Annotated in this window: 660 protein-coding genes, 2 tRNA genes, 1 rRNA gene, 3 pseudogenes and 3 riboswitches; of the genes and pseudogenes, 244 read left to right on the top strand and 422 right to left on the bottom strand. The window is 70.1% G+C overall.

All coding sequences use genetic code 11. The features are described 5' to 3' along the window. The 3 genes from BLS25_RS03310 to rpsA form a co-directional block, all read right to left on the bottom strand. Positions 1-202: ribosomal RNA gene (locus BLS25_RS03310) — 16S ribosomal RNA — on the bottom strand; the annotation flags it as partial. 578 nt (positions 203-780) lie between these two features. Further along, positions 781-954, bottom strand: coding sequence for a hypothetical protein (locus BLS25_RS16805; RefSeq protein ID WP_170210603.1), 174 nt, complete (start codon positions 952-954; stop codon positions 781-783). A gap of 105 nt (positions 955-1,059) precedes the next feature. Continuing rightward, positions 1,060-2,514, bottom strand: coding sequence for a 30S ribosomal protein S1 (rpsA, locus tag BLS25_RS03305; protein WP_056227982.1), 1,455 nt, complete (start codon positions 2,512-2,514; stop codon positions 1,060-1,062). Positions 2,515-3,056: 542 nt separating this feature from the next. Here rpsA and BLS25_RS03300 point away from each other — a divergent pair. Then, positions 3,057-3,980 carry an aggregation-promoting factor C-terminal-like domain-containing protein gene (locus tag BLS25_RS03300; protein WP_074694375.1) on the top strand — a complete coding sequence of 308 codons (924 nt, stop codon included), beginning with the start codon at positions 3,057-3,059 and terminating at the stop codon, positions 3,978-3,980. 4 nt (positions 3,981-3,984) lie between these two features. On the opposite strand, the gene BLS25_RS17025 is transcribed toward BLS25_RS03300, so the two are convergent. Then, a complete protein-coding gene (locus BLS25_RS17025) occupies positions 3,985-6,999 on the bottom strand; it encodes a DEAD/DEAH box helicase family protein (protein WP_074694374.1) in 3,015 nt (1,004 codons plus the stop codon). Between the two features lie 65 nt (positions 7,000-7,064). On the opposite strand from BLS25_RS17025, the gene BLS25_RS03290 reads away from it, so the two are divergent. Further along, the gene (locus BLS25_RS03290) at positions 7,065-8,195 is read left to right on the top strand and encodes a hypothetical protein (protein ID WP_074694373.1); all 1,131 of its coding nucleotides are present in this window, start codon (positions 7,065-7,067) and stop codon (positions 8,193-8,195) included. Positions 8,196-8,237: 42 nt separating this feature from the next. Here BLS25_RS03290 and BLS25_RS03285 read toward each other — a convergent pair whose 3' ends face one another. The 9 genes from BLS25_RS03285 to BLS25_RS03245 all read right to left on the bottom strand — a co-directional run bounded on the left by BLS25_RS03285 (position 8,238) and on the right by BLS25_RS03245 (position 16,992). After that, complete coding sequence (locus BLS25_RS03285; protein WP_056227971.1) at positions 8,238-9,935, bottom strand: ABC1 kinase family protein; 1,698 nt, start codon at positions 9,933-9,935, stop codon at positions 8,238-8,240. A gap of 52 nt (positions 9,936-9,987) precedes the next feature. Next, positions 9,988-10,566 (bottom strand): PadR family transcriptional regulator, encoded by a 579-nt coding sequence (locus BLS25_RS03280; RefSeq protein ID WP_074694372.1) that lies wholly within the window; start codon positions 10,564-10,566, stop codon positions 9,988-9,990. A gap of 150 nt (positions 10,567-10,716) precedes the next feature. Next, positions 10,717-11,691, bottom strand: coding sequence for an aggregation-promoting factor C-terminal-like domain-containing protein (locus BLS25_RS03275; RefSeq protein ID WP_256335518.1), 975 nt, complete (start codon positions 11,689-11,691; stop codon positions 10,717-10,719). Positions 11,692-11,988: 297 nt separating this feature from the next. Then, entirely contained in the window at positions 11,989-13,668 is a 1,680-nt protein-coding gene (gene pgi / locus BLS25_RS03270) for a glucose-6-phosphate isomerase (protein WP_074694429.1), read from the bottom strand. 63 nt (positions 13,669-13,731) lie between these two features. Further along, positions 13,732-14,457, bottom strand: coding sequence for an NUDIX hydrolase (locus tag BLS25_RS03265; RefSeq protein ID WP_074694371.1), 726 nt, complete (start codon positions 14,455-14,457; stop codon positions 13,732-13,734). A 9-nt stretch (positions 14,458-14,466) separates the two neighbouring features. Continuing rightward, on the bottom strand, positions 14,467-14,955 hold the full coding sequence (locus BLS25_RS03260) for a Sec-independent protein translocase subunit TatA/TatB (RefSeq protein ID WP_056227962.1): 489 nt from the start codon (positions 14,953-14,955) through the stop codon (positions 14,467-14,469). Continuing rightward, positions 14,943-15,752 (bottom strand): twin-arginine translocase subunit TatC, encoded by an 810-nt coding sequence (tatC, locus tag BLS25_RS03255; protein ID WP_176786297.1) that lies wholly within the window; start codon positions 15,750-15,752, stop codon positions 14,943-14,945. Before tatC ends, BLS25_RS03260 begins: the two co-directional genes overlap by 13 nt. Beyond that, complete coding sequence (tatA, locus tag BLS25_RS03250; protein ID WP_074694370.1) at positions 15,749-15,985, bottom strand: twin-arginine translocase TatA/TatE family subunit; 237 nt, start codon at positions 15,983-15,985, stop codon at positions 15,749-15,751. The genes tatC and tatA overlap by 4 nt, the downstream gene beginning before the upstream one ends. Before the next feature lie 26 nt (positions 15,986-16,011). Continuing rightward, entirely contained in the window at positions 16,012-16,992 is a 981-nt protein-coding gene (locus tag BLS25_RS03245) for a dioxygenase family protein (RefSeq protein ID WP_074694428.1), read from the bottom strand. Positions 16,993-17,157: 165 nt separating this feature from the next. Here BLS25_RS03245 and BLS25_RS03240 point away from each other — a divergent pair, with 165 nt between their 5' ends. Genes BLS25_RS03240 through BLS25_RS03230 form a run of 3 tightly spaced genes read left to right on the top strand, consistent with a single transcriptional unit; the run spans position 17,158 to position 19,108 of the window. After that, the gene (locus tag BLS25_RS03240; RefSeq protein WP_074694369.1) at positions 17,158-17,469 is read left to right on the top strand and encodes a hypothetical protein; all 312 of its coding nucleotides are present in this window, start codon (positions 17,158-17,160) and stop codon (positions 17,467-17,469) included. After that, complete coding sequence (locus BLS25_RS03235) at positions 17,466-18,143, top strand: response regulator transcription factor (RefSeq protein WP_074694368.1); 678 nt, start codon at positions 17,466-17,468, stop codon at positions 18,141-18,143. The genes BLS25_RS03240 and BLS25_RS03235 overlap by 4 nt, the downstream gene beginning before the upstream one ends. Further along, a complete protein-coding gene (locus BLS25_RS03230; RefSeq protein WP_074694367.1) occupies positions 18,140-19,108 on the top strand; it encodes a sensor histidine kinase in 969 nt (322 codons plus the stop codon). The genes BLS25_RS03235 and BLS25_RS03230 overlap by 4 nt, the downstream gene beginning before the upstream one ends. Before the next feature lie 10 nt (positions 19,109-19,118). On the opposite strand, the gene BLS25_RS03225 is transcribed toward BLS25_RS03230, so the two are convergent. From BLS25_RS03225 to BLS25_RS03205, 5 genes are all read right to left on the bottom strand, one after another. Further along, positions 19,119-19,904 carry an FAD:protein FMN transferase gene (locus BLS25_RS03225; RefSeq protein WP_074694366.1) on the bottom strand — a complete coding sequence of 262 codons (786 nt, stop codon included), beginning with the start codon at positions 19,902-19,904 and terminating at the stop codon, positions 19,119-19,121. Next, complete coding sequence (locus tag BLS25_RS03220; protein ID WP_074694365.1) at positions 19,901-20,407, bottom strand: FMN-binding protein; 507 nt, start codon at positions 20,405-20,407, stop codon at positions 19,901-19,903. The genes BLS25_RS03225 and BLS25_RS03220 overlap by 4 nt, the downstream gene beginning before the upstream one ends. Before the next feature lie 10 nt (positions 20,408-20,417). Further along, positions 20,418-21,848, bottom strand: coding sequence for a ferredoxin reductase family protein (locus BLS25_RS03215; RefSeq protein ID WP_074694364.1), 1,431 nt, complete (start codon positions 21,846-21,848; stop codon positions 20,418-20,420). 103 nt (positions 21,849-21,951) lie between these two features. Continuing rightward, complete coding sequence (locus BLS25_RS03210; RefSeq protein WP_074694363.1) at positions 21,952-22,326, bottom strand: VOC family protein; 375 nt, start codon at positions 22,324-22,326, stop codon at positions 21,952-21,954. 93 nt (positions 22,327-22,419) lie between these two features. Continuing rightward, on the bottom strand, positions 22,420-23,115 hold the full coding sequence (locus BLS25_RS03205) for a helix-turn-helix transcriptional regulator (protein WP_074694362.1): 696 nt from the start codon (positions 23,113-23,115) through the stop codon (positions 22,420-22,422). A 163-nt stretch (positions 23,116-23,278) separates the two neighbouring features. Here BLS25_RS03205 and BLS25_RS03200 point away from each other — a divergent pair, with 163 nt between their 5' ends. Continuing rightward, a complete protein-coding gene (locus tag BLS25_RS03200; RefSeq protein ID WP_074694361.1) occupies positions 23,279-23,683 on the top strand; it encodes a hypothetical protein in 405 nt (134 codons plus the stop codon). Continuing rightward, positions 23,670-24,026 carry a hypothetical protein gene (locus BLS25_RS03195; protein WP_074694360.1) on the top strand — a complete coding sequence of 119 codons (357 nt, stop codon included), beginning with the start codon at positions 23,670-23,672 and terminating at the stop codon, positions 24,024-24,026. Before BLS25_RS03200 ends, BLS25_RS03195 begins: the two co-directional genes overlap by 14 nt. Positions 24,027-24,041: 15 nt before the next feature. Here BLS25_RS03195 and BLS25_RS03190 read toward each other — a convergent pair whose 3' ends face one another. Both BLS25_RS03190 and BLS25_RS03185 read right to left on the bottom strand, forming a co-directional pair. After that, a complete protein-coding gene (locus BLS25_RS03190) occupies positions 24,042-24,755 on the bottom strand; it encodes a TetR/AcrR family transcriptional regulator C-terminal domain-containing protein (protein WP_074694359.1) in 714 nt (237 codons plus the stop codon). A 103-nt stretch (positions 24,756-24,858) separates the two neighbouring features. Continuing rightward, positions 24,859-25,686: an SDR family NAD(P)-dependent oxidoreductase gene (locus BLS25_RS03185; RefSeq protein ID WP_074694358.1), complete on the bottom strand. Its 828-nt coding sequence runs from the start codon at positions 25,684-25,686 to the stop codon at positions 24,859-24,861. 189 nt (positions 25,687-25,875) lie between these two features. Here BLS25_RS03185 and msrB point away from each other — a divergent pair, with 189 nt between their 5' ends. Together msrB and msrA are read left to right on the top strand one after the other, a co-directional pair. Continuing rightward, a complete protein-coding gene (gene msrB, locus BLS25_RS03180) occupies positions 25,876-26,334 on the top strand; it encodes a peptide-methionine (R)-S-oxide reductase MsrB (protein ID WP_074694357.1) in 459 nt (152 codons plus the stop codon). Between the two features lie 53 nt (positions 26,335-26,387). Continuing rightward, positions 26,388-26,942, top strand: coding sequence for a peptide-methionine (S)-S-oxide reductase MsrA (gene msrA, locus BLS25_RS03175; RefSeq protein ID WP_056227938.1), 555 nt, complete (start codon positions 26,388-26,390; stop codon positions 26,940-26,942). Positions 26,943-26,990: 48 nt separating this feature from the next. Here the strand turns inward: msrA and BLS25_RS03170 are convergent, their stop codons facing one another. Genes BLS25_RS03170 through BLS25_RS03160 form a run of 3 tightly spaced genes read right to left on the bottom strand, consistent with a single transcriptional unit; the run spans position 26,991 to position 29,184 of the window. Continuing rightward, positions 26,991-27,518: a GNAT family N-acetyltransferase gene (locus tag BLS25_RS03170; RefSeq protein WP_256335517.1), complete on the bottom strand. Its 528-nt coding sequence runs from the start codon at positions 27,516-27,518 to the stop codon at positions 26,991-26,993. Next, positions 27,485-28,780 (bottom strand): FAD-dependent oxidoreductase, encoded by a 1,296-nt coding sequence (locus BLS25_RS03165; protein ID WP_074694356.1) that lies wholly within the window; start codon positions 28,778-28,780, stop codon positions 27,485-27,487. Before BLS25_RS03165 ends, BLS25_RS03170 begins: the two co-directional genes overlap by 34 nt. Continuing rightward, the gene (locus tag BLS25_RS03160; RefSeq protein ID WP_056227932.1) at positions 28,777-29,184 is read right to left on the bottom strand and encodes an arsenate reductase ArsC; all 408 of its coding nucleotides are present in this window, start codon (positions 29,182-29,184) and stop codon (positions 28,777-28,779) included. Before BLS25_RS03160 ends, BLS25_RS03165 begins: the two co-directional genes overlap by 4 nt. A gap of 100 nt (positions 29,185-29,284) precedes the next feature. Here BLS25_RS03160 and BLS25_RS03155 point away from each other — a divergent pair, with 100 nt between their 5' ends. Further along, positions 29,285-29,635 (top strand): ArsR/SmtB family transcription factor, encoded by a 351-nt coding sequence (locus BLS25_RS03155; protein WP_074694425.1) that lies wholly within the window; start codon positions 29,285-29,287, stop codon positions 29,633-29,635. 49 nt (positions 29,636-29,684) lie between these two features. Next, the gene (locus BLS25_RS03150) at positions 29,685-30,920 is read left to right on the top strand and encodes an NAD(P)/FAD-dependent oxidoreductase (protein WP_074694355.1); all 1,236 of its coding nucleotides are present in this window, start codon (positions 29,685-29,687) and stop codon (positions 30,918-30,920) included. Positions 30,921-31,041: 121 nt separating this feature from the next. Here BLS25_RS03150 and BLS25_RS03145 read toward each other — a convergent pair whose 3' ends face one another. From BLS25_RS03145 to BLS25_RS03135, 3 genes are read right to left on the bottom strand one after another with little or no spacing between them, the layout of a single operon-like run. Next, on the bottom strand, positions 31,042-31,542 hold the full coding sequence (locus BLS25_RS03145) for a GNAT family N-acetyltransferase (protein WP_056227923.1): 501 nt from the start codon (positions 31,540-31,542) through the stop codon (positions 31,042-31,044). Beyond that, the gene (locus BLS25_RS03140) at positions 31,539-32,501 is read right to left on the bottom strand and encodes a dipeptidase (protein ID WP_143017796.1); all 963 of its coding nucleotides are present in this window, start codon (positions 32,499-32,501) and stop codon (positions 31,539-31,541) included. The genes BLS25_RS03145 and BLS25_RS03140 overlap by 4 nt, the downstream gene beginning before the upstream one ends. Continuing rightward, entirely contained in the window at positions 32,494-33,231 is a 738-nt protein-coding gene (locus tag BLS25_RS03135; RefSeq protein ID WP_074694354.1) for a sulfurtransferase, read from the bottom strand. The genes BLS25_RS03140 and BLS25_RS03135 overlap by 8 nt, the downstream gene beginning before the upstream one ends. 113 nt (positions 33,232-33,344) lie before the next feature. Between BLS25_RS03135 and BLS25_RS03130 the strand changes: the two genes are divergently transcribed. The 3 genes from BLS25_RS03130 to BLS25_RS03120 are packed head-to-tail and all read left to right on the top strand — an operon-like array spanning position 33,345 to position 35,525. After that, positions 33,345-34,094 (top strand): glycosyltransferase family 2 protein, encoded by a 750-nt coding sequence (locus BLS25_RS03130; RefSeq protein ID WP_056227914.1) that lies wholly within the window; start codon positions 33,345-33,347, stop codon positions 34,092-34,094. Beyond that, complete coding sequence (locus BLS25_RS03125; RefSeq protein ID WP_056227911.1) at positions 34,091-34,924, top strand: endonuclease/exonuclease/phosphatase family protein; 834 nt, start codon at positions 34,091-34,093, stop codon at positions 34,922-34,924. Before BLS25_RS03130 ends, BLS25_RS03125 begins: the two co-directional genes overlap by 4 nt. A 25-nt stretch (positions 34,925-34,949) precedes the next feature. After that, positions 34,950-35,525, top strand: a complete 576-nt coding sequence (locus BLS25_RS03120) for a DUF2238 domain-containing protein (protein WP_074694424.1) — start codon at positions 34,950-34,952, stop codon at positions 35,523-35,525. Between the two features lie 10 nt (positions 35,526-35,535). Here the strand turns inward: BLS25_RS03120 and BLS25_RS03115 are convergent, their stop codons facing one another. After that, positions 35,536-35,790 carry a hypothetical protein gene (locus BLS25_RS03115; protein WP_143017795.1) on the bottom strand — a complete coding sequence of 85 codons (255 nt, stop codon included), beginning with the start codon at positions 35,788-35,790 and terminating at the stop codon, positions 35,536-35,538. Positions 35,791-35,974: 184 nt separating this feature from the next. On the opposite strand from BLS25_RS03115, the gene BLS25_RS03110 reads away from it, so the two are divergent. Then, positions 35,975-36,190 carry a hypervirulence associated TUDOR domain-containing protein gene (locus BLS25_RS03110; RefSeq protein ID WP_056227904.1) on the top strand — a complete coding sequence of 72 codons (216 nt, stop codon included), beginning with the start codon at positions 35,975-35,977 and terminating at the stop codon, positions 36,188-36,190. A gap of 82 nt (positions 36,191-36,272) precedes the next feature. Here the strand turns inward: BLS25_RS03110 and BLS25_RS16800 are convergent, their stop codons facing one another. Both BLS25_RS16800 and BLS25_RS03100 read right to left on the bottom strand, forming a co-directional pair. Continuing rightward, positions 36,273-37,715 (bottom strand): cryptochrome/photolyase family protein, encoded by a 1,443-nt coding sequence (locus BLS25_RS16800; protein WP_074694351.1) that lies wholly within the window; start codon positions 37,713-37,715, stop codon positions 36,273-36,275. Continuing rightward, positions 37,712-37,867, bottom strand: coding sequence for a DUF2256 domain-containing protein (locus tag BLS25_RS03100; protein ID WP_074694350.1), 156 nt, complete (start codon positions 37,865-37,867; stop codon positions 37,712-37,714). Before BLS25_RS03100 ends, BLS25_RS16800 begins: the two co-directional genes overlap by 4 nt. A 112-nt stretch (positions 37,868-37,979) precedes the next feature. Between BLS25_RS03100 and BLS25_RS17105 the strand changes: the two genes are divergently transcribed. Continuing rightward, positions 37,980-38,111: a hypothetical protein gene (locus BLS25_RS17105; RefSeq protein ID WP_256335516.1), complete on the top strand. Its 132-nt coding sequence runs from the start codon at positions 37,980-37,982 to the stop codon at positions 38,109-38,111. A gap of 38 nt (positions 38,112-38,149) precedes the next feature. Here BLS25_RS17105 and BLS25_RS03095 read toward each other — a convergent pair whose 3' ends face one another. Further along, positions 38,150-38,641 carry a pyridoxamine 5'-phosphate oxidase family protein gene (locus BLS25_RS03095; protein WP_056227897.1) on the bottom strand — a complete coding sequence of 164 codons (492 nt, stop codon included), beginning with the start codon at positions 38,639-38,641 and terminating at the stop codon, positions 38,150-38,152. A 54-nt stretch (positions 38,642-38,695) separates the two neighbouring features. After that, positions 38,696-39,055, bottom strand: coding sequence for a biopolymer transporter Tol (locus tag BLS25_RS03090; RefSeq protein WP_074694349.1), 360 nt, complete (start codon positions 39,053-39,055; stop codon positions 38,696-38,698). 229 nt (positions 39,056-39,284) lie between these two features. Between BLS25_RS03090 and BLS25_RS03085 the strand changes: the two genes are divergently transcribed. The 3 genes from BLS25_RS03085 to BLS25_RS03075 all read left to right on the top strand — a co-directional run bounded on the left by BLS25_RS03085 (position 39,285) and on the right by BLS25_RS03075 (position 41,110). After that, positions 39,285-39,569, top strand: a complete 285-nt coding sequence (locus tag BLS25_RS03085) for a hypothetical protein (protein WP_143017794.1) — start codon at positions 39,285-39,287, stop codon at positions 39,567-39,569. Between the two features lie 16 nt (positions 39,570-39,585). After that, on the top strand, positions 39,586-39,789 hold the full coding sequence (locus tag BLS25_RS03080) for a cold-shock protein (RefSeq protein ID WP_013583139.1): 204 nt from the start codon (positions 39,586-39,588) through the stop codon (positions 39,787-39,789). A 151-nt stretch (positions 39,790-39,940) separates the two neighbouring features. After that, positions 39,941-41,110, top strand: a complete 1,170-nt coding sequence (locus BLS25_RS03075) for a fatty acid desaturase family protein (RefSeq protein ID WP_143017793.1) — start codon at positions 39,941-39,943, stop codon at positions 41,108-41,110. A gap of 48 nt (positions 41,111-41,158) precedes the next feature. Here the strand turns inward: BLS25_RS03075 and BLS25_RS03070 are convergent, their stop codons facing one another. Further along, positions 41,159-41,764, bottom strand: a complete 606-nt coding sequence (locus tag BLS25_RS03070) for a M15 family metallopeptidase (RefSeq protein WP_074694347.1) — start codon at positions 41,762-41,764, stop codon at positions 41,159-41,161. 83 nt (positions 41,765-41,847) lie between these two features. Then, positions 41,848-42,351 (bottom strand): metallophosphoesterase family protein, encoded by a 504-nt coding sequence (locus BLS25_RS03065; protein WP_074694346.1) that lies wholly within the window; start codon positions 42,349-42,351, stop codon positions 41,848-41,850. Positions 42,352-42,429: 78 nt separating this feature from the next. On the opposite strand from BLS25_RS03065, the gene BLS25_RS03060 reads away from it, so the two are divergent. Both BLS25_RS03060 and BLS25_RS03055 read left to right on the top strand, forming a co-directional pair. Continuing rightward, positions 42,430-43,098, top strand: coding sequence for a response regulator transcription factor (locus BLS25_RS03060; protein ID WP_056227880.1), 669 nt, complete (start codon positions 42,430-42,432; stop codon positions 43,096-43,098). After that, entirely contained in the window at positions 43,091-44,167 is a 1,077-nt protein-coding gene (locus tag BLS25_RS03055) for a HAMP domain-containing sensor histidine kinase (RefSeq protein ID WP_056227877.1), read from the top strand. The genes BLS25_RS03060 and BLS25_RS03055 overlap by 8 nt, the downstream gene beginning before the upstream one ends. A gap of 8 nt (positions 44,168-44,175) precedes the next feature. Here BLS25_RS03055 and BLS25_RS03050 read toward each other — a convergent pair whose 3' ends face one another. Further along, the gene (locus tag BLS25_RS03050; protein ID WP_176786296.1) at positions 44,176-44,613 is read right to left on the bottom strand and encodes a VanZ family protein; all 438 of its coding nucleotides are present in this window, start codon (positions 44,611-44,613) and stop codon (positions 44,176-44,178) included. A 111-nt stretch (positions 44,614-44,724) separates the two neighbouring features. On the opposite strand from BLS25_RS03050, the gene BLS25_RS03045 reads away from it, so the two are divergent. Continuing rightward, on the top strand, positions 44,725-45,108 hold the full coding sequence (locus BLS25_RS03045) for a DUF3054 domain-containing protein (protein WP_056227871.1): 384 nt from the start codon (positions 44,725-44,727) through the stop codon (positions 45,106-45,108). Between the two features lie 54 nt (positions 45,109-45,162). On the opposite strand, the gene BLS25_RS03040 is transcribed toward BLS25_RS03045, so the two are convergent. Further along, positions 45,163-45,672, bottom strand: coding sequence for a glycine cleavage system transcriptional repressor (locus BLS25_RS03040; protein WP_074694344.1), 510 nt, complete (start codon positions 45,670-45,672; stop codon positions 45,163-45,165). A gap of 62 nt (positions 45,673-45,734) precedes the next feature. Here BLS25_RS03040 and BLS25_RS03035 point away from each other — a divergent pair, with 62 nt between their 5' ends. Further along, positions 45,735-46,013 (top strand): DUF6412 domain-containing protein, encoded by a 279-nt coding sequence (locus BLS25_RS03035; protein WP_200914147.1) that lies wholly within the window; start codon positions 45,735-45,737, stop codon positions 46,011-46,013. A 114-nt stretch (positions 46,014-46,127) separates the two neighbouring features. After that, complete coding sequence (locus tag BLS25_RS03030; protein WP_056227867.1) at positions 46,128-46,859, top strand: YidC/Oxa1 family membrane protein insertase; 732 nt, start codon at positions 46,128-46,130, stop codon at positions 46,857-46,859. On the opposite strand, the gene BLS25_RS03025 is transcribed toward BLS25_RS03030, so the two are convergent. The 3 genes from BLS25_RS03025 to BLS25_RS03015 all read right to left on the bottom strand — a co-directional run bounded on the left by BLS25_RS03025 (position 46,795) and on the right by BLS25_RS03015 (position 48,811). Continuing rightward, a complete protein-coding gene (locus BLS25_RS03025; RefSeq protein WP_081349658.1) occupies positions 46,795-48,096 on the bottom strand; it encodes an MFS transporter in 1,302 nt (433 codons plus the stop codon). The genes BLS25_RS03030 and BLS25_RS03025 overlap by 65 nt on opposite strands. A gap of 134 nt (positions 48,097-48,230) precedes the next feature. Beyond that, positions 48,231-48,446, bottom strand: a complete 216-nt coding sequence (locus BLS25_RS03020) for an SCO4848 family membrane protein (protein ID WP_056227864.1) — start codon at positions 48,444-48,446, stop codon at positions 48,231-48,233. Between the two features lie 23 nt (positions 48,447-48,469). After that, the gene (locus BLS25_RS03015; protein WP_056227860.1) at positions 48,470-48,811 is read right to left on the bottom strand and encodes a TraR/DksA family transcriptional regulator; all 342 of its coding nucleotides are present in this window, start codon (positions 48,809-48,811) and stop codon (positions 48,470-48,472) included. A gap of 52 nt (positions 48,812-48,863) precedes the next feature. Between BLS25_RS03015 and BLS25_RS03010 the strand changes: the two genes are divergently transcribed. After that, positions 48,864-49,223: a DUF2834 domain-containing protein gene (locus BLS25_RS03010; protein WP_074694343.1), complete on the top strand. Its 360-nt coding sequence runs from the start codon at positions 48,864-48,866 to the stop codon at positions 49,221-49,223. Positions 49,224-49,295: 72 nt separating this feature from the next. Here BLS25_RS03010 and BLS25_RS03005 read toward each other — a convergent pair whose 3' ends face one another. Further along, a complete protein-coding gene (locus BLS25_RS03005) occupies positions 49,296-50,156 on the bottom strand; it encodes an SDR family oxidoreductase (protein WP_056227854.1) in 861 nt (286 codons plus the stop codon). Between the two features lie 93 nt (positions 50,157-50,249). Between BLS25_RS03005 and BLS25_RS03000 the strand changes: the two genes are divergently transcribed. The 3 genes from BLS25_RS03000 (at position 50,250) to BLS25_RS02990 (ending at position 52,412) form a co-directional block, all read left to right on the top strand. Beyond that, positions 50,250-50,618, top strand: a complete 369-nt coding sequence (locus BLS25_RS03000) for a winged helix-turn-helix transcriptional regulator (RefSeq protein ID WP_074694342.1) — start codon at positions 50,250-50,252, stop codon at positions 50,616-50,618. Between the two features lie 26 nt (positions 50,619-50,644). Beyond that, positions 50,645-51,676 (top strand): FUSC family protein, encoded by a 1,032-nt coding sequence (locus BLS25_RS02995; protein ID WP_256335515.1) that lies wholly within the window; start codon positions 50,645-50,647, stop codon positions 51,674-51,676. 82 nt (positions 51,677-51,758) lie between these two features. Further along, the gene (locus BLS25_RS02990) at positions 51,759-52,412 is read left to right on the top strand and encodes an LON peptidase substrate-binding domain-containing protein (protein WP_056227847.1); all 654 of its coding nucleotides are present in this window, start codon (positions 51,759-51,761) and stop codon (positions 52,410-52,412) included. A gap of 107 nt (positions 52,413-52,519) precedes the next feature. Here the strand turns inward: BLS25_RS02990 and BLS25_RS02985 are convergent, their stop codons facing one another. The 3 genes from BLS25_RS02985 to BLS25_RS02975 form a co-directional block, all read right to left on the bottom strand. After that, on the bottom strand, positions 52,520-53,296 hold the full coding sequence (locus BLS25_RS02985; RefSeq protein ID WP_074694341.1) for an isocitrate lyase/PEP mutase family protein: 777 nt from the start codon (positions 53,294-53,296) through the stop codon (positions 52,520-52,522). Next, entirely contained in the window at positions 53,293-53,961 is a 669-nt protein-coding gene (locus BLS25_RS02980) for an SDR family oxidoreductase (RefSeq protein WP_056227840.1), read from the bottom strand. The genes BLS25_RS02985 and BLS25_RS02980 overlap by 4 nt, the downstream gene beginning before the upstream one ends. A gap of 178 nt (positions 53,962-54,139) precedes the next feature. Further along, complete coding sequence (locus tag BLS25_RS02975) at positions 54,140-54,538, bottom strand: YchJ family protein (RefSeq protein ID WP_074694340.1); 399 nt, start codon at positions 54,536-54,538, stop codon at positions 54,140-54,142. A gap of 48 nt (positions 54,539-54,586) precedes the next feature. Here BLS25_RS02975 and BLS25_RS02970 point away from each other — a divergent pair, with 48 nt between their 5' ends. Beyond that, positions 54,587-55,498: a 5'-3' exonuclease gene (locus BLS25_RS02970; protein WP_056227833.1), complete on the top strand. Its 912-nt coding sequence runs from the start codon at positions 54,587-54,589 to the stop codon at positions 55,496-55,498. Positions 55,499-55,504: 6 nt separating this feature from the next. Here BLS25_RS02970 and BLS25_RS02965 read toward each other — a convergent pair whose 3' ends face one another. Together BLS25_RS02965 and trpD are read right to left on the bottom strand one after the other, a co-directional pair. Further along, on the bottom strand, positions 55,505-56,497 hold the full coding sequence (locus BLS25_RS02965; protein ID WP_074694339.1) for a PHP domain-containing protein: 993 nt from the start codon (positions 56,495-56,497) through the stop codon (positions 55,505-55,507). Between the two features lie 2 nt (positions 56,498-56,499). Then, positions 56,500-57,561 (bottom strand): anthranilate phosphoribosyltransferase, encoded by a 1,062-nt coding sequence (trpD, locus tag BLS25_RS02960; RefSeq protein WP_074694338.1) that lies wholly within the window; start codon positions 57,559-57,561, stop codon positions 56,500-56,502. A gap of 133 nt (positions 57,562-57,694) precedes the next feature. On the opposite strand from trpD, the gene ctaE reads away from it, so the two are divergent. The 6 genes from ctaE (at position 57,695) to BLS25_RS02930 (ending at position 63,734) form a co-directional block, all read left to right on the top strand. Beyond that, positions 57,695-58,366 (top strand): aa3-type cytochrome oxidase subunit III, encoded by a 672-nt coding sequence (gene ctaE, locus BLS25_RS02955; RefSeq protein WP_056227822.1) that lies wholly within the window; start codon positions 57,695-57,697, stop codon positions 58,364-58,366. 15 nt (positions 58,367-58,381) lie between these two features. Then, a complete protein-coding gene (gene qcrC / locus BLS25_RS02950; RefSeq protein ID WP_056227819.1) occupies positions 58,382-59,194 on the top strand; it encodes a cytochrome bc1 complex diheme cytochrome c subunit in 813 nt (270 codons plus the stop codon). 39 nt (positions 59,195-59,233) lie between these two features. After that, positions 59,234-60,292 carry a cytochrome bc1 complex Rieske iron-sulfur subunit gene (gene qcrA, locus BLS25_RS02945; protein WP_056227815.1) on the top strand — a complete coding sequence of 353 codons (1,059 nt, stop codon included), beginning with the start codon at positions 59,234-59,236 and terminating at the stop codon, positions 60,290-60,292. Continuing rightward, complete coding sequence (gene qcrB, locus BLS25_RS02940; protein WP_074694337.1) at positions 60,289-62,130, top strand: cytochrome bc1 complex cytochrome b subunit; 1,842 nt, start codon at positions 60,289-60,291, stop codon at positions 62,128-62,130. Before qcrA ends, qcrB begins: the two co-directional genes overlap by 4 nt. Positions 62,131-62,337: 207 nt before the next feature. Next, the gene (locus BLS25_RS02935) at positions 62,338-62,745 is read left to right on the top strand and encodes a rhodanese-like domain-containing protein (RefSeq protein WP_074694336.1); all 408 of its coding nucleotides are present in this window, start codon (positions 62,338-62,340) and stop codon (positions 62,743-62,745) included. A gap of 38 nt (positions 62,746-62,783) precedes the next feature. After that, entirely contained in the window at positions 62,784-63,734 is a 951-nt protein-coding gene (locus BLS25_RS02930) for an alpha/beta fold hydrolase (RefSeq protein WP_074694335.1), read from the top strand. A gap of 52 nt (positions 63,735-63,786) precedes the next feature. Here BLS25_RS02930 and BLS25_RS02925 read toward each other — a convergent pair whose 3' ends face one another. From BLS25_RS02925 to BLS25_RS02900, 6 genes are all read right to left on the bottom strand, one after another. Next, on the bottom strand, positions 63,787-64,578 hold the full coding sequence (locus BLS25_RS02925) for a PP2C family protein-serine/threonine phosphatase (RefSeq protein WP_056227803.1): 792 nt from the start codon (positions 64,576-64,578) through the stop codon (positions 63,787-63,789). Between the two features lie 4 nt (positions 64,579-64,582). Next, complete coding sequence (locus BLS25_RS02920) at positions 64,583-64,999, bottom strand: cytochrome c oxidase subunit 4 (RefSeq protein ID WP_056227799.1); 417 nt, start codon at positions 64,997-64,999, stop codon at positions 64,583-64,585. 3 nt (positions 65,000-65,002) lie between these two features. Continuing rightward, a complete protein-coding gene (ctaD, locus tag BLS25_RS02915; protein ID WP_056227796.1) occupies positions 65,003-66,766 on the bottom strand; it encodes an aa3-type cytochrome oxidase subunit I in 1,764 nt (587 codons plus the stop codon). A gap of 2 nt (positions 66,767-66,768) precedes the next feature. Continuing rightward, positions 66,769-67,650 carry an aa3-type cytochrome oxidase subunit II gene (gene ctaC, locus BLS25_RS02910; RefSeq protein ID WP_081349657.1) on the bottom strand — a complete coding sequence of 294 codons (882 nt, stop codon included), beginning with the start codon at positions 67,648-67,650 and terminating at the stop codon, positions 66,769-66,771. A gap of 166 nt (positions 67,651-67,816) precedes the next feature. Beyond that, the gene (erpA, locus tag BLS25_RS02905) at positions 67,817-68,182 is read right to left on the bottom strand and encodes an iron-sulfur cluster insertion protein ErpA (protein WP_056227791.1); all 366 of its coding nucleotides are present in this window, start codon (positions 68,180-68,182) and stop codon (positions 67,817-67,819) included. Positions 68,183-68,254: 72 nt separating this feature from the next. Further along, positions 68,255-69,649 carry a dipeptidase gene (locus tag BLS25_RS02900; RefSeq protein ID WP_074694334.1) on the bottom strand — a complete coding sequence of 465 codons (1,395 nt, stop codon included), beginning with the start codon at positions 69,647-69,649 and terminating at the stop codon, positions 68,255-68,257. A gap of 46 nt (positions 69,650-69,695) precedes the next feature. Between BLS25_RS02900 and BLS25_RS02895 the strand changes: the two genes are divergently transcribed. Then, the gene (locus tag BLS25_RS02895; protein ID WP_056227784.1) at positions 69,696-70,268 is read left to right on the top strand and encodes a DUF3043 domain-containing protein; all 573 of its coding nucleotides are present in this window, start codon (positions 69,696-69,698) and stop codon (positions 70,266-70,268) included. A gap of 75 nt (positions 70,269-70,343) precedes the next feature. Here the strand turns inward: BLS25_RS02895 and BLS25_RS02890 are convergent, their stop codons facing one another. The 24 genes from BLS25_RS02890 to BLS25_RS02775 form a co-directional block, all read right to left on the bottom strand. Next, positions 70,344-71,369: a quinone-dependent dihydroorotate dehydrogenase gene (locus BLS25_RS02890; protein WP_056227780.1), complete on the bottom strand. Its 1,026-nt coding sequence runs from the start codon at positions 71,367-71,369 to the stop codon at positions 70,344-70,346. A gap of 10 nt (positions 71,370-71,379) precedes the next feature. Next, positions 71,380-71,871, bottom strand: coding sequence for a transcriptional regulator NrdR (gene nrdR, locus BLS25_RS02885; RefSeq protein WP_056227775.1), 492 nt, complete (start codon positions 71,869-71,871; stop codon positions 71,380-71,382). Between the two features lie 12 nt (positions 71,872-71,883). After that, positions 71,884-73,185, bottom strand: a complete 1,302-nt coding sequence (gene hisD, locus BLS25_RS02880; protein ID WP_074694333.1) for a histidinol dehydrogenase — start codon at positions 73,183-73,185, stop codon at positions 71,884-71,886. Positions 73,186-73,248: 63 nt separating this feature from the next. After that, positions 73,249-74,529 carry a hypothetical protein gene (locus BLS25_RS17100; protein WP_056227769.1) on the bottom strand — a complete coding sequence of 427 codons (1,281 nt, stop codon included), beginning with the start codon at positions 74,527-74,529 and terminating at the stop codon, positions 73,249-73,251. 95 nt (positions 74,530-74,624) lie between these two features. Beyond that, positions 74,625-78,089: a DNA polymerase III subunit alpha gene (dnaE, locus tag BLS25_RS02870; protein ID WP_371129305.1), complete on the bottom strand. Its 3,465-nt coding sequence runs from the start codon at positions 78,087-78,089 to the stop codon at positions 74,625-74,627. Positions 78,090-78,267: 178 nt separating this feature from the next. After that, complete coding sequence (locus tag BLS25_RS02865; RefSeq protein ID WP_056227766.1) at positions 78,268-79,191, bottom strand: RluA family pseudouridine synthase; 924 nt, start codon at positions 79,189-79,191, stop codon at positions 78,268-78,270. Position 79,192: 1 nt separating this feature from the next. Then, a complete protein-coding gene (gene lspA / locus BLS25_RS02860; RefSeq protein WP_056227763.1) occupies positions 79,193-79,777 on the bottom strand; it encodes a signal peptidase II in 585 nt (194 codons plus the stop codon). Between the two features lie 9 nt (positions 79,778-79,786). After that, a complete protein-coding gene (locus BLS25_RS02855) occupies positions 79,787-80,407 on the bottom strand; it encodes a DivIVA domain-containing protein (protein WP_074694331.1) in 621 nt (206 codons plus the stop codon). Between the two features lie 133 nt (positions 80,408-80,540). After that, positions 80,541-80,843 (bottom strand): YggT family protein, encoded by a 303-nt coding sequence (locus BLS25_RS02850; protein WP_056227755.1) that lies wholly within the window; start codon positions 80,841-80,843, stop codon positions 80,541-80,543. Positions 80,844-80,845: 2 nt separating this feature from the next. After that, positions 80,846-81,316 (bottom strand): cell division protein SepF, encoded by a 471-nt coding sequence (locus tag BLS25_RS02845; RefSeq protein WP_056227752.1) that lies wholly within the window; start codon positions 81,314-81,316, stop codon positions 80,846-80,848. Positions 81,317-81,347: 31 nt separating this feature from the next. Then, positions 81,348-82,034, bottom strand: coding sequence for a YggS family pyridoxal phosphate-dependent enzyme (locus BLS25_RS02840; RefSeq protein WP_056227750.1), 687 nt, complete (start codon positions 82,032-82,034; stop codon positions 81,348-81,350). Between the two features lie 65 nt (positions 82,035-82,099). Beyond that, the gene (gene ftsZ / locus BLS25_RS02835; protein WP_074694330.1) at positions 82,100-83,287 is read right to left on the bottom strand and encodes a cell division protein FtsZ; all 1,188 of its coding nucleotides are present in this window, start codon (positions 83,285-83,287) and stop codon (positions 82,100-82,102) included. Between the two features lie 151 nt (positions 83,288-83,438). Next, positions 83,439-84,302 carry an FtsQ-type POTRA domain-containing protein gene (locus BLS25_RS02830; RefSeq protein WP_081349656.1) on the bottom strand — a complete coding sequence of 288 codons (864 nt, stop codon included), beginning with the start codon at positions 84,300-84,302 and terminating at the stop codon, positions 83,439-83,441. A gap of 71 nt (positions 84,303-84,373) precedes the next feature. Next, positions 84,374-85,780, bottom strand: a complete 1,407-nt coding sequence (gene murC / locus BLS25_RS02825) for a UDP-N-acetylmuramate--L-alanine ligase (protein WP_074694328.1) — start codon at positions 85,778-85,780, stop codon at positions 84,374-84,376. 109 nt (positions 85,781-85,889) lie between these two features. Beyond that, entirely contained in the window at positions 85,890-86,963 is a 1,074-nt protein-coding gene (locus BLS25_RS02820; protein ID WP_074694327.1) for a UDP-N-acetylglucosamine--N-acetylmuramyl-(pentapeptide) pyrophosphoryl-undecaprenol N-acetylglucosamine transferase, read from the bottom strand. Positions 86,964-87,012: 49 nt separating this feature from the next. Beyond that, the gene (gene ftsW / locus BLS25_RS02815) at positions 87,013-88,266 is read right to left on the bottom strand and encodes a putative lipid II flippase FtsW (protein ID WP_074694326.1); all 1,254 of its coding nucleotides are present in this window, start codon (positions 88,264-88,266) and stop codon (positions 87,013-87,015) included. A gap of 10 nt (positions 88,267-88,276) precedes the next feature. Further along, positions 88,277-89,809 (bottom strand): UDP-N-acetylmuramoyl-L-alanine--D-glutamate ligase, encoded by a 1,533-nt coding sequence (gene murD, locus BLS25_RS02810; protein WP_256335514.1) that lies wholly within the window; start codon positions 89,807-89,809, stop codon positions 88,277-88,279. Further along, entirely contained in the window at positions 89,791-90,897 is a 1,107-nt protein-coding gene (gene mraY / locus BLS25_RS02805) for a phospho-N-acetylmuramoyl-pentapeptide-transferase (RefSeq protein WP_056227729.1), read from the bottom strand. Before mraY ends, murD begins: the two co-directional genes overlap by 19 nt. Next, positions 90,894-92,306, bottom strand: coding sequence for a UDP-N-acetylmuramoyl-tripeptide--D-alanyl-D-alanine ligase (locus tag BLS25_RS02800; RefSeq protein WP_074694324.1), 1,413 nt, complete (start codon positions 92,304-92,306; stop codon positions 90,894-90,896). Before BLS25_RS02800 ends, mraY begins: the two co-directional genes overlap by 4 nt. Before the next feature lie 62 nt (positions 92,307-92,368). Further along, positions 92,369-94,162 carry a peptidoglycan D,D-transpeptidase FtsI family protein gene (locus tag BLS25_RS02795; RefSeq protein ID WP_056227723.1) on the bottom strand — a complete coding sequence of 598 codons (1,794 nt, stop codon included), beginning with the start codon at positions 94,160-94,162 and terminating at the stop codon, positions 92,369-92,371. A gap of 5 nt (positions 94,163-94,167) precedes the next feature. Further along, a complete protein-coding gene (locus BLS25_RS02790; protein WP_074694323.1) occupies positions 94,168-94,791 on the bottom strand; it encodes a cell division protein FtsL in 624 nt (207 codons plus the stop codon). Then, the gene (gene rsmH / locus BLS25_RS02785; RefSeq protein ID WP_074694322.1) at positions 94,788-95,741 is read right to left on the bottom strand and encodes a 16S rRNA (cytosine(1402)-N(4))-methyltransferase RsmH; all 954 of its coding nucleotides are present in this window, start codon (positions 95,739-95,741) and stop codon (positions 94,788-94,790) included. The genes BLS25_RS02790 and rsmH overlap by 4 nt, the downstream gene beginning before the upstream one ends. A 100-nt stretch (positions 95,742-95,841) precedes the next feature. Next, positions 95,842-96,273, bottom strand: a complete 432-nt coding sequence (gene mraZ / locus BLS25_RS02780; protein ID WP_056227713.1) for a division/cell wall cluster transcriptional repressor MraZ — start codon at positions 96,271-96,273, stop codon at positions 95,842-95,844. 341 nt (positions 96,274-96,614) lie between these two features. Then, positions 96,615-96,995: a DUF3040 domain-containing protein gene (locus BLS25_RS02775; protein WP_056227710.1), complete on the bottom strand. Its 381-nt coding sequence runs from the start codon at positions 96,993-96,995 to the stop codon at positions 96,615-96,617. A gap of 64 nt (positions 96,996-97,059) precedes the next feature. On the opposite strand from BLS25_RS02775, the gene BLS25_RS02770 reads away from it, so the two are divergent. Continuing rightward, on the top strand, positions 97,060-98,151 hold the full coding sequence (locus tag BLS25_RS02770) for a polyprenyl synthetase family protein (protein WP_074694321.1): 1,092 nt from the start codon (positions 97,060-97,062) through the stop codon (positions 98,149-98,151). A gap of 12 nt (positions 98,152-98,163) precedes the next feature. On the opposite strand, the gene BLS25_RS02765 is transcribed toward BLS25_RS02770, so the two are convergent. Then, the gene (locus tag BLS25_RS02765; RefSeq protein WP_326493361.1) at positions 98,164-98,508 is read right to left on the bottom strand and encodes an Rv2175c family DNA-binding protein; all 345 of its coding nucleotides are present in this window, start codon (positions 98,506-98,508) and stop codon (positions 98,164-98,166) included. A 147-nt stretch (positions 98,509-98,655) separates the two neighbouring features. On the opposite strand from BLS25_RS02765, the gene BLS25_RS02760 reads away from it, so the two are divergent. Together BLS25_RS02760 and pknB are read left to right on the top strand one after the other, a co-directional pair. Continuing rightward, a complete protein-coding gene (locus tag BLS25_RS02760; RefSeq protein ID WP_074694320.1) occupies positions 98,656-99,648 on the top strand; it encodes a LysM peptidoglycan-binding domain-containing protein in 993 nt (330 codons plus the stop codon). 54 nt (positions 99,649-99,702) lie between these two features. After that, on the top strand, positions 99,703-101,655 hold the full coding sequence (gene pknB, locus BLS25_RS02755) for a Stk1 family PASTA domain-containing Ser/Thr kinase (RefSeq protein WP_074694319.1): 1,953 nt from the start codon (positions 99,703-99,705) through the stop codon (positions 101,653-101,655). Positions 101,656-101,760: 105 nt separating this feature from the next. Here the strand turns inward: pknB and BLS25_RS02750 are convergent, their stop codons facing one another. Genes BLS25_RS02750 through BLS25_RS02740 form a run of 3 tightly spaced genes read right to left on the bottom strand, consistent with a single transcriptional unit; the run spans position 101,761 to position 104,759 of the window. Then, positions 101,761-103,098, bottom strand: a complete 1,338-nt coding sequence (locus tag BLS25_RS02750) for a class II 3-deoxy-7-phosphoheptulonate synthase (protein ID WP_056227695.1) — start codon at positions 103,096-103,098, stop codon at positions 101,761-101,763. Positions 103,099-103,107: 9 nt separating this feature from the next. After that, positions 103,108-103,821, bottom strand: coding sequence for a lysophospholipid acyltransferase family protein (locus BLS25_RS02745; RefSeq protein ID WP_056227692.1), 714 nt, complete (start codon positions 103,819-103,821; stop codon positions 103,108-103,110). Positions 103,822-103,823: 2 nt separating this feature from the next. Continuing rightward, a complete protein-coding gene (locus BLS25_RS02740) occupies positions 103,824-104,759 on the bottom strand; it encodes an ROK family glucokinase (RefSeq protein WP_074694318.1) in 936 nt (311 codons plus the stop codon). A 157-nt stretch (positions 104,760-104,916) separates the two neighbouring features. Between BLS25_RS02740 and BLS25_RS02735 the strand changes: the two genes are divergently transcribed. Further along, the gene (locus BLS25_RS02735; RefSeq protein WP_074694317.1) at positions 104,917-106,743 is read left to right on the top strand and encodes an AMP-dependent synthetase/ligase; all 1,827 of its coding nucleotides are present in this window, start codon (positions 104,917-104,919) and stop codon (positions 106,741-106,743) included. Between the two features lie 194 nt (positions 106,744-106,937). Here BLS25_RS02735 and def read toward each other — a convergent pair whose 3' ends face one another. Genes def through BLS25_RS02720 form a run of 3 tightly spaced genes read right to left on the bottom strand, consistent with a single transcriptional unit; the run spans position 106,938 to position 113,294 of the window. Then, positions 106,938-107,429: a peptide deformylase gene (gene def, locus BLS25_RS02730; RefSeq protein ID WP_056227684.1), complete on the bottom strand. Its 492-nt coding sequence runs from the start codon at positions 107,427-107,429 to the stop codon at positions 106,938-106,940. Further along, positions 107,426-109,840: a MinD/ParA family ATP-binding protein gene (locus tag BLS25_RS17095; RefSeq protein WP_256335513.1), complete on the bottom strand. Its 2,415-nt coding sequence runs from the start codon at positions 109,838-109,840 to the stop codon at positions 107,426-107,428. Before BLS25_RS17095 ends, def begins: the two co-directional genes overlap by 4 nt. Positions 109,841-109,886: 46 nt before the next feature. Next, positions 109,887-113,294 carry a pyruvate carboxylase gene (locus tag BLS25_RS02720; RefSeq protein ID WP_074694316.1) on the bottom strand — a complete coding sequence of 1,136 codons (3,408 nt, stop codon included), beginning with the start codon at positions 113,292-113,294 and terminating at the stop codon, positions 109,887-109,889. Positions 113,295-113,362: 68 nt separating this feature from the next. On the opposite strand from BLS25_RS02720, the gene BLS25_RS02715 reads away from it, so the two are divergent. After that, positions 113,363-114,175, top strand: coding sequence for a ParA family protein (locus BLS25_RS02715; RefSeq protein ID WP_056227677.1), 813 nt, complete (start codon positions 113,363-113,365; stop codon positions 114,173-114,175). Between the two features lie 190 nt (positions 114,176-114,365). Here BLS25_RS02715 and BLS25_RS02710 read toward each other — a convergent pair whose 3' ends face one another. From BLS25_RS02710 to BLS25_RS02700, 3 genes are all read right to left on the bottom strand, one after another. Continuing rightward, complete coding sequence (locus BLS25_RS02710) at positions 114,366-114,911, bottom strand: MerR family transcriptional regulator (protein WP_074694315.1); 546 nt, start codon at positions 114,909-114,911, stop codon at positions 114,366-114,368. A 95-nt stretch (positions 114,912-115,006) separates the two neighbouring features. Then, positions 115,007-115,693 carry a transcriptional regulator FtsR gene (gene ftsR, locus BLS25_RS02705; protein WP_074694314.1) on the bottom strand — a complete coding sequence of 229 codons (687 nt, stop codon included), beginning with the start codon at positions 115,691-115,693 and terminating at the stop codon, positions 115,007-115,009. Continuing rightward, a complete protein-coding gene (locus BLS25_RS02700) occupies positions 115,693-116,181 on the bottom strand; it encodes an FHA domain-containing protein (RefSeq protein WP_056227667.1) in 489 nt (162 codons plus the stop codon). Before BLS25_RS02700 ends, ftsR begins: the two co-directional genes overlap by 1 nt. A gap of 295 nt (positions 116,182-116,476) precedes the next feature. Here BLS25_RS02700 and BLS25_RS02695 point away from each other — a divergent pair, with 295 nt between their 5' ends. Continuing rightward, positions 116,477-117,118, top strand: a complete 642-nt coding sequence (locus BLS25_RS02695) for a copper resistance CopC family protein (protein ID WP_074694313.1) — start codon at positions 116,477-116,479, stop codon at positions 117,116-117,118. Positions 117,119-117,127: 9 nt separating this feature from the next. After that, complete coding sequence (gene lpdA / locus BLS25_RS02690; protein WP_074694312.1) at positions 117,128-118,525, top strand: dihydrolipoyl dehydrogenase; 1,398 nt, start codon at positions 117,128-117,130, stop codon at positions 118,523-118,525. Between the two features lie 59 nt (positions 118,526-118,584). On the opposite strand, the gene BLS25_RS02685 is transcribed toward lpdA, so the two are convergent. Both BLS25_RS02685 and BLS25_RS02680 read right to left on the bottom strand, forming a co-directional pair. Then, a complete protein-coding gene (locus tag BLS25_RS02685; protein ID WP_074694311.1) occupies positions 118,585-119,229 on the bottom strand; it encodes a CYTH domain-containing protein in 645 nt (214 codons plus the stop codon). Further along, complete coding sequence (locus BLS25_RS02680) at positions 119,226-119,453, bottom strand: hypothetical protein (protein WP_056228525.1); 228 nt, start codon at positions 119,451-119,453, stop codon at positions 119,226-119,228. The genes BLS25_RS02685 and BLS25_RS02680 overlap by 4 nt, the downstream gene beginning before the upstream one ends. Before the next feature lie 68 nt (positions 119,454-119,521). Between BLS25_RS02680 and BLS25_RS02675 the strand changes: the two genes are divergently transcribed. Then, entirely contained in the window at positions 119,522-120,277 is a 756-nt protein-coding gene (locus tag BLS25_RS02675) for a glutamine amidotransferase (RefSeq protein ID WP_056227653.1), read from the top strand. A gap of 9 nt (positions 120,278-120,286) precedes the next feature. Here BLS25_RS02675 and BLS25_RS02670 read toward each other — a convergent pair whose 3' ends face one another. The 6 genes from BLS25_RS02670 to BLS25_RS02645 form a co-directional block, all read right to left on the bottom strand. Further along, the gene (locus tag BLS25_RS02670; RefSeq protein ID WP_081349654.1) at positions 120,287-121,018 is read right to left on the bottom strand and encodes an NAD(P)H-hydrate epimerase; all 732 of its coding nucleotides are present in this window, start codon (positions 121,016-121,018) and stop codon (positions 120,287-120,289) included. Next, on the bottom strand, positions 121,011-122,081 hold the full coding sequence (locus BLS25_RS02665) for a YhjD/YihY/BrkB family envelope integrity protein (RefSeq protein WP_074694309.1): 1,071 nt from the start codon (positions 122,079-122,081) through the stop codon (positions 121,011-121,013). Before BLS25_RS02665 ends, BLS25_RS02670 begins: the two co-directional genes overlap by 8 nt. Before the next feature lie 67 nt (positions 122,082-122,148). Next, positions 122,149-122,634, bottom strand: a complete 486-nt coding sequence (locus BLS25_RS02660) for a prepilin peptidase (RefSeq protein ID WP_056227648.1) — start codon at positions 122,632-122,634, stop codon at positions 122,149-122,151. Positions 122,635-122,638: 4 nt separating this feature from the next. Next, complete coding sequence (locus tag BLS25_RS02655; RefSeq protein WP_074694308.1) at positions 122,639-122,935, bottom strand: DUF1905 domain-containing protein; 297 nt, start codon at positions 122,933-122,935, stop codon at positions 122,639-122,641. Positions 122,936-122,990: 55 nt separating this feature from the next. Next, positions 122,991-123,419, bottom strand: coding sequence for a ribosomal maturation YjgA family protein (locus BLS25_RS02650; RefSeq protein WP_056227640.1), 429 nt, complete (start codon positions 123,417-123,419; stop codon positions 122,991-122,993). Between the two features lie 41 nt (positions 123,420-123,460). Then, positions 123,461-124,027 (bottom strand): mismatch-specific DNA-glycosylase, encoded by a 567-nt coding sequence (locus BLS25_RS02645; protein WP_056227637.1) that lies wholly within the window; start codon positions 124,025-124,027, stop codon positions 123,461-123,463. Positions 124,028-124,084: 57 nt separating this feature from the next. Between BLS25_RS02645 and BLS25_RS02640 the strand changes: the two genes are divergently transcribed. After that, positions 124,085-124,876 carry an alpha/beta fold hydrolase gene (locus tag BLS25_RS02640; protein WP_056227635.1) on the top strand — a complete coding sequence of 264 codons (792 nt, stop codon included), beginning with the start codon at positions 124,085-124,087 and terminating at the stop codon, positions 124,874-124,876. 36 nt (positions 124,877-124,912) lie between these two features. Here the strand turns inward: BLS25_RS02640 and BLS25_RS02635 are convergent, their stop codons facing one another. Continuing rightward, positions 124,913-126,925, bottom strand: a complete 2,013-nt coding sequence (locus tag BLS25_RS02635; protein ID WP_074694307.1) for an ArnT family glycosyltransferase — start codon at positions 126,923-126,925, stop codon at positions 124,913-124,915. A gap of 82 nt (positions 126,926-127,007) precedes the next feature. Next, positions 127,008-128,675, bottom strand: a complete 1,668-nt coding sequence (locus tag BLS25_RS02630; protein ID WP_074694306.1) for a cellulase family glycosylhydrolase — start codon at positions 128,673-128,675, stop codon at positions 127,008-127,010. A gap of 145 nt (positions 128,676-128,820) precedes the next feature. Between BLS25_RS02630 and BLS25_RS02625 the strand changes: the two genes are divergently transcribed. The 7 genes and pseudogenes from BLS25_RS02625 to BLS25_RS02595 all read left to right on the top strand — a co-directional run bounded on the left by BLS25_RS02625 (position 128,821) and on the right by BLS25_RS02595 (position 139,958). Continuing rightward, the gene (locus tag BLS25_RS02625; protein ID WP_056227624.1) at positions 128,821-129,291 is read left to right on the top strand and encodes an Lrp/AsnC family transcriptional regulator; all 471 of its coding nucleotides are present in this window, start codon (positions 128,821-128,823) and stop codon (positions 129,289-129,291) included. Continuing rightward, positions 129,288-130,682 carry an aspartate aminotransferase family protein gene (locus BLS25_RS02620; RefSeq protein ID WP_074694305.1) on the top strand — a complete coding sequence of 465 codons (1,395 nt, stop codon included), beginning with the start codon at positions 129,288-129,290 and terminating at the stop codon, positions 130,680-130,682. Before BLS25_RS02625 ends, BLS25_RS02620 begins: the two co-directional genes overlap by 4 nt. Before the next feature lie 238 nt (positions 130,683-130,920). Further along, positions 130,921-132,276: pseudogene (locus BLS25_RS02615) on the top strand (APC family permease); the annotation flags it as partial. 91 nt (positions 132,277-132,367) lie between these two features. Next, complete coding sequence (locus BLS25_RS02610) at positions 132,368-134,344, top strand: glycosyltransferase family 39 protein (RefSeq protein ID WP_074694303.1); 1,977 nt, start codon at positions 132,368-132,370, stop codon at positions 134,342-134,344. Between the two features lie 43 nt (positions 134,345-134,387). Continuing rightward, positions 134,388-135,893, top strand: coding sequence for a DUF3375 domain-containing protein (locus tag BLS25_RS02605; protein ID WP_056227612.1), 1,506 nt, complete (start codon positions 134,388-134,390; stop codon positions 135,891-135,893). Then, positions 135,886-136,614, top strand: a complete 729-nt coding sequence (locus BLS25_RS02600) for a DUF4194 domain-containing protein (protein ID WP_074694302.1) — start codon at positions 135,886-135,888, stop codon at positions 136,612-136,614. Before BLS25_RS02605 ends, BLS25_RS02600 begins: the two co-directional genes overlap by 8 nt. Continuing rightward, complete coding sequence (locus tag BLS25_RS02595) at positions 136,611-139,958, top strand: ATP-binding protein (RefSeq protein ID WP_074694301.1); 3,348 nt, start codon at positions 136,611-136,613, stop codon at positions 139,956-139,958. Before BLS25_RS02600 ends, BLS25_RS02595 begins: the two co-directional genes overlap by 4 nt. Before the next feature lie 94 nt (positions 139,959-140,052). Here the strand turns inward: BLS25_RS02595 and BLS25_RS02590 are convergent, their stop codons facing one another. Genes BLS25_RS02590 through BLS25_RS02575 form a run of 4 tightly spaced genes read right to left on the bottom strand, consistent with a single transcriptional unit; the run spans position 140,053 to position 142,611 of the window. After that, positions 140,053-140,832, bottom strand: a complete 780-nt coding sequence (locus BLS25_RS02590; protein WP_074694300.1) for a hypothetical protein — start codon at positions 140,830-140,832, stop codon at positions 140,053-140,055. A 2-nt stretch (positions 140,833-140,834) separates the two neighbouring features. After that, entirely contained in the window at positions 140,835-142,004 is a 1,170-nt protein-coding gene (locus BLS25_RS02585) for a hypothetical protein (protein ID WP_074694299.1), read from the bottom strand. Then, positions 142,004-142,300, bottom strand: a complete 297-nt coding sequence (locus BLS25_RS02580; protein WP_056227596.1) for a hypothetical protein — start codon at positions 142,298-142,300, stop codon at positions 142,004-142,006. The genes BLS25_RS02585 and BLS25_RS02580 overlap by 1 nt, the downstream gene beginning before the upstream one ends. Next, positions 142,297-142,611 carry an SAV_915 family protein gene (locus BLS25_RS02575; RefSeq protein ID WP_235556956.1) on the bottom strand — a complete coding sequence of 105 codons (315 nt, stop codon included), beginning with the start codon at positions 142,609-142,611 and terminating at the stop codon, positions 142,297-142,299. The genes BLS25_RS02580 and BLS25_RS02575 overlap by 4 nt, the downstream gene beginning before the upstream one ends. A gap of 111 nt (positions 142,612-142,722) precedes the next feature. Here BLS25_RS02575 and BLS25_RS02570 point away from each other — a divergent pair, with 111 nt between their 5' ends. The 7 genes from BLS25_RS02570 (at position 142,723) to BLS25_RS02540 (ending at position 152,405) form a co-directional block, all read left to right on the top strand. Next, positions 142,723-144,495: a Na+/H+ antiporter gene (locus tag BLS25_RS02570; protein ID WP_074694298.1), complete on the top strand. Its 1,773-nt coding sequence runs from the start codon at positions 142,723-142,725 to the stop codon at positions 144,493-144,495. A gap of 145 nt (positions 144,496-144,640) precedes the next feature. Beyond that, on the top strand, positions 144,641-145,615 hold the full coding sequence (locus BLS25_RS02565) for an alpha/beta hydrolase (protein ID WP_256335512.1): 975 nt from the start codon (positions 144,641-144,643) through the stop codon (positions 145,613-145,615). A 38-nt stretch (positions 145,616-145,653) separates the two neighbouring features. Beyond that, on the top strand, positions 145,654-146,601 hold the full coding sequence (locus BLS25_RS02560) for a hypothetical protein (protein ID WP_074694297.1): 948 nt from the start codon (positions 145,654-145,656) through the stop codon (positions 146,599-146,601). A gap of 213 nt (positions 146,602-146,814) precedes the next feature. Next, positions 146,815-149,049, top strand: a complete 2,235-nt coding sequence (locus BLS25_RS02555) for an ATP-binding protein (protein WP_074694296.1) — start codon at positions 146,815-146,817, stop codon at positions 149,047-149,049. Positions 149,050-149,131: 82 nt separating this feature from the next. Then, positions 149,132-149,848, top strand: a complete 717-nt coding sequence (locus BLS25_RS02550) for an alpha/beta fold hydrolase (RefSeq protein WP_074694295.1) — start codon at positions 149,132-149,134, stop codon at positions 149,846-149,848. Then, the gene (locus BLS25_RS02545) at positions 149,845-151,308 is read left to right on the top strand and encodes an aldehyde dehydrogenase family protein (RefSeq protein ID WP_074694294.1); all 1,464 of its coding nucleotides are present in this window, start codon (positions 149,845-149,847) and stop codon (positions 151,306-151,308) included. The genes BLS25_RS02550 and BLS25_RS02545 overlap by 4 nt, the downstream gene beginning before the upstream one ends. Beyond that, positions 151,305-152,405, top strand: a complete 1,101-nt coding sequence (locus tag BLS25_RS02540) for an NAD(P)-dependent alcohol dehydrogenase (RefSeq protein WP_074694293.1) — start codon at positions 151,305-151,307, stop codon at positions 152,403-152,405. Before BLS25_RS02545 ends, BLS25_RS02540 begins: the two co-directional genes overlap by 4 nt. A gap of 57 nt (positions 152,406-152,462) precedes the next feature. Here the strand turns inward: BLS25_RS02540 and BLS25_RS02535 are convergent, their stop codons facing one another. Beyond that, a complete protein-coding gene (locus BLS25_RS02535; RefSeq protein WP_074694292.1) occupies positions 152,463-153,089 on the bottom strand; it encodes a hypothetical protein in 627 nt (208 codons plus the stop codon). Between the two features lie 200 nt (positions 153,090-153,289). Beyond that, the gene (locus tag BLS25_RS02530; RefSeq protein WP_074694291.1) at positions 153,290-153,955 is read right to left on the bottom strand and encodes a hypothetical protein; all 666 of its coding nucleotides are present in this window, start codon (positions 153,953-153,955) and stop codon (positions 153,290-153,292) included. A 357-nt stretch (positions 153,956-154,312) separates the two neighbouring features. On the opposite strand from BLS25_RS02530, the gene BLS25_RS02525 reads away from it, so the two are divergent. From BLS25_RS02525 to BLS25_RS02475, 10 genes are all read left to right on the top strand, one after another. Continuing rightward, a complete protein-coding gene (locus BLS25_RS02525; RefSeq protein WP_056227587.1) occupies positions 154,313-155,236 on the top strand; it encodes an ABC transporter substrate-binding protein in 924 nt (307 codons plus the stop codon). Continuing rightward, positions 155,233-156,273, top strand: a complete 1,041-nt coding sequence (locus BLS25_RS02520; RefSeq protein WP_074694290.1) for a FecCD family ABC transporter permease — start codon at positions 155,233-155,235, stop codon at positions 156,271-156,273. The genes BLS25_RS02525 and BLS25_RS02520 overlap by 4 nt, the downstream gene beginning before the upstream one ends. After that, the gene (locus BLS25_RS02515; RefSeq protein WP_081349652.1) at positions 156,270-157,295 is read left to right on the top strand and encodes a FecCD family ABC transporter permease; all 1,026 of its coding nucleotides are present in this window, start codon (positions 156,270-156,272) and stop codon (positions 157,293-157,295) included. Before BLS25_RS02520 ends, BLS25_RS02515 begins: the two co-directional genes overlap by 4 nt. Next, positions 157,288-158,115: a siderophore-interacting protein gene (locus BLS25_RS02510; protein WP_256335511.1), complete on the top strand. Its 828-nt coding sequence runs from the start codon at positions 157,288-157,290 to the stop codon at positions 158,113-158,115. The genes BLS25_RS02515 and BLS25_RS02510 overlap by 8 nt, the downstream gene beginning before the upstream one ends. Before the next feature lie 137 nt (positions 158,116-158,252). Continuing rightward, positions 158,253-158,648 (top strand): YbaB/EbfC family nucleoid-associated protein, encoded by a 396-nt coding sequence (locus BLS25_RS02505; protein WP_074694289.1) that lies wholly within the window; start codon positions 158,253-158,255, stop codon positions 158,646-158,648. Then, complete coding sequence (locus tag BLS25_RS02500; RefSeq protein ID WP_056227581.1) at positions 158,645-158,962, top strand: hypothetical protein; 318 nt, start codon at positions 158,645-158,647, stop codon at positions 158,960-158,962. The genes BLS25_RS02505 and BLS25_RS02500 overlap by 4 nt, the downstream gene beginning before the upstream one ends. Continuing rightward, positions 158,959-160,074 carry an HNH/ENDO VII family nuclease gene (locus tag BLS25_RS02495; protein ID WP_074694288.1) on the top strand — a complete coding sequence of 372 codons (1,116 nt, stop codon included), beginning with the start codon at positions 158,959-158,961 and terminating at the stop codon, positions 160,072-160,074. The genes BLS25_RS02500 and BLS25_RS02495 overlap by 4 nt, the downstream gene beginning before the upstream one ends. Further along, on the top strand, positions 160,074-160,598 hold the full coding sequence (locus tag BLS25_RS02490) for an ankyrin repeat domain-containing protein (RefSeq protein WP_074694287.1): 525 nt from the start codon (positions 160,074-160,076) through the stop codon (positions 160,596-160,598). The genes BLS25_RS02495 and BLS25_RS02490 overlap by 1 nt, the downstream gene beginning before the upstream one ends. Further along, complete coding sequence (locus BLS25_RS02485; protein WP_074694286.1) at positions 160,579-160,926, top strand: DUF2185 domain-containing protein; 348 nt, start codon at positions 160,579-160,581, stop codon at positions 160,924-160,926. Before BLS25_RS02490 ends, BLS25_RS02485 begins: the two co-directional genes overlap by 20 nt. 378 nt (positions 160,927-161,304) lie before the next feature. Beyond that, the gene (locus tag BLS25_RS02475) at positions 161,305-161,670 is read left to right on the top strand and encodes a hypothetical protein (RefSeq protein WP_074694284.1); all 366 of its coding nucleotides are present in this window, start codon (positions 161,305-161,307) and stop codon (positions 161,668-161,670) included. 118 nt (positions 161,671-161,788) lie between these two features. Here BLS25_RS02475 and BLS25_RS02470 read toward each other — a convergent pair whose 3' ends face one another. The 3 genes from BLS25_RS02470 to BLS25_RS02460 form a co-directional block, all read right to left on the bottom strand. Next, positions 161,789-162,184: a barstar family protein gene (locus BLS25_RS02470; RefSeq protein WP_056227556.1), complete on the bottom strand. Its 396-nt coding sequence runs from the start codon at positions 162,182-162,184 to the stop codon at positions 161,789-161,791. A gap of 271 nt (positions 162,185-162,455) precedes the next feature. Next, positions 162,456-162,665 (bottom strand): hypothetical protein, encoded by a 210-nt coding sequence (locus BLS25_RS02465; protein WP_074694283.1) that lies wholly within the window; start codon positions 162,663-162,665, stop codon positions 162,456-162,458. A gap of 19 nt (positions 162,666-162,684) precedes the next feature. After that, a complete protein-coding gene (locus BLS25_RS02460) occupies positions 162,685-163,044 on the bottom strand; it encodes a YnfA family protein (RefSeq protein ID WP_056227553.1) in 360 nt (119 codons plus the stop codon). Between the two features lie 139 nt (positions 163,045-163,183). Between BLS25_RS02460 and BLS25_RS02455 the strand changes: the two genes are divergently transcribed. Next, complete coding sequence (locus BLS25_RS02455; protein ID WP_074694282.1) at positions 163,184-163,396, top strand: hypothetical protein; 213 nt, start codon at positions 163,184-163,186, stop codon at positions 163,394-163,396. A gap of 6 nt (positions 163,397-163,402) precedes the next feature. Here the strand turns inward: BLS25_RS02455 and BLS25_RS02450 are convergent, their stop codons facing one another. Then, a complete protein-coding gene (locus BLS25_RS02450) occupies positions 163,403-164,065 on the bottom strand; it encodes a response regulator transcription factor (RefSeq protein WP_074694281.1) in 663 nt (220 codons plus the stop codon). After that, positions 164,062-165,270, bottom strand: a complete 1,209-nt coding sequence (locus BLS25_RS02445; protein ID WP_081349651.1) for a sensor histidine kinase — start codon at positions 165,268-165,270, stop codon at positions 164,062-164,064. Before BLS25_RS02445 ends, BLS25_RS02450 begins: the two co-directional genes overlap by 4 nt. A gap of 132 nt (positions 165,271-165,402) precedes the next feature. Between BLS25_RS02445 and BLS25_RS02440 the strand changes: the two genes are divergently transcribed. The 3 genes from BLS25_RS02440 (at position 165,403) to BLS25_RS02430 (ending at position 169,163) form a co-directional block, all read left to right on the top strand. Next, positions 165,403-166,110, top strand: a complete 708-nt coding sequence (locus BLS25_RS02440) for an ABC transporter ATP-binding protein (protein WP_074694280.1) — start codon at positions 165,403-165,405, stop codon at positions 166,108-166,110. Further along, positions 166,107-167,399: an ABC transporter permease gene (locus BLS25_RS02435; RefSeq protein ID WP_074694279.1), complete on the top strand. Its 1,293-nt coding sequence runs from the start codon at positions 166,107-166,109 to the stop codon at positions 167,397-167,399. Before BLS25_RS02440 ends, BLS25_RS02435 begins: the two co-directional genes overlap by 4 nt. Positions 167,400-167,495: 96 nt before the next feature. After that, a complete protein-coding gene (locus BLS25_RS02430) occupies positions 167,496-169,163 on the top strand; it encodes an FAD-binding dehydrogenase (RefSeq protein ID WP_074694278.1) in 1,668 nt (555 codons plus the stop codon). A 98-nt stretch (positions 169,164-169,261) separates the two neighbouring features. Here BLS25_RS02430 and BLS25_RS02425 read toward each other — a convergent pair whose 3' ends face one another. Next, the gene (locus BLS25_RS02425) at positions 169,262-170,341 is read right to left on the bottom strand and encodes a fatty acid desaturase family protein (protein WP_074694277.1); all 1,080 of its coding nucleotides are present in this window, start codon (positions 170,339-170,341) and stop codon (positions 169,262-169,264) included. Between the two features lie 284 nt (positions 170,342-170,625). Here BLS25_RS02425 and BLS25_RS02420 point away from each other — a divergent pair, with 284 nt between their 5' ends. Genes BLS25_RS02420 through BLS25_RS02410 form a run of 3 tightly spaced genes read left to right on the top strand, consistent with a single transcriptional unit; the run spans position 170,626 to position 173,285 of the window. After that, entirely contained in the window at positions 170,626-171,720 is a 1,095-nt protein-coding gene (locus tag BLS25_RS02420; RefSeq protein ID WP_074694276.1) for a YihY/virulence factor BrkB family protein, read from the top strand. 19 nt (positions 171,721-171,739) lie between these two features. After that, on the top strand, positions 171,740-172,465 hold the full coding sequence (locus tag BLS25_RS02415; protein WP_074694275.1) for a histidine phosphatase family protein: 726 nt from the start codon (positions 171,740-171,742) through the stop codon (positions 172,463-172,465). Then, complete coding sequence (locus BLS25_RS02410) at positions 172,449-173,285, top strand: ADP-dependent NAD(P)H-hydrate dehydratase (RefSeq protein ID WP_074694274.1); 837 nt, start codon at positions 172,449-172,451, stop codon at positions 173,283-173,285. The genes BLS25_RS02415 and BLS25_RS02410 overlap by 17 nt, the downstream gene beginning before the upstream one ends. 76 nt (positions 173,286-173,361) lie before the next feature. Here the strand turns inward: BLS25_RS02410 and BLS25_RS16795 are convergent, their stop codons facing one another. The 3 genes from BLS25_RS16795 to BLS25_RS02400 all read right to left on the bottom strand — a co-directional run bounded on the left by BLS25_RS16795 (position 173,362) and on the right by BLS25_RS02400 (position 175,200). Continuing rightward, positions 173,362-173,520, bottom strand: coding sequence for a hypothetical protein (locus tag BLS25_RS16795; protein ID WP_176786295.1), 159 nt, complete (start codon positions 173,518-173,520; stop codon positions 173,362-173,364). Between the two features lie 307 nt (positions 173,521-173,827). Continuing rightward, positions 173,828-174,295, bottom strand: coding sequence for a hypothetical protein (locus BLS25_RS02405; RefSeq protein WP_218128155.1), 468 nt, complete (start codon positions 174,293-174,295; stop codon positions 173,828-173,830). A 5-nt stretch (positions 174,296-174,300) separates the two neighbouring features. After that, positions 174,301-175,200, bottom strand: coding sequence for a TIR domain-containing protein (locus tag BLS25_RS02400; RefSeq protein WP_074694416.1), 900 nt, complete (start codon positions 175,198-175,200; stop codon positions 174,301-174,303). A 425-nt stretch (positions 175,201-175,625) separates the two neighbouring features. Between BLS25_RS02400 and BLS25_RS02395 the strand changes: the two genes are divergently transcribed. The 4 genes from BLS25_RS02395 (at position 175,626) to BLS25_RS02380 (ending at position 181,750) form a co-directional block, all read left to right on the top strand. Beyond that, entirely contained in the window at positions 175,626-176,261 is a 636-nt protein-coding gene (locus tag BLS25_RS02395; RefSeq protein ID WP_074694273.1) for a hypothetical protein, read from the top strand. Between the two features lie 18 nt (positions 176,262-176,279). Next, a complete protein-coding gene (locus BLS25_RS02390) occupies positions 176,280-177,395 on the top strand; it encodes an ImmA/IrrE family metallo-endopeptidase (RefSeq protein ID WP_074694272.1) in 1,116 nt (371 codons plus the stop codon). Between the two features lie 133 nt (positions 177,396-177,528). Then, positions 177,529-178,281, top strand: coding sequence for a Hachiman antiphage defense system protein HamA (locus BLS25_RS02385; protein WP_256335510.1), 753 nt, complete (start codon positions 177,529-177,531; stop codon positions 178,279-178,281). After that, positions 178,265-181,750: a DEAD/DEAH box helicase gene (locus tag BLS25_RS02380; protein ID WP_074694270.1), complete on the top strand. Its 3,486-nt coding sequence runs from the start codon at positions 178,265-178,267 to the stop codon at positions 181,748-181,750. Before BLS25_RS02385 ends, BLS25_RS02380 begins: the two co-directional genes overlap by 17 nt. A gap of 199 nt (positions 181,751-181,949) precedes the next feature. Here BLS25_RS02380 and BLS25_RS02375 read toward each other — a convergent pair whose 3' ends face one another. The 6 genes from BLS25_RS02375 to BLS25_RS02355 all read right to left on the bottom strand — a co-directional run bounded on the left by BLS25_RS02375 (position 181,950) and on the right by BLS25_RS02355 (position 192,265). After that, complete coding sequence (locus BLS25_RS02375; protein ID WP_074694269.1) at positions 181,950-183,740, bottom strand: UvrD-helicase domain-containing protein; 1,791 nt, start codon at positions 183,738-183,740, stop codon at positions 181,950-181,952. Next, positions 183,737-185,830, bottom strand: a complete 2,094-nt coding sequence (locus BLS25_RS02370) for an ATP-dependent nuclease (protein WP_081349649.1) — start codon at positions 185,828-185,830, stop codon at positions 183,737-183,739. The genes BLS25_RS02375 and BLS25_RS02370 overlap by 4 nt, the downstream gene beginning before the upstream one ends. Before the next feature lie 131 nt (positions 185,831-185,961). After that, positions 185,962-186,279 carry a hypothetical protein gene (locus tag BLS25_RS02365; RefSeq protein WP_074694268.1) on the bottom strand — a complete coding sequence of 106 codons (318 nt, stop codon included), beginning with the start codon at positions 186,277-186,279 and terminating at the stop codon, positions 185,962-185,964. A 283-nt stretch (positions 186,280-186,562) separates the two neighbouring features. Next, on the bottom strand, positions 186,563-186,994 hold the full coding sequence (locus tag BLS25_RS16540; protein ID WP_143017791.1) for a hypothetical protein: 432 nt from the start codon (positions 186,992-186,994) through the stop codon (positions 186,563-186,565). Positions 186,995-187,572: 578 nt separating this feature from the next. After that, positions 187,573-191,115 carry a MobF family relaxase gene (mobF, locus tag BLS25_RS02360; RefSeq protein ID WP_074694414.1) on the bottom strand — a complete coding sequence of 1,181 codons (3,543 nt, stop codon included), beginning with the start codon at positions 191,113-191,115 and terminating at the stop codon, positions 187,573-187,575. A gap of 58 nt (positions 191,116-191,173) precedes the next feature. Continuing rightward, positions 191,174-192,265: a hypothetical protein gene (locus BLS25_RS02355; protein WP_074694267.1), complete on the bottom strand. Its 1,092-nt coding sequence runs from the start codon at positions 192,263-192,265 to the stop codon at positions 191,174-191,176. A gap of 216 nt (positions 192,266-192,481) precedes the next feature. Between BLS25_RS02355 and BLS25_RS17090 the strand changes: the two are divergent. Then, positions 192,482-192,814, top strand: a pseudogene (locus BLS25_RS17090) (DNA cytosine methyltransferase); the annotation flags it as partial. Positions 192,815-193,106: 292 nt separating this feature from the next. Next, the gene (locus tag BLS25_RS02345; protein ID WP_256335522.1) at positions 193,107-193,244 is read left to right on the top strand and encodes a hypothetical protein; all 138 of its coding nucleotides are present in this window, start codon (positions 193,107-193,109) and stop codon (positions 193,242-193,244) included. Between the two features lie 206 nt (positions 193,245-193,450). On the opposite strand, the gene BLS25_RS02340 is transcribed toward BLS25_RS02345, so the two are convergent. Beyond that, positions 193,451-193,524 (bottom strand) — tRNA-Pro (locus tag BLS25_RS02340). Positions 193,525-193,739: 215 nt separating this feature from the next. Between BLS25_RS02340 and BLS25_RS02335 the strand changes: the two genes are divergently transcribed. Together BLS25_RS02335 and BLS25_RS02330 are read left to right on the top strand one after the other, a co-directional pair. Next, positions 193,740-194,318: a GNAT family N-acetyltransferase gene (locus tag BLS25_RS02335; protein ID WP_074694265.1), complete on the top strand. Its 579-nt coding sequence runs from the start codon at positions 193,740-193,742 to the stop codon at positions 194,316-194,318. 42 nt (positions 194,319-194,360) lie between these two features. Next, positions 194,361-194,744 carry an RNA-binding S4 domain-containing protein gene (locus BLS25_RS02330; protein WP_056227533.1) on the top strand — a complete coding sequence of 128 codons (384 nt, stop codon included), beginning with the start codon at positions 194,361-194,363 and terminating at the stop codon, positions 194,742-194,744. 141 nt (positions 194,745-194,885) lie between these two features. Here BLS25_RS02330 and BLS25_RS02325 read toward each other — a convergent pair whose 3' ends face one another. Then, positions 194,886-195,788, bottom strand: coding sequence for an NUDIX domain-containing protein (locus tag BLS25_RS02325; RefSeq protein ID WP_074694264.1), 903 nt, complete (start codon positions 195,786-195,788; stop codon positions 194,886-194,888). Between the two features lie 80 nt (positions 195,789-195,868). On the opposite strand from BLS25_RS02325, the gene BLS25_RS02320 reads away from it, so the two are divergent. Continuing rightward, positions 195,869-196,282, top strand: a complete 414-nt coding sequence (locus BLS25_RS02320; protein WP_074694263.1) for a GNAT family N-acetyltransferase — start codon at positions 195,869-195,871, stop codon at positions 196,280-196,282. 167 nt (positions 196,283-196,449) lie between these two features. Here BLS25_RS02320 and BLS25_RS02315 read toward each other — a convergent pair whose 3' ends face one another. From BLS25_RS02315 to infC, 31 genes are all read right to left on the bottom strand, one after another. Next, on the bottom strand, positions 196,450-196,896 hold the full coding sequence (locus BLS25_RS02315; RefSeq protein ID WP_074694262.1) for a DUF805 domain-containing protein: 447 nt from the start codon (positions 196,894-196,896) through the stop codon (positions 196,450-196,452). 104 nt (positions 196,897-197,000) lie between these two features. Then, positions 197,001-197,438: a DUF805 domain-containing protein gene (locus BLS25_RS02310; RefSeq protein ID WP_074694261.1), complete on the bottom strand. Its 438-nt coding sequence runs from the start codon at positions 197,436-197,438 to the stop codon at positions 197,001-197,003. Between the two features lie 299 nt (positions 197,439-197,737). Beyond that, the gene (gene der / locus BLS25_RS02305; RefSeq protein WP_074694260.1) at positions 197,738-199,261 is read right to left on the bottom strand and encodes a ribosome biogenesis GTPase Der; all 1,524 of its coding nucleotides are present in this window, start codon (positions 199,259-199,261) and stop codon (positions 197,738-197,740) included. Beyond that, entirely contained in the window at positions 199,251-200,006 is a 756-nt protein-coding gene (gene cmk, locus BLS25_RS02300) for a (d)CMP kinase (protein ID WP_235556954.1), read from the bottom strand. Before cmk ends, der begins: the two co-directional genes overlap by 11 nt. After that, complete coding sequence (locus BLS25_RS02295) at positions 199,999-201,132, bottom strand: prephenate dehydrogenase (RefSeq protein WP_056227515.1); 1,134 nt, start codon at positions 201,130-201,132, stop codon at positions 199,999-200,001. The genes cmk and BLS25_RS02295 overlap by 8 nt, the downstream gene beginning before the upstream one ends. A 52-nt stretch (positions 201,133-201,184) precedes the next feature. Beyond that, the gene (locus tag BLS25_RS02290; RefSeq protein WP_056227512.1) at positions 201,185-201,988 is read right to left on the bottom strand and encodes a pseudouridine synthase; all 804 of its coding nucleotides are present in this window, start codon (positions 201,986-201,988) and stop codon (positions 201,185-201,187) included. Beyond that, positions 201,985-202,611 (bottom strand): SMC-Scp complex subunit ScpB, encoded by a 627-nt coding sequence (gene scpB, locus BLS25_RS02285; protein ID WP_056227509.1) that lies wholly within the window; start codon positions 202,609-202,611, stop codon positions 201,985-201,987. Before scpB ends, BLS25_RS02290 begins: the two co-directional genes overlap by 4 nt. Continuing rightward, positions 202,601-203,518 (bottom strand): segregation and condensation protein A, encoded by a 918-nt coding sequence (locus tag BLS25_RS02280; RefSeq protein WP_074694259.1) that lies wholly within the window; start codon positions 203,516-203,518, stop codon positions 202,601-202,603. The genes scpB and BLS25_RS02280 overlap by 11 nt, the downstream gene beginning before the upstream one ends. Beyond that, positions 203,502-204,404, bottom strand: coding sequence for a ParA family protein (locus BLS25_RS02275; RefSeq protein ID WP_056227506.1), 903 nt, complete (start codon positions 204,402-204,404; stop codon positions 203,502-203,504). Before BLS25_RS02275 ends, BLS25_RS02280 begins: the two co-directional genes overlap by 17 nt. 115 nt (positions 204,405-204,519) lie before the next feature. Beyond that, positions 204,520-205,311 (bottom strand): DUF4184 family protein, encoded by a 792-nt coding sequence (locus BLS25_RS02270; protein WP_074694258.1) that lies wholly within the window; start codon positions 205,309-205,311, stop codon positions 204,520-204,522. Between the two features lies 1 nt (position 205,312). Further along, positions 205,313-206,626, bottom strand: coding sequence for a tyrosine--tRNA ligase (tyrS, locus tag BLS25_RS02265; protein ID WP_056227496.1), 1,314 nt, complete (start codon positions 206,624-206,626; stop codon positions 205,313-205,315). Positions 206,627-206,679: 53 nt separating this feature from the next. Continuing rightward, positions 206,680-207,561: a DUF2510 domain-containing protein gene (locus BLS25_RS02260; RefSeq protein WP_056227491.1), complete on the bottom strand. Its 882-nt coding sequence runs from the start codon at positions 207,559-207,561 to the stop codon at positions 206,680-206,682. A 60-nt stretch (positions 207,562-207,621) separates the two neighbouring features. Further along, a complete protein-coding gene (locus tag BLS25_RS02255) occupies positions 207,622-208,335 on the bottom strand; it encodes a hypothetical protein (protein ID WP_074694257.1) in 714 nt (237 codons plus the stop codon). Then, positions 208,332-208,979, bottom strand: coding sequence for a SatD family protein (locus BLS25_RS02250; RefSeq protein WP_056227484.1), 648 nt, complete (start codon positions 208,977-208,979; stop codon positions 208,332-208,334). Before BLS25_RS02250 ends, BLS25_RS02255 begins: the two co-directional genes overlap by 4 nt. Positions 208,980-209,030: 51 nt before the next feature. Continuing rightward, on the bottom strand, positions 209,031-210,461 hold the full coding sequence (gene argH, locus BLS25_RS02245) for an argininosuccinate lyase (protein ID WP_056228489.1): 1,431 nt from the start codon (positions 210,459-210,461) through the stop codon (positions 209,031-209,033). A 10-nt stretch (positions 210,462-210,471) separates the two neighbouring features. Next, positions 210,472-211,626: a heparan-alpha-glucosaminide N-acetyltransferase domain-containing protein gene (locus tag BLS25_RS02240; RefSeq protein WP_074694256.1), complete on the bottom strand. Its 1,155-nt coding sequence runs from the start codon at positions 211,624-211,626 to the stop codon at positions 210,472-210,474. Continuing rightward, positions 211,623-212,546, bottom strand: coding sequence for an ornithine carbamoyltransferase (gene argF / locus BLS25_RS02235; RefSeq protein WP_074694255.1), 924 nt, complete (start codon positions 212,544-212,546; stop codon positions 211,623-211,625). The genes BLS25_RS02240 and argF overlap by 4 nt, the downstream gene beginning before the upstream one ends. Continuing rightward, positions 212,543-213,790 (bottom strand): acetylornithine transaminase, encoded by a 1,248-nt coding sequence (locus BLS25_RS02230; RefSeq protein WP_056227476.1) that lies wholly within the window; start codon positions 213,788-213,790, stop codon positions 212,543-212,545. Before BLS25_RS02230 ends, argF begins: the two co-directional genes overlap by 4 nt. Then, complete coding sequence (argB, locus tag BLS25_RS02225) at positions 213,787-214,689, bottom strand: acetylglutamate kinase (RefSeq protein WP_056227473.1); 903 nt, start codon at positions 214,687-214,689, stop codon at positions 213,787-213,789. Before argB ends, BLS25_RS02230 begins: the two co-directional genes overlap by 4 nt. After that, positions 214,686-215,843: a bifunctional glutamate N-acetyltransferase/amino-acid acetyltransferase ArgJ gene (gene argJ, locus BLS25_RS02220; protein WP_056227470.1), complete on the bottom strand. Its 1,158-nt coding sequence runs from the start codon at positions 215,841-215,843 to the stop codon at positions 214,686-214,688. The genes argB and argJ overlap by 4 nt, the downstream gene beginning before the upstream one ends. Further along, the gene (gene argC, locus BLS25_RS02215) at positions 215,840-216,889 is read right to left on the bottom strand and encodes an N-acetyl-gamma-glutamyl-phosphate reductase (protein ID WP_074694254.1); all 1,050 of its coding nucleotides are present in this window, start codon (positions 216,887-216,889) and stop codon (positions 215,840-215,842) included. Before argC ends, argJ begins: the two co-directional genes overlap by 4 nt. A 512-nt stretch (positions 216,890-217,401) precedes the next feature. Beyond that, a complete protein-coding gene (pheT, locus tag BLS25_RS02210) occupies positions 217,402-219,912 on the bottom strand; it encodes a phenylalanine--tRNA ligase subunit beta (protein ID WP_074694253.1) in 2,511 nt (836 codons plus the stop codon). Beyond that, complete coding sequence (gene pheS / locus BLS25_RS02205; RefSeq protein WP_074694252.1) at positions 219,912-220,952, bottom strand: phenylalanine--tRNA ligase subunit alpha; 1,041 nt, start codon at positions 220,950-220,952, stop codon at positions 219,912-219,914. The genes pheT and pheS overlap by 1 nt, the downstream gene beginning before the upstream one ends. A 55-nt stretch (positions 220,953-221,007) precedes the next feature. Then, the gene (locus BLS25_RS02200; protein WP_056227459.1) at positions 221,008-221,934 is read right to left on the bottom strand and encodes an amino acid ABC transporter permease; all 927 of its coding nucleotides are present in this window, start codon (positions 221,932-221,934) and stop codon (positions 221,008-221,010) included. Beyond that, complete coding sequence (locus tag BLS25_RS02195) at positions 221,931-222,581, bottom strand: amino acid ABC transporter permease (RefSeq protein ID WP_056227456.1); 651 nt, start codon at positions 222,579-222,581, stop codon at positions 221,931-221,933. Before BLS25_RS02195 ends, BLS25_RS02200 begins: the two co-directional genes overlap by 4 nt. Positions 222,582-222,658: 77 nt before the next feature. Then, a complete protein-coding gene (locus BLS25_RS02190; RefSeq protein WP_056227453.1) occupies positions 222,659-223,579 on the bottom strand; it encodes a glutamate ABC transporter substrate-binding protein in 921 nt (306 codons plus the stop codon). 130 nt (positions 223,580-223,709) lie between these two features. Then, positions 223,710-224,468, bottom strand: coding sequence for an amino acid ABC transporter ATP-binding protein (locus tag BLS25_RS02185; protein ID WP_056227450.1), 759 nt, complete (start codon positions 224,466-224,468; stop codon positions 223,710-223,712). 75 nt (positions 224,469-224,543) lie between these two features. Beyond that, positions 224,544-225,341, bottom strand: a complete 798-nt coding sequence (locus BLS25_RS02180; RefSeq protein WP_056227447.1) for a TrmH family RNA methyltransferase — start codon at positions 225,339-225,341, stop codon at positions 224,544-224,546. Between the two features lie 112 nt (positions 225,342-225,453). Then, entirely contained in the window at positions 225,454-225,837 is a 384-nt protein-coding gene (gene rplT, locus BLS25_RS02175; RefSeq protein ID WP_056227445.1) for a 50S ribosomal protein L20, read from the bottom strand. 29 nt (positions 225,838-225,866) lie between these two features. Further along, the gene (gene rpmI, locus BLS25_RS02170) at positions 225,867-226,061 is read right to left on the bottom strand and encodes a 50S ribosomal protein L35 (RefSeq protein WP_013583375.1); all 195 of its coding nucleotides are present in this window, start codon (positions 226,059-226,061) and stop codon (positions 225,867-225,869) included. 47 nt (positions 226,062-226,108) lie between these two features. Next, on the bottom strand, positions 226,109-226,753 hold the full coding sequence (infC, locus tag BLS25_RS02165; RefSeq protein ID WP_074694251.1) for a translation initiation factor IF-3: 645 nt from the start codon (positions 226,751-226,753) through the stop codon (positions 226,109-226,111). 225 nt (positions 226,754-226,978) lie between these two features. Here infC and BLS25_RS02160 point away from each other — a divergent pair, with 225 nt between their 5' ends. Next, positions 226,979-227,404, top strand: a complete 426-nt coding sequence (locus tag BLS25_RS02160; protein WP_371129300.1) for a DUF1844 domain-containing protein — start codon at positions 226,979-226,981, stop codon at positions 227,402-227,404. A gap of 283 nt (positions 227,405-227,687) precedes the next feature. Here the strand turns inward: BLS25_RS02160 and BLS25_RS02155 are convergent, their stop codons facing one another. Genes BLS25_RS02155 through BLS25_RS02130 form a run of 6 tightly spaced genes read right to left on the bottom strand, consistent with a single transcriptional unit; the run spans position 227,688 to position 232,014 of the window. Then, positions 227,688-228,488: an SseB family protein gene (locus BLS25_RS02155; protein WP_074694250.1), complete on the bottom strand. Its 801-nt coding sequence runs from the start codon at positions 228,486-228,488 to the stop codon at positions 227,688-227,690. Continuing rightward, positions 228,472-229,218 (bottom strand): bifunctional 1-(5-phosphoribosyl)-5-((5-phosphoribosylamino)methylideneamino)imidazole-4-carboxamide isomerase/phosphoribosylanthranilate isomerase PriA, encoded by a 747-nt coding sequence (priA, locus tag BLS25_RS02150; RefSeq protein ID WP_056227439.1) that lies wholly within the window; start codon positions 229,216-229,218, stop codon positions 228,472-228,474. Before priA ends, BLS25_RS02155 begins: the two co-directional genes overlap by 17 nt. A gap of 46 nt (positions 229,219-229,264) precedes the next feature. Continuing rightward, the gene (gene hisH / locus BLS25_RS02145; protein ID WP_074694249.1) at positions 229,265-229,915 is read right to left on the bottom strand and encodes an imidazole glycerol phosphate synthase subunit HisH; all 651 of its coding nucleotides are present in this window, start codon (positions 229,913-229,915) and stop codon (positions 229,265-229,267) included. Further along, positions 229,912-230,526 (bottom strand): imidazoleglycerol-phosphate dehydratase HisB, encoded by a 615-nt coding sequence (gene hisB / locus BLS25_RS02140; RefSeq protein WP_074694248.1) that lies wholly within the window; start codon positions 230,524-230,526, stop codon positions 229,912-229,914. Before hisB ends, hisH begins: the two co-directional genes overlap by 4 nt. Beyond that, on the bottom strand, positions 230,523-231,617 hold the full coding sequence (locus tag BLS25_RS02135; protein ID WP_074694247.1) for a histidinol-phosphate transaminase: 1,095 nt from the start codon (positions 231,615-231,617) through the stop codon (positions 230,523-230,525). The genes hisB and BLS25_RS02135 overlap by 4 nt, the downstream gene beginning before the upstream one ends. 46 nt (positions 231,618-231,663) lie before the next feature. Next, positions 231,664-232,014: a LysM peptidoglycan-binding domain-containing protein gene (locus tag BLS25_RS02130; protein ID WP_056227430.1), complete on the bottom strand. Its 351-nt coding sequence runs from the start codon at positions 232,012-232,014 to the stop codon at positions 231,664-231,666. 258 nt (positions 232,015-232,272) lie between these two features. Between BLS25_RS02130 and lexA the strand changes: the two genes are divergently transcribed. Together lexA and BLS25_RS02120 are read left to right on the top strand one after the other, a co-directional pair. Next, entirely contained in the window at positions 232,273-232,962 is a 690-nt protein-coding gene (lexA, locus tag BLS25_RS02125) for a transcriptional repressor LexA (RefSeq protein WP_074694246.1), read from the top strand. A 122-nt stretch (positions 232,963-233,084) separates the two neighbouring features. Beyond that, positions 233,085-234,983 (top strand): S9 family peptidase, encoded by a 1,899-nt coding sequence (locus BLS25_RS02120; RefSeq protein ID WP_074694245.1) that lies wholly within the window; start codon positions 233,085-233,087, stop codon positions 234,981-234,983. Positions 234,984-235,042: 59 nt separating this feature from the next. Here BLS25_RS02120 and hflX read toward each other — a convergent pair whose 3' ends face one another. Continuing rightward, positions 235,043-236,560: a GTPase HflX gene (gene hflX / locus BLS25_RS02115; protein ID WP_056227420.1), complete on the bottom strand. Its 1,518-nt coding sequence runs from the start codon at positions 236,558-236,560 to the stop codon at positions 235,043-235,045. An 86-nt stretch (positions 236,561-236,646) separates the two neighbouring features. Here hflX and BLS25_RS02110 point away from each other — a divergent pair, with 86 nt between their 5' ends. Continuing rightward, positions 236,647-237,291, top strand: a complete 645-nt coding sequence (locus tag BLS25_RS02110; protein WP_074694244.1) for a class I SAM-dependent methyltransferase — start codon at positions 236,647-236,649, stop codon at positions 237,289-237,291. A 150-nt stretch (positions 237,292-237,441) separates the two neighbouring features. Here the strand turns inward: BLS25_RS02110 and dapF are convergent, their stop codons facing one another. The 4 genes from dapF to miaB all read right to left on the bottom strand — a co-directional run bounded on the left by dapF (position 237,442) and on the right by miaB (position 241,284). Beyond that, the gene (dapF, locus tag BLS25_RS02105) at positions 237,442-238,296 is read right to left on the bottom strand and encodes a diaminopimelate epimerase (protein ID WP_074694243.1); all 855 of its coding nucleotides are present in this window, start codon (positions 238,294-238,296) and stop codon (positions 237,442-237,444) included. Between the two features lie 68 nt (positions 238,297-238,364). Further along, the gene (locus tag BLS25_RS02100) at positions 238,365-238,814 is read right to left on the bottom strand and encodes a GNAT family acetyltransferase (protein WP_074694242.1); all 450 of its coding nucleotides are present in this window, start codon (positions 238,812-238,814) and stop codon (positions 238,365-238,367) included. After that, positions 238,811-239,740 (bottom strand): tRNA (adenosine(37)-N6)-dimethylallyltransferase MiaA, encoded by a 930-nt coding sequence (gene miaA, locus BLS25_RS02095; RefSeq protein ID WP_074694241.1) that lies wholly within the window; start codon positions 239,738-239,740, stop codon positions 238,811-238,813. Before miaA ends, BLS25_RS02100 begins: the two co-directional genes overlap by 4 nt. After that, positions 239,737-241,284 (bottom strand): tRNA (N6-isopentenyl adenosine(37)-C2)-methylthiotransferase MiaB, encoded by a 1,548-nt coding sequence (gene miaB, locus BLS25_RS02090; RefSeq protein WP_074694240.1) that lies wholly within the window; start codon positions 241,282-241,284, stop codon positions 239,737-239,739. Before miaB ends, miaA begins: the two co-directional genes overlap by 4 nt. Before the next feature lie 198 nt (positions 241,285-241,482). Between miaB and BLS25_RS02085 the strand changes: the two genes are divergently transcribed. Continuing rightward, the gene (locus BLS25_RS02085; protein WP_074694239.1) at positions 241,483-244,038 is read left to right on the top strand and encodes a helix-turn-helix transcriptional regulator; all 2,556 of its coding nucleotides are present in this window, start codon (positions 241,483-241,485) and stop codon (positions 244,036-244,038) included. Positions 244,039-244,155: 117 nt separating this feature from the next. Here the strand turns inward: BLS25_RS02085 and BLS25_RS02080 are convergent, their stop codons facing one another. From BLS25_RS02080 to dapA, 10 genes are all read right to left on the bottom strand, one after another. Continuing rightward, positions 244,156-245,055, bottom strand: coding sequence for a regulatory protein RecX (locus BLS25_RS02080; protein WP_256335509.1), 900 nt, complete (start codon positions 245,053-245,055; stop codon positions 244,156-244,158). Further along, positions 245,055-246,107, bottom strand: a complete 1,053-nt coding sequence (gene recA / locus BLS25_RS02075; RefSeq protein ID WP_056227400.1) for a recombinase RecA — start codon at positions 246,105-246,107, stop codon at positions 245,055-245,057. The genes BLS25_RS02080 and recA overlap by 1 nt, the downstream gene beginning before the upstream one ends. Positions 246,108-246,387: 280 nt before the next feature. Then, on the bottom strand, positions 246,388-246,612 hold the full coding sequence (locus BLS25_RS02070; RefSeq protein ID WP_056227397.1) for a DUF3046 domain-containing protein: 225 nt from the start codon (positions 246,610-246,612) through the stop codon (positions 246,388-246,390). 12 nt (positions 246,613-246,624) lie between these two features. Further along, on the bottom strand, positions 246,625-246,933 hold the full coding sequence (locus BLS25_RS02065; protein ID WP_055835145.1) for a helix-turn-helix domain-containing protein: 309 nt from the start codon (positions 246,931-246,933) through the stop codon (positions 246,625-246,627). Between the two features lie 171 nt (positions 246,934-247,104). Further along, the gene (locus BLS25_RS02060) at positions 247,105-247,632 is read right to left on the bottom strand and encodes a CinA family protein (protein WP_056227393.1); all 528 of its coding nucleotides are present in this window, start codon (positions 247,630-247,632) and stop codon (positions 247,105-247,107) included. Beyond that, on the bottom strand, positions 247,629-248,216 hold the full coding sequence (gene pgsA / locus BLS25_RS02055; protein WP_074694238.1) for a CDP-diacylglycerol--glycerol-3-phosphate 3-phosphatidyltransferase: 588 nt from the start codon (positions 248,214-248,216) through the stop codon (positions 247,629-247,631). The genes BLS25_RS02060 and pgsA overlap by 4 nt, the downstream gene beginning before the upstream one ends. Beyond that, complete coding sequence (locus BLS25_RS02050) at positions 248,216-250,945, bottom strand: FtsK/SpoIIIE family DNA translocase (RefSeq protein ID WP_074694237.1); 2,730 nt, start codon at positions 250,943-250,945, stop codon at positions 248,216-248,218. The genes pgsA and BLS25_RS02050 overlap by 1 nt, the downstream gene beginning before the upstream one ends. A 50-nt stretch (positions 250,946-250,995) precedes the next feature. Then, positions 250,996-251,487, bottom strand: a complete 492-nt coding sequence (locus BLS25_RS02045) for a GNAT family N-acetyltransferase (RefSeq protein ID WP_074694236.1) — start codon at positions 251,485-251,487, stop codon at positions 250,996-250,998. 71 nt (positions 251,488-251,558) lie between these two features. Further along, positions 251,559-253,235 (bottom strand): ribonuclease J, encoded by a 1,677-nt coding sequence (locus tag BLS25_RS02040; RefSeq protein ID WP_056227381.1) that lies wholly within the window; start codon positions 253,233-253,235, stop codon positions 251,559-251,561. Positions 253,236-253,311: 76 nt separating this feature from the next. Next, on the bottom strand, positions 253,312-254,289 hold the full coding sequence (gene dapA / locus BLS25_RS02035; protein WP_056227377.1) for a 4-hydroxy-tetrahydrodipicolinate synthase: 978 nt from the start codon (positions 254,287-254,289) through the stop codon (positions 253,312-253,314). Positions 254,290-254,384: 95 nt separating this feature from the next. Here dapA and BLS25_RS02030 point away from each other — a divergent pair, with 95 nt between their 5' ends. After that, the gene (locus tag BLS25_RS02030; protein ID WP_074694235.1) at positions 254,385-254,921 is read left to right on the top strand and encodes an NUDIX domain-containing protein; all 537 of its coding nucleotides are present in this window, start codon (positions 254,385-254,387) and stop codon (positions 254,919-254,921) included. Positions 254,922-254,940: 19 nt separating this feature from the next. Here BLS25_RS02030 and BLS25_RS02025 read toward each other — a convergent pair whose 3' ends face one another. From BLS25_RS02025 to BLS25_RS02015, 3 genes are read right to left on the bottom strand one after another with little or no spacing between them, the layout of a single operon-like run. After that, entirely contained in the window at positions 254,941-255,696 is a 756-nt protein-coding gene (locus BLS25_RS02025; RefSeq protein ID WP_056227371.1) for an SDR family NAD(P)-dependent oxidoreductase, read from the bottom strand. Between the two features lies 1 nt (position 255,697). After that, complete coding sequence (locus BLS25_RS02020; protein WP_074694234.1) at positions 255,698-256,198, bottom strand: dihydrofolate reductase; 501 nt, start codon at positions 256,196-256,198, stop codon at positions 255,698-255,700. Continuing rightward, positions 256,195-257,004, bottom strand: a complete 810-nt coding sequence (locus BLS25_RS02015) for a thymidylate synthase (RefSeq protein WP_056228476.1) — start codon at positions 257,002-257,004, stop codon at positions 256,195-256,197. The genes BLS25_RS02020 and BLS25_RS02015 overlap by 4 nt, the downstream gene beginning before the upstream one ends. 151 nt (positions 257,005-257,155) lie before the next feature. Between BLS25_RS02015 and BLS25_RS02010 the strand changes: the two genes are divergently transcribed. The 4 genes from BLS25_RS02010 to BLS25_RS01995 all read left to right on the top strand — a co-directional run bounded on the left by BLS25_RS02010 (position 257,156) and on the right by BLS25_RS01995 (position 259,602). After that, positions 257,156-257,593, top strand: a complete 438-nt coding sequence (locus BLS25_RS02010; protein ID WP_074694412.1) for a TlpA family protein disulfide reductase — start codon at positions 257,156-257,158, stop codon at positions 257,591-257,593. Then, entirely contained in the window at positions 257,586-258,158 is a 573-nt protein-coding gene (locus BLS25_RS02005; protein ID WP_056227362.1) for a DUF4395 domain-containing protein, read from the top strand. Before BLS25_RS02010 ends, BLS25_RS02005 begins: the two co-directional genes overlap by 8 nt. Before the next feature lie 105 nt (positions 258,159-258,263). Continuing rightward, on the top strand, positions 258,264-258,689 hold the full coding sequence (locus tag BLS25_RS02000) for an OsmC family peroxiredoxin (RefSeq protein WP_056227360.1): 426 nt from the start codon (positions 258,264-258,266) through the stop codon (positions 258,687-258,689). After that, the gene (locus BLS25_RS01995) at positions 258,682-259,602 is read left to right on the top strand and encodes a TIGR01777 family oxidoreductase (RefSeq protein WP_074694233.1); all 921 of its coding nucleotides are present in this window, start codon (positions 258,682-258,684) and stop codon (positions 259,600-259,602) included. The genes BLS25_RS02000 and BLS25_RS01995 overlap by 8 nt, the downstream gene beginning before the upstream one ends. Before the next feature lie 112 nt (positions 259,603-259,714). Here the strand turns inward: BLS25_RS01995 and BLS25_RS01990 are convergent, their stop codons facing one another. The 5 genes from BLS25_RS01990 to BLS25_RS01970 form a co-directional block, all read right to left on the bottom strand. Further along, complete coding sequence (locus tag BLS25_RS01990) at positions 259,715-260,167, bottom strand: hypothetical protein (RefSeq protein ID WP_074694232.1); 453 nt, start codon at positions 260,165-260,167, stop codon at positions 259,715-259,717. Continuing rightward, entirely contained in the window at positions 260,164-260,976 is an 813-nt protein-coding gene (gene dapB / locus BLS25_RS01985; RefSeq protein ID WP_074694231.1) for a 4-hydroxy-tetrahydrodipicolinate reductase, read from the bottom strand. Before dapB ends, BLS25_RS01990 begins: the two co-directional genes overlap by 4 nt. A gap of 63 nt (positions 260,977-261,039) precedes the next feature. Beyond that, positions 261,040-261,642 carry a histidine phosphatase family protein gene (locus BLS25_RS01980; RefSeq protein ID WP_056227348.1) on the bottom strand — a complete coding sequence of 201 codons (603 nt, stop codon included), beginning with the start codon at positions 261,640-261,642 and terminating at the stop codon, positions 261,040-261,042. A 79-nt stretch (positions 261,643-261,721) separates the two neighbouring features. Continuing rightward, on the bottom strand, positions 261,722-262,747 hold the full coding sequence (locus tag BLS25_RS01975) for an aldo/keto reductase (RefSeq protein ID WP_056228473.1): 1,026 nt from the start codon (positions 262,745-262,747) through the stop codon (positions 261,722-261,724). A 233-nt stretch (positions 262,748-262,980) separates the two neighbouring features. Then, complete coding sequence (locus BLS25_RS01970; protein WP_056227345.1) at positions 262,981-265,278, bottom strand: polyribonucleotide nucleotidyltransferase; 2,298 nt, start codon at positions 265,276-265,278, stop codon at positions 262,981-262,983. A gap of 302 nt (positions 265,279-265,580) precedes the next feature. Between BLS25_RS01970 and BLS25_RS17020 the strand changes: the two genes are divergently transcribed. Beyond that, positions 265,581-266,837 (top strand): aggregation-promoting factor C-terminal-like domain-containing protein, encoded by a 1,257-nt coding sequence (locus BLS25_RS17020; RefSeq protein ID WP_218128154.1) that lies wholly within the window; start codon positions 265,581-265,583, stop codon positions 266,835-266,837. A 78-nt stretch (positions 266,838-266,915) separates the two neighbouring features. Here BLS25_RS17020 and BLS25_RS01960 read toward each other — a convergent pair whose 3' ends face one another. Then, positions 266,916-268,883 (bottom strand): GDSL-type esterase/lipase family protein, encoded by a 1,968-nt coding sequence (locus BLS25_RS01960; RefSeq protein WP_074694411.1) that lies wholly within the window; start codon positions 268,881-268,883, stop codon positions 266,916-266,918. A 133-nt stretch (positions 268,884-269,016) separates the two neighbouring features. Between BLS25_RS01960 and BLS25_RS01955 the strand changes: the two genes are divergently transcribed. Then, entirely contained in the window at positions 269,017-269,628 is a 612-nt protein-coding gene (locus BLS25_RS01955; RefSeq protein ID WP_074694229.1) for a DedA family protein, read from the top strand. A 114-nt stretch (positions 269,629-269,742) separates the two neighbouring features. Here BLS25_RS01955 and BLS25_RS01950 read toward each other — a convergent pair whose 3' ends face one another. Further along, positions 269,743-270,504 carry a fructosamine kinase family protein gene (locus BLS25_RS01950; RefSeq protein WP_074694228.1) on the bottom strand — a complete coding sequence of 254 codons (762 nt, stop codon included), beginning with the start codon at positions 270,502-270,504 and terminating at the stop codon, positions 269,743-269,745. Positions 270,505-270,550: 46 nt separating this feature from the next. On the opposite strand from BLS25_RS01950, the gene BLS25_RS01945 reads away from it, so the two are divergent. Continuing rightward, a complete protein-coding gene (locus BLS25_RS01945; protein WP_074694227.1) occupies positions 270,551-271,333 on the top strand; it encodes a DNA/RNA non-specific endonuclease in 783 nt (260 codons plus the stop codon). A gap of 62 nt (positions 271,334-271,395) precedes the next feature. Here the strand turns inward: BLS25_RS01945 and BLS25_RS01940 are convergent, their stop codons facing one another. The 6 genes from BLS25_RS01940 to efeU all read right to left on the bottom strand — a co-directional run bounded on the left by BLS25_RS01940 (position 271,396) and on the right by efeU (position 277,938). Continuing rightward, on the bottom strand, positions 271,396-271,998 hold the full coding sequence (locus tag BLS25_RS01940) for a class I SAM-dependent methyltransferase (RefSeq protein ID WP_056227330.1): 603 nt from the start codon (positions 271,996-271,998) through the stop codon (positions 271,396-271,398). Between the two features lie 307 nt (positions 271,999-272,305). Further along, the gene (locus BLS25_RS01935) at positions 272,306-272,950 is read right to left on the bottom strand and encodes an FMN reductase (protein ID WP_074694226.1); all 645 of its coding nucleotides are present in this window, start codon (positions 272,948-272,950) and stop codon (positions 272,306-272,308) included. 1 nt (position 272,951) lies between these two features. Further along, positions 272,952-274,184 (bottom strand): LLM class flavin-dependent oxidoreductase, encoded by a 1,233-nt coding sequence (locus BLS25_RS01930; protein WP_056227324.1) that lies wholly within the window; start codon positions 274,182-274,184, stop codon positions 272,952-272,954. A 166-nt stretch (positions 274,185-274,350) separates the two neighbouring features. Next, positions 274,351-275,646, bottom strand: a complete 1,296-nt coding sequence (gene efeB / locus BLS25_RS01925) for an iron uptake transporter deferrochelatase/peroxidase subunit (protein WP_371129304.1) — start codon at positions 275,644-275,646, stop codon at positions 274,351-274,353. Between the two features lie 2 nt (positions 275,647-275,648). Then, the gene (efeO, locus tag BLS25_RS01920; protein ID WP_056227320.1) at positions 275,649-276,878 is read right to left on the bottom strand and encodes an iron uptake system protein EfeO; all 1,230 of its coding nucleotides are present in this window, start codon (positions 276,876-276,878) and stop codon (positions 275,649-275,651) included. A gap of 61 nt (positions 276,879-276,939) precedes the next feature. After that, the gene (gene efeU, locus BLS25_RS01915; RefSeq protein ID WP_056227317.1) at positions 276,940-277,938 is read right to left on the bottom strand and encodes an iron uptake transporter permease EfeU; all 999 of its coding nucleotides are present in this window, start codon (positions 277,936-277,938) and stop codon (positions 276,940-276,942) included. 216 nt (positions 277,939-278,154) lie between these two features. On the opposite strand from efeU, the gene BLS25_RS01910 reads away from it, so the two are divergent. Next, entirely contained in the window at positions 278,155-279,171 is a 1,017-nt protein-coding gene (locus BLS25_RS01910) for an isopenicillin N synthase family dioxygenase (protein ID WP_056227314.1), read from the top strand. A 205-nt stretch (positions 279,172-279,376) separates the two neighbouring features. Here BLS25_RS01910 and rpsO read toward each other — a convergent pair whose 3' ends face one another. After that, positions 279,377-279,646, bottom strand: coding sequence for a 30S ribosomal protein S15 (gene rpsO / locus BLS25_RS01905; protein ID WP_056227311.1), 270 nt, complete (start codon positions 279,644-279,646; stop codon positions 279,377-279,379). A gap of 168 nt (positions 279,647-279,814) precedes the next feature. Here rpsO and BLS25_RS01900 point away from each other — a divergent pair, with 168 nt between their 5' ends. Next, positions 279,815-281,149, top strand: coding sequence for an MFS transporter (locus BLS25_RS01900; protein ID WP_074694224.1), 1,335 nt, complete (start codon positions 279,815-279,817; stop codon positions 281,147-281,149). Between the two features lie 116 nt (positions 281,150-281,265). After that, entirely contained in the window at positions 281,266-282,183 is a 918-nt protein-coding gene (locus BLS25_RS01895) for a DMT family transporter (protein ID WP_081349665.1), read from the top strand. Between the two features lie 97 nt (positions 282,184-282,280). Here the strand turns inward: BLS25_RS01895 and BLS25_RS01890 are convergent, their stop codons facing one another. The 3 genes from BLS25_RS01890 to BLS25_RS01880 form a co-directional block, all read right to left on the bottom strand. After that, positions 282,281-282,841: a YceI family protein gene (locus tag BLS25_RS01890; protein WP_056227302.1), complete on the bottom strand. Its 561-nt coding sequence runs from the start codon at positions 282,839-282,841 to the stop codon at positions 282,281-282,283. Positions 282,842-282,991: 150 nt separating this feature from the next. Next, entirely contained in the window at positions 282,992-283,357 is a 366-nt protein-coding gene (locus tag BLS25_RS01885) for an FKBP-type peptidyl-prolyl cis-trans isomerase (RefSeq protein ID WP_013583439.1), read from the bottom strand. Positions 283,358-283,530: 173 nt separating this feature from the next. After that, the gene (locus BLS25_RS01880) at positions 283,531-284,691 is read right to left on the bottom strand and encodes a PrsW family intramembrane metalloprotease (protein WP_056227299.1); all 1,161 of its coding nucleotides are present in this window, start codon (positions 284,689-284,691) and stop codon (positions 283,531-283,533) included. Between the two features lie 83 nt (positions 284,692-284,774). On the opposite strand from BLS25_RS01880, the gene BLS25_RS01875 reads away from it, so the two are divergent. Then, positions 284,775-285,641 carry a fumarylacetoacetate hydrolase family protein gene (locus BLS25_RS01875; RefSeq protein WP_074694223.1) on the top strand — a complete coding sequence of 289 codons (867 nt, stop codon included), beginning with the start codon at positions 284,775-284,777 and terminating at the stop codon, positions 285,639-285,641. 63 nt (positions 285,642-285,704) lie between these two features. Here the strand turns inward: BLS25_RS01875 and BLS25_RS01870 are convergent, their stop codons facing one another. The 4 genes from BLS25_RS01870 to BLS25_RS01855 form a co-directional block, all read right to left on the bottom strand. Continuing rightward, positions 285,705-287,168 carry an aspartate ammonia-lyase gene (locus BLS25_RS01870; RefSeq protein WP_056227293.1) on the bottom strand — a complete coding sequence of 488 codons (1,464 nt, stop codon included), beginning with the start codon at positions 287,166-287,168 and terminating at the stop codon, positions 285,705-285,707. A 189-nt stretch (positions 287,169-287,357) separates the two neighbouring features. Next, positions 287,358-288,263, bottom strand: a complete 906-nt coding sequence (locus tag BLS25_RS01865) for a phosphodiesterase (RefSeq protein WP_074694222.1) — start codon at positions 288,261-288,263, stop codon at positions 287,358-287,360. Positions 288,264-288,314: 51 nt separating this feature from the next. Beyond that, on the bottom strand, positions 288,315-288,644 hold the full coding sequence (locus BLS25_RS01860; RefSeq protein ID WP_056227286.1) for a hypothetical protein: 330 nt from the start codon (positions 288,642-288,644) through the stop codon (positions 288,315-288,317). Next, complete coding sequence (locus BLS25_RS01855; RefSeq protein WP_056227283.1) at positions 288,644-289,861, bottom strand: inorganic phosphate transporter; 1,218 nt, start codon at positions 289,859-289,861, stop codon at positions 288,644-288,646. The genes BLS25_RS01860 and BLS25_RS01855 overlap by 1 nt, the downstream gene beginning before the upstream one ends. A 210-nt stretch (positions 289,862-290,071) precedes the next feature. Here BLS25_RS01855 and BLS25_RS01850 point away from each other — a divergent pair, with 210 nt between their 5' ends. Next, entirely contained in the window at positions 290,072-292,186 is a 2,115-nt protein-coding gene (locus BLS25_RS01850; RefSeq protein WP_074694221.1) for a S9 family peptidase, read from the top strand. Between the two features lie 184 nt (positions 292,187-292,370). On the opposite strand, the gene BLS25_RS16430 is transcribed toward BLS25_RS01850, so the two are convergent. From BLS25_RS16430 to BLS25_RS01825, 5 genes are all read right to left on the bottom strand, one after another. Next, positions 292,371-292,766, bottom strand: coding sequence for a hypothetical protein (locus tag BLS25_RS16430; protein WP_081349648.1), 396 nt, complete (start codon positions 292,764-292,766; stop codon positions 292,371-292,373). A gap of 732 nt (positions 292,767-293,498) precedes the next feature. Further along, entirely contained in the window at positions 293,499-294,527 is a 1,029-nt protein-coding gene (locus tag BLS25_RS01840; RefSeq protein WP_056227271.1) for a 6-phosphofructokinase, read from the bottom strand. Between the two features lie 210 nt (positions 294,528-294,737). Continuing rightward, complete coding sequence (locus BLS25_RS01835) at positions 294,738-296,897, bottom strand: DEAD/DEAH box helicase (protein ID WP_056227269.1); 2,160 nt, start codon at positions 296,895-296,897, stop codon at positions 294,738-294,740. 195 nt (positions 296,898-297,092) lie between these two features. After that, a complete protein-coding gene (locus BLS25_RS17085) occupies positions 297,093-297,497 on the bottom strand; it encodes a hypothetical protein (RefSeq protein ID WP_256335508.1) in 405 nt (134 codons plus the stop codon). Between the two features lie 281 nt (positions 297,498-297,778). Next, positions 297,779-300,193, bottom strand: coding sequence for a heavy metal translocating P-type ATPase (locus BLS25_RS01825; RefSeq protein ID WP_074694219.1), 2,415 nt, complete (start codon positions 300,191-300,193; stop codon positions 297,779-297,781). A 130-nt stretch (positions 300,194-300,323) separates the two neighbouring features. Here BLS25_RS01825 and BLS25_RS01820 point away from each other — a divergent pair, with 130 nt between their 5' ends. Beyond that, positions 300,324-301,691 (top strand): MFS transporter, encoded by a 1,368-nt coding sequence (locus BLS25_RS01820; protein WP_074694218.1) that lies wholly within the window; start codon positions 300,324-300,326, stop codon positions 301,689-301,691. 170 nt (positions 301,692-301,861) lie between these two features. On the opposite strand, the gene BLS25_RS01815 is transcribed toward BLS25_RS01820, so the two are convergent. Genes BLS25_RS01815 through BLS25_RS01795 form a run of 5 tightly spaced genes read right to left on the bottom strand, consistent with a single transcriptional unit; the run spans position 301,862 to position 305,034 of the window. Next, a complete protein-coding gene (locus BLS25_RS01815) occupies positions 301,862-302,806 on the bottom strand; it encodes a bifunctional riboflavin kinase/FAD synthetase (protein WP_074694217.1) in 945 nt (314 codons plus the stop codon). Then, positions 302,803-303,222, bottom strand: coding sequence for a hypothetical protein (locus BLS25_RS01810; protein ID WP_074694216.1), 420 nt, complete (start codon positions 303,220-303,222; stop codon positions 302,803-302,805). Before BLS25_RS01810 ends, BLS25_RS01815 begins: the two co-directional genes overlap by 4 nt. A gap of 50 nt (positions 303,223-303,272) precedes the next feature. Beyond that, the gene (locus BLS25_RS01805; protein WP_056227254.1) at positions 303,273-303,641 is read right to left on the bottom strand and encodes a hypothetical protein; all 369 of its coding nucleotides are present in this window, start codon (positions 303,639-303,641) and stop codon (positions 303,273-303,275) included. Further along, positions 303,638-304,531 carry a tRNA pseudouridine(55) synthase TruB gene (gene truB / locus BLS25_RS01800; RefSeq protein ID WP_074694215.1) on the bottom strand — a complete coding sequence of 298 codons (894 nt, stop codon included), beginning with the start codon at positions 304,529-304,531 and terminating at the stop codon, positions 303,638-303,640. The genes BLS25_RS01805 and truB overlap by 4 nt, the downstream gene beginning before the upstream one ends. Next, complete coding sequence (locus BLS25_RS01795) at positions 304,531-305,034, bottom strand: nucleoside/nucleotide kinase family protein (protein ID WP_056227246.1); 504 nt, start codon at positions 305,032-305,034, stop codon at positions 304,531-304,533. Before BLS25_RS01795 ends, truB begins: the two co-directional genes overlap by 1 nt. Before the next feature lie 184 nt (positions 305,035-305,218). Here BLS25_RS01795 and BLS25_RS01790 point away from each other — a divergent pair, with 184 nt between their 5' ends. Beyond that, on the top strand, positions 305,219-306,097 hold the full coding sequence (locus BLS25_RS01790; RefSeq protein WP_074694214.1) for an HhH-GPD family protein: 879 nt from the start codon (positions 305,219-305,221) through the stop codon (positions 306,095-306,097). A 152-nt stretch (positions 306,098-306,249) separates the two neighbouring features. Here the strand turns inward: BLS25_RS01790 and rbfA are convergent, their stop codons facing one another. The 4 genes from rbfA to nusA form a co-directional block, all read right to left on the bottom strand. Then, complete coding sequence (gene rbfA, locus BLS25_RS01785; protein WP_056227240.1) at positions 306,250-306,741, bottom strand: 30S ribosome-binding factor RbfA; 492 nt, start codon at positions 306,739-306,741, stop codon at positions 306,250-306,252. Between the two features lie 217 nt (positions 306,742-306,958). After that, positions 306,959-309,778: a translation initiation factor IF-2 gene (gene infB, locus BLS25_RS01780; protein WP_176786293.1), complete on the bottom strand. Its 2,820-nt coding sequence runs from the start codon at positions 309,776-309,778 to the stop codon at positions 306,959-306,961. 93 nt (positions 309,779-309,871) lie between these two features. Further along, positions 309,872-310,123: a YlxR family protein gene (locus BLS25_RS01775; RefSeq protein ID WP_074694212.1), complete on the bottom strand. Its 252-nt coding sequence runs from the start codon at positions 310,121-310,123 to the stop codon at positions 309,872-309,874. A 34-nt stretch (positions 310,124-310,157) separates the two neighbouring features. Further along, positions 310,158-311,147, bottom strand: coding sequence for a transcription termination factor NusA (gene nusA / locus BLS25_RS01770; RefSeq protein ID WP_074694211.1), 990 nt, complete (start codon positions 311,145-311,147; stop codon positions 310,158-310,160). A gap of 188 nt (positions 311,148-311,335) precedes the next feature. Here nusA and BLS25_RS01765 point away from each other — a divergent pair, with 188 nt between their 5' ends. Both BLS25_RS01765 and BLS25_RS01760 read left to right on the top strand, forming a co-directional pair. Beyond that, positions 311,336-311,575 carry an AbrB/MazE/SpoVT family DNA-binding domain-containing protein gene (locus BLS25_RS01765; protein ID WP_056227230.1) on the top strand — a complete coding sequence of 80 codons (240 nt, stop codon included), beginning with the start codon at positions 311,336-311,338 and terminating at the stop codon, positions 311,573-311,575. Continuing rightward, positions 311,572-311,994: a type II toxin-antitoxin system VapC family toxin gene (locus BLS25_RS01760; RefSeq protein WP_056227228.1), complete on the top strand. Its 423-nt coding sequence runs from the start codon at positions 311,572-311,574 to the stop codon at positions 311,992-311,994. The genes BLS25_RS01765 and BLS25_RS01760 overlap by 4 nt, the downstream gene beginning before the upstream one ends. Positions 311,995-312,014: 20 nt before the next feature. Here the strand turns inward: BLS25_RS01760 and BLS25_RS01755 are convergent, their stop codons facing one another. Both BLS25_RS01755 and BLS25_RS01750 read right to left on the bottom strand, forming a co-directional pair. Next, complete coding sequence (locus BLS25_RS01755; RefSeq protein WP_074694210.1) at positions 312,015-312,617, bottom strand: HD domain-containing protein; 603 nt, start codon at positions 312,615-312,617, stop codon at positions 312,015-312,017. A 278-nt stretch (positions 312,618-312,895) separates the two neighbouring features. Then, entirely contained in the window at positions 312,896-315,391 is a 2,496-nt protein-coding gene (locus tag BLS25_RS01750; protein WP_074694209.1) for a glycogen/starch/alpha-glucan phosphorylase, read from the bottom strand. Between the two features lie 175 nt (positions 315,392-315,566). On the opposite strand from BLS25_RS01750, the gene BLS25_RS01745 reads away from it, so the two are divergent. Then, on the top strand, positions 315,567-316,376 hold the full coding sequence (locus BLS25_RS01745; RefSeq protein ID WP_074694208.1) for a DUF1206 domain-containing protein: 810 nt from the start codon (positions 315,567-315,569) through the stop codon (positions 316,374-316,376). A gap of 9 nt (positions 316,377-316,385) precedes the next feature. Here BLS25_RS01745 and BLS25_RS01740 read toward each other — a convergent pair whose 3' ends face one another. The 8 genes from BLS25_RS01740 to ispG all read right to left on the bottom strand — a co-directional run bounded on the left by BLS25_RS01740 (position 316,386) and on the right by ispG (position 323,961). Beyond that, on the bottom strand, positions 316,386-317,207 hold the full coding sequence (locus BLS25_RS01740; RefSeq protein ID WP_074694207.1) for an aldo/keto reductase: 822 nt from the start codon (positions 317,205-317,207) through the stop codon (positions 316,386-316,388). A 91-nt stretch (positions 317,208-317,298) separates the two neighbouring features. Continuing rightward, positions 317,299-319,095, bottom strand: a complete 1,797-nt coding sequence (locus BLS25_RS01735; protein WP_074694206.1) for a proline--tRNA ligase — start codon at positions 319,093-319,095, stop codon at positions 317,299-317,301. Between the two features lie 47 nt (positions 319,096-319,142). Continuing rightward, positions 319,143-320,261, bottom strand: coding sequence for a hypothetical protein (locus BLS25_RS16790; RefSeq protein WP_056227210.1), 1,119 nt, complete (start codon positions 320,259-320,261; stop codon positions 319,143-319,145). After that, entirely contained in the window at positions 320,258-320,785 is a 528-nt protein-coding gene (locus BLS25_RS01725; protein ID WP_176786292.1) for an RNA polymerase sigma factor, read from the bottom strand. The genes BLS25_RS16790 and BLS25_RS01725 overlap by 4 nt, the downstream gene beginning before the upstream one ends. Positions 320,786-320,890: 105 nt before the next feature. Beyond that, a complete protein-coding gene (locus BLS25_RS01720) occupies positions 320,891-321,280 on the bottom strand; it encodes a type II toxin-antitoxin system VapC family toxin (RefSeq protein ID WP_235556952.1) in 390 nt (129 codons plus the stop codon). Continuing rightward, entirely contained in the window at positions 321,277-321,513 is a 237-nt protein-coding gene (locus BLS25_RS01715) for a type II toxin-antitoxin system Phd/YefM family antitoxin (protein ID WP_056227202.1), read from the bottom strand. The genes BLS25_RS01720 and BLS25_RS01715 overlap by 4 nt, the downstream gene beginning before the upstream one ends. A gap of 55 nt (positions 321,514-321,568) precedes the next feature. After that, positions 321,569-322,756 (bottom strand): benzoate/H(+) symporter BenE family transporter, encoded by a 1,188-nt coding sequence (locus BLS25_RS01710; protein WP_074694205.1) that lies wholly within the window; start codon positions 322,754-322,756, stop codon positions 321,569-321,571. Positions 322,757-322,830: 74 nt separating this feature from the next. Further along, complete coding sequence (gene ispG / locus BLS25_RS01705) at positions 322,831-323,961, bottom strand: flavodoxin-dependent (E)-4-hydroxy-3-methylbut-2-enyl-diphosphate synthase (RefSeq protein WP_056228466.1); 1,131 nt, start codon at positions 323,959-323,961, stop codon at positions 322,831-322,833. Between the two features lie 242 nt (positions 323,962-324,203). On the opposite strand from ispG, the gene BLS25_RS01700 reads away from it, so the two are divergent. Further along, complete coding sequence (locus BLS25_RS01700; RefSeq protein WP_074694204.1) at positions 324,204-326,138, top strand: anthranilate synthase family protein; 1,935 nt, start codon at positions 324,204-324,206, stop codon at positions 326,136-326,138. A gap of 239 nt (positions 326,139-326,377) precedes the next feature. On the opposite strand, the gene BLS25_RS01695 is transcribed toward BLS25_RS01700, so the two are convergent. After that, positions 326,378-327,694, bottom strand: coding sequence for a M50 family metallopeptidase (locus BLS25_RS01695; protein ID WP_074694203.1), 1,317 nt, complete (start codon positions 327,692-327,694; stop codon positions 326,378-326,380). A gap of 87 nt (positions 327,695-327,781) precedes the next feature. Between BLS25_RS01695 and BLS25_RS01690 the strand changes: the two genes are divergently transcribed. Further along, the gene (locus tag BLS25_RS01690; protein ID WP_074694408.1) at positions 327,782-329,446 is read left to right on the top strand and encodes a Mur ligase family protein; all 1,665 of its coding nucleotides are present in this window, start codon (positions 327,782-327,784) and stop codon (positions 329,444-329,446) included. 212 nt (positions 329,447-329,658) lie between these two features. Here BLS25_RS01690 and dxr read toward each other — a convergent pair whose 3' ends face one another. Both dxr and BLS25_RS01680 read right to left on the bottom strand, forming a co-directional pair. After that, a complete protein-coding gene (gene dxr, locus BLS25_RS01685) occupies positions 329,659-330,741 on the bottom strand; it encodes a 1-deoxy-D-xylulose-5-phosphate reductoisomerase (protein ID WP_074694202.1) in 1,083 nt (360 codons plus the stop codon). Positions 330,742-330,754: 13 nt separating this feature from the next. After that, positions 330,755-331,747 carry an FKBP-type peptidyl-prolyl cis-trans isomerase gene (locus BLS25_RS01680; RefSeq protein WP_056227188.1) on the bottom strand — a complete coding sequence of 331 codons (993 nt, stop codon included), beginning with the start codon at positions 331,745-331,747 and terminating at the stop codon, positions 330,755-330,757. Between the two features lie 204 nt (positions 331,748-331,951). Between BLS25_RS01680 and BLS25_RS01675 the strand changes: the two genes are divergently transcribed. The 4 genes from BLS25_RS01675 (at position 331,952) to dhaM (ending at position 335,111) form a co-directional block, all read left to right on the top strand. Beyond that, positions 331,952-332,653, top strand: a complete 702-nt coding sequence (locus BLS25_RS01675; protein ID WP_143017802.1) for a lysophospholipid acyltransferase family protein — start codon at positions 331,952-331,954, stop codon at positions 332,651-332,653. A gap of 102 nt (positions 332,654-332,755) precedes the next feature. After that, positions 332,756-333,751 (top strand): dihydroxyacetone kinase subunit DhaK, encoded by a 996-nt coding sequence (gene dhaK / locus BLS25_RS01670; RefSeq protein ID WP_056227181.1) that lies wholly within the window; start codon positions 332,756-332,758, stop codon positions 333,749-333,751. Continuing rightward, the gene (gene dhaL, locus BLS25_RS01665; RefSeq protein WP_056228459.1) at positions 333,748-334,383 is read left to right on the top strand and encodes a dihydroxyacetone kinase subunit DhaL; all 636 of its coding nucleotides are present in this window, start codon (positions 333,748-333,750) and stop codon (positions 334,381-334,383) included. Before dhaK ends, dhaL begins: the two co-directional genes overlap by 4 nt. Continuing rightward, positions 334,380-335,111: a dihydroxyacetone kinase phosphoryl donor subunit DhaM gene (dhaM, locus tag BLS25_RS01660; RefSeq protein WP_074694201.1), complete on the top strand. Its 732-nt coding sequence runs from the start codon at positions 334,380-334,382 to the stop codon at positions 335,109-335,111. The genes dhaL and dhaM overlap by 4 nt, the downstream gene beginning before the upstream one ends. Before the next feature lie 18 nt (positions 335,112-335,129). Here dhaM and BLS25_RS01655 read toward each other — a convergent pair whose 3' ends face one another. Continuing rightward, the gene (locus BLS25_RS01655; protein ID WP_056227175.1) at positions 335,130-336,095 is read right to left on the bottom strand and encodes a sugar-binding transcriptional regulator; all 966 of its coding nucleotides are present in this window, start codon (positions 336,093-336,095) and stop codon (positions 335,130-335,132) included. Positions 336,096-336,207: 112 nt separating this feature from the next. Here BLS25_RS01655 and BLS25_RS01650 point away from each other — a divergent pair, with 112 nt between their 5' ends. From BLS25_RS01650 to glpK, 3 genes are all read left to right on the top strand, one after another. After that, on the top strand, positions 336,208-337,926 hold the full coding sequence (locus BLS25_RS01650) for a glycerol-3-phosphate dehydrogenase/oxidase (RefSeq protein WP_056227172.1): 1,719 nt from the start codon (positions 336,208-336,210) through the stop codon (positions 337,924-337,926). A gap of 121 nt (positions 337,927-338,047) precedes the next feature. Further along, complete coding sequence (locus BLS25_RS01645) at positions 338,048-338,803, top strand: MIP/aquaporin family protein (protein WP_074694200.1); 756 nt, start codon at positions 338,048-338,050, stop codon at positions 338,801-338,803. An 87-nt stretch (positions 338,804-338,890) separates the two neighbouring features. Then, positions 338,891-340,402 carry a glycerol kinase GlpK gene (glpK, locus tag BLS25_RS01640; RefSeq protein WP_074694199.1) on the top strand — a complete coding sequence of 504 codons (1,512 nt, stop codon included), beginning with the start codon at positions 338,891-338,893 and terminating at the stop codon, positions 340,400-340,402. A gap of 111 nt (positions 340,403-340,513) precedes the next feature. Here glpK and BLS25_RS01635 read toward each other — a convergent pair whose 3' ends face one another. The 4 genes from BLS25_RS01635 to BLS25_RS01620 all read right to left on the bottom strand — a co-directional run bounded on the left by BLS25_RS01635 (position 340,514) and on the right by BLS25_RS01620 (position 346,147). After that, the gene (locus BLS25_RS01635) at positions 340,514-340,993 is read right to left on the bottom strand and encodes a hypothetical protein (RefSeq protein ID WP_056227163.1); all 480 of its coding nucleotides are present in this window, start codon (positions 340,991-340,993) and stop codon (positions 340,514-340,516) included. Positions 340,994-341,046: 53 nt separating this feature from the next. Then, positions 341,047-341,517 carry an OsmC family protein gene (locus BLS25_RS01630; protein ID WP_056227158.1) on the bottom strand — a complete coding sequence of 157 codons (471 nt, stop codon included), beginning with the start codon at positions 341,515-341,517 and terminating at the stop codon, positions 341,047-341,049. A gap of 125 nt (positions 341,518-341,642) precedes the next feature. Further along, complete coding sequence (locus BLS25_RS01625) at positions 341,643-344,561, bottom strand: LamG-like jellyroll fold domain-containing protein (protein ID WP_074694198.1); 2,919 nt, start codon at positions 344,559-344,561, stop codon at positions 341,643-341,645. Between the two features lie 26 nt (positions 344,562-344,587). Further along, positions 344,588-346,147: an RICIN domain-containing protein gene (locus tag BLS25_RS01620; RefSeq protein ID WP_074694197.1), complete on the bottom strand. Its 1,560-nt coding sequence runs from the start codon at positions 346,145-346,147 to the stop codon at positions 344,588-344,590. Between the two features lie 306 nt (positions 346,148-346,453). Between BLS25_RS01620 and BLS25_RS01615 the strand changes: the two genes are divergently transcribed. Then, positions 346,454-347,437 (top strand): asparaginase, encoded by a 984-nt coding sequence (locus BLS25_RS01615; RefSeq protein WP_056227154.1) that lies wholly within the window; start codon positions 346,454-346,456, stop codon positions 347,435-347,437. 36 nt (positions 347,438-347,473) lie between these two features. On the opposite strand, the gene BLS25_RS01610 is transcribed toward BLS25_RS01615, so the two are convergent. The 17 genes from BLS25_RS01610 to prmC form a co-directional block, all read right to left on the bottom strand. Next, positions 347,474-349,006: an APC family permease gene (locus tag BLS25_RS01610; protein ID WP_074694196.1), complete on the bottom strand. Its 1,533-nt coding sequence runs from the start codon at positions 349,004-349,006 to the stop codon at positions 347,474-347,476. Positions 349,007-349,049: 43 nt separating this feature from the next. After that, positions 349,050-349,823 carry a PP2C family protein-serine/threonine phosphatase gene (locus BLS25_RS01605; RefSeq protein ID WP_056227148.1) on the bottom strand — a complete coding sequence of 258 codons (774 nt, stop codon included), beginning with the start codon at positions 349,821-349,823 and terminating at the stop codon, positions 349,050-349,052. 118 nt (positions 349,824-349,941) lie between these two features. Continuing rightward, complete coding sequence (locus tag BLS25_RS01600; protein WP_074694195.1) at positions 349,942-350,922, bottom strand: aldo/keto reductase; 981 nt, start codon at positions 350,920-350,922, stop codon at positions 349,942-349,944. A gap of 65 nt (positions 350,923-350,987) precedes the next feature. Next, the gene (locus BLS25_RS01595; protein ID WP_056227142.1) at positions 350,988-351,683 is read right to left on the bottom strand and encodes a hypothetical protein; all 696 of its coding nucleotides are present in this window, start codon (positions 351,681-351,683) and stop codon (positions 350,988-350,990) included. A 100-nt stretch (positions 351,684-351,783) separates the two neighbouring features. Beyond that, positions 351,784-352,533 (bottom strand): YaaA family protein, encoded by a 750-nt coding sequence (locus BLS25_RS01590; RefSeq protein ID WP_074694194.1) that lies wholly within the window; start codon positions 352,531-352,533, stop codon positions 351,784-351,786. A 72-nt stretch (positions 352,534-352,605) separates the two neighbouring features. Beyond that, positions 352,606-352,866, bottom strand: coding sequence for a F0F1 ATP synthase subunit epsilon (locus BLS25_RS01585; protein WP_056227136.1), 261 nt, complete (start codon positions 352,864-352,866; stop codon positions 352,606-352,608). A 1-nt stretch (position 352,867) separates the two neighbouring features. Next, entirely contained in the window at positions 352,868-354,316 is a 1,449-nt protein-coding gene (gene atpD, locus BLS25_RS01580) for a F0F1 ATP synthase subunit beta (protein ID WP_056227133.1), read from the bottom strand. 22 nt (positions 354,317-354,338) lie between these two features. Beyond that, complete coding sequence (locus BLS25_RS01575; protein WP_074694193.1) at positions 354,339-355,238, bottom strand: F0F1 ATP synthase subunit gamma; 900 nt, start codon at positions 355,236-355,238, stop codon at positions 354,339-354,341. 24 nt (positions 355,239-355,262) lie between these two features. Further along, positions 355,263-356,894, bottom strand: coding sequence for a F0F1 ATP synthase subunit alpha (atpA, locus tag BLS25_RS01570; protein WP_056227128.1), 1,632 nt, complete (start codon positions 356,892-356,894; stop codon positions 355,263-355,265). Positions 356,895-356,956: 62 nt separating this feature from the next. After that, positions 356,957-357,745, bottom strand: a complete 789-nt coding sequence (locus tag BLS25_RS01565; RefSeq protein WP_056227126.1) for a F0F1 ATP synthase subunit delta — start codon at positions 357,743-357,745, stop codon at positions 356,957-356,959. Further along, positions 357,745-358,305 (bottom strand): F0F1 ATP synthase subunit B, encoded by a 561-nt coding sequence (locus BLS25_RS01560; RefSeq protein WP_056227124.1) that lies wholly within the window; start codon positions 358,303-358,305, stop codon positions 357,745-357,747. Before BLS25_RS01560 ends, BLS25_RS01565 begins: the two co-directional genes overlap by 1 nt. A 35-nt stretch (positions 358,306-358,340) precedes the next feature. Then, positions 358,341-358,574 carry a F0F1 ATP synthase subunit C gene (gene atpE / locus BLS25_RS01555; protein WP_043360904.1) on the bottom strand — a complete coding sequence of 78 codons (234 nt, stop codon included), beginning with the start codon at positions 358,572-358,574 and terminating at the stop codon, positions 358,341-358,343. Positions 358,575-358,618: 44 nt separating this feature from the next. Next, complete coding sequence (gene atpB / locus BLS25_RS01550) at positions 358,619-359,338, bottom strand: F0F1 ATP synthase subunit A (RefSeq protein ID WP_371129297.1); 720 nt, start codon at positions 359,336-359,338, stop codon at positions 358,619-358,621. Between the two features lie 304 nt (positions 359,339-359,642). Further along, on the bottom strand, positions 359,643-360,131 hold the full coding sequence (locus BLS25_RS01545) for a Cg1360 family ATP-synthase-associated protein (RefSeq protein WP_056227123.1): 489 nt from the start codon (positions 360,129-360,131) through the stop codon (positions 359,643-359,645). Continuing rightward, entirely contained in the window at positions 360,128-361,300 is a 1,173-nt protein-coding gene (locus tag BLS25_RS01540; RefSeq protein ID WP_074694191.1) for an MraY family glycosyltransferase, read from the bottom strand. Before BLS25_RS01540 ends, BLS25_RS01545 begins: the two co-directional genes overlap by 4 nt. After that, positions 361,297-362,034 (bottom strand): L-threonylcarbamoyladenylate synthase, encoded by a 738-nt coding sequence (locus tag BLS25_RS01535; RefSeq protein ID WP_074694190.1) that lies wholly within the window; start codon positions 362,032-362,034, stop codon positions 361,297-361,299. Before BLS25_RS01535 ends, BLS25_RS01540 begins: the two co-directional genes overlap by 4 nt. Before the next feature lie 39 nt (positions 362,035-362,073). After that, entirely contained in the window at positions 362,074-362,967 is an 894-nt protein-coding gene (prmC, locus tag BLS25_RS01530) for a peptide chain release factor N(5)-glutamine methyltransferase (protein ID WP_074694189.1), read from the bottom strand. 98 nt (positions 362,968-363,065) lie between these two features. Here prmC and cysK point away from each other — a divergent pair, with 98 nt between their 5' ends. Genes cysK through BLS25_RS01515 form a run of 3 tightly spaced genes read left to right on the top strand, consistent with a single transcriptional unit; the run spans position 363,066 to position 366,025 of the window. Further along, the gene (cysK, locus tag BLS25_RS01525) at positions 363,066-364,004 is read left to right on the top strand and encodes a cysteine synthase A (RefSeq protein ID WP_056227115.1); all 939 of its coding nucleotides are present in this window, start codon (positions 363,066-363,068) and stop codon (positions 364,002-364,004) included. A 1-nt stretch (position 364,005) separates the two neighbouring features. After that, positions 364,006-364,575: a serine O-acetyltransferase EpsC gene (epsC, locus tag BLS25_RS01520; RefSeq protein WP_143017787.1), complete on the top strand. Its 570-nt coding sequence runs from the start codon at positions 364,006-364,008 to the stop codon at positions 364,573-364,575. A 49-nt stretch (positions 364,576-364,624) separates the two neighbouring features. Beyond that, positions 364,625-366,025 carry an amidase gene (locus tag BLS25_RS01515; protein ID WP_074694187.1) on the top strand — a complete coding sequence of 467 codons (1,401 nt, stop codon included), beginning with the start codon at positions 364,625-364,627 and terminating at the stop codon, positions 366,023-366,025. 109 nt (positions 366,026-366,134) lie between these two features. Here BLS25_RS01515 and BLS25_RS01510 read toward each other — a convergent pair whose 3' ends face one another. The 13 genes from BLS25_RS01510 to BLS25_RS01450 all read right to left on the bottom strand — a co-directional run bounded on the left by BLS25_RS01510 (position 366,135) and on the right by BLS25_RS01450 (position 380,302). Then, positions 366,135-366,728 carry a GrpB family protein gene (locus BLS25_RS01510; protein WP_074694407.1) on the bottom strand — a complete coding sequence of 198 codons (594 nt, stop codon included), beginning with the start codon at positions 366,726-366,728 and terminating at the stop codon, positions 366,135-366,137. Between the two features lie 9 nt (positions 366,729-366,737). After that, complete coding sequence (gene prfA / locus BLS25_RS01505; protein ID WP_074694406.1) at positions 366,738-367,814, bottom strand: peptide chain release factor 1; 1,077 nt, start codon at positions 367,812-367,814, stop codon at positions 366,738-366,740. Between the two features lie 18 nt (positions 367,815-367,832). Then, on the bottom strand, positions 367,833-369,950 hold the full coding sequence (rho, locus tag BLS25_RS01500) for a transcription termination factor Rho (protein ID WP_074694186.1): 2,118 nt from the start codon (positions 369,948-369,950) through the stop codon (positions 367,833-367,835). A gap of 153 nt (positions 369,951-370,103) precedes the next feature. Beyond that, positions 370,104-371,036, bottom strand: coding sequence for a homoserine kinase (gene thrB, locus BLS25_RS01495; protein ID WP_074694185.1), 933 nt, complete (start codon positions 371,034-371,036; stop codon positions 370,104-370,106). Further along, entirely contained in the window at positions 371,033-372,115 is a 1,083-nt protein-coding gene (gene thrC / locus BLS25_RS01490) for a threonine synthase (protein ID WP_074694184.1), read from the bottom strand. Before thrC ends, thrB begins: the two co-directional genes overlap by 4 nt. 1 nt (position 372,116) lies before the next feature. Next, positions 372,117-373,472, bottom strand: coding sequence for a homoserine dehydrogenase (locus BLS25_RS01485; protein ID WP_074694183.1), 1,356 nt, complete (start codon positions 373,470-373,472; stop codon positions 372,117-372,119). Next, positions 373,469-374,899: a diaminopimelate decarboxylase gene (lysA, locus tag BLS25_RS01480; protein WP_081349645.1), complete on the bottom strand. Its 1,431-nt coding sequence runs from the start codon at positions 374,897-374,899 to the stop codon at positions 373,469-373,471. The genes BLS25_RS01485 and lysA overlap by 4 nt, the downstream gene beginning before the upstream one ends. A 157-nt stretch (positions 374,900-375,056) precedes the next feature. Beyond that, positions 375,057-375,827, bottom strand: coding sequence for an LmeA family phospholipid-binding protein (locus tag BLS25_RS01475; RefSeq protein ID WP_074694181.1), 771 nt, complete (start codon positions 375,825-375,827; stop codon positions 375,057-375,059). Between the two features lie 3 nt (positions 375,828-375,830). Next, complete coding sequence (locus BLS25_RS01470; RefSeq protein ID WP_074694180.1) at positions 375,831-377,495, bottom strand: arginine--tRNA ligase; 1,665 nt, start codon at positions 377,493-377,495, stop codon at positions 375,831-375,833. 38 nt (positions 377,496-377,533) lie between these two features. After that, entirely contained in the window at positions 377,534-378,337 is an 804-nt protein-coding gene (locus BLS25_RS01465; protein ID WP_074694179.1) for a transglutaminase-like domain-containing protein, read from the bottom strand. A gap of 54 nt (positions 378,338-378,391) precedes the next feature. Then, entirely contained in the window at positions 378,392-378,865 is a 474-nt protein-coding gene (locus BLS25_RS01460) for a hypothetical protein (protein WP_074694178.1), read from the bottom strand. Next, the gene (locus BLS25_RS01455) at positions 378,862-380,016 is read right to left on the bottom strand and encodes a serine/threonine-protein kinase (protein WP_074694177.1); all 1,155 of its coding nucleotides are present in this window, start codon (positions 380,014-380,016) and stop codon (positions 378,862-378,864) included. Before BLS25_RS01455 ends, BLS25_RS01460 begins: the two co-directional genes overlap by 4 nt. 31 nt (positions 380,017-380,047) lie before the next feature. After that, entirely contained in the window at positions 380,048-380,302 is a 255-nt protein-coding gene (locus BLS25_RS01450) for a DUF6458 family protein (protein WP_056227091.1), read from the bottom strand. 109 nt (positions 380,303-380,411) lie between these two features. On the opposite strand from BLS25_RS01450, the gene BLS25_RS01445 reads away from it, so the two are divergent. Next, positions 380,412-380,618, top strand: coding sequence for a DUF2188 domain-containing protein (locus BLS25_RS01445; protein WP_081349644.1), 207 nt, complete (start codon positions 380,412-380,414; stop codon positions 380,616-380,618). A 62-nt stretch (positions 380,619-380,680) separates the two neighbouring features. Here BLS25_RS01445 and BLS25_RS01440 read toward each other — a convergent pair. The 8 genes from BLS25_RS01440 to BLS25_RS01410 form a co-directional block, all read right to left on the bottom strand. Continuing rightward, positions 380,681-380,753: transfer RNA gene (locus BLS25_RS01440), tRNA-Arg, on the bottom strand. A 91-nt stretch (positions 380,754-380,844) separates the two neighbouring features. Continuing rightward, positions 380,845-381,018 (bottom strand): hypothetical protein, encoded by a 174-nt coding sequence (locus BLS25_RS16785; protein WP_156371637.1) that lies wholly within the window; start codon positions 381,016-381,018, stop codon positions 380,845-380,847. Between the two features lie 82 nt (positions 381,019-381,100). Next, positions 381,101-381,550, bottom strand: a complete 450-nt coding sequence (locus BLS25_RS01435; RefSeq protein WP_074694176.1) for a hypothetical protein — start codon at positions 381,548-381,550, stop codon at positions 381,101-381,103. A gap of 102 nt (positions 381,551-381,652) precedes the next feature. Next, positions 381,653-381,958 (bottom strand): hypothetical protein, encoded by a 306-nt coding sequence (locus BLS25_RS01430; RefSeq protein ID WP_074694175.1) that lies wholly within the window; start codon positions 381,956-381,958, stop codon positions 381,653-381,655. A 157-nt stretch (positions 381,959-382,115) separates the two neighbouring features. Continuing rightward, complete coding sequence (locus BLS25_RS01425; RefSeq protein ID WP_056227083.1) at positions 382,116-383,285, bottom strand: RtcB family protein; 1,170 nt, start codon at positions 383,283-383,285, stop codon at positions 382,116-382,118. A gap of 340 nt (positions 383,286-383,625) precedes the next feature. Beyond that, the gene (locus BLS25_RS01420) at positions 383,626-383,979 is read right to left on the bottom strand and encodes a hypothetical protein (RefSeq protein WP_074694174.1); all 354 of its coding nucleotides are present in this window, start codon (positions 383,977-383,979) and stop codon (positions 383,626-383,628) included. Between the two features lie 69 nt (positions 383,980-384,048). Further along, positions 384,049-384,228 (bottom strand): hypothetical protein, encoded by a 180-nt coding sequence (locus BLS25_RS01415; RefSeq protein WP_056227079.1) that lies wholly within the window; start codon positions 384,226-384,228, stop codon positions 384,049-384,051. Next, the gene (locus BLS25_RS01410; protein WP_074694173.1) at positions 384,225-384,779 is read right to left on the bottom strand and encodes a MarR family winged helix-turn-helix transcriptional regulator; all 555 of its coding nucleotides are present in this window, start codon (positions 384,777-384,779) and stop codon (positions 384,225-384,227) included. The genes BLS25_RS01415 and BLS25_RS01410 overlap by 4 nt, the downstream gene beginning before the upstream one ends. Positions 384,780-384,894: 115 nt before the next feature. Between BLS25_RS01410 and BLS25_RS01405 the strand changes: the two genes are divergently transcribed. The 3 genes from BLS25_RS01405 to BLS25_RS16780 all read left to right on the top strand — a co-directional run bounded on the left by BLS25_RS01405 (position 384,895) and on the right by BLS25_RS16780 (position 385,930). Beyond that, a complete protein-coding gene (locus BLS25_RS01405) occupies positions 384,895-385,275 on the top strand; it encodes a DUF7882 family protein (protein WP_056227075.1) in 381 nt (126 codons plus the stop codon). Between the two features lies 1 nt (position 385,276). Continuing rightward, complete coding sequence (locus BLS25_RS01400; protein ID WP_074694172.1) at positions 385,277-385,609, top strand: hypothetical protein; 333 nt, start codon at positions 385,277-385,279, stop codon at positions 385,607-385,609. 171 nt (positions 385,610-385,780) lie between these two features. After that, a complete protein-coding gene (locus BLS25_RS16780; protein ID WP_156371635.1) occupies positions 385,781-385,930 on the top strand; it encodes a hypothetical protein in 150 nt (49 codons plus the stop codon). A gap of 3 nt (positions 385,931-385,933) precedes the next feature. Here the strand turns inward: BLS25_RS16780 and BLS25_RS01395 are convergent, their stop codons facing one another. The 5 genes from BLS25_RS01395 to BLS25_RS01375 form a co-directional block, all read right to left on the bottom strand. Then, positions 385,934-387,004: a spore photoproduct lyase family protein gene (locus tag BLS25_RS01395; protein ID WP_074694171.1), complete on the bottom strand. Its 1,071-nt coding sequence runs from the start codon at positions 387,002-387,004 to the stop codon at positions 385,934-385,936. A gap of 9 nt (positions 387,005-387,013) precedes the next feature. Then, positions 387,014-387,838, bottom strand: a complete 825-nt coding sequence (locus tag BLS25_RS01390) for an Fpg/Nei family DNA glycosylase (protein ID WP_074694170.1) — start codon at positions 387,836-387,838, stop codon at positions 387,014-387,016. Between the two features lie 2 nt (positions 387,839-387,840). Further along, entirely contained in the window at positions 387,841-389,322 is a 1,482-nt protein-coding gene (locus BLS25_RS01385; RefSeq protein WP_074694169.1) for a phytoene desaturase family protein, read from the bottom strand. Next, positions 389,319-389,822 carry an SRPBCC family protein gene (locus BLS25_RS01380; protein WP_074694168.1) on the bottom strand — a complete coding sequence of 168 codons (504 nt, stop codon included), beginning with the start codon at positions 389,820-389,822 and terminating at the stop codon, positions 389,319-389,321. Before BLS25_RS01380 ends, BLS25_RS01385 begins: the two co-directional genes overlap by 4 nt. 128 nt (positions 389,823-389,950) lie before the next feature. Continuing rightward, positions 389,951-391,126, bottom strand: a complete 1,176-nt coding sequence (locus BLS25_RS01375) for a sensor histidine kinase (protein ID WP_081349642.1) — start codon at positions 391,124-391,126, stop codon at positions 389,951-389,953. Positions 391,127-391,238: 112 nt separating this feature from the next. Between BLS25_RS01375 and BLS25_RS01370 the strand changes: the two genes are divergently transcribed. Next, the gene (locus BLS25_RS01370; RefSeq protein WP_074694167.1) at positions 391,239-391,523 is read left to right on the top strand and encodes a hypothetical protein; all 285 of its coding nucleotides are present in this window, start codon (positions 391,239-391,241) and stop codon (positions 391,521-391,523) included. 65 nt (positions 391,524-391,588) lie between these two features. Here BLS25_RS01370 and BLS25_RS01365 read toward each other — a convergent pair whose 3' ends face one another. The 5 genes from BLS25_RS01365 to BLS25_RS01345 all read right to left on the bottom strand — a co-directional run bounded on the left by BLS25_RS01365 (position 391,589) and on the right by BLS25_RS01345 (position 396,140). Beyond that, on the bottom strand, positions 391,589-392,902 hold the full coding sequence (locus tag BLS25_RS01365; protein ID WP_081349641.1) for a glycosyltransferase family protein: 1,314 nt from the start codon (positions 392,900-392,902) through the stop codon (positions 391,589-391,591). A gap of 130 nt (positions 392,903-393,032) precedes the next feature. Beyond that, positions 393,033-393,356, bottom strand: coding sequence for a DMT family transporter (locus BLS25_RS01360; RefSeq protein ID WP_056227061.1), 324 nt, complete (start codon positions 393,354-393,356; stop codon positions 393,033-393,035). Positions 393,357-393,366: 10 nt separating this feature from the next. Continuing rightward, positions 393,367-393,431, bottom strand: a riboswitch (guanidine-III (ykkC-III) riboswitch). A 188-nt stretch (positions 393,432-393,619) separates the two neighbouring features. Then, a complete protein-coding gene (locus BLS25_RS01355) occupies positions 393,620-394,480 on the bottom strand; it encodes a CPBP family intramembrane glutamic endopeptidase (protein ID WP_256335507.1) in 861 nt (286 codons plus the stop codon). Then, on the bottom strand, positions 394,477-395,202 hold the full coding sequence (gene trmB, locus BLS25_RS01350) for a tRNA (guanosine(46)-N7)-methyltransferase TrmB (RefSeq protein ID WP_074694401.1): 726 nt from the start codon (positions 395,200-395,202) through the stop codon (positions 394,477-394,479). Before trmB ends, BLS25_RS01355 begins: the two co-directional genes overlap by 4 nt. A gap of 104 nt (positions 395,203-395,306) precedes the next feature. Further along, positions 395,307-396,140: a DUF3097 domain-containing protein gene (locus tag BLS25_RS01345; RefSeq protein ID WP_056227059.1), complete on the bottom strand. Its 834-nt coding sequence runs from the start codon at positions 396,138-396,140 to the stop codon at positions 395,307-395,309. 124 nt (positions 396,141-396,264) lie between these two features. Here BLS25_RS01345 and BLS25_RS01340 point away from each other — a divergent pair, with 124 nt between their 5' ends. The 4 genes from BLS25_RS01340 (at position 396,265) to BLS25_RS01325 (ending at position 400,527) form a co-directional block, all read left to right on the top strand. Further along, the gene (locus tag BLS25_RS01340; protein ID WP_074694166.1) at positions 396,265-398,343 is read left to right on the top strand and encodes a TPM domain-containing protein; all 2,079 of its coding nucleotides are present in this window, start codon (positions 396,265-396,267) and stop codon (positions 398,341-398,343) included. 93 nt (positions 398,344-398,436) lie between these two features. Next, positions 398,437-399,192 carry a PspA/IM30 family protein gene (locus BLS25_RS01335; RefSeq protein WP_074694165.1) on the top strand — a complete coding sequence of 252 codons (756 nt, stop codon included), beginning with the start codon at positions 398,437-398,439 and terminating at the stop codon, positions 399,190-399,192. Between the two features lie 70 nt (positions 399,193-399,262). Further along, positions 399,263-400,075 carry an arginase family protein gene (locus tag BLS25_RS01330; protein ID WP_056227055.1) on the top strand — a complete coding sequence of 271 codons (813 nt, stop codon included), beginning with the start codon at positions 399,263-399,265 and terminating at the stop codon, positions 400,073-400,075. Next, positions 400,072-400,527: a hypothetical protein gene (locus BLS25_RS01325; protein ID WP_056227052.1), complete on the top strand. Its 456-nt coding sequence runs from the start codon at positions 400,072-400,074 to the stop codon at positions 400,525-400,527. Before BLS25_RS01330 ends, BLS25_RS01325 begins: the two co-directional genes overlap by 4 nt. 87 nt (positions 400,528-400,614) lie before the next feature. On the opposite strand, the gene BLS25_RS01320 is transcribed toward BLS25_RS01325, so the two are convergent. The 3 genes from BLS25_RS01320 to BLS25_RS01310 form a co-directional block, all read right to left on the bottom strand. Next, complete coding sequence (locus BLS25_RS01320) at positions 400,615-401,079, bottom strand: SIP domain-containing protein (RefSeq protein ID WP_056227049.1); 465 nt, start codon at positions 401,077-401,079, stop codon at positions 400,615-400,617. 90 nt (positions 401,080-401,169) lie between these two features. After that, a complete protein-coding gene (locus BLS25_RS01315; protein ID WP_074694164.1) occupies positions 401,170-401,880 on the bottom strand; it encodes a tyrosine-protein phosphatase in 711 nt (236 codons plus the stop codon). Further along, on the bottom strand, positions 401,877-402,413 hold the full coding sequence (locus tag BLS25_RS01310) for a carboxymuconolactone decarboxylase family protein (protein ID WP_056227044.1): 537 nt from the start codon (positions 402,411-402,413) through the stop codon (positions 401,877-401,879). Before BLS25_RS01310 ends, BLS25_RS01315 begins: the two co-directional genes overlap by 4 nt. 101 nt (positions 402,414-402,514) lie before the next feature. On the opposite strand from BLS25_RS01310, the gene BLS25_RS01305 reads away from it, so the two are divergent. The 8 genes from BLS25_RS01305 (at position 402,515) to BLS25_RS01270 (ending at position 410,142) form a co-directional block, all read left to right on the top strand. After that, a complete protein-coding gene (locus BLS25_RS01305) occupies positions 402,515-403,432 on the top strand; it encodes an alpha/beta fold hydrolase (RefSeq protein WP_074694163.1) in 918 nt (305 codons plus the stop codon). Positions 403,433-403,576: 144 nt separating this feature from the next. After that, positions 403,577-405,088 carry an ABC transporter substrate-binding protein gene (locus BLS25_RS01300; protein WP_074694162.1) on the top strand — a complete coding sequence of 504 codons (1,512 nt, stop codon included), beginning with the start codon at positions 403,577-403,579 and terminating at the stop codon, positions 405,086-405,088. Beyond that, positions 405,085-406,035: an ABC transporter permease gene (locus BLS25_RS01295; RefSeq protein WP_074694161.1), complete on the top strand. Its 951-nt coding sequence runs from the start codon at positions 405,085-405,087 to the stop codon at positions 406,033-406,035. The genes BLS25_RS01300 and BLS25_RS01295 overlap by 4 nt, the downstream gene beginning before the upstream one ends. After that, on the top strand, positions 406,032-406,901 hold the full coding sequence (locus BLS25_RS01290; RefSeq protein WP_074694160.1) for an ABC transporter permease: 870 nt from the start codon (positions 406,032-406,034) through the stop codon (positions 406,899-406,901). Before BLS25_RS01295 ends, BLS25_RS01290 begins: the two co-directional genes overlap by 4 nt. Continuing rightward, the gene (locus BLS25_RS01285; protein ID WP_074694159.1) at positions 406,898-407,722 is read left to right on the top strand and encodes an ATP-binding cassette domain-containing protein; all 825 of its coding nucleotides are present in this window, start codon (positions 406,898-406,900) and stop codon (positions 407,720-407,722) included. Before BLS25_RS01290 ends, BLS25_RS01285 begins: the two co-directional genes overlap by 4 nt. Beyond that, a complete protein-coding gene (locus tag BLS25_RS01280) occupies positions 407,719-408,510 on the top strand; it encodes an ABC transporter ATP-binding protein (RefSeq protein ID WP_176786291.1) in 792 nt (263 codons plus the stop codon). Before BLS25_RS01285 ends, BLS25_RS01280 begins: the two co-directional genes overlap by 4 nt. Before the next feature lie 248 nt (positions 408,511-408,758). After that, positions 408,759-409,817 (top strand): M4 family metallopeptidase, encoded by a 1,059-nt coding sequence (locus BLS25_RS01275; RefSeq protein ID WP_074694158.1) that lies wholly within the window; start codon positions 408,759-408,761, stop codon positions 409,815-409,817. Beyond that, positions 409,804-410,142, top strand: a complete 339-nt coding sequence (locus BLS25_RS01270; protein ID WP_074694157.1) for a protealysin inhibitor emfourin — start codon at positions 409,804-409,806, stop codon at positions 410,140-410,142. Before BLS25_RS01275 ends, BLS25_RS01270 begins: the two co-directional genes overlap by 14 nt. A 302-nt stretch (positions 410,143-410,444) precedes the next feature. Here the strand turns inward: BLS25_RS01270 and BLS25_RS01265 are convergent, their stop codons facing one another. From BLS25_RS01265 to BLS25_RS01250, 4 genes are all read right to left on the bottom strand, one after another. After that, positions 410,445-411,059, bottom strand: a complete 615-nt coding sequence (locus BLS25_RS01265) for a GNAT family N-acetyltransferase (RefSeq protein ID WP_074694156.1) — start codon at positions 411,057-411,059, stop codon at positions 410,445-410,447. A gap of 79 nt (positions 411,060-411,138) precedes the next feature. Further along, positions 411,139-411,816, bottom strand: coding sequence for a uracil-DNA glycosylase (locus BLS25_RS01260; protein WP_056228430.1), 678 nt, complete (start codon positions 411,814-411,816; stop codon positions 411,139-411,141). A gap of 5 nt (positions 411,817-411,821) precedes the next feature. After that, complete coding sequence (locus BLS25_RS01255; RefSeq protein ID WP_056227030.1) at positions 411,822-412,307, bottom strand: phosphoribosyltransferase; 486 nt, start codon at positions 412,305-412,307, stop codon at positions 411,822-411,824. 44 nt (positions 412,308-412,351) lie between these two features. Then, positions 412,352-412,885 carry a hypothetical protein gene (locus BLS25_RS01250; RefSeq protein ID WP_074694155.1) on the bottom strand — a complete coding sequence of 178 codons (534 nt, stop codon included), beginning with the start codon at positions 412,883-412,885 and terminating at the stop codon, positions 412,352-412,354. A gap of 271 nt (positions 412,886-413,156) precedes the next feature. Between BLS25_RS01250 and BLS25_RS01245 the strand changes: the two genes are divergently transcribed. Next, positions 413,157-414,242 (top strand): AAA family ATPase, encoded by a 1,086-nt coding sequence (locus BLS25_RS01245; protein WP_081349640.1) that lies wholly within the window; start codon positions 413,157-413,159, stop codon positions 414,240-414,242. Between the two features lie 19 nt (positions 414,243-414,261). Here BLS25_RS01245 and BLS25_RS01240 read toward each other — a convergent pair whose 3' ends face one another. The 34 genes from BLS25_RS01240 to BLS25_RS01075 all read right to left on the bottom strand — a co-directional run bounded on the left by BLS25_RS01240 (position 414,262) and on the right by BLS25_RS01075 (position 442,045). Next, positions 414,262-414,564, bottom strand: coding sequence for an HU family DNA-binding protein (locus BLS25_RS01240; protein WP_218128153.1), 303 nt, complete (start codon positions 414,562-414,564; stop codon positions 414,262-414,264). Positions 414,565-414,883: 319 nt separating this feature from the next. Further along, positions 414,884-415,273, bottom strand: coding sequence for a flagellar assembly protein FliW (gene fliW, locus BLS25_RS01235; RefSeq protein WP_074694154.1), 390 nt, complete (start codon positions 415,271-415,273; stop codon positions 414,884-414,886). Beyond that, complete coding sequence (gene flgL / locus BLS25_RS01230; RefSeq protein ID WP_074694153.1) at positions 415,270-416,157, bottom strand: flagellar hook-associated protein FlgL; 888 nt, start codon at positions 416,155-416,157, stop codon at positions 415,270-415,272. Before flgL ends, fliW begins: the two co-directional genes overlap by 4 nt. 13 nt (positions 416,158-416,170) lie before the next feature. Then, positions 416,171-417,577: a flagellar hook-associated protein FlgK gene (flgK, locus tag BLS25_RS01225; RefSeq protein WP_074694152.1), complete on the bottom strand. Its 1,407-nt coding sequence runs from the start codon at positions 417,575-417,577 to the stop codon at positions 416,171-416,173. Positions 417,578-417,580: 3 nt separating this feature from the next. Beyond that, positions 417,581-418,063 (bottom strand): flagellar export chaperone FlgN, encoded by a 483-nt coding sequence (gene flgN, locus BLS25_RS01220; RefSeq protein WP_074694398.1) that lies wholly within the window; start codon positions 418,061-418,063, stop codon positions 417,581-417,583. Between the two features lie 100 nt (positions 418,064-418,163). Continuing rightward, complete coding sequence (gene csrA / locus BLS25_RS01215; RefSeq protein ID WP_056227013.1) at positions 418,164-418,409, bottom strand: carbon storage regulator CsrA; 246 nt, start codon at positions 418,407-418,409, stop codon at positions 418,164-418,166. A 91-nt stretch (positions 418,410-418,500) separates the two neighbouring features. Further along, complete coding sequence (locus BLS25_RS01210; RefSeq protein ID WP_074694151.1) at positions 418,501-420,564, bottom strand: flagellar biosynthesis protein FlhA; 2,064 nt, start codon at positions 420,562-420,564, stop codon at positions 418,501-418,503. A 37-nt stretch (positions 420,565-420,601) separates the two neighbouring features. Continuing rightward, complete coding sequence (locus tag BLS25_RS01205; RefSeq protein WP_074694150.1) at positions 420,602-421,705, bottom strand: EscU/YscU/HrcU family type III secretion system export apparatus switch protein; 1,104 nt, start codon at positions 421,703-421,705, stop codon at positions 420,602-420,604. Then, on the bottom strand, positions 421,702-422,463 hold the full coding sequence (locus BLS25_RS01200) for a flagellar biosynthetic protein FliR (RefSeq protein WP_074694149.1): 762 nt from the start codon (positions 422,461-422,463) through the stop codon (positions 421,702-421,704). Before BLS25_RS01200 ends, BLS25_RS01205 begins: the two co-directional genes overlap by 4 nt. After that, the gene (gene fliQ, locus BLS25_RS01195) at positions 422,460-422,738 is read right to left on the bottom strand and encodes a flagellar biosynthesis protein FliQ (protein ID WP_056227004.1); all 279 of its coding nucleotides are present in this window, start codon (positions 422,736-422,738) and stop codon (positions 422,460-422,462) included. The genes BLS25_RS01200 and fliQ overlap by 4 nt, the downstream gene beginning before the upstream one ends. After that, a complete protein-coding gene (gene fliP, locus BLS25_RS01190) occupies positions 422,735-423,496 on the bottom strand; it encodes a flagellar type III secretion system pore protein FliP (protein ID WP_074694397.1) in 762 nt (253 codons plus the stop codon). Before fliP ends, fliQ begins: the two co-directional genes overlap by 4 nt. A gap of 185 nt (positions 423,497-423,681) precedes the next feature. Then, positions 423,682-424,137 carry a flagellar biosynthetic protein FliO gene (locus tag BLS25_RS01185; protein WP_074694148.1) on the bottom strand — a complete coding sequence of 152 codons (456 nt, stop codon included), beginning with the start codon at positions 424,135-424,137 and terminating at the stop codon, positions 423,682-423,684. A gap of 2 nt (positions 424,138-424,139) precedes the next feature. After that, positions 424,140-424,799 carry a FliM/FliN family flagellar motor switch protein gene (locus BLS25_RS01180; protein WP_074694147.1) on the bottom strand — a complete coding sequence of 220 codons (660 nt, stop codon included), beginning with the start codon at positions 424,797-424,799 and terminating at the stop codon, positions 424,140-424,142. After that, positions 424,796-425,689, bottom strand: coding sequence for a flagellar motor switch protein FliM (locus BLS25_RS01175; protein ID WP_074694146.1), 894 nt, complete (start codon positions 425,687-425,689; stop codon positions 424,796-424,798). The genes BLS25_RS01180 and BLS25_RS01175 overlap by 4 nt, the downstream gene beginning before the upstream one ends. 33 nt (positions 425,690-425,722) lie before the next feature. Continuing rightward, positions 425,723-426,535 carry an OmpA/MotB family protein gene (locus tag BLS25_RS01170; protein WP_074694145.1) on the bottom strand — a complete coding sequence of 271 codons (813 nt, stop codon included), beginning with the start codon at positions 426,533-426,535 and terminating at the stop codon, positions 425,723-425,725. Further along, a complete protein-coding gene (locus tag BLS25_RS01165) occupies positions 426,532-427,335 on the bottom strand; it encodes a motility protein A (protein ID WP_074694144.1) in 804 nt (267 codons plus the stop codon). The genes BLS25_RS01170 and BLS25_RS01165 overlap by 4 nt, the downstream gene beginning before the upstream one ends. A 1-nt stretch (position 427,336) precedes the next feature. Next, positions 427,337-427,552 carry a flagellar FlbD family protein gene (locus BLS25_RS01160; RefSeq protein ID WP_056226993.1) on the bottom strand — a complete coding sequence of 72 codons (216 nt, stop codon included), beginning with the start codon at positions 427,550-427,552 and terminating at the stop codon, positions 427,337-427,339. Between the two features lie 100 nt (positions 427,553-427,652). Further along, positions 427,653-428,816 (bottom strand): flagellar hook protein FlgE, encoded by a 1,164-nt coding sequence (locus tag BLS25_RS01155; protein WP_056226991.1) that lies wholly within the window; start codon positions 428,814-428,816, stop codon positions 427,653-427,655. 23 nt (positions 428,817-428,839) lie between these two features. Further along, entirely contained in the window at positions 428,840-429,286 is a 447-nt protein-coding gene (locus tag BLS25_RS01150) for a flagellar hook capping FlgD N-terminal domain-containing protein (protein WP_074694143.1), read from the bottom strand. 12 nt (positions 429,287-429,298) lie between these two features. Next, entirely contained in the window at positions 429,299-430,738 is a 1,440-nt protein-coding gene (locus BLS25_RS01145; RefSeq protein WP_074694142.1) for a flagellar hook-length control protein FliK, read from the bottom strand. Next, entirely contained in the window at positions 430,735-431,160 is a 426-nt protein-coding gene (locus BLS25_RS01140; protein ID WP_074694141.1) for a flagellar FliJ family protein, read from the bottom strand. The genes BLS25_RS01145 and BLS25_RS01140 overlap by 4 nt, the downstream gene beginning before the upstream one ends. Beyond that, complete coding sequence (locus BLS25_RS01135; RefSeq protein WP_256335506.1) at positions 431,160-432,479, bottom strand: FliI/YscN family ATPase; 1,320 nt, start codon at positions 432,477-432,479, stop codon at positions 431,160-431,162. The genes BLS25_RS01140 and BLS25_RS01135 overlap by 1 nt, the downstream gene beginning before the upstream one ends. Further along, positions 432,476-433,108 carry a FliH/SctL family protein gene (locus tag BLS25_RS01130; protein WP_143017785.1) on the bottom strand — a complete coding sequence of 211 codons (633 nt, stop codon included), beginning with the start codon at positions 433,106-433,108 and terminating at the stop codon, positions 432,476-432,478. Before BLS25_RS01130 ends, BLS25_RS01135 begins: the two co-directional genes overlap by 4 nt. A gap of 134 nt (positions 433,109-433,242) precedes the next feature. Beyond that, positions 433,243-434,322, bottom strand: a complete 1,080-nt coding sequence (gene fliG, locus BLS25_RS01125; protein ID WP_081349639.1) for a flagellar motor switch protein FliG — start codon at positions 434,320-434,322, stop codon at positions 433,243-433,245. Then, positions 434,319-435,953 carry a flagellar basal-body MS-ring/collar protein FliF gene (gene fliF / locus BLS25_RS01120; protein ID WP_074694139.1) on the bottom strand — a complete coding sequence of 545 codons (1,635 nt, stop codon included), beginning with the start codon at positions 435,951-435,953 and terminating at the stop codon, positions 434,319-434,321. Before fliF ends, fliG begins: the two co-directional genes overlap by 4 nt. 2 nt (positions 435,954-435,955) lie before the next feature. Beyond that, complete coding sequence (fliE, locus tag BLS25_RS01115) at positions 435,956-436,276, bottom strand: flagellar hook-basal body complex protein FliE (RefSeq protein ID WP_056226977.1); 321 nt, start codon at positions 436,274-436,276, stop codon at positions 435,956-435,958. Beyond that, the gene (flgC, locus tag BLS25_RS01110; protein WP_074694138.1) at positions 436,276-436,668 is read right to left on the bottom strand and encodes a flagellar basal body rod protein FlgC; all 393 of its coding nucleotides are present in this window, start codon (positions 436,666-436,668) and stop codon (positions 436,276-436,278) included. The genes fliE and flgC overlap by 1 nt, the downstream gene beginning before the upstream one ends. After that, positions 436,665-437,012, bottom strand: a complete 348-nt coding sequence (locus tag BLS25_RS01105) for a flagellar basal body rod protein FlgB (protein ID WP_056226973.1) — start codon at positions 437,010-437,012, stop codon at positions 436,665-436,667. Before BLS25_RS01105 ends, flgC begins: the two co-directional genes overlap by 4 nt. A gap of 164 nt (positions 437,013-437,176) precedes the next feature. Beyond that, a complete protein-coding gene (locus BLS25_RS01100; RefSeq protein WP_074694137.1) occupies positions 437,177-437,452 on the bottom strand; it encodes a hypothetical protein in 276 nt (91 codons plus the stop codon). Between the two features lie 7 nt (positions 437,453-437,459). Next, complete coding sequence (fliS, locus tag BLS25_RS01095) at positions 437,460-437,846, bottom strand: flagellar export chaperone FliS (RefSeq protein WP_056226969.1); 387 nt, start codon at positions 437,844-437,846, stop codon at positions 437,460-437,462. Between the two features lie 21 nt (positions 437,847-437,867). Beyond that, positions 437,868-439,232: a flagellar filament capping protein FliD gene (fliD, locus tag BLS25_RS01090; RefSeq protein ID WP_074694136.1), complete on the bottom strand. Its 1,365-nt coding sequence runs from the start codon at positions 439,230-439,232 to the stop codon at positions 437,868-437,870. Between the two features lie 101 nt (positions 439,233-439,333). Continuing rightward, positions 439,334-440,161 carry a flagellin N-terminal helical domain-containing protein gene (locus tag BLS25_RS01085; RefSeq protein WP_056226951.1) on the bottom strand — a complete coding sequence of 276 codons (828 nt, stop codon included), beginning with the start codon at positions 440,159-440,161 and terminating at the stop codon, positions 439,334-439,336. Between the two features lie 145 nt (positions 440,162-440,306). Further along, the gene (locus BLS25_RS01080; RefSeq protein ID WP_143017784.1) at positions 440,307-441,179 is read right to left on the bottom strand and encodes a sigma-70 family RNA polymerase sigma factor; all 873 of its coding nucleotides are present in this window, start codon (positions 441,177-441,179) and stop codon (positions 440,307-440,309) included. Between the two features lie 131 nt (positions 441,180-441,310). Continuing rightward, positions 441,311-442,045 (bottom strand): hypothetical protein, encoded by a 735-nt coding sequence (locus tag BLS25_RS01075; protein ID WP_074694135.1) that lies wholly within the window; start codon positions 442,043-442,045, stop codon positions 441,311-441,313. 150 nt (positions 442,046-442,195) lie between these two features. Here BLS25_RS01075 and BLS25_RS01070 point away from each other — a divergent pair, with 150 nt between their 5' ends. Next, a complete protein-coding gene (locus BLS25_RS01070; RefSeq protein WP_176786290.1) occupies positions 442,196-443,692 on the top strand; it encodes an MFS transporter in 1,497 nt (498 codons plus the stop codon). Between the two features lie 55 nt (positions 443,693-443,747). Here BLS25_RS01070 and BLS25_RS01065 read toward each other — a convergent pair whose 3' ends face one another. Further along, positions 443,748-444,518, bottom strand: a complete 771-nt coding sequence (locus BLS25_RS01065; RefSeq protein ID WP_176786289.1) for an SDR family oxidoreductase — start codon at positions 444,516-444,518, stop codon at positions 443,748-443,750. Between the two features lie 147 nt (positions 444,519-444,665). Between BLS25_RS01065 and BLS25_RS01060 the strand changes: the two genes are divergently transcribed. After that, positions 444,666-445,988, top strand: coding sequence for a bifunctional o-acetylhomoserine/o-acetylserine sulfhydrylase (locus BLS25_RS01060; protein WP_056226943.1), 1,323 nt, complete (start codon positions 444,666-444,668; stop codon positions 445,986-445,988). 136 nt (positions 445,989-446,124) lie between these two features. Here the strand turns inward: BLS25_RS01060 and BLS25_RS01055 are convergent, their stop codons facing one another. Continuing rightward, entirely contained in the window at positions 446,125-446,823 is a 699-nt protein-coding gene (locus BLS25_RS01055) for an SDR family NAD(P)-dependent oxidoreductase (protein WP_056226941.1), read from the bottom strand. Positions 446,824-446,939: 116 nt separating this feature from the next. Between BLS25_RS01055 and metX the strand changes: the two genes are divergently transcribed. Beyond that, on the top strand, positions 446,940-448,145 hold the full coding sequence (metX, locus tag BLS25_RS01050; protein ID WP_056226939.1) for a homoserine O-acetyltransferase MetX: 1,206 nt from the start codon (positions 446,940-446,942) through the stop codon (positions 448,143-448,145). 70 nt (positions 448,146-448,215) lie between these two features. On the opposite strand, the gene BLS25_RS01045 is transcribed toward metX, so the two are convergent. From BLS25_RS01045 to BLS25_RS01030, 4 genes are all read right to left on the bottom strand, one after another. After that, complete coding sequence (locus BLS25_RS01045; RefSeq protein WP_074694394.1) at positions 448,216-449,463, bottom strand: MFS transporter; 1,248 nt, start codon at positions 449,461-449,463, stop codon at positions 448,216-448,218. Between the two features lie 104 nt (positions 449,464-449,567). After that, entirely contained in the window at positions 449,568-449,894 is a 327-nt protein-coding gene (locus BLS25_RS01040) for a thiamine-binding protein (protein WP_056226935.1), read from the bottom strand. Positions 449,895-449,934: 40 nt separating this feature from the next. Beyond that, positions 449,935-451,242, bottom strand: a complete 1,308-nt coding sequence (locus BLS25_RS01035) for a glycosyltransferase family 87 protein (protein ID WP_074694133.1) — start codon at positions 451,240-451,242, stop codon at positions 449,935-449,937. A gap of 86 nt (positions 451,243-451,328) precedes the next feature. Beyond that, a complete protein-coding gene (locus tag BLS25_RS01030; protein ID WP_074694132.1) occupies positions 451,329-452,186 on the bottom strand; it encodes an ADP-dependent NAD(P)H-hydrate dehydratase in 858 nt (285 codons plus the stop codon). Positions 452,187-452,214: 28 nt separating this feature from the next. Here BLS25_RS01030 and BLS25_RS01025 point away from each other — a divergent pair, with 28 nt between their 5' ends. Then, positions 452,215-453,273 (top strand): NADH:flavin oxidoreductase/NADH oxidase, encoded by a 1,059-nt coding sequence (locus BLS25_RS01025; protein WP_074694131.1) that lies wholly within the window; start codon positions 452,215-452,217, stop codon positions 453,271-453,273. Between the two features lie 111 nt (positions 453,274-453,384). Here the strand turns inward: BLS25_RS01025 and BLS25_RS01020 are convergent, their stop codons facing one another. Then, on the bottom strand, positions 453,385-454,440 hold the full coding sequence (locus BLS25_RS01020) for a hemolysin family protein (protein WP_056226926.1): 1,056 nt from the start codon (positions 454,438-454,440) through the stop codon (positions 453,385-453,387). After that, positions 454,437-455,780 (bottom strand): hemolysin family protein, encoded by a 1,344-nt coding sequence (locus BLS25_RS01015; RefSeq protein WP_074694130.1) that lies wholly within the window; start codon positions 455,778-455,780, stop codon positions 454,437-454,439. The genes BLS25_RS01020 and BLS25_RS01015 overlap by 4 nt, the downstream gene beginning before the upstream one ends. 157 nt (positions 455,781-455,937) lie before the next feature. Here BLS25_RS01015 and BLS25_RS01010 point away from each other — a divergent pair, with 157 nt between their 5' ends. Then, positions 455,938-456,972 (top strand): glycoside hydrolase family 76 protein, encoded by a 1,035-nt coding sequence (locus tag BLS25_RS01010; protein WP_074694129.1) that lies wholly within the window; start codon positions 455,938-455,940, stop codon positions 456,970-456,972. Here the strand turns inward: BLS25_RS01010 and BLS25_RS01005 are convergent. Continuing rightward, positions 456,962-458,422 (bottom strand): GMP reductase, encoded by a 1,461-nt coding sequence (locus BLS25_RS01005; protein WP_074694128.1) that lies wholly within the window; start codon positions 458,420-458,422, stop codon positions 456,962-456,964. The two genes, BLS25_RS01010 and BLS25_RS01005, sit on opposite strands and share 11 nt — an antisense overlap. A 137-nt stretch (positions 458,423-458,559) precedes the next feature. Between BLS25_RS01005 and BLS25_RS01000 the strand changes: the two genes are divergently transcribed. Continuing rightward, positions 458,560-462,252 carry a multifunctional oxoglutarate decarboxylase/oxoglutarate dehydrogenase thiamine pyrophosphate-binding subunit/dihydrolipoyllysine-residue succinyltransferase subunit gene (locus BLS25_RS01000; protein ID WP_081349638.1) on the top strand — a complete coding sequence of 1,231 codons (3,693 nt, stop codon included), beginning with the start codon at positions 458,560-458,562 and terminating at the stop codon, positions 462,250-462,252. A gap of 357 nt (positions 462,253-462,609) precedes the next feature. On the opposite strand, the gene BLS25_RS00995 is transcribed toward BLS25_RS01000, so the two are convergent. The 5 genes from BLS25_RS00995 to BLS25_RS00975 are packed head-to-tail and all read right to left on the bottom strand — an operon-like array spanning position 462,610 to position 468,653. Continuing rightward, a complete protein-coding gene (locus tag BLS25_RS00995; RefSeq protein ID WP_074694127.1) occupies positions 462,610-463,911 on the bottom strand; it encodes an alpha/beta hydrolase in 1,302 nt (433 codons plus the stop codon). Continuing rightward, on the bottom strand, positions 463,908-466,418 hold the full coding sequence (locus tag BLS25_RS00990; RefSeq protein ID WP_074694126.1) for a bifunctional lysylphosphatidylglycerol flippase/synthetase MprF: 2,511 nt from the start codon (positions 466,416-466,418) through the stop codon (positions 463,908-463,910). The genes BLS25_RS00995 and BLS25_RS00990 overlap by 4 nt, the downstream gene beginning before the upstream one ends. A 36-nt stretch (positions 466,419-466,454) precedes the next feature. Then, on the bottom strand, positions 466,455-467,759 hold the full coding sequence (locus BLS25_RS00985) for a GNAT family N-acetyltransferase (RefSeq protein WP_074694125.1): 1,305 nt from the start codon (positions 467,757-467,759) through the stop codon (positions 466,455-466,457). A gap of 52 nt (positions 467,760-467,811) precedes the next feature. Continuing rightward, positions 467,812-468,054: a zf-HC2 domain-containing protein gene (locus BLS25_RS00980; RefSeq protein ID WP_074694124.1), complete on the bottom strand. Its 243-nt coding sequence runs from the start codon at positions 468,052-468,054 to the stop codon at positions 467,812-467,814. Further along, entirely contained in the window at positions 468,051-468,653 is a 603-nt protein-coding gene (locus BLS25_RS00975) for a sigma-70 family RNA polymerase sigma factor (protein WP_056228410.1), read from the bottom strand. The genes BLS25_RS00980 and BLS25_RS00975 overlap by 4 nt, the downstream gene beginning before the upstream one ends. Before the next feature lie 112 nt (positions 468,654-468,765). Between BLS25_RS00975 and aroA the strand changes: the two genes are divergently transcribed. The 3 genes from aroA to bcp are packed head-to-tail and all read left to right on the top strand — an operon-like array spanning position 468,766 to position 471,651. Continuing rightward, positions 468,766-470,103, top strand: a complete 1,338-nt coding sequence (gene aroA, locus BLS25_RS00970; RefSeq protein ID WP_074694123.1) for a 3-phosphoshikimate 1-carboxyvinyltransferase — start codon at positions 468,766-468,768, stop codon at positions 470,101-470,103. A gap of 13 nt (positions 470,104-470,116) precedes the next feature. Next, entirely contained in the window at positions 470,117-471,181 is a 1,065-nt protein-coding gene (rsgA, locus tag BLS25_RS00965) for a ribosome small subunit-dependent GTPase A (RefSeq protein ID WP_074694122.1), read from the top strand. Continuing rightward, entirely contained in the window at positions 471,178-471,651 is a 474-nt protein-coding gene (bcp, locus tag BLS25_RS00960; protein WP_056226909.1) for a thioredoxin-dependent thiol peroxidase, read from the top strand. Before rsgA ends, bcp begins: the two co-directional genes overlap by 4 nt. 65 nt (positions 471,652-471,716) lie before the next feature. Here the strand turns inward: bcp and BLS25_RS00955 are convergent, their stop codons facing one another. Continuing rightward, positions 471,717-472,097 carry a hypothetical protein gene (locus BLS25_RS00955; protein ID WP_056226908.1) on the bottom strand — a complete coding sequence of 127 codons (381 nt, stop codon included), beginning with the start codon at positions 472,095-472,097 and terminating at the stop codon, positions 471,717-471,719. A gap of 212 nt (positions 472,098-472,309) precedes the next feature. On the opposite strand from BLS25_RS00955, the gene BLS25_RS00950 reads away from it, so the two are divergent. Then, the gene (locus tag BLS25_RS00950; RefSeq protein ID WP_013583608.1) at positions 472,310-472,558 is read left to right on the top strand and encodes a WhiB family transcriptional regulator; all 249 of its coding nucleotides are present in this window, start codon (positions 472,310-472,312) and stop codon (positions 472,556-472,558) included. A gap of 133 nt (positions 472,559-472,691) precedes the next feature. Here BLS25_RS00950 and BLS25_RS00945 read toward each other — a convergent pair whose 3' ends face one another. Beyond that, on the bottom strand, positions 472,692-474,188 hold the full coding sequence (locus tag BLS25_RS00945) for a sensor histidine kinase (protein ID WP_056226906.1): 1,497 nt from the start codon (positions 474,186-474,188) through the stop codon (positions 472,692-472,694). A 657-nt stretch (positions 474,189-474,845) separates the two neighbouring features. On the opposite strand from BLS25_RS00945, the gene BLS25_RS00940 reads away from it, so the two are divergent. After that, the gene (locus BLS25_RS00940; RefSeq protein ID WP_081349637.1) at positions 474,846-475,280 is read left to right on the top strand and encodes an Rv3235 family protein; all 435 of its coding nucleotides are present in this window, start codon (positions 474,846-474,848) and stop codon (positions 475,278-475,280) included. 59 nt (positions 475,281-475,339) lie between these two features. Here the strand turns inward: BLS25_RS00940 and BLS25_RS00935 are convergent, their stop codons facing one another. Beyond that, positions 475,340-476,566 (bottom strand): pyridoxal phosphate-dependent aminotransferase, encoded by a 1,227-nt coding sequence (locus BLS25_RS00935; RefSeq protein WP_056226902.1) that lies wholly within the window; start codon positions 476,564-476,566, stop codon positions 475,340-475,342. A gap of 147 nt (positions 476,567-476,713) precedes the next feature. Next, positions 476,714-479,509 (bottom strand): preprotein translocase subunit SecA, encoded by a 2,796-nt coding sequence (secA, locus tag BLS25_RS00930; RefSeq protein ID WP_074694121.1) that lies wholly within the window; start codon positions 479,507-479,509, stop codon positions 476,714-476,716. A 183-nt stretch (positions 479,510-479,692) separates the two neighbouring features. On the opposite strand from secA, the gene BLS25_RS00925 reads away from it, so the two are divergent. Next, positions 479,693-481,000 carry a coiled-coil domain-containing protein gene (locus tag BLS25_RS00925; RefSeq protein ID WP_074694120.1) on the top strand — a complete coding sequence of 436 codons (1,308 nt, stop codon included), beginning with the start codon at positions 479,693-479,695 and terminating at the stop codon, positions 480,998-481,000. A 74-nt stretch (positions 481,001-481,074) separates the two neighbouring features. Here the strand turns inward: BLS25_RS00925 and hpf are convergent, their stop codons facing one another. The 5 genes from hpf to mtrA all read right to left on the bottom strand — a co-directional run bounded on the left by hpf (position 481,075) and on the right by mtrA (position 486,619). Next, on the bottom strand, positions 481,075-481,737 hold the full coding sequence (hpf, locus tag BLS25_RS00920; RefSeq protein WP_056226897.1) for a ribosome hibernation-promoting factor, HPF/YfiA family: 663 nt from the start codon (positions 481,735-481,737) through the stop codon (positions 481,075-481,077). Positions 481,738-481,830: 93 nt separating this feature from the next. Next, entirely contained in the window at positions 481,831-482,499 is a 669-nt protein-coding gene (locus BLS25_RS00915; protein WP_074694119.1) for a ComF family protein, read from the bottom strand. Between the two features lie 91 nt (positions 482,500-482,590). Then, on the bottom strand, positions 482,591-484,249 hold the full coding sequence (locus BLS25_RS00910; protein WP_056226890.1) for an LpqB family beta-propeller domain-containing protein: 1,659 nt from the start codon (positions 484,247-484,249) through the stop codon (positions 482,591-482,593). Then, positions 484,246-485,931 (bottom strand): MtrAB system histidine kinase MtrB, encoded by a 1,686-nt coding sequence (gene mtrB, locus BLS25_RS00905; RefSeq protein WP_056226887.1) that lies wholly within the window; start codon positions 485,929-485,931, stop codon positions 484,246-484,248. Before mtrB ends, BLS25_RS00910 begins: the two co-directional genes overlap by 4 nt. 7 nt (positions 485,932-485,938) lie before the next feature. Further along, positions 485,939-486,619, bottom strand: a complete 681-nt coding sequence (mtrA, locus tag BLS25_RS00900; protein ID WP_056226885.1) for an MtrAB system response regulator MtrA — start codon at positions 486,617-486,619, stop codon at positions 485,939-485,941. A gap of 163 nt (positions 486,620-486,782) precedes the next feature. Here mtrA and BLS25_RS00895 point away from each other — a divergent pair, with 163 nt between their 5' ends. From BLS25_RS00895 to BLS25_RS00860, 8 genes are all read left to right on the top strand, one after another. Then, positions 486,783-488,162, top strand: coding sequence for a glycerophosphoryl diester phosphodiesterase membrane domain-containing protein (locus BLS25_RS00895; protein ID WP_074694118.1), 1,380 nt, complete (start codon positions 486,783-486,785; stop codon positions 488,160-488,162). Then, entirely contained in the window at positions 488,159-488,812 is a 654-nt protein-coding gene (locus BLS25_RS00890; RefSeq protein WP_074694117.1) for a DUF4129 domain-containing protein, read from the top strand. The genes BLS25_RS00895 and BLS25_RS00890 overlap by 4 nt, the downstream gene beginning before the upstream one ends. After that, complete coding sequence (locus BLS25_RS00885; RefSeq protein WP_056226878.1) at positions 488,809-489,987, top strand: DUF4350 domain-containing protein; 1,179 nt, start codon at positions 488,809-488,811, stop codon at positions 489,985-489,987. Before BLS25_RS00890 ends, BLS25_RS00885 begins: the two co-directional genes overlap by 4 nt. Next, positions 489,984-490,991 carry an AAA family ATPase gene (locus BLS25_RS00880; RefSeq protein WP_056226876.1) on the top strand — a complete coding sequence of 336 codons (1,008 nt, stop codon included), beginning with the start codon at positions 489,984-489,986 and terminating at the stop codon, positions 490,989-490,991. Before BLS25_RS00885 ends, BLS25_RS00880 begins: the two co-directional genes overlap by 4 nt. After that, positions 490,991-492,292, top strand: coding sequence for a DUF58 domain-containing protein (locus tag BLS25_RS00875; protein ID WP_074694116.1), 1,302 nt, complete (start codon positions 490,991-490,993; stop codon positions 492,290-492,292). The genes BLS25_RS00880 and BLS25_RS00875 overlap by 1 nt, the downstream gene beginning before the upstream one ends. Positions 492,293-492,417: 125 nt before the next feature. Beyond that, complete coding sequence (locus tag BLS25_RS00870) at positions 492,418-493,440, top strand: 3-oxoacyl-ACP synthase III (protein ID WP_056226871.1); 1,023 nt, start codon at positions 492,418-492,420, stop codon at positions 493,438-493,440. Then, on the top strand, positions 493,437-496,115 hold the full coding sequence (locus BLS25_RS00865) for an alpha/beta fold hydrolase (RefSeq protein WP_074694115.1): 2,679 nt from the start codon (positions 493,437-493,439) through the stop codon (positions 496,113-496,115). Before BLS25_RS00870 ends, BLS25_RS00865 begins: the two co-directional genes overlap by 4 nt. Then, positions 496,112-497,071: an NAD-dependent epimerase/dehydratase family protein gene (locus BLS25_RS00860; protein WP_074694114.1), complete on the top strand. Its 960-nt coding sequence runs from the start codon at positions 496,112-496,114 to the stop codon at positions 497,069-497,071. The genes BLS25_RS00865 and BLS25_RS00860 overlap by 4 nt, the downstream gene beginning before the upstream one ends. 184 nt (positions 497,072-497,255) lie before the next feature. On the opposite strand, the gene katG is transcribed toward BLS25_RS00860, so the two are convergent. The 3 genes from katG to BLS25_RS00845 form a co-directional block, all read right to left on the bottom strand. After that, on the bottom strand, positions 497,256-499,508 hold the full coding sequence (katG, locus tag BLS25_RS00855; RefSeq protein ID WP_143017782.1) for a catalase/peroxidase HPI: 2,253 nt from the start codon (positions 499,506-499,508) through the stop codon (positions 497,256-497,258). Next, a complete protein-coding gene (locus BLS25_RS00850; RefSeq protein ID WP_074694113.1) occupies positions 499,505-499,966 on the bottom strand; it encodes a Fur family transcriptional regulator in 462 nt (153 codons plus the stop codon). Before BLS25_RS00850 ends, katG begins: the two co-directional genes overlap by 4 nt. Before the next feature lie 94 nt (positions 499,967-500,060). Next, positions 500,061-501,056, bottom strand: a complete 996-nt coding sequence (locus BLS25_RS00845) for a stage II sporulation protein M (RefSeq protein WP_074694112.1) — start codon at positions 501,054-501,056, stop codon at positions 500,061-500,063. Positions 501,057-501,072: 16 nt separating this feature from the next. On the opposite strand from BLS25_RS00845, the gene BLS25_RS00840 reads away from it, so the two are divergent. Next, a complete protein-coding gene (locus BLS25_RS00840) occupies positions 501,073-501,903 on the top strand; it encodes an RDD family protein (protein ID WP_056226861.1) in 831 nt (276 codons plus the stop codon). Positions 501,904-501,985: 82 nt separating this feature from the next. On the opposite strand, the gene BLS25_RS00835 is transcribed toward BLS25_RS00840, so the two are convergent. Together BLS25_RS00835 and BLS25_RS00830 are read right to left on the bottom strand one after the other, a co-directional pair. After that, the gene (locus tag BLS25_RS00835) at positions 501,986-502,192 is read right to left on the bottom strand and encodes a DUF3499 family protein (protein WP_056226859.1); all 207 of its coding nucleotides are present in this window, start codon (positions 502,190-502,192) and stop codon (positions 501,986-501,988) included. Between the two features lie 100 nt (positions 502,193-502,292). After that, positions 502,293-502,790, bottom strand: coding sequence for a MarR family winged helix-turn-helix transcriptional regulator (locus BLS25_RS00830; protein ID WP_074694111.1), 498 nt, complete (start codon positions 502,788-502,790; stop codon positions 502,293-502,295). An 89-nt stretch (positions 502,791-502,879) separates the two neighbouring features. Between BLS25_RS00830 and BLS25_RS00825 the strand changes: the two genes are divergently transcribed. Further along, complete coding sequence (locus BLS25_RS00825) at positions 502,880-503,809, top strand: NADP-dependent oxidoreductase (RefSeq protein WP_074694110.1); 930 nt, start codon at positions 502,880-502,882, stop codon at positions 503,807-503,809. A gap of 108 nt (positions 503,810-503,917) precedes the next feature. Continuing rightward, entirely contained in the window at positions 503,918-504,349 is a 432-nt protein-coding gene (locus BLS25_RS00820) for a hypothetical protein (RefSeq protein WP_371129303.1), read from the top strand. Between the two features lie 21 nt (positions 504,350-504,370). Here the strand turns inward: BLS25_RS00820 and BLS25_RS00815 are convergent, their stop codons facing one another. From BLS25_RS00815 to manA, 4 genes are all read right to left on the bottom strand, one after another. Beyond that, entirely contained in the window at positions 504,371-505,762 is a 1,392-nt protein-coding gene (locus tag BLS25_RS00815) for a DUF5719 family protein (RefSeq protein WP_074694108.1), read from the bottom strand. Then, positions 505,759-508,602, bottom strand: coding sequence for a glycosyltransferase (locus tag BLS25_RS00810; protein ID WP_074694107.1), 2,844 nt, complete (start codon positions 508,600-508,602; stop codon positions 505,759-505,761). The genes BLS25_RS00815 and BLS25_RS00810 overlap by 4 nt, the downstream gene beginning before the upstream one ends. Positions 508,603-508,690: 88 nt before the next feature. After that, complete coding sequence (locus tag BLS25_RS00805; RefSeq protein WP_074694106.1) at positions 508,691-509,014, bottom strand: WhiB family transcriptional regulator; 324 nt, start codon at positions 509,012-509,014, stop codon at positions 508,691-508,693. A 146-nt stretch (positions 509,015-509,160) separates the two neighbouring features. Further along, positions 509,161-510,315, bottom strand: coding sequence for a mannose-6-phosphate isomerase, class I (gene manA / locus BLS25_RS00800; RefSeq protein ID WP_074694105.1), 1,155 nt, complete (start codon positions 510,313-510,315; stop codon positions 509,161-509,163). Between the two features lie 61 nt (positions 510,316-510,376). On the opposite strand from manA, the gene BLS25_RS00795 reads away from it, so the two are divergent. From BLS25_RS00795 to BLS25_RS00785, 3 genes are all read left to right on the top strand, one after another. Next, positions 510,377-511,777 (top strand): O-antigen ligase family protein, encoded by a 1,401-nt coding sequence (locus BLS25_RS00795; protein ID WP_074694104.1) that lies wholly within the window; start codon positions 510,377-510,379, stop codon positions 511,775-511,777. Between the two features lie 97 nt (positions 511,778-511,874). Next, a complete protein-coding gene (locus BLS25_RS00790) occupies positions 511,875-513,788 on the top strand; it encodes a glycosyltransferase (protein WP_056226844.1) in 1,914 nt (637 codons plus the stop codon). After that, positions 513,785-514,756 (top strand): glycosyltransferase family 2 protein, encoded by a 972-nt coding sequence (locus BLS25_RS00785; protein WP_056226842.1) that lies wholly within the window; start codon positions 513,785-513,787, stop codon positions 514,754-514,756. The genes BLS25_RS00790 and BLS25_RS00785 overlap by 4 nt, the downstream gene beginning before the upstream one ends. A 45-nt stretch (positions 514,757-514,801) precedes the next feature. Here the strand turns inward: BLS25_RS00785 and BLS25_RS00780 are convergent, their stop codons facing one another. After that, the gene (locus BLS25_RS00780; protein WP_056226840.1) at positions 514,802-516,844 is read right to left on the bottom strand and encodes an acyltransferase family protein; all 2,043 of its coding nucleotides are present in this window, start codon (positions 516,842-516,844) and stop codon (positions 514,802-514,804) included. Between the two features lie 7 nt (positions 516,845-516,851). Next, positions 516,852-517,988 (bottom strand): UDP-galactopyranose mutase, encoded by a 1,137-nt coding sequence (gene glf, locus BLS25_RS00775; RefSeq protein ID WP_056226837.1) that lies wholly within the window; start codon positions 517,986-517,988, stop codon positions 516,852-516,854. 167 nt (positions 517,989-518,155) lie between these two features. Here glf and BLS25_RS16775 point away from each other — a divergent pair, with 167 nt between their 5' ends. Genes BLS25_RS16775 through BLS25_RS00750 form a run of 5 tightly spaced genes read left to right on the top strand, consistent with a single transcriptional unit; the run spans position 518,156 to position 524,819 of the window. Then, a complete protein-coding gene (locus BLS25_RS16775) occupies positions 518,156-520,072 on the top strand; it encodes a DUF6541 family protein (RefSeq protein ID WP_074694103.1) in 1,917 nt (638 codons plus the stop codon). A 1-nt stretch (position 520,073) separates the two neighbouring features. Then, positions 520,074-521,270, top strand: coding sequence for a glycosyltransferase family 4 protein (locus BLS25_RS00765; RefSeq protein WP_074694102.1), 1,197 nt, complete (start codon positions 520,074-520,076; stop codon positions 521,268-521,270). Continuing rightward, a complete protein-coding gene (locus BLS25_RS00760) occupies positions 521,267-522,463 on the top strand; it encodes a glycosyltransferase family 2 protein (protein ID WP_081349635.1) in 1,197 nt (398 codons plus the stop codon). Before BLS25_RS00765 ends, BLS25_RS00760 begins: the two co-directional genes overlap by 4 nt. Next, on the top strand, positions 522,463-523,590 hold the full coding sequence (locus tag BLS25_RS00755; protein WP_074694101.1) for a glycosyltransferase family 4 protein: 1,128 nt from the start codon (positions 522,463-522,465) through the stop codon (positions 523,588-523,590). The genes BLS25_RS00760 and BLS25_RS00755 overlap by 1 nt, the downstream gene beginning before the upstream one ends. Beyond that, a complete protein-coding gene (locus BLS25_RS00750) occupies positions 523,587-524,819 on the top strand; it encodes a lipopolysaccharide biosynthesis protein (RefSeq protein ID WP_074694100.1) in 1,233 nt (410 codons plus the stop codon). Before BLS25_RS00755 ends, BLS25_RS00750 begins: the two co-directional genes overlap by 4 nt. 18 nt (positions 524,820-524,837) lie before the next feature. On the opposite strand, the gene BLS25_RS00745 is transcribed toward BLS25_RS00750, so the two are convergent. Then, a complete protein-coding gene (locus BLS25_RS00745; protein ID WP_074694099.1) occupies positions 524,838-525,833 on the bottom strand; it encodes a glycosyltransferase in 996 nt (331 codons plus the stop codon). A gap of 157 nt (positions 525,834-525,990) precedes the next feature. On the opposite strand from BLS25_RS00745, the gene BLS25_RS00740 reads away from it, so the two are divergent. Next, entirely contained in the window at positions 525,991-526,953 is a 963-nt protein-coding gene (locus BLS25_RS00740; protein ID WP_074694098.1) for a glycosyltransferase family 2 protein, read from the top strand. A 70-nt stretch (positions 526,954-527,023) separates the two neighbouring features. Here BLS25_RS00740 and BLS25_RS00735 read toward each other — a convergent pair whose 3' ends face one another. The 5 genes from BLS25_RS00735 to rfbA all read right to left on the bottom strand — a co-directional run bounded on the left by BLS25_RS00735 (position 527,024) and on the right by rfbA (position 533,940). Then, positions 527,024-528,232, bottom strand: a complete 1,209-nt coding sequence (locus tag BLS25_RS00735) for an ABC transporter ATP-binding protein (RefSeq protein WP_074694389.1) — start codon at positions 528,230-528,232, stop codon at positions 527,024-527,026. 5 nt (positions 528,233-528,237) lie between these two features. Further along, the gene (locus BLS25_RS00730) at positions 528,238-529,158 is read right to left on the bottom strand and encodes an ABC transporter permease (RefSeq protein ID WP_074694097.1); all 921 of its coding nucleotides are present in this window, start codon (positions 529,156-529,158) and stop codon (positions 528,238-528,240) included. A 42-nt stretch (positions 529,159-529,200) separates the two neighbouring features. Further along, positions 529,201-531,132 (bottom strand): rhamnan synthesis F family protein, encoded by a 1,932-nt coding sequence (locus BLS25_RS00725; RefSeq protein WP_074694096.1) that lies wholly within the window; start codon positions 531,130-531,132, stop codon positions 529,201-529,203. Continuing rightward, entirely contained in the window at positions 531,129-532,922 is a 1,794-nt protein-coding gene (locus BLS25_RS00720) for a rhamnan synthesis F family protein (RefSeq protein ID WP_176786288.1), read from the bottom strand. The genes BLS25_RS00725 and BLS25_RS00720 overlap by 4 nt, the downstream gene beginning before the upstream one ends. Positions 532,923-533,064: 142 nt before the next feature. Next, complete coding sequence (gene rfbA, locus BLS25_RS00715) at positions 533,065-533,940, bottom strand: glucose-1-phosphate thymidylyltransferase RfbA (RefSeq protein ID WP_074694094.1); 876 nt, start codon at positions 533,938-533,940, stop codon at positions 533,065-533,067. Positions 533,941-534,023: 83 nt separating this feature from the next. On the opposite strand from rfbA, the gene rfbB reads away from it, so the two are divergent. From rfbB to BLS25_RS00700, 3 genes are read left to right on the top strand one after another with little or no spacing between them, the layout of a single operon-like run. Further along, entirely contained in the window at positions 534,024-535,022 is a 999-nt protein-coding gene (gene rfbB, locus BLS25_RS00710; RefSeq protein ID WP_074694388.1) for a dTDP-glucose 4,6-dehydratase, read from the top strand. 5 nt (positions 535,023-535,027) lie between these two features. Then, entirely contained in the window at positions 535,028-536,449 is a 1,422-nt protein-coding gene (locus BLS25_RS00705; RefSeq protein ID WP_074694387.1) for a sugar nucleotide-binding protein, read from the top strand. After that, complete coding sequence (locus BLS25_RS00700) at positions 536,446-536,901, top strand: GtrA family protein (RefSeq protein WP_074694093.1); 456 nt, start codon at positions 536,446-536,448, stop codon at positions 536,899-536,901. The genes BLS25_RS00705 and BLS25_RS00700 overlap by 4 nt, the downstream gene beginning before the upstream one ends. Before the next feature lie 11 nt (positions 536,902-536,912). Here BLS25_RS00700 and BLS25_RS00695 read toward each other — a convergent pair whose 3' ends face one another. After that, positions 536,913-537,317, bottom strand: coding sequence for a DUF2304 domain-containing protein (locus BLS25_RS00695; protein WP_074694092.1), 405 nt, complete (start codon positions 537,315-537,317; stop codon positions 536,913-536,915). Continuing rightward, entirely contained in the window at positions 537,314-538,045 is a 732-nt protein-coding gene (locus tag BLS25_RS00690) for a glycosyltransferase family 2 protein (protein ID WP_074694091.1), read from the bottom strand. Before BLS25_RS00690 ends, BLS25_RS00695 begins: the two co-directional genes overlap by 4 nt. A 123-nt stretch (positions 538,046-538,168) precedes the next feature. Between BLS25_RS00690 and BLS25_RS00685 the strand changes: the two genes are divergently transcribed. Then, positions 538,169-539,686 (top strand): DUF2142 domain-containing protein, encoded by a 1,518-nt coding sequence (locus tag BLS25_RS00685; RefSeq protein ID WP_074694090.1) that lies wholly within the window; start codon positions 538,169-538,171, stop codon positions 539,684-539,686. Between the two features lie 86 nt (positions 539,687-539,772). On the opposite strand, the gene BLS25_RS00680 is transcribed toward BLS25_RS00685, so the two are convergent. From BLS25_RS00680 to BLS25_RS00635, 10 genes are all read right to left on the bottom strand, one after another. Beyond that, entirely contained in the window at positions 539,773-542,190 is a 2,418-nt protein-coding gene (locus tag BLS25_RS00680) for a hypothetical protein (RefSeq protein WP_074694089.1), read from the bottom strand. Further along, a complete protein-coding gene (locus BLS25_RS00675; RefSeq protein ID WP_074694088.1) occupies positions 542,187-542,723 on the bottom strand; it encodes a hypothetical protein in 537 nt (178 codons plus the stop codon). Before BLS25_RS00675 ends, BLS25_RS00680 begins: the two co-directional genes overlap by 4 nt. Before the next feature lie 62 nt (positions 542,724-542,785). Then, the gene (locus BLS25_RS00670) at positions 542,786-543,715 is read right to left on the bottom strand and encodes a glycosyltransferase family 2 protein (protein WP_074694386.1); all 930 of its coding nucleotides are present in this window, start codon (positions 543,713-543,715) and stop codon (positions 542,786-542,788) included. Between the two features lie 38 nt (positions 543,716-543,753). Next, positions 543,754-546,009, bottom strand: coding sequence for a glycosyltransferase family protein (locus BLS25_RS00665; protein WP_074694087.1), 2,256 nt, complete (start codon positions 546,007-546,009; stop codon positions 543,754-543,756). Positions 546,010-546,037: 28 nt separating this feature from the next. Further along, positions 546,038-547,141, bottom strand: coding sequence for a glycosyltransferase family protein (locus tag BLS25_RS00660; protein WP_074694086.1), 1,104 nt, complete (start codon positions 547,139-547,141; stop codon positions 546,038-546,040). Beyond that, positions 547,138-548,601 (bottom strand): LCP family protein, encoded by a 1,464-nt coding sequence (locus BLS25_RS00655; protein ID WP_074694085.1) that lies wholly within the window; start codon positions 548,599-548,601, stop codon positions 547,138-547,140. The genes BLS25_RS00660 and BLS25_RS00655 overlap by 4 nt, the downstream gene beginning before the upstream one ends. Then, positions 548,598-549,065 carry a 5-(carboxyamino)imidazole ribonucleotide mutase gene (gene purE / locus BLS25_RS00650; RefSeq protein WP_074694385.1) on the bottom strand — a complete coding sequence of 156 codons (468 nt, stop codon included), beginning with the start codon at positions 549,063-549,065 and terminating at the stop codon, positions 548,598-548,600. The genes BLS25_RS00655 and purE overlap by 4 nt, the downstream gene beginning before the upstream one ends. Positions 549,066-549,159: 94 nt before the next feature. After that, the gene (locus tag BLS25_RS00645) at positions 549,160-550,293 is read right to left on the bottom strand and encodes a 5-(carboxyamino)imidazole ribonucleotide synthase (RefSeq protein ID WP_056226783.1); all 1,134 of its coding nucleotides are present in this window, start codon (positions 550,291-550,293) and stop codon (positions 549,160-549,162) included. A gap of 242 nt (positions 550,294-550,535) precedes the next feature. Then, on the bottom strand, positions 550,536-551,093 hold the full coding sequence (locus BLS25_RS00640) for a PH domain-containing protein (protein WP_056226781.1): 558 nt from the start codon (positions 551,091-551,093) through the stop codon (positions 550,536-550,538). A gap of 59 nt (positions 551,094-551,152) precedes the next feature. Then, positions 551,153-551,935: a biotin--[acetyl-CoA-carboxylase] ligase gene (locus tag BLS25_RS00635; RefSeq protein ID WP_074694384.1), complete on the bottom strand. Its 783-nt coding sequence runs from the start codon at positions 551,933-551,935 to the stop codon at positions 551,153-551,155. Positions 551,936-552,093: 158 nt separating this feature from the next. Between BLS25_RS00635 and BLS25_RS00630 the strand changes: the two genes are divergently transcribed. Together BLS25_RS00630 and BLS25_RS00625 are read left to right on the top strand one after the other, a co-directional pair. Continuing rightward, entirely contained in the window at positions 552,094-553,683 is a 1,590-nt protein-coding gene (locus BLS25_RS00630) for an acyl-CoA carboxylase subunit beta (RefSeq protein WP_371129294.1), read from the top strand. Continuing rightward, positions 553,680-553,916, top strand: a complete 237-nt coding sequence (locus BLS25_RS00625; RefSeq protein WP_056226777.1) for an acyl-CoA carboxylase subunit epsilon — start codon at positions 553,680-553,682, stop codon at positions 553,914-553,916. The genes BLS25_RS00630 and BLS25_RS00625 overlap by 4 nt, the downstream gene beginning before the upstream one ends. A 322-nt stretch (positions 553,917-554,238) precedes the next feature. Here the strand turns inward: BLS25_RS00625 and BLS25_RS00620 are convergent, their stop codons facing one another. Genes BLS25_RS00620 through BLS25_RS00605 form a run of 4 tightly spaced genes read right to left on the bottom strand, consistent with a single transcriptional unit; the run spans position 554,239 to position 558,506 of the window. Then, positions 554,239-555,273: a hypothetical protein gene (locus BLS25_RS00620; RefSeq protein WP_081349633.1), complete on the bottom strand. Its 1,035-nt coding sequence runs from the start codon at positions 555,271-555,273 to the stop codon at positions 554,239-554,241. After that, the gene (locus BLS25_RS00615; protein WP_256335504.1) at positions 555,270-556,526 is read right to left on the bottom strand and encodes an ATP-binding protein; all 1,257 of its coding nucleotides are present in this window, start codon (positions 556,524-556,526) and stop codon (positions 555,270-555,272) included. The genes BLS25_RS00620 and BLS25_RS00615 overlap by 4 nt, the downstream gene beginning before the upstream one ends. Further along, positions 556,519-557,187, bottom strand: coding sequence for a response regulator transcription factor (locus tag BLS25_RS00610; RefSeq protein WP_056226776.1), 669 nt, complete (start codon positions 557,185-557,187; stop codon positions 556,519-556,521). The genes BLS25_RS00615 and BLS25_RS00610 overlap by 8 nt, the downstream gene beginning before the upstream one ends. A gap of 59 nt (positions 557,188-557,246) precedes the next feature. Beyond that, the gene (locus tag BLS25_RS00605) at positions 557,247-558,506 is read right to left on the bottom strand and encodes a class I SAM-dependent RNA methyltransferase (protein ID WP_074694084.1); all 1,260 of its coding nucleotides are present in this window, start codon (positions 558,504-558,506) and stop codon (positions 557,247-557,249) included. 144 nt (positions 558,507-558,650) lie between these two features. Between BLS25_RS00605 and BLS25_RS00600 the strand changes: the two genes are divergently transcribed. Together BLS25_RS00600 and BLS25_RS00595 are read left to right on the top strand one after the other, a co-directional pair. Beyond that, positions 558,651-559,298 carry a Maf family protein gene (locus BLS25_RS00600; protein ID WP_074694083.1) on the top strand — a complete coding sequence of 216 codons (648 nt, stop codon included), beginning with the start codon at positions 558,651-558,653 and terminating at the stop codon, positions 559,296-559,298. Positions 559,299-559,375: 77 nt separating this feature from the next. Further along, positions 559,376-561,142, top strand: a complete 1,767-nt coding sequence (locus BLS25_RS00595; RefSeq protein WP_074694082.1) for an ATP-binding protein — start codon at positions 559,376-559,378, stop codon at positions 561,140-561,142. A 202-nt stretch (positions 561,143-561,344) separates the two neighbouring features. Here BLS25_RS00595 and BLS25_RS00590 read toward each other — a convergent pair whose 3' ends face one another. Further along, positions 561,345-562,805 carry an NAD(P)H-quinone dehydrogenase gene (locus BLS25_RS00590; protein ID WP_056226769.1) on the bottom strand — a complete coding sequence of 487 codons (1,461 nt, stop codon included), beginning with the start codon at positions 562,803-562,805 and terminating at the stop codon, positions 561,345-561,347. 108 nt (positions 562,806-562,913) lie between these two features. Here BLS25_RS00590 and BLS25_RS00585 point away from each other — a divergent pair, with 108 nt between their 5' ends. The 3 genes from BLS25_RS00585 (at position 562,914) to BLS25_RS00575 (ending at position 566,606) form a co-directional block, all read left to right on the top strand. Further along, positions 562,914-563,747 carry a purine-nucleoside phosphorylase gene (locus tag BLS25_RS00585; RefSeq protein ID WP_074694081.1) on the top strand — a complete coding sequence of 278 codons (834 nt, stop codon included), beginning with the start codon at positions 562,914-562,916 and terminating at the stop codon, positions 563,745-563,747. Positions 563,748-563,776: 29 nt separating this feature from the next. Further along, complete coding sequence (locus BLS25_RS00580) at positions 563,777-565,441, top strand: phospho-sugar mutase (protein ID WP_074694383.1); 1,665 nt, start codon at positions 563,777-563,779, stop codon at positions 565,439-565,441. Positions 565,442-565,745: 304 nt separating this feature from the next. Beyond that, the gene (locus BLS25_RS00575; RefSeq protein ID WP_143017780.1) at positions 565,746-566,606 is read left to right on the top strand and encodes a hypothetical protein; all 861 of its coding nucleotides are present in this window, start codon (positions 565,746-565,748) and stop codon (positions 566,604-566,606) included. A gap of 326 nt (positions 566,607-566,932) precedes the next feature. On the opposite strand, the gene BLS25_RS00570 is transcribed toward BLS25_RS00575, so the two are convergent. Beyond that, positions 566,933-568,900, bottom strand: a complete 1,968-nt coding sequence (locus BLS25_RS00570) for a BglG family transcription antiterminator (RefSeq protein WP_256335503.1) — start codon at positions 568,898-568,900, stop codon at positions 566,933-566,935. A 150-nt stretch (positions 568,901-569,050) separates the two neighbouring features. Between BLS25_RS00570 and BLS25_RS00565 the strand changes: the two genes are divergently transcribed. The 7 genes from BLS25_RS00565 to BLS25_RS00535 all read left to right on the top strand — a co-directional run bounded on the left by BLS25_RS00565 (position 569,051) and on the right by BLS25_RS00535 (position 575,628). Continuing rightward, positions 569,051-569,377: a PTS sugar transporter subunit IIB gene (locus BLS25_RS00565; RefSeq protein WP_056226764.1), complete on the top strand. Its 327-nt coding sequence runs from the start codon at positions 569,051-569,053 to the stop codon at positions 569,375-569,377. Positions 569,378-569,397: 20 nt separating this feature from the next. Further along, a complete protein-coding gene (locus BLS25_RS00560; protein ID WP_056226762.1) occupies positions 569,398-569,673 on the top strand; it encodes an HPr family phosphocarrier protein in 276 nt (91 codons plus the stop codon). A 15-nt stretch (positions 569,674-569,688) separates the two neighbouring features. Then, entirely contained in the window at positions 569,689-571,374 is a 1,686-nt protein-coding gene (gene ptsP, locus BLS25_RS00555; protein WP_074694079.1) for a phosphoenolpyruvate--protein phosphotransferase, read from the top strand. A gap of 95 nt (positions 571,375-571,469) precedes the next feature. Beyond that, entirely contained in the window at positions 571,470-573,134 is a 1,665-nt protein-coding gene (locus BLS25_RS00550) for a PTS mannitol transporter subunit IIBC (RefSeq protein ID WP_074694078.1), read from the top strand. Positions 573,135-573,238: 104 nt separating this feature from the next. Further along, the gene (locus tag BLS25_RS00545; RefSeq protein ID WP_056226758.1) at positions 573,239-573,676 is read left to right on the top strand and encodes a PTS mannitol transporter subunit IIA; all 438 of its coding nucleotides are present in this window, start codon (positions 573,239-573,241) and stop codon (positions 573,674-573,676) included. Next, a complete protein-coding gene (locus BLS25_RS00540; RefSeq protein WP_074694077.1) occupies positions 573,673-574,824 on the top strand; it encodes a mannitol-1-phosphate 5-dehydrogenase in 1,152 nt (383 codons plus the stop codon). The genes BLS25_RS00545 and BLS25_RS00540 overlap by 4 nt, the downstream gene beginning before the upstream one ends. A 21-nt stretch (positions 574,825-574,845) precedes the next feature. Then, a complete protein-coding gene (locus tag BLS25_RS00535; protein ID WP_074694076.1) occupies positions 574,846-575,628 on the top strand; it encodes an alpha/beta hydrolase in 783 nt (260 codons plus the stop codon). A 108-nt stretch (positions 575,629-575,736) separates the two neighbouring features. Here BLS25_RS00535 and BLS25_RS00530 read toward each other — a convergent pair whose 3' ends face one another. The 8 genes from BLS25_RS00530 to BLS25_RS00495 all read right to left on the bottom strand — a co-directional run bounded on the left by BLS25_RS00530 (position 575,737) and on the right by BLS25_RS00495 (position 585,455). Next, positions 575,737-576,843 (bottom strand): adenosine deaminase, encoded by a 1,107-nt coding sequence (locus BLS25_RS00530; protein WP_056226753.1) that lies wholly within the window; start codon positions 576,841-576,843, stop codon positions 575,737-575,739. Positions 576,844-576,866: 23 nt separating this feature from the next. Further along, positions 576,867-578,156 carry a thymidine phosphorylase gene (locus BLS25_RS00525; protein WP_074694075.1) on the bottom strand — a complete coding sequence of 430 codons (1,290 nt, stop codon included), beginning with the start codon at positions 578,154-578,156 and terminating at the stop codon, positions 576,867-576,869. After that, positions 578,153-578,554, bottom strand: a complete 402-nt coding sequence (locus BLS25_RS00520; RefSeq protein WP_013583709.1) for a cytidine deaminase — start codon at positions 578,552-578,554, stop codon at positions 578,153-578,155. Before BLS25_RS00520 ends, BLS25_RS00525 begins: the two co-directional genes overlap by 4 nt. A 36-nt stretch (positions 578,555-578,590) precedes the next feature. Further along, entirely contained in the window at positions 578,591-579,868 is a 1,278-nt protein-coding gene (locus BLS25_RS00515) for an ABC transporter permease (RefSeq protein WP_056226749.1), read from the bottom strand. Then, positions 579,865-581,193, bottom strand: coding sequence for an ABC transporter permease (locus BLS25_RS00510; RefSeq protein WP_074694074.1), 1,329 nt, complete (start codon positions 581,191-581,193; stop codon positions 579,865-579,867). The genes BLS25_RS00515 and BLS25_RS00510 overlap by 4 nt, the downstream gene beginning before the upstream one ends. After that, positions 581,190-582,707, bottom strand: coding sequence for an ABC transporter ATP-binding protein (locus tag BLS25_RS00505; RefSeq protein ID WP_074694073.1), 1,518 nt, complete (start codon positions 582,705-582,707; stop codon positions 581,190-581,192). Before BLS25_RS00505 ends, BLS25_RS00510 begins: the two co-directional genes overlap by 4 nt. A gap of 297 nt (positions 582,708-583,004) precedes the next feature. After that, on the bottom strand, positions 583,005-584,078 hold the full coding sequence (locus tag BLS25_RS00500) for a BMP family lipoprotein (RefSeq protein ID WP_056228365.1): 1,074 nt from the start codon (positions 584,076-584,078) through the stop codon (positions 583,005-583,007). A 258-nt stretch (positions 584,079-584,336) separates the two neighbouring features. Next, positions 584,337-585,455 carry a mannose-1-phosphate guanylyltransferase gene (locus BLS25_RS00495; protein ID WP_056226747.1) on the bottom strand — a complete coding sequence of 373 codons (1,119 nt, stop codon included), beginning with the start codon at positions 585,453-585,455 and terminating at the stop codon, positions 584,337-584,339. A 215-nt stretch (positions 585,456-585,670) separates the two neighbouring features. On the opposite strand from BLS25_RS00495, the gene sdhC reads away from it, so the two are divergent. From sdhC to trpS, 7 genes are all read left to right on the top strand, one after another. Beyond that, a complete protein-coding gene (sdhC, locus tag BLS25_RS00490; RefSeq protein ID WP_013583715.1) occupies positions 585,671-586,105 on the top strand; it encodes a succinate dehydrogenase, cytochrome b556 subunit in 435 nt (144 codons plus the stop codon). Continuing rightward, positions 586,105-586,563, top strand: a complete 459-nt coding sequence (locus BLS25_RS00485) for a succinate dehydrogenase hydrophobic membrane anchor subunit (protein WP_056226744.1) — start codon at positions 586,105-586,107, stop codon at positions 586,561-586,563. The genes sdhC and BLS25_RS00485 overlap by 1 nt, the downstream gene beginning before the upstream one ends. 46 nt (positions 586,564-586,609) lie before the next feature. Beyond that, on the top strand, positions 586,610-588,439 hold the full coding sequence (gene sdhA, locus BLS25_RS00480) for a succinate dehydrogenase flavoprotein subunit (protein ID WP_074694072.1): 1,830 nt from the start codon (positions 586,610-586,612) through the stop codon (positions 588,437-588,439). Between the two features lies 1 nt (position 588,440). Further along, a complete protein-coding gene (locus BLS25_RS00475; protein WP_056226742.1) occupies positions 588,441-589,226 on the top strand; it encodes a succinate dehydrogenase iron-sulfur subunit in 786 nt (261 codons plus the stop codon). 234 nt (positions 589,227-589,460) lie between these two features. Beyond that, complete coding sequence (locus tag BLS25_RS00470) at positions 589,461-590,660, top strand: YihY/virulence factor BrkB family protein (protein WP_081349632.1); 1,200 nt, start codon at positions 589,461-589,463, stop codon at positions 590,658-590,660. A gap of 175 nt (positions 590,661-590,835) precedes the next feature. Then, positions 590,836-591,684, top strand: coding sequence for an exodeoxyribonuclease III (locus BLS25_RS00465; RefSeq protein WP_056226738.1), 849 nt, complete (start codon positions 590,836-590,838; stop codon positions 591,682-591,684). Between the two features lie 229 nt (positions 591,685-591,913). Continuing rightward, positions 591,914-592,918, top strand: a complete 1,005-nt coding sequence (gene trpS / locus BLS25_RS00460) for a tryptophan--tRNA ligase (RefSeq protein ID WP_074694071.1) — start codon at positions 591,914-591,916, stop codon at positions 592,916-592,918. A gap of 172 nt (positions 592,919-593,090) precedes the next feature. Here the strand turns inward: trpS and BLS25_RS17080 are convergent, their stop codons facing one another. After that, positions 593,091-593,363: a DUF559 domain-containing protein gene (locus BLS25_RS17080; RefSeq protein ID WP_235556944.1), complete on the bottom strand. Its 273-nt coding sequence runs from the start codon at positions 593,361-593,363 to the stop codon at positions 593,091-593,093. A gap of 710 nt (positions 593,364-594,073) precedes the next feature. On the opposite strand from BLS25_RS17080, the gene BLS25_RS00450 reads away from it, so the two are divergent. The 9 genes from BLS25_RS00450 (at position 594,074) to BLS25_RS00410 (ending at position 603,685) form a co-directional block, all read left to right on the top strand. Further along, a complete protein-coding gene (locus BLS25_RS00450; protein ID WP_074694069.1) occupies positions 594,074-594,637 on the top strand; it encodes a GNAT family N-acetyltransferase in 564 nt (187 codons plus the stop codon). A gap of 46 nt (positions 594,638-594,683) precedes the next feature. Then, a complete protein-coding gene (locus BLS25_RS00445; protein WP_074694068.1) occupies positions 594,684-595,547 on the top strand; it encodes an Fpg/Nei family DNA glycosylase in 864 nt (287 codons plus the stop codon). A 126-nt stretch (positions 595,548-595,673) separates the two neighbouring features. After that, positions 595,674-595,822: riboswitch (FMN riboswitch) on the top strand. Between the two features lie 56 nt (positions 595,823-595,878). Further along, positions 595,879-596,952, top strand: coding sequence for a bifunctional diaminohydroxyphosphoribosylaminopyrimidine deaminase/5-amino-6-(5-phosphoribosylamino)uracil reductase RibD (gene ribD, locus BLS25_RS00440; protein WP_056226730.1), 1,074 nt, complete (start codon positions 595,879-595,881; stop codon positions 596,950-596,952). Further along, positions 596,952-597,608, top strand: coding sequence for a riboflavin synthase (locus BLS25_RS00435; protein ID WP_056226728.1), 657 nt, complete (start codon positions 596,952-596,954; stop codon positions 597,606-597,608). Before ribD ends, BLS25_RS00435 begins: the two co-directional genes overlap by 1 nt. Continuing rightward, positions 597,605-598,873, top strand: coding sequence for a bifunctional 3,4-dihydroxy-2-butanone-4-phosphate synthase/GTP cyclohydrolase II (locus BLS25_RS00430; protein WP_074694067.1), 1,269 nt, complete (start codon positions 597,605-597,607; stop codon positions 598,871-598,873). The genes BLS25_RS00435 and BLS25_RS00430 overlap by 4 nt, the downstream gene beginning before the upstream one ends. Continuing rightward, positions 598,873-599,346 carry a 6,7-dimethyl-8-ribityllumazine synthase gene (gene ribH, locus BLS25_RS00425; RefSeq protein WP_056226723.1) on the top strand — a complete coding sequence of 158 codons (474 nt, stop codon included), beginning with the start codon at positions 598,873-598,875 and terminating at the stop codon, positions 599,344-599,346. Before BLS25_RS00430 ends, ribH begins: the two co-directional genes overlap by 1 nt. A 231-nt stretch (positions 599,347-599,577) precedes the next feature. Further along, positions 599,578-599,931, top strand: coding sequence for a hypothetical protein (locus BLS25_RS00420; RefSeq protein ID WP_056226721.1), 354 nt, complete (start codon positions 599,578-599,580; stop codon positions 599,929-599,931). Between the two features lie 181 nt (positions 599,932-600,112). Further along, a complete protein-coding gene (locus BLS25_RS00415) occupies positions 600,113-601,564 on the top strand; it encodes an MFS transporter (RefSeq protein WP_056226719.1) in 1,452 nt (483 codons plus the stop codon). Positions 601,565-601,807: 243 nt separating this feature from the next. Beyond that, entirely contained in the window at positions 601,808-603,685 is a 1,878-nt protein-coding gene (locus BLS25_RS00410) for an ABC transporter ATP-binding protein (protein WP_056226717.1), read from the top strand. A 14-nt stretch (positions 603,686-603,699) separates the two neighbouring features. On the opposite strand, the gene BLS25_RS00405 is transcribed toward BLS25_RS00410, so the two are convergent. Further along, positions 603,700-605,163, bottom strand: a complete 1,464-nt coding sequence (locus BLS25_RS00405) for an ABC transporter permease (protein WP_081349631.1) — start codon at positions 605,161-605,163, stop codon at positions 603,700-603,702. Then, positions 605,160-605,924 carry an ABC transporter ATP-binding protein gene (locus BLS25_RS00400; RefSeq protein ID WP_074694380.1) on the bottom strand — a complete coding sequence of 255 codons (765 nt, stop codon included), beginning with the start codon at positions 605,922-605,924 and terminating at the stop codon, positions 605,160-605,162. The genes BLS25_RS00405 and BLS25_RS00400 overlap by 4 nt, the downstream gene beginning before the upstream one ends. A 171-nt stretch (positions 605,925-606,095) precedes the next feature. On the opposite strand from BLS25_RS00400, the gene BLS25_RS00395 reads away from it, so the two are divergent. Next, positions 606,096-606,551, top strand: a complete 456-nt coding sequence (locus BLS25_RS00395) for a hypothetical protein (protein WP_056226713.1) — start codon at positions 606,096-606,098, stop codon at positions 606,549-606,551. Positions 606,552-606,651: 100 nt separating this feature from the next. Here the strand turns inward: BLS25_RS00395 and BLS25_RS00390 are convergent, their stop codons facing one another. Further along, positions 606,652-608,544, bottom strand: a complete 1,893-nt coding sequence (locus BLS25_RS00390) for a phosphoenolpyruvate carboxykinase (GTP) (RefSeq protein ID WP_074694066.1) — start codon at positions 608,542-608,544, stop codon at positions 606,652-606,654. A gap of 117 nt (positions 608,545-608,661) precedes the next feature. On the opposite strand from BLS25_RS00390, the gene BLS25_RS00385 reads away from it, so the two are divergent. After that, a complete protein-coding gene (locus tag BLS25_RS00385) occupies positions 608,662-610,101 on the top strand; it encodes an XRE family transcriptional regulator (RefSeq protein WP_056226709.1) in 1,440 nt (479 codons plus the stop codon). Positions 610,102-610,407: 306 nt separating this feature from the next. On the opposite strand, the gene BLS25_RS00380 is transcribed toward BLS25_RS00385, so the two are convergent. After that, on the bottom strand, positions 610,408-611,880 hold the full coding sequence (locus BLS25_RS00380) for an NAD-dependent succinate-semialdehyde dehydrogenase (protein WP_074694065.1): 1,473 nt from the start codon (positions 611,878-611,880) through the stop codon (positions 610,408-610,410). A gap of 137 nt (positions 611,881-612,017) precedes the next feature. After that, entirely contained in the window at positions 612,018-613,868 is a 1,851-nt protein-coding gene (locus BLS25_RS00375; RefSeq protein WP_074694064.1) for an FAD-dependent monooxygenase, read from the bottom strand. Positions 613,869-613,965: 97 nt separating this feature from the next. Between BLS25_RS00375 and BLS25_RS00370 the strand changes: the two genes are divergently transcribed. From BLS25_RS00370 to BLS25_RS00355, 4 genes are all read left to right on the top strand, one after another. Beyond that, positions 613,966-614,670 (top strand): IclR family transcriptional regulator, encoded by a 705-nt coding sequence (locus BLS25_RS00370; protein WP_074694063.1) that lies wholly within the window; start codon positions 613,966-613,968, stop codon positions 614,668-614,670. Positions 614,671-614,811: 141 nt separating this feature from the next. Beyond that, positions 614,812-616,464 (top strand): thiamine pyrophosphate-binding protein, encoded by a 1,653-nt coding sequence (locus tag BLS25_RS00365; protein ID WP_074694062.1) that lies wholly within the window; start codon positions 614,812-614,814, stop codon positions 616,462-616,464. Then, positions 616,461-617,930 (top strand): FAD-binding oxidoreductase, encoded by a 1,470-nt coding sequence (locus BLS25_RS00360; protein WP_081349630.1) that lies wholly within the window; start codon positions 616,461-616,463, stop codon positions 617,928-617,930. Before BLS25_RS00365 ends, BLS25_RS00360 begins: the two co-directional genes overlap by 4 nt. A gap of 604 nt (positions 617,931-618,534) precedes the next feature. Then, positions 618,535-619,305, top strand: a complete 771-nt coding sequence (locus tag BLS25_RS00355) for an endonuclease domain-containing protein (RefSeq protein ID WP_074694061.1) — start codon at positions 618,535-618,537, stop codon at positions 619,303-619,305. Between the two features lie 503 nt (positions 619,306-619,808). Here BLS25_RS00355 and BLS25_RS00350 read toward each other — a convergent pair. Continuing rightward, on the bottom strand, positions 619,809-621,191 hold the full coding sequence (locus BLS25_RS00350; protein WP_074694060.1) for an MFS transporter: 1,383 nt from the start codon (positions 621,189-621,191) through the stop codon (positions 619,809-619,811). A 119-nt stretch (positions 621,192-621,310) separates the two neighbouring features. Between BLS25_RS00350 and BLS25_RS00345 the strand changes: the two genes are divergently transcribed. From BLS25_RS00345 to BLS25_RS00320, 6 genes are all read left to right on the top strand, one after another. Continuing rightward, positions 621,311-622,771 carry a fumarylacetoacetate hydrolase family protein gene (locus BLS25_RS00345; RefSeq protein WP_074694059.1) on the top strand — a complete coding sequence of 487 codons (1,461 nt, stop codon included), beginning with the start codon at positions 621,311-621,313 and terminating at the stop codon, positions 622,769-622,771. After that, on the top strand, positions 622,768-623,454 hold the full coding sequence (locus BLS25_RS00340; protein WP_056226693.1) for a GntR family transcriptional regulator: 687 nt from the start codon (positions 622,768-622,770) through the stop codon (positions 623,452-623,454). The genes BLS25_RS00345 and BLS25_RS00340 overlap by 4 nt, the downstream gene beginning before the upstream one ends. Positions 623,455-623,558: 104 nt before the next feature. Then, positions 623,559-625,079 carry a 5-carboxymethyl-2-hydroxymuconate semialdehyde dehydrogenase gene (gene hpaE, locus BLS25_RS00335; RefSeq protein WP_074694058.1) on the top strand — a complete coding sequence of 507 codons (1,521 nt, stop codon included), beginning with the start codon at positions 623,559-623,561 and terminating at the stop codon, positions 625,077-625,079. A gap of 47 nt (positions 625,080-625,126) precedes the next feature. Further along, positions 625,127-626,275 carry a 3,4-dihydroxyphenylacetate 2,3-dioxygenase gene (gene hpaD, locus BLS25_RS00330; RefSeq protein WP_056226689.1) on the top strand — a complete coding sequence of 383 codons (1,149 nt, stop codon included), beginning with the start codon at positions 625,127-625,129 and terminating at the stop codon, positions 626,273-626,275. 269 nt (positions 626,276-626,544) lie between these two features. Then, positions 626,545-627,330 carry a fumarylacetoacetate hydrolase family protein gene (locus BLS25_RS00325; RefSeq protein WP_074694057.1) on the top strand — a complete coding sequence of 262 codons (786 nt, stop codon included), beginning with the start codon at positions 626,545-626,547 and terminating at the stop codon, positions 627,328-627,330. Further along, entirely contained in the window at positions 627,315-628,115 is an 801-nt protein-coding gene (locus tag BLS25_RS00320; RefSeq protein ID WP_074694056.1) for an HpcH/HpaI aldolase family protein, read from the top strand. The genes BLS25_RS00325 and BLS25_RS00320 overlap by 16 nt, the downstream gene beginning before the upstream one ends. On the opposite strand, the gene BLS25_RS00315 is transcribed toward BLS25_RS00320, so the two are convergent. Next, positions 628,109-628,948, bottom strand: a complete 840-nt coding sequence (locus BLS25_RS00315) for a helix-turn-helix transcriptional regulator (protein ID WP_074694055.1) — start codon at positions 628,946-628,948, stop codon at positions 628,109-628,111. The two genes, BLS25_RS00320 and BLS25_RS00315, sit on opposite strands and share 7 nt — an antisense overlap. Positions 628,949-629,049: 101 nt before the next feature. Between BLS25_RS00315 and hxlB the strand changes: the two genes are divergently transcribed. The 3 genes from hxlB to BLS25_RS00300 all read left to right on the top strand — a co-directional run bounded on the left by hxlB (position 629,050) and on the right by BLS25_RS00300 (position 631,129). After that, positions 629,050-629,622: a 6-phospho-3-hexuloisomerase gene (gene hxlB / locus BLS25_RS00310; protein ID WP_074694054.1), complete on the top strand. Its 573-nt coding sequence runs from the start codon at positions 629,050-629,052 to the stop codon at positions 629,620-629,622. Positions 629,623-629,651: 29 nt separating this feature from the next. Further along, a complete protein-coding gene (gene hxlA, locus BLS25_RS00305) occupies positions 629,652-630,275 on the top strand; it encodes a 3-hexulose-6-phosphate synthase (RefSeq protein WP_056226679.1) in 624 nt (207 codons plus the stop codon). 122 nt (positions 630,276-630,397) lie between these two features. Further along, positions 630,398-631,129: a DUF6882 domain-containing protein gene (locus BLS25_RS00300; protein ID WP_074694053.1), complete on the top strand. Its 732-nt coding sequence runs from the start codon at positions 630,398-630,400 to the stop codon at positions 631,127-631,129. Positions 631,130-631,177: 48 nt separating this feature from the next. On the opposite strand, the gene BLS25_RS00295 is transcribed toward BLS25_RS00300, so the two are convergent. From BLS25_RS00295 to glyA, 3 genes are all read right to left on the bottom strand, one after another. Further along, positions 631,178-631,669, bottom strand: coding sequence for a hypothetical protein (locus BLS25_RS00295; RefSeq protein ID WP_074694052.1), 492 nt, complete (start codon positions 631,667-631,669; stop codon positions 631,178-631,180). Between the two features lie 90 nt (positions 631,670-631,759). Further along, entirely contained in the window at positions 631,760-632,644 is an 885-nt protein-coding gene (locus BLS25_RS00290) for a bifunctional methylenetetrahydrofolate dehydrogenase/methenyltetrahydrofolate cyclohydrolase (protein ID WP_074694051.1), read from the bottom strand. 267 nt (positions 632,645-632,911) lie between these two features. After that, positions 632,912-634,186 (bottom strand): serine hydroxymethyltransferase, encoded by a 1,275-nt coding sequence (glyA, locus tag BLS25_RS00285; RefSeq protein WP_074694050.1) that lies wholly within the window; start codon positions 634,184-634,186, stop codon positions 632,912-632,914. A 57-nt stretch (positions 634,187-634,243) separates the two neighbouring features. Next, positions 634,244-634,329, bottom strand: a riboswitch (ZMP/ZTP riboswitch). Between the two features lie 171 nt (positions 634,330-634,500). Here glyA and BLS25_RS00280 point away from each other — a divergent pair. The 3 genes from BLS25_RS00280 (at position 634,501) to BLS25_RS00270 (ending at position 637,827) form a co-directional block, all read left to right on the top strand. Further along, positions 634,501-634,887: a YrdB family protein gene (locus tag BLS25_RS00280; protein ID WP_235556943.1), complete on the top strand. Its 387-nt coding sequence runs from the start codon at positions 634,501-634,503 to the stop codon at positions 634,885-634,887. After that, positions 634,884-636,299, top strand: coding sequence for an FAD-binding oxidoreductase (locus tag BLS25_RS00275; RefSeq protein ID WP_081349628.1), 1,416 nt, complete (start codon positions 634,884-634,886; stop codon positions 636,297-636,299). Before BLS25_RS00280 ends, BLS25_RS00275 begins: the two co-directional genes overlap by 4 nt. A 127-nt stretch (positions 636,300-636,426) precedes the next feature. Continuing rightward, positions 636,427-637,827 (top strand): L,D-transpeptidase family protein, encoded by a 1,401-nt coding sequence (locus tag BLS25_RS00270; protein WP_074694049.1) that lies wholly within the window; start codon positions 636,427-636,429, stop codon positions 637,825-637,827. Between the two features lie 543 nt (positions 637,828-638,370). Here the strand turns inward: BLS25_RS00270 and BLS25_RS00265 are convergent. Continuing rightward, complete coding sequence (locus tag BLS25_RS00265; protein WP_074694048.1) at positions 638,371-640,590, bottom strand: NADP-dependent isocitrate dehydrogenase; 2,220 nt, start codon at positions 640,588-640,590, stop codon at positions 638,371-638,373. 114 nt (positions 640,591-640,704) lie between these two features. Beyond that, positions 640,705-641,238, bottom strand: a complete 534-nt coding sequence (locus BLS25_RS00260; RefSeq protein ID WP_143017779.1) for a hypothetical protein — start codon at positions 641,236-641,238, stop codon at positions 640,705-640,707. A gap of 87 nt (positions 641,239-641,325) precedes the next feature. On the opposite strand from BLS25_RS00260, the gene BLS25_RS00255 reads away from it, so the two are divergent. Continuing rightward, on the top strand, positions 641,326-641,778 hold the full coding sequence (locus BLS25_RS00255; RefSeq protein ID WP_074694046.1) for a GNAT family N-acetyltransferase: 453 nt from the start codon (positions 641,326-641,328) through the stop codon (positions 641,776-641,778). 183 nt (positions 641,779-641,961) lie between these two features. Here BLS25_RS00255 and BLS25_RS00250 read toward each other — a convergent pair whose 3' ends face one another. The 4 genes from BLS25_RS00250 to BLS25_RS00235 all read right to left on the bottom strand — a co-directional run bounded on the left by BLS25_RS00250 (position 641,962) and on the right by BLS25_RS00235 (position 648,038). Beyond that, positions 641,962-643,779: an ABC transporter ATP-binding protein gene (locus tag BLS25_RS00250; protein ID WP_074694045.1), complete on the bottom strand. Its 1,818-nt coding sequence runs from the start codon at positions 643,777-643,779 to the stop codon at positions 641,962-641,964. Further along, complete coding sequence (locus BLS25_RS00245; protein ID WP_074694044.1) at positions 643,776-645,641, bottom strand: ABC transporter ATP-binding protein; 1,866 nt, start codon at positions 645,639-645,641, stop codon at positions 643,776-643,778. The genes BLS25_RS00250 and BLS25_RS00245 overlap by 4 nt, the downstream gene beginning before the upstream one ends. Positions 645,642-645,936: 295 nt before the next feature. Beyond that, positions 645,937-646,434 carry a methylated-DNA--[protein]-cysteine S-methyltransferase gene (locus tag BLS25_RS00240; protein ID WP_074694043.1) on the bottom strand — a complete coding sequence of 166 codons (498 nt, stop codon included), beginning with the start codon at positions 646,432-646,434 and terminating at the stop codon, positions 645,937-645,939. Next, positions 646,431-648,038: an AlkA N-terminal domain-containing protein gene (locus BLS25_RS00235; RefSeq protein ID WP_074694042.1), complete on the bottom strand. Its 1,608-nt coding sequence runs from the start codon at positions 648,036-648,038 to the stop codon at positions 646,431-646,433. The genes BLS25_RS00240 and BLS25_RS00235 overlap by 4 nt, the downstream gene beginning before the upstream one ends. 142 nt (positions 648,039-648,180) lie before the next feature. On the opposite strand from BLS25_RS00235, the gene BLS25_RS00230 reads away from it, so the two are divergent. Together BLS25_RS00230 and BLS25_RS00225 are read left to right on the top strand one after the other, a co-directional pair. Then, positions 648,181-649,608: a dihydrolipoyl dehydrogenase family protein gene (locus BLS25_RS00230; protein WP_074694379.1), complete on the top strand. Its 1,428-nt coding sequence runs from the start codon at positions 648,181-648,183 to the stop codon at positions 649,606-649,608. A 116-nt stretch (positions 649,609-649,724) separates the two neighbouring features. Then, complete coding sequence (locus BLS25_RS00225; protein WP_074694041.1) at positions 649,725-650,243, top strand: DUF1697 domain-containing protein; 519 nt, start codon at positions 649,725-649,727, stop codon at positions 650,241-650,243. Here the strand turns inward: BLS25_RS00225 and BLS25_RS00220 are convergent. From BLS25_RS00220 to BLS25_RS00150, 15 genes are all read right to left on the bottom strand, one after another. Next, a complete protein-coding gene (locus tag BLS25_RS00220; RefSeq protein ID WP_074694040.1) occupies positions 650,224-651,177 on the bottom strand; it encodes a DMT family transporter in 954 nt (317 codons plus the stop codon). The genes BLS25_RS00225 and BLS25_RS00220 overlap by 20 nt on opposite strands. A 384-nt stretch (positions 651,178-651,561) precedes the next feature. Then, complete coding sequence (gene purH, locus BLS25_RS00215; protein WP_056226652.1) at positions 651,562-653,172, bottom strand: bifunctional phosphoribosylaminoimidazolecarboxamide formyltransferase/IMP cyclohydrolase; 1,611 nt, start codon at positions 653,170-653,172, stop codon at positions 651,562-651,564. 65 nt (positions 653,173-653,237) lie between these two features. Continuing rightward, positions 653,238-653,837: a phosphoribosylglycinamide formyltransferase gene (gene purN, locus BLS25_RS00210; RefSeq protein WP_074694039.1), complete on the bottom strand. Its 600-nt coding sequence runs from the start codon at positions 653,835-653,837 to the stop codon at positions 653,238-653,240. Positions 653,838-653,977: 140 nt separating this feature from the next. Continuing rightward, positions 653,978-655,603, bottom strand: a complete 1,626-nt coding sequence (locus tag BLS25_RS00205; protein ID WP_256335501.1) for a cell division protein PerM — start codon at positions 655,601-655,603, stop codon at positions 653,978-653,980. 126 nt (positions 655,604-655,729) lie between these two features. Beyond that, on the bottom strand, positions 655,730-657,241 hold the full coding sequence (arfA, locus tag BLS25_RS00200; RefSeq protein ID WP_074694038.1) for an arabinosylfuranosidase ArfA: 1,512 nt from the start codon (positions 657,239-657,241) through the stop codon (positions 655,730-655,732). A 53-nt stretch (positions 657,242-657,294) separates the two neighbouring features. After that, positions 657,295-658,251 (bottom strand): carbohydrate ABC transporter permease, encoded by a 957-nt coding sequence (locus BLS25_RS00195; RefSeq protein WP_081349627.1) that lies wholly within the window; start codon positions 658,249-658,251, stop codon positions 657,295-657,297. Beyond that, positions 658,251-659,171 carry a carbohydrate ABC transporter permease gene (locus BLS25_RS00190; RefSeq protein WP_056226644.1) on the bottom strand — a complete coding sequence of 307 codons (921 nt, stop codon included), beginning with the start codon at positions 659,169-659,171 and terminating at the stop codon, positions 658,251-658,253. Before BLS25_RS00190 ends, BLS25_RS00195 begins: the two co-directional genes overlap by 1 nt. Before the next feature lie 76 nt (positions 659,172-659,247). Beyond that, positions 659,248-660,585 carry an ABC transporter substrate-binding protein gene (locus BLS25_RS00185; protein WP_074694037.1) on the bottom strand — a complete coding sequence of 446 codons (1,338 nt, stop codon included), beginning with the start codon at positions 660,583-660,585 and terminating at the stop codon, positions 659,248-659,250. Between the two features lie 169 nt (positions 660,586-660,754). Continuing rightward, positions 660,755-661,771 (bottom strand): LacI family DNA-binding transcriptional regulator, encoded by a 1,017-nt coding sequence (locus BLS25_RS00180; RefSeq protein WP_056226640.1) that lies wholly within the window; start codon positions 661,769-661,771, stop codon positions 660,755-660,757. Positions 661,772-661,831: 60 nt separating this feature from the next. Further along, positions 661,832-662,545 (bottom strand): sirohydrochlorin chelatase, encoded by a 714-nt coding sequence (locus BLS25_RS00175; RefSeq protein WP_074694036.1) that lies wholly within the window; start codon positions 662,543-662,545, stop codon positions 661,832-661,834. Continuing rightward, positions 662,542-663,681: a uroporphyrinogen-III synthase gene (locus tag BLS25_RS00170; RefSeq protein WP_056226637.1), complete on the bottom strand. Its 1,140-nt coding sequence runs from the start codon at positions 663,679-663,681 to the stop codon at positions 662,542-662,544. The genes BLS25_RS00175 and BLS25_RS00170 overlap by 4 nt, the downstream gene beginning before the upstream one ends. Then, entirely contained in the window at positions 663,678-664,955 is a 1,278-nt protein-coding gene (cobA, locus tag BLS25_RS00165; protein WP_074694035.1) for a uroporphyrinogen-III C-methyltransferase, read from the bottom strand. The genes BLS25_RS00170 and cobA overlap by 4 nt, the downstream gene beginning before the upstream one ends. Next, entirely contained in the window at positions 664,952-665,440 is a 489-nt protein-coding gene (gene nirD / locus BLS25_RS00160) for a nitrite reductase small subunit NirD (protein WP_081349626.1), read from the bottom strand. Before nirD ends, cobA begins: the two co-directional genes overlap by 4 nt. Next, entirely contained in the window at positions 665,437-668,016 is a 2,580-nt protein-coding gene (gene nirB / locus BLS25_RS00155) for a nitrite reductase large subunit NirB (RefSeq protein WP_074694377.1), read from the bottom strand. Before nirB ends, nirD begins: the two co-directional genes overlap by 4 nt. Positions 668,017-668,324: 308 nt before the next feature. Further along, positions 668,325-668,762, bottom strand: a complete 438-nt coding sequence (locus BLS25_RS00150) for a nitroreductase family deazaflavin-dependent oxidoreductase (protein WP_074694034.1) — start codon at positions 668,760-668,762, stop codon at positions 668,325-668,327. 65 nt (positions 668,763-668,827) lie between these two features. Here BLS25_RS00150 and BLS25_RS00145 point away from each other — a divergent pair, with 65 nt between their 5' ends. Further along, positions 668,828-670,279, top strand: a complete 1,452-nt coding sequence (locus BLS25_RS00145; RefSeq protein WP_056226630.1) for an NCS2 family permease — start codon at positions 668,828-668,830, stop codon at positions 670,277-670,279. A 471-nt stretch (positions 670,280-670,750) separates the two neighbouring features. On the opposite strand, the gene sucD is transcribed toward BLS25_RS00145, so the two are convergent. Together sucD and sucC are read right to left on the bottom strand one after the other, a co-directional pair. Next, the gene (sucD, locus tag BLS25_RS00140) at positions 670,751-671,653 is read right to left on the bottom strand and encodes a succinate--CoA ligase subunit alpha (protein ID WP_056226628.1); all 903 of its coding nucleotides are present in this window, start codon (positions 671,651-671,653) and stop codon (positions 670,751-670,753) included. Positions 671,654-671,670: 17 nt separating this feature from the next. Next, on the bottom strand, positions 671,671-672,834 hold the full coding sequence (gene sucC / locus BLS25_RS00135) for an ADP-forming succinate--CoA ligase subunit beta (protein ID WP_074694033.1): 1,164 nt from the start codon (positions 672,832-672,834) through the stop codon (positions 671,671-671,673). A 209-nt stretch (positions 672,835-673,043) separates the two neighbouring features. On the opposite strand from sucC, the gene BLS25_RS00130 reads away from it, so the two are divergent. The 5 genes from BLS25_RS00130 (at position 673,044) to BLS25_RS17260 (ending at position 675,998) form a co-directional block, all read left to right on the top strand. Beyond that, on the top strand, positions 673,044-673,367 hold the full coding sequence (locus tag BLS25_RS00130) for a G protein-coupled receptor family protein (RefSeq protein ID WP_056226624.1): 324 nt from the start codon (positions 673,044-673,046) through the stop codon (positions 673,365-673,367). A gap of 24 nt (positions 673,368-673,391) precedes the next feature. Continuing rightward, entirely contained in the window at positions 673,392-673,925 is a 534-nt protein-coding gene (locus tag BLS25_RS00125; protein WP_074694032.1) for a hypothetical protein, read from the top strand. Positions 673,926-673,951: 26 nt separating this feature from the next. Then, positions 673,952-674,359, top strand: coding sequence for a RidA family protein (locus BLS25_RS00120; protein ID WP_074694031.1), 408 nt, complete (start codon positions 673,952-673,954; stop codon positions 674,357-674,359). A gap of 453 nt (positions 674,360-674,812) precedes the next feature. Beyond that, positions 674,813-674,965, top strand: a complete 153-nt coding sequence (locus tag BLS25_RS16770; RefSeq protein WP_176786286.1) for a hypothetical protein — start codon at positions 674,813-674,815, stop codon at positions 674,963-674,965. 637 nt (positions 674,966-675,602) lie between these two features. Next, entirely contained in the window at positions 675,603-675,998 is a 396-nt protein-coding gene (locus tag BLS25_RS17260) for a DUF998 domain-containing protein (protein ID WP_074694029.1), read from the top strand. Here BLS25_RS17260 and BLS25_RS00105 read toward each other — a convergent pair. From BLS25_RS00105 to BLS25_RS00080, 5 genes and pseudogenes are all read right to left on the bottom strand, one after another. Continuing rightward, positions 675,995-676,279: pseudogene (locus tag BLS25_RS00105) on the bottom strand (response regulator transcription factor); the annotation flags it as partial. The gene BLS25_RS17260 and the pseudogene BLS25_RS00105 overlap by 4 nt on opposite strands. Before the next feature lie 337 nt (positions 676,280-676,616). Beyond that, the gene (locus BLS25_RS00095) at positions 676,617-677,201 is read right to left on the bottom strand and encodes a DUF1109 domain-containing protein (protein WP_074694027.1); all 585 of its coding nucleotides are present in this window, start codon (positions 677,199-677,201) and stop codon (positions 676,617-676,619) included. A 172-nt stretch (positions 677,202-677,373) separates the two neighbouring features. After that, positions 677,374-677,976, bottom strand: a complete 603-nt coding sequence (locus BLS25_RS00090) for a response regulator transcription factor (RefSeq protein WP_074694026.1) — start codon at positions 677,974-677,976, stop codon at positions 677,374-677,376. Beyond that, on the bottom strand, positions 677,973-679,160 hold the full coding sequence (locus BLS25_RS00085; protein ID WP_074694025.1) for a sensor histidine kinase: 1,188 nt from the start codon (positions 679,158-679,160) through the stop codon (positions 677,973-677,975). Before BLS25_RS00085 ends, BLS25_RS00090 begins: the two co-directional genes overlap by 4 nt. 75 nt (positions 679,161-679,235) lie before the next feature. Then, positions 679,236-679,517, bottom strand: a complete 282-nt coding sequence (locus BLS25_RS00080) for a hypothetical protein (RefSeq protein WP_074694024.1) — start codon at positions 679,515-679,517, stop codon at positions 679,236-679,238. A gap of 213 nt (positions 679,518-679,730) precedes the next feature. Here BLS25_RS00080 and BLS25_RS00075 point away from each other — a divergent pair, with 213 nt between their 5' ends. Continuing rightward, positions 679,731-680,231, top strand: coding sequence for a small multidrug efflux protein (locus BLS25_RS00075; RefSeq protein WP_074694023.1), 501 nt, complete (start codon positions 679,731-679,733; stop codon positions 680,229-680,231). Between the two features lie 206 nt (positions 680,232-680,437). Next, the gene (locus BLS25_RS00070) at positions 680,438-680,866 is read left to right on the top strand and encodes a winged helix-turn-helix transcriptional regulator (RefSeq protein WP_074694022.1); all 429 of its coding nucleotides are present in this window, start codon (positions 680,438-680,440) and stop codon (positions 680,864-680,866) included. 10 nt (positions 680,867-680,876) lie between these two features. On the opposite strand, the gene BLS25_RS00065 is transcribed toward BLS25_RS00070, so the two are convergent. Further along, positions 680,877-681,566, bottom strand: coding sequence for an SDR family NAD(P)-dependent oxidoreductase (locus BLS25_RS00065; protein WP_074694021.1), 690 nt, complete (start codon positions 681,564-681,566; stop codon positions 680,877-680,879). Positions 681,567-681,839: 273 nt separating this feature from the next. On the opposite strand from BLS25_RS00065, the gene BLS25_RS00060 reads away from it, so the two are divergent. The 5 genes from BLS25_RS00060 (at position 681,840) to BLS25_RS00040 (ending at position 685,105) form a co-directional block, all read left to right on the top strand. Further along, positions 681,840-682,310 (top strand): hypothetical protein, encoded by a 471-nt coding sequence (locus BLS25_RS00060; RefSeq protein ID WP_056226598.1) that lies wholly within the window; start codon positions 681,840-681,842, stop codon positions 682,308-682,310. Between the two features lie 29 nt (positions 682,311-682,339). After that, positions 682,340-682,681, top strand: coding sequence for a hypothetical protein (locus BLS25_RS00055; protein WP_074694020.1), 342 nt, complete (start codon positions 682,340-682,342; stop codon positions 682,679-682,681). Then, on the top strand, positions 682,678-682,905 hold the full coding sequence (locus BLS25_RS00050) for a DUF1653 domain-containing protein (protein WP_256335500.1): 228 nt from the start codon (positions 682,678-682,680) through the stop codon (positions 682,903-682,905). Before BLS25_RS00055 ends, BLS25_RS00050 begins: the two co-directional genes overlap by 4 nt. 371 nt (positions 682,906-683,276) lie before the next feature. Then, positions 683,277-684,203, top strand: coding sequence for an Ltp family lipoprotein (locus BLS25_RS00045; protein ID WP_074694019.1), 927 nt, complete (start codon positions 683,277-683,279; stop codon positions 684,201-684,203). Positions 684,204-684,703: 500 nt separating this feature from the next. Further along, positions 684,704-685,105, top strand: coding sequence for a four-helix bundle copper-binding protein (locus BLS25_RS00040; RefSeq protein ID WP_074694018.1), 402 nt, complete (start codon positions 684,704-684,706; stop codon positions 685,103-685,105). A 47-nt stretch (positions 685,106-685,152) separates the two neighbouring features. Here the strand turns inward: BLS25_RS00040 and BLS25_RS00035 are convergent, their stop codons facing one another. Beyond that, positions 685,153-685,410 (bottom strand): nuclease, encoded by a 258-nt coding sequence (locus tag BLS25_RS00035; RefSeq protein ID WP_074694017.1) that lies wholly within the window; start codon positions 685,408-685,410, stop codon positions 685,153-685,155. A 470-nt stretch (positions 685,411-685,880) separates the two neighbouring features. Here BLS25_RS00035 and BLS25_RS16520 point away from each other — a divergent pair, with 470 nt between their 5' ends. The 5 genes from BLS25_RS16520 to BLS25_RS00010 all read left to right on the top strand — a co-directional run bounded on the left by BLS25_RS16520 (position 685,881) and on the right by BLS25_RS00010 (position 694,668). Next, a complete protein-coding gene (locus tag BLS25_RS16520) occupies positions 685,881-687,800 on the top strand; it encodes a GNAT family N-acetyltransferase (protein ID WP_143017777.1) in 1,920 nt (639 codons plus the stop codon). Between the two features lie 760 nt (positions 687,801-688,560). After that, on the top strand, positions 688,561-689,940 hold the full coding sequence (locus tag BLS25_RS00025; protein WP_074694015.1) for an MFS transporter: 1,380 nt from the start codon (positions 688,561-688,563) through the stop codon (positions 689,938-689,940). 4 nt (positions 689,941-689,944) lie between these two features. Continuing rightward, positions 689,945-692,203 (top strand): molybdopterin oxidoreductase family protein, encoded by a 2,259-nt coding sequence (locus tag BLS25_RS00020; protein ID WP_256335499.1) that lies wholly within the window; start codon positions 689,945-689,947, stop codon positions 692,201-692,203. Beyond that, on the top strand, positions 692,196-693,761 hold the full coding sequence (locus BLS25_RS00015) for an FAD-dependent oxidoreductase (RefSeq protein WP_074694014.1): 1,566 nt from the start codon (positions 692,196-692,198) through the stop codon (positions 693,759-693,761). The genes BLS25_RS00020 and BLS25_RS00015 overlap by 8 nt, the downstream gene beginning before the upstream one ends. A gap of 274 nt (positions 693,762-694,035) precedes the next feature. Continuing rightward, positions 694,036-694,668 carry a LysE family translocator gene (locus BLS25_RS00010; protein ID WP_056226577.1) on the top strand — a complete coding sequence of 211 codons (633 nt, stop codon included), beginning with the start codon at positions 694,036-694,038 and terminating at the stop codon, positions 694,666-694,668. Between the two features lie 118 nt (positions 694,669-694,786). On the opposite strand, the gene BLS25_RS16765 is transcribed toward BLS25_RS00010, so the two are convergent. Next, positions 694,787-695,059: hypothetical protein (locus BLS25_RS16765; protein ID WP_218128152.1), on the bottom strand; the 273-nt coding region annotated here is incomplete at its 5' end.

The raw sequence follows: 695,059 nt of genomic DNA, 5'->3' as shown, positions 1-695,059 counted from the left end.
AAACACGACCATGCGATCACGTCTCATATCCAGTATTAGACGCCGTTTCCAGCGCTTATCCCAGAGTCCAGGGCAGGTTGCTCACGTGTTACTCACCCGTTCGCCACTGATCCACCAAGCAAGCTTGGCTTCACCGTTCGACTTGCATGTGTTAAGCACGCCGCCAGCGTTCATCCTGAGCCAGGATCAAACTCTCCGTAAAAAAGAAATGCATACAACCACCGGGAAAACGGGGCCGCAGCGAGTTTGAAACTGACCAAAGAAAAACATCATTACTGACGAATTTCACGCCAACCCCCGGAAGGGTTGGACTTTGATCCAAAGGAATTTCTCGCGATCCGAAGACCGACGAGGAATAAATTGGCATTTGACAAGTGCACGCTGTTGAGTTCTCAAGGAACGGACGCACCCACAGAAACGATCTCTCGACCTACCCGTGAGGCAGTTCACTTCAATTGACAGCCGCCAGCACACGGAACCTCATTGGGATCTCAGAGAGATCAACCTCGGGAACCGGCCGAACGACCGAACCAAAACCTTACACCATTCGGAGAAGGTTTCGGGTGGTCCGCCACTTGAGACGATGCGGGGCCTTTCGGCCTCTCCGCTCTCCCCTGTGGGGCGAACAAGTAATAAGTTACGCGGGAACGACCGACCCGTCGAATCCGGGCACATCTCGGGCGTGTCGCTTGATCGCAGGCGCGAAATCCTGCGGAAACGTCGACGGCCCGGCGCGACCTTCGAGGTCGCCCGGGCCGAGGGACGGGAACGATATGGCGGTCAGGCGACAAGTGTCCATGTCGACGGCGAGGTCATGGCATCCGTGTGTCCCCCGGTGAACTCGATCCCGCCGAAGAACATCGCTCCGATGACCAGAGCGAAGACGAACGCGATCGACAGGAACAGCACGGCCACGCCGGCGAGGGTGATCAGAAGCGGAAGTCGAGAAGCCATGTTCTCATCCTGCCCTGCTCCCCCACCTGCCCACCAGGGCTTGCGCCCGGGAACGACCGAAGGCCGGCACCTCCGAGGAGGTACCGGCCTTCGATGCAGGACGGATCAGCGACCGGAGAGCTTCTCGCGAAGCGCAGCCAGCGACTCGTCGTCAGCGAGGGTGCCCTGGGCGGGCGTCTCGGACGAGAACGATCCACCGAACGAACCAGCGTCCGTCGGGTTGGCGGCCTCGGCCTCGAGGGCCTTGGCGACGGCAGCCTTGTGGGCTTCCCAGCGACCCTGAGCAGCGGCGTACTCCTGCTCCCAGGCCTCGCGCTGAGTGTCGAAGCCCTCGAGCCACGCACCCGACTCGGGGTCGAAGCCCTCGGGGTACTTGTACTCGCCACGCTCGTCGTACTCGGTGGCCATGCCGTACAGCGCCGGGTCGAACTCGGTGCCGTTGGGGTCGACCGACTCGTTGGCCTGCTTGAGCGACAGCGAGATGCGGCGACGCTCGAGGTCGATGTCGATGATCTTGACGAAGACCTCTTCGCCGACCGACACGACCTGCTCGGCGAGCTCGACGTGCTTACCCGAAAGCTCGGAGATGTGCACGAGGCCCTCGATGCCGTCGGCGACGCGGACGAACGCACCGAAGGGAACGAGCTTGGTGACCTTGCCCGGAGCGATCTGACCGATCGCGTGGGTACGGGCGAACACCTGCCACGGGTCTTCCTGCGTCGCCTTGAGCGAGAGCGACACGCGCTCGCGATCGAGGTCGACCTCGAGGATCTCGACGGTGACCTCCTGGCCCACCTCGACGACCTCGGAGGCGTGCTCGATGTGCTTCCAGGAGAGCTCGGAGACGTGGACGAGACCGTCGACGCCACCCAGGTCGACGAACGCACCGAAGTTGACGATCGACGAGACCGTACCCTTGCGGACCTGGCCCTTGTGGAGGTTGTTGAGGAACGTGGTGCGCGACTCGGACTGCGTCTGCTCGAGCAGGGCGCGGCGCGAGAGCACGACGTTGTTGCGGTTCTTGTCGAGCTCGAGGATCTTGGCCTCGATCTCCTGGCCGAGGTACGGCGTCAGGTCGCGGACACGGCGCAGCTCGATGAGCGAGGCCGGGAGGAAGCCGCGGAGGCCGATGTCGACGATGAGACCACCCTTGACGACCTCGATCACGGAACCGGTGACAACACCGTCGTTCTCCTTGATCTTCTCGACGTCGCCCCACGCACGCTCGTACTGAGCGCGCTTCTTGGACAGGATGAGGCGGCCTTCCTTGTCCTCCTTCTGGAGAACGAGGGCCTCGACGTGGTCGCCGACGTTGACGACCTCGTTGGGGTCGACGTCGTGCTTGATCGAGAGCTCGCGGGAGGGGATGACACCCTCGGTCTTGTAACCGACGTCGAGGAGGACCTCGTCGCGGTCGATCTTCACCACGGTGCCTTCGATGAGGTCGCCGTCGTTGAAGAACTTGAGCGTCTTCTCGACCGCGGCCAGGAAGTCTTCGGCCGAGCCGATGTCGTTGATCGCGACCTGCTTGGTAGCCGGGGCGGTCGTTGCGGTAGTCATGTAGTGGGTTGTCCTAGTTGGGTGTGGTGTCGGGCTCCGACTCCTGTACCCGTCGGTCCGAGACCGGGGGCCGTCGGGCTGGGGCCGCCCGAGGGCGAACTCCAACCACGAGTCGAAGCGAAGCGGATTGTTTATGCGATGCCACGGGCTCGCCAGACAGGCAGAACCCAGGTGTGACACCTCAGTCTAACGCACCACGCCTCCCGCGCAGTCCGGGTGTCGCGCATCCCGCGCTTGGGCCGTCGCACGCTGACGCCGGCCACGCGGGGCGAACGGAGGCAGAGGGCCGGACAGGGCGATTGCGCGTGGGCGTGATTCGCCCCGGATCGGCCGTTTTGTTCCGGCGTTCTGAGGCGGTCCGCCCAGGTGGCGTCCAGAAACACGTGCCAGGCTCCCCGTCTTGTGCCCGCTGACGCGGGTCGGACGGTGACACCCGCACCGTCCTCCCCTCACGTGAAACCGGTTCTATGCGCTCTGACTCGACGTCCTTTTCCAATCGTCGTGACCGCCGCCTCGCCGCCCGCCGCACTCGTCGTCGCCCCGTGACGACAGTGGGAGCGCTCGTGCTCGGCGTGGTCGCGGCCGCGGCTCTCACCGGCACCGCGCCGGCCGCCACCGCCTCCCCCGCCGACCTGTCGACCGCGACGTTCTCGCTCGCCTCCTCGATCACTCCCACGGTGCTCGCAGCCACCCCCGGCCCCGAGAAGACCGAGGCCCGCGCGGCGGAGACCGCTGCGTCGACCTCGATCCAGGCCGTCGCCACCGTGCAGAGCGACATCGCGGCATCCGGTCTCGACATCGGCCAGCCCGCCACGGTCGACACGACCGCGCTGCAGCAGGCCACCGACCGCCTCGAGGCGGCCTCGGTGCTGCCCGAGACGTTCCTCCCCGCGCTCTCGCACGACGTCGCCGCGGCCACCGTCGCGGTCGACCAGCGCGTGGCCGAGTTGCGCGGCGGTCTCGACGCCGCCGTGGCCAAGAAGGCGGAAGAAGAGGCGGCCGAGAAGGCGCGCCAGGAAGCGGAGGCTGCTGCCGCGGCGAAGGCCGCCGCCGACAAGGCCGCCGCCGACAAGCAGGCCTCGTCGTCGTCGTCCTCGTCCAACTCCGGCGGTGGTGGGTCTTCGGCCCCCATTCCGACCGGAGGCGGTTCGGGAGACAACAGCCCCGCCGGCGCCCAGGCCGCCGCGCGCGACATGCTCGCCAGCCGCGGCTGGGGCGACGACCAGATGTCGTGCCTCGTGTCGCTGTGGAACAAGGAGTCGGGCTGGAACTACAAGGCCTACAACTCCGGCAGCGGCGCCTACGGCATCCCGCAGGCCCTCCCCGGCAGCAAGATGTCGTCCGCCGGTGCCGACTGGCAGACCAACGCCGCCACTCAGGTGTCGTGGGGCCTCGGGTACATCTCGGGCCGCTACGGCACGCCGTGCGGCGCGTGGGGCCACTCGCAGTCGACCGGCTGGTACTGAGCCCTCAGCTCCATCGCATCGTCGAGCGCGCCGCTCCGGAGAACCCTCCGGAGCGGCGCGCTTCTGCGAGCAGCGGGAGGTTCTCGGGTCCGTTGAGCTCGTGCAGGACGGCCGGACCCACGTGCACCTGCCACGCGCCGTGGAAGCGGAGGGCGTCCGCCCGACGACGACCGATCTCGGAAGGCACGGCAAGGAACTGCCGGGATCGGGAGCGTCCCGCGCGCTCGAGGACGGCGCGCACCCACCACGGCCCTCCGCCGCGGTCGACCTCCAGCACGAAACGCGGTGTCCGGATCGGGCCGCACAGCTCCTCCAGCGCGACCCCGAAGGTCTTCTGATCGGCGAGGCTCGCGTGCGCCATCGTGATCTCGGCGCGGGTGGCGTCGGCATCCCTCCGCTCTCCCTCCCACACCGCAACGGCGAGCGGGGACCGGACGCGCCCACTCTCGGACAGCGCCGTCCACACCACACGCGCCATGTTCCGCAGCGTCGCCGCGGCATCCCGAGCCTGCCGACGCGTGCGACGCCACGCCGAAAACAGGGGAACGGCCATGACGGCACCGATCAGGGCGCTGACTCCCCCCACCGCGACTCCCGCGACCGGGGGCAGGAAGAACGACAGCGCGATCAGCGCGGCCGGCGCTCCCGCCGATACTCCGAGCCACCCGCCGAGGGCACGCTCGGCCGTCACCGACGTCGAGAAGACCGGCGTGCGGGCCGGGCGCTCGACCACCGCGGAGAGCTCCTCGCGGTCGTCGTACGGGGAGCCGATGCGCCAGGCGGATCGCGTCTCGTCCCGCGGCGGAGCCGAGGTCAGCGCGTCGACACGCTGCAGCGACGCGCCGGGGGTCTTCTCGAGCACCTCGTCGAGCGCGCGACGACGGTCGCGCCCCAGCGCCGCGGGCAGCCCGCGGACGATGCGCTCGGGATGGTCGGCGTCGAGTCCCCACAGGCCGGCGTGCTTGCGACGGAGGCGAGCGGCATCCGGTTGCGCATCGAGGGACGAGTCGGGCGGCAGCAGCGCCGAGACCGTCCAGTTGTGGGCGACCTTCTCGGGCCAGCTCGGATCGCGCCGCAGCGTACGGCCCCGCAACTGCTGCGTCGCCGACGCCGTCGCCACCGCGGTGAGATCGATCAGGGTGTTCACCGCCGGGCAGTCCCACCCTTCGCCGAAGAGACCGCGCGTGCCCACGACCACCTCGAGCGAGCCGTCGGCGAGCAGCCGGGAGACGGCGCCGACCACCCCCGACCCCGTGGTCCCCCACACCTCGAGGACGGCCACGTCGTCGGAGCAGGGCTCCCCCGTCACCGGGACGCCGAGCTCGCGCGAGAGCGCCGGAAGCAGCTTCTCCGCGTGACGGACGGCGACGCGCACCGTCGAGGAGGTGACGAGGATCGCGCGCAGCGCCGAGGTAGCGGCATCCGTCGCCACGATCGAGAACGTGCGGACGGCGCCGGCCGAGCCCAGGAGTCCCCCGTGGACGTTGCCGTGGGTGACGTAATCGGTCACGACGAGGGCGCGGAGGCGGTCGCCGAGCTCGTCGCGCTCGCGGGCGAGGATGTCGCACGCTCCCCTGTCCTTCGAGAGGGAGGACGCGAGGACCGTGTCGATCGGATCGCGGGTGCGACGCACCCCGCGGTCGGTCAGGGCGAAGCCGAAATCGGCGAGCAGGCGACGCAGCCGGCGCCACTGGTCGGCGCGCGCGGGGTCGGGGAGCACCCGGTCCAGGGCGTATCGACCCAGCAGGCGCAGCGTCTCTTCTGTGGTGGGCGCCCGTCGCGCCACGGCGGGAAGACGAGCGGTGAGCGGGTCGTCGGGCGCGACGACGGAGAACATCGCCGCGGCGGCCTCGGCACCGGCGAAGTCGACGGCGAACGCCGCCGAGAGAGCGGCATCGAAGGCGGCGTCGGGGGCGGGCGACTCTGCGGCGGGTGGCGGGTGCACGATCCCCGGACGCGCGACCGCACTGCTCCCCGCGGAAGCGACCGGGGCCGGGGGCGAGGCGCCCTCGGCGGGCGGTTCGAGGGGGTCCGCGGGGGCGGAAGGGGCCGACGACTGGAGCACCGCGCGCAGGAACTCTCTTCCGGCGCCCACCGCGAACGTCGTCCGCAGCGCCTCCGCGAGGGCTTCGGCGTGCGCGGAGAGGAACGCCCGCTCCTCGCCGGTCGGTTCGACCACGTGGACGAGGTCGCGGTACGGCGCGAGGTCACCCTCGCGCACGACCGCCGGCACGGGAACCTCGAGATCGACCTCGCCCAGCAGAGAGACGTAGTTCTCATACTCGTTCGCGTCATCGGGCGAGGGAAGAGTGGCCGTGAGCCCGATCACGAGCGGCTCCCGACCCCCCGCGCGCAACCGCGCGACGAGCGCGGCGACCACGAGCGCCCAGTGGTCGAGGAGGTGATGGCACTCGTCGAGGACGATGGTCTCGACCCCCGCCTCGACCAGGCGCTCCAGCAGCTCGCGCGATCGCGGGTGCAGAGCGGCCGTGAGAGCGGCGGCATCCTGTCTCGCCAGAGTGCGCCGAAGAGCGCGGGACCGAGAGCGGATGCCTCGGCCGTACGCCGCAGCATTGCTCTCGTTGAGCGCGTCGAGCCATCCCTCGGCCTGGTCGGGGGTGCGATCGTCGGCGATCAGCTCGTCGACCCAGCGGGCGCGCGCCAGGCCCGCGAAGGGCTCGCGGGAGTCGACCACGCTGATCGCCTGGTACGTCAGGGCCGTGAGGTCGGCGGGGAGATCGGGGTCGTCCGACACGGCGGCGTCGTCGTGCGCCAGCGCCCGGGCAGCGCCCACCCACTGCGCGCGGATCGCCGTCGTGGGCGCGAAGACCACCGTGCGGCGCCCCCGGCGCGCGGCGAGGAGGAGCCCGAGCAGAGTCTTTCCGGCACCGGGCGGGGCGACGAGATGCAGGGGCACCCCCGCGTCGACGTCGACACGGTCCAGCGCGGCGCGCTGGTAGGCCCGGAGCGTTCCGTCGAATCGCCACGCCGACAGGGGACGGCGTGATTCGGTCGACACCGCGCCAGTCTAGGGAGGGGCCCCCGGCGGGCAGGCGGACCGACACCCGCCGGAGAGGACGACGCGTGGACCTTCGATGGCTCGACGCCCCCGACGAGGACGTACGGCGGGAGCTGCCGACCGTACCGGAGCACGAACCGCCGCCGTGGGTGCCGACCCGCAGACGCCTGCTCGTGCGGCTGAACGCCGTGATCCAGGTCTGGACCCTCTTCATCGTGGTGTTCAACACCGGACTCGACGTCGACATCCGGGGCGACGGGACGCTCCAGGCCGACGACGTCCGCACCCTGGTCATCACCCTGGTCGTCGCCATCGTCTGGACCGCCGCGAGCATCGCGCTGTGGCGATGGTCGCGGAAGGCCTCGACGCCCGTCCGGCTCCGCCGCGCTCGCCGCGCTCTCACCGCGCGGGCGAACGAGTTCCGCGCGGAAGCGTGGTGGCGGGACTCCTTCACAGCCATCGTCACCGCTCACTCCGCCGGCGTGCGCGAATACCCGCGCTTCGTGGGCGAAGGGATCGAGTTCGGGATGGTTCGACTGCGGATGCCGCGCACGCGTCCGCGCTCCTACGTCTGCGTCTCGCTGGCATCCCCTCTCCCCCACCTGGTCCTCGACGCCGTCGAGAACGACGGGGTGCGCTCGGGACTGCCCGAGAACCTCGCCGAACGACAGCGGATCTCGCTGGAGGGCGACTTCGACCGGATCTTCCGCGCCTACGCTCCACGCGGATACGCCCGCGACGCGCTCTACGTCCTCACCCCCGATGTCATGGCGGTCCTCGCCGATCACGCCCGCGCATTCGACGTCGAGATCATCGAGGATCGCGCGGTGTTCTTCCGGGCCGAGCGGCGGCGGTGGGACGACCCGGCGCTGTGGCAGGAGGTGGACGCGATCCTCACCCACGTCGTGCCGCGGCTGCGACAACGGTCGCTGCGATACACGGACGAGAGGGTCGCGGGCCAGGTCGCGGTCGAGATCGCGGGGAGTCTCGCGAGCGGTTCGTCGGGGGTCACGGCGTGGCGCCCGGAGGGGCCCGTGGTGGGCCCGGGAGGGCGACAGCTCCGCTCGTGGACGCCCCGCCACGGGTGGTGGGCGAACGTGCGCGTGGTCTCGTCGTTCATGGTCGGAACGGCGGTCTACGGCATCCCGGTGTTCTTGGGCGTCGTCACGCTTCTGGGCATGTTCGACGGGCGCTGAGCCGGGCGGCAGCCTTCACCGTCCCACGCGGCGCCGACGCCGTCAGGCGCCGTTGCGTCGAGCGACCCACCCCGCCAGCAAGGCGTGCGAAAGCGGCGCGATCGAGACGACCATGAGAATCGTGCCCAGCACCGCCTGCTCGGCCTGCAGCAACACCCCGCCGATGAGCAGGCCCGTGAACAGCACCGACGAGACCACCCGGCGCACCATGCGCTCGAGATCGCGCATGCGCCGCTCGATGCGCGGGGTCTGGACCGAGACCGAGCCGTCTTCGAAGCGCGAGATGAGGTTGTCGGCACGGCGCGGGAGGCGCGCGGTCACGGCGGCGACCGCTCCGACCTCGCGGACGAAGGCCTGCGCGGTGTTGCCGCTCTCTTCGCGGATGAGGCGCTGCGCGTAGGGCTCGACCGCGTCCCAGATGTTGAAAGCGGGATCGAGCGCGCTGCACATGCCGCTCGTGAGCGACATCGCGCGCACGATCAGCAGGAAGTTCTCGGGCAGCTGGAACGGCAGCGACCGCACGACGTCGCCGAACTCGATCGCGAACGCGCGGAACTCGCGCGGGTCGACCTCTTGCAGCTCGGCGAAGCCCATCCCGCCGAAGCGGGAGAACAGGCCCGTCATCGCGCGCTCCAACTGCACGGTGTCGGCCGAGGGCAGCAGCACGCCGACATCGCGGATGCCGTCGACCAGGCCCTTTCCGTCACGCGAGGCCGCCGCGATGAGCACGCGGCGCAGCCCCCGGCGCAAGCTCGGCGGGACCTCGCCCATCATGCCGAAGTCGATGAAGGTGAAGCGCCACGCCGGGGTGCCGGCGTCGGTCGTGCCGCCGAGCGGCGTGACGAAGACGTTTCCGGGGTGCGGGTCGGCGTGGAAGAAGCCGTCGTCGAACAGCTGGTCGAACATCACCCGCGCGAAGCGGGCGGCGACCTCGGCCGGATCGATGCCGGCCGCGCGGAGGGCGTCGACGTCGTTGATCTTGATCGCCGTGACGTCTTGGAGGGTGAGCACGCGGCGGGTGGTGCGCTCCCACACGACCTCGGGCACGGCCACTCCGCCGGGCCCGCCGAAGTCGGCCGAGAAGCGCTCGGAGTTGGCGGCCTCGTGCAGGTAGTCGATCTCTTCGAGGCTCGTGACGGCGAACTCCTCGACGAGTGAGGGCATGTCGACGCGATCGCGGACCAGGGCGACCTTGCTGAGCCACACGCCGATCTTGCGGAGGGCGCGCAGGTCGACGTCGACGATGCGGTCGATGCCCGGGCGCTGGATCTTCAGCACGACGGCGCTCAGGCCGGTCTCGGCGGCCAGATCCTCCGTCAGCACGGCGCGGTGCGCCTGACCCAGCGAAGCCGCCGCGAGGGGGCGCTCGTCGACGCTCGCGAAGGCGCGCTCCAACGGCATCCCGAGCTCTTCTTCTGCCCGGGCGCGCATCTGCACGAACGGGACCGCGGGCACCTCGTCCTGCAGGCCCTCGAGCTGCTTCGTGATCGACGGGGGCAGGACGTCGAGACGCGACGACATGAACTGCCCGACCTTGATCATGAGACCGCCGAGGTCGACAGCGAGCACATGGAAACGCTGGGCGATGCGCTCGAGCCGCCGGGTGCGGCCCCGGGCGGAGATCCACCCGAGACCGAACCGCGGCAGGAACAGCTCGAACCACCAGGCCTGCACCAGATAGCGCGCCGCGAAGCGCGTGATCCGCCGGTAGCGGGCCTTCATAAGGGCGTCGTCGGTCATCGATTCTCCTGGATGCCGACGGGCGGAATGCCCCCGTCGAGCGGGCGTGACCTCAACCCTGGGCGAGGATGGAGTAGAGCTTACGGCGAGCCTCGTCGAGGATCTCGACCGCTTGCGCGACCTGATCCTTGTCGCCCGTGCGACCGACCTGGGCCGCCGCCTGGGCGAGTTCGATACCCGCCTTGGGCAGCGCGGTCATGCGACCGCCGTCGCGCGAACCGGCCGCCTCCCAGGGGGCCGTGCGTTCGGTGGTCTCGTCGCCGGCCGCAGCGCGGCCCTCGGCAGTGAGCGAGTAGGTCTTGCGGCCGTTCGACTCCTCGGCCTGCACGAGGCCCTCGTCGGTCAGCAGCTGCAGCGTGGGGTAGACCGAGCCGGGGCTCGGCTTCCACGAGCCGCCGCTGCGGTCCTCGATCTCGCGGATGATCTGGTAGCCGTGCATCGGCTGCTCGAGCAGGAGCGAGAGGACGGCCGAACGCACGTCGCCCTTGTTCATGCGCGGCGTCGAGGCGGTCTTCTGCTCGAACTGCGTGCGCAGCTGCTCGAGACCCTCGAGGATGTTGGACATCGGCCAGCCGGGGGTGTTGTTGCCACCGCGTCCGCCGAACGCGTCTCCCAGGAATGAACCACTCATGACGACCTCCTTCGCGCGGACCCGATCTGAGTCAGCGATACATAACGATATATCGCTGAAGAGGGGTGGAGGCTGGGAATCGACCCGCGATCCTTCGACGTCGAGCAGACCCGCGGCGCCCGTCGGGGACCCGAGACGCCCCGACGCGGATCAGTACCAGTTCATCGCCTGGGAGTGACCCCATGCGCTGCACGGGGTGCCGTAGCCGCGGGAGATGTAGTCGAGGCCCCACGCGATCTGAGTGGCCGCGTTGGTCTGCCAGTCGGCGCCGAAGCTCGCCATCTTGCTTCCGGGCAGGGCCTGCGGGATGCCGGTCGCCCCACCGTCGTTGTTGTAGGCCTGGTAATTCCAGCCCGACTCCTTGTTCCACAGCGACGACAGGCACGAGAACTGGTCGCTCCCCCAGCCGTACTTCTCGGCCATGAGCTGCGAGGCGTACGCGCGCGCGCCCTCGGGCGTGTTGACCCGGGCGAGAGCGGCGGCGGCATCGGCCTGACGCCGCGCCTCGGCGGCCGCTGCGGCCTCGGCCTGACGCTGCGCCTCGGCGGCGGCGTCGGCGGCGGCCTTGTCAGCCTTCGCCTTGTCGAGGCTGCCCTTGACCTCCGCCACGCGGGCGCTGACGCGGTCGGTCTCGCTCTGGGCGTTCTGACTCAGGGCGGGGACGAGCAGCACCGGGAGCAGGTCGCGGGAGGTGAGGCGGTCGACGGCGTCTTGGAGCGCGCCCGTGTCGATCGACGCGTCGCCGATCGAGAGCGGGAGCCCGGTCGCGGCGACATCGGCCTGGACGGCGGTCGCGTTCGAGAGAGCCGTCTGCGCCCCGTCGAGGGCGGCGGCGGCACCGGTGCTCACGGCGTCGAGGGTCGGCGCCGTGGACACGGGCACCGAGGTGCCGGGGGCGGAGAAGGAGGATGCCGAGGCGTCGGGCAACGAGACGGGGGACGCCATCGCCAGACCGGTCGTGGCGACCATGCCGAACGCGAGGCCGGCGCAGGTGGCCGCCGTGACGAGGGTGCGTCGGGCGCGGTTGACGTGGGTGAGTTTGATATCGGAACGCAGCAAGAGAGATCTTTCGTCGGGGGCGCGCTCGTCGGGATCGAGCACGGTGTCGCGCCGTCGGGTCGGCACGGGCCCCGAGTGTGGGTGCTGGTTCTGGGCGTTATCTTTTCGTTACCTGGAAGACCGGTGAGAGCAGACGATTCGGTGACGCGCGCTCGCGAGGGGTCGCGCGACGGATTCCGCTTCTCGCCGTCAGCAGAAGAAAAACTCGCCTCACCGGGTATTTTGCCGACGCTCCGACGCCGGGTTCCCGTCAGTCGCCGCTGAGCTTTCCTCCCCTCGCGACGAGAGGCCGATCCGACGAAGAAAAAATCTCGTCGAATCGGCCTCTCAGCGGTCGACCCGCCCGTCGCGTCGCTCGAGGGCTCAGCCGCGGTGCGCGCGGTAGTAGTCCAGAAGGGCGCGCGTCGAGGAGTCCTGAGCCGCCAGCGCCTCGTCGTCGCCCTCGATCGCGGGGGCAATCTGCAAAGCGAGCTGCTTGCCGAGCTCGACGCCCCACTGATCGAAGGAGTTGATGCCCCAGATCGTTCCCTGCGTGAAGGTGATGTGCTCGTACAGGGCGATCAACTGGCCGAGCACCGAGGGCGTGAGAGACGGCGCGAAGATCGACGTGGTCGGCCGGTTGCCGGGGAACGTGCGGGCGGCGACGAGCGCACCCGTGGTGCCCTCGGCCTCGACCTCTTCGGCGGTCTTGCCGAACGCCAGGGCCTTCGTCTGCGCGAGGAAGTTCGCCAGGAACAGGCCGTGCACGTCGCGCCCGTCGTCGGCGCGCGGGTAGGCCGGGTTCACGAAGGCAATGAAGTCGGCCGGGATGAGACGCGTGCCCTGGTGGATCAGCTGGTAGAACGCGTGCTGACCGTTGGTTCCCGGCTCTCCCCAGAAGACCTCGCCCGTGTCGGTGGTGACGGGCGTTCCGTCCCACCGCACCGACTTGCCGTTGGACTCCATCGTGAGCTGCTGCAGGTAGGCCGCGAAGCGGTGGAGCTGCTGCGCGTAGGGCAGCACCGCGTGCGACTGCGCGCCGAGGAAGTTGGTGTACCAGACGTTGAGCAGACCCATGAGAACGGGCACGTTCTGCTCGACCGGAGTGGATGCCACGTGCTCGTCGACCGTGTGGAAGCCGGCCAGGAGCTCGCGGAACACGTCGGGACCCAGGGCGATCGCGAGCGACAGCCCGATCGCCGAGTCGACGGAATAGCGTCCGCCCACCCAGTCCCAGAAGCCGAAGGCGTTCGTCGGGTCGATGCCGAACGCTTCGACCTTGTCGAGGGCCGTCGACACGGCGACGAAGTGGTGGGCCACGGCGTCGGTGCGGGCGGCATCCGAGTCGTCGATCGCGCCCTTCTCGGCGAGCTGCGCCCACAGCCAGTCGCGAGCCAGGCGCGCGTTGGTCAGGGTCTCGAGCGTGGTGAAGGTCTTCGAGGCGACGATGAAGAGGGTGGTCTCGGGGTCGAGGTCAGCCGTCTTCTGCGAGATGTCGGTGGGGTCGATGTTCGAGACGAAGCGGGCGTGGATGCCGGCGTCGGCGCACGGCAGCAGAGCCTCGTAGACCATCACCGGGCCCAGGTCGCTGCCGCCGATGCCGATGTTGACGACGTGCGTGACCTTCTTGCCGGTGACGCCGCGCCACTCGCCCGAGCGCACGCGGTCGGCGAAAGCGCTCAGCCGGTCGAGCACCTCGTGCACGTCGTGGTCGATCTGCTGACCGTCGACGACGAGCGACGGCTCGGCGCCGACCGGACGGCGGAGGGCGGTGTGCAGCACCGCGCGGTCCTCACTGGTGTTGAGGTGCGCGCCGCTCAGCATCGCGCCGAAACGATCGCGCACACCGGTCTCGTCGGCGAGGGCGACCAGAGCGTCGAGGATCTCGGGGGTGACGAGGTTCTTGGACAGGTCGACGTGCAGGTCGCCCACCGTGCGCGTGAGATCGCGCGTGCGATCGGCGTCGGAGGCGAACCAGCCGCGCAGGTCGGGATCGAAACCCTCCCGCAGAGCGGTGAGGCGGGACCAGGCGGAGGTGGTGGTGGGATCGATAGGCGCAGTCACGGAACCCACGCTAGCGACCTCCGACGATCGCCACGCCGCGAATGACGAAGTGCGCCGGACGCGCTACGACCGGGCCAGCGGCCCGGATCGGTCGCGGGCGCCCGCGGCGGCCTCAGCCAGGGGGATCTCCCGCGATCCATCCCAGGGCTCCGTCCACCCGAGGCGGTCGAACAACCCGTCCAGCACCATCGCGGTGAACCCCCACACGGTCTGCGGGCCGCGTGCCGTCTGCAGGGCGAAGGCCGGCCCCCGCCACTCCCGACCATCACGACGCAGCACCGTCACGCCTCGGCGTTCGGGATCGAGCAGATCGGCCACCGGGGCGCGGAAGACCTCGGCCGACTCCGCCGCATCCACGGCACGCACCGGGGTCGGGCGCGCCCACCATCCGATCACCGGGGTGACCTCGTGGCGAGAGAAGGCCAGGGGCAGCGACTCGAGGGTGCCCAGCACGTCGACACCGTCGGGATCGAGTCCCGTCTCTTCGCGGGCTTCACGGAGGGCCGCCGCCACGGCATCCGCGTCTTCGGGATCGACCCGGCCACCCGGGAACGCGACCTGGCCCGGGTGGGCGCGCAGGGTGCTCGCGCGCGCGAGCAGCAGCACGTCGAGATCGCTCGGGACGGTGCGCGAGACCCGGCGGCTGGGGACCCCGTCGAGCACGCCGAAGAGGATGAGCACCGCCGCCGCTCGCGCCTCGCCCTCGACAGGCAGCGCCTGCAGCGCCGGGGAGACGTCGCCGAGACCGCGCGCGAGCAGGGCTTCGAGCTGGGCGCGGGGCGAGGACATTCTTCGAGGCTATGCCGTGACGGCGTCTCGTACGGTCGCCTCGTCGGCCGGGGCCGCCGGCGCGTCGGACTCGGGGGCCGTGGCGCCGGATTCGTCGGGGACCTCGATCCAGCACGGGTGGGCGGAGCTCCCGACGCGCACGCGGCGCATCGGGATGCGCGGGGTCTCCGGCGCGGCGGGAGCCGCGGCGTCCGCGGCCGAGGTCGGGACCGGGACGGATGCCGTGGCGCCGGCCGCCGCGACGGGTGATGCCGCGAGGGCCTCGGCGATGATGCGCCGAGGGTCGTACTGTCGCGGATCGAGCGCCCGCCATTCGTCCGCGTCGGCGGGGACGCCGAGCTCGGTCGCGGCGCGGAGGCGCGCGGCATCCACCGTTCGGCGAAGCCCCCGCAGCACCGACGCGAGGCGAGCGACCGCCCCGGGCAACCGCTGCGGACCGATGACCACCGCGGCGATAAGCCCCACGAACAGGAGTTTCTCGAACGTCAGGCCGAACATGGGGCCTCCTCGAAGACCGACGCCCGGGCGCCGGCGCGATCGTGCAGGGCCGCGATCGCGAGGGCCGCAGCGTAGAGGGCGGTCATCGGAACGGCGACGACGAACATCGACATCACGTCGGCCGACGGCGTCGCGAGGGCGCTGAACAACACGATCGCCACGACCGCGTACCGCCAGCTGCGGGCGAGGGTGCGGGCCGAGACGATGCCGGCGAGATTCAGCACCACCAGCACGACCGGCAGGACGAAGGCGAGGCCCGTGGCCACGACGATCTTCAGCGCGAAGTCGATGTAGGTGCCCGCGTCGAGGATCGTGGAGTCCTCGCTCGAGGCGAAGCCCGCGAGCACCGAGACCATGTGGGGGAACAGCAACAGGCCGGTCGCGCACCCGGCCGCGAACAGCGGAACAGCGGCTCCGACCGAGCCGAGCACGTACCGCCGCTCGCGCCGCGTGAGTCCCGGGAGCACGAACGCGAAGAGCTCGGACAGCCAGACCGGGCTCGACAGGACGAGCCCCGCGACCAGTGCGACGCGCAGACGCAGGTCGAAGGCCCCGGTCACGCTGTCGAAGTTGAGGCTCGCGTTGCGCTCGGCCGCGATCTGCACGATCGGGGCCCGCACGAGGTCCATCACGGGTTCGTACAGGAACCACCCGGCGAGGGCGCAGATCGCGAGGGCGATCGCCGCCCGCACCGCGCGCCGCGTCGCCTCGTCGAGGTGCGCGGCGACGGGCATGGGGGCCGACCGCGGGGCCTCGGCGCGAGGGGGCGCGACGGCGGGAGCGGCGGCGGAGGTCATGACGTGCTCGGGGGTGCCAGGACGGGTGCGGCGGACTCCCCCTGTGCCCGGGCTGGGGCATGCGGGTCGGTCTCGGCGGCGGCCCCCACGCGGGAGTCACTCACCTCGGTCTTGAGGATGCGCACCGATTGGCCGAGGCTCCGGGCGAGGGCGGGGAGCTTGGCGGCTCCGAAAATGAGGACGATGACCGCCAGCACGATCAGGGCGTGCCAGCCGGTGAGGTTCTGCAACATGGGAGGGGTTCCTTTCGAGGGAGGGGTCAGCGCCCGCCGGGCGCACCGCCGGGCATGGCGCCCGCGGTCGGGGTGGTGGTGGTGTCGACGCGGACGCCGAGGGCGACCGTCCAGCCGGTGGAGTTGTCGCCGGTCGCCGTGGCGAGTTCGAGCGCTCCCCCGTCGTCGCCGAAGACGTTGTCGCTCTCGAGCGACACCCGGGACAGATTGGATGCCGAGGAGGGATACGCCGCGTCGGCGTAGACCACGTCGCACGCGGCCTGCGGCAGGGCGACCTGCGAGGTGGCGATCGCGTTCGAGGCGTCGGTGATGGCATCCACGTTCGAGTACACCTCGAAGTGGATGTGCGGCCACCGGCCGTCGTAGCAGCCGGGGAAGATCGAGGTGAACGAGACGACGCCGTCATCTCCGACGACCTGGACGCCGCGGAGGTAGCTCTCGTTCTCGATCCCCGAGGAGTACATCGAGTAGCGGCCCTGGTCGTCGCAGTGCCAGACGTAGACGGCGGCACCCGCGAAGGGCACGTCGCCGTTCGCGGAGTCGAAGATCGTGAGGTTGAGGGTCATGGGAACGCCCGCGGCCGTGGCTCCGCCGTCGAGGCTCGAGCGCAGGTCGCTGCGGACGATGCCGGACTGCTCGAGGATGTCGGGGCCGTTCGACCCGTCGCCCGGGTAGGGGCCGGCGGTCTCGTCGGGGATCTCGCCCGCGGGGAGGGCGGCTGCCGCGCTCGTCGCGGTGGCGCTCGGGGTCGCGCTCGCCGTGGGCGTCGCGGTCGGGGTCGCCGTCGCGGCCGTCGTTGCGGCACCGGAGGCCGACGGGGCGCACGCGGCCAGCGTGGCGGTGCCCGCGCCCAGCACGACCAGGCCCAGGATGCCGCGCCGCGAGACGAGCGTGCGGATGTCGAAGGGCGCGCCCTGATCGACGACGGGCTCATCGGCGCGGTCGAGCAAGCGCCCTTCGTAGGCGGGACCGTCGGGGGTCATCTGGGTGTCGGGGATTCTGCTCATGGTCTGCTCCACTGGTCGGTGCGGGTGTCGTTGAGGAGACGATGACGCAGCGACCCTGCCCCCTCCCTCACCGAATCTATGAACCGGCTATGCGCACCGGATCCGCACGGTATTCCCCGTCCCCGACCCCGGTGCGCGTGTCAGGATGAACGAGGGAGGTACGCGATGACCGGAACGCTGCACGCCGTGACCCTCGTCGTGAACATGCCGATCACCAAGATCGACGCCCTCGACGCGATCGCCTTCGCCGCCGACGGGGGCGTCGACGGTGCGGGCACGATGAGCCCGCGCGTCTGGCTCGCTCCGCACGCGTGGGCCGAGGTCGAGATCCCCAAGTTCGCCGATCCGCCGCCGTTCGCGATCGACGTGTACTCCGACGTCTCGGGCGCGGTGGCCTGGGCGCAGGCCCGCCGCCTGTTCGACGCCCTCCAGCGCTTCGGCTGGAACGTGAGCCCGCCGCGCGCGGGAGTGCAGTGAGCGAGGCCGTCGCACCGCGGCCGCGACTGCTCTACGTCGAGGACGACGCCGAGATCGCCGCGATGACGCTGGAGGTGCTCCGCGAGACCTACGAGGTCGTGCACGAGGCCGACGGGCTCGCGGGCCGCGACCGGGCGTTGCGCGACAGCTTCGAGGTGATCCTGCTCGATCGGCGACTCCCCGGCCGCGACGGCGCCGAGATCGTGCGCGACCTGCGCACCGCCCACATCACGACCCCCGTGCTGCTGCTGACGGCTCTGGGGGCGGTCGCCGATCGCGTCGAGGGACTCGACGCCGGGGCGAACGACTATCTGCTGAAGCCCTTCGACTTCGACGAGCTGCTCGCCCGGCTGCGGGCGCTGCGACGCGGCTACCGGGCCGAGGGACGTCGCCGGGGCGTCTCGGACTGGACCTACCTCCCCGACACGGCCGTGGTCTACGGCCCCTCCGGCGAGCGCATCGCCCTCACCTCGACCGAGAACGCCGTGCTGGAGTTGCTCACCCGGAGCCCCGACCACGTCTTCTCGCGCGAAGAGATCGCCCGCGCGGTGTTCTCGTCTCCGGATGCCGTGACCACTGTCGACACGTACGTGCACTACCTGCGCCGCAAGACCGCGACCGACCTCGTGGAGACCGTGCGCGGCCGCGGGTACCGCGCCGGGGCCGAGCGGTGAGCGCCGAGGACGACCGGCGGGTCGTCCGCCGGGCCGCGCTGCGGGTCGGCACCCTCGTGGCGGGCGCATCGGCCGTCGCGATCGCCGTGGGGGTCGGCATCCTCATCGCCGTTCTGGTGGCGCAGGCCCGCACCGAGGGCGGGGGCCGACGCGGCGCGGGCGGGGCACCGATGGGCGATCGCTTCGTCGTCGACCTCGACGACGTGCTGCCCTGGGTCATCGGCCTGGGTCTGGTGGGGGTCGTGGTGCTCGGACTCGTCGGCGGGGCCGCGGCCCGCTGGTCGGTGCGCCCGCTGGACGAGGCGCTGCGTCGGCAGCGCGCGTTCGTCTCCGAGGCGAGCCACGAGCTGCGCACGCCGTTGACGGCCCTGACCAGTCGCATCCAGATCGTGCAGCGACGCCTGCACCGCGGAGAACCGGCCGACGAGCCGTTGGATCAGTTGCGGCGCGACGCGCAGATCATGGACGACGTGCTCGCCGACATGCTGCTGACTGCCGAGGGGCAGGTGCACACGGGCACCGCGCGAGTCGACGACAGCGTGCGTGCCGCGACCGCGGCGCTGTCGTCCCTCGCCGACGATGCGGGCGTGGGCCTGCGACCGACCCGGCTGACGGGGGTGACCGTCGCGGTGCCCGCGGTCACCGTCGTGCGCATGTGCACCGCACTGCTCGACAACGCCATCGGGCACACGCCCGCGGGCTCCGAGGTCACGGTCACCGCCGACGCCGACGAACGCGAGGTCGTCGTGCGCGTGGAGGACGGGGGAAGCGGCATCCGCGACGACGATCTGCCCCGCATCTTCGAACGCTTCGCGCGCGGGGCGGAGTCGGGCCGGCGTCGGGGATTCGGGCTCGGGCTGGCGCTCGTGCGCGAGGCCGCGACCCGCTACGGCGGGAGCATCGAGGTCGAGCGCACCTCGCCCACGGGCACGGTGTTCGCCCTGCGCCTCCCCCGCGCCCGCTGACCGCTCGGGCTCAGCCGACGAGCGCGTCGTGGAAAGCCGACACCTCGACCCGGCCGGCGAAGCGGCGCGTGCGTCCGTGTTCCCAGACGATCCCGGATGCCACGGGGGCCACCGGCATCCAGTCGAGGTCGTCGATCCCGGCGATGGCGGCCACCGTGGCCCAGGCGTCGGCGGTGGTGAGGTCGTCGGCGATGACCGTCGCGCTCACGGGACCCGCGAGGTGCACGCCCGTCCGCGGATCGACGAGGTGCGCGCCGCGCTCGGACGTGCCCGAAGTGGCCACGGCCCCCTCGACGACCTCGACCGTGGCCAGCAGCTCCCCCTCGTGGGTCGGGTGCGCGATACCGATGCGCCAGACGTGATCGCTCGTCGCGGCCGTGCGCAGGCGCATGTCGCCGCCCACGTTGACGCCGACCGCCTCGACCTCGCCGTCGGCGAGCAGCTCGTCGAAGGCCCGGGTCGCTGCATCCGTCGACCATCCCTTCACGTACCCGGTCGGGTCGAACCAGCCGCGCCAGTGCGCGTCGAAGCGGCCGCCGCTGCGCTCCCGCAGATCGCGGCAGTCCGCTGCCACCTCGGCCACCCGCGGGTCGACGTCGCCGAGCTCGAGACCCTCGTCGCGCAGCCGCGAGATGTCGGAGTCGTCGCGGTAGGTCGAGAACACCCGCTCGTCGTCGCGCAGGCGCGCCACGCACGCGGCGATCGCCCGCTCCACGCGTTCGGTGCGCTCGCTGACGACGGTGATCGAGGCGACCGTTCCCATCACGGGTTCGACGACCGTGAACGCGGCGGTCATGCGCGGGCCTGATCGAGGGCGGACTGCAGCGAGGTGCGGTACCCGGTGCTGGTGTAGGTGGCACCCGAGACCATGTCGACCTCGGCGCTCTGCGCCTGCACGGTCTCTTTCACCAGCACGGGTAGGGCGCGCGAGTTGATCTGCTGGTCGCGTCCGCTCTCGGAGGGGTATTGCGGCACCTGCACGTCGGTGATCGCGCCGCCCGACACGGTGATCTGCACCTGCACGGGACCGAAGCGGGTGTTCGCCACCTGGCCGGTGAAGGTGCCGTCGGTGAGACCGCTGGATGAGGTCTGCGCGCTGGACGACCCCGACGAGGTCGAACTCGAACCCGAGGACGCGGATGCCGAGGGGCTCGGCGTGGTCTTCGGAACCGTGGCGACACCCGACGAGGGGGCGTCGGCGAGCGCGCTCGTCGACTCGGGGACCGTCGAGGTGCGGTAGCTGAACAGCAGCACGAGGCCGGTGACGGTCGCCATGAGGGCGTAGACGATCTTCTTCATCGGATTCTCCTCAGACGGTGAAGGCTTCGAGGTGGACGCGCTCGGCGGGGACCCCGGCGCGGCGGAGGTCGGCGCGCACGGCATCCATCCACGGCTGGGGTCCGCAGAGGAAGACGTCGGTGTCGGCGGGGCGCGGCGAGACATAGCGGATGAGGTCGGCCCCCGCCCACTGCGCGTGAGAGGTCGGCAGCCACGACGAGGCGGTCAGGGCTCGACGGCCGGGCAGCGGTGCGTGGCGCAGGCCGCGCTCCCGCACGAGACGGTCGATCGCATCGGCGCGCAGGGCGTCGGCGGCGGTGTGGTCGCGCACGATGAGCGTCGCCTCGCCCGGGGCCCAGTCGGCCTCTTCGAGCATCGCGACCAGCGGCGCGACACCCGCACCGGCGCCGATCATGAGCAGGTGTCCGCCGCGGCGCTCGTCGGCGGTCATCGTGCCGTACGGGCCCTCGATGAGCACGCGCGTGCCGGCGCGGAGCGCGGCCAGGCGCTGCGTGCCGTCGCCGACGAAGCGGGCCGAGATGACGAGCTCGCCGTCGGCCGGATCGGTGGCGAGTGAGAAGGGGTGCCCGCGCGTCCAACCCGCGCCATCGAGGAAGCGCCAGATGAAGAACTGTCCGCCGCGGGCCTTCAGCGCGTCGATCCGGCGCCCGGTCATGCGCACCGAGACGCCGCTCTGCCCGTCGCGTTCGACGGCGCTGACCCGGATGCCGTGGCGCAGTGACCTCACGAGCGGAAGCCCGAGGCGGAAGACGACGACCGTCGCTACGGTCACACCCCACATCGCCCACCAGTAGACGGTGGCGGCGGGCGAGACGGTGAAGTCGGCGCCCGTCCACAGCATGTGCGGAATGGCGAGGCCGACGCCGAGGTAGCCGTACAGGTGCAGCAGGTGCCACGACTCGTACCGCAGGCGCTTGCGGGCCTTGCGCACCGAGGTGACCACGACCAGCAGCAACAGGGCGGTGCCCGCGGTCGCCAACAGCATGCCCGGGTCCTCCCACACGAACTGCCACGCCTGCACCACGGGGTTGATGCCCGCCTGCACCGCGTAGCCGAGGATCTGCAGCCCGATGTGCGCCGCGAACAGCGCGAACGACCAGAATCCGACGATGCGGTGCATGCGGGTGATGCCGTCGCGGCCGAACCCCCGCTCGAACAGAGGCACGCGCGCCATCAGCAGCACCTGGTAGAAGAGCAGGTTCGCGGATGCCAGGCCCGCGGCGCGACCGAGGGAGTTCAGCGAGTCGGCTCCCCCGGCCAGCAGGGACTGCACTTCGCCGCCCGCGACCCACACGGCCACGACGACGAGGCTCGTCGCCCAGATGACGACGATCGCGGCGAGGTTCCACAGCGGCCGGGTGTTCTGCCTGCTCCGCGAGACGCGGCGAGCGCCGCGGAGGGCGGCGGCGGGCGGGGCGGCGAGGGCGGGTGCAGCGGTCATGCGCTCAGCGTGCCCGCGCGCTCCCCAGACGGCTCCAAGAATGGGGCATGCGCGGGTGATGCATAGGAAACGCGTAGAGTGCGGCTCCGCCCGCGCCCGGGCGTTACCCCGCGACGGGCGTGCTGAAGAGGTTCACGACGTTGCCGTCGGGGTCGCGCACGAGCGCCGATCGGTTGCCCCACGGCATCGTGGTCGGTTCGAGGACGACGTCTTCACCAGGCGCCTGGAGCGCGGCGAACGCGGCGTCGACGTCGGCGACCTCGAACTCGACGAACACGGACCGGTTCGCGGCGGGCACGAGGGCCCCGTCGAGCATCGCGACCGTGGCGGTGCTGGCGATCGCGAGGGTCGCGCCGGGGCCGCGGAACTGGGCGAAGACGGGGGCGGGCCGTTCGGCCTGCTGGCCGGTGACGCGCTCGTAGAACGCGACGAGGGCGTCGAGGTCGGCGGTGATGATGCGGATGGAGGCGAACGACATGGGTTTCCTTCGGTGGAGTCGACGGGATGAGAGCTCCAGCCTCACCGGGCATCGCGACACCGTCCTGTCGGTGTTTCGCGAAGTCCCGTGAGATCAGTCCTCGACGACCGACCGCAACCGGCCGTACGGGATCGCGAGGTCGGCGGCACGCAGCGCGCGCTGCGGGGGGCGCTCCTCGGTCACCTCGATCGACAGCATCCGGTCTCCCCGGAACGCCCGCACCCCGTCGCGCAGGCGACACCATGCGATGAGGTACCACTGGCCCTCCTTGCCGATGGACCCGAGGGGCTCGACCTCGCGAACCGATTCGGTGCCGCCGGCGTCTTGGTAGCGCAGGCGCACGACGCGATCGGCGCGCAGGGCTGCAGCGAACTCGGGCGGGGCGACGACCTCGTCCTCGCCCTCGAGAAGGTGAACGCGTGAGGCGAGGGCGCTGGCGCGCGCCGCCTCGCCCTCCGGCATGACCGCGAGCATCTTGCGGGCTGCCGTGCGGGCGGAAAGCCGGAACGGGCTGCGCCCGAGGCTGCCGAGACCGATCAGTACCGCGAGCGCCTCGTCGAGCGTGAACCCGGCCGGGCCCAGCGTGGCGGACGCGTCGATCACGTACCCACCGGTGCGGCCGGGCTCCGCCCAGATCGGCAGACCCGCCTGCTGCAGCGCCGAGAGATCCCTTTCGATGGTGCGCACCGACACCTCGAACCGTTCCGCGAGATGACGAGCACTTCGCGGTCGCGGCGAGACGGCCCGCAGTTCCTCCACGAGGCCGTAGAGACGATCGGTGCGGTTCACTCCCCCATCATCCGACGCCTCGTCACCTGGAGCACTCCTCGACGAGTCCGTGAGGTGATGGCACAGATCACGCCTGGAGGGATGCCGTCGCCCGTCTCGAGCGGCGGGGATGGGAGACCGGGCATCGTGCCGACCAGGTCGACTTACAGCGTAAGCTGATGTCGTGGAACACGAGAACATCGAGGACTCGCCTCCGCGCCGTTCTCGTGTGCAGCTGCAGGAGTGGGTGCAGGAATTCGTCGATCTCGGGCACCCGATCGCCAGCCGCATCCGCGTTGTCGAGCAGGAAGATGCGGACGGACGTGACACCGGCCTCGTCGTCGTCGAGCTCGCTCACGGCGGCGGATCGGTCTCGCTCGAACCCCGCGGATACGACGATCCCCTGTGGCAGGCCGACCTCACCGGTGGAGACGACGACGTCATGCTGTCGCCCTACGCGCTGGCGGGGCTCGCGGCCGAACTCGTCGTCGCCGGCAACCTCTGCGCTTTCCTGCAGTGGAAGTCGCTGGAGTGGGACCGAGCAAGCGGGCGCCACACGGAGGGAGGGGCGACAGATGCCTCAGGATGACGCGCACGAACTCCTGTCGAACATCCTCGACCGTTGCGCCGCCATGGAACGCCCGTTCTGGGAGGTCAGCGCCGAGAAGAGGGCCGAGGTGGCGCGCCACTTCGGGTCTCCCGCGGTGATCATGCGGGTCGGACAGGGGTCCGACGAAGATCTGCGCATCGCCGGCGGAGCCGATCTCTTCCTGGCAACGTCGCTGTTGACCGAGATCGCGATCGAGCTCGCGGAGCAGGCGCACGCGGGCCGCAGTCGGTCGGAGGCCGTCTCCGCCATCCGCGCGCGCCTGCGCGCTCTCCTCGGGCCAGCAGCCCACCCCGAAGACGCATCCGATCCGCACCGCGGATGAGGCGCGGACCCGCCTTTACTGGGACAGCTGACGGTCCAGTCGGTCCAGCAGCGCCTCGAGCGATTCCTCGAACTCGTCCTCGGAGCGATCCCTACTGAGAAGACCGCGCAGTCTCTGCACGTGAGGAGTGTCTGCGAGCTCCTTCTCGGCGTCGCCCTGTCCGATCGCGGCTCCGCCCTCGTCGAGCGGTTCCTCGACCGGCGCGGTCTCGGCGCCGCGCACGGCCGCTTCAAGGAGCAGGTTTCCAAGGAGGAAGCTGCTGAACGAGCGGTAGGCCCTCACAGCCTGCTCATCATCGAAGCCGAAACCGATCATCGCCGTGAGGAAATGCTCCACTACCTCCACGCTCCGCAACGGCGGGCGCAGCCAGGGCGCCGCCGGGTGACGAGTGGCGACAAGGGGGAACGCCTTCGGGTGTTCGATCGCGATGCGACGGACTTCGTGGGCGACGACCTGGAGATACCGCTGCCACCCGTTGTCTTCCGCCACGAGCAGTGCGTCGGTGAGGCCCCGCATGAGCCGATCGACGACGCCCTCGAGAAGGTCTTCTCGGCCGTTCACGTACCGGTACAGCGACATGGCCTCGACCCCGAGCGCTTTGCCGAGATGGCGCATCGACAGCTCGTTGAGACCTTGCGCGTCGATCAGCGACAGGGCCACATCGAGGATCGCGTCCCGGCTGAGCCGAGGGGCGGTCGTCCGTTCGGTGTCCACGATGTTCTCGCCCATGTCCCACTCTCCGTGCGTAGAACACCATCGTGGCCGAAATCGGCTCCCCACGGAGGTCGCTTGCCCCTCGGGCGAGGCGTGCGCTAGCCCGCCGTCGTCGGGGTCAGTCGTCGAGGCCGACCAGCACCGCGCTGCGTTCCCACAGCTGCCGCGCGACCAGGGGGTCGTCGGCGATGCGGTTGGTCGTGGCGGGCTTGTTGTTCGAGTAGAAGCCTCCGGGGGTCCAGTCGACGCCCGGCTTGCCGAGCGCGAGCCAGGTCAGACGTGCGCCGCCCACCGCGGTCGAGGTCATGAGGCTCTTCGCGAGCGGGCCCCCGTAGAGGAACTTCCACGGCCCATCGCTCGACGATCCGAAGTTCGAGGCGATGACGCCGGGGTGGAAGGCCACGGCCGAGATACCCTGGTCGCCGAACCGGCGGTTGAGTTCCTTGGTGAACAGCACGTTCGCGAGCTTCGCGTTGCCGTACGCCGCGGTCGAGGAGTAACGGCGCTCACCCTGCAGGTCGTCGATGTCGAAGCGGGGGAAGAGTTTCGCCGCGGCGCTCGAGGTCTGGATCACCGAGGCATCCGACTCGATGAGGCGCTCGCGCAGCAGATTGGTGAGCAGGAACGGCGCGAGGTGGTTGACCTGGAAGGTCGTCTCGTAGCCGTCCTTCGTCAGGGTGCGCTCGCCGAAGACGCCGCCGGCGTTGTTGGCGAGCACGTCGATACGGGGGTACTTCTCGAGGAGGGATGCCGCGAGCTCCCGCACCTGCGCCAGGTCGCTGAAGTCGGCGACGAATGAATCCACCCCGAGCGACCGCGCGACACGGGCGGTCTTGTCGGGATTGCGGCCCACCACGACCACCTCTTCGCCCACCTGGGTGAGCTGCTTCGCGGCTGCGGCGCCGATGCCGTCGCTGGCTCCGGTGATGACGATGGTGCGGGTCATGCGAACCTCCTGGGTCGAAGAGCGCCACGCTACTGCGGGCACTGATGTGAACGTCGGGGCTTGCCCGCGGCATCCGGGATCGAAAAGAACTCACAGCCCGCTCCCAGCCCCGCGGGACCAAAACCGGCGGGTCCCGCGTTCCTACCCATGACGCCCGACACAGGGCGACATGACGAAGGGACACACACCGTGAGCACGGAGTACCGGAAGACGTCGGAGGCGCTCAGCCGCCTCACCGACCGCCAGTTCGCCGTCACGCAGGACGACGCCACCGAGCCGCCGTTCCGCAACGAGTACTGGGACAACCACGAGGACGGCATCTACGTCGATGTCGTGTCGGGACAGCCGCTGTTCTCCTCGACCGACAAGTTCGAGAGCGGATCAGGCTGGCCGAGCTTCACCAAGCCCATCGACGACGCCGCCGTCGTGAACAAGACCGACCGTTCGCTGTGGATGACGCGCACCGAGGTCCGCTCGGCCGGAGCCGACAGCCACCTCGGACACCTCTTCGACGACGGCCCCCGCGACCGCGGCGGACTGAGATACTGCATGAACTCGGCCGCGATGCGGTTCGTGCCCGTCGCGGAGCTCGAAGCGCAGGGGTACGGCGCCTACCTCCCCCTGTTCCGTGAGAGCCGAGCCTCATGAACCTCTTCTCTTTCCTCACCCGCAGCAGCGTCAACCGCAGAAGGAGCACCACCATGACCAGCGGACCCACCGACTCCGGCGAGATCACCCGCCGCCCCGGCACCGAGACCGCCGTCCTCGCGGGCGGATGCTTCTGGGGCGTCGAAGACCTCATCCGCCGCCAGCCCGGCGTGCTCGACACGCGCGTCGGCTACACCGGCGGCCAGAACGACCACGCGACCTACCGCAACCACCCCGGTCATGCGGAGGCCGTCGAGATCGTCTTCGACCCCACGCAGACCTCGTACCGCGACATCCTCGCGTTCTTCTTTCAGATCCATGACCCGTCGACCCTGAACCGTCAGGGCAACGACATCGGCACGAGCTACCGCTCAGCGATCTTCCCGCTCTCGCCCGAGCAGGAGAAGGTCGCGCGCGACACGATCGCGGACGTCGACGCGTCGGGCATCTGGCCCGCGAAGGTCGTCACCACGATCGAGCCCGAGGCGCCCTTCTGGGAGGCCGAGCCCGAGCACCAGGACTACCTGATCCGCATCCCCAACGGCTACACGTGCCACTTCGTGCGTCCCGGTTGGGTGCTGCCCAAGCGCGAGGAAGCCTCCGCGTAAGTCGCTTTTCGGGGCCCGGATGCCATGGCATCCGGGCCCTTTCTCATGTCAGGCGACCGTGGGACTGCGTCTTTCGATCAGCACCGTGTCGCGCCAGGTGCCGGCCGCGTCGCGGGCGATGCGCTCGCGGACGCCGACGGTGCGGAAACCGTGGCGTGCGTGCAAGGCGAGCGAGGCGTGGTTGTCGGCGAAGGTCGATGACTGGATCGTCCAGACGCCGGCCGCCTCGGTCGAAGCGATGAGGGCGTCGAGCAGCAGGTGACCGATCCCCCGGCCGCGGGCGTCGGCTTCGACGTAGACCGAGTGCTCCACGACTCCGAAGTAGACGGGGCGCGACGACACGGCGGAGACGGCGGCCCAGCCGACGACCCGGTCCTCGCTCACGGCGACGAGCCGATGCGCGGCCAGCTTCGCCCCATCGAACTCGTCCCATGTCGCCGGGGGCGCCGTCTCGAAGGTCGAGTGACCGGTCGCGATGCCCTCCGCGTAGATGCGGTGCACCTCCGGCCAGTCGGCCGCGGCGAGTGGGCGCAGCGACACGCTCACGCGCAGCAGGACCCCGCGTCGGTGGTGCACACGCCCGTCTCGGGCAGCATGAGATCGACCTGTCGTGCCGCCGTCCGGTCGCCGGCGAGTTCCGCCGCGATCGAGCGCACCTGCTCGTACCCGGTGAGCAGCAGGAACGTGGGCGCCCGCCCGTACGACTTCATGCCCGCGAGGTAGAAGTCGGGCTCGGGGTGCGTCAGTTCGGCGACCCCGTGCGGCGGCACGGAGCCGCACGAGTGCAGGTTCGGGTCGATCAGCGGGGCGAGCGCCCGCGGTGCCTCGACGATCTCGTCGAGCCCCACGCGGATCTCGCGCAGCATCGTCAGGTCGGGGCGGAAGCCGGCGGCGTTGACGACCACGTCGACCTCGAGGGAGAACGCCTCTCCCGCTCGTCGGCCGCTGACGCACACGCCGTCGCCGGAGAGCCGCACGTCGTCGATCTCGAACGCGGCGATTTGCTCGACGGCGCCCTCGTCGACCAGGCTGTGCACCGCCGTGCCGAGGCGTCCGCGCGCGGCGAGGTCGTCGGTCGCGTCGGCGGCGAGGCGGGCGGTTCCCTCGTTGCGGACAGCCCAGGCGATGCGCGTCGTGGGCTCGTCTGCGGCGAGCGCGGCGAGGGCGATCAGGGTATTCGCCGCCGAATGCCCCGCGCCGACGACGAGCACGCGTCGACCGGCGAACCGCGCGCGGTCGCGTCCGCGCACATCGGGGAGCGCCGTCGTCACGCGATCACCGAGGTCGTCGTGGGCGAGACCAGACGACAGCAGCGACCGCGGTGAACTCGTGGTGCCCGAGGTGTCGATGACCGCGCGAGCCGTGGCATCCGTCGTCCCGTCGGTCGTGCGCAGTCGCAGCGCGAAGGGAGTGGCCGCCCGACCCACCGACCGCGTGCGGTCCATGCCCTGGCGGGCGACGGCCTCCACGCGCGTTCCGTACCGGATGACGGATGCCAAGGCGGCGGTGCGCGCGAGGGGTTCGAGGTAGCCGTCGACCAGCTCGTCTCCGGTGGGCAGGCCCTCGGCATCCGGGGCGGTCCATCCCTCGGCCTCGAGCAGACGGCGAGCTGCGGGGTCGACGACGTAGCGCCACGGCGAGAACAGGCGCGTGTGCCCCCACGCGCGAACGGCGGCGCCGGCGGTGTCGCCCGCTTCGAAGACGACGACGGGCAGCCCGCGTTCGATCAGGTGCGCTGCGGCCGCGAGGCCGACGGGGCCGGCGCCGATGATCGCGATGGGCAGACCCGCGCGGCGATCGGCCTCGCGCCGCGGTGGGACCGTGAGGGTCAGGCTCATGCGTCGACCCCGAGCTCGCGCAGCAGCGTGGTCACCCGCGCCTTGATGTCGTCGCGGATCGGGCGCACCTCGTCGAGGCCTTTGCCGGCCGGGTCGGTCAGTTCCCAGTCTTCGTAGCGCTTGCCGGGGAAGATCGGGCACGCGTCTCCGCAGCCCATCGTGATGACCGCGTCGGAGGCACGCACGTCGTCTGTGAGCAGCAGCTGCGGCACCTCGGCGCTGATGTCGATCCCCTCTTCGGCCATCGCGGCCACCGCCATGGGGTTGAGGGCGTCGCCGGGGGCGCTGCCACCGGACAGCACGCGCACGCGGTCGCCGCCCAGGGCGCGCGCGTAACCGGCGGCCATCTGCGAGCGGCCGGCGTTGTGCACGCAGACGAAGAGGATGGTGGCGGTGTCGGACATGGCGCTTCCTTCGGGTCGGGACGAACGGGAACAGCATGACGCAACACATCGACGCTCGTCAATATTGACGTTCATCGATGTGAAGACGATGATGGATGCCATGACCTCGACCCTCGCCCTGCCCCTGCTCGACTCCGCCTGCTGCGTCTCGTCGGGCGATGCCGCGATGGCCCCGGCCGAAGCGGAGACGCTGGCGAAGACGCTCAAGGCGCTCGCCGATCCGGCGCGGCTGCGGATCGTGTCGATCATCGCCGCGCAAGACGCCGGTGCCACGTGCGCGTGCGACCTGCAGGAACCCCTCGGCCTCTCGCAGCCCACGGTCTCGCACCACACGAAGGTGCTGGTCGATGCCGGCATCCTGACCCGCGAGAAGCGCGGCGCCTGGGCGTACTTCTCGCTCGTGCCGGGCGCTCTCGACAGCGTCGCCGCAGCCATCGCGCCCCGTCGCTGACGCTCGCAACCCCCGCGTCCGCTCGCGTTCGCCTGCCTAGGCTCGCGGCATGAACGAGTACGACGTCGTCGTGGTGGGAGCAGGGCTCGCGGGACTCCGCGCCGCGACCCGACTGGCCGAGGCCGGGCGCGACGTCGTGGTGCTCGAGGCGAACGACACGGTCGGCGGGCGCGAGCGCACCGACGTCGTCGACGGGTTCCGCCTCGACCTCGGCTTCCACGTGCTGAACCCGGCGTACCCGGCCGTGCGGCGCTGGGTCGACGTCGACGCCCTCGCGCTCCGGCGCTTCCCGGTCGCCGTCGGCGTGCGGTTGGACGACCGGGTCGCGCGATTGGCGCACCCGCTGCGGCATCCGGGATCGATTCCCGCGACGCTGCGCTCGGGCCTGGTGCGGCCCGCCGACCTCGCCGCGCTGATTCGCTGGGCGGGACCCACGGTGCTCAGCGCCCGAGCGGCCAAGAAAGGCCGCGACTTCTCGCTCGACGAGGGCTGGGACCGAGCAGGCCTCCGCGGCCCCCTCCGCGAGGCGGTGCTCGAGCCCTTCCTCGCCGGGGTGATCGCCGATGCCCGGCAGGAGACCTCCGACGCCTTCGTGCGTCTGCTCATCCGCAGCTTCGCGCTCGGGCGTCCGGGCGTTCCCGCGGCGGGGATCGGCGCCCTCCCCGCGCAGCTCGCAGACACCGCGCGGCGTGCGGGGGTCGGCATCCGCCTCTCGCACCGCGTCGTGTCGACCCGCAAGCGCGCGCACGGCTGGCACCTCGGAGTGGAGGGGGCGGATGCCGTGACCGCCCGCACCCTCGTGCTCGCGAGCGGGCTGGACCACGCCCTCGACGCCCCGCACCCTCGCACCCGCGGCCTGCAGACGTGGTGGTTCGCCGCCGACGAGGCCCCCTCGACCGATGCCGCGCTGCGCGTCGACGGACGCCGCCGCGGGCCGATCGTGAACACAGCGGTCATGACCAACACCGCGCCGACGTACGCCCCGCGCGGGCAGCACCTCATTCAGGCGACCTGCGTCATGCCCTCCGTCGCCGCCGAGGACGAGGTGCGGCGCCAGCTCGGCGAGGTGTGGCAGGCCGACACCCGGCCGTGGCGCCTGCTGCGCCGCGACGACATCACCCACGCGCTCCCCGCGCAGGATCCGCCGCTGCGCCTGCGCCTCCCCGTGCGCCTCGACGACGGCCGCTACCTCGCCGGCGACCACCGCGACTCCGCGTCGATCCAGGGCGCGCTGGTGTCGGGGCAGCGCGCCGCCGAGGCGGTGCTGGCCGACCTCGCGCGGTGAGCGGGCGGCGTCGCGATCAACCCAGGCCCGGTTCGGGGCGGATCCCGTCGCTCGGGGCGTGATTCATCCGCCCCAACCTGCAGGATTCGCCCCGAAACCCGACGAACCGCCCCGCAGAGCGCTACCCCCGCGCCGCGAGCGCCGTCAGCGCGTCGCCCGTGACGCGGCGGGTCGTCCATTCGTCCATCGCCTCGGCGCCGAGCGCGCGGTAGAAGCCGATCGCGGGCTCGTTCCACTCGAGCACCGTCCACTCGAGGCGCGAATAGCCCTTGTCGAGGCACTCGGCGGCGAGCGCGGCGAGCAGGGCCGCGCCGTAGCCGTTCGAGCGGTACTGCTCGTGCACGTACAGGTCTTCGAGCCAGATGCCGTGGCGTCCGGTCCAGGTCGAATAGGTGAGGAACCAGATCGCGATCGCCCGGATGCCGCGATCGGGCCCCTCCACGACGAAGGCGAACGCGCGGGGGTCATCGCCGAACAGCGTGTCGGTGAGCATCGCGGCGGTGTTGTCCACGGCATCCGGCTCTCGCTCGTAATCGGCGAGCGCCTGGATGCACGCGAGGATGCCCTCTTCGTCGCCGGGGCGGGCGGGGCGCAGGACGGCGCCGTCGCGGAGTTCGGTCATGACAGGGGCTCCCAGCTCTCGGCCGCGACGCGGCGGAAGTTCCCGCCGAGCACCGCGGCGACGTCGGTGTCGTTCCATCCTCGCGCGGCGAGCGCCGAGCCGAGGAGGACGAAGGTCTCGGGCGGCATCCACTCCATCGGACCCCAGCGGGTGTAGCTCGCGTCGTACAGCTCCGGCATCCGCGCAATCTCGTCGCGGAAGGTCTCCCAGTCGAACGAGAAATCGGTGCTGACCCCGACGTGACGGATGCCGACGACCTCGACGGCGCGCTCGAGGTGGCGCACCATGGCCTCGAGCGTCGGGGTGTTGGGCCCGAGGAAGATCCCCACCCCCGTGATGCCGACGACTCCCCCGGTGTCCGCTGCCGCTCGCGCCTGGTCGTCGGTGATGTTGCGCGGGTGCTCCCACACGGAGCGCAGGTTCGAGTGGCTGAACACCACCGGGCGGGTCGACGCGGCGCACATGTCGAAGGTGGTGCGGGCGCCCACGTGCGAGCCGTCGGGAACCATCCCGCGCGCGTTCATCTCGGCGACGAGGTCGCGGCCCCAGGCGGTGAGGCCGTCGTCGATCGCGTCGAGGCACCCGCCGCCCGCGCGGTTGGCGTGGTTGTAGGTCGGGCCGAGGGTGCGTACTCCCCGTGCGACGAGGGAGGACACGGCATCCAGGTCCCCACCGAGAGGGGCGCAGTCCTCGAGATCGAAGGCGACGGCCGTGTCGCCCCGCGCGGCGATGCGGTCGATGTCGGCGACCGTGGCGGCGAACTCGAGCCCGTCGATGGCGTCGACCTGCGCGCGGAAGGAGCGGAGAAGGGATGCCGTGAGCTCGGGCGCGTGCGGGGCGTAGCCGACGTTGATCGACACGTAGCCCCCGCCGGCTCCGCGGTAGCGCCGCAGGTCGGTGAGGTCGGCGGTCTCGACGAGTTCGACGCAGGCGTGCTGGTCCCAGAGCACGTCAGGCACCGGCCCGAGCGGCGAGTCCCGCGTCGAGCGCTTCGCGCTCGTCGAAGACGAAGAGGTCGCCGTCCCAGTGCGCGGCGCCCTGCGCGGCGAACCACCCGAGGATCCCGCCCTCGAGCTGGTACGCCTCGAGTCCCTCGGCGCGCAGGTACAGGGCCGCCTTCTCGCAGCGGATCCCGCCCGTGCAGAAGCTCACCACGGTCTTGCCCTCGAGTTCTTCGCGGTGGGATGCCGCGGCATCCGGGAACTGCGTGAACCTCTCGATGCGCCAGTCCATCGCCCCGGCGAAGGTGCCGTAGTCGACCTCGAAGGCGTTGCGCGTGTCGACGAGCACGATCTCCCGCCCCGCGTCGTCGACGCCGGTGTCGAGCCAACGGCGCAGGGTGTCGGGGGTCACGGCGGGCGCGCGACCGTCCTGCGGACGCACCTCGGGGCGGTCCATGCGGATGATCTCGCGCTTCACCTTCACGAGCAGCTTGCCGAAGGGCACGGCATCCGACCAGCTCTCTTTGGTCTGCAGGGCGGCGAAACGCGCATCGGCGCGCAGGTCGTCGACGAAGCCGCGCACCTCGTCGGCTCCGCCCGCGAGGAACAGGTTGACGCCCTCCTCTGCCAGCAGGATCGTCCCCCGCAGTCCCGCCTCCGCTGCCCGCGCGCGCAGAACCGCTCGCAGGGACGCGGGGTCGTCGATGCGCGTGAACAGGTACGCCGAGACGTTGAGGACGGATGCCATGGCATCCACGATACGAAAGGCGAGCGCTGTCAGCCGACGACGCAGGCGTCAAGCCGGGAAACGCCCGCCGCTGATCGCCTAGCGTGGGAGGACTCGTCTCCGGGAGGACCCCCGTGCCCCAAGGCCCCGTCTCGCCGGCCGTCACCGTCTCCGTCGTCATCCCCTGCCGTGACGACGGCGCCCATCTGTGGCGGTGCCTGCGCGCGCTGTCCGCGCAGACCCTCGCCCCGACCGAGATCGTCGTGGTCGACAACGCCTCGACCGACGACAGCGCCGAGATCGCCCGAGCGGCCGGAGTACGTGTGGTGTTCTGCGGGGAGCGCGGCATCCCGGCGGCCGCCGCCACCGGGTACGACGCGGCGCGGGGAGAGCTGATCCTCCGCCTCGACGCCGACAGCCTCCCCGATCCGACGTGGGTGCAGAGCATGGTCGACGCGCTGGCGGATCCGACCGTGGATGCCGTGACCGGCGGAGCCGTGTTCCACGACGGACCCGCGCGGCGACGCGTGTCGATGGCGCGGCTCTTCCTCGGCACCTATGCCACCTTCGCGACCCCCGCTCTCGGACACACGCCGCTCTGGGGATCGAACATGGCGTTCCGCCGCCGCGCCTGGGAGGACGTGCGCGGCGAGGTGCACCTCGACCCCGAGCTGCACGACGACCTCGACCTCGCGTACCACCTGGGCCGCCGCCATCGCATCGCGCGCGTGTCCGGCGCGCACATGCGTGTGTCGTCGAGGACCGTCGAGCCGCGCCGCTTCGCGCGATGCTTCCGTCGGGGTGCGGGGACCGTCTTCGCGCACTGGCCCGCCGAGATCCCGCCGGCGCGATGGGTGCGCCTGGGGCTGCGGGGTCGATCATGAGCGGCATCCTCTTCCCCGACGTCGAGGCCCCCGATCTGCACGTGATGAGCTTCAACATCCGTCGACGCTTCGACCGGATCACGTGGCCTCCCGCCGACCGGTGGCCCCTGCGCAAGGAGCGACTGCGGACGTTCCTCAGCGCGAACCGCCCCCACCTGCTGGGCACGCAGGAGGCGATGCCCGATCAGGCCCAGTGGGTGCAGGCGTCGCTGGGCTCCGACTACGGCCGCATCGGACTCGGCCGCGGTCCCCGCCGCGACGGGGAGGGCACTCCGCTCTTCTACGACCGCGATCGCATCGAGGTCGAGGACTGGGAGCAGGTCGCCCTGTCCGACACCCCCCGCGTCCCCGGGTCGACCGGATGGGGCAACACCATTCCGCGGATAGCGGTCATCGCACAGGTGCGCGACCTCGCGACCGACGCCCGGTTCACCTTCGTGAACACCCATTTCGACGCGTTCTCGCGCCGGGCTCGCCGCCGCTCGGCCGCGTGGCTGCACGACCTCGTGGCGCGCCGCGAACGCCCGCTGCTGTTCACCGCCGACGTGAACGCCCACGTGCGCTCCGGCGAACTGTCGGACATGTTCGCCGACGGCCTGCTCGTCGACACGTGGTCGTACGCCCCCGCCCGCCGGACCGCCGAGTGGGGCACCTTCAACAACTATGCGGCGCCCAAGGTCGGTGCGCGTCGCATCGACGCCCTGCTCGCGACCCCCGACGTGGGCGTGCGCGCGGTCGGCATCGACCCGCGTCCGACCGGCACGCAGTGGCCGAGCGACCACTTGCCGGTGCAGGCGGTCGTGCGCATCCATCCGGCGGCGACGCCATGACGGGCGGATGCCGATGATCCGGGCGATGTACGCCAACCTCAAGCGGCCGCCGCGCACCGTCACCGACTGGCTGACCGACGTCGTGCGGGCCGTGGCGATCGTCGTCGTCATCGTCTCGCTGTTCACCCTGCCGTTCACCGACTTCGCCGTGCTGTCGATGTCGCTGCCGGCGGTGATGCTCTCGCGCATGATCGGCCTGCGCTCGGGCCTCGACCTCGTCACGTGCGTCACCGTGTTTGTCGCGGCCGGCAGCAACGTCATCGACCTGTACCGCGCGTGGACCGGGTGGGACCTGATCGTCCACGCCGTGTGCACGGGCGTGCTCGCCGCGGTCGCCCTGGTGCTTCTCGACGACGCGCGCGTGATCGAGCCGACCGGCCGACGCCGGACGCCCATCGTCGTCGCCACCATGGCGGGCCTCGCGCTGAGCGCCGTGTGGGAGATGATCGAGTGGTTCGGCTACCGCTTCATCACCGACGCGATCTTCGTGACATACGACGACACGATCGGCGACATGATCGCGGGAGGCGCGGGCGCGCTGCTGCTGGGCGTCGTGGCATCCCGGTTCCGCCTGACCCGCGAGGATCGCGCGGCACTATAGGCGTCGGACCTCAGCGCCGGCGCGGCTCGCGCTCCGGCCCCGTCGTGACCGCGATGACGACTCCGCCGATGACGAGCGCGAGAGCGAGCAGCCCCACGAGACCCGGGAGGACGATCGTCGGGGCGTCAGGGCCCGCGCCGGCGTCGTCGATGAACGGGCCGATCTCGTCGAGCCACGTGCCGTAGGCCGTGCCCCACGCCACGAGCAGCCCGATCATCAGCACGCCGATGCCGGCCGTCGCCATTCCCCACACAGGTCCTCGCATGACGGCAGCATCTCAGACGGTCGCACCGATCCTCGGCATCCGGATGCCGTTTCCGCGCACCCCCGCCGCATCTCCGTCACGCGCGACACGCGGACCGGCGACGTCCCGTCCGCCGCCTGTCAATCCCCCGATGCGCGCTCGGGCCGCTCGACACCATGAACCCACATCAACGGAAGGAAGCGTCATGTCGAAGGATCTGTCGAAGGGCGACCGCGTCAGCTGGGACACCCCGCAGGGCCGCACGCAGGGTGAGGTCGTGGAGAAGAAGACGAAGGACTTCCAGCACGACGGTCAGAAGTTCACGGCATCCGACGACGACCCGGCCTACATCGTCACGTCGGAGAAGTCCGGCTCGACTGCGGCCCACAAGGGCTCGGCGCTGAACAAGCTCAAGAGCTGACCGGGGTCGCAGGGCCCCTCGACCGCGGTCGCGGGGCCTCCTGACCGAGGTCCCCGAGCCTGTCGACGGGACGGCAACCCGCTCATTCCCCCTTCGCGTCGCGTCGCTTGCGCATCTGCGCCAGCGCGAGGCCCAGCCGGTGGTTTCCGGACAGCACGTCCTCGTGTCGCTCGAGGAATTCCCAGTACGCGTCGGTGAAGACCGAGTCCTTGGCCTCCTGCGCCGAGGGCCACCACGACCCCATCCTCTGCAGGTAGGCGCCGCCCGAGACGTACGGCTTGGTCGCGACGAAGCCGCCGTCGGCGAACTGGCTCATTCCCATGACGTTGGGCACCATGACCCAGTCGTAGGCGTCGACGAACAGCGCGAGGAACCAGTCGTTGACCTGCCGCGGCGCGTACCCCTGCAGCAGGAACCAGTTGCCCAGCACCATGAGGCGTTCGATGTGGTGCGCGTAGCCCCACTCGTGCACGCGTTCCAGCACCGTGCGCACGGGGATCGGCAGGTCACTCGGCATCCGTTGCCCGGAGTACCAGTACTTCTCGATCCTCTTCTCGAGGTGCAGCGCGTTGACGTGCTCCAGCTTCGGGTGCGCCCGGTACATGCCGCGCATGTATTCGCGCCACCCGATCACCTGGCGGATGAACCCCTCGACGGATGCCAGGGGCGCGTCGGTCCGCGTGGCGGCGGCGACCACTTCTTCGACGGTGAGCAGCCCGATGTTCAGCATCGGCGAGATGATCGCGTGGAAGAGGAACGGTTCGTCGGCCTTCATCGCGTCTTCGTAGCGGCCGAAGTCGTTGAGGCGTTCCGCGATGAAGACGTCGAGCCAGTCGCGGGAGTCCTCCGGCGTGACGGGCAGCCAGAAGTCGGCCGCTTTGCCGGGATGCTCGGGGTAGCGCTCGTCGACCTCGGCGATCACCGCGCGGGTGATCTCGTCGTGCGCGAGCTGCGGCAGCGGCGGGATGTCGACGCCCTTCTTCGGCAGCGCCTTGCGATTGTCGGCGTCGAAGTTCCAGCGCCGCCCCGCCGGCTTCCCGCCGTCCATCAGGATGCCGGTGCGGCGCCGCTGCCAGTGGTAGAAGTCCTCCATGAGCGGCGTCGGGTGCTCGGCGAACCAGGCGTCGACGTCGTCCTCGGGGGTGAGGAACAGCTGGTCTGAGAGCACGTCGGTCTCGACGTCGTGCGCCTGGCAGATGCGCGAGATGCGCTCGTCGACGGGGCGGTTGGGGTCGCTCATCCACGTCAACTCGGTGACCCGATGGGCCTTCAGCAGCTTCTCGAGGCCGGCCTTGAAGGTGAGGTCGTCGTCGAGGGTGATCCGGCGGACGGTCTTGCCCTCGGCCTCGAGCCGCGCGGCGGTGTGCCGCATCGCCGAGACGAGCAGCACGATCTTGTGGCGGTGATACGGGAGCTTGGCGAAGCGGGGCGCCGACTCGATGAAGAAGAACTCCTCGATGCCGTCGTCGGAGTACGCGGGGTGCTCGGCGAACTGCTGCGTCGCGAGGATCAGTGCGGCCCTCACGCGTGGCGCCTCTGCTTCGCGGCGTTGGCGCGGCAGCCGCGCGAGCAGTAGAGCACCTGGTCCCACTGGTCGCGCCCGCTCCAGCGCTTGCGATCGGTGAAGGGCCGACCGCAGTAGGCGCAGGGCTTGGAGCGGACCTCGGGTCGTGACATGCCGTCATCGTCGCAAAGCGCGTACTCGGCATCTGGGGGCTTGCGCTGGCACGCTGCGCCGGTTCGCGCAAGGCCCGCGCGGCGGTCGACCGGGGCGTGGTCGGGTGGGGCCATGGACACGACACACGACCGCACGAATGACACCGCCGACGAGCCCGACGAGCTCGAAACCGCTGATGCGCCCGTCATCCCCGACACCACCGACGACGACGACACGCCCGTCGACAACCCCTCGGGCGGATGACCTCGCGGCGCGGCGCGACCGCGAGGTCCGCGCCGCGCTCAGTCGGTCAGGTCGAAGGTCTGCTTCTCACCGCCGCGGGGCCGGTCGCCGGTCACCTTCGAGGTGACGAGTGCGATGGCCGTGGCGAGGCGCCCGCCGGCGCTCCCCCAGTACTCGCCGGTGAGGGTCGAGACCTTCAGCAGGGTCACCCCGGGCGACTCGGGGCCGTCGGGGAACCACGCCTCGACGCTCGTCGACCACAGGTCCTTGAGCTTCGCGAGGTCGTCGACCACCTCGGCCTCGCCCGCGAGCGACAGCCACGTTCCGTCGGTGCTGAACGACAGGCCCACCTTCGGGTCGCGCCGCACGTGCTCGACGGCGGATGCGTGCGTGCCGACGATGAACCAGAGGTCGCCGTCCGACTCCTTCTCCTGCACAGTCAGCGGGTGCGCGTGCAGCGCTCCGTCTTCGGCGCGGGTGGTGACCATCGCGAAGCGGAACTTCTTGAGCAGATCGTTGAGCGTCTCGAGCTCGGTGGCGGTGGATGACATGGGGGCTCCCCTCGGTTCGTGAGCCCCCAGCCCATCCCCTGGCTACGCCTCGCGCTACGTGTTGACGTCGAGGGAATCGTCTGCTCTCGGCGGGGCGAGGGCGTCGAGCTCGGCGAGGGCCTCCTCGGCCCGGTGCACCCGCGCGGCGACCTCGTCGTCCCACCAGCGCGGCCCCCGCTCGCCCAGTCCGTGTTTCGCGAGTCCCACTCGGCGACGCGCGTCGGACACGGCGTCGTCTTCCCCGGCGCGTTTCGCCGTCCGCACGGCCGATCGGGCCCTCCCGAGGTGCGACCGCAATCGGTCGGCGAGGTCGTCCGGCAACGCCGGATCGGTGCGGCGCCACCGGCGCTCGTCGATCACGAGCCAGCGCTCGTCGTCGGTCGCGCCCCGATCGGAGGGAGGGTCGGATGCCATGCCCCCAGTGCACCGCACCCTCGGGCCCGCCGAAATCACCCGGGTATCTCGCAGACATCCGTGCTAGCGTGAAGTTATTCGTTCTGGGACTTGCTTCATCGACGCCCGCCTCATCGCTGAGATGCCGGGCGCACGGCGCCGAGCCGTTTCCGACAGCAACCCCACCCCTCATCATCGTGTGCCTCGCTCGACGGCTTCGGTCCTCGCCTCGCACTCGCAGAAAGTTCTTGTGTCTCTGCTTCACCCTTCGCCGCTATCGTGGCGCCAGGCCGATCTCGACGTGTACGTCGCGACGGCCGGATCCGACTACGCCGGTTTCGTCGGCGCGGGAACCTCGGGCTTCGAAGCCCAGGGTCCCCTCGGCGAGAATCTCGGTGTCCACACGTCCGTCGGAGCGGCTCAGGCCGCCGTCGACGGGCATCGCGTACGCGCCACCACCACGGTGACGCGGCGTCCCCGTCCGCTCCGCACGCGTCGGAGCGGCGCCCACGGCCGCATCTGCGGCCCAACATGAATAAAGGAAGAACACGATGGCCACTGGCACCGTGAAATGGTTCAACTCCGAAAAGGGCTACGGCTTCATTGCTCCCGACGACGGCTCCGCCGACCTGTTCGCGCACTTCAGCGCGATCCAGGGCAACGGCTTCAAGGAGCTCACGGAAGCACAGAAGGTCGAATTCGACGCTGAGCAGGGCCCCAAGGGCATGCAGGCGGCGAACATCCGCCCCCTCTAAGCTCCGCTTACCTCGGAAGCCGGGTACGTCGCCTCGCGACGACCCGGCTTTCGTCGTTTCCGAGACGATTCCGCACGCAGGGATTTCCATTTCCCGAGAGGCTCCTGAACATCGCGTCGTATGCCGGGTCGTCCATACGGCGACCCGTAATGTGGGCGACAGCCCGGGTAGCCGCCCCGGTCCATCCCGATCCGAGGAGCAGAAAATCGCTTCCACCGTCGTCGAGTCCCGCCTCGGCCCCATCCGTCAGACGTACTCCGGTACGACCGAATTCCCCCCGATCACCAAGGCCTACACAGAGCTGTCTCAGGTCGTCCGCGAGAGCGGACTCCTCGTCCGCACGCCGGTGTTCTACGCCGTCGTCGCCGCCGCGATCGTGCTCGGTTTCGCCGGGTGCGTCACCGGCTTCATCCTCCTCGGCGACAGCTGGTTCCAGCTGATCATCGCCGCGGTCCTCGGCATCCTGTTCACCCAGGTCGCCTTCCTCGCCCACGAGGCCGCGCACCGCCAGATCTTCGCGTCGGGCCCGGCCAACGATCGCCTCGGCCTGCTCATCGGCAACGGCATCGTCGGCATGAGCCGCTCGTGGTGGGCGTCGAAGCACACGCGTCACCACGCCAACCCCAACCGCGTCGACAAGGACCCCGACATCGAGATCGACACGATCTCGTTCCTCGACGTCGACGCGGCCAAGGCCCGCGGCATCCAGCGCTGGATCACCCAGCGTCAGGGGTACCTGTTCTTCCCGCTGCTGGCGTTCGAGGGGATCAACCTCTACGTGCTGGCCCTGCGCCACCTCTTCTCGCGCGAGCCCGTCAAGGGCCGCTGGGCCGAACTCGCCCTGCTGGCGCTGCGCCACGCGCTCTTCATCGCGCCGATCTTCATCTTCTTGCCGGTCGGTCTCGCTTTCGCGTTCTTCGGCGTCTCGGTCGCGGTCTTCGGGATCTACATGGGAGCGTCCTTCGCCCCCAACCACAAGGGAATGCCGATCATCGCGCCCGGTGCGAAGCTCGACTTCTTCAGCAAGCAGGTGCGCACCTCGCGCAACGTCTCGGGCGGCTGGTGGGCCACGTGGCTCATGGGCGGTCTGAACTACCAGATCGAGCACCACCTGTTCCCGAACATGCCGCGCCCGCACCTCAGCAAGGCCCGCGTGATCGTCCGCGAGCACTGCGAGACGCTGAACGTCCCGTACGTCGAGACGACCCTCTTCCAGTCGTACGGCATCGTCATCGCGTACCTCAACCGGGTCGGGCTCGCCGCCCGCGACCCCTTCGACTGCCCGCTGACCTCTCCCACCCGTCAGCTGAACGTCGAGTAGGCACTCGCACGACGGCGCCGCACCCGAAAGGGGCGGCGCCGTCGTCGTTCACCCCCGCGCATCGGGCTTCGGCTCCGGGCACTCTCCTCCGGCATCCGTCGCCTTCTCGAAGTGCCACCGCTCGTTGGCGTAGGTCTGGCACAGGCCCCATTCCCGCCCGTGCTCGATGATCCACAGCTGCGCGTCGAGCGAGCCGATGTCGACCGCTCGACCGGTGACGTGGCTCGAGTCTTCGGGCGACGCGACGTACTCCCGCGCGAGCGCCTCGGAGCCGTACGTGCGAATGGCGTCGCCGAGCAGCCAGCGCTGGTACTCCTCGCTGCGCCATCCGCTGGTGACGTCGAAGACGACTCCCTCCGGCGCGGCAGCCGCCTGGGCGGAGCGAAGGGCCTCGCGCAAGTCTCCGTCGAGTCCTGTCATCGCCGGGTGCCGATCGTCGCTCACGGTGAGGGGCGCCTCCGCCGGGATCATCCCGTCGGCCTCCGTCGGAGAGAACGGCGCGTGCGCGGTCATGCCCGCCGTGAACGACGCCGCGGTGGTCATCGCGAGCACAACGGCGACCACGGTGAGGACGACGGCCAGGACGGCCCCGATCGCGAGGACCGCGAGCCGACGGCGGGAAGGAGAATCGATACGGGATGCGGGAGAAGCCATGGCCCCAGTCGACTCGGGGCTGCGTTGTCACGGTGTATCACCCGCGCGATACGCCGGCGATACACCCCGCGACGTCTCGGCCGTCAGTCGCGTGACACCTCGTGCAGCAGCACGTCGCGCACCTCGCCGTCGTCGAGGGTCGCGGTCATCAGCGTGCACGCCGGCTGACGGCGGCGGTCGGTGGGCGAGCCGGGGTTGAGGAGGCGCAGGCCGTTCGGGGTCACGGTGTCCCACGGGATGTGGCTGTGCCCGAACACGAGCAGGTCGACGTCGGAGTAGGCGGCATCCATCCTCTTCTCGCGTCCGGTCGCGGGCCCCGTCTCGTGCACGACCGCGACGCGCACCCCGTCGATCTCGGCGCGGGCGACCTCGGGCAGGCGCGAGCGCAGGTCGTCGCCGTCGTTGTTGCCCCAGACGCCCAGCACCGGGCCGAGGGTCTCGACTTCGTCGAGCACGCTCGCGCTCACCCAGTCGCCCGCGTGGACGATCAGATCGACGTCGGATGCCGCCGCGCGCATCGCCGCGGTAAGGACGCGCGCCCGCTTCGGCACGTGCGTGTCGGCCACGAGGAGAAGTCGGGTCGCCATGCCCCCACGCTACCGACGCCGGCGACGGTGGGCACCGCGCATACGTCCGCGATATCCGGCCCCGCCTACGATGACGGAATGCGCGTGTTGATCGTCGAGGACGAACCCTTCCTCGCCGAGGCCATCCGCGACGGGCTGCGGCTCGAGGCGATCGCGGCCGACATCGCCGGCGACGGCGACACCGCTCTCGAGGTGCTCGGTTACACCGCGTACGACGTGGTCGTGCTCGACCGCGACATTCCGGGCCCGGACGGCGACGAGATCGCCCGCCACCTCAGTGCGCAGCCCGCCGCCCCGCGCGTGCTCATGCTGACCGCCGCCGACGGTCTCGACGACAAGGCCGCCGGTTTCGAGAGCGGCGCCGACGACTACCTGACCAAGCCCTTCGTGCTGCGCGAGCTCGTGATGCGCCTGCACGCCCTCGCCCGCCGCCCCGCGGCCGCGACCCCGCCGGTGCTCGAGCAGCACGGCATCCGCCTCGATCCTTTCCGCCGCGAGGTGTTCCGTGACGGACGGTACGTGTCGCTGACCCGCAAACAGTTCGCGGTGCTGCAGGTGCTCATGGGCGCGGCCGGCGGGGTGGTCAGCGCCGAAGACCTGCTCGAGCGGGCGTGGGACGAGAACGCCGACCCGTTCACGAACGCGGTGCGCATCACGATCTCGACGCTGCGCAAGCGTCTCGGCGAGCCGTGGCTCATTCAGACCGTCGCGGGAGTGGGCTACCGCATGGGTCCGGCCGATGCGTGAGCGCGCCCCGGGACTCTCGGTCCGCCTCAAGCTCACCCTGAGCTACGCGGCGTTCGTCGTGATCGTGGGGATCGCGGTGTTCGTCGTGGGGTTCCTCGTGCTGCGGTTCCTCCCCGAGGGCAACCTGTACTCCGAGAGCGGGTCGTTCACGCCCGGGCGCGGCGACCTCGTCGACGTGTTCGTCCGGTACGCGTGGTACGCCGTCCTCGCGTTGGCGATCGTGGGCCTCGGCGGCGGCTGGGTCGTGTCGGGACTCATGCTGCGCCCCCTTCACCGGATCACGGATGCCGCCCGCGCGGTGCGCGACGGCGATCTGGCGCACCGCGTCGATCTGCCGGGACCCCGCGACGAGCTCACCGACCTCGCCGACACCTTCGACGCGATGCTCGCGCGGATCGAGGAGACCCTGGAGGCGCAGAAGCGCTTCGCCGCGAACGCCTCCCACGAGTTGCGCACCCCGCACGCGACGATGCGCACCCTCCTCGAGGTGGCCCGGGCCGACCCCGGGGGCGTCGACCTCGAGCGGCTGCTGCACCGTCTCGACCTCACGAACGAGCGCGCGATCCGTCTCACCGAGTCCCTGCTGGCCCTCGCCCGCTCGACGCGCGAGGGAGCGCTGTCACCCGAACCCACCGCGGTGGACGAGCTCGTCGCCACCGTGGTGTCCGAGGCGCGGGGCGACGCCGCGGGACTCGATCTGGATCTGATGGACGCCTCGGGTGGGGTGGCGCGCCTCGACGAGACCCTCGTCCGTCAGGCGGTGGCGAACCTCGTCCGCAACGCCCTCGTCCACAACATCGAGGGCGGCTGGGTGCGCCTCGCCGTGAGCGGCGAGGTCGACGAGGTGATCATCGACGTCGTCAACAGCGGAGACGACCTGTCGCGCGAGCTCGTCTCGACGCTCCCCGAGCCTTTCGTCCGCGGTGTCGGACGTACGCGCGGGCGCGCGGACGGCACCGGTCTGGGGCTCGCCATCGTCGCGTCGATCGCCCGCGCGCACCGCGGCCGGCTCGAACTGTGGCCCCGAGAGGGCGGCGGTCTGCACGCGCGCCTCCGCCTGCCCCGCTGACGCGCGGCTCAGCGCCGGGCCGCGCGCCCTCCGCGGGCGGCCACGCGCATCGCGATGACGACGACCGTTCCGATCGCGGCGCCGATCGTGTTGGACAGCACGTCATCGGCATCCGGAACCCGACCGGGGATCCCGGCCTGGAGCACCTCGACCGCGAACGACACGAGGGCGCACAACGCGACGGATGCCGGCGCCCACCGCAGCGGGAGGAGCAGGGCGACCGCGGCGCCGAGGGGCACGAAGAAGGCGACGTTGAGAGCGACGTCGGCGCCCGCGCCGAAGACGAGGGCGCTCCACGACGGGGGAAGGTGGTCGAGCGCGTCGAGGACGAGGGTGCGGGCCGGCCACGCGATCGCCCGCGGCGCGAGCGTCAAGGCGACGACGGCGGCGAGCACCGCGCCCGCGGTGACGAGACGCGCGGAGGTGAGGACGGGGCGAGCGGACACGGCAACCTCCGGGATCGGGAGAGTCCATCCCATCGCTCGGACTGTTGCCGCGGTGTCTCGGAACCGCGATACGCGGACGATACCCTCGCGTCGCCGCGAGAGAATGAGGTCGTGTCCCCCTCGCTGCGCTCCTCCCTCCCCGCCCTGATCGTCGACGTCGTGCTCGTCGTCGTCTTCGCCGCGATCGGACGCGCCACCCACGACGGCGACATCCTGGGTCCGTTCGGCTCGGGGCTGGCGACGACCGCGTGGCCCTTCGTCGTCGCGCTCCTCGTCGGCTGGCTCGTCGCGCGTGCGTGGCGTCGACCGACCGCCGTCGTCGCGACGGGGCTCCCGGTGTGGGCGATCACCGTCATGCTCGGGGTGGTGTTGCGCGCGTTCAGCGGTCAGGGCATCGCGGTGGCGTTCGTCATCGTCGCGACCCTCACCCTCGCCCTGCTGCTGCTGGGATGGCGCGGGATCGCACGCCTCGCGACCCGGTCGCGCCGGGCCTGAATCCGGTCGAGATCGGCCCGGCGTCGATCGAGCCGCGTCCGCGCGCCGCCCGGGTCAGTCCGCGAGCGTGACGTCGACCTGGATCTCGGTGGCGAGACGCTCCAGACGCGCGACGAGATCGTCGACGGCGACGTCGGCCGCCACCGTCGCGGTGATGGAGGCCTCGAACAGACGACCGCCCGCCATCGCGGCATCCGTCGTCTGCGTCGACATCCGTTCGATGCTCGCGCCGTGCGCGCCGAGAGCCGCGGACACCTCGCGGACGATGCCGGGGCGGTCGTTGCCGACGACGTCGAAGGTCACGGTGCGGCCCGCGGCGTCCGCCGAGCCCGCTCCGGCATGGACGGTGACGGTGAGGGTTCCGGCGAGGCCGTCGAGCGCCGCGCGCAGATCATCGGCGCGCGCGGGCGTCACCGACACCTCGATGATCCCGGCGAAGGCACCCGCCAGCTCGGCGAGTTCGCTGTTCTCCCAGTTGCCGCCGTGGGCGTCGACGATGTCGGCGACCGTGGACACGAGGCCCGCGCGGTCATCGCCGACGACGGTGAGGACGAGGGTGGTCATGCCGACAGCGTACCCACCGGAGCTTTGCTAGCGTGGGGACTCGACCGGAGGGGGGTGAGAGCGTGATCGCATCGCTGATCGCGGCGCTCAATCTGCTCCTGGCCACCGCCGAGCTGGCGCTCACGCCCGGGGGGAGCGCCCCTCTTCTGGCCGTGGTGCTCGCCGCCGCTGTCGTGCTGACCGCGGTGATCGTGCTCGTCGTGGTCCCCGCTCTCGTCGCGACCACGCCCCCGCCGTCGGCGCGTCCGATCGACCCCTCGGCATCCCTCTCCCAGAGCGATCCCGACGCCGCGGGGCACCCGCGCCCGCGAGCCCCGGGGTTCGCGATCCGCGTCGCGTAGCCCTCCCCGCGCCCCGGCGACGGCTCGAGCGCGCAGCGACGCCGGTCGCCCGCGTGCTCTCGGCACGCCCCGCGACCGATCAGCCCGTGATCACTCGCTCTGATGGGATGCCCCGTGGACCTCTTCGCCTTTCCGCCCCTCGCTCTGCTGCTCGACCTCGCCACGCGAGCCCTGCTCGCCCTGACCTCGCTTCTCGAACCGCTCGCCGGCGGTCTCGCCGCCGCCCTCGCCGTCGTCGTCGTGACGCTCGCCGTGCGGGTGCTCCTCATTCCCGTGGGGGTGTCGCAGGCGCGGGCCGAGCAGACGCGCGCCCGCCTGGCCCCGCGCCTCCGCGCCCTGCAGGAGAGGTGGCGCAAGAACCCCGAACGCCTGCAACGCGAGACCCTGCAGCTGTACCGCGACGAGGGATCGTCTCCCTTCGCGGGGATGCTGCCCGTGCTCGCCCAGGCGCCCGTGGTCGGTCTGCTGTACGCCGTCTTCCTGCACGCCCAGGTCGGCGGACACGCCAACACCCTGCTCACGCACGACGTGTTCGGCGTCCCGCTCGGGCGGAGTCTTGTCGGCGCCCTCACGACCGGAACGATGGATGCCGCCACCCTCGCCGTCTTCGGCACGCTCGTCGTCGTGATCGCCGGGGTGGCCGAACTCACGCGTCGACTCCTGCGACCCGCGGTCGACCCGTCGGCTCCCGCGTGGACGACGGGGATGCTCGGCGTCCTGCAGTTCACGACGGCGGTGGTCGCGCTGTTCGTCCCGCTCGCGGCGGGGCTCTATCTCACCGTCACGACCGCGTGGACGCTGGGCCAGCGCCTGCTGCTGCGGCGGCGCTACCCCCTGCCGCGCTGAGTCCGGCCCCGGCGGACGCCCGGTCCCACCGCGGGGCGGCCGCGGCGTTCACCACCGCCATGGCGAGGACGAGCAGCGCCGCGCCCGCGGGGAAGAGCATCGCCGTGGCGACCGAGACGTTCTCGGCCACGGCGCCGGTCACCGCCGACGACAGCGCCTGCGCCAGGGTGAGGGCCGAGGCGAGGATCGTCATGGTCGACGCCGTGCGCCCGCGCGGCGCGCGGTGGCCGGCGAGGCTGAACAGCGTGACGAGGGCGGGCCCCACCCCGATGCCCATGAGGCACAGGACCAGGGTCACCGTCGAGACGGATCCGCCGACCGAGTAGGCACCGGCCGAGGCCGTGAGCACGCTCGCGAAGAGCACGAGCCGCCACCGCAGCGCGAAGCGCTCGGGGACCAGGGCCACGGCGAGGGCCAGCACCGCCGAGCCCACCCCCATCACGCCGTAGAGCAAGGCTCCCGCCTCGGGCGCCCCCTGCGCCTCCATGAAGGCGGTCAGCGAGGTGAGAGTGGAGCCGAAGAACAGCCCGACGCCGAACACGGCCGCCACGAGCACGAGCATGCGCGGGTGCAGCAGCTCGCGGAACGGCGCCATCGCGGTGCGTTCGGACCGCTCGGGCACGGCTCGACCGGTGGGATGCAAAGCGAAGGCGGTGACGAAGACGAAGCTGAGGAGGGCCGCACCGATGATCGGCGCCCACGGGGCGATCAACGCCGCCAGGATGCCGACGACGAACGGGCCGATCACGAACGCCGTCTCGTCGGCCGCGGACTCGTAGGCCATCGCCCGCGAGAAGGTGCGGTCGCGCCGCTCGGGGTGCACGCGCGCGCCGATCAGCGCCATCACGCGGCTGCGCGACATCGCCGCGGTCTGCGGTCCGGTCACACCGATCGCCACGGCCGCCCCGAGCAGCAGGGCATCCGACGTCGCGAAGCCCACCACGAGCGGGAAGATCGCCAACAGGATGCCGTTGGCCACCCCCACCGGCACGAGCACGCGCCGTTGCCCGTAGCGGTCGGCGAGATCGCCCAGCACCGGACCCGCGACGACGACGCCGAGCCCCACGGCCGCCGAGGTCAGACCGCCGAGGGAGACCGAGCCGCGCAGGGCGACGACGATCGCGAGGACCCCCACGGTCATCATCGCGAAGGGCAACCGCGCCACGAAGGCGATGGGGAAGTACCAGAAGCCGGTGTGATGGACGAGGGGCCGATGGTCGACGGCGGGCGCAGTCATGAAGCGGGTCTCCAGAGAGGGGGCGATGGAACGTGCCGCCTTGCCGGACCGGTAGGTAGTTGCACAGAGTGCGGCGGGAAATCCCGCACCCGCAGTCTACCGCGGGCACCTCACGGGCGCCTGGGTGCGCAGGATCAGCCCACCAGGGCGGCGATCGCGGCGATGGCCGACGCGAGCGCGAGCACCAGAGCGAGGGCGATGAGCACGGTGTGGACGATGAGGAACGGCGTGGGCTTGCCCTCGGCGGTCCTCGCCCGCTGGTCCTTCGCGACCCGCACAAAGAAGCGCGGCCAGACGACGACGTTGAAGACGGCGTTGGCGAACAGCAGCGCGATGAGGACGGGTTCCATGCCTCGAGCCTAAGCGCCGCGGCTCACGCGGCGCACGAGATGCACCGCCGCGCGAAGGGCAGGACCTCGAGACGGGCGTCGGCGATCGGCCGGCCGCAGTTCTCGCACGTGCCGAAGGTGCCGGATGCCACCCGCTCGCGCGCCGCGGAGATCTCGGCGCTCTCGGCCTCGGCTCCCCGTCGCAGCGCGTCGACCTGCGCCCACTCCCCCGACAGCGTCGACCCCTCGGGGTCGTGTTCGTCGTCGGCGGTGGCGTCGGCGCGGTCGTGCCGCAGGCTCGCTTCGTCGTCGAGCAGGCGCGTCAAACGGTGCGCGACCTCGCGTTCGCGGTCATCGAGCATGCGCATCGCGGTGTCGGCATCCATCCTTCGACGCTATCCCCCGCCACCGACACGAGGGCTGCGGGATGATCGGCTCATGAGCGAACTCCGACGACACTGGACCCCCACCGCCGTGGCCTTTCTCGTGCTGGCCGTCGCCGGCCTCGTGGGCACCTGGACCTTCAACGTGTTCGCGATCGTGCAGATGCGGGACTTCATCGGCGATCTCGTCTCGGGGGGACCGGCGGTGTCGTCGATCACCGTGGATCTGATGGTCGTCGCGATCGCGGGCAGCATCTTCATCATCGTCGAGGGGCGACGCCTCGGCATGCGCTTCGCGTGGCTGTACATCGTGCTGTCGGGGGTGACCGCCTTCGCCTTCACGTTCCCGCTGTTCCTGGCGATGCGCCAGCGACGGCTGACCGCACGCCGGTCCTCCCCCGACAGCCCCGCGTGAGTCGCCACGATGCGTCGCTTCGCGGGCGTCCGAAGCGACGGGGCACGGCGACTCACGCCGAGAGGGAAGAGGTCAGCGCGCGGCCAGGCCCTGACGCAGTCCTTCGACGAGCGGCGTGGTGGGACGGCCGATGAGGCGAGACAACGACCCGTCGGTCTGCTCGAGCGCGCCGCGGGCGATCGCGTCGTCGATCCCGGCCACGAACGCCGCCGTGCCGGCATCCAGTCCCGCCGCCTGCAGCCCCTCGGTCAGCTGCTCCACCGACACGCGGGTGTAGGTCACCGGACGACCGAGCACCTCGCTCGCCGCGGCGGCGAGCTCGTCGTAGGTCCACGCGACGTCGCCGCCGATCTCGACGGTCCGGCCGGCCAGCTCGTCGGTGGTGAGGGCGACCGCGGCCGCCTCCGCGTAGTCGCGGCGGCTCGCGCTGGCGACGCGCGCGTCCCCGGTCGCCGCCACGATCTCTCCGGTGTCGGCCGCGCGGGCGACGGTGTCGAGGTAGTTCTCGGTGTACCAGTTGTTGCGGAGGATGGTGGCGCTCACCCCCGACGCGGCGATGGCCTGCTCGGTGGCCTTGTGGTCGGCGCCGAGGCTGTAGTCGATGACGTCGTTGCGCGGGGCGCTCGTGTAGACGAGACGCTCCACTCCGGCGGCGCGGATCGCGTCGATCGCCGCGCGGTGCTCGGCGACGCGGTCGGGACCGTTGCCCGAGATCAGCACGACGCGCGTCACACCGTCGAGGGCGGCGGAGATCGTCTCGGGACGCGCGTAGTCGAGCTGGGCGACGCGGACCCCGCGGGCGGCGAGGTCGTCGACCTTGGCGGGCGTGCGCGCACCCGCGACGATGCCAGATGCCGGCACGCCGCGCTCGAGGAGAGCGTCGACGACGAGGCGGCCGAGGTGGCCGGAGGCGGCGGTGACGAGGAAGGTCATGATGGAATCCTTTCGGTGGGTTCGTCGGGCTCAACGCCCCGCCGTCCATCGCATTCCGGAATGCCGGTACCCACTTTCTGGTTAGGTACTCACATGAGCGTCAGTCTTGCGTCGATCCGCGCCGAACACCCCGGACTTTTCGCCGACGGGTGCCCCACCCGCACGGTCCTCGATCACGTCATGGGCAAGTGGGGCATCCTCGTGCTGCTCTCCCTCTCGGACGGAACACAGCGCTGGGGCGCCCTTCGACGCAACATCGACGGGATCAGCGAGAAGATGCTCGCGAGCACGCTCAAGACGCTCGAGGCCGACGGCCTCCTCGTGCGCACCGCCTACCCCGAGGTTCCCCCTCGCGTCGAGTACGCCCTCACCGATCGGGGGCGCGACCTCATGACGCACGTCATCCCCCTGATGGGATGGGTCGCCGAGAACGCCATCGCCATCGTCGGACCACGGGAGTGATCGTGCGCGTCCCCTCCGCTCGCGCCGTGCGCGACAGCCTCACCTTCCGCGCCCCGCGGCGCGTGCCGCTGCTGCAGGTCGCCAAGTCGGCCATCGCGATCGTCGCCGCGTGGCTGCTGGCCGGGTGGCTCGTGCAGGGTCCGCCCCCGATCTTCGCCGCCATCGCCGCCCTTCTGGTGGTCCAGCCGAGCATCAACCAGTCGTTCACCCGCGCCGTCGAACGCAGTGTCGGCGTGATCGTCGGAGTGCTCATCGCGGCTCTTCTCGGGCTCGTGTTCGGCTCGCAACCCTGGGTCGCCCTGCTCTCGGCGGGCGTGGCGCTCGTCGTGGCGTGGGCGGCGCGGATCTCGGCCGGAGCCACCAACCAGATCGCGATCAGCGCCCTACTCGTCCTCGCGCTCGGCACCGCGACCCCCAACTACGCCCTCGACCGCGTACTTGAGACCCTCATCGGCGCGGCCATCGGGATCGTCGTCAACGCGGTGCTGGTCCCCCCGGTGCTCGTCCCCGCCGCGCGGGCCAAGATCGACGTCCTCGGGCGCGAGCTCGCCGCCGCCCTCGAGCGTCTGGCCGACGCCCTCGAGACCCCGCAGACTTCGGCGTCCCTCGAGGGGCTCCTCCTCGAGGCGCGCCTGCTCCGCCCGGTTCGGGATGCCGCGGCCGACGCAATCCGCGACGGCGCCGACTCGCTCGCCCTGAATCCCCGCAGCGGTCGTCACCGTACCGACCTGGCCGAGATGGACGCCCTCGTCGAACGCTTCAGTCCCGTCGTCACCCAGACGATCGGCATGACGCGCGCGGTCTACGACGGCTACGAGCAGACGATCGCCGACGAACCCGCCGTCCGGGCGATCGCCGAGCAGCTCCATCGCGCCGCCCACGACGTGCGACTGGCGTTCGCCCTCGACGCCGGCCCGGAGCGCGTCGTCGACGAAGAACCGGCCCTCACCCGCCCCCTGCAGATCCGCACACCCTCGACGATGCACTGGGTGCTCGTCGGATCGCTCCTGATGGACCTGCACCGCGTGCACGAGACCCTGCGCGACGTCGAGGACTGACGGCGCCCGCTCGACCTGAGAACTCGCTCGCGGATCCCGCTCCCCCGACCCCACAGGCCGTTGCCCCTGGTTGACTGAGGGCATGGGTACCGCGATGTTCCCCCTCGGAGCCGTCCTCTTCCCGCATACGCCTCTCGCGCTGCGGATCTTCGAGGAGCGCTACCTCGTCATGCTCGGGCGCCTCCTCGACGAGACGGACCCCGCATTCGGCGTCGTCCTCATCGAGCGCGGCAGTGAGACGGGCGGGGGCGATCAACGCTTCCCCCTCGGCACCATGGCGCAGCTCAGCCACGTCGTGCCCCAGGCCGGCCAGATGCAGATCGTCGCGCGGGGCACGGAGAGGTTCGAGATCGTCGAGTGGCTCGACGACGCCCCGTACCCGCGGGCGGACGTGCGGGCTCTCCCCGACCTCGAGTGGAACGACGCGCTCCTCCCGTTGCTCGAAGAGGCGGAGCGGATCGTGCGGCGCGTGCTCGGTCGCGCGCAGCAGTACGGCGGCACGAGGTGGGACCCCGAGGTGGAGCTCTCGGAGGAGCCGCTTCCTCGCGCGTGGCAGGTCGCGGCGATCGCTCCGCTCGGCGAACTCGACCAGATGGAGCTGCTGCGCTCGGTGACCCTCGGCGGTTTGTTGCGGGCGACCATCGACCTCACGCTCGCCGCCGAGCCCCTGCTCGGCGATCCCGTGCCCGACGGAGTGATCGTGGTCGACGACGGAGAGCCCGAAGACGACGACTGACCGCGCGCCGTCCGAGCGCGCGATGGCGTGTCGGCGGAGCGGCTCTCGGCGCGGACAACGGTGGGGCGGCGTAGCCCGCAGGCCGCGACGCCCCACCGGGCGAATCGTCAGTTCAGTTCGCGCACCGACGAGGGGATGACGCCCGTGCCGTAAAGGTCGATCGCGAGGTCCTGCAGCGCCGTCAACGCGACGCGCTGCGTGAGCGGACCGTACGAGATCCGCGCCACACCGAGCTTCTCGTACTCGGCGGCCGACAGTGCCCTGGGGAAGCCGATGACGCTCAGGCGCTGTTCCCCGAGCCCCTCGACTAGTCGACTCGTCGTGTCGGCGTCCAGAAGCCCCGGGACGAACACCGAGGTCGCCCCGGCGTCGAGGAAAGCGCGGCCGCGCTTCACGGCATCCGCGATCTTGTCGTCGAGCGGACGGTCGCCGCCCTTCACGAACACATCGGTGCGCGCGTTCAGCACGAAGGGGACGCCCTCGGCCTCCCCCGCCGCGATCACGGCCTCGACGGCGGCCACCGCCTCATCGAACGGCTTGACCCGGTCCTCGACGTTCGCGCCGACCACACCCACGCCGATGGCGCGCCGGGTCGTCTCGCCGGGGTTTCCGAAGCCCGCGTCGAGGTCGGCCGTCACCGGCACGTCGACCGCCGCCACGATGCGTCCGACCATGTCGAGCATGACGTCGAGGGGGATGTTCTCGCCGTCCTCGTACCCGAAGGTCGCAGCGATCGAGTGGCCGGCCGTGGCGAGGGCCTTCGTCTCGGGCAGAGCGGCGACCGCCTTCGCCGACACGACGTCCCAGATGTTGACGACCCGGAGGATCTCGGGGGCGGTGTGCAGGGCCGCGAACGACGTCGCCTTCTCGCTCAGGGCGCTCATGCCTGTCCCCCGTCCGCGCGGTCGGCGACGATCGCCTCGGCGATCAGCGTGTCGCCCGCGCCGAAGCGGATGAACCGGCCCACCGTGGCGGGCTGCACGAGCACGGCGGCCGCGACGGCGGCCACGTCGGCACGAGAGACTTCGGCCTTGCCCTGCGGCGCCGTGGTGATGCGGCCGGTGGGCTCGTCCGTCGTGAGGGTGCCGGGGCCGAGGATCGTCCAATCGAGGTCGCTGGCGCGCAGGTGGTCGTCGGCCGCGAGCTTGGCGTCGGCGTAGGCGAAGAACGAGTCGTCGGGGTCGATGCCGTGATCGGGCGTCGAGCCGATCCACGACACCATCACGAACCGGCGGATGCCCGCCTTCGATGCCGCGTCGACCGCGCGCTGCGCGGCATCGCGGTCGACCGCGTACGTGCGCTCGGCGCTGCCGCCACCCGCACCGGCGGACCACACGACCGCGTCGGCACCCGAGAAGGCCTTCGCCATCTCGTCGACGTCCGCGTTCTCGACGTCGAGGACGAGGGGCGTGCCGCCCGCCTGCTCGATGTCGGCCTTCTGCTCCGCCTTGCGGATTACCGACGTCGCCTCGTCGCCGCGGTCGGCGAGCAGTCGAGCGAGGTGGAGGGCCACCTTGCCGTGCCCTCCGACGATCACGATGCGTTCCATGTCACTGTCCTCTTCCTTGTCGATCGACTTCTGTCGAATCCTCCGGCCGGCGCTGTCACAGGACTGCCGCATCGGGACCGCCTCGACCGCCAGTGCGGTGCCGGGGATCTTTGATCGACCCTACGCACGACCCGCGACACCCCCCGCGGGCTTGACGAGGTCATCGAGCGGTTTCGATTCAGTCGACGTCGCCGTCGACGTAGACCCAGCGTCCGCCGCGCCGCGCGAACCGGCTGCGCTCGCGCAGCACGCCGCGGTCGGGCCCGTGCCGCCACGACGCGCGGAAGGTCACGGTCGCGTTCTCGCCGTCTTCCGACGCGTCCTCGATCTCGAGGCCCGACCATCGCGTGCCGTCATCGACGACGATGTCGTCGGGACGCGTCCGCGGATGCCACGACCTCGCCAGGTGGACCGCGTCGCCGACCGAGAACGCGGTGTACCGCGAACGCATCAACCGCTCGGCGCTCGGGGCGGCCTCGCCGTCCAGGATCGGCCCGCAGCACTCCCCGAACGCGGCGCGGCCGCACGGGCACACGGCATCCGGTGCCGGTCGTCGGGAGGCGGAACCGAAGGACATCCGGCCACTCTAGGTCAGCCGAGCCGCCGGCGTGCCAGGATCGGGGGCGTGACCGATCGCCTCATGCTCCTCGACACCGCCTCGCTGTACTTCCGCGCGTTCTACGGTGTGCCCGACAAGGTCAAGGCAGCCGACGGCTCGTCGGTGAACGCGGTCCGCGGCCTGCTCGACATGATCGCGAAGCTCGTCACGACGTACGAGCCGACGCGGCTCGTCGCGTGCTGGGACGACGACTGGCGGCCCCAGTGGCGCGTCGACCTGCTTCCGAGCTACAAGGCCCACCGCGTCGTCGAGGTGGTCGCCGCGGGGCCTGACGTCGAAGAGGTGCCCGATCCGCTCGAGGCGCAGATCCCGCTCATCCGCGAGGCGCTCGCGGTGCTCGGCATCCCCGTGGTGGGTGCCGCCGAGCACGAGGCCGACGACGTGATCGGCGCCCTCGCGACGCGCGCCGAGGTTCCCGTCGACATCGTCACCGGCGATCGCGACCTCTTCCAGTTGGTCGACGACGCGCGCGGCATCCGGATCGTCTACACCGCTCGGGGCATGAGCAACCTCGAGCTCGTCGACGACGCCGCCGTCTTCTCGAAGTACGGCGTCCACGCGGACCAGTACGCCGACTTCGCGGTGTTGCGCGGCGATCCCTCCGACGGCCTGCCGGGCGTCTCGGGCATCGGCGAGAAGTCCGCGGCGGCGCTGCTGAGCGCGTGCGGCGATCTCGACGGCATCCGATCCGGGGTTCTCGACGGCACCGCGGGAACGCCCGCCCAGCGCGCGAAGATCGCGGCCGCCGCGGACTACCTCGAGGTCGCCGCGACCGTGGTGCGCGTCGCCCGCGAGCTGGACCTCGCTCCGTTCGACGACCGCCTCGGTCCGGTCGACCGGGATGCTGCCGAGAAGCTCGCCGAACGCTGGAACCTCGGCTCGTCGATGACGAGGGCGCTGGCGGCGCTTCCCGACTGATCGCTCTCAGCGACTCCGCTCGAGCCAAGTGCGCAGACGATCGAGCGGCCACGTCGTGACGATCCGGTCGGCGGGGACGCCCGCGGCCTCGGCACGCGCCGCACCGTAGTCGAGGAGCGAGAGCTGCCCCGGAGCGTGCGCGTCGGAATCGATCGAGAAGAGGCAGCCGGCCTCGATCGAGAGGGCGAGCAGATCGTCGGGCGGATCCTGTCGCTCGGGGCGCGAGTTGATCTCGACCGCCACTCCCGACGCGGCCGCCGCCGCGAACACCTCGCGCGCGTCGAACTCCGACGGGGGCCGCGTCCCGCGGGCGCCCTCGACGAGCCGACCGGTCACGTGCCCGAGCACGTCGACCCGTGGATCGCTCGCCGCCGCGACGAGCCGCTTCGTCATGGGCCCGCGTTCCATCCGCAGTTTGGAATGAGCGGATGCCACGACCACATCGAGTGCGTGCAGCAGCTCGTCCTCCTGGTCGAGGGCGCCGTCGTCGAGGATGTCGACCTCGATCCCGGTGAGCAGGGTGAATCCCTCGCCGCGGTGACCGCGGACGATCTCGATCTGCGCGCGCAACCGCTCGGGCGACAACCCGTTGGCGACCGTGAGCCGGGGCGAGTGATCGGTCAGGGCGAGGTACTCGTGGCCGAGACCGCGCGCCGCGTCGACCATGGCCTCGATCGGCGTCAGCCCGTCCGACCAGTCGCTGTGACTGTGCAGGTCGCCCTTGAGTTGCGCCCGCAGCTCCTCCCCTCCCGCGGGGGCGGACTCGGCCCGGAGCTTCGCCAAGCGCTCGGGCACCTCTCCCGCCAGGGCCTGCTGGATCACCGCGAAGGTGGACTCGCCGATCCCCGCGCGACGGCGAAGGCCCGGATCCCGCAGCTGCGCGTCGCTCAAGCCCTCGATCGCGGAGGCCGCGGTGCGGAACGCCTTCGATTTGTAGCGCGACGATCTCTCCCGCTCGAGCAGGTACGCGATCTCGGTGAGCGCGTCGAGCGGGTCCACGACTACTCCGCCAGCGCCTTCGAGGCGTCGACCCAGTCGTCGAGCTTCGCCGAGGCGCGTCCGTCGTCGATCGCGGCGGCGGCGTCGGTCATCGCCTCGGCCAGTCGCTCGAGGATCGGCCGCTGCACCTGGGCGGCGTCCTGGAACAGCCGGAACGACACGAGCCCCGCCGCGGCGTTCAGCAGCACGATGTCGCGGACCGCACCGCGGTCACCGCCGAGCACACGCCGCACCACGGTGGCGTTGTGATCGGGAGAGCCCCCGAGCAGGTCGTCCATATCGGCGAGAGGGATGCCGAGATCCCGGGGATCCAGGTCGTGCTCGTGGACGTCGCCGCGGCTGATCTCCCACACGCGGCTGTGCCCGGTCGTGGTCAGTTCGTCGAGGCCGTCGTCGCCGCGGAACACCAGCGCCGTCGCGCCGCGCGTGCGGAAGACGCCCGTGATGAGGGGGACGCGGTCGAGGTGGGCGACGCCGACCGCATTGGCCTCGGCGCGAGCCGGGTTGCAGAGCGGACCGAGGAAGTTGAAGACCGTAGGGACTCCCAGCTCCGATCGCGTGGCCGCCGCGTGCCGGAACCCCGGGTGGAAGGCCGAGGCGAACGCGAACGTGATTCCGGTGCGATCGAGGATCTCGGCCACCTTCTCGGGCGACAGCGTGAGTCCGATGCCCAGCGACGACAGCACGTCCGACGAGCCCGAGGCCGAGCTGGCCGCCCGGTTCCCGTGCTTGACGACGGGAACTCCGGATGCCGCGGCCACGATGGCCGCCATCGTCGAGATGTTGACGGTGCCGTAACGGTCTCCGCCCGTGCCCACGATGTCGAGCACCTCGGCACGGACCGGCAGCGGCACGGCCGCCTCGAGGATCGCGTCACGGAAGCCGACGATCTCCTCCACCGTCTCGCCTTTGGCGCGCAACGCCATGAGGAAACCACCGAGCTGAGAGGGCGTGGCCTCCCCCGCCATTACCTCGCGCATCGCCCACGTGGACTCCGAGACGCTGAGGTCGGTGCCGGCCAGCAGCGACGAGAGGAGATCGGGCCACGAGAAACGTTCCGCCATGCCACGATCCTCCCATACGCGTGTCGCGTGACCGCGCCCGGGCACGCGGCTCCGAAACAGCCTCCGTACCGGGCCTTATGTGCAGATTCTGAGGCATCCCTAAGTCTCGACGATGGAATATCCCAGGGTGGGGATGGGAATATCGGGCTCCCGGATCGCGCATAATGGAACGGTGACGACCTCAGCGACGTATTCCCAGGCTGTGCGTGCCGTGAAGCGGCCCGACCCGGTCGCCGTGGGCACCATCGTGTGGCTGGGCAGCGAGGTCATGTTCTTCGCCGGCCTGTTCGCGATCTACTTCACCCTCCGCAGCACGTCGGCCTCTCTGTGGGCCGAAGAGACGCAGCTGCTCAACGTCCCCTTCGCGACCGTCAACACGATCATCCTCGTGCTGTCCTCGGTCACGTGCCAGATGGGCGTCTTCGCCGCGGAGCGGTACCAGCCGTACCGCACCGGCGGACGCACCGGCTTCCTGAAGTGGGGAATGGTGGAGTGGTTCTACCTCACCTTCATCCTCGGCGCGGTCTTCGTGTCGGGTCAGGTGTGGGAGTACGCGACGCTGGTTGCCGAGGGCATGCCCATCAGCGCCAACCCCTACGCCTCGGCCTTCTACATCACTACCGGCTTCCACGCCCTGCACGTGACGGGTGGCCTCATCGCCTTCCTGCTCGTGATCGGTCGTGCCTACGCCGTGAAGAACTTCGGTCGGAAAGAGATGACCACCTCGATCGTCGTGTCGTACTACTGGCACTTCGTCGACGTCGTCTGGATCGCCCTGTTCTTCGTCATCTACTTCCTCAAGTAAGAGAGCAGTACCCACATGGCACGCGAGAAGAAGACTCGTCGGGCGTCCGGGCGTCGTAGCCCCCTGGCCGCCGCGGCGCTCATCGGCATCGGACTCCTCCTGACCGGAGGCGTCTACGCCGGCGCATCGGCCGCGATGGCCGCCACCTCCGGCACCCCCACGAGCGAGGCGAACTCCGCGACGGCGGTCGAGGAAGGGCAGAAGCTCTTCCAGGCCAACTGCGCGACGTGCCACGGTCTCGACCTCCAGGGCAGCCAGCAGGGCCCGTCGCTCTTCGGCGTCGGCGAGCTCTCGGTGCACTTCCAGGTCTCGACCGGACGCATGCCGCTGCAGGCCCAGGGCCCGCAGGCTCCGGTCAAGCCCCCGCAGTTCACCGAAGAGCAGGTCAACGCCATCGCCGCGTACGTGCAGTCCGCGGCACCGGGACCGACCTACCCGACCGAGGACCTCGTCGACGGCCAGGGCGACCTGTCGCACGGCGCCGAGCTCTTCCGCATCAACTGCGCCATGTGCCACAACGTGGCTGGTGCCGGCGGCGCACTGACCGAGGGCAAGTACGCCCCCGACCTGCACACCACCACCCCGGTCAACATCTACGCGGCCATGGTCACCGGCCCGCAGAACATGCCGGTGTTCAACGACCTGAACCTCACCCCCGAAGACAAGCGCGACGTCATCTCGTACCTCATGTACCTGCAGAAGAACGACTCGCCCGGTGGCTACGCCCTCGGCTCGCTCGGTCCGGTCTCCGAGGGTCTGTTCATCTGGATCTTCGGTATCGGGGCGCTCATCGCCCTGACCGTATGGATCACGGCGAAGTCCAACTGACCGTCGTCTTCGACATCACGTAAACGCACGAGGAGCACCATGGCACACGAGGACGACGCACTCGAGCACGAGAGGGCTTCCTGGAAGCCCGCCTCGGGGCTCGCCGTCGCGGTTCCCGACGCCGTACAGAACCCCGGCCTTCCCGGCCACCGTCAGCGCATGACCGACCAGGACCCGCAGGCGATGAAGCGTGCGGTCCGCACGGTCTACACGCTGTTCTACTTCTCGGTCGCGGCGAGCATCTGGGCGAGCATCGCCTACATGATCTTCCCGATCGAGTCGGGCGCGCTGATCGACATCCGCTACAACAACCTCTTCATCGGGCTCGGCATCGCATTCGCTCTGCTCGCGATCGGCATCGGCACCATTCACTGGGGCAAGTCGGTCATGTCCGACAAGGAGTACATCGAGGACCGTCACGCCACCCGTGGTCGCGACGAGGTCCGCGAGGGCGCGATCAACGTCTTCGAAGAGGCGAACAAGGATTCCGGCTTCGGACGTCGCGAAATCATCCGCAACTCGCTGTTCGCCGCGCTGGCCGCCTCGGTCATCCCCGGCATCACCCTGTTCCGCGGCCTCGCGCCGCAGGACCAGGACCCGGTGAAGCTCCTCAGCCACACCATGTGGAAAGAGGGCATGCGCCTGACGCACGACCCCTCGGGACGCCCGATCCGCGCCGCTGACGTCACGCTCGGCTCCGCCTTCCATGTGATCCCCGAAGAACTCGCGGGACTCGGCCACGACGAGGGCTACCTCGAAGAGAAGGCCAAGGCGATCGTCCTGCTCATGCGCATGCAGCCCGAGCAGCTCAACCCCGAGACCAACAACCTGGACTGGTCGTACGACGGCATCATCGCGTACTCGAAGGTCTGCACCCACGTCGGTTGCCCCGTCGCGCTCTACGAGCAGCAGACCCACCACCTCCTGTGCCCCTGCCACCAGTCGCAGTTCGACGTCGCCAACGGTGCGGCCGTCATCTTCGGCCCGGCCGCCCGTCCCCTGCCGCAGCTCCCCATCACCGTCGACGCCGAGGGTTACCTCGTCGCGCAGAGTGACTTCCACGAGCCCGTCGGCCCCAGCTTCTGGGAGCGCTCATGAGCATCGGTACCCATCCCACCGAGAACGTCACCACCGAGCCCGCGGTCCACGCCGGCGCGCCGGCGACGAGCGGGCGTGACGGAAAGCCGCTCGGCGGCCGCTTCGTCGGCTCCGTCGCGAACTACATGGACGAGCGCACGAGCATGTCGGGCATCGTCAAGGAGCTCGGACGCAAGGTCTTCCCCGACCACTGGTCGTTCATGCTCGGCGAGATCGCGCTGTGGAGCTTCGTGGTCGTGCTGCTCTCGGGCACGTTCCTGACGTTCTTCTTCCAGGCGTCCATGGTCGAGACGCATTACAACGGCGCCTACGAGCCCATGCGCGGCATCGCGATGTCGGCGGCCATGGAGTCGGCCCTGCACATCTCGTTCGATCTGCGCGGCGGCCTGCTCGTCCGACAGATCCACCACTGGGCCGCCCTCGTGTTCGTCGCCGGTATCGGCGTCCACATGCTCCGCGTCTTCTTCACCGGTGCGTTCCGCAAGCCCCGCGAGCTCAACTGGGTCGTCGGCTTCATCCTCTTCATCCTCGCGATGGCCGAGGGCTTCACCGGCTACTCGCTCCCCGACGACCTGCTCTCCGGCAACGGTCTGCGCATCATCGACGGCATGATCAAGGGTCTGCCGATCATCGGCACCTGGACCTCGTTCCTGCTCTTCGGCGGCGAGTTCCCCGGTACCGCGATCGTCGGACGCCTGTACACGCTGCACATCCTGCTGCTGCCCGCGATCCTCGTGGCGCTGCTCGCCGTGCACCTCATGCTGATGATCATCAACAAGCACACGCAGTTCGCCGGGCCCGCCCGCACGAACAGCAACGTCGTGGGCTACCCGATGCTCCCGGTGTACGCCTCCAAGATGGGTGGCTTCTTCTTCATCACGTTCGGTGTGATCGTTCTGATCGCCGCGCTGGTGACGATCAACCCCATCTGGAACTACGGTCCGTACGACCCGTCCCCGGTGTCCGCCGGTACGCAGCCCGACTGGTACATCGGCTTCGCCGACGGCATGCTCCGTCTGATCCCGCCGCACCTCGAATTCGTGCTCTGGGACCACACCTTCTCGTGGAACATCATCATCCCCGTCGGTGTCCTGGGTCTCTTCATCGTCCTCGTGCTGGTGTACCCCTTCATCGAGGCGTGGGTGACCGGCGACAAGCGCGAGCATCACATCGCCCAGCGTCCGCGCAACGCCGCGACGCGCACGGCGATCGGTGCTGCCGGTGTGACGTTCTACGCCGTGATGTGGGCCGCTGCCTCTTCGGACATCGTGGCGACGCACTTCCACCTCACGATGGAAGGCGTCATCCACGTCCTGCAGGCCCTGCTGATCCTGGGCCCGATCCTCGCCTACTTCGTCACGAAGCGCATCTGCATCGCGCTGCAGAAGAAGGACCGCGAGATCGCGCTCCACGGCTACGAGTCGGGCCGTATCGTCCGCCTGCCCGGCGGCGAGTACATCGAGGTCCACCAGCCGGTCGACGAGTACGAGCGCTGGAAGCTGGTCGACAACGAGACGTACGAGCCTCTCGTCGTCCGTCCCAACGCCAACGGTGAGATCCCCTGGTACGAGAACGTCCGTGGTGCGGTGTCCCGCTGGTTCTTCGAGGACCGGCTCGCTCCCCTCACGCAGGCTGAGCTCGACGCCGCGGTCGCCCACCAGCACCACGAGCTCGACCACATCGACCACGAGGAGGCCGACGAGATCGCCGGCGCCAACGCTCGTGCCGATGAGGACGGTCGCCCCCGCAACGCGGTCGGTGAGCGCGCCGAGGTCGAGATCCCGGCTCCCAAGGGACTCGAAGAGCGCAACCGCCCGAACGGCGACAAGAGCGAGTAATCGCCCGTCGACGAAACCCCGGTGCTTCGGCACCGGGGTTTCGCGTTTCCCGGGCCGGCAAGCCGTCACGACGGCGCCGAAGAGTGCGCGCGGATCCAGCGCCGCGCGAGTTACCCGCTCCCCCGCCCGCGCCAGCTGGCAGAGAAGCGCGGGGGCATGGCATCCCCTCTCTTTCCGCGTGCCGGACGCGTCTCTAGCGTGAAAGGCATGACCGATGCCGTGGACTACTTCTCTCGCCGTCTCGCCTTCGAGACCGACCCCAGCGATGTCTACGCCGCGCAGAAGGCCGGAGACGACCTGGTGGTCGTCGACGTGCGCGGAGACGACGCATGGGCGCAGGGACGCGTCTCGGGCGCCGTCCACATGCCCTACCGGGAGATCGCCGAACGAGCTCACCGCGAGATCCCGGCCGGCACGCCGGTGGTCGTCTACTGCTGGAGCCCGGGCTGCAACGCCGGGCAGAAGGGCGCGCTCGCGTTCGCGCGGCTCGGATACGACGTCCGAGAGATGATCGGCGGATACGAGTACTGGGTGCGCGAGGGCCAACCCACCGAGAACGACGAGGGGCTCCGCGAGCGGGTCTTCGACCCGACCGTCATGGTGGTCCGCTCTTGAGCCTCGAGAGCGCCCCCACCTGCGGTTAGGCTTCGGGCATGCAGCATCCCCCTCTCGAACCGTTCGCCGCCGGATTCGTGGAGCGACCGGACGGTGCCCGGGTGTACTGGGAGACCTCGGGCAACCCCCGCGGGCGACCCGCGTTGTATCTGCACGGCGGCCCCGGCGGCGGCCTCGGCGCAGGCGGGTATCGGCGGCGCTTCGACCCCGACCTTCACCTCATCGTCGGAATCGACCAACGCGGGTGCGGGCGGAGCGAACCCTGGGCCGCCGACGACCTGTCGAGCCTGCGCCATCAGACGATGGACGACCTGCTCGCCGACATCGAGGCGGTGCGGACGCACCTCGGCGTCGACCGGTGGCTTCTGCACGGAGTCTCGTGGGGTTCGACCCTGGCGCTCGCGTACGCGCTCGAGCATCCCGACCGTGTCACGGAGATCGTCAATCTTGCCGTCACGACGGGTGCCCGCTGGGAGATCGACTGGATCACCGACGGCATCGCGCCGGTGTTCCCCGAGGCCCACGCACGCCTGCGCGCGCCCCTGCGCGACGACGAGCGCACGATCGAGGGATACGCCCGGCTGCTCACCGACGACTCCGCCGCCGTGCGCCGGCGAGCCGGAGACGACTGGGACGCCTGGGAGGTCGCCCACGTCTCGCTCGGCCCCCTCGCCAAGCCCGGCCCCCTGCACGCCGAGCCCCGGCACCGCCTCAACTTCGCCACCCTGGCGACGCACTACTGGGCGAACGACTGCTTCCTCCCCGGTACCGCGTCGATCATGTCCCGCGCGCCCGAGCTCGAAGGAATCCCCGGCGTGCTCGTGCACGGTCGACGCGACATCAGCGGACCGTCGCTGATCCCCTGGCGACTGCATCGCGCCTGGCCCGGATCCCGTCTCGAGATCGTCGAAGAGGACGGCCACGGCGGCCCGCGTAGCGCGCAGATCGCTCAGGATGCCATGGACGACTTCGCCCGATCCGCTCGGTGACGCTGAGCCGGCGTCGGCGGATGAGATCGGATGACGCCGAACGTCCGACGAGTCAGGCTGTTTCGACGTCCTCGGCGAACCATCGGGCTGCCGAGCCGAAGAACACGGGGTCCGTTCCCGCGGTCTCGTCATCGTCGACGACGTCGCAGACCACGACGGTGACGTTGTCGCGCGTGCCGGCCTCGAGAGCCAGCGCCACGGCAGCGGCTGCCGCCGAACGAGGATCCACCGCTTCGGCCACGAGACGAGCCACATCAGCCTCGGGGACGTAGTCGGTCAGACCGTCGCTGCAGAGCACCCATCGATCGCCGGTCACCGGAGGTCGTTCGGCGACCGAGACGACGTCGCCCTCGGCCCCGCCGAGCGAGGCTGTGATGATGTTGCGCCGCGGGTGTGCCTGAGCGGCCTCGGGGGGAATGATGCCGTGGTCGACGAGCGCCTGCACGTACGAGTCGTCACGGGTCTCGCGCGTGAACTCGCCGTCGCGGAGCAGGTAGGCCCGCGAGTCCCCGGTGTGGGCGAGCAAGAGCTCACCGCTTACGCTGAGGAAGATCCCGGTGAACGTCGTCGCCATGCCCTGCAGTGCAGGATCGCGCTCGACGTGGGCACGGATGTCCCAGTTCGCTTCGCGGATGCGGACCAGAAGGCCGTCGGCATCCATTCCGCCCCCTCGCGTCGCCACGAGACGGTGGAGCAGGGCGGCGGAGGCGAGGTCCCCGGAGGGCCCTCCCCCGACGCCATCGGCCACCGCCGCACCCCAGGACGCCGCGAAAGCGGCGTCCTGGTTGGTGGGACGGTGGGAGCCGGCGTCGGAGACGGCGGCCGCATTCAGCCGGATGGGCACGGGGTCAGCGCGCGAAGTACCCGCGGTAGTACTCGTACACCCAACCGACGATCGCGATGACGAACACCGCAAAGCCGACGGGGACGAGCCAGCTGCCGACCGCGAGGCCGATCACCGCGATCGCGGCGGAGGCCGCGAGCACGATGGGCCACCACGACCACGGGCTGAACTCGCCCATCTCGGGGTCGCCGTCATCGATGTCAGCCGTCAGGGTGTCTTCGGGCAGGTCACCGCGCTGCGCCTTCATGACGCGCGAGATGTAGAACGCGATCATCGACGACATGAGGCCGAGGAAGACGAGCGCGACACTGCCGACCCACTCGACTCCACCGTGCTGGATGAGGCTCCAGACGGTGTAGACGGCGGCGATCAGGAAGCCGAAGACGGCCAGCAGCCACCAGAGTCCAACGTTGGTACGCATTCTTTACTTGACCTCTCCGGCCGCAGAGTCGACCACGGGCGCCTCAGGGGCGTCCTTCGCAGGCCCCACACCGACCGGGATGCCGGCCTCGGGGTGGTTCAGGTCGAAGGCGGGACGCTCGCTGCGGATACGCGGGATCGAGGTGAAGTTGTGGCGGGGCGGCGGGCACGAGGTGGCCCACTCCAGCGAGGCACCATAGCCCCACGGGTCGTCGACCGTGACGCGCGGAGCCTTGCGAGCGGTGATCCAGACGTTCAGGAGGAACGGGATCATCGAGGCGCCGAGGATCATCGAGCCCACGGTGGACAGCTGGTTCTCCCAGGTCCATCCGTCCGCGGCGGCGTAGTCGGCGTACCGGCGGACCATGCCGTCGACACCCAGCCAGTGCTGGATGAGGAACGTCATGTGGAAGCCGATGAACAGCATCCAGAAGTGCACCATGCCGAGACGCTCGTTGAGCATCTTTCCGGTCCACTTGGGCCACCAGAAGTAGAAGCCGGCGAACATCGCGAACACCACGGTGCCGAACACGACGTAGTGGAAGTGCGCCACGACGAAGTACGAGTCGGACAGGTGGAAGTCGAGCGGGGGCGACGCCAGGATGACGCCGGTCAGACCACCGAAGACGAACGACACGAGGAAGCCGAGGGCGAAGACCATGGGCGTCTCGAACGTGACCGAACCTCGCCAGAGCGTTCCGATCCAGTTGAAGATCTTCACGCCCGTCGGGACGGCGATCAGCATCGTCATGAGGGCGAAGAACGGAAGCAGCACACCGCCGGTGACGTACATGTGGTGCGCCCACACCGCGACCGAGAGGGCCGCGATGGCGATGGTCGCGTACACGAGCGTCTTGTAACCGAAGATCGGCTTACGGCTGAACACCGGGAAGATCTCGGACACGATGCCGAAGAACGGCAGCGCGATGATGTACACCTCGGGGTGACCGAAGAACCAGAAGAGGTGCTGCCAGAGGAGCACTCCACCGTTCTCGGGGCTGTAGATGTGGGCGCCGAGCACGCGGTCGGCGGCGGCGGCGAAGATCGCGGCAGCCAGCACGGGGAACGCGAGCAGGATCAGGATGCTCGTGATGAGCGTGTTCCACGAGAAGATCGGCATGCGCCACATCGTCATACCGGGGGCGCGCATCGTGAGCACCGTGGTGATGAAGTTGACCGCACCGAGGATCGTTCCGAAACCGCTGATGCCGAGACCGAGCATCCAGAGGTTTCCGCCCACGCCCGGCGAGAAGCTGGCGTTGGCGAGCGGCTGATACGCGAACCACCCGAAGCCGGCCGCACCCTGCGGGGTCAGGAAGCCCGAGACGGCGATCGTCGAGCCGAAGAGGAACAGCCAGAACGCGAAGGCGTTCAGACGCGGGAACGCCACGTCGGGCGCGCCGATCTGCAACGGCAGCAGCGCGTTGGCGAAGCCGGCGAACAGCGGCGTCGCGAACATGAGCAGCATGATCGTGCCGTGCATCGTGAACAGCTGGTTGTACTGCTCTTTGGTCGGGATGATCTGCATACCCGGCTCGAACAGCTCGGCGCGGATGATCAGCGCCATGACACCACCGAGCATGAAGAACATGACGGAGGCGATCAGGTACATGTACCCGATGGTTTTGTGGTCGGTGGAGGTGATCCACTTGACGACCAGGTTGCCCTTCTGCTCGACACGCGTGGTGCTCAGCAGTGCGGCTTGACGCGGCGGGAGAGTCGTCGGGCGCGAAGGGCCCGTCCCCTGGAGCGGAAGCGTCGTGGCCATGATCACTCGTTCCCTTCGGTACCGGCCGTCGTCAGGTTCTGCAGACGCGACAGGTCGCTGATGTCACCCACGTCGCCGGCACGGCGCAGCGAGTCGAGGTAGTTGTTGTACTCGTCTTCGCTGACGACCTTGACGTTGAAGAGCATGGCGGAGTGGTACTCACCGCAGAGCTCCGCGCACTTGCCCTCGTACGTGCCTTCACGAGTGGGCGTGAACGACCACTCGTTGTCGCGACCGATGTACATGTCTTTCTTGTAGAGGAAGTCGATGATCCAGAAGGAGTGGATGACGTCGCGCGAGCGGAGGTCGATCTTCACCGTCTTGTTCACCGGCAGGTACAGCGTCGGGACGTCCTGGAGGTCGTAACCGTCGGACGTGGCCTTGGCCTGCACACCCATGGAGTACACGGCGTCGGAGTTGTCTTCCTTCGTGCCGTTGTACTGGAAATCCCACGCCCACTGCTTGCCATAGGCGGTGATGGAGACGTCGGGGTTGTCGTACTGCGTCTCGAGCGTGTTCTGGTCACGCGCCGTGAAGGCGAAGAAGCCCACGACGAGGATCAGCGGCACGACCGTGTAGAAGATCTCGACCGGCATGTTGTAGCGCAGCTGGACCGGGAGCCCGGACTGGCCCTTGCGGCGGCGGTACGCGATGACCGACCAGAGCATGAGACCCCAGGTGATGACACCCACCGCGAGGAGCACGATCCACGAGTTGACCCAGAGACCTGCGACCATGTCGGTGTGGTTCGTGGCGGCCGGGCCGTCATCGACGAAGCCAGGCAGGAAGCCGTGGAGCTGGGTCGTGGTGCAGCCGGAGAGGAGCGCTACGGAGGCGATGCCGAGGGGAAGCGCTGCCCAGCGAAGGCGACGTTTGGAGGGCACAATGCACCTTTCCGGGTCGTGGATGTTGCTCTGACAGTCTAGAGCAACCTCTCACCGTTCTCAGGCCATTCGTCCAGTGCCGAGACATCGAGAACCCCCGGATTCCGCGGTGTGATCCGGGATTCCGGGGGCTCTCGACGTGGCGCCGGAGAACGGCGTCAGGGGGTCAGTGGAAGCTGTCTCCGCACGCGCAGGAACCCTGGGCGTTCGGGTTGTCGATCGTGAAGCCCTGCTCCGAGATCGTGTCCTTGAAGTCGATGTTCGCGCCGTCGAGGTACGGGACGCTCATGTCGTCGACGATCACCTCGACGCCGTCGAAGTCGACGACCTTGTCACCGTCGAGGTAACGCTCGTCGAAGTACAGCTGGTAGATGAGGCCGGAGCAGCCGCCGGGCTGGACGGCGACGCGCAGGCGCAGGTCGTCGCGACCCTCCTGCGACAGCAGGCTCTTCACCTTGTCGGAGGCGGCCGCGGTCAGGCCGACGCCGTGCTCGCGGGTCTCGGCGGAGGACGACAGTGTGGTGTCGGTCATGGCGATGCCCTTCGGGTTGTTCGGTCGCGGGGACGAGTCGAGTCTACGCCCGTCCCGCCCCCGCGGCCTCGATCAGAGCGTCCGCGCGTTGAGGCGGGCCAGCAGCAGCGCCTCCGAGACGAGCGCGTTGCGGAAGGTCTCGAGGTGCAGCGACTCGTTCGGGCTGTGCGCCCGCGCGTGCGGGTCCTCGACCCCGGTCACGAGGATCTGCGCCTCGGGGAACTCGCGGACGAGGTCCGAAATGAACGGGATCGATCCCCCGATGCCGACGTCGACCGAGTCGACGCCGTATCCGTCCGCGAAGGAGGCACGAGCCTCTTCGACGGCCCATCCGCTGGTGTCGACCAGGAAGGAGTCGCCGCAGTCGACGTCGGTGAACTCGAGCTGCGCACCGAAGGGGGCGTGCGCGCGCAGGTGCGCCTCGATCGCGGCGAAAGCCTCCTGCGCGTCCTGCCCGGGAGCGACCCGCGCGCTGATGACGACGCTCGTCTGTGGGGAGAGGGTGTTGGATGCCGCCTCGACCGGGGTGGCATCCCATCCGGTGATCGTGATGGACGGCTTGTTCCAGATGCGGCTGAGGATCGAGTCGCGCCCGATCGGGCGCACGCCCTCGAGGAGGCCGGACTCCGCGCGCAGCGTCGCCTCGTCGTAGTCCGGGGTCTCGGCGTCTCGCACCGCGAGGCCCTCGACCGCGACGGCGCCGTCGTCGTCCCACAGGGTCGCGAGGAGCTTGACGGTGGCGAGCATGGCATCCGGGACCGCTCCGCCCATCATCCCGGAGTGGGACGCGTGCTCGAGGGTGCGGACGGTCAGGGTGAAGCGCGCGTTTCCGCGGAGAGAGACGGTGAGGCCGGGGGTGCGCTCGTCCCAGTTGCCCGAGTCGGCCACGACGATGACGTCCGAGCGGAGCACCTCGGCGTTGTCGGCGAGGAACTGGCCGAAGGAGCGCGAGCCGTACTCCTCCTCCCCCTCGATGAAGACGGCGAGGCCGAGGTCGAGGTCGTCGCCGAGGACCTCGGACACGGCGCGGATGGCGCCCACGTGGGCCATGATGCCGGCCTTGTCGTCGGCGGCCCCCCGGCCGTAGAGACGCCCGTCGCGGACGGTCGGCTCGAACGGCGGCGAGTCCCAGAGCGCCTCGTCTCCGGGAGGCTGCACGTCGTGGTGTGCGTACAGCAGCACGGTCGGGCGCCCATTGCGGGCCGCACGGGTTGCGAGCACGGCGGGCTGGCCGAACTCGTCGGTTCCGGGGATCGCCGCGCGCTTGACCTCGACCGCCTCGAAGACGCCGGTGCCCTCGAGGAGGGCGGCCACGGCGTCGGCGCTCTTCACGAGCGCGGACTGGTCGAAGGCCGGCCACGCGATCGAGGGGATGCGAACGAGGGAGCCGAGGTCGGAGAGGGCGGAGGGGATGCCGGCGTCCGCTGCTTTTTGCACAGCGTCCTGCCGGGACAGGTCGAGGGTCATGCGGGTAATCTTAAATCTCCCGATCAGCGAAGCACCGAGGTTTTCCGTGGCCAAGTCCCCCGCACCCGCACCCAACGACACCCCCGTCGAGCCGACGGAGCTCGGTTCGGGCAAGGGCCGCGCGACCCCGTCGCGCGCCGAGCAGGAGGCCGCCCGCAAGCGCCCCCTCGTGCCCGACACCAAAGAGGCCAAGGCCCGCGCACGCGCAGAGCTCGCCGCTCAACGCGAGAAGGCCCGCATCGGCATGGCCGCCGGTGAAGAGAAGTATCTGCCCGTCCGCGACCGCGGCCCGCAGCGCCGCTTCGCCCGCGACTTCGTCGACGCCGGCTGGCACCTCGGCGAGGGCGTGATGCCGTTCATGATCCTCGTCATCGTGGCGACCCTGATCCCCGTGTCGTTCTTCCAGTACTGGTCGTTCGTCGCGCTGTGGATCTTCATCCTCTTCGTCGTCGGCGACATGATCATCACCTCGATCCGCATCAAGCGGGCCGCCAAAGAGAAGTTCGGCGAAGGCCGACTCGAGAAGGGCCTCGGCTGGTACGCCGCGATGCGCACCGTCCAGATGCGCTTCATGCGCCTGCCCAAGGCCCAGGTCAAGCGCGGACAGTACCCGGTCTGACCCGGTCCCTCTTCGACGAAGCGGCGCGCCCTCGGGCGCGCCGCTTCTGCGTGGGCGTGAACGCGCGGCGGAGCCTCAGCGGGCGCGAGCGAGACCGCGGTTGATCTGCCGGGCCCACAGCGGACCGCGGTACAAGAACCCGGTGTACCCCTGCACGAGCGTCGCCCCGGCCGCGAGACGCTCGCGGACGTCGTCGGCGGTCTCCACTCCCCCGGCCGAGATCACGACGAACTCCTCCGGCACCGCGGCGCGCACCAGCCGCAGCACCTCGGCGGCGCGGGCCTTGAGCGGCGCCCCCGACAGTCCACCGGCGCCCATCGCCTCGACCTTCGCGGCATCGGTCGAAAGTCCCGTGCGCGCGATCGTCGTGTTGGTCGCGATGATCCCCGAGAGTCCGGCATCGACGGCGAGACGCGCGATGTCCTGCACCTCGGCGTCATCGAGGTCCGGAGCGATCTTCACGAGCAGGGGCGTGTCGCCCGCGGCATCCCGAACCTCCGTCAGCAACGGACGCAGCGTCTCGACCGCCTGCAGGCCTCGCAGACCGGGCGTGTTCGGCGAGGACACGTTGACGACGAGGTAGTCGGCGAGCGGAGCCAGCAGACGGGCACTGCGGACGTAGTCGGTCGTGGCGTCGTCGACGGCGACCACACGACTCTTGCCGATGTTCACCCCGATCACCGGGCGCCGACGGGCTCGTCGCAGGCGGCGCAGCTTCGCCGCGGCGGCGACCGCTCCGTCGTTGTTGAAACCCATGCGGTTGATCACCGCGCGGTCGGCGACGAGCCGGAACAGGCGGGGCCGCGGGTTGCCGGGCTGCGCGAGGGCGGTGATCGTCCCCACCTCGACGTGACCGAAGCCGAGGGCGCCGAGGCCGCCGACCATCGTGACGTTCTTGTCGAAGCCCGCGGCGACGCCGAACGGCGAATCGAACGTCAGTCCCAGAGCGTGCACGCGCTGCGCGGGCGCGGGCGCCGTGAAGCGACGGACGAGGGATGCCACCGGCTCCACGCCCGCGACACGGATGACGAGGGCGCCGAGATGGTGCGCGAACTCGGGATCGAAGCGGGTCAGGACCGTACGGAAGAGAAGGGGATACATCCCCGCCAGATTACTGGACCGGGTCGGACTCGCCGGCCCGCCCGGAGGAACGCTCCGCGTGGTCGGCGCGCAGCTGCGCGATCGCGGCGTCGAAGTCGTCGAGCGAATCGAACGCCTGGTAGACGCTGGCGAAGCGCAGGTAAGCGACCTCGTCGAGCTCTCGCAGCGGGCCGAGGATCGACAGGCCGATCTCGTTCGCCTCGATCTGCGACGAACCGGTCTGGCGGATGTTCTCTTCGACCTGCTGGGCGAGTACCGCCAGGTCGGCGTCGGTCACCGGTCGCCCCTGGCACGCCTTGCGGACGCCGGACATCACCTTCTCGCGACTGAACGGCTCGACGACCCCGGAGCGTTTGATCACGTTGAGACTCGCGGTCTCGACGGTCGAGAAGCGCCCCCCGCACTTCGGGCACTGGCGACGGCGGCGAATGCTGAGGCCGTCGTCGCTGGTGCGCGAATCGATGACGCGGGAGTCCGGGTTGCGGCAGAAGGGACAGTGCATGACGCCGCCAGACTACGCGTCGAAGCGCGCGGTCACGGCCTCGCCGTGCGCGGGGAGCGCTTCGGCGTCGGCCAGGGTGACGATGGCGTCGCGCACCCGGGCGAGGGCCTCTCGGTCGTACTCGACGACCTGCTGCGGGCGCAGGAAGGTCGCCGCCGACAGCCCCGCTCCGTACCGCGCCTGTCCCCCGGTCGGGAGCACGTGGTTGCTGCCGGCGAGGTAGTCGCCGAGGCTGACCGGCGTGTACGGGCCGACGAACACGGCTCCGGCGTTCACGAAATCCTCGGGACGCGGGTCGGCGAGGTGCAGCTCGAGGTGCTCGGGGGCGTAGGCGTTGCTGAACGCTGTCGCCTGGGCGAGGTCGTCGACCAGGACGACCGCCGACTGCGGCCCGTGGAACGCCGCCGTCACGCGCTCGGTGTGGCGGGTCGCGGCGACGCGCTCGGGCAGTGCGGCCCGGACGGCCTCTGCCACGTCGACGGAGTCGGTGACCAGCACGGCCGAGGCCTGCTCGTCGTGCTCGGCCTGGCTGACGAGATCGGCCGCGACGAGAGCGGGGACCGCACTGTCGTCGGCGACGACGAGGATCTCGGTCGCCCCGGCCTCGGAGTCGGTGCCGACGCGACCGGCCACGGCGCGCTTGGCGGAGGCGACGAAGTTGTTGCCGGGCCCGGTCACGACGTCGACCGGGTCGAGCCCGATCTCGGCCACCCCGTAGGCGAAGGCGCCGATGGCACCCGCTCCCCCCATCGCGTAGACCTCGGTGACACCCAGGAGCTTGGCGGCGGCCAGGATGACGGGGTGCACGCGGCCGCCGAACGCCGCCTGCGGCGGGGATGCGAGGGCGACCTCGCGCACACCCGCGACCTGCGCGGGCACGGTGTTCATCACGACGCTCGAGGGGTACACGGCCTTGCCACCCGGGACGTAGAGTCCGACGCGTCGCACCGGCTGCCACCGCTGCGTCACGCGCGCACCCTCGCCGAGTTCGGTGACGACCGGCGCGGGTACCTGGGCGGCGGAGGCCTTGCGCACGCGCACGATCGCCTCGTCCAGAGCGGCACGGATGCCGGGATCGAGATCGCGCAGTGCCTCATCGAGGTGGTCCGCGGGCACGCGGAGGGCGTGGTCGCTCACCCGGTCGAAACGGGCGGCCTGCTCGCGGAGTGCTTCTTCGCCCCGGCGCGCGACGTCGTCGACGAGACGCGCCGCGGTGGCGAGGGCCTCGTCGCGCGCGGCGTCGGCCCGCGGGACGACGGCCAGGAGCTCGGCCGGCGAGAGCACGCGGCCGCGGAGATCGATCGTGCGAAGCATGTCTTCAAGGCTACCGGCGCCTGCGAGCCGCCTCGCGCGGGGCGGGCGGCTCGCAGGCTCTGCTCAGCCGCGCGTGACGCCGGAGACGTCGTGCAGGTAACCGATGCGGCCGTCGTCGTGACGGACGACGAACGTCTCGCCGCGATCCTCGATCACGAGCGCCCACGCCGTCGGCCCAATCCGGAAGATCGGCGTGCCGTAGTCGTCGACGATCTCGCGCTCCTCGGGAGCCAGCGCCCAGAACGCCTGCGCGTGCGGGTGGTCGTCGTGCGCGGCACGCTGCTCGGCCGTGGGCTCGTCGCCGGCCGGGGCAGCCCAGCGCGAGTGGTCATCATGAGCGTCCGCGTCGTCACGATCGTCATCGGCGCGCAGCGGCGCGAAGACGTCGGTGTCGTTGGCGTCGGAGTGAGCGGGGAGCACGCTCGTCGCGGGCGCGGGGTCGTGCGCCAGGTCGGTCGAGCCGGTGTAGGTGCCGGGCGTAGGGGCATCCGCGTCGACGTGGGCGCTCGAGTGGGCGGCGGCGGCACGCGCGGAGCCCGGGGTCGAGGGCGTGCGGGGCGTGCGCGGGCGCGCGACGACCGGGCGGATGGGTCGCGCGTTGCGATGAGCGGGGATTTCTTCACGGTCGCGGAAGTCGGCGGAGAACGGCGGGATGAAAGGCGCGAAGACCGTGAGGACCACACCCGCCAGCAGCAGGACGGCCTCGACCCAGATGACCCAGGAACGCGTCCAGACGGTGTTCGAGGCGTACACGGCGACGGCGTCCCACACCCACGAGACCCACACGAGGGCGGAGATCGTGAACGCGACCGAGGCGAACTGGTCGATGCCGAGCGAGCCGACGCGGCGGATGCCCTGCGGGGAGAGGCGACGGAGCACCACCAGTCCCACGGCGACGGTCGGCAGGGCGATCGCGGGGATCCACCACAGGCCCGAGAGCCAGACGTTCGCCCCGCCGATCAGGACGCTCGAACCGGACTCGAGGATGTTAGTGCGGAAGAACGAGACGAGGAACGCGACGACCCAGATGCCGAGCAGGGCGACCTCCCGGACCGAGAACGGACCGACACCGTAGTTCGGGCGGGCGTCACGGCCGTCGACGACGGGACGGCTACCCGTGTGGGCGTTGGCGTGCGCCGCGGCCGGAAGAGAGGCACCGCGGGACCCGGCATCGACGGCGCCGGTGTCGTGGGTGAAGGTGTCGCCCGCGTCGGCGGCGCGATCGCCCGTGCCCTGTCGGCGGGCACCGGTGGGTTCGGAGGGCGCGCTCTCGTCGACACGGGGGCCGTCGAGGCGATCGGGGTCGGTGGGCGTGAAGCCGTCGTGGGGGGTCGAATCGGTCACGGTGGTCCTTTCGGAGGGCGGCAAGCGCCCGGTCATCCTAACCAGGGGGTGTCCAGAACGAGCTGGGGTTGAAACGCGCCGCGGGGGCGCGCGGGTCAACCGAGGCAGTTCGGGCCGAGGAGGCCCTTGAGCTCGCCGAACAGGTCGGCGGTCACGCGAACGGGCATCGGCACCTCGAACACCTTGGCGGTGCCGCCTTTGTGCAACTTGAGGACGACCTCGGTCGATCCGGAGTGACGTTGCAGCATCCGCGCGAGCTCGCCGACGAGCGCCTCGTTCGCGCGCTGCTCGGGAACGACGAGGGTGAGTCCGCCCGCGTCGTCGAGGCCTTCGAGGTCGGGGGCGAAGGCGCTCTGGGCGTGCAGGTTGAGTCCGTCGTCGCGACGCGAGACGCGTCCGCGGACCACGAGGATCGAATCGCCCTGCAGGATCGGAGCGAATTCCGCGTAGGTCTTGCCCATGAACATCACGGTCACCTCGCCGTTGAAGTCCTCGACGGTGACCATGCCGTAGGGGTTTCCGCTCTGCTTCGCGACGCGGTGCTGCACGCTCGTCAGCAGACCGGCGACCGTCACCTGGTCGCCGTCCTGCACGTCTTCGGAAGCGAGCAGGTCGTGGATCGAGGTGGACGCGTGCTTCGCGAGGGGCACCTCGAGACCGGCCAACGGGTGGTCGGACACGTACAGGCCGAGCATCTCTCGCTCGAACGCCAATTTGTCCTTCTTGGTCCACTCGGGCCGTTCGGGCACCTTGACGACCTGTTGGGGTTCGTCCCACAGCGAGTCGAAGTCGAAGCCGACCTCGCCGTTCGCCTCGCGCTTCTTGTCGATCACGGCGCCCTCGCAGGCGTCTTCGTGCACCTCGATGAGCGCACGGCGCGTGGACCCGAGCGAATCGAACGCCCCGGCCTTGATGAGCGACTCGACGGTGCGCTTGTTCGCCGCGTGCGCGGGGACCTTCGCGAGGAAGTCGTGGAACGACGTGTACTTGGCCTCTTGCCGTGACGCCACGATCCCGTCGACGACGTTGGTGCCCACGTTGCGGACGGCGCCGAGGCCGAAGCGGATGTCTTCGCCGACGGCCGCGAAGTACCGGATCGACTCGTTGACGTCGGGCGGGAGCACCTTGATGCCCATGCGGCGGCACTCGTTGAGGTAGACCGCCATCTTGTCCTTCGAGTCCCCGACGCTCGTGAGCAGGGCGGCCATGTACTCGGCCGGGTAGTGCGCCTTGAGGTAGGCCGTCCAGTACGACACGAGCCCGTAGGCCGCGGTGTGCGCCTTGTTGAAGGCGTAGTCGGCGAACGACTCGAGCACCTTCCAGAGCGTCTGCTGCGCGACGTCGCCGAACCCGCGCTCGGTCATACCGCCGAAGAAGATCTCTTTCTGCTTGTCGAGCTCGCTCTTCTTCTTCTTACCCATCGCGCGACGCAAGAGGTCGGCCTGACCGAGGGTGTACCCGGCGACGCGCTGGGCGACCGCCATCACCTGCTCCTGGTAGACGATCAGGCCGTAGGTGGTGTCGAGGATGTCGGCGAGAGGCTCTTCGAGCTCGGGGTGGATCGGCTCGATCTCCTGCTGCTTGTTCTTGCGCAGCGCGTAGTTGATGTGCGAGTTCACGCCCATCGGGCCCGGGCGGTAGAGCGCGAGCACCGCCGAGATGTCCTCGAAGTTGTCGGGTCTCATGAGGCGCAGGAGCGAGCGCATGGGCCCGCCGTCGAGCTGGAACACCCCGAGCGTGTCTCCGCGCGCGAGCAGCTCGTACGACGCCGCGTCGTCGAGGTCGAGGTCTTCGAGCACGAGGGGGTGGCCGCGGTTGGCCTCGATGTTGTCGAGCGCGTCGTTGATGATCGTGAGGTTGCGCAGCCCCAGGAAGTCCATCTTGATCAGACCGAGCGACTCGCATGCCGGGTAGTCGAACTGCGTGACGATCTGGCCGTCCTGCTCGCGGCGCATGATCGGGATGATGTCGATCAGCGGCTCGCTCGACATGATGACGCCTGCGGCGTGCACGCCCCACTGGCGCTTCAGGTTCTCGAGCCCGAGGGCGGTGTCGAACACCGTCTTGGCCTCGGCGTCGGTCTCGATGAGGGTGCGGAACTCGCTCGCCTCTTTGTACCGCGGGTGCTCGGGGTTGAACATGCCGTCGAGCGGCATGTCCTTGCCCATCACGGCCGGGGGCATGGCCTTGGTGAGGCGGTCGCCCATGCTGAAGGGGAAGCCCAGCACGCGACCGGCGTCCTTCAGGGCCTGCTTGGCCTTGATCGTGCCGTACGTCACGATCTGCGCGACGCGCTCGTCGCCGTACTTCTCGGTGACGTACTGGATGACCTCGCCGCGGCGACGGTCGTCGAAGTCGACGTCGAAGTCGGGCATGGAGACGCGGTCGGGGTTGAGGAACCGCTCGAAGATCAGGCCGTGCTGCAGGGGGTCGAGGTCGGTGATCTTCATCGCGTACGCGACCATCGACCCGGCACCCGAGCCTCGGCCAGGACCCACGCGGATCCCGTTGTCCTTGGCCCAGTTGATGAAATCGGCGACCACGAGGAAGTAGCCCGGGAACCCCATCTGCAGGATGACGTCGGTCTCGTACTCGGCCTGCTTGCGCACCGCGTCGGGGATGCCCCCGGGGTACCGGTCGTTGAGGCCGTTCTCGACCTCTTTGATCATCCAGCTGCCCTCGGTCTCGCCCTCGGGGACGGGGAACCGCGGCATGTAGTTGGCGGAGGTGTCGAACTCGACGTCGCAGCGCTCGGCGATCAGCAGCGTGTTGTCGCACGCCTCGGGGTGGTCGCGGAACACCTGGCGCATCTCGGCGGGTGACTTGACGTAGTAACCGTCGCCGTCGAACTTGAAGCGCTTCGGGTCGTCGAGCGTCGAGCCCGACTGCACGCACAACAGGGCGGCGTGACTCGTCGCGTCGTGCTGGTGCGTGTAGTGGAGGTCGTTCGTGCCGAGCAACGGGATGCCGAGATCTTTCGACAGCTTCAGCAGGTCGCCCATGACGCGCCGCTCGATCGACAGACCGTGGTCCATGATCTCGGCGAAGTAGTTGTCTTTGCCGAAGATGTCCTGGAACTCGGCGGCGGCGGCCCGGGCGGCCTCGTACTGCCCGAGGCGCAGACGCGTCTGCACTTCGCCCGAGGGACACCCGGTCGTCGCGATCAGGCCCTTGCTGTAGGTCTGCAGCAGTTCGCGGTCCATGCGGGGCTTGAAGTAGTAGCCCTCCATGCTCGCCTTGGACGACAGGCGGAAGAGGTTGTGCATGCCCTGCGTGGTCTCGGACAGCAGGGTCATGTGCGTGTACGCGCCCGAACCCGAGACGTCGTCGCTCTGCTGCTCGGGAGTACCCCAGCGGACACGGGTCTTGTCGGAACGGTGGGTTCCGGGGGTGACGTAGGCCTCGATGCCGATGATCGGCTTGATGCCGGCGTCTTTCGCCGTCTTGTAGAACTCGTAGGCCGCGAACGTGTTGCCGTGGTCGGTCACGGCGATGGCCGGCATGCCCTGTTTGACGGCCTCTTGGACCATCGGACCGATGCGGGCCGCGCCATCGAGCATCGAATACTCGCTGTGCACGTGAAGGTGAACGAAGGAGTCAGCTGCCACGGGTCGAGTCTACGTTCGGCCTCCGACATCGACCGCTGAAGTTCGCAGCCCGCGCCCAGTTCGACGCGCCGACCCGGGCGCGTCGCCGGGTGGTGGCATCCCCTCCGCCGATCGTCGCGGAGGGGCGCCCTCAGGCCCCGTCGCCGAGCAGCTCGAGGGCGTGCGCCAGATCCGCCGGGTAGGGCGATTCGAACTCGACCCATTCCCCCGTGCCGGGGTGCGTGAACGCCAGGCGATGCGCGTGCAGCCACTGCCGCGTCAGCCCGAGGCGTGCGGACAGGGTCGGGTCCGCGCCGTACAGCGGGTCTCCGGCGCAGGGGTGGCGGTGCGCCGCCATGTGCACGCGGATCTGATGAGTGCGGCCGGTCTCGAGGTGGATCTCGAGCAGAGAGGCGCGAGGGAAGGCCTCGAGCGTCTCGTAGTGGGTCACCGAGTCCTTGCCGTCCGGGGTCACGGCGAACTTCCACGAGTGGTGCGGATGCCGCCCGATCGGCGCGTCGATGGTGCCGGCGAGCGGGTCCGGGTGCCCCTGCACGACAGCGTGGTAGATCTTGTCGACCTCGCGCTCTTTGAAGGCGCTCTTGAGCAGCGTGTACGCGCGCTCGGTCTTGGCGACCACCATGAGCCCGCTCGTCCCCGCGTCGAGGCGGTGCACGACGCCGCGCCGCTCGGCGGGGCCGCTCGTGGCGATGCGGAATCCGGCCGCGGCGAGGGCCCCGAGCACGGTCGGACCGTCCCACCCCACAGAGGGGTGCGCGGCGACGCCCGCGGGCTTGTCGACCACGACGATGTCGTCGTCGTCGTGCACGATCCCGAGGTCGGGGACCGCGACCGGCACGATCTCGGGTTCGCGCTTGGGCTCCCACTCGACGTTCAGCCAGGTGCCGGCGCGCAGACGATCGGAGCGCCCGGCCACCCGACCGTCGACGCTCACCCCGCCCGCGTCGGCGACCTCGGCCGCGAACGTGCGGGAGAACCCGAGCATCTTGGCCAGACCCTGGTCGATACGCGTCCCGTCGAGCCCGTCGGGGACGGGCAGGCTCCGCGACTCCATGTCAGCGGGCGCCCGGGTCGGCCGGAGCATCGACCGCGCCGTCGGCGGACTCCGCCGCGGCTCGGGACGCCTTGGTCTCGCGCGAGCCGTCGAGCTTCAGCCCGAACAGCACGAGGACCGCCACCGAGATCATCATCGTGACGATGAACATGTCGGCGACGTTGTAGATCGCGGGCATCATCCAGGGTGTCGAGATGAAGTCCACGACGTGCCCCACGGGGAAGCCGGGTTCGCGGATGAGGCGGTCGGTGAGGTTGCCCAGCACACCGCCGAGGAGCAGCCCCAGAACGACTGCCCACAGACGCGAACGCACGCGACGGACGCCGAGGTAGACGATCACGCACGCGACGACCGCGAGGGCGATCGTGAACACCCACGTGACGCCCTCGCCGAGCGAGAACGCCGCACCGGGGTTACGGACGAGATAGAACTGCAGGAAGTCGCCGATGATCGGGACCACGCGCTCCGAGGGGAGAGCGGCGATCGCGGCGTTCTTCGCAAACTGGTCGGCGGCCAGCACCAGCACCGCGAGAATCGCGATGGTGACGCCGGCCGCCGCCGTACGCAGAGGAGGTCGACTGCGCAAAGAGTCGGCCTACAGACCGATCGCCGACACCGGCGTCGAGCCCGAGGACGTCGCGGTGGTGTCGAGGTCGCGGAGCTGACCCTCGATGTACGAACGCAGCTGCGAGCGGTAGTCGCGCTCGAAGTTGCGCAGCTCGGTGATGCGACCCTCGAGCGTGGTGCGCTCCTTCTCGAGACGGGCGCGCTCTTCGCGGCCCTTCTGCTCGGCCTCGGCGACGATGGATGCCGCCTGGGCCTGCGCCTCGCCGATGAGCTGGTCGCGCTGGGCCTTACCCTCGGCGACGTGCTCGTCGTGCAGACGCTGCGCGAGCTCGATGATGCCGGCGCTCTGGGCGGCGGGCTCGGCGTCGTGCGACGGGGTGGAGGCGACGGGTGCCGGAGCGGGCGTCTCGGCGACGACCGGCTCTTCGACCTTGGGGGCCTCGGCGGGGGCTTCGGCGGCGGCCGGAGCGGCCCCGCCGGACTCGTACGCCGCGAGCTTGGTCTTCAGCTCTTCGTTCTCGGCGATCGTCTTGCGCCACTCGACGACGATCTCGTCGAGGAAGTCGTCGACCTCGTCGGGGTCGAAACCCTCCTTGAAGCGCACGTGCTGGAACTGCTTGGTGACGACGTCATCGGGGGTCAGTGCCATGGTGTTTCCTCTTTCGAGAGCTCTGATGTCGGAACTGTGGGGGTGTCGCACCGGGGCGTACCGCTTCGGAACAGCATAGCCGCCGCCCTCCGCCGGTGTCGAAGATCACGGGTGAAGAAGCGGCGGCGGGGCGTCACACGGCCGCGAGGGACCGCGTCACGCTCAACAGCATGAAGCAGACGAACATCACGATCGCGAAACCGAAATCGATCGCGATCCCCCCGATGCGCAGGGGGGGGATGAAACGACGGATCAGCTTGATGGGCGGGTCCGTCACGGTGTAGACGATCTCTGCCAACACGAGGGTGACGCCGCGAGGGCGCCACTCCCGGTTGAACATCGGGATGTACTCGAGCACGAGGCGCGCGAGAAGCAGCACGATGAAGATGAACAGGACCGCACTGAGGATGGAGCCGACGAGGCTCAGAACGGCCACTGTTACTGGGACGCGAAGGGCGCAGCCTCGGGATCGGCCTGCGCGATCGCACCGTCGCCGGAGACGGCGATGTTCTCGGGCGAGAGCAGGAACACCTTGCTCGTCACCCGCTCGATGCGTCCGTACAGCCCGAGCGAGAGTCCGCTCGCGAAGTCGATCAGGCGACGCGCGTCGGCGTCGCTCATCTGCGACAGGTTGATGATGACCGGGATTCCCTCGCGGAAGTTCTCGGCGATCGTCTGCGCGTCGCGATACTGCTTGGGGTGCACCGTGAGGATCTCACTCACGGGTCCGGCCGCGGGCTGGCGCACCACGGCGGGACGGTGCAGGGGGGTCACCGGCGCGGCCTTCTCGAGGGGAGCAGCAGCTGTGGGCTGCTTGCGCGCGATGGGCTGCGGCGCCGTCTCCTCATAGGTATCTTCCTCGTCGGCGAGGCCCAGGTACACCATCGTCTTCTTGAGGGGGTTCGACATCGCATCCTCCGTTCGCTCGTCTGGTCCGAGGCTAGTCGCGCGGGGGCCTCGGGCCCGTGATTGCGGAGCCGATCCGCAGGTGTGTCGCGCCCATTGCGATCGCCTCGGGGAAATCGCCGGTCATGCCCGCCGAGATCCACCGCGCGTCGGGGACGACGGAGCGCACCGCGTCGGCGCAACGGTGCAGTCGCTCGAACGCGCGAGCGGGTTCTTCGTCGAGTGGAGCGACGGCCATCACCCCGCGCAGCCGCAGGGTCGACAGCCCCGCCACGTGGGCGGCCAGTTCTTCGACGGCGTCGGGGACGACTCCCCCGCGACCGGGGTCGTCGGTGAGGTTCACCTGCACGAGGACGTCGAGGAGGTCGCCCTCGGCGCCGGCGGCGTGCAGCGCGTCGGCGATGCGGGATCGGTCGACCGAGTGAACGGCATCCGCTCCCGCCCGCACCGCGCGCGCCTTGTTGGTCTGGGCCTGGCCGATGAAGTGCCAGGTGAGATCCGCGAGCCCGTCGAGCTCCGCGCGTTTGGCCGTGAGTTCCTGTTGCCGGTTCTCGCCCACGTGCCGGACTCCCAGCGCGTGCAGTTCGGTGACGAGGGATGCCGGGTGGAATTTCGTGACCACGATGCGGGTGATCTCGCCGGGGTCGCGGTGCGCGGCGCGGGCGGCGTCTCGGATGCGCTCGTCGACGGCGGCGAGTCGCTCGGCAAGGGCGGTGTCCATGCTGCTCCTTCGACGACGAGAGCGGGCCCGGTGGACACCGGACCCGCTCGTCGTACCGTTGGTTCTTACTTCAGGAAGTCGGGCACGTCGAGGTCGTCGTCGGCGTAGCCGCCGTCGTACGAGGTCTCGGGCACGCGGGCCGTGACGGGTGCCGGCTCGGGGCGACGCTCGGGCGCGCGCTCGGTCGCCGCCTTCTGCTCCTCGGCCGCGTCGAGGTCGCGGGCGACGTCGTCGGCGGGGATGACGGGCACGACGGGCGCCGAGACCGGGCGCTGGGCGCCGACCGCGTCGATCCGAAGCGAGGGCTCTCCCCCATCGAAACCGGCGGCGATGACGGTGACCCGCACCTCGTCGCCGAGCGTGTCGTCGATGACCGTACCGAAGATGATGTTGGCCTCGGGGTGCGCGGCCTCCTTCACCAGCTGGGCGGCGTCGTTGATCTCGAAGATGCCGAGGTTCGAGCCACCCTGGATCGACAGCAGCACGCCGTGCGCACCCTCGATCGAGGCCTCGAGGAGCGGGGACTCGACGGCGAGCTCGGCGGCCTTGATCGCACGGTCGGCGCCGCGGGACGAGCCGATGCCCATGAGTGCGGAGCCTGCCCCCTGCATGACCGACTTGACGTCGGCGAAGTCGAGGTTGATGAGACCGGGGGTCGTGATGAGGTCGGTGATGCCCTGGACACCGGCGAGCAGCACCTGGTCGGCCGTGGCGAACGCCTCGATCATCGAGATGCCGCGGTCGCTGATCTCGAGCAGGCGGTCGTTCGGGACGACGATGAGGGTGTCGACCTCTTCTTTCAGGCGCTGCACCCCGCCCTCGGCCTGGCTCTGGCGACGACGGCCCTCGAACGAGAAGGGCTTGGTCACGACACCGATGGTCAGGGCGCCGATCGACTTGGCGATCTTGGCGACGACGGGGGCGCCGCCGGTGCCGGTTCCGCCGCCCTCACCCGCTGTGACGAAGACCATGTCGGCGCCGCGGAGCGCCTCTTCGATCTCTTCGGCGTGATCCTCGGCGGCGCGTCGGCCGACCTCGGGATCGGCGCCGGCGCCGAGGCCGCGGGTGAGCTCACGACCGACGTCGAGCTTGACGTCGGCGTCGCTCATCAGCAGCGCCTGCGCGTCGGTGTTGATCGCGATGAACTCCACGCCGCGAAGGCCGAGCTCGATCATGCGGTTGACAGCGTTGACGCCGCCCCCGCCCACACCGACGACCTTGATCACGGCGAGGTAGTTCTGGTTGTGGCTCATGCCGGCCTCCGTTTGTCCCCGAACCCGAAACTTTAAACCTCATGTTGAGGGTTAAAGAATTGCCCGGTATGCAATTCCTTAGCTCGAAGGTAGGCGGCGGATCCGACCCCGCCCGCCCGACACGCGGCGTGTTGGAACATCGCCTCGAAGATCAGCGGACGACGCCCGCCTCGGGCGACGTCACGTCGTACTCCTTGGCCTTGTCCGGCGGGCTCTTCTGCATCAGGCGGTCGAGCACCACCGCCTTCTCGGCCGAGCGGTCGGCGCTCCCCCACACGACCTTCGACCCCGACGCGCCGAGCGTCAGCGTCACGTCGTCGGGCGTCGAGGCCGATACGGCCGTCACCTGCGCCCGCACGGCATCCGGCAGGGAGCGCACCACGCGACCCGCGGCGCGGAAGGCCGTCGAATCCGTTCCGCCGGCGATGTCGAGCACGGGCTGACCGGCGGGGGCGTCGGGCGTCGTCGACAGCGCCACCCCGGCGGCATCCACCACCGTGAAACCCGCCGCGGACTGCATGGCGCCGATGGGGGTCCGCTCGACGATGCGCACCACGAGGTCGTGGGGCGGGCGCGCCTCGAGGGTGTACGACTCCACGAGCGGGAAGCGCACGAGCGCCGCCTTCACGGCGCTGTCGTCGACCATCGCGAGCGGGACGCCGACCTGGTCGCCCAGGGCGGCGGACACCGCCGCCGGGTCGAGCTGCGAGGTGCCGACCACGTCGATCTTCTCGACGGCGAAGAGCGGGCTGTACGCCACGCCCGCCGTACCGAGGCCCATGACGAGGAACGCCGAGATCACACCGATCCAGATGTTCCGACGACGCCGCTGGCGCACCGTGAAGCGGCGCACCTCCGCGGAGAGCGCCCGCCGCCGGGCCCGCGAGGCCCGCCACACATCGCGCAGCCCCGCTCCCCCGGCATCCGGATCCTCCGCGGCGAAGCCGCCGTCGAGCGGACGCGCGCGGGTGTCGACCGCGGAGGTCTCGTCGACGGATGCCGTCTGCCGGGGCATCGAGGCCCGAGCAGCCTTCGCACGGCGAGCGGACTCCGGCGAGGACGGCAGGGGCGACGGCCGCTCCACGGTCAGACCGCCGCGGCCTCGGTGCGGGACAGCGCCTCGAGCACCTGGGGGATGATCTGGTAGACGTTGCCGCACCCGAGGGTGATGACGTAGTCACCCGGTCGGGCGATCCGAGCCGTGTAATCGGCCGCCGCCTGCCAGTCGGGGACGTAGTGCACGTGGGACGGATCGGCGAACGCGCCGCTGACGAGCTCTCCGGTGACCCCGGGCACCGGGTCTTCACGGGCCCCGTACACGTCGAGCATGACGGTGTGGTCGGCGTGCGACTCGAGCACCTCGGCGAACTCGCGGTACATCTCCTGCGTGCGCGAGTACGTGTGGGGCTGCTGGATCGCGATGATGCGCCCCTTGCCCACGACCGTTCGCGCCGCGGACAGCGCCGCGGCGACCTCGGTCGGGTGGTGCGCGTAGTCGTCGTACACGCTGACGCCCTGCTGCACGCCGTGCAGCTCGAAACGGCGGACCGTGCCGCCGAAGCCCTCGACCGCGCGTGCCGCATCGGACAGCGAGTGCCCGAGCACGCGCAGCACGGCGACCGCGCCGGCGGCGTTGACCGCGTTGTGGGCGCCCGGCACCCGCAGGTGCACGTCGACGCTCTCGCCGTCGGCGGAGAGGGTGAAGGCGACGGGTCCGTCGGTGCGGATGCCGCTGAGGCGGAGGTCGGCTGCGGCGTCCTCGCCGAACGTGACGACGTTCGCGTGGGTGATGCGCTCGCGCACGGAACGCGCGCCGGGATCGTCGGCCGAGATCACGACGGCCTCGCGGGCCGCGTTCGCGAAGCGGGCGAAGGCCGCGTCGAAGGCGTCGCGCGAGCCGTAGTGGTCGAGGTGGTCGGGGTCGACGTTGGTGATGAGCGCGACCGAGGTGTCGTAGAGCTCGAACGTGCCGTCGGACTCGTCGGCCTCGATCACGACGAGGTCGTCGGAGCCGGTTCCGCTGGACGCGCCGAGGTCGGCGATGACACCGCCGTTGACGAAGGTCGGGTCGACCTCGAGGGCGCGCAGGGCGGTCACGATCATGCCGGTCGAGGTGGTCTTGCCGTGGGCACCCGCGACCGAGACGAGGCGACGACCGCCGATGAGCCAGTGCAGCGCCTGCGAGCGGTGGATCACGTGCAGCCCGCGCTCTTTGGCGGTGACGAACTCGGGGTTCTCGGGCCAGATCGCACCCGTGTGGACGACGGTGTCGGCGTCGCCCAGGTGGGCGGCGTCGTGCCCGACGTGCACGGTCGCACCTCGGGCGGCGAGGTCGCGCAGGGCGGCACTGTCGGAACGGTCGGAGCCGGAGACCCGGATACCGCGGTCGAGGAACATGCGGGCGAGTCCGGACATGCCCGACCCCCCCACGCCGATGAAGTGCGCGGAGGTGATGGTCTCGGGGATGGGGAGGCTCAGGTCGGGTCTGATCATGGCGTCTGCGAGTTTACGTCGCCGATCCTGCGCGTCGGCCCCGGCGCGCTGGGGGCGCGGCCGACGGAGCCTCGGCGGGCGGACGCGCCGCGACAGGACCGGGCGCGGCTCAGCGGGCGAGAGCCCGGTCGACGAGGGCGATCACGTTCTCGGTCCCGGTCCGGATGCCGGTGCGCGCCGCCGCATCGCGCATCGCGGTCCGCCGGTCCTCGTCGGCGAGCAGCGGGACGATCTCGGCGCGGACCCGGTCGGGCGTGAGATCGGCGTCGGCGATGAGCAGCGCGGCCCCGGCTCGGACGGCCGCGGCGGCGTTCATGCTCTGCTCGCCGTTGCCGACCGCGTAAGGCACGTACACGGCGGGGATGCCGAGGGCGTTGATCTCACTGACGGTCGCGGCACCCGAGCGCGACACCACGAAGTCGGCGAGGGCGAAGGCGAGGTCCATGCGGTCCACGTACCGGACGACGGCATAGCCCTCGACGCCCGGATCGGGCAGGTCGGAGTTCTGTCCCGTCACGTGCAGCAGCTGCCAACCGGCGTCGAGGACGTCGCGCCAGGCCCCGCCGAACGCGGTGTTCAACCGCAGCGCACCGAGCGACCCCCCGAACACCAGCAGCGTCGGCTTCTGCGCGTCGAGCCCGAAGTGCGCGGCGGCCTCCGCACGCAGAGCGGGGGCGTCGAGCTCGACGATCTCGCGGCGAAGCGGCATCCCGACCTCTCTCGCACCGCGCAGCGGGGTGCCTTCGAAGGCGACGCCGACGCCCGCGGCGCCCCGCGCCCCCAGCACGTTCGCGAGTCCCGGCTTGGCATTGGCCTCGTGCACCACGAAGGGGACGTGCTCGCGGCGGGCCGCGACGTAGGCGGGCGCTGCCGCGTACCCCCCAAAACCGACGACGACGTCGACCCCGCGCGAGCGGATGAGTCGGCGCACGTGCGCGACCGCGCGCAGGAAGCGCACCGGGAACGCCGCGGCGGCCCCGTTGGGGCGTCGTGGGAAGGGGACCTTCGCGACGGTGAGCAGTTCGTACCCACGCAGCGGGACGAGACGCGACTCGAGGCCCTCTCGCGTGCCGAGCACGAGCACGTCGGCCGAGGCGTCGCGGGCGCGCAGTCCGTCGGCGACCGCGAGCAGGGGGTTCACATGCCCGGCGGTGCCGCCGCCGGCGAGGAGGTAAGTCGTCACCGTTCGACCCTAACCAGGTCGGGCGGTGCTCCGTCGCCGCCCCCGAGCGTCAGCCGCGCGGTCGACGGGCGGATGCCGCGGCCCGCCGCGCCGCCCGCGGAGGCGTCTCGCCCGCCGCGCGACGGTCGGGAAGCGTCCGCGCGCACGACAGCAGCACACCGCACCCGATCAGCACCGACAGCAGCGAGGTTCCGCCCTGCGACATGAACGGCAGCGGCACACCGAGAACCGGGAACACGCGGAGAACGACCGCGACGTTGATCATGGCCTGACCGACGATCCAGATGGTCACGCCGCCCGCGACGATCCGGACGAAGGGGTCGTCGGTGCGGCGGATGATGTGGAAGGCGCCGACCGCGAACAGACCGAAGAGGGCGAGGACGACGATGCAGCCGATCAGCCCCATCTCCTCCCCCACGATCGCGAAGATGTAGTCGTTCGCCGCGGCGGGGAGCCAGTCGTACTTCTCGGCCGAGTTGCCCAGGCCCACACCGAAGATCCCGCCCGCGGCGAGCCCCCAGATGCCGTGCAGCGGCTGGTAGCAGTCGCCGAGGTAGTTGGCGATGCAGTCCTGGTCGAGGAAGCTCATGATGCGGCGCATGCGGTCGGCGCTCGTGATGGCGAACAACGCGATCGCGCCGAGGGCCGCGAGGGCCGGCAGCACGAAGATGCGCAGCTTCACCCCCGAGAAGAACAGCGCCCCGAGCAGGACGAGAACGAGGATCATCGTCGTACCCAGGTCTTTTCCGCCCATGACGGTGGCGACCACGAGGGCGAAGACCGGAACGATCGGGATGAACACGTGTCGCCAGTCGCCCAGCAGCGTCTGCTTGCGGTACAGGACGTAGCCCAGCCACAGCGCGAGAGCGAGCTTGAGGAACTCGGCCGGCTGCGCCTGGATGCCCGCGATGCTGATCCAGTTGCGGTTACCGTTCGCCGAGATGCCCAGCGGCGTGAACACGAGCAACTGGAAGAGGGTCGCCAGGATCAGCGCCGGCCACGCCATGCGCTTCCAGAAGCGCAGCGGAGCACGGCTGAGCACGAACATCAGGGGGATGCCGATGACGGCGAAGACGGCCTGCTTGAGGACATGGTCGAAGGGGCTCTGCGCGCCGTCGAGCGCCGAGGTGGCCGACAGCACCATGACCAGGCCGAACCCGGTGAGCAGGAGCGCCGCCGAGGTGATGAGCAGGAACTCGCTGGGCACGGGCCGGAATGCCCTGCCCAGAGACACGCGGGCGGCGAGGCCGACGCGAGCGGGCTCATCGGGGCTCTGCCGCGGCCGAGGTGCCGTCGTGGTCACGCGAGTCCCCTCAGTCGTGCGGTTGAGATTCTCCGTCTCGGCCCGCGATCCACGCCCGCACCGCCTCGGCGAAGCGGTCGCCGCGGTCGGAGTAGGACGAGAACTGATCGAAGGACGCCGCCGCGGGAGCGAGGAGAACGGTGTCTCCCTCCCGGGCCACACCCGCCGCCAGTTCGACGACCTGGGCCATGACGTCTTCAGTCTCAGCGTGGTCGACCTCGAACAGCGGCACCGCCGGGGCGTGTCGCCCGAACGCCGCCACGATCTCGTCACGCTCGGTGCCGATCACGATCGCGGCCCGCACCGAAGCGCCCCGAGCGCGCACGAGGTCGCTCAGGTCGACGCCCTTGAGCAGACCGCCGACCACCCACACCGCGCCGGGGTACGCCGCGAGCGACGAGGCCGCCGCGTGCGGGTTCGTCGCCTTCGAGTCGTCGACCCAGGTGACTCCGAGGTGCGCCCCGACGACCTGGATGCGGTGCGGGTCGAGCCGGAAGCGTTCGAGCGTGTCGTGGATGTGCGCGGGCGTGGCCCCGAGGGAGCGTGCGAGGGCCGAGGCAGCGAGGATGTTCGCGACCATGTGGGGAGCCGCGAGGCCGCGCCGGGCGAGGTCCGCCACCGTCGTCAATTCGAGGGCCGAGGTGGCGCGCTCTTCGAGGAAGGCCCGATCGACGAGGATGCCGTCGACCACACCGAGATCGCTCGGACCGGGAACCCCCAGGTCGAAACCGATGGCGCGCGCGCCCTCGACGACCTCGGCGTCTTCGACCATCTCGCGGGTCGCGACGTCGGCCTTGTTGTAGACGCAGGCCACGCGCGTGCGGGCGTAGACGCCGGCCTTCGCCGCGCGGTACGCGTCCGCGCCGCCGTGCCACTCGAGGTGGTCGTCGGCGAGGTTGAGGCAGACGGCGGCGTGCGGCGAGAGGGCGTCGGGTCCGGACTGCTGGTTCAAGTACCAGAGCTGGTGGCTCGAGAGCTCGACGACGAACACGTCGAACCCACCCGGGTCGCGCACGGCGTCGAGCACGGGAGTGCCGATGTTGCCGACGGGAACGGCCCGCTGACCCGCCGTCATGAGCATCTCGGCGGTCAGACGCGTGGTGGTGGTCTTGCCGTTCGTCCCGGTGATGAGCACCCAGTCGGCGGGGCGCCCGTCCGGACGGACCACCTTGTCACGGACGCGCCAGGCGAGCTCGACGTCGCCCCACAGCGCGATGCCCCGCTCCTGCGTCCACGCGATCACGGGGTGGTGCGGGGGGAAGCCGGGGGATGCCACGACCACCTCGGGCGCGAAGTCCGCCATCTCTGCGGGCACGGTGTCGAGCGGACCCTCGTGCAGGCGCACGCCCAGAACCGGGAGCAGGCGCGAATACTCGGCATCCGCTCTCTCCGTCACCACGAGCACCTCGGCGCCGAGCTCGGCGAGGGTATCGGCGACCGAGAAGCCGGTGACCGACAGGCCGAGGACGACGACGCGCAGGCCCTTCCAGTCGGCGTGCCAGCTGGTCAGGGTGGAGAGGTCGGTCATACGCGGGACAGCCATTCGACGTAGAAGAATCCGATGCCCGAGACGGCGAGGAGACCGGCGATGATCCACATGCGCACGACGATGGTGACCTCGGGCCACCCGCGCATCTCGAGGTGGTGGTGCAGGGGGCTCATGAGGAACAGGCGCTTGCCCCGGGTCACCTTGAAGTAGGCCCGCTGAAGGATGACCGATCCCGAGGCGATCACGTAGACACCGGCGATGAGGATGAGGAGGAGCTCGGTGCGGGTGAAGATCGCGAGGGCGGCGATCACCCCACCGATCGCCATCGACCCGCAGTCGCCCATGAAGACCTTCGCCTTGGGGGCGTTCCACCAGAGGAATCCGACCAGGGCGCCGACGAACGACGCCCCCACGATCGCCAGGTCGAACGGGTCGCGCACGGCGTAGCAGCCGGCTTGCACGGTCGGGTCGAGGACATCGGCGCAGACCTGCTTGTTCTGCCAGAACGCCATCAGGCTGTAGGCGCCGACGACGAAGATGCCCGAGCCCGCGGCGAGGCCGTCGAGGCCGTCGGCCACGTTGACGGAGTTCGAGGTGGCCGTTCCGATCAGCGAGATCCACGCTAGGTACAGCAGCCACCCGAGGATCGGGCCGAGCGCGAAGAACGACAGCAGCTGGATGTCACGGAACACCGAGACGTACCCCGAGGCGGCGGTCTGCCCGACGGTGTTGGGGAAGTTCAGGGCGACGATGGCGAACGGCACCGCGACGATCACCTGACCGGCGATCTTGCGCCATCCCGAGAGCCCCAGGCTGCGCTGCTGGCGGATCTTCATGTAGTCGTCGATGAAGCCGACGACACCGAACCCGAGCATGAGCCAGAGAACGAGGAGTCCCGAGACGGTCGGGGGGTTGTTCCCGGCGTACGAGCCGATGAAGTATCCGACCATCGTGCCGAGGATGAAGATCGTTCCGCCCATGGTGGGCGTGCCGCGCTTCGCACCGTGCGAGGGGTTGTGCACGTTCTCGGGGGTGCGGATGACCTGCCCCCAGCCCCACTTGCGGAACCAGCGGAGGAAGACCGGGGTGAGGAAAAGGGTGAAGGCGAGCGAGATCGCAGCCGAAGTCAGAAGTGATCTCACGCGAACAAGTCTCCCAGACGGTCGCCGAGGTGCCGGAGCCCCGCCGAGTTGGACGACTTCACCAGCACGCGATCACCGTCGCGCAGTTCGGTCGAAAGGTAGTCGTAGGCCGCGTCGGCGTCGGCGAAGAAGACCGCCTCGCCGTCCCACGAGCCCTGGGCGATCGCCTCGAGGTACATGCGGCGCGCCTCGGGGCCGATCACGACGATGCGCTGGATGCGCAGGCGCACGGCCAGAAGACCGACCCGGTCGTGCTCCTCGTCGGCGTACTCCCCCAGCTCGCTCATCGCACCCAGCACGGCGACGGTGCGCTCGTCGGGGCCGGTGATCTGCGCGAGGGTGCGCAGAGCTGCGGCCATCGAGTCGGGGCTGGCGTTGTACGCGTCGTTGATGATGCGCACGCGATCGGAGCCGAGGGGCTGCATGCGCCAGCGCTCGGCGATCTCGACGGTCTCGAGGCGCGCGATCGCGTCGGCCGCGGGCACGCCGAGGGCGGTGGCGGCGGCCAGGGCCGCGAGGGCGTTCATCACGTGGTGCTCGCCGAGCACCCGCAGGGTGAGGATGAAGGGTTCTCCGTCGACCAGCAGATCGGCGCGGGTGCCGGATGCCGACACCTCGACGTCGACGGCCCGGACCTCGGCCCGCTCGCCCCGACCGAACCACCGCACGTCCTGCCCGCGCTCGCGCGCGATCGGCTCCATCGCCGAGACGCGGGGATCGTCGGCGTTGAGCACCGCAAGGCCGCCCTCGCGGGTCGCCTTCACCAGCTCGCTCTTGGCGTGGAACGTCGACTCGATGCCGCCGAAGCCGCCGGCGTGGGCCATGCCCACCATGAGCACGACGCCGATGTCGGGGGTGACGAGCCCGGCGAGGTGGGCGATGGCCCCGGGGGCGCTCGCGCCGAACTCGCTCACCAGGAAGCGGGTGCCCTCGGTGACGCGCAGCATCGTGAGGGGGGCGCCCACCTCATTGTTGAACGAGGCGCGCGGCGCCACCGTCTCGCCCTCGTCCTCGAGGATGCGGGCGAGGAGGTTCTTGGTGGTCGTCTTGCCGTTGGATCCGGTGATGCCGACGATCTTGAGCTCGCCGGTCTCGCGAACCCGAGCCACCACGTCGCGGGCCAGGTCGCTGAGGGCGGCCACGGCATCCGGAACGACGATCTGACTCACGGCGTCGTCGAGCTCGCGTTCGACGATCGCGAGGGCGGCTCCCCGCTCGACGGCGGTGCCGACGAAGAAATGACCGTCGGTGGTCTCACCGGGCTTGGCGACGAAGATCCCGCCGGGTTCGATCAGGCGCGAGTCGGTGTCGACGAGGCCCGAGACCCGAGTGTGGGGGGTGTCGTCGCCGCGGACGACGAGGCGCCCGCCGAGCACGTCGGCGAGGTGGGAGAGGCTGAGGGAGATCATTGCTGTGGGACGCCCTTTCCGGTCGCATTCGTTACCGAGACGAGACCGAGACGGGCTCTTTCTCAGCCGAACTTGGGCAGTTCGGGGGTCGTGGTTCCGGAGGGGATCACCCGGTAGGACTTGAGAACCTGGGTGAGGGCCTTCTGGAACGCGGGGGCGGTGGCCGCCGACGATTTTACCGTCCGCGGCTCGTCCAGGTTGACCGCGACCACGTACTGCGGGTCGTCGGCGGGGGCGAAACCGATCATCGTCGTGAAGTACGCGTCGGGCTTGTAGGCGCCCGTGTTCTCGTCGACCTTCTCACCGGTACCGGTCTTGATCGCGATGCGGTAACCCGGGATGGCAATCTTCGAGGCAAGCTCGCCCTGCGTGGCGACGTTCTCGAGCATGAGCGAGACCTCCTTCGCCGTGTCGGGCGAGACGACCTGCGTGCCGTCGGTGGGCGGGACGTCGGTGACCGTGCCGTCGGCCGCGGTGCAGCCCTCGACGATCGACAGCGGCTTCTTGAGTCCCCCGTTGGCGATGGTCTGGTATGCGCCCACGAGCTGCGGCACGGTGACCGACAAGCCCTGGCCGAAGGCGGTGTTGTAGAAGGTCTGCTTGTCCCAGTCCTGGACCGGGTGCAGGATGCCGCCGGACTCGCCGGGGAACCCGATCGAGCTGACCGAGCCCATGCCGAACTTCTGCAGGTAGTCGAAACGCGTCTGGGCGGGGATCATCTCGGCGAACTTCGAGATGCCCACGTTCGAGGAGTCGATGAGCACGCCGGTGGGCGTGTACACGTTCGGGCCGTGCGAGAACGCGTCCGAGACCCGGGCGTCACCGCCGAGGACCTCTCGCCCCGAGGCGGTCACGGTGGTCTGCGGGGTGTACGAGCCGCTGTCGAGGCCGATCGCCGTCGTGAGCGCCTTGAAGGTCGACCCGGGCTCGAAGGGGCTCGAGAACGCGCGGCTGCCGCGGTCGTCGGGCGAGGTGGCGGTCGGGTCGTTGGGGTCGACCGTGGGGTACTCGGCGAGGGCGCGGATCTTGCCCGTCTTCGCCTCGACGACCGTGATCGTGCCGCGGAGCGAACCGGTGTTCTGCACCTGCTCCGCGATGAGCTGCTGGAGGTACCACTGCAGGTCGCGGTCGATCGTGAGCTTGAGGGTGCCGCCGTCGACCGCCGGCTGCGTCACCACCTCGGTGCCGGGGAGCACCACGCCGTCGCGGCTCTGCTGGAAGACGACCTTGCCGTTGGTCGAGGCGAGGCAGTCGTTGTCGGCCGACTCGAGGCCCGCGAGGGCCTGCCCGTCGCTGCCGACGAAACCGAGCAGGTTTCCCGCCACCGCGCCGTCGGGATACATCCGGCCCGCTTGCGGCGGGAAGCTGAGGAACGGCAGCCCCAGGGCCACGAGGGACCGGTACTGCTCGGTCGAGACGCTCTTCGCGATCATGGCGTAGCGCGAGTCGGGGTTGTCGGCCACGGCATCCTGGACGATCTTCTGCACGTCCGCGGCGCTCTGGCCGGTGACGGCGGCGATCCGGGCGGCGAGCTCGGGCCACGCGGTCGTGGTCTCGTTGCCGTCGTCGTCGCGTGTGGTCACGCCCTTGGCCGCGAGCATCGGGTCGATCTGCACGTCGTAGCGGTTGACGCTCGTGGCGAGGGGGACGCCGTTGTCGTCGACGATGGAGCCGCGGGAGGCGTACTCGACGCGGGAGTTCTGCAGGCCCATCGAGAGCGAGTCGTCCACGTGATCGCGGGCGTTGACGACCTGGATGTCGACCAGTCGGACGACGAAGGCGAGGATCACGATCAGGACGACCGCGAGGGCGACGACGGTGCGACGCCGCGGGGACCGGGAGGTTGTCGTCGTCATGGCTCTCATCGTGTCGCGGGAGTCGGCAGACCGTCGCTGATCGGCGGGGGTGTCGCCGATTGGGTGGTGGGGGCGGCGGCCTCGGTCGGTGCGGCCGCTCCGGGCGCCGCGGGTGAGGGGGTCGCCGCGCCGTTCTCGGTGGTGGATGCCGCCGGGTCGGTGACCAGCGGCACGCCCGAGATCAGCGCGTTGCCGACCGAGCCGCGGCCTTTCGCGTCGACGGACGAGGCCGCGTCGGCGGGCTTGTCGGAGCCGATGACGGCACCGTCGCTGAGGCGGAGGTAGGTGGGCGACTCGTCGATCACCATGCCCAGGGCTGCGGCGTTCGCCGCGAGGTACTGGGGCGAGCTGAGTCCCGCGCTCTCGTCGGAGAGGATCTGCTTCTGGTAGGTCAGGTCGCGCTGCTGCTGGGTCAGCGACGAGATCTCGAACGAGCTCTGCGTCGTGAGGATGCCGAGGCTCATCTGGGCCACGACGATGGTCAGCGCCCCGAGCACGGCGACGACGCCGAAGAGGCGTCGCGGTGCCCGACGACGCGCGGTCGCGGGGACGACGGTGAGTCGACGCTCGCGGACCGGCGTGGGAAAGTCGGGAAGGAAGGCTGCATCGATGGCCTGGGGCGCGCTCATGCGTCCTCCCGGATTCTCTCGGCCGCGCGCAGTCGCACGGGGGTGGCGCGGGGGTTGATCGCGCGCTCTTCGTCGCTCGCGAGTTCGGCCCCCCGGACGAGTAGCTTGAACGTCGGCGCGTGCTCGGGCAGCTCGACGGGCAGGCCGCGGGGTGCGGTCGAGGTGGAAGCGTCGGCGAACACGCGCTTGACCAGTCGGTCCTCCAGCGACTGGTACGACAGCACGACGATGCGGCCGCCGACTCCCAGCACCTCGAGGGCGGCGGGGATCGTGCGCTCGAGCACCGACAGCTCGGCGTTGACCTCGATGCGCAGGGCCTGGAAGACGCGCTTGGCGGGGTGGCGCTCGCGCAGCACCGCGGCCGGGGTCGCGGCCTGCAGCACGTCGACGAGCTGGCCCGAGCGCTCGAGCGGAGCCTGGGCGCGGGCGGCGATGATGGCGCGGGCGTAGCGGCCGGCGAGCTTCTCTTCGCCGTAGCGCTCGAAGATGCGTCGCAGGTCGCCCTCGCCGTAGGTGGCGAGCACCTCGGCTGCGGTGACGCCGGTGGTCTGGTCCATGCGCATGTCGAGAGGGGCGTCTTGCGCGTAGGCGAAGCCGCGGGCGGCCTCGTCGAGCTGCAGAGACGAGACACCCAGGTCGAACAGGATGCCGTCGACCTTGTCGACACCGGCGGATGCCACGGCCTCGGCGATGCCGTCGTAGACGGTGTGGACGAGGGTGACGCGGTCGCCGAAGCGCTTCAGTCGCTCCCCCGCGATGCGCAGAGCGTCGGTGTCCCGGTCGAGGCCGATGAGCCGGGCCTGCGGGAACCGCTCGAGGAACGCCTCGGAGTGCCCGCCCATGCCGAGCGTGCCGTCGACGAAGACGGAGCCCGGCTTCTGCAGGGCGGGGCCGAGCAGCTCGACGCAGCGCTCGAGCAGGACCGGGGTGTGGATGTCGCGGATGTCCATGATGTGTCGGGCCGAACCTTCGGACTCTGATCCCCATCCGCTTCGACCTGGCGCCGGGGAAGTGCGTCAGGGCGAGCGGCTGGGCATCACAGCCGAAGGGTCAGAAGAGTCCCGGGATCACCTCCTGCTCCATCTCGGCGTACGTCTCTTCGTTGCTCTCCGCGTAGGAGTTCCAGGCCTCGGCGTCCCAGATCTCGGCGTGCGCGCCGACGCCGGTGACGACGAGTTCGCGCCCGAGCCCGGCGTAGGTGCGCAGGGCGGGCGGGACGGTGATGCGGTTCTGGCTGTCGGGCTTCTCGGCGCTTGCCCCCGAGAGGAACATGCGCAGGAAGTCGCGGGCCTGCTTGTTGCTGAGCGGGGCCTCGCGGATCCGCTCGTGAACGCGCTCGAACTCCTCGGTGCTGAACACGTAGAGGCAGCGGTCCTGCCCGCGCGTGATCACCACTCCGGCGCCGAGATCGTCACGGAACTTCGCCGGCAGGATGACCCGACCCTTGTCGTCGAGCTTGGGTGTGTGCGTTCCGAGCAGCATTCGGGCGTCCACCCCCTTCGTCCGGCCTGCGAAGTTTCCCCCACTTTACTCCACCGCCCTCCACTTTGCTATCGAAAACAGGACTCTTCTGCGGAGAACCGCGGCCGTGTACAGTGGTCGACCACCCCGGCGCAGCACCGCAGTTTCCGCGTCTTTCCGCGGCGCAACGGCGCCTCGCACTCCCCGCGGACGTCCCGGTGGAGCAAAAGGGAGGGATTCGAGCCCGGATGCCGACTCCTCACCCTCTCCACTCCGTTACTCACCTCGCCGACGAGGGCGCCGGGCGCACGAAAAAGCACCGGCTCCGAAGAGCCGGTGCTGAGGTGGTGCGAGGACGGAGCTTAAGGGCCGTCGTGGCGGCGGTCCCAGCGCTCGTTCATGCGGTCCATGAACGAGGAGCCGGAGGCGCGGGCCGGTCGCGGCTTAGCGGCGGCGGGCGCGGTCGGAGCGGCACCCCGCGTGGGGGTGACGGCAAAGATCACGCCGCCGACCATGAGGAGGAAGCCCAGCACGCCGACGGCGATGCCGACGAAACCGGTGTTGAAGCCGATCGACACGCCCGCGACGAGGGCGCCGAGACCGGCGAGCACCAGGATCGAGCCGAGGACGATGTTGCGGTAGCTGAGGGCACGACTGGGGGCGGACACCACATCGGTGTCGTTGCTCATGAGATGGCGCTCCATCTCATCCAGTAGACGCTGCTCCTGCTCTGACAGTGGCATGCATCCCCCTCTGTTGTTCGTTGCGGACGATTCTACGCGCGGCGTGGATCACTAGGCTAGGCCCGTGCCGACCTCCCCGGAACCGATCGAAGCTGTTTCCCAGCGACTCGACAAGTTCCTCTCCGAACAGCTATCGTACGCCTCCGCGCTCGGCCCCGAGGCCGAGTCCCTCACCCGCGCGGGGGCCTCCGCCCTCCGCGGCGGCAAGCGCCTGCGGGCGCGCTTCTGCCTTGCGGGGTGGCGCGCCGTGGGCGCCCTCGACGCGCCGTCCGCCGCGGTGTTCGACGAACCCGCCCTGGCCGTGGCCACCTCGCTCGAGGTCTTCCACGCGGCGGCCCTCGTCCACGACGACCTCGTCGACAACAGCGACACGCGCCGGGGTCAGCCCGCCGCGCACCGCGCCCTGCAGAAGGCCCATCAGGATGCCGAGTGGGCGGGTGACTCCGACGCGTTCGGTCGCTCGGGCGCGATCCTGCTCGGCGACCTCCTCGTGGCGTGGAGCGACGACCTCCTCGAAGAAGGCCTCGAGGACCACCCCTCCGCCGCCGCCACGCGCCGGGCCTACTCCCGCATGCGCCGCGACGTGACGATCGGTCAGTTCCTCGACGTCGCGGAGGAGTCCGCGTACACCGTCTATCCGGATGACACCCACGCCGAGCGGGCGCTGCGGATCGCCTCGTACAAGTCGGCGCGCTACAGCATTCAGCAACCCCTGCAGATCGGCGCGGCGCTGGCCGGGGCCGACGATGAGCAGCTCGATGCCCTCGGACGGTTCGGTCACGACGTCGGCATGGCCTTCCAACTGCGCGACGACGTGCTGGGCGTCTTCGGCGACAGCGCCGTCACGGGCAAGCCCGTCGGCGACGACCTGCGCGAGGGCAAGCGCACCGTCCTGGTGGCCTACGCCCGCGAGATGCTCGAGTCCGCGGAGCGCGACCGCTTCGACGCCCTCCTGGGCGACCCCGCTCTCGACGCGGCGCAGATCGCGGCCCTGCAGCAGACGATCGTCGACACCCGCGCCCTCGAGCGCACCGAGACCCTGATCGCCGAGTACGCCGAGCGCGCCGATGCGGCTCTCGCCGACGCGCGCGTCGACACCGGAGCGCTCACCGATCTGCGCGCTCTCGCACGCGCGGCCACCGAGCGCACGGCCTGAGGCCGGACGGCCTCAGGCGAGGGTCGCAGCGACCCGTCGGACTTCGCTCTTGCGCCCGGCGAGGAGCGCCTCGATGGGCGCGAGACCGATGGTCTCTTCGGGCGTGAGCAGCCAGTCGATGGTCTCGTCGGGGTCGAACCCCGCGTCGTGCAGGACGATGATCGTGCCGCGCAGCGACGGCAGCGGGCGCCCGTCGACGAGGAAGACCGCCGGCACCTTGAAGACGCCGTCGCGGCGCGAGCCGACGAGGTAGTGCTCGTCGAAGAGGCGGCGCACGCGCCCGAGCGACTCGTCGAGCATCTCGACCAGGTCGGGAATGGTCAGCCACGCGGTCTCGTAACGGGAAGTCTCACTCACCCCTTCATCCTCTCACTGCCGTCGCCTCGGCCCGCCCTCGGTCGTCTTCTTCACTTGAGTCACACCCGTCTCAGGGGTCACTTTCGTTGACATCCGCCCCGAGGCATGCCACCGTGTCGGGCAGTCGGAAGAACGGAATCCCCCACCATGAGACGACTCACGCTGTCCCCCCTGCCCTCGCGACGTCGCACCGCCGTCATCTGGCCCGCCGCCGTGGCCGGCACGATCGCCCTGACCCTCACCGCCGAGCACGCCGCGCACGCCGCACCCCCGGAACCTGCGCTCACCTCTCTCCCGCCCGCTCCCCGCAGTCTCGGGATGCCGGTGCTCGCCGCCGTCACCCCGCCCACCACCTACACGGTCAAGCCCGGCGACACGGTGTGGGACATCGCCCGCGCGCACGGTCTCGATACAGCCGCGGTCCTCGCGGCCAACGGCTTGGCATCCGACGCCGTCATCCGCCCCGGTCACGTGCTCGCCCTCACGCCCGCGGCCGCGCCCGCTCCCCCGGCTCCCGCGGCCCCCGAGGCCGCGCCCCGCACGCACGAGGTGCGTCCCGGCGACACCGTCTCGGCGATCGCCCGCGCCAACGGCGTCTCGCTCGACGCCGTGCTGAGCGCGAACGGGCTCACGCGCGCCTCGATCATCTACCCCGGCGACGTCCTGCGCATCCCGGCGGACTCCCCCGCTCCCGCTCCCGCTCCCGCCGCCGTCGCCCCGGCGACGGCTCCGGGCCTCGACGCCGAGCAGTCCGACAACGCGCGCCTGATCATCCGCGTCGGACGCGAACTGGGCGTCTCGGATCGCGGCATCCTGATCGCCCTCGGCACCGCGATGCAGGAGTCGTGGCTGCGCAACCTCGACTGGGGCGACCGCGATTCGCTGGGCCTCTTCCAGCAGCGGCCCAGCACCGGGTGGGGCACTCCGGCGCAGATCCTCGACCGCGAACGCTCGACGCGCGTGTTCTACGGCGGCGCGGCCGATCCCAACGGCACCGCCACCCGCGGACTCCTCGACATCCCCGGCTGGGACCAGCTCCCCTACGCCGATGCCGCCCAGGCCGTGCAGATCTCGGCCTACCCCGACCGATACGCCCAGTGGGAGCAGCCGGCCACCACGTGGCTCGCCGTTCTGGGGTGAGGTGAGGGTGAGCCGCTCCCCGGGCTCACAGGGGGCGCTCCGTAGACTCGACCTGTGAGCACGAGTCAGCAGGCAGACCCGCTGATCGGCCGTCTCGTCGACGGCCGGTACCGGGTTCGCGCGCGCATCGCGCGTGGCGGCATGGCGACCGTGTACGTGGCGACCGACCTGCGCCTCGAACGCCGGGTGGCGCTGAAGGTCATGCACGGCCACCTCAGCGACGACACCGTGTTCCAGAGTCGGTTCATCCAAGAGGCCCGTTCGGCTGCGCGCCTGAGCGATCCGCACGTGGTGAACGTGTTCGACCAGGGCCAGGACGGCGAGATGGCCTACCTGGTCATGGAGTACCTCCCGGGCATCACGCTGCGCGAGCTGCTGCGCGAGCACCGGCGCCTCACGGTCGATCAGACCCTCACGATCATGGATGCCATCCTCTCGGGGCTCGCCGCCGCGCACCGGGCCGGCATCGTCCACCGCGACGTGAAGCCCGAGAACGTCCTCCTCGCCGAGGACGGCCGCATCAAGATCGGCGACTTCGGCCTCGCCCGCGCGACGACGGCGAACACCGCGAGCGGCGCGCAGCTCATGGGCACGATCGCCTACCTCGCCCCCGAGCTGGTCACGCGCGGCACCGCCGACGCGCGCAGCGACATCTATTCGCTCGGGATCATGCTCTACGAGATGCTCGTCGGCGAGCAGCCCTACAAGGGCGAGCAGCCGATGCAGATCGCCTATCAGCACGCCACCGACTCGGTGCCCCGCCCGAGCGCGAAGAATCCCGGCGTCCCCGAGCAACTCGACGAGCTCGTGCTCTGGTCGACCGAACGGGAGCCGGGCGACCGCCCGCTCGACGCGGCCGCGATGCTCGAGCGCCTTCGCGCGATCGAGAAAGAACTCGGCCTCGCCCCCCAGGTGGCGCGCGCCGTGGCCGTGGGCACCACGAGTCCCGCGACGGCCGCCGAGTCGCGCGAGCTGACGAAGGTGCTGCCGCAGACGGCATCCCTCCCCTCCGCCACCATCGATGAGCCCGACAATGCGGCGCGACTGCGCACCCGCACGCGGCGACGGACGACCAGGGGCGCGTGGCTCCTCGTGCTCGTGCTGCTGCTCGCCGGCGGAGCCGGGTTCACGGGCTGGTACTTCGGCTCCGGTCCGGGTTCGCTCGTCGCGGTCCCCGACGTGTCGGGCCGCAGCTTCGCCGACGCCGAGGCCCTGCTCACGCAGCAGCAGCTGCAGGCTCAGGCGCAAGAGGTCAACGACCGCGAGATCCCCTCCGGCACGACCGTGGGCTCCGACCCCGCGCCCGGCGAACGTCTCGACAAAGAGACGGTCGTGACCGTCTTCGTCTCGATCGGGCCGGCCACCCACCAGATCCCCGCCCTCGCGGGCAAGAGCGCCGACGAGGTGCGCGCGGTCCTTGAGCAGGCCTTCGTCGGGGTCGCGGGCGACCCCGAGCGGCAGTTCGCCGACCCGGCCGGCGGGACTGTGCTGGGCGCCTCGGTGATCCCCCGCTCCGGCGGCAACGCCATCGACTGCACCCAGGGCTGCACGGTGTACGAGGGCGACGCCGCGTCGCTCGTCGTCTCGCTCGGACCCATCCCCGACGTCACCGGCGACTCGCGTTCCCAGGCCGAGCGCGCCCTCGACGGCGTCGGACTCAAGACCGCGGTGACCGAGGAGTACAGCAACTCCGTGGCATCCGGCAACGTGATCGCCATGGGCCAGCGCGACGGGGGCGGCAACTGGCGCCCCGGCGACACCGTGCCCCTGCGCGTGTCGATCGGCCCGAAGCCCGTCGAGATCCCCGGCAACGTCGTGGGGATGTCGATCCGGGATGCCGTGAAGACTCTCGAAGCGCTCGGCTTCGAGGTGAACGCGGGCATCGACGACGGCACCCTGCCCCTCGGGTTCAAGTACTGGGACATCTACAAGGTGCGCGCCACGAACCCCAAGGCCGGCACGACGGCCCCGCAGGGCTCGACCATCACACTGACGCCGACGCTGTAGCGCGAGATCGCGGAGCAGAGAGAGCTTCCCCGACCGCGCCGACGGCATCCTGAAACGACGACGCCCCGACCGCAGCGGTCGGGGGCGTCGATCTGTCGAGAGGGGTCAGCGGTTCTCGAGCTCCTCGGCCACGAGGAACGCCAGCTCGAGGCTCTGACGGTGGTTCAGACGCGGGTCGCACAGGCTCTCGTAGCGGGTCGCGAGGGTGGCCTCGTCGATCATCTCGGAGCCGCCCAGGCACTCGGTGACGTCGTCGCCGGTGAGTTCGACGTGGATGCCGCCGGGGTGCGTGCCCACCGAGCGGTGCGCCTCGAAGAAGCCGCGCACCTCGTCGACCACGTCGTCGAAGCGACGGGTCTTGTAGCCGGTGGGCGTGGTGATGCCGTTGCCGTGCATCGGGTCGGTGACCCAGAGCGGCGTAGCACCCGAGTCGCGGACGGCCTCGAGCAGCGGGGGCAGCGCGTCGCGGATCTTGCCCGCACCCATGCGCGTGATGAAGGTCAGTCGACCCGGCTCGCGCTCGGGGTCGAGCTTGTCGATGAGCGCCAGCGCCGTCTCGGCCGTCGTGGTGGGACCGAGCTTCACGCCGATGGGGTTGCGGATCTTCGAGAAGTAGTCGACGTGCGCGCCGTCGAGCTCGCGCGTGCGCTCACCGATCCATTGGAAGTGCGAGGACGTGTTGTACGGCTGTCCCGTGCGCGAGTCGATCCGCGTCATGGGGCGCTCGTAGTCCATGAGCAGACCCTCGTGGCCCGTGTAGAACTCGACGCGCGTCAGCTCGTCGAAGTCGGCGCCGGCGGCCTCCATGAACTTGATGGCGCGGTCGATCTCGGTCGCCATTGACTCGTACGCCTGGTTCGCGGGCGTGCTCGCGAAGCCCTTGTTCCAGCTGTGCACCTCGCGCAGGTCGGCGAAGCCCCCCTGCGTGAAGGCGCGGATGAGGTTCAGGGTCGACGCGGCCGTGTGGTAGCCCTTGAGCAGACGCGCGGGGTCGGCCTTGCGCGACTCCTCGGTGAAGTCGTAGCCGTTGACGATGTCGCCGCGGTACGCCGGGAGCGTCACGTCGCCGCGCGTCTCGACGTCGCTCGAGCGGGGCTTGGCGAACTGGCCCGCCATACGGCCCATCTTGACCACCGGCATCGAGGCGCCGTAGGTGAGGACGACGGCCATCTGCAGGACCGTCTTGATGCGGTTGCGGATCTGCTCGGCGGTCGCGCCGGCGAACGTCTCGGCGCAGTCACCGCCCTGCAGGAGGAACGCCTGGCCGGCGGCGGCCCGCGCGAGGCGGTCGCGGAGGATGTCGACCTCGCCGGCGAACACCAGCGGAGGAAGCGTCGCCAATTCTGCGGATGCCGCGGCCACAGCGGCCTCGTCATACCACTGGGGCTGCTGCTTGATGGGCAGGGTTCGCCAGTGGTCGAGGTCGTGGAGCTGCTGATTCACCCCTGAAGTCTAGTGGCGGGACACCGGCGCCTTCGCCGCCTGTGACGTGGCGAGGCGGTCCTTCACGGTCGAGGCGTAGACGTCTTCGTAGCGCTGCTCACCGAGACGCTGGAGGGCCACCATGATCTCATCGGTCACCGAGCGGAGCACGTAGCGGTCGCCCTCCATGCCCTCGAACCGCGAGAAGTCGAGGGGCTCGCCGATGACGATGCCCACGCGCCCCACGCGGGGCAGACGCTGGCCGATCGGCATGACGGCGCCCGTGTCGACCATGACAACCGGCACGACCGGAACGCGCGCCTCGAGCGCCATGCGCGCGATGCCCGTGCGGCCCCGGTAGAGGGTGCCGTCGGGGCTGCGGGTCCCCTCGGGGTAGATGCCGAGCAGCTCTCCGCGGCCGAGTACGCCGAGGCCGGTGTTCAGCGAGGCCTCGGAAGCCTTTCCGCCTGAGCGGTCGATGGGCAGCTGACCCGTCGCCGTGAAGAACATGCGAGTGGCCCAGCCTTTGAGGCCCTTGCCGGTGAAGTAGTCGCTCTTGGCGAGGAACGCCATGCGCCGGTCGATCATGAGCGGAAGGAAGATCGAGTCCGAGAACGACAGGTGGTTGCTCGCCAGGATCGCCGCCCCCTCGACGGGGATGTTGCGCCGGCCCACCATCCACGGACGGAACACGGCCTTGATGACCGGTCCGATGACCACGTACTTCATGAGCCAGTAGAACAACGTCAGCGCTCCTTCCCGGCGAGGTCAGCGACCCCGATGAGACCGGCGTCGTTGCCCAGACGTGCGATCGCGAATTCGGCGACCGGACGTTCACCGTACCCCGGGAGCGAGGTCTCGTACGCGAGCTTCACCGGCTCCAGCAGGTCGGCGCCGAGCTGCGCCACTCCCCCGCCGATCACGAAGACCTCGGGGTCGAGCACGGCCTGGAACCCGCCGCACGCCTCGCCGAGGGCCGTGGCCACGCGACGCAGCGCCTCGACGGCGCCCGGGTCGCCCGCGAGCACGAGCCGCGACACCGCGGGGCCGGGGATCGCACCGCGCTCCTCGCGCACCGCGGCCAGGGCCGCGCCGATGCCGCCCTCGTCGGCGATGGCGTTCGCCTCGCGCTGCAGGGCACGACCCGAGGCGTACTGCTCGAGGCATCCGTTCTGTCCGCACCCGCACGGGTGCCCGCCGCGCACGAAGCGCATGTGCCCCAGTTCGGCGCCGATGCCGTGACCGCCGCGGAAGAGCTCGCCGTCGGTGACGACGGCACCGCCGACGCCGGTGCCCATCGTCAGCATGACCATGTCGCGCACGCCCTGGCCCGCACCGAAGCGATACTCGCCCCACCCCGCGGCGTTCGCGTCGTTCTCGATCGTGACCGGGGCATTCAAGCGCTGCTCCAGGCGGGCGCGCAGGGGCTCGTCGCGCCAGTCGATGTTGGGGGCGTAGATGACGGTGCTGCGGTCGCGGCTGATGAAGCCGGCCGCGGCCACCCCGATCGCGTGGATCTCGTGCGCGCGGCGCAGGTGATCGGCCATGTCGACCACGGCGTCGACCAGGGCTGCGGGGTCGATGGGGGTGTCGACGCGGAGCTTCTCGATGATGGTGCCGTCGTCGTCGACGACGCCCCCCGCGATCTTCGTGCCCCCGATGTCGATGCCGACGTTGCGCACCGCGCTCCCTTCCGGGCCGACCGTGCGGCTCGGCCCGGAGAAGTCTAGCCATGCCGCGCGACCGGCGCGGGAGAGCGGTGATCCCCGGGGGCCCGGCATCCATGCTTATAGACTCGACAGACCCGCTCGACGTTCTTCCGGTGCCAAAGGAGTTGCCGTGATCCAGTTCGATCAACCCGCCCTCGTCCCCGCAGACCCCGACGCGAACGCGTCGGACCTGCTCGCCGACCGCGTCCGCGCCACCCCCGACCGTCCGCTGTTCGCGGTGCCCGACCGCGACGGGTGGCGCGACATCACCGCCGCCGAGTTCGAGAAGCAGGTCATCGCCCTCGCGAAGGGCTTCGTCGCGGCCGGCATCCAGCCCGGCGAGAAGGTCGGGTTCATCGCCCGCACCACCTACGACTGGACCCTGGTGGACTTCGCCCTCTTCTACGCCGGCGCGGTCATGGTCCCGGTGTACGAGACGAGCTCGGCCTCGCAGATCTCGTGGATCCTCTCGGACTCCGGCGCAATCGCCGTGGTCGTGGAATCGCCGGAGCACGGCGAGCGTCTCGACGAGGTCCGCAGCGACCTCCCCCTCGTCCGCGAGGTCTGGGCGATGCACTCCGGCGCCCTCGACACCCTCGTCGCCAACGGCACGCACATCACCGACGAAGAGATCGAGCGTCGCCGTCATCTCGCCAAGGCCTCCGACATCGCGACGCTCATCTACACCTCGGGCTCGACGGGTCGCCCGAAGGGCTGCGTCCTCGTCCACAGCAACTTCGTCGAGCTGGCCCGCAACTCCGCCAAGTCGCTGCACGAGGTGGTCGAGACCCCGGGCGCCTCCACCCTGCTCTTCATCACCACGGCGCACGTGTTCGCGCGCTTCATCTCGCTGCTCAACGTCCACGCGGGCGTGAAGACGGGCCACCAGCCCGACACGAAGCAGCTCCTTCCCGCGCTCGGGAGCTTCCGCCCCACCTTCCTGCTCGCGGTTCCCCGCGTCTTCGAGAAGGTCTACAACTCGGCCGAGCAGAAGGCCGAGGCCGGCGGCAAGGGCAAGATCTTCCGCGCCGCCGCCGACGCCGCGATCGAGCACTCGCAGCGCCTGCAGGACGGAAAGTCGATCCCGCTGCTGCTGAAGATCAAGTTCGCCCTGTTCGAGAAGCTGGTGTACTCCAAACTCCGGGATGCCATGGGCGGGAACATCGTCTACGCAGTGTCGGGATCGGCCCCTCTCGGCCCCCGCCTGGGTCACTTCTTCCGCAGCCTCGGCGTCGTGATCCTCGAGGGCTACGGCCTCACCGAGACCACGGCCCCGGCCACGGTCAACCTCGCGACGAAGTCGAAGATCGGCACGGTCGGTCCGGTTCTCCCGGGTGTCGGCATCCGTCTCGCGGATGACGGCGAGATCCAGGTGCGCGGCATCAACGTGTTCCGCGAGTACTGGCAGAACCCCGAGGCCACCGCCGAGGCGTTCGACGGCGAGTGGTTCAAGACCGGCGACATCGGCGCTTTCGACAGCGACGGCTTCCTCGCGATCACCGGACGCAAGAAGGAGATCATCGTGACCGCGGGCGGCAAGAACGTCGCCCCCGCGGCCCTCGAGGACCCGATTCGCGCCAACCCGATCGTCGGTCAGGTCGTCGTGGTGGGCGACCACAAGCCGTTCATCGCGGCTCTCGTCACCCTCGACTCCGAGATGCTGCCGACGTGGCTGGCCAACAACGGACTGCCCGCCGACATGTCGCTCGCCGAGGCGGCCGAGAACGAGAAGGTGCGGGCCGAGGTGCAGGGCGCGATCGACCGTGCGAACACGCGGGTCTCGCGCGCGGAGTCCATCCGCAAGTTCACGATCCTGCCGACCGAGTGGACCGAGGCCAGCGGCCACCTCACCCCGAAGATGAGCATCAAGCGCAACGTGATCGTGGCGGACTTCGCCGACGCGATCGAGGACATCTACGCGGTGCCCGTCAACACGACCAACGTGTCGCTTCCCTGACACGAGCGACGATGACGGCCCGGTCCCCTCGCGGGGCCGGGCCGTTTCGCGTCGCGAGAACAGCAGATGCGACGGGGACAGGACGATCCGCAGCGAATCGACCTGTCCTCGTCGCCCCGTCCTGTTCTCGTGACCAAGGGCGCACAGACGAAAGGCCCGGATGCCGGCATCCGGGCCCCTCTGCAGAGATCAGGTCAGAACCAGTCGCTCTCGCGGACCTGGCGCATCGCCTCGCGACGCGTCTCGGCGGGCAGGCGCGAGAGGTACAGCATGCCGTCGAGGTGGTCGGTCTCGTGCTGGAGCGCCTGGGCGAGCAGCCCCTCGCCCTCGAGCACGACCTCTTCACCGTCGAGGTCGATGCCGACGACCTTGGCCCACGGGTAGCGCAGCGCGTCGTGCCACAGGCCGGGCACCGAGAGGCACCCCTCGCCCACGGGCTCCGGCTCACCGCGCGTCTCGACCAGCACCGGGTTGAGGACGTACCCGATGTCACCGTCGATGTTGTAGCTGAAGGCACGCAGGCCCACGCCGATCTGAGGGGCAGCGACCCCGGCGCGACCGGGCAGCTCGACCGTGTCGATCAGATCCTGCACGAGGGCGCGGATGCCGTCGTCGATCTGCTCGATGGGGGCGCTCGTCGCGCGCAGGACGGGGTCTCCGAACAAACGGATCGGGCGGACGGTCACGCGGCGGCCGCCGGGGTGCGAAGGCCTTCTACGACCGCGGCGGCGAGTTCGCGAGCCGCCTGCCGGGTCGAGGGCTGGAGCTCACGGAAGGTGATCGCGCTGCCCGCGGCGATACGCGCGTCGTAGGGCATGCGGATCACGGTGCGCACCCGCGAGCGGAAGTGCGCCTCGAGCTCGCTCTCGCGCACGAGCGGCGTGCCCGGCCGCGAGTTGTTCAGCACCACGACCGCGTCGCGCACACGGGCGGAGTAGCCGTTCGTCTCGAGCCACGTCAGCGTCTCGGACGCGAGGCGCGCCTCGTCGACCGACAGTCCCGCGACGATGACCAGGGTGTCGGCGAGCTCGAGTGTCGCCCCCATGACCGAGTGCACGATGCCCGTGCCCGTGTCGGTGAGGACGATGGAGTAGTAGTGCGCCGCGACGTCGGCGACCTGACGGTAGTCGTCGTCGCTGAAGGCCTCGGACACCCGCGGGTCGGAATCGGATGCCAGGACGTCGAGGCGGGTGGCATCCCGGGCCACGATCGACGAGACGTCGTTGTACCCGGACATCTCGTCGTGGGAGCGGACGAGGTCGCGGACGGTGCGCCCGTTGGGACGACCCACGCGATCGGCGAGCGTACCGCGGTCGGGGTTGGCGTCGACGGCGATGACGCGGTCGTCGCGGGCATCGGCCAGAGCCATGCCCAGCAACGAGGTGACCGTCGTCTTTCCCACCCCGCCCTTGCGGGACAGCACCGGCACGAACCGGGCCCCACCCGAGAGGGGGGCGGAGATGCGCCGGTCGAGGTCCTTGCGCTGTCGTGCGCGCCGACCGTCGCCGAGGTTGATGCGGTGGCGCGAGACCGAGTAGACCAGCTGCTGCCAGAGGCCCTCGGGCTCGGGGCGGGCGATCTGGCGGGGGTCGAGCAGACGGTCGGCCGTGAGCAGGTCGGAGCTCTCGCGCGCGTCGTCGATCTGGCCGATGCGCTTCGAGGTGAGCGTGACCTCGGGGGCGGGGGTGCGCACGCGCTCGAGCGCGTGCGCGCGGTCGACGCGCGCGGCTTCGTCGGCGGCTCGGGCGGCGTCGTCGGCCTGGTGGGCGCTGCGGCGCGTGAGCGGGATCGTCCCGATGACGCCCGTCGCGGCGCGCTCGGCGCGCGTGGTCGGCACCGACGCGGTGTCGGCGCTGACGGGCGACGCCGGGGCAGGGGCGTCGACCTCGGCCTCGGGGGCAGTCGATGCGGGCGGCCGCGAGGCGGCGGACTCCGGTGCGCCGGGGGCGTCCACCGGCGGTCGGGAGGACTCGGGCGCCTCTGCCATGGCCTCGACCTCTTCACGCTGTTCGTCGTCCGTGTTCGAAGCCGGGGCGTCGGCGTCGTCGGAGCCCGCGACGTCGGTGTCTTCTCGATCAGCGGGAGCGGAAACGGCATCGTCGGGCGAGGCGTCGTCCGCCTCGACGTCGTCCGCTGCCTGTACCGCCTCGTCGCCCTGCTCGGGCTCTTCAACGGCGGCGGGAACCCACGGCGCGTGCGTCAGCGGTGCGGACGCGGCGTCGACGGCGTAGTCATCCACCAGGGGCTCATCGTCATCGAGCGACGAATCGGCGAGGTCGGCGTCGGTGGGCTCGGCGGCATCGGCCTCGAACAGCTCGACGTCGTCGACGACCTCGGCGTCGGCGAGATCGTCGGCCCGCTGAGCGGCCTGCGTCGCGTCAGCATCGGGGTGATCGGCGTCAGCGTCGTCATCCGCCGCGGAATCGACCTCGACAGGGTCGGCCTCAGCCGGGTCGGCATCCGCCAGCACATCGTCGGCGTCGACGTCGCCTTCGTTCGAGGCGGCGGCTCCGTCGGTCTCCTCGGCATCGTGCTCGACGGGACCATCGCCCTCCGAGAGGGCGGCGTCGTCGGCCGGGATCTCCTCGGCCTCCTCCCCCGCGTTCGAGCCCTCGTCGTCGCCGAAGCCGTCATCGCCGAAGCCTTCTCCGGCGGTCGGGTGCCCGGCATCCGGAGTCTCCTGCTCGTCGAGATCGTGCGACGACTCGACGACGATCTCGGCGTCGTGCACCTCGTCGTCCGCGGACGAGTCCGTCTCGTCGGCCGCATCGTGCGGCTCGAGGATGATCTCGCCCGTCTCGAGCTGCTCGACGTGCGGGTCGTGGACGATCTCGTCGCGGCGGTCGTCGGCGGACGCGGCGGAGGGGACGCGCGGGGCGTCGAGAGCGGCGAGGTCGGCCTCGTCGAGGGGGATCTCGTCTTCGATCACGTCGTCGTCGAGGTCGTCGTCGTCGGTGGCCACGGGAAGGTCGACGTTGACCTGCGCGATGTGTCCACCGAGGATCGTGATGCTGGCCGTGTCGAGATTCCCGATCTCGTCGAGCACGCCGTGCTCGGCGTTCTCGTCGGGGTTCGCGTCGGTGCGGTCGGGGGTCACTGCAGTCTCCAAACGGGAAGAGGGCGCGAAAGCGCCCCCTCCCAGGTTACTGCGCTTGGCGGATTACCAGCAAAAGATCTCCTGCTTCGACCTGTTGTGTGGTACCGATCGCGACACGCTCGACCACTCCGTCGACGGGTGCGGTGATCGCCGCCTCCATCTTCATCGCCTCGATCGAGGCGACCGCCTGACCGGCGGAGACGCGGTCGCCCGGCGACGCCTTCATCGTCACGACGCCCGAGAACGGCGCCGCCATCTGGCCCGGCTTCGAGGTGTCGGCCTTCTCGGCCTGACGCGCCTCGACGTCGATGGAGCGGTCGCGGACGAACACCGGGCGCAACTGTCCGTTCAAGGTCGTCATGACCGTGCGCATGCCCTTGTCGTCGGCCTCGCCGACCGCCTCGAGGCCGACGAACAGCTGCACGCCGCGCTCGATCTCGACGGTGTGTTCGCCGCCCGACTGCAGCCCGTAAAGGTAGTCGGCCGTGGAGAGCACGCTCAGGTCGCCGTACGTCTCACGGGTCTGCTCGAAAGTGCGCGTCGGCCCTGGGAACAGCAGACGGTTCAAGCGGGAGCGCCGCTCGGCGGACTCCCCCGCCAGTGCCGCCGTGTCGTCGTCGGTGAGCGGGGTCGTGCCCGTCTTGGCATCCCGGCCGGCGAGGACCTTCGAGCGGAAGGGCTCCGGCCAACCGCCCGGAAGATCACCCAGCTCCCCCGCCATGAACGACACCACCGAGTCCGGCACGTCGTACTTCTCGGGGTTCTGCTCGAAGTCGGCCGGATCGGCCTTGACCGCGGCGAGGTGCAGGGCGAGGTCGCCCACCACCTTCGACGAGGGCGTGACCTTGGGCACCCGGCCGAGGATGCGGTCGGCGGCGGCGTACATGTCCTCGATGAGCTCGAAGTCGTCGGCCAGGCCCAGCGCGATCGCCTGTTGGCGCAGGTTCGACAGCTGTCCGCCGGGGATCTCGTGACGGTAGACGCGCCCGGTGGGTCCGGCGAGACCCGACTCGAACGGCCGATACAGGTGACGCACGGCCTCCCAGTAGGGCTCCAGGTCGCTGACGGCCCCGAGGTCGAGGCCCGTGTCGCGTTCGGTGTGCGCGAGCGCGGCGACGAGCGCCGACAGCGACGGCTGGCTCGTGGTGCCGGCCATCGGCGCCGAGGCCGCGTCCACGGCATCCGCCCCCGCCGCCGAGGCGGCCAGCAGCGTCGCGAGCTGCCCGCCCGCGGTGTCGTGGGTGTGGACGTGCACCGGCAGGTCGAAGCGCTCGCGCAGCGCCGTCACGAGCTTCGCCGCGGCGGCCGGGCGCAGCAGACCCGCCATATCCTTGATCGCGAGGATGTGGGCTCCCGCGTCGACGATCTGCTCGGCCAGACCCAGGTAGTAGTCGAGCGTGTACAGGTCTTCGGCGGGATCCAGCAGATCCCCCGTGTAGCAGAGGGCGACTTCGGCCACCGCGGTGCCGGTCGCCAAAACCGCGTCGATCGCCGGCCGCATCTGCGAGACGTCGTTGAGGGCGTCGAAGATGCGGAAGATGTCGACACCGGATGCCGCGGCCTCGGCCACGAACGCATCGGTGACCTCCGTGGGGTACGGGGTGTAGCCGACGGTGTTGCGGCCGCGCAGCAGCATCTGGATCGCGACGTTCGGCAGCGCCTCGCGGAGGGCGTCGAGACGCTCCCACGGGTCTTCGCCGAGGAAGCGCAGCGCGACGTCGTAGGTCGCCCCGCCCCAGGCTTCGACCGACAGCAACCCGGGCGTCAGCCGGGCCACGTAGGGGGCCACGCGCGCGAGGTCGCGGGTGCGCACGCGCGTGGCGAGCAGCGACTGGTGCGCGTCGCGGAACGTGGTCTCGGTGACGGCGAGGGCGGTCTGCTCGCGCAGGGCCTTCGCGAAGCCGGCGGGACCGAGCTGCTGCAGACGCTGGCGCGAGCCCGCGGGGGCCGGGGCCGCCAGGTCGAGGGTCGGGAGCTTGGCCGACGGGTCGATCGACAGCGGGTTCTCGCCGTTCGGGCGGTTGACCGTGGTGTCCACGAGCCACGAGAGGATCTTCGTGCCGCGGTCCTTGGACTCGCGGCCCTTCAGCAGCTCAGGGCGCTCGTCGATGAACGAGGTGCTGAGGTCGCCCGCGACGAAGGCGGGGTCGTCGAGCACGGCCTGCAGGAACGGGATGTTCGTCGAGACCCCGCGGATGCGGAACTCTGCGAGGGCGCGGCGGGCGCGGGACACGGCGGCCTCGAAGTCACGGCCACGGCACGACAGTTTCGACAGCATCGAGTCGAAGTGCGGGCTCACCTGCGAGCCCGCGGCGGTCGTGCCGCCGTCGAGGCGGATGCCGGCGCCACCGGGCGAGCGGTACGTGGTGATCTTGCCGGTGTCGGGGCGGAAGCCCTGCGTGGGGTCCTCGGTCGTGATACGGCACTGCAACGCCGCGCCCCGCAGGTGGATGTCGTCCTGCTGCAGGTGCAGCTCGGCGAGGGTCGCCCCCGCGGCGATGCGCATCTGCGACTGCACGAGGTCGACGTCGGTGACCTCCTCGGTCACGGTGTGCTCGACCTGGATGCGCGGGTTCATCTCGATGAAGACGACCTCGTCCGCTCGCGGCCCCGCGGTCTCGAGCAGGAACTCGACGGTTCCGGCATTTTGGTAGCCGATCGAGCGGGCGAACGCGACGGCGTAGCGGTGCAGGTCCTGCCGTACGGCATCGTCGAGGTTCGGCGCCGGCGCGATCTCGATGACCTTCTGGTGGCGGCGCTGCACCGAGCAGTCGCGCTCGAACAGGTGAACGGTCTCGCCCGTGGCATCCGCGAGGATCTGCACCTCGACGTGACGCGGGCGCTGCACGGCCTGCTCGAGGAACATGCGGGGATCGCCGAACGCGCTCTGCGCCTCGCGCATGGCCTCGGCGAGGGCCGGGGCGAGCTCGCCCTTCGACTCCACGCGGCGCATACCGCGCCCCCCGCCACCGGCGACGGCCTTGGCGAAGACCGGGAAGCCGATCTCGTCGGCCTGGGCGAGGAGATCGTCGATGTCGTCGGACGCGGGCGTCGAGCGCAGCACCGGCACGCCGGCTGAGATCGCGTGCTCCTTCGCCGTCACCTTGTTGCCCGCCATGGCGAGCACGTCGGCGGGAGGCCCGATGAAGGTGATCCCGTGGGCGGCGGCCTTCTCGGCGAGCTCAGGGTTCTCGGAGAGGAAGCCGTAGCCCGGGTAGATGGCATCCGCCCCGCACTCACGGGCGACGCGGATGATCTCGTCGACGTCGAGGTAGGCGCGCACGGGGTGGCCGCGCTCGCCGATCTGGTACGCCTCATCGGCCTTCAGACGGTGGAGGGAGGCGCGATCCTCGTACGGATACACCGCGACGGTGCGGGCTCCGACCTCGTAAGCGGCGCGGAACGCGCGGATCGCGATCTCGCCGCGATTGGCGACCAGGATTTTCGAGAACATGCGCACCTCACGTCAAGCTGGCGGAGCTGAATGTGCTCACAGCCTAGGGGACGGTAACGTGGACTCTCGTGCACGTACTCTCCGTCAGCTCTCTCAAAGGCGGGGTCGGCAAGACGACCGTGACACTCGGGCTGGCTTCCGCAGCCTTCGCACGTGGCGTTCGCACTCTCGTCGTCGACCTCGACCCTCAGTCCGACGTGTCGACCGGGATGGACATCCAGGTCGCCGGTCGGCTCAACATCGCCGATGTCCTGGCCAACCCCAAAGAGAAGGTCGTCCGACAGGCGATCACCTCGAGCGGGTGGGCCAAGGTCCACCCCGGCACCATCGACGTGCTCATCGGCAGCCCGTCGGCCATCAACTTCGACGGACCGCACCCGAGCGTCCGCGACGTCTGGAAGCTCGAAGAGGCGCTGGCGACGATCGAGGCCGACTACGACCTCGTGCTCATCGACTGCGCCCCCTCGCTCAACGCCCTCACGCGCACCGCGTGGGCCGCGAGCGACCGCGTCGTGGTCGTCACCGAGCCCGGCCTGTTCTCGGTCGCCGCGGCCGACCGCGCCCTGCGCGCGATCGAAGAGATCCGCCGCGGTCTGTCGCCGCGACTGCAGCCCCTCGGCGTCGTGGTCAACCGCGTGCGCCCGCAGTCGATCGAGCACCAGTTCCGCATCAAAGAGCTGCGCGACATGTTCGGTCCGCTCGTGCTCAACCCGCAGCTGCCCGAGCGCACCTCGCTCCAGCAGGCGCAGGGTGCCGCCAAGCCGCTGCACGTGTGGCCCGGCGACTCCGCTCAGGAACTCGCGGCCGACTTCGACGCGCTGCTCGACCGGATCGTGCGCACCGGCCGGATCCCCGTCGAGTCCGAGGCCCCGCAGGCCTGACCCGCGATTTCGTCAGACGCCGTCCCGCTGCCGCGCAGCCGGGCGGCGTCCTCGTTCCCCGTCCCACCCGCGTGAGGGGTCATTTTCCGTCGCCGAGGGCGCCCGTAAGCGACAGGAAGCGACCCCGCACGCGAAAGCAGAAGAATCCCGGATGCCATGGCATCCGGGATCCGAAAAGAGTGAGGCGAGCTCAGGCGGTGCGGGCGGCGCGGCGCGCGGCGAGCTCGTCGACGGCGTCGGGCGCGGCCTTCTCGAAGTCGACGAGCGTGGACTCGACCTCGCGGAGGACCTTGCCCACCGCGATACCGAAGACGCCCTGGCCACGGCTGACGAGGTCGATCACCTCGTCGTTCGAGGTGCACAGGTACACGGAGGCCCCGTCGCTCATGAGGGTGGTGCCCGCGAGGTCGCGGATGCCCGCGGCCCGGAGCTGGTCGACGGCCGTGCGGATCTGCTGCAGCGAGATACCGGTGTCGAGAAGACGCTTCACGAGCTTGAGGACGAGGATGTCGCGGAAGCCGTAGAGACGCTGCGAGCCCGAACCGCTCGCCCCGCGGACCGTCGGGACGACGAGCTCGGTACGAGCCCAGTAGTCGAGCTGGCGGTACGTGATGCCGGCAGCGCGCGCCGCGACGGCCCCGCGATAACCGGTGTCGTCGTCCATCTCGGGCAGACCGTCGGTGAAGAGGAGATCAGCGGCGAACCGAGGTTCACCGAGCGCGTCGCCAGCGTTCATGCTCGCGTCCTCCTCATCGGTTCGTTTCCTCCACGCTAGATGAGCGGAGGTCCCCCGGCAATGACATCCGCTCCGAGGGTCGCGGCGTGTCGCGATCAGGACAGGATTCGCTCGAGCGCATCGCGCACGAACATCGCCCGCACCTCGTCGAGGCGGGCCGCGAGCTCGGGAGCGAGCTCGCTCGCCCGGGCCCGCGAGGGCGCATCGGGGCGCCGCAGCAGGGCCGACAGCGCCGACTCCACCAGCGAGACCTCGCGCTCGGCGCTCTGCCGCAGCGAGCGGATGTGGCGCGGCTCGATGCCGTGCCGGTCCAGCGCGACGAGGGCGCGGAGCAGAGTGACCGTCTGCTCGGAATAACTGTCGGCGGCGCTGACCACCCCCGTGCTGACCGCGTCGTTCAACAACTGGGGGCGCGCGCCCGCGGCCGTCAAGAGCTCTTCGCGTCGGTAGCGGCGCGGCGCGCTCGTCATCGACGGGATCGCGGTCGGCGGAGCCGGGTTGCGGCCCGCGTCGAGGTCGGCGAGGTAGTCGCGGATGACGACGAGCGGAAGGTAGTGGTCGCGCTGCAGCGTGAGCGCGAGACGCAGTCGCTCGAGGTCGGCCGGCGAGAACTTGCGGTAGCCGGAGTCGGTGCGCGTCGGCGAGACAATCCCCTGCACCTCGAGGAAGCGCAGCTTGCTCGAGGTGAGTGCCGGGAAATCGGGGGTCAGGCGCGCGAGCACCTGCCCGATGCTGAGCAGCCCCGCAGCCGTCTGTCGACTACGGGAGGGGGCTGCCGCCATCAGTGCTCAGCCGCGGGCAGGTCGGCCGGCGAACCGAAGAAGTTGAGACGGAACTTGCCGATGCGCACCTCGGAGCCGTTGACGAGGGCCGAGCGGTCGACCCGCTCGCCGTTGACGTAGCTGCCGTTGAGCGAGCGCTGGTCGACGATCTCGAACGAGCTGCCCGAGCGGAGGATCTCGGCGTGACGACGCGAGACAGTGACGTCGTCGAAGAAGAGGTCGGCCTCGGGGTGACGGCCGACGGTGGTCACGTCGGTGTCGAGGAGGTAGCGGGCCCCGGTCGTCGGTCCCGAGCGGACGATCAGCAGAGCCGCTCCCGAGGGGAGGGCGTCGATGGCCTCGAGCTCCGCCTCGTTGAGGTCGGCCCCGAAGGGGACGAACGACAGGTCGGCGTCGTGGGTCTGGGTCGTGTCGTGCGACGCCCCGGCTGCGGCGGCGTCGGCCGCGCGCCGGATCTCGTCTCGCTCGAATCGGCTGGTCTCGTCCACGGCTTCTCCTTCATATTCACCATAACCGATCGGTCGCCAACGGCGGGGTCGACCGACTTCGAGCAGGTCACGGTGATGCGTGATGTGTCTGTATTCGCCGAAACCGGGACGCCGCGGTTTGGGGGATGCGGAGGCGGCCGACGAGACACTCGAACCTATCGACCCGAACGGGGCCCTGTCGAGTCCGCTTTACCCTCTGTCGGCGCGCCGTCGCGTTCCTCACCCCCGTCGAGGCGCGCTCGACCCCTGTGCACGCTCCCAGTCCGACCGCTCGGTCCGTCGTTAGGGTCGAAGGGTGACTTCCTCCGTGACGCCCCGCCGACGCCTTCTTCCCGCCGTCCTCGCCGCCGGCCTGCTGGCCGCCGCCGCGCTCTTCGTGCCGGCCTCCCCCGCCGCCGCCCACGACGAGCTCGTATCGACCGATCCCGCGGCCGGGGCGACGCTCGAGGCCCTCCCGGCGCAGATCACGTTCTCGTACAGCGCCGACATCCTCACCGACGCCGGCGCGACCGTGATCGAGGTCACCGATTCGTCGGGCGCCTCACTGACGGAGGGCGCCCCGACCGTCTCGGGCGCCGAGGTGACGCAGGCGCTGCAGGGATCGGCATCCGGAACCGTCACCGTGAAGTGGCGCGTCGTGTCGAGCGACGGCCACCCCATCGACGGCGACTTCGCCTTCTCGGTGCCCGCCGCAGCCGCGACCCCCTCCGCGACCGCGACCCCCACGGCGTCGGCCGGTCCCGCGCCCGCCGAGAGCGCGACCCCGGCGCAGACCCCGAACGCCACTCCTCTGCCGACCGAGAACACCTCCGCGCCCTCTCCTCTGCCCTGGATCCTGCTCGCCGTCCTCCTCGTGATCGTTGCCGGGGTCCTGGTCTACGTCTTCGCCTCGCGCAGCGGTCGCAAGACCGCCGGTGGCGGCACCGCCGGGCGATAGGCTGGAACCATGCCTCATTACGATCTGGTCATTCTTGGTGCGGGTCCCGGCGGGTACGTCGCCGCCGTCCGCGGCGCACAGCTCGGACTGTCGGTCGCGATCGTCGAAGAGAAGTACTGGGGCGGTGTGTGCCTCAACGTGGGCTGCATCCCCTCCAAGGCCCTCCTGCGCAACGCCGACCTCGCGCACACGTTCCACGCGAAGGCCGACCTGTTCGGCATCTCGGGTGACGTCACCTTCGACTTCGGCAAGGCGTTCGACCGCTCGCGCAGCGTCGCCGCCGGCCACGTCAAGGGCATCCACTACCTGATGAAGAAGAACAAGGTCACCGAGTACGAGGGCCGCGGCTACTTCGCCGACGACCACACGATCGACGTGACCAAGACCGACGGCTCCAAGGAGCAGGTCACCTTCGACAACGTCATCATCGCCACGGGTTCGACCGTGCGCCTCCTCCCCGGCGTCACCCTGTCCGAGAACGTCGTCACCTATGAGGAGCAGATCCTCACCCGCGAGCTCCCCGAGTCGATCGTGATCGTCGGCGCCGGCGCCATCGGCATGGAGTTCGCCTACGTCATGACGAACTACGGCGTGAAGGTCACGATCATCGAGTTCCTCGACCGTGCTCTGCCCAACGAAGACGCCGAGGTCTCGAAAGAGATCCAGAAGCAGTACAAGGGCTATGGCGTCGACATCCTCACCTCGACCAAGGTCGAGTCGGTCACCGACCACGGCGGCAAGGTCACCGTCGCCTACACGGCGAAGGACGGCTCGCAGAGCTCGATCGACGCCGACCGCGTGCTCATGTCGATCGGGTTCGCCCCCAAGGTCGACGGCTTCGGTCTCGAGAACACCGGCGTGAAGCTCACCGAGCGCGGCGCCATCGAGATCGACGACCACATGCGCACCAACGTGCCGCACATCTACTCGATCGGCGACGTCACCGCCAAGCTGCAGCTGGCCCACGTGGCCGAGGCGCAGGGCGTCGTGGCCGCCGAGACCATCGCCGGAGCCGAGACGCAGACGCTGGGCGACTACCGCAACATGCCCCGCGCCACCTTCTGCAACCCGCAGGTCGCCTCGTTCGGCCTCACCGAGCAGCAGGCGCGCGACGCCGGTCACGACATCAAGGTCGCGAAGTTCCCCTTCTCGGCCAACGGCAAGGCGAACGGCCTCGGCGAGCCCGTCGGCTTCGTCAAGCTCGTCGCCGACGCCGAGACGCTCGAGCTCATCGGTGGCCACCTCATCGGCCCCGACGTGTCGGAGCTGCTGCCCGAGCTGACCCTCGCGCAGAAGTGGGACCTCACCGCTCTCGAGGCCGCGCGCAACGTGCACACCCACCCGACGCTGTCGGAGGGCCTGCAAGAGGCCTTCCACGGCCTCACGGGGCACATGATCAACCTCTGATCGACTTATCGACGAAGGCCCGCCCGGTTCCCCGGGCGGGCCTTCTCGTTCGTGGGGACTCAGTGCCCCAGAGCGCGAGCGAGCTTGGAACCGGATGCCGCGCGGCGGCCTCCCGCGGCGAACACGGCCGCGTCGACCGCGGCGAAGAACTCCGCGCGCCCGGCGTCGTCGGACGGACCGGCGGGGCCGAGCTCGACCTCCCACTCCCGCCACGCCGACTCGACGCCGCGTCGCTCGTCGCGCGCCCGGACGCGGTCGTCGACGAACTCGGCGACCTCGTTCCCGTCGGCATCGAGCAACGCGTAGGCCGTGCGGTGGTTGCGCAGCCGAGCGAGAGGAGTGAACGGGGGCTCGGCGATCGAGGCGACGGCATCCTGAACCGCCGGAGGGACCACCGGGTCGGCGTCGGAATCGCCGTCGGCCTCGAGCGGCCACTGCGTCTCGCGTCGGCCTCCGGCCTCGAGGGGCCCCTTCACGTGCCACCCCTCGTCGGGGCCGCCCGTGCGTCGGCGCACCGCGACGCCCGCCCGCGCCAGGTCGGCCGAGGCGGTGTCGAGGTAGCGCGCGTCCAGGTCGCGGGGTTCGGGGTCCCCGACCCGCGTCACCCCGGGCAGGGCCGACCAGTCGGGCAGGGGCGTCTCATCGTCGACGTCGTACTTCGACTCGACCTCGACGTTCGACGACCCCTTCGGGTCTCCGCTCAATCGTCGCGTCCGTCGGCGTCGGGGTTGATGTCTTCGGTCTCTTCGGAGAAGACGAAGACGGCCTGGGTGGGGCCGTCGGAATCGCCCGTGTTCTCGAGGCCGCCGTCGCGGCGGTAGACGAGCTGGCCCTCGCTGTAGGGCATGATCAGCGTGTCGTCGGACTCGTTCTCGAGCGGGAGAACCTGCCCGTCGAGCGGGCCTCCGGTCAGTCGTGCAATAGCCATGACGTCAGCGTAGACCGCGGCGCCGACACCGCCCGGTACCTTGACAGGGCTCACCTACAATCGCTGGAGTGACCTCGACCGACCTCCCCGGTGACCGCCCCTTCGTGCTGCTGGCCACGCGCGCCGAAGATCTCCCGGCCGACGAGGAATACGCGCTCTTCCTGCGATTCACGGGGCTGCCCCCCGAGCGACTGCGCCGCGTCCGGCTCGAGCGCGAACCGATGCCCGAGATCGACCTCGACGAGGTCTCGGGGATCCTGGTGGGCGGGAGCCCCTTCAACGCCTCCGACCCGGTCGAGCGCAAGTCGCCCGTGCAACGACGCGTCGAGGACGAGATGGCGGCGCTCGTCGACGAGGTCGTGGCACGCGATCATCCGTTCCTCGGGGCCTGTTACGGCGTCGGAACCCTGGGCACGCACCTCGGTGCGCCCATCGACGGCACCTTCGCCGAGCCCATCAGCGTGGTCGACGTGTCTCTCACCGCCGCCGGGCGCGACGACCCCCTCGCCGAGGGGCTGCCCGCGACCTTCGCCGCGTTCGTGGGACACAAAGAGGCGATCAGCGCGCTGCCGCCCGCCGCGACCCTGCTCGCGTCGTCGCCGACCTGCCCGGTGCAGATGTTCCGGCTCAAGCAGAACGTCTACGCGACGCAGTTCCACCCCGAGCTCGATCTGGACGGCATCGTCACGCGCATCCACGCCTACGCGTCGTACGGGTACTTCGCCGCCCACGAGCTCGACCTCACCCTGGAGGCCGTGCGCCGCGCGCCCGTGACCGCTCCGTCGCGCCTGCTGCGGACCTTCGTCGAACGCTACGCGCGCTGAGCGGCCCGTTCACGCGCCATCGCGCGGGGTGACCCGCACCACGTCGACCGGGGCGGTGACCGCGGGATGCGCGAGCCTCAGGTAGGGCTCCAGCCCGAGATCGACCAAGTGCACGCGCCCGGCGAGCTCGGGGCCGCGACCCCGCACGAGGCCCGCCTTGAGCGCTCCGAACGTCACCGTCAGATCGGCGGCGAGCACCGCGGCATCCGCCGTGCCGTCGTCGGGGTCCAGACCGCTCGGCAGATCGACCGCGACCACCAGCGGTCGCTGCTCCTGGGCTCGCACGCACTCGACGAGGGCGCGTGCTCCCCCGCGCAGGCGGCGGTCCGCCAAACGTCCGATCCCCAGGATGCCGTCGAGCACGAGCACGTATCCGCCCATCGCCTCGCAGACGTCCGAGGCGGACCGCACGCGCGCTCCCGCGGCCACGGCCGTGTCGAGGGCCGCCCGGTGGACGCGGTCGCGCACGAGCACGATGTCGACGCGATCGGCGACGGCGCACAGGTCGGCCGCGGCGTAGAGGGCGTCTCCCCCGTTGTCGCCCGCCCCGGCGAGGACAAGGACCGCCCCCGGCCGATCGGCGAGACGGCGCGCGACGATGTCGGCCAGGGCCGCGGCGGCCCGCCGCATGAGCGGTCGCCCCTCGGCGAGGAGCGGCTTCTCGGCCGCGCGGACCGCGTCGGCGCTGTACGCCGAGATGCGCTCGCCCGCGGCCAGCACTCCGCCCGCGCTCTCACTCATCGCGGGAGCCCGCGCGCACCTCGGCGCGGTCCTCGCGGTCGGCGGCGGCGGGGTCGTTCTTCGCGAGCGTCTCGCGTTCCTTCGCCTCGGCGGCGCGGGCGGCCTCGAGCTCGCCGGTAGCTGCACGCACGGCCTTCTCGGCGCGACGGACGCGGAACTGGATCATCGTCGACGCACCGTACTTCGCACGCACGCGGTCCTGGTCCTCCTCGGTCGCGACGGTGATGTACGCCCCCGCGATGAGGATCACCTGGCTCGAGAGGTTCAGCCACAGCAGCAGGGCGATGAGCGAGGCGAACGTCGCCAGCAGGGGGTTGTTGCCCGCTCCGCCGACGAACAGCCCCGACAGCTGCTGCAGGACGACCAGCCCGACACCGCCGAGCAGGGCACCGCGCAACAGGGTGCGGCGACGGGTCTTGACGCCCGACAGTGCCGCAAACGCCACGGCGACGGCCGCGGTATCGAGCACGAGGACGACGACGGTCGAGAGCAGCCAGGTCAGCACGGCCGTGACCCACGAGTCGGCGGAGATGCCCAGCAGCTCGCGCACGAACCTGAGCCCCGCCGTGGCGAGGAAGGTGACGACGGCCGCCCCGACGAGGGCGACGCCGATGCCGACGGCGACGGCGAGATTGCGCAGGATCACCAGGATCGGAAGCGTGTCGTCGGTGGCGACGCCGGCGATCTGTCGCAGAGCGGAGCGCAGCGACCCGATCGCGCCGATGGCGGCGCCGACCAGACCGAGGATTGCGATGATCCCCGCGACCGTGAACTCCGGCGGGGCCTTGATGTCGCTGACCTTCAGCAGCCCGTCGGGCCCGACCAGGCCCGGGACCACGCTGTTCACGGAACGCTCGAGGGCGGCGATCCCCTCCGGATTGCCCGCGAGCCAGACGGTCGCGAACGAGAAGCCCAGCAGCACCGCGGCGAACAGACTGAACAGCGTGCGGTAGGTCACGCTGTCGGCCAGCATGGGGCCGCGCGCCCCCGAATAGACGAGGAAGGCGCGCACGAGACGGAGCCGCAGGGCCCACGCCGTGACGCGACGGATGAGGTCGGCCATGGCGCCAGGCTAGCGGCGCGCGCGAATGCGTCGTGCGGGGTTGACCGCGCGGGTGCGCAGCGACAGCTCAGCCCGGCGGCATCCCTTTCGCCTCGCCGTACCCGACCGCCATCCGCAGCCACGCGCCCAGCAGCAGCCAGGGCCCGTACGCGATCTCTGCGCGCCGGTCGCCTGCGAGCAGCACTCCCCCCGCGGCGACACCGCCGAGCACGAGCGAGAGGAGCAGACCGGATGCCACGGCCTCGGGCCCAAACCATCCGAGCGGCGTCCCGACGAGGGCGGCGAGCTTGACGTCTCCCCCGCCGAACGACGCGGGGCGGGCGAGATGCAGGGTCAGGGCGACGGCGAAGGCGGCCGCGGCGCCCCCGATCACGCCGAGCGCACGCCCCGGGTCGCCGATCCGCGCCGCCTCGGCCGTCAGCAGCGCTCCCACCAGCGCCGCGGCCGGGAGGACGACGGCATCGGGAAGACGGTGAGAGCGCAGGTCTGTCACGACGAGGGTGAGGCTCGCGGCGGCGAACACTCCGGCGGCGAGACCGAGCAGCACCGGCACGTGCTCAGGCGTCGAGCACGAAGAGGTCGACGCGCACGATCGCCCCGGGATCGATCCCCTCAGCGTCGCGCACCGCGCGTTTGAGAGGCAGGACGTAGACGCCTCCCGTCTGCGGGAAGATCGAGGTGCGGAAGGTGGAACCGCCGATCGCAGCGTCCACGCGTACGCCGCCGAATCCGCGGCGGAAGGTCTGCGTCTCGCGGATCTCGGCGCTGAGATCGGGCGGCAGGGCGACGAAGTACCAGTCGCTGTCGCTGCGTGCCTCCCACCGGTAGACGTCGCCCTCGAACCGCACTCTCATCGCCCCTGCCCTCCCTCACCCGAGCAGGTCACGATACCGCCGGTCGGCGACCGGCTCAGGCGCTTCTCCCCTGGGGAGGAGCCCCGGGGCGTCGCGTCTCGCGACGGAGGGCGCGCACCGTCGCGGCATCCGTCACGCCGGCGACGACGGCCGCGCACGCGTAGACGACGAGGTCGCGCGCGTCGAACCCCGTGCCGAGCACGAGTGCGACGGGCCGGAACCGCTCCGCGAGGTCGGCGGGGACCCCGGTCGCCTGGAAGAGCTCGACGGCCACGCTCCATCCCCCGGCGACGAGGGCGACGACCAGCGTCCGCAGACGGGGGAAACCGACCACGAGCCCGGCGTAGACCGCGACCGTGTACAGCGCATCGCCCGCGATGTCCGCCGCGTCGCTGGACGGGAGCACGAGGTGCACGACGAGCCCCGCCGCCACGACCACCGCCAGGGCGAGGAGGGCGATCAGGCGACGGCGGGTGGGCGGCATCCTGTCATCGTGGCATGCCCGCGCGCCGGGGCCGGCCGCCCTCAGCGGATCACTCCCGCCGCGCGCGCCGGGTCCGCGTAGGCCCGAGCGAGCGAATCCACGGTGTCGTGCGCGTTGAGGCCGCTGGGGTTGGGCAGCACCCAGGTGGGCACGTCGGCGATCGCCTGCTCCTGCCGTCCCGCGGTCGCGCGGGGCCGCTGGAACCCCTGGCGGTAGGCGGTGAGGCCGACAACTGCGACGGCCCGGGGCCGCCACGCGGCGACCCGCTCGACCAGAGCGGCGGCTCCCGAGCGCAGCTCGTCACGCGAGAGCTCGTCGGCGCGCGCCGTCGCCCGGGCGACGAGGTTCGACACCCCCACCCCGGCGTCGAAGATCATCCGGCGGTCCTCGTCGCCGAGGGGCTCGGAGTACACGGGTAGTCGGGGGAGTATCCCCGCCTTCACCAGCGCGGGCCAGAACCGGTTTCCCGGTCGCGCGAACGGCGTTCCGGTCGCGGCGGTCCACAGCCCCGGGTTGATGCCGACGAAGAGCAGACGTACGCCCGGCTCCACGAGGTCGGGCCGCGTGGCATCCCGGAACGACTCGAGTTCGGCGCGCGTGTATCCCATGAGACCACTATGACCACTACCCCCGGCGAGCGGGCCCGCTCTGCCAGGATCTGAGGAATGGATGCCGTTCCCGCTCTGACCGAGGTTCCCCCCGCGCAATTCGTCATCGTCGGCGACAACGTGCGCCTGGCCACCTACTCGTGGGGCGACGTCGAGGCCGACCCCGTGCTGTGCGTGCACGGCTTCGGTTCGAGCACGCGCGACAACTGGGTCAACACCGGCTGGGTGCGCGACCTGCTGCGCGCCGGCTACCGCGTGGTCGCCGTCGACCAGCGCGGTCACGGAGCGAGCGAGAAGCCGCACGACGCCGCGTCCTACACGATGCCCACCCTCGTGTCCGACCTCGTCGCCGTGCTCGACACGTACCTGCTCGATCAGGTCCGTTATCTCGGCTACTCGCTCGGCGGGCGGGTCGGCTGGCAGCTCGCCGTCGACGCCCCCGAACACGTCGAGCGGGCCGTGCTCGGCGGCATCCCGGATGGACGCCCTCTCGCCCGGTTGCAGGTCGATCAGGCCCGCGCCTTCCTCGACCACGGTGAGCCCGTTCAGGATGCCACGACCCAGCGCTACGTCTCGCTCGCCGAACGCGTGCCGGGCAACGACCTGCGCGCCCTCGTTGCGATCGCCGAGGGCATGCGCCTCGGCGAGACCGATCCCGACCCCTCGACGCCGCCGCAGCAGCCCGTGCTGATCGCGACGGGCACGGACGACCCCATCCACGACCAGTCGCAGCACCTGGCAGGGCTCCTCCCCCGCGGCGAGTTCGCAGACATCCCGGGGCGGCACCACGTCAACGCCCCCGGTGCACGGGCGTTCCGCGAGGCGGGCATGGAGTTCCTCGGCCGCTGAGTCACGCGGGCCGGATGCTCCGCCCGAGCGAACCGGTCAGCCGCAGTCGTAGACGGTCGTGGGAGCCGAGCTGTCGGTCGCGCAGTGCTGGGTGACCCAGGTGCGGATCTGCGATGAGGCGGTGGTCGTCGACGCGGCCCCCAGGGACGTGCCCCCTCCCCGTTGGTCCCCGCCGATGACGTAGCGCACCTGGCCGGAGGCGACCAGCGCGGTGAAGGCGTCCAGCGTCGGCACGTCGTCGGTGCCGTTGAAGCCGCCGATGGGCAGGAACGAGCCTCCGTCCGAGGCGAGGATCAGGTGCGCCGCGGATTGCGCCCCAAAGGTCGCCGCCAGGTACGTCGACCCCGTGCTGCGGGCCTGCAGCCACGAGACGAGGGCGCTGTCGTCCGTCCCGCCCGCGCCGAAGCCGCCGCCGCCGAAGCCGGCGGGTGCCCCGCCCGCCGCCCCGCGCGTGCGTGCCGACGACGATCCGCCCGGCGCGGCACCGGTACCGCGACCCGCGCCCTGCCCGGTGCTCTGCCCCGATCCGGGCGCCGCTCCCCCGCCGGGCGCCGCGCCGAATCCCTGGCTGCCGCGCCCCCCGGTCGGCATCCCGCCGGCGAACTCCGCTCCCCCGAAACCGCGACCGCCGAAGCCCGCGGACTCGGCGGCCCCGCCCGCGACCGGGTTGATCGAACTGGGGTGGGCGATGGTCACGGCCGACCACACGGCCGGGGTGAGGAGCAACCCGGTCATCACCGCGACCGTCGTGACCGCGCGCCCGCGGTGCCGCGTCGAGAACAGCACGATCGCGACGACCGCCGCGACGCCCTGCGCGATCGAGACCGGCACGCTGTACCCGCCCGTGGCCAAGCCGATCCCCAGGGCGGTCGAGCCCGCGACAGCGACGATCGCGATCTGCGGCCAGACCCTGCCCGCCCGATGCGCCGCGGCGAGCGCCGTCCCCACGACGAGTGCCAGCGGGACCGCGAGGGCCGCGGTGTAGAACTGGTGCATTCCGGCGACGGTGGAGAACATCGCGGCGAAGGTCGCGAGCCACACGGTCAGCAGCACCGTGAGCGGGCGCGAGAACCGCAGCACCCACAGGACGATGATCCCGACGATCGCCGCGGGGATGAGCCACGCCACCTGGCCCGCGAGCTGGGCGTTGAAGAGGCGCAGCACGCCGGGCTCGCCCGAGAAGGGCGGGGTGAACGACTCGTAGGCCGCGCTGTCGGCCGTGGCCGAGAAGCGACCGAGCCCGTTGTACCCGAACACCATCTCCCACGGGTTGTTCGACAGGGTGCTGCCGATGTAGGGCCGACTCCCGGCGGGGATCATCGAGACGATCGCGACCCACCACAGAGATGCCATGAGGCTCACCGCTCCGGCCAGGGCGAGGTGACCGAGTCGTCGGGCCCAGGACTGCCGGGTGAAGAGGTACGCCAGCGCCAGGGCCGGCCACACCGCCCACGCCTCGAGCTCGTAGAACTGGAACGACAGGCCGATCAGCGCTCCCGCAGCGATCAGCCACCCCAGGCTCCGCGCCTGCACGGCGCGCACCGCCGCCCACGCGGTGAGGGAGAGGCCGAGGACGAAGAAGGTCTCGGGCTGGTTCGAGCGGGCCACCGCGACGAGGATCGGCGTGACGACAGCGATGCTCCCGGCGATGAGTCCGGCACGCTCCCCCGCCAGGCGTCGGGCGGTGACGGCGGTGACGAGGGCGGCGGCGACGGCGGCGAGGGAGTTGGGCAGGATCACCGCCCAGGCGGAGTATCCGAATGCCCGGACGAAGAGGGCCGGGATCCAGAATGAGCCCGGGATCTTGTCGAGGGTGACGGTGCCCGCAGGGTCCACGGCGCCGAAGAAGAAGTTCGACCACGAGCGGCTCATCGACAGCGCGATCGAGGCGTAGTACTCGCTCGGCGCCCCCGCCCACACCTGCCAGCCGGTGAGGACCAGCGCGCCGAGCCCGATGAGGACGAGACCGACGGTCCATCCGCGGGGTCGTCGCAGGCCCGCGATCAGCGGAAGGGTCGGCGTGGGGACGGGAGGAGAAGCAGCGGTCACCGCCGAATCGTAGGCAGCGCTTCCCTCACCGCAGCCTGACGGAACCTATGCGCCAGCGATGGATGCTCTCGCCGGGCGTGGATCAGGATGCCGACAGGGTGAGCTTCGCAGGCGACGGTGCCCGCGTGGCGGCGGCCTGCAGCCCGACCCTCACCGTCTGCCCGGGAGCGAGGGTCGCCGCCCAGTCGGCTCCCGTGCACGTCACGCGCCCGGCCGCGACCGAGCATCTCATGCCCCACGCGTTCGACACCGCGGTGGTTCCGGCGGCGTCGAACGAGACCGACCACTTCGTGACGGGACCTGTCGCCGTGACGGTGAGCTCGGCGACGTACCCCTCGCCCCAGGTGCTCTGCGGGACCCAGGTCGCGGTGATGCCGGCCGAAGCTCCCGGGGCCGTCCCGGTGCCCGGCTTCGGGGTGGGTGCGGGGCTCGGCGTCACCGATACCGAGGGCTTCGGGGACGGGGTGGGCGGCTTTGGCGTCGCCGTCGGTGTGGGTGTCGGTGTCGGCGTGAGGCTCGGCCGGGGCGTGGTCGTCGGGGCCGGGGTCGAGGGAATCGGAGCCGGCTGCGGAGCGGGCGCCGCGACCGGCGTCAGGATCGGCGCGAGCGCGGCCAGCTTGGCCTTCTGCGGAGTGCGCCAGTCGTCGGCGACCAGCCCGCCGGTGTCGCCGCTGTTCGGGTTGAACGACCAGTACGCGTAGCTGATCTTCGTCTTGGCCAGGTACGCCACGAGCGCGTCGAGCCAGGCCCGGTCGCTCGCGGTCTCGAGCTTCGTGCCGAATTCGCCGAGCAGCACGGGCGCGATGTTCTTGCGCACGAGGTAACCCCAGTTGGCATCCCACACCGCCTCGAGATTGGCGGGATACCCGGATGCCGAGAACCAGGGCTGCGCGAAGACGCTGGCGGGGTAGTCGTGCGGCGAGTAGACCACGCGGTTCTTCACGGCGAGGGTCACGGGCGCGGCCCCGGCGTCTTTCAGACCGCCGCCCCACCAGGTGTTCGAGCCGTCGTTCTGTCGCTCCACGCCCTCGACGATGATCAGCAGGCGAGGGTTGACCCCGAGCACGGCATTGCCGGCGCGCGTGGCCGCCGCGCGCCAATCGCGGGCGGGGTCGCCGCAGTTCCAGCACGCGCCGCCGTGGGGCTCGTTGTGCAGGTCGACGCCGATCACTGCGGACTCGTTCTTGTAGCGAGCGGCGAGCATCTTCCAGTCGTCGATCCAGCGTTGTTCGCTGTACTGACCCGTGTACCAGAGCTCGCTCTGCGCCGCCGAGTCGGGGCGGTGGCGATCGAGGATGACCGACAACCCGTGCGCCTTCGCGCGGGCGATGACCGTGTCCATCAGCTGCAGCGGTGTGAGCGACACCAGTCCGGGGTTGACCGCGCCGTTGATCGAGTTCGAGGCCTTCGCCGCGAGGCACTCGTTCGAGAAGGGCAACCGGATGGTGTTGAACCCCATGCCCGCGATCGCGGAGAGGCCGTCGTCGAGCGCGATCGACCACAGGCCGTGCGGGGCGCAGTTCGAGGTCTCCATCCCGAACCAGGCCGTGGCCTTGATGGTGAAGGGGGCCCCGGATGCCGTCACGATCGTCGACCCCTGGGTCGACAGCCACCCGGGCAGCGAGGTCGCAGCCGAGGCGGCCGGAGCGGCGATCGCGCCCGCGGCGACCAGGGTCGCGCCCGCGACGAGCGCCGCCGCGCGGTGCAGCACGCGACGCGTGGACGACCAGTTCGTGCGTTTCGTGGACATCGGCACCCCCGCGGTCATCGTACTGGGGGCAGACGCCCCTGCCGCGACCCCGGCGCGAGGGCGACGGTTTCCGCGTCATTACGGTGTCGTTAATGTCGAGATCATCATTGATATGGGCGATATCGCGCTGATACCGTCGCCCATCATGACTCCCGTGACCGAACGCAGCCCCGCTCTCGACGCCGCCTCGAAGGCAATCGTCGAGCAGCTGCAGGAAGACGGGCGCCGTTCCTACGCCGAGATCGGCAAGGCCGTCGGCCTGAGCGAGACCGCCACGCGCCAGCGGGTGCAGAAGCTACAGGACGCCGGCATCCTGCAGATCGTCGCCGTCACCGATCCCCTCCAGCTCGGCTTCGCCCGACAGGCCATGATCGGCGTGCGGGTCTCGGGCGACACCCGCGTCGTGGCGGGGCAGATGACGGCGCTGCCCGGGGTCACCTACGTGGTGTCGACCGCCGGCTCCTTCGATCTGCTCGTCGAGGTCGTCTGCGAGAGCGACGACGACCTGATCGACCTGCTGAACGACCGCATCCGGTCGCTCCCCGACGTCGTCTCGACCGAGACCTTCGTCTATCTCAAGCTCCACCGTCAGCTCTACAACTGGGGAACGCGATGACGCTTTTCGAAACCGACCTCAACACCGACCTCCAGGCCAAGGCCCGCGATCACCTCTGGATGCACTTCTCGCGCCAGTCCACGATGACCGAGGGCCCCGGCGTCCCGATCATCGTCAAGGGCGAGGGCCATCACATCTGGGACGCCGCGGGCAAGAAGTACATCGACGGACTCGCGGGCCTGTTCGTGGTCAACGCCGGTCACGGGCGTCGCCGCATCGCCCAGGCGGCCGCGAAGCAGGCCGAGCAGCTGGCGTTCTTCCCGCTGTGGTCCTACGCCCACCCGGCCGCGATCGAACTGGCCGAGCGACTGGCCGACCTCGCCCCGGGCGACCTGAACCACGTTTTCTTCTCCACCGGCGGAGGAGAGGCGGTCGAGACGGCGTTCAAGCTCGCGAAGCAGTACTGGAAGCTCCAGGGCAAGCCCTCGAAGCACAAGGTCATCTCGCGGGCGATCGCGTACCACGGCACCACGCAGGGGGCCCTGGCGATCACGGGTCTTCCCGTCATGAAGCACATGTTCGAGCCGGTCACCCCCGGCGGGTTCCGCGTGCCCAACACCAACTACTACCGGGCCGCCGAGTCCGGCTTCGGCGGGGGCACCCCCGAGGAGTTCGGCCTGTGGGCCGCGGATCGCATCGAGCAGATGATCCAGTTCGAGGGACCCGAGACCGTCGCCGCGGTCTTCCTCGAGCCCGTGCAGAACGCCGGTGGGTGCTTCCCCGCCCCGGCCGGCTACTTCCAGCGCGTGCGAGAGATCTGCGACACCTACGACGTGCTGCTCGTCTCCGACGAGGTCATCTGCGCCTTCGGCCGTCTCGGTCACTACTTCGGCGCCTCGGCCTACGACTACCAGCCCGACATGATCACCTTCGCCAAGGCGGTGACGAGCGGATACTCTCCCCTCGGCGGCACCATCGTGAGCGACCGCCTCTACGAACCCTTCGCCCACGGCGACGCGTCGTTCCCCCACGGCTACACCTTCGGCGGCCACCCGGTGTCAGCGGCAGTGGCGCTGGAGAACCTCGACGTCTTCGAAGAAGAGGGCCTGCTCGAGAACGTCCGCCGCAACTCCCCGGTCTTCCGCTCGACCCTCGAGCGCCTCCTCGACCTGCCGATCGTCGGTGACGTCCGCGGCGACGGCTACTTCTTCGGCATCGAGCTGGTGAAGGACAAGACCACGAAAGAGACCTTCGACGACGACGAGTCCGAGCGGCTGCTGCGGGGCTTCTTGTCCAAGGCCCTCTTCGACGCCGGCCTGTACTGCCGAGCGGACGACCGCGGCGACCCGGTCATCCAGCTCGCCCCTCCCCTCACCCTCGGACCGACCGAGTTCGACGAGATCGAGCAGATCCTGCGCTCGGTGCTGCAGGAGGCTTGGACCCGACTCTGACCTCACGGGATGCCGGCGCGACCGATGCCGGCATCCCTCCCCCGCCCGCGAGCCGCGCTCGCCGGGCGGTCTCCATCCCGCTCCCACCCCTGAGCGGTGCTCACGATGCTGTACCCGACACCATCCCGATCGCGCACCCGAGCGCAATCCGCACCCTCCAGGAGGAGCCACGAACGAGAACACCCGCGCCGCCGCCCCCACGGCGAACTCCGGCGCTACGCTCGCCCGCACCCTCGGCCTCTGGTCGATCGTCGGTCTGGGTCTGGGGTACATGACCCCGACCGTCGTCTTCGACACGTTCGGTCTCGTCGCCGACAAGACGAACAACGTCGTCCCGGCCGCGTACGCCGTGGCCCTCGTCGTCCTCGTCTTCACCGCCGTCAGCTACGGCAAGATGGTCCGCGTCATCCCGAGCGCCGGCTCCGCGTACACCTACGCGCGCGAGTCCATCCACCCCGGCGTCGGCTTCGTGGTGGGCTGGACGGCCCTCATCGATTACATGCTGCTGCCGATGGTGAACGCCCTCATCCTCCGCAGCTACATGGAGGCATTGTTCCCCGACGTCCCGGGCTGGATCTGGGTCGTCGTCTTCACCGCGGGTGTGACCGGGGTCATCTACCTGACCATGCGCGGCACCTCGAACGTGAACATGATCCTCCTCGTGTTCTCGATCCTCGTGATGACCGTGTTCGTCGTCATGGTCGTGGTGCAGCTGGTCGGCGGGGCGGGGGCCGGGACTCCGGTGTCGATCGCCCCCTTCGCCCACAGCGACGTGCAGTTCGGCGCGGTTCTGGCCGGAGCCACGGTCGTGTGCTTCTCGTTCATCGGGTTCGATGCGGTGTCGATGTACTCCGAAGAGGCGAAGACGCCCAAGATCATGCCGCGCGCGATCCTCCTCACCCTGGTGGTCGGCGGCCTGATCTTCCTGATCGCCTCGTACGTGACCCAGCTGCGCTTCCCCGACGCGACGGCCTTCCCGCAGGAGGCGATCGAGGACAGCACCCTGCCCGAGATCGGCGTGCAGGTCGGCGGGCCGGTCCTGCAGGCGGTGCTGACCGCCGCCGGGTTCGCCGCGACCCTCGCGTCGTGGTTGGCGTCGCACGCCTCGGTGTCGCGCATGCTCATGGTGATGGGACGCAACAACGTGCTCCCGCGCAAGGTCTTCGGCTACATCAACCCCCGCACCCACACCCCGACGCTGTCGATCCTCATCGTCGGCCTCGTGAGCCTCTTCGCGATCTCGTTCACCCTCGAGCAGATCGCGGCGTACATCAACTACGGCGCCCTGGTGGCGTTCACCTTCGTCAACATCTCGGTGATCGCCTGGTTCGCCGTCCGCAAGGGACTCCGCAAGACCCCGGCCGACATCGCGCGTTACATCGTCATGCCCGCGACCGGCATGCTGCTCACCGGTCTGCTGTGGGTCAACCTCGACATGCACGCCCTCGTGGGCGGTCTGATCTGGACGGGCATCGGGGTGGTGTACCTCGTCGTCCTGACGCGCGGGTTCCGCCGACCCATCGCCTCGTTCGACGAGAACCAGCCGGTCACGGGCGTCTCCAAGACCGTCGCCGGGCCGCGCTCCGAGGTCTGACCGGTCGCCGCTGTGGGTGCGTCATCCACCCACAGCGGCGACATAGGCGATTGATACCCGCTCCCGTTATCGCCGGGGGATTCTGTGCGTCGTGATCTCTCCCGTCCCTCTCGCGCGCTGGTGGCGTGAACCCTGGTGGGCCCGGATCTCGCTGACGCTGATCGTCGCGGCATTCGTCGTGCTCACCTGCTGGAATCTCGCGCGCGGCGGAGACTTCTCGTTCTACGAGGCGTCCGCGCGGTCGATGTCGCAGTCATGGCACGCCCTCTTCTTCGGCGCCTTCGATCCGGATGCCACCGTCACCCTCGACAAGCTCAGCGGCTTCGCCGTGCCCCAGGCGCTGAGCATCCGCCTGTTCGGCATGTCGATCTCGGCGATCGCCCTGCCGCAGGTCGTCGAGGGCGCGGTGACCGTCGTGGCGTGCGCTGTGCTCGCGCTGCGGTGGGGCGGACGGGGCGCGGGCCTCGTCGCGGCGGCCGCCGCCGCATCGACCCCCATCTTCGTATCGATGTTCGCCCATCCGATGGAGGACGGACTGCTGACGATGGCCCTCGCGGTCGCCCTGGTGTGGTGGCAGCGCGCGATCCTCACCTCGACCTGGTGGCCGCTCGTCCTGTGCGCTCTCTTCATCGGTGTGGGATTCCAGGCCAAGATGATGGCCGCGTGGTTCCTGCTGCCCGCCCTCATCGCCGGCACGCTGGCGGCGACCGAGGGATGGCGTCGCGGCCCGGTGCGCGCCGGGGCGCTCACGTGCGCCGCCGTCGTGGCATCCGTCGCGTGGATCACGATCGTCGCGCTGGTTCCCGCGGGCTCCCGTCCTTACGTGGACGGTTCGACGAACGACGACGTCTTCGCGATGGTGTTCGGGTACAACGGCCTGGATCGCTTCGTGCCGGGGGCCGTTCCCGGCTCGGTCGGCGCCCCGACGTCGGTAGGCGGGCTCGGCGCGACCCTCGCCGCGATCGGACACGCCCTGACCACGCACGCCCCCGCGAGCTCGGGGGGTTCGCCGACGCTCACGAAGCTGCTCGAGTTGCCCCTGGTCACCCAGATCGGGTGGCTGTACCCGGCGGCGCTCGCGGGGATCGCCCTCGGCATCTGGCGTCACCGGCCCCGGCGGGGGCGTCCTCTCGCGCGGGCCTCCGCGACGCGCTCCCCCCTCGTGGTGGTCGCCGCCGTGTGGTTCGCGACGGCCGCGGCCGTGCTCACCCTCGCCCACGTTCCGCACACCGCCTACGTGGCGGCTCTCGGCGTTCCGATGGTGCTGCTCGTCGTCGTCGCGTGGGTCGAGGGGGTGCGGCTGCTCCGTTCCGCGCGAACGAGCGTGCGGCTCGTGCTTCCGGCGGTCGTCGTCGTCCAGTCGATCTGGTGGGCCGTCCTCATCGCCGAAGCCCGCCTCCCCGAGGTGTTGCTCATCCCCGCGGTGGCGGTGGGCGCGGTGGGACTCGCGATCGGCGCCGTCGCCGCCCTGTCGCCGCCGGCCGCACTCCCCCGCGTCCGCTGCGTCGCCCCCGCCGCTCTCGCCGTCGCTCTGCTCTGCCTGCCCATCGCGACGAGTCTGCAGGTCATCGACGACGCCCGTGACGGCAGCGGGGGCGATGCCTACGTCGGCGTCACCGCCCGCGGCGGCCACCCCGACGAGACCTTCACGGTGTCGGCGCCGGCGCCCTGGGGCGGTAGTCCGCAGATGAGTCCCGCCGTCGCGCAGATCGTGCAGGCGGCCCGCGAGCACGGCGGCGGCGCGAACGGCCTGCCCCTCTTCGTGACCGACTCCTGGGCGCTGTCGTCCCAGGTGATCGACGCCACCGGGGCGAGCGTCCTCACCGACGGCGGCTACAGCGGGCACGTCCCGGTCTTCACCACCGAGGAGCTCGACCAGATGGTCCGCAGCGGCCGCGCGCGGCTCTTCGTCGTGGCATCCGGGGCTCCCGAGGGCGATCCGGTGCGACGGGTGGCGACGGGGCCCGGATGCCACGAGGTCGATGACTGGAACTTCAGCCAGGCGAAGGAGGGCGGCGAGGTCGACAAGGTGACCGGTGCGACCCTTTACGCGTGCACATCGGGGTGACGGCCGCCACGGCGCGCGCCGCGCCGCCGGTAGACTTCAGCCAGTGAGCAGCACCCGAACCGAAGCCGCGTACCTGCGCTCGGTGACGGCGTTCAAGAACCCGACGCTCGATCTGCTGCACGGGCGCTTCGCCCCGTTCGTCGTCGCGGTGCTGTCGATCGTGTTCACCCCCGATCGCCCCGCCGTCGCGGTCGCCGACGCCCACGTCGAAGTCGCCGAGGCGATCGACGAACTGCGCGCCGCCGGCATCGACACCGACGACGACCGCCGCATCCCCGCCGGTACCGCGCGCGAGATCTGCCGCGGGTGGGTGCGCGTGGGCTGGCTCGGCCTGCAGATCGAAGACGACGTCGAGGTCTACCGCCTGTCGGCGCACGCCGTCGGCGCCCTCGAGATCGCCGGTCGTGCGGGCGGCGGCCGGGCGCGGGTCTCGCGCTCGCGCGTGCGGACGCTGCTCGACGCCGTCGACCGCCTCGCGCGCGACGCCGAGAGCGATCCCGCGCGGCGCCGAGAGGCCCTGCTCGAGGAACGGGCGGCTCTGGATGCCGAGATCGCGGCGCTCGACGGGGGCGTCGTCGAACCGCTCGACGACGACCACCTGCTCGAAGAGGCCGAGAACGTCATCCACCTCGCGCGCGAACTGCCGGCCGATTTCTCGCGCGTGGCCGAATCTATCGCCGCGATGCAGCGCGACGTCGTGGCCGAACTCCGTCGTGATGTGCGCCCCACCGGCGATGTGCTGCGCGAGTACCTCGAGCGCGGTCGCCAGGTGATGCAGGCGACCCCCGAGGGCCGGGCGTTCCAGGGAGCGCTGCGCCTGATCGGCGACCCCGAGAACATCGACGACCTCACCGACCAGCTGCACGCCGTGCTCACCCAGCCGTTCTCGCGCCTGATGACCCCCGAGCAGCGCGGAGAGCTCGACGCGATCGCCAGGCGCGTCGAGGCCGGCGTGCAGGAGGTGCTCACCGCCCAGCGACGCGCCTCGCACGTCATCACCGCGCAGGTGCGCACGCACGACCCGATCCGCGACCGGCAGGTCGACGATCTGCTGCGCTCGGTCATGGCGGGTCTGCACCGCTGGAGCCAGACCCGCTCCCCCGGTCGCGTCGAACCGGTGCGCACCCTGCCCCTCGCCGACATCGGGCACCTGCGCCGCTCGCTCGGCGACGTGCGTCCTCCCGGGGCGCCGGCGCCGTTGGCATCCGGAGACTCCGACGTCGAGTTCGTCGACGCCGACACGCGCGCGTGGGGCGGCCCGCACTACGCCGAACTCGAGGCGTACGTGGCCACGCTTCCCGGGGGCTTCGACCTCGCGACGGCCTTCGCCGGAGCGGATGCCGAGACCCGGCGCCCGGTCGACCTCGTCGGCCTGCTCGAGATCGTCCACCGCGAGGGCCTGGTCGAGACCGACGACGTCTCGATCGTCGAGGCCGTCCGTCCCGACGGCACCACCCGGCGCTTCGCCTTCGGCGCGGTCATCGCCGCGCCCTCTCGCGTCTCGGACGCGGAACCCCCGACTGCCACAGAAACGGATGCCGATGACTGACATCGACCCGTCCGCCCCTGACACGGACACCCCCGCCTTCATCGCCCCGGTGGCCATGGAGAACGACCCCGACGCGCTGTTCGCGGGCGACCGCGGCACGCTCGACGCCGACGTGCGGCGCGTGCTGGTGCGGATCCTTCAGCGGCGCTTCCTCGTGGCCGACAACTCGCCCGCCGAGTGGAAGCTGCTGCTCGAGCACCAGCAGATGATCGAGTCGCGCCTGAACGACCTCTTCGTGCGCCTCGTCGTCGACCACGCCCGCGGCGTCGCCTACAAGGAGCAGGTGCGCAGCGACGACGTCGACGTGCCGATCCTGTTGAAGGACGAGGCGTACTCGCGCGCCGAGACGCTCGTGCTCGTCTACCTGCGCACGGTGTTCCAGCGCGAGACGACCGCCGGCACGGCATCCGCCCGCGTCGACGTCGAAGAGGTCGAGCAGACCGTGCTCACTTACTTCAGCGAGACCGACGGCACCCGCGCGAGCCAGCAGCGGGCCGTCCGCACCGCGATCGCGCGCCTCGACCGCGAGGGCATCATCGAAGAGGAGTCCGAGGGGCGCTACCGCATCGGGCCGCTCATCGAGATCGTGCTCAGCGCCGAGGTGCTGCGCGATCTGCAGCGGTGGTTGGAGGAGCAGACACGGGATGCCGACACCCCGGCGCCCCTGATCGATGACGCCGAGGCCGTGGCATCCGGAATCCTCGAGGAGGAGCGCGCATGACCATGCTCGAGACGCTGTTCGGGCTCATCCCCGCGGCCTCCCGCGGGCAGCAGTGGGTCGCCGAAGACCTGCAGCTGATCAACTGGGGCGGATACGACGGCACGCACCGCGTGCGCTTCGCGCCGACCGCGACGCTCCTGTGCGGCGGATCGGGCTCGGGCAAGTCCACGCTCATGGACGCGTACGTCGCACTGATGATGCCGCACACGACCCCCTTCAACGGCGCCTCGAACGGCGCGGTCGTGGGTCGCCCGCGCGGCCAGGAGCAGCGCAACATCCTCTCCTACGGCCGCGGCAAGCTCGACGAGTCGCGCACCGACGAGGGCACCAAAGTGCGGGTGCTGCGCGGCGACGGGGTCGACACGTGGACCGCGATCGGCATGACCTGGGCCGACCACGACGGCGCGCGCTTCACGGCGGTGCGGGCCTGGTACTTCCCCGCCGCCGCCCGCACGCTCGACGACGCCGTCAAGGTGCGCGCGACCGTGCACGGGGCGTTCGACCTGCGCCAGCTCGAGCGCGCGGCGCAGAGCCACCTTTCCGACTCGGCCGTGCGGGCGGCGGGCCTCGACACCCTCGCGACCGACCGCGAGTTCTCGGCGCGGCTGCACGCCGTGCTCGGCATCGGCGCGGCGGGAGCGGGCTCGAAGGCGATGAGCCTGCTCGCGCGCATCCAGGCCGGTCAGCAGATCACCACCGTCGACGACCTCTACAAGCGCATGGTGCTCGAAGAGCCCGAGACGCTCGCCGTGGCCGACGCGGTCGTCACGCACTTCGACGGGCTCGAGTCGACGCGCACGCGCATGCTCGAGGCCCGCCAGCAGGTGCGGGCCCTGCAACCGATCCGCGGCATGAAGACGCGCATCGACGACGCCGCCGAGCGCCTGCGCCTGATCGACGCGCTCGGGCGCTTCGGCGACCCCGAGTCGCGCGCCTCGCTCTGGCGCGCGCAGCGACGGGTCGACCTGCTCGAAGCGGTCGAGGCCGAGCTGCGCGACCGCACGCACGCCACCGACGCGCTCGTGCGCGAACGCCAGGCCCTCGCCGACGCGGCAGAGGCCGAACGCGAGGCACTGGGCGACGTGCTGCGCGCGGCGGGCGGCGACCGGCTCGACGCGGCGCAGCGCGAACTGCGGACCCTCGAGCGGCGCCTCGCGGGCATGCAGCGCGACCGCGAACGGTTCGAAGCGGCCCTCGCCGTGCTCTCGGTCGAGGTCGCCACCGAGAAGCAGTTCACCGCGCTCGTCGCCGAAGCGCGGCGCACCCTCGCCGACACGGGTGCCAAGAGCGCGGTGCGCGACGCCTTCGTCGCTGCCAGCAGCCGGCACACCGACCTGCGCCAGCAGCTCGCCGCCCTCGAGGTCGAGCACCGACGCACGCAGACCCGCGACGACAACATCCCCCCGCGCCTGCACGAGGCGCGCGAGGCGCTGGCCGAGGCCGCGGGGCTCACCGCCGCCGAGCTGCCCTTCGTCGCCGAGCTCGTCGACGTGCGCACCGAATTCGAACCGTGGCGCGGGGCGTTCACCCTTGCGCTGGGCGGATTCGCGACGACGCTGCTCGTCGATGCCGCGCACCTCTCTGCGTTCCGCGCCGCGATCGACAGCGTGCGACTCTCGGAGCGCCTCCGATTCGAGGGTGTTCCTACCGACCTTCCCGAGCGCGGGGCGCTGGACCCGGCGACCCTGCCCGGGCGCCTGGAGTTCCGTTCCTCGCCCTTCACCGGCTGGCTGCAGGACCGCCTCGAGCAGCAGTTCGCGTTCGTCTGCGTGGATGCCGCGTCGGAGCTCTCACAGCACCGCATGGCGCTCACGATCTCGGGCCAGACGAGTCAGGGCGCCCGCGGCGCCCACGGCGGCTCGGCGCGGCAGAGCATCCTCGGTTTCTCGTCCCGCGTGCGCCTCACCGAGCTCGGCGAGCAGATCGTCACCGTCCGGCGCGACCTCACCGCCGCCAAGGCCGCGGTCGACGAGGCCGCCGCCGCCCTCGACGCCTTCGACGACCGGCGCGGCGCCCTCGAGAAGATCGCGGACCTGTCGTGGGACCAGGTCGACGTGGCATCCGTCGAACGCGATCTCGACCGCTGGAACGAGACCGTCGTCGAGGTCACCGCGGGAAACCCCCGCATCGCCGAGCTGCAGGAGCAGATCTCGGGCGCGAAGGCCCGCGTCGCGCGCCTGCGCGAGGAGATCGGCGGAGCCAAGACCGAGCAGCAGACCCTCGCCGCCCGCTGGGCCGAGATCACCGACGACGTGGATGCCGCTCAGATCCTGCTCGAACGGGCCGAGGACCGCGAGATGACGCTCACCCCCGACGAGGTCGCGTACCTCGACGGGCTGTTCGTGGCGCCCTCCGGCGATGACGTCTCGCCCTCGCAGCGGCTCGCGCGGTTCGACGCCGCCCTCGAGTCGGCGTCGAAGCGTCTGCTCGAGGAACAGCGTGCGACCCAGGAGACGTGGAGCGACCAGCGCGAGAGCCTGCGCCGCACGATGACCGCGTTCACCGACCGGTGGCCGAGCCCCAACCTGCTCGCCGACCCCGATGAGGCGCTCGGCGACTTCGAGCGGATCCTCAGCGAGCTCGAGGCCAGCGGCCTGCACGAACTCGAAGCGGAATGGCGCGACTCGCTGCTGCGCCTGTCGGGCAACGACCTCACGAGCCTCGACTCGGCGCTCACGCGCGCCCTGCGCGAGATCCGCGAGCGCATCGCCCCGATCAACGACATCATGCAGGACCTGCCGTTCTACGACGACGACCACCGCCTCCAGATCGTTCCGCGCGAGAGCCAGTCGGAGGTGCGCAAGCGCTTCCGCCGCGAGCTGCGCGACGTTCGCGCGGCGATCGACGCGGCCTCGACAGACGAGGAGCGCGAGGGCGTGTACGGGCGCATGGCGCGGTTGATCAACCGCATCCGCCCCACCGCCCCCGACTTCGCCGACCTCGTCGACGTGCGCAACCACGTGCGGGTCAGCGCCGAGCGCTTCCGCGCCGACACGGGCGAGCACGTGGCGCTCTACGACCACATCGGCGAGAAGTCGGGCGGCGAATCGCAGGAGCTCATCGCCTTCATCGTGGGTGCGGCCCTGCGCTACCAGCTCGGGGACGCCGGATCGGAGCGCCCGCGCTACGCCCCCGTCTTCCTCGACGAGGCGCTCATCAAGGCCGACGCGCACTTCACCAAGCGCGCGATCGGCGCCTGGCGCGGCCTCGGCTTCCAGCTCGTCATCGGTGCACCGAACGACAAGTACAGCGCGATCGAGCCGCACGTCGACGTCGAGTACGACATCCTCAAGGACACCCGCGGGCGCTCGTGGGCGAAGGCGAAGGTGGGCGTTCCGGGCTGATCCGTCGAGCACCCTCAACGGGTTACGCAACCTCCGTCGTCACGGGGGTGTCCCCGGCTGAGGATGTGCGGATCACGGCGGTTATGAGGCGTGCTCAGCCCTCACGAGCGCGGAGCGCGTCGTCGACGCCGCGCAAAGCGACGGTTCCGGGACCCTGGAGGGTGGCGCGAGCTGAGGGCACCTCGCGGAAATATCGCACCACGGTGGCGACCTGATTCGGATCGGATCCGAGCGCGAGCATGGGCGCCTCGACTCGCGGACCGGAACCGTCGGCGATGAGATGCAGTTTCGCGACAGGGCCGGCCCCGACCCCCACCTCGGCGAGTTCGTGCCATGCCCAGTCGACCCGACCACGACCGCGGATACCCCTGAGCCCCTCGGCCGTCACGTGCAAGCCCGCCGGCTCACGCAGACGCACCGCATTCATCACGATCACGCCGACGCCGAGCAGTCCGAGGGCATACGGCGCGCGCGTGAGCAGGAACGACGGCATCGTCGGCAGGTCCGCGATGTCGACCACGATCTGCGCGACCGCGGGTAGCAGCAGCAGGCCGCCGAGCACGAACGGCACCGCGGTCGCGGCCGGCGCCGGACGGAACCAGATCCCGGATGCCGACTGGTCGATGCGTAGGAGGCGTTCCTGGATCGTGCCGAAAAGCACGTGCAGGCAGGCCGCGGCCCCGAGGATGGTGAGGGTCAGCGCTCCCATCACCAAGCGCAGCCCGAGTCGGTCATCGGCCACGGCCATGAGCACGGGCAGCACGGCGAACAGAACTATGACGGCGACGAGCCAGGTGGGGCGCCGGCCGTTCGGGAAGACGGGAATCCGCGGGTCGGGGGACGGAAGTCGGGGAGACGTCGTGCTGATGGCCACAGTCAGTTCACTCCTTGATTCGGCTGCGATCGGGGGGACGGAGGAACATATCCTTCCAACCGCGGCTGACGCCCGGTGAAGAAGTCGTCGACGGTTTCGCGTGAGTCGAGGGGGACCGCGGCCTCCCACAGCCACCTTGCTCCGGCTCCGATGGCTAGGCCGCCGATGACCGTCCCGCCGATGACCCACCCGACCGGATTACTTCCGAGGGCGGCTGCCGCAGCCCCACCGGCCGCCGCACCTCCCGCACCGCCGGCCATGCCTCCCGCGATCTCCGCGACGCCGGAGCTGAGCGAACCGCCCTCTGCGACATCCGCGGCGAGGGAGACTACGTCGATCACGTTGCCGGCGATGGGGAGCACGCGGGTCACGCGCGACACACGGCCGATCTGCTCCGCCAGCTCCTCCACCCCCGCTCGCATTCCGTGAGGGTCCGCCGCCTCGGCCGCCGCCCGCAGTGCCGGGTTACCGGACCGGAGCTGGTCGCGGAAGGTTTCCGCCGCGGACTGGAGAGAATCGTGGTCTTTGCGCCAGGTGCTCAGCGTCTGATCGTAGAAGCTCTCGTACCCGTCGAGCACGGATGTCGCGAGGGATTCGTTGCCCTTGGCCGCGATGGCCGACACCGTGCCGGAGAGCTTCTGCAAGCCCTCGACACGAGCGATGAGCGGAGCCATGTGTTCCCCGACCCACGCGTCGAGTTCGCCGGTCATCGTGCCGATCTGCGCGCCGAGGTCGTTGTAGCTCGCGATCAGCGAGACGTACTGGTCATACGCCTCGAGGTCGGCGTCCGGCGCGCCGGGACCCGGGCAGTACGACAGGGACGTCGTCGGCGGCAGCACGGTCGTTCCAACGACGTCGAGGCCGACGGCATCCGCTTGAATGCGGAGCGTGGCGACGTCTTCTTGCGCGCGCTCTAGTCGAGCGGAGTATGCGCGGAACACCTCTGCCGCATCGCTGAGGTAGCTTGACACCCCATCCGCTCGGTTGCGGATGTCGCCGACCACCGACCTCCACGCGGTTCCCGCTTCGCCCGTCCAGTAGTTGTTCGAGTCACCCCAGAGGTAGGTCAGCTCGAGGTCGGCGCCCGTGTACGCCTCTTTCACGCGCTCGAGCCACTCCGCGACGGCGCGCACGCTCGCCGGGTCGCCGGGAATCCTCGCGTCGATCGGCATCAGTCCGCGAGCCCCTCTTCGAGTCGTGAGATCTCGCTCTGCATTTGATCCTCCGTCGCCTGCACGTCGTCGAGCACGCTCTCCGTCACCGCACCGACGAGGCGCACCGCCCCGGCGTACTCATTTGCCGCCTCCGCCGCAGCGCCGGCGATAAAGCCGATGAGCGCGGAAGCGGCCCCGCCGTCGGCCGCGGGCGGAAGGGAGGCCAGCGCCGCGTCGAGACGGTCGACTTCGTCGACGACGAGACCCATCCGCCGCACCATGTTGTCGCGGTCGACGTAGATCGCGTCACTCATCCGAGTCGCCCTCCCCGACGTGACTGAGGGGGTATGTCGAGGTCGAATGCGACGACGTCGAAGGGCTGCATCTGCCGAATGCGATCGAGCTCCGAGGTCATCAGCAGCATCCACGGTTGTTCGCGCCCGCATGCGTCTGCGAGCCTGTCCAGCGCCGTGTACGCGAGCAACCCGCGCCGACCGTCGACGAGCTTCTGAACGACAGCCAGTTGGCCGCGCCCCTCGGGATCACTCACCAGGGGCAGGTAAAGGGCGGGCGGCACGATGACCTCCCGCCGCATCGTGTCTCCCCTGTTTCCGCCGAGCGACATCAAAGATCCCCCATCTCCGAACCGTCCGGACAGTTTAGTGCGGGCAAGAGATCGGGAATGTCCGCGACCCTCTCTACGCTGTGCTCAGGGGCACGGCGGAAGGCGGCAGGCATGCAAGGACTCGAGATCACGGTTCTGCTGGGAGTGGCGATGCTCGTGGGCACCGTCCTGGCTCCCCGGCTGCGCGTCGCGACACCGCTGGTGCTGCTCGTCATCGGCCTCGCTCTCGGCTTCATCCCCGAGCTGCGCCAGATCGAACTGCCGCCCGAGACGGTGCTGCTGCTGTTCCTCCCCGTCATGCTGTTCCGCGAGGCGTGGACGACGTCGCTGCGGTCGGTGCGCCGCTCGCTGCGCTACATCATCCCGATGAGCACGCTGCTCGTGGTGGCATCCGCCTTCGCCGTCGCGGGCGTCGCGACGCTGATGGGCGTGCCGTGGGAGGCCGCTCTCGTGCTGGGCGCCGCGGTCGCCCCGCCCGACGCCACGGCCGTCGCCGCCCTCGGCCGCCTGCTGCCCGCCAAGACCTTCATGAAGCTCAAGGCCGAGAGCCTGACGAACGACGGCACCGCCCTCGTGCTCTACGCGATCGCCGTGGCTCTGCTGCTCGGCGACCAGATCACCCCGCTGCAGATCACCGGCATGGTGCTGCTGTCGTACCTCGGTGGAGCCGCCGCGGGCATCGCCGTGGCGGCCGCCGCGTTCTTCGCCCTGCGGCGCATGCAGTCCACCCTGACGATCAACCTGACGATGGTTCTGGTGCCGTTCGTGTCGTTCCTGATCGCCGAGCTCATCGACGCCTCGGGCGTGCTCGCCGTCGTGTTCGCGGGCCTCATCATGGCGTGGGTGTCGCCGCGCATCACGACGGCGATGTCGAGAAGGGCGGCGGATGCCACGTGGCCCTTCGGCGTCTACCTCCTCAACGGCGCCCTCTTCGTGCTGATCGGGCTCGAGGTGCAGCTCGTGCTGCACGAGATCTCGGGGTCGGAGATCGGCATCCTGCTGCTCGTCACCGTGGCCGCGTGGATCGCCCTGTTCGTCGTCCGGTACCTGTTCCAGTGGATGTTCTCGCCGTTCTCGCGGCCCGCCGCGGGATCGTCGCGGTCGCTGCGGCATCGATCGCGCATCGTCAGCACCGTCGCCGGTTTCCGCGGAGCCGTGTCGCTCGCCATCGCCCTGTCGGTGCCGGTCACCACGGCTGCGGGCGACCCGGTGGCCGGACGCGACGCCATCGTCTTCGTCACGGCGGGTGTCATCGTGCTCACCCTGCTCGTGCAGGGGCCGCTGCTGCCGGCGGTCATCAAGTGGGCGAAACTCCCCACCGACGACGCCGCGATCGAAGAGTACGAGTTGGCGGAGCGCGCGATCTCGGGCGCCGCCCTGGCGGCCCTCGACGATCTCGCGGCCGAGCACGGCATCAGCGACCGGGTGCGCGACCGCGCGCGCCGCGAGGGCTACGAACGGCTCGAACTCGCCAACGCCCGGGCGGTGGCACGGCAGCGCGCGATCGAGGAGCGCGACCTCGCCGAGCTCGACGCCTCGTTCGACGACGCCTCGTCGACCGGTCCCGTCCCTCCGGACGGACCCGACCTCGATCAGCGCCGCACCGAAAGCGCGCCACAGGGCACGGACGACGACGGCACCGCCTTCACCGGCCCCCTCCAGATGATCGCGGTCAGTGACGACATCGACGTCACGCAGCGTTCTCCGCTGCTGCGACACAAAGAGGCGCAGCGACTGCGTCTCGCCGTCCTCGAACGCAAACGCGAGGTCTTGCTCCGCCTGCGCCGCGAGGGCACGATCGACGACCTCATCGCGCGGAAGATCCTCGCGGGCCTCGACCTCGAAGAAATCCGCGCGCGCGGTATCGAGAAGGCGAGCGACTAGCCGCGGCGGGGCGGTCCGAGCCCCACTCCCGCCACCCGGCGGCCTCCTCCCGGCTTTCTCCCGCCGCCCGGCGGGGACGCGCACCGGGAGCCGCGCCGCATGATCGAAGCGGACGCGACGCGGCGTCCCCGACGAAGGAGTCACCGTGACCGTTTCCGGCATCCTGCCCCGCCCGCCCTTCGACCCCGAGCTCGGCCCCATGCTCGAGGTGATCGGCCAGATGGTTCCGCCCACCCTGACCGCCGAGATGCTCCCCGCGCTGCGCGGCGGAACGTTGCCCGGCCTGCCCACGCCCGCCGAGATCCTCGAGTCCGCGCAGCTGCAGTCCCGCGACGTCACGATCGCGGGCTACGAGGGCGCCGAGATCGTCGTCTCGGTCATCGAGGCGAAGGGGCGCACCGGCACCGGACCCGGCATCTTCCACACCCACGGCGGCGGAATGATCATGGGCGACAGGTTCACGGCCGTCGAAGCGTTCGCGGAGTGGATCCACCGGTACAACGCCGTGGTCGTCACCGTCGAGTACCGCCTCGCTCCCGAGTTCCCCGACCCGTACCCCGTCGAGGACTGCTACGCGGGGCTCGTGTGGACGGCCGAGAACGCCGAACAGCTCGGGATCGAGCACGAGCGTCTCCTCATCGCCGGCGGCAGCGCCGGCGGCGGTCTCGCCGCGGGTGTCGCCCTGCTCGCCCGCGACCGGCGGGGACCCCACCTCCTCGGGCAGATGCTGATGTACCCGATGCTCGACGACCGCGATGCGACCGTGTCGACGCACCAGATCGACGGCGTCGGCGTGTGGGACCGCGGCAGCAACCTGCTGGGCTGGAACGCGCTCCTCGGTGAACGCCGCGGCACCGACGACGTCTCGATCTACGCCGCGCCCGCGCGGGCCACCGACCTGTCGAACCTGCCCCCGGCGTTCATCGACTGCGGGAGCGCGGAGGTGTTCCGCGACGAGGACGTCGCGTACGCCTCGGCCATCTGGGCGGCCGGTGGACAGGCCGAGCTGCACGTCTGGCCCGGAGCGTTCCACGCCTTCGAGGGATTCGCCCCGCAGGCCGCCCTCTCGCACGACGCCGTCGAGGCGCGCGACCGGTGGATCCGACGGATCCTCGGGTGACGGGCGGTTCTAGGCTGGGCGCGACGAGGGAGTGACCCATGCAAGAGCTCGCGGGACGACTGAAGGTGCTCGACCCCGCCGCGAGCGAGTCGGTGAAGATCATCGGATACTTCGACTCGCTCGTGGCCGGGGGCGCGGGAGTCGAGTCGGTCGTGCGAGCCGCGGCGATCCTGAGCGGGGTCCCCGCCGGCGCGCGGGTGCGCGGGCGGCTCATCGGCGTCGACGCCGACGGTGCGCGCACGGCACCTCGAGAGCCCGAGGGAGCGGATGCCGCCGACGCGCCGCGCGTGTGGCTCGAACGCCCCGACGGCGCAGGCCTGAACGACGCCATGATCGTCGACCGCGCGCAGGTCGCCCTCTCGATCATCGTCGCGCGCGCCGACCCGACGATGAGCGCGGTCGAACGCGTGATCGACGCGACGACCTCACGGGTGGATCGCGAGGCCGCCGCCCATCGCCTGCGCCTGAGCGGAGCGGTGCGCGTGGTGGCGGCCCCGCCCACCTCCCCCCACGCACTCACGGCATCCACCGTCCTGGCGACGAACGAGGGAGCGGTGTGGATCGGCCTCGGCGACGTCGTGCCCGCGGACGGACCCGTCGGAACGAGCGTCGCGAGCGACCTCGACGATCTCCCCCGCGCCTGCGCCGACGCCCGTCTCGCGCTGCGCCTCGCCGACGACCGACACCGGGTGATGGATGCCGCCGACCTCGGCGTGCTGATCCTGCTGGCGCGATCGTTCGAGGCGTCGGCCCCGCGGCATCCCGATGTCGAGGCTCTCGACGCTCTCGACGCCCGTGCTGTCGAAGCCCTCGACGTGGTCATCGACAGCGAGAGCATCCGAGCGGCGGCGACACGTCTGTCGATGCACCACAGCAGCCTGCAGTCGCGCCAAGAGACGTGGACGCGTCAGCTCGGGTACGACCCGCTGAGCCCCCGTGGGCGTGCCCGGTTCATCGCCGCGCGGATGCTGCAGCGGCTGAGCTGAGGCTTCGCCGGATCCGCGCGAGACGGGCGGGCCGACGGCGACGACTCTCGATCGCAGTGCGCCAGGCGGACCGGGCACGCGGGGTCCGCGGCTGTCGTTCGGGGCGCCGCGCGTCCCGGCTCTGCGCGAAACCCCGCAATCGCCAGCGGAAGCATTCCGCTGAATCGATCGGCGACGGATAATGAGGGTTCCCGGACGCAAGGACGCTCCCCCGTGATCAAAGAGCCCCGCAGCGAGTTCGTGGGCCGCCGCCGCGAGCTCGACGATCTCTCCGGCGCGCTCTCGCGCAATCGCCTCGTGACCCTGACCGGAGTCGGCGGGGTCGGCAAGACGCGACTGGCGGCGCGCGCCGTCAACGCGCACGCCTCTCGAATGTCGATGAGCGTGGTGTTCGTCGCCCTCGACCGGGTGAGCGACCCGCGGCGCGTGGCCGACGCGATCGCTCAGGCGCTGCCCTATGGAGAGCTGTCGACGCGCGAGCCGGTGGAGTTCATCGTCGATGTGCTCGCCGACGATCGCACTCTTCTGCTGCTCGACAACTGCGAGCACCTCATCGACGCCGTCGCCTCGCTCGTGGATGAGCTGCTCGACGCCCTTCCGCAGGTGACGATCGTGGCGACCAGTCGGCGGCGCCTCGATGTCGACGGCGAGCAGGTGTTCCCCGTGCCGCCCTTGGCCACCGACGACACGGACGGCGAACCCGCCGAGGCGGTCGCCCTGCTCCTTGCTCGCGCGCGTGCCGCGGACGCCGGATTCTCGCCCTCGAGCGAGGACCGGGCCGTGGCCGCGCACCTGTGCCGCGCGCTCGACGGTCTTCCGCTCGCGATCGAACTGGCCGCGGGGCGTCTGCGCACCCTCTCGATCGCCGAGTTGGCCCGGCGGATCTCGCAGCGCTTCACGCTGCTGCGCACCGGCGGCCGCGCCCCTGTGTCGCGCCAGCGGACGCTGCGCGCGATGGTCGACTGGAGCCACGAGCTGTGCACACCCGCCGAGCGAGCGCTGTGGGCCGCCCTGAGCGTCTTCTCGGGTTCCTTCGACCTGCCGGCCGCGGTCGCGGTCGCGGGCGGAGACGAGGCGACGACCGTGGACACCCTCGACGCGCTCATCGACCAGTCCCTCGTCGAAGCGGACCGCGAATCGGGCCGCTACCGGCTGCTCGAGACGATTCGCGGGTACGGGCGCGATCGAGCCGAAGAATCGGGTGAGCAGGTGCTCCACGTCCGTCGACACCTCGACCACTACCGCGGCCTCGCGCGGCTGGCGCGCACGCACTGGTACGGCCCGGCGCAGCGGCTGATCCTCGCGGGGCAGCGCGCCGACCGGGCGGAGATGGATGCCGCTCTGCGCACGGCCGTGACCCTCGACGCCGATACGGCGCTCGGGCTCTTCACCGACCTCCGTTACCACTGGGGCGTCGGCGGTTTCCTCCCCGAGGGACGACGGTGGGCCCGGCGCGTGCTGGCCCTGCCCGACGCCTCCCCCGCCGCTCGGGCGCCGGCGCTGCTCGTGGCCGCGTGGTTGAGCGTGTTGCAGGGCGCCCTGGCCGAAACGCAGGCGTTGCTCGACGACGCCTGGGCGTTGCGCGACGAGCTCCCGGCCGCCGAAAGGGGTCTGCACGAGGTGGAGTGGCGGCGGTGCAGCGGAAGCCGCGCGCTGTTCGCCGGCGAAGGCGAGCGGGCGGTCGCCGGATTCACGCACTCGATCCGACTCGCGCACGATCTGGGGCATCCCGAAGAGGCGCTCCTCGCGCAGTTCCAACTCACGGTGGCCCTTCTGCAGCTGCAGAGACCGGATGCCGAGACCCCGGCGCGCGAGGGACTGCGGCACGCCGAGGCCATCGGCGAGAGATGGCTGAGATCTCTGTCGGTGTGGGCGATCGCCCTGGCGCTCTACGCCGCCGGGGATCTCGACGACGCCGAGGCGCACGCCCGTGCGGCGCTCGAGATGGAGCAGGGCATCGACGATCCCGTGGGCGACTGCCTCGTGCTCGAACTGTTGAGCTGGATCGACGCCGCGCGCGCACCGAGCGAGCGCACGGCCGTGCTGCTGGGAGCCGCACGAAGCTGGTGGCGCCGGATCGACTCCGGGATCGACGTGCACGGTCCGCACATGCTCGCCGAGCACGATCGCTGCGTGGCGACCGTCCGTCAGCGGCTCGGCGACGAGGCGTTCCGGCGCCTGTCGGCCGTGGGTGAACGCCTCACACCGACCGAGGCGGCGATGTTCGCGGGCGCACCCGGGCGCCCCGCGGCGGGGCTCAGCGCTCGAGAGAGCGAGGTGGCCGCCGGCATCCACGAGGGGCTCAGCAACCGCGAGATCGCCGAGCGCCTCGTGCTGTCGGTGCGCACGATCGACACGCACGTGCAGCGGATCCTCGCCAAGCTCGGGTTCACCTCGCGCGCGCAGATCGCGGCCTGGTTCCAGTCGACGCTCGCGAGCGTTCGGTAGTCCTACGGATACCGCTGCTCCGTCCGGCGTTCGACACTGATCGCGGCGACACCGAGGTCGCCCCCGTCCGAGGAGAGTCCGCATGACCCCTTCCCCTCCCCGTCTGCTTCTCGTCCACGGCGCCTGGGCCGGCCCGTGGGTGTTCGACCGGCTGGGCGCCGAGCTGCGCGCGCGGGGCTTCTCTGTCGACACCGTGGCCCTGCCGACGATCGGCAGCACGGTCGACATGTACGCCGATGCCGCGGCGATCACCGAGAAGCTCGACGCCGCAGACGGCCCCGTGACGTTGATCGCCCACTCCTACGGCGGGATCCCCGCGACCCAGGCCGGTGACCACCCGGCGGTCGAGCGTCTCGTGTACATCGCCGCGTTCGCTCTCGACGAGGGCGAGACGCTCCAGCAGGCGGTGGGCGGCGGCATCCCGGAGTTCTGGGGGATCGCCGACGGCAAGGTCTCGATGGGGCGCTCCCGCGAGGAGCGCATCGCGATGATCACCGCCGACCTGCCGGCCGGGGTGCCCCCTGAGCTCGCGGAAGAGATCGCCGACACGTTCCACCCGCAGTCGCTCGGCGCGTTCACCTCGCCCGTGACCCGCGTCGCGTGGAAGGCGAAGCCGACGACCTATGTGCTCACTCAGCGCGACGAGCTGGTGCCTCCCGCGTTCCAGGAGCACCTCGTCTCGCGTTCCGGTGCCGACGTGGTGCGCGTCGACACCGGGCACACCCCGTTCGAGGACGACCCGGCGTGGTTCGCCGGGGTCCTCGCCGACGCCCTCGCCCCGACGGAGGTGGCGAAGTGAGCGTCACGACGCTGACCGTCGGTCGACTGTTCATCGGCGGGGAGTGGACGGATGCCGCGGACGGCGGCCGCATGGACGTCATCGCCCCGTCCACCGGCGAGAAGATCGCCGACGTGGCTCGCGCGGGTGTCGCCGACGTCGACGCCGCGGTGGCCGCGGCCCGCCGGGCGTTCGATGAGGGCCCGTGGCCGCGTTTGTCGAGCCGCGAGCGTGCCCGCGTGCTGCAACGCGCCTACGCGCTGATGCGCGAGCGCGCCGAAGAACTCGCGCAGCTCGAGAGCCTCGACGTCGGCAAGCCCATCACCTTCGCGCGGGTGGTGGATGTGAACAACGCCGCTGAGCTCTACGAGTACTACGCGGCCCTCGGCCACCGCCTCGACGGCGAGGTCCGCGAGATCACGGCCGCGGCCCACGCGTACGTGCGCCCCGAGCCGCTGGGGGTGGTCGCGGCGATCACGCCGTTCAACTTCCCCCTCATCCTGTCGAGCACGAAGATCGCCCCGGCCCTCGCGGCGGGCAACACCGTGGTGCACAAGCCCGCGAGCGACACCCCGTTGAGCGCTCTGCTGATGGCCGAGATCCTGCGCGACGCCGGAGTGCCCGAAGGCGTCTTCAATGTCGTCACGGGCCCGGGATCGACCCTCGGCGATCACCTCGTGGCTCACCCCGACGTCGACAAGGTCGCCTTCACCGGGTCGACCGAGATCGGAGCCCACGCGGCGGGGCTCGCCGGCCGCAGCCTCACCCCCTTCACCGCGGAGCTCGGCGGCAACGCGGCCAACATCCTCTTCGCGGATGCCGACCTGGATCGCGCCATCCACACGGTGATCTCCGCGTTCGTCTTCAACGCCGGCCAGTTCTGCATGGCCGGTCCCCGCCTGCTCGTCGAGCGTCCCCTGTACGGCGTGGTACTCGGCATCCTGAAAGACGTCGTCCCTCGAGTGCCGTTCGGTGACATCGCGGATCCTGCGACGGTGATCGGCCCGCTCGCGAGCCGAACGCAGCTCGACAAGGTCTCGGCGTTGGTCGAGCGGGCTCGGGCCGCCGGGGCGCGGGTCGTGACCGGAGGCCACGCGGTCGAGCGCGACGGGGGCTTCTTCTACGCTCCCACCGTGATCGCCGACGTGGCCCCCGACGCCGAGGTCGTCGTCGACGAGGTCTTCGGTCCCGTGCTCACCGTGCAGCCGTTCGACACCGAAGACGAGGCCGTCGCCCTCGCCAACGGCACTCCCTACGGCCTGGCCAGCGGCATCCAGACCGCCGATCTCGCGCGGGCGCACCGCGTGGCCGCGCGACTGAGGGCGGGCATCACGTGGATCAACGGGTGGGCGGTGCTCGATCCCTCGGTGCCGTTCGGCGGGGTCAAGGCGTCGGGCTGGGGACGAGAGGGCGGGCCCGAGGCGCTGCAGTCGTACCAGAAGGCCCACTCGATCGTCTTCGACCTGGGCGGTGCCGCATGACCGCGGGGCGCGCGGCTGTCGTCGAGGCCGACGGCCGGATCGTCGTCTCCGACGTCGAGTACGCCGATCCGGGCCCGGGCGAGGTGCTCGTGCGACTGACCGCGACCGGTCTGTGCCACACCGATATCGGGGTGCTGGCCGGCGGCATCCCGTTTCCCACTCCGGGGATCATCGGTCACGAGGGTGCCGGGCGGGTCGAGAAGGTCGGCGCGAACGTCCGCGGGATCAGCCCCGGGGATGCCGTACTCCTGAGCTTCACCTCGTGCGGCGCGTGCGCGGCCTGTGTGTCCGTACATCCCGCGTACTGCGAGACCTGGTTGCCCCGAAATCTGCTCGGGGGGCTGAGAGCCGACGGCTCGGGCGGGATCAGCCGCGACGGGGAGCCCGTGGCCGGGCACTTCTTCGGGCAGTCGTCGTTCGGCACGCACGCGATCGCCGACGAGCGCTCCGTCGTGCGCGTGGCCGGCGACGCCGATCTCACCGTGCTCGCTCCTCTCGGCTGCGGGGTGCTGACCGGCTTCGGTTCGATGTGGAACGTGCTCGATCCGGGGCCGACCGACATCGTCGCGGTCTACGGCGCCGGGGCGGTGGGGCTCTCGGCCGTGATCGCGGCATCGCTGCGCGAACCGGTCCAGTTGATCGCCGTGGATCGCGTCGCGAGCCGTCTCGACCTGGCGCTCGAACTCGGAGCGACAGCCGTCGTCGACGCCTCGAGCGAAGACGTGGTCGCGCGCCTCGCCGAGCTGACCGGGGGCCGTGGCGTGTCGCTGGGTTTCGACACCACCGGACACCCGGGCGTCGCCCGGACGGCGCTCGATGCCGCGGCCGTGCGCGGCACGGTCCTCGTGTGCGGGGCGCCACCGCCCGGAACCGAGATCGGCGTCGACATCCAGGGCATCTTGACCGGCAAGATCCTCCGCGGCGTCACGATGGGCGACGCGGACCCGCGCGACCTCGTTCCGCAACTCGTCGCTCTGCACGCCGCAGGGCGCCTGCCGCTCGAGAAGCTCGAGAAGCGTTACGCGTTGGACGACATCGAAAGCGCGGTCGCCGACATGCACGCCGGCACGACGGTGAAGCCGGTGATCGTGTCCTGAGCGCGGGTCACACCGCAGGCGACCTCGCAGAACGGGCTGAAAACTCCCCCGGGTCGGTCAGGCGACAGGCTCGTTCAGCGCTTCTTCCACGCGTCGAAGCGCCACCTTGCCTCCCTGCGTCAGAAGGTTCCGCTCCTCGGGGTGGTCTCGGAAGAAGCGCAGCACCACGGCGACATCGTTCGGGTCCGCTCCGAGGTACAGAATCGAGGCGAGGATCGGGGGCGAGCCGTTCGCGTCCGTGATCGACAGCTTCGCGGAAGGCGCGGCGACGACAGCGATGTCTGCGATGTCCTCCCACATCAGGTGGGCGTCTCCCGCACCGCGGATGCCGTGGATGCCCAGTTCCGTCAGTTCGAGCCCCGCGGGCAGCCGAGCCGACCAGAGCATGCGTCCGAGCGTCACCAGGCCGATCACTGCGATGACGCTCGTGCCGACGACGATCGACCATGACGCGCTTCCGGCCAGACCGTTGATGAGCCCGTAGACCATCGCCGCGGCCGGAGCGAGGGTGGACGCGGCAGCCGCCACCATCCAGCCGCCGCGCGAAGCGCGCGGTTCGAACCAGAGCGACGGCGAGGAGGTGTCGATCAGGAGACGACGTTCCTTGAGGTATCTCAGTTGCATGGCGACCCCGGTCACGGCAACGACGATCATCAGGCTGATCGCGGCTATGACGAGCTGCACACCCGGTATCCCCAACACCGCCGCGAAGAAAGCGCAGACGGCGGCAGCGATGTAGGCGCCCGAGAATGCAGAACTCGCCTTTCCCTGTCGCACGTTCAGAGATACGCGCGTTCGCACGTCGGCAGGAAGTTTCAACGTGGTGGCAGTGAGCGGCATAGGTGTGGCGATTCCCGTCTGGATAGGAAGAGCCCGCGTCGGGCTCAGCCTTTTGCGTCCTGCCGCGCGCGGAGGACATCGTTGGCGCGGCGGACGGCCTCCGCGCCTCCCTCGGCGAGAAGAGGTCGTTCGGTCGGATTGTCCTTGTAGAACCGCAGGAGGGCGGCCGCGCGCTGTGGGTCCGATCCGAGCATGAGAAAAGGTACGGCGAAAACGGGAGATCCCTCGGCGTGCGCCAGACCCAGGCGGGCGACGCGCCCCGGTTCAACGGTGATCTCGCCGACCTCGTCCCATCGCCAGTGCACGGGACCCACGCCACGGATGCCGTGGATACCAGACGGGGTCATTTCGATCCCCGGTGCACGCCGCAGGCGCCACAGCATCACGACGAGACCGCCTGCGGCCAGCGCGGCGAGGAGGTAAGGGCCACGCCGCACCAAAACGGACGGCATTGTCTCGAGCCCCAGGATGTCGGTGGCGCCCTGGGCCACAGCGGGAAGAAAGAGGACGAGGAGAAGAACCACGACCGCGACGGAAGGCGATGCAGGCGGCCGCAGCCACAACGAGTGAGATGAGTCGTGAAACCGCACCACGCCCGTCGTCATCGTTCGGGAACGCACGATAGCGACGACCGCAGCTGCGCAGACCACGATCACGAGCGACGCCATCACGAGGCGCAGTCCGAGCCGGTCGTCGGCAGCGGTGATCACCGCCGGGGGGACCGCGAACAGGAGGATGATCGGCGCGAACCGCCCAGGAGGACGACCGTCTCGTAAGAGCGAAACGGGCTCAACTCCCGGATCTTCAAGACGTGGGTGCGTTGTGACGAGGCCCATTCTGGGTTCCCCTAAGCCGTGTACGCCGGCAGGCCGCGCCGCCCGATCCGCTTCACGCCATCTTCGAACTGAACCATCCGAACGCCCCCATTCGTGTGTGGCGATCACCGTATCAGGACCCACGGACACGGAAGACCGGTCACCCCACCCTGAGGCCCACTCAGTCTTCCAGTAAGGTAACCCTTGCCTAACCCAGAGCCGCGGCATCCCCTTCCGAAAGGACATCTCGCCATGCCCTCGCGCCCCTCTTCCCGCCTCGCCCTCGCCGCCTTCGCCGGACTCGCCCTCGTGCTCTCCGGGTGCGCGAGTGGCGCGGCATCCCCCTCCGATTCCCCCGACACCGCGACGCACGAGGTCACGCACGCCCGCGGCACCACCACGGTGACCGATGCTCCCGAGCGCGTGGTCACGCTCGAGCCGCTCGAGCTCGACACCGCGGTCGCGGTCGGCATCACCCCGGTCGGCGCCGCTGTCGCCAACATGGTCAAGGGCGTGCCGAGCTACCTCGGCGTCGAGGGTGTCACGCCGGTCGGCACCGTCAGCGAGCCCGACCTCGAGGCGATCGCGTCGCTCGAGCCCGACCTGATCCTCGGAACCGAATCCCGCCACTCGGCCCTCTACGACCAGCTCAGCGCGATCGCCCCGACGGTGTTCATCGCCACGCAGGCCGATCCCTGGCGCGACAACGCGGCGCTCATCGGCGAGGCTCTCGGCCGCGAGGACGAGGTGAAGAAGGCGGTGGATGCCGTCGACACCCGCTGCGGTGAGATCAAGGCCGCGCATTCGCTCGCAGGCAAGACCGCCGAGATGATCCGCCCGCGCGATGAGACGACGCTGAGCCTGTACGGCCCGGTCTCGTTCGCCGGGAGCCTGCTCGAGTGCGTCGGCTACACGATCCCCGACCACGCGTGGGAGGACGGACTGCAGGCCGACATCTCGCCCGAGAACATCGCCAGCGCCACTGCCGACGCCGTCTTCGTCACAACCACCGACGTGGCCGACCGCTCGACGATCCCGGCCGCGATCGCGCAGAACACCGCGGCATTCCCCGTCGTGACGCTCGTCGACACGAGCACGTGGGTCGCGGGAGTCGGCCCCAAGGGCGCGCAGTCGGTGCTCGACGACATCGAGACCTTCCTCGCCTCCGCGAAATGACGGCCGCGCACGTGCAGGCGGCGCCCGCCGCCCGGCCCGCGCGCATCGGCAGGACCGCCGCCGCAACCCTCGTCCTGGCGGCGGTCCTCGCCCTCGCGATCGCGCTGTCGCTCATGATGGGCGCGAACCCCCTCCCCTGGTCGGCGGTCTGGGCCTCGCTCACGGGAGCCGGCACCCCCGACAGCGACTTCGTCGTGCAGGGACTCCGCGCCCCCCGCACGATCGCCGGGCTCGTCGCCGGCGCCGCGCTCGGGGTGGCGGGCGCGCTCATGCAGTCGTTCTCGCGCAATCCGCTCGCCGACCCGGGCATCCTGGGCGTCAACGCGGGGGCCGCGTTCGCCGTCGCTCTCACGGTCGCGGTCTTCGGCATCCGGAACTCTTTCCTTCTGGTGTGGCCCGCGTTCCTGGGGGCGCTCGTCGTGGCCGTCGCGGTGGCGGCCGTCGGCTCGGCGGGGCGCGGGCGAGCCGACCCCATCCGCCTCGTGCTCGCGGGGGTAGCCGTGGGAGCCGTGCTCTCGGGTGTCACCTCGGGCATGATGCTCAGCGATCCCGACGCGTTCGACACCATGCGCGGGTGGAACGCCGGGTCGCTGCTCGGCCGCGGGCTCGAGGTCATCGTGCCGGTGGTGCCGTTCGTCGTGGTCGGACTCCTCGTGGCATTCGCCCTCGGCCGTCCCCTCAATGCGCTGGCGTTGGGCGACGATCTCGCCCGGGCACAGGGCACGCGCGTCGGGGCCGCGCGGGTGGCATCCATCGCCTCGGTGACCGTGCTCGCGGGAGCCGCGACCGCCCTCGTCGGTCCCCTCTCGTTCGTCGGGCTGATGGTGCCGCACGTCGTGCGATGGATCGTCGGACCCGATCAGCGCCGCATCCTGCCCCTCAGCGCCCTCGCCGCACCGATCGTCGTCCTGCTGGCCGACGTGCTCGGCCGCGTGATCATCGCCCCGGCCGAGGTGCCGGCTGGGATCGTGACCGCGTTCGTCGGCGCTCCCGTCCTCATCGCGCTCGCGCGACGACGAAGGGCCCGCGCACTGTGACCGCCGTCCTGAGCCCGCCGCGTCTCGCGGGTGTCCGTCTGCGTCCCCGAAACGTCGTGGTGGGAGCCGCCACCGTCGCCGCCATCTTGCCCCTCGCGGTGCTCTCGCTCGGGTGGGGCACCTACCCGGTGGCCCCGGATGCCGTGATCCGCGCGCTCCTCGGAAGCGGCACGGCCCTCGACACCACCGTCGTCGTCGGGTGGCGGCTGCCCCGCGTGCTCGCCGCCGTGACCCTCGGGGCGCTCCTCGCGATCGCGGGGGCACTGTTCCAGACGGTCACCCGCAATCCGCTCGCCAGCCCCGACATCCTGGGGCTGTCGAACGGCGCCTTCACGGGCATGCTGATCACGCTCGTGCTCGTGTCGTCGTCGTGGCCCGCGCGGGCGGCGGGCGCGTTGGTCGGGTGCCTCGCGGCATCCCTCCTCATCTGGCTGCTCGCGTATCGCGGGGGCATCCAGGGCTTCCGGCTCATCGTGGTCGGCATCGGCGTCTCGGCCATGCTCGCCTCACTCAACACGTGGATGCTGCTGCAGGTCGAGCTCGAGACCGCCATGTTCGCCTCGGCGTGGGGGCACGGTTCACTCAACGGCGTGACCGCCGACGCGCTCGGCGGGGTGCTGCTGTGCGCGCTGCCCGTCGCCCTCGCGGCGTTCGCCCTCGTCCCATCGCTGCGTCAGCTCGAGCTCGGCGACGACCTCGCGACCGCCACCGGTGTGCGCCCGCACCTCGTGCGCAGCGTCGCCCTGCTGATCGGGGTGGTGCTCGTCGCCGCGGCCACCGCGATCGCCGGGCCCATCGCCTTCGTGGCGCTGGCGGCTCCGCAGATCGCGCGGCGCCTCGCACGTTCGCCATCGTTGTCGCTCACCCTCTCGGGGCTGGTCGGGGCGCTGGTGCTCTTGGCATCCGATGCCGTCGCCCAGCACGTCCTGCCGGTCACCCTTCCCGTGGGCGTCGTCACCGTCTCGGTGGGCGGCTCGTACCTCATCGTCATGATCGTCTCGGAGATCCGCCGCCGTGCCTGACATCACCGCCCCCCTCACTCGCCCGTGGGAGTACAGCGCCTTCGCCGTCGAGGTCAGCGCGCGCGAGATGCTGTCACCGAACTTCCTGCGCCTCACGTTCGCCGGCGACGCGCTGCATCACTTCGCCCCGTGGGGCGTGGATCAGCGCATCAAGCTGGTGCTGCCCCTGCCGGGTGGAGGCCTCGCGGACATCGGCCTGCTGGACGAGCCGACGCCGCACCCGTCCGAGTGGTACACGCGCTGGAAGGCGCTGCCGGTCGCGGAGCGCAACGTCCTGCGCACCTACACCCCCGCGGCGATCCGTCCGGACGCCGGTGAGATCGACGTGGACTTCTACCTGCACTCCCCCGAAGGGCCTGCCTCGCGGTGGGCGCGCGCCGCGCGCGTCGGCGAGTCGGTCGTGATCACCGGGCCCGACGCGCGGAACGGGTGGACGGGATACGGCATCCACTGGCAACCGCCCGTCCTCGGCACGTTCCTCCTCGTCGCCGACGAGACCGCGATCCCCGCGGTCCGCAACATCGCGGCGGCCCTCCCGCCCCAGGCCCGTGGCATCGCGATCGTCGAGATCGGCGACGCCGCAGACGACGTCACCGTCGCCCGACTCGGCGATGCCGTCGACGTGCGCGTGGTCGCCCGTGGCGAGACAGAAGCGGCCGTCCGCGCCTGGGGTTCCGCCGGAGCCGATTACGCCTGGCTCGCCGGGGAGGCGGCCGTCGTGGCCGCCTCACGCCGCGTGCTCGTTCGAGAGCTCGGAATGCCGCGCGAGCGCGTGTCGTTCCTGGGGTACTGGCGCGCGGGAGGGGCGCTCGTCGACTGAGCCGGCCCGGGAGCGGAGATGAGACGATTCTCATCCTGTTCAGCCGTATTCCGACCTACCCTCGTCTGTGGATAAGTGACGATTGCCGCGCGCTGTGGAGGAACGTCTACCGCGCGTGGCCCGGGTGGGGGCACAGCGTGTACGGATCACCGGACGAAACGCTCGGGCGGATCGAAGAAGACACGCGTCGCGCGCAGGAACGCGGCGAGAAGCTGCCGGTCCTGCAAGCCGCGATCAGAGAGGTCCGAGCGAAGGCGGTGGCGCGTACCCGCGACATCTCCGTCGAGGTGGACGCGGCGGGGGTCATCCACGACCTCGACATCGCCGACGCCGCGCTCGAGCGCGGAGGCCGCCGCGTCAGCGCCGAGGTGATGGACCTGATCGCGAAGGCCACGAAGGACGCCCGCATCCGCACCCTCGAAGTGACCACCCAGATCATGGGCGAATCGGACCCCATCGTCGGCGTCGTGGCCGCGGAGCTCATTCCCGACCAGGAAGACGACGGAGTGACGCGCCGAGGAGGCCTGCGATGACCCCGCAGATCCGGATGGATGCCGACGTCATACTGCAGCACGCGTCGCGCGTGCAGCAGCTCGCTTCGGACGCCGCCGAAGCGGCAGCCGCCCTGAAGAGCGTGAATCTGGGCGGCGGGGCGTTCGGTGTGATGTGCGCCTGGATCGTCCCACCCGTCGGTCTCGTCTCGAGCGCGGTCTCGCAACACATCAACGGCGCCGAGGGCGTCCTCGAGCGCACCGGCCAGGAGTTGCAAGGTGTCGTCGCCGACTTCGACGCCTACGAAGAGGCCGTGGTCCAGGCGACCAGGAGTCTCGAGGGAGGCCTCGGATGAGCACCTCTCTCGTCGCAGCGCCCGTCGACACGACCTCGGCGTTCTCGGGCGCCTTCATCGTCACCGATGGACAGGCCCTGGCAGACGCCATCCGGAGCGGAAACTGGGTCGAAGGCGGGATCGCCGGCTTCTCGGCCGCGATGGACACCGTCGCCGCCGTGATGGACCCCATCGGCACGCTGATCGCCAACGGTCTCGGCTGGCTGCTCGACCACATCGAACCGCTCAAGGGCTGGCTGAACGACCTCACCGGCAACGCGGCTGAAGTGCAGGCCTTCGCCGCCACGTGGAACAACGTCGGCGCACGCATGAACGAACTGGGCGTCACCGCCCAGAACCGCCTCGCCGACCTCGACGGGCTGTCGGGAGAGACCATCACCGCGTACACCGCGCACGTGCAGGGGCTGTCGCAGCACCTGACGACGTCGGGCCAGTGGGCGGGGGCGATCTCGACGGGGTTGTCGATGGCGTCGTCGCTCGTGCAGATGACCCACGACCTGGTACGAGAGGCGATCAGTCAGATCGTCGGCATGGCGATCTCGGCCGCCATCACCGCGGTCGCGACGGTCGGCCTCGCGACGCCGGTGATCGCCGCGCAGGTCGGTTCGCGGGTCTCTGCGCTCGTACCGCGCATCAGCAAGACCATCACCACCGTCGTGAACGCCTTCACCAAGCTGCGCGGGCTCGTCGAGGAGCTCAGCAGCATGGCCGGTAAGGCGCTGCAGTTGTTGACGAAGTGGGCCGGGGGCGGCAAGGGAGCCTCGACGGTCGAGCATGTCGTCGAGACGGTTGCCGACGCCCGCCCCTATCTGAAACCCGGATCGCGCCCCTCGTTCAGGAAGGGTGTGGTGGAAGAGGTGTGGGAACGCGCGAAGGGACCAGATGGAATCGTGCGAGACCCACACACCTTCGAACCGATCGATTGGGTGCCGGGCCAGCCGCGACGGGGCGTTTGGGATATGGGCCACGTTCCGGATCAGAAGTACCATACGATGTGGCAACGTTATGTAGATGGCGAGTTGACCCCGGCAGAATTCCGCGATTGGTACAACTCTCCAGAAAATTACGTGCCAGAACTCCCCGCGACCAATAGAGGCCATAAGTACGAGTAATGGATATCTTCCTCACCGCTTACCTGAAGTCAGAAGAAGAATTTTTGGAGTCGTTCAAGCCGGGCGACGCCAACAAAACGGACGAGAATGGACGCGGACTCGTTCTCATGTCCCTGCAGAACAAACACCTGCCAAGCCGTTACGCGATCAGCAATTTCTTGCTCGACCAGGGAGCTCCTGCAGACACCACTGGCAACGGCGGCGCTTCCGCGCTGCATATTCTGTTCGGGCAGGTCTCTCACGACATCGAGCAAGACGTTAGGCTCGCTCGGCGTCTCATTGCGGGCGGAGCAGACATCAATCACGCCGATGATAACGGTCGCCTTCCTTTTGTTGACGTGATCTCGATGAAGTTCACTGACGAGGATCTGCAACCGATATACGATCTGTGGTTCGAACAGCCGAACCCAGACTTCACATCGGAGTCACGGTTTGGACTATCTCCTCTCAGCGCAGCGAGAAAGCTCCCCTTCCGAAGTGAAATCCTGTCCAGGATGGAGAACCATGTCCTCGACAACTCCTGAGTTCGTCCGCGAGTCCGGAGCGTCCATAGCGTCCCGGCGCGTCCTCGACGGCAGCGCGCCCCTCAAGTGGGCCGTTCGCGAGGCTCCGTCGAACCCGTCCGACAACGGGTGGCGGTTCTTCTCCGAGATCGACGACGAGTCATATCTCGATGACCCGTCGAACCTCGAGGTGGCGTCCTTCAACACGATCGCGGCTATCGAGCCGGCCGTGATCCCACTGCTCAACATGCCGGTGGGCACAGACCTGGCCATCATCCGAGACCGAGGGGCGATCCGCTTCGTCGACAACGAGACGGGACGCGAAATACCTGCGTCCGACCTCGGCTGACAGCGAGAGCATCATGCGCGCGCACGAACGAGCCGAGGACGACATCTGGATCGGGCCTGGACATGATCGGACTGTTCGCGGCTCAGGAAAGCTGGCTCGACAGATTCATGGGCTACGCCCCCTACGCCGAAGCCGCTGAGAGGTACGGTGCCCTGAACTCCCCCGCCGATTTCGACGAGATCTACGCCCCACCGCTGCCCCTCCCGGCGGGAGGCCCCAAGGGGGTCGAGCACCTGGACGTGTCCGCATCTTCGAGCACATCGGGCTCGCCGAGCACCTTGCCGGCCCGATTCCGTTCGCGGGATAGCTTTCCCGGGCGGGCACCGACGCCGAAACGGTGCGCGGAGGACTTCTAGACAGTCACAGGGATGGATGACCATGACATTCCGGCCATTCGAAGATTTCACACCGATCGCCCCGACCTCGGCCGCGACGATGCAGAAGTACTCGGGACTCCTCGAAGAAGCCGTGCTCGAAATGTGGCAGATCCACGGATTCGGATTAGCGGCCAACGAATTTCTGAAGGTCATCGACCCCGACTACCACCGGGAGATGGTCGGAGAGTATCTGCCCCACCGGGATATGGTTCCCCTCTTCGCAACCGGCCTCGGGGACATCGTGGTCGCCTCGGGAGGCGGTTACCAGGTGCTGCAGTACTACTCCGGCGGACTCGACCCCCTGCCCCCAGAGCACGGCGGCACCCTCCCCGAGTCCGACGGTTCCGTCGTGCCCGTCGTGTGGTGACCGCTCGACGCTCGGAAAGAGTCCCCTCCCCTCTACCCCGTGGCCGCGGAGCCGTGGGTTCGATCCGCCGTCACCTGGAGGACGGGGCGGTAACAGGAGCCGGATCACGCCTCCCCTGTCAGTCGAGCACCAGCTCGATGTTCCGGTGATCCCGGAACACCCTCACCACCAGCTCGAAGTACGTCTCCCCCACGCCCGACTCGAGCGCGTCCAGAGCACGCTGGGCGGTCGCCGCGGAGTACACCTCGGGCCGGGCGAGCTTCGCGCGGTAGTACTCGCGCGTCTCGTCGATCCCCAGCGCTTCCCGCGCGATGTCGGCCCGCTTCCACACCACCAGCGCCGGCTCCGCCCCGTCGAGCACCCCGAACCCGCCGTACAGCAGGTCGTCGAGGGCGTCGAGGCTCTCGCCCAGCGTCCACTCCTCGTCGGGCATGAACACGCGGTTCAGTTCGGCGTAGAGCGACGGGATGCCATGTATCGCCGCCCCGTCGATCTCGAGGGTGCGCGGGGTCATGGCATCCGTCCTTCTGGGTGGTGGAAGTGAACGACGAAGGGCCGGACGCCTGTCGGCATCCGGCCCTCTCGTGCGAACCTCGCTCGGAGGTTCCGGACGACTAGTTGCCGCCGTTGATCACCGACAGGTACGACCCGAAGGGGCGCGCGGTGTCGAGATCGGCGAAGTCGTCGGCAAGGCCCTCGTGAGGCGTGTTCTCGTTCTGCATGAACCAAGTGTCCGCGAGCGGCCCTCGTCGCGGAGGGTGGTTGACAACCGCCTAATATCTCGCCTAGCTAACTACTCTTCCTTCTAGAGACTGGATGCGCTGTTCGAGGAAGGCGATGTAGTCGGCCATGTATGCGAGCTTCGCCTCGAGACGGTCGAGCCGCGGGCTGATGTGGCCCTGGTTGTAGTGCAACGGGGTGTTGAGGGGTACGTCCGCGTCGATCTTCGCGAGCACGGTGCGCAGCGGGTTCGAGCCATCGGCGGCATTCGTCATGACGCCAGCGTAGGCGCGCTCAGGCGCTCGGCGCCTGATCCGTCCCGGCCAGCACCGGTGCGAGCATGATGATCGCGGCGCCCACGAGCGCCACCGCGGAGCCGACGTAGTCCCACACGGTCGGCCGGAAACCGTCGACGACGATCCCCCACGCCAACGAACCCGCGATGAAGACTCCGCCGTAGGCCGCGAGCACGCGCCCGAAGTTCGCCTCGGGCTGCAGCGCCGCGACGAACCCGTAGGCGCCCAGGGCCAGGATGCCGAGCAACGCGAGCCACCACCCGCGGTTCTCGCGGACGGCCTGCCACACGAGCCATGCCCCGCCGATCTCGGCGATCGCGGCCACGGCGAACAGGATCACGATGCGCGCGGTGGTCATTCCGCCATTATCGACCGCGCCGCGCGAGCGGCCCCTACCGTGACCGACCGGGTTACGCCGGAAAACCGGCAGATGACGGGTGCGAAACATTTGGGAGGACTGCGCTTTGCGGCCGCTACGGTTCCCTCAGGAGGTACCCATGACTCGACCCCGCACGGTGACCCACACCTACACGCTGGCGGGCGGCTGGCAGAAGGCGCACCACGGACCCCTGACGGCGGAAGTCGCCGAGAACCTGCGCCGCTCCGGCGTCACCATGGTTCGCGCGCGCCGAGGGCTCTTCGACAGCCGCGAGATCTCACTGCGCGACTATCCGCCACGACGGGCTGAGGCGCCCGTCTCGCCTCACTGAGCGTGGTCAGCGGCCGGGGCGGAGCAGACCGCTCTCGTACGCGGCGATCACGAGCTGCGCGCGGTCGTGTGCGCCGAGCTTCACCATCGTGTTCTTGACGTGCGTTTTCGCCGTGTGCGGCGAGATGTACAGCTCGCCCGCGATCTCATCGTTCGAGCGTCCGCGCGCGACGAGCAGCAGCACCTCACGTTCGCGATCGGTCAACGCCTCGAGCGACGGTGGCGCGCCCACCTGCGCGGGCGCCGCGCGCACCCAGGTCTCGATGAGCGCGCGCGTCGCCGTCGGTGACAGAAGCGCTCCGCCCTCGTGGACCGCGAGCACGGCGCGGACGATGTCGTCCGGCTCGGCGCCCTTGCCGATGAAGCCACTGGCCCCGGCACGCAGCGCCGAGACGACGTACTCGTCCTCCTCGAAGGTCGTCAGAATGAGCACCCCGGTGTCGGCGAGGGCGGGGTCGGCGCAGATCACCGCGGTGGCGTCGATGCCGTCCATCCGCGGCATCCGGATGTCGCACACCACCACATCGGGGCGGAGGCGCCGGGCGAGCTCGACCGCCGCCTCGCCGTCGGCGGCCTCGCCCACGACCGTGATCCCCTCGGCCGCGTCCAGCAGGTCGCGGACGGCGGAGCGGATGAGCGACTGGTCGTCGACGACGATCACGGTGGTCACGGGGCAGTCTCCGATCGGACGGGGGCGGGGAGGGGAAGACGCGCCGCCAACCGGAAGCCCCCGGGGGCGAGGCCGGCGTCGAGCTCGCCGCGCACGGCGTCGACCCGCTCGCGCAGGCCGATGAGCCCGAATCCCGACGTCGGCGGCGCCTCGGCGGGCTCCGGCATACGATCCAGGGGGTTCGTCACCACGACTTCGAGCACGTCCCCATCGCGACGCATCAGCACGTGCGCGCGACGGGTGGTGCCGTGCTTCACCGCGTTCGTGAGTCCCTCCTGCACGACACGGTAGGCCACGATGCCGATTCCGATCGGGATGCCGCTGCCCTCGGCATCCGTCCCGATCTCGTCGCGCACCACGACGTCCCACCCCGCCATCCGCACCGACTCGACCACCTCGGGAACACGCGCCAGGCCTGGCTGCTCCCGCGCCGCGGCCTCGTCGGGAGCGCGGAGCACGCTGAGCATCGCCCCGATCTCGCCGAGCACGTCGCGCGAGGTGGTGCGGATGGTGGCGAGGGCATCGCGTGCTTTCTCGGGCCGCGTCTCGAGTGCCGACGACGCCACCCCCGCGTTCAGGCTGATCACCGAGATTCGGTGGGCGACCGCGTCGTGCAGGTCGCGCGCGATGCGCAGGCGCTCCTCGGTGACGCGGCGCCGAGCCTCGGCCTCGCGGGTCTCTTCGGCTCGTCGCGCCCGCTCCTCCACCGCCTCGACGTAGGCGCGACGCGAGCGCGCGGCGTCGCCGATCGCTCCGGCGAGGGCCAGGGCCAGCCCGACCTGCAGGAAGCGCGTGTCGACCCCGCTGACGAGCGAGACGGTGATGCTCGTGGCCGTCGTGGCGATGACCGCCGCGAGGATCGCGGGCACCGACCGTCGGCGTGCGGTGCACTGCGCGACGGTGTACGCCGCGACGATCATCGCGAGGGTCGCTCCCGGCGACTGCGTGCCCAGCAGGAGCGCCCCCAGGTACAGCGCGACGCAGGCGGCGAGCGCGAGCCGCGGTCTCGCGCGACGCATCGGCAGGACGAGCGCCGGCAGCAGGACGAGCACGAGGGCGACGGGGTGAGAGGGGCGCAGCTCTGCGAGCGGGAGCGGGGCGAAAGCGGGCCCGACCACGAGAACGGCGAGGCCCAGGTCGGCCAGCCACGGACGCGCGGTCCGGAACGCCCGTGGCGCGGACATCGTGGTCTCGGGAGCGCTCACCGGTCCAGTCTGTCGCCTCCTGCGGCCCCGGGCGATCGCCCCGGCGGGTCATTCGCGAATACCCCCGTGGGGGGAGTCGTCCTCCCCGGCGGTGGGACGCGGCATCCGGGGTCCGAGCGCGAGGGTGGGGTCATGGCATCCGATCCCGCTCCCCCACTCCTCTCGGTCACCGACCTGCACAAGTCGTATGGTCGCGGCTCCGCCCGCTTCGACGCCCTGCGCGGGGTGACCCTCGACATCCACCGCGGCGAGAGCATCGCCATCCTCGGCAAGAGCGGCTCGGGCAAGTCGACGCTCATGCACCTGCTGGCTCTGATGGACGCGCCCACGCGCGGCGCCGTGCTCCTCGACGGAGTGGATGCCACGACCCTGCGCGGACGCCGGCTCAACCGTACGCGCAACAAGACGTTCGGCTTCGTGTTCCAGCAGTTCTTCCTGACGCCGAGCGCGTCGGTGTTCGACAACGTCGTGCTGCCGCTCAAGATCGCGGGGGTGGGCCGCGGCGAGCGCAAGCGCCGGGGGCTCGCCGCCCTGGCCGAGCTCGACATGGGCGACAAGGCCCGCAACAAGGCCACGGCCCTCTCGGGTGGGCAGAAGCAGCGCGCCGTCATCGCCCGCGCCCTGGTGAACGACCCGCAGGTGATCTTCGCCGACGAGCCGACCGGAAACCTGGATTCGGCGACCGGAGCGGTGGTCGAGGACATCCTCTTCCGCCTCAACCGCGAGCACGGCATCACCCTCATCATCGTCACGCACGACGAAGACCTCGCGGCCCGGTGCGACCGGCGCGTGCAGATCCGCGACGGACTCATCGTCGCCGAGGAACGGAGCGCGGCATGAAGACCCTCGATCTGGTGAGTACCGCCGTCGCCAACACGTTCCGCTCGAAGACGCGAACGATCCTCACGGTCCTGGCGATCTTCGTCGGCGCCTTCACCCTGACCATCACCAACGGGCTCGGCACCGGTATCAACGCCTTCATCGACAGCACCGTCAGCGCGATGGGCGCCTCCGATGCGCTGACCGTGACCAAGACGAGCACCGATGCCACGGCATCCACCGCTCCTCAGAAATACGATCCGGATGCCATCTCGTCGGGGCGTCAGGCGGGCCCTCCCGGAACGACGAGCGAGGTGACCGCGCTGACCGACCAGGACATCACCGAGCTCGCGGCGGTGCCGGGGATCGCGAAGGTCGCGCCGGTCACATCCGTGACGATCGACTACGTGCAGGCGCCGGACGGCGACCCGTACGTCGCCCGGGCCGGGAGCCTCGTGGCGGGGCAGACGCCGCAGATGGGCGCGGGGGTGGCGCCCGACGACGGTTCGCAGGCGCTGCAGGTCGCCCTCCCCGACGCGTTGGTCGAGCCGATGGGCTTCGCCGACGCCGACGCGGCCGTGGGCGCCACCGTGACCATCGCGGTCACCGATCCGGTCCGCACCCAGCACACGGTCGAAGCGACCGTGACCGGGGTGACCGAGGAGGCCTTCGGCAGCACCACGACGCTGACGACGAACGCAGCCCTCGAAGACGCCCTGTCGGCCGCGCAGAACACCGGCGTCCCCGCCGACCAACTCGACCGGTACGCCTCGGCGAGCGCGACGATGACAGCGGGCGCGAACGTGACCGACGTGAAGGCCGCGCTCACCGACGCCGGCTACACGGGGACGACGGTCGCCGATCAGCTGGGCACGTTCGAAGCGGTGATCAACGGGATCGTGCTGGTCTTGAACGCCTTCGCGATCATCGCCCTGCTGGCGGCGAGCTTCGGCATCGTCAACACGCTGCTGATGTCGGTGCAGGAACGCACGCGCGAGATCGGCCTGATGAAGGCGATGGGCATGGGGAGCGTGCGCGTGTTCTCGCTGTTCAGTCTCGAGGCGATCTTCATCGGCCTGCTGGGCAGCGCGCTCGGCGCGGTCGTGGCGATCGGGGTGGGGACGGCGGTCAGCGCCCAACTCGCGACGAGCCTGTTCAGCGACCTGCCGGGGCTGCAGCTCATCGCCTTCGATCCGGTGTCGATCGTCGTGACCACGCTCGCGGTGATGGGCATCGCGTTCCTCGCCGGAACCCTGCCAGCGGCTCGCGCCGCCCGCGCCGATCCGGTCGAGTCGCTGCGGTACGAGTGAGACGAGGGCCGGTGCACAGGGACACCCCCGGTGCACCGGCCTTCGACGCGTCGACCGGCGTAGCGTGGGTTCCGCCACTCGACGCCGAGGGAGAACATGGACGCCGACGTCATCATCATCGGAGCGGGACTCGCGGGTCTCGTCGCGAGCGCCGAACTCGCCCGCGCGGGCAAGAGCGTGATCATCGTCGAGCAGGAGAACGCCGCCAACCTCGGTGGGCAGGCGTTCTGGTCGTTCGGGGGGATCTTCCTCGTCGACTCCCCCATGCAGCGGCGGCTCGGGGTGAAGGACTCCCTCGACCTCGCCTGGCAGGACTGGCAGGGCTCCGCCGGGTGGGACCGTCTCGACGGCCCGCACCCCGAGGACGAGTGGGCGCAGAAGTGGGGCCGCGCGTACGTCGAGTTCGCCGCCGGCGAGAAGCGCTCGTGGCTGCAGCAGCAGGGCGTGAAATTCACCCCCGTGGTCGGGTGGGCGGAGCGCGGGTCGCTCACCGCCGGGGGCCACGGCAACTCCGTCCCCCGCTTCCACGTGCCGTGGGGAACGGGCACGGGCATCTCGGAACCCTTCGCCGACAGGGCGAGAGCAGCGGATGCCGTGGACCTCCGCTTCCGTCACCGGGTCGACGGACTGCTCGTCAGCGACGGCGCCGTCACCGGGGTGCGCGGCGCGATCCTCGCCCCCGACGACGCTCCCCGCGGGGTGTCGTCGTCACGCGAGGTCGTCGGCGCGTTCGAGCTGTCGGCGCAGGCCGTCGTCATCGCCTCGGGCGGGATCGGCGGCGACCACGAGCGCGTGCGCCGGTGGTGGCCCGAGCGGCTCGGCACTCCCCCGCGCACCATGGTGACCGGCGTCCCCGCCCACGTCGACGGACGCATGCTCGACATCGCCGCGGATCAGGGCGTGCGCCTGGTGAACCGCGATCGCATGTGGCACTACACCGAGGGGCTGCAGAACTGGAACCCCGTGTGGCCGGGTCACGGCATCCGGATCCTCCCCGGTCCTTCCTCGATGTGGCTCGATGCCCGCGGCCGTCGCTTGCCCGCGCCCGGGCTACCCGGATACGACACCCTCGGCACCCTGAAGCTGCTGCGCACCACCCCCGACCTCGTCGACCATGACTACTCGTGGTTCGTGCTCGACCAGACGATCATCAAGAAGGAGTTCGCGCTCTCGGGCTCGGAGCAGAACCCCGACATCACCAACCGCGACCTGGCCCTGCTGCTGCGCACGCGACTCGGACGCGCCGCTCCCGGCCCGGTCGAGGACTTCAAACGCGAGGGCGCCGACTTCGTCGTGGCCGACACCCTCACCGAGCTCGTCCGCGGAATGAACGCCCTCACCGGAGACGACCTGCTCGACGAGGACGCGATCCGTCGGCAGATCGAGGCCCGTGACCGCGAGGTCGTGAACCCGTACTCGAAAGACGCGCAGACCATCGGCATCCAGAACAGCCGTCGCTTCCGCGGAGACCGCCTGTTCCGCACGGTTCCCGCCCACGCGATCCTCGATCCCCGCCATGGACCGCTCATCGCCGTCCGGCTCTGGATCGTCACGCGGAAGACCCTCGGCGGAATCCAGACCGACCTCGACGGTCGCGCCCTGGACGAATCCGGGATGCCGATCCCCGGCCTCTACGCGGCGGGCGAGGCCGCGGGCTTCGGCGGCGGCGGGGCCCACGGGTACAACGCCCTCGAGGGGACCTTCCTCGGCGGGTGCCTGTTCACCGGGCGGACGGTGGGGAAGGCGCTGGCGCGGGCGGTGTGAGGGCGGGCATCATCGCTCGCGGTGACATGTGTCACCGACACAACGACAGAGGGCCCCGCGCGATGCGGAGCCCTCTGGGGTGGGTGGTCGTGCGGGCGTCAGGCCCGCGCGGCCGCCGAGGTCATAGGGCACTCGAACGGGTCGCGGGCGGCGAGCCCCACCCGGTTCAGGTAGCGGATCACGATGCCGTACGACTCGAACAACGTGGTCTCGACGTAAGGGACGTTAAGCGTCTGGCTGTGCTCCTTGACGATCGCGCGGGCCTTGCCGAGGTGCGGGCGCGGCATGTTCGGGAACAGGTGGTGCTCGATCTGGTAGTTCAGGCCACCCATGAGCCAGGTGGCCCACCAGCCACCGGTGATGTTGCGCGAAGTGCGAACCTGCTTGCTGAAGAAGTCGAGCTTCGCGTCGGGGGCGATGACGGCCATGCCCTTGTGGTTCGGGGCGAACGAGGCGCCCATGTAGACACCGAACACGGCGAGCTGCACGCCGAGGAAGGCGAAGGCCATTCCGAGCGGCAGGAAGACGAACACCGGAGCGACGAAGACCGCGAAGCGCAGGGCGATGATGCCGAGCTCTGCCCAGCGGCCCTTGACGGGCTCCCGCGAGAGCAGGTGGCGCAGACCGATGACATGCAGGTTCGCACCCTCGAGGGTCAGCAGGGGGAAGAACGCCCAGCCCTGGCGCTGGGTGATCCAGCGCTGGATGCCGCGGGCCTTGGCCGCGTCGACGTCGAGGAACGAGATCGTGTCGATCTCGATGTCGGGGTCCTTGCCGACGCGGTTCGGGTTGGCGTGGTGGCGCGTGTGCTTCGATGTCCACCACGACAGGCTCATACCGACCACGCCGGCCGCGAGCCACAGGGCGAGGCGGTCGTTGGCCTTGCCCGAGGCGAAGATCTGCTTGTGCGCGGCCTCGTGGGCGAGGAACGCCACTTGGGTGAACAGGATTCCGAGGGCTGCGGCGATCAGCAACTGGAACCAGCTGTCGCCGAGCAGGACGAACCCGGTGATCGCGCCGGCGAAACCGAGGGCGAGGACGACCCCGACCATCGCGTAGAACCGGCGGGCGCGAACGAGCAGGCCCGTTTCGCGGACGACCTGCGACAACTCTGTGTAGGCCTTGGCCATGGGCGGGAACTCCGTCGTTCCCTTGTAGGTCTGACGGATCGGTCCCATCCGGGACTCGATGACGGGTGCAGCCAATGCGTGCTCCTCGGTGGGGGTGACCGAAGTCTCGAAGCCGGGGGCAGATGCCGACGACTTGGTGGCCACGCTACGGGGGCCGTATGCGCGGAGGCGTATACGCTCATCCCGCGACCGGCGGAAATCCGCGTATTCCCGGGAGGGAGCCTGCATTCTGTGCAGGACATTGCCAGGCTCGAGCGGACCCCGTTCTCACAAGCGTGATGGCAGCACAACCCTGTCGGCGTTTCCGGTCGATCCGACGTACACCGGTCGCTATGGCACGGCAGAAGACCACTCGCACCGCACCTCCCCCCGAGGACGGCGAGAAGCCCGACTCCCCCACCGATCTCGAAAAACGGTCGTGGGGGTACATCCTCAAGAAGACGCTGCGGGAGTTCTCCGCCGATCAGTGCCTGGATGCCGCAGCGGGTCTGGTCTACTACTCCGTGCTGGCGCTGTTCCCGGCCCTTCTGGCCATCTTCTCGGTCCTGGGCGTCGTCGGCCAGGGGGACGCAGCCGCGGGAGCGATCACCGATGTCGTCCGGCAGGTGGCACCCGGGGCGGCGGACGCGCTGAGCGGACCGCTCGAAGAGATCGCCTCGTCCCCCGGCGCCGGGTTCGCGCTCGTCTCGGGCATCGTGCTGGCCCTCTGGTCGGCGTCGGGATACGTCGGGGCGTTCAGTCGCGCGATGAACCGCATCTACGAGATCGAAGAGGGCCGGCCCTTCTGGAAGCTGCGCCCCATGCAGCTCGTCGTCACCGTGATCGCCGTCGTCTCCCTGACCCTCGTGGCTCTCGGCCTCGTCATCTCGGGTGACGTCACCTCCGCCATCGGCAGCGCCCTCGGTCTCGGCGAGGGCGTGCAGATCGCGTGGGACATCGCGAAGTGGCCGGTGATGCTCTTCGTCATCGTGTTCCTGGTCGCCGTCCTCTATTACGCCACGCCGAATGCGAAGCAGCCGAAGTTCCGGTGGATCAGCCTCGGCGCGATCGTGGCGATCGTCGTCCTGGCCCTGGCCACGGCCGGCTTCGCCTTCTACATCGCCAACTTCTCGAACTACGACCGCACGTACGGCTCTCTCGCGGGCGTCATCGTGTTCCTCCTGTGGTTGTGGATCGCGAATCTCGCTCTGCTGTTCGGCGCGGAATTCGACGCCGAGCTCGAGCGTGGCCGGCAGCTGCAGGCGGGCATCGCCGCCGAGCGCGACCTCCAGCTGCCCGCTCGCGACACCCGCAAGAGCGACAAGCAGGACGAGAAGGAGCGTGAGGACATCGACGAGGGCCGTCGCATCCGTCTGGGCGAGCCCGAGAAGTCGGACGCGCCACAGCCGAAGAGGCGACGGCGCGGACCGTTCGGGAGACGGAAGTGACGCGCGCGGAGGTGACGCGGTGACGGTGAAGAAGCTGTGGCTGGTCCGCCACGGCGAGAGCGAAGGAAACGTCGCCGCGTCGAAGGCCGAACGCGAGGGCTCAGCCGTCATCGCCCTCGACGCACGCGATGCCGACGTCGCCCTGTCCCCCGTCGGCGAGGAGCAGGCCCGGGCGCTGGGCACCTGGCTGGCGGTCAACGGCCCCTCCATCGACGAATACTGGGTGTCGCCGTACCGTCGCGCGCGTCAGACGCTCGCTCTCGCTTCGGACGATGTCGCAACCGGCTCCCGGCCGCGGGTGGACGAGCGGTTGCGCGACCGAGAACTCGGCATCCTGGATCTTCTGACGACCCGCGGCGTCCACGAACTCCATCCGGAGGAAGCGGCGCGGCGTCGGCACCTCGGCAAGTTCTTCCACCGGCCGCCCGGCGGCGAGTCGTGGGTCGACGTCGCTCTGCGGTTGCGGTCGTTCCTGGCGGAACACCTGGAACGACCGGTCGACTCGGCGGTGATCGTCGCACACGACGCGGTGATCATGCTCGTGCTGTACATCCTGCTGCCGATGGACGAGGCGGAGCTGCTCGCTTTCGCGGCCGTGCACACCGTCAGGAACGCGTCGGTCACCGAACTCGTCCGCACGAATGACGGGTGGGAGCTCGTCACCTTCTCCGACACCACTCATCTTGAAAGCGCAGGCGCCGATGTCACCGTCCACTCCGGAGAGACCGATGCCCCCCACCGTTGAGAAGGTCTCGCGGGCGCTGCTGCGCGAGTGGGGTCTGCCCGATCCCGGGTCGAAGAAAGCCCGCGGGCAGGTCGTCGTCGTCGGTGGCTCACCCCGGTCGCCCGGCGCCGTGCTGCTGTCGGCCGAGGCGGCGCTCCGCGTCGGCGCGGGGCGGGTGGGCCTGGCGGTTCCGCCCGAGACCGCGGTGGGCCTCGGCACTGCCATGCCCGAGGCCGGGGTATACGCCTGGGGAGGGGATGCCGACTCCCTCGACGAGGGACTCCGTTCGGCGCTCGAGTCGGCGGACGCGGTGCTGTTCGGCCCGGGCTTCGACGATCCCGACGTCACGCGCGCGGCGCTGCTCGCGATCGCTCGTGTCGGCGTGACGCGGCTCGTGTTGGATGCGTTCGCCCTCGGCATCCTGTCCGATGTCGATCGCTCGCTCCTGCCCGAGGACCTGCTCATCAACGCGAATGAGGAAGAGGCCGCGCTCCTGCTGGAGCGCGACCTCGGCGAGGACCGCGCCGCGGACATCGCCGAGATCGCCGACCGCTACCGCGCCGTGGTGCACTGCTTCGGGACCGTGGCCACCCCCGACGGGCGGGTGTGGCAGGCCGAACCCGGCAGCGGAGGACTCGGCACGGCCGGCAGCGGCGACGTGCTGTCGGGCTGCATCGCCGGGTTCGCCTCGCGCGGGCTCGAGCCGGAACGCGCGGCGGTGTGGGGCGGGTGGACGCACGCGCGTTCGGGCGACCGTCTGACCAAGCGCGCCGGCGTCGGGTTCTTGGCGCGGGACCTCCTGGGCGAGGTGACGGCGGTGGTGCGGGATGTGGTGGGGTGAGGGGTGCTTTCCGTTCTGGAGCCCGAGGTGGCGACGCCAATGCTGACGCTCAGACGGGTCGGCCCTGCGGGCTGCCTCAGAGCTGCTCCGAATGCCCCTCCATCTGTTCCCGGCGGTACTTGCGTAACGCGGAGAGAACCGCTCCGCGAATGACGAGCCACGACACCAGGGCCGAGATCCCACCGATGATCACAGTGGACGGGAGGGCGATCATGAATTCGTCGAAATCGAACATGGGGCTCACCCTATGAGCGACATAGTGACGACCTCTCGGACACCCCCGAGAAACGACGAAGGGCCGGAAACTCTTGCGAGTTCCGACCCATTCCGTCGGGATGACAGGATTTGAACCTGCGACCCCTTGACCCCCAGGCGTCCAAACGGTTCAAATCTCACCGAAAACTGTGTGTTTCCGCGGGTCAGATCATGCAGAGCACGTCACGAAACCACCCTAGAAAGGCGCTCAGCGTCGCGCTCCGCCTATTACGCCGGTGGGTTCGAGATCTCAGGTTCCCGGCGGCGACCAGAACGACGGTGTTCTTCTATACCGCGAATACCGTTCCGCATACCAGGCAATGCACTCGGCTAGTCGAATCCTCGGGCACCTTCAGCGGTTCATTCGGGTGGCACGGCGGCTCAACCATCACCATGTCATCCGGCTCGACAAGCGAGTCGGGCGTCTCGATGTCCAAGCTGAATGACGAGTTCGGCTTGTAAGTGAAGCCCTTCATGCCCTTGAACAGATCCGACATTGCATCCTTGACGACCTGATCAATGGCGCCCCCTGCACTGCCGTACCCGTACTCGAGTTGCGCCGGTGTCCACCACGAATCGAGGCCAGACGGCTCACCACAAAGCGGGCAGAAATACTGTGTCGCCGGCTCGGCATTCGGGTCACCCTCATTGTGACTGAACCACTTGAACTCTCGCTCACAGCTCGGGCACTCGCGGCGAAGGAAGCCGTCGCTGTCTAGCGGCAGACTCACGGGGATTCGAATCTCTTCATCCAATGTCGTTATCCGTTCAGATCGAGGAACACGTCCTGGGTGACCTGCTCGCCACCATCGGTGCGAGCATCGATGGTGACATCAAAAGTGTCGTCCTTACCACCGTTGCCCATGAAACGGCGGTAGCTCATCACATCGATGGTGACCGACCTGCCCCCGCCAGGGATCTTCGGGATCACAGGGTTGCCGTTCGAGCGCATGTCGAGAGACGCATTCTCGGGCACAGCAAGCGTCACCTCGTAAGCCGTCTCGGTTCCCCGGTTGATCACCTGAAGCTTGTCGATTCGGTTGCCACCTTTGTTGAAGTATTTGAGATCGAAGTCGAGAGCTTTCCGGGCCGGAGCGCTGCTCGGCAGCCGTCGTCCGAGCGTCAGGCCGTCTCCGGGCGGAGGTGGCGCCGTGAAGTCTCCTGTGGTGTGCCAGTCCGTGCCGGTCAGGTCGACATCACAGCCGGCAGTTTTGAGTCGAGCCGCGAGCGCCTGACGGCTGGCTGTCGAGTTGGTCAGGCGAATTGCGTGGCGACCCGCGACGTCGCTGAATGGGCGTACCTCGCCGATCTCGACCAGTACGGTGCGTTTGGCGTCACGCCCGAGCGCCATGCCTGCCTCGAACAGCACGTTCGGGCGCGCCTGTGGCGCAGGCAACGTCTCAATGTCGCCTTCACTATGGCCGTAGCGGGGCTGGAGATAGGCGACTTCGTCGGGCGTCATGAGCACAATGATCGCCGTGGCATGTTCGAAGGCCGCGTCGAGTACCTGCCCGATGTATGGAGAACCTTCGCCAGTCAGTTCGACCGCGGACGTCCACTCCATCGGCGACAGATTAATGCTCCGCAGAAAGTCAAACATCGCCTTACGCAGCGCCTCATTGCGCCCGTGAACGACAAAGACAGAGCGGGTATCGCTCATGCTGGTATTCAACACGGTACTCCTGACTCGATCACACACGAAGGATGATTACCGCCTGGGCAGCACTTGATCCCACTACCTACGCTACGGCTGCCCTCCGACACATAGAGTCCAGCCACGCCTGCTGACGCACTCCCGCCTGCCGTTATCCGATCTTCGACTCCTCCGGTAAGCACACGGGAACGATCGATGGCGACCGCCTGGTCTACCGAACCATCGACACCGCCCAAGCAGCTCGAGTCCAACGATCGCCGGACCCAGGGTCGGACTTGTCATGGTGAACGCAGTTCCCTGCTGCGATCTTGGGCGAGGAGCCTCCGTTCCCGAGCTGGAAGCTGCAACACGCCGCCCCTGACTTGATGTGGCATTTCTTTAACTTGCCCGCTAGAGTGGGGCTCACCACCGGCCGCGAGAGAGGAACCGCCATGGCGATTCACACCCCCAAGACCCGCGAGGATCTCGTGCGCCACCTGTCCCCAATGCGTCTCCAAGCGACTGTCTTCGAGCGTGCCGTCGCGGTGGGCGCTGCGGAGAGTCGTACCTACTCGAAGGGCGCGCCGAAGTCTGCACCCAATATGACGCGCTGGTACCGCACCGTCGAGGTAATTCACGAGCAACTCATGCTGCTCCAGCTCAACTGGAAGCGTTCAGACCCGCAGAACCTGCCCTACTTCTCTCAGACTGATCTCAACCTCGGACTGATCGCCAGTAGTGGCGACGAGTTCACCGGCGTCGCCTGGGGCACGCCGAGCACCAAGAACCCGAAGGGCTCGGCCTTTGCGCGTCGCGTGGACGAGAACGGCCAGATGGCCATGTTCGGCCAGCCGACCGACGACGGTGGCGAAATCGACGTCAAGTACTTCTGGATCCTGCTCTATAACGAACGTGATGGCATGGTTTTCTTGGAGCTGTCTCGTCCGACCTCGATGGCCGGGAAGCAGATCGACAGCTGGTCGGAGCGGATCATCTTCCCGCCGTTCGACCTAGCGCTCGGTGCGTTCTCGTTCGAGGAAGACACCGAAGAAGACGAGGGCTTCGGCTTCACCGTCGCACGGCGCTAAGGCGCCGGGTTCCCCGCGATGAGCACTACCTTCATTCCCGCACGCCTTGAGATGGCGCGCGCCATCCGACAGATGACCGCAACGGCGCTCGCCACGGAAGCGGGCACGACCGCGCCTTGGGTGTCTCAAGCCGAGAACACTAAGAAGACACCGAGTCCGGAGCTTGTTCGTGAGTTCGCGCGCGTCCTCAACTTTCCGGTCGACTTCTTCTACCGCCCGGTCACGGCACTTCCGCCGTCGGATGCTTTCCATTTTCGGGCGACGTCGCGACTCGCGAAGAAGGACGAGGCGACAGCACGAAGCCTGTCGACACTAGCGATCGAGCTGTCGGACTGGATCGAAGCGACATATAGGGCGCCGGCTCCAGAGGTTCCAGAACTCCAGGATCTCCTCGACTCCGACAACTCACTGCCACCCGAACAAGCCGCCGAGGCACTGCGCGGCGCATGGGGTCTCGGTGTGGCACCGATCAAAAACCTCCTGCAGCTTCTCGAATCCAAGGGCACCAAGGTCTACTCCGCCGGCGGGCCACTTCAAGCCATCGACGCGTTCTCATTCCGACACGGGGCGACACCGGTGATTTTCCTGAACGTGCACAAGTCCGCCGAACGGCTACGTTTCGACCTCGCACACGAACTCGGGCACCTCGTCATGCACGGTGGGTCGTTGCATGTTGAGCCCGGCAAGGAAAAAGAGCAGGCAGCGAACGACTTTGCCAGTTCCTTCTTAATGCCGCGGGCCGACGTCCTCGGCGCGATCCGCGGCAACTTGATGCTCGAGGACATCCTGATGCTCAAGAGACGCTGGCGCGTGAGCGCAATGGCACTCAATCTTCGCGCGCATCGACTGGGTGTCATCTCAGACTGGACCTACAGCACACTGGCGAAACAACTCTCGATGGCTGGCTTCCGACGAAGCGAGCCCGGCTCCGACCTACTCGCCGAAAGCTCCAGCCTGCTAACGCAGGTCATGAACGATATGCGTGGCCAAGGCGCAGGATTCATCGAGATCGCTCGAGCGCTCGACGTGCGCGCACAGGACGTCCGGGATCTCATGCTCGGACTCGTGACGTTCTCCCTCGAAGGAAATGCGCAAATTGGGTCACGCAGCCAAGCGAACCTTCGGGCGGTCTGACCCATGAATGGTGGGAACTTGAATGAGCAGTCCGCTCAACCGGCGGCCGGCCTCGGGCAATCACAGGCCGGACGACTCGTTTTGACCTGGTCAATTTCGGAGGGCTGTTCGAATGGCTCGAATTAAGACATGGGTGACCACCACCCGGGAGAACGTTGGCTCTCACAAAGTTGTGCGGATGGTGCCAGCCGACGAGGTCGCGGTTGATGCTGGGGTGAAATGGGCTGCAGCCGCCGTGCCTCGTCACTATGTGTCTGCGGATGAGATCGCCGCAGTGCTACGCGAGCTCGGCAAGCCGGAGGCGGCGGAGGTTCTGAGCGGAAAGCTGCCGGTAAGCAAGCGGACCCGGTCGGGCGAACTCGGAGAGGTCCTCGCCACCCAGTATGTGGCGCGCGAACTCGGATACCGCATGATCGCACGCCTACGGTGGAAGGACAGCCGCGAAATGCCCATGCGCGGCGACGATCTCCTCGGCGTTCGCATCGTGGACGACGTCAAGCTCGAGTTTCTCAAGGGCGAGGCGAAAAGTCGCGCGAGCCTCTCGACTTCGACACTGAATGAGGCGGAAGCCGCCTTGCTGAGCGAGCACGGCCTGCCGACGCCCCACGCGCTGATGTTCGTCGCCGCGCGTCTGCGCGAAATGGGCGAAACCAAGCTGCATATGAAAATCCTCGCGGCTCAGCTTCGTGGACGTATTCGATCGGGCGATGTACTGCACCTGCTATTCACGTTTTCTGGCAACGACTCTCTCGGGTTGCTCCGCGATCACACCGAGGCGTACAAGGGCAAGATCCGGCGTCTCGGTGTGGGGCTGCAGGTCCCAGAACACCAGGCATTCATCCGTCGAGTGTTCGAGAAGGTGATCCGTGATGCCCGGGCGCGTTGAGGATCTCGAAGCAGCGATCGGTCGGGCAACGGCGCCAGGCTTCCGTGGGCGGCTTCTTGCGCGTGGGGAGGCGCGCGCAATGATATGGCGCGAAGGCGTTCTCCCAGAGGACGCTCCCCCATTTGACGTGCTGCTGAGCCACGACCTCCTCTCCTACGGGTATGCGCTTCTGGAGCACGGACTGGAACTGAGCGATCTAGAGGGATCTGCCGAGGCATCTCGACGGGCATTCGAGAACGCGGCGACAGCGATCGAATCAGTCATCGCCCGCGGGGAGGTAACACCGGACTTGGGCTTTCACCGGGTGGTGGCCGCAGCTAGCTTTCATCTCGCTCGATTCTCAGCGCGGGCATATTCCCTTCTCACGGCGACGCGCAACGATCAGAACACCTCCCCCACCGAGAGATGCCTGGTGCTACTCATGCTCCGGGACCTGGATGGCCTGACGACGCTCGTCTCCGGTAGCCGCGCGGACGAACGGGCCGCGGACGCAAGCCTCGCCGAGGAGTTGCGCTCGGTGCTCGCCCCGGATGAAAACAACGACGACGAGGCCGATGTCTTGGACATCGTCGATGCCGCATTGACCGATGCGTTCATGGGTGCGATCAGTGTGGCAATGCTGGCGTTCGAACGTGGCGAACCACCTCTCCTCACGGAGGCCATTGCACGACTCGAGGTGGGTATGCGCGGTGCGGCCGCTTTGAGCATGGTGCCGCAGTGGTGGTGCCATCGGCTGGCGATTCACCTGCTGCGGGGACTGTGGGAATCCAGCTTCCACGTGGTTCTGCCGATGGGGCCGGAAAGCGGGGACGCTGGCGACTGGGATCGCCTACGCGCCACATTCATCGCCTCGCTCTTCCGCCGACAACGCTCCGAAATCGACCTCTGGCCCTCCCAATTGGAAGCCGCGTCACGAGTGCTCAATACCCAAGACAACCTCGTGCTCTCCCTGCCCACGAGCGCAGGCAAGACTCGCATCGCAGAACTATGCATCCTCGCGACCCTGGCCGAGGGAAAACGTGTGGTGTTCGTCACCCCGCTCCGCGCGCTCTCCGCACAGACCGAGACCGCTCTGGAACGTACCTTCGTCCCTCTCGGCAAGACCATCTCCTCCTTGTACGGCACCATCGGGGTCAGCGATGTCGACGAGAGCATCCTCCAGGACCGCGACATCGTGGTCTCGACTCCCGAGAAGCTCGACTTCGCTTTGCGCAACGATCCAGATCTACTCGATGACGTCGGACTGATCGTGCTCGACGAGGGACACATGATCGGAGCAAACGAGCGGGAAGTGCGATACGAAGTCCAGATTCAGCGGCTCCTTCGCCGCCCCGACGCGAAGACTCGGCGCATCATATGTCTCTCAGCGATCCTGCCAGAGGGTGATGAGGTCAAGAATTTCGTTGATTGGCTCACAGACGACGAACCCAATGGGCTGATCAGCAGTGATTGGCGTCCCACCGTTCTCCGATACGGAGAGGTTGTCTGGCGCGACAACAATGCAAGGCTCAACATCACTGTCGGCGGTGAAGAACCATATGTCCCCCGGTTCCTCACCGCGGAGACAGTCCCGAGCAAGCAACGCAAGCTCCCGTTCCCGAAAGACGCTCAAGAGCTCACGCTGGCGACCGCCTGGCGCCTCGTCGATGACGGCCAGACCGTCCTGGTGTTCTGCCCACTCAAGAGCTCGGTCAACGCATTGGCCAAACTGATCGTCAAGCTGGCCCGGCAAGGTGCACTCCGCAGCGTGTTTGACGGAGACCCGACCGTCCTGAACACCGCACTCAGCATCGGCCAAGAATGGTTTGGGGCCGACCATCCTCTCCTAGCCTGCCTACGCATGGGCGTCGCCATCCATCACGGCTCTTTGCCCGGGCCCTACCGGAAAGAAGTCGAGAAGCTCCTGCAACAGGGAGCGCTGAAAATTACGGTCCCCTCCCCCACGCTGGCGCAGGGATTGAACCTGTCGGCAAGTTCACTAGTAGTCCATAGTCTGTGGCGAAACCGGACGATCATCGATGCCGCCGAATTCCGCAACATTGTGGGCCGAGCTGGACGAGCGTTCGTCGATTCGTCCGGACTCGTGTTGCATCCGATGTTCGAGCCCACCCGTCGAGCACGACAGAACTGGGAGCGGCTGGTCGAAGATTCGCAGCTGCGGGATATGCAGAGCGGACTCGTCCGACTCCTCACCACCATGCTCCAGAGGATGTCCGACAGTCTCGGAGAAATCGACTGCGACAACTTCACCGAGTACGTCACCGGGCTCGCCAACTGGTCCTTCCCTGTGATTCCCGCCGAAGACGAAGAAACCACGAGCGACGCCATGAAGTTCTGGCCGGGCCAACTCGCGAGCCTGGATTGCGCGATCCTCGGACTGCTCAGCGACTCCTCTGTCACGGAGCAGGATCTCGGCACCGCGCTCGATACAGTTCTCGCTTCATCGTTGTGGGCACGGACAATTGCTCGCTACCAGGAGCCGGTGCGCGACATCCTGCGGACAGGTCTCGTGGCCCGAGCCGGCGTTATCTGGCGGAGCACGACACCGGATCAACGGCGCGGTTATTATCTGGCGGGTGTCGGCCTCGCGACCGGCCAGGAACTCGATTCGAATGCTGAGCAACTCAACCGTCACCTGCAAATCGCCGAAGCGGCCATCCAACTCGGCATGAACGACCAAGCGATCAACGCCATAGTCCATTTCGCCAAGATCGTGTTCGAGATCTCCCCCTTCATTCCCAAGTCTCAACCCGACAATTGGGAAGAGATCCTGGTCGGGTGGCTGCGAGGTCGTCCAGTTGTGGAACTCGCTGCCGACGACAGCCTCGAAACTGCGGAGTTCATCGAAGATACCCTGGCGTACCGACTCCCATGGGCACTCGAAGCCGTCCGCGTCCGTGCTGCAGCGCACCCCAACCCCGATGCATCCCCTTGGGATCTATTTAGTCCAGAGACCGAACTGAGCGTCGCTGGTGTGGAAGCCGGCACACTCAACAGGGCCGCGTCGACGCTCATGCGAGCAGGCTTCGCCTCTCGGTCGGGAGCGCTCGTCGCGGTGGAGTCAACCGAAGCTGCATTCACAACCCCAGGCGGGCTACACGAGTGGATGATATCCGAGGCAACACAGGCCGCAGCTAGAGACTCATCCTGGCCAACACCGACCACCCGCGAGCTCTGGAAGAGCTTCGCCAACCGCACTGTCGCCCTCCGTCAGCGAACGTGGATTCACGAAGTGCACGAGTCTTTGGTGAGTTGGATACCTGGCTATCAGCCCACCCCCGGCGAGCCGTACCGAGCAATCACCCGCTCCGACGAAACAACCGTGCTCGAGGCGGCAGATGCCCAGCGAGCCGGAGTACTGACTACCCACTTGAACCCGCGCCGTCAGGGGCTACTGAAAGTCACCGCGATCGGAGCGGGAGACGTAGTCGAGCTCGACTACCTGGGGCCGTCTGACCTTCTTGCCTAACCACTCGCTCAGGGCTGAGGGCTGAGGCACGTTGGGTACCAAACTGGACTGACAACGGGGCCGGTTCGGCGCAGCCCCCGAATACCTTCGCGAGACCCTCGCGCGGTGACTACTTGGGCGCTCCGAGTGCAGCATCTAGCCCGTCCGACGCCACCAAGGGGCGAGGAGCGTTCCGGCCGTAGCCTGCCCCTGGAAGGGCCTAGGCGGAGAGCGATCGTGGTGCTCCCGCCTCGTCGAACTCGATCGAGATCACATTCTCCTGTCCTGCCCAGTCCTCGAGTACCGAGATTGCATCGTCGCTGAGCTCTTGAACGAACAGCAGTGCAAGGTTGTGTTTTGCTCGCGAAGCGGAGACGTAGAAGAGATTGCGTGAATGCTGAAAACTCCCGGCCTGCCTAAGTTCTGGATTGCTCTGCGGAGCGTGGGCGGCGATCATCTTGGCGAAGTCGTACTTAGTCCAGCCGCGCCCGACAAGTACGATCACGTCGTCGAACTCTGCGCCTTTTACAGAGTGTTTAGTTGAGAAGACGGTGCTGTCTTCCAGGTACGAACGAAGCGCGCGAACTTCGGCATACGGCACGGAGCGTAGCGCCCTATGCTCAACCAGTTTTCGTGGTTCTCCAAGTTCCTCTGCCGGGCCGAGCGCCAGGAGCGCCTCCTTTAACTCGCGTTCTCTCTTAGCTACTCGCGTGGGTAAGGAGAAGAGACTCTGCGAGTTCAAGAGGTCCAACACGTTCCCGATCGTGCCCGCACGACTGGTCGAGATGAGCGAATCAAAGTAATCCGACCAGCGATGCTTATCCTTCGGCGCATTGAGCGTTGGCTTCTTGCTTCCCAGGAGGCGGAACAACTCTCCGTATTTGTGCTCGGAAAACGCCTGTATGGCGGGTTCGACAATGTCGACAAGGTACTCGATCACCGGGTCTTCCTTGTTGGCAAAGGCATCGTTTGAGCCAAATACCCCCGGAAGGCTCGGGTAGCCGAGTTCGTTCGCGATCGTCGCGTGCGTGAGCATAAGGATCTTCAGATCCCCAGAGTCCCGGATCCATGTGCTGCTTGGGGACGCGTGTTGGAGCCATTCCAGACATGCTTGGGTTGCTTCCTGGGAGATCTGGCCCTTCCAATTTCTGCCTTGACGGACGCCCGGCCAGGAGTTGGAGTGATACACCGTGGCTGTGCCCTCACCGGCATCGGCTCGAGGCGCCTGCGGAAGCTCCGGGCGCAGCTTGTTCAGGAAGCTGACGACCGATCTGTCCGATCTGAAGTTGGCGTTCTTCGGGATCGATGTGAGCGAAGAATGCACGATCGAACCACAGGTTCTGTCGTAGATCTGTTGCCAGTGGTCGCCGAAGAAGCCAACGACAGGGCCTTTAGGGTCGGCTCCGTAACCAGATAGAACCGCTTCGGCAAGCCCCGACGGGGTGTCCTGGTACTCATCGATAAAGATGACAGGGAATCGGTCGGTGATGAGCGACCGGAATTTCTCATTGCCGAATAGCTGAATCGCTAACTCTGGGATGTCATTGTGATGGAGCGTGATTCGATCATCATGAACTCCGCGAATTCCAAGGTCGTACTCGATCGCCAACCCACTGACCTCTGGATGCTCAGCAAGACGATCTTTCCAGCTTTCTGAGGCGTGGAGGGCCGCCGATAGAGCCTTCTGGTATGGACTGATCATCTCCCATAAGAACCCATGGAGGGTGTCGGCGAAGACGGCGGGATCTTCATCGGTTCTTGCTTTGATCTCGTCGCGGGCAACCTTGGTGTACGTGAGGCAGGCGACCCGTTGATCGCTGCGGGGAAGGTAGACGGACTTGCTCTTCAGTATTCGTCGCAAGGCTTGGACCAGCGAGTAGGTCTTGCCTGCTCCTGCCCCCGCTTCGAGTTTGAAGTTCCGGCGCCCATCGAGTGCGGCAAAGAGGGCCGCTAGAGCTTCCTCGCTCGCTTGCTCGGCGTCGTCGGCAACGGGGCTGGCCGGGGCGGTCATCGAACGACCACTCCCGAATCGCTCGGAGACTCAGCCACAGACTCAACCCCGGTGGAGTAATTCAGTAACCAGTCGAGTCCGCGTTGGATGTAGCGAGGGGTCTTCCAGCCCACCTCCCCAACGGCAAATCGCAAAGCGAAGTCGCTCTTCTTCAGACCGTCCGCAGCCTCGCGAACGCGGGCCTCGTCCTGGCTGGTATCGCCCGTGAGCGTGAGCCCTTCAGCAGAGGGGTTAGCGAGGAGGAAGGCGTCTTCGAAGGTTCGACCGCAGGCTTGCCCTTCGCTCTCAGGAACTTGGAATGCAAGGTACCGGTTGCCACTGATGATGGCATCTGTCTCAGCAGCGTCCAGCAAGGCAATTGGGTTCTGAGCGTTGGAGTCAGGGAACCACTTCTTGATGGTTGCGTTGCTTGTTGATGTACCTTCGTGAACAGTCGTTGCGCCGTCTCGACTGTTTCCCTCGACCTGGCCAATCGCATCGATGTCGGTGATGACAAGCGTGGGAATGCGAAGGAAGTCAAGGAGCGGGAAGAAGATGTGGGCGTACGCGCCTCCTACTTCCATGAGTGCAACGTACTGACTGCTGAGCTTGTGCTTGGCGTTTCTGATGGCCGCAGGAACGATCAGCCGTTCGCTTGTGCCTTCCACGAGTATGGCTTTGTCCGCGAAGAAGAGGTCAGAGCGGGTGAGGGTCAGATACTGGTGCAGAAACTTTTTGTTGATGCCCTCAGCGTCGGTGAGGTCGAGGACGTTGGCGTGGTGGCCGGGGCCATTTTTCGGGTCACTTTCGACACGGAAGTATCGGATCGTTGAGAAGTCCGCACGGTTGGCAACATGGGAAGAGTGTGTTGAGACCGCGAACTGCGGCCACCAAGGATGCGTTTTTTCATCCAAGGCCGGGAAGAGCTCAGCGACCGAAGCGAGCTGCTCGATGAACACTTCCTGCATCTGCGGATGAAGATGAGCTTCAGGCTCCTCGATGAAGACTAAGTGCAGCCCAGGCATGTTGCCTCTCGTCGCATACTCCCGGTAGTAGCTAAGTAGCGTGAGCAGCATCAGGATGAGGTTGCGAGACCCCAGACCGCTGTACGACTCAGGAAGCGAAACCCCGGCTACGCCGTCATAACGAATGCTGGTGTGGTTCCCCAGCACGCGTTCGATGTCGAGGGTCGTCTCTGCTTTGAGACCAGGGTCTGTGAGACCGGGGTATCCGAAGCTCCGAAGTGCTGGGATGATTCCCTTCACCATCTCGCTGACTCTGATGCCCAGGTCCTGCTCAATGCCAGCTACGGCTTCGGTGAGCGCATTGGCAGTTTCTTTCTGGACGCTCCCGTCATTCGCTTTGGATGCGGCGTCAAACAGGCTCTGAAAGATGCTCCCGATCAGGTCTTTGGGTCGTTCCTTCTCGTCATCGAGTCCGCGTTGAGCTTTCAAGAAGTGAACGGTGAGGATGCGCCGCATCGCCTCTAATGCGATGTCACGCATGTTGAATGCATCTCCCGGATCGATCGCGGTGATCGATCGTGTGAACATCCCTTGAACTCGGTCTCCGACGACCCCCAGTACGCGCTCGATATCCGGTTCGTCACCCGTGTTCGGGTCTGCTGTGACTCCCTCGAAGAAGTCTGACAGGCGTCCACCTTCGAGTGAGTAGCTCAAGCGGATCATCGCTGTTGTGCAGTCCGGGTCGAGATCGACGATAGCTGCAGCTAGAGGCCCGTACTCGGGCAGATCTTTTGAGTACGAGATCTCCATGGTAAGGGAGATCTCGGGGAGAAGACTCCTCGCGAGTTCTTTGTCTCCTGTCGCGTAGGCCTTCCATGCTTCCAGGAATTCCGGGTAGCTCTCGGCGGAGAAGTCGGCCATGGTGAAGTTCAATGTCGATGGCTGCAGAAAGCGAGTAAACGCCTCAGCGAGCGTGGTCTTTCCACTGTTGTTCCGACCAACCAGCACGGTGGTGCGGCTATCAAGGTCGATATCGGCTTTCCGCAGTAAACGGAAATTGCGCACCTCGATGTGAGAGAGCCGCATCGGAGCGAACGGCTCTTTCGTCTCGTCGCTTGAATCTGTGGGCGCAGTCTGCTGGGTCATTCCCGGTCCTTTACTGAAGAACCGCCAGCGCGGCGCTCCTGCTGAGTCAGATGATCATCGTGTCACCAGAATGCCCGATCCAGTCTCCAGATGTCGAACGGAACACGCCAGGCATGCCTCGCTGAATCGGGCTACACCCTCTGATCGGCGGATTCGCGAATGCGCGCATGGATCAGCAGAGTCACGCTGCTCGGCCCCACCACGATGAACTTCAGGGCGTTCCAGACGGATAGCAGCACGACCAAGTGCAGCCACCCAGGCGCGCCATTGTCGATGAGGGTTGTGCAGACGCGCGCCGTGAGGAGGTAGGGCGCCGCGAGCAGCATCACGGGGACGCCCCATTTGAGTCCTCTCCTCGTTCGGATGGCGTCGAGGAGGATGTTGGTTGGCATGTGCCGGCGCAGGAACGTGCGGGTATGGATGCTCAGGGTCCAGAGCTGGCGGATCATGACGGCAGTCCTCTTCTAAGGGGTCTGGTGACAAAGAACCTTGAAGGACTGCCGGGAGGCCGTCATACCGTCATGCTCGGGGTGACGGCGACACACATCTGAAAGTCACCTTGCTTGTTCTTCCACTGCACGTCGCACGTCGGACATCAGAAAGAGGCCTCCGGTCTCGGCTTAGCGCACAAGGCCGGATTAGCGGGGCCCCTGCGACTAGAGCGTGCGTCTGGTCCCAATGCCTACGCGGCGAGGTCGCGAAGCCTTGCTAGAGCTTCGAAGGAGATAACGATCAAGCTCTTGCTGAGCTGAAGCGGAGCAATGAGATCGGCACCGGAGCCTCCGTCCGGGGAAGAGCAACCACCGGTAAGGAAATGGAAACTTCTGCCACCTCGTCGACTCCGAGCTCGAGCATCTCGGTGCAATCTGCATGAGGGAGGTCCGTTGCGATACTCCGATCAGCTAGGAGCAGGCTGAACGGAGGGTAGTGAATCGTGGCTGATATGGCTGGCGCGTGTGCGCTGATCGACCGACCGTTCTCGGGTCCGAGCAGTACTCGAACCACCACCGCGTCGTGGCTGCCTTCCACATGAGCCGCACTTCCATCTGGGACAATCGCCGCTAGGAAGCGGAGGTCTTCGGGCGGCTTGCCCGGGACGCCTTCGCGAACCATGCGCACAAGCTCAGGATGTGAATCGATGAGTGTCGGTGTCAGCGCGGTCATGCCAGCAATCGCTGACCGAATGAACCTCCCCGGACGCACATCCTGCAGCCTCCCGACAATCTGTTCTCGCTGGCCTTTCTCCGGCGAGTTGAGCAGGTTGCCTGCGAAGGTATGCGCCCAGCGGATGTACTCGTCGTCCCACGGCGATGTGATTGCTCGGCAGGACTCGCAGTGTGCGTATCGGCTTGAACCGCCGAGCTTCGGGCGGCCATATGAGAGGTGACTGTCTGCTGTTGTGCCGCCCCAGGAGAAGCTTCCCTTGTTAAATGCTGCCCTTGGGGGAACGTGTGCGTTGGTGAGCCGCACATGCCTTCCGCAAAGCGAGCATCGGCCAGTCTTACCCTGACGGCCGGTTGGCACGAATCCTTCTTGCGGTGTCACGTCGTTCTCCCGGCGGCCTAGCTTAGATCTGTCTCCACACTATGGTTTGGTGGCTACCGCGCTCAGATTCGAAGTTCCTGGCTCCGGGGTCGGCGAAGCTGAACGCGCGGACGTCGATATCTTGGAGGATCCCGCCATTTGCGCCTCTGAGATGCTACCTTGCCTCCTGATGTCGGGAAGAGCCCGTCTAGCTCGGCTCAGCGCACGAGGCCGCGCCGGGCGCGTCCCCGTAACCGGCGAGCATCTGGCTCCGATGCCTGCGCAGCGATGTCGCGAAGCCTCACCAGAGCCGCGGCAGCTCGTGCGGCATCGATTTTCTGCGCATCACTATCCGGGGCTGAGCCAAGGGGTGACTTCGCGGTGATTCCGTAGCGGTCACGGTATGCCGCAACCGTGCGCGCTTGGCTCCGCCACATCGCCCTCACTCTCGGCTCGATAGCTGATGTTCCAAGGGCAAGCACCCAGTCTTGCTTCTCGCTGACAGCGCGGTCAAGGATCACGTCAGCACGTTGCTCAATGAGATCGCGGCGCTCGGAGAGGGCACCCTGCATCTCGGAGTTCGTCACACCCGCAGCTTCGGGGATCAAGCCCGCAATGAGCTGGGGCACCTTGCGGGTACGGCCTGAGCCTGCCGGTCGTGCAGTGGCTCGTGCGAGGCGATGGTGAAGTACGGAGGCGATGTCGTCGGCGTCGCCGAACCCGCGAGCCGCCACCAGGCGCGGCATGAGAGCGTCGATGTTGTGGTGGTTCGCCTCCGCGCGACGCATCTCGGACGAGAGCGCCCTGAATGCTTCGGAATGGATCGTGTCTTCTGCCGCCTCCGGGGTGAAGCCGGACTCGCGGATGAGGGTCGCGAATCTGTCGTGTTGAGCGGCCTGCGCGATCGTCTCGTACTCCGCCGCAAGCTGCGCGATCGACCCCCAGACCTCTTGTTCTGCGGCTATCGTCTCGCGTCCGGAGAGCTCGGCGCCGACGTGCTGGAGCACTCCGTAGAGCACGGTGCGCGCGGTCGCTTCGGCATCGTCTGCTGGATGCGACACGTCATGGTTGTCGTCGGGGCGGTCGGTGGCGACGTAGACGAGGTTCGCTTGCCTGCCACGGGTCATCGCGACGTAGAGGTTTTCCCTCGTTGTGGTTGAGTCTGCGAGGACGTGGGAAGTGCCGGTAGTGATGCCTTGGGCTCTATGTGCGGTGACGGCGTATCCGAGATCGACATGCTCAGCCACGTACCCGGCCGGCAGGATCACCGCGCCACCACGACGTGGACCAGCGCGGCGAACTGTGAGGGAGCCGTCGTCGCGAACGTCGGTGACCGTCCAGCGGTCACCGTTACGCACCCATCCCCGACCGGCACGGAGGCGCCGATCGTTGCGACGCGTGATGATCGAATCTCCGATGGAGGCTCGGGAGGTGTCGTGGAGTTCGATTTCGCGGAGAGCATTCACTGTGCCGTCAAGGATCAGGTCTGCGCGGGCGCGCTGGTTTAAGGCGTGCACGGATTCGGTCGAGTCGGCGATCAGCACGGTGGCGATCCCAGCGAGGGCATCAGTGCGCCAGGCGGTGTAAGCCGTGTCGATCATTGTCTCGGTGTCGCCACCGGTGATGCGGTCGTGGTCGGCGTAGGTGTCGATTGCTTCGGTACGTCCGTGGCGCAGGTCGAGGGAAGCGGTCTTCTCCCATTCGTTGACGAACCGGTGGACGTCGAGCAGTTCGGGGGCATCGTTGCGGTCGTGGACGAGGAGGGAGAACCCGCCGCCGGCGGTGACGGATTGGAGTTGCGCACGGTCCCCCACTAGCAGCACCTTCGCTTCGGCTTGCTCGGCCAGGGCGGTGATGCGGTCGAGGGAGAGGGTGCCGGCGAGGGAGGCTTCGTCGATGATGACTAGCTGGCTTTTCTGGAAGGTGGCGCCGGTGCGCTGATGGGTGTCCCACCATTTCGCCGTGTTCTCCGTCGTGATGCCGAGGTCGTCCGCGAGGACCTGGGCCGCGACTGCCGACGGGGCGAGTCCGACGACGCTTCCGCGGCCGTGCTCACGCTCCCACGCGGTGCGGAGGGCACGCATGGCCGTCGTCTTCCCCGCACCGGCAGGACCCACGAGCACATCGATCATCCGGCCGGAGAGCGCGATCTTCGCCAGGGCATCCGCCTGGTCCGGTCCGAGGGTGCGCCCCGCACGGTCGGGCCGGGCGGTGATCCGCTCTAGCGTGGCGAGCGGCACGGTCGGCACGGTCGTGGTGCGGGCGCGCTCGAGGAGGCGGTCTTCGGCCGCCAGCAGCACCTCCGAGGAGAACACGACCGAGTGCTTCGGCCGGAACACCGAGGTGCCGTCCGGTCTCTGGAACACCGCCGGGCTCGATACGAGCTCGGGCGGGGTCAGTCGCAGCGAGGCGGCCTCGGCGGCGTCGACCACGAGGCCGACGATCGCCTTCCGATCCTCGGTGGAGGCGAACCTGTAGCCGGTGGTCTGCCTCGCGGCCTCGGCCATCAGGTTCCACCGCCGCCAGGCGGAGCGCTTCTCACCGACCGTCCCGACAACGCTCTCGCCGAGGTTGGTGATCACATCCAAGGGGATGTCGTCGGCGCGCAGCAGCAACGGTGTCTCGTTCACCGACACAGCCCGCGCCCACGCGGTCGCGTCTGAACCAAGAACCTGACCGGCGCGACGGCGCCAGGAGGCGGTGAGGTCTGCGAGTGAGTGGACCTCCTTCTTGGGCCTCGTGGAGAGGGTGGCTTGGGCGCGGAGCTTCATAATCGTCGCCGGCGACGGGCGGCGCCCGTGCTCGGAGACATAGCGATCAATGAGGCGATCCGTCTCGACGTCGATGTGCCGGGCACGGGTCGAGAACTCCTTGACCAGCTCCTCCGCCACCCCCACGACCGCCCACGCCGGGTTCCGATCCCGACCCTGCTCCCGCGCCTCCCACTCCACCCCGAGCATCCGGGTCAGATGATCCGCGAAGACCGCCTCGTGCAGTTCCGAGAGCGCGACCGTGGCGGCGTGCATCGGGCGTCCGTCGAGGGAGCGCCACTTGCCGTCGAGGACGGTTTGGACCTTGTTCGAGATGACGACGTGCGTGTGCAGGTGAGGGTCACCGGCCCGACTGTCGTAATGGTCGAACGCGGTAGCGACCAGGCCGCGGACATCGACCTGCGCAACCGCCCCGTCGCGGCCGGTTGCGCCCGTGCGGGTGGCTGCAACCTCGCGTTCCATGAACGCGACCATCTCCGCAACCGCCGCGTGATGCGCGTCCGCGATAAGTGCCTGCGTACCCGCGTCGGCAATAGCCCAGAGCACCGAGGCGGACTTCGGGATGGAGAAGGCGAAGTCGTAGCCCGCAACCGCCCGGCGCACCCCGCGCGCGGCCTCCTCAGCCTCGATTACGGCGGTCGCCTCCGCTCGGCTCGCCGACCCGAGCTCGGGATCGAGCGCGGCGACGCGCTCAGCCACCCGCTCTCCGACGGGCCGGTACTCGGGATAGGCACGGCCCAGCGGCTTCCCGGTGATGGGGTCGCGCCCCATGCCGACGAGGAGCTGGAGCTGAGCTTCGGAGACCTGATCGCCCTCCACGATCTGCTTGTCACCCAGGCCCGCGAAACCGGCGCCAAGCCACCGGCCGGGCGGGGTTCCCTCGGCGCTGTAGTACCGCGTCAATGGTGTCGAGAGGGACCTGTCGCCGTCTGCCGCGGTGACCGTACGTAACAGGTACTTGTAGCCATCGCCTGCCGACATCACGCGCATCGAGACCGTCACACGAGACAGGTGGGCAGGATGCGCTGCTAGCGGGTCGCGACCATCGTCAGCGGGTCACTACCTCCTTGCATACGAACTCGCCGGTCTCGTCCTGGATGAGGAACTCGTCTCCGGGCACGTTCTCGTAGATATGCCCGATGTCGTCCGCAGCGCCTGCTGCCTTGCAGTGCGCGCCATCGGGCTCGGTCTGGATCAAGTAGGCGGTCTGGCATTCGCAGGCTGTCATGAACACGTAGAACCGTCCACGAAATGCTTGTTCCAGCAGAGCGACCGGATAGTAAAAGAAGTGCTTCCCGCACAACGTCGGAACTCTGACTTTGCCGCCCACGATCGTGCTCTGCGGCAACTCTGCCGCATGAGTCCAGGGTCTGAGTTCCACATGTTCGACGCCCGATTGCAGTAGCTTGCCGTCGGCAAAGCGCAAGAACGACGCTCTTGTGCACGGCTGACCTGCTGGCACAGAAACCGGGACGCGAGACGGCCAAAGTTGCGGCATCCCCAGCTCACTCGTCATCTCGATCTCCAAGGCGGGAGTCGTAAACCGCAACCCCTGCAAGGCGAGCCCACCGAGGATGATCGTCATCAGGTAGCACTGTGGCAAGTCGGGTTCCGCAATGCCGGGCAGTCGAACGCTCAGCGGCGTCACGCGGACGGCCCAGAACCCTGCCGGTCCCTCGTACCGGCCCACCCAGAACCGGCTTGCATCGAGGGGTTGCATCATCTCCCGCAGCTCGTACAGCGCCCTGTACTCGACCGGCGAGAGGCCGTATCCAGATTCTCGCTGCTCCTTGCTGGAGATGAGCATCGCGGTGAGCGCGGTCTTCTGTATCCACGCTGCGATCACAGCCTGATCCGCCGGCGCGATCGTCGCCGATCCGCCGAGGATGAGGGGCGTCAGCACACGCTGCGCGGCGACTTCGAGCCGACTCATCCAGCCGTTGTTGCACGAAGCGCAGAAGCTCTTCACCGTCTGCCGAAAAGGCGGCTGTTCTCCCATGTCACGCGGCATGCCGTTCAACGGACCCGCCCCGTGCTGAACGGGGCTGAGATCCAGACCGATCTTGCTGACCCACTGCCCGAAGACGTGCTCGCGGGTCAGTGGCTCTGTTGAGCCGCAGAAGGCACATGGATCAGGCATGGGGCCATTCTTCACCCGTCGTGACGGGTAGTGACCTCGATCTGCAAGAGGCGTGGTGGCTCTGGAACGAGGTCGGAGGCGACGGCTCGGCCGAGGCTCGGGCGGTTCTCGCGAGTCAGGGGTCGGGAGTCGCGGCGAGCACCTGGCAGGTGACCAGCCCGGTCAGTAGCCCCGAAAAGGACGACGGCCGGGGATCACCGATCTGTCGGAGTCCTCATGCACGATCCGAACGACGAACACGACGACCACCGTCTGCGGGTCGGGTCGCTGTTCTCCGGCTACGGCGGACTCGACCTCGCCGTAGAGCATGTCTTCGACGCCCGCACCGTGTGGTTCTCCGAGATCAACGAGCCCGCCGCCCGTGTCTTCGCCCATCATTGGCCCGACATCCCGAACCTCGGAGACATCACGGCCATCGACTGGAGCTCCGTCGAGCCGGTCGATGTGCTGTGCGGAGGGTTCCCATGTCAGGACGTCTCCACGGTCGGGAAGATGGCCGGCCTGAAACCCGGCACCCGCTCCGGGCTCTGGGCGTACATGGCGACCGCCATCGACAAGCTGCAACCCGAGTGGGTCGTCATCGAGAACGTGCGCGGGCTGCTCTCCGCAACCGCGATCCGCCCAAGCTCGAAAGGAGACGACCGTGAACGACGCAACCGCGCCCCAGCAACCCCGAGGACGCAACCCTTCGCGGTGGGGAACCCGCCCCGTGGGGTCTGGGAGACCAGCCAGCCCGACCTCTACGGGCACTTGGCGCCGTACTCGGAGACTTGGCCGACCTCCGGTACGACACGAGATGGTTCCCCCGCACGTCCTTCAGGAGATCCTCGGACATGCGTCCATGGAGACCACCCGCGGCTACCTCCACCCCGACGACCGGCACCTCGCCTCCGCCGCCGAGCAAGCCAGCGCGTTCCTCTCCCCCTCCGGACAACGCCGCCACGCACGCCAGAACACCCCGCCCACGCGGCGCCTGTGATGCCGAATCGCGGTCCCGAAGCCTCCCCGGAAGCGTTCTGGTCCCCTTTTGGTCCCCTTATCCACAGGACCGACCCCGCAGCCTCGCCGGCCACCCGCCGACGGGTCACACTGACGGGCTCAGGGGGACCAGAGGGGGACCAGCGAAAGCCGCTTCCAGAAACAACAAAGCCCTGATGAAATTGGCTTTTCATCAGGGCTTTTCTGTCGGGCTGACAGGATTTGAACCTGCGACCCCCTGACCCCCAGTCAGGTGCGCTACCAAGCTGCGCCACAGCCCGTGGCATTGTTTTTCAGTTGTTCGGGCCGACCGGAGCGGGGTAAACCCCTTATCCCCCAGTCAAGTGCGCTACCAAGCTGCGCCACATCCCGTTACCCGCGAGCGGGCAACTCCCCTATATTAGCCCCTCGCCGACGCCCCCGCGAACCAACGCCCACCCCGGGCGTGTGCGCACGCCCTTGTCCGATGTCGGAGGCCCTCGCTACGGTCTCGGGCATGACGATCGCGATCCTGCCCGCCACCGGTGACCGCTTCGACGACGCCGAGACGGCGCTCGACAGCGGCGACGGTCCCGGATGCCAATGCCAATGGTGGCTGCTCACCAACGCCGAGTTCCAAAAAACCTCGCGCGACGACCTCACCACGCGCTTTCACGCCGAGATGCACGGCGATCGCGCTCCCGGGCTCATCGCCTACGTCGACGGCGAGCCCGCGGGCTGGGTGCGCGTCGGTCCCCGCATCGACCAGACGCGCCTCCTGCGCACCCGCGACGTCACGACCGCGACGGACGAGCCCCTCGACGCCGACGACGTGTGGTCGATCTCGTGCTTCGTCGTCCGCACGGCTCACCGCGGTCAGGGCCTGATGAAGAAACTCCTGGATGCCGCGGTCTCGACCGCCCGCGACGCCGGCGCCCGCGTCGTCGAGGCGTACCCCCTCGACCCCACCGTCACGAGGCGCTCCGCCAACCAGCTGTACCGCGGCACCGTGTCGATGTTCGAACAGGCGGGCTTCGACATCGTCGATCGCCCCAAGCCGGACCGCGCTCTCGTCTCGCTGACCCTGCGCGGGTGAGACCCCGTCTTACGATGGAGGTTCGCCGACGAAAGACCTGACATGACGGATGCCACGACCACCGCACGCGTCGACGCGTGGCTCTGGGCAGTGCGCGTCTACAAGACCCGGTCCGCGGCGACGACTGCGTGCCGTGCGGGCCACGTCCGAGTCAACGGCGAACGCGCCAAGGCGGCGCAACCCGTGCGCCCGGGCGACGAGTTGCGGGTGCGGATCCAGGGTTTCGACCGGATCCTCGTCGTGAAGAAGACGATCGCGAAGCGTGTCGGGGCGGCCCTCGTTGCGGAGTCCGTGGACGACCGCACTCCCCCGCCGCCCTCGAAAGAGAGCATGCCGTTCGTTCCGGTGCGCGATCGCGGCGCCGGCCGCCCCACCAAGCGCGACCGCCGCGACATCGAGAAGCTCCGCGGCCGCGAACTCGACTGACCGTCGCGTCACACCCTCCGCAATCCGCACAACCTCAGCCGCATTCCTCGCCCACCGACTGAGCTTGTGCGAATCACTGACCCGGCGAACCCGCCGACGCCTCGCCACACGCGCGGCCTCGCGGGGCGGCTGACGCAGCCGTCAGTTCAGCTGGTCGAGCAACCAGTGCGCTCCGTGCACGCTCGCCCCGAGCTCCTCGACGCGCGCCGCCAGTTCGCGGTCGCTCGTCACGACGACCACCGGACGAAACGCCCCCGCGACCTCGCGCACGACGGCGACGATCTCGTCGTCACCCTCCCCCGGCGCGTGCCGCACCTCGATCGCGGGTGCCACGGGCTGGGCGGACCGCGCCTGACCCTCCAGCACCGCGGTGACCGAGGGGAACCAGCGCGTCGCGGAAAGCCCGAGGGCCTCGGCATCCACTCCCCGCTCCGCCAGCCGCGAGACCTTCGTCACCAGGCGGGTCGCGGCGCCGGCGCGGTCTTTCCACCATCCGTCGGGAACCGAGCCCATGACGTTGGCCACGTCGACGACGATCGCCGGACGCACGGTCAGGGCCTCGCGCAGGGCCGGCCATGATGCGGCGAAGCCGGGATGCAGGGGCAGCGAGTCGACCTCGTCGACGGCAACCCATTCCAGGGCGACGCTCTCGGGGTCGCTGATCACGGGCTCGAACGGTGTCGTGACGTCGGCTACCAGGGTCGAGTACGACCAGATGCCGAGGTCGAGCACGCTCTCGAAGCGAGCCCGCACGGCATCCGCCGGCACTCCCGCCTCTTCGCCCGATTCGCGTAGCGCACCGTCGCGAGCGGACTCGCCCTCGTGTCGCGCGCCTCCCGGCAGAGCCCAGGTGTTGCCGAAGTGACTCCACGAGACCCGGTGCTGCAGCAGAACGCCGCGCTCGGGGTCGAGAGCCAGGAGCCCTGCCGCTCCGAAGCGCCCCCAGTATTTCTCGCCCGTGGGCGCGACGACCCAGGCGTCGCCCGGGTCGCGAGGTCCGTGCGGACGCCGCGGCTCGCCGGGGGCAGGGGGCTCGATCGTCATCGTCTCCAGCCTGGCACACCCCTCGCGCGAGGGCGCCGCCGGGCGTCACATCGCGCCGCGAAACGCGGAACACTGGTCGGATGCAGTACGAATTCGACGACGACCCCGCGCGGATCGACCGCGACGCGGTCTGGCAGTGGCTGAGCACCGAGGCGTACTGGGGGCGCTGGCGCACCCGTGCCGACGTCGAGGCCCAGCTCGACAGCGCGTGGCGCGTCGTCGCCGCGTACCACCGTGAGACGGGTGCGTTGGTGGGCTTCGCGCGGGCGATCTCCGACGGCGTCGGGTTCGCCTACCTGGCCGACGTGTTCGTCGTCGCCGCGCACCGCGGTCACGGCCTCGGCAAGGGCCTGGTCTCGCTGATGATCGACGAGGGCCCGGGTCCCCACTTCCGGTGGACGCTCTTCACGAGCGACGCGCACGGCCTCTACCGTCAGTTCGGGTTCGCCGAGCCCGACCGGACGGCTCTCGTCCGCCCCGCCGCACCCCTCTGAGGCACCGGATGCCGGCTCCCCACGCCGACGCCGCATCCCGATGACACGTCGGTCACCGCCCGGCTCCGTCGACCGGCAGCGACCGGTGCATGAGCGGAGGGACCGGGTCGTGGCATCCGGAAACGAGGAACGCCCCGACCACTCGGGCCGGGGCGTTCGCTGGGGTCTCAGGCGTCGAAGCGCGCGCCCGCCGGGTCGGCGGGGAGCAGCTCGAACACGAGAAGGACGAGCGGTCCGACGATGGGCACGAACGCGATGAAGATCCAGAAGCCGCTCTTGTTCGTGTCGTGCAGACGGCGCACGATCAGGGCCAGGTGCGGCACGAACGTCGCCAGCCCCCAGGCGATCAGCACGACGAGAAACACCAGGCCCAGCCCGCTCGGAGCAGCTGCGTTGCCTTCGGGGTCGAGTCCGCCCGCTCCGCCCGTGACGAGCGCGAGGATCTCGAGCACGGCCACGACGATGACGTTCGCGAGAATCCACCACCAGAATTCGCTGCGGCTGGCCCGACCGGTGAAGGTGGCGTACTTCTTGAAGAAGCGCTGGACGGCTGCTCCCAGCGGAGCGCCGTAGTACGGCTGGTCCAGCGCAACGGTGTTCTGCGAGTACGACATGAGTGTCCCCCTGACACATAGGCGAGTGAATGCGCCGGCACGCTCGTCGGCGCGAATGCACCTTATCGATTCCGCCACGCGGGGGGGCGACATTGTTTCGCCCTTCATCCGTCGAAGCGCGCACCCTCGGGTCGCCGCCCCTGCAGCGTGAACACGAAGAGCACCAGGGCGCCGATCAACGGCACCAGCCCGATGAACACCCAGAAACCGCTGCGACCGGTGTCGTGCAGGCGCCGTACGAGCACGGCGAACGTGGGGATGATCGTCGCGAGAGCCCACACGAGCCAGATCGCCCCGAGGATCACCCCGTGCGGTCCGGTGATGGTCGTCGAGCCGTCGGCTTCGATCCGGATGCCATCGGTCAGCGTAGGCAGCGCGTTCAGCACCGTGCCCACGACGGCGGCGGTCAGCACCCACCACCAGTACTCGCTGCGACTCGCACGCCCGTGGAAGGTGGCGTACTTCGCGAAGACGCGGCGGACCGCGGCGCCTAGCGGCGCGCCGTCGTACGGCTGGTCGAGCGGCGGGCCGGCGGTGGTCATGGGGTCTCCTGGCGTCAAGAGAGGGCGGATGCCACGGCGTCGCCGTCGCGAGAGCACTGTATCGACCTCCCGGTCGGATGTGGGCCCGGTTGCGTCGCGCCTCGCGGCCCCGGCGCGCTCGAGACTGCATCTCGCTGACGAACCCGCGTCAGCCTGTCCTGAGACATGACAGAACCCGCGTCAGCCTGCAGCGAAGGTGTCAGCGAGGTGCAGTTTCGCGAGAAACCCGCACCCGCAGACGCCCCCGCACGCGAAAGCGCCCCGCCCCCACGACGGGGACGAGGCGCTTTCGACGCGGATTAGCGCTGGCGCTTCTCGCGGATGCGCATGTTGAGCACGATCGGGGTGCCCTCGAAGCCGTAGATCTCGCGCAGGCGCCGCTGGATGAACCGGCGGTAGCCCGGGTCGAGGAACCCGGTCGTGAACAGCACGAATGTCGGCGGACGCGTGGCCGCCTGCGTGCCGAACAGGATGCGCGGCTGCTTGCCGCCGCGCAGCGGGTGGGGGTGCTCGGCGACGAGCTCCGAGAGGAAGGCGTTGAACTTTCCGGTCGGAATGCGGGTGTCCCACGACTCGAGCGCCTGCTCGAGGGCCGGCACGAGCTTGTCGAGGTGGCGACCGGTGCGGGCCGAGATGTTCACGCGCGGGGCCCACGCGACGTGCGCGAGGTCCTGCTCGATCTCGCGCTCGAGGTAACGGCGACGGTCCTGGTTCTCCATGTCGTCGTCGTTGAGGCGATCCCACTTGTTGAACGCCAGCACGAGCGCGCGACCCGACTCGAGCACGAGGTCGATGATGTTGAGGTCCTGCACGCTGATGGGCTGCGAGACGTCGATCACGACGACCGCGACCTCGGACTTCTCCAGAGCGGTCGAGGTGCGCAGCGACGCGTAGAAGTCGGCGCCCTGAGAGAGGTGCACGCGGCGACGGATGCCGGCGGTGTCGACGAGCGTCCACAGCTTGCCACCGAGCTCCACGACTTCGTCCACCGGGTCGCGGGTGGTGCCGGCGAGCTCGTTGACGACGACGCGCTCTTCGCCGGCGGCCTTGTTGAGCAGCGACGACTTGCCGACGTTCGGGCGGCCGAGGATCGCCACGCGGCGGGGTCCGCCGATCTCGTACTTGGCGACCGCCGACACGTCGGGCAGCTCCTTCATGATCTCGTCGAGCAGGTCGGCCACACCGCGGCCGTGGATCGCCGAGACGGGGTGCGGCTCGCCGAGTCCGAGGTTCCACAGCGCGGCGGCCTCGGGCTCGTGGCGGGCGTCATCGACCTTGTTGGCGATGAGGAAGACCGGCTTGCCGCTCTTGCGCAGCAGCTTCACGACGTGCTCGTCGGTCGAGGTCGCTCCCACCGTGGCATCCACCACGAAGAGGACGATGTCGGCCAGGTCGATCGCGACCTCGGCTTGCGCGGCGACCGAGCGGTCGATGCCCTTCGCGTCGGGCTCCCAGCCGCCGGTGTCCACCAGCGAGAAGCGCCGGTCGAGCCACTCGGCCTTGTAGGTCACGCGGTCGCGGGTGACACCGGGGGTGTCCTCGACCACGGCCTCGCGGCGACCGAGGATGCGGTTCACCAGCGCCGACTTGCCGACGTTGGGGCGACCGACGATCGCGACCACCGGCAGCGCCGGCAGGAACTCGATCGCTCCCTCACCCGAGGCGAGACCCGCGAGGAGGGCGGCGTCTTCCTCGTCGAGGTCGAAGTCCTCGAGGCCCGCGCGCAGCGCTTCGGCCCGCTGTTCGGCGAGCACCTCGTCGAGCTGCTCCATCTTCTCGGCGAGCTGGTCGGGCCCGCCTTCGTACTCGTCTTCAACGCCCATCGCGGGCTCCCATCGTGGAGTCGACGACGCTCAGCACGGCGTCGACGGTCTGTTCGAAATCAAGGTGGGTCGAATCGACGACCTCGACGCCGGGGGCGGCGGTGAGGAAGTCGACGACCGTGGAATCAGCGGCGTCGCGCTGGTGGAGGGCTGCGGCGACCTTGGCGGCATCCTGATCCGTCATCTCCGCGCTGCGGCGCGCCGCACGCACCTCGGGAGCGGCGGTCAACAGGATGCGCACGGGCGCGTCGGGGAAGACCACCGTGGTGATGTCCCGCCCCTCGACAACGACACCGGGAAGACCGGCGGATGCCACGAGCCGACGGAACAACTGGTTCACCGCCTGGCGCACGGGGGCCACGCGGGCGACGCCGCTGACGGCGTCGGTCACGCGGGACTCGCGGATCGCGGTGGTCACGTCGACGCCCCCGACACGCACCCAGCGGTCGGTCGTGTCGAGCGAGATCGCGTAGTCGAAGTCGCCGAACACCTCGAGCACCGCGGTGGCGTCGGAGGTGTCGGCACCGTGGGCGAGAGCGTGCCACGCGAGGGCGCGGTAGGCGGCACCCGTGTCGAGGAAGCCGTACCCGAGACGGGCGGCGGAGGCCTTCGACACGCTCGACTTGCCGCTGCCGGCGGGGCCGTCGATCGCCACGATGACGGGCGCGGACGACCCCTCGGCGGGGGCCGCGAAGCCGGGCGCGGCGAGGCCGGGCCGGAACAGGGCGGGGGTGGGATCAGTCATGGGTGGTGCTCGCAATCCGCCAACCGCGCTGCTGGAGGCCGTCGACGGCGCGGCGGACCGCGTCGGGGACGACGCTGATCTCGGCCAGGCCGAACGGGGCACCGGGCGAGTGCTCGAGGCGTAGGTCTTCGACGTTGACGTCGAGGTCGCCGAGCTCGCCGAACAGGCGCCCCAGCTGGCCGGAGGTGTCGTCGACCATGACGACGAAGGTATCGAAGCGGCGGTTCTGGCCGTGCTTGCCGGGCAGGCGTTCCACGCCCTCGTTGCCGCGGCGGATGGTGTCGGCCACCGCGCGGCGGGCACCGGGCACCTCGGGATCGCGCAGGGCTTCGGCGACATCCGTGAGGTCGGCCGCGAGCTGGTCGAGGACCGCGACGACGGGCGCCGCGTTCGCGCCCAGGATCTGCACCCAAAGTTCGGGAGCGGATGCCGCGATGCGGGTCGTGTCGCGCACGCCCTGGCCCGCAAGACGCAGGGACCCGTCCGGCGCCTCGACGAAGCGGCCGGCGAGGAGGCTCGCCACCAGCTGCGGCACGTGCGACATGAGAGCGACGGACTCGTCGTGCTCTTCGGGCGTCATCTCGATGAGCGTGGCGCCGAGGTCGAGGGCAAGGCCCTCGACGAGGGACAGGTCGTAGGCCGAGGTCTCGCCGTCGCGGCACACGACCCAGGGGCGGCCGACGAAGATGTCGGCGCGGGCCGAGATCGCTCCTCCGCGCTCGCGCCCGGCCATAGGGTGCGAGCCGATGTAGCGCGTGAGATCGACCCCTCGTTCGCGGAGGGTACGCAGCGGTTCGAGCTTGACGCTCGCGACGTCGGTGACGACGGCATCCGGGAACGTCTCGAGCTCGCGCTGCACGACGTCGGCCGTCACGTCGGGCGGCACGGCCACGACGATCAGCGAGGGACGGTCGTCGGGGCGCTCTGCGCGACCGGCGCCGTAGTCGATGGCCAGGCGCAGCTGCGAGGGAGACGCGTCGACGAGCACGACGTCGACGCCGCGGGCGGTCAGCGCGTGACCGATGCTCGCGCCGAGCAGGCCCGAGCCGACGACGCGGACGGTGCCGCTCGTTCGGGTCGCCAAAGGCCCGGCCGCGCGCGCGGACGTTCCGTTCGGTTCGCTCATCGGGTCTCCTGCCCTGGGCGGCGCCGCTCGCACCGCGAAGCGCCCGAGAGGCTCACTCCGCCGGATCGGCCGGAGCGCTGTCGTCCTGACGGGACAGCGTGAGCAGGGCACCTCGTTCTACTGTAGTCAACTCGCGGGCCTTCCCCACCGGGAGAGTTCCCAGGTGGAGCGGCCCGAACTGCCGACGGACCAGCTCGACGACCGGATGACCGACCTCGGCCATCATCCGTCGGACGATCCGGTTCTTGCCCGAGTGCAGGGTCAGCTCGACCAGGCTCTCGCCCCGCGAGGAGTCGAGCAGCCGCGCCTTGTCGGCGACGATGCGCCCGTCCTCGAGGTCGACGCCCTTGATGAGGCGCTGGATCGTCTGCGGCAGCACCTGCCCCTCGACCTTGGCGATGTAGACCTTCGTCACCCCGAACGAGGGGTGCGCGAGCACGTGGGCGAGGTCGCCGTCGTTGGTCAGCACCAGCAGGCCGCTCGTGTCGGCATCCAGTCGTCCGACGTTGTAGAGCCGCTCGTCCCAGTCCTTCGTGTACTGACGGAGGTCGGGGCGACCGCGGTCGTCGCTCATCGAGCTCACGACCCCGGTGGGCTTGTTGAGGATGACGTAACGCTTGGACTCGTCGAGCTGGATGGCCGTGCCGTCGACGTCGACCAGGTCGGTCTCGGGGTGGATGCGGCGACCGAGCTCGGTGACGACGAGACCGTTCACGCGCACGCGTCCTTCGACGATCATTTGCTCGGCGACGCGGCGCGAGGCCACTCCCCTGTTCGCCAGCACCTTCTGCAGGCGGATGCCGTCCTCGCTCGCCGAGCCCGCGCCCTCTGTCGCTGCGTCTGAAGCGTCGCTCATTTCAGTACCTCTCCGTCGAATCCGTCCGAGCCGTCGTCGAGCAACGGCGAGATGTGCGGCAGCTCGTCGAGCGAGTTGATGCCGAGGTTGACCAGGAGCTGGTCGGTCGTTCCGTAGTGGATCGCGCCCGTGTCGGAGTCGGTGAAGACCTCCGTGATGAGACCGCGCGACAGCAGCGTGCGCACCACCGAGTCGACGTTCACCGCGCGGATGGAGGCCACCTGCCCCCGGGTCACGGGCTGCTTGTAGGCGATGACGGCCAGGGTCTCGAGCGCCGCCTGCGACAGGCGCGAGGGCGCCTGCGTGTTGACGAACTCGCCGACGACGTCGTCGTACTCCTCGCGCACGTAGAGCCGCCACCCACCGCCGACCTCGCGCAGCTCGAAGCCCCGCACCGGTCCCCCGGTCCGACCGTCGTAGTCAGCCACGAGCGCCTCGACGGCCTGTCGGACAGCCGGCACGGGCGCGCCGACGGCGGCGGCGAGGCTTACGAGGCTCTGCGGCTCGTCGAGGACCAGCAGGATCGCCTCGAGGCGACGGGCGACGGATGCCGCGTCACTCGGGCGCTGCGCGGGGATCGGGGCCTGCGCGGACGCGGTGTCGATCACGGAGTCATCGGTCATAGTCGGCTCCCAGGGCGGCGAGGTTCTCTTCCGACCACCTCTCGGCGGTCCAGCGCAGGGTGAGCTCGCCGAGCGGCTCGAGCTGCTCGAACGACAGCGCGGCGTGGCGGTACAGCTCGAGGATCGACAGGAATCGTGCGACGACGACCCCCGTCTCGGTGACCCCGGCAACGAGGTCGCGGAAGTTCAGGGTCCCCGCGGAACGCAGCAGGGTCACCACGATCGCGGCCTGCTCGCGGATGCTGACCAGGGGCGCGTGCAGGTGGTCGAGTCCCACCGTGGGGATCTGCTTCGGTGCGAAGGCGACCACCGCGAGCGCGGCGAAATCGTCGGCGCTGAGCGTCCACTTCAGCTCCGGCACGGCGCTGCGGTACTTCTCGTCGAGCCGGACGTTGCGCGTGTGCCGCTTGTCCTCGCGCTGCAGGCACCGCGCGAACCACGCCGAGACCTCCTTGAACGCTCGGTACTGCAGCAGGCGGGCGAACAGCAGGTCGCGGGCCTCGAGGAGGGCCACCGACTCGGCATCCACCAGCTCACCCTGCGGGAGGAGCCCGGCGATTTTCATGTCGAGCAGGGTCGCGGCCACCACGAGGAACTCCGACGCCTCGTCGAGATCGCTCTCGGGCCCCATCGCCCGCAGATAGGCGATGAACTCGTCGGTGACACGACTGAGGGCGACCTCGGTGATGTCGAGCTCGGCGCGCGAGATCAGGGTCAGCAGCAGGTCGAACGGGCCGTCGAAGACGGGGAGGGTGACGCGGAAGCCGGTTGCGTCGGATCCGGCCCCTTCGACAGGCTCGGGGATAGACGTCGGATCGGCGGCCGAAGCGAGCTCGGCGTCCGACGCGGGCTCGGGGGCCGTCGCGAGGGCGACGGCGTCGGGGGTGTCGTCAGGCGACGGCGCCACGGGCGACCAGCTCCCGCGCCAACCGCAGGTAGGCCTGGGCGGCGGCGTGCTCGGGCGCGAACTCCGTGATCGGCATGCCCGAGACCGAGGCATCCGGGAACTTCACCGTGCGACCGATGACCGTCTCGAGCACGTCGTCGCCGAACGCCTCGACCACCCGCTCGAGCACCTCGCGCGAGTGCAGGGTGCGGGGGTCGTACATCGTGGCGAGCACGCCGTCGAGCTCGATCGCCGGGTTGAGGCGGTCGCGCACCTTGTCGATCGTTTCGACGAGCAACGCGACACCGCGGAGGGCGAAGAACTCGCACTCGAGCGGGATCAGCACGCCGTGGGCCGCCGTCAGGGCGTTGACGGTCAGCAGACCCAGCGAGGGCTGGCAGTCGATGAGGATCACGTCGTAGTCGGCCGCGACCTTGCGCAGGACCCGGGCGAGGATCGTCTCGCGGGCGACCTCGTTGACAAGATGCACCTCGGCCGCCGACAGATCGATGTTCGCGGGCAGGATGTCGAGACCCTCGACCCGCGTCGACACGATGACCTCGCGCGGGTCGCGCTTGGTGTCGAGCAGCAGGTCGTAGATGGTCGGCACGTCGTGCGTCTGGATGCCGAGACCCGCCGACAGCGCACCCTGCGGGTCGAAGTCGATCGCGAGCACACGTCGCCCGTACCCGGCGAGAGAGGCCGCCAGGTTGATGGTGGTCGTCGTCTTTCCGACGCCGCCCTTCTGGTTGCAGAGCGCGATGATGCGGGCGGGACCGTGGCTGTCGAGCGGCTTCGGGGTGGGGAACCCCTGATACGGGCGACCGGTGGGTCCGAGGATGACCTCGTCTGCGCCCGTCTTCTGGCCCTTTGTGCTCGCCGACACCGAGTCTCCTGCCTTCGTCATAACGTCCCCGAGTCTAGCCGCCGCCCGTCCCCGCGCCCGTGTGACCCGCGGGCCGGGCCGAGGTCGCACCGCGCGACAACCGAGGTCTCCGAGACTGTCGCGGGACCGGACGCCGCTAGCCCGCGCGCACCGCGACCCGCGCGCGCCGCACCTGCACGAACAGCGCCAGAGCCAACGTCAGCGCCGCCCACGCCGCGGCGACCTTCGTCAGCACGCCGTAGATGAGGTGCGTGGTCGTGTACTCCTCGTCGAACCCGCCGTTCACCGCGAGCGAGATGACGGATGCCACGGCCAACGCGACCGGAAGCGAGAGCCACCACGCCCAGCGGGCGGCATCCGGAATCTGCCTCCGCACGGGCGCGGGCGCGTGCCGCGACAGCCACACCAGCGCGAAGACGGCCAGCACGGCCAGCCCGAACGCGCTCGAGGCGTGCTGCAACCACTTGGCCCCCGTGAACGGCCCCCACTGACCCGCGAGGGCGGGCAGCAGCTGCTCGCCCACCCGACCCTCATGCGTGAACAGGTCCCAGGCGATGTGCGAGGCGACGCCGAGCGCGAGCGAGAGGACGAGCCACAGGATGCCGATGACTCCCCCGCCGACGCTCTCGCGCAGCGCCGTGGGGGCGCCGGCATCCCACTGCGCCGGCAACCGCTCCGCCACCGGTCGCGGCAGCAGCTCTCGGGTGGCCGGACGCAGCACGCACCGCCAGACCAGCAGCAGCACGAAGGCGACGACGACGGTGACCGGCAGCCACGCGACATCGTGCGTCACGCCGTAGCCGGGCCACATCCCGCGCACGAAAAGCGGCAGGTCGGGGGTCATCGCCCCGATCGCGATCGCCGCCGGAACCAGCCGCGTGCGCAGGAAAGGCAGCGCGACGACGGCGTGGCTCGGTGTGAACGGCATGTCAGCTCAGGAAGAGCCCCGCGAGGGTCTTCTTTCCGCGGCGCAGCACCGAGACGCCGCCGGGGAGCGTCCCCTCGACGACCGCTTCGTCGCTCGTGACCTTCTCGCCGTCGAGCGAGACACCGCCCTGCGAGATCGCGCGACGGGCCTCACTCAGGCTCGCGCACAGGCCCGTGGCCGTGAGCGCCTCGACCACGGTGGAGCCGGCGGCGACGGTCGCATGCGGCAGCTCTTCGAGCGCGCTGCGGAGCACCGCGGCGTCGAGGACCGTCACATCGCCCTGCCCGAACAACGCCTCGGTGGCCGCGATGACGGCCTCGGTGGCCTCCACACCGTGCACGGTCGTGAGCACCTCGCGGGCGAGACGCTTCTGCGCCGCGCGACGGAAGGGCTCCGCCTCGACCAGGGCCTCGTACTCGGCGATCTCGGCGCGCGTGAGGAAGGTGAACACCTTCAGGCGCTCGACCACGTCGCGGTCGTCGGTGTTCAACCAGAACTGGTACATGACCCAGGGGCTGCACATCTCGGCATCCAGCCAGATCGCGTTGCCCTCGCTCTTGCCGAACTTCGTGCCGTCGCTGTTCGTGATCAGCGGGGTGCCGATCGCGTGCACCGAGACGCCCTCGGCGCGGCGCACCAGGTCGGTGCCGCTGGTGAGATTGCCCCACTGGTCACTGCCGCCGGTCTGCAGCACGCAGCCGTACTGGCGGTACAGCTCGAGGTAGTCGAGGCCCTGCAGGATCTGGTAGCTGAACTCGGTGTAGCTGATGCCCGCTTCGGAGTTCAGGCGCGCGCTGACCGCGTCCTTCTTCAGCATCGTGCCGACGCGGAAGTACTTGCCGATGTCTCGGAGGAAGTCGATCGCGCTGAGAGGTGCGGTCCAGTCGAGGTTATTGACGATCCGCGCGGCGTTGTCGCCCTCGAAGCTCAGGAAACGCTCGACCTGACCGCGCAGCAGACCCACCCACTCCTCGACGGTCTCGCGCGCGTTGAGCGTGCGCTCGGCCGTGGGACGCGGGTCGCCGACGAGACCGGTCGACCCGCCGACCAGTCCGAGCGGGTGGTGACCGGCCAGCTGCAGGCGACGCATCGTGAGCAGCTGCACGAGGTTGCCGAGGTGCAGGCTCGGCGCGGTCGGGTCGAAGCCGCAGTAGAACGTGATCGGGTCTCCGCCGAGCAGTTCGCGCAGCTCGCCCTCGTCGGTCGAGACATGCACCAGACCGCGCCAGACGAGCTCGTCCCAGACGTTGTCGAAGGTCGGATCGATGGCGGGGGCGAGGGCGCTCACGGGCGCCGCATCGGTGGAGGCAGACACCGGTTCAGGGTATCAGCGGGGGTATCCGACTCCGGATGCCACGGCCCGGGCACTCACCAGGGTCGCTGGGGCGGGTGACCGGCGGCGGTCGCGGGCGGATCGGTCGGGAGGAGCAGAACGCGGGTCTGCGAGCGCGCGACCACCCAGATGACCGCGATGGCGACCCCAAACAGGACCGCGCACACCGTCACGAGCACGCCGATGGCCAGCTGCACGGGCCCGGCCGCGATCGAGATGAGGACGATGCCGACGACGATCGCGATCCCCGTCAACGCCGCGATCACCGTCAACGCGATGCGGAGCGTCCGCATCGACTGCTCGGCATGGAAGGTGGGACGCACCCCGAAGGTCGACGAGAGGTAGGCCCCCCACCGCTGACCCGTCCACCACCGATGAGCGACGCGGCTGATCGGGTACCACCCCGCGCCGGGTCCGTCGACCTCTCCGGGCAGCGGGCGCACCTGCTCAGGAGCGACGGGGTCTCCGACCGGTGTCGGGATCCGTCGTACACGCGTGCTCTGCGCGGCCATCGCCAACCACAACGCCGACAACGCCAGGAAGAACAAGGGCAGGATCGTGAGGTTCCGCGTGAGAACGCCGGACAGCACGAAGCACAGACCCGCGAACAGGAACATCCCTCCCGCGACCCATCCGAAGACCGGCCGCTCCAGCGTTGCCCAGTCGATCCCCGCTCTGCCGTCGCGCACGCGGGAGCCCGTCCAGATGGTGCCGTCCCACCAGCGCAGCTCGCCCGCTGTCGTGGGGTACCAGCCCGGCTGCGGCCCGGACTGGGCGGGCACCGCGACCGGCTGCGGCGGCGCAGCGACCGGGGCCGCGGCGGCGACCGGCGCCTCGTGCACCGTCCACTGCGTTCCGTCCCACCAGCGGACGCGCCCCGGCGTCCCCGCGTCGTACCAGCCTGGTGCAGCGTTCATGCGTCCATCTCCCCCTGTGATGTGCTTCGACCGTAGCCGCTCCGCGCGGGTCGTGAGGCGTCAGCCCGCGTGCACGCCCCACCACACGAGGAACGCCGCGGCGAGCGAGGTGACCCAGCTGACCAGACTGCCGATGAGGAAGTACTCCGCGCGGTCGCCGTCGTCACGGTCTCTCGAGATCTCGGGGAAGCGCACGATCCCCTTCGCCGCCAGGACCGCGGCGAGAAGCGTGTACGCACCGGTCAGCGTCAGCACGAAGACGAGGATGCGCTCGAGCGGCCCGATCAGCCGTCCGCCCTTGAGGGTCGGCACGGTGGCGCCCTCGGGGTCGGCCGCGCGCCCGCCCATCTCGGAACGCAGCGCGATGCGCACCACCGCGTTTCCCGACTCCAGCAGGAAGACCAGACAGCCGATGACGAGGACCGCCACGTCGATCGACACCGACGCTCCCGGGCGATACGCCGCCCACGCTTCGCCGAGCAGACCCGGCCGCTCCCGCCCCGGGGCGATGACCACGCACGCCGCCGCGGCGAGCGCGAGCAGGGCGACAGGCCACAGGCCCGCGCGGGCGGGACCGTCCTCGGGCACGACCCACGTCCAGATGGCGGCGACCGCGACGGCGAGGAGCCCGGCGATCACGGCGTCGAGTCCGGCCGAGAACAGCACGAGGAGCACGGATGCCACCGCGAAGGCGAGCCACCGACGCGTGCGGATCATCTGGCGCAGCAGATCGACCGCGCCGACCGCGAGGAGCAGAAGCCCGGCCGCGATCACGATCGAGCCCCCGCGGTCAGCGCCGCGAAACCCTCGACGAGCGACGCCGCCCCCGCCGTCGCAAGTGCCTGCGACACGGCGGATTGGCTGACACCCTCGGCGTCGGCGAGGTCGCGCTGGGAGCGGCCGAGGCAGCGACCGTACGTGAGTCTGCGCGACCTCTCGCTCATGGCCGACACGAGCTGGTCGCGACTCAGGGCGTAGGCGCGGGCGAGCGCGATGGTCTCGGTCATGGTGGCATCCTCCCCCTCGCCGAGGACGATCCACGTGCGGGCGAGCGGCGCGGCGCGCTGCTGCAGGCGCTCGATGTGGTCGATGGCCTCTCGAGCGGCCCACCAGGCCGGCCCCTCGGGGACGGTGCGGTCGGCCAGTTCGATGGGGCGCACGTCGCCGACACCGATGCCGAATCGGCAGTCGACGTCATCGGGCAGCGCCAGGCGCAGCAGGAGCAGGGACGCGAGAGCGCTCGAGAGGTCGTCGTATTCGCCCTGCAGCTCGTCGCCGACCACGGCCGTGAGGGGGGCGGTGGCGAGGGGCAGATCGTTCTGGACGGTGGCGACGGCGTCTTCGATGGCGCGTTGCGCCCCGGCACGGTCATCGAGTCGCCGCGACGCGACGATGTCGGCAATCACGGCAACGGTCATGAGATAAGTTTAACGCTTATTTTCGTCAAATGATAAGCGAATAACTGATACTCAGGCGGTGAGTGTGCGGGATGCCGCCTGCGCGCGCGCCACGAGCTCTTCGCGCTGCTCCCCCACCCGCGCCGGCGCCGTGCCTCCAACGCCCGTTCGACTCGACACCGAGCCCTCGATCGTCAGCACCTCGCGCACCTGAGGGGTGAGAGCGGGCGACACCGAAGCCAGCAGGGCGTCGTCGGCGTCTTCGAGACCGATCTCGCGCTCCTCGCACGCCCGCACGAGCGCGCCCGAGATCTCGTGGGCGTCGCGGAAGGCCACACCCTGGCGCACCAGCCACTCGGCGACATCGGTCGCGAGCGAGAAGCCCTGCGGAGCGAGTTCGGCCATGCGGTCGGTGTGGAAGCGGAGCGTCGCGATCATGCCCGAGAACGCCGGAAGCACCAGCTCGAGGGTGCGCACCGAATCGAAGACGGGTTCTTTGTCTTCTTGCAGATCGCGGTTGTAGGCGAGCGGAAGCCCCTTCAGTGTCGCGAGCAGCCCCGACAGGTTGCCGATGAGGCGACCGGCCTTACCGCGAGCGAGCTCGGCGATGTCGGGGTTCTTCTTCTGCGGCATGATGCTCGAGCCGGTGGAGTACGAGTCGTCGAGAGTGACGAAGCCGAACTCGCGGGTGTTCCAGAGGATGACGTCTTCGGCGAGGCGCGAGAGGTCGACGCCGATCATCGCGGTGATGAACGCGAACTCGGCGACCACGTCGCGCGAGGCCGTGCCGTCGAGGGAGTTCTCGGCGGGTCGGGCGAGCCCCAGGCGGTCGGCCACGAGCTGCGGATCGAGGCCGAGGGTCGCTCCGGCGAGGGCGCCGCCGCCGTAGGGCGACACCGAGGCGCGCACCGACCAGTCGCGCAGGCGCTCGAGGCCGCGGACGAAGGCCCACCCGTAGGCCTGGAGGTGGTGGGCGAGCAGCACCGGCTGCGCGTGCTGCAGGTGGGTGCGACCCGGCATGATCGCGCCCTCGTGCGCTTCGGCCTGGGCGACCAGGGCGTCGATCAGACGCAGCAGTTCGCGGGTGAGGGTGCGCGAGTGATCCAGCAGATACAGCCGGACGAGGGTGGCGATCTGATCGTTGCGGCTGCGACCGGCGCGGAGCTTGCCGCCGAGGGCCGGACCCACCGTCTCGATGAGCACGCGCTCGAGCGCTCCGTGCACGTCTTCGTCACCGGGAGCCGCGACGAGCGAGCCGTCCTGGACGCGGGCCGCGAGCTCGTCGAGGCCGTCGTGCATGGCCTGCGCCTCGTCGGCCGTGAGGTAGCCCGCGGCTTCGAGGGCGGCGGCGTGGGCGTGCGAGCCCTGGATGTCGTACAGAGCGAGATCCCAGTCGAAGTGGGTCGAGCGGCTCAGGGCCGCCAGCTCGGGAGACGGTCCGCCCGAGAAACGGGCCCCCCACAGGGCGCCCTCGTTCGTCGACTGACCGGTCTCGCTGCTCATGTCGTCCAGCCTACCGAGGGCCGCCGACACCGCCGGAGCCGATGACGGGCGCCGGACCCCGCGTCCGCGCCCCCGGCGCGTCATCCCGCCCCACGATCCGGCGCACGACGGCGTCGATGAACATCTCGAGCGGGCCGCGGCCGATCGTGAGCGCCCAGACCGTGCAGCCCACGAGGAGCCCCAGGGCGAGGGGCACGAACAATCCCGCCTCGCGGATGCCCCCGAGGTCGGAGGTGTCACCCAACAGCACCAGCGCCACGACGGCCCAGACCACCAGCTGCAGCACGTACGCGGTAAGTGGCATCGAGCCGACCGCGCGCAGCGGCACCGCCACCCAGCGCAGCGGGGTACGGCACAGCAGCAGGCACACCCCGATCGTCAGCAGGGCGAAGCCGCCCGAGCCGATGACCTCCCACAGCCCCGAGGAGTGATCCTCGGCGGTCAGCACGGCGGCGAGGTAGGGGTCGCCCGCCGCGACCGGGCGCGTGGCGATCGCGAAGCCGTACCCGGCGAGCGCGAGCGAGAGCCCCGCCATCGCGAGGAGCCCTTGATCCGCGAGGCTCCGCAGATCGAGTCGGCCCACCCCCATCCCCGCGAGGAGGAACGCGATCCACACCGTGAACGGGTAGGCCCACCCGACCGCCGCTTCGAGCTCCGCGCCCCCGAGACCGGCCCAGACGGGTGCGGCGTCGAGGATCGGCTGGATCCACGGCATGACCAGCGCGAGCCCGCCCGCGGCGACGAAGAGGCTGCGCGCGCGCATCCCGAGGAACGGCAGCGCGAGCACGAACAGCAGCGCGTAGGCGGGGAGGATGACGTAGACCGGCACCCCCGTCATCACCAGCAGCAGGCCGATCACCCAGAGCAGAGCTCCGCGCAGCGCCAACCGCGCCGCCGCACGCGGTCGCCGCTGCGGCTCGAGCGGGCGGGGACCGCCGGTGACGAGGGCGATCGAGACCCCTGCGAGCACGGCGAAGAGGATCGACGAGCGACCGTTCACGAGGGTGATCCACGTGCTCGGATCGGGGGTGAGGGTGCGCTCGGTGTCGAGCAGGTGTGCGGCGAGCATGCCCAGCACCGCCAGACCCCGCGCGAGGTCCACGCCGACCAGCCGGCCCGCCCCGTCGAAACGGGACCAGGCACGGCCGATCGGCGACGAGGTCATTGCTGGCGCAGAAGCCACACCAGAAGGGCCTTCTGGGCGTGCAACCGGTTCTCGGCCTCGTCCCACACCACGCTCTGCGGGCCGTCGATGACCTCGGCGTCGACCTCGTAGCCGCGGTCGGCGGGAAGACAGTGGATGAAGATCGCGTCGTCGGCGGCGCGGGTCATGAGCTCGGTCGTGACCTTGAACCCGCCCAGGTCGCGGATGCGCGCGATCTTCTCCTCTTCTTTGCCCATCGACACCCAGGTGTCGGTCACGATGACGTCGGCTCCGGATGCCGCAGCCTCGGGGTCGCTGACCAGCGAGATCGACCCACCGGTCTCGGCGGCGATGCGCTCGGCATCGGCGATCACATCGGCGCGGGGCGCGTAGTCGTCGGGCGCGGCAACGCGCACGTGCATGCCCGCGGTGACGCCGGCGAGGACGTAGGAGTGCGCCATGTTGCTGCGGCCGTCGCCGAAGAACGACAGGGTCAGTCCCTTCAGCTCACCCTTGTGCTCGCGGATCGTGAGCAGGTCGGCCAGCAGCTGGCACGGGTGGAAGTCGTCGCTGAGGGCGTTGATGACCGGCACGCGCGTCCCGCGCGCCATCTCTTCGAGACCCGCCTGGGCGTAGGTACGCCACACGATCGCGGCGACCTGACGCTCGAGCACGCGCGCGGTGTCGGAGGGGGTCTCCTTGCCGCCGAGCTGGCTGTTTGCGGTCGAGATGATCAGCGGCGAGCCGCCGAGGTCGGCGATGCCGACGGCGAACGAAACACGCGTGCGCGTCGACGACTTGTCGAAGATGACGGCGACCGTCTGGGGGCCTTCGAGCGGCTTCTGCGCCCAGCGGTCCTTCTTCAGCTCGATCGCGAGGTCGAGGATCTCAGCCTGCTCGGCCGGGGTCAGGTCGTCGTCACGCAGCAGGTGGCGGGTCACGCGGGGGCTCCTTCGAGGATGAGGGCGTCGGACACCGTGGCGAGCGCGGCACCGAAGAGGTGGAGGAAGTCCGAGATCTCGGCATCCTGGATCGTCAGGGGCGGCGCGATGCGGATCGTGTCGTCGTTCGCGGCGTTGACGACCAGACCGTGCTGCTGGGCGGCGGCGACCACGGCCTTGGCGACCGGGCTCGTGAGTCCGATGCCGAGGAGCAGACCGCGACCGCGCACGCCCGCCACGAGGGGCGAGCCGAGGGCGGCGATCCCCTCGCGCAGCTGCGTTTCGCGCCGCGCGGCATTCTCGACGAGGCCGGCGGACTCGATCTCTTCGAGCACGGCCCCGCCGACGGCGGTGCCCAGGGCGTTGCCGCCGAAGGTCGAGCCGTGGGTGCCGGGGAAGAACAGGTCGCTGGCCGCGCCGAAGGTGATGAGAGCGCCGATCGGGAAGCCGCCGCCGATGCCCTTGGCCACCGTGATGGCGTCCGGAACGATCCCGGCGTGCTGGAAGCCGAACCACGCGCCGGTGCGACCCGCGCCGGTCTGGATCTCGTCGATGATCAGTAGCGCACCGTGGCGCGCCGTGATCTCGCGCGCCGCCTGCAGGTAGCCCTCGGGCAGCTCGACCACTCCGGCCTCGCCCTGGATGGGCTCCACGAGGAAGGCGGCGACGCGCTCGTCCATCGCGGCCTCGAGGGCCTCGATCGTGGCGTCGATGTGCTCGACGCCCGGAACCATCGGAAGGAAGTCGGCCTGCAGCGAGGGCTTGCCGGTGAGAGCCAGGGCACCCATCGTGCGGCCGTGGAACCCGCCCTTGAGGGTCAGGATCCGGGTGCGGTCGGTGCCGCGACCGTGCAGGCGCGCGAGCTTGAGCGCAGCCTCGTTGGCCTCGGCGCCGGAGTTGCCGAAGTACACGCGACCCGACTCGCCCGTTCCGGCGAGGCGCTTCAGCCGCGCTGCCATCGCCAGCTGCGGGGGCGTGGCGAAGTAGTTCGACACGTGAGCGAGCGTCGCCGCCTGCTCCGAGACGGCCTTCACGAACACGGGGTGCGCGTGGCCGAGGGCGTTCACGGCGATGCCCGCGAGGAAGTCGAGGTACTTCGTGCCCTCGCTGTCCCAGACGTACGCCCCCTCGCCGCGGACGAACAGCGCCATGCGGTCGCCGAAGCTGCGCACGAGGTCGCGTCCCGCGTCGTCCTGCCAGGCGGCGCGCTGCGCCCCGGTTTCCTGAGTCGTGTCCGCGGTCATGCGACCACCTCCGTTCCGATTCCCTTGCTGGTGAACAGTTCGACGAGCACCGAGTGGGGCACGCGTCCGTCGATGATGGCCGCCGTCGGCACTCCCCCGTCGACGGCGTCGAGACACGCCTGCATCTTGGGGATCATCCCCGACTCGAGCGTCGGCAGCATCGCGCGCAGCTCGGTCGAGGTCAGGTGCGACACGAGCGAGTCGCGGTTCGGCCAGTCGGCGTAGAGCCCGGGAACGTCGGTCAGGACGACGAGCTTCTTGGCGTTGAGCGCCGTCGCGAGCGCCGCTGCCGCGGCATCCGCGTTCACGTTCAACGAGTTCCCGGGGTTGTCGAGGTCGGGCGCGATGCTCGACACGATCGGCACACGGCCCGCGGCGAGGTGATCGAGAACCGGCTGAGGGTCCACCGTGACGACATCGCCGACGCGGCCCAGGTCGTGCTCGACGCCGTCGACGACGACGCCGCGACGCCGACCGCCGAACAGGCCCGCATCCTCTCCGCTCAGACCGGTGGCCAGCGGTCCGTGCGCGTTGACCTTGGCCACGAGCTGCGGGTTTATCTGGCCCGTCAGCACCATGCGCACCACGCTGATCGCCTCGGTCGAGGTGACGCGGTAGCCGCCGCGGAATTCGCTGGGGATGTCGAGACGATCGAGCATCGACGAGATCTGGGGACCACCGCCATGCACGACGACGGGCTTCACGCCCACGTACCGCAGGTACGCGATGTCGGCCGCGAAGGCGTCCTGCAGCTCATCACTGACCATGGCGTTGCCGCCGTACTTCACCACCACGACCTGGTCGCGGTACTTGCGCACCCAGGGCAGCGACTCGACGAGCGTGACCGCCCGTTCGCTGGCTTCGGCGGGATCGGTGTCTTGCAGATCGACGTGGGTCATGAGGAGTAAGCGCTGTTCTCGTGGACGTAATCGTGCGTCAGGTCGTTGGTGCGGATCGTGGCCGCGGCCTCGCCGACCTTGAGGTCGATGACGAGGTCGGTGGCGCGCGGAGTGAGGTCGACGTCCTCGCGAGGGCGATCGGGACCACCGGCCGTGCACACGCGCACGCCGTTCATCCACACGTCCACGTCGTAGGGGTCGAAGGCCGCGTCGGTGGTGCCGATGGCGGCGAGCACCCGACCCCAGTTGGGGTCGTTGCCGAAGATCGCGGCCTTGAAGAGGTTGTTGCGGGCGACCGAGCGACCGACCTCGACGGCGTCGTCCTCGCTCGCCGCGTTCACGACCCGGATCGTGATGTCGTGGCTGGCTCCCTCGGCGTCGCCCTGCAGCTGAGCGGCGAGGTCGTCGCACACCCCGGCGAGGGCCGCGGCGAACTCCTCGGCATCCACCCGGATGCCGCTGGCACCGCTGGCCATGAGCGTCACCTGGTCGTTGGTCGACATGCAGCCGTCGGAGTCGAGCCGGTCGAAGCTCACGCGCGTCGCCGAGCGGAGCGCCGCGTCGGCCTCCGCGGCGTCGAGAACGACGTCGGTCGTCAGCACGACGAGCATCGTCGCCAGGCCCGGGGCCAGCATCCCGGCCCCCTTCGCCATGCCGCCGATCGACCATCCGTCGCCCGCGTGGACCGCGCGCTTGGGCTTCGAGTCGGTGGTCATGATCGCCAGAGACGCGTCTTCTCCCCCCTCGGCCGAGAGAGCGGCGACGCCCTCGTCGACGCCCTGCAGGACCTTCGCGCGGAACACCTCGTCTCCGGTGCCGATGAGACCGGTGGAACACACCACCACATCGCCCGCGCCGACGCCGAGGAGCTCGGCCGCACGCTCGGCGGTCTGATGGGTCGTCTGGAAGCCGAACGATCCCGTGAAGCAGTTGGCCCCGCCCGAGTTGAGCACCACGGCCTCGATCGTGCCGTCCGTGACGACCTGCTCCGACCACAGGATCGGGTTCGCCTTCGCGCGGTTCGACGTGAACACCGCGGCGCCCACCTTGAGCGGCCCCCGGTTCACCACCACCGCGACGTCTCGCGCGCCGGTCGACTTGAGCCCGACGGCGACTCCGGCCGCCTCGAATCCAGCGGGGGCGGTCACGCTCACGGGGCGACTCCGTTCAGGGGAAGGGCGGTGGTCTCGGCGAGACCCAGCGCCAGGTTCATGGATTGGATGGCCGCACCGGCGGTGCCTTTGACGAGATTGTCGACGGCGGCCACCACCGTCACGCGGTTCGCCGCGCGGTCGATCGCGAGCCCCATCGAGGCGACGTTCGCACCGAGCACGTCGGCCGTGCGCGGGAACACCCCCGCGGGCAGCAGCTCGACGAACGGCTCGTCACCGTACGCGTTCTCCCACGCGCCGCGGATCTCGGCATCCGTCGCCCCCTCGCGGATCGGAGCCGACGACGTGGCGAGGATGCCCCGCGCCATCGGCACGAGCACGGGAGTGAAAGACAGACGGATGCCGTCGCTCGACGCCCCCGCGGCGACCAGGGCCTGCCGGATCTCGGGGATGTGACGGTGGGTGCCGCCCACGGCATAGGGGTTCGCCGATCCGAGGATCTCGCTGGCGAGGAGGTTCGTCTTGGCCGACTTGCCGGCCCCGCTCGGTCCGACCGCGAGCACCGACACGATGTCCGCGGGGTCGATGACGCCGGCGGCGACACCGGGGGCGAGAGAGAGGGCCACGGTCGAGGCGTTGCAGCCCGGGGCGGCGACGCGCGTGGCACAGCGGAGCTTCTCGCGCTGCTTCCCGCCCGCGACCGGGAGCTCGGGTACTCCGTAGGCCCACGGGTCGGGGTGCGGCCCCCCGTAGAACTGCGCCCAGTCCTCCGCGGAGACCAGGCGGTGATCGGCTCCGGCGTCGATGATGAGCGGCGTATCAGCCAGGGCGTCGGTGTACTGCGCCGACTGGCCATGCGGCAGGGCGAGGAACACCACGTCATGACCCGCGAGCACCTCGGGCGTCGTGGGCTGGAGTTCGAGGTGCGCGAGGGAGCGCAGGTGCGGCTGGTGGGCGACGAGCGGCTGTCCCGCGCTGGAGTGCGCGGTGACGGTGCGGATCTCGACGTCGGGATGAGCGGCCAGGAGGCGGAGGATCTCGCCACCCGCGTAGCCGGAAGCGCCGGAGACGGCGACCGAGAGGGTCATGTATCCACCTTACGAGTCGGGGCTGGTGCTGAAAGCAGCGTGTACCGGGGCGGCGACGCCCGTATGCCCGACCGGAGGCGGGTTACGAGGTCGCCGAGAATCGGCGCGCGACCCGACGTCGACGCTCGCCACCGGTGCTCACGAAGAGCTCCTCGGTGCGCACGGTGATCGACGACATGTGGCGAGGGTATCCGCCGCGGAGGGCGCGGGGCAAATCGTCCCCCGCCCCGCTGTGACGCCCGGCGAGCCGGGGACGACACGCCCCTCGATGGCCATGTCCCCCAAATGGGGGACACGGTCGGGTTATGCTGTGGAACCTGCCCTCATCGCCGGGCACTTCCGACTGCCCCCTTTACCGGCGATGAGGGCAGGCCCTCGCGCGCGAACGCGCACCTGAGTGTATGCCGAACGTCAGGCGCGCGAGGACGCCGCCTCCCCCGCTGTGGAGCGGGTGAAAACGCCGGAGCGCCGAGCGGCGTAGGCCGTCGGCGCTCCAGGTCACGCGTGGTCGATCAGTCGCGGATCGCCGCACCGAAACGTTCTGCCGCCACGGCGACACCGGCGAGCTTCGCCTCGGTCGCCTCGGCCGCGGTGAGGGTGCGGTCGTCGGCACGGAACCGCAACGCGAACGTCAGACTCTTCGTGCCCTCTGAGAGACCGGGGCCGCGGTAGTCGTCGACGAGCCGGGCGCCCTCGAGCAGCGGGGCTCCCCCCTCGATCAGCGCGGCGCGCACGGCACCCGCGGCGACGTCGGTCGGAACCGTCAGCGACACGTCCTGCGTGGCGGCGGGGAATCCCGAGAGGGATGCCGCGACCGGGCGCGCCTGCGCCAGCTCGAGCATCGCGTCGAGGTCGAGCTCGGCCACGAGAACGCGTCCGGGCAGGTCCGCCGCGGCCGCGACAGCCGGCAACAGCTCGCCGACGTAGCCGATGTCGGTCCCCGCGGAAAGGACACGGGCCGTGCGCCCCGGGTGGAGCGCCGCACGCTGCGCCTGCACGAGTTCGATGTCGAGCCCGGCGGCGGCGGTCAACACGCGCACGGCGTCCACGGCATCGGCGAGATCCGCCGCAACCGCCGGCTGACCCGGCTGCTTCGCGACCGTGTGACCGGTCAGCAGAACGGCCACGTGACGGCGCTGCGGCGGAATCGACGCGTCGAGGGCCGTGAGGGTCGCGGCATCCGGCCGCACCGCCAGCGGCGGCACCGACGCGGTGCCGTACTGCACGCCCGGCTTCGGGAGGAAGACCGTGCCGGCCTCGAACAGCGCGAGATCGACGATGCCGCGCGAGACGTTGCGATGCGCGACCTGTAGCAGAGCGGGGATCAACGAACGGCGCAGGAACGGAGCGAGTCCGTCGAGCGGGTTCGCGAGCTTCACGCTCGGCAGCGGATCACCCGACGGCGAGCCGTGCAGGGCGTTCTGCTCCTCGGTGGTGAAGGGGAACGACGGCGTCTCGACGAAGCCGGCAGAGGCCAGAGCGTTCGCCACGCGACGGCGCCCCTGCTGCGCGGCGGTGAGCCCGCGGCCCGACGGGGGCGTCGGGAGGACGGACGGGATCCGGTCGTAGCCCTCGATACGCGCCACCTCTTCGGCGAGCGTCCACTTGTCGCTGAGGTCGTGGCGCCACGACGGTGCCGTGACCGCCCAGCCGCCCTCGCGCTCGTCGACCGCGCAGCCGATGAGGCGCAGGGCCGAGACGATCTCGTCGTCGGTGTACTCGACGCCGATCAGCCCGGGGACGAAGCCCGCGGGCAGCATGATCGCCTCGCGGCGGTACGTCGAGCCGAGCGACCCGCCCAGCTCGGTGTCGAGAGTGCCGCCCGCGAGCTCGACCATCAGCGAGGCGACACGCTCGGCCGCCACGTACGGGACGAGCGGGTCGACGCCGCGCTCGAAACGGCGCGAGGCCTCGGAGGGCAGCTTGTGACGACGCGCGGTGCGCGCGATCGAGACCTGGTCGAAGGTGGCCGCCTCGATCAGCACGTTGCGCGTGGCGTCGCTCATCTCGGTGGGGCCGCCGCCCATCACACCGGCGAGTCCGATCGGTCCCGACTCGTCGGTGATCAGGAGGTCTTCGGCGTCGAGGGTGCGCACCTGCCCGTCGAGGGTCTCGAGCTTCTCGCCCTGCTCCGCTCGACGCACCGTGATACCACCCTGCAGGCGGTCGAGGTCGTAGCCGTGGAGGGGCTGACCGAGCTCAAGCATGACGTAGTTGGTGATGTCGACGAGCACCCCGAGCGAGCGGATGCCGGCGAGCGACAGGCGCGTGATCATCCACGGCGGCGTCGGGCGCGAGGGGTCGACCTCGCGGACGATGCGCGCGACGAACTCGGTGGCGCCGCGGCGGCCGCGGATGGGCGCCTGGTCGGCGACCGTGATCGGGAAGCCCGAGGGCGTGCGCGCCGCGGCCTCGTCGTGGCCGAGGCCCGGGTCGCGGAAGTCCGCTCCCGTCGCGTGCGAGTACTCGCGGGCGACCCCGCGCAGCGACAGGGCGTAGCCGCGGTCGGGGGTGACGTTGATCTCGACCGCGAGGTCGTCCAGACCGAGCAGTGCGATGGCATCCGTTCCGACCGGCGCGTCGATCCCGAGATCGATCAGACGCAGGATGCCGCTGTGCTCGCTGCCCAGGCCCAGCTCTTTCGCCGAGGCGATCATGCCGTCGGACACGTGCCCGTAGGTCTTGCGGGCCGCGATCGGGAAGGGACCGGGCAGCACCGAACCGGGCAGGGTCACCACGACCTTGTCGCCCTCGAAGAAGTTGCCGGCACCGCAGACGATGCCGCGCACTCCCCCGTTCTCGGCGCCGACGTCGACCTGGCACCAGCGGATGGTCTTGCCGTTGGACTGGGGCTCGGGAGTGAACTCCTTCACCTCTCCGACGACGATCGGACCGGACAGCTCGAAGCGGTGCACGTCCTCTTCTTCGAAACCGACCGAGACGAGGGCGGCGAGGACGTCGTCGGGCGTGGCCTCTGCGGGCACGTCGACGTACTCGCGCAACCAGGAGAGCGGGACGCGCATCAGACCACCATTCCGAACTGCTCACTGAAGCGGACATCGCCCTCGGCCATGTCGCGCATGTCTTGCACGTCGCTGCGGAACATGAGCGTGCGCTCGATGCCCATGCCGAAGGCGAAGCCCGAGTACTCCTCGGGGTCGATGCCCGCGGCCCGCAGCACGTTGGGGTTCACCATCCCGCAGCCGCCCCACTCGATCCAGCGCGCCCCGCCCTTGAAGGTGGGGTGCCACAGATCGAGCTCGGCACTCGGCTCGGTGAAGGGGAAGAAGTTGGCGCGGAAGCGCGTCTTGGCCTCAGGCCCGAACAGCACGCGCGCGGCGTGGTCGAGCGTGCCCTTGAGGTGCGCCATCGTGATGTTCTTGTCGATGACCAGACCTTCGAACTGTGTGAAGACCGGCAGGTGCGTCGCGTCGAACTCGTCGGTGCGGTACACCCGGCCCGGGCAGAGCACGTAGATGGGCAGGTCGCGCTCGAGCATCGACCGCACCTGCACGGGGCTCGTGTGCGTGCGTAGCACGAGGTGGCGGGCGACCGGGTCGACGAAGAACGTGTCCTGCATCTGGCGCGCCGGGTGGTCGACGTCGAAGTTGAGCGCGTCGAAGTTGAACCACTCGTGCTCGAGCTCGGGGCCCTCGGCGATCTCCCAGCCCATGCCGACGAAGATGTCGGACACCTGCTCCTGGAGGAGGGAGATCGGATGCCGTGCCCCGATGCGGGCGCGCTGCGGCAGCGCCGTGACGTCGATGCGCTCGGCCTCGAGCTGCGCGGCGGTCTCGGCCGCGGCCAACTCGCTCTCGCGCGCGGCGAGCGCCTGGTTCACCCGACCGCGCGCCTGTCCGACGAGCTTGCCGAAGGCGGCCTTCTGGTCGGGGGCGACGTTGCGCATCTGGGCGTTCAGCTGGGCGAGGGAGGACTGCTCCCCCGTGTGGGCGGAACGGGCGGACTTGAGCTCGGCCGTGGTCGCGGCGGCGGCGATGGCGGCAAGGGCCTCATCGACCGCGGAGGCGACGGCCTCAGGGGTGATCTCGGGTGCGTCGGACACGAGATGAGAGTCTACCGACGGGCGGGGACACTCCCCCGCCCGTCGGTGCCGTGACTCAGAATCTCGCAGCGCCGCCGTGGGAGTCGAACTTGCCGAGTCCGCGCTGGGCGACGATGAGCTCGGTGTCGGTGCCGGTCTGGCCCGCGGGCTCCGCGGGAGCGACGTTGCCGCCCTTGGGCGAGCGGCGCAGGCCGAGCTCGACGCGGTGCGCGGTGTACGACAGGGCGAGGCACATCGCCACGTAGATGACGCTGGCGATCATCGCGGCGGGGATCAACGGCGATCCGTACTCGCCGTTCGAGCCGAGCAGACGGGCGAAGTACAGCAGTTCGGGGTACGTGATGATGAAGCCGAGCGCGGTGTCCTTCAGCGTCACCACGAGCTGGGCGATGATCACGGGCAGCATGGCGCGGATCGCCTGCGGGAGCAGAATCAGGCGCATCACACCCGACTTGCGCAGACCTACGGCGTAGCCGGCCTCGCTCTGTCCGCGCGGGAGCGCCTCGACGCCGGCACGGATGACCTCGGACAGCACGGAACCGTTGTAGAGGATCAGCGCGATCACGACGGCCCAGTACGACGACATCTTGATGCCGACGACCGGCAGACCGTAGTACAGCAACAGCATGAAGACGAGGACGGGCACGGCGCGGAGAAGCTCGACCACCCAGCCGACCGGGAGGCGGACCCAGCGGTGGTCGGACATCCGGCCGATGGCGAGGATGAAGCCGAGCACGAGGGCCCCGACGGCCGCGACGGCGAACGCCGCGAGGGTTGCGAGCGTCGCTTGGCCGAATCGCTCCCAGATCGCGCTGTAGCTGAAGACGTTCCACTTCGCCGCCGAGAACTGGCCGGTGTCGATGAAGCGCCAGACCACGAAGCCGATGACGGCGACGACGAGGACGAGCGTGATGACGCCGAGGATGCGGTTGCGCAGCTGCGCGCGGGGACCCGGGACGTCGTAGAGGACGGAGGAGCTCATCGGGCGACCTTCCACTTCTTCTCGGCCGCGTTCTGCAGCGCAGCGAGCAGCAGGACCAGGATGACGAAGACCGCCATCACGAGGAGGATGGTGACGAGCTGGTTCTCGCCGTTCTCACTCATCGTCGCTCGGATGTTCCCGAGGTTGACCACCGAGAATCCGGCGGCGACGGTGGTGTTCTTCAGCAGGGCGATGAAGACGCTCATCATCGGGGGGATGACCGAGCGGGTCGCCTGGGGCAGGACCACGAGGGTCATGACCTGGCCGAAGCCGAGGCCGAGCGCGCGAGCCGCCTCCGCCTGGCCGACGGGCACGGTGTTGATGCCCGCGCGCAGGGTCTCGGCCACATAGGTCGCGGTGTAGATGCCGAGGCCGCACACGGCCAGCGTCAAGAAGCTGCCGCGCGGGACGTCGATCAGCAGCGGCACGCAGAACGCGAAGAAGAACAGCACCAGCGTGAGCGGGGTGTTGCGGATCCAGTTCACGTACACCGCGCCGACCGCGCGGGCGATGGGCACGGGCGACACGCGCATGGCCGCCACGATGAAGCCGAGCACGAGCGCGATCAGGCCGCCGCCCAAGAAGAGCACGACCGTCCCCCAGAGCGCCTGCGCCCACAGGTCGGGGTAGTCGAAGATCTGGTTCACCGTACGCTGTCCGTTCTTTCTCGTCGTGCTCGTCGGGTGGTGCGGGCGGCGCGGAGTGCGCCGCCCGCACCGGGAGATCAGCTGACGGGGTCGACCGCCGGCTGCTCGCCCTTGACGCCCGAGGCGCCGAGGTTCTTCTCGAAGATGGCCTCCCAGGTGGAGCCGCCGTCGGTGAACATGGTGTTCACGAACTCCTGGAAGGCGGTGTCACCCTTGGCGATGCCGACGCCGTAGCGCTCCTCGCTGAAAGGCTCGCCCGCGATCTTCAGGTTGTCGGGGTCCTGCGCGGCGTAGCCGAGGAGGATGGCCTCGTCGGTGGTCACCGCGTCGACCTCGCCGTTCTTCAGCTTCTCGACGCACTGCGAGTAGGTGTCGAACTCGACGACCTTGGCCGGAGTCTGCTCGCGGATGCGCTGGATCGGCGTCGAGCCGGTCACCGAGCACACGGTGGTCTCGGCCGTGAGCGAGTCCTTGCCCGTGATCGTGTCGTTGTCGGCGGCGACGAGCAGTCCCTGGCCGGTCACGAAGTAGGGGCCGGCGAAGGAGATCTGGTCCTTGCGCTTGTCGGTGATCGAGTAAGTGCCGACGTAGTAGTCGATGTCGCCGTTGATGATGGCCTGCTCGCGGTTCGCCGAGGCGATGGCCTTGTACTCCACCTTCGAGGTGTCGGCCGGGTCGTAGCCGAGCGAGGCGGCGATCCAGCGCGCGACGTCGACGTCGAAGCCCTTGCGCTCACCCGTCACGGGGTCGAGGTAGCCCAGGCCGGGCTGGTCTTCCTTCACGCCGACGACGATCTTGCCGGCCGAGGTGATCTTCTCGAACGTGGGGCTGCCGTCGATCTTCACGTCGGTGGCCACCGCGCCGTAGACGGGGGCGTCCGAGGCGCTGCCGCCGTCGGAGCCGGGCGCCGCGCCCGGGGTGCCGCTGTTGCAGGCCGTCAGGGCCAGCAGGCCGGCGGCGATGATGCTCGCGCCGGCGAGAAAACGAGTTTTACGCATGTGATGTCTCCTTGGTTACGTGTGCTGTGCGGGAAGGGGTCGTCGGTGACGGCGCGCGCGATCGCCAGCGGTGGGCGATGCTCTCGTCTCGGCTAGGAACCTCCTCGTTCGTCGCCGTCAGGGTCGTGCGTCAGTGCGTGATGAGCTTCGAGAGGAAGTCCTTCGCACGGTCGGATTCGGGGCGCGTGAAGAACTGCTCGGGGGTCGCCTGCTCGACGATCTGCCCGTCGGCCATGAAAACGACGCGGTTCGCGGCCTTGCGGGCGAAGCCCATCTCGTGGGTGACGACGATCATCGTCATGCCGTCCTTGGCGAGGCCGACCATGACGTCGAGCACCTCGTTGATCATCTCGGGGTCGAGAGCCGAGGTCGGCTCGTCGAAGAGCATGACCTTGGGCTTCATCGCCAGCGCGCGGGCGATCGCCACACGCTGCTGCTGACCGCCCGAGAGCTGGGCGGGGAGCTTGTCGGCCTGGTGACCGACGCCCACGCGATCCAGGAGCGCACGCGCCTCTTTCTCGGCATCCGCCTTCTTCATCTTGCGGACCTTGATGGGCCCGAGCGTGACGTTCTCGAGGATCGTCAGGTGCGCGAAGAGGTTGAACGACTGGAACACCATGCCGACGTCGGCACGCAGTTCGGCCAGGCCCTTCCCCTCTTTGGGAAGCTCCTTGCCGTCGATCGTGATCGATCCGCTCGTGATGGTCTCGAGACGGTTGATGGTGCGGCACAGCGTCGACTTGCCGGAACCCGACGGGCCGATCACCACGACGACCTCTCCGCGGTCGACGGTGAGGTCGATGTCTTTCAGAGCCTGGAACTGCCCATAGTGCTTCTGGACGTCGGCGACGACGACCAGGGGCTCGGTCTTCGGGGGAACGGATGCCATGCCTTCACCCTATGAGGATGCTGGGCGCCCGACCACATTCCTGCGCACGCCTTAACCGTTCTGTAACAGCAGGGGTCAGCGCGCGCGCTGCGCGAAAGCCGTCTCGTAGAGGCAGACGCTCGCCGCGGTGGCCAGGTTCAAGGACTCGGCGCGACCGTAGATCGGCAGGCGCAGTGCGAGGTCGGCCTGCGCGAGGGCGGACTCCTCGAGCCCCCGCGCCTCGTTGCCGAACAACCAGGCCGTCGGCTCCGACAGAAGCTCTCGGGATGCCAGGAAGTCGGTGCCCTCGACATCGGCGGCGACGATGCGCAGGCCCGCCTCGTGCGCGCGGGCGACGACATCAGCGAGCTCGAGATCGACCGCGACCGGCAGGTGGAAGAGCGAGCCGGTGGTGGAGCGCACGACCTTCGGGTTGTACGGGTCCACGGTCCGGCCGGTCAGGATCACGGCGTCGGCCCCCGCGGCATCCGCGGCCCTGATGATCGTGCCCAGGTTGCCGGGATCGCGAACCTCTTCGCAGATCGCGATGAGGCGCGGCTCCCCCGCCAGGATGTCCTTCAACGCGGTGGGCGATTGACGAGCCACCGCCACGATGCCCTGGGGCGTCACGGTATCGGCCATGGCGTCGAGCACCGCCTCGGTGGTGATCTGCAGATCGACACCCGCCTGCTCCGCAGCGTCACGCACATCCGTGTGCTTCTCGAGGGCGGACGGGGTCGCGTAGACCTCCAGCACGGTCTCGGGCGCCCACGCGAGCGCCTCGCGAGCGGCCTGCGGACCCTCGAGCAGGAACAGACCTGTCTCTTGGCGGGCAGCGCGCTTACTGAGCTTGGCCACGGCGCGCACCCGCGGCGAACGGGGGTTCTCGAGCACGTCCCCAGTGTATGGCCCCGGAGGAATGCATCCCGGGACGCCGCGCGAACGACCCGCGGGAACGACGAAACGGGCGCCCTCCGGAGAGGACGCCCGTTTCGGAAGACGTGTCTTACGCGGTCTTCGCCGCGTTGACGTCGGTGGGCAGCGCAGCCTTCGCGGTCGCGACGAGCGACGCGAACACGGCGGGCTCGTTCACGGCGAGCTCGGCGAGCATGCGACGGTCCACCTGCACACCCGCGAGGCCGAGGCCCTGGATGAAGCGGTTGTACGTCATGCCGTTGGCGCGCGACGCGGCGTTGATGCGCTGGATCCACAGACGACGGAAGTCGCCCTTGCGCTTGCGACGGTCACGGTACGCGTAGACCAGGGAGTGGGTGACCTGCTCCTTGGCCTTGCGGTACAGGCGCGAACGCTGACCGCGGTAACCGGACGCGCGCTCCAGGATGACGCGACGCTTCTTGTGGGCGTTTACTGCCCGCTTGACTCTAGCCATTTCTCATTCTTCCTAACGTGCGTCGGCGCTCAGAGGCCGAGGAGCTTCTTGGCGACCTTGGAGTCACCCTTGGCCAGGACCTGCTCCTGGTTCAGGCGACGGGTGCGCTTGGAGGCCTTGCCCTCGAGGTTGTGGCGCATGCCGGCCTGCTGCTTCATGAGCTTGCCGCTACCGGTGAGCTTGAAGCGCTTCTTGGCGCCCGAGTGGGTCTTCTGCTTCGGCATCTGTCTTCCTTCGTTGGGGTTCCCGGCGGAGCGGGAGTCGGGGAGCTTTACTCGGCGGACGCCGGGGCAGCTTCGTCTGTGGGTGCCGATTCGCCTCGAGCGGCACTCCGCGCGGCTTCACGGTTCGCCGTGCGCTGCGCGTTCTGCTCGGTCTTGACCTCGGACTTGTTCTTGTGAGGAGCGACCACCATCACCATGTTGCGGCCGTCGATCGTGGGGTTCGACTCGACGGTGCCGAACTCGGCGACGTCTTCGGCGAACTTGCGAAGCAGACGGACACCCTGCTCGGGACGCGACTGCTCGCGACCGCGGAACAGGATCATGGCCTTCACCTTGTCGCCCGCCTGGAGGAATCCCTCGGCGCGCTTGAGCTTGGTGATGTAGTCGTGAGCCTCGATCTTCAGACGGAACCGGACCTCTTTGAGGACGGTGTTCGCCTGGTTACGACGCGTCTCTTTGGCCTTCTGAGCGGCCTCGTACTTGAACTTGCCGTAATCCATGATCTTGACCACGGGCGGCTTCGAGCTCGGCGCGACCTCGACCAAGTCGAGGTCCGCTTCCTGGGCCAGGCGCAGCGCAGCTTCGATTCGGACGATGCCGACCTGCTCGCCGTTGGGTCCGACGAGACGGACCTCCGGGACTCGGATGCGCTCGTTGGTGCGGGGATCGCTGATGCGGAACTCCTCTTTCATACGGGTGGTGGCCGCCGCGATCCGTCGGAATCGCGGGCGAAGAGGAGACACGCCACCCGGCACAGTGCTTTCGGCACCGGCTTCTGCACCCAGGCAACCCCGTGCGAAACGGAGCGGAGTGCGGGAACCCGGTAGCCTGGAGCGGCAAGCGCGGGTGGGATGTGATCCTCTTTCGTACGGAGTGAAACACTCCGAAGCCCGCCATAGTCTAGCAGAGAGATTCACGTGGACACGATCCCCTCCGACCAGCCCGCCGACGACCAGGGCGCACACCGCCACGGAGCCGAAGACGAGCGCCTCGCCCGCTGGGAGGAGCAGGAGCGCGCCGCATCCTCCGCCACCCGCGACATCGCCGATGTCCCCGCCGTCGAAGTCATCACCACCGCGGCCGTCCACCTCATGAGCGCCGCCGCCGTGAAGACCGGACTCGCCGACGACCCCGGCCAGCAGCTCGACCTCGACGAGGCCCGCAAACTCATCAACGCCCTCGCCGGACTCATCACCGCCGGAGCGCCCGAGATCAGCGACATGCACGCGCGCTCCCTGCGCGACGGCCTGCGCTCGCTGCAGCTGGCCTTCCGCGAGGCGTCGACGATTCAGGATCCGATCGGTAAGGGGCCGGGCGAGAAGTGGACGGGTCCCGTCACGTAATTCTGTCGTTCTGGGGTGGTCCCGGGCTCCGGAATGCCCCCTCCCGCCGCAGCTCACATCCTCCGCGACACCCGTAGGGGTATGAGCGGGGCTCCTGCCCCGATTGGCTTGGGAAAGGGGCGCCCCTTCGTCCTGTGCCGCAGGCCACCTGTTCCGTGATACCCGTGGGGGCGTGAGCGGGGCCCGTGCGGCATGAGGACAGGGGACGCCATGCGAACAGGCGCTTGGCGGGCGGATCGGCCTGTTCTCGACGCGCCGTCCTGTTCTGGTGACGGCGCCGCGATCAGGCCTCCGGGCTGCGGTGGAGCTTGACCGTCAGGGAGTCGACGAGGACGGCGATGCGATCGTCCGCCGACCAGCGCCGGGCGAGGCGCGCCAGCGTGGCATCCAATTCCTCCTGCTCGAGGCCCGACATGAGCTGCAGGTGCACGACGAGCTCGGGTCCGCGCAGACGACCGGTGGGGTCGCCCGACTCGACGGCCAGATCGAGGACCGCCAGCTCTCCGGCGATGCTCTCCTGCAGGCCGGTGAAGATCGACGGCGACGTGTGGGCGGGCTCCCAGGTCTCGCCCTGCGCGATCGCCCACACGGCAGGGCGGCGGATCACGAACTCCGTCTCGGACGCGGGATCGATGACGATGAGCTCGGTGTCCTCCGAGGCCGCCGCCAGTGCCGTGCGGCGCCCGTCGGCCGGCACCGGTCGTGCGGCGGCATCCCACGTCTGCAGCGCCGTGACCGACGTGAAGACCGGGAGCACTTTGCGACCGTCGGGAGCGGCGACCGTCACGATCGACAACTCCTGGGTCTTGTCGACCTCGATGCCGTGCGCTCCGACGCCGTGGTCGCCCTTCTCGGCGACGAGCGGGATCAGCAGACGCGCATCGCGATAGGCGTCGACGATGGCGCGGGCGTCCCCCTCGCCCGCGCGGAACGCCAGGAGCGCGGCCAGCAGCGCGGGGTCGGCCGAACCGTCGTCACCCGAATGCGGGTTCGCCTGGAAGCTGCGGCCCTCCCACGGAACCCCCGCCGAATCCGCGTGGGCTCCGTGAGCGTGGTCGTGCGGACCGTCAGTGTCCGGCGACATCCAGCGCCTCGGCCAGGGTGAACTGGCCCGCGTAGAGCGCCTTGCCGACGATCGCGCCCTCGACACCCAGCGGAACGAGGTCTCGCAGAGCCGCGATGTCGTCGAGGCTCGAGACGCCGCCGGAAGCGACGATCGGCTTGGGGGTGCGCTGTGTCATCTCACGCAGCAGCTCGATGTTGGGGCCGCGCAGCGTGCCGTCCTTGGTGACGTCGGTGACGACGTAGCGGCTGCAGCCAGCGTCCTCGAGTCGATCGAGCACGGTCCACAGGTCGCCGCCCTCGCGGGTCCACCCGCGGGCCGCGAGGGTCGTTCCGCGCACGTCGAGGCCCACGGCGATCGCCTCGCCGTAGCGGTTGATGACGTCGGCGGCCCACTCGGGGTTCTCGAGGGCCGCGGTGCCGAGGTTGATGCGGCTCGCGCCGCTCTCGAGGGCGGCCTCGAGCGAACGATCGTCGCGGATGCCGCCCGAGAGCTCGACCTGCACGCCCTTGACCTGCTTGATGACCTTGCGCATGACGCTCGCGTTGCTGCCGCGCCCGAAGGCCGCGTCGAGGTCCACGAGGTGGATCCACTGAGCGCCCTGGCGGGCGAAGTCGGCGGCGGCGTCGACGGGGTCGCCGTAGCTGGTCTCGGTACCGGCCTCACCCTGGGTCAGACGGACGGCCTTGCCGTCGGCGACGTCGACCGCGGGAAGCAGCACAAGTTCGGGCGTGGACGCGAAATCGTTCATGGCTCCTCGCACCCTTCGGCGCATCTCGCCGAGCCGGGGCACGAGGTCACACAGTAGTCGTGCGCAGGCCGTCGATCCAATTGGACAGGAGCCGGATGCCGGCTTCGCCCGACTTCTCCGGGTGGAACTGGGTGGCCGACAGCGGACCGTTCTCGACCGCGGCGATGAACGGCGAGCCGTAGGTGCACCATGTGACCGAGGGCTGCGGGAACGGCGGAGTCACCTCGAGCGACCACTCCTGCGCCGCGTACGAGTGCACGAAGTAGAAGCGCTCGTTCTCGATGCCGTCGAACAGGCGAGATCCCTCACCCGCGCTCACCGTGTTCCAGCCCATGTGCGGCAGGACCGGCGCCTCGAGTTCGGCGACGGTTCCGGGCCACTCCCCCAGACCCGTGGTGTCGGTGCCGCGCTCGATGCCGCGCTCGAACATGACCTGCATGCCCACGCAGATGCCGAGCACCGGCCGGCCGCCCGCCAGACGACGGTCGATGATCTCGCCGCCACGGCTGTCGTTCAGGGCCCCCATGACCGCGCCGAACGCCCCGACACCGGGGACCAGCAGCCCGTCGGCGTCGAGAAGCAGACCGCGGTCGGAGGTGAGGCGCGCATCGGCGCCGGCTTCGACGAGCGCCTTGACGGCGGAGTGGACGTTGCCCGAGCCGTAGTCGAAGACCGCGACGACGGGTTTACGCGTCACAGCGCGCCCTTGGTGCTCGGAATCCCGTCGACGAGCGGGTCGAGGGCCTTCGCCTGTCGGAACGCGCGGGCGAGCGCCTTGTACTCGGCCTCTGCGATGTGGTGGGGGTCGCGTCCGCCCAGGACGCGCACGTGAACCGTGAGGCCGGCGTGGATTGAGATCGCCTCGAACGAGTGACGCACGAGCGAACCGGTGAAGTGACCGCCGATCAGGTGGTGCTCGAAGCCCGCGGGCTCGCCGGTGTGCACGAGGTAGGGACGACCGCTGATGTCGACCACGGCCTGCGCGAGGGCCTCGTCGAGCGGCACGAGCGCGTCTCCGTAACGGGCGATGCCGGACTTGTCGCCGAGCGCCTGACGAATGGCCTGCCCGAGCACGATCGAGGTGTCCTCGACCGTGTGGTGGGCGTCGATGTGCGTGTCGCCTGTGGAGCGGACCCGCAGGTCGGTCAGCGAGTGCTTCGCGAACGCGGTGAGCATGTGGTCGAAGAACGGCACGCTCGTCGAGATGTCGCTGACGCCGCGGCCGTCGAGGTCGAGCTCGAGCTCGACGCGGGACTCGCTCGTCTCTCGCGTGATCGATGCGGTGCGGGGCGAGGCGGGGCCGGTCATGATCGCGATCCTACCGAGGCCAGCGCGTCGAGGAACGCGGTGGTCTCGTCGGCCGTGCCCGCGGTCACCCGCAGGTGGTGGGCGATGCCAACGTCGCGGATAAGGACGCCGCGGTCGTAGAGCGCCTTCCATGTCGCCGCCGGGTCTTCGACGCCCCCGAACAGCACGAAGTTGGTCCACGACTCGTGCGCCGTGTACCCCAGCGCCGACACCGTCGCCGAGATCCGGTCGCGCTGAGCGACGATCTCGTCGACCATCGACAGCATCGTCTCGGCGTGGCTCAGCGCGGCGGTGGCGGCCGCCTGGGTGAGAGCGCTCAGGTGGTAGGGCAGGCGCACCAGACGCAGGGCGTCGACCAGCGCGGGATCGGCCGCGAGATAGCCGACGCGGGCACCGGCGAAGGCGAAGGCCTTGCTCATCGTGCGCGAGACGACCAGACGAGGGCGGTCGGGCAGCAGCGAGACGGCCGAGGGCTCGTCGCGCGGAGCGAACTCCTCGTAAGCCTCGTCGACGATCACGATCCCGTCCGTGGCGTCGTAGACCGCTTCGACGACATCGAGGCGCAGCGGAGTGCCGGTGGGGTTGTTCGGGGCGCAGAGGAACACGATGTCGGGTCGCTGTTCGCGCACCTGCGCGGCCGCCGACTCGGGAGACAGCGAGAAGTCGTGCTCTCTCTCACCCGCGATCCAGCGGGCCCCCGTGGCCCGCGTGAGGATCGGGTACATCGAATACGTGGGCGCGAAGCCCATCGCCGTCCGGCCGGGACCGCCGAACGCCTGCAGGATGTGCTGAAGGACCTCGTTCGAGCCGTTCGCCGCCCAGATCTGGTCGGGGTTGAGGCCGTGGCCGAGGTAGCCGGCGAAGGCCTCGCGCAGACCGGTGAACTCCCGGTCCGGGTAGCGGTTGACGTCGCGGAGCGCCCGGGCGACGGCATCCAGAATGTCGTCTGCAACCTCGGGCGGAACGGGATGCGTGTTCTCGTTCACGTTGAGCGCCACGGGCAGTGCTGCCTGGGGAGCTCCGTACGGGGTCATGCCCCGCAGATCGTCGCGAAGAGGAAGGTCGTCGAGGCGTACGGTCACCTCACCCATCGTAGGCGTCGAGAACGGTCGAGGCGCGCGAGCGGGGGGTCTGCGCTCAGGCCGCGGGAGCGTACTCGGCGGGGATCGCGATGCGCTGTCCCGCCGAGACGGAGCCGCCGGGCAGGGCGTTGAGACGCGCGATCTCGGCGACGACATCACGCGGGTCGGCGGACGGCGCGACGTCTTCGGCGATGGACCAGAGGGTTTCGCCGCTCATGACGGTGATCTCGGTGAACGAGCCGGCGGGAGCGCCCGCGTCGCCGGAGGCGAGTGCGGATCCGCCGCCGACGATCGCCACGGCGAGCACGGCGACGATGGGGAGGGAGACGAGGAACGCCACGACGCGACGACCGCGCGCGGTGATGCGCAGGCGGGTGGACGGGGCGGTGAGGGCGATGCTGCTCATAATGTGCTCCTTGGTGGGGAGAGATTCGCACCCCGCCCTCGGCCGGGAGGACGGCGGTGCGAATCTGTATTCCGAATCTATCTTCGAACCTGTTCGAGTGTCAACACCTCGTGTATCGGAGACGAATCGAACGCGACACGCGCGAGGCTCCGTGTCATTCGGGTCGTCGACCGGATACGGTTTCGACACGGAGACCTCATCACCAACCTCCGACATTCGAATTTCCGCCGTGATTTCCGCGGCGCGAGGGGAGCACAGATGACCGACGCGACGACCGCCGCCGGGCGCGAGCGGCCGCAGACCCGGCGGCGGAAGAACCTCAGCGACAAGCAGCTGGCGATCCTCGAAGTGATCCAGCGTTCGATCGCGCGGCACGGCTACCCGCCGAGCATGCGCGAGATCGGCGACGCGGTCGGGCTCAAGTCGCTCTCGAGCGTCACGCATCAGCTGAACCAGCTGGAGCTCAGCGGCTACCTGCGTCGCGACCCGGGTAAGACGCGTGCGATGGAGGTCCTCATCGACCTGCCCGGCGCCGCCGCCGAGAATCCCGCCGACGCCGCCCCCGCCCTGGGCGACGCCGCCCTGGTGCCACTGGTGGGTCGCATCGCCGCCGGGGTGCCGATCACCGCCGATCAGCAGGTGGAGGAGATCTTCCCCCTCCCCCGTCAGCTCGTGGGCAAGGGCGACCTGTTCATGCTCAAAGTGTCGGGCGAGTCGATGATCGACGCGGCGATCTGCGACGGTGACTGGGTCGTCATCCGTTCTCAGGCGACCGCTGAGAACGGCGAGATCGTCGCCGCGATGCTCGACGGCGAGGCGACGGTGAAGACGTTCCGACGCCGTGACGGTCACATCTGGCTGCTCCCCCGCAACAGCGCGTTCGAGCCGATTCTCGGCGACGAGGCCTCCGTCCTCGGTCGCGTCGTCGCGGTGCTGCGCACCGTCTGACGCGCACGGCTCGAGGCCGGATGTCCACCGAGGGGTGGCATCCGGCTTCTTCCGTTCCGTCGCGAAAGCCGCGACGACCGTGCACCCGGGCGGATGTCGGAGGCCCTGCCTAGGGTGGAGTCATGGCTGACACCCTCCCTTACGGTTCCTGGCCCTCCCCGATCACGCCCGAGTCCGTCGCGCAGTCATCGCCGCGCGTCGACGGGGCCCGACTCGTGGGCGACGAGATCTGGTGGGGCGAATCCGTCCCGCACGAGGCGGGTCGCGTCGCGGTGAAGCGTCGCCGCACGGACGGCTCGGTCGAGACGGTGCTCCCGGCCCCCGCCAACGCCCGATCCGCCGTGCACGAGTACGGCGGAGGCGCCTGGACGGCGTCCGACGACGGCGAGCTGTACTACGTCGAGAAGAGCGACCAGCGCGTGTACGCGCTCCGCCCGGGCGAGACCGCGCGCCCCCTCACTCCCGCCGACGACGCCGTCCGTCACGGCGGCCTGAGGTGGGAGCACGGCGTCCTCCTCGCCATCCGCGAGACCCACGGCTCCTCCCGCGTCCCCGACCGCGCGATCGTGCGCATCCCCCTCGAGGGGCCGGTCGAGGTGCTCGCCGAGGGAAGCGACTTCCTGGCGCAGCCCGCCCTCTCCTCCGACGGCCGCCGCCTGGCGTGGGTCGCGTGGAACCACCCCGACATGCCCTGGGACGCCACGAGCCTCCGCGTGGCCGACCTCGAGACGGGCTCCGTTCGCGACATCGCTGGCGGCGAGCGCCGTGCGCCCCTGCAACCCGTCTGGATCGCCGACGACGAGCTGCTCTACGCCGACGACCCCGACGGTCGCTGGAACCTCTTCCACCGGCCTCTCGATGGAGACGCCCAACCCCTCGCCCCCGGCGACGCCGACACCGGCGGAGGTCTCTGGGTCCTCGGCACGCGGTGGTTCGGGGCCGCCGCCGACGGTCGCGTCATCGCGGTCCGCACGAACGGCTCCGACGAGGTCGTCGAGATCGCCCCGAGCGGCGTGCGCCCGGTCGACGTCCCCGTCGTCGCGGGAGCCGCGATCGACGACGTCCGCGGCACACGCGCCCTCGTCTCGGGGTCCGATGCGGGCGGACGCGCGGGCCTGTGGCTCGTCGACCTCGAATCCGGCGCGGTCGAGCTCGTCACGGGCGGCGCCGGCTCGTGGGGAGACGAATGGATGCCGGCAGCCCGCGCCCTGTCCACCGACGGCCCGCACGGGCCGGTGCACGCCTTCGCGTACGCCCCCACCAACCCCGACGTCACCCCGGTCGCGGGCGAGCGCCCGCCCTACGTGGTCCTCGTGCACGGCGGACCGACCTCGCACGTGGGTCCCGCCCCCTCCGCGAAGACCGCCTTCTTCACCAGTCGAGGCATCGGCGTGCTCGACGTCAACTACGGCGGGTCCACGGGATACGGCCGCGCCTACCGCGATCGACTGAAGGGGCAGTGGGGTGTCGTCGACGTCGACGACGTCGCGGCCGCGGCATCCGCCCTGGCGGAGGCGGGCCTGGCCGATCCCGAGCGCCTCGCCATCGCGGGGGGCTCGGCGGGCGGCTGGACCGTCCTGGCCGCGGTGACGCGTACCGACGTGTTCTCGGCGGGCATCTCGCGCTACGGCGTCGGAGACGCCCGCGCCCTCGCCGAGGACACCCATGACTTCGAGGCCCGCTACCTCGACGGACTCATCGGACCACTCCCTGAGGCCGAGCCGGTCTACATCGAGCGCTCGCCCCTGGGCCGCCCCGATCTCTTCCGCGTGCCCCTGCTCATCCTCCAGGGCTCCGAGGACCGCGTGGTCCCGCCGTCGCAGGCTGAGGCCATCCGCGACGCCCTGGCCGCGCACGGCGTGCCCCACGCCTACGTGCTCTACGAGGGCGAGGGCCACGGGTTTCGACGGTCCGAGACGGTGATCGACTCCCTCCAACGCGAACTCGGCTTCCTCGGCGCGGTCTTCGGATTCGACACCCCCGGCATCCCTCCGCTCGCGCTCGAGGGCGAGAAGGGCTGACCGCCGAACCTCGTGAGGGCCCCACCGACCGGCAGGTCGACGGGGCCCTCACGAGGGTTTCAGGCTCCGAACGGTGCGAGCTCGGCCGCGAGACGAGCGCCCACGTGCGCGTGCAGGAACGTCCCGCTCTCGCGGTGCTCCTGCGCGACGATGAGCCCGCTCTCGTGCACGGCCGACACGAGGTCGCCGCGGTCGTACGGGACGACGGCCTGCACCTCGACGGCCGGCAGGGGCAGTGCGTCCTCGATCGCTGCACGCAGCTCGTCGATGCCCTCGCCCGTACGGGACGACACGAACTTCGCGTTGGGGGCGAGACCCCGCAGGACGAGGCGGTCGTCTTCGCCGACGAGGTCGGCCTTGTTGAAGACGACGATCTCCTGACCGAAGTTCGCATCGACGTCGCCCATCACGTCGCGCACCGTCATGAGCTGCGCGGCCGGATCGGGGTGCGAGGCGTCGACGACGTGCAGGATGACGTCGGCGTCGCCGACCTCCTCGAGCGTCGACCGGAACGCCTCGACCAGCTGGTGCGGAAGGTTCCGAACGAAGCCGACGGTGTCGGTCAGCGTGTAGACGCGGCCGTCACTGGTCTCGGAGCGGCGGACCGTGGCATCCAGGGTCGCGAAGAGCGCGTTCTCGACGAGCACCCCGGCGCTGGTGAGGCGGTTCAACAGGCTCGACTTGCCGGCGTTCGTGTACCCGGCGATGGCCACCGACGGGATCGTGTGACGTTTGCGCTCGGCCCGCTTCGCCTCACGGGCGGGGGCGAAGTCGCGCAGCTGCTTGCGCAACAGCGCCATCTTGGTGCGGATGCGACGACGGTCGAGCTCGATCTTCGTCTCACCGGGACCGCGCGAGCCCATACCGGCACCGCCGGCACCGACCTGGCCACCGGCCTGACGCGACATCGAGTCACCCCACCCGCGCAGACGCGGGAGGAGGTATTCGAGCTGCGCGAGTTCGACCTGCGCCTTGCCCTCGCGGCTCTTGGCGTGCTGGCTGAAGATGTCGAGGATCACCGTGGTTCGGTCGATCACCTTGACCTTGACGACGTCCTCCAGCGCACGGCGCTGGCTGGGAGCGAGTTCCGTGTCGGCGATCACCGTGTCGGCGCCGACGGCGGCGACGATGTCGCGCAGCTCGGCGGCCTTGCCGCGACCGACGTAGGTCGCGGGGTCGGGGTGCGGGCGCCGCTGCAGCACGCCGTCGAGCACGACGGCACCGGCCGTCTCGGCAAGAGCCGACAGCTCGCGCAGCGAGTTCTCGGCATCCGCCTGCTCCCCCTGCGGGTGCACGCCGACGAGGACGACGTTCTCGAGGCGCAACTGTCGGTACTCGACCTCGGTGACGTCCTCGAGCTCGGTGGACAGGCCCGCGACGCGGCGCAGCGCCGCGCGTTCTTCGCGGTCCCACTGATCGCCGTCGGCGTCGCCGCCGTACGCGGTCGTGGCGTCCTGCAGAGCCTGTGCCGCACCGAAGACCCGGACCCCGCGGTGCGCTTCGGCGCGCGAGAGCACGCGGTCCACCGGATCCACCGGAGACGCGTCCGTGCTCGGGGGTGTGGTCTGTTCGGTCATGTGTTCCTTTCGTCGCGGCAGTTTCCGCGTGTTCTGGCACTGTATCCGGCCCAGCACCCAGGGGGCCGGTCCGATATCCTGACGTGATGGGCAGCGAGCACTACTTCAGCGCGTCGCCGTCGAGTCCCGAGCAGCTCCGCCACCTTCGCGTGACGCTGGCCGGTCGCGAGCTCGAGGTGGTCACGGCCGGCGGCGTCTTCAGTCCCGACCACGTGGATGCCGGCACCTCGGTGCTGCTCGCGAACACCCCGCCCCCTCCCGCCGGTGGGAACTTCCTCGACCTGGGGTGCGGGTGGGGTCCGATCTCGCTGTCGCTGGCGCTCGCGTCACCGCACGCGACCGTGTGGGCGGTCGACGTCAACGAGCGTGCTCTCGATCTCGTGAGGCGGAACGCGGAGTCCCTCGGCCTCACCAACATCAACGCCGTGCGTCCGGAGGATGTTCCCGAGGACGTCACCTTCCGCACCATCCGCTCGAACCCGCCCATCCGCGTCGGCAAGTCCGAGCTGCACGGCATGCTGCAGCACTGGATCCCCCGCCTGTCGGAACGCAGTGACGGGTGGTTCGTCGTCCAGCGCAACCTCGGTTCGGACTCCCTGCAGCGCTGGCTCGCCGCCACGTTCCCCGAGGGGTACAGCGTGCAGCGTGCCGCCACCGGTCGGGGATTCCGCGTGCTGCGGGTGCGCAAGCACGGCTCGCCGCCGAGCGAGCTGATCGACATCGTCTCCTGAGACGCGCCCGGCACGGGGACTCCGGATGCCGGCATCGCCCGCCCGACGCGAGATCGCGCGCTCGTGTGGGTGCTGATCGCGGTCCGCTGAAGAGGGCCTACCCCGGTCCGCCGGCGGCAACCGACGGTCCGTCCCCGCTCTGCGCCCTCGTCAGGCGAGTGCGACCTCGCCGGTGAACACCAGCGAGGCAGGGCCCGAAAGGTGGACCCGGCCATCGGTGACGCGCACGCCCAGCGTGCCGCCCGGAGTGTCGACGACCCAGGAGTCGGGGGCGGCGGCGCCCGCCCAATGGCGAACGGCCAGGGCCGCTGCCGCCACTCCGGTCCCGCAACTCAGTGTCTCGCCCACGCCGCGTTCGAACACGCGCAGGCGGATCGCTCCGACGCCGTCGCGCACGAGCGGGTCGGCGGGGACGACGAACTCGACGTTCGCGCCGTGACGCGGCGCCGGGTCGAGCACCGGCTGATAGGCGAGATCGAGGCCCTCGAGCTCGGCGTCGGACGACAGCGCGACCACGACGTGCGGGTTGCCCACGTCGACGCCGACGCCGGGACGGGCGACCGGCAGGCCCTTCGCGCGCACGAGCGTCTCGCCGGGCTCGATCGCGAATTCGCCCAGATCGACCTCGTAGCCGCGATCGCTGCGTGTCAGCGTCTTGATGCCCGCGCGCGTGCCGATGCGCAAACCTCCCTCGAGCGAGGCGAGCCCGGTGTCGCTCAGGTAGCGCGCGAAGACCCGCGTTCCGTTGCCGCACATCTCGGCCTTCGAACCGTCGGCGTTGCGGTAGTCCATGAACCACTCGGCCCCGGATGCCGCGGCATCCGCCCCCTCGTCGATGGCGCGCGAGCGCACCACGCGCAGCAGTCCGTCGGCGCCGATGCCGAAGTGGCGGTCGCACAGGGCGGAGATCTGTGCGTCGGAGAGGTCGAGCTCGCCGTCGGGGTCGGCGATCACCACGAAGTCGTTGCCGGTTCCGTGGCCCTTGGTGAACGGGAGAGTCGCCATGCGTCGAGTCTACGGTCGGGTGGCAGCGAGACTCGCGGTGCGAGTCCATCCGCGACTGACGACCCCGCTCACGCCGAGGACGAAGGGCCTCCGGGCCCGTCGACGATGAGCCGGCGGCCGGTCGCCCAGGTGTCGAAGGGCTCGTACCCGAGCTCGTCGTAGAAGCCCCGCGCGCCGGTGTTGTCGGGACGCACCATGAGCTGCACCTTGGGGCAGCCCATCGCCCCGAGCAGTCGTTCGGCCTCCGCCACGAGGCGACGCCCGATCCCCTGCCCGCGGTGCGAGGCGGCGGTCGCGAGGTAGTACAACCAGCCGCGGTGGCCGTCGTAGCCCGCCATGTCGCTGCCGACCACCCGCTCCCCCTCGACTGCGACGCGGAACAGCTCCGGCTGCACGGTGAGCTTGCGCCGGATATCGGCGCGCGGGTCGTTCCACGGGCGCGTGAGGCCCGCCTCCTCCCAGAGGGCGACCACGGCGTCCTCATCGTCGAGCGCGAAGGCGCGGATGTCGACCGTCATGGGCGTTCCTCCGATCGGGATGCCAGCATGCCGGCATCCACCGTCCGTGCGTCGACCCACTCGGCCCCGGCGTAGCGCCGGAACCACGACACCTGGCGGCGCGCGTAGCGGCGCGTGAGGGCCTGGGTCTCGGCGATCGCCTCGTCGCGGGTGACCTCGCCGCGGACCTGCTTCAACGCCTGCGCGTACCCGATCGCGCGACCGGCGGTGACGCCGCGCTCGAGCCCGGCCGGGATCAGGGCCTCGACCTCGGCGACGAGACCGGCTGCCCACATCCCCTCCACGCGGGCGTCGAGGAGAGCGACGAGCTCGGCTCGCTCGATCGCGGTGGCGATGATCCGAGTCCGCGGATGCCAGAGCTCCGGCGCCTCGGGAAGAGCACCGCCGTGCGTCTCACCGCCCTGCGCCAAGACCTCGAGCGCGCGCACGACGCGACGCCCGTTGCGCGGATCGATGCGCTCAGCGGCATCCGGATCCTCTTCCCGCAGGCGCGCGTAGAGCGCACCCGGTCCGCGCTCGTCGAGCTCGCGTTCGAGCGCGGCGCGCAGAGCCTCGTCGCGCGGCGGGAAGCGGAAGTCCCACAGCACGCTCGAAACGTACAGCCCCGACCCGCCGACGAGGATCGCGTCGGCGCCGCGACCGTTGATCCCGCGGATCGCCGCGCGCGCGGCATCCTGATACCAGGCCACCGCGGCCTCGTCGGTCACCGCGAGCGCGTCGAAGAGATGGTGCGGGATGCCGCGCCGCTCACCCTCGGGAAGCTTGGCCGTCCCGATGTCCATGCCGCGGTACAGCTGCATGGCATCGGCGTTGACGATCTCGGCGGGTCGGCCCCGTGCGGACAAGGCTTCGGCGAGGTCGAGCGACAGACCCGTCTTGCCGGTGCCGGTGGCGCCGACGACGGCCCAGAGGGCCGGGCCGGTCACACGCCGACGCGCAGCGTGGGCAGGCCGAGAGAGACCGCGCGCGGAGCACCGGACTCGCCCGCCGGAGCGGGCACGCCGCACGACTCCGCCTGCGAACGGTCCCACGCGTCGCCCGCGCGGGTTCGGCGGATGCGCAGCGGAGCCCCGTCGGGTGCGTCGGCGAGCAGGTGGAAGGGAGCCGCGTGGGTCACGCTGACCGAGACCACGTCGCCCGGGCGCGGGACAGCCGAATCCTTCGGCAGTTCGAAGTGCACGAGGCGGTTGTCTTCGGCGCGACCGGTGAGGCGGTGCGTCTCGGCGTCCTTTTTGCCCTCGCCCGCGGAGACGAGCACCTCGAGTGTGCGACCGAGCTGCTTCTGGTTCTCTTCCGCCGCGATCCGATCCTGCAGAGCGGTCAGTCGCTCGTAGCGCTCCTGCACGACGGCCTTGGGCACCTGGTCGGCCATCGTCGCCGCGGGAGTCCCCTCGCGGATCGAGTACTGGAACGTGAAAGCGCTCGAGAAACGCGAGGCCTCGACGACGCGCAGCGTCTCTTGGAAGTCCTCCTCGGTCTCACCGGGGAAGCCGACGATGATGTCGGTGGTGATCGCGGCGTTCGGGATGCGCTCGCGCACCCGATCCAGGATGCCGAGGAACTTCTCGCTGCGGTACGAGCGGCGCATCGCCTTGAGGATGCGGTCGGAGCCCGACTGCAGCGGCATGTGCAACTGGGGCATGACGGCCGGGGTCTCGGCCATCGCGGCGATCACGTCATCGGTGAAGGCGGCGGGGTGGGGGCTCGTGAAGCGGATGCGCTCGAGCCCCTGGATCTCGCCCGCGGCGCGTAGCAGTTTGCCGAAGGCGAGGCGGTCACCGAACTCGACGCCGTACGAGTTGACGTTCTGACCGAGAAGGGTGACCTCGATCGCCCCGTCGTCGACGAGCAGGCGGATCTCGTTCAGGATGTCGCCGGGGCGGCGGTCCTTCTCTTTGCCGCGCAGGCTCGGCACGATGCAGAACGTGCACGTGTTGTTGCAGCCGACCGAGATCGAGACCCAGCCGCTGTGGACGGAGTCGCGCTTGGTCGGGAGGGTGGAGGGGAAGATCTCGAGCGACTCGAGGATCTCCAGTTCGGCCTCGCCGTTGTGGCGCGCGCGCTCGAGCATGCCGGGAAGCGAGCCCATGTTGTGCGTGCCGAACACCACGTCGACCCAGGGGGCCTTCTGCTGGACGGCGTCCTTGTCCATCTGCGCCAGGCAGCCGCCGACGGCGATTTGCATGCCCGCGCGCGCGTCCTTGCGCGACTTGAGGTGGCCGAGCGTTCCGTAGAGCTTGCCGGCGGCGTTGTCGCGCACGGCGCACGTGTTGATCACGACGACATCGGCTTCGGTGCCGGCATCGGCCCGGACGTACCCGGCGCTCTCGAGCGAGCCCGACAGGCGCTCGGAATCGTGCACGTTCATCTGGCACCCGAAGGTGCGCACTTCGTAGGTGCGAGGCCCTGCGGCGCCCTGCGCGGCGGCGGACGGCGCGATCAGGGTCGGGGTCGAAACGGGGGTGGTCATGATGCGAGCAAGTCTAAACGCCGCCCTTGCGTCGACCGACGGGGCGCTGAAATGCTCGGTCCGCATGGCGCGCACCTTTTGACGCATTGTGGGTCAAAGGGTGCGCAAATCGGCTGATCGAGTGCGCCCCATGTCGGTATTTTGGGGGACACGTCACCGTCCGCGAGGTCTTCGGCCGGTCTCCGGGGGGAGAAGAGCATGGGGGAAGACCGTTCGACGAAGTGGTCGAGAGGACTCGTCGGAGCGGACCGGGATGCCGAGATACTGGCGGAACGAGCCCGAGGGGGTGCGTCCCTCGTCATCGCGGGGCCGCGCGGGAGCGGGCGGAGTTATCTGCTGCGGACGATCGCCGCCGAGCTGGAGCGACACGGGCAGCTGGCCGTCGAGTTGCGGACGTCGTGCGCGCTGTCCGCCGTCGACTTCGGGGCGTTCGATGCCTCGGGATGCCCAGAGCTCCGATCCTTCCGTGACGAGCCCACGACGGCCACCGTCGAGGGCGTGGTCGTGGTCGACGACGTCGATTCCCTCGATGTCCAGTCGACTCGGGCACTCGCCCGAGGGATCGCCGCTCGTCGCGTCACCGCGGTCATCGGCCTGCGCACGGCCCGGCCGCGCTCGATCGACAGACCCGATGACTCCGCCGTCGTCCGTCGCACCGTCCTCGACCTCTGGCTCGACGGTCTCGCGCGCCGAATCGACCTCTCCGAGCTGAGCGACGACGACGCCCTCGCCATGATCGAGCTCTTCCCGGGTGCCGAGCTGCTCGACAGCGCGACCCGCGCGGGGATCGTCTGGCGAGCGGACGGGTCGCGGACACTGCTCCGACAGCTGATCATCGAGTCGACGAGCGCTGCTCGCGCGGGACGCGATCCCCTCACGGCCCTGCGCGTCATCGCCCGGGACAGCAGGCTGGCGATCACGCTCGCGCGGCACGTCGCCGACTTTCCTCGCGTCGATCTCGAATGCCTCGCAGGCATCCGTCGCCTGCCTCACCTCGAGTTCGCCGTCGCGACACGACTGTTCGACGCCGAGAGCGTCGCCGCCCTCATCGCCGGCGGCCTTCTACACGCCGACGCATCGGTCGATCGTCGCCTCACCGTCAACGATCTGGTCGCCCAGGAGGCCCATCGTCAGCTCGGCGATGCGCACGTCGAATCGCTCATCGACACGGCGGGCGCCCGAATGCTGGCCGAAGCCGATGAGTGGTGGAGTTCGACCATCGCCGTCACCCTGTCGGAACGGTGGCACCGGCTGGGAATCGAGGCATCGGGAGAGCTGACCTACTCCCCCGCTCTGCGGACTCGAGTCGCACTGAATGCCGCGCGAGAAGCAAACGACCGGGGTGACAGCGCCCACGCCGCCGCCCACGCCGCGCGCGGGTTGCGCGCGCAGGACGATCCGGCCCTCCGACTCGAGGCCAAGCTCGCGACACCTGCGCCCCTCCTGTCAGCGGATGATCGTGGCGAGATCGGATCCGCGGATGCGCTCCGACGGCTCGCTCGATCGCGCGCGGCGCGCTCGATCGAGGGCTCCGCCGACGGCCCGCTCGACAAAGGCGACGACGCCGACTCCCGTATCGAAGCTGCTCTCGCCGACGCGAACCGCGCAACCGCGAACATGGATTGGGCACGCGCCGCGGACATCGCGACCTCCGCCGCCGATGAGCCGGACGCGTCGCCCGCGGCACATTTGCGGGCATTGGTCGCCGCCGGCTCGGCGGAGACTTTCCGCGGGCGATGGGTCGAGGCCCAGAAGTTCTTCCGCCGGGTCGAACGTCTGCTCGACGCGCGGCAGCGGCCGGCCGGAGTCACCGTTCGCGATCGGCTCATCGCTCTCATGTCCATGCTCGCCGCGCATCAGATCGCGGGGGCGGACGGATCGACCGTCCGAGCGCGCCTGGACCGCGAGGTGAGCACCACCGCACGCGAAGGAGGAGCAGCCGATCTCACGATCGCAGGGGCGGCCACCGCCATCGCTTTCGCCGGCGCAGGGTGCCCGGCGGAGTCGAAGAGAGAGTTCGCCTCCGCTCTGTCACGGGAACCCTCGGCGGTGTCACGCCTGGATGCCACCATGATCGAGCTGGGCGTCGCCGATGAACTGGCGACCGCGGGTCGGACCGACGAGGCACGCGCGATCCTCAGCCGGCTTCGCACCGAGAACGAGCCCCTGCTCGTCCGCAGTCGCCTGTACGTCGAGACCACGGTCCTGACCGCCGAGGGCCGTACCGACGAGGCGCGACGGGCCGCACGAGCGACCGCCGAGCTCTCGCGTGGCCGCAACGCCGCTGCCCTCCGCATTCGCGATCTCTTCCGGCTCGTCGCTCTGGGCGAGGCAGACGAGAACGAGGTCGACGAGCTTGTCCAGCTCGCCGCCACGACCGATCTTCCTCTGGCGGTGTCGGCGGTGCGGCGAGCAGCGGCGAGAACCAGCGACGAAGAGGGGCTGCCCGTTGATGAGCTGCGCCTGCACGCGCTGTGGACGCCGACGAAATCGTCGGCTCCCCGGGAAACCACGAGCGCCGTCCCCTCGACCATCCGGTCGACGTCGAGCGATGCGATCGACGAGCTCACCGTCCGCGAACGCGAGATCGCCCTGCTCGCGGACGAGGGCCTGACCAACCGTGAGATCGCCGCGCGTCTCTTCCTTTCCATCCGCACCGTGGAGTCGCACGTCTACCAGGCTCGGATGAAAGTCGGCGCGCCGACCCGGCGGGAGCTCGGCCGCGTCGTCGCGCTGGCGTCGCGCGGAGCCTGAGCACTCGGCGAACAACGGCACCGGGGCGAGGACTGAACCCCACCGGAAACGGGGGTGTGGCCGGTCAAGGACGGGGCGCGCGACCACTCTCGTGCCAACGGCACGGCGGGCCGATGTTCATCGATCCGGCGTGAACCTCACACCCGAGGAGGGACGAGGAAACGAGCGACTCCGCCCGATCCCCGCTTCTTCCAGCGCCGTTCGCGCAGCCGTGAGAGCCACCGACGACGGGTACCCGCGACGCGCCAGCTGGCCGGCGAGTCTGCGCAGAGCGGCGTCGTACTCTGCGCCGTCGACGCCGCGAACCTTCGAACGGGCGAAATCGAGTGCTCGTTCCGCGTCATCGTCGGGCAGCTCGGCGAGAGCCGCTTCGGCGATGTCGCGGGGAATCCCTCGCTTACGCAGCGTCTCTGCGACGGCCCGCCGCCCCTCGCCCTTGCGCTCGACCGCGGACATGGCGAGTTGCTCGGCGAATGCCGCATCATCGAGATACCCGAGATCGACGAAATGATCGATGAGCTCGTCAGCGATCGCATCGTCGGCGTCGTCGACCCCCCGAATCACGGTGCGGGCCTCCGCGAGCGACAGGGATCGCGAACGCAACTTTCGCAAGAGCACCGCTTCGGCCCGTTCGCGGGCTTCCGCTCGGTCGGGGGACGACTCGACGCCCTCGTCGGGGTCGCCCACGACGGAGAGCCGTGGACGACTCACCGACGACGGTCGCTCGTCGATGTCGTCGCTGATCGAACCCGTTGCTGCCGCATCGTGGACGGCACCGCGACGGGAAGGGTGTTCGCGATCCGCACGGGGCGCGGATCTGAAGAGGGGGATGACCGGAGCGAGATCGGCCTCTCCGAGAACGCGGAGCGTGCCGGAACGAGTGGACGCCCCATCGGGAGAGCCCGGGTTCTTCGGCTCGTCTGAGCGTTCGACATCATCGGCCATGTGGCCGCGGTCCTGATCGTCGCCCGCGTCCGCAGAGGGACGACGATCAGAGTCCCAGGTCTCGTCGATCATCAGGCCGGGCGACGCGCGGCCAACTCGTCGTCCGCCGCCGGAGCGACCGCGGGCGCACCGCCGATGCCCATCTTGGTCTTGATCTTGGTCTCGATCTCTTCGGCGATGTCGGGGTTCTTGATCAGGAAGTTACGGGCGTTCTCTTTGCCCTGTCCGAGCTGTTCGCCCTCGTAGGTGTACCAGGCGCCCGACTTCTTGACGATGGCGTGCTCGACACCGAAGTCGATGAGGCTCCCCTCGCGCGAGATGCCGACGCCGTAGAGGATGTCGAATTCTGCCTGCTTGAAGGGCGGGGCCATCTTGTTCTTGACGACCTTGACACGCGTGCGGTTACCCACGGCCTCGGTGCCGTCCTTCAGCGTCTCGATGCGACGGATGTCGAGGCGCACCGACGCGTAGAACTTGAGCGCCTTTCCGCCGGCCGTGGTCTCGGGGGAACCGAAGAAGACACCGATCTTCTCGCGCAACTGGTTGATGAAGATCGCGGTGGTCTTCGTGGTGTTCAACCCACCGGTCAGCTTTCGCAGAGCCTGCGACATGAGGCGGGCCTGGAGGCCGACGTGCGAATCGCCCATCTCGCCCTTGATCTCGGCCTCGGGGACGAGGGCGGCGACCGAGTCGATGACGACGAGGTCGATCGCGCCGGAGCGGATCAGCATGTCGGCGATCTCGAGGGCCTGCTCGCCCGTGTCGGGCTGGGACACGAGGAGCGCGTCGATGTCGACGCCGAGCTTCTTCGCGTACTCGGGGTCGAGAGCGTGCTCAGCGTCGATGAACGCCGCGATGCCACCGGCGCGCTGTGCGTTGGCGATGGCGTGAAGCGTGAGGGTCGTCTTTCCGGACGACTCCGGGCCGTAGATCTCGATGATGCGGCCGCGAGGCAGACCGCCGATGCCGAGGGCCACGTCGAGCGCGACGGAGCCGGTGGGGATGGTCTCGATGGGCGCACGGTCGTCGCTGCCCAGTCGCATGACCGAGCCCTTTCCGAACTGCCGATCGATCTGAGCCAGCGCGGACTCGAGGGCCTTTTCGCGCTCTGCGGGTGAGGGCATGACGTCTTCTTTCTTCTCGCGTTCCGGTCGCCTATAGGCTGTCGCGCCTCCCACCGACGGTGGTCGTGCCCGACAAGGCGTTCAGAGTGTCGTTCGACGTCTTCCACGTTAGGGAGGGCCTCCGACATTGACGCCGGAGGAGCCCCCGAATGGGGATGAACGAGCAACAAGCCCTGATGTGAAGGAGCCTACGCCCGAATCGAACGTAGGTTCGATGACACGCCGATCAGAATGAGGCGACGACCGAAACACTCCGCGCCGACAGCCGAGCGCGCGGAGGTCACGACCGGCGCGGCTCCAGGCGGCCGACACCGTAACGACGGTTCGCCGGGACGTCGGTTTCTTCGCACAGCGCCAGCCACACGTCGCGCGGGTCCACACCCTCAGCAAGGGCGTCGATACTGGTGCGTCCGCCCACGGCAGACAGCACGAGGTCCGTCAGAAGGGAACCGCCGCGCGGCCCGAACTCGTCATCGACGGCACGATCGAACTCGCTACGCCGCATGAACCGCGGCGATCAGCGGAGGGAGAGCTCGGGCTCGACAGACGCGACGAGCTCGTCGGGCACGACGTCGGGGAAGGTCTGCAGGCCCTCGAGGACCGAGAGTCGGTCGCCGACCTCGCGCATGATCGTCGAGATGGGGACGTCGAGGGCTTCGGCGACAGAGGCGAGGATTTCGCTCGACGCTTCTTTCTGCCCACGTTCGACCTCACTGAGGTAGCCGAGAGCAACGCTCGCGCGGCTGGCGACCTGGCGGAGGGTTCGCCCCTTCTGCTGGCGGAGGTCACGCAGGACTTCGCCGATCTCTTGACGAACCAGGATCATTTTGGGGCCCTCCTCACTGCTGATTCCGTCGCCGCCCTCTGTGGACGACTGTGAAACACCTTCTATGGTCACCCTAATGCCGCGCGCTGTGCACCGGATGGGAATCGATACTCGAAACCGGAATGTGCGATCATTTGTTCCCGGTTTTCACAACGGCCTCTGAAGGTGCCATCAGAGCGCCGCCAGCGCGCGTCGGATGGCGAGGTGCGCGGTCTCACGGCGGATGCGTTCGCGGTCACCGGCGATGACGAGAGAGTCCACGCGCGTTCCGAGCGGAGTGGACACGGCGATGTGCACGGTGCCGACGGGCTGCCCGTCCTGTTCGTCGGGTCCCGCGACTCCCGTGGTGGCGATCCCCACATCGGCCGGGACCCCGTCGCGGCCGAGGACGTCACGCACTCCACGCGCCATCTGTCGCGCGACGCGGGGGTGCACGGCTCCGTGCGCATCGAGCAGCGTCTGATCGACGCCGAGCAGTCCGTGCTTGAGATCGGTCGCGTACGCCACCACTCCCCCACGGACGGCTCGAGAGGCCCCGGGAACGTCGACGAGAGACGACACCACCAGCCCGCCGGTCAGGGATTCGGCAACGCCGATCGTCCACCCCAGCTCCCCCAGACGCTCCAGCAGGAGAGCGGCGCTCTCTCGCGGTGTCCGGACGAGCGTCTCGTCGAGATCGTCGGGGATGCCGTCGATCATCGGGATCCCCGCGTCTTCTGCGCCGCGCGCACCTCGGTCACGATGTAGTCGATCCCGGAGGCGATCGTGAGGACGACGGCGATCGTCATCGTGATCACGCCCGCCCACCAGACGGTGGACTGCCAGACCGCGGCGTCGGACAGGGCCGCGAAGGGGATCAGGGCGATCGACAGGGCGATGGCCTGGAACACGGTCTTGAGCTTGCCCATCCAGGCGGCGGCCAGCACGTGATCGCTGACGACGAGGAAGCGGTAGACGGTGATCCCGATCTCGCGCACGAGGACGACGATCGTGATCCACCACGGAAGCTCACCGAGGATCGACAGGCCGACGAACGCGAGTCCGGTCAGGGCCTTGTCGGCGATGGGATCCAGCAGCTTTCCCAGATCGCTGACGATCTCGTACTTGCGGGCGATGTACCCGTCGACGCCGTCGGTGGCGATCGCCACGATGAAGAGGACAGCGGCAGCCCAGCGCAGGCCGCCGTCCGCACCCGCATCCGCGAGGAGAAGCCAGAGGAAGATGGGCGCGCAGACGATGCGCGCGATGGTGATCGCGTTGGGCAGCTGCGGGTGAACGGCCATCAGTCGCGACCCGTCAGCTGCCAGGCGTCTTCGGAGCCCTCGTCGTCGTCGGCGCTCACGACCGGGAGCCCCTCGAACTGCGCCTCGATCGGGTCGGCGCCGTAGCGGTCGTCGGCGTCGGGCGTAGGGGCCGGCGGTGCATCGTCGCCACGGAGTCGAGCGAGGACTGCGGGGAGCTGCTCGTTGGTCACCATGACGTCGCGCGCCTTCGATCCCTCGGACGGTCCGACGATCTCTCGGGACTCCAGAAGGTCCATGAGTCGACCGGCCTTGGCGAAACCGACGCGAAGCTTGCGCTGCAGCATCGACGTCGAACCGAACTGGGTCGACACGACGAGCTCGGCGGCGGCGAGGAGCAACTCGAGGTCGTCACCGATGTCGGCGTCGATCTCTTTCTTCTCGGCGGCGGCCTGCACGTCGGATCGATATTCGGGACGCGCCTGCTGGGTGACGTGCGCGACGACCTTCTCGATCTCTTGCTCGCTCACCCACGCGCCCTGGACACGCAGGGCCTTCGACGCCCCCATCGGCAGGAAGAGCCCGTCGCCCTGCCCGATCAGTCGATCGGCGCCGGGCTGATCGAGGATGACGCGCGAGTCGGTGACGCTCGTCACGGCGAAGGCCAGGCGCGAAGGCACGTTGGCCTTGATGAGGCCCGTTACGACGTCGACCGAGGGGCGCTGCGTGGCCAGCACCAGGTGGATGCCGCTCGCGCGGGCGAGCTGCGTGATGCGCACGATCGAGTCCTCGACGTCGCGCGGGGCGACCATCATGAGGTCGGCGAGCTCGTCGACGACCACCAGGAGGTAGGGGTACGGCTTGAGCACCCGCTCACTGCCCGCCGGCAGCTTGATCTCGCCTGCCACGACCGCCTTGTTGAAGTCGTCGATGTGGCGGAAACCGAACGACGCGAGGTCGTCGTACCGCATGTCCATCTCTTTCACGACCCACTGCAGCGCCTCGGCGGCCTTCTTGGGGTTTGTGATGATGGGAGTGATGAGGTGCGGCACCCCGGCGTACGACGTCAGCTCGACGCGCTTGGGGTCGATGAGCACCATGCGCACGTCGGACGGCTTGGCTCGCATGAGCAGGCTCGTGATCATCGAGTTCACGAAGCTCGACTTACCCGAACCCGTGGAACCGGCCACGAGAAGGTGGGGCATCTTCGCGAGGTTGGCCACGACGAATCCGCCGCCGACGTCTTTGCCGACGCCGATGGTCATCGGGTGCGTGGAGGTGGTCGCGGCGTCCGAGCGGAGGATGTCGCCGAGGGTCACGATCTCGCGGTCGGCGTTGGGGATCTCGACACCGATCGCGCTCTTGCCCGGGATGGGCGCGAGGATGCGGACCTCGTTCGAGGCGACGGCGTAGGCGATGTTGTTGGTCAGGGCGGTGATGCGCTCGACCTTGACGCCCGGGCCCACCTCGATCTCGTACTGCGTGACCGTCGGACCGCGCGAGAACCCGGTCACGCGCGCGTCGACCTTGAACTGCTCCATGACGCTCTCGATGGCCTTGACCACGGCGTCGTTCGCGGCGGAACGCGCCTTGGACGGCGTTCCGGCGGCGAGGGCGGTCACCGCGGGAAGACGGTAGTTCGCCGCGGGAGGCGCCCCGGCGTGGTCACCGCCGAGACCCGAGATCCCGGGAAGGTCGTCGTCGACGGCGTCCTCGAGGGGCGAGTCGTCGTGCAGGCCACGGCCCGCCGCGGCACCGGCGAGAGCCGTGGCGTCGAACACCTCGGTCAGGGCGTCGGGTGCGGGAGGCAGCGGCGGCGGGGTCGGGCGCGTCGTGGGCTCGGGCGCGACGACGGCGGACTCGAAGCCACCCTGAGGCGTTCCGGGCGACAGCAGTTCTGTGAGGTCGTTCGATCCGAGCGACCCGTCGGTCTCTTCTTCGCGACCCGTCTTGTTTCGACGCCACCACGGCAACGACTTCTCGGCCGGTTCGTCGTCGGAGTCGTCGGCGGGCATCACCTGCGTCGCAGCCGTGTCGTCGCGCTCCGCGCGCTCGGCCCCGAACATCCACGCGTAGAGGTCTCCGAGGCGGCGACCGATGCGGTTCGGCGGGGTCTTGGTGAGGATGAGGATGCTCAGCGCCGCGAGCACGGAGAGGGCGATGTACGCCCCGATGTTCGTGAGGACCAGGGCGAGGGGCTCGCCGATGATCCAGCCGGCGAGACCGCCGGCGGGACTGAGCGCCGGCAGACCGCCGACGTTGGGCGCAGGACGATCACCCGCGACGTGACAGAAACCCGCCACCGTCACGATGAACAGCGCGAAGCCGATGCCCACACGCCCGTTGTCGTGCACGGAGGCCGGATGCCGGAAAAGCCACCCCGCGAGAAGCAGCAGAAGCACCGGGAGGACGAAGGCCACCCGGCCCACCAGTCCGCCGAAGCTGTATGCACTGATCAGCGCAGCGGCATCCGTTCCGATGAAGAACCACTCGACCACCGCGCCGAGAGCGGCGAGCACCACGAGGAAGAACGGGAAGCCGTCGCGGCGCTGGTCGCGCTCGAGGTTCTCGGGACCGAAGGCGCGGAACATACCGCCCACACCGTGGGCCACGGCCATCCACGCGCGGACGGCCGCGGCGGGCTTGTCGGGCTCGTCGACGTAGCGCTTGGGCGCGGGGGCGGCGCGCTTCGACGCGGGCGCCGCGGCCTTCGCGCGCGACGACCCCTTGGCGGGAGCGCGGCCGCCGGACGGTGACGAGGTACGAGGCATTCCTCCACGGTAGGCCGCACCTCCGACATTCGGGCGTACCGACGCGGACTTCAGGCCAGGCGCTTGACCATGACGTCGCGGCCCATCCCCTTGCGGACGACGGCGAAACCCTCCGACCGGTAGAGCGACACCGCGTAGTTGTCGCGCTCGACGCTCAGACTGATCCGCGCGTACCCCTGGCCCCGCGCGTGGTCGACGAGGCGCTGCAGCAGAGCTCGACCGGTGCCGTGCGCGCGCCAGAGCGGACGCACGCCGATGATCAGCTCCGGTACCCCCGTCCCGATCCACCCGAACCCGGGCTCGTCGCGTGGGAGCATCCGGCACCAGGCCGCCCCCACGGGCTCGCCGGTCGGCGACTCCGCGACGAAGCCCGCGTCGCCGGGACGCATCCACCCCGCGATGTAACGGCGGTGCTCGGGACTGCAGACGATCTCGTGCCGAGGGCGTGAGACGCCGGCTCGCCACGTGGCGGCCTCGACCGTCATGTCGGCGAGGAAGGCGCCATCCGAGGGGAGCGCCGCGCGGATCGGGAGACCGGGCATGCCCGCATGATAGCGAGCGCGGGGCGGGAACGACGAAGCGCCGCGGGCGAACCCGCGGCGCTTCGTGAGGGTCAGGCCTCGATGACCATCGGCACGATCATGGGCCGACGACGCAGCGACTGGTTGACCCAGCGGCCGATCGTGCGGCGCACGACCTGCGACAGGGCGTGGTTGTCGCGGACGCCCGACTTCGCCGCCTCGGCCAGCGCCGCGGCGATCTTCGGCTTGACGCTGTCGAACACCTTGTCGTCCTCGGCGACACCGCGCGCGTGGATGTCGGGGCCCGACACGATCTTGCCGGTCGCCGAATCGACGACGACGATGACCGAGATGAAGCCCTCTTCGCCGAGGATGCGGCGGTCCTTGAGGTCGGCATCCGTGATCTCGCCCACCGACGAACCGTCGACGTAGACGAAGCCGATGTCGACCTGACCGACGACCTTCGCGACGCCGTCGCGCAGGTCGACGACCGTGCCGTTCTCGCCGAGGATCGTGTTCTCTTCGGGGATGCCGGTCTCGCGCGCGAGCTTGGCGTTGGCCATGAGGTGGCGGTACTCGCCGTGCACGGGGAGGACGTTCTTCGGCTTGAGGATGTTGTAGCAGTACAGCAGCTCGCCGGCGGCGGCGTGACCCGAGACGTGCACCTTCGCGTTGCCCTTGTGGACGACGGTGGCGCCGAGCTTGGTGAGTCCGTCGATCACGCGGTAGATCGCGTTCTCGTTCCCGGGGATCTGGCTGGATGCCAGGATGATCGTGTCGCCCTCGCCCGGTTCGATCGCGTGGTCGAGGTTGGCCATGCGGCTGAGCACCGCCATCGGCTCGCCCTGCGAACCGGTCGACATGTAGACGATCTGGTCGTCGGGCAGGTCGCGCGCCTTCTTGTAGTCGATCAGCACGCCGTCGGGCACGTTGAGATAGCCGAGGTCGGCGGCGATGCCCATGTTGCGCACCATGCTGCGCCCGAGGAGCGCGACGCGGCGGCCGTTCGCGTGAGCGGCGTCGAGCACCTGCTGCACGCGGTGCACGTGGCTCGAGAAGCTCGCGACCACCACGCGCCGCGGGGCCTTGGCGATCACCTGATCGAGCACGGGGCCGATGGCCCGCTCGGTGGGGGTGAAACCGGGGACGTCAGCGTTGGTCGAGTCGACGAGGAACAGGTCGACTCCCTCTTCGCCGAGGCGCGCGAAAGCGCGGAGATCGGTGATGCGGCCGTCCAGCGGCAGCTGGTCCATCTTGAAGTCGCCGGTGGCGAGCACCAGCCCCGCGGGCGTGCGGATCGCGACGGCGAGCGCGTCGGGGATGGAGTGGTTGACCGCCACGAACTCGAGGTCGAAGGGACCGACCTTCTCGAGCTGGCCCTCCTTCACCGTCAGCGTGTACGGGCGGATGCGGTGCTCTTTGAGCTTCGCCTCGATGAGGGCGAGCGTGAGGCCCGAGCCGATGAGGGGGATGTCGCTCTTGAGCTTGAGCAGGTAGGGCACCGCTCCGATGTGGTCTTCGTGACCGTGCGTGAGCACGACGCCGACGATGTCGTCGAGGCGGTGCTTGATGGGCTCGAAGTCCGGCAGGATCAGGTCGACGCCCGGCTGGTGCTCCTCGGGGAACAGCACGCCGCAGTCGACGACGAGCAGCTTGCCCTCGTACTCGAAGACGGTCATGTTGCGACCGACTTCGCCCAGACCGCCGAGCGGGATGACGCGGAGAGTGCCCGCGGCGAGCGCGGGCGGGTCGAACGGGGTAGCGGGCATATGAGCCTCCTCGGATGCCGCCTCGCGGCATCCCTCTGTATGGCGTCCCTGGCCGCGGTTCGGCGGACGCCGATGCTTATCTCGTGGTGCCGTGCACCTTCGGCAGGGCACCGCCGGCGGCCGCGTTGCGGTCGGGGCGGAAGTTGGAGAAGTCAGCGCCGGCCACGTTCTTCACGAGGGCCAGCTCGTCTTCGATGACGGCGGCTTCCCACTCCTCCGGCCCCACCAGGGGCAGGCGGACGCGGGGGCTGCCGATGCGGCCGAGGCCGTGCAGGATGTACTTCGCGGCGACCGTACCGGGCACGTGGGTCATCACTGCGCGCACGAGCGGTTCGAGGCCCTTGTGCGCGGCGGTGGCCGAGGCCAGGTCGCCGGAGTTCACGGCATCCACGATCGTGCGGTAGGGCGCGGCGGCGATGTTGGCGGTCACCCCGATGAGGCCGGAGGCCCCGATCGACAGGTGCGGCAGCACGTTGGCGTCGTCGCCCGAGAAGTACATGAGGTCGGTCTGATTCAGCACGCGGCTGACCTCGCTGAAGTCACCCTTGGCGTCTTTGATCGCGAGGATGTTGGGGTGCTTAGCCAGACGCAGGATGGTCTCGTATTTGATGGGGACACCTGTGCGGCCGGGGATGTCGTAAAGGATGACCGGCAGGTCGGTCGCGTCGGCGACCAGGCGGAAGTGCGTCAGGATGCCGGCCTGCGTCGGCTTGTTGTAGTACGGCGTGACGATCATGATGCCGTCGGCGCCGGCCTTCTCGCTGGCCTTGTAGAGCTCGATCGCGTGCGCGGTCTCGTTCGAGCCACCGCCCGTGATGATCTTCGCGCGACCGGCGGACACGCTCTTGCCGACCTCGACGAGACGCAGCTTCTCGGGGTCGGTGAGAGTCGAGGTCTCACCGGTGGTGCCGGTGACGACGATGCCGTCGGCTCCGGCGGTGATGACGTCGTCGATGTGCTTCTCGGTGGCGGGCCAATCGACTTCGCCGTCGGCGGTCATCGGGGTGATGAGCGCGACGAGCACCTGACCGAAGGGATTGCCGGAGTGCGTCATGTGCCCAGGATATCGGTTCGCGGCGTGCCGCCCGCGGCGTCGTCCACAGCCCCGGTGAACATCGCGTGACAGGGCCCGCGTCCTAGGGTGGCGTCATGGCCTGGACCACCCGCGCGTCGCGCACCGTCTACGAGAACCGCTGGATCCACGTGCGCGAGGACGAGGTGACCGGTCCCCACGGCGACGGCATCTACGGCGTGGTGCGGATGCAGCATCCGGCCGTCTTCGTCGTGGCCCTCGACGATGACGAGCGCGTGTGCTTCGTCGAACTGGAGCGGTACACGACCGGACGCTCGCTCGAGATCCCCGCGGGCGGTTCCGACGGCGAGGATCCGCTCGTGGCCGCGAAGCGCGAGCTCCTCGAAGAGACCGGGGTCACGGCATCCGAGTGGATCCCCCTCGGCCGGATGAACGCCCTCAACGGCATCGCCGACGCCCCCGAGTACGTCTTCCTCGCGAGAGGACTGAAGACGACGGATGCCACGCAGTCGCAGTCCGAGGAGGGCATCGACGCGATCCGGTGGGTGCCGTTCGCCGAGGCGCTCGCCCTCGTCGCCGACGGCACCGTCACGGACGGCGAGACCATCGGTGCGCTCGCCCTCGCCGGGATCCGGCTCGGCCGCTTCCGCTGAGCCGTTCCCGGTCGAGCGGTCAGCGCCCGCGGGACGCCGCCGCGACCACCAGCGCGTCGGGCAGCAGCCGAGACGTGCCGACGAGCACCTTGTAGCGCCACGACGGGACCGAGACCGATCGGCCGCGGGCCGCGTCGCGCAGCCCCTCGCGCACGACGGTCGCGGCGTCGAGCCACATGCCGTTCGGCACGCCCTCCTGCCCCGGCGGCAGCCCGAGGCGGGCGTGGAAGTCGGTGTGCACGAAACCGGGGCAGACCGCCGTCACCGTGACCCCGCGCGGGCGGTAGACCACGTTCGCCCAGCGGCTGAACGAGATGAGCCACCCCTTCACGGCCCCGTACGTTCCGCGCGGGACGAACCCGGCCACCGAGGCGACGTTGACGATGCGGCCGCTCCCCCGCTCGAGCATCGCGGGGAGCGCTGCGTGCATCAGCCGCATCGTCGCTTCGACGTGCAGGCGCAGGTGGCGCACCTCGTCGTCGATGGCGTTCTTCTCGAAGGCCAGGTCGAGGCCGAAGCCCGCGTTGTTGACGAGCACGTCGATGCCGCCCGTGGCCAGTCGCTCTTCGACGACGGAGAGCGCGTCGGCGTCGAGCAGATCGGCGGCGAGCACCTCGACGTCGACGCCGTGCGCCGCGCGGATCTGCTCGGCGACCTCGACGAGCGCCGCGCGGTCGCGCGCCACCAGCACGAGCCCCGCTCCCCGTGCGGCGAGCTGGCGGGCGAACTCGGCGCCGAGGCCGGAGCTCGCTCCCGTGATGAGTGCGGTGGCCATGTCACTCCCCCGGTCTGCGGTAGGTCTCGAAGCGATATCGGATGCCGCTGCGCGAGGTGTGCCAGCCCTGTTCGGGGTCGGCGGCGACGAGGCTCCACCCGTCCGTCGAGGGTGCGCGCGTATCGCCCTCGACCGCGACGTCGAGGCGGGTGACCTCGAGCAGGTCGGCGCGGTCGATCGCGGCGGCGTAGAGCATTCCCCCGCCGATCACCCAGACCTCGTCGCCCGTGGTGAGCGCGAGGGCCTCCTCAAGCGATCCCGCGCGTTCGGCACCGTCGTCGGCCCAGTCGGCGGAGCGCGTCACGACGATGTTGCGCCGCCCGGGCAGGGGGCGGAATCGCGGCGGAAGCGACTCCCAGGTGCGACGCCCCATGACGACCTCGGCCGATCCCGTGACCTCGCGGAAGTGGGCCATGTCTTCGGGCACGTGCCACGGCATCCCGCCGTCGGCACCGATCACACCGTCGTGCGCCTGGGCCCAGACGAGGCCGACCGTGGTCATACCGCGACGGCTCCGCGGATCGCCGGGTGGTGCTGGTAGTCCTCGACCATGATGTCGTCGTAGGTGTAATCGAAGATCGACGCGGGCGTACGGGCGAAGCGCAGCGTCGGGTAGGGGTAGGGGTCGCGCGTGAGCTGCTCGGCGACCTGCTCGCGGTGGTTGTCGTAGACGTGGCAATCGCCGCCGGTCCAGACGAACTCGCCGGGCTCGAGGCCCGTCTGCTGCGCGACCATGAGGGTCAGAAGGGCGTACGACGCGATGTTGAACGGAACCCCGAGGAACATGTCGGCGCTGCGCTGGTACAGCTGGCACGAGAGCTTGCCATCGGCGACGTAGAACTGGAACAGAGCGTGACAGGGGGCGAGCGCCATGTCGGGGATGTCTGCGGGGTTCCAGGCCGAGACGATGAGTCGTCGCGAGTCGGGGTCGCGGCGGATCTGCTCGATCACCTGCGCGATCTGGTCGATCGTGCCGCCGTCGGCGGTGGGCCACGAACGCCACTGCACGCCGTACACGGGGCCGAGCTCGCCGTCGGCGTCGGCCCACTCGTCCCAGATCGTCACGCCGTTGTCCTTCAACCACGACACGTTCGACTCGCCGCGCAGGAACCACAGCAGTTCGTAGACGATCGACTTCAGGTGCACGCGCTTGGTGGTGATGAGGGGGAACCCCTCGGCGAGGTCGAAGCGGATCTGCCGCCCGAACACGCTCGTGGTGCCCGTTCCCGTGCGATCGGACTTGTGCACGCCCGTCTCGAGCACGTCGCGGAGAAGGTCTTCGTAGGGCGTCGGGATGTCGGCGGTCACGGCCTTCACGATACCCGCGACGGGCTCCCGACGGGGGGCGCGGGGCGACGACGGTGGACGGTGGAGGCCTGCGCACGCGGTGGGGAGGAGGGTTCGTCACGAGAGGACTCATCGGCCCTCCCCGCGCTCCCGCGCGTTAGCGTTGACGGTCGTGGACGTGACCTACGCTCTTCTGGCCGCCGGGGCGCTCGTCGTACTCACGACGATCGCCGGTCTCGTGTTCCGGCGCCGCCAGGGCCGCGCGCGCACCGTCGATTCGGTCGAGGCGGTCGATCCCGCCCTGCTCGGTGCCGAGAGCCTCGGGCCCGAGGCGACCCTCGTGCAGTTCAGCACCGAGATCTGCTCCCGCTGCCCCGGGGTGCGCCGCGTGCTCACGCAGATCGCCGACGCCCGCGACGGCGTCAGTTACGTCGACGTCGACCTCACCCATCGGCCCGACCTCGCTCAGCACTTCCGCGTGCTGCAGACCCCCACCACCCTCGTCCTCGACCGGCGTGGAGTGATCCGCACCCGCTTCGGGGGCACTCTCGAACGCGCCGCGGTCGAGAGCGAGTTGACCCGCCTGCAGAAGGAGCCCACCCGTGCCTGACACCTCGCGCATCGATGCTCGCGGCCCCCGCTTCGCGGCATCCATCACCGCCGTCCTCCTCCTCGTGGCGACCGTCCTGAGCCTGATCGGCATCTCGACGCAGCGCGGAGCCTACGGGTGGTTCGCCTACCAACCTCTGGCCGACGCGACCTTCCGCCCCGATGGCTGGGCCGTGCAGCAGCTGCCCCTTCTGGACCGCGTCGCGGACCCCGGCTTCGTCGTGGTGCTCGTGATCGCGCTGCTGTTCGTCTGGGGCGTCACCTCTCCGCGCACCGCGCCGTGGGGCGTGCTCTACCGACGGGTCGTGCAGCCCCGCCTCGCACCCCCGACCGAGTTCGAAGACCCGCGCCCGCCCCGCTTCGCCCAGGGCGTGGGGCTCTTCGTCACGGCTGCCGGACTGCTCCTCCACCTCGCCGGGGTTCCCTGGGCGCTGCCGATCGCGGCGGCCATGGCGTTCGTCGCGGCGTTCCTCAACGCGGTCTTCGGACTGTGCCTCGGATGCCAGCTCTACCTCGTTCTGCAGCGCGCGGGACTCATCGGGCGACGCGGCCCCGCCGCTGTCTGAGCGTCGTCGAGCAAAGGCCTGTCAAGACCCGAAGAGTGCCGTCCGCGCTCACTAGGCTGGCCGCGTCGCGGTCGCCCCGACCGCGCCGAGACAACGGAGGTTCCCATGGCCGTCACGAGCGAAGCCACCACCGCCTGGAAGGGCAGCCTGTTCGAAGGATCGGGTGAGGTCACGTTCACCTCCTCGGGCATCGGCACGTTCGACGTGAACTGGAAGGCCCGCAGCGAAGGCTCGAGCTCGGTCACCACCCCCGAGGAACTTCTCGCCGGTGCCCACTCGTCGTGCTTCAGCATGGCGCTCTCGAATGCCCTCGCCGACAACGGCACCCCGCCCGAGTCGGTCGACGCGACGGCGTCGATCACCTTCAAGCCCGGCACCGGGATCACCGGCAGCCACCTCAACGTGAACGCGGTCGTGCCCGGGCTCGACGACGAGACGTTCCAGAAGATCGCCGCCGATGCCAAGGCGAACTGCCCCGTGTCGCAGGCGCTCGCGGGCATCGACATCACCCTCGAGGCCACGCTTGCCTGAGACCCCGGCCCGACGCGTCGTCCTCGCCGGCGCGTCGGGCCTCATCGGCTCGGCCCTGCTCGACTCGCTGCGCGGCGACGGCGTCGAGGTCACCTCGCTCGTGCGCCACGAGCCGACCGCCCCGCACGAGGTGCAGTGGCTGCAGGATGCCACCCCGCTCGACCCCGACGTGATCGCCGGGGCCGACGCCGTGGTGTGCCTGAACGGCGCATCGATCGGGCATTTCCCCTGGACCCCCTCGTACAAGAGCACCCTGCTGTGGTCGCGCATCACCCCGACGCGCACCCTGGCCACCGCGGTCCGTGCGCTGGGCGGCGACGCCCCGGCGCTCGTGAACGCGAGCGCGACCGGTTTCTACGGTTCGCAGCCCGGAGCCGTCCTGACCGAGGACTCGAAGCGCGGCACGGGCCTGCTCGCGGACATCTGCGTGGATTGGGAGCACGAGGCACGAGCCGCCGGAGATTCGGCGCGGGTGGCGATGCTGCGCACCGCCCCCGTCGTGCACGAGCAGGGAGTGCTCAAGCCCCTCCTCCTGCTGACCAAGCTCGGCATCTCGGGCCCGATCGGCCGCGGCACCCAGGTGTGGCCGTGGATCTCGCTCGACGACGAGGTGCGCGCGATCCGCCACGTCATCGATTCCGATCTGTCGGGACCCGTGAACCTCACCGGCCCCACGCGCGCGACGGCGAACGACCTCGGTTTCGCCCTCGCCCGCCGCATGAATCGTCCGTACCTCGTGCGCGCGCCGATCTGGGGCGTGAAGCTCGCCCTCGGCTCCGACGCGACCGAGGCGCTGCTCACCTCCGACGCCGACGTGCGCCCGACGGCCCTCGAGGACAGCGGGTTCACGTTCTCTCACCGCACGGTCGAAGAGGCCGTGGCCTCGGCCGTGCCGGCGCACGACGCCGCCTGACGGGACGGAGGGGAGGCCGGACGCTCACGCCCCCTCCCCTCCGCTGCCCGGGGCACCCGGGGCCGGGAGCGAGCTCGTCGGGGCCGCAGAGCGGGGTTCCGCGAAGAAGTCCTCAGGCGGCGCGGCGCTCGGATGTCTCGAGACGGATGGCCGTGCGGATCGCATCCCGCGCGCGCCGACGGTCGCCCGCCGCGTCGTACGCGAGGCCCAGCCGGTAGCGCGCGCGCCAGTCGTCGGGGTGTTCTTCGACGTCCGCCCGGTAGCGCGGGAACAATGCGTCGCCGTCTTCGCGTTCGATGCGCCCGCTCGGGCGCACGGGGAGGTCTTCATCGGGCAGTCCGCCCTCGGCATCCAACCGCTCCCCCAGTTGCTGGGCGCGCACACCGAACCACAGTTCGCGGCCGATCGCCCAGATCGCCAGGGCCGGAAGCACGAGCAACGCCACGCCCATCACGACGCCGACGGTCTCTCCGCTCGTCAGCAGAACGATGGCCCGCTGCCCCGCGAGCGCGACGTACATCAGCAGCAGCACCGTCATGACGGCGACCGCGACGCGCACTCTCATGCGCTGGTGACTCCCGCGACCTGGCCCGACACGTCGCCGTCGGCGATCGGAGCCTCGGGCGCGAGGGGACGCGTCCGCACGCCGATGTCGATGAAGCTGTCGAGACCCACGTGCACGCCGCGCGCGTCGCGCGCTGCGGCCAGGGCGATCCGGATGCCGGGAGCGTAGGCCTTGGCGGGCTCGATCGTGTCGTGCACGATCGTCAGCGACTCCCCCGCTGCCGAGAGCACCGTCTCTTGGCGGGCGACGACACCCGGGCGACGCAGCGAGTGAATGGGGACGGATGCCACGCGCTGTCCGCGAGCACGCTGGTCGACATGGGGAGACTCGACGGGGCCGACGTCGGCCCGCGCCGCCGCGATGAGCTCGGCGGTGCGCACCGCCGTCCCGCTGGGAGAATCGATCTTCGTCTCGTGGTGGGCCTCGACGATCTCGATCGAGGGGAAGAACGGGGCCGCCGCCGCCGCGAGGGCGCTGCCGATCACCGAACCGAGCGAGAAGTTGGGGATGAAAACGGCGCCCGTTCCGCTGGCATCCACCAACGATCGGACGAGGGCGATGCGTTCGTTCGACCAACCCGAGGTGCCCACCAGGACGTTGATGCCGCGCTCGACCGCCGCGCGGACGACGTCGATGGAGACGGCGGGGGTCGTCGCGTCGATCACGAGATCCGCGCCGTCCATCTCGCTGAGCGGAGAGGCCGAGGTGAGCACCGCGGTGACCTCGTAGCCCTCTTCGGCCTCGACGACCGCCCTGATCACCCCGCCGAGCTTTCCGGTTCCGCCCACGATGGCCACACGCGTCGTCATAGGTCCAGCCTAGGCGCGAGCGCACGGCGTCGCGGCGTTAACCACAGACGCGCCGCGCGAAGCTCAGACCGGAAGCGGGTCGACCAGCCCGGTGCGCAGCTCGACCGGCAGGTGCGCGAGGTCGTTGTGCGACAGGAGGGTCCAGGGCCGGCCCTTCTTCTGCGCGATGACCGTCAGACCGCAGTAGGCCTGGTTGATGGTCATCCAGCGCCACTCGGGCGCCTGCAGCACCTCGCGGACGAACCACGAGATGACGAAATTGTGCGTGATGACCAGCTCGTGGACCTCACCGGCCTTGCGGGCGAGGAACTCGGCGGTGGCATCGGCCATCTGCGCGCGGCCCGCATCGATCTCGGCCTCGGTCACCGAACCGAAGAAGGGCTCGAACACCGAGGGCGTCTCGGGCGTCATACCGGTGGGGATGCAATCGAAGAGAAGCGCCGAGGACTCGGGAGTGACGGCGGGCAGACGGTCGGCGACGGCGCGGGCTGTCTGCGCCGCGCGTTCGAGAGGCGAGTGCCAGACGGCGTCGAGCGGGAGTCCGGACAGACGGTCGGCCAGCAGGGCGGCCTGACGCTGACCCCGCGGCGACAGTGGGCCGTCGGTGAGGCCGTGCTCGGCATCCTGGTGCTCGCCATGGCGCACCAGGTAGATGTAGTGCGTCACGTCAGCTCACTCCGTCGTCGATCCGCCGTCCCCCGGCCCTCATCGACCAGCCTACGTCACACCCCCGACAGGGGGCCGATCACTCCGCGGCGCGCGCGATATCCGAGAGGTGCGCCCGGCTGAGCCGCACGCCGACGGCGCGCATGCACTCCACGACGTGCCGGGGCGCGAAGGCGTTCACGATGGGCGCCGTCACGATCTTCTGAGCCAGCAGCCAGGCCACCGCCACCGCGGCATCCGGGAGGCCGAGTTCGCTGCCCACGGCGTCGAGGGCGCGCAGTACGCGCGAGCCCCGCCGGTTCAAGTGCGCGGCGACCTGCGTGCCGCGCACCGACTGCGAGGACTGTCCTCGAGTGCGGGTCTCGCCGGCCAGGAAGCCGTGGGCGAGCGGATGCGAAGGAGTGACGGCCATGTTCTGCGCCGAGGCGATGAGACGCACGTCGCCTTCGAACTCCGAGCGGCGCAGCACGTTGTACGGCACGTCGAGCACCGTGATGCGCGGGTACCCCGCCGATGACAGGATGCGAGCCTCGACGAGCTGGGCGGCGGTGTAGCCGTGCGCGCCGATCGCGCGTACCTTGCCCGCGTCGACGAGCCACTCGCTCGTGGCCAGGGTGTCCTCGAGGAGCGCCTTGTCGCCCCGGGCGGCGTCGAGCGACAGCACGTCGATGCGATCGGTGCCGAGGCGCGTGAGCGAGGCCTCGACGGCGCGCACGAGGTTGACGGAGTCGAGCCCGGGGTTGTCGGGGTGACCGCCGATGCGGACCGTCAGGACGGTGTCGTCGCGCATGCGGCGGGTGCGCAACCATTCGCCGATGATGAACTCGCTGCGCCCCGCCGCGTAGCTGTCGGCGGTGTGCAGCGCGTTGCCGCCGAGCTCGGCGTAGGCGTCGAGGATCTCGTGGCTCGCGCGCGCGTCGACGTTCCACCCGAACTCTCCCCCGCCGAGGAACAGCGGGAAGACGTCGAACCCCGTCTCGCCGAGCGGAACGCGCACGTGCGAACCCAGCCCCGGCCCCTGCAGGGTGATGGGTGACGACGGATGCGGGGCTCGATCTCGACGCAGGCGCGGCGTGGCCGTCTCATCGACGCCCGAGCCGCTCATGGTGAGGTCCTCTCCCACAGTGCCGGGTGACGATACGGAACAGCGCCCGTATCACCACGCCCCCCGACGTACTACGAGGCTAGGCCTTCCTCGTGACCGCTCCGTCGATTGCCCCGCCGCGCCGATAAACATTGCGTAACGCTTCCGCGTCGCTCGCCACGTGCGTCACACCCGTCACACGACGGATGCCCGCCCCGCACGAAGCGGGACGGGCATCCGGTCAGCGAGAAGGATCAGCCTTCGGCGGGAGCCTCGGGGCCCTCGCTCGCGGCGGCCGAACTCTGCGTGTCGGCGGGCTCGGGCGTGGTGGCCTCCTCGTCGAGCACGGGCTCGAGCGAGAGCTTGCCGCGGTCGTCGATCTTCGTGATGCGCACGAGGATCTTGCGACCGACCGAGAGCACGTCTTCGACGTTCTCGACGCGCTTGCCACCGGCGAGCTTGCGGACCTCGCTGACGTGCAGCAGGCCGTCCTTGCCGGGAAGCAGCGAGACGAACGCACCGAAGGTCGCGATCTTGACGACGGTTCCGAGGAACTGCTCGCCCACCTCGGGGTTGGTCGGGTTGGCGATCGCGTTCACCTGGGCGCGGGCCGCCTCGGCCGAGGGGCCGTCGGTCGCACCGATGTACACGGTGCCGTCGTCCTCGATCGAGATCTGGGCGCCGGTCTCGTCCTGGATGGAGTTGATCGTCTTGCCCTTGGGTCCGATGAGCTCGCCGATCTTGTCGACCGGGATCTGCACGCTGATGACGCGGGGCGCGGTGGGCGCCATCTCGTCGGGAGCGTCGATCGCCGAGTTCAGGACGTTGAGGATCGTGAGGCGAGCCTCCTTGGCCTGGGTGAGGGCGGCGGCCAGCACCGACGACGGGATGCCGTCGAGCTTGGTGTCGAGCTGGATCGCGGTGATGAACTCGCTCGTGCCGGCGACCTTGAAGTCCATGTCGCCGAGGGCGTCTTCGGCGCCGAGGATGTCGGTCAGGGCGGCGTAGCGCGTCTGTCCGTCGACCTCGTCGGTGACCAGGCCCATGGCGATACCGGCGACGGGGGCGCGAAGGGGCACACCCGCGTTCAGCAGCGACAGGGTCGATGCGCAGACCGAGCCCATCGACGTCGAGCCGTTGGAGCCGAGGGCCTCGGACACCTGACGGATCGCGTAGGGGAACTCCTCGCGGCTGGGGAGCACCGGGACGAGCGCGCGCTCGGCCAAGAAGCCGTGACCGATCTCGCGACGCTTCGGCGAACCCACGCGACCGGTCTCACCGGTCGAGTACGGCGGGAAGTTGTAGTGGTGCAGGTAGCGCTTGCTCGTGATGGGCGAGAGCGAGTCGATCTGCTGCTCCATCTTGAGCATGTTCAGCGTGGTGACGCCCAGGATCTGGGTCTCGCCGCGCTGGAAGATCGCCGAGCCGTGGACGCGCGGGATGACCTGCACCTCGGCGTCGAGCGGGCGGATGTCGGCGAGTCCGCGGCCGTCCATGCGGACGCCCTCGGCCAGGATGCGACCGCGGACGATCGTCTTGGTGACCGACTTGTACGCGGCGTTGAACTCGAGGGTCGCGACGGCGGGCAGCTCGCCCGACTCGACGGCGGCGACGAGCTGCTCCTTGACCGAGGTCTTGACCTCGTCATCGGCGTTCTGACGCTCCTGCTTGTCGGCGATCTGGTACACGGGCACCAGACGGTCGTAAGCGCGACCGGCGACGAAGTCGTAGGTCTCCTGGCTGTAGGCCGGGAAGACGGGGAACGACTGGATCTCCTTGGCCGCGGTGCGCGCGACCTCGTTCTGCGCGTCGACGAGCTGGCGCAGGAAGGGCTTGGCGGCCTCGAGGCCCTCGGCGACGACCTGCTCGTTCGGCTTGGTCGCGCCGCCCTTGATCATGTTCCAGCTGCCCTCGGTGGCCTCGGCCTCCACCATCATGATGGCGACGTCGCCGTCGTCGAGCACGCGGCCCGCGACGATGAGGTCGAAGACGGCGTCCTCGAGCTGCGTGACGGTCGGGAAGGCGACCCACTGGTCGGCGTTCTCGCCCTGACCGGGGATGAGCGCCAGGCGCACACCCGCGATGGGACCCGAGAACGGCAGACCCGAGATCTGGGTCGACAGCGAGGCGGCGTTGATCGCCAACGCGTCGTAGAACTCGCCGGGGGCGATCGACAGCACGGTGACGACGATCTGCACCTCGTTGCGCAGGCCGTCGACGAACGACGGGCGCAGCGGGCGGTCGATGAGGCGGCACACGAGGATGGCCTCGGTGGAGGGGCGACCCTCGCGGCGGAAGAACGAGCCGGGGATCTTGCCGGCGGCGTACGAGCGCTCCTCGACGTCGACGGTCAGCGGGAAGAAGTCGAATCCTTCACGCGGGTGCTTGCCGGCGCTGGTGGCCGACAGCAGCATGGTCTCCTCGTCGAGGTAGGCGGCGACTGCGCCCTGAGCCTGCTGAGCGAGGCGTCCGGTTTCGAACCGGACGGTACGGGTGCCGAAACGGCCGTTGTCGAGAACGGCTTCAGCGGCGGTGATTTCTGGACCTTCCAAGAGGTCCCTCCTTCTTTGTTTAGGCTCGCCGCCCCGTGTGGGCGACGAGCTGACATGCGAAGGAGCAGGAACAGGCAGAAAGGGCGCGCCGACGAATCGACCCGGAATCCCGGCGACTGGCCACCAGTAGACGACCACCCGGCATACGACGGGGAGTCCACCACAGGGGACCAGCGTCTGCCGGCCTGCTCCGTGAGCTCATATGTAGTTGAGCCGATGCCACGACGGCATCCCTCGCCACCCTACCAGCGACGACCCGTTCCGGGTGGGCAGCGCACGACGTCGTGCTCTACCGTGACCTCATGGGCCTCATCCGTCGCACGAGTCACACGCTTCTCGCGTGCGTCCTCGCCGGCGCGGCCCTCGCCCCCGTCCCCGCCTCCGCGGCGGTTATCGGCGCGGGGTCCGTGGCTCCCGTCGCCGCGGTCGACGAGAGCGCCGTCGCCCGGGTGCGGGCGGAGTTGGATGCCGCGGAGGCCGTCGCCGTGGCCGCGTCGCGCCGTGCCCTCGACGCGTCGGCGACCGCCGAGCAGACGCGACTGCTGGCCGAGACGACCGCTGCGCGCGCGGCAGCGCTGAGCGCCGAGAGCGCCTCGGCCGACGCCGCCGCGACCTCGAGCGCCACGGCCGCCGGCGCGAGCGCCGCGCGGCTGTACCGCACCGTGGGCGGCGGCCCGCTGGTGGCGCAGCTGCTCACGGATGCCGATCCCGATTCGCTGCTGGAACGGCTCGGCATCCTGGATCGGGTCTCGGAGGTCGCCGCGCGCACCGCGGGTCGCGCCCGCAGTACGGCCGACGTCGCGACCTCGCTGCGCGAGCAGGCCGAGCAGGCGCGGGACGAAGCCGCGCGCGTGGCCGCCGACGCTCGAGCCACCGCGGCGGCGGCGCAGAGCGATGCGGACGCCGAGGCGGCGACGGTGCGCGAGACGCAGGGCCGCCTCGACGATCTCTACGCCCAGCTCGCGGCCCTCAGGGCGACGACCGCCGCTCAGGAGCGCGCGGCGCGCGAGGAGCAGAAGGTGCAGCGCGATGCGGCGCAGCCCGGCGGATCCGCCGGCGGGGCGAGCACCGGTGGCGGTGCGGCTCCGGGCGGCGGCGGGACGACGGGCGGTGGTGGAGCGGCCGGCGGCGGTTCCGCCTCGACCGGGGGCGGCGCGAACAACGGCTCATCGGGCGGCGGAAGCGGCTCGACCGGCGGCTCGGGCGGCGGCGGCTCGGGGGCGGGGTCGACGGCTCCGGCCGGTCCGATCATGAGCCCGAGCGAGGCGCGGTCCGCGGCGCGCGGCGCGATCGGCCGCTACGGCTGGGGTGACGACCAGTTCTCCTGCCTCGTCTCGCTGTGGAACCGCGAGTCGGGATGGCGGGCCGACGCCTACAACGCGGGCAGCGGTGCCTACGGCATCCCTCAGGCTCTCCCCGGCGACAAGTTGGCCTCCGCCGGACTCGACTGGCGCACCAACGCCGTCACCCAGATCTCCTGGGGCCTGTCGTACATCGGCTCGCGGTACGGCTCCCCCTGCGGCGCGTGGGATCACTCCCAGCGCACCGGCTGGTACTGACACCCCGCGGCGAGCGCGCAGGCGACGCAGACGGGCACCGGGTCGCTCGGTGCAGGCACCGGCCGCGATCTCAAGGTCTCAGACCGCGTCGGCGCGCTCGCGATCACCACGGGTGGGCAGCTCGATGTAGCCCGCGTGCTTGGCGACGATCCCGTCTCCCGCCGTCCGCCCGCGCACGCGGCGCCACACCCACGGCAGAGCATCGCGCGTGAGCCAGGTACCACGCGGACGCTCGGCCTCGTCGGCGTGCAGCGCCTCGTCGAGACCGAGCAGCGCCCGCGCGTCGGGCACGCCCAGGGATTCCGCCCCGCGGTAGGCGACGAGACGGTGGCCGGCCGAACTGAGGTGCACGAGGTCATCGGCCCACATCGGCGCCTCGCCGATCTCGCCCACGGCCTCGAGGTCGAGCAGGATCGCGCCCTGCTCCGCCGCGATCCGGCGCAGGTGCACGTTGTACGCCGCGAACCGTCGGGCGAAGATGCGCGCGGCGGGCCGTCGCGGCAGGAACGTCGTCACCAGCAGCACATCGGCACCGGTCCGTCGCACCGCGCGCACCGCCGATTCGACCTCGGCCACCAGCGCCGGGAGCACGGGCGCCGGCCCCACGAGATCGTTCGCACCGATGAGGATCGACACCAGGTCGGGCTTCAGAGCGAGAGCGGCGGGGATCTGCTCGTCGATCAGGTGCCGCACCCGACGACTGCGCACGGCGAGATTCGCGTATCGGAACGGCCCCTCGTCGGTGGTGCCGGCGAGGAGCTCGGCGAGACGGTCGGCCCAGCCGCGGAACTGCCCCGACGGCATCCGCGAGGCGTCGCACAACCCCTCGGTCAGCGAGTCCCCGAGGGCAACGAAACGCGTCCACCGTCCTCGAGTGCGGGATGCCGCGGTGCCGGCCGGTCGTGGACTGCCGCGCCGCAGCAGGCTGTCGTCGACGCGGCGCAGGGCGATCGCGTCGCGGTAGTGCTCGATCAGCGACCCGGTCAGCGCCGCCCACGTGCGTCCCTCCACCGAGCCGCGCGCCGCGCGGGCGAAGGCGCGGCGTTTGGCGTCGTCGCCCACGAGGTCCGCGACGCGCGCGCGCAGGTCGTCGAGGTCGCCGGGCTTGTAGAGCCACCCGTCGACGCTCGAGCGCACGAGGTCGAGGGGACCGCCGACACCCGTCGCGACCACCGGCACACCGCTGGCGAGCGCCTCCTGAATGGTCTGACCGAAGGTCTCGCTCTCCCCCGGGTGCACGAACACGTCGAAGCCCGCGAGGGTCGACGCGAGCTCCGAACCGCCCAGGTGGCCGGTGAACACGGCATCCGGGATCGCCTTCTCGAGGGCGGGACGCGAGGGGCCGTCGCCGACGATGACCAGCCGCGTGTCGGGGAGGTCGGCGAGGGCGCGGAGGTCGTCGACCTGCTTCTCGGGCGCCAGGCGACCGACGTAGCCGATGATGCGCTCGCCGTTCGGGGCGATCCGCGCCCGCCACCGGTCGTCGCGGTGCTCGGGGGCGAAGCGCACGGCATCCACTCCCCTGCCCCACCGGCGGATGCGGTCGACGCCGAGGTCCTCGAGCTGCCGGGTCGACGCCGACGAGGGCGCGAGCGTCAGGGTCGCCCGGCGGTGCAGGCGTGAGACGTGTCCGGCGACGAGAGCCGTCGCGTGCGGCAGTCCGTACTTCTGCGAGTAGGCGACGACGTCCGTCTGGTAGACCGCGACCGAGGGGATTTTCAGTGCGTCGGCGGCCGCGAGACCCTGCCACCCCAGCACGAACGGCGATGCCAGGTGCACGACGTCGGGGTCGAAGTCGCGCAGCAGGGCTCCCAGGCGCGCGGCCCGGGCGAAGACCACGCGCACCTCGGGGTACGACGGCAGGGGAACCGAACGCAGCAGCTCGGTGCGGGCTCCGTGCAGGTCGGCGGTGACGTCGCCGGATTTGGGGGCGATCACGAGCGTCTCGTGGCCCGCCTCCGCCAGATGGCGCAGGACGTGGAGAACGGAACCGGTGACCCCGTTCATGTGCGGGAGGAAGGATTCGGCCAGCAGCGCGACTCTCACGAGACCAGGGTGAGGCGTGTCGCGGCCTCGCGGGGGCCGTTCGCGCCCGACGTTCGCGATGTTCACCGGATGCTTCGCCGGGCGTCACCCCCGCGTCGGCGGGGCGTCTCGATCAGCGGCGGAGAGTGACGGAATGGACGGAGTCGACGCCTGGCTGCAGGCGATCGCGGCGAGCCCGTGGGCCCTGCCCGCGATGGCACTGCTCGTGTTCGCCGACGCGTTCCTCGTCGTGATCCCCGGTGAGGCCGCGGTCACGGCGTTCGGTGCCCTCGCCGTCGCCCACGGCACTCCCCCGCTCGCCGCGGTGATCCTCGTCGCGGGGGCCGCGGCCTTCGCCGGCGACCTCGGCTGCTATCTGGTGGGACGTCTCGTGGGCGTCGAGCGCTGGGCCTGGATGCGCGGGCCCCGCGTCTCCGCCGCCCTCGACTGGGCGCGGGCGCGCCTCGAACGCAACGCCGCCGTCGTGCTCTTCACCGCGCGGTTCGTGCCCTTCGCGCGGCTCGCGGTCAACCTCGCGGCCGGGGCGGCGCGGGTGAATCCGGCGCGGTACCTGGGGGTCGCGGCGCTCGCGGCCCTCGCGTGGGCGGCGTACCAAGCGGTGATCGGGGCGGTCGTCGCGGCGCTCGTGCCGGGCGGTCCGGTGGTGGCGGTGGTGGTGTCGATCGTCGTGGCCGTGGGGATCGGCGTCGGCATCGATCTGGTGCTCGCGCGGCGGGCGAAGCGCCGGGCGGCCGCGCGCTCCTGACCCTCGCGGAATCGGACGATCGCGCCGTGTCGGATCTCGCGCGGTCGTGCGTCCTATTCCGGTGCGAATCTGCGATTCTGCTCGCGCCGATCCCGGATGCCGTCACCCGGCGCCTCAGCCCAGCGCGAGCGTCTGCTCGGCGGCGTCGACGAGGGCCCGGCCGTACGACGGCCCGTGTCCGGCGGCGTGCACGGCGAGCGGATGCAACTGGTGCACGGGCACGCGCTCGCTGCAGCCGTCGCGCAGTGGGCGCACCCGGTCGTAAGCGTCGACGATCCGCTCGAGGAAGGGGCACCCGAACAGCGCGAGCATCGCGAGATCGGTCTCGCGATGACCGCCCTGCGCTGCCGGGTCGATCAGCACGACACCCTCCTCGCCCCACAGCACGTTGCCCGCCCAGAGGTCGCCGTGCAGACGGGCGGGCGGCTCGTCGTCGTCGAAGGCCCCCGCCGCGATCAGCGCGCATGCGCGGTCGACGACCTCGGCTCCGGATGCCGACAGGTTGCCGGCCGCGAGGGCGATCGGCACGAACGGCTCGACGCGCTGCGCCGCGTAGAAGACGCCCCAGGTCGGCTTCGGCCGCGCCGGCTGTGGGCGGCTGCCGATGAAGATGTCGCCCGTCCAGCCGGGCGGCGGCGAGCCGAATGCCTCGGCCCCCGCGTCGTGGGTCGCGGCGAGCGCGGCACCGAAGGCGTCGGCGGCCTCCGCGGAGGGACGCGCCTCGGCGATGCGCTCCAGCACGATTCGCCGGTCCGCGACCTCGATCACCTCGGCGATGCGCGCGCCGCCCGCCTCGGCGAGCCAGCGGAGCCCGGCGGCCTCGGCGGCGAAGAACCCCGCGGCGGCGTCGGGGCGGGTCTTCACGTGCTGTTCCATCGACCCAGTCTGTCGCGATGTCGGAGGTCACCGGCACGATGGGGGCATGAGCGACGGCTACGACCCGGACTTCCTCGGCATCCCCCTGCCCCTCCCTTCTCCTGAACAACCCACCACGCGGCTCGACTACCCGCGCTTCAGCGTGCTGCTCGACGAGCAGCGGCGCTTCGCGACGGTCACCGCCGTGGTCATCGACGGCGCCCGCCTGCTCGACCTCGCGCGAACCGGTGAGTGGCGACTCGATCCCCGCGTTTCCGCAGACGCGCAGGCAGGGCCTGACGTCTACAGCCGCAACGACCTCGACCGCGGGCACCTCGTGCGTCGGCGCGACCCGGGCTGGGGCTCCACCGCTGAGGCGCGCGAGGCCACCGAGGCGACCTTCTTCTACACGAACGCCGCCCCACAGGCCGCCGGCTTCAACCAGTCGAAAGAGTTCTGGCTCGGTCTCGAAGACCACGTGCTGGCCTACGCCGAGACGACCGACCAGCGCCTCGCCGTGTTCACCGCGCCGGTGCTCGCCGACGACGATCCGCCTTATCGCGGCATCCGGGTGCCGCTGCGCTTCTGGAAGATCGCCGCGTGGCGCGAGGGCGATGCACTCGCCGCGGCCGGTTTCGTGCTCGATCAGAGCGACCTCGTCGACACCCGGCAGGGCCTCGTCGTGCCGCCCCTCGGGGCGTTCCGCACGTTCCAGGTGCCGATCGCCGACCTCGCGACCGAGGCGGGCGTCGACGTCGGACCGCTCGTCGAGGCCGACACCTTCGTTCGTCGCGGCCTGCGACCGGTCGCCGCGCGCGAACTGCGCAGCACCGACGACATCGTGCTGTGAGGCGCAACGCAGGCGGCTGAGCCCGTCGAAGCCCCCGGTCGCGGGCGGGGCGGCGGCGCTCCTCAGCGCACCCGCACCGCGTGCAGCACCGTGTCGGTCGCGGGACTCGTGTGCCCGTCGCGCAGCTCGGAATCAGCGGAGCCGCGCGTCACCTGCTCGCAGCGCTCGACGCCGAAACGGTCGTCGAGCGCGCCGCGCAGCAGCTCGGGCGTGTAGAGGATCGCCGGGTCAGAGGGTCCGTGCCCGCCCGCGGCGATGTTGTCGACGTCGTGGCCGAGCACGATGAGGGTTCCCCCGGGCGCCACCCATTCGGCGATGCGCGCGATCGCGGCGGCGTTGTCGTCCAGGTGCAGGTAGCACGACACCACGAGATCGACGGATGCCGCGGGCTCGAACTCGTGCACGTCGGCACGCACCCACGAGACGGCGTCGCCGCCCGGGCGGGCTGCGGCGAGCGCGAGACCAGCGCTCGAGAAGTCGACGCCCGTGGTCTCCCACCCGCGCTGCGCCAGCCAGAGGGCCGTGCGCCCGTCGCCGGTTGCGACGTCGATCGCGGAGCCCGGCGGCAGCGCGCCGGCGATCTCGCGGACGACGGCGGGAGGCTGGGTGGCCCACACTCCCCCGGCGGAGGCGCGATAACGCTCGTCCCACTGCGTGGCATCCATTCGGTCTCCTCCGGCTCGCTCCCCACCCTAGATCCGCGCGCGGGCGCCCCGGCGCGACCCCCGCACCCGCATCGGATTCGGACCGTAGCGACAGATCCGGATGCCAACGCTTCCCCGATCCGAATGCGTTGCGGCTGTCCGCCCCGCCCCCGCCGCGCGATTCACGCAGCCTCAGCAACCCGCACAACCTCAGCCCGAGACCCGGCATCACGACGGAAGTTGCGCGAATCGCCCACTCTGCGCCGCCCGGCGAAAAGCACGACGCCCCGCCCCCCGAACCAACGGGCGACGGGGCTTCGTCACAGGGTCACTCCCCCGACAGTCCACCCAGCAGGTGGCCGAACGAGCGGCCCTCGCCGAGGTACGACGAGGGATCGAACGGATCGGCGTCGCGGACGGGTTCGCGGGCGGCGATGGCATCCGCGAGCTCCCGGGCACCGCGGTCGACGCGGGATCCGAGCGGGGCGACCTCGTCGGCGTTGGCGCCCCAGTCGCTCGAGGCGGCGAACACACCGGTCGGCACGGGGTTGGCGTGCAGGTAGGTGAACAGCGGGCGGATCGCGTAGTCGATCGCGAGCGAGTGCCGCGCGGTTCCGGCGTTCGCGCCGAGGAGCACGGGGGTTCCGGTGAGCGCCTGCGGGTCGAGCACGTCGATGAACGACTTGAACAGGCCCGAGTAGCTCGTCGAGAAGATCGGCGTCACCGCGATGATGCCGTCGGCCGAGACGACCGTGTTGATCATCTGCTCGAGGGCGGGCGGGGCGAAGCCGGTGAGCAGGTTATCGGTGAGGTCGTGCGCGTAGTCGCGCAGCTCGAACACGTCGGCGGTGGCCTCGATGCCGCGCTCGCGCAGCTCCGCGAGCACGGCGTGGCTGAGCCGGTCGCCGAGCATACGGGTCGACGAGGGCGTCGACAGGCCCGCGGTCACGACCGCGATGCGACGGGCGGCCATCTCAGGCACCGACCTTCGACGCGGCCGCACCGAAGGCGCTGCCCGAGCGAGGCGCGGCATCCTGGTACGGGCTGCCCGAGACCATGTTGTCGCCGCGATTCGCGCCGGGAACCGCCTGACGCGGAGCCGCACCGGCGTAGATCTTCTCGACCTGGTTGGCGTGCGTGGGCGCGTCGGGCACCTCGGCGGGGCGGTTCTTCTGCAGCTCCTTGCGCAGCACCGGCACGACCTCGCCGCCCAGGATGTCGAGCTGCTCGAGCACGGTCTTGGTCGGAAGACCCGCGTGGTCGATGAGGAAGAGCTGGCGCTGGTAGTCGCCGAACGTCTCGCGCATCGCGGCGTAGCGGTCGATGATCTGCTGCGGCGAGCCGACGGTCAGCGGGGTCATCTCGCTGAAGTCCTCGAGGCTCGGACCGTGGCCGTAGACGGGAGCGTTGTCGAAGTACGGGCGGAACTCGCGCACGGCGTCCTGCGAGTTGGCGCGCATGAACACCTGACCGCCGAGGCCGACGATCGCCTGCTGGGGCGTGCCGTGTCCGTAGTGGGCGAAGCGCTCGCGGTACAGCGTGATCAGGCGCTGGTAGTGCTCCTTGGGCCAGAAGATGTTGTTCGCGAAGAAGCCGTTGCCGTAGTACGCGGCCTGCTCGGCGATCTCGGGCGTGCGGATCGAGCCGTGCCACACGAACGGGGGCACACCATCGAGGGGACGCGGGGTCGAGGTGAAGCCCTGCAGCGGGGTGCGGAACTTCCCCTCCCAGTCGACGACGTCTTCACGCCACAGCTTGTGCAGCAGGTCGTAGTTCTCGATGGTCAGGGGCAGACCTTGGCGGATGTCCTTGCCGAACCAGGGGTAGACCGGGCCGGTGTTGCCGCGGCCGAGCATGAGGTCGGCGCGACCGCCCGACACGTGCTGCAGCATCGCGAAGTCCTCGGCGATCTTCACCGGGTCGTTCGTGGTGATGAGGGTCGTGGAGGTCGTGAGGATGAGGCGCTCGGTCTGGGCCGCGATGTACGCGAGCGTCGTCGTGGGCGACGACGACCAGAACGGCGGGTTGTGGTGCTCGCCGAGGGCGAAGACGTCGAGGCCGACCTCTTCGGTGTGCTTGGCGATCGTGAGGGTGTCTTTGATGCGCTGGGCTTCGCTCGGCGTCGTACCGGTGGTCGGGTCCTGGGTGATGTCGCTCACCGTCATGACACCGAACTGCATTCCGGGCCAGGTGTTCGTCTCGCTCATGATGCCTCTTCCATTTGTATGCATCTGAATATACATGGTGAAACGCGCAGCGCCGAGCTTTATTCCGGCCGCACCCTCCCGATCAGCGAGAAACGCTCCCCACACCGGGAAACGCGTTCAGCGGGCGTTTCCCGGCGCAGGGAGCGTTCACGAGTCGGCACAGGCGTTACGCCCCGAGCAGCCCCGCCCCCACCGATGCCCCCGCGGCCGGTGCGGGCGGCACGGCCCACAGCCCCGAGCCGACGTGGCGGACGTACTCGTTCATGGCATCCGTCGAGAGGGCCTTCTGCACGGTGATGTACCGCTGCGGGCTCTTCTGGAACGACAGGAAGAACAGGCCGGCATTGAGTCGCCCCAAATCGGTCGTGCCGTCGACGAAGTTGTACCCGCGACGCAGCAGTCGGATACCGCCGTTCATGTCGGGGTGCGCGAGGCGCACGTGGCTGCGCGGGTCGATCGCCGGGACCCCGGTGGCGCCCGCCGCCGCGAAGTCCGGCGCGGTGAACTCGTCGCCGCCCGAGAGCGGTGCGCCGTTCGCCTTGTCACGACCGATCACGCGGTCCTGCTCGGCCAGACGCGTGCGGTCCCACGTCTCGATGAGCATCGAGATGCGCCGCGCGACCAGGTACGACCCGCCCGCGAGCCAGGCCGGACCCTCGGATGCCGACACCCACACGTTCTCGTCGAGAGCGGCCGCGTCGTCGGCGAGGATGTTGGCCGTTCCATCCTTGAACCCGAACAGGTTCCGAGGGGTCGTCTGCTCGGAGGTCGTCTTCGAGGTGCGACCGAACCCGAGCTGCGACCACCGGATCGTCGCCCGACCGAAGGCGATCCGACTGAGGTTGCGGATGGCGTGGACCGCCACCTGCGGGTCGTCCGCACAGGCCTGGATGCAGAGATCGCCGTCGGAACGCAGCGGGTCGAGATCGTCGCCGAGGAACGCCGGCAGACGCTCGAGCCCGTCGGGACGCTGCCCCTCGAGTCCGAAGCGCTGGTCGAACAGCGAGGGCCCGAATCCGAACGTGATGGTGAGGTTGCTCGCCGGCAGGCCCAGGGCCTCGCCCGTGTCGTCCGGCGGCGCCTGGGGAGAGCCGCCCACGGCACCCGTGGCGGTCACCTCGAGCCCCTGCATCATGCGGGTCGCGGCGTACGTCCAGTCCGAGAGCAACTCGGCGAGGTCGTCGCGCGTCGTCCGCGCCATCATGTCGTACGAGGCGAAGTGCAGGTGCTCCTGCACCGGCGTCGTGATCCCTGGCTGATGGATGCCGGTCATCACCGCCGCGGCATCCTTCACCGCCTTCTGCTGCTCGAGGGCGTAGGCCTGACCGCCGACGAGACCGCCTCCGGCGCCGACGACGAGTCCCGTGGCCCCGGCGCCGAGGGCGAGGCCCATCAGCCCACGGCGCGACAGGCCCGCGGCATCCGGGGTCTGCTCCTCCGGCGTGTTCTGCGCGTCGCTCACGCTCACTCCAGGATCGTCACCGTCAGCTGCGAGAGCGGCTCGGCGAGGGCGTTGATGAGGTCGGTGAGCTGGCGCTTGTCGGCCTCGGTGATCTGGCTGTAGGGGACGAAGCCGGCGTCGAGGGAGCCGTACTTCGCCAGGGCCGCCTCGAGATCGGCGTAGCCGCCGTCGATGCGCGACACCAGCGCGGTGCCCTTGTCGCCCTTCGAGTCGGCGAAATCGCGCACGAGCGAGAAGGCCATCTTCGAGCCCTCGACGTTCGCCGCGAAGTCGTTGAGGTCGGTGCCCGACCACCAGTCCTCTTCGCCGCTGATCTTGCCCGTGGCCACCTCGTCGAGCAGCGAGATCGCCCCGTTCGAGATCCCCGCGACGCCCTGCGCGTCGAGCGCCTGGGTGAAGGCGTCGGAGTGTACGTAGTCGTACAGCTCCTGGGTGTCGGCGACGAGCTTGTCACCGTAGGTCGCGCGCTCGGCGGGGGTCGAGGGCGCCCAGTCCTTCCACGCGGGAGTCTCGCCGTCGGCGTTCAGGGCGTCCTGCGCCGGAACCCAGAGGTCCTTCTCGATGCGGTGGAACCCGGTCCAGTCCAGCCCCTCGGCCACGGCGTCGACCTCGCGGTAGTCGATGCGCGGATCGAGGTCGCCGAGCGCCTCGGCGATCGGCTCGATGCGCTCGTAGAAGGCGCGCACGCGCGGGAACTGCTCTTTCGCCGTGGCGTCGTCGCCCGACTCGTAGGCGGCGGTGAAGGTCTGCACGGCGGGGATCAGCTGTCCGACCTGGTCCTTGACGAAGGCGGCGTAGAGGTCGACGGCCTTCTGCTTCTGCTCGGCATCCGGACCGCTGACGGCGACGGCGTCTCCGGTGACGGTGAAGCTCGCCTTGCCCACCCCGTCGCCGACCATGCCGGGCTTGCAGAGGGTGAAGTAGTCGCCGGGCTGCGCGACGACCGTGAGGTTGCGCGAGGCACCCGGGGCGATGTTCTCGACTTCGCCGACGATGCGCAGACCGTCGGATGCCAAGAGGTAGAACTCCGTGACCTGGTCGCTCTTGTTGCTCACGTCGAAGGCGACGGTGCCGCTGGGCGCGCTGGCGGCCGAGACGGCGCAGCCGTCGCCGGTCGAGGTGACGGACAGCGCACCCGAGGCCGCCGCGTCGGACTTGGCGACGCAGCCGGACAGGAGCAGGACGGTCGCGCCGGCCGCGGCGGTCGCCGCGAGGAGGCGTGTCGAGTTCATGGTTCTCCGATCGATGAGAGAGGGATGCCGCGGCGTCGGGCACGCGGGCGGTGCCGGGGGTCTACGGGGTGGCGGTGGCGGGCGGGGCGGTGGGCGAGGACCCGACCCGGGCCGGCTCCACCGCGGCGGTGGAGCGAGGGGCCGCATCCGACGCCGCCGCACCCGTCGGCCGCGGGCGGCGGTTCGCGCGCACGCCGCGGAAGAAGAGGGGCGCGACGATGGCGATGTACACCACCCAGGCGATCACCTGGAGCCAGGTCATCTGCGGCATGAAGCCGACCGTCGCCTGCAGCAGCACGGCGAGCGCGCTGTCGGGCGCGATGGTGGTGGAGACGTCGAACGCCCAACCGAAGGGGAAGCCGGCCCACCCGGTGGCGACCGCACCGGTCGCGGGATCGAGCGGCGCCCCGGCTCCGAAGGGGCCGGGAAGGACTCCCGCCTCCTGCAGATCGTGGAAGGCATAGGCGAGGACGCCGGCCGCGACGATGACGAGGACGCCGCCGGTCCAGGTGAAGAAGCGGCCGAGGTTCAGGCGCAGCATGCCGCGCGCGATGAACCAGCCGAGCACGACGGCCGTCACCAGCCCGAGCAGGGCGCCCAACAGGGCGACGGGCGATTCGCCGAACGACTGCACCATCGACCACAGCAGAAGGGTCGTCTCGACGCCCTCGCGCGCGACCGAGACGAACCCGATGGCCACGAGCGCCCAGACGCCCCCGCGCAGCGCCTTGTCGAGGCCGCCCTCGAGGCCCGCCTTGAGCGTGCGCCCCGCCTTCTGCATCCAGAAGATCATCCACGTGACCATCGCGACGGCCAGCAGGGACAGCCCGCCGCCGAGGAGCTCCTGCGCCTCGAACGTCAGCATGTACGCGCCGAAGGTGAAGATCGCCCCGACGCCGAGGGCGAGGGCGACGGCGAGTCCCACACCGGTCCACAGCGTGGGGAGCGCGTCGCGGCGGTCGAGACGCGTGAGGTAGGCGACGAGGATGCCGACGACCAGGGCCGCCTCGAGGCCCTCACGCAGACCGATGAGGAAGGTGGCGAAGAAGCTTGCGAGCACGAGCGGAGGACCCGACTTTCACGATGGGGGTGAGGACGCCGCGGCACTGCGGAAGGTAAGGACAGCCTCACCTGACCACTACACAATACGCAATACCCGGGACGATTCCCACCAGGAATCGGCGGGATCATTCCTCTCGACGCGGGCGTCACCCGCCGAGCGGTAATCGTCGGCAATATTCGGGCGGCATCGCGCGGGCCGACCTAGCCTCGATCCATGTCCGACCTGAACCTCCCCGTTCTCGACCTCTCGCTCCTCGACCAGGGCCCCGGCGCCGCCGCCCGCTTCCGCGACGAGCTGCGCGCCGCCACCCACGACGTCGGGTTCTTCTACCTGACCGGCACCGGGGTGAGCGCCGAACTCGAGGCGCGCCTGCTGCGGGCGGCGAAGGACTTCTTCGCCCTGCCCGAGGCCGAAAAGCTCTCGATCGAGAACGTCACGAGCCCCCACTTCCGCGGGTACACGCGCGTCGGCGGCGAGCGCACGCAGGGCCGGGTCGACTGGCGCGAGCAGATCGACATCGGACCCGAGCGGGCCCCCCTGACCGACCCCGACGGCCCGGGATACAACCGTCTCGTCGGCCCGAACCTGTGGCCCGCGGCGCAGCCCGAGCTGCAGGACGTCGTGACCGAGTGGCACGACCACCTCACGGGCGTCGCACGCAAGCTCCTCCGCGCGTGGGCCCTCGCCCTGGGCGCGGAGGAACAGTACTTCGACCGCCACTTCGGCGACCCGCAGACCCTCATCAAGATCGTCCGCTACCCCGGCAAGGACGACCCGACCCCCCAGCAGGGGGTGGGCGCCCACAAGGATTCGGGCGTGCTGACCCTGCTGTGGGTCGAGCCCGGAAAGGGCGGCCTGCAGGTCGAGCGCGACGGCGAGTGGGTCGACGCTCCCCCGGTGCCCGGCGCCTTCGTGGTCAACATCGGCGAACTGCTCGAGTACGCCACGCAGGGCTACCTGCGGGCGACGAACCACCGGGTGATCTCGCCGCGGTTCCCCGACGAGCGCATCTCGGTGCCGTTCTTCTTCAACCCGGCCCTCGACGCGCGGCTGCCGATCATCGAGCTGCCGGCCGAGCTCGCCGCCCAGTCTCGCGGCGTCGAGGACGACCCCGACAACCCCATCCACGCGACCTACGGCGAGAACGCCCTCAAGTCGCGGCTGCGCGCCCACCCCGACGTGGCCGAGCGCTGGCATCCCGACCTGGTCGCCGCCCGCACGGCATCCTGACCTCCGGGCACCCTTCTCGATAAACGCCGGTCCTTACGAGACACGCCGCGACACCGCGCGTCTCGGAAGGATCGGCGTTTATCGCGTGGGGGCACGGCGGGCGGGGAGAAGCGAGCACCGCGGCGAGCGCCGGGAATGACGAAGGCCGCCCCACACCGTGGGGCGGCCTTCCAAGAATGTTTTGCGCGATAGAACGCTGGTGCGATTAGCGACGCAGACCGAGACGCTCGATGAGCGAGCGGTAACGGTTGATGTCGACGTCCTGCAGGTAACCCAGCAGGCGGCGGCGCTGACCGACGAGCAGGAAGAGCCCACGGCGCGAGTGGTGGTCGTGCTTGTGGGTCTTGAGGTGCTCGGTGAGGTCCTTGATGCGCTGCGTCATCATCGCGACCTGCACCTCGGGGGATCCGGTGTCACCGGGGTGCGTCGCGTACTCTTCGATGATCGCCTTCTTGACGTCTGCTTCGAGTGCCATAGATGGGATCCCCTTCCTTCTCATTGCGCGGCGCCCGTCACACGATGTGCGAGCTCTCTTTATCCGCGGCCGATCGAACGGCAACCGCATGAGTCTACCAGCATCGGGATGCCGACACCGCACCGGTCCGCGGCGTCCGGTGTCGGAGGGCTGGCGTAGCCTCGATCCGTGAGTCAGACCGATCCCGCCGCTCCCCCGCGCCGAGGCGCCCGCGGTGCGTTCATCGATCTGCGGCCCCTGACGACCTCGCCGGCTTTCGCGCGACTCTGGGTGGGGTCGACGCTCGCCGGCCTCGGTGGCCAGCTGACGGTCGTCGCCGTCATGCTTCACGTGTTCGAGCTGACCCAGAGCACGTTCGCGGTGTCGATGATCGCGGTCGCGGGGCTGCTCCCCATGGTTGCGGCGGGCCTGTACGGCGGCATGCTCGCCGACGCCTTCGACCGACGCACCGTCGCCCTGCTGGCCGCGGTGGTCACGTTCGCCTCGACCGCGCTGCTCGCCGCTCTCGCGTGGACAGGTCTCGAGACCGTCGGGTGGCTCTTCGTGCTCAGCGTGGTGAACTCCGCGGCGAACTCCATCGTGATGGCGACGAAGTCCGCGATCACCCCCCGCCTCATCCCCCGGGATCTGCTGCCCGCCGCCGCCGCATTGCAGGGCGTCACCGTCGGGGTCATGGTGATGGCGGGCCCGGCCCTGGCCGGCGTGCTCGTCGCCGTCGCGGGTTACGCCTGGACCTACTCTCTCGACGTCCTCCTGATGACCTCGCTGTTCCTCGGCCTCTGGTCGCTGCCGAAGCTCCGCCCCGAGGGTGAGATCGTCCGACCCGGACTCGAGTCGTTCCGCGACGGCGTGCGCTTCCTCCGTCGGGCTCCGAACATCCGGCTGCAGTACATCCTCGACATCATCGCGATGACCTTCGGGCAGCCGGTGGCCCTGTTCCCGGCGATCGGGGCGGTGCTGCTGGGCGGCGGGGCGATCACCACCGGCATCCTGACGGCGGCCGTCGCCGCGGGGGCCTTCTTCTCCAGCCTGTTCTCGGGCCCGATCGGGCGCGTACGCCGGCAGGGGCTCGGCATCGAACGTGCGATCCAGGTCTACGGTCTGTCCATCGGCCTCTTCGGTCTCGTGCTTCTCGCGGCCACTCTCGGCTGGCTCCGCCCGGCCCTGGTGGACGAGACCCACGCAGCGGTCGCCCTCATCGCCCTCGCCGCGGTGGTCCTGGCGGTGTCCGGCGCCGCCGACAACGTCAGCGCGATCTATCGTTCGACCATGATGCAGGCGGCGGTTCCGGATGCCATGCGCGGGCGCCTCCAGGGCATCTTCGTCGTCGTGGTGGCCGGCGGCCCTCGCGTCGGAGCCCTCTACGCCGGCACCCTGGCGACCCTCGCCGCCCTGTGGGTGCCGCCGCTGTTCGGCGGCATCCTGATCCTCGGTCTCGTCGGCACCCTCGTACGGTTCTCGCCGCGTTTCCGCGCGTACGACGCGCTCGACCCTCAGCCCTGACTCGTCGGCCCATCCCTTCTCGTCGTGCGACCCCGAGCTGCCGATCGTCGGCGGATTCCGGCCGTCGCACTCGGCCGGCCCGCGCGATGTCGCTGGTCGGCCGTAGTGTCGGCTCCGTGGCATCCACCTCCGCTCCCTCGCCCGTCTCGATCGCCGTGCAGTTCGTGCTCACCGGCATCGTGTGGGGCTCGAGCTTCCTCTTCATCGCGATCGCCCTGACCGGCATGACCCCGGCGCAGGTCGCCGGCGGCAGGCTGCTGTTCGGCGCCCTGGCGCTGGCCGCGATCGTGGCTATCCGCCGCGAGCGTCTGCCCCGCGATCGCCGAGTGTGGGGGCACCTGAGCGTGCTGTCGCTGAGTTTCTGCGTGGTTCCGTTCCTGCTGTTCGCGTGGGCGGAGCAGCACGTCTCCTCGGGGCTGGCGAGCATCTTCAACGCGACCACGCCGATCATGACCGCGATCATGGCGTGGGCGGTCTTCCGCGTCGAGAGCCTGAAGCTCGGGCAGCTGATCGGCATCGCCGTGGGCATCGCGGGTGTCGTGGTGATCATCGCGCCGGGCGCCGTGGCCGATGTGGGCGACAGCACGATCGCGCAGGTCGCCCTCCTGGGCGCGACAGCCTGTTACGGCTTCAGCCTCGCGTACATGCGCCGCTTCCTCGGCGACACCGGCCTCTCGGGCATCGCTTTCGCGTTCGGCTACATCGGGCCGGCAGCGGCGTTCATGGTGCTGCTGTCGCCGTTCATCCTGGCCGAGCCGATGCACCTGACCCTGCCGGTCGTCGGGAGCATCGTCGCCCTCGGCGTCCTCGGCACCGGGATCGCCTACGTCTGGAACCAGAACACCCTGCGCGCCTGGGGGCCGACCCGCGCCTCGACCGTCACGTACATCACCCCGGTGGTCGGGGTGGCTCTCGGCATCCTGATCCTGGGCGAGCGCATCTCGTGGAACGAGCCCGTGGGCGCGGCGGTGGTGTTCGTGGGCATTCTGCTCGTGCAGCAGCGCATCCGCCTGCGGCGTCACGCTCGCGCCTGAGCGGACCCCCGCCTCCGCCGGGCACGACGAAGGCCCCGGATGCCGAGCACCCGGGGCCTTCGAGGAGTTCACATCCGCAGCGTCAGCTGCGGAGCGATCACGCCTGGAGCGAGAGCTGCAGGTCGAGCTCGATGGTGACGTCCTTGCCGACGAGCACGCCACCGGTCTCGAGGGCCGCGTTCCAGGTGAGGCCGAAGTCTTCGCGGTTGATGACCGTCTTGGCGGTCGCACCGGCCTTGTAGTTGCCCCACGGGTCGGTGCCGAAGCCGCCGAAGTCGAGGGCGAAGGTCGCGGGCTTGGTGATGCCGCGGATGGTCAGGTCGCCGTCGACGAGAAAGTCGCCGTCCTCGAGGCGGACACCGGTGGAGCGGAAGTCCATCGTCGGGTAGGTCTCGACGTCGAAGAACTCCGCCGAACGGAGGTGCTGGTCGCGACCCTCGTCCTTGGTGTCGACCGAGGTGACGTCGACGGATGCCTCGACGGTGGCCTCGAGGGGGTTCTCGGGAGCGACGATCGTGGCGCTCTTCATGCCGAAGGTGCCGCGCACCTTCGAGATCATCATGTGGCGCACCGAGAAGGTGACCTCGCTGTGCGAGGGGTCGAGCACCCAGGTGCCCGCCTTGTAACCGGGGATGTCGAGGGCGGTGGTGTCAGTCATGTCACTCCTAAAGGTCTGGGGAGCCGTATCGGCGTCCTGCCGGGGTCCAACTCCCATTCACACGAATGTATTCCACGATCGAGGAAAACAACGAACCCGAGGAGGCCGCAGCCCCCTCGGGTTCGTGAACAGACGATGAAGAACGGCTGATCAGCCGACCTTCAGCAGGTCGATGATGAAGATGAGGGTCTTTCCGCCGAGGAAGTGCCCGCCGGCGGGACCGTAGGCCAGGTGCGGGGGGATCACGAGCTCGCGGCGTCCGCCGACCTTCATGCCCGGGATGCCGTCCTGCCAGCCCTGGATCAGGCCGCGGAGGGGGAACTGGATGCTCTCGCCACGACCCCACGAGGAGTCGAACTCTTCACCCGACTCGTACTCGACACCGGCGTAGTGCACGGTGACGGTGTCGCCGGGCTTCGCCTCGTCGCCGTCGCCGACGATGATGTCGCGGATGACGAGGTCGGAGGGGGCGGGGCCGCTGGGAGCGTCGAACTCCGGCTTGGTGCGATCAGTCATGACTCCATCCAAGCACGGACGCGCCGCCCGCGAGCCCCCTGGACAATCCGGCCGGGGAAAGACTCAGCGCCCGGTGCCGCGGCGATGCCTGCGTGTCTACCGGGCGCTGAGTTGGCCTAGATTGATGGTGCTCCCGCGCCGCGATGCTGTCAAGACCCCCTCTCCGGCTCCCGTCAGGGGCGGAGCAGCGCCGCGCGGGCGGCGGTCGTGCGCTCGAGCAGGTAGCGCTCCGTGGCGGGGGCGTTCGGGTCGCGTCCCGACAGCGAACGCTGTCTCGCGGCGGCGAGAGCCGTGGCATCCGCGATGAAACCCTTCATCACCGCGGCGCGGTCCCCCGGCAGGGTCCGAGACCACGCCAGGGCCGACCGTCGACCCGGGCCGGTCGCCAGCATGTCCACCTCTTGAGGGGTGAACCACCCCGCCGCGGCGTACTCCCCCAGCCGGGCCCTCGTCAGCCGGGACTCCTCGCGACGCAGAGCCAGGATGCCGAGGATGAACAGCACGAACAGTGGCACCTGCAGCGCGGCGTACACCTCGAAGAAGTCGAAGAAGGTGGCCGAACCGTTCCACAGCGCGTGCAGAACGATCGCGCCCAGGAGGCCCGGGACGCCGTAGCGGAGCGCGGCCCCCGCGCGCAGCCCCTGGCGCGCGGCGAGGCCGAAAGCGAACCCCGTGAGGCTCGTGAACATGACGTGGGCGAACGGCGAGAGCACGGCACGCAGGAAGAACGTGCTCGCGACCTGCGCGGGGCCGCCCTCGAGGTAGCTGATCGCGAAGTACTGCACGTTCTCGGTCAGCGCGAAGCCCGCCCCGATGAGCGCACCGTAGACGATGCCGTCCACCGGACCGTCGAACGCGCGACGGGCGAAGGCGAAGATCAACAGCACCCCGAGTCCCTTGGCGACCTCTTCGACCAGGGGCGCCTGGATGACGCTGCTCACGGCGCCCGGAAGGGGCCCCGCGGCGAGGGTGATGACGAGATCGACACCCAGAGCGATCGCGACCGAGGCGATCGCACCCCACGCCACCGCGAAGACGAGAAGACGACGGGGCTCGGGTTCCCACCGGTCGATGTAGCGCACGGCGAACCACACGATGACGAAGGGGATGACGGCCAGGACGAGCCCGATGAACGACGCCGCCGTGCCGAGGAACGCGGTGAAGTAGCGCACCAGCAGCGCGAGGAGGGGCACCAGCAGCACGGCGACGATCCACAGCGCCACGCCTCCGCGTCGCGAGCCGGGCGGGGTCGCCGACACCGCCGTCTGGGGAGCCGTCGTGATGCGGGGCGGCTCGGCGGATCCGGGCCGCGACAGCGGCGAGGGGGAGGTCATGCGCACAGCCTAGGGGTGGCGGACCACACGGCATCCGGGGCTTGCAGGCTCCCCCACCGCGCCGAGCCCGGTAGCGTGGAGGCATGCGCTTCGCCCACGTCCGTGCACAGGAGGGGGCGGAAGCCCCCCGTCTCGTCAGCGTCCACGGCGAGGAGTTCTCGTTCGTCGACGAGTTCTTCGCCGGTGCCCCGCGCACCCTCGAGCAGCTCATCGCCGGCGGCGACGACCTGCTGGCGCGCGTGCGCGACGCTGCGGCGAGCGCCCCGCGGCATCCCCTCACCGGCATCCGGTACGCGTCCGCGGTGCTCGCTCCGCCCTCGATCCTCGCCGTCGGCCTCAACTACGCCGCGCACTCCGGCGAGCTGGGTCTCAAGACCGACGCCGGTCCGACCGTGTTCGTGCTGTGGCCGAACTCGCTCACCGCGCACGGCGAGACAACGTCGTGGCCGCGCTCGCTCAGCGAGGCCGTCGACTACGAAGCCGAGCTCGGGGTCATCATCGGGCGTCCCGGCCGCGACATCTCCGAGGAGGACGCGCTCGACCACGTCTGGGGCTACACGGTGGTCAACGACGTGACCGCGCGCAACATCCAGTTCTCCGAGGCCCAGTGGTCGCGCTGCAAGTCGTTCGACGGCTTCACCCCCACCGGTCCTTTCGTCGTGACCGCCGACGAGATCCCCGACCCGCAGGACCTGCACATCTGGACCGTCGTCGACGGCCACACGGTGCAGGATGCCAGCACCGGCCAGATGGTCCGCTCGGTCGCGACCCTCATCACCAAGCTGTCGGAGTCGGCGACGCTGCTCCCCGGCACCCTCATCTCCACCGGCAGCCCCGGAGGTGCCGGTTACTCGCGCGACCCGCAGATCTTCCTGCGCGACCGCTCGACCGTGACCGTCGGGATCGACGGTATCGGCGAGCTGACCACTCACTGCCGCATCCTCGACTGAGGTCGGCACGCACGACGAAGGGCCGGGACGATCGCGTCCCGGCCCTTCGATGTTCTCGAGGGCTCAGCCCTCGACGACACTGTCTGCCGCGCGCACGATCGGGATCGCGGCCGTCACCGCCTGCAGGCCGGAGAGACGGGCGGGAGAGATCTGCTTCATGACCTCGTCGCGCGTCATGAGTCCGGCCTCGACGACCAGGTCGGCGACGTTGCGGTGCGTGAGCAGCGCGGTCTTGGCGAGGGCCGCCGCGGCGGCGTAGCCGATGAACGGCGTCAGCGCCGTGACGACGCCGACCGACGAGCCCACCATCGCGCCCAGACGCTCGCGGTTGGCCGTGATGCCGTCGACGCAGTTGACGCGGAGCGTCCACATCGCCTGGCGCATCCACGTGATCGACTGGTAGATCGAGTGCGCGATGACCGGCTCGAAGGCGTTGAGCTGGAGCTGACCGCTCTCGACGGCCATCGTCACGGTCATGTCGGCGCCGACCACCGAGAATGCGACCTGGTTCACCACCTCGGGGATGACGGGGTTCACTTTGCCCGGCATGATGCTCGAACCCGCCTGGCGCGCGGGGAGGTTGATCTCGCCGAGGCCCGCCTGGGGGCCGCTCGACAGCAGACGAAGGTCGTTGCAGATCTTCGACAGCTTGACGGCGTTGCGCTTGAGCGACGACGAGAACGACATGAAGGCGCCGGTGTCGCTCGTCGACTCGACGAGGTCGGTCGCCGTCTCGAGATCCAGGCCGGTGATCTGGCGCAGGTGCCTGAGCACCGCTCCCCCGTAGCCGGCGTGGGCGGTGATACCGGTGCCGATGGCGGTCGCGCCCATGTTGATCTCGTAGAGCAGGTACGCGTTCTCGGTGAGGCGGTTGTAGTCCTCGCCGAGCGTCGTCGCGAAACCGTGGAACTCCTGACCGAGAGTCATCGGCACGGCATCCTGCAGCTGCGTACGCCCGACCTTGAGGACGTCATGGAACTCTTCCGACTTCGACAGGAACGACTGACGCAGGAGCTTGAGCTCTTCGAGCAGGCTCTGGAGGGTGAGCGCGAGCCCGATCTTGATCGCGGTCGGGTAGACGTCGTTCGTGGACTGGCTGCGGTTGGTGTCGTCGATCGGCGACAGGAAGGCGTAGTCGCCCTTCTCGCGCCCGGCCATCTCGAGGGCGATGTTGGTGATGACCTCGTTGGCGTTCATGTTGGTCGAGGTGCCGGCACCGCCCTGGATGACGCCGACGGTGAACTCGTCGTGGAATTCGCCGTCGATCACGCGCTGGGCGGCGCGATCGATGAGGTCGGCCTTCTCGTGGTCGAGCACGCCGATCTCGCGGTTGGCCCGGGCCGAGGCCTGCTTGACCATCGCCAGGGCCCGCACGAGGTCGGGGTACACCGAGATGGGTCGCTTGGCGATCGGGAAGTTCTCGAGCGCTCTGGCGGTGTGGATTCCCCAGTACGCGTCGGCGGGGATCTCGAGGGATCCGAGGGAGTCGGTCTCGGTACGGGTGCGCGTCATTGCGTCCAAAGCCATGTGGGGGTCCTCGTGGGTGTCATGGTGAAGAGGGATGCCACGAGCCTAACGAGCGGGACAGTGAGGGCCGGTGGACACGGCGGCCGGTCGCCTCATCCGCACCATCCGCCACGTCTATTGCCGGTGGTCGAGAACTGTCGATGCCCGACGGATTGCCGCCGAGCGGTCGTCCGAGTCGGCCGTGACCGGTCATGACGAGCGCTTGCGCGAGAACGCCTCGAGGCGTTCCTCGGGCGTGAGCTGCGCCATGCGCGCCGTCCACTCGGGGGTGAAGAAACCCGAGGCCTCGTCGTCGACCACCGGGACGACGGCGTGCGTGATCGTGTCGTCCCAGACATGGACCAGGTGGAAGGAGCGTCCGGCATCCATCCCGTTCACCTCGTCGGCGGGGCGCGCGAGATCCATCGTGTAGCAGGAGGCCGAGGCCACGCTCACCGGCACCCCGGCGAAGGTACCGGAGGTCGAGTAGTGCAGGTGACCGGCGAGGATCGCCCGCACGTCGCTCCCCGCGATGGCCGCCGCGAGACCCTGCTGATCCCGCAGCTCGAGGATGTCGAAGAACGGGATGTGCGACGGCAGCGGCGGATGGTGCAGCGCCAGGATCGTGCCGAGTGGTGCCGGGGTCGACAGTTCGGCGCGCAGCCAGTCGAGCTGCGCCGCGTCGAGGTCGCCGTGGTGCCACCCGGGCACCGTGGAGTCGAGCGCGATGAGGCGCAGCCCTCCGAGGTCCCACACGCCGGTCACCGGCTCCTGCGTCGGCTCGCCGTCGAGGAGACCTTCGCGCAAGGCCGGGCGCTCATCGTGGTTGCCCGCGACCCACACCACGGGGGCCCCCAGGCGCTCCGCCCACGGCTCGACCTCGGCGCGCAGCACCCGATAGGCCTCGGGCTCGCCCAGGTCGGTCAAGTCGCCGGTGAACACCACGGCATCCGGTCTCACCCCCGTCGCCTCGGCGGCCTCGAGCGTGCGCCGCAGGTGGCGCGCGGTGTCGTAGCGATCGCCGAGCAGGCGGTCGCCGGCCAGCAGATGCGTGTCGCTGAGGTGGAGGATCACGCGCGCGGCGGGCGCGTGCTGACCGAACTGCACGGATGCCATGTCCTCAGCCTAAGAGGGGCCTCCGACATCCGCCGCCGCGGCGTCGGCCGCTCAGTGGTTGAACAGGATGAGCAGCAGCGCACCCAGCACGGCGGCGGCGCACACCGCGAAGCACGCGTAGGCGCCCACGAGCGCCAGCCGCTTCTGTCCGTCGCTGAGCGGGTTCTTCTGCGCGGCCTTCACCACCGCCTTCTCGGCGCGGCGTTTCTGCTTGTCGGAGAGCACGGTGATGGCATCCGTGAACTCCGCCGGAGAGACCAGGGGCGGACGCCCGCCGGTCACGAGCAGGCGCAGACCCAGCGAGTAGAACGTCACGACGATCGAGGCGCCCACGATGGCCGCGACGAAGACCTGGAGGAAGGCTTCCCAGTTGATCAGCATCAGGCGTCCTTTCCGGCCTTGTCGCGCTCGAGACGGCGCTGGCGACGCGTCGGGCCGGGCTTGCGCGGCACCTTGACCGCGGCGCCGGAGTCGGCGACCTCGCTCATCGCGTTGGCCGAGGTGACCGAGTCGCGACGCGAGCGCAGGAACAGGCCGAGGATGATGACGACGGCGATCACCGCGTCGACGGCCACGCCCCAGCCGCCCAGCCAGACGACGATGAGGGCCGCGGCGGCGCCGACGGCACCGGCGGCGGGGAGCGTCAGCACCCAGCCGATCATGATGCGACCGACGGTGTTCCACCGCACGGTCGATCCGCGGCGGCCGAGGCCCGAGCCGATGACGGATCCGGATGCCACCTGGGTGGTCGAGAGTGCGAAGCCCAGGGCGCTGGAGGCGAGGATCGTCGCCGCGGTCGAGGTCTCGGCCGAGAAGCCCTGCGCGGGCTTCACGTCGGTCAGGCCCTTGCCGAGGGTGCGGATGATGCGCCAGCCGCCCATGTAGGTGCCGAGGGCGATCGTCAGGGCGCACGCGAAGACGACCCAGAGCTGCGGGTCGGGGTTGGCCGAGGACTGCCAGCCGACCGTGATGAGGGCGAGGGTGATGACGCCCATCGTCTTCTGCGCGTCGTTCGTGCCGTGCGCCAGCGCGACCAGCGACGAGGTGAAGATCTGGCCCCAGCGGAAGCCGTCGCGGCCGTCGGCCTTCATGTCGTAGCGGCGGGTGACGCCGTAGGCGATCTTCGTCACGACGAAGGCGATGATCCCGGCCGTGAGCGGCGCGATGAGCGCCGGGAGGATGACCTTGCTCAGCACCACCCCGGTGTCGATCGCCGACGCGCCGACGCCCACGAGGGTCGCGCCGATCAGGCCGCCGAAGAGGGCGTGCGACGAGCTCGACGGCAGGCCGAGCAGCCACGTGAGCATGTTCCACGTGATTGCGCCGATGAGGCCCGCGAAGATGATGGGCGGGAAGATGTCGGGACTGAGCTGCTCCTCGCGGATCATGCCGCCCGAGATCGTCTTGGCCACCTCGGTCGACAGGAACGCCCCGACCAGGTTGAGGCTGGCCGCCAACAGGACCGCGACCTTCGGCTTCAGCGCACCCGTCGCGATGGGCGTGGCCATCGCGTTCGCGGTGTCGTGGAATCCGTTGGTGAAATCGAAGAACAGTGCCAGCGCGATGACCAGCACGATGATGAGGGCTGCGCTCTCCACCGTTCGCTTTCCGTGAGAAGGAAGAAGGGATGCCGACGGGATCGGCGCGACGAACGAAGAGTTCACCTGGAGTTCGACACCTGTTCATCGGTGTCGCCTCGACATCATTTCACCGAGGGGCGCGGCGGTCAAACTTGCCCGGCGGCCGGGGCACGGCATCCCGTGTCTTCTCTGCGGACCGATGGCTCAGGGGCGCACTACCGTGGAACGGTGACCGATCTCGACCCGAAGCCCACCCCACCCGTTGCCGACCGCCGCCCCGTCGCGCGCACGCATCACGGGGACACCTTCGACGACCCGTACGAATGGCTGCGCGCGAAGGACGACGCCGAGGTGATCGCGCACCTCGAGGCCGAGAACGCGTACACCGCAGAGCGCACCGCTCACCTCGGGCCGCTGCGCGACGCGATCTTCGGCGAGATCAAGGGGCGAACGCTCGAGACCGACCTGTCGGTGCCCGCCCGTCGCGGCGACTGGTGGTACTACGGTCGCACGGTCGCCGGCGCGCAGTACGGCATCCAGTGCCGCGCCCCCCTCGAGTCCCCCGACGACTGGACCCCGCCCACCCTCTCGCCCGGCTCCCCCGTGCCCGGCGAGCAGGTGCTGTTCGACGGCAATGTCGAGGCCGAGGGCACCGACTTCTTCTCGCTCGGGAGCTTCGAGATCTCGAACGACGGCACGCGCATGCTCTACGGCATCGATGTCGCCGGCGACGAGCGCTACACTGTGCGCCTGCGCGACCTCACCACCGGCGCGACGCTCGCCGACGAGATCCCGGGGACCTTCTCGGGGGCGACGTTCTCTCCCGACGGGCGCTTCATCGTCTACACCACGGTGGATGACGCCTGGCGCCCCGACACCGTGTGGCTGCACGAGATCGGCACGCCCGTCGACGACGACGTGAAGCTCTTCCACGAGCCCGACGACCGCTATTGGGTCGGCGCCGACTTCACGCGCAGCGATCGGTACCTGATGATCGAGATGGGCTCGTCGATCACGAGCGAGGAGTGGATCCTCGACGCCGACGACCTCCGCGGTGAGCCCCGCGTGGTGTGGCCGCGGCGCGAGGGCGTCGAGTACTCCTCCTCGCACGCCGTCGTCGACGGCGAGGACGTGCTCTACGTCCTGCACAACGACGGCGCGCTCGACTTCGAGCTCGTCCGGGTGTCGGCATCCGATCCCCAGGGCGCCCGCGAGACCGTGATCGCCCATCACCCCGGCCACCGTCTGCTGGGCGTCGACACGTTCCGAGACTGGGGCGTGGTCGGCTACCGCCGCGACGGCCTCGCCCGCCTCGGCTTGCTGTCGTACGCCGACGGCGCCGTGACCGAGATCGCGTTCGACGAGCCGCTCTACAGCGTCGGCACGGGTGGCAATCCCGAGTACGCTCCCCCGGTGCTGCGCCTGGGCTACGGCTCGTTCGTCACCCCCGGCACCGTGTACGACTACGTCGTCGAGACCGGCGAACTGCTGCTGCGCAAGCGCCAGCCCGTGCTGGGCGGCTTCGACCCCGCCGACTACGGCCAGGCGCGCGTCTGGGCTCCCGCCGACGACGGCACGCAGGTTCCGGTGTCGCTCGTGTGGAAGCGCTCGTTCGGCGAGCCTGGCGATGCCCCTCGCCCCGTGCACCTGTACGGCTACGGCTCGTACGAGCACTCGATCGAGCCCGGGTTCTCGGTCGCCCGCCTGTCGCTGCTCGACCGCGGCGTCGTCTTCGCCGTCGCGCACGTGCGCGGGGGCGGCGAGATGGGCCGGCAGTGGTACGAAGACGGCAAGATGCGCGCGAAGCGCAACACCTTCACCGACTTCGTCGCCGCGGCACGGCACCTCGTCGACAGCGGCTACACCACTCCCGACCGCATGGTCGCCGAGGGCGGCAGCGCGGGCGGCCTGCTCATGGGCGCCGTGGCCAACCTCGCACCCGAGCTGTTCGCCGGCATCCTGGCCGACGTGCCGTTCGTCGACGCCCTGACAACGATCCTCGACCCCTCGCTGCCGCTCACGGTGATCGAGTGGGACGAATGGGGCGACCCCCTGCACGACGCCGACGTCTACGCCTACATGAAGTCGTACTCCCCGTACGAGAACGTGCGCGAGGGTGTCGAGTATCCCCGCATCCTCGCGGTCACCTCGCTCAACGACACCCGCGTGCTGTACGTCGAGCCCGCGAAGTGGGTCGCCCGCCTGCGCGAGGTCGGCGCCGACGCGATGCTGAAGTGCGAGATGATCGCCGGCCACGGCGGCGTGAGCGGTCGCTACAACGCCTGGCGCGAGCGCGCCTTCGAGCTCGCGTGGCTCCTAGACGTGCTCGGCCTCTCCGACTGACCCGCGCGCGCCGCTCTCGAACGCCCCGTCGCCTCGCGCGGCGGGGCGTTCGGCGCGTGTAGGGGCGTTCGCAGTCGCTCGGTTGCCGACCCATGTCCCGATTTGTGCAGACCGTGTCCCACTTTCGGCTGTCCGCATACCGCTCAGACGACCTTTTTCGGGACATGGGTCAGCGCACATCCGCTCATAGCCCCGGCCGCCAACCGGCTCTGATGAGCGCCTCGCGGGCGAGGGCGACGGCCGAGGCACCTCCATCTCGAAGGTGATGGTTCAGCACGCGCACGTGATCCCACCCCGCCGACCGGATGGCGGCCCACCGGTCGGCATCTCGGGCGAACTGCCGCTCGTCCTCGGCGTGGACGCGTCCGTCGTACTCGACGGCGACCATCCATCGAGGGAAGGCGAGGTCGATCTCCGCGACGAACATGCCCCGCGAGTCGAAGATGTCGGCGTTGACCTCGGGCGCCGGGAGCCCGTTCCGACCCAGCAGAAGTCGCAGACGTGTCTCTCTCGGTGACCGGACGCCGGGTCGGGCGAGGTCGACCGCCGCACGCAGGACACCGCCTCGAACGTCGCCCATCTCTCTGACTTCAGACCGCAGCTGCTCTGCGTCGGCCATCGGCGGCCGCCCGCTCAGGAGCGCATCGGCCGCAGCGACCAGGTCATCAAGAGGCCAGAGCCGACCGCATTGTCTCCACGCCCGCACGGGGTGCTCGACCGGCAGGTCGAGCAGGCCGGCCGAGAACGCCGGTGCGCGCGCTTGCAGACGGTGGCCGACGACTCCTTGTGTCCGCGGCTCCCTCGCCGGTCGGTGTGCGGAAACATGGATCCGCGGCACGTACGGCCACTCCGGAGTGCATACTCCCCGCAGAGCAAGCGCCGTCTCGTGGCTGAAGAACTGCCAGGGCATCAGGCGCGGCGCGTACACGAGGCACTGCTGGATCAGAGACGAGGGCGGAGCGGTCGTCGACGATCGGATGCCATGGAACGGCGAATCCAAATCTGCGGCGCGCAACCGAGCACGCGTCACCCCCAGCTCACCGGCGGCGCCGACGGAGAAGTGCTCGGGAAGCTGGTCAGGCAGAGGTCGAGGACGCGGCATCCCTCAGCTTCTCGCCTCTGCCAGCCCCATCCGCGGTTGTCCACAGGCCACCGCGCGAGAAGCCGGGCCGATGCCGCGACCATGTCCCAATTTCGGCTGCCTGGAAGGCGCCTAGGCAACCAAAAGTGGGACATGGCTCAACACAAACGGGGACATGGTCCGGGCCCCGCCCCGCACACGGCAGGAGGGGGCGTCGCACCAGCAGCAGGCTCAGCCGAACAGCGCGGCGGCCTCCTCGTAGCGATACAGCGGGACGCTGTTGAGCTCGCCGAGGGCGTCGGCGAAGGGGACGCGCACGATGTCGGTGCCGCGCATCGCGACCATCTGGCCCCACGCGCCCTCGTGCAGCGCGTCGGCGGCGTGCAGGCCCAGGCGCGTCGCGAGTACGCGGTCGAAGGCCGACGGCGAACCGCCGCGCTGGATGTGGCCGAGCACGGTCGAGCGGGTCTCGATGCCGGTGAGGCGCTCGATCTCGGGCGCCAGCAGCTCGCCGATGCCGCCGAGGCGGGGACGGTTGAAGGCGTCGAGGCCCTTGTCGCTGAACGCCTCGTCCATGCCCGTGAGCTTGAAGCCCTCCGAGACGACGACCAGGGGCGCGCGGCCGCGGTCGTGAGCGCGGGTGACCTGCTCGACGATCTCGTCGATCGACATCGGCACCTCGGGGATGCAGATCACGTGCGCGCCCGCGGCGATGCCGGCGTGCAGGGCGATCCAGCCGACGTGACGGCCCATGACCTCGGCCACCATGCAGCGCTGGTGCGAGTCACCGGTGGTGCGCAGGCGGTCCATGGCATCCGTCGCGATGTTCACGGCGGTGTCGAAACCGAACGAGTAGTCGGTCGCGCGGAGGTCGTTGTCGATCGTCTTGGGCACACCGAGGACGTTGATGCCGTCCTTCGACAGGCGGTCGGCCGCGGCCAGGGTCCCCTCGCCGCCGATGGCCAGGATGCCGTCGAGCCGGTGTCCGTACATCGTCTTGGAGATGTTCTCGGCGCCGCCGCGCGCCCCCTCGTAGGGGTTGGTGCGGCTCGTGCCGAGGATGGTGCCGCCGACCTTGGACAGGCCCTTCACCTCGTGACGCGTGAGCGGGAAGAAGTCGCCGTCGACGACGCCGCGCCACCCGTCGCGGATGCCGACGAATTCGATGTCGTAGTTGGTCGTGCCCTTGAGCACGACGCCACGGATGACCGCGTTCAGCCCGGGGCAGTCGCCGCCGCTGGTCAGGATGCCGATCTTCATGGGCAGAGTCCTCTGGTGCTGTGATTCGGGTGAAGGGGTCGGCGCCGTTGCCGTCTTCGACCTTATCGCCGCGGGCGGGACCGCTGCCACACGGTGACGGAGGGGCGCCGGATGCCGGGACCCCCGCGACCCCGCCGAGGGGCGAGCTCCTTCCCGGGAACGCAGGAACGCCCCGGCGCCGAAGCGACCGGGGCGTTCGTGCGGCGAGGATCAGGCCTTGCCGAGCGCCTGACGCAGCAGGTGCATGAGCGCCGACAGCTGCACCGAGTCGCTGGAGCCGGGCTCGATGGCCTGGCCGTCGAGGGCGCGCGCGGCGAGCCCTTCCTTCGAGTCGATGAGCTCCGCGATCTTCGTGTCGATCGTGTGCGCGGCGATGATGCGCCACGCGGTCACGGGTTCGCCCTGACCGATGCGGTGCACGCGGTCGATGGCCTGGGTCTGCTCCGCGGCGGTCCACGACAGCTCGGCGAGCACGACGTTCGAGGCGGCCTGCATGTTGAGGCCGACGCCGGCGGCGGTGAGCGAACACACCGCGATTCCCACGTCGGGGTCGCTGTTGAACGCGTCGATCGCGGCCTGGCGCGCGGTGGAGGTCTGCTCACCGCGGACCGACACCGACTTGAGCCCGGATGCCTTGAAGTGGGCTTCCGCCGCATCCATGACGTCGATGTGCTTGGCGAAGAACACGACCTTGCCGACCGAGCGCTGCAGCTGCACGGCGTAGTCGGCGGCGAGGTGCGCCTTGGCCTGGCCGATGCGGCGGACCATCGTGAAGACGTTCTCGTTCCCCGAGCCCGCGGCCTTGGACTCCTCGAGCTCGCCGTGGGCGACGAGGCGAACGATGTCCTCGTCGATCTCTCCGGCGGCGAGACCGCGGTCCCCGCGCGCCTCGATGATCCGGTGGTATTTCGCCGCGAGGCGGGCGCCGAGCTCGCGTTCGGCCTGACGGATGGATCGCCCGAACTCGTCGTCCAATTCGACCGGGAGGTCGGCGACGAGCTTGTCGGGGAGGTCGGCGGCGACGTCCTTCTTCTTGCGTCGGACGATGCCCATCGAGATGACGGCCTCGCGCGCCTCGGGGTAGAACGCCTTGTCCGCGGGGGTCAGGCCGGTGGCATCCAGCTTCTCCATCAGCTCGGGACCGGGCTTCTCGCCGTTGGTCCAGCCGAGGAAGCGCCAGATCGCGTCGAAGTCCTCGACGTCGTTGATCAGCGGGGTGCCCGTGAGCGCCAGCATGAGCGGGTCGCGGGTCTGCTGACGGACGCGCGATGCCAGGGCCAGCACGTTCTGCGAGCGCTGCGACGTGAGGTTCTTGATGAAGTGCGCCTCGTCGACCACGACGCCCTTGAGGCCGATCGACGACAGCCACGACAGGTGCCGGTCGAGGATCTCGTAGTTGACAATGAAGACGTCGGCGAAGGCGTCGATGTCGGCGCCACCGCCCGAGATGACGGTCGCGCGGCGCTGCGGTGTCCACCGCTGCACCTCGCGGGCCCAGTTCATCTTGACGACGTTCGGCACGACGACCAGCAGCGGATACGCGTCGGCGACGGATGCCGCGAGCACCGACTCGGCGGTCTTGCCCAGGCCCGGCTCGTCGGCGAGGAGGAACGAGCGGTGACCGGTGCGCACGGCCTCGAGGAAGCGCGACTGGTGCGGCATGACCTCGAGCCCGCGCGGCGAGAGCCGGTCGAACTCGGGGACGGGCGGCAGCTCCATGCTGGCCGCCGATCCTCCGGCGCCGGTCTCGAACGCCTTGTACAGCGGGCCCATGAGTTCCCAGCCGTCGAGGCGGCGACGCGGGGCGTCTCCGCTCGCGCGCGGCGTGAGATCGGGGGCGAGGAAGGGGTTGGACATCTGGCGCGCCTCGATCGAGGCGGGGACGACCTGCTTCTCGGCCAGCGCCGCCGGCACCACGGGGGCGATCTTGGGCGTGTTGTCGGTGATGATGAGCTCGTCGGGCGGGAGCTCGGCCCCGGACTCCAGCAGCCAGTCGCGGCGCATGCGGCGGGCGACAGGAGATGTGGCCTGGTCGACCTCGAGCAGCTGGATGAGCGAGGTGTCGCGCGCGGCGGTCTTGGCGAGGATCGTGGCGACCCCGTCGAGGCGCTTGAGCAGCTCGGCGCGCGCGGCGTCGGTGATCTCGGTGTCGGCCTTGACCCGGGCGCGCTCCTCGCGCACGAGGAACGCGATCACCTGGAACTTGACGCGATTGGTGGGCCCGAGCTTTCCGCGCTGCGCCTTCGCCTCGATCTCGCGCACCTTGCGGGCGAGAATCGGGATGACGGGTGCTTCGTCGTCTCGTCGGGATGACGTGGTCTTCCTGCGTCGTTGGCTCGAGCCTCGGGACGCGGTTGCCGTAGTCGGCATGCTCCTCCTGAGCGTGTCGTCCGGATGACAATCCGGAGCGTCCGGCGAATGCCGGTGGATCAGTGACCCCGGGAGTTCGTCGCCGACGGCACGTCGCTACGAGTGGGCTCCACGACCCGGCTGCACCCTCGATCGAGAGCGGCACGCCGGAAACAGCGAAGGGATCCTCGCCATTCTACCCGTTCGCCACGCCTTTCAGCGAGCAAGAGCCGCGAGGATGTCCTGGGTGTACCCGTCGGGGTCGATGTTCACCCACGACGTCGTGATCCAGTACGACCCCTGCACGGCCTGCGTCTCGCCTCGCGTGTACGGCTTGTCGTCCAGGGAGACACCCCGCTGCTCGATGCGGCAGATCGTCGCATCCCCCTGAGACTCGCACCCGAAACCAGCTGTGTTCAGGCTCTCTCTCACCGTGTCCGCCTGATCAGCGGAGACCACCGAGACGTTCGTCGAAAGCCCGGTGTCGCCAGGCTCCCCCCACGAGCATCGCAGCGTCGGCACCGTGTCCAGCAGTTCGAGAAGCGCCGCCTGGTCGGTCGAGAGGAGCGTCACGCCCGGGTCGTTCAACGGCGGAACGTCGGCGGTCAACGTGGTCTGCATCGACGCCGAGTAGATGTCATCGCACGATGCGGGGAGGGCAGCAGCTGTCGGGGTAGGCGACGCCGAGGCGGTCGGCGACGCTCCCGGCGCGGGTGACGCGGCGCCCGGGGACGGGGACGAGGCCCGCGTGTCTGCGGGTTCTGCTTCGGGAACGCAGGCGGTCATCGTGACGATCGCGACGACGGCAACGCCTCCGAATGCGGCGGCACGGGCGAGGGGGGACATGCGACCTCCAGGGATCACCTCGACACTAACCCGGCCCGCGCGAGTTCATCGGAGTCTCAGACCGCGCGTCGCAGGCGCAGGCTGTTGAGGACGACGAAGACGCTCGAGAACGCCATCGCGGCCCCCGCCAGCATCGGGTTCAGAAGTCCCAGCGCCGCCAGCGGCAGGGCGGCGACGTTGTACGCGAAGGCCCAGAACAGGTTGCCGCGAATGACGCGCATCGTGCGCCGGCTGAGCGCCAGGGCGGTGACGATGCCCCGCGGGTCGTCGCGCATGAGCGCCACGTCGCTCGCGTGCAGCGCGGCATCGGTCCCTCCGCCCATCGCGATGCCCAGATCAGCGGATGCCAGAGCGGCGGCGTCGTTGACCCCGTCGCCGACCATCGCGACGGTGCGCCCCTCGGCGCGGAGCGCCCGGATCGTCTCGACCTTGCCCTCGGGGAGGACGCCGGCCCGCACGCGGTCGATTCCGAGGTCGGCGGCGACCGCCCGAGCGACGTGCTCGTTGTCGCCGGTGAGCAGGATCGGCTCGAGACCCATCGCCTTCAGCTCGGCGACGGTCTCCGCGCTCTCGGCCCGGACGGTGTCGGCCACCTCGATCACGATCCGTGCACGCAGGGCGCCGTCGGTGTCGGCCCACCCGGCCACGACGACGGTGCCGCGCTGCTCCCCCGCCGCCACGGCGTCCGCCAGAGCGACCGGCAGTTCGGCGCCGAAATCGGCGGCCAGGGCCGGACGCCCCGCGAACACGCGAACGCCGTCGACGGTCCCCGTGACGCCGCGGCCGGGCAGGGCCTCGAGGGCGGTGGCGACGGGCCCGTCCCCCGCGGCGGCGACGATGGCGTGGGCGACGGGGTGCTCGGAGCCGCGCTCGACGGCGGCGACGCGCTCGAGGGCGTCAGCGGCATCCTGGGCATCGACGGTCGTGACCTGCGTGACGCTCATCCGGCCCGAGGTGAGGGTCCCGGTCTTGTCGAGCACGATCGTGTCGATGCGCTCGGCCGACTCCAGGGCCGCGGGTCCCGTCACGAGGATCCCGAGCTGCGCTCCGCGGCCGGTGCCGACGAGGATCGCGATGGGGGTGGCGAGGCCGAGCGCGCAGGGGCACGCGATGATGAGCACCGCGACGGCCGCAGTGAAGCCGGCGGCCACGGGTTGCCCCGCCAGCAGCCAGGCGACGAGGGTCGCGACGGCCAGGACGATCACGACCGGGACGAAGACGCCCGAGATGCGATCGGCGAGACGCTGGACGCGGCTCTTGCCGAGCTGCGCGTCTTCGACCAGGCGCGCGATGCGGGCCAGGCGGGTCTGCTCGCCCACGCCGGTCGCGCGCACCAGCAGGCGCCCACCCGTGGCGATCGTGCCGCCGGTGAGGATCGATCCGGGACCGACGTCGACCGGAACCGCCTCGCCGGTGAGCATGCTCTCATCCACCGAGGCTGTGCCCTCGAGGACCTCGCCGTCGGTGGCGACGGTCGCTCCCGGCCGGACGACGAACACGTCGCCCACGGCGAGGCGATCGACGTCGATGCGGCTCCCGTCCGCGAGCTCGGCCTCGCGGGCGCCGAGGTCGAGCAGGGAACGCAGCGCTGCTCCCGCGCGGCGAGTGGAACGCTGCTCGATCACGCGGCCGAGCAGCAGGAACACCGTCACCGCCGCCGCGACCTCGAAGTAGACGACGGAGCTCGCGTCGTGCACGGGGCCGAACAGGGCGACCTCGTGCCGGATGCCGATCCGCCCGGCCGTCCCGAACACGAGGGCCCACACGCTCCACAGATAGGCGGCGAAGGTGCCCAGGGTGATCAGGGTGTCCATGGTCGCCGCGCCGTGGCGGGCATTGCGCAGCGTCGCGCGGTGGAACGGCCATCCGCCCCAGAGCACGATCGGCGTCGCGAGCACGAGCGAGACCCACTGCCAGCCGGGGAACTGCCACGCCGGGATCATGCCGAGGGCCACGACGGGGGCGGCCAACGCGAGCGACACCCACAGCCGCACGCGCAGCGGGGTGGAGCCCGGGGCGTCGGCGGTGTCGTGGACGTGGCCCCCGTGGTCGGAGACCCCGTGGTCGGAGGCCCCGTCGAGGGCGTGGCCGGTGGTGGCGTCGATGGCGCCGCCGGGAGCGGGAACCGCGACGGGATGCGGCGCGGGGGTGCCGGCATCCGGTCGCTCCTCCGTCGGAAGCGAAAGCGGGAGGGATGCCGCGGCCCCTGCGGTCGTGTCGCGAGACGAGGAGCGCGGACGCACGGTGGCGTCGTAGCCGGCGGAGCGCACGGCGGCGACGAGAGTCGCGGGGTCGAGGTCGGCCGGGTACCGGACCCGCGCGGTCTCGGTCGCGAGGTTGACCGCGGCCTCGACCCCATCGACGCGGCCGAGCCGCTTCTCGACCCGGGCGACGCAGCTGGCGCAGGTCATGCCCTCGATGTCGAGCACGGCTTCGGCGGTCGACGTCGGGGAATCGGTGTTGTCGCGCATGGCTTCTCCTCCGGTCACTCCGTCCAGAACACGATACCCCCTGGGGGTATTCCGCGGGCGTGTCCCCCGACACCGGCGGAGATGCTGTCCACCCCGCGCGCGTGATCAGCGGGAACCGTACGCTGGTGCCATGGCCGAGACGATGACACGCGAGCAGCGGGTCGTCCTGTCGATCGCCGTCCTGGCCTCGTTCGTGTCGTTCCTCGACGGGACGGTGGTCAACGTCGCCCTCCCCGCGATCGCGGGCGAACTCGGTGGCGGACTGTCGACGCAGCAATGGGTCGTCGACGCCTACCTGGTGACCCTCGGCGCCTTCATCCTGGTCGCGGGATCACTGAGCGACGTCCTCGGACGCATCGTGGTGCTGCGGATCGGCCTGATCGGTTTCGGGCTCACGTCGGTGGCGATCGCCGCCGCCCCCACCGCCGAGTTCCTCATCGTCGCCCGCGCGTTGCAGGGCATCGCCGGCGCCCTCCTCGTCCCGAGCTCGCTGGCCCTGATCACCTCGACGTTCCGCGGGCCCGCGCAGGCCCGCGCGATCGGCATCTGGACCGGAGCGACGACCGTCGCCATGATCGCCGGGCCCCTCATCGGCGGCATCTTCGTCGACACGCTGTCGTGGCGCCTGGTGTTCCTGGTGAACGTGCTGCCCATCGCGGTGACCATGTGGTTGCTCGCCCGTCTCGGTCACCGCGATCATCGTCGGCCCGGGGCCCGCGTCGACGTCCTCGGCGCGGTCCTGTGCGCTGTCGGCCTCGGCGGCATCGTCTTCGCCCTCATCGAGCAGCCGAACCTCGGCTGGACGTCCCCCGTCATCTGGCTCCCCGGGGTCGTCGGCATCCTGTCGTTCGCGGGGTTCCTCCTGCGTCAGCGCACGGGGCGCGACCCGCTGATGCCGCTCGATCTCTTCCGCTCGCGCAACTTCTGGGCGGGCAATCTCGCGACCGTCTTCGTCTACGCCGCGCTGTCGCTCAACGGCTTCGTGGTGAGCGTGTACCTGCAGCAGGGCGCGGGGCTGCCCGCCACCCTCGCCGGGCTTGCGTCGCTGCCGAGCACGGTGCTGATGATCCTGCTGAGCTCGCGGATGGGCGCCCTCGCGGGGCGCTTCGGCCCGCGCCTGTTCATGACGCTCGGGCCGATCGTGATGGCGGCCGGGGCGCTGCTGCTGTTGAACGTCAGCGGAGACTTCGACTACTGGACGCAGATCCTGCCCGGCGTCGTCGTGTGGGGCCTGGGGCTCACCGCCACCGTCTCACCGCTCACCGCGGCCGTGCTCGGCGCCATCGACACCGAGCGCTCCGGCATCGCCTCGGCCGTCAACAACGCCGTCTCTCGCGTCGCGGGGCTCCTGGCGATCGCGGCCGTCTCAGCGGTCGTGGGCGGCTCGCTCGACCTCGGCGGCTTCCACCGCGCGGCCGTCTTCACCGCCGCGCTGATGCTGCTCGGGGCCGCGGCGTCGTTCCTCGGCATCCGGAATCACCTGTCGCGGCCGGACTGACGCGGGCGCGGCGGGGTGTTCCGGGGCCGCTCGGGCGCGGTGCGGAAACACCCCGCAACCGTCGTTCGCAGGTGGCCCCGGGGTCACGTCCACCGCCCCGCGGCCACGTCCACCGCCCCGGAGCCGCACAACGCGCCCCGAATCCACCCAGCCCGGCCCCGGCCCGCACCTCACCGCAGGATCGCCCGCGCCCGCTCCACGTCGTCCGCCATCTGCACGAGCAACGCGTCGATGCCGTCGAACGCCGTCATCTCGCGCACCCGCTCCACGAAACGAACCTCGACGTGGTGGCCGTACAGGTCCAGCCCGGTCTCGTCGATCACGTACGCCTCGACCTGCCGCGCGTGCACGTCGTCGAACGTGGGATTGGTGCCGACGCTGATCGCGGCCGGGTAGCTGATGCGCCGAGCCCCGTCGACGTCGACGAGCCAGCCCGCGTACACGCCGTCGGCGGGGACGAAGCCCTCGAGGTCGGGCGAGAGGTTCGCGGTCGGGTAGCCGAGCTCGCGCCCCCGCTTGAGCCCGTGCACGACCTCGCCCCACACCGAGGGAGCGCGGCCCAGAAGGCGCGCGGCCGTCGCGACATCGCCCACCGAGAGGGCCTCGCGGATCCACGTGGATGACACGCGCCGGTCGGCGTGGACGGCCCGCACGTCGTCGACCACATCGACGCGGAACCCGTGCTCGGCTCCCATGCGGACCAAGAGGTCGGGTCCGCCCGCTCCCCCGGCGCCGAAGCGGAAGTCACGGCCCACGAGCACCGTGCGCGCCTGCAGCGCCTCCACGAGCACGGCGAGCACGAACTCGTCGGCCGGGATCGCCGCGAGCTCCTCGTCGAAGGTCAGCAGCAGCGTCGCGTCGACGCCGGCGCGCTCGAGCAACTCGAGCTTCTGGTGCGGCCCGATCACGTCGGGGGGGCACTTCTCGGGGCGGAGGATGCTGAGCGGGTTGCGGTCGAACGTCACCGCGACGACGCGTGCGCCGTCGGACGCGTCGATGCGTGCACGATCGATCACGGCGCGGTGGCCGGCGTGCACGCCGTCGAACTTTCCGATCGCCACCACCGAGGGCCCGAAGTCCGCCGGGACCTCGGAGGGATCGCGGAAGACGATCATCGCGTCGCCCGGCGATGGCGCGTGAGCCACCAGAGCCCGAGGAAGGGCAGCACCAGCGGGATGAACAGGTACCCGTAGCCGTAGACCGACCACACGGTGGGGTGCTGGAACAGCGCGGGAAGAACGAGGCTCAGGGTGCCCACGACGAGCACGCCCACCAGCTCGAAGCCGATCGCGATCCAGGCGACGCGGTACCACGCGGGCCGTGCCGAGAAGACGAGCGCGAGGGTCGCGAGGATGTACACGACGGCGGCGAGAGCCGACAGCGCGTACGCGAGAGGGGCGTCGTCGAACTCGCGCACGATCTGCACGAACGAGCGGCCCGTGGCGGCGAGCGCCATGATGCCGTAGACGACGACGAGGACACGGCCGATGCCGGTCATCCCCCGGGAGCGGGTGGGAGTGGTGGATGCCATGACCTGTCGATTCTAGTTCGCCCGCGCCGTGGCCGAGCGGCGGTGCGCCCTCACGCCAGCTGCACGGTCCAGATGATGTGCATGCGCCACACCATGACCGCGACGGCGAGGGCCGCGACGCCCATGATGACGGTGCTCCAGCGGCTGCGTTCGATCAGCGCCCACGCGGCTCCGGCGACCGGGACCAGGGCGGCCGACACGAGGTAGGTCCAGAACTCGAGCAGGCTGCCCGAGGGTGGGTTACCCGCGAACGGCGAGATGATCGCGACGACGATCTGCACGATCAGCAGCAGCTCGATGAGGGCGAGCGAGCCGACCGTCACGTCTCCCGGCCGGCGTCCGATGAGCCCCGCGGTGATGGCGACGAGACCCGCGAGCACGGCGATGCCCACCTGGGCGAGCGTGAACCACAGGATCATCGGGCGGCCTCTTCGGGCATGTTCATGACGCTCTTCACCTGCGTGCCGCGTTTCTCGACGACGCCGATCAGACGCCCCTCGGGGTCGATCGCGGCCGCGACCGCGCCGGTCAGGCGGCCTCCCCCGTCGATGCGCTTGCCGTGCCGCAGATCTCGTGCCTCGTCGTCGCCCACGGCGAGGACGCCCATCACGACGGCGGCCGCGGTCGCGGGCGCGACGAGGGCGTCTTCGGCGATGTCGTCGACGGATGCGGCGGCGACGACGTCGAACGCCCCGATGCGCGTGCGACGGAGAGCCGTGAGGTGCCCTCCGACGCCGACCGCGCGCCCGAGGTCGCGAGCGAGAGCGCGGATGTACGTGCCGCTCGTGCAGTCCACGACCACATCGAGCTCGATCGTGCCCTCGCCGCGGCGCGTCTCGCGCACCTCGAACCGCGAGACCGTGACGCTCCGCGCCTTCAGCTCGACCTCTTCGCCGGCGCGCGCGAGGTCGTAGGCGCGACGGCCCGCGACCTTGATGGCCGAGACGGTGCTGGGCACCTGCTGGATGTCGCCGGTGAGGTCGGCGATGCCCGCCGCGATGGCCTCATCGGTCACGGCGGCGACGGCAGCGGCATCCGCCCTGGCCGTTTCGACACCGTCGGCGTCGTCGCTGTCGGTGGCGACTCCGAGCAGGACGGTGGCCTCGTAGGTCTTGTCAGCGCCGACGATGTAGGTCAGCAGGCGGGTCGCGCCCTCGACGCCGAGCACAAGCAGGCCCGTGGCCATCGGGTCGAGCGTGCCGGCGTGCCCGATCTTGCGGGTGCCGAGCGCGCGCCGCGCCCGCGACACGACGTCATGGCTGGTGATGCCTCCGGGCTTGTCGACCAGGAGGATTCCGGGACGCACCATCAGCAGAAATCTCCGAACACCTGCACCGGGTGCGAGGGGTCGGAGTTCTCGACGATGACGGATGCCGCCACGCGGGGCCGCGACTCGCTGAGGTAGTGCTTCTCGGCCTCCGGAAGCTCCGGGCGCGTAGCGCCGATGGGCGGGTTGCTCTCGAGCCAGACGGAGAAGTTGTAGAGCGTGCGCAGCTCGGCGGCGTGCAGGAAGCGGCCCGATACCACGAGCACCGCATCGGCCGGCGCGGCCGGCGAGTCACCGAAGGGCTCACCCGAACGGAACGGCGCGACGAGGCGCTCGCGCACGTCGTCGGCGTGGTCGGCGAGGTTCTCGCGGAACACCGCGGTTCCCTCGGCCTCGATCGCCGCGGCGAACGCGTCGGCGAAGGTCGAGGCGGCCTCGGCGTCGAGCGCATCGATCGCGACCACCACGCGCCCCGCGCGGGCGTTCTGCCGCATCAGGTCGCGCAGGCTCCGCTGCAGGGTCTCGACGGGGTTCTCACTCGACATGCCTCCAGCCTACTTTCGACCGCCGACACCGGACCGCTCCCGCCACCCCGCGAGGGCCCCGCCGCAGCGCCCCGCGGCATGCGCGAACGCGATGGCGCGCAGAAACGCGAGCAGCCCGCGTTCACGCGCGCGAACAGCGTTCACGCGTGAAGTTCGGCCCCGCTGACGACCGTAGGCTGGACGGATGCCAGGACTCGCCGCCCCGCTCATCGCGTGGTACCGCGACGCGGCCCGCGACCTCCCCTGGCGCCGCGAGGGGTTCGGGGCGTGGGGCACGCTCGTCAGCGAGTTCATGCTGCAGCAGACGCCGGTGAACCGCGTCGTCCCGCACCTCGAGGCGTGGCTGACGCGCTGGCCGACGCCCGCCGACCTCGCCGCCTCTCCCCCGGGCGACGCCGTCACGCAGTGGGCGAACCTCGGCTATCCGCGCCGCGCGCTGTGGTTGCACCGCGCCGCCGTCGAGATCCGCGATCGCCACGACGGGGTCGTTCCCCGCGACGTGGAGGCGTTGCTGGCCCTCACCGGGATCGGCGACTACACCGCGCGGGCCGTCGCGGTCTTCGCGTACGGCGATCGGCATCCGGTCGTCGACACGAACACCCGACGCGTGCTCGCCCGCGCCATCGAGGGTCGCGCGCAGCCGGGTCCGCCGCACCGCCGCGACCTCGAGGCGATGGAGGCCGAGCTCCCCGCCGACGTCGCCGAGTCCGCGATCGTCAACGCCGCCGCGATGGAACTCGGCGCGATCGTCTGCACCGCCCGCGCGCCGAGGTGCGAGGCGTGCCCCCTCGCGACGCAGTGCGCGTGGCGGGCGGCCGGGTACCCGGCATCCGAAGACCGCCGACGAAAACAGGCCACGTACGAGGGCAGCGATCGCCAGACCCGCGGGGCGGTGCTGAAGACCCTGCGCGAGGCTGCGCCCGCGGCCGTACCGGCGTTCGCCGTGATCCCCCAATGGCCGGATGCCGCGCAGCGCGACCGCGCCATCGACTCCCTCATCGCCGACGGCCTCGTGGAAGCGGCCGATGAGCATCTGCGCCTGCCGGGCCACCCGGCATCCTGAAACCGAGTCCGGTCCGACGCCCGCCGCCCTGATCCCGCCCTCGAACCGGCACGTCGCTCTTCTCGTCCCGAGGATCGCGGTCCGGATGCCATGGCAAGACGAACGGCCGGACTCCGCCGATGTGGCGGGGTCCGGCCGTGTCGTGTCGAGGGTCAGGCGCGCGGGGCGTCTTCCTCGTCGAGGTCGTCGTCATCCTCATCGTCGTCGACGTCGTCCTCATCGTCTTCGTCGCGCGGCTTGACGTACGGGTCGGCGTCGCCGGCGTACGCGGCCGAGGCGGCGAGACCGGCGACGGACTCGTCGCGCTCGCGCGCTTCGCGCAGGAGGGCTGAGATGTGGTCGGCGTTCTCGGGGATTCCGTCGAGGATGAACTCGAGCGACGGCGTCAGGCGCGTGTTGAGGTTCTTGCCGACCTCGCTGCGCAGCATGCCGGTCGCCGACTTCAGCGCGGCGGCGGTGTCGGCGCGGTGCGCCTCGTCGCCCATGACGGTGTAGAACACCGACGCGTGCTGGAGGTCACCCGTGACCCGCACGTCGGTGATGGTGACGAATCCGAGCCGCGGGTCGCGCAGCCCCTTCTCGAGACGCTCGGCGAGCACCACGCGAATCCGGTCCGCCACTCGGGCCTGTCGTTCCCCTGCCACTACCTTCTCCTTCTCGTTCTTTCATACCGCCGCGAGTCGAGTGCCCCCGTGGCTCATTGCCGAGTGGCGGTCCTGACGAAGGAGCGTACCCAGCGGAGGCCGGATGGGTGTGTGTCTTCCCGAGCATCGGGGTAGGGGCCCCGCTCTGCTCGGGAAGGCACACACCCCGCAGGCCGCAGCGGGGGCCGCACCCGAAGGCGCGACCCCCGCACGACGATCAGCCTCGCGGCTTCTCGACGAGTTCCGTCGTTTCGATCTCGTCGCCGACCTGGATGTCGTTGAACTTGCCGAGACCGATACCGGCCTCGAAGTCCGTCCGAACCTCGGTGACGTCGTCCTTGAAGCGACGCAGCGACTCGATGGCCAGGCCGTCGGCCAGCACGACACCGTCGCGGATGACGCGAGCCTTGGCGTTTCGCGTGATCGTTCCCGATCGCACGATGACACCGGCGATGTTGCCGAACTTCGAGGAGCGGAACACCTCGCGGATCTCGGCGACACCCGACTGCACCTCTTCGAACTCCGGCTTGAGCAGGCCCTTGAGCGACTGCTCGACGTCGTCGATCGCGTTGTAGATGACCGAGTAGAACCGCACGTCGACACCCTCGCGAGCGGCGCGCTCACGGGCCTTCGTGTCGGGACGGACGTTGAAGCCGATCACGATCGCGTTGTCGATCGTGGCCAGGTTGATGTCCGACTCGGTGATCGCACCCACACCGCGGTGGATGATGCGCAGCTGGACGCTGTCGTCGACCTCGATCTTGAGCAGCGACTCCTCGAGTGCCTCGACGGCACCCGACACGTCACCCTTGATGATGAGGTTGAGCGACTCGACCTTGCCCTCTTCGAGAGCGCGGGTGAAGTCCTCGAGCGAGATGCGCTTGCGGGCCTTGGCCAGCTGGGCGTTGCGCTCGGCCGCTTCACGCTTCTCGGCGATCTGACGGGCGGTGCGGTCCTCTTCGGTGACGATGAAGACGTCGCCGGCGCGGGGCACGGAGTTGAGGCCCTGAACCGAGACGGGACGCGACGGGTAGGCCTCTTCGACCGCTTCGCCGTTCTCGTCCATCATCGCGCGGACGCGGCCGTAGGCCGTTCCGGCGACGATCGCGTCACCGACGCGAAGGGTTCCGGACTGGATGAGCACCGTGGCGACCGAACCGCGACCCTTGTCGAGCTTTGCTTCGATCGCGACACCGCGGGCCGCCTTGTTCGGGTTGGCCGTGAGGTCGAGGCCGGCGTCGGCGGTGAGCAGGACCGCATCCAGGAGGGCCTGGATGTTGAGGTTCTGTCGAGCCGAGACGTCGACGAACATGACGTCTCCGCCGTACTCCTCGGCGACCAGACCGTACTCGGTGAGCTGCTGGCGCACCTTGGCCGGGTTGGCGTCGGGCTTGTCGACCTTGTTGACCGCGACCACGATCGGCACGTTCGCCGCCTGGGCGTGGTTCAGCGCCTCGACCGTCTGGGGCATGATGCCGTCGTCGGCCGCGACCACGAGGATCGCGATGTCGGTCACCTGCGCACCACGGGCACGCATGGCGGTGAACGCCTCGTGACCCGGGGTGTCGATGAAGGTGATCGCGCGCTCGATGCCCTCGTGCTCGGTCCAGATCTGGTAGGCACCGATGTGCTGCGTGATGCCGCCGGCCTCGCCCGCGACCACGTTGGTCTGGCGGATGGCGTCGAGCAGTCGCGTCTTACCGTGGTCGACGTGGCCCATGACGGTGACCACGGGAGGACGGATCTCGAGATCGTCCTCGCTCTCGGCCTCGAGCTCGGCGTCGAGGTCGAGACCGAAGCCCTCGAGGAGCTCCTTGTCTTCGTCCTCGGGCGAGACCATCTGGATCTTGTAGCCGAGCTCGGCTCCGAGCACCTCGAAGGTGGCCTCGTCGAGCGACTCGGTCGCGGTGGCCATCTCGCCCAGGTTGAACAGGATGGTCACGAGCGTGCCGGGCTGCACGGTGTAGCCGCGCAAGGCTTCGAGCTTGTCCGCGAAGTCGGCGATGGAGGCACCGCGACGCAGGCGGATGATCTCGCCGTTGCCCTTCGAGACGTTGACGCCGCCGACGACCGGCGCCGACCGCATCTCGAATTCCTGCCGCTTCGCCCGACGCGACTTACGCTGCTTGGACTTGCCGCCACCCTTACCGAAGGCACCCGCGGTACCACCGCCGGGACCACGGCCACGGCCACCGCCGCCACCGGGACGACCGGCGAAACCACCGGCCGGAGCGCCGCCACCGGGGCGCTGGAAGCCGCCACCGGCGCCGCCGGGACGACCGGGACCGCCGGGACGCTGCTGGAACGGAGCGCCGGGACGACCGCCGCCACCGGGACGACCGGCACCACCGGGGCGCGGGGCACCGGGACGCGGGGCACCGGGGCGCGGAGCCTGCGGACGCGGGATGTTGCCGGGGGTCGGGCGCTGGCCCATGCCCTGCGCCGAAGCGAAGGGGTTGTTGCCCGGACGGGGACCGGCGGGACGCTGGCCCATGCCCTGCGAGGACGCGAAGGGGTTGTTGCCCGGACGGGCTCCACCCGGACGCGGGGGCGCGCTCGGGCCGGGCTTGGGGGCACCGGCACCGGGTGCAGCGGCACCGGGGGTCGGAGGGGTCGAGCCGGGGCTCGGCGGAGACGACGGAGTCGAAGGCTTCGCCGCCGACGCGGCCGCGGGGGCCTCGGAAGCCGGGACGGATGCCGCGGGTGCAGCCTCGGCCGGAGCCGCTACGGGAGCGGCGGGGGCCGCGGGCTTCGCGGGTCCGGGCGTGGGACCCGACGGACGGTTGCCGGGGGTCGCGGCCGGACGAGCCGGACCAGGACGGGCGCCGGGGCGCGCCGCGGAAGCGGCGGGCTTGGCATCCGAAGAGGAAGACGAGCCTTCGGAAGCCAGCGCAGCGCGGAGCTTACGGGCCACCGGGGGTTCGATGGTGGATGAGGGGCTCTTGACGAATTCGCCGAGCTCCTTCAGCTTCGCAAGCGCGACCTTGCTGTCGACGCCGAGCTCGGAAGCGATCTCGTGCACGCGTGGTTTTGCCACAATTCTCCTGTCTGAGGGCCTACCCCGGACAGGGCAGACCGTTAGTTGCGGACGGGTCTCATTTCGAGCCGTTCACTTCGTGTCCATAGCCGTTCAGCCTTTTCGCTGGTGGTGTGATTCGAAGGTCTGCGTGTCAAGCGGGCCTGACACACGCAATGCTCGTACGAAGGCGCGACGTGCGAGCGCTTTGCTCACACACGCGTCCGTCTCGTGCACCCACGCGCCCCGACCGGGAAGAACCGCTCGCTCGTCAGCGACGAGGACGGATCCGTCCGCGACCACACGCAGAAGCGAGGATCGGGGGGCACGTGCGCGGCATCCGACGCACGTTCGTACGGGTTCCATCCTACACCTCGCGATCGTGGGGACGATCGGACGCTCAGTTGTCTTCGAGGATGCTGTCGGGCTGGATGTCGATCTTCGCACCGGTCAGCTTGGCGGCCAGACGGGCGTTCTGCCCCTCTTTGCCGATCGCGAGCGACAGCTGGTAGTCGGGCACGAGGGCGCGGACGGCCTTGGTCGTGGCATCCAGGACGAACGACGAGGTGACCTTCGCCGGCGACAGGGCGTTCGCGACGAAGCGCGGCAACTCGGCGTCGTAGTCGATGATGTCGATCTTTTCGCCGGCGAGCTCTTCGGTGACGGCGCGCACGCGGCGGCCGAGCTCTCCGATGCAGGCGCCCTTGGCGTTCACGGTCGGGTCGTTGGCCTTGACCGCGATCTTCGAACGGTGGCCGGCCTCGCGGGCGAGCGAGACGATCTCGACCAGCCCCGCGGCGATCTCGGGCACCTCGAGGGCGAAGAGCTTGCGGACCAGGCCCGGGTGGGTGCGCGACACGGTGATCTGCGGGCCCTTGTTGCCCTTCGAGACGCTCGTGACGTAGACGCGCAGTCGCGAGCCGTGGGCGTAGGTCTCGCCGGGCACCTGCTCTTCGGGCGGGAGGATCGCCTCGACCGTGCCGAGATCGACGTGGACCATGCGCGGGTTGGGGCCCTGCTGCACGACGCCGGCGACGATGTCGCCCTCTTTGCCGCGGAACTCGCCCAGCACGGCATCGTCGGCGATGTCGCGCAGACGCTGGCTGATGACCTGCTTGGCGGCGAAGGCGGCGATGCGACCGAAGTCGTCGGGGGCCTGCTCCTCTTCGCCGATGATCGCGCCCTCGTCGTCGGTCACGGGCGTGAAGATGCCCACGTGGCCGGTCTTGCGGTCGAGGGTGGCGCGTGCACCGGTGGGGATCTCGCCGGTCGGCGAGATGTGCTTGGCGTAGGCGGTCAGGATCGCCTGCTCGATGATGCGCGCGAGTTCATCGAAGGGGATCTCCTTCTCGCGTTCGATCGTCTTCAGTAGTGCGAGATCGATGTCCACAAGGCCCTCCGTTGTTCAGCTTTCGTCGGCACGACCGGCGCCGACAACCCTCCTACGATACCCGGGATGTCACGCCCCGCGCATCTCGTCGGACGATTCCGGATGCCGCAGCTGCGGCCGTCCTCGTTGACGGGCGACGCGCTGAGACGACCGGTCCGCGGATGGGACGACGCTGGTATCGTATTCCCATGGAGCTCACCATCGACAGCGGGGGGCGCATCGTCCTCCCGAAGGCCCTTCGCGACGTGTTCGGTCTCCTCCCCGGCACGGTCGTCGACGTCTCGGCCTACGGGAGCGGAGTGCAGATCACCCCGGGTGGCCGTACCGCACGTCTCGAACGCGACGACGACGGCCGATTGATCTCCCGCGGATCGACGCCCGTCACCGACGAGGTGATCTCGACCCTGATCGACAGCGGGCGTCGGTGACGGTCGATCGCACGCCGATCGCGGTCGACACGAGCGTTGCGGTCCCGCTGCTCGTCGGCTCCCACGAGCATCACGATCGAGTGAGCGCTTGGGCGCGCGGGCGCGAGCTCCGCCTCAGCGGTCACGCGGCGATCGAGACGTATTCCGTCTTGACGCGACTCCCGGGCGACGCACGACTCGAAGCGGCCGACGCGATCTCCGTCATGGATGCCAACTTCGGCGATCCCCTCTCACTCCCGGCCGACGCGTCGGCGGGCGCGCACCGCGCCCTGGCCGATCGCGGGATCAGCGGCGGGGCGACCTACGACGGACTCGTCGCTCTCGCCGCTCTCACCCATGCGCTCTCGCTCGCCACACGAGACGCCCGAGCACGAGGAACGTACGAAGCGGCGGGCGTCCGCGTCGAACTCGTCGTCTGACTCCCGCCTCATCCGGCCGGTCACAACCGTTCGAGCGGATTCGCCGCGAGCTTGGCCACCACTCCCCCGTCCACCAGGCGCCGGGCGGCGGTGTCGGGCTTGCGCGCCGCCTGGTCGAGCACGCACGCGCCGAACTCGGCGGCCAGGGCGCCGCGCGGGTGAGCGGCGAGCACCTCGCGGCGGAAATCCTCGGGCAGCGCGTCGGGACGGGCGCCCGAGATGTCGAGGCCCGTCGCGATCTCGAGCAGATGCCCCTCGGCATCCATCGACGGATCCACGCGCGGCCAGTTGTGCCGCACGATCACCTCGAGCACGCGCTCGCGTCGGGGCTGCTCCCACCCCGCGCCGGCGGTGAGCGCGACGCCGACGTACCCGCCCGCGTGCTCGTACGACAGCGCGTGGTTGTCGAACTCCCCCACCGTGCCGATGTCGTGCAGCACTGCGGCGACGTATAGCAGCTCATGGTCGATGTTCCCGATGCCGTCGACCACTGCGAACGCCTCGGCCCACAGCCACGACCGCAACGCGTGCGCGGTGATCGCGGGCGACTGGTACTGCCGGGCGAGGGCAAGGGCCCCACGGGCGGCGAGGGTGTCGGGAACGGGGAAGTCGCTGATGCGCACGGGGCCTCCGGGGTCGAGAGGCTTCAACTCTCGCGCACGTCGCCGCCTCGACGCCGTCGCCGGTCGGCCAGCCTTCGCAGCCTTTCCGCCAGCGCGCGTGCACAACGCAGGAAGCAACGGCGCCGCGCGCCGCGGCGCCCGCGCGGTTCCGGGGTGCACCGGCCGCGCGGCATCCGAGACTCCGGAGTTGTGCACGCACCAGCCCGCATTCCGGCGCCGGAAACGACGGATGCCGCAACCTCGGGCGAGCGCCCAGGTCGCGGCATCCGGAAACCGCGTCAGCTCACCGGGGTGGCGTGCCAGATGCGGTCGAGGTAGTCGCGCATGGCGCGATCGGACGAGAAGTAGCCGCTGCGCGCGACGTTGAGGATCGCGGAGCGCACCCAGCCGTCCTGGTCGGCGTACGCCGCGTCGACGCGCTCCTGGGCGTCGAGGTAGGTCGAGAAGTCGGCGAGCGCCATGAAACGGTCTTCGTACAGCAGATTCGACACGAGCGGCTCGAACACGGTGCGGTCGCCGCCCGAGAAGGCGCCCGAGGCGATGAGGTCGATCGCGCTGCGCAGCCGCTCGTCCTTCTGATAGAAGTCGGCGGGGCGGTAGCCCTCGGCCCACAGCGCCTCGACCTCGGGCTCGCTCATGCCGAAGAGGAAGAAGTTGTCGTCGCCGACGAGCTTGCGGATCTCGACGTTCGCGCCGTCGTCGGTGCCGATGGTGAGGGCGCCGTTCAGGGCGAGCTTCATGTTGCCCGTGCCCGAGGCCTCTTTGCCGGCGAGCGAGATCTGCTCCGACAGGTCGGCGGCGGGGATGATGCGCTCGGCCAGGGTGACGTTGTAGTTCGCCGGGTAGACGACCTTGAGCTTGCCCTTGACCCGCTCGTCGGCGCTGACCACCTCGCCGACGGCGTTGATGAGGTGGATGATGCGCTTGGCCATGCCGTAACCGGGCGCGGCCTTCGCTCCGAAGAGGAACGTGCGCGCCTGCACCTCGTCGACGTCGAGGCGACCCGAGACGATGCCCTCGTAGGTGCTGACGATGTGCAGCACCTTCAGGGTCTGCCGCTTGTACTCGTGCAGGCGCTTGATCATGACGTCGAGCATGTGCCCCTCGTCGAGCGGCGCCTCACCCCGGGTCTCGAGCACGCTGCTGAGGCGGCGCTTGTTCGAGGCCTTCACCGCGGCGAACCGCTCGCGGAAGTCGGCGTCGTCGGCGAGGGCTTCCAGGCCGCGCAGGCGTTCGAGGTCGACCGTCCAGCCCGCGCCGAGGGCCTCGGTGATGAGGGCCGACAGGTCGGGGTTGGCCAGGCGCAGGAAGCGACGCGGGGTGACGCCGTTGGTGACGTTGGTGAACTTGTCGGGCCACATGGTGGCGAAGTCCTTCAGCACGTTGTCGCGCAGCAGCTGCGAGTGCAGCTCGGCGACGCCGTTGACCTTCGAGCCCGCGACCGTGGCGAGGTAGGCCATCCGCACCGAGCGCGAGGGGTGCTCGCCGATGATCGACATGTTGCGGATGAGCATCTCGTCGTCGCCGAAGCGCTCGCGCACCTCGAGCAGGAACTCGTCGTTGATGCGGTAGATGATCTCGAGGTGGCGCGGCAGCAGGCGGCCGAGCAGGTCGACCGACCAGACCTCGAGCGCCTCGGGCAGCAGCGTGTGGCAGGTGTACGCGAAGCACTTCTGGGTGATCGCCCACGCGGCATCCCACTCGAGCTTCTTCTCGTCGACGAGCACGCGCATCAGCTCGGGCACCCCGATCACCGGGTGGGTGTCGTTGAGCTGGAAGATCACGCGCTCAGGAAGCTTCTCGAGGTCGAAGTCGTCGGGCAGCACGTTCTCGATGAAGTCGGCGATGGATGCCGCGACGAAGAAGTACTGCTGCTGCAGGCGCAGCTCCTTGCCCTGGGGCGTGGAGTCCTCGGGGTAGAGCACCTTCGAGATGTTCTCGGCGAAGGTCTGCGCGCGCACCGACTCGACGTAGTCGCCGGAGTTGAAGGTGTGCAGGTCGAAGGCGTTGGTGGCCACCGCGCGCCACAGGCGCAGCGTGTTCACGCGACCGTTGTGGTAGCCCGGGACCATCATGTTGTAGGGCACCGCGAGCACGTTCCACTCGGGGATCCAGCGCGTGCGCTCGACGCCCTCGTCGTCGTAGGTCTCGGTGCGGCCGGCGAACGAGATCGTCTGCGCCGCCTCGGGGTGGGCGAAGTCCCAGGGGGATCCCATGCGCAGCCACGCGTCGGGCTGCTCGACCTGCTGCCCCTCGGCGAAGGCCTGGCGGAAGATGCCGTACTCGTAGCGGATGCCGTAGCCGATGGTGGGGATGCTCATCGTCGCGAGCGAGTCGATGAAGCAGGCCGCGAGGCGGCCCAGACCGCCGTTGCCGAGCCCCGGCTCGATCTCGACCTGGCGCAGGTCGTCGATGTCGATGCCGCACTGCGCCAGAGCCTCGGTGGCGATGTCGGTCAGACGCGCCGCGAGGAGGTTGTTGTCGAGCTGGCGCCCCAGCAGGTACTCGGCCGAGAGGTAGCAGACGGTCTTGTTCTGCTGGGCCTTCTGCTGCGCGCGATCGTCGAACCAGCGCGCCATGAGGTAGTCACGCACGGTGTAGGCCAGGGCGAGGTACTGGTCGTTGACATCGGAGGTCGACAGCGTGACGCCCTGGTCGAAATTGAGGTTCTGCAGGAACTGCTTCGCGAAGCCGTCGACGGATGCCGCGGGGGCGACGACCGGCGCGATCGCGAGCGGGTGAGTGGGGCGCAGCTCAGCGGTGTTCTCGGGCATGATCCGACCGTAATCAGTGCGGCCCGCTCACGCCAACGCGGAACGGGAACGACACACGATCTTCACCCCGGCGCCGCATGACGCCTCCCCCCGACCCCCTCGCCGCGCTCGTCGCGGAAGGCGCGGACGCACAACCGGATTGTCGCCCGGCGGCCAACCCGCGTACGGTTCCCGAGTGTCCACCTCCGCTCGCGAAGCCGCCCGGGACGCGGAGGCCAACCCCGCGTTCCGCATCGCCGCGCGCGCGGGGTACGCGGCCAACGGCATCCTGCACCTTCTCATCGGCGCTCTGGTGATCGCCGTCGGCTTCGGCGCGACCGAGGACAGCGACCAGACAGGGGCGTTCCGCGCGGTCGCCGCGGTGCCCCTCGGAGCGGCGGCACTGTGGGCCCTCGCCGTCGGACTCGTCGCCCTCGGTGCTTGGCACCTGCTGCAGGCGTTCGCGCCGCGCCATCTGTCGGTGTGGCGACGCATCGGACGAATCTTCACCGAAGCTCCGCAGGGCCTCGTGTTCGTCGCGATCGGCCTCGTCTCGGCATCCGTGGCCCTGGGGGCCCGTCCGAGGGCGGAACAGGCGGCCGAAGACCTCAGCCAGGGTGTTCTCACCTGGCCGATCGGCGGATTCGTGCTCGGTGCGGTCGGTCTCGCGGTGGCGGCGGTCGGTATCGGCTTCGTCTGGATGGGCCTGCGCCGGTCGTTCCACTCCAAGGTGCGCACGCCCGCCGGGCCCGGGGGCTTCGCCCTCACGGTGCTCGGTGTGCTCGGGTTCGTCGCGAAGGGCGTGGCACTGCTGATCGTGGGCGTGCTGGTGGTCGTCGCCGCCGTCACCGTCGAACCCGACACCGCGGGCGGACTCGACGGCGCCACCGCCGCCGTCGTGGCGCTGCCCGCCGGTCCCGTGCTCGCCTGTCTCGTCGGGGCGGGATTCCTCGCTTACGGCGTCTTCACGATCTTCCGCGCGCGGTACGCCCGCCTCGACGCCTGAGCTCGGGCCTCAGTCGAGGTCGGGGTTGCGACCCGTGCGCTCACCCGTGTCGAGGCCCGCGATGGCCGCGCGGTCGTCGTCGTCGAGGGTGAAGTCGAAGACGTCTCCGTTCTCGCGGATGCGGTCGAGCGACACCGACTTCGGGAACACCACGAGGTCCCGATCCAGGTGCCAGCGGATCACGACCTGGGCCGGCGACTTGCCGTACTTCTCGGCGATGCGGGTGAGCACGGGCTCGTCGAGCAGGCCGCCGCGCGCGAGCGGTGCCCACGACTCGGTCACGATGCCGTTCGCGACGTGCCAGTCGACCAGCTCGGTCTGCGGGAAGCGCGGGTGCAGCTCGACCTGATTCACGGCAGGCAGCAGTCCGGTCTCGTCGCGAAGGCGCTCGAGGTGCACGACCGAGAAGTTGCTGACGCCGATCGACGTCGCCCGCCCCTCCTGCTGCAGGCGCTGGAGCGCCTTCCAGGTGTCGACGTAGCGGTCGGCGCTCGGGATCGGCCAGTGGATGAGGTACAGGTCGACCCGGTCGAGCCCGAGCTTCGCGGCGCTGGTGTCGAAGGCCCGCAGCGTCTCGTCGAACCCCTGGTCGTCGTTCCACACCTTGGTGGTGACGAACACCTCGTCACGCTTGAGTCCCGACGCGCGCAGCCCCTCGCCGACCTCCACCTCGTTGCCGTAGAGCGCGGCCGTGTCGATGTGGCGGTACCCGGCGGCGAGTGCGCCCTCGACGAGGCCGGCGGTCACGTCGGCCGGCACCTTGTACGTGCCGACGCCGAGCTGCGGGATGGTGGAGCCGTCGGACAGGGACAGACGGGGAGCCGAGATCATGGCATCCACGCTACCCATGCCGGCGCACGGGTGGACGACGAAACGGCACCCCTCCCGGCAAGTGCGGGACGGATGCCGTTTCGGTGCAGGATCAGCGCGTGAGCGCTGCCACGGCGTCGTCAACCGACACAGTGTCGCGTTGGCCCGTGCGGCGGTCCCAGAGCTCGACCTGGCCCTCGGCGGCGCCGCGACCGACGATCAGGATGCGCGGGATGCCGACGAGCTCGGCGTCGCCGAACTTCACGCCCGGCGACACCTTGGGGCGGTCGTCGTAGAGCACGTCGAGACCGGCGGCCTCGAGCTGGTCGGAGACGGATGCCGCGAGCTCGAACGCGGCGGCCTCACGGCCGGTCGCGACCACGTGCACGTCGAACGGGGCGACGGACGCGGGCCAGATGAGGCCCTTGTCGTCGTTGTTGAGCTCGGCGATGATCGCGAGGATGCGGGTGACGCCGATGCCGTATGAACCCATCGTGACGGTGGCGAGCTTGCCGTTCTCGTCGAGCACCTTCAGCCCCAGCGCCTCGGCGTACTTGCGGCCGAGCTGGAAGACGTGGCCGATCTCCATACCGCGGGCCAGCTCCACCGGGCCGGAGCCGTCGGGGGCGGGGTCTCCCGCGCGCACGGTCGAGACCTCGACGAAGCCGTCGCCGACGAAGTCGCGGCCCGCGACGAGCGAGTGCACGTGCTTCTGGTCGATGTTGGCGCCCGTGATCCACGCCGTGCCATCGACCACTCGGGGGTCGAGGTAGTAACGGATCTTCGTCGCCGACTCCTCGCCCAGCACGGCGCCGGTCGGCGACCAGGGGCCGATGTAGCCCTTGACCAGCAGGGGATTCTTCGCGAAGTCGGCCTCGGTGGCCGCCTCGACCTCCGCGGGGGCGAAGGCGACCTCGACGCGCTTGTCGTCGACGTCGCGGTCACCGGGAAGGCCCACGACGACCAGCTCGCGCGTGCCGTCGAGGTGCGTGAGGGCGAGCACGACGTTCTTGAGCGTGTGCGCGGCCGTCCACTGGGTGGCCTCGGCCGTGGCCGGGCCGGCGATGCCGGGAGCCGGGGCGTCGAGGTGCGCGTTCGAGTGGTCGACGAGGGTCGCGATCGTCGGGGTGTTCGGCGAATCGAAGATCACGGCCTCGGGCTGACCCTCGATCGGCAGCGCATCGGGCACGACGGTCGTGAAGGCCTCGACGTTGGCCGCGTAACCGCCGGCCGAGCGCACGAAGGTGTCCTCGCCGATCGGGGTCGGGTGCAGGAACTCCTCGGACTTCGATCCGCCCATCGCGCCGGCGTCGGCGGCGACGATCACGTACTCGAGACCCAGGCGGGTGAAGATGCGCTCGTAGGCGTCACGCTGAGCCTGGTACGAGGCGTCGAGTCCGGCATCCGTCGCGTCGAACGAGTACGCGTCCTTCATCGTGAACTCGCGGCCGCGCAGGAGGCCGGCGCGGGGACGCGCCTCGTCGCGGTACTTGTCCTGGATCTGGTAGATCGTCAGCGGCAGGTCCTTGTACGACGAGTACAAGTCCTTCACCAGGAGGGTGAACATCTCCTCGTGCGTGGGCGCGAGAAGGTAGTCGGCTCCCTTGCGGTCCTGCAGGCGGAACAGCGCGTCGCCGTACTCCTCCCAGCGGCCCGTGACCTCGTACGGCTCGCGGGGCAGCAGAGCCGGGAAGTGCACCTCGAACGCTCCGGCGTTCGCCATCTCCTCGCGGACGACGGCCTCGATCTTGGCCTTGACCCTCAGACCCAGAGGGAGCCACGCGAAGACGCCCGGGGCGTTGCGACGGATGTAACCGGCGCGCACGAGCAGGCGGTGGCTCGTGACCTCGGCATCCGAGGGATCTTCGCGGAGCGTGCGGAGGAAGTACTTCGACAGACGGGTGACCACGAGAGTCGAGTCTAGGGCGCGAGGGCAGGGGGGACGGATGCCAGGGGTCACCCGAGCGCGCCGATGATGTTCTCGGCGAGGGCGCGCATCTGCTCCTGTGTGAGATCCGTGCCCACCGCCTCGATGATTCCCCCGTCGGCGTCCGCCCGCAGGCGCCCGCCGACCCCGTTCGCGGGTGGGATCCACCAGGCCGCTCGGGCACCGTTGACCTGAACCGGAATGCCCCCGAACCGCTCCACCTCGCTCGCATCGGATTGCGCACCGGCGGCGATGCTGAGTCGCAGTGTGAAGTAGTCCGGATCGTCGTAGACGGGAGGGGCGACCGAGCACCAGGCGGCGGCGCCGCGCCCGGTGAGAACGTCCCACTCTTGACCCTGCGGCACGTTGTCGGTTCCCACCGGTTCAAGTCCGACACGGCCAAGGGTCTGCTCGACGGCGCCACGGAGACGGTCCTGACAGCCATCGAGATGCCAGGCCGCCGCCGGAAGCGCCCGCTCGATTCCCGGCGAGGCGGCAGCGCGCGACCCCACCGCCGCTACCGCGTCCAACGCCACGGAGGCGCTGCTCGCGTACGCGGACACCCACGCGTCCCCGAAGCGTTCCGAATAGTCGCATGGTCCGCCCTCGCAGACCGGGGCGACGCCGATTCTCGCGCGGACGGCGTCCGGCACGACGGAGTAGGGGAGAACGGTGACGCCCACCGACTGCCACCCCGAGGAGTCCTGCGTCCGCCAGTGGCACGAGACCCCGCCCAGCGATCGAGCGTCCCAGACGGACAGCCCCTCCCACAGACGCATCGGAACACCGACCACCGAAGATGCCGCATCGGCATCGAGCACAGCCGAACAGTCGCCGCCGAAAGCGAGGACGGGCGCCGTGGCCAGGGGGGTAGGTGCCGGGGTCGGGGTTGGCGCGACCGTCGGCGTCGGGGTCGGCACCGGCGCCACGGTGGCGGTCGGGCTCGGCGACGGCGTCGTCGCGATCTCGGGCGCGCTCAGCGTCGAGGTCACCGCCACTCCCCCGGCGATCGCGACCACCAGAGCCGCCGCCACGGAGCCCGCGATCCAGGCGTTGCGGTGCGCCCCGACGGGCGTGATGTCGTGGGCGCCGCCCACGATGCGGGCGCGCAGGGCCGCGCGCTCGGAGGGCGTCAGTTCGTCGTTCATGCCCGTGCCCCTTCCATCGCGACCTCGTCGCGCAGTTTCGCTTTGGCGCGGGCGAGCCGCGACTTCACCGTTCCCGCCGGGATGCCGAGGGCCTGAGCGACCTCGCGCTCCGCGTAGCCCTCGAGCACCGACAGCACCACGACCGCCTGCTCGCGCTCGGGCAGCCGCTTGAGTGCCGAGAGCACTCCGCTCTCGTCGTGCCCGGCCGTTGCGGCCTCCGCGACCGGTGCTCGATCGAGCAGGGCGCGGTACCTCCTGCTCGAGCGCTCGAGGTTCCGTGCGCAATGCGCGACGGTCGTCAGCAGCCACGGCAGAGGCGACCCGTCGACCAGACGCACCGAGACGCGTTTGCGCCACAGCTCGAAGAACGCCACGGTCACGGCGTCCTTCGCATCCTCGCGATGGGTCAGCAGCCGCGACGCGTGCCGGAACAGGCGCGCGTCATACCGATCGAACAACGCGGCGAGCGCGTGCTCGTCGCCTTGGCGCACCCGGGTCCACAGCCCGGCGTCATCGTCATCCACACTCTCTAATGTCCATGATCCGTCGATCGGTTCACGACCGACGCGGAAGTTTCGGTAACGAAAGGGTGACGGCTCGACCACTCACCTCCCCCGGGCACCCAGGTCTCACCACTGAACGGCGAGGCCCGCCAACCGAGAGAACGCGTCGTCGCTGCTGAGAAGCGTGAGGGACTCCACCATCGCCTGCGCGGCGAGCATCCGGTTGAACGGGTCACGATGATCCCACTGGAGGGCTCCGGCGAGGAGCGCGTGGGTCTCATCGATGGGGAGCCTCTCCGCGCCGAGGCGATCGAGATGGCGCGCGTAGCCCCCGACGAGCGCGTCAGCGTGCGGGAGCTTGCCGATCCTCTGCTTCGTCGAGATCTCCCACGCCGAGGCGGCGGACACGACGATCGTCGACGACGGGTCGGCGAGGATCGTCGAGGAGGCCGGGCCGAGGCGATCCGGGGCGGTCAGCGCCCAGAGGAGCGTGTGCGTGTCGAGCAGATACCTCACGCACCGACCTCCCAGGCGGAGAGCTCCCCTTCGGGCAGGGGGTCGGAGAACGACTCCGGGACCGCGTAGGCCACGAAGCCCAACTCCCGCTCCGCCGGCGGCTCGACGGCGACCAGCCGCGCGGCCGGGGTATCGCCCCGCGCGATGACGACCTCGTCGCCGCGTTGCACGGAGGCGATGAGGGCGGACAGGTGCGTCTTGGCGTATTGCACCTTCACTCGCGACGTCTTCATGCGACCAGACTCGCACCCACCTCCGACGTTGGTCAACCGCACTTGGTCAACCCGGTCACGCGGCGCGGCGCCGTCCCACGTGCAGGACGCTACGCACGACGAGCCCCGCCAGCAGCGCCCAGAAGGCCGCGCTCACCCCGAACACCGCGATCCCGGATGCCGCGACGAGGAAGGTCACCACGGCCGGCACCCGCTCTCCGGGGTCGTCGATGGCCTGCTGCACGGCGGAGCCGAACGCGCCGAACAGGGCCACCCCGGCCACCGCCGGGATGACGCCGGCGGGGGCGAGCAGCACGATCGCCGCGAACGCCGCCGACAGGGCGCCGAGCACGAGGTATGTTCCCCCCGCCGAGACGCCGGCCACCCAGCGCTTCTTCGGGTCGGGGTGGGAGTCGGGGCCCGCCGCGATCGCCGCGCTGATGGCACCGAGGTTCATCGCGTGTCCGCCGAAGGTCGCGGCGGCCGCCGAGCCGAGGCCGGTGACGAGCATCGCGGGACGCCAGGGGACCGTGTAGCCGAGGCTGCGCATCACGGCGACGCCGGGGACGTTCTGCGACGCCATCGTCACCACGAACAGCGGCAACGCGATCCCGATGACCGCGCCGACCGTGAGTTCGGGGGCGGTGAACTCCAGCCGGGGCAGGAGCGAGGTGGCATCCGCGTTCACTCCCGTGCGGGTGAGCTCCACCGCGACCACCGCGATCGCCGCGACGAAGGCGAGCGGCACGGCCCACCGGGGAAGCAGACGGGATGCCACGAGCCACACGATCAGCACCGGGGCCACTCCCCACGGGTCGTCGACGAGCCCGACGAACGGCGCGACGCACAACGGCAGCAGCACGCCGGCGAGCATCGCCTGCGCGATGGAGGGAGGGATGCGGGCGATCAGCGCGCCCAGCGGCGGGAACAGGGCCGTGCACAGGATCAGTGCCGCGCAGACGAGGAAGCCCCCCACGACCGCGGGCCAGCCGCCGTCGACGGCGCCGGTCGCCGCGAGCAGCGCGACGCCGGGGGTCGACCAGGCGACGGTGATGGGGATGCGGTAACGACCGGCCAGCACGATGCAGCCCACCCCGACGACGAGGGTGATGGCGAGCAGTCCGCTCGCCGCCTGCGCGGGCGTCGCACCCACCGCCCGCAGGCCCGTGAGGACCACCGCGAAGGTGCTGGTGAAGCCGACGAGGGCGGTGACCACGCCGGCGATGAGCGGGCGGGCGAGGGAGGCGCGTGCAGTCTCGGTCATGAGACTTCCGACGCTATCGGAACAAAAGCCGACTGCCGACGCTCAGATGAGCGCAGAGCGGATCGGGTACGCGGTCAGGCGGTGATGACCTGCGCGGTACCGGTGGCGGCGTCGGGGCCCATCTCGGCCGCGAGGCGGTTCGCCTCGGCGATCAGCGTCGCCACGATCTCGCTCTCGGGCACGGTCTTGACGACCTCGCCCTTCACGAAGATCTGCCCCTTGCCGTTGCCCGAGGCCACACCCAGGTCGGCGTCGCGCGCCTCACCGGGTCCGTTGACGACGCAGCCCATGACGGCCACGCGCAGCGGAACGGTCATGTCCTTCAGGCCCTCGGTCACGTCGTCGGCGAGCGTGTACACGTCGACCTGGGCGCGACCGCACGAGGGGCACGAGACGATCTCGAGCTTGCGCTCGCGAAGGTTCAGCGACTGCAGGATCTGGTGACCGACCTTGACCTCTTCGGCCGGCGGAGCCGAGAGCGAGACGCGGATGGTATCGCCGATGCCCTCGGACAGCAGGATGCCGAACGCCGTGGCGCTCTTGATCGTGCCCTGGAACGCGGGTCCGGCCTCGGTCACACCAAGGTGCAGCGGCCAGTCGCCCCGCTCGGCGAGCAGGCGGTAGGCCTTCACCATGACGATCGGGTCGTTGTGCTTGACCGAGATCTTGAAGTCGTGGAAGTCGTGCTCCTCGAACAGCGAGGCCTCCCACACGGCGCTCTCGACGAGCGCTTCGGGGGTGGCCTTGCCGTACTTCTCGAGCAGGCGGCGATCGAGCGATCCGGCGTTGACGCCGATGCGCAGCGAGACGCCGGCGTCTTTCGCGGCCTTGGCGATCGCGCCGACCTGGTCGTCGAACTTGCGGATGTTGCCCGGGTTCACGCGCACCGCACCGCACCCGGCGTCGATCGCCTGGAAGACGTACTTCGGCTGGAAGTGGATGTCGGCGATGACCGGGATCTGGCTCTTCTTCGCGATGATGTGCAGCACGTCGGCGTCGTCCTGCGACGGCACGGCGACGCGCACGATCTCGCATCCGGATGCCGTGAGCTCGGCGATCTGCTGCAGCGTGGCGTTGATGTTGGTGGTGGGCGTCGTGGTCATCGACTGGACGCTGACGGGAGCGTCGCCACCGACGAGCACCTTGCCGACCCGGATCTGGCGGGTCTTGCGACGGGGCGCGAGGGTCTCCGGCACGCGGGGCATTCCGAGGTTCACAGCAGGCACGGGCTCAGCCTACGCCGCCCTCACCGCACGGCGCCTGAACCGGTGCCGAAAGGCTGCTGTGGTAGGTTCGGCGCCATGCGCGCTCACACATCCTGGTGGCCCACCGTTTAGGCGGTGCGCACGCATGCAACAGACCGCCCTCCCCCTGGGGAATCCGGCGGTCTTCGTGTTTTCGGCGGCCGCGACGAAACCTCGCTCAGCACAGACGGAAAGACATCTCGATGACCGGGCTCGACCCCTCTCCCCTGCTCTCGGACCTCGCCGCAGGTTCCGCCCCCTTCGCCCTCATCGCCCGTGACGGGGCGACCGTCGAGGTCCTCACCGGAGACGTCGTCGACGTCGAGCTCCTCGCCGACATCCCGTTGACGGATGCCGACGGCGTCGCCCGCGAGGTGCTCGCGCTCGTCCCGTACCGACAGGTGCGCGAGCGCGGCTTCGTCTGCCACGACGACGGGGCCCCGCTGCGCTGTCTGGTGATCGGCGACCGCGTGTCCCTGCCGCGGGCCGAGGCCATGGCATCCCTCCCCTCCTCCCCCGTGCCGTTGGCGGACGCCGGCTTCGACATCAGCGACGAGGACTACGCCCGCATCGTGCGCCGCGTGATCGCCGACGAGATCGGCCGCGGCGAGGGGGCGAACTTCGTGATCCGTCGCGACTTCGTCGCCGGCGTCGACGTCGACCCCCGGATCGCCGCTCTGACGTGGTTCCGCGCGCTGCTCGAGCACGAGAAGGGCGCGTACTGGACGTTCGCTGTCGTCACCGACGATCACATCGCGGTGGGCGCGAGCCCCGAGGCGCATGTGAGCGCCAAGGACGGCGTCGTCACGATGAACCCCATCTCGGGCACCTTCCGCCACCCCGCCGGCGGCGCGACCGCCGAGACCCTCGCGGAGTTCCTGCGCTCGACCAAGGAGACCGAAGAGCTCTTCATGGTCGTCGACGAAGAGCTGAAGATGATGAGCGCCGTCTGCAGCGACGGCGGTCGGATCACCGGGCCGCACCTCAAAGAGATGTCACGGCTCACGCACACCGAGTACATGCTGCGCGGCTCGAGCGACCTCGACCCCCGCGACATCCTGCGCGAGACGATGTTCGCCCCCACCGTGACCGGCTCGCCCATGCAGAACGCGTGCACGGTGATCGCCCGCCACGAGACCGTCCCCCGCGGGTACTACTCCGGTGTCGCGGCGCTGTTCACCCCGAACGGCTCGACCGAGGGCCCCACGCACGACCTCGACGCGCCGATCCTCATCCGCACGGCGTACCTGGTCGACGGGCGACTGCGCGTCCCCGTGGGCGCGACCCTCGTGCGCCACTCCGATCCCGACGGCGAGGTGGGCGAGACCCACGGAAAGGCGGCGGGCGTGCTCGGCGCCATCGGAGCGATCCCGCGGGACGCTCCCGCCGTTCCGGCCGGCGCCGACCCCGACGCTCCGGCCGCGGCCCGCCGGCCGTTGGCCGAAGACCCCGCGATTGCCGAACTGCTGACCTCGCGCAACGACCGTCTCGCACCGTTCTGGATGAACCCGCAGGACCCCGACGGATCGGGCCCCTTCGCAGGCCGTACGGCGCTGGTGGTGGATGCCGAGGACCGCTTCACCACGATGCTCGCGCATCAGCTGCGCCACCTGGGCCTGGACACCCGCATCGTGCCGTGGTCGGAGGCGACGGACGACGAGATCGACGCCGCCGACCTGGTCGTCTCAGGTCCCGGGCCCGGCGACCCGCGCGACGACAGCCCCCGGATGAGCGTGATGCGTCACGTCGTCGGGCGCCGCACCGCGCGTCGCGATCCGCTTCTCGCTGTGTGCCTGAGCCACCAGATCCTGGCCGACTCGCTCGGCATCGAGCTCATGCCGCTCGATCGGCCCCACCAGGGTCTCCAGAAGAGCGTCGACGTCTTCGGCGAGGACGCCTCGATCGGGTTCTACAACACCTTCACCGCGCGGGTGAATCCGGGCGACCGACGGGGGATCTTCTACGGCCCGGGCGCACCCGTCACCGACTTCGAGATCGACGTCGCGGCCGACCCGGTGACCGGCGACGTCTACGCCCTGCGCGGGCCCGGATTCGCGAGCGTGCAGGGTCACCTCGAGTCGATCCTGTCGCGCGACGGCATGCGCACGCTGGAGCGCTTGATCGCCCACGCGCTCTGAGCACGGTGCGGCTCGCCGGAGAGCCGGGAGGGCGCGACCGCGTGCCGGGCTCGGGAGTCCCGGGGCCGTCGGGCGCGACCGCGTGCCCGGCTCCGGAGTCCCGGGGCCGTCGGCCGGTTCCGCCGCGCTGCGACGCCAGGAGACGCCTATCCGATCCGGAGCCCAGGACGCCCCGCCCCGCCCGCCGAGGACGGCACGTCATGCAGAGCACGGCCGACGGGCGAGCCGATCCGCCGCGGCTAGAGCAACTGCACCGGGTTGAAGATGTCCGCGAGGAACAGCACACCGCCGGTCGCGACCAGAAGCACCACGACGACGAACGTCACGGGCACGAGCTTCGTGGCATCCACCGGCCGGGCGACTTTGCCGCGCAGGCGCGCGATCTGCCTCTTGATGCCGTCCCACAGCGCGACCACGACATGGCCGCCGTCGAGCGGGAGCAGCGGGATGAGGTTGAAGACGAAGAGGGCGACGTTCAACCCGCCCAGCAGGGAGATCATCACCTGCACGCGGTCGAGGATCGGCGCGTCCACGGCGGCGATGTCGCCCGCGAGACGGCCCGCCCCCACCACGCTCATGGGGCTGTTCGCGTCGCGGGGCTGGCCGCTGAGGGTGTCGACGGCGACCTCGTAGATGCGGACGGGGAACTGCGACACGATCTGCGCGACCGAGCCGATGTACTGGCCCGTCGCCTGAAGGCTCGTCCCGATCGGCTGGCGGACGAGGGCGCTCTGCGGGCTGATCCCGGCGAAACCGACCGTCTGATACTCGGTCGCACCCGACGCGTCGACGACGGGCCGGCCGTTCGCATCGGTGACGGCCTTGTCGGTGGTCGCGGGGGTGAACTGCACGGTGCGCTGCGCGCCGTCACGGTCGATGACCACCGACAGCTGCTGGCCGGGCGAGCGCTGGATGATCGCCGCGGCCTCGGCGAACGTCGACACCGGCGTGCCGTCGATCGAGACGAACTTGTCCCCGGGCTGAATGCCCGCGGCGGCCGCGGGGGCGACGGGATCGCTGGGGGTGCAGTCGGTGCGGTTCTGGCTCGCGGGGATGACGCACTGCGAGACGGAGGCGACGGTCGTCGTGCCCTGCTGGATGCCGATGCCGCTGAGGGCGATCGCGAAGAGCACGACGGCGAGGACGAGGTTCATCACGGGGCCGCCGAGCATCACGATGATCCGCTTGTAGACGGGCAGTTTGTAGAACACGCGATCGTCGGAGGCGATGAGGGTCTCGGCGTTGGCGTCGCGGGCGTCCTGGATCATCGTCGCGAAGAAGCGCGAGCGCTTGGTGCCGGGCTTGGCGTCGTCGGGAGCCGGCGGGTACATGCCCGCCATCGAGATGAAGCCGCCCAGCGGCAGGGCCTTGAAGCCGTACTCCGTCTCGCCGATCCGCTTGGACCAGAGCGTCGGGCCGAAGCCGATCATGTACTGGCCGACGCGCACGCCGAAGAGCTTGGCGGGCAGCAGATGCCCGACTTCGTGCAGCGCGATCGAGACGGCCAAGCCGAGCACGAGCACGATGACGCCGATGAGGAACGCGATCGCAGTCACCCGCCGACGATACCGTCGGACGCCTTTGAACCGCCCGTGCGGCTGCGATGCGGTGCCTGTGCGACACCGGATGAGAGAATGGTCTCGATGCCCTCCGACGCCTTCTCGAACCTGCCGCCCGTCCTCCGACCGGAGAACCCGCCGCGACGCGACCTCGCCGAACTCGGCCGACGCTACGGCGTGCGCACCGTCGGAGACGTCGACGGCACGACTCTCACCGGCATCACGCTGGCCACCGCCGACCTGCGCGCCGGAGAGGCCTTCGTCGCCATCCGCGGCGTCAACCGGCACGGTGCGGAGTTCGCGCCCACCGCCGCCGCACGCGGTGCGGTCGCCGTCATCACCGACGCCGCGGGCGCCGAGATCGCCGGTCCCGCGGGTCTTCCGATCGTCGTCGTAGACGATCCCCGCGCGCTCCTCGGCGAGCTCTCTGCGTGGGTCTACGGCACCGGTCCCGACGACCAGCTCCCCCAGCTGCTGGCCACCACGGGCACCAACGGCAAGACCAGCGTCTCGCACCTGCTCGAGGGGATCCTCGACCAGCTCGGCGTCGTGACCGGGCTGTCGTCCACCGCCGAGCGGCACATCGCGGGCGAGGTCATCGTCTCGCGCCTGACCACCCCCGAAGCCTCCGAGTTCCACGCCCTCCTCGCGCTCATGCGCGAACGCGGCGTGCAGGCGGTCGCGGTCGAGGTGAGCGCCCAGGCGCTGACCCGTCACCGCGTCGACGGACTGGTGTTCGACGTCGCGGGGTTCACCAACCTCACGCACGACCACCTCGACGACTACGCGGACATGCGCGAGTACTTCGAGGCGAAGCTCCCCCTCTTCCGCCCCGACCGCGCCCGCCGCGGTGTCGTCTGCCTCGATTCGGCGCCCGGCGCCGAGATCGCCGCTCGCGCGGAGATCCCGGTCGTGACCATCGCGACCCCCGCCATCAGCGAAGACGCCGCCGCCGCGGCATCCGCCGATTGGACCGTCGACATCGTCGACGAACGCCAGGAGGGCACCGAGTTCACCCTGAGCGACGGCAAGGGTCGCTCGTTGACCACCGTCGTCCCGGTGATCGGCCGCCACATGGCCGCCAACGCCGGTCTCGCGATCGTCATGCTCCTCGAGGTCGGATACACCTGGGACCACCTCTACAGCACTCTCGACGGCTCGCACATCGAGGCCTCGCTGCCCGGCCGCACGCAGCTCGTCTCGGGGGCCGAGGGCCCCGCGGTCTACGTCGACTTCGGTCACTCCCCCGACGCGTTCGAGAAGACGCTCGCCGCGGTCCGCCGGGTGACCCCGGGCAAGGTCGTCATGGTGTTCGGCGCCGACGGCGACCGCGACGCCACTAAACGCCACGACATGGGCCGCACGGCGGTCGAGGGCAGCGACATCCTCGTCGTCACCGACCACCACCCCCGTCACGAGAACCCCGACACGATCCGCGAGGTCCTCGTCGAGGGGGCGCGTCGAGCGCGACCGGATGCCGAGATCCTCGAGTTCACCCCGCCCGAGCGCGCGATCCTCGAGGCCGTGAAGCTCGTCGGCGAGGGCGACGCGATCCTCTGGGCCGGCCCCGGTCACCAGGACTACCGCGACATCCGCGGGGTGCGCACGCCCTACTCGGCGCGCGAGCTGTCGCGTCGCGCCCTGCGCGCGGCCGGATGGCCCGTGCCCGACCCGCAGTGGCCCGTGCCCTACCCGACCGACAGCACCCCGTCGTCCGACCCCGAGCGCCCGGTGGAGTTCCCGGCCTGAGGCGCGGGTAACGCGGCATCCCGTCCCCCTGGCCCGGCTCAGGGGCCCTCCAGCCGAGGACGGTGAGCCGCAGGGCTTGACCCCCTCGGGGACCTTCCCCTACGAGGGCCGAGCCCGCCGGGGTCAGCGCACGCGCGGGCCCCTTCCACAGGCTCGGGGACCTCTCCCATCACGAGGGGGCTGAGCTCGTCGAACCCGCCGCCCGGCCCGCCTCAGCGCGCGGCGATAAGCGCGTCTGCCGTGCGACGCGCCCAGGCCTCGGCCTCGGCGAGGGACTCGCGGGTGAGCGTCGTGGGCGGCTCGTGGCGATCGACCACGCGTTCGATCAGTTCGACGATCTCGAGGAAACCCAACCGTCCCTCGTGGAACGCGTCGACGGCCTGTTCGTTGGCGGCGTTGAAGACGGCGGGGTAGGTCGCCCCGGCCCGTCCGACCTCTTTCGCGAGGGCCACCGAGCCGAAGGCCTTCTCGTCGAGCGGCTCGAATGTCCACTCCGAGGCGCGGGTCCAGTCGAGCGGGGCGCCGACACCCGAGATCCGGTTCGGCCAGTCGAGCCCCAACGAGATGGGGAGCCGCATGTCGGGCGGCGACGCCTGGGCGATGGTCGAGCCGTCGACGAACTCCACCATGGAGTGCACGATCGACTGCGGGTGGACGGTCACGGCGATGCGGTCGTACGGCACGTCGAAGAGCAGGTGCGCTTCGATCACCTCGAGGCCCTTGTTGACGAGGGTGGCCGAGTTCGTCGTGACGACGCGCCCCATGTCCCACGTCGGGTGAGCGAGGGCTTCGGCGGGGGTGACGTTCTGCAGCTCGTCCCGCGAGCGCCCACGGAAAGGGCCTCCGGATGCCGTGAGCACGAGCCGACGCACCTCGCCGGCGTGACCGGATCGTAGCGCCTGCGCGATCGCCGAGTGCTCGGAGTCGACGGGCACGATCTGCCCCGGCGCGGCGAGGGCGGTGACGAGGTCGCCGCCGACGATCAACGACTCCTTGTTGGCGAGCGCGAGGGTGCGTCCCGTTTCGAGCGCGGCGATCGTGGGGCCGAGTCCGACCGATCCGGTGATGCCGTTGAGCACCACGTCGGCCTCGACGTCGCGGACGAGCTGCTCCGCCTCGACCGCGCCGAGGGCCGTGTGCTCGACGCCGAAGGCCGCGGCCTGGGACTCGACGCCGGCGCGATCGGTGCCGGCGGCGAGTCCGACGACCTCGAATCGGTCGGCGTTGTTCGCGATGACGTCGAGCGCCTGCGTGCCGATCGAACCGGTGGAACCGAGGATGAGGACGCGGCGCATTCCCTCAGCCTACTTAGCCCGCCATGTCGGCGTGCTGGACCCCGAGGATGTCGACGACGAAGAACAGGGTCGAGTTCGCGGGGATGTCGCCCTGGGCCTTGTCGCCGTAGCCCGCGGCGGGCGGGATGACGACGACGACCTGCGAGCCGACCGTCTGCCCCTCGAGCGCCTGGCGGAACCCGTCGACGACCTGGTTGGTCACGAACTGGGCCGGGGCCCCGCGCTGCCAGCTGGAGTCGAAGACCTGACCGCTGTCGTAGAGCGCGCCCGTGTACTGCACGATCACCTGATCGCCCGGGTTCACGACCTCGCCCGCGCCCTGGCGCAGGTTCTCGATGCGGACCTCGGTGGGCGCCGGAGCCGTCGGCTGGGGCAGCATCTGCTTGCCGTCGGCGTTCGTCGTGGTGGTGGGGGCGCCGTTGTCGTCGAACGTCACCGCGGGCATGCCGTCGACGGGAGGGACCTCGGTGCCCTCGGCGCGGGTCGGCAGCTCGGAGAGGGAGTCGGCGACGAGCACGAAGGCGGGCGAGCCCTCGCCGAGCGTGCCGGCGGGGAACGACGAGACGGTGCGCGACCCGAGGGGGGCGCACTCGAGGGCGGCGCCGAAGATCTGCTGCGAAGAGATGAGCGTGTCCATGCCGTTCGGCTCGGTGTCGAGCGTCTGGAGCTGGACGGCGCCGGAGGCGGTGTCGATCAGCGTGAAGTTCGCCTTGAGGACGTCGCCGGCCTTCACCTGCTGGCCCGTGCCCTCGACGAGGGTCGTGCGCTGCAGGGCGGTGGGGTTGTACCCGTCGGGGAGGGTGACGCTGACCTTCGACTGGAAGTCTCCCGACACGACGAGACCGTCGGGGGCCGGGGCGTCGGCGAGCGCGCTCTGGCACTGTCCCGCGTCGGCCGAGCCGCTCGCGTCGGGCGTCGACGCCTCGTCGGGGGAACCGGAGCATCCGGCCAGCAGCAGGGCCGCGGCGGCGACGACGGACAGGGAAGCGATCGGGCGGAAGCGCACGGGTGACCTCTCGAAGCAAGACAGGAAGACCCCATCCTCGCGCATTCGTCTTTGCCGCGGCTGGGAGGCCGGTGCGCGTCCTCGCTCGCGCGCGTTCGTCGTGTACACGCGCGCACCATGCACGCCCGGGCATGCGGCGGCGAGTAGCCTCGACGGGTGAGTTCCGACCTGCCCGCCGAGACCCCCGTGACCGTGCCGGAGCAGATGGGCGCGACCTACCGTCTCGGACGTCTCCTCATCGCCCCCCTGGCGCGTGCCGTGTACCGCCCGCGCATCGAGGGGCGCGAGAACGTCCCGCGCATCGGCCCCGTCATCTTCGCGAGCAACCACCTGTCGTTCATCGATTCCATCGCCATCCCGGTCGCCGCTCCCCGCCCGGTGCACTTCATGGCGAAGTCGGCCTACTTCGAGAAGTGGGCGTCGCGTCAGTTCTTCACGGCGATCGGCGCCATCCCGGTCGAGCGCGGCGCGGGCCAGAAGGCGCTCGAGGCCCTCGACCAACAGCGCGCCCTACTCGAGGACGGCCGCGCCGTCGCGCTCTACCCCGAGGGCACGCGTTCGCTCGACGGTCGCCTGTACAAGGGCCGGACCGGGGTCGCCTTCCTCGCCCTGCAGACCGGAGCTCCGGTCGTGCCGGTGGGTCTCATCGGCACCGACAAGGTCATGCCGGTGGGCGCGAAGATCCCCACGACCAAGGAGCGCATCACGGTGCGTTTCGGCGCCCCCCTCGATCTCTCCCCGCACGGGGCCGCTTCCTCGGGCCGCGCGCGCCGTGGCGCCACCGACGAGATCATGGCCGCGATCCACGCCCTGAGCGAGCAGGAGCTCGCGAACGCCTACAACGAGGCCCCGGCGCAGAACCCGATCGAGCGCATCAAGCAGGTCCTCCCCCACGAGCGGCTCTGAGCGCCCGCGTCTTACCGGCTTTTCCTCCTTGACGGAACGGCGACCTGCGAGCAGGGTCGAAACCGACGGCCCGAACCGTCGTCGCCACAACGAGGAGGCACCGTGAAGAAGTTCGTCAACGACCCCGCCGACGTCTTGGCCGAGGCCCTCCGCGGCATCCAGGTCGCCCATCCGGACGTGCGGGTGGATGCCGAGAACCGGGTCATCCTGCGCGCGGAGCCGACGCGGTCGGGCAAGGTCGCGCTGGTGTCCGGCGGTGGATCGGGGCACGAGCCGATGCACGGCGGTTTCGTCGGGCGGGGCATGCTCGATGCCGCGGCCGCAGGAGAGGTCTTCACCTCCCCCACTCCCGACCAGGTGCTCGCCGCCACGCAGGCGGTCGACTCGGGTGCCGGTGTGCTGCACATCGTGAAGAACTACACCGGAGACGTCCTCAACTTCGAGATGGCGGCGGAGCTCGCCGCGGCCGAGGGCGTGCAGGTGGAATCGGTCGTCGTGGCCGATGACGTCGCCGTGACCGACTCGACCTGGACCGCGGGTCGCCGCGGAACGGGCACCACCGTCATCCTCGAGAAGATCGTCGGCGCCTTCGCCGAAGAAGGGGCCGATCTCGCGGCGGTCGCCGAGCTCGCGCGTCGCGTCTCGGCCGCCGGCCGGTCGATGGGCGTGGCTCTCACGAGCTGCACCGTCCCCGCCGCGGGCCGCCCCACCTTCGAGCTCCCCGACGACGAGATGGAGGTCGGTGTCGGCATCCACGGCGAACCCGGTCGCTCGCGCGTGAAGCTGGCATCCGCTCGAGAGATCGCCAAGCTCATGGTCGACCCGATCGTGCACGATTTCGGCGAGCCCGTGGGACCGGCGATCGTGCTGTTGTCGGGCCTGGGCGGCACCCCGCTGATCGAGCAGTACCTGTTGTACGGAGAGATCGCGCCGCTGCTGGCCGGGGCCGGCGTCGACGTCCAGCGCGTTCTGATCGGCGACTACATCACGAGCCTCGACATGGCCGGGGCGTCGTTGACCGTCGTGAAGGCCGACGACGAGATGCTGCGCCTGTGGGATGCGCCCGTCGTGACCCCGGGCCTGCGGTGGGGCGCATGAGCGGGGCGGTCTCGACCGACGACCTCGTCGCATGGGTCCGCGCGTTCCGCGACGCCGTCCACGCGCACAAGGACGAGTTGACGCGCCTCGACTCCGAGATCGGCGACGCCGACCACGGGTCGAACATGGCGCGCGGTCTCGATGCGGTCGTCGCCAAGCTCGATCCCGCTCCCGCGAGCCCCTCCGATCTGTTCAAGACAGTCGGCATGACCCTCGTCTCATCGGTCGGCGGAGCGAGCGGTCCGCTGTACGGCACGCTCTTCCTGCGCATGGGCCCCGCGCTGGGCACCGAGACGGAGGTGGATGCCGCGACCCTCGGCGCCGCGCTGCGCGCCGGGGTCGAGGGGGTCGTCGCCCGCGGCAAGGCCGAGCTGGGCGACAAGACGATGATCGACGCCCTTTCCCCCGCCCTGGACGCGTGGGACGCCGCGGCCGCCGAGGGCCTGGCTGAAGCCGCTCGCGCCGCCGCCGACGCCGCGGCCCGTGGGCGCGATGCGACCGAGCCGCTGGTCGCGCGCAAGGGCCGGGCGAGCTACCTCGGCGAGCGCAGCGCCGGACACCTCGATCCCGGCGCCACCTCGGCGACCCTGCTGCTCGAAGCCCTGCGCGACACCCTGGCGGGAGCCGCGTGATCGGGATCGTCACCGTCTCGCACTCCCGCGCCCTCGCCGAGGCCGCGGTGCATCTGGCCCTGCAGATGGGCGGGGCGAATCCGCCCGACGTCCGCGTCGCGGCCGGCGGCCCCGACGACGATCTCGGAACGGATGCCGTGGCCATCGCCGCCGCGATCGACGAGGCGGACTCCGGGGACGGCGTCCTCGTCCTGATGGACCTCGGGTCCGCGATCCTCAGCGCCGAGACGGCCCTCGAGTTCGTCGCGGTGCCGGACCGCGTGCGCTTGAGCCCCGCCCCCTTCGTGGAGGGTCTCGTGGCGGCCGTGGTGACCGCCGCGGGCGGAGCGGACCTCGAGACCGTTTCACGGGAGTGCGCCACCGCCGCGGGGGCGAAGGCGCGTCAGCTGGGCGACGACGCCGAAGAGTCGGCATCCATTCCGCAGGCGGCGGAGAAGGCGTCGGAGGATCAGTCGCTGTCGTTCGAGGCCGTCGTGACCAATCCCTCGGGCCTGCACGCGCGTCCGGCCGCGACCTTCGTCAAGGCCGCCTCGCGCCACGATGCCGAGGTGCGCATCGCCGACCTCGAGACCGGATCCGACGAGGTGTCGGGGCGGAGCCTGCTCGCTCTCATGGCTCTGGGCGTGCGGCAGGGTGCGCGCGTCCGCGTGAGCGCCTCGGGTCCCGAGGCGCGAGCAGCGCTCGACGAGCTGCACGCCCTCATCGCCGACGGGTTCGGCGAGAGATGACGGGGGCGACCGAACGCGTCAGCGCGTGACGCTGAGCAGGCGGCGCGCGAGGGACTCCTCGACCACCAGCTCGGTGACGAGATCGGCGGCCAGGGCGCCGCGCAGGCCGTCGAGCTTGGACAGGCTCGACACCACGCAGAAACGACGGGGAATGCGCCGCACGGTGTCGAGGTCCGGCCCGCTCGAGCGGGCGTTGAGCTCGGGGATGTCGCTCGAGCCGTCGGCGCGGTAGAACACGGTGGCGCAGTCGCCGACCACGCCCTCGCGCTCGATGACCGCGCGGTCGCGCTCGTCGAAGTAGTCGCCGCTGTAGACGTGCGAGGGCACGTCGGCGTGCGGGGAGCCGAGCCCGAAGACGAACAGGCCGACGCGCTGCTGGATCTCGAGCACCGAACGCACCGAGCGCTCCCGCCACATCGACTGCTTGGTGAGGGGGTCGTCGAACAGCGCGGGCACCGGGAATTGGTGCACGGACGACGACCAGGCCGCGCCGAACTTCGACAGGATCTCGCCCGCGTACGGGATGCCCGAGGTGCGCACGTTGGCCGCACCGTTCATCTGCACGATGTGGGTGTCGTGGACGTCCTTCTGGGGGACGTGGCGGGCCACGGCCGAGAGGGTCGACCCCCAGGCCACCCCGATCGTCATCGACGACTCGACGCGCTCCGCCAGGATGCGCGCGGCGGTCAACGCCGTGCGCTCGAGCCGCTCGGCCTCGGAGGTGCGCGGGGGCGTGGGCACGACGTGCGCCGTGATGCCGAAGCGATCGGCGATCCGCTGGGCCATCTGCCCTCGGGCGTCGTCGGGCGGGCTGATCGAGATCGTGACGAGGCCGACGTCGCGGGCGTGCTGCAGCAGACGCGACACCGATGAGCGCGAGACCCTCATCTCGTGCGCGATGGCATCCATCGTGAGGTCCTGCATGTAGTAGAGCTGCGCCGCGCGCAGGGCGTCACGGGAGCGCTCCTCGGCCTGCGTCACCACCGTCCGGTTACCTTCATGAACACTATTCTGCACGTTTGTTCAAGGGGCTTGCAACAACGTGCAGACAAGCGCATTGTGATCGTCGTACCAACAACGAAAGGTCGCAGTCGACATGTCGTCCCCCGCTACTCCGCTCCGCGCCGACGTCCAGGCGCTCCGCGACGCCGAGAACCTCGACGTCCTCATCATCGGAGGGGGCATCAACGGCCTTGCCACCCTCCGCGACCTCGCCCTCCAGGGCGTCAGCGTCGCCCTCGTCGAACGTGGCGACTTCGTCTCCGGTGCCTCCTCGGCCTCCAGCCACATGGTGCACGGCGGCATCCGCTACCTCGAGAACGGCGAGTTCCGCCTCGTCAAAGAAGCGGTCACCGAGCGAAATGACCTGCTCAAGACCGCTCCCCACTACGTCAAGCCGCTCGAGACGACGATCCCGATCTACAAGACGTTCTCCGGCATCCTGTCGGCACCCTTCCGTCTTCTCGTGACGCACGGTCGCGGCAAGCCCAATGAGCGCGGCGCGCTGCTCATCAAGGTCGGCCTGATCATGTACGACACCTTCTCGCGCGACGGCGGATCCGTCCCCCGCCACACCTTCCTCGGCAAGAAGAAGTCGCTGTCCGAGCTTCCGAAGCTCAACCCCGACCTCGCCTACACCGCGACCTACTTCGACGCCTCGATGCACGACCCCGAGCGCATCGCCCTCGACGTGCTGCGCGACGGCATCGAGGCCGGCGCGGGCCGCACCCAGGCCGTCAACTACGTCTCGGCCGTCGGCGCCGACGCGAACGGCGTGCGCGTGCGCGACGAGGTGTCGGGCGAGGAGTTCAGCGTCAAGGCGAAGGTCGTCCTCAACACGGCCGGACCCTGGACCGACCTGGCCAACCAGGCGATGGGCCTCGACACGACCTTCATGGGCGGCACCAAGGGCTCGCACATCGTGCTCGACAACCCCGAGCTGCTCGCCGCCACCGGTGGTCGTGAGATCTTCTTCGAGCACTCGGACGGCCGCATCGTCCTCATCTACCCCCTGAAGGACCGCGTCCTGGTCGGCACGACCGACATCGACGCCGATCCCTCGAAGCCGGTCGTGTGCACCGACGACGAGATCGAGTACTTCTTCGACCTCATCGGACACGTCTTCCCCACCATCGGCGTGGACCGCTCGCAGATCGTCTACACGTTCTCGGGTATCCGCCCGCTCCCCCGCCACGACGACACCGCCCCCGGCTTCGTCTCCCGCGACTACCGCATCGTCGAGGACGAGGTCGCGGGCGTCCCCGCCATGAGCCTCGTCGGCGGCAAGTGGACCACCTTCCGCGCCCTCGCCGAGCACCTCAGCATGAAGACCCTGCAGAAGCTGCGTCGCCCCCACCGCGTCAGCACCCAGGGCCTGCCCATCGGCGGCGGAGCCGGCTTCCCCGCCACGCCCGAGCAGCGTCGCCGCTGGATCGCCGCGCGCACGAATGCGCACTCCGCGGAGCTCGTCGAGGCGATGCTGGAGCGCTACGGCACCCGTGCCGACGCGATCCTCGCCGCCCTGCCCGCCGAGCCGACGCCGGTTCCCGACGCGGCCGGGTACTTCCGCGAGGAGCTCGCGTTCATCGCCGAGAACGAGCAGGTCGTGCACCTGATCGACGTGCTGCTGCGCCGCACGCACCTGGCGTTCGTCGGCGGCATGACCGAGCGCACCCTGCAGGAGGTCGCCGAGGCGGTCGCCGAGCCCCTCGGTTGGGACTCCGCGCGCGTCGACGAAGAAGTGGCCCGTACTACTGAGATTCTCCGCTCCGCCCACCGTGTCGACCTGGCACAGGCCGGAGTGGCCCGAATCTGAGAGAACGTGCGGGCGCGCCACCTGTTGCGCGCCCGCACGTGAGCCGTAGGTTCGGAGCACCGAGCCGCACTACCGCCCGAGCCGAAGGTGTCCGGGTGACGAAAGAAAGGTCGATGACGACATGCAAGAAGTGAACCTGGGGCTGTACTTCCTCTCGGAGGTCGTCGGCACCGCGATGCTCATCCTGTTGGGCTGTGGCGTGGTCGCCAACGTGGCCCTCGCCAAGACCAAGGGCAACGCCGGCGGCACCCTGATGGTCAACTGGGGTTGGGGCCTGGCGGTCTTCGCCGGTGTCATCGTCTCCGCGTACTCCGGCGCTCAGCTGAACCCCGCCGTCTCGATCGGCCTCCTGGTCGCCGGCAAGATCGCCTTCGTCCAGTTCCTCGTGGCCGTGGCCGCGCAGATGGTCGGTGCCATCATCGGCGCCGTCCTCGCCTGGGCGTCGTACAAGCAGCACTTCGACGACGAGCCCGACCCCGCCGCCAAGCTCGGCGTGTTCTCGACCGGTCCCGCGATCCGGTCGTACGGCTTCAACTTCCTCACCGAGGTCATCGCCACCTTCGTCCTGGTGTTCGTGATCTTCGGCTTCGGTGACTACGGCGTAGCCGACATCGGCGTCCCCGGCGGCATCGGCGGCCTCGCGGCCGTCCCCGTGGCGCTGCTCGTGGTCGGTATCGGCGCCTCCCTCGGCGGCCCCACCGGCTACGCGATCAACCCGGCCCGTGACCTCGGCCCCCGCATCGCCCACGCGATCCTCCCCATCAAGGGCAAGGGTTCGAGCGACTGGGGCTACGCCTGGGTTCCGGTCGCCGGTCCCCTCGTCGGTGGTCTGCTCGCGGGTCTGCTGGCCCCCGTGCTCCTCGGCCTCGGCAAGTAACACCTCCGCGGGGGCGTCGCCCGGCGCTCCCGCCCACCTTCTCCACCTCTTCACCCGTTCACTGAATTCAGACAAAGGAGTCCATCCATGGCCGACTACGTCCTCGCCATCGACCAGGGCACGACCTCGACGCGCGCGATGATCTTCGACAAGTCCGGGAGCGTCGTCTCCGTCGGACAGAAGGAGCACGAGCAGATCTTCCCGCGCGCGGGATGGGTCGAGCACGACCCCGCCGAGATCTGGCGCAACACCCAGGAGGTGATCGGCCTGGCCCTCAGCCGCGCCGACATCACCCGCCACGACATCGCCGCCGTCGGCATCACCAACCAGCGCGAGACCGCGGTGGTCTGGGACAAGAACACCGGCAAGCCCGTCTACAACGCCATCGTCTGGCAGGACACGCGGACGCAGTCCATCGTCGACCGTCTCGCCGACGGCGACCCCGAGCGCTACAAGAGCATCGTCGGTCTGCCGCTGGCGACCTACTTCTCGGGCACCAAGATCGTCTGGATCCTCGAGAACGTCGACGGAGCCCGCGAGAAGGCCGAAGCCGGAGACCTGCTCTTCGGCACGACCGACACCTGGGTGCTGTGGAACCTGACCGGCGGCATCGACGGCGGCGTGCACGCGACCGACGTCACCAACGCCAGCCGCACGCTGTTCATGGACCTCGAGACGCTGTCGTGGCGCGAGGACATCCTCGCCGACTTCGGCGTGCCGGCCTCGATGCTCCCCGAGATCCGCTCCTCCTCCGAGGTCTACGGCACCGTCGAGTCCTCGTCGCTGCTGCGCGAGACGCCGATCGCCGGCATCCTGGGCGACCAGCAGGCCGCGACCTTCGGCCAGGCGGCCTTCGACCCGGGTGAGAGCAAGAACACCTACGGCACGGGCAACTTCCTCATCTTCCAGACGGGCGAAGAGATCGTCCACTCGAAGAACGGTCTGCTCACGACGCTGGGCTACAAGCTCGGCGACCAGCCCGCCCGCTACGCGCTCGAGGGATCGATCGCCGTCACCGGCTCGCTCATCCAGTGGCTGCGCGATCAGCTCGGCATCATCTCCTCGGCCCCCGAGGTCGAGAAGCTGGCCGAGAGCGTGGACGACAACGGCGGCGTGTACTTCGTCCCGGCGTTCTCGGGCCTGTTCGCGCCCTACTGGCGTCCCGACGCCCGCGGCGCGATCGTCGGCATGACGCGCTACGTCAACCGCGGCCACATCGCCCGTGCCGCCCTCGAGGCGACCGCCTTCCAGTCGCGCGAGGTGCTCGACGCCGTCAACGCCGACTCCGGCGTCGACCTGGCCGAGCTCAAGGTCGACGGCGGCATGACCGCCAACGACGCTCTCATGCAGTTCCAGGCGGACATCCTCGGCGTACCCGTGGTGCGCCCGGTCGTCGCCGAGACCACCGCCCTGGGTGCCGCGTACGCCGCGGGCCTCGCGGTCGGCTTCTGGGACAACCTCGACGACCTGCGCGCCAACTGGCAGGAAGACAAGCGCTGGGAGCCCAACATGGACGACGGCGAGCGCGAGCGCGAGCTGCGCCTGTGGAAGAAGGCCGTCACCAAGTCGATGGACTGGATCGACGACGACGTGCGCTGATCCCGCTCCTCACGAACGCACCCCCGTCGGCCTCGCGCCGGCGGGGGTGCGTCGTTCGCGGGGCGCGTCGTTCGCGGGACACCGGGTTCCCGGCATCCGGATGCCGAAAACTCACCGCTGCGGCTTGGGGTACGCCGCCCGGACGGCGTCGGACTGAAGGTAGTCCGAGACGCCGATGAGGAGGATCGCGAAGAGGATCTGCTCGGTGACCACCCAGAACGGGTAGAGCCCCGGGATCGCCGCGAGCACGAGCGCGATGACCGGGAAGATCCGGCTGAACAGCTGAAGGCGGCGGAACGCCCAGTACCACCCCGCGCGGGCGCGCCAGAGGAAGTAGAACAGGGTCGTCGTGATCGCCAGCACCACGAGACAGCGCATCCAGACCGCGAAGCCGACGTCGTCGCCGTTCGCGGTCATCACCAGGGCGATGACGACCGTGGCCACGCCGAGGACGAAACCGGCCGCAAGCAAGAGGGTGATCGCACGGAACGCCCGGCGGACCTTCGGATCGGCGGAGACGGGAACGCGATGATCGGCCTGGCGGCCTCCGGCGATCCGGTCGAGACGGCGCAGGGCGGGTTCGAGCGGCATGCGCTCACTGTACGACGCCGCCGCATGCTCCCCGTACGCGCGACGCGGCGCGCTCAGTCCGCGGTCACCTCGGGCTCGTGCCGAACCGGGAAGTTGACCGAGTTGGCGATGAAGCACCACTCGCGCGCCGGGCGGTGGGCCGCGCGCGCCGCCTCGATCATCGACTCGTCCGCCACGCGGACGCGCGGGCGCAGCACGACCTCGGTGAACGCTCCCCCGCCGTTGCCGTCCTCCTGCAGGGTGCCCGAGGCGTCGTCCTCGTAACCGGTGACCACGACGCCCACCTTCACGCACGCGTAGAGGTACGACAGCAGGTGGCACTCGCTCAACGCCGCGATCAGCAGTTCTTCGGGGTTCCACTTGGCGGGGTCGCCGCGGAAGGGCTTGTCGGCGGATGCCGCGATGGCGGGCTTTCCGTCGACCTCGAGGGTCACGGCCCGCTCGTAGTCGCGATAGCCGCTCGTTCCCGTGCCGAGGTCGCCGGTCCAGGTCGAGCGCAGGCGGTAGTGGTGCTCTCCGTTCATGTCACCCAGTCTGCCCGTCGCCGGACCGGAGGGCGCCGGAAATCTCGAGGACGACGACGCAGGACGCTCCCCGAACGACGAGGGCCCCCGTCCGGACGAACCGGACGGGGGCCCTGCGGCCGTGCTCAGGCGTGTCGGCGCCGGCGGCGAAGCACCAGTCCGAGGCCCGCGAGCAACAGAGCGGCACCCGACAGCGCGGCCAGCGCGCCCGAGGCGACGCCGGTGGCGGCGAGGTCGCCGCGACGCGCGTTGCCGAGCTGGGAGCCCGCATTCGACGTGGCGACACCCCCGGTCGCGGAGCCGCCGGCGCCGTCACCCGGATCGACCGCCGCGACGGGAGGGGCGACCGTGACGCGCGCCCAGCCCAGCAGCTCGCCGGTCGCCGTGTAGACGGCGAGACGGTGCTCGCCCGGAGCGACGCTCGCCGGGACGACGAGCGAGATCGACCGGTTCGCGACGGTCGCGGTGCCCAGACCCGTGGGCTGCGAGAAGAGGAACCCGTAAAGCGCCTTCCCGTCGAGACCCGCGGGCACGTTCACCGAGACCGTGTCGCCGGCTCGGAAGGTGCTCGGCGTCACCGTGATGGCGCCGTCCTTGCCGGCAGCCAACTGCTCGCCATCCGGAGACCAGGCGGCATCCACTCCCATGGTGACCGTCATCTCGAGCGCCGAGCCAGCCCGGGTCCCGATGGACTGGGCGAAGCTCACCGCGTGCGCTCCGACGCCGGCGATCGGCGTCTTCAGCGCGAGACGCCAGGTGCCGTCGGCTCCCACGGCGGCACGGCCGGCGTCCGCCCCGTCGACCCGCACCGTCACCTGCGCCCCCGCGACCCCGCGTCCCTCGAGCGCCGAAACCGTCGCGTTCGAGGCCTGCACGCCCGACAGCGGCGTGGTCACGGCGAAGGCCGCGGCGGTGGCGTCGAGGTCGGCACGCCGGAAGAGGAACTGCTCGCGCTGCAGAGCGTGGTCGACGATGCGGGTCTCGCCCACGCAGCCGTACCAGCCGTGCTCGGGCTCGGTGTTCCACAGCGAGGCGCCGATCACCCACGGCATCAGGTCTGCGGCCATCATCCCGCCGACGCCCGAGGCGTTGCGCAGCACCGGCACGCCGTCGACGTACATGATCACGGTTCCCGCGGCTGGGTCGTTCACGATCGCGACGTGGTGCCAGCTGCCCGGCATGATCTCGCCCGACCAGAGCGTGTACGAGTTCTTCGAGACCGTGTCGGCCGCCGAGAACTGATATTCGCGCAGGTTCGAGATGCCCAGCCAGGCCGCACCGGCCCCCTCGTCGGAGGTGTCGTTGATCCCGATCCAGTTGCGCGCGCCGCCCCGACTGATCGCGGCGCCCCATCGGTTCGCGGCCTCGGTCCAGTTCGCATCCATCTGCAGGAAGGTCTCGAGGGTGTACCCCGACTCCGCGCTGAGGTGCGCCGAGGTCGCCTGCGCACCGTACTCGGTCGTGAGGAACGCGAGGTTGTCGGGTCCCGTGCTGTTGCGGTGCACGTCGCTGAAGCACACCGCGCCCGGGTCCGCCGAGTAGAAAGGAACGTTCTTGTGGGTCACCGCGACGTCGTCGAGTTCGTCGGGGGCGTCGGTCTGGTCCAGTGGCAGGCGGTACATCGGGCTGGACCCTGCGATGTCGGGCACGACGGTGTTCTCGTCGAGGACGCCCTCCTTGACGTCGCCGAACCGCCAGTGCGCCACCGTTCCGGGTACCGCGAAGTAGTCCGACGCGTCACCGGCGGCGACGAGCTTCTCGCCGGTCGACGACCCGGTCCACCCCTGCGACACGATGGCCTTCGCGGCGGCGGTGAGGTCGGGACCGTCCGCCTGGGCCGCCGAGGGCGCACCCCATCCGAAACGGGATCCGAAGTCCATCGCGAGCGAGAACTGCTGCCATGTCCCGGTGAGCACGGGGGCGTCGGTCGACGTCCGCGAGTTGGCGTGCTTCTTGCCGACCCAGGGCGAGATCGTCGAGACGTCGATGCTCCCACCCGACAGGTCGAACTCGAACAGCGTCATGATGCCGTTGCCGCCGTCGGCCGCCATCTGATAGTCCGTCAGCACCTCGTGGACGGGATGCCCGAAGTCGTTCGTGAGCGTGCGCATGGTGGCGCCGTGGAAGTGCCCGTTGAGCGTCAGGACGATCTGATCGTTCTTGCGGATGAGCTTTTCCCACAGCAGGTCGCCGTACCACCAGCTCGTCGGTGACACCTGGTCCTGGTCGACGCCGATGATCGCGTGCGATGACAGGATCACGGGCACGCCCTTGTTCGCGTCGAGGATCCCCTGCGCCCAGGCGAAGGTGTCGTCGGAGGCGTTCCAGCCGAGCGACAGCACGACCCAGTCATGCCCCTCGGCCGAGAAACGGTACGCCGAGGAGTACCCGTTCTGGAACGTGCCGAGCAGGGTCGAACCGCCCTGGCGCTGCAGCGTGGATGCCCCGAAGGCGGCGAGGTAGTTCGAGGCGTTGCCCTCCGACGAGCGGGCGCCCTGGTCGGCCACGTCGTGGTTGCCGGGGATCACCGAGTAGGGCACTTTGCCGTCCTCGAGGATCTTCATCGCCTTGCTCGCGGCGCTCCACTGATCGCTCTTGCCCTGCTGATCGACGACGTCGCCGAGCTGCATGGTGAACGGGATGTTGAGCGCCTTCTTGTTGTCGACGACCCACTGGGTCTGGACCTCGAAGGGGTTCGTCCCGTACTGCGGGACGAACTGCGAGGCGCTGTACCGCGAGTAGAACTGCGTGTCGGGCAGCACCGGCAGCAAGAAGCTCGAGCGTCCCGTCGCGGAGGAGGTTCCGGATGCCGCGGACCCGGTCGCCGCGGAGCCGGTGGTCCCCGTGGTGCTCGTCGTCGAGGCGGTCGTGGGCGCGCTCGAGACCGTGTCGGAGGGATTCGTGCCCGAGGTGGTGCCGGTGGACGTGCCCGAGGCGGCGACGGCGATCGACGCGCCGCCGAAGGCGAGGCTCGAGACGGCGAGCGCGCCGACGACCAGTCCGGCCGAGAGGCCGCGTACCGAGCGGCGTAGACGAGGGAACATATCTCTTCTCATGTCAGGGTGGTCGATCAGGAGGCGGGGGTGAGCTGGGGCCCGAAGCCCTCGATCTCGGACAGGGTCATCCAGGTGGACGAGGTCTTGTTCTTCACCAGCACGCGAAGACCCGTGGCCAGGACGGGACGCGAGGCGGTGACCTCGAGACGCAGGTCGGCCGAGGTGTTGGCGGCGGGCCAGGCGGTGGCGGAGGGAAGGTTCGCCCACCCGCCGCGTGTGGTGCGGTACTGCACGGTCACCGAGCCGATGTTCTGCTTGCCGCCGATGTCGTACACGTTCACGCTCGAGATCTGCCGCGGCTGGTCGAGGTAGAAGGTCACGCGGTTGGGGTTCACGCGGTTCGCCGCGCCCCCCGAGCGCCAGTCGGCGAAGCCGGTGGCGGTGCGGTTCCCGTCGGTGAGGGCGAAGGTCGTGGAGTCCTTGAACGACCAGTCGGGGTGCACACCCGACTGCCGGAGCACGTTCATCTGCTGCGCGGCCGAGACCGTGACCACGAGCGTGGCTGAGAATCCGAGCCCCGAGACCGCCGGGACCTTCACCGTTCCGGGCGTCGAGAACGCGGCATCCGTCACACCCGCGAAGTCCCAGCGCACGGGAGCGGTCAGGGTCTGCCCGGTGTCGCCGATACGACGCTGCACCGTGGCCGGGGCCCGCATGGCGACCTCGGCGACGGTGGCGCCCGCGTAGGTGGTGAGCGCGGAGTCCGCGGCGTCCGAGAGGGCGCCGACGGCGACGGATGCCGTGAGAGCCACGTCTTCACCGAAGAAGCCCTTCGCCGTTCCGGTCACCGAGACCGCTCCGGGCGTCAGCCAGGTCGTCGCGGCCGGCAGCGCCCAGGTGATGGGCGACAGCGTCACCGTGCGGCCCCAGCCGTAGCGGCCGCTGAGTGAGCTCGGCAGGGTCGGGAGCACACCCGGCGTGGTGACGAGCGAGGGAGAGGTCACGGTCGGGGTGAGAGCATGCACGCGCCACTGCTGCACCGCGGCGGAAGCGTTGAGAGTGTAGGTCTGCACCTCGGAGCCGTCGGCCGTCTTCCAGTTGTAGAGGTCGAGAGCCGATTCCCTGCCCTCGCGCTCGCGCTGCACGTTGACGAGGTTCACGGCCCCGTTGCCCGCGTCGCGCAGCTCCCACTGGGCGTAGGGGTCGGTCGCGGCGTCGGCGACATCGGCCGTCTGCAGGTAGCGGAAAGCGTCCTGGTCGTTGCGCGAGCGGGTGAGGACGCGGTCCTTCTGATCGGCGATGAGGAATGTGCGCGCCGAACCGACGACCGGGTACAGGCGAAGCGCCTGGGCGGACAGCGTCCGAGGGTCGGCTTGCGCCATCGACGAGATCGATGCCACCGCCGGAGTGGTCGAGCCGGGCGCGCTCGAGACCTGAGCGTCCCCCGCCCCGATCTGGAGCACCTTGCCGCTCGCGTGAACACTTTCGACGAGTACGAGCTGCGCGGCGCCGACGGCCGACGCGGAAACGGGCGTTTCGGTGGCGGCGAGGGCGGGAGGGGCGGATGCCAACAGGCTCGCGGCGGCCACGAGGGTCGCGGCCGCGCGGAGCAGTCGCGATCGGGTGGGGGTCATGAGAGGCGGGTCCTTCCGGGTGCGAGCGCTCCCCCGACGCGCGCACGTCGGCGCGAGGAGCAACGGGCACCCGCCGGGGTGGCGGGACGCGTGGCTGAGGGGGCTGTGGGGAGCGGCCCGCGAGAGCGGGCGACCCGACTGTAGGGAGCGCCCCCGCCGGACGCGGGTCCGGGAGCGGTCGCTCCGGTGAACGACGCCCGTCCTCTTCGGTGCCCGGTGCGGGACGGCAGCCGATGACCCCTTTCCGTGTCCGTCGGCCGCGTCGGTGACCGGATCGGGAGCGGGCCCCCGCGATACGATGGACGGATGCCCGCTACGCCCCCCGCCTCCGTCGAACTCGCTGTCGTCGACCGCAACGATTTCGTCGAATCCCGCCACTACGGCGTCGCCGTTGTCCTCGCCCCCGACGGGTCCGAGAAGCTGACCCTCGGCGATGCGAGCGCGCTCTTCCTCCCCCGCTCGAGCATGAAGCCCCTGCAGGCGCTGGCGTGTCTCTCGGCGGGCGCCGAGCTCGCCGACGAGCGTCTCGCGATCTCGATGGCGAGCCACGCGGGCACCGAGCGCCACGCCGAGGTGGCTCGCGGCATCCTGCAGTCCGCCGGCCTCACCGAAGATGACCTCGGGTGCCCGGCGGCCTGGCCCACTGACACCGCGTCACGCGACGAGATGGTGCGTGATCACGCCGCGCCCTCGCCGCTGCGCATGAACTGCTCGGGCAAGCACGCCGCGATGCTGCTGACCTGCGTGGCGAACGGCTGGAGCACGGGCGACTACCTCGATCCGCAGCACCCGCTGCAGGCGCACATCCGCGAGGTCATCGAACGTCTTGTGGGTGAGCGCATGACCACGACGGCGATCGACGGCTGCGGAGCCCCCGTCTACGCCATGAGCCTCGTCGGTCTCGCGCGGGCCATCCAGCGCATCGCGACGTCGTCGGAGCGCTCCCCTTTCGCTCTGCACCGCAGCGCCGGAACCCTCGTGCGCGCCGTGCGCGAGCACCCGTGGACCATCGACGGCCCCGGCCGGCCCGACACGATCGTCATCGAACGCCTCGGGGTCTTCTCGAAGATGGGCGCCGAGGGCGTGCAGGTCATGACCGCCCCCGACGGCACCACGGTCGCCCTCAAGATGCTCGACGGCTCGAATCGCGCCGGACATGTCGTCGCGCTGCGCCTGCTCGAGAGGGTCGGGGCTCTCACCGCCGCGGCGGTCGACGACACCGTGGCGCAGCTCTCGCTGTCGATCCTGGGCGGCGGTCGCGAGGTCGGTTCGATCCGCTCCGCGGTCTGACTCCGACGCCCCGCCCCTCCACGGTGCGGCGGCCGCTCAAATGCCCCCGTCGACCGAGCGCGGGTGGGCGATCGGCTCGTCCGGGACGAGCACCTCGGTCTCGCGGTTGAGGCTCTCGCCGCGGAAGAACGGCTTCGATCCCGGGAACAGGTACCAGAGCACCATCAGCACGATCCCGATCGCCAGCGCCCCGATACCGACGACGAAGGTGCCGCCGATGCCGAGGAGCACGGTGTTGCCGTACTCGGGGTCGTACATGTCGACGGCCGACTGCACGAAGGCGTACGTCAGTATGAGGGCTCCCAGCAGGGGCAGGATGCCGCGGTAGACGAGGTTCTTCGTCGACGAGAACAGCTCGCGTCGGTAGAACCACACGCAGGCGTACCCCGTCATCGCGTAGTAGAAAGCGATCGCGAGCCCGAGCGACAGGATCGAGTCCTGCAGGATGTTGTCGCTGATGATCGTCATGCCGACGTAGTAGACGCTCGCGACGACGCCCATCACCAGCGTCGAGAACGACGGCGTGCGGAAGCGCGGGTGCACCGTCTGGAAGCGGTGCGGCAGCGCCTTGTAGGCGGCCATCGCGAGCGTTCCCCGCGCGGTCGGGAGGATCGTGGTCTGCGTCGACGACACCGCCGAGATGAGCACGGCGACGATCAGGACCCACCCGAACGGACCGAACAGGTCGTCCTTGAGCGCGAGGAACACGTCGTCGGCGTTGGCGGGGTTGGCCAGCCCCGCTCCGTCCTCGCCGACGCCGGCGTACATCATCGCCGCCACCGTGACCGTGACGTAGGTGCCGAGCAGGATGACGGTGGTCAGGAGCGCGGCGCGCCCCGGGATGCGCTTCGGGTCCTTGGTCTCTTCGTTGAGCGCCAGGCAGGTGTCCCACCCCCAGTAGATGAACAGCGCGAGCAGGACGGCCTCGGTGAACCCGCTCCAATCCGTGAACCCGAACGGGTTGAACCACGCAAGATCGAAGGGGGTGGGATTCGGCGCCGTCCCGTCGAAGAACTTCCACAGCGCCAGCACCACGAAGAGAACCAGCACGATGTACTGCACCGCGAGCAGAATGTTCTGGATCCGCTCGCCGATCTCGACCCCGCGGTAGCTCACGTAGGTCATCGCGGCGACGAAGGCCACGCCCGTTGCGGTGACGAGCGGCACGTTCTCGGCGAGGGAACCGTCTCCGATCAGCGACCACAGGTAGATGCCGGCGATCTGCGACAGGTTGGCGAGCACCACCATCCCCGCGACGGCGACACCCCAACCTCCCATCCACCCGACCCAGGGGCCGAACGCCTTCGTCCCCCACGTGAACGTGGTGCCGCAGTCGGGCACCTCGTTGTTCAACTCGCGGTAGGCGAAGGCGATGAACAGCATCGGGATGAAGGCCAGCACGAACGCGATGGGCGCCGACGCCCCGACCGCGAGGACGACGAAGCCGAGCGTCGCGACGAGGGAATACACCGGTGCGGTGGATGCGAGACCGATCACGGTCGAGCCCCACAGGCCCAGGGTTCCAGTGGCCAGGCCTTTGCCGGCCGTCCGTTCGGGTGCGGAGGTCATATGCCGAACGTAGAATCCGCGGTCTCCGCGGTCAAGATGATTTTCAGGCGGAGCGGCGGGCGACGTCGAGGACGACGATCGAGATGTTGTCGCGTCCGCCGTTCTCGAGGGCGGCGGCCATCATGGCCTCGACGGCTGCAGCCGGGTCCGTGTTCGCCTCGAGGAAATGACGGATGCCGAAATCCGTGAGCTCTTTGGTGAGACCGTCGGAGCAGATCACGAAGCGATCGCCGTCGAGCACGTCGAGGCGGAGGTAGTCGGGCTTGACGCTGTCGCTCGGTCCCACGGCGCGGGTGATCACGTTTCCGTAGGGGTGGTTCTCAGCTTCTTCAGGGCTCAGACGCCCGGCGGCGATGAGCTCTTGCACCACGGAGTGATCGGTCGTCACCTGGACGATCTCGCCGTCGCGCAGAAGATACACGCGCGAGTCGCCGATGTTCAGCGTCACCCAGTGCGGTTCTTCGGTGTGGGTCTCGAGGTACACGCCGGTGAGGGTGGTTCCGGTGCCCTCGTCGGTGGTCTCGGGGTGGGCCACGATGTCTTTGACCGCGCGCGAGAGCGCCTTCTCGATGTTCTTCGTCGAGACCGGGCCCGTCGCGACCACGGCACGGAGCCGCTCGACGGTGCTCGCGCTCGCGATCTCTCCGCCGAGATGCCCGCCCATGCCGTCGGCGACGACGAACAGCGGGAAGTCGGCGAGGACGGCGTCCTGGTTCACCTCGCGGCGGCGTCCGACCTCGGTGCTGGCCGCCCACGACAGCTCGAGAACGGTGTCACCGAGCGGGACGGTGCGCGTGTGGGTGGTCACCTCGGGCACGAACGATCCTCCGGTTGGCCGACGACTGCGCCGGCGGAAACGCACGGCCCTGTCATCTTAGTCGACGCTCGGGCACGATCCGAGGACGCGCCGCACCGACACATCCCAGCGGTGGCATTCATCCCGCGGCCGGATCGGCGGGCAGAGGAAGGATGCCGTCGATCTCGGCGAGATCCTCGGCGCTCGGCGTCCAGGCGGTGGCGGCTGCGGCATTGGCGCGCACCTGCTCTGCGCTCGTCGCACCCGCGATGACGCTCGCGACCAGGGGGTTGGCGAGGAACCAGGCGAAGGTCGCCTCGAGCATCGTGATCCCGCGTGCATCGCAGAAGGCCTGGTAGCGCTCGAGCGCGTCCCAGGGGGCGTCACGCCACAGGTGGGGTCGCTGACGCATGATTCGGCTCCCCTCAGGGCCCCCGTCCCGCGTGAACTTGCCGGTCAGCAGGCCGTTGTGCAGGGGGAAGAAGGGCAGGAACCCGAGGCCGTAACGAGCGGCGGCCGGCAGCACCTCCCGCTCGGCGGCGCGGGCCAGCAGGCTGTACTGATTCTGGGCCGAGACGAACCGCACGCCGTCGGCGGCATGCTCGGCCTCGGCGATCCGCCACCCTGAGAAGTTCGAATGCCCGATATAGCGCACCTTGCCCTCGCGGACGAGGTCGGCGAGGGCGTCGAGGGTTTCCTCGATCGGCGTCGACGGGTCGGGCGTGTGCAGCTGGTACAGGTCGATCCAGTCGGTGCGCAGGCGTCGGAGCGAGTCTTCGACGGCACGACGCACGTGCGCGCGGGATCCCTTGGACCCCCCGGTCACCGCGGGGGCGAAGTCGGCGTGCCCGAACTTCGTGGCCAGCACGACCTGATCGCGGCGCCCCTCGAGCGCCTCCCCCATCAGCGTCTCGGACAAACCGAACTCGTGACCGTACATGTCGGCGGTGTCGAGGAAAGTCACGCCCGCATCGATCGCCGCATCGAGCACCGCGCGCGTTCCGTCGAGTGTCTCGGTGGCGGTTCCCGCTCGTCCGAAGTTGTTGCAGCCCAGGCCCACCGCGGAGACGCGGAGTCCGGAGCGACCGACGGCACGAAGAGGAAGAACGGAGGACGTCATCTCTCCACGCTATCGCCGAGGACGACGAAGGGCTCCCCGTCGACACGGGGAGCCCTTCGCGGAGGTCAGACCTGGGGGCCGGCCGGCGGAGCCGGGGGCGGCGGCGTCGTTCCCGGAGCGGGCGGGGGCGGCGTCGTTCCCGCTGCGGGCGGAGTCTGCGGCGGGCTGTACGGCTGCGCCGGCGGTGCACCGTATCCGGGACCGGCGTATCCTCCGCCGTTGCCGGCGACCGGCTGGCTGGGCTGAACGGGGATCCCGTTCCAGACCGTCTTGTCGGCCAGGAACGAGTTCGCCCACGGCGCGGGCGGGATCGCGGGGTTCCAGCGGTTGTTGCTGAATGCAATGATCGCGAGCCAGATGAGCGCACCGACGCCCGGGATCAGCCAGAGAAGAAGCAGCGGCCAGTCCTTACCGAGCTTGAGGCCGATACGGTACGAGTACATCACCGCGACGGCGAGGATGACCAGGCTGAACACCGGTCCGATGACGGGGATGTTCGACAGGACGCTCGAGGCGACGATGGCGATCAGCACGACCCACGGCGACACGTCACCGAGCTTGGCCGCGATCAGTCCGTTGTAAACCGGAACCCAGGCGCGCCACTTGCCCTGCACACCGGCCTTCTCGAAGATCTTCATGTAGAGGAACGACGAGATCACGTACGCCGCGAGGGCGAGGATGAGGAAGATCGGGATCAGGACGAGCAAGATGGCGAGAGCAGCGGCGCTGCCCCCGTCGTCGTAATAGTAGGAGTCACTCATGCGAGTTCCTTTCCAAGCGAGTGCGCGGGAAGCATCCACGCACCCCCCGCGCCTCACATGCTAGCGAAGCTGAGACTTTCCTGACAGGGGCACGCCCATGTCATACAATGAGCGTCACCTCGCCGGCCTCCCCCGGGCGGACCACCCACCCCGCGTCGGACGCCCAGCTCACGAACTCGTCGAGCGAGGCGATGCGGACGCCCCGGGACGCGAGGGATCGCACCAGCTCACCCTTCGCATGCTTGTTGAAGTGGTTGAGTGCGCGAGTCCGACCACCCGAGTCCTCGCTCATGACCCGCACGTAGGCCGAGGGGACACCCTCCGGCAGCGGCCCGAGAGCCGCGTACGCCTCCGAGCGCAGGTCGAGGACGAAGTCGGGTCGGCGCTGCGCCCACGCCTGTCGAACGGCATCCGCCCAGATCCGCCGCAGAGCCGGGGCGCCGGGCAGCGACGTCCCCGCTGCCAGGCGATACGGCGGGATGCCGTCGAGGGCACCGACCGGCCCGAACGGCGCCGACTGGATGAGGACGTGCTCGCCGAGCCATGAACGGGATGCCGCATCGAGGGACGCGGCATCCAGGGCATCGAACAAGACCCCGGTGTAGCGATCGATCGCCGGCATGGTGGGCGCCGTGCGCACCGCGGCGTTGTCGGCGATCTCGTGCCGACGCTTCGCACTGATCTTCAGCACGCGCGCGGCCTCGTCCTCGTCGGAGGACAGCGCGACCAGCGCGGCGACGACCGTTTCGCGCGCGTCCCGGAGAGAAGGGAGCGCGAGGGACGGCAGATCGAGCATCGGACCGTCGCCGCCGGGGCGCTTGGTCTCGGACGGAGGGAGCAGGACGAGCATGGGACCCTTCGGGAAAACAGCGACGCGCGCCGCCCGGAGAACCGGGCGACGCGCGTCAGCGATGAAGCGGCGTCAGGAGACGAGAGCGGCGTTTCCGGCGACGATGGTGAGTTCGTCGTCGGCCATCGACAGGAAGCCGTCCTCGGCGTTGGCCAGGATCTTCGTGCCGTCGGTGCGGGTGATGCGCACCTCGCCCTGGGCGAGGATCGCGAGCACCGGCTCATGCCCCTGCATGAAGCCGATCTCACCCTCGACGGTCTTGGCGACGACGAGCGTCGCCTCCCCCGTCCACACCTCGGCGTCTGCCGACACCAGGCTCACGCGCAACGACATGTCAGCCGTTCTCCTTCTGGATCTGCGCCCACTTGGCCTCGACGTCGGAGATGCCACCGACGTTGAAGAACGCCTGCTCGGCGACGTGGTCGAAGTCACCCTTGACGATCGCGTCGAACGACTCGATGGTCTCCTTGATCGGGACCGTGGAGCCCTCGACACCGGTGAACTTCTTGGCCATGTAGGTGTTCTGCGAGAGGAACTGCTGGATGCGGCGCGCACGCGACACGACGATCTTGTCTTCCTCGGAGAGCTCGTCGACACCGAGGATGGCGATGATCTCCTGCAGTTCCTTGTTCTTCTGAAGGATCTGCTTCACGTTGGTGGCGACGCGGTAGTGGTCGGCACCGATGTAGCGCGGGTCGAGGATGCGGCTCGTCGAGGTCAGCGGGTCGATGGCCGGGTACAGACCCTTCGACGCGATCTCACGCGAGAGCTCGGTGGTGGCGTCGAGGTGCGCGAACGTGGTCGCGGGAGCCGGGTCGGTGTAGTCGTCGGCGGGGACGTAGATTGCCTGCAGCGAGGTGATCGAGTGACCGCGAGTCGACGTGATGCGCTCCTGGAGCACACCCATCTCGTCGGCGAGGTTCGGCTGGTATCCCACGGCGGAGGGCATGCGGCCGAGCAGCGTCGAGACCTCGGAACCGGCCTGCGTGAAGCGGAAGATGTTGTCGATGAACAACAGCACGTCCTGCTTCTGCACGTCGCGGAAGTACTCCGCCATCGTCAGGGCCGAGAGGGCGACGCGCAGACGCGTTCCCGGCGGCTCGTCCATCTGGCCGAACACGAGGGCGGTCTTGTCGAAGACACCCGCCTCTTCCATCTCGGCGATGAGGTCGTTGCCCTCACGGGTGCGCTCACCGACACCGGCGAACACCGACACACCACCGTGGTCCTGCGCGACGCGCTGGATCATCTCCTGGATGAGGACGGTCTTGCCGACACCGGCGCCACCGAACAGACCGATCTTTCCACCCTGCACGTAGGGGGTCAGGAGGTCGATCGACTTGATGCCGGTCTCGAACATCTCGGTCTTCGACTCGAGCTGGTCGAAGCTGGGCGCCTTGCGGTGGATGCCCCAACGCTCGGTGACCTCGATGGTCTCGCCGGGGGCGCCGTTGAGCACCTCGCCGGTCACATCAAAGACCTTGCCCTTGGTGACGTCGCCGACAGGCACCGAGATGGGGCCGCCGGTGTCGCGCACTTCCTGGCCGCGGACCATGCCGTCGGTGGGCTTGAGCGAGATGGCGCGGACGAGGTCGTCACCGAGGTGCTGGGCGACCTCGAGCGTGATCTCGGTCGACTCGTCACCGATGGTGATCGTCGTCTTCAGAGCGTTGTAGATCTCGGGGATCGCGTCATGCGGGAACTCGATGTCGACGACCGGGCCGGTGACGCGCGCGACGCGTCCGACGACGGCCGCGTCGGTCTTCTCGGCGGTGAGGCTCATGGCTTCTTCTCTCCTTGGGAACTTACTTGCCGGATGCCAGGGCATCGGCGCCGCCGACGATCTCGGCGATCTGCTGCGTGATCTCCGCCTGACGCGCGTTGTTGCGCAGGCGGGTGTAGTCGGTGATGAGCTTGTCGGCGTTGTCGCTGGCCGACTTCATGGCCTTCTGCGTCGCGGCGTGCTTTGCGGCCGACGACTGGAGGAGGGCGTTGAAGATGCGGCTCTGGACGTAGACCGGCAGGAGCGCATCGAGCACGGTCTCTGCATCCGGCTCGAACTCGTAGAGCGGGTACACCTCGGCCTGGGCCGGAGCCTCGTCCGCCTCGAGGACCTCGAGGGGAAGAAGACGGACCGACTCGGGCGACTGCGTCATCATGCTGACGAAGCGGTTGTACACGAGGTGGATCTCGTCGACGCCGTCGTTCTCGCCACCCTCGCGGTAAGCCTTCAGGACGGCATCCGAGATCTCTTCCGCCGTCGAGAACTGCGGGGTGTCGGTGTCGCCGACCCACTGTGCGACGCTCGCCATGCGACGGAACTGGAAGTATCCGACGGCTTTGCGCCCGACGAGGTAGAACACGACCTCTTTGCCCTGCGAACGGAGCAGCTCGGCCAGCTCGAGCGCCTCACGGAGGATCTGCGAGTTGAACGCGCCGGCCAGGCCGCGGTCGGAGGTGAAGACGACCAGGGCCGAGCGACGGATGTTCTCACGCTCGGTGGTCAACGGGTGATCGACGGAGGAGTGAGTGGCCACCGCGGAGACGGCGCTCGTGACGGCCCGCGCGAAAGGGGATGCCGCGCGCACACGCGCCATCGCCTTCTGAATGCGTGAGGCCGCGATGAGCTCCATCGCCTTGGTGATCTTCTTGGTCGTCTGAGCAGAAGAGATCTTCTGCTTGTAGACCCGTAGCTGTGCGCCCATGATTTACGTCCGTGTCCTCGCTCCTCAGCGACGGCCTTTGACGATCCGCTCCTGGTTCACGTCTTCCGCCTCGGCGGCGTCGACCTTCTCGGCGCCGACGACGCCCTGGTCCTTGCCGGGCTGGAACTCCTTGGTGAAGGCGTCGATCTGCTTCTCGAGCTCGGCGAGGGTGTCGTCACCCAGGGCGTTGGTCTCGCGCAGCGTGTCGAGCACGGTCGAGTTGCGGCGGAGGTAGTCGAGCAGCTCGCGCTCGAAGCGGAGCACGTCCGAGACCTCGACGGTGTCCAGCTTGCCGTTCGTGCCGGCCCAGATCGAGACGACCTGCTCCTCGACGGGGTACGGCGAGTACTGCGGCTGCTTGAGCAGCTCGGTCAGACGCGCACCGCGTGCCAGTTGACGACGCGAGGCCGCGTCGAGGTCGCTCGCGAACATCGCGAAGGCCTCGAGCGAGCGGTACTGCGCCAGCTCGAGCTTCAGGGTTCCGGAGACCTTCTTGATCGACTTGACCTGAGCGTCACCGCCGACGCGCGACACCGAGATACCCACGTCAACCGCGGGACGCTGGTTGGCGTTGAACAGGTCGGACTGCAGGAAGATCTGGCCGTCGGTGATCGAGATCACGTTGGTCGGGATGTATGCCGAGACGTCGTTCGCCTTGGTCTCGATGATGGGAAGACCCGTCATCGAACCCGCGCCGAGCTCGTCGGACAGCTTCGCGCAACGCTCGAGCAGACGCGAGTGCAGGTAGAAGACGTCGCCGGGGTACGCCTCGCGGCCCGGCGGGCGGCGCAGGAGCAGCGAAACGGCACGGTAGGCCTCGGCCTGCTTCGACAGGTCGTCGAAGATGATGAGGACGTGCTTGCCGCCGTACATCCAGTGCTGGCCGATGGCCGAGCCGGTGTAGGGGGCGAGGTACTTGAAGCCGGCGGGGTCGGAGGCGGGGGCCGCGACGATGGTGGTGTACTCCATCGCGCCGGCCTCTTCGAGCGCGCCCTTCACCGAAGCGATGGTCGAGCCCTTCTGGCCGATCGCGACGTAGATGCAACGCACCTGCTTGTCGACGTCGCCGGACTCCCAGTTCGACTTCTGGTTGATGATCGTGTCGATCGCGATGGCCGTCTTACCGGTCTGGCGGTCGCCGATGATGAGCTGACGCTGGCCGCGGCCGACGGGGATCATGGCGTCGATGGCCTTGATGCCGGTCTGGAGGGGCTCGTGCACGCTCTTGCGCTGCATGACGCCGGGCGCCTGGAGCTCGAGGGCGCGGCGGCCCTCGGTCGCGATCTCGCCGAGACCGTCGATGGGGTTTCCGAGCGGGTCGACGACGCGACCCAGGTACCCATCGCCGACGCCGACCGAGAGGACCTCACCGGTGCGGGTGACGCTCTGGCCTTCTTCGATGCCGGAGAACTCGCCGAGCACGACGACACCGACCTCGTTCTCGTCGAGGTTCTGGGCGAGGCCGAGCGTGCCGTCCGCGAAGCGGATGAGCTCGTTGGCCATGACGCCGGGAAGGCCCTCGACGTGAGCGATACCGTCGGCCGCGTCGACGACGGCGCCGACCTCGGTCGCCGCAGCGCCGGTGGGCTCGTAGGCGTTGACGAAGTCCTTCAGCGCGTCACGAATGACGTCGGGGCTGATAGAGAGATCTGCCATTGTCTTCCTTCGTTCGTGGGGCACTCGGCCCCCAGATCCACGCCCACTCGGGCGGAAAGTCTTCAGCCGGCGATGCGCTGGCGGAGGTCCGCGAGGCGTGCGGACACGCTCGCGTCGATCACGTCGTCGGCGACCTGCACGCGCAGCCCACCGACCACGGTCGGGTCGATCACGGTATTCAGCGTGACGGCCGAACCGTAACGTGCGCTGAGAGCGTTCTGGAGGCGGGACTGCTGGTCGGCGTTCAACGGCGTCGCCGCGAACACCGTCGCGACGATGCGCGCGCGCTGCTCGGCGACGATGCGCTCAGCGCGACGTAGGAGAGCACGGACGCGACGACCGCGGGCGTGCTCGACCAGCGACGAGACGATGAGTGCGGTCCCCGCGCTCGCCCGGCCGTCGAGGAGCTTCGAGACGAGAGCCCCCTTGGCCGACGCGCCGCCGAGGCGGCCGCCCAGCGCGAGCTCGAGTTCGCCGTTCGAGGCGACGGTGCGCGAGAACGAGAAGAGCTCGGCCTCGATGTCCGCGTCCTCGGCGACCGAGGTCGCGAGCACAGCGAGCTCTTCGAGTCCTTCGACGAACTCCGCGGAGTTCGACCAGCGCTGCTGCGCGGCGCTGGTCAGCAGCGCCACGGTCGCGGGCCGGTACGAGGCTCCGAAGACGCCGGACACCAGACCCGCACGAGCGGCGGGCGGCACCGACGAGTCGGACAGCGCGCCGCTCAGCTGCGCCGAGCCGCTCACGGCACCGACGGCCGCGAACAGTTCGCGCGCGACGTCGAGATCGACGCCCGAGGTGGAGGCCAGGGCCTCCGCGGTCGCGGTCCGCGCCTGAGTGGTCGCGCTGCCCATTACTTGGCCGCCTTCTCGGAAGCCTCGAGCTCGGCGAGGAAGCGGTCGACCACGGCGTTGGCGCGCGCGTCGTCCGTCAGGGTCTCACCGATGACGTTGCCCGCGAGGTCGACCGCGAGGGTACCGACCTCGGAACGCAGCTGCACGAGGGCCGTCTGACGCTCGGCCTCGATCTGAGCGTGCGCGGACGCGGTGATGCGAGCGGCCTCGGCCGACGCGGTCTCCTTGGCCTCCGCGACGATCTTGCGACCGTCCTGAGTGGCGTTCTCGCGGATCTCACCGGCTTCCTTGCGCGCCTCGGCGAGCTGGGCGGTGTACTCCTCGAGGGCGGCCTCGGCCTGTCGCTGAGCCTCGTCGGCCTTGGCGATGTTGCCCTCGATGGCAGCACTGCGCTCGTCGAGCAGCTTCGCCATGCGCGGCAGAGCGACGCGCCACACCACGAAGACGATGACAAGGAAGCACACGGCCGACCAGATGATGTCGTACCACGCCGGAATCAACGGGTTGTGTGCCGCCTCGCCCGCGGGCTCCGCGGCGAGAGTGACAAGAGCGTTCAGCATCCTGTCTCCTTACAGTGAATCGAGAGCGGCCGGGATCAAGTGAAGATGAAGCCGGTTGCGATACCGATGAAGGCGAGCGCCTCGGTGAAGGCGATACCGATGAACATCAGCACCTGCAGGCGGCCCGCGAGCTCGGGCTGACGAGCGACGCCCTCGATCGTCTTACCGACGACGATGCCCACGCCGATGGCGGGACCGATGGCGGCGAGACCGTAGCCGATCGTGGCGACGTTACCGGTGACCTGGGCGAGAACCGTAGTTGCGTCCACGGGTTTTTTCCTTTCGTTGGGTGGCTCGGCGTGCGCCGGGCCGCTCAGTGCTCTTCTGCGACCGCGAGCTGGATGTAGACCGCGGTGAGGATCGCGAAGACGTACGCCTGGAGGAAGGCGACGAAGATTTCGAACAGGGTGAAGGCGAAGCCGAAGGCGAGGGAGCCGGCGCCGAGCGCGGTCCACCATCCGCTGAGGTCCACCACGAAGAACTGCGTCGCGGCGAAGAACAGCACCAGCATGAGGTGGCCGACGACCATGTTCATCAGCAGTCGCAGCGTCAGGGTGACGGGGCGGATGATGAAGGTCGAGAGGAACTCGAGCGGGATGATCAGGATGTAGAGGAACCAGGGCAGCCCGGGAGGCATCAGCGAGTTGCGGAAGAAGCCGCCGGGGCTCTTCTTGATGCCCGCGTAGATGAAGGTGACGTAGGCCACGATCGCGAGGAGCATCGGAACCGCGATGACGCTGGTGCCGGCAATGTTCAGGAACGGGATGACACCCGTGATGTTCATGAACAGCACCATGAAGAAGATGGTGGTGAGGATCGGCAGGAAGCGCTTGCCGTCCTTGCGACCCAGGATGTCCTCGGCAATGTTCACGCGGACGAAGTCCAGGCCCATCTCGACGACGCTCTGGAAGCGACCGGGGACCACCGTCATGCGACGCGTGCCGACGACGAGGAGCGTGACCAGAACCACCGTCGCGAGCATCTGGATGAGGTTGATGCGCGTGATCGCGAACATCGTGCCCTCGAACAGCACCGCGTCGGGGAAGAACTCCGAGATGGAGGGCGGGTGGAATTCCGCACCCGCAGACGCGAAGTTCGTGATCAGGGTCGCAGCTTGAGTAGTCAGCGCTGGCTCCAGCTTCGGGGCATCGGTGTGAACCGTTGCGACGATGGTCGGTGATTGTTACCCGAAGTGCGAGCTTGGAGAAGAATTCCAATCGCGGGTGGGTACTCGTCCACCCTATCAAACTCCCGGCGGATCCATGAGTCCGCCCGGTGCGATCGTCTCGGCGCCGGACTAATGTGCCGCCGCCGACCGCACCATGGGATACGGCCGCTCAGGAGCGACGGTCGCCCGCCTCGGGGTCAGTGGGCAGGGTCACGTCGCTGACGCTGGGGATGCGCATGCGCAGGAGGACGACCACGTCGACCGCGAGCGAGGCGATGACGCTGACGACGAGCGCGACGTAGAACACCACGGGGTCGACCCAGCCCTGTCCGCGCAGCACGACGATCGCCACGATGAACAGGATGAGCTTGAGCAGCCAGCCGCCCAGCACGATGCCGAAGAAGATCGGGACGTAGAGCGGATCGCCGAACCACCGGTTCGCCACCAGGATGCTGATGGCCGTGACGGCGAGGAAGATCGCGCTGACCGCGACGCCGGACAGAGCGCTGCCGAGGCCGCCCCCTCCCCCGACGAGGAATCCGATGACGGCCCCGAGCACGAGGAGCACCGCCGTCACGATGCCGCCCCAGACCAGGGCGGTGCGCAGCACTGGGGTACTGGAGAGGGGACGACGAGGGGCGGGGGAAGCACTGCTCATGAGGGGGACTCCGGTCGGGTGGGTCGGGGGCGGCGGGACAGCCGCAGTCGGTGCTGGGAGGGCAGGAGGGTGAGAACGACGCACGCGAAGACGCCGATGACACCGAAGACGATGCCGAAGGCGTAGTCGCCGGGCCAGCTCTGCTGGGTGCCGATGTACATCAGCAGGAACGCGAGGCTCACCACGGCCGTCCAGCTGTAGAAGATGAGGACTGCGTCACGGTCGGTGTGCCCCATGTCGAGCATGCGGTGGTGCAGGTGCTTGCGATCCGGCGAGAACGGCGACCTGCCCGCCCACTGCCGGCGGGCGACCGCGAGACCGAAATCGAGCAGGGGCAGCAGGACGATGACCACGGGCAGCAGGATCGGGATGAACGCACCGAGCAGCTGCGACCGGCCGATCTTCTCGGGATCGAGCACTGCCGGGTCGAGCTGACCGGTGATGGCGACGGCCGAACTGGCCATGAGCAGCCCGAGCATCAGGGCCCCCGCGTCTCCCATGAAGAGCTTCGCCGGAGTCCAGTTCATCGGGAGGAAGCCGAGGCACGCTCCTACGAGGACGGCCGCGATGAACGACGCGAGGTTGAAGTACGTGCTCGCTCCGGTGTCGCGCACGAGCAGGTAGGAGTACGCGAAGAAGACGCCGTTCGCGATCAGGCAGACGCCGGCGACGAGACCGTTGAGTCCGTCGATGAAGTTCACCGCGTTCATCACGACCACCAGGGCGAACACGGTCAGCAGGAAGCTCACCCAGCTGGAGCCGACCGTCAGGGCACCGATCGGCAGCGAGAGGATCTGCAGTTGGCCGAACCAGGCGATGATGCCCGCGGCGACGAACTGCGCCCCGAGCTTGATCATCCAGTCGAGGTCCCAGAGGTCGTCGGCGACGCCGACGAGCACGATGAGCAGGACCGCCCCCAGCAGGGACAGCACCGGCACGGGGTCGATCCAGAAGATCGCGAAGTAGGGGTTGCGGCTCGACAGGGCGAAGGCCGCCACGACGCCGAGGAACATCGCGACTCCGCCGAGGCGCGGCGTCGGCGTCTTGTGCACGTCGCGATCGCGGATGCCGGGGTACAGCTTGAACCGCAGCGCGAGCTTCCACACCACCCACGACAGCGCGAGCGTGACCGCCGCCGTGAACAGGATGGTGAGGAGGTATTGGGTCACGGACCCGGCGCCTCGGCGTCCGGGGTCGTTGCGGCGGGGGCGGCGAGCGGGTCGACGACCTCGTCCACGGGGTCGGGCTCGAGCAGGTCGCCCACGACGGCGCGCAGCCGGTCGCGCGAGATCGCGCCCTCGCGCAGCACCCGGATCTGCGGCTCCGCTCCCCCGACGAGCGTAGTCGCGTCGATGATGGTGGAGGCAATGCCGGTCTCGCTGACGCCGGCGTCGAGGTAGACCGCGACGCTGTCGCCGAGCATGTCGCGCGCGGAGTCGATGTCGACGGCGGCGGCGCGTCCGGTGAGGTTCGCGCTCGACACGGCCAGCGGGCCGGTCTCTTCGAGGAGTTCCAGCGTCATCTTCTGAGCGGGCATGCGCACGGCCACCGTGCCGTGGGTGTCTCCGAGGTCCCACGAGAGCGAGGGCTGCGCGGGCAGCACGATGGTGAGGCCGCCCGGCCAGAACTCGCGGACGAGGTCGTCGACGGCGGGCGGGATCTCGGCCACGAGGGCCCGCAGCGTCCCCACCCCCGGCACGAGCACGGGGGGCGGCTGCTGGCGGCCCCGGCCCTTCGCCTCGAGCAGGCCGGCGACGGCGCGCGCGTTGAACGCGTCCGCGGCGATTCCGTAGACGGTGTCAGTGGGGAGCACGACGAGTTCGCCTCGGCCGATCGATTGACGCGCGTGGCGCATTCCGGACAGCAGCTGCGACTCGTCACGGCAGTCGTAGACGGGTGACATAACGCGCGCCAGTCTAGTCGCGCGCCACCGCCCGCGTCGTCAGGGGCGCACGGCGGTCGTGGCGCGATCCCGGGTCGTGAGGTCCGGGTGGGTCGCCGCCGATCGCCAGCCGTCGGCGATGAGGATCTCGCGGATGGCCGCGCCCTGCCACTCCCCGTGCTCGATGACGATCGTCGCGCCGGGGTGGCCCAGCCGCAGGCCCACGCGACTGAGGTGGCGCACGGCATCCAGCCCGTCCGGTCCTCCGTAGAGCGCCGCGGGTGGGTCGTAGAGGCGCACCTCGGGATCGCGGGGTATCGCGTCGTCAGGAACATAGGGAGGATTGGATGCCACGACGGACACGGTTCCGTCGAGCTCGGGAAAGGCGTCGGCGAGGTCGACGAACGCGAGCGTGACGTTGTCCGCGCCGATCCGGGCGACGTTGTGCTTCGTCCAGACGAACGCGTCGACCGAGTTCTCCGCGGCGAAGACGCGGGCGTGGGGCACCTCGGTCGCCAGCGCCAGCGCGATCGCTCCGCTGCCCGTGCCGAGGTCGACGGCGATCGGAGCCTCCGACGCGGCCGAACGCAGGGCATCGATGGCGAGCTGAGCCACCATCTCGGTCTCAGGACGGGGCACGAAGACCCCCGGTCCGACCGCGAGCTCCATCGATCGGAACGGGGCGAGACCCGTGAGGTGCTGCAGCGGCTCGCGGGCGGCGCGGCGATCCACGAGCGGCGCGAGGGCGCGGGCGGCGGGTTCCGGCATCCGGTCTCCGCGGATCGCGGCGGCCTGCACGCCCCCGCGGGACGATTCGAGGACGTGGGCCACCAGCAGTTCGGCGTCGACCTGGGGGTCGGGAACCCCCGCCGCGTTCAGTCGGTGAGCGGCCGCGCGCACGGTGTCGGCGACCGAAACGGCCGTGGGGGCGGGAGGCGGGACGGTTCCTGACATGACAGGAGCCCAGCCTAGTCGCGCAGCGTCACACAGCCGGTGGTGTCGGAGGGCTCGCCTAAAATGAACGCGTCCCGACCGACGGCGAAAGGCGAGCCATGCCCGGCATCCACTCCGACATCACCTCTGCATTCGGCGACACGCCGCTGGTGCGGCTGAACCGCGTCGCGGAGGGCGTCGGCGGCCAGATCCTCGCCAAGCTCGAGTTCTACAACCCCGCCTCGAGCGTCAAGGACCGCCTCGGCATCGCGATCATCGACGCGGCCGAGGCATCCGGCGAACTGAAGCCCGGCGGCACGATCGTCGAGTCGACCAGCGGCAACACCGGCATCGCCCTCGCGATGGTCGGCGCCGCGCGCGGGTACAAGGTCATCCTCACGATGCCCGCCTCGATGTCGAAGGAGCGCCGCATCCTGCTCAAGGCGTTCGGCGCCGAGCTCGTTCTCACCGACCCGACCAAGGGCATGTCGCACGCCGTCGACGAGGCCAAGCGCATCGTCGCAGAGACCCCCGGTGCGGTGTGGGCCCGCCAGTTCGAGAACGAGGCGAACCCCGCTATCCACCGCAAGACGACGGCCGAAGAGATCCTGCGCGACACCGAGGGCAAGGTCGACTACTTCGTGGCCGGCATCGGCACGGGCGGCACCATCACGGGTGTGGGCCAGGTGCTGAAGGAGCGCGTGCCCGGGGTCAAGGTCGTGGCGGTCGAGCCCGCCGACTCCCCCGTGCTCACCAAGGGCCACCCCGGCCCGCACAAGATCCAGGGCATCGGCCCCAACTTCGTGCCCGCGATCCTCGATCGCGACATCATCGACGAGGTGATCGACGTCGAGTTCGACGACGCCATCCGCCTCGCCCGCGAGACCGCGGCGAAGGACGGCATCCTCGTGGGAATGTCGTCGGGGGCGGCCATCTGGGCCGCCCTCGAGGTCGCGCGTCGCCCCGAGGCGGCGGGCAAGAACATCGTCGTCATCATCCCCTCGTACGGCGAGCGGTATCTCTCGACGGCGCTCTACGAGCACCTGCGCGAAGACTGACGTGGGGGTCCTCTCCCGCGTCCGCGAAGACATCTCCTCCGCCAAGCTCCGCGATCCCGCGGCGCGCGGCGGCCTCGAGATCGCCCTGCTGTACCCCGGGCTTCACGCCGTGTGGTCGTACCGCATCGCGAACCGGCTCTGGCGACGGGGCCTGCGTTTTCCAGCGCGGGCCCTGTCGCAGGTGACCCGGTGGCTCACCGGGGTCGAGATCCACCCCGGCGCCACGATCGGTCGACGCTTCTTCATCGACCACGGCATGGGTGTCGTGGTCGGCGAGACGGCCGAGGTCGGCGAGGACGTGATGCTGTACCACGGCGTCACCCTGGGCGGTCGTCAGCGCGAGGGCGGCAAACGCCACCCGACCCTGCACGACGGGGTGGCCGTGGGCGCGGGGGCCAAGATCCTCGGGCCGATCACGCTCGGTGCGCGGTCGGTCGTGGGGGCGAACGCCGTGGTCACCCGCGATGCACCGGCCGACAGCGTGCTCGTGGGCGTCCCGGCCACGGCGCGCACGCGCCGCAACGGCGAGGACACCCGCGCGCTGCTGACCACCCCGGAGTACTGGATCTGACCGCCGCGGCGGCTGTTTCCGTTCGGCCGGCCCGCCGTAGGCTCGGACAATGCCCCGACTGCACGATCTCTCGTTCGTGGCCCAGATCGACGGGCTCCGCAGCGGCGAGTACTCGCCCGCCGAGCTGACGCGCCACTACCTCGACCGCATCGACCACCACCGCGGTCTCGGCGCCTTCTCCGAGGTGACCCGGGATGCCGCGCTCCGACGTGCGGCCGACCTCCCCCGACCGGCCGACGGGTCTCTGTGGGGCGTCGCCCTGGCCGACAAGGACCTCGTCGCCCGCGCCGGAGTGCCCACGCGCTACGGCTCACGCTCACGGGTGAACCACGTGCCCGCGGCATCCGATCCCCTCGCAACGGCCCTCGACGCCGCCGGAGCGATCAACGTCGGCAAGACCAGCACCTCGGAGTTCGGTCTCACCGGCTTCACCGAACCGCTGATCCACGACTCGGCGCGAGACCCGTGGCGGCCTGCGGCCGGCGCGGGGGGCTCGAGCGGTGGCGCGGCGGTGGCGGTCGCTGCCGGGCTCCTCCCCGCGGCCGTCGGTTCGGACGGGGGCGGCTCGATCCGCATCCCCTCGGCGACCGTGGGTGTCGTCGGTCTCAAACCCTCACGCGGGCGTCTGCCGATCGGCTCGGGCTTCGACTCCCCCGACGGGTTGTCGGTGACGGGACCGATCGCGCGCTCGGTCGAAGACGCGGGGCTGCTTCTCGACGCCCTCGTCGGTCTCGCCCCCTTCTCGTACGCGACGGCCGCCCCCGGCACCGGACCCTTCGTCGACGCTGCTCGCCGCGACCCCGGTCGACTGCGCCTCGGGATCACCACCGTCTCGCCGTGGGACGACGACGAGGACATCGTCCTCGACGCCGACGCTCGCGCCGCCTTCGACACCGCCGCCGCCTGGCTCGACGACGCCGGACACGCGGTGACGGATGCCGACTGGCATCCATCCGGTTATGCCGAGCTGTTCCACGTGCTCTGGCGGGCGAGTGCCGCGCGCATCCCGCTGAGCGACGCCGATGCCGAGCTCGTCGAGCCGCTCACCGCGTGGCTCGTGCAGGAGGGGCGTCGCCTGTCGGCGCTCGAGCTGCTCGGCGGACTCGCGGCCGCCCGGGCCTTCGAGCGCCGCACCATCGCTGACTTCTCGGCCTTCGATGCGGTGCTCACCCCCGCTCTCGCGCAGCCCCCGCAGCCGATCGGCTCGTACGCGGGCCACAGCCCGGAGCGCACGTTCGCGATGCAGGTCGAGTACGCGCCGTATTCGAGCTTCGTCAACGTCGCGGGCCTGCCCGCGGTCACGATCCCGGTGACGACGGATGCCGAGGGCCACCCCGTCTCGGTGCAGCTCGTCGGCCGCCCCGGGGGCGAGGCCACGCTGCTGGAAGTCGCCGCTCAGCTCGAGGCGCGCCGGGGCCCGCTCCCCCACCCGCCCGCCTGGGACGCCTGACGCCCTTCGGTCCACAGCACAGGAGATCCGCCCGCGCCGAAGGGCCGACGCCGCCCTGCGCACGGGTCACGGCCGTGGATCCTGCGTTGTGGTCTCGGAAGGGCGGCCGTCAGGGCAACAGGCCCGCCGCGGTGAAAGCGCGGGTGTAGATCTCGCGGATCACGCCCTCTTTGCGGGCGTTGTACTCGCTCATCAGGCCGTCGGCCGCGACCTCGCGCTTGACCGCGGCGTACCGCTGGCGATCCGCCTCGTCGGCGCGCAGCCAGTCGCGGAAGAGGCGGTGCCGCGCGGCCTCGGGACTGTCGGGCGGCCACACGTGCAGGTTGGCGGCCGGCTCGGCCGAGACCAGGCAGCGGTGCCCGAGCCACCACGGCTCGCGCACGCGCAGCACGAACCCGAGCGCCTCGAGGGCCGGCACATAGGCGTCCTCATCGTCGGTGTCGGCGACCGTCAGGTCGATGTCGATGACGGGTTTGGCGGCCAACCCCGGCACCGACGTCGAGCCGACGTGCTCGATCTCGAGCACACGGTCGCCCAGGGCGCCGTCGATCCGGGAGCGGAGCATCTCGAAGACGCCGGGCCAGGCGGCATCCGGATCCACGATCTCGATCTGTCGCACCTGCTCGGCGGGGCCGACCCACGGTGAGAGTCCGGGCGGGGGCGGGGTGTCGTCGAACGACACGATCTGGGCGGCGGTGAGCACCACCCGAGCTTAGGAGTCGGCGAGGGCCGCGAGGCGCGCTTCTTCGTCGGCGGTGATCGCCGACTCGATGATCGGGCCGAGGGCGCCGTCCATCACCTGGTCGAGGTTGTACGCCTTGTACCCGGTGCGGTGATCGGCGATACGGTTCTCGGGGAAGTTGTAGGTGCGGATGCGCTCGGAGCGGTCCATGCCGCGGATCTGCGACTTGCGCGCATCGGCGGCGACGGCGTCGCGCTCCTCCTGCTGCTTGGCGAGCAGGCGGGCGCGAAGCACGCGCATGCCGGCCTCGCGGTTCTGCAGCTGCGACTTCTCGTTCTGCATCGAGACGACGATCCCGGTGGGAACGTGCGTGATGCGCACCGCGGAGTCGGTCGTGTTGACGGACTGACCACCGGGGCCCGACGAGCGGAAGACGTCGATCTTCAGGTCGTTCGTGTCGATCGCGACCTCTTCGGGCTCGTCGACCTCGGGGAAGACGAGGACGCCGGTCGTGGAGGTGTGGATGCGCCCCTGCGACTCGGTGGCGGGCACGCGCTGCACGCGGTGCACTCCGCCCTCGTACTTCAGATGCGCCCACACGCCCTGCGCGGGGTCGCTCGAGGAGCCCTTGATCGCGACCTGGACGTCCTTGTAGCCGCCGAGGTCGGACTCGGTGCGTTCGAGCAGCTCGGTCTTCCAGCCCATGGATGCCGCGTACTGCAGGTACATGCGCAGCAGATCGGCCGCGAAGAGGGCGCTCTCGGCGCCGCCCTCGCCGCCCTTGATCTCCATGATCACGTCACGGGCGTCGTCGGGGTCGCGCGGGATGAGCAGACGCCGCAGGCGCTCCTGCGTCTCGGCCACGCGATCCTCGAGAGCCGGGACCTCCTCGGCGAACGCGGAGTCCTCGCGGGCGAGTTCGCGCGCGGCATCCAGATCGTCGGATGCCGCGCGCCAGGCCTCGTAGGCGTGCACGATGCGACTGAGCTCGGCGTAGCGCCGGTTCACCCGTTTGGCGCGCGCGGCGTCAGCGTGGACCGCGGGGTCGTTCAGCTCGAGCTCGACCTCCCGGTGCTCGTCGAGCAGCCCGCGGACGGACTCGAAGATGCCGGAGTCGGACACGGCTCAGCGGATGCTGTTGTCGTCACCGCCGCGCGCGGGCGCCGGGATCGACTTCTGCATCTGCACCAGGAACTCGACGTTCGACTGGGTCTCCTTGAGCTTTCCGAGCACGACCTCGAGGGCCTGCTGGGGCTCGAGGCCGGCCAGCGCACGACGCAGCTTCCAGGTGATCTTGACCTCGTCGTTCGACAGGAGCATCTCTTCGCGGCGGGTGCTCGACGCGTTGACGTCGACGGCCGGGAAGATGCGCTTGTCGGCGAGCTGACGGTTCAGGCGCAGCTCGCTGTTGCCGGTGCCCTTGAACTCCTCGAAGATCACGTCGTCCATCTTGGAGCCGGTCTCGACGAGGGCCGTCGCGAGGATCGTGAGCGATCCGCCGTTCTCGATGTTGCGCGCGGCGCCGAAGAAGCGCTTCGGCGGGTACAGCGCCGAGGCGTCGACACCGCCCGAGAGCACGCGGCCCGAGGTGGGGGCGGCGAGGTTGTACGCGCGGCCGAGGCGCGTGATCGAGTCGAGCAGCACGACGACGTCGCGACCGAGCTCGACGAGACGCTTCGCGCGCTCGATGGCCAGCTCGGCGACGGTGGTGTGGTCTTCGGCCGGACGGTCGAAGGTCGAGGCGATGACCTCGCCGCGCACGGTGCGCTGCATGTCGGTGACCTCTTCGGGGCGCTCGTCGACGAGCACGACCATGAGGTGGACCTCGGGGTTGTTCGTCGCGATCGCGTTGGCGATCTGCTGCAGCACGATCGTCTTACCGGCCTTGGGGGGCGCGACGATCAGGCCGCGCTGACCCTTGCCGACCGGGGCGACCAGGTCGATGATGCGCTGCGTGAGCTTCTCGGGACCGGTCTCGAGGCGCAGGCGCTCCTGGGGGTACAGGGGCGTGAGGTTGTTGAACTCGACGCGCGTGGCGGCGTCGTCGACCGACAGACCGTTGATCGAGTCCACCTGCACGAGGGCGTTGTACTTCTGGCGGCCCTGCTGCTCGCCCTCGCGGGGCTGCTTGATGGCGCCGACGACGGCGTCGCCCTTGCGGAGGTTGTACTTCTTGACCTGACCGAGCGAGACGTAGACGTCGCTGGGACCGGGCAGGTAGCCGGTGGTGCGCACGAAGGCGTAGTTGTCGAGCACGTCGAGGACACCGGCGATGGGAACGAGCACGTCGTCCTCGCCGATCTCGGTCTCGAACTCGTCACCCGTGGTGCTCTGGCCGCGGCGCTTGTTGCGCTGACGGTTGCGGCTGTTCGCCGCCCCGCCCTGCTGCTGCTGGGCCTGCTGTCCGTTCTGGGCGTTGTCGCGCTGGGCGTTGTCGCGCTGGCCGCCCTGCGACGCGTTGTCGCGCTGGCCGCCCTGCTGCTGCGGGGCCTCGGCCTCGTCGGCGGCGGGCTGGGCCGGAGCCTCGGCCTTGTCGGCGTCGGTCTTGTTGCGGTTGCGGTTGCGCGAGCGGCTGCGGCCACGGCCGCGGGCCGGGGCCTCGTCGGCCTGCTCGGCGGCACCGTCGGCGGGCGCGGCGTCGGCCTGCTCGGCGTCGCCCTCGGCGGGCGCGGTGTCGGCGGCGGGCGCGTCAGCGGCGACCGCGGGGGTCTCGGTCTCGGCGTCGGCGGCCACGTCGGCGGCCGTCGTGACGGGGGTCGTCGCGGACTCGTCGGTCGCGGCCTCGGCGGCGGGCGCCTCGGCGGCGGCGGCCTTCTCTTCGGCGGCGGCGGCTTCGGCGGCGGCCGTCTCTTCGGCGGTCGCGCTCTTGGCACGGCGCGGGGCACGCTTGCGCGGGGCGCGTGCGGGCTTCTCGACCGGGGCCGCCTCTTCGGCGGCGGGCTCCGCGGCAGCGTCGGCGGCAGGCGCCTCCGGAGCGGAAGCCTCGGCAGCGGGTGCGGCGGCGGCGGGCGCGTCCGCGACCGCTTCGGCCGGGGCTTCCGCGGCGAGGGCGTCGTCGGTGAACAGCGCCTCGGGCTGCGCGGCGGCGGCCGCCTCAGCGGGCTCCTCGGCCGCGGAGGCGTCGGCGCCCTCGGGGGTCTGTTCGGTGTCGGTGCCCTCCGCCGCAGCCGTGGGCTGCTCGTCGGCGGGGGTCTCGGCGCCCTCGGGCGCGTCGACGGGCTGGGTCTCGGAGATGGACTCCACGAGTGCTCCTCAGAAAATGAAACGTGATCAGATCGCGCTTCGCCGTGCAGAACGCAGACGAAGGACACCAGCGGTTCGGGAGACTGCAGCCGATACCGGGTTCGCGATGTGTTGCGGATTTCGCAGGTGGTGCAGAGGCTCAGATTCGCGAAGTTACGCGGAACCCTCTGCGTTTTTCACTGTACCACCCTTGACGTCGACGGCGAGCATGAGCGCCTGCCACGGGGTGTCGACCACGGATGCCATAAGATCCGCCGCCTCGAGTCGCTGCCCCGGCCCGTCGGCCAGCACCAGCACGCTGGGCCCGGCTCCCGACACGACCGCCGCGTATCCCTCCGCGCGGAGGGCCCGCACGAGCCGATCGGTCTCGGGCATGGCCTGCGCGCGATAGTTCTGGTGCAGCTTGTCTTCGGTCGCCGCCATCAACAGCTCGGGGCTCTGCGTCATCGCCGCGATCAGCAGGGCCGAACGCGAGACGTTGAACACCGCATCCTCGCGCGGCACCTGCAGGGGCTGCAGGCTCCGCGCCACCGCGGTCGACATGGTGAAGCTCGGGACGAAGACCAGCGGAGAGACGCCGCGGTGGACGATGAGCTGCTTGTGCTGGGGGCCGGCGGCATCCATCCACGCGATGGTGAGTCCGCCGAACAGGCCGGGCGCGACGTTGTCGGGGTGGCCCTCCATCTCGGTGGCCAACCGCAGCAGATCGACGTCGCTGAAGGCGACCTCTCCCTCGAGCAGCCCCTTCGCGGCCAGGATGCCGGCGACCACGGCGGCCCCGGACGACCCCATGCCGCGCCCGTGGGGGATCACGTTGTGCGCCGTCAGTCGCAACCCCGGCAGGGAACGACCGACCGAGGCGTACGTGTGCGCCATCGCGCGCACCACGAGGTGCGAGGCGTCGCGGGGGACGTCCGCCGTCCCCTCCCCCTCGACCTGGATCTCGAGCCGGTCGCCGCCGAGCTGCTCGACGACGAGCTCGTCGTAGACGCTCAGCGCGAGGCCGAGGGTATCGAAGCCGGGCCCGAGGTTCGCGCTGGTGGCGGGAACGCGGACGGCGACCCGACGACCGGGGCCTGAGCTCACGCGGTCACCGGCTGCAGATCGAGCACGGAGGCGACCTCCGAGGTGGCGGCGTCGACGACCGTGGGCGACACGTCGGTGCCGTCGGCACGACGCAGGGCCCACTGGGGGTCCTTGAGACCGTGGCCGGTGACGGTGAGGACGACCTTCGCGCCGGCGGGCACGACGCCCGCCTCGGCGCGCTCGAGCAGGCCCGCGACGCTGATGGCCGAGGCGGGCTCGACGAAGATGCCCACTTCGCCGGCGAGGATCTTCTGCGCCTCGAGGATGCCGGCGTCGTCGATCGCGCCGAAGTAGCCGTCGGTGGCGTCACGGGCCTCGAGAGCCAGCTCCCACGACGCGGGGTTGCCGATGCGGATCGCGCTCGCGATGGTCTCGGGCTGCTTGACGACCTCACCGCGCACGAGGGGGGCGGAACCGGCGGCCTGGAAGCCGAACATGCGAGGCACGCGCGTGGCGACGCCGCGGGCGGCCTCTTCGCGGTAGCCGCGCGAGTACGCGGTGTAGTTGCCGGCGTTGCCGACGGGGATGAAGTGGAAGTCGGGGGCGTCCCCCAGGACCTCGACGACCTCGTAGGCGGCGGTCTTCTGCCCCTCGATGCGGTCGGGGTTCACCGAGTTGACCAGGTGCACCGGGTAGTGGTCGGCGAGCTCGCGCGCGATCTCAAGGCAGTCGTCGAAGTTGCCGCGGATCTGGATGAGTCGGCCGTTGTGCGCCACGGCCTGGCTGAGCTTGCCCATCGCGATCTTGCCCTCGGGTACGAGGACCGCGGCGGTGATGCCCGCGTGGGCGGCGTACGCCGCGGCCGAGGCCGAGGTGTTGCCGGTCGAGGCGCAGATGACGGCCTTCGCGCCGTGCTCGACGGCGCGCGAGAGGGCCACGGTCATGCCGCGATCCTTGAAGGAGCCCGTCGGGTTCATGCCCTCGTACTTCACCCAGACGTCGGCGCCGGTGCGACGCGACAGCGCGGGTGCGGGCAGCAGCGGCGTGCCGCCCTCGCCCAGGGTGACGACGGTGGAGGCGTCGGTGACACCCAGACGGTCGGCGTATTCGCGGAGGACTCCGCCCCAGAGGTGTGCCATGTCAGTTCCCTTCCACACGCAGCACGGAGACCACGCGCTCGACGACGCCGCTCGCGGCGAGACGCTCGACGGTCTCGCTCAAATCCTGCTCGCGGGCCTTGTGTGTTCCGATGACCAGGCGGGCGGATCCCGCTCCGGTCGCTGAGCCTTCCGCGGATGCCGAGTCGTCGGCATCCTGAGTCTGCTCGATGACGGTCTGCTCGACGGTCGCGATCGACACGCGCCCCTCGCTGAGGATGCCCGCGACGGTGGCGAGCACACCCGGCTGGTCGTCGACCTCGAGCGTGATCTGGTAGCGCGTGATGACGTGACCGATCGGCACGGTGGGGAGGTTCGCGCGCGTCGACTCGCCGACGCCCACTCCCCCGGCGATGTGGCGGCGCGCGGCCGAGACAACGTCGCCGAGCACGGCCGACGCGGTCTGCACCCCGCCGGCGCCGGCGCCGTAGAACATCAGGTCGCCCGCGGCCTCGGCCTGGACGAAGACGGCGTTGTTCGCGCCGTGGACGCTCGCCAGCGGGTGGGTGCGCTCGACGAGGGCCGGGTACACGCGCACCGAGATCGACTCGGTGCCGCCGTCCTCGGCGGCGAGCCGCTCGCACACGGCGAGGAGCTTGATGACGTACCCCGCGTGCCGCGCCGATTCGATCATCGCGGCGTCGACCGAGGTGATGCCCTCGCGGTGGACGGCATCGAGCGGAACCGTCGTGTGGAACGCGAGGCTCGCGAGGATCGCGGCCTTCTGCGCGGCGTCGTAGCCCTCGACGTCGGCGGTGGGGTCGGCCTCGGCGTAGCCGAGCGCCTGCGCCTGGGCGAGCACGTCGCCGAAGTCGGCGCCCTCGGTGTCCATGCGGTCGAGGATGTAGTTCGTCGTGCCGTTGACGATGCCCATGATGCGCACGACGCGGTCACCGGCGAGCGAGTCGCGCAGCGGCCGGATGATGGGGATCGCACCGGCGGCGGCGGCCTCGTAGTACACCTCGGCGCCCACCTGGTCGGCGGCCTCGAAGACCTCGGAGCCGTGCGTGGCCAGCAGCGCCTTGTTGGCGGTGACGACGTCGGCGCCCGAGGCGATCGCGTGCAGCACCTGCGTGCGTGCGGGTTCGATGCCGCCCATGAGCTCGATGACGATGTCGCTGCCGACGATCAGGGTGTCGGCGTCGGTGGTGAACAGCTCGCGCGGCAGGTCGACGTCGCGCTTGGCGTCGAGGTCGCGCACGGCGATGCCGGCGAGTTCGAGCTTCGCGCCCGCGCGGTCGGCGAGCTCGTCGCCGTGCTTGAGCAGCAGGTCGGCGACCTGCGAGCCGACGGCGCCGGCGCCGAGGAGCGCCACGCGGAGCGTGCGGTAGTCGGTCATTCGGTGTCTCCGTGGGGTGTAGCGGAAGGAGCGGATGCCGGGATCCCGGCGTCGCGCGCGAGGAGGTCGTCGATGCTCTCGCCGCGGACGATCACGCGGGCCTGTCCGTCGCGCACGGCGACGACCGGGGGGCGCGGCGTGTAGTTGTAGTTGCTCGCGAGCGAGAAGCAGTAGGCGCCGGTGGCGGGAACGGCCAGCAGGTCACCGGGGGTGACGTCGGCGGGGAGGTACTCGGCATCCACCACGATGTCTCCCGACTCGCAGTGCCGGCCGACGACGCGCGCGAGGGCCGGGGCCGCGGAGCTCGTGCGCGAGACCAGCCGCGCCGAGAAGTCGGCGCCGTAGAGGGCGGGCCGGGCGTTGTCGCTCATGCCGCCGTCGACGCTGACGTAGGTGCGGTCGAGGTCTTCGCCGGCGGTGACCGTCTTGACCGTGCCCACCTCGTAGAGGGTGACGCCGGCTTGGCCGACGATGACGCGACCGGGCTCGGTGGCGACGTCGGGCATCGGGATGCCACGGACCGCGCATTCGTCGGCAATGGCGTCGACGATGCCGTCGGCGATCTCTTCGATGGGCTTGGGGTCGTCGACCGCGGTGTACGAGATGCCGAAGCCGCCGCCGACGTTGAGCAGGGGGATCTCTCCCCCGGCGAGCAGGTCGGCGTGCAGGTCGACCAGGCGCGCCGCCGACTCGCGGAAGCCGGAGGAGTCGAAGATCTGCGAGCCGATGTGGGCGTGCAGACCGACGAAGCGCAGGCTCGACAGCTCGCGGATGCGGGCCACGGCCTCGGCCGCCCCCTCGAGCGAGAAACCGAACTTCTGGTCTTCGTGGGCGGTGGCGAGGAACGCGTGGGTCTCGGCGTGCACGCCCGTGCGCACGCGCACGAGCACCGACTGCACGGCGCCGCGGCGCTCGGCGATGGCGGCGAGACGCTCGATCTCGATGGGGCTGTCGACGACGACCGAGCCGATGCCCACCTCGACGGCGCGCTCGAGCTCGGACACGTTCTTGTTGTTGCCGTGGAAGCCCAGGCGTGCCGGGTCGGCGCCCGCGGCGAGCGCGACCTCGAGCTCACCGCGCGTGCAGACGTCGACGGCGAGTCCCTCGTCGACGACCCAGCGCACGACCTCGGTCGAGAGGAACGCCTTGCCGGCGTAGTACACGCGGGCTCGGATGCCGTGGCGCGCGGCCGCGGCGTCGAAGGCGACGCGCGCACGGCGGGCGTGGTCGCGCACCTCGTTCTCATCGAGCACGTACAGGGGGGTGCCGAAGCGGTCGCGCAGGTCGAAGACCGACACGCCGCCGACCTCGACGGAGCCGTCGGCGACACGATGCGCGGACGAGGGCCAGACGGAGGCGACGAGCTCGTTCGCTTCGGCCGGGGCGGTGAGCCAGGCGGGCACGAGCGCGGAGTGCGAGGCGGACACAGGGGGACCAATCGGGTTTTGCGGCGACGCGACGGCCGCGGATCACGGCTCCCACCCGCGCGGAGAGTCACGCGGCGGGCAGTCCTTGCAGTCTAGGGCACGTCGTATGCCGCCCCTTTCCCACGTCGCTCGGGGCGGACGAGCCACCTCGCGTCGATCAGCCGCAGGTGCCGTCGCTCTGCAGCGCCGGATCGTTCAGGATGCCACCGGCCACATCGAACGTCGCGACGAGGTCCTGTCCCTGCACGGTGGCCGAGGTGAGGGTCAGCCCCTTCGGCAGGCGGTCGGCGATGCACAGGCTCCGCTCCGTGAGGAGGGAATCCGCGATGCCGCCGAACTGGCCGCGCAGCGTGTCGGCGTCGATCGCGTTGCCGCCCACCTGGAACGACGACGGGGTCAACGTCAGGTCGCCCGCGGCCGCGCCCGGGGTCACTCCGACGCCCACGGGGATCGCGATGCCGAAGAGCGAGAGCGAGGTGTCGAGCTTGACGTCGGGGGCGGAGACGGTGATCGTGCTCGCCGGGAAGTCGGGGACCTCGGCCAGCAGGGCCTTCAGCTGGTCCTGGTCGAGGCGGACCGACGCGACGCCGCCGTCGGCCGCCCCGCCGCCCGAGACGGGCACTCCACGCAAGTCGACGCGGACGTCACCGGTGATGGGCCCGAGGGTCACATCGTTCGACGAGACGGCGACCTCGTCGAGGCGTCCGCCGATGAGCTGCGGCAGCACGAGACCCGCCACCGACACGTCGACGTTCTGATCGTCGGGGAGACCGACGTTCTTCACGACCAGCGAACGGACCGTGCTCGTCACCACGGAGCGCGCGATGAACTCGGCGGCGACGGCGGCCACGGCGAGCAGCACCACGGCCACCACCAGCACCGCGATCCACCGGCCCGTCCGGCGACGGGGAGCCGTGGCATCCGTCATGCTCTACATCCGCTCCGGAGCGCTGACGCCGAGCAGGTCGAGGCCGTTGCGCAGCACCTGCCCGGTGGCGTCGTTGAGCCACAAACGCGTGCGGTGCACGGGTTCGACCGGGGCGTCGCCGAGCGGGATGACGCGGCAGTTGTCGTACCAGCGGTGGTAGAGACCCGCGAGCTCCTCGAGGTAGCGCGCGACGCGGTGCGGCTCGCGCACCTCGGCGGCGTACGCGACGATGCGCGGGTACTCCTGCAGCGCGCCCAGCAGAGCCGATTCGGTCTCGTGGTCGAGGAGCTCGGGGGCGAACGCGGAGCGGTCGACACCCGAGTCGGCGGCGTTGCGGGCCACGTTGTGCGTGCGGGCGTGCGCGTACTGCACGTAGAAGACGGGGTTGTCGTTCGTGCGCTTCTGCAGGATCTCGGGGTCGAGCGTCAACGGCGAATCGGCCGGGTAGCGCGCGAGCGAGTACCGCAGGGCGTCGGTGCCGAGCCAGGCCTGCAGGTCGTCGAGCTCGACGATGTTGCCGGCCCGCTTCGACAGGCGCGCGCCGTTGATCGACACGAGCTGACCGATGAGCACCTCGATGTCCTTGTCGGGGTCGTCTCCCGCCGCACCCGCGAGGGCCTTGAGGCGGTGCACGTAGCCGTGGTGGTCGGCGCCGAGCAGGTAGATCTTGTGCGCGAAACCGCGGTCGCCCTTGTTCAGGTAGTACGCGGCATCGGCGGCGAAGTAGGTGTACTCGCCGTTCGAGCGCCGGATGACGCGGTTCTTGTCGTCGCCGAAGTCGGTCGTGCGCACCCACACGGCGTCGTCCTCGTCGAAGACGTGCCCCTGCTCGCGCAGGCGGTCCACGGCCTCGTCGACGAGGCTCGGCTGGCCCTCGATCCGCGCGTGCAGGTCGCGCTCCGAGAACCAGACGTCGAAGTGGACGTTGAAGCGCGCGAGCGAAGCCTGGATCTCGCCGAGCTGGAACCCGTAGGCCAGCTCGGTGGCGACGGAGATCTGCTCGGCGCGATCGAGGTCGAGGATGTCGGTGCGCGTGGCGTGCACCCGCTCCGCGAGAGCCGCGATGTACGCCCCGCCGTATCCGTCCTCGGGAGTCGGCTCGCCCACGATCGCCGCGACCACGGAGCGCCCGAAGCGCTCCATCTGGGCCCCGGCGTCGTTGATGTAGAACTCGCGCACGAGGGTCGCGCCGCTGGCCAGCAGCACGCGCGCGATCGCGTCGCCCAGGGCCGCCCACCGGGTGTGGCCGATGTGCAGCGGACCGGTGGGGTTGGCGCTGACGAACTCGAGATTGATCGTGTTCCCGCGCTGGGTGTCGTTGGTGCCGAACGCGGCCCCCTGCTCGACGATCGTGCGGGCCAGGGCACCGGCGGCCGCGGCATCGAGGCGGATGTTGATGAAGCCGGGGCCGGCGACCTCGACGCTCGCGATGCCCTCGACGGCCTCGAGGCCCGCGGCGATCTCGGCGGCGAACTCGCGAGGGTTCACCCCGACGATCTTCGACAGCTTCAGGGCGGCGTTGGACGCCCAATCGCCGTGGTCGCGGTTCTTGGGCCGTTCAAGCGGTAGGTCGGCGGCCGTGATCCCGGCGGACGAACCCTCTCGTCGCGCCTCGGCGAGCGGGGCGATGACGGCGAGCAGGGCGGCGGAGAGGGCTGCGGGATCCATAACCCTTCAAGTCTAGGCGCGGCGCCGGGGCGCCCGCGTCAGGCGATCTGGACCAGCGCCTCGTGGTCGTCGGGCTCCGTCGCGTCGACGCCCTCGATGGCGGCATCCACCCGCATCCGCTCGAGACCCACGTACCCGCCGTGGTAGCTGAGGAACGCGCAGTCGGCGGCGTCGCGTCCCGTGGCGATGCGCACCAGCGATCGGCGATCGGCGAGACGCGTCGCATCCACGACATACCAGGCCCCGTCGAGGTAGGCCTCGGCGACGGCGTGGAAATCCATCGGATCGAGCCCGGGGGCGAAGCAGGCGGCGTAGCGGGCGGGCATGTCCATCGCCCGCAGCAGGGCGATCACGAGGTGCGCGTAGTCGCGGCACACGCCCTGACCCGTGGCGAGGGTCGTCACGGCGCTGTCGGTGCCGAAACTGAGCCCCGGCGTATAGGTGACGGTGGATGCCACGAAGCCCGAGACCGCGGCCAGGAGGTCGCGCCCCGCCAGGCCCCGGAACTGCCGGCGCGCCTGGGCGAACACCTCGTCGGACTGGCAGTAGCGGCTCGGACGCAAGTATCCGATGGTGTCGAGGTCGCTCGTGCGAGGGCTCTGCGCGGGACCGACGACGAGCGCGTCGTACCGCACCGAGAGGGGACCTTCCTCGGCGGTGAGGCGGTGCAGACGGCTGCCGGCCTGGTCCACGAGTTCGGTCGCGGGGTACCGCCGCTCACCCTGCGCGAACGTGAGCTTCTCGTCGACGACGGGCACTCCGCGCGCGGCCGCGATCTGGAAGATGAGGTCGACGGAGGCCCCGAGATCGAGGTCGAGTTCAGCGGTCACGCGGCGCGGCACCGGGCAATCCTCGCACGCGTTCGGACCCCCTCGGCCCGGCGGGCGCGAAGCCGATCACCCGTCCTTCTTACCGGGGCCCTTACCGTTGCCGTTGCCGTTGCCGTTGCCCGGCGCCTTGTCGTCTGTGCCGCCCGGCCCCTTGTCGTCGGGGGCGGGCTGCGCCGGCTCGTCGCCGCCGTCGTCGGTCACCGTGTCCTGCGACTGCTCGGGGCTCGGCTCCGTCGTCGGGGTCGGGCTGGGACGGGGGGCGAGAGAGGTGAGGTCGGCGCGGACGGTGGCGATCCGGCTCAGGATGCCGTCGGCCTCCTCCGCCGAGATCTCGCCGGCGTCGCGGCGGGCGCTGACGTCGGCTTCGAGGGCGTCGAGGCTCGCGAGGGCGGAGGCGTAGTCCCCGCTCGAGGCCTGGTCGGCCACCGTCTGCACGTTCTGCTGCCACGCCGTGGGGGTCGCGGCGGGCGGGGTGCACGCGGCGAGCGCGAGGACCCCGGCGAACAGGATTCCGGCGAGGGGAGCGGCACGGCGGATCACGGGGCCACCTCTTTCCAGAGATCGTCCATGTGCTGGTCGAGAGGTTGCGGCAGCGTCGGCAGAGCGGGCTCGGACGATGCTCCCGCCCCGCCGAGGGCGACGGCGGTTCCGATGGCGCCCACGGCCAGCAGGACCGCGGCGATCGCCCCGATCACGATCGTGCGTTGCGAGAGCCGGCGGGGCGCCGCGGTCCGCTCGGACCGGGCCGACGGCTCGAAGACCCGCGTGGGGGCCGTGCCGCCGGCAAGAGCGGCGGTCGTCACCGCCGACGCCGGCGTCGACGGCAGGGGCGGGGGGACGGCGACCCCCGAGAGCGTCCTGAGCGCCACGATCAGGCCCGTGGCATCCGGTCTCTCACTCGGCTCGATCGCGGTCATCTTCTCGAGCACCTCGCGCCAGGCCGTCGGGATCTGCGCCGGGATCTCGGGGGGCGAGACGAGGCGTGCCGCCAGGGCCTCGTGCGGCGTCCGCGAGCCGAAGGGGCGCGAGCCGGTCAGCGCTTCGAGGAGCACCAGACCCAGCGCGTACACGTCGCTCGCGGGGGCCGCCGGCATGCCCCGAGCCTGTTCGGGACTGAGGTACGCGGCCGTACCGATCACGGTGTCGGCGCGCGTGACCCGTGTCGCCCCGACCAGCGACGCGATGCCGAAGTCGGCGAGCGTGGCCCTTGGGGTCTCGCCCGTGTGGGCGGCCGGGCGGATGAGGATGTTCGACGGCTTGACGTCGCGGTGCACGATGCCCCGCCCGTGGATGACGGCGAACGCCTCGGCGATCTCTCGACCAACGCGGGCGACCTCGGGGCCGGGCAGCGGGCCCCGCGCGATGCGATCCGTCAGGGTGGGGCCCGAGATGAGCTCCATCGCCAGGTAGGCCGGCTGCGCATCGAGCTTGGCGTCGTACAGGGTGACGAGCGAGGGGTGCGACAGCGAGGCGAGGAGCCGGATCTCGGATCGCACGCGGGCGACGTCCGAGGGGTCGGCGCCGTCGCCGTCGATGATCTTGAGGGCGAGCGTGCGCTCGAGCGCGGTGTCGACCGCCTCGTACACCCGGGCGTAGCCGCCTCTGCCGAGGAGGCGCCCGAGACGGTAACGCCCGTCGAACAGATCGTCGACGGCCGGGTCGTAGGCGACGGTGGGGGTGGGTTCGGTCATGATCGTTCTCCGGGGCTCGACCCCGAGGGACTCAGACGAGGTCGTCGTTCGAGGAGCGCGTAGTGGATCGGGTCACCTGCGCGCCCCCTGCTGCTTCGGTGCGGGTGACGGTATCGGTTTGCCGACGGCGCATCAACAGCACCACCCCGATGAGGAAGACCACAACGCCCGCCCCCATCATGATGTAGCCGATCGTGGTGAGGTCGACGAACTCGTTCGGGAGGGTGACCGCGAAGGCGAGGACGGCGCCGATGACGAACAGCGCGATACCGGCTCCGATGCTCATGACAGACCCCTTTCGAAGGTGATCCCACCTTCTCAGCACCCCGCGAAACCCCGAGTGGTCTTGACAACGCCTGTCAAGACGGGGGTGCCGGAGCTCGAAGAGGTGTCCCATGGATGCCATGAGCCAGAACGACGTGACCACCCGATCGAACCGCGGCCAGTGGGAGAACACGGTCGAGGGCCGACCCGAACTGTCGGCGAGCTTCTCGAGCCGAGAGGAGGCGATCGACCAGGGTCGCGCCGTCGCCGACGAACTCGGTTCGCAGCACATCGTCGAAGACGCGGAGCCCACCGGCGTCGTCACCGACGAGGACTGACCCCGGGAGCCACTCCACGCAGACGAAAGGCCGCGATCGAGGTGATCGCGGCCTTCTTCGTGTGCCCCCGACTGGAATCGAACCAGCGACCTTTGGTACCGGAAACCAACGCTCTATCCCCTGAGCTACGGAGGCGGACCGGTCAAGATTAGCACCGCGGCGGGCCCTCCCCCGACCCGCGGGGCGAGCGCCGACGGTCACCGGCGCCCGCCCCGCGGCATCCGGATCACTCGTCGCCGATGACTCCGATGCCCGTCGCCTGGTGGTCGGCGTTCGGGTCGTCCTTGGAGGGGGCCTTCGCCTCTTCGTCGACGTCGTTCTCTTGACTCGGCTTGACCGTGGGGTCGTCGCCGAGGTCGGCGGCGTCGTCGGCCGGGGCGGAGTTCTGCGGGTCGCTCATGGGATTCCCTTCGTCGCGTACCCGCCCAGCCTGGCAAGAGCGCGAGCGGGGAGCACCGGCTTGACCGGAGCGGCCGTCGGGCCTAGCGACCGAACAGACCCCGCACGCGTCGCCCGACGGACTGGGTCAGCAGCACCTGTCGTCCGTTCACGTCGACCGTGAGCACCGACCCGCCGAGACCACCGGCCCGCACGGGCGTCGCCTCTCCGCGGACGTACGCCTCGGCGACGTCGACGTGCACCGCGAGGAGTTGAGCGCTCTGGTCCTTCGAGGTGTTGGCATCCACGATCTGCAGGCGGTGTCCTGTGTCGGTCTCGACCGAGAACCAGCGGGATCCGGGCGTCGACACGACGGCCCAGCGTCCCCCGCGCGAGAAGCGCGCCCAGGCCGCACCGTTGCGCAGCTCGGTCGTGACGTCGAGGTCGGCCTGCGCGATGACGAGCACCTCGAGCATCGCGAGCGCCTCCGCCGCGGTGACGTAGTCGCCGCGGTCGGCACTCAGCCCGCCCCACTCGAACTTGCGCTCGCCCATCTCGCCGCCTCCGCCGTTCTTCTGCCCCCGAGCGTAACCCCGCGGGCGGCAGCGGAGGCCGGCGCCCCAGCGAACCCACGGCGCGAGGTGCCCGCGACGGTCTCAGTCGGGCCGCAACCGATCGTCGGGGTGCAGGCTCCGCAGCGGGACCGAGCCGTCGACGATCGCCTGGATCGCCCCCGTGCTGACCTCGAGCTCCGCAGAGATCCGGTCGAGATCGGCACCCGACGACACGGCGGAACGCAGGGCGGTCACGGCCGCATCCGAGGTCTCGTCGACGTCGTCGGCCGTGCTCTCGACGAACGCGGCGAGACGAGCCTGAGCGAGACGGATGCACGCGCTCTGCCGTTCTCTGCCGTCGGAGGGGTCGGGACGGTGGTCGATGGTCCGGGCACGATCGGGCGACATGAAACTCCACTCCGGGGGGAAGTGTCCGCCCGCGGGGCTTCGCGAGCTCTTCCCATCGTGCCGAACGGACTCCTGCCCCACATCCCCCGAGCGATGTATCCCACCCCGGCCGAACGGCGGATGCCATGGCTGCGGTGCGGCAGCCATGGCATCCGTCTCAATCGCCCTTCACGTTGACGATCTGGCGCAGCGTGTGCCGGACCGTGACGAGGTCGGCGGCATCGGCCATGACCCGGTCGATCGGCTTGTACGCCTGCGGGATCTCGTCGATGAACGCGTCGGTGTCCCGGTACTCGATCCCCGCCATGGCTTCCCGCAACTGCTCGTGCGTGAAGGTCTTCCGGGCGGCCGACCGCGAGTACTCCCGCCCCGCGCCGTGCGGCGAGGAGTTCAACGCGACAGGGTTGCCGCGCCCCTCGACGACGTACGAGGCGGTGCCCATCGATCCGGGGATGAGCCCGGGGCGACCGGCGTCGGCCATGATCGCGCCCTTGCGCGAGACCCACACCCTCTTGCCGAAGTGCATCTCGGACTCGGTGAAGTTGTGGTGGCAGTTGATCCGCTCGCGCTCGTCGACGTCGGTCCCGAGGAAGCGACCGAGCTGGTTCGCGACGCGGTCCATCATCTCTTCGCGGTTGAGCAGGGCGAAATGCTGCGCCCACCGGAGCTCGCGGATGTATGCCGCGAACTCCGGCGTGCCCTCGACGAGGTAGGCGAGGTCGGGATGCGGAAGCTCGATCCACCACTGCCTCGCCAGGCGCTGCGCGACACCGATGTGGTGCTTCGCGATGCGGTTGCCGATGCCCCGCGACCCGGAGTGCAGGAACATCCACACGTCGTCGATCTCGTCGAGCGAGATCTCGATGAAGTGGTTACCGCTGCCCAGCGACCCGAGCTGGTGCCGCCAGTGACCCGCGTACGAGGCCGGGTCGAACTCGGCCTTCTGCGCCAGCTCTTCGAGCTCGGCGATGCGCGGCTCGGCGGTGACGACGATCTTGCGGTTGTCGCGGCCGGCCGACAGCGGGATGGCGCGCTCGATCTGCTGCCGCAGCTCGGACAGGTCGCGACCGTCGAGGTCGGCGGCCGTGAACTGCGTCTTGACGGCGATCATGCCGCAGCCGATGTCGACGCCGACGGCCGCGGGCATGATCGCCCCGAGCGTCGGGATCACCGATCCGACCGTCGCGCCGAGCCCCAGGTGGGCGTCGGGCATGAGGGCGAGGTGGGGGAAGATGAACGGCATCCGCGACGAGGTGCGTGCCTGCTCGATGGTCTTGTCATCGATCAGGCTCGCCCACGACACGAGTCGTTCGGTGAGCTTCTGCATGGGTCCTTTCCTTCGTGTGGTGCGCTGACGCGCGGGGAGTCGAGCCTCGGGCCGAGGCACTCCCCCACCGATGGAAAGGGAAACGCCCCGACCTGACGGTGCGGGGCGTGAGAAGACGGGTGTCTAGACGACCGGCGCCGGAGGGTACGACGAGGAGAGGAACGGCAGGTAATGCCCCTGCTGCTCCGAACGCAGATCGCGCATGGCGGTCATGGTCTCGTCTTTCCTCGGCTCACCGCGCCGGTCGGCACGGACTTGAGAACATAACGGATGCCACGACTCGGTGACAAGACCCGTGCCGATGTTCACCCGTCGAAGGGCGACCCCTCACCCGTCCCGGCTAAGCCTCGGTGGGCTGATCGAAGTCGTAGTCCAGGGGCTCATCGTCGTCGCTCGCGTCGGCCTCGACGGCCCGGAGGTGCGGACGAGGGAAGAGACGGTGATCCTTGAGCTCGGCGGCGGCGCGCGAGAAGTCGGGCTCCTCGTCGTGCCACTCCAGCGGAGCGGAGAGCACGTCGTTGCCGACGCCGATGACGAGCTCGGCCTGGGCGACCTTCCTGTCGTCGGTGACGATGGGGATGCTGACGGCCTCGGCCTGACCCTCCTTGGCCACCGCCGCGGTCAACTCGATCAACGACGCCGCGACGTCGTCGGTGGTGATCACTGTCTCGCCGGCATAGGTCACACATCGCATGAGCCCACCCTGACGGGGTGCGCGCGAGGACAGGGGCGGCTTGCCCCCCACGCGGACGTGGGGTACGGGTCAGTCGCGACGCTGCCGCGAACGGAACATGGCCTCGTCGAGCTCGAACCATACCGCGCGGACGGTGTCGAACTCGCCGAAGGGTTCGGGCTGTGGGTCGCTGAGCGACAGGCGGTAGCCGCGAGGCAGATCGTCCACGTGCTGTCCGTCGCGCGGGCCGCCGACGAGCACGTAGATCACGGGGAATCGACCGCCGGGGTCTCGAGGGCGACGCCGTCGACGGCGTCGCTCATGCGGCGGAGGAACGCCACCACCGCGGCCGACTCGTCGGGCGTCATGTCGATCACGGCCGCGAGCATGCGATCGTGCATGTTGCCGAGGGTCTGCCGCACCTCGGCGTGCGCGCGAGGGGTGGCCTGGATGAAGATGCTGCGGCGGTCGCCCGGGTTCGCGGCACGGGTGATGTGGCCCGAACGCTCTAGGCGGTCGAGGATGGCCGTCGTCGACGCGGTCGACAGCCCGAGATAGCGGGTGAGCTCCCCCGGGCGCACCTGTCGTTCGGCGTCGCGCAACAGGTAGCGCAGGACGAGCAGCTCGTTCTCACCCATCGACATGGAGTCGCGCGTACGACGTCGCATCGCGACCTCGGCGGCGCGATAGATACGGAGAGCTTCGAGTACCGCTTTGCTGCGCTGACGGCGGTCGGCGGGCTCGTCGCCGTACCAGTAGGTCACCTCATCCACGGGCTCGGGGGATGCGGGCCGGTGGGACGCGGTATCGACGTCTGTCATGACACACTCCTCCCGCTCGTCCCCGTGACTATACATCTGAAATAATAGTTAGACAAACTAGTTACTAACCGATTATGTTCTACGTACAGCTAATCGCTTCCGAAGGGAGTACCCCATGGGCCACCTGTACTACGGCACGTCGACCGAGTCGATCCGCATTCCCGATCGCCTGCTGTCGCACCTCAAGGTCGTCATGACCACGAAGCTTCGCCGCAGCGAGAGCTTCACCCTCAGCTGGACCCACGTCGACGGCACTCCCGGACGGTCCACGCTCTGGCTGCAGCCCGCGATTCCGATGCGCTTCGTCTTCGACTCGGCGGAGCCCGAGACGCTGAACGCGACCGTCCTGAAGAACATGGCCGACCTGGCCAACTCCTCCGCCGGACTCGTCGTCGACCTGAATGTCGAGATTCCTACGAGCGACACCGCGCACCGCCCCCAGCCGGCACGGGCAACCGCCCCCGTCCGTCGTCGCACCCTCTCGGCAGCGGCCTGACATGGACACGGCAACTCCCACCGCGCTGGCGACCGCGCGCATCCTCTGGGCCAAGGTCGACACCGGCTTCTGGGTCGCCCACCGCGGCGGCGAGTACTTCGGCTGCGTCGACCAGGTCGCCGGAGGATTCGTCTCACGCGACGCCCACGGCGTCCCGGTCGGCCGATACGACTCCCTCGACACGGCGAAAGCGTCGCTGCGGTCCACCACGCACCCCGCGAACGTCTCGCGCCGCCGCCGCCTCGAGCGGGCGACCGTGCTCACCGCGACCGGTGTGGGCGGCACTGCGCTGGCCCTCGCACTCACCGCCGGCGCCCTGGCGCCGTACCTGTGATCGCCGTGAACGACATCGATCTTCGCGACGAGGCCGACGACTTCGAGGATGCCGCCAACGCGGACTTCGCGGAACGATTCGGAACCGCTCCGCTCTGAACCCGTCGACCCCCTGGACACGTCTCGCCGTTCGTGCGAGCGTCGCCCCCGTACGACGACGAAGAGGAGAATCATGACGAATCACGACGGACGCGCGGACGGCGCCCCCGACCAGAACTCGAACGGGGCCGGGAGCGAATCGCCCGACGAAGGCGCCGCGGCTCAGCAGGACGCGGATGACGCGGCCACGACCGACGACTCCCCCACCGGCGACATCGGCTGAAGATCAGAACGCGTAGCGCACGCGGCAGTACGGAAGCTTCCGGGCGATCAGGTCGGTGAGGGCCGCCACGGCCTGGGCCTTCAACGGATGCCGGTACCGCACGTTCACCGCTCCGTTCTGGGACGTCTTCTCTTCTTGCAGCGAGGGCGTCCACAGCAGTTCTTCGCCCCTCGGGTGCCATCCGAGATTCACCTCGTGCAGCCCCTCGTTGTGGGTCAGGAAGATCACCTCGCAGGCCAGTTGCGCCTTCGCGCGCGCGTGGAGAACGGCGTCGAGCTGATCGAACAGCTCCGACCAGTCGGCGAGCCACGTCGGCGTCAGGATCACGGGCGAGAAGTTGACGTGCACCTCGAAGCCCGCGTCGACGAAATCGTTGATCGCCGCGATCCGCTCCCCCATGGGTGACGTCCGCAGGTCGGTGACCTTCGCCGTGGCCGCCGGCATGAGCGAGAACCGGATGCGCGTCCTTCCCGCCGGATCCCAGTCCAGAAGGTCGCGGTTGACGAACTTCGTCGCGAACGACGCCTTGGAGGTCGGCGTCATCCGGAACAGGTCGCAGACGTCGCGGACGTTCTCACTGATCAGCGCGTCGACCGAGCAGTCGCCGTTCTCGCCGATGTCGTAGACCCACGCGTCCGCATCGCACTGATTCGGCTCGGTCTTCGGACCGCGGGCGGCGACGTGCCGCGCCAGGTGCCTGGTGATCTGGTCGATGTTCGCGAAGACCGTGATCGGATTGCTGTACCCCTTGCGCCGCGGAACGTAGCAGTAGCTGCACGCCATCGCGCAACCGTTCGAGAGCGAGGGGGCGATGAAGTCGGCGGAGCGTCCGTTGACCCTGGTCGTCACGCTCTTCTTGACGCCGAGCACGAGGGCCTCGGTCTTGATGCGCACCCACCGCGCGACGTTGCTCTCGTCGCCGTGGACCTCGGGGATCTGCCAGTGCGAGGCGACCGGCACGATATCGGCCTCGGGCCAGCGCGCGACGATCTCTCGGCCGCGCTCGAGCTCGAGAGCGGCGTCCTCCGCGTAGATGCGGGTGACGCGCAGCAGGTTCTCGCGCTCGACGGCCATGCTTCGTTTCTACGCGGGGGTTCCGACATCGGTGGTTCCGGGCATCGGCTGACACTGCGGGCACCACCAGGTCCGTCGCTGCTCGGGATCGTTCTGCACCTCGTCGCGCACCCGCACCCGGGTTCCGCAGCGCAGGCACGGTCGACCGGCGCGCCCCGCCACCCAGTGCGACGATCCCCTCCGCCGGTCCCCCGTCGTGACCTGGTACATCCCGGGCACTGTCGCCGAGATCCGCAGGCATCGCGCCGCGAGCGCCACGAGCGCGTCGAGATCCGTCGTCCCGATGGGGGCGAAGGGATGGATGCCGCGCAGAAAGGCGAGCTCGTTCACCCAGAGGTTGCCGAGACCGGCGACCGCCGTCTGGTCGAGGAGGGCCGCGACGAAGGGCCGGTCGGGGCGCATCGAGAGTCGACGCGCCGCCTCGGCGGCATCCCAGTCCTCGCGCAGCGGGTCGGGACCCAGGTATCCGATCGCATCGCTCTCGCGCGCGGTGGGGACGAACTCCACGACGGGGAGGTCGAGGCCCCACACCTCCCGCCCGTCGTCGAGCCGCATGCGCACGCGCGCCGTCTCGCGCACCGCACGGGGAAGCGCGCGACCCGGCCGGGTGATCGTCCAGCGGCCCTGCATGCGCAGGTGGGTGTGGAGGGTCGATCCATCGTCGAAACGCGTGAGCAGATGCTTGCCGTGGGTGTCGTACCCCTCGATGCGGAGCCCCGCGAGGGATCGACCGGCGGCGTTCCCCGACCGCACCTCCCCGTCGCGCACCGCCGCGCCGAGAGTGGCCGCCTCGAGCCGCCGGCGGAGTCGGTAGACGCTGTCGCCCTCGGGCACGGCTAGGGAGCCGTGGCGTGTAGCTGGTCGGCGCGGGGAGCGAGGTCGGGGCGCAGGCGCGTGCCGAACTCGTGCCGGAGCGCACTGAGAGCGGCCTGCCACCCGGCAAGGCCATGGACACCCGGACCCGGACTCGTCGACGACGAACACAGGTACACGCCCTTCATCGGCGTGCGCCAGGGGTCGGGACTGTAGACCGGTCGACCAAGGAGCTGGGTGAGGGTCGGGGCCCCGGCCGAAATGTCACCGCCGGGGAAGTTGGGGTTCCACGCCGCGATGTCGACCGCGGTCCGCGACGACGTGGCCAGCACGGTGTCGCGGAAGCCCGGCGCGAAGCGCTCGATCTGGCGGACGACGGCCTCTTCCCGGTCGGCGGGGCTGCCCGAGGGCACGTGCGTGTACGCCCAGAGGACGTGCTTCCCCTCGGGCGCGCGGGTGGGGTCGAACAGCGTGGGCTGAGCGGCCAGGACGTACGGGGCGTCGGGGAGATCACCGCGGGCCACCGCGTTCTCGGCCGCCGCGATCTCGGCGCGGGTCCCGCCGATGTGCACGGTTCCCGCACGCGCGACGTCGGCGTGGGCCCACGGCACCGGGTCGGAAAGGGCGAAGTCGACCTTGGCGACACCGCCGCCGTAGCGGAACCTCTCGAGCGCGTGGCGGTAAGCCGACGGCATCCGGTCTCCGGTGAGCCGGATGAGCGATCGCGGGTTCGTGTCGAGGAGCACCGCGCGGGCCGGGGGCAGCTCGTCGAGGGAGGTCACCTCGACGCCCGCGTGCAGCACTCCCCCGTGCGCGCGGATGTCGTCGATCATCGCGTCGGCAATCGACTGGCTTCCGCCGACCGGAATGGGCCAGCCGCGCCCGTGACCGTACGTGGCGAGCACCAGACCCGCGCCGCCCGCGGCGATGCTCGGCTGGTGCAGGATGGTGTGCGCCGAGACGCCGGTGATCATGCTCGGCGCGACCTCGTCGCGGAAGCGCGCGTTCCACCACGGACCGCCCTGCTCGAGAGCGCGGATGCCGAAGAAGAAGGCCGCGAGGGGATCGCCGGGGACGCGCAGCAGCGCGTTGCCCGTGAAGTCGGCGACCCCGCGCAGGTGATCGACGAGGGGACGCATGAGGCGCTCGTACGCCGGTCCGTCGACACCGAGCGCCTCGGCGGCCCGGGCGAGGTCGCGATAGGCCAGACCCGCACGCCCTCGGTCGAGGGGGTGGGCGTACGACACCTCGGGTACGACGAAGGGCACACGACGGTCGAGACCGAACTCGCGGAAGAACCAGGACTCCAGGGCCAGGGGGTGCACGGCGGATCCGACGTCGTGCCGGAAACCGGGCAGGGTCAACTCGGCGGTCGACGCGGCTCCGCCGAACGAGGAGGACTTCTCGTACACGGCGACCGATAGGCCCGCGCGGGCCAGCGTGACGGCCGCGGCCAGGCCGTTCGGGCCGGAGCCGACGATGATCGCGTCGTAGCTCTCGCTCATCGGTCGATCGGCTCCTTCTCGGCGGTGGACTCATGGCCGAGGGCCGCCGCACCGACGCGCGTGCCGGGGGCTCCCCCCTCGGCGAGGTAGGCCAGGCGGTGCAGGGTCTCGGCGTTGCGGTAGCGCGTGATCGCGTCGAAGACCGTGTCGGGCAGGAGCGTCGTGGGGCCGGTGACGGGCTCCTCCTGGATGCGGCCGACGCAGCGGTCTCCGCGAGCCTTCACGTCGATCGCGACGCGGGCGACGCCGATGGGTCCCCCGTGCGGCTCGAGCACGGCCCGTCGGGGCGGGTCCCACTCGCGCATCACGGTGGTGTCGTCGACGACCAGTGGCCACGGGCCGAAGGAGTGGTGGAGCGTCGACCCCTCGGCGGGCCAGGAGTCGGCGACATCGCGCATGCGCGAGGTGCCCACCACCCACAGGGGGTAGAGCCACCCATTCGCGAGCACCCGGAAGACGTCGTCGGGCGTGCAGTGCATCAGGCGCACGTTGCGGGCCATGGGCGTTCCTCCTCGGCATCCGGGACCGGCGGCGGAGCACCCGGTGGCCTCCGCGACACGGCCCACGCTACGGCCCCGCTCGGACACCCGTCGCGGTGGTTGCGCCCCGGCGCGTCGCCCGGTAACGCTCAGGCCGCTGCGGGCAGCACGAACCAGGCGCGGGTTCCGCCCGACGGAGAGGCATCGAGCCCGATCGACCCGTGGTGGGCCTCGACGATCCGCCGGCAGGTGGCCAGACCGATGCCGATCCCCTGCACCTCGGCGCCGTGCCCGCGCTGCATGGGCTCGAACACGCGGTCGCGCAGCTCGGGGGCGACGGCGTCGCCGTTGTCATCGACGGTCACGCGCCACCCGTCGGGAAGCTCTTCGACGCTGACGGTGATGCGCGGGACCTTCTCGGCCGCAACCGTGAACTTCACCGCGTTGGCGATGAGGTTCTGCAACAGGACGCGCAGGAGAGTGTCATCGGCGTCGACGACCGTGGCGTCCTCGACGGTGACCTCCGCCCCCGTGTCCACCAGGGCCCCGTCGAGGTCTTCGAGCACCGCGTCGACGGTGTCGGCGACGTCGACCCGGGTCACGTGCGGGCGCGCACCGCCCATGCGCGCGAAATCGAGCAGATCGGTGACCATCGACGTCATGCGACCCGCCGCCGCTTCGGCGCGGGCGAGCGACTGCGCGGCGCGCGGCGCGTCGACCATCTCGGGACTGTCGGCGGCGAGCTCGAGGAAGCCCGCGAGAGCGGTGAGGGGGTTCCGGAGGTCGTGGCTCACCTGGACGGCGAACTGCTCGAGCTGCGCGTTCGACTCCAGCAGATCACGCTGGATGCGGCGCAGTTCGAGAACGTCGATCACCTGGTGAGCGAGCAGATCGAGGGCTCGACTGCTGGCATCCGACAGCTCTCCGACCTTGGTGTCGAACACGCAGAGCGTGCCGATCGCCACCCCCGCCGGGGTGATGAGCGGACTCGAGGCGTAGAAGCGCGTGTAGGCGATCTCGCCGGTGACGAAGGCGTTCTGCGCGAAGCGCGGGTCGAGGCGGGCGTCGGGGACGACGACGCGGCCGGGAGTGCTGATGACCGCCGCGCACATCGAGTCCTCGCGCGCGCACGACGCGGCCTGGATGCCGACGGCCGCGACCTGATGCTGCATGCGGTCGTCGATGATGTTGATCACCGCGGTGGGGACGTCGCACACCGTGGCCGCGAGCTCGACGAGCCCCTGCAGATCGGGCTCCGACGGCTCGCCGATGAGGCGGTATTGCGCGATCGCCTCGCGGCGCGTCACATCGTGCGCGGTGGACACATCGACCCCTCGTCGTCGGATTCCCCGAAAGCCTAGCGGCCCACGGCTACACCGCGGCGGACTCTTCGGGAAGGGGCTCGCGCAGGTCGTCCGCGGCGCCCAGAGTCGGGGAATGAGCACACCGAGCGTCCCCCAGGCCCCGTCCGATCCCTCGCAGCCCGCCCCCGCGGAGCCCACCGCCCCGAACCCCGCCGAGCCGACGGCCCCGACCCCCGCCGAGCCCACCATCCCCCTGCCGCCCGAGACCGAACCGGCACCCGCCGGCGCCGCCGATCCGTCGGCCGGGGCGTTCGCGCGCACCGAGGAGGACTCGACCGGATCAGCGGAGATGGATGCCGACAACGCCGCGGAACAGGATGTGATCGACGCCGTCGATCCCGGCGGACAGCCCGACTGACGACTCCGGAAACGATGGAGGGGCGGCGCCGAACGGCACCGCCCCTCTGTCGTGTCAGCGTCGGATCACGGGTTGCCGCGGGTCCACAGCAGGAGGATCGCCACGGCCTGGAGCACGAGGCATCCCACCAGGATCGCCGTGCGACGCCGCGGCGTCGACGACCACCGTTCATCACCCATGAGCGGCGCCATCGGCATGAGCAGACGGAACGTGCTCTGCTGCGGCAGGAACACCGCGAAGATGTAGACGCCGTAGCTGAAGCCGTACGCCACCACCATGAGACCGAGCTTGCGGACCGGCCGCGACCACATGAGGGCCGCGAAGGCGACGATCAGCGCGATCACGAGGATGATGCCGACCAGGCCGAGGTGCGTTCCCGCTTGGCGGAACCACGGGGTGAAGGGCGTGAACTCGTCGTTGCCGACGTAGTCGAGCCACCAGCCGAGCTCGGTGCGGATGTAGGCGTTGTGGGTTCCGGTGACGTACTGGGCGATGTGGTTCCACGACAGGCCCGCCGCGGCGATGACGAGACCGGATGCCATGAGCGAGGCCCACTCGCGCACCGGGAACGGATCGACCTTGCGGCGGAAGAAGCGCACGAGGAACACGATGCCCAGGGCGAGACCCAGAGCCAGGACTCCCGGACGCGTGTACGCCGTGATGAGCCCGATCGGCAGGATCCAGAGGTAGCGCCGCTTGATGGCGAGCAGCATGCCCGAAAACATCAGCAGCATGAACAGGCCCTCGCTGTAGCCGATCACGAAGAGGAACGACATCGGCGCGAAGGAGAAGAACACGACCGCCCACCACGCGGGCTGGGGCTTGGTGACCGTGCGCAGGAGGACGAACAGCAACCAGGTGGCGCCGAGGCTCGCACCGAGGCTCAAGAGCACGGCGACCGGCTGCCACCCCAGACCGGTGGCACCCGAGAGCACCCGCACCATCGTGGGGAACACGGGCAGGAACGCCCAGTTGTTCGGCAGGATGTCGCCCGAGACGTTCATCGGCAGCGACATGGGGTAGCCCTGCGCGGCGATCTGACCGTAGCGGTCGGCATCCCACCCGGTGAGGTAGTCCCAGAAGGTGCCGAGACGCTCGCCGTCGGGACCGAAGCCCCAGCGGGCCGCCTTGGCGATCGAGTAGAAGCCCCACAGCATGCCGAAGTTGACCACGCGGGCGATGGCCCACAGGATCAGGACTTTCGTGAACGCGCCCCGCTCGACGGGGACGATGCCCTCGGGCGTGCGAAGGACGTCGTGCCCGTACTGGGCGAGGGCACGACCGAGGCGCGAATCGCGCAGCCGATCGAGTCGACGCTGTCGCCCGATGACGGGGGACGGGCGTGTCGCGGGGGCAAGCTCGCTCGGCGGTGCGCTCACTCGGAACCTTTCACGGGGGAAGACATGGGCGAGTGACGACGGTGTCTGGCCCGGACAAGTGCAATTGGGGAGGATCGTACCGGATGAAACCGAACGTTCCATCCGGTTGACTTTCGGGGAAATGCCCTGATCAGTGGCTGTCGCCCACGAGCTTCAAGCCGACGACGCACCCCACCAGACCCAGGACGAGCAGCACCTTGACGACCGAGACGGCCTCGGTCCCGCTGATCATGGCGACCACGACGGTGAGAGCGGCGCCGATCCCGACCCACACCGCGTACGCCGTTCCGGTGGGGATCTCGCGCATCGCGAAGGCGAGACCGCCCATGGATGCCACGAGGGCGACGCCGAAGATCACGCTCGGCCAGAGCTTGGTGAAACCCTCGCTGCGCCCCAGGGCGGTCGCCCAGACAGCCTCGAGGATGCCGGACAGGATGAGGACGATCCACGACATGACGGTGCTCCTTGGCCAGTCTTGTCGCAGTCCGGGTACTGATCCGTCGTCCGGGGACGCGGCGGGCGTCCGGGGCCCAGCGTAGCGAGCCGACCTGGGCAGGCCCCGGGCACCGCGGCATCCGCTCCCGCTCCCACTCCCGCGATAAACGCTGATTCCTCCGAGACACGGCGTCGCGCAGCGTGTATCGCAAGAATCAGCGTTTATCGCAGACGACGTGGAGCTCCGGGCGGAGTGGGACGCAGGGGTGCCGGCATCCGGGATCAGAGCAAGAAGAGGGATGCCGAATCGGGATTGTGCGCGTGCACGAGGACCCCGAAGACGACCGCGTCGAACAGCAGGTGCACGGTCACGACGTACCAGAGCGAGCGGGTCTTCAAGAAGAGGAAGCCCTGCACGATCGCGAACGGGATCGTGAGCAGCGGCCCCCAGGCCTGGTAGCCGAGCTCCCACAGGAACGACACGAACACCACCGCCTGCAGCAGGTTGGCAGTGAGATCGGGGAAGTGCCGGCGCAGCAGCACGAAGACCGTGCAGATGAAGAACAGCTCGTCCCAGATGCCCACCGCGCCGACACCCACGAACAGGCGCGCGATGAGGTCGCCCGTGATCACCTCGGGCCAGTTGCGGTAGACGCCCGAGGTGATGAAGTAGAACGGCAGGATCAGGTAGCCGAGCACGATGACCCCGCCGAGCCACGCCCACTGCCACCAGGTCCAGCGGCCTCCGCCGCGCCAGGGGAAGCGGATCGCGTCGTCGCGGTAGACGAAGCGCGAGACCACGTACGGCACGACGACGGCCCCGCCGAGGGCGAGGGTGAAGCGCACGAAGGCGGCGTTGTCGAGCTCGGCGTGCAGCGGGATGAGGCTGACGATGAACTGCCCCACAGCGATCAGCGACACGTCGCGCGCGATGCTCGGCTCCTCGCTCCGGGCGAGGGCGATGCCGTTCCGACGATCGACGAGGACAGCGGATGCCACGGCGAGAGCGAGCAGGATCCACCCGAGCCACACGATCTGCACGACGAAGAGCGCGGGGGCGGCGAGGCACACCGTGAGTGCCGGGATGAGCTTGGGCGTCCACGTGGAACGCTCGCGGACCGGCACCGCGGTGTGCGCGGTCACGGCGAGACCCGGGTGTAGGTCAGGTCGCGGATGTCGCGACCGACGCGCAGGCCCTTGCGCTCGAAGGCGGTGAGCACGCGCCCCTCGAACCTCTCGGCCCACTCCCCCGCGAACGCCCGCTCGAAACCGGGGGCGTCGTCGAGCACGTCGCGCATCTGGTCGGCGTAGTCCTGCCAGTCGGTCGCGAGGCGCAGCGTGCCACCGGGGCGGATCGCCTGAGCGGCGATGCGCGCGAACTCGGGGGCGACGAGGCGACGCTTGGTGTGCTTGTTCTTGTGCCAGGGGTCGGGGAAGAACACCCAGAGCTCGTCGACGGATGCCGCGGGCAGCAGGTGCTCGAGCGCCTCCGGCGCGTTGGCCTCGACGAGGCGGAGGTTCTTCACGCCCTCGCGGTCGGCGTCGAGCATCGTGCGCGCGAGCCCCGCGGTGAACACCTCGACGGCGAGGAAGTCGGTGTCGGGGTGAGCGGCCGCCGCCGAGACGATCTGGTGGCCCTGGCCGGAGCCGATCTCGACGACCAGGCGGGCGGTGCGACCGTAGACCGCGGTCGGGTCGACGGCGGTGCCCGGCTTGACGCTGGTGGTGGCGGTGGCGCGCTCGACCGGCAGCAGGTAGAACGGCGAGAGCTCGGCCCACGCGCGATCCTGCGCCTCCGACATGCGACCGCTGCGGCGCACGAACGACACCGGCTTGTCGCGGAAGGCGGGGGCGGCGGCATCCATGTCGTCCAGGTTATCCGCCGCGTCGGGGGCCGCCTTCTGTCGCTCAGCGGATGCGGAGGCGACGCTTTCCGACGCCTCGCGCGAGAGGGAGCGCTTGCGGCCGCTCACGGGACGGTCACGAAATCGATGAGTTCCTCAACGCGTCCGAGCAGGGCCGGCTCGAGGTCGCGGAACGTGGTGACCTTCGACAGGATGTGCTGCCACGCGCGGGCGGTGTCGGCCTGCTCCTCGGCGGGCCAGCCGAGGGCGCGGCACACGCCCACCTTCCACTCGATGCCGCGCGGCACCTCGGGCCACGCGGCGATGCCGAGGGCACGGGGGGTGACGCACTGCCACACGTCGACGAAGGGGTGGCCGACGATGCGCACGTGGGCGCCGTGGCGGCCGCGGGCGATCTTCTCGGCGATGCGCGACTCCTTGGAGTTCGGCACGAGGTGATCCACGAGCACGCCGTAGCGGCGCTCGGCGGTGGGGGGCTCGGCATCCAGTTTCTCTTCGAGCAGGTCGACGCCCTCGAGGAACTCCACGACGACGCCCTCGGCGCGGAGGTCTGCGCCCCACACCTTCTCGACGAGCTCGGCGTCGTGCTTGCCCTCGACGAAGATGCGGCTCGCGCGGGCGGTGCGCGCGCGCTGGTCGTCTGCCGCGAAGGAGCCGGACGCCGTGCGGGTGCGCCCCTTGGGTGCGGCCGCGGGGGCCTTCAGCACCACGGGCTTGCCGTCGACGAGAAAGCCGCCGCCGAGCGGGAACAGCCGACGCTTGCCGAAGCGGTCCTCGAGCTCGACGTTCATGCCGTCGATGCGGGTCACCGCACCGACGAAGTCACTGCCCGCGACCTCGACGACGAGATCGGCGGATGCCGCGACCTCGGCGGGTCTGATGCGTCCGGCGTCGCGCCACCCGCGGGCGAGCACGTCGGTGCCGTAACGGTCGTCCATGGTGTACCTCCGAGCGTTCGAGCCTAGGCGGCGCGGGTGTGCGCTGACAGCGGACGCGCCGCTCCTACCCCGGTGTCGGCGGTCGTTTATAGGGTGGAAGCATCCGGCAACCGAAGGGGACTGCATGCGAAAGCCGAACGTGCTGCACACGATCACGGTGCTGCTGCTCGCGTTCGTCGGCGTCCTCGTCGCTCCCCTCAGCGCTGCGGCGATCCCCCCGCCCGCGCTCGGCTCGAGCTACGTGCTCGATCAGGCGAACGTCCTCACCGACGCGCAAGAAGCCGACGTGCAGCGGCGACTGCTCACGCTTTCGGAGCAGACGGGCCTCGACCTCTGGGTCGTGTACGTCGACGGCTTCGAAGACCCGACCGGTGCGGACGACTGGGCGAACGAGACCGCCAACCGCAACAACCTCGGCCCGCACCAGTACCTGCTCGCGGTGGCCATCGAGGGCGACACCTTCCAGTACTACCTCTCGGGCGACGTCGACGCGGGCGGAATCTCGGCCGCCCAGCTCACCTCGATCGAGCAGGACAAGGTGCAGCCGGCGCTCCAAGCGGGCGACGACGCGGGCGCCGCGATCGCCGCGGCCGACGGGCTGCGCACCGCTCACGCGAAGGCCGGCGGCAACATGCCGAACCCGCCCCCGACCCCGGCGACCCAGAACGGGCCGGCCATCGTGCCGATCGTGCTCGTCGGCGTGCTGTTGCTCGCGATCGCGGCCACCCTCGTCTGGCTGGCCGTGCGCCGGCGCCGTCGCGTGACGTCGGGGGGCCCTGACGCTTCCGCCGAGAGCGTGGAAGACCTGTCGCGCCGCGCCGGTTCCGCGCTCGTGGCGACAGACGACGCGGTCAAGACGAGCGAGCAGGAACTCGGCTTCGCCCGCGCGCAGTTCGGCGACGCCGCGGCCGCGCCCTTCACCGAGGTCTTGGCGCAGGCGAAGGCCGACCTCGAGCGGGCGTTCTCGATTCAGCAGCAGCTCGACGACGCGACCCCCGAGACCCCGGAACAGCAGCGCGCGGGGTACACCGAGATCCTGCAGCTGTGTGCGTCCGCCGACGAGGCGCTCGACGCCAAGGCCGCGGCGTTCGACGAGCTGCGCGCCCTCGAAGCCGACGCTCCCGGCGCCCTCGCCGCGGTACGGCAGCAGCACGCCGCGGTGGCCGCGGCCCTGAGCGCGGCGGAAGCGGGACTCGGGCGCCTGTCCGAACGCTTCAGTGACGACGCGCTCTCGTCCGTCGCCGACAACCCGACGCAGGCCCGCGCGCGCCTCGAACTCGCGAGCACCCAAGAGGCCGCCGCCGACACCGCCCTCGCCGAGGGCCGCACCGGAGAGGCCGCGGTCGCCATCCGCGCCGCCCAGACGGCGCTCGCCCAGGCCGACACCCTCGAACGCGCCATCGACTCTCTCGACGCGGCCCTGGCCGACGCGCAGCAGCGCGCGGCGGCCCTCGTGGCCGAGATCGAGGGCGACCTGGCGGCGATAGCACAGCTTTCCGATCCCGACGGACGCATCGCCGCCGCCGCGGCCTCGGCTCGGTCGCAGCTCTACGACGCCCGCGGTGCACTGTCGGCGGCGCGGCCGAACCCGATGCGGGCGTTCGAGACCCTGCGGCGGGCGAACGCCACCATCGACACCGTGCTCGCCGAGGCGCGTGATGCGGCCGAGCGTCGCCGCCGCGCAGAAGGGCAGCTCGACGCGACGCTCGCCCAGGCGCGCGCGCAGGTGAGCGCGACGGAGGACTTCATCTCCGCTCGCCGCGGCGCGGTGGGGGCGACGGCGCGGACGCGTCTCGCCGAGGCGGGCGCCGCTGTCGTCCAGGCCGAACAGCTGCGCACCGACGACCCGGTGGCGGCCCTCGCCGCGGCCCAGCGCGCGGCACAGCTCGCGGCGGCGGCCGATTCCGCCGCGCAGAGCGACGTCGGATCCTTCGGCGGCGCGGGCGGCGGTGGCGACATGATGGGCGCCATCCTCGGCGGCATCGCGGTGAAGGCGATCCTCGGCGGAGGGCGCTCTCGCGGCGGCTTCGGCGGCGGCGGCCTGGGCGGTCTCGGGGGAGGTTTCGGAGGTCTCTCCGGCGGCGGGGCCCGTTCGCGCGGCGGGGGCTTTTCCACCGGAGGGCGCTCGCGCAGCGGCGGAGGCGGAGGCTTCTCCGGCGGCGGCCGCAGTCGCGCCGGCGGCGGACGGGGATCGCGCCGCTAGTCCAGCCCTCGCGGCACCGCCGCCCGATCACAGAGAATTCGTAGTAACCGCCACCAGACTCGACACCGTCGCCCTCAGGAAGGAACACCCCGCATGGCCAAGCAGTCCATCTTCGGTCGCATCCAGACCCTCGTCCGCGCGAACGTCAACGCGCTCCTCGACCAGGCCGAGGACCCGCAGAAGATGCTCGACCAGCTCGTCCGCGACTACTCGAACTCGATCGCCGACGCCGAGTCGGCCATCGCCGAGACGATCGGAAACCTCCGTCTGCTCGAGCGCGACCACCAGGAAGACGTCCAGGCAGCGGCCGAGTGGGGCAACAAGGCCCTCGCCGCCAGCCGCAAGGGCGACGAACTGCGCGCCGGCGGCAACCTGAGCGAGGCCGACAAGTTCGACAACCTTGCCAAGATCGCCCTCCAGCGTCAGATCACCGCCGAGGGAGAGGCCAAGGCCGCCGCTCCCACGATCGCCGCGCAGACCGAGGTCGTCGACAAGCTCAAAGACGGCCTGAACGGCATGAAGACCAAGCTCGAGCAGCTCAAGGCCAAGCGCAACGAGCTCACCGCTCGCGCGAAGGTCGCCGAGGCGCAGAACAAGGTGCACGACGCCGTCAAGTCGATCGACGTGCTCGACCCGACGAGCGAGCTCGGCCGCTTCGAAGACAAGATCCGCCGCCAGGAGGCCCTCGCCGCCGGCAAGCAGGAGCTCGCCGCCTCGAGCATCGACGCGCAGTTCAACGCCCTCGAGGACGTGGGCGAGCTCACCGAGGTCGAGGCACGTCTGGCCGCTCTCAAGGTCGGCGGCCCGCAGCGCGCGGCCATCGACGCCCCGAGCCCCGACCAGGTCTGATCCACCCCCACGAGTGCATCGCCCGGTCGACCGGGCGATGCACTCGCGTCTCCGGCGTGAGGGAAGCCGCATGACCCGATTCATCGTCGCCCCGCAGTGGCAGGGCTCGTCCTCGTCGCGGGCGATGCAGCTCGTCGATGGCGCCGAGGCGATCGCCGGCGACCTTCCGCGCGCCTCGACGACCGTGCTCGCCGCGCCGACCGAGGCCGGCGACGCTCAGGGCAGCCGCGTGCAGCGCCTCAGCGCCATCGTCCGCATGCGCGATCGCATCGAAGAGGCCGTTCGCGCCTCCGACGAGACGGCCGTCGTCGTGGGCGGCGACTGCGGGGTCGCCCTGGGTGCCGTCTCGGCCATCGCGGGCGACGATCTCGCGGTCGTGTGGATCGACGCGCATCCCGACCTGAACACTCCCGAGTCCTCCCCCAGCGGCGCCTTCACGGGCATGGTGCTCCGCGCGATCGCGGGCGAGGGCGAGGACCTCGTGCGTCTCGAACCGGGCATCGCGCCGTCGCGCCTCGTCCTCGTGGCCACGCGCGCTTGGGACCCCGAAGAAGAAGCGTTCGTCGCCGCCCACGGGATCACCGTCGTCCGCGCCGACGAGCTGTCGTCCCCCGACGCTCTGGCCGACGCGGTCGCGGCCACCGGTGCGACTCGCACCCACGTGCACATCGATCTCGACGCGCTCGATCCCGCCGACATCGCCGGCGTCGCACAGGCCGTGCCCTTCGGCGCGCGCACCGCCGACGTCGTGGCATCCGTCCGCCGCCTTCGAGAGCGCCTCCCGATGGCGGGCGCCACTCTCACCGAGTTCTCCCCCTCGTCGCCCGCGGCGGCCGTCGACGACCTGGGGACGATCCTTCGACTGATCGGGGCCCTGGCATGAGCCCCCTCCCCCCGCCTCCCGCGGGCTGGCGCCAGCGCGCCGACAGGGCTGTCGCGCGCGGCCGCCGACTCGACCGGTTCATCCCCGGCGTTCTGCTCGACTCCCCCGTGAGCCGGGTCGGGTACTGGTACGGGTGCACCGTCGGATGGGTCTGGGGCTCGCTGTGGAGCACGGGACGCATCGAGAAGCGTCAGGGCCTGTGGGTGTTCCGCGGGCTGCCCTCGTGGGCGTTCCCGCGCGGGGGCGTGTGCGTGGGCGGATGCTTCCTCACCGGCGACGATCGGCCGACCGACACGGTGCTCGGACACGAAGCCGTGCACCGTCGCCAGTGGCGGCGGTACGGATTCCTCATGCCGCTGCTGTACGCGCTGGCCGGGCGGGACCCCCTGCGCAACAGATTCGAGATCGAGGCGGGTCTCGTCGAGGGCAACTACCTGCCCCGCGGGAGCTGACCGCGCCGCGTACGTCCGCGGCGATCCGCAGGGCGGATCAGCCGTCGCTGACGAAGCTCGAGCGGCCCCGCGCGATCGAAAGGCGCGTCAGCGCGCGGTGGCGAGGCCGAAGCGCTCGGGCGTGTGGATGGCCTGCGCGTCGACGCCGTGACGGGTCACGAGTTCGTCCACGATCTCGGCCGTGCCCAGGTAGCCCCCGAGCAGGATGACGCGCGTCGCGTCGTCGTCGCAGCACAGCATCTCGCCGGCCCAGCCCGACACCGCCCGCGACAGCGCCTCGCCCGCGGCGCAGCCACGGCCCGTTCCGGGAGCGCCGCCGCGGCGCGAGCGGTCGAGCCACGTGAGCGTCATGCGCGCGGGGGCCGCGATCGAGCCGATCCACGACGCGTCGGGGACCTCCACGAACACGCGACCGGTCGAGCAGATCGGCAGCGTCGCGAGCAGGGCCTCGAGCTCGGCGAGCGAGGTCTCGTCGGCCGTCACGAGGTGCTGCACGCGGGTGTGCCGCGACGCGCGGCACGCGGCGGCGTTGTGCTCGGTGGAGATCGACATGATGACTCCACTATACCCGCGACATAGGTTTGCCTAACCTGTGTTCACGCTCAGTATCTCGACGTCGACACGACAGCGCGATCGCGCCGCTCAGTCGATCAGCACCTCGCGGAGCCGCTCGGTCTCGGTGGCGCTCATCCCGTTGGCGAGCAGATACCCCGCGGCGGAACCGAACTCCCGATCGAGGCGATCGAGCAGGGCCCGCATGACCGGCGCGGGCGAGCGGGTCGCGAGCGCCTCGGCGTGCACGTTGCCGGGATGGACGGCACGGATTGCGGCGAGCACCCGCGCGTTGCGCTCGGCGGGAAGGAAGTCCTCGGTACGGGCGTAGTCGGCAATCACCGCCTCGCGATCGACACCGGCCGCGGCGAGCGCGATCGCGACCGTGACCCCGGTGCGGTCCTTCCCCACCGTGCAGTGAACGAGTACGGGCTGCGCGTTCAGGATGCCGCGGACCGCCGAGACGACCCGCTCGGCGGAGTCGTCGACCAGGGCGGCGTACATGTCATCGAGGCTCAGGTCGCGCGCGAAGAACGAGGCCACCGACCCGAGGAAGAGCGGTTCGTGCTGGATCTCGACCCCGTCGTCGAGTCTGCTGGGCGCGTGGGCGACCTCGGACTCGTCGCGCAGATCGATCACCCTCCGGATGCCGAGTTCTCGGAGGGTCCGCGCGCCCGCGTCGTCGACCGCGACGAGGTTGCCGGAGCGGTAGAGCACGCCCGAGCACGTGCGGCGTCCGCCGGCGGGGAGGCCGCCGACGTCGCGGAAGTTCACCGCCCCCGAGACGAGCGAGCCGCTCACGGCGCCCCGTCCGCGTGCACGTGCGGTGCCGCCGGGGGCGTGGCATCCCGAACCGCGTTCTCCGCGGGTGCGGCGCGCGGAGGAACGGGGTACCGACCGGCGATGGCGACCCTGTTGAAGGCGTTGATGGCGACGAGGACCCAGCTGAGCGCGACATACTCCTGCTCGCTGAGGATGCCGCCGGCCTGGTCGTACACCTCGTCGGGGATGCCGCCCTCGTGGATGAAGGTGAACGACTCCGTCAGCTCGAGCGCGGCCCTCTCGCGCTCGTCGAAGACGCCCGACTCGCGCCAGGTCGCGATCTGCGCGATCACATCGGCGTCCAGTCCGGCTTTCACCGCGGCATCGACGTGCACGCGCACGCAGTAGGCGCATCCGTTGAGTTGCGAGGCGTGGATCTGCACGATCTCGCGCAAGCGGGCGTCGATGCCCGCGTCGGCGGCCAGTCGCCCCACGGTGGTCGAGAACGAGCGCAGGGCGGCATACGCCTCGGGAGCCGACTTCGAGAGGTGGACGCGCCGTTCTTCACCCATGGCGACAGCCTACGGCGGCCCCGCGGGGTCGGGACGGGTGATCGGTGACGTCGTACGGCGCGGTGGTGGCGGCATCCCGCCCGCGGTGCCAGGCTGGTCGAATGCCCGAGCGCGACGAGTTCTCGTTCCTTCCCGCCCAGGCGACCGATCTCGGTCGCGATATCCCCTCCGTCGAACGGGTGCAGCTCACGCTCCCCGACGGGCGCACCCTCAGCGGACTGCGGTGGGGCGACGCTCCCCCGGCGGTGACCCTGCTGCACGGCGCGGGCCTGAACGCCCACACGTGGGACACGACCCTCTTGCACCTCGGGGTCCCCGCCCTCGCCCTCGACCTGCCGGGTCACGGCGACTCCTCGTGGCGGGACGACGCGGCGTACGTCGCACGCGTGCTCGCCCCCGACGTCGTCGTCGCCCTCGAGGAGTGGACCGGCGGTGCCCAGGTGCTCGTGGGCCACTCGCTCGGAGGGCTCACGGCGGCCGCGGTCGCGGCATCCCGTCCCGATCTCGTCTGGCGCCTCGCGATCGTCGACATCACGCCGGGAGTCGATCCGAGCGCCGGACCCGCGCAGATCCGCGCGTTCTTCGCCGGTCCGACGGACTGGGCGTCGCGCGAGGAACTCGTCGAACGCGCCCTCTCGTTCGGCCTCGGCGGCTCACCCGAGGCCGCCGCCCGCGGTGTCTTCCTGAACTCCCGCGTGCGCCCGGACGGCCGGGTGGAGTGGAAGCACCACTTCGCGCACCTCGCCGCGGCCGGCGCGAACGCCGGAGCCGATCCCACCACCCCCGACGCGGTGAAAGCCGTGCTCTCGGCGACCGGATGGGACGACCTGGCCGAAGTGACGGCGCCCGTCACCCTCGTCCGCGGCGAGCGCGGATTCGTCACGATCCCGGATGCCGAGGAGCTCGAGCGTCGCGTGCCCGGGGCCGTCGTGCACGCGCTCCCGACCGGGCACAACGCGCAGGAGGAGGACCCGGAGGGTCTCGCGCGCCTCGTCCGCTCCCTCCTCCCCTCCCCCTGACCTTCCCTGCCGTTCCCCGTCATCTCGCGTCGCGCTCCGTCACAGAGGGCGTCGAGCGCAGACGGGTGAAAGTAGGCTGTTGCCACCCCTGCTCGGCATCCACAGCACCCTGATGCCTCGGCCTGCGAAAGGACACACCCCGCAATGCTGCGCCGCACCGCTCTCGCCACGAGCATGCTCCTGATCGGAGCGCTCCTGCTCACCTCGTGCACCGGCTCGACCACGACGCCGAACCCCACCGGAGAAGCCGACCCGAACGCCACCCTCACAGTGCGTCTGTCGCTCGAGCCGGCCAACCTCGACATCCGCCACACCAGCGGCGCCTCGCTCGAGCAGGCGCTCGTCGACAACGTGTACCAGGGCCTCGTCACCCGCAACGGCGACGACTCCAACGCGATCGTCCCCGCCCTCGCCACCGCCTGGGCGGTGTCGCCCGACGGCCTCACGTACACCTTCACCCTTCGGCAGGGAGTGACCTTCCACGACGGCAGCGCCCTCACCGCGGACGACGTGGTCACCTCGCTGCAGACGGCGAAGGACGACCCCACCATCCAGAGCAGCTCCGACCTGAAGAACGTCGCGTCCATCGCCTCGCCCGACGCTTCCACGGTCGTCGTGACGCTCGCCCAGCCGAACATCGACTTCCTCTTCGCGATGACCGGTCGCGCCGGACTCATCTTCAAGAGCGGCGACACCACGAACTTCCAGACCGCCGCCAACGGCACCGGTCCCTTCCGCGTCGAGAGCCGCAATGCGGGACAGAGCCTGACCCTCTCGCGCTACGACGGCTACTGGGGCGACAAGGCCGGAGTCGCCGAGGTCGTCCTCGACTACATCCCCGACCAGAGCGCCGCCACCAACGCCGCGGTCGCCGGCGACGTCGACGTCGCCCTCGAGATCGACCCCGAACTGCGCGGACAGATCGAGGGCACGAACAACTTCACGATCGAGTCGGGCCTGACCACCGACAAGGGCACGCTGGCCTTCAACAACCAGCGGGCCCCGCTGAACGACCAGCGTGTGCGCGAGGCGCTGCGCCTGGCGATCGACCACAAGGCGCTCATCGACACCCTCGGCTCGGGCAGCGAGCTGTACGGCCCCATCGCCCCGCTCGACCCGGGATACGAAGACCTGTCGGGCAGCATCTCGTACAACCCCGACCGCGCCCGTGAGCTGCTCGCCCAGGCCGGGGCCGAGAACCTAAACCTCACGCTGACCATCCCCAACGTCTACCCGACGACGATCCCGACCTTCCTGGTGTCGTCGTTCGCCGACGTGGGAGTGACCCTGAAGGTCGACTCGGTCGACTTCAGCGCCTGGCTGCAGGACGTCTACACGAACCACGACTACGACCTCAGCTTCGTGCGGCACGTCGAAGCCCGCGACTTCGGCAACTGGGCGAACCCCTCGTACTACTTCGGGTACGACAACGCCGAGGTGCAGGGCCTCTACGCCCAGGCGCTGGCGACCACCGACGAGCAGCAGTCCTCCGACCTGCTCGCCGAGGCCGCCCGCATCGTGAGCGACGAGGATGCCGCCGACTGGCTGTTCCTGTCGACCCCGCTGACCGCGGTGGGCACGAACGTGGCGAACTTCCCGAAGAACTCCCTCAACGTGCGCCTGCCCCTCGCCGGCGTGACGGTCGCGGCGGAGTGATCCGCTACACGCTGACACGGCTGGGCCTGCTCGTGCTGGGCCTGGCCGTGGCCAGCGTGCTGATCTTCGTCTCGCTGCGGGTGCTCCCGGGCGATGTGGCACAGCTCATCGCCGGCACCGAGGCGACCCCCGAACAGGTCGCGGCGTTGCGGACGAGCCTCGGCCTCGAGGCGCCGCTCTGGACGCAGTACCTCGACTGGATCGGCGGACTGATCCGCGGCGACCTCGGCACCTCGCTCATCACCGGCACCTCCGTCGCATCCGAACTGGCCGACAAGGCGCGCGTCACCGTCCCCCTCGCGACGATGTCGTTGACGGTGGCGCTGATCGTCGGCATCCCGTTCGGTGTGCTCTCGGCCCTCGGCCGGCGGCGAGCCGGGGGGACGGCGCTCAGCGTGGGAGCCCAGGCGCTGGCGGCGGTGCCCGTGGTCTGGGCGGGCATGATGCTCGTCGTCGTCTTCGCGGTGTGGCTCGGCTGGCTCCCGCCCCAAGGGTTCCCCCGCGCGGGATGGAACGACCCCGCGGCCGCATTCCGCGCCCTCATCCTCCCGGCGCTCACCATCGGCGTGGTCGAGGGGGCGATGCTCCTGCGCTTCGTCCGCAGCGCGACGCTCCAGGCCCTCGGCCAGGACTACGTGCGCACGGCCGCCGCGAAGGGGCTCACGCGCACGCGTGCCCTGCTCAGCCACGGCCTGCCCAACGTCGGCCTCTCGGTCATCACCGTACTCGGCCTCCAGATCGCCGGGATCATCGTCGGAGCCGTCGTGATCGAGCAACTGTTCACCCTCCCCGGCGTCGGCCGCATGCTGGTGTCCGACGTCGCCTCGCGCGACCTCCCCAAGGTCCAGGGCGAGCTCCTCGCCCTCACCGGGTTCGTGCTGCTCGTCGGATTCCTCGTCGATCTCTCCCACCGCCTCATCGACCCCCGCCAGAGGGAGGCCTCATGACCACCCTCCGGCGGCTCTGGAGCCTCGGCACCGGGCGATTCGGCATCCTGATCGTCGCTCTTCTGCTCATCACGGCCCTCATCTCGCTCGTCTGGACGCCCTTCGACCCCGCGTCGGTCGACGCTCGGGCGCGCTGGAGCGATCCGTCGTGGCCGCACGTGCTCGGAACCGACAACAGCGGTCGCGACATCGCGAGCCTGCTCATGGCCGGAGCGCGCACCACCGTCGTCGTCGCCGTCGGCGCCGGAGTGGTGGCCTCGGTGCTGGGCATCGTCCTCGCCGCCCTCGGCTCGCTGACCGCGCGGTGGATCCGCGAGAGCGTCGCCGTGCTCGTCGACATCCTCATCGCCTTCCCCGTCCTCATCATCGCCATGATGATCTCGGCTGTGTGGGGCGGTTCGCTCGCCGTCGTCATCTGGTCGGTGGGCATCGGCTTCGGCGTGAACGTCGCCCGCGTGACACGACCCGAGCTGCGACGCGTGCTGCACAGCGACTTCGTGCTCGCGGGGCGCGCGAGCGGCCTGTCGACCGGGCAGAACCTCACCCGGCACCTCCTGCCGAACGTCGCACCGGTGTTCATCGTGCAGCTGTCGTGGGGAATGGCGGTCGCCGTGCTGGCCGAGGCGGGGCTGTCGTACCTCGGCTTCGGCGCGCCCGTGACCCAGCCCTCGTGGGGAGTTCTCCTGAGCGACCTGCAGGCCTACATCGCCGTGCACCCCCTCACCGTCGTCTGGCCCGGTCTGGCGATCACGCTGACCGTGCTGGGGCTGAACCTGCTCGGCGACGCCCTGCGCGAGGCGGCCGACCCCACCCTCGGCGAGCGCACTCCCGCGGCCCGCACGCACGTGCCGGGGGTGGTCGCATGAGCCTCGTCGTCACGGACCTGCGGGTCGAGATCGGCGACCGGGCCGTCGTCGACGGCGTGTCGTTCGAGGTGCCCGACGGCGCCCGCGTCGGCCTGATCGGCGAATCCGGCTCGGGCAAGTCGATGACCGCCCTGGCGATCCTCGGTCTCCTCCCCGACGGCGCCCATGCCACCGGCAGCATCGTCTGGAACGGCCGCGAGATCCTCGGCCTCGCCGACCGCGAGCTGGCCCGCCTGCGCGGCGACGACATCGGCATGGTCTTCCAGGAGCCCCGGACGGCGCTGAACCCCATCCGCACCGTCGGCCGGCAGATCGGCGAATCGGTGCGCATCCACGAGGGCGTCTCTCGGCGCGAGGCTCTGCGTCGCGCCGTCGCCGAGGCCGAGCGGGTCGCCCTCCCCGATCCCGAACGCATCGTCTCGCGCTACCCGCACCAGCTCTCCGGCGGCCAGCGGCAGCGGGTCGCGATCGCGATGGCCCTCGCGTGCCGACCGCGGTTGCTCATCGCCGACGAACCGACGACGGCGCTCGACGTCACCATCCAAGCGGGGATCCTGACCCTGCTGCGCTCCCTCGTCCAGGATGCCGGCATGTCGCTCGTCTTCATCACCCACGACCTCGCGGTGCTCGCGCAGGTCGCCACCCACGCCGTCGTCCTCGAGAACGGCCGGGTGGTCGAGCAGGGCGCCGTCACCGACCTGTTGAAGGCGCCGTCCTCTCCCGTCACGCGGGCGCTGCTGCGCGATGCGACCGCGACGCTGTGGCATCCCGAGCTCCCCCCGCGAGAGATCGCGGCCGACGATGCCGAGGAGACCCCGTGACCGAGACGCTGATGCGCGCGCGCGGACTCTCGCGCGCCTACCCCACCCCCCGGACGCGGGGAGTCGGCCGGTCCGAGCAGACCGTGGGCCTCGCCGACGTCGACCTCTCGGTGCTGGCGGGCAGCGCGGTCGGGATCATCGGCGAGTCGGGGTCGGGCAAATCCACGCTCGTGCGCCTGCTGCTGGGCCTCGACGTGCCGAGCGCGGGCACCGTCGAGGTCGACGGTCGGGCCGTCGACGCCCGCGGCTCGGCCCGATCGCTGCACTGGCTGCGACGAGCGACCGGCATGATCTTCCAGGACCCGTACGCCTCGCTCGATCCCCGCATGAGCGTCGAGCGCATCGTGGGCGAGCCGCTGTGGGCGCTCGGGATCGAGGGCGATCGCCGCGCGCGGGTCCGCGAGGTGCTCGAGCAGGTCGGTCTCGACGCCGGCATGGCCACGCGGTTCCCCCACGAGTTCTCCGGGGGCCAACGCCAGCGCATCGCCCTGGCTCGCGCGATCGTGCACCGCCCGCGCATCCTCGTCGGCGACGAGCCCCTCTCGGCCCTCGACGTGACGGTGCGCGCGCAGATCCTGCGCCTCATCGCGCGGCTGCGGCTCGAAGAGGACCTCACCCTCGTCCTCGTCTCGCACGACATCGGCGTGGTGCAGAACGTGTGCGACCAGGTCGTCGTCATGAAGGACGGCCGCATCGTCGAACAGGGCCCCACCGAGAAGGTGCTGCTGCAGCCGCAGGCGGCGTACACGCGGCAGCTGCTGGCGTCGATTCCGACACTGCCGGGCTGACGCGGAGGCGGCGCTGCGGGACGGATGGGGCGTTCCGCGCCGGCGTTGCGGCCGCGGGTGGTGGGCGGGCACGAGAACAGGAGGGTGTCACCGGGACAGGCTGGTTCCACCACCGAAATCGTCGTGTTCTCGGAGCATCTCCTGTTCTGGTGCGGTTTCGGGATGCCGCCCGCCCGGCTCCCGGACTGCTCACCCACGCGCCGAGCAAGGGATCCTGCGATGTCGGAGGTCAGCGCTACCCTCGGCGCATGACCCCCGGTATCGTCCCCCCGTTCCTGCTCGACCGACTCGCCTCCACCGATGACCCGCGCATGGCACGGGCCGCAGAAGCGGCGAGAAAGACCCTCGCCGTGCCGCGGCCGACGCGTCCGACACGATCCCGCCTGCGACTGTCGATCGAGGGCGACACCCTCGTGGCCGAGACCGGGCCGGCGCCCGATCGCATCATCTCCGACGCGGCGAACACCGAGAACCTGCCCGGTCGTCGCGTGCGCAGCGAAGACGACGGCCCGTCGGGCGACACCGCGGTCGACGAGGCCTACGACGGTCTCGGCGAGACCTACGACTTCTTCTGGGATGCCTTCGCCCGCGACGGCATCGACGCCGCCGGTGGATCGCTGCTGGCCACCGTGCACTTCGGCGACGACTACGACAACGCGTTCTGGAACGGCGAGCGCATGGTCTTCGGCGACGGTGACGGCGAAGTCTTCGTCGGCTTCACGCGGTCGCTCAGCGTCATCGCGCACGAGCTCGGGCACGGCGTCACCGAGGCCTCCGGCGGCCTCGAGTACCAGGGGCAGTCGGGCGCTCTGAACGAGTCACTGTCCGACGTGTTCGGCGCCCTCGCCGAACAGCACCACCGGAGTCAGAGCGCCGATGAGGCCTCGTGGCTCATCGGCGCGGGCATCTTCGCCGCCGCGGTCCAGGGCGAGGCCCTGCGCTCGATGAAGGCACCGGGAACCGCCTACGACGACGACGTGCTCGGCAAAGACCCGCAGCCGGGGCACATGCGCGACTACGTCGAGACGACCGACGACAACGGCGGCGTGCACATCAACTCCGGCATCCCGAACAAGGCGTTTTACCTCGCCGCCACCGCGCTCGGCGGGTTCGCGTGGGAGCGTGCCGGTCTCATCTGGTATCGCACGATCACCGCCGGAACGCTGTCGCCCACGGCGGACTTCTCGGCGTTCGCGACCGCCACCCTGTCGGCCGCGGCCAGCGAGTACGGTGAGAAGTCGGAGGAGGTCGCCGCCGTCCGCGCCGCGTGGGCCGGGGTCGGCGTCGAGGAGGATGCCCCAGCCTGACACCGAGAACGACGCCGAAAGCGCCGGACGCTTCGTCGTCATCGTCGTGCGCTCCGGTGGTCTCGCGGGCCTGTCGAAGCAGTGGCGGGCTGAGCCCGACCCCGACGGACTCCCCCGCTGGCAGCAGCTGGTCGAAAGCTGCCCCTGGGACGACGCTCCCGCCGCGTCCCGGGGCGCCGACCGCTACCAGTGGCGTATCGAGGTGCACCACGGCGACACCGCCGTCCATCAGGCGCGCCTCGACGACGGACAGGTGGAGGGACCCTGGCGCACCCTGGTCGACGAGGTGCGGCAGGCCGCTCCCTCGCGGCCCGTGCGTCGTTAGGCGTCGCGCGGACTCGGACCCCACGCGAGCTCGGGCCCCGGGCGGGCTCAGGCCCCAGGGCGGGCTCGGCCCCAGGGCGGGCTCGGCCCCAGGGCGGCCTCGGCCCAGGGCGTGCTCGGGCCCCGAGGCGGGCTCGGGCCTGGGGCGGGCTCGGGCCCCGAGCCGGCGGCATCCGTTCGGCGGCTCACCCGTCGGCATAAACGCTTTCCGTGGTCATAAACACCGTGAGACAGCGTTTCTCGTCACTCGGAGCGTTTCTCGGCGATCCGAAAGCCCCGACCGCACCCCGCACCCGCGCGGAATCAGCCGAACAGCCGCCGTCGGGCCTTCTTCTTCGACGGGATGCTCTTCTGCAGGTACACAACGCCGAGCCAGCGTCCGAACTTGAAGCCGACGCGCCCCATCCGGCCGACCTCGGTGAATCCGAGCTTCTCGTGCAGGGCGATCGAGGCGTCGGCGCCCTTGTCGCTGATCGCGGCGACCATCTCGCGGATGCCGAGGTCTTGGCACGCGGCGACGAGGGCTTCGAGCAGAGCGCGTCCGAGGCCCTTGCCCGCGGCCGCCTGGCCCAGGTAGATCGAGTTCTCGACCGTGTAGCGGTACGCCGATTTCGACTGCCACGGCTGCACGAGGGCGTATCCGAGGATCTGACCGCTGGGCGACTGGGCGACGAGGAAGGGCAGCCCCAGCTTGTGGAGGGTCGCGAACTTGTCACGCCACTTCGCGAGCGACCAGGCCTTCTCGTCGAAGGTCACGACCGAGTTGCGCACGTAGTAGTTGTAGATCTCGCGGATGTCGGGGATGTCGGCCTCGGTCGCCGGGCGGATCTCGAACGTGAAGGGCTGCTCCGGCTTCGGCGTCGGGCGCAGGTGGGCGGGCAGCCGCCGACGGCTCTTCTCGTACTCCTCTTCCAGCACCCCGCCACTCTACGGGCGTCGCGGTTTCGCGCGTATGACGCGCGCGATCGGCGGGCGGCGGCACCCGCCCGCCGGAGAATCAGGCGGGGATCCGCCAGTCGACGGGGTCGGCACCCTGCTCCTCGAGCAGCGCGTTCACGCGCGAGAACGGCTTCGATCCGAAGAACCCCCGGCTCGCCGACAGGGGCGAGGGGTGCGGCGAGGCGACGACCGCGGTGTCGCCGAGGATCGGAGCGAGGCCCTGCGCGTCCTTGCCCCATAGCACCGCCACCAGCGGGGAGTCCCGCGCGACGAGACAGCGGATGGCGTGTTCGGTCACCCGTTCCCACCCCCATCCGCGGTGGGATGCCGGGACCCCGGGCGCCACCGTCAGCACCCTGTTGAGCAGCATGACGCCTTGCGCGCCCCACGCCGAGAGGTCGCCGTGCGGCGCCGGAGCGATACCCAGGTCGTCGGAGAGTTCGCGGTAGATGTTCGTCAGGCTGCGTGGGAGCGGCCGCACGTGCGGGTCGACGGCGAATGACAGACCGATCGGGTGGCCCGGGGTCGGGTAGGGATCCTGACCGACGATGAGCACCCGGACCTCGTCGAGCGGCGTACGGAACGCGCGGAGCACGAGATCGCCGGCCGGAAGGTACGGCTTGCCCTCGGCCCGCAGGCGCTCCCCCACCGCGGCGATGTCGTCGGCCACCGGGGTGAGCGCCTCGACCCACGAGCGGTCGATGAGCCCCGCGTCCGCGAGCTCGGGGAGGGTCATCGCGCTCACGCGGCGTCTTCCTCCTGAACGGAGCCGAGGTGCGACCAGGGGAACTCGATCCACAGCGACGTGTCGCGCCAGGAGTAGTCGGGCGCGATGATCGTCGTCGGCTTGGTGTAGATCACCGCGGAGCGGACGTCGGCGTCGTGTCGCTTCAGCAGCTTCACCGCGAGGTCGAGTGTGCGACCGCTGTCGGCCACGTCGTCGACGAGCAGCACGCGCCGTCCCGACAAGTAGGTCAGATCGAGCGCCGGCGGCAGGACCTCGGGGGCATCGAGCACGGTGCCCACCCCGGTGTAGAACTCCACGTTCAGTGCGCCGCAGTTCTTCGCGCCGAGCCCGTACGCGATCGCTCCCCCCGGGAGCAGACCGCCGCGCGCGATCGCCACGACGACCTCGGGTTCGAACCCGTCGGCCACGATCGCCCGCGAGATGTCGCGCGTGGCGGCCCCGAAGTCATCCCAGCTCAGGCGTTCGCGTTCGTCCGTCACGGCGGACTCCTCTCGTCGACTGCCTTTCACCCTAGGGGCGGCGGCTACGACCGCGAGCCCACCGGGAGGATCATCGAGGTCGTTCCCGGAATGTCGACGAAGCCGATCGCCGCCCAGTGCGCGTGGCCGAGCCACGGGTCGGTCGATTCGTCGGCACCGCACCGTCGCGTCCCCAGCAGCGCGATGGAGTCTCCGTCGAAGACCCGCGCGATGCTGCGCACCAGTTCATGGCTGAGGGCGGTCCCGTTCACATCGTCGTGGACGTCGACGGAGGCGATGACGCAGAGGTTGTCGGTGAAGAGAGACGACTCGTCGAGCATGGAGATCAGTTCGCGATCGGCGAAGGCCGATCCGATCGATGTCAGGTCGGCTTCGGCATCCCCCAGCTGCTCGGTCCACCGCGGGTTCGCGTAGTGCACGCGGTACACGATCGCTTCGGCCAGGCGGGGCTTGTCGACGGACGCGTCGGCGAGGGCGGAATGGATGGTCGCACGCCAGACCTCGGGCTCGACGTCGGTGTCGGTGGTGCGAAGCGTGAGCTGGAACGCGGTCGCACCCGATTCGGAAGGTTCTGACATGTGGCCCCCACGGCCTGTCGGAGTGTCGGGAGGCACTCGGCTTTTTCCTGACCATAGCGAAATGCCGGTGTCCACTTCTCATCTTTCGGACGGGGAATGCGTCGTGGTATGCGGTAGGGCACGCCCGCGTGCCCCGGAAAGACGGGGGTTGCGCCGCGGCTTGCGCCAAAATTCGGGCAATCCTCACACAAAGATGAGAAGACGCTAATGTAAATCTCAGAAAGCGACCGCCCCCACGGAACGCCCCTTTTCCCCCCAGGAGCCCGACGCAGTGAGCAGCACCTACATCGAAACCGGCGGACAGGTTCGGGTCTACGACTCCGCCGTCCAGGCTCACGACTCGCTCCCCCTGGGCACCTATCGGGTGCGGTACAGCATCAAGGAGGGGTTCAGCCTTCTGCGCACCGAAGACCTCGGCGTCGGGTCCGAGAAGGTGTACGGCCGCCGCGAGGCGAAGGTCGACAAGATCTTCCGCACCTACGCGCGCTTCGAGCGCAACCTCGGCGTCATGCTCTCGGGCAACAAGGGTCAGGGAAAGTCGATGTTCCTGCGCATGCTGGCCGCGCGCGCCATCGAGAGCGGCATCCCGGTCGTCCTCGTCAGCGAGGACGCGGAGGGAATCGTCGACTTCCTCAACACCCTCGACGAGTGCCTCGTCATCTTCGACGAGTTCGAGAAGACCTTCTCATCGGGCCGCGGACCACTCGACGGCCCGAACCGACAGAACCAGTTCCTGACGCTGTTCGACGGGACGTCGTCGGTCAAGCGGATCTACTGCCTCACCGTCAACGACGTGCAGGACGTCAGCCACTACATCGTCAACCGCCCGGGTCGATTCCACTACCACATGCGATTCGACTACCCGAGTCCCGACGACGTCCGCGAATACCTCCTCGATCAGGCTCCGCTCGCCGCCGCCGCCGAGATCGAGAATGCCGCATTGTTCTCACGTCGCGTCAATCTGACCTACGACCACCTGCGCGCAATCGCCTTCGAGATGAATCACCCGGACGCCACATTCACCGACATCGTCGAAGACCTCAACATCAAGGCGATCGAGCCGAGCACCTACCGCGTCGAGGCGACGTATCCCGACGGTTCGGTTCTCACGGACGAGTCGGTGCTCAACCTCCACGAGCGCAGCGACGTGAGCCGGACGATCGAGCTGCGCAGCACCCACCGGGTGCTGTTCTTCTCGTTCGCGCCTCGCGACGTCGTCTTCGAGGACGACGGCAACATCTGCGTACCCGTCCACAAGATCGAGGCGTTGGACGAGGACGACGAGACCCCCGACGAGCTGCCGACGAGCATCAGCCTCACCCTCATCGGGCAGGCCAGCTACACGTTCGACCGCTGACCGGTGCGGACGAGCGTCGTCAGTCGCCGAGGTCGCGAGGGGCGGCGACCCTCTTATTGACCTCACGGGTCGCCGAGAACTTCAGAACGCTGTAGTCCTCGACGCGCCCGCGACTCTCGGGGTTGTCGCGGATGTTCAGCACGACGTTGTGTCCCTTGTGCGACTGCGCGTAGAACTTGCCGAAACCGGTCAACGTGACACGGTTTCCGGCGTTCACGAGATCGAGGATCTCTCCGAAGATCGCCTCGTAGGCCAACTGCGTGACCGTGGGAGACAATCCGGCGCGCTTGGATACGCGCTGGATGAACTCACGCTTGCTCACCTTGGGCTCATCGGTTCTCATGACGGGCATTGCTCACCATCCCCTGCTCTGTGCTCGGTACGAACGTAGGCGTCGCCGTCGCGATGGGCGGAGGGGTTGCCTCGCCGGTCGCGACGCGCACGTCGCCGGAATCGTCCTTCGGGAGACGACCCCGGGGCAGACGGACCGGGGCGATGAAGCCTCGGCCATCGGACGGGCGATGTCACCGCGTTTCGGGTCGCGGGGACGAATCGTCGTTTCTGCTCGTTTTCGCGTCGATACTACTCGGTCCCTCGACGCGGGACCATCGTGTGACGAAGGTGGTGTCCGCGCGCGGGGATCACGCGCCCAGGCGCGCACGGAGGGGGTACGCCGACTCGTCGAAGATGACCTGGGTGCCGGCCCCCGTCCGGGCGTTGACGAGGATGGGGGCGCGCAGGTTGACGAAGACGCCGTCCTCGGCCGGGTTCGCCACGACGAACACCCGCACCTCATCGCGGGATGCCGAGAGGGCGGAGAGGGATGCCGTGGCAATCGGCGGATCGTAGGCGAGACCGGCGCGCGCGGGATCGAGCAGGAAGAGCCGCAGGTCGTCGCTCGTGGAGCGGAGCGCGTACAGGCCGTCGGCGCCCTCGATGGGCTCGAGACGGAAAGACGTCCGGGGAGCGAGACCCGGGGGCGAGGTCTCGAAGTCGACATCGATGCCCGCGAGGGGAGGATGGGCCGTCATCTCACGAACTCCAACAGGGTGGTCTGCAGCGTCTTGGCGGTGACCTGCAAGGCGGACTGGTATACGAGCTCGGCCGACTGCAGCTTGATGTAGACCTCGAGGGTGTCGACGTTCTCGACGGCGGCGCGACGCGTCTCGAGGTCGACGCTGACGCTCGCGTTGGTGGCCTGGGCGCGCTCGATCTGCGCCTGCTGTGCGCCGGTGACGCCGCGCGCCGTCACCAGCTGCTTCAGGTGGGCGTCGACGTCGGCCAGGCGTGCCCCGACGTCGACGCCCGCCCGGAGGTCTGCGGCGATGCCCTGCAGCGTCGCGAAGACGCTGGCGTCTCCGGCACCGAACGCGTCCGCGCCGTCGACGTCGACGCGCACCTTCTCGTTGTCGGAGACACGACGTTCGACGGACGATCCGGCGACCCCGGTGAAGACGAAGGTCGCGGGGTCGAAGGCTCTGCCGCTGTCACCGGTGCCGGCGAACACCGTGCGACCAAGCACCGTGGTGTTGGCGTGCGAGAGGATCTCGCGGCTCACGCTGTCGAGTTCCGCAGCGATCGAGTCGCGGGCGGCGGGGCTGAGCGCCCCGGAGTTGGCGCCCTGCGCCGTGAGGTCGCGCGCCCTGTTGAGCAGGTCGATGCTCGCACCGAGAGCCGTGTCGGCCGTGGTCACCCACGTGAGCGCGTCGCTGATGTTGCGGGAGAACTGCGACGCCCGAGCCTGCTCCCCGTGCACACCGAGGATGGCGGCCGCGGCCGTCGGGTCGTCACTGGGCGCGCGGAGGGCCCGCTGCGAGGTCGCCTGATCCTGCAGGCGCGCGCGGTCGGCCAGCCCCGCCTGCAGCGTGCGCAGCGCCTGCTGGTTGACGGTGCTGCTGGTGATGCGTCCGATCACGGTGTCTCCGGGGTCAGCGGCCGACGAGGCCGACGCGGTTGATGAGGGTGTCGAGGGCTTCGTCGACGGCGGTGAGCACACGCGCCGCAGCCTGGTAGGCCGTCTGATACGTCAGGAGGGTGATCGTCTCTTCGTCTCCGTCGACCGAAGCGTGCGACTGCTGCCCGGCGATGGCGGCGATCGCCCCGCGGTCGGCGATGTCGGCGCGCTGGACGTCGCCGGCGACGGTCACGCCGAAGGAGGTCACGAAGCTCGTCCACTGCGTGCTGGGGCCCGTGGCGGAGGTGGCCAACCCGGCGATGCGGTCCGCGATCGAGGTGTCGAGCGCTCCGCTGCCGGGCGCCGCCAGGGCGAGCTGGTCGAGGGAGGTCGGGAGGACCGTCAGCCCGAGGGCGGCGGGGCCGGGCGCGGACAGCGCGAAGAAGTCTCCCCCGGCGGTTCCCGTCGCGGTCCGGCCCTCACGGTGCAGGTCGTTGACCGCCCGCGCGAGCGTCTCGGCCGTCGCGTTATAGGCCTGGGCCGCTCTCGCGAGGGTGCCGCCGTCGGATGCGGGCGCGAGCACGCCGATCGCCCCGCCCAGGGAGCCGCCCGTGACCGCCACGGGCACATCGGGGCGGTCCGCCCACGCCAGGCTGATGCGCCCGCCGTCCGCGAGCGTGCGGGGTCCCGCGACGGCGATGGTGCGGCTCGTGTCGGCGCTGACCAGGGCGTTGCCGTCCACCCGGAGGGTGAGGGTGCCGTCGTCCTCGAGTCGCCCGGTCGCACCGATCATGGTGGACAGCTGCTGGGCGAGCAGGTTGCGCTGGTCCACGAGTTCGTTGGCGGAGCGTCCGGACTGCAGGGCGGAGCGGACCTGCCCGTTGAGCGTCGCGATCTGACCCGCGGTCACGTTCACGACGTCCACGTCTCGATCCACCTGCCCGCGCAGATCGGACCACTGCCCGACCACGGCGTCGTACCCCGCGGCGATCTGCCCGACGAGCACGCGGGCGTTGGTGAGCACCACCTGCGCCGCCGCCGGCTTGGGGGTGTTCGCGAGGTCGGACCATCCCGACCAGAAGCGGTTCAGGTTCGCCGCCAGACCGTCGGTGGTCGGCTCCGCCATCGACGCCTCGACCTTCTGCGCCGCGGAGGCCCGCGCGGACCAGAATCCGGATGCCGACAGCGCATCCCGGACGCGGGCGTCGAGGACCTCGTCGCCGAGGCGCGCGATGCCCTGGACCGACACCCCACCGCCGACGGAGAAGCCCGTCGCCCACAGGCCGGCCGTGCCGGCCGCCGTCAGGGAGGTCTGTTCGAGCCGCTGGCGGGTGTAGCCCGGTGTGGTCTCGTTCGCGATGTTCTGTCCGGTCACGGTCATGCCGGCGCGAGCGGCGGCGAGGCCGGACGCGGCCACCTGGAGTCCTGCGAAGGTCGACATCTCTTACACCCGCACGTCGAGCAGGCGAGACCCGGCATCGGCGACGCGGGAACCGCTCGCGGCGTACTCCCCCGTCGGCTCGCCGAGGCCGGCGATGGTCTCCTGCGTGACTCGGAGGGCGGTCCGCAGGTGCTGGTTGACCGAGCCCTTCTTCTCCGCGATCTCGGCCGCGAGAGCGGACAGGGCCTCGTGATGCGAGCCCAGGACTTCGCGCCACGCGTCGGTGGGAGCGACGTCGATGAGCTCTCGCAGGGCCGTCGCCTCGGGGGCTCCCCACTCGGCGGCGACATCGAAGAAGAGCGCGTCGCGCTCGATGGTCGCCGACGTGAGGGCCTTGGCCACGCGATCGACCTCCACGGTGGCGTGGTGCACCCACCGGGTCCGCCCCGTCGACAGGAGCATCTCGAGCTCCTCGAGCTTGAAGAGCATGAGCTCGAGCACCTCGCGCTGACGCAGCAGATGCATGCTCAGGTCGGTAGCGGACACGTGAGTCACCTCGTTCGGGTCGAGTCGTGTGACGGATGCGCCCACCACGGGACCGACTATCGCGACACGGCGTCGCGCGGGTAACCCCTGCGTCGGCGGATCAGGCGCGGGTCCCCCCGCGCAGGGCGTCGAGCACGGCGCTCTCGGCGGCCGCGGATCGCGACGCCTGGACGGCATCCTGATTCTCGTTCGTGACGGCCACGACGATCTCGCTGCGGTGGATACGGGTGTCGCGGGGAGCGTCGATGCCGATGCGCACCCCGGTCGCGGTCACCCCGAGGACCGTCACCGTCACATCGTCGCCGATCACGATGCTTTCACCCGGGCGTCGTGTGAGTACGAGCATGTGCGTGTGGCCGCCTTCCGTGGCTGGAGCGCCGTCGGCGCCGTCCTGGGCCAGACTACCTTTTCTTCTCGGTTACGAGCGTTCCCCGCGATCAGGACGAGGGAAGCGCGACCTGTTCGGGACGGACCACGCCCACGACGTCGGTGGCGAACCCCCCGGCCGCGGCTTCGTCGTACGACAGGATCGGCATCGCACCCACCTGCCCCGCCAGCAGGGCGCGCACCCCCTGCCGGAGGGTGGGGGCGCACACGAGCACCGGCTCGCCGCCCACGGGATCGACGTCGGCGATCGCCCGACGGACGCCCTCCATCACCTGCATCGTCTGATCGGCGGTGAGCACGATCTGTGACCGCCCCTCGACGTGCCGGAGTCCTTCGAGCATCTGCTGTTCCCAGAGCGTGTCGAACATCACCACGCGCAGGCGCCCGTCGTGGGCGAACCGCGCGGAGATCGCCGGACCGAGAGCCGCGCGCGCCGCCTCGACCAGGGCGGGGACCTCGGTCGTCGATTTGGCCCGCAGAGCCAGCGCCTCGTAGATGCGACCGAGGTCGTTGATCGAGACGCGCTCGGCGAGGAGGCTCGCGAGCACGCGCTGGATGAGGGCGAGGGGAAGCAGGGCCGGCGTCAGCTCGTCCACGACGCTCGGCTGCGTCTGCTTCAGGTGATCCGTGAGCTGGCGCACGTCCTCGAGCGAGAGCAGACGGTGGGCCTGGGCGTGCACGGTGTCGGACAGGTGCGTGATGATGACGCTGGCCCGGTCGATGACGGTGGCCCCCGCCATGTCGGCGGCGTGCGACATCTCGGTGGGCACCCACTTGCCCTCGAGACCGAAGACGGGGTCGATCACGGCGGAGCCCGGTAGATGCTCGAGCCCTGTTCCGATCGCGAGCACGTGCCCGCGCGGGACGATGCCCCGCCCGACCTCGACGCCCGCGACGAGGATCGCGTAGGTCTCGGCCGGAAGCTCGATGTTGTCGCGCGTGCGCACCGGGGGCATGAGGGTGCCGAGCTCCAGCGCGACCTTGCGCCGGAGTGATTTCACGCGGGTGAGCAGGTCCCCCGCCCCGCCCGCGGCGAGGTCGACGATGTCGGGCGAGAGCGAGATCTCGAGCGCGTGGACCCTCATGGTGTCCATCAGGTCGTCGGGCCCCTCGGTGGCGGCGGCCTCGGCGACCACCCGCGCCTCGGCATCGGCCGCGTCGGCGGCCGCGCGGTCGGTGTTCGCCTTCACCCGCGAGGCGGCGAAGAGCAGTCCCGCCCCGATCGCGGCGAAGGCGAGGAACGGCATCCCGGGGATCAGCCCCATGCCGATCGCGGCCATCGCGGTGATGAGCAGGGCGGTGCGCGACTGCATCAGCTGTCGCCCGGCCGCCCGGCCGAGCTCGGCCTCGGCGTTCTCGCGCGTGACGATCATGCCCGTGGACACCGCCATCAGCAGCGCGGGGATCTGCGTCACCAGTCCGTCGCCGATGGCGAGGATGCTGTAGGTCTCGAGAGCCTCGTCGATCGCCATGCCGTGCATGGTCATGCCGATGATGATGCCGCCGACGAAGTTGATGACGAGGATGACGATGCCGGCGATCGCGTCGCCCTTGACGAACTTGCTGGCACCGTCCATCGCGCCGTAGAAGTCGGCCTCGGACGCGACCTCCGCGCGGCGGGCCCGGGCCTGCTCGTCGGTGATGAGCCCGGCGTTCAGGTCGGCGTCGATGGCCATCTGCTTGCCCGGCATGGCGTCGAGGGTGAAGCGCGCGCCCACCTCGGCGACGCGCTCGGCACCCTTGGTGACCACGACGAACTGGATCACGGCGAGGATCAGGAAGATGACGAAGCCGATCACGAGCGACCCGCTGATCGTGATCTGCCCGAACGCCTGGATCACCTGACCGGCGTGCGCCTCGCTGAGCACAAGGCGGGTCGAGGCGACGTTCAGCCCGAGGCGGAACAGCGTCGCGACCAGCAGCAGGCTCGGGAACACCGAGAAGTCCAAGGGCTTCTTCACGAACATCGCCGTGAGCAGGATGAGCAGCGCGAAGGCGATGTTGGTCACGATGAGCACGTCGAGCAGCCCCACGGGGATGGGGACGATGAGCAGCAGGATGATGCCCACCACCCCGACGGGGACCGCGCCCTTCGACAACAACTGACCGATCATGCGGTGCGCTTCTTTCGTGTCATGGTCTTCTCGGCTCTCACAGTCCCCGCCCGGTCAGGGCGGCCGGGGGCATCTCGAACGTCCCCGAGCGCGAGCCCCTCTTGTGCAGGTGCTGCACGAACGCCAGCACCTGCGCGACGGCGGTGTACAGGTCCTCGGGGATCTCGCGCCCGAGCTCGACACCCGCGTGCAGCGCGCGGGCGAGGGGGATGTCGCGCACGATGGGGACCTGTGCCTCCTCGGCGCGCTCGCGGATCTTCTGAGCGATGACGCCGGCCCCCTTGGCCACGACCCGGGGGGCCGAGGTGCCCGGTTCGTAACGCAGGGCGACGGCGATGTGGGTGGGGTTCACGAGGACGACGTCGCTGTCGGCCACCGCGGCGATCATGCGGTTGCGGCTGACCGCGAGCTGGCGGGCGCGGCGCTGCGAGCGAATGAGCGGATCGCCCTCGGTCTTCTTGTGCTCGTCGCGCGCTTCCTGCTTGGTCATGCGGGTGTGCTTGCGGTTGCGCGAGATCACGACGAAGACGTCGATCGCCGCGAGCAACAGGCCCACCACGACAGCGACCTGCAGCAGCGTCGCGACAACCTGGCCGGCCACCTCGAGCAGCCACGTGATGCGGTGCCGCCCGCTACCCATGAGGACCGGCACGAGACCGGCGACCACGCTCCACAGCGCCACGCCGATCGCCGCCGTCTTCAGGAGCGCCTTGACGCCCTCCCACAGCGCCGCGGCCCCCACGGTCCGCTTGAGACCCGCGACGAGGTCGAACTGCTCCACCCGCACGGGCACGCCGCGCAGGTGGATCCCACCCTGGGCGATCGCGGTGACCATGACGGCCAGGAGCACGACGATGAGCATCGGCAGGAGCACCTGCCCCACCGAGGCGATGGCCGAGCCGAGTCCCTCGACGGCCGCGCCCACCGTGGGGTCCCTCGCCACAGCCCCGACCCGCAACGTCTGCTCGGTGAGCACGGCCGACGCCGACGACAGCGTCGCCGGCATCATGACGGCGGCGGCGCCGATGCCGACCCACGCGGTGAAATCGTGGCTGCGACCGATCCGCCCCTTCGCGATCGCCTTCCTCAGCCGTTCCGGAGTCGCTTTCTCGGTGCGCTCCCCGGCATCCGTTCCGCTCATCGGGTCACCCCGATCACCAGGCGGGCGGCGTCATCGGCGATCGCGGACACGATCGCCGGCAGCGCGGCGTAGACGAATCCCACCAGAACGAAGGTGAGGGCGATCTTGACGGGGAAACCGAGAGCGAAGGCGTTCAGGGCGGGCGCCACGCGAGAGACGAGACCGAGACCGACATCGGCGAGGAAGAGCACGATCAGCAGGGGCCCGGCGATCTGCACCGCGCTCAGGAGCATCTGCCCGACCGCGGACGTCAGGACCTCGGCGGGACGCGAGAGGTCCACCGTCCCCGCGACCGAGACCGCGTCGAACGAGCGGAACAGTCCGCCCAGGACCAGCTGATAGGCGTCGGACGCGAACAACAGCAGGATCGCCGTCATCTGGAACAAGCGGGTGAACTGGGCGCCGTTGACGTTCATCCCCGGATCGAACGCCTGGGCGAGCTGGAACCCGCCGAACGTGTCGACGAGGAACCCGGCACCCTGAACGGCGCTGAACAACACGAGGACCAGGAACCCCAGGAGCGCCCCGACGAGGATCTGCCCCGCCGCCGCGAGGAGGAAGCCCCCCGCATCCAGCCGCTCGTACCCCGCGACCACCACCGGCGACACCGCCAGACCGAGCCCGACCCCGAGCATGCCGCGCACCCGCATCGGGATGGAGCCGTGACTGAACGGCGGGGCGATCACGAGGAACGCCGTGATGCGCACGATGGCCAGAGCCGTCGCCTCCAGCCACGTGAAGTCGAGGGGGATGTTCATCCGCCGCCGTTCAGCAACGACGGCAGACGCTGGAAGAGTTCGTGCGTGAAGGCGACCGTCTCGGCGATCATCCAGTTGCCGCACACCATCAGCGCGATGCCCACCGCGAGCAGCTTCGGCACGAACGACATCGTCATCTCCTGCACCTGCGTGATCGACTGCAGCAGCGAGATGGCGAAACCGACCACGAGGGCGGTGATGAGCAGGGGCGCGCTGAGCTTCGCGGCGAGCATCAGGGCGCTCGCCCCGATGTCCATGACCGCTTCGGGATTCACGTGCCGCCCCGATAGGACTGCACGAGCGAGGTGATGACGAGACCCCACCCGTCCACCAGGAGGAACAGCAGGATCTTGAAGGGCAGCGAGATCATGACCGGCGGCAGCATCATCATGCCCATCGACATCAACGCGCTCGAGACGACGAGGTCGATGACGAGGAACGGGATGAACACGATGAACCCGATCACGAACGCCGCCCGCAGCTCGCTCAGCATGAAGGCCGGGATCAGGGTGTACAGCGGGATCGCCTCGGGACTGTCGGGGTTCGCCATCTGCGCGGCGCGGTGCATCAGGGCGATGTCCTCCTCGCGCGTGAACTGCAGCATCCACGTGCGAAGCGGGGCCTGCGCGGCGTCGAAGGCCTGACCGAAGTCGATCTGCCCCGCGGTGAAGGGCGCGACGGCGAGTTGATTGATCTCGGTCAGCACGGGCCACATGATGAACAGCGTCAAGAAGAGGCTGAGTCCCGCCAGGACCTGGTTCGGAGGGATCGAGGGGAGCGACAGCGCGTTCCGCGTCAGCGCGAGCACCACGAAGATCTTCGTGAAGCTCGTCATCATCAGCAGCAGAGCCGGGGCGACGCTGAGCACGGTGATGCCCAGAAGCGTCGTGATGCTGTCGGACGGCGTCGCGTTGATGCCGTTGATGCTGACCCCGCCCGATCCCCCGGATTCCCCCGTGGCGGCGAGAGCCGCACCTCCCGCGACGACGTCGACGACGGCGAGCACCGCGAGAACGCCGAGCAGACCCAGGATGCCGGTCCCCCAGCGGCCGCGACGAAACTGTCGACGCCGCCCGGCGGGGCGGGGCGCGGGGCGCGACGCGGAAACGGGCAAGACGGCACTCCGTGCGTGGGTGACGAGGCCGATCCGTAGCCAGGGGGTCGAGCGATCCGTGCTCGCCACCGACTATCGCGACGGCGCCCCCGCGCGGTAACCGCTCAGGCCGCGTGGGCCCCGGATCTCTCGCCGTCGCTCGGGGTGCCGGCATCCGTCAACGTCAGGACGTTCTCGCCGCGCTCGGCGGAGTCCTCCTCGGCGAGCTCGATCGGCGCCTCCTGGGTGTCGACGACGTCGATGCCCTTCTCGCTCACGCCCAGCACGTACCGGATGCCGCCGAACTCGGCGACGACGAGCTGCGCACGGCCCCCGAGCCCGGTGCGCGCGACCACCGTGATCTTCTCGCTCCGCGCGCGGGACGGCGTCGCCGCCCCGGTGCGGGCCGCGAAGCCCGCGAGGGGGCGCAGGCGCCGCCCCAGACCCTTCGGCACCAGCGACGAGAAAGGGCTGTCACCCGCCGCCTGTCCCTTCTGCACCCGCTTCGCGAGGAAGAGCAGCAGCCCGACCACCGCGGCGAGCGAAACGACCGTCCGCGCGGCGAGGAGCAGATCGTCCACGGTCAGTCGCTCCCGGCCTGGTCGATGATGCGCTCCACGCGCACCGCGAAATCTCCGTCCGCGACGACGACCGTGCCGTGCCCGATGAGACGGCCGTTCAGCGTGATGTCGGCCGGCGACCCCGCGGCGCGGTCCAGCTCGACGACGTGGCCGGGCTCGAGGCTCAGCACGTCGCGCACGGGGAGCCGGGTGCGGCCGATCTCGACCACCAGTTCCATCTCCACCCCCGCGATCCGGCTGAGCCGAACCGGGCCGGCCGTCGAGGCGGCGGCGCGGGCGTCGTCGATGCGGATCGCCGCGCGGGCGACGGTGGTGCCGTCCTCGCGGACGAGGTCGAACACCTGGGCTCCGGCCTCGGTGAACACGCTCGCGGCATCCACCTCCTCCCCCTCGCCGAGGGTGCCCGTTCCGAGCACGGCCACGGCGGCCTGGAAGGCGGGGTGCAGGCGGTCCGACAGCTCTTCGCCGCTCGACCCGTCGTCGAGGCCCGCGGGATCGGCGATCTGCACGGCGATACTGGCCCCCGGGGCGCCGCTGAAGGCGACGACGACGGCCCGCCCGGTCGCTCCCGGGTCGGTGGACGGCGTCGGCAGCACGGGGAAGCCGAAGGGGAGCTTCGCCGCGATCGCGGCGGCCATGGCGGCGGCGTGGAAGGTGCTCATCGGGTGGTCTCCTCGAGGATGGTGGTGATCGTGCAGGCGAGTCGCGAGCCCTGGGCACCGGGGACGGCGCGCGCGATCGGGGTGTCGCCGACGATGAGGTCGAAGGGTTTGGTCTCGGGATGGGCGAAGCGCAGCAGATCGCCCGGGGCGAGGTTCAGGACCTCCCCCGCCGCGATGACCCGCGGCGCGATGCGCAGCGACACCTCGAGCGGAGCACCCAGGAGCTGGTCGACGGTCGCGCCCGCGCGATGGGCCGCGGCCGCGTCGCGCTCGCTCTCGGCGAGCTGGTCGACGACCACGGCGGCCGGCAGCATGACGGTCGCGGTCGAGCGCGCCTCACCCATCCGCATCGCGAACCGAGCGACGATGACCGCCTCGCCGGGCGAGATGACCTGGAGGTACTGCGGGTTGTCGTGCAGGCCCGCATAGGTCAGGGGGCTCGGCAGCAGCATCCCCAGGCTCGTGGTCAGCAGTTCGAACGTGCGGTCCATCAGCTGGCGGATCAGCGCGGACTCGATGGGGGTCAGCGTGCGCGGTTCGATCGGGGCGGTGCTCCGGCCCCCGAGCATCTGCACCACCCACGTCAGCGCCACGCCCAGATCGAACTGCACGACACCCGGCTCCTCGCGTCCCGCGGTCGCCCCGGTGACCATCGCGGTCGTCGACGGGAGGGTGTCGGCGTACTCCTGGTACGACATCAGCTCGACGCCCTCGAGCGTCAGGTGGGTGCGCATGCGCACCTTGCCGGTGAGCTGCGAGGCCCACTGCCGCGCGAACGCCTCGAACGCCGCCTCGAGCCGGCGGCGATGCTCGCGTCCGAGCTGGGCCGGGCGCGTGAAGTCGTAGTCGGGGTAGCGGCGCAGGGGGTCGTCGTGGACGGCGGCCGTCATGACGGGCTCCTTCGAGATCGGGGACACGAGGCGTCAGCCCCGCGGAGCGGTCTGGACGAGACCGGGGATGAGGGCACGCACCTTCTCTGCCTCGGTGGACTGCACGACGATGTCGACGCGGCGGTTCGCGGCGAGATCCTCGGCGGTGTCCCCCTCGACGAGCGGACGCTGATCGGAGTAGCCGACGGCCTGCACGCGGGAGCCGGTGATGCCCTCGTGCTCGACGAGGAAGCGGGCGACCTTGGTGGCGCGTCCGCTGCTGAGCTCCCAGTTGCTCTCGTACGGCGCGACGGCCGCTCGATGGTCGGCGTGCCCTTCGATGCTGAGGGGGTTGCCGGCGGGGGCGAGCACGTCGCCGATGGCGTCGAGGACGGCGTCCGCCTTCGCCGAGAGGTCGGTGCGATTGTCGGTGAAGAAGGTCTCGGCGCCGACGAGGCCGACCTTCAGTCCCCGCTCGTCGATGACGAAGTCGACCGTGTCGGCCAGGCCCTGGGCGGCCAGCACCGAGGTGATCTGCGCCTTCATCTGCTCGAGGGTGTCCACCTCGCGGGCGGCCCGCATCGCGACGTCCTCGACGCCGTCCTCGACGAGGAGTTCCGGCGGGATCACCAGCCCCTCGGTGAAATCGCCGCCGCCCTCGGTCTGGGATTGCCCGAAGGCTTCGGCGAGACCGTTCTTGAGCTGCTCGTACTTGGTGTCGTCGACGATCGACACCGCGTACAGCACGATGAACAGGCACATCAGCACGGTCACCATGTCGGAGTACGACACCGCCCAGCGCTCGTCGGGCTCGTCGTGGTCGTCCTCGTCATGCCTCCGGGTGCGCGCACGGCGGCTGGTGCTCACTCGGCATCCCCCGTCGCGGCGGCCTTCTCGGGCCGGGACTCCTTCTTCTTCTTGGGCTTGTAGGTGGTGAGGGCCAGCAGCCGCTCCTCGACGAGACGCGGGCCCCCACCGGCCTGGATGGCGAGGATGCCCTCGCACACAAGCGTCATGCGCTCCTGCTCGACGGCGGCCATGCGGTTCAATCGCCCCGCGATGGGGTTCCAGATGAAGTTGGCCGAGAGCAGGCCCCAGAGGGTTGCGACGAACGCCGCCGCGATCATGTGGCCGAGCTCGTCGGGTTTGTTGAGGTTCTCGAGCACGTGCGTGAGCGAGACCACCGTTCCGACGATGCCGATGGTGGGGGCGTACCCGCCCAGGGCCGAGAAGAAGCGGGCGGCCACGCGATTGCGCGCGGACTCGGCGACGATCTCGTCGTCCATCAGCGTCCGCAGGTCTTCGGCGTCGACGCCGTCGGCAACCGCCTGCAGCGCGCGGCGCGTGTAATCGTCGGGGGCGGAGTCGAGCTCGTCCTCGAGGCGCAGCAAGCCCTCGGTCCGCGCCTTCTCGGCGTACGCGACGAGGATCGGGATGACGGCGGCGGGCGCGGATCGAGGACCGCGCACCACCCGGCCGAGCGAGCCGAACGCCGCGATGGCGTCGCGCAGGGTGTGGCTGGCGATGCCGACGCCGATGGTCGAGCCGAGCACGAGGATCATCGGCGCCGGCAGCAGGAGCGCGCTCAGGTGGGCGCCCTCCATCGTGATCATGGCGTACAGCGCGCCGAAGGCCACCACGACCCCGACGACGAAAGCGATGTCCACGTCAGAGCTCCGAGCGTGCCGAGAGGGCGGATGCCGCTGCGAGAACGCGCGCGCGGTAGGCGACGATGAGGTCGACGAGGTCGTCGAGGCTCTCCTCGACGTTGTACACGCGACCGTCGACCATGTGCAGGGTCGTGTCGGGCGACTCGTGCACCCGCTCGATCAGATCCGGGTTCACCGCGAATCGCGTGTGGTCGAGACGGGTGAGGGTGATCATCGAGGGGTCTCCGGTCGATGGGTGAGGGGACGCCCCCGACTATCGCGACGCGGCCCACCGCGGGTAACTCGGGTGGGCCGCGTCGTCGGGCGCCGTGGGGTCAGCGCTTGAGGTTGGTGAGTTCCTGCAGCACTTCGTCGCTCGTCGTGATGATGCGGGCGCTCGCCTGGAAGCCGCGCTGGGCGACGATGAGGTTGGTGAACTCCTGCGACAGGTCGACGTTGCTCATCTCGAGCGAGCCCGAGACGAGCTTGCCGAAGCCGGCCTGTCCGGCCTCGCCGATCTGGGCGCCGCCGCTGTTGACGGTGGCGCGGAAGGCCGTGCCCCCGACCTTCTCGAGACCCTCCGCATTGGCGAAGGTGACCATCGCGACCTTCGCCAGAGTCTCGGTGCGGCCGTTCGAGAAGGTTCCGACGATCGAGCCGTCCCCGGTGATGGAGTACGACTGCAGGGTGCCGGCGGCGGCACCGTCCTGCGAGGTGATCGCGACCGTGCTCATGTCGGCGAAGCCGGTGACCGTGGAGAGGTCGACCTCGATGTCGCCGGCGTTCAGGGTGAGCCCCGTGGGCTGGCGGCCGTCGACGAACGCGAGAGTGCCGGTGGCGCCGCTCGCGGGCTCGGTGACGTCCCACCCCGTCGCGGTGCGGGTGAAGGTGAGGCTGAGCGAGGTGGTGGCCCCCTGGGCGTCGTGCACCGCGATGTCGCGGACGATCTTGTCGCCCACGGCGGCGGACGAGGGGAGGTTGCCCGTCACCGTCGCCGCTGTCGTCTCGCGGGCCGGCGAGACCGCCCCCTGCGGGAGCGAGATGTTGCCCGCCGCCTGCCCGGTGGCCACGACGCCGTTCTGGGCGGTCCATCCCTGCACGAACGACCCGTCGGCCGTGACCATGTTGCCGGCGCCGTCGAAGCCGAAGCCTCCGGCCCGCGTGTAGAGGGTCTCCCCGCCCGAGCGCACGGCGAAGAAGCCGTCGCCCTGGATCATCAGGTCGCCCCCGCGTCCGGTGGTCTGCGCCGCGCCCTGACTGAAGTTGGTGCGGATGCCGGCGACCTGCACGCCGAGCCCGACCTGGGCGGGGTTGCGACCGCCGGTGTCGGCGCCGGGGATCGCGGCCCCGCCGACCGCCTGCGACAGCGTGTCCTGGAAGAGCACCGACGCGCCCTTGAAGCCGGCGGTGTTGACGTTGGCGATGTTGTTGCCCGTGGCGTCGAGCATGGTCTGGTGCGCGCGGAGTCCGGAGATGCCGGACGAGAGGGAACGGAGCATGGAGGTCTCTTTCGTGGGGGTGGTCAGGCGGACGTGCGGGTGGGTGCGGTGGCGAGGGAGGTGATCTCGTCGAGAGGGACGGTCGCGTCGCCGATGGTGACCTGCGGGATCGGGCCGTCGAAGCTCACCGTGGACACGATCCCCGTGACGGCGGCACCCTTGGCGTCGAGGTAGCCGGCCTGCTGGCCGATGAGGGTCGAGGCGGCCTGGCGCATGTCGAGGGCGAAGGCCTCGGTGGAGGTGCGGCTCATCGCCGTGAGCTGCTCCATCATGGCCAGTTGAGTGGTCTGCGAGATCATCTGGTTGGTGTCCATCGGGGTGGATGGGTCCTGGTTCGTCAGCTGGGTGACGAGGAGCTTCATGAACACCTCGCTGTCGAGGGCCTTCTTCGGTGCGCTCGCGGCCGCCGTGGCGGTCGCGGTGTTCGCCGGGATCGGGGCGGGTGCGCCGGCGATGGGGGTGACGGGCATGCGGGGGTCCTCTCAGACGACGATGTCGAGCCCGCCGCCGGTCAGGGCGACGGAGGGCGCGGACAGGGGACGGGTGCTCGCGCGGGCGGGTGCGGACGACCCGGCGGCGTCGGGCCGGGGCTCGCGTCCGCGCCCGGGCTGATCGGCGAGGGAGCCACCGCCACCGGGGGCGCCGCGGTCCCCTGCGCCGGTGTCGGCGATGGGGCCGGATCCGACGCTCAGGTGGGCGTGCGGCAGGACGCTCGCGAGGTCGCGGCGCAGGTCGGCGATCATGACGCGCAGCGCGTCTCGGCCGGCCTCGGTCGCTCCGGCGAGGTCGATGCGCACCTCTCCCCCCGAGCCGATGTGCGCGCGGACGGTCACGGGCCCGGTGGAGTCGGGACTGACCGTCAGGGTGATCTGGTGGACGCCCGGGGCGCGCTGAGCGATGTGCACGACGGCGGGCGCGACCTGCGCGGCGATCGAGCGCTGGGTCACCGTCGCGGCGGCGGCTTCGACCGGAGGGGACGGTGCGAGGGGGACGGATGCCGGCACGGGGGCCGCCGCGGCGACCCCGGTCGTGGCGACGGTCGGCGGAGTCGACGGCGCGTGTTCCGTCGGCTGCGAGGCAGGGGCGATCGCGGCGGGGAGGGCGGCACCGGCCGGGGAGGCATCGTTCGGGCCGGAAGCGGCGGGTGTTCCCGAGGCCACGGCGGGGGTCTCGGGAACGGACGGGACGGTGGCGGGCGCGGGGGCGAAGATCGCGGGGGCCGTGCCCGGGGTCGGTGCGGGAGCGGCCGGGGCCCCACCCGTCGGCGAGGCGACGGGGGCCGCGCCGGCCGCAACGGGGCGAACCGCTGCGGGAGCGACGGCCGCGGCGCTGCGATCGGCCGCGCGCTCTCCAAGGGCAGGCAGAAGCGCCGCGGCGTCGTCGTGGGCTCCGGGCGTCGGACCGGCGCTCGCCAAGACGGCGGTCGCGGTCACGGGGATCGGTGGCGCATCCGCCGCGGCGGGGCTCAGCGGCGCACCGACCGCGGCACCGAGGGCGACCGTCTCCCCCGCCGTGCCGGCCCAGGCCGTCTCCGGCGGGGAAGTGAGCGGCAGAGCGTCCGGCGCGTCGGCCGCGGCTCGCGGTCCCCCGCTCCCCGGCGTCGTCGGCGGCACCGGGAAGGGCATCAGCGTCATCGCCACGGGCGCGGGGGTCTCGGCATCCGGTCCCTCCGACGAGGACTCGTCACCGGGGGCCGGATCGTCCCCGCCCGAAAGGGACGCCTTAGCGCAGAGCCCCACCACGGCGATCCGGCCGCTCCCGGAGCTCGGCGCGGCGGCGGGATCGCCGTCACCCGCGGCCAGCGCACGGGCGGCGTCCGAGAGCGCGTCGCCGAAACGCGCGCCGGTCGCCGGATCGCCCGTCGCGCGCGTCGCCCGCATCGGCGCGGTGGCGGTCGCCACGGCGAGCAGAGGAACGCTCACGCCGCACTCCCCTCATCGCGCGCGGCGCGGACCACGGCCATCTCGTCGAGGGCGCTCTGCTCGGCCCGGCGCTCCCGCGCGAGCTCGCTCTCGAGGTGCGCGTCCTCGAGGCGCTCGAGCCCCTTGAGCTCACGACGCGCCTCCACGTGCGCGGCCGAAGCGGCCTCCGCGGCATCCCGGCGCAGGCGGGCCAGCGTCCGCAGGTCGGCGAGCGCCGCCTGCCCCGACGAGCGCGCGGCGGCCAGAGCGAGAAGGGTCGCGGCGTCGTCGATCGCCGTGGTGATCTCGCTCAGGCTCGACACCGCCTGCTCGACCGCCGTCTCCGCGGCGGCGGCCTCGGAACGGGCGAGGGACGACGACTCGGCGGCGGCGCGCTCCTGGACCCCGCGCACACGCAGCAGGCCGGAAAGGGGGAACGTCATCACAGTCCTCCGAAAGTGGTCGTCAGGGCGGCCAAGCGCCGCCAGGAGTCGTCGGTCGCGGTCAGATCGTCCATGCGCTGGGTGAGGAACCCGTCGATCGCGCCCCGGTGCGCGAGAGCGGCGTCGACGAGGGGGTTCGCCCCCGCCTTGTACGCCCCGATGTCGATGAGGTCGTCGGCCTGTCGACGGGCGGCGAGCACGCGCCGCAGGACGATCGCGGTCTCGCGCTGCTCGGACGTCGTCACCTTCGAGACGACGCGCGACACCGAGCCCAGCACGTCGATCGCGGGGAAATGCCCGCGTACGGCGAGAGCGCGGTCGAGCACCACGTGCCCGTCCAGGATGCCGCGCGCGGCGTCGGCGACGGGTTCGTTGTGGTCGTCGCCGTCGACGAGCACCGTGTACAAGCCGGTGATCGATCCGACGCTGCCGGTGCCCGCGCGCTCCAGCAGCCCCGCCAGGACCGAGAAGGTCGAGGGCGGGTACCCGCGGGTCGCGGGCGGCTCCCCCGCCGACAATCCGATCTCGCGCTGCGCCATCGCGACACGGGTGAGCGAGTCCATCATCAGCACCACGTCGAGGCCGTCGTCGCGGAACTGCTCCGCGATGCGGGTCGCGACGAACGCCGAGCGAAGACGCGCCATCGCCGGCTGATCCGACGTGGCCACCACGACCACCGCGCGAGCGAGGCCCTCGGGCCCGAGATCGTCCTCGAGGAACTCGCGGACCTCGCGTCCGCGCTCCCCCACGAGGGCGATCACGGTCGCATCGGCGGTCGAGCCGCGCGCGATCATCGACATGAGCGACGACTTGCCGACGCCCGAACCCGCGAACAGCCCGAGGCGCTGCCCCACACCGACGGGGGTCATCGTGTCGAGCGCACGGACTCCCAGCCCGAGCTGCCGATCGATGCGCTGCCGCCCGATGACACTGGGAGCCGAGTTGGCCAGCGAGACGAGGGAGGCGTCGACGAGCGGACCGCGGCCGTCGATGGGACGACCGAGGCCGTCCAGGACACGCCCCAGCAGTGCGCGTCCGGTCGGCACTCTCAGCGCCGCGCCCGAGTGACGCACGGGAGCTCCCACGCGGATGCCCGACATCGGGCCCATGGGCATGCAGCGCACGGCATCGCCGTCGACGGCCACCACCTCGGCATCGATCTCTCGAGCGCCCGAGGTCTCGATGCGCACGCGATCGCCGACGGCGGCGGGAACCCCGAGCGCCTCGATGCCGAGGCCCACCACGGCCTTGACGACGCCGGAGCGCTGCGGCCGCGTCGCGGCGAGCGCGCGCTCCCAGCGGCTGCGCGGGGCGCTCACGGCGATGCCTCGGCGTTCTCGTCGATCGAGAGGGCCTCGCGCGCGCGCTCCAGCGCGGCGGCGATGCGGGTGTCGACGCTTCCGTGCGCGATCCGCACGACCGCTCCCCCGGGGTCGACGTCCGCCCCCACCTCGACCTCGACGCCCTCCGGAAGGGACGGGTCCGTGACCGTGTTGAGCGTGCGCAGGTCGCGCTCGTTGAGGTGCACGCGCACCCAGGCCGACCGGGGTGTCTGCGCCGCGGCCCGGCGCACGGCGTGCACGGCCGAGCGGGCGGCATCCGACATCTCCGCACCGAGGATCTCGGCGGCCATCTCGACCGCGAGTTCCTCGATGCGTCGCAGATCGGATGCCACGATCGCGGCGATCCCGTCCTCGAGACGGGCCCGCGCCCCGCCCAGCGCCGACAGCGCCGCCCGGTGGGCATCCTGCGCCGCGGCCTCGCGCGCGGCGAATCGCTCATCGGCCTCGAGACGCTCGCGTTCGAGTTCGGCCCGCGCGTCGCGGCGCCCCTCGGCGAAGCCGTCGGCGTAGCCCCGCGCACGCGCCCTGTCGGCGACGGTCCGGGCGTCGGTTCGCACCTCGCCCACGCGCGGCAGCACCAGCGGCGTGAAGACGGACTCGGACACGGCGGTCACCCTGCGGTTGTGGCGAAGCCGATCCGTGGCCAAGTCGACGAGCGATCCGTGCTCTTCCCGGACTATCGCGACGCGACGGCGTCGCGGTAACCGACCGCCACCGGGGAGGACGATCGGGGTACCGGTCACTCGATGAGCTCGTCGTCGTCCTCGCGCGAGAGGGTGATCTCTTCGGCGGCTTCGAGTTCGCGGATGACGCGGACGACCTCGGCGCGCGCCTCGTCGACCTGCCGCATGCGGACAGGCCCCAGCGCTCGCGTCTCCTCCTCGAGGTTCTCGCGGTTGCGCTCGGTCATGTTGCGGCGGATCACCTCGCCGATCTGCTCGTCGGCGCCCTTCAACGCGAGGGCGAGGACCCGCAGGTCGATCCCGCGCAGCACGCGTTGGGCGTCGCGGTCCTCGAGTCGCGCGATGTCGGCGAAGGTCAGCATCCGACTGCGCACCTCTTCGGCGAGCACGTGATCGCGGTCGTCGAGCCCGGCGAGCAGCGCCTTCTCGAGGGCGGTGTCGGATCGGTTGATGATGTCGACCAGCGGTTGGACGCCGCCGATGGCCTCGTGCGCCTCGCGAATGCCGAACACGCCCGTGCGCGCGCGCAGCGATTCGGCGACGACGGTGATCGCCTCCTGCGAGGCGACGCCGAGCTCCGCGATCGCCTGGGCGACGTCGGTGCGCAGGGGATCCTGCAGAGCGGCCAGCACGGCCGCCGCCCGGTCGGCCCGCAGGTTCGCCAGCACCACGGCGACGGTGGTCGGCATCTCGCCGTCGAGGATCGTGGCCAGCTGCGTCGGATCGGCGGCGTTGAGGAAGTCGAACGACACCACCCCCTGCGACAGGACGCGACCGACCATTCCCACGGCCTTCTCGCGGCCGAACGCCGTCTCGAGCAGTCCCGTGGCGAACTGCTCGCCCCCGCGGCTCATGAGCGATCTGCCCGAGGCGATGCGGCGGAAGTCGGCGAGAGCGTCCGCGGTCGCGGCCGTGTCGACGCTGCCCAGCTGGGCGAGCTCGCCCGCCAACAGCTCGGCGCGTGCCTCGCCGAGGTGGCGCAGCACCTCGGCGCTGGTCTCGCGATCCATGTTGAGCATGACGATCGCTGCTTTCCGCAGCCCCGAGAGGGGGGTGCGGGTGACGGCGAGCACCTCGGTCACGGCGGTGGGCGCGACCTCGGCGACCGCTTCGGGGCGGGAGTCGAGCAGGCTCATACCATCGCCTCATCCATCATGTTGGCGAGCGCCTTCGCGGCGTTCTGCGGGTCGCTCTTGGCCAACTGCTCGACCTCGCGTCGACGCTGCTCGACCAAGACCTGCGGGGCTTCGGGCTCTTCCTCGATGTCGAGGAGTGTGGGGAGGACCTTGGTCGGCGGGACGGCGGGGAGGGCGATCGGCTCGGCGAGGCCCTTCAGGGTCTTGAGCTTCTGCTCCTCGGTCTCGGTCATCGACGCGAAGTACTCGATGGGCCCGTCCTCGGTGTACAGCGTGCGGCGCTTCATCCGCCGCCGCACCAGCAGGGCGACGACGACGATGACGGCGGCCAGCACGATCGACCCGCCGATGATGGCGGTGCGCACGATCTCCGACTGCACCTGCGCGGCCTTCTCGTCCTCCGCAGCCTGGAGGGCTGCGGCCGCGGCCGCGGCGGCGCTCTGGCTGAAGTCGACGAACTCCACGGTCACCGTGTCGCCGCGCGCGGTGTTGATGCCGGCGGCGTTGGAGACGAGGGCCTGAACCTGTTCGGCGGTCACCCCCTGCACCGAGCCGCGGTCGAGCGCGATGCTGACGGTCTGGCGGGTGACTTCTCCGGCCGGGGTGGTCGTCTTCTCGGTCGTCTTGTTGACGGCGTTGTTCCGCGTGGATTCCTCGGACTCGAACGACCCCGAACCGCCGGCGTCGGGCACGGCGATGTTGTCGGGGCCGAGGATCCCGGTTCCCCCCGCCTGTCCGCCGGTCGAGGTCTGCGTGCGGGTCTGCTCGTTCGTCATCACGCCGCCCTCGGGCGCGGTGTACGTCTCGTCCATGCGCTCGGAGGTCGAGTTGGCGACGTCGGCGCTGACGCTGACGGTGGCGTTGCCGGGTCCCACGATGGTCTCGAGCATCTTGGTCACCGATCCCGCGACCTTGGCCTCGTGATCGGAGGCCTGCGTGCTGGCGGAGTCGGTGAGGCCCTGTCCCACGGCGGCGAGGACGCGCCCTGACTGGTCGGTCACCGCGACGTCCTCGGGCGTCATCCCCGGGATGGAGGCACTGGTCAGATGCACGATCGCGGCGATCTGGTCGTCGTCGAGACTCGACCCGCCCTGGGTTTTGAGGAAGACGGATGCCGTGGGGTGCTGCTTGTCGGCGACGAACACGCTCTGCTCGGGAATGGCCAATTGCACGGAGGCCGCGGTGACCCCCGACATCGCGCCGATCGTCGCCGCGAGCTCGCCTTCGATCGCGCGCTTGTAGGTCACCGACTGCTGGAATTCGCTCGCCGTCACCCCCATCTTGTCGAGGAGGGTGTAGCCGCCGGTGTTGTCGGTGGGCAGCCCTGCGGCCGCGGCCGCCAGTCGCTGCGGGTAGACCTGGGCGTCGGGGACGAGGACCGTCGCTCCGCCCTCGGTCAGTTCGTAGGCGACCCCCGCCGACTTCAACTGCTCGACGACGGCGGACGCGTCGCTCGGGCTGAGGCCGGTGAACAGCGGACTCATCTGCGGTTTCGCGAGCCAGCTGCCCAGCGCGATAACGCCCATGACGAGCAGGGCGGCGCCGATCACGGCGATCGTGCGCTGGGCGACGGTGAAGCCGGCGACGATTCTCTTGAGACGCTCGAACGAGTTCGTGAGCAGGCGCGGCACGGTCAGGCCTGCATCCGCATGACGTCGTTGAACGCGGCGACGCCGCGATCTCGGACGGCGACCATGAGGTCGAGCGTGACGCCGGCGCGCGCCGAGGCCAGCGTGGCCTTGTGGATGTCGTCGAGGTCTCCGGTGACGGCCTGCACGGCGAGCTCGTTCGAGGTCGACTGCAGGGTCTGCAGGTTCTCGACCGCGGAGGCGAGCGAGGTCGCGAACGACGCTCCGCCGACGCCGGCCGAAGCCGGGGCGGCGGTCTGCTCGAAGCTCAACGGGCTCAGGGGCGTCACGCCCACCGCCGCGGTCGGGTCGATGGCAAGGCTCATCAGCTTCGTCCGATCTGCAGGGCCGCTTCGTAGCTGGTCTTGGCGCGGTCGATGACGGCGGCGTTCGCCTGGTAGCCGCGCTGGGCGAGGATCAGCATGCTCATCTGGTCGCCGAGGTCGACGTTCGGGTACTGGACGTAGCCGTTCTCGTTGGCGTAGGGGTGCTCGGGTTCGTAGACGAGGCGCCCTTCCGCCGTGGAGTCGCGCACGCCCGTGACGTAGACGCCGGGTGTCCGGCTCCCCTCGGCCACGGTGACGTACTTCTCGCGGAACATGTCCTGGCCCGCGGGGGTGGCGGTGTTGACGTTGGCGATGTTGTCGCTGATGGCGTCCAACCACTTGCGGTGGGCCGACAGGCCCGTCCCCGCGATGCCGATCGCGTCGAAACTCATGCGGAGGCCTGCCCGATCGCCTTGGTGATGGATGCCGCTTGGCCGCTGAGCGCTTGGGCGGCGAACTGGTAGCGCAGCACCGTGTCGATGTTCGACATCGTCTCGGTGTCGAGGTTGACGTTGTTGCCGTTGAGGCGGGTGGGCTCCAGCGATCGCTGCACGATCGCCTCGACACGTCCGGAGCCCTGCTCGACGGCGCTCTTGAGCCGGTCCTCGAACGACACGCGCTTGGCGTGGTAGTCGGGGGTGTTGACGTTCGAGATGTTCTCGGCGATCGCGCGCTGCCGGATCGACAGCGCGTCGAGGGCGCTGGACAGCGCGGTTGAGGTGACGGATTCGAGCACGCGGCACTCCGGTCGAAAGCGAGCCGATCCGTGGCCAGGCGATGAGCGATCCGTGCTCGGCCCCGACTATCGCGACGCGAACGCCCCGGCGTAACCGCGAGCGTCGGATGCGGAGGGATGCCGTCCCGCCCCGCCACGGCCCTGTCAGGCGCGGAGCGACCCGGTCACCCGCGCACGTCGAGGTAGACGGGTCCGCTCGTCTGCGTCGGGGGGATCCGCCGGAGGGTCGCGAGCTCGCGCGCGACCTCGGCGCGGGCGATGCCGACCGCTTCGATCTCGCGGAGTTGCCGCTCGAGGATCGCGCGCGCGCGAGCGACGAGGTGCTCGGGCGGAGGACCGGCGGGGCGCGCGAAGGCCTCGGGGACGTACTCGTCGCCGCCGTCGAGGGCGCGCTCGAAGGTGTCGAGGAGTGCGGCCCAGGCCACGACGTCGTCGGTCACGAGGGGGTCACGAGACCGTGAGGGCGGCGGCCGCGGCGTGCCAGGCGTCGCGGAGCGGGGCGATCAGGGTCGCGCACTCCTCGGTCGCCGCTTCGTCTCGGCCGACGTTGGCCACGATGAGGCGGCCCGTGATGTAGGTGTAGAGCCCGCGCAGCCCGTCCGACCCGTCCCAGTTCGCGTCGAGCGAGCCGCTGAGTTCGGCGATGATCGCCTGGGCGTGCGTGAGGTACGTGCCGGCCGAGGGCCAGTCACCGGCGGACTGGGCGACGCGCGCGCGTTCGACGTCGACGAGCAGCCGGTCGTACAGCATGGTGACCAGACGCTCGGGGGTCGCGGACGAGACCTGCTGCTCGAGGTATTCCTGCTGCGCACGGGCGAGGGTGGTGACGGGCATCGTTCTGTCTCCTGTTCGCGGTTACTTCGACGACGGGGTGAGGGCGGCCAGCTGCGAGGTGAGCCACGACGACTGCGACTGCAGTCCCGATAGGCGCACCTCCATCGCGGAGTACGTGCGCTCGAGCGTGGCGCGCCGCATGTCGAGCCGGAGGTCCATGCGCTCCACCTGCTGCTGCAGCGTCTTGACCTCCGTCTGCTGACCGGTGATCCGCTGCGTCAGCAGGCCGTCGTACTTGTCGGAGTACTGCGCGGTGGCCGCCTGGACGCGATCCGAGACGGCGGAGAAGACCGCCTGCGTGCGGGCGGGATCGGCCGTCATCGCCGCGGTGAAGGCGTCCTGGTCGAAGGTGAGCGTCCCGGCCTTGTCGACGCGGATGCCGATCGTCGACGGCGAGATCCCGTCGACGGGGCTCTGCACGGCGCCGGCGAGCGCGCCGCGAAGGGCGCGCACCGTGCTGTCGCCGGTGAACACGCCCAGCGTCGTCGCGGCGCCCGGGGCGGCGACGGTGGCTTTGGACCCGTTGTCGATGCGGGTCAGCAGGGCCGCGATGTCCTTGACGAACGCGGCCGCGGTGTCGGATTCGGCCTTCGGGTCGGCGGCGACCGTGATCGTCACCGGCTGCGCCGACACGGCGCGCACGGTGACGTCGATGCCCTCGCCGATCCCGGTGAAGGTGTTGGTCGAGCTGGTGACCTTCTGCTCGGCGGCGGTCCCCGCGAACAGGCGGATGACGGCATCGGTCCCCTGTGCGACGATCGCGGCGCCCGCCTCGGTCGCGACGTCGGGTCCGGTTCCGGCGGCGACGTCGGCGGCGCTGCCGCGGTGCAGGGTGAAGGCGGCATCCGCCCCCGTCGTGCTCGCGGTGATTTGCACGCGCGACAGCGGCTGGCCGTCGGCCCCTCGGCCGCCCGGCACCACGGTGGCGGTGACGCCCGCGCCCGCGGCGTTGATCGCGGCGACCAGATCGCCCGGCGCGCTGCCGGTCGGCGAGATCTCGGTCGCCGTGCCGTCGGCGGCGACGAGCGTGAACGGTCCGCCGAAGGCGTCGGCTGCGCCGGGAGCGGTGACGACGGCGTGGGCCACGGCGAGGGTGTCGACCACGACGGCGGTCGAGAACAGGCGGGCCTTGTCGCCGGCCGTGACGGTGACGGCGTCGGCCGAGCTCGTCGCCGTCAAGCGCGCGAGCGAGGTCGCCGAGGCCGCGGTCTTCGCCTTGTCGGCCAGGCTCTGCAGCGAGGTGTTCACCGACTGCAGATTGCTGATGATGGTGGTGCGGTCGGTGATCTTGTTCGTCACCAGGGTCTTGGGGATCGCCGCGACGCTCATCAGCGCGTCGATGACCTCTTTGGTCTTCAGACCGGATGCCAGACCGTCGATGTTCATGGTGTCTTTCGTCTTCCGTCTGTGCAGCGATCCCGGGTGAAGCGACGCCCGGGCGAGAGGAATCCCCCGCCCGGGCGTCGCCGGCGCGTCAGCGCTGCGGATCAGCGCAGGAGCTGCAGGACGCCCTGGCCCGACTGGTTGGCCTGGGCGAGCATCGCGGTGCCCGCCTGAGCCAGGATGTTCGAGGCCGTGTACTTGACCATCTCGGCCGCCATGTCGGTGTCGACGATGCGGCTCTTCGCGGCGGACAGGTTCTCGGCCGAGACCTGCAGCGAGTTGATGGTCGACTCGAAGCGGTTCTGCGCCGCACCGATTCCGGCGCGGGCGGTCGACACGTTCGTGATCTGGGTGTCGATGGCCGCGATGGACGTCGCCGCGTTCGCCGCCGTGTCCACCGTCAGTGCCCCGACCGTCGCACCGAGGGTGCTGAAGTCCGTGAGCGTGACCGAGATCTGGTCCTCGGCGGCGACGGCACCCGCGCCGACCTGGAAGGTCAAGGCGGCGTTGTCACCGTTGAGGAGCTTGATTCCGTTGAAGTTGGTGCTCTCGGCGACGCGCGTCAGCTCCTCGCCCAGGGTGTCGATCTCCGTCTTGATCGCGTCGCGCGACGCGGGGTTGTTGGAGTCGTTACCCGCCTGCACCGCGAGATCGCGCACGCGCTGCAGGATCGAGTGGACCTGAGTCAGGGCGCCTTCCGCGGTCTGGATGACCGAGATGCCGTCCTGGGCGTTGCGCGCGGCAACGTTCAAGCCGTTGACCTGCGAGCGCAGGCCCTCGGAGATGGCGAGCCCGGCGGCGTCGTCGGCCGCACGGTTGATGCGCTGACCGCTCGAGAGTTTCTCGAGCGACTTCGACACGTCGTTCTGGTTGACCGACAGGTTGCGGTACGCGTTGAGAGCACCGACGTTGGTTGCGATCTGAAGACCCATGTTGTTCCTCCGTGGATGGGGTGTTCGAAGCGGGGCCGTCCGTGGCCCCGCACCCCCCACCATCGCGACGGGGCGGGCCGGGCGTAACCGAGCTGTGCGAAGAACTCCGCGGGGCCGCCCGCTCGGCGGCATCCGGTCGGTCGGATCAGGCCGGCAGCGCCAGTCCCGCCAGCTCCGCGCTCGACGACGCGGCCCCCTGCAGGGCCCGGCCCGACGGCACCGGCGCGGAGCCGAAGACGCCGTCGAAGAAGGCGGCCTTCGTGGCCGTCGAGCGATCCGGCGTCGTGCCGTTCTCCCACGCGTCGAGGGCCTCGCGCATGAGTCCGAGACCGATCCGTCGAAGCTTCGAGACGTAGGCGTGGCTGACCGCGAGATCCGCGGCGACGTCCTTGACCATCCGCTCGTCGAGGTAGACCCCGCGGATGACCTGGCGCATCTGGTCGGGCAGGGCGTTGACGATGCGCTCGAGCATGCGCTGCTTCTCGGCCTGTTCGACGGCGTGCTCGGGCAGGATGACGCTGTCGGTGAGGTCGGCGACCTGCCGGGAGTCGTCGTTCTCGAACTGCACCTCGAAGCTCGTCCCGGTGCGGACCATCTCGTCGAGGACCCGCATCTTCTCCACGACCTCGGCGTCGAGGCCCGATTCGGCGGCCAGCTCCGCCACGCTCGCGGCCCGACCGGTTCGCACTCGCACGAGCTCGTCGGCGACGCGCACCCGCTCGATCTTCTCGCGACTGCGCTCGCCCGCCGGGTCGGCGGCGCGCATCTCGTTGAGGATCGCCCACGTGATCTTCGTGCGCGCGTACGCGCCGAACGGGATGCCGCGTGCGGGCTCGTACTCCATCGACGCGGTGGCCAGGCCCAGGTACGCCGCCGAGAGGAGATCGTCGAGATCGACGTGCTGCGCGCTGCGCGCCTTCTCGACGGCGAGGTACTTCGCCAGGGGCAGGTTCTCCCGGGCGAGACGCTCCGGCGACATCGGGGTCTCGGACTCACGGGGGGCAGTGACGCTGCTCAACACGGGGGCTCCTGCTTTTTGCTCGTTTACAAGCAGAAACTAACACACTCCGAAACCGCTCCCCGCCCCGGGTCCCGGCCCCGGGGTTCAGGCCGACGCGGGACGTCGCCGTCGGGTCGCGGCGAGCGCGCTCAGGACCGCGCCATCACCCGGAGATCCACGACGGTCACGGGCGCCTCGCCGATCGGCACGGTCGCGAGACGGGGGTTCCAGATGACGAGCGGAGCCCCCGCGTCGACGTGGCACTGGTCCTCCGCCAATCCCGAGCGCGCGCGGAGGCCGTGCCGGTTCAGAAGGCGCGAGAAGCGCTCCCGCTCGTTCCATCGCCAGCCGCGCACCGGACTCACGAGCACCCCCGCCTGCACGCGTGGGAACGACGGGCGGGCGAACGCGCGCGCATCGCGATGGAACTGCTCGAACGCCGCGTCGCACCCCTCCTCCTCGAGGGCCCGGGTGACGCGACGCACGTCGTGGTCGAGGCGCACGAGGGCGGCACGCGTCCCCACGCGCATGGTGGCCGCGAGCGTCAGGACGAGCCGGGAGTACGGCCCGAGCGTGCTCACGCGGCCCCAGGCCACGCCGCGATGCGGGATCATCCCGTGCGCGCGCAGCCAGCGGTCGAACACCGCGTCGGCGTGCGACTCCGATCGACCACCCCCGAGGAGGCGGGACTCGTCGGCCAAGCGCGCGGAGACCATCCGAGCGCGTAAGGTCGGTGCCGGGGAGCCGGGGTCGGCGAACTCGCGCAGGGCATCGGCGGTCGCCAGCTCGTTGAGCCGGGCGAACCGAGCCACCATCTCTGCGGCGGTCATGCCGGAGCGCAATCCCGCTCCGTCCACCGCCACGGCCCGCGCGTCCCACCCCATTCGCGCCAGCTCCTTTTTGCACGTTTACGAGTGAACGTAGCACGCTCCATGACGGCTGCCGCGCCGCGACGGCGAGAGGCGCCCCGCACGCGCTCCGCGGCGCATCCCCCCGCGTCGTCGACCCGGTGCCCGCGGTGTTACTCTCACGCCATGTCGCGCGTCTCCGGCGCGGTCGCACGGGTGCGCACCTCCGCGCTCGGGGTGACCGCGGGTCTCATCGGCTGGTTCGTTCTCGTGGAGCTGGCCAGTGGCATCCTCCAGGGTTTCTACATCCCCCTGTTCCCCGAGATCGTCACGCACCTCGGGATCCGCGACGCCGACATCAACTGGTTCGAAGCGGCCCAGCTCCTCGTGTCGGCCCTGGTCCTCCCCGTCCTCGCCAAGCTCGGCGACATGTTCGGGCACAAGCGCATCCTGCTGCTCTCGGCGATCGCCACCGCTCTCGCGAGCTGGGCGCTGGTGTTCGCCGACTCGTTCGCGACCTTCCTCGTGGCGTGGGCGTTCCAGGGGTTCTACGTCGTCTGGCTGCCTCTCGAGATCGCCCTGATCTTCGACCGCGGACGCCGCCAGCAGCGCGGAGTGTCCCAGACGCGCCGTGCCGCCGGACTCCTCGTCGTCGGCCTGCAGTTCGGCGGCATCCTCGGCGCCCTCGCCGCCGGTCGCTTCTTCGCCGCGAGCGGGGGCGACCTCCCGCTCTCTCTGGCGATCCCGGCCGTCGTGGTGACCCTCATCAGCGTCGCGATCTGGCTCGGGGTGCCCGAGTCCGAGCGCTCGAGCGAGCCGCGCCGTCTCGACGTCGGCGGCTTCGTCATCCTCGCCGGTGCTCTGCTGTTCATCACCGGGGCGCTGTCGTTCGTGCGCCTGCCGGCGGGCCCGGGCCCCCTCGTCATCGGCGGCCTCCTCGTGGTCGGTGTGATCCTCGGCGCGCTCTTCGTGCGCTACGAGCTACGCCAACCCGATCCGGCCATCGACATCCGCATGCTCCGGCGTCCCGAGATGTGGCCCGTGCAGGCCACCGCCTTCCTCGTCGGGATCAGCCTGCTCGGGGCTCAGGGGCCGCTCGTCACCTACATCGGCACCGACCCCGCCCTCGGCTACGGCCTGGGCCTCGACGCGACGCAGCGCTCGAACGTGGTCGGCGCCTACCTGCTCTCGCTCATCGTCGGCGCCGTCCTCTTCGCCGTCACCTCGCGTCGCGCGAGCCCGCGCGTCATGCTCATCGGGGCCGCGGCTCTCGTCGGTGTCGGGTACGCCCTCCTCCTGCCCCTGCACGACCAGCTGTGGCAGGTGCTGCTGAGCCTCGGCATCGCGGGTCTCGGCGCGGGCGCCCTGGTCGCGGCGATGCCCGCCGCCGCCGCGGCGGCGGCTCCGCGCGGACAGACGGGCGTCGCCTCGGCGATGACCAACACGACCAAGACGATGGGCGGCACCATGTCGTCCGCGATCTTCGGCGTGGTGCTGGCCGGCGGTGCGGGAGCCGCGATCGGAACCGCCGCACCGTTCGCCGGCTACGTCACCGTGTGGATCATCTGCAGCGCGGGCGGCCTGCTCGCCGCCGTGCTGCTGTTCTTCGTCCCGAAGGTCGCGTTCTCCGACGCGGCGGAGGTCGAGGTCACCGCCACCGCGGCGCGCGGAGAGGTGGGCTGACCCCGCTACCGGGCTGCCTTCCGCCGCTGTCGACCGCGGCGCGGTCGCCCCCGGGTCAGCGCGTCGTCAGGGGCCCGCGCGCGAGCAGGTGCTGCGCGGACTGGGCCACGGGACGCAGGGTGACCAGGTCGAGGTTCACGTGACCGGGGGCGTCGAGGGCGTACGCGATGACGTCGGCGACGTCGTCGGCCAGGAGCGGCGCCTCGACACCCGCGTACAACTTGTCGGCGGCTTCCTGATTTCCGCCCAGGCGGTTGAGACTGAACTCCTCGGTGCGCACCATGCCCGGGGCGATCTCGATGACGCGCAGGGGTTCGCCGTTGAGCTCCTGACGCAGAGCGTGCACGAGCATCGCCTCGCCCGCCTTGGCCGCGTTGTACCCGCCGCCGCCCGGGTAGGCCGTCTGTGCGGCGGTCGAGGTGACGAAGAGCAGGTCGGCGTGGCCGCCGGCATCGGCGGCCGAGCGCAGGAGAGGCAGAAGGGATGCCACGAGCCGCTGCCCTGAGAGCACGTTCGCCTCGAACATCCAGCGCCAGTCCTCGGGGTCGCCGTCTTCGACGCGGTCGCTGCCGCGCGCCCCTCCGGCGACGTGCACGAGCGCGTCGAGTCCGCCGGTCTCGCGCAGCCAGGTCGACAGCCCGGCGACGTCGGCGGCGTCGGTCAGGTCGGCCGCGTGCGCGACGACCCCGGTCTCGGCCTCGAGGGCCGCGAGGCGGTCCGCGCGACGGGCGACGCCCACGACCTCCCACCCGCGCGAGCGCAAGAGGCGCGCCGTCGCCTCTCCGATACCCGAACTGGCCCCGGTCACCACTGCGCGTCGTGTCATGGCATCCACGCTATCGGTCCCCTCCGACACCGGACCGCGGCGCGGTGTTACGGCCCGTGTCCCCATCGGTTGTCGGTGTCGGAGGCTGTCCCTACGCTCGCAGCAGGCCACGGCGACCGCCCGGCCTCCAGAAGCTGAGGAGCAGTCATGTCGGTACCCGAGAACTGGCGTTTCGAGACCAAGCAGATCCACACCGGCGCACAGCCCGACCCGGTGACCAAGGCCCGCGCCACCCCGATCTACCAGACCACCTCGTACGTGTTCGACAACGCCGACCACGCCGCGAACCTGTTCGCGCTGGCCGAGTTCGGCAACATCTACACGCGTATCCAGAACCCCACGCAAGACGTCGTCGAGCAGCGCGTCGCGGGCCTCGAGGGCGGCACCGGCGCCCTCCTCGTCGCCAGCGGACAGGCAGCCGAGACCTTCGCCGTCCTCAACATCGCGCAGGCGGGCGACCACATCGTCTCGTCGAGCTCGATCTACGGCGGCACGTACAACCTCTTCAAGTACACCCTCGCCAAGCTCGGCATCGAGACGACCTTCGTCGAGAACCAGGACGACCCCGAAGAGTGGCGCGCGGCGGTGCGTCCGAACACCAAGCTGTTCTTCGCCGAGACCATCGGCAACCCCAAGATCAACGTGCTCGACATCCGCTCCGTCGCCGACATCGCCCACGACGCCGGGGTGCCGCTCATCGTCGACAACACGATCGCGACCCCGTACCTCATCCGCCCCTTCGAGCACGGCGCCGACATCATCGTCCACTCGGCGACCAAGTTCCTCGGCGGGCACGGCACCACGATCGGCGGCGTCATCGTCGACGGCGGAACCTTCCCCTGGTCCGAGAACTCCGAGCGCTTCCCGGGCCTGACGACCCCCGACCCCTCGTACCACGGCGCGGTCTACACGCAGGCGGTCGGCGACGGCCTCGCCTACATCATCAAGGCGCGCGTACAGCTGCTGCGCGACCTCGGAGCCTCGATCTCGCCGCAGAGCGCGTGGCAGCTCATCCAGGGCATCGAGACCCTGTCGCTGCGCATCGAGCGCCACGTGCAGAACGCGCAGGAGATCGCGGAGTGGCTCGAGTCGCACCCCGACGTCGCGACCGTCAACTACTCCGGTCTGCCGACCTCGCCCTGGTACGCCGCGGCCAACAACTACGCCCCCAAGGGCGTCGGCGCAGTGCTGTCGTTCGAGCTGAAGGGCGGCGTCGAGGCGGGCCGCGAGTTCGTCAACTCGCTGAGCCTGTTCAGCCACCTCGCCAACATCGGCGACGTGCGCTCGCTGGTCATCCACCCGGCGTCCACCACCCACTCGCAGCTCACGCCCGAGCAGCAGCTCACCGCCGGCGTGACCCCGGGCCTGGTGCGCCTGTCGGTGGGGCTCGAGAACATCGACGACCTCAAGGCCGACCTCGACGAGGCCCTCGCCGCCGCGCGTCGCCTGTCCGAGGCCGCCCGCGCCTGACCCGCACGCGCCGAACGCCCCGCCCCGGGCTCCCCGGGTCGGGGCGTTCGCGCGTGTGCCGACGCGCGTGAGGGGTCGGAATGTGTCGCCCGGCCGCGTGCGAGGCGACCAGAACCGACCCCTCACGCGGCGGGGGTCACACCTTCTGCCGCGGCCGCAGGCTTCCCAGGCCCCCGTCGACGCCCAGCACCTGGCCGGTCATCCACGCGTTCTCGGGCGCGAGGAGGAACTCCACGGCGCGCGCGACGTCGTCGGGCTCGCCGAGGCGACCGAGCGGGTGCATCGCCTCCGACACCTTGCGCGACATGTCGCTCGAGGTGAGCTTCTCGGTCAGCCGCGTCTGCACGAGGCCCGGGGCCACGGCGTTCACGCGCAGTCCGTGCGCGGCATAGCTCGCGGCGGCCGAGAGCGTCAGACCGATAACCCCGGCCTTCGCTGCGGCGATCCCGTCGTGGTTCGGCAGCCCCGCGAGGGCCGCCGCCGACGAGACCAGCACGACCGCTCCCCCGTCGCGCATGTGGGATCCTGCGGCGCGGACGGCGGCGAACGCCGTGGTCAGCGAGGCGGCGATGAGCTCGTCGTACTGCTCGCGCGAGGTCAGGTGCGCAGGCTTGAGCAGCATCGAGCCCGCGAACACCGCGATGCCGTCGAGATCGCCCGCCTCGCCGACGACGCGGTCCACGGCGTCGAAGTCGGTGGCATCCAGGGTGAAGTCGGGTTCGATCCGCGAGGAGTCCCGCGCGGTGGTCACGACGCGGTGTCCCGCGTCCTGCAGTCGTTTCGCCGTCGCCTGACCGATGTCGCTCGAGGCCGCGATGAGGAGGAAGTTCGCCATGCCCGGATCATGACGACCCCACCCGGGAGGGAACGGGTTCTTGACAAGCACCGTCGCCGTGGTCCGCGACCGTAACAGTCCGGTCGACCCCTCCGACACCGGAGAGAATGGATGCCATGGACTGGCAGATCTCCGAAGACACGGTGCCCTCGGCCCCGGTGACGGAGGCCGACGCCCGGTCCCTCCTCGGCCGCCCTCCCGCCACCGGTGCCTGGCGCGACGGCGACCCGGTCGGCGACCGCCGCTTCGCCGCGTTCGGGGCGTTCGAGACCGAGAGCGGCGAGTCCCTCCCGGCGTTCCGCCTCGCCTTCGAGACGTGGGGCGAGCTCTCCCCCGCGGGCGACAACGCGGTCCTCATCCTGCACGCCCTCACCGGCGACAGCCACGTGCGCGGCGCGGCCGGGCCCGGCCATCCCACGGCCGGGTGGTGGAGCGACCTCGTCGGCCCCGGCGCCGCGATCGACACCGACCGCTTCTTCGTGGTCGCCCCGAACATGCTGGGCGGATGCCAGGGCTCGACCGGCCCCGCGAGCATCGCGCCCGACGGGTACGAATGGGCCTCGCGTTTTCCGTACCTGACGATCCGCGACCAGGTCGCGGCGCAGGCCCTGCTCGCCGATCGCCTCGGCATCGGCAGCTGGTACGCCGTGGTCGGCGGCTCGATGGGCGGCATGCACGCGATCGAATGGGCCGTCGGTCACCCCGACCGTGTGGAGCGTGCCGCGATCCTCTCGGCCCCGCCGATCACGACGGCCGACCAGATCGCGCTGAACTCCGTGCAGATGGACACCGTGAGGGTCGACCCCCGCTTCGCGGGCGGCGAGTACTACGACGCGGGCGACGGCGACGGCCCGCACCGCGGTCTCGCGCTCGCCCGCCGCATGGCCCTTCTCAATTACCGCAGCCCCACCGAGCTCAACTCGCGCTTCCAGCGGTCGTGGCAGTCGGGGGTCAGCCCCCTGGGCCGCGGCGGACGCTTCGCGGTGGAGTCGTACCTCGACTTCCACGGCAACAAGTTCACCCGCCGCTTCGACGCGAACAGCTACCTGACCCTGGTCGAGGCGATGAACTCGCACGACGTCGGCCGCGACCGCGATGGCGTCGAAGACGCCCTCGGCCGCGTCACCGCGACCACGCTGGTACTCGGGATCGACAGCGACCGCCTGTTCCCCATCGACGGCCAGCACCGCATCGCCCGCGGGGTCCCGCGCACGCTCGACGGAGACAGCGCGGTCGTGCTCTCGAGCGACTTCGGCCACGACGGCTTCCTCATCGAGACCGCCGCGGTCGCCGCGCACCTGCGCCGCCTGCTCGCGAGCTGAGCATTCCCGGATGCCGTGAGCCCGCGGCATCCGCGATTTCGGTCGACCCGCGAGCGCGCTCGCGCCCGCTTCAACGCTGCGTCGGGATCGAGCCGGTGATCGCCGTCTGCGCGGCCTCGGCCGCCGGCATCCGGTGGGTGGGGTGACGGCCGGTGCGATCTTCGACGCGATAGGCGAGCACGGCGACGACCAGTCCGCCGAGGGCCAGGACCGCCCCCACCCACGCGGGGGCCACGAGTCCCAGCCCCGCGGCGATCGCGAGGCCGCCGAGGAACGCTCCGAGGCTGTTGCCGATGTTGAGCGCCGAGTGGTTGAGGGCGGCGGCGATCGACTGGTTGTCCTCGGCGACGTCCATGAGCCGCGTCTGGATGGCGGGGCTCAGCGCCGAGCCGCAGAAGGCCACGAGGAACGCGAACAGCACGAGACTCACGATCCACCCGGCGGTCAGGGCGAGGCCCACGGAGGCCGCGCCCAGCGCGATCAGCCCGGTGAACAGCCAGAAGCGCAGGTCTTTGTCGGCGAGCGCTCCTCCGACGATGTTGCCGATCGTCATGCCGATGCCCACGAGCACCAGGACGAGCGAGACGGCCCATTCCGGCTGGCCCGCGACGTCGGTGATCATGGGCGCGATGTAGCTGTACATCGCGAAGAAGCCGCCGAATCCGACGGCGCCGATGCCGAGCGCGAACCACACCTGTCCGAGCCGGAAGACCCGCAGCTCGTCGCGGAGGCGTCGACCGGGCGTGCCCGGGTGCTTCGGCACGAAGAACGCGATGCACAGCGTCGCGAGGGCGAAGATGCCCGCGACGACAGCGAACGCGGCACGCCACCCGACCTGCTGGCCGAGGAGGGTGCCGAGCGGCACGCCCACGACGTTCGCGATCGTGAGGCCCGTGAGCACGAAGGCCACGCCCTTGGCGCGGTTGCCCGGGCCGAGCACGTCGGCGGCGACGAGGGCGCCGATGCCGAAGTACGCCCCGTGCGGGAGTCCTGCGAGGAAGCGGGATGCCGCGACCAGCTCGAACGTGGGGGCGATCACGGTCAGCAGCGTGAAGAAGGCGAGCGCTGCGGCCAGCACGATCATCACGCGGTGCCGCGGGAAGCGCGCGACCGACCCGGCGATGGTGGGGGCTCCCACCACGACGCCGAGGGCGTACAGCGAGATGAGCCACCCGGCTTGGGCGATCGCGTCGTCGGGCGACGCCGCGTAGGCGGTGGGCAGCAGGTCGCGGCCGATGTTGGGCAGCAGGCCCATCACCACGAACTCGGTCATACCGATGCCGAAACTACCGATGGCGAGAGAAAGGAGCGCCCGCATCGCCGCACCTCTCGAGGTCGTCGAAGAGGTCACCAGCCGATCGTAGTCGGCCGGCGAGGGTCAGGTCGAATCGTTTCGAGGGCCGGGAGTGGCGCCCGCGCGGTTCAGTCCTCGCGACGCTCCAGCGCGTCCTCGAGCCGCTCGATCTTGCCGTCGAGCTCGCCGGTCCGCCCGGGGCGAATGTCGGCCTTGAGCACGAGCGAGACACGAGAGCCGTAGGGCATCACGGCATCCGTCGCCGCCTTCACGACGGCGAACACCTCGTCCCACTCCCCCTCGATCTCGGTGAACATCGAGGTCGTGCGGTGGGGCAGCCCCGACGCGCGCACGACGGCGACCGCCGCGGCGACGGCGTCGTGCACCGAGGCGTCGGGGTTCTCGGCTGCGAGGGTGCCGACGCCGGAGGGGGCGACGGAGAAGGCGATGAGCATGCTCCGAGCCTACGGCGGCGACCCGTCGGGCGGAACGGGCTCAGCGCCCGGACGGAACCCGGGCGGGGATCGGCCGGCGTCCCGTCACGATCTCGCGCAGCCCCGCCGGCGGACGCACGCGCCCCGTGGGCACGCGCACCACGCGCGCGATCGCCCACACCAGCAGGACCAGGGCGAGCAGGTTGCGCGCCTCGAGCACGACCACGGGGAAGGGGTTCGGGTGCGTCGCCATCAGCCCGTCGTACATCAGCGGGTACATCCACTGCGTCAGAGCGGCGATCACGAGCGTCATCCCCGCGAAGGCGTACCAGCGACGACGGTCGATCATCAGGCCCAGCACGACCGGGGCGAACAGCCACACGTAGTACTGCGGCGAGCCGACCTTGTTCAGCGCGATGAACGCGGTCACCAGGGCCAGCGAGAGCGGGGGGAACAGCGAGAGGAAGGTCGCTCCGCGGCGCATCTTCATCACGCCGACGACGGCGACGGCGACCATCGTGAGCAGCATGATCGGCGTCATCGCGGCGATGAGGGGCTCGGCGCCCGGCCCGGTCACCTGGAAGGTGAGCACGCCGCCGTCGTAGTAGACCTCACTGCCGGGCACGTAGAAGGCCGCCAGGAACATGTACAGGCCGCCGACCGGCGCCTCCATCTGGATGCCGCGGGACGTCTGGTCTCCCACGAATCCGAAGACGTAGGGCGCTCCCCCCAGGGCCACGACGGGGATGATCGTCGCGAGCGACACCGCGACCGCGCCCCAGATCAGCGCCAGGCGGCGGCGCACGACGATGAGACCCGCGGCGAGGATCGCGGCGGGCCACACCTTCATCCACACCGAGATCGAGAGCAGGAGCGAGGCCACGAACGGGCGCCGCAGCATCCAGATGCTGCCGAGGATCGCGAACGGCACCGTGATTCCGTCGATGCGATAGAGCCCCACGGGGCCGATGAGGAGGATCGCGGCGATCCAGAACCACGCGGCGAGCACGCGACCCGTCGAGCGGCCCTTGCCGACCAGCACGACGAAGGCGACGAGGTTGAACAGGGCGACGGTGATCGCCCACGCGGGGGTGTACCCGACCGCCCAGGCGAAGACCCACGCGAACGTCATCGGCAGGAAGGCGAGCTGCGGGTAGATCCACTTCTCGGTGATGCCGGGCCACGCCCACGCGTCGCTGCGCGTGCACGAACTCACGTCGATGCCGCCGAAGAGCGCGCAGCGCGACCAGGGTTCGTACACCAGGTACACGTCACCCATGGGCTCGTTGGGCTGCTGATAGCCCAGGATCCCCACCACGACGTGTACGGCGACGAACGCGACAAACAGGGGAACGACACGCCTCAACACCGCCTCATCCTAAGCGGGCGGGGCTTCCCGACCCGGACGGGCGGCGGCGCGACCCCCGTCGTCGCGCGGTGCGCGGGGGCGAACCGTTACGTGATCGAGTCCCGCAGGACGGCGGCCACGACGCCCGGGAGGGCCTCGGCGACATCGAGCGCCGCGATCGGTCCGCCGCCTTCTCCGAGGGCGAGGGATGCCGCCCGCCCGGCGCGTCCGTGCAGCCACGCGGCCGCGGCGGCGCTGGTGGCGAGGTCGCCCACGGCGTCGCGGCCGGCGGCCACCGACCCGGCCAGGACGGCTCCGAGCACCCCGCCGAGCACGTCACCGGTGCCCGCCGTCGCCAGCCACGGGGTCCCGGCCGACACGCGACGCGTCCACCCGCCCGCGGCGGCGACGATGGTCACCGCCCCCTTCGAGAGCACCACTCCCCCGAACGCCTCCGCCGTCTCGCGAGCCGCCGCCTCTCGCGCGTCGTCGTCACGGGCGTCGGCCGCCGGCATCCCGAGGCTCTCGCGGAGCCGGTCGAGCTCCCGCGCGTGCGGGGTGACGATCACGGGGGCCGTCGCCCCCGGCACGAGATCGAGCGCTCCGGCGTCGACGACGACGGGGATCTCTCCCGACAGGATGCCGCGCAGCGCCGCGGTCTCGGCGGCGTCGCGCTCGGCGGCATCCGTCCCCGATCCGATAACCCACGCCTGCACGCGCCCGTCCGAGGTGACGGTCTCGGGGCGCCGATGGAGCACGAAGTCCTGGGCGCGCGCGGGGCCGAGGTACCGGACCATCCCCGTTCCCGTCCGCCAGGCCCCCTCGACACCGAGGACCGCGGCCCCCGGGTATCGGGCCGAGCCGGTGCGCAACCCGACGACTCCGCGGGAATACTTGTCGTCGTCCGCCGTTGGCTTCCGCAGTGCACGGGCGACGTCCTGCCCGTCGAAGTCCTTCGCCGTCATGGCGTCACCCTAGAACGCAAAGGTCCTCATGAGTTCCCTCTTCACACCCCTGTCGATCCGCGGTACCGAGATGCGCAACCGCCTCTGGGTCTCGCCGATGTGCCAATACAGCGCTGTCGAGGGCGTGCCGAACGAGTGGCACCACGTGCACCTCGCGCAGTTCGCGGCCGGAGGCGCGGGCCTGGTGATCGCCGAGGCGACCGCGGTGTCCCCCGAGGGGCGGATCTCGCCCGAGGACGCGGGCATCTGGACCGACGCGCAGGCCGAGGCGTGGGCCCCGATCGTCGCCGCCATCCGCTCGCGCGGAGCGGTCGCCGGAGTGCAGCTCGGCCACGCGGGCCGCAAGGCCTCGACCACCTCGCCCCTCACCGGCGGTCGCGGCACTGTCTCTCCCGCTGAGGGCGGCTGGACCACCGTCGCCCCCTCGGCTCTGGCGTACGACGCCTTCGCCGCCCCCGTCGCCCTCGACGCCGCGGGGATCGAGAAGGTCGTCACCGACTTCGCGGATGCCACCCGCCGGGCCGTTCGCGCCGGCTTCCAGGTCGTCGAGGTGCACGCCGCCCACGGCTACTTGCTCCACCAGTTCCTCTCGCCGCTCACGAACCACCGCGATGACGAGTACGGCGGATCGTTCGAGAACCGCGTGCGCCTCCTCGCGCGGGTGACCGAGGCCGTGCGCGAGGCCGCGAGAGAGGCGGTCGTGTTCGTCCGCTTCTCGGCCACCGACGCCGCAGACGGCGGCTGGGACGTCGCCGACACCGTCGCGGCCTCGCGTCTCGTCGCCGACGCGGGCGCCGACCTCATCGACGTCTCCAGCGGCGGCCTCGTGCCCCATCAGCACATCGTCCCCGGGCCCGGCTACCAGGTCGACTACGCCGAGACCGTCCGACGCGAGACGGGCCTGCTCGTCGCGGCCGTCGGCATGATCGACGATCCGACCTTCGGCGAGCAGATCCTCGCCGACGGCCGCGCCGATGCGATCCTCTCGGCCCGCGAATGGCTCCGCGACCCGCACTACGCGCTGCGCGCCGCGGCCGAGCTGGGCGCACCGAGCCCCGCCCCCGCGCAGTACCTCCGCGCGTACTGAGGCCCGCCGCACCCGCGCACCCCGGCCGACATCACACGCAACGACCGCACCCTCACCCGAAGACACCGGATGCCACGAGGCCCAGGCCCCGTGGCATCCGGTGTTCTGCGTTCAGACGAAGCGGCGACGCTCGGTGGCGTCCTGCACCTCGCCGACGAGCTCTTCGATCACGTCTTCGAGGAAGAGGACCGACTGCACGTCGCCGCGGTCGTCGCGCACCTGGGCGAGGTGGCGACCGGAGCGGCGCATGAGGGCCAGGGCGTCCTCGAGATCGGTGGTCTCGAGCATCGACACCATGTGGTGCACGCGCTTGGCGGGGATGGGGCGGGCCATGTCGGCATCCGATCCCTCCGCCGCGCGCAGCACGTCCTTCAGGTGCACGTAGCCCGTGGGGTGTCCCGTCTCGTCGACGATCACGTACCGCGAGTATCCGTGCTGGGCGACGGCGCGCTCGATCTCGGCCGGGGTGGTCGTCTCGGGCAGCGTCACCAGGGCGCTCACCGGCACCGCGATGTCGGCGGCCTTCTTCTCGGTGAACTCGACCACGGCGGTCACCGTTCCGGCGGAGTCGTCGAGCACGCCCTCGCGCCGCGACTGCGTCACGATGGTCGCGACCTCGTCGAGCGTGTAGGTCGAGGCGGCCTCGTCCTTCGGCTCCACGCGGAACAGTCGCAGCACGTGGTTGGCCGTCCAGTTGAGCGCCACGATGATCGGGTGGAACGCCTTCGAGACGGCGACCAACGGCGGGGCGAGCATGAGCACGGCGCGATCCGGGAGCGAGAACGCGAGGTTCTTGGGCACCATCTCGCCGAACACCACGTGCAGGTACGACACCACCAGCAGCGCGACGACGAAGCCGATCACGCCGACGGCGGCCTCGGGCAGCCCGGTGAGTCCCAGTGGCCCCTCGAGCAGGTGGTGGATCGCGGGCTCCGAGACGTTCAGGATCAGCAGCGAGCAGATCGTGATGCCCAGCTGGCAGGTCGCGAGCATGAGCGTCGCGTGCTCCATGGCGTACAGCGCGGTCTTCGCCGCGCGCGAGCCGCGGTCGGCGTGCGGCTCGATCTGCGAGCGGCGCGCCGAGATGACGGCGAACTCCGCGCCGACGAAGAAGGCGTTGGCGGCCAAGAGGACCACCAGCCAGGCGATTCCGGCCCAGTCGCTCATCGCTGGTCACCGCCCTTCGCCGCGCGCACCAGCTCGTCGACGTCCTGTTCCACCGGGGTCGGCGTGAACTGCACGCGGTCGACACGCCGGCCGTCCATGCGCTGCACGGCGAGTCTGCCGTCTTCGAGATCGACGGTGTCGCCGACGACGGGGATGCGCTCGAGCGCCGCCATGATGTAGCCGCCCACCGTGTCGTACACCTCTCCCTCGGGCACGCGCACGCCGGCGCGGTCGAGGGCCTCATCGGGCCGCAGGTCGCCGGGGAACGTGACGGACGCCGCCGAGCGCACGACGCCGGCGCGCGAGCGGTCGTGCTCGTCGAGCACCTCGCCCACGATCTCTTCCACGAGGTCCTCGAGCGTCACGACGCCGGCGGTTCCGCCGTACTCGTCGATGACGATCGCCATCTGGTAGCCGCGCGAGCGCAGCTCCGAGACGAGCGCGTCGAGGTGCACGGTCTCGGGCACGCGCAGGGGCTCGGTCGACAGCGCCGCCACCGGCACGTCGCCCCGCTTCTCACGCGGCACGCCGATCGCGGCCTTGAGGTGCACGACGCCGACGATGTCGTCCATCGACTCCCCGTACACGGGGAAGCGGCTGTGCCCGGTGCGGCGGGCGAGCTGCACCACGTCGTCGGCGGGGTCGCCCGCGGCGAGCGCGTGCACGCTCGGGCGCGGGGTCATGACATCGGCCGCGCTGAGGCGCGCGAAGGTGAGGCTGCGGTCCAGCAGCGAGGCCGTGTCCTTCTCGAGCATGCCGGCGCTGGCCGATCGCTTCACGAGGCTCGACAGCTCCTCGGCGGACCGGGCTCCCGACAGCTCCTCTTTGGGTTCGACGCCCATCGCGCGCAGCACGCCGTTGGCGCTGCCGTTGAGCACGACGATCGCGGGCTTGAACACCGCGGTGAAAGCGACCTGGAACGGCATGACGAGCTTGGCCGTCTGGCGCGGGATGGCCAGCGCGAAGTTCTTGGGGACGAGCTCGCCGAGGATCATCGAGAGCACGGTCGCAAAGCCGACGCCGATGACGGCGGCCACCGAGACGGTGAGCGCCTCGGGGAGCCCCCACGACTGGAAGACCGGCCGGAGCAGGTTCGAGATCGCCGGTTCCATCGTGTAACCGGTGAGCAGCGTCGTGAGCGTGATGCCCAGCTGCGCGCTCGACAGGTGCGTCGAGGTGATGCGCAGAGCATCGATGGTCAGCGACAGACGGGTCTCACCCGCGGCGCGACGGGATTCGAGGTCGGCACGGTCGAGGTTGACGAGGGCGAATTCGCTCGCGACGAAGAGTCCGGTTCCCACGGTGAGCACGAGCCCCACGCCCAGCATGACGTAATCCATCAGGCATCACCCCCGCTCGATCGCTCGGCGGAAGAGGGTCTGTGGGGCCTGGGTCTACAACTGGGAGGGTCGTCCATCGTGCGGTCGATTCTATTGCAGCCCGCGCCCCTCGGCATCCGTCTCGTGCACATCCGTGAGCACTGGAGAGGATGGACGAATGGATGCCGACACCCCGGCGCAGCACCGCGCCGCCGCCGCGGAACGAGCGGTGCTCGAGCGCTACCTCCACCGCTACGGTCCGGTCGCCTGGGCGCACGCCTCGGTCGCCGACGCCCGCAGCGCCCGGACGTGGCACTACTGGTGGCACGCCCACCTGATCCACGTGCTCGCCGACGCCGAGCGCAACCGCCCCGACCCGCGACGCCGCCGACTCCTGCGCCGATTGGGCCGCGGCGTGACGCTGCGCACCATCGGGCGCTGGACGACGCCGTTCTACGACGACATCGCCTGGATGGGACTGGGACTGTTCACCAGCCGCGCGAACCCCCGCGCGTTCCGCAAGATCGCCGGGCGCCTGCACGAGGCGATCGACCCCGGTGTCGGCGCCCTCCCGTGGAGCGTCGGCAGCGCGCTGTACAACGCGCCCGCGAACGCCCCGGGGGCGATGGTGCTGGCCTTGACCGGTCACCGCACCGAGGCGGAGCGGCTCGCCGACTGGATGGCATCCACCCTCGACGACGACAGCACCGGCCTCGTCCGCGACGGCATCGAGCACGACGCGGTGCGCCCCGACCTGTGGACCTACAACCAGGGCGCGACGATCGGGCTCGAGCTGCTGCTGGGCGAGTCGGCGATCGACGAGACCGACGCCGCCTGGAGGCACGTGCGCCGGGCGCGCGAACTCGTGCACGCGGTCGAGCGATGGTGTGCCGACGACGAGGGGCTCATGCCCGCGGCCGGAGGCGGCGACGGGGGCCTGTTCGCCGGCATCCTGGCCCGCTATCTCGCCGACGCGGCCGTCGAGCTGTCCGAGAGCGAAGACGACGAGGGCGAGGCCGCGGCGCACGCGGCCCGGCGACTGGTCGAGCGCAACGCCGACGCCCTGTGGGAGGGGCGCCGCGACGGGCTGTTCCCGGCCGACCCGCGCCGCGCGGCCGTCGCCGACGGCGACGACCTGGACTTCTCGGTGCAGCTGGGCGCCTGGATCACGCTCGAGGCCGCGGCGACCCTCGACCGCCTGCTCACCAGCTGACGGGGAGCGCCTTGCCCTCGTCGTACCCGGCGGCCGACTGCAGGCCGACGCGGGCGCGCTCGTGGAACTCGGCGACGGTGGCCGCTCCCGCGTACGTGAACGAGGAGCGCACGCCCGAGGTGATCATGTCGAGCAGGTCCTCCAGGCCCGGACGCTGCGGGTCGAGGTAGATGCGCGACGACGAGATGCCCTCGGCGAACAGCTCCTTGCGCGCCCGCTCGAACGGGTCGAGCGCACCGAACCGTCCCTGCACCGCCTTCGTCGAGGCCATGCCCCACGACTCCTTGTAGATGCGCCCTCCGGCGTCGGTCTGCAGCTCTCCCGGCGCCTCGATGGTCCCGGCGAACCACGAGCCGACCATGACCGATGCCGCGCCCGCGGCGAGTGCGAGGGCCACGTCGCGGGGGTAGCGCACGCCGCCGTCCGCCCACACGTGCGCCCCCACCGACCGGGCGGCTTCGGCGGTCTCGAGCACCGCCGAGAACTGGGGCCGCCCGACCGCGGTCATCATGCGGGTCGTGCACATCGCGCCCGGTCCCACGCCCACCTTGAGGATCGTCGCCCCGGCGTCGGTCAGGTCGGCGACGCCGTCCGCGGTCACCACGTTGCCGGCGGCGATCGGGATGCCGAGATCGAGGGCGGACACCGCGCGCAGCGCCCGGAGCATCTGGGCCTGGTGGCCGTGGGCGGTGTCGACGACGAGGACGTCCACCCCGGCGTCCGCGAGGGCGCGCGCCTTGGTGGCGACGTCGCCGTTCACCCCGACGGCCGCGGCGACGATGAGGCGCCCCCGGTCGTCGACACCCGGGCGGTAGACGGAGGCGCGCAACGCGCTGCGTGCGGAAAGGGTGCCGACCAGCCGGTCGCCGTCGACCACCGGCACGATGTCGACGCCCGCGGCCTCGATCCGCGCGAACACCTCGCGCGGGTCGTGCACGTCCGCCGCGTCGAGCGCAGCGGCGTCCCGACGAGCGATGTCACCCAGCGTGGCGTCAGGGAGGGCCGTGGCGAGGCGCCCCGCGGACACGATGCCCCGCACCGCGGACACGTCCACCACCCCGTCCTCACGAGCGACGGCCACGACGATGCCCCGACCGGGCACCGCCGGGAGGATGCGGCGGGCGTCGGCGACGGTAGCCTCGGGCGGGAGGATCAGGGGCGTGTCCCACGCGGTCGGCTGGGCCTTGACCCACGACACGGCCTCGACCAGATCTTCCAGCGCCATGTCCTGCGGCAACACGCCGAGGCCACCGCGACGGGCCAGGGTCGCCGCGAGCCGCGTGCCCGTGACCGAGTTCATGTTCGCCGAGACGAGCGGGATCGTCGCCCCGCTGCCGTCGGCGGGGGCGAGGTCCACGTCGAGGCGGCTCCGCACCTCGGAATGGCGGGGGACGAGGAACACGTCCGAGTACGTCAGGTCGACATCGGGCTGCGCGCCGGAGAACTCCATGGCATCCACCTCACCACATCAGGGGAATGTAAAGACCCGAAAGGCGTCCAGAATCCTCGGCTAGGCTGGCAGGAACGCAGGACGGCGACGTCCGCGTATCCACAGGAATCTTCATCGAGGAAAGCAGGCGATCGACTGTGTCGAGCCAGGTGACGGGCGTCGGTACTTCGAGCGAGGGCGAGTTCGGCGCGAACGAGTGGCTCGTAGACGAACTCTACGAACAGTTCAAAGTCGACAAGCACTCCGTAGACAAGGCCTGGTGGCCGATTCTGGAGGCGTACCACCCGGTCGTCGATGGATCCTCCGCCGCCGCTCCCCCGCCCTCCGCGCCGCAGGCGCCGGCGGCGTCCGAGCCCAAGCCGGTGACGGCTCCCATCCCCGTGGTCGGTCAGGCGCCGGTCGCCCGCACCACGGCGAAGCCGGCCAAGCCGCAGCCGATCCCGGCGCAGGCGCCCAGCGTGGTGCCCTCCGCAGCCGGAGAGAGCACCGAAGAAGACCGCGTGACGGTCCTCAAGGGCATGCCGAAGGCCCTGGCGTCCAACATGGACGACTCGCTCACGGTGCCCACCGCGACCAGCGTGCGCACGATCCCGGCGAAGCTGATGATCGACAACCGCATCGTCATCAACAACCACATGTCGCGCACGCGGGGCGGCAAGGTGAGCTTCACGCACCTCATCGGCTGGGCGCTGATCCAGGCGCTCAAGGAATTCCCCAGCCAGAACGTCTACTACGCCGAGATCGACGGCAAGCCCTCGGTCGTGGCCCCCGCGCACGTCAACCTCGGCATCGCGATCGACATGCCCAAGCCCGACGGGTCGCGCGCCCTCCTCGTCCCGAGCATCAAGCGGGCCGACACCCTCACGTTCGGCGAGTTCCTCGCCTCGTACGAAGACCTCGTGCGCCGCGCCCGCACCAACAAGCTGACCCCCGCCGACTTCCAGGGCACCACGGTCTCGCTGACCAACCCCGGCGGCATCGGAACGGTCCACTCGGTCCCCCGCCTCATGCGCGGCCAGGGCGCGATCATCGGCGCCGGTGCGCTCGACTACCCCGCCGAGTTCATGGGCGCGAGCGAGAAGACGCTCAACGAGCTGGCGATCGGCAAGACGATCACGCTCACCAGCACCTACGATCACCGGGTCATCCAGGGCGCCGGCTCGGGCGAGTTCCTCAAGAAGGTCCACGAGCTTCTCATCGGGCAGCGCGGCTTCTACGACGACATCTTCGCCGCCCTGCGCATCCCCTACGCGCCCATCCACTGGGCCGCCGACATCAGCGTCGACATCTCCGAGCGCATCGACAAGAGCGCCCGTGTGCAGGAGCTCATCAACTCCTTCCGCGTGCGCGGCCACCTCATGGCCGACATCGACCCGCTCGAGTACGTCCAGCGCACGCACCCCGACCTCGAGATCGAATCGCACGGGCTGACCTTCTGGGATCTCGACCGCGAGTTCGTGACCGGTGGTCTCGGCAACAAGCGCGTCGCCAAGCTGCGCGACATCCTCGGCGTGCTGCGCGACTCGTACTGCCGCACCATGGGTGTCGAGTACATGCACATCCAGGACCCGGCCCAGCGCCAGTGGTTCCAGAGCAACCTCGAGGTCAAGTACACCAAGCCCGGCCACGACGAGCAGCTGCGCATCCTGTCGAAGCTGAACCAGGCCGAGGCGTTCGAGACGTTCCTGCAGACCAAGTACGTCGGTCAGAAGCGCTTCAGCCTCGAGGGCGGCGAGTCCCTCATCCCCCTCCTCGACCAGATCCTTCAGGGTGCGGCTTCCGCCGGGCTCGACGGGGCCGCCATCGGCATGGCCCACCGCGGGCGTCTGAACGTGCTCACCAACATCGCCGGCAAGACCTACGGGCACGTGTTCCGCGAGTTCGAGGGCGCCGTCGCGATCGGCAGCAAGCGCGGCTCCGGAGACGTCAAGTACCACCTCGGCACCGAGGGCACCTTCGTCGGTGACGCGGGCGACGAGCTCCCCGTGTACCTGGCGGCCAACCCCTCGCACCTCGAGACCGTCGACGGCGTGCTCGAGGGCATCGTCCGCGCCAAGCAGGACCGCAAGCCCATCGGCACGTTCTCGTGGCTGCCCATCCTCGTGCACGGCGACGCCGCGTTCGCGGGTCAGGGCGTCGTGGTCGAGACGCTGCAGATGTCGCAGCTGCGCGGCTACCGCACCGGCGGCACGATCCACGTGGTCGTCAACAACCAGGTCGGCTTCACCACGACGCCGACCGACGCCCGCACCTCGGTGTACGCCACCGACGTCGCCAAGACGATCCAGGCTCCGATCCTGCACGTGAACGGCGACGACCCCGAGGCCGTCGTCCGCGCCGCGGAGCTCGCGTTCATGTACCGCGAGGAATTCCACCGCGACATCGTGATCGACCTCGTCTGCTACCGCCGCCGCGGTCACAACGAGGGCGACGACCCCTCGATGACCCAGCCCCTGATGACGAACCTCATCGAGGCGAAGCGTTCGGTCCGCCGCCTGTACACCGAGTCGCTCGTCGGCCGCGGTGACATCACCGAAGACGAGTACGAGCAGGCGAAGCAGGACTTCCAGAACCGCCTCGAGGTCGCCTTCGCCGACACGCACGAGGCCGAGACCGGTGCGAACCCCGTCGTCACCATCGACGCGGCCGAAGAGCCGGCGGTGGGCGCTCCCGAGACCACGGGTGTCTCGCGCGAGGTCGTCCAGCACATCGGCGACGCCTTCGTGAACAAGCCCGACGGCTTCACGGTGCACACCAAGCTCCAGCAGTTGCTCGAGAAGCGCCACGACATGAGCCGCAACGGCAACATCGACTGGGCTTTCGGCGAGCTCCTCGCCTTCGGCTCGGTGCTGATGGAGGGCACACCGGTGCGCCTCGCGGGTCAGGACTCGCGTCGCGGCACCTTCGTGCAGCGTCACTCGGTGCTCCACGATCGCGACAACGGTCAGGAATGGCTGCCGCTGGCGAACCTGAGCGAGAACCAGGGCCGTTTCTGGGTCTACGACTCCCTGCTGAGCGAGTACGCCGCCATGGCGTTCGAGTACGGCTACTCGGTCGAGCGCTCCGACGCGCTCGTGCTGTGGGAGGCGCAGTTCGGAGACTTCGCCAACGGCGCCCAGTCGGTCATCGACGAGTTCATCTCGTCGGCCGACCAGAAGTGGGCGCAGCAGTCGAGCGTCGTGCTGCTGCTCCCCCACGGCTACGAGGGCCAGGGACCCGACCACTCGTCGGCCCGCATCGAGCGCTACCTGCAGATGTGCGCGCAGGACAACATGATCGTCGCGCGTCCCTCGACCCCCGCGTCGTACTTCCACCTGCTGCGTCGTCAGGCCTACCAGCGTCCCCGTCGCCCGCTCGTGGTCTTCACCCCGAAGGCGATGCTGCGTCTGCGCGGCGCGACGAGCCCCGTCGAGGACTTCCTCGAGGGTCGCTTCGAGCCCGTGCTCGACGATAACCGCGGGGTCGACAAGGGCGCCGTCACGCGTGTCCTGCTGCACGCGGGCAAGATCCACTGGGATCTGCGCGCCGAGCTCGACAAGAACCCGAACCCCGAGATCGCCCTCGTGCGCCTGGAGCAGTACTACCCGGCGCCCATCGAGGAGCTGACCCGTGTCCTCGGCGAGTACCCCAACGCCGAGCTGGTGTGGGTGCAGGACGAGCCCGAGAACCAGGGGGCGTGGCCGTTCATCGCCCTCGAAGTCGCCGATCAGCTCGGTGGCCGCTCGATCCGCCGCATCTCGCGCGCCGCCGCGGCCTCGACCGCGACGGGTTCGCCGAAGGTGCACGCCAACGAGCACGCCGCGATCATGAAAGAAGCGCTCGCGCGCTGACCCGCACGCCGAGGGGCCCGAACGACATCCTGTCGGTCGGGCCCCTCGGCGTTTCACCGCACCGGCGGCAGAGGGCTACAGCGTGTCCCCGGGCGCCGCGCTCTCACCGGGAGCTGTCACCGCCGCCGTCCCCGCAGCCGAGGGTGCGCACACGCGCGCCGCGGCCGGACGCCTGGCGGGGCCATGATCGCCGAAACTGCATCTCGCCGACGAAGCGGCGTCATCCTGCGGCGCCGTTGTCAGCGAGATGCCGTCTCGCGCTCCCCGCGCCCGCGGATCGGGCCTACCGCGTCGCCAAGCCGGGTCCGCGATCCATTTCCGGGCGAAGCCCGCTCACGCGGTCTTCCGGCGGTGGCCTCAGGATGCCGGCGCAGCCAGCCCCAGCGCGGGCGCCAAGGCCGGGATCGCCCAGGCCAGACTGCCGTCGAGAGCCTCGCCGGTGTGCCCGGCTCCCTCGACGATGTGCGTCTGCACCGTGAATCCCGCGGCCTCCGCCGCCTTTGAGTTCGCGAGTTGCCCCGGGCCGTAGGTCTTGTCTTCGCTCCCCCACGTGAAGATCGCCGTGTGGCCGCTGAACGTCCCGGGCGACGCGGCCGCCATGACCACCGACGGCTTGTTCGCCTGGAAGGCCCCGGCATCTCCGTTGTACACGTCCTTGACCGTCTGATCGACGTGCTCCGACCCGGGGAACTCATTGCCCATCACGTCGAGCATCTGCCCCCACGTGCCGGGGTACTTGGCCCCGTACAGCGCGGCGCACGAGCCGCCGTTGGAGAACCCGCCGATGGTCCAGTACTTGTGGTCGGTGGTGATGTTGAGGTTCTTCTCGGCCCACTGCGGCACGAGCTGATTGATGTAGGTCGCGACGGCGCCGTATTTAGCGGAGTCGACGCACGTCGGATCGCGATCCGGTGCCGTCAGCTGGTCGACGACGATCGCGATGGGCGCGAGTCCCTTGTTCTTCGCGGCGAAGGCGTCGAGCGCCTTGGCCAGCGCCGTCGGGTCGGGGGAACCGGGCTGCCCCATCATGAACACCAGGAGAGGGAGAGCGGGAGGCTTGGCGACCTGGGCCGCGGGGGGCAGGTAGAGCGACGCGTCGCGCGCGGCGTACTGCCCGGTGGGGATCTTCGTGCTCCCCGTCAGAGCGCTGACCGATCCCTTGGCCGGCATGTCGGCCGGCGGCTCCCACGTCTGGTACAGCGTGGCGGGGTCTTCGGCGACGGCGTCCTGCTGCGGCAGAGACGCCGGATCGAGGGCTTGGACGCCGAGGATCGCGGCGAGGTTGTGGGTCACCCCGTACGAGGTGTTCACGCCGAGGATGCCCGCCAGCAGGGAGGCGATCACGGCGACGACGCCGAGGACGCGACGCGGCCACGGGGCGCGGAAGATCCCGACGATGCCGATCGCGACGGCGAGCATCGATCCCGATGCCCACCAGATGGCCGCGCCGGGCAGCGGACCCTGGAAGGTGTTCATCGCCTCGAGGATCTTCGCGACCACGAACATCACGACGCCGGCAGCGATCCCGATCACGAGCGTGCTCACGATCCGACGCGGGCGCCACACCACGACGGCGATCACGCCGAGGGCCGCGATGGTGGCGCTGATGAGCAGCATGGGGCTGTCGATCAGTTCGAACGACAGGATGAACTTGTTCACCGGCGTCCCTCCCAGGCGGTTCGGGCCAGTGCGACGATCTCGCGGCGTGAGGCGTCGGGCAGATAGGCACGTCCGACCGCGGCCCCGATGGCGGGAAGCTGCAGCGGATCACGGTAGGCGAGCGAGAGCGGGCGGTACCGGGGCCGGAACTTGCCCTTGAAGCGGAAGAGCGACGCGAAACCGTACGCCGGCTCGAGGACCTCGGCGAGCCAGCGCAGGAGTGCCCGGAGAGGCGCCGGGTCGCCGTCGACGGCTTCGTCCGGGTCGTCGGCGAGAGGAGCCCCCGACAGGCTCAACACCGTGGCCCCCTCTTCCTGCAGCTCGAGGGCGGCCTTCGCGATGAGGAACTCCATCATGCCGTTGGGGCCGTCCGTGCGCCGCCGCATGAAGTCGAGCGTCCAGCCCGAGATCTCGCCCGCCGTCCACGACGGCATCCAGCTGGTGACCGCCTCGATGCGATCGTCGGGGCCGACCGCCAGCAGCAGCCGCACGTCGCGGTCGCGGAGTTCGTCGAGGGAGCCCAGCGTGAAACCCATCTCGGGCAGGGCACGGTCGGCGACCCACTCCTCGTCGATGGCGATCACCTGCGAGGCCTGACCGACGCTCAGTTCGTGCCACCGCGACCACACGGCCGTGTATCCCTCGCGTTCGGCCCGGGTGAGGGGCTGACGCACTTTCTGCCAGCTCTTGCCGGCGAAGGTCAGGCCCGGAAGGTCCATGACCGTCTCGACCCCGACGGGGACGTGTCTCCACCCCAGGTCGACCAGATCGTCGAGGGTGTCGGAGTGGATGCTGTAGAACGCCGGGGTCCACCCGTGCTCGACGCAGTAATCGGTGAAGCCCCGCAGCGCCTCCGGGCGCCGCCCCTCGGGGGCGAGGGGGTCGCCGACCGCCAGTGCCACGTCGCCGCTCAGCCGGTAGGCGACGGCGCACTCCCGGTCGTCGGAGTACCAGTGGCTGTTCCCGGCCCAGGTGCCGAGGAAGCCGAGGGTGTCGCTCCCGCGTCGCAGCAGATCGCGGTAGTGAGTGTCGTCGACCGCGGCGGGGCGCCGCGAGCGCCGATAGAGCCACAGGATCGCGGTGACGACGATGGCCCAGAAGAGCACGCCGATCCACTGGTACGCGAACAGAGCGGGCCCGCTGTGCGGGAATGCCATGGACCCGCCCGGATGGGTGAAGGACGGGGGAAGGAACCGTCGCAGCGTCAATCCGAACAGATCGAGCACGGACACCTCCCGGTCGAAGGCGCGGTGCCCGATCGCCTCGACGACGAACAGCGTCGTCGCGCACACGACGAAGGCGAGGGTGACCACCACGGCGACGGTCCGCGCCGCGCGCGGGGTGGCGCGCACCGCGAAGCGCGCGCGGGCGACGACCAGGGCGGCGGCCAGCGCGAGGGGGATCACGATCGTCGCGATCGCCCACAGCACGTACTCCGCGCCGCTGCCGTCGACCCACGGGTCGATGCGCAGGCGCCCGTCCAGCAGGGAGATGACGGGCAGGACGGCGGATGCCACGAGCACGAACTCCGCGACGATCCAGGCCGAGCGCCTCCCCTGCCGCAGCCCCCACGCGGCGACCAGGAGCAGCACGAGCGGCACGATCGCGAGGAGGGCGGGGCCCGCACCCCGGGTCATGAGGAGGCCGATCTGCTCGTCACAGACCGACGAAGCGACTCTGCCGCACTGCGCGAGCAGTTCGTCGTCGTATTGCGTGTAGGCGTCCACCACGAGCGAGAGCGGCCCGCGGCCTCCGCCGCTGACGAGCGCGACGATCGGGCCGCTGCCCACGACCGCGACCAGCAGGGCGAGGAGGGTCCGCGTCTCGCGCGTCGAACTGCGGTGCCACGACCGGCGCTCCCGGCCCCGCGCGAGCAGAGCCCCGACAAAGAGTCCGATGACCGCCGCCGACAGGCGGTACCAGGAGTCGGCGTCACCCGCGTAGAGAGCGAAGAGGGCCAACAGGGCGAAGCCGACCAGGCGCAGACGACGACGCCAGAGCGTCGGCGCGAAGGCCGATCCGGCCATGACGGCCCCGGCGATCGCCGTGGTCGGGTCGAGCACGGGGACCTCGGCCGCGACGACGGGGCGGAGATCGGTGATCGTCCAGGCGGCGGCGTGCAGGCCGATGCCCACGAGCAATCCGCTGAGGCCGATGGCGGCGAGGAACAGGCTCGTGCGCCGCGATCCGACCAGACGTTCGACGTACGCGAGCGCGGTCAGAGCGAGTAGCACCGACGAGAACGCGTCGATCGTCGAATCCGGCACGACGAGTGCTGTCAGCAGGGTCCACCAGCGGCCGCTGGCGAACGTGGCCAACGGCCCTGCTCCCCAGACCAGCGCGTCGTCGCCCCACAGCGACCCGGTCGCCGCGGCGGACGCCACGACGATCACCGCGACGACGATCGCCACCGGGTTGTGCGACAGGTAGCGACGCAGCGACGCGCCCACCCTCGTCAGGCGCGACGGCGGTCGGTCGGCGACCGGAGGAGCGGCGGATTCGGACATCGGCGAAAGCGTATTGCCAATTCCTATGAGAAGGCGTCAGTACCAGATGTCGAGCAGCGGGGTCGCCTCGGGGGTGAAAGCCCGGTCGACGGAGACGAGGACGTCGGCCCCTGCCCGCACGAGTCCCGCGTGGGCGAGCTCCGTCGAGCGCACCCCGCCGAGCAGGAGCGAGCTCAGGGCGCCGACCGTCAGCTCGACCTCCGACGCCTCGCTTTCGTCCGCCCGGGTGACGACGGCTTCTCCGTCCGCGCCGACGCGCAGACGCCACGTTCCCTCGGCGAAGCCGAGCGGGTCGGCCACGCGGAGCACCACGTCGAGTGCTCCCGCGTACCGCCGCGAGCCCAGGGCCCCGGGCACATCGAGGATGCGCAGCCAGTGGTGGTCGGTGAGGGTCGCCGTCACGGCGCGACGGTCGGCGACCATCCACTGCACCGGCGGCACGGCGGGCTGCAGCCACGCTTTCACCCGACCGACGAGGTCGTGCTCGATCGCGAATCGCCAGAGGGCCGCGGACGCCTCGGCGTCGACGGCGAACAGGGCGCGCACTTCGAGCTCGTGCGCCGAGAAGTCGTCGCGCTCGTCGATCGTGTAGACGAGGATGCCCGTCTCGTCGCCGTCCGCGCCACGATAGGCGACCGCGCGGACCTTCTCGCCCGACTTGTCGCCGGGCGCGAGACCCGCGATCCCGCGCCACCGCCCGTCCCACCCGGGTACCGACCCGGGGCGCTGGATGCGCACTCGCTCGTGGACGGCCGCCACGCGATCCACGACTGCCTCGCGCGGCACGAAGTCGAGCCGCCCGGGTGCCGTCGGACCCGTCCAGCGGGCGCGGCCCGTGTCGATCTGCACGTCGGAGGCCCACGCGGCGGGCGAGAAACCCCAGCGCCCGTAGATCGTCGCCTCGGTGACGGTGAGGCCCGCGATGGCGAAGCCGGCCGCGGCCGCCGTCCGCAGTTCACCGCCGATCATCGCGCGCGCGATCCCCCGGCGACGGTGCGTCGCGGCCACCGTGACGGCGCTGATGGACCACAGCGGGGCGACGCGCCCCGGCGAGGTCGTCAGCTCGGAGGCCCACGAGTCGATCGTGCCGACCGGCACCGCGGGCTCGACGCCCCGACGGTCGTAGACCGCCGTCAGTCGGCGGGTCCGCAGGGTCTTGCGCGCGTTCTCGGCCTCGTCGTCGGTCGACTCCCCGCCCAGGAAACCCCGGGCGACCGCCCGCTGGAAGGGACGGAACCCCTCGCCGTCGGCATCCACCCGCTCGTATTCGAGCCCGGAGGCGGCGAGGTCGGCGGCGGAGGTCGGGTCGAGGGGCAGCGTCAGAGTGTCGAGGGATGCCATGACCCCAGCCTAGGGATCACCTCCGACACGCGGCGAGCGAACGCCCGCGACGTCAGTGAGTGGCCTGGATGGCGCGCAGGCGCGAGAGCACCTGGCCGCGGAGTTCGTCAGGCGCCGTCTCTTTGCACGCACGCGCGACCACCTCGGTCAGCGTCCGTGCCACGAGGGCCTCGTCCTGGCATCCGGGGCAGTTCTCGAGGTGCTCCCGGATGTCCTTTTGCTGGGTCTTGCAGACCTCGTTGCGGAGGTACTCCTCAAGGTCGCGTCGCGCCTTGTCGCAGCCGCAGTCGCTCATTTCTTCTCTCCCGTCGCAGCCTGGATGCCGCGCTCCTTGGCGTAGTCCGACAGCAGGTCGCGCAGCAGCCGCCGGCCGCGGTGCAGACGGCTCATGACCGTACCGATCGGAGTCTTCATGATGTCGGCGATCTCCTGGTAGGCGAAGCCCTCGACGTCGGCGAGGTACACCGCCATCCGGAAATCTTCGGGGATCGACTGCAACGCGTCCTTCACGACGGATGCCGGCATGTGGTCGATCGCTTCGGCCTCGGCCGAACGGGCGCTGCTCGCGGTGGTCGATTCGGCTCCGCCGAGCTGCCAGTCCTCGAGATCGTCGATCGCGCTCTGGTAGGGCTCGCGCTGCTTCTTGCGATACGTGTTGATGTACGTGTTCGTCAGGATGCGGTAGAGCCACGCCTTCAGATTGGTGCCCTGCGTGAACGTCGCCCACGAGCCGAAGGCCTTCACGAAGGTCTCCTGCACGAGATCGGCGGCGTCGGCCGGATTGCGCGTCATGCGCATCGCTGCGGCGTACAGCTGATCCATGAAGGGCAGCGCCTGCTCTTCGAACTGTGCGCGGGGCTCCGCCTGCGGGCCGGCGTCTGCGGTGTCGTTCATCGCGCGCCAGTCTACGTCGAGCGTGTCGGCGACCACCGGGATGGCCTCCGGCAGGCGGTCGCGTTCGAGAAGTGCGGTCACGTGTCGTCCCCTTTCAGTAGGCTAGGAACCGATGACTCCCCTCGGGTATTCCCTTTCCGCCGCCACTCCCCGCGGTGAGTGGGACGCGCCCGTGTCCGACGGCCCCCTGGATGCCACGGTCACCGTGCCGGGTTCGAAGTCGCTGACCAATCGCGAACTGATCCTCGCCGCGATCGCCGACGGCCCCGGCACGCTGCACGGACCGCTGCACTCCGACGATTCCGCGCGCATGGTCGACGCGTTGCGCGTCCTCGGCGTCGGAATCGACGAGATCGACACCGGCTCGCCGTTCGGCCCCGACCTGCAGGTGACCCCTCCGTCCTCGTTCACGGGCGACGGCACGATCGACTGCGGCCAGGCCGGAACCGTCATGCGGTTCATCGCCCCCGTGGCGGGCTTCGCCCGTGGCGACGTGCACGTCACCGCCCACGAGAGCGCACTGCATCGTCCGATGGGCGCCATGATCCACGCCCTGCGCGACGTCGGTGTCGACATCGACGACGGCGGCCACTGGGCGCTGCCGTTCTCGGTGCGCGGGCATGGACACGTGCGCGGCGGCGAAGTCGAGATCGATGCGAGTCAGTCGAGCCAGTTCGTCTCGGGGCTCCTGCTCGCGGCCGCGCGCTTCGACGTGGGGCTTCACCTGCGTCACGTCGGCTCGCGCCTGCCCAGCATCCCGCACATCGACATGACCGTCGAAGCCCTGGCCCACCGCGCCGTGCACGTCGAACGCCCCGCTCCCGGCGAGTGGATCGTGCCGGCCGGCCCCGTGCGCGCGAAAGACGTGGCGATCGAGCCCGATCTCTCCAACGCCTCGCCGTTCCTCGCCGCAGCGATGGTCACGGGCGGCTCCGTCACCGTCACGGGCTGGCCGTTGCACAGCACGCAGCCGGGCGCTCTCCTCGTCGACATCCTCGCCGAGATGGGAGCCCGCGTCAGCCGTCGCGGCGGCGCCCTCACCGTGGCCGCCGGAGATGACGGCATCCTGGGTGTCGATCTCGACCTGTCCGCGGCGGGTGAGCTGGCGCCGACGCTGTTCGGCCTGGCGGCGTTCGCCGACGGTCCCACCACGCTCCACGGGATCGGGCACATCCGCGGTCATGAGACCGATCGCATCAGCGCCCTCGTCGGAAACCTCCGCTCGCTCGGCGGCGAGGCCCACGAGCTCGACGACGGCATCCGCATCGTGCCGCGGCCTCTCGTCGGCGGCGAGTGGAAGGCCCACCACGACCACCGTCTCGCCACCACCGGCGCCCTGATCGGTCTGCGTGTTCCCGGCGTGCGGATCGACGACATCGGAACCACCGCCAAGACCCTCCCCCAGTTCGCGGCGCTGTGGCAGGCGATGCTGCGCGCTCCCCGCGTGTGAGCGAGCAGCGACCGTGAGCTGGCTCGACGACGCCGACGACGACGAGGACGACCTCCGCTACGACGAGTCGTCCATCCGCGTCCGCCCCAATCCCAAGGCGAACAGGCCGCGGACGAAGCGGCGTCCCGCCCATGCCGACGCGCAGATCGCCCGCGTGCTCGGTGTCGACCGCGGCCGCTACACGGTCCTCGTCGACGAGGACGGCTCCGACGAACGTCGTGTGCTGGCCACTCGCGCGCGCGAGCTCCGCAAGCAGCCCATCGTCAACGGCGACCGCGCCCGCGTCGTCGGCGACCTCACGGGCGACGAAGGCACCCTCGGGCGCATCATCGGTCTCGAGGAGCGCACGTCTCTGCTGCGCCGCAGCGCCGACGACACCGACCAGGTCGAGCGCGTGATCGTGGCCAATGCCGACCAGATGCTTGTCGTGGTCGCCGCGGCCGACCCCGAACCCCGCGCCCGCCTCGTCGACCGCTACCTCGTGGCGGCGCTGGATGCCGGCATCCGTCCCCTGCTCGTCGTCACCAAGACCGACCTGGCCGACCCCACGGAGTTCCTCGCGCACTTCGTCGGTCTCGACCTGCGCGTGTTCACCAGCGCGCAGGGGCAGATGCCCCTCGACGAGATCGGCGAGGCCCTCGTCGGCCACTCGACGGTGTTCGTGGGGCACTCGGGCGTGGGCAAGTCGACGCTGGTGAACGCCCTCACGGGGTCGGAGCGCGCGATCGGTCATGTGAACACCGTCACCGGGCGGGGGCGTCACACCTCCTCGTCCGCGGTGTCGCTGCGGTACCGCGGACGCGCCGGCTCGGGCTGGGTCATCGACACCCCCGGCGTGCGGTCGTTCGGTCTCGGACACGTCGACCCCGCGCACGTCCTCGGCGCGTTCACGGATCTGGCCGAGGTGGCCGAGGAGTGCCCGCGCGGCTGCACGCACCTGCCTGACGCTCCCGACTGCGCCATCATCGAGGCGGTCGAGTCCGGCCGCCTCGGCCCCGGGGCCGCCGCCCGGTTGGACTCCCTGCAGCGCCTGCTGACGACGTTCCAGGGCATCGAGCGTTCTAGGCTGGAGGGGTGACGAACCTCGAAAAGGGCGACATCGCCCCCGACTTCACCCTCATCGACCAGGACGAACACCCCGTCTCGCTGGGCGACTTCCGCGGCCGCCGCGTGATCCTCTACTTCTACCCCGCGGCTCAGACGCCGGGATGCACCACGCAGGCGTGCGACTTCCGCGACAGCCTCGCCTCTCTCCAGGGCGCCGGGTACACGGTGCTCGGGATCTCGCGCGACACCCCCGAGAAGCTGCGCGCGTTCCGCGACAGCGACGGTCTGACCTTCCCGCTGCTGAGCGACGCCGACCACGCCGTGCACGAGGCCTACGGCGCGTGGGGCGAGAAGCAGAACTACGGCAAGACGGTCACGGGCGTGCTCCGCTCGACCTTCGTCGTCGACGAAGAGGGCAAGATCGTCGAGGCGATGTACAACGTCAAGGCCACCGGCCACGTGGCGCGTCTGCGCAAGACCCTCGGTCTCGCCGTCGCCTGATCCGCGGATGCCGCGACCCCGCCCCGCACGAGCGGTCGGCGGGGTCTTCGCGTCTGCGCCGTGACTCAGTCGTCGTCGCGACGTCGCGGCGCCGCCGCGCGCACCGCCAGCGCGAGCAGCACGAGACCGACGACGGCCGGCACCGCGATGAGCACGGCGATCGCCGGAGACGCCCACTCCCCCGTCACCGCGCCGATGGCGACCGAGAGGATGAGCAGTTGCGTGACGATCCCTCCGGATCGACCGGCCGAGACATCGCGGGCCGTGGCGACGCCGAAGGCACCGACGATGGCCGCACCGATCACGGTGAGGACGATGAGGGCGACCGAGCTCACCACCGAATCGGTGTCGCCGCCGACGAGGGCGACCGTCTGCCAGCCCGCGAGCGCCAGGATGCCGAGGCTTTCGAGTCCGAGCAGGACCGCGGCAGCGAGACGAATCGGCATCCGGAAAGCCTCCCCGGCGGGCGAATCCGCGCCGTTACGATCTGGAAACCTCGCGGTTACCTCTTGATCAGGCGGAATCGCTATGGGAGCATGGAACAAGCCGTGTGCTCCCACAGCGAAGTGGGGCGAGCAATCGCTCGCGTTCCCACCAGGGTACCGGACCCGAATCCCGGTGCCGAATCGACCAATTTTCTGTTACAAGGAGCACCCCTATGGATTGGCGCGACAAAGCAGCCTGCCTCACCGTCGACCCCGAACTGTTCTTCCCGGTCGGCAACACCGGCCCGGCGGTCGACCAGATCGAGAAGGCCAAGTCGGTCTGCGCTCGCTGCACCGTCACCGAGGTCTGCCTGCAGTACGCCCTCGAGTCCGGCCAGGACTCGGGCGTCTGGGGTGGTCTGAGCGAAGACGAGCGTCGCGCGCTCAAGCGCCGCGCCGCTCGCGCCCGCCGCGCCTCCTGACCTCACGGCATCCGCCGTTCGACGAAGCCCGTCCCTCCGGGGGCGGGCTTCGTCGTGCCGCGGTAGGGAGAGGCGCGCAGACCTCGCCCCGAGAACGGCGGGACTCCCGCGTACCCGCGAGCAACGCGATGCCTCAGGCGGACGAGCCGCCGATGTAGCGCAGCGGGATCTCGATGGTGACCTCGGTTCCGCTGCCCATCAGCGTGTGCCAATCGATGGTTCCGCCGAGCTCGCCCTGGATGAGGGTGCGCACGATCTGCGTGCCCAGGCCGCGGCCCACCTGGCCCTCGGGCAGGCCGACGCCCGTGTCGCGGACGCTGACCTCGAGCATCTCGCCGGTGCGTTCGGCGGCGATCTCGACGTCGCCCTCCTGACCGGCGAGCCCGTGCTCGACCGCGTTGGTCACCAGCTCGGTGAGCGCGAGCGCGAGGGGCGTGGCGAACTGGCTGGGCAGCGTGCCGAACTTGCCCGTGCTGCGCGTGCGCGCGCGGGTGTTGGGGGCCGCCGCAACCTCGGCGACGAGCTTGAGCACGCGCGCGAAGACGTCGTCGAAGTCGACGTTCTGCGCGAGGCCCTCCGACAGCGTGTCGTGCACGACGGCGATGGCCGAGACCCGTCGCATGGCCTGCGTGAGCGCGTCTCGCGCCTCGTCGGAATGCGTGCGCCGCGCCTGGATGCGCAGGAGCGACGCCACCGTCTGCAGGTTGTTCTTCACCCGGTGGTGGATCTCGCGGATCGTCGCGTCCTTGGTGATGAGCTCCTGCTCCTGGTGGCGGATCTCGGTGACGTCGCGGCTGAGCACGATCGCGCCGATGCGGTTGCCGCGATCGCGCAGGGGGATCGTCCGCAGCGAGACCTGCACGCCGCGCGCCTCCATGTCGGCGCGCCATGGTGCGCGCCCGCTCACCACGACCGGGAGCGACTCGTCGACGTCCTGTCGCTTCGCCGGCAGGATGCGAGCGGTGACCTCGGCCAGCGACTCGCCCTCGAGCTCGTCGTCGAAGCCCATGCGGTTGAACGCCGACAGCGCATTGGGGCTCGCGAAGGTCGTGATCCCGTCGACGTCGAGACGGATCAGCCCGTCCGACGCGCGCGGGGCTCCACGACGAGGTGCGGTCGGCGCGGACAGGTCGGGGAACTCCGCCGAAGAGATCATGCCGAACAGGTCGTCGGCGCAGTCGTTGAAGGTGATCTGCTGACGCGACGGCGTGCGCGTCTCGCCGAGGTTCGTGTGCCGGGTCAGCACGCCGACGGTCGTGACGGCGTTGCCCTCGCGCGAGAGCTCGCGCACGATCGGCACCGCACGCACGCGCGTGGGGGTCTCCTCAAACCAGTCGGGGGATGCCGAGTCGACGATGCGTCCGCTCTGGAACGCCTCGCGCACCTGGGTGCGCCACTGCGGACGGACGCGGTCGCCGACGATGTCGCGGTAGAAGAGCGTCGCCGCTCCCCCGGGCCGCGTGTGGGCGACGGCGACGAACGAGTCGTCGGGAGTGGGGACCCAGATGACGATGTCGGCGAACGCGAGGTCGGCGAGCAACTGCCCGTCGCCCGCGAGCCGGTGCAGCCACTCGACGTCCGCCTCGCTGGAGCGGCCCTGGGCGTAGACAAGTTCACTGAGTGTCGACACCCCTCCACCCTAGGGGGAGCCTCCGACGCGGGCATCCGCACGAGGCGTCCGGCCGGCGCTCGGTGAGGCTGCGGGTGAGGTTCGACCGCCTCGAATGCGTCGGCAGGCTAAGGCGCGGGCGAGAGAAACCAACCCGTCCCCTCGAGGTCTCCTGCCCAGCAGGCCCGGGCGGTGCGCAGGGTGAGGTCGCGACGTCCGCACAACGGTGGACGTGGTGAGGCCAAGACGGAGAGGCACTCACCCCGCGGACGATTTACCGTGACGACGAACGTCGCACAATCGCCCGGAAGCGATCCCGTCCGGGTGGTCGCGCCAGCGCCCGACGATGCGTGCCGCGACCTCGAGGTCTGGGCTCCTCCGCGCCGGGACGCCGATCCCGAAGGCGTTCCCGCGTCCGCCGGCGAGCAGCCCGACATGACGCGGAGAGCGTCCCTCTCGAGCGACCCGTGGGTGACGAGGTCCGTGGAGCTGAGGGGAAGAGTCGCGGTGTGGGACGGTCGGCGCTGCGACGAGAAGAATGACCGCGGCTCCTCCTCAACCTCACCCCGTCGAAAGCCCTCCACAGACACCGCGAAAACTCCATGGCCCGTGCGATGACTGTCCTACTGTCGGCCTCACCCCGACTCGCCGAACCTACGACGCACAGACAGAGGACCCATGCCCGAATCAGCACGGCGACGCGAACCTTCGCGGCGCGCCCAGCAGAACGCCCGTCCAGCGAGCAATCCGGGTCCGGAGCACGCCGCTGACGGCCTCCCCGCCATCGAGGTCTTCGTCGGCAACATGGTCCGCGGTGTCCTCGAGGTGGTCGCCGGCGTCCGTGACCCGGAGCAGTTGGCACGGTGGATGTCCGAAGAGGTCTACCGTGCGCTCCTCGTGCGAACGAGCCTCGCCGCCCGCGCCCGGAGTGCGCGAGGCGTTCAGATGTACCGCGCCGTCCACCATGTCCGCGGCATCCACCTCTTCTCACCTCGGGAAGGTGCCCTCGAAGCGACCGTCATCGTCTCGGGTCGTCTGCGCACCCGCGCCATCGCCCTCCGGCTCGAGACGGTCGAGCGACGGTGGCGCATCACGGCGCTCCACCTGCTGTAAACGGCGGCCGCCCGACGAGACCGCGCCGACCGTGCGGAGAGGTCCCCGCCCGCCCGGGGTCAGGGACGCCAGGACGCCAAGAAGTTGCCGAGACGCTCGATCGCGTCGGTGATGACGCGAGCCTCGGGGAGCGTGACGATGCGCACGTGATCGGTCGCGGGCCAGTTGAAGCCCGACCCCTGGACCAGCAGCACGTGCTCGGCCAGAAGGAAGTCGCGGACGAACTGCGCGTCATCCGGGATCTCATACACGTCGGGATCGAAGCGCGGGAAGGCGTAGAGCGCCCCCCGCGGCATGACGCACGAGACGCCCGGAATGGCTTCGAGGCCCTGCCACGCGGCATCCCTCTGCTCGTGAAGACGACCGGTCGGGGCGATGAGCGCGTCGATCGACTGCACCCCCGACAACGCCGCCTGCACCGCGAACTGCGCCGGCACGTTCGGGCACAGACGAGTGGATGCCAGCAGGTTGATGCCGTGCAGGAATCCCTGCGCGTGCTCCTTGGGTCCGGTGATCGCGAGCCATCCGGAGCGGTATCCCGCCACCCGATAGGTCTTGGAGAGGCCGTTGAAGGTGAGGCAGAGCAGGTCGGGGGCGATCGTGGCCATCGGGATGTGCACGGCGTCGTCGAACAGGATCCGGTCGTAGATCTCGTCGGCCAGCAGCAGGAGCGAGTGCTCCCGGGCGATGTCGGCGATGCCCTCGAGGATCTCGCGCGAGTACACCGCGCCCGTGGGGTTGTTCGGGTTGATGACGACGATCGCCTTGGTGCGGGGCGTGACCTTGGAGCGGATGTCCTCGAGGTCGGGCTGCCACTCGCGCTGCTCATCGCACAGGTAGTGCACGGGCGTGCCGCCGCCCAGGCTGGTCATCGCCGTCCACAGCGGATAGTCGGGGGCGGGGATGAGCACCTCGTCGCCCTCGTCGAGCAGCGCCTGCATCGTCATCGTGATGAGCTCGGACACGCCGTTGCCCAAGAAGACGTGATCGGGGTCGAGGTGGGGGAAGTCGGGCTCCTGCTCGTACCGCGAGACGACCGCGCGACGAGCGGACAGGATGCCGCGGCTGTCGCTGTAGCCGTGGGCGTTGGGGACCGAGGCGATCATGTCGCGCACGATCTGGTGCGGCGCCTCGAAGCCGAAGATCGCCGGGTTGCCGGTGTTGAGCTTGAGGATCGAGTGCCCCTCGGCCTCGAGTCGGTCGGCCTCGACGAGGGCCTCCCCGCGGATCTCGTACAGGACGTCCTTCAGCTTGGATGACTGGTCGAGGGGGCGCAGCGGGCTCATCGGTTCAGGATATCCCCGGGCCGTCGCGGCCAATCGACACCGCGTGGACCCCTCGGTCGGGCCAGTCCCCCGACCGGCGGCCGGACGACGTACCCGGAAACAACGGATGCCGCGCCCCGACCTCGGGGCGCGGCATCCGTCGTGCGATCACTTCTTCTTGGCGGCGCGACGATCGGCGCGGTTGCTCGCGGCGGGCTCGTCGCTCGGGGCCACCCGCTGCCCGAAGGCTCCGCGGGCGGCGGGGGCCTGCTCGGCAGCCGGCTCGGCCTGCTGCTCGGCCTGACGGAGGCGGTTGGTGGCGGCCTGCTGCACCTGACCGCGGTCGTTGCGGACCTCGACCTCGCCGGCGTCGTTGGCCGCGGAGTACTCGAGGCGCTGGGTCTCGACCGGCGTCGGGGCGAGGCCCTTCGCCTCGACCTGAGCCTCGTCACCCTCGACCTTGCGCACTTCGACCTCGAGGTTGTAGAGGAAGCCGACCGACTCCTCCTTGATCTGCCCCATCATCGACTGGAACATCTGGTAGCCCTCGCGCTGGTACTCGATGAGCGGGTCGCGCTGGGCCATGGCGCGCAGGCCGATGCCGTCCTTGAGGTAGTCCATCTCGTACAGGTGCTCGCGCCAGCGGCGGTCGAGGACCTGCAGCACGACGCGTCGCTCGAGCTCGCGCAGCGCCTGCTCGCCGAGGGCCTTCTCGCGGTTCTCGTACGCGATGCGGGCGTCGGAGATGATCTCTCGCTTGAGGCCCTCGGGCGTGATGCGACCCTTGTTGCCACCCGCCTCGGCCACGACCTCGTCGATGGTGACGCTCACGGGGTACATGGTCTTCAGCTCGGTCCACAGGGCGTCGAAGTCCCACGACTCGGTGTGACCCGAGCCGGTGTGGTCGTCGATGACGGCGGTGATCGCGTCCTCGATGAAGTGCTGCACGCGATCGGCGATGTCGTCGCCCTGGAGCATGTGACGACGGTCGGCGTAGATCGCCTCGCGCTGACGGTTCAGCACGTCGTCGTACTTCAGCACGTTTTTGCGCATCTCGGCGTTGCGCGCCTCGACCTGCGACTGGGCGCTCTTGATCGCGCGCGAGACCAGGCCCGATTCGATCGCGACGTCGTCGGGGAAGTTCGTGCGCGCGAGGATCGCCTCCGCCGCACCCGACTGGAACAGGCGCATGAGGTCGTCGGTGAGCGAGAGGTAGAAGCGGCTCTCGCCGGGGTCGCCCTGACGGCCCGAACGACCGCGCAGCTGGTTGTCGATGCGACGCGACTCGTGACGCTCGGTGCCCAGCACGTACAGGCCACCGGCCTCGACCACCTTCGCGGCCTCTTCGGCCACGGTGTCGCGCATGCTCTGGTACACGGTGTCCCACTCGGACTCGTAGGCCTCGGGGGTCTCGACCGGGTCGAGGTTCTTCGCCTTCATCTCCTGCACGGCGAGGAACTCGGCGTTTCCGCCGAGCATGATGTCGGTTCCGCGACCGGCCATGTTGGTGGCGACGGTGACGGCGCCCAGGCGACCTGCGCGCGCGACGATCTCGGCCTCGCGCGCGTGGTTCTTGGCGTTGAGGACCTCGTGACGCACGCCCTTCTTCGCCAGAAGCCGCGAGAGGTACTCGCTCTTCTCCACGCTCGTGGTGCCCACGAGGACCGGCTGGCCCTTCTCATGGCGCTCGACGATGTCTTCGACGACCTGCGCGAACTTGGCCGTCTCGTTCTTGTAGACGAGGTCGGACTGGTCCTTGCGGATCATCGGCTTGTTCGTGGGGATGGGAACCACGCCGAGCTTGTAGGTCGACATGAACTCGGCCGCCTCGGTCTCGGCGGTACCGGTCATGCCGGCGAGCTTGTCGTACAGACGGAAGTAGTTCTGCAGGGTGACGGTCGCGAGGGTCTGGTTCTCGGCCTTGACCGGCACGCCCTCTTTGGCCTCGATCGCCTGGTGGATGCCCTCGTTGTAGCGACGACCCACGAGGATGCGGCCGGTGTGCTCGTCGACGATCATGACCTCGTCGTTCATCACGACGTAGTCGGTGTCGCGCTTGAACAGCGCGATCGCCTTGATCGAGTTGTTCAGGAACGAGATCAGCGGGGTGTTGGCCGATTCGTACAGGTTGTCGATGCCGAGGTAGTCCTCGACCTTCTCGATACCGGGCTCGAGCACGCCGATCGTGCGCTTCTTCTCGTCGACCTCGTAGTCGACGCCGGCCTCGAGCGTGCGGGCGAGCTTGGCGAACTCCGCGAACCAGCGGTTGGCTTCGCCGGATGCCGGGCCCGAGATGATCAGCGGGGTGCGGGCCTCGTCGATGAGGATCGAGTCGACCTCGTCGACGATGGCGTAGAAGTGACCGCGCTGCACGAGGTCTTCTTTGCGCCAGGCCATGTTGTCGCGCAGGTAGTCGAATCCGAACTCGTTGTTCGTGCCGTAGCTGATGTCGGCCTCGTACTGCTCGCGGCGCACCTCGGGGGTCTGTCCTGCGACGACCGTTCCCGTGGTCATGCCGAGGGCGCGGTAGACGCGACCCATGAGCTCGGACTGGTAGCTCGCGAGGAAGTCGTTGACCGTGATGACGTGCACGCCCTGGCCGGCGATCGCGTTGAGGTACGCGGGAAGCGCCGCGGTCAGCGTCTTGCCCTCACCGGTCTTCATCTCGGCGATGTTGCCGAGGTGGAGGGCTGCCCCACCCATGATCTGCACGTCGTAGGGACGCTGGCCGAGCGTGCGCTTGGCCGCCTCGCGAACGGCGGCGAAGGCCTCGGGCATGAGCTGGTCGAGCGTCTCACCGGCTTGGTAACGCGCGCGCAGCTCGACGGTCTCGTTGCGCAGCTCGTCGTCGGTGAGCTGCTCGTAGTCCTCTTCGAGCGCTCCGGTCGCTTTCACGACGCCCTGCAGTCGGCGCAGGATGCGGCCCTCGCCGGCGCGCAGCAGTTTCTCGAGCGGATTGGCCACGGAGCATCTCCATCTGTCGGGTGCGGCGCCCGCGTGGACGCCGGCCTGCGAACAGGCATACATCGCCCATGTTATCCGTGTTACCCGTTCGTGACCTGCGAGGAGGCCGCAATCCGAAAGAGGAGCGCGCGCCCGCAGCGAACACACGGCGACGCCGCCGAACCCGACGCCTAGGATCGACCCATGGCCGGTTTCTGGGGCAAGAGGAAGCGCGAAGAGCAGGACGCGGCGGATGCCGATCTGGCACGCCGAGCGGAGCTCGCGATCGTCGCGGCCGACGAACGCGTGCGCCTGACCTCGGACGAACTCGATTTCGCCCGCGCCGAACTCGGCGACAAGGCGACCGACGACCTCGCGGCGGCCCTCGACTCCGTGCGCACCCACCTCGCCGAGGCGTTCCAGCTGCACCAGCTGAACCACGACGAGATCCCCGACACCAAAGAAGAACTTCGCACGCGCAACGCCCGCATCATCCAGCTGTCGCAGTGGGCCGAAGACCTGCTCGAAGAGCGCACCCAGGTGCTCCAGCCCAAGATCGACGCCGTGCGCCGCGCCCCCGAGACCCTGGCGCGGGTGCGCGCGGATCGCGACCGGCTCGCCGAGCGCATCCCGAACGCCCGCGAGGTCGTCGACCGGCTGTCCCGCCGCTACAGCGATTCGGCCCTGGCACAGATCGGCGGCAACCCCGAAGAGATCGAGCAGTTGCTCAACTTCGCCGTGCACACCGCGGCCGTCTCGGAGCGCCGCCGCGAAGCGGGCCAGCGCGAGCAGGCGTCGGTCGCCCTCGAGGCGGCCACCGAAGCCGTTCGTCGGGCGGAATCGCTCCTGGATGCCGTGGACACCTTCGAGATCGAAGCCCTCCGCGCCGAGTCGACTCTCGCCGCCGTGGTCGACGACTCCCGCAACGACCTGATCGAAGCGCGCCTCGGCGCGCAGACGCCGGCCGTGGTCCAGGCCATGGCCACGCTGCAGCAGGCCTTGACCGCGCTCCCCGCCTCGGGATCGCGCAGCGATCCCTTCCAGGCGCTGTCGTCGCTGCGCCAGGCCAACGCCGATCTCGACCTCGCGCGCGAGCGTGCCGCCCGCCCCGTCCCCTCGCAGGATCAGGTGGAGCACGCGATCGACGACGCCGACCGGCAGATCGCCGTCGCCCGCGGCCTCATCACCGGTCACCGCGGATGGATCGGTGCCGACGCGCGCACCCGCTTCGTCGAGGCCGAACGCCTTCGCGCGGGTCTGCCGCTCGGTCCCGTGCCCGAGGACCGGCGCGAGACGGTTCTCGCGACCGCGCGGCGCGCCGGGTCGCTGGCATCCGAGGCCCTGCAGATCGCTCAGCGCGACATCGAGCAGTCCCGCCCGAACGACTGGGGCGGAGATAACCGCGGCGGCGGGTACGGCCGCGGGGGCGGAATGGGCGGCGGCAACATGGTCGGCGGCATGCTCGGCGGCCTCGTCATCGGCTCGCTGCTGGGCGACATCTTCGACGGCTGAGCCTGCCTTCCACGGCTCGCCCCGCACGACGACGCCCCCGGTCCGAGGACCGGGGGCGTCGTGTCGTTCTCAGGTCAGGATGCGACCCCGACGGCCGGGGCGGCCTGGGTCGCCAGCGCGATCACACCGTAGTCCCAGCCCTTGCGGCGGTAGACGACGCTCGGGTGATCGGTGCGGGCGTCGATGAAGAGGAAGAAGTCGTGGCCGACGAGTTCCATGCGGTCGACGGCGTCTTCGACCGTCATCCACTCGGCGCCGAACTCCTTCTGTCGGATGACCACGGGCGAGTAGTCCTCGTCGTCGGCACCGGTCTCTTGCACGGGCACCGAGCCGGTCGCGACGGCACGCAGCACCTCGACGGAGGCGGGCTCGACGTCGATGCCGGCGAGCTCTCCCGTGCCCTTCTCGAACTTCGCGCCCCGGGGGTGGTTTCGCGCGTCGATGCGCTTGTCCTTCGCGCGGCGCACCTGCTCGGAGATCTTGTCGACCGCGAGGTCGAGGGCCGCGAACTTGTCGGTGTCGGTCGCCTCCGCGCGAACGACCGGGCCCTTGCCGTCGAGCGTGAGCTCGACGGTGTCGTCTTCGAGACGACCGTTGCGATAGGAGCGGTGGGTCACCTTGACCTCGAGCGCTTGAGCGCGCGGCGCCAGGTGCTCGATGCGACTGACCTTCTCTTCGACCACCGAGCGGAAACGATCGGTGATACCGACTCCCACGCCGACGATGTTGGTGTCCATCTGTGACCTCCTTGTTCCGGGTTCCGCCCGGTCTAAGGGCGGAACATCCGTCGCCTTCAGTCATCCTTACGCTAGTAGCCCGCCACCCCCGTGTCACGTCTCAATCACCCGGGATTCACCTTCGATGTTCCTGCGACGCGGCGTGTGCGCCAGCGCCACGGCGATCACCTCGTCCGCCCCCGCCGCGCGCAGGGCGCGTGCCGCCTCGGACAGCGTCGATCCGGTGGTCACGACATCGTCGACGACCACGACGACCCCGCCCGGCACCGGTCGGGCGGCGAAGGCTCCCCCGACGTTCTCGCGGCGAGCGCTGCGACCGAGTCCCCGCTGGTCATCGGTCGCGCGGGCCACCCGCAGCAGTCGCTCGTGCGTCCACCCCGCCCGCCGCAGCAGGATGTCGAGGGGGCGGAAGCCCCGTCGCCGGAAGGCCGCACGCGTCCCCGGCACGGTCGTCACGCGCGCGTCGGTGGGCACCGTGAGACGCAGCACGGCATCGAGCGCCGGGGCCAGGTCGCGCGCGAGGCCGGTCCGCCCCTCCTCTTTGAGCGAACGGATGACGCGGGCCGCGACCCCGTCGAACGCGAGCGCGCTCGTGACCGTCATCCCCGATCCGATGGCGCGGCGGATCGGGCTCGGGGCCAGGGCGTCACGGCATCCGGCACAGAGATCGGTGTCGACGACACCGCACCCGGCGCACGCGACGGGGAGCCAGAACGTCAGGGCATCTCGGAACGACGAGGTCAGGGCGGCGGACAGTGACATGCGCTCAGCCTGCTCCGCGGCGCGAGGGCTCCGCCCGCCCCGCCGCCCCATCGGGGCGGAACTGCCCGGACGAGCGCGCTGGGGAGAAGGGTCAGGAGGTCGTGCCCTGCTGGGCCGCGAGCACGCGGATGCCGGTCGCCACCAGGGTCCACGAGCTGCCGCGACGGCTGTAGAGGCGACCGGTGTCGTCGAGGACGCGGACGCTCGTGCTGCCGGCGGCGAGAGTCGTCGCGCCGTCCGGTGCCGCGGCCTCGGTGCCCCGGCCCCCCACATTGAGCTCGCGCAGACGGCTGGCGCCGTCGACATCGGCCAGAACTCCGACCGTGGTGTCGTCGAGCCACGCCAGATCGAACGCCCCCTGCTGCGCGAACGACAGCACGTGCGGAACCCCGAGATCCACCTCGCCGCCCTCGCGCTGGATGCCGGCCACCCACACCTCGCGCGTACCCGAGACCGTCACGATCGCCGCGACCCGTGTGCCGTCGCGCGAGATCTGCATCGCACTGATTTCGGAGGCATCGGGCCACGCGTTGCCCACGTTGCGCGGAACGCCCTCGGCCGTGATGACCCGCAGCTGCGTCGGAGCGGCGCTCGGCACGCTCCAGATCGCCCCCTCGGCATCGATCGTGGGCGCGATGAGCCCCGAGCGCTCGTCGAGGAGGAAGGTGCGCCCGTCGGCGAGCGCGCTCGCGACGGTGCCCTGCTGCGTGCGGACGGCCGCCAGGCTCCGATCGGCCTCGAGTTCCACCGAGGCCGGCGAGAGCGACTCGATCGCGTCGGAGAGCCCGCCGAGCGACTCGACCGTGTCGCCGGCGAGCGCGCCGAACGCCCCCGCCGTCGTGAGCACGGCCGGAGAGGGGTCGACGCGCGTGACGCGGACCGACACCTCGGACGCGGGGACGGGAGTGCCCTCGACCGTCATCTGGACGTCGCTGATCCCCGCCGTGACGAGACTCTTCGACAGCTGGGTCTGCATGCGGTCCAGCGTCGTCCGGTCGAGGCTCAGAGCGGCCCGCGGCAGCTGCACCTGGGCGACCCCGCTCGACGAGAGCGTCACCGACCGCCCCACCAGGGAGAGCTCGTCGGGGAACGCCGTCTTGACCGCCCCCGCGAGCCACGCACTCGGCTGACCGTCGACCAGGGCCGTCGCCACCCGGCTGGCCACCAGAGCCCGCGGGAACCAGCGGACGTCGGGGACGATGAAACTCCACGTGGGATCGAAGTACGCGATGGATGCCGACTGGTAGACGGTCGGGAACACCTCCTCGTACAGCACGACCCCGTCGGGCGCCGAGGTGATGCGCCACTGATCGTCGACGCGCGCGAGGGTGAACGACAGCGTCTCCGCGGTCCCTGAGGCGGTCGGAGCGTAGGCGCCGTTGGCATCCACTCCCGCCATCGTCGTGAGCGAGACCGTCACCCCGGTGCCGTCGGCGTTCGCAGTGGCGCGGCGATCGGCCAGACGGTCGATCGTGACGCGCGCTCGCGGATCCCACTGCGTCCCGGACGCCAGGAACAGCTTCGCCGTGGCCCAGTCGTCGGCGGGACCGGAGCCGGCGCGGAGGAACCCCTCCACGATCTCGGCGGGAGACGCGTCGTCCTGCGGCCCGTCGGGGACGAACGCGAAGGCCTGCGTGTCGTCGACCTGCGGGCCGCGACCGGGGTTGACGTACCCGGAGGTCGGCAGGCCCGTGCAGGCGGTGAGCACGAGGACGAGGGCGAGGCCGACGAAGGCGATAGCGCGTCTCATGTCGTCTTCCTCACTCCCGGACGGGTGGAGATGGGCTGTGTGAGCCCGAGGGCCTCCAGGGCCCCACCCTGCTCGTCGTCGGGGACGAGCGGCAGGGGCGAGCTGCTGACCGGCTCGCCGGCCCGCGGGAGCGTGAGCACGAAGTTCGAGCCGCGTCCCGGCTCCGACCAGACCGACAGGGTCCCCCCGTGCAGCTTGGCGTCGCCGAGCGCGATCGACAGGCCGAGGCCCGTGCCGCCGATGGTGCGCACGCGCGAGGGGTCGGCGCGCCAGAAGCGGTCGAAGACGCGCTCGACGTCGTCGGGCTGCATGCCCAGACCGAAGTCGCGGACGCCGAGGGCCACGGCATCCCGATCACTGTCGACCGACACCACGATCGGGCGTCCCTCCCCGTGCTCGATGGCGTTGCCGAGAAGGTTGCGCACGATCCGGCGCACGCGCCGGGCGTCCATGTCGACCGGGGTGTACCCGCCCGGCGCGACCAGACGCACGTCCGAACCGTGCCCCTCGGCGAGCTGCTCCATCGAGAGGATGACGTCCTCGGCGAGGTGGGCCAGGCTCGTCGGCTCGAGCTCGAGCTGCACGGACCCGGCGTCGTACCGGCTGATCTCGAGCAGGTCGGTGAGAAGCACCTCGAAGCGCTGCACCTGCGCGTGGAGGAGCTCGGCCGCGCGGCCGGTGGCGGGGTCGAACTCCTCGCGCTGGTCGTTGATCATGTCCGCGGCGAGCTTGATCGTGGTCAGGGGCGTCCGCAGCTCGTGGGAGACGTCCGAGACGAAGCGCTGCTGCACGAGCGAGAGATCGGCCAGCTCCTTGATCTGCGACTCGATGCTGTCGGCCATCGCGTTGAACGAACGGTTCAGGGTCGCCAGCTCGTCCTCGCCGCGCACCGGCAGGCGCACGCCGAGGTCACCCGCGGCGAGCTTGGCACTGGTCTCGGCGGCATCCGCGATCGGGGTCGTCACCGATCGGAGGACGAACCACGCGATCGCACCGATCAGCAGGACCAGGACGAGCCCGACCACCCACAGCAGCACCTGGACGAACGCGAGGGTCTGCGAGGCGCTGGTGAGGTCGTATCCCATGTACAGCTCGTAGGAATCGACCCCGTCCTCGGCGGGGAAACGCAGTTGATGACCGACCAGGATGCCGGGAACCTCACGGCCGTCGTCGGCGGGCAGCGCCACCGATTGCCACCACTGCAGATCGGGACTCGACTGCACCTGCGTGCGCAGGGCATCGGTGACCATGCTCGACTCGAAAGCCGGGGAGATGAAGGGCTGCGGGGCCAGGGGCGACGGCGGGCCGATGCGGTACAGCGCGATGAGATCACTCGACGACTGCTGCGACAGGCGCGTCGCGATGCCGTTCATCAACGTCTGCGCGGCGGCGGGATCGGTCGAGTCGACGGCGGCGTCGAGGGTGGCCTGGGCCGCTGCGGTGGCGCGCTGGGCCTCGAGGAGCACCTGGTCCTTGCGGGCCGTGAACAGCTCGTTCTGGATGACGAGCGCCATCGCGACGCAGGTCACGAGGATGGTCGCCGCCGTGAGCGTCACCGTCAGCACGATGGTGCGGAACCGCAGCGAGCGGCGCCACAGGGTGGCGAGGCGGTCGCGCACCACGCGCCAATCCCGCCATCCCCGCACCCGTGGCCGCGGGAGGGTGCGCACCGCCCCCGTCATGAGGGGTTCAGGCCACCGCGCCGGCGCGGTAGCCCACGCCGCGCACGGTCGTCACGATGCGCGGGTTGTCGGGGTCGGCCTCGATCTTGGCGCGCAGTCGCTGGACGTGCACGTTGACCAGGCGCGTGTCGGCCTTGTAGTGGTAGCCCCACACCTGCTCGAGCAGCATCTCGCGGGAGAACACCTGCTGCGGCTTCTCGGCCAGGGCGACGAGGAGCTCGAACTCGAGGGGGGTCAGGGCGATCGGGACGTCGCCGCGGCGGACCTCGTGCGCGGCGACGTCGACGACCAGGTCGCCGATGCGCAGCGTCTCGTCGACGGGGGCCTGCACGGGACGCAGACGCGTGCGGATGCGCGCGACCAGCTCCTTCGGGTTGAAGGGCTTCATGATGTAGTCGTCCGCACCCGACTCGAGGCCCTTGACCACGTCGGCCGTGTCGGTGCGCGCCGTCAACATGATGATCGGGACGCCGGACTCGGCCCGCACGCGCGTGCAGATCTCGATGCCGTCGACGCCCGGGAGCATGAGGTCGAGCAGGATGAGGTCGGGACGCTCGGTGCGCCAGGCGTCGACGGCCTGGGCGCCGTCCGCGCAGAACACCGTGTCGAATCCCTCGGTGCGCAGCACGATGCCGATCATCTCGGCCAGCGCGGTGTCGTCGTCGACCACCAGGATCCGTGAAGTCATTCGGGTGCAGGTCTTCCGTCTCGAACCCGCTCGGGGACGGGTAGAGCGCCCCGGGTGAGGGCGCGTCGTATCGAGAGTAGTCGACCTGCCTGGACGACAGGGGTGCGTGTCGGGGGTGTGTGACACGATGAGGGCACCGCCATGTGACGAGGAGGGGCCCCACATGACCGCGTACCCGGCTTGGACACCGGCATCACGACCGGGCATCGTCCCGCTGCACCCCTACGGGTTCGGCACGATCCTGGCCCGCTCGTTCGTCGCTCTGCGGCACAACCCCAAGGTGCTGCTGGGGTTCGCGCTCGTCGTGCAGGCCGTGGCGTACATCCTCGTGACGGTCGCGATCGGCGGGGTGGCGATCGCGAGCTTCTCGCGACTCGACACCGTCGCCCCGGGCAGCGACGAGTTCGACGCGATCACCGCGGGCTCGGTCGCGCTGACCGGTATCACCGCTCTCGTGCTGGGGGTGCTGTCGGGAGCGCTCGGCGTCGTCGTCCAGGGCGTCGTCGTCGCCGAGGTCGCCCACGCGGTGGTCTCCGAGAAGCCGACCCTGCGGGCCGTCTGGGGCCGTGTCCGCCCGGTGTTCTGGCGGCTGATCGGCTACAGCGCGCTCACGATCGGCGTCGTCGTGATCGTGGTCGGCGTGCTCGCCGGGATCGTGACGTTGCTGGTGATCGCCGCGACCTGGGTCGGAGCGCTCGTCGGCGTGCTGTTCTTCCTCGCGCTCATCCCGCTCTACCTGTGGCTGACCCCGAAGCTGTTCCTCGTCCCCTCGGTCATCATCCTCGAGCAGGCCCCCGTGTTCCGGGCGATCGCCCGGTCGTGGCAGCTGACCCGGGGGCGCTTCTGGTCGACGCTCGGCGTCATCATCGTGATCTCGATGGCGTTCGGCCTCGTCGCCCAGATCATCTCGATCCCCCTCAGCCTCGTGAGCGGGTTGGTGCCGGCCATCATCGCCCCCACCGGAGACAGCGACGTCAGCACCGTCATCGGGTTCATCGCCCTGCAGGTCGTCGGGCAGTTCGGCATCCTCCTCGTCCAGTGCATCGCCCTCGTGGTGCAGTCGACCTCCGCCGTCCTCGTCTACGTCGACGCCCGCATGCGCGTCGAGGCGCTCGATCACGACCTTCAGTCGTACGTCGAGGCCCGCGACGCCGGTGCGAGCGACCTGAACGACCCCTACCTCGTGGGGGTCGGTCGCGTCGTCGAGCGCCCCGCCCCCGTGCCGTTCGGCGCCGCCCCCGCGTTCGCGGGCTACGCGCCGCCCGTGGGCGCCGCGGGTTACGCCGCACCCGCCGGATACGGCCCGCCGTCGGCCGGTGGTTACGCTCCCGCCCTGCAGGGGTACGCAGCGCCGCAGGGGTACGCACCGCCGCAGGGGCCGCCGGCTCCGCAGGGGCCCGCCACCCCGCCGGGGTATGGGCCGCCGCAGGGCCCGCCGGTCCCGCAGGTACCGGCGCCCGGCGCGACGACCGAGCCCTCGCCGCCCGCAGCGGACCGCTCGCGAACGACGTGGGCCGCCCCCGGGTCGAGCGAAGACGCGTGATCCTCACCGCGCTGGCGGCGGCGTTCCCGCTGCTCCCCGACCCCGACCAGGCCCGCGAATGGGCCGAGCAGGAACTGCGCGATCCCACCTACCAGGCCGCCGAGCCCACGTTCATCGACCGCATCTCGCAGGCGGTCGGGCGGTTCCTCGAAGACCTCCTGCGCGTCCCTGAAACCGGCGGATGGGGACCGTCGGCCCTGATCGTGCTGGGCGTCATCGTGGTCGCCGCGATCATCGTCGGCATCCTGATCTGGGGCCGCCCGCGGCTGTCGACGCGCGCCACCGAGGCGGCTCGCGCGCTGTTCGACGACGACGATGCGCGCTCGGCCGACGAACTCCGCGCCGACGCCGCCGCTGCCGCCGGCAGGGGCGAGTGGGACGAAGCGATCGTGCTGCGCTTCCGGGCCGTCGCCCGCGGCCTCACCGAACGCGGGCTCGTCGACCCTCCGCCGGGTGCCACCGTGCGCGCATTCGCCCGCGAGACGGCCGCCGCTCTGCCCTCGCTCGTCCCCCTGCTCGATCCGGCGGCGACGACCTTCGACGACGTCCGATACCTCCGCCGCCCCGGCACCGCCGAGCGCTACCGCGCGGTGGCCGATCTCGACGACGCGGCGGTGCGCGCCCGCGCTCTGCCGGTGGCACCCCGATGAGCGCGCCGACGGCAACCGCCGCTCCCGTGCGCTCCCGGCGCAAAGCCGCGCTCGGGTGGGTCGCACTCGTCGTCGGGCTCCTCGTCGTGGCCCTCGTCGGCGGCACCCTCGTCTTCGGCGGATACACGCAGCGCGCGATCCTCGATCCCGAGTCGGCGGGGCCCGAAGGCAGCCGCGCGGCCGTGCGCATCCTCGAACAGCAGGGGGTCACGGTCACCGTCGCCCGTGACCGGTCCGCCGCCGAGCGCGCCCTCGCGGGCGGCGGGGCCACCCTCGTCATGCGGGACGCGCCGATGCTGTCCGACGAGGGCCTGCGCGATCTGGCCGGACGCGCCGCGCACGTGGTCCTCGTCGAGCCCCGCTCCCGCGCTCTCGACGTCCTCCTCGACGGTTCGGCGCTCGGGGGCTTCTCCGCCGACCTGGCCACGAGTCCCGAGTGCGCCGTCCCCGCCGCGGTGAACGCCGGAACCGCCCGCGTCGGCGAGCTCCTGCGTCCCGGCGACGGCGTCGACGGGTGCTATCCCGTCGACGGCGAGTTCGGACTCCTCCGCTCCGTCGCGGCCGACGGCACGACGGTGACGGCCCTCGACGGCCTCTCGGTGCTGACCAACACCGCACTCCCCCTCGACGGCAACGCCGCTCTCACCCTCGGCGTGCTCGGGCAGACCGACTCCGTGGTCTGGTACGTCCCCTCGCTCTCCGACGCGGATCAGGGGACCACCGCCCCCACCCTCGGCGACCTCACCCCCGACTGGGTGACGCCCGCCCTGCTGTTGCTGCTGACCGCGGCCGTCGCGGCCGCGATCTGGCGCGGCCGTCGCTTCGGGCCCCTCGTCGCCGAGCGCCTTCCCGTCACCGTCCGCGCCACCGAGACCACCGAGGGTCGCGCTCGTCTGTACGCCTCGTCCAAGGACGCCGCGCACGCGCTCGACGAGCTGCGACGCGCCGCCCGCTCCCGCCTGGGACGACTGCTCGGCCTGACAGCACGCACCTCGCCGAACGACGTCGCCGACGCCGTGGCGCAACGCCTCGGCGCGGACCGCGCCCAGGTGCGCGGCATCCTCGTCGACGACACCCCCCGCACCGACCGCGAACTCGTCGCGGCGGCCGATCGCCTCCGCGACCTCGAAGAGAGCGTGCGCGCCGCCGTCCGAACCGAAGGGACCACCCGATGACCGACAGCCCCGAGACCCCCGCAGCCGCGGCCCCCGTCGCGCGCGGCGACGACCACGCGGAGCTGCGCGACGCGATGCACCGCGTCCGCCTCGAGGTCGGCAAAGCCGTCGTCGGACAGGACGGAACCATCACGGGCCTGCTCATCGCCCTCCTCTCCCGGGGGCACGTGCTCCTCGAGGGCGTCCCCGGCGTGGCCAAGACCCTTCTCGTGCGCTCCTTCAGCCGCGCCCTCGGCCTCGACACGCGCCGGGTGCAGTTCACGCCCGACCTCATGCCCGGCGACGTCACCGGGTCGCTCGTGTACGACGCCCGCGCGGGGAACTTCGAGTTCCGCCCCGGTCCGGTCTTCACCCACGTGCTGCTCGCCGACGAGATCAACCGCACGCCCCCGAAGACGCAGGCGGCGCTGCTCGAGGCCATGGAAGAACGACAGGTGTCGTCCGACGGCGAGAGCCGCGCACTCCCCGATCCCTTCCTCGTCGCCGCGACGCAGAACCCCATCGAGCACGAGGGCACCTACACCCTGCCCGAGGCGCAGCTCGACCGCTTCCTCCTCAAGCTCGTCGTCGATCTGCCCGGTCGCGACGCCGAGGTCGACGTGCTGCGGCGGCACGCCTCCGGCTTCGACCCGCGCCGCCTCGACGACGCCGGTGTCGCGCCGGTCGTCACGGCGCCGCAGATCCTCGCGGCCCAGCGTGCCGCGGCATCCGTCGCCGTCGACGACGACCTGCTCGGCTACGTCGTCGACCTCGCCCGCGCGACCCGCCAGAGCCCCTCGGTGCTGGTGGGGGTGAGCCCCCGCGCCTCCACGGGTCTGCTGGCCGCGGCCAAGGCCTGGGCCTGGCTGAGCGGCTACCCCGCGATCACACCCGACCACGTGCAGACGATGCTCGTACCCGTGTGGCGCCACCGGATCCGCCTGCGCCCCGAGGCCGAGATCGAGGGCGTCTCGGTGGATGCCATCCTCACCTCGGTCCTGCAGCAGACCCGCGTTCCCATCTGATGTTCGTCACCGGCCGTCTCGCCCTGCTCGTCGCCCTCGGCGTCGTCCCCCTCGTGCTGTTGAGCACGGCGGGGGTTCCGGCGTGGGCGGTCGCCGGCGGATGGGTCCTGCTGTGCGTCGTGCTGGCGGTCGTCGACACGACGCTCGCGGCCGATCCGCGTCGCGTCGAGATCACGCGCACGCACCCCGAGCGGGCGCTGCGCGATGAACCCGTGGCCGGCGAGCTGAGGGTCCGCAACCTCGGTACCCGCTTGCTGCGCGCGCGCGTGCGCGACGCGTGGCAGCCGACGGCCGGGGCCCCCGACGAGCGCCAGCGCTTCACGGTTCCCCCGGGCGAGCGGCGTGCCGCCCCCCTGCCGCTGCTCCCCCGCCGTCGGGGAGAGCTGCGCAGCGCCTTCGTGGTGGTGCGCGCCCTGGGCCCCCTGGGGCTGGCCGGCCGGCAGGGGCGTGTCGACGCCCCCGCCCGGATCCGCGTGCTGCCGCCGTTCACCTCGCGGCGGCATCTGCCGTCTCGTCTCGCCCGGCTCCGCGAACTCGACGGCAACACGAGCCTGCAGGTGCGCGGGCAGGGCACCGAGTTCGACAGCCTGCGCGAGTACGTGCGCGGAGACGACGTGCGCTCGATCGACTGGCGCGCCACCGCCCGCGCGGGGACCACGATGCTCCGCACCTGGCGGCCCGAGCGCGACAGACACGTCGTGATCGTCATCGACACGGGTCGGACGGCGGCAGCGCGCGTGGGCGACGGGGTGCGCCTCGACGCCGCGATGGAAGCGGCCCTGCTCCTATCGGTGCTGGCGACGCGCGCGGGCGACCACGTGCACCTGCTGATGTTCGACCGCCTGCCCCGGGCGCGCGTCACCCGCGTCGACGGGACCCAGCTGCTTCCCGCCCTGGTGGATGCCATGGCCCCGGTCGACCCGCAGCTCATCGACACCGACTGGGATGCCGCCTTCGCCCACGTCCGCGGGTTCACCGTGCGCCCGGCGCTGGTCGTCCTGCTGACGGCGGCCGACGACCCCGACGCCGCGCGGGCCTTCCTCGCCTCGCTCCCCGCGGTCGCCTCGCGCTCGCGCCTGCTGGTGGCGACCGCCACCGACGGCCCCGGAGACACCCCGGTGCACCGCGACGCGTCGGACGTCTACGCCGCCGCCGCGATCGAGCGGGCACGTCACGACGCCGAGCGGGTCGCCGCGGCCATCGTGCGCGCCGGGGGCGACGCCGTCTCGGCATCTGCCGACGACCTGCCGCCCCTCGTCGCCGACCGTTACCTGGCGCTGAAAGCCGCCGGTCGGCTGTAGCACACCCACCCCCCATGCAGCCTGCGACATATCTCGCGGCTTATCCTGGGGGGTACCCTTCCAGCCGTCGATGCGTTCCCTCCGCGCCCGGCTGCGCCGTCTACGCACAGGATGCGGGAGATCTCTTGCCAGGTAACGCCACCACGCACTTCGACGATGTGGCCCTCGTTTCGGTGGCGAGCGTCTTGCCCAGCCGCGTCACGACGTCGGACGACATCGAAGACCGTCTCGCCCCGGCGCTGCAGCGCCTGAAGCTCAAGCCGGGACTCCTGCGTCGCGTGGCGGGCGTCAACGAGCGCCGCAACTGGGCGGAGGGCGAGTCCTCCGACGAGGCGACGATCGCCGCCGGCAAGCAGGCCCTCGCCGAGGCGGGCGTCGACCCGAGCGAGATCGGGCTGATCATCAACACCTCGGTGACGCGCAAGCACCTCGAGCCCTCGGTGGCCGTGCGCCTGCACCACGGCCTGGGCCTGCCGAGCTCGGCGATCAACTTCGACGTCGCGAACGCGTGCCTCGGTTTCATCAACGGCATGAGCCTGGCCGCCGGCATGATCCAGTCGGGTCAGGTCAAGTACGCCCTCATCGTCAACGGTGAGGATGCCGACGAGATCCAGGTCAACACGATCAATCGTCTCGTCCGCGAGGATCTCGACCGCGACGCCTTCATGCAGGAGTTCGCCTCCCTGACCCTCGGCTCGGGAGCCGCCGCCGCCGTCCTCGGCCGCGCGAGCGACCACCCCGAGGGCCACCGCATCGTGGGCGGCGTCACGCGCGCCGCGACGCAGTTCTACGACCTCTGCGTCGGCAGCGTCGACGGCATGTTCACCGACGCCAAGGCCCTGCTGAAGGGCGGGCTCGACCTCGTCGTCTCCGCCTGGAAAGAGGCGAAGGGCGAGTTCTCGTGGACCGGCATGGACCGCTACATCACGCACCAGGTGTCCTCCGTGCACACCTCGGCCATCGTCCGCGCCGCCAAGCTCGATCGCGAGCGCGTCCCCGTGACCTACCCCACCCTCGGCAATGTCGGCCCGGCCTCGATCCCGATCACGCTCGCCGCCGAGCAGAAGACGCTGCGCCGAGGTGATCGCGTCCTCCTGATGGGAGTGGGCTCCGGCCTGAACACCGGCATGCTGGAGCTGGCCTGGTGAGCTTCGCGCGCGTCACAGGACCCCAGGCCACGCTTCCCCCCGCGGGTCTGCCCGGGCTCGACCCGGCCCTGTCGCGCCTCGTGAGTGTCGACGGCGTCCTCGCCGATGCCGGCGCCACACGCCTGTGGCACCTCCTCGACACGGGCGACGCCCTCGCCGAGCGCGGCCTCGAGCCGATCGGCACGATCGTCGCCGTGCACGGCAATCCCACGTGGTCGTACCTGTGGCGAGCCCTCGTGAACGCCTCCCTCGCGCGCGCCGAAGCCGGAGCGGCCGTGTGGCGCGTGGTGGCCGTCGACCAACTCGAGATGGGCTTCTCGGAGCGATCGTCGCTGCGGCGCACCCTGGCCCAGCGCATCGCCGACCTCGACGCTCTCGTCGAGGGTCTCGGCATCCGGGGTCCGATCGTGACCATCGGTCACGACTGGGGCGGGCCGGTCTCGCTCGGCTGGGCCGTGGAGCATCGCGATCGTCTCGCCGCGGTGATCGCCTTGAACACCGCCGTGCACCATCCCGAGGGGGCGTCGCTGCCGTTCGCGTTGCGCGTGGCCACGGCTCGCGGCATGCTCGCCGCCGGCACGACGGGCACGACGGCGTTCCTCGACACCACCTTGGCGCTGGCCGAGCTCGATCCGGCGGTCAAGGCCGCGTTCCGGGCGCCGTACGCCACCGTCGCGCGTCGCCGCGGGATCGGCGGCTTCGTCGCCGACATCCCCGCGACCCCCGAGCATGAGAGCACGCCCGCGCTGCACCGCATGTCGGCGGGTCTGCGCGAGCTCGAGGTGCCCGCACTGCTGCTGCGCGGCCCGAAGGACCCGGTGTTCGGCGAGGACCATCTCGACGACCTCACCAACCGCCTGCCGCACGCGGACGTGCACCGTTTCGAGGGGGCCGGCCACCTGGTCGCCGAGGAGCGCCCCTATGCCGACGTCGTGCTCGACTGGCTCGACGAGAAGGTCGTGGATGCCGTCGCCCCCGCGACCCGTTCGCGTCGCTCCGCCGCCGCGAAGCGCGCCGCCGCCGTTCCCGCCCCCGAGGCCGCCGCCGCACCCTCCGGCCACCTGTGGGACTCTCTCGACGCCCGGCGCGATGACGACGGCACCGCCGTCATCGACATGACCACCGAGACCGACGGGGCACCGCTGCGCGTGAGCTGGCGCCGGCTGTCCGTCCGCGTCGACGAGCTCGCCGCGGGACTCGACGCCTTCGGCGTGCGCGCGGGCGACCGTGTCTCGCTGCTCGTGCAGCCCGGCCCGACCCTCACCGCCGCCCTGTACGCGTGCCTGCGCATCGGGGCCGTGGTCGTCGTGGCCGACCGGGGTCTCGGCATCCGGGGTCTGTCGCGCGCCGTGCGCGGTGCCGTCCCCGACGTCGTCATCGGCGAGGTCGCCGGTCTGGCCGCCGCTCGCGCCCTCGGCTGGCCGGGGCGTCGGATCTCGGCCGCCGCCCTTCCCGCCGTCACCTCCCGCGCGCTCGGTGTCGAAGCGAGCCTGTCCGACCTGGCCCGCGCCGGTCGGGGCCGCGCCGTGCCCGCTGCCCCGGGCCCCGACGCCGACGCCGCGGTGCTCTTCACCTCGGGTTCGACGGGACCGGCGAAGGGCGTCGTCTATACGCACGCGCAGCTGACCGCGTTGCGCGACACCCTCGCCGCGCACTTCGGCGTCACTGCCGAAACGGGCCTGGTCACCGGCTTCGCCCCCTTCGCCCTGCTCGGACCGGCGCTCGGCACGCGCTCAGCGACGCCCGACATGGACGTGTCCGCCCCGCGCACCCTGACCGCGGTCGCCGTCGCCGCCGCCGTCCGGGCGTCCGACGCGCGGATCGTGTTCCTGTCGCCGGCGGCGGTCTCGAACGTCGTCGCGACGGCGTCCGACCTGACCCGCGACGACCGCGCGGCCCTCGAGAAGGTCGAGACGTTCCTCTCGACCGGTGCCCCCGTGAGCGTCGATCTGCTGCGCCGCGCGCAAGAGCTCATGCCGAACGCCGTGGCCCACACCCCCTACGGCATGACCGAGTGCCTGCTCGTCGCCGACGTGACCCTGCCCGAGATCGAACAGGCGCGCGGCGACCGCGGGGTCTGCGTCGGCCGCCCGCTCGGCACCGGCCAGGTGCGCATCTCGGCCCTCGACGCCGAGGGTCGCGCCGCGGGCGAACCCCGGACGGACGCCGGGGTCACCGGCGAGGTCGTCATCTCGGCGCCCCACCTCAAGCGCGGCTACTTCCGGCTGTACCTCACCGACCGCGAGGCCCGGCGCGGGCTTCCCGAACGCTGGCACCGCACGGGCGACGTCGGTCACCTCGACGTCGACGGCCGCCTCTGGATCGAGGGGCGCCTCCCCCACGTGATCACCACCGCCGACGGCCCCGTCACTCCCGTCGGGATCGAGCAGGACGTCGAGTCGGTTCCCGCCGTCGAACGCGCCGCGGCCGTGGGCGTGGGACCGGTGGGCCGACAGGTCGTCGTGACGGTCGTCGAAGCCGGCGTGCGGCGCCCCGGTCTGGCATCCCCCGATCTGACCGAGAGGGTCCGCGCGGCGACGTCGCAGCGTCTCGCGGCCGTGCTCGTGGTCCCGACGCTCCCGACCGACATCCGCCACAACTCGAAGATCGACCGGTCGCGCCTGGCCCGGTGGGCGGAGCGCGTGTTGGCCGGAGAGAAACCGACGGCGCCGTGAAGGTCCTCGCCACCGGGTCGTCCGGCTTCCTCGGCCGCGCCGTCGTTCGCGCTCTCCACGACGCGGGGCACGAGGTGCGGACCCTGCAGCGCCGCCCCTCGGGCGTCGACGGCGCCGACGACCGGCTCGGATCGGTCACGGACCCGGATGCCGTGGCATCCGCCCTCGAAGGCATCGACGGGATCGTCCATCTCGCGGCGAAGGTCTCGCTCGCCGGTGACCCCGCGCAGTTCCGCGCCGTGAACGTCGACGGCACCCGCACCCTGCTCGACGCCGCCGCGGCGGCGGACGTCACGCGCGTCGTGCACGTGTCGTCGCCCTCGGTCGCGCACGCGGGACACGCTCTGGCCGGCGTGGGCGCGGAGCCCGCTGATCCGGATGCCGCGCGCGGCGAATACGCCCGCACGAAGGCCGAGGCGGAGGTGCTCGCGCTCTCCCGCGCCGGCGGGGGGACGGCCCTCGTCGCGATCCGCCCGCACCTCGTCTGGGGCCCGGGCGACACCCAACTCATCGAGCGCGTCGTCGCCCGCGCGCGCCGGGGCACCCTGCCCCTGCTCGACGGCGGCACGGCGCTCATCGACTCCACGTTCGTCGACAACGCGGCATCCGGGATCGTCGCCGCCCTGCACCGCGTCGACGACGTCAGCGGCCGCGCCTACGTGCTGACCAACGGCGAACCGCGGCCGGTCGGCGACCTTCTCGCCGGCATCTGCCGCGCCTCGGGCGTGACTCCCCCGCGTTTCAGTGTGCCCGCGGGAGTGGCCAAGGCTGCAGGCTCGCTCATCGAGCGGGTCTGGGCCGTGCGCCCGGGTCAGGACGAACCGCCCATGACCCGCTTCCTCGCCGAGCAGCTGTCGACCGCGCACTGGTTCGACCAGACCGAGATCCGCCGCGACCTGCGGTGGACGCCGTCGGTGACGATCGACGAGGGCCTCCGCCGCCTCGCGCGCGCCTGACCCCGCGGCATCCGGCCCCTCCGCCGACCCCCGCGTCCCACTTTTCGCAGAGCATGTCCCGAAAAGGGCTGCCTGACCCCCGCCCAGACAGCCAGAAGTGGGACATGGTCCGCCCCGACCCCGGCGCTCCACACGCGCGAAAGGCCCGCCCCCGCGAGGGGACGGGCCTTCCGGGTGCCGCGGCTCAGACCAGGTCGAACCGGTCGAGCTCGGTGACCTTGCGCCACGCGGCGACGAAGTCGCGCACGAACTTCTCCTTGGCGTCGTCCGAGGCGTAGACCTCGGCGAGCGCGCGCAGCTCGGAGTTCGACGAGAACACCAGGTCGACGCGGGTGCCGATGCCGACCTTCTCGCCCGAGCCGTCTTTGGTGCCCTCGAACGCGTGCTTGCCGCTGTCGAGCGGCTTCCACGTCGTGCCGAGGTCGAGGAGGTTCGCGAACACGTCGTTGGTCAGGGCGCCGGGGGTGTCGGTGAACACGCCCCAGTCGCTGCCGTCCCAGTTGGCACCGATCGCGCGCAGGCCGCCGACCAGTACGGTCATCTCGGGAGCCGTGAGCGTCAGCAGGTTGGCCTTGTCGAGCAGCAGGAACTCCGCGGGCAGACGCGCCTCGCGCGAGGCGTAGTTGCGGAAGCCGTCGGCGATCGGCTCGAGCCAGCGGAACGACTCGATCTCGGTCTGCTCCTGCGAGGCGTCGGTGCGGCCGGGGGTGAAAGGCACCTCGACCTCGACGCCGCCGGCGAGGGCGGCCTGCTCGACACCGGCGTTGCCCGCGAGGACGAGCAGGTCGGCGATAGAGACCTTCTTCTCGCCCTGCGCGTCGAACTCCGCCTTGATTTTCTCGAGGGTTTCCAGGACGGATGCCAGCTGCTCCGGGTTGTTGACCGTCCAGCTCTTCTGCGGCTCGAGGCGGATGCGCGCACCGTTCACACCACCGCGCTTGTCGCTGCCGCGGAAGGTCGAGGCGGCGGCCCACGTCGTGGTGACCAGCTGCTGCACCGACAGACCGCTGTCGAGGATCTGCTGCTTGAGGGCAGCGGCATCCGTCTGATCGATCAGCGGGTGGTCGACGGCGGGCACGGGGTCCTGCCAGACGAGCACCTCGGCGGGCACCTCGGAGCCGAGGTACCGCTCGCGCGGGCCCATGTCACGGTGGGTGAGCTTGAACCAGGCGCGGGCGAAGGCGTCCTGGAAAGCGGCCGGGTCCTCGGCGAAGCGACGCGAGATCTTCTCGTACGCCGGGTCGACGCGCAGCGCCAGGTCGCTCGTGAGCATGCGGGGCTCGCGGCGGCCGTCGGAGTGCGCCTCGGGGACCATGTCGGCTCCCCCGCCGTTCTTGGGACGCCACTGGTGCGCACCCGCGGGGCTCTGGAAGAGCTCCCACTCGTAGGCGAAGAGGATGTGGAAGAACTCGTTGTCCCAGCGGGTGGGGTGGTAGGTCCACGTGACCTCGAGGCCGCTGGTGATGGTGTCGTCGCCCTTGCCGGTGCCGTGGCTGTTCTTCCAGCCCAGGCCCTGGTCGTTGATGTCGGCGGCCTCGGGGTTGGCGCCGACGTGCGAGTCGCTCGCGGCCCCGTGCGTCTTGCCGAAGGTGTGACCACCGGCGATGAGGGCGACGGTCTCCTCGTCGTTCATGGCCATGCGACCGAACGTCTCGCGGATGTCGTGGGCCGACAGCTGCGGGTCGGGGTTGCCGTTAGGGCCCTCGGGGTTGACGTAGATCAGGCCCATCTGCACCGCCGCGAGCGGCTTCTCGAGCTCGCGGTTGCCCGTGTAGCGCTCGTCGCCGAGCCACGTGGTCTCGGGGCCCCAGTACACGTCGTCGTCGGGCTCCCACACGTCGGTGCGGCCGCCGGCGAAGCCGAAGGTGGGGAAACCCATGTCCTCGAGCGCGACGTTGCCGGCGAGGATCATCAGGTCGGCCCACGAGATCGACTGGCCGTACTTCTTCTTGACGGGCCAGAGCAGACGGCGGGCCTTGTCGAGGTTGACGTTGTCGGGCCAGCTGTTCAGCGGGGCGAAGCGCTGCATGCCCGCGCCCGAGCCGCCGCGGCCGTCGGTCACGCGGTAGGTACCGGCGCTGTGCCACGCCATGCGGATCATGAGGGGCCCGTAGTGACCAAAGTCGGCGGGCCACCAGTCCTGCGACGTCGTCATGACCTCTTTGAGGTCGCGCTTGACGGCGTCGAGGTCGAGCGCCTCAAAGGCGGCCTTGTAGTCGAAGCCCTCATCGAGCGGGTCGCGCAGGGCGTTGTTCTTCGCGAGGATCTTGACGTTCAGGCTCTCGGGCCACCACACGCGGTTGGCGGAGCCCTGGGTGGGGTGGGGCAGGGCGCCGGCGGGCTCGCTGTCGGCGGGGGCTTCGCCCACGGGCAGTCGGTTGTCGTCGGGGGCGGCACCATCGTGGAAGACGGGGCACCCGTTCAGAGCGTCGCTCATCGGGATCCTCTCGGTTTTTCGGCTTCGGACTTGGCCCGACAATCGGAGCACACGCCCCAGAACGTCACCTCTGCGGTTTCGATGAGAAAGCCGCTTCCCTCCGGCATGTGCAGGCACGGCGCAGACCCGACGACGCAGTCCACGTCGTCGATGCGGCCGCACCCGGTGCACACCACGTGGTGGTGGTTGTCGCCCACGCGCAGTTCGAAGGTTCCGGCGTGGCCGGCGGGTTCGATACGGCGGGCGAGTCCCGCGTCGGCGAAATCGCCGAGCGCGTTGTACACCGACTGCTTGCTCGTTCCGGGGAGGGAGCCGACGATCCGGTCGAAGACGTCGTCGGCGGTGGCGTGCGGCCGGGCGCGGAGGGCTTCGAGGACGGCGATGCGTGTCGCCGTCACCCGCAGACCCGCCCCGCGGATGAGGGCATCCGCGGGAGCGTCCGGTCGACTGTCGAGCATACGACCAGCGTATCTTTTTTTGAGTGAATCAAAAATGACACGCCGGGAAACAGACGGAACCTCGAACCTGGTTCACCCGAGTGAGCGGATGCCGTCACCCCGCCGTCAGCGTCGGAGTGCCCGCCTCGTACTCGGTGAGATCGCCCGTCTCGCCCACGCGCGCCGCACGACGACCCACGACCAGCATGTAGAAGAGGAAGATCCCGAGGGCCAGAGCGCCGATCGTGATCTTGATCTGCCACGGCCACTCGCGCGGGGTCACGAACCCCTCCACGAGGCCCGACAGGGCCAGGGCGAACACCAGACCCACGGCCACGGTCGCGAGCGACCGACCCGCCGCCGCGAGCGCCTCCGCCCGCGTCCGCCGGCCCGGGGCGACCCACGCCCAGAAGATCTGCAGGCCCGCCGCTCCCGCGACGAAGATCGCCGTGAGCTCGAGCAGACCGTGCGGGAGGATGAACTGGAAGAACAGGTCGCCGCGGTCGAACGAGAACATGATCGCCGCCGACGTCCCCACCCCCACGGCGTTCTGCATGATCACCATGAGCGGCCAGATGCCCGTGACCCCGAACAGCACGCACTGCGCCGCGATCCAGGCGTTGTTCGTCCAGACCGACCCGGCGAAGATCGCGTTCGGGTTCTCGCGGTAGTAGCTCACGAACTGCTCGTCGGCGTAGTTCTGCAGCTGACTCCTATCCCCCAACGCCGCCACGGCCGCGGGGTCGCCCGAGATCCACAGGGCGACGAGCGTCGCCACCACGAGGAAGCCCAGGGTCACGGCGAGCGTGCTCCAGCGCACGCGGTACAACGCCGCCGGAAGCTGCAGCACGAAGAAGCGCGGGAGCTGCCGCAGGACGTTGTCGCGGACGCCCGTGAGACGCAGGCGCGTCCGCGCCAGCAGGATGGAGACGTAGTCGCCCTCGGGCGTGCGTCCGGCCGAGGTCTTGATGTCGGCCAGGTCGGCCGAAGCCGCGCGGTAACGGGTGACGAGTTCGTCGACGTCGGGGCCGCTCAGGCGCTTGCGGCGGCCCAGTTCGTCGAGCCGCGCCCACTCGTCGCGCCGGGCGGCCGTCAGGGCGTCGAGGTCCATGTGGTCAACTGTACGCATGGCTTCGTCGTCGACCCCCGCTCCCGCGGTCGCCCTCGTCCACACGAGCGCCGATGAGACGCTGACCGGAGAGGCCGTCGCCCTCGACGTCCAGCCCGTCGGTTTCTTCTTGCGCGCGGTCGGCGCCGTCATCGACTTCCTCGTCGGGGTCGTCCTCCTCATCGGCGGCGCACTGCTGCTGGTGTCGATGGTCGGGGCGGGCACCCTGCCCGAGTCCGCCGTCCGGATCGGCGTCATCTCGCTGCTGGTGCTCGTGACGGTCGCGATCCCCACCACCGTCGAGACCCTCTCGCGCGGCCGGAGCCTCGGCCGCCTCGCCGTGGGCGCCCGCATCGTCCGTACCGACGGCGGGGCCGCGGGGTTCCGCCAGGCCCTCATCCGCTCGCTCACCGGGGTGCTCGAGGTGTGGTTCACGCTCGGCGCGATCGCGGCGGTCGTCGGCATGTTCACCCCGCGCGCTCAGCGTCTGGGCGATCTGCTCGCCGGGACCGCGAGCGAGCGCACGCGCACGCGCCGGCTTCCTGCTCCGGCCCCGGGCCTGCCCCCGGGCTGGGAGTCCTGGGCGGCGATCGCCGACGTGTCGCGCCTGCCCGATCGACTGGCCGTGCGCGTCGCGCAGTTCGTCCGCGGAGCCGACGCGCTCGAGCCGGCCGCCCGGGTACGCGTGGCCGCCTCGCTCGCCCAGGCCGTGCGTCCCTTCGTCTCGCCGCTGCCCCCGTCCGACCCGGAGGGGCTCGTTCGCGCGGTGTCGGCGGTGCGCCGGGACCGCGAGTACCGCGCGCTGCTGCTCGAGAACGAGCGGGCAGCGACCCTCACCGAGAAAGCCTGAGTCGCCGAAAGCCGTTGCCGCGAGCGGCTATTCCCAGCGACGCGCGCCTGAGGGACGCTCCCTCGCGAGAGCGCTCAGCGGCTCAGGTGCGCAGCGTCTCGTGACGAACGACGACCCAACCCTTGGGCACCGACAGCCGGTCGGCGTGGATCGCGCACAGATCGTGCGCGTGCGGGTCGCCCGAGGGACCGAGGGGGCCGAGGGCCGCCATCTGGTCGCCGTAGTCGTAGGTGAGGGTGCTCATCGCCTCGCGGGCGCATCCCACCTTCGAGCAGAGTCTGTCGCGCATCGCGGGTCAGCCTAGTCAGCCCCTCCGACACCGCGCGGACGCCGCGCCGCGCTTCGCTCGCCGAGCGACCGGCATGGACGGTCCGCCGATCGACCGCTCGTCACGCCTTGCGTCGACGCGGAGCCGCGGATCGCGGCGGATCCGCCCGCAGGTGATCGGCGGCGCGCTGCAGGATCCGCGCCAGGTCGGCGATGTCCGCGTCGGTGAGCGATGAGAAGAGCAGTCGGTGCAACGCATCGATGTGGCCGGGGAAGACGGCGCCGAGCACGTCGCGCCCCGCCGAGGTGAGGGCGACCACCACGCTGCGCTCGTCGTCGGGCGACGGCGCCCGCGTCACCAGACCCCACCCCTCGAGCACCTGCGCCTGGTAGGTCAGACCGCTACGACTGTAGACGACCCGGTCGGCGAGGTCCGTCATGCGCAGGCGCCCGTCGGGACTGTCACCCAGGATCGCCAGCAGCTGGAACTGCACGTAGCTCAGATCACCGGCATCGCGGAGCTGCTTCTCGACCGCGTGACGCAGCAGGCTGCTCACTTCGGTGAAGGCGAAGTACGCCTGGAGCTGCGTGCGGGTGACTTCCGCGGTGTTCCGTGTCATGCCGGAATCCTATCTTGCTTCGAGTTCGTAGCAGTGTTAGCGTTCCGGTATTGCTTCGAATCCGAAGCACACGCGAAAGGACATCCCCCATGAAGGCCATGCGATTCCACGAAGTGGGCGGACCCGACGTCTTGCGACTCGACGACGTCGAGCTGCCGACACCCGGCCCGGGGCAGGTGCGACTTATGGTCGCGGCATCCGCGTTCAACGCCGCCGACAATGGCATGCGCGCCGGCTTCCTCCCGATTCCCGTACAGCTCCCCCATGTCCCCGGCTACGACGTGTCGGGCACCATCGACGCGGTCGGTGCCGGCGTCGAGGGCGTCGAGATGGGTCAGGCGGTGATCGGGTTCCTCCCCATGCAGACCGACGGCGGCGCCGCGGAGTACGTCCTGGCCCCCGCCGATGCGGTCACGGCGGCTCCCCGCGCCGTCGATCTCGTCGATGCGGCAGCCCTTCCTTCCGTCGCGCTGACCGCGTGGCAGGCGCTGTTCGACGACGGCGGGCTCCGCGTCGGCCAGCGGGTGCTGATCGTGGGCGCGGGAGGAGCCGTCGGCATCCACGCCGTGCGCCTCGCCCACCGCGCGGGGGCGCACGTCATCGCCACGGCGAGCCCGCGCAGCCTCGACGCCGTCGGTGCGGCGGGGGCCGACCAGATCGTCGACCGCACGCGGGCCTCGCTGCTCGACGTCGTCGACGAACCCGTCGACGTGCTGCTGAACCTCGCCCCTCTCGATCCCGACGACTTCGCCGCTCTGGTCGGCCTGGTGCGCGACGGCGGGGTCGTCGTCAGCACCACGGCGTTCATGACGACCCCCGGCGACGAACGCCGCGGCGTCGACGCCAAGACCGTCTTCGTCCGGGCCGACACCCCGCGGCTCGCCGCGATCGTCGCTCTCGTCGACGCGGGCGAGCTCATCGTCGCGGTGGACCGGCGCATCGACCTCGTCGACCTGCCCGCCCTGCACGCCGAGGCCATGGCGGGGCGCATCGCCGGCAAGGTCGTCGTCGTCCCGTGAGTCGATCGCGGCCCGCCTCTTCGCCCGACGCGCCGACGCCGACCCGCGGGCCGTCCGGCGTCCGCCGGATGACTTCGGGTCGGCGGGCGAACGTAGGATGAACGCATGATGCGTCGTCGGTCCCGCGAAGCGCGACCCGTGGCCCGCCCCTCGCGGCACGGTCGTCACGGCCGTGAGAATCGCAGCCCGGTCGTACGCCCGCCGTTGCCTCCGATCGACACCCGCGTCGAGAGATTCGACATCGCGGTCGGCGCCGCCGCCGAGTTCCTCCGCTCGGCCTGGACCGACCTGCGCGAGGTCTCGTTCGAGATCGGGATCATGCCTCCCGCCGCGGCCGACGGCATCCCGCGCTGGACCGTCCTGCGCGAAGAGAAGCGCATCATCCTCTACCGCGTGCCGATCGAACGCCTGGGTCACCCCCATCACGACGATGACCTGCACCGGCGGATGATGATCGAGGGCGCGGTCTTCCGGGCGGCCGCCGAGTACCTCGACCGCGACCCGTGGGACCTCGGCCCCGAACGCTTCCGCTTCTTCTGACCCGCACCGGGCGGCGCGACGCTACGGCAGGATCGTGAGCGCCGAGGCCGCGGCATCCGCCGGCCACAGGGGGTACGACGCCAGCGCACCGGCGCCCGCGTACGTGACGGCCGCGCGCACGGGCGCCCCCGTCTCGAGACGATAGACGCCCGCCGCGACCGGCACGGCGACGCTCGCGCCGGCGGCGACCGCCGTGGTCACCGCGGCGCCCCCGTCCGCGGGGGTGAGGGTGACGGTCGTGTCGGTGTCGCCGCCGGCGATCACCAGGTTCGCGCCCACGCCCGAGGCGACCGCGATCGCGCTGGGCGTCGAGACGGCGGGCGCGGGGACGTACCAGGCGAAATCGGAGCCCTCACCGAAACCGGTGGTCGACCACGTCGACCCGACGATCGGCGCGGTGGCCGACACGTCGACCGTGTACGCGCCGGCAGCGGCACCCGACAGGTTCACCGAGGTGGGCAGCCCCGCCGTGAGGGGGATGTCGGTGGGGGCGGGAGCGCTGACCGAGGGGTCGTTCGGCACGAGCGTCACGGTCGCCGAGGCGTCGGATCCGGGAGACAGCAGGCGCAGCACCGTGCCCGCCTGGCTGGCGTCCGCGGCGGGGACCTGGACGCCAGGCATGACCAGTCGCGTGTCGGCCTGCGCGAGAGGCGCGACCTGATCCACCCCGCCCGGCAGCAGCAGACGCGTCAGCTGCGCCTGCAGCGACGCGTGCACCGGGGCACCCGACGACACCACGCGCACGACCGGGCTCTCTTCTCCGAGCAGCAGACCGGCGAGGGGCACGACACGGCGACCGCCCGCGGGGACCACGAGGTTCTGACCGCTGGGCGGATCCGACACCCCCTTGGCGCCGTAGACCGACAGCTGGACGGTCGCGGGGACGGCTCCGGGATTGGCGAGGACGACCAGATCGTTGGCGCCCGTCGTGGTCGCGCCCCCGACGAGCCACGATTCCGCCAGGGGCGGGCGGCAGGCGGATGCCGCGAAACCGACGAGGTCGCTCGCGGCGGCCGTGGCGGACCCGGCGGCGGCGAGCGGGGACGGGGCGCCGTCACGGGGGGCCGCGCGCAGGGCCTCGGCGTCGCCCGAGGCGTCGGAGGTCGCCCCCGTCAGCGCGGTCGGGGAGGCGTCAGAGTCGGCGGGACCGCTGACCACCTGCTGGCCGGCCGCCGAGCTCAGCGAGCTCGCGGAGTCGGCGCTTCGCCCGAGGGCCAGCAGCGGACCGTCGCACGCCAGGAGCGTGTCGCCGGGGGCCGGCGTGGCCTGCACGCGCACGGGGGTCGCGGAGTACTGCGGCCAGGGCGCGGCGATGCCGACGACCGTGCCGATGACGGCGGCCGTCGCCACCGCGGCTCCCGCGAAGACGCGGGCGCTCGTGGCGGCGACACGGACGAGACGACGCTCGCTCATCGGGATCCTCCCGGGTTCGGGCCGACGATGCGCGGCGTCCGGCGGGCGACCCGACGCGAGGCCGCGGTGGGTACCGCGAGCAGGAGCGCGACGAGCACGACACCGAGCGAACCGACGGCGACGAGTCGCTGGAGGCCCAGACGGTGGTCGTCGAGCGCGGGACGCGGCGTGATCGCCGTGTTCACCCGCCACAGGTCGCCGCGTGTGGTCGCCCCCACGGGGTCGAGCAGGTCGCGCTGGTCGAGCGAGGTGGCCGCTCCGAGTCGCGTGCCCCGGATCACGTCGTCCTCGCCGGCGGGGGCCGACTCGAGCAGCACGAACGAGATCCCGCGCGCGGCGAGCCGCGACACGACGTCGTCGGCGGAGGGGGTGACCAGGTCGGCCGCGAGGGCCGCGAGCTCGACGTCCTGATCGTCGGCCGTCGTGCGCGTTGCTTCGACGGTGCTCTGCCCCGAGAGGGTGGCGCTCCCGCCCCACACCACCTGTACGCGCAGCCCGTCGGAGCGCGGGTCGAGGACGATCGTGCCGATGTCGAGCGAACCGCGGCCCTCGGCGGCGACGAACGCCGGGAGGGTCGAGACGGGACCGTTCGTGAGGACGGAGCGGTCGGTGCCGGGGCCGGCGGTCTGCGCGGTCAGGGCTGGGGCGACCGAGACGGCGAGAGCGGCGAGGGCGAGGAGCGCGCCGACGGGTCGGAGCACGCGAACGCGCGCGGGGATGCCAGCGTCCAGGGCCACTACGGCCCCGCCGACGAGCCCGATCCACGCGAGGCTGAGACCCGCTCCCGGCCAGATCGGCACGGGCTCCGAGTGGTCGAACGACACGGCGATCCCCACCGCGGCGAAGGCGGTGGCCAGGCCCGCGACGGCGATGACGATGAGGGCGGATGCCGTTATCCACCGCGGCGTGAGCACGGCGAGAACGGCCAGGACCGCGAGAGGGGCCACGAGCAGGCCCACCCACCAGACCGGTCCCCCGGTCAGGCTGGCCCACCCGCCCGGGTCGGACGTGGGGAACCCGGCCGCCAACAGCGCGCGGCCGAGCGGCGTGGCCGAGGCCTCGGCTCCCGCGTAGACGATGCCGGGGTCGGCGAGCAGGCCCCAGGGGTTGCCGGCGCGCACCTGGGTCCACACGAGGGGGGCGAAGACGACCGCCGAGGGGATCAGGAGCCACACGACGCGGGCGACACCGCGGCCGGCCACGAGCGCGACGACGACGAGCGCCGCCGACCACAGGACCACGACCGCCGGCGCGAGCGAGGGCGCGCACGCGAGGACGGCGACGAGCAGGAGGGATGCCGCTCCCGCGGGAGCCCACGAGCGATGCGCCACGCACGCGGCGTAGAAGAGCCATGGCAGGAGCAGGTGGACGAGCACACCGGCCGGGCGCCCCTCGGTGAGGGACGCGAGGAAGGTGGGGGCGAGCGCCCAGGCGCCACCGGCGACGATGCGCAGCATCGACGACTCGGTCACGCGGCTCGCGGCGAACCACCCGCCCAGCACCGCGAGCGGAAGAGCGAGCACCCACAGCACGACGAACGCGCGCGAGGGGTCACCGGGCGACAGTGTGCCGATCAGGGCGACGAGAGCCGAGAACGGGTCGGCCGGGCCGATGGCATCCAGGCCGAGGGGGCGCGCTCCCCACGCGGCGTCCTGCCACAGCTGGGCGACGTTCTGGCGCAGCGGGGCGAGCGCTCCCCCGCCGAGCACGGGCCACGCCAGCAACGGGGCGAAGAGGGCCGCCGAGACCGCGAGGGCGCCGAGCACAGCCCATGCTCCCCCGCCGACGAAGAAGCGCAGTTCCGAGCGCACGGGGGCGTCGGGGTCGGCGACGTCGCTCTCCCAGCGCAGCCGCATCTCCGAGCGGGAGACCCGGAGCGGCGCGAGTCGTGACCATCCGACCACCCGCGAGGAGCGGATGCGACGACGGGCCCGGGCGATGGCCGCCGGTCGGGCCATGACGAGCAGCGTCGCCCCCCACTCGGGGAGGACGCGGTACGGGACCTTCGAGACCAGGTGCAGGATCGTGCGCCACAGGGCGAGCGGCAGCAACGACAGCCAGTGCAGCGCCACCGCCGGAGCGGGCGCGTAGACCAGACGGCGGTGGAGTTGCGCGGTCCGTGTCGCGAAGGCGCGGCGCCGCGCGCGGCGGCGACCGCGGGCCATCGCCGCGACCCCGTCGCCGGCGACGGCGACACGGGCGGCGGGCACGAGCGAGACGAGGTGGCCCGCGAGACGCGCGCGCACGCCCAGATCGAGCCCCTCGTCGGCGCCGCCCAGCGCGGGGTCGAGACCGCCGAGGGCTGTCCAGGCGTCGCGGCGGACGAGCAGGCCGCGGACGTCGGCGCCGAGCACGTCGGCATCGCCGTCGCGCTGTCCCTGGTCGAGTTCGCCGGCCGCGAGCTCGACGGCGCCGCCGTAGCGGTTCATGCTCACGCCCAGCGAGAGGATCGCGTCGCGGTCGTCCCACGCGACGAGCTTGGGGGCCGCGACGACCAGCGGGGGCGAGAGTTCGAGGGCGCCGGCCAGGCGCACCAGGGCGTCGGGGTCGGGCGCGGTGTCCTGCGCGAGCAGCCAGACCGCATCGCCGGTGAGGCGTGGGGTGGCCAGGGCCGTGGCGGCGGCGAACGAGGTGCCGGCCGGGGCCGTGATGACTCCCTCCGCACCGGAGGAGGCGGCGAGACGCGTCAGCGCGGGGTCGGAGCCGCACAGCACGATCGTGAGGGCGTCGACCGGGCGGGTCTGGGCGGCGAGGGCCGAGAGGGTGCGCTCCAGATGGTTCGCTGCAGGAGTGCGTCCTTCGGGACGCACGACGAGGATGGCGTGAACACGGGCGGGCATGACGCGGATCAGCCTAAGCGCGTGCTCCTCCGATCACGGACGCCGCGCCGTCGGCGCGAGGATCGCTCGAGCGGACGGATGACGCGGATCAGGCGCGACGCTTGAGCTTGCGGCGCTCGCGCTCGCTGAGGCCGCCCCAGATGCCGAAGCGCTCGTCGTTCTGCAGCGCGTACTCGAGGCACTCCGACTTGACGTCGCACGACGTGCAGATGCGCTTGGCATCTCGCGTCGAGCCGCCCTTCTCGGGGAAGAACGCCTCGGGGTCGGTCTGCGAGCAGAGCGCATCGGTCTGCCAGGCGAGTGTGTTCTCTTCGGTGGAGTCGATGTCGCGGCGGACGCCGGGTACACCGAGATCGACCGGATCGACGAACCAATTCTCCGGGACACCGGACCGGTACTGCGACGTCGCCATATCGTCCTCCGCCTCGTTCAAGCCCCCATGACGCGGTTCCGCGCAGTCATAATTACACCCGTGTCATTCCGCTGAGTCAAGTCGCGGATCGTAAACCCTCAAGGGCGAGGTGAACCTTTAGCCGCGTCCCCGGCGTGTCGCGGCTCTCACGCACCGGGCATGGCGACGAAGACCTCGCCGCCACCGTCCGCGGCGAGAGGGGACTCGTCGGGCGTGACGAGGGCGGCCTGACCCGGGAGCACGGTGATGCTCCGCCCCGAGGCGCCCGTGAGCACGGTCTCGCCCGTCACGCCGAGGGCGATCGCGACACCGCGGAGCTCCAGGCTGCCCGCGGCGCCCACCTCGAAGCGACCGAGCGCGAAGTCGGCGATCCCGGGCGCGAAGACCTCGGCGTTCTCCCCCGTCGCGACCGGGCGCAGGAACGGGGGCTCGGCCGGCCGGAAGTCGACCAGGGCGAGCAGTTCGAACACGTCGATGTGCTTGGGTGTCAGGCCCCCGCGCAGCACGTTGTCGCTCGCCGCCATGATCTCGACGCCGAGACCGGCGACGTAGGCGTGCAGGACGCCGGCGGGGACGAAGATCGCCTCCCCGCGGCGCAGCTCGACGAGGTTCATCAGCAGGGCCACCACGATGCCCGGGTCGGCGGGGTACGCCGCGTGCAGCGACCGCGTCAGGGCCAGCTCGGCGCCGAACTCCGGCGCCTCGGCCGAGGCCGCGGCATCCACGATCTCTTCGATCTCGGCGCGCTCGGCCCCGCCGAGCAGCCAACCGATCGCGGAGCGCAGCGGGTCATCGCCGACCAGGTGGGTCCGCAGGGTCTCGACGGCGGGAGCGTCACCCAGGGCCGAGACGAGGGCACGCGTGCGCTCCAGGTCGCGGAGCCCCGCGAGGGCGGTGAAGGTGTCGCTCAGCGCGACGATCACCTCGGGCTTGTGGTTGTCGTCCTTGTAATTGCGCTCCCCCGCATCGCGGGGAACCCCGGCACGCTCCTCACGGGCGAAGCCCTCGACCGCCTGCTCCTTCGAGGGGTGCACCTGGATCGAGAGGGGAGCTCCCGCGGCGAGGAGCTTCAACAGGTACGGCAGCTTCGCGGGAACACCCTGCTCGGCCGCGACGGCCGGCAGCCACGCGTCGAGCGTGCGGGCGGAGCCGTCGTGCACCTCGGCCGGCGATCCCGGGTGGTCGCCGAACCACACCTCGGCTTCGGGGGCCCCGGTGGGCTCGCGCCCCTCCAGGTCGGCGATGAGGGTCGGGCTCCCCCAGGCGTAGTCGCGGGGGGTGTTCGAGATGGCGATCAGCACGGCGTCAGCATAATGTGCGCACCCGACGGCGACGGATGCCGACCGCTACCCTGAACAGACCATGGCGATGCACACGAATCACCCGGTGTCGGCGCTGCCGACGGCACCGGCGCGCGAGACGACCGGGCACCTGCTGCTCCGGGCCTGGTGCGTCCTCCTGCTCGTGCTCGCCCTGGGCGGTGTCGGCCTCGTGCACGCCCTCGGACCGGCCGCGACCGCCGTGGTCGTGGCGGCCACCGCCGTCGTGTCGGCGGTCGTGTGGCTCGTGGTCCGCCCACCCCTCGCGGTCCGGCGACTGCCGTGGATCGCCGCCGGCTACCTCGCCTGGGCGACCGCATCGCTCGCATGGAGCGCGTGGCCCGCGGCATCCGTCCTGACTCTCCTTCTGCTGTGGATCACGACCTTCCAGGGACTGTTCGTCGGCGCCGTCCTCACCTGGAGGGATGTCGTGCGGGCGATTGCGTCCGCCGCGAAGTGGGTGGTCGGGCTCTCGCTCCTCTTCGAGATCGCGGTCGCTCTGATCGTCCGGGGACCGCTGCTCCCGGGATTCGCCGCGCCGACCGCAGGCGCGGATCCGGTCGCCCCCTGGTCCGACGGCGCCCTCCTCACGGGCGGCCGGATCCAGGGGATCTACGGCGACGCCGACCTGTTGGCGGCCGTCATGCTCGTCGCCATCATCGTCTTCGGCGTGCGGTTGGCGGCGGGGGCGCCTCGGCGGGCCCTGCTCATCGTGTGGATCGCGGTGGCCGGATTCCTCTTCGTCCGCGCCGCGTCGATCACCGCCGTCATCGCCGCGGCCTTCGTCGCGCTCGTGCTGGGGACCGTCCTGGTCATGCGGACGGCCAAGCGCCCCGGCGAGCGCACGCGGTGGTACCTGCTCTACGCCGCGATCGGGCTCGGTGGCGCGGCGGCGCTGTGGTTCGGGCGCGACACGATCTTCGAGATGCTGGGCCGCGGCGCCGACCTCACGGGTCGCGAGGGCATCTGGGCCGACGTGCTCACCCGGGCCGACCAGCATCCGTTCATCGGCTGGGGGTTCTCGACGCCGTGGATCACCACGGAGCCGCTCATCGACGGCTGGATCGTCGACCAGGGGCAGACCGTCGCCCAGGCGCACGGCATGTGGCTCGACGCGTACCTGCAGCTCGGCGGGGTGGGCGTGGCACTGCTGGCGCTCGTGTACCTCGCCTACCTGTGGAGGTCGTGGTTCTTCGCCGTCGATCGTCCCCGGTGGGACCTGCGTGCCGACCGCCCGCACTCTCCCCTCACGCTCCTGCCGACCCTCGTCGGCGCCCTCCTCGTCGCGCAGGGACTGACCGACTCGGGCCCCCTGCTGCTGTGGGGCTGGATGTTCGTGGTCCTGTTCGGCGCGAAGATCAAGCAGACCCCGCTCGTGGGGGTCGGCCCGAGCGAACAGAGCATCTCGATCGAACGCGGCGAACTGCAGCGCCCCGCGCTCTGACCGGCGAGCGTCGGACGCTCAGGGTGGCGCGGAGAGCGCCCGGTAGACTTCCCGCTGGCCGTCCGCGGCCGCGGCTCCTCGACCGAAAGATCTCTTCGTGACGTACACCCTGCAGAACGCCGTGCTGCCGCTCGACCGCGACCCCGACCTCCTCCCGTTGTACGTCGACCCCGAGACGTGGTCGACCATCGACGAGGAACCGGTGCGGGTCACCAACGTCGCCCAGCTCAGCAACATCCTCGATCGCCACCGCGCCCGCATCGTCGCGGGTCGACGCGTGTCGTTCGGCACGTACTTCAACGCCTTCCCCGCCTCGTACTGGCAGCACTGGACGGCCGTGCGCCAGGTCCGCCTCACGGTGCACACCTCGGGCGACGCCACGGTGCTCGTGTACCGCTCGAACGGCGGCGGCACCAAGCAGCGCATCGAGACCCGTGAGGTGCACGGCGATGCCGTCGCCACCTCGTTCGACCTCGTCCTCGATCAGTACAGCGACGGCGGCTGGATCTGGTTCGACGTCGCCGCCGACCGCGCGGACGCCATGTTCGAGGGCGCCGAATGGACCACCGAGCAAGAGCCGGTCCGCGGCGGCAAGGCGAGCATCGGCGTCACGACCTACAACAAACCCGACTACTGCGTCGAGACGCTGAAGGCCCTCGCCGACGCGCCCGACGTCCTCGACGTCGTCGACCGGGTGTTCATCATCGACCAGGGCACCGACCTGGTCGAGGCGCAGGACGCCTACCCGGAGGTGGCCGAGCGTCTCGGCGACACTCTCCAGGTGCTGCGTCAGCCCAACCTCGGCGGCTCCGGCGGCTTCGCCCGCGCCATGGTCGAGACCCTCGCCCGCGAGGGCAGCGACTTCGTGCAGCTGCTCGACGACGACGTGCGCATCGAGCCGGAGTCGATCCGCCGCTCCGTGGTGTTCGGACGGTACGCCTCGGTGCCCACGATCGTCGGCGCCCACATGTTCGACCTGCTCGACCGGCCCAAGCTGCACGCGTGGGCCGAGGTCGTCGACGACGCCCCCTTCATGTGGCGCGCGCTGTACCAGGAGCGCCTCCCCCACGACTTCAGCGTCGCCAACCTGCGCCAGAGCCCCCTGCTGCACATGCGGCTCGACGCCGACTACAACGGCTGGTGGATGTGCCTCATCCCCACCAGCATCCTGCGCGAGATCGGCCTGTCGCTCCCCGCCTTCATCAAGTGGGACGACGCGGAGTTCTGCGTCCGGGCTCGGGATGCCGGCTACCCCACGGTCTCCATGCCCGGTGTCGCGCTCTGGCACGTGTCGTGGCTGGGCAAGGACGACTCGATCGACTGGCAGGCGTACTTCCACGCGCGCAACCGCATCGTCGCCGCCCTCCTGCACTCGCGATCGTCGCTGGGCGGGACGCTGATCCGCCACAGCCGTCGCGTCGACCTCAAGCACCTCATGATGATGCAGTACTACCCCGTCGAGCTGCGTCACCGCGCCCTGCGCGACGTCCTGTCGGGTCCCGATCACATGCGCGCGAACCTCGCCACCGCCATGCCCGAGGCCCGGCTGGTGGCGAAGAAGCACGCCGAGACCGTCGTGCACAAGGACTCCGGCGTCCCGCTGCGCTCGCGTCGCGGCCGCCAGGTCTTCAAGCTGCTCAAGAAGCACGAGTTCGACAGCCCGACCGGCCTGTCGCTGCGCACCTTCACGGCGCGGACGCTGGTGTCGCACTGGTTCCACACCCCCAAGCCCGAGAACGTCGCGCAGCCCGAGGTCGAGTTCGGCAAGGGCGACGCGCACTGGTGGCGCGTGCCGCGCTTCGACAGCGCTCTCGTGAGCGCCGCCGACGGGTCGGGCAAGAACATCTACACGCGCGATCGCGCGATGTTCCGCCGCATGCTCATCGACAGCTGGAAGCTGCACCGCCGCCTCCAGCGCGAATGGCCCCGCCTGTCCCGTCAGTACCGCCGCGCCCTGCCCGACCTCGTCTCCGAGGCCAACTGGCGCGCGACCTTCGAGGAGCGTCCGTGACCACGGCCCCGTTCGACCCGAAGACCGCGACGATCGTCGTGGTCACCTACAACCGCACGCACCTGCTGACGCGGTTGCTTGAGAGCATCGAGCGCATGGACCCGGCGCCCGGTCGCCTCGTCGTGATCGACAACGCCTCGACCGACGACACGACCGCGGTGGTCGAGTCGTTCCGCGACCGCCTGCCCACCGAACTGGTCTACCGCCGCCTCGACACGAACACCGGTGGTTCCGGAGGCTTCAGCGAGGGCATGCGCGTCGCCTACGAACTCGGGTCCGAGTGGATCTGGCTCATGGACGACGACGTCGAGGTGGTCACCGACGGGCTCGCCCGCATGGGCCACTGGACCCCCCGCTTCCGCAGCATCCAGGGCCGCCGGTACGACTACGACGGCAGCGAGTTCTACTGGCAGTACCGGGTGGCCGAGTCGATGGCGATCCCCATCCCCTTCGCTCCGGCGGAGTTCGACGACTCCGGCTTCAAGCCGATGAACTCGGGCTGCTTCGAGGGCATGTTCATCCACCGCGACATCGTGGCCAAGATCGGCCTCCCCGATCCGCGCTTCTTCATCTACTGGGACGACCAGCTCTACGGGTGGTTGGCCTCGCGTCAGACGCCGTCGGTCATCGTGAACGAGTTCGTGCTGCGTCGCACGCGCGAGATCAAGCAGTGGGACATGGGCATCCGGCACATGAACGCCTCGAGCGACGCGTACCGGTACTACATCATGCGCAACCGCGCCTACCTGCAGAAGTACTACCGCGCGCTCGGCGTCTACCGCGCGCTGCCCTTCACCCTCGGGACGACGCTCACCTTCGTCAAGGAACTCATCCGCCTCGTCGTCGTCGAGCGCAAGATCACCGGCACGAGCCACCTCTTCCGCGGACTCCGTGACGGCCGGCGCATCCTGCACGACGCGTCGTGGAAGCCCATGCCGCCGCTGGAGCAGTCGCAGCCGGTCAGCTGAACCGATCGCGCGGCTCGACGCGGGGCACGCTCTTGCGCGCCCCGCTCAGCCGATCGTGCCCGGGAGCTGCTCGGCCAGCGACGGGCTCAACGTGCGTGCGTAGAGGCGGCTCAGGTGATTGTCGTCGCGGTAGACCGCGACGTTCCCGATCACACCGACGCAGAGGTCGTCGGGGCAGATCCACGGCGTGAGGTCGAGAAGGTGAAGACCGGCGCGGTCGAGATCGTCGGCGGGGTTCCGGTCGGCGAGCGACGCCGACCGCGGAACCGCGCAGTCGAGCGGGTCTTCCGATGCGACGACGCAGTCGTACATGTTGAACGCGAAGCGCGGGTTGTCGCGCACCCCCAGCACCTGCACCCCTGCGCCGTCCATCCGGTCCAGGAAGCGTTCGATGCCCGGACGCAAACGCTCGTCGTCCTCGCCGGCGTCAGATCGGGTCACCACGGTCAACGCCGCATCGGGCCGCACCCGTTCGACGAGCTCGATCGCCGCCTCGCGCCACCCGTCGCACCGCTCGTCCATTCCCGGCTCGTCGAGCCCCATCGAGCATCCACCCTTGATGAGGAAGACCACGCCCCATCCGTTCGCCTCGGCCACCGGAAGCAGGGCGCTCGTGATCTGTTGAGCGTGCGAGTCCCCGATCACGGCGACCGTGTGACGAGCCCGAGGTGTGCCGGTGGTCTCGGAGCAGGTCCCCCGCAACTCCTCGATGTCATTCGCCCACTCCGCCGAGCACTCGCGGTCCAGATGGACCCACTCGTCGTCGATGAGGGACGGCAGTGGAAGCAGCGGGGCATCGGCGGGAGTCCTGGCCAGCGAAGGATCGCGGAGGACTGCCGCCCCGGGATTGGCCTGCAGCGCCCTCGCCTCGATCGCTCGCTCCTGCACCCACGTCGCGGTCTGCCAGGTGCCGACCGGAACGGCGACGATCGCGACAGCGACCGCGAGAACCGCGACCGGCACCAGTGGGGAGCTGTTGCCGCGTCGCCACGCGCGGACGGGACGGTCGACGGCCCACGTCAGAACGCGAGCGAGCAGCAGCGAGAGCGCGATAATCCCCGCCCCACCGACCAGGCCCACCTCGGTGCGGCCGTTGACGATCAGAAAGGTGACCAGGATCGGCCAGTGGACCAGATACAGCGCGTACGCGTCGCGACCGATCGCCTGCAGCGGACGCGAAGAAAGCAGCGCGGCGAGCGAGAACCGGCCGGTCTCGCCCGAGCCCGACACCACGATCGCCGCCGCGCACAGCACGGGCCACAGGGCGAGGAACCCGGGGAACCCGCCCTGGACGTCGAGCACGGCGCCGAGGACGAGCAGGCCGACCAGCCCGGCCCACCCCACGAGCGTGCGCGCCACCTTCCCGAGACGCACGTGGGGCAGGGCGACGACCACCAGCGACCCCGCGGCGAACTCCCACAGCCGCGCCCCCGTGTCGAAGTACGCCAGCTGCTGAGCCGAGGCGGTGCGGACGACGGAGTAGACGAACGAGATCGCAAACACCGCGCCGAAGACCACACCGACCACGCGGTCGGGGGACCATCCGCGACGCCGGACCACGATCTGGCAGCCCCAGAGCAGGAGCACCCACAGCACGAAGGCCTGCCCCTGCACCGACATCGACCAGAAATGCTGGAGCGGGCTCGGGACGTCGGTGCGGGCGTAGTAGTCCACTGACTCGGATGCCAGCAGCCAGTTCTGCACGTACCCGAGCGATGCCCACGCCTGCTCGGCGACCGAACGCCGCATCGCCTCGGGATATACCGCCCACACCACGGCCAGGATGCCGACCAGGGTCACGGCTGCCGCCGGGAGCAGGCGGCGGAACACACCGAGCAGGTGTCGGATCGGGCGGACCGGAGCCGGGCCCGCCATCCGACGGACGAATCCGCGGGTGAGGAAGAACGCCGACAGCATCAAGAAGACGTCGACGCCGCCCGAGACCCGCCCGAACCAGACGTGGTACGACACCACCAGGAGGATCGCGACGGCGCGCAGCCCGTCGATGTCGCGACGGTACGCCCAACGCCCCTCCGCCGGCCGCTCGAGGGGCACGGGGCGGGTGGGCGACCCGAGGGTCAGATGCACGACGACGTCACGCGAGCTGGTTGTTCCACATCGAGAGGGCGGAACCGATCGCCATGTGCATGTCGAGGTACTGGTATGTGCCGAGACGACCGCCGAAGTGCACGTCCCGTTCCCCCTTGGTCAGCTCGCGATAAGCGAGCAGGCCGGCGCGGTCGTCGGCGGTGTTGACCGGGTAGTACGGCTCGTCCGCGCGCGTCGCGAAGCGCGAGTACTCGCGCACGACGACCGTCTTGTCGGTCGGATAGCGGTCGGCACGCTCGGGGTGGAAGTGCTTGAACTCGTGGATGCGGGTGTACGGCACGTCGGCGTCGGCGTAGTTCATCACGCTGGTGCCCTGGAAGTCGCCGATCGGCAGGACCTCCTGCTCGAAGTCGAGCGTGCGCCACGACAGCTCGCCCTCGGCGTAGTCGAAGTAGCGGTCCACCGGTCCGGTGTAGACCACGGGCACCTGTCCGACGGTCGCCTTCTTGTTCAACGGCTGCGACTCGTCGAAGTAGTCGGTCGAGAGCTTCACGTCGATGTTCGGGTGATCCGCCATGCGCTCCAACCAGGCGGTGTAGCCGTCGACGGGGAGGCCCTCCCACGTGTCGTTGAAGTAGCGGTTGTCGTAGGTGTAGCGGACGGGCAGACGCGAGATCACCTCGGCGGGCAGATCCTTCGGGTCGGTCTGCCACTGCTTCGCGGTGTAATCGCGGATGAACGCCTCGTACAGGGGGCGACCGATCAGGGCGATCCCGCGCTCTTCGAGGTTGGCGGCATCCTTCGCCTCGAACTCCCCCGCGAGCTCGTGCACGAGCGCACGCGCCTGGTCGGGGGTGTAGGCGGCCTGGAAGAACTGGTTGATGGTGCCGAGGTTGATCGGCAGGGGGAAGACGACGTTCTTGTGCGTCGTGTACACGCGGTGCACATAGTCGGTGAACTGGGTGAAACGGTTGACGTACTCCCACACCGTCGGGTTGGAGGTGTGGAAGAGGTGGGCACCGTACTGGTGCACCTCGATGCCCGTTTCGGGCTCGTTCGCCGAGTAGGCGTTTCCGCCGATGTGATGACGCCGGTCGATGACGGTCACCTTGCGACCCGCGGCGGCCGCGCGCTCGGCGATGGTGAGGCCGAAGAAGCCTGAGCCGACGATGAGGAGGTCCATGGGAAGCAGCGTCTTTCGTGTCGAGAGATGGGGCACGACCCCGCGGGAGACGTCCGGTCGATACTACCCGGGGCGCATCCGAGCCTCGGCGGCCGCGCTCAGGGGCCCCGCAGAGACCGTCCGATACGATGGCATGTCGAAACGGCCGCAGACGGAGACGGAATTGCATGGGTGACTGGATCAGCGCGATTCCGGCGTACCTCGCGGTCGCCGCCGTCCTGATCATCCCCGGCTTCGCCGTGGTCGTGGCGGGATGGGGGTGGCGCAGCCCTCAGCGACTTCTGCTCGCTCCGGCGATCTCGGTCACGATCGCCGCGGCCGCGGCATCCGTCGCCCCCCTCGTGGGTCTGCGTTGGAACGTCATCCCCCTGGCTCTGGTCACTCTCGTGGTCGTCGGCATCGCGCTCGTGCTGCGTCGCTTCGCCGGGGTCGACGCGGCACCCACCCGGCGCCGTACCGGTCTGGTCGCGCTCCTCGCCCTCGCCGCGACAGCCCTCGTCAGCGCTGTCATGTTCGCCCGGGCCTTCGGCGCCCCGGGCAACATCGCGCAGCGCTTCGACAACATCGTCCACCTGAACGCGATCGCGCTCGGCCTTCAGAACGGCAGCGCATCGCCGTTCCAGATCGGCTCCACCTCCGACATCGGCTTCTACCCCAACGCTTGGCACGCTCTCACCACGCTCGGCGCCGAGCTGACGGGGGCGTCCGTCCCTGTCGCGGTGAACGGTTCCAACCTGGCGATCGTGTCGATCCTCTGGCCGGCTTCGGTGATGGCTCTAGCCGGGGCGTTCTTCGCCCAGCGCCGAACGGCGTATGTCGTGTCCGCAGCCTTGTCGACGGGGTTCGGTGCCTTCCCCGCCCTGTTCTTCAACTGGGGCGTCCTGTACCCGAACCTGGTGGGCTACGCGATGCTCCCCGCCGCCCTCGCGGTCATCGTGACGATGCTGCCCGAGCGGGGCGCGCCCGCCCTCGTGCGGTCGGCACTGCTCGTGGCCCTCCTGGCGGGGGGAACCTTCCTCGGCCACCCGAATGCCTTCCTGAGCCTGCTGTTCTTCGCGGCGGCCGCCGTGATCACGACCTTCGCCGTGCGGGCGGTCACCGAACGCACCCGCGGTGCCGTCGTCGGGCTGGTGGTCTCCACCGCCGCCTTCGCCGTCGCGATGGCGGGTACCGTCGCGGTCTTCCGCACGGGAGCCGAGCACTCGGGCTGGGCCCCCTGGCAGCAGCTGTCGCAGTCGCTCGGCGAGGGGCTGTTCGCCGCACCCCGCGGGTTCACACCCACCGTGGTCGCCTCGTTGTTGCTCATCGCGGGCTTCATCGCCGTTGCGCGCCGCCCGCGCCTGCTCCCGGTGCTGGCGCCTTTCGCCGTCGCCGTGGTGCTGTTCGCCGTCGCCTCGGGTCTGCGCATCGACAGTCCCCTGCGTCAGCTGCTCACGAACCCGTGGTACAACGACTCCAACCGACTCGCCGCGCTGCTCCCCCTGGTGGCCATTCCGGTCGCCACGCTCGGAGCCCTGGCGGTCGTCGACCTCCTCCGGGCCGCCGTCCGTGCGCGCCGTGTGCCGGCGTGGGCGCGCATCGGTGCCGTCGTCGTCGGAATCGCCGCCGTGTTCTCCGTCGCGATCGGCCCCAATGTGCGCATCGCCTTGAGTCAGGTGCACGAAGCGTACGCATACACCGACAGCTCGCTCATCCTCTCGTCCGACGAAGAGGCCCTGCTCGAGCGTCTCGACGACGAGACACCCGCAGACGCCCTCATCGCCGGCAGCCCTCGCACCGGAGCCTCGCTCGCTCTGGCCTTCGCCGATCGCCAGGTCACTCAGAAGCACGTCTTCGGAAACCCCTCTCCCGAGTTGCTCTTCCTCAACACACACCTGCGCGACATCGACTCCGATCCGGCCGTGTGCCGCACCGTCGACGAGCTGGGCATCGACTACGTGCTCGACTTCGGCACGCAGGACGTTATCGATCCAGCGGGCGCGGCGGCGTACAGCGGCATCCAAGACCTCACCCCCGGCACGCATCTCGTGCTCGTGGACTCCCAGGGTCCCGAGGCGCGACTGTTCCGCATCGAGGGGTGCTGAGGTGTCGCGCGCCTCGACCGTGGCAGTCGCGTACGACTGCCTGTTCCCCTATTCCACAGGTGGTGGAGAGCGGCAGTACCGCGCTTTCGCCGACGAGCTGGGGCGCGCGGGTCTCGACGTCGACTACCTGACCGCTGTGCAGTGGGTCGGGGCCGCTCCGCGCGAGGACCGTTTCCGGATCGTGCCGGTCACCGGTCGCCTTTCGCTCTACTCTTCCGACGGAGTGCGGCGAATCCCCGCTGCGCTTCGATACGCGGCAGGACTGTTCGGTGCGCTGACGCGTCGCCGCCGTCGCTACGCGGCCGTCATCGTGAGCGGTCTCCCGATCTTCAACGTGTTCGCCGCCCGACTGGCCCTGCTCGGTTCGGGCACGCGCCTCGTCGTGGACTACCTCGAGGTGTGGCATCGACGTCAGTGGATCGAGTATTCGGGTCTCGTCACCGGGACCATCGCCTGGGCCCTTCAGCGCGTCGCCATAGCGATCACACCGCTGGCCACCTGCCACTCGCAGCTCTCGGCCACCCGTCTGAGACGTGAGGGGCTGCGTCGCGCCCCTCTGGTCAGTCCCGGACTGATCGACGGCGCCGTCGAGGTGGGGGTCCCATCGCCGGCCGCCATTCCGCCCTACGTCCTCTATGCCGGCCGACACATCCCCGACAAGCGCGTGGACGTCCTCCCCGCCGCGATCGCCGCGGCCCGCGAGCACATTCCCGACCTGCGCCTCGTGATTCTCGGCACCGGTCCCAGCTCCGAGGCCGTCCGGGCCGAAGTCCACCGCGTGGGCGGGGAGTCGTGGACCGACTTCCCCGGCTTCGTGTCCGACGCCGAGCTGGACCGCCTCATGCACGGCGCCCTCGCCCTCGCGAACCCCTCGCGCCGCGAGGGGTACGGTCTCGTCGTCGTCGAGGCGAACGCGCACGGCACCCCCGTCGTCCTCGTCGCCGACGAGGGCAACGCCGCCACCGAACTCATCGAAGACGGCGTCAACGGCGTCGTCTCGCCCACCACTCGCCCCGCCGACCTCGCCCGGGCCATCCGGGACGTCGCCGACGGAAGTGACGACCTGCGCCGCTCTTCGCGCGCCTGGTACGACACCGCCGTCGGCACCCGAACCATCCGCCGCACCGTGGAAGGCATCCTCTCGGCACTGCCGCTGCCGAGCCCCGCCACGGTGAAGACGAAAGAAGACAGCCCGTGACAACTCCCGCACCGTCCGACCTCGAGTTGACGATCCTCATGCCCTGCCTCAACGAGGTGGAGACGCTGGAGGTCTGCATCCGCAAGGCGCAGGGCTTCCTCGAGCGCAGCGGCATCCAGGGTGAGATCCTCATCTCCGACAACGGGAGCACGGACGGCTCGCAGGCCCTCGCCGAGGGTCTCGGTGCGCGGGTCTCGCACGCCCCGCGCCGTGGCTACGGTGCCGCGCTCATCAACGGCATCGAGACGGCCCGCGGTCGGTACATCATCATGGCGGACGCTGACGACAGCTACGACTTCGAGAACCTCGAGCCGTTCGTCGAGCGCCTGCGCGCGGGCGCCGACCTCGTCATGGGCAACCGGTTCCGCGGCGGCATCGAGCCGGGTGCCATGCCCCCGCTGCACAAGTACCTCGGCAACCCGGTGCTCTCGTTCATCGGCGAGCTGTTCTTCAAGCCGGGCATCCGCGACTTCCACTGCGGCCTGCGCGGCTTCAACCGCGCGCGCATCCGCGAGCTCGACCTGCAGACCACGGGAATGGAGTTCGCCTCCGAGATGGTGGTGCGCGCCTCGCTGGCCCGCTTCCGCATCGAAGAGGTGCCGACGACACTTAAGAAGGACGGGCGCTCGCGTCCGCCGCACCTGCGCAGCTGGCACGACGGGTGGCGCCACCTTCGCTTCCTTCTGCTCTTCGCCCCCCGGTGGCTCTTCGTCTACCCGGGGCTGGTCGCCTTCTTCTTCGGCGCGATCGCGGTGGGGGTGCTCGCTTTCGGCGGCATCCGCGTCGGGGGCGTGGGCTTCGACGTCACGACCATGGTCTACGCGAGCGCCCTGTGCGTGATCGGGTTCCAATCCCTGCTGTTCTTCTGGCTGACCAAGCTCTACGCCACGCAGGAAGGATTCCTGCCCACGAGCGAGAGATACCGACGCATCGTGGCGAAGTGGTCGGCGGAGCGCGGCCTGCTGATCGGTGTGGGTCTGTTCTTCCTCGGCATCATCATCGGCATCGTCCAGGTAGCCCTGTGGGGCAATCTCGACTTCGGTGCGCAGAACGCCGCGCAGGCCGTGCGCATCGCCGTGCCGAGCGCGTTGCTGATCATCCTCGGTTTCCAGACGGCGATGATGAGCTTCTTCTCGGGCGTGCTGACCACGCCCCGGCGCGAGCAGCGCCCCGAAGCCGTCATCGAGAGCTGATGGCCGCGCGCCGCGTCCTCGTCGACCTCCTGGGATTCACCGGCTCGCGCGGGGGCACCGAAACCTACGTCCGCGAGCTGCTCCCCCGTATAGCCGCTCTCCTGCCCGACACGCGCTTCGCCGCGCTCACCGGGCGCGATGGCACCGACCGCGTGTCGGCGTTCTTCCCCGGCCGCGTGCAGACGGTGTCGTGGGTGGGTTCCGACCCGGCGACGTGGGCCCTGGGCGCGGTCGCGGCGACCGATCTGCTCGCTCGGCGGGGGCGCGCCGATCTCGTGTGGGCGCCGGCGAACTTCGGTCCCGTCTTCCGCGGTGTCCCCCGGGTCGTCACGGTGCACGACGCGATCTACGACGAGGTGCCCGGCGGTCTCGCCCAGCGGGCGCAGCGGAGTGCGACCTCTCTCCTCATGCGTCGTTCGGCGCAGACGGCCGACCGAGTCGTGACGGTCTCGCACGCCGCCGCCGACAGCATCGGGCGCTTCCTCGGCGTTCCCGCCTCGCGCATCGCGGTCGTGCACAACGGCAGCTCGGAGCCGGCTCCGGTCGCCGCACCGGGCGGCATCCTGTCGGCTCTGGCACTGCCCGCGGATCGCCCGGTCGTGCTCAGCGTCGGCAACCGCATGCCGCACAAGAACTTCCCGGGGCTGCTCCGCGCCCTCGCGACCATCGCGCCCGCCGAACGCCCGATGACCGTCATCGTCGGCAGCAAGCTGCCCGACCCGCTCGCCGACGACGTCGTCCGACTGGGCCTGGAGCGCGACGTGATCCTGCCCGGCTGGGTCACCGACGACCAGCTCGAGGCGCTCTATCAGCGCGCCGATCTCTACGTCTGCCCGTCTCTCGCCGAGGGCTTCGGCCTGCCGGTGGTCGATGCGCTGCGCCGACGCGTTCCCGTTCTCGCCCACGATGTCCCCGTCCTGCGGGAGGTCGGTGGCGACGCTGCCCGCTACGCCGATGCCCGAGATGCCGACACCTTCGGCGCCGCGATCACGGCGGCGCTGCGGGCCCCCGTCGATGACGTCGCGCGGGCGGACGCGCAGCGGTGGGCGTCGCGGTTCACGTGGGATGCCGCCGCCGAGGCGACCGCGGGAGTGCTCGATCGCGTTCTGGCGGAGCGTGCCCGGTGAAGGTTCTTCTCGCCCGCCTGATCGGCTTCGGTACGGCGCCGATGATCGTCGCCGTCGTGCCGCTGCTCGTGCTGCCCATCGCGGCCCGCATCCAGGGAGCCGAGGGGTGGGCGGCGATCGGCACAGGCCAGGCGCTCGGCAGCCTGCTCGCGATGATCTCGAGCTACGGATGGAACGTCGCCGGCGGTGCGCGCATCGCGATGGCCGAACACGACGACGCCCGCCGCGACGTCTATGCGCACAGCTTCTGGTCGCGTCTGGCCGTCTTCGCGGTCGTGGGCGGGGTGACGGCGTGGATCGCCGCGACTCTCGTCGGCGGGGCCTTCGGCGGGGTCGCCGCGCTCGTGGTGTTGGCGACAGGTCTCACCGGACTCACCATGTCGTGGTATGCCGTGGGCACGGGTCGCGCACGGATGGTCCTGTGGTTCGAGGCGATCCCGATGGCGGTGTTCACCGCGGGTAGCGCGCTCGTGATGCAGCTGACCGGCCAGATCGTGGCGTACCCGCTCCTCATGATCATCGGAACCCTCGTGGGTCTTGCCGCCCTCCACATGCACCTGTTCGGCCGGGTCGTCCCACCGTTCCATCTGCCCGGTATCGGCCGGAGCTTCCGGCAGAACCTCCCCCTCGCGAGCGCAGACGGGTTGGGCGGCAGCTACACGACCGCCCCCGTGCCGATCACCCAGGGACTCGTGGGTACGCAGGCGGCCGCCGAACTCACCTCGGCCGACAAGCTCTATCGCGTCGGCCTGACCGCGATCCTCATCGTCGGCAACACCCTGCAGAAGTGGGTCCTCGAGGCAGCATGGGAACAGGGGCGCACGCGGCGACACCTCGTGGCGCTCGCACTCCACTTCGTCGTCGGCATCGTGGGGCTGTTGGTGTTGGTCCTCCTCGGCCCGTGGCTGACCGCGGCGTTCCTCGGGTCCGCGGTCGCGCCGCCGCCCTCGATGTTCCCGGCGTACGGGGTGACCTACCTCATCATCTCGCTGACCACGCCGCTCATCCGCAACGTCCTCGTGCCTGCGAATCGCAACCGCGTCGTCCTCGCGGCGATCATCTCGTCGGCGTGCGTCGGTCTCCCCGTCATGGCTCTGCTCGGCGCCACCGTCGGTGCGACCGCGGTGGTGTGGGGGCTGGCTGCGTCCGAGGTGGTCGTCCTGACCATCGTCGGCATCGCGGCGACGAAGGAGATCCTCCGCCAGCGCGCACTCGTCGCCGGCGCCTGAGACCCGGACCGCCGGGGCTCAGCTACGCCGTCCCCCGGTGAGGGTCCACGCCGTACGACCGACGAGGTGCACGACGGCGGTCCGAAGACTGATCTCGCCGCGCCGCGCCCCGGCAACCACCGTGCGCAGAGTGCGTCCGCGTCGTCGACGCGCACCGAAGGCGGCCGCGAGCCGGAGTGCCCGTTCGTCGTCGACGCGCGCGGCCACCGTGTCGACCATCGCTTCGGCCCACCCCGCGTTCACCGTGTACAGCGACCGCGCGACGGCGCGCAGACCGCGCGCGTCGGTCTCGGCCCGAACGGCATCGCGCCGACGGCGCAGCGTCTGCCGCCACCCGAGGCGAGCGGCATCCGCCTCGCCGAGCACGTTCGAGGAATGCTGGACATAGTCCTGCACCACCCGATCGACCACACCGAGGCCCCCCGTGACCGCGGCGCAGACGGCGAGCCAGTGGTCGTGCACCTGCGCGGGCCCGTGGTAACGCGGGAACGGCAGCGCCGTCTGCAGCAACGATCCACGGAACACGCAGAGCGCTCCCGAAAATTGGTTCTCGAGGACGAGGGCCGGAGCGGACACCGATCGTCGATGAGTGGATGCCGCCACCACGACCCCGTCGGGATACGTCACCACGCGCGCTTGGCCGCTGACCAGAGCCGCGTGATCGAGGGCCGGGACCAGGACGGCGAGCTTGTCCGGCATCCATTCGTCGTCTTGATCGCTCAGAGCGACCCAGGGGGCATCGGCGGGAACCTGGGCGAGGCCGCGTTCGAAGTTCGCGTAGAAACCGACGCGTTCATCGAAACCGGCGATCTCGAAGCGTTCGTCGTCTCCGACCGCCTGCCGCATCGTGGCCCGAACGTCGTCGGCACCGCCGTCCGCGACGATGACGCACCGGAAGTCCGAGAGCGTCTGCGCCTGAATGGAGCGGAGCTGACGGGTGAAGAGCTCCTCAGGCGGTCGGTACGCTGCGAGCACGACGTAGCCGGGAGCGGGGGCGGATTCGGGTTCAGTCATGGCGAAGAGCGTCGGGAGGACCTGTCCATGCTATCGACCGCTGAGGCGGAGGACGTCCGCGACTAAACTGGGCCTTCCGCCTCCGTCGGCGTCGCGACACTCCGTGCGACTGCGCCCGGCGGCCGGATGTTCTCCCCCACCGGAAGGCCGACCAGTTATGACCGCTGCTCCCCAGGTCGATCTCGTCATCCCCGTCCACGGGGGATGGGAATTCGTGCGGTCGTGCATCCGTGCCGCCCTCGCGCAGAGCGTTCCGGCGCACGTCATCGTGGTGGACGACCTGTCACCCGACGACACGGCGGACCAGATCAGCGCGGAGTTCCCCGACGTCACTCTGCTCCGCAACGAGGTGAATCTCGGATTCGCTCGGACGTGCAACGTCGGGATGGCCGCGGGTGATGGTCGCCTCGTCATGCTCGTGAACAGCGATGTCGTCCTCCAACCTGACGCCGTCGCCGCGGCCCTCGGCGCTCTCCCCGATGACCCGGCATCCCATGTCGGGAGCGCCGCGACCCTGCTTCTCGCCCCCGACGGCACCGTCGACTCCTACGGCATCGTGGCCGATGTGACGGGGGCGGGCTTCGTCCGGTTCCACGGTGCGGAGCTCTCGAAAGCGGATGCCGAGCACCCGCCCGTCCTCGGACCTTACGGCGCCGTGGCGGTATATCGTCGCGCGGCCCTCGACGAGGTCGGTCTGTTCGACACGAACATCTTCATGTACGGCGAGGAACTCGACCTGGCGTTCCGCCTTCGCGCAGCCGGATGGTCGTGCGTCGCGATGCCCGAGCCGTCGGGCGTGCACCTCGGCGGCGCCAGCGCCGGCAGGGAATCCGCGCGTCAGCGCCGTCTGTCCGGGTTTGCGCGTGGCTATCTTCTGCGCAAGTACGGGGTGCTGCGCTCGCGCTGGGGGCTGCGAGCGCTCCTCGTCGAGGCGATCGTCACCGGCGCGCGTCTCGTCCTGCGCCGCGATGCCGTATCGCTCGTCGGCCGATGGGAAGGGTGGCGGAGGGGCGCACTGGCACAGCGCGTCACGCTGCCCCTCGACGCGGTCGATTCCTCGATCGATCTTCGCCTCTCGCTGCGCATGCGCGGCGAGGGGTATTGGGCCGCGCGGGACTGACGTCGCGACACCTCCCGCATTTGCGGCGTGCCGACGGCCGCACCGACGTCCGACCGGACGCGGGGTCGGTTCAGCGGAAACGCACCTCGGCCGGCACCGACCCGAGAGAGTCGGAACGACCGTGCACGGTGAACTCGGCCCCCTGCGTCAACGCGTGGGAGGTTGACTCGCTGATGCCGTGGAGGTTGGCGTTGACCCAGTAGCTGCCCGGGTTGAAGTGCGCACTGTCGACATCGATCTCGACCGTCACCGTCTCTCCCTCGCGGAGCGGTGGCACGGTCGCGCCCAGCATGCTCGTGTTCGAGGCGAGGGCCAAGACCCCCGAGGCGGTGTCGATGCTGAAGCCGAGGGCCCACTCGTCGAGTCGCCGCAGGCCGCGAACGGTCACGGCGACGCGGAACGACTCACCCGTCTGAAGGTCACCGACTCGTTCGCCGTCGGCTCCCCGCACCTCGACGGAGACGATCTCGGCGGCGCGAAGAACCTGGTCGGGCCGCGCAGCGACTTTGCCCGATCCTTCCTCGAGCAACTCCCGGAACCGTTCGACAGCCGCGTCCGCCAGCCCATCGAAAGCTACGCGGCCCTTATCCATGAGGATGACCCGGTCGCAGAGCTCTTCGATCTGGTCGAGCGCGTGCGACACGATGATGATCGTCCGCCCCTGACTCTGGAACTCTTTGATCTTGTCGAGACACTTCCGCTGGAACTGCTCGTCGCCGACGGCCAGGACCTCGTCGACGAGCAGGATGTCGGGATCGGTGTGAACCGCGATGGCGAACGCGAGCCGCACGAACATGCCCGAGCTGTAGAACTTGACCTGGGTGTCGATGAAGTCGCCCACACCCGAGAAATCGAGGATGTCATCGAAGCTGGCGCGGGTCTCCTCACGGCTGAGGCCCAGCACCGAAGCGTTGAGGTAAACGTTCTCTCGGCCGGTCAGGTCGGGGTGGAATCCTGCGCCGAGCTCGATGAGGGCCGCCACGCGTCCCCGCTGGAGGACCTCGCCCGAAGTGGGCTGGATGATCCCGCCGATGACCTTGAGGAGGGTGCTCTTGCCCGAGCCGTTGTGCCCGATGAGACCGATGGTGTTCCCGGCTCGGATATCGAGGCTCACGTCGCTCAGCGCCCAGAAATTCTGGCGATGGCGCCGACCGGCTCGGCCGAGCGTGACGATGCGTTCCTTGATCGAGGTGTCCTTGCGGACGACGAAGCGCTTCGAGACGTCCGTCAGTCGGATGACTTCCGGGCGCGCGGCAGCGGGAGCGAGGTCGAAGGCCATGAGGGTCACAGTTCCTGGGCGAAGTTGCCCTGCAGGCGGACGAAGACGCGGTGGCTCAGCACCAGCAGCACCAAGCCGACGAGCAGGGCGACGCCCATTCGCAGCACGAGGTGAGCCGGCTGCGCGAGCGTGTCCCCCGCGACCCAGAAGGCACGCTGGAAACCGAGCACAGCGAGTGTCAGAGGGTTGTTGGTGTAAACCTCGAGGAGCACGGGATTGTTGATGATCTGTCGTGCCATCTGCCAGGCGTATAGCACCGGCGACAGCCACATCAAGAGCATCGTCACCACCTCAACGAGGTATTGAACATCTCGCAGGTACACATTGACCGCGGAGAAGAAGAATGCGAACGCCAGCCCATAGACGAGGATCAGCACAAGCGAAGGGATTGCGTAGACGATCTCCCAGTGCAGCGGAGGCTTGGCGGCGATGATCGTCGCGACCAGCAGGACGCCGAGCTGGATCACAAAGTTGAAGATTGCCGACCCTGTTGCGGCGAGAGGAAAGATCTCGCGCGGCATGTAGACCTTCTTCACGACACCGCCGTTGGCGATGATCGAGCCCGTGCCGCCGACGGCGATCTCTTGGAAAAGACTCATCGCGGTGAGGCCGGTGAAGATGAAGATCGCGAAATCCGGGATGCCCTTCGCCGCCCCGAGGAACTGGCCGAGGACGACGAAATAGATACCAAGGAGGATCAATGGGCGGATCAGCGCCCAGACAAAGCCCAGCGCAGAGTCCTTGTAGCGAGCCTTGACGTCACGTTTCACAAGGAGGTCGAGCATCTCACGGCGGGCGAAGATGTCGCGAAGGGTGGTCCACAGGGAGGCGAGCCCCAGGCCGGGGGTCACGCCGACGGAGCGCATCGGCATCTCCGCGAGGCGTGTGAAGCGCGCGTTGTTCGCGGCGGGTGAAGGACTGGCCATGAGGTCCGATTCTACTGGTGCGTTCCTGCGCGACGTCTGGATTCACCCACGGCGGATACGACGGCGCGCTCGCCAGAGCAGACCGCGCATCCGCTCGGTTCTCGCGAAGCCGCGTTCCACCTTTTCCGCGGCGCCCGGGCGATGCAGGCGCACCCACATGTCCACGAAGTCCCGGAACCGTCCCCACCCGATGTAGCCCGCGCTCCGGAGGAACGTGATCTGGTGCTGGGTGTCCTCCGGCATGGTCACCGACATCTGGTCGAGGTTGTAATCGAATGCCGTGTAGCTCTTCGCCAAATACGCGGGGGTCGCGATCGTCATCGAGTGGTACCCGAGCTCGCCCGCCGCGTACACCGGCATCCTCTCGAGCACATGCGCGAGGCTGCCGTCGATGTAAGCCTCGGGCCCGCCGAACTGGTCGTAGGTCCACTCCTGCTCGGCGAGGAGACGAAGAGCCTCAGGGCGGGCGAAGAACATCGAACCGAACGGGGCGAGCGGAGATACTTCGTCTAGAGGGACGCGGACGCCGAGCTTCGCGCAGAGTTCTTCGACGCCCGGACGGTTGGCCCACCACCCGTGGCCCATGGTCGGGTGCCCGAGGTGCACCGTGGGGGGGAAGGCGAGGCCGAGCCCGGGCTGCTGTTGGAACAGGGCCACGACATTCGCGGCCTCGTGGGGGCCAGCGAGCAGATTCTCGAACTGGTGCCGCCGGAAGTGCCGTCCGACGTTCGCGCCGTCCTGGGGGGTCTTCTTGGAATGGATCTTCACGATCAGCTCGTATCGATCCGAGAGCAGGATGTCCCGACAGCCGATCAGGAATGCGGCCTGGTCGCGGCCGTTGTTCGACGCGACGACGCGCACCTCCGAATGACCAGGCAACTCTCGTCGCGCGATGATGTCCTCGATCGCCCGGGCTCGCTCGGCATCCGGGGTCGTCACGATGAGATCGACCGGACCGGGCAGGAACAGAGCCCTATCGATGATCTCATCGGTCATCTCGACGTAGAAGATGTGTGCCATGACCGCCGTACGCAACGGCCGCGACGGGTCGTACCCGTCGTCGGTCGGAGAGAGGACGCGCAGCAGGGCTGCATCGGCATTGAGTACGCGTGGCTCGACGTTGCGCGCGAGATCGTCGAAGATCATCTCGACCGGGTAGCCGTTGCGCTCGGCCGCCTCGAGCGTCCACTTTCCGACGACGGCGACTCTATCCAGGTACACCGGCCACTGAAAGAACGGACGACGCTTGAGCGTGGGGCAGCCCGCGTCGATCAGCTGCTCCGCATAGAGCACGGCGTGATTCTCGATCTTGTCCGTCAGCGTCGGGAAGGCGACCTCGCCCGAGAAGCCGAGCTGGGTGAAATGCTCCGTGAATACGCCCTCGTGTTTCGTGACGGCATCGGAGTAGGTCGTCATTGCCGGAAGGTCGCGCCAGTATGCTTCCCACTCGGGCGATTCGAACATCCGACGCCGCACCGCCACCCAGTAGGACTGCAGGTGGTACGGCAGGTAGTCGGATTCGGACGTGAAGGGGTGCGGCTCCACGCGCAGGTGATCCGTCATGCCCCAGAAGTGAAGCGGGTGCGCGTTCATACGGTCAAAGATCGGGCCGAAGGGCCGGATCGGGCCGAACCACGTGTCATTGACGAGGAGCAACTCGTCGAACTCGGCGACGCGGTCTCCGACCGCATCCAGACCGTGCTTGTAGCCCCAGATGTCGTAGCCCTCGTTCGGCCGCTCCAAGACGACGTCCCCGACCGCCTCCAGGCGCTCACGCCCCTGTACGGTGAGCGGGCCGTTGGAGACCACGACGATCTCGTCGCAGAAAGCACGGAAGTGCTCCAGCGCGTAGACCACGAAGTCACCGACCTCGCCCCGGCGGTCGAAGACGACGTAGATGAGCAGTCTCTTGCCGTCATCGGGGAAGAGGTCGGCCGGACGCGTCCAGTCACCGATCAGCTCGGCTGTCTTCACGTCGTTGTCTCTCTTTCGTCGTCGCCACGCTGTCTCCGGAACCGTTCGGCGACGCGCCCGACTGCCGAAAGCGCGCGGTGGCCACGGAGCGCCAGCCGATAGGCCGGACGAAACGCGTCAGCTACCCGCGGGTGGTTCGTTCGGACGTACATGCGGATGAGGGCAACGGTTCCCCCGTACCCGGTGTAGCCCGCCCGATGGAGGAACCCGATTTGCTCGACCGGCCATCCCCGGGTCGTCGAGAACATTTGATCGACCTTGTACTCCAGCGCCGTGTAGCTGATCTCCGCGTGCGCAAAATTCAGGACCGTACGGCAGTAGTACCCGGACTGGCCCGCGGCCACGGGTACCATCCGCTCTTGCAAGTGGGGAAGGTGACCATAGCGGCGTTCAGACTTCCAGCCGTAGTCACCGAAAGTCCAGCGATGCTGGGCAAGCGTGCGGAATGCCTCGGGCCGCCCCACCCACATGCCGCCGTACGGGGCGAGGGGAGACACGGCGTCGAGCGGAACAGTGATCTTCATGCGCTTGGCAAGCCGCTGCGCGTGAGGCTGCAGCATGGCCCACCCGCGACCCATCGTGGCGTAGCCCACATGAACCATCGGAGGGAAGACCACGCCGAGCTGCGGCTCCTTCTCGAAAAGTGCAAGCAGATTGCGCACATACCCAGGACTGCTCAGCAGGTTGTCGAATTGGTACCGGCGGAAGTAACGCAACCTGTTCATCGTCTTCCAGGGCGCACGACGCATGTGGAGCTTGACCACAAGGTCGAATCGGTCCGACTGGATAACGTCTCGACAGGCCACGAAGAAGTCCGCCATGTCACGGCCGGGACTCTGCGGAGTGACGCGCAATTCGTATGTGTGGCCGTTCGTTGTCGCCCACGATTCCAGAAGTCTCTCAAGACGCGCCGCGGTGACGCCCTCGGTGGTCGTCACGAACACCGAAGCCCCGGACGGCAAGAACTGCAGTCTTCTCAGGATCTCGTCGATCTCGTCCATATCGCTTACGTGAACGACGGCGGCGATTGACAGCGCTGATCCGCTGTCCGGATCGATTGCGATATCAGGGATGACGGAGAGCAGACCGAGATTCGTGTTGAGCGCCTTTGGCGGGACGGAACTCGCCAAGCTCGCCAGAAGGATGTCGAGAGAGTAGCCCCGTCGGCTCATCATCTCCGCGATCTCCTGACCGAGGATCGCGAAGCGGTCGAGGAACGGGGGGTAGCTGGTGAAAACCGCTCGATCTACGAACGGAACACCCAGCTCGAGTAGATCTTCCGGGGCGAAAAGCCCCGGGTCGTTGGCGTGCAGATAAGTGGTTTCGAAAGCCCGAGCATGCGCGAATCCGGCCGCGGTGAAGAAAGTTTCCAGTGCGCGTTCGCGTTCGCCAGGCGCAACCGCACGACCCCACCACTCGTTCCAGGTCCGACTGTCGAGGAGATGCTTGCGGACTACGGTGAGGAACCACGGGCGGTCCACAACCGCCTCGAAACCCTCGCCAGGGAACGCCTCCCGTGGTGGCGCGGGTGGGAGGACATCCCAGAAGTCCGCCTCTTCGTCCGCCATACCTTCGAAGAACGTGGCGAGGTCGCCAACCGGACCGAACCATGAATCGCCGGTCAGCACTACCTCACGAACGCTCGCGCGATGCCGCACACGATCCACGCCCGCTCGATACGACTCCGAGGAGAATTCTTCGTCCTCTGTCTCGATGATTTCGTCCACGAGCCCGTCGAGCATCGCACGCGACACGGAGGAAAGGGGACCGGGATGGATCACGACGAGCATCGAGGCAATCGCGCGGAGTGACCGCAACGCCACAATCGACGTGCCTTCAAGCCGGTCAGCGCCTCGAACCGCGTAGACAACGGCTCGCTCCGTCGGGCTGACGCGCCGGACGTCGAGGTCCTGACCGTCAGACCCGCCAGAATCAGCGGTCGCCGGCATTTTCAAGGGCGCTCAGCAGGTAGCGGCCGTATCCGCTCTTCACGAGCGGCTCCGCGCGTTGGCGGAGCTCGTCGTCGGAGAGGAAGCCCATGCGCCAGGCGACCTCCTCCGGGCAACCGATCGAAAGCCCCTGCCGCTTCTCCACCGTGCGGATGAATTCCGTCGCCTCGCTCAACGAGTCGAAGGTGCCGGTGTCGAGCCACGCCGTACCCCGCGGCAGCAGTTCGACCCGCAGGCGTCCCTGCTCGAGGTAGGTGCGGTTGACGTCCGTGATCTCCAGCTCGCCGCGCGGGGACGGCTTGAGCTCGCGGGCGATCTCGATCACGTCGTTGTCGTAGAAGTACAGGCCAGGAACGGCGTAGCTGCTCTTCGGGTGCTCCGGCTTCTCTTCGAGCGAGACGACGCGACCATCGGCATCGAACTCGACAACACCGTAAGCGGTGGGGTCGGCCACGCGGTAGCCGAACACGACACCACCGTCGAGCTCGGTGTACTGACGCAGGCGCGTTCCCATGCCCTGGCCGTAGAAGATATTGTCGCCGAGGACGAGGGCCACGGACTCCGACCCGATGTGCTCCTCACCCAGGATGAACGCCTGCGCGAGCCCGTCGGGCGAGGGCTGCACGCGGTAGCTGAGCGAGATCCCGAAGCGTGACCCGTCTCCGAGGAGACGCTGGAACTGCTCGGAGTCCTGCGGGGTGGTGATGATGAGGATGTCGCGGATGCCCGCGAGGATGAGGGTCGACAGCGGGTAGTAGATCATCGGCTTGTCGTAGACGGGCACGAGCTGCTTGGAGATGCCCAGAGTGATGGGATGAAGTCGCGAGCCCGTGCCGCCCGCCAGAATGATTCCGCGCATGGGGTCAAGTTTCGCCTATGTTGCGCGACTGCCGCCAATCCGACCTTCCGGGTGAGGGCGCCCGCCCCGGTAACCTTGACCTCATGAGTCGTCTTCTCGTGACCGGTGGCGCCGGTTTCATCGGTTCCAACTTCGTGCACCACGTCATCGGGCACACCGATCACACGGTGACTGTGCTCGACAAGCTGACCTACGCCGGCAACCGCGCTTCGCTGGAGGGGCTGCCCGCCGATCGCGTCCGCCTCGTGGTGGGCGACATCGCCGACGCGACCGTTGTCGACCCGCTCGTAGCCGAAGCCGACGCCGTCGTGCACTACGCCGCCGAGTCGCACAACGACAATTCCCTGCACGACCCGCGCCCGTTCCTCGACACGAACATCATCGGCACCTACACGTTGCTCGAGGCCGCCCGGCGCCACGACGTGCGCTTCCACCACATCTCGACCGACGAGGTCTACGGAGACCTCGAGCTCGACGACCCCGCACGCTTCACCGAACAGACGCCCTACAACCCCTCGTCGCCGTACTCGTCGACCAAGGCCGGGTCTGACCTGCTGGTTCGAGCGTGGGTGCGCTCATTCGGTGTCCGCGCCACCATCAGCAACTGCTCGAACAACTACGGGCCGTACCAGCACGTGGAGAAGTTCATCCCCCGGCAGATCACCAACGTGCTGCGAGGGATTCGCCCGAAGCTCTACGGCACGGGAGAAAACGTCCGCGACTGGATCCACGCCGACGATCACTCCTCCGCTGTCCTCACCATCCTCGACAAGGGCGAAATCGGCGAGACGTACCTGATCGGCGCGGACGGTGAGAAGGACAACAAGAGCGTCGTCGAGCTGATCCTCCAGATCACCGGCCAGCCCACGGACGCGTACGACCTCGTCACAGACCGTCCCGGTCACGATCTGCGGTACGCGATCGACTCGACCAAGCTCCGCACGGAACTCGGCTGGACCCCCACGTACGGGGACTTCGAGACGGGGCTCGCCGCCACCATCGACTGGTACCGCGACAACGAGGCCTGGTGGGCTCCCGCCAAGGACGGCGTCGAGGCGTTCTACGCCAGCAAGGGGCAGTGACGTCGATGTCTATCGCTTTCGGCAAGGCTCTCGCGGTACGCGAGACGCCCATCCCCGGCCTCATCGTCCTCGACTTGCCGGTGCACGGGGATGCGCGCGGATGGTTCAAAGAGAACTGGCAGCGCGAGAAGATGTCCGCGACCGGCATCGACCTGCCCGACTTCGGCCCCGTCCAGAACAACATTTCCTTCAATGATGCCGTTGGTACCACCCGCGGCATCCATGCCGAACCTTGGGACAAGTACGTCTCCGTGGCCACCGGGCGCATCTTCGGCGCCTGGGTCGACCTCCGCGAAGGCGAGAGCTTCGGCGCCGTCTTCACGACCGAGCTCGACCCGTCGACGGCCATCTTCGTTCCTCGTGGAGTCGGCAACTCGTATCAGACTCTCGAAGTCGACACCGCCTACACGTACCTCGTCAACGACCACTGGTCGCCCGACGCGACGTACACCTTCCTCAACCTCGCAGACGAGACGGCCGCCATCGAGTGGCCCATCCCTCTCGCCGACGTCGAGATCAGCCCGAAGGACAAGGCGCACCCTCGTCTCGCCGAGGTGGTCCCCATGCCGCCGAAGAAGATCCTCGTCACCGGCGCGAACGGGCAGCTGGGTCGTGCCCTCCGCGACGAGTTCGGCGAACATCCGTGGATCGAGTACGCCACTCGCGCGGATCTTGACCTCACCTCGGCCGGACTGGATGACGCGCGCCGCTGGCGCGACTACAGCGCCATCATCAACGCCGCCGCCTACACGAAGGTCGACGCCGCCGAGACTCCCGCGGGGCGGACGGAGGCCTGGGCGGCGAACGTCACCGCCGTCGCCGCTCTGGCTCGCGTAGCCAGCGAGAACGGCATCACCCTCGTGCATGTCTCCAGCGATTACGTCTTCGACGGGACGAAGGACGGCGCGTACTCGACCGATGATCCCGTCTCGCCGCTGGGCGTCTACGGCCAGACGAAGGCCGCGGGTGACGCGATCGTCGCTTCGGTTCCGCGCCACTACATCGTCCGTACGAGCTGGGTGATCGGTGATGGGAACAACTTCGTCCGCACGATGGCATCGCTCGCTGAACGGGGAGTAGACCCTCGAGTCGTCAACGATCAATTTGGTCGTTTGACCTTCACCGATGACATCGCATCCGCCATCCGCGCACTTGTGACCACGGGTGCCCCGTTCGGCCGATATAACGTCACCGGCGACGGGGGATCCGCTAGCTGGTTCGACGTAGCCCGGCAGGTCTTTGCGATGACCGGACATGACCCTCAGCGGGTCACCGGAGTGAGCACCGAGGAGTATTTCGCGGGGGCTCAGACGCCCATCGCACCACGTCCGAGGAACAGCGTGTTGGATCTCTCCGCCAGTCATGCAACGGGGATCATGCTCAAGGATGCTCATGTGAGCCTGCGCGACTACCTTCGTCGCACATGAGTTCGCCTCGGCGTCAGGATGAGGCCACCGGTGGGCCTCTCGCTCGTGCGATCAGCTTCGTCTGGTCCCATAGCGCCGTCCGTTACCTCCTCGTTGGAGGGGTTGCCTTCCTGGTTGACGTTAGTCTGCTCGCGCTACTGCATGACTGGCTGGCCGTGCCGTTGGTCATCGCGACCCCCACGGCCTTCCTGCTCAGCTTCGGAGTGACGTATATCCTTCAGCGCTTTCTGACGTTCGGCACAGCGTCGAGCGTCGCTTCGAGCGCGGTGAAATATACCGCGCTCGTGGCTTTCAACACGATTGCTACGACGGCCATTGTGGCGGGTGTCGCCGCGCTGGGCCCCGCCTGGATCTTCGGAAAGATCGTCGCAGTTGCATCTACGACGGTGTGGAACTACTTCGCTTATCGCTACTGGGTTTTCGCCGCCCCGCGTCGAAATTCTTCCCCTTGAACAGCGCGAGCTTACGACTCAGCGGTGCCTGACGGGTTCGCGTCGCGAGGCTTGTGAGCGCGCTCCGTTGCGTCGAGACGCCGGGCGAGAACATCGATGTCTGCCCGATTGATCGCCGTCTCTTCAGCGAGACGACGTATCTCTTCCTCTGCACGAGAAAGCTCCCACGACAGGTGAAGCGCCACACCGACGAGCAGCACGAGCGAGAGCGCGAAGATGAGGTTGGCGGGAACCTCGACGCCGAGCAGATGTGTCAGCTGAAGAAGCAGACCGGGAAAGACTGAAATGATGAGCAGCGCGAGGCCGATGAGAAGCCACAGGGTGGCGTACTTCTCTCGAAGCTGCCGCCGGAGCAGCATGACCACGATTATCGCGAGAACGAGGACGGCGAAGGCTATTCCGGCGACGACGATCATGCTCGTACTCCTGTCTTACTAGCAGCACCACGTGTGATGGCGAGCGACAGCGCGAAGACGGACCGGAGCAAGTACACAGCGGCTCCAAGCGGATTCTGGCTGGGCCTACCGGCGGCGCGGGGGCGCATCGCGACAGGAACCTGTACTACCGTCAGCCCGGCGTGCAGCGCGTTCACGAGCGAGTCCACGGTATCTCCGAGGTACTCGGCGGGGTAGTACAGAACGTATTGATCTATTGCACGCACATTCGCAGCACGGAAGCCGCTAGTCACGTCGGTGAGTCGAGTGCCCGCGATGCGGGACAGAACGGTGGCGAGCATTCGCATCGCCCAGCGCCGCGGACCTCGGGCCGAGTAGTCCCCGACTTCCGCGAAGCGAGCGCCGATGGATATGTCTGCGACCTCGAGCCCATCCAGGACGACGGCGATGTCGCGCGGATTGTGCTGCCCGTCTGCATCGACTTGGATCGCCCGCGCGTACCCGTGTCGCTGCGCGTAGAGGAACCCTGCACGCATCGCTCCGCCGACGCCCAGATTGAAAGGAAGGGAGAGCACCGTCGCGCCCGCTACCCGAGCCTGCTCCGGTGTGTCGTCCGAGGATCCGTCGTCCACCACCAAGATGTCCCAACCCTCAGGCTGGGCACGAATCTCTCTCACAGTGGGGCCGACGCTCTCGCCCTCGTTCCACGCCGGAACGATGACCAGAGTGCTCGATCGTGCGGCAGACATCTTCTCGATCCTACCAGCGCGACACCTCCGCAGATGAAGACCTCATACGTCGGCTTGTAGGATCACACCTGCCAGCGACGTGCCCCAAACCGGTGAGCCGCGCTCGGAAGGATCCATCACCACATGCGCGCTCTCCCCTCTCGCCTTTCACTACCCGCGGGGCGTTTCGCCCAGATTGCGACGATATTCGTCGGAATTCTTGCGATCTTGCTTTCGGGGGCGATTTTTCTCCCGATCGCCTCGGGAGCAGACGAGGCTGCCCACTATGTGTATGCGGCGGCAGTTGTCCGAGGACAGGCCGGGCTCCTCGAACCGACACTCCCGGCGCGGCTGGCGAATGTTCATCAGTTCGCTACCTGCATCGCATTCCAGCCGGATGTCACGGCGGCCTGCCAAGGCCCGCTCCGCATCATCTCCGACGCCGATATCGTTTCACAGACGAACGCCGGACTTTACAACCCGGTGTTCTACCTGTGGACGGGCCTCGGCAGCCTTCTGGTGCCCACCGAATACGGTTTGTACCTCGCCCGCGCCCTCGCTGCGACCGTAACTGCGGTGTTTCTTGCGTGGGGCTTGTCGTTACTTTGGAGAAGGAGCCGAACCCCGTTTCCGCTTCTCGCCGCCTCTCTTTTCCTGACCCCGATGACGCTTTACGTGGGCATGGTGCTCAATCCCAGTGCGTGGGAGATCGCCACATTGTTCGCGGCCACGGTTTCAGGGTTCGCCGTTGCGAACGACAGCGGCACACCGAGATGGAAGGAAGAGCATTCGCTGCTGCTTGCGTCCTCCTGCGTTCTTGTCGTGACGCGGGGCCTGTCTCCTCTCTTCCTCGCCGCGACCGCTGTAGCACTTCTCGTCGTTGCTGGTGTCGGGCGGATCCGTGTGCTCGTCACGGATCGCCGCGCGTGGATTGTCGCGGCCGGCATCGGTGCCACGACCGCCTTCAGCATCGGCTGGGTCCTGGTCCACGGGACGAACTACGTCGGGGTGGACAAGCCGGCCTCTTTCCGAGAGGGGCTCGCAGGCATCGCAGTGTTTTACTCGAACTATCACGAGCAAGTCACGCAAATGTACGGGAACCTTGGTTGGCTTGATCTTCGCAGCCCCAACATCCTCTCGACATCCTGGATCCTGTTGGTCGGCGGTGTCATCATCTTCGCGTTCGGCCTCGCCTCGAGACGGTCACGGTGGGCAATTATTCTGGCCTTCGCATCGGCAACGCTTATTCCCGGTGTGCTGTCGGGTATGCAGTGGTCGGGCTATGGGTGGCAAGGGCGTTACACCATGCCGCTGGTCGCGGCCCTCGTCGTTCTCGCTGCTCTAGCGATTGACTCCGGACCCGACCGGAGACCCTTCGACGACTCGGCGAAGCGCATTGTCAACATGATGCGTTGGCTACTTCCCGCGTTCCTGTTCGTCGGAGTCACCATCACCGTCATCCGAACAGGCCACCGATATCTGGCGGGCGATACAGCCGCTTTCACGGCGGCGTGGCAATGGTCGCCTCCGCTCGCGGTCCCGCTCCTGGGGGCTGTGTTCTTCGCCGGCCTCCTCCTTGTCGTCCGAACCGTCGTCGGTCCGACTCCGGAGAGCGCACTGTCGAAGAAGACACCAGTAGCACCTGCTGTTGTTCGCGGCTGATAAGCGGCCCTCCTTATCCCGCGAGTGACAAGGACAGACCCCCAGGGACGCGGTTCACGAGCTCGCCCCTGGGGGTCTAATTTTCCTCAGCCTGCAGCGGACACGGTGACATCCCTGCATCCAAGTAGCGGGTTGGGGCCGGCCGTGTTGATGGCGTAGACGCACACGCGTGAGGATCCAGGAGGGATCGTCCCGGTGGTCTGAAAGCCGTGAGAGGCACCATAGGCCGGGTAGGCCGCACCGACGTCCGGCCGGTTCAGATTGGCAGGGACGGCCCCACCGTTTGCACCGACGTACACGTGCACGTCGATCGGCCGCGCAGTGTCGGGGTCGATGGCCCACCCGCGAACGGTCAGTGTCGTGCCGGAGACGCTCACCTCGTCGAGACTCCCGATTGGCGCACGGCCCTCATCCCGCGTGGTCACGGTCCGACAGCCCAAGTCGCTGTCAGGACCTGCGGAATTGACAGCTGCGATGCACACCGTCGATGGGCCAACGGGAATATCGACTGTGCGTGAAAACCCGTGCATCGGGCCGTATGTCGGATACGCCGCCCCGACATCGGGTCGACTGTCCTGCGCCGTCACCTGAACGACCTTTCCGTCGACCGAGATCTTGACCGAAATCGGGCGGATCGTGTCAGGATCGATCGCCCAGCCCGTCACCGTGGCGGTCCGCCCCGATACGGTCGCAGATTCGAAGTTGCCGATGGGTGCCCGGCCCTGGTCAGTGGACGTCACCGACCTGCACCCGAGGGTCGTGTTGGCGCCAGCGGTATTGATGGCGTAAGCGCAGACGGTGCTGTCCCCCGGGGGGAGGTCCAGGACCTCATCGAAGCCGTGGGCGGCCCCGTACGGCGGGTAAGTAGCGGCGACATCGGGACGATCACGATTGGCAGTGAACGCTCGGCCAGCACCCGCGACATAGATGTGAAGGGGGATCGGCTGAGAAGTGTCGGGGTCGATGGCCCACCCCGTCACGCGAGCCGTCGACCCGACCACGGCGACCGACTCCAGGTTACCGATCGGCGCCCGGCCGACATCTTTCGCAGCGGGGATCATGATGCTGCGACAACCTAAGGTGGTGTTGTCGTCCCGACCGGAATCGATTCCATATAGACACAAGGTCTGCGCACCGAGAGGAACTTTCACTGTCGCACGGTACCCGTGGGCAGTGCCGTGCACCGGGTAATGCGTGGCGAGATCAGGACGATCCTGGTCCGCTCTCAGAATTGCAGTTCCGGCCCCATCCACATATGCATGCACGGCGATGGAATCGGCGGTATCGGGATCCAACGCCCAGCCCGCGATCGTGACCGACCCCGAAGCGACTTGGACAGAGTCAACGGCGCCGACCGGTGAACCGGAATAGAAGGGCATCTCTCGACAGCCAAGTGTCACATTCGAACCGGGTCCTGTATTGATCGCATACAGGCAGACTGTTCCGCTGCCGCTTGAGGGGGCAGGAATTCGCGCATCGAACCCGTGCCGCGAACCACTCCCCGGGTAGGCGTCGCTCACGTCGGGACGGTCGCCGTCCGCGGTGAGGACCGTGCCTACCGATCCCAAGTAGGCGTGAACCTGGATGGGGTCGGTCGTGTTCGGGTCGATTGCCCAGCCCCGCACACGAATGCCGCCCGGATAGGCCTCTACCTGATCAATGTACCCGAACGGGTTACCTCCCGAACGGGTAGACCCGAACCAGTCCGTGAACGTCCGCCAGAAGTTGCGGTTCCCGTACGCGGAGCAGCCGTCGCCGGTGCCGTAGAGGTTGTTCAGTGCCGCCTGGTTGGGCACATACGGCGTGTAGATGTAGAGCCCTGCGGTGGCTTGGTTCTCGATGTAAACGCGCTGTGTGCCGCATCCCCCGTTCGGGTTGTAGAGGATGTTGTTCCAGCGGCCCGCCTGGTATCCCCACCAGGTGGGGTTGAGGCGGTAGACCTCGAACTGACGGGCTCCGTAGTAGACCTGGTAGAAGAAGCCCTGGGTGGAGGCGTCACAGGGTGCCGTGTCGGGGCAGCCCTGACCGGTCGCGGCGGAGTAGTTCCACGCCGAGGGCGCCGTCGAAGTGACCAGACCCTGTTCCTTTTGCAGAAGCACGAGCAGCGACTTCTGGCTGATGCCGCACGAGCGGGCGACCTTGTCGATGATCGTCGCGGCGCTCTCGTTCGGCGCACCGGAGTACCCGTTGCAGTACTTGTCCGCCGGGCGGTTGTCGGTGGTCTGGCGGTAGTCCTTGAGGCAGGTGTACCCGGACTGGCAGTTGCGCACCTTGTCGTTGAGGAATCCCTGGATCTCGCCAGCGCTCATCGCGTTGCCGTCGTAGAAGACGGCGTCGTCGATGATGTTGCCCGCGTTCCAGTCGGAGGCGTTCGCCGCGGATGCGGAGGGAGCAGGGGCGACGGTCGCGGGGAGGGCGATCGGTGCCGCGACCAGCAGAGCGAGACCGCACGCCCAGGCCGCGACGACCGCGGCGACGCCGCGACGCCGGGTACGACGGATCACGAGGTCGGCTCGACCGTCGTCACCGCGGATGTGGCGGACGTGGTGCGCGAGCTGTAGGAGACCTGGAACGTCGGTTGGGCGGACCCGTCCGTGACGGCGATGGACATCAAGCCGCAGTAGGTGACGTCCTTGCCCTCGTTTGCCGCGGTCTGCACGCTCTTGCCGGTGGAGGTGAGGGTGAGGGTGCAGGTACCGCCCGACTCGGACACGCCCGGCACCATGGCCGATACCTGCAGCGACCCGTCACGCACCTCGGACGTGATGATGAGGATCTCGCCGTTGTACGGTGCCGTCGTCGCCTCGGTGCCGCCCGAGGTCGCGGATGGCGTCGGCGTCGCGCTGGGCAGCGACGACGCAGAGGCGCTCGCCGTGGGAGAGGCCGTCGCCTCCGAGACGGTCGGCGACGGCGTCGTCGAACCGGGGGACGTCGCGCATCCCGAGAACCCGAGGACCCCCGCGACGAGAAGGGCGGGGAGCACGACACGCGTGCGCCGGAGGGAGGACGGAACGGCGGCGGCGATGGCGTGCTTCACGCAAACATTATGCGTGGCATGTCCTCTTCCCGCAGCCGCCCACGCCGCACGACATCAGGTCGTCACCGACGGCGCAAGCCTCGGCGTAAGCGACGCACCCGCGACCAGAACGGCTGGTGGGCGTCGAGCTCGCTGCGCAGGTCGTGGCGCAGCCCTGCCGAAACCTCCTCGAATCGCCTGTCGACATGCGCCTTGAGCTCCGCCTGCAGACTCGCCATGTACAGCGGCAGACCCGGCCCCTCGCGACGCACCCACTCCGCGAGGGCTCTGTCGCGGACGCGCGCATCGTCGACGGCGTGCGCCTCGGTGAGAGCGAACATGCTGTTGGCGTCGAGGCCCGTGGCATCCGGTCTCTGCGCCCAGAAGGCCAGCGCCTCGCCGGGGAGGAAACCGATCTCGCCGGTGCGGAGGATGCGCAGATAGAGGTCCCAGTCCTCGACCGCGTCGAGGGTCTCGTCGTACCAGCCGACCTCGTCGTGGACCGACCGGCGATAGAGCACGGAGATGGGGACCGCTCGGTTGACGCTCATCATTTCGCCGAGGGAGATGCGCTGCATTCCCGCCCAGAACGGCGCCCGGCCGACCTCGGTCCAGGTCCCTCCGCGCTGCTCCTCGTAAACGATCTCGGTGGAAACCGCGACAGCGGGAGAATGGGCGTGATCGTCCAACCAGGCGACCGTTCGGGCGAGGAACTCGGGATGCCACCGGTCATCGTCGTCGTGGAGCACGACGAGATCGGTCCCGGCATCGCGCACGCCGGTGTTGGCGGCGACGCAGCGGCCGCCCTCGCCATCGGCGATGTGCTGGACCTGCACCGCGTCACGGACGTCGGACGCGGCGACGATCGCCTCGACCTCATCGGGGTCTCCCCCGTCGTTCACGACCACGATGCGGTAGTCGTGGAAGGTCTGCGCCGCGACATCCGCCAGCGCGCGGCGGAGGAAGTCGGGGCGCCTGCGGGTTCGGACGACGATTCCCACGCGAGAAGGCATGGGTCCGAGCATAGGGGTGAGGTCGAGTCCGACCGGTGTCAGCGGCGGCGAGCGGCGATCTCGCGCGCCGCCTGGTCGAGAACGGCGGCTCGCGCGTCGAACGAGTGCTCTTCACGCACGCGCGCGGCGATCTGCCGGAGCCGCTCGGCGTCGGGGAAGAGGTCGTCGGCGGGGGCCGAGAGCATCTCGACGAGGTGCGCGGTGTCGCGATAGGTGACCACGGCTCCGTCGAACAGATCCTCGAGGCCCTCGACCGGCTCGGAAACGAGACGACCCTCGACCGCGACGACGTCGAACGGACGCAGGGTCATGAATCCTTCCCGCTGCATGTCGGGCCATTGATCGTTCAGGACGATGGATGCCGTTTCGTAGCGCTCTGCAAGACGTTCGTGCGGGATGGACTTCGCGGCGATCGATGACGCGGGCACGAAGTGCGCCCAGTCGGGCCCGTAGACGCGCACGGGAATGCCTGCCTTCACGGGCTCGACCACGCTCGGGCGGACCGCCCCGCGCGTCTTCCCGACGAAGACGATGTCCTCGTCCCGCGGCAGACCGCGCGGGTGGAACACGTCGGTGTCGGTGCACGGCAGCAACGTCACGATGTCGAGCCCCCATCGACGGCCCGCCCGCTCGGCCCAGCCGTGCGACGCGGCGAAGACGCGGTCGAACCCCGCCACCTCTTCGCGGGTCAGGGAGTCGGGGTGGCTGATGATCCACTCGAGGTTCACGCCCGACGACGTCGCCTCGAACGCGTACGGCCCGCGGATCGCGACCGAGACGTCGTCGACGGAGGTCGTCGAACGCGCCCGCGCGTCGTAGGCGTCCACGACCACGGTGTGGCCGAGTCGGCGCAGAGCGTTGGCGAGCCCGCGAGCGAAGTGCGCATCGCCCCAGACGGCGCCCTGCTTACCGGCGGGTGCGCACATCTTGATCGCCCACCGCCGAGCGTCGGGGTGCGGCCTGACCCAGGTCAGGACGGGCTCGATGCGCCCCGCTTCCGCCTCGCTCCAGCTCTCGACGCGGAACCCGGCGGTCGCAAGCACGGCCTCCGCGCCCGAGCGATCGTCCACGCCATGCCGACGAACGCCGCGGCGGGCGGCGGGCCTCGCCGAGAAGGCGAAAGCGGGTTCGTCCAGCACCGGGTTCACGCGGGGCAGCGCTCGAAGGGGGAGTTCGTCGCGAACGGTCCGCGAGATCGCGGAGAGGGCGTCGGGTTCTCCGTCGTCGAGGGTGTCGAGCGAGCGGCGCAAAATCGCGGCGGGCATGGAGAACGTGCGGCCGGACAGGAGGGGCACATCGACCGACTCGGGCAGTCCCGCCAGGTCATCGCCGGGCAAGCCGGACAACAGGGCGTACGGCCTATCCCCACCGACATCGGCGGCTCCCACGGCGTCGATCGTGCCGTCGGGGGCGCGATGAGCCGCGCACACGGCCGCCCCCGCCGATGCCTGCGCGACCAGGGCGTCGAGCTGGGCGTCGTCGAACTCCGCTCGGGGATCGAGGACCGCCACGACGGGTGCCGACGTGCTGCGAACCGCGGCGGCGACCACCGACAGCCACCTCGTCCCCCGCCGATGACCGCTCACGCGCAGCCCGGGCACGAGATCCGCGAGCAGAGCAGTGGACACCCATTGGCTGGCATCCACGTCCACGAGGGGAACGAGCACGTCCCACCCGTCGACGCGCTGCGCCGCCTGCACGAGCTTGCGCACGTAACGTCGATCGTGGGCCTGGACGATACGGATCAGGGCGACGTCGCGAGGAGGGGCCGCCTGTCCCTCCCGGGTTCCCCGGCGCCACTGGCGAGCGGCGGAGATCGCACGGCGACGGATCTCCGCGACGGTCAGGGTCCACTCGTGGCCCGCCACGCGCACCTGCAGACCGCTTTCGCGACGCCCCCATGCTGCCTCGAGCCCGGGCCCGCCGTGCTCCGCTCCGTAGGCCGCCGCATCCCACCATGGGTGGATCGAGATCGTCTCGCGCTCGTTCACGAGGTAGGCGTACAACGCGGGGACGCGCGTGACCTCGGGCAGTTCCCAGCCCGCGACGACATCGTCGAACAGGGGGTTCAAGCTCATGCCCCGCCGGAAACCGCGTATGACGTAGTGCGCGATGGCGACGGATGCCGGCAGCCGACGAAGACCCAGCTGAGCGGCGTAGTACTCCGGGTCGACGAGAGGCGAGGCCGAGATGACGCGGTACCACCACACCCGATCGGCGGCACGCACCAGCGCCCCCGCCCCACGGGCTTCGCGTAGGCGCCGGATCAGACCTCGAAGGCGCGAACGCTGCATGGCTCCATAGTAGAAGCCGACGCCCGCCTCACAGCTCCGCGTGCAGCGCCCACACCCGGTCGGCCGAGGCTCCCCAGGCGAATCCCTTGGCGCGGTCGCCGGCCAGCACGCGCAAGCGCTCGGCGTCCTCCCCGAGGGCTCGCGAGAGCGCGGCACCGAGTTCGTCGGCCGGGGCGAAGGCGGCGGCGTCGGCGAGGACCTCGTGGAGGACGGGGCTGTCGACCGCCGCGACGGGGATGCCCACGGCGAGGGCGTCGACCGCGCGCCACGGCCAGTCCGCGCGCGCGGACGAGGCCACGAACGCCGCCGCGTGCGAGAGCACGGCCGCCCGGTCCCAGCGGTCGAGCGGGCCACGGGCGTGCACGCGCCCCTCGGCCAGCCCCGCGGCGGCGGCGAGGTCGATCACGGCGGGCTCGTCGCCCTCGGGCATGTCGAGGACGACGACGTCGCCCTCCCACCCCGAGGCGACGACAGCGGCGAACGCGCTCCCGAGGGCGTCCGAGGCAGCGCTCCCCCCGGCTGCCGCGACGAAGGTCTGCGGCAGATCGAGGGCGCGCAGGCGCCCGACGGCGTCGGAGGGCACGCGCAGTCCCGCGGCGGGAGCGCCACCGATGACGCGCAGCTTCTTGACGAGCTTGGGCTTGGCCACCTCGGCGAGGCGCTCGGCCATCGCGTGCGTGGGCACGATCACGGCGTCCGCGTGCTTGGTCACGCGCGAGAGCAGAGCGCGGCCGGCGAGGACCTCGGCCTTGGGCAGCTCCTCGGGGGTCTCCCACGCGCGCAGATCCCACAGGGTCACCACGATCTGGTGCGTCTCGTTGACGCGGTCGTGGCGCACGAGTGGCGCGAGCGGGGTCGGCGAATGGATGAGTCCCTTGCCGATTCCGGGGGCGACGCCGAGCTGCCAGGATGCCGCGAGCTCGCGGCGGCGCATCGACAGACGGGTCTCGGAGCTCAGGCCGGCGATGGCCTCGCTGTCGGGTATTCCGGGCGAGGGGACGATCGCGCCGACATCGCACCCGCGGGGGGCGGTGGCGATGAGGGCCTCGGTCAACGAGGCGGACGCTTCGGCGAGGTCGAGGGAGGTCGGGGCGACGAGCTGGTCCAGCACGACGCGCAGGGTCACGGTCATGAGGAGGGCGCCTCCGTCTCGGTCGGCGGGTGCAGTTTGTCGTGCACCATCTGCTGCACCTGGGCGTAGTCGGGATCGAACTCGTCGACCCCACCCGCCGGGGTTAGCTCGAGCGTTCCGACCGGCTGGCCCTTCGCCTCGAGGGCGAGGTTCACGAGGGTAGGGGCGATGAGCCCCTGCGGCAGGTCGGTCTGGACGATGTTGGTTCCGGCGGTGGCCACGTCCTGGAAGTGCGCGAGCACGTTCTGCGGGGTGGTCTGCGCGAGGATCGCCTCCTGCAGCTCGCGCTGGCGGCGCATGCGGTCGAAATCGCTCGTCGTGTACCGCGAGCGGGCGTACCACTGGGCGGTGTCGCCGTTCATGTGCTGCTGCCCGGGCTCGATCCAGCCGAAGGCCCAGTCGTCGACCGGCTGACCGTCGTAGGCGGGGCCGCCCTTGGGCAGGCGTTCCTTGACGTCGATGTCGACACCGCCGAGCGCGTCGACGAGGTCGGCGAAGCCTTTCATGTCGATCAGCACGTAGTACGGGATCTGGATACCCATGATCCCCTCGGCGGCGTCCTTCGTCGCCTCGATGCCGGGCTCGGAGCCGTTCGCCTTCGCATCGGGGTAGAGCTTGTTGCCGTCTTGGCACACCTCGACCTCGGTCTTGAGCTGGTTGATGCCGCTGCCCCAGCCGCACGTCGCGTTGGCGTACCCGGTGTGCCCGTCGGGGTACTTGTCCTGCATCGGCCCCGGCGCGAAGGGGAAGTGCGGCATGTCGCGCGGAATGCCAGTGATCGTGGTCGCGCCCGTGTCGGCGTTGATCGAGACGACCGAGATGCTGTCGAAGCGCATGGAGTCGCGCCCCTCGCCGGAGTCGGCGCCCAGAAGGAGGATGTTGTAGTAGCCGTCGGACGGCGGGACGACGGGGGCGGACTGCGCGAACAGCTCCGAGAAGGTGTCGCGGGTCGTTCCCGCCGCCTGCGCCGCCCACGCCGCGCCCGAGCCGGACACGACGAGCAGCGCCACCGAGACGACGGCGATGGCCACGCGGGACAGAGGCCCGACCTTGACCAGTCGGACCAACCGCAGCGTGTCGATGGTCAGCACGATCCAGAGCACGGCGTACGCGATGAGCGCGATCTGCACCAGCGTCAGCGGCAGCGGCCGGAACCACGACAGGAAGTCGGGGATGAACGATCCGGTCGCCAGGGCGAACAGTCCGCTGGGCATGAGCAGGGCTCCGAGACCGGCGAGCACCAGGATCGTCCACATCGCAAGGGTGGCGCCGAGGCCGAACCGGCCGAGCCGCCTGTTGCCCGCCAGAACCTGAGCGGAACCGGGAAGGAGGAAGTTGAGCGCGACGAGCCACCACCCGCGACGGGTCATGACCGCCCGCGAGTTCGCGTCGGGGTGACGCATCGGACGCTGCTCGACGACGTGCGTCCGAGAGCGGGGCCGGGCGGCGGCGAGCGTCATAGGGAGTCCTTCAGCCGACGGTTCTTCTCTTCGACCTGCGCCTCGAGATCGCGCGCGTAGTCCTCGACGCGCTCGGCGAGCGCGGTGTCGGCGCTGCCGAGGATCCGCGCTGCGAGGAGGCCGGCGTTCTTCGCCCCGTTGATCGAGACGGTGGCCACGGGGATGCCCGCGGGCATCTGGACGATCGAGAGCAGCGAGTCGAGGCCGTCGAGCGTCGCCAGCTGCACGGGGACGCCAATGACGGGGAGGGCGGTGACGGATGCCAACATGCCCGGCAGGTGCGCGGCTCCCCCGGCCCCCGCGATGATGGCGCGCAGCCCGCGCCCACGCGCCTCGCGCCCGTAACGGACGAGTTTGTCGGGGGTGCGGTGGGCGGAGACCACCTCGACCTCATGCGGGATGCCGAACTCGGTCAACACCTCGCTGGCGGCGTTCATCACGCGCCAGTCCGAGTCGGAGCCCATGACGACGCCGACCACGGGCGTCTCGGAAGAATGCAGCGGCCGGGTCACCGGTCCAGGGTAGGGCGGCTCGCTGGAAGATCTCGGAACGGCGCGCTCAGTCGAAGAACGCGGCGGCCGCGCGACCCTCGTAGACGACGTCGTCGAGGTCCTCCCCGATGACGTTGACGTGGCCCACCTTGCGGCCCGGGCGCGGGGCCTTGCCGTAGGTGTGGATCTTCGCGGCGGGGTGCGCGGCCATGGCGGCGGCGAACCGCTCGTCGAGGCCGCCCTCGGCGGGGCCGCCCAGGACGTTGATCATGACCGTCCACGGGGCCACGGCATCCGTCGATCCGAGGGGCAGGTCGAGGACCGCGCGCAGGTGCTGCTCGAACTGGCTCGTGATCGCACCGTCCTGCGTCCAGTGACCGCTGTTGTGGGGACGCATGGCGAGCTCGTTGATCAGGATGCGCTGGTCGCTCGTCTCGAACAGCTCGACGGCGAGCATGCCGGTCACGCCCAGTCCCTCCGCGACCGCGACGCCGATCTCGGCGGCGACGCGCTGGACGCGGGCGTCGGCGCGGGGCGCCGGGGCCACGACCTCGGCGCAGACCCCGCCGCGCTGCACGGTCTCGACGACGGGGTACGCGCGCACCTCGCCGGAGGGGCGTCGGGCGACCTGCTGGGCCAGTTCTCGGGTGAAGTCGACCAGTTCTTCAGCGAGGAGGGCACCGCCGTTGCCGTCCTCGGCGAGCGCGGCGAACCAGTCGTCCGCCTCGGTGGCGGCGGAGACCACCCGGACGCCCTTGCCGTCGTACCCGCCGCGCGGCGTCTTCACGACCGCTCGCCCACCGTGCGCGTCGAGGAATTCCTGCAGGTCGGATGCCGTGGACACGGCGGCCCAGTCGGGCTGAGGAAGCCCGAGCTCGGCCATCTTCGCGCGCATGACGAGCTTGTCCTGAGCGACGCCGAGGGGTGCGGGTCCGGGGTGGACGGCGACGCCGGCGTCGACCAGGGCGGCCAGTACGTCCTGCGGCACGTGCTCGTGGTCGAAGGTGATGACGTCGACGTCACGGGCGAAGGCGAGCACCGTCGCGGCGTCGCGGTAGTCGCCGACGGCGGTCGCGGCGAGTGCCGCCGACATGCCCTCGTCCTCCGCGAGGACGCGGATCTCGACCCCCATCTCCACGGCGGGCGCGATCATCATCCGCGCCAGCTGTCCGCCACCGACCACTCCGACTCGCAGCGCCATGCCGCTCCTTCCGTCGGCATCCATTCTGTCGGGCCGCCCGCGGGGGCGCGAGCCGGTCCGGATGGCCGGGCGATGGGGACCGGCGCGATCCGCCGGCGCACCTTGCGCTGAACACAACGCAGGAGATGTGCGCGCGCGACCCCGGCCGCAGCGCGATCTCGGCCGGAAGAGCGTGCGTCTCCTGCGTTATGTCACCAGGGGGCGGGTTCGCACGCCGGGGCGAGCGGTGGCCGCGACGCGGGTCAAAGCCCGCCGACGGCGCCCGAGCCGAAGGTCTGCGCGTCGCGGTGGGCGAGGATCTGGTTGACCTCGACCTGGTCGACGAGCGTCTCGTGGACGAGCACCGCGTGCGGGATGTTCTTCAGGCGCAGCGGAGGCTCGACGCCGTTCGAGAGCGAGAGCGTGCCCGCGCCCCACATCCGCTGCAGGATGCCACGCCGCATCTCGATGGCGTACCCGCGCACGTGGGAGACTTCGCGCCGGTTGGCCCCGAACGGACCGGAGCGCTCGATCACGCGGCGCGTCGTGATGGTCCAGGTGTGCGAGAGCCATACGAGGTAGGGGACGACCACGAGCAGCAGGACGAGCACGCCCGCCGCGGTCAGCAGCATCCAGTTCTCGTAGGGCGCGGGAAGGTTGTCGTAGAAGAAAGCTGTCGCCCCCGCGACGCCGATCAGGACGAGCGCCGACCAGAACAGGCGCCGCGCGTGCGAGCGCAGTCGAGCGATGCGCAACTCGGGCGCGGCCGTCCCCGGCGCCGGCATCCGCGGGCGCCCGATCGAGTTCGACGGCTGGGTCACGGTCTCATTGTGCGACGCGCGGGGCCCGGCGGGCCGGTGCCACGCGGGGCGCCTCGCCGTCAGCGGACGTGGACCACGTCTCCGGCCGAGACGACGGTCTCGATGGTGCCGGCCTCGACGACGAGGCGCCCGTCCCGGTCGAGGCGCGTGGCCGTGCCCTGGAGGGTGGAGCCGTCGGGCATCGCGACGGTCACCTCTTTGCCAAGGGTGACGCAGAGTTTCTCGATCTCAGAGTGCACGCGCTCGACGTCGTCGTGCGCGAGGCGCGAGAGCATCTTGCCGAGATCCTCGAGGTAGCCGGCGAGGAGGCGGTCGTCGTCGCACTCCGCGCCGATCGCGGCGAACGAGGTCGCGGTGGTGACCGGAAGATCGGCGCGGCTCATGCGCGTGTTGACGCCCGCCCCGACCACGACCGTGTCGGCCGCGCCGGGTACGACCTCGGCCAGGATGCCGCAGATCTTGCCCCCGTCGACGAGCACGTCGTTCGGCCACTTCAGCTCGGCCGACCCGCCGTGACCGGTGAGCTGAGCGCGCACCGCACGCGTCATGGCGGCCCCCGCGACCAGCGGGATCCACCCGCGCTGGGCGATCGGGACCATCGCCGCGTCGACGACGACCGAGACGGCGAGCGCGGTTCCCGCCGGCGCCGTCCAGCTTCGGTCGAGCCGCCCGCGCCCGGCGCGCTGGTCGTCGGTCACCAGCAGCGACAGGTGCGGCCAGCCCTCGGGATCGGCGGTGACCGCCGCGATCACGTCGGCGTTCGTGGAGTCGGTCGTCTCGACGACCTGCACGCGCGGGCTGTGGGCGGCGGCGAGCGGGTATCCGGCGGCGGGGATCGGCATGAGCACACCCTAGAGAACGCACCGGTCTCGCGGCATCCTCTTGCGCTCGTCGCGGCGGCCCGACACGGGAGCACATGGGCGGATGCCACAGTGCCTCGCGCATTCGCTTGTGCGCACCCTCCAACGCGGGCGCCGACGCTGTCGCTAGGGTGGAAAGCGTGACCGACCAGCCCGATCTCTTCACCACCGCCGGCAAGATCGCGGACCTGCGCAACAGGTTCCAGGAGGCGGTCGTCGACGCCGAAGCCGCCGCCCGCGACAAGCAGCACGCGAAGGGCAAGCTCACCGCCCGCGAGCGTCTCGAGATGCTTGTCGACCCCGGCTCGTTCGTCGAGCTCGACGAGTACGTGCGCCACCGCACCTCCGCGTTCGGCATGGACAAGTCGCGCCCCTACGGCGACTCGGTCGTCACCGGCACCGGCACGATCCACGGCCGCACGGTCGCGGTGTACGCGCAGGACTTCTCGACCTTCGGCGGGTCGCTCGGCGAGGTCGCCGGCGACAAGATCATCAAGGTGATGGAGCTGGCGCTGCGCAGCGGCATACCGATCATCGGCATCCTCGACTCGGGCGGAGCCCGCATCCAGGAGGGCGTCGTCGCGCTCGGCAAGTACGGCGAGATCTTCCGCCTGAACACCGCGGCATCCGGGGTCATCCCCCAGATCTCGATCATCATGGGACCCGCCGCCGGCGGAGCGGTGTACTCCCCCGCCCTCACCGACTTCGTCATCATGGTCGACAAGACCAGCCAGATGTTCGTCACGGGCCCCGACGTCATCAAGACCGTCACCGGCGAAGACGTGGGAATGGAAGAGCTCGGCGGAGCCCACACCCACAACACCCGCTCGGGCGTCGCGCACTACCTCGCCGACGACGAGGACGACGCGATCGACTACGCGCGCGGCCTCATCAGCTACCTGCCGGACAACAACCTCGCCGAGATCCCGGTCTACGACACGCCCTTCGAATTCGAGACGACGGATGCCGACCGCTCGCTGAACACCGTCATCCCCGACTCCCCGAACCAGCCGTACGACATCCACACCGTGATCGACGGCATCGTGGACGCGGCGGAGTTCCTCGAGGTGCAGCCGCTGTTCGCGCCCAACATCGTGATCGGCTTCGGCCGGATCGAGGGCCGCACCGTCGGCATCATCGCCAACCAGCCCTCGCAGATGGCCGGAACCCTCAACATCGACGCGGGAGAGAAGGCCAGCCGCTTCGTGCGCTTCTGCGACGCGTTCTCGGTGCCGATCGTCACCCTCGTCGACGTGCCCGGCTACCTCCCCGGCACCGACCAGGAGTGGACCGGCGTCATCCGCCGCGGCGCGAAGCTGCTGTACGCCTACGCCGAGGCCACCGTGCCCCTGGTGACGGTGATCCTGCGCAAGGCCTACGGCGGCGCGTACATCGTCATGGGCTCCAAGCAGTTGGGCGCCGACATCAACCTCGCGTGGCCCACGGCTGAGATCGCCGTCATGGGCGGCCAGGGCGCGGTCAACATCCTCTACCGCGGTGAGATCAAGCGCGCAGAAGAGGCCGGCGAAGACGTCGCGGCCGTGCGCACGCGCCTGGCGAACGAGTACACGTACAACGTGGCATCCCCCTTCCTCGCCGCCGAGCGCGGTGAGCTCGATGGGATCATCGAGCCGGCGCAGACACGCGTCTCGATCGCCAAGGCCCTGCGGGCGCTGCGCAACAAGCGCGCGAGCCTGCCCGCGAAGAAGCACGGGAACATCCCGCTGTGAGCGACACCGTCGACCCCGACGCCCCCCGACCCATCGTCGCGGAGGTCGTACGCGGCACGCCCACCGAGGAGGAACTGGCCGCGGCGATCGTCGTGGTGAGCGAGTCCTACGTGCGCGAGGTGGCCGACGCCACGGTTCCCGACGAGACGCCGCGCTCCCGCTGGGAGCTGTCGGCTCGCGGCCTGCGCACCCCGCTGAACCGCACCGCCGGATGGCACGGTTTCACCGGCTGACACGTGTTCGAAATGTCCCCCGAAATACCTACAGACGGGCGAGGGACACTGCCGAATACTGGAGGAGCTGGAACGCATCACGCGTTCGGTCGGACCGCTCCTTAGAGCCGGATTCGACCGCGCGGACGGTTTTCGGGTAACCGTTCGCACGGGTGAGGGGCAGGCGCATTCGCCGCCCCTCACCCCCATCCTCTTCCCCCGCGGAGGGCATGGCAGCGTCGACGGACCCCCCTCACGTCGTCGCCGCCGGCCGCGGGGGCGCGCACACGCGGGGCTCGATCACAGCCGAGATCACGGTCGCGGCACTGCTTCCGCCTGCGGGTCAGCGCGGGCGACGGATCTCGCGCCAGAGGTCGACCTGATCGTCGTCTCCCCCGGCGCTCTCACCACTCGAGCGCCCGACGATCGTGACGGCGATCTCGTGGTGCGGAGAGGTGCGGATGATCACGCGCTCCGACACGGACTCCCGCAGGATGCCCGCCAGCTCGGATCGGATGCCCTTCAGATCCGCGGCGCCGAGTCCCTCGAGACCGCCCTCGTCGAACAGACTCACCGCGGACCCCCGGCGGCGCGCGGCGTCGATCTCGGCCCGCACGTCGTCGTCGAGCAGGCGGTTGCCCCGCAGCTCGTCGCGCAGGCTGGCCTCGGCGCGTCGAGCGGCCTGCTTGTCGGCCGCGCGCAGGTTGCCGCCGTTCTCGATGGTGCGGGCGAGGATGGGGCCCGCCGCCTGCAGCGCGCGCTGAACGTGAAGTCGACGCTCTCGTTGCCGGCCGCTCTGCGAGGCCTGCCACGCGGATGCCGCTTGCTGGAGCTCGGCGAGACGCTCGGCGTCCCGCGCCGCGCGGTCGAGGGCGATGGTCACGAGCTGCGCCGCGGTCACCCACACGATCGAGCCGACCAGGCCCAGGCTGAGCGCCTGCAGCGGCCCCAACCAGAACGACGTCGACACGGCGAGGATCAGCATCCCGACCCATGCGACGATGGGCCGGCGCCGCACCATGACGATGGTCATGAGCGCGCCGACACCGCCGATCACCCACGTGACGAAAGGCTGCGTGCGACCGGCCTCGGTGACCGCGAGGAACGTCGCGTTCGACACCACGATCGCCACCACGAGAGCGAGCACGACCCCCCAGGCGGGCAGTCGCGCACCCGCGGTCGGCGCCGGCTGTCCCCGCCGACCGCGCGCGCCGATCGCGAAGATCCACATCCACGTCACCGGGAGGTAGAGCACCAGGGCCGCCACGATGAGCCACCCGCGCTCGACGGTCTCGGGAGAGGTCCAGATGAGGCCGCGCGCCGCGAGGTAGGCGGTGAAGGCCAGTCCGATGACCGACAGGATGGCGCGAACGGTCACCAGCGGTCTCCGCTCTCCCACTCGAGCGTCACCGTCGTGCCACCGGCGTGCGAGTCGATCTCGCTGCGACCGCCCACGGCCGCCAGTCGCGCGTCGATCGAACCGCGGATGCCGAGTCGGTCGGCCGGGATGGCGGTGACGTCGAAGCCGGGGCCCGTGTCGCGCACCCGGACCGACACGCTTCCCGGGGAGGCGTAGCCCGTCAACTGCACCGTGAGGCCCTGCGCATCGGCGTGCTGTACGGCGTTGGCGACGGCCTGCATCGCCGCAAGGACGAGAGCGCGGGCGATCCGCCCGGGGACGTGCGGTGTGCCCTCGTCGACGTGGCGGACGACGGTCAGGTCGACCCCGAGCTCGCGGGCGGCGGCCTCGATGTCGTCGGCCAGGCGCAGCGCGGGGACCGGCTCGTCGCTTCCTTCGAGGGAGTCCTTCTCGGCGTTCGCCAACCGGGTCAGCGCCTCGCGCGCCATGCTGACGGCCAGAGTGCGCTCGCGCGGGGTCGTGGCGCGGTCCGCCGCGAGCAGGGCGCCCAGGACGCTGTCGTGCATGAGAGCCGCCACCGCGACCCGCTCGTGCTCGGTCGCGGCCGTCGCGGCCGCGGCCGCGTAGCTCGACACGGCCGACGCGCGGGCCTGGTCGACGTTCGCGGCGATCGAGCGGTACATCCAGCCGAGGGTCACCAGGACGCTGCCGAGGATCAGCGCGAACGAGACGTCGAGCGAGATCGGCAGGATGAACTCTCCCCGCCCGCCGGCCTGCAGCAGGCGCACCACCCCGAACAGCAGCGGCGCGGCGACCGTCCAGACGATCTGCAGCGAGAGGGGGAACGCGACCACGGTGGCGACCGTGGCGACGTTGATGAGGTAGAAGATCCAGGGGTTCTCGGTGGGGACCGGCGTGGGTCCGCCGGCCGTGGCAACGGGCCAGAACGCGAGGGCGAGCATGAAGACGACCGCGAAGACACCCGAGAACACCCGCGCGAAGCGTCCCACGGTGCATGCGACGATCATCGCCACCAGCGGCACGAAGACGGCGAGGACGAGAGGCATGTGCCACCCGGCCGCCTCATCTCCCGGGCCGAACGCGGCGACGAAGGCCTGCAGCCCCAGCACGAGAGAGCCCGGGCCCACGATCAGGGTGATGACGCGCTCGATCCGCGTCTGCGTGAACGACCCCTGCTCCGCCTGCCCCTCGCGGGTGTGGGGGATCCGCCCCCAGGCTTCGTCGAGCACGGACCGATGGTTCTCAGCCATGGCGGGGAGCATCATCGGGTGCGTCCTGCAGGATGCCGTCCTCCATGGCGCGCCGCAGCAGGTCGACCTTCGTCGGTGCCGGGCGCCCCACCTCGACGTACTTCACGCGGACGCGGGTGATGTTCTCCTTGGCGGTGGAATAGGCGACGCCGAGGCGGTCGGCGACGGCCTTGAGCGGAAGGCCCGCGGCGTACAGGCGCAGGACCTCGCGCTCTCGAGCGGACAACTGCGCGTCGGCGAACTCCCGATCGCCTTCGACGGCGCTCGCCCACTCGACGTTGTCGAGCACCTCGCCCCGGGCGACGGTGCTGATGGCGCCGAGCACCTCGTGCGTCGGCGACGACTTGCTGACGATCCCCGCGGCGCCCGCGGCGAGTGCCTCGCGCACCGCGGCGGCGCGGTCGGCGACGCTGTGGATGATGACGCTGGAGCCGTCGCGGACGACGCGGTCGACGTTCTCGGAGACCGTCGTGCCGTCACCGAGCGTCAGGTCGAGCACCACGACGTCGGCGGGGTTCGCGGCCGCCGCTTGACGCCAGGACAGGTACGAGGCGACGTTCGCGCCCGAGAAGACGACCTCGGTGGCCTCGGTGCGCGCGAGGGCGGCCTCCAGCCCGAGTCGGACCGACTCGTGGTCATCGATGAGGGCGACGCGCGTCATCCCCACATCGTATCGGCGCGGGGGCCGCCGCGCGGGTGAAGGTCACGCGACCCGGCGCGTCAGCGGCGCAGCACCGTGACGGCCTCGACGTGGTGCGAGTTCGGGAAGAGGTCGACACCCCGGATGCCGCGCTCGGCGCGGTACCCGAGTTCGGCGAACAGCGCCAGGTCGCGGGCGAGGGCCACGGGGTCGCACGCGACGTAGACGACGGCGGACGGGGACAGCGCGGCGATGCCCTCGACGGCGACCCGGCCCGCACCCGCCCGCGGCGGGTCGAGCAGCACGACACCGCGCTCCAGACGCTCGCGTTCCCGCTCGGAAGCGCCGGCGGCGAGGTTCTGGACGTAGCGATCGACCCGTGCCGTCTCGGCCCGCGCACCGACCCACTCGGCGAGGTTCTCACCGGCGTGCTCCGTCGCCCGGGGGTCGGATTCCACGCTCACCACGCGCGTCGACGACCCGCCCAGCTCGGCGAGCGCGGCGGCGAAGAGGCCGACGCCGCCGTAGAGGTCGAGGTGCATCGCCTCGGGGTCGAGGGCCTCGACCGAAGCGGTGAGCTCCGCCGTGACGAGAGAGGTCAGCGTGGACGCGGCGAGGCGGTGCACCTGCCAGAACCCGCCCGCATCGACGCGGAAGACGCGCTCACCGACGATCTCGTCGACGACCTCGGGGGCAGCGGTCGAGCGCTCGCCCTCGGGCCGTGGCAGGACGCGCACGCGTCCGTCGGCCGGCTGGACGAGGTCGACGCGCCCGGGGCGCGCTCCCCCGCGCACCTCGGCGGCCGCGCGAGCGACGGCCTCGGTCGCGAGGGGGAAGTCGGGGGTCTCGACGACGTGGTGCGACCGCGCGGCGTAGGCGCCCACCCGGCCCCGGTCATCGACGTGGAGGCTCACGCGCGTCCGCCAGCCCGTTCCGTCGACGGACTCGGGGTGATCGGCGTCGCCGGCGGGGCGCACGTCGACCGGCAGCTCGAGCCGGCCCACGCGCTCCATGGCCTCGCGGATCACGCGCTCCTTGAGGGCGCGCTGGTGCGCGAGGTCGATGTGACCGAACTCGGCCCCGCCCACGCGTTCCGCGGGATCCACACCGATATCGGCCGAACGCCAGACGTGCGGACGGCGCTGGGGAGCGGCATCCACCACCTCGACGGCCTCGGCCCGCCAGAACGCCTTCTTGCGGGTGTCGGTCAACCGCGCGCGGACGCGTTCGCCGGGCATCGTGTCCGAGACGAAGACGACCCGCCCCTCGTGCCGTCCGACGAAGACGCCGCCGTGGGCGATGCCGGTGATGTCGAGTTCGATGAGGTCGCCGTCGTGCATCCTCCGAGCCTGTCATACACGGCCGGGAGACCGCCGGGGGCGGACGCGGCGACGCCCGACCGCCCCGGTAGGAGGTCCCTGAGCTCGTCGAGGGGTCCGGGCGGCGCGGAGACCGCCGCCCCCGCACCTGGGTAGCGTTGTCGCATGCGCGTGTGCTTGGCATCCACTTCTCCCGCTCGACTCATGCTGCTGCGCCAAGCGGGCATCGAGCCCGAGGCGCGGGCACCCCAGGTCGACGAGGAAGCCGTGATCGCCGAGGTCGAGGCGGCCGAGGCCCGGCGCCTGCCCGCCCCCGAGCACGTGCTGCTGCTCGCGCGGCGCAAGGCCGCCGACGTCGCGCACCGCCTGCGCGCCGAGGAGCCCAACTTCGACGGCTTCGTCATCGGGGGCGACTCGATGTTCGCCCTCGGCGACGAGATCCTCGGAAAGCCGTACACCCCGGATGCCGCGACCGCACGCTGGCGCGGGATGCGAGGGCGCACCGGGGTGCTGCACTCCGGTCACAGCGTCTTCCGCCTGTCCCGCGGCTCCGAGCCGCGCGAGGCCTTCGCCGTCGCCGAAGCCTCGGTGACCTTCGCCGCCGACGTCGACGACGCCGAGATCGCCGCGTACGTGGCCACCGGCGAGCCCCTACTGGTGGCGGGGGCGTTCACCGTCGACAGCCTCGGCGGGGCGTTCATCGAGCGGGTCGACGGGGACCCCTCGACGGTGGTGGGCATGTCGCTCTCGACGGTCCGCCGACTGGTGCGCGAACTGGGCGGTTCGTGGACCGACCTGTGGAACCGTTCGTAGACTCCCTCACACGTTTTTCGGCGTTTCTTATCGAGGAGGGTCAAAAGGCCGGGGTAACCCCTCGCTAGGCTGGGAGGATGCCGAAGATCGCCAAGGTCCTTGTCGCCAACCGCGGCGAGATCGCCGTCCGAGTCATCCGCGCCGCCCGTGATTCGGGGAAGGCCTCCGTCGCCGTCTACGCCGATCAGGATCGCGACGCCCTGCACACCCGCCTCGCCGACGAAGCCTACGCCCTCGACGGTGCGACCAGCGCCGACACCTACCTGTCGATCGAGAAGATCCTCTCGGTCGCCCGCCGCTCCGGCGCCGACGCCGTGCACCCCGGCTACGGCTTCCTCGCCGAGAACGCCGGCTTCGCCCGCGCCGTGATCGGTGCCGGCCTCATCTGGATCGGCCCCTCGCCCGACGCCATCGAGGCCCTGGGCGACAAGGTCACCGCGCGCCACGTCGCCGAGAAGGTCGGCGCCCCCCTGGCCCCCGGAACCCCCGGCCCCGTCTCGGGTGCCGACGAGGTCATCGCCTTCGCCAACGAGGTCGGCCTGCCGATCGCCATCAAGGCCGCGTACGGCGGCGGCGGACGCGGGCTCAAGGTCGCGCGCGAGCTCGACGAGGTCGCCGAGATGTTCGAATCGGCCACGCGCGAGGCGGTCGCCGCCTTCGGCCGCGGCGAGTGCTTCGTCGAGAAGTACCTCGACAAGCCGCGTCACGTCGAGACGCAGTGCCTGGCCGATGCCGCCGGCAACGTCGTGGTCGTCTCCACGCGCGACTGCTCGCTGCAGCGCCGCCACCAGAAGCTCGTCGAAGAGGCCCCCGCGCCGTTCCTGACCGACGAGCAGAACGCCATCCTCTACTCGGCGTCGAAGGCCATCCTCAAGGAGGTCGGCTACGTCGGCGCCGGAACCTGCGAGTTCCTCATCGGCGCCGACGGCACGATCTCGTTCCTCGAGGTCAACACCCGCCTGCAGGTCGAGCACCCCGTCTCCGAAGAGGTCACCGGCATCGACCTCGTGCGCGAGCAGTTCCGCGTCGCCGAGGGCGAAGAGCTCGGCTACGACGACCCGGCCCCGGTCGGTCACTCGATCGAGTTCCGCATCAACGGCGAGGACCCGGGTCGCGGGTTCCTCCCCCAGCCGGGCCCGATCCACGTCTTCAAGACCTTCGGCGGCCCCGGCATCCGCCTCGACTCCGGCGTGACCGCGGGCGACAGCGTCTCGGGCGCCTTCGACTCGCTGCTCGCGAAGATCATCGTGACCGGCCGCGACCGCGCCGAGGCCCTCGAGCGCTCGCGCCGCGCCCTCGACGAGTTCGAGGTCGCCGGCATGCCGACCGTCATCCCGTTCCACCGCAAGGTCGTCCGCGACCCCGCCTTCACCGCCGAGAACGGCGCGTTCGGCGTGTTCACGCGCTGGATCGAGACGGAGTTCGTCAACGACATCCCCGCGTGGGACGGCGAGCTCGAAGCCCCCGCCGCAGCCCCCGGCCGCCACACGGTGGTCGTCGAGGTCGGCGGCAAGCGTCTCGAGGTGAGCCTGCCCGACCGCATCACGGCCGCGGCTCCCTCGGTCGGTCGTCCGGCCGCCGCTCCCCCGTCCCGCCGCGCGCACGGCGCCTCGCCCACGGCCGGCGCCACCGGCGACGCGGTGAAGTCGCCGATGCAGGCCACCGTCGTCAAGGTGGCCGTCGAAGAGGGCCAGCAGGTCGTCAAGGGCGACCTGGTCGTGGTGCTCGAGGCGATGAAGATGGAGCAGCCCATCCAGGCCCACAAGGACGGCACCGTCGCGAGCATCGACGCCTCGGCCGGTACCACGGTCGCCGCGGGGCACCAGCTGCTGCTGATCAGCTGACGGGCCCCTCCGTTCGACACGGCGCCGCGCTCCTTCGGGGGGCGCGGCGCCGTCGTTCGTGCGGGGCGCATTCATGAGCGCGCGCTGCACCGGCAAACGCACGCGAAAGCGTTTCTCCGTGCAGGGAACGTTTATCGACGACCCCGCCCCGCCGGGGCACCGACGGGTGACGGGTGCCGCGAGGCCGCGGCATCCGGAGGGCTCAGTCCTCGCCGGGGTCGTCGCGATCGACGATGTGCATGGCGCGCGCAGCGTCGGTGATGCTCGAGGTCAGCGAGGGGTACACCGCGAACACGCGCGCGACCTGGTCGACGGTGAGGCGGCGCTCGACGGCGATCGCGATCGGGTAGATGAGCTCCGACGCCTTCGGGCCGACGATCACGCCGCCCATCACGGTGCCGCTGCCCTCGCGGGCGATCAGCTTGACGAAGCCGTCGGTGATGCCCTGCATCTTCGCGCGGGGGTTCGCCGAGAGCGGGAGCTTGCGCACCTTGCCGGCGATCCGCCCCTCGGTGATGTCCTGCTCGCTGAAGCCGACCGTGGCGATCTCGGGCGCGGTGAAGATGTTGGCCGTGATGCGGCGCGTCTCGAGCGGGATCACGATGTCGCCGAGGGCGTGGAAGATCGCCTGACGCCCCTGCATCGAGGCGACGGATGCCAGGGGGTAGAAGTTCGTGCAGTCGCCCGCCGCGTAGATGTTGGGCACCGAGGTGCGCGCGACGCGGTTGACGCGGATGTGACCGGATGCCGTCATCTGCACCCCCGCCTGCTCGAGCCCGATGCCGGCAGTGTTGGGGATCGACCCGACCGCCATCAGGCAATGGCTGCCCTCGATGGTGCGGCCGTCGGAGAGGGTGACGGTGACGCCATCGCCGGTGTTGACGACCGAATCGGCCCGCGCCTTCGCCAACAGGGTCATGCCGCCGCGCTGGAACACGCGCTCGAGCACGGCCGCGGCATCCTGATCCTCACCCGGGAGCACCTGGTCGCGGCTCGAGACGAGCGTGACCTTGGCACCGAGGTTCATGTACGCCGAGGCGAACTCGGCGCCGGTCACGCCGGAGCCCACGACGATGAGGTGCGAGGGCACCGACTTCATGTTGTAGAGCTGCGTCCACGTGAGGATGCGCTCGCCGTCGGGCTTGGCCGAGGGGAGCTCGCGGGGAGACGCACCGACCGAGACGACGAGGGTCTCGGCCTCGACACGGTCGAAGTCGGTTCCGCCGGCCTCGGTCGAGACCACCACGGCGCCGTTGCCGTCGAGACGTCCGTGGCCCGAGATGATGCGGACACCCGCCTCGAGCAACGAGGCGCGCATGTCGTCGGACTGCTGCCGCGCGAGTGAGAGCAGGCGCTGGTTGACCGCGGCGAGGTTGATCGCCACCTCGGGGGTCAGCGGCTTGCCGCGGTCGTCCTTGGCGAACAGCTGCACGCCGAGGCTGCTGGCATTGCGGATCGCGACGGCCGCGTCGGCGGTGGCGATGAGGGTCTTCGAGGGGACCACGTCGGTGATGACGGCCGAACCGCCGACTCCCGCGCGCTCGACGAGGGTGACGTCGGCGCCGAGCTGCGCGGCGGAGAGAGCCGCCTCGTATCCGCCGGGGCCGCCGCCGACGATCGCGACGGACTGCTTGCGCTCGAAGCTCTGCACCATGGCATCCATTCTGTCAGCGCTGGGCGGATGCCGATGCGCCACACAGCTGCGCCCGACACGATGATCCGAGGTGTGTGCCGTCTGGCCCGCAGGCCCCGCAGTTTCTAGAGTGGGGGAATGTCCAACAGCACCTCACACCCGCTCGACGACCCCGCGGTCGACCCGTTCGAGATCGCCGCCGCCGCGGCTGCCGACATCGCCCGCCTCTCGGGCGTCGAGCACCACGACATCGCCGTGACCCTCGGGTCCGGCTGGGGACGCGCCGCCGAGCTCATCGGCGAGGAGACGGCGTCGTTCCCCGCGACAGAGGTCGTCGGTTTCTCCAAGCCCGCCCTCGAGGGGCACGTCGGCACGCTCCGCAGCGTCCGCACCCCCGGCGGCAAGAACGTCCTCGTCATCGGCGCCCGCACGCACTACTACGAGAACCACGGCGTGCGCCGGGTCGTGCACAGCGTGCGCACCGCGGCCGCGACGGGTGCGAAAACGATGATCCTCACGAACGGCGCCGGCGGCATCCGCGAGACGTGGAAGCCCGGCCAGCCCGTGCTCATCAGGGACCACATCAACCTCACGGCCGACTCGCCCCTCGAGGGCGCGACCTTCATCGACCTCACCGACCTGTACTCGAAGCGCCTGCGCGACATCGCCCGCTCGATCGACCCGTCGCTGGACGAGGGCGTGTACACGCAGTTCCGCGGGCCGCACTACGAGACGCCCGCCGAGGTGCAGATGGCCAAGACCATCGGCGGCCACATCGTCGGCATGTCGACCGCCCTCGAGGCCATCGCCGCGCGTCAGGCCGGCATGGAGATCCTGGGCTTCTCGCTCATCACGAACCTGGCCGCCGGCATCCAGCAGACGCCCCTCAGCCACGAAGAGGTGCTCGAAGCCGGCCGCGAGGCCGAGCCCGTGATCTCGGCGCTGCTCGCCCGCGTGATCGGCGCGTTGTGAGCGCGTACGTCGACGCGGCCCGCGCCTGGATGGCGCAGGATCCGGATGCCGTGACCCGAGAGGAACTGTCGGAGCTGCTCGCGCGCGTCGAGGACGGCGATGCGGAGGCTGCGGCCGACCTCGAGGATCGCTTCTCGACGCGGCTGGCCTTCGGCACCGCGGGACTGCGCGGAACGCTCGGCGCCGGCTCCAACCGGATGAACCGCGTGCTCGTCGGCCAGGCGGCGGCCGGGTTCGCGGCGTACCTGCTCGAGCGCTCGGGCGGCGAGGCGCCGACCGTCGTGGTCGGGTACGACGGACGCCGCAACTCCGATGTGTTCGCGCGCGACTCGGTCGAGATCTTCGCCGGCGCGGGCCTGAACGCGATCCTGCTCCCCCGCCTGCTGCCCACACCCGTGCTCGCCTTCGCCGTGCGCCACCTCGGCGCCGACGCCGGCGTCATGGTCACCGCGAGCCACAACCCGCCCGACGACAACGGCTATAAGGTCTACCTCGGCGGCGACGACCAGGGTGCGCAGATCGTCTCTCCAGCGGATGCCGAGATCGCCGCCCACATCCAGCGGATCGCTGACGAGGGCAATATCACCACCCTCCCTCGCTCGGTCGGCTACGCCAACGCCCCCGAGTCGGTCGTCGAGGCGTACGTCTCCACCACCGCCGCGGTGGCACCCGCACCCGCCGCAGCCGAAGGCCTCAACTGGGTCTACACCGCCATGCACGGCGTCGGGTGGGAGACCGTCTCGCGCGTGTTGACCGAAGCGGGCTACCCCCAGCCCACCGTCGTCGAGGCGCAGATCCACCCCGACGGGCGCTTCCCGACCGTCGCGTTCCCCAACCCCGAAGAGCCCGGGGCCATGGACCTCTCGTTCGAGACGGCGCGCGCCGTCGACGCCGAGCTCGTCATCGCCAACGATCCGGATGCCGACCGCCTGGCCGTCGCGATCCCCGACGCCGACTCCGAGGGCGGGTGGCGACGACTGACCGGCAACGAGATCGGGCTGCTGCTGGGGTGGCGCGCGGCGCGGCTCGCGGCGGAGGGTGCGGGTTCGGGCATCGGCGGAGACGCCGGGGCGCCGGCATCCCTCGCCTGCTCTCTGGTCTCGTCGCCCGGACTCCAGGCCGTCGCCGAGCACTACGGTCTCGAGTTCCACTCGACTCTCACCGGGTTCAAGTGGATCTCGCGGGCGCCCGGCATCGTGTTCGGCTTCGAGGAGGCCCTCGGCTACCTGGTCAACCCGACGACCGTGCGCGACAAGGACGGGATCTCGGCCGCCGTGGCTCTTCTGGGCATGGCATCCGAGGCTCGCGCTCAGGGCCGCACCGTGGCCGACCTGCTGCAGGAGTTCCGCGAGACGTTCGGCGCCTTCGCGAGCGACCAGATCTCGGTGCGCGTGAGCGACGTCAGCGAGATCGCCGGGATCATGGCCGCGCTGCGCGCAGAGCCCCCCGCCGCGGTGGGCGAGATTGCCGTGTCGCGCATCGACGACCTGCTGCAGGGTGTCGACGGGTTCCCGCCGGGTGACGTGCTGCGCCTCTGGCTCGACGACGGCTCGCGGCTCATCGTGCGTCCCAGCGGCACCGAGCCCAAGCTGAAGCTGTACCTCGACGTGCGCGGCTCGTCGGCCAAGAAGGCGCGCCGGCGTCTGGAGGCCCTGCGCGCCGGGGCTGAGGAGCTGCTGGCGTCGCTGCGCTGACGGGCGTCGGCGGCCCGCGAGGGTTTTCCCGGTTTGGGGCGCATTCTGTCGTTTGGGGCGTATCTTTGTCGCCCCGAGCGACGGGATTCGCCCCAAACCGCGTTGGGGGCTATTCGGCAGCAATTCCTCCACAAGCACGATCGTCCGACGACTGTCCACAGAAGGGGCCGACAGACGGATGCCGTCGCCCGGCGATGCGCACACTCGGATCATGCTCGCGCTCCCTCCTCTTCTGTCATGGGAGGACCTGCGGGCTGAAGGCCTCGGACCGGTACGGACGAACCGGTTGATCAAGCAGGGCGACATGGTTCGACTCCGGCCCGGCGTCTACACCCGAATCGACCCTGCGCAGCCGCCCACTGCGGAGGAGTGGATCGTCTTACGGGCTCGAGCCCTCGCCCAGACCACCTCGGAGCCTCCGCTTTTCTCTCACCTCACCGCGGCCGCCCTACACGGGCTCCCGGTTCGGGCGCCGGCCTCGACGAAGGTCCACATCACCCTGCCGCCCGAGCGGCCCGGCGCGCAGTCGCTCGTGGTCAGGCACCGCGGCGAGGTGCCTGACGACGAGCAGGTGGAGCGCCACGGTGTCCGATTCACGAGCCTCGAGCGCACGATGGCCGATGTCGCGCGCACCGCGTCGTTCGAGACCGCGGTCTGCGCACTCGACGCTGCGTTCCGGCCGGTGACCGCCCCGGAACCCGGCGTGAACGACATCGCTGCGGCCGGCGAGCTGCGTGCGAGGGTGCTCGAGATCACGTCGCGCTCGGCCCATGGTCGCGCTCGTGCGCTCCGCGCCCTCGCCTTCGCCGATGGACGCGCCCAGCTGCCGGGAGAGAGCATCAGTCGCATCCGCCTCACGGAGCTGGGGTTCACCCGGATCGACCTTCAAGTGCCCGTCGCCGGCCCTTCCGGCCAGAACTACTACGTGGACTTCGGCCTCGACGACACGAGGGCGTGGGGCGAGTTCGATGGTGAGAAGAAGTACCGCGACGAAGCGATGCGATCGGGTCTTTCTCTCGAAGACGTCGTGCTGCGCGAGAAGCAGCGCGAGGACTGGATCCGAGGGACCACCCAGCGGCCGTTCGCTCGGTGGAAATGGGCCCACCTCCGCTCGGCAGAGACCCTCGCCCAGCGGCTCAAGAGCTTCGGGATCCGCGCGCGCTGAGGCGGGCCCCCGTGCCCCCAGTTTGGGGCGGATCTCGCGTGCCCCCAGTTTGGGGCGGATCTCGCTGTTTGGGGCGAAATTTGCCCGCCCCAAAGTGCGGATCCCGCCCCAAACCGAGGTTACCGGCCGTTCCCCGGCATGGCGCCGACATTCCGCACCCGGGCGTGATCACGCCGCCGGGCGTGACGGAGAAGGGTGGCGGCCGGGTGTGGGTCGAGATTTGTCAGTTGGGGCGTGAATATCACGCCGAGGTGCGAAATCCGCCCCAAACCGAGGAGGGCGACCCGTGCCGGGCCAGCCCCGCGTCAGCTCGGGGAGGCCGAGCGTCAGCCGTCGATCACCGCGACCAGTTCGTCCAGGAACGCGGGGAACGACACCGCGCGGCGGACGATGCGCTGCACGCTGTCGCGCTCGCTGAACACCTCGACGAACTGCTCGAACACCGTCTGGAAGGCCTCGCGGTCGGTCTCGCTGAAGGCCACGAGCGCCACGACCTGCACGCGACCCTCCCCCCATGCGATCGAGGGGTCGGCGATGCCGATGGCGATGCGGGTCTGGGTCGCCGTCATGCCCATCGCGTGAGGCACGGCGAGCGCGTCGGTGAACGCGGTGGACGAGATGGCCTCGCGCTCCACGGCCCGAGCCACGTAGGCGTCGTCGATCACGCTCTGCTCGACGAGCATCCCGCCGAGGCGTCGGATGACGCCGGCCTCGCCGTCAGCGGCATCCAGCCCCCGCACGAATGCCTCGGGCGCGAAGTACCGTTCGAGCTCGGCTCGCAGGCGCGCCAGACGCCGCCCGCGGCGGATGCGACCGGCGGCGGCTTGCACGCGCTCGACGTCGGCGTCGGTGAGGAACGGCTGGATCCGCACGAACCTGTCGCCCGGCCGCGGCGGGTCGATGGTCGTGAGCACGAGGTCGGTCTCGATCGAATCCCACGCCGGGTCGATGCGCGTCTCGACGCCCACGACCTCGATCGCCTGGCCGAGCGAGCGGTCGACGCTCGAGCGCAGGAGCTCGTGCAGCTCGTAGTACCCGGGGCACACGATGGTCGCCGTCAGCAGCTGGTCGGCGCGGCGGCTGCGCTCGAGACGACCGCCGACGTGCATCGCGATGTAGGCGATCTCGTCGTCGAGGATCGGGATGCCCAGGCCGTCCTGCAGCCCCTTGGCGATGTAGACCGCGACCTCGAAGATCATCGGGTACGTCGACTTCAGCGACCGCGTCAGCGGATTGCGCGACCACGCCTGCTCACGCGAGCGGTGCAGAAGGTTCTGCACGTGCAGCGCCAAGCGCAGGATGAAGTCGTCGTGGGCGATGTCGACGAGGAACTCGGATGCCGCGTTCTCGACGACCCGCCGGACGGCCACCTCGACCGCCGGGTCGAGGCGGGAGCGCACGTCGTCGCCGGCCGGGGAGCCGGGTGCGACGATGCGGGTCAGCACGAGGGTCGCGAGGTGGCGCAGGTCGCCCGAACCGAGTTGCACGCCGATGTGCTTGACCGTGAGCCGGTCGAGCAGGTCGACGACGGCGGCCGCGGCATCCGACGAATCCCCGCCCGGGGAGCCGAGGGCCCGATCGCGCGTGGTGCGGTCGGCGGCGATCGCGATGTGCATCACCACGTCGCCGATGCCGATCTCGTTGACGTAGTAGCCGAGGGCGCCGAGTTCGGCGACGAGTTCGGCTTTGAACGGCCCGAACGCGCGGGCGCCGACCGACTGCTCGCCGAGCGTGCGCCGCAGGGCGTCGAGGTCGAAGAGCCCGGCGTCCATCTCGTCGTGCGCGAGTTTCGACAGGAGCCGGCGTTGGGCGACCTCGGTTCCGCGCAGGCGGGCGGTGGATGCCGAGCGCTCGAGCGTCAGCTCGGTTCCGCCGAGCAGTCCCCGCACGCGTGACAGATCCGCCTCGAGGGTCGCGGCACTCACGTGCAGGGCGTCCGCCGTGTCGAAGACGTCGATGCCGTCGGCGGAATCCAGGAGCCGCCGGACGAGGGTGTGCAGACGGTCGCGGGGGGTGCCGGCATCCGTTCCGGTCAAGACCCGAAGGGCTGCGGCGGCGTCGGACCCGGCGCGATAGCCGAGGGGCCCGGACTCGATCGCCGCTCCGCCGGGGACACGGGCGTTGATCGCCGTGACATAGGACCGGACACTGCGCGGGGTCACCCCGAGCGCGTCGGCGAGAGACGCCGCGGTCGACCATTCCCCGTCCCGCAGCAACAGGGCCAGCAGGCGGTCTTGGCGAGCCTTCGTCGTCACGATCCGTCCTCCGCACCGCCCCGGTTGGCAGCGTTCCATCCATCCTTTCACGCCCGTCCGCACCGGGCGCGGCTCGGGACGGCGCGCGCAGGAGGCGGCTGCGGCATCCGCGTTCCGGGGGGTGGGAAACGAACCTGGTTGTCCGCTGTGAGACAGGTGCGGACAATCGAGAGGAAGAAAGGCCGGTCGATGAGGATCCTCGTGGTGTGTGGAGCGGGTGCGTCGAGCACGTTCGTCGCGCAACGCGTCCGTCGTGCTGCGCACGAGAAGGGCCTGGACTACTCCGCCTCGGCGGGAACCTCGCGCTCCCTCCCGATCGACCTCGACGCCGCCGATCTCGTGCTGGTCGGCCCGCACCTCGCCCCCGAACTCGAGCGCATCCGCCTCGAGGCCGCCCCGCGCGGCGTGACCGTCGTCCTGCTGCCCGACGACGTCTTCGCCGACCAGAGCGGCACCCGAACCCTCGCCCTGGTCGAGGACGCCCTGCGTTCCGCCCAGCCCGCGGACACGATCTGAACTCGACGGAGAGGACACCCATGCCCCACCTGACACGCACCGTCCGCATCGGATCGTCGCACGGCCTGCACGCGCGCCCCGCGAAGCTCTTCGCGCAGGCGGCGAAGGACTCCGGCATCCCGGTGACCCTCGCCAAGGACGCGGGGAAGCCGATCAACGCCGCGAGCATCCTCGGGATCATCGCGCTGGGACTCGAGCAGGGCGACTATGTGACCCTCACCGCCGACGGCGACAACGCCGAGGCGACGCTGGAGCGCCTCGCGGAGCTCCTCACCACCGACCACGACGCCGAGTAAAGGAAACACAGCACCATGACGGAACTCCGTGGAGTCGGAATCGGACTGGGCGTGGCCCAGGGACCCATCGCGCGCATGGCCGAGCCCCTGCCCGCCCCGAAGGACGCCAAGAGCCAGCTGAGCGTCGACGAAGAGACGGCGCGCGTGCGCGAGGCCATCGGCGCCGTCGCCCGCGAGCTCGAAGCCCGCGGCGCGCAGGCCGGCGGCGCCGCCCGCGACGTGCTCGAGGCGCAGGCGATGATCGCCGAAGACCCGACCCTCGAAGCCGAGGTCGACGCGCGCCTGGCCGCCGGCAAGACCGGCGAGTTCGCCGTGCACGACGCCTTCGCCTCGTTCCGCGAGCAGCTCGTGGCCCTCGGCGGCTACCTCGGCGAGCGCGCGGCCGACCTCGACGACGTCGCCCAGCGCGTGATCGCGCGCCTGCGCGGCGTCGCGGCCCCCGGCATCCCCGACCCCGGTCACCCCTTCGTGCTGGTCGCGAAAGATCTCGCCCCCGCCGACACCGCCCTGCTCGACCTCGACAAGGTGCTGGCCCTGGTCACCACCGAGGGCGGCCCGACCTCGCACACCGCGATCCTCGCCCGCGAGAAATCGATCGTCGCGGTCGTGGGCGCGGCCGGAGCGAAGGACCTCGTCGACGGGCAGTCGGTCATCGTCGATGCCGCCGCCGGCGTCGTGACCGTCGACCCGAGCGACGACGAGAAGGCGCGAGCCGCCAACCGTGCCGAGGCGCGCGCAGCCGCGGCATCCGCCCCCCTCACCGACGGCGCTCTCGCCGACGGCACGAAGGTTCCGCTGCTGGCCAACCTCGGCAAGCCCGGCGGAGCCGCCGAGGCCGTCGAGCTCGGCGCCGAGGGCGTGGGCCTCTTCCGCACCGAGTTCCTCTTCCTCAGCTCCAGCTCGGCCCCCACCGTCGAGGAGCAGCGCGCGGCGTACACCGAGCTGCTCAGCGCGTTCCCCGGCAAGAAGGTCGTCGTGCGCGTGCTCGACGCCGGCGCCGACAAGCCCCTGCCGTTCCTCAACGACGCGCACGAGGAGAACCCCGCGCTGGGTCTGCGGGGCCTGCGCGCCCTCCGTGCCAGCGAGGACATCCTGCGCGAGCAGCTGACGGCTCTCGCCGAAGCGGATGCCGCGACCCGGGCGTCCGAGGCCGGCCCCGCCGACCTGTGGGTCATGGCGCCCATGGTCTCGACCGTGGAAGAGACCCGGTACTTCACCGCGCTGGCGAAGGACTACGGCCTGAAGACCACCGGCGTCATGGTCGAGGTCCCCTCGTCGGCCCTCCTGGCCGACCGCATCCTCGAGATCGCCGACTTCGCCTCGATCGGCACGAACGACCTGACGCAGTACACGCTCGCCGCCGACCGCCTGCTCGGCTCGGTCGCGTCGTTCCAGGACCCGTGGCATCCGGCCGTCCTCCGCCTCATCCGCGAGGTCGGCGCCGCGGGCCGCACGCACGGCAAGCCCGTCGGCATCTGCGGCGAGGCCGCGGCCGACCCGATGCTCGCCGTCGTGCTCGTCGGGCTCGGCGCCACCACGCTGTCGATGGCCCCCACGGCCCTCGCCGATGTGCGCGCGATGCTGCTCACCCACACTCTCGACGATGCCCGCCGCATCGCCGAGGCCGCCCTGGCCGCGGATGACGCGGCCTCCGCCCGCGAGGCAGCGCAGGCCGCGTCCACCCTCGTCCACACCCCGTAAACCCCGGGGCGGTTCCGGCCGCCCCGTCGACACCGCGGCATCAGCCGCACCCCCCATACGGCCCCGGCCGTGCAGTCAGTCAAGGAGACACAGCAATGACGACGACGTCACCCACCAAGAAGCCGGGAGGGGCACGGATCGCAGTCCAGCGATTCGGCACGTTCCTCTCCGGCATGATCATGCCGAACATCGCGGCATTCATCGCATGGGGCTTCATCACCATGCTCTTCATCCCCGCCGGATTCTTCGGTGCCAACAGCCCCTTCGGCTGGCACTGGGCCCCCGTCGCCGAGATCCTCGGCGGAGGCGGAAACGCCGCGACCATTAACTGGCCCGGCGCGATGACCGCGCTCACGGCCAACGAAGACGGCAGCACCTACCAGGGCTACGTCGGCCTGGTCAGCGTCATGATCACCTACCTGCTGCCGCTGCTCATCGCCAACACCGGTGGACGCATCGTCTACGGCGCCCGCGGTGGCGTCGTGGCGACCATCGCCGTGATGGGCGTCATCGTCGGCACCAACATCCCGATGTTCCTCGGCGCGATGATCATGGGCCCGCTCGCGGCCTGGGTCACCAAGCAGATGGACAAGCTGTGGGACGGCAAGATCCGCCCCGGCTTCGAGATGCTCGTGAACAACTTCTCCGCCGGCATCCTGGGCATGATCCTCGCGATCATCGGCTTCTTCGCCTTCGGTCCCGTGTTCCTCGGCATCAGCGCGGTCCTCGGCAGCATCGTCGCGTTCCTCGTGCAGTTCAACCTGCTGCCGGTGCTGTCGATCATCGTCGAGCCGGCCAAGGTGCTGTTCCTCAACAACGCCATCAACCACGGCGTCTTCACCCCGCTCGGCATCGAGCAGGCGGCTGAGTCGGGCAAGTCGATCCTGTTCCTCATCGAGGCGAACCCCGGCCCCGGCCTGGGTCTGCTGCTCGCCTTCACCTTCTTCGGTGTCGGTGCGGCCAAGGCCTCGGCCCCCGGCGCGATCATCATCCAGTTCCTCGGTGGCATCCACGAGATCTACTTCCCGTACGCCCTCGCGAAGCCCATGACGATCCTCGCGCTGATCGCCGGTGGCGCCTCGGGTGTCGCGACGAACATGATCTTCCAGGGCGGACTGGCCTTCCCGGCCGCTCCCGGCAGCATCATCGCCGTCACCGTCGCCGCCATCGGCGCCGGTCCCGCCAACCTCCTCGTCGTCTACCTGTCGGTCGTCGTGGCCGCCGCGGTGACCTTCCTGGTGGCCGGCGTCATCCTCCGCGCCTCGCGCAAGCGCGACCAGGAGGCCGAGGGCGACAGCTTCGCCGCCGCGATCGACCAGACCGCGGCCAACAAGGGCAAGGAGTCCTCCGCCCTCGGTGCCCTCCGCACCCGTGCCGCCGGAACGACCGGCTCGGGGACAACCGAGGCGGCCGACCGCGACGTCGACGCCGCCCTCGGCGGCGCCGCCGGTGCCGTGGCGACCAAGCAGCTGAACAACATCGTGTTCGCCTGCGACGCCGGCATGGGCTCGTCTGCCATGGGCGCCAGCGTCCTGCGCAACAAGATCAAGAAGGCCGGCATCGACGGCGTCACGGTCACCAACCAGGCGATCGCGAACCTCGACGGCTCGGCCGACCTGGTCATCACGCAGAACCAGCTCACCGACCGCGCGAAGGCGCAGTCGCCTGACTCGCTCCACGTGTCGGTCGACAACTTCATGAACTCGCCGAAGTACGACGAGGTCGTGGAGATGGTGCGCGCTCAGCACCAAGCCAAGTAATCCCCTAGCACGCCAGGGGTCGGTGCGTCAGCCCGGCCCCTGGCGTCTTCCCGTCCGGCTCGCGGTTTGCGAGGCTGGACAGCACGACGAGAAAGGCGAGAACCATGTCGAACGTCCTCCGTAGCGAATCCGTCCGCATCCACCCCGGCAGCGCCACCCGCGAGGAGGCGATGAAGGAGGCCGCCGACCTGCTCCAGGCCACCGGCGCCGTCACCGCCGACTATTTCGCCGCCATGCAGCAGCGCGAAGAGACCGTGTCGACGTACATGGGCAACGAGCTCGCGATCCCGCACGGCACGAACGAGACCAAGCAGGCGATCCTCGAGTCCGGCCTGTCCGTGGTGCGGTACGACGGCGGCGTCGACTGGGGCGGGGAGCCCGTCACCTTCGTCATCGGCATCGCCGGCAAGGGTGACGAGCACCTCGAGATCCTGTCGCAGATCGCGATCCTGTTCTCCGAGGAGGACGACGTCGCGCGCTTGAAGGCCGCCTCCTCCCCCGAGGAGCTCTTCCAGGCCCTCTCGGGCTCCGTCAACGCATGAAGGCCGTCCACTTCGGCGCCGGCAACATCGGCCGGGGCTTCGTCGGTCTGCTCCTGCACGAGGGCGGGTACGACCTCGTCTTCTCCGACGTCTCGGCGGCCCTCGTCGAGGCGATCAACTCCGCGTCGTCGTACACCGTCCACGAGGTGGGCGAGGGCGGCGTCGACAAGGAGGTGACCGGCTTCCGCGCGATCGACAGTTCGGTGGATGCCGAGGCGCTCGTCGACGAGATCGCCACCGCCGACGTGGTGACCACCGCCGTCGGCCCGACGATCCTGAAGTTCGTCGCCCCGCACATCGTCGCGGGTCTCGCGCTTCGCGACCCGTCGCTCCCGCCGCTGCAGATCATGGCGTGCGAGAACGCGATCGGGGCCACCGACCAGCTGCGCGAGCACGTGGTCGAGCTCGCCGGTGAGTCCTGGGATGCCCTGGCATCCCGTTCGATCTTCGCCAACACCGCGGTCGACCGCATCGTCCCGGCCCAGTCCGGCGGCGGCGTCGACGTCACCGTCGAGCCGTTCTACGAGTGGGCGATCGAGCGGCCGCCCTTCGGCGACAACCCCCCGCACATCCCCGGGGCGCACTTCGTCGACGACCTCGAGCCCTACATCGAGCGCAAGCTCTTCACGGTGAACACCGGGCACGCCACCACCGCGTACTTCGGTGCGCAGGCGGGCATCGAGCGCATCTCGGACGCCCTGGCGAACCCCGAGATCGCGGCGAAGGTCGAGGCCGCGCTGGAGGAGACCAGCGCGCTGCTGGTCGAGAAGCACGAGCTGGATGCCGGCGTGCAGGGCGAGTACCGCGCGACGATCCTGCGCCGTTTCCGCAACGCCGCCCTGCCCGACACCGTGTGGCGCGTGGGCCGTCAGCCGCTACGCAAGCTCTCGCGTCACGAGCGTTTCATCGGACCCGCCGCCGAGGCCGTGGAGCGGGGGCTGCCGGTCGCCGCCCTGGTCGCCGCCATGGCCGCCGCCCTCGAATTCTCGGATGCCGAGGACGCCCAGGCCGTCGACCTCCAGCGCATGCTGCGCGAGCTCGACGCCGAGGCGTTCACGGCGGAGGTCACCGGCCTCGATCCGGAGCACCCGCTGTACGCGCGCATCGTCGAGATCGTCGCGGCCCGCAAGGCGGCACTGCCCGCCTGAGCCCCGCGTTACCCTCGAGAGGTGACCGACACGACCCCGTCCGACGCCGGCGGAGCGCCCCGAGCGCCCCGCCGGCGTCGTCGTCTTCTGCGCTGGATCCTCGGTGGCCTGGGCGCGATCGTGGTGCTGGTGGTGGGCGGCATCCTGATCTACAGCCAGGTGGGCGTCATGGGCGCCGAACCCGTGCCGCTGTCTGAAGCGCAGGTGAACCCCGGTCTCACCATCACCGACGACGGGTCCGGCATCGTCCTCTCCCCCACCTCGGGCGCGACCGGGCAGGGGCTCGTGTTCATCCCGGGGGCGAAGGTCGAGGCCGAGGGCTACATCGCGACCTTCGCCGACACGGTCGTCGACGACGGCGTCACCGTCGTCATCACGAAGCCCTGGCTGCACCTCGCGTTCTTCGACCCGCGTCCGCTGTCGACCTTCACGGAGCTCGCGCCCGACGTGTCGACCTGGGCGGTCGGCGGTCACTCGCTCGGCGGCGTGCGGGCCTGCCAGTTGGCATCCGACGCCGATGCCCTCGTGCTGTTCGCCTCGTACTGCGCGAACGACCTCTCGGCATCCGGTCTGCCCGTTCTGAGTCTGTCGGGTTCGGAGGACGGCCTGTCCACACCGCAGAAGATCGCGGATGCCAAGGTCGAACTCCCCGCGAATGCGACGTTCGTGGAGATCCCCGGCGCCTCGCACGCCTCGTTCGGCGCGTACGGCCCGCAGCCGGGCGACGGCACCCCGACGGCGGACCCGGCCGAGGTCGACCGCGTGATCGCCGCGCAGCTCGCCGGCTTCCTCCCCCGTCCCTGACGCGCGGGCCCGGCGGCCAGTCGTCGCGGGCAGGGCGGTGACGACCGCGCCCTCACACGACGGCGGCGCCCACCGGACCGGTGAGCGCCGCCGAAACGAATCCGCACGTCAGCGCTGGAAACCCTCCGAGATGATTTCGATGAGTTCCTCGCGCTCCTCCACCGGCAGGAAGGCCCCGGCGGCGGCGTTCAGCTGGAAGGCCTCGAGGTCGTCGAGGTCGTACTCGAAGGCCTGAGCGAGCAGACCCAGCTCGCGCGTGAGCGTCGTCGCGCTCATCAGGCGGTTGTCGACGTTCACGGTGACCGAGAAGTCGAGCTGGTACAGCAGGTCGAACGGGTGGGCGTCCATCGTGTCGCCCCAGGCCGTGACGGCCCCGCTCTGCAGATTCGACGTCGGCGACAGCTCGAGCGTGATCTCGCGGTCGCGGACCCAGCGGGCGAGGTCGCCGAAGGTGACCTGCACCTCCTCGCCCTCGCGCGAGACGACGTCGAGGTCGTTGGCGATGCGCACGCCGTGACCGAGGCGGAGCGCCCGTCCATCGAGCAGAGCGGAGCGGATGGATGCCAGTCCCGCCCCCTCCCCCGCGTGCACGGTGGTGGGGAAGAACTGCTCGGCGAGGTAGTCGAACGCCTCGCGGTGCCGCTGCGGCAGGAACCCGTCCTCGGGCCCGGCGAGGTCGAACCCGACCACCCCGCGCCCGCGCCACGAGACCGCCAGCTCGGCGATGTCGCGGGCGTTGTCGTTGTGGCGCAGCGCCGTGAGCAGCTGACCCACGCGGATGTCGCGACCGCGCGCGTCCGCGGCATCCTCTCCCGCTTCGATGCCCTCCTGCACGGCATCCACGACCTCGTCGAGGCTGAGCCCGCGCGTGAGGTGCTGCTCGGGCGCCCAGCGGACCTCGCCGTAGACGACGCCGTCCGCGGCGAGGTCCTCGACGAACTCCTTCGCCGTGCGCACGAGGCCCTCTCGCGTCTGCATCACGCCGACGGTGACCGAGAACTTCTCGAGGTAGTCCTCGAGAGAGCCGCCGTCGATGTGGTCCGAGAACCAGGCCTCGAGACCCTTCGCGTCGTCCGCGGGGAGGTCGAGATCGACCTCGTCGGCCAGCTCGAGGACGGTCTGCGGGCGCAGACCGCCGTCGAGGTGATCGTGCAGCGAGACCTTCGGAAGATCGCGCAGTTTGCGGCCGCCGATGCGGAGGTCGTCGGATGCCATGGTGCTCCTCTTTCCGGATGCCATCACGCGGTGATGCGCTCGCGCACGATCGGGGACGCCACGGGCGCGGTGTCACCGATCTCGAGGGCACCCTCGACGGCGCCGAGGGCGCGTTCGAAGCGCGACTCATCGTCGGCCGACAGGGTGAACAACGGCTGACCGGCGGCGACCGTCTGACCGACGGTCACGTGCAGGTCGATACCCGCGGCGTGCACGACGGCGTCCTCGGCACGGGCGCGGCCCGCACCCAGACGCCAGGCTCCGATGCCGAAGGGCAGCGCCTCGACGCGCGTGACGACGCCCGAGCGCGCGGCCACCACCGTGTGCGTCTCGCGCGGCGTCGGGAGGGCGGCATCCGGGTCTCCGTCCTGCGCGCGGATCATGCGCTTCCAGACGTCCATCGCGCGGCCGTCCGACAGGGCCGCCTCGACGTCGGCGTCCGGCTGCCCCGCGAGGCTGAGCATCTCGCGCGCCAGAGCGACCGTGAGCTCCACGACATCGGCGGGGCCGCCACCGGCGAGCACCTCGACCGATTCGCGCACCTCGTTGGCGTTGCCGATCGCACGTCCCAACGGGGTGTTCATGTCGGTGAGCAGGGCCGTGGTGTTCACCCCCGAGTCGGTGCCGAGGGCCACCATCGTCTCGGCGAGCTCACGCGCACGGTCGATGTCCTGCATGAAGGCGCCGGAGCCGAACTTCACGTCGAGCACGAGCGAGTCGGTGCCCTCAGCGATCTTCTTCGACATGATGCTCGACGCGATCAGCGGGATCGCCTCGACGGTGCCCGTGACGTCGCGCAGCGCGTACAGCTTCTTGTCCGCGGGAGCCAGGCCCGTGCCCGCGGCGCAGATGACCGCGCCCACGTCGCGCAGCTGCGCCATGATCTCGTCGTTCGACAGCGCGGCGCGCCAGCCGGGGATCGACTCGAGCTTGTCGAGCGTTCCGCCGGTGTGACCGAGACCGCGGCCCGAGAGCTGCGGGACGGCGACGCCGAACGCGGCGACGAGCGGAGCCAGCGGGAGGGTGATCTTGTCGCCCACGCCCCCGGTGGAGTGCTTGTCGACGGTGACCTTGCCGAGCGAGCCGAAGTCCATGCGCTCGCCCGAGGCGATCATCGCGTCGGTGAGCACGCGAATCTGGTCGCGGCCGAGGCCGTTCAGCAGGACCGCCATGGTGAACGCCGACATCTGCGCGTCCATGACGTAGCCACGCGTGTAGGCGTCGACCAGCCAGCGGATCTCGCCCTCGGTGATGGCCCGCCCGTCGCGCTGGGCGCGGATGATGTCGACGGCGTCGTACTGCTCGGCGCTCATCGTGCCGCCTCCTCGAGGTCGCGGGGTCCGAAGGCGTCGGGGAGCACTTCGTCGATGGTCCGGATGCCGCTGACGGTCTCGAGCAGCATGCCCGGGATCGCGTGCTCGAAGAGCAGCTGACGGCAGCGACCGCACGGCATGAGCGTGCGACCTTCACCGTCGACGCAGACGAAGGCCACCAGCTGGCCGCCGCCGCTCATGTGCAGGTCGGACACCAGTCCGCACTCGGCGCACAGCGTCACGCCGTAGGAGGCGTTCTCGACGTTGCACCCCGAGACGATCCGTCCGTCGGCGACGAGCGCGGCGGCTCCCACCTTGAATCGGGAGTAGGGCGCGTAAGCGCGGTGCATGGCATCCGTGGCGGCCGAACGGAGTTCGTCCCAGTCGATGTCGGTCATCGTGGAGTGGTGGATCCTCTCGTGAAGGGAAGGGGGTCAGCCCTTGATGTAGGGCTTTCCGGCGGCCGCGGGCCCCCGGATCTGGCCGGCGAAACCCGCCACCGCGATGATCGTCACGATGTAGGGCAGCATGAGCATGAACTCGCTGGGGATCGGGGTGCGCAGCACGGTCAGCAGGTTCTGCAGGTTGGTCGCGAAGCCGAACAGCAGCGCCGCGAGCGTCGCGCGGATCGGGTCCCAGCGACCGAAGATGACGGCGGCGAGGGCGATGAAGCCCAGGCCGGCGGTCATCTCTTTGGTGAACTGCCCGACCGAGACGAGGGTGAAGTACGCCCCGCCGATGCCGGCGATGGCGCCCGCGAGCGAGACGTTCCAGAAGCGGCTCGAGTTGACCTTGATGCCGACGGTGTCGGCGGCCTGGGGGTGCTCGCCGACCGCGCGCAGACGCAGGCCCCAGCGCGTGCGGTACAGGCCCCACGCGACCACGGCGACGACGGCGTACATCAGGTAGACGATGAAGGTCTGGTTGAACAGCACCGGTCCGATGATCGGGATGTCGCCCAGCAGCGGGATCTCGATGCGGGGGAAACGCTCGGGGCGGTTCAGCACGTCTTCGTTCGGGACGAGCAGCGCACCGTAGAGGAAGCCGGTCAGACCCGTGACGAGCACGTTCAGCACGACACCGACGATCACCTGGTCGACGAGGTACTTGATCGAGAACGCCGCGAGGACGAACGCGACGAGCACGCCGCCGACCATGGCCGCGACGAGCCCGAGGAAGGGATTGCGGGTGAGGGATGCCACGAGCGCGGCGCTGAACGCTCCGAACAGAAACTGCCCCTCGATCGCGACGTTCACGACACCGACGCGCTCGCCGATCACGCCGCCCAGGGCGCCGAAGATGAGCGGGACCGAGAGCGAGAGCGCTCCGAAGAGCAGACCGGTCACGGGGACCAGTCCGTCGGCCGCGGCCCACACCAGGAACGCGAAGACGGCCAGCGCGCCGAAGGCGATCGGCAGCCAGAGCGGGGTGCGGCGGTAGCCCACGGCATCCCAGACCGACCACGCGGTGAGCAGGACCAGCAGGACGAGCACGCTCCAGCTGGTGACCGCGGTGGGAACCGCGACGCTGCCGAGGTCGATGTCGGAAGCCGGGTCGCCGAGGCGGAAGGTGCTCTGCCCGTCTCGCGGGACGAGGGCGAACAGCAGGGCGAGCAGCACGGTCACGACCGCGAGGCTCACCGCCAGCTTGATGTGGCGCACACGCACCGTGGTCAACTGGATCGCGTCATCCGCGAGATGCGTCGCGGTCATGCCGCCACCGCCTTCTTGGCCGCCTTGGCCCGGTCTTTGGCCGCGCGCTCGGCCTCGCTCTTGGGGAGGAAGAAGATCGTGCGCACCAGCGGCGGCGCCGCGATGAAGAGCACGATGAGGGCCTGCACGACGAGCACGATGTCGACCGGGATGCCCTGCGACGCCTGCATGGTGAACGAGCCCGACTTGAGGGCACCGAACAGGATGCCGGCGGCGAACACGCCCCACGGACGGCTGCGGCCGAGCAGGGCCACGGTGATGGCGTCGAAGCCGATGCCGGAGTCGATGAGACCGTCGAAGCCCGTGGTCACCGCACCCTGGATCTGGTTCATGCCGGCGAGGCCCGCGAGTCCACCGGCGAAGAGCATCGCGTAGACGTACATGCGGGGCACCGAGATTCCCGCGGCGCGCGCGGCGTGGGGGTTCTCCCCCACCGCACGGAGCCGGAAGCCCAGGCTCGAGCGCTCCATGAGCCACCAGACAAAGACCGTCGCGGCGATCACGAAGACGAAACCGAGATCGAGCAGCGGGAACTGCGGACCGAACAGCTCGGGGAACTGCGCGTTCGCGGGGGTCGCCGACGAGATCGGCTGGTCACCGGCCGGGCGCTGCAGCAGGCCCGGAGTGCGCACCATCCACGTCACCAGGTAGTAGGCGACGTAGTTCAGCATGATCGTGAGGATGACCTCGTGCGCGCCGGTGCGCGCCTTCAGCAGACCCACGATCCCGCCCCAGAGCGCACCACCGGCGATACCGACGATGAGCGTCAGCGGCAGCTGGATGATCATCGGCAGGTCGAGGTTGAACGTGACGAGTCCGGCGAACGCGCACGCGATGAGGATCTGACCGCGCCCACCGATGTTGAACAGGCCGACGCGGAACGCCAGCGCGACGCCGAGACCGGCCGCGATCAGCGGAGCCGCGAACCCGAGGGTGTTCGTGAGGGGGCGGATCTGCGCACCGAAGTCGGCGACGCGGGAGTTGAACACGGCACCGCGGAACAGCGCCTCGTACCCGCCGTACACCGAGTTCCAGATCGCGGCCAGCATGTCGCCGGGACGCGCGAAGAAGTACGCGGACGTCGTGCGCACCTGGTCGTTGGTGGCGGCCATCAGGATGCCGCCGACGATCATCGCCGCGACGACCGCGAGCACCGTGGTGATCCACGACGAACGCAGCAGCTCGGTGAGGAACTGGTTCGTGCGGGGCGGTGCCGGCGTCTCGGCCGGGGTGTGACCGGTCAGGGGACCGGATGCGGTCGGCAGCTGCTCGGGCGGGAGACCGGGGTCCCCGTTCGCGCCCGTGCTCGGGATGTGGCCGCTCACGCTGTCTCCTCCGCGGGCTGCTCGCCCGCCATCATGAGCCCGAGAACCTCGCGCGGGGTGTTCCCCGGCACGATGCCCACGATGCCGCCGCGGTACATCACCGCGATGCGGTCGCCGAGGGCGGCGATCTCGTCGAGCTCCGTCGACACGACGATCACGGGCACGCCCGCATCGCGCGCGGCGACGATCTGCTTGTGGATGAATTCGATCGAGCCGACGTCGACGCCGCGGGTGGGCTGGGCGGCGACGAACAGCTTCAGCGGACGGCTCATCTCGCGGGCGATGACGACCTTCTGCTGGTTGCCGCCCGAGAGGGTGCCGACCGGGGTGGATGCCGACTGCGTCCGGATGTCGTACTCCGCGATGCGGTCGCGGGCGAACGAGCTGAGCGCCGCGCGCTTGATCGTCCCCCCGGAAACGAAGGCCGCGTCGGAGGAGCGGTCGAGGATGAGGTTCTCGGCGACCGAGAACCCGCCGACCAGTCCGTCTTCTTTGCGGTCCTCGGGCACGAAGCCGACGCCCGCGTCGAGGATCGCGCGGACGCTCTTGCCGACGAGGTCGGTGCCGTCGAGATCGACGGTGCCGGTCACGCCGTCGGCGAGCCCGACGATGGCCTCGACGAGTTCGGTCTGGCCATTGCCCTGGACGCCCGCGATCGCGACGATCTCGCCGGGACGCACGTCGAGGTCGACGTCGTCGACGACCACGGTCCCCTCGGCGGTGACGACGCGCAGGTTCCGGATGGAAAGACCCCCGGATGCCGCCGCCTTCGGTGCGTCCTTGACCACGGTGAGCTCGACGGCACGACCGACCATGAGGGATGCCAGCTCGCCGTTGCTGGCAGTGGGCTTGGCCTCGCCGACGATCTTGCCGAGACGGACGACGGTGATGCGGTCGGCGACCTCGCGCACCTCGCGGAGCTTGTGCGTGATGAACACGATCGAGGTGCCCTCGTCGCGCAGCTGCCGCATGATGCCCATGAGCTCGTCGGTCTCCTGCGGCGTGAGGACGGCGGTGGGCTCGTCGAACACGAGCACCTTGGCATCCCGCGAGAGGGCCTTGATGATCTCGACGCGCTGCTGCACGCCCACGGGCAGGTCGCCGACGAGGGCGTCGGGGTCGACCTCGAAGCCAAAGCGCTGCGCGACGTCGCGCACGTGCTTGCGGGCCGCGTTCAGATCGAGAGCGCCGAGGGCCTTGGTGTTCTCGTGGCCGAGCATGACGTTCTCGGCCACGGTGAAGACGGGGATGAGCATGAAGTGCTGGTGCACCATGCCGATTCCCGCGGCCATGGCGTCGCCCGGGCCGCGGAAACGTTGGACGACGTCGTCCAGGAGGATCTCGCCCTCATCGGCCTGGTACAGGCCGTAGAGGACGTTCATGAGTGTGGATTTACCGGCACCGTTCTCTCCGAGGAGAGCGTGGATCTCACCAGGCTGAACGACCAGATCGATGTGGTCGTTGGCAACCAGGGACCCGAACCGCTTGGTGATGCCGCGGAGCTCGAGCTTCATGCTGTGCACCCTATTCGAAGACGTTAAGAAGACGGAAAGAAACCGCGGTCGCTCGGACTCCTGGTCCGAGCGACCGCGGTTGTGATCTCAAAGGGCCTCAGGCCCGGGGGCCGCTCGGACTCCTGGTCCGAGCGACCGCGGTTGTGATCTCAAAGGGCCTCAGGCCCGGGGGCCGCTCGGACTCCTGGTCCGAGCGACCGCGGTTGTGATCTCAAAGGGCCTCAGGCCCGGGGGCCGCTCGGACTCCTGGTCCGAGCGACCGCGGTTGTGATCTCAAAGGGCCTCAGGCCCGGCGCCTCACGGCGAGCTGGGCGAGGTGACCTTCAGCGAACCCGAGACGATCTGCTCGCGCAGCGCCGACAGCTCGTCGGTGAGGCCGGCGGGCAGCGTGAACTTCGAGTTGAAGTCGGCCAGGCCGACGCCGTCGTTCTCGAGCGTGCCGACGTAGGGGGTCACGTCGAAGTCACCCTTGGCCGCCTGCGTGACCGAGTCGTACACGGCGGTGTCGATGCGCTTGAGGATCGAGGTCAGCACCAGGTCCGACACGTTCGGGTCGGCCTTGGCGAGGTCGGAGTCCACACCGAGCATGACGCTCTTCGAGCCGCTGTCGCGGATCGCGTCGGCGGCGCTGCTGTAGATCGGGCCACCGACGGGCAGGAGCACGTCGACACCCTGGTCGAGCAGACCCTGAGCAGCCTGCTTGGCCGCGTCGTTGGCGGCGAAGCCACCGGTGAACGAGCCGTTCTGCGCGGCGACGTCCCAGCCGAAGGTCTGGACGCTGGCGCTCTTGTCCTCGTCGTACTTCTTGACGCCGTCGACGAAGCCGTCCATGAAGATGGTGACGGGCGGGATCGGGATGCCACCGACGGTGCCGACCTTGTTCACGCCGTTCTCAGCCGAGTAGGCGGCGGCGGCGTAGCCACCGAGGTAGGCGGCCTGGACGGTGTCGAACAGCAGCGGCTTGATGTTCGGGGCGTCGGTCTTGCCGTCGTTGTCGGTGTCGGCACGGTCGTCGATGATCGCGTACTGCAGGTTCGGGTTGGCCTTGGCCGAAGCGACGGTGTCGGCACTGAGCTTGAAGCCCACCGCGACGATGAACGTGCAACCCTCGGCGACGAGGTTCTCGAGGTTCGGGGCGTAGTCGTTCGCCGAGCTGGACTCGACCTCGATCGCCTTGACGCCGAGCTCGCTCGCCGCCTTGTCGATGCCTTCCTTGGCCGACTGGTTGAACGAGCGGTCGTTCCACCCACCGTCATCCGAGATGATGCAGGGGGTGAAGCCCTCGACGATGTCTCCCCCGGCAGCAGCGGTCGAGCCGTTGCTCTCGGGCGCAGCGCCGCAACCGGCGAGCAGCACGGCGGCGCCGAGCATGGCGAGACCGCTGACGACGGCCTTCTTCGTGGTCTTCACGAATGGTCCTCCAAGACGGATGCCCCCAACGGGTTTGAGGGACGATCCCGTCACGTTACCTACTGTGTCGCCGCGCTTGTGCGCCGGGAGCCCCCGCGCGCGGCAATGGTTACAAAGACGCAATCTCGCGTCACGCCACCGCCACACACCCGGACACGCACGAGACCGGATGCCACAAGGTGTGGCATCCGGTCTCAGAGGCGATCAGGGGGCGGGCGCCTAGAGGACGTCGCCGCGACCGGTCAGCTTGAGCGCGTCGACGACGCCCTTCACCCGCTGGGCGTTCTCGCTCGTCGTGACCAGCAGCGCGTCCGGGGTGTCGACGACCACGATGTCGCGCACGCCGATGAGGCTGATCACGCGCTTGGTCTGCGAGACGACGATGCCGCTCGAAGCGTCGGAGAGGACGCGGGCGTCCTCACCCAGGATCGCGAGCTCATTGCGCCCCCCGGAGGAGTTGAGCTTCGACAAACTCGCGAAGTCGCCCACGTCGTCCCAATCGAAGTGGCCGGGGATGACCGCGAGGCGTCCCTTCTCTGCGGCGGGCTCTGCGACGGAGTAGTCGATGGCGATCTTCTTCAGACCCGGCCAGATGCGGTCGACGGCGGGGCCGCGACGGTCGCGGTCGTCCCAGGCCTCGGCCAATTCGAGCAGGCCCGCGTGCAGCTCGGGCTCGTTGACGGCGAGTTCGGCGAGGAGCACGTCGGCACGCGTGATGAACATGCCCGCGTTCCAGAGGTAGGCGCGGTCGGCGAAGTACTCCTTCGCGGTGTCCAGGTCGGGCTTCTCGACGAAGCGTTCCACCAGGTAGGCCTCGGGAGCGCCATCGACGATGAGCTCACCGGCCTGCTTGATGTAGCCGAACCCGACCGATGCTTCGGCGGGCTGGATGCCGATCGTGCAGATGTACCCCTCGCGGGCGACCGCGACGGCCTGACGCACGGCGAACTCGAACTGGCGAGTCTGACGGATGACATGGTCGGCCGCGAACGAACCGATGATGACGTCGGGCTCTCGGCGGACGAGGATCGCCGCGGCGAGGCCGATGGCCGCCGAGGAATCACGGGGTTCCGACTCGAGGAAGACGTTGTGGTCGGGGACCCCCGGGAGTTCCCGCTCGACGGCCGCCCGGTGCGCGCGACCGGTGACGACCGCGATGCGCCCCTCGCCGGAGAGCGGGCCGAGCCGGTCCCACGTGTCGCGCAGCAACGTCTGACCCGAACCGGTCAGATCGTGGAGGAATTTCGGAGCGTCGGCACGGGAGAGAGGCCAGAGGCGGCTGCCGATCCCTCCGGCGGGGATCACGGCGTAGAAGTCGTCGATAGCGGGGTCTGCCATGGCTCCGACCCTAGCGGTCGCGCCTGCGAACGCACGGGAGGTCGAGGCGGCGTCCACGGAGGGGTGAACGGCATCCGATTTATCTCGATGTCGAGAGAGTGTTAGGCGACCCTCATCCCCGCCGTTCATAGCCCGGCCGTAGTATTCAAGGGCGCCCGTGTGACGCTCGGGGCCCGTGCGAGGCCCCACACCGTGTTCGATCAGGGAGGACGACCGTGTCAGCACCAGCACGTGCCACGCCGTCGGTGAAAGAGACCACTTCGAAGAGGCCCCGCGGCACTCTGTACCGGGGCCGCGAAGGAATGTGGTCGTGGGTGCTTCACCGCATCACCGGTGTCGCCATCTTCTTCTTCCTCCTGGTGCACATCCTCGACACGGCGCTCATCCGCGTCTCGCCCGAGGCCTACGACGCCGTCATCGGCACCTACAAGAACCCGATCATGGGTCTCGGCGAGGTGGCCCTGGTCGGCGCGATCGCGTACCACGCGTTCAACGGCCTGCGCATCATCCTCGTGGACTTCTGGCCCTGGGCCACGCGCCACCAGCGTCAGCTGTGGTGGGGCGTTCTGGGCCTGTGGGTCGTCACGATGCTCGGGTTCACCCCGCGCCACCTGATCAACGTCTTCAGCGCCGTCACCGGGAGCCACTGATGTCCGTCGCCCAAGAAGCCGCCACGATCCCCGCCCCCCGCACGCCCAGCGTGCGCAAGAAGGGCTCCAACCTCGAGAAGTGGGGTTGGATCTACATGCGCGCCTCCGGCGTGCTGCTGATCGTCCTGATCTTCGGCCACCTCTTCGTCAACCTGATGACGGGCGAGGGCATCCACCAGATCGACTTCGCGTTTGTCGCCGGCAAGCTCGCCTCGCCGTTCTGGCAGTGGTGGGACGTGCTGATGCTCTGGCTCGCCCTCATCCACGGCGCCAACGGCATGCGCACGATCGTCAACGACTACGTCGGCAACGCCACCGTCCGCAAGATCCTCGTCGGATCGCTGTGGGTGTCGGCCGGATTCCTCATCCTGCTCGGCACGCTCGTCGTCTTCACCTTCGACCCCTGCCTCGGTGTGACCGAGAGCAGCTCCCTGTGGGACGTGTGCCAGGCGGCGTGAGCCGGCGGCATCCCTTCTCTCCCCTGACAGCAGAGGTATTGCACACGTGAGCACTCAGACCAGTTCGGACTCGATCGTCAAGGACGGCGTCCACTACCACCAGTTCGACGTCGTCATCGTCGGCGCCGGCGGCGCGGGCATGCGCGCGGCCATCGAGGCCGGCCCCGGCGCGAAGACCGCCGTCATCTCGAAGCTCTACCCCACGCGTTCGCACACCGGTGCGGCGCAGGGTGGCATGGCCGCCGCGCTGGCCAACGTCGAAGAGGACTCCTGGGAGTGGCACACCTTCGACACCATCAAGGGCGGCGACTACCTCGTCGACCAGGATGCCGCGGAGATCCTCGCCAAAGAGGCCATCGACGCCGTCATCGACCTCGAGAACATGGGCCTGCCGTTCAACCGCACGCCCGAGGGCAAGATCGACCAGCGTCGCTTCGGCGGGCACACCGCCGACCACGGCAAGACGCCCGTGCGCCGCGCCTGCTACGCCGCTGACCGCACCGGCCACATGATCCTGCAGACGCTGTTCCAGAACTGCGTCAAGCTCGGCATCAACTTCTTCAACGAGTTCTACGTGCTCGACCTCATCACGGTGAAGGACGCCGCCGGCAAGACCCAGGTCGCCGGTGTCGTCGCCTACGACCTGGCCACCGGCGAACTGCACGTCTTCCAGTCCAAGGCCGTCGTCTTCGCGACCGGTGGATTCGGCAAGATTTTCAAGACCACCTCCAACGCCCACACCCTCACCGGTGACGGCGTCGGCATCGTGTGGCGCAAGGGTCTGCCTCTCGAGGACATGGAGTTCTTCCAGTTCCACCCGACCGGTCTCGCCGGTCTCGGCATCCTCCTCACCGAGGGTGCCCGCGGTGAGGGCGCGATCTTGCGCAACGCGAGCGGTGAGCGCTTCATGGAGCGCTACGCCCCCACCATCAAGGACCTCGCTCCTCGCGACATCGTCGCCCGCTGCATGGTGCAAGAGGTGGCCGAGGGCCGCGGCGCCGGTCCCCACCGCGACTACGTGCTGCTGGACTGCACGCACCTGGGCGCCGAGGTCCTCGAGACCAAGCTCCCCGACATCACCGAGTTCGCCCGCACGTACCTGGGCGTCGACCCGGTGGTCGAGCCGGTGCCGGTCATGCCGACCGCGCACTACGCGATGGGCGGCATCCCCACCAACATCAAGGCCGAGGTCCTCGCCGACAACGACACCGTCGTCCCGGGCTTGTACGCCGCCGGTGAGTGCGCGTGCGTCTCGGTGCACGGCTCGAACCGCCTCGGCACCAACTCGCTGCTCGACATCAACGTGTTCGGCAAGCGCGCCGGCCGCAACGCCGTCGAGTACGTCAAGACCGCCGACTTCGTGCCGCTTCCCGAAGACCCCGCCGCCGAGGTGCGCGGGCTCATCGAGGGTCTGCGCAACAACAGCGGCACCGAGCGCATCGCGGTGCTCCGCAAGACGCTGCAGGACGAGATGGACAAGGGCGCGCAGGTCTTCCGCACGCACGAGTCGCTGGCCCACGTCATGGACGTGATCGCCGACCTGCGCGAGCGCTACAAGAACATCCACGTCGACGACAAGGGCAAGCGCTTCAACACCGACCTGCTCGAGGCCGTCGAGTTGGGCTTCCTGCTCGACCTCGCCGAGGTCGTCGTCTACTCCGCGCAGAACCGCGAAGAGAGCCGTGGCGGTCACATGCGCGACGACTTCCCCACGCGCGACGACGAGAACTACATGCAGCACACCATGGCGTACCTGTCGGGCGACCCCCACTCGTCGCACCCCGCCGATCACATCGAACTCGGCTGGAAGCCCGTGGTGTTCACCAAGAACGAGGCCGGGGAGCTGCGCTACCCGCCGCTGGAGAGGAAGTACTGAGATGGCATCCACCGTCATCGAACAGGTCGACACCTCGGACGAGGTCGCGGAGACCCCCGAAGACACCGGGATCCAGTCGTTCCTGGTCACCTTCAACATCCGCCGCTTCGACCCCGAGGTCGACGACGAGCCGCGTTGGGTCGATTACGACGTGGAGCTCTACTCCACCGACCGCGTGCTCGACGCGCTGCACAAGATCAAGTGGGAGACCGACGGCTCGCTGTCGTTCCGCCGCTCCTGCGCGCACGGCATCTGCGGATCGGATGCCATGCGCATCAACGGCCGCAACCGCCTCGCCTGCAAGACGCTGATCAAGGATCTCGACATCTCGCAGCCGATCTACGTCGAGGCCATCAAGGGTCTGCCCCTCGAGAAGGACCTCATCGTCGACATGGAGCCGTTCTTCGCCTCCTACCGCGAGGTTCAGCCCTTCCTCATCTCGAACTCGAAGCCCGAGGCCGGCAAGGAGCGCGTGCAGTCGATCGTCGACCGCGAGGTCTTCGACGACACCACCAAGTGCATCCTGTGCGCCGCGTGCACCTCGTCGTGCCCCGTGTTCTGGACCGACGGTCAGTACTTCGGCCCCGCCGCGATCGTCAACGCGCACCGCTTCATCTTCGACTCGCGCGACGACGCGGGCGATGTGCGCCTCGACATCCTCAACGACAAAGAGGGCGTGTGGCGCTGCCGCACCACCTTCAACTGCACCGAGGCGTGCCCCCGCGGCATCGAGGTCACCAAGGCCATCGCCGAGGTCAAGCAGGCCGTCCTGCGCGGCGGTCGCTAACCCTCAGCCTCGCGAACGGCGGGTGCGCCCGGTCCCTGAGCTCGTCTCATGGGGTCGGCGCCCCGCCGTTCGGCGTTTCCGCCCACGTTGCGCGCGCAAGTCGCCGAGATCCCGTCGCTTCGGGCATGGCCGAGGCGACATTCTCCGGCGACCCACGCGCGGGTAGAAAGGGGCCGGATGCCGTGGCTCCACGGAACGGCCGGGGCCGCGGCATCCATTCATTAGGCTTTTCCGGTGACCGATCACCGCCACGACCCGCGGCCGCTGCCCGCGGTGCGCGACGACGACAGCTCGCTACGGGAACGTCTCGAGGCGGCGCAGACGGCCGTGCGCGAGCGGTTGGACGAACCCATCGCGCGTGCCGCGAAAATCGCGGAGTGGTTCCCGATCCGCGTCTGGCGGCACTTTCTACGCCACAACGGCTTCCTGCTCGCCGCCGGCATGAGCTACCAGGCGCTCTTCGCCGTGTTCTCGGCGCTGTACCTCGCGTTCGCCGGGGTCGGGATCTGGCTGGGCGGAAGCAAGACGGCGATCGACGGGCTCATCCACATCGTCAACAGCTACATCCCCGGGATCATCAGCGAGAACGGGCTGGTCAAACGCGAGCAAGTCGAAGCCGTCGCCCAGGAGAGCGGTCGACTGCTCACCATCACGGGCATCGTGGCCGTCGTCGTGGTCGTGTGGACGGCGATCGGCTTCGTCACCTTCACCCGCCGCGCCGTGCGCGACACGTTCGGACTGCCCTTCGACCTGCGCAACTACGTGCTGCTGAAAGCCCGCGACCTGGTCGCGTCGATCCTCTTCGGCATCGCCCTGCTCGTGGGCGCACTGCTCGGCTCGATCACCACCGGCGCCGTCGATCTCGTGTTCGGGCTGATCGGGTGGGATCGAGAGACCCTCGGCTGGTCGATCGGCGCACGGATCGTGTCGCTCGTCGTGGCCTTCGGCGTGAACACCGTCGCGCTCGCATCGCTCTTCCGGTTCCTCACCGGCACGACCCTCACCTGGCGCCGCGCCTGGCCGGGGGCGCTCGTCGGCGCGACCGGGATGGTGGTGCTGCAGGTCGCCGCGGGCTTCCTCTTCGTCTACACACCCTCGAACCCGCTGCTGGCCACCTTCACCGTGCTGATCGGATTCCTGCTGTGGTTCCGCTTCATCGGCATCGTGATCCTCGTCTCGGCCGCCTGGATCGCCGTCGCCGCGGGAGACCGCGACGTGCCGCTCCGTTCTCCCGAGGACCGACTCGCGATGGAACAGGCCGCCCTCGTCATCGCCGCCCAGGTGGGGGTGCGTGAGGCGCAGAAGGAACTTGCTCTCTCGCACTGGCCGTGGCGGTGGCGGGCCAAGCGCAGACTGAACACGGCGGAGAAGCAGCTGGCACGGGCGCGGGCCGACGTCCCGGCACCGCGTCGAGTGTCCCTCATTCCGGACTGATCCGGCGGCAGGCGCCGTTGGTGGACGCGCTGTCTCGGCCGGCCGCCTGTCGATGGTCTCTCTCGGCGGGTGCTCCCTCGGTAGGCCCTCCCCCAGCGGCCCTCTCTCGGTGGCGTTCGCTCTGCAGGCCCCTCTCGGCGGGCCCGATGTCGGAGGTCGTCGATAGGCTCGTCGGGTGGCTCGTTCCGTGCGTATCGTCTCCGTCAACGTCAATGGCATCCGTGCCGCCGTCCGCAAGGGCATGGTCGAGTGGCTCGACGCCTCGGGCGCCGACATCGTCACTCTGCAAGAGGTGCGGGCCACCGCCGACCAGCTCGCCGAGGCCCTGCCGGGGTGGGAGATCGTCAACGACGAAGCCCTCGCGAAGGGGCGGGCGGGAGTCGCCATCATCAGCCGTCTGCCCGGCGTCGAGACCCGCACGCACCTCGGCCCCGAGCCGCTCGACGCGTCGGGCCGCTGGATCGAGACCGACTTCGACATCGATGGCGAGACCATCACCATCGTCAGCGCCTACGTGCACAGCGGCGAGGTCGACACCCCCAAGCAAGACGCGAAGTGGCTCTTCCTCGACGCGATGGAGCGTCGCCTCGCCGAGCTGAAGACCGAGCGCGAGCTGGCCCTCGTGACCGGCGACCTCAACGTGGGTCACCGCGAGCTCGACATCAAGAACTGGCGCGGCAACCGCAAGAACGCCGGGTTCCTCCCGCGCGAGCGTGCGTACTTCGACCGCTTCTTCGGCCCCGCGGGCGAGCAGGTCGAGGGCGTCGACGGCTCCACCGGCACGGGCCTCGGCTGGATCGACGTCGGCCGCCGCGCCATGGGCGAGGTCGACGGTCCGTACACGTTCTGGTCGATGCGCGGAAAGGCGTTCGACACCGACAGCGGCTGGCGAATCGACTACCACGTCGCCACGCCCGCCCTGGGCGAGCGCGTGACGTCGTACCGGGTCGACCGCGCCCCGTCGTACGACACCCGGTGGAGCGACCACTCCCCCGTGATCGTCGACTACACGCTCGGGCGCTGACACCGAGGGCTTCCCCGAGGACGCGGGGCGCCCGCGGCCCGGGGCGCGCGGGTGTCCGGCCCGGAGCGTCGGGGTGTCCGGCCCGGGGCGCGTCAGGCCCGCGACACCGGCATCCGGGTCGTCCTGCGCCGAGGGCGGTGTCCCAGATCGCCCGGCGGGCCGGGTGTCGGCATCCAGGAAACCGCTTCGACGGCAGGAACGTCCCGCGCACGCCGCCTAGGATCGTACGGTGACCACCGAGCGCCTCTACTCCGGAATGCAGCCCTCCGCCGACAGCCTTCAGATCGGCAACTACATCGGGGCTCTCCTGCAGTGGCGCGACCTCCAGGACCAGTACGACGCCTTCTTCTCGGTCGTCGACCTGCACGCCCTGACGCAGCCGGGCGACCCCGCCGAGCGCCGCGAGAAGACCCGCCGCACCGCCGCCCAGTACATCGCCGCCGGCATCGAGCCCTCGCGCTCGACGCTTTACGTGCAGTCGCACGTGCCCGCGCACGCCGAGCTGCAGTGGGTGCTGTCGACCCTCACGGGCTTCGGCGAGGCCGGGCGCATGACGCAGTTCAAGGACAAGTCGGCCCGCTACGGGACGGACGCCACCAACGTCGGACTCTTCACCTACCCGGTGCTGATGGCCGCCGACATCCTGCTGTACCAGACCGATGTCGTGCCCGTCGGCGACGACCAGAAGCAGCACATCGAGCTCACCCGCGACCTCGCCGAGCGCTTCAACCAGCGCTTCGGCGAGACCTTCACGGTCCCCAAGCCCGTGATCCAGCGCGAGACCGCCCGCATCTACGACCTGCAGAACCCCATGGCCAAGATGTCGAAGTCGGCCGAGTCCGACGCGGGCGTGCTGTGGCTTCTCGACGATCCCAAGGTCAGCGCGAAGAAGATCATGCGCGCCATGACCGACTCCGAGGGGTCAGTGCGCTTCGACCGCGAGGCGAAGCCCGGCGTCTCGAACCTGCTGGTCATCTACTCGGCCCTCACCGGCCGCGAGATCACCTCGATCGAAGACGAGTACGCCGGTCGCGGCTACGGCGACTTCAAGAAGGGCCTCGCCGAGGTCGTCGTGAACGAGTTCGAGCCGGTGCGCGCGCGGGCGATGGAACTGCTCGACGACCCCGCCGAGCTCGACCGCGTGCTCGCCGTGAACGCCGGCAAGGCGGCATCCGTCGCCGAGAAGACCCTCACCGACGTGTACGACCGCATCGGTCTGCTCCGCCGCGGCTGATCCTGCGTCTGTCCGACGCCCGCACGACTCTCCGAGTCGTGCGGGCGTTGCCGTTTCGGGGGGGGCTCGACGCGCGCGGCACAACTCCTGCAGATCCCGCCTCATCCACACCCTTCGCCCGCTTGAAGCCACGATGTGCAGGAGTTGTGCGCGCGACAACGGGCTCCCCGGATCACCGCCGATGACGGGACGCGAGGCCCGCGATCGCCGCCCGCACCATGTCCGGTTGGTACAGGATCTCCTCCGCGAGGAGGCGGAGAGTCGCGTAGCCTGCCGCGGCAGCGGCTCGATCGCGCCGGCGGTCCTCACGCTGGGCGTCCCAAGAGGAGTGGTGGGCCTTGCTGTCGCATTCGATGATGAGCCACCTCTCCACGACGAAGTCGACGCGACCGACGAGGGGAATTCGGACCTGGGTCTCCCACCTCAGACCAAGGCTGCGGAGCATGAGCCGCACGATCGTTTCAGGCCCGGATTCGGCTGTGGGGTCGACGAGCCGCTGGAGCGATCGGAATCTGCGCGGCAGCCGACTGAAGACATCCGCCACCTCGCGCTCCCCGATCAGACCGGAGCTCCACGCGCTGTCCAGCGAAGCCACAAGGCTCCGCGGCGGCTGACACTGGGCGGACTGTACGAGTGCCTCTGGGAGCGGCGCATGTACCTCTCGCGGTGCCGCGGAGCTCGATCGCCAATGCGCGCGGAGGTCCGGGCCCCGGTGTGGCAGACGGCTGGCCTCCCGATCGAATTGCACGTGCAGCCGCTGAGCGTCGTGGGCGAAAACGCCTCGCTCTCGGAGGAGGGAGAGGCAGTCGAGACGACCTCCGTGCTCCACCGCGCGCAGCACGTCTCGTGAACACTCGGCCGGCAGGTAGGCGTCGCGACGCGGACGAAGAAGCCGACCGTCGTCGATCGCGCGGGCGATCTCGGCACGGGTCAGGCCTCTGGCACGGAGGTCGCGATAGGAGGCGGAGGCGAGGGACATGCGTCCGAGAATTCCGTCTCGCGACGGGCCGGAACGGCCCAGGCAGACATCTGGGGATAAGTCGTACGGAGCGCGCGACACAACTCCTGCAGATCCGGTCCCCGCAGAAGCGGTATGGCCCTCAGCGGCCGATCTGCAGGAGCTATGCCATGAACACCCCCCGGTAGCGTGGCCGGATGGAACCGGAGATCCTGCGCACCGCACGCCTCGAGCTTTCGGCGCCGCGCGTGAACGACGTCGAGGCGATCCACGCGGAATGCCAGGATGCCGCGATCCAGAGGTTCACGACGGTGCCTGCGCCGTACCTCCCTGAGGACGCGGAGACGTTCGTCGAGTTGACGCGCGGGTGGTGGGCCGAGGGGTCGGAGGCGACCTGGGCGATCCGCCTCGAGGGGCGACTCGTCGGCATGGTGGGCCTGGCGAAGCTGCCCTCGGGCGGTCCCGAGATCGGCTACTGGGTGTCGCCGAGCGTGCGTGGGCGGGGGCTGGCGACCGAGGCCGCGCGCGCGGTCGTCGGCTGGGGCTTCGCGCTCGAGCGTCCGGCGATAGAGCGCATCGAGTGGCGCGCGGTCGTCGGCAACGCCGGCTCGGCACGCGTCGCGCGGGCGCTGGGATTCCGCTACGAGGGGCTTCTGCGGCACGCGCACGTGAACTTTCTCGGTCGTTCCGACCTCTGGGTCGGAGGGCTGCTGCGCGACGACGACCGCGCGCCCCAGCCCTGGCGGGTGCTCGAACCCTGACGCAAGGCCCCGTGCCGATGTCGGAGGTCGGTGGCACGATGGGCGCATGCCGGAGATGCCAGAGGTCGAGGGGCTCGTCGAATACCTGCGCGGGCGGGTGACGGGGCTGCGCGTCGACAAGGCCACCGTGTCGGCGATCAACGCGCTCAAGACGTACGACCCGCCGTTGACGGCCCTCGTCGGCGCGCGCATCACGGGCGTCGATCGCCACGGCAAGTTCGTCGACGTGGCGTCCGACGCCGGCATCCATCTCGTGTTCCATCTCGCCAAGGCGGGGTGGCTGCGCTGGTACGACGCCCTGCCCACGACGATCGTCAAGCCGGGCAAGACGCCGATCGCGCTGCGCGTGGGCTTCGACGATGGCTCGGGTTTCGACCTCACCGAGGCCGGCACGAAGAAGTCGCTCGCCGTGTACGCCGTGCGCTCCCCCGCCGAGGTGCCGGGCATCGCACGGCTGGGTCCCGATCCGCTGAGCGAGGGCTTCGACCGGGCGACGTTCGGCTCGCTGCTCGAGGGCCGTCGCACGCAGATCAAGGGCGTGCTGCGCGATCAGTCGATCGTCGCGGGGGTCGGCAACGCCTATTCCGACGAGATCCTGCACGCGGCCAAGATGTCGCCGTACGCCCTGGCCGCGAACCTGTCGGAGGCCGAGGTCGACCATCTCTACAGCGCGATGACGACGACGCTGGCCGAGGCGATCGACGCGGCACGCGGCAAGCCCCCGGCCGAGTTGAAGGACGCCAAGCGTCGCGGCATGCGCGTGCACGGACGCCGCGGCGAGGCGTGCCCGGTGTGCGGCGACGAGGTTCGCAGCGTGTTCTTCGCCGACAACTCCCTCGAGTACTGCCCCACCTGCCAGACCGGCGGCAAGCTGCTCGCCGACCGTCGACTGTCGCGACTGCTCAAGTGACCGCATCGCGAGACGCGGGGTGCGAGACGCAGCGCCGCGGGGGCCGGAGAGAGCGACCACGAAACGTCGCCGTATGACCGGGAATGAAACCGCGAGAGGCACGTTGAGTAGGATCAGAAGTGCAAAAACGTGCTCCGGGGTCGGTGAGAATCCGAACCGGCGGTGACAGTCCGCGAACCCCTCCGCTCACGCGGTGGGGCCGATCCGGTGGAATTCCGGGACCGACGGTGATGCGAGGGTGAGCCCTCGCTAGTCCGGATAGGAGGCAGCACGGACGGCGCGACACGCCTTCCCGCTGGCCCTGCCCCGACTCCGCGGGAAGGACAAGGAAATGGCATCCGCCGTCGAGATCGACGCCATGCGGCGAGCTCTGCAGCTCGCCCGGCGCGGCCCGCGCGGGCTCAACCCCCAGGTGGGCGCCGTGATCCTGTCGCCTGCGGGTGAGGTTGTCGCCGAGGGATTCCATCGCGGCGCCGGCACCGCCCACGCCGAGGTCGACGCGCTGTCGAAGCTCGCCCCCGGTGCCGCACAAGGCGCCACTGCCGTGGTGACCCTGGAGCCGTGCAATCACACCGGTCGCACCGGCCCGTGCGCTGTCGCGCTCATCGAGGCGGGCATCGCCCGCGTGGTCTACGCGCTCGACGACCCCACCGACGCGGCGGCCGGTGGAGCAGACCGCCTGCGCGCAGCCGGGGTCGACGTCGAGGCGGGACCCGAGGCGGATGCCGCCGAGGCGCTCGTCGCCGACTGGACGCACCTGCAACGCAGCGGCCGCCCGCACGTCATCGTGAAGTGGGCGCAGAGCCTCGACGGTCGCGCCGCGGCCGATGACGGCACGAGCCAATGGATCACCGGACCCGACGCCCGCCGCGACGTGCACGCGCGCCGCGCGCAGGCGGACGCGATCGTCGCCGGCACCGGCACCGTCCGTTCCGATGATCCGGCGCTGACCGCGCGAGCGGATGACGGGACGCTGCTCGAGGACCAGCCGATGCCGGTCATCATCGGCGAGAGCGAAACGGCTCCGGATGCCGCGGTGCGCCGCCACCCGCGCGACCCCCTGTTCTGCTCGACGCGCGACCTGCGCGCGGTGCTCGCCGATCTCGCCGAGCAGGGCGTGCAGCGCGTGTTCGTAGAGGGCGGGCCGACCCTCGCGAGCGCCTTCGTGCGCGAAGGCCTCGCCGACGAGCTGCTCGTCTACATCGCGCCCGTGTTGCTCGGCGGTTCGCGCCTCGCACTCGGAGACGTCGGCGTGCCGAGCATCGACGCGGCGAAGCGCCTGGCGGTGGCATCCGTCACCTCCCTCGGCGACGACCTGCTGATCGTCGCCCGCCCAGCCGAGACCGCACCCGAAAGCACCGAGACTGTGCCCGCGACCGCGGGCGAGAACGAAGGAGACGCCTGATGTTCACCGGAATCGTCGAAGAGATCGGGGCCGTCACGGCCGTCGAGCCCTCGGGCGACGGCGTGCGCCTGACGCTGCGCGCCCCCCTGTCGGTGTCGGACGCCGGCCACGGCGACTCGATCTCGGTGAGCGGTGTGTGCCTCACCGTCGTCGATCAGGGCGACGACTGGTTCACCGCCGACGTGATGAAGCAGACCCTCGACATGTCGACGCTCGCCGACGTCGCCCCGGGCCGCGCGGTCAACCTCGAGCGCGCGACCGCCGCGCACGGCCGCCTGGGCGGGCACATCGTGCAGGGCCACATCGACGGCACCGGTGTCGTGCGCGAGGTGCGGCCCGGAGCGCAGTGGAGCGTCGTGCGCGTCGGCATCCCGTCCCCCCTCGCCCCCCTCGTGGTCGACAAGGGGTCAATCGCGATCGACGGCGTCTCGCTCACCGTGAGCGCCGTGAGCGAAGCCTCCGAGCCCGAGCCGTGGCTGGAGGTCTCGCTCATCCCCGAAACCCTCGAGGCCACGACACTCGGCCGCGCCGAAGCCGGCACGCCCGTGAACCTCGAAACCGACATCCTGGCCCGTCATGTCCAGCGCATGCTCGCCTTCCGCACGACAGAGAATCCCGCGGCGACCGCCGCACAGACCGAGAGGGGCTCCCGATGAGCCTGTCCACCATCCCCGAGGCCCTGGAAGCCCTGCGTCAGGGGCGGCCGATCCTGGTCGCCGACGACGAGAACCGCGAGAACGAGGGCGACGTCATCATCTCGGCGCAGCTCGCGACCCCCGAGTGGCTCGCCTGGACCGTCCGCTGGTCCAGCGGTTACGTCTGCGCCCCCATGCCCGCCGAGTGGGCCGACCGTCTCGACCTGCCGCCCATGGTCGAGGTCAACCAGGACGCCCGCGGCACCGCGTACACGGTCAGCGTGGACGCGGCATCCGGAGTCACCACCGGGATCAGTGCCGCCGACCGCGCGCGCACCCTCAACGTGCTGTCCGACCCCGCGTCGGTTCCGACCAGCCTCATCCGTCCCGGACACGTGCTGCCGCTGCGCGCCGTCGATGGCGGCGTGCGCGAGCGCGCGGGGCACACGGAGGCCGCCGTCGATCTCATGCGCCTCGCGGGGCTCGAGCCCGTCGGTGCGATCGCCGAGGTCGTCGCCGAGGACGGCAGCATGATGCGCCTGCCCGGACTGTTCGAGCTCGGCGAGCGCGACGGCATCCCGGTCATCACGATCGAACAGCTCATCGGTCACCTCAACGAGACCGACCCGCTGCCCGCCACCGCGCCCGCCCGCCGCCGCGTGAGCCTGCGCGCCGAGTCGAACGTCCCCACCTCGCACGGCACCTTCCGCTTCCTCGCCTATAAGGACCGCATCACCGGCACCGACCACCTGGCGGTGGTCTCGGGCGACCTCACCGAGACGGCGCCCCTCGTGCGCGTGCACTCGGAGTGCCTGACGGGCGAGGCGTTCGGTTCGCTGAAGTGCGAGTGCGGGCCGCAGCTCGAGGCGGCTCTCGACACGATCGACCGCGACGGCGGCATCGTGATCTACATGCGCGGTCACGAGGGTCGCGGCATCGGCCTCATCAACAAGCTGCGCGCCTACAACCTGCAGGAGCGCGGCATGGACACCGTCGACGCCAACCTCGCCCTCGGCCTGCCCGCCGACGCGCGCGATTACGCCGCCGCCGCCGGCATCCTGACCGACCTCGGCGTCGAGAAGGTGCGGCTGCTGACGAACAACACCGACAAGGTCGCGCAGCTGCGCGGCTTCGGTCTCGATGTCGTCGAGCAGGTTCCGCTGCTCGTGGGCGTCGGCCCGAACAACCACCAGTACCTCGAGACGAAGCGCGACCGGATGGGTCACATCATCGCCGAGGACGACCTGCGCGATGCCCTCGCGCACATGAAGGAAGAGAGCGCCTGATGGCCGGCAGTGGAGCACCCGAGACCGGCGGCGTCGACGCGTCGGGCCTGAACGTCGTCGTGGTCGCGGGAACGTGGCACGAGGTCATCACGAACGGTCTGATCGCGGGCGCGAAGCGCGTGCTCGACGCGACCGGTGCGACCTACCGCGTCGTGCGCGTGCCCGGCTCGTTCGAGCTCCCCGTCGCCGCCAGCGCGGCATTCGAGGGCGGAGCGGATGCCGTGGTGGCCCTGGGCGTGATCATCCGGGGCGGCACGCCGCACTTCGAGTTCGTCTCGTCGGCGGCCACCGACGGTCTGACCCGCGTGGCCCTCGACGCCGGCAAGCCGGTCGGCTTCGGCGTGCTGACGCTGGACGACGAGCAGCAGGGCCTCGACCGTGCGGGGCTCGAAGGCTCCAAGGAGGACAAGGGCGAAGAGGCCGCGGATGCCGCGATCCGCACCGCCCTCGTTCTGCGGGAGCTGCGCGGCTGACGCGTCGTTCCTGACGGGCCCGGTGACCTCTGCGGTCGCCGGGCCCGTTCTCGTCCGAGGGGTGCGGGTGGCTGAGCCCGTCGACGCCACCGAGGTCCGCGCGTCGGGGCGCGCCCTTCGACAGCCTCAGGGCCGCTCGCGGGTCCGGGGCCGTGCGCGCGGGTCAGGAAGCGCCCGCGGTGAGGCCCCCCTTCCTGGCGGGTGACGCGCCGCGTCCCTACCCTGTCGGGTATGGAGATCCTGCGCAGCGTCGTCGTCCTCGTCCACCTCGTCGGCTTCGCCATCCTCTTCGGCGCGTGGGTCGTCGAGGCGGTCAGCCGCCGGGCGCGCGTCACCTCGTTGATGAACTACGCCCTCCTCATCTCCCTGGTCACGGGCCTGGCGCTCTCAGCGCCGTGGGGCCTCGATCACGAGCTCAACTACGCCAAGATCGGCATCAAGCTCGTTGTCCTGCTCGTCATCGGCGCACTGCTGGGCATCGGTTCGGCCCGACAGAAGCGCAACGGGTCGCTGTCGCCGGCGATCTTCTGGCCGATCGGCATCCTGGCTTTGCTCAACGCCGGTCTCGCGGTGATCTGGCACTGACGACGCCGCTCGTCGGCATCCACTCAGCACGCGCATAGACTGGAGGGTCTAACGCCCCCCACTCGGAGACGTTTCCGGTGCTCCCTCGCGCACCCGCTCACACACACACCCCCGTGATCGCGGCGCGCCACCGCTGCGCCCCACCCCGGACGCGATTGATCGACCTTCTCGTCAGGCAGTCATGACCACCTCCTCCCCCTCCACCCGATCCGCTGCGGCCCCCGCGAACCCCCGTTCGCGCGTCATCACCGCGAGCCTGATCGGCACCACGATCGAGTTCTACGACTTCTACGCGTACGCCACGGCTGCGGTCCTCGTCTTCCCGATCCTGTTCTTCCCGACCGGCAACGAGACCACCTCGCTGCTGCTGTCGTTCAGCGTCTTCGGCGCCGCGATGATCGCGCGCCCGCTGGGCGCCATCGTCTTCGGCCACTTCGGCGACCGCTTCGGCCGCAAGGCCACCCTCGTGGCATCCCTTCTCACCATGGGTGTGGCGACCTTCCTCATCGGCTGCCTGCCCACCTTCAACGAGATCGGCGTCTGGGCTGCGGTCCTGCTGCTGGTCATGCGTCTCGCGCAGGGCTTCGCACTGGGCGGCGAGTGGTCGGGCGCGGCGCTCGTCGCCACCGAGAACGCCCCGAAGGGCAAGCGCGCCCTGTTCGGCACCTTCCCGCAGCTGGGTGCCCCCATCGGCTTCATCATCGCCAACGGCGTCTTCCTGTTCATCAACTTCGCCCTCCCCCACCCCGACGGCACCGCGCAGCGCTCGGCGGAGTTCCTCGCGTGGGGCTGGCGCGTGCCGTTCCTGTTCTCGGCGGTGATGGTGATCGTCGGACTCTGGGTGCGCCTGCGACTGGTCGAGAGCGAATCGTTCGCGAAGGCCGAGAAGACCGGCGCCATCAAGAAGTTCCCGCTCGGCGAGGCCGTGCGTCGCAACTGGAAGCAGCTCATCCTCGGCACGTTCATCATGCTGGCGACGTACGTGCTCTTCTACCTGATGACGAGCTTCACGCTCTCGTACGGCATCAAGCCCACCCTCGAGGGGGCTCAGGCCGCCGCCGAGAAGGCGGGGACGGCGTTCAACGCGGCCGAGTTCGTACCGGGCCTGGGCTACGGCTACACCGACTTCGTGATCATGCAGATCATCGGCGTGGTGTTCTTCGGCATCTTCACGATGCTGTCGGGCCCGATCGCCGACCGGATCGGCCGTAAGCGCCTGCTCATCGGCGTCACGGCCGCGATCATCGTGTTCGGTCTGACGTTCTCGTTCTTCCTGGTGCCGCACGCCGACCCGGCGTTCACGCGCATCCTGGTGCAGTCGTTCCTCATCCTCGGCTTCATGCTCATGGGCGCGACCTTCGGGCCGATGGGCGCGGTGCTGCCGGAGCTCTTCCCGACCAACGTGCGCTACACGGGGTCGGCGATCTCGTACAACGTGTCGTCGATCCTCGGCGCGGCCCTCGCCCCGATCGTCGCTGTCGCGCTGTGGGCGGCCGGTGGCGGCAACCCGTGGCTCGTGGGCGTGTACCTCTCGGCGATGGGCGTGCTGACCCTCGTCGCACTCGTGCTCTCGCCCGAGACGAAGGACGTCGACTACGACGACAACCTCGCCGCGGGAGCGACCGCGCCGTAACGGGTTCGCTCTCGACACCGGATGCCACGGGGCCCAGGCCTCGTGGCATCCGTCGTTCGTGCCGCGGGCGGTCGGGTGGCGGGCCGGATTCCGGACAACCTGAGCGTTCGCGGCGTTGCGGTCCCGGATCGACAGGCGTGCGGCCATTCTCTCGGGAGTTTCGCACGTCATCGAGGGGACCGACCGGGGGTGTCGGTGGGGCGGGGTACGGTCGAAGCACCCCATTCCTTTCCCGAGGTGAGCATGTCGTTTTCCGCTCCCGCGCGTGGTCGGCGCGGCCGCCGCGCGCCCGAAGGCCCGCGCGCGTCGTTCCGTCAGCTGGTCCCCTTCCTGCTCGAGCACAAGCGGACGCTCGTCGTCGTCGCCATGCTCAGCGTGCTCGGCGCCGCCGCCACGCTCGCGCAGCCGCTGCTCGTCGGCGAGGTCATCTCGCGCGTGCAGAGCAGCGTCCCCCTCGGCGCCCTGGTGTGGCTGCTGGTGGCTTTCGTCGTGCTGTCGTCGGTCATCTCGGGCTTCCAGCACTACCTGCTGCAGCGCACCGGCACCGCCGTGGTCTTCTCGAGCCGGCGGCGACTCATCTCGCGCATCCTGCGCCTGCCGATCAGCGAGTTCGACGCGCGTCGCACGGGCGATCTCGTCTCGCGCGTGGGAACCGACACGACCCTGCTGTACGCGGTGCTCACCCAGGGCTTCGCGGATGCCGTGGGCAACGCCCTCATCCTCGTCGGCGCGGTCATCGCGATGGCCGTCATCGATCCGCTGCTGCTCGGGCTCATCATCGTGGTCGTCGGCGCCTCGCTCGCGGTGGTCGTGCTGCTGAGCACGCGGATCCGCTCGGCATCCGCCGATCAGCAGGCCAAGGTCGGCGAGCTGTCGTCGGGCGTCGAGCGCGCGGTCGGCTCCATCCGCACGATCCGCGCGTCGGGCGCGACCGAGCGCGAGATCGCGGCGGTGACCGAGAACGCCACGGCCGCGTACGCCGCGGGCGTGCGCATCGCGCGGGTGTCGGCGCTGATCGTGCCGATCGCCTTCGTCGCGCTGCAGGTGTCGCTGCTCGTCGTTCTCGGTGTCGGCGGGTACCGCGTGGCATCCGGCGCCATCGACGTCGCCGCGCTCGTCACGTTCGTGATCTTCCTCTTCCTGCTCGTGCAGCCTCTGGCCTCGGCGATCGGCGCGATCACCTCGGTCAACCAGGCGCTGGGGGCGCTGGGGCGCATTCAAGAGGTGCTCGACCTCCCCCTCGAAGACGACGCCGACCGTCCGTCGTCGCCTGCGGCGGTTCCGGATGCCGCGGCCCTCGCGTTCCGCGACGTGCACTTCCACTACCCCGACGACGTCGTGAAGGCGCGCGAGGCCGCCGCTGCCGAGGCCCGGTCCGTGTTGGAGCAGGCGCACCTCGAGCGGGCGGCCGACGAGACGGTCGCCGAGGTCGACGACGACCGCGACGTGCTGCGCGGGGTGTCGTTCGAGGTGCCGCGCGGATCGCGCGTCGCGCTCGTCGGGCCCTCAGGTGCGGGCAAGAGCACGATCCTCGCGCTCATCGAGCGGTTCTACGACCCGACGGAGGGAGCGATCCTCGTCGACGGCGTCGACGCCCGCGACCTCTCCCGCGGCGACCTGCGCGCGCGCTTCGGCTACGTCGAGCAGGACGCGCCGACCCTGGCCGGCACGATCGCCGACAACCTGCGACTCGCCTCGCCCGCGGCATCCGACGCCGACTGCGAGCGGGTGCTGCGCGCGGTCAACCTCGCCGATGTGCTCGAGCGCAGCCCGCTCGGCGTCGACGCTCCCGTGGGCGAAGACGGCGTCATGCTCTCGGGCGGAGAACGCCAGCGCCTCGCGATCGCCCGCGCGCTGCTGGCCGCTCCCCCGGTGCTGCTGCTCGACGAATCGACCTCGTCGCTCGACGGCGTGAACGAGCAGCGCATGCGCGAGGCGATCGACGCCGTCGCCACCGACCGCACCCTGCTCGTCATCGCGCACCGCCTGTCGACGGTCGTCGACAGCGACCTCATCGTGGTGCTCGACAAGGGCCGGGTCGTGGGTCGGGGCACGCACAGCGAGCTTGTGGCATCCACCCCGCTCTATCGCGACCTCGCGAAGCACCAGCTGTTGGTCTGAGCCGCGACCGCGGGTCAGTCGCCCGCGAGGGCGTCGATCGGCGACACCGCGGTGGCCAGGCGCGTGGGCGCGACGGCGGCGACGGCGGTGAGCAGTGCCGTCGCCACCGCGACGATGCCCACGGTCGCCCACGGGATCGCGGGTAGCACGAACGTCGGTGACGAGAACTCCGGCGGGACGCCGACCGAACCGAGCAGCGACTGCGCTCCCGCCCAGCCGTAGACCACGCCGAGCAAGAGCCCGAGGGCCACCGACGTCACGGTGAGGTGTGCGGCCTCGAGCAGCACCATGCGTCGGATCTGCGGGGCGGCGAAGCCGAGCGTGCGCAGGAGGCCGAGCTCCCGACGGCGCTGGATCACCCCGAGGGTCAGCAGGTTAACCAGGCCGACAGCGGCGATCACGGCCGACACGTCCACGAGCGACATCATGATCGCGGCGAAGGTGTCCATGAGCGACAGCAGTTCCTCCGGCGGTTCACCCCCGCCCGAGCTGATGAGCACCTCGCGAGCCGACTGCGACGCCACCGCGAACATCGTCACGAGCGTCACGCCCATCACGACGCCGATCGCCATGCGGCTCGATCTTTCGGGATAGCGCAGAGCGTTCTCTGCCGCGAGGCGCGCCTCGGCCGATCGGCCGAAGAGGCGTCCGGTCACCCGCAGCACGGGTGGCATGATCACCGTCGCGCCCAGGCTCAGTCCCGTGAACGAGAAGATGCCGCCCACGAACGCGACGACCACACCGAGCGGTGACAGCAGGCCCAGAGCCACACCGGCCGCCAGGACGAGGGAGCCGCCGAGGAAAAGGATCCCCGCGACGATGCGGCGGGCACGACCACCGACGGCCTCGCTCCGATTGCGCTCGGTCGCGCCCGAGATCGCCTCGAGCGGCGTCACCTCGAGAACCCGGCGCGAGCCGGCCCAGGCGGCGGCCCACGTCGTGAGGGTCACGATGACCGCGGGCGCGACGAGCACCGGCTGCAGGAGCGCGTACTCGACGTCGATCCCCCACACGGTGCGCGCCACCGGCAGCAGTGCAGCAGCGCCCGCAGTGCCGCCGATCAGGCCCACGGCCGCTCCGATGGCCCCCACCACGAGACCCTGTCGTGCGACCCGCACCCGCTCCGACCGCGCCGAGGCCCCGATCAGGCGCATCAGGGCGATCTGCCGGGTGCGCCCCGCGACGATGGTCGCGAATGTGGTGGTGGTGACGATCGCCGCGACGAACATCGCCACCCCCACCAGCAGTGCGCTGAGGATCGCCACGACCACCACGACGCTCTCGCGACCCGCGAGATACGGCGCCGCCAGCAGCCACGCGCCGATGAACCCCGTCGCGGCGATGAGCAAGGTGCCGAAGCCGCTCGAGATCGCGGCGACCAGCACCGAGGCGCCGAGACCGCGCTCCGCACGCGGCAGGGAGCGCGTCAGGCGGCGGGGGCGCGACGCGCGCACCGGCCGCTCGACGACGGCGCTCACGCCCCGACCTCCGACGACAGCATGTATGCCGAGATGGCCTCGGCGCTCTGGCGCGGAGTGTCGGCCATGACGCGGCCGTCGCCGAGGAAGATCACGCGGTCGGCGTGCGAGGCGGCCATCGGGTCGTGCGTCACCATCGCGATCGACTGCCCGTGCTCCCGACTCGCCGCAGCGAGCAACGCGAGCACCTCGCGGCCGGTGCGCGAGTCGAGGTTGCCGGTCGGCTCGTCGGCGAAGATCAGGTCGGGCTGCGTCGCCAGGGCTCGGGCGATGGCGACCCGCTGCTGCTGGCCACCCGAGAGCTCATGCGGACGGTGACGCAGGCGGCCACCAAGCCCCATCGACTCGACCAGCGCGTCGATGCGGCGTCGGGCCTCGGCAGAGGGCGACCGACCGGCCAGCTCGAACGGCAGGGTGATGTTGCCGAGCACGTCGAGCGTGGGCACGAGGTTGAACGACTGGAAGACGAACCCCACGCGCGACCGACGCAGCACCGTGAGGTCGAGGTCGCTGAGGCCCGTGATCTCGGTATCGCCGATGAACGCGCGGCCCGAGGTCGCGGCATCCAACCCCGCCATGACGTGCATGAGGGTGGACTTGCCCGAACCGGACGGCCCCATGATCGCGGTGAACTCGCCGCGTCGCAGGCCGATCGTCACGTCGTCGAGAGCGTGGACCCGCGATTCGCCGGCACCGAAGGTCTTCGTGAGGTTCTGCACCCGCGCGGCCATCGGCGCGGTGTCGAAAGAGTTCTGCTGCATGAACCCGACGCTACGAATCACTCCCGACCGGCGGCATCGGCCTGACGTCGTCTCGTCGTACATCCCGGGGATGACGCTGCACCAGCGGCGGGGTGAAATGCGTCTCGAGACGGACGGGGGTCATCCCCGCGGACGACGCCCCCGCGATCCCCACTCGGTCACGATCGACCCATGACATCGCACCGCTCGTCTCCCCTCCTCCTCGCGCTCGCCGTCGCCGCGGGCGGGAGCCTCACCCTCGCGTTGGCGGGATGCACCGGCATCCAAGAAGCCTTCTCTCAAGAGGTCACCACGGAGTTCCGCGATACGGCCGAGGTCGTCGCGCAGTCCGCGACGACCGTGCCCTGGCTGCCCGCCGACGCGACCGAGATCGTTCTGAAGACCAAGCGCGACGGCGAGGTCGCCGCAGCGATCGCGCGGAGCGGCTCCGCGCTCGATCCGGCCACCTGCCTCGAGATGGAGCGTCAGTCGGCTCCGACCGTGCACATCGACGACGCCCCCGACGTCTACGCGAAGGACCGAGTGTTCGCGTGCGGGGCGTGGTCGGTGATCGCCACGACCGACGGCTGGTACGGCTGGACGCCGAACAGCCCCGGCGAGAAGGAGAAATCGCCGGCGGCATCCTGAGCGGAAACACCGACGCCCCTCCCGCGCGCCAAGAACGGGAGGGGCGTCGATTCGAGGGCTGGCCCTGTCCGCACGAAACGGTGCGGAGGGCGAGCCGGTCTCAGGAGCGCTGCAGGCGGTAGCGCAGCGCGGCGAGCTCGGCGCGCAGGGCGGCCGGCAGGTGCGAACCGAAGGTGTCGTAGAACTCCTCGGTCAGGTCGGCCTCGGCGAGCCACGACGCGCGATCGATCGAGAACAACTCCTCGAGGTCGGCGGCGGGCAGGTCGAGACCCGACAGCTCGAGGTCTTCGACCTTGGGCAGGCGGCCGATCGGGCTGTCCACAGCATCCACCTGTCCGTCGACGCGGCGGATGATCCAGTCGATCACGCGGGCGTTGTCGCCGAAGCCGGGCCAGAGGAACCGGCCGTCGTCACCCTTGCGGAACCAGTTGACCTGGAAGATGCGCGGAGCGCGGTCGAAGCGGAGCTTCTGGCCGACCTTCAGCCAGTGGCCGAAGTAGTCGCCCATGTTGTACCCGCAGAAGGGCAGCATCGCGAACGGGTCGCGGCGCAGCTCTCCGACGGTGCCCTCCTGGGCGGCGGTCTTCTCGCTCGAGACCGTCGAGCCGATGAACACGCCGTGCGACCAGTCGGTCGCCTCGACGACCAGCGGCACGTTGGTGGCGCGACGACCGCCGAACAGGATGACGTCGAGGGGGACGCCCTCGGGGGCCTCCCAGTCCTCGGCGATCTGCGGGCACTGGGCGGCGCCGACCGTGAAGCGCGAGTTGGGGTGCGCGGCGGGGCGGCCCGACGCGGGCGTCCAGGCGTTGCCCTCCCAGTCGATGAGGTGCGGGGGCGCCTCGTCGGTCAGGCCCTCCCACCACACGTCGCCGTCGGGGCGGAGCGCGACGTTGGTGAAGATCGTGTTGCCCCAGAGCGTCTCGATCGCGGTGACGTTCGTCGACTCGCCGGTGCCGGGTGCGACGCCGAAGAAGCCGGCCTCGGGGTTGATGGCCCACAGGCGTCCGTCTTCACCCGGGCGGATCCACGTGATGTCGTCGCCGAGCGTCTCGACGCGCCAGCCGGGGATCGTCGGGCGAAGCATCGCGAGGTTCGTCTTGCCGCAGGCCGAGGGGAACGCGGCGGCGACGTGGTACGCCTTGCCCTTCGGGTCGATGACGCGGATGAGCAGCATGTGCTCGGCGAGCCAGCCCTCGTCACGGCCGATGACCGAGGCGATGCGCAGGGCGAAGCACTTCTTCGCGAGGATCGCGTTGCCGCCGTAGCCCGAGCCGAACGACCAGACCTCGAGGGTGTCGGGGAAGTGGACGATGTACTTCTCGTCGTTGCAGGGCCACGCGACATCCTGCTCGCCCGGGGCGAGGGGCGCACCGACCGAGTGGACCGTCTTGACCCACGGCGCACCGCCTGCGATCTGCTGCGTGACCGAGGTGCCCACGCGGGTCATCACGCCGATGGATGCCACGGCGTAGGCGCTGTCGGTGATCTGCACGCCGATGTGGCTCAGGGGCCCGCCGACCGCGCCCATCGAGAACGGCACGACGTACATGGTGCGACCGCGCATCGAGCCCTCGAAGACGCCGTCCAGGGTCTCGCGGATCTCGGCGGGGGCGATCCAGTTGTTCGTGGGACCGGCGTCTTCTTCGCGGTTCGAGGCGATGTACGTGCGCGACTCGAGGCGCGCGACGTCGCCGGGGTGCGAGCGGGCGAGGTACGAACCGGGACGCCACTCGGGGTTGAGCTTGATGAGCTTGCCCTCGTCGACCATCTCGCGCAGCAGGGCGTCGTTCTCGGCGGCCGAGCCGTCGACCCAGTGGATGCGGTCGGGCTGGGTGAGGGCGGCGACCTGGTCGACCCACGCGGTGAGGGCGGCGAGGCCGGGGCCTTCGACGACGGGGCGTTCCCCGTGGCCGGCGCGAGCCACGCGGCCCGCACGGGTGACGGGCGCGGCGGTGCGCGGGGTGGAGTTGAAGATGTCGGCGAGTGCCATGTCGTTCTCCTCGGTTGAGAGCGAAATCGGTGGTCTTCCTCCATGTTGGGCGCGCGAGCGACTTCTTTCCGAGAAATTTGCCCGTAAGAATCCATGATCTTTCGATATGGTCAAGGAATGGCATCGTCGTTCGAACTCACGACCCTGGGGCACCGCATCCGGCACCACCGACTCGCGCGCGGCTACACCCTCGACGAGCTCGGTGCGATGGTCGGCGTCGCCGGCAGCCAGCTGAGCCTCATCGAGAACGGCAAACGCGAACCGAAGCTCTCCCTCCTGCAGGAGATCGCGCGGGCCACCGAGACCGAGGTCACCGAGCTCCTCTCACGGGAGCCCCCGAACCGCCGGGCGGCCCTCGAGATCGAGCTCGAGCGGGCCCAGACCAGTCCGTTCTTCCGGCAGCTCGGCATCCCTCCCGTCAAAGTGACCAAGGGAACGAGCGACGACACGATCGAGGCCGTGCTGGGACTGCACCGCGAACTGCAACGGCGCGAGCGCGAGACGATCGCGAGCCCCGAAGAAGCCCGCCGCGCCAACACGGAGCTGCGCCTGCGCATGCGGGAGATGTCGAACCACCTGCCCGAGATCGAACGTCTCGCCGAGAAACAGCTCAAGGCCGCGGGGCACTCGACCGGCGCCCTCACCCACCGCACGGTGAGCATCATGGCGGAACAGCTGGGCTTCGAACTCATCTACGTCAGCGACCTGCCGCACTCGGCGCGCTCGGTCACCGATCTCGAGAACGGGCGCATCTACCTGCCTCCCGCGTCGATCCCGGGCGGCCACGGCCTGCGGTCGATGGCTCTGCAAGCGATGGCGCACCGTCTGCTCGGACACCGCCCGCCCACCGACTACGCCGACTTCCTGCAGCAGCGCCTCGAGATCAACTACTACGCCGCCTGCTGCCTCATGCCCGAGACGAGCTCGGTCGCCTTCCTCACACAGGCGAAGAAGGACCGCAACCTCGCCGTCGAGGACTTCCGCGACGCGTTCGGGGTGACCCACGAAGCAGCCGCCATGCGCATGACGAACCTGATGACCGTGCACCTCGGCATCCGCCTACACTTCATGCGCGTCGACGGCGACGGTGCGATCTCGCGCGTCTACGAGAACGACGACCTCCCCCTGCCCACCGACGTCACCGGCTCGGTGGAAGGGCAGATCGTGTGCAAGAAGTTCTCGGCGCGGTCCGCCTTCGACGAGCACAACCGCACCACCGAGCACTACCAGTACACCGACACTCCCGCCGGAACCTACTGGTGCTCGAGCCAGACGGGAACGACCTCGAACGGCGACTTCTCGATCACCGTGGGCGTGCCGTTCGACGACGCCCGGTGGTTCCGCGGACGCGAGACCACGAAGCGGGGCGTCTCGCACTGCCCCGACGAGTCGTGCTGCCGCCGCCCCGACACCGAAGCCGCGGAGCGCTGGTCGGGCAAGGCCTGGCCGAGCGCCCGCGTGCACCAGTACATGTTCTCGCCGCTCCCCCGCGGCATGTTCCCCGGCGTCGACGACGCGGAGGTCTTCGCGTTCCTCGACCGCCACGCGGACGGCTGACGCCGGCGGAGGCGGCACAACTCCTGCAGGATCCGCCGGATCGCAGCCGAGAGAGGCGCGAAAGGAAGGCATTGCAGGAGTTGTGCACGGGTGACCGCCGAGACGCCTGGATGCCGGCGCCCCGGCGAACCCGAACAACGCGGCGAATCCGCAGCACACCTCCTGCAGGGCTGACGGGATAGAGCCGAACGGGGGCCGAACCGACGGATGTGCAGGAGTTGTGCACGGGCGACTGCGCGGATGCCACGACCCCGGGGCCCTCGCGGGGCGCCGGGGTCGTGGCATCCGGTGTCTGGTCCTGCCCGATCAGGCGTAAGGGTTGGCCGTCAGCGTGTACTTGGTCTGCAGGTACTCGTGGATGCCCTCGTCGCCGCCCTCGCGGCCGAGGCCCGACTGCTTCCACCCGCCGAAGGGGGCCGCGGCGTTCGAGACGACGCCGACGTTGAGGCCCATCATTCCGGTCTCGAGCTTGTCGATCATGCGCTGACCGCGCGCGAGCGACTCGGTGAAGACGTACGAGACGAGGCCGTACTCGGTGTCGTTGGCGAGGCGCACGGCGTCGTCCTCGTCGTCGAAGGGGATGATCGCGAGAACGGGTCCGAAGATCTCCTCGCGGAGGATGTCGCTGCCCGGCTGCACGTCGGCCACGACAGTGGGCTCGAAGAAGGTGCCGGGGCCGTCGATGGGCGAGCCGCCCACGGTGACCTTCGCGCCACGCTCGACGGCGTCGCCCACGAGGGTCTTGGCCTTGTCGACCGCGCGGTCGTCGATGAGGGGTCCGATCTGCACGCCCTCCTCGGTGCCGCGACCGATCTTCATGCCCTGCACGCGCTCGGTGACGCGGCGGGTGAACTCCTCGACGACGCTGCGCTGCACGATGAATCGGTTGGCGGCGGTGCAGGCCTGGCCGATGTTGCGGAACTTCGCGAGCATCGCCCCCTCGACCGCCTTGTCGAGGTCGGCGTCGTCGAACACGACGAACGGCGCGTTGCCGCCGAGCTCCATCGAGGTGCGCAGCACGCCGGGCGCGGCCTGCTGCAGCAGCTTCACGCCGACCGGGGTCGAGCCCGTGAACGAGAGCTTGCGCAGACGCGGGTCGGAGATGATGCGCTCCGAGACCGGGCCGGTGTTGGTGGTGGTCACGACGTTGACGACGCCGGCGGGGAGTCCTGCGTCCTGCAGGATCTGCGCGAAGAACAGCGTCGTGAGCGGCGTCAGGGTCGCGGGCTTGATGACGACCGTGCAGCCGGCGGCGAGCGCGGGCGCGATCTTGCGCGTCGCCATCGCGAGGGGGAAGTTCCACGGGGTGATGAGGTAGCACGGGCCCACGGGGTGCTGCGAGACGATCATGCGACCGGTGCCCTCGGGGTTGGCGCCGTAGCGACCCTGGGTGTGCGCGGTGACCTCGCTGAACCAGCGGAGGAACTCCCCGCCGTAGCCCACCTCTCCGCGAGCCTCGGCGAGGGGCTTGCCCATCTCGAGGGTCATCAGCAGAGCGATGTCCTCCTTGCGCTCCTGCAGCAGGTCGAACGCGCGGCGGAGGATCTCGGCGCGCTCGCGCGAGGGGGTCGCGGCCCACGACGGGAAGGCGTCGGCCGCGGCATCCATCGCCGCGATGCCGTCGTCGACGGTCGCGTCGGCGATCTGGTGGATGACCTCACCGGTGGAGGGGTCGTTGACGGCGACGGTCGCGCCGCCCGTGGCGGGGCGCCACTCCCCGTTGATCAGCAGGCCGGTGGGTACGGATGCCAGCAGCTCGCTCTCGCGCGAATCGGTCATGAATCCTCCTGGATCGATGCGGGGGTGTCCCGCCCATTCTCGTCAGCACACGGGGGTGCGCCGATATACGTGGCGTACAAACGGGGTGGCGTGCTTGCCGCCGTGGCCAGCCCTCCCCGGCGCACGTCGCCGCCCCGTCAGCGCGCGGTCGCCGCCGCCGGCTCCGCCATCGCCCCGGCGAGAAAGCGCTCGAGGCCGGCCGGGTCGGTCAGCGGCAGCACGTGCGCCACGTACTGGTCGGGGCGCACGAGCACCACCGCCCCCTCCGGGCCGATGCCGCGCTCCGCGAAGATGTCGGCGGTCGTCCAGGCCGACGGTGCGGCGGCGAAGACCTTCTCGAGATCGGTCAGGCCCAGCGGCCCCGAGCGCGGGCGGAAGAGCGCGGGCGCGTCGACGACGTCCTCCCATCGGCCGGGGAACACCGCCTTCACGTCGAACACCGCGTCGAGGTCGGCCCCCGTGGGCGTGAACCGCTCGACGATCTCCTGCGCGGCTTCGGCCCAGGCGCGCAGGGCCGAGCCGTCGACATCCGCGAAGGCGTACACGCGCCACCGGCCATCGGCCTTCGCCTGATGGCCGAGGTGCACGGCGTTGCCGTCGCACACCCGCACGACCTCGACGCTCTTGAAGCGCTTGCCGACCGGGAATCCGGATGCCAGGTCCTGAGCGGGCGCGTCGGAGGTGATCGCCGAGGGGGCGTACTGCGTCATGAATCCCGAGGGGAACTCGGCCGTGGCCAGGTAGTAGGTCGACAGCTCCGCGGGGTCGGTGATCTCGCCGGGCTTGCGCGCCATGAGCGATGACCACTCCCGGTCGAAGTCGATGAGCTGCTGGGCCACCGGGCGCCGCTCGTCGTCGTAGGTGCGCAGCAGATCGGCGGGAGCCAGGCCGGTCAGCACGTGACCGAGCTTCCAGCCGAGGTTGAACCCGTCCTGCATCGACACGTTCATGCCCTGGCCCGCCTTGGCGCTGTGGGTGTGGCAGGCGTCGCCGGTGAGGAAGACGCGCGGGCTGTCGAGGTCGTCGACGAACTGGTCGGTCACCCGGTGGCCCACCTCGTACACGCTGTGCCAGGCGACCTGCTTCACGTCGATCGAGTAGGGGTGCAGGATCACGTTCGCCCGGCGGATCACCTCGTCGATCGGGGTCTGCCGCACGCGGTGGTCGTCGTCGGCCGCGACCTCGCCGAGGTCGATGTACATGCGGCTGAGGTAGCCGCCCTCGCGCGGGATGTGCAGGATGTTGCCCGCCGCGGCGTTGATCGCGCACTTGATGCGCCAGTCGGGGAAGTCGGTCTCGACGAGCACGTCCATCACGCCCCACGCGTGCCGGGCCGCAGCGCCGACGTGGGTGCGGCCGATCGCCTGGCGCACGCCGCTGCGGGCACCGTCGCATCCGGCGACGTACTTCGCGTGGATCGTGCGCTCCCCTTCGTCCGTGCGGACGCGCACCTCAACGGGGTACTCCCCCGCACCGACCTCGAGGCCGAGGAACTCCACGCCGTAGTCGGGGCGGATGCGCGCGGGGCCGTCGGCCGCGGCCTCGGCGAAGTAGTCGAGCACGCGGGCCTGGTTCACGATGAGGTGCGGGAACTCGCTGATCTTGAAGCCGTAGTCCTCGGTGCGGGTCGTGCGCACGATCTTGGCGGGATCCTCGGGGTCGGGCGCCCAGAAATTCATCCAGCCGATGTTGTACGCCTCGGCGGTGATGCGGTCGGCGAAGCCGAACGCCTGGAACGTCTCGACGCTGCGCGGCTGGATGCCGTCGGCCTGACCCAGCGGCAGACGCCCCTCGCGCTTCTCGATGAGACGCGTGGTGAGCTGGGGGAATTGCGACATCTGCGCGGCCAGCAGCATGCCGGCGGGTCCGGAGCCCACGATCAGCACGTCGACCTCGTCGGGCAGGCGCTCGGGCCGGTCGAGGCCGGTGCCCGCGGCGTTCTGCACGCGCGGATCGCCCGAGACGTAGCCGTGGTGGTGGAACTGCATCGTTTCTCCTGACGTCGATGTCGAGGTTGCCCCGCGAGACGGTGTGTTCTATATTCGAACTCAGCGTTCCGCTATCGAACGAGAGGTTAGCCGAGCCATGACGCCGCGGCAAGACTCCTCCCCCGCCTCGCAGACGCTGAGTCGCGGCATCCGCCTCCTCGAAACCCTCGCCGACGCCCGCACTCCGCTCACGATCGACGAGCTCGCGGGGCGCGTCGACCTGCACCGCTCCGTGGCCTACCGACTGCTGCGCACGCTCGAAGACCACGGCCTCGTCACCCGCGACGCCGCGGGAGCGGTGCGCCTCGGCACGGGCCTCGCCGCGCTCGCCGCCGGCGTGGCCGCCGACCTGCAGTCCGAGGCCCTGCCCGAACTCACCGCGGCCGCCAACGATCTCGGCATGACGTGCTTCCTCGTGGTGCTCGATCACGACGAGTGCGTGACCCTCGCGAGCGTCGAACCCCGGCACACGGTGACGGCGGTGGCGCAGCGGCCCGGGTCGCGGCATCCGGTCACCCGAGGCGCTCCCGGTCGGGCGATCCTCGCGCAGCTCCCGCCGCGTCGGTGGCCCGACGACGTCGACGCGCGGTTGGCGTCGGAGGTGGCGGATGCCGCGGAGCGCGGCTGGGCGCGTAGTCACGACGAGGTGATCCCGACGCTCCGCGCGGTGGCGGTCCCCCTGCAGGTGCAGGGCCGCGAGCCCGCGGCGGTCGCCGCCGTGCACGTGTCGACCGATCTCGACGACGCCGCGATCGCGGTGCGGCTCGAGGCGGCGGCATCCGCGATCCGGGCGGCGCTGTAGGTCGGCCGCGCGATCGTATATGATCGCTCCCGTCAGGCGCACGAGGTCGTGCGTCGCTGCTCGAAAAAGGGGCACGTAGCGCGAGACCCGCGCGAGACACATACGGCTCATTCCCGTTCCTGTTTCGCGAAAGGTTTCCGCATGCCCATCGTCTCCGCGCACGTCGCCCACACCCTCGGCCGTCACCTCGACCACGTCTTCGGCGTGATGGGCAACGGCAACGCGTACTTCCTCGACGCCCTGCACCGGCACACCGATGCCGTCTTCACCGCGATGCGGCACGAGGCCGGCGGAGTCGTCGCCGCCGATGCGCACTATCGCGCGTCGGGCCGCATCGCCGCCGCCACAGCCACCTACGGCGCCGGTTTCACCAACACGCTCACCGCCCTCGCCGAGTCGGCGCAGGCGCGCATCCCCCTGCTGCTCGTGGTCGGCGACGAGCCCACCTCGGGCCCGCGCCCGTGGGGCGTCGACCAGGTCGCGCTCGCCTCGGCCGTGGGCGTGCGCACCTATACCGTCGGCGATCGCGACGCCTCGGCCACCGTGCTCATCGCGCTCGAGCACGCGCTGACGTATCGCGTGCCCGCGGTGCTGGCGATCCCCTACGACGTCGTCACGCGCGAGGCCGGAGAGCTGACGGATGCCGGGACCGTGACGATCCCCGCTCCCCTGGCCCCGCAGGGCCCCTCGGCGAGTGCCGCGCTCGACCGCATCGCCGATGCCCTCGCCGGAGCCGAGCGGCCGTTCCTGCTCGCCGGCCGCGGAGCCTGGCTCGCCGACGCCGGCCCCGCGCTCGGGCGCCTGGCCGAGACGACCGGGGCGATCACGGCATCCACCGCCCTCGGCCGGGGCATCTTCCCCGCGTCCGAGCACGACCTCGGCGTCACGGGCGGATTCGGCGCCGCGGGAGCGATGGAGCTCGTGCGCGAAGCCGACGTCGCCGTGGTCTTCGGCGCGGGGCTCAACCAGTTCACGATGCGCTTCGGCGAGCTCTTCGCCCCGGGCACCGATGTCTTCCAGGTCGACGTGGCGACCACCGCGACCCACGCCCAGGTGGGGGGATTCGTGCGGGCGGATGCCGCGGTGGCGGCCGAGGAGATCACCAGCCGCCTGCGCTCCCGCGGCGCGATGTCGTCAGGCTGGCGCGATCGCGTCGACGTCGCCCCGCTGCGCGAGCAGGAGGCGGGCGAGGGCCTCGCGCCGGATGGCCGACTCGACCCCCGCTCCGCCGCCGCACGGATCGGTGAGCTGCTGCCCGAGGACCGTGTCGTCGTCTCGGACGGCGGACACTTCCTCGGCTGGTCGAACATGTACTGGCCCGTCGCCTCCCCCGACCGCGTGATGATGGTCGGCACCGCGTACCAGTCGATCGGCCTCGGCTTCCCCTCGGTCGCGGGAGCGATCGCCGCCCGCCCCGACGCGACGGTCGTTCTCACCACCGGCGACGGCGGTGGCCTCATGGCGATCGCCGACCTCGAGAGCGCCGTGCGCACGGCCGCCGGCCACGGCATCGCGGTGGTGTGGAACGACGCCGCCTACGGCGCCGAGATCAACCTCTACGGCCTGAAGGGCCTCGCCCGCGAGCCGATGCTCATCCCCGAGGTCGACTTCGCCGCGGTCGCCCGCGGCTTCGGCGCCGAGGGCGTGGTGGTACGCGAGGTCGCCGATCTCGAGGCGCTGGCGGAGTGGACCCGCCGCGACCCCGCCGAGCGGCCGTTCCTGCTGCTCGACCTGCGCATCAGCGGCGCCGTCATCGCGCCGTACCAGCGCGAGATCATCAAGGTGAACTCGTGAACGAGTCCGCGGCGGGGGCCGGTCCCGTACCGGGCTTCGCGGGCGCCGCCGGGCACAGGCCCGCGGGTGCTGCTGGCGCAGGGCACGACGCCTCGACCGCGTCCGCCGCGGACACCCCGACCGACACCCTCGGCGACCTCCGCACCGCCCTCGGCGACCGCCTCCTCACCGACGCGGACAGCCTCGCCGCCTACGCCGTCGACAGTTCGCGCGCGCAACCCGAGGGGCTGCCCCTCGCCGTCGTGCGGGCGACCTCGACCGGCGACGTGTCGACGGCTCTCGCGTGGGCGCACGCCCGCGGCATCCGGGTCTCCGTCCGCGGAGCGGGCACCGGGCTCTCCGGCGGGGCCGTGGCGTACGCCGGCGGTCTGGTCGTCTCGCTCGAGGCGATGAACCGCATCGTCGACATCGACGTCGACAACCGTCTCGCCGACGTCGAGGCGGGGGTGATCACGGCGGATCTCGATGCCGCCGCCCTCGCGCACGGCCTGTTCTTCCCGCCCGACCCGGCGAGCGCGCAGTTGTCGACGATCGGCGGCAACATCGCCACGAACGCCGGGGGCCTGCGCTGCGTCGCCCACGGCGTGACCACCGACGTCGTCGCGGCCCTCGAGATCGTGCTCGCCGACGGCCGCGTGATGCGCACCGGCACGCGCACGCGCAAGAACACCACCGGCTACGACCTGACCAGCCTGTTCACGGGGTCGGAGGGCACGCTCGGCGTGATCACCGCCGCGACCGTGCGCCTCAAGCCCGTGCTGCCCGGGCAGCCCCGCACCTTCCGCGCGAGCTTCGACGACATCGAGGATGCCGGCCGCGCGGTCACCGCGATCGTGTCGGGCCCGGCCGCCCCCGAGGTGCTCGAGCTGATCGATGCGCGCAGCGTCGAGATCATCGAGGCGTTCCACCCGAGCGGCCTCCCCTCGCCCGGCGCGGCCATGCTGGTCGGTCAGACCGTCGGTTTTGCAGCGCTCGACACCGCCGAGGCCATCGCCGCGCTCTGCCGTGAGCACGGCGCCGCGGAGACCGAGATCAGCGACTCCGACAGCCTGCTCGAAGCCCGTCGCCTGGCGAACCCCGCGCTCACCGCGCAGGGACTGCGGGTGTCGTGCGACGTCGGCGTGCCGGTCGCGCAACTGGCGACGGTGTTCCGCGGCATCGGCGAGCTGGCCGAGCGCCACGGCCGCCGCATCGCCGTGGTCGCGCACGCGGGCGACGGCAACCTGCACCCGACGGTCGAGGCGGGCGAGAGCCCCAAGGAGTACGCCGCGGCCGAGCTCGTGATCGACGACATCACGCGCCTCGCCCTCTCACTCGGCGGCACCATCTCGGGCGAGCACGGCATCGGGTCGGTCAAACGCCACGAACTCCCCTGGCAGCAGGATGCCGTGGCTCTCGACGTGCAGCGGGCGATCAAGGCCGCGCTGGACCCGCGCGGCATCCTGACGCCCGACCGCTCGATCTGAGGTCCGGCCCGCGCTGACCGGGATGCTGGGCGATCGGCGCGGGTGGTCTCCGTCGCGCACGCGGGACGGAAAGGCGACGCGCGCGACGCTGGGCCCCGGGCAATCGTTTGCCGCAGATGGTCGACCCCACGCGCACGCGGCGACCATATGAGGCAAATGACGCAGGCGACAAAATTCTCGCTTGCCGCAAATGGTCGACCCCACGCGCACGCGGCGACCATGTCAGGCAAACGACGTGGGCGAGAGATGTCGCTTGCCGCAGGTGGTCGGCATGAAGCGGACCGAACCACCATCTGAGGAAAACGACCCCCCGGGCAGACGGCGCGTTGCGCCGAGGACCCGCCCTGTTATCCACAGATCGCGGATGCCGCGCCGACGGCCATGCGCGGTGTGCGATGTTTCGGGGGTGAGAGCTGCTCCCCTTCCCGTCGAGCTACCCGAGTCCTTCTCGGTCTCTGCGGCGAGGAATCTCGGGGTGCCGCGAAGTCGGCTTCGGGCTGCCGACCTCTGCTCTCCTTTCCACGGAGTACGGACGCGCTCTGCTCGGCCGGACGATGCGTTCGAGGCATCCGTTCGACGACGGTCAGCCGCTTACGCCGCACGCATGCGGGAGTGCGAGTTCTTCTGTCTGGTCGCCGCGGCCGTGGCGTGGGGCGCGCCGCTGCCCTCATCGGTTTTCCACCTCCGCGACGGACCGGACCGGCTCGTCGAGCGTCCCCTCGATGTCGGAGTGCTCCTGCCCGCTCGCGCAGGCAGGGCGCGCGGAGTGCGCGGCATCTCGCTCACCGAGGGGATGGGCAGTGTCCGCATCGAACCCGTGAGCGGGCTGCGGGTGACGAGCCCCGCAACGACCTGGGCCATGATGGGCGCCCTGCTGCAGCGGGACGACCTGGTCGCGCTCGGCGATGCATTGGTGCGCGAGCCCATGCGCTCCGATGACCCACCAGCGCTCGCGACGATCGCCGAGCTCACGGCAGCTCTCGAGGCGGGGCGGCGGCGGGGTGCCGCTTCGCTGCGCGCAGCACTTCCTCTGGTGCGTACTCGCTCACGGTCGAGGAAAGAGACCCAGACCAGACTCCTGCTTCTGGCCGCGGGCCTGCCCGAACCGTCGCTGAATCACCCCGTGGTCGTCGAGCGCGAGGTCGTAGCCCTCGTCGACCTCGCGTTTCCGGAGCGCAAGGTGGGCTTCGAGTACGAAGGCGAGCAGCACCTCACGGACCCGCGGCAGTGGGCACGCGACATCCGGCGCTACGAGATGCTCGCCGACCTCGGATGGCGCATCATTCGCGTGACCGCGTCCGACCTCGCGCAGCACCGGGAGGAGTTCGCGATGAGGGCGCGCGCGGCGCTCTCCCGCGGACCGCGCCTCGGTTGACGCGCGCCGTCGGCCGGGCGCCCCACGCTGTTCGAGCCACGGCATCCGCTCACGTGCCTCGATGGGCCGCCGGCCCGAGCAACACCGACCGACCATCCAGGGCAAGTGAATCGACGGGCCCCGCGTTCATTTGCCTCGAATGGCCGTTGGCCCGAGCAACACCGCCCATCTCAGGCAACCAATTGACGGGCCAAGCGTTCACTTGCCCCACATGGCCAACAGCCCGGGCAACACCGCCCAACCGAGGCAAACCAATCGACAGGCCACACGCTCACTTGCCTCGAATGGCCGCCGGCCCGAGCAGCACCGACCATCTGAGGCAAACCAACCGACAGGCCGAGCGCTCACTTGCCTTGAACGGCCAGCCGGCCCGGGCAACACCGACCATCTCAGGCACATAAGCCCCGCCGGGGCCGCTGAGCCCGGCCGCGGCCCTGAACCGCGCGCCGCGCAACGCCGAACGGCCCCACCGCGCCGGAGCGCGACAGGGCCGTTCGATCGGGTCAGACCTTGGACAGCCCGCGGATCGGGCTCGCCTCCTGCTCGGCCTCGTGATCAGGACCCAACGGGATGCCGCTGCGGTCGCGCAGCAGCAGCGTCGCGACGAGACCGAGCACGGCCATGATCGCCAGGTACACCGTGACCGACACGGTCGTCCCCGTCGCGTCGACGAGCGCCGTCGCGATCGTCGGGGCGAAGGCGCCACCCAGGATCGCGCCGATGGCGTAGGCGATCGACACCCCCGAGAAGCGGATGGATGCCGGGAACAGCTCGGCGTACAGCGCCGCCTGGGGCCCGTAGGTCAGGCCGAGGCCGACGGTGAGCAGCATGAGGCCGACTGCCAGCAGCACGATGCTGCCGGAGTTGACCAGCGGGAACAGCGCCATGATCGCGACGAGCATCGAGATCCAGCCGATGATGTAGGTGTTGCGGCGCCCGATCTTGTCGCCGAGCCACCCGCCGAGCCACGTGAAGATCAGCCACGTCACGGCCGAGAGCGTCACGGCGCCGAGCACGTCGGCGGTCGCGAGCCCCAGAGGGCCGTCGGGGTTGGTCGCGTAGCGCTGGATGTAGCCGCCGGTGGTCATGTAGCCCACGGCGTTGTTGCCGGCGAAGACGAACGCGGCGATGATCACGAGCAGCGAGTGCTTGCGGAACAGCTGCACGATCGGCATCCGGGTCTGCTCCTTGCGCTCGGCGAGCTCGACGAACACCGGGCTCTCCTCGACCTTCTTGCGCACGTAGTAGCCGACGAGGATCAGCACGAACGACAGCAGGAACGGCACGCGCCAGCCCCACGCGAGGAAGGCGTCACCCGGGGCGATCAGCGCCATGAGCGCGAGCATGCCGCTCGCGAGCAGCAGGCCGAGGGGAACGCCGAGCTGCGGCGAAGCGCCGAAGAGGCTGCGCTTGGTCTTCGGCGCATGCTCGACGGCCATGAGCACTGCGCCACCCCACTCGCCACCGGCCGAGATGCCCTGCAGCACGCGCAGGAGGATGAGCAGCACGGGGGCGGCGACGCCGATGACCTCATAGGTCGGCAGCACGCCGATGAGCGTGGTCGAGGCGCCCATCATGATGAGCGTCAGCATGAGCACGACGCGGCGACCGTATTTGTCGCCGAGGTGCCCGGCGAGGAAGGCGCCGAGCGGACGGAACAGGAAGCTCAGACCCACCGTGAGGAATGACAGGATCTGCGCGATCCCGGGGCCGGCGGGCGCGAAGAACAGCTGGCCGAACACGAGACCGGCGGCCGAGGCGTAGAGGAAGAAGTCGTACCACTCGACGGTGGTGCCGACAACGGTGGCGAAGACCACGCGGCGGCGGTCCTTCGGGGTGGAGATGGTGCCGGTGGGCGTGAAGCCCTGCGGCTGAGAGCGGGACATGGGGACTCCTTCGAGACGTCATCGTCAAACCCCGGGACGTCGTCGTCGGCGACGAGGCGTGGTGTTGCTGGGGCGTTGGTCATCGTATACGATTTCGAATACGACGCAAGGGAGCATCCATGACCGACACCGACCCCCGGTTCACCGCCCTCGGTGCGCGCCCCGGCAAGATCGTGGCCGTCCACCTCTCCTACGCCTCGCGCGCCGATCAGCGCGGACGCCGCCCCGCCGCCCCGTCGTACTTCTTCAAGCCGTCGAGCTCGCTCGCCGCGTCCGGCGCCGAGATCGTCCGCCCGGCCGGCACCGAACTCCTCGCCTTCGAGGGGGAGATCGCGCTCGTCATCGGCGAGCCCGCGCGGTGGGTGACCCCGGATGCCGCGTGGTCGCACGTGGCATCCGTCACCGCCGCGAACGACTTCGGCCTGTACGACCTCCGCGCGAACGACAAGGGCTCGAACGTCCGCTCCAAAGGCGGCGACGGCTACACCCCGCTCGGTCCCGCGCTCATCGACGCCCGCGAGGTCGATCCCACCGCCCTGCGCCTGCGCACCTGGGTGAACGGCGACCTCGTGCAAGACGACTCGACGGCGGGCCTCATCTTCCCGCTCGCCCAGATCGTCGCCGACCTTTCGCAGCACTTCACCCTCGAGACCGGCGACGTGATCCTCACCGGCACGCCGGCCGGCTCGTCGGTGGTCGTGCCCGGAGATGTGGTGGACGTGCAGGTGGATGCCGGCGCTCACTCGACCGGCCGGCTCCGCACGACCGTGACCCAGGGCGCGCAGTCTTTCGACCCCGCGATCGGCTCGCTCCCCGCGGTCGACGACACCCAGCGCACCGAGGCGTGGGGCTCGGCCGAGGCGGCCGGGCTCACCCCTCCGGCCCCCGTCCTCTCCCCCGCCCTGCGCGACAAGCTCTCGCGCGTCCCGGTCGCCGCCCTCAGCGGGCAGCTGCGCAAGCGCGGCCTCAATGACGTCACCATCGACGGCGTGCACCCGCTCACCCCCGGCAGTCGCTTCGTCGGCACGGCGCGGACGCTGCGCTTCGTCCCGCACCGCGAAGACCTCTTCGCCTCGCACGGCGGCGGACAGAACGCCCAGAAGCGCGCGTTCGACGCGGTCGGCGAGGGCGAGGTCATCGTCATCGAGGCACGCGGCGAGACCGGATCGGGCACGCTCGGCGACATCCTCGCGATCCGCGCGCACGCCCGGAAGGCCGCGGCGATCGTCACCGATGGCGGGGTCCGCGACGCCGAGGCCGTGGCCGCGGTGGGCATCCCCGTCTTCACCGCGGGCCCGCACCCGGCCGTCCTGGGTCGCCGCCACGTGCCGTGGGAGACCGACGTCGCCGTCGGCTGCGGCGGCACCACCGTCGAGCCCGGCGACATCCTCGTGGGCGACGGCGACGGCGTGATCGTCATCCCGCCCGCGATCGCCGAAGAGGTGGTCGACGCCGCCCTCGCGCAAGAGACCGAAGACGCGTGGATCGCCGGTCAGGTGGCATCCGGTCACCCGATCGAGGGGCTGTTCCCGATGAACGCCGAATGGCGCGCCCGGTACGAGAGCGAGGTCACCCGATGAGCGACGTCACCGCCAGCAGGAGCAAGTCGCAGCAGGCGTACCACTGGATCAAGCAGCGCATCGCCTCGCAGGACTTCACCCCCGGCTACCGCCTGGTGCTCGGCTCGATCGCCGGCGAACTCGACATGAGCGTCGTGCCGGTGCGCGAGGCGATCCGCCAGCTCGAGGCCGAGGGCCTGGTGATGTTCGAGCGCAACGTCGGCGCGCGCGTGTCGATGGTCGACGACACCGCCTACCGCTTCAGCATGCAGGCCCTCAGTCTGCTCGAGGGGGCCGCGACGGCCCTGTCGGCGCGCGCGCTCACCGCCGACGACGTGCGCCGTGCCCGCCAGGTCAACGAGCTGATGGTCGAGACGCTCGAGCACTTCGACCCGCGTGCCTTCACCGCGCTCAACCAGGAGTTCCACGCGATCCTGTTCGAGAAGTGCGCCAACCCGCGCATGCTCGAGCTCGTGCAGGCCGAGTGGGCGCGCCTCGGGCACCTGCGCGATTCCACGTTCAGCTTCGTGCCGGGCCGTGCCGCGGAGTCGGTGCGCGAGCACGAGAACATCCTCGTCCTCATCGAGAACGGCGCTCCCCTGGCCGAGATCGAGAAGGTCTCGCGCCGACACCGCTCAGCCACCCTCGACGCCTACATGATCCACGAGCACCCCGACGAAGTGCTCGGCCTCCCCGCTTTCTGACCTCGAAAGACCCTTCCGGATGCCATGACCCCGCGCCCCGACGACATCGCCGTCGCGGATCGCCTGCCACCCGGCATCCACCCCTCTTCACCGAAGGAGCACCCATGACCACCCCGCTCACCACCGCCCGCCGCACACCGGCCGATCTGCCCGAGCGCATCCAGCACTACATCGGCGGCCGGTTCGTCGACTCGGTCGACGGCGACACCTTCGACGTGCTCGACCCGGTGACCAACCAGACCTACCTGCGGGCCGCCGCCGGCAAGAAGGCCGACATCGACCTCGCCGTCGCGGCCGCACGCAAGGCCTTCACCGAGGGACCCTGGCCCCGGATGCTGGCGCGCGAGCGCTCGCGCGTGCTGCACCGCATCGCCGACATCGTCGAGTCCCGCGACGAGCGCCTTGCCGAGCTCGAGTCGTTCGACTCGGGCCTGCCGATCACGCAGGCGCTCGGTCAGGCCCGGCGCGCGGCCGAGAACTTCCGCTTCTTCGCCGACCTGATCGTGGCCCAGACCGACGACGCCTTCAAGGTGCCGGGCCGTCAGCTCAACTACGTCAACCGCAAGCCAATCGGTGTCGCGGGCCTCATCACGCCGTGGAACACCCCCTTCATGCTCGAGTCGTGGAAGCTCGGCCCCGCCCTCGCCACCGGCAACACCGTGGTCCTCAAGCCGGCCGAGTTCACGCCCCTGTCGGCGTCGCTGTGGGCCGGCATCTTCGAGGAGGCGGGCCTGCCCGAGGGCGTGTTCAACCTCGTCAACGGCCTCGGTGAAGACGCCGGCGACGCGCTCGTGAAGCACCCCGAGGTGCCGCTGATCTCGTTCACCGGCGAGAGCTCGACGGGTCAGCTGATCTTCTCCAACGCGGCGCCGTTCTTGAAGGGCCTCTCGATGGAGCTGGGGGGCAAGAGCCCGGCCATCGTCTTCGCCGACGCCGACCTCGACGCCGCGATCGACGCGACCATCTTCGGCGTCTTCTCGCTCAACGGCGAGCGCTGCACCGCGGGCAGCCGCATCCTCGTGGAGCGCTCGGTCTACGACGAGTTCGTGGAGCGCTACGCCGCTCAGGCCGACCGCGTGAAGGTCGGCTTCCCCGACGACCCCGACACCGAGGTCGGCGCCCTCGTGCACCCCGAGCACTACGCCAAGGTCATGTCGTACGTCGAGCTCGGCAAGACCGAGGGACGCCTGGTCGCCGGCGGCGGCCGCCCCGAGGGCTTCGACGAGGGTAACTTCGTGCGCCCCACGGTCTTCGCCGACGTGGCGCCCGACGCGCGCATCTTCCAGGAGGAGATCTTCGGCCCCGTCGTCGCGATCACCCCCTTCGACACCGATGACGAGGCCCTCGCACTGGCCAACAACACGAAGTACGGCCTGGCCGCCTACGTCTGGACCAACGACCTCACGCGCGCGCACCTGTTCGCGCAGAACGTCGAGGCCGGCATGGTGTGGCTGAACTCCAACAACGTCCGCGACCTGCGCACCCCCTTCGGCGGCGTGAAGGCCTCGGGCCTGGGCCACGAGGGCGGCTACCGCTCGATCGACTTCTACACCGACCAGCAGGCCGTGCACATCACGCTCGGCGGCGCCCACAACCCCACCTTCGGCAAGGCGCAGGCGCACTGAGCCCGCCCGACCCCCGAGACGCCGACACACACGCAAGGACGCGAACCATGGCAAAACACACCGAAGAACAGAAGACCTCCTCCGGGTTCTGGGTGACCGAAGAGGCACCGATCCAGTCGGACAACCCCATCCCCACGCCCACCTCACCCGCACCCGACATCCTGCGCTGCGCGTACATGGAGCTCGTGGTGACCGACCTCGCGGCATCCCGTGTCTTCTACGTCGACGTCCTCGGCCTGCACATCACCGAAGAGAACGACGAGGCGATCTACCTCCGCTCGACCGAGGAGTTCATCCACCACAACCTGGTGCTGCGTCAGGGGCCGGTCGCGGCCGTCGCGACGTTCTCGTACCGCGTGCGCAGCGCCGACGACCTCGACAAGGCCGTCGCGTTCTACGAGGAGCTCGGCTGCGACGTGCGCCGCGAGCCGAACGGCTTCACGAAGGGCATCGGCGACTCGGTGCGCGTGGTCGACCCCCTCGGCTTCCCGTACGAGTTCTTCTTCGACACCGAGCACCAGGAGCGCCTGTCGTGGCGCTACGACCTGCACTCCCCCGGCGAGCTCGTGCGTCTCGACCACTTCAACCAGATCACCCCCGACGTGCCGCGCGCGGTGAACTTCATGCAGTCGCTCGGCTTTCGCGTGACCGAGGACATCCAGGACGAAGAGGGCACCGTCTACGCGGCCTGGATGCGCCGCAAGCCCACCGTGCACGACACCGCCATGACGGGCGGCGACGGCCCCCGCATGCACCACGTGTGCTTCGCGACGCACGAGAAGCACAACATCCTCGCGATCTGCGACAAGCTCGGCGCCCTTCGTCGATCGGATGCCATCGAACGCGGCCCCGGTCGCCACGGCGTCTCGAACGCGTTCTACCTGTACCTGCGCGACCCCGACGGGCACCGCGTCGAGGTCTACACGCAGGACTACTACACCGGCGACCCCGACAACCCCGTCATCACCTGGGACGTCCACGACAACCAGCGCCGCGACTGGTGGGGCAACCCCGTCGTGCCGTCGTGGTACACGGAGGGCTCGCTCGTGCTCGACCTCGACGGCAACCCGCAGCCGGTGCGCGCCCGCACCGACTCGAGCGAGATGGCCGTGACCATCGGCGCCGACGGCTTCAGCTACACCCGCGCCCCCGAAGAGGTCGGATCGGGCGAGTTCAAGCTGGGCAACCAGCTCTGAGCCGCCAGCCCGCCAGCGCCAGCGCCCCAGCCAGCGCCAGCGCCCCAGCCAGCACCCGCCCCCATGTCCCACTTATGGCGGTCTGAGCCCCTCTCACCCAGCCGAATTCGGGACACGCTCCACCAAAAGTGGGACGCGTGCACAGCCGCAGGCCGTCCAGCCCACCCATGTCCCACTTTCGGCTGGTTGGACACCCCTCAGCCAGCCGAATTTGGGACACGCTCCACCAGAAGTGGGACGAGGTTCGTGAGACCAACCAAGGAGACCCCATGCTCACCGACGCACAGATCGACGCCATCGCGGCCGAGCTCGCCGAGGCCGATCGCGCGCACGCGGTGATCCCGCGGATCACGGCGAGGTATCCGGATGCCGTGGTCGAAGACTCCTACGCGATCCAAGGCCGCTGGCGCGATACGCAGATCGCCGCCGGTCGCACCCTCGTCGGGCGCAAGATCGGCCTGACGTCGAAGGCGATGCAGCAGGCGACGGGCATCACCGAGCCCGACTACGGCGTGATGTTCGATGACACGGTCTACCGCTCGGGAGACGAGATCCCGGTCGCCCTGTTCTCGAACGTGCGCATCGAGGTCGAACTCGCGTTCGTGCTGAAGACCCCGCTCGAGGGTCCCGACTGCACGCTCGACGACGCCCTCGCCGCGATCGACTACGCCGTGCCCGCGCTCGAGGTGCTCAACTCGCACATCGAGCTCGAGGGCCGCACGATCGTCGACACGATCAGCGACAACGCCGCCTACGGGGCGATGGTGCTCGGCGACGTGCGCAAGCGTCCCGACGAGATCGACTTGCGGTGGGTCCCGGGCGTGCTGAGCCGCAACGGCGAGATCGAAGAGACCGGCGTCGCCGCGGGCGTCCTCGGCCACCCGGCGACCGGGGTGGCGTGGCTCGCGAACAAGTTCCACCAGCACGGCGCGCGCCTGGAGGCGGGAGAGATCATCCTGGCAGGATCGTTCACGCGCCCGATGTGGGTGTCGCAGGGCGACGACGTGCTGTGCGATTACGGACCGATGGGAACGATCTCGTGCCGCTTCGTCTGACCCCGACTTTCCGGGCCGCCCTCGCGGCATCCGATCGCCCCCTCGCGGGCATGTGGGTGTGCTCGGGAAACGCCACGATCACCGAGATCGCCGCGGGCTCGGGCCTCGACTGGCTGTTGCTCGACATGGAGCACTCCGCGACCTCGCTCGAGTCGGTGCTGACTCAGCTGCAGGTGGCCGCCGCCTATCCGGTCACCGCAGTCGTGCGCGTGCCGTGGAACGACCCCGTGACCATCAAGCGGGCGCTCGATCTGGGCGCGCAGAACCTCATCGTGCCGATGGTCTCGACCGCCGACGAAGCGCGCGCCGCGGTCGCCGCCACGCGCTACCCGCCCCAGGGCGTGCGCGGGGTCGGCAGTGCCCTCGCCCGCAGCGCCCGCTGGAACCGGGTCGACGGCTATCTCGCCGAGGCCGCCGAGCACGTCTCGCTCACGGTGCAGATCGAGACGACGGCGGGCGTCGACAACGCCGCCGCGATCGCCGCGGTCGAGGGGGTGGATGCCGTCTTCGTCGGCCCCAGCGACCTCTCGGCCTCGATGGGCCTGCTCGGGCAGCAGTCGCACCCCGACGTCGTGGCCGCGGTGCATCGCGTGTTCGCCGCAGCGGCGGATGCCGGGACCCCCGTTGGCGTGAACGCCTTCGACCCCGCGGTGGCCGAGGCCTACCTCGACGCCGGCGCGGATTTCGTCGCGGTCGGCGCAGACGTGGCTCTGCTCGCCCGCGCGTCGGAGGCACTGGCGGCGCGGTTCGTCACCGCCCGCGCGGAGCAGCGCGACAGTTACTGAGCGCGCGCCGTCCCGAGGGCCGCGAGCTCGGCCCGCGTGGAGACGCCGGCTTTGCGCAGCAGATTCGACACGTGGAACTTCGCGGTGTTCTCGCTGATGCCGAGGCGTTCGGCGATCGCGCGGTTGCGTGAGCCGGCCACGACCAGGCTGAGCACCTCGCTCTCGCGGGGGCTGAGGTCGACCGCTTCGTCGAGGAAGTCGGGACGCGGCGGCGGATCGAGCGGCAGGACGACCGAGAGCTCCGACCCCCACCCGGGGGTCGAGGCGACGTCGAACGCCCCGTTGAGTGCGCTGACCCGCTCGACGATCGGTCCCAGCGAGTCGTCGTGAGCGGTGAGGGTGCCTGCTCCGTCGTCGCGGATGCCGATCAGCAGGTTGAGCCCGTCGCAATCCCATTGGATGCGCACGCGGTGCGGAGTGCCCCGATCGAGCAGGGCGAGCACGGCGCTGCGGACGATCGCCCGGGCCTCGTGCGCGACTTCACCCGGCAGGGCGCGCCCGGTCGCCGGCGGTTCGACGAACTGCACGTCGAGGTCGCCGTGTCGAACGAGCGGGCGAAGGTCGGTGCGCAACCGGGCGAAGGCCCCGGTGACGGGCTCCAGCAGGGCGCTGCGCTGTTGATCGGTCGACGTCCGCAGCACGACGAGGGCGGCGGCCGCGGTCTCCACGGCCAGGGCGCGGGCCGCCCGGTCGTCGAGGCGCGTGGAGCGCAGGATCGCCAGCACCGATTCGAGCGTCACGGCGTGGCGGTCGGCCTGCTCGGCGACGATGCGTTCGTGCTCGATGACGAGGGCGCGAGACGCGGGGGACGACCACTCGGCGGACGGGTTCACTCGCCCCAACCTAGCCCACGAGGAACACCTACCCGATCGGGTAGGTCAACCTGTGCCGTCGACCGGCCACGCGCCCCGCTCCCCCGGCGAATCATGGAGCCATGACTTCCCCCGACGCCGGCATCGCGGCATCCCTCTCCCGCATCGCGGGTGAGCTGACCTCCGTCGTCGATCGCCTCGCGACCGGTGACAGCGCGGACGACGTGCTCGAGGTGCTGGCCGGCGCCGACCGCGTGTTCGTCCTCGGCGCCGGCCGCTCGGGCCTCGCGCTGCAGATGACCGCGATGCGCCTCATGCACCTCGGCCTCGCCGTGCACGTCGTCGGCGAGACCACCGCCCCCGCGATCCGCGCCGGGGATGTGCTGCTCACCGCCAGCGGCTCGGGAACGACGACCGCGATCGTCCGCGCCGTCGAGACGGCCACCGAGGTCGGCGCCCGCATCGTGGCGATCACCACCGCTCCCGACTCGCCCCTCGGGCAGGCGGCGGACGCCCTCGTCGTGGTCCCCGCCGCGACGAAGCTCGATCGCTCGGGCACGGCTTCCACCCAATTCGCCGGCGGCCTGTTCGAGCAGGCCGTCGTGCTCGTCGGCGACGCGATGTTCGACGCGCTCTGGCAGCGCTCGGGCCTCTCGGCCGACGACCTGTGGCCCCGCCACGCGAACCTCGAATGACCCTCCACCCCGACAGTCAGGACCCCCGAATGAAGCTGCAGTTCGCCATGGACACCCTCTCCACCGAGGCCGCCCTCGACCTCGCCGCCGCCGCGGCCCCGCACGTCGACATCCTCGAGCTCGGCACCCCGCTCATCAAGAGCGAGGGCCTGTCGGCCATCACCGCGATCAAGAAGGCGCACCCCGACAAGATCGTCTTCGCCGATCTGAAGACGATGGATGCCGGCGAGCTCGAGGCCGACATCGCCTTCGGCGCCGGCGCCGACCTCGTGACGGTGCTCGGCAGCGCCGGAGACAGCACGATCGTCGGCGCCGTCACCGCCGCCAAGAAGCACGGCAAGGGCGTCGTCGTCGACCTCATCGGGGTCGCCGACAAGCCGGCCCGCGCGAAGGAGGTCATCGCCCTCGGCGTCGAGTTCGTCGAGATGCACGCCGGGCTCGACGAGCAGGCCGAGGAGGGCTTCACCTTCGCCACGCTGTTGCGCGACGGAGAAGCCTCAGGCGTGCCGTTCTCGGTCGCCGGGGGCGTCAACGCGTCGAGCATCGCCGACGTGCAGAAGGCGGGCGCCCAGGTCGCCGTCGCCGGCAGCGCCATCTACAGCGCCCCCGATGTGGGCGCCGCCGCCGCGGAGCTGCGCGCCGCGATCGTCTGAGCGCCGACGACATCTTCGACTCGACGACGGGCTGGGCGATGGTTCGCCCGGCCCGTCGTCGTGTCGACGGCCGGTCCTCGTTTCGTCCGTGCGATTCCGAGCGACCGGTCTAGCGTGGAGCGGTGACGACTTATCCGACTCTCCGGGCTCTCGCCGATCGCGCCTCGTTCTTCACCGCCCTCCGCCAGGACGCACTGGGCCAGGCGGCTGAGGAGCTCGGCGACCACCGATGGGACGTCGACCTCGCGACGGGGACGTTCGCGTTCTCGTCGACCACCGACCCGACCCGCCGATTCGTCTGCGGCGCGCACCTCATCGCGTCGATCGCCCCCGGTCCCCGCTCCGTCCTGTGGGGGTGGGCGCACCCCGCGGGAGGCGGCGATCAGGGAGTGGCCGCGCAGCTGCGCGCCTACGGCGAGACCCACGGGATCGCCGAGCTCACCTCACCCGAGGTTCCGTTCCCCGCGGATGCCCCGGGCGACGCCGACTGGATCGCGCAGGTGTCGCACGAGATCGCCGGAGCGGCCGTCGACATCACCGGCCGCTCGGCGTACTACTCCGCACCCTCGGGTGAATCCGGCACGCGCGCGGTGCTGCTTCTCGATGCCCCGTTGCCCGCGCTGACCGTCGCCGAAGCGATGATCCGGATGCCACGCATCCTGTCGACCACGACGCCCGCCGATCCGCGCGGAGCCGTGTGGAACCTCGCGCGCTTGGCCGGGTGGACCATGACGTGGACCGACGAGGCGTTCTCGGGCGCCGTCCTATCCGACTCGTCCGGCTCGGTCACCTTCGACTTCGACGAGCAGGCGCGGATCACGTCGATGAAGGCCTCCCTCGGCGGCACCGCCTGAGAACGCGAAAGGGCCGCGCCGATGCGGCGCGGCCCTTTCGAACGGGAGTCAGTCCTCGTCGGCGTCTTCGTCGTCGTCTTCGTCGTCGTCGCCGATGATCTCGATGTCCTCGACCTCGAGCTCGGGCGTGAGCTGCACGTGCACGAGAGCGTCGGGGAACGAGGTCTGACCGGCGAAGACCACGATGATCGCGTCGGCGAACACGCCCACGCCGATCGCTTCGAGGTCGGTGCGCAGGTCGACGTCGGCATCGAGCTCGTCGTCATCGAGCGCGTCCTCGATGTCGCTCGAGATCTCTTCGACGATGGCGCGCCAGCGCTCCTCGCCGACCGAGAGCACGTCCTTGAGGTTGCTCGTGATCGCGTCGAGGTCGGGGGCTTCTTCTTCGTCGATCTCGGGGTCGAGGTCGACCTCCACCTCGACGCCGGCGGCATCCAGGTGTCCGGAACCGATGACGCTGTCTTCGTCGATCTGGGCGTCTTCGAGCAGGCCGCTCTCGGTGACGCGGCGGAGGAGGTCGTTCAGCACGGACTCAGTCATGAGAAAACCTTGCCACGTCGCACGCGCTCGCGCCTCCCCATTGCGTGCGACGCTCCGTCTGTTCAACCGGCGGCATGGCGTGGTTCACCGTCAGGGGGTGGTGGCGCGCTCCGCCGCCTCGACGACGTTGGTCATCAGCAGGGCCACGGTCATGGGTCCGACACCGCCGGGGTTCGGCGAGACGAAGCCGGCCACGTCGGCGACGTCGGGGTGCACGTCGCCGTACACGCGCGACTTACCGGTCTCGGGGTCGGTCTCGCGCGTGACACCCACGTCGAGGACGGCCGCGCCGGGCTTGACATCCTCCGCGCGCACGATGTGCTTCACGCCCGCGGCGGCGACGATCACGTCGGCCTCCCGCAGGTGCTTCGCCAGGTCGGCGGTGCCGGTGTGGGTGAGGGTCACGGTGGCGTTGATCTCGCGGCGGGTCAGCAGCAGCCCGATCGAGCGGCCGATCGTGACGCCGCGGCCGACGACGACGACCTCTTTGCCCTTCAGGTCGTAGTCGTTGCGAAGCAGCAGCTCGATGACCCCGCGCGGCGTGCACGGCAGGGGCGTGTGGATCGGGGCGTTGACGTTGAGCACCAGACGACCGAGGTTCGTGGGGTGCAGGCCGTCGGCATCCTTCGCCGGATCGATGCGCTCCAGGACGCGATCGGTGTCGATGTGCTTCGGCAGCGGCAGCTGCACGATGTAGCCGTGGCAGGCGGGATCGGCGTTGAGCCGGTCGATGACGGCCTCGACCTCTTCCTGTGTGGTCTCGGCGGGCAGCTCGACCTGGATCGAGTTCATGCCGATCGCCTCGGACTGCTTGTGCTTCATACCGACGTACAGCTGCGAAGCGGGGTCGGCGCCCACGAGCACGGTGGCGATGCCCGGCACGATGCCGCGTTCGCGCAGAGCCGCGACGCGCTCGGTGAGCTCCGCCTTGATCGCCGCCGACGCGGCCTTACCGTCGAGAATCGTCGCCGTCATGGCATCCCTCGTTCTGTGTCTGTCGTTCGTGGTGTCGCGAAGTCGCCGCCCCGCAACCCCTCGGCGATAAACGCCGATCCTGTCGAGACGCGCCGCCTCGCACCGTGTTTCGGAAGAAAGAGCGTTTGTCGCGGCTGGGCGCCGCGCGAATGCGACGCGCGGGCTGCGCGGCGGGAAGCGGGGGCCGGATGCCGGCACCCGGCGTCGCGCGAAGAGCGGCCGCCCACCGGGACGGGGCCGCCGCAGCAGCCCCGCCCCGGCCGGGGGTCACTGCTGCAGGTCGGGGTACAGCGGGAAGGCGTCGGCGAGGGTCGCGACGCGCGCGCGCAGGGCCTCGACGTCGGCGCCGGGGATCAGCGCGAGCGCGATGATGTCGGCCACCTCGGTGAACTCCGCGTCGCCGAAGCCGCGGGTCGCGAGCGCCGGCGTGCCGATGCGCAGACCCGAGGTCACCATCGGCGGACGCGGGTCGTTCGGCACCGCGTTGCGGTTGACCGTGATGTGGATGTCGTGCAGCAGGTCTTCGGCCTGCTTGCCGTCGATCGCGGCCTCGCGCAGGTCGACGAGCACGAGGTGCACGTCGGTGCCGCCCGAGCGCACGGCGATGCCGGCGTTCTTCACGTCGTCCTGCGTGAGGCGGTCGGCGAGGATCGACGCTCCGCGCAGGGTGCGCTCCTGGCGTTCTGTGAACTCGGGCGTCATCGCGAGCTTGAACGCCGTCGCCTTCGCGGCGATGACGTGCATGAGCGGGCCGCCCTGCTGGCCGGGGAAGACCGCGGTGTTGATCTTCTTGGCCAGGTCGGCGTCGTTGGTGAGGATGAGGCCCGAGCGCGGGCCGCCGATCGTCTTGTGCACGGTGGTCGAGACGACGTGCGCGTGCGGGATCGGCGAGGGGTGCACGCCCGCGGCGACGAGACCGGCGAAGTGCGCCATGTCGACCCACAGCAGGGCGCCCACCTCGTCGGCGATCGCGCGGAAGGCGGCGAAGTCGAGCTGGCGGGGGTAGGCCGACCAGCCGGCGATGATGACCTTCGGCTTGTGCTCGAGGGCGAGGCGGCGCACCTCGTCCATGTCGATGATGCTGGTCTCGGGGTCGACGCCGTAGGCGACGATGTCGTACAGACGGCCAGAGAAGTTGATCTTCATGCCGTGGGTCAGGTGACCGCCCTGGTCGAGGGCGAGGCCCAGCAGCGTGTCACCGGGGCGGGCGATCGCGTGCAGCACCGCGGCGTTGGCCGAGGCGCCCGAGTGGGGCTGAACGTTGGCGAACTCGGCGCCGAACAGCTGCTTGGCGCGCTCGATGGCGAGCGACTCGGCGACGTCGACCTCTTCGCAGCCGCCGTAGTAGCGACGACCGGGGTAGCCCTCGGCGTACTTGTTGGTCAGCACCGAGCCCTGCGACTGCAGCACCGACACGGGGACGAAGTTCTCGGACGCGATCATCTCGAGGAAGCCGCGCTGGCGGTTGAGTTCGCGCTCGAGGACCTCGGCGATCTCGGGGTCGACCTCGGAGAGGGGGGCGTTGAAGTACGGATCGGTCATGCGATCTCCTTGACGATGGTTCCGGATGCCGCGGGCTCGGCGAGCCCGCGTAGATACCGCATCGACCCAGGCGTGCGGTCGAATACCGTCAAGCGGTCGCTCCCCGGTGGTTCCCCACCTCAACGCCAGTCGCGACGGTGCCACTTTAGCGGGTAAACCCCCCGCGGCCCCACGCGTCGTGGCATCCACCGTTCCTCCACAGGTTCCGCCCCACCGGGGTCCGGTCCCTTCGGCCGGGCCTCGATCGCGCCGCCGTCGGCTCGACGCCGAGGGATCGCGGATGCCGCGGCCCGAGGCCCGCGTAAAATGGCGGGGTGACCGACTCCCGCAACGTCCGCGCCCAGGCGCCTCTCGCTCCCGGCATGCGCCCCCGGCCGTCGGCGTGGGAGATCGGCAGCGTCGTCTGCGGCCTGTTCGCCTTCGTGACCCTCGCGGTCTGGGGCTTCCTGGCCTGGCCGTTCCCCTGGAACATCGTGGCCGGCATCGGCGCCCCGGCCCTGGCGATCCTGGTGTGGGCGCTCTTCGTCTCGCCGCGCGCCGTTCTCGCCGTGCACCCGTTCGTGCGCGCCCTCGTCGAACTGTTCGTCTACGCCGCCGCCACGGTGGCCTGGTGGAGCATGGGTCAGGCCTGGGTCGGCCTCATCTTCGCGATCGTCGCCGTCGTCCTAGGCGCTCTGAACGGCCGCCGGCGCCTGGCATGACGCCCGACGGGACGGCGGATTCCGCGCCGTCCGCGCGCTCCCGGGCGGCGGCTGACCGCACGCTCGAGCTTCTGCGGGCCGAGCTCGGCGAGCGCGTCGACACCTCGCCCGCGGCCCTCGACGCCGCGCGGGCCGACAAGTCGGGCCACGCCGCCGAGGGACTCCCCCTCGCGGTCGTGCACGCGGGATCCATCGCCGATGTCCAAGCGGTCATGCGCGTCGCCACGGCCACCCGCACCCCGGTGGTCCCGCGCGGAGCGGGCACCGGCCTCGCCGGAGGCGCGAACACCGGCGGCGGCGAGATCAGCCTGTCGCTGCGCGGCATGGACCGCATGCTCGAGGTGCGCCCCGACGATCTGCTGGCCGTCGTCGAACCCGGCATCCTGAACGCCGATCTCAACGCACAGCTCGAACCGCACGGGGTGTGGTGGGCGCCGGATCCCGCGAGCCGGGCCATCTCGACCGTCGGCGGCAACATCGCCACCGGCGCGGGCGGCCTGCTGTGCGCGAAGTACGGCGTGGTGCGCGACGCGGTGCTCGGTGTCGACCTGGTGCTCGCCGACGGGCGCCTCCTCCACCTCGGTCACCGCAGTGTCAAGGGCGTGACCGGCCTCGACCTGACCTCCCTGGTCATCGGGTCGGAGGGAACGCTCGGTGTCGTCGTCGGCGCGACGCTCAAGCTCCGTCGCCTCGTCGAGGGCGAGCGCGTGACCCTCACGGCCCTGTTCGAGGGCGTGCGGGCCGCGGCCGTGGCGTCGGCCGCGGTCACGGCATCCGGTATCCAGCCCGCGATCATGGAGCTGATGGATGCCACGAGCCTCGCGGCCGTGCACCGCCTGCTGTCGCTGCCGGCCCCCGTCGCCGGCGCCGCCCAGCTGACCGTGCAGACCGACGGACCCGTCGCCGTCGACGAGGCGCGCGCGGTCGCCGAGGTGCTGCGCGCCGCCGGAGGCACGGTGACCGTCGCCGCCGATGCAGCGGAGGGCGAGGCGCTGCTGGCCGTCCGCCGCGCGATGCATCCCGCGATGGAGACCCTCGGCACGACCCTCATCGAAGACGTGGCGGTGCCGCGCAGCGCCCTGCCCGACATGTTCGACGAGATTGCGCGGATCGAGCGCGAGTTCGGCCTCGTCATCCCCGCGGTCGCCCACGCGGGCGACGGCAACCTGCACCCCAACTTCGTGTTCGAGGGGCCCGAGGTGCCGCCGATCGTGTGGGAGGCGGCGGAGGAACTCTTCCGCGCGGCACTGGCGCTGGGCGGCACCCTCACCGGAGAGCACGGGATCGGCGTGCTCAAGCGGCGCTGGCTCGCCGATGAGCTCGGCGACGACCAGTGGACTCTGCAGCGCGACATCGCCCGGGTCTTCGACCCGCTCGGCATCTTGAATCCGGGCAAGGTCTTCACCCCCTGAGCGGTGCGTTGCGCGGCCGTTCCGGCCGCGTCGCGCCACCGACGTGATCAGACCGTGATATTGCTCACGGTGTACGCGCAACATCCGCTCGTAGCATAGGAAGACTGACTATCGGGGGGTTTGACTTATGACCGACGGCGCACCTGGCACCGACGGCGCGACCTACGCCTGGGCACCGCCCGAGCCGACGAAGCGCAAGAACCGTTCCGGCCTCTGGATCGGCATCCCCGCCGGCGCGACGGCCGTGGCTCTCATCGCCGCCTCCCTCGTGCTGATCGCACCGGGTGCATCGGTCGCGGGCGTGCAGATCGGCGGCCTGACCGCCGGCGCCGCCGCCCAGGCGATCTCGAACCGCCTGGCCGAGACCGCGATCACCGTCGACTCCCCCGCCGGCGCTGTCACCGTCACGGGAGCCGACCTCGGCGCGACCGTCGACGCCGCCGCCCTCGCCGATAAGGCCTTCGCCGACAACCCCATGTGGAAGCCCGCTTCGTGGTTCCCCGAGGGCACCGGCGTGCAGGTGCAGGTGAACGCCGACGAGGCCGCCACCGCGCTGAAGAACCGCGCCCCCGGCACCTACCGCGCGCCCGTCGACGCTTCCATCGCGTACGACGCGGGCTCGCAGGCGTACGTCGCCACCCCCGCCGAAGCCGGCGAGGGCATCGACGTCGCCGCCGTGACAGCGGCCCTCCAGTCCGCGTTCGACGCGGGCCAGAGCACCGCGACCGTCACCGCGAGCCTCGTGCCCGTCGACGCCCCCGTCTCGACCGACGAGGCCGGCGCCGCTGTCGCCACGCTCAACGGCATCCTGGATTCGGTCGGCTTCTACGTCGGCGAGGAGCGCACCGTCCCCGTCGACCGAGCGACCGCCGCTTCGTGGCTCACGGTCACCCCCGACGGCAAGGGCGACTTCGCCATCTCGGCCGATCAGGCCGCGATCCAGTCCGCCGTCGCGGGCCTCCCGGGTGCGGTCGACCGCGCCGCCGTCAACGCCGACGTGATCGTCGACACCGGCGGAGAGGTCATCAAGGCGCTCACCGAGGGGCAGACGGGCCGCGCGCTCGGCGACACCAGTGGGGTGGCCGCAGCCTTCGCGAAGCAGCTCGCCGAGGGCAACGGTCGCTACGCCCTGCCCGTGACCGAGACGCCGTTCGACACCACCAAGACCGAGCGCCGCATCGACGTCAACCTCAGCACGCAGACCACCACGCTGTGGCAGAACGGCCAGGTGTACCGCACGTACACGATCTCGTCGGGCGCGGGCGATCACGCCACCCACACCGGTGACTTCCGCATCGGCTGGAAGACCGCGATGCAGGACATGGGCTGCGTCCCCGGCTACGACTACTGCACCAAGGACGTCCCCTGGGTCGCGTACTTCAACGGCGACGAGGGCTTCCACGGCACGTACTGGCACAACAACTTCGGCACGCCGATGAGCCACGGCTGCATCAACATGACCATCCCGCAGGCCAAGGAGCTGTACGACTGGGCCTACCGCGGTACCGAGGTCTCGGTCCACTACTGAGCCCGGATCCCTGAAGAGGGGCGGATGCTTCGGCATCCGCCCCTCTGCTTTTCTCCCTGCGCGCCTCGCGTCTCGCGTCGCCCCGCCGCGACCGAACGCAGGACTTCCGCACTGAAGCCGGCCCAGACACTCCGCTTCCTGGGCCCCGGCGCGCACAACTCCTGCAATCCGGCCCGTCCGGGCCCTCCGAAGGGCCCGAGAGCCGCTGATTGCAGGAGTTGTGCCGACAGCTCGGCGCACCTAGGGCCGACCGCCCAGCCCGGGAAGACCGGCTGAGCGGCCCGTGCCGAACCGTCGCTCGATCAACGGCCGTGGTCCCTGCATCCGGACACCACACAGGACTTCCGCCCTGAAGCCGGCCCAGACACCCCGCTTCCGGGGCCCCGGCGCGCACAACTCCTGCAATCAGGCCCGTCCGGGCCCTCCGAAGGGCCCGAGAACCGCGGGTTGCAGGAGATGTGCCGCGCCGACGATCCGAGCCGCGGCCCGGACATGCAGAAGGGGCGGATGCCGTGTGGCATCCGCCCCTTCCGGGTTTTAGGATCAGCGCAGGGCGTCGACCACGGCGTTCAGCGTGGCCGAGGGGCGCATGATCTTCTCGACGAGCTCCGTGTTCGGGCGGTAGTACCCGCCGATCTCGGCGTGGTGGCCCTGGACGGCGTTGAGCTCGCCGACGATCGTCTGCTCCTCCGCGGCCAGCTTCTCGGCGACCGGGGCGAAGACCTGGGCGAGGTCGGCATCGGTCGACTGCTTCGCCAGCTCCTGCGCCCAGTACAGGGCGAGGTAGAAGTGGCTGCCGCGGTTGTCGATGGTGCCGAGGGCGCGGCCGGGCGATTTGTCGTTCTCGAGGAACGTGCCGGTCGCGGCGTCGAGGGTCTGCGCGAGCACGCGGGCACGGTCGTTGCCCGTGGTGTCGGCGAGGTGCTCGAGCGAGGCCGCGAGGGCGAAGAACTCACCCAGCGAGTCCCAGCGGAGGTAGTCCTCTTCGACGAGCTGCTGCACGTGCTTGGGGGCCGAGCCGCCGGCACCGGTCTCGAACAGGCCACCGCCCGCGAGCAGCGGGACGATCGAGAGCATCTTGGCGCTCGTGCCCACCTCGAGGATCGGGAACAGGTCGGTGAGGTAGTCGCGCAGCACGTTGCCGGTGACCGAGATCGTGTCCTCACCGCGGCGGATGCGCTCGAGCGAGTACGTCGTCGCCTCGGCGGGGGCGAGGATCTCGATGGTGAGGCCCTCGGTGTCGTGGTCGGCGAGGTACTCGTGCACCTTGGCGATGAGGTTGCGGTCGTGCGCGCGGGTCTCGTCGAGCCAGAACACGGCCGGGACACCGGTCGCGCGGGCGCGGGTGACGGCGAGCTTCACCCAGTCGCGCACCGCGACGTCCTTGGTCTGGGTCGCGCGCCAGATGTCGCCCGTGCTGACCTCGTGCTCGAGCAGCACGTCGCCGTTCGAGGCGACGACCTGAACGCGGCCGGGAGCGGCGATCTCGAACGTCTTGTCGTGGCTGCCGTACTCCTCGGCCGCCTGGGCCATGAGACCGACGTTCGGCACCGAGCCGATGGTCGCCGGGTCGAGGGGGCCGTTCGCGATGACGTCCTCGATGGTCGCCTGGTAGACGCCGGCGTACGAGGAGTCGGGGATCACGGCGAGCGTGTCGTCCTCTCCCCCGTCGGCGCCCCACAGCTTTCCGCCGTTGCGGATGAGCGCGGGCATCGACGCGTCGACGATCACGTCGCTCGGCACGTGCAGGTTGGTGATCCCCTTGTCGCTGTTGACGTATGACAGGCGGGGGCCGGATGCCAGAGCGTCGCGGATCTCGGAGGCGATGGCGTCGCCGCCCTCGACGTTCGACAGACCCGCGAGGATCGAGCCGAGGCCGTCGTTGGGGGTCAGGCCGGCCGCGGCGAGAGCGTCGCCGTGACGGTCGAACACGTCGGCGAAGAACGCCTTGACGACGTGGCCGAAGATGATCGGGTCGCTGACCTTCATCATCGTGGCCTTCAGGTGCACCGAGTAGAGCACGTCGTCGGCCTTCGCCTGCGCGAGGGTGTCGGCGAGGAAGGCGTCGAGGGCCGCGGCCGAGAGGAACGTGGCATCCACGATCTCGCCCTGGAGGACCTTGAGGCCCTCCTTCAGCGTGGTGGTGGAGCCGTCGGCGGCCACGTGCTGGATGGTGAGCACGTCGTCGTCGCCGAGCACGACCGACTTCTCGTTCGAGCGGAAGTCGTCGTGACCGAGGGTCGCGACGCGGGTCTTCGAACCCTCGGCGAACGCCTTGTTGCGGTGGGGGTGCTTCTTCGCGTAGTTCTTCACCGCGAGCGGGGCGCGGCGGTCGCTGTTGCCCTCGCGCAGCACGGGGTTCACAGCGGAGCCCTTGATGCGGTCGTAACGCGCGCGCACGTCCTTGTCTTCGACGCTCGACGCCTCATCGGGGTAGTCGGGGATGTCGTAGCCCTGCGACTGGAGCTCCGCGATCGCGGCCTTCAGCTGCGGGATGGATGCCGAGATGTTCGGCAGCTTGATGATGTTCGCCTCGGGCAGCGTGGCGAGACCGCCGAGCTCGGCCAGCGCGTCGCCGACCTGCTGCTCGGGCGTGAGGCGCTGCGGGAAGGCCGCGAGGATGCGGCCGGCGAGCGAGATGTCGCGGGTTTCGACGTCGACACCCGCCTGCTTCGTGACGGCCTGCACGATGGGCAGGAACGACGCGGTGGCGAGAGCCGGCGCCTCGTCGGTGTACGTGTAAATGATGGTGGAATCGGGCACGTCAGATCTCTCCGTAGAGGCGGCCAGGGTTGCGATTCAGCCTATCGCACGTGGGCAAAGTCTCTTGATGTCGAGATAGTTCTCGGCATCCCTCCGCCGTCCCGTGCGGACTTCTCAGCCCCGGATGCCGTGCTCTCGCGCGGTCTTCGGGTGCCCCAGGCTCTCGCGGGGAACGTCGACCGCCCGCGCCCACCCCGGTCCCTCGACCACGATGCCGCGAGCGACGAGATCGTCGATGGCGGCATCCACGTCTCGAGCGATCTCGGGCGCGACCTCTCCCCCGACCACCATCGACACGATGACGCGGCTGAGATCGTTCACCGTGCGCGTCGTGAGGACGACGACCGCCTGCATCGAGAGGGGTCCGACGCGGGTGGTGAGCAGGGACAGACCGGTCCCATTGAAGAGCGTGTCAGCGATGAAGCTGCCACGTTCGTAGACGCTGAGCGTCTCTCCCGTCGCACCCGGGTTCGCGTGGGCCGCTCGCTCCGGCGCGGCACGCAGATGTGCGCGCTGCAGAGCCTGCTCGAACGCGAGCAGAACGGCATCCTGAACGCCCTGCGGAACGTTCACCGTGCAGGACAGGGCGATCCGGTGACGCCCCGCGCTCGTCTCGGGCGCTCGCAGGGGCCGGTCAGCATCGTGCACCCGCCCAGCGTATGCACAGGTGACGAGAACCGCATGCGACGGCATGCGATCTTGGGGGCGGGGTGGGGGTGCCGCTAGCCTGGGCCCATGGCTGACCTGCGTCTCGTCGAACTGTCCGCCGCCACGATCGTGGCCGTGAACACCCTGTCGCTCAAGCCCGGGCAGGAGCAGTTCCTCGCGCCGGTCAGTTACGGCATCGCGGCGACCGTCAGCAACCCGCAGACGTCGTGGCAGCGCGTCGTGCTCGACGGCGACGAGGTCGTCGGCTTCGTCAGCGCGAACTTCGACCCGGACGCGCACGAGGAGCACTTCCGATCGGTGCTGTGGCGCATCAACGTCGACGCCGACGAGCAGGGCCGCGGTGTCGGCAGCTACGCGATCGCCGCTGTCCTCGAAGAGGCCCGTGGCCGCGGCATGGACCACGTCGACGTCATCTACGAGCCCGGCGTCGGCGGACCCGAGGCGTTCTTCCAGCGCGTGGGCTTCGAGCCCGTCGGCGAGACCGAGTATGGCGAGATCATCGCCCGCGCCAGCGTCTGACCCGTTTTCGGGCGCACCCGCTATCACCCGCTGACTGTTCTCGGGTAGCCCCGCGGTGCCCCGGTGGGGGGGGCGCCGCTGCGCGAACGCGTCGCGCGCGGTCGCAGAGTGCTCTCGGCGATGTTCGGCAGAAACACGGATGCCACGCCCCCGAGGGAACGTGGCATCCGGTGTGCGCTGCCGTCAGACGAGGGACTCGCGCCAGGCGGCGTGCAGCTGGGCGAACTTGCCCGTCCCCGCGATCAGGGCGGCGGGAGTGTCGTCCTCGATGATGCGGCCGTGCTCCATCACCAGGACGCGGTCGGCGATCGCCACCGTGGACAGGCGGTGGGCGATGATGATGGCCGTGCGGTCGGCGAGGAGCGTCTGCAGCGCGTTCTGGATCTGGCGTTCGCTCGGGATGTCGAGAGAGGCGGTGGCCTCGTCGAGGATCAGAACGGCCGGGTCGGCCAGGAACGCGCGAGCGAACGAGATCAGCTGACGCTGCCCCGCCGAGACGCGGCCACCGCGCTTGTTCACGTCGGTGTCGTAGCCGTCGGGCAGCTTCGAGATGAACGCGTCGGCACCCACGGCGCGAGCGGCGGCGCGGATCTCGTCCATGGTCGCGTCGGGCTTTCCGAGGGCGATGTTGTCGGCCACCGTTCCGCTGAACAGGTACGCCTCCTGCGTGACCATGACGATCGCGCGTCGCAGATCCTTGGGGTGCAGGCGGCGGAGGTCGACCCCGTCCAGGGTCACCGCCCCCTTCGAGGGGTCGTAGAACCGCGAGACCAGTTTCGCCAGCGTCGACTTTCCGGCACCCGTCGTCCCGACGAGGGCGACGGTCTGCCCCGCCGGGAGGTCGAGCGAGAAGTGCGGCAGGATGACGCGGTCGTCGGAGTACCCGAAGGTCACCTCGTCGAACCGCACGTGCCCCTTCGCGGTCCACAGGTCGACGGGGTCGGTCGGGTCGGGAACCGTCGGCTCCTCTTCCAGAACCCCCGAGACCTTCTCGAGCGCCGCCGTCGCCGATTGGTAGGAATTGAGGAAGAACGCGACTTCCTGCAGCGGCGAGAAGAAGTTGCGCACGTACAGCACCGCCGCGGTGAGCACACCGATCTCGAGGGGCCCGGCGATCACACGACCGCCACCCCAGAGCAGGACGACGGCGACCGAGACCGCGGCGACTGCCATGATCCCGGGTTCGAACGTGCCGAACAGCTTGATCGAGCGCATGTTGACGTCGCGGTAGTCGGCCGCGAGCTTGCCGAACTCCTGATCGTTGCGGGGCTCCTTGCGGAACGCCTTCACCGCGCGGATGCCGGTCATCGACTCGACGAACTTCACGATGACCTGAGCACTGATCACGCGCGACTCGCGGTAGATCACCTGCGAACGCGAGTAGAACCAGCGCATCAACAGGTACATGGGGATTCCCATGACCGTCAGGATCAGCCCCGACTGCCAGTCGATCAGGAAGAGCGCCCCGAGGGTGAACAGGCCGTAGAGCACGCCGGACACGAGCTCGTTGAGGCCACCGTCCAGCAGCTCGCGGATCGTGTCGAGGTCGCTCGTCTGACGCGAGATGATGCGGCCCGAGGTGTACGACTCGTGGAACTCGAGGCTGAGCTTCTGCGTGTGCAGGAAGATCCGCTTGCGCAGATCGAGCATGACCGCCTGCGTGAGACGAGCGGCCAGCACGACGTACCACCCGATGAGGACGGCACCGCCGATCCCCGCGAGCAGGTACACGCCCACGACGCCGATGGTCGGCATCCAGTCGGATCGTTCGATGACGGCCGGCAGGGCGTTGTCGATACCGAAGGCGATCAGCGCGGGACCGGCGACGCGCAGAGCGGTCGACACGACGAGGACGGCACCGGCGAGGACGAGCTGCCAGCGCAGGGGCGACACGAGCGTGCCGAGGAGGCGCAGCGAACGCTGGCGGATCGACCGGCTCTCGTCGCGCGTGTAGTCGGAGCGGTCTTCGCCGCTGGTTCCGGAGACGGTGGCGGTGCTCATCGGGTCGCCTCCTTGTCGGCGAGGGCATCATCGGTCATGACGGGAATGGCCCCGGTGCGGGCTTCGCGTTCGGCCTGCTCGGCCTCTTCGAGGCTCGAGATCACGTAGCGGTAGTGGTCGCTCTCGCGCAGCAGATCGGAGTGCGTGCCGACCGCGGTGATGCGACCCTCTTCGAGAAGGGCGACCCGATCGGCGAGGGTGACCGTCGACGGGCGGTGCGCGACGACCAGGGCGGTCGTCTCGCTGAGGACCTCGCGCAGGGCGTCCTCGACGAGCGCCTCGGTGTCGACGTCGAGTGCCGACAGCGGATCGTCGAGCACGAGCACGGCCGGGCGCGCGGCGACGGCGCGCGCAAGGGCGAGACGCTGACGCTGTCCGCCCGAGAGGCTGAGCCCCTCCTCGCCGATGACGGTGTCGAGTCCGTCCGGCAGGTCGTAGACGAACTGGGCCTGGGCGACCTGCAGGGCTTCGCGCAGGATGTCCTCGGCCTCGTCCGAACCAGGCGTCAGGTCTTCTCGACCCAGCAGCACGTTGTCGCGCACGGTCTGCGAGAACAGCGTCGCGTCTTCGAAGGCCATACCGACGTGACGCCGCAGCTCGGCGAGTGTGAGGTCGCGGACATCCACGCCGTCGATCAGCACGCGCCCGCCCGTGACGTCGTACAGGCGACCGGGCAGGGTCGTCAACGTCGTCTTTCCCGAACCCGTGAGGCCGACGAGGGCCATCGTCTCACCGGGGTGCAGGACCAGGTCGACGCCGTCGAGCAGGTCGCGCTCGGTGTCGGCGGCATCCTGGTACCGGAAGTGGGCGTTCTCGAACGTGAGTTCGCCGCGGGGTTCGGTGAGCGTAAGGGGGTTCTCGGGGTCGACGATGGTGTTCTGCTCGTCGAACACCTCGAAGATGCGATCGGTCGCGGTGCGCGCGTCGAGGAGGAACGAGAACAGGAAGCCGATCGACTCCATCGGCCACCGCAGCACCGTGGCCATCGCGAAGAACGCGACCAGCTCGGGCACCTGCAGCTGGCCCAGCTGCGTCAGCACGATGCCCGCGCCGAGGCACACCGCGAAGGCGATGTCGGGCAGAAGAACCAGCCAGAACCAGATCCATCCGATGGCGCGGGCTTTGTCGATCTCGGTCTCGCGCAGCGACTCGGCCTGGCGGGTGAACTTCCTGAGCGCGTGCGCGCCCCGCCCGAACGCCTTGAGGACGCGGATGCCGTGGACGCTCTCTTCCACGGACGTGGCGAGGTCTCCGGCCTGGTCCTGGCTCTGGCGGGTCAGCGCGCCGTAGCGCTTCTCGAAGCGGAAGCCGACGTAGATCACGGGCGCCGAGGTGACGAGGAACAGCGCGCCGAGGAGCCAGTGCCAGCGGAAGAGCAGGACGGCGCCGATGGCGATCGTCAACATGTTGACCACGAGGAGGATGACGCCGAAGGCCAGCCAGCGGCGGAGCATACTGATGTCCTGCATCATGCGCGAGAGCAGCTGACCGGACTGCCACCGGTCGTGGAACGCGACCGGCAGACGCTGCAGGCGCGAGTAGAACGACTGACGGAGGTCGTACTCGACCTTGGTCGCCGGCGCGAGCACGAACCAGCGGCGCAGCCACACCATCGCGGCCTCGGCGAGACCGAGACCGAGCACGGCGAGCGAGCCCCACACCAGGGCTGCAGGATCGAGCGAGGCGATGGGACCGGCGACGATCTGCTCGAGCACCAGCGGGATCGCCAGCGCCAGGAGGCTCGCGATGAGGGCGGTCACGGCACCGGCGATGAGACGCGGGAGCACGGGCCGTGCGATGGGGAGAAGCCGCGCGAGCGCGCGTGGTGTCGAAAGACGGGGCGGAGGCGTAGAGGGAGTCATGATCCTCGTGGGGTCGAAGCGGGCGCCGGGATCGGGCGCGGAAAGAGGTGCCAGGGGCGCGACGAAGGTCGTCGATCGGGGCGGAGCGGGGCGCCGGAGCGCGGACGCGGAGCCCTAGGGGCGTCGGCCGGGTCGTGCAGCACGGGAGGGTGCGGCGGCAACAGGGGCGACGGGGGCGTCGGTCTGGTCCATGGCATCCTCCTTGTTCGGTGAAGCTTCCGCGGGGGGACGGCAGCCCTCCAGGATATCCCTGAGAAAACGCTGGAGGCAAGAGCGTCTTGTGACGACGGGCCGGTCAGACGGCGGATTCGCGTGCCAGCAGGCTCTCTTTCACGTGCGTGCCCCAGGCGAAGCCGCCCATCGACCCGTCGCCGCGCAGCACGCGATGACAGGGCACGAAGAGGGCGACCGCGTTCCGCGCGCAGATGGACGCCGCCGCCCGCACGGCGGACGGTGAGCCGAGCGCCGCGGCGAAGCCCGTGTAGGTGAGGGGCGTTCCCACCTCGATCGCTCGCAGCGCCTCCCACCCGGCGAGCTGGAGGGGAGTCCCCCACTGCGAGACGGCGACGGCGTCGATCGCGGCGAGGTCACCGCTGTAGTACCTGCGCACCGCCTCGGCCGCCGAGGTGTCGCCGGGGCGGATGTCGGCGGGTCGTCGCTCAGGGCGGAGGCGCGCGAGGACGGCGTCGGTGTCTTCGGTCCAGCCGGATACGAGCACCCGGTCGGCCTCATCGGCGAGGATCGCGAACGGCCCGTCGGGGGTCTCGACGAACTGGAGGGTGGCAGCGGTCATGCGAGATTCTCGCTCTCGGTCTCGGGTGCGGGTGAGGAAGGCAGGACGATGTCGGTGCGGAGGCGGGGGCTTCGCCGACGGGTGGGCGCCGCGGCGACCGCGGCCCCGGACTCCGCCGGCGCGCGCCAGGCCTGCGTCACGGGCGCGGCGTACCAGTAGTGCGCCATCGCGTAGCTGCGCCAGGGCGCCAGCCGCTGCGACCAGCTCGTGAAACCGGCCGGATCGGAGGGGAGGCCGAGGGCCGCCGCACCGGCGCGGGCGGCCACGTCTCCGGGGAGGAGGACGTCCGGGTCGCCGAGCACGCGCATCCGCACGTAGTCGGCGGTCCACGGGCCGATCCCCCGCATCGCCAGGAGCCGCTCCCGTTGCTCGGCACCGTCGTCGCCGGCGCCGAGCTCGAGGCTGCCGTCGGCCAGCGCCGCCGCCGTCTCGACGATCGCCCGCATGCGCGCGGCGGGGCCGCGTAAGACCTCGAGCCCGCGCTCGGCGATCACCGCCGGCGAGGGGAAGAGCGTGAACGGCCGAGGACCGACGGCGGTCTGCTCGCCGAGTTCGGCGGTCAAACGCCCCTGCATCGTGCGGGCCGAGGCCACGCTGATCTGCTGCCCGATCATGGCGCGAAGCAGCATCTCGTCGGCGTCGATCGCCCCGGGCACCCGGACGCCCGGGATCGCCGCGACGGCGGGAGCGAGTTCGGGATGCCGTGCGAGGGCCTCGTCGATCGCGAGCGGATCGGCGTCGAGGTCGAACAGCCTCCGAACGCGGGCGATGAGGGTACCCAGGTCGGCCAGGGCCGAGAGCCGGGCGCGCAGGCGAAGGCGCCCGTCGTCGGCGAGACGCACCTCGAACCACGCCGGCCCCGCCGGAAGACGCGCGACCCGCGCGAACGACCGGTCGTCGCCCTCTTCGACCCCGGGGATCGCGTGGGCCCTCATCCATCCGAACAGACCGATCGTGTCGATCGGCCCGCGGACGGGGAGGGCGAGGTCGATCTCGCCCGCCGAGGCTTCGAGCCCCGAGTCGCGCGAGCGCCGCGCACGGAGATTGCGTGGCGGCATGCCGAACACCTCCCCGATGGTGTCGGTGAACTGTCGGACGCTCGAGAATCCGGCCGAGAACGCGACATCGGCCGACGACAGGTCGGTGCCGACGAGCAACGCCCGAGCCGTGTGGGCCCGGTGCGCGCGGGCGAGGGCGAGTGGACCGGCCCCCAGCTCCGCGGTGAGCAGGCGCGTGAGGTGACGCGAGGAGTAGCCCAATCGGCGGGCGAGTCCCGGAACCCCTTCGCGATCGACGACACCGTCGGCGATGAGGCGCATGGCGCGCGCCACGACGTCGCCGCGGACGTCCCACAGGGGCGAACCGGGAGCCGCCTCGGGCAGACATCTCTTGCACGCGCGGTAACCGGCCTCGTGCGCGGCCGCCGAGGTGGCGTAGAACGTGACGTTCTCTTCCTTCGGCGTGCGCGCGGGGCAGCTCGGACGGCAGTAGATGCGCGTGGACCGGACCGCGGTGACGAACTGCCCGTCGAAGCGTCGATCGCGCGACTGGATGACGCGGTAGCGCTCGGCGAAGCCCGGGAGCTCGGGGACGGTGGTGGTCATGGCATCCACCCTGCCACCGACCTCCGACATCGGCTGGCGGAAATCGGACACGGCCGTGAGACGCCCGATCTTGGACTTCTCCCTCTTCCCGCCCGGGCGCAACCCCGATGCGATGTCGGAGGTCGTCGGTACCGTGAACACCATGAGCGAACGCGAATACGACCTCATCGTCATCGGCGCCGGCCCCGTCGGCGAGAACGTGGCCGACCGAGCCGTCCAGGCCGGCCTCACGGCAGCCATCGTCGAAACCGAGCTCGTCGGCGGCGAGTGCTCGTACTGGGCCTGCATGCCGTCGAAGGCTCTGCTGCGCAGTGCCGCCGCCCTGCGGGCCGCTCGCGACGTCGACGGCGCGAAGCAGGCGGTCACCGGCGACCTCGACATCGCCGCCGTACTGCGTCGACGCGACACCATGACCAGCAACCACGACGACTCCGGCCAGGTGCAGTGGTTGCAGGGCGCGGGCATCGATCTCGTGCGGGGCCACGGCACGCTCACGGGCGAGAAGACGGTCCGCGTCACCGCCGCCGACGGCACGACCACCGACCTCGTCGCGCGCCACGCGGTCGCCGTGTGCACCGGGTCGGCTGCGCTCCTTCCCGACATCCCGGGCCTGGCCGACATCTCGCCGTGGACCAGCCGCGAGGCCACCGCGGTCGAGCAGATCCCCGCCTCGCTCGCGATCATCGGCGGCGGGGTCGTCGGCGCCGAGATGGCCACCGCGTTCCAGAGCCTCGGCAGCGACGTCACGATCATTGCCCGCTCTGGACTGCTCGGCGGCAACGAGCCGTTCGCCGGAGAACTCGTCGCCGACTCCCTGCGCGAACGCGGCGTCACGGTCAAGACGGGCGCCGACACCACCTCGGCTCGTCGCGACGACGACGGTCGTGCCACCCTGGAGCTCTCCGACGGCACCACCGTCACCGCTGACGAGGTGCTCGTCGCGATCGGGCGCACGCCCCGCACGCAAGACCTGGGGGTGGATGCCGTGGGTCTGACGCCGGGCGCCTGGCTCGACGTCGACGACACCCTCCTCGTCCGCGGCTTCGACTGGCTGTACGCCGTCGGCGACGTCAACCACCGCGCGCTGCTCACCCACCAGGGCAAGTACCAGGCTCGCGCGGCCGGTGACGTCATCGCTGCCCGAGCGAAGGGCGACGAGATCGACGACGCGCCGTGGGGCGCGCACGTGGCGACCGCCGATCACGACGCGGTGCCCCAGGTGACCTTCACCGACCCCGAAGTGGCCTCGGTGGGGCTCACCGCGAAGAAGGCCGAAGAGAAGGGCCTGAACGTGAAGGTCCTCGATTACGACCTCGCGAGCGTCGCCGGCTCGAGCGAGCAGTCAGACGCCTACGTGGGCAAGGCCCGCGCGATCGTCGACCTCGATCGGGGCGTGCTGGTCGGTGCGACCTTCGTCGGCCCCGACATCGCCGAGCTGCTGCACTCCGCGACCATCGCGATCGTCGGCGAGGTGCCGGTGAAGCGGCTCTGGCACGCCGTCCCGTCGTACCCGACGGTCAGCGAGGTGTGGCTGCGCCTGCTCGAGACCCTGGGGCGCGACTCGGCCTGAGTCGGGGCGGGCGTGAGACGCCGATCGGTGCTCGACCGGGCAGGGGCATGGCCTGTCGCGTGTCGCTCGTCCCCCCGCCCCTCTCCCGAGGGAGTCGCACGGAATAAGGTCGCTTCATGTCACGCTCCGTCGCCCTGATCCGTGGAGTCGGTGGACCCACGGCGATGAAGATGCCCGCGCTGCGCGAAGTGCTGGCATCCGCCGGTCTGGAGGAGGTCGAGACGCTGCAGGTCGCGGGCAACCTCGTACTCGACCCGGGGCGGCGCAGTTCCGCCACCATCGCGAAGACGGTGCGCGCGGCGGTGCGGGACGGATTCGGCTTCGATCTGCCCGTCATCGTCCGCACACACGCCGAGCTCGCCGACGCGCACGCGCGCAATCCGTTCGCTTCCGATCCGGAGGGGCGGTGGGTGCAGACCGTCTTCCTCGACCAGCCCGCCTCCACGACCACTCTCGAGCTCCCTGCCGACGCGCCCGAGCAGGCCGTGGTCGACGGGCGCGAGGTGTTCGTGCGCTACCCCGACGGCATCGGGCGGTCCAAGGTACAGGCGAGCTACATCGAGAAGCGGCTCGGCGCCATCGGCACTGCGCGCAACGCCAACACCGTCGCGAAGCTCATCGCGATGAGCGCGTGAGCGCAGCGGCATCCGTCGCGTCGAGCGACGGGGGCGCCGTGGACCCGGTCGAGCGCTGACGGATCGTCACGGCGACCGCCGCACACACGATGACAGCCAGACCGCCCGCGACGGTCCCCAGCGTGAGCGGCTCTCCGAGCACAAGGGCGGCCCAGGCCAGCGACAGCACCGGCTGGGCGAGCTGCAGCTGGCTGACACGAGCCATGGGTCCGATCGCGAGTCCGCGATACCAGGCGACGAATCCGAGGAACATGCTCACGACAGCCAGGTAGGCGAACGACCCCCACGCGGCGGAATCAGCGTTGATCGGCGTGCGGATCGCCGCGAACAGAGTGAGGCCGATCATCACCGGGCTCGACAGCACGAGCGCCCATGAGATCGTCTGCCACGCGCCGAGCTCGCGCGAGAGAACCCCGCCCTCGGCGTAACCGACGGCGGCAGCCACGACCGCGCCGAGCAGAAGCAGGTCGGTAGCGTGCAGCCCGTCGCCACCCGAGCCGCCGACCGCGAAGGCCACGGCGACGACGGCCCCGATCACGGCCGCGATCCAGAACCCGCGGCCGGGCCGCTCGCGCGTGCGGAGCACCGCGGCCACGGCGGTGGCGGCGGGAAGCACGGCGATCACGACCGCGCCGTGACTCGCGGGCGCCGAGGTCAAGGCGAACGAGGTCAGCAGCGGAAAGCCCAGCACCACTCCCCCGCCGACGATGGCCAGACGCGCGGCCTGCTTGAGCGACGGCATCCGGGATCTCGTCACCGCGAGCGCGACCCCCGCGATCGCCGCGGCCACGACGGCGCGGCCCGCCCCGACGAAAAGCGGGTCGAGCTGAACGACGGCGACGCGGGTGAAGATCACGGTGAACGAGAAGGCGAGCACGCCGAGACCACCCCACACGAGGCCGCGGCGCGAGACGTGTTCGGATGCGGGCTGCATCCCTCCACCCTGCGAGATCGGGCGCACCGCCCGCGCGGTCCACTCACCCCCGCGTGGCCTGCGGCTCGCCCCTCGACCGGTTCGGGGCGAATCCCGTCGTTTGGGGCGGACATCTCACGCCCCAAACGACAAAACGCGCCCCAAAGCGGCCTCATCCACTCCGCGCGGTCCACCCCGCCCCGCGTGGCCTGCGGTCCGCGCTTCCCCCGGGTTTGGGGCGAATCCCGTCGTTCGGGGCGGACATCTCACGCCCCAAACGACAATGAGCGCCCCAAACCGCGCCCCGCGGGCCCTCGCAATGCCCCGCCCATGCCAAGGCCCACACCCCGAAACCCACACCGCCCCCGCGACCGAGGTCGCGAGGGCGGTGCGAAGCGCGACGGCTCAGTGGAAGAAGTGGCGCTCTCCCGTGAAGAACATCGTGACGCCGGCGGCGCGCGCGGCGTCGACGACCTCGGCATCCCGAACCGATCCGCCGGGCTGGATGATCGCCGAGATGCCGGCGTCGATCAGCACCTGCGGGCCGTCGGCGAAGGGGAAGAAGGCGTCGGATGCCGCGATGGAGCCGGCGGCGCGGTCACCGGCGCGCTCGACCGCGAGGCGGCAGGAGTCGACGCGGTTGACCTGGCCCATGCCGATGCCGACCGTGGCCGAGCCCTTCGCGAGCACGATCGCGTTCGACTTCACCGCGCGGCACGACTTCCACGCGAAGATGAGGCTCTCCATGTCTTCGTCGGCGGGACGCTCGCCCGAGACGAGCTCCCAGTTCTTCGCGACCGACTCGATGTCGTCGGGGAAGCGATCGGCGTCCTGCAGCAGCAGGCCGCCCGACACGAGGCGGACGTCCATGCGCTCCTGCTGCCAGTCGTTCGGCAGGCGCAGCACGCGGAGGTTCTTCTTGAGCTTGAACACCTCGAGCGCCTCGGGCTCGAAGTCGGGCGCGATGATCACCTCGGTGAAGATGTCGCGCAGGTTCTCGGCCATCTTGAGCGTCACGGTCCGGTTCGCGGCGATCACGCCGCCGAAGGCCGAGACGGGGTCGCACTCGTGCGCGCGCAGGTGCGCCGAGGCGATCGGGTCGAGGGCGTTGGGGGCGGCGACGGCGATACCGCAGGGGTTCGCGTGCTTGATGATCGCCACGGCCGGCTTGACCATGTCGAAGGCGGCGCGGAGGGCCGCGTCGGCGTCGACGTAGTTGTTGTACGACATCTCCTTGCCCTGCAGCTGCGTGGCCTGGGCGATGCCGTGACCGCCGACGCGCGTGTAGATCGCGGCGCGCTGGTGCGAGTTCTCGCCGTAGCGCAGGGTCGACAGACGCTCGGCCTGGATGGTGAGGTGCGCGGGCAGGTCGATGTCGTCGGCGAGGGTGCCTTCGGCGAACCAGGTCGAGACGGCGGTGTCGTAGGCGGCGGTGTGCGAGAAGGCGCGGGCGGCGAGTTCGCGGCGCTGCACGAGGTTCGTGCCGCCGTTGGCCTGCAGGGCGTCGATGATCGCGGGGTACGACTCGGGCGAGACGACGATCGCGACGTTCGCGTGGTTCTTGGCCGAGGCGCGCACCATGGCGGGGCCGCCGATGTCGATCTGCTCGACGACATCGTCGCCCTCGGCACCGGATGCCACGGTCTCGACGAACGGGTAGAGGTTCACGACGACGAGCTCGAAGGGGCGGATGTCGAGCTCTTCGAGCTGCGCCTCGTGCGAGGCCAGACGCAGGTCGGCGAGGAGGCCCGCGTGCACGCTCGGGTGCAGGGTCTTGACGCGTCCGTCGAGCGACTCGGGGAAGCCGGTCACCGACGAGACGTCCGTGACGGCGTATCCGGCGTCGCGGAGGAGGGTGGCCGAGCCGCCGGTCGAGACGATCTCGACGCCCGCGGCGGCGAGGGCCGCACCGAGTTCGAGCAGACCGGTCTTGTCGCTCACCGACACCAGTGCGCGGCGGATCGGGACGATGTCTCGGGGGCGGTAGTCGGCGGGGTCGTGGCGGGGTCCGGCCATGGCGTTCGGCTCCTGTGTCTCGAGTCGGGTTCGGATGCGCGACGGGCCGGCGCCCGTCGAGCGGGTCAGGCTGTTCGGGATGCCGCGGCGGCGAGGTCGAGCTCGCCTTCGGCGATCCGTCGGACGACGTCGATGAGCAGACGTCGTTCGACGGGCTTGATGCGGTCGTGCAGCGAGTCCTCGTCGTCGCCGGGGAGCACGGGGATGCGCTCCTGGGCGAGGATGGGCCCGGTGTCGACGCCGGAGTCGACGGCGATCACGCTCGCGCCGGTCTGGGTCACACCCGCGGCGAGGGCGTCTCGCACGCCGTGCGCTCCGGGGAACTCGGGCAGGTAGGCGGGGTGGGTGTTGATGATGCGCGGTTCCCACGCGGCGACGAGGTCGGCGGGGAGCAGACGCATCATTCCGCTGAGCACGACGAGGTCGGGGTTCCACACCGACAGCTGGGCCCCGAGCTCGGCGCCCCACTCTTCGCGTGACGCGAAGGCGCTGAAGGGAACGAGGAAGGTCGGGATGCCGAAATGCTCGGCGTGGGCGAAGCCGTCGGCCTCGCGATCGGCACCGACCGCGATCACGCGCGCCGGAAAGTCGGGGGCGGATGCCGCCTCGAGCAGGGCGCGGAGGTTCGAGCCGGTGCCGGAGATGAGGACGGCGACCGTGAGCACGCGCTCAGTCTACGCAGGTGCGCTCGAGCGCGCGGGCCCGCCCGAACGGGACGGCGAGGGCGCGGCGCGGTCCGAGCGACCGGTCCGGGCGGCCCTGTCGATACGAGCACGGGAACCTCCGCGGCGCGGAAAGGTGGTCGTCAGCCCTTGTCGCCGGGTTCTCCGCCGTGCTCCGACCAGGCCGCGCGGATCCGCGCGCGCACCTCGTCGTCGGTGAGGTCGTCCGACGCCCCCGCACTCTCCGCCGACGTCACCGGGGCGGACGGCGTCGGATCGGAAGCGGGGGGAAGGGGCACCGAGCGCGTCGACGCTCCCCCGCCGGCCCGCGAGGACGACGTCTCGAAGTCCGAGGCGCCTCCCCGTGTCCCGAGTGCGGTGTCGGTCGCGACGGCATCCGGATCGCGGTACGAGCTCGGCCACACGTCGTGGGCGATCCCCGCCCCGAGCCGGGACCCCGTCGGGGTCGGACCCGTCGCGTGTTCGTCACGGTCGAAGGGCACGTGCTCGCGAGCGGCGAAGGAGAACCCGCGGTCTTCGCGCTCCTCGAACCGGTCGTCGCCCTCGTCGGCCCCGAACCTCGGGCTCAACAGCAGGATGGCGAGGCCCACGAGCACCTCCAGACCGAGAGTCAGCGCGAGCGGTCCCGGCTGCGGGCCCGTGTCGACGAGCCGGCCGGGCCCCATCGACCCCGACGAGACGACGGCGGCGAGCGCCCCCATCCCGCCGGTGAGCGCGGCGACCGCGACGGCCAGCACCAGCCGGGGCCCGAGGGGCTCGGGGCCGGTGGAGAACGGCATCCGGGATCGGAGGATCCACCCCGTCAACGCGCCCACGGCGACGGGCAGCAGGGCGAGGAGCAGCAGCCACGACGACGTCGAGTCGGGCACCGCCCCGAGCACCGGGATGCCGGGGAGCGCGCCGACCTGCGTCGCGGCCGGGGTCACCGCGGTGTCGGTGCCGAGGGCGAACCCAGGACCGGCGGCGAACGACATCCCCCACAGGACGAGGGTCGGGAGGTAGAGCAGTTGACCGAGCGCGATGACGGTCGCGCCGATGAGGTCGGCGTTGCTCGCCTGGTAGAGGCCGATGACCTGCGAGGCGCGGGCGATGAGCCCGGCCACCACGACCACGGCGCCCACACCGACGAGCCCGAGGGTGGTGAGCGCGAGTCCGCGCAGCGCGAGTCCGGGCACGGGCGCCCAGGCGGTCGGCATCCGCTCGATCCTCTCGCGGAGGGCGTCGACCGGACCGTCGTCGCCGACGCGCCACGCGCCGACCAGGGCGCCGATGAGCGAGGGGACGAGGAAGATCAGCGAGGGCAAGAGGATCGCGAGCCAGGTCTCGGATGCCACGAGAGCTGCGCCCGAGGTGAGCGCCACTCCCGCGGAGAGGGCCGCGAAGACGAGCGATCCCGAAATCCATCCGGTCAGCCCGCCACCCGCCTCGGCCGCGCGTGCCCCCGAGCGGGCCGCGAAGAGCCCGGTGAACGCCGCGAAGGCGAGGGGCGCGAGCGAGAGCGTGAAGGTCGCGAAGGTCGGGTCGATCCCGGTGACGGCCAGGTACGCGTCGGGCAGCGTGACCGTCACGGGGACGAGGTGGCCGAGGTGCCACACCGCGGCGGCAGCAGGCCAGAGCGCTCCCCAGTCGGGGCTGCCGACTCCGAAGACCCAGAGCAGCGTGAGAGGTGCGAGCACGACCGCGATGCCACCCGCGGCCGCCAGGACGGCGTCGAGGGCGGCGAGGAGTGCGATGAGGAGGCGATGCATGGGCGAGAGGAACCCTACCCGCGACGCGCGTGACCGCCGCTCAGGCGCGGCGGCATCCGCCGCACGGAGGAGTCGTCGCTCGAGGTGCGGGCACCCGCCGGAACGGGTGCCCGCACGACCCGGGTGTCATCCGAGCGACAGGGCCGTCCACGACACCGGCGGCAGCGTCACGGTGAGGGTTCCCGCCGAAATCGTCGCCGTCTCGTTGGATGCCGGCGCGACGCGCTCGGGGTCTTCGAGCGTGTTCGCGGCGGATCGGTCGTCATCGGCGAGCGTGTGCGACTCGAGGACCGCGATCTCTCCGAGCGCCGAGACGTCGATCGTCACGTCGAGGGCCTCGGTGGTCGAGCGGTTCACGAGGAACACCGCGCTCCGGCCGGTCTCGGCGTCGTGCGTGGCCACGGCGTCGACCAACGGAACCTCGCCGTACGCCGCGGTCGTGTAGGTCGGCGCCTGCAGATCGAGGCGCAGCGCCTCCCCCTGCGCCAGACGCGAGGTGATCGAGAACGGGAAGAACGTGGTCTGCTTCCACGCGATCCCGCCCGGCTCCGTCATGATCGGCGCGATCACGTTGACCAGCTGGGCGAGAGAAGCGGATGCCACCCGGTCGGCGTGCTTGAGGAGCGAGATCATGAGGTTGCCGAAGACGACGGCATCCAGCACCGAGTACGAGTCTTCGAGCAAGCGCGGGGCGACGGGGAAGTTGTCGACTCCGGAGAGCTTGTCGACCTCGTGGTAGCGGTCGATGTACCAGACGTTCCACTCGTCGAACGAGATGTCGATGCGCTTCGCGGACTGCTTGACCGCGCCGACGTGGTCGGCCGTGGCGACGACCTTCTCGATGAACCCGTCCATGTCGACCGCCGAAGCGAGGAAGCTGTCGACGTCGCCACCGCGCTCCTCGTAATAGGCGTGGCACGAGATGAGGTCGACGTCGTCGTAGGTGTGCGTGAGCACGACCCGCTCCCACTCGCCGAAGGTCGGCATGTGAGCGCTCGACGAGCCGCAGACCACGAGCTGCAGGTCGGGGTCGAACATGCGCATCGCCTTGGCCGCCTGCGACGCGATCTTGCCGTAGTCGTCGGCGGAGCGGTGGCCCAGCTGCCACGGGCCGTCCATCTCGTTGCCGAGGCACCACATGCGCACGTCGAACGGCGCCGAACGACCGTTGGCGATGCGCTGGTCGCTGAGCGCGGTGCCGCCGTGGGCGTTGGAGTACTCGAGCAGGTCGAGCGCCTCGAGTGTCCCCCGCGTGCCGAGGTTGACGGCCATCATGAGGTCGGAGCCGACCTTGTCGAGCCACGACGAGAACTCGTGCAGGCCGATCTCGTTCGTCTCGGTCGAGTGCCACGCGAGGTCGATCCGGCGCGGACGCTGCTCGACGGGACCCACGGAGTCCTCCCACCGGAAACCCGAGACGAAGTTGCCGCCGGGGTAGCGGATGGTGTCGACACCGAGCTCCTTCACGAGGTCGATGACGTCCTGGCGGAAGCCCTCGGCATCCGCCGTCGGGTGACCCGGCTCGAAGATGCCGGTGTAGATGTGGCGGCCGAGGTGTTCGACGAACCCGCCGAAGATCTTGCGCCGGATCGGGCCGATGACGGATCCGGGGTCGATGGTGAGACGTGCGTCAGGCATGGGTGAGCTTTCTGTGGTCGTGCGAGAAGAAGAGGTCGGGGTGCGCAGGGGCGTCACTTCACGCTGCCGAGCGTCAGGCCGCCCTGCCAGTAGCGCTGCAGCAGGAGGAACGACAGCAGCAACGGCAGCACCGAGATGAAGGCGCCCGAGGTGATGAGGTTCCACACCTGCTCGCCGCCGGCACCCGCGTTCGACAGCGCGAGCCAGCGGTTGAGCCCCACGGTCACCGGAAGGGTCTCGGGATTGGTGAGCATCGCGAGCGGCAGGAAGAAGTTGTTCCACGTGCCCACGATCGACAGCAGCAGCACCGTGACGATCGCGGGACGCAGCAGGGGGACGACGATCGTGGTGAACGTGCGCCACTCCCCCGCGCCGTCGATGCGCGCGGCCTCGATCAACTCATCGGGCACGGTGTCCTGCGTGTAGACGCGCATCAGGTAGACGGCGAACGGGTTCAGAAGCGAGGGCAGGATGACGGCCCATCCGGTGTTCACGAGGCCGTACTGGCTGAGCAGCATGAACTGCGGGATGACCAGTGCGGTCAGCGGCACCATGACCGACCCGAGGATCATGCCGAACACGAACCCCCGTCCGCGAAAGCGGTACTTCGCGAAGCCGTAGCCGGCGAGCACGGCCACGATCGTCGCGCCGACCCCCGACACGAACGAGTAGACGAACGAGTTGCCGAGCCACGTCCAGTAGATGCCGCCCTGGTGCTCGAAGAGGCCCGCGATGTTGGCGAACAGCTGCATCGGATCGTCGAACCAGAACGCGGGGCTCGAGAAGAGTCCGCCCGTGCTCTTGGTCGCGGCGACGAACAGCCACCAGATGGGGATGACGAAGTACAGGGCGAGCACCAGCAGAAGCACGTGCGAACCGATGCGGCGTCCGCCCTGGGCGACGCGGGCGTTGCGACGCGCCTCGCGGCGTGCCGAGCGGTCGGGGCGACCCGCGCCGGCGGTGACGATGGTGCGCGTGCGATCGTCTCGCGCGGTGGTGGGGACGGCCATCACTTGAGTCCGTTCTGCTTGCGGGTGAGGAAGAGGAAGCCGAACGAACCGATGAAGACCACGATCGCGAGCGAGAACGCGATCGTCGAGGCGTAGTTGAACTGGCTGTAGCTGAAGGCGAGGGCGTACGCGTACATGTTCGGCGTGTACTCCGCCGGCAAGGCCCCGGAGGCGATCGAGCGCAGGACCGTCGGCTCGGTGAAGAACTGCAGCGTTCCGATCAGCGCGAAGGTGATGACCATCACCATCGACGAGGCGATCATCGGCACCTTGATACGCGTCGCGATCTGCAACCCGCTGGCGCCGTCGACGCGCGCGGCCTCGTAGATCGAGGGGTCGATCGAGCGCAGCGCGGCGTAGATGACGATCATGTAGTAGCCCGACCACTGCCAGGTCACGATGTTGACGAGGCTGCCGAAGATCGCGCTGCTGGCGAGGAAGTCGGGGGCGTCGAGACCGAACAGCCCGAAGATCGTGCCGGCCGGGCCGAAGCGGGGGCTGTAGAGGAAGCTCCACATCAGCGCACCGATGACGACGGGGATCGCGTACGGCGCGAAGATCAGCAGGCGCGACGCCTTCGCCAGCCAGGTGCCGAGCGTGTCGAGCACGAGGGCGGCGACGAGCGCGACGAGCAGCTGCGCCGGGATCATCACGACCGCGTACAGCGCGACGCGACCCAGCCCACCGAGGAAGAGCGGATCGGTGAAGGCCTTCAGATAGTTGGCTGCTCCGACGAACTTGGTGCCCGTGGCCAGCGTCGAGCTGAACAGGCTCATCCCGAAGGCGTAGATGAGAGGAAAGATCAGGAACGCGGCGAAGATCACGAGGAACGGCGTGATGAAGAGCCACCCGACGCGCTGTCGACGCGCGTGTCCGGTGGCGCGGCGCCGCGACGGCGTCGTGAGGGTGTGCGTGGCCATGGGGTCTCCCGGTGGGACGGTGGCGAGAGGGATGGGGCGGACGGTGGGCCGACCGTCAGGTCGGCCCACCGGGGACTCACTTGATCGTGAAGCCCTGCTCCGTGGCGTACTGCTCGAGGCTCGACTGGAGGTCGTCGAGCGCAGCGGAGGCATCCTTCGAGCCGTCGACCGTCACGGCCGTGACCTGCTGCTGGAGCTGGTCGTAGGCGTAGTTCTGGAACGGGCTGAAGGTGAAGCCGCTGTAGCCTGCGGCCGCGGGCAGGAAGACCTCTTTGTTGATCTGCTGGCCACCGAAGAAGGGCGATTCGAGCTCACGGAAGTAGTCCGAGTCGAGGATGGGCTTCCACAGCGGGAAGAGCGCTGCCTTCTCGATGCCGATCTTCCACGCCTCTTCGGTGCCGAAGACCTCCTTGGCGACGGTCGCCGCGGCCGCCTTGTCCTTCGCCTGGCTCGTGACCGCGAAGGTCGAGCCGCCCCAGTTGACCTGCACGGGCTTCGCGGGGTCCCACTGCGGGATGGGGGCCGCGCGCCACGTGGCGCTGTCGTCGGTACCCTCGAGTCCCTGCAGATAGCCGGGGCCCCACGCGGCGGCGACGTAAATGGCGTAGGTGCCGTCGACCAGCTTGGTGTTGTAGTCGGCGGTGAACGCCTCGTCGGTGGCGACCAGGCCCTTCGACGTGAGCTTCTGCCAGTACTCGAGCACGTCCTTCGACCCCTGGTCGTTGACGTCGATGCCGATGTCGGTGGGGGCGGCGCTGTCGTAGGTGAACGGCTTCGAGCCCGCCTGGGCGAACAGGGCCTGCGTGAACGCGCGACCGTTGGGTGGGAAGTTGGCGAGGACTCCGGGGGCTCCGGCGTCCTTGAGCTTCTGCGCGGCGTCGGCGAACTCGGCCCAGGTGGTGGGAGCGGCGATGCCGTACGTGTCGAGGATGTCCTGACGGTAGAGCATGCCCATCGGACCGCCGTCGACCGGGATCGCGTAGACCGCGTCGCCGCTGGAGACGTCCTTCCAGGCGCCATCGGTGTAGTTGCCCTTGACGTCAGCGGCGCCGTAGGCCGAAAGGTCGACGAGCGCGTTGCGGATCGAGAAGCTCGAGAGCACCTCGGATTCGAGCATGATCACGTCGGGGGCTCCCGAGCCCGACTCGATCGACGTCGAGAACTTCGTGTACTCGTCGTTGCCCTGCCCGGCGTTGGTCCAGCAGATCTGCACGTCGTCGTGGTTCTGGTTGAACAGGTCGACGACCTGCTCGAACGACGGGTACCACGCCCAGACGCTCACCTGCGTGGCATCCGGCTTCAGGATCTCGTTGGTGCACGAGGCAGCGGCGGACCCGGATGCCGAGCTGCATCCGGTCAGTGCGGCCGCGGCCACGGCGACAATGCCGAGACCGGCGAAGACCTTGTTCTTCATGGGCTGTGTGTTCCTCTCGCGGTGCGAAACACCGGTGTCTCTCGGAGATGGATCGGCGCAGCCCGGCGCCTGAAGAGTGCCGCTCTGCACGATTTACAACGTTGGAAGTAAACGTTGTAAAAGGATGATGCCCGTCGGGCGGCGCACTGTCAAGCGCCGTGTCTGCGACTCAGCGCAGGCCGGGCGCCGATTCGCGCTCGACCAGGCGATAGTCGGCGAGAAGCAGCTGCGGAGCCGGCGCCTCCGAGGGCCCGGCGATGCGCGCGAGAAGCGTCTCGACCGCGGTCCGCGCGATCCAGTCCTGGCCCGGGTCGATGGTCGTGAGCGACGGGATCGAGTACTGCGCCTCGTCGAGGTCGTCGAAGCCCACCACCCAGACGTCGTCGGGCACGAGTCGCCCTGCCTCTTGCAGGGCCCTCATGGCACCCAGCGCGAGCGTGTCGTTGAGCCCGAGCACGGCGTCGAAGTCGACGCCTCGGCGCAGCAACTCGCGCATCGAATCGGCTCCGTTCGCGCGATGCCACATGGTCGTGTACCCGACGATGTCGTCGTCGTACGCGACCCCCGCCTCGTCGAGCGCCTCGCGATAGCCCCTCAGGCGGAGTCCGGCCGAGCCGATGACCTCGCCGTCGTGGGCGCCCACGAGGGCGATGCGCCGACGCCCGCTCTTCAGCAGGAATCGCGTCGCGTCGCGCGCGGCGTCGACGTTGCGCATGGTCACGTGGTCGGTCGGCCCGTCGAAGATGCGCTCACCCAGCAGCACCATCGGGTAGGTCACCTCGAGCCGATCGACGTCGTCCTGCCCCATTCCGAGGGGGCTGAAGATGAGCCCGTCGGTGAGCTTGAGCCGCGGCGAGCGCAGCAGCTCGATCTCGCGCTCCCGGTCGCCGCCGGTCTGCTCGACGAGCACGACCACCCCCCGCCGTTCGGCCTCGGCGATGACGATCGCGGCGAGTTCGGCGAAGTAGCTCAATGCCAGGTCGGGCACGGCCAAGGCGATGGCGCCTGTGCGTCCGCTGCGCAGATTGCGCGCGGTCAGGTTGGGCGTGTAGCCGAGTTCGGCGATGGCCTGCTCGACCCGTTCGCGCGTGGCGGGGCGGATGTTCGGCCGATCGTTGATGACGTTCGAGACGGTCTTGATCGACACCGAAGCCAGCCGCGCGACGTCATGCAGGGTGGCCGTCATCGGATCTCCATGGGCTCACTGTACAACGTTGTACAGACCGCTCCGCCACCGTGCGACGGGTCAGCTCTCACCATTGTGCGCGACCGTCTGCAACGAGAGCGGCACACGCGCATCGCGCCACCGCTCCCACACCACCGTCGCCAGGCGCGGGTCGGCGCCGATTGGGGCGGTGGTCAGGTCGGCATCCGCCTTCTCGATCACGCGCGAGAAGTGGCCCGGAGCGAGGACGTAGCTCGCCGCGACCGTGCGGCGACCGTCCGCGCGTGCCGTGGCCACGGCATCCGGAATGCGGGGATCGGATGCCGCGGCGTAGGCCGTGACGACGGGACCGGTGACCCCGGCTTCGGCCATCAGCTCCGCCATGCGTTCGACGTCGACCACCGCGCCCGGGCGGGTGGACCCCGCCGCGGCGAGCACGACGGTGTCGTCGGGACCGGCTCCGGCGGCGCGCACGCGATCGGCGAGGATCTCGGCCAGCACCGGGTGGGGTCCGAGCGCGGGGGCGACGGGCAGTCCGTCGGCGGCCTCCACCAGGTCGACCTCGGTGTGGTACCCGGTCGAGAGCAGCAGCGGCACGATGACGATGTCGTCGGTGCGTTCGCGGGCTGCGGCGACCACGTCGGTGACGTACGGACCGTGCACGTCGACGTAGGCCTCGTGCACCTCGACGTCGGCGGGAGCTGTCGCGCGCAGCACCTCGAGCAGCTCGAGCACGACGACGCGGCCCTCTTCGAACCTCGTGCCGTGGGCGCAGGCGATCAGTACGGCGGTCATGCGTCCTCCTCATCGATCACGTCGAGCCGGTATCCGCGCTTGTAGACGGTACGGATCAAGTCGAGCCCGCCGAGCGCCTCGCGCGTGCGGGCCACGGCGACCTCGACGGCGTGGCCACTGGCCTCCGCGCTCGACAGCGCGGCGATCAGGTCGGCGCGCGAGACGACCGCCCCGGGGTTTCTGGCGAGCGCCCGCAGGATCTCGACTCCGGTGCGCGGCAGGGGCGTGAAATCCCCGTCGAGCACGATTCCCGATGAGCGGATGCCGAGGCGCCCGACCGTCGTGGGAATGAGCGCCGCGTCCGCCCCGCCGTAGTGCGTCACGACCGCGCGCACGAGCGCGCCGAGGCGCCCGCGGTCGGGGATGAGCGGGGTGATGCCCGCCTCGAGGAGGGGACCTGCGGTGATCGGCCCGACGGCGGCGATGAGTACGTGCCCGCGGGCGGCTCGCGAGGCGACTCCATTGAGCGCCTCGGCCCGCTCGGCGGCGAGGATCCACTCGCGCGCGGCGGGGGCCGAGGTGAACAGGACCGCGTCGATCTCTCCCCGCGCGACCTGCTGGGTCGACGCGGCGACGACCTCGGGGTCGGGCGGCGGACCCCAGCGGTAGATGGTGAGGCTGGTCACGCGCGCGCCGGCCGCCTCGAACGCCTCGTCGAGGCCGTCGGCGCCGGAGCCGTGGTGCTGCACAGCGACGTGCAGTCCCTCGATGCCCTCGGCCACGAGGAAGTCGCGCAGTTCGGCGGCGGTCTCGCTCTCGGCGACCCAGTCGGCCTCGAACCCGGCCTGCTGAATGGCGCCGCGCGCCTTGGGACCGCGCGCGACGATGCGCGCGCCGTCGAGCACGGGCGCGAGCGCGTCGTGCAGACCCGCCTCGTCGGCGGTCTCCATCCACGCGCGGAACCCCACACCGGTGGTGGCCACGACGACGTCGGGCGGGTCGTCGACCAGCGACCGCGTCTGCGCGATCAGTTCGTCGTCGTCGACGTGCGGCACGATCGTGAGGGCCGGAGCGACGCGCACGCGCGCGCCGTGGCGCTCGAGCGCGGCCGACAGCTCCCCCGACCGTCGATCGACGGGAAGCAGCACGGTGCACCCCTGGAGCACCGTGCTGATCGTCCGCGCGGGTGTGGTCACCCGATGCCCTCGCTCTGGCCGACCGCGACCGCCGCGGAAGCAGGCTGGAGCGACGCCGCCGCGGGCGCCGAGACCGGCAGCAGCAGGTCGGCCCGGGCGACCTCACCGAACACGAGCACCGCGGGGTTCGCGAGGCGGTGGGTCTCGGCATCCGCCATCGCCGTTCCGAGCGTGGTGCGGATCGTGCGCTGAGCGGGCGTGTGGCCGTTCTCGACGAAGGCGACGGGCCGCGTCTCGGGAGCACCGGCGGCGCGGGCCGCGGCGACGAAGCGCGGCAGGGCGCTCACGCCCATGAGCGCGACGACCGTGGCGCTGTCGTCGCGCAGGGCGGCGAGGGTCGCTTCGCTCGGAGTGTCCTGACCGTTCACGACATGCAGGGTACCGGCGACGCCCCGGTGCGTCACGGGAATGCCCGCGGATGAGGGAACGGCGATCGCGCTGGAGATACCCGGCACGACCTCGACCGCGATGCCTGCCTCGCGGCACGCGATGACCTCTTCGCCGCCGCGGCCGTAGACGAACGGGTCGCCGCCCTTGAGTCGGACGACGCGCAGCCCGCGAGCCGCGCGGTCGACGAGGATCGCGTTGATCTCGTGCTGCGGCACCGGGTGGTGCTGCGGCCGCTTGCCCACGTCGATCAGCTCGACGTCGTCACCGAGTTCGGCGAGCACGCCGGTGGGTCCGAGCCGGTCGTGCACGACGACGTCGGCCTCGGCCAGCAGCGCGCGGGCGCGCACCGTCAGCAGGTCGACCGGGCCGGGACCGCCGCCGACGAGCGCCACGCTCCCCACGAGCGGGCGACGTCGGCGGCGGAGCGGAAGGGCGCCTTCGGCGAGGCGCTGGGCGATGGCGTCACGCACGGCGACGCTGCGGCGGGGGTCGGCTCCCGCGGTGGAGACGACGCCGACCATGACGTCGCCACTCGTGGTCTCGGCGGCCAGGCGCGCGGTGCCCTTGCCGCCGTGGCCCGCGTTGACGCACCACACGCGGCGCGCTTCGGCTGCGGCGACGACGGCTGCGTCGACGGATGCCGCGCCCGTGGCCGTGTGGCAGAACCAGGCGTCGTCGAGGTCGGTGTCGGCGAATCCCCTTGCGAGCCACTCGATGTCACCCGCGGCGGCGAGCGCGGCGAGACCCGGCGTCATCACGGGTGCGACCACCCGCACCCGGGCGCCGGCGGCCCGCAGCCGTGCAATGCGCTTCTCGGCGACGGAGCCGCCGCCCACGCACACGACGAGCTTGTCGGTGAGGTCGAGTCCTGCGAGAGCGATCATCGGGCGTCTCCTTCTGCGGGGTCGGCGTGCGCGGGGTCGGCGTGCGCGCTGCTCGCCGGCGCCGAGGCGGTCACGAGCTTCACGAACACGTCACCTTCGGCGACCGCCACCGGGTGCACGGCCACGGTCAGCTGTTCCTTGCCCTGCGTATCGAGGCACGCGCCGGTACGCAGGTCGAACACCTGCTTGTACATGGGCGAGGCGACGGTCGGCACTCCCCCGCGGTCGCCGACGATCCCGCGCGAGAGCACGGCCGCCCCACTGAACGGGTCGATCTGGTCGGTCGCGAAGATGCGGCCGTCGAAGCTCCGGAACAGCGCGATCTGCCGGTCGCCGAGCAGGGCCGCCGCCCCGCGCTCGACGAGCAGGTCGTCGACGCGGCAGACGCGGGTCCAGCCCTGCGCCGCCGGCCCGTCGGGGGCGCCGGTCGAGCTCGACGTCATGGCCGGGGCCCCGGCATCCGGAGTCGTCTCCATCAGGGTCATGACCGCACCGCCAGCGTCGTGCCACCGATGAGCACCGCGCCCGACGCGCGTTCCTCAGCCGTGGCGGGTCGGGCCTGGCCGCGCTCGGCGACGTAGGCGAGCGAGGGGTCGGCGACCTCGGGCGCGTTCACGAAGCTCTGGAAGCGCTTGAGCTTCTCGGGATCGGCGAGGGTCGCGGCCCACTCGTCTTCGTAGGCGTCGATGTGGGATGCCATGGCCCGGTCGAGATCGTCGGCGATGCCGAGCGTGTCGTCGAACACGACGCCCTTGAGTGCTTCGAGTCCGCCCTCGTATTCCTCGACCCAGGGCGCGGTGCGCTGCAGCCGGTCGGCGGTGCGGATGTAGAACATGAGGAACCGGTCGATCGCCCGCAGCAGCCCCTCGTCGTCGAGGCCCTCGGCGAACAGCACCGCGTGGCGCGGGGTGAAGCCGCCGTTGCCGCCGACGTAGAGGTTCCACCCGGCCTCGGTCGCGATCACCCCGATGTCCTTGCCGCGGGCCTCGGCGCATTCGCGCGCGCAGCCCGAGACGCCGAACTTGAGCTTGTGCGGCGAGCGCAGGCCCCGATAGCGCAGCTCGAGCTGCACGGCCATGCCGACCGAGTCCTGCACGCCGTAGCGGCACCAGGTCGAGCCGACGCACGACTTCACCGTGCGCAGCGACTTGCCGTAGGCGTGTCCGGATTCGAAGCCGGCGTCGACGAGGCGCTTCCAGATGTCGGGCAGCTGGTCGAGGCGAGCGCCGAACAGGTCGATCCGCTGTCCGCCGGTGATCTTCGTGTAGAGCCCGAAGTCGCGCGCGACCTCGCCGATCACGACGAGCCCCTCGGGCGTGATCTCGCCACCCGGGATGCGCGGGACGACGCTGTAGCTGCCGTCGCGCTGGATGTTGGCCATCACGTGGTCGTTCGTGTCCTGCATCGTCGCGAGCTCGCCGTCGAGCACGTGCCCCGAGTAGAGGCTGGCGAGGATGCTCGCGAGGGCCGGTTTGCAGATGTCGCAGCCGCGGCCGGTGCCGAAGCGCTCGACGATCGAGGTGAAGGTGCGCAGCCCTGAGACCCGGACGGCGTCGAACAGCTGCGCCCGGGTGAACGAGAAGTGTTCGCACAGTCCGTTCGAGACTTCTTTTCCGGATGCCGCGAGCTCGGTCGCCACGAGCTTCTTCACGAGCGTGAAGCACGAGCCGCACGCAGCCCCGGCCTTGGTGCAGGCCTTGACCTCGGCGGCATCCGCGCACTGGTGTTCGATGACGGCCTCGCGCACGGTTCCGGCGGTGACGCCGTTGCACGAGCACACGATCGCATCGGCGGGCAGGTCGCCCTGCGGCGCCGGAGCGAGGTCGGAGGGCATGAGGTAGGCCGCGGGGTCGCCGCCGAGGGCACGACCGACGAGCGGACGCAGCGAGGTGTACGCCGAGGCGTCGCCGACCAGGATGCCGCCGAGAAGCGTCTGCGCGTCGTCGCTCAGCACGAGCTTCTTGTAGACGCCCGACACCGGGTCGGCGTAGGTCACGTCGAGGGCGTTCGGCGTCTCGGCGAACGCGTCGCCGAAGCTCGCGACCTCGACGCCCGAGAGCTTCAGCTTGGCCGAGGTGTCGAACCCGGGGAAGGCGGCGTCGCCGCCGAGCAGGCGGGTCGCGGCGACCTCGGCCATCGCGTAGCCGGGGGCGACGAGGCCGATGCACTGCCCGTCGAAGCTCGCGACCTCGCCGATCGCCATGATCGAGGGGTCCGAGGTGTCGCAGCCCTCGTCGATCACGACACCGCCGCGGGCATCGACCCGCAGCTCCGCCGCCCGGGCGAGTTCGTCGCGCGGCCGCACGCCGACCGTGAAGACCACGATGTCGACGGCCTCCCACGTGCCGTCGCGCAGCTCGAGGCCGCACACGGCACCGGTCTTGTCGGCATCCACCCGGGTCGTCACCGAACTCGTGCGCACCTCGATGCCGCGCGCTTCGATGAGCCGCTGCAGGGTGCGCGCCCCGCCCAGGTCGAGCTGGGCCGACATGAGGCGTTCGTTCGACTGCAGCACGAACGGCGAGACGCCCTCGGCCTGCAGCGCTCCCGCGGCTTCGAGTCCGAGCAGACCGCCGCCGACGACCGCGCCGCGCAGGGGGCGGCCGAGCTGCGCCGAGCGCTTCGCGACCCAGGCGCGCATGCCGGCGACGTCGTCGAGCGTGCGGTAGACGAAACACCCCTGGTGGTCGAAGCCGTCGAGGGCAAGACGCGCGGCGAACGACCCGGTCGCCAGCACGAGGCGGTCGTACGCGTGGGTCGAGCCCCCCGCCGTGGTGACGGTGCGCGCCGCGCGGTCGATCTTCGTGACGCGGGCGTCGGTCTTCACCCGCACCCGCTCGTGGGCGAGTACCGCGGGATCGAGGGCGAGGTCGTCGGGGGTCTTTCCGCTGAAGATGCCGGTCAGGCCCACGCGGTCGTACGGCCCGCGGGCTTCGTCGCCCAGCACCGTGACCGACCAGCGGGCCTCGGTGTCGCGGCTTGTGAGGCTCTCGACGAAGCGGTGGGCCACCATTCCCGCACCCACGACCACGACGGATCCGGATGGAGCGGGGTGGAGCATGCCGTCACCGTACGCGGCGGACTTTGCCGACGCGTCAGCGGCGTGTTTCGTTCCGATTGCGGGGTTCGAGCGGGCCATGCCCCGACGCTAGGCAGCCGAGGTTTCCCCCGCCCTCGCGCCCGCGTTACCCCGGGCGAACGTTTCTCTCACGCGGCCGAGGGCTCGGTGTGAGGTTTGGATCCCGGCATCCGGACCTCTGATCCCCGTTGCACGTCGACCCCACACCGTCGGGTGTCCGCAACACCCGGACGAATTCTCGATCCGTCCGGGTGTCGTGGACACTCACGCGGATGAGCGATCGAGAGGACTTACTCGACCGGCTCCAGCACGAACAGCTCGATGCGACGGTCGGTCTTCTTCTGGTACTCGTCGTAGTCGGGCCAGACCTCGGTCGCGTAGCCCCACCACTCCTCGCGCTCGGCGCCCTCCGCCTGGTGCGCGTCGTACTCCTTCTTCACGTCGCCGTCCTGCAGGGCGACGCGGGGGTTCTTGACGAGGTTGTAGTACCACGCGGGGTGGTCGGGAGCCCCGCCCTTGGATGCCACGACCGCGTACTTCCCGTCGTGCTCGACGCGCATCAATGCGGTCTTGCGCAGGCCGCCCGTTTTGGCACCGACGGTGGTGAGGACGATGATGGGTACGCCCCGCATGTCGGCGGACTCTTTGCCCCCCGTGGCTTCGAAAGTCTCCGCCTGCTGGCGGGCCCATTCGCTGGTGCTGGGTAGATACTCTCCTGAGAGTGACATAGCTCACACGATACGTCGGCGTCTTCCCCTCCGGTCTAGCCCCTCCCTTTTTTCCTGGAGCCTTCATGAGCGCTTCCGCTCCCGAGACCACGGCCGTCCCCGAACCGAAGAACGCCTTCGACAGGTTCTTCGAGATCACCGCCCGCGGTTCGACCGTCGGCGGAGAGATCCGCGGCGGCGTCGTCACCTTCGTCACGATGGCGTACATCGTCATCCTGAACCCGATCATCCTGTCGGGCACCCCCGACGTCGCGGGCAATGCGCTCGGCTTCTCGCAGGTCGCCGCCGTCACCGCACTCACCGCGGGCGTCATGACGATGCTGTTCGGACTGGTCACGCGTCTGCCGTTCGCGTTCGCCGCGGGTCTCGGCATCAACTCGTTCCTCGCGGTCGGCATCGTGGGTCAGGTCACCTGGCCCGAGGCGATGGGTCTCGTGGTCATCAACGGCCTCATCATCGTGCTGCTCGCCGTCACCGGCCTGCGCCGGATGATCTTCGAGGCCGTGCCCCTCGCGCTCAAGACGGCGATCACGGTCGGCATCGGCCTGTTCATCGCGTTCATCGGTTTCGTCGACAGCGGCCTGGTCACCTCGACCGGCCTCAGCTCTCCCCCGGTCGGTCTCGGCGTCGGCGGCTCGATCACCACGATCCCCACGGCCCTGTTCGTGCTGACCCTGGTCATCACCGCCGTGCTGCTCGTGCGCAAGGTCAAGGCCGCCCTGCTGATCGGTCTGCTCTCGGGCACCGTCATCGCCGTGATCGTCCAGGCCGTCACCGGTCTCGGGGCCAAGGCCGACGGCAACCCCGGCGGCTGGGGCCTGAGCGTCCCGACCCTCCCCGCGCAGTGGGTGAGCCTCCCCGACCTGTCGCTCGTCGGTCAGGTCGACCTGGTCGGATCCTTCGGCCGCATCGGCGTGCTCGCCGCGCTCATGCTCGTCTTCACGCTCGTGTTCACGAACTTCTTCGACGCCATGGGCACGATGACCGGCCTCTCGCGCGAGGCGGGCCTCGCCGCTCCCGACGGCACCTTCCCGCGCCTGCGTTCGGCGCTGGTGATCGAGGGCATCGGAGCCGTCGCGGGTGGAGCGACCTCGTCGTCGTCGAACACCGTGTTCATCGAGTCGGGCTCCGGCATCGGCGAGGGCGCCCGCACGGGTCTCGCGAACGTCGTCACCGGCGGCCTGTTCCTGCTCGCGATGTTCTTCACGCCGCTGACGAGCATCGTCCCCACCGAGATCGCCGCCGCGGCCCTGGTGATCGTCGGCGCGCTGATGATGGCGCAGATCCGCCACGTCGACCTGAGCGACATGTCCGTGCTCATCCCGGTGTTCCTCACCGTCACCGTGATGCCCCTCACCTACTCGATCGCCAACGGCATCGGCGCGGGCTTCGTCAGCTGGGTGCTGATCCAGGCGCTGTCGGGTCGCGCGCGCCGCATCAGCCCGCTGCTGTGGATCGTCGCCGCCGGCTTCGTGGTCTTCTTCGCCCGCGGTCCGGTCGAGGCCCTGCTCGGCTGAGCCCGGTGCTCTGAAGGGGCTCGGATGCCACGGCATCCGGGCCCCTTTTCGTCGCCGCCGCGGGCCGGGTGCGCGTCGCGGCCCCACGCGTCGCCCGCCCCGCGCCCGGCCGCCGTCGCGCGCCGCGCGGCGGACGGCCCGTAGCCCGAAGACGCACCCGTTCGCCGAGACCGCACCCGTTTCCCACTCATCCGATGCGTCCTCGACGATCGCGTACGTCCTCACTCGGTCCACCCCGCCCCGACCAACCGCCGCGTCTCGCTATGCGCCGCCCCCGACCCGCCGCCCCGAAGACGCACCCGTTCGCCGAGACCGCACCCGTTTGCCGCCCATCCGATACGTCCTCGTCGAATCAGTGCGTCCTCGCGCGGCCCACCCCGCCGCCCGAGGCGCCACCGCCCAGCCCGCGACCCGCCGCACACGCGAAAGGGCCCGGATGCCACGGCATCCGGGCCCCGCAGAGAGTGCTGCTTACAGGCTCTCGATGATCTCGCGCATCAGGGCGGCAGCCTCGGACGGCGTCTTGCCGACCTTGACGCCGGCGGCCTCGAGGGCCTCCTTCTTCGCCTGAGCGGTTCCGGCCGAGCCCGAGACGATGGCGCCGGCGTGGCCCATGGTCTTGCCCTCGGGAGCGGTGAAGCCGGCGACGTAGCCGACGACCGGCTTGGTGACGTTGGCCTTGATGAAGTCGGCGGCGCGCTCTTCAGCGTCTCCACCGATCTCACCGATCATGACGATGGCCTTGGTCTCGGGGTCGGCCTCGAACGCCGCGAGGGCGTCGATGTGCGTGGTGCCGATGACCGGGTCGCCGCCGATGCCGATGGCGGTCGAGAAGCCGAGGTCGCGCAGCTCGAACATCATCTGGTAGGTCAGGGTGCCCGACTTCGACACGAGGCCGATGGGCCCCTTGCCGGTGATGTTCGCGGGGGTGATGCCCACGAGCGCCTCGCCGGGCGTGATGATGCCGGGGCAGTTCGGGCCGATGATGCGGGTCTTCTCGCCCTTGGCCTTCGAGTACGCCCACGCCTCGGCGGTGTCGCCGACGGGAACGCCCTCGGTGATCACGACGAGCAGGGGGATCTCGGCGTCGATGGCCTCGACCATCGCGTCCTTCGTGAAGGCCGGGGGCACGAACGCGATCGACACGTCGGCGCCGGTCTCGCGGATGGCCTCTTCGACCGACGCGAAGACGGGCAGCTCGACGTCGTTGCCCGACGCGTCCTTGTGCGAGACCGTGGTGCCGGCCTTGCGGGCGTTCACGCCACCGACGACCTGGGTGCCGGCCTTGAGCATGAGGGCGGTGTGCTTGGTGCCCTCACCGCCGGTGATGCCCTGGACGATGACCTTGGAGTCCTTGTTGAGGTAGATCGACATGTTTCTGTCCCTATCCCTTACGCGTTGGCCAGTTCGGCGGCCTTGTCGGCGCCCTCGTCCATACCGGCGGCGAGGGTGACGAGCGGGTGGTTGGCGGCGGCGAGGATCGCGCGACCCTCTTCGACCTGGTTGCCGTCGAGGCGCACGACGAGCGGCTTGGTGGCGGTGTCACCAAGGATCTCGAGGGCCTTGACGATACCCTCGGCCACGGCGACGCACGAGGTGATGCCGCCGAAGACGTTGACGAAGACGCTCTTGACCTGCTCGTCGCCGAGGATGACGTCGAGGCCGGCGGCCATGACGGTCGCCGAGGCGCCGCCGCCGATGTCGAGGAAGTTGGCGGGCTTGACGCCGTTGTGGTTCTCACCGGCGTACGCGACGACGTCGAGGGTCGACATGACCAGGCCCGCGCCGTTGCCGATGATTCCGACCTGACCGTCGAGCTTGACGTAGTTGAGGTCGTGCTGCTTGGCCTTGGCCTCGAGCGGGTCGGCGGCGTCCTTGTCTTCGAGCGCCTCGTGGTCGGGGTGACGGAAGCCGGCGTTCTCGTCGAGCGAGACCTTGCCATCGAGGGCGATGATGTCGCCGTCTTCGCTCTGGATGAGGGGGTTCACCTCGACGAGCGTGGCGTCCTCGCCCTTGTAGACGTTGAAGAGCTTGACGAAGACGTCGGCCACCTTGGGGGCCAGCTCGTCGTCGAACTTCGCGGCCTTGGCGATCTCGAGGGCTTTCTCGGGCGTGATGCCCTCGATCGGGTCGACCTCGATGCGCGCGAGCGCCTCGGGACGCTCGACGGCGAGCTCCTCGATCTCCATGCCGCCCTCGACGCTCGAGAGCGAGAGGTAGGAGCGGTTGGCGCGGTCGAGCAGCACCGAGAAGTAGAACTCCTTGGCGATGCGGGCGCCGGCGGCGACCATGACGCGCTTGACGACGTGACCCTTGATGTCGAGGCCGAGGATGGCCTGGGCCGCCTCGAACGCCTCGTCGGGGGTCTTCGCGACCTTCACGCCGCCGGCCTTGCCGCGGCCCCCGGTCTTGACCTGAGCCTTGACGACGACGACACCGCCGAGCTTCTCCGCGGCCGCCTTCGCCTCCTCAGGGGTGTCGGCGATGATGCCGGCGAGTACCGGCACCTCGTACTTTTCGAACAGATCACGTGCCTGGTACTCGTAGAGATCCACGGACAATCCTTCGCTGGGCGATCGGTGGTGGGAGGAGGCGAACTCTCTCGATATCAAGAGATCTTCGCCAGTCGACAACCCTACTAGACGGGGCTGGAGACCCCCGACCCTTGCCCCTTCGATGGGAGGGGCACAGAGCACAGAACATGCCGCGGCGCCAGTGCCCCCCCTCCCGCTGGATGAGCGCCGACATACCTCGAGAGCATCGGTTGCCCCGCAGCAATCTGCTCGTCACCGAGTTGATCGCCGTCTCGACGCTCGTCGGCTCCACCGCCTCGCGCTACCGGACGATCGGCGTCTCGCTCGCCGTGGGCATGATCGTGACGGGCTTCATCGGCGGAGTCGCGATCGACGACGGAACGAACCTCACCGCCCTGTGGATCTGGGGCACCCTGAGCGCTCTGTGCATGGTCGGTCTCTACGTGATGTTCATCTTCATGATGATGCGCGCCCGTCGAGAGATGGCCGGGTCGTCCGCGCTCCCGACCTTCCATCTCACCATCGCGCTACTTTGCGTGATCTGGTTCGCCTGAACCATCTGTGCCAGGTTGGGGGGCATGCCCCCTCGCCCGGACCCGCGCACGACGCTCGTCGTGTTGGCATCCTTCGCTGCTCTCGGCCTCACCGGCTGCACCGCGACGATCCCGGATGCCGCTCCCTCACCGACCGCGACACAGGCGGCGCCCGCGGCGATCGACACCGTGGAGATCACCTTCGTCGCGGACGGCGAGAGGCGCACGGTATCGGCGGGCGTCGGCGACGGGCTGCGCGCGTGCGATGACGCGCGTACGCGGGTGACGGCTGATTCGCCGAGCCCGAATGCCGGCGTGATGGTGCCTCAGATCGGGGATACCGAGGACGCGACCACCGTCTCGGCCTGGGCTATCGACGGGTACGCCGTGCAGTTCCTGGGCGAGGGAGAGGTCACGGTCGCCGACGACGCCTTCCGCGGCACCGAGATCCACGGCACGGCGAACGCCCTCCCCGTCGAATCCGACGCCGCTCCGAAGATCGGCGACCTGGATCTGCGAAAAGCTCCCCCCGTCGAGGCGACACTGACGTTCGCCGTCGCCTGCCCCCCTACCCGCTGACCGCATCCGTCGCGAAAGGACCCGAGATGCCTTCCGCCGTCACCCTCATCCGTGCGACCGCACTGTCCGACGCGGCGGAGTACGCGTACGCCGCCACCGCTCCGGCGAACGCGCGGCTCATCTTCCTCGCCGGATCGTGTCCCCTGAACGACGACGGCTCGACCGCCGGCATCGGCGACTATGCGGCGCAGGCGGCGAAGTGCATCGAAACGATGACCGGCGCCCTGCGAGCGGCGGGCGCGGAGATCACCGACGTGATCAGCACGCGCGTGCTCGTGGCAACCGCCCGTCAGGCGGATCTCGTCACCGCCTGGGAGGTCGTCCGCGATGCGTTCGGCACGCACGACGTCCCGAGCACCCTTCTCGGTGTCACCGTCCTCGGCTACGACGACCAGCTGGTCGAGATCGAGGCGGTGGCCGCGGTCGTGGACTGATCGTCGGATGTCAGCCCGCCACCGCGCCCACCACGGGGGCGACTTGCGGTGTCGCTCTTCTCGATGCCGATCCGACCCCACTTCGCGACCACCGTTCACGCGGCTCCGACATCGACGAGCCACGGCCGCCTCGCGCCTCACCGAGGCGCGGCTGCCTGACGACCGCCCCTCAGGGCTCGGAGCACCTCCGCGTGGAGATGGGGCCGGAGCCGAACCACGCGAAGGCGATGAGCACCAGCGCCCCTCCAGACAGCACACCGTCAGCGATACCCGCCGGAAGCATGAAGACCATCAGGACAAGCGTGACGACGCACATTACAAGGGTGATTCCGAGACCCCAAAGACGGTCGCACAGGATGCCGATACCCCCGAGAACCCGGAGGGTGCCGAAGATGCCACTCATGATCATGAGCAGGTAGAGGTTGTTCTGAAGATACGGCAGGGCGAACGGAAATGGGTGCCGACGTCATCCTGATCGAGGCCGGTCGCCAGGAGAACCGGGAGTGCCAGCAGCGCACCCAGCTCCATCACCACGCCTTGAGCGATGACGAGCCACGCCGCGACACGAAAGCGCGCATCGACTCGGCCCGCGACGCCAGTCGATGATGCATCCTCCGTATCGGGCGCGCACTGCTCGGGGGCCGACGGACGTTTCCTCATGAAACGACGGCGAGAGGAAGGACTTCGCATGCTCGCATGCTAGGGGCCAGTGCCACCGCGATCGCCCTCGGAGCGTGTGAAGTCGCGGTTCACTGCGCCCAGCCGTCGGAATTTCACCCCCGGGTGAGTGCGGAAGAGCAGTCGCGTCAAAACCGGCCACCCCTCGCACGGTTTGCGGCGTTGGCTCCGTGCGAACGCCGCCATTGACCGCTCGACGAGCACCACGTCACTCGGCCGCGGGGCGCGCTATCATCATCGCCGGGAGGACTTCACATGTACACATGCTCTATCCGGCGATTGCAGATCGGCGCGGCTCTGTGGGCGGTCACTCTTGTTCTGCTCCCGCTGCAGATGGCGGTCGCTCTGCAGTGGCCGAGCGGGTACTCGATCGCCGACAACGCGATCAGTGATCTCGGCGTCACAAGCTGCGGAGTCTTCTCGGATTACGCCACCACCGCGCGCCTCATCTGCTCTCCGTGGCACGCGGTGTTCAACGGCGGGATGGTCGTATCGGGTGCGTTGATCACGGCAGGCGGTTCTGCTCGGCGGCTCGTGGGGCGGCCGCACAGGCCGAACGGGGTCGGTGCTCGTCGCGGTGTCGGGAGTCTTCGTCATCCTGGTGGGTTGCTTCCCCTGGAACACGTTCCCCGATCTCCACGATGCCGCAGCCCTCGGGCAGGCGCTGACGCAATGGTCGGCCATGATCCTCCTGGCGGCCGCCGCGGGCCGAGGTGCTTTCCGGACGCTCACGTTCGCCACCGTCGCCGTGTCTCTCGCGACATTCGTGGTGTTCGTCGCTGGCCTCGATGGCGGACGATCGCCACTCCTGCCCCTGGGAATAGCGGAGCGGCTCGCTTTCGACACGCTGACGTTGTGGACGACAGCCGTCGGTGTCAGCGTGGCGATTCAAATCGCGCGCCGAACTCCGATGACGAGGGATCTGCGGCCGTCGTCTGCCGCGTCGAAGACGACCCCCTAGATCCACCCCCGCTCGCGCGCGTGGATCGTCGCCTGCTGCCGACTCGCGAGCCCGAGCTTGCCGAGCACCGACGACACGTGGTTGCGCACCGTCCCGGCAGACAGATGCAGCGCGGAAGCGATCTCGGCCACCGTCTGCCCTCGCGCCCCCGCGCGCAGCACGTCGAGCTCGCGGTCGGTGAGGGGGCTCCGCTCGTCGCTCAGCGCGTCGGCCGCGACCTCGGGGTCGACGTACAGTCGCCCGGCCGCGACTTCGCGGATGACGGCCGCCACGTCATCCGCGGCGAGGAGCTCCAGGCTCCGCAAACCGTCATCGAGTGCGGTCACCGCAGCCCCGCCGATGACCACGCCGTCGCGCTCGATCTGCGCGCCTCGACACCCAGAGCGCGCACCACCCCGTCCTTCTCTTCGACCTCGGGGACCGGCTGCTCCCCCGGCTTCAGCCGGGCGTCGCGCAGACTGCGGCGGAGGCCGCTTCCATCCGCATCACCACGTGGGGCGATCAGCTGCCTCCAGCTCCGCCCCACGCACATCGCTCAGCCCGCGTCGAGCATGAACTCGATCCGGATGCCGTCGATGCTGACGCTGGTCAAAGGGAGCCATGGGCATCACCCTCACGTCATTTCTCGTCATAGCGACAGGTGACCGTGCCCGAGCCCGAGCTCTCTTCGACGGCGACCTTCCCGTTCCAGACGATCTGGCAGCTGACGTTCTGATCCGCGGCGTCGGCGGGCGCGGTGATCGTGATCTCCGCCCATGAACCCGAGGTGTTGAATTGAGCACGCCCCTCCGGGCCCCACTGAAGCGTTCGCTGCTCGGTGGCGTTCGCGAAGGTGACCGTGTTGTCTTCCGGACCCGTGCCCCTCAACTCGACGCTCGCAACGCCGAGACCGGCGATGGTCACAGCGAACACGCCGATCAGGACCACGTCCACGATCAGAGCGACCACCGTCGAGACCAGAGCCGCGCGTCCTCGCGCCTTCTGTCCCGGCTGTCGACGTGCACGGACCGCGAGCACGATGCCCGCTGCGGCGAGCACCAGCGCGATCACAGGCAGCACGACCAGTCCCGGGCGGGCGAGGTAGGGCACGACCAGCAGTCCGGCGACGATGGCGCCCGCGATGCCGACGATGAGAGCTGCAACACTCTGGCGTCGGCCCGTCGGCCGAGCACCGGGGACCCGTGTCGCGGACTCGTTCGACATGGTGACCTCCGTGAATGTGAGGAGCGGGTTACGTCATGACGATGCCTCGAAATCCGCGAGGCATGTGCCTACGCTACGGGCTCGACGGGGCGAGGGACGAGGTGGCGGTGCGCCTTCCCTCTTCCCCCACCGGTCCTGAGGTCGATCGAACGCTCCGCCACACCGGCTGACCTCAGATCCACCCCCGCTCGCGCGCGTGGATCGTCGCCTGCTGCCGACTCGCGAGCCCGAGCTTGCCGAGCACCGACGACACGTGGTTGCGCACCGTCCCCGCCGACAGGTGCAGCGCCGAAGCGATCTCGGCGACCGTCTGCCCCCGCGCCCCCGCGCGCAGCACGTCGAGCTCGCGGTCGGTGAGGGGGCTCCGCTCGTCGCTCAGCGCGTCGGCCGCGACCTCGGGGTCGACGTACCTCCGCCCGGCCGCGACTTCACGGATCACGGCCGCCACGTCATCCGCGGGCCGCGACTTGGGGAGGAACCCGCTGACCCCGGCGCCGAGCGCGCGCCGCAGGACTCCGGGCCGTGCGTGCCGCGTGACGATCACGCAGCGTGAGGGCACGCTCCGCAGGATCTTCGCCGCGGTGTCGACGCCGTCGAGCCCGGGCATCTCGAGGTCGAGCAGGCACACGTCGGGCTTCAGCCGCTGCGCCTCGGTCACGGCGCTCTCGCCGTCGCGGCATTCGGCGACGACCTCGAGGTCGTCCTCCAGTCGCAACAGCGCGGCGAGCGCGGTGCGGATCATGTCCTCGTCGTCGGCGATGAGCACGCGGATCATGCGAAAACCTCCTCGGGCACGCGAACCGTCACGCGGAAGCGGTCGCCGAGGCGGGTGGCATCCACCGTTCCTCCCACAGAACCCACGCGTTCGGCGATGCCCGACAGTCCCGCCCCGTCGCCGACGGGAGACGCGGCACTCCGCGAGTCGTTCTCGACGGTCAGCACCCAGGCTCCGTCGTGGCGGGCGAGGGAGAGGGATGCCGACACCCCACCCCCGTGTTTCAACACATTCGTCGTGGACTCGCGGACGACGGGTCCGAGCACGTCTGCGGGCGCGCGTTCGGCCTCGGTATCCACCAGCAGGTCGACGGTCAGCCCCGCCGCGCGCAACAGGTCGGCGGCGTTGGCGAGTTCGTCGGGAAGGGGCACTCCGCGGAACCGTGCGGCGAGGTCGCGCGTGCCGCGACGGGCTTCGTCGACGCTCGCGCGAGCCGCGCGCACCTGTTCGACGGCGGCATCCGGGTCCCTCCCCATCATCTTCTCGGCGAGCTCGAGCTGTAGCGCGATCACCTGCAGGTGGTGGCCCTGCAGGTCGTGCAGGTCGCCGGCGAGGCGCAGGCGCTCTTGTGCGGCGGCGAGACGTCCCTCGGCGCGGCGGGCGCGGTCGAGTTCGCGCACGATGTCCCACCACCACAGCGAGGTGGCGGTGAGCGGGGCGAGCATGGTGGCGAACAGCGGCAGGGCGAACGTCAGCGAGATGTAGCCGTCGGGGCTCAGCCGCGTCGCCTCGATCACCCACACCGCGATGACGATGACGAGCATCAGCGCGACGAGCCGCACCCGGATGCCAGCCCGCCACCGCACCGTGCACAGCGCCTGGGCCGCGAGGGCTGCGGCGAGCAGCACCGACCCGGCACCGACGCCGAGCACGACCGCCGACCCGACCCCGAGCAGCACGAGGGGCCACACCGGCCTGCGCGCGGAGTCGTCACCGTCGTCGAGAGGTTCGCGCCGGTAGTGGATGAGAAGAAGGACTCCGGATGCCACCGACCCGGCCGCCCCGATCAGCACGAGGACGATGTCGAGCGTCGTCCCCCGCAGCACGACCACCAGCGCCCACATGAAGACCGCGAAGACGTGGAGGAACAGGATCGACGACGCCGTGTACCACCAGGTGACGCGGACGTCACGGGCGTACGTCGCCGCGGGCGTACGGACGGATGCGGGTGCGGGGGCGCTCACACCCGCCACTGTACGGGCGTGACATTCGTCACGGGTGGCGCGGCGAATCATCCCGCGGAGCGGCGAGCACGGCGGTCAGCGGTAGCTGTCGGGGAGCTCCGGCGGTACCCGATCGCGGTCCTGCGCGGTCTCGACCGACGTGGGCTCCGCCCTCAGCTGCAGCGAGGTCGACGGCGTCCAGCCGTAGAAGGCCGACTCGACGGCGCCCGCATCGATGACGGGGCGGATCGCCTGTCGAACGGCGTCCTTCCGTCGGCCCGCACGACGGCGTCCGAGCACCGTCCCCAGACGCACGAGCACCCCGACCGCGATGGCCGCCCAGAAGAAGTATTCGATCCACACGAGGAAGCTCGGCATCGTTGCTCCTTCGGATCGGCCGCGGTCTCTTGCGGGGTTGCGACGATACGCCACGCGCGCGGCGCCCGAAAGGGCGACCCTGACATTCGTCACGGGTGCGCCCTCGCATCCTCCCGCTCGCTCGTGACACCACGACACTGCCGCCGCGAGCCGCTCGCGGATGGGATGGAATCACCGCGGAACACGCCGCGAACTCATCCCCCAGGAGTCCTCATGTCGAACCCCGTCTCCGACCTCATCCTCGGTTTCCAGGGCCTCGTCGCCGACGTGCCCGACCTCGTCCAGCCGCTCATCGTCGCCCTCGCCGGGGCCGTGCCGTTCATCGAGGGCGAGGGTGCGGCGGCGATCGGCATCCTGGGCGGCATCCCTCCCGTCGTCGCCGCTCTCGCCGGCGCGATCGGAAACCTCCTCTGCGTGGCCGTGGTCGTCTTCGCGTCGTCGCGCGTGCGCACCGCCGTCACCACCCGCCGCGGAGTCGCCGAGAAGCCCACGTCGGCCCGCCGAGAGAAGTTCGAGAAGGCGTACCACCGCTACGGGACCCCGGGCGTGAGCCTGCTCGGCCCGCTGCTGCTGCCGACGCAGTTCACCGCCGCGGCCCTCACGTCCACCGGCGTTCCGCCGATGCGCGTCATCGCCTGGCAGGCCGCCGCGATCGTGCTGTGGACGACGGTGATCACGCTGATCATCACGGGCGTGATCCGCGCCGTGGCGTGACGAGAGCAGGAGAAGAGATGCCATGTCCGGCGTCTCGAAGACGGGCGGATCGTCGAGCACGGGGACGTCATCCAAGAGGTTCCGGAGCAGGCCTCCAACGACAACACCATGTTCTCGGGCACCGCTCCGCCGCCGCCTCGGGTGCCGGCATCCCTCCGCTGTTGCTTCTGGAGGGATTGCTAGCGTGGAGAAGAAAAGGAGGCCGGATGCCAGCGGAGCGAAAGGTCGTCGGTCCGTGCACCGCGTGGCCCGACGACAGCGCCTTCATCCGCGAGGTGCTCGATCGTATCGGCGACAAGTGGACGGTGCTGGTCATCACCACCCTCGGCGACCGGGCGCTGCGTTACTCGGATCTGATGGCGAGCATTCCGGGCATCTCTCAGCGCATGCTGACGGTCACGCTCAAGGCACTGGAGCGCGACGGGCTCGCCGTCCGCCGGGCGTACGCCGAGATGCCGCCGCGCGTCGAATACGAGGTCACCGACCTGGGTCGATCGCTGCAGCGCGCGGTGATGGGGCTGGCGCAGTGGGCGGCCGAGCATCACGACGCGGTCGCCGAGAATCGCGAGCTGCACGCCCGGATCGGAGTCGGCCGAGCGGGGTCCGCGAACGCGGACGCCCGCCCGGTCTCGTAAGCGCCAGCGCTCAGCTGGTCACGACGACCTCGTGCTCGGCGCGCTCGGTGTGCAGGTTCCAGTACAGCGGCGCGATGTCCGACGGCGAGCGGCTCGGAATGCGGCTGTCGGCGGGAGCCTCGTCGGTCATCCACACCCCGATCGCCACGTGCGCCAGGTGGACGCCGGTCTCATCGGAGGCCAGAGCAGTTCCACGGTTCAGCGCCCAGTTGCGCAGGGCCGCACCGCCGGCGGTGACATTGCCGTACATCGGCACGGGGCGCACCGAACCCGCTCCCGTGGTGACGAGGATCGTGCCGCGGCCCGCGGCCTGCATCGACGGCAGGACGGCGTCGACCGCCGCCATCGCTCCGTAGAGGTAGTACTCGATCTGCGGCTGCACGTTCTCGGGGGTCGCGTCGCGGACGTCGACCGGGGCGAGGACTCCGCCCGCGGTGTCGGAGGGCGAATACTCGAGCACGTCGATCGCACCGAAGCGCTCCGCGGCGGCGTTCAAGGCGGCGACCAGGCTCGGGCGGTCGAGCACGTCGGCCGCGAAGCCGGCCGCGGTGATCCCCTCCGCACCGAGGTCGGCGGCGAGTCGATCGAGCTTGTCCTGCGTGCGGGCGATGAGGGCGACCGAGAAGCCCTCACGACCGAAGGTGCGGGCGATGGCGAGTCCGAGGCCGGGACCGGCTCCGACGATGGCGATGGTGGGCATGGGTTACTCCTGTTCGGGCGCCGTCGTGACACGCGGCGCGGGGGTCGTCGGTTTACCGCACTGGCAGTGCGTCACGCCATGGTGCGACGCGAAGAATGCGCCTACAAAAGGCACTTCGAGGTGCCTGACGGGCGTGTCCGGACGGAGGCGCCAACCCCGGGCGACCGACTCAGCGAGGTCATAGCGAAGACCTGGCTTCGCGCAACCGGGGCCCGAGGCTCGTATGCCTGGATGGAAGGGACCCCGCCCGGATTCGAGAGGACCCGCAGCCCGATGCCGCAGCAGACCGTGACCCTGACTCTCGGAGAACCGATCTACGTGCAGGCCCTGTATTACACGGCGATGTTCTCGCAGAAGCCGTTCCGCGAGGCACTGCTGGTCTACCGCCGGGGTGGGACGTACACGATCCTCTCCCCCGGCGAGGATCACCACGGGTGCTGGGTATCGGCCACGGCCCCTCTCGATCCCCCGCGGCACGTCTCGTTCATGTCGTGGCCGTCCGCCGACTGGGACCACGACATCGCCGCTCACACCCTCACCTTCGCGCCCGACACCGGCGCGTTCACACAGGAGTTGCGCCTGCCCGGCGAGCCCGTTCCGCGCGCGCAGCACGGATACGCCGTCGCCGTGCCGTCGCCCGACGAGATCGATCCGGGTCTCGGGTGGGAGGTTCTGCGGGAGCGGTACGCGGCTACCTTCGCGGCGCTACACGACCTCGTCGGGGTGCGGGGCGCGGGCGGCTGACCACCAGCCAGCCCCGTTAGTCTCGACCCATGACCTGCACCGCTCGCCCCACCTTCACCGAGATCCACGAGTGGGTGACCGAGTACGAGAAGCACGACACTGTCGCCCACGCCACGGTTCACGTGCTCCGCCAGGACGACCCCGAGCACCTCGAGTCCGGCATGGTGGCAATCCACCTCAACCACGGACCGGCATCGATCTCGTTGAACGTCGACTGCGAGCGCACGTGGACGGCCTCTCTGTCGGAGCGCTCCGGCGAGTTCCCCCTGTCGGGCGGCAACCTCGTCGCCCTCGGCGAGGAGCTGTACACGACGGGCAAGCTCTGCGAGTACCTGCAGGCGCGCACCGACGAAGCCGCCGCCGCTTCGTGACGCACGGCGAGCTGCCACACATCGAGCCCGGCATCTACGAGCACTTCAAGGGCCAGCGCTACGAGGTGTTCGGCATTGCGCGGCATTCCGAGACCGAAGAGGTCTTCGTCTCGTACCGCACGCTCTACGGCGACCACTCCCTCTGGGTGCGCCCGATCGCGATGTTCATCGAGCACGTCGAGCGCGACGGGTACTCGGGTCCGCGGTTCCGTCGCGTCGAGTAGCGGGGTGCTCGGGCGGCCCCGGATGCCGATAGCTCCATGCCCGCACGATGCCCTGAGTAAGCGGAGTGCGTGCGCGTGAAAGCAAGGATTGCGACGAGCAATCCGGCGCGGTCCTTCGCTGCCGGGCAGGTCGATCGAGTGCAACTTTGCGCGTCAAAGTCTTTCCACATGATCTACATAGCGCATTCACCAGGACTACGGCATAATCACGAGAGCGAGCGTGGGGGGGGCGCGTTTCGTGGATGCCGCTGGGGCGGTCTCTTCGTTCACTTTTCCCGGTATCAAACGTGCGCGCTCGGTCGTACGTCCTTCAGTCGATGACGCACTGAGCGCGGATGCGTTCGCGCACATCTCAGAACCGAAGGAACCCGATGACCGACAACAACCCCACTTATGCCGCCGGCTGGTACGCCGACGTCAACGCCCCGGGCACCGAGCGCTACTACGACGGCGCCGCGTGGACCGAACATTCCCGCCCGACACCGACCCAGGCGGCGGCCGATCCGACTCCGTCGACCACTCAGAATCCCGCGGCAAAGGCGCCCTGGTTCAAACGAAAGGCGATTGTCATTCCGGTCGGCGTTCTTGCTGGCCTCATCGTCGTAGGAAGCATCGGCGCCGCGATGGGCGGCGGAAAGCGCGAGCCTGCCGAGGCCGCAGGGAAGCAGGTGGCCGTCGCTGCCCCGGTCACCGAAGAGGTCGCCGCCGCGGACGTCTCCGTCCCCGAGACGACGGGCCTGTCCGCGAAGGAAGCCGCCGCTCTCATTGAGAACGCGGGCCTCGAGTTCGAGTTCTCGGCGGACAAGGGCGTTGTGCTCGATCGCGACAACTGGACCGTCCTGAGCACGACGCCTGCGTCGGGCGCAACCGTCAAGACCGGCGACACCATCGTGGTGAATGTCGAGAAGAAGGCCGCGGCGGCCGCGCCCGCGCAACCCGCCGAACCGGCCAAGCCCGCGGAGCCCGCCAAGCCCTCGATGACGACGGCTCAGTCCAGCGCGGTCCGTTCGGCAGAGTCCTACCTGAAGTTCAAGGGATTCTCGCGCGCAGGCCTCGCCGAGCAGCTGACGAGCGAATACGGCGAGGGCTTTGCCGGCGAGGATGCCGAGTTCGCCATCGCGTACATCGAGTCGGCCGGCAAGGTCGACTGGAACCAGGAGGCCGTCGAATCCGCGAAGTCGTACCTCGAGTTCAAGGGATTCTCGCGCGACGGGCTCTTCGATCAGCTGACCAGCGAGTACGGCGAGCAGTTCACTGCCGACCAGGCAAACTTCGCGCTTTCCGCCGTCGGACTCTAATCCCCGTGGAGGGGGTGCCGCGGGCGCGTCATCCCCTCCACGCTTTCGCGGGGGTGTGGACCTTGCACGCCCGATCGCGATGTTCACCGGGCACGTCGAAACCCCACGGGTACTCGGGACCAAGGCTCGGCCGCGTCGCACGGGCCGGATGCCGATCGCTCCGGGGAGCCGCAGGAGGGCTAGCAATGCCCGGCAGACCAGAAACCGTCGGCCTCTGCGGTTTGGCTCGGTTTGCTGACCCCTGCTGCGACGAACCGGGAGCTCACTCTCGTGGTCGTCATCGGCCCCACGCGCCGGTGGATTAACCTCAGCCGTCACATCCGCTCACTCCCTAGGCCGGCTCATCTGCACCGGCGTGGCCATGGCGATATCGAGCGACGCTGACCAACCAGCTGAAAGCTCTGTCAACCGCGCGCCTCTCGCGCGTAGCATCGCCGGTACGCCGGAGTCCCTCCGCGGCATCCGGTCCCTCCGAACCGACGAGAACACGGGAGATCCAGATGGACACGATGGCGATGATGAAGTCGATGGACATGGGCGAGATGACCATGGACATGGATGCCATGCAGGAATGCATGCAGTCCCTGAACGCGTGCGCGATGGCCGCGGCGATGTGCGCCGGCAGCGACATGATGCACGGTCCCGAGATGGCCACGTGCTGCGCCATGTGCTCGACCATGGTCGAGATGGCTCAGACGACGATGCACATGATGATGCGTCCGGCCGGCATGAACATGGACGTGATGAGCGCCATGATGACCGCCTGCATGACCATGGGCAAGGCGTGCGCCGCCGAGTGCCGCGCGCACGGCGACATGGACGAGATGTGCCGCTACTGCGCCATGGCCTGCGACGACATGGTCATGAAGTGCGAGGCCATGATGGCCTCGATGACCGCCTGAGTTCTCTTCTTCGCGCGGCCGCTGACGTGTCGTCGGCGGCCGCTCGGCTATGCGGCGCGGGCGGTCGTGATGATCGCCGATGCACTGAGCAGCTCGGCGACCGGGTGGTACGCCACCGGCTCCCCCACCGCGATGTCGACGGCCGGGCCGACGATCCGCAGCTGCACCGTGCTGCCGTTCAGTAGCGCGACCGTCGCGGTCGCGCCGTCGGTATCGATGAGGAGGCCGTCCCACCACGCAGACGGGTTCGAGGCTGCCATGCAGCGCTGGATCGGGTGGACTGTCGACGAGATCGTGCGGGACATGGCTTCACCTGCCTTCGGAGTGGTTGGTGTGATGAAGCTACGGGATGCCGCGGGGGCGGGCGATCTGGGGCGCAGTGGGGCGTAACACCGCGGAGCACGCGACCCGAGCCCACAGCGTTCGGTCGCCTGAATTGGAGCAGTGGCTCAGGTGACGCGCGAGCCCCTTCCGGGGGGACGCACACCTCAGCCCCACAGAACCGTTGAGGGCAGCAGGCTTCTCGTCCGGATTGACCCCGCGATGACGGTCTCGCTGCGCCCGTCCGGCTACCTCGGGTTCAGCCAGGCACTGTCAACGGCATGGCGCACGAGAGCCCCCTGCGGGAGCTGATAGACCAGATAAGGCGGCAGGGCGAAGGGGGGCAGCGTTGGACGTCCACGTTGTCGTTTGGGAGCCGACTGCTCCAGATTCGGATGCCCAATTCGAGGCAGTTCTCGGTCTTCACAAATGCAACCGGGCGCGACTCGGGCCGATGCCTGACATGGGGTTTCGGGATCGCGCGAAACATCGCGGCCTCATTCTGGGTTTCGTCGGCGACGCGCTCATGGGCTATGTCCTCTACGACGTACCGCGAAGCAATCTCATAAAGCTGGTTCATGTCTGCGTGAACGAACAATCCCGCGGCAGCGGACTTGCACGCGAGATGGTGGAGACGGCGATTCGCCTGCACCCTCGCCGCTCCCTGATCACGGCATCCTGCCGAACTGACTATGGCGTCGATGGCTTTTGGCGATCTCTCGGCATGCATGTCGCCTCGGAGCGTGCCGGACGAGCGCTCAACGGGTCCATCTTGATGAATTGGGTCAAACGGATAAATATCGAAGGAGGACTCGATTTACTCGAGTCAGCTGCGCTTTTGTCCAATCTCCCGCTTGCGGTTCTTGACACAAACATCATTGGCGACCTCTTCATGCCTCTCGACGTTCGTCGAGATCATCGCGAGGAGACCTCCGAGCTTCAAGCCGACTGGCTTCAACCGCTCGTGACCTTTGCTGTTTCGGGTGAGGTCGACAACGAAATCAGTCAGAACAAGGATCAGGCAGCACGACGGCATGTTCGAGAAGCGAGTCAGCACATAACGCGACTCAGCACGCTTCGCCCTGGCGATCGTAGCCTCGAAGAGGCCCTGATACGGGCGACGGACCCACAACTCATCAGCAGAGACACGAGCCTGCGAAGCGACGTTTTGCACGTCGTCGATGCGATCCATGCGGGCGCGGACTTCTTTGTCACGAACGACACCAACGTCATCCTTGCTTCACAGGATTGGAACCTCAGCGAGCACGAAATCAGGGTGGTTCGACCACATCAGCTAATCGCCGCCCTGAGTCCGGAGTCTTACGTAACCGATTTCCAGTCGAGCCTCATAAATGACGGTGACCTCGAATGGCAGAGCGTCGAGGACATTGAGAAGGAACTGGAGCCCGCGTTCCGCGTCTACGACGTTGAAACGAGGCCGAGCGTGTTCTTCCAGAGGCTTCGCGAACTGCTCGCCAAGCGCAAGACCGTGACGGTGCGGAAGTTGCTGGACGGGCAGGGCAGCCTGTGGGCTCTCGCGGCCTGGGAGCTCGACGGCACGACTATGCGGCTGCCGATGATTCGAACGACCAGAGGCGAACGCGGCAGTACAGTCGCCTTTCAGTTGCTCCGGTACATCCGTCGAGTCGCATGGGAGCATGGGGCGACTAGCGTCGAAGTGACCGACAGGGCCATTTCGCCAACGCTGAACGCCGCACTGACCGCCGACAGATTCAACGGTGCGATCCCGCGCGCAGCAACTCTCGGTCCGGCCACCGCGACGGCCGAAGAACTTATGCTCACCTCAGCCGCTGCGACGGCAAGCGCGGAGCGTGCCTTCTGGCCCCTTGTCGTACGCAATGCCGGTATGGCGACGTACGTGATCCCCATCCAGCCACGGTGGGCAACAAACCTGCTCGGTTTGAACGACGGTCTTATTTCACTGCGAAGGCGAGGCCTAGGCCTCACTCGAGAGTTGGTCTACTTCTCGGGATCACGCACGGTGCCACAGGACCTGCCTGCTCGCATACTCTGGTACGCAACCAGCGACGATGCGACGCATCGCACCATTCAGAGGATCGTGGCGAGGTCGCTTCTCGTGGACTCCATCCGTCTGCCGGCCGAAGACGCCCTCGCACGCTTCGGCAAGATCGGCGTTCTTCGCAGGTCCGAGATCCTGGCCGCGGCTGACAAGGCCGGCAAGGTCAATGTCATACGCTTCGAGGATACTGAGCTCCTCGACCGGACGGTTTCCCGCCACGACGAGGTGTTCAAGCGCTACGTGAAGGGCAACTTACAGAGCATGCGACAGGTCGACCCGCAGATGTTTGACGAGGTCATTGCTCTGCAACCGAACGGACGGCGCATCGAATGAGCCGCACGTTGTTACTATCCGTCCGCCCACGCTTCGCTCGGGGCCTCCTCGACGGGACTAAGACCGCTGAGATTCGCCGACGCTTCCCCGATGTCCCCGAGGGCATGACCGTAGTCATCTATTCAACTTCGCCTGAGAAGGCTGTGCTGGGCACCATGCGAGCACGGCGGCTGGTTCGCAGCAACTCTCAGGATATCTGGCGCGATTATTCGGGCGTCATCGGCATCCAGCAAGCGGAGCTAGATGAGTATCTCGAGGGAGCGCGAGAGTGCTCAGTCCTCGAGCTCGATACGCCGACTCGCTGGCCTAGGCCGGTGGCACTTGCTGAGTTGCGTCATATTCTTCATCTCGAGCCAGCACAGAGCTTCCGATATCTGACTGGCAACCAGTTAACGCGCCTGCACGCCTTGACCACGAAGACCGGAGCCGACTCGTATAGGCACGCCCCCAACCCGGTGCCAGCACTGAGTTAGACGTGTTGGATCGTCTGCGGGGAACATTTTCTTCGCAGCACGCCATCTGCAGACGGTCAGGCGTTCACACCTCAGCAGGCCGGGGTGTAGAGATGCGGACAGGCCCGGCGGTGTGATGTAACGCCCACGTAAACTCCCCCTCTCCCCCCGCCCCACCAGCGGTGAAACAACCGTTACCTCCCCGCCCCCGACGACGCCGTCCCGGGTAATCCCTCCTCCCTACGCTGGCGGCACGTCCCGCCCATGCGGGGCGCTGCACCTCCCCGCATCGCCCACCGGAGGACTCCGTGACCGTCACCGACCCGCGCCCCGAAACCGCCCTCGCGCCCGCAGCGGACAGCACCCTGAAGCACCGTCCCGGCCGCTGGATCGACAACTGGAACCCCGAAGACACCACGCAGTGGGACACCGAGGGCAAGGCCATCGCCGCCCGCAACCTGCGGTGGTCGATCTTCGCCGAGTTCCTCGGCTTCGTGGTCTGGCAGCTGTGGTCGGTCGTCGTCGTCTCGCTGCCGGCGGCGGGCTTCCAGCTGTCGACCGGTGAGATCTTCTGGCTCATCTCCATGCCGAGCCTGGTCGGTGCGACGCTGCGCATCCCCTACACGTTCATGGTTCCGCGCTTCGGCGGCCGCAACTGGACGATTGTCTCGGCCGGCCTCCTGCTCATCCCGAGCATCGGACTCGCGATCGCGGTCAGCAACCCCGCGACTCCCTTCGGCGTCCTCCTGCTGATCGCGGCCCTCGCCGGCTTCGGCGGCGGCAACTTCGCCAGCTCGATGTCGAACATCACCTTCTTCTACCCGGCCGCGCAGAAGGGCTGGGCGCTCGGACTCAACGCCGCCGGCGGCAACCTCGGCGCCTCGGTCGCCCAGTTCGTCGTCCCCATCGTCATCACGGTCGGCGCCGCCGCGACCCTGAACCTGCCCCTCGCGGGTCTCATCTGGGTGCCGCTGATCCTCGTCGCGATGGTCGGCGCCTACTTCCGCATGGACAACCTCTCCGCAGCCAAGGCCGACATCGCGGCATCCCTCGCCGCTCTGAAAGAGCCGCACCTGTGGATCCTCGCCGTCCTCTACATCGGAACCTTCGGCTCGTTCATCGGCTTCGCGGGCGTCTTCCCGAAGCTGCTCGCCGACACCTTCCCCGACTTCAAGGGAATCGCGATCGGCACGGCGACCGTCACCCTCGCCTTCCTCGGCGCCCTCGTCGGCTCGCTCGCCCGTCCCTACGGCGGCAAGCTCGCCGACCGTTTCGGCGGCACCGTCATCACGATCGGCGCGTTCACGGTGATGGGTCTCGGCATCCTGAGCGTGATCCTCACCCTGCCGACGCAGAACTTCGCGATCTTCCTGCTCTGCTTCCTGGTGCTGTTCGCGGCGGCGGGCATCGGCAACGGCTCGACCTATCGGATGATCCCAACGATCTTCGCCCTCCGTTCCAACGGCGGCATCGGCGCGCAGCGCAAGGCGGCCGCGGCCCTCGGCCTCATCTCGGCGATCGGCGCCTACGGCGGCTTCTTCATTCCGCAGGTGCTCGGCTTCTCGAAGACCACGTTCGGCTCGTACGTGCCCGCGCTCGGTAGCTTCGTCGCGGCGTACGTGATCTTCCTCGCCCTCACCGCGGGCGTATACCTGCGGATGTCGAAGAAAACCGGCACCCGGATCTGACGCCATGAGCTCCGCCGACACCCACTGCCCCTACTGCGCGCTGCAGTGCGCGATGACCGTCACCCACCAGGGTGAAACGACGGTCACCGGCCGCGACTTCCCCACCAATCGGGGAGGACTCTGCGCGAAGGGCTGGACGTCGGCGGAGCTCCTCGCGTCTCCCCAGAGACTCCGGATGCCGTTGCTCCGCCAACCCGACGGCACCCTCGCCGAGACCACCTGGGATGAGGCACTGGATGCCGTGGCCCGGGCCTTCCGCGAGACGAAGGCCACCCACGGCCCGGACGCGAACGCCATCTTCGGCGGCGGCGGACTCACCAACGAGAAGGCCTACCAACTCGGCAAGTTCGCCCGCGTCGCCCTCGGCACCTCGCGCATCGACTACAACGGCCGCTTCTGCATGTCGTCGGCGGCAGCGGCATCCAACCGCGCTTTCGGCATGGACCGGGGGCTGCCGTTCCCGGTCACCGACCTTGACGACGCCGCGACAATCCTGCTGCTCGGCTCGAACGTCGCCGCGACCATGCCGCCCTTCCTCAGCCACCTCGCCGGGGCACGAGCGGCGGGCGGGCTCATCGTCGTCGACCCGCGCCGCTCGGCCACCGCGCGCCTCACCGAAGACGGCGCCGGCACGCACCTACAGGCGGCTCCCGGAACCGACCTCCCGCTCCTGCTCGGCCTCACGCACATCGCCATCGCCGAGGGCCTCGCCGACCGCGCGTATATAGAAGAGCGCACGAGCGGGTTCGACGCCCTGCGCCGCAGCGTCGCGCAATGGTGGCCCGAGCGGACAGCATCCGTCACCGGAGTTCCCGCCGCCGACCTCCGAGCCACGGCGCGTCGCCTCGCCGCGGGACGCGCGTTCATCCTCACCGGGCGCGGCGTCGAACAGCACGTCGACGGCACCGCCACCGCGACCGCCGCGATCAACCTCGCCCTCGTTCTCGGCATCGTCGGCCGCGAGGGCTCGGGCTACGGCACCCTCACCGGCCAGGGCAACGGACAGGGCGGTCGCGAGCACGGCCAGAAGGCCGACCAGCTCCCCGGATACCGCTCCATCCGCGACCCCGACGCCCGCCGGCACGTCGCCGGGGTCTGGGGCGTTGATCCCGATGAGATCCCGGATGCCGGCATCCCGGCCACCGCCCTGCTCGGCGAACTCGGCGGGCCGGTCAAGACACTGCTGGTCGCGGGCTCGAACGTCGTCGTCTCGGCACCCGACGTCGAGGCCGTCCGCGCGCGGCTGAACTCCCTCGACACCCTGATCGTCTGCGACTTCTTCCTCTCCGAGACCGCCGAGCTCGCCGACATCGTGCTGCCGGTGCTGCAGTGGGCCGAAGAGGAGGGCACGATGACCTCGCTCGAGGGTCGCGTGATCCGCCGCCGCCGCGCACTGCCCGGCCCCGAGGGCGCCCGTAGCGAGCTGTGGATCATGGCCGAGATCGCGCGGCGTCTGGGCGCGGCATCCACGTGGTCGATCGATCCGTCCGAGGTCTTCGACGAACTCGCCCGCGCATCTGAGGGCGGCATCGCCGACTACTCCGGCCTCTCGCACGCGCTGCTCGACACCGGCGTCGAGGCGTACTGGCCCTACCGCTCGTCGGGCACACCGCGTCCGTTCACGGAGCGTTTCGCCCACGCCGACGGCCGCGCGCGGCTCGTCCCCGTCGAGGCGAATCCCCCGACCCCCACCGACCGCGGCGCCGACCTCACCCTCACGACCGGCCGCTACCTGCAGCAGTACCAGTCGGGAACCCAGACCCGCCGCGTGACCGAGCTCCACAATGCCCGCCCCGAGGCGCGGCTCGAGATCCATCCGGCGACGGCGTCTCGGCTCGGCATCCGCGACGGAGTTCTCGTCGCCGTCTCGAACGCGCGCGGCACGATGCGCGCGAGGGCGAGCGTGACCACGGACATCCGCCAAGACACCGTGTTCCTGCCGTTCCACTACGCGGGCGAGGGATGCGCCAACCGCCTGACCGAGGCGATCGTCGACCCGACCTCGGCCATGCCCGAGTTCAAGCGCACGCGTGTTCGGGTGGAGGCGATTCCGGATACCACGACCCCGGCGACTCATCATGTTGCGGCCGCGCCGGTCGTCGTGGCGGAGCACCCGGGCGTGGCGCCTGTGCTCGTCGGTTTTGCGGGAGGTGCGGCGCCGGGCGCGTCGTTGGCGAGCGCGGCGTCGCCGAGCGGACCGTCGTCGAGCACCGCGTCGTCAAGCTCTGCATCGTCGCGTACCGAGGAGGAGACCCATGTCTGAGCGTGTGGTGCTGGTGGGCTACGGCCCCGTCGGGGCGCGGCTGGTCGAGGGGCTCCTGCCCGCGCTGCGCGAGGGGCGAATCGAGCTCACCGTCGTCGGCGCCGAACCGCACGACGTGTACAACCGCGTGCTGCTCGCCGAGTACGCCGTCGGCCGCACCGATCGCGACGGGCTCGACATGAGCGACCGCCGCGTCGCCGAAGACGCGGGCGCGCGATTCGCGCTCGGGACGACGGTGGTCGGCGTCGACCGCGACCTGCGCGTGGTGCGCCTGCACGATGGCATCCGGATTCCCTACGACCGACTCGTGCTCGCCACCGGCGCGCGGGCGAACGTGCCCACGCTGGCCGGCCTCGAGCGGGCGCAGCGGCACCGATCCGCGCGGCCGGCCGACCCCTCCGCACTGGATCAGGGAACCGCGCCGCTCCCCCGCGGCGTCGTGGCGCTTCGCGACCTCGCCGATGCCGAGCACGTGCGCGCGGCGGTCTCGGCCGGTCAGCGCATCGTCGTGCTCGGCGCGGGAGTGCTCGGCATGGAACTCGCCCTCGCCGCCGCCGAAGCGGGCGCCGAGGTGGTCGTCGCGTACCACTCAGCCGCCCCCATGAACCGGACGCTCGATGAGAACGGCGGACGCGTGCTCGCCGCGGCGGCGAGCGCCGTGGGCGTCGAGATGATGCACCACGCGCGCGCCGAGAGCATCGTGCAGCGCTATGACGATCACGGTCAGGCCTGGTTCGACGGACTCGTCTGCGCCGACGGCAAGGTGCTCGCGGGCGACCTACTGGTGCTGTCGTGCGGCGTCGGAGCGAGGACCGAGCTCGCGTCGGTCTCGGGCCTCGCGACCTCGGCCGGCGTGCTCGTCGACGCCTCGTCGCGCTCGTGGACCGATCCGAACGTCTTCGCCATCGGCGACTGCGCACACGTCGCCGATCCCGCCGATGCCGAGCCCGACGGCCGCGTGCCCGGCGGCCCGAGCGGACTCGTCGGTCCCGGCTGGCGGCAGGCCGACCGCCTCGCGGCTCTGCTGTCGTCGGGGGTCGAGGGACTCGCCGCCGTCGAACGCCCCGGCGTGGTGATGCTGAAGGCCGAGGGCATCGACGTGGTCGCCGGAGGTGCGGTCGACGCCGATCCGTTCTCACACGCTCCCGGATGCCACGGCCCCCAGGTCACGCTCTGGGCCGACCCCGCGCGCGGCGCCTACGTGAAACTGGTCACCGTCGAGGGCGTGCTGACCGGCTTCGTCGCGGTCGGCATGCCGCGGACCGGAGCCGAGCTCACGCTGCTCTTCGAGCGCGGGTCGGAGCTGCCCGCCGACCGCTCGTCGCTTCTGCGCCTCGACGCGGCGGATGCCGGTATGCCCGCGGTAGGCGACCCCTTCGCCGCGGATGCGACCGTGTGCTGGTGCAACGGCGTGAGCGCGGGGGCGATCCGCGAGGCGGTGGCCGTGGGCGAGCCGACGGTCGCGTGCGTGAAGTCCGCGACCCGCGCCGGCACCGGCTGCGGCGGCTGCGTGGGGCGCATCACCGAGCTGCTCGCGCGCGAGGCCGTTCCGGCGTGAGGACGTAGCTCATCCGCCGCAGCCCGCCCGTCATCCGCCTCACGTGCCCCACATGGCTGCCCGCGCACCCCACACCGACCATTCGCGGCAACTCACCCGCCGCACCCCGCCCAACGCCCGCCTCACGTGCCCCACATGGCTGCCCGCGCACCCCACACCGACCATTCGCGGCAACTCACCGCCGCAGCAGCGGGGTCGCGGCATCCGGAACCTCCTCATGACCGCCCGCCACGCGCGATACCGCCCCGAAACGCGACGGCAGTACAGTTCACGCATGCCTCCGATCGAGAACCTGCTGGCGTTCGTCGCGGCGTCGTTCGTGCTCATCGTCATCCCGGGTCCCGGCGTGCTGTTCGTGATCGGGCGCTCCATCGCACTCGGCCGCCGCGCGGGGCTCCTCAGCGTGCTCGGCAACGCGATCGGCAACATCCCCGCGATCCTCGCGACGGCGTTCGGCATCGGGGCGATCGTGGCCTCGTCGATCGTGGCGTTCACCGTGCTCAAGATCGTCGGGGCGGCGTACCTGGTGTGGCTCGGCATCCAGGCGATCCGTCACCGCCGCGATCACGTCGCCGGCCCCGCGCCGAGCCCGAAGTCGCGCTGGACCCTCCTGCGTCAGGGCTTCGTCGTCGGCGTCACCAACCCCAAGACGATCGCGTTCTTCGTCGCCGTGCTGCCGCAGTTCGTCGACCCGCACGCGGGAGCCGTGTGGCTGCAGCTGCTCGCCTTGGGCCTGATCTTCCAGGTGCTCGCGCTGGTCTGCGATTCGACCTGGGCCCTCGCCGCCGGCACCGCGCGCACGTGGTTCGCGGGGTCGCCGAAGCGCCTGTCGGCCCTCTCGGGCACGGGCGGGTTCATGATGATCGGCCTGGGCGGCGCGCTGGCGCTGACCGGCGCGAAGAGCTGACGCCGGGCCCTCGAAACTGCACTTCGCTGACAACTCAGCATCATCCTGCAGCGAATGTTGTCATGTCTCAGGACTTTGGTGACAGTTCTGCCTCAGGACATCGGTGACAGTTGGTGTCTCAGGACATCGGTGACGGTTCGATCGAGCGTTTGCGGCGGGGGCCTTTGGGGTTGCCGTTGCTGACGTAGGTGATGCCGGGGGCGGGGTGGGGGTGCTCGATGATCAGCTCGCTGGTGGCGAGGTCGTAGAAGGCGATCGTGGTGTCGTCTTGGACGATGGTGATGAGCGCTCCTGTGTGGTGGCTGCCGAGCTGATATTTGACGCCGTTGACGTTGATGCCGCCTCCGCCGCTGACGCGGCGGGTGTTGTGCGGGAGGTCGGTGTGGGCGGT

Origin of the sequence: Microbacterium testaceum StLB037, assembly GCF_900104345.1 — a bacterium.
GTDB classification, from domain to species: domain Bacteria; phylum Actinomycetota; class Actinomycetes; order Actinomycetales; family Microbacteriaceae; genus Microbacterium; species Microbacterium testaceum_A.
Note: the sequence above shows the minus strand (reverse complement) of the source record. Positions and strands in the feature narration are given on the sequence as shown.

What these genes read in the sequence shown, in the direction of transcription:
- BLS25_RS16805 (WP_170210603.1), bottom strand. Translation starts at nt 954, where the DNA reads ATGGCTTCTCGACTTCCGCTTCTGATCACCCTCGCCGGCGTGGCCGTG.
- rpsA (WP_056227982.1), bottom strand. Translation starts at nt 2,514, where the DNA reads ATGACTACCGCAACGACCGCCCCGGCTACCAAGCAGGTCGCGATCAAC.
- BLS25_RS03285 (WP_056227971.1), bottom strand. Translation starts at nt 9,935, where the DNA reads ATGACCGACGACGCCCTTATGAAGGCCCGCTACCGGCGGATCACGCGC.
- BLS25_RS03280 (WP_074694372.1), bottom strand. Translation starts at nt 10,566, where the DNA reads ATGAGTGGTTCATTCCTGGGAGACGCGTTCGGCGGACGCGGTGGCAAC.
- BLS25_RS03265 (WP_074694371.1), bottom strand. Translation starts at nt 14,457, where the DNA reads ATGTCCTCGCCCCGCGCCCAGCTCGAAGCCCTGCTCGCGCGCGGTCTC.
- BLS25_RS03260 (WP_056227962.1), bottom strand. Translation starts at nt 14,955, where the DNA reads ATGTTCGGCCTGACGTTCGAGAAACTCCTGTTCGTGGGGCTTATCGCC.
- tatC (WP_176786297.1), bottom strand. Translation starts at nt 15,752, where the DNA reads ATGACCTCCGCCGCCGCTCCCGCCGTCGCGCCCCCTCGCGCCGAGGCC.
- tatA (WP_074694370.1), bottom strand. Translation starts at nt 15,985, where the DNA reads ATGTTGCAGAACCTCACCGGCTGGCACGCCCTGATCGTGCTGGCGGTC.
- BLS25_RS03245 (WP_074694428.1), bottom strand. Translation starts at nt 16,992, where the DNA reads ATGAGCAGAATCCCCGACACCCAGATGACCCCCGACGGTCCCGCCTAC.
- BLS25_RS03240 (WP_074694369.1), top strand. Translation starts at nt 17,158, where the DNA reads ATGACCGGAACGCTGCACGCCGTGACCCTCGTCGTGAACATGCCGATC.
- BLS25_RS03225 (WP_074694366.1), bottom strand. Translation starts at nt 19,904, where the DNA reads ATGACCGCCGCGTTCACGGTCGTCGAACCCGTGATGGGAACGGTCGCC.
- BLS25_RS03220 (WP_074694365.1), bottom strand. Translation starts at nt 20,407, where the DNA reads ATGAAGAAGATCGTCTACGCCCTCATGGCGACCGTCACCGGCCTCGTG.
- BLS25_RS03215 (WP_074694364.1), bottom strand. Translation starts at nt 21,848, where the DNA reads ATGACCGCTGCACCCGCCCTCGCCGCCCCGCCCGCCGCCGCCCTCCGC.
- BLS25_RS03210 (WP_074694363.1), bottom strand. Translation starts at nt 22,326, where the DNA reads ATGTCGTTCGCCTCCATCCGCATCATCACCGCCGACCTCGACGCCCTC.
- BLS25_RS03195 (WP_074694360.1), top strand. Translation starts at nt 23,670, where the DNA reads ATGCCTCAGGATGACGCGCACGAACTCCTGTCGAACATCCTCGACCGT.
- BLS25_RS03190 (WP_074694359.1), bottom strand. Translation starts at nt 24,755, where the DNA reads ATGGGCGAGAACATCGTGGACACCGAACGGACGACCGCCCCTCGGCTC.
- BLS25_RS03185 (WP_074694358.1), bottom strand. Translation starts at nt 25,686, where the DNA reads ATGACCCGCACCATCGTCATCACCGGAGCCAGCGACGGCATCGGCGCC.
- msrA (WP_056227938.1), top strand. Translation starts at nt 26,388, where the DNA reads ATGACCAGCGGACCCACCGACTCCGGCGAGATCACCCGCCGCCCCGGC.
- BLS25_RS03165 (WP_074694356.1), bottom strand. Translation starts at nt 28,780, where the DNA reads ATGAGCCTGACCCTCACGGTCCCACCGCGGCGCGAGGCCGATCGCCGC.
- BLS25_RS03160 (WP_056227932.1), bottom strand. Translation starts at nt 29,184, where the DNA reads ATGTCCGACACCGCCACCATCCTCTTCGTCTGCGTGCACAACGCCGGC.
- BLS25_RS03155 (WP_074694425.1), top strand. Translation starts at nt 29,285, where the DNA reads ATGACCTCGACCCTCGCCCTGCCCCTGCTCGACTCCGCCTGCTGCGTC.
- BLS25_RS03150 (WP_074694355.1), top strand. Translation starts at nt 29,685, where the DNA reads ATGAACGAGTACGACGTCGTCGTGGTGGGAGCAGGGCTCGCGGGACTC.
- BLS25_RS03145 (WP_056227923.1), bottom strand. Translation starts at nt 31,542, where the DNA reads ATGACCGAACTCCGCGACGGCGCCGTCCTGCGCCCCGCCCGCCCCGGC.
- BLS25_RS03135 (WP_074694354.1), bottom strand. Translation starts at nt 33,231, where the DNA reads ATGGCATCCGTCCTCAACGTCTCGGCGTACCTGTTCACGCGCATCGAC.
- BLS25_RS03125 (WP_056227911.1), top strand. Translation starts at nt 34,091, where the DNA reads ATGAGCGGCATCCTCTTCCCCGACGTCGAGGCCCCCGATCTGCACGTG.
- BLS25_RS03120 (WP_074694424.1), top strand. Translation starts at nt 34,950, where the DNA reads ATGTACGCCAACCTCAAGCGGCCGCCGCGCACCGTCACCGACTGGCTG.
- BLS25_RS03115 (WP_143017795.1), bottom strand. Translation starts at nt 35,790, where the DNA reads ATGCGAGGACCTGTGTGGGGAATGGCGACGGCCGGCATCGGCGTGCTG.
- BLS25_RS03110 (WP_056227904.1), top strand. Translation starts at nt 35,975, where the DNA reads ATGTCGAAGGATCTGTCGAAGGGCGACCGCGTCAGCTGGGACACCCCG.
- BLS25_RS03100 (WP_074694350.1), bottom strand. Translation starts at nt 37,867, where the DNA reads ATGTCACGACCCGAGGTCCGCTCCAAGCCCTGCGCCTACTGCGGTCGG.
- BLS25_RS17105 (WP_256335516.1), top strand. Translation starts at nt 37,980, where the DNA reads ATGGACACGACACACGACCGCACGAATGACACCGCCGACGAGCCCGAC.
- BLS25_RS03095 (WP_056227897.1), bottom strand. Translation starts at nt 38,641, where the DNA reads ATGTCATCCACCGCCACCGAGCTCGAGACGCTCAACGATCTGCTCAAG.
- BLS25_RS03090 (WP_074694349.1), bottom strand. Translation starts at nt 39,055, where the DNA reads ATGGCATCCGACCCTCCCTCCGATCGGGGCGCGACCGACGACGAGCGC.
- BLS25_RS03080 (WP_013583139.1), top strand. Translation starts at nt 39,586, where the DNA reads ATGGCCACTGGCACCGTGAAATGGTTCAACTCCGAAAAGGGCTACGGC.
- BLS25_RS03070 (WP_074694347.1), bottom strand. Translation starts at nt 41,764, where the DNA reads ATGGCTTCTCCCGCATCCCGTATCGATTCTCCTTCCCGCCGTCGGCTC.
- BLS25_RS03065 (WP_074694346.1), bottom strand. Translation starts at nt 42,351, where the DNA reads ATGGCGACCCGACTTCTCCTCGTGGCCGACACGCACGTGCCGAAGCGG.
- BLS25_RS03060 (WP_056227880.1), top strand. Translation starts at nt 42,430, where the DNA reads ATGCGCGTGTTGATCGTCGAGGACGAACCCTTCCTCGCCGAGGCCATC.
- BLS25_RS03055 (WP_056227877.1), top strand. Translation starts at nt 43,091, where the DNA reads ATGCGTGAGCGCGCCCCGGGACTCTCGGTCCGCCTCAAGCTCACCCTG.
- BLS25_RS03040 (WP_074694344.1), bottom strand. Translation starts at nt 45,672, where the DNA reads ATGACCACCCTCGTCCTCACCGTCGTCGGCGATGACCGCGCGGGCCTC.
- BLS25_RS03025 (WP_081349658.1), bottom strand. Translation starts at nt 48,096, where the DNA reads ATGACTGCGCCCGCCGTCGACCATCGGCCCCTCGTCCATCACACCGGC.
- BLS25_RS03020 (WP_056227864.1), bottom strand. Translation starts at nt 48,446, where the DNA reads ATGGAACCCGTCCTCATCGCGCTGCTGTTCGCCAACGCCGTCTTCAAC.
- BLS25_RS03015 (WP_056227860.1), bottom strand. Translation starts at nt 48,811, where the DNA reads ATGGATGCCGACACCGCGATGCGCATGCTCGATGACCGCGAACGCGAG.
- BLS25_RS03010 (WP_074694343.1), top strand. Translation starts at nt 48,864, where the DNA reads ATGAGCGAACTCCGACGACACTGGACCCCCACCGCCGTGGCCTTTCTC.
- BLS25_RS03005 (WP_056227854.1), bottom strand. Translation starts at nt 50,156, where the DNA reads ATGACCTTCCTCGTCACCGCCGCCTCCGGCCACCTCGGCCGCCTCGTC.
- BLS25_RS03000 (WP_074694342.1), top strand. Translation starts at nt 50,250, where the DNA reads ATGAGCGTCAGTCTTGCGTCGATCCGCGCCGAACACCCCGGACTTTTC.
- BLS25_RS02990 (WP_056227847.1), top strand. Translation starts at nt 51,759, where the DNA reads ATGGGTACCGCGATGTTCCCCCTCGGAGCCGTCCTCTTCCCGCATACG.
- BLS25_RS02985 (WP_074694341.1), bottom strand. Translation starts at nt 53,296, where the DNA reads ATGAGCGCCCTGAGCGAGAAGGCGACGTCGTTCGCGGCCCTGCACACC.
- BLS25_RS02980 (WP_056227840.1), bottom strand. Translation starts at nt 53,961, where the DNA reads ATGGAACGCATCGTGATCGTCGGAGGGCACGGCAAGGTGGCCCTCCAC.
- BLS25_RS02975 (WP_074694340.1), bottom strand. Translation starts at nt 54,538, where the DNA reads ATGTCCTTCGGTTCCGCCTCCCGACGACCGGCACCGGATGCCGTGTGC.
- trpD (WP_074694338.1), bottom strand. Translation starts at nt 57,561, where the DNA reads ATGGCGGAACGTTTCTCGTGGCCCGATCTCCTCTCGTCGCTGCTGGCC.
- ctaE (WP_056227822.1), top strand. Translation starts at nt 57,695, where the DNA reads ATGGGAATATCGGGCTCCCGGATCGCGCATAATGGAACGGTGACGACC.
- qcrC (WP_056227819.1), top strand. Translation starts at nt 58,382, where the DNA reads ATGGCACGCGAGAAGAAGACTCGTCGGGCGTCCGGGCGTCGTAGCCCC.
- qcrA (WP_056227815.1), top strand. Translation starts at nt 59,234, where the DNA reads ATGGCACACGAGGACGACGCACTCGAGCACGAGAGGGCTTCCTGGAAG.
- qcrB (WP_074694337.1), top strand. Translation starts at nt 60,289, where the DNA reads ATGAGCATCGGTACCCATCCCACCGAGAACGTCACCACCGAGCCCGCG.
- BLS25_RS02935 (WP_074694336.1), top strand. Translation starts at nt 62,338, where the DNA reads ATGACCGATGCCGTGGACTACTTCTCTCGCCGTCTCGCCTTCGAGACC.
- BLS25_RS02930 (WP_074694335.1), top strand. Translation starts at nt 62,784, where the DNA reads ATGCAGCATCCCCCTCTCGAACCGTTCGCCGCCGGATTCGTGGAGCGA.
- BLS25_RS02920 (WP_056227799.1), bottom strand. Translation starts at nt 64,999, where the DNA reads ATGCGTACCAACGTTGGACTCTGGTGGCTGCTGGCCGTCTTCGGCTTC.
- ctaD (WP_056227796.1), bottom strand. Translation starts at nt 66,766, where the DNA reads ATGGCCACGACGCTTCCGCTCCAGGGGACGGGCCCTTCGCGCCCGACG.
- erpA (WP_056227791.1), bottom strand. Translation starts at nt 68,182, where the DNA reads ATGACCGACACCACACTGTCGTCCTCCGCCGAGACCCGCGAGCACGGC.
- BLS25_RS02900 (WP_074694334.1), bottom strand. Translation starts at nt 69,649, where the DNA reads ATGACCCTCGACCTGTCCCGGCAGGACGCTGTGCAAAAAGCAGCGGAC.
- BLS25_RS02890 (WP_056227780.1), bottom strand. Translation starts at nt 71,369, where the DNA reads ATGTATCCCCTTCTCTTCCGTACGGTCCTGACCCGCTTCGATCCCGAG.
- nrdR (WP_056227775.1), bottom strand. Translation starts at nt 71,871, where the DNA reads ATGCACTGTCCCTTCTGCCGCAACCCGGACTCCCGCGTCATCGATTCG.
- hisD (WP_074694333.1), bottom strand. Translation starts at nt 73,185, where the DNA reads ATGCTTCGCACGATCGATCTCCGCGGCCGCGTGCTCTCGCCGGCCGAG.
- dnaE (WP_371129305.1), bottom strand. Translation starts at nt 78,089, where the DNA reads ATGCTCGATGGCGCGGCCCGCATCGGTCCGATGGTCCAAGAGGCCGTC.
- BLS25_RS02865 (WP_056227766.1), bottom strand. Translation starts at nt 79,191, where the DNA reads ATGGAGTCGCGGAGCCTGCCCGTCCCCGACGGGCTCGACGGGACGCGT.
- BLS25_RS02855 (WP_074694331.1), bottom strand. Translation starts at nt 80,407, where the DNA reads ATGGCACTGACCCCCGATGACGTCGTCACCAAGCAGTTCCAGCACGTG.
- BLS25_RS02845 (WP_056227752.1), bottom strand. Translation starts at nt 81,316, where the DNA reads ATGTCGAACCCCCTCAAGAAGACGATGGTGTACCTGGGCCTCGCCGAC.
- BLS25_RS02840 (WP_056227750.1), bottom strand. Translation starts at nt 82,034, where the DNA reads ATGGACACCGCCCTTGCCGAGCGACTCGCCGCCGTCGACGAGCGCATC.
- ftsZ (WP_074694330.1), bottom strand. Translation starts at nt 83,287, where the DNA reads ATGAGCCACAACCAGAACTACCTCGCCGTGATCAAGGTCGTCGGTGTG.
- BLS25_RS02830 (WP_081349656.1), bottom strand. Translation starts at nt 84,302, where the DNA reads ATGCCCCGGCAGACGGCATCCGTCGACGAGACCTCCGCGGTCGACACC.
- murC (WP_074694328.1), bottom strand. Translation starts at nt 85,780, where the DNA reads ATGATCAGACCCGACCTGAGCCTCCCCATCCCCGAGACCATCACCTCC.
- murD (WP_256335514.1), bottom strand. Translation starts at nt 89,809, where the DNA reads ATGGCTGTCCCGCGTATGACCGACCTCTCCACCCTGACCAGCTGGCAC.
- BLS25_RS02800 (WP_074694324.1), bottom strand. Translation starts at nt 92,306, where the DNA reads ATGATCTCCCTCAGCCTCTCCCACCTCGCCGACGTGCTCGGCGGGCGC.
- BLS25_RS02795 (WP_056227723.1), bottom strand. Translation starts at nt 94,162, where the DNA reads ATGACGACGACAACCTCCCGGTCCCCGCGGCGTCGCACCGTCGTCGCC.
- BLS25_RS02790 (WP_074694323.1), bottom strand. Translation starts at nt 94,791, where the DNA reads ATGAGCGCGCCCCAGGCCATCGATGCAGCCTTCCTTCCCGACTTTCCC.
- rsmH (WP_074694322.1), bottom strand. Translation starts at nt 95,741, where the DNA reads ATGGACATCCGCGACATCCACACCCCGGTCCTGCTCGAGCGCTGCGTC.
- mraZ (WP_056227713.1), bottom strand. Translation starts at nt 96,273, where the DNA reads ATGCTGCTCGGAACGCACACACCCAAGCTCGACGACAAGGGTCGGGTC.
- BLS25_RS02775 (WP_056227710.1), bottom strand. Translation starts at nt 96,995, where the DNA reads ATGCCACTGTCAGAGCAGGAGCAGCGTCTACTGGATGAGATGGAGCGC.
- BLS25_RS02760 (WP_074694320.1), top strand. Translation starts at nt 98,656, where the DNA reads ATGAGACGACTCACGCTGTCCCCCCTGCCCTCGCGACGTCGCACCGCC.
- BLS25_RS02720 (WP_074694316.1), bottom strand. Translation starts at nt 113,294, where the DNA reads ATGTTCTCGAAAATCCTGGTCGCCAATCGCGGCGAGATCGCGATCCGC.
- BLS25_RS02710 (WP_074694315.1), bottom strand. Translation starts at nt 114,911, where the DNA reads ATGAACGCTGGCGACGCGCTCGGTGAACCTCGGTTCGCCGCTGATCTC.
- ftsR (WP_074694314.1), bottom strand. Translation starts at nt 115,693, where the DNA reads ATGGCGGCAGCCCCCTCCCGTAGTCGACAGACGGCTGCGGGGCTGCTC.
- lpdA (WP_074694312.1), top strand. Translation starts at nt 117,128, where the DNA reads ATGCCTCATTACGATCTGGTCATTCTTGGTGCGGGTCCCGGCGGGTAC.
- BLS25_RS02680 (WP_056228525.1), bottom strand. Translation starts at nt 119,453, where the DNA reads ATGGCTATTGCACGACTGACCGGAGGCCCGCTCGACGGGCAGGTTCTC.
- BLS25_RS02670 (WP_081349654.1), bottom strand. Translation starts at nt 121,018, where the DNA reads ATGAGTGAGAGCGCGGGCGGAGTGCTGGCCGCGGGCGAGCGCATCTCG.
- BLS25_RS02665 (WP_074694309.1), bottom strand. Translation starts at nt 122,081, where the DNA reads ATGGCCGACCTCATCCGTCGCGTCACGGCGTGGGCCCTGCGGCTCCGT.
- BLS25_RS02655 (WP_074694308.1), bottom strand. Translation starts at nt 122,935, where the DNA reads ATGAGAGTGCGGTTCGAGGGCGACGTCTACCGGTGGGAGGCACGCAGC.
- BLS25_RS02650 (WP_056227640.1), bottom strand. Translation starts at nt 123,419, where the DNA reads ATGCCGCCCACCCGCCGTCGCCTGATCGCCCTCCTCGCCCTGGCGGTG.
- BLS25_RS02645 (WP_056227637.1), bottom strand. Translation starts at nt 124,027, where the DNA reads ATGGGATACACGCGCGCCGAACTCGAGTCGTTCCGGGATGCCACGCGG.
- BLS25_RS02640 (WP_056227635.1), top strand. Translation starts at nt 124,085, where the DNA reads ATGGATGCCGTTCCCGCTCTGACCGAGGTTCCCCCCGCGCAATTCGTC.
- BLS25_RS02630 (WP_074694306.1), bottom strand. Translation starts at nt 128,675, where the DNA reads ATGTCCACGAAACGCACGAACTGGTCGTCCACGCGTCGCGTGCTGCAC.
- BLS25_RS02625 (WP_056227624.1), top strand. Translation starts at nt 128,821, where the DNA reads ATGACTCCCGTGACCGAACGCAGCCCCGCTCTCGACGCCGCCTCGAAG.
- BLS25_RS02620 (WP_074694305.1), top strand. Translation starts at nt 129,288, where the DNA reads ATGACGCTTTTCGAAACCGACCTCAACACCGACCTCCAGGCCAAGGCC.
- BLS25_RS02600 (WP_074694302.1), top strand. Translation starts at nt 135,886, where the DNA reads ATGACTGACATCGACCCGTCCGCCCCTGACACGGACACCCCCGCCTTC.
- BLS25_RS02595 (WP_074694301.1), top strand. Translation starts at nt 136,611, where the DNA reads ATGACCATGCTCGAGACGCTGTTCGGGCTCATCCCCGCGGCCTCCCGC.
- BLS25_RS02585 (WP_074694299.1), bottom strand. Translation starts at nt 142,004, where the DNA reads ATGCCGATCGACGCGAGGATTCCCGGCGACCCGGCGAGCGTGCGCGCC.
- BLS25_RS02580 (WP_056227596.1), bottom strand. Translation starts at nt 142,300, where the DNA reads ATGAGTGACGCGATCTACGTCGACCGCGACAACATGGTGCGGCGGATG.
- BLS25_RS02575 (WP_235556956.1), bottom strand. Translation starts at nt 142,611, where the DNA reads ATGTCGCTCGGCGGAAACAGGGGAGACACGATGCGGCGGGAGGTCATC.
- BLS25_RS02570 (WP_074694298.1), top strand. Translation starts at nt 142,723, where the DNA reads ATGCAAGGACTCGAGATCACGGTTCTGCTGGGAGTGGCGATGCTCGTG.
- BLS25_RS02560 (WP_074694297.1), top strand. Translation starts at nt 145,654, where the DNA reads ATGCAAGAGCTCGCGGGACGACTGAAGGTGCTCGACCCCGCCGCGAGC.
- BLS25_RS02550 (WP_074694295.1), top strand. Translation starts at nt 149,132, where the DNA reads ATGACCCCTTCCCCTCCCCGTCTGCTTCTCGTCCACGGCGCCTGGGCC.
- BLS25_RS02540 (WP_074694293.1), top strand. Translation starts at nt 151,305, where the DNA reads ATGACCGCGGGGCGCGCGGCTGTCGTCGAGGCCGACGGCCGGATCGTC.
- BLS25_RS02525 (WP_056227587.1), top strand. Translation starts at nt 154,313, where the DNA reads ATGCCCTCGCGCCCCTCTTCCCGCCTCGCCCTCGCCGCCTTCGCCGGA.
- BLS25_RS02520 (WP_074694290.1), top strand. Translation starts at nt 155,233, where the DNA reads ATGACGGCCGCGCACGTGCAGGCGGCGCCCGCCGCCCGGCCCGCGCGC.
- BLS25_RS02500 (WP_056227581.1), top strand. Translation starts at nt 158,645, where the DNA reads ATGACCCCGCAGATCCGGATGGATGCCGACGTCATACTGCAGCACGCG.
- BLS25_RS02495 (WP_074694288.1), top strand. Translation starts at nt 158,959, where the DNA reads ATGAGCACCTCTCTCGTCGCAGCGCCCGTCGACACGACCTCGGCGTTC.
- BLS25_RS02490 (WP_074694287.1), top strand. Translation starts at nt 160,074, where the DNA reads ATGGATATCTTCCTCACCGCTTACCTGAAGTCAGAAGAAGAATTTTTG.
- BLS25_RS02485 (WP_074694286.1), top strand. Translation starts at nt 160,579, where the DNA reads ATGTCCTCGACAACTCCTGAGTTCGTCCGCGAGTCCGGAGCGTCCATA.
- BLS25_RS02475 (WP_074694284.1), top strand. Translation starts at nt 161,305, where the DNA reads ATGACATTCCGGCCATTCGAAGATTTCACACCGATCGCCCCGACCTCG.
- BLS25_RS02470 (WP_056227556.1), bottom strand. Translation starts at nt 162,184, where the DNA reads ATGACCCCGCGCACCCTCGAGATCGACGGGGCGGCGATACATGGCATC.
- BLS25_RS02465 (WP_074694283.1), bottom strand. Translation starts at nt 162,665, where the DNA reads ATGACGAATGCCGCCGATGGCTCGAACCCGCTGCGCACCGTGCTCGCG.
- BLS25_RS02460 (WP_056227553.1), bottom strand. Translation starts at nt 163,044, where the DNA reads ATGACCACCGCGCGCATCGTGATCCTGTTCGCCGTGGCCGCGATCGCC.
- BLS25_RS02455 (WP_074694282.1), top strand. Translation starts at nt 163,184, where the DNA reads ATGACTCGACCCCGCACGGTGACCCACACCTACACGCTGGCGGGCGGC.
- BLS25_RS02440 (WP_074694280.1), top strand. Translation starts at nt 165,403, where the DNA reads ATGGCATCCGATCCCGCTCCCCCACTCCTCTCGGTCACCGACCTGCAC.
- BLS25_RS02435 (WP_074694279.1), top strand. Translation starts at nt 166,107, where the DNA reads ATGAAGACCCTCGATCTGGTGAGTACCGCCGTCGCCAACACGTTCCGC.
- BLS25_RS02430 (WP_074694278.1), top strand. Translation starts at nt 167,496, where the DNA reads ATGGACGCCGACGTCATCATCATCGGAGCGGGACTCGCGGGTCTCGTC.
- BLS25_RS02425 (WP_074694277.1), bottom strand. Translation starts at nt 170,341, where the DNA reads ATGGGACCGATCCGTCAGACCTACAAGGGAACGACGGAGTTCCCGCCC.
- BLS25_RS02420 (WP_074694276.1), top strand. Translation starts at nt 170,626, where the DNA reads ATGGCACGGCAGAAGACCACTCGCACCGCACCTCCCCCCGAGGACGGC.
- BLS25_RS02410 (WP_074694274.1), top strand. Translation starts at nt 172,449, where the DNA reads ATGCCCCCCACCGTTGAGAAGGTCTCGCGGGCGCTGCTGCGCGAGTGG.
- BLS25_RS16795 (WP_176786295.1), bottom strand. Translation starts at nt 173,520, where the DNA reads ATGTTCGATTTCGACGAATTCATGATCGCCCTCCCGTCCACTGTGATC.
- BLS25_RS02400 (WP_074694416.1), bottom strand. Translation starts at nt 175,200, where the DNA reads ATGAGCGATACCCGCTCTGTCTTTGTCGTTCACGGGCGCAATGAGGCG.
- BLS25_RS02395 (WP_074694273.1), top strand. Translation starts at nt 175,626, where the DNA reads ATGGCGATTCACACCCCCAAGACCCGCGAGGATCTCGTGCGCCACCTG.
- BLS25_RS02390 (WP_074694272.1), top strand. Translation starts at nt 176,280, where the DNA reads ATGAGCACTACCTTCATTCCCGCACGCCTTGAGATGGCGCGCGCCATC.
- BLS25_RS02380 (WP_074694270.1), top strand. Translation starts at nt 178,265, where the DNA reads ATGCCCGGGCGCGTTGAGGATCTCGAAGCAGCGATCGGTCGGGCAACG.
- BLS25_RS02375 (WP_074694269.1), bottom strand. Translation starts at nt 183,740, where the DNA reads ATGACCGCCCCGGCCAGCCCCGTTGCCGACGACGCCGAGCAAGCGAGC.
- BLS25_RS02370 (WP_081349649.1), bottom strand. Translation starts at nt 185,830, where the DNA reads ATGACCCAGCAGACTGCGCCCACAGATTCAAGCGACGAGACGAAAGAG.
- BLS25_RS02365 (WP_074694268.1), bottom strand. Translation starts at nt 186,279, where the DNA reads ATGATCCGCCAGCTCTGGACCCTGAGCATCCATACCCGCACGTTCCTG.
- BLS25_RS16540 (WP_143017791.1), bottom strand. Translation starts at nt 186,994, where the DNA reads ATGACCGCGCTGACACCGACACTCATCGATTCACATCCTGAGCTTGTG.
- mobF (WP_074694414.1), bottom strand. Translation starts at nt 191,115, where the DNA reads ATGCGCGTGATGTCGGCAGGCGATGGCTACAAGTACCTGTTACGTACG.
- BLS25_RS02355 (WP_074694267.1), bottom strand. Translation starts at nt 192,265, where the DNA reads ATGCCTGATCCATGTGCCTTCTGCGGCTCAACAGAGCCACTGACCCGC.
- BLS25_RS02345 (WP_256335522.1), top strand. Translation starts at nt 193,107, where the DNA reads ATGGAGACCACCCGCGGCTACCTCCACCCCGACGACCGGCACCTCGCC.
- BLS25_RS02335 (WP_074694265.1), top strand. Translation starts at nt 193,740, where the DNA reads ATGACGATCGCGATCCTGCCCGCCACCGGTGACCGCTTCGACGACGCC.
- BLS25_RS02330 (WP_056227533.1), top strand. Translation starts at nt 194,361, where the DNA reads ATGACGGATGCCACGACCACCGCACGCGTCGACGCGTGGCTCTGGGCA.
- BLS25_RS02325 (WP_074694264.1), bottom strand. Translation starts at nt 195,788, where the DNA reads ATGACGATCGAGCCCCCTGCCCCCGGCGAGCCGCGGCGTCCGCACGGA.
- BLS25_RS02320 (WP_074694263.1), top strand. Translation starts at nt 195,869, where the DNA reads ATGCAGTACGAATTCGACGACGACCCCGCGCGGATCGACCGCGACGCG.
- BLS25_RS02315 (WP_074694262.1), bottom strand. Translation starts at nt 196,896, where the DNA reads ATGTCGTACTCGCAGAACACCGTTGCGCTGGACCAGCCGTACTACGGC.
- BLS25_RS02310 (WP_074694261.1), bottom strand. Translation starts at nt 197,438, where the DNA reads ATGACCACCGCCGGCCCGCCGCTCGACCAGCCGTACGACGGCGCGCCG.
- der (WP_074694260.1), bottom strand. Translation starts at nt 199,261, where the DNA reads ATGGGCGTTGAAGACGAGTACGAAGGCGGGCCCGACCAGCTCGCCGAG.
- cmk (WP_235556954.1), bottom strand. Translation starts at nt 200,006, where the DNA reads ATGACTGATCCCACCCCCGCCCTGTTCCGGCCCGGCCTCGCCGCGCCC.
- BLS25_RS02295 (WP_056227515.1), bottom strand. Translation starts at nt 201,132, where the DNA reads ATGAGCGAACCGAACGGAACGTCCGCGCGCGCGGCCGGGCCTTTGGCG.
- BLS25_RS02290 (WP_056227512.1), bottom strand. Translation starts at nt 201,988, where the DNA reads ATGAGCGACGCTTCAGACGCAGCGACAGAGGGCGCGGGCTCGGCGAGC.
- scpB (WP_056227509.1), bottom strand. Translation starts at nt 202,611, where the DNA reads ATGACCGATGACTCCGTGATCGACACCGCGTCCGCGCAGGCCCCGATC.
- BLS25_RS02275 (WP_056227506.1), bottom strand. Translation starts at nt 204,404, where the DNA reads ATGACGAAGGCAGGAGACTCGGTGTCGGCGAGCACAAAGGGCCAGAAG.
- BLS25_RS02270 (WP_074694258.1), bottom strand. Translation starts at nt 205,311, where the DNA reads ATGCCGTTCACACCGAGCCACGCCGTCGTCGCGCTGCCTTTCCTGCGC.
- BLS25_RS02260 (WP_056227491.1), bottom strand. Translation starts at nt 207,561, where the DNA reads ATGAACGCTGCACCAGGCTGGTACGACGCGGGGACGCCGGGGCGCGTC.
- BLS25_RS02250 (WP_056227484.1), bottom strand. Translation starts at nt 208,979, where the DNA reads ATGACCGTTGCCGTGATTGCCGACATCGTCGCGTCGCGGCGACTCGAT.
- argH (WP_056228489.1), bottom strand. Translation starts at nt 210,461, where the DNA reads ATGAGCAGCGAGACCGGTCAGTCGACGAACGAGGGCGCCCTGTGGGGG.
- BLS25_RS02240 (WP_074694256.1), bottom strand. Translation starts at nt 211,626, where the DNA reads ATGACCTCGTCGCCGATCGGCCGTGCCTGGTCCCGTTTCGACGGGGCG.
- BLS25_RS02230 (WP_056227476.1), bottom strand. Translation starts at nt 213,790, where the DNA reads ATGACCGCGGACACGACTCAGGAAACCGGGGCGCAGCGCGCCGCCTGG.
- argB (WP_056227473.1), bottom strand. Translation starts at nt 214,689, where the DNA reads ATGACCCACGTCGATCTGCAAGACACCGATCCCGCCGAAGCCAGCGAA.
- argC (WP_074694254.1), bottom strand. Translation starts at nt 216,889, where the DNA reads ATGACCCTCTCGGTCGCCGTCTCCGGCGCTTCCGGCTACGCGGGTGGC.
- pheT (WP_074694253.1), bottom strand. Translation starts at nt 219,912, where the DNA reads ATGCGCGTCCCGCTCTCCTGGTTGCGCGAGTACGTCGACGTGCCCGCA.
- BLS25_RS02200 (WP_056227459.1), bottom strand. Translation starts at nt 221,934, where the DNA reads ATGAGCTCCTCCGTCCTCTACGACGTCCCGGGTCCCCGCGCGCAGCTG.
- BLS25_RS02190 (WP_056227453.1), bottom strand. Translation starts at nt 223,579, where the DNA reads ATGCGTAAAACTCGTTTTCTCGCCGGCGCGAGCATCATCGCCGCCGGC.
- BLS25_RS02185 (WP_056227450.1), bottom strand. Translation starts at nt 224,468, where the DNA reads ATGGCATCCGTTCCCCCGAAGACCGAGCCCCTGGTCGTCGTCGCCGAC.
- rplT (WP_056227445.1), bottom strand. Translation starts at nt 225,837, where the DNA reads ATGGCTAGAGTCAAGCGGGCAGTAAACGCCCACAAGAAGCGTCGCGTC.
- rpmI (WP_013583375.1), bottom strand. Translation starts at nt 226,061, where the DNA reads ATGCCGAAGCAGAAGACCCACTCGGGCGCCAAGAAGCGCTTCAAGCTC.
- infC (WP_074694251.1), bottom strand. Translation starts at nt 226,753, where the DNA reads ATGAAAGAGGAGTTCCGCATCAGCGATCCCCGCACCAACGAGCGCATC.
- BLS25_RS02155 (WP_074694250.1), bottom strand. Translation starts at nt 228,488, where the DNA reads ATGTCGCCGGACACTGACGGTCCGCACGACCACGCTCACGGAGCCCAC.
- priA (WP_056227439.1), bottom strand. Translation starts at nt 229,218, where the DNA reads ATGAACGATTTCGCGTCCACGCCCGAACTTGTGCTGCTTCCCGCGGTC.
- hisB (WP_074694248.1), bottom strand. Translation starts at nt 230,526, where the DNA reads ATGACCGGCCCCGCCTCGCCCCGCACCGCATCGATCACGCGAGAGACG.
- BLS25_RS02135 (WP_074694247.1), bottom strand. Translation starts at nt 231,617, where the DNA reads ATGGGTGAGGTGACCGTACGCCTCGACGACCTTCCTCTTCGCGACGAT.
- BLS25_RS02130 (WP_056227430.1), bottom strand. Translation starts at nt 232,014, where the DNA reads ATGAGCAGCATCGCCCTCACCGCCCCGTCCACCCGCCTGCGCATCACC.
- lexA (WP_074694246.1), top strand. Translation starts at nt 232,273, where the DNA reads ATGACCGACGCGACGACCGCCGCCGGGCGCGAGCGGCCGCAGACCCGG.
- BLS25_RS02120 (WP_074694245.1), top strand. Translation starts at nt 233,085, where the DNA reads ATGGCTGACACCCTCCCTTACGGTTCCTGGCCCTCCCCGATCACGCCC.
- hflX (WP_056227420.1), bottom strand. Translation starts at nt 236,560, where the DNA reads ATGACCGAACAGACCACACCCCCGAGCACGGACGCGTCTCCGGTGGAT.
- BLS25_RS02110 (WP_074694244.1), top strand. Translation starts at nt 236,647, where the DNA reads ATGGGCAGCGAGCACTACTTCAGCGCGTCGCCGTCGAGTCCCGAGCAG.
- dapF (WP_074694243.1), bottom strand. Translation starts at nt 238,296, where the DNA reads ATGGCGACTCTCCCGTTCACCAAGGGCCACGGAACCGGCAACGACTTC.
- BLS25_RS02100 (WP_074694242.1), bottom strand. Translation starts at nt 238,814, where the DNA reads ATGACGGTCGACATCCGCGCCTTCGCGCTCGACGATGAGGACGCCGTG.
- miaB (WP_074694240.1), bottom strand. Translation starts at nt 241,284, where the DNA reads ATGACCACCCCCGTTTCGACCCCGACCCTGATCGCGCCGTCCGCCGCC.
- BLS25_RS02085 (WP_074694239.1), top strand. Translation starts at nt 241,483, where the DNA reads ATGGGGGAAGACCGTTCGACGAAGTGGTCGAGAGGACTCGTCGGAGCG.
- BLS25_RS02080 (WP_256335509.1), bottom strand. Translation starts at nt 245,055, where the DNA reads ATGATCGACGAGACCTGGGACTCTGATCGTCGTCCCTCTGCGGACGCG.
- recA (WP_056227400.1), bottom strand. Translation starts at nt 246,107, where the DNA reads ATGCCCTCACCCGCAGAGCGCGAAAAGGCCCTCGAGTCCGCGCTGGCT.
- BLS25_RS02070 (WP_056227397.1), bottom strand. Translation starts at nt 246,612, where the DNA reads ATGCGGCGTAGCGAGTTCGATCGTGCCGTCGATGACGAGTTCGGGCCG.
- BLS25_RS02065 (WP_055835145.1), bottom strand. Translation starts at nt 246,933, where the DNA reads ATGATCCTGGTTCGTCAAGAGATCGGCGAAGTCCTGCGTGACCTCCGC.
- BLS25_RS02060 (WP_056227393.1), bottom strand. Translation starts at nt 247,632, where the DNA reads ATGATCGACGGCATCCCCGACGATCTCGACGAGACGCTCGTCCGGACA.
- pgsA (WP_074694238.1), bottom strand. Translation starts at nt 248,216, where the DNA reads ATGGCCGTTCACCCGCAGCTGCCCAACGCGATCACCATCGCGCGCATC.
- BLS25_RS02050 (WP_074694237.1), bottom strand. Translation starts at nt 250,945, where the DNA reads ATGCCTCGTACCTCGTCACCGTCCGGCGGCCGCGCTCCCGCCAAGGGG.
- BLS25_RS02045 (WP_074694236.1), bottom strand. Translation starts at nt 251,487, where the DNA reads ATGCCCGGTCTCCCGATCCGCGCGGCGCTCCCCTCGGATGGCGCCTTC.
- BLS25_RS02040 (WP_056227381.1), bottom strand. Translation starts at nt 253,235, where the DNA reads ATGCCCGCTACCCCGTTCGACCCGCCCGCGCTCGCCGCGGGCACTCTC.
- dapA (WP_056227377.1), bottom strand. Translation starts at nt 254,289, where the DNA reads ATGACGCACTCCGGCAATCCCTTCGGTCAGGTGCTCGTCGCGCTCATC.
- BLS25_RS02030 (WP_074694235.1), top strand. Translation starts at nt 254,385, where the DNA reads ATGGCCTGGACCACCCGCGCGTCGCGCACCGTCTACGAGAACCGCTGG.
- BLS25_RS02025 (WP_056227371.1), bottom strand. Translation starts at nt 255,696, where the DNA reads ATGGCCACCGCACTCATCACGGGAGCGAGCTCCGGCCTCGGCGCCGAG.
- BLS25_RS02020 (WP_074694234.1), bottom strand. Translation starts at nt 256,198, where the DNA reads ATGACCACGGTCGGCCTCGTCTGGGCCCAGGCGCACGACGGTGTGATC.
- BLS25_RS02000 (WP_056227360.1), top strand. Translation starts at nt 258,264, where the DNA reads ATGGCCGTCACGAGCGAAGCCACCACCGCCTGGAAGGGCAGCCTGTTC.
- BLS25_RS01990 (WP_074694232.1), bottom strand. Translation starts at nt 260,167, where the DNA reads ATGAGAGTGCGCGTCGCGGTCGCCGTCATGACGGTGCTGCTGCTGATG.
- dapB (WP_074694231.1), bottom strand. Translation starts at nt 260,976, where the DNA reads ATGACGACGCGTGTGGCCATCGTGGGCGGAACCGGAAAGCTCGGCGGG.
- BLS25_RS01975 (WP_056228473.1), bottom strand. Translation starts at nt 262,747, where the DNA reads ATGAGCGGCTCGGGCGTCGATGAGACGGCCACGCCGCGCCTGCGTCGA.
- BLS25_RS17020 (WP_218128154.1), top strand. Translation starts at nt 265,581, where the DNA reads ATGGGCCTCATCCGTCGCACGAGTCACACGCTTCTCGCGTGCGTCCTC.
- BLS25_RS01955 (WP_074694229.1), top strand. Translation starts at nt 269,017, where the DNA reads ATGGACGGAGTCGACGCCTGGCTGCAGGCGATCGCGGCGAGCCCGTGG.
- BLS25_RS01950 (WP_074694228.1), bottom strand. Translation starts at nt 270,504, where the DNA reads ATGGAACAGCACGTGAAGACCCGCCCCGACGCCGCCGCGGGGTTCTTC.
- BLS25_RS01945 (WP_074694227.1), top strand. Translation starts at nt 270,551, where the DNA reads ATGAGCGACGGCTACGACCCGGACTTCCTCGGCATCCCCCTGCCCCTC.
- BLS25_RS01940 (WP_056227330.1), bottom strand. Translation starts at nt 271,998, where the DNA reads ATGGATGCCACGCAGTGGGACGAGCGTTATCGCGCCTCCGCCGGGGGA.
- BLS25_RS01935 (WP_074694226.1), bottom strand. Translation starts at nt 272,950, where the DNA reads ATGGCCGCCCGTCGCATCGCGGTCGTGACCGCGGGCCTGTCGACGCCC.
- BLS25_RS01930 (WP_056227324.1), bottom strand. Translation starts at nt 274,184, where the DNA reads ATGAGCGAGACGAACACCTGGCCCGGAATGCAGTTCGGTGTCATGACG.
- efeO (WP_056227320.1), bottom strand. Translation starts at nt 276,878, where the DNA reads ATGAACTCGACACGCCTCCTCGCGGCGACCGCCGCGGCCGGCGCGACC.
- BLS25_RS01910 (WP_056227314.1), top strand. Translation starts at nt 278,155, where the DNA reads ATGTCCGACCTGAACCTCCCCGTTCTCGACCTCTCGCTCCTCGACCAG.
- rpsO (WP_056227311.1), bottom strand. Translation starts at nt 279,646, where the DNA reads ATGGCACTCGAAGCAGACGTCAAGAAGGCGATCATCGAAGAGTACGCG.
- BLS25_RS01890 (WP_056227302.1), bottom strand. Translation starts at nt 282,841, where the DNA reads ATGACTGACACCACCGCCCTCGACATCCCCGGTTACAAGGCGGGCACC.
- BLS25_RS01885 (WP_013583439.1), bottom strand. Translation starts at nt 283,357, where the DNA reads ATGACTGATCGCACCAAGCCGGAGTTCGACGCTCCCAGCGGCCCCGCC.
- BLS25_RS01880 (WP_056227299.1), bottom strand. Translation starts at nt 284,691, where the DNA reads ATGACCTCCCCCTCGCCGCTGTCGCGGCCCGGATCCGCCGAGCCGCCC.
- BLS25_RS01875 (WP_074694223.1), top strand. Translation starts at nt 284,775, where the DNA reads ATGCGCTTCGCCCACGTCCGTGCACAGGAGGGGGCGGAAGCCCCCCGT.
- BLS25_RS01870 (WP_056227293.1), bottom strand. Translation starts at nt 287,168, where the DNA reads ATGGCTTTGGACGCAATGACGCGCACCCGTACCGAGACCGACTCCCTC.
- BLS25_RS01865 (WP_074694222.1), bottom strand. Translation starts at nt 288,263, where the DNA reads ATGGCATCCGTGCAGTTCGGTCAGCACGCGCCCGCCGCGCGCGTGATC.
- BLS25_RS01860 (WP_056227286.1), bottom strand. Translation starts at nt 288,644, where the DNA reads ATGCTGATCAACTGGGAAGCCTTCCTCCAGGTCTTCGTCGCGGCCATC.
- BLS25_RS16430 (WP_081349648.1), bottom strand. Translation starts at nt 292,766, where the DNA reads ATGGGCGACGTTCGAGGCGGTGTCCTGCGTGCGGCGGTCGACCTCGCC.
- BLS25_RS01840 (WP_056227271.1), bottom strand. Translation starts at nt 294,527, where the DNA reads ATGAAGATCGGCATCCTGACCAGCGGCGGCGACTGCCCCGGGCTGAAC.
- BLS25_RS01835 (WP_056227269.1), bottom strand. Translation starts at nt 296,897, where the DNA reads ATGCCGACTACGGCAACCGCGTCCCGAGGCTCGAGCCAACGACGCAGG.
- BLS25_RS17085 (WP_256335508.1), bottom strand. Translation starts at nt 297,497, where the DNA reads ATGCAGACCACGTTGACCGCCGACGTTCCGCCGTTGAACGACCCGGGC.
- BLS25_RS01825 (WP_074694219.1), bottom strand. Translation starts at nt 300,193, where the DNA reads ATGCGCGACAACACCGATTCCCCGACGTCGACCGCCGAAGCCGTGCTC.
- BLS25_RS01820 (WP_074694218.1), top strand. Translation starts at nt 300,324, where the DNA reads ATGGCCGAGACGATGACACGCGAGCAGCGGGTCGTCCTGTCGATCGCC.
- BLS25_RS01815 (WP_074694217.1), bottom strand. Translation starts at nt 302,806, where the DNA reads ATGATCGTCTTCCGCGATCCCTCCGAGGTCCCGGCGGACTTCGGGCCC.
- BLS25_RS01810 (WP_074694216.1), bottom strand. Translation starts at nt 303,222, where the DNA reads ATGGCATCCACCACTCCCACCCGCTCCCGGGGGATGACCGGCATCGGC.
- BLS25_RS01805 (WP_056227254.1), bottom strand. Translation starts at nt 303,641, where the DNA reads ATGATCCTGTGGTTCACGCTCGCCCAGGTGGGCATCGCCGTGCTCGCG.
- truB (WP_074694215.1), bottom strand. Translation starts at nt 304,531, where the DNA reads ATGGTGCGTCCCGGAATCCTCCTGGTCGACAAGCCCGGAGGCATCACC.
- BLS25_RS01795 (WP_056227246.1), bottom strand. Translation starts at nt 305,034, where the DNA reads ATGTCGAGTGAGAACCCCGTCGAGACCCTGCAGCGGAGCCTGCGCGAC.
- BLS25_RS01790 (WP_074694214.1), top strand. Translation starts at nt 305,219, where the DNA reads ATGCCAGGACTCGCCGCCCCGCTCATCGCGTGGTACCGCGACGCGGCC.
- BLS25_RS01775 (WP_074694212.1), bottom strand. Translation starts at nt 310,123, where the DNA reads ATGGAACCCGTACGAACGTGCGTCGGATGCCGCGCACGTGCCCCCCGA.
- BLS25_RS01765 (WP_056227230.1), top strand. Translation starts at nt 311,336, where the DNA reads ATGGAGCTCACCATCGACAGCGGGGGGCGCATCGTCCTCCCGAAGGCC.
- BLS25_RS01750 (WP_074694209.1), bottom strand. Translation starts at nt 315,391, where the DNA reads ATGCCCGAGAACACCGCTGAGCTGCGCCCCACTCACCCGCTCGCGATC.
- BLS25_RS01740 (WP_074694207.1), bottom strand. Translation starts at nt 317,207, where the DNA reads ATGATCTCGGCTCCCCGTCTGTCCCTGTCCGACGGCTCCACCATCCCG.
- BLS25_RS16790 (WP_056227210.1), bottom strand. Translation starts at nt 320,261, where the DNA reads ATGAACGACGAACTGACGCCCTCCGAGCGCGCGGCCCTGCGCGCCCGC.
- BLS25_RS01715 (WP_056227202.1), bottom strand. Translation starts at nt 321,513, where the DNA reads ATGAAGACGTCGCGAGTGAAGGTGCAATACGCCAAGACGCACCTGTCC.
- BLS25_RS01710 (WP_074694205.1), bottom strand. Translation starts at nt 322,756, where the DNA reads ATGACCGAGACTGCACGCGCCTCCCTCGCCCGCCCGCTCATCGCCGGC.
- ispG (WP_056228466.1), bottom strand. Translation starts at nt 323,961, where the DNA reads ATGCCCCGCGTGCCGGAGACCCTCGCGCCCCGTCGCAAGACCCGCCAG.
- BLS25_RS01700 (WP_074694204.1), top strand. Translation starts at nt 324,204, where the DNA reads ATGACCGGGCTCGACCCCTCTCCCCTGCTCTCGGACCTCGCCGCAGGT.
- BLS25_RS01690 (WP_074694408.1), top strand. Translation starts at nt 327,782, where the DNA reads ATGCCCTCCGACGCCTTCTCGAACCTGCCGCCCGTCCTCCGACCGGAG.
- dxr (WP_074694202.1), bottom strand. Translation starts at nt 330,741, where the DNA reads ATGCGCCGCGTCCTCATCCTCGGTTCCACCGGTTCGATCGGCACGCAG.
- BLS25_RS01675 (WP_143017802.1), top strand. Translation starts at nt 331,952, where the DNA reads ATGGGCGCGACCTACCGTCTCGGACGTCTCCTCATCGCCCCCCTGGCG.
- dhaL (WP_056228459.1), top strand. Translation starts at nt 333,748, where the DNA reads ATGAGCGGGGCGGTCTCGACCGACGACCTCGTCGCATGGGTCCGCGCG.
- BLS25_RS01650 (WP_056227172.1), top strand. Translation starts at nt 336,208, where the DNA reads ATGTCGTCCCCCGCTACTCCGCTCCGCGCCGACGTCCAGGCGCTCCGC.
- BLS25_RS01645 (WP_074694200.1), top strand. Translation starts at nt 338,048, where the DNA reads ATGCAAGAAGTGAACCTGGGGCTGTACTTCCTCTCGGAGGTCGTCGGC.
- glpK (WP_074694199.1), top strand. Translation starts at nt 338,891, where the DNA reads ATGGCCGACTACGTCCTCGCCATCGACCAGGGCACGACCTCGACGCGC.
- BLS25_RS01635 (WP_056227163.1), bottom strand. Translation starts at nt 340,993, where the DNA reads ATGCCGCTCGAACCCGCCCTGCGCCGTCTCGACCGGATCGCCGGAGGC.
- BLS25_RS01630 (WP_056227158.1), bottom strand. Translation starts at nt 341,517, where the DNA reads ATGAACGGAGAGCACCACTACCGCCTGCGCTCGACCTGGACCGGCGAC.
- BLS25_RS01625 (WP_074694198.1), bottom strand. Translation starts at nt 344,561, where the DNA reads ATGTTCCCTCGTCTACGCCGCTCGGTACGCGGCCTCTCGGCCGGACTG.
- BLS25_RS01620 (WP_074694197.1), bottom strand. Translation starts at nt 346,147, where the DNA reads ATGACCCCCACCCGATCGCGACTGCTCCGCGCGGCCGCGACCCTCGTG.
- BLS25_RS01615 (WP_056227154.1), top strand. Translation starts at nt 346,454, where the DNA reads ATGCCCGCTACGCCCCCCGCCTCCGTCGAACTCGCTGTCGTCGACCGC.
- BLS25_RS01610 (WP_074694196.1), bottom strand. Translation starts at nt 349,006, where the DNA reads ATGACCTCCGCACCCGAACGGACGGCCGGCAAAGGCCTGGCCACTGGA.
- BLS25_RS01600 (WP_074694195.1), bottom strand. Translation starts at nt 350,922, where the DNA reads ATGACGTCCTCCGTTCTTCCTCTTCGTGCCGTCGGTCGCTCCGGACTC.
- BLS25_RS01595 (WP_056227142.1), bottom strand. Translation starts at nt 351,683, where the DNA reads ATGAGTGACTCCTACTATTACGACGACGGGGGCAGCGCCGCTGCTCTC.
- BLS25_RS01590 (WP_074694194.1), bottom strand. Translation starts at nt 352,533, where the DNA reads ATGCTCGTCCTGCTCCCTCCGTCCGAGACCAAGCGCCCCGGCGGCGAC.
- BLS25_RS01585 (WP_056227136.1), bottom strand. Translation starts at nt 352,866, where the DNA reads ATGTCGTTGCGCGTGAGCCTGGTGTCGGCAGACGCCGAGGTGTGGACG.
- atpD (WP_056227133.1), bottom strand. Translation starts at nt 354,316, where the DNA reads ATGAGCCTCACCGCCGAGAAGACCGACGCGGCCGTCGTCGGACGCGTC.
- BLS25_RS01575 (WP_074694193.1), bottom strand. Translation starts at nt 355,238, where the DNA reads ATGGGCGCACAGCTACGGGTCTACAAGCAGAAGATCTCTTCTGCTCAG.
- atpA (WP_056227128.1), bottom strand. Translation starts at nt 356,894, where the DNA reads ATGGCAGATCTCTCTATCAGCCCCGACGTCATTCGTGACGCGCTGAAG.
- BLS25_RS01565 (WP_056227126.1), bottom strand. Translation starts at nt 357,745, where the DNA reads ATGGGCAGCGCGACCACTCAGGCGCGGACCGCGACCGCGGAGGCCCTG.
- BLS25_RS01560 (WP_056227124.1), bottom strand. Translation starts at nt 358,305, where the DNA reads ATGCTGAACGCTCTTGTCACTCTCGCCGCGGAGCCCGCGGGCGAGGCG.
- BLS25_RS01545 (WP_056227123.1), bottom strand. Translation starts at nt 360,131, where the DNA reads ATGAGCAGTGCTTCCCCCGCCCCTCGTCGTCCCCTCTCCAGTACCCCA.
- BLS25_RS01535 (WP_074694190.1), bottom strand. Translation starts at nt 362,034, where the DNA reads ATGTCACCCGTCTACGACTGCCGTGACGAGTCGCAGCTGCTGTCCGGA.
- prmC (WP_074694189.1), bottom strand. Translation starts at nt 362,967, where the DNA reads ATGTCAGGAACCGTCCCGCCTCCCGCCCCCACGGCCGTTTCGGTCGCC.
- cysK (WP_056227115.1), top strand. Translation starts at nt 363,066, where the DNA reads ATGCCCGGCATCCACTCCGACATCACCTCTGCATTCGGCGACACGCCG.
- BLS25_RS01515 (WP_074694187.1), top strand. Translation starts at nt 364,625, where the DNA reads ATGCCCCGACTGCACGATCTCTCGTTCGTGGCCCAGATCGACGGGCTC.
- thrC (WP_074694184.1), bottom strand. Translation starts at nt 372,115, where the DNA reads ATGGCACACCTCTGGGGCGGAGTCCTCCGCGAATACGCCGACCGTCTG.
- BLS25_RS01485 (WP_074694183.1), bottom strand. Translation starts at nt 373,472, where the DNA reads ATGACCGACTACCGCACGCTCCGCGTGGCGCTCCTCGGCGCCGGCGCC.
- BLS25_RS01475 (WP_074694181.1), bottom strand. Translation starts at nt 375,827, where the DNA reads ATGACGGATGCCACGGCTCCCCGTCGCCGGACGGGCCGGTGGATCGCG.
- BLS25_RS01470 (WP_074694180.1), bottom strand. Translation starts at nt 377,495, where the DNA reads ATGGATCCCGCAGCCCTCTCCGCCGCCCTGCTCGCCGTCATCGCCCCG.
- BLS25_RS01455 (WP_074694177.1), bottom strand. Translation starts at nt 380,016, where the DNA reads ATGACCGAACCCACCCCCACCGTCGCCTACGACCCGGCCGTCGACGAT.
- BLS25_RS01450 (WP_056227091.1), bottom strand. Translation starts at nt 380,302, where the DNA reads ATGAGCATCGGAGCCGGTATCGCGCTGTTCGTCATCGGCGCCGTCCTC.
- BLS25_RS01445 (WP_081349644.1), top strand. Translation starts at nt 380,412, where the DNA reads ATGGATGCCATGAGCCAGAACGACGTGACCACCCGATCGAACCGCGGC.
- BLS25_RS16785 (WP_156371637.1), bottom strand. Translation starts at nt 381,018, where the DNA reads ATGAGCGACCCGCAGAACTCCGCCCCGGCCGACGACGCCGCCGACCTC.
- BLS25_RS01435 (WP_074694176.1), bottom strand. Translation starts at nt 381,550, where the DNA reads ATGGGCGAGCGCAAGTTCGAGTGGGGCGGGCTGAGTGCCGACCGCGGC.
- BLS25_RS01430 (WP_074694175.1), bottom strand. Translation starts at nt 381,958, where the DNA reads ATGTCGCCCGATCGTGCCCGGACCATCGACCACCGTCCCGACCCCTCC.
- BLS25_RS01425 (WP_056227083.1), bottom strand. Translation starts at nt 383,285, where the DNA reads ATGCAGAAGCTCACCGAACGACTCGTGTCGTGGGCGAGCCTGATCGAT.
- BLS25_RS01420 (WP_074694174.1), bottom strand. Translation starts at nt 383,979, where the DNA reads ATGCGATGTGTGACCTATGCCGGCGAGACAGTGATCACCACCGACGAC.
- BLS25_RS01410 (WP_074694173.1), bottom strand. Translation starts at nt 384,779, where the DNA reads ATGACAGACGTCGATACCGCGTCCCACCGGCCCGCATCCCCCGAGCCC.
- BLS25_RS01405 (WP_056227075.1), top strand. Translation starts at nt 384,895, where the DNA reads ATGGGCCACCTGTACTACGGCACGTCGACCGAGTCGATCCGCATTCCC.
- BLS25_RS01400 (WP_074694172.1), top strand. Translation starts at nt 385,277, where the DNA reads ATGGACACGGCAACTCCCACCGCGCTGGCGACCGCGCGCATCCTCTGG.
- BLS25_RS16780 (WP_156371635.1), top strand. Translation starts at nt 385,781, where the DNA reads ATGACGAATCACGACGGACGCGCGGACGGCGCCCCCGACCAGAACTCG.
- BLS25_RS01395 (WP_074694171.1), bottom strand. Translation starts at nt 387,004, where the DNA reads ATGGCCGTCGAGCGCGAGAACCTGCTGCGCGTCACCCGCATCTACGCG.
- BLS25_RS01385 (WP_074694169.1), bottom strand. Translation starts at nt 389,322, where the DNA reads ATGAGCGAGAGCTACGACGCGATCATCGTCGGCTCCGGCCCGAACGGC.
- BLS25_RS01380 (WP_074694168.1), bottom strand. Translation starts at nt 389,822, where the DNA reads ATGGCCCGCAACGTGCGCCTGATGCACTGCACGCCCGACGACGTCTTC.
- BLS25_RS01370 (WP_074694167.1), top strand. Translation starts at nt 391,239, where the DNA reads ATGAGCACACCGAGCGTCCCCCAGGCCCCGTCCGATCCCTCGCAGCCC.
- BLS25_RS01360 (WP_056227061.1), bottom strand. Translation starts at nt 393,356, where the DNA reads ATGTCGTGGATCGTCCTCATCCTGTCCGGCATCCTCGAGGCTGTCTGG.
- trmB (WP_074694401.1), bottom strand. Translation starts at nt 395,202, where the DNA reads ATGGATGCCGCCGCCCCCGCCTTCCGCGACAAGCCGGTGTCGTTCGTG.
- BLS25_RS01345 (WP_056227059.1), bottom strand. Translation starts at nt 396,140, where the DNA reads ATGGACGACCGTTACGGCACCGACGTGCTCGCCCGCGGGTGGCGCGAC.
- BLS25_RS01340 (WP_074694166.1), top strand. Translation starts at nt 396,265, where the DNA reads ATGCGAAAGCCGAACGTGCTGCACACGATCACGGTGCTGCTGCTCGCG.
- BLS25_RS01335 (WP_074694165.1), top strand. Translation starts at nt 398,437, where the DNA reads ATGGCCAAGCAGTCCATCTTCGGTCGCATCCAGACCCTCGTCCGCGCG.
- BLS25_RS01330 (WP_056227055.1), top strand. Translation starts at nt 399,263, where the DNA reads ATGACCCGATTCATCGTCGCCCCGCAGTGGCAGGGCTCGTCCTCGTCG.
- BLS25_RS01325 (WP_056227052.1), top strand. Translation starts at nt 400,072, where the DNA reads ATGAGCCCCCTCCCCCCGCCTCCCGCGGGCTGGCGCCAGCGCGCCGAC.
- BLS25_RS01320 (WP_056227049.1), bottom strand. Translation starts at nt 401,079, where the DNA reads ATGTCGATCTCCACCGAGCACAACGCCGCCGCGTGCCGCGCGTCGCGG.
- BLS25_RS01310 (WP_056227044.1), bottom strand. Translation starts at nt 402,413, where the DNA reads ATGGGTGAAGAACGGCGCGTCCACCTCTCGAAGTCGGCTCCCGAGGCG.
- BLS25_RS01305 (WP_074694163.1), top strand. Translation starts at nt 402,515, where the DNA reads ATGCCCGAGCGCGACGAGTTCTCGTTCCTTCCCGCCCAGGCGACCGAT.
- BLS25_RS01300 (WP_074694162.1), top strand. Translation starts at nt 403,577, where the DNA reads ATGCTGCGCCGCACCGCTCTCGCCACGAGCATGCTCCTGATCGGAGCG.
- BLS25_RS01290 (WP_074694160.1), top strand. Translation starts at nt 406,032, where the DNA reads ATGACCACCCTCCGGCGGCTCTGGAGCCTCGGCACCGGGCGATTCGGC.
- BLS25_RS01285 (WP_074694159.1), top strand. Translation starts at nt 406,898, where the DNA reads ATGAGCCTCGTCGTCACGGACCTGCGGGTCGAGATCGGCGACCGGGCC.
- BLS25_RS01275 (WP_074694158.1), top strand. Translation starts at nt 408,759, where the DNA reads ATGACCCCCGGTATCGTCCCCCCGTTCCTGCTCGACCGACTCGCCTCC.
- BLS25_RS01270 (WP_074694157.1), top strand. Translation starts at nt 409,804, where the DNA reads ATGCCCCAGCCTGACACCGAGAACGACGCCGAAAGCGCCGGACGCTTC.
- BLS25_RS01260 (WP_056228430.1), bottom strand. Translation starts at nt 411,816, where the DNA reads ATGACCCTCCCCGAGCTCGCGGACGCGGGGCTCATCGACCGCTCGTGG.
- BLS25_RS01250 (WP_074694155.1), bottom strand. Translation starts at nt 412,885, where the DNA reads ATGTCAGAACCTTCCGAATCGGGTGCGACCGCGTTCCAGCTCACGCTT.
- fliW (WP_074694154.1), bottom strand. Translation starts at nt 415,273, where the DNA reads ATGACGGCCCATCCTCCCCTCGCGGGCATCGATGTCGACTTCGAGACC.
- flgK (WP_074694152.1), bottom strand. Translation starts at nt 417,577, where the DNA reads ATGTCGACCTTCGCAGGACTCCAGGTGGCCGCGTCCGGCCTCGCCGCC.
- csrA (WP_056227013.1), bottom strand. Translation starts at nt 418,409, where the DNA reads ATGCTCGTACTCACACGACGCCCGGGTGAAAGCATCGTGATCGGCGAC.
- BLS25_RS01210 (WP_074694151.1), bottom strand. Translation starts at nt 420,564, where the DNA reads ATGATCGGTCAGTTGTTGTCGAAGGGCGCGGTCCCCGTCGGGGTGGTG.
- BLS25_RS01205 (WP_074694150.1), bottom strand. Translation starts at nt 421,705, where the DNA reads ATGAGCGGAACGGATGCCGGGGAGCGCACCGAGAAAGCGACTCCGGAA.
- BLS25_RS01200 (WP_074694149.1), bottom strand. Translation starts at nt 422,463, where the DNA reads ATGAACATCCCCCTCGACTTCACGTGGCTGGAGGCGACGGCTCTGGCC.
- BLS25_RS01180 (WP_074694147.1), bottom strand. Translation starts at nt 424,799, where the DNA reads ATGAGCACCTTCCACGCCGCCGCCATGGCCGCCGCGATCGCGGCGAAG.
- BLS25_RS01175 (WP_074694146.1), bottom strand. Translation starts at nt 425,689, where the DNA reads ATGACGGCCGCCGTCCACGACGACCCCCTGCGCCGCTACCCCGACTAC.
- BLS25_RS01160 (WP_056226993.1), bottom strand. Translation starts at nt 427,552, where the DNA reads ATGATCACCCTCACCCGTCTCGACCACACGCGATTCGCGGTGAACCCG.
- BLS25_RS01155 (WP_056226991.1), bottom strand. Translation starts at nt 428,816, where the DNA reads ATGCTCCGTTCCCTCTCGTCCGGCATCTCCGGACTCCGCGCGCACCAG.
- BLS25_RS01150 (WP_074694143.1), bottom strand. Translation starts at nt 429,286, where the DNA reads ATGCCCGTCACCCCCATCGCCGGCGCACCCGCCCCGATCCCGGCGAAC.
- BLS25_RS01140 (WP_074694141.1), bottom strand. Translation starts at nt 431,160, where the DNA reads ATGACGTTCCCCCTTTCCGGCCTGCTGCGTGTGCGCGGGGTCCAGGAG.
- fliG (WP_081349639.1), bottom strand. Translation starts at nt 434,322, where the DNA reads ATGAGCCTGCTCGACTCCCGCCCCGAAGCGGTCGCCGAGGTCGCGCCC.
- fliE (WP_056226977.1), bottom strand. Translation starts at nt 436,276, where the DNA reads ATGAGCCTTGCCATCGACCCGACCGCGGCGGTGGGCGTGACGCCCCTG.
- flgC (WP_074694138.1), bottom strand. Translation starts at nt 436,668, where the DNA reads ATGAGTTTCGACGCGATCGGCATCGCGGGGACGGGCCTGTCGGCCCAC.
- fliS (WP_056226969.1), bottom strand. Translation starts at nt 437,846, where the DNA reads ATGCCCGTCACCACCCTCGCCCGTGCGCAGCAGGAATACCTCGAGCAG.
- fliD (WP_074694136.1), bottom strand. Translation starts at nt 439,232, where the DNA reads ATGAACATCGACGGTCTGGCATCCGGTCTGAAGACCAAAGAGGTCATC.
- BLS25_RS01085 (WP_056226951.1), bottom strand. Translation starts at nt 440,161, where the DNA reads ATGGGTCTTCAGATCGCAACCAACGTCGGTGCTCTCAACGCGTACCGC.
- BLS25_RS01075 (WP_074694135.1), bottom strand. Translation starts at nt 442,045, where the DNA reads ATGGGGTGGGACGCGCGGGCCGTGGCGGTGGACGGAGCGGGATTGCGC.
- BLS25_RS01070 (WP_176786290.1), top strand. Translation starts at nt 442,196, where the DNA reads ATGTCGCGCGTCTCCGGCGCGGTCGCACGGGTGCGCACCTCCGCGCTC.
- BLS25_RS01065 (WP_176786289.1), bottom strand. Translation starts at nt 444,518, where the DNA reads ATGACACGACGCGCAGTGGTGACCGGGGCCAGTTCGGGTATCGGAGAG.
- BLS25_RS01060 (WP_056226943.1), top strand. Translation starts at nt 444,666, where the DNA reads ATGTCGGTACCCGAGAACTGGCGTTTCGAGACCAAGCAGATCCACACC.
- BLS25_RS01055 (WP_056226941.1), bottom strand. Translation starts at nt 446,823, where the DNA reads ATGGCGAACTTCCTCCTCATCGCGGCCTCGAGCGACATCGGTCAGGCG.
- metX (WP_056226939.1), top strand. Translation starts at nt 446,940, where the DNA reads ATGGACTGGCAGATCTCCGAAGACACGGTGCCCTCGGCCCCGGTGACG.
- BLS25_RS01045 (WP_074694394.1), bottom strand. Translation starts at nt 449,463, where the DNA reads ATGCGGGCGCTCCTTTCTCTCGCCATCGGTAGTTTCGGCATCGGTATG.
- BLS25_RS01040 (WP_056226935.1), bottom strand. Translation starts at nt 449,894, where the DNA reads ATGCTCATCGCCTTCTCCGTCGCCCCCTCCGGCGTCGGCACCCTCGCA.
- BLS25_RS01030 (WP_074694132.1), bottom strand. Translation starts at nt 452,186, where the DNA reads ATGACGGCGAAGGACTTCGACGGGCAGGACGTCGCCCGTGCACTGCGG.
- BLS25_RS01025 (WP_074694131.1), top strand. Translation starts at nt 452,215, where the DNA reads ATGAGTTCCCTCTTCACACCCCTGTCGATCCGCGGTACCGAGATGCGC.
- BLS25_RS01020 (WP_056226926.1), bottom strand. Translation starts at nt 454,440, where the DNA reads ATGAGCGACTGGGCCGGAATCGCCTGGCTGGTGGTCCTCTTGGCCGCC.
- BLS25_RS01015 (WP_074694130.1), bottom strand. Translation starts at nt 455,780, where the DNA reads ATGGATTACGTCATGCTGGGCGTGGGGCTCGTGCTCACCGTGGGAACC.
- BLS25_RS01010 (WP_074694129.1), top strand. Translation starts at nt 455,938, where the DNA reads ATGGATGCCGACACCCCGGCGCAGCACCGCGCCGCCGCCGCGGAACGA.
- BLS25_RS01005 (WP_074694128.1), bottom strand. Translation starts at nt 458,422, where the DNA reads ATGGAGTTCTCCGGCGCGCAGCCCGATGTCGACCTGACGTACTCGGAC.
- BLS25_RS00990 (WP_074694126.1), bottom strand. Translation starts at nt 466,418, where the DNA reads ATGTCCGAATCCGCCGCTCCTCCGGTCGCCGACCGACCGCCGTCGCGC.
- BLS25_RS00985 (WP_074694125.1), bottom strand. Translation starts at nt 467,759, where the DNA reads ATGGCATCCCTCGACACTCTGACGCTGCCCCTCGACCCGACCTCCGCC.
- BLS25_RS00980 (WP_074694124.1), bottom strand. Translation starts at nt 468,054, where the DNA reads ATGAGCGACTGCGGCTGCGACAAGGCGCGACGCGACCTTGAGGAGTAC.
- BLS25_RS00975 (WP_056228410.1), bottom strand. Translation starts at nt 468,653, where the DNA reads ATGAACGACACCGCAGACGCCGGCCCGCAGGCGGAGCCCCGCGCACAG.
- aroA (WP_074694123.1), top strand. Translation starts at nt 468,766, where the DNA reads ATGACTCCCCTCGGGTATTCCCTTTCCGCCGCCACTCCCCGCGGTGAG.
- BLS25_RS00955 (WP_056226908.1), bottom strand. Translation starts at nt 472,097, where the DNA reads ATGCCGATTCGTCTCGCTGCCGCGGTCCTGCTCGGACTCGAAAGCCTC.
- BLS25_RS00950 (WP_013583608.1), top strand. Translation starts at nt 472,310, where the DNA reads ATGGATTGGCGCGACAAAGCAGCCTGCCTCACCGTCGACCCCGAACTG.
- BLS25_RS00940 (WP_081349637.1), top strand. Translation starts at nt 474,846, where the DNA reads ATGCCCGAATCAGCACGGCGACGCGAACCTTCGCGGCGCGCCCAGCAG.
- BLS25_RS00935 (WP_056226902.1), bottom strand. Translation starts at nt 476,566, where the DNA reads ATGAGCCCGCTGCGCCCCCTCGACCAGTCATCCAAGCTGAAGGACGTC.
- BLS25_RS00925 (WP_074694120.1), top strand. Translation starts at nt 479,693, where the DNA reads ATGGCCGGTTTCTGGGGCAAGAGGAAGCGCGAAGAGCAGGACGCGGCG.
- hpf (WP_056226897.1), bottom strand. Translation starts at nt 481,737, where the DNA reads ATGGACACCAACATCGTCGGCGTGGGAGTCGGTATCACCGATCGTTTC.
- BLS25_RS00915 (WP_074694119.1), bottom strand. Translation starts at nt 482,499, where the DNA reads ATGTCACTGTCCGCCGCCCTGACCTCGTCGTTCCGAGATGCCCTGACG.
- BLS25_RS00910 (WP_056226890.1), bottom strand. Translation starts at nt 484,249, where the DNA reads ATGAGACGCGCTATCGCCTTCGTCGGCCTCGCCCTCGTCCTCGTGCTC.
- mtrB (WP_056226887.1), bottom strand. Translation starts at nt 485,931, where the DNA reads ATGACGGGGGCGGTGCGCACCCTCCCGCGGCCACGGGTGCGGGGATGG.
- mtrA (WP_056226885.1), bottom strand. Translation starts at nt 486,619, where the DNA reads ATGACTTCACGGATCCTGGTGGTCGACGACGACACCGCGCTGGCCGAG.
- BLS25_RS00895 (WP_074694118.1), top strand. Translation starts at nt 486,783, where the DNA reads ATGACCGCGTACCCGGCTTGGACACCGGCATCACGACCGGGCATCGTC.
- BLS25_RS00885 (WP_056226878.1), top strand. Translation starts at nt 488,809, where the DNA reads ATGAGCGCGCCGACGGCAACCGCCGCTCCCGTGCGCTCCCGGCGCAAA.
- BLS25_RS00880 (WP_056226876.1), top strand. Translation starts at nt 489,984, where the DNA reads ATGACCGACAGCCCCGAGACCCCCGCAGCCGCGGCCCCCGTCGCGCGC.
- BLS25_RS00875 (WP_074694116.1), top strand. Translation starts at nt 490,991, where the DNA reads ATGTTCGTCACCGGCCGTCTCGCCCTGCTCGTCGCCCTCGGCGTCGTC.
- katG (WP_143017782.1), bottom strand. Translation starts at nt 499,508, where the DNA reads ATGAGCGACGCTCTGAACGGGTGCCCCGTCTTCCACGATGGTGCCGCC.
- BLS25_RS00850 (WP_074694113.1), bottom strand. Translation starts at nt 499,966, where the DNA reads ATGCTCGACAGTCGACCGGACGCTCCCGCGGATGCCCTCATCCGCGGG.
- BLS25_RS00845 (WP_074694112.1), bottom strand. Translation starts at nt 501,056, where the DNA reads ATGGACCTCGACGCCCTGACGGCCGCCCGGCGCGACGAGTGGGCGCGG.
- BLS25_RS00840 (WP_056226861.1), top strand. Translation starts at nt 501,073, where the DNA reads ATGGCTTCGTCGTCGACCCCCGCTCCCGCGGTCGCCCTCGTCCACACG.
- BLS25_RS00835 (WP_056226859.1), bottom strand. Translation starts at nt 502,192, where the DNA reads ATGCGCGACAGACTCTGCTCGAAGGTGGGATGCGCCCGCGAGGCGATG.
- BLS25_RS00830 (WP_074694111.1), bottom strand. Translation starts at nt 502,790, where the DNA reads ATGACACGGAACACCGCGGAAGTCACCCGCACGCAGCTCCAGGCGTAC.
- BLS25_RS00825 (WP_074694110.1), top strand. Translation starts at nt 502,880, where the DNA reads ATGAAGGCCATGCGATTCCACGAAGTGGGCGGACCCGACGTCTTGCGA.
- BLS25_RS00820 (WP_371129303.1), top strand. Translation starts at nt 503,918, where the DNA reads ATGCGTCGTCGGTCCCGCGAAGCGCGACCCGTGGCCCGCCCCTCGCGG.
- BLS25_RS00815 (WP_074694108.1), bottom strand. Translation starts at nt 505,762, where the DNA reads ATGAGCGAGCGTCGTCTCGTCCGTGTCGCCGCCACGAGCGCCCGCGTC.
- BLS25_RS00810 (WP_074694107.1), bottom strand. Translation starts at nt 508,602, where the DNA reads ATGCCCGCCCGTGTTCACGCCATCCTCGTCGTGCGTCCCGAAGGACGC.
- BLS25_RS00805 (WP_074694106.1), bottom strand. Translation starts at nt 509,014, where the DNA reads ATGGCGACGTCGCAGTACCGGTCCGGTGTCCCGGAGAATTGGTTCGTC.
- BLS25_RS00795 (WP_074694104.1), top strand. Translation starts at nt 510,377, where the DNA reads ATGGCGATGCACACGAATCACCCGGTGTCGGCGCTGCCGACGGCACCG.
- glf (WP_056226837.1), bottom strand. Translation starts at nt 517,988, where the DNA reads ATGGACCTCCTCATCGTCGGCTCAGGCTTCTTCGGCCTCACCATCGCC.
- BLS25_RS16775 (WP_074694103.1), top strand. Translation starts at nt 518,156, where the DNA reads ATGGGTGACTGGATCAGCGCGATTCCGGCGTACCTCGCGGTCGCCGCC.
- BLS25_RS00755 (WP_074694101.1), top strand. Translation starts at nt 522,463, where the DNA reads ATGGCCGCGCGCCGCGTCCTCGTCGACCTCCTGGGATTCACCGGCTCG.
- BLS25_RS00745 (WP_074694099.1), bottom strand. Translation starts at nt 525,833, where the DNA reads ATGACTGAACCCGAATCCGCCCCCGCTCCCGGCTACGTCGTGCTCGCA.
- BLS25_RS00740 (WP_074694098.1), top strand. Translation starts at nt 525,991, where the DNA reads ATGACCGCTGCTCCCCAGGTCGATCTCGTCATCCCCGTCCACGGGGGA.
- BLS25_RS00735 (WP_074694389.1), bottom strand. Translation starts at nt 528,232, where the DNA reads ATGGCCTTCGACCTCGCTCCCGCTGCCGCGCGCCCGGAAGTCATCCGA.
- BLS25_RS00730 (WP_074694097.1), bottom strand. Translation starts at nt 529,158, where the DNA reads ATGGCCAGTCCTTCACCCGCCGCGAACAACGCGCGCTTCACACGCCTC.
- BLS25_RS00720 (WP_176786288.1), bottom strand. Translation starts at nt 532,922, where the DNA reads ATGCTCGTCGTGATCCATCCCGGTCCCCTTTCCTCCGTGTCGCGTGCG.
- rfbA (WP_074694094.1), bottom strand. Translation starts at nt 533,940, where the DNA reads ATGCGCGGAATCATTCTGGCGGGCGGCACGGGCTCGCGACTTCATCCC.
- rfbB (WP_074694388.1), top strand. Translation starts at nt 534,024, where the DNA reads ATGAGTCGTCTTCTCGTGACCGGTGGCGCCGGTTTCATCGGTTCCAAC.
- BLS25_RS00705 (WP_074694387.1), top strand. Translation starts at nt 535,028, where the DNA reads ATGTCTATCGCTTTCGGCAAGGCTCTCGCGGTACGCGAGACGCCCATC.
- BLS25_RS00700 (WP_074694093.1), top strand. Translation starts at nt 536,446, where the DNA reads ATGAGTTCGCCTCGGCGTCAGGATGAGGCCACCGGTGGGCCTCTCGCT.
- BLS25_RS00695 (WP_074694092.1), bottom strand. Translation starts at nt 537,317, where the DNA reads ATGATCGTCGTCGCCGGAATAGCCTTCGCCGTCCTCGTTCTCGCGATA.
- BLS25_RS00690 (WP_074694091.1), bottom strand. Translation starts at nt 538,045, where the DNA reads ATGTCTGCCGCACGATCGAGCACTCTGGTCATCGTTCCGGCGTGGAAC.
- BLS25_RS00685 (WP_074694090.1), top strand. Translation starts at nt 538,169, where the DNA reads ATGCGCGCTCTCCCCTCTCGCCTTTCACTACCCGCGGGGCGTTTCGCC.
- BLS25_RS00670 (WP_074694386.1), bottom strand. Translation starts at nt 543,715, where the DNA reads ATGCCTTCTCGCGTGGGAATCGTCGTCCGAACCCGCAGGCGCCCCGAC.
- BLS25_RS00665 (WP_074694087.1), bottom strand. Translation starts at nt 546,009, where the DNA reads ATGCAGCGTTCGCGCCTTCGAGGTCTGATCCGGCGCCTACGCGAAGCC.
- BLS25_RS00660 (WP_074694086.1), bottom strand. Translation starts at nt 547,141, where the DNA reads ATGACCGTGACCCTGCGCGTCGTGCTGGACCAGCTCGTCGCCCCGACC.
- BLS25_RS00655 (WP_074694085.1), bottom strand. Translation starts at nt 548,601, where the DNA reads ATGACGCTCGCCGCCGCCCGGCCCCGCTCTCGGACGCACGTCGTCGAG.
- purE (WP_074694385.1), bottom strand. Translation starts at nt 549,065, where the DNA reads ATGGGCTCCGACTCGGACTGGCGCGTGATGAACGCCGCCAGCGAGGTG.
- BLS25_RS00645 (WP_056226783.1), bottom strand. Translation starts at nt 550,293, where the DNA reads ATGGCGCTGCGAGTCGGAGTGGTCGGTGGCGGACAGCTGGCGCGGATG.
- BLS25_RS00635 (WP_074694384.1), bottom strand. Translation starts at nt 551,935, where the DNA reads ATGCCGATCCCCGCCGCCGGATACCCGCTCGCCGCCGCCCACAGCCCG.
- BLS25_RS00615 (WP_256335504.1), bottom strand. Translation starts at nt 556,526, where the DNA reads ATGGCTGAGAACCATCGGTCCGTGCTCGACGAAGCCTGGGGGCGGATC.
- BLS25_RS00610 (WP_056226776.1), bottom strand. Translation starts at nt 557,187, where the DNA reads ATGACGCGCGTCGCCCTCATCGATGACCACGAGTCGGTCCGACTCGGG.
- BLS25_RS00605 (WP_074694084.1), bottom strand. Translation starts at nt 558,506, where the DNA reads ATGCACGACGGCGACCTCATCGAACTCGACATCACCGGCATCGCCCAC.
- BLS25_RS00600 (WP_074694083.1), top strand. Translation starts at nt 558,651, where the DNA reads ATGCGCGTGTGCTTGGCATCCACTTCTCCCGCTCGACTCATGCTGCTG.
- BLS25_RS00595 (WP_074694082.1), top strand. Translation starts at nt 559,376, where the DNA reads ATGCCGAAGATCGCCAAGGTCCTTGTCGCCAACCGCGGCGAGATCGCC.
- BLS25_RS00590 (WP_056226769.1), bottom strand. Translation starts at nt 562,805, where the DNA reads ATGGATGCCATGGTGCAGAGCTTCGAGCGCAAGCAGTCCGTCGCGATC.
- BLS25_RS00585 (WP_074694081.1), top strand. Translation starts at nt 562,914, where the DNA reads ATGTCCAACAGCACCTCACACCCGCTCGACGACCCCGCGGTCGACCCG.
- BLS25_RS00580 (WP_074694383.1), top strand. Translation starts at nt 563,777, where the DNA reads ATGGCGCAGGATCCGGATGCCGTGACCCGAGAGGAACTGTCGGAGCTG.
- BLS25_RS00575 (WP_143017780.1), top strand. Translation starts at nt 565,746, where the DNA reads ATGGTTCGACTCCGGCCCGGCGTCTACACCCGAATCGACCCTGCGCAG.
- BLS25_RS00570 (WP_256335503.1), bottom strand. Translation starts at nt 568,900, where the DNA reads ATGGAACGCTGCCAACCGGGGCGGTGCGGAGGACGGATCGTGACGACG.
- BLS25_RS00565 (WP_056226764.1), top strand. Translation starts at nt 569,051, where the DNA reads ATGAGGATCCTCGTGGTGTGTGGAGCGGGTGCGTCGAGCACGTTCGTC.
- BLS25_RS00560 (WP_056226762.1), top strand. Translation starts at nt 569,398, where the DNA reads ATGCCCCACCTGACACGCACCGTCCGCATCGGATCGTCGCACGGCCTG.
- ptsP (WP_074694079.1), top strand. Translation starts at nt 569,689, where the DNA reads ATGACGGAACTCCGTGGAGTCGGAATCGGACTGGGCGTGGCCCAGGGA.
- BLS25_RS00550 (WP_074694078.1), top strand. Translation starts at nt 571,470, where the DNA reads ATGACGACGACGTCACCCACCAAGAAGCCGGGAGGGGCACGGATCGCA.
- BLS25_RS00545 (WP_056226758.1), top strand. Translation starts at nt 573,239, where the DNA reads ATGTCGAACGTCCTCCGTAGCGAATCCGTCCGCATCCACCCCGGCAGC.
- BLS25_RS00540 (WP_074694077.1), top strand. Translation starts at nt 573,673, where the DNA reads ATGAAGGCCGTCCACTTCGGCGCCGGCAACATCGGCCGGGGCTTCGTC.
- BLS25_RS00530 (WP_056226753.1), bottom strand. Translation starts at nt 576,843, where the DNA reads ATGGCATCCGACGACCTCCGCATCGGCGGCCGCAAACTGCGCGATCTT.
- BLS25_RS00525 (WP_074694075.1), bottom strand. Translation starts at nt 578,156, where the DNA reads ATGAGCGCCGAGCAGTACGACGCCGTCGACATCATCCGCGCCCAGCGC.
- BLS25_RS00520 (WP_013583709.1), bottom strand. Translation starts at nt 578,554, where the DNA reads ATGACCGACATCGACTGGGACGAACTCCGTTCGGCCGCCACGGATGCC.
- BLS25_RS00515 (WP_056226749.1), bottom strand. Translation starts at nt 579,868, where the DNA reads ATGACCGCGACGCATCTCGCGGATGACGCGATCCAGTTGACCACGGTG.
- BLS25_RS00505 (WP_074694073.1), bottom strand. Translation starts at nt 582,707, where the DNA reads ATGAAGCTCGAGCTCCGCGGCATCACCAAGCGGTTCGGGTCCCTGGTT.
- BLS25_RS00500 (WP_056228365.1), bottom strand. Translation starts at nt 584,078, where the DNA reads ATGCTCGGCGCCGCCGTGCTGCTCGCCGGTTGCGGCGCTGCGCCCGAG.
- BLS25_RS00495 (WP_056226747.1), bottom strand. Translation starts at nt 585,455, where the DNA reads ATGGCAGACCCCGCTATCGACGACTTCTACGCCGTGATCCCCGCCGGA.
- BLS25_RS00485 (WP_056226744.1), top strand. Translation starts at nt 586,105, where the DNA reads ATGTCCGTCGCCCAAGAAGCCGCCACGATCCCCGCCCCCCGCACGCCC.
- BLS25_RS00475 (WP_056226742.1), top strand. Translation starts at nt 588,441, where the DNA reads ATGGCATCCACCGTCATCGAACAGGTCGACACCTCGGACGAGGTCGCG.
- BLS25_RS17080 (WP_235556944.1), bottom strand. Translation starts at nt 593,363, where the DNA reads ATGCTCCGCAGCCTTGGTCTGAGGTGGGAGACCCAGGTCCGAATTCCC.
- BLS25_RS00450 (WP_074694069.1), top strand. Translation starts at nt 594,074, where the DNA reads ATGGAACCGGAGATCCTGCGCACCGCACGCCTCGAGCTTTCGGCGCCG.
- BLS25_RS00445 (WP_074694068.1), top strand. Translation starts at nt 594,684, where the DNA reads ATGCCGGAGATGCCAGAGGTCGAGGGGCTCGTCGAATACCTGCGCGGG.
- ribD (WP_056226730.1), top strand. Translation starts at nt 595,879, where the DNA reads ATGGCATCCGCCGTCGAGATCGACGCCATGCGGCGAGCTCTGCAGCTC.
- BLS25_RS00435 (WP_056226728.1), top strand. Translation starts at nt 596,952, where the DNA reads ATGTTCACCGGAATCGTCGAAGAGATCGGGGCCGTCACGGCCGTCGAG.
- BLS25_RS00430 (WP_074694067.1), top strand. Translation starts at nt 597,605, where the DNA reads ATGAGCCTGTCCACCATCCCCGAGGCCCTGGAAGCCCTGCGTCAGGGG.
- ribH (WP_056226723.1), top strand. Translation starts at nt 598,873, where the DNA reads ATGGCCGGCAGTGGAGCACCCGAGACCGGCGGCGTCGACGCGTCGGGC.
- BLS25_RS00420 (WP_056226721.1), top strand. Translation starts at nt 599,578, where the DNA reads ATGGAGATCCTGCGCAGCGTCGTCGTCCTCGTCCACCTCGTCGGCTTC.
- BLS25_RS00415 (WP_056226719.1), top strand. Translation starts at nt 600,113, where the DNA reads ATGACCACCTCCTCCCCCTCCACCCGATCCGCTGCGGCCCCCGCGAAC.
- BLS25_RS00410 (WP_056226717.1), top strand. Translation starts at nt 601,808, where the DNA reads ATGTCGTTTTCCGCTCCCGCGCGTGGTCGGCGCGGCCGCCGCGCGCCC.
- BLS25_RS00400 (WP_074694380.1), bottom strand. Translation starts at nt 605,924, where the DNA reads ATGCAGCAGAACTCTTTCGACACCGCGCCGATGGCCGCGCGGGTGCAG.
- BLS25_RS00395 (WP_056226713.1), top strand. Translation starts at nt 606,096, where the DNA reads ATGACATCGCACCGCTCGTCTCCCCTCCTCCTCGCGCTCGCCGTCGCC.
- BLS25_RS00390 (WP_074694066.1), bottom strand. Translation starts at nt 608,544, where the DNA reads ATGGCACTCGCCGACATCTTCAACTCCACCCCGCGCACCGCCGCGCCC.
- BLS25_RS00385 (WP_056226709.1), top strand. Translation starts at nt 608,662, where the DNA reads ATGGCATCGTCGTTCGAACTCACGACCCTGGGGCACCGCATCCGGCAC.
- BLS25_RS00380 (WP_074694065.1), bottom strand. Translation starts at nt 611,880, where the DNA reads ATGACCGATTCGCGCGAGAGCGAGCTGCTGGCATCCGTACCCACCGGC.
- BLS25_RS00375 (WP_074694064.1), bottom strand. Translation starts at nt 613,868, where the DNA reads ATGCAGTTCCACCACCACGGCTACGTCTCGGGCGATCCGCGCGTGCAG.
- BLS25_RS00370 (WP_074694063.1), top strand. Translation starts at nt 613,966, where the DNA reads ATGACGCCGCGGCAAGACTCCTCCCCCGCCTCGCAGACGCTGAGTCGC.
- BLS25_RS00365 (WP_074694062.1), top strand. Translation starts at nt 614,812, where the DNA reads ATGCCCATCGTCTCCGCGCACGTCGCCCACACCCTCGGCCGTCACCTC.
- BLS25_RS00355 (WP_074694061.1), top strand. Translation starts at nt 618,535, where the DNA reads ATGCGGGAGTGCGAGTTCTTCTGTCTGGTCGCCGCGGCCGTGGCGTGG.
- BLS25_RS00350 (WP_074694060.1), bottom strand. Translation starts at nt 621,191, where the DNA reads ATGTCCCGCTCTCAGCCGCAGGGCTTCACGCCCACCGGCACCATCTCC.
- BLS25_RS00345 (WP_074694059.1), top strand. Translation starts at nt 621,311, where the DNA reads ATGACCGACACCGACCCCCGGTTCACCGCCCTCGGTGCGCGCCCCGGC.
- BLS25_RS00340 (WP_056226693.1), top strand. Translation starts at nt 622,768, where the DNA reads ATGAGCGACGTCACCGCCAGCAGGAGCAAGTCGCAGCAGGCGTACCAC.
- hpaE (WP_074694058.1), top strand. Translation starts at nt 623,559, where the DNA reads ATGACCACCCCGCTCACCACCGCCCGCCGCACACCGGCCGATCTGCCC.
- hpaD (WP_056226689.1), top strand. Translation starts at nt 625,127, where the DNA reads ATGGCAAAACACACCGAAGAACAGAAGACCTCCTCCGGGTTCTGGGTG.
- BLS25_RS00325 (WP_074694057.1), top strand. Translation starts at nt 626,545, where the DNA reads ATGCTCACCGACGCACAGATCGACGCCATCGCGGCCGAGCTCGCCGAG.
- hxlB (WP_074694054.1), top strand. Translation starts at nt 629,050, where the DNA reads ATGACTTCCCCCGACGCCGGCATCGCGGCATCCCTCTCCCGCATCGCG.
- hxlA (WP_056226679.1), top strand. Translation starts at nt 629,652, where the DNA reads ATGAAGCTGCAGTTCGCCATGGACACCCTCTCCACCGAGGCCGCCCTC.
- BLS25_RS00295 (WP_074694052.1), bottom strand. Translation starts at nt 631,669, where the DNA reads ATGACTGAGTCCGTGCTGAACGACCTCCTCCGCCGCGTCACCGAGAGC.
- BLS25_RS00290 (WP_074694051.1), bottom strand. Translation starts at nt 632,644, where the DNA reads ATGACGGCGACGATTCTCGACGGTAAGGCCGCGTCGGCGGCGATCAAG.
- glyA (WP_074694050.1), bottom strand. Translation starts at nt 634,186, where the DNA reads ATGACCGATCCGTACTTCAACGCCCCCCTCTCCGAGGTCGACCCCGAG.
- BLS25_RS00275 (WP_081349628.1), top strand. Translation starts at nt 634,884, where the DNA reads ATGACGCCCGACGGGACGGCGGATTCCGCGCCGTCCGCGCGCTCCCGG.
- BLS25_RS00270 (WP_074694049.1), top strand. Translation starts at nt 636,427, where the DNA reads ATGACCGACGGCGCACCTGGCACCGACGGCGCGACCTACGCCTGGGCA.
- BLS25_RS00255 (WP_074694046.1), top strand. Translation starts at nt 641,326, where the DNA reads ATGGCTGACCTGCGTCTCGTCGAACTGTCCGCCGCCACGATCGTGGCC.
- BLS25_RS00250 (WP_074694045.1), bottom strand. Translation starts at nt 643,779, where the DNA reads ATGAGCACCGCCACCGTCTCCGGAACCAGCGGCGAAGACCGCTCCGAC.
- BLS25_RS00245 (WP_074694044.1), bottom strand. Translation starts at nt 645,641, where the DNA reads ATGACTCCCTCTACGCCTCCGCCCCGTCTTTCGACACCACGCGCGCTC.
- BLS25_RS00240 (WP_074694043.1), bottom strand. Translation starts at nt 646,434, where the DNA reads ATGACCGCTGCCACCCTCCAGTTCGTCGAGACCCCCGACGGGCCGTTC.
- BLS25_RS00235 (WP_074694042.1), bottom strand. Translation starts at nt 648,038, where the DNA reads ATGACCACCACCGTCCCCGAGCTCCCGGGCTTCGCCGAGCGCTACCGC.
- BLS25_RS00230 (WP_074694379.1), top strand. Translation starts at nt 648,181, where the DNA reads ATGAGCGAACGCGAATACGACCTCATCGTCATCGGCGCCGGCCCCGTC.
- BLS25_RS00225 (WP_074694041.1), top strand. Translation starts at nt 649,725, where the DNA reads ATGTCACGCTCCGTCGCCCTGATCCGTGGAGTCGGTGGACCCACGGCG.
- BLS25_RS00220 (WP_074694040.1), bottom strand. Translation starts at nt 651,177, where the DNA reads ATGCAGCCCGCATCCGAACACGTCTCGCGCCGCGGCCTCGTGTGGGGT.
- purH (WP_056226652.1), bottom strand. Translation starts at nt 653,172, where the DNA reads ATGGCCGGACCCCGCCACGACCCCGCCGACTACCGCCCCCGAGACATC.
- BLS25_RS00205 (WP_256335501.1), bottom strand. Translation starts at nt 655,603, where the DNA reads ATGCATCGCCTCCTCATCGCACTCCTCGCCGCCCTCGACGCCGTCCTG.
- arfA (WP_074694038.1), bottom strand. Translation starts at nt 657,241, where the DNA reads ATGCCTGACGCACGTCTCACCATCGACCCCGGATCCGTCATCGGCCCG.
- BLS25_RS00195 (WP_081349627.1), bottom strand. Translation starts at nt 658,251, where the DNA reads ATGGCCGTCCCCACCACCGCGCGAGACGATCGCACGCGCACCATCGTC.
- BLS25_RS00190 (WP_056226644.1), bottom strand. Translation starts at nt 659,171, where the DNA reads ATGGCCACGCACACCCTCACGACGCCGTCGCGGCGCCGCGCCACCGGA.
- BLS25_RS00185 (WP_074694037.1), bottom strand. Translation starts at nt 660,585, where the DNA reads ATGAAGAACAAGGTCTTCGCCGGTCTCGGCATTGTCGCCGTGGCCGCG.
- BLS25_RS00180 (WP_056226640.1), bottom strand. Translation starts at nt 661,771, where the DNA reads ATGACGGCCACCCTGCATGACGTCGCGCGGCTGGCTTCGGTGTCGATC.
- BLS25_RS00175 (WP_074694036.1), bottom strand. Translation starts at nt 662,545, where the DNA reads ATGACCGCCGTACTGATCGCCTGCGCCCACGGCACGAGGTTCGAAGAG.
- cobA (WP_074694035.1), bottom strand. Translation starts at nt 664,955, where the DNA reads ATGATCGCTCTCGCAGGACTCGACCTCACCGACAAGCTCGTCGTGTGC.
- nirD (WP_081349626.1), bottom strand. Translation starts at nt 665,440, where the DNA reads ATGACCCTGATGGAGACGACTCCGGATGCCGGGGCCCCGGCCATGACG.
- nirB (WP_074694377.1), bottom strand. Translation starts at nt 668,016, where the DNA reads ATGCTCCACCCCGCTCCATCCGGATCCGTCGTGGTCGTGGGTGCGGGA.
- BLS25_RS00150 (WP_074694034.1), bottom strand. Translation starts at nt 668,762, where the DNA reads ATGTCACTCTCAGGAGAGTATCTACCCAGCACCAGCGAATGGGCCCGC.
- BLS25_RS00145 (WP_056226630.1), top strand. Translation starts at nt 668,828, where the DNA reads ATGAGCGCTTCCGCTCCCGAGACCACGGCCGTCCCCGAACCGAAGAAC.
- sucD (WP_056226628.1), bottom strand. Translation starts at nt 671,653, where the DNA reads ATGTCGATCTACCTCAACAAGGACTCCAAGGTCATCGTCCAGGGCATC.
- BLS25_RS00125 (WP_074694032.1), top strand. Translation starts at nt 673,392, where the DNA reads ATGCCCCCTCGCCCGGACCCGCGCACGACGCTCGTCGTGTTGGCATCC.
- BLS25_RS00120 (WP_074694031.1), top strand. Translation starts at nt 673,952, where the DNA reads ATGCCTTCCGCCGTCACCCTCATCCGTGCGACCGCACTGTCCGACGCG.
- BLS25_RS16770 (WP_176786286.1), top strand. Translation starts at nt 674,813, where the DNA reads ATGGGTGCCGACGTCATCCTGATCGAGGCCGGTCGCCAGGAGAACCGG.
- BLS25_RS00095 (WP_074694027.1), bottom strand. Translation starts at nt 677,201, where the DNA reads ATGTCGAACGAGTCCGCGACACGGGTCCCCGGTGCTCGGCCGACGGGC.
- BLS25_RS00090 (WP_074694026.1), bottom strand. Translation starts at nt 677,976, where the DNA reads ATGATCCGCGTGCTCATCGCCGACGACGAGGACATGATCCGCACCGCG.
- BLS25_RS00080 (WP_074694024.1), bottom strand. Translation starts at nt 679,517, where the DNA reads ATGCCGAGCTTCCTCGTGTGGATCGAATACTTCTTCTGGGCGGCCATC.
- BLS25_RS00075 (WP_074694023.1), top strand. Translation starts at nt 679,731, where the DNA reads ATGTCGAACCCCGTCTCCGACCTCATCCTCGGTTTCCAGGGCCTCGTC.
- BLS25_RS00070 (WP_074694022.1), top strand. Translation starts at nt 680,438, where the DNA reads ATGCCAGCGGAGCGAAAGGTCGTCGGTCCGTGCACCGCGTGGCCCGAC.
- BLS25_RS00065 (WP_074694021.1), bottom strand. Translation starts at nt 681,566, where the DNA reads ATGCCCACCATCGCCATCGTCGGAGCCGGTCCCGGCCTCGGACTCGCC.
- BLS25_RS00060 (WP_056226598.1), top strand. Translation starts at nt 681,840, where the DNA reads ATGCCGCAGCAGACCGTGACCCTGACTCTCGGAGAACCGATCTACGTG.
- BLS25_RS00055 (WP_074694020.1), top strand. Translation starts at nt 682,340, where the DNA reads ATGACCTGCACCGCTCGCCCCACCTTCACCGAGATCCACGAGTGGGTG.
- BLS25_RS00045 (WP_074694019.1), top strand. Translation starts at nt 683,277, where the DNA reads ATGACCGACAACAACCCCACTTATGCCGCCGGCTGGTACGCCGACGTC.
- BLS25_RS00040 (WP_074694018.1), top strand. Translation starts at nt 684,704, where the DNA reads ATGGACACGATGGCGATGATGAAGTCGATGGACATGGGCGAGATGACC.
- BLS25_RS00035 (WP_074694017.1), bottom strand. Translation starts at nt 685,410, where the DNA reads ATGTCCCGCACGATCTCGTCGACAGTCCACCCGATCCAGCGCTGCATG.
- BLS25_RS16520 (WP_143017777.1), top strand. Translation starts at nt 685,881, where the DNA reads ATGCCTGACATGGGGTTTCGGGATCGCGCGAAACATCGCGGCCTCATT.
- BLS25_RS00020 (WP_256335499.1), top strand. Translation starts at nt 689,945, where the DNA reads ATGAGCTCCGCCGACACCCACTGCCCCTACTGCGCGCTGCAGTGCGCG.
- BLS25_RS00015 (WP_074694014.1), top strand. Translation starts at nt 692,196, where the DNA reads ATGTCTGAGCGTGTGGTGCTGGTGGGCTACGGCCCCGTCGGGGCGCGG.
- BLS25_RS00010 (WP_056226577.1), top strand. Translation starts at nt 694,036, where the DNA reads ATGCCTCCGATCGAGAACCTGCTGGCGTTCGTCGCGGCGTCGTTCGTG.